Raw genomic sequence first — 899,755 nt, 5'->3', positions numbered from 1 at the left:
TGACGCTGGGTCAGTAACCGGAGGTTCCCATGGCTATTGCCGCAACCACTAACGAGTCGTTGGACAACACCGTCATCGGTAACAACAGCAAAAATACCAACAGCCAGGATCTGCACAACAGCTTCCTGACGCTGCTGGTGGCGCAGTTGAAAAACCAGGATCCGACCAATCCGATGCAGAACAACGAGCTGACTTCGCAGCTGGCGCAGATCAACACCGTTCAGGGCATCGAAAAACTCAACACCACGCTGGGCTCGATCTCCGGCCAGATCAACAGCAACCAGTCGCTGCAGGCGACGGCGCTGATCGGTCACGGCGTGATGGTGCCGGGCAACAACATTCTGGTCGGCAGCAAGGATGGCAAGGTCAGCACCACGCCGTTCGGCGTGGAACTGGAGCGCGCCGCCGATCAGGTGACCGCCACCATCACCAACGCCAGCGGGCAGGTGGTGCGCACCATCGAAATCGGCGGCCTGACCGCCGGCGTACACGCCTTCACCTGGGACGGTTCGCTGGACGACGGCTCCACCGCGCCAGACGGCGCCTACAAAGTGGCGATTAACGCCAAAGGCAACGGTGAACAGTTGGTGGCGCGTAGCCTGCACTTCGGGCTGGTGAACGGCGTGATCCGCGACGGCAACGGCGCCAAGCTGGATCTCGGCCTGGCGGGCAACGCCACCCTGGAAGACGTGCGACAGATCTTATAACCCTAAGCATCAGGCTCAATCGGACGATAGCCTGACCACTATTCGGAGAATAACATGGCCTTTTCTCAGGCAGTCAGCGGCTTGAACGCGGCAGCAACCAACCTTGACGTGATCGGTAACAACATCGCCAACTCCGCGACCGCGGGTTTCAAATCCGGCAGCGTGTCCTTCGCCGACATGTTCGCCGGTTCGCAGGTTGGGCTGGGCGTTAAAGTGTCCGGCATCACCCAGAACTTCAAGGGCGGCACCACCACCGGCACCAGCCGTGCGCTGGATGTGGCCATCAACGGCAACGGCTTCTTCCGCATGCAGGATAAAGACGGCGGTATCTTCTATACCCGCAACGGCCAGTTCAAGCTGGACGAGAACCGTAATCTGACCAACATGCAGGGCCTGCAGCTGACCGGTTACCCGGCGGCCGGTTCCCCGCCGACCATCCAGCAGGGTGCCAACCCGGTGCCGCTGAGCATTCCTGAAGGCATGATGAACGCCAAGGCGTCTACCTCCGGTGAGATGGTAACCAACCTGAAGTCCACCCATAAAGTGCCGGAGAACAAGACGTTCGATCCGACCAAACAGGACAGCTACAACTACGTCAACACCATCACCGCCTACGACTCGCTGGGTAACGCGCACAACATCAACGCCTACTTCGTGAAGACGGAAGACAACAAGTGGCAGGTCTATACCCAGGACGGCAGCGCAGCGCCAGTGAACGCCGGCACCATGGAGTTCAGCACCAGCGGCAACCTGGTGAAAACCACCAGCACCAACGGCGCGCCGGGCGAGTTCAGCATGGTGATCCCGATGACCGCCAAAGACGGCGCACCGGCGCAAAACTTCACCCTGAGCTTCGCCGGCAGCATGCAGCAGAACGTGGGCAGCGACTCGGTGAGCAAAGTGGCGCAGGACGGCTATGCCGCCGGTGAATACACCAACTTCCAAATCAACAACGACGGCACCGTCGTGGGCATCTACTCCAACCAGCAGACCCAGGTGCTGGGCCAGATCGTCATGGCCAACTTCTCCAACCCGGAAGGGCTGGCGTCGCAGGGCGATAACGTGTGGCAGGAAACCGGTGCATCCGGCCAGCCGCGCGTCGGTCTGTCGGGCGGCGGCGGCTTCGGTAAGCTGACCAGCGGCGCGCTGGAGTCTTCCAACGTCGATCTGAGCCAGGAGCTGGTGAACATGATCGTCGCACAGCGTAACTACCAGTCCAACGCCCAGACCATCAAGACGCAGGACTCCATCCTGCAGACGCTGGTTAGCCTGCGCTAATAGGGCCGAGTCATGGATCACGCGATTTATACCGCGATGGGCGCGGCGCGCCAAACGCTGGAACAGCAGTCCATCACCGCCAACAACCTGGCCAATGCGTCGACGCCGGGCTTTCGCGCCCAGCTCGCCGCGTTGCGCGCGGTACCGGTCGACGGGCCGAGTATGGCGACGCGCACCTTGGTGACCGCGTCGACGCCGGGCGCCGACATGAGCCAGGGGGCGCTGAACTACACGTCGCGTCCGCTGGACGTGGCGCTGCAGCAGGACGGTTTCCTGGCGGTGAGCCTGCCGGGTGGCGGTGAAGCCTATACCCGCAACGGCAACATTCAGATCTCCTCCACCGGGCAGTTGACGGTGCAGGGGCTGCCGGTGATGGGCGACGGCGGCCCGATCGAGGTGCCGCCGTCGGCGGAGATCACCATCGCGGCCGACGGCACCATTTCGGCGCTGAACGCCGGCGATCCGCCGAACACCATCGCGCAGATCGGCCGCCTGAAGCTGGTGAAAGCCGATGCGCGCGAAGTGATGCGCGGTGACGACGGGCTGTTCCGCCTGACGCCGGAAACCCAACAGCAGCGCGGCAATCAGTTGCAAAACGATCCGCTGGTGCGGGTGATGCCGGGCGTGCTGGAAGGCAGCAACGTCAAGCCGGTGGAAACCATGGTCGACATGATCGCCAACGCCCGCCGCTTTGAAATGCAAATGAAGGTCATCCACAGCGTGGATGAAAACGAACAGCGTGCCAACTCACTGCTCTCAATGAGTTAAGCAGCAAGGAAATAACCGATGATTCCATCCTTATGGATTGCCAAAACCGGTCTGGACGCGCAGCAGACCAACATGGACGTGATCGCCAACAACCTGGCGAACGTCAGCACCAACGGCTTCAAACGCCAGCGTGCGGTATTTGAAGATCTGCTGTACCAGACCATGCGTCAGCCGGGGGCGCAGTCCTCCGAGCAGACCACGCTGCCTTCCGGCCTGCAGATCGGCACCGGCGTGCGTCCGGTGGCGACCGAGCGTCTGCACAGCCAGGGTAACCTGTCGCAGACCAACAACAGCAAAGACGTCGCCATCAAGGGGCAGGGATTCTTCCAGGTGATGCTGCCGGACGGCACTCAGGCCTATACCCGTGACGGGTCGTTCCAGATCGATCAGAACGGCCAGCTGGTGACCTCCAGCGGTTTCCAGGTGCAGCCGGCGATCACCATTCCGGCGAACGCGCTGTCCATCACCGTCGGCCGCGACGGCATCGTCAGCGTCACCCAGCAGGGGCAAACCGCCGCCCAGCAGGTGGGCCAACTGACGCTGACCACGTTCGTCAACGACAGCGGTCTGGAGAGCGTGGGCGAGAACCTGTATCAGGAAACCGAAAGCTCGGGTGCGCCGAACGAGAGCACGCCGGGGCTGAACGGCGCCGGTCTGCTGTATCAGGGTTACGTGGAAACTTCCAACGTCAACGTGGCGGAAGAGCTGGTCAACATGATCCAGACTCAGCGCGCTTACGAGATCAACAGCAAAGCGGTATCGACCTCCGATCAGATGCTGCAAAAGCTGACGCAACTGTAATCTGTCATTGACGGGCCCGGCTTGCCGCGCCCGTCATTCTCTTTCGTGAAACAAAGGCGATACCCGTGGTAACCACATATTCGATGGCAATCCTGCCGCGGCAGGGACAACGCTGGCTGGCGGGAATGGTGATGCTGACGCTGAGCGGCTGCGCCTATATCCCGCACAAACCGCTGGTGGACGGCGCGACCACGGCGCAGCCCGCGCCGGCCAGTGCGCCGATGCCGAACGGCTCGATCTTCCAGACGGTGCAGCCGATGAACTACGGCTACCAGCCGCTGTTCGAAGACCGCCGTCCGCGCAACGTCGGCGACACCCTGACCATCGTGCTGCAGGAAAACGTCAGCGCCAGCAAGAGCTCCTCCGCCAACGCCAGCCGCAACGGCGCCAGCAAGTTCGGCGTCGCCACCTCGCCGCGTTACCTCGACGGCCTGTTGGGCAATGCGCGCGCCGATATGGATATTTCCGGCGACAGCACCTTCGGCGGCAAGGGCGGTGCCAACGCCAACAACACCTTCAACGGCACCATTACGGTGACGGTCAACCAGGTGCTGGCCAACGGCAACCTGCACGTGGTAGGGGAAAAGCAGATCGCCATCAACCAGGGCACGGAATTCATCCGCTTCTCCGGCGTCGTCAATCCGCGCACCATCAGCGGCAACAACTCGGTGACCTCGACGCAGGTGGCGGACGCACGTATCGAATACGTCGGCAATGGCTATATCAACGAAGCGCAGACCATGGGCTGGCTGCAGCGCTTCTTCTTAAATGTTTCACCGTTCTAAGGATTGACTGATGCTGAAAAAATGGTTTATCGCGCTGTGCGTCGGGCTGGTGTGCTTGCCGGCGGCGGCGGAGCGCATCCGCGATCTGGTGACGGTGCAGGGCGTGCGAGACAACGCCCTGATCGGCTACGGCCTGGTGGTGGGGCTGGACGGCTCCGGCGACCAGACCATGCAGACGCCGTTTACCACCCAAAGCCTGAGCAACATGCTGTCGCAGCTGGGCATCACCGTGCCGCCGGGCACCAACATGCAGCTGAAAAACGTGGCGGCGGTGATGGTAACCGCCAAACTGCCGCCGTTCTCGCGCGCCGGGCAGAACATCGACGTGGTGGTTTCTTCGATGGGCAACGCCAAGAGCCTGCGTGGCGGCACCCTGCTGATGACGCCGCTCAAAGGCGTGGATAACCAGGTTTATGCGCTGGCGCAGGGCAACGTGCTGGTCGGCGGCGCGGGTGCGGCGGCCGGCGGCAGCAGCGTGCAGGTCAACCAGCTGGCGGGCGGGCGCATCAGCAACGGCGCCACCATCGAGCGCGAGCTGCCGACCACCTTCGGCAGCGGCGGCGTTCTCAACCTGCAGCTGAACGACGAAGATTTCACGCTGGCGCAGCAGATCAGCGACGCCATCAACCGCCAACGCGGCGGCGGCACCGCGACGCCGCTCGACGCCCGCACGATCCAGGTGCTGGTGCCGCAGGGCAACAGCTCTCAGGTGCGCTTCTTGGCGGAGATTCAAAACATCACCGTCAACGTCGGGGCGATGGATGCCAAAGTGATCATCAACTCGCGCACCGGTTCGGTGGTGATGAACCGCGATGTGATCCTCGACTCTTGCGCCGTCGCCCAGGGCAACCTGTCGGTGGTGGTCGATCGGCAGAACACCGTCAGCCAACCGACGACGCCGTTCGGCGGCGGCCAGACGGTGGTGACGCCAAACACCCAGATCTCGGTGCAACAGCAGGGCGGATCGCTGCAGAAGGTGAACGCCAGCGCCAACCTGAACAACGTGATCCGCGCGCTGAACGCGCTGGGTGCCACGCCGATCGATCTGATGTCGATCCTGCAGGCGATGCAGAGCGCCGGCTGCCTGCGCGCCAAACTGGAAATCATCTGATGGCCGGCGATCTGATGGCGATGTCGGGCGCGGCCTATGACGCCCAGGCGCTGAACGGTCTGAAGCGCGATGCGGCGGCCGACCCGCAGGGCAACCTCAAGCAGGTGGCCCAGCAGGTAGAAGGCATGTTCGTGCAGATGATGCTGAAAAGCATGCGCTCTGCCTTGCCGCAGGATGGGGTATTGAGCAGCGATCAAACGCGGCTCTATACCTCGATGTACGACCAGCAAATCGCCCAGCAGATGTCGCAAAAAGGGCTGGGGCTGGCCGACATGATGGTCAAGCAGATGAGCAACGCCAATACTGTGCCGAGTGAAACGGCGGGCCTGTCGCCGATGGCGCTGGACAACGAGGTGCTGCAAACGCTGCCGAACCAGGCGCTGGAGCAGATGGTGCGCCGCGCGATGCCGAAAGCCCCGCCGGCCGCCGCGCCGCTGTCGCTCAACAACGGCAACTTCGTCGCTCGCCTGTCGATACCGGCGAAGGTCGCCAGCCAGCAGAGCGGCATTCCGCATCAGCTGATCGTCGCGCAGGCGGCGCTGGAGTCCGGTTGGGGGCAGCGCGAGATCCCGACCTCGGACGGCACGCCGAGCTACAACCTGTTCGGCATCAAGGCCGGCGGCAGCTGGAACGGGCCGGTGACGGAGATCACCACCACCGAGTTCGAACAGGGCGCGGCGAAGAAGGTGAAGGCGAAGTTCCGCGTCTACGGCTCGTACGTCGAGGCGATCGCCGATTACGTCAAGCTGCTGACCAACAACCCGCGCTATGCCGACGTGGCCGCCGCGCGCAGCCCGGAGCAGGCGGCGCATGCGTTGCAACGCGCCGGCTACGCCACCGACCCGCAGTACGCCAGCAAACTGGTCAGCGTGATTCAGCAGATGAAGAACGCAGGGGAACAGGCGGTCAAAGCGTATACCCACGATTTGAAAGATTTGTTCTAAATCCCCGTCAGGCTTGACGCCGCAGCGGCGTTGACTGCACAAGCTCGTCCCCGGTCACTTGGCTTAACCAGGCTCCCGGGGACGCCCTTGCTTGTCGCCTTGTTGCGACGCCAATTATTGAGGGGGTAGGCGGTCATGAAGGCTGGCTGGATGCTGACCGCATTGCCGCTTTTTTTCCTCAAGTTCTTCTCATTTTTGCCGATAACCGAGACAGGCTGAGCGAACAGGCTCAGCAGCTCAATTAGAACCCTGTGGGCCACCGGCGCCGCAGCATAAGGAATCCCGATGTCCAATAGCTTAATCAATACCGCGATGAGCGGGCTGAATGCGGCTCAGGTGGCGCTCAGTACCGTCAGCAACAACATCTCCAACTACAACGTGGCGGGCTATAACCGCCAGACCGCGATCCTGGCGCAGAACGGCGGCATGGCCACCATGAGCGGCTTTATCGGCAACGGCGTGACCGTCACCAGCGTCAACCGCGAGTACAACCAGTTCATCACCAACCAGCTGCGCGGTGCGCAAAGCGCCTTCGGGGCGCAAAACGCCTATTACGAGAAGATTTCGCAGATAGACAACCTGCTGGCGAGCAAAACCAACCCGCTGTCGACCAACATGCAGGATTTCTTCACCAACCTGCAGAACCTGGTGAGCAACGCCGGTGACGACGCCGCGCGCCAGACGGTGCTGGGCAAGGCCAACGGCCTGGTGAACCAGTTCAACAACACCGACAAATTCCTGCGCGACATGGACAACGGCGTCAATCAGCAGATCAGCGATACGGCGCAGCAGATCAACAGCTACGGCCAACAGATCGCCAAGCTGAACGACGAGATCACCCGTTTGCGCGGCAGCGCCGGCGGCGAGCCGAATGCGTTGCTGGATCAGCGCGATCAGTTGGTTACCGAGTTGAATCAGCTGGTGGGCGTGCAGGTCACGCAGCAGGATGGCGACGCTTATACCGTCTCCTTCGCCAACGGTTTGACCCTGGTGCAGGGCAGCAACACTTATCAGGTGGAGGCGATGCCTTCCAGCAGCGATCCTTCCCGCCTGACCATCGGTTATAACCGCGGCAATGGCGCCAGCGAAGTGCCGGAAGGCCAGATCACCAGCGGCAGCCTGAGCGGCGTGCTGAAATTCCGCAGCGAGACGTTGGACGGCGTGCGCAATCAGCTGGGCCAGTTGGCGTTGGCGATGGCGGACAGCTTCAACCAGCAGCATCGCGCCGGTTTCGACCTGAACGGTGACGCAGGCGGCGACTTCTTCAGCTTCAGCGGCGGCCGGGTGGTGGATAACACCCGCAACACCGGCGACGCGTCGCTGTCGGTCGCTTACACCGACACCGGCAAGGTGAAGGCCAACGATTATCGCGTCGAGTTCGACGGCAGCAACTGGCAGGTCAGCCGCCTGCCGGACAACGTGAAAGTCAACGCCACGCCGGGCACCAGCGCCGATGGCAAACCGACGCTGAACTTCGATGGGCTGGAAGTGAGCATCGACGGCAATGCGCAGGCTAAAGACAGCTTCACCGTGAAGCCGGTCAGCGACGTGGCGGGCAACCTGAAAGTGGCCATCACCGATTCGTCCAAGATCGCCGCCGCCGGTAAAGATGACAGCGGCCGAGGCGATAACGAAAACGCCAAGAAGCTGCTGGATCTGCAGACCAAAAACCTGGTGGACGGCAAGGCGACCCTGAGCGGCGCTTATGCTGGCATCGTCAGCGGCGTCGGTAACCAGACCGCTGCCGCCAAGGCTGTCGCCACTTCGCAGGCCAAGATCGTGAAGCAGCTGGGCGAGCAACAGCAGTCGATGTCCGGCGTTAACCTTGACGAAGAGTACGGCGAGCTGCTGCGTTTCCAGCAGTACTACATGGCCAACGCGCAGGTGATTCAGACCGCCAGCTCGCTGTTCGATGCGCTGCTGAACATTCGTTGATTTCATTGTTAACCGGCGCCGATAACGGCGCCGGTCGCTCAGAGTAAGGAACCCACAGCATGCGCATGAGCACCAGCATGATGTACCAACAGAACATGAACGGCATCACGGGCAACCAGTCGCTGTTCATGAAGGCCGCCGAGCAGCTTGCTACCGGCAAGCGGGTGATCAACCCGTCCGACGATCCGCTGGCGGCGTCGCGCGCGGTGATGTTGTCGCAGTCGCAGGCGGAAAACAGCCAATACACGCTGGCGCGGACTTTCGCTCGCCAAAGCGTGTCGATGGAAGAAACGGTCTTGGCCGGCGCGACGTCCACCATCGCGGACATGAAGTCGCTGATCGTCAGCGCCGGCGGCACCGAAAGCGATAACGACCGCCAGTCGCTGGCCACCCAGCTGCAGGGGCTGAAAGATCAGCTGCTGAACCAGGCCAACAGCACCGACGGCAACGGCCGCTATATGTTCGGCGGATACGTGAACGACAAGGCGCCGTTCGTCGACAACGGCGGCACCGTCAGCTATCAGGGCGGCGACAAGACGGTTCAGCAGAAAGTGGACGCCAACCGCACCATGACCATCGGCCATACCGGCAACGCGGTGTTCATGTCGTTGACCAGCAACCCGAAGCCTGAGCCGGACGGCAGCGCGCCGGTCAGCAACGTGTTCGAGAGTATCGATATCGCGCTGAACGCGCTGAAAACGCCGCTGCAGGGCGCCGATGAGGCCACCAAGCAGCAGGTGAACGATGCGCTGGCGAAAGCCAACCGCGGCCTGGACAACTCTTACAACAACGTGCTGAGCGTGCGCGCCGAGTTGGGCAGCCAGCTGCAGGAGATGGATCAGCTGGACGGCATCGGTAAAGAGCGCGACATGACCAACCAGATCCAGATGAGCGCGTTGACGGATGCCGACCTGGCCGAGTCTATCTCGTCTTATTTCATGCAGCAGGCGGCGCTGCAGGCGTCATATAAAACCTTCAGCGATATGCAGGGCATGTCGCTGTTCCAGATGAATCGTTAAGAGCAAGACCCCGTTGCCTGACCGCGACGGGTTTCCCTTTAGTGCGCTTAGAAAACGCCTTCTCCGCCCCGCGGGGAGGGAGGCTTCTTGAAACCGGGCGCACTCGTTTGGCGCGTCACTCGTTCTCCCACTACTGACTGAGTGACGCGCCTTTTTTTCATCAGGGAAGAAATAATACGATTGTCACCCCTGTTTAATGCGCAACGGCATTATTGAAATCAGTGGCGGAAAAATCGCGATGGATATTATTTCCCTGACGATAAATAGCGGTGCTATTTCTTTTTCTTCTCTACCTTCCATTTTCCGCCGTCGGCCGTCTCGGTAAAAGAAACTCTAAATTTGTTGCTTTTCCAGTGGGTCAAACCGAATAACCGGCGTGCTTTGCGGTTGCTTTTCGCTTTAATCATGATCTCGCTCCTGTGGTTAGCAAAGGTCGATGCTGCGCCCTGCAGCCGGCAGGCTGCCGGACGCATTTATTCTGGGTGTAAGTTATCTGTCGCGCATTTAACAATGCGTGACTGCGTTATTCTTATTTTTTACTCGAGATAAACGTACTTTATCGCTGCGAAAAATAAGGAGGTGCAAGGCGATATTTTTTTGTTGCCGGGTCTATTCTAGGTCGGGGTTTTATTTATTCAAGCCACCGGAGACATTTGAACCTTAATCCGGATAAAAGGCGTTTCTCAGGCTTTTGTCCCAAGAAAGCGTTTTTATTGCCATTTTGTCTCAGGCGAAAACGGGGGGAAGGAAGGGGCTGCGCAGGGGCTTAGAAGGTCATGCCGCCGATCACCGCCGCCAGCCGATCGAAGATTTCACCGAACAGATGCTCGCAGAACGGGGCCAACATCGGCATCATCATGCCCAGCGTCATGATGCCGAAGGTCATGGTGACCGGGAAGCCGATCACGAAGACCGACAGTTGCGGCGTCATGCGGTTGAGCAAGCCGAGCGCCATGTTCAGCGTTAACAGCAGGCAGATCAGCGGCAGCGCCAGCATCATGCCGTTGATGAAGATCAGCGAGCCGACCTGGGTCAGCACCAGGAAACCGTTGCCGTTCAGCGGCTGCGTCTGGATAGGCAGGGTGTGGAAGCTGTCCGCCAGCAGCGAAATCAGCCACAGATGGCCGTCGAAGCTGAGGAACAGCAGCATCGCCAGCAGGTTGAGCAGGCGCGCCAGCACCGGCATGTTCGGGCCGCCGCTGGGATCGAAGAAGGTGGCGAACGACAGGCCCATCTGCATGCCGATCACTTCGCCCGCCAGGCGCACCGCCGCGAAGGCGAACTGCATGGTCAATCCCAGCGCCACGCCGATCAGAATCTGTTGAATCGCCAGCCACAGGCCGGCGGCGGAGAAGATCGGGATATTGCTGGCGGGCAGCGTCGGCGCGATCAGGATGACGATCAGCCCGCCAAGGCCGATTTTGACCTTTTTGCTGATTTGCTTTTCGCTGAATATCGGCGCGGTGCTTATCAGCGCCAGAATGCGCAGCAGCGGCCAAAAATAGTGGCTGAGCCAGACGGTGAGCTGGGCGCTGTCGAAGGTGAGCACGGTTAGCCGATCAGGGTGGGCAGGTTGCTGAACAGGGTGCGCATGTAGTCCAGCAGCAGGTTCAACATCCAGGGGCCGGCGATGATGATGGTGGCCACCACCGCCAGAATTTTGGGGATGAACGACAGCGTCATTTCGTTGATCTGGGTGGCGGCCTGCAGCAGGCTGACCACCAGGCCGCTGATCAGCGCCGCCAGCAGCAGCGGCGCGGCCAGCGCCAGCGCCACTTTCATCGCCTCGGTGCCGAGCGCCATAACCGATTCAGGTGTCATCTCGCGTTCTCCGATCGGGGGTTACGAATAGAAGCTCTGCGCCAGCGAGCCGAGCAGCAGCTGCCAGCCATCGACCAGCACGAACAGCATCAGCTTGAACGGCAGCGAGATGGTGGCCGGCGGCACCATCATCATCCCCAGCGCCATCAGCACGCTGGCGACCACCAGGTCGATAATCAGGAACGGAATGAACACCGTAAAGCCGATCTGGAAGGCAGTTTTCAGTTCGCTGGTGACGTAGGCGGGCAGCAGGATGCGCATCGGCACCGCTTCCGGGCCGGCCAGCGGCGGCTGATTGGCCAGCCTGGCGTACAGCGCGAGATCGGTTTCGCGCGTTTGGCGCAGCATGAATTCGCGCAGCGGCTGCGCGCCTTTATCCAGCGCGACCTCCAGCCCGATCTTGTCCTGGCTGAACGGCAGGTAGGCGTCCTGATAGACCTTGTCGAACACCGGCGACATGATGAAGAAGGTCAGGAACAATGCCAGCCCCAGCATCACCTGATTCGGTGGCGCCGACGGGGTGCCCAGCGCGTTGCGCAGCAGCCCGAGTACGATGATGATGCGGGTAAAGCTGGTCATCATCAGCAGCATGGCGGGCAGGAAGGTCAGCGAGGTCAACAGCACCAGCGTCTGCACCGGCAGCGACCAGCTTTGGCCGCCGTTGGCCAGCGGCTGACTGATCAGCCCCGGCAGTTGCGCCAAAGCCGCCGGGCTGATGAACAGCAGGGCGGCAGGGAGCCAAACCGCCGGACGGCGGACGAGGGTATGAAGAGTCGAGGTCATGCCGATTTTTCCGGGCGTTTCAGAACTTTTTGCATCAGTTGGCGGAAGTCCGCCGGCGTCGCCGCATCGGCCGCACCCTCGTCTTTCGGCGGGGCAGGCAGGGTGTGCAGCGGGGTGATCTGCTGGGCGGTGACGCCCAGTACCAGCAAGGTATCGTCGACTTCCACCACCACCACGCGCTCGCGCTGCCCGACCTGGCAACTGGCGCGCAGGTTGAGCAGCTTGTTGTTGCGCGCCTGCGGGGCGAAGCCCAGCCGGCGGAACAGCCAACCGGCCAGCAGGATCAGCAGCAGAATGCCGCCGAGCGCGCTGCTGACCTGCATCAACACCGAACCGGCCGGCAAGGCCGGCGCGGCGGGTTGTTGGGTACTTTGGACGGTAACGGGCGCCGCGACGGTCATCAGCGGCTCAGTCGACGCATGCGTTCGGACGGGGTGATGATGTCGGTGATGCGCACGCCGAACTTGTCGGCCACCACCACCACTTCACCTTGTGCGATCAGGTAACCGTTGATCAGGATGTCCAGCGGCTCGCCGGCCAGGCCGTCCAGCGCCACCACCGAGCCTTGCGACAGGCGCAGCAGCTCTTTGATGGTCATCTTGGTGCGCCCCAGTTCCACGGTCAGCTTGACCGGAATATCCAGGATCAGGTCGATATCCTGCAGGCTGCCGAGCGCATCCTGAGCTTCCAGCGACTTGAACACCCCTTCGGTGCTCGCGCCGGATTTCTCTGTCGACTGCTGCTCGTTAAACGCATCAGCCCACAGATCGTCTACGGATTCCTTTCCTTCGCCAGACGGTTGCTTAGGATCACTCATTGGGCTGTTCCTCACTCAGAGCATTCAAAATAGGGTTAATCAAATGTTCAACACGCAGGGCATATTGCCCGTTCAACGTGCCGTATTGGCTGGTCAGAACCGGTACGCCGTCCACATGGGCGATCAGGCGTTCCGGCTTGTCTATCGGTAATACATCGCCCGGCTGCAGCTTCAGGACTTTCGACAGCCGCATCGGGATATCGACGAAGTTGGCGATAAGCTCCAGTTCGGAGTGTTGCACCTGCTTCACCAGGGTTTCGCGCCAGTGGCTGTCTTCCTGCCGCGAATTTTCCAGCGGCGGGTTGGTCAACAGCTCGCGCAGCGGTTCGATCATCGCGAACGGAATGCAGATGTTGAACTCGCCGGTCAGCGCGCCGATCTCCACCTGGAACGGCGTGGTGACCACGATGTCGTTCGGCGAGGTGGTGATGTTGGTGAACTTCACCTGCATTTCGGCGCGCACGTACTCTACGTCGATCTTGTAGATGGCGCTCCAGGCGTCGCCGTAGGCGTCCAGCGCCAGGCGCAGCATGCGCTTGATCACCCGCTGTTCGGTCGGGGTGAACTCGCGGCCTTCGACCTTGGTCGGGAAGCGGCCGTCGCCGCCGAACAGGTTATCGACGGCGATGAACACCAGGCTCGGCGCGAACACGAACAGGGCGGTGCCGCGCAGCGGGTTCAGATGCACCAGGTTCAGGTTGGTCGGCACCGGCAGGTTGCGGGCGAACTCGTGATACGGCTGGATTTTGATCGGGCCGACGGTAATGTCCGGGCTGCGGCGCAGCAGGTTGAACAACCCCATGCGGAACTGCCGGGCAAAACGTTCGTTGATGATTTCCAGCGCGTGCAGACGCTCGCGCACCACGCGGCGCTGGGTGTTCGGATCGTAAGGCTTGACCTCGCTCTCTTTGCCGACTATCGCTTCGGGTTCATCACCCGCGCTGTCGCCGTTGAGCAAGGCGTCGATCTCTGCCTGTGAAAGAATGCTATCGCCCATAGTGATTACCGCAGTATGAAGGCGGTGAACAGCACGTCGCTGACCACCTGCTTCGGTTGTCCCTTAACCAGCGGCGGGCTGAGCACGTCCTTAATCTGCGCCACCAACTGTTGCTTCCCTTGTTCATTGGCCAGCTGGCTCGCTTCCTGACGGGAGAGCAGCATCAGCAGACGGCTGCGCACTTCCGGCAGAAAATCGTTCAGCTGGCGGCGGGTACTTTCGTCCGGCAGACGCAGCGTGAGGCCGATGTACAGCACGCGATCCGGGTTGTTGTCCGGCGTCACCAGGTTGACGGTAAAGGTGTCGAGCGGCATGAACACCGGCGCGGCCGGCGGTTGCTGTTTGGCGGCGGCCGGTTCGGCGCCGTTTTTATGCTGTTGCAGCAGCCACCAGCTGTAGCCCGCGGCGCCACAGGCGACGACGCTGATCAAGACCAGCAGGATGACCAGAAGGGGGCGTTTCGGTGCTGCCGGAAGGGAGTTCTGAGACATAGCGAAATCTAATTCCTGTTGTTCCACCCGCGGCCGGCGAGGCGGCGGGCATAGCGCGCGGCAAGGCCGCACGCATGACATGTAAAGGTATTATCGCGTCTATTGCGGCGTGCAATAGCCTGAATAGACGCGCAAATGGGTGCCAGCTTGGGCGTTTGCGGCGGCTTAGGCGAAAATATCGACGCCGTTGACCGCGCTGGCCATACGCTGCAGCGCCGCCGGTGCGCTGACGCCCTCGGCGGCTGCGCCGTCACCGCCATGATGTTCAGCATAGCTGGAACGCCCCTGGCCGTTGGAAGCCTGCTGTTGCGCCTGCTGCTGCCATTGCGGAGTGGACTCGCCGCCCACGCTGCTCTGCCCCAGGTTGATACCGCTCTCCGCCAGCGCGTGCCGCAGCTGCGGCATCGCCGCTTCCACCGCCGCACGCACCTGACCGTGAGCGGAGGCGATGTGCAGCTGCGCCTGCTGATCGTCCAGTTTCAGCGTGATCTGCAGGGCGCCCAGTTCCTGCGGGTGCAGGCGCAGCTCGGCGCTCTGCTGGCCGTTGCGGTGGAACATCAGCACCTGTTGGTTCAACGCCTGCTGCCACTCCGGGCTGCCCAGCTGCGCGTGGAGCTGCGGCGCAGGCGGTGCGGTCATCAGTGCGCTGGCAGGAGCGGCCGTTTGCGTTGGGCTGGCGGCGGCCAGGGCGACGGCGTGGTTGAGCGTCGGTGGCTGCTGCGCATCGCTCGCCGGCAGCGGCTGTGCGGTGCTTGCCCGTTCGCCGTTGGTCGGTTGCGGGAGCGCCGCCTTGGCATTATCGCCGTCGGTAGCCGACGTTTTCGCCCCTGTTAGCGAGGGAGCGGGGGATGCCGAGGAACGCGCGGCGGTTTTATCACCGGCCGCCGCGATGTTCAGCAGGCCATTGCCGGGCTGCAGCGCAGTCGCTTCGTCAGCGCTATCCACCGGCAGCGAACGTTGGCCTTCGGCCGGTTGCGCCTGGGCGACGATCGCGGCCGGCAGCATGGCGTACAGCGCCTGCAGCGTTGCGGCATCCAGTTCTTTGGCGGCGGCGATCGGCGGCTGCGCCGGTTTGTCGCCGGCGGCGGGCGCTTCGTCCTCGGCGCCCTCAGGTGAAAGCGCGTCGGCTGAGGCCGTCTGGCCCGGCAGCAGGCCGCCGCGCTCGCCGAAAGTGGCCAGCAGTTGATTGAGCTGGTTGCGGCTCAGGGCCGGGGCGCGTTCTTCGTCCGCGCTCAGCGCGACCGGCGGCTGTTTGCCGTCGGCGGCGGGCGCGAAACGGGCGCCGAGCAGCTGGGCGAAAGCGGACGACAGCTGGCTCTCATCCAGCGCCGACGTCAGTTCGGCCAGGCCGCCGGCGTCGCCGGGTAAGGCCAGGCCGGGCAGGGCGTTCAGATTCATGGGTTGATATTCCTTTGTGCACTGCGTTGAGCGAACTCATCCATCAGTTTTTGATCCCGTTTGTTCTCCTGCTGCTGCTCCGCCGTCAGAGCGCGGGTATGCAGGGTCTCGAAAGCGTTCAGCCGCTGTTGTTTGTCTTGCCATTGCTTCACCGCATGATCCACTTTCTGCCCCCACTGCAGCAGCTGCTGGCGGTGTTGGTCGATGGCCTGTTCCAGCGTGCCGATAAACTGCTGGTAGTTTTGCCAGCGTGAGCTGTCCATGCCGTCGCAGAGCGTATGATTCAGCTTCTGGCGGTATTCGTCCTGATAGTTGAGCAGCATCGACAGCTGCTGCTCTGCCGCCTGCTGCGCCTGCCGTACCTGGCCCAGCTGTTGCGCGGCCTGTTCCACCGCATCCTGCGCCAGATCTCGCAGGGTAATCAGGGGGGATTGTGATTTCATCGCTGTGCGCCTCTGGTGACGTTAAACAATCAACTGCTGCAGCTGTTGACAGGCTTCATCATAGCCGCTGCGTTCAAAGATGCCCTGTTGCAGGTAAGCTTCCATCTGCGGATACAGCGTCATCGCTTTGTCCAGCAACGGATCGCTGCCCGCCGCGTAGGCGCCGACGCTGATCAGATCGCGGTTGCGCTGATAGCTGGCCAGCATCTGTTTGAAGGTGCGCACCCGGCGGTAATGCTCTTCGTCGATCAGCGACGTCATGGCGCGGCTGATTGACGCTTCGATGTCGATCGCCGGGTAGTGACCGGCTTCCGCCAGGCGCCGGGACAGCACCACGTGGCCATCGAGAATTGCGCGCGCCGAGTCGGCGATCGGGTCTTGCTGATCGTCCCCTTCGGTCAACACGGTGTAGAAGGCGGTGATGGAACCGCCGCCGCTGATGCCGTTGCCCGCGCGTTCCACCAGCGCAGGCAGCTTGGCGAAGACCGACGGCGGATAGCCTTTGGTCGCCGGCGGCTCGCCGATGGCCAGGGCGATCTCACGCTGCGCCATGGCGTAGCGGGTGAGGGAATCCATGATCAGCAACACATGCTGCCCGCGATCGCGGAAATCTTCGGCGATGCGGGTGGCGTAGGCCGCCCCCTGCATGCGCAGCAGCGGCGACACGTCCGCCGGCGCGGCGATCACCACCGAGCGCGCCCGGCCTTCGGCGCCGAGAATGTTCTCGATAAAGTCTTTGACCTCGCGGCCACGCTCGCCGATCAGGCCAACGACGATCACATCCGCCTGGGTATAACGGGCCATCATGCCGAGCAGCACGCTCTTGCCGACGCCGGAGCCGGCGAACAGGCCCATACGCTGGCCGCGGCCGACGGTCAGCAGGCCGTTGATGGTGCGCACCCCCACGTCCAGCACCTGCTCGATCGGCGTGCGCTGCAAGGGGTTGAACGGCGCGGTGATCAGCGGCGCGCGGTAACCGGTTTCCGGTGAAGGCAGGCCGTCGAGCGGTTTGGCGCTGCCGTCCAGCACACGCCCCAACAGCGCGGGGCCGAGCGGCAGCTGTTTGCCGGCGCTTTGGCCTTCCGGTGCGATGCGGGCGTAAACCCGCGCGCCCGGCACGATGCCTTCCACTTCTTCCAGCGGCATCAGGAACAGCCGCTGGCCGTTGAAGCCGACCACTTCGCTTTCCACTTCCTGCACCTCACCGGCGTCGTGCCGTTCGATGAGGCAGGTCGCGCCGAGCGGCAGCTGCAGGCCGGTAGCCTCCAGCACCAGCCCGGTCGCACGGGTCAGGCGACCGTAGCGGCGCACCGTCGGCGCGCGCGCGATGCGTTTTTCCAGCGTATCCAGAGAGCTCAGCCAGCGGCCGAGACGCGCGGTCATCAGACTTCTCCCGGTGCCGCCAGGCGGCACAGTTCATGCCAGCGCGTTGCCAGACTGGCGTCGAGATCGCCTTCCTCGGCGCTGACCTTGCAGCCGCCCGGGTGCAGCTCGCCGTCCGCCAGCAGGCGCCAGCCGTGCAGGCTGAGGGTGACCCCCAGCTGCTGCTCGACGCGCGGGTAGTCGTCCGGGTGCACCCGCAGCTGCGGCTTGCCGTTGAACATCGGTTCCTGCTGGATCAGCTGTTGGATCTGCGCCAGCAGGGCGGTGCCGTCGCATACCGGAGGCTGGCCCAGCACCTGTTTGGCGGCGGTCAGTGCCAGCTGCATCAGCCGCGAAGCGATCACGCTGTCGAGCGCGTCCAGCGTGTGCTGAAATTCGGTGACCAGCTGCTGCCAGTGGGCAGTCAGCGGCTGCTGCTGCTGTTGCGCTTCCAGCAGCCCTTGCTGGCGGCCTTCCTCCAGTCCGGACTGAAAACCGGCCTCATAGCCTTTTTGCTGGCCGTCGGCATAGCCCAACTGCTGGCCCTGTTGCTCCGCCTGCAGGCGCAGCGTCGCCAACTGCTGCTGCAATTCGGCCTGTGCGTCCGGCGACGGATCGTCAAGTTCGAGATCCGGCAACTGCGGCAGTTCGACAGCCGGTTTCTGTTCGCCCAAATCGTTGAGCGACCAGGGCTGCCAGGGCAGGGTGTTAATGCGATCAGACATAGGTGTCCTCGCCGCCGCCGATGATCATTTCGCCGCTTTCCGCCAGGCGTCTTACCACCAGCAGAATGGCTTTCTGCTCGTTCTCCACCTGCGACATGCGCACCGGCCCACGGTTGGCCAGATCGTCGCGCAGGATGTCGGCGGCGCGTTGCGACATGTTCTTGAGGAACTTCTCGCGCAGCGGCTGCTCGGCGCCTTTCAACGCAATCAGCAGCGACTCGCCTTCCACTTCCTGCAGCAGGCGTTGGATACTGCGATCGTCGACCTCCACCAGGTTTTCGAACAGGAACATCTCGTCGATGATCTTCTGCGCCAGCTCGCCGTCGTATTCGCGCATCGCGTCGATGACCGCTTCTTCCTGCTGGGTTTTCATCAGGTTGATGATCTCGGCGGCGGTGCGCACCCCGCCCATTTTGCTGCGCTTGAGGTTCTGGCCGTCGAGCAGGTTGTTCAGCACTTCGGTCAACTCCGCCAACGCCGCCGGCTGTACGCCGCCGAAGGTGGCGATACGCAGCATCACGTCGTTGCGCAGGCGTTCGTCGAACAGGGCCAGGATATCTGCCGCCTGGCCGCGTTTGAGGTGCACCAGAATGGTGGCGATGATCTGCGGGTGTTCGTCGCGGATCAGATCGGCAGCGCTCTGCGGCTCCATAAAGTTGAGCGTTTCCATGCCGGTGGTGGTCTCGCGCGATTCGAGAATGTCTTCCAGCAGGCTGGCGGCGCGCTCTTCGCCCAGCGCTTTGACCAGCACCGAACGCAGGTAGTCGCTGGCGTTGACGCTCAGCGCCGCGTATTGCTCGGCGTCGTCTTCAAACTCGGTCAGTATTTCGCCGAGCTGTTTGTGCGAAACCTGGCTCATGCCGGCCATGGTGCCGCTCAGCAGCTGTACTTCGCGCGAGGAGAGGTGTTTGAACACCTCCGCCGCGCGATCTTCACCCAGCGTCATCAGCAGGATGGCGCTTTTGTCGGTTCCGGTCAGGCTCATATCTCGTTACTCATCCATTGGCGGATTACCAGAGCGACCACGCGTGGGTCTTTGTCAGCCAGATCGCGGATCCGCTGGCTCTGGACTTCTGCGCTGACGCGCTGCTGCGATTTACGACGCTGCGCCAGCTCCTCGTTGCTCGGTTTGCTGCTGTCGACCGGTTTGGCGGCAGGGGCGTTGGCGGCGGCGGCGGCGGCCTGTTGCGCCGCCTGGCGCTGTTGCAGCTGCGGCCGCACCAGTTTGCGCCACAGCAGCCAGGCCACCAGCAGCACCAGCAGATAGCGGCCCGCGTCTATCAGACGATCGATAAACGACTGGCTTTGCCAGAACGGCAGTTCGCCACCGGTCACCTGACTGTCGGTAAACGGCGTGTTGACCACGTTCAGGGTATCGCCACGGCTGCTGGAGTAGCCCATCGCTTCACGCACCAGCGCTTCGATCTGCGCCAGCTGCTCTTTGCTCATCGGCTGCGGTTTGCCGTCTTTATCGGTGCCCAGATAGTTGACGACCACGGCGACCGACAAACGCTGCACGGTGCCGGCTTTTTGCTGGGTATGGCGAATGGTGCGGTCGAGCTCGTAGTTGGTGGTCGCGTCGCGACGGGTATTTTGCGGTACGCCGCTGGCCGCCGCGCTGCGGGTGGTCGCGGCGTTTTGCGCGGTGGCGTTGGCGTTGGCATTGTTGCCTGCGGTGGTGGCCGGCTTGGCGGTCTCAATCGGTGCCGTGGCCGGCGCGCTTGGCTGATTGGACAGTGCGCCCGGCACGCCGCCTACCTGTGGCCCGCCGATCTGCTCGCTCAGGCTGGTTTGCTGAGAGCGGATAGCGGCTTTGTCAGGCTGTTGATTAGGTTGGTACTGTTCATCGGTTTGTTCGCGAGTGGCGAAGTCGATTTGCGCCGTGACCTGCGCGCGCACGTTGGCGCTGCCGACCACCGGGGCGAGGATCGCTTCGATGCGGCGCTGGAAGCCGTTTTCCACTTCGTTGGCGTATTTCAGCTGCGAGGCGTTGAGATCGCGCCCGGTGCCGTCGGACTGCGTCAGCAGACGGCCAGCCTGATCGACCACGGTCACATTGCCCGGCGGCAGGCCGGCGACGCTGCTCGACACCATATAAACGATGGCGTTGATCTGGCCATCGTCCAGCGCACGTCCGGGTTGCAGGGTCAGCGTTACCGACGCGGAAGGGGATTTTTGTTCGCGCACGAACAGCGAAGGTTTAGGCAGCGCCAGGTGAACGCGGGCGTTTTGTACCGGCCCCAGCGATTCGATAGTGCGCGACAGCTCGCCCTCGAGGGCACGCTGATAGTTGATCTGCTCGCTGAACTGGCTGATGCCGAATTTTTCCTGATCCAGCAGTTCGAAACCGACGGCGCCGCCTTTCGGCAGCCCTTGCTGCGCCAGGCGCAGGCGGGTTTCATGCACCTTTTCCGCCGGGATCAGCAGCGCTGCGCCATTCTCGGCAAAGCGGTAAGGGATATTCATCTGCGTCAGCTGGGTGACGATGGCGCCACCGTCGCGGTCGTTCAGATTGCTGTACAGCACGCGGTAGTCGGGACTTTTCACCCACAACAGCAGCGCGACGACGATCGCGATCGCGGCGGAAGCGGCGACCAGCAACGGAATTTTCGGGTTGGCGCGCAGACGATTCCAGATGGCCTGCAGGCCGTTGTCGCGGCTTTCGCCGGCGGTTATCGAAGCACTCATTTTAGGTCTCGTCCTTCAATGGCGCTCACGATCCCGTACGGGCCGCTGAGCAGCTCCCTGCCAGGCTGATGAACGGTATGGTTAGCGTTGTGTGACAAAACAGACTCCCTGATACACATATCTTCTAAATAGCGGCGCTCCCATTTCTGGGCAGGCCATTATTCGCCTTATCAGACGATTCTGATTGCCCGATAAGCCGGGTTTTTTGCAGTTAATTAGCCGCTTTAGCTCTGAAAACGCTGTGCTAGGGTGTGCATCATTGGAGAAGTGCAGGGTGAAACGTCACCCGGCGAGACGAGATGATTGAGGATCAGATGGCGATTCAGGGCATTGAAGGGGTACTGCAGCAGATGCAGACCATGGCGGTTCAGGCCGGCAAAATGGGGCAGAATGCGGTGCCACAGGGCGTCAGCTTCGCCAGCGAACTGACCGCGGCGCTCGGCAAGATCAGCGAGACCCAGCAAACGGCGCGCAAGCAGGCGCAGGATTTTGAACTGGGCGTGCCGGGCATCAGCCTGAACGATGTGATGGTCGATCTGCAGAAATCGTCGGTCTCTTTGCAACTGGGCGTGCAGGTGCGCAACAAGCTGGTGGCGGCCTACCAAGATATTATGAATATGCCGGTGTGACGTTCGGCCTGTGCCGCCTGTCAGAGCCGGGTCCGTCGCCAAAAGCGACGGATCTCGACGGCTAACAGGAGGGCAAAAGGGCCGATGACAAACAGAGTCAGCAACATCGAAAAGGCCTCAGTCCGCCAATTCCGCAATCCGTTCGTGGGCGTTCGCCAGTCCCTGCGCGAGGCCGTGCGGTTTCATATCCAGCCCTTCGGCATAGATAAATTGCACGTCGCCGATCCCCATCAGCCCCAGCACCGACCGCAGGTAGGGCGTCACGGCGTCGGTCGGCTGGCCGGCATGTACGCCGCCGCGTGAGCTGAATACCAGCGCATTGACGCCCTCGACCAACCCGACCGGGTAGGTGGCGGTATAGTTGAACGTTACCCGGGCGCGGGCCACCAGATCGAACCAGTTTTTCAGCTGGGTCGGTACGTTGAGGTTGTACATTGGCGCCCCGATCAGCAGCAGATCGCTCCCTTTCAGTTCGGCAATCAGCCGATCGGACAGCGCCACCGCCGCTTGCGCGCGTGGACTGGTGTTTTCCGCGCCGCGCAGCGCACTGAACAGCTCGCCGTCCAATACCGGCAGATCCAACGCCGTCAGATCGTGCTCGACGATCTTATCTTCGTGCCCTTTGGCCCGACGTTCCGCCAGATAGCGGTCAATCAGGTTATTGGTCTGCGAGTCGTTTCCCATAATGCTGGATTTGAGCACCAGTATTTTTTTCATGTGGTTGTCCTCTGACGATCATCTGTGGTTTTCACCGGGAATTCCGGAATGACTGCAGGTTATCATTGCTTGATGTTCACCAGTGGTGATAGGTTTTCACTTAATTGATTCCAATTTGGAAACGGTAAAATGAAAAGCGATCTCAGCGCGCTGCCGGCTTTTGTCGCCGTGGCGGAAGGCGGCAGTTTTGCCGCCGCCGCAGATAAACTGCATCTGACGCGCTCCGCGGTCAGCAAAATCGTGTCGCGGCTGGAGGCGCGGCTCGGCGTGATGTTGTTTATGCGCACTACGCGCAGCCTGAGCCTGACGGATGAAGGGGCGCTTTACTACGAGCACTGCCGGCAGGCGTTGGCGAACATACAGGCGGCGGAAAATCAGCTGGACAGCGGCAAGATGCAGGTCAGCGGCCGGCTCAGGGTCTCGGTGCCGGTGTTGTTCGGCCACCTGTGCATCGCCCCCTTGCTGACGGCGCTGGCGAATGAGCATCCGTTGTTGACGCTGGAAATCTCGTTCAGCGATCGCAGGATCGATCTGGTCGACGAGGGGTTCGATCTGGCGGTACGCATCGGCGAGCTGGCGGACAGCGGCAGTCTGGTTGCCCGGCGCCTGGGTGAACACGGCATGCTCCTGTGCGCTTCGCCCGACTACCTGCGGCGCAGCGGAGAACCGAGCACGGTGGACGCGTTAAGCCGACATCAGGCGGTGGGGTATCTGCACGCGGGGGCGGTGTTGCCCTGGCAACTTCGCGGCGAAAACGGCGAGCTGCAATCGTTCAGGCCACCGGCCAAGATGATGATGGATGACATGCAGGGGATCGTCGATGCCGTTTCCGCCGGTGCCGGTATTGCCTGGCTGCCGGAGTGGCTGGTACGCGATCGGTTGGCGGCGGGGACGTTGGTGGAGATCATGCGCGGTGAGTCCAGCCTCAGTTTTCCGGTGAATGTGGTATGGCCCTATATGCCTTACCAGCCGCTCAAGGTGCGGCTGGCGGTGGACAAACTGGTGGCGGAGCTGCCGGGGAAATTGGCGCTTGTGGCGCCGTCGGTATCACAACGCTAAGGGCCGGAGCCACAACTGACAGGAAACGGACGCTAATGTACCGAATAGAGGGACGAAAACGGCGCTGTCAGGCTTATTGAATGCCCAGGTGACCGTTTATTATGGCCTGATTAGTAGGGTTATTATTCGAGGCAGGTCAATGAGCACGAAAAGCGAATCCAGATGGCGTCTGATCAGTATTTTAATGCTGACGGTACTCGCCGTATTAATTGGCATTCTGGTTAAATTGGACTGAAGTCTGACCAGGCGATAAAAGCCTGGCCATTTTATTGTGCGGCAAGTAAGCGCATCATGTCTTCTTCATACAGCAATGCTAAAAGCCACAGCCCCAACAACATTATTGCCAGAGAAAATAATCGCTTTTCATTACGCATCGTTTAATTTGCTCTTCGGCGGTTCGACGTTGCGTAGCCTATCTCAGCGTTGTGACAACTGTTAGGAACCTGTGCTAAATAAAGCCATTTTGTTGCGCGTCTATTTATGTTTCTCCGGCGGCTATCGCTTCGGCCCCCAGGGGGCCAGGTTCCATAATCCTTTGGTGGCCGCGAATGGCGGTCGGCGCAAAGCCGAAGCGCTTGCGAAAACGTTCGGCGAAACGCGACGCGCTTTCATAGCCGACATGTTGTGCGATGGCGGATATCGGCCAGTCGGTAGATTGCAGCAGGGCCAGCGCACTGCTCATGCGCACGTCGATCATCAGGTTGCGCAACGCGGTATTTTCCATCGACAGTTTGCGGCGCAGCATCACTTCACTCATCGACAGGCTCTCCGCGACTTTGGCCGCGGTCCAAATGCTGTGCGGATCGGTTGCCAGGCAGCGGCGCACACGCTGCGTCAGGTCTTTGGCTTCGTTGTGGATGAAACGAATGCCGAACTGGGCCAGCCACAGCAGAATTTCCAGCATTTTGTGCCGCACGATGATGGTGGGAAAACGCTGCCGGAGCGCCAGCGCCAGGCTGGTGGTCTCAAAGCTGTGCTTCAGGGCGCAGGGCAGATTACGCAGCGCCAGGACGGCGTCGAACGGCATCGGCGCCGGCGTTTCCTCGGCCGGAGGCTGAAGAGTGAGCAACAGAGGGTCGCAGGTCAGCAACTGACAGCTGAACACACCCTCTTCGGAGGGGCCGTTAATAATATCCACCGTTTGTCCCCCGTCGATAATCAACAGCTCGCCGGGATGAGCCACCACTTCATGTTGTTGCCAGCGTACGCGCTTATGGCCTTGTTGTATCAGATACAGATGTGGTTGCTCAAAATAGACTGAAGGGAATAATAATTCAGTATGCTGAACGATGTGCGCTGAGGCACCAATTCCTGGACAGAGATTAATTGTACGTTCCATCGATATTCATTTCGCAGCCATTATCTGGGAATATCTTTACGCTTTGATCCGCGTTGGAGCAACATTTTTCCATGGGCTGTGAAACACAGCGGCGTGTTTTATCTATCAAAAATCAATTTCCTGCTGAACAGAAAACGTCCGTGTCGGGATGATGCTTATCCATTAAAGTGAGAGCCAGGCTCGAAGCGCGCATTTTACCAATTACCCATAAGCTGAATAATTCAAATGCCATAGATTAATATCCTAACGTAACCCGAGAGTAATAGCGCATGGTGCTATTTAATCCATTTTCGTCAGTATTGTCGATCTTATCGGACCTGTGGTTCCCCCAGCAACAGCGCGCGGTCATGAAACTGGCCGTAGGTATTGTTGACCACGTTCTGGCGCGTGGACTGCTCGATCAGCGTTTTCAGCTCATCCATGCGCTGCTGTAACAGACGTTTGAGCTCGGTTTCGTTGTCGAGGATCTGTTGCAGCTTATTGCGCAGCATCTCCTGCAAGGCCATAGACGGGCCGGCTTGCCCGGTAAAGGCGGCGGTTTTTTCCACCGCCGTCACGTAGGCGAATTCGAGTTCGACGAGCTCTTCCCAGCGCCCGGTTTGCGCCAGCGCGATCATCTGGCTGCTCAGGCTGTAAATTTGTTGATAAGCGGCTAACAGCTGCTGTTGACGTTCCATTACACGGCGTCCTGCGAAGGTTGGTAGTTGGGGCCGATCTGGCGCCAGGCGTCGGCGATGTTCTCCAGCAGTTTGACCACTTCGGCGATCGCCGCCTCGTCGTTATGCAGGTTGGCCTGCATTAACCGACGCTTCATGTAGTCGTACAACGCCGCCAGGTTTTCGGCGATCTCGCCGCCCTGTTGAGGGTCGAGGCCGCCTTTCAGGCCGTTGTCGATGATGTTGATGGCTTTGGACAGCGCCAGGCCTTTGCCGGCGATATCGCCCTGGTTCATCAGGATGCGTGCGCGAAGCAGGGCGCTGAGCGCCCCGTCGAACAACATCACGATTAACTGGTGCGGGCTGGCGCTCATGGCGCCGCTTTCCAGACTGACCTGTGCATAGGCCTGAGTGCCGCTACGGTTATACATGCTGTTTTCTTTACCTTGTTAAAGGGTTACTTGAACTGTTGAGCCAAATAGTTACTGGTGCCGTTCATTTTCGACATCATGGTATCCAGCTGAACGAACTGCTGTTTATAGCGGTCGATGGTGCTCTGAATGCTGGCCGTGACCGTGGTGATCTGGCTGTTCAGGCGATCGAGGTTGGTGTTGATGCTCTTGGTCGAGTTCTCGATGATGCCGCCGGATTTGATGTAGCTCTGGATCTCGTTATGGATCTCGGTGGCCATGCCGGTGTCTTTGCCGTTGCCGACGAAGAAGTTGCTGACTTGATCCGGTTTTTCATCCATCGCTTTTTTCAGCTTGGCGCTGTCGATTTCCAACTTGCCGGTTTTGGTGTTGGTGGAGATGCCGAGGTTGCCCAGGCCTTTCAGCTCCGGGTTATCTTGGACTGCGCTCAGCGCGCTTTTGATCGAAGATTGAACGCCGCGCAGGGTGTTGTCGCCGAGCAGCGGGCCGTTGCTGGGGTTTGGCGCTTCGCCGGTTTTCACCGGGGTATATTTGGTCAGCGAATTAAAGGTGTCCAGCAGCGAGTTATAGCTATCGACCCACTCTTTGATTTTGTCGGCGGTGCCGGCGGTGTTGGCGCTGATCACCAGGTTTTGCGGCTCGCCATCTTTGGTCTTGGTCTTCAGATCGATGGTGACGCCCTGCAGGGCATCGCTGATCGAGTTGGTGCTGCGCTTGATAGCGGTGCCGTTTACCATCAACTCTGCATCTTGCGGCGCGACCGTTTGCTTCATGGCGGTGCCGGTACCGCGGGTGGCGTTGTAGTTCAGGATATCGCCGAGTTTGTCGTCGTTATCGACCTGCAGAGAAATCTTGTTGTTTTCACCGGTGGTGGAAGAGCTGATTGCCAGCTGATAGTCGTTATCGCCGACGCGCATGATGCTGGCGGTGACGCCGGCCTTGGCGCCGTTGATGGCGTCGCGCAGTTCCAGCAGTGAGGTTTGATCGTCGCTGAGCGGGATTTTGGTTTCTTTCGGTGGGTTACCGGCGGTGATGGTCAGAGCGCGGTCGGTGGCGCCTTCGGTGCCTAACTTGGCACCCTGGTCGCTGACTTTTGCCTGAGTGGTCAGGGTTTGCGCCTGCGCCAACTTTTTCACTTCTACCACGTAGTTGCCCGGCACCGCTTTGGCGTTGGTGGTGATCTTGAAGGCGTCGTGTTCGGTGGCGGTAGTGGCTTTGAAGAAGTCTTCTTTCGCCATCTCTTTGCTGATGTTATCGAACTTTTCCAACGCGCCTTTCAGGGTGCCGTAACCGGTCAGCTGTGCGTTGTAGCTGGACTGTTTGGTGGTGTAAGGGGTCAGGCGCTGTTGTTCTGCTTTGGTCAGCTTATCCAGCAAGCCGTTGAGGTCGAGTCCTGAGCCGAGACCTAATGAACTGATCGTTGCCATGAGTAATTCTCCTTGATGATGACTTTATTCGCTCTACGCGTTATCGGCCCAGCGGTGAAAAAGTTTACCGAAAAAAACAAAAAAACGATGGCGCAATAGAGGAGGGAAAAACCGCGTTATTTCCGCCATTGCTGCAAGCGCAAAAAATTTTAAAAAATTGCTAAAGGTTGTTAGGGGAGGGCCGATACCTGAGGGGACGGTGGTTGACGCCGTGGGCAAACAAGCCCGAACCTTTTAACTGTGTTGCGAAGAACGCAACTGACTCGTAAGGAAAGCAAACAATGGCACAAGTAATCAACACTAACAGCCTGTCTCTGATGGCGCAGAACAACCTGAACAAATCTCAGTCTTCTCTGGGCACTGCGATTGAGCGTCTGTCTTCCGGTCTGCGTATCAACAGCGCGAAAGACGATGCTGCGGGTCAGGCTATCTCCAACCGTTTCACCGCGAACATCAAAGGCCTGACTCAGGCTTCTCGCAACGCCAACGACGGTATCTCCCTGGCGCAGACCACTGAAGGCGCACTGAACGAAGTTAACGACAACCTGCAGAACATCCGTCGTCTGACTGCTCAGGCTCTGAACGGTTCTAACTCCACCAGCGACCTGAAATCCATCCAGGACGAAGTCACTCAGCGTCTGGCTGAAATCAACCGCATCTCCGAGCAGACCGATTTCAACGGCGTGAAAGTGCTGAGCAGCGATCAGAAACTGACTATTCAGGTTGGCGCTAACGACGGCGAAACCATCGATATCGACCTGAAAAAAATCGATGCTAAGCAACTGGGCCTGGATACTTTCGACGTTACTACTAAATCTGCAAAAGCGGGCGCTGAAATCGCTTCCGGTACTCAGATCTCTGTTGACAGCGACGCCACTGGCGCAACTAAAAAAGCTGCTGATGTGACAGGTCTGGCTGCAGGCAAAACTTTGGTTTCCGGTACTGATGCAAACGGCAAATCTGCTTACTTCATCGCGACTAAAGATGCGACTACTGGCGCAACTTCTTACACCAAAGCTGCTGTTGCAGATGACGGTAAAGTGACTGATTCCGGTACTGACGCTGGCGTTAAAAACCCACTGGATACCCTGGACAAAGCGCTGGCACAGGTTGACGGTCTGCGTTCTTCCCTGGGTGCGGTACAGAACCGTTTCGATTCTGTTATCAACAACCTGAACAGCACCGTGAACAACCTGGCCGCTTCTCAGTCCCGTATCCAGGATGCTGACTACGCGACCGAAGTGTCCAACATGAGCCGTGCCAACATCCTGCAACAGGCTGGCACCTCTGTTCTGGCACAGGCTAACCAGTCTACTCAGAACGTGCTGTCCCTGCTGCGTTAATCGTCTCTCCCGATTAACTGTCGCAAAGAAACCCCGCTTCGGCGGGGTTTTTTTATGCTCGCGCACCGCGCGGTTATTACATGGCGCAAATAAAGCCCGTTTTGTGCGACTGTTCAGCCGATTGGCATTCCGCCCCCTACGCATAATAGCGCTGACTCTCTTATCCGCAGGTTTAAGACATAGTGAGCGATCTGTATACCGCCGAAGGCGTGATGGACAAAAATTCTCTCTGGCTGCGCTACGTCCCGTTAGTGCGCCACGAGGCGTTGCGCCTGCAGGTCAGGCTGCCCGCCAGCGTGGAGCTTGACGACTTGCTGCAGGCCGGGGGAATCGGGCTATTGAACGCCGTTGAGCGTTATGACGCCCTACAAGGAACCGCCTTTACCACCTATGCGGTGCAACGCATTCGCGGCGCGATGCTCGACGAGCTGCGCAGCCGCGACTGGGTGCCGCGCAGCGTGCGGCGCCATGCGCGCGAAGTCGCGCAGGTGATGCGGCAACTGGAACAGCGTTACGGCCGCCCGGCGAGCGAGACGGAAGTGGCGCAGACGCTGAATATCTCGCTGGATGAGTACCGTCAAATTCTGTTGGACACCAATAACAGCCAGCTTTTCTCCTACGACGAATGGCGCGAGGAGCATGGCGAGAACGCGGAACCGATGCTGGAAGGGCATGAAGAGGCCAACCCGCTGCATCACCTGTTGGAAGGCAGCCTGCGCCAGCGGGTGATCGACGCCATCGAGGCGTTGCCGGAGCGCGAAAAAATGGTGCTGACGCTGTATTACCAGGAAGAGTTGAATCTCAAAGAGATCGGCGCCGTGCTGGACGTCGGGGAATCCCGCGTCAGCCAACTGCACAGTCAGGCGATCAAACGGCTGCGCGCGCGGCTGGCGAACGATACCTGACGGCGGCCCACCGCCCCTCAACTCGATGACTCATGCGACAATCGGACTGCCCTTTATGCCAGGAATACTGTTGAAGAAACGGCCGCTTAGCCGTTACCTGAAAGACTACAAGCACAGCCAGACCCATTGCTCCCAGTGCGGCAAACTGTTGGACCGCATGGCGCTGGTGTTTCGCGGCAAGATTATCAATAAAGAAGCCATCGCGCGCATGGATCAGCCGATCGACGATGCGGTCTGGCAAAACGTGCAGCACGAGCTGACCGCGCTGTGCCGCTTCTGCAGCGAGATCTCCTGCAACAGCCACCCCAGCTATTTCGACATCATGGCGTTCAAACAGTATCTGTTCGAGCAGACCGAGATGAGCCACAGCACCATCCGCGAGTATGTGGTGCGGCTGCGCCGGCTGGACGAAATGCTGGTGGCGCGCAACTACCCGGCGGATAAATTCGCCAGCAGCGCCAGCCATCAGCGCATCATCGACGATCTGCCTACCGCGGCGCACAACAACTACCGCATTGCGCTGCGCAAATACGATCAGTATCTCGCCTGGCAGCGCAGCTACTGAGATTTTTCCCCGGCCGTTGGGCCGGGGCCTGCTGTTTCCCCCGTGATAAAGGATGATTATTCAGTTCACATCTGCTAAATCTATCGGTTATCAGATGTTGATATTCGATTCCCTGGGGGGAAGTAGTGAACCTGCAACAACAACTGGCGCAATTTCCGCGTCTGGATCTGGTTGGCACCGCCACACCGCTCGAAAAGCTGTCCCGTCTCTCCGATTACCTCGGCCGCGAAATCTACCTTAAACGTGACGATGTCACTCCTATGGCCATGGGCGGCAACAAGCTGAGAAAGCTTGAGTTTTTGGCCGCCGACGCGCTGCGTCAGGGTGCCGATACGCTGGTCACCGCCGGCGCCATTCAATCCAACCACGTGCGCCAGACGGCGGCGGTGGCGGCGAAACTGGGCCTGCACTGCGTCGCGCTGCTGGAAAACCCTATCGACACCCGCGCGGAAAACTACCTCACCAACGGCAACCGCCTGTTGCTCGGCCTGTTCAACGCCGAGGTGGTGATGTGCGAAGCGCTGCACGATCCGCAGCAGCAGCTGGCGGAGCTGGCGACGCGCCTTGAGGCGCAGGGCTTCCGGCCTTACGTGGTGCCGGTGGGCGGCTCCAATGCCCTGGGCGCGCTGGGATACGTGCAGTGCGCATTGGAAATCGCCGAGCAGAGCCAACGCAGCAACGTGGCGTTCAGTTCGGTGGTGGTGGCGTCCGGCAGCGCCGGCACCCACGCCGGGCTGGCGGTGGGGCTGCAGCAGCTGCTGCCGGAAACCGAACTGATCGGCGTGACCGTCTCGCGTACCGTGATCGATCAGCTGCCGAAGGTGGAGCAGATCCAGAAAGCTCTGGCCTGTTCGCTGAATATCGACGAACTGGCGCCGATCGCGCTGTGGGACGATTACTTCGCGCCGCAATACGGCATGCCGAACGAAGAGGGCATGGCGGCGGTGCAGCTGCTGGCGCAGCAAGAAGGCGTATTGCTGGATCCGGTGTACACCGGCAAAGCGATGGCCGGTTTGATTGACGGCATCGCCCAGCGGCGCTTCCGCGATGAAGGCCCTATTCTGTTCGTTCACACCGGCGGCGCGCCGGCGCTGTTCGCCTACCATCCACAGGTGTAAACACCGCTTGTTATTCCATTTTGAACTATATTTATAAAGTTATATTCCTTTATGCGGGCGGTCGCACTGTTAAAGTGCTGATATCAAAAAAGATAAATAACACACAGGGGTGTTTATGATGTTTGCAAAAGTTCGTCGTCAATGGCTGTTGGGCGTGGTGGGCGTCGCGTTGGCCGCCGGTTTGGCGACCCAAACCTACGCTGCCGACAATCTGCTGCAGCAGGTGAAGCAGCGCGGCACGCTGATCGTCGGCCTGGAAGGCACCTATCCGCCGTTCAGCTTCCAGGGGGAAGACGGCAAGCTGACCGGTTTCGAAGTGGATTTCGCCAACGCGCTGGCGGAACACTTGGGCGTGAAGGCCAAGCTGAACCCGACCAAGTGGGACGGCATGCTGGCTTCGCTGGATTCGAAGCGCATCGACGTGGTCATCAACCAGGTGACGCTCTCCGATGAGCGCAAGAAGAAATATGACTTCTCCACCCCTTACACCGTTTCCGGTATTCAGGCGCTGGTGAAAAAAGGCAACGAAGGCACCATCACCAAGCCGGAAGACCTGAAGGGCAAGAAGGTCGGCGTGGGCCTGGGCACCAACTATGAGCAATGGCTGCGCGCGAATGTGCAGGGCGTGGACGTGCGTACCTACGACGACGACCCGACCAAGTATCAGGATCTGCGCGTTGGCCGCATCAACGCCATTCTGGTGGATCGCCTGGCGGCGCTGGATCTGGTGAAGAAAACCGGCGATACGTTGGCGGTAGCCGGCCCGGCGTTCTCTCGTCAGGAGTCCGGCGTGGCGCTGCGCAAGAACAACCCAGAGCTGCTGGCCGCGATTGACCAGGCGATCGCCGAGATGCAAAAAGACGGCACGATGGCGAAGATCTCCGAGAAATGGTTTGGCGCGGACGTAACTAAATAATGCACGAAAGTATTCAACTGGCGCTGGATTCAGCGCCATTTTTATTGAAGGGCGCAATACTGACGCTTCAGCTCAGCCTGGGCGGCATGGCGTTGGGGTTGCTGCTCGGTTTTCTGCTGGCGCTGATGCGCCTTTCGCCGCTGTGGCCGCTGTCGTGGTTGTCGCGTATCTACGTATCGCTGTTCCGCGGTACGCCGTTGATCGCCCAGCTGTTTATGATCTATTACGGTCTGCCGCAGTTCGGCATCGAGTTCGATCCTTTCCCGGCGGCGCTGATTGGCCTGTCGCTCAATACCGCCGCCTACACCTCGGAAACGCTGCGTGCGGCGATTTCGTCGATCGACAAAGGGCAGTGGGAAGCCGCCGCCAGCATCGGCATGACCCGTTGGCAAACCCTGCGCCGAGTGATCCTGCCGCAGGCGGCGCGCACCGCCTTGCCGCCGCTGGGCAACAGCTTCATCGGCCTGGTGAAAGACACCTCGCTGGCCGCCACCATTCAGGTGCCGGAACTGTTCCGTCAGGCGCAGCTGATCACCTCGCGCACGCTGGAAGTGTTCACCATGTACCTGGCGGCATCGCTGATTTACTGGGTGATGGCGACCCTGCTTTCCGCGCTGCAAAACCGTCTGGAAGCCCACGTTAATCGCCAGGATCAGGAGTAGCGCATGAGTGCCATCGAAGTTAAGCAATTGACCAAGCAGTTTAAGGGTCAGACGGTGCTGCATGGGATCGATCTGGCGGTGGACGCCGGCGAAGTGGTGGCGATCATCGGGCCGAGCGGCTCGGGGAAAACCACCTTATTGCGCTGCATTAACCTGCTGGAGGAGCCGGATTCCGGCACCATTCGCGTCGGCGATATCCTGATCGACGGCAGCAAGCCGCTGAGCAAACAGAAAAATCAGGTGCGGGCTCTGCGCCAGCAGGTCGGTTTCGTGTTCCAGAACTTCAACCTGTTCCCGCACCGTTCGGTGTTGGAAAACATCATCGAAGGGCCGGTGGTCGTCAAGGGCGAGGCGAAAGCCAGCGCGGAACAGCGCGCCCGCGCGTTGCTGGCCAAGGTGGGGCTAAGCGGCAAAGAGCAGGCGTATCCGCGGCGGCTGTCCGGCGGTCAACAGCAGCGGGTGGCTATTGCGCGCGCGCTGGCGATGCAGCCGGAGGTGATTCTGTTCGATGAGCCGACGTCGGCGCTCGATCCCGAGCTGGTGGGGGAAGTGCTCAATACCATGCGCTCATTGGCGGAAGAGAAACGGACCATGGTGATCGTCACCCATGAGATGAGCTTTGCCCGCGACGTGGCGGACCGGGTTATCTTTATGGACCACGGCCGCATCGTTGAACAGGGCCCGGCCAAAGCGCTGTTCGCCAACCCGCAGCACCAGCGCACTCAGCAATTCCTCGACAAATTCTTGAATCAATAAGACGGCGGGGGAGCTTCCCCCGTTCGCATTCACTCCTTTTTCAACAATGCGTTTCGCGCGGCGGCGGCGAGAAATCCGCTGCGACTACCGTATCCCGGATGTTACTGAACCCGAGAGGCAATGCGACGAGTAGCGTTCTGCCACGGTTTGCAAGCAGACTAATTCGTTCTGAGTTCACCCTGTTGTTATCGCCCATGAGGCGCCGCATCCTCATGCCAGGATAGCAAGACGCTAACGGCTGACCGGGCTGCGGGCAATAAAAAACCCTGCACACGTGCAGGGTTTGCGTAGCGGTGAGCCAATCAGGCGGCCATGCATGGCCGCCTTGACGATGCGTTAACCGATGGTCATCAGGCTGGCGTTACCGCCGGCGGCGGCGGTGTTGACGCTCAGCGAACGCTCGATCAGCAGGCGTTCCAACAGGATGTTGGTTTCACCGTGAGCGAAGCCCTGCACCGAGACGATGGCGCCGCCGCGCTGCGCGATCTGCTCGCACAGGGTGCGCAGCTGGTCGGCATCGCCGTGGTAGATGGCGGCGTCGAACTCGACCTTGTCCTGCTGCCAGTCTTTGCTGAAGGCGATGCGCGCCTGCACATCGTTCGGCAAGCGGCGGAACAGATTGCGCTGCAGTTCCGCTTCCGGCCACAGCGCGCTGCTGCCGACCGCCAGCACGGCGGCCAACTGGATCAGCGCGTCGGCTTCGTTATCCGCCAGGCACAGCACGCGTTCACGCGGCAGCAGGGCATAGGTATTGCGCTCGCCGGTCGGGCCCGGCAGCGGACGTACGGTGCCGCCCTGGCCCAGCTCCGCATAGCGCTGCGCCAATGCCGCCAGTTCGCCGTGTTGGCTGGTGACCGCCCATTTCTCCAGCGATTGCAGCGCGCCCAACAGCTGCGGCCGCGCGGTGGCTTCCATCGGGCGCTCGTCGTCCTGACGGTGCAGCGTACGCTGCAGCGCGTCGTCCGGACGGTTAGCCAGCAGACGGTACAGGTACAGCGGGCCGCCGGCTTTCGGGCCGGTGCCCGACAGGCCTTCGCCGCCGAACGGCTGCACGCCGACCACCGCGCCAACCATGTTACGGTTGACGTACAGGTTGCCGACCTTGGCGCGTTCGGTCACCCGGGCGATGGTTTCATCGATACGGGTGTGAATGCCCAGCGTCAGGCCATAACCGGCGGCGTTGATCTGATCGACCAGCGCGTCCAAATTGTTGCGCTGGAAGCGCACCACGTGCAGCACCGGGCCAAAGATCTCTTTTTGCAGCTCGTCGAAGCTGTCGAGTTCGATCAGCGTCGGTTTGATGAAGGTGCCGCGCGCCCACTCTTTCTCATCCTGCGCGCTGCCTTTGGCGGCCTGGTACACCTTGCGGCCTTTGGCGCGCATCGCCTGGATGTGGCGTTCGATGCCGGTTTTGGCTTCGGCGTCGATCACCGGGCCTACGTCGGTAGACAGGCGCTCCGGGTTACCCATGCGGCATTCGGCCATCGCGCCGCGCAGCATTTGCAGCGTGTGCTCGGCCACGTCTTCCTGAATGCACAGGATACGCAGCGCGGAGCAGCGCTGGCCGGCGCTGTCGAAGGCGGAGGCCACCACGTCGGTGACGACTTGTTCGGTCAGGGCCGAAGAGTCGACGATCATGGCGTTCAGGCCGCCGGTTTCGGCGATCAGCGGCGTCGGACGGCCTTGCGGATCCAGGCGACCGGCGATGCTGCGCTGCAGAATGCCGGCGACGTCGGTGGAGCCGGTAAACATCACGCCGCGGACGCGGGCATCGTTGACCAGCGTTGAGCCAACGGTTTCACCCTGGCCCGGCAGCAGCTGCAGCACGCCTTGCGGAATGCCGGCTTCCAGCAGGATGCGCACCGCCTGCGCGGCGACCAGCGGCGTTTGCTCGGCCGGTTTGGCCAGCACGCTGTTGCCCGCCGCCAGCGCCGCGGCGATTTGGCCGGTGAAGATCGCCAGCGGGAAGTTCCACGGGCTGATGCAGACCACTGGGCCCAGCGGACGGTGGCTGTCGTTGGCGAAATCGTCGCGTACCTGGCCGGCGTAGTAGTGCAGGAAGTCCACCGCTTCGCGCACTTCGGCGATGGCGTTGTTGAAGGTTTTACCCGCTTCACGCACCAGAATGCCCAGCAGGCTTTGCAGCTGACTCTCCATCAACTCGGCGGCGCGTTCGAGGATCGCGGCGCGCTCCGTCGGCGGCGTAGCGAACCAGATTGGGCCGGCGGCCGCGGCGGCGTCGAGCGCACGGCTGACTTCGCCTTCGGTGGCTTCACGCACGTAGCCGACCACATCGCCCGGCTCGGCCGGGTTAATCACCGGTTGCTCCACGCCCTGATCCAATTCGGCGTCGATGATAGGTTCCGCGCGCCACGGATGGCTGGCGCTGGTGAGCAGGGCGCTGGAGAGCGAGGCCAGACGCTGTTCGTTGGACAGATCCAGACCGCTGGAGTTAGTGCGTTTCTCGCCGTACAGCTCGCGCGGCAGCGGAATGCGCGGATGCGGCAGGCCAATCTGGCCTTCGCTGGCTGCCAGCGCTTCCACGGCGCTGACCGGATCGGCCACCAGCTCGTCGAGCGGCAGGGTGGCATCGGCGATGCGGTTGACGAACGAGGTGTTGGCGCCGTTTTCCAGCAGGCGGCGCACCAGGTAAGCCAGCAGCGTTTCATGGGTGCCGACCGGCGCATAGATGCGGCAAGGGCGGTTCAGTTTGCCGTCGGCCACTTTACCCACCACCTGCTCGTACAGCGGCTCACCCATGCCGTGCAGGCACTGGAACTCATACTGGCCAGGGTAGTAGTTGTTGCCGGCCAGATGATAGATGGCGCTCAGGGTATGGGCGTTGTGGGTCGCGAACTGCGGATAAATCAGGTTCGGCACCGACAGCAGCTTGCGGGCGCAGGCCAGGTAAGAAACGTCGGTATAGACCTTGCGGGTGTAGACCGGGTAGCCTTCCAGGCCGTCCATCTGGGCGCGTTTGATTTCGCTGTCCCAGTAGGCGCCCTTCACCAGACGGATCATCAGGCGACGGCGGCTGCGTTGCGCCATGTCGATCACCGCGTCGATGGCGAACGGACAGCGTTTTTGGTAGGCCTGGATCACGAAACCGATGCCGTTCCAGCCGGCCAGCTGCGGTTCGAAGCACAGCTTCTCCAGCAGATCGAGCGAGATCTCCAGGCGGTCGGCCTCTTCGGCGTCGATGTTGATGCCGATATCGTACTGGCGTGCCTGCAGGGTCAGCGACAGCAGGCGCGGGTAGAGCTCTTCCATGACGCGTTCGTACTGCGCGCGGCTGTAGCGCGGGTGCAGGGCGGACAGCTTGATGGAGATGCCGGGGCCTTCATAGATGCCGCGGCCGTTGGAGGCTTTGCCGATGGCGTGGATCGCCTGCTGGTAGGAAACCAGGTAGGCCTGCGCGTCGGCTTCGGTCAGGGCGGCTTCGCCCAGCATGTCGTAGGAGTAGCGGAAGCCTTTTTCTTCGAGCTTGCGCGCGTTGGCCAGCGCTTCGGCGATGGTTTCGCCGGTCACGAACTGTTCGCCCATCAGGCGCATCGCCATGTCCACGCCTTTGCGGATCAGCGGTTCGCCGCTCTTGCCGATAATGCGGTTCAGCGAACGGGACAGATTGGCTTCGTTATGCGTGGACACCAGCTTGCCGGTGAACAGCAAGCCCCAGGTCGCGGCGTTGACGAACAGCGACGGGCTGCGCCCGAGGTGCGAGTGCCAGTTGCCGTTGCTGATCTTGTCGCGGATCAGGGCATCGCGGGTCGGTTTGTCCGGAATGCGCAGCAGCGCTTCCGCCAGGCACATCAGCGCCACGCCTTCCTGCGAAGAGAGGGAGAACTCTTGCAGCAGGCCTTGCACCATGCCGGCGCGGCCGTTTGCACTTTTTTGGTTACGCAACTTCTCGGCGATACCATAGGCCATTTTGTGAGTGGCCTGTGCAAGATCGGCGGGTAATCGCGCCTGTTCGAGCAACATCGGCACCGCTTCGGTCTCCGGACGACGATAGGCGGCGGTGATGGCGGCGCGGGTAACCGACTGCGGCAGAATTTGTTCGGCAAAATCGAGGAATGGCTGGTGTGACTCTTCCTGCGCTTGCGGCATAATGTCGTCCGCTTCAGGCTGGCCCGCAGCGGCCAGCGCTGGAATTTCAGGAATATCGGAACCGCTCTCGAGACGCTCGAGGTAATTAAAGATGGCCTGCTTGATGAGCCAGTGCGGCGTGCGATCGATGCGCTGTGCGGCGCTCTTGATCCGGTCGCGTGTTGCCTCGTCGAGTTTCACGCCCATTGTGGTAGTGCCCATGCCAATCCAACTCCTGTGTTTAGAACCTATCCCATCAGGCTAGACAAACAGCAGGCCGGAAAGCCTGTTGGGATAGGTTCGTGAGATGTGTGGTGTCAAGAATGCAGACAATATCCTGCATGTTGCAACTTTGTGCAACCTTGTTAAATCAGGCTGATGAGCGAAGTGTGAGTTTCATCGATTTTTTAACATGGCCAGTTGGCACGAATGTTGCGTTATTGAGCGAATGCGTCGGGGTTTATGCTGCCGCAGACGCTTTACCTTGCGGTATATAAGGGTAATAACCAGGTGCAACTCATTTTGCTTGTCGTGAGTGCAACCTTTGAGCCCGGTAAATGTGACGCAGGGTAAACTTTGTGTAACTTTGTTGTTAAATATCTTGTTGGTTGATGAAAGGCTCATCTAGGATAACCGACGGTCAACAATTACGGGCAGAAACTATTTTACCTGCACTTGCTCGCAGGCTGCGCCACGTTCCGGCGCGGCGGCCAGTGAAATGCATTGCGCGTGGATTTACCGGCGCCGGCTTGGCCGGAGCGAAACGCGAATAATAATGAAAGTGGAGAATTAAATGACAATGAGCACACCTATGCTGGTGACCTTCCTGGTGTACATTTTCGGGATGGTGCTGATCGGCCTGCTTGCCTACCGGGCAACCAACAACTTTGATGACTATATTCTCGGCGGCCGCAGTTTGGGCAGCGTGGTGACCGCGCTGTCCGCCGGCGCTTCCGACATGAGCGGCTGGTTGCTGATGGGCCTGCCGGGCGCCATCTTCCTCTCCGGCATCTCCGAAAGCTGGATCGCTATCGGCCTGACCATCGGCGCTTACCTGAACTGGAAGCTGGTGGCAGGAAGGCTGCGCGTACATACCGAAGCCAACAACAACGCCCTGACGCTGCCGGATTATTTCACCAGCCGCTTTGAAGACAACAGCAAGCTGCTGCGCGTGATCTCGGCCATCGTCATCCTGGTGTTCTTCACCATTTACTGCGCCTCCGGCATCGTAGCCGGCGCGCGCCTGTTCGAAAGCACCTTCGGCATGAGCTACGAAACCGCCCTGTGGGCCGGCGCCGCGGCGACCATCCTCTACACCTTTATCGGCGGTTTCCTGGCGGTAAGCTGGACCGACACCGTGCAGGCCAGCCTGATGATTTTCGCGCTGATCCTGACGCCGGTGATCGTGATCTTTGCCGTCGGCGGCATCGATACCTCGATGCTGGTGATCCAGGCGCAGAACCCGGCCAACCTCGACATGCTGAAAGGGCTGAACTTCGTCGCCATCCTGTCGCTGCTGGGGTGGGGCCTGGGCTACTTCGGTCAGCCGCACATCCTGGCGCGTTTCATGGCGGCGGATTCTCACCGCACCATCCGCAGCGCGCGTCGCATCAGCATGACCTGGATGATCCTGTGCCTGGCCGGCACCATCGCCGTCGGTTTCTTCGGTATTGCTTACTTCGCCAACAACCCGGATCAAGCCGGTAACGTGTCGAAGAACGGGGAACGCGTGTTCATCGAACTGGCGATGCTGCTGTTCAACCCATGGGTAGCGGGCGTGCTGCTGTCGGCGATTCTGGCGGCGGTCATGAGTACCCTGAGCTGCCAGCTGCTGGTGTGCTCCAGCGCGATCACCGAAGACCTGTACAAGGCGTTCCTGCGTAAAGGCGCCAGCCAGCGCGAGCTGGTGTGGGTCGGCCGCGTGATGGTGCTGGTGGTGGCGTTGATCGCCATCGCGCTGGCGGCCAATCCGGAGAACCGCGTGCTGGGCCTGGTGAGCTACGCCTGGGCCGGTTTCGGCGCCGCCTTCGGTCCGGTGGTGCTGATTTCGGTGATGTGGTCGCGCATGACCCGCAACGGCGCGCTGGCCGGTATGCTGGTCGGTGCGGTGACGGTGATCGTCTGGAAACAGTACGAATGGCTGGGGCTGTATGAAATCATCCCGGGCTTCATCCTGGGTTGCCTTGCCATCGTGGTGGTGAGCCTGATGGGCCGCCAGCCTTCCACCACCGTGACCGAGCGTTTCGATCAGGCGGAAGCCGAGTACAAAACGGTGTAACGCCGTTCGATGTCAGTCGGTAAGGGGCGCGCAGAGCGCCCCTTTTTTTGCCTGCCGATCGCCGTCATCCGGCTGTAACACCTGGCGACATTTGATTAGAAAAAATCACCGTCATGCCTCTTGTATTTATTCTTGGCAGAATGATAATCACTCTCGTTGGTTTTTACGTTTCTTTACATAGTCGCCGCGGCTCATTTCGCAAGCACCGTCTCTGCCGCCGCGGTCTTTTCAGGGGTGATTATTTATGTTCGTTCCCTTTCTTATCATGTTCCGTGAGGGGCTGGAGGCCGCGCTGATCGTCAGCCTGATCGCCAGCTACCTGAAGCGCACGCAGCGCAGCCAATGGCTGGGCGCGGTGTGGATCGGCGTGATTGTCGCTGCGGCGTTGTGTCTGGCGCTCGGTATCTTCATCAATGAAACCACCGGCGAGTTCCCGCAGAAACAGCAGGAGCTGTTCGAGGGCATTGTGGCGGTGGTGGCGGTGGTGATCCTCACCTATATGGTGTTCTGGATGCGTAAGGTGTCCAAGTCGGTCAAGGTGCATCTGGAAGGGGCGATCGATCAGGCGCTCAGCGCCGGTAAAGGGCAGGGTTGGGCGCTGGTGGCGATGGTGTTCTTCGCCGTGGCGCGCGAAGGGCTGGAGTCGGTGTTCTTCCTGCTGGCGGCGTTCCAGCAAGACGTGGGCGCCGCGGCGCCGATCGGCGCGGTGCTCGGCCTGGTGGCCGCCATCGTGCTGGGCATGATGATTTATTGGGGCGGGGTGAAGCTGCACCTGGCCAAGTTTTTCAAATGGACCAGCCTGTTCATTCTGTTCGTTGCCGCCGGCCTGGCCGCCGGGGCGATTCGCGCCTTCCACGAAGCCGGCCTGTGGAACCACTTCCAGGACATCGCCTTCGATTTCAGCAGCACCCTGTCGACCCATTCGCTGTTCGGCACCCTGCTGGAAGGTATTCTCGGTTATCAGGAAGCGCCAACGGTCAGCGAAGTGGCCGTCTATTTCCTGTATCTGATCCCGGCGCTGATTTTCTTTTTCCTGCCGCAGCGCGCGGAGCCGGCAGCGGCCCCGGCGCAACGTAAAATCAATCATTAATGTTTAATAGGGAATCTCGTATGTCTACTCCGTTATTTCGCCGCAAGGCGTTGCACGCAGCATTACTGGCTATCCCGGCGTTTGCGCTGAGCATCGACGCGTTGGCGGCGGACGTGCCGCAGGTCAAGGTCACGGTCAACGACAAGCAGTGCGAACCGATGCAGCTGACGGTGCCGGCCGGCAAGACGCAGTTTGTGGTGCATAACACCAGCCAGAAAAACGTCGAATGGGAAATCCTGAAAGGGGTGATGGTGGTGGAAGAGCGCGAAAACATCGCGCCGGGCTTCACCCAGAAAATGACCGCCACGCTGGAAGCGGGCGAATACGACATGACCTGCGGGTTGCTCAGCAACCCGAAAGGCAAACTGACCGTCACCGCAGCCACCAACGGTGCCACCGACGGCAAACCGAACGCGCTGGATCTGGTTGGCCCGATCGCCGAATACAAAGTCTACGTTATCAAAGAAGTCGACGGGCTGGTGAAACAGACCAAGCTGTTCACTGACGCGGTGAAGGCCGGCAACGTGGAGCAAGCGCGCAAGCTGTACGCGCCGACCCGCCAGCACTATGAGCGCATCGAGCCGATCGCCGAGCTGTTCTCCGATCTGGACGGCAGCATTGACGCCCGTGAGGACGACTACGAGAAGAAATCGGCGGATCCGAACTTTACCGGCTTCCACCGTCTGGAGAAGGCGCTGTTTGCCGACAACTCGACCAAAGACATGGGCAAATATGCCGATCGTCTGTATCACGACACCGTTGAACTGCAAAAACGCGTGGGTGAACTGACCTTCCCGCCGAGCAAGGTGGTGGGCGGCGCAGCCGGGCTGATCGAAGAAGTGGCGGCCAGCAAGATCAGCGGTGAAGAAGACCGTTACAGCCGCACCGACCTGTGGGATTTCCAGGCCAACGTCGACGGCGCGCAGAAGATCGTCAACCTGCTGCGCCCGCTGTTGGTCAAGGCCAACAAGCCGCTGCTGGACAAGATCGACGCCAACTTCAAAACCGTCGACACCATTTTGGCGAAGTACCAAACCAAAGAGGGGTATGAGTCCTATGAGAAGCTGACCGATGCCGACCGCAATGCGTTGAAAGGGCCGATCACCACGCTGGCGGAAGACCTTTCCCAACTGCGCGGCGTATTGGGTCTGGACTGAGGCATAAGGTTATGAGCAACAAGGCAGGCCCGAATAACGGGCCTCACCCGCACTCTCAGGAGGCGGCATCCCCTTCACGCCGCCGTTTGCTGCAGGGGCTGGGGCTGAGCGCGCTGGCGCTGGGCGGCAGCCGCCTGGTGCAGGCGGCGGACAAAGCGGCGGAGCCGTTGGCGGCGCCGCAGGATGAGCGCTGGCAGAAACAGCCGTTTTATGGCCGCCATCAGGCCGGGGTGCTGACCCCGCAACAGGCGGCGATGATGCTGGTGGCGTTCGACGTGCTGGCGACCAGCAAAGCGGATCTGGAGCGCCTGTTCCGGCTGTTGACCGACCGCATCGCGTTCCTGACCCACGGCGGCAAGGCGCCGGAGGTGGACGCCAAATTGCCGCCGCTCGATTCGGGGATCATGGGGCCGGAGATTTACCCGGACAACCTGACCATCACCGTCTCGATCGGCGCATCGCTGTTCGACGAACGCTTTGGCCTGCAGGCGCAAAAGCCGCTGCGGTTGCAGAAAATGACCCGCTTCCCCAACGATGCGCTGGACGCCGGGCTTTGCCACGGCGATCTGCTGCTGCAGATCTGCGCCAACACCAATGAAACGGTGATCCACGCACTGCGCGACATCATCAAGCATTCGCCGGATCTGCTCAGCGTGCGCTGGAAGCGCGAAGGGTTTATCTCCGCGCATGCGGCGCGCAGCAAAGGCAAAGAGACGCCGATCAACCTGCTGGGCTTCAAAGACGGCACCGCCAACCCGAAAACCGACGACAAACCGCTGATGGATAAGGTGGTGTGGGTCGGCGACAACGTCGGCGAGCCGGCGTGGACGGCGGGCGGCAGCTACCAGGCGGCGCGTATTATTCGCTTCCGCGTGGAGTTTTGGGATCGCACGCCGCTGCAGGAGCAGGAAACCATTTTCGGCCGCGAAAAGCACAGCGGCGCGCCGCTCGGCATGAAGCATGAACATGACGAGCCGAACTACGCGAACGATCCCGACGGCAAGGTGATCCCGATGGACGCGCACATCCGGTTGGCTAACCCCCGCACGCCGGAAAGCCAAAGTAACCTTATGTTGCGACGTGGCTACAGCTATTCCCTTGGCGTTTCCAATGCCGGGCAGCTGGAAATGGGGCTGCTGTTCGTCTGCTATCAGGCCGATCTGGAAAAAGGATTCCTGACGGTGCAAAAAAGGCTCAACGGCGAAGCGCTGGAAGAATACATCAAGCCGATCGGCGGCGGATACTTCTTCGTATTGCCGGGGGTGAAAGAGGGCGGCGACTATTTGGCCAGCGGCCTGCTCAAGGCCTGAGCACGCAATAACGAGGCGGGATCTTCCGCCTCGTTTTACGTTGGCTTGCCTATTGTGCTGGACATTAAGCGACGGAGTTCAATTCAATCCGTCGCCTGCGGATTAAAAAATCTGAAGGGCCCGCCGACTTTGGGGTGTGCAAATTTTAATCGAGAAACTAAAGTGTCATTCGCGGCTTTTAATTGTAATTAATTGATATTAATAGGATAAAAATTTTTCTGGAATGACGCGCCGAGCGTGATATAGTGTTTTTGCGCTAACTGAAAACAAAAGATATAAAATTTTTTTACATTTTAGTAACGCGGCAGGATTGAATGTCATTATACTGTAATCATCTGGCGGTAGTTTTCACACGGTGCACAGCTTGAAGCTGTAAATATCACTGCGGGGATCGCTAATGGTAAAGTCCTTGGTTGGGCTGGAAAGAAAAAATAACACATCTCCCCTGATTTCTCGTTGTAACGAGGGTTCTCTCTCCGACTCTCTTTTACCGGCAACCCCGCACTCTTATCGCTATCGAATCTCATCACTTTTTACTCCACGTTTTTTAATGCAGTCCGCGTTGTCCCGTGAAGACACGGCGCTTAAGCGTTGCCGTCGATTCACCTTGTCCCTTGGCTCTTATTGGCTCGGAGGAGGCCAAAACCTAATACGTGTGTGAAACATAATCGCGCGGCCTGGCCGTTGCGGTAGGTGAAACAAACTGTAAGGTGCCACTATGGGTAGACAGAAAGCAGTGATCAAAGCACGTCGTGAAGCGAAACGCGTTATTCGTCGTGACGCTCGTAGTCATCGCCAGCTGGAAGAAGAGTCTGTGACCTCGCTGGTGCAAATGGGGGGAGTCGAGTCTATCGGCATGGCGCGAGACAAGCGCGATAGCTCACCCATCGAGGCTAGAACCGAAGCTCAGGGTCATTACTTATCAGCCATAGAGAATAAGCAGCTGATCTTCGCCACCGGCGAAGCCGGCTGTGGCAAAACATTCATCAGCGCCGCCAAGGCGGCGGAGGCGCTGATCCATAAAGAGGTGGATCGGATTATCGTTACCCGTCCTGTTTTGCAGGCGGATGAAGACCTTGGCTTCTTGCCGGGTGATATCTCCGAGAAATTCGCGCCTTATTTCCGCCCGGTGTATGACATTCTGGTGCGCCGTTTAGGCTCTTCCTTTATGCAGTACTGCCTGCGCCCGGAAATCGGCAAGGTAGAGATTGCGCCGTTCGCTTATATGCGCGGACGCACCTTCGAAAATGCGGTCGTTATCCTGGATGAAGCCCAGAACGTGACCGCCAGCCAGATGAAAATGTTCCTGACCCGCCTGGGAGAAAACGTGACGGTTATCGTCAACGGCGACGTGACCCAGTGCGACTTGCCGCGCGGCGTGAAATCCGGCCTCAGCGACGCGCTGGAGCGCTTCGAAGAGGACGAGATGATTGGCGTTATCCGCTTTGAGAAACAGGACTGTGTGCGCTCTGCTTTGTGCCAGCGCACGCTCAACGCTTACAGTTAACCTATCCGCTAATGGAAAGGCCGCTTCGGCGGCCTTTTTTATCTCCGTAATTTCCCCTCTCGTTTAACCTTTGTGTAAATTATTGTGGTTTTTTGTATAGATTTTCGTTGAGTTAGCGTTAATGATTAATGGGTTCCAGATTGGCGCGCAACTTGCGTGCGCCGCCAAAAGGACACTATCTGGGGTGTGCGCCGCGCGGCGCATTGAGCGTGAGTTCCTTGATGCGATTCAAACATGAAATATATCATTCTGATTTTGCTTATTTTATGCGTCGTCTATGTGCATTACCGCGGGCGGGTTCGCTACAACGTGTGGCGACAGCTGTCTGACCATTCCACCTTTACCGCACCGCTGAACGTCTTTATGTACCTGTTTTCCCGCGTGCCGACCACGCCGTACCTGAAGCCGGAGCAGTTCCCTGAGCTGGCGGTACTGCGGGAGAATTGGGAAACCATCCGCGACGAAGGACAGAAGCTGATGGAGATCCAGCAGATCAAAGCGTCCGATCAATTCAACGACGCCGGGTTCAACTCGTTCTTCAAGACCGGCTGGAAACGCTTTTATCTGAAATGGTATGAGGACAGCCATCCTTCCGCCATGACCCTGTGCCCGCAGACCACGGAACTGCTGCGCAGCCTGCCTTCGGTCAAGGCGGCGATGTTCGCCGAACTGCCGGACGGCAGCCGTTTGCCGCGCCACCGCGATCCTTACGCCGGTTCGCTGCGTTATCACCTGGGGCTGATTACCCCCAACGATGACCGCTGCTTCATCGAGGTGGACGGCGAGCGCTACAGCTGGCGCGACGGTGAAGGCGTGATGTTCGATGAAACTTACCTGCACTACGCGGAAAATCAGAGCGGGCAGAATCGTCTGATCCTGTTCTGCGACATCGAACGGCCGATGCGCTACCGCTGGGCGCAGGTGGTGAACCACTGGCTGGGGCGCAATCTGATGAGCGCCGCCACCGCGCCGAACGAAGAGGGCGATCGCACCGGCGGCGTCAACAAGATGTTCAAATACATCTATGCGATACGCCGGGTGGGGAAACGCCTGAAGGCCTGGAACCGCACCGGTTATTACATCATCAAGTGGATTTTGTTCGGGGGGATCGCCGCGGCGATATTCTTCTCGGTATAACGAAGACAGGGGCGCACGGTGTGTGCCCCTTTTTGATCAGGCGAAGATAGTCATCATGTAGGCGGCGAACAGCGCCAGGTGGGCGGTGCCGTTCAGCACGTTGGTGCGGCCGGTCGAGAACGACAGCTGGCACAGCAGCAACACCGTCAGCATCACCACGATATGCGGCGTTTGCAGCCCGAAGATCAGCGTCTGCCCGGTTAGGGTGGCGATGATGGTGACCGCCGGTACCGTCAGGGAGATGGTCGCCAACACCGAACCGAAGAACAGGTTCATGGCGCGTTGCACCTGATTGTTCAACACGGCGCGCAGCGCGCCCAGCCCTTCAGGCGACAGGATCAGCAGCGCCACCAGGAAACCGGTAAACTGCGCCGGCGCATTCATCTTGGTCAGCAGGCCTTCCAGCGGATTGGCGTTGAACTTGGTGACGGCGATAACCGCGATCAGGTGCACGACGAGCCAAGCGGCATGCCAGGCGCTGCTGTGCGAAGAGGGCTTGCCGTGATGCGGGTCGCCATCGTCGTCTTCATGCTCATACACGAACAGGCTCTGGTGGGTTTTGGTCTGGATCACCAGGAACACGCCATACATGGCGGCGGAGATCAGCGCCACCAACAGCGCCTGCCCGGTGCTGAAGTTACCGCCCGGCAGCGCGCTCGGGAACACCAGCACGATCACCGCCAGCGGGAAAATTGCCATTAGATACTGTTTAATGCCGCCCAGGTTGACGTACTGGGTGGCGAACTTGCGCCCGCCGAGCAGCAGCGCGAAACCGACCAGGCCGGCGGAAACGATCATGATGATGGAATACAGCGTGTCGCGCATCAGCGCCGGCGCGGCGTCGCCGGTGGCCATCAGCGCCGAGATCAGGCTGACCTCGAGGATCACCACCGACAGGCTGAGGATCAGCGAGCCGTAGGGTTCCCCCAAACGGTGGGCGAGCACGTCGGCATGGCGCACCACGCTGAAGGCGCTGCTGAGGATCCCCACCAGCGCGAGAATATTGATGCCGACGATCAGCGGAAAGTAAGTGGTGCTGCTCCACAGATTCAACACCACCAGCGCGGCGATGGGGAAGATCAGCGAGTATTCGGTGTGGCGAGATTTGGTGGATCGGCCAGGATCGTGTTGCGACTTCATGAGGGTGGCACTCCTTCTCAAACAGCGTAGCCCGTCAGCGCCGGTTGCCGTGATGCGGCAACTCTGCGTTTCCAGTAGGTATTTTATATTAGGATACACCCACGGCGCCGGTGTGATGTTGTTTTTATCTGAGAAAGCAATTGCTTGCTTTATGTGATCAGGGTAACAAAAAAACCGCACGGGGTGCGGTTTTATTTACTTACTTTTACGCAATAACGCCAATTTTTAACGTTAGATATGAGAAAAGTCGTGTTTACTTATTTAGCATGCGGTTAATAAAGGAAAATACAGCCGTTAGTCGTCAATATTATCCATGATTTCATGCCGTTTATTGTGGTAACCCTCTTCATTTAGCCCCTCACGCCAGTAAGGTACGGCATAAAGACGATTACGATCGCATTGACGTTCACGGCGCAGGTAACGGCGCAGTTCTACCACCAGGCGATCTTCACCGGCGAGCCAGAAGTGCGTTTCGCCCTGCGGCAGGGATTGTGCGCGGAAACGGGCGATCAGGTCGTCGGTGTTCTCCGTGCCGCCAACGATCCAATTCACCTCAACGCCGGCCGGTTTTCTCAGATCAATCACGTCGGCGGTGCTGTCGACGCGGACGAAAGCGCGCCCGGCGCTGTGCGGCGGCAGATTCTCCAGCAGCGCGGCCAGCGCAGGCAGTGAGGAGGGATCGCCCGCCAGGCAGTAGAAATCGGCCGCCGGCAACATCGGTTTGGGGCCACCCGGGTTGCTGATGCCGATTTTATCGCCGGCCTTCGCCTGGCGCGCAAAGTCGACCGCCGGGCCCTGGTGATCGTGGATCGCGAACTCGATGTCCACCTCCGCCTGTTCCGGGCGCACGGCGCGAATGGAATAGGTACGCACGATCGGGCGCACGGCGTCCGCCGCCCAGCGGGGGCCGTTTTCGGTCAGCGTCGGCAGATCCGGCTGGGTTTGGCCGGCGAGCGGCAAAAAGACCTTGATGTGCGCAGCGGCGGCGTTGGCCGGGTAGTAGCGCAGATCGGGTGCGGTAAAGGTGATGCGGCGCAGGTGCGGCGTAATGTCCTGTACGGCGCTGACGGCGATCAGGTAGGGGGCGCGTGAGCGAGGGGCTTCGGTAGTCACGGGGATCTCCTTATAGTTCGTTTGGCGGTGAGTATATCATGCCGTTTGATAATGAGAATTGTTTGCTCATTGAGGCGCAACGGCGTGTGAGCTAGGCTTAAGGTTCACGGAATACGCACGGGAGGACGTGATGCCATACCAAGACACGAACGACTTGCCGGACAATGTGAAGCATGTGCTGCCGGCCCATGCTCAGGCGATCTATAAAGAAGCGTTCAACAGCGCCTGGCAACAATACCGGGATCCTGAAGACCGACGCGGTGACGACAGCCGGGAGGAGACGGCGCACAAGGTGGCCTGGGCGGCGGTCAAGCAAAGCTATCGCAAGGGCGACGATGAGCGTTGGCACAAAAAGTAACGCTTTATGGCCTGATAAAATCGCGCAGACGTTATGCTAACCCGGCAATTAATATTATTGCTGCTCAGTACAAATACTTTTCCACGTTAACACCGCTTTGCAACTTGATTGCGCGGCGGGAAAAGAATATGTTCATTATTAATCGGCGCGGTTATTGAATTAATAAAATTCCGCACCTAAAAATAAAATTGCAAAGGTTCAGTAGTGGCGAGGGAGGACGAGAAATCGTATTCCCGGGAGGTTGTAACAGTGTTAACGCGAGATTTTCTGCAAAAAGCGGATTGCAAAACCGCATTCGGCGCTATTGAGGAGTCGCTGTTGCTGACGCCTGAACAGCGCGCAGCCTCGTTGGATTGCACGTTATCGCGCCGGCCGGATCACAGCCCGGTTTGGGTATTCGGTTACGGTTCGCTGATGTGGAACCCGGTTTTTGAATCGGAAGAAGTGCGGCCTGCCATGCTGCAGGGCTGGCACCGGGCGTTCTGCATGCGCTTGACCGCCGGGCGCGGCACGCTGCATCAGCCGGGGCGCATGCTGGCGCTGAAAGAGGGCGGCCAGACCACCGGATTGGCCTTCCGTCTGCCGGAAAGCAAGCTGCGCGAAGAGCTGGAGCTGCTGTGGAAGCGCGAAATGATCACCGATTGCTACGTGCCGACCTGGTGTGAGCTGCAGCTTGAGGGCGGTGAGGTTGTCACTGCGCTGGTGTTCGTGATGAACGCGCAGCACCCGCTGTTTGAAGCAGACACCAGCCACCAGGTGATCGCGCCATTGATCGCCAGCGCCAGCGGCCCGCTGGGCACCAACGCGCAATACCTGTTTGCGCTGGATAACGAGCTGAAGCACCACGGCATGCAGGATGATTGCATCGGCGATCTGGTGCGCTATGTACAGCAATGGTTGCAGCAGAACCGGCCCGGCGCTTTCGGGGCGGAGGCCACGGCCTGAGGCGTTGGCAGGGTGGCAAACAGTGAAGGGCTCAGCACGCTGAGCCCTTTTTCATATATCTAATACCTCTATTTAATAACTTTATTCTGCATGATTATCTAAGGCGCTTTCTTTGTGTGGTTATTTATCTCGTTATTTTTAAAGCCATTCATCATTTTCCCCCGTCGTCATCCCCCAAGAGTAACGATAAATAATTCACTTAGTATTAAATTGCATAACTAAAGGCTATTTCTTATTTGTTCAGCCCCGCAGGACTCCGTATCAATATGGCAAACGCTACCGCAAGAAACAGGGAGACGGGGATGAACTTTCAACAATTAAAAATTATTCGCGAATCGGCGCGCTGCAACTACAACCTGACCGAGGTCGCCAATACCTTATTTACTTCGCAGTCCGGCGTCAGCCGGCATATTCGCGAGCTGGAAGAAGAGCTGGGCATTGAAATATTCATTCGTCGCGGCAAGCGGCTGCTGGGCATGACCGAACCCGGCAAAGAGCTGCTGGTGGTAGCGGAACGCATTCTCAACGACGCCAATAACATCCGTCGCCTGGCGGACGTCTTCAGTAGCAACGATTCGGGGCAGCTGCATATCGCGACGACGCATACCCAGGCGCGCTACAGCCTGCCGGGGGTCATCAAAGAGTTTCGCGCGCTTTACCCGCGGGTGCGGGTGGTGCTCAATCAGGGCAGCCCGGAGGAGATCGTCTCTATGCTGGCCGCCGGCGAAGCCGATATCGGCATCGCCAGCGAACGGCTGATGAGCGACGAATCGCTGGCGGCGTTCCCTTACTATCGCTGGCATCACACCATTCTGGTGCCGGAAGGGCACGAGTTGACGCGTCAGCCGCAGGTGACGCTGGAGATGCTCAGTACCTTGCCGCTGATCACTTACCGTCAGGGGATTACCGGGCGCGCGAAGCTGGATGCGGCGTTCAAAGCGGCGGGTCTGACGCCGGACATCGCGCTCAGTGCGCAGGATTCCGACGTGATTAAAACTTACGTCGAGCTGGGGTTGGGCGTGGGTGTGCTGGCGGACATGTCGTATGAAAAAGAGCGCGATCGCGGGTTGGTGAGCCTCAACGCCGAGCACCTGTTTGAACCCAATACGGTATGGCTGGGCCTGAAACGCAGCCAGCTGCAGCGCAACTATGCCTGGCGTTTTATCCAGCTGTGCAACCCGACGCTGTCGCTGACCGAAATCAAGGACAAGGTCTTCTCGTCGCAGCTGGATGCGGTGATTGACTACCAGATTTAGTCGGACAGCTGGGCCCCGCCGGATTGCCACGGGGAAGGGGGATTAGTCGTCGGTACGTTCGATCAGGTGACGTTTACTTTTTCTGAACGGGCCGATGGCTTCCCATTCCGGGAGTTCTTCAGGCGGACGCGGGTTGGCCATCTCCCAGCGATGGTGTTGGCGCAAAATCTCGATGGCGATGCGTTTTTGCTCTTGAATGGAGAGCGTAGGGTCGGTCAGATCCTTATTTTCCATTTTGGCTTCCTTTCTGCTCGTTATTTATACGCACCTTATCACATTTGGCCCCGTACTTTTCCAGCGATTGTATGTACTTTTTCAGTGCGTTGAAGCTGGTTTTACATGTCATGGTACCGGGTATTACTTCAAAGGCGGCCTGACGAGTATACAGCGCCAACACGCGGTGATTGATTGCGTGGCTGATAAGTATGTCCGGCGGAGGCACCGGCGTCAGCCTCTGCTCTTGCAGGTTCAGGCCATACAGATACAGCACCTGCAAGCAGTTGCGCAGCATATTGCCTTTCAGGGGATGTTGCGCTTCACGCAGGGAGAAATTCTCCAACGCGACAAGTTCGATAACGTTCTCTGCCTGGAGATAACGGCACAGGCAAAAGCCGGCGCGGCTCAGCGGGCTGGCCATTTGCCGATAGACGAAAGCGAAACTCATCGGCGTTTGGGCATGATATTTAAAAAGAGAGCGCCAATTTAACGTATGCCCGTTTTTTCTGTCTTTTTGCCAGCGCCGGTCTTGTACCGTCAGACGAGTCATAAACAGATCCGACTCAAGCAGGACGCTGTTCATGTCTGCCAGTGTTTGCTCTATCGCTCTCTCATGCCGGTGTGAGACGCCATTTTCTGGTGGATGGTTTTCCATTTTCCCGTCCCTTGGGTGACCGAGCTCACGTTAATCACCCAATGAAACAGACTCAAACCCCGCGTTTCACCGCTGCGAACTGCGCCGCAAAGACAGTTATCCATTGCGGCCAGGTGCCGTGAGAGTGCGATCTGGCGTGCAATACTCTCTCTAATAATCAAAACCCCATCTATATACATAAAAAGAATATCTATAGTGATTTAAGTACCTTCAGCTGCCGATCGTGCTCGCATACACTCGCGAAATTATTATAAATTCCATCTGCTTGGAGAGTTTCAGATGAAAGCGCTCGTTCCTTCTTTGCTGTTTTTGGCCGTGGCGGCCAGCGTTAACGCGCAGGCGGCGACGCCGGCCAACACGCTGGTGATCGCGCAGTCTATCGATGACGTGGTCAGCTTTGACCCGGCCCAGGGATTTGAGTTGACCACGGTGCAGTCGTTCAACAGCCTGTATCAGCGTCTGATCCAGTCTGATCCGCACAACCCTATCGATCTGAAACCGACATTGGCCAGCAGCTGGCAGGCCGGCGCCGACAATCGCAGCCTGACTTTCAGCCTGCGCCCGGACGCCAGGTTCGCCAGTGGCAATCCGCTGCGGCCGGAAGACGTGATCTTTTCGCTTTCGCGGGTGGTGAAACTGAATCTGGAGCCGTCGTTTATCCTGACGCAGCTGGGCTGGAACGCGAAGAACGTGGAGCAACACCTGAGCAAAGTGGATGACCACCAGGTAAAAATCAGCTGGAGTGAAAACGTCAGCCCGGCCTTCGTGCTCAGCCTGCTGTCGGCGCCGGTATCGTCGATCGTCGACGCCAAAGAGGCGCTGGCGCACCAGCAGGGCGACGATCTGGGGCACCAATGGTTGAACAGCCACTCCGCCGGCAGCGGCCCTTATAAAATCCGCACCTATGTGCCGCACGAAGTGGTGGTGCTGGACGCCAACCCAGGCTCGCCGGAAGGGGCGCCGACGCTGAAAACCATCCTGATCAAAAACGTGCCCGATCCGGCCGCGCGCCGCTTGCTGATCGAGCAGGGCGATGCCGATATCGCGCGCAACCTGGGGGCAGACCAGATGGCGGCCTTAAAGGGCAAGCCGGGCGTCAAACCCCTGGCGATTCCTTACGCTTCGCTTTATTTCCTGCAGTTCAACGCCAAGGCGTCACCGGCGCTCGGCAATCCGGCGTTCTGGGAGGCGGCGCGCTGGCTGTTCGATTACAAAGGCATCGCCGACGATCTGCTGAAAGGGCAGTTCCAGAGCCATCAGGCATTCCTGCCGGACGGTTATCTGGGGGCGCTCAAGGATCAGCCGTACAGCTTCAATCCGCAAAAAGCCAAAGAGATACTGGCCAAAGCGGGGCTCAGCAACGTCAGTTTCCGTCTGGACGTCAACAACCAGCCGCCGTACCTGGATATCGCCCAGGCGCTGCAGGCCAGCTTTGCCCAGGGCGGCGTGAAGGTGGAACTGGTGCCGGGCATCAGTTCGCAGGTCTCTACCAAGGTGAAAGCGCTTAACTACGATGCGACGCTGACCTCCTGGGGGCCGGATTATTTCGACCCTAACACCAATGCCGCAGCCTTCGCCTACAACCCGGAAGACGGCAGCAAGACGCTGGCCTGGCGCGCCAACTGGCAGATCCCGGCGCTGAGCAAGCTGACGCTGGCCGCCACCGCGGAAAACGACACCGCCAAACGGGTGGCCGACTACCAGCAACTGCAAAAACAGGTGCAGCAAAGCTCGCCGTTCGTCATCGGCCTGCAGGCGCGCAGCCTGATCGCGGTGCGTGACAACCTCAAGGGTTATGTGCAGGGCATCAACCCTGACATGGTGTTCTACAGCAAGGTCAGCAAGTAATGGCCGCTGAACTGTCCGCCAGCGCCGGGGCGGCCCGGCGGTATTGGCGCTGGGGCGGGCGGCTGCTCGGCGGCGCGCTGTCGCTGGCGCTGACGTTGCTTGGCCTGCTGCTGTTCACCTTCATGCTGTCGCACCTGGCGCCGATCGATCCGGCGCTGCAGGTGGCGGGCGATCACGCCAGTGAAGCCACCTATGCGCAGGTGCGGCACGAGCTGGGATTGGATCAGCCGTTACCGATGCAGTTTTGGCGTTATCTGGTGCACCTGGCGCACGGCGATTTGGGCATTTCGCGCATCACCGCCCAGCCGGTGTTGAGCGATCTGCTGCGTACCTTCCCGGCGACGGTGGAGCTGGCCACCTGCGCCATTATCCTCGGCGCCCTCGGCGGCATTACGCTGGCGTTTCTGGCGGTGCTCAGGCCGGGCAGCTGGCTGGATAACGCGGCGCGTCTGCTGTCGCTGATCGGTTATTCGGTGCCGATTTTCTGGCTGAGCCTGCTCGGGCTGCTGCTGTTCTATGCCACGCTGCACTGGTCGGCGGGGCCGGGGCGGCTCGACGACATCTACTTGTACAGCATGGAGCCGCGCAGCGGTTTCGTGTTGATCGACAGCTGGCTGTCCGGCGATCGCGAAATGTTCTACAACGCGATCGGCCACCTGTGGCTGCCGGTCGTGGCGTTGGCGCTGCTGTCGATGGCGGGCATTACCCGATTGCTGCGCGCGGCGATGCTGGAAGAGTGCAACAAGGAATACGTGACGCTGGCGCGTTCCAAGGGGGCCGGGCGCCTGCGCATTCTGCTGCGCCATGTGTTTCCCAACGTACTGGGCACGCTGATCACCGTACTGTCTCTCTCCTATGCCAGCCTGCTGGAAGGGGCGGTATTGACCGAAACGGTGTTCGCCTGGCCCGGCGTCGGGCGTTATCTGACCTCGGCGCTGTTTGCTGCTGACACGCCGGCGATCCTCGGCGCCACGTTGCTGATCGGCACCTGTTTCGTGCTGTTGAATGCGCTGGCCGACGCCTTGACCTATTTAGTGGATCCGCGAACCCGATGAGCCAATATCTCTCTGAACACGAACCGCAAAGCGAGCCGGTCGTCGGTTACCGCCGCGGTCGGCGCCTGACCACGCTGACGCTGGGCGCGGCACTGGTGGCGATTTTGATCGTCACCGCGCTGCTGGCCCCGTGGCTGGCGCCTTTCGATCCCAATCTGCAGCATATCGAGCTGCGGCTATTGCCGCCTTCCGCCGCACATTGGCTGGGCACCGACGGCTTCGGCCGCGATTTGCTCTCCCGCGTGATTTACGGCGCGCGGCCGACGCTGATTCTGGTGTCGCTGATTCTGGTGTTGACCATACCCATCGGCCTGCTGGTCGGCATTGGCGCCGGTTATCTTGGCGGCTGGGTAGAGCGCATTTTGATGCGCCTGACCGACATTTTCTTGTCGCTGCCGAGCCTGGTGATCGCGCTGGCGTTTGTGGCGGTCATGGGGCCGGGGCTGATGAACGGCGCGCTGGCGCTGGCATTGACCAGCTGGCCGGCCTTTGCCCGCCAGGCGCGGGCCGAAACCCTGGCGCTGCGCCGCAGCGACTATCTGGCGGCGGCGCGCATGCAGGGCATCAACGGGCTGCGGCTGATGGTCGGCCATATTTTACCGCTGTGCCTGCCGAGTGCGGTGGTGCGCGCGGCGCTGAGTCTGGGGGGCATCATCCTGTCCGCTGCCGGTCTGGGGTTCCTCGGCATGGGCGTCGCGCCGCCGACCGCCGAATGGGGCTCGATGGTGGCCGAAGGCAGTAAAGTGATTTTCGACCAATGGTGGGTCGCCGCCGCGCCGGGCGGGGCGATCCTGTTCGCCAGCCTGGCGTTTAACCTGCTGGGCGATGGCCTGCGCGACAAAATGGATCCTCGTCATGGGCACTGATAACACCTTATTGAACGTCGAACGCCTGGCGATCGGCGTGCCGGGGCTACAGCCGGTGGCGCTGGTGAAGAATATTTCGTTCAGCATGGGGCGGGAGCGGCTGGCGCTGGTCGGTGAGTCCGGCTCCGGCAAGTCGTTGACCGCGCGTGCGCTGATGGGGCTATTGCCGCCGCCGTTACAGCTGCAGGCGCAGCGCCTGACGTTGGGCGGTGAAGACTTAACGTGCCTGAGCGAGCACCAGTGGAGCCGGCTGCGCGGCGACCGGGTGGCGATGGTGATGCAAGATCCCAAGCATGCGTTGAATCCCAATCAGCCGATCGGCCGTCAGGTGGAGGAGCCGCTGGTGCTGCATGCAAAGCTGAGTCGCGCCGAGCGGCGTGAAAAAGTGCTGGAGATGCTGGCGGCGGTGGGCTTGCCCGATCCGGCGGCGCTGTGCCGCCGCTATCCGCATCAGCTCTCCGGCGGCATGGGGCAGCGGGTGATGCTGGCCATTGCGCTGATCAACGATCCGCAGCTGTTGATTGCCGACGAACCGACTTCGGCGCTGGATCACCAGATGCGCGATCAGGTGCTGCAGCTGATAGACAATCTGGTGGCGCAACGCAATATGGGGCTGATCCTGATCAGCCACGATTTGCAGCAGGTGGCGCACCACTGCGAGCGGGTACTGGTGATGTACAAAGGTGAGCTGTTGGATCAGCTGCCGGCGGCAGAGCTGGCGCAGGCCACGCCCCCTTATACCCGCACGCTGTGGGCGTGTCGGCCGAGCCGCGAGACGCGCGGCAAACCGCTGCCGGTGCTGGATCGCGCGCTGTTGGAGACGTTGAAATGAGCGTGATTGCACTGGAGAACCTGAGCGTCAGTCACCGCCAGGGCTACGAACTGCGCACCGTGGTGCATGAGGTTAACCTGCGCATCGAATCGGGCGAGTGTTTCGGGCTGGTTGGGCCTTCCGGCTGCGGCAAGTCCTCTTTGCTGTGGGTGCTGGCCGGGCTGAACGGCAGCTGGCAGGGCAACTTTGAGTTGCTGGGGCGGCGGCTGCAGCCGGGGCAGGCGTTTACCGGCGAACTGCGGCGCGAGGTGCAAATGGTGTTTCAAGATCCCTATGCTTCGCTACACCCCAAACACCGGCTTTTGCGTACGCTGTCGGAGCCGCTCAAGCTGCTGAAGGAAAGCGACATCGAACGTAAAATCAGCGCGGGCTTTCGCCAGGTGGGGTTGGATCCGCGCCTGCTGGATCGCTACCCGCATCAGCTGTCGGGCGGCCAGCGGCAGCGCGTGGCGATCGTGCGCGCATTGTTGCTGCGGCCGAAGCTGCTGTTGCTGGACGAACCGACTTCGGCGTTGGACATGTCGGTGCAGGCGGAGATCCTCAACCTGCTCAACGAGCTGAAACAGGCGGGCGATCTGACTATGGTGCTGGTCAGCCACGATGCGGACGTGATTGACCACATGTGCGATCGTTCGGTGGCGATGGCGCACGGCCGCATCATCGTTTGAACCTATGCCCGCCAACGCGGCGGGCATATCCATCTTGGTAATAAATAAAGCAATTTATCGTCGTTCTTCCGTTAATTCTTACCCCCTACACTCGACAAACAGCGCAACCGCGTGATTGTGGAGAGTGTATCGATGAAACGGTTAATCCCAACTTTATTGTATGGCGCGCTGGCGGCCGATTTCGGTGCGCAGGCCGCCACCCCGCAGGATACCTTGGTGGTGGTCAGTTCGCTGGAGGGCATTATCAGCCTCGATCCGGCGGAGAGTTTTGAAACCGTCAGCTCGGCCAATCTGGTCAACCTTTATCAGCGCCTGGTGGCGCCGGATCGCGCCGCGCCGCAAAAGCTGGCGCCGGACGCCGCAGGCAGTTGGCAAGCGGGCACCGATGGCCGCAGCCTGACCTTTACCCTGAAACCGCAGCAACGCTTCGCTTCCGGCAATCCGCTGCGGCCTGAAGACGTCATTTTCTCGCTGGTCCGCGCGGTGAAGCTGAACAAGGCGCCGTCGTTTATTCTCGGCGAGTTTGGCTGGACGCCGGATAACGTTGAGCAGCAGCTGAAAAAGGTGGGAGATAACCAGGTGCAGCTTCGTTGGCCCGCCAACATCGGCAGCGAGCTGGCGTTGCGGCTGCTGACGGCGAACGTGGCCTCGATCGTAGATGAGAAGCTGCTGAACGAGCACGCGCAGCAGGGTGACTACGGCAATGCCTGGTTGCGCAGCCATTCCGCCGGCGGCGGTCCATATCGGGTAAACAACTATGTGCCGCACGAGGCGCTGCTGTTCGGCCGCAACGACTATGCGCCGTCGCCGGCCAGACTGAAAACGGTGTTGTTCAAGAACGTCAGCGACGCCGGCACCCGCCGTTTGTTGCTGCTGAAAGGGGATGCCGACGTGGCCTACGATCTGGGGGCCGATCAGTTTGACTCGCTGCGCAATGTGCCAGGCGTACGCATCGAGCAGGCCGATGCGCCCCGGGTCTATTACCTCGGTTTCAACACCGGTAGCAAAGACAACCCGGCGCTGGGCTATCCGGCACTGTGGCAGGCGGCGCGCTGGCTGGTGGATTATCAGAGCATCGCCGAGCAGCTGTTGAAAGGGCAATATCGGGTGCATCAGGCCTTCTTGCCGCAGGGATTGGACGGGGCGCTCGACGATCGGCCGTTTAGGCTCGACGTGGACAAAGCCAGACAGATCCTGCGCGAGGCCGGCATCGCCGAAGGGACGCGCATCAGTCTGATCGTCATCAACCAGCCGCCGTATACCGACATCGCGCAGGCGTTGCAGGCCAGCTTTGCGCAGGCCGGGCTGCGGCTGGATATCCAGCCGGTGGTGGAGAGCGATCTGTGGGGCAAGATGCGCGGCCGCGATTTTCAGGCAATCTTCACCTACTGGGGCGCCGACTATCTGGATCCAAACACCAACGCCAGCGCCTTTGCCTACAACGTGCCCGGTGGGCCGAAAACCCTGGCCTGGCGCACCCAGTGGGGCATTCCCGCCATCAGCGCGGAAACGCGTGCCGCGGCCGCGGAGGGCAACAGCGCCGCGCGCAGCGCACGTTACGTCACGTTGCAACGTGAACTGCAGGTCAGTTCACCTTATGTGGTGGCTCTGCAGGGGCAAACTCTGGTGGCATTGCGGGACAACGTTGAAGATGCCCGGGTGGATATCGCCAACAGCATGCTGTATCTGGACCGGGTGAGTAAGTAGCGACCGCGCCGCGCGCCTGGCCGGGCTTCTGGCGCGCCAAAGGCCGACAGCGTGTGAAATCGCCTGCTGTTGCAACCGCGAAGCGCGAGAGGTTGTATCAAGGTGAAATAAAATGAAATTTCATAACGAGCTCATGTGGCGGTGATAGATTGGCGCAGAAAGGCGGCGTTATTTACGCCTTTCAGCGCGGTCGTTCGCAATGATGCGGACACATCACGTCAGGAGAGATTATGGACAATAACGGAAACGCTTCAGTGGAGCGCGCAGCAACCTTGCTCGCCACCGGCGAGGTTGTGACGCCGGAACAGTTTTATCAGGACAGCGACGGAAGCAACTGGGGGCCGGCGATCAACAAAGCGGCGGCGGCGGCGCTGCAAGCCGGCGGTACGTTATCCCTGGGCAAACGGGTGTATACGGTCGCCGGGCACGTACTCATTCAGACGACAACGGACATCTACGGCGGCATCGGTTTGCGGGTGGTCGGATTGGGGCGGGCGACCAAAATCGTCAAGACCGCAGACAGCAGCTATACCAATGAACAAGGCGAAACCAAGAAAGCGGTGATCGTGGTGAAAGGCTTCGCCAATCTGACGCTGCACGGCTTGACGTTGCGGGATGATACCGGCGCAGACGATACCCACGGCGTATGGTTCAGCGATCTCAATATGACGAAGTTTGATATCCGTGACATCTACACCAAGGTTGGCGGTTATTCGCTGTTTGTGTCGGGCGACATGTTCATTAACTGGCTGGTGAACGTGCAGATGGAAGCTAACGCCAATCGCCCGGGCGATGGGGTGCTGTGGATGAACAAGTCCGGCACCACCAATTTTATCGACGGGCTCTACGCCGCTCGCGCCAAAGGCACCGCGTTCAGAATTTCAGGGTTTTACTCTACGGTCGGCTCGTTGGCCGCGGATGACTGCATCGGCGATATCTACTATTTCAAAGATTTTAACGGCACGATCAATTCATTGGGCTGCGAGAACCGCAATACGCAGCGCGCCGCCAGTGTCAGCGTGCTGTCCACCAACTTTGCCCAGGGCACGATAGGCAATATCAATATCCAGGACGCGCAGAACGTGGAGAGCGGGGGCGTGCTGTGCCGGTTCATCAACGAATCCCGTTGGGATATCGGTCAGTTGAATCTTTACAGCGGTTCGAAAACGCCTTTCCCGGTGGCGATCGCCGCCTGCAACAACAATACCGAGGTAACCTTCAGTAACGTCTATAACGGCGGCGTCCCGGTGGCCGGCAAAAGCACCGTCGACGTCACGTCGTTTTTAAGCGGGGTCGAAGCGATGTACAGTCTGGGTGAGCGGGCTATTGCCCCTTCCTCCACCAGCAATCATTTGCCGCGCAATATCTCGAAACAGCCATCGTGGACTTTGTTAGGCACCCTGACCGCGCCGGATAGGCAACCCACAACGCACATTACGCTTCAGCAGGGCGTCAACACCAAGGTGCTGGCGTGCGATTTATATATCACGTTCGACCTGTCTTCGCAGGCGACCGCCTTTGTCGTCAATAGAGGCAGCTATAGCGCGAAAAGCGCCTTTATGTTGCGGCGCACCGGGCCGTTGAGCTGCGAAATATATTATCGCGTCGAGAAGGATTTCGGCTTTGGCAGTTATCAGGTGCAGACTACGCGCGGCAGTTACTGGCGGCCGGACGGCGTTTCGTTGAGCGCGCCCCCCTCCGATGCGTTGGAAATCCGTAGCGACGAGATGTTATCCACGACGAGGCTCACGGCGGTCCAGCCACTGGCCAATCCGACAACGGCCAGCACGGCAGAAGTGGCCGGATTACTCAATCGGCTGATCGAGGCGCTGAAGACCTAACCGAACAACGTCAGCGCGCTTTGGTCGGCGCCCATCAAGAGCTGCAGCCAGCCGGCCGCCGCCAGGGCGATACCGAAAGGTTGCGGCGTTCGCCAGCCGCGGCGCGGGTGCCGGCCGCGCGCCGCCGCCAGGCCTAACCCGAACGCCGCCGCCAGGCAGACCAACAGCGGCAACGTCGTCCAACCGAGCCAGGCGCCCAGCGCCGCCAACAGTTTGAAATCGCCCTGGCCGATGCCGTTACGCCGCCGCACCTGCCGATAAAGCGCGTTGAGCAGCCACAGCGCCCCGTAGCCGGCTGCCGCACCGATAACCGCATCATCCAGCGGTGCCCAGCGGGCGTCAAGGTTGCACAGCAGCCCGCCCCACAGCAGCGGCTGGGTTAGCCGGTCCGGCAGCCATCGGTGGCGCCCGTCGAGCCAGGCCAGGGCGATCAGCAGCGCCGCAGCCGGTGGCAACCACAGCCGGTGCGCTGCCGAAAGGTCGAAAGGCAGCGTCGCCAACGCCAATCCCAGGGCCGTCAACAGCAGGCTGCGGCGGCGCAATCTCGGTAGGTTGGCGCGTACGGCTACCGTTCGCTCCAGCCGGGTGATAAGTGAGAAGGCGAGCAGGCCGGCCGACAGCAGCGCGGTGAAAAACAGCACGTGCCACAGTGAGGAAAGAAACATCAGGGTTCCGTCAGTCGTGAAAAAGATGTTTAAAATAACGGCAAAATGCGTATTTCACCGGGGTGAAATGCGGCGGCCTGCGGGATATGCGCGGTTGCGCGCAGCACGGCCTTACGTATTGCATGGCAAAACAAGCCGCTACGTGTCGGCTCGCAGCGTTACTGCACGTTTTATCGGCAAAATCGGCGCTAAAAGAGTGTGAATTCACCTGCGCTCGGAGGGGGGCAAGTCAATGGTGTGATGTGACGGCGTCACTCTGGCCGATTGGGGTTTATCCTATTGTTTCTGTTCGCCAAGCCGTTAGGCTTTAAGGGAGAGGCGTCCCCGCCAGACCGGGACGTAAGGTTTTTCAGATCTGTCGCGGGAAAGGCGATAGCCAAGCAGTGGGTTGGCGCGATCCAGGAGGGAGAGAAGCCAGCGGTGTCATGACAGACGTGATTCAGACAGGATTTATCAAGACCCAAAAACGATTTTGGCACCGTCGCCAGGCGGCCTGGCTGGCTGGGCCGCTGATGTGGCTGGCCGGCATGGTGCCCGTGTGCGCCGAATCCCCACCGGCGCCGGACGCCGTTATTTCTTCCGAACAGCAAGCCGCGGATCCGGCCGAGAACTTGCCGGATCTGGGCGGTGCGCCCGACGACGCCGCGCGTGAAAAACAGTGGGCCGAGATGGCCAAACAGCTCGGCGAGAAAGATCTGAACAACGTTTCACGTCAGCAGATGCGCAGCCGCGCCGAGGATTATTTGCTGGGCCAGGCGGCCGACACGCTGCAGCAACAGGCGCAGGAACTGTTGTCGCCACTGGGCACCGCGCGGCTATCGTTGAAAATGACCGGGGAGGGGGACTTTACCGGCAGCAACGGGCAGTTATTCAGCCCGCTGTACGACGTCGACGGATTGCTGACCTACAGCCAGATCGGCTGGCTGCAGCAAAGCGCTGGGGCGCTGGGCAATTTTGCGCTGGGGCAGCGCTGGATCGTCGGCGACTGGCTGCTGGGCTACAATACGGCGCTAGACAGCGATTTCGCCCGGCAGCGCAATCGTGGCAGCGTCGGTGCGGAAGCCTGGGGAGACTACCTGCGTTTCTCCACCAACTATTACTACCCGCTGTCGGCGCTGTCGCAGCAGCCCGGCGATGGGGTGTTTTTCAGCCGCCCGGCACGCGGTTACGACATCACGACGCAAGGCTACCTGCCGTTTTACCGCCAGATCGGCGGTTCGCTCAGCTATGAGCAGTACCTGGGCGACAATGTCGATCTGTTCGGCAGCGGCAAAAAGCAAAGCGATCCGCGCGCCATGCAGCTGGGGCTCAATTACACCCCGGTACCGCTGGTGACGATGAAGGCGTTGCACAAGATTGGCGCGGGCGGGCAGAGCCAGGAGCAGGTTGAATTGGCGTTGAGCTATCGGCTCGGGGTGCCGCTGGTGAAGCAGATTTCGCCGGAGTATGTGGCGCAGGCCAAGTCGCTGCGCGGCAGCCGTTACGATCCTATCGAACACAAGAACGTGCCGGTGCTGGAGTTCCGCCAGCGCAAGACGCTGCAGGTGTTCCTGGCCACGCCGCCGTGGAGCCTGCAGGCGGGAGAAACCGTGCCGCTGGTGCTGGAAATCAAGGCGTTGAACGGGATTTCTCATGTCAGTTGGCAGGGGGATACGCAGGCACTGAGCCTGACGCCGCCGCACAACGCCAACGATCCGCAGGGCTGGACGGCGATCGTGCCGCCGTGGGACGACGCGCCGGACGCCGTCAACAGCTACCGGCTGGCGGTCACGCTGGAGGACGATAAACAGCAGCGCGTGACCTCGAACTGGATAGCGCTGAAAGTGGCGCCGCCGCTGACCGCGACCTCTGGGGAAGACGCGGGCCTGCCGCCGATCAAAACCCTGACGCCGCCGCCCATTCCGGCGCAAACCGGGCCGCTGTACGGCGGCGATTAACCGTTTTTACCCTGCAGCACCCACACAGCCGCCTCGACGCGGGATTTTAGCTTCATCTTCTTCAGCAGGTGTTTGACGTGTACCTTGACGGTGCTTTCGGTGATGGTCAGGCGGCGGGCGATCAGCTTGTTCGGCAGCCCCTGAGCGATCAGCTTCAGGATATCTCGCTCGCGCGGCGTCAATTGCTGAATATCGCGATCGGCGCTGGGGCGGTTTTCCCGCAGGCTGGCGGCGAGGATCGGCGTCAGCGTCTCGCTGAGCACCATCTGCCCGGCCGCGGCCTGATGCAACGCCTTCAGCAGATCCTCCGGCTCCATGTCTTTCAACAAGTAACCGTCGGCGCCGCGCTTGAGCGCGCTGACGACGTCGTCTTCATGGTTGGACACGCTGAACACCACGACGCGCCCTGACAGGTCGGTTTGGCGCAGGCGATCCAGCGTTTCCAGCCCGTTGATGCCGGGCATGTTCAGATCGAGCAGGATCAGATCCGGATCGTGCTGTTCCGCCAGCGCGACCCCTTGCTCACCGTTGCTGGCTTCGGCGATGACCTGCAGGCGAGCGTCCATGCCAATCAGCTGTTTTACGCCGTTGCGCAGCATCGGGTGGTCGTCGATCAGTAAGATTGTGGCGGCGGTTTCTGTCGTCATGGTGTCTCCGTTAGTCGATGGCGTGGTTATCCGGCGTGAAGCTGACTCGCACCTCGGTGCCGCCGCCGCTGCGCGGTAAAATGTCGCAGCGGCCGTGCAGGCTCTTGGCGCGATCGCGCATGATGATCAAGCCGTAATGGTCGGGGCGAGACGTCTCGGCCGGCAGGCCGCGTCCGTTGTCGCATACGCTCAGGGTCACTTCGCCCCGTTTATTGATGACCTGAATGCTCACCTGGCTGGCGGCGGCATGCTTAAGGATATTGCTGAGCGCCTCGCGGGCGATCTGCAGCAGGTGAATGGCCTGGTAGGCGGGCACCGTGCGCGGCCCCAGTTGGTAATCGAGATGGATGGTCAGGCCCAGTTTGGGATTGAACTCCGCGACCGTCGATTGCAACGCCGCCAGCAGGCCCGGCTCGGTCAGCTGCAGGCGGAAGGTGGTCAGCAGCTCGCGCAGCTGGCGATAGGCGCCGTTTAGCTCTTCGCGCATCTGCTGCACCAGCGCCTGACTGGCGGACGAGAGCGTTTCGCCCTGCATCTGCAGGCAGGCGATCTGCATTTTCAGGCAGGAGAGCGATTGGGCGATAGAGTCGTGCAGCTCGCGGGCGATCGCCGCCCGTTCTTCCATCAGCATCAGCTGCTGCTGGTGGTCGACCTGACGCTCGATGGCCAGCACGCTGGTCAACTGCTCCACCAGGGTGTTGATCAACTGGCGGTGCTCATCGTTCAGCGGCTGTTGCGGCGCATGCTGCGCCACGATCACGCCGTAGTCGCCGAGCTTGTCGCTCAGGCTCCAGCTCAGCGACGGGTTGTCGGGATGCTGGCGGTCGCTGTCGTTCAGGCAGGCGCTGCACACCGGATTATGGCAATGCTCCGGCCGCAGCGGCTGGTTGCCGCTCAGCTGCAGCAGCGGCTCCCGGCTGTCGTTTTCATACAGCCGTACCTGAATGGCGCGCAGCGGCGTCAGGGTTTGCAGTTGATTGAGCAGCGGCGTCAGGCGGCTGCACAGCGGTTCGCTGGCGTGCAGCAGGCGGCTGGCGCGATAGAGGAAGCTCAGCACCTGATTTTTCTGCTGCAGGTCGGCGGTCTTTTCGGCCACGCGCTGCTCCAGCCCGCTGTAGGTGGCCGACAGCTCGTCGGACATGGTGTTCAACGCGCCGCCGAGCGACGCCATTTCATCCTGGTGGCCGCGCTGCGCGAAGCGGCGGCTAAAGTCGCCGCGGCCCACCGCCAACGCCATCTCCACCAGCTGTCGCCACGGATGCAGCAACCGGCGGCGCAGGTAGCAGGTGGTGCCGATCAGCAGCAGCAGGGTCAGTGCGATGAAGCCGGCCTGCACCAGCGTCACCATCAGCAGGCGGCGCTCGGTTTGCCTGTCGATATCCGAGACCAGCTTATCCAGCAGCTGCACGAAGTGCGCCACCTGCGGCGCGGCATCGGCCGGGCGCTGCGCGCTGCGCAGGCGAGGTTGCAGGGTCTGCTGCCAATAGTCGCGCAGGGCGTCGAAAGGTTGCGTCAGCCCTTCCTGTTCCACCGAACGCTGCAGGTCGGGGCTGTTTTCGTCGCGCTCCAGTTCGCGGATCAACGTTTCATGCCGCTCATCGAGCGGCACCTGCGCCAGCAGCCGGTAGCTTTGCATACGCAGCGATCCGGCCTTGTTGATGGCGTGCGCATTGCCCTGAATGCTCTGCGACATCCAGGCGGAAATCCCCATGCCGGCCACGCCCAGAATGCCCGACAGCAACATCAGCAGGGCGACCTGATTCACGATCGAAAGCGGGGCCAACAGGCGTTTCATAAGCGCGGATTCCTGGCGTTTGGCGCCGCTGAGGCTCAGGGGCGAAGGCGGCGACGGGGGTAAACAAGTAACGATTCAGCCGTATTTTTGATTATCCCTGAGCATAACCCCATACCTCGAATGAAGTACCCATTAGTTTCCGGCGGGGGGGCAGGACGATGAAAGCGATGCAGGTTTTATTTTCAATGCATTGATTTTAATTGATTTAATTTTTAATTGTGGCGTACCCCTAAGGGGATGAGGGCGCTATTTGCGGCGCCAACTACTTGCATTCGGGTTGATATACATCAACTTTGCCGCCGGGGCTGCCCCCTAGGGTGTGCGGAATGATCCCCCGTGTCTGAGGTTTTTATGTCGCAACTTGCAACGCCTTCATCAAAGAAAACCGGTGCGCTGATTCAGGACTGGCGTCCTGAAGACAGCGCCTTTTGGCAGCAGCGTGGCCATCGTATCGCCACCCGCAACCTGTGGATTTCCATTCCCTGTCTGCTGCTGGCCTTCTGCGTCTGGATGCTGTTCAGCGCCGTCGCGGTCAACCTGAACAAGGTGGGCTTCAATTTCACCACCGACCAGCTGTTCCTCCTGACGGCGCTGCCGTCGGTTTCGGGCGCCATTTTACGCGTGCCGTATTCATTCGTGATCCCGCTGTTTGGCGGCCGCCGCTGGACCGCCATCAGCACCTGTTTCCTGCTGGTGCCGTGCCTGTGGTTGGGATTCGCGGTACAGGACAGCAGCACGCCGTACAGCGTGTTCGTCATCATTTCCCTGCTGTGCGGCTTCGCCGGCGCCAACTTTGCCTCCAGCATGGCCAACATCAGCTTCTTCTTCCCGAAAGCGCGTCAGGGCGGTGCGTTGGGGCTTAACGGCGGGTTGGGAAATCTGGGCGTCAGCGTTATGCAGTTGGTCGCGCCGCTGGCGATCTCTTTCAGCCTGTTCGGCCTGTTTGGCGGCACGGCGCAAAATCAGGCCGAGGGAGGCCAGCTGTGGCTGGAAAACGCCGCCTGGATCTGGGTGCCGTTCCTGCTGGTGGCCACGCTGGCGGCCTGGTTCGGCATGAACGATCTGGCGGCGGCCAAGGCATCGTTACGTCAGCAACTGCCGGTGCTCAAGCGCGGGCATTTGTGGATGCTGAGTTTGCTGTACCTCGCGACCTTCGGATCTTTCATTGGTTTCTCCGCCGGCTTCGCCATGCTGTCGAAGACGCAGTTCCCGGACGTGGTGATCCTGCATTACGCGTTCTTCGGGCCGTTCCTTGGGGCGCTGGCGCGACCGGTTGGCGGTGCGCTGTCTGACCGCTTCGGCGGCGTGCGGGTGACGTTGATCAACTTTGTGGTTATGGCCGTTTTCGCCGCGCTGTTGTTCCTGACCTTGCCGAGTGCGGGGGAGGGCGGTTCGTTCATCGCCTTCTACGGCATCTTTATGGTGCTGTTCCTCACCGCGGGGCTGGGCAGCGGCTCGACTTTCCAAATGATTGCCGTCATTTTCCGTAAAATCACTGTCGATCGCGTCAAAGCGGCCGGCGGCAGCGATGAAAGCGCGCAGCGTGAAGCGGTGACGGATTCTGCCGCCGCATTGGGCTTTATCTCGGCGATTGGCGCGGCCGGCGGTTTCTTCATTCCCCAGGCGTTCGGCACTTCGCTGGCGATGACCGGTTCGCCGGCGGGGGCGATGAAAGTGTTCCTGGTGTTTTATATCCTGTGCGTGGTGATCACCTGGGCGGTGTATGGCCGCAAGAAAAAGGCCTGAGTATCAAAAGGCTTTCTCTATCCCTTCCCGACAGGGGAGGGATATTTCGTTCATTCCGAGTCATCTCTTCTCTCCTCCTCAGTGAAATTTTCTGTCTTTAGGTAAAATTCTCATCCCCGATTACCGTTTTTTTCTTTTTTTATAGCACTATCTCTCAATGTCAGAATGCTTTCGCGTAAACGGATTATATTATTTGCACGGTTTTTTCTTTTTATTGAGAGTATTCCTGCATTAAATCATTAATGCCTTTCCCGCAGGTTAAATGAAATTTCCGGGAGGGTGAGGCATAATTAGTGCGATTGTTATAAGATCATCTATAGGGTTTTGTCTTAGATGCTGCGCCCATCCACTGGAATGAACCCTGGGGTTAAATCAGACAACTCTCATTCTGTTTTTTCCGGCTTTTTGTAGTCTATCTGGCAATCAGATTAGGTGGAAAAACAGGATGAATTCACGTGGCGGAATGAAATTTCACAATTTTATTCGATTAACAATCAAACAACACTGCTGGCTTTTTCTTTTAAAATCAATGAGGTGCTAGTTTGAATTTTACGGTAATCATGAAAGAAATCCATGTTGCCAACAGGGAAAAAGAGTCGTTTGGATAAACATAACATCCTTAATCAGGCCTAATGTAAAAAATGAAATCAGAAAATTTTTATAAAAGCCAATATCCAATGGATGCAACCTGTTGAGTTTACATTTAATTTCTTGAACATTTTTTGATATTTCTATACAAAGTGTGCAGGACAGGCACGCTAAGGAAATTAAAAGTGAATCTTGATAAAAGAATAAAGATTAGGAATCTCGATGTTCTGACTCCTGCCGGGGAGAAATTCCGTCTGCGTTGGAAGGAGTATCAAATTCTTTCGCTGCTTGTCGCCAGATCACCAGAACTGGTTACCCGAACGGAAATTATAGAAAATATCTGGAAAGGAACGTATTGTTCAGATTCAACGATAAATCAAACAATTAAATCTATTCGTCAGAAAATTAGCGACGCGGAACATACGCTTATCAGAACCATTCCTCGTTTGGGTTACAAGGTGGAAAATCAAGCCGTTTTTCACTTTATATCCGAAGATGAGGGCTACGCTGACGACGATATATTAAATGACGGCAATGATATTGGCGCTGATATTCAAGCGGAACTTTCCGAAAATGAAAGTGAATCGCCTGAAATCAACGAAGAGAAAATAGATAAGCCGCGTAAATCGCCCCTTGTTGCTGCGCCTGTCGCAACGATGGAATCAGCCAAAGCACCGGTGCAGGAAAAGAAGCCGGCGGCAGTGCGTCGCTTTTTCAGCATGCCTGCCAGCCGCGTAGTGAAATACCTGACGGTATTCGCTTCGTTGCTGGTTATTTCACATTTTTCATATGTGCTCGGTAACCAAACTCGCCCGCCGGTGATCAATGATATTCAGAACAACACGCGCGTTGTGTTGACGCTGACGCTGAATAATCCCCATACCAACAGCCCGCAAACCCTGTTCTGCCTGTACCAGGGCGAGAGCATGGATCAGGCGACCATCGAATGCGTCGACCCTAAGCAAGGGCAGCTTAAATTGCCGGTAAAATATGAGACTTCTTCTACGCCGGGTAAAGGTCGGATTAATCTCATATTGCCGAATAAAACCTTGCAATATCAAGTTGCTTACGATGTTAAAAATTAACGCTGAATGAGGTTTTATCTTTAGCGATAATTTTACATTTGATGAAATCTTTTATTTCATTATTTGTTATTTGAAAGCCAGGTTCGATTTGTCCAGTCTGGAACTCATTACCTAACGCATATTAGCGCCCTGTTTCCATTGCGGTGACAGGAATAATGAGAAACCTGCTGAGTGACAAATTATGGATAAGCGTAAAGTAGCTATTATCGGGGGTTCCGGTTTTATCGGAACACGCCTGGCGAAACGTCTCAGTGAGCGCGACGACCTGACGTTGGTCATCGTTGACAAGCAACCCAGCGCACATTTTCCGGCGCTCTATCAGTATGGCGATGTGACGCAGCCCCAGACCTTGCAAGAACCGCTGGCGGGCTGTGATGCCATCATTAATCTGGCGGCGGAACATCAGGACAATGTCGATCCTATTTCGCTCTATTATCAGGTCAATGTCGAAGGCGCACGCCATGTCTGCATGACCGCCTCCGCATTGAATATTCGCCAAATCATTTTCACCTCCTCGGTTGCCGTTTACGGGTTCGTTGAACAGGAAACCGATGAAGGGGGGCGTTTCGAGCCCTTCAACCATTACGGCAAATCCAAGCTCGAAGCGGAATATGTTTATGAAGCCTGGCGCAAGGCGGATAGCGCAAACAAATTGACCATCATCCGCCCGACGGTGGTTTTCGGGGAAGGCAACCGCGGCAACGTGTATAACCTGTTCCGCCAGATCGCCAGCGGCCGATTCGTGATGATTGGCAGCGGTAATAATATGAAGTCGATGGCCTACGTTGAAAATATTGCCGCGCGGCTGGAACATGCGCTGGATCAACAGTCAACGTATCAGGTCAGCAACTACGTCGATAAACCGGACTTTACGATGAATCAGTTGGTCGACGTTATTTCCTCTTCGCTGGGCAGAGAAAATAAGACGATTCGCATTCCCTATGCCGTAGGCATATGCGGCGCAACCGCCTTGGATGTTGTCAGTAAAATAAGTCGCAAAAAATTCCCAATCAGCCGCGTAAGAGTGCAGAAATTCTGCGCCAGAACGCAATTTAAAAGTAGTGTGCGGAATAATTTCGTGGCGCCGGTAGAACTTGATTCGGCAATCGAAAGAACCATTAAGCATGAGTTTTCTGAGAGATAACTTAACCGCACGCTGGCGTTATTTACCTATTTCCGCCGACAAGCGGATAAATCTGCATTTTTCAGGATTAATTCATGCTGACTTATATCCTGGCAGGATCAATTTTGTTTTTGTTAATAGCGCATTGGGAGCTGTAACTCAAGGGCGGTAGCGTGCTTATTCGCTGGAGGAACGATGTTATATCAACTGAGCGTGATATTTGTGCTGGCGGTCGCCTGGGTGCTTATTGCCCGCCGGGCCGCTTTGGTGGTGGGGTTGGTGGATAAGCCCAATGCGCGCAAGCAACATCTGGGGCATATTCCGCTGGTCGGCGGCATCGCCGTGTACCTGACGCTGACGCTGATGACGCTGTGGCAACCCGCCTGGCTGCCCGACAGCGCCGTCTATCTGTTGTGTGTCACGGCGCTGGTGGTGTTGGGCGTACTGGATGACCGCTTTGATCTGCCCGTGGCGCCGCGCGTCATGGTGCAGGGAGGGATCGCGCTGGCGATGATGCTGGCGGCAGGGATGCAGCTTTCCTCGCTGGGCTATGTCTGGGGCCATCAGGAAGTGATGCTCGGTTATGGCGCGCTGCTGCTTACGCCGCTGGCGGTCTGGGGGGCGATCAACGCCTACAACATGGTCGATGGCATCGATGGGCAGCTGGGCGCCTTGTCCTGCGTCACCTTCGTGGCGTTGGCCATCCTGTTCGGATTGGGCGGCCGGGAAGACCTGGCGCTGTGGTGTCTGGGTCTGATCGTCGCGCTGGCGGCTTATCTGCTGTTTAACCTGAGCCTGTTCGGTGCGCGCAACAAGATCTTTATGGGAGACGCCGGCAGCATGGTGATCGGCTTCAGCGTGCTGTGGCTGGTGTTGCTGGCGACGCAGGGGCCGCAGTCGGTGATGCGCCCGGTCACCGCGCTGTGGTTGATCGCCATTCCCCTGATGGACATGGTGACCGTGATGGTGCGCCGCCTGTTGCGCCGCCAAAGCCCCTTCAAAGCGGGCCGCGATCACTTACACCATATTTTGATGCGCCGCGGGCTCAATGCACGCCAGGCGCTGGCAATGAGCACCATGCTGGCGGTGACGCTGGCCTGCGTCGGCATTTGCAGCGAAGTGTTGAAGCTGCAGGAAAGCCTGATGCTGGTGGCGTTTCTGCTCTGTTTCTGCGGTTATTTCGCCATGCTGCGTGAACCGCGCCAGGCAACGGTACTCCGCGACAACCCCAGCGTTGGCCGATAATCCTCTCACGGGCTGCGGCAGCAGCCCGTCTATCACGGTACCTCCATGAATCTTCATTTGGCCCTTTTGATGCCGTTGGTCTGCACCTCCGCGCTGTTGAGCGGTTGTACGGTGGTCCCCGGCTCGCATTTACCGACCAGTGGAAAAGCCATCGTCGTGCAGCAGGACGACGATTTCGATTTGAATAACCAGGTACAGGTCTATCGCATGTCGCCGATGCTGCTGCAGAAAATGCGGCGCGTAGAACCGGTCGCCCGGCCGAACCCGGCGCTGGATCAGCGGTTGCAGAGTTATCAATACCGCATCGGCGTCGGCGACGTGTTGAACGTCACGGTTTGGGATCACCCCGAGTTGACCACGCCGGCCGGGCAGTACCGCAGCGCCAGCGACACCGGCAACTGGGTGCATGCGGATGGCACGATCTTTTATCCCTATATCGGGCGCGTGGCGGTGGTGGGCAAGACCGTCACCGAAGTGCGCAGCCTGATTGCCGGCCGTCTGGCGCAGTATGTGGAAAGCCCGCAGGTGGACGTCAGCATCGCCGCTTTCCGCTCGCAGAAGGCTTACGTGACCGGCGAAGTGAAAACCTCCGGCCAACAGGCGATCACCAACGTGCCGTTGACCATCCTGGACGCGATCAACGCCGCCGGCGGCCTGACGGACAACGCCGACTGGCGCAACGTGGTGCTGACCCATCAGGGCAAGGAGCGGGCTATCTCGCTGCAGGCGCTGATGCAGCGCGGCGACATCAGCCAGAACGCGCTGCTGCAGCCGGGCGACATCCTCTACATCCCGCGCAATGACGAACTGAAAGTGTTCGTGATGGGCGAGGTGGGTAAGCAAGCGACGCTGAAGATGGATCGCAGCGGCATGACCCTGACCGAAGCCCTCGGATCTTCCGAAGGGATCAGCCAGACGGTGGCGGATGCGACCGGGGTGTTTGTGATCCGGCCGAGCGGCGGTAAAACGCCGCAGCGGCTGGCGACGCTGTATCAGTTCGATCTCTCCGACGCCAGCGCGCTGGCGATGGGCGCTGAATTTCAGCTGCAACCTTACGACGTCGTGTACGTCACTGCGGCGCCGGTCGCGCGCTGGAACCGTTTGATCAGCCAGCTGGTGCCGACCATCAGCAGCTTTAACGATCTCAGCGAGGCTACCTTGCGCGTGCGCAACTGGTAACTCCGCAGGGTGAATAAGGAACAGAAGATGAAAAACAATGCGCTGTCCGTGATGGTGGCCGAACAAGATGAAAAGCTGGAGTGGGAGCGGCTGATCGGGCCGCTGTGGGATAACCGTTGGCGGATCGCCGCCGTGACCGGTTTGGCCGGCGTGCTGGGTGTTGCCTACGCCCTGCTGGCCACCCCGGTATACCAGGCCACGGCGGTGGTGCAGGTGGAGAAGCAGCTGTCCGGCGATTCGCTGTTGCGTGAAACGCTGGACAGCTCGATGGGGCAAAGTTCGGCGACGGAGGATGAGGTGACGCTGGTCAAGTCACGCTACGTGCTGGGCAAAACGGTGGACGCCCTCGGCCTGACGGTGCGCGTCAGCCCGGACTATTTCCCGGTGTTCGGCAAAGGCTTTGCCCGGCTGAGCGGCGAAAAGCCGCCGGTCCTGGACATTGCCACGCTGACGACGCCGGAGGACATGCTGGACGAAACGCTGACGCTGACGGTGCGCGACGGACAGCATTACGAATTGAGCCATGACGGCGACAAACTGTTCAGCGGTGTGGTCGGGCAGCCGGTGGCGCAGGGCGGTTGGAACATGACCGTCTCGGCGCTGGACGCGGCGCCGGGCGCCAGCTTTACCGTGGTCAAAGTCGCGCGTCAAAAAGCGGTGGACGATCTGCGTAAATACCTGGACGTGGTGCCGGGTGGCAAGGACAGCGGCATCATGACCTTTACGCTGCCGAGCGAAGATCCGCAGAATGCCGAGGCGATGCTGAAGAACATCACCGACAACTATCTGCAGCAGAACGTGGATCGCAAAACGGAAGAGACGCAGCGTATGCTGGCGTTCCTGCAAGAGCAGCTGCCGCAAACGCAAACCTCATTGAACAACGCCGAAACTCAGCTCAATCAATTCCGCCAGCAAAACGACTCGGTGGATCTGTCGCTGGAAGCCAAATCGGTGCTGGATACTCAGGTGCAGCTCGAGGCCCAGCTCAACGAGCTGACCTTCAAGGAAGCGGAGATCTCCAAGCTCTATACCCGTGTACACCCGGCTTACCGGGCGCTGCTGGAAAAGCGCGCCACGCTGGAGGCGGAAAAGGCTCGGCTGGGTAAACAGGTGCAGACGCTGCCGAAAATGCAGCAGGAGATCCTGCGCCTCACCCGCGACGTGCAGGTGGATCAGCAGGTTTACATGCAACTGATGAACAAGCAGCAGGAGCTGAGCATCAGCAAGGCCGGCACGGTGGGCAACGTTCGCATCATCGACGAGGCGGAAACCGCTATCCGGCCGATCAAGCCGCAAAAGGCGTTGATCGTGCTGTTGGCGCTGCTGCTGGGCGCGGCGGGCGCCGCCTCGGTCGTGCTGTTGCGCGCGGCTTTCCATCGCGGAATCAATGACATCGATACCCTGGAGAGACGAGGCATCAACGTCTACGCCACCGTGCCGCTGTCGCCGTGGCAGGTGAAGCGCAACCGCGAACAGCGTCATTTGCTGCCTAAATCCGGCGGCCGGCGCTTGCCGATCCTGGCGGTGGCCGAACCGACGGATCTGTCGGTGGAAGCGATCCGCAGCCTGCGCACCAGCCTGCATTTCGCCATGATGGAGGCCAAGAACAACATTCTGATGGTCTCCGGTGCCAGCCCGGAAAGCGGCAAGAGCTTTACCAGCACCAACCTGGCGGTGGTGGTGGCGCAGGCCGGGCAGCGGGTGCTGTTGATCGACGCCGATATGCGCAAAGGCTTCCTGCACCGCTGGCTGGCGGATGACGGGCATCAGGGCCTGTCCGACCTGCTGGTGGGCAACGTGATGGCGGAACAGGCGGTGCGGAAAACCGCCATCGCCAATCTGGACTTCGTGCCGCGCGGCCAGGTGCCGCCGAACCCGTCCGAACTGCTGATGCACCGCCGTTTCGCCGATTTTCTGCGCTGGGCCGGGCAAAACTACGATCTGGTGCTGATCGATACGCCGCCGATTCTGGCGGTGACGGATGCGGCGATCGTCGGCAATCACGCCGGCACCTCGCTGCTGGTGGTGCGTTTTGAAGTCAACACCGTCAAGCAGATCGAAACCAGCATGCGCCGTTTCGAACAGAATGGGGTGGGGATCAAGGGCGTGATCCTCAACGGCATGGTGAAGAAGGCGGCAACCGACATGAGCTACTATAACTTCGCCTACCCAAGCCATCGGGAAGATAGCCCGCGGGCAGGGGAATAAGCGGGTGAAGGCCATTATCACCAATGCCCTGTGGCTGATGCTCGAACGCGTTTCGCTCAGCCTGTCCGGCATCTTCGTCTCCATTTACGTTGCGCGCTATCTGGGGCCCGCGCAGTTTGGCGCGCTCAACTATCTGTTGGCGACGATTGCCATCGTGGTGCCACTGGTGCAGTTGGGCGCCGACAGCATCATTTTCAACCGCGTCGCCCGCCGACAACCGAGCGGCATTCGCCTGATGCTGGCGTCAATACGCCTGCGCCGTTGGCTGTTCCTGGCGGTGACGCTGCCGATACTGACATGGAGCTATTTCAGCCAATCGCCCGCCAGCCAACTGATGACGCTGTTGCTGCTTGTCAGCGCCTATTTCTCGATTCAGGACGTGTACAAGATTTATTACGATGCCCGCCTGCAGTCGAAACGCAATACGCTGATCAACAACCTGGCGCTGCTGCTGTCGATCGGGCTGCGGCTGGCGCTGGTGAGCGCCGCGCTGCCGCTGGTGTGGTTCGCGGTGCCCTACATCCTCAGCAGCGCCGTCCCTTACCTGGCGCGCCTCTGGTTATTCCGTGGCGAAGCTGCGGCCACGCCGCGGGTTACGCCGCGCCAGGCCGGGCGCTATGGCCGTTATTTGCTCAAGGTGGGCCTGCCGCTGGCCATCTCCAGCCTGTCGATAGTGATCTATACCCGCATCGATCAAATCATGCTGGGCAATCTGGTCGGCGAGCAGGCGGTAGGCTGGTTCAGTGCCGCCACCACCCTCAGCCAAGGCTGGGTGTTCGTGCCGATGGCGCTGATCACCTCGTTGATGCCGGGCATTGCCAGCTGTCGCGATCCGTTGGAGCAGGAATACCGTATCCGGGTGCTTTATCTGGTGGTCTTGGGCCTGTCGTTGCCGGTGTTGCTGGGCCTGTGGTGGTTCGCTCACCCGGCCATTGCGCTGCTGTACGGTGCCGCTTTCCAACCGGCCGCCAGCATCCTGGCCATTTGTACGCTGACCTCGCTGTTCTCGGTCATGGGGACGGTTTCTTACCGCAGCATCGTGCTGTTCGCCGGCTATCGCTTTATCGCCATCAAGATGCCGTTGGTGGCCGTGGCGAACGTGGTGATGAATCTGCTGCTGATCCCGCGCTACGGCCTGATCGGTGCGGCGGTGTCTACGCTGCTGGCGGAATTCATTTCGTTCTTCGTGCTGAACAGTTTATTCCGTGGCGGAAAAATTACCCGACTGCAGCTGACCTGTTTTTACTGCTTGCCGCGTCTTGTCAGCAAATTAAGGAGAGAACATGTTAAACATCCTGGTTAAAAACATTTCCAAACGCCTGCCCGATGCCTGGCACCATCAGGTTAAATACGCGCTCTATTTCAAGAAGCTGCCGCACCTGTCAAAACCGACCGGCTTCAGCGAAAAGATCATGCGTCGCAAAATTTATCCGCGCAGCATCTACACCACCTTGTCGGACAAGTTCAAGGTACGTGAATTTATCGCCGGTCTGTGGGGCGAGGAGTATCTGGTGGAGCTGTATGCGCATGGCACTGAGCTCAGCTACGACATGTTCAGGCAATTGCCCAACGCCTTCGTGCTGAAGGCCAACCACGGCAGCGGTTATAACCGGTTGGTGTTCGACAAGCAGCAGGTGAGCTACGCGGAGTTGTACGATCTCAGCAACGCGTGGATGCGCAGCAACTTTTACGAGCAGAGTCGCGAAAAGCATTATCTGGATATCGAACCCTGCATCATGGTGGAGCGCCTGTTGCTGGATGGCGAGCAGGTGCCGAACGATATCAAGTTTCATTGTTTTAACGACAGTCATGAAATTCGCATGTTCATCCAGGTGGACTATCAGCGTTTCGGCACTCATCGGCGCGATATTTTCGATATCGACTGGAACCGCACCGAAATCCGTATCAGCTTGCCGAATGCCGACGAACCGATGCCGCGCCCTACGCGGCTGGACGAAATGACGCGTTTGGCTCGCCAGACAGCGCAGCAGTTCTCTTATGTCCGCGTGGATTTCTACCAGGTCGGCGAGAAGGTGTATTTCGGTGAGTTGACGTTTACGCCTGGCGCGGGGTTAAGCAAGCTGATGCCGAAAAACATTGAGCAGGAATGGGGCAGTTATTTTACTGAGTAAACACTTATGCAAAGAGTCGCCTCCAATTTTCAAATGCATGCCAACGCCGGTTATAATCAGTCGCGGGATTTAGTCAATCAATCCATCGTATTGACCTTTCTGCTGATGTTTTTCGTGAAAACCTTCCTGACCTCGGGATCGTTCAACAGCGAGCTGATTAATAAAACCGTGATGGGGCTTAATGGCCTGATGTTGCTCTATGTCGGTTATGCATTTTTTATCGCTACGCTGGCGGAAAAAGCGGTTGCGGGTTTTTTGGCTCTGTTGTTTCTGGTTAATATTGCCACCGGGCATGGGGATTATCTGTTTGGCGCGGTATTCAGCACGGCCGTGATCATTTTATTTCGCCGCATAGACATGGGACGTGGCGCTGAAATGTTTGCCATCGCCTTTGTGGTGGCAGGGTTGCTGATGGTCATTCCCTATAGCTTTTACACCAATGGGTTTGTTTATATTGATGAACGTTACGGCAACAGATTAACGCTGGGTTTCGATAACCCGAATACCCTGGCGTATTATTCTTTTGCCTTGTTCGCCACGCTGCTGTGCCTGATCGACCATGCGAAACTAACGCGTGGAATGAAAAATATCGCGTCGTTGGCGGTGTCGGCGTTAATTCTCCCGGTGCTGATGTATTCCTATTCTCGCACCTGTTTTATGCTGGCGTTGTTGATGTTATTGCTGTTTTGGCTGGCGCCGCTGCTGCGTGTCGCCCCCAATAGAAAAGTCTGCATCGTGCTGACGTTGGTTATTGTCGGCTTTCAATTCGCCAGCGTTATGCTCTGGGGCAGCAATCCGGCATTGGATGTCCTCTTGAACCAGGCGTTGACCGGGCGAGTCTGGTTCTCCTGGCAGATGTTTCAGGCGGTGGGGCTACCCAACCCGCTGTTCGGCATGAATATAGAACCTTATAAACCCGTCGATTTCTTCTTCATTGCCATGTTTTATTCGGCCGGTGGCCTCGCCTCTGTCGTCATGCTTTTCTGTTATTTTCACCTGTTGGGTAACATGCGCAAGCTGAGTCGGTTCATGCGCTGGGTGGTGGTGGTTTTCCTGTTAACAACGTTGACGGAAACCTATTTTTTGGTCCCGGTATTTAACGTGTCGTTATTGTTGCTTTGCCGTGGAAAAGAAATGATAAATTCTAAATTAGAGGGTTAAGAAATGGATTTCTCGATCGTGATCCCTATTTACAATAGTGCACGCTATCTGCCTAAAACTCTGAAGCGGGTTTTCAACGCTTGCCAGGGGTTCGACTATCAGGTGATTTTGGTTGATGATTGCTCTGACGAGGATGATATTAAATATATTCGCCAGATAGCAGCAACCAATAGCAATGTGATGCTGCACGAGAAAAAAAAGAAGAGCAATGCGGCGGTATCGCGTAACTTAGGCATCAAGTTGGCGCAATCGGAGATCGTGTTTTTTCTCGATTCCGATGATTACTTCACAACCAACTATATTATCCGCCGCATGAATAAACATGAAGATCGCCATATTGATATTATCTTCGGTAACTATGCGGAGGTGAGCGGCGATTCGGTACGTGACTTCAACTTCCACTACAAATCCGGTTCTTCCGGCGAAGATTTTCTTTTTCTGGAAATGGGCGATATTCGTTCATCCACCATCAGCATACGTAAAAAAAGCGATCGCCGCTTTTTATTTCCCGAGTTCCTCAATAAGCATCAGGATTGGGGTTTTTTGGTCAATGCCACCAATTTGGGCGCGCATGTGGCGCACGACGCCGGCGGAGGGGTGTTTCTCGACGTAGGGCGCTACGGGCGCATGACGGCGAAGCTTAATCTGGAGGCCAGCGATCGCTTTATCAATACCTTCCTCAGCCCCAGCGATCGCCATATCAGCGGATTCGCCTGCAAGCACCTGCTGGCCTCGCTGTATTCGGAGAACGCCCAGGCGTTCAATTATTACTCGTCGCGCATCGTGCGGCGCAGCCTGAGCGGCAAGTTCAAGATGATCAAATGGTATGGCGATTGTCTGGCGCGGTTGGGGTTGTTCTCGGTTGGCGGCCGGCTGCTGCGCAATGTGCGCCAGGGATTCAGGAGATGATATGCAACCACGCAAGGTAATCATCGTTATCGAAAATATAGCGGGCAAGGGCGGAACTGAACGGGTCGCCAGCGGTTTGGCCAATGCGCTGGCGCGTCTGCCGGGTTACGAGGTGGCGCTGTTTTCGCTGTTTGGCGAGCGGAGCTTCTTTCCGCTGGCGAACGACGTCCGGCTGCGCTGCGGCGGCGGCGATTCGCTGTTCTGGCCATGGCGGCTGGCGATGGCCCTGCGGCGTGAACGCGCGGACGTGATCATTACCGTTTCCATGGGGAAGCTGTCGGTGGTAATGACGCCTTTTCTGCGTTTGTTCTGTGCCCGCAGCCGGCTGCTGTTGAGTGAACACGTCAGCTTTCACCAGTACCCGCGCGTATTTAAGTGGTTGAAGTTGCTGGTTTACCGGCTGTGTGACCGCGTGATTTTCCTGACGCGGCAAGATAGCGACGCCATCGCTCGCTGGGTGGGGGCCGGAAAATGCCGGGTGATCGAGAACGTTTCACCATTCGGCACGCAGGCGCCGACACCGACGCTGCAGAAAAAGGTGGCGCTGGCGGTGGGGCGATTGAGCAATCAGAAAGGCTTCGATCGTCTGATCGCGTTGTGGCGAGGAGTGGCGGCGCAGGCGCCGGATTGGCGGCTGCTGATTATTGGCGACGGTCCGGAGCGCGACGCATTGCGGCGGCAGATTGAAGACGCCGGGTTGGAGCGGCAGGTGAGCCTGCTGCCGGCCACCGCCGACGTGGCGGCCTATTATCGCCAAGCCAGCCTGTATCTGATGACTTCTCGCTATGAAGGGTTGCCGATGGTGCTGATCGAAGCCATGAGTTTCGGCCTGCCGCTGGTGGCCTACGACTGCAAGACCGGCCCGGCCGAGTTGATAGACGATGGCGTCAACGGCTATCTGGTACCCGATGACGACGCCGCCGCCTTCAGCGAAGGGGTGATCAAACTGATGCTCGATCCGGGTTTGCGCGAGCACTTTTCTCTCGCCGCGTTAGAGAAGTCCCGTCGTTTTTCTCCCGAACGTATTTATCCCGAGTGGCAACAGCTCACCGAGTGAGGACAGAATGGAAAAGATATCCGTGATAATGCCGGCCTACAATGCGGCGCACTCTATTAAAGAGTCGATTCTAGGCGTGCTGAATCAGCGATTTACCGATTATCACCTGTATGTGATCGATGATGCGTCCACCGACGATACTGCCGAGGTGGTGCGGCCGTTTATCCACGATCGCCTCACCTACATACGCAATGAGCATAACCAGGGCGTGGCGGAAACGCGCAACATCGGCATTGAGGCGGCGAAGGGCGACTATATCGCCTTCTGCGACAGCGATGACGTATGGCTCCCCAACAAGCTGTCGCGCCAGGCGAGCATTTTGCAAACCCGCCGCTACGACGTGGTGTGCTCCCATTATTACACCTTCGAAGACGACCTGAAGTTGATCAAAAACACCCGGGGTGCGGATGAGCTTATTGGCTATCAGGACATGTTGAAAAGCAACTGGATCGGCAATCTCACCGGCATCTACAACCAGAAGCGCATCGGTAAGGTGTATCAGCAAAAAGTGGGTCATGAGGACTATTTGATGTGGCTGGCGGTGCTGCAGAAGGCGCGTAACGGCCTGGCCTACTGCATTCCCGAACCGCTGGCCTGTTACCGATTGTCTACCCATTCGCTGTCGGGCAACAAAATCCGCGCCGCGGACTGGCAATGGCGGATTTACCGTCAGCATTTGGGGCTGTCTTACCAGAAATCCTGCTATCTGTTCGCCACTTATCTGTTCAACGCCGTGGTGAAAAGGAAATGACCATGAAGGGGATGTATCAGATGGCGGCTCTGGGCTGTTGCGCCTGGTGGAGCGCTTCGGCGCTGGCGCAAAGCTGCCAACCCAATCTGTTGGCCAACCCCGGCTTTGAGCAGGGGCTTAGCGGCTGGCGTGCGCAGGGCGCACAGGCCGACGGCGATGCGCACAGCGGCCGTGGCAGTCTGCGTTATGACAATGCAGATGCCGCGCAGTACCGCACCTTCAGTCAGATGCTGCGGGTTGCGCCCGGGCAGACGATCGATTTCGGCGTCTGGCTCAAGACCCATGGCGTACGCGGGCAAAGCCGCGACGGCGGCGCCGGGGTTTATCTGCAGAGCTTCGATGCGCAGGGGCGCTTTCTGGAAGGCAGCTATCCGGCAGGGGTGACCGGCGACAGCGGCTGGCGGCAGGTGAGCGCCAGCTATACCGTGCCGCCGCAGGCGGCGCGAGTCACTTTTGGCGTCTATCTGCGCAAGGGGAGCACCGGTACCGCCTGGTTTGACGACGCCTATGCGTGTGCTCGAGCGTCTACGCCGGCGTTGTATCAGCTCGGCGCGTCGGCGCAGGGGAAGGTCGACACGCTGTTGGTCACTCCGCAGCCGCAGCGTTTGCAAGTCGACAGCGAATTGCTCAATGCCGAGGGGCAGGTTGTTCACAGTAGCCGCGACCGTTATCAGGTTGAAGGGCAGCGCCGGATCGAATACCCACTGCCGACCGGCCTGGCCCAGGGGGAATACCGCCTGCGTCAGCAGGTCACCGGGCAGCAATCCCAGCCGGCACAGGGCAGCGAGCTGTCTTTTCGCGTCGGGCAGCCTGCGGCCAAAGTGGCGATCGACAGCGAAGGCTTTACCGTACGCGATGGTCAACGGCTTTTCCCGTTGGGTATTTACGCCAATGTGGCTACCGATGAGCATTTGGCGCGCATCGCATCGGCGGGATTCAACACGGTGCTGAATTATGATTATGGGGAGAAGAAAGATCCTTACGCCTTTTTCCGCAACGCACGCCAGCGCGGGCTGCTGGTGATTTACTCCGTCAAAGATCAGTACCGCGGCAGCCGCTTCGCGCCGCCCGCGCGCGGTGGCGATTACGCGGCGCTGACGGCCTGGTACGTGCAGCGCTTGCGCTCTCAGCCCAACCTGCTCGCCTGGTACATCAACGATGAGCTGGGGCCGGAATATCTCGATAAGATCGAGGAAAAAAACCTGCAAATAAAGCAGCTTGACGGCGATCATCCCACCTTCCAGGTGTTGAACAAAACCGGGGAGTTGGACGCTCACTTCAACAACAGCGACATTTTGGCGACCGACCCTTACCCGGTGGGGAACGATAGCGATCTGACGCGCACCACGCGTTATACCGAACTCACGGTGCAGGCCGCCCGCCAGGCGCGTGGGGCCTGGGTGGTGATGCAAATCATGGATCACGCCGCTTATGACGCCCGCCGTAAGCCACATCCGCCGTCAGAGGCGGAAATCCGCAACCAGGCCTGGCAGGCGTTGATCGGCGGCGCCAAGGGGCTGTTGTTTTATTCCTATACCGATCTGTTTTACAAGCGCAAAACCGGCCGCTTCGACCAACGGGAGTTTGACGCCACCTGGCGCGGTGTGGCTGCCGTGTCGCAGCAAATCGCCGCTTTCACCCCTTATCTGCTGACGGGAAAATCGACGCCGCTGGCGGGAAGCGATCCGCAAATGCCGGCGCGGATGTTTATTCTGGGCGATCGCGCCTTGCTGCTGGTAGCCAATCCTTACTATCGAGAGGGAAGCACCCGGTTGCGCCTTCCGGCGGGCTGGCGGCAGCAGGAAGGGGGGGCGGAGATCGCGCTGGCGTTGCCCGCCGTGGGCACCGCGACGCTGTGGCTCCAGCGCTGAATGCGTCGAGTTAACGTCACGCGGGAGGTCTCTCCCGCGTCCTACCCCCAAATACCCCGCCTTGCCTCCCTTCCGCCAGCCTTTGTCATGACAGCCTCTTTTATTCATTTAAATTCAATCGATTAACATCATATCCCGCACCTATACTTTGGTGGTATTTCTCACCCGATACGCGCGTCGCCTCCCGCTTTCTCTTGATCGCAATCAATTTGCCGCCGGTTGGCCGTCAGTAGGCTGGCGGCAGATTGAGCATGTCTTCTTATAACGACAAGAGCCTTCAGGAGCATTCCGGATGAGCAAATTTTTAGACCGTTTCCGCTATTTCAAGCAGTTGGCGGAGCCTTTTTCTGGCGATCACGGCCAGACCTTGAACACCAACCGCGACTGGGAAGACGGCTACCGCAGCCGTTGGCAGCACGACAAAGTGGTGCGTTCTACCCACGGCGTGAACTGTACCGGTTCCTGCAGTTGGAAGATCTACGTGAAGAATGGCCTGGTGACCTGGGAAACCCAGCAAACCGACTACCCGCGCACCCGGCCCGATCTGCCCAACCATGAACCGCGCGGCTGCCCGCGCGGCGCCAGCTACTCCTGGTACCTGTACAGCGCCAACCGGCTGAAATACCCGCTGATGCGCAAGCGTCTGCTCAAGCTGTGGCGCGAGGCGAAAGCGCAGCACAGCGATCCCGTCGCGGCCTGGGGCTCTATCGTCGGCGATGCGGAAAAAGCCAAAAGCTACAAGGTGGCGCGCGGCCGCGGCGGCTTCGTCCGCTCCAGCTGGCAGGAGGTCAATGAACTGATCGCCGCCGCCAACGTCTATACCGCCAAAACCTTCGGTCCGGACCGTATCATCGGCTTCTCGCCGATCCCGGCGATGTCGATGGTGTCCTACGCCGCCGGCGCCCGCTACCTGTCGCTGATCGGCGGCGCCTGCCTGAGCTTCTACGACTGGTATTGCGATCTGCCGCCGGCCTCGCCGATGACCTGGGGCGAGCAGACCGACGTGCCGGAATCCGCCGACTGGTACAACTCCTCCTACATTATCGCCTGGGGCTCCAACGTGCCGCAGACGCGCACCCCGGACGCCCACTTCTTTACCGAAGTGCGTTACAAGGGCACCAAAACCGTGGCGGTGACGCCGGACTACGCCGAAGTCGCCAAGCTGTGCGACCACTGGCTGAATCCGAAGCAGGGCACCGACAGCGCGATGGCGCTGGCGATGGGCCACGTGATGCTGAAAGAGTTCCATCTCGATCGCGAAGTCGGCTACTTCCGCGACTACGTGCGCCGCTATACCGACATGCCGATGCTGGTGCTGCTGGAAGCGCGTGAAGGCGGCCATTACGCCGCCGGCCGCCTGCTGCGCGCTGCCGATCTGGTGGACGGGCTGGGCCAGGAAAACAACCCCGAGTGGAAAACCGTCGCTATCGACAGCCGCAGCGGCGATCTGGTGGCGCCGCAGGGCTCCATCGGCTTCCGCTGGGGCGAGAAGGGCAAGTGGAACCTGGAACAGCGCGAGGGCAAGTCGCAACAGGAAGTCGAGCTGCAGCTCAGCCTGTTGGGCATGCATGACGACGTGGCCGAGGTGGGCTTCCCGTACTTCGGTGGCGCGGACAGCGAGCATTTCAACAGCGTGGCGCTGGACGAGATCCTGCTGCACAAGCTGCCGGTGAAACGCCTGCAGCTGGCGGACGGCAGCGAAGCGCTGGTGACCAGCGTGTATGACCTGCAGCTTGCCAATTACGGTCTGGAACGCGGGCTGGGCGACGCCAACTGCGCCGCCGACTATGACGAGGTCAAGGCCTACAGCCCGGCCTGGGCCGAGCAGATCACCGGCGTGTCGCGTCACAACATCATTCGCATTGCCCGCGAGTTCGCGGAAAACGCCGAGAAGACCCACGGCCGTTCGATGATCATCGTCGGCGCCGGCGTCAACCACTGGTACCACATGGACATGACCTACCGCGGCCTGATCAATATGCTGATCTTCTGCGGTTGCGTCGGCCAGAGCGGCGGCGGCTGGGCGCACTACGTCGGCCAGGAAAAACTGCGGCCGCAAACCGGCTGGCTGCCGCTGGCGTTCGGCCTCGACTGGCAGCGCCCGCCGCGCCACATGAACAGCACCTCGTTCTTCTACAACCATTCCAGCCAATGGCGCTATGAAACCGTCGGCACCGACGAGCTGCTGTCGCCGCTGGCGGACAAGTCGCGCTTCGGCGGCAGCCTGATCGACTTCAACGTGCGCGCCGAGCGCATGGGCTGGCTGCCGTCGGCGCCGCAGCTGGGCACCAACCCGCTGCGCCTGGCGGAGCAGGCCCGTGCGGCCGGTCAGTCGCCGGTCGAGTTCACCGTCGATAGCCTGAAAAACGGCACGCTGGGCTTCGCCGCCGAGCAGCCGGACAATCCGCAGAATTTCCCGCGCAACCTGTTTGTCTGGCGCTCCAACCTGCTGGGCTCCTCCGGCAAGGGCCATGAGTACATGCTCAAATACCTGTTGGGCACCGAAAACGGCATTCAGGGGAAAGATCTCGGCCAGCAGGGCGGCGTGAAGCCGCAGGAAGTGGAATGGCGCGAGCAGGGCGGCGAAGGCAAGCTGGATCTGGTGGTAACGCTCGATTTCCGCATGTCGAGCACCTGCCTGTACTCCGACGTGGTGCTGCCGACCGCCACCTGGTACGAAAAAGACGACATGAACACCTCCGATATGCACCCGTTCATCCATCCGCTGTCGGCGGCGGTCGATCCGGCCTGGGATTCGAAGAGCGACTGGGAGATCTACAAGGGCATCGCCAAGGCCTTCTCCGAGGTGTGCGTCGGCCATCTGGGTCAGGAAACCGACGTGGTGACCCTGCCTATCCAGCACGATTCCGCCGCCGAACTGGCGCAGCCTTACGGCGTGCAGGACTGGAAGAAAGGCGAGTGCGATCTGATCCCGGGCAAAACTGCGCCGCACATCATCGCGGTGGAACGCGATTACCCGGCCACCTACGAGCGCTTCACCTCGCTGGGGCCGCTGCTGGACAAACTGGGCAACGGCGGCAAGGGCATCAGCTGGAACACCCAAACCGAGGTCGACTTCCTCAAGCAGCTTAACTACGTCAAGGCCGACGGCCCGGCGGCGGGGCGGCCGAAGATTGAGAGTGCAATAGACGCGGCGGAAGTGATCCTGTCGCTGGCGCCGGAAACCAACGGCCAGGTGGCGGTAAAAGCCTGGGAGGCCCTGAGCAACGTCACCGGCCGCGATCACCGGCATCTGGCGTTGAACAAGGAAGACGAGAAAATTCGCTTCCGCGACATTCAGGCGCAGCCGCGCAAAATCATCTCCAGCCCGACCTGGTCCGGTCTGGAAGACGAACACGTTTCCTACAACGCCTGTTACACCAACGTGCATGAGCTGATCCCGTGGCGCACTATCAGCGGCCGTCAACAGCTGTATCAGGACCACGAGTGGATGCGCGCCTTCGGAGAAAGCCTGCTGGTATACCGGCCGCCGATCGACACCCGCGCCGCCCAGCCGTTGCTCAACAGCAAGCCGAACGGCAACAAGGAGAAGGCGCTGAACTTCCTGACGCCGCACCAGAAGTGGGGCATTCACTCCACCTACAGCGACAACCTGTTGATGCTGACGCTGTCGCGCGGCGGCCCGATCGTCTGGCTGAGCGAAGACGACGCCAAAGATCTGGGCATCGCGGACAACGACTGGATCGAGGCCTTCAACGCCAACGGTGCGCTGACGGCGCGCGCGGTGGTCAGCCAGCGTATCCCGGCCGGCATGACCATGATGTACCACGCGCAGGAGCGCATCGTGAATCTGCCGGGCTCGGAGATCACCAGCCAGCGTGGCGGCATCCACAACTCGGTGACCCGCGCCTGTCCGAAGCCGACCCACATGATCGGCGGCTATGCGCAGCTGGCCTACGGCTTCAACTACTACGGCACCGTCGGCTCCAACCGCGACGAGTTCGTGGTGGTGCGCAAGATGAACCGCATTGATTGGTTGGACGACGAAGGCAACGACTACGCGCAGGGCAGTCAGCAGGAGAACAGCAAATGAAAATTCGTTCGCAAGTCGGCATGGTGCTGAATCTGGACAAGTGCATCGGTTGCCACACCTGTTCGGTCACCTGCAAAAACGTCTGGACCAGCCGTGAAGGTATGGAATACGCCTGGTTCAATAACGTGGAAAGCAAGCCCGGCGTCGGGTATCCGCACGCCTGGGAAGATCAGGAAAAATGGAAGGGCGGCTGGATACGTAAAATCAACGGCAAGCTGGAACCGCGCATGGGCAACCGCGTCGGCGTGCTGGCGAAAATCTTCGCCAACCCGGACGTGCCGGCGCTGGACGACTACTACGAGCCGTTCGATTACGACTACCAGCATCTGCATACCGCCAAACAGGGCAAGCACCAGCCGGTGGCTCGCCCGCGCTCGCTGATCACCGGCCAGCGCATGAACAAGATCGAAAGCGGCCCGAACTGGGAGGAGATCCTCGGCGGGGAGTTCGAAAAACGCTCGCAGGACAAGAATTTCGACAACCTGCAGAAGGCGATGTACGGCCAGTTCGAAAACACCTTCATGATGTACCTGCCGCGCCTGTGCGAACACTGCCTCAACCCGGCCTGCGTCGCCACCTGCCCGAGCGGGGCGATCTACAAGCGCGGCGAAGACGGCATTGTGCTGATCGACCAGGACAAGTGCCGCGGCTGGCGCATGTGCCTGACCGGCTGTCCGTACAAGAAAATCTACTTCAACTGGAAGAGCGGCAAGTCCGAGAAGTGCATCTTCTGCTACCCGCGCATCGAAGCCGGGCAGCCGACGGTGTGTTCGGAGACCTGCGTCGGCCGCATTCGCTACCTCGGCGTGCTGCTGTACGATGCCGACCGCATCGAGCAGGCGGCGGCGGTGGAGAACGACAAGGATCTGTACCAGAGCCAGCTCGATATCTTCCTCGATCCGCATGATCCAAAGGTGATTGCTCAGGCGCTGGCGGACGGCGTGCCGCAGGGCGTCATTGAAGCTGCCCAGCAGTCGCCGGTGTACAAAATGGCGATGGACTGGAAGCTGGCGCTGCCGCTGCACCCGGAATACCGCACGCTGCCGATGGTGTGGTACGTGCCGCCGTTGTCGCCGATTCAGTCCGCCGCCGACGCCGGCGAGCTGGCGCACAGCGGCGTGTTGCCGGACGTCGAGAGCCTGCGCATTCCGGTGCAGTATCTGGCGAATCTGCTGACCGCCGGCGATACCGAACCGGTGCTGCTGGCGCTGAAGCGCATGCTGGCGATGCGCCACTACAAGCGGGCGGAAACCGTCGACGGCGTGGTGGACACCAGTGCGCTGGAGCAGGTTGGGTTGAGCGAAACGCAGGCGCAGGAGATGTACCGCTACCTGGCGATCGCCAACTATGAAGATCGCTTCGTGGTGCCGTCGAGCCACCGCGAGCTGGCGCGCGAAGCCTTCCCGGAAAGCAAAGGCTGCGGTTTCAGTTTCGGCGACGGCTGCCACGGCAGCGACGGCAAGTTCAACCTGTTCAACAGCCGCCGCATCGACGCCATCGACGTGACCGCGAAAACCGCGCGGCCGGAGGATGCCTCATGATCAGCCTGAAAGTGATCGCCCGCCTGCTGGATTACCCGGAGCAGGTCCTGTTTGACCATCAGCAGGCGCTCATCGAAGCGCTGGAGCCGGCCAGCGAGCTGGATCTGCACCACAGCGCGCAGCTGATTCTGTTTATCCGCCGCCTGTGCGCCCGCCCGCTGCTGGACGTGCAGGCCGACTATTGCGAGCTGTTCGATCGCGGCCGCGCCACCTCGCTGCTGCTGTTTGAGCACGTGCACGGCGAGTCGCGCGATCGCGGCCAGGCGATGGTTGACCTGATGGCGCAGTACCGCGCCGCCGGGCTGGAGATCGACAGCCGCGAGCTGCCGGATTTCCTGCCGCTGTATCTGGAGTATCTGGCCAGCCGCAGTGCGGCGCAGGCGCGTGAAGGGCTGCAGGACATCGCGCCGATCCTGGCGCTGCTGGGCGCGCGCCTGCAACAGCGTGAAAGCCCGTATGCGGTGCTGTTCGATCTGCTGCTGGCGCTGTCCGGCAGCGAGGTGCAGGCCCAGACGCTGGAGCCCCAGGTGGCGCAAGAGGCACGTGACGATACGCCGCAGGCGCTGGATGCGGTGTGGGAAGAGGAGCAGGTCAAGTTTCTCGGCGAACAGGGCTGCGCCTCCGCCCAGCAGGCGGCGCACCAGCGGCGCTTCGCCGGCGCGGTGGCACCACAGTATCTGGACCTGACGGATGCGTTAACCGGAACCAAAGGACGCTAATCATGCAATTTTTGAATCAGTTCTTCTTCGATATCTACCCTTATCTGGCCGGCGCGGTATTCCTGATCGGCAGCTGGTTGCGTTACGACTACGGGCAGTACAGCTGGCGCGCCGGCTCCAGCCAGATGCTGGATAAAAAGGGCATGCGGCTGGCGTCCAACCTGTTTCACATCGGCATTATCGGCATCTTCGCGGGCCACTTCCTCGGCATGCTGACGCCGCACTGGATGTATGAGGCCTTCCTGCCGATCGACGTGAAGCAGAAGCTGGCGATGATCGCCGGCGGCGCCTGCGGCCTGATGACGCTGATCGGCGGCGCGCTGTTGCTGAAGCGCCGGTTGACCAACCCGCGGGTGCGCGCCACCAGCAGCTTCGCCGACATCATGATCCTGACGTTGCTGGTGGTGCAGGTGTGCCTCGGCCTGCTGACCATTCCGTTCTCCGCCCAGCATATGGACGGCAGCGAAATGATGAAGCTGGTGGCCTGGGCGCAGGCGGTGGTGACCTTCCACGCCGGCGCCTCTGCGCACCTGGAAGGCGTGGCGATTATCTTCAAACTGCACATGGTGCTGGGCATGACGCTGTTCGTGCTGTTCCCGTTCTGCCGCCTGGTGCATATCTGGAGTGCGCCGGTAGAGTATCTGACCCGCCGTTACCAGCTGGTGCGCAACCGCCGCTGAGCCTGACCCCGCCGCCGCCGATCGCCAGCGGCGGCGCTATTCCGATAATTCTCCCGCCGTCTGCCCATTCTCGCCGCCTTGCCGTAAACTGAATATCTCAGTAATGTTACGCTTATGCTTCCGCCGACGGACGTCGGCCCGCGCCAGCTGATAACAAGAGATACCGCCTTGATGAAAGGCCTTTTGGGACATAAAAACCGGGGATGATCCGCATAGCCTTTGCGCCGTGCGGGAGAATCGCTTTATGGATAGTCAGGTTAATCAATAACAATAATGACCACACAATGTCGCTCACCCGAGCTGTTGCCTCTGAAAATCATTGCCACCGGGGCCGCGTTGCCGCCCAACCGCGTGGCCTCCTCTACGCTCGATGCCCGCCTGGGGAAACCGGCCGGCTACGTTGAAAAACGCTCGGGCATCGTTTACCGCTATCACGCCGCCGACGATGCCAGCCAGGCCGATCTCGCCGCCGCCGCGCTGCAAGACGCGCTGGCCCGCAGCGCCATTCCGGCAGCCTCCATTGACCTTTTGATCTCCGCCTCGGCGATAGCGGTGCAGGCGCTGCCGTGCACCGCCGCGCATATTCTCAAGGTTGCCGGGCTGGCACCGGGTACGCCGGGCTTCGACATCAACAGCAGCTGCGTCAGCTTTATCTCTGCGCTGCAGGTGGCGGCGGGGCTGTTGAACGCCGGGACGTATCGACGTATCGCCATCGTCTCGGCGGATCTCGCTTCGCGCGGCATCGACTGGCAGCACGAAGAGTCGTCGCTGATCTTTGGCGACGGCGCCGCCTGCGCCATCGTGGAGCGCGGTGACGGCACAGGCGGCATCCTCGCCAGCCTGGTGGAAACCTATCCCGCCGGCAGCGAACTGTGCGAGATCCGCGCCGGCGGCACGCGCCGCAACCCGCGCGCCGGCATGTGCGAGCAAGACTTCCTGTTTCATATGCAGGGCAAGCCGCTGTTCCGTCAGGCGTCGGCGCTGATTGAGGACTACCTCGACCGGCTGCTGAGCGCCAGCGGCTTGACCCTGGGGCAGATCGCCACCGTGGTGCCGCACCAGGCCAGCCATTTGTCGCTCGAACATATGCGCAAACGGCTGCACGTCTCCAGCGAGGCGCTGGTGGACATCTACCGCCATCACGGCAACCAGGTGGCGGCTTCTATCCCGACCGCGCTGCATGCCGCCGTGACCACCGGGCGCTTCAACCCCGGCCAGCCGGTGATGCTGATCGGCACCGCCGCCGGGCTGGCGCTGGCCGGCATGGTGTTGCTGCCATGAGGGTGCTGGTGACCGGGGCGACCAGCGGGCTGGGGCGCAACGCGGCGGAGTGGTTGCTGGAGGCCGGGCATCAGGTGCGCGCCACCGGCCGCGATGAGCGGGCCGGCGAAGCGTTGCGCCAGCTGGGCGCCGAATTTTACTCGCTCGATCTGGCGCAGGCCACGCCGCAGCAGTGCCGGGAGCTGGTGACCGACTGCGAGTGGGTGTGGCACTGTGCGGCCAAGTCATCGCCCTGGGGCAGCAAAGCGGAATTTCACCGCATCAACGCCGCAGCGACGGACAAGCTGGCGGAGGCGGCCGGGCGCTGCGGCGTGCGGCGCTTCGTGCATATCTCCACGCCGGCAATCTACTTCGATTTTCAGCCGCATTACGATCTTGATGAGGGTTATCGCGCCCGGCGCTTCGCCAACCACTATGCCGCCAGCAAGCACGCCGCCGAGCAGCGGCTGTTGGCGCAGGCGAAGATCTACCCGCAAACCACCTATATTATGCTGCGGCCGCGCGGCCTGTTTGGCCCGCACGATCGGGTGATCGTGCCGCGGCTGTTGCAACAGCTCGAACGCGATCGCGGCGTGCTGCGGCTGCCCGGCGGCGGGCAGGCGTTGCTGGATCTGACCTTTGCTCCCAACGTGGTGCACGCCATGGAGCTGGCCAGCCGGCAACGCGGATTGCCGTCCGGCGCCGTGTACAACATCACCAACCACCAACCGCAGCGGCTGGCGGAGATGCTGGATGCGCTGCTGCGCCAGGAGCTGGGGCTGCGTTACCGGCTGCAGGCCGTTCCGTATCCGCTGCTGCAGGCGCTGGCCGGCGGCATGGAGTTGTGGGCAAGCCTGAGCGGCAAGGAACCGCTGCTGACGCGCTACAGCGTGGCGGCGGTGCATTTTGACATGACCCTGAGCCAGACTCGCGCGATCGAAGAGCTGGGCTATCGGCCGCGTTACTCGATGGAGGAGGGGATCCGCCTGACCGGCGAGTGGCTGCGGCAGCAAGGAGGCATACCGCATGGCTAAGGTCACCGTATTTGAAGTGGGCTATTGCACGCATATCGGCTGTATGGCGCTGCGCGGCGCCGGGTTCCGGGTGTGTAAATTCCCGGCGCGCGCCTATCTGCTGGAGGTGGGGCAGCGCCGCTGGCTGTGGGATACCGGCTACGCGCATTATTTTCAGCAGCACACGCAGTCGGGGGTATTCAGCCTTTACCGCCGCATGACGCCGGTCTATTTCGATCCCGCCGAGTCGTTGGCGCATCAGCTGCGCGAAGCCGGTTACGCCGAAGGCGACATCCAGGCGCTGATCGTCTCGCACTTTCACGCGGATCACATCGCCGGGCTGCAAGATTTCAGCCACCTCGACTTTATTTGCTCCGGCGAAGGCTGGCAGCAAACCCGTGGGCTGCGCGGTTTCGCGGCACTCAAGCGCGCCTTTATTCCCGGCCTGATCCCGGCGGATTTCGAGAGTCGTCTGCAGTTTATGGAGGCTTTTCCCTCGGTGGCGTTGCCCGCGCTGCTGGCGCCGTTCGATCGCGGTTACGCGCTGCCGGGCAGCGAGGGGCAGATCGTGCTGGTGCCGCTGCCGGGGCATGCGGCCGGCCATATCGGCGCCTTTATTCTCACCGACGCCGGCTGGACGCTATTGGCCAGCGACGCCGCCTGGTCGCCGCAGAGCTACCAGACGCTGCGCGGGCCTTCGCGCCTGGCCAATCTGGTGATGGACGATGCGGCGGCGTACACCCGCACGCTGGAACGGCTCAACCAGCTGTGGGCGGGCGGCCAGGTTAACATTTTGCTGTGCCACGAGGGGGACCTGTGATCCCCTTCATGACCTTGTGGCACTATTTCCGCGCCCGGCGCCTGCGCTTTGGCGATCGTGCGGCGCTGGAGGCGCATCAGGCCCGGCAGCTCGCGGGCTTTGCCCGCCGGGTGCTGAGCAAGAGCCCCTATTTTCAGCGCTTCAGCCGCCGCCCGTTCGCCGAATGGCCGCAGATGGACAAGGCGCTGATGATGGCGCAGTTTGACCGGATGAATACCGCCGGGCTGAGCCGAGAGGCGGTGCTGGCCTGCGCGCAGCGCAGCGAGGCGGATCGCGATTTCACGCCGAAGATCGGGCGCTACAGCGTCGGGTTGTCGTCTGGCACCTCCGGGCAGCGCGGCGTGTTTGTCGTCAGCCCGCGCGAACAGCAGGTGTGGGCCGGTGGCATGCTGGCGAAGATGCTGCCGGACGGGCTGTTGGCCGGCGAGCGCGTCGCCCTGTTTCTGCGGGCGGACAATAATCTCTATCACAGCGTAAACAACCGTTGGCTGAGCCTGGCGTTTTACGATCTGCTCGCGCCGTTCAGCGAGCATCTGCCCGCACTGGAACGGCAGGCGCCCAGCATCATCGTGGCCCCGGCGCAGGTGCTGCGTGCCCTGGCGCTGGCGGTGCTGGCCGGGCAGGTGAAGCTGCCGGTCAAAAAAGCGATCTCGGTCGCCGAGGTGTTGGAAGAGCAGGATCGCCGCCTGCTGATGCAGGTGTTTCCGGCGGTCGGCGAAGTGTATCAGGCCACCGAGGGGTTTCTTGCCGCCACCTGCGCGCACGGCACGCTGCATCTGAACGAAGAGTTTTTGCATATCGAACCGCAGTGGATCGACGAGCAGCGTTTTACGCCGCTGATCACTGATTTCACCCGCAGCACGCAGCCGATCGTGCGTTATCGGCTGGACGATGTGCTGGTGCTGCGCAAGGAACCCTGCCCGTGCGGGCAACCGACGCGGGCGATTGCGCGTATCGAAGGGCGGCGCGACGATCAGCTGATGTTACCCGATGCGCAGCGACAGCCGCAGGCGGTGTTCGCCGATGCCTGCAGCCGGACGATCGCCAATGCGTTGCCGCTGACCAGCGATTACCGCCTGATCCAGCGCGGCGAGCACCGGCTGGAGCTGATCGCCGATTGCAGCCCGGCGGCGTTGGCGCACTGCCAGGCGCAGCTGATCGCGCTGTTCGCTCGCCAGGGCATCGCCACCGATCGGCTCGAATGGCGGTTGACGGCGCAGGCGGTGTTACCGCAGTTCGATCGCAAGCGGCGACGCATCGTGCGCCAGGCGGAGGAAGCATGAAAAATACGCTGTTCAGGCTAGGGCACATGTTGCTCGGTTGGGGGACGGTCGGGGTGGTGTATAGCCTGACCGATCGCCTGCAGGGGGCGGGAACCCTGCTGCCGCCATCGGCGCTTGACCGGGCGATCCCGTTTAATCCGGCTGCCATTTGGCTCTATCTGTCGTTCTTCCTCATCGTCCCGGCGGGCTATTTGCTGGCGCCGCTGCAGCGAATCAAATGGCTGACGCTGGCGATGCAGCTGACGGCGCTGGGCGCCGGGGCAGTTTACCTGCTGTGGCCGACCACCATGGCCTATCCGCAGAACGAGGGCGTTGGGCTCAGCGCGCAGCTGCTGGCGGCGTTAACGCAGGTGGATTCGCCGCAAAACTGCCTGCCGTCGTTGCACATGGCGCTGACGGTGCTGGCGGTGTGGGCGCTGAGCGACGGCGAGCGCAAAGTGCGGACGGCGCTGTGGATGCTGTGGGGCGTGGCGATCGCGTTCTCCATCCTGCAGCTGCGCCGCCATTTGTTTGTCGATCTGGCCGGCGGTGCGCTGCTGGCGCTGTTCGCCGGCTGGCTGGCCCTGCGCATAGAGGCCCTACGCCGGCGCGTGGTTAAAGGAGAAGTAGGATGAGCGATCTGGCGTTGCCGATAGTGTTCATGCTGTTCATCGTGGTGGCCGAGGCGGTGGCGCTGCAGTGGGGGCGCCGTGAGCCGGTCAACTGGCACGATCTGGTGTTCAACCTGAACTCCGGCCATATCATGCTGTGGCTGTTCCGCGGGCTGGAGATCACCTGCTACGGCTACGTGGCCGCGCATTTCAGCCTGGGGCTGCTGGACGCCTGGCCGCCGCTGCTGATGTGGCTGTTCGCCCTGCTGGCGTGGGACTTCGGTTTCTACTGGCTGCATCGCCTGCACCACCGCTTCCGCGTGCTGTGGGCGGTACACGTGGTGCACCACCAGGGGGAGCACTTCAACCTGTCGCTGGGGGTGCGCAACTCCTGGTATTCGTCGTTGACGTCGATCCCGTTCTTTTTGCTGCTGGCGCTGGCGGGCGTGCCGCTGTCGGTGTTCGTCACGGTGTCGATTTTTCACTACAGCATTCAGCTGTTTAACCACAATGCGCTGACGCCGAAGCTGGGCGTACTGGAAAAAATCCTGGTCACGCCGGCGCACCACCGGGTGCACCACGTCAAGGACATGGCGTATTCCAATAAGAACTTCGGCGGCAGCTTTATCTTTTGGGACAAGCTGTTCGGCACGTTCTGCCCGGCGCTACCGACCACGCCGTTCAGCTACGGCGTCAGCGGCGATCGGCCGTCCGCCAATCCATTTTGGGCGAGCAATCTGCCGTTCCTGCGCTATTTCCGTCTGGCCTGGCGCCCGGCGCCGGGCCGGCCGCGCGACCGCCGTTCGGCGCTCAGCGTCTTCAGCGGCGCCATGCTGTTGTTCTCGCTGGTGGTCGGTTACGTCTACCAATACGGTTACGGTTACGGCGACATCAGCTGGCCGCAAATGGCGCTGCTGGTGCTGCTGGCGTTGGGCTCGGTGGCGCTGGGCGGCATGACGGAAGGGCGGCCGTGGGCGAGCGCCGTTTGGCTGCTGATCGCGCTGGGCATGCCGCTGCTGTTTATCGGCTATCTTGGCTGGCCGCAGCGCTATTGGCATATCGCCATGGCCGCCGTGGCGCTGCATGCCCTGTGCGTGGCGCTGGGCTGGGGGCGAGTGGCCGCACCGGCCGCCGTGGAGGAACCGCATGGCTGACTTATTACCGCCGCTGCGTTTCCCCACCGATGGCGAGCAGGCGTTTCACCGCGATCTCAAGCGCGCGGCGCACGCCTGCCTGGCGGGCGATCATCGCTATGCCGATACCGCGCGGCTGGCCAAGGCCACGCTGTTGCTGGCGCTGTGCGTCGGGTTTTATGCCCTGAGCCTGATGCAGCATCAGCCCTGGGCGTTTTTCCTCTGCTATTTCCTGTTCGTGGCCATGGGCATGCTGCTCAACGTCAACGTCAATCACGATGCTTCGCATAACGCCTTCTTGCGCGCGCCCTGGGCCAATCGCCTGGTGGGGCGGTTGGTGACGCTGCCGCTGGGCGTCGATCCGGACTATTGGCGCACGCGGCACGTGGATTACCACCACGTTTACGCCAACGTCGAACACTACGATCTGGACACCGAAGAGAACGGCTTTTTCCGCCAGACGCCGTTCCAGCGCTGGCGGCCGCATATGCGCTATCAGCATCTGTACTGGCCGCTGATCGCCGCGCTCTCGCTACCCTACATCGCGTGGATTTTCGATTGGTCCGATCGGCTCAATAAAACGCCGCTGCGGGAAAAACGCGTGCTGGCGGGGCGCGGCGGTTGGGCGCTGTTCGTGCTGTGCAAATTGCTCCATGTGGCGCTGGTGCTGGTGGTGCCGCTGATCCTGTGCCATCTGCACGGCATCGGTTGGGGCTGGGTGCTGTTGGCTTACGCGCTCAGCCAGATGTTTGCCTCGCTGCTGGTGGTGTTCCTGCTGCTGGGCACCCACTGGGCGCAGGCCGAGTTTTACCCGGCGCCGGCGGGCGACAGCATGCCGCACGGTTGGTACCGGCACAATTTCGCCACCGCCTGCGATTGGCAGCCTGAGCCGCGCTGGCTGGAACACCTGACCGGCGGGCTGAACTATCACCTCACCCACCACCTGTTTCCCGGCTGGAATCACCGCCACTATCCGGCACTGGCCGCCGCGGTGGCGGAAGTGGCTCAGCGGCACGGCATGGCATATCGCTGCATCGGCTATCGCGAACTGCTGGCGCAGCAACAGCGCTTCTTGCGCCTTATGGGGCAGCCATGAAACCGCTGCGCCCGTTAGCCTATCGGCGCGATGACGGCGGGCTACATCGCGCGCTGATGCAGGCCGCCCAGCATTATTTGGCGGCCAACGGCGATCACCGCTTCGCCGACGGCGGCATGCTGGCGAAGGTGGCGCTGCTGTTGGCGCTGTGCGGCCTGTGTTACGGGTTGAGCCTGCAGCAGCAAAACGGCTGGGCGTTTTTCGCCTGTTATTTCGGCTTTATCTTTATCGGCATGTTCCTGACGGTGAACGTGGTGCACGACGCCTCGCATAACGCGTTTTTCCGTCGGCCCTGGGCCAACCGCTGGCTGAACGCCCTGGTGAGCGTCCCGCTGGGGCTGGATCCCGACTGCTGGCGCGTGCGCCACGTGTTGTTTCACCATGCCCATAACAATATCGAACATTACGACCCCGACATCGACGCCAATGGCGTGCTGCGGCAAACGCCGTTCCAGCGCTGGCGGCCCTTTATGCGCGCCCAGCGTTACTATTGGCCGCTGGTAGCGGCGCTGACGTTCCCGTACTACATCTGGCTGTTCGACTGGCTGGACCGGGCGGGCCGCACCCGCGTGGCGGCGCGCATGGCGCAGCAGGGCGTGCGCGGCTGGTGCGGATTTCTGGCGGGCAAGGCGGCGCACCTGCTGCTGGCGCTGGCGATCCCGTGCTGGCTGCTGCCGCCGGCCATCGGCATCGGGCAAATTCTGCTGGTCTATTTGCTGAGCCAGATGCTTTCTTCATTGCTGTTCGTAATGTTGATCATCGGCACCCACTGGGCCAAAGCCAATTTTTATCAGGCGCCGGCGCAGGGTGCGATGCCGCACGGCTGGTATCACCATGTGTTCGCCACGACCTTCGACTGGCTGACCCGGCCGCGCTGGCTGGGATACTGGCTCGGCGGGGCGAACCTGCATTTGACGCATCATCTGTTCCCGCACTGGAGCCACCGCCATTACCCGGCGCTGAGCCGCATCATCGGCGAGGTGGCGCCGCGTTTCGGCATCGATTACCGCCTGCTGGAGCTGGAGGAGCTGTTGCGCCTGCAGCAGCGCTTCCTCAGCGCGATGGGGCGCAAACCGCATTAGCGTTGCATGTGGATTGTGCGAGGCGTTACGCAGTTCACTAATTGAACGATATTTGCCCTTCCAGTAGACTTTCCCCCTGTGAATCAACGACCACAGGAGGTGGACTATGCGCAGCTTGCCGATTCGGTTATCGAACAAAATTGATGATGATCTGAACGATATTGCCCGGCGTCACGGGATGGAAAAAACCGAGGTAATCAAAATGGCGTTTGCACTGATTACCCTTGCCGATAAGTACTGGATGAAACAGGATGGTACTTCTCTTGGCATTGTACGGGAGAAGGGTGAACAGCTTGAAGCGGTGGGGCGGGTCGTGGAGATCTTCCCATGAACATCGAAAGCCGTAATTTGCACGATGAGGCCAGCCAGGTTTATCTGGAGCAGGTCTTGGTCTTCGACGAAATGGAGCGGCTGCGCCTGGCGCGCCAGGTGCTGTGCGGGATATTCGCGGTTAGCGTGGGCGTATTCGCCGCCCACGCGTATTGGGACAAAAATGAAGCACTGAGGCAAGCGTTCGAACTGGTGAAGATCGGCGCCTTGCCGCTGGTCACACTGGTGGTATCCTTCTACTTTCCCAACAGTGCGGCCAGATAAGGCGCCGCGTCAATGCGACTTCATGCCCGCCGCGGTCATCAGCAGGCGGAACAGCGAGGCGACTACGAACAGCCCCAGCACGCTGGCGCTCCAGATGATCACCAGCCAACCGATGCGTTTCCACCAGGGCGCCGGCGCGGCGGTTGCCGTTTTATCTTGCATAGCGTCCTCCCTTCTCAGTGATAGCCGTGTTCATGGCTGATCTTGCCGCGGAACACGTAGTAGCTCCAGAAGGTGTAGACCAGAATGATCGGGATGATGAACAGCGCGCCTACCAGCATAAAGCCGAGGCTCTGCGGCGGGGCGGCGGCGTCCCACAGGCTGATGGCCGGCGGGATCAGGTGCGGCCAGATGCTGATGCCAAGCCCGCTCAGGCCGAGAAACACCAGCAGCAGCGTCAGCATGAACGGCGAGTAGTGCGCGCCGCGTTTCACCCCGCGTTGAATCCCCCAGGCGCTGAGCAGCACCAGCACCGGCACCGGCAGCAGCCAGAACAGGTTCGGCAGCGTAAACCAGCGGGCGGCGATTTCCGGATGCGCGATCGGCGTCCAAATACTGACCGCGGCCAGCACCAGCAACAGGATCGCCAGCAGCGGCGTCGCCAGGTGATACATGCGCGCCTGCAGGTCACCGGCGGTTTTCATCACCAGCCAGGTACAGCCGAGCAGGGCGTAGGTCACCACCAGCCCCAGCCCGCAGAACAGCGCAAACGGCGTCAGCCAGTCCAGCGCACCGCCGGCGTAGGTGCGGCCTTCGACCGGGAAGCCGTTGATCACGGCGCCTACCACCACACCCTGGCTGAAGGTGGCGAAGATTGAGCCCCAGATGAACGCCTTGTCCCAGATATGGCGTTTCTCCGGCTTCGCCTTGAAGCGAAACTCGAAGGCCACGCCGCGGAAAATCAGCCCGATCAGCATCAGCGTCAGCGGGATCGCCAGCGCGTCGAGGATCACCGAGTAGGCCAGCGGGAAGGCGCCGAACAGCGCCGCGCCGCCCAGTACCAGCCAGGTTTCATTGCCGTCCCACACCGGGGCGACGGTGTTCATCATCAGATCGCGGTCGCCGCTCTCTTTCACCCACGGAAACAGGATGCCGATGCCCAAGTCAAAACCGTCCATCACCACGTACATCATGGTGCTGAACACGATGATCACAAACCAAATCAGCGGAAGATCGATGCCCATGTTCAGCTCCTGTCGTCCAGAGTGTCGTTGACCGCGGACAGCGGACGTGCCGGGCGGCCCTCGGTATTGTCTTCTTGGTGTTCATGCGGCTGCGGCCCTTTGCGGATCAGGCGCATCATGTAGGAATACCCCACGCCGAACACCGAGCAGTAGACGATGATGAACGCCAGCAGGCTGATGCTCATGTGCAGGTCGCCGTGCGCGGAGACCGCGTCCTTGGTGCGCAGCAGGCCGTACACCACCCACGGCTGGCGGCCGATCTCGGTGGTGAACCAGCCCGCCAGCAGCGCCAGCAATCCGGAAGGGCCCATCCACAGAATGAAGTACAGGAACGGACGCGACTGATACAGCCCGCCGCGCCAGCGCAGCCACAGGCTCCACACCCCGGCCAGAATCATCAGCATGCCCAGCCCGACCATGATGCGGAACGACCAGAACACCACGGTGGAGTTGGGGCGATCTTCCGGCGGGAAGGATTTGAGCGCCGGCACCTGTTCGGTCAGGCTGTGGGTCAGGATCAGGCTGCCGAGGTACGGCACTTCCAGCTTGAAGCGGGTCTCTTCGCGCTGCATGTCCGGCCAACCGACCAGGATCAGCGGCGTGGCTTCGCCCGGCGGGTTTTCCCAGTGGCCTTCAATGGCGGCGATCTTCGCCGGCTGGTGTTTCAGCGTATTCAGGCCGTGCGCATCGCCGATCAGCGCCTGCACCGGCGCGACGATCAGCGCCATCCACATCGCCATCGACAGCATCTTGCGCATCGCCGGGGTATCGCGGCCGCGCAGCAGGTGCCAGGCGGCGGAGGCGCCGACGAAGAACGCCGAGGAGAGGAAGGCGGCGGTGGACATGTGCAGCAGGCGGTACGGGAAGGACGGGTTGAAGATCACCTTCAGCCAGTCGACCGGCACCACCTGGCCGTTGATGATTTCATGCCCCTGCGGCGTCTGCATCCAGCTGTTGGAGGCCAGGATCCAGAAGGTGGAGATCAGCGTGCCGAGCGCCACCATACAGGTGGCGAAGAAGTGCAGGCCGGGGCCGACGCGGTTCCAGCCGAACAGCATCACGCCGAGGAAACCGGCTTCGAGGAAGAAGGCGGTCAGCACTTCATAGGTCAGCAGCGGCCCGGTAATGCTGCCGGCGAACTCGGAGAAGAAGCTCCAGTTGGTGCCGAACTGATAGGCCATCACCAGCCCGGACACCACGCCCATGCCGAAGTTAACGGCGAAAATCTTTGACCAGAAATGGTAAAGCTCGCGGTAGGCTTCATTGTGCGTTTTCAACCATAACCCTTCCAGCACCGCCAGATAGCTGGCTAAACCGATGGTGATGGCGGGGAAGATGATATGGAAAGACACGGTGAAGGCGAACTGTATTCTGGCGAGTTCCAGTGCATCAAGACCCAGCATGGCGCCTCCTAGGGTTGAACATAAATTAACCTCTTGAGTATAGCTGTCATTTTTATGTGAAATACTTGGCGTTAAGTTAAGCACGGAGTACAGTGACTATAATAGTGACAGTTATTTTACTTTTTCATATAACAGTTAACAGTTAATGGTTATGACCCGATACGAGCAGCTTGCGCAGCAGATTAGAGAACAGATCCAGAACCGGGTGTGGCGGGCGGGCGACAAGCTGCCTTCGCTGCGCGAGAGCGGCAAACGCGCCGGATTGAGCCTGATGACGGTGGTGCAGTCTTACCAACTGCTGGAGAGCCAGGGGTGGATCGTCGCCCGGCCGCAGTCGGGCTACTACGTGGCGGCGCGTCCGCAGCCGCTGCCCCAGCCTTCGCGCGGCGAGAAGCTGTTGCTGAGCGAGCAGGTGGACATCAATGCCTTTATTTTCGACGTGCTGCAGGCCTGCAAGGATCCGGATATCGTGCCTTTCGGTTCGGCCTTTCCCGACGCCACGCTGTTTGCCCAGCCGAAGCTGGCGCGGGCGCTGAGCAGCGTAGCGCGCAAGTTCACGCCGCACAGTTCGCTGGCCAACCTGCCGCCGGGCAACGACGCGCTGCGGCGGCACATCGCCCAACGCTATGCGCTGAGCGGCATGCAGGTCGCGCCGGACGAAATCGTCATCACCGCCGGGGCGATGGAGTCGCTCAGCCTCAGCCTGCAGGCGGTGACCCAGCCGGGCGACTATGTGGCGATCGAATCACCGGCGTTTTACGGCGCGCTGCAGGCGCTGGAACGGCTGCGGTTAAAGGCGGTGGCGATCGCCACCCATCCGCAGGACGGCATCGATCTGGACGCGCTGCAGCAGGCGGTGGAACAGTATCCGATCAAAGCCTGCTGGCTGATGACCCACTTCCAGAACCCGCAGGGCGCCACCCTGCCGGAGGCCAACAAGCAGCGTCTGGTGGCGCTGTTGCGCGACCGACAGATTTCGCTGATTGAAGATGACGTTTACGGTGAGCTGTACTTCAGCGCGGAACGGCCGCTGCCGGCCAAGGCGCTCGACAGCGGCGGCCAGATCCTGCATTGCTCGTCGTTTTCCAAATGCCTGGCGCCGGGCTTTCGCGTCGGCTGGGTGGCGGCGGGGCGTTATGCGCAGCAGATCCAGCGTTTGCAGCTGATGAGCACCGTTTCCACCAGCGTGCCGACCCAAATGGCGCTGGCGGATTATCTGCTGCACGGCGGCTACGATACCCATCTGCGGCGGCTGCGGCGGCTGCTGGCCCAGCGCCAAAGCGCGATGCGTCAGGCGATCGCCCACCATTTCCCGCCGACGGTGAAGGTCAGCCAGCCCGACGGCGGATACTTCCTGTGGCTGGAGCTGGATCCGGCGCTGTCGTCGATGGAACTGTACCGGCAGGCCCTTTCCCGGGGGATCAGCATCGCGCCAGGGCGCATGTTTACGACCGGCGACCATTTCAACCACTGCTTCCGCCTCAACGCCTCTTTTGAATGGAACGATCGGTTTGAAGAGGCGATCAAAACCTTAGCCAAACTTATTCGGGGGCTGGCGGCGGCAGGCTGAATCGCATTTTGCACGGCGCTTCGCCCCAGAAAAATTCATAATGCTTTTTTCGGCAATGGAATGCCGGTTTCGTTGTTAGACAGCCCTCCAGCCGCCCATTACTCTGCGATAAATTTTGTCACATTTTTATCAACGGGAAGACGAGGGGCTGTGGGTGAGTGGAATAAAAAATAGGCTAAACAAACTGTTGCGCTATCGGCTGACGCCGCTGGCGCTGGTCTGCGCGCTGGGGCTGAGCGCAGGCGTGCAGGCGGAAACGCTGGCCGAAGGCATCACGCCGGCCAGCGACGCCGCTCGGGTGCCGGCCGCCGCCAAGCTGCGTAAAGACACCGTGGTGGCGGGCATCTCGGAGCCGCAGGGGATTTTCAACCCGTATCTGTTCACCAACGGCTGGGACGAGAACGTGACCGACGTGATCTTCAGCCGCCTGATCGGCCTGGACAGCCAGGGCAAGCCGGAAGGGCGATTGGCGGAGTCCTGGCAGGTCAGCCCCGATAATCTGACCTACACCATCAAGCTGCGGCCGAATCTGGTCTACAGCGACGGCTCGCCGCTGAAGGCCGACGATATCGCCTTTACCCTGACGCTGCTGCACGATCCGGCCTATGACGGCGACACCGACATCACGCCGGCGCACATCCAGGGTGGCGCCGAGTATAAAAACGGCACCGCCGCCGGCATCAGCGGCCTGAAGGTGATCGACGATCGCACCATTCAGATCGTCACCACCCAACCGGGCGCCACTACGCTGCAACTGATCGGCGGCCCGGTGCTGTCGCGGGCTTACTACGGCAAAGACTATCAGCGCGGCAAGCTCGACGGCGTGCGCGCCTTCAACGGCAAGCCGCTCGGCAACGGCCCCTATATTTACGACAAGTACGTGCCGGGGCAGGAGATCCGCTTCCACGCCAACCCGAACTTCTATCTCGGTGCGCCGCCGATGGCGCGCTTTATCTACCGCGTCACCAACCCGGCCACCAACTTCCAGCTGTTCCAGACCGGTGAGACCGACTACGACGCCTTTACCGCCAAGCCGGACGATATCGAACAGCTCAAGCTGCTCGGCTTCGCCAATATCAACCTCTACAGCTCAAGCGATTACAGCCGCATCGACTTTAATCTCAAGCGCCCGGCGCTGCAGGACAAACGGGTGCGCCAGGCGCTGATCTACGGCCTGGATCGGCAAAAACTGATCGCCGTGGTATACCAGGGTTACGGCAAGGTCGCCAACCAGCCGATCTCGCCGATCTCCTGGGCCTATGATGCGAACGGCATCAATCCCTACGCTTACGATCTCGACAAGGCCGGGAAGCTGTTGGACGAGGCCGGTTGGCGAGTGGGCGCGGACGGCATTCGGCAAAAAGACGGTAAAAAGCTGGAGCTGACGCTGCTGGTGACCAAAAAGCTGATCAATGACGCGCTGGTGCCGATCGCCAAGGACAACTACCGCCGGCTCGGCGTGGTGCTGAAACCGCAGGTATTGGACTTCAACGCGCTGCTGGCGCAGCGCAAGGCGGGCAACTATGACCTGGCGTCCCTCAGCACCAGCACGTTGAACGATCCGCACGATGGCGTGCGCGATTTCATCAGTCGCGAGAGCGAGACCGGTTATCACAATCCGCAGGTAGACGCGCTGATCGCCAGGGCCAATGCCACGCTGGATATCGCGCAGCGCAAGCCGCTTTACCATCAGCTGTATCAGGCGCTGGCGGAAGATCCACCGGTGATCCTGCTCGGCAACCGCGAGATTTTGAGCGCCAGCAGCGCGCGCGTCACCGGCTTTAAACCGGATATCTACAACGGCTTGGTCGGCAGCCTGCCGAACGTCAAACCGGCGCCGTAACGCCCTGACGCCGCCGCGCCACTCCGGGCGGCGGCGATGGAATTCGCGATGAGAAATTTTATCCTGCGCCGTCTGTTGCAGACGATCCCGATGCTGCTGTTGGCTTCCTTGCTGATTTTTTGCATCTTCGCCCTGGCGCCCGGTGACTTTATCGACGGCAACATCAACCTGACCGCGCAACGCGCCGCCGAGCTGCGGGCGCTGTACGGGTTGGATCAGCCGTTGTTCAGCCGCTACCTGCACTGGCTCGGCCGGCTGCTGCAGGGCGATCTCGGTTTTTCGCTGCAGTATCAGATCCCGGTCAGCACGCTGCTGAACCAATACATCTGGAACTCGTTCCTGCTGGCGGCGGTGGCGATGGTGCTGTATTGGGGCATCGCGCTGGCGGTGGGGGTGATCTCGGCGATGAAACCCTATTCGCTGTTCGATCATCTGATCACCGTGGCGGTGTTCGCCGCCATGTCGTTTCCGACGTTCTTCCTGTGTCTGCTGCTGATCAAATGGTTCGCCGTCGATCTGCACTGGCTACCGGCGGGCGGCATGCTGCGCACCGGAAGCGAAGCGAGCGGGCTGGCGTGGGCGCTGGAAGTGGCGGCGCACCTGCTGCTGCCGGTGCTGGCGCTGGTGATGCTGCAGGCCGGCAGCCTGACGCGCTATTTCCGCGCCAGCATGCTGGACGTGATCCGCATGGACTATATCCGCACCGCGCGCGCCAAGGGGCTCAGGGAGAAAACGGTGATCCTCAAACACGCGCTGCGCAATGCGCTGTTGCCGATCGTCACCCTGCTGGGGTTCGAGCTGCCGGGATTGTTCTCCGGCGCGCTGATCACCGAAAAAATCTTCAATTGGCCGGGCGCCGGGCATATCCATATCGATTCGCTGGCGGCGCGTGATTACCCGGTACTGATGGGATTCACGCTGTTTCTGGCAGCCTTGACCATTCTCGGCAATCTGCTGGCGGACATTCTGTACGCCTATGCCGATCCGCGCATTCGTTTGAGGTAACGCTATGTTGGCTACGTTGTTTTTCGGCCGCCGCCGCCGCTGGCGTCAGGCCCAACTGCCCGCGTTGGCGCAACTGTCGCCGCCGCCCGCCGCGCAGGCCTGGCGACGACTGCGTCGCCACCGGCCGGCGATGATCTCGCTGGCGTTGCTGGTACTGTTGGCGTTGCTGTGCCTGATTGGGCCGTCGCTGTCGCCGTGGCGCGACGACGCCGGCGATGTGCTGAATATCAATCAGGCGCCGAGCGGCGCGCACTGGTTGGGCACTGACTTTCTCGGCCGCGATATCTGCACCCGGCTGCTGCTGGCGGGGCGGATATCGCTGACCATCGGCCTGGTGTCGATGCTGCTGTCGGTGACGCTGGGCTATGTGCTGGGGGCGCTCGCCGGTTATTTGGGCGGCGTGGCGGACAGGCTGATCATGCGCTTCGCCGATCTGCTGATGACCATTCCCGGCCTGCCGCTGCTGATCATCATGGGGGCGATGCTGACCGAGCTCGACGTCTCGCCGGACTACCGCATCTACATGGTGATGATCATGCTGAGCCTGCTGGGCTGGCCGTCGCTGGCGCGGCTGGTGCGCGGCCAGATCCTGTCGCTGCGCGAGCGGGATTTCATGCTGGCCACCGAGGTGCTGGGGCTCTCCACCCGGCGGCGTCTGTTCGGCCATCTGCTGCCCAACACCGTGCCGATTTTGGTGGTGGTGGCCACCATGGCGGTGGCTAACGCCATTCTCAGCGAATCGGCGTTGAGCTACCTCGGGCTGGGCGTGGTGCCGCCGACGCCATCGTGGGGCAACATGATGGATGCCGCCAACAGCCTGATCGACTTTCAGCGCCGCCCCTGGCTGTGGATGCCGCCGGGGCTGGCGATCTTCGTCACCGTGGTGGCGATCAATATCTTGGGCGACGGTCTGCGGGACGCGCTCGATCCGAAAATGAACGGGGTAACACGATGAGCCAACCGCTGGTGGCGTTCGATCGACTGTCGGTGTCGTTTCAGGGAGAGCAAGGGCCGGTGCGGGCGGTGCAGCAGGTCAGCCTTGAGCTGCAGGCCGGGCAAACGCTGGGGATCGTCGGCGAGTCGGGCTGCGGCAAAAGCGTGACCGCCATGGCGCTGATGGGGCTGCTGCCGCAGCCGTTGGCGCAGGTAGACGGCGGTGAAATTCGCTTTGAAGGGCAGAACCTGCTGTCGCTACGGGCATCAAAGATGGCCGATCTGCGCGGCAACCGGCTGGCGATGATCTTTCAGGAGCCAATGAGCGCGCTCAATCCGGTGTTGACCCTCGGCGAACAGCTGGTGGAGCCGCTGATTCGCCACCTGGCCCTGTCGCCGAAAGCGGCCTGGGGTCAGGCGATTCAACTCTTGACGGAAGTGGGGTTGGCGCGCGCGGAGGCGCTGATGCGCTGCTACCCGCATCAACTGTCCGGTGGCATGCTGCAGCGCGTGATGATCGCCATGGCGATCGGATGCCGCCCGGCGCTGCTGATCGCCGATGAGCCGACCACGGCGCTCGACGTCACGGTACAGGCGCAGATCCTGGCGTTGCTGCGCGAGCAGAGCCGGCGACACAACATGGCGATGATCTTGATCACCCACGATCTCGGGGTGATCGCCCAGATGACGGACCGGCTGGCGGTGATGTACGCCGGGCGCGTCGTCGAGCAGGGCACGACCCGGGAAGTGTTGGCCGAGCCGCGGCATCCTTATACTCAGGGGCTGATCGCCTCGCGGCCGGTGCCGGGCCAGCGGCTCCGCCGTCTGTATTCCATTCCCGGCCAGGTGCCGGATCTGGCGCGCTTGCCTGAACACTGTGCGTTTGCCGAGCGCTGTGCGCAGGCCTCCGCTCGCTGCCGCGATGGCATTCCGCCGCTGTACGGCACACCGCAGCGCCAGTCCGCCTGTTTCCTCAACGCGGGAGGGCGCCCGCATGTCGATTGAACCTCTGGTGGAAGTGAAAGGATTAAAGAAATATTTCCCGCTGCGCGACGGGCTGTTCGGGCGAACCACCGGCCAGCTGAAGGCGGTGGACGACGTCAGCTTCAGCATTCGCAAGGGCCGCATTTTCGGGCTGGTGGGCGAGTCCGGCAGCGGCAAAACCACCGTTGGCCGCACGCTGCTCGGCCTGCACGACAAAACCGCCGGCGAGGTGATGTTCAAAGGGCAGGCGTTGGATAGCCTGAGCAAAGAGGCGTTGCGCGCCCTGCGGCCGAAAATGCAGCTGGTGTTTCAGGATCCGTACAGCTCGCTGAATCCGCGCCTGCGCGTGGGCGACGCCATCGGCGAAGCGCTGTTGCAGCACGGCCTGGCGAGCAAGGCGGAACTGCGCGAGCGAGTGCTCGATACCCTGTCGATCTGCGGGCTGTCTCCACAGCATTACGGGCGGTTTCCGCATGAGTTTTCCGGCGGCCAGCGCCAGCGCATCGGCATCGCGCGCGCGCTGATCCTGCAGCCGGAGTTTATCGTCGCCGACGAACCGATATCGGCGCTCGACGTGTCGATTCAGGCGCAGATCATCAATCTGTTTTCCGATTTGCAGGAACGGCAGGGGGTGACGCTGCTGTTTATTTCGCACGATCTCGGCGTGGTAGAGCACCTGTGTCAGGACGTGGCGGTGATGTACCTGGGGCAGATCGTCGAGAGTGCCGACCGCGATGCGTTATTTCGCCGGCCGCTGCATCCCTACACGCAGGCCTTGCTGGCGGCGGTGCCGACGCTGGATGTGCATCGCTCGCTGCCGCGGGCAGCAAGCGGCGAGCCGCCCAATCCCGCCAACCCGCCGCACGGCTGCCGTTTTCATCCGCGCTGCCCGCAGGCCACGGCGCAGTGCCGTGAACAGGCGCCGCGCCTGCGCAGCGTGGCGCCCGGTCATCAGGTGGCGTGCCATGTGGTCGGCTAGCGTCAGGACAGGTAGTGCTTCAACGCGCGCCCGGCCTGATGGATCGCCGAATGCACCGCCGGGACGTGGGCGAGCGGATTCAACAGGCCGTAGTCGTGGATCAGCCCGTTATAGCGGGTGGAGGTGACCTCGACGCCGGCGGCATCGAGCAGACGCGCGTAGGCTTCGCCCTCATCGCGCAGCACGTCCAGCTCGGCGGTTTGCACCAGCGCCGGCGGCAAACCCCGCAGCTGTTCCGGCGTGGCGTTGAGTGGTGAGGCGTAGATGTCTTTGCGCTGCGCCTTATCGGGCGCGTAACTGTCCCAAAACCACTTCATCATGTTGCGAGTCAGGAAATGGCCTTCGGCGAACTGATGATAGGAGTCGGTATCAAACTGGGCGCGGGTGACGGGCCACAGCAGGATCTGGCAACGCAGCGCCGGTATGCCTTTCTCTTTGGCCATCAGGCTGACCACCGCCGCCATATTGCCGCCGGCGCTGTTGCCGACCACCGCCAGCCGCGAACCATCGACGTTGATCTTCTCGCCGTACTCGGCCACCCATTCGGTGGCGGCGTAAGCCAGGTTGATCGCCTCAGGGTAGCGCACCTCCGGTGAACGGGGATAGTTGACGAACACCGCCGCCGCGCCTGAGCTGTGCACCAGATCGCGCACCAGCCGTTCATGGGTGGGGAAATCGCCCAGCACCCAGCCACCACCGTGAAAGAACATGAATACCGGCAACGCCTCTTTGACCCTGGCCGGCCGCACCAGCTGCAACAGAATATCCTGACCTTCTACGTGAATGGTTTTCTCGCTGATCTCGACCTCGCGCAGCGGCACCTCGACGCTGCGCTGCGCGTCCTCCAAGACCCTGCGCGCCTCTTTGGGCTTCATCTGTTCCATGGGTTTACCGCCGCCGGCATTCAGCGCGTCGAGAAACGCGCGGATGTCGTGCTGGGCGTGCGGCTGGCTGAGATCGACGGTTTTCTTGGGCATGGTGACTCCTTGTGCGCAGAAGAGAAGGGGCGGTCAGGATCACAGTGTAGACGCTGGCGCACAAAGCAGGAGCCACGGTCAGCGCGGCCCTGTTTCGGGAGCATGGCGGGGGAGATCTCTGCGTCGCTGCCGCGTTGCACAATTTTGGCGCACCGCTGCACCCGATGGGGGCAAAAAGCGTGATAGCGAGCAAAGGGGGGGAAATTATTTTTGCGAGCCCGATCAGAAATCCTGAAGTTTTTCGTAATTGAATAGGATTTCGCGCGCAATGATGATTTTAGGCCTTATTTTTTAATTTATGCATTACCAATGCATAGTAAATGAATAAATATTCATTATAAGCCGTTGTTTTAACGTAAAAAATAGCAAAATACGGCAAAAATCCCGTTTTGGCACGATAGCTGCTCTACACTCTTTATCAAACGACATGTATTTTAACTGCTCGTTAACATTTACTCCCCGCTCAGGGACCGGATATACGCCATAAATAGTGAAAAACCGATTTTATGTAACAGATTTGTTTCTAAATCAGCGGTAAGGGACAGCATTTTCTCCGCCGGGAAAGTCGGTTTTGAACAACGGTTTTTTTGCATTGTGGCGGCCTAGCCGGGCTTGAGCGGTCCTTACAGTCAAAATTCAGCCTTTGCTGAGATTATGAGGTCACTATGGAACAGCCAATCGCAGTTACCCGCCAGTCTTTCGATGACTGGATGGTCCCGGTTTATGCCCCTGCCGATTTTATTCTGGTGCGGGGAGAAGGATCGCAGGTGTGGGATCAGCAGGGTAAGTCTTACATCGATTTCGCCGGCGGCATTGCGGTTAACGCGTTGGGGCATGCGCACCCGGCGGTCAAGGCGGCGCTGGTGGAGCAGGCGGGCAAACTGTGGCATCTGGGCAATGGCTATACCAACGAACCGGTGCTGCGCCTGGCCAAAAAGCTGATCGACGCCACCTTCGCCGACAAGGTGTTCTTCTGTAACTCGGGCGCCGAAGCCAACGAAGCGGCGCTGAAACTGGCGCGCAAGCATGCGCACGACCAGCACGGCGCCGGTAAAGATCAGATTGTGGCGTTCAACAACGCGTTCCACGGCCGCACGCTGTTTACGGTGTCCGCCGGTGGCCAGCCAAAATATTCGCAGGACTTTGCACCGCTGCCAGGCGGCATCACCCATACGCCGTATAACGATCTGGCCGTGGCGGCCGAGCTTATCAACGATCGCACCTGTGCGGTGATCGTCGAGCCTATCCAGGGCGAAGGCGGCGTGCTACCGGCGGAAGCCAGTTTCCTGCAGGGGCTGCGTGAACTGTGCGATCGCCATAATGCGCTGCTGATCTTCGACGAAGTGCAGACCGGCGTCGGCCGCACCGGCCACCTGTATGCCTACATGCAGTACGGCGTGGTGCCTGATGTGCTGACCACGGCCAAAGCGCTGGGCGGCGGCTTCCCGATCGGCGCCATGCTGACCACCGATGCGCTGGCGAAAACGCTGGGCGTCGGCACCCACGGCACGACCTACGGCGGCAACCCGCTGGCGACGGCGGTGGCGGGGGCGGTGTTCTCCATCATCAACACCCCGGAAGTGCTGGAAGGCGTCAAACAGCGTCACCAGTGGTTTATCGACGGGTTGAACGACATCAACCGCCAGTATCCGATTTTCGCCGAGATTCGCGGCGGCGGTTTGCTGATCGGCTGCCAATTGACGAAAGACTATGCCGGCAAAGCGAAGCAGATCACCCAGCTGGCCAATGAAGAAGGCGTTATCGCGCTGATCGCCGGCCCGGACGTGGTGCGTTTCACGCCGTCGCTGATCATCCCTGAGCAGGATGTGAAAGAGGGGCTGGCGCGATTCGCGCGCGCCGTGGCGCGCATTTGCAGCTAATCAGCGGGCTGCGCCTTCACCGGCGCAGCCTGATTCAGAAGAGGTTCGCATTATGATGATTATTCGCCCTATAGAGCGTCGCGATCTGGCGGATTTACTGACGCTTGCCGGTAAATCCGGCATTGGTCTCACTTCACTGCCGCAAAATGAAGATACCCTGTCGGCACGCATTGAGCGGGCGTTAAAAACCTGGCAAGGCGAACTTCCGCAAAGTGACCAGTGTTATTTGTTCGTGTTGGAGGACAGCGAGCGCCGGCAGGCGGTGGGTGTCTGTGCGATCGAAGTGGCCGTCGGCCTGGCGGAACCCTGGTACAGCTTCCGCGTCGGCACGCAGGTGCACGCTTCCAAACAGCTGAACGTCTATAAATCGGTGCCGACGCTGTTCCTCAGCAACGACCATACCGGCCATTCGGAGCTGTGCACGCTGTTCCTCGATCCGGATTATCGTCACGGCGAGAACGGCAAGCTGCTGTCGAAGGTGCGTTTCCTGTTTATTGCCGCGTTCCGCGAGCGTTTCTCACGGCGCCTGATCGCCGAGATGCGCGGTTTCTCCGATGAAAACGGCCGTTCGCCGTTCTGGGAGAGCGTCGGCCACCATTTCTTCTCCATCGAGTTCGCCAAGGCGGACTACCTGAGCGGCACCGGGCAGAAGGCGTTTATCGCCGAGCTGATGCCGAAACACCCGTTATATGTCGATTTCCTGGCCGAAGATGCGCAGAAGGTGATCGGCGAGGTGCACCCGCAAACCCTGCCGGCGCGCCGCTTGCTGGAGGCGGAAGGCCTGAGCTATCAGGGCTACGTCGATATCTTCGACGGTGGCCCGACGCTGGAAGCCGAGATCGATCACATCCGCGCGGTGAAGCAGAGCCGCCTGGTGAAAGTGGTGCTGGATGACACGCCGATGCGCGCCGATGCGCCGGTGCATCTGGTGGCCAACGACAACTATCAGAACTACCGCGCACTGTTGGTCAATGCCGATCTGTATGACGACCGCCTGCATATCAACGCCGCCACCGCCGCGGCGCTGGGCGTCGAGCAGGGCAGCCCGGTGCGGGTGCTCCCCCTTATTGCACAGGAGAAAGCATGATGTCCCATCCAGCACTGTTGATTAACGGCGTCTGGCGGCAGGGCCGCGGCGCCGAGTTCGGCAAAGCCGATCCGGTCGGCAACCAGCCGCTTTGGCGAGCCAACGCCGCCGATGCCGGTGACGTTGCCGCCGCCTGCGAAGCCGCGCGTGCCGCGTTCCCGGCCTGGGCACGTACGCCGTTCGAGCAGCGTGAACAGCTGGTAAAACGCTTCGCCGCCTTGCTGGAAGAACACAAGCAGTCGCTGGCGGAAACCATTAGCCGCGAGACCGGCAAACCGCGCTGGGAAACGCTGACCGAAATTCAGGCGATGATCGGCAAGGTGGGCATTTCGCTGCAGGCCTATCAGACGCGCACCGGCTTTAGCCAGACGGCGATGGCCGATGGCGCTTCGGTGCTGCGCCATCGTCCGCACGGCGTGCTGGCGGTGTTCGGGCCTTACAACTTCCCCGGCCATCTGCCGAACGGCCATATCGTGCCGGCGCTGTTGGCCGGTAACTGCGTGGTATTCAAACCGAGCGAGCTGACGCCCCTGACCGCCGAGGAGACCCTCAAGCTGTGGCTGCAGGCCGGTCTACCGGACGGGGTGATCAACTTGGTGCAAGGCGGCCGCGAGACCGGCGAAGCGCTGGCGGCCAGCGCGGATATCGACGGCCTGCTGTTCACCGGCAGCGCCGGCACCGGCTATCACCTGCATCGCCAACTGGCGGGGCAGCCGGAGAAGATCCTGGCGCTGGAGATGGGCGGCAACAACGCGCTGATCGTCGACGGTTTCGACGATCGCGATGCGGCGGTCAACCTGGCTATCCAATCGGCGTTTATCTCCGCCGGCCAACGCTGCACCTGTTCACGCCGTATTCTGGTGAAGCAGGGGGCCGAAGGCGATGCCTTTATCGCGCGTCTGGTCCAGGTGGCGGGCGAACTGCGGGTCGGCCGCTGGGATGCCGAACCGCAGCCGTTCATGGGCGGGGTGGTGTCGGCAGCCGCAGCGGAAAACATGCTGAAAGCGCAGCAGCACTTGCTGGCGCTAGGCGGCAAATCGCTGCTGACCATGCGCCTGCTGGAGCCGGGCAGCTCGCTGCTCAGCCCGGGCATCGTCGATCTGACCGGCGTGGCCGGCGTACCGGACGAAGAGTATTTCGGGCCGTTGACCACCATCGTGCGTTACCGCGATTTCGACGAGGCGCTGCAGCTGGCCAACCGGACGCGCTACGGCCTGTCGGTGGGGCTGGTATCGCCGCAGCGCGAGCTGTTCGAGCGATTGCTGCTGGAAGCGCGCGCCGGCATCGTCAACTGGAACAAGCCGCTGACCGGGGCGTCCAGCGCGGCGCCGTTCGGTGGCGTGGGGGCCTCCGGCAACCATCGCCCAAGCGCCTTCTATGCGGCGGACTATTGCGCCTGGCCGATGGCTTCGCTGGAAAGTGAAAGCCTGTCGCTGCCGACGACGCTCTCGCCGGGCTTGGCGTTCCGTTAATCGTCTGCGGCGGCGCGCCGGCGTCGCCGCACGCTATCCCCAGGGGATGAACATGTCAGGATATGAAGTCAATTTCGACGGTTTGGTGGGGCCGACGCACCACTATGCCGGGTTGTCGTTCGGCAACGAGGCGTCGACGCAGCATCAAAACAGCGTATCGAACCCGAAGCTGGCGGCGAAACAAGGCTTGCTGAAAATGAAGGCGTTGGCCGATCTCGGTTTCCAGCAAGGGGTACTGCCGCCGCAGGAACGCCCGCATTTGCCGATGCTGCGTCGCCTGGGCTTCAGCGGCAGCGATGAAGCGGTGCTGGCGCAGGCGATGCGTCAGTCGCCGCGCCTGCTGTCGGCGCTCAGTTCGGCATCGTGTATGTGGACCGCCAATGCGGCCACCGTGTCGCCCTCGGCGGACAGCGCCGACGGCAAGGTGCATTTCACCGCCGCCAACCTGAATAACAAATTCCATCGCGCCATCGAAGCGGAAACCACCACCGCCGTATTGCGGGCGATGTTCAGCGACGATCGGCATTTCGCCCACCATGAAGCGCTGCCGCAGGTGGCGTTGTTCGGTGACGAAGGGGCGGCCAACCACAACCGTTTGGGCGGCGACTATGCCAAACGCAGCGTGCAGGTGTTCGTCTACGGTCGGCAGGAGTTCGGCGGCGAAACGGCGCCGGCGCGTTATCCGGCGCGCCAGACGCGCGAAGCCGGCGAGGCGATCGCTCGCCTGCACCAGCTGGACGAACAGCATACGGTCTTCGTGCAGCAAAACCCGGCGGTGATCGATCAGGGCGTGTTCCATAACGACGTGATTGCGGTCAGCAACCAGAACGTGCTGTTCCACCACCAGCAGGCGTTTTACCGCCAGCAGCAGGCGCTGGATGAAGTGCGCCGCAAGATGGCGACGCTGGACAGCGAGCTGGTGGCGATCGAAGTGCCGACGGAGCGCGTCTCGGTGGCGGACGCGGTGGCGACCTACCTGTTCAACAGCCAAATTCTTACCAAGCCGAACGGCAAGATGATGATCGTCGTGCCGGAGGAGTCGCGTCAGCACGCCGGCGTGTGGCGTTATCTCAACGACATGGTCGGCAGCGGCGGCCCGATCGAGGAAATTCGCGTGTTCGACCTGCGTGAAAGCATGCGCAACGGCGGCGGCCCGGCCTGCCTGCGGCTGCGGGTAGCGCTTAACGAGCAGGAGCTGCGGGCGGTTAACCCGCGCGTGATGATGAACGAGCGGCTGTTCGCGACGCTGAACGAATGGGTCGACCGCCATTATCGCGATCGCCTGACGCAGGATGATCTGGCCGATCCGCTGCTGCTGCGCGAAGGGCGCGAGGCGCTGGATTCGCTGACGTCGATCCTCGGTCTCGGCTCCATCTATCCATTCCAACGCTAAGGGAGGCGGCATGATCGATCTACTGCCCCTGACGCTGGAAGGGAACGAACCCGTCGAATGGCAAGGTGAAACCCCGCAGCTGCGCTGGCGCTGGCAGGGGGAAGGGGTGCTGGAGCTCACGCCGCGGCAACCCTACCGCCAGGCGATGGTGATGTCGGCGGGGGTGCACGGCAACGAAACTGCGCCGATCGAACTGCTCAATCAGCTGGTCGGCGACCTGCTGGCCGGCCGGTTGCCGCTGAGGGTGCGGCTGTTGGTGGTGTTGGGTAACCCGGCTGCGATGCGGGCCGGCAAGCGTTATCTGCACAGCGATATGAACCGCATGTTCGGCGGCCGCTACCGCAACTTCGCCGCCAGCGGCGAAACCGTGCGTGCGCAGCAGCTGGAGCGTGCGCTCGCCGCCTTTTTCGATGGGGAACAGGCGGCGCGTTTCCATTACGATTTGCACACCGCCATCCGTGAATCGCGTTTGCCGCGCTTTGGCATTCTGCCTTTCCAGAAACGCCCGTACAGCGAGCCGATGTTGAAGCTGCTGGATGCGGCCGATCTGGATGCGCTGGTGGTACACAGCGCGCCGGGCGGCACTTTTAGCCATTATTCCAGCGAACATCTCAATGCGGCGAGCTGTACGCTCGAGTTGGGCAAGGCGCGGCCGTTCGGCAGCAACGATCTGCAGCAGTTCGCCGCCATCGATCTCGCTCTGCGGGCGGCGGTCAGTGAAGGGCCCCTGCCGGCGCGTGCGGCCGATGAGATTCGGGTTTTCCGCGTGATGCACTCGTTGATCAAGCACAGCGAAGATTTCAAGCTGCACCTGGGCGATGACACGGCCAACTTCACCGAACTGAAACCGGGCATGTTGCTGTGCGAGCAGCCGCAGGAGGACTATCGCGTGGGCCAGGAGGGCGCGTGGATACTGTTCCCTAACCCCAATGTGGCGTTGGGCCTGCGCGCCGGTATGTTGTTGAACGAAGTGCCCCGCTCTACGCTGTATTGATTTATCCACGGCGGCGCCGTCAGCGTGCCGCCGTTATTCCCTTCATTATTTTATTCTGCTATTTCCCGCTATTTTAATTGGCGTAAGGCGAATTTTATTCGTTCCGAAGAGATTCCCTTATGTGAATGAATAAAAGGCGGTGTCAGATGATTAGCTGAAAGTCTTAATTGCCTGGTGAATTTGTTAAGATAAAAATGTGAAATAAGTAACGTTTTTAATAACCATGCTAATTTTGTTGTTACTTTGGGATCGTGCAGAAAGCACACAAAACGAAACCAAAATGCACTACATTGGTGCATTGCACCATTTTGGTTATAACTTATGTGATAAAATATTCTTATATTCAATGAGTTGTGAAATTTCTTTTTTGTAATATTTAGTTACAAATAAACATGCTTTCTCCTCGTTGTTTCATGAACTTTTTGATTTTAAGTTTTGATTCATGATGCTAATGTCACATCACCCCCGCATTAGGGGAGCTCATAAAATACCAAAAGATAAAATCACAGCCCAAAATATAAATTGGGCGTGACGGGCAGGGTTCTAATTATAATATCTAGGAAAATAAATGATGAAACGCAGTGTATTAGCCTTAGCTGTCGCCCTCGGGGCGGTCACCTCCTTCGCCAATGCGGCTGAAATCTATAATAAGGATGGCAATAAACTCGACCTGTACGGCCGCGTTGCTGCCAAACACGTTTTCAGTAAAGACAAGGGTGAAGACGGCGACAAAACTTACGTTCGTCTGGGCTTTAAAGGCGAAACCCAAATCAACGATCAGTTGACCGGTTACGGCCAGTGGGAATACCAGGTTGCTTCCAACCACGACGAAGCGCAGGGCACCACCGGCACCAAAACGCGTCTGGGCTTCGCCGGCCTGAAGTTCGCCAACTACGGTTCATTCGACTACGGCCGTAACTACGGCGTGGTGTACGACGCCGAAGCCTACACCGACATGCTGCCGGAATTCGGCGGCGACTCCTACAGCTACACCGACAACTACATGACCGCGCGCTCCAACGGCCTGGCAACCTACCGCAACCGTGACTTCTTCGGTTTGGTGGAAGGCCTGAACCTGGCGTTGCAGTACCAGGGTAAAAACGACGGTGACGGCCGCAGCGTCAGCAAGCAAAACGGCGACGGCTACGGCATGTCTCTGGACTATCAGGACATCGGCGGCAGCGGCATCGGCGTAGCGGCGGCGTTCTCTGATTCCAACCGTACCAGCGACCAGAAAGCGCTGAAGTATGGTAAAGGGGATAAGGCCACCGCCTGGACCACCGCAATCAAATATGACGCCAACCAGGTGTACCTGGCGGCCATGTATGCCGATACGCGCAACATGACGCCGATCAGCGGCAACGGCGTTTCAGGCTTCGCCAATAAAACGCAAAACTTCGAAGTTGTGGCTCAGTACCAGTTCGAAAACGGCCTGCGTCCGTCCGTGGCCTACGTACAGTCTAAAGGCAAGGACATTGAAGGGATTGGCGATGTCGATCTGGTGAAATACGTGGAAGTGGGCGCGACTTACTACTTCAACAAAAACATGTATACCTACGTCGACTACAAGATCAACCAGTTGAACGACGACAACAAACTGAAGCTGAGCACCGATGACATTGTTGCTGTCAACCTGACCTACCGCTTCTAAGTTTCCATCATTACCTTCATCCTGTGTCGGGATCGGTAATCAGGCAGGGCGCAAGCCCTGCCTTAGCTTGATGACAAAGGAGGAAAAAGCGTGGTTTTTCCTCCTTTGTGGTTATCAGCCGAAAATCAATGAATTGATTTTCCTTATTTTAAAATGTGGTCTTCGGTAAACCTGCCAATGTCATCAGGTTTGTCATTAACCTCAGGCAGGGCGCAAGCCCTGCCTTCGTTTTTTCAGGTGCTCAGCCTTTTGGCGCCAATCCCACCAGTTCGATGGCAGAACGCAGCGCGGCGAAACGTTGCTTATCCTGCTCGCGTTCTATCTCCGTGACCAGCTGTGAAAGAATATTGCTGCCGGAGACCTTTTTATGGTTTTTGATTAACTGCAACACCGCATCGCCCAACGCCAGGCTGACGTTGCGCAGCAGAATTTCATAATGCTCGTTGGAATGAGCTGATGCTGACATGACCTTTCTCTGTCTCTCTTCTTCGGGAGCCGCAATTTAGCAAAACAGCGGCCTAAAGCCTCGGAGGCAGACGAAGTTTCCGATGAAATCAGAAATTCCTCAGCACCGGACGGGGAAGGCGTTAAACATCCGAATATTCGCTGGCCGGTAACCAAAAGCCGTCGATAAACTCTTCCATGGGATAACAACCGGCGTGGCGCAGGTTCTGTTCCTTCATCGCGATCAGGCATTGCGGTTCGTCGCGCAATATATCGACCACCATTTCACTGCAGCCGCCATCCAGATAACAGACAAACATCACCAATGCGTACATCGTTGCATGCCTCCTTCGTCGAACCGCCCTGTAGGCAACAGTGTAGGCAAAAAAGCGCGATTTTTCAGCATCATTGCGTGATAAATCGCCATCGAGACGCCGCTGACGGCACTTTCGGAATTCTCTAACCATTTCTGACGCCGGGAGCGGATGGCATATCCTTTTGACGATGCTAAGCTTAACAAGCCTTACTTCAATGCATCAGTGCAACCATCAAAAGGAGTGAATATGGGCTTGTTTAACTTCGTCAAAGAAGCGGGCGAAAAACTGTGGGATACAGTCACCGGCAATGCCTCCGCCGAAGATCAAAGCGCCAAACTCAAGGAGCATCTCGATAAGAGCGGCCTGCCAGGCACCGACAAAGTCGATGTGCAGGTGGTCGATGGTAAAGCCGTAGTGACCGGCGATGCCGTCAGCCAGGAGCTGAAAGAGAAGATCCTGGTGGCGATCGGCAACGTGGCCGGCATCAGCGGCGTGGAAGACAAGGTGGCGGTGGCGCAATCCGACGCCGAGAGCCGTTTCTACACCGTGAAGAAGGGCGATACGCTGAGCGCGATCTCCAAAGAGATGTACGGCAACGCCAATCTGTACAACAAGATTTTCGAAGCCAACAAGCCGATGCTGTCGAGCCCGGACAAGATCTATCCGGGGCAGGTATTGCGTATCCCGCAATAATCTGTCGCTCTGCCAGAGCCCGGTTGCGTACCGGGCTTTTTTTGTCCTCTGTAATCGCCGTCTCTTATTCCCTTGCTATATCAATGTCGGTTACATCTACCCTGTGTACCCGCTCGCTCGCCGGCAGGTGCGGTGTTGACCCTGATGGGGAAAGTTGATAGCGTCATGCCCCGGTTGAGGCCGGAACGCCCAAGGCGGCAACGTTAACGCCTTATACTGAGGGGCCTTTTGCCCCGCCAAACAGCAATGCAGCAGTTGAACGAGTGAAAACCGATTTAGTGAAACAACAGCGTAACGCCTCAACGGATAAAAACTATCGAGAAACCTTGGGTGATGCGCAATTTGCTATCGTCGTGTTGGCGGTGGCTTCCTGCTCACTGATTATCTTTACGCTGGCGGTCACGCTGTGGGTGACCTGACGCGATTAACTAGGGGAGATAAAATGGAGCCTAATCTCCATGATGAAACCAAACTGCTGGCGATTATCGGCCTGTTGGTTTCCGTGCTGCTGGTGGTATCAATTCTCTTTGGCGTGACCTATTTCTCCGATCTCAGGCACGCGCACGACGATGTTGACATCAAAAGCTGCTATATCAAAGCGTCCTAATCCGCGCGAATGCGCCTGAGCGCCGCCGATCTGTGAGGTGAGCTGTCCTGTGTTAAGCTGGGACGGTTATCCCTTGGCGAATCGGCGCCATTCAGGAGGTCTTTGCGATGAGTCAGTCCCGTCCTACGCTCTCTTCACCCTCACGCGAGTGCCCCGTCGTTGACGGCGTGCGCCAGATCCAGCGTATTGCCGTGCGTAACGCCGAAGTGGGGGGCATTCCGATCAACCGCGCGCTGCCAACCCGGGAAAGGCGTACCGTCGGTGCCTGGTGCTTTCTCGATCACGCCGGGCCGACGGTATTCAACGGTACCTCGCCCGGCATGGATGTGGGGCCGCATCCGCACATCGGTCTGCAAACGTTCACCTGGATGATCGAAGGCGAAGTGCTGCACCGCGACAGCCTCGGCAGCGAGCAGGTGATCCGTCCGGGCCAGGTCAATCTGATGACCGCTGGGCACGGGATCGCACATACTGAACAGTCGGTGGGCGAACCGAGGCGATTGCATGCTGCACAATTATGGATAGCGTTGCCGGCCGAACATGCCGACATGGCACCGCGTTTCGATCATTATCCTGACTTGCCGCAGTGGCAGAATAACGGCGTGAATCACCGTTTGCTGGTCGGCGAATTTGACGCTTATCGTTCGCCGGTATTTACCCTTTCGCCATTAATCGCCATAGATATGGAATGGCAGGAAGCGGCGACGGTGCAATTGCCGCTGCGCGATGACTATGAAATCGGCTTCTTGCCGCTGATGGGAGAATTCGAACTTAATGGTGAAACCTTTTCACCTGACGAGTTTGCCTATTTGGGCATGAAGAATAACTCTATCGAGTTAAATGCACGGAAAGGCAGCCGGGGATTATTAATTGGTGGCGCGCCGTTAAACGAAGAGATTCTTATCTGGTGGAATTTCGTTGGTCATACCAAGGCTGAAATTACTCGGGCCCAGCATGATTGGGAACAAGGGGCGCCGCGTTTTCCGTCGGTGAGCGGTTATTCCGGCGAGCGGATGACCGCGCCGCGCCTGCCCTGGGGCGATGTTTGATAGCGTTAGGATATAATCGCCGCGATTATTCGGCTTATTTCGCTCTAATAAGGCGAAATTACTGTGATCGCGGCTCCAGCTTTACCACAGAATAAGGTTTATCGGCAGAACAGTGATCTGGCGCATATAATGACAATGAGAAGAAGTTTAGGATAATCCTCAGGAAGTCAGGTTGTCTCCCGTTAGCCAGATGTCAGTGAGGTCATTATGAGCCAGGTACTCTATCGTGCAAGACTGTCCCATGTCGTGATTGCCACGGCGCTGTTTTGGGTCTCTGTCGCGGCATTGTTGGTCGCCGTATTAAACTAACCTCAAAAAATGACTCCTGCATAAACCCGCTTCGGCGGGTTTTTTTATCGCCGTTGTCTGGCGATAGAGGCTACGCGATTATACTTAATGACATCTTCAATAAGCGATAGGGACAATCATGAAGCTGTTTGCCGATATTTTGCTGTTGCTCATCGCGGTGCTCCATCTTTATATCCTGGTGCTGGAAATGTTCCTGTGGCGTGCGCCGCTCGGCAGACGCGCCTTCGGTACAACGGCGGAGTTTGCCGCGGCTACGCGGGTATTGGCCGCCAATCAGGGGCTGTACAACGGTTTTCTGGCGCTGGGGCTGGCATGGGGCTACTGGCGTGAGGACATGGCGCTGCAGCTGTTCTTTCTCGGGTGCGTGTTGGCGGCCGGGGTGTTCGGCGGGCTGACCGCCAGCCGCAAGATCCTGTGGGTGCAGGCGCTGCCGGCCTTGATCGCGATGCTGGCGGTATGGGGGGCGCGTTAACCCGCCGGTTTACGGCGGGCGTCAGGCGGATTTTTGGTGAATGACGTGCAACGGCGGGTCGATGTGCAGATCGACGCTCAAATCCTGACGGAAATCATAAGGCGTGATATTAAAACGCTTTCTGAACATGTAGGTGAAGTGGGACTGTGAGCCGAAGCCAAAGTCCAGGGCGATATCGAAGATCGACGCTTCACTGCTGCGCAGTTGGTAAACCGCGCCGGCCAGACGGCGTTCGCGAATGTATTTGCCCAGCGAAATCCCTGTCGCTTCTTTGAACAGCTTCTGCATGTGCCACAGCGAGTAGCCGGAGTACTCGGCCAGCTCTTCGAGATGGATCACTCGTCCAAGGTGAGTTTCGACCCATTTGCTGAGGGCGCAGACCAATGAGAGATGGTGTTCTTGTATCATCAGTGCGTCAGTGTGAGATCTACATAGCGGTGAAGTATACACAACTTGCCGCCGCGGACAAAAACGCCGCCGGTGACGGGGGGCAATTATTCGGAAAAACCGTTCAACCACAGCTTGTCAGTCGAAAGGAAAAACGGCTAATCTGAGACTGTCGCCGCCGCGGTGGGTGACGCGGAAAAGGCCACAGCAAGTAACCGCCAAAACAGAGTCAGCCGTAACAACTCAACGTTGATGGGGTGATCGCATGTTAATGACAGTGATTATTACTCTGGTTGTAATCGTGGGCGTCGGCGCTTTTATGGCGATGCCGGTGATGAGCATGAAAAATGCGGAAGGTGTGGGAGGTGAAGAACCGTGAGAGCAAGAGACATTGCACGCCGCTGAGCGGGACGATCGCGAATCGGGAAAGCCTGGGTCAGAAACCCGGGCTTTTTGTTGCGTAGCCGCTCAAACGTTTTTCCGCTCGACGGTTTCCTCTCCCCAATAAAGCTGATCGGCGGTGGTTTTGGCAAAGGCCTTCTCCAACGCTTCGTCGCTGCCTTCTTCCCAGATCTTCTGTGCCAACACTTCGTCGTTCCCTGCCAGTTCAAAAATAGCTTCGGCGATTTCCACCGAAGTTTCACGCACTGTCGCCCAGGATTTCACATTGTGATTCGCCATAACTTTCTCCTGTTGGTTGTGGCTTACGGGTGGTTTTTGCCACCGTCATGCTGCAAGTATAGGCTAATCCGCCGCGGGCTTTTGCCCGGCGGTGCGCAGAAGGGGGAAAAAGGCGGGGAGAGCGGGCAATGGTGCAGGCGGCGTGCTATTCTGTGCGGCGTTTGAATCAAGAGGAAAATTATTATGTCTGACATGCTGAGCAACGAGCAGGAACTGGCTTCCGATCTGGTCGCTTGCCAACTGGTCATCAAACAGATTCTGGACGTTATCGACGTGATTGCGCCTACCGAAGTGCGTGACAAGATGGCGGGTCAGCTTAAAAGCATCGATTTCTCCACGCATCCTGCAGGCGCCGATCCGGTGACTCGCCGCGCGATTGACAAGGCGATTGCGCTGATCGAGATGAAGTTCACCCGCAGCTGAGGCGGGGCCGCCGCAGGGCGGCGGCGTCGGGCGGTGGCGGTTAATCCACCACCGTTTCGATTTTCTTGAACAGCGGGCAGTCGGCTACGCCGATGAAACCGTTGTCGCCATTGACGTACTGGGCGATCGCCACGTTGCGCGCCGTCAGGTATTTGCACTGCAATCCCAACCCGCCAACGTTCTTGTTGCTGCCTATCAGCACGCCGTAACCCGAGATCAAAAAGCCGCCGTAAATGACCGCCAACACCAGTACCCACTTAATCAATCTGCTCATTGTGCTTCCTCATTGTCCCTGAGGGCCCATCTAGCCACGACAACGGCATGACGGCAAGTGTAACAGTCTGAAAACCGGGCGATAGCCAGAAATCTAAACGACAAGTTAAACTTCGTTTAACTTCGCTGTGATAACATGCGCGATAGATTACCCAGATAACAATGAGGCTGCTAAATTTGTTGCGAAAAAAAATCCTCGTGATAATGACGGCCGTCGCTGCCTGCCTGTTTTTCTACCTGTTGGCGCTGGACAGTTATTGCGACGACGGCGGAAACTTTGCGCTGGGCATCTGCTCGGTAACGCGCTTCGTGCCCTGGTAAGCAATTTTTGGCAGGGATGTTCGCACGGCCGCCGCGAGTGTTAAGATGGCGGCCTGAATGTCGCAGTAGATAGGGTTGTCCATGTACGATTTAGGTTTTGGCCAGAACGGCCTGTTGTCGCTGGCCCTCGCCGCCGTGGCGTTGCTGGTTGGGCTGTGGGTTTGGTTTCTGGTGAACCGCGCCAGCGTGCGCGCCAACGAGCAGATTCGTCTGCTGCAGGAGATTGCCGAGCAACAACGCCAACAAACGGCGCTGTTGAAACGCCTGGCGCACCGTGCACGCGCTGATGGCGGCGATGCTGCTGACGACGACGATCTCAGCCCCGCGCTGGATTTCAAAGGTTTTATCCCCGAACGTTAAGCATGATGCTCCGGCCGGCGGCAGCGCCGCCGGGGCGCCTCAGTAAAACACCATGCCCTGATACGGTTTTTCCCGGCATGCCGCCAGGCGGCTGGCCAGATCGCCGGCATGGATCTCCAACTGGTGCCCGTCAGGATCGAGAAAATAGAGCGATTCGCCTTCGCTGCGATTGCTCTTCCACTCTTTGACGCCGTTCTGGCGCAGCCGCTCGCTGACCTGCTCAATGTGTTCCGGCGCTACGCTGAAGGCGTAATGGGTGTAATCGCGCGCGCTTTGTTGCGCCCGGGCCTCATCCCGCGACAGACACAGCCACAACGCCCCCAACGAGAGATAAGCGCCGCCCTGCCAGCGGGCGTGCGGGGTAAACCCCAACAGATGGCGATAAAATTCGAAGCTGCGATCGAGATCGCTGACGGCGAGCGTCAGGTGATTGAGGCCGGTCAACATGCATGCATTTCCTGGGCGCTGAACAGAGGGAAAAGTGTACGCAGGCGCTAAGGAAAGATAAAGGGGGCAAAGCATTAGTAGAGATAATGTGAAAACCGGCGGCGCTGTCATAAAACTGTCGTACAGACATCGTAATGTAGCGCGAACCTTACGAAAGATGGATAAAGCCGATGATTAAATGGTACGAAGAAAGCGATGCCGAAGTGAACCGCAGCATCGCGCTGCTGACCGGGGAGAACCCGGACAAGTGGTATCCCTACGGTGGTGTGAAAGGTAAAGATTACTGCAAGAATCCCTCCGATGCCTGGCCGATCATTTGCGCCAACAAAATCAGTCTGAACCCCGATAACCAAAGCGACAGCCCGCAATGGCAGGCGCGCATGAGCACCCAGGGCGGTGAATGGCAGGCGGACAGCGTCAGCCCGCTGCGCGCGGCGATGATCTGCTTCCTGATGAGCCGGCAGGCTAACTGATTCGAACAATACCGGTGATTGGTAAGAGTTTCTCCTTTTTCTAATAACAGAGCTGTCGTTGGCGGAGGCTGTTTATGAAGCGCATTATCAAAGGTGATAAAAACTTGTCTCATCTGGTGATTGCCCATGCGGCGATCGATCGTCATGCCGAAAGCTTCGGCCAGCGCCGTCAGGGCTGGCCCTCGACCTACCTGATAAAATATCAAAACGATCGCGTGGCGGTGGAAGTGGTCACGCGTAGCCAATCTTATGTCGCCACGCTGATGATCGGCGCGCGCAACCTGACCAAACTGTGCGGAATGCCCGGCTAAACGCCGCTCTTATCCGCTTTCTCACGGTAAAAAAATCGCGCTCCGGCCCGCCGTCTCGGGGCGCTTCTCCTTGATGCTCACGGGGTTAAGTGTTAAAAAGCCGCCCGCAGATACATTTATTGATTGGTGAAATCTTGGCCGATAACGGCAAGGGTGTACGCCATATGAGGATAAGATGGGCGGTCAGCATCAGGACACTCCGCTAAAACGCGGTTTAAAAAACAGACACATACAGCTTATTGCCCTCGGGGGCGCCATCGGTACCGGTTTATTTCTCGGCATTGCGCAAACCATTAAAATGGCCGGCCCCGCCGTGCTGTTGGGCTACGCCATCGGCGGTTTTATCGCGTTTTTAATCATGCGCCAGCTGGGCGAAATGGTGGTGGAGGAGCCGGTCGCCGGATCTTTCAGCCACTTTGCCTATAAATATTGGGGCGACTTCGCCGGCTTCCTTTCCGGCTGGAACTACTGGGCAATGTTCATTCTGGTCGGCATGGCGGAATTGACCGCCGTCGGCATCTACATTCAGTACTGGTGGCCGGAAATCCCCACCTGGGCCTCTGCCGCGCTGTTTTTCGTGCTGATCAACCTGATTAATCTGGTGAACGTGCGTCTGTACGGCGAAACCGAGTTCTGGTTCGCCATCATCAAAGTGGTGGCGATTGTCGGCATGATCGTGTTCGGCGCCTGGCTGTTGGTCAGCGGCAACGGCGGCCCGCAGGCCAGCATCACCAACCTGTGGCAGCAGGGCGGCTTTATGCCGCATGGCTTCTCCGGGCTGGTGATGGCGATGGCGGTCATCATGTTCTCGTTCGGCGGGCTGGAAATGGTCGGCATCACCGCGGCGGAAGCCGCCGATCCGCGCCGCAGCATTCCCAAAGCCACCAATCAGGTGGTGTACCGCATTCTGATCTTCTATATCGGCTCGCTGACCGTGCTGCTGTCGCTCTATCCATGGGGGCAAGTGGTGGAGGGCGGTAGCCCGTTCGTACTGATCTTCCATGCGCTGAACAGCAATCTGGTGGCGACCGTGCTCAACGTGGTGGTGTTGACCGCCGCGCTGTCGGTCTACAACAGCGGCGTTTACGCCAACAGCCGCATGCTGTTCGGGCTGGCCAGCCAGGGCAATGCGCCGCAGGCGCTGACGCGCGTGAATAAACGCGGCGTGCCGGTATTGTCCATCGCGCTGTCGGCGTTGATTACCTCGATTGGCGTGCTGATCAACTACCTGATGCCCGGCAAGGCGTTTGAGCTGCTGATGGCGCTGGTGGTGTCAACGTTGGTGATAAACTGGGTGATGATTTGCCTGGCGCACCTGAAATTCCGCGCCGCCAAGAATCGCCAGGGCGTCATCCCCAGCTTTAAGGCGCTGTGGTATCCGTTCGGCAACTACCTGTGCCTGGCGTTCCTCGGCCTGATTCTGGTGATTATGTATTTCAGCGAAGGGATCCGCATTTCGGTGTTGCTGATGCCGGTGTGGATTGCGGTGCTGTGGTGCGGGTTTATGCTGACGCGCCGTAAAGGCGCCAAGCGCTAATCGGTATGCGGCGGAGGCGTAGTCTGCGCCTCCGCTTCTTTTCTACGTCAGCCGCGCGGCATAAAGGCGCGCCCCTCACCGTGACCCCGCCCCAGCAGTTTCCGGCACAGCAGCAGCAGGGTGCTGATCACGTCGATGGCGACCACGCTGAGCATCAGCAGGGTCAGCATGAAAAACCCGAGCAGCGAACCGCCCAGCAGAACCAGTGGCGCCGGTACGCGCAGACGGCGCAGCTTCATGGCGAAATACATTTTCCAGTATTGCTTCTGCGCCAGCAGCGCGCTGCGAATACGGCGCCCCAGGCCGATGCCTGATTTGCGGGATGTAGAACGACTCATAACTTCTCCTTTTCTGTATGCCCTACAAGTCAATCACAAAGATCTTAAGAGAGTCTTAACGGGCTCTTGGCGGCCCTGGCTGTCTCACCGGAGTGAGACAACAGCATACGGCAAAAGGTCCCGCAATGCAGCGCACGGCTGACGAAGTGCGAGTCTCGTCGGGTTTGTTACACTGAAAGTCACGCCCATGCAGGGGGCGCAGCGGTCAGGAGAAGGGGCTGGATGAAGAGAATCAATCGTTACTACGATGCGGCCAAGGCGCATCACACGCCGGAGGGATTTCGCAACCCGGAACCCTCTCAGCGCCAGGAGGGCGACCTGCAGCGTTGGCAGGATGAGCGCAAGCGGCAGGGGCTACCCAGGCCGCCGCAGCAGGGCTACGCGCAATTTACCGAACGCTGGTGGCAACCCGCCGATCTCAGCGGCAGCGATGACAGCATCTGGTGGCTGGGGCATGCATCCATGCTATTGCGGCTGGGTGGACGCTATGTCTTGATCGATCCGGTGTTGTCCGAACGCGCCTCGCCGCTGAGCTTCTACGGGCCGAAGCGCAGAACGCCGGCGCCGCTGACGGTGGAGCAATTGCCGGCGGTGGATGCCGTGCTGATCTCCCATAATCATTATGACCATCTCGACAGGCGCACGGTGCGGCAGCTGGCGCGGCGCTTCCCACAGGCCGAGTTTATCGTGCCGCTCGGCTTGAAGCGTTGGTTCCGCCGTTATCGGCTGAAGGTGCATGAGCTGGACTGGTGGCAGAGCCTGTCGTTAGGTGAGCTGACGGTTTACGCCACCCCGGCGCGGCACTGGAGCATGCGCACGTTGTGGGATCGCAATCGCTCGCTGTGGTGCGGTTGGGTAATCCATCATCCGGCGCTGCGGTTCTATTTTTCCGGCGACAGCGGCTATTCGGCGCGGTTGGCGGAAATCGGTCAACGGCTGGGCCCGTTCGACGTGGCGGCACTGCCCATTGGCGCCTATGCGCCGCGCTGGTTCATGCAGGAGCAACATATGGATCCGCAGCAGTCGGTGGCGCTGTATCGCGAGCTGAATCAGCCGCGAGCCATTCCCATCCATTGGGGGGTATTCGAACTGGCGGATGAATCGCTGGACGAACCGCCGCAGCAACTGAACCTGGCGCTGAGCGAGGCGGGGCTGGAACAGCATCAATTCCATCCGCTGAAGATTGGCGAGCGCATCGCGTTGCAGGACTCGCAGCAGGCGTTGTCTATCCACCCGGTGGTACAGAGGAAAGAATAAGATCAACGGTTTGAAAGCGTGGCAGTAATTAGCAAAATTGATAAGTGCGGGGTGGGATCCAAATAACCACCCGATTTTCCGGATTTAATTCAATGCCGCACTTTCGCTATTCATAAGGTTATTCCGGTTATTCAGATTTAGGGTTTTCGGATTATTTAGGATGAAGCCACCGGCCGGCGAGGGAGGCTTCAGGACGTTGCATGCTTATGCAGCCGTTGGTCGGCGTGTCAGCGCGGTTGCCGGCTCTCGTCACGCTCTGGCGCATGCCGTGCGGTGACAGGGCTGAAGGCCGATGGTGAATGCGCTTTCCGACGGTAAAAGGTCGGAGGAGCATTGAATAAATTGGCCCCCGTTCATCGATATTCAAATGTTGCATATGACATTCCATAAAGATTCAAATTTTTTAACGCTATAAGCGACGAAAAAGCGAAAACGTCGAGAAGGAGATGCGTCAAAACGATGAAAGTTTTGTTAAAACGCTATCAGAATGCGGGGTCTGGCGCAGCCAGTTTGGCAAGCAGAAAATAGCCGATGCTTCAACATCTTTTGGCCTATTTAAGCAAATGTGGCTCTCGACCGTTTCAAATATGTGCGACATGTCGTTCAGTGATTAAAAATGGCTTGCCATCGCATACAGAGTATGTGATAACGCATCTGGGTAAAACGAGGTACAGTTCTGTATATGTGTGGCATTTTCAGTAAAGAAGTTCTGAGTAAAGACGTTAGCGTTGAATACCGCTTCTCTGCCGATCCTTATCTTAGTGCCTCAAGCAGTAACGACTCTAGTTTGTCTATGTAACGCCCTCGGGCGGTTTAAACAATCCAAAGGAAATACTCAAGATGGCAAAGATCAAAGGTCAAGTTAAGTGGTTCAACGAGTCTAAAGGTTTCGGTTTCATCACCCCGGCTGACGGCAGCAAAGACGTGTTCGTACACTTCTCTGCAATCCAGGGTAACGGCTTCAAAACCCTGGCTGAAGGCCAGAACGTTGAGTTCGAAATCCAAGATGGCCAGAAAGGCCCATCTGCAGTAAACGTTACTGCTATCTAATCAGCGTCAGCTGTACAAAAAGCCCGCCTTCGAGCGGGCTTTTTCGTTTCCGTCATCCGGCGGCGATGATGATGCCGGCGTACTGGTTGCGGCCTTTGATCCCCGGATGCGTCGGATCCTGCGCGCGCCGGTGGCTGTTGCGGCGATAGCTGGTGTATTTGAAGCGCTGTGGCCGCTGTGGGTCGACGTCCGGCGTGCAGATGGTGCAGCTGCCTGCGCGGTCAACGGCGGCGAAGCCGAGCGCCGCCAGCTTGTATTCGGCAATCGCGGCCAGATCCAGATGCCGGTAATGTGGGCTGATCAGCGTGGCGGGCAGCGGCAGGCGCTGTTTAAAATTTTCCACCAGCGCTTCATCGACTTCGTAGCAGCACGGGCCGGCGGCAGGGCCGATAGAGGCCACCCAATCGGCGGTGTCGCCGTCCTGGCGAATGCGCGCTGCCATCTGTTCCAGAATGCCGTCCAGTAGCCCGCGCCAGCCGGCATGAACCGCGGCGATGGCGCCCCCGTCGCGGCGGCTGAACAGCACCGGCAGACAGTCCGCCGTCAGTACGCTGAGCAGAATGCCGGGCTGGCGGGTATAGAAACCATCGGCCTCGCCGCACGCCTGCGCCGGTTGCAGCACGTCGACGATACGGATGCCGTGCACCTGCTTCTTTTCCGGTAGCGTGGCGCTGTAGGGCAGCAGATGCCCGGGCAGCAGCGCGAGTTTGCTGCCGAAGCCGTGCTGAATGTGGGGCACCGCATCGAGCAGCGCGGAACGATCGCTCATAAGTTATTTTCACCTGCGTGAGAAAACAGACTCTCAGTGTAGCCAGCTTTTTCCCCGCTTGACCAGGCGTTGTTGGCGGCGAAAGCGAGCGGGGATGCGCCTTGCATCGAGCCGACGCCTTCTTTAGACTAGCCGCGCCCTGTCTTTCTGGAAGCCCATTTCATGTCTTATCAATGCCCTCTGTGTCATCAACCGCTGCATTTTTCATCGCAACACTGGCGTTGCGACGGCAATCATCAGTTCGATCAAGCCAAAGAAGGCTACGTCAATCTGCTGCCGGTGCAGCACAAACGATCGAAGCAGCCGGGAGACAGCGCGGAAATGATGCAGGCACGGCGCGCGTTTCTCGACGGCGGTTATTATCAACCGCTGCAGCAGCAGGTGGCCGAGTGGCTGGATTTGGCGCTGGCGGCCGATGCAGGCGCGCTGTTGGACATAGGCTGTGGGGAAGGGTATTACACCGCCGCCGTGGCCGCACGGCTGGCGCAGAAGCGCAATATGGCGGTCTATGGGTTGGACGTCGCCAAGGTAGCGATCCGCTACGCCGCCAAACGTTATCCTGCGGTCTCGTTCTGCGTCGCCTCCAGCCACCGCCTGCCGTTCGCCGACGCGGCGCTGGATGCGGTCTTGCGCATTTATGCGCCTTGCAAGGCAGAGGAGCTGGCGCGGGTGGTGAAGCCGGGCGGTGTGGTGGTGACGGTTTCGCCGGGCCCGCGTCATCTGTACCAGCTGAAAGAGCAGGTCTACCAGCAGGTGCAGCTGCATGCCGAGCAGGACGAACAGTTCGACGGTTTCGAGTGCGAGCGTAAAGAGGCGTTGGCCTATACGATGACCCTGCCGGGCGCGCAGGCCGCCAACCTGCTGCAGATGACACCGTTCGCCTGGCGTGCTACGCCGGAGGTGCAGCAGCGACTGGCGCATGGCGGCGAGTTCGTGTGCGAAACGGATTTCGCGCTGGCGCTGTACCGACGCCGCGCTTAACAGGCGCACTGAGCCCAGAAACAAAAAAACCTGCCGCGGCAGGTTTTTTTGCAGAGTGAGCGCCTCAGGCCAGGTAGCCGAGGTGCTCCAGCAGAATGTTGACGCCGATACCGATCAGCACCACGCCGCCGAGGATCTCGGCGCGTTTGCCCAGCAGCGGGCCGATAAAGCGGCCAATCATCATGCCCAGCGTCGCCATGATCATGGTGGCGCAGCCGATGGCCATGGCGGTATGCACGATATTCACCTGCAGGAAGGCCAGGCCGACGCCGATAGCCATCGCGTCGAGGCTGGTGGCGATAGCGGTGGCCACCAAGATCCAGAAGCCGTGGCGTTTGACCTTCTCTTCCTCATCGGGCCTGTTGCGCACCCCTTCGACGATCATGCGCATGCCGAGAATGAACAGCAGAGAGAAGGCGACCCAGTGGTCCCATTCCATGATGTATTGGCTGGCGAACAGACCGATGGCCCAACCGATGAGCGGGGTGATCGCTTCGACCACGCCGAAGATCAGGCCGGTGCGGATCGCTTCGCGGAAACGGGGTTGATGCAGGCTGGCACCTTTGCCGATCGAAGCGGCGAAAGCATCCATGGACATGCCAAAAGCGAGAATGAGTGTTGCTGAAAGGTTCATGTGAAATAGCCTCGGCCGGGTGGCTCCATATACACGTAACCCACCCCCAACCAAACGACGGAGTTACGTGTCTATGGTCTCGCCAACCTTACCTGGCTGCCCGCACCACGTTTCATACGGCGAAACGAGTATGTTGATACGGGCGTTTCTGGCGTTTTATTCTCCAGAAACCGGCTACTCCCCAATGACGGCGCAACCATACCATATTATTTCTGCCATCGACAACTTTATTCTAGAGTCATGTTCGCTCTTAATTGAGACTCGTTTTCATTAATCTAAGTTCATGCGGGAATATAATGTAGACGTGGGTAACAATGTTGCGGAAATAATAGTCAGAGTAAAAATGGCGCTGCCGATTAATTATCCACAAGCAGCGCAAGGTTTGAGCGAAAGCAAAATGAGATTTTCTTTATCTATTGATTATCAATGAAAAAGTGGTAAATCTTCTCCAGGTCATCCAGGTGCGTCACCTGAACCAACAGCCGGCGCTGTTCCAGGTCGACGGCCAGAATGCCATCCTCCGATAAATTCATGGCTTTAATGCGGTTATATTCGACAAACACATTGGCGAAGAAAAATCCGTGCGCTTTAAACACCATCTTGGGAGCGCGAATATAAGAAACATAGATAGCGAGCAGCGCCAAAGAAATAAGCAAATAGGTGGTTAATACCGCACCGTTGGTGGTGACGTTGCGGTAAATCAGAATGGCGATCAGGCCGACGAAAATCAGGCTGTCGAGGCGATGACGGCGTTTGAGCGCCACTTTCAGCCGCGTTTTACCTTTCAGCAGGTCCATGCCGAATTCGTCGTACAGCGAATACAGCAACAGCAGGGCGATAAACAGCATCAGTACGGCGTCGGTCAGTGACATCTCTTGCTCCACACATAAAAAAGCCGGGGGTTGCCCCCCGGCCGATTCGAACGATTACAGGCCCAGCAGGCCAATCCAATAGCCAAAGATACCGATGACGAAGAAGCCGATGATGATCCACAGCGCATTGACTTTTTTGCGCAGCAGCCACATACAGGCGAAGGTCAGCAGCAGTGGCACCAGGCCCGGCATCAGCTGGTCGAGGATGGTCTGCACCGTGGTGACGTTGGTATGCCCGGTCTGGTCGGTGATCTTGGACACCACCAGCGGGATATTCACGTGCGTCCACTTGTTGACCAAGGCGCCCATAACAAACAGGCCGAGAATAGACGCCCCTTCCGTCAGTTTTTGCAGGAAGCCGCCGCCCATGTCGTTGACGATATCCACCCCTTTACGGTAACCGTAGGCCACGCCGTAGTAGCGGGTCAGCAGGCGCACCAGGTTGAACAGCACGAAGAACAGGATCGGCCCGAGCAGGCTGCCACTCATGGCGATGCCGGCGCCGAGCGCGGCGAACACCGGCCGCACGGTGCCCCAGAAAATCGGGTCACCGACGCCCGCCAATGGCCCCATCAGACCGACCTTGATGCCGTTGATCGCACCGTCGTCGATCGGCGCGCCGTTGGCGCGTTGCTCTTCCATCGCCATGGTCACGCCGAGCACCGGTGCCGCCACGTAAGGGTGGGTGTTGAAGAACTCGAGGTGGCGCTTGATCGCCTGTTTGCGATCGTCATTGTTTTCCGGATACAGGCGACGGATCACCGGTACCATCGAGAAGCAAAAACCCAGCGCCTGCATGCGCTCGAAGTTCCACGACCCCTGGAACAGGTTGGAGCGCAGGAATACGCCGCGAATATCGGCCGGCGTGAGTTTCTTTTGAGCAGTTGTATCAACCATTTCTCTCACCTATTCCTAGTCGAGTTCGTTATCGAGATCGTTCGCATTAGCCGGGCCGGCCTGGACAACCTGGGACTTGTTGTATTTCGGGCTGAGCTGGATATACAGCACGGCCATCACCACGCCGATGACGCCGAGCGCCACCAGGTTGAAGTTGGTGAAGGCGGCGGTCACGAAACCAAGGTAGAAGAACGGCATCAGGTAGCCGGCGCGCATCATGTTAATCACCATCGCGTAACCGACCACCACGATCATGCCGCCGGCGATGTTCAGGCCGCTGGTGACCACTTCCGGGATCGAGTTGAGCAGGGCGTGTACCCCGGCGGTGCCAACCGAGATGGCGACGATGACCGCCGGAATGGCGATACGCATCGCCTGCAGCAGCAGGGCGCCGATGTGGATCCAGGTGATGGCCCGCAGGCTGCCGCGCTCCGCCGCGCTGTCCGCCGCGTGCTGGAAGGCCACGGTGAGGGTACGTACGATGATGGTCAACACCTGGCCGGCCGCCGCCAGCGGAATGGCCAGGGCAATACCGGCGCCGACGCTTTGCCCGCCGGCGATGACCAGAATGGTCGAGATGATGGACGCCAGGGCGGCATCCGGCGCGACTGCCGCACCGATGTTCATCCAGCCCAGGGCGATCATTTCCAGCGTACCGCCGATAATGATGCCGGTTTTCATATCGCCGAGAATGAAGCCGATCAGGGTACAGGCGACCAGCGGACGGTGGAACTGAAACTCGTCGAGGACGGAACCCATCCCGGCGATACAGGCAACGATAAATATCAGCACAATCTGAAGAGTGGTGATCTCCATTGCACTTCTCCTATGACCAAAAAGCTCTGAGTAAAATAATCAGCGGCTGGCGCCACTAATTGAGTTTGTTAATCAGGTCCATCATTTTTAGCCGGCTGTCGGACGAGACCTTACGCACCTCCAGCTCGATACCGCGATCGTTCAGTTTCTTAAACGCTTCGATATCTTTTTCATCGACGGAAACGGCGTTGTTCACCTGGGTTTTCCCCTGGCGGAACGCCATGCCGCCGATATTGACGGATTGAATATCCACGCCGCCTTCCACCAGACGCAAGACGTCGGTCGGGTTGGTAAACAGCAGCATTACGCGGTCGTTGGCGTACTTCGGGTTGTTCCAAACGCGGATCGCCTTCGCCACGTCCACCACGTGAGCGGTGACGCCCGGCGGGGCGACCTGGGTCAGCAGGGTTTTGCGCACATGGTCGGCGGCGACTTCATCGCTGACGACGATAATGCGGCTGACGTTGGTTTCTTTGGTCCAGCGGGTGGCGACCTGGCCGTGAATCAAACGGTCATCGATGCGCGCCAGGCCGATTTTCATGTGGTCGTTCGGCCCCAGCGGCGCCTGAGGGGCAGCGGCTTTGGCGACGGGTGCTGCGGGTTTTGCGGGTTCTTCCTGCGGTTTTTTCAGCGCTTTCACGCCTTCGCGGCCGGTTTCCAACGCCAGCGCCACCAGTTCATCGAAGGCGGGGTTGTCGTCCCGCGCCATGAAGGTTTCCACCAGCATCGGAATGTTGACCCCGGTGACGACCTCATAGTTTTCTTTGTCGACCGCAATGCGGCTGGCGGCGTTGAACGGGCTGCCGCCCCAGGTATCCACCAGGAACAGCACGCCGCCGCTGGTATCCAACCCACTGATTTTTTCGTTGTACTTGACGATTAACGTTTCGGCATTCTCACCGGGAACGAAGTCTATAAAGGCGACGTTGTCCTGCTCGCCCAATAGCATCTCCGCCGTTTTCAGCAGTTGTTCCGCTGCAGCCCCGTGTGTGCCGATGATAATAGCTATTGCCACTCGCTACCTCCTCGTTGAACTCCAGGCGCGGTTTGTGTCGTTTCTCCGCGCCGTCTTGGCAGTCACTTCCGCGGTTCAGATACATTATGGTAGAAAAAAAGAAACGCACGCCTAACATTTCTCACGCAGTTTCAAATGCCTGTGCGTGATGCTTCACGAACGCGACATTTATTTTAGTGAGTGAAAAAATATTTTTTGTGACGCTGCTCCGTTATTGAATGCTCGGAGAAATCTTAGCTGTCGCAGATGATACGGCGCGGCGCCATGCTAAACCGCCGTTGAAAAAGCCGCTTTGTCCCCCAGAAAAATCCTGATACAGTAATTTCCTCTTTCATCACTAAGGAGTGAAGGGCCTCAGCCCTCCCTATGGACTGTCACCGAAGTTACTGTTTTACCAGGTTTCACCCGCCACCTGCTGGCGTTGCATATGCTGTTCGGCCCTTCGGCCATCTCCCGGTAACCCCATCCCGTCACTTTGCTATTGTCGACTGCGCCCATGCAGCGGCGGCATCGTCACGTCTGAGCGGCGTGCGCTCATTCCCACTTTTCTCTGGAGTCTGATATGGAATTTTTAATGGACCCCTCTATTTGGGCGGGGTTGCTTACGCTGGTGGTGCTGGAAATCGTGCTGGGCATCGACAACCTGGTGTTCATCGCCATTTTGGCCGACAAGCTGCCGCCGAAGCAGCGCGATAAGGCGCGCATCATTGGCCTGTCGCTGGCGTTGCTGATGCGTTTGGGCCTGCTGTCGGTGATCTCCTGGATGGTAACCCTGACTACGCCGCTGTTCAGCGTCGGCGATTTCAGCTTCTCCGGCCGCGATTTGATCCTGCTGTTCGGCGGGGTGTTCCTGCTGTTCAAGGCGACCATGGAGCTGCACGAACGGCTGGAAGGGCAGACGCACCAGGACGGCGCCAACCGCGGTTACGCCAAGTTCTGGGCGGTGGTGGTGCAGATCGTGATCCTTGACGCAGTGTTTTCGCTCGATGCGGTGATTACCGCCGTGGGTATGGTGAACGATCTGCCGGTGATGATGGCGGCGGTGGTGATCGCGATGGCGGTGATGCTGTTGGCGTCGAAGCCGTTGACCAACTTCGTCAACGCGCACCCGACCATCGTGGTGCTGTGCCTGAGTTTCCTGTTGATGATTGGCCTTAGCCTGATCGCCGAAGGCTTCGGTTTGCACATTCCTAAAGGCTACCTGTATGCGGCTATCGGCTTCTCGATCCTGATTGAATTGTTCAACCAGATCGCGCGTCGCAACTTCATCAAGCATCAAGCGCGTCGCCCGATGCGCGAGCGCACCGCGGAAGCGATCATGCGCCTGATGGGGCAGCAGCGTACACAGCAGACGGACGATGCGGTCGCCTTGCCGAGGGATGAAACCTTTGCGGCGGAAGAGCGCTATATGATCAGCGGCGTGTTGACGCTGGCCTCGCGTTCATTGCGCAGCGTGATGACGCCGCGCACCGACATTTCCTGGGTCGACTGCGAGCGCTCCCGCGAGGAGGTACGCGCACAGCTGCTGGATACGCCACACAGCCTGTTCCCGGTGTGTCGTGATTCGGTGGATGAGATCGTCGGTGTGGTACGCGCCAAGGATCTGCTGGTGGCGCTGGAGCAGGGTGAAGACATCGCCGAGTTCGCCGCCCGCACGCCGCCGATCGTGGTGCCGGAAACCATGGACGTCATCAAGCTGCTGGCGGTGCTGCGTCGCGCCAAAGGGCGTCTGGTGGTGGTCACCAATGAGTTCGGCGTCGTGCAGGGGCTGGTGACGCCGCTGGACGTGCTGGAAGCGATTGCCGGTGAATTCCCGGACGAGGACGAAACGCCGGACATCGTGGCGGAAGGCGACGGCTGGCTGGTGAAGGGCGGAACCGATCTGCACTCGCTGGAACAGGCGCTGGCCTGCGATGATCTGGTCAGCCCCACCGCCGACTACGCCACCCTGGCGGGGCTGCTGTTGGCCCACTACGGGCAGATGCCGGTGGCGGGAGATACCATCGAGCTGAACCACCTGCGTTTCGATATCGTTGAGGTGTCCGAATACCGTATCGAACTGGTGCGCGTTACCCGCGTCGCCCTGGACGATCCGGCGCACGCGTAACCCTCCCGCCGGGGGCTCAGGCCTCCGGCGGTTCCTCTTCCGCTTTCCTGACGCGCGATTCGTACTGCTGCAACCACAGCGGGAAAACATGAATCGGCATCGGCTTGGCGAAATAATACCCCTGCAGGGCATTGACCTCGCGTGAGCGCAGATAGTCGGCCTGTTCCTCCGTTTCGACCCCCTCTGCCACCAGTTTCAGCTTCAGGCGCTGCGCCAGCGTAATGATGGTGTCGGTCACCGTGGCGTTGACCGCATCGGTGCCGATGGCGGCGGTAAACCCGCGATCGATCTTCAAGACGTCCGGACTGAGGTTTTTCAGGTAGCTCAGCGAGCTGTGGCCGGTGCCGAAATCGTCGATGGCCAGCATGATCCCCATGTCTTTCAGCGTGCGGATCTGGTCATACTGGATCGCCGACAGCGCGGTGCGTTCGGTCAGCTCCAGCATCAATGAGGGCATCGGGTGCGCCGGCAGCCAAATCTGGCGGATATCGTCGATGATGTTGAGCGTTTTAAAGTGCTCGGCGGCGACGTTGATGCTGATGTAGAAGGACGGTCGTGGCGGGAACAGCTGCAGATTTTCCGTCACGGTGTTCATCAGATAGCGAGTGAGCGGAATGATGAGCTCATGCTGCTCGGCCAGCGGAATAAACACGTCAGGCGAGATCCATCCTTGTCGCTTCTTTTTCCAACGCAGCAGCATCTCGACGCCAGCGCAGCGCCCGGTGTCGCTGTGGATGATAGGCTGACAGTAGACGCGGAACTCCCGATGAGTGATGGCATGGCCGATGTGGTAAGACAGGCTCATGCGGTTGGCGGTGAGCAGATAGACCACATAGGCCGCCAGCAGGCTGATCAACAGCGCCAGCGGGATATGGCGCGGCAATGCGGACAGCGCCAGCATGCCGATCTGTGGGCCGAACAGTGAAATCGAGAACGGGTACAGCGCGGAGCCGGCGGTGTAGCGCAGGTCGTTGGTCAGGGTGTCGCGGCTCAGGATTTCGCGGCGGCCATATTCCAGGCTGCTGTCGTCCACGTTCAGGACCACTCGCTGAACGTAAGGCTCTTGCGGCTCGAGTAAAAAGTTGGACAGCAGCTCGATATTGAATACGTGCAGCACGCCGCTGGTTTTATCGCGGGGGGATGGCGTCCACATCACCAGCGTGGGCAGGCCTTTGCTGACCGCCAGAGAGGGGCGCAGCGCCAGCCTGGCGTTGCTGTCGACGAAGGTGGGCATCACCGCGGCCAGCTGATAATGACGGGCGCCAAACAGGCTGGAGCAGTAAATAACACCGTTTTTCACCAGCAACATCGCGCGTAGCGCCTGATTTTGCGCGGCGCGAAAGCGCAGGGTCGATGAAACGTTTTCGCAGGGTTGGTCCAGCATGTCCATACTGCGTTCCGCCTGCATCTGCGCTGGCGTCAGCAATTGGTTGATCTTGCCGACGGTGCGGGTAGCCAACGTCTGCTGGCTCTGCTCGATGCTTTTGACCTCTTGATAGTAACGGGTATACAGCGATACCAACAGAATAGCCACGCCCACCGCTCCGGCCAGCAGCCAACGGTAGTAACGATATCGGGACGCGGCGAGGTGGGTCATCAACATCCGGTAAATCCTTGTTCGGTAATCCAGCTCCGAGTCACAGTCAGGCCATAGATCCTTAAGTTGCGCTCGGCTAATTCTAGCCTGAGGTTATACAAGATTGATGGTAACTCAGTAAATTATTTCAGTATGGTAAAACAGAAGGCCAATTTGCAGGCTAACCGCCCGATCGATGAGAAAAATGCAGGATATTTTCTGGTGACATTGTCACTAAAAGCGGTCAATGAATTGATTACCCATAAAAAACCCCGCCGGGCGGCGGGGTTGTCTGTCAGTCGCATTGCACCTTGATCGCCAGGCCGCCGCGTGACGTTTCGCGGTACTTGGCGTTCATGTCTTTGCCGGTTTCGTACATGGTCTCGATCACCTTATCCAGCGAAACGCGCGGCTCGCTGGTGCGGCGCAGGGCCATGCGGGCGGCGTTGATCGCCTTGACCGAAGCGATGGCGTTGCGCTCGATGCACGGTACCTGTACCTGGCCGGCAACCGGGTCGCAGGTCAGACCCAGGTTGTGTTCCATGCCGATCTCCGCCGCCACGCACACCTGTTCAGGGCTGCCGCCGAGCAGCTCGGCCAGACCGGCCGCCGCCATGGAGCAGGCCACGCCGACTTCACCCTGGCAGCCAACTTCGGCGCCGGAAATGGAAGCGTTCATCTTGTACAGCGCGCCGATGGCGCCTGCAGCCATAAAGTAGCGGATATAGATATCCGGGCTGACGGATTCGATGAAGTGATCGTAGTAAGCCAGCACCGCAGGCACGATGCCGCAGGCGCCGTTGGTCGGCGCGGTGACCACGCGGCCGCCGGCGGCGTTCTCTTCGTTCACCGCCAGCGCGAACATGTTGACCCAGTCGATTACGTTCATCGGATCGTTGGACAGTTTGTCCGACGCCACCAGCATGCGGCGCAGCGCGGAGGCACGGCGCGGCACGCGCAGCGGCCCCGGCAGCACGCCTTCGGTGTTCAGACCGCGATCGATACAGGCACGCATGGTTTGCCAGACGTTACCGAAGTAGGTGTCGATCTCTTGCTTGCTGTGCAGCGCCAGCTCGTTCTGCATCACCATGCCGGACAGCGACAGGCCGGTCTCGCGGCAGTGGTCGAGCATTTCGCGCGCGGAGTTGAACGGATAAGGCATTTTCAGCTCTTGCTCGCCGGCTTTGCCGAAGTTCTCCTCGTCGACGATGAAGCCGCCGCCGATGGAGTAGTAGGTCTTGCTGTACACTTCTTTCTCGCCGGCGAAGGCGTGGATCTGCATGCCGTTCTCATGCAGCGGCAGGTTGTCGCTGCGGAAGACCATGCCGCCGTCGCGCGGGAAATCGACTTCATGCAGGCCGTTGGCCAGCATCAGGCGTTGACGTTGTTCTACATCGCGAATAAAACCCGGAATGCTATCGATATCGACGGTGTCCGGCATATTGCCGGCCAGGCCGAGAATGATGGCGATATCGGTATGGTGACCTTTACCGGTCAATGAGAGTGAGCCGTAAACGTCTACGGCAACACGCGTGATAGAAGGCATCAGGCCTTTATTTACCAGATCGTCGACAAACTGTTTGCCGGCTTTCATCGGTCCAACCGTATGAGAGCTGGACGGGCCGATGCCGATCTTAAACATGTCGAAAACGCTAATCACGCTAAAACTCCTTAAAGAGACGTATTGTTATGGCTGCGGCGGTTAAAAACCGCGCAGGGAACAGCGATATTGTAAAAGGGCCGTGCGGGTTCGGCTGCCTTTTTCGCATGAAATTAAATAATCCGTGGTGTCGCTTTTTTTGCTGATTACCCGGGGCGAACCCTTAAGCGGGGTATCCGCTTTCGCCTAAGCTCCATTAGCGGTAATCGCGCCAGCTTTCCGTGCTGAACGCCGCCGGCTTAATCCCTGTTTCTACAGTGGTTTATCTCGGACGGTGGTATTTTACAGGTATTTCGTAAGGTTTAAGAGAGGGTTTACAGTTTTTTTAAAACCATTCAATCGGAACGGTAGTTGAAAAAGCGATCAAATGAAGTGATTTCGATCGCTTTACCTGCAGCGGACGTCGACGGCCATGCCAGATTGCGAGTCAGATCACGCAATGCGGGTCAAATACTGACCTGCTGCGCCAGGCGGCGAATAATGGCGGCGGTCAGCCCCCAGATAAACTGGCTGTGATACCAGGAGAGGTAAATGCGGTGCGTGTGGCCGGCGCGATGGATATCCAGCGGGTAGTAACGCGACAGGGTCAGCGCTTCCCGCAGGGGCATCTCGAACACGTCCGCCACTTCGCCCTCGTTGGCGTGGAACTGCACGTCCGGCGGGATGAGGCCGACGATGGGCGTGACCTGAAATCCGGTGCTGCTGTCGAGCGGCGCCATTTGGCCGAGGACGGTTACCGCGTGTGGCGGTATCGCCACTTCTTCCTGCGCTTCCCGCAGCGCCGTGACGATCGCCGACCCGTCTTCGGCATCGGTTTTCCCGCCGGGGAAGGCCACCTGGCCGGCATGTTTACGCAGCGAATCGGCACGGCGGGTCAACAGCAAGGTGGGCTCAGCGCGGCAAACGATCGGGATCAGCACCGCCGCCGGGCGCACATTGTGCGAGATCTGCGCCGCCTGCGGTAACTGCAGTTGAAAACGGCTGATAAAGGCGTGCAGTGAGGCCGGTGAATTCGATGGGATCACGACAGGGAGTACTCCCCAAGCTGCGGCAGAATACGACCAACCTTGTCGAAGGTTTCCTGGTATTCCGCCTGTTCCTGGCTGTCTGCCACGATGCCGCCGCCGGCGGAGCAGTGGATGCGGCCGTTTTCGGTGACGAGCGTGCGGATGGTGATGTTGGTGTCCATGGTGCCGCAGGCGCTAAGGTAACCGATGCTGCCGCAATAGGCGTTGCGACGCTGCGGCTCCAGCTCTTCGATGATTTCCATCGCTCGCACCTTGGGCGCGCCGGTGATCGAACCGCCGGGGAAGCAGGCGCGCAGTAGCTCGGTGGCCGAGGTCTGCTCCGGCAGGGTGGCGGTAATGGTGCTCACCAGGTGATGTACCGCCGGGAACGGCTCCACGACGAACAGTTCCGGCACCCGTACGCTGCCGGGCTGGGCGACGCGGCCGATATCGTTGCGCAGCAGATCGACGATCATCAGATTTTCAGCGCGGTCCTTGGGCGAATCGGCCAAACGGCGAGCCTGTGCGGCGTCTTGTTCTGCGTCCGCCAGCCGCGGCAGCGTGCCCTTGATCGGGCGGGTTTGTATACGCTGCTGCTCCAGCCAGAGGAAACGCTCGGGAGAGACGCTCAGCACGCTGTTGTGCGGCAGCCGCAGGAAGGCTGAGAACGGCGCACGGTTGCAGGCGCTCAGTCGGCAAAACGCCTGCCATTCGTCCCCTTGGTAGTCGGCGGAGAATCGCTGTGCCAGGTTAATCTGGTAACAGTCGCCGCTGCGCAGGTAGTGCTGAACACGTTGGAACTTCTCGCCGTATTGCCGCCGCGTCATATTGGCATGCCAGCCGCTACGCAGCGTGAAAGGGCGCTCCGCCGGCGCGGTTTGGCGAGTGAGCCAGCGCCAGCGCTGCTCCACATCGCCATAGCTGAGCAGCGTCAGGGTTTGCAATTGGTGGTCGGCGATCGCTGCCCAGTCGTAAATGCCCACCGCCATGTCCGGCAACGCGAGGTCGGCTTCGGCCAACTGCGGCAAGGTTTCCACCCGGCGCCCGAGATCGTAGCCGAACAGCCCCAAGGCTCCGCCCTGAAACGGCAGAGCCGGGTTAAAGGCCGGCTGCCAAGCTTGCGCCGCCAACTGCTGCTGCAGCAGGGAGAACGGATCTTCCTTCGAGTGAGTAGTGACGCCGTCACTTTCGATTTTCGTGCTGGCACCCTGGGTGGTGAGCGTAACGCGCGGCTGTGCGACCAGAATATCGAAGCGGTTATGCGAGTGATCGGCAAAGCCCGAATGCAGCAACATCGCCCAGGGCTGTGCTGAAAGCGGGGCGAAAAGTGTCATCAGAGCACTGCGGCTATAGGGCAAAGACTTTATGTTTGGGGCGGTTACGCTCATGAACGTCAAAAAACCTGGCTGTGAAGACGGCAATGTCTGGGCGTTAGTGTGCCATAGACGGTTACGGCATGCATGTTTTGCCATGCGAGACATGCAGCACAGTTCACATAAACGGCAGTTCAATAAACCTGAAATAAGGCATTTTTTGCGCCATTCATTATACTTCGGTATGTTAAAAATTTAACGTCAAATAAACTGGAAGCCTGCTTTATCGAGGGCGCAAGACCCGAGAAATATAAAAACGATTCGTTAATTTCATCAATTTATTGTTACCCATGGTTATTAACTGGGTGATGCGGGAAAGTTTTGTCTGTGTTTTGTCGCGCGGGCCACTCTGTGAAATGGATGCCTGATTCGACACTGTTTTTCTTGCTGAAAGCATGAAAAGACAAAACAAGATAAATCTTATTTAGCCTGTTGCGGAAATCTGAGCGCCTTAGGCCTATTTATCCCCTCTGGCGCTGAATGGATTGATATTTTTAAAAAAATAAAATTATTATTTTGTTACATTATCATTGAAGAGCCGCCTATGTCGTTAATGTTGAGCGTCATCGTCCCGATGCACAATGCGGGAGAATTATTAGAGCCTTTCCTGGCTTCGTTGCTGGCCCAACGCGAACAACGCCTGGAGGTGATCATCGTCAACGATGGTTCTACCGACGGTTCAGGAGAGACCGCGCACCGTTACGCGGCGGCGCATCCGCATATTCGAGTCATCGATCAGGCCAACGCCGGCGTTTCTAACGCGCGTAATGCCGGGCTCGCCGTGGCCCGGGGAAAATACGTGGCGTTTCCCGATGCCGACGATCTGCTGGCGCCGAACATGTATTCCACGCTGCTGGAGCAGGCGGAGCTCCACCAATTAGACGTGATGCAATGCAATGGCGAGCGCTATTTCGCCAGTGAAGACGAATTACAGCCGATTTTTCCCGAGGCACGTTTACAGACCACCGACGTTATCACCGGCGTACAGTGGTTCGAACGTGCATTGAAATCGAGAAAATTTATTCACGTTGTATGGTTGGCAATATATCGCCTCGATTTTATCCGCCGGCATCGGCTTTATTTTGAACCGGGATTACATCATCAGGATATTCCCTGGACGACCGAGGTCATGTTTAATGCCCAACGGGTCAAATATTTAAGTACGCCGCTGTACCGTCAACGGGTACACGACAAGTCGATCAGCAACCGTCGCCGCACCGGCAAAGCAAACGTGGATTATCAACGCCACTATATGAAAATCGTCGAAATGCTGGAGCGGCTCAATCTGCGCTATGCAAGCAGCATTGCCATTCGTCCGGCTTTTCATTGGCAAATCACCCGTGAAGCGTTGGGCATTTGCCACAGCATTCGCCGTGAGCCGGATCCGGTCGCCCAGAATCAGATTACCGAAGAGTTTTATCAGCGCGGCATCGACAGAGCGATGTTCGCCAACGCGCGCGGCGTGAAGCAGGGGTGGCATGTCATGCTGTGGCGGCATCGCCTGAAGCAGTGGCGCAGCGATAACGGCTGCTCGCAAGTGGCCTGAGGCACAAGACTTTGGGATCCGTCGCGTTAGCGCGTATACTCCTTCTCCCTTTTGCCGGAGAGAACGACACATGCATGCAGGTATGCCATTACTGAGTCACGCGGAGCAGCAGGAAGCGGCGGATCGCATCCATCAACTGATGGAGCAGGGCATGAGCAGCGGTGAAGCCATTGCTCGCGTTGCGCAGGAAATTCGTGAGAAGCATCAGGGCGCTCAGGTTGCGGTACTGTTCGATGACGATGATGAAGACGAGCAGCATGATGCCGCACCGGAGGCGTCGCGGGATGACGATGCTGAAGAAGACGAAGACTATTGATGTTATCGGGGCCGCGCAAGCGGCCCCGTCAGTTTCAGCCGTTGACCGCCACGGCGGCGGCGGCTTGTTTCGCCAGCTCCACCGCCTGTTCCGTCGTGCTCGCCGTTGCCAGCGCTACGCCCAGACGACGTTGCCCGGCGATCTCCGGTTTGCCGAACAGGCGCAGCTGGTTGTGCCCGCACAGCGCATTTTCCAATCCGCTGAAACGCACATCGCTGCTGGTGAGCTGCGGCAGGATCACTGCCGAAGCGGAAGGGCCGAACTGGCGGATGGCGCCGATCGGCAACCCGAGAAAAGCGCGAACGTGCAGGGCGAACTCGGACAGATCCTGTGAAATCAACGTGACCATGCCGGTATCGTGCGGGCGCGGTGACACCTCGCTGAAGATCACTTCGTCGCCACAGACGAACAGCTCCACGCCGAACAGCCCGAAACCGCCCAGGGCTTTCACCACTTTCTCCGCGATAGCCTGGGCCCGGCTCAGCGCCGTCGCCGACATCAGTTGCGGCTGCCAGGATTCGCGATAGTCCCCATCCTCCTGACGATGGCCGATCGGCTCGCAGAAGTGCACGCCGTCCACGGCGCTGATGGTCAGCAACGTAATTTCAAAATCGAATCTTACCAGCCCTTCGACGATCACCCGGCCGCCGCCGGCGCGGCCGCCCTGTTGGGCGTAATCCCAGGCGCTTTGCAGTTGTTCAGGCGTGCGGATCAGGCTTTGCCCCTTGCCGGAAGAGCTCATCACCGGTTTGACGATGCACGGATAGCCGATGTGTTCGACCGCCTGCTGGAAAGTCGCCTCGCTGTCGGCAAAGCGATAGCTGGAGGTGGGCAGGCCAAGCTCTTCCGCCGCCAGGCGGCGGATGCCTTCACGGTTCATCGTCAGGCGGGTGGCTTCGGCGCAGGGCACTACGCGGTGGCCCTGGCGTTCAAGTTCGACCAGCATGGCGGTGGCGATCGCTTCGATTTCGGGAACGATATAGTCCGGCCGCTCTTGTTCGATAACGGCTTTCAGCGCGTCACCGTCCAGCATATTGATGACGTGGCTGCGGTGCGCCACATGCATGGCGGGGGCGTCGGGATAGCGATCGACGGCGATCACTTCCAGACCGAGGCGCTGGCATTCAATGGCGACTTCTTTACCCAGCTCCCCGGAGCCGAGCAACATAACGCGGGTGGCGGAAGGGCGCAGGGCGGTTCCAATCGTTAACATAGTTTCGTACCTGGATCGGTGAAAGTAAGCGGATTGATGATCGGCGGGCAGTATATACGAAAACGATTGCGTGCGCAGCCGCCGCGCCAAGTTTGTTGCTAACTGACTGTTTTTATAACAAGCAGAAATATTTGCCCTGCATGGGCGATTGTGCGTTAATAAGGGACGGCGAAAGAAGGCCTACATATAGCAAGGTTTTCGCGTCTCGTGCCGTCAAGGCAGGTTTATCAAGTAAAGGAAACACAAATGAGCAAGATCACTGGTCACGTTAAATGGTTCAACGAAAGCAAAGGTTTCGGCTTCATCACGCCTGCCGACGGCTCTAAAGACGTTTTCGTTCATTTTTCCGCTATCGTTAGCGATGGTTTCAAGACCCTGGCTGAAGGCCAGCAGGTTGAGTTCTCCATCCAGGACAGCCAACGTGGCCCAGCCGCAGCCAACGTCGTTGCTATTTAACGACTGAGCCGCCAAGAAACCCGCCACCGGCGGGTTTTTTTATGCCCGCTGCCCGTAACGCCGCCCATCTCTGTTATCATTTACCGCTGATTCGGCGCCAGCCTGCGGGCGCGCCGCCATTCCATTCGTCATATAAGAGTTATCGCCGTGAGCACAGTTTCTTTTTCTTCCCTGCCGCTGCCAGCCGAACAGTTGGCCAACCTCAACGAACTGGGGTACGCCAAAATGACGCCGGTGCAGGCCGCCGCGTTGCCCGCCATCCTGCAAGGGCGAGACGTGCGCGCCAAGGCGAAAACCGGTAGCGGTAAAACGGCGGCGTTCGGCATTGGTTTGCTGAATAACATCGTCGTTGCTCAGGTTGCCACGCAGGCGCTGGTGCTCTGTCCCACCCGCGAGCTGGCCGATCAGGTGAGCAAAGAACTGCGCCGCCTGGCGCGCTTCACGCAGAACATCAAAATCCTGACGCTGTGCGGCGGCCAACCGATGGGGCCACAGCTCGATTCGCTGGTGCACGCGCCGCATATCGTGGTGGGAACGCCGGGCCGCATCCAGGAACACCTGCGCAAGAAAACGCTGCTGCTGGACGAGCTGAAGGTGCTGGTGCTGGATGAGGCTGACCGTATGCTGGACATGGGCTTCGCCGACGACATCGACGATGTGATCAGCTACACGCCGCCGCAGCGTCAGACGCTGCTGTTTTCCGCTACCTACCCGGCGGGTATCGAACGCATCAGCGAGCGCGTTCAGCGTCAGCCGCTGAGCGTCGAAGTGGACGATGACGAAGCGCAGACCGCCATCGAACAACGTTTCTATGAGACCACGCGCGATCAGCGGCCGGCGCTGCTGGTGTCGGCCATTCGTTATCATCAACCCGCGTCCTGCGTGGTGTTCTGCAATACCAAACGCGATTGCCAAACGGTGCTTGAGGCCCTGGAGGCCCGCGGTATCAGCGCACTGGCGCTGCATGGCGATCTGGAGCAGCGCGACCGCGACCAGGTGTTGGTGCGTTTTGCCAACCGCAGTTGCCGGGTGTTGGTAGCGACCGACGTCGCCGCTCGCGGGCTGGATATCAAAGAGCTGGAGCTGGTGGTTAACTACGAACTGGCGTTCGATCCTGAAGTGCATGTGCACCGTATCGGTCGTACCGGCCGCGCCGGCATGAGCGGGCTGGCGATCAGCCTGTGCACGCCGCAGGAAATGGCGCGGGCGCACGCGATTGAAGACTACCTGCAGATGACCATTGCCTGGGCGCCGGTGTCCGAGCTGAGCGGGGCCGCCAACGGTTCGCTGGAGGCGGAGATGGTGACGCTGTGCATCGACGGCGGCCGTAAGGCGAAGATCCGCCCCGGCGATATCCTTGGCGCGCTGACCGGCGATGCCGGGCTGACGGCGGCGGAAGTGGGCAAGATCGACATGTTCCCGGTGCATGCCTACGTCGCGATCCGTAAAGCCAGCGCGCGCAAGGCGCTGCAGCAGCTGCAACAGGGCAAAATCAAAGGCAAGAGCTGCAAGGTGCGGCTGCTGAAATAAGCCGAAGGCGGGTGGCGGTTTGCCTTCCCGCCGCTATCTATTTATACTGTATATAATTACAGTTATTTGAGTATTTGAGGACGCACGCATGGCGGTTGAAGTTAAATATGTGGTGGTGAGAAACGGTGAGGAAAAAATGACTTTCGCGAGCAAGAAAGAAGCCGACGCCTACGACAAAATGCTGGATTTGGCGGATAACCTCGGAGAGTGGCTGCAACAGGCGCCGCTGAACCTGGACGACGAACAGCGCGAAGGGCTGAGCTTCTTCCTGGCAGAGAATAAGGACGCACTGGGTCTGATTCTGCGCGGCGCATCACCGGCGGAAACCGGCAAAAAACCGACGGAAGCGAAAGCGAAAAAAACGGTCTCTAACTCAAAAGAGGGATCTGCGTCAGAAAAGCAAGCGGCATAATGACTTATGTTGCGGTGTTGTGATGAAAAAGGATCTAAAATGAGCCGTGAAATAACTTTCTTCAGCCGCTTTGAGCAAGACATTCTGGCCGGGCGCAAAACCATCACCATTCGGGATGCCAGTGAGTCGCACTTCGAACCGGGCGAGGTATTGCGCGTAAGCCGCAATGAAGACGGCGTATTTTTCTGCTTTATCGAAGTGCTGTCGGTAACGCCGGTGCGCCTGGATGCGCTGACCGAACGCCACGCACAGCAGGAGAACATGTCGCTGAGCGAGCTGAAGCAGGTGATCAAGGAAATCTATCCGGGCCTGGATGCGCTGTTTGTCATCGAGTTCGTCAAACGGTAACTCTTTGCCGAAACCCTGTTGTGAGCCAGGGATGGGCGCCCGGATAGCGCTAATCACAACGGGAGGACATATGAAAAAAACGGGTTTGGCTATCGCCTTGTTGGCCATGATGGGAGCATCGACTGCGGTGTGGGCGCAGGATCAAGAGCAACGCACCGCCAAGGTGGGGCAGTGTGCCGGTCTGCAGCCGGCGGATATTGCCGCTCAGGTCAAGCGTGATTTCTTGCAGAACCGCATCACGCGCTGGGAGGCGGACAAAAAGCTGCTGGGCACCGCAACCCCGATCGCCTGGGTCAGCCCGGATGCCATCACCGGCAAGGATCAGGTGTGGCAGGTGCCGCTGACGGTGCGGGGTACCAAGATGGATAAAACCTACAACGTGACGCTCAACTGCAACACCGGCGAGATTGCCTACAGCGCGCCGCAGTAATACTTTCCCGCAATAAAAGCCCGCCGCTCGGCGGGCTTGATACATCAAGACGCGGTCAGTCGCTAAACGGGATCACCAACTCACCCGGTTTCACTTCCAATCCCTTCGCCAGTTTTTTCGCCAGCGCTTCGGTTTTGCTGTTGTCAGGATTCAGCACATAAGCCGGCTTTTGGTCGAAGTAAGATTTCAGCGACTGGTTCAGGTATGGCGTCAGCGCTTTCATTACCGTCTGCATTTTTTCCGGCTGCACGCTGTAATCGGTCAACTCCATATCCTTCAGGTAAATGGCGCCCTGTGCACGGTCGTAAACCGGCTGTGCTTTCAGCGTCAGCTTCAGGTCCGCCGCCTGCGGGCCGAGAATCGACGTGACGTTGACCTTGGCGTCGCCGGAAAGGGTGACTTTACCCGGCTCGCTGCGGCCGATCTGGCTTTGCAGCTGCGTCAGCACGATGTTGGCGTCCACCAGGCCGGGCACGCCGATCTGCTTCTGATAATCATTGTGTTTCTGCAGGTAATCATTCACTTCCTGCTCGCTCAGGGTGTATTGGGTCAGTTGATTGCAACCGGCCAATACGCCGGCGAACAGCAGGGCGGCTGCGCCCATCAGGATCCTCTTCATTAATGCCTCATTGCGACTGCTGGCGAAAAGTGCTGCAGATAATTGATTAATCATTATAAACGTTCCGCCTGCGCGTGAAAACGGCAGGTGGCGATGTGCAGAGGATAGTGCGCGCAAAAGCGGGCAAGACCTATCGGATAACGCCGAAAGCGTCAGCGCCGCAGCCGCAGCGCCAAGAGAATCACGCCGGCCAGGCAGGCTGCGCCCCCCAACAGCGGGAACAGCGGAATGCCCCACAGTCGCAGCGACGAATGCATCAGATAAGGCGCCAGCCCCAGGGCAAAAGCGGCGGTGACGATGGCGATGGCCAGGGTGACGGCGGCGCGTTCCAGCGCTTTGCTCAGCTGGCCGAGGTTACTGACGTTGATATCGGCATTGAGCCGCCCGCGTTTTAGGCGGCGAACCAATAGCCGCAGCGTTTGCGGCAGCTCTTCTCCGGCATCGAGCGTTTCCCCGCCCAAGGCCAACAGCCGCTGGCGCACGGCGCCGGGGGCGTAGCGCTGCAGCACCGTTTGTTGCAGCATCGGTTTGAGCGTGGCGACGATGTCGAAGGCCGGATCCAATCGGTGCAGCACGCCGTCGGCGGTGATTAATGCCTTGAACAGCAGCACCAGATCGGGCGGCAGCGCCAGCTGGTGTTCGCGCGCCATCACCAGCAGGTCGGTCAAGGCTTTACCCAGCGTCAGGGTGGCGGCGGCCTGTTTGTCGAGAAAGTTTTGTGCCGCCAACTCCAGATCCATCAGGTCCAACGGTTCGCTGTCCGACCAGGCGATCAGCGTGTTGACGATGCCTTCGGACTGGCGATCGGCGATGGCCTGCAGCAGCAGGAGCAACTGGTTGCGCCGCCGCTCGGACAGCTGGCCCACCATGCCGAAGTCGATAAAACCGACGCGGTCACCGCTCAGTGCCATGACGTTGCCGGGGTGCGGATCGGCGTGATACAGCCGATGCTCCAGCACCATGCTCATAAAGGCGCGGGCGCCGCGTTGCGCCAGCAGCGGGCCGTCAAAGCCTGCCGCCGCCAGCTGTTCAGGGCTTTCCGGCGCGGTGCCGGGCAAGTATTCCTGCACTAACAGGCGGGGAGAAGAGTATTGCCAATAGATTTTTGGCACCACCACGTCGGGTTGACGCGCGAACATCCCGGCAACGCGGTCGCAGTTATGCCCTTCGTGGGTCAAGTCCAGCTCGTGATTGAGCGCCGTTGCCAACGCTCGGACCATCTGCCGCGGCCGATAGCGCGCCAGCGCCGGGCTCTGCTGCTCCACGGTCTCCGCCAGCGAGGCCAGCAGCCGCAGATCGGCGTGGATGGTTTTCGCCAGACCGGGCCGCAGCACTTTTACCACCACCTGCTCGCCGCTGTGCAAGTGTGCGCGGTAGATTTGCGCCATCGACGCCGCGGCCAGCGGCGTGCGATCGAATTCGGCAAACCGCTGTTCCGGCTCGCCCCCCAGATCGGCGATGATTTGCGGCGCCAGCGTTTCCCATGGCAACACCGCCGCCTGGCTGTGCAGGCGATCCAGTTCGTCGGTCCAGGCCGGGTCCAGCAGATCAGAGCGCGTGGCCAGGATCTGACCGAATTTGACGAAGGTGGGGCCCAGCGCTTCGAGCGCTTCGCGCAGACGCTCAGGCAGGGTTTGTGCATCCTGCGGGGCAGATTCACCACGGGCGCCGCGCAACAAGGCTCCCAGGCCCAGCAGGCGTAGAACGTCTTGCAGACCATAACGAATCAGAACGGAGGTTATTTCCTTCAGCCGCGCCCGGTCGCGAGCGGTGGCGAGCACCATTTTCAACATCAGTACGCCATGTCCTTATTTGTCATTCTCGAACGTTATTGTTCCATATCCAGCAGCAACGGCACCTCGCTGCGCTGCGCCATGCGGTTGCGGTAGGCTTCCACGTTGTCCGGCAGCGCAACCCCGGCGACGATCGATAACGAGCGCAACAGCGGGAACAGGTGAATGTCGTCCTCGGACAGCTCGCCGTTTACCGCGTCGGCGGAGACGATCAGCGGCGACAGCGCTTGCAGGTCGGCTTCCAGTTCGGCGATCAGATCGGCACTGTTGGCGAGATGTTCGGCAAAATCACCGATAGCCGCCTGTTTTTTATCGATAAAGTAACGGCGGGCGCTGTCGGTGGCGAACTCTTCGAAATCGGCATGCGCAATACGCGGCAGCAGCAATTTGGCGCTGTAACTGCCGACCCGCTGCAGCCACTCGGCAATGGCCGGGTTGGTGCTACCGGTCAGCACCGGCTTGCCGTCCAGGCTATCGACATAGCGCACGATATCCAGGCTTTCCGGCATCGCTTCGCCGTCGTCTTTGATCAGGATTGGCACCATTTTTGTGCCAATCAGGTTGAATGGGGTCGTCTCGTCGTCGTTGAGCAAGGTGACCAGCCGAATCGGCTGGCGCTTCAGGCCGAAAATCATACGGGCTTTAACGCAGAAGGGGCAATGATCGTAAATGAACAGTTTCATGCTTGCTCCGGGTTGTCAGGTTTTAACAGCAATAGTTACCACAGCTTACCGAGGCTGTCTTGAAGCGCGTGTGTTGGATGGTGCGTTATTGCGACATTGCCCGCGCAACAGGCGCGGGCGAGGGGCGTTATTTCTTGGCCGGTACCGAATTGAGCACATCGATCAGGTGAATGCGGGCCTGTTCCAGATCGACCTGATCGCGCTCGTTGGCGGCGGAGACGACCTGCAGCTGTTTGATGATATCGCTTTTCAGCGCGCTGTCGCCGGCGATGATGTGGGCCAGCGCTTTTTCCACTAGGGTGGAGCGCGCATAAATCATGCGCAGGTTCAGTATCATATGTTCGAGCAGTTGCGGTAACTTCGCTTCTTCAATCATGCCGACGGGCTCCTGTGGGGTTTTTACTAACAGGATAGCAGCTGTTGCCGATTCGGCCGGATTTCTATGGCGTTAACCGCCGCGCAGCATCATCGACGCGTTGCCCCGCGGGCTGAATTGCCAGTACAGCGCCAGCAGCGTGGCAAAACCGACGGCCCCGAGCAGCAACCAGGGCAGTTCCGGCATATTCATCGCCCGTCCGGTATCGTACATCCAGCCGCCGCCGGTATAGCCCAATGCGCCGCCCAGCGCCAAACCGAGGCGGCTGAAGCCCATGTAGCTGCCGCGCGCACGCGGATCGGCCAGCGAAGCGCTCAGCGTTTCGCGCGCCGGCTCGGCGATGATCGAGCCCAGATAGAAGCAGCAGATCAGCGTGAAGACCCCCTGCAGGCTGGTGGCGAGACCGATCGGCAGCAGGCTGAGCGTCATCAGCAGCAGACCCGCCATCAGGCGCTGTTCAAGCCGGAAGTGTTTTTCACCCCAACGCGCCAACGGATAGAGCAGCGACAGCGACAGCGCCGCTTCGATCGCGTACATCCATTTCACCGCCGCCGGTGAACCGGCAATTTCGTTGACCACGATAGGCATCATCAGCATCACCTGCACCGCCAGCATGTAGTAACCGGTCAGCGTCAGGACATAGGTGAGGAAGCGGCGATCGCGCAGAACCCGCAACAGGCCTTCTTTCATCGGCACGCGTACGGTGGAGATGCGATAAGCCGGCAGTAACCAGGCATTCCAACCGGCAGCCAGCACGAAGATCGCCGCCCCGACCCAGCAGACAAAGTGAAAGTCGTACTGCAGCAGCCAACTGCCGATCAGCGCGCCGACCACCGCGCCGGCGCTGTCCTGCATCATTAGCAGCGAGAAAAAGCGGCCGCGCTCGTGCGGACGGGTCAGTTTGATCACCAAAGCGGTGCGCGGCGGATCGAATAACGTGCCGCCGAGGGCGGAAAGCGCGCAGGAGAACCACAGGATCCAGGGTTCATCGGCCATCGCCATGGTGGCGAACCCGGCGGCGCGCAGCAACATGCCGGTGACGATCATCGGCTTGGCGCCGAAACGATCGGCAATGGCGCCGCCAAAGATGCCGAGCCCTTGTTGCAACAGCTGGCGCAAACCCAGCGCGATGCCGACGATCAGCGCCGCCCAGCCCAGCTGATCGACGAAGCGGATCGAAATAAGCGGAAAGACGACAAAGAAGCCTAACACCACCAGCAGGTTATCGAGCAACAGAAAATATTTACCCAAGCTGCGCGCTTGCGACACCAGAGACATGCTTCACCATGAGCAATTAAGAAAGAAGGGGAGATAGCCGTTCCATTCTCTACCCAATTCCCGTACGGCGACAGGGGCGGCATAGATAATATTTTTTTATCGTCAAGGTGTTACCTGAGCTGCAAAATTGGCGGAAAAACGCCGTAAAACGCGTATTCGGCGATTTACTGAGCGGCCGGGATTTTACCTCGGGGGCGGGCTACGGTTATATTGAATGCAGGGAAGCGCAGTTCTGCGGCGCTATTGGCAAAATAAAACCATGGCAAAAGATCGGCACAGGATAATGAGCCGCTCGGCTTCCTAATAAATACTTCTTATCGAACCGTTTTGACTGCGGGGGAAATGATGTTCGGCTATCGCTCTGCATCGCCAAAAGTACGTCTTACAACCGACCGGATGGTGGTCCGTTTAGTGCATGAACGGGATGCCTATCGCCTGGCGGATTATTATGCTGAGAACCGGACCTTTCTCAAACCCTGGGAGCCGGTGCGCGACGAAAGCCACTGTTATCCTTCCGGCTGGCAGGCGCGCCTGGGCATGATCACCGAAATGCAAAAGCAGGGCAGCGCCTACTATTTTATCCTGCTCGATCCGGAAGAGCAGGAAGTGCGCGGCGTGGCGAACTTCAGCAACGTGCTGCGCGGTTCGTTTCATGCCTGTTTCCTCGGTTATTCGCTGGGGGAGAAATGGCAGGGGCAAGGGCTGATGTTCGAAGCCTTGCAGTCCGCTATCCGCTATATGCTGCGCCAACAGCGCATGCACCGCATCATGGCCAACTATATGCCTCACAACCAGCGCAGCGGCGCACTGCTGACGCGTCTGGGATTCGAACGTGAAGGTTACGCCAAGGATTACCTGCTGATCGACGGCAAGTGGCAAGACCACGTTTTGACGGCATACACCAATAAAGAGTGGTTACCCCCACGTTGAGGCCAAACGATGAAATATGAATTGAACGCCAAAGAGGCGCGGGTCATCGGCTGCCTGTTAGAAAAACAGGTCACGACCCCGGACCAATACCCGCTTTCGCTTAACGCCATTACCCTGGCGTGCAACCAAAAAACCAACCGCGAGCCGGTAATGGATCTGAGCGAAAGTGAAGTGCAGCAACTGCTCGATCTGTTGCTGCGCAAACATTTCCTGCGCACCCTCAGCGGGTTCGGCAACCGGGTAGTCAAGTATGAACAGCGGTTTTGCAACTCCGAGTTCGGCCAACTGAAACTCTCGCCCGCCGAACTGGCGGTGATCGCCACCTTATTGCTGCGCGGCGCGCAAACGCCGGGCGAGCTGCGCACCCGCACCAACCGGATGCACGAGTTCAACGATGTCAGCGAGGTCGAACAGGTGCTGCAGCAGCTGGCTACGCGCGAAGATGGCCCGTTCGTGGTGCGCCTGGCGCGTGAGCCGGGCAAACGCGAAAGCCGGTTCATGCATCTGTTCAGCGGCCAGATTGATGAAGTGCCGGCGGCGCTTGAGTCTGAGGTCGACGGCGACCTGAGCACCAGGGTCAGCGCATTGGAAAACGAAGTATCGGAATTGAAACGGCTGGTGCAACATCTGTTGGCGAGGGAAGCGAATGACTAAATTGCGTGTGGGCGTGGTGGGATTGGGCAGTATTGCGCAGAAGGCTTACCTGCCAATCCTCGGCCAGGCGGCGGATTGGACGCTGGTGGGCGGTTTTTCGCCCAATCAGCAAAAAGCGCAGCCGCTATGCGACAGCTACCGCATGGCCTGTTTCTCCCGTCTGGACAGCCTGGCCGAACAGTGCGACGCGGTTTTTGTCCACAGCAGCACCGCCAGCCATTTTTCCGTGATAGGCGAGCTGCTGAACCGCGGCGTGCACGTTTACGTCGATAAGCCGCTGGCGGAAACGCTGGAGCAGGGCGAGCAGTTGCTCGAGTTGGCCGAGCGGCGAGGCAAAACGCTGATGGTGGGGTTCAACCGCCGTTTCGCGCCGCTTTACCGGCAGCTCAAACAGCAAATGAACCAGCCGGCTTCCATTCGTATGGACAAGCATCGGACGGACAGCGTCGGCCCGCACGATCTGCGTTTTACCCTGTTGGATGACTATCTGCACGTGGTGGACACCGCGCTGTGGCTGGCGGGCGGGCACGAGCAACTGCTGAGCGGCCGTTTGCAGGCCAACGCCGCCGGTGAAATGCTGTATGCCGAACACCACTTCGCCTGCGGCGACACGCAGGTGACGACCAGCATGCATCGCCGGGGCGGCAGCCAGCGTGAAAGCGTGCAGGCGGTGACCGACGGTGCGCTGTATCAGTTGACCGACATGCGCCACTGGCGGCGTGAAGATGCGCAGGGCGAGTTGGAACAGCCGGTGCCGGGCTGGCAAAGCACGCTGGTGCAACGCGGCTTCGATGGGGCGGTGCGGCATTTCCTCAGCGCCGTCGCCAACCAGAGCGCGCCGGAAACCGGCGGCGAACAGGCGCTGGTCGCCCAGCGGGTGGTCGAGCGTTTGCTGCGGGATAACTCTATGTAACATATGGCGGTAGCTATTCTTTTCCGGATGCGTAAACTGAGCCGATTGTTTCACTGACGCCTGCTGTTGCAGGCGTTGATATTTACGGTACCTATCAGACAACCACATGAACCTACTCAAATCCTTGGCTGCCGTCAGCTCGATGACGATGTTTTCGCGGGTGTTGGGCTTTGCCCGCGATGCAATCGTCGCGCGCGTGTTCGGGGCCGGCATGGCAACGGACGCCTTCTTCGTGGCGTTCAAACTCCCTAATCTGTTACGCCGTATCTTTGCCGAAGGGGCATTTTCGCAGGCCTTCGTGCCGATCCTGGCCGAATACAAGAGCCAGCAGGGTGAAGAGGCGACGCGCACTTTTATCGCCTATGTCTCCGGGCTGTTGACGCTGGTGCTGGCGGTGGTGACGGTGCTGGGGATGCTGGCCGCGCCCTGGGTGATCTATATCACCGCGCCGGGCTTTACCGATACGCCCGACAAGTTTGCCCTGACGTCGGCGCTGCTGCGCATCACATTCCCCTATATTCTGTTGATCTCACTGGCGTCGCTGGTGGGGGCGATCCTCAATACCTGGAACCGCTTCTCGATCCCGGCCTTTGCGCCAACGCTGCTTAACGTCAGCATGATCGGCTTCGCGCTGTTCGCGGCCCCGTATTTCAATCCGCCGGTGCTGGCGCTGGCCTGGGCGGTGGTGGTGGGCGGCGTGCTGCAGCTGGGGTATCAGCTGCCGCACCTGCGCAAGATCGGCATGCTGGTATTGCCGCGCCTCAAGCTGGGCGATGCCGGGGTCTGGCGCGTGATGCGCCAGATGGGGCCGGCGATCCTCGGGGTGTCGGTCAGCCAAATCTCGCTGATCATCAACACCATTTTCGCTTCGTTCCTGGTGTCCGGCTCGGTGTCCTGGATGTACTACGCCGACCGCCTGATGGAGTTTCCTTCCGGCGTGCTGGGCGTGGCCTTGGGCACCATCCTGCTGCCGTCGCTGGCCAAAAGCTTCTCGAGCGGCAACCACGACGAGTATTCGCGCCTGATGGATTGGGGGCTGCGCCTGTGCTTCCTGCTGGCGTTGCCGAGCGCCATTGCGCTCGGCATTTTGGCCAAGCCGCTGACCGTTTCGCTGTTCCAGTATGGCAAATTCAGCGCCTTTGACGCGGCGATGACGCAGCGTGCGCTGGTGGCTTACTCGGTAGGGCTGATGGGGCTGATCGTGGTTAAAGTGCTGGCGCCGGGCTTCTATTCGCGGCAGGACATCAAAACGCCGGTCAAGATCGCCATCATTACGCTGATTATGACGCAGGTGATGAACCTGGCGTTTATTGGCCCGCTGAAGCATGCCGGCCTGGCGCTGTCGATCGGTTTGGCGGCATGTCTGAACGCCTCGCTGCTGTATTGGCAACTGCGCAAGCAGAAGATTTTCCAGCCGCAGCCGGGGTGGGCGCTGTTCCTCACCAAGCTGGTGATCGCCGTGCTGGTGATGTCGGCCGTGTTGATTGGCGCGATGTGGCTGATGCCTGCCTGGGATCAGGGCAACATGCTGGAGCGTTTGCTGCGCTTGGCTGCGGTGGTGGTGGCCGGTGTGTTGGCGTACTTTGGCGTGCTGGCCGGGTTGGGCTTCCGCCCGCGCGATTTTGCTCGCCGGGTCGCCTGAGCCAAAGGCAAGCGTAAAAAAAGGTCGCCTGGGCGACCTTTTTGCTTTCTGGGCGGCGCAGTTTACATGCGTTCGACGGTTTCGATGCCCAGCGTATCCAGACCGGTTTTCAGCGTTTTTGAGGTCAGCAGCGCCAGCTTCAGGCGGCTCTGACGCACTTCTTCGCTGTCGGCGTTCAGGATCTGGCAGTGCTCGTAGAAACCGGAGAACAGGCCGGCCAGATCGTACAGGTAGCTGCACATGACGTGAGGCGTGCCTTCACGCGCGACGGTGGTGAGCACTTCTTCGAACTGCAGCAGGCGGGTGGCCAGCGCAATTTCGCGCTCTTCGGTCAGCGTCAGCGGCAGCGTCAGGCTGGTTTCGTCGATGCCGGCGCGTTTGAATACCGATGCCACACGGGTATAGGCGTATTGCATATAAGGCGCGGTATTGCCTTCGAAGGCCAGCATGTTATCCCAGTCGAAGACATAGTCGGTGGTGCGGCTTTTCGACAGATCGGCGTATTTCACCGCGCCGATGCCGACCACGCGGGCCACGGTTTTCATTTCGTCTTCCGGCATATCCGGGTTTTTGCCGGCGATCAGCTGTTCGGCGCGTTCGATGGCCTCATCCAGCAGGTCGGAGAGCTTCACCGTACCGCCCGAGCGGGTTTTGAACGGCTTGCCGTCTTTGCCCAGCATCATGCCGAACATGTGGTGTTCCAGCGAGACGGACTCCGGCACGTAACCGGCCTTGCGCACGATGGTCCAGGCCTGCATCAGGTGCTGATGCTGACGGGAGTCGATGTAATACAGGACGCGATTGGCACCCAGGGTTTCGTAGCGATACTTGGCGCAGGCGATGTCGGTGGTGGTGTAGAGGTAGCCGCCATCCTTTTTCTGGATGATGACGCCCATCGGATCGCCGTCCTTGTTCTGGTATTCGTCGAGGAACACCACGGTAGCGCCTTCGCTTTCCACCGCCAGCCCTTTGGCTTTCAGATCGGCGACGATGCCCGGCAGCATCGCGTTATACAGACTTTCGCCCATCACGTCGTCTTCGGTCAGCGTGACGTTCAGGCGGTTATAGGTCAGCTGGTTTTGCGCCATGGTGATGTCGACCAGCTTGCGCCACATTTTCAGACAGTACTGATCGCCGCCCTGCAGCTTCACGACGTAAGCGCGCGCGCGTTCGGCGAACTCGGCATCTTCGTCGTAATGCTTCTTGGCTTCGCGGTAGAACTGTTCCAGATCGGACAGGCCCATGTCGCTGGCGTTTTCATTCTGCATTTTTTCCAGGTAGGCAATCAGCATGCCGAACTGGGTGCCCCAGTCGCCGACGTGGTTGGCGCGGATCACTTTATGGCCCAGAAACTCCTGAGTACGTGCCGCGGCGTCGCCGATGATGGTGGAGCGCAGGTGGCCGACGTGCATCTCTTTCGCCACGTTCGGCGCGGAGTAGTCGATAACGATAGTTTGCGGCTCAACCGGTGCGATGCCCAGTTTCGGTGCGTTTAGCACTCGGTCGGCCTGGCGCGCGACCCAGTCGCTGTTCAGGAAGATGTTGATAAAGCCGGGGCCGGCGATTTCCACTTTAGCGGCGACGTCGCCGAGATCCAGCAGTTGCACCACTTTTTCCGCCAGTTGACGGGGCGGCATGCCCAGCTTTTTGGCGACGGACATCACGCCATTGGCCTGGTAATCACCAAACTGCGCCTTGGCGGATGGGCGGACCTGCGCTTCGCAATCGGCTGGCGCGCCAGCGGCGATCAGCGCCTGGCTGACTTTATCTGAAAGAAGAACCTGAATATTCACCGGGTTACCTTAATGACGAACGAGGGGCTGAAGCCAACCCCTGTGGGATTCAACGGTGGCGGGCGCGATGGGCGGCCTCCACAAAACAGCCTGCAATTGTAACCGATCTGACGGAGCCCGTCAGCAGTTGGCGCGGCCGCAGCGATGAAACTGTTGTCGGGTGCGGCGCGTTGATGGCCGGAAGGTGAAAGCAGAATGACCTGACAGAATGTACGAAGGGGAGAGTTGCAAAGCTAGCGCTTTTTATTGCGGCGACCGGCATCCAGCGTGTTGCCGCTGCGTGATTTGAAATGACGGTAGATGGCGTATACGGCGATAATTATCAACACCAAGGATATCGTCAGCAATAACATAATGATCATCTCGAATTTAAATTTCCTCCAAAGTAGCCGAGTTATCTTGGTGAATCAATTGTTCGGGGTTAAATTAAGATAATCCTTAGTTTTTCATCAATTAATTTTGTTTATTTTCTTCTTTTACAATGGGTTGTGATTGTTTTTTGTGTGGGTTTGATAAGTGGGTTAGGGTTGATTAAACCAGACTATTCAATCGGATTGGCCAATGGGCTGCAGAGGGTTTTGTGCAAAATAACTTAAATCATAGCGTCATGAAGAAAAGGTATAATGGATTGCGAAAATTCTTATTTTTTATTTATCTGTTGATTTAATAAGTTGTCATCTTAATAAAAAGCTGGTTTTTATTCTCCCTGTCCGCAACCAAAAATCATTCTGAACGGCTGCTGAAAAACCTCGCAATGCTGGCGAGCGCTGTCGCCACCGTGTAAATTACGGCGTTTCACATACGTTCCGTTGTTTTGAGGTTTCTATGACCACCCCCTTGCAGGCCATTGCCGAGCTGGACGACCTGGTGCTCGACCTGCCGCGTTTCGAGCAGGCATTGCATCAATTTGCCGCCAAATTGCGGCTTGATCTGGCCGCGTTTACCGCCGATCACATCTCTCTGCGCTGTCATCAGAACGCCACTGCCGAACGCTGGCGCCAGGGGCTGATGCAGTGCGGGACACTGCTGTCCGAGTCGATGATCAACGGGCGACCTATCTGTCTGTTCGATTTGTCGCAGCCGCTGGCCGTGGGGCCGTGGCAGATAGACTGCGTCGAGCTGCCGTATCCCGGGGAGAAACGCTATCCGCACGAAGGTTGGGAACACGTCGAATTAGTGCTCAGTGGCGATCCGCAGACGCTGCACGCCCGGGCGTTGAGCTACCTTGCCGATGAAGCGCTGCTGGCCCCGGGGATCAAACTGAAGCAAAGCTCGCCAAAAGGCGAGGGCGAGCGGCTACCGAACCCGACGCTGGCCATCACCGACGGAACGGTGACGATAAAGTTTCATCCTTATTCCATTCGAGATATCGTCGCCAGCGAACAAGGTTAGCCGGGCAGTGCCGCACAGGCTCGCGCCATGCGATCGAGCGCTTCATCGAGCAGGGCCCACCGGCAACCAAAGTTAAGCCGCACAAAGCGCCGATCGCCGAAATCCAAACCGGCGCTTAATCCTACGCCCGCGCGTTCGAAGAACTGATGCGGGTTGTCCACCGGTAAAGCGCTGCAATCGATCCACGCCAGGTAGGTGGCTTCGATTGGCAAAACCGTCAACCCCGGCATGGCGTTGATGCGCTCGGTCAGCCGATCGCGATTGGCACGTAGATAAATCAGCTGCTCGTCCAGCCAGGGCTGCCCGTATTGATAAGCCGCCTGCGCTGCCACCAGCGCCAGCAGATTGACCTCCGGCACGATGCCGCTGCGCGCGCGTTTCAGCCTTTGTCGCAGCGCTTCGTTGGGAACGATCGCCAGTGAAGCGCCCAGCCCGGCAAGATTAAACGTTTTTGACGGCGACATCAGCGTCACGCTGCGTTGGGCCGCATCGTCATTCAGGGTAGCGAAAGGGGTATGCCGCACGCCGGGTTCAAGCAGCAGCTCGCAGTGGATTTCATCGGAACAGACGATTAAATCGTGCTCGCGAGCGAACTGATGGTGCTGCAACAGCTCATCCCGGCGATAAACGGTGCCACCGGGATTCTGCGGGTTGCACAGCAACAGAAGCTTCTCGTTGCCGCTAAGCCGATCACGCATCACGGGGAAGTCCAACACCCAGCGTTGGCCTACCGCCGTTAGCGGCACCGAGAGGTGCTTACGCCCGGCGAATTTGGCCGCTTTGCGGAACGGCGGATAAATGGGAGAGGGGGCCAGCGTGCTCTGGTGTTCTTCGGTGCAGGCTCGCACGCACAGGTTCAGGCCGCACACCAGCCCAGGCAGGAAAATGATCCATTCAGGCTTGATGTGCCAGCCGTAGCGCTCTACCATGCGGCGGGTAAAAACCTCAATAAGATCAGGGGATGGGTGAGTGTAGCCGAATACGCCGTGCGCCACGCGACGCTGCAAGGCTTCGATCACCGCCGGCGGTGAGGTGAAATCACTGTCGGCGACCCAAAGCGGAATAATGTCGCGGTCGCGATATTTATCCCACTTAACGCTGTCACTGTGACTGCGGTCTACCCATTGATCAAAATTGAATGCCATAGTTACAACCCTGAGCCGGTTTATGCCTAAGCATGAGCCTACGTGAGAAATGAAGAAATGAACAATTGCCGCCGTATGTTGGCCGTTATCTGGGGGTGACAATGATAAAACTGGAAGTTTGTTGCTTTAGCGTCGACTGCGCGCTGACGGCCGAACGGGCAGGCGCCGATCGTATCGAGTTGTGCGCCAGCCAGAGCGAGGGGGGATTGACGCCGAGCTATGGCACGCTGCGTCTGGCGCGCGAGCGGGTGGCGATCCCGGTGCATCCGATCGTTCGTCCTCGCGGTGGCGATTTCTGCTACGGCGCGGTGGATTTCGAGGTGATCAAACAGGATCTCCGCCAGATCCGCGAGATGGGGTTCCCCGGCGTAGTGGTCGGCATGCTGGACGAAGAAGGGCACATCGATCTGCCGCGCATGCGCGAAGTGATGAAGCTGTGCGAGGGCATGGCGGTGACGTTCCATCGCGCGTTCGACATGTGCCAAAACCCGATGGTGGCGTTGGAACAACTGACCGAGCTGGGCGTAGCGCGCATTCTAACCTCCGGCCAACAGCAGAGCGCCGAACTGGGCCTGCCGCTGCTGCGAGATTTGCGCCAGGCCAGTCATGGCCCGGTGATCATGGCGGGTGCCGGCGTGCGCCTCAGCAATCTGCACAAGTTTGTCGACATCGGTCTGCATGAACTGCACAGCTCTTCCGGCCATCTGGTGCCATCGACCATGCGTTACCGCAAGGCGGGCGTCACCATGTGCTCCGATAACGAGTTTGACGAATTTAGCCATTATTGCGTGGATGGCGAAATGGTGGAGGCGATGAAAAACGCGCTGGCCTTGGTTGATCCCCTGGCGCAAAGCGCATAATCACGCAGCTAACCGCGTTTGAAAACCGGTTTCCGGGCCGTAAGACCCCTTTGCGTGTCACTGAGCCCTCGGCGATCGCGCAAGTACCAGGCCCCGGCGTTTTGCCGGGGCTTTTTTTATGTCTTTGACCCGTCCTGAATAGCGTTGACACGTTTTCGACTTAAATCCGGAGAACGTGATAATGGCCGAGTTTAAACGCACACAACGCGACTATCCTTTGTCTTTTAAAATTGCTGTTGTTGAGCAGGTTGAAAAAGGCGAAATGTAGTGGTCAAGTAATATTGGCCACGGTTTTACAGTAAGAACGGTATCTGTTCTCTGATTCTTCTGGCGTCAGTCCACCGTTATAATGATGTGGTCTGACGCTATTGTAGTAATTCAATATATAGCGATTGATTTGCCGCCGGGCTTCGTCTTTGCCCACGTAGCCATTCGCTGGTACCCATTCTGTTTTCAGGCTGCGGAAGAAGCGTTCCATCGGGCTGTTATCCCAGCAGTTTCCCCGCCGACTGACGCTTTGCTTTATTCTGTAACGCCAGAGAAGTTGCTGATATTTCAGGCCTGTATACTGGCTTCCCTGATCGCTATGGAACATGACATCACGCGGTTGGCTACGCGTCTCATATGCCATCCGCAGAGCGTTGCTTATCAGTGCTGTATCGGCATTCGCTGACAGACTCCAGCCGATAACTCTGCGGGCAAAAAGATCCATTACGACCGCCAGATAGCACCAGCGATTTCCTGCCCAGATATAAGTAATATCTCCGTACCATACCCGGTCTGGCTCCGGTACAGCGAACTGGCGCTCTCGTCTGAGCTGGCGTACCCAAGATTCAAGCGTGGTAGAACCAACATTAACCGCTTCACTGGCTTGTCGATATGAGTAGCCCTTATCAACGATCAGCTGTGCACATTCCAGCCTGAACTCAGGGGTAAAAGTACGCTTAGTTCTCTTGTTCATTAAGTCACCTATTTTATGTTGAGGTGAGAATATCACCTTTAATCAGGTGGCCAAATTCACTGTGCCACTACACCAGTCGCTAAAATATAAAACGCCCGATGCGGTGCATCAGGCGTTTTACAGGCATAAAAGTGTCAACCTATGCCAGGACTAGTCATGTGGATGATTAGTGCTGTGCATCGGGCGAGAAGTTGAAGACTTCGCCCGGAGTAATGCCGCAGTTTAAAACGCGCACCGCATTATTGCCATTTCCGGGATTGATCAGGATATCGTGGATAGTGCGATTGTTGTTCATGACAAAACGCGCGTAGTAAAGGTTGCCGATGCGTATCCAGGGAATAGCTTCATTGCTCTCGACAGTGTCGGTATAGTTATCGTTGAACGAGCGGGCCCAAATGCCAGTCGAAGCTTGCGCGGTAGATTGATCGCCGATAGAGGATGCGATGGCCCAGAATGTTCTCAGTCCCATGCTCCGATGAATACGTTGACCTAAACCTTTATAAGCCGGGTTATCTCCATTGGCGGTCAGGATATTGCTATCCGCCGTCAGATTTCCGTCAATAAACCAGCCTACAGGCTGTTTGTCAGCACCGATGGCGATCATATTGCTGTTCGTCAAACAATTTAGCGGAGCCGCATGTAGCTGGTAGCTGCGTTGCGCAATGCTCAGTGTGCCTCTAAGAATGTTGTAACCCGCTTCATTGTTCAGACTGCCGTTCGTCCACATTGGCATGACGGTGTTGCTGAATGAAAGTTGATACCCGCCGTTCGCTTCGAAGCGAACGGCCTGAGGAGAGAGTGAACCCTTCGGTCCATTAGCGGTAGCGAAGTTAACATTGCTGATTTGCACTGGGGTGATATTTGATTGGCCAGTAGACTTTCTTAATACCAGGAAGCCCCCAACGGTATCACCATAGTCATTAATATAAGAACCGTTGGCGATTTGAATATTGGCGGAGGAATCCGAGTCGATATCAATTCCGGTACCATTTCTGTCAGCCATGAAATTGCTCAGGCTAAGGCCGCCTAAATAGGAGGTTCCTTGTGTTGTAGTTTTGATAAAGATCTTTTTGCCATAAGAGAACACATTCACCATAAACGTATTGTCGTGGCGATCGAGATTGAAAGCACAAGAACCGGTTACAGCGATAGAGGCAGTCACCGCGTTTTCTGTCGGGCGCACGACGTTGGCATTGACGTGAACATTGGTAAATCTGTTGATGTCCCTGCTTTCATAAACCCTGTAGTCGCAGCGTACTGCCCAACCGTAGATATTCTCAAAGTTGTTGGCTTCTCCACGAGCTTCAACAAAATCATAGGCGCCTACATAACGGCAGTTGGCGACTGACAGAGCGCCGGTTGCGGTAATGGTGGCCCCGTATGGAACAAACGCCTCCGGCTGGGTGGCAGTATATTTCTGATCTGGATAGAGGAACGACCAACCATCAAAGACAACGTTCTTATCGCAGGCGAAACAAACCGCACCTGCCGGCTTTTTGATGATGAAAGCACTATCGTCCGCAAGGCCTGCCCGATTAGGGCCATTGTTTGTAAGACTTGCAGGGCCTTGAGCAAGACCGCGGCGGGATCCTCTGACTGTGATGCCATTAGCGACGTTGATAGGTTGAGTGCTGGTCAGCAGATATTGAGCATTTTCCGAAGCATAGACCACTTTGTTTTTTAAACTCGCGGCATAGTTTAATGTCGCGCTGATTGCTGCGTCAGAGGTGGAAGTGCCACTAGGATCAGCGCCGAAGTGATCGAAAGTCAGTTTCTGATCCAGTCGTTTCCAGCGGGCTCCTCCCGTTGTAACCACCACGGTACCGTTATTGTCCGCACTGGTTGTATCCGTTTTCGCATAATAGAATTCGCCGCCGCCGGTGAAATGTCCGGGGGTGTGAGAAACTAAAAAGACAATCTGGTCATCTGTAACTGGCGTCAGATTACGCAATTCACTGATGTTATTAACACTAATCATATTGTTCATGAAATTTCTCCTGTTGGTTGGCAACACGATTCTCAATCAGGATGGACGTTTCAAAAAGTCGATGAAGTTTGCTGGGTGCTGATACAGCGTGAAGTTCAGGCCGCGGCAATTGGAGCATGCGTTGGCCTGGTACCTTGTCAAGACGCAGCACCGTTTCAACGCTGTTATTCGGTCGGCGGCCCCATCTCTTCTTGCGATCGCCATGCCCTGCTGATAAGTTTGTGAGTTAAAATCCTTTAAATATCATAATATTAAATGATTTTTTGGTATGTATTTCCGTGGTGAATGGTTTGCGTTCTGCCGCTCGTCACCGCGCCGGTATTTTTACCTGTTCATCGCCTGCCTTATGGCCGGAACATCACAGCATCAATTGAGGAGAGCCGTCGGCGCAGCCGCAGGGCGCGTTAACGGCGGACTAAACAAGGAGATAACGATAATGACCCGAACGGCACACTGTTTGAGCGCGGCGCTTTTACTGACGTTGGCCCTGACCGGCTGCCAGACCGCCAAGCGACCTGTTTCTACATTAAGCCAGCCGCCCAGCGCAGAAGAAATTGCGGAACAAGACAAACGGCAGCGTGAGGCCGAGCGCATGCAGCAGTGCCAGCGCGAGTTGGATGCCATGCGCGGCATGGATAACGAAAAATACCAAAAATTCAAACGCGAATTCGATACCTTGATGGGCGGCGCCGCGCAGTATGCCGGGGTACGCCAGCGGGTCAACACGGGCACGCAGGAAACCGTCGACGCCCTGTATCGTTATCGCACCAGCCGTCTTTGCGCGGACATCAGTTCTGCCATGATGACCGGCCTGGCTGAGCGCGGAGAACGCGCCCAATGACCCCTCGTGCAAGAAAGGCCTTACTGAGCCTGATGATACCGCTGGCGTTTGCGCCGGCGGTGGCCGGGGCGGATGACGACGTGCCGGCATTATTGCAGTTTGCCGAGCGTTACCAGCGGCAGGACGCGCCGGCAGCCGAGACCGTGGTTACCCCATCCCAGGAAAGCCAAAAGCCGGCGTCCCGGCCGGTTCAAGCTCGTGAAACGAGCTCACAGAGAAAGCAACTGGCTCAGTTGCAAAAGACGCTGCGCGAGAAAGAGACTCGATTGGAGCAACAGCAAGCCGCTCTTCAATCCCTGCAACAGGAGTTGACCGCGTTGCGGGTTGCGTCGTCCCTGACCGCTGCCGATAAACCGACACCGGCGCCTGATTTGAGCGCGTTGAGCGACTTCGCCAGCGGCGTACGACAGGCACTGAACCTGACGCCGCAGGAGCGCAAGGCTCAGGCGCAGATCGCCGAAGCGCAGGCGGCGTTAGCGCGGCAAAAGCAGCAAACCGAGGAGCGCGACCGGCGCATTGCCTTGCTGGAACAACGGCTGGCGGCGTTGCCTGAACAGGCGGATAAGGCTTGGCAGGAGAAACTGGCGGCGGCCCAGACCACCAACGATAAAGCGCGCCAGCGTTATGAGCAGGATAAAAAAGCGGCCGCCGCTGAGCTGGAACAGCAGAAGGCCGAGGCTGCCAGGCTGACGGGCGAACTGCAGCAGCAGCTGGCGCAGCTGCAAAAAGAGCAGGAGGGCCAACGGCAGCAGGGTGGGCAGCAAGAGAAAAGCCTGAAGACGGCGCTGGCGCAGCAAAAGGCCGAAGCCGCCAAGGCGACGGGTGAACTTCAGCAGCAGCTGGCGCAGCTGCAGAAAGAGCGTGATGATCAACGCCAACAGGTTGAGCAGCAAGAGAAAAGCCTGAAGACGGCGCTGGCGCAGCAAAAGGCCGAAGCCGTCAAGGCGGCGGGTGAACTTCAGCAGCAGCTGGCGCAGCTACAGAAAGAGCGTGATGGTCAACGCCAACAGGCCGAACAGCAAGAGAAAAGCCTGAAGACGGCGCTGGCGCAGCAAAAGGCCGAAGCCGCCAAGGCGGCGGGTGAACTTCAGCAGCAGCTGGCGCAGCTACAGAAAGAGCGTGATGGTCAACGCCAACAGGCCGAGCAGCAAGAGAAAAGCCTGAAGACGGCGCTGGCGCAGCAAAAGGCCGAAGCCGCCAAGGCGACGGGTGAACTGCAGCAGCAGCTGGCGCAGCTGCAGGAAAAAAACAAGACGCAAACCGAACAAGCTAAAGCGTTGGAACAACGTTTGGCGGTGGTAACGGCGGAAAGCGCGCAGGCTGCGCAGCAGCGGGATAAAGCGACACTGCAGGCGGATAAAACGGCAACGGAGCTGGCGGCCGCCCATCAGGCGCAGCAAGCTTTGCAAGACGAGCTGAGCGGGCTGAGATCGCGGGCCAAATGGCTGCCTGATGCGCAGGCGCTCAAGAAAAAGCCGGAACAGCAGAGCTATGCTGCCGGTGTCGCTTTGGGACGCGATATTCAAACGATGCTGGCGGAGCGTAAAAATTGGGGCATCAATCCCGATAAAACCCTGCTGCTGGCGGGCGTGATCGATACCTTCAACGGCCATTACCAACTAAGCGATGCACAGTTGACCCGCGCGCTGGCGGAGTCGGAAAAAACGGTGAACGACGCCAGAAACCAGGCGGCGAAGGTGCAGACCAGCAAGGGCGAGGCGTTCGTCACCGAGTTTAAAAAGAAGAAAGGCACGCAGAAGTCGCCTGCCGGTTTCTGGTATCGCATCGATTATGTGGGTGATGAAGCCATTAAGGAAAACGCACGGGTAGACATTGTGGTGAAAGAGAGCTTAACCGACGGCAGCGTGATTCAGGATATGGATCGCAGTGGGAAGGTGATGTCTCAGCCGCTCTCTGCCTATCCGCCGTTGTTCCGCGAGGCGATCGGCCATCTGAAAAATCATGGTTCGCTGACAATGGTGGTGCCGCCGGCGTTGGCGTACGGAGAAACGGGCTATGCGCCGCAGATCCCGCCGAACGCGACCATGGTGTATGAGCTGCGGATTGTCGATGTCGACAACGGGTAAATTCGGGCCGGCTCAGGCCGGCCCGATTAGCGAACGCTAGGGTTTTTTGGCGGTCAGCACGGCGCGCAGGGGCGCCGGATAGCCTTCGATCGTTTTGCTGCGATCGTTCGGATCGAGGAATTCGGCCAGTGACTCGCTGGTCATCCAGTCGGTGCGGCGCTGCTCTTCGAGGCTGGTGACGCACATATCGGCGATCTTCACGTCGACGAAACCGCACTTCTCCAGCCAGCATTTCAGCGCTTCGGCGGAAGGAATGAAATACACGTTGCGCATCTGTGCATAACGATCGCCCGGCACCAGCACCTGGTGGCGATCGCCTTCCACCACCAGCGTTTCCAGCACCAGCTCCCCTTCAGCCACCAGCTGATTTTTCAGCTGATAGAGATGATCGAGCGGCGAGCGGCGGTGATATAGCACCCCCATTGAGAACACGGTGTCGAACGCCGCCAGATCCGGCAACTGCTCGATGCCGAGCGGCAGCAGGTGGGCGCGTTGATCGCCACCCAACAGCTTGCGCACCGCTTCGAACTGGCACAGGAACAGCTGCATCGGATCGATGCCGACGGCAAAGTGTGCGCCGGCGCCGATCATGCGCCACAGGTGATAGCCGCTGCCGCAGCCGACGTCGAGAATGGTGCGGCCGGCCAGCGGAGAAATGTGCGGCAGCACGCGATCCCACTTCCAGTCGGAATGCCATTCGGTATCGATATCGATGCCATACAGCGAGAACGGCCCTTTACGCCATGGCATCAGGGTGCGCAGCATTTTCTCGATGCCCTCGAGCTGGCCCGGCGACAGGGCAGGCTCCATCTCGGCGCGTACGCCGTGCAGCAGATCGAGGCGGGTTGGGGTCAGCGTCGGCAAATGTTCTACCGAGTTAAACCACTGTTTGAATTTGCCGTGCAGCGATTCGCGTTGCCAGGCGCTGAGCTGCGCAGGCAGGGTGTCCAGCCAATGGCTGAGGGGGCTTTTGGCGATGCGCTGATAGAAATCACCGAACTCGATCATTGCGCATCCCCCGCTTTCAGGGCGATCAGCGAACCGAAGTTGAAGCATTGGAACCACACTTCGGCATGCTCGAACCCGGCTTGATGCAGGCGCGCCTTATGTGCCTCTACCGAGTCGGTCAGCATCACGTTTTCCAGCATGCTGCGTTTTTGGCTGATCTCCAGCTCGCTGTACCCATTGGCGCGTTTGAAATCGTGATGCATGTTGAACAGCAGTTCGCCGACTTCGGCGTCTTCAAAGCTGAACTTCTCCGACAGCACCAGTGCGCCGCCCGGGCGCAGGCCGCGATAAATTTTCTCCAGCAGGCGCAGGCGATCGGCCGGTTCGAGGAACTGCAGCGTAAAGTTCAGCACCACCATCGAGGCGTTCTCGATGTCGATGTCGCGAATGTCGGCTTCGATGACGTCAACCGGCGTGTCGGCGCGGAAGGCGTCAATATGGCGGCGACAACGTTCCACCATCGCCGGCGAATTGTCGACGGCGACGATATTGCAGCCGGGCACCTTGATATTCCGCCGCATCGACAGCGTTGCCGCGCCCAGCGAGCAGCCCAGGTCATATACCCGGCTGTCGGGTTGCACAAAGCGTTCGGCCAGCATGCCGATCATCGAGATGATGTTGGAATAGCCGGGAACGGAGCGTTGGATCATGTCGGGGAACACTTCGGCAACGCGTTCGTCGAAGGTCCAGTCGCCCAATTTGGCGATGGGGGCGGAGAAAAGGGTATCGCGGTTTGGCATAGCGGCAAATCAGTTCAGAATTCGAAGCTGCGTAGTCTAACAGAAAAGCGTAAAAAAGCGGAGCGGAAGCAGGCGGCGCGGCCGCCTGATGATAAAACGGGATCAATGCAGACTGAAAATCAGATCCCAGGGCAGATAGAAGATATTTGCCAGAACCATCAACAGCAAAGAGATATAGGTCGCGGCCATGCCTGAACGGCGCCAGCGAACCTCGCGGTTGCGCAAACCGTAGTAATGCACCAGCCGCCCGGCCATCAGCATCAGGCCGCAGAGGTGAATCATCCAGATTTCCGCGCCGTTCATCTCCATGATCACCAGCAATACGGCAGCGATCGGAATGTATTCAACGGCGTTGCCATGCACGCGGATGGCGGTCTGCAATTCGTAGAACCCGCCGTCGCCGTAGGCTACGCGGTACTGCATCCTTAATCTGACTACGTCATAAGAGAGTTTGATCAACAACAATGCGCCGAGCACCACATAAAGCGCGCTTACCATTTTTAACTCCGTTCCCTAACCAAAACTGGCAGCCAGCATCATAGCCGTCATTGTATTCACTGTCGCGGGGAAATATTTGATGTTATTGGTCAGATTAATAGGTCAAAACAGTGCATCCTGTTCCGGCCAGTCCGGCGGCGCAGGCAAATCGGGGATCGCCAGGCGCAGCTGCTGCCAAATTTTTTGCGCCTGCTGGGGCGAATCGCCGTTGTCCGGCGTATGAATAAACAGATAAGGCTGATGCTGTTGCTGCCACAGCGGCAGTTTTTGCTGCCAGGCTTCGAACCAGCGCAGGTTGTCGGCCAGCTGATCGCCGCCGATAAAGCGCACCAGCGGCTGGTCGGCGGTGACCAGGGCATGCACCGGCAGCTTCGGTTTTTTCTGCTGCGCATCGCGCACGGCGGCGGTATGGGGGGCGGCGTGATGCACCGGGCGGCTGTCGAGGATCACCCGATTGATGCCGCGCTGGTGCAACCCCTGATTCAGCGCACGCTCTGCCTCGCCCTTGGCGAAAAACGCCGGATGACGCACTTCAACACCGTAGGTGAATTCCTTCGGCAGGCTTTCGAAGAATTGCCACATGCGCGGCAGCTCGTCAGGGCCGAAGGCGGCGGGCAACTGCAGCCACAGTTGGCCGATGCGCTGATGCACTGGGCTCAGGCAGTGGTAAAACGCCTGCAGCTCGGCGGCGCAGTTACGCAGGGCAGCCTTGTGGCTGATGTCCGACGGGAATTTGAAGCAGAAGCGAAAATCGTCGCCGGTCATGTCGCGCCAGCGCTGCACGATTTCCAGCTTCGGCAGCGCGTAGAAGGTGGTGTTACCCTCCACGCAGTTGAAGTAGCGGCTGTAATCCGCCAAGTCACGCAGCCCGATGCGGTTCCAGGCCGCATGTTGCCACTGCGGCAATCCGATGTAGATCACGGCGTCGTCTTCCTTTACTGAGATCATCAGGCTACAACTTAACGTTACCGCTCGAGCGCGGCAAGAATTTCGCCGGTGTCGCGCACCCGCGCCAGACGTGGGAAGATGTGTTCGAACGCGAAGCGGTGCATTTCCGCGTTCTGCGCGCTGCAGACGTCTTCGGCGATCACCAGTTCATAGCCGTGTTCCCAGGCGGCGCGCGCGGTGGACTCTACGCCAATATTGGTGGAGATGCCGCCCAGCACCACGGATTTGATGCCGCGGCGGCGCAGCTGTAAATCCAGATCGGTGCCGTAGAAGGCGCCCCATTGGCGTTTGGTGACCAGAATATCGCTGTCATTGACCGCCAGCGGTGCGGGGAACTCCCACCAACTGACCGGCAAGCCGCCGGCGGGCGCGGGAGCCGGTTTGTCCACCGGCTGTTTCAGCGCTTCGGCGAAGGTGTCGGACCAGCCGACGCGCACCAGCAGCACCGGCGCGCCCAGCAGACGAAAACGCGCGGCCAGCAGGGCGGCGTTCGCCACTACCTGGTCGGCGCTGTGCGGGCCGCCGGCGTAGGGCAGAATGCCGTTTTGCAAATCGATCAGCACCAGAGCGGTGGTTTGGGCGTCAAGTTTCAGCATGGATTTCATCTCGTTGCGAAGTGGATAAAAACTGTTCGGCGCGCCAGGCGAGCAGCGTACGGCGCAAACCGGGGGAGAATCAGGCTACGTGAAAAAACTGTCGCAGGTTAATGGGAAATTTGTTAATCGATGTGTTGATTCGAACGAAAACGCGCCATTTAGTGCAGTAACAATGCTGTGTTCGCACTTATCGGGCGGATGAATTTCCTTTATAATGACTCCCTTTTTTCAACACTCTTTAATCCAACGACCTATGCCGATTTATGAATATGCATGTGGTGCTTGCAACCATCGGTTAGAGAAATTGCAAAAATTTTCCGATGCGCCGCTGGCAGACTGCCCGGCGTGTGGGCAGCCCGCGTTGACCAAGTTGATCTCGTCCTCCGGTTTCCAGCTTAAGGGTACCGGCTGGTATGCGACGGATTTTAAACCGGGTAACAAGTAGAATTTATCAGATAACAGCCGCGCGACAGGGGCGCAGTAGCCCGGCGCGGCATCGGCTGTGTAAAAGGATAGCGTATGCGTACTGAATATTGCGGGCAGTTGAATCTGTCCCACGTGGGCCAGGAAGTCACTCTGTGTGGTTGGGTCAATCGTCGTCGCGATCTCGGCGGCCTGATCTTTATTGATATGCGCGACCGCGAAGGCATCGTGCAGGTGTTCTTCGATCCGGACCAGAAAGTGGCGTTCGACAAGGCCTACGACCTGCGCAATGAGTTCTGCATCCAGATCGTCGGCACCGTGCGTGCGCGTCCGGACAGCCAGATCAATAAAGATATGGCCACCGGCGAAGTGGAAGTGTTCGCCCACGCGCTGGAAATCATCAACCGCTCCGAGCCGCTGCCGCTGGACTCCAACCAGGTCAACAGTGAAGAAGCGCGCCTGAAATACCGCTACCTGGATCTGCGTCGCCCGGAAATGGCCGAGCGTCTGAAGACCCGCGCCAAAATCACCAGCTTCGTTCGCCGCTTCATGGACAGCCACGGCTTCCTCGATATCGAAACGCCGATGCTGACCAAGGCGACGCCGGAAGGTGCCCGCGATTACCTGGTGCCGAGCCGCGTGCACAAGGGCAAATTCTACGCGCTGCCGCAGTCCCCACAGCTGTTCAAACAGCTGCTGATGATGTCCGGCTTCGATCGTTACTACCAGATCGTCAAATGCTTCCGTGACGAAGACCTGCGTGCGGACCGTCAGCCTGAATTCACCCAGATCGACGTCGAAACCTCCTTCATGACCGCCGATCAGGTACGTGAAGTGATGGAGAAACTGGCGCGCGAGCTGTGGCTGGACGTGAAGGGCGTGGATCTGGGCGATTTCCCGGTCATGACCTTCGCCGAAGCGATGCGTCGCTTTGGCTCCGACAAGCCGGACCTGCGTAACCCGCTGGAGCTGGTGGACGTGGCTGACCTGGTCAAAGACGTCGAGTTTAAAGTCTTCTCCGGCCCGGCCAACGACGCCAAAGGCCGCGTGGCGGCGATCCGCGTACCGGGCGGCGCACAGCTGACCCGCAAGCAGATCGACGAGTACGGCGCTTTCGTCAACATCTACGGCGCCAAAGGCCTGGCGTGGCTGAAAGTCAACGACCGCGCCGCCGGCATGGAAGGCGTGCAGAGCCCGATCGCCAAATTCCTCAGCGCGGACGTGCTGGAAGCGGTCCTGGCGCGCACCGATGCGCAGACCGGCGATATCCTGTTCTTCGGCGCCGACAGCTTCAAGATTGTCACCGATGCGATGGGCGCGCTGCGTCTGAAGCTGGGTCGCGATCTGGCGCTGACCCAACTCGACAGCTGGGCGCCGCTGTGGGTGGTTGACTTCCCGATGTTCGAAGAAGACGAAGAGGGCGGCCTGGCGGCCATGCACCACCCGTTCACTTCGCCGCGCGACATGAGCCCGGAAGAGCTGGCGGCAGCGCCGGTCAACGCCATCGCCAACGCCTATGACATGGTGATCAACGGTTACGAAGTGGGCGGCGGTTCGGTGCGTATTCACCGCAGCGAAATGCAGCAAACGGTGTTCAGTATCCTGGGCATCAATGAACACGAACAGCGCGAGAAGTTCGGCTTCCTGCTGGACGCGTTGAAGTACGGTACGCCGCCGCACGCGGGCCTGGCCTTCGGCCTGGATCGTCTGGTGATGCTGCTGACCGGCACCGACAACATCCGCGACGTCATCGCTTTCCCGAAAACCACCGCGGCGGCCTGTCTGATGACCGACGCACCGAGCTTCGCCAACCCGGCGTCGCTGCAGGAGCTGGCGATCAGCGTGGTAAAGAAAGCCGGTGCGGAACAAGAGAGCGAGTGATGAGTTACAAGCGCCCTGAATCTATCCTGGTAGTGATTTACGCGAAATCCAGTGGTCGGGTGCTGATGTTACAGCGGCGCGACGATACCGAGTTCTGGCAGTCGGTCACCGGCAGCCTGGAACAGGATGAGTCGCCGCCGCATGCCGCGCAGCGTGAAGTCATGGAAGAAGTCGGCATCGATATCGAAGCAGAGCACCTGCCGTTGTTCGATTGCCAGCGCTGCGTGGAGTTTGAACTCTTTGTCCATTTGCGACATCGCTATGCGCCGGGAACCACGCGCAATAAAGAGCACTGGTTCTGTCTGGCGTTGCCCGAGGAGCGCGATCCGGTGATTACCGAGCATCACGCTTACCAATGGCTTGAGGCGGCCGAGGCCGTGAAGTTAACCAAGTCATGGAGCAATCAGCAGGCGATTGAAGAGTTCGTGATCAATTCAGTCCAGTAGTTTTTTTCGGAGATTTTTTTATGGCAGGTCATAGTAAGTGGGCCAACACAAAGCACCGTAAAGCGGCGCAGGACGCCAAGCGCGGTAAAATTTTCACCAAGATTATTCGTGAGCTGGTCACGGCCGCCAAGCTGGGCGGCGGCGATCCGGATTCCAACCCGCGTCTGCGCGCGGCGATGGACAAGGCGCTGTCGAACAACATGACGCGCGACACCATGAACCGTGCCATCGCGCGAGGGGTGGGCGGCGATGATGATACCAACATGGAAACCATCATCTATGAAGGTTACGGCCCTGGCGGCACCGCCGTGATGATCGAATGCCTGAGCGACAACCGCAACCGCACCGTGGCGGAAGTGCGCCACGCCTTCACCAAATGTGGCGGCAACCTCGGCACCGACGGTTCCGTGGCTTACCTGTTCACCAAGAAGGGCGTGATCACCTACGCACCGGGCCTGGATGAAGACACCGTGATGGAAGCGGCGCTGGAAGCCGGTGCGGAAGACATCGTGACCTATGACGATGGCGCGATCGACGTGTTCACCGCCTGGGAAAGCCTGGGCGCGGTGAAAGACGCGCTGACCGCGGCGGGCTTCGAAGCCGAAGCGGCGGAAGTGTCGATGATCCCATCGACCAAGGCCGACATGGACGCGGAAACAGCGCCTAAGCTGTTGCGCCTGATCGATATGCTGGAAGACTGCGACGACGTGCAGGAAGTTTACCATAACGGTGAAATCTCCGACGAAGTGGCGGCGACGCTGTAATCCGGTAAAACGGGCGCCGCCGTTCGGCGGCGCCGTGCATGCAAGGTGGATGTAGATATGGCGATCATACTCGGTATCGATCCCGGCTCACGCGTCACCGGCTATGGCCTTATCCGCCAGCAGGGGCGTCAGTTGAGCTATATCGCCAGCGGCTGCATCCGCACGGTGGTGGACGACATGCCGACGCGGCTGAAGCTGATTTACGCCGGCGTCAGTGAGATCATCACCCAGTTTCAGCCCGATTTCTTCGCCATCGAACAGGTGTTTATGGCCAAGAACCCGGATTCGGCGCTCAAGCTCGGCCAGGCGCGCGGCGTCGCGATCGTGGCGGCGGTGAATCAGAATCTGGAAGTGTTCGAGTATGCGGCGCGGCAGGTCAAACAGACCGTGGTCGGCACCGGCGCGGCCGAAAAGGCGCAGGTACAGCACATGGTGCGCTCGCTGCTCAAACTCTCGGCCAACCCGCAGGCGGACGCCGCCGATGCCCTGGCCATCGCCATTACCCACTGCCACCTCAGCCAGAACGTGCTGCGGATGAGCGAAGGGCGGTTGAACCTGGCGCGCGGGCGTTTGCGCTGACGCAAAGCGATGATTGCTCAGGCTGGATATTCATCCAGCCTTTTTTATGTTATAAGCTTTACCAGCAACGGCATGGCAGGGCGCCATGCCCGGTCATTCTGCAGGAGGGTAAATGATAGGTCGTCTCAGAGGAAATATTCTGGAAAAGCAGCCGCCGCTGGTGTTACTGGAGGCGAACGGCGTGGGCTATGAGGTACACATGCCGATGACCTGCTTTTACGAGCTGCCGGAACTGGGGCAAGAGGCCATCGTGTTTACCCACTTCGTGGTGCGTGAAGACGCGCAGCTGCTGTACGGTTTCAACGACAAGCAGGAGCGCGCGCTGTTCCGCGAACTGATCAAGGTCAATGGCGTCGGGCCGAAGCTGGCGCTGGCGATCCTGTCGGGCATGTCCGCGCAGCAGTTCGTCAGCGCGGTGGAGCGCGAAGAGATCACTGCACTGGTCAAGCTGCCGGGCGTGGGCAAAAAAACCGCCGAGCGCCTGGTGGTAGAGATGAAAGACCGTTTCAAAGGGCTTAACGGCGACCTGTTCAATAGCAGCAGCGAGATCAGCCTGCCGTCTGCCACCGACAAAGCGCCGGATGTGGACGCGGAAGCCGAGGCCGTTTCGGCGCTGGTGGCGCTGGGCTATAAGCCGCAAGAAGCCAGCCGCATGGTCAGCAAGATTGCCAAGCCGGGCGCCGACTGCGAAACCCTGATCCGCGACGCGCTGCGCGCCGCCCTGTAAGGCCGAAAAGGGGTAGATAATGATTGAAGCCGATCGCCTGATTTCCGCCGAACCGATCAACGAAGAAGAGATCCTCGATCGCGCCATTCGTCCCAAGCTGCTGACCGAATACGTCGGCCAGCCGCACGTGCGCGAGCAGATGGAGATCTTCATTCAGGCGGCCAAGCAGCGCGGCGACGCGCTCGACCATCTGCTGATCTTTGGCCCGCCAGGGTTGGGGAAAACCACCCTGGCCAACATCGTGGCCAACGAAATGGGCGTGAATTTGCGCACCACTTCCGGCCCGGTGCTGGAGAAGGCGGGCGATTTGGCGGCGATGCTGACCAACCTCGAACCGCACGACGTCTTGTTCATCGACGAAATTCACCGCTTGTCACCGGTGGTGGAAGAAGTACTGTATCCGGCGATGGAAGACTACCAGCTGGATATCATGATCGGCGAAGGGCCGGCGGCGCGTTCGATTAAGCTCGATTTGCCGCCGTTCACGCTGGTGGGTGCCACCACCCGCGCCGGCTCGCTGACCTCGCCGCTGCGCGATCGCTTCGGCATTGTCCAGCGGCTGGAGTTTTATCAGGTGGCGGATTTGCAGCACATCGTCTCGCGCAGCGCCGGGTGCCTGGGGTTGGAACTGTCCGACGAGGGTGCCCATGAAGTGGCCCGCCGTGCGCGGGGGACGCCACGTATCGCCAACCGCCTGTTGCGCCGGGTGCGCGACTTCGCCGAAGTGCGCGCCAACGGGGTGATCAGCGGTTCGGTGGCGGCGCAGGCGCTCGATATGCTCAACGTCGATGCCGAAGGCTTCGACTATATGGATCGCAAACTGCTGCTGGCGATTATCGACAAGTTCACCGGTGGTCCGGTCGGGCTGGACAACCTGGCGGCGGCGATCGGCGAAGAGCGCGAAACCATTGAGGACGTGATCGAGCCGTTCCTGATCCAGCAGGGCTTTATCCAGCGCACGCCGCGCGGCCGCCTGGCGACGCAGCATGCCTACCGGCACTTCGGGCTCGAGCGCGAAGCATAAGTTTTCCACCCGTCATAAAAAAGGGCCGCATCTGCGGCCCTTGACGTTAATGTTGAACTTGATGACGTTACCGGGTCTATAGAAGGCGCACATAAAAAAGGAAAATCAATTCATTGATTTTCGGCTGCTCACCCCAGAGGAGGAAAAACCGCGTTTTTTCCTCCTCTGTCAGCAGTAGAAAGGGCCGCATCAGCGGCCCTTGTCATATCCTGGCTTTAATCAGGCCTGCTGTTTTTTGAACAGGCTCAGCGTGAACAGCACGGCGGCGCAGAGCACCACCGAAGGGCCGGCCGGCGTATCGTAAAACGCCGAGAAGGTCAGGCCGCCGGTGACGGCCACCATGCCGAGCAGCACCGCGACGCCGGCCATCTGTTCCGGCGTGCGCGCGAAGCGGCGAGCGGTGGCGGCCGGAATGATCAGCAGTGAGGTGATGATCAGCGCGCCGACGAATTTCATCGCCAGACCGATGGTCAAGGCGGTGACCAGCATCAATACGGTGCGTGCGCGCACCAGGTTAACGCCGTCGACGTGCGCCAGCTCCGGGCTGATGGTCATCGACAGCAGATCGCGCCACTGCCACCATAGCACCAGCAGCACCACGGCGACGCCGCCGGCGATCATCAGGATATCGCTCAGCGTGACCGACAGCAGATCGCCGAACAGGTAGGCCATCAGATCGACCCGCACGTTAGACATCAACGCCACCACCACCAGCCCGAGCGACAGGGCGCTGTGGGCCAGAATGCCGAGCAGGGTATCCACTGAAAGCTGCGGGCGGCGTTCCAGCCACACCAGGGCCAGAGCCAGCAGCAGCGTAATGGCGATCACCGCATAGAAGGGATTGATGTCCAGCAGCAGACCAAAGGCGACGCCGAGCAGCGAGGCGTGCGCCAGGGTATCGCCAAAGTAGGACATGCGACGCCAGACCACGAAGGAACCCAGCGGCCCGGCGGCGCCAGCCAACAACACGCCAGCCAGCCAGCCGGGAAGTAACAGTTCAATCATGCTTCGCGGCTCCCGGTTTTCTTCAAGACAATTCTTCCCTGCAGGTCGTGACGGTGGTTGTGATGGTGGCGATACACCGCCAGTTGCTCTGCGCCGCGGTTGCCGAACATGGCGATGAATTCGGGATGCATCGACACCACCTCCGGTGCCCCGGAGCAGCAGATGTGCTGATTGAGGCACAAGACCTCGTCGGTTTTCGCCATCACCAGATGCAGATCGTGCGAGACCATCAGCACGGCGCAGCCCAGCTCTTTACGCAGCTGATCGATGAGATCGTACAGCGCCAGCTGGCCGTTGACGTCCACCCCTTGCGTGGGTTCGTCCAGCACCAGCAGCTGCGGTTTGTTCAGCAGCGCTCGCGCCAGCAGCACGCGTTGGTTTTCGCCCCCGGAGAGCTTTTGCATCGGCTGGTCGAGCAGGTGGGCGGCGTGCACGCGCTTGAGCGCCGGCAGAATGTCGGCTTTCTTTACGCCGGGCTTGAGACGCATAAAGCGGCTGACGGTCAACGGCAGGGTGGCGTCGAGGTGCAGCTTTTGCGGCACGTAGCCAATGCGCAGATCGGGCTCACGCTCCAGCGTGCCGGCGGTCGGTTTGACCAATCCCAGCACCACGCGCACCAACGTAGACTTGCCCGCGCCGTTCGGGCCCAGCAGCGTGAGAATACGGCCGGGTTGCAGGCTGAGGGAAATGTTCGACAGCACCTTGCGGCTGCCGAAGGCGACGGAGATATTTTTTAGCGTTATCAGTGTAGACATCTCGAGATTACAGGTTGCAGAACGAAGCGAATGTTATAATATCACGCCTTGTTGATGAAAACGATGGGATTACTGATGATGGCAAAGAAAAATAAATGGCTGCAGCGCACGCTGCTGGCCAGCGCACTGTTGATGGCCGGCCCGCTGAGCAGCGCTTCCGCTGCGGTGGTGACCTCGATTCGTCCGCTAGGCTTTATCGCATCGGCCATCGCCGACGGCGTGACGCCGACCGAGGTGTTGCTGCCGGACGGCGCTTCACCGCACGATTTTGCGCTGCGCCCTTCCGATATCCAGCGTTTGCGCTCTGCGGACCTGGTGCTGTGGGTTGGGCCGGACATGGAGGCGTTCCTGAACAAGGCGCTGGTGCCGATCTCGGCAACCCGCAAACTGGCCATCAGCGAACTGCCGGCGGTGAAGCCGTTGCTGATGAAAGGCGAAGATGACGACGATCATGATCATGCAGGCGAAGCGCATAACCATGCCGATGACGATCATGGGCATCATCACGGCGAGTACAATATGCACGTTTGGCTGTCGCCGGAGATAGCAAAAGTGACCGCGATCGCGATTCACGACAGATTGTTGGAACTTATGCCGCAAAATAAGGACAAATTAGACGCAAACCTGCGCCAGTTCGAGAATCTGCTGACGCAAACTGACAAAAATGTTGGTAACATGCTTACGCCTGTGCAAGGTAAGGGTTATTTTGTTTTTCATGATGCTTACGGCTACTTTGAGAAACACTACGGTTTGAGTCCGCTGGGCCATTTCACCGTCAATCCCGAAATTCAGCCTGGAGCACAGCGCCTACACCAAATTCGAACACAGTTGGTTGAGCAGAAAGCGGTATGCGTTTTTGCTGAGCCACAATTCAGGCCGGCCGTAATCAATGCCGTCGCCAAGGGTACCAAAGTGCGTTCCGGAACGCTGGACCCGCTGGGCATCGGCATCGCGCTGGGGAAGGACAGCTACGGGAAATTCCTGACTCAGATGTCAAACCAGTACGTGAGCTGCCTGAAGTAAAGCTTATGAGGATAATATCGAGTGCAGCAGATAGTCCGAACTATCGCTCTGGCGTATAACAACCTGCCACGGCCCCACCGCGTCATGCTGGGGTCGCTGACAGTCGTCACATTGGCCGTCGCTGTTTGGCGGCCTTTTGTTTACCACCCAGAACACAACCCCATTGCCAAGAGCGTCGAGTTAGAATCCAGCCAGATGCGGTCATTGCTCCCTGAAGCCAGTGAACCGATTGATGCCGACCAACCCACCCCCGATGACGAAATCCCGCAGGATGAGCTGGATCAGAAAGATGCCGGCGACGATGGCGTGCATGAATATGTGGTTTCCACCGGCGACACCCTCGGCAGCATTCTGACGCAGTACGGCATCGATATGTCGGATGTCACCTTGCTGGCTTCGCAAAACCGCGATCTGCGTAATCTGAAGATCGGCCAACAGCTGTCGTGGACCGTCAATGATGCGGGCGATCTGCAGCAGTTGACCTGGGAAGTTTCCCGCCGCGAAACCCGTACCTATGACCGCGTCGGCAATAGCTTCAAAGAGTCGAAAGAGGCGCAGCAGGGTGAATGGCGCAACAACGTGATCAGCGGCCGGGTCAACGGCAGCTTCGTCAGCAGCGCCGGCGACGCCGGACTGAGCCGTAACGAAATAAATGCGGTGATCAAGGCGCTGCAGTGGCAGCTCGATTTCCGCAAGCTGCGCAAAGGCGACCAGTTCTCCGTGCTGATGTCGCGCGAGCATTTCGACGGTAAGAAATCGCAAAGCCAGCTGTTGGGCGTGCGTCTGCGCACCGGCGGCAAAGATTACTATGCGATCCGCGCCGAAGACGGCAAATTCTACGATCGCCAGGGCTCTGGCCTGGCGCGCGGCTTCATGCGTTTCCCGACCATGAAACAGTTCCGCATCTCCTCCAACTTCAACCCGCGTCGCGTGAACCCGGTGACCGGCCGCGTGGCGCCGCACAAGGGCGTCGATTTTGCCATGCCGGTCGGCACGCCGGTGCTGGCGGTCGGCGACGGTGAGGTGGTGATCGCCAAACGCAGCGGCGCGGCGGGCAACTATGTGGCGATCCGTCACGGTCGCCAGTACACCACGCGCTATATGCACCTGAAAAAACTGCTGGTGAAACCGGGCCAGAAGGTGAAACGCGGCGATCGCATTGCGCTTTCCGGCAACACCGGGCGCTCCACCGGGCCGCACCTGCACTTTGAACTGTGGACCGGCCAACAGGCGGTGAACCCGCTGACGGCCAAGTTGCCGCGTTCCGAAGGGCTGAGCGGCAAAGACCGCAGCGATTATCTGGCGCAGGTGAAGGAAGTGGTTCCTCAGCTGCAGCTGGATTAATACCCCCTTTTTCCGGCGCTTCGGCGCCGTCAATTTCATCGGCCTGATTGCGGGCCGATGCTGTTTTATCTGGGCGGTTCGCGGTTGTTAATTGCAAAATCGGTGATGGCAATTATGATTAGCCGAATCGCTAAGCAAAGAGCATGTGCATGCAAAACGAGAAGAAATCGAACGTAGAGTTCATCCCGCAGTTTCAGAAAGCCTTTTTATATCCGCGCTACTGGGGCGTGTGGTTGGGAACCGGCCTGATGGCCGGCATTTCGCTGGTGCCTGCGCGCCTGCGCGATCCGGTGCTGGGGGCGGTCGGCAAACTGGCCGGCAAGCTGGCGAAGGGCGCACGCCGTCGTGCCCGCATCAATTTGCTTTATTGCTTGCCGGAGCTGCCGGAAAGCGAACGTGAGCACATCATCGACCAGATGTTCGCCTGCGCGCCGCAGTCGATGGTGCTGATGGCGGAACTGGCCTGCACCAAGCCGGAGAAAGTGCTCAAGCGCGTGCGTTGGCACGGTGAAGAGGTGCTGGACAAGGTCCGGGCGGAAGGGCGCAACGTCATTTTCCTGGTGCCTCACGGCTGGGCGGTGGATGTGCCGGCGATGCTGATGGCCGCGCGCGGCCAACCGATGGCCGCGATGTTCCACAATCAGCGTAATCAGCTGATCGACTACCTGTGGAATGCCGTGCGGCGTAAATTCGGCGGCCGCATGCACGCGCGCAACGACGGCATCAAACCGTTTATCAGTTCGGTGCGGCAGGGGTATTGGGGCTACTACCTGCCCGATCAGGATCATGGCGCGGAGCACAGCGAGTTCGTCGATTTCTTCGCGACCTATAAGGCGACGCTGCCGGCGGTAGGCCGGTTGATGAAGGTGTGTCGTGCGGCGATCGTGCCTTTATTCCCGGTGTACGACGGCAAAACCAGCATGCTGGACATTTATATCCGCGAGCCGATGGATGACCTGGCCGAAGCCGACGATCCGCGCATTGCCCGCCGCATGAACGAAGAGGTGGAAAATCTGGTGGGCCCGAACCCGGAGCAGTACACCTGGATCCTCAAACTGCTGAAGACGCGCAAGGAAGGGGAGATTGAACCTTACTCGCGCGACGATCTGTATCGTTAATCCTGTCTACCGCTAACGCCGGCCGGGCCACAACCCGGCCGGCGTCTCTTCAGATGTGCACCAGACAGCCGCGAGCCCGCAGGATGTCGACGACTTTAGGCGTGCGGGTGAAATCATTCCAGCGCAGGTCCAGCTTGCGCAGGCGGCTCAGTTCGCCGAGGCTTTCCGGCAGGTCGCTCAGGCGGTTGGCGCGCAGGTCCAGACTTCTCAGCGCCGTCAGCTGGCCGATATTTTCCGGCAGACGCGTCAGCTGATTGAAACGCAGGTTCAACTCGCTCAACCGCGGCAGCCGGCAGAAGGCCAGCGGCAGCTCGGCGATGGCATTGTTAGCTGCGTCGAGTATCTCCAGCTCACCGAGCTGAGCCATTTCCGCCGGCAGCGAAGTCAGGGCATTTTTCATGATATGCAGTTCGCGCAGCGCGCGCAGTTGCCCAATTTCGGCGGGTAGGCTGCCGATGCGATTGTTGTATAAACGCAGCTCTTGCAATGCCGCAAGCCTCGGTATCGCCTGAGGCAAAACGGCCAGGCGGTTGTCGGTCGCATTGAGATAGATGAGTTGCTGCAGCTGCGCCAGCGAGCGCGGCAGATCGCTAAAGCCGTTATCGCTCAGATAGAGGTATTTCAACCGATGCAGCTGCCCCAGTTCTTCGGGGAGTTCGCTTGCGCGATTGTGGCCAAAATCGAACATCTCGAGCTGTTGCAGCTGGCCAATCTCCGGCGGCAGGCGGTCGAGCTGATTACAGGAGATATTCAGCACCCGCAGATTTCGGTGCCGGAAGATCGAGGCGGGGAAGGCCGTCAGCTGATTGTCGTACAGGCTAATCTTGCGCAGCGCGTGGCCGGCTAACGGCGACTCGTCGAGCTGCGTCAGGCCGTGGCCGTCGAGATCGAGCTCATCACCGCTCGCTGCGGGAGTGTGTTGGTGGAGCATGGCGTTCTCCGTCTTTTATGGCGGTGTCAGGGCAAAAAAAATGCCGGCCAACGTGAGCCGGCCGGCATTTCGTCTGCGGCGTGGATTACTCGACGCGCAGGATACGGCTGGTATTGGTGGTGCCGACGGTTTCCATCACGTCGCCCTGGGTGACGATCACCAGATCGCCGGAGACCAGGAAGCCTTTGTCGCGCAGGCGATTGACGGCTTCATTGGCGGCGATCACGCCGTCTTTGTGGCTGTCGAAATACACCGGCGTCACGCCGCGATACAGCGCGGTCAGGTTCAGCGTGTGCTCATGACGCGACATGGCGAAAATCGGCAGACCGGAGCTGATGCGCGACATCATCAGCGCGGTGCGGCCGGACTCTGTCATGGCGATCAGCGCAGTAACGCCTTTCAGGTGGTTGGCGGCATACATCGAAGACATGGCAATCGCTTCTTCGATATTGTCGAACTGCACGTCCAGGCGGTGTTTGGAGACGTTGATGCTTGGGATCTTCTCGGCGCCCAGACAAACGCGCGCCATCGCCGCCACGGTTTCCGCCGGGTATTGGCCGGCGGCGGTTTCCGCCGACAGCATAACGGCGTCGGTGCCGTCCAGTACGGCGTTGGCCACGTCCATGACTTCGGCGCGGGTCGGCATCGGGTTGGTGATCATCGACTCCATCATCTGGGTCGCGGTGATCACCGCGCGGTTCAGGGTACGGGCGCGGCGGATCAGTTTCTTCTGAATGCCGACCAGTTCCGGATCGCCGATTTCAACGCCGAGGTCGCCACGGGCAACCATGACCACGTCGGAGGCCAGAATAATGTCGTCCATCGCTTCGTCGCTGCAGACTGCTTCGGCGCGCTCAACCTTGGACACGATCTTGGCGTTGCAGCCGGCGTCGCGCGCCAGGCGACGAGCATAGTTCAGGTCTTCACCGGTACGCGGGAAGGAGACCGCCAGGTAATCGACGCCAATCTTGGCGGCGGTCACGATGTCTGCCTTGTCTTTCTCGGTCAGCGCTTCGGCCGACAGGCCACCGCCGAGTTTGTTGATGCCCTTGTTGTTGGACAGCGGGCCGCCGACGGTGACTTCGGTAAACACTTTCATGCCCTGAACTTCGAGCACTTTCAGCTGAACGCGGCCGTCGTCGAGCAGCAGGACATCGCCCGGCACCACGTCGGCAGGCAGGCCTTTATAGTCGATACCGACTTTTTCTTTATCGCCTTCGCCTTTTGACAGGTTGGCGTCCAGCAGGAATTTATCGCCCACGTTGAGGAAGATTTTGCCTTCCTTGAAGGTGGATACGCGGATTTTCGGCCCTTGCAGATCGCCGAGGATAGCGACGTGACGTCCCAGTTTGGCGGCGATTTCACGCACTTTGTCAGCGCGAGCCTGGTGGTCTTCCGGGCTGCCGTGGGAGAAGTTAAGCCGAACTACGTTGGCGCCGGCGGCAATGATCTTTTCCAGATTATTGTCGCGGTCTGTAGCCGGACCCAGGGTGGTAACGATTTTGGTTCTTCTGAGCCGTCTGGACATGTATTACTCCGTTGACTGGTGAAGCAAATATTGGTGTTGCGATAAACGTCGGATAACGAAACCAGGCGTGAAATGTAATTTTACAACACTGATATTTCACCCGGGTTACCCGCATGAGCATATTAACAGGGTACAGTCTCTGATGCCGTCATTCAAATGTCTGTTGAACGGCGATTTTTTCTTCGTCAGGTCACGAGTCAAAACTGTTGGGAATGACCACCCCTTTATCAAAGCGCGATTCTTTGAGCGCTTCTTTGACCCGCTTCAAGTTATCTCTGAATTTAGCCCCTCTACGCAAGGTAAATCCGGTGGCGAGCACGTCAATGAGCGTTAATTGCGCGATCCGCGACACCATCGGCATGTAAACGTCGGTGTCTTCGGGCACATCGAGCAGCAAAGGGAGGGTCGCCGCCTGAGCGAGCGGGGTGTCGCGCGAGGTGATAGCCAATACCGTGGCGTCGTTTTCTCGCGCCAGGTGGGCCATCTCCACCAGATTCTTGGTGCGGCCGGTGTGTGAGATCAACACCACCACGTCGCCTTCGCCGGAGTTCATGCAGCTCATGCGTTGCATGACGATGTCATCGAAGTAGACCACCGGGATATTGAAGCGGAAAAATTTGTTCATCGCGTCGTGCGCCACCGCCGCGGAGGCGCCCAGGCCGAAGAAAGAGATCTTTTTTGCCTGGGTGAGCAGGTCAACCGCACGATTGATTGCGGCAATATCCAAATTTGCCTTTACTGTATCCAGGCTGGCCATGACCGATTCGAAGATCTTGCTGGTATAGGAATCGACGCTGTCGTCTTCCTCAACGTTACGGTTTACGTAGGGCGTGCCGTTAGCCAGGCTTTGGGCGAGGTGCAGTTTGAAATCGGGAAAGCCTTTGGTATCAAGGCGGCGGCAAAAGCGGTTGACGGTAGGTTCGCTGACGTCGGCCATGCGCGCCAGCGTGGCAATGCTGGAGTGAATGGCGGTCTGTGGGGAGGCCAGGATCACCTCGGCGACTTTCCTTTCAGATTTGCTCAGGAGTTCCAGATGGCTCTGGATTTTGTCCAGCGTATTCATATAACGAGAGTCACTCATGGTTTTATCCCTGTGGCTTTCAAGCAACAGCGCCGAATTTCGCCCGTGTTCGCCGCGCACGCAGACGCCAAACGAGCGGCTGTAACCTGGAATCGATAGGGTATGTCGATTTCAAACAAAGGAGAAATCAATGCCGGTTTAGTGAAAATATACTACGTGCTGGTAACCGTTGGCAGTCTCGACAGGGCGTATGCAGGCTTTTTTCACCAGAATATGACCTGTGTCTAACTTTCATAATGGTAACAGAGCGTCAAAAAAGACGAAAAATTACAGTTTTGCCCGCCTGTGCGGGCTCTGGCGCGCATTGGCGCTACCACTGGAATCTTGAGGTCTTTTTTCCTGCTTCTGCGCCGGGTTTGCTGGCCGTAGTCAAACAGAGTACATTAGTAATGTAAGAAAATTACAAATATCCTGCAACGAGGAGATGAACATGGCGGTAACCTCTACAGCCCAGGCGTGTGACCTGGTTATTTTCGGCGCGAAAGGTGATTTGGCGCGCCGTAAGCTGCTGCCTTCCCTGTACCAGTTAGAGAAAGCCGGACACATCCACCCGGATACGCGGATCATCGGCGTCGGCCGCGCGGAGTGGGATAAAAAAGCGTATACCGAAGTGGTCAAGGAAGCGCTTGGCACCTTCATGAAAGAAAAACTGGATGACGAACTCTGGGCCACGCTGAGCGCACGCCTGGACTTCTGCAATCTGGACGTCAACGACAGCAAGAACTTTACCAAACTGGGTAAAATGCTGGATCAGAAACACCGCACCACCATCAACTACTTCGCCATGCCGCCAAGCACCTTCGGCGCCATCTGCAAAGGGTTGGGCGAAGCCAAGCTGAATCATGAGCCGGCGCGCGTGGTAATGGAAAAGCCGTTGGGCACCGATCTGGCGTCCTCCCGCGTGATCAACGATCAGGTGGCGGAGTACTTCAACGAATCCCAGGTTTACCGTATCGACCACTATCTCGGCAAAGAGACGGTGCTGAACCTGTTGGCGCTGCGTTTCGCCAACTCGCTGTTCGCCTCCAACTGGGATAACCGCACCATCGATTCGGTGCAGATCACTGTGGCGGAAGAGGTGGGCATCGAAGGGCGTTGGGGTTACTTCGACCAGGCCGGCCAGATGCGCGACATGATCCAGAACCACCTGCTGCAGATCCTGACCATGATCGCCATGTCGCCGCCGGCGGATCTGACCACCGACCGTATCCGCGACGAAAAGGTGAAGGTACTGCGCTCGCTGCGCCGTATCGATCAGACCAATGTACGGGAAACCACCGTGCGCGGTCAGTACACCGCCGGTTTCGTCCAGGGCAAGAAAGTGCCGGGTTATCTGGAAGAGGAAGGGGCGAACAAGAGCAGCAGCACCGAAACCTTCGTCTCCATCCGCGTGGATATCGACAACTGGCAGTGGGCCGGGGTGCCGTTCTACCTGCGTACCGGTAAACGTCTGCCGACCAAATGCTCGGAAGTGGTGGTGTACTTCAAAAACCCGCCGCTTAACCTGTTCAGCGATTCTTACCAGCAACTGCCGCAGAACAAGCTGACCATCCGCCTGCAGCCGGACGAAGGCATCGAAATTCAGGTGCTGAACAAGGTGCCGGGGCTGGATCACAAGCACCGTCTGCAGACCACCAAGCTGGACCTGAGCTTCTCGGAAACCTTCAACCAGGAGCACGTGGCGGACGCCTACGAGCGCCTGCTGCTGGAGACCATGCGCGGCATTCAGGCGCTGTTCGTGCGCCGCGATGAAGTGGAAGAAGCCTGGAAGTGGGTCGACTCCATCATGGACGCATGGAAAGCCGACAACGAGGCGCCTAAGCCTTATCAGGCGGGCACCTGGGGGCCGGTGGCCTCGGTGGCGATGATCACCCGCGACGGCCGTTCCTGGAACGAGTTCGAGTAATGCGCAATGCCGGCAGCCTGTCTGCCGGCTTTTTTTTGCCTGCGATCTGCGCGTGGGCCACATCACTTACGGTACGGCCGGACGTCCGCGCATTTGCGCGGAGCCCTGTGGCAGGGGCGTGCCATTGTTAACCGCGAGTAATGGAGAAATAACGATGAAAAACTGGAAAACCAGCGCCGAGCAGATCCTGACGGCGGGACCGGTGGTGCCTGTTATCGTGATCAACAAGCTGGAGCAGGCGGTGCCGCTGGCGAAAGCGCTGGTTGCCGGCGGCGTGCGGGTGCTGGAGGTGACGCTGCGCACCGCCTGCGGGCTGGAGGCTATCCGCGCTATTGCCAACGAGGTGCCGGAGGCCATCATCGGCGCCGGTACGGTGATCAATCCGCAGCAGCTGCGGGAGGTGACCGAGGCGGGGGCGCAGTTCGCCATCAGCCCGGGGCTGACCGAAGCCTTGCTGCAGGCGGCGACGGCGGGGCCTATCCCGCTGATCCCGGGCATCAGCACCGTTTCCGAGCTGATGCAGGGTATGGATCACGGCCTGCGCGAATTCAAATTCTTCCCGGCGGAAGCCAACGGCGGCGTGAAGGCGCTGCAGGCGATCGGCGGCCCGTTCCCGCAGGTGCGTTTTTGCCCGACCGGTGGCATTACGCCAAACAACTACCGCGATTATTTGGCGTTGAAGAGCGTGCTTTGCATCGGCGGTTCCTGGCTGGTGCCGGCGGATGCGCTCGAAAACGGCGACTATGCGCGCATCACTGAACTGGCGCGCAGCGCCGTCAGCGGGGCTGCGTTGTAACCCGCACCGTGCCTGGGATTGGCGCTTATTTGCGCACTCGCGCATATCGCAAGGCTCAACCCTTTGTTGAGCCTTTTTTAATTTATATCATGATTAACTTTCTTATTTTTAACCCGTTTTTTTCTGCTTTTTTATGAAAACGGCAGTTTGCTTTCTCATTTTGGCTGTGGTAAAAATATCTCAGTCGAAAATTTTACTTTTATGAGGATATTGGGCAAATCGCACGGTGTGCGGCTGATAATAGAGAACTATTATGATGACTATTAACGGAACTACCCTCAGAACCTCTACTTGCCAACTCTTCCTGTCTGCGATCCTTGCCAGTGAGCATCACTGGTGCAGCGAGCTATAGCGTCTTTCTCCCTTAACCGGTGCAGGTGGCGGGCTTAGGCCTTCACGCTACCGTTCAGCCGGGCAAACATTCTTTTTGCGTTTGGGTCAGTTTATCCCCAGGGATCTCTGCGTCTTGCGCGCCGCAATACGGCCGTTCGACGAGATAAATCGGGATAAATATGCCTTGGCGCGCGTTATTCGCCGTTTGGGAGAAAAATTATGATTTATTGGATCTTTTTAGGTTTGGCCATCATGACCGAAATCATCGGCACCTTGTCGATGAAATACGCCAGCGTCAATGGCGGCATGATCGGGCACATCGTGATGTACGTGATGATCACCGCGTCTTATGTGTTGCTGTCGGTGGCGGTAAAACGCGTGGCGCTGGGCGTGGCTTATGCGCTGTGGGAAGGCATCGGCATTTTGTTCATTACCCTGTTCAGCGTGCTGTGGTTCGACGAGCCGATCTCGGCGCTGAAGGTGCTGGGCCTGGCGACGCTGATCGCCGGCATCATGCTGGTGAAATCCGGCACCCGCAAAGAGCGAAAACAGGTCAGCCCGCGAGGTGACAACCATGCAACAGTTTGAGTTGTACCACATTGGGTTCCTGGGACTGGCGATCGTGCTGGAAATCATCGCCAACATCTTCCTGAAGATGTCGGACGGCTTCCGTAAAATTTGGCTGGGGCTGCTGTCGCTGCTGTCGGTACTCGGCGCGTTCAGCGCCCTGGCGCAGGCGGTGAAGGGCATCGATCTGTCGATCGCTTATGCGCTGTGGGGCGGTTTCGGTATCGCCGCCACCATCGCCGCAGGCTGGATCATGTTCGGCCAGCGGCTGAACGCCAAAGGCTGGATTGGCCTGGCGCTGCTGCTGACGGGGATGGTGATCCTCAAACTGTCCTGATAGCCGGCAATAAAAAACCGCAGGCGTTGCCGTCTGCGGTTTTTTTTCGTCTGCGCTCAGGCTTACAGCGCGGCGATGATTTTGATTTCCACCTTGTACTTCGGATTCATCAGCTGCGCCTGCACCGTGCAGCGCACCGGCGCGCTGCCGGCGACCACCCAGGCGTCCCAGGCGGCGTTCATCGCGGCGAAGTCGGCGGTGTTGGCCAGGAAGATGGTGGCATCCAGAATACGGCTTTTATCCGAACCGACGCGCGCCAGCAGCACGTCGATGGCGGCGAGGGCGTTGGCGGTCTGCGCGGTCGCGTCGTCGTCCAGGTTTTCCGGCACGCTGGTGTAGTAAACGGTCTCGTTGTGCACTACGGCCTCGGACCAGCGCTGATCGGGATCAATTCTTTCGATATTCATTTGCTTATCTCCATATCATAGTCGTGCTAAGGGTAGCACAGCCGGTCATGAAAATGCGCGGCGATAAAGTGGGTGGTAGCCGGGCGGCAGGCTTGGCATAATCACCGCTGAATGACACCGGCAGAGAGACAGCGTGACAGACGATTTTGCAACAGACGGCGCCTTGGCGCAGGCTATCAAGGGATTCAAACCGCGTGAGCCGCAGCGGCAGATGGCGCAAGCCGTTACCGAGGCGATCAATTTCAAGCAGGAGCTGGTGGTCGAAGCCGGCACCGGTACCGGCAAGACCTTCGCTTATTTGGCGCCGGCGCTGCGCGCCGATCGTAAAGTGATCATCTCGACCGGTTCGAAAGCGTTGCAGGATCAGCTGTATGCGCGCGATCTGCCTACCGTCGCCAAGGCGTTGAAGTACAAAGGCAAGCTGGCGCTGCTGAAGGGGCGCTCCAACTACCTGTGTCTGGAACGGCTGGAGCAGCAGTCGATGGCCGGCGGCGAACTGGTGGGGCAGACGCTGATCGATCTGGTGCAGCTGCGCAAGTGGTCGTCGCAGACCAAAGAGGGCGACATCAGCACCTGCAGCGAAGTGGCGGAAGACAGCTTCGTCTGGCCATTGGTGACCAGCACCAATGACAACTGCCTGGGCAGCGACTGCCCGCTGTATCAGGATTGCTTCGTGGTCAAGGCGCGTCGCCGCGCGATGGATGCGGATGTGGTGGTGGTGAACCATCACCTGTTCCTGGCGGATATGGTGGTGAAAGAGGGCGGTTTCGCCGAGCTGATCCCGGAAGCCGAGGTGATGATTTTCGACGAGGCGCACCAAATCCCCGACATCGCCAGCCAGTATTTCGGCCAGCAGCTCACCAGCCGCCAACTGTTGGATCTGGCGAAGGACATCACCATCGCCTACCGCACCGAGGTACGCGACGCCGCTCAACTGCAAAAAAGCGCCGACCGTCTCAGCCTGAGCACGCAAGATTTTCGCCTGAATCTGGGCGAGCCGGGTTTTCGCGGCAATCTGCGCGACGTGCTCGGCGAACCCAACGTGCAGCGCGCTCTGTTGCTGCTCGATGATGCGCTGGAGCTGTGTTATGACGTGATGAAGCTGTCGCTGGGGCGTTCGGCGCTGCTGGACGCCGCCTTTGAACGCGCCACGCTGTACCGCGTGCGGCTCAAGCGGCTGAAGGCGGTGACGGAGCCGGGCTACAGCTATTGGTATGAATGCAACTCGCGCCACTTCGTGCTGGCGCTGACGCCGCTGACGGTGGCCGATCGGTTCCGCGAAATGCTGGACGACAAGCCGGGAAGCTGGATCTTTACCTCGGCCACGCTGTCGGTCAATGACCAGCTGGGTCATTTCACCGAACGGCTTGGGCTGACCAAGGCCAAAACGCTGCTGTTGCCGAGCCCGTTCGACTATGCCAAACAGGCGTTGCTGTGCGTGCCGCGCTTTTTGCCTTCGCCGAATCAGCCCGGCGGGGCCCGCCAGCTGGCGCGCATGCTGCGGCCATTAATCGAAGCCAACAACGGCCGCTGCTTCTTCTTATGCACCTCGCACCAGATGATGCGCGAGTTGGCGGAAGAGTTCCGCGCCACCATGACGCTGCCGGTGCTGTTGCAAGGGGAAACCAGCAAAGGGCAGCTGCTGGCGCAGTTCGTCGCCGCCGGTAACGCGCTGCTGGTGGCGACCAGCAGCTTCTGGGAGGGGGTGGACGTGCGCGGCGATGCGCTGTCCTGCGTCATCATCGATAAACTGCCGTTTACTTCACCGGACGATCCGCTGCTGAAGGCGCGCATTGAAGATTGCCGCCTGCGCGGCGGTGACCCGTTCAATGACGTGCAGTTGCCGGATGCGGTCATCACCTTGAAACAGGGCGTCGGCCGCTTGATCCGCGACACCGACGACCGCGGCGTGCTGGTGATTTGCGATAACCGTCTGGTAATGCGGCCTTATGGCGAGGTGTTTCTCAACAGCCTGCCGCCCACGCCGCGCACCCGCGATCTGAAGCAGGCCATCGCCTTCCTGCAGGCCGCCGATGCGTCGGCCACGTGAAAGATGAAGGGCTTACGGGGCTGTGCTACAATGCGCGCCCTGTATGAAAAACCCAGTTTTATTCCCGCCAGAGGTTGGCATGTCCACGCGAATTTTAGCGATCGATACCGCGACGGAAGCCTGTTCCGTCGCCGTCTGGAATCAAGGCGAAATCCACGCCCTGTTTGAGCTGTGCCCACGCGAGCATACGCAACGAATTTTACCTATGGTACAGCAGGTGCTGGCGGAATCCGGTCTGGCGCTCAACCAGCTCGATGCGCTGGCCTTCGGTCGCGGCCCCGGCAGCTTTACCGGGGTGCGCATCGGCATCGGCATCGCTCAGGGCCTGGCGCTGGGTGCCGATCTGCCGATGATTGGCGTTTCTACGCTGCAAACCATGGCGCAGGGCGCCTGGCGCGTCAGCGGCGCGGAGCGCGTGCTGGCGGCGATCGATGCGCGTATGGGGGAAGTCTACTGGGGGCAGTTCGAACGCCAGGTGGACGGCAGCTGGTTGGAAAGCGAAGGCGAGGCCGTGCTGTCGCCGGCGCAGGCGCTGGAGCGTGCGCAGCGCCTGCAGGGCGAATGGGCCCACGTCGGCACCGGCTGGCAAACCTATCCCGACCTGGTCAACGGTTCAACCCTGAGCGTACGCGACGGCCAAATGCTGTTGCCGCAGGCGCAAGACATGCTGCCGCTGGCGCTATACGCCTGGGAACAGGGGTTGGCGGTGGCGGTGGAAAACGCCGAGCCCACCTATCTGCGCAATGAAGTGACCTGGAAGAAACTGCCGGGCCGCGAGTAATCGCGGCGTATTGTGCTGTTGTTGATGCCGGGCGACGAAAGCCTGCAACTTGAACGATGAAACGCGGTCAAAGTTACAGGCATTTCAGGAGATTGCGACCATGTTAATCCGCACTGCAAGTAAAAAGCTGTCGCTGCTGGCCGTCGCCTGCGGCGCGCTGGTTCTTACCGGGTGCGTCACCGTACCGGATGCGATCAAAGGCTCCAGCCCCTCGCCGGTGACTCAGCTTTCCTCGGTACAAAATGCACCGAACCTGTTTACCGGCGCGGAAGCCCGCTTCGGCGGCACCGTGGTCAACGTCGCCAACGAGCAAGGGCGCACGGTGCTGGAGATTGCGGCGGTGCCGCTCGACAGCGGTGCGCGGCCGATACTGGGCGAACCGTCGCGCGGCCGCTTGCTGGCCACGGTAAACGGCTTCCTCGAACCGGTTGATTTCAAAGGCCAGTTGGTGACCGTCGTCGGCCCTATTACCGGGCTGAAAGAGGGGCGGATCGGCATGACGCCGTATCGCTTCGTGACGATGAACGTGACCGGTTTCAAACGCTGGCATCTGGTGCAGCAGGTGGTGATGCCGCCGGCGCCGATGGGCCCCTGGGGCTGGCGTGGTGGCCCGTGGGGACCCGGTTGGGGGGCAGGCTATGGCTGGTATAACCCTGGCCCGGCACAGGTGCAAACCATCGTAACCGAGTAGCATACGCTTGATGTGAACAAATTTGACAGGGCGGCTCAGGCCGCCTTTTTGTTTTTTGGGATAAGGAATATCCGACAATTAGTGACGTACATCGCAACCTGAATAATGTTTAAAACCCGAACTGGTCTGCTGAGTTAAAATATTGTTATGGTTAGGCTGCGAGTTTGAGGGCTGCGATGATAATTAGTAATGATTTCAGGAGTAATACCTTGGATAAGGTCTGGTTAAAACGGTATCCGGCAGATGTGCCCGCAGAGATTGATGCCGATCGCTATTCGTCGTTGATCGAAATGTTTGAGCATGCCGTGCAGCGCTATGCCGATCAGCCCGCCTTTATCAACATGGGCGAGGTGATGACCTTCCGCAAACTGGAAGAACGCAGCCGGGCTTTCGCGGCTTACCTGCAAAATGAACTGGGCCTGAAGAAGGGCGACCGCGTCGCGCTGATGATGCCAAACCTGTTGCAATACCCCATCGCGCTGTTCGGCATTCTGCGCGCCGGCATGGTGGTGGTCAACGTCAACCCGCTGTATACCCCGCGCGAGCTGGAGCACCAGTTGAACGACAGCGGTGCCAGCGCCATCGTCATCGTCTCCAACTTTGCCCATACGCTGGAAAAAGTGGTGTTCAACACCCAGGTCAAACACGTGATCCTGACGCGCATGGGCGATCAGCTTTCGGCCGCCAAAGGCACGCTGGTCAACTTCGTGGTCAAGTACGTTAAGCGCCTGGTACCGAAATACAACCTGCCGGACGCCATTTCATTCCGCAGCGCGCTGCAGCGCGGCCGGCGTCTGCAATATGTGAAACCGGACATCATTAATGCCGATCTGGCCTTCCTGCAATACACCGGCGGCACCACCGGGGTGGCAAAGGGCGCGATGCTGACGCACCGCAACATGCAGGCCAACCTCGAGCAGGCCAAAGCCGCCTATTCGCCGCTGTTCCGTGAAGGGCAGGAACTGGTGGTGACGGCGTTGCCGCTCTACCATATTTTCGCGCTGACGGTGAACTGCCTGCTGTTTATCGACCTGGGCGGGCGCAATTTGCTGATCACCAACCCGCGCGATATTCCGGGGCTGGTGAAAGAACTCGGCAAATATCCGTTCACCGCCATGAGCGGGGTCAATACCTTGTTCAACGCGTTGCTGAACAACGAAGATTTCCACAAGCTCGATTTCTCTACGCTGCGTTTCTCGGTCGGCGGCGGCATGTCGGTGCAAAAAGCGGTGGCCGAGAAGTGGGAGAAAACCACCGGCAAACACCTGCTGGAAGGCTATGGCCTGACGGAGTGCGCGCCGCTGGTGGCCGGTAACCCTTACGAGCTGAAACACTACAGCGGCAGTATCGGTTTGCCGGTGCCGTCGACGGACATTCGGCTGGTGGACGACAACGGTCACGATGTGCCGCCGGGCGAACCCGGCGAACTGTGGGTCAAAGGGCCGCAAGTTATGTTAGGCTATTGGCAGCGCCCGGAAGCCACCGACGAAGTGCTGAAAGACGGCTGGCTGGCGACCGGTGATGTGGTGACCGTAGACGAGCAGGGGTTTGTGCGCATCGTCGATCGTAAGAAAGACATGATCCTGGTCTCCGGTTTCAACGTTTACCCGAACGAAATCGAGGACGTGGTCAGCCAGCATCCGAAGGTGCTGGAATGTGCGGCGATTGGCGTGCCCAGCGAAGTCTCCGGCGAAACGGTGAAGATCTGCGTGGTGAAGAAAGACGCTTCGCTGACCAAGGAAGAGCTGTTGACCCATTGCCGTCGCCACCTGACCGGGTATAAAGTGCCTAAAATTGTTGAGTTCCGCGATGAACTGCCGAAGTCGAACGTCGGCAAGATTTTGCGGCGAGAACTGCGCGATGAGCAAAAAACACCGAAGCCGGCCGATGCCGCCTAGGTGTCGCTCTCGCGTCTGACTATCAACAACGCCGGTGAATGCCGGCGTTGTTGTGTTTGAATCCTACAAGAGAATGATGTTTTGAATTATCAGTTGATCACTACCGATGCCGGATTGCAGCAGGTCTGCGAGCAGGCGAGAAAGCATGCCCAGATTGCGCTGGACACCGAGTTTGTCAGAACGCGCACCTACTATCCGCAGCTGGGCCTGATCCAGCTCTACGACGGTGAACAACTCTCCCTCATCGATCCTCTGCCGATCAAGCAATGGCAGCCGTTTGTCGACCTGCTGGCCGACACCGCCGTGGTGAAGTTCCTGCATGCCGGCAGTGAAGATCTCGAAGTGTTTCTCAACGCCTTTAAAACGCTGCCGACGCCGATGGTCGATACCCAGATCCTGGCGGCCTTTACCGGCCGGCCGCTCTCCTGTGGCTTCGCGACGCTGGTGGCGGAGTACATGAAGGTTGAGCTGGACAAGAGCGAGTCGCGCACCGACTGGCTGGCGCGTCCGCTGACTGAAAGGCAGTGCGTGTACGCGGCTGCCGACGTGTTCTATCTGCTGCCGATGGCCAAACAGCTGGTGCAGGAGACGGAAGAGGCCGGTTGGACCGCGGCGGCCAATAACGAGTGTCTGCTGCTGTGCCAGCGCCGTAGCGAGACGCTGGCGCCGGCATTGGCCTACCGCGAAATCAGCAACGCCTGGCAGCTGCGCCCGCGTCAGCTCGGTTGTCTGCAGAAGCTGGCGGAATGGCGGCTGCGCCAGGCACGCGAGCGCGATCTGGCGGTGAACTTCGTGGTGCGTGAGGAAAACTTGTGGCAGGTGGCGCGCTATATGCCGTCTTCGCTGGGAGAACTGGATTCGCTGGGCCTGAGCGGGCCGGAGATCCGTTATCACGGTAAAACGCTGCTGGCGCTGGTGGCGGAAGCCGAAGCGCTGGAAGAATCCGAGTTGCCGGCGCCGTTGGCTAACCTTATCGATCAGCCGGGCTACAAGAAGGTGTTCAAAGACATCAAGGCGGCGATCGCTGCCGTCAGCGAGCAAAGCGGGTTGAGCAGCGAACTGCTGGCATCCCGTCGCCAAATTAACCAATTGCTGAACTGGCATTGGAAACTGAAGGACGGCGAAAGTCGCCCTGAATTAATCAGCGGCTGGCGCGGCGATCTATTAATGGCACCGCTGCAGGACATCCTGAAAGATTATTAATCGCTGATTATCACCAGGGCAGGGTAGGGAAACTCTGCTCGGGTGAATATAGGCAGGAAATAATGCGTTGAAGGTAAATCTGGCCAGAATTTACTTTAAACGAGGCGGCGGCAAAGTTAATTGGGAATTGTCCCAAAGGGAAAAATCACTTTTTTGCTGGCGATAAAGCTTAATAACTGGATGCACATACAGTTACCCCCTGCATAAAATATACAGGGGGTAATTAATGCGTCGCAATCATTTAGCTGCTTCTTCCGATTCCGGTAATGTCACGTTAAGTTCAAGTACCGAAATGTCGTCCCCTTTCTGCTCGAATTGCACGTGCAGCATTTCAGGATCGATCTGAATGTATTTGCAAATAACCGCCAGAATATCGCGTTTCAGATCAGGCAGATACGGGGGCTCACTGTCCCCGCGACGACGCTCTGCGACGATAATCTGCAGCCGTTCCTTGGCTATATTGGCTGTCTGTTTTTTGCGGGACAGAAAGAAGTCTAATAAGGCCATGGTTTATCCCCCAAAAAGGCGTTTCAGGAAACCCTTCTTCTCTTCTTCAATGAAGCGGAATGGGCGTTCTTCCCCCAACAAGCGGCAAACGGTATCGTCGTACGCCTTACCGGCGTCTGACTCGGCATCCAGAATGACAGGCTCACCCTGGTTGGAAGCGCGCAGCACGGACTGGTCTTCCGGAATCACACCCACCAGTGGAATGCGCAGGATTTCCAGCACGTCTTCCATGCTCAGCATGTCGCCACGGCTGACGCGGCCCGGGTTGTAACGGGTCAGCAGCAGGTGTTCCTTGATTGGCGATTCGCCTTTCTCGGCGCGGCGTGACTTGGAAGAGAGGATGCCCAGGATACGGTCGGAGTCGCGTACCGAAGACACTTCCGGGTTGGTGGTGATGATAGCTTCGTCGGCGAAGTACAGCGCCATCAGCGCACCGGTTTCGATACCGGCCGGTGAATCGCACACCACGAAGTCAAAATCCATCTCGCCGAGATCGTTGAGAATTTTTTCAACGCCTTCGCGGGTCAACGCGTCTTTGTCGCGCGTCTGCGAAGCAGGCAGGATATAGAGGTTTTCAGTGCGTTTGTCTTTGATCAACGCCTGATTCAGCGTGGCATCGCCCTGAATCACGTTCACGAAATCATACACTACCCGACGTTCGCAGCCCATGATCAGGTCAAGATTACGCAGGCCGATATCGAAATCGATCACGACGGTTTTCTTGCCTTTCTGGGCCAGGCCGGTAGCGATGGCCGCGCTCGAAGTGGTCTTGCCAACGCCCCCTTTACCCGATGTAACAACAATAATGCGTGCCATGAAATGGATTCCTTGTCAAAAGGGCTTAGTTTAAAGGTTGTATGGTTAAAGCGTTATCCAACAGGCTGAGTCGTACGGCCTGCCCGACGTAATCGGACGGGATTTGGTCGCTCAACCAGTACTGCCCTGCGATAGAGACTAGCTCAGCCGCCAGGTGGGTGCAAAAAATCTGACATTGCGTGTCGCCTGACGCGCCTGCCAGTGCGCGACCGCGCATCATGCCGTAGACATGAATGTTGCCGTCGGCAATCAATTCGGCGCCGGCGCTGACGCTGTTGGTCACGATAAGATCGCAGTTGCGGGCGTAAATCTGTTGGCCGGAACGGACAGGCGTGCTGATGATACGCGTTTTAGCGGGGGCGTTATCCGCCGCCACGGGCGCAGGCGCAGGCTCCGGCGCCGCCATCTTCTGGCCTTTGCCTTCGCTCAGCAGCGGCAGCCCGGCACGGGCTATCGCGCGCTTTTGACGCTCATCTCTGCAACCGCTGATACCCACAACGCGCAGACCTGCTGCCGCGACAGCCTGTTGAAGTTCTTTCCAGTTCGCATCGCCATCCAGCGTTGCGACGTTGATAACAACAGGGGCGTTTTTCAGAAAAGCGGGCGCTTGCTCAACTTTTTCCTGTAACGCCTGACGTATTACCTCAGGCTGCGAATTATGCAAATGAACAACCGATAGGGTAAAACTGCTGCCTTTTAGCTCAATTGGCGATTGTGACATCTATCCTGACTCAGTCTCAGCAACTTTAAATCCCCGGAATACCACTCGGGGTGCGATATTCCGATGTACTATAAGCATGTTATAGTCAGAGTTATATCCAGGCAAGACGCTCCCTCAATTAAATAGAGTTAAAAAAATGCTTTGTGTGATCTATAGAAGCCCGAAACGCGATCAAACTTATCTTTATGTCGAAAAAAAAGACGATTTCTCTCGTGTGCCGGAAGAGCTGATGAAAAGTTTCGGCGTGCCGCAATTCGCCATGATGCTTTCGCTCGATGAGCGCAAGAAATTGGCCTCGGCGGATATCGAAAAGGTGAAGCAGGCGTTGAAAGACGAAGGCTATTACCTGCAGTTCCCGCCGCCGGTAGAAAACCTGCTCAATCAGCATCTGGCGGGCGACAAGGCCTGAGACGGCGGCCACGGCCAGGGGAGGCGCGATGACACGTTCGGCGAGAAGAACCGTATTGGCCGCCTGGCTGGCGCTGGGCGGTGTGCTGATACCGGGCGCACCGCAGGCGGCACAGGAGGCGACGCTGGCGGCGAGCGGCCGGGATCCGGCGCAGTTTCCGGCGTATGTCGAGCAACTCAAGCGCCAGGCGCGGGAGCAGGGCATCAGCCAGAGCACCCTTGACCGTGCTTTTGCGCAAATACATTTCGTCGATCGGGTGATCAAGGCCGATCGCAATCAGCCGGAGCAGAAGATTACCCTGGATGACTACCTGCGGCGTGTAATGTCGCCCGCCAAGGTGCGCCAGGGGCGCGAACTGTACCGGCAGCGCCAGGCGCAATGGACGCGCGCCAGCGAGCGCTATCGGGTGCCGGGGCGCTATATCATCGCGCTGTGGGGCATGGAAAGCGCCTACGGTAAGATTCAGGGGCGGGAAGACGTGGTGTCCGCGCTGGCGACGCTGGCGTTTGAAGGGCGCCGCGAGGCCTTTTTCAGCCAGGAGCTGATGGCGGCGTTGCAGATAGTCGAGCAGGGGCACGTCGGCGATACGCCCCTGAAAGGCTCCTGGGCCGGCGCAATGGGGCAATGCCAGTTTATGCCGAGCTCTTTCTTGCGCTACGCGGCGGACGGCGACGGTGACGGGCGCATCGATATCTGGAACAACATTGATGATGTCTTCGCGTCTACGGCCAGTTATTTGTCCAAAGAAGGCTGGCAGGCCGGCATCGGCTGGGGGCGCGAGGTCAAATTGCCCGCCGGTTTCAATCGGGCCGAGCTGGGGTTGAAAGACGCGCAGGCGCGCAGCGTCAACGCCTGGCAACAACGCGGGGTGCGTCGTGCGGATGGCAGTGCCTTGCCGCACGCTGTTCAGCGCGGTTGGATCATCGCGCCGGATGATCTGCAGGGGCGGACGTTCCTGGTCTATGATAATTTTCGCACCCTCATGCACTGGAATCGCTCTTACTATTTCGCCCTCGCCGTGGGTATGATGGCGGACGCGATCGGGCATTGATCCGGCACACCAATAATCGGCTTGGCGCGCCAAGCCTCTACAGTTTGGGAGAAGCGGTATGTATCAACATAGAGACTGGCAGGGTTCGCTGCTCGATTTCCCGGTGAACAAGGTGGTCTGCGTCGGCAGTAACTACGCCGATCACATCAAGGAAATGGGCAGCGCGGTTTCCGTCGAGCCGGTGGTGTTCATCAAACCGGAAACGGCGCTGTGCGACATTCGCCAGCCGGTGGCCATCCCCAAAGAGTTCGGTGCGGTGCATCATGAGGTGGAGCTGGCGGTACTGATCGGCACGCCGTTGAAACAGGCCAACGAAGACCGCGTTGCGCGGGCGATCGCCGGCTACGGTGTGGCGCTCGATCTGACGCTGCGCGATCTGCAGGCGGGCTTTAAAAAAGCCGGTCAGCCTTGGGAAAAGGCCAAGGCCTTCGACGGTTCCTGCCCGATGTCGGGGTTTATCCCGGTGGCGGAATTCGGCGATCCGCAAAATGCCGAGCTGTCGCTGACCGTTAACGATCAACTGCGCCAGCAGGGTAATACGCGTGACATGATCACGCCGATCCTGCCGCTTATCAGCTACATGAGCCGTTTCTTCACGCTGCGCGCCGGCGACATCATCCTGACCGGCACGCCGCAGGGCGTGGGTCCGATGGCCTCCGGCGACATGCTGAAAATCAGCCTGAACGGCAAAACGCTCAGCACCCGCGTGATCTGATCTCTCTTGCCGCCGGCGCCGTCGGCGGCAAAGCTTGCATCTTGTGGCTAAAATGTCTATATAGTCCCCCCTCGAACCTGTGCGCAGGTGACTTATCCATTTACCGAAACCGGACGCTAACATGTCACAACTCGCTTTTTGGCAACAGAAAACGCTGGCGGAAATGTCAGAACAAGAGTGGGAATCGCTGTGCGACGGGTGCGGGCAATGCTGTTTGAATAAGCTGATCGACGAAGATACCGACGAGATTTATTTTACCAACGTAGCCTGCAACCAGCTCAACATCAAATCCTGCCAATGCCGTAACTATGAGCGGCGCTTCGAGCTGGAAGAGGACTGCATCAAACTGACGCGCGAGAACCTTACGACCTTCGATTGGTTGCCGCCGACCTGCGCCTATCGCCTGATCGGTGAAGGCAAACCGCTGTTCCCTTGGCACCCGCTGCTGAGTGGCTCCAAGGCGGCGATGCACGGCGAGCGCATCACGGTGCGGCATATCGCGGTGCGCGAGAGCGAAGTCGTGGACTGGCAGGATCATATCCTCAACAAGCCGGACTGGGCCAGGTAACGTCACACCTTGGGCAGCAAGAGGGCGGCGTATTCAGACATTCCGCCCTCTGCGCTATCTGGCGCGCTACCGACGGGCGTGGGGGTTATGGCATAACCGCCACTTCACGCTTTTTTATCGCGGCGATGCCAGTTAGCCAGATTTTTCAGCGGCTGCTTCACATACGGGCTGGCTTTGATCAGGCTGAACAGCAGTTTATTCACCGCCGTACCCACCTTGTCCATCGGCCGGTCGATATCGAGAAACAGCACCGCACGCAGCTCGTCGGTGTCGTTGCGGACCTCGTGCTCGTAGGAATCATCAAACAGAATCACTTTGCCCTCATCCCAGTGCAGGATCTGATCGTCAACGCGGATCCACAGCTTTTCCCGATCCTTTGGCACGATCAACCCCAGGTGCGCACGCACCACGGCACGGGTCGGGCCCTTGTGGGGCACGATGTGATAGTGCGGTTTAAGAATCGAAAACATCGCGGTGCGCATGCCGGCGATCTCGCTGACCGCCTGTGCGGTGCGCGGGCAAATGGCGCAGTTATCATCAACCCGCTGCCCGTAGACAAACAGCCCGAAGGTTTTCCAGTTATCCCCTTTAGAGATGCGTTTCTGATCCGGCGATATTTGGTGGAACGCGGGAATATCTTCCGGATGCTCCAGCAGCCGATCCAACTCCTCCCGAATTGCCGGCCAATGGGCTTCCAGCGTGGCCACCCAGTTAAATTCGTGATTACCGATCTGCGGCGTAGTCGAGATTAGCGAATGACGGGTCTGAAATTCGCCGTTCCAGCGCAGGAATCTTTTCCCGGCTTTAAGCAGCAGGCGGTGCAGGAGGGGGCGCTGAGATGCAGGGGGCAATGCGGTATCCGGCATAGAATCGTGTCCTTGATGTCATTGACGTTATGCAGTCAGCCAGAGACAGGGCCTGGCTCACCGAAAGAAAGGGTGAAAATCACAACGTCATTTAGCATAAGGAAAGCATCGCGAATGATTTTAATCATTAGTGCGCGAACGGTGAGCGGGCCTTGGGATAAAGGGGAAGGAAGGAAAAAAGCCCCTGCAAAGATGAGGGGCAAGACACACAACAACACCAGGGAAATCGGTAATACTCACTTTGCCGATACTATAAGGATTTTATGGGCAAACTTCACCAAAATATTGTGCTCTGAATGTGACAAAGACGCAGTGGTTCATAAGTAACGGTAATTTATTGCTGTCCTAAGGCCGAAAGGAAAGCGCTGGCGCCGCCCGTTGTTGCCGCCAACATCGCAGAAGTTTAATGTTATGTAAATTACGCGCTTAACCGAGCCGGAATGCTTCTTTTTAAACGATAAGTTGGGTAATTTGGCCGCTCTCCCGCATGTTCGAGAGTATAACAATGAAAATGATCCGTCTGTTTGCCGTGGCTGGAGCGCTGATTGTGCTCGTTTATTTCCTTACACATACCTGAAATGGGGTTATCTCTGAATTTGACCGCAATACCCTAAAAAAATGGCGCCTTTCGGCGCCGTTTTTTGTTTGTCTGCCGATCAGCGGCCGAACAGGTCGCGGCGACGGGGGCGAACAAATTGTGCGATCAGCACAATCAGCGCCACCAGCAGATAGGCGCCGAAGATGCCGACCAGCCACTGTGGCATTTCCAGCGTCAGGAACTGCCATTGGCGCACGGAGCAGTCGCCGGAAGCGTGGAACACCGCCGGCAGCCATTTGTCCAGCGGCAGCCACGAAGGGAAGCTGACGAAGAAATCGCAGGTATTGAACGGCGAAGGGTGCAACTGGATCATGGTGTGCTTCCACGCCAGCTGTACGCCTTCCCAGGCGCTGTAGATCCACAGCAAGATCGCCACATAGCGCAGTGGGGTTTTCGGCGCGATGGCGCCCACCAGCGAGGCGCCGAGGATGCCGAACAGCGCGCAACGCTCGTAAATGCACATGACGCAGGGCTGCAGCAGCATAACGTGCTGGAAATAGAGCGCGACCAGTTCCAACACCAACGCTGTCAGGGCCATCAGCAGCCAGGCGCCGCGTCCTTGTGAACAGCGGTTAAAGAATTGCAACATATCTAGATTCTTCCATGCAGTAAGCAATTGAACCGGCAGTGTAAACCAATTCCTTCTCGCTGCCAGCCACCTGGGCCGGATTCAGCGTAAAAATAGTCGGTTCACCCTGCCAGCGCCGCCTTAGTGGCCGACGGCGTCGATGGGCGGCAGCGCCAGCCAATGCCACTGCGTCAGCAGCTCGGTCGCCGGCTCCAGCGTGAACAGGACGCACAGCAGACCGACCACCGTCAGCACCACCGTATAAGGCAGGGCCATCCACACCATGCGGCCATACGACAGACGCACCAGCGGTGCCAATGCCGACGTCAGCAGGAATAGGAACGCGGCCTGGCCGTTAGGGGTGGCGACCGAAGGCAGGTTGGTGCCGGTATTGATGGCAACCGCCAGCAGCTCAAACTGCTTCAGCGCGATGGTGCCGGTCTCCAGCGCCGTGCGCGCCTCGTTAATGTAAACCGTGCCGACGAACACGTTGTCGGAAACCGACGACAGCAGGCCGTTGAACAGGTAGAACAGCGAAAGCTGAGAGGCGGGGTCGGCGCGCAGCACAAACTGGATCACCGGGCTGAACAGGTGCTGCTCGATGATCACCGCGACCACGGTGAAAAACACCGTCAGCAGGGCGGTGAACGGCAGCGCTTCCTGGAACGCTTTGCCGATGGCGTGTTCGTCGTTCACGCCGCACAGGGAAGTGGCGAGGATGATCACCGACAGGCCGATCAGCCCAACTTCCGCCAGATGGAAGGCCAGCGCCAGCACCAGCCAAACGCCGATCAGCGCCTGCATCACCAGCTTGAGGCGTTCTTGCCTGCTGCGGCCAGCGGTGGCTTTGCGATCATACTCTTTCAGCACGTCGCGCACCGCCGGCGGCAACTGCGCGCCATAGCCAAACAGGCGAAAACGCTCTACCAGCCAACAGACCAGCAGGCCGCACACCAACACCGGCAGCGTGACCGGCGCCATACGCAGGAAGAAATCGATAAAACCCCAGCCCGCGCTTTTGGCGATGATCAGGTTTTGCGGCTCGCCCACCATGGTCATGACTCCGCCGAGCGCGGTGCCGACGCCGGCGTGCATCAGCAGGCTGCGCAGAAAGGCGCGGAATTGTTCCAGCGTCTGCTTGCGCTCTTCACCGGTGAAATCGCTGTCATCGCCGATGTCGCCATCGGGGCGATTCGACGTCACGTTGTGATAGATGGAATAAAAGCCGGTGGCCACGCTAATCACTACCGCCACGACCGTCAGCGCGTCGAGGAAGGCGGAAAGGAAGGCGGCGGCCAGGCAGAACGCCAGCGACAGCAGCGTTTTTGACTGGATGTTGAGCAGCAGCTTGGTGAAGACGAACAGCAGCAGCTGCTTCATAAAGTAGATGCCGGCGACCATAAAGACCAGCAGCAGCAAGACTTCCAGGTTATGTTCGATTTCCTGCGAGACCTGCGCCGGGCTGGTCATGCCGATGGCCACCGCCTCCAGCGCCAGCAGGCCGCCCGGCAGCAGCGGGTAGCATTTCAACGCCATTGCCAGGGTAAAGATGAACTCGACCACCAGCAGCCAACCCGCGACAAACGGGCTGGCGAAGAAGAACACCAAGGGGTTGACCGCCAGGAAAATGAGAATAGTCAGTTTGTACCAGTCGGGAGATTGCCCCAGAAAGTTTTTGAGCAGGGCGCTGCGCAGGGTTGTTTCCATTGTCCTTTATGCATCCTTAAATCAGTCGTAGCACGTACCCTAACAATGCGGCGGGGGCGGGCGCAACCGGAGCTTGTTTTACGGCGGCAAATTTCTGCCGGCCGGTGTTTTTGCGCGTTTTTTGCCACTTTATGCACACTTTCGTTTATTGTTTTTCGCTCACGCTATGTCATGTCAGCACGATCTGGTATGATGAGCTGATTACTTTTACTGATTTTATCGTCGCAACGGAACGTCAAACACATGGTCATAAAGGCGCAGAGTCCTGCCGGTTTCGCGGAAGAGTACATTATTGAGAGTATTTGGAATAATCGCTTCCCCCCTGGCTCTATTTTGCCCGCGGAGCGTGAGCTTTCGGAGTTGATTGGCGTCACGCGCACCACGTTACGTGAAGTGTTGCAACGTCTGGCCCGCGATGGCTGGTTGACCATTCAGCATGGCAAACCGACCAAAGTGAACAATTTCTGGGAAACGTCCGGCCTCAATATCCTTGAGACCGTGGCCCGTCTCGATCACAAGAGCGTCCCGCAGCTGATCGACAACCTGCTGTCGGTGCGCACCAATATCGCGTCGATCTTTATTCGCGCCGCGGTGCGCAATCATCCGGAACAGGCCCAGGAAGTGCTGGCGAAGGCCGCCGAGGTAGAAGATCAGGCGGACGCTTTCAATCTGCTCGATTACGAGATCTTCCGCGGCCTGGCGTTCGCTTCCGGCAACCCGATCTACGGCCTGATTTTCAACGGCCTGAAAGGGCTGTACACCCGCGTGGGCCGTTACTACTTCTCCAACCCGGAAGCGCGCAAACTGGCGCTGACCTTCTACAGCAAGCTGTCCACGCTGTGCCATGAGAAGCTGTACGACCAGGTGATGGATACCGTGCGCAACTACGGTAAAGACAGCGGGGCGATTTGGCAGAGCATGCAGGGCACCATGCCGAGCGATCTGACCGAAGCGCGTCGCTAATCGCGTATTCATGAAATAAGAAAGGGCGCCATTTGGCGCCCTTTGTCGTTGTGGCGGTTACAGCGGCGTTGGCCGCGGTGGGCAACGATCGAGCAACTCCACGCTGCCATCTTCGTTTTGCTGCTCGAGGATCACGTCGAAGCCCCACAGGCGATGCAGGTGCTTCAACACGTCGCGGCGGCTCTTATCCAGCGGTGCGCGTTCCTGCGGGATGTAACGCAACGTCAGCGAGCGGTCGCCGCGCAGGTCCACGTTCCAGATCTGAATGTTCGGCTCATGGTTGCTCAGGTTGTATTGCGCTGACAGCTCCTGGCGGATCGCCCGGTAACCGGCTTCGTTATGGATCGCGGCAATCTCCAGATAGTTGTTGCGATCGTCGTCCAGCACGGTGAACAACCGGAAATCGCGCATCACTTTGGGCGACAGGAACTGACTGATAAAGCTCTCGTCCTTGAAGTCGCGCATGGCGAAGTGCAAGGTGTCCAGCCAGTCTTTGCCGGCGATGTCCGGGAACCAGTAGCGATCTTCTTCGGTTGGCGACTGGCAGATGCGCTTGATGTCCTGGAACATGGCGAAGCCCAGCGCATATGGGTTGATGCCGTTATAGTACGGGCTGTTATACGGCGGCTGATACACCACGTTGGTGTGGCTGTGCAAAAACTCCAGCATAAACCGCTCGGTCACCCGACCCTCGTCGTACAGATGGTTGAGGATGGTGTAGTGCCAGAAAGTGGCCCAGCCCTCGTTCATCACCTGAGTCTGCTTTTGCGGGTAAAAATACTGGCTGACCTTGCGCACGATGCGCAGCACCTCACGCTGCCAGGGTTCCAACAGCGGCGCATTCTTCTCGATGAAATAGAGGATATTTTCCTGCGGCTCGCTCGGATACCGGCGCGCCTGCTCCGGCGAGTCTTCGCGTTCGACGCGCGGCAGGGTCTTCCACAGCGTGTTCACCTGGCTTTGCAGATACTCTTCGCGGCTTTTCTGGCGCGCTTTCTCTTCTACCAGGGAGATTTTCTGCGGGCGTTTGTATCTGTCGACGCCGTAGTTCATCAGCGCGTGGCAGGAGTCCAGCAACCGCTCCACTTCATCGACGCCGTAGCGCTCTTCGCACTGGCTGATGTAGTGGCGGGCGAACAGCAGGTAATCGACGATGGAGCTGGCGTCGGTCCAGCTGCGGAACAGATAGTTATTCTTGAAGAACGAGTTGTGGCCATAGCAGGCGTGCGCCATCACCAGCGCCTGCATGGTGATGGTGTTCTCCTCCATCAGGTAGGCGATGCAGGGATTGGAGTTGATGACGATTTCATAGGCCAGCCCTTGCTGGCCCTGTTTGTAGCGCTGTTCGGTTTCGATGAACTTCTTGCCGAAGGACCAATGGGTATAGTTGATCGGCATGCCGACGCTCGAATAAGCGTCCATCATCTGCTCGGAGGTGATCACCTCGATCTGATGGGGGTAGGTGTCGAGCCGGTAATGCTTGGCGACGCGGTCGATCTGCTCCAAATACACCTGCAGCAGCTCGAACGTCCAGTCCGGTCCATCGCTCAGACGTTTATCATCCTTAACCTTTTCATGTGTTGAAGTAGTCATCAGCGCACCCTCATTATTCACGGGTCTTGCTCAAACGGCAGGCCCTGTAACAAGCATAGTTCAAGTCATAATTAACCGTTGCAAATCAGTGAAATAAAAATGTCGGTACGCAGGGGTGCGAACGGCAGTCAATCCAGCGCCCGCCGGCGCCGCGTCCGTCCCGGCAGAAGGCGGCGCAGCGCCGCGCTTCCTCTTCGAGTATAACCCTGCGGCAGGGGGGCGCAATAGGTACTCTGTAGCGCGACAGGGATTGAAATTTGTTATGTTATATTGTAACTTTTCATTTTCTCAATGACGGACAAGGAGCATCTTTTGGCGAGGCATTTTGGCAAACTGGCGGTGGCGCTGGCAGCGTTGTTTATCGGCGGGCAGGCGCTTGCCCACGGGCATCATTCACATGGCAAGCCGCTGACGGAAGTGGAAAAAAAGGCGGAAGCGGGCATATTCGACGATAAAGACGTCAAAGATCGCGACCTGGCGGATTGGGAGGGCGTGTGGCAATCCGTGTATCCTTATCTGCTCAATGGGGATCTCGATCCGGTGTTCAAGAAGAAGGCGGAGCAGGATAAGAGCAAGACCTTCGAAGAAGTGAAGGCCTATTACCGCAAAGGGTACGCCACCGATGTGGATACCATCGGCATTGAGAACGGCGTCATGGAGTTTCATCGCGGCGACCAATCCAGCGCCTGTCAGTATAAGTACGCCGGGCATAAGATCCTGACGTATGTCTCTGGTAAAAAGGGCGTGCGTTATCTGTTCGAATGCCAGGATGCCGGCAGCCTGGCGCCGAAATTCGTGCAGTTCAGCGATCACATTATCGGCCCGCGCAAATCGGCGCATTTCCATATCTTTATGGGTAATACGTCGCAGGAGGCGTTGCTGAAAGAGATGGACAACTGGCCGACCTATTATCCCTTCCAGCTGCAGACTAAAGAAGTCGTGGACGAGATGCTGCATCATTGATGCCGCTCCCCCGCAACCACAAGCCCGCTTGCGTGGGCTTGTGCTCAGCCAAACGGTCTGATTTGCAGGTAATCGTCCGTCACTGCCATTTCAAATAACGTTTCATCCGCCAATAACGTCGCGCGCATTCGTTCCCGGGCGTGACGATAGCGCTCATCCAACTGAATATCACCGGCGTTTTCCCATGCAGCGCGGTTTGGCCACTGCGCGTAGCCAATAAACTGCCCGCCCATATCACGGTGCAGGCGGGAGCCGAGGCTGCCGCGCTGCAGATAAATGCCTTGGGTTAATTCAAGCCAAGCCTGGCGAAAGGCTTGTTCGTGTCCGGGTTTGACTGAGAACCGGTAGAGGGCGATGAACATAAGGGATTCTCCGGAAGAGCGACAATATGAACTTTAGGAGCTGCTTCTGGCTTTAACGTTCATATCGTGCTGCAGCACTCAACCTAAACGGGCGGGGCTGAGGTAATCGGTCGTTTTATTCCGGTAGTAAAATAAAGGTTAATTTTTCGCTGAAATTTTACGCGATTTTTCTGCTGCGAGGAGAAACGCCTCTCTTTGTCTGTTGTTTTGGTTTTTTTAATTTTATTGGTTTTTTATTCTGATTATGTGATGAGTGGTATTTTTATATTCTGTTAAATCATTGTTACTTATCACGCCTTTTTTTCTTGCTATCATTGCTAGCATTGCTATCGAATCAGCGGTGCTCTGACGCCGTATCCCCCCTTAAACCGCATCTTATCGCTATTTTCAGGTGGCTATTGCAAATGCAGAACCCATCGACGATAAATTAATTGTGAATATTGTCACGTTTGATGATGAAGTTGTTGGACGGATTTTTTCACTGAGTTAATTTCCTGTGAGCAGAAGATTATGCTTTGTGAAGCCTTGAGCTGGAGTCAGCGATGCGAGTGGTAATTTTAGGTAGTGGAGTGGTGGGCGTAGCCAGTGCCTGGTATTTGGCGAAGGCGGGGCATGAGGTGACGGTGATCGATCGTCAGCCAGGTCCTGCACTGGAAACCAGCGCGGCGAACGCCGGGCAGATTTCACCGGGCTATGCCGCTCCCTGGGCGGCGCCGGGCGTGCCGCTGAAGGCCATCAAGTGGATGTTCCAACGCCATGCGCCGTTGGCGATCCGTCTCGACGGCAGCAGCTTCCAGCTCAACTGGATGTGGCAGATGCTGAAAAACTGCAACACCGAACACTACATGACCAACAAAGGCCGCATGGTGCGCCTGGCAGAATATAGCCGCGACTGTATCAAGGCGCTGCGGCAGGAAACCGGCATCCAGTACGAAGGCCGCCAGGGCGGCACGCTGCAGCTGTTCCGCACCCAACAACAGTTCGAAAACGCAGCGAAAGACATTGCGGTATTGGAAGATGCCGGGGTGCCTTACAAGCTGCTGGAGGCCAGCCAGCTCGCCAGCGTTGAGCCGGCGCTGGCCCAGGTGGCGCACAAGCTGACCGGTGGTCTGCAGCTGCCGAACGACGAGACCGGCGATTGCCAGCTGTTTACGCAACAGCTGGCGAAGATGGCAGAGCAGGCGGGCGTGACTTTTCTGTTCAACCGCAGCGTCGATCGTCTGCTGGTGGAGGGCGACAAGATCGCCGGCGTGCAGTGTGGCGAGGAAGTGTTCAAGGCCGATAGCTACGTGGTGGCGTTCGGCTCCTACTCCACGGCGCTGCTGCGCGGCCTGGTGTCGATACCGGTTTACCCGCTGAAGGGCTATTCGTTGACCATTCCTATCACCGACGAAGCGGCGGCGCCGTTCTCTACGGTATTGGATGAGACGTATAAAATCGCCATCACGCGCTTCGACCAGCGTATTCGCGTTGGCGGCATGGCGGAGATCGTCGGTTTCAACACGCAGCTGGAGCAAAAACGGCGCGAAACGCTGGAGATGGTGGTACGCGATCTCTACCCGAACGGCGGCAGAGTGGAGGACGCGACGTTCTGGACCGGCCTGCGGCCGATGACGCCGGACGGCACGCCAATTGTCGGCCGCACTTCGCTGAAGAACCTGTATCTCAATACCGGGCATGGCACGTTGGGCTGGACGATGGCCTGCGGTTCCGGGCAGCTGTTGTCCGACCTGATGTCCGGTATTACGCCGGCGATCCCTTCCGATGATCTGGCGGTGGCGCGTTACAGCGCCGGGTTTCGCCAGCAACACGCGGTTCCGCTGAACGACGTGCATCCCGCACGTTAATCGTCGACGCTGTCATAGACTTTCCCGGCCACGCGCAGGCGCGCGTGGCCGCTGTATGCTGCCCCAAGGAGAACCGATGCCCCGTCCCATAACCGCCACGATGCATCTCGGCGCGATTGAAAATAACCTGCAGGTGGTGCGCCGTTTCGCCCCCGGCGCCAAAGTGTGGGCGGTGGTCAAAGCCAACGCCTATGGCCACGGTATCAAACACGTTTGGCGCAGCATGGCGCAAACCGACGGCTTCGCCATGCTGGATCTGGCCGAAGCGGTGCTGTTGCGCGAATCGGGTTGGCAAGGGCCGATTCTACTGCTGGAAGGTTTCTTCCAGCCGCAGGATCTGGCGTTGCTCGATCGTTATCGCCTGACGACGGCGGTGCACAGCGACTGGCAGCTGGCGGCGATCGCCGACGCCACGCTGAGCGCGCCGCTCAATGTTTATCTGAAAGTGAACAGCGGCATGAATCGGTTGGGGTTTGCACCTGAGCGGCTGCGCGAGGTGTGGCAAAGGGCGCAGGCGGTTGCCAATATCGCCGAACTGACGCTGATGAGCCATTTCGCTACCGCCGACGGCCCGGAAGGCGTAACCCAGCAGATGGCCACTATCGAGACGGCGGCTACCGATATACCGCTGCCGCGCTGCCTGGCCAACTCGGCCGCTACGCTGTGGCACCCTTCGACCCATGGCAGCTGGGTCCGCCCTGGGATCATTCTGTATGGCGCTTCGCCGAGCGGTTGCTGGAATGATGTTGCGGCGACGGGGCTGCAGCCGGCGATGACGCTGAGCAGCGAGATCATCGGCATTCAACAGCTGAAGTCTGGCGATCGCGTGGGGTACGGCGGCCGTTACAGCGCCGCCGGCGCGCAGCGTATCGGCGTGGTGGCCTGCGGCTATGCCGACGGCTATCCGCGCCATGCGCCGACCGGTACGCCGGTATGGGTGGATGGTGTACTGACGCGCACGCTGGGAACGGTATCGATGGACATGCTGGCGGTGGATCTGACGCCCTGTCCGCAAGTCGAACTGGGCGCCGAAGTGGAGCTGTGGGGGAAACGCCTGCCGGTGGACGAGGTGGCCACGGCGGCAGGGACGTTAGGCTATGAGCTGCTGTCGGCCTTAGCGGCGCGGGTGCCGGTCGTCACCGAAGCCTGAGCCGCGGCTCAGGCGACTTTTCTAATCTGCCCTTTAATCTGCTTGCTGAGCCGCCGCGCATGCAGCGCCAGCAGGCAGCCTGCCAGCATCACCAGCGCCAGCGAGAGCTTGGGTTGCAGCGGCAACGCCATCGCCACCAAACCCAGCGCGGCGCCGCCCGCCATCTGCACGAAACCGACCAGCGCGGACGCGACGCCGGCCTCATTGGAATACGGCTCCAGCGCGTAGCTGGTGGCCGGGCCCATCACGAACGCCAACCCAGCGCAGGCGCTGGCGACCGGCAGCATATACGCCAGCCAGTGCGCTTGTGCCGTTGCAGGCAACAGCATGACTCCCAGCAGCAGGCCCAGACAGCCCAGCCCCATCAACATGCCGCCGGTCGCCAGACAAACCGGGCGGCCGACCTTGTGGATGATGCGGTTGGCGAAGAAGCTCACCAGCATGATCCAGAAACCGTTGGCGCCGAACACCAGCGAGAATTGCAGCGGGGTCAGGCCGGCGGTACCCATCAGCACGTTCGGTGCCAGAGAAACGTAGGTCAGCGCCATGCCCATCGCCCCGGAGTTCACCACCGCAAAGGAGAGGAAGCGGCGTTCGCTGAGGATACGCGCGTATTGGCGCACCGGCAGCCCTTTGACCGGCACGGTATCAGCGGGGCGGGTTTCCGGCAAGCGCAGCGCGATGAGCGCCAACACCAGCAGCGCATAGCCGACCAGGAACCAGAAAGGCGCGCGCCAGCCGAAGGCTTCGGCGAGCAGGCCACCGAGCAGCGGCGCCAGCGCTGGGATGATGTTCAGCGTGCCGTTGAGAAAACCGAAAGCGCGGGCGGCGTCGTCGCCATTCAGGCGATCGCGCACGCCGCTGAAGGCGACGACGGCGGTGCAGCAAACCGCCACCCCTTGCAGCAGACGCGAAGCGATGAAAACAGTCGGGTTGGTGGCCAGCGCCGCCATCGCGGCGCCGATCATGTAGAGGATAATGCCGGCCAGCGCCACCGGCTTGCGTCCATAGTTATCGACCAGCGGGCCGGCGATGACCTGGCCGAGGCCGAGCACCAGTATAAACAGCGATATGGTGGATTGGATCAGCGCTTCACTGCTGCCGAGGCCGACGGCAATGGCGGGAATGGTCGGCAGGTAAAGATCGATGCCTAATGGGCCGAGCAGCACCAGGCTGAGAAGCATAAACAGAAACTTTTGCATAACAGGAAAGGCACGTCCGAGTGACAAAGAGGGCTAGAGTAGAGACTCTGGCGGCAAATGAAAAGGGGCAAAGCGGGTCAGCGCTGCGCCCCCTGGCGGTAATAGAGCGCCGAGACGGTATCGGCCACATAGCGGGCCTGGTGGCGAGCATCATCCAGCGCGCGATGCGGCATGCCCTCGAACGGGCGGGTCTTTTTCGGGTTAAAGCCGTGCAGTTCCGCCAGCGTGATCACCGTGCGTACGTCCTGAGTATCCCAGAATTTCCACGGGCAGGGCATTTCCAGCTGCTGGAAGGCGTGCTCGAGGATCGCGCAGTCGAACTCTTTGCCGTTGCCCCAGACTTTCACCGTATCGGTGCTGTTCATATGGATGAAGCGGCTAAGGCTGCTCAGCACGCGCTTCAGGCTCTCGGTGCCGCCGAAGGCCTGCTTGCGCGCTTCATCGGACTGTTTCGCCCACCAGGCGACCGTATCCAGGCTGATGGTACGGCCCGGTTGGTCTTTCTGGCTGCTGACGGCGGCTTCGAATTCGGCGCCCAGCTCCCCGGTTCGGGGATCGAAAAACACCGCCGCAACCACCAGGATGACGGCGCTGGGTTTTATATCCAGGGTTTCAATATCTAACATCAGATGGTGCATCGGCGTTTCCGGTGGTTGGCGTGGTAGCTTAATGTTACTACAGAACGTGCGCCGATGCGGCCGGTGCGCACATGAAATCCTTTTAAAGCGCCGCGTTCAGGTTATGATGCTTGGGATACTCTTGTCTGGTTGGTCGCTATCGGTGAGAACGCTTATCTTTATTCTGTGCATGGTTGGCTACTTGCTGCTGCTGGGCTACCTTAGCGTGTTTGTCACGGACAAGATCTGTGAGAAGGCGGGCAACTACACCAAAATATGCCGCATCGTAGACATTTCCGAGCCCCATATCCCCAAATAGCGCCGTGTTTACCCCAGGTAGTCAGTGGTAATCAACGGGGTCAGGATGGCCGCCAGCGCCGTGAGCGCGCCCCATTGCCGCCAACCCAGCCGCGCCAGCCAGTCATGCCGCTGCGGGGGCGTGGCCAGTTGCCCGACGGCCACGGCACCGGTAAGCAGCAGCGTCAGAATCAGCAGCACCAGGCCGCGGCTCACCAGCGTGAATTCAACATGCAGCACATTGGCGTAATACAGGCGCATCAGGATAAAATAACTCAGCAAGATCCAAGCGAAAACGACGTTCTTCTTGAGCACCTGCTGCAGCATCAGCGCGAGGAACAGGCTGTGAAACAGCGACAGCAGGGGCGCCTCAAGCGGATGCCGAACGCAGACGTTGTAGACCGCCATGTAAATGTTGAAAACCAGCAGGATATAGATCACGTAAATATACCAGCCGTAGATTACTTTGAGCTTTTTCGGGCTCGGCGGCAGGGCGAGTGCGTCCGGTTTCATTAATGCCTCCTGATGATGCCCGGCAAACGCTGCGGTTGAAGACGGCGCGGCGGCATCGTAATTTAAAATTCACAGGGTATATATCACCCGCGCGCTAAATGACGATTAAACACAGGATCGGCTTTATTTCCGCGCTGGCCTGGAACTCTTTTTCGTGCGCGGGGTCGGCTGGCGTGTGACTATTTGGCGGTTTCTGCACCATGGTGAAAGACGCAATATATTGATATGAAAGATTATAAAAACACTTCGGGCTCTAAGATTCTGCTGCTGTTCAGCCTGGCGTTTTACACGCTGTTGCCGCCGCTGTTGACGGCGGCCGTGTTCAACCGTTTCAATCTTAACCCCTTCGCGATCGTCAAATTTTTGCACTTCAACCCGTTTTTGGCCGACCGGGGCATACCCGGTTATCAAACTTTCTTCTACTTGCTGATGCTCTGGTTGGGGATGAATATTTTTCTGTGGCTGCTGGTGTGGGGGACGGGGCGGTTGTATCGGTGCTGGCGAGCGCCGCGCGGCTGATATTTTCCCAAAGGGAAAACGTTGCGCAGGGAAATGACTTTACAATCAATAATGAGACGTATTATCATCTTTTCGCCGGTGAGGGGAAAGGGTTGTCTCCTTCTGTGCCCCCCGAGCCGGCACGACATTGCTCACATTGCTTCCAGTTTTCATGCCAGCCTTGCGCTGGCGTTTTTTTATCCCACGCCAAAAATCCGCGACGCCGGCGGCCTTCCCTTTTTCATTAGCATGGCTGTTTAAAAACCCAAACCCGCGCGAGGTCTGTTGGGGGATTAGAACAGCGAAAACAGCAACACGACCGGCAGGCTCAACGGCCAGGTTAACCCGATGGTCAGTGCGCTGATACAGCGTATTTTGACGGTGTCCCGGCTAACCAGGTAGGTGAAAATCATAGAAACTAACAGACCAATAAAATAACAGTATTGCGTTGCAACCCACAGCGACGACATGAAACCCGATCCCAGTTGTATTTTTACGCGCGAATTCTAGGAGCTTGGCGGGTGATAATCAATGACCAAAGGCCGTTTATTCATACCTTTATCCATAAGAATGCATAATTTATTTCTATAAAGAACGTAGGGTTATTAACGGCTTTCCGGTTATTACAAAAAGAAATCAACAACATAGTTACCGGTAACATTTTGCGTCTGGCAAGCCCTCTGTTTGGGGGGCTACGCTAGGTCAGAAAAAAGTCGACGAGGGACGCAGAAAGGGGATAGGACTGTTATACGTAAATATTATTGATGTATCTGTGGGCGGAAAGGTTAAGGCGGAATGGCGTCAGGTTTTGCTTTCGTGGGCACTTTGGGGGGGCGGTTTTAGCGCATCGTCCCGATGCGCTGCTTGCCAGCCAGGGAGGGGGATTTATTGTCGCCGCAGGTTTAATGAATGTTAAGACCGTAGACGAACAGCCACGAAAACAGCAGCGCCAGCAGGCATGCCATAAAAACGATGGAGATCATTTCCTTCACAACTTCATTCCTTTTCCCGGTGAGCTAAATTTACTTCTCTTTGTTTTTGCGCGAGATTTTAGATCGGTATGGGTAAAAATCCTAGTTTTAATCCCGTTTTTTGCTTTGCACGCTGCGTGGATAGGCCATGGCGATGCCGGGAAATCGCGTGCGTTAACCCGTCGTAGCTATTGCCGAACGCCGCGAGCCTGACTATATAAAAATGAGGACTGCGTGACGTCGCCGGTAGCAAGGCGCGCCCCTTAAGGGCTGCAGTTTATCTGTCTATAGCGCTTCCCTAAGATGAAGGAGTCGGCAATGAGCACAAAACCCACTATCGTGCTGGTACACGGATTCTGGGGCGGCGCCGCGCACTGGAGTAAGGTCATCCTCGAGTTGTCGCGTAGGGGATATTCGGCGATGCATGCGGTGGAAATGCCGCTGACCTCGTTGGCTGAGGATGCGGAACGCACGCGCAAGATGGTCGCGCAGCAAGCGGGGCCGGTATTGTTGGTGGGGCACTCTTACGGTGGTGCCGTGATCACGGCAATGGGCAACCTGCCTAATGTGGTCGGCCTGGTCTACATCGCCGCCTTTGCGCCGGACGCCGGAGAAAGCCCCGGCGGTATTACGCAAGCGCATCCTCCTGCGGCGGTGGCGAATCTGGCCCCGGACAGCGACGGCTATCTGTGGATCAAAGCCGACAAGTTTCACGAGAGCTTTTGCCAGGATCTGACTGCCGACGAAGCGCTGGTGATGGTGGTGGCGCAGAAGGCTCCGCTGGCCGATACCTTCGGTAACACCATCGGCGAACCGGCATGGAAACATAAACCGTCATGGTATCAGCTCTCCAGCGACGATCGCATGATAGCGCCGGAGAATCAGCGGCACATGGCGCAGCGGCTGCGGGCCAAGAAAGTTATGGTGCTGGATGCCAGTCATGCTTCGCTGGTTTCCCATGCCGCAGAGGTGGCGGGATTGATTGACGAAGCGGCCGGTTATGAATAAAGCCAGGGCAGAAAGGTAATCAAGGTGACAGCCCGCAACAGACTGTCTATTACGTCGGGCTAAAGAGCCGGCGTAATAGGCGCTTATTAAGGATAAGGGTTGATATCGCTATCAAGGGTAATGATGAACATCATCATTAACACCACGAGGGTGGCAATAATGGCGTAGATTTCCGCCTTGCGCATATCGCCTTAACGCCCGTTGACGCCGATCATTTCTATTGCTGCACGATGCAGTCTCTGAAAATAATCATCGGGTTGTTTTTCCACCTCCTGGATAAGGCAGGCGAGCAGATTCTGTTTGGTTATCGGCTTGTTGGCGGTCAGCACCAGCAGCACGCTTTTGCCGAGCAGGCAGCATATTTGCTTATGGTATTCATCAACATCTTGCTTGTTGAGGCCATAGAGAGTGTAGTCGATCATGATGTCTAACCTGCTGACAGGTAAATGCCCGCCGTGGAGGGCTGAGAAGCCATGGAAAAATAAAATGAGGCAAATTTCGCTTAGTAAAGGACTTAAGCGATGAGGTAACGATAACTGAATGGGAATATTCCTATCAAGCCGTGCGGGCCAGGAGGCGAATGTTTAGGAATAACCTCAGAAGCGCAAATAATAGGGAGGGCCGTTCTGGGCAATGTGGCTTATTATTGATATTGGGTTTGTTTAAAAATTAAACATAGATATTCTGAATATATAATGGTGAAAAAGAAACAGCCGGAAAATGTCATTCTCCGGCTGTGGTGACGTTCGCGCGGTGCTATTCACACGGTTTGCTTGCGAAACAGTTCGCGGAATACCGGATAAATATCGTCCGGCTCGCGGATATGCTGCATGGCGAAGTTGTCGAATTTCGCCTGCAGATCCTCATATTCGCGCCACAGCGTCTGATGAGCGCGACGAGTGATTTCTATATAGCTGTAATAACGCACCATCGGCAGGAGCTTCTTCGCCAACAGCTCATGACACAGCGGTGAATCGTCGGCCCAGTTGTCACCGTCCGACGCCTGCGCGGCGTAGATATTCCATTGCGTCGGGTCGTAGCGCTCTTCGACGACGTCGTTCATCAGCTTTAGCGCGCTGGAGACGATGGTGCCGCCGGTTTCTTGCGAATAGAAGAACTCCTGTTCGTCCACCTCTTTCGCCTGGGTGTGGTGGCGAATATAGACCACCTCGACGTTTTTGTAGGTACGGCTCAGGAACAGATAAAGCAGAATGTAAAAACGTTTGGCCATATCTTTGGTCGCCTGATCCATCGAGCCGGACACGTCCATCAGGCAGAACATCACCGCCTGGCTGGAGGGTTCCGGCCGGCGCTCATAGTTTTTGTAGCGCAGATCGAAGGTGTCGATGAACGGCACGCTTTCGATTTTCTTGCGCAGTTCGGCAATCTCCTTGCGCAACCGCTCCTCTTCCAGCAACTGCACCGGTTCAGTGTTTTCCAGCTGGTTCAACTCGTCTTCCAGTTCGTGCAACGCGCGCCTTTTCCCGGCGGTCATGGCGGTACGCCGCGCCAGCGAGTTTTGCAGCGATCGCACGACGCTGATGTTGGCCGGCACACCGTTGGCGGTATAGCCTGCGCGGTGGGTTTTGAACTCGGTCAACTGCTTGTACTGGTTCTTTTTCAGGTTGGGCAGGGCAAGATCTTCGAACAAAAGATCGAGATACTCGTCTTTGGAAATCTGGAAGACGAACTCATCCTGGCCTTCACCGTCCTGGCTGGCGTTGCCCTGGCCGCCGCCACCGCCTGATCCGCCCTGAGGCCGCTCAACGCGATCGTTCTGCACGAAGTGGTCGTTGCCCGGATGCACCCGATGGCGCGTGCCGCCGCGCCCCTGATGAAACATCGGTTCGTTGATATCGTCAGTGGGGATGGAGACCGATTCCCCGCTGTCTACGTCGGTGACCGAACGCTTGTTGATGGCTTCGGCAATCGACTGTTTGATTTGCGACTTGTAACGACGCAAGAAGCGCTGGCGGTTCACCATGCTCTTGTTTTTGCCGTTCAGCCGTCGGTCAATGAAATAGGCCATACTTCCCCCAAACGACGTTGCCAACTCTTCATGTCCCGGTCGCTGCAGCGCAATGTGCCGCCCCTCCGTGGGCTGCGCTGCAACGTCCATGACGGTGGACATGGCCCTGATAATGCCGCTTACCTGAGGCGTTATGAGGATTTTCTGACCCGCAGATACCATTCACACAGCAGGCGCACCTGCTTACGGGTATAGCCTTTCTCCATCATACGGTCGACGAAGTCGTCGTGTTTTTTCTGCTCGTCCGTCGAGGTTTTGGCGTTGAACGAAATCACCGGCAACAGCTCTTCGGTATTGGAGAACATTTTCTTCTCGATCACGGTGCGCAGCTTCTCGTAGCTGGTCCAGTTCGGGTTACGGCCGTTGTTATTGGCGCGGGCACGCAGCACGAAGTTCACGATTTCGTTACGGAAATCTTTCGGATTGCTGATCCCGGCCGGCTTTTCAATTTTCTCCAGCTCGGCGTTCAGGGACTCACGGTCGAACAGCTGACCTGTATCGGGATCGCGATACTCCTGATCCTGAATCCAGAAGTCCGCGTAGGTCACGTAGCGATCGAAAATGTTCTGTCCGTATTCCGAGTAGGATTCCAGATAGGCGGTCTGGATCTCCTTGCCGATAAACTCGGCGTATTTCGGGATCAGGTAGCCTTTCAGGTGCTCCAGGTATTTCTCGGCCAAATCCTGCGGGAACTGTTCGCGTTCGATCTGCTGTTCCAGCACATAGAACAGGTGCACCGGGTTAGCCGCCACCTCGGCGTGATCGAAGTTAAACACTCGCGAGAGAATTTTAAAGGCGAAACGGGTAGAGAGGCCGTTCATGCCTTCGTCAACCCCAGCGTAGTCGCGGTACTCCTGATAGGACTTGGCCTTCGGATCGGTATCCTTGAGGCTTTCGCCGTCGTACACGCGCATTTTCGAGTAAATGCTCGAGTTTTCCGGCTCTTTCAGCCGCGACAGCACGCTAAACCGCGCCAGCGTCTCCAGGGTGCCCGGCGCGCAGGGCGCGTGGGTCAGCTCGCTGTGGTCCAGCAGTTTGTCGTAAATCTTGATCTCTTCCGACACGCGGAGGCAGTAAGGCACCTTGACGATGTACACGCGGTCGAGGAACGCTTCGTTGTTCTTGTTGTTACGGAAGGTCACCCATTCGGATTCGTTGGAGTGCGCCAGAATAATGCCGTTGAACGGCAGGGCGGAGATGCCCTCGGTGCCGTTGTAGTTACCTTCCTGGGTCGCCGTCAGCAGCGGGTGCAGCACCTTGATCGGTGCTTTGAACATCTCGACGAATTCCATTATCCCCTGGTTGGCGCGGCACAGGGCACCGGAGTACCCGTAGGCGTCCGGATCGTTCTGCGCGTGGTTCTCCAGTTTACGGATATCCACTTTACCGACCAGCGCAGAGATGTCCTGGTTGTTCTCGTCGCCCGGTTCGGTTTTGGCGATGGCGATCTGTTCCAGAATGGAAGGGCGCACTTTCACGACTTTAAACTTGGTGATGTCGCCGCCGAACTCATGCAGGCGCTTGGCCGCCCACGGCGACATGATGGTGCCGAGATAGCGACTGGGGATGTTGAACTCTTTTTCCAGGATCGAGGCATCTTCCTGCGGATTGAACAGGCACAGCGGATGATCGTTGACCGGGCTGCGTTCGCCGTTGGCGCTGAGGGTATAGATGGGCACGCGCTGCATCAGCGCCTTCAGGCGTTCCGCCAGCGAGGATTTACCGCCGCCCACCGGGCCGAGCAGGTACAGGATCTGTTTCTTCTCTTCCAGGCCCTGGGCGGCGTGTTTCAGGTAAGAGACGATCTGTTCGATGGCCTCTTCCATGCCGTAGAATTCTTCGAAGGCCGGATAGCGTGCGATCACGCGGTTGGAGAACAGGCGCGACAGGCGTGATTCTAGCGCAGTGTCGACCATCACAGGTTCACCGATAGCCATCAGCAGACGTTCGGCCGCGTTGGCATAGGCACTGCGATCTTGCCGGCAAATGGTAAGAAATTCCTGCAGTGTGAACTCTTCGTCCTTGGCAGCTTCGTAGCGCTGGCGATAGTGGTCAAATATGTTCATGATGCCCGTCCTTTCGTTATTAGCACAGGTTAAAGAGAGCGTGTGATAGTGTTCTGGCTCCCGAAAGATGAGAATACGCCTGAGTACAGCAACCCGTATGCCAACTTGGTGCGCTTATTATCGCGAGTTGCGCTGTATGCCACTGGGCCCAGGATAAATTCACCTTCTGATTTAAGCTTAGTTTGCTTGCCGGAAAATTTCCTGCCGCAGAAAAAGCTTTTTTTAAGTCATATCAATGACTCAGTTATTACCGTGTGAGCCAAATGCCTTGTCTGGCGCGGCCTGCGGGATGAAACGTCACCGTTCCGCCATGATTAATTCATAATTCCGCTATAAGTTATTCGATCTTGGTCGTTTTCTATTGTAAAGATTAGGCGCGTAACTAAATTTTCACATAAACTGTTGCAGCTATTAACCCTGTAATTTATGGAAAAAGAACCAGTGAAGATTTCAAAACTCAAAACGCTAGCAATTATCGCTTCCGCAATGGTTTGTGCGCAAAGTGCTCAGGCGGGAACCTGGTCACTCGGCGCTGCCGCGCTGGTTAGCCCGGACGCGTATCGTGGTTATCAGGACCGCGTTTATCCGGTGCCCGTTATCGACTATGAAGGTGACGACTTCTACTTCCGTACTCTGACCGCCGGTTACTACCTGTGGAAGGATCAAGAAAACCAGCTGAGCATCATGGGTTACTACACGCCATGGGGCTATCGTCCGGGCGACAGCGACGACGATCGCATGAAGCGTCTCGACAAGCGCCGCGGCACGCTGATGGCCGGCCTGGCCTACTCGCACAACGCCGAGTGGGGCACCCTCCGCACCACCTTCACCGGCGACACGCTGAACAACAGCAACGGTCTGGTGGGCGATGTGGCTTACCTGTACAAGTTTGATCTGGACGCGCTGACGCTGGTCCCAGGCGTGGGCGTGATGTGGAACAGCAAGAACCAGAACAAATATTACTATGGCGTCAGCGCCAATGAATCGCGCCGCAGCGGCCTTGACAGCTACACCCCAGGCGATAGCTGGGCGCCTTATCTCGAGCTGAGCGCCAATTACCAGATCAACAAAAGCTGGAATGCCTTCTTCGTCGGCCGCTATGTGAAGTTGTCTGATGAAGTGAAAGACAGTCCGATGGTGGATAAATCCTACACCGGTTTGCTGATGACGGGTGTGAGCTACACCTTCTAATCACGCATTGCACGATCATCGTGCATGGCGTGCATCAAAAAGGGGCGCTGGCGCCCCTTTTGCACATCTGTGGTGCGCTGCCGCGCACGGCTTTTCAGGCTTTCTTACGGCTGCGGAAGGTCACACCCAAACGAGCCGGTTGTTCGCCGGCGGCGACCAGCGGTTTACTGACGCGCCCGGTCTCTACGCAGACCATGGTCTTGTAACCGTCGTTCGGCATATCCCCCATGCTGCAGGAGAGCTCTACGCCCGGGTTCCAGGCGATAACGTCACTCATATGATGGTGGTGAACCTCGATGGTGCGCGCGAGCGCCGGATCGCGGATCTGGCTGAAGGCCTCCGGGCGGGTGTAGACGCGATCGGTTTGGCCGACGAAGGTCACTTCGCCCGCCTGGCGCGCCTCAGCGCCGCCCGCCACCTTGTCGATATAAGGCTCGCCCAGGCCCGCCACGCTGACCCGATCGATGTCGCCGACCTGGAAGTAGCTGTGCAGCGCCGCCGTAGCCTGATAATCGCCGTGCGATTCCAACTCGATCTCGCACTCCACACCCAGCTTGAAGCGGGCAATCAGCGTGAAGGCGTGCGGCCACAGTTTGCGGGTCTGCTCATTGTCTTTCAGGGTAAAGGTCAGGATGACGCCGTTGTCATCTTCATCGTGCGCCGTCAGGCTCCAGGGCTGATTACGGGCAAAACCGTGGGAGGGTTGGGCTACCGGGCCGAACCACGGCCAGCAGATCGGCACGCCGCCGCGGATGGCCTTGCCTTTGGCGAAGGGGGTATTGCTGCTGAGCCAAATCACCGGCTGCTCACCGCTGGGCTGCCAGGCCAGCAAATGGGCGCCTTGCAGCGCGACGGCCGCGCGCACTTTCGGGTGCGACACCACAACCACGCCCAGCTCATCGAGTTGACGCTGGCTGATGTAAGGCGAAATCTGTTCGGAAACGGGCAGGGTGAAAATTTTCTCGTTCATTTCATTACCTTAATGTTTGCCGGAGAGACAAATAAAAAAGGGCGACAAAAATGTCGCCCTCATTATCAGCTTAACATCATGCCATTACTTGGAGATGTGAGCGATCAGGTCCAGAACCTTGTTGGAATAACCGGTTTCGTTGTCGTACCAGGAAACCAGTTTCACGAAGTTGTCGTTCAGTGCGATACCGGCTTTGGCATCGAACACGGAAGTCAGCACTTCGCCGTTGAAATCGGTGGAAACCACGTCGTCTTCAACGTAGCCCAGAACGCCTTTCATAGAACCTTCAGCGGCATCTTTGATGGCTTTCTTGATTTCTTCGTAGGTAGCCGCTTTTTCCAGACGCACGGTCAGGTCAACAACGGATACGTTAGGCGTCGGTACGCGGAACGCCATACCGGTCAGTTTGCCTTTCAGCTCTGGCAGAACAACGCCAACCGCTTTCGCTGCGCCGGTAGAAGAAGGGATGATGTTCTGGGATGCGCCGCGGCCGCCGCGCCAGTCTTTGTGGGACGGGCCATCAACGGTTTTCTGAGTGGCGGTAGTCGCGTGAACGGTGGTCATCAGGCCTTCAACGATACCGAAGTTGTCGTTGATGACTTTAGCCAGTGGCGCCAGGCAGTTGGTGGTGCAAGAGGCGTTGGACACGATGTCCTGGCCGGCATATTTGTCAAAGTTGGCGCCACGCACGAACATTGGGGTCGCATCTTTGGATGGGCCAGTCAGAACGACTTTTTTAGCGCCAGCGGTGATGTGTTTACGTGCGGTTTCGTCGGTCAGGAAGATACCGGTCGCTTCAGCAACCACGTCAACACCCACTTCGTTCCACTTCAGGTTAGCCGGGTCTTTCTCTGCGGTAACACGGATGGTTTTGCCGTTAACAACCAGGTGGCCGTCTTTAACTTCTACCGTACCGTTGAAACGGCCGTGAGTAGAGTCATACTTCAGCATGTAAGCCATGTACTCTGCGTCCAACAGGTCGTTGATTGCAACGATCTCGATGTCAGAACGCTCTTGAGCAGCACGGAAAACAATGCGACCGATACGGCCAAAACCGTTGATACCTACTTTGATAGTCATATATTCCACCAGCTATTTGTTAGTGAATAAAAGGTTGGTTGTAAAATTACAAAAACCTTACCCAGCGTCAAGCGGAATCGTGTCAATTCTTGCGGCAAGTCAAACCGGAAGGGTGGTTTTGCACGCTTATTGCACAGTCCATTTGCGCTCGGCCTCATCCGTTATATGGGGACAAGCCGCCAAGTATAAAGTCAGCATACGCAAGATGTGTGATCGCTATCACATATCATCGTGACGTGGCCTTTATGGGCTACAGTTTAGGCCAAAAACCCCTGCAGCGGTGTTAATTTTTTGTTATTATTAATCATTGTTTTCGTTGACATTATCCACATTCAGAGATAAGCACAAATGGCTAAAGAGACAACCCCCGGTCATCCGGTCACGGAACTGAATGAAATCCAACGTTATGTGACGCAACAGCGCGGCACCGAAGCGCCGTTCAGCGGCAAATTGCTGCACAACAAGCGCGAGGGCGTGTACCATTGCCTGTGCTGTAACCAGCCGCTGTTCTATTCCGAAACCAAATACGATTCCGGTTGCGGCTGGCCGAGCTTTTATGAGCCGGTTTCCGCCGATGCAATCCGTTATCTTGATGATAATTCACATAATATGCACCGTGTTGAAATCCGCTGCGGTCATTGCGACGCGCACCTGGGGCACGTTTTCCCCGATGGCCCGCAGCCGACCGGCGACCGCTATTGCGTCAACTCCGCCTCGCTGAGTTTCACCGATGGCGAAAATGGCGACCAAACGGCCGGCTAAGTGGTAATTTAACCAACAAAATCGATTCAGCTAATTATTCATCTGTAAGCGAGAAGGGCTCTGATGGACGTGAAAGATCTGATTGCGGCGATGACGCCCGAGATATACCAGCGCCTGGTACAGGCGGTTGAGCTGGGCAAATGGCCGGATGGCGTGGCGCTGACGCCGGAGCAAAAAGAAAACAGCCTGCAGGCGGTGATGCTGTGGCAGTCGATGAACAACGTCGATCCGCAGCACATGAGCATCGGCACCGACGGGCAGATCGTGATGAAGAGCAAGCAAGAGCTGAAACAGCAGTTCGTTGCCGAGCCGCTGGCCAAACTCAAACCGCAGTAAGGTTGCCCTAAAGCGGGGCGATGACGCCATCGCCCCGTCGGTTTACCGTTTTTCGCCCTTGATACCCAGCGATTCCGCCAGCTGCTGTGCCAGCCGGTTGTTATCGTCCGCGCCGTACTCCCAGAACATCGCCCCTCCCAATCCCTGGCTTTTGATGTACTCGGCCTTGATGGCCACCGAACGCGGGTTCTCGTAGGAGATGGCGAACAGCGGTTTGCCTGCGGCGGATTGCAGCGTCAGGTAAGGTACCTTGGCGTCGTCATCCCAGTGCTCGCGAAAACGATGCTGCGGATCGTTGAGCAATTTGCTGACGATATCGTGGTATTTAAAGTAGGTGTCTTTGCCGAGATCCAGCCCCAGCGCGTTGAACAGGGCGGTTTCGCGCGTGCTGAAGTATGGCTGCGTCACCGGATGTTTGGCGGCGTCCGGCTTGTCCCAGTCGATGCCCGCCTCGGTCGCCCGCTTCGGTACCCGGCCGTAGAAACCGATGCCCAGGTTCATCTTTGCCGGTTTCAGTCCGGCAGCCAGATAATTCTTTACCACGAAATCGGCGCTGTAACGGTCGGCGGCCGCCACGGTTGGCCAACGCTTTGAATCGTACAGGTTGGCATTGAAATACTGCGTGCCGTAAGCCATGTCGTAGGTCATCAGATTGATGTAGTCGAGGTAAGGGGCAATGCTTTTCACATCGACCCATTCCTGCGGGCTTTTGACGTTGGCCCCGACGGCGATGGTTAACAGCTTGCCTTTACCCAGCGCCTGGTGAAGCTCTTTCAGCAGCAGGGTGAAGTTGTCGCGGTCTGCCGGTTGGCTTTCCACCAGCCCCCAGGCGCCGTTCACCGGATATTCCCAGTCCAGATCGATACCATCCAGCTGATACTGTGCGATCACCTGCAGCGCGGAGCGGATGAATATCGCCCGGTTTTCCGCAGTCGCCGCAGCGGCGGAGAAGCCCCGTGCGCCCCAGCCGCCGACCGACAGCAGCACTTTCAGCTCGGGGTTCTGTTTGCGCAGCACCGGCAGCCGTTGCAGATCGGCCGTTACCTTCGGCGACAGGTAGATCTGGTGGCGGCGAGCGGGGTCTTTCAGCGCCGCATTGGCTTCGTCTTTCTCGCCGTTGTAGATCAGGCCGAACGAATAGTTGAGGTGGGTGATTTGCGTGACGTCCAGCTTGTCGATGTCGCCACCGGGGCCGGCGGTGACGTCGCCGCCGCCGTTGAAGTAGCCGACGGAGAGATAAGCGGCCTGAGCCGTGCCTGCGCCGGCCATAGCCAACTGCACCGCCGCCAGTAAAGGCAGCAGTTTTCGGGTTATTTTCATGTCTTTCTCCTTGGGTCGGCAAGGCCGACCGTACCGCCAGAGGCGGTCACAATAAAGCCGGGCTCAGCGGGCCCCGGATGCGTATAACCGATTGACGCCAAAAGCGTCGCAGCCATAACAGCAAAAGCGCCTGCCGGTCACAAGCCGTTGGGGAAGAAGAAGGATGGTATTGTGAGCGGCGTCGATATTTTCGCCGCCGCGCAGAGAGGGCGCCGGTGGCGCTCCGGAGGATTTAGTTGGCGAGGAATTGTGACAGGGTAACCAGTTGTGCACCGGCGCGCGCCATGTCCTGCAGCGCCCGCTCGCTGTCGTCCGGCTGCAGATTCACGCCGCGGCAGCCGTCGACGATCACCTGCGTTGGATAGCCGGTAGCCAGCGCATCCAGCACGCTGAACTTGACGCAGTAGTCGGTCGCCAGGCCCATGATTGCCAGCCGCTGGACGCCCTGCGATTGCAACCAGCCGTGCAGTTCGGTCTGCGCACGGTGGCCGTTATCGAAGAAGGCGCTGTAGCTGTCGATGTCCGTCTCCTGCCCTTTGCGAAAAACGGCATTGATATGTTGCCGCTGCAACCGGGGGTGAAAATCGGCACCGTGGCTCCCTTGCACGCAGTGCACCGGCCACCACACCTGCGGCAGGCCCTCCAGCTCGCCAAGGGTGCCGACCTGCGCATGGGAATTCACCGCAAAGCTGCGGTGATTGGCGGGGTGCCAGTCCTGGCTGGCCACGACCGGCTCGCCACGCGCCAGACAGGCGGCGATCGCCTGATTGGCAACCGTGATGACGGCGTCGCCCGCCGTGACCGCCAGCGCGCCGCCGGGGCAGAAATCGTTTTGCAGATCGATCAACAACAGGGCCGTTTTCATCGCCGCTCCAAAGATCAGTAGGTTAACCGTTGATGCTCAGTTCGCCGCGCAGGTCTTGCTGCATCAGGGCGCGGATTTGCTCCGGCGTCAGCGGCTGGCTCAGCAGGTAGTGCAGCTTGGTCAAGGCGGCTTCCACCGTCATGTCGAAACCGCTGATCACCCCGGCGTGCGCCAGCGCGTTACCGGTGGCGTAGCCTTCCATATTGACGCGCCCGGAGATGCACTGCGTCAGGTTGACCACCACGATGCCGCGTTCGGAGGCCGCACGCAACTCGTCGATCAGCTCGGCCTTTTGCGGCGCGTTACCGACGCCGTAGGAGCGCAGGATCAGCGCCTTGACCGGTTGCAACAGGAAGTTGCGCACCACCGCGCCGGAAATGCCCGGATAGATGGTGACCACGCCGATCGGCTGCGGCGTGATGTCGTGCACCCGCAGCGCGCCGTTGCAAGCCGGGCTGTCGATGCCGTGCTGGCGACGAATGTGAATGCCGGCTTCCAGCAGCGGCGGCAGATTCGGGGAGGCGAAGGCGTCAAAGCCGTCGGCGTGCGCTTTGGTGGTGCGGTTGCCGCGGAACAGCTTGTTGTTGAAGAACAGGCTGACTTCGTTCACCGGATGGTTAGCCGCCAGATACAGCGCGTTGAGCAGGTTGGTCTGGCCATCGGAGCGCAGCTCCGCCAGCGGAATCTGCGAACCGGTGACGATCACCGGTTTAGCCAGGTTTTCCAGCATGAAGGAGAGCGCCGATGCGGTGAACGCCATGGTGTCGGTACCGTGCAGGATCACGAAGCCGTCGTAGCGATCGTAGTTCTGTTTGATGTCGTCGGCGATGTGCTGCCAATCTTCCGGCGTCATGTCCGAAGAGTCGATCAATGGCGCATATTCATGAATGGTGAAATCCGGCATTTCCGGGCGATGGAATTCGGGCATTAGCGCCAGCTGGCGCTGCAGGTGGCCGGAAACCGGGATATAGCCGTGATCGGAACGCTGCATGCCGATGGTGCCGCCAGTGTAGGCGACGTAAATGGATTTCTTTTGCATGGTCATGATTTTAACAAAGATAAGATGGGCTGAATTATAGGGGCATGGCGGCAGAAAAAAAGCCCGGCGATGGCCGGGCTGCAGAATTATTTGTTAGCGGACTTCTCCGCAGGTCAGACAGATCGCATAACGGTTTTGCGGATCGTTCAGGTTATTGAACAAGCCCGGCTGTTCTTTCACCGCGTTGGCGACCGAGGCCAGCGGGGCGGGCAGCATGGCCTGAATCGCCGCCGGCAGCATGGCGTGAATGGAAACGCCGAACTGGCTGAGCACCATATCGCTGAGGCTTGGGGTATCGACGAACCAGTCGAGCTGCCACTGCTGCAGCTTCGCCAGCTCGGCGGCTTTCTTCACCGCGTCGTCGAAATCGCCCAATTGATCGACTAGGCCGTTGGCCTTGGCGTCGCTGCCGAGCCAGACGTGGCCTTGCGCGATTTGGTCAACCTGCTGCGGGGTCATCTTGCGCGATTTGGCGACCAAATCGAGGAAGTTCTTATACCCGTTTTCGATGTTCAGCTGCATCATCTGCGAGAACTCTTGCGGCAATGCCTTGGTGACCGCAATGTCGGCCAGTGGCGAGGTCGCCACGCCGTCGGTGTGCACGCCCAGCGTATCCAGGGTTTTCTCGTAGGTGTTGATGATGCCGAAAATGCCGATGGAGCCGGTCAGGGTGCTCGGGCTGGCGATGATGTAGTCGGCCGGCGTCGAAACCCAGTAGCCGCCCGACGCGGCCATGCCGCCCATCGAAACCACCACCGGCTTGCCGGCGGCGCGCACGGCGGCCAGTTCGGAGCGGATCACTTCGGATGCGCTGACGCTGCCGCCCGGGCTGTTGACGCGGAACACGACGGCCTTGATGGCCGGATCCAGGCGCGCCTGGCGCAGCTCGGCGGCGGTGGTATCCCCCCCGACGTTACCTGGCGTCTGCGGGCCGTCCATGATGGCGCCGTTGGCGAACACCACGGCGATCTTGCCGCCCTGGTTGGCGTCCGGCTTCGGCTGGTAGTCGTAGATGCTGGTGGCGTTGAAATCGTTCGCCTGTTTATCCCAGCCGAAGGCCTTGACCAGCTGATTTTCGATCGCGGTGCGTGAGGCCAGCTCGTCCACCAGCTTATTGTCCAGCGCATAGCGGGCGGTATCGCCACCGGCCGCCTGCAGGCCGCTCAGCACGCCGGCAGCGCCCGGGAACAGCTGCTGCGGCGTCAGCTGGCGGTTGGCCGCCACGGTCTCCAGATAGTTCTGCCACAGGCCACCGATCCAGCGGCTGTCCGCTTCGCGCGCCGCCGGGGACATATCGTCGCGGATCAGCGGCTCGACCGCCGATTTATAGGTGCCGACGCGGAAGATATTGGTGGTGACTTTAAGCATGTCCAGCAACGACTTGTAATACAGGTTGTTGGTGGCAAAACCGTGCAGATCGACCGCGCCCTGCGGCGACAGGTAGATTTTGTTGGCGTAGCTGGCCAGGAAATATTGCGTCTGGTTGTAGCTGTCGCCGATGGCGAAGATCGGCTTGCCGCTGTCGCGGAACTCGCGCAGTGCCTTACCGATATAACGCAGCGACGGTTGATCGGCGCCGGCGAAGTCATTCAGCTGCAACACCATGCCGGTAATGTTTTTGTCGTCTTTGGCCTTGCGGATGCTGTCCACCACGTCGAACAGCGAGTTTTCCTGCAGGCGGCTGCTGGAGGCGCCCAACAGCTCGCGGCCCCATTGCCGTACCCGGTTGTTTACCGAAGGCTGATCGACCACCACGCCGCTTAAGTCGACCAGCAGCGCGCCGCGCGCCGGGGCCGTCGAGGTGGAGGAACTTTGGAAGGACAGATAGATGCCGACCCCAACCAGGATCAGCAAGACCAGGAACAGGTTAAGGATCAGTTCCCTGATAAAATTCAGCAGACGCCATGTCCACCGGAAAATGCCGGCAATAATTTGCCACAATGTGCGCATGTGCTCTCCAACAAGAGTCGAGAATGTTCCGCTATCCTAATGAGCGGCCGGGTAAATGTCAGCTTTAAATCGTGGCACGCAGACGCTATCGCCGAGGCTGTAACTCGTCGTTTAGCTATGTTAACGTGGCCGGAATGAAAATTGTTATCAGGAGTTTACGATGGATGCTCTGGATCTTTTATTGAATCGCCGCTCGGCTTCGCGCCTGGCGGAACCGGCGCCGGCGGGGGAAGTGCGTCAAAATATCATCAACGCGGGCCTGCGTGCGCCCGATCACGGCGCGCTGCAGCCGTGGCGTTTCGTGATGATCGAAAATCAGGGCCTGGAGCGCTTCAGCCAGCTGCTGCAGGCGGCGGCGAAGCAGGATCAACTGGACGAAGCGGCGATCGAAAAGGCCACCAAGGCGCCGTTCCGCGCACCGCTGATCATCACCGTCATCGCCCACTGTACTGAAGAGACCAAGGTGCCGCGCTGGGAGCAGGTGGTTTCCGCCGGTTGCGCGGTGCAGGCGATGCAGATGGCGGCGCTGGCGCAGGGCTTTAACGGCATCTGGCGCACCGGCGCCTGGACCGAGCATGCGCTGGTGCGCGAAGCCTTCGGCTGCCGCGAGCAGGATGAGATCGTCGGTTTCCTCTATCTGGGCACGCCACAGCTGAAGGCCGCCACCAAGGTGACGCCGCCGGACAGCGCGCCTTTCGTCAGCTATTTCTGAGTTTTCTCCCGCGGGGCGCGGCGAAAATGCGCCAAACCCCGCAAAATTGCATGGTTTCTGAGCAGGCCGTTCGCATATCGGCGGCCCGCTCTTATCAATCCCCTCGGCAAGCGCTACCCTATGATATCTTGAGTGCCGTTACCGAAGGGAGTGGACTATGACATCGCCAGCGATCCGTTTAACCCAGTACAGCCATGGCGCTGGCTGCGGCTGCAAAATCTCACCGAAAGTTCTCGAAACCATCTTGCACAGCGAGCGGGAAAAGTTTGTCGATCCGCGCCTGCTGGTCGGCAATGAAACCCGCGACGACGCGGCGGTGTACGACATCGGCAACGGCGTCGGCATCATCAGCACCACCGATTTCTTCATGCCGATCGTCGACGATCCGTTCGATTTCGGCCGCATTGCGGCCGCAAACGCCATCAGCGACGTGTACGCCATGGGCGGCAAACCGATCATGGCGATCGCCATTCTTGGCTGGCCGATCGCCAAACTGCCACCGGAGGTGGCGCAGCAGGTGATCGACGGCGGGCGTTTCGCCTGCCAGCAGGCGGGCATCGCGCTGGCCGGTGGCCATTCCATCGATGCGCCGGAACCAATTTTCGGCCTGGCGGTGACCGGCGTGGTCAATACCGAGCGGGTGAAGAAAAACAGCGCCGCACAGGCCGGTGCGAAACTCTATCTGACCAAACCGCTGGGCATCGGCGTGCTGACGACCGCCGAGAAGCAAAGCAAGCTGCGCCCTGAGCATCAGGGCCTGGCGACGGAAGTGATGTGCCGCCTGAACAAGCCGGGCGCCGACTTTGCCGAGGTGGCGGGCGTCACGGCGATGACCGATATCACCGGCTTTGGCCTGCTGGGTCACCTGAGCGAGGTGTGCCAGGGCTCCGGTCTGCAGGCGACGGTCTGGTTCGATCGGGTGCCGAAGCTGCCGGACGTCGAGGCGTATATTGCCGAAGGCTGTGTGCCGGGCGGCACCGGGCGCAACTTCGATAGCTATGGCCATCTGGTGGGCGAGATGAGCGATTTGCAGCGCCAGCTGCTGTGCGATCCGCAAACCTCCGGCGGCTTGCTGTTGGCGGTATTGCCTGAGTCGGAGGCGCAGGTGCTGGCGATTGCCAAGCAGCACGGTATCACGCTTGAGGCCATCGGTGAGCTGCATGTGGCATCAGCCGGTAAGCCGCTAATCGAGGTCGTGTAGTGTCCAACATGCCAGGAAGACCGGACTGCGCCGATTATCAACGCATTTTTTTGCAGGACGTGCCGCTGATTGACGTGCGCGCGCCGATTGAGTTTCAGCAGGGCGCCTTTGCACAGGCGGTGAATTTGCCGCTGATGATCGACAGCGAGCGGCAGGCGGTCGGTACCTGCTATAAACAGCATGGTCAACAAGCGGCGATCGCGCTTGGCCACAGTCTGGTGAACGGCAAACTGCGCGAACAGCGTACCGCCGCCTGGCTGGCGGCCTGCGCAGAGCGGCCCGCAGGCTATATTTATTGCTTCCGCGGCGGGCTGCGCTCGCAGCTGGTGCAGCAATGGCTGCATGAGGCCGGTGTGGATTACCCGCGTATCACTGGCGGTTATAAGGCACTGCGTAATTATCTGCTCGGTGTACTGACGCAAAGCGCGGCATTGCCGATGGTCCTGGTGGGCGGCAATACCGGCAGCGGCAAGACGCTGCTGGTCAACGAATTGGCCGACGGCGTCGATCTGGAAGGCGCGGCGCGCCATCGCGGTTCATCTTTTGGCCGAACGCTGTCGGGACAGAGCTCGCAGATAGATTTTGAGAATCGTCTGGCTGTGTTATTGCTGAAAAAACAGCATGGTGGCAGCCGCCGTTGGGTGCTGGAGGACGAAGGGCGGATCATCGGCAGCAACAATCTGCCGCTGCCGTTGTTCAACGGCATGCAGCAGGCGCCGGTGGCGGTGATCGACGATCCGTTCGACATTCGCTTGGCGCGCCTGCAGGCCGAATACATCGACGGCATGAGCGAACAGTTTGAACAGGCCTATGGCGTGGAAGAAGGCTGGCAGCAGTACGATGACTATCTGCATCACGGTCTGTTCGCCATCCGCCGCCGTTTGGGCCTGGAGCGCTTCCAGCAGCTGACGCAGCGGTTGGAGGCGGCGCTGCGGGCTCAGCGCCTCAGCGGCCAGGGCGACGCGCACCGCGAATGGTTGGCGCCTCTGTTGCAGCAGTACTACGATCCGATGTATTGCTATCAGTTGGAAAAGAAAGCCCAGCGGATCGTCTTCCGTGGGAACTATGCAGAAGTAAGAGAATTCTTGATGACGTTCAGCCAGAAAAACGGTGATTAATGCGACTGTTCATAGCCGAGAAACCGAGTTTGGCGCGCGCCATTGCCGACGTCTTGCCCAAGCCGCATCGCCGTGGCGACGGCTATATCGCCTGTGGCAACAACGACGTGGTGACCTGGTGCGTCGGCCACCTGTTGGAGCAGGCTCAGCCTGACGCCTATGACAGCCGCTATGCGCGCTGGTCGTTGGCGGATCTGCCGATCATCCCCGAAAAATGGCGCTTGCAGCCGCGGCCTTCGGTCAGCAAACAGCTCAACGCGATTAAAAAGCTGCTGCTCGAAGCCGATGAAGTGGTTCACGCCGGTGACCCGGATCGCGAAGGGCAACTGCTGGTGGATGAGGTGCTGGACTACCTGGATTTGACGGCGGAGAAGCGCCAGAACGTGCGCCGCTGTCTGATCAACGATCTCAACCCGCAGGCGGTGGAGCGTGCGGTCGAGCGCCTGCGCGACAACCGAGACTTTATCCCGCTGTGCGTGTCCGCGCTGGCGCGTTCGCGCGCCGACTGGCTGTACGGCATCAATATGACCCGCGCCTATACGCTGTTGGGCCGCAACGCCGGTTACGACGGCGTGCTGTCGGTGGGCAGGGTGCAGACGCCGGTGCTCGGATTGGTGGTGCGTCGCGACGAAGAGATCGAAAACTTCGTGCCAAAAGACTTCTTTGAGGTTAAGGCGCACATCGTCACGCCGAAAGAAGAGCGCTTTGTGGCGCTGTGGCAACCCAGCGACTCCTGTGAACCTTATCAGGATGAAGAAGGGCGTTTGCTGCACCGGCCGTTGGCGGAACACGTGGTCAAGCGCATCGAGGGCCAGCCGGCCCTGGTCACGGCCTATAATGATAAACGGGAATCAGATACCGCACCGCTGCCGTTCTCGCTTTCCACGCTGCAAATCGAGGCGGCCCGGCGCTACAACCTCAGCGCGCAACAGGTGCTGGACGTTTGCCAGCGGCTGTACGAAACCCACAAATTGATCACCTATCCGCGTTCCGACTGCCGCTATCTGCCGGAAGAGCATTTTGCCGGCCGCCACGCGGTGCTGAACGCCATCAGCGTGCACCAACCCGAGCTGTATCCGCAGCCGGTGATCGACAGCGATCGCCGCAACCGCTGCTGGGACGACAAAAAGGTCGATGCGCACCATGCCATCATTCCCACCGCCCGCGCCGGCAAGGTCAATTTGACGCAGGATGAACGGAACGTGTATGGGCTGGTGGCGCGCCAGTACCTGATGCAGTTTTGTCCGGATGCGGTGTTCCGCAAATGCGTGATCGAGCTGGATATCGCCGGCGGCAAATTCATCGCCAAGGCGCGTTTCCTGGCGGAAGCCGGCTGGCGCACGCTGCTGGGCAGCAAGGAGCGCGATGAGGAAAACGAAGGTGCACCGCTGCCGGTGGTGGACAAAGGCGATGAGCTGCTGTGCGAGCGCGGTGAAGTGGTGGAGCGCCAGACGCAGCCGCCGCGGCCGTTTACCGACGCCAGCCTGCTGTCGGCAATGACCGGCATCGCGCGATTCGTACAAGATAAAGCGTTAAAGAAAATCCTGCGGGCGACCGATGGTTTAGGAACGGAAGCGACGCGAGCGGGGATCATCGAATTGCTGTTCAAGCGGGCGTTTCTGTACAAGAAGGGACGCTATATTCACTCCAGCGAAACCGGGCGCGCGTTGATTCACTCGCTGCCGGATCTTGCTGCGCGCCCTGATATGACGGCCAACTGGGAAGCCACGCTGACGCAAATCAGCGAGAAATCCTGCCGCTATCAGGACTTTATGCAGCCGTTGGTCGGCACGCTGCAAGAGCTGATTTATCAGGCTAAGCAGAGCCGGGCGAGCATGGCGTTTCGTGGATTGCCGCCGCCGCCCTCCAGCGGAGGCAAAAAACGCAGGAAAAGCGCCGGCAAGGCGCAGGAGAAGAGTGAATGAAGCGTGGACTCAGTGGGGGATTGGCTGCCGCTGCCCTGATGTTTTCCGGCCTGGCAGTCGCCAATCGCGGCGATGTGGACGTGGTGTTACCGGTTTCGCCGGAGATTTGGGGCACGGCCAAAAGCGGCGTCAACCCACCGCCGGCACAGCCCTGCAACCGCTGTTGCGTCTACCAGAATCAAAACTATTCCGAGGGCGCGGTGCTTAAAGTGGAAGGGGAAGTGCTGCAGTGCGTGCGTGAGCCTAACACCATCGGCACCAACCCCTTGATTTGGGTGCGATTGAAGAAGTGACGATGTAACCTGTCGCCGCGCTCAGCGTGCACCGCTTTGCGCGGCGATATAGTCCGCCAGCAGTGGAACGTCGGCGGGCGCCAGGGCGTATTCCTGCGCCTGCTGCGGCGTAACCCAGACCAACGCCGAGTGGCAGCGCTGTTGCAGTTCACCGGAGAACGCCGTGACTTGCCAGGCGTGCAGGCGGATGATGCGTTCGCCTTGCTGCCACTGATTGCTGCCCACATAGTCGCCGATACGGGCGCAAATTCCCAATTCTTCATCCAGCTCGCGCGCCAGCGCTTCTGGCTGGCTTTCGCCCGTTTCAACCTTGCCGCCGGGAAACTCCCACAGACCGGCCTGATCGCTGCCTGTGCCGCGCTGGGCCAGTAAAATGTGGCCGTTCTGTTCCAGAATAGCGGCTACCACGTCGATAATTTTCATTGGCTTCACAGAGTAAAACCCCGGCGAGCGCCGGGGTGATGGGGTTACAGCGTAAACTCCGCCCAGACCGGCGCATGGTCGGAAGGTTTTTCCATACCGCGGGTTTGATAATCGATGCCGGTGGCGATGCAGCGCGAAGCCAGCGGGGTGCTGGCCAGCAGCAGATCGATACGCAGACCGCGGTTGTCGTCGAACCCTTTGGAACGGTAGTCGAACCACGAGAATTCGTCGTTGCGCCCCGGGTTGGCGTGGCGATAGGTGTCTACCAGGCCCCAGTTCAGCAGGCGGTCCATCCATTCGCGCTCTTCCGGCAGGAAGGAACACTTGCCGGTGCGCAGCCAGCGTTTACGGCTGTCTTCGCCGATGCCAATGTCATAATCGCTCGGGCTGATGTTCATGTCACCCATGATCAACACCGGGGATTCCGCCGACAGCTGCTGCTCCAGGTAGTTTTGCAAATCCTGATAAAAGCGTGTTTTAGCCGGGAATTTGATCGGGTGGTCGCGGCTTTCACCTTGCGGGAAGTAGCCGTTGATCACCGTCAGCGTGCCCTGCGGCGTCGCCAGATCGGCCATGATGATGCGACGCTGCGCATCTTCTTCATCGGTCGGGAAACCGCGGCGCACGGCCAGAGGCTCCGCTTTGGTCAGCAGCGCTACGCCGTAATGGCCTTTTTGCCCGTGATAGAACACGTGATAGCCGTGCTGGTTGACTTCTTCCAGCGGGAACATGTCGTCGTGAACTTTCGTTTCTTGCAGGCCGATCACGTCGGGCTGGTGCTGTTCGATAATTGCCGCCAGCTGATGCGGACGCGCGCGCAGTCCATTGATATTAAAAGAGACAAACTTCATGAGCGGTGCCGTTTTCACGAGAAAAATGTGCTGTGATAGTAGCAGAGTTTGGCGGGAAATGTAACGCAGACAGCGGCAGGGCCGCTGGCTGCGCAGCGGGTTTATTTCGCCCAGCGGTCGTAATTTTTGGGTTGATAATCGTCAAACTGTTGCAGCAGCGTTTGCGCCGATTCACTGATGTGCAGGGTGCCGAGATAGTCGTGGCGCATAAAGCCCTGATCGGCGACGTGTTCGAGGAATTGGCTCAGCGGGCGGTAGAAGCCGTTAACGTTCAGCAGGCCGACCGGCTTGTTGTGATAGCCGATTTGTCCCCAGGTCCAGATTTCAAACAACTCTTCCAACGTGCCGATGCCGCCGGGCAGGGCGATAAAACCGTCCGCCAGCGCGGCCATACGGGCTTTGCGCGTATGCATATCAGGCACCACTTCCAGTTCGGTCAGGCCGCGATGTGCGGTTTCCGCTTCAACCAGGCGCTCGGGGATAATGCCGACAGCTTCACCGCCCGCCGCCAACACGGCATCTGCCACGATCCCCATCAATCCTTTCTTGCCGCCGCCGTAGATTAAACGGCGCCCCTGTGCGGCCAGCAGCTGCCCCAGTTGACGAGCCTGCTCGGCATAAGCGGGATTGACGCCTTCACTGGCGCCACAAAAAACGCAAATATTGTTTCGCATCCACCTGTTCCTTACTGCACTAAAGAAGCCAGTGGTATAGCGAATTGTCGGCCGGAGTTCAAGTTACGGCTGGGAGTGAGGAAATAAAACATCGAGGTGAACGCGGGGAATAAGGGGGGGTAATTGAGTTTTATTGATACCAGAGCATTGGGGGGATGTGCTTTAAGTCGATTTGGGAATGTTCTGCAAGAGATGGTGGTGGGGGAAGGATGATTCGTCGCTGTGCGACTCACCCTGCGGGCCGCGCTAAAGTGCGTTGTCTCACTGCGTGAGACTCGAACCTTGGTCGAAGCTTCTCATCCTTCCCCGGTGCGGAGCATTATGGATGCGGTGTGCTTTAAGTCGGTTTAGGGAGTTTTTGCAAGAGATGGTGGTGGGGGAAGGATGATTTGTCGCTGCGCGCCTCACCCTGCGGGCCGCGCTGAAGCGCGTTGTCTCACTGCGTGAGACTCGAACCTTGGTCGAAGCTTCTCATCCTTCCCCAGTGCGGAGCAATATGGATGCGGTGTGCTTTAAGTCGGTTTAGGGAGTTTTTGCAAGAGATGGTGGTGGGGGAAGGATTCGAACCTTCGAAGTCTGTGACGGCAGATTTACAGTCTGCTCCCTTTGGCCGCTCGGGAACCCCACCATGATATTCATGGATTTACTAATTGTTGCTCCGGTTTTATCCGGAAGAAACCTGGCCGGCTTCTTTACTGCTTCTTCGCTCCTGGCGGAGAAAAGATGGTGGTGGGGGAAGGATTATTCGTCACTTCGTTCCTCACCCTTCGGGCCGCGCTAAAGCACGTTATCCTTCCCTTTCTGATTAGCTTTAACCCAATGCGTATCAGCAATGAAAAGATGGTGGTGGGGGAAGGATTCGAACCTTCGAAGTCAGTGACGGCAGATTTACAGTCTGCTCCCTTTGGCCGCTCGGGAACCCCACCATATTACATGGCTATTTAACTGGCCTTGCTTGCGAGAGCGCTGTCTCGGTAAGCGGGGCGCATCATATCAAATGAAGCGGATGTGTAAAGCATTGAAATGCAGAAAATGAATCGTTTGCCGTTTTTTTATTCTTGACGGTGCATCCCTGAACGAAATGCACCGATTTATTGAACGATTACAGAATAACGGTGCGGTTGCCGTAGACGAAGACGCGCTGTGCCAACACCTGATACAGCGCGCGGCTGAGCACATTTTTCTCTACGTCGCGCCCGGCGCGCATCATATCCTCGGCGGAATAGGTGTGATCGACGTGGATCACGTCCTGCATGATGATCGGGCCTTCGTCGAGATTGTCGTTAACGTAGTGGGCGGTGGCGCCGATGATTTTTACCCCGCGCTCATAGGCCTGGTGGTAAGGGCGCGCGCCGATAAACGCCGGCAGGAACGAATGGTGAATGTTGATCACCTGATTCGGATAATGCTGCACGAAGGCCGGGGTCAGCACGCGCATATATTTGGCCAGCACCACGTAATCCGGCTGATATTGATCGATCTGGGCCGTCATTTCGCGGTCGTGCTGTTCACGCGTCAAGCCTTCGTGGCTCACCAGATGGAAAGGAATATCGAAACGTTCCACGAGCGATTGCAGCGTGTCGTGGTTGCCGATCACGGCGGCGATTTCAACGTCGAGGCCGCCATAGGCGCTTTTCATCAACAGATCGCCCAGGCAGTGGGCCTCTTTGGTGACCAGCACCACGATGCGACGGCGCCCGGTGCTGTGCAGCTCGCGCAGCGAACCTTCCGGCAGCGCGCTGTCCAGATCGGCCAGCAGCGTGTTGTCGTTGAAAATGCCTTCCAGCTCGGTACGCATGAAGAAACGCCCGGTGCGGTGATCGACGAACTCATTATTCTGAACGATATTGAGTTCGTGCTTGTAACAGATGTTGGTGATCTTGGCGATCAGCCCTTTGGCGTCCGGGCAGATGGTGCGTAACACTTTCCGTTGTACATTTTGGTGTGGCATGGGTTTGAGGATCCTGTCTGATACTGAACGGCCTGTCTGCGCAGGCGTAAACGTGAAGCGCCGGCCGGCTAGCGCCCGCAGCACTTCTTGTATTTTTTCCCTGAGCCACAGGGACAAATTGCATTTCTGCCGGGCTGGGGCTTGGTGCCGTCGATATAATACCAACGTTGATCGCGACGAAGGAAGCGCGAGCGCTCATGCATCGCCTGCGGTTCGCCGCTTTCGCCATCGGTAAAACGGGCGATGAATTCGACGAAGCCTTCGTCCGGCTCATGGCCGGCTTTCTCTTCCACGATCGTCAGGCCCAGCCATTCGGTATTTTTAAAGCTGTCGACGATCGCATTGCGCCAGGCTTCGGCGCCGCAGTCGGGGTGCCAGGTAGCGATCAGATAATCGACGTTATGATTCACGTAGGCGGTGAAGCGTGAACGCATCAGCTGGCCGGGTGTCGGCGCCGGTTGATTGCCGCTGATAAAAGGGGCACAGCATGCGTTATACGCCAGTCCGCTGCCGCATGGGCATGATTCGGGCAAAATAACTCCTGAGAAGACGAGGCAGAAAATGAATTTAGCGCATATGTTACCTAACAATATTCGTCAGTGACAATCTACCCTGAAAGCAGATACCCCCTGTTACCGAGAGGATGGCGCTATGCGGCAAATCAAGATCGGACTGGCGCTGGGAGCTGGCTCGGCTAAAGGCTGGGCGCACATCGGCGTGATCAATGCGTTAAAGAAACTGGGAATTGAGGTCGATATCGTTGCCGGCTGCTCTGTCGGTGCGTTAGTGGGCGCGGCGTTCGCCAGCCATCGCCTGCCGGCGATGGAGCAGTGGGTGCGGTCGTTCAGCTATTGGGACGTGATTCGTCTGATGGACTTTTCCTGGCAGCGTGGTGGCTTGTTGCGCGGCGATCGGGTGTTTAACGCCGTCGGACAGCTATTGAAGATCAACGATATTGCCGAATGCGCGCTGAAGTTCGGCGCCGTGACGACCAATCTCAGCACCGGCCGCGAACTGTGGCTGACCGAAGGCGATATTCATCAGGCGGTGCGCGCTTCCTGCAGCATGCCTGGCCTGCTGGCGCCGGTGTGGGCCGACGGCTATTGGCTGGTGGACGGCGCGGTGGTCAATCCGGTGCCGGTGTCCCTTTGCCGGGCGCTGGGTGCCGATATCGTCATCGCGGTCGATCTGCAGCATGACGCGCACCTGATGCAGCAGGATTTGTTCTCGGTACGCATTGAGGACGAAAGTTCGGACGATGCGCCTGCCGATACCTGGCGCGGGCGTCTGAGAGCGCGCGTCGGCAGAATGCGACAGCGTAAACCGACGACGGCGCCGACGGCGATGGAGATTATGGGCACCTCGATTCAGATGCTGGAAAATCGCCTGAAGCGTAACCGGATGGCGAGCGATCCGCCGGACGTGCTGATCCAACCTTTTTGCCCGCAAATCTCGACGCTGGATTTCCACCGCGCCGATGAAGCGATCGAGGCAGGGTTACTGGCGGTGGAAAAACAACTGGATCGGTTGTTGCCGTTGATAAAAAATAGATAATTCTCGGTTCTTGGTTGGCAATGCGCGGTCGGTCTGATTCAGACGAGCATAAGTGACCTTTTTGAGCCACTATTACACTATGGAAAGGGACGAGGCTCGGCTGATGGCATTACCACTCACTCACAAACGCATCTTGATCGTTGAGGACGAACAGGTTTTTCGTTCCGTGCTGGTCGGTTATTTGACCTCGCTGGGCGCTGAAACCGGCGAGGCGACCAACGGTTTGCAGGCGCTGAGTGCCGTCGATGACTTCAAGCCCGATCTGATTCTGTGCGATCTCGCGATGCCGGAAATGGGCGGTATCGAATTCGTTGAGCACCTGCGTTTACAGGGGGGGCAGATCCCGGTGCTGGTGATCTCGGCCACCGACAAGATGGCCGACATTGCCAAGGTGTTGCGCTTGGGCGTACAGGATGTCCTGCTGAAGCCCCTGACCGATCTCAATCGCCTGCGTGAAGCGGTGCTGGCGTGTTTATACCCCAATATGTTCACCTCTCAGGCGATTGAAGAGGTTGAGCTGTTTCAGGATTGGGATGCGCTGAGCAAAAACCCTTCCGAAGCCGTCAAACTGCTTAAACAACTGCAACCGCCGGTACAGCAGACCATTGCACATTGCCGGATCAACTATCGGCAGTTAACCACGGGCGAAAATCCCGGTCTGGTGCTGGATATTGCCGCGTTGTCAGAAAAAGACCTGGCATTCTATTGCCTGGACGTCACGCGCGCCGGCGATAATGGCGTATTGGCGGCATTGCTGTTGCGCGCATTATTTAATGGGTTGCTGCAAGACCATCTGGCTAATCAACAACATCGTCTGCCGCAAATGTCAGCATTGTTAAAGCAGGTTAATCAATTATTGCGGCAGGGGAAATTAGATGGCCAATTCCCTCTGTTGCTGGGATATTACCACGCCGAAAATAAGAACCTGATTCTGGTGTCCGCCGGGCTGCATGCCAACGTCAATACCGGGGATAATCAAATTCAGCTGAGCAACGGCGTACCGCTGGGGACGCTGGGGGCTACCTATATGAACCAGATCAGTCAACGTTGCACCGCCTGGCAATGTCAGGTGTGGGGCAGCGGGGGCCGATTGCGGCTGATGCTGAGCGCTGAATAACGGGCGCCGAGCGGCGAGATCTCAAGCTATTCACTTATCGGTAATTAAACCGTTTATTTATTCTCCCGATTATCAGAACGGGTAATAGTCCTAAATGTTTTCTATTTGTGTTCTGGCTAATGCTCGGCGCGCATAAGCTGGTATACTCCGAAGGTTTTTTTATATCGAGCCCAAGCTCATAAAATGAGCGTTTTAGCTTTAAGAGAGGAAATAATGCCTGCTGTAAATCGCAAAGTCAGAAAAGCCGTGATCCCGGTTGCAGGCTTGGGTACGCGGATGTTACCGGCCACCAAAGCCATTCCAAAAGAAATGCTGCCGCTGGTTGATAAACCGCTGATCCAATACGTCGTCAATGAGTGCATTGCGGCAGGGATTAACGAGATTGTGCTGGTCACTCACTCCTCCAAAAACTCGATCGAAAACCATTTTGATACCAGTTTCGAACTGGAAGCGATGCTGGAAAAACGCGTCAAGCGCCAATTGCTGGATGAAGTACAGTCGATCTGCCCGAAAGGCGTTACCGTGATGCAAGTCCGCCAGGGGAATGCCAAAGGCCTGGGGCACGCTATCATGTGCGCCTACCCGATGGTGGGCGATGAGCCGGTCGCCGTGGTGTTGCCGGACGTGATCCTCGACGAATACAGCGCCGATCCGAAAAAAGACAACCTGCACGACATGCTGCAGCGCTTCGAAGCCACCGGCGTCAGCCAGATCATGGTTGAACCCGTGCCGCATAAGGATGTCGGAAACTACGGCGTAGCCGACTGCAAGGGCGTCGATCTGCAACCTGGCGAAAGCGCGCCGATGGTCAGCGTGGTCGAGAAGCCGTCGCCGGATAAAGCGCCTTCCAACCTGGCGATTGTCGGTCGTTACGTGCTGTCCGCCGATATTTGGCCGCTGTTGGCGAAAACGCCTCCAGGTGCCGGCGACGAAATTCAGCTGACTGACAGCATCGAAATGTTGATGCAGCAGGAAACGGTGGAAGCGTATCACCTGAAAGGCGTGAGCCATGATTGTGGCAACAAACTGGGTTACATGCAGGCATTTGTGGAATACGGCATGCGCCATGCCAGCCTCGGTAAAGAATTTTCTCAGTGGCTGCAACAGGTTGTTGCCGCTGACAAGAAATAATTGAGTGATCTTTCGTCTTGATTTGAAAAACTAGGATTTTCACATGAAAGTAACAGTTTTTGGTATTGGTTATGTGGGTCTGGTGCAGGCCGCCGTGCTGGCTGAAGTTGGCCATGACGTTATGTGCATTGACGTCGATGAGCGAAAAGTCGAAAACCTGAAAAAAGGAAATATTCCGATTTTTGAACCGGGCCTGACGCCGCTGGTGCAGCAAAACTATGAGGCTGGCCGTCTGCATTTCACTACCGATGCCAAAGCGGGCGTGGCGCACGGGAATATCCAGTTCATCGCCGTCGGTACGCCGCCGGATGAAGACGGTTCCGCTGACCTGAAATATGTCACTGCGGTTGCGCGCACCATCGCCGAGCACATGACCGATCGTAAAGTGGTGATCGACAAGTCCACCGTTCCGGTCGGCACGGCGGACAAAGTGCGTCAGGTGATGGCGGAAACGCTGGCGAAACGCGGCAGCAGCGTGCCGTTCGACGTGGTGTCTAACCCGGAATTCCTGAAGGAAGGTGCCGCGGTAGCAGACTGTATGCGCCCGGAGCGCATCGTTATCGGTACCGATAATAAAGATGTGATCGAACCTATTCGCGAGCTGTACGAGCCGTTTAACCGCAATCACGATCGTATGATCATGATGGATATCCGTAGCGCAGAGCTGACCAAGTATGCTGCCAACTGCATGCTGGCGACCAAGATCAGCTTTATGAACGAAATGTCCAACCTGGCGGAAATGCTGGGGGCGGACATTGAGAAAGTGCGTCAGGGCATCGGTTCCGACTCACGCATCGGTTATCACTTCATCTACCCTGGCTGTGGCTACGGTGGTTCTTGCTTCCCGAAAGATGTCCAGGCGTTGATCCGCACGGCGGAGCAGATCGGTTACCAACCGAAGCTGCTGCAGGCGGTTGAGCAGGTCAACTACCAACAGAAAGACAAGCTGAACAGCTTTATCAAAGACTACTTCGGCAGCGATCTGAAGGGCAAAATCTTCGCGCTGTGGGGCCTGGCATTCAAGCCGAATACCGATGACATGCGTGAAGCGTCCAGCCGCGTGCTGATAGAGCAACTGTGGGCTGCCGGCGCCACCGTTCAAGCCTACGACCCGGAAGCAATGAACGAAGTCCAACGCATCTATGGCCAGCGTGACGACTTGAAGCTGATGGGTACCAAAGAGGCTGCGCTGCACGGCGCCGATGCTCTGGTGATCTGCACCGAATGGCAGAATTTCCGCGCACCGGACTTCGACGTGATCAAAAGTGAACTGAAGCAGCCGGTGATCTTCGATGGACGTAACCTGTACGATCCGGAGCGTTTGGAGAATCGCGGCTTTACCTACTACGCGATTGGCCGTGGCGCCTCGATTAAACCGGTTATTTAAGGAGTGGGCATGAAATTCCTGGTTACAGGCGCCGCAGGATTTATTGGCTATCACGTTGCAGAGCGTTTGTTGACCGCCGGTCATCAGGTTGTCGGCATTGATAACCTGAACGACTATTATGACGTGGGCCTGAAAACGGCCCGTCTGGACAGACTGGCGGATAAGCCGGGATTCCGCTTTATCAAGCTGGATTTGGCCGATCGTGAAGGGATGGCGGCATTGTTCGCCGAGCATCAGTTCCAACGAGTCATTCATTTGGGGGCTCAAGCCGGCGTACGTTATTCGCTGGTCAATCCGTTGGCTTATGCGGATGCTAACCTGATCGGCCATTTAAACGTTCTGGAAGGCTGCCGTCATAATAAAGTCGAGCATTTACTCTACGCCTCTTCCAGTTCGGTATATGGCCTGAATCGCAAGCTGCCGTTTGCGACCGAAGATTCGGTTGATCATCCGGTGTCATTGTATGCGGCAACGAAAAAGGCCAATGAGCTGATGGCACACAGCTACTCCCATTTATACGGTCTCCCGACGACGGGGCTGCGATTCTTTACCGTATATGGCCCTTGGGGGCGTCCGGACATGGCGCTGTTCAAATTCACCAAAGCCATATTGGCGGGGGAGAGCATCGACGTATATAACCATGGCGAAATGCATCGCGATTTTACTTACATCGATGATATCGCTGAGGCGATAGTGCGCTTGCAGGCGGTTATTCCGCAGGCAAATCCATCCTGGACCGTTGAACAGGGATCGCCGGCGACCAGTTCTGCTCCGTACCATGTTTATAATATCGGCAATAGCGCTCCCGTAAAACTGATGGAATATATCAGCGCGCTGGAGCAGGCATTGGGGGTCACCGCCCGTAAGAATATGCTGCCGATGCAACCAGGCGATGTGATGGATACCAGTGCGGATACGGAAGAGCTTTATCGTGACATTGGTTTCAAACCGGAAACCGGCGTTGAAGAGGGTGTGAAGCGCTTTGTTGACTGGTATAAGGCATTCTATCAGGTTCAATAATTGGACGAGATTTAATGCGATACAGGGGCCTTAGGGTCCCTTTTTTTTCACTGAAATTTCATGATCGAAGGAAAAGCGAATTAGGATATTTACTAAAAGGATAGGAGGGCGGGTACAGAACGATAAGATTTAAAATGAAAAGGCCCCCCGCAGGGAGCCTTTCAGATACGGACTGAATCGCTATTACAGCAGGAAATCGTCCAGAGATTTACCTTGCTCTTCGATAGCTTTCTTAATCACCGCAGGAGTACGGCCTTGGCCGGTCCAGGTTTTCAGCTCGCCGTTTTCGTCTTTATATTGGTATTTAGCAGGACGTGCCGCACGTTTTGCTTTACCGGCAGCCTTGTTGGCAGCCATGGTTTGCAGCAGTTCATTCGGGTCGATACCGTCAGCAATCAGCATTTCGCGGTATTGCTGCAGCTTACGAGTGCGTTCTTCGATTTCTGCTTGAGCCTGGCTGTCTTCTTCGCGACGTTCGTTCACAACAACTTCCAGTTTCTCGAGCATTTCTTCCAGCGTTTCCAGAGTGCATTCTCTTGCCTGGGCGCGCAGGGTGCGGATGTTGTTCAAAATCTTTAATGCTTCGCTCATTGTCCTAGTCTCAAATTATATTGGTGGGGGGCGTCTCGATAATAATAGAGTGCTCTTTTCTTTTCTGCAATAGCCAAATTGACTTGAATACTCAAATTTACCTTTAAAAAAACCGTTAATCGGATCAGTCCGACAAATAATAGGAAGGCCTGTTAACTATTACCTTCATCGAACTTAAGTCAAAATTTCAGCAGACAGGCTTTAAAGGGCGCGTGTCGCAAGGCTTTCATCGATAAGTTATCGCCGTAATTTATATCAATATTACAATGGGTTCTGTGGGCTTAATCACGCCATGGCAAGGCAGACATTGTAAACAATAGGGGTATATAGGTAAAGATTGCGTCAGGTAACGTCGGGGCGTCGGCGAAGGCGATTAAATGCCCGTTATTGGCCTCACGTATAAATAGACAGGCGTTCCGCCGCAGCTACAGCGCCTGCGGAGGGGAAAGGGCGGCTATGCATTAATGGGCAAATGCCCGGGGCTAACCATTAGCAAGAATTAATAGTGATGACAGGCATACATTATCCTGTAAATAGCTGTAAAAAGAACATGCCGACAGAACGATATGTTTCGCTTGAAAGCGCATTATTACGGCGAACGCAATATTCGTTCGCTTTGGGCTGAGCCGGGGGGCGGGTTATGGTACACTCACCGTCCTAATCAACATTTGAATATTTCTTATACCATCGGAGTGGCGGGGCCATGGCTCAACTTTATTTTTATTACTCTGCGATGAATGCCGGCAAGTCTACCGCGCTGCTACAGTCTTCATATAACTATCAAGAGCGGGGTATGCGCACGCTGGTGTTCACCGCGGAGATCGATCACCGCTATGGCGTAGGCAAAGTCAGCTCGCGCATCGGGTTATCTTCACAGGCCCAGCTCTATAACAACGACTCAATGCTCTTCGCCATGATTCAGCAAGAGCATCAACAGCAGCAGGTGCATTGTGTGCTGCTCGATGAAAGCCAGTTCCTGACCAAAGCGCAGGTTGAGCAATTGTGCGATGTGGTGGACCAACTGGACATTCCCGTATTGTGTTACGGCCTGCGCACCGATTTTCTCGGTGAGTTGTTTACCGGCAGCCACTATTTGCTGGCCTGGGCCGATAAGCTGGTGGAATTGAAAACCATCTGTCACTGCGGGCGCAAAGCCAATATGGTGCTGCGACTGGACGAGAATGGCAAAGCGATGCATGCCGGTGAACAGGTGGTGATTGGCGGTAACGAGAGCTATGTCTCCGTCTGCCGCAAGCATTATAAAGAGGCGATTCATTCCCTGGACTAAGGGTGAAAATGCCGCCAGAGCCCGCTGAAGCGTTTTGGCGGCGTGAATCGAAATGCAGCGCCTCAGGCGCAATAAAAAACCCGCCGTTTGGCGGGTTTTTTTATCGGTTCACGGAACCGTTATTTCTTGGACTTCTTTACCGCTGCTTTGGCGGTAGCCGGAGCGGCCGCTTCCTCTTCTACCGCTTCGCTGAATTCGCGGCCGTAGAAGGTATCCAGCATGATTTGCTTCAGCTCGGCAATCAGCGGATAGCGTGGGTTGGCGCCGGTACATTGGTCGTCGAATGCATCTTCCGACAGCTTGTCGACTTTCGCCAGGAAGTCCGCTTCCTGCACACCCGCTTCACGGATGGAGGTTGGGATGCCCAACTCGGTTTTCAGCTCGTCCAGCCAGGCCAGCAGTTTCTCAATCTTCTGCGCAGTGCGGTCGCCCGGTGCGCTCAGGCCGAGGTGGTCGGCGATTTCAGCGTAGCGGCGGCGCGCCTGAGGGCGGTCGTACTGGCTGAAGGCCGTCTGCTTGGTCGGGTTGTCGTTCGCGTTGTAGCGAATGACGTTGGAAATCAGCATCGCGTTGGCCAGGCCGTGCGGAATGTGGAACTCCGAACCCAGCTTGTGCGCCATGGAGTGACAGACCCCGAGGAAGGCGTTGGCGAAGGCGATACCGGCGATGGTGGCGGCGTTGTGCACGCGTTCACGGGCAACCGGATTTTTCGCGCCTTCTTTATAGCTGGCCGGCAGATACTCTTTCAACAGTTTCAGCGCTTGCAACGCCTGGCCGTCGGAGTATTCGTTCGCCAGCACCGAAACGTAGGCTTCCAGCGCGTGGGTGACCGCATCCAGACCGCCGAAGGCGCACAGGGATTTCGGCATGTTCATCACCAGGTTGGCATCGACAATTGCCATGTCCGGGGTCAGCGCATAGTCGGCCAACGGGTATTTCTGTCCGGTGGTGTCGTCGGTTACGACGGCAAACGGCGTGACTTCCGAACCGGTGCCTGACGTGGTGGTGATGGCGATCATTTTCGCTTTCACGCCCATTTTCGGGAATTTGTAGATACGCTTGCGGATGTCCATGAAGCGCAGCGCCAGATCCTCGAAGTGGGTTTCAGGATGTTCGTACAGCACCCACATGATTTTGGCGGCGTCCATCGGCGAACCGCCGCCCAGCGCGATGATGACGTCCGGTTTGAAGGAGTTCATCTGCTCTGCGCCCTTGCGCACGATGCTCAGCGTCGGATCGGCTTCCACTTCGAAGAACACTTCGGTTTCGATGCCGTGAGACTTCAGAACCTTGGTGATCTGGTCGGCATAGCCGTTGTTGAACAGGAAACGGTCGGTCACGATGAAGGCGCGTTTTGCCCCGTCGGTCGCCACTTCTTCCAGCGCGATAGGCAGCGAGCCCCGGCGGAAGTAGATCGATTTCGGAAGTTTATGCCACAACATGTTTTCTGCTCGCTTCGCTACAGTTTTCTTGTTGATCAGGTGTTTAGGTCCGACGTTCTCAGAGATGGAGTTACCACCCCAGGAGCCGCAACCCAGCGTCAGCGAAGGCGCGAGTTTGAAGTTATACAGGTCGCCGATACCGCCCTGAGAAGCCGGGGTGTTGATCAGGATACGAGCCGTTTTCATTTTATCGCCGAAGTAGGCGATGCGAGCCGTTTGGTTATCCTGGTCGGTGTACAGGCAGGAGGTGTGGCCGATACCGCCCATGGCGACCAGTTTCTCAGCTTTGGCGACGGCGTCTTCGAAATCTTTGGCCCGGTACATCGCCAGGGTAGGCGACAGTTTTTCATGTGCGAAAGGCTCGGACTCGTCGACCAGCTTCACTTCGCCGATCAGCACTTTGGTGTTGGCCGGCACTTTGATGCCCGCCATCTCGGCGATTTTCGGTGCGGATTGCCCCACGATGGCCGCGTTCAGACCGCCGTTTTTCAGGATGATGTCCTGAACCGCTTTCAGTTCTTTACCCTGCAGCAGATAGCCGCCGTGGGAAGCGAAACGTTCGCGTACCGCATCATAAATAGAGTCGACGACGATGACCGACTGTTCGGAAGCGCAGATAACGCCGCTGTCGAAGGTTTTGGACATCAGGATAGAGGCGACCACGCGCTTGATGTCTGCGGTTTCGTCTACCACGACCGGGGTATTACCGGCACCGACGCCGATGGCAGGCTTGCCGGAGCTGTAGGCGGCCTTCACCATGCCCGGGCCACCGGTGGCCAGGATCAGGTTGATGTCCGGGTGGTGCATCAGTTGGTTGGACAGCTCGACGGTCGGTTGGTCGATCCAACCGATGATGTCCTTTGGCGCGCCGGCGGCGATAGCGGCCTGCAGCACGATATCGGCGGCTTTATTGGTGGCATTCTTCGCACGCGGGTGCGGCGAGAAGATGATGCCGTTACGGGTTTTCAGGCTGATCAGCGCTTTGAAGATCGCGGTAGAAGTTGGGTTGGTGGTAGGAACGATACCGCAAATCAGGCCGATAGGTTCGGCGATGGTGATGGTACCGAAGGTGTCATCTTCAGACAGGATGCCACAGGTTTTTTCGTCTTTATAGGCGTTGTAGATGTACTCGGAAGCGAAGTGGTTTTTGATCACTTTGTCTTCGACGATACCCATTCCGGATTCTTCCACGGCCATTTTGGCCAACGGGATACGGGCATCAGCAGCGGCGAGGGCGGCAGCGCGGAAGATTTTATCCACTTGCTCTTGAGTGAAGTTGGCATATTCGCGCTGGGCTTTTTTGACACGTGCAACAAGCTCGTTCAGTTCAGCGACATTCGTTACAGCCATAATGCTCTCCTGATAATGTTAAACTCTTTCAGTAAATAAGCCGTGCGAGCCACTAGTATAGTCCTAACGGGAATAAACGGTGATGAGAATACCGGGGCTTTCCCGCGTTATTTCTTCGCATGCTGCTGATTTGCTTAAAGAGCTTTACCCTACGCCAGCCGGAGGGGCAGACCGTGAGGAGAACGGAATCGGCGATGTGGCCACCCACTTTGTTCTACTCCCTGCCTACGACTAAGAGCTTACCCACTGTTGGGTAGTTGATTTGTGATCTAAATCATGAAAACTGCAAGCTGACACCTTTCAGCTTGCGGGTGTTGGGAATCATTCTTGATAACTGTGAGCAATGACTCTTTTTTCAACATAAAAAATCAAAAGGCCATACATCACTTTAACAAAGGGCATTTGTTTCGCTGCATAACTTGCTGACAGTCAAAAATGCTGCTCTGGCCGGATGGATTACCCGCGGCAATTCCATTACATTAGCGCGCATAGGCAGCACACCTTTTTATAGTACTTAACGCGGAGCCATCTGTGGGCCAATCTCTGTTGGATCTTTCCGGCTTTATCAAGTTCTTTGTCGGTCTGTTTGCACTGGTCAACCCGGTGGGCATTTTGCCGGTGTTCATCAGCATGACCAGTTACCAGGCGGAAGCGGGGCGCAATAAAACCAACCTGACCGCCAACCTGTCGGTCGCCATCATTCTGTGGACCTCGCTGTTCCTGGGGGAAGGGATCCTGCGGATGTTCGGCATCTCTATCGATTCGTTCCGCATCGCCGGCGGTATTCTGGTGGTGACCATCGCCATGTCGATGATCAGCGGCAAGCTGGGGGAAGACAAACAGAACAAACAGGAGAAGTCGGAGAGCGCGATCCGCGAAAGCATCGGCGTGGTGCCGTTAGCGCTGCCGCTGATGGCGGGGCCGGGGGCGATCAGTTCTACCATCGTGTGGAGCTCCCGTTATCACAACTGGCAAAGCCTGCTCGGTTTTACGGTCGCTATCGCCTTGTTCGCCTTTTGCTGCTGGCTGTTGTTCCGCGCCGCGCCGCTGTTGGTGCGTTTGCTGGGGCAGACCGGCATCAACGTGATCACCCGTATCATGGGTCTGCTGCTGATGGCGCTCGGCATCGAGTTTATCGTTACCGGCATTAAGGCGATATTCCCCGGCCTGTTGTAATACGCCTTGTTTAGCCGCGCACCTTTCGCGTTAGCGCGGCTAAAATTAATTTTAAAGTTTAAATTATTTATTGGCTCGCATTATTATAGTGCACAGGATGAATAAAATTTATGCGGTTGCACTCTTATGTTGCATAAATCTCATGTTGTTGCTCAAAAAAAACGCTAAGCGTTATTTCAATCACTTTTCCTCCCCCATTTCTGCCCATTTCGCCCCCGCTAAACGGTCACGCTGTTGTTAAATTAGTCACATCATTCTGTGGGGCTTGTCTCACTTTCATCCAGGTGTTATTAGTGATTAACCGCACATAGGCAGGTGTTTGTTCTTTGAATGGTTAGATTGTTAACTGAATGTTTCTTTTTGCAGCAGTGAGATCGTGCTGATGGTTTCAATTGAAATGAATGTGGTTTTTTTGTCTTTAAAATCATACTGATGATCTCGATTTTTCCTGCCTTCCATCTTGGTGGCCGGATTGGGCTTCGTGCGATAAAAGAGAATTGCTTAACATTTTCGTAAAATTTATTGGCTATGGAATTTGGCTTCTGCTAATTTCCGAGCAACTTTCCCGTGGTCAATTAACTGAAATGCGCCACAAAAACGGGAATGATTTTTGCTGGTATCCGTTTATTTAGAATTCTTATAAACACTTCACAAACTTCGATAAGCGATGCTTGTCGGTGAAAAGGAGCCTCGATTATGCAGCAAACCCTGAAGCGTACTTCTTTGACCTTGTTGATTAGCGGCGCGCTGGGCGCCGGTGCCGTAAATAGCAGTTTGGCGGCAGAGGTTCCGGCCGGCGTCCAATTGGCGCAGCAGCAGAATATTGTGATCAACAACGGTAGCGAAGTGGCTTCATTGGATCCGCATAAGGTCGAGGGCGTCCCGGAAAGCAATATCATTCTTAACCTGCTGGAAGGGCTGGTGAGCACCGACGCCAACGGGCATGTGGTGCCGGCGGCGGCGACAAGCTGGGAAAACCAGAATTATCAGCAGTGGACCTTCCACCTGCGCCCCGGCGCGGTGTGGAGCGACGGCAGCCCGGTGACCGCGCAAGACTTCGTCTACAGCTGGCAGCGTCTGGCCGATCCGAAAATCGCTTCGCCCTATGCCAGCTACCTGCAATACACCAAAGTCGAGAATATCGACGACATCCTGACCGGGAAGAAGAGCCCGCAGACCCTCGGCGTTAAGGCGCTTGACGACCAGACGCTGCAGGTGACCCTGAGCGAACCGGTGCCGTATTTCATCAGCATGCTGAGCCACACGTCGCTCAAACCGGTGAAACGGGCGGTGGTGGAGAAATTCGGCGATAAATGGACGCTGCCCGCCAACTATGTCGGCAACGGCGCTTACCGCCTGAAAGAGTGGGTGGTGAACGAGCGCATTGTGCTGGAGCGCAGCCCGAGCTACTGGAACAACAAGCAAACGGTGATCAATCAGGCGACCTTCCTGCCGATTACCTCGGAGGTCAGCGACGTCAACCGCTTCCGCAGCGGCGAGATCGACATCACCAACAGCGCCATTCCGCCGTACCTGTACGTCAAGATGAAACGCGAAATGCCCGAGCAGCTGCACGTTAACCCTTATCTGTGCACCTTCTATTACGAGCTCAATAACAAGCGGGCGCCGTTCACCGATCCGCGCGTGCGTACGGCGGTGAAGATGACGCTGGATCGCGACATTATCGCCAACAAGATCATGGGCCAGGGGCAAATCCCGGCCTACAGCTTCACGCCAACCTTCACGGAAGGCGCCAGCTTCACTCAGCCTGCGTGGGCCGGCTGGAGTCAGGAGCAACGCAACGCCGAAGCCAGGAAACTGCTGGCGGAAGCGGGCTACAGCGACGCCAAGCCGCTGAAGTTCTCGCTGCTGTACAACACCTCCGATCAAAACAAACAACAGGCGATCGCTGCCGCGTCGATGTGGAAGAAGAACCTGGGCGCCGAGGTCACGCTGCGCAACCAGGAATGGAAAACTTCGCTGGAGAGCCGCCATCAGGGGCAATACGACGTGGCGCGTGCCACCTGGTGCGGGGATTACAACGAACCCAGCGCGTTCCTGAACCTGGTTCTGTCCAACAGCAGCATCAATACCGTGTTCTACAAGAGCCCGGCGTTCGACGCCATCATGGCCGCCACGCTGAAGGCGCCGGATGAGGCCGCGCGCGCCGCGCTCTATCAGCAGGCGGAAGCGCAACTGGACAAAGACTCCGCGTTGGTCCCGGTTTATTACCGCGTCAGCGCGCGTTTGATCAAGCCGACGGTGGGTGGGTTCACCGGCAAAGATCCGCTGGACTATACCGACGTTAAAAATCTTTACATTATCAATCAGTAAAGGGGTATTCCTCACGCCGAGGGGCAGGGGAATATAGGGAAGGCCGGCCGCCGCATTCGTTCCGCGGCGGCGGGAAAACAAAGTCCGCTTACGGGCAACGCGGGTTCCACGAAGAGCCTGTGATAATAAAAAACTGGAGTCGATAAGTATGACCAACATCACGAAGAAAACGCTCATTGCCGCTGGCGTCATCGCCGCGCTGGGTATCACAGCAACCACCAGCGCTTTCGCCGCTGACGTCCCGGCGGGCGTGCAGCTGGCCGACAAGCAAGAAATCGTCAAAAACAACGGTTCCGAAGTGCAGTCGCTGGATCCGCACAAGATCGAGGGCGTGCCGGAAAACAACGTCACGCGCGACCTGATGGAAGGCCTGGCGAACAACAGCCCGGACGGTTCCATCGTGCCAGGCGTCGCGGAAAGCTGGGATAACAAGGATTTCAAAGTCTGGACCTTCCACCTGCGTAAAGACGCAAAATGGTCCAACGGCAAGCCGGTGACGGCGCAAGATTTCGTCTACAGCTGGCAGCGCGTGGTGGATCCGAAAACCGCATCGCCTTACGCCAGCTACCTGCAGTACGCCCATGTGGAAAACGTCGATGACATCATCGCCGGTAAAAAAGACAAGTCGACGCTGGGCGTGAAGGCCATCGACGACCACACCTTCCAGGTGACCCTGAGCGAGCCGGTGCCTTATCTGGTTGAAATGACCCCGCACTACGCCATGAAGCCGGTTTACAAAGACGCGGTAGAGAAGTTTGGCGAGAAGTGGACGCTGCCGGCCAACTACGTCAGCAACGGCGCTTACAAACTGAAAGACTGGATTGTCAACGAACGCATCGTACTGGAACGCAACCCGGAATATTGGGATAACGCCAAAACCATCATCAATAAAGTGACGTTCCTGCCTATTTCGTCGGAAGTGACCGACGTTAACCGCTACCGCACCGGTGAAATCGACATGACCTACAACAACATGCCGATCGAACTGTTCCAGAAGCTGAAGAAAGAGATCCCGAAAGAAGTGCATGTCGATCCTTACCTGTGCACCTATTACTACGAAATCAACAACCAGAAGGCGCCGTTCACCGATGCGCGCGTGCGTGAAGCGCTGAAGCTGGGCATGGACCGCGACATCATCGTCAACAAGGTGAAAAACCAGGGCGACCTGCCGGCCTACAGCTTTACGCCGCCATACACCGACGGTGCCAAGCTGACCGCACCGGAGTGGTTCGGCTGGACGCAGGAAAAACGCAACGAAGTGGCGAAGAAACTGCTGGCCGACGCCGGCTACGGCCCGGGCAAACCGCTGACCTTCTCCCTGTTGTACAACACCTCCGATCTGCACAAGAAGCTGGCGATCGCCGCCGCCTCCATCTGGAAGAAAAACCTGGGCGTGGACGTGAAGCTGGTGAACCAGGAGTGGAAAACCTTCCTGGATACCCGTCATCAGGGCACCTATGACGTGGCGCGCGCCGGCTGGTGTGCCGACTACAACGAGCCGAGCTCGTTCCTGAACATGATGCTGTCCGACAGCAGCAGTAATACCCCGCACTACAAGAGCGCCGAGTTCGACAAGCTGATGGCCAACGTGTTGACCGCGAAGACCAAAGACGAGCGCGCCGAGCTGTATCAGAAAGCGGAAGTTCAGCTGGACAAAGATTCCGCCATCGTTCCGCTGTATTACTATGTAAACGCCCGTTTGGTGAAACCTTACGTCGGTGGTTACACCGGCAAAGACCCGCTTGATAACGTGTACGACAAAAACCTGTACATCATCAAGCATTGATACGGTAAGAGCCGGCGGCGCAGGCCGCCGGCCCATGTTGAGAATAATAAGCCGTCATCAGGCTGTCGCACAGGGTTAGGGCAATGCTTAAATTTATACTTCGTCGCTTGTTGGAAGCGATCCCGACACTATTTATCCTTATCACCATCTCATTCTTCATGATGCGCCTGGCACCCGGCAGTCCATTTACCGGGGAACGCGCATTGCCGCCGGAAGTTATGGCGAACATCGAAGCCAAATATCATTTGAACGACCCGATCTGGAAACAGTACGGTCATTATCTGGCGCAGCTTGCGCAGGGAGACTTCGGCCCGTCCTTTAAATACAAGGACTATTCGGTGAACGATCTGGTCGCCAGCTCTTTCCCGGTGTCCGCCAAACTCGGCCTGGCCGCGTTTCTGCTGGCGGTGGTGCTGGGGGTGAGCGCAGGCGTGATTGCCGCGCTGAATCAGAACACCAAATGGGACTACACGGTGATGGGGTTCGCCATGACCGGGGTGGTGATACCCAGTTTCGTGGTGGCGCCGCTGCTGGTGCTGATCTTCGCCATCACGCTGAAATGGCTGCCGGGCGGTGGCTGGAACGGCGGAGCGCCTAAATTCATCATCCTGCCGATGGTGGCGCTGTCGCTGGCCTATATCGCCAGCATCGCCCGTATCACGCGTGGCTCGATGATTGAAGTGCTGCACTCCAACTTCATCCGTACCGCGCGCGCCAAAGGCTTGCCGATGCGTCGCATCATTTTCCGCCACGCGCTGAAGCCGGCGCTGCTGCCGGTGCTGTCCTACATGGGGCCGGCGTTCGTCGGTATCATCACCGGATCGATGGTGATCGAAACCATCTACGGTCTGCCGGGGATCGGCCAACTGTTCGTTAACGGCGCGCTGAACCGCGACTACTCCCTGGTGCTGAGCCTGACCATTCTGGTGGGCGCCCTGACCATTCTGTTCAACGCGATCGTCGATGTGCTGTATGCGGTCATCGATCCGAAAATCCGTTATTAATCTGGAGCACGCGAATGATGTTGACTAAAAAGAACAGCGAAGCTCTGGAAAACTTCAGCGAGAAGCTGGAAGTGGAAGGGCGCAGCCTGTGGCAAGACGCGCGTCGGCGCTTTATGCACAACCGCGCGGCGGTCAGCAGCCTGTTTATTCTGGTGCTGATCACGCTGTTTGTGGCGCTGGCGCCGATGCTGTCGCAGTTTGCCTACGACGATACCGACTGGGCGATGATGTCCGCCGCCCCAAGCGTGGAATCGGGGCACTATTTCGGCACTGACTCCTCCGGGCGCGATCTGCTGGTGCGCGTGGCGATCGGCGGGCGCATCTCGCTGATGGTCGGCGTGGCGGCGGCGCTGGTGGCGGTGGTGGTGGGCACCCTGTACGGCGCAATGTCCGGCTATCTGGGCGGCAAGGTCGACTCGGTGATGATGCGCCTGCTGGAGATCCTCAACTCCTTCCCGTTCATGTTCTTCGTGATCCTGCTGGTGACCTTCTTCGGCCAGAACATCCTGCTCATCTTCGTGGCGATCGGCATGGTGTCGTGGCTGGATATGGCGCGTATCGTGCGCGGCCAAACCCTCGGCCTGAAGCGTAAGGAATTCATCGAAGCGGCGCTGGTGTGCGGCGTCTCCACGCGCAATATCGTGCTGCGCCATATCGTGCCGAACGTGCTCGGCGTGGTGGTGGTGTATGCGTCGCTGCTGGTGCCGAGCATGATCCTGTTCGAATCCTTCCTCAGTTTCCTGGGGCTGGGCACGCAGGAGCCGCTCAGCAGTTGGGGCGCATTGCTCAGCGACGGCGCCAACTCAATGGAAGTTTCACCGTGGTTGCTGCTGTTCCCGGCGGGTTTCCTGGTTGTCACTCTGTTCTGTTTCAACTTTATCGGCGATGGCCTGCGTGACGCCCTCGACCCGAAAGATCGTTAAGGAGTGCAATCATGAGCACCATTGAACATCCTCAACTGCAAACCGGCGCCGGGGTCAAAACGTCGCCGCTGCTGGACGTGAAAGACCTGCGCGTCACGTTCTCCACCCCGGACGGCGACGTGACGGCGGTGAACGATCTGAACTTCGACCTGCGCGCCGGGGAAACGCTGGGCATCGTCGGTGAGTCCGGCTCCGGTAAATCGCAGACAGCGTTCGCTCTGATGGGCCTGCTGGCCAGCAATGGCCGCATCGGCGGCTCGGCCAAATTCAACGGCCGTGAAATCCTCAACCTGCCGGAAAATCAGCTCAACAAGCTGCGGGCAGAAGAGATCTCGATGATCTTCCAGGACCCGATGACCTCGCTCAACCCTTATATGCGCGTTGGCGAACAGCTGATGGAAGTGCTGATGCTGCATAAGAAAATGAGCAAAAGCGAAGCCTTTGAAGAGTCGGTACGCATGCTCGACGCGGTGAAAATGCCGGAAGCGCGCAAGCGCATGCGCATGTATCCGCATGAGTTTTCCGGTGGCATGCGCCAGCGCGTGATGATCGCCATGGCGCTGCTGTGTCGGCCAAAGCTGCTGATTGCCGACGAACCGACCACCGCGCTGGACGTTACCGTTCAGGCGCAGATCATGACGCTGCTCAACGAGCTGAAGCGCGAGTTCAACACCGCCATCATCATGATCACCCACGACCTGGGCGTGGTGGCCGGCATCTGCAACAAGGTGCTGGTAATGTACGCCGGCCGCACCATGGAATACGGCAGTGCGCGCGAGGTGTTCTACCAGCCGAGCCACCCGTACTCTATCGGTCTGTTGAACGCGGTGCCGCGTCTCGATGCCGAAGGCGAAGCGTTGCTGACCATTCCCGGCAACCCGCCGAACCTGCTGCGGTTGCCGAAAGGCTGCCCGTTCCAGCCGCGCTGTCCGTACGCCATGGAGCAGTGCGCGAGCGCTCCGCCGTTGGAGCAATTTGGGGAAGGGCGCCTGCGCGCCTGCTTTAAACCGGTGGAGGCGTTGGTATGACAGCGGTAACCGACAAGAAAGTGCTGCTCGAAGTGGCCGATCTGAAAGTGCACTTCGACATTCATGACGATAAACAGTGGTTCTGGCAGCCGCCGAAAACCCTGAAAGCGGTCGATGGCGTCACGCTGCGGCTGTTCGAGGGGGAAACCCTGGGCGTGGTCGGCGAATCCGGCTGTGGCAAATCCACCTTCGCGCGCGCCATCATCGGCCTGGTGAAGGCCACCAGCGGGCGCGTTGCCTGGCTGGGGAAAGATCTGCTGGGCATGAGCGACGCCGACTGGCGCAAAACCCGCAGCGATATTCAGATGATCTTCCAGGATCCGCTGGCTTCGCTCAACCCGCGCATGACCATCGGCGAGATCATCGCCGAGCCGCTGCGCACCTACTACCCGAAAATGCCGCGTCAGGAAGTGAAGGACAAGGTCAAGGCAATGATGCTGAAGGTCGGCCTGCTGCCTAACCTGATCAACCGCTACCCGCACGAGTTTTCCGGCGGCCAGTGCCAGCGTATCGGCATCGCACGCGCGCTGATCCTCGAGCCGAAGCTGGTGATCTGCGACGAGCCGGTCTCCGCGCTGGACGTATCGATTCAGGCGCAGGTGGTGAACCTGTTGCAGCAGCTGCAGCGCGAAATGGGCCTGTCACTGATCTTTATCGCCCACGACTTGGCGGTGGTGAAGCACATTTCCGATCGCGTGCTGGTGATGTATCTGGGCCATGCGGTGGAGCTGGGCACCTATGACGAGGTGTACCACAACCCGCAGCACCCTTACACCAAAGCGCTGATGTCTGCGGTGCCGATCCCGGATCCGGACAAGGAGAAGGAGAAGCAGATCCAGCTGTTGGAAGGGGAGCTGCCTTCGCCGATCAACCCGCCGACCGGTTGCGTGTTCCGCACCCGCTGCCCGATAGCCGGGCCGGAGTGCGCCAAGACGCGTCCGCTGCTGGAGGGCAGTTTCCGCCACGCGGTGTCCTGCCTGAAGGTCGATCCGCTGTAATGTGCCGCTAGTCGGCAACAAAAAGCCCCGCTGAATGAGCGGGGCTTTTTTTATCCGATGCGCTAACGGCGAATCACTCTTTCCACAGAATGTGGCACAGCTTGTGGTCTTTCTCACGGCAGATCAGCACGCGGGCGAACACGTCGTTGATCGGCTCGCCGTCGCTGTCCGCCAGACCGATCACCACCTCGGCGAAGAAGTCCGGGTTCAGGTCGTAATCCACGTGCTCGCTCCAGTCTTCGGAGGGATCGTACAGTTCGGCGCCGCCGCGCTCTTCAAACTGCAGGTTGAACAGCAGAATATCCGCCGGATCCAGATTGTCGCCGGCCAATTCGAGGAAGATGTCGTAGGCCTGTTCCAGCGTTTCGTCTTCGGTAAGGCGGTTATTCAAATCCATAAAAAAATCCTGATAACAAATGATTTGGCGCTATTAAAGCACGCTCGCCGCGGCTTTTACAGCAGCGGGCTGAAAAAGTAGAACAGGCGCTCGACCAGGCGATGCCAGAACGGCCGCTTCAGCCACTCTTTGGCGTTCAGCAGCTGGGAACGGGCGATGTAATCTTCCTGCACGCAGGCCAAATCGCTGCCGAAGCCGTCATCGTCGATCACCAGCGTGATTTCGAAATTCAGCCACAGGCTGCGCATGTCCAGATTGACGGTGCCGACCAGGCTGAGCTGGCCGTCCACCAGCACGCTCTTGGTATGCAGCAGGCCGCCTTCGAACTGATAGATCTTAACCCCGGCCTCCAGCAGCTCGGAGAAGAACGCGCGGCTGGCCCAGCGCACCATCATCGAATCGTTGTCGCGCGGCACGATGATGCTGACCTCGACGCCGCGCAGGGCGGCGGTGCAAATGGCGTGCAGCAGATCGTCACTTGGCACGAAGTACGGCGTGGTCATGATCAGCTGCTCGCGGGCGGAATAGACCGCGGTCAGCAACGCCTGGTGGATCATCTCCTCGGGGAAGCCGGGGCCGGAGGCGATCACCTGAATGGTATGGCCGCTTTCCTGCTCGAACGGCATGATGTTGACGTCCGGCGGTGGCGGCAGAATGCGCTTGCCGGTTTCAATCTCCCAGTCGCAGGCATAGACGATGCCCATGGTGGTGGCCACCGGGCCTTCCATGCGCGCCATCAGATCGATCCATTGGCCGACGCCCGCATCCTGCTTGAAGTAGCGCGGATCGACCATGTTCATGCTGCCGGTATAGGCGATGTAGTTGTCGATCAGCACCACCTTGCGGTGCTGGCGCAGGTCCATGCGGCGTAGAAATACGCGCAGCAGGTTGACTTTCAGCGCCTCGACCACTTCGATGCCGGCGTTGCGCATCATCGCCGGGTAGGGGCTGCGGAAAAATTGCAGGCTGCCGGCGGAGTCGAGCATCAGGCGGCAGTGTACGCCGCGTCGGGCGGCGGCCATCAGCGATTCGGCCACCTGATCGACCAGGCCGCCGGGCTGCCAGATATAGAACACCATTTCGATGTTGTGCCGCGCCAGTTCGATGTCGCGGATCAGCGCTTTCAGCGTGTCGTCGGTGGTGGTGAGCAGCTGCAGCTGGTTGCCCTTGACGCCGTCGATGCCCTGGCGGCGGTTGCACAGCTGGAACAGCGGTTCGGCGACCTCGCTGTACTCGGTGGCGAAGATGCGGCGACTCTCTTTCAGCTCCTTCAGCCAGCGGGCGGTTGACGGCCACATGGCCTTGGCGCGCTCGGCCCGGCGCTTGCCCAGATGCAGCTCGCCGAACGATAAATAGGCCACGATGCCGAACAGCGGCAGTATGTAGATAACCAGCAGCCAGGCCATGGCAGAGGGAACCGCACGGCGTTTCATCAAAATGCGCATCGTCACGCCGGCGATCAGCAGCCAGTAGCCGAACACCATGAGCCAACTGATTACGGTATAAAATGTTGTCATAAAGGCGAAAAATCCCGTTCGCAAACCACCAATGATGAGTGTACGCACAGATCGGTCAAGGCGAAACCTTTTATCGGCGCTTATGTTACATAAATATGATGAAGTTAAGGCACTTGCTGAAAATGAAAGGGCGGCTTTTACCCGCGTGGCGCCCGCTGTGCCGCCGATAACTGCGGCTTGGATCACGGGCGGAAAGGGCTATAATGCCCGCGGTTGGCATTAGACGAACGAGTGACGGAATTATGAGACGCAGTAGAAATGAAGTGGGCCGCTGGCGCATGTTGCGGCAGAGCCAACGCCGCCGGCATCGCTGGCTGGAACGCCAGTCGTGCAGCAATCGCCATATTATCCGGGTGCGGCGCCGCCTGGACGATCAGCATCGGCGCGCGCTGCTGTTTGCGGTATCCTGCGAGTGGTAAAACGAAAACAGTCCCGTGAGGGACTGTTTTGTTATGGCGCCTGGGTTATTTGCCCAGATAGGCGTTGAGCATCCAGACCTGTTTTTCCTGCTCTTTGATGTAATCGCTCATCAGCGACGCGGTGCCTTCGTCACCGGCGTCTGCCGCTACCGTCAGCAGTTCACGCTGCTGCTGCAGCAAGATTGAATACCCTTCCAACAGGCCGCGCAGCGTGCCTTTATCATCGGTCACGTTGGTGTGTTCCTTGATGTCGGCGGTTTTCAGATAGTCGCTGAAAGCGTGACGCGGCTGCGAGCCCAGCGTCAGAATACGTTCCGCCAGCTCATCCACCTTGGTCAGCAGATCGTTATATGTCTCTTCGAATTTCGCGTGCAGCTCAAAGAACTGCGGGCCGGTAATATTCCAGTGATAGCCGCGCACGTTCATATACAGCACCTGATAGTTCGCCAACAGCGCGTTCAGCGCCTCGGCGAGTTTTGCCGATTGTTTACTGTCGAGGCCGATATGGGTTTTCGCTGCTTTCTTTGCCGTTGCCATAATAATCTTCTCCTGATTATTTGTTCCGATAGTAGACAGAATCAATTTCCATAGCTGTTACAGTAACCGGATTTATCGCAGGGTTAAACACGATAACAGGCATTATTGCCATCGCTAAAACCGATGACGATAAATCCGTCGAGCAAATTGCCGAATCAGTTTACGCAGGATCCGCAGGCGAAAAAAGCCGCTTTTATCGGTTACTTGCGCAGCGCCAGTTTCACCGCGCCGGCGCCCAGCGCCATTAGCAATGCGGCGGCGATCAGCACCGTAATAAACGCGCGATCAAAGGCCAGACGCGCCAGCTGCGTCAGCTGCTGCGCGCGATCGGCCGCCAGCCCGGCCGCCAGCCGCAGGGCTTCGTCGATGCTGTCGTAGGCCAAATCGCTGACCGGCAGCTCCGCCGGCAGTGCCAGGCTGTGGCTGTAAACCGCCGTCATCAACCCGCCGAGCAGCGTCACGCCCAGTACGCCACCCAGTTCGTAGGAGACGTCTTCGATGGACGCCGCCATGCCGGATTTCTCCTCCGGCGCGTTCAGCATGATGGCGGTAGAAGCGGCGGTGATCACGCCGCCGAGGCCAAAGCCCACCAGCGCCAGGCTGACCAATTGCGGCGCCATGCCGCTCTGGTACCACACGGCAAGACCGGCGATGCCGAGGGTAGTCAGGACAAAGCCGCCGAGGATGATGCTGCGTTCGCCGTAGCGCGGCAACAGCAGGCCGGCTACGGGCCCCGCCAGCGCCGAGGCCAGCGGGATCGGCAAAATAAACAGCGCCGCCTGCAGCGGGCTGAGGCCGAGCACCAGCTGTAGGCGTTGGCTGAGCACCAGCTCGACGCCGATCAGCGCCACCATCGACAGCAGGGCCACGCCGATGCCGCCTGCGAACAGCCGGTTGCGGAACAGGGAGAAATCGATCATCGGGTGGGCGCTGCGCTGCTGACGACGCACGAACAGCACCAGGAACAACACGCCGATCAGGGCCGCCACAAGCAAGGCGCTCACATCAGGCGTCGGCTTGCTCAGCTCCTTCAGCGCATAGATGGCGCCGACCAGACCCATCATGATCTGCACCGAACCGACGATGTCCGAAGGGCGCGGGTTATCGCCACCGCAGCGCGGGATCAGTTTCCACGCCAGCGGCCAGACCAGCAGTACGACCGGCACATTGATCAGGAACACCGACCCCCACCAGAAATACTCCAGCAGCAGGCCGCCGACCACCGGGCCGATGGCCGCGCCGCCGGAGGCCACCGAGGCCCAGATGCCGATTGCCAGCGCGCGTTCGCGTTCGTCGGTAAAGACGTGGCGCACGATGGACAGCGTGGCGGGCATCATCATTGCCGCGCCAACGGCGAGGAACACCCGGGCGGCGATCAGCCACTCGGCGGTGGGCGAGAACGCGGCGCACAGTGACGCGACGGCAAACACCGGCAGCCCGGCGAGAAACAGCCGCTTATGGCCGATGCGGTCGCTCAGCATGCCGGCGCCGGGCAGCAGGCCGGCCACCACCAGCGGGTAGGCGTTGACGATCCAGAGTTTTTGTGAGGCGCTGGCGTCCAGCGCCTGGGTTAAGCGCGGCAGGGCGGTATATAACACCGTCATATCGATGACGATCAGGAAAAGGGCGCTGGCGACCATCGTCAGGATCAACCAGCGGTTCTTGGCGTACATAATTCATATCCAGTTAACGTGGGCGGCGCGGAGACGCCGCCATTGGGGTAACCCACCGGCGATGCCGGGTGGTATACTGATGATAATATATATCCATACGTTCGTATTGAAAAGAAGGGTTTCTTAATGGGACGTCAACGCAGCATCGATCGCGACAAGGTTTTGGACACCGCCGAAGAGATCGTCGCCACCCAGGGCGCCGCCGGCTTGACCATCGACGCCGTCGCCAAAGCGATGGGGATCTCCAAGGGCGGGGTGCAGTATTGTTTCGGCAGCAAAGACGCCCTTATCGATGCCATGTTCGATCGCTGGGGCAGTGCCTATGAGACGCTGTTCACGGCGATTGCCGGCGACGAGCCTTCGCCGCCGACCGCCGTGCGGGCGCATATGCTGGCCACCCACAGTTCGGATCAGGCCTCCAGCGCCAAGGCCGCCGGGCTGATGGCAACGTTAATTCAAACGCCGGAGCATCTGGCGAGCACGCGCGAATGGTATCGCAGCCGCATCGCCGGTTTGGATTTGACGACCGAAGACGGCAAGCGCGCGCGCCTGGCGTTTCTCGCCACCGAAGGCGCCTTTATGCTGCGTTACTTTGGTTTGATGGATATCGACCAGGCGGAATGGCAAACGATGTTCGCCGATATGCAGGCATTGATATTGACGGGCGGCGACAAGTAAACGCAGGGACAAGCGGCAGGAAGCAGCCTGCCGCGGGCTAAGCCTGATTATTTATAGGCTATCGCATTGATGGTTTCGAAGGTGGTTTTCCCCTCGCGGCCGATAATGACGTAATACTTACCGCCTTTTTCATCTACCGCTTTCGACAGACGCGCATGGTCGATCCCCACGGTGTCGTCGCCGTCTTGTGAAATGGTCACCGGACCGATCTCGGTATGTTTCGCCGCCTCTTCCCGAGTGATTTCAATTGCCGCCAGGGAAGAGAATGAGGTGAACGCCAGCAGTGCCAAGAGATATTTAGTTGCCTTCATAATTATTCCTTTTGGAAGATAAAAACGACCCGTAACTGCATCTTGACTACGGCTCAAGTGTAGGTCAGCGGCGGCGCTTTACCATGCAACGGCAAAAAATAGTCTCAGACGGCGGCGCCTATCACACTGATAGTTAGTCAAGGGGGCGGCGAAAGGCGTATGTTTATCGAACAAGATATTCCCTCGAAGAACCTTTAAGCCAGCCACTCCGTGCTGGCTTTTTTTTTGCAGACAAGTGCCATAGCAGGGCCCCCTGGAGCCAGGGGGCGGGGGATTATTTGCGGGCATCCAACAGCGCTTGAGCGTTCTCTGCGGTAACGACGGTCCACGGAATGTAGTAATGCTTCTGCGTGCCGCCCTCCCATTTCAGATCCTTGGCGTACTGCTTCCAGATATCCGACTGAGGTTGATAGCTTTCACCTTTCACGGCGCGCAGCGCGACGTCGATGGACCCCTGCATCTGGCCTTTGGCATCTTGCAGGATAGAGACCATTTCACCGGCCTGCACCGCATGAATCGCGTCGGAAACGCCGTCAACGCCGGCAATCGCGAAGTCTTTCACATTCAGGCCGGCGCCTTTGATCGCCTCGATAGCACCCAGCGCCATCTCGTCATTTTGGCCGATCACGCCGTTGATTTTACCCCGGTGTTTCTGCAGCCAGTTTTCCATCAGCGGCTGCGCTTCCGCGCGTGACCAGTTGGCCGTTTTGCGCTCAAGTACCGTGACCTGGCCGGCGCCGCACTCGGCAATCGCTTTATCGTTGCCCTTACCGCGCTGGATCTCGCCGCTGCCGCCTTTCGGGCCTTCGATAATCACCACGTTCACCTTGTGGTTCTTGCAGTCGAGTTTGTCCAGGACGGCTTTGGCTTCCAGATACCCCCCCAACTCGTCATTAGACACCACTTCAGACGTCATCGCGTCCGTGTTCAGGCGCGCGTTGGTGACCACCACCGGGATTTTGGCTTCGTTGGCATTAGTGACGATATCGATATTGGCCTCAAAATCCATAGGGTTGACGATAATGGCATCGGCGCGCGTCTGGATAGCGGTGGCGGCCTGATCGTTTTGCACCGATGCATCATAACGTCCATCGTAGAAGGTCAGCACGGCTTCGCCGCTTTTCACCGCCGGGTGTTCCTTGCCGAACCTTTCCATCAATTGCACGAACTCGGCTTTGTTGCCGTACATCAATACCGCGATTTTAACCGGGGCGGCCTGAGCTGCCGACAGGCTACCCAGCATCATGGCTGAGGCAAACAACGCTATCTTGGTCTTATTCATGGTTTTCTCCTGGTAGAGTTGGGTCTGATGTTATTAATCGCGCTGTTGCTTACGCGAGGGGTCGAGCAAGACGGCAAGAACGATCAATGCGCCTTTGATAATCTGTTGGTAATACGATTGCACGCCGAGCAGATCGAGGCCGTTATTCATCACCCCGATAATCAGCACGCCGAAGAAGGTGCCGACCAGCGTACCGACGCCGCCGGCCATGCTGGTGCCGCCGATCACCACCGCCGCGATGGCGTCCAGCTCATACCCAGCACCGGCGTTGGTCTGCGCCGAGCCGGTGCGCGCCGTGAGGATCAGGCCGGCGATGCCGGCCAGCGCGCCGCACAGCGTATACACCAGTATTTTGATGCGGGTGACGTTAATCCCCGAGGTGCGCGCGCTTTTCGGGTTGCCGCCGACGGCGTAGATGTAGCGCCCGAAGAGGGTTTTATTCAGCACGAGCCAGGCGAGGGCGAACAGCACGATGAAGATGATGACGGGCACCGGAACGCCGCCGACATAGCCATTGCCCAACCAGCGGAAATCGCTGTTCAATTGCGATACCGGATTGCCGTTGGTGGTCAACATGGTTAAACCGCGCGCCGCGGAGAGCATGCCCATGGTGACGATAAACGGCTGCAGGCGGTAGCGGGCTAACACGGTGCCGTTCACCAAGCCGCAAACGATGCCGATACCGAGCGCCACAATCAGCGGTGCCATGACGGCGGTCGCGGTATCGCCGATAGCCAATCCGCTGTTGTTGGTAGCGAAGCGGGCGGCGACGATCCCGCTTAGCGCCAGCACCGATCCCACGGAGAGATCGACCCCGGCCGTGATAATGACGAAGGTCATGCCGATGGCCAGAATGCCGTTGATCGAGACCTGGCGCAGGACGATCAGGGTGTTTTCATTGCTGAGAAAATAGTTGCTGCTCCAGGCCCCCTGAGCGACCTGATATTCGCCAATCAGCGCCACGATCAGGCACAGGGCGAAAAAGGCGATGATAATGCCGTATTTGTGCATGCGGCGCTTATTGCGGGTGAAAAATGAAATTCCTGGTGATAAGGAGTGGGCGCTGCTCATTTTTTTCTCTCTCTGTTAAACCGCAAGTTTCATCAGTGCTGCCTGGGTCGCATCGGCTGCCGAAAGCTCGCCGGCCAACTGCCCGTCACGAAACACCAATATGCGATCGCTCATGCCGATAATTTCCGAAAGCTCGGAGGAAACCATGATGATCCCTTTGTTTTGCAAGGCGAACTCCGACATAAATCGATAGATCTCTTTCTTGGCCCCGACGTCGATACCGCGCGTCGGCTCGTCGAGCAGCAAAACCTCCGGATCCAGCAGCGCCCAACGGCCCAGCACGACCTTTTGCTGGTTGCCGCCGCTCAGGTTGCCCACCGGCTGTTCGCCGTCATGGGTTTTAACGTTGAAGCGCTGGATCATGTCGCGGGTCCGCACCTGCTCTCGTTTCTCGCTGACAAACCCCATCCGGCTGATGGCGGCAAAAGAGGCGATATTGATGTTTTCACTGACGGAGCGGCACAGCACCAGGCCGGTTTCCTTGCGATCTTCCGTTACGTAGGCAATACCGCTGTCGATGGCCTTGCGCGGAGAGTGGCGGTTCAGCGTCTTGTCACCCAAGCGGATCGTGCCGCTGTCGGCATGCTGAATGCCGAAGATAAGATCGAGAAACTCGCTGCGCCCCGAGCCCACCAGACCATAGATGCCCAGGATCTCACCGTGCTTAAGCTGCAGGCTGATATCTTTTATCTTGCTGCGCCAACACAGGTTGTTGACCTCCAGCAAAACCTCTTCGCCAGGCTGATTGAATTTGGCGAACTCGCTGTCGTACTCGCCGCCAATAATGTGTTCGATCAGCTGTTCACGGGTGATGTCGGCGATATAGCCTTCATGGATGTAGGCGCCGTCGCGGAAGATGGTGTAGCTGTCCGCGATTTGGAATATCTCTGACAAACGGTGAGAGACGTAGATAATGCCTTTACCTTTCGCCGCCAGTTGCTGAAGCGTCTGAAAGATTTTCTGCGCATCCTCTTCGCCAATCGCCGAGGTGGGTTCATCCATGATGATGATGTCGGCATTAGCATGCGACAGCGCCTTGGCGATCTCGACCAGCTGTTGCTCGGCGACGCTCAGGTTGCGCGTTTTTTCTCGGGCGTCGATCTTGAAATCGAGTTCTTTGAGCAGGCGGGTTGTGCGCTGGTTGAGCGTTGCGAAGTCGACGAACCCCAAGCGTCTCGGCTCGCGGCCCAGCCAAATGTTTTCGGCCACCGTCAGATCCGGGATCGCGCTCAGTTCCTGCTGCACGATGGCGATGCCGGCGTTGAGGGCTTCCCGAGGGTGATGAAATTCACAGCGTTGGCCATTGATAAAAATATCGCCGCCATCGGGTTGAATAAAGCCCATCAGAATGCTGAGAAAGGTGGATTTGCCCGCGCCGTTGCCGCCGCACAGGGCATGGATGGATCCGCGCCGCAGGCAAAACTCCGCATTCTTGAGCGCCACGACCGGGCCAAAGGCTTTTTTGACGCCGCTGACCTCCAGCAGGTAGGCGGGCGCTGGCGTATGGGGATCTTGCGTCACAGTTGCACCTCCGGGTAGGTCTGCTGCAAGCGTTGCAGGTACCGTTGATAAAGCGTCTCGTATTGTGCCTGTCTGCCGGCGTTTGGCCGTGTGCGCGTGGCCTCATCCAGCGCAACGAAGCGTTGGCACAGTTCGGCCAGCAACGCGCCGGCGTTCCGGCGCGGATCGTCAGCCAACATTGTCGCCCACATCGCCTGAATGGCGCCGCCCAGCGCGGCGGTCTCTTTGGCTTTCAGACAGACCACCGGGCAGCCCATCACGTCCGCGACGATTTGTCGCCAGGCGGCGCTGCGGGCGCCGCCGCCGGTGAGGCGGATTTCGCGCGCTTCGATGCCCTGACGGCGAAACAGCTCGATGCCATAGCGCAACCCATACGTGGCGCTTTCGACTACCGCCAGGCAGAGATTGGCGCGGGTAAAGTTGTCGCTGTCGAGGTTATGCAGGCTGGCGCGCGCGTGGGGCAGCGGCGGAACGCGTTCGCCATTGAAGAACGGCAGCATTTCGACACCGCCTGCGCCGGGCGAGGCCTGCGCCAACAACGCGTTAAAGCCGGCAAGATCTTCATCCAGCAGCGTTTGCACTGCGGTGGTGGCCGAGGTGACATTCATGGTGCAAATCAAGGGCAGCCACCCGTTGGTGCTGGAGCAGAAGCCGGCAATCATGTCCGATTCCGCCGCGACGGGGGCGGCAGACCAGGCGAACAGCGTGCCGGAGGTGCCCAGGCTCAGGGTGAGGGTGCCGGCCTCGATGTTGCCGGAACCGATGGCCGCCATCATGTTGTCGCCGCCGCCGGTCGATACCCGCACCGTTGGGCCGAGGCCGAGTTTTTCCGCCGCGGCGGGGCGCACCGTGCCGATGCAGCACTCCGCGCTTTTGAGCGGCGGCAAAGCTTGCCACAGGCGGCCGCTGTCATCGATGAGCTCGACGGCGGTTTTGCTCCAGCTACGGGTGCGTACATCGAACAGCCCGCTGCCGGAAGCGTCGCCATATTCTGCTACGCGCTCCCCGGTCAGCCAGAAGTTCAAGTAGTCATGGGGCAGCAGCACGGTGTGCAGTTTTGCCCACAGCGCCGGATGGTGCGTCTTGAACCAAAGGATTTTTGACGCGGTATAGCCGGTGGCGAGCCGCAAACCGAGCGTTTCCAGCGAGCCGTTGGCGCCGCCGAGCTGTTGCAGGAGCCGTGCGTTTTCTTCCGCGGTTTCGGTATCGCACCACAGCTTGACGCTGTGCAGCACGTTGCCGTCTGCGTCCAGCGGCACAAACCCATGTTGTTGGCCCGATACCCCCAGAGCATGAATCTCCCGCGCATCAACGCCGGCGTTAGTCACTGCTTGGCGAAAAGCGATGACTAACGCCTCAATCCACCAGTTGGCCTCTTGTTCGCGCCGGCCATTGGCTTGGCTGATGAGACGGTGAGGGGCATTGCCCTCACCGAGGATCGCGCCCTGTGTGCTGTCGACAATCACGACTTTCGTGCCTTGCGTACCGCAGTCTATGCCAGCATAGAGCGTCATAGGATTACTCCATCTCCAGCATGATTTTGATGTCCGAGGCATGTCCCGCCGCCGCGCGCTCGAAGGCGGCCACGCTGTCGGAGAACTTGTAGGTTTGGCTTATCAACGGCTGGACGCGCAACTTGCCGCTGCTCAACAGCCGCAGCGTGCGCGGGTACATGTTGGCGTAGCGGAAAATGGTCTTGAAGGTGATTTCCTTGGCCTGCGCGGCGACGATATCCAGCGGCGCGGCATCGATCGGCATGCCGACCAGCACCGCGGTCGCCCCTGGCGCCGCATGTTCGGCCAGCGTTGCGATAGCCGGTTTTGCGCCGCTGCATTCAAACACGACATCGGCGCCATTGCCGCTGGTGAGCGTGGCCACTTTCCCCGCCAGGTCGCCGGTTTTGATATTGACGGCGTGCAGCCCCTCGTAACTGGCCGCCACGGCGAGTTTCTCGTCAAACTGGTCGCAAATAATGACGTCCGAGCAGCCGCCCGCCAGCGCCGCGAGGGCGGTGACCACGCCGATCGGCCCGGCGCCGATCACCAGGGCGATATCGCCGGGTTTGATCCCGGCTTTGGTGGCCGCTTGCATGCCGATGGCCAAGGGTTCCACCATGGCGCCTTCAGCGAAACTGACGTTGTCCGGCAATTTGAACGTGAAGGCGGCAGGGTGGATGACGGTTTCGCGCAGGCAGCCGTGCACCGGCGGCGTCGCCCAGAAGCGAACGGCCGGGTCAAGGTTGTAAATACCGGCGCGCGTCTGGGCAGAGTTGAGATCGGGAATGCCGGGCTCCATGCAAACGCGATCGCCGACGCTGAGGTGAGTGACGTTTTTACCTGTCGCGAGCACCACCCCGGAGGCTTCATGGCCGAGCACCATCGGGGCGTTAACCACGAACGGGCCAATGCGGCCATGCTGGTAATAGTGCACATCACTGCCGCAAATGCCTACGGAATGAATTTTTATCTGTACATCATCGGGCCCCAACGCCTCGGCAAGCTGGACGTCCTCGATAGCGATTTCTCCCGCCTTCGCCAACACTAATGCTTTCATATGGCCTCCTGGTGAATCATTTTTATGGTAACGGTATCATTTTAGTGAGGCGATATTGGGCCAAAGCGAGTGGTTAAACTGTGATCAATGTTGGAATTACTCGACGGGGGTTAATTTTGCTGGTGGGTTGTTATTCAATATGGGGATAGCGATCACAAAATCGGCGGGGCAATGACGGTTTTAATATCAGCGCGTTGATATCGATACCGTTACTTTGCAGGGGGAAATGATGAAGATACACCAAAGCGCCAGAGCCGCTACGCTGGGATATTTGCGCCAGGCGGACATTGTCCTGACCGATGAAGAGCAGCAACGTATTGAAATTGCAACATTTGGCCTGGCCGACTATCCCGTGTCAGGGCTGCAGCTGCTGACCTACGTCAACTCACCGCGGTATTGTGCGAAAGAGCTGGTGCTGTTTCCGGGGCAAACCTGCCCGGAACATTTGCATCCTCCTTTCGCCGGCACGCCCGGCAAGCAAGAGACTTTCCGCTGCCGTTGGGGCGCGGTGTTCCTGTTTGTCGATGATGAAAACCTGACGCTTAATGACGCCGGCGGCGAACCGGTATGCCGGGTACCCGAGGGCGCGGAGCCGTGGTATACCTGCAATCGCTATATCCTTTTGCGGCCCGGCGAGCAATATACCATCGCGCCCAATACCCGGCACTGGTTCCAGGCTGGCGAGCAGGGCGCCGTGGTGTCCGAGTTTTCTTCCGAGAGCCGTGATGAGCTGGATATTTTTACCGATCCCCGGATTAATCGTCTTGCCGGCGTAAACCATTAGCGCCATGAACCAAGTTCTGTCATGATGCTAAAAATGATACAAAATGATACCTTAAGGCTAAGGAGCTGCATTTGGCAGGGGATCGAGGACGGAAAGCGACGCTGGCTAGCGTCGCCGCACAGGCAAACGTCAGTAAAATCACCGCGTCGCGGGCATTTTCACAGCCGGACAAGGTTCATCCGGAAACGCTGCGCCGCATTCGGGAGACCGCTGCCGAGCTCGGCTATGTGGTCAATGCCGCGGCGCGCAACCTGCGGGCAAAAAGCAGCAGAACCATCGGCATCGTCAACCCTGATATGGCCAACCCGTTCTTTGGCGGCCTGACGCGGCTGATGACGCTTGAAGCGCAAAAAATGGGATATGACACCCTGGTGTTCGACTCCTATGAGTCTCAGGAAAGCGAAGACAGAATCATCGACAAACTGATTGGCTACAACGTCGATGCGATCATTCTCTCGGTCATTTCCAACGATCATTTGTACCAGCCTTCCTACCTAAAACGGTTGGAAACCTTGAATATTCCGGTGGTGCTGATCGACCGGGAGCTGGACAATCGCCACTGCAGCGGGGTGTATATCGATAACCTGGACTGCGGCCTCCAGGCGGGGCGCTGGCTGCTGGAACAGAAGGCGCAGCGGGTGGTGGTGGTCTCCGGGCCGGAAAATTCCAACGTGGCGCGTGACAGGGTCACTGGCTTGCAAGCGGCATTACAAGGCAAGGTGGCGTCGCTTGAAGTGCTGTATGCCGATTTCTTTATGGATGTCGCCTGGCAAGAGACGAGCCGTTGGCTGGCCAATAACCGCGCGCCGGACTTTTTCGTTGGCTGCAATAACCAGATCTCCCTGGGTATCATCAAGTCCTGCATCGAGCATCGGCTGCCGTTGATGCAGGACGTGTCGCTGTTCAGCATCGATGAGGTTTCACATGCCGAGATCTACGGTTTTCATTTCCCCTGCGTGTCACACGATTTGCAAGAGATCGCCTGGCAAGCGTTGAATCTGGCGATCCGCCGCATTGCCGACCCCGAAATCAAGCCGGGCAAGGTGGTGGTGCGGGGAAAACTGGTCATATAACGCGGCGCACGACACCTGATGGGCGGCACAGGGGCTCACTGAGCCTTGACGTGTCAGTTTGTACCCAGCCCAAACAGCGCTGCCGCATTGCGATCCAAAATGGCGTTCACCTCTTCCTCCGGCAAACCTGCTCGCCGGATGTAGTCTACCGTGGTTTGAAACAGGTCGCCTGGTTGGAACGGAAAATCGGTGCCGAACAGCAACCGCTGTGCGCCGAACGTCGCTGCCGCCGCTTGCAGTGCGGGCACCTGATCGTGGCCTACCGTGTCGTACCACATGCGCAGGGCGGCGCGGCTTGGGGGTTCCGGCGTATTCGGCGCCTCCCACGCGACGGTCTGGTCGAGGCGTTCCAGCGTCATCGGCAGCAGGCCGCCCAGATGCGGCACAATGATTTTCATCTCCGGAAAGCGTTGAGGGAGGCCGTTGAGGATAAAGTGCATGGCGGCGACCGTGTCTTCGATCGGCGCGCCGATCGACCAGGTCAAGGCGTAGTCGGCGATGAGCGGCGAGTGCGCGCCGCGGCCGGCGGGATGAATGGCCAACACGCTGTGGCGGCGGTTGAGTTCCTGATAGAGCGGCTCGAACAGCGGGTTGGCGATAGACAACCCGAGCACTGAGGTGGTGATGCAGGCGCCCAGCATATTGAGCTGGGTAAAGGCCCTTTCAAGCTCGCGTAACGCAACGTCGATATGCGGCAGCGGCAAGGAAGCGATAGCCCGGAAGCGGGTGGGATAACGCGCTACCAGCTCCGCATATTCATCATTGATCCGGCGCGCGGCATCAACGGCCGCCTGCTCGTCTTCCAGATGCGGCGACAGCGGCGTCGCCGACAGGATTTGCATGTCGATGCCGGCCTTATCCAGCAGGGCGAAACGCGCGTCGAGCTCGCGCTCGGTGCGGCCGGCGCCCAGGTGCCGATAGGCGGCAACTTCATGCACGCCATGCGCTTGCAAAAGATCCAGATACTCTGTGCTCCACAGGTGGGCGTGTACGTCGAGTCGCATCGGTCGATCTCCTGAGTTCGCGGCGATGCCGCGGGTTCAGAAGAGTATAGGCAGGCGACGCGACAGCCCCTGGAGGGAGGGCATTTTTTCTACCGACGGGTTAGGGTGAGAGCACGCATTGATCCGGGAACGGCGCGCGAACGGGCGTTCCCGGTATTGGGAGGGCTGGAGATCAGAACACCTGTTTGAACGGCTTCACCGTCACGTCGGCATAGACGCCGGCGGCGATATAGGGATCCTGCTGCGCCCAGGCCTGGGCTTGCGCCAGCGACTCGAATTCGGCGATCACCGTCGAACCGGTAAAGCCGGCGGCGCCGGGATCGTTGCTGTCGATGGCCGGGTTAGGGCCGGCGACCACCAGGCGGCCGGCGTCGCGCAGCGCCTGCAGGCGCGCCAGGTGTGCCGGGCGCACCGCCAGACGGTTTTCCAGCGAGTTGGGGACGTCTTGCGCGTAGATCAGATAAAGCATGTTTCACCTTTAAAATCATGGCTATAAAACGGTGCTACCAAGGTAGCGCAAAAGGCGCGGCAGGGGAACGGTGCGCGGCGAATTTCCCGGCGGATTGGCGCTTATACCTTGAAGCCGCTACTTTTTATTCGTATAGTGCGGCGCGCTTAAACTGATATGCCATTGAGGTGAGGATATGACGGAACTGGTAAGGGAAAAACTCGATTTGCCGGCGGGCAAAAGTAAACTGCTGCTGCACTCTTGCTGCGCGCCCTGTTCCGGCGAGGTGATGGAAGCGATCCAGGCGTCCGGGATCGAGTACGCCATTTTCTTCTATAACCCTAACATTCACCCGCAAAAAGAGTATCTGCTGCGCAAGGAAGAGAACATCCGTTTCGCCGAGCAGCACGGGGTGCCGATCATCGATGCCGATTACGACACCGACAACTGGTTCGCCCGCGCCAAGGGGATGGAGAATGAGCCGGAGCGCGGGATTCGTTGCACCATGTGTTTTGACATGCGTTTCGAGCGCACGGCGCTGTATGCGCATGAGCACGGTTACGACACCATCTCCAGCTCGCTGGGCATTTCGCGCTGGAAGAACATGCAGCAGATCACCGACTGCGGCATCCGGGCGGCGGAAAAATATCCCGATTTGGTGTACTGGGATTACAACTGGCGCAAGAAGGGCGGTTCGTCGCGCATGATAGAGATCAGCAAGCGCGAACGCTTCTATCAGCAGGAATACTGCGGCTGCGTCTATTCGCTGCGCGACACCAACCTGCACCGCAAGGCGCAAGGGCGGCCGCTGATTAAGCTGGGCGTGCTTTACTATGGTGATGAAGAATAACGCTTAATCACCGCAATCAACCCGCTACGGCGGGTTTTTTATTTTTTGACGCCCGGCCAAACGTTAATGAAGCGTGTTGTTCCGGCGATAAAAAAGCAACGGTGAGGTTAATATCCTTATGAGTTTGCTGGTTTTAGCCGCGCAGACTGACGATTAAAGCGATAGTTTGCCTTTCGTTATTGAATATGATTGCTATTTGCATTTAAACTTGGCGAACCAGAGGAAACAGAATCATTATGCCGCTAAAAAAGATGTTCCTTAATCGCCGTATATCCGTGCCTTTCGTCTTGTCCGTAGGCCTGCACAGCGCCCTGGTGGCGGGATTGCTTTACGCTTCTGTAAAAGAAGTGGTGGAGCTGCCGAAGCCAGAGGACGCGCCGATCAGCGTCATGATGGTCAACACCGCCGCGATGGCCGAGCCGCCGCCACCGGCGCCGGCCGAGCCGGAGCCGCCGCAGGTCGAACCTGAGCCGGAGCCAGAACCGGAACCTATCGTGGAGCCGCCGCCGAAGGCGATCGTGAAACCCGAGCCGGTCAAGCCGAAACCGAAGCCTAAGCCGAAGCCGAAGGTCGAAAAACAGGTTAAACCGGAGCCGAAGAAGGTTGAGCCGCGCGAGCCGTCGCCGTTCAACAACGATTCACCGGCCAAACCGATCGATAAAGCGCCGGTGAAACAGGCGCCTGCCGCGCCGGTGCAGGGCAACTCGCGCGAAGTCGGGCCAAGACCGATCAGCCGCGCCAATCCGCTCTATCCGCCGCGGGCCCAGGCTTTGCAGATCGAAGGCAACGTGCGGGTACAGTTCGATATCGACAGCGACGGGCGCGTCAGCAACGTGCGCATCTTGTCGGCCGAGCCGCGCAATATGTTCGAGCGTGAAGTGAAGCAGGCGATGCGTAAATGGCGCTATGAGGCCAAAGAAGCGAAAGATCGCACCGTCACTATCCGCTTCAAGCTGAACGGCACGACCGAAGTGAACTGAGTCCGGTAACCACCCAAAAAGAAAGGGTCGCCTCGGCGACCCTTTTTGTATTTGCGGTACAGCCGCCGGCTTATTCTTCGAAGCCAACGCGGAAATTCATTTTGCCCTCAGGCAGCGCGCGCGAGTTGCCTTCCGCATCGACCGCCACATAGGTGAACACCGCTTCGGTCGCCCGGTAGCGCTGGCCGATCGGCGCGGAAGAGACTTTCTTGACCCACACTTCGATATTGATGGTGATCGAGCTGCGCCCGGTGCGGATGCAGTGCGCATAGCAGCAAACCACGTCGCCGACCGCCACTGGTTTCAGGAAGGTCATGCCGTCCACGCGCACGGTCACCACGCGCCCTTCGGCGATCTCTTTTGCCTGGATGGCGCCGCCGATGTCCATTTGCGACATCAGCCAGCCGCCGAAGATATCACCGTTGGCATTGGTATCGGCCGGCATGGCCAGCGTGCGCAGCACCAGCTCGCCGCTGGGTAAAGGTCGTTGTTGTGTCATAGCAGTCTGCTTTTAAAAGGAGGGAATAACATCATACTGCCCGCGGCAAGCGCCGCAGGCATTAACAATTTTGTAACTATTTTTTCTGTTCTTCCGGCATGTGCCGGTAAATATAGATACCGCTGAGGAGGGTGAAGACCAGCGTCAGCACCGTCAGGCCAAAGACTTTGAAATTGACCCAGACGCTTTGCGGCAGCCAGAAGGCGACATAGATGTTCGCCAGGCCGCAGGCCAGGAAGAAGACCGCCCAGGCCAGGTTGAGGTTGCTCCACACTTTGTCCGGCAGCGTCAGCTCTTTGCCCAGCATGCGTTGAACCAGCGGTTTTTTGAGCACCCATTGGCTGATCAGCAGCGCCAGCGCGAACAGCGCGTAAATCACCGTGACCTTCCATTTGATGAACAAATCGTTGTGGAACACCAGCGTCAGGGTGCCGAACACCAGCACCATCAGGAAGGTGATCAGCGTCATCTTCTCGACCTTGCGGTATTTCACCCAGGTGAACACCAGCGCCAGCGCGGTGGCGACAATTAACGCGCCGGAAGCGACGTAAATGTCGTACAGCTTGTAAAAAGCGAAAAAGACAATTAGCGGGAGGAAATCAAGAAACTGCTTCATAAATCAATCCATCATCTGTTCATCGGCCGACTATACCGGATTCGGCGAGCTCTGTGTACCGCCGGGCGTTGCCGATTATCGGCGTTTGGCCGGCGGATTTCTGCCGCGAAAGCAGGAATTTGCATAAACTTACGCAAGAAAGCGCGGGCACATTGCCAGTGCGGGCCGCAGGCCGCATAGTAAGTGTCATAATAACCAGATAATTTACCGCGGAAAACAGCATGCAGTGGAAATCTCTCCAGGCCTTGACGCCGGGTTTGACGCATTTATTGGGGTATCAACGCAGCTGGCTCAAGCCGGATATTCGCGCCGGCCTTTCCGTCGCCGCCGTCGCCTTGCCGGTGGCCATCGCCTATGCCGAGCTGGCCGGGGTCAGCCCGGTGGTGGGGCTCTATTCCTGTATCTTGCCGATGGTGGCCTATGCGCTGTTCGGCTCGTCGCGCCAGCTGATCGTCGGGCCCGACGCCGCCACCTGTGCGGTGATCGCCGCGGTGGTGACGCCGCTGGCGGCGGGTAATATGGAGCGCCATTGGCAGCTGACCATCATGATGACCGCGATGATGGGCGGCTGGTGCCTGCTGGCCAGCCGGTTCAAGCTGGGGGCGCTGGCGGATCTGCTGTCGCGGCCGATCCTCAGCGGGCTGCTGAACGGGGTGGCGATCACCATCATCGTCGATCAGATCGGCAAGGTGTTGGGATTCACGGTGCGCCCGGCGCAGCTGATCGAGCGCATCTACGCGCTGCCCGGCAACCTGCTGCACAGCGACTGGTTGACGATGGCGGTGTCGTTGTTGACGCTGGTGACGCTGCTCGGATTTAAAAAATGGCGGCCTAACTGGCCGGCACCGCTGTTTGCCATCGTGCTGGCGGCGTTCGTCACCTGGGCCGGCGGCCTGCAGCAGCATGGCGTGGTGACGGTGGGCGGTTTCAGCGGCGTGTTGCCGATCGTCCAGTGGCCGGACTTCCAGCCCGGCTTGCTGCGCGACATGGTGATCCCGGCGCTTAACCTGGCGGTGGTGAGTTTTGTCAGCATGATGCTCACCGCCCGCAGCTTTGCCGCCAAGAACGGTTATGAGGTGAACGCCGACGCCGAGTTTCGTGCGCTGGGGCTGGTGAATATCGTCTCCGCGCTGTCGCAAGGTTTCGCCATCAGCGGTGCGGACTCGCGCACCGCGGTGAATGACGCCAACGGCGGCAAGAGCCAGCTGGTGTCGGTCATCGCCGCTGCGGTCATCGCCTTCGTCTTGCTGTTCCTGATGGCGCCGCTGCAGTTTATTCCGGTGGCAGGATTGGGCGTGGTGCTGATGTATGCGGCCTGGTCGCTGCTGGACATTCGCGGCATCTGGGTTTTGCGCCGCCGCAACGCGCAGGCGTTTCGCCTGGCGCTGTTTACCTTCCTCAGCGTGCTGCTGGTGGGGGTGATCAGCGGCATCGGGCTGGCGGTGTTGCTGGGGCTAATGCAGTTTCTGCGCACCGTCTTCCGGCCGACGGAGCAGCTGCTGGGCGTCAACGACGAAGGCATGATCCACTCCATGGGCAACAACAATGGGGTGAAGGCGGTACCTGGCGTCATGATGTATCGCTTCAATTCACCGCTGACCTATTTCAACGTGGCGTACTTCAAACGCCGTATTCTCAATTTGGTCGACGGCACGCCGTTCCAGCCGCGCTGGGTGGTGGTGGATGCGGTAGCCAGTTTTACCCATGCCGATATCAGCGTGCTGGCGGCCATCGACGAGCTGAAACGCGACCTGTTACAGCGTAATGTTAAGCTGGTGCTGGCGGGACGACGCACCGAGCTGACGCGCTGGTTCCGTATCAACCGCTTAGGGCGCGACAAAGAGCTGATTTTGGTGCCGGACCTGTATCTGGCGCTGAAACTGATTCAGAGTAAGGAGCAGGCGGAAGCCGCCACGGTGGGGTAAATAGAAAGGGGCGCGCCGAAGCGTGCCCCTTGGGTTTTGGTTGCGTCGGCGTTAGCCGCGCAGCAGCATGTACAGGCGGAACAGGTAGATCAGCAGCAGGGCAGACACCAGGTTGCTCAACGCGGTCAACACCACGCTGGCGACGTTCGGCGTCAGCACCGACAGATGGCTCACCAAAAACAGCACCAGCAGCTTGGCCGCCAGCCACAGCATCATCGCCGGCACGATCACGCGCGCATTGGCGAAGGCCAATTTGCTGCTCAGCTTGAGCGAAGCGAACACGCCTTTTTTATCGACGGAGGCGATCACCGGCGCCAGCGCGAAGGCGATCGCCATGAGCACACCCGGCACCACAAACAGCGTCAGGCCGAGCTGGATCAGTAGGGTGCAGATAAACAGCAGCAGCAGCAGACGCGGCAGATCGGGCGCCGAGGCGCCGAGCGCGCGCAGGGCGCTGGTGCGTTCCCCTTGCGACACCAGACGGATCAGCGTCAGCATCCCGCCGACCAGCAGCACGTTGCCGACCAGCGCGGAGAAGGTGGCGGCCGCCGACACTTTCAGCAACACCATCTGCTGTTCCGGCGTCATCTGCTGGATCACTTCCTGAATGCCCATGCCGGTAGACGAAGCGAAATCGCTGGTGGTGGCAGCGAGCGTCGCCAGCTGTTCGGCATCGGGGCTGAAGGCCTGATTCAGCAGCACGGAAATAAACGCCGTCAACAGGGCCAGCATCAGGATGCTGGCCAGTTGGTTGCGTAAAAAGTTAAAACTGTCACGGTACAAAGCGTTGGCCGTGATAGGCATGCAGACTCCTTGGCGTCGGGAAAACAGAGATAAATCAGTGGGTGATTGTACCCTGTTCCACGCCGCTGTGGCACCCCGCGAATTGCACTACGCCTATTTCTTCAACGATCGTCGTCTCAGGCAGCGAGAGCGGCAGGGGCACCGGCAGGGGCGGCAGCCCGTAGCGTTCCCGGGCGCGATCGCAGGCTTCGTTGCGCAGGCCGTTTTCACCGGACTGATCGAACTCTCTGCACGGACTGGGCCGATTGAGGTAGATCGAGCAGGACACGGCTTTGCCTATCTCGCCGTCCAGCGCGTTGCAGCGGGGGGACTTGCTGTTGGTCCCCTGCATGCAGCGCAGGAACGGGGTCAAAGGCTCCGTTAAGGAAAGGGGAACGGTGCCGCCGCCGTCTTCGGCTTCGGCCCAATAGAATGACACTCGAAAATAACCGCAGCATGCGCCGCAGCTGACACAGGGATTAAGGATTTCGCTCATCTTGATTGCCCACCGACTCCTTACGGCACCAACCAAAACCAACACGGAAAATGAAATTACCTCAGCCGCATTTTTCTCCGCAACCGAAATTTGAACATGTAGATAATTTGCAACAAAATCGATTTTTTGATGCAGATCAATCCTTGATTTATTAAGCGGTTAGGTAACCTTGTTTTTAGTGGGATTTTAAATTTTTACACATAAGATGTGATCTCGATGGGATCACAAATACCCGAAAGTAGGTATATTCCCCCTCGAGCGATTAACCACACAAATGGAATGGATAATGAAAAAGACAACTCTGGTGGTATTGGCGACGATGATGGCGCCTATGTTGGCAAGTGCGCATCAGGCCGGTGATTTCCTGTTCCGCGCGGGCACCGCAACGGTGCGTCCAAATGCGGGTTCGGACAACGTATTGGGGTTGGGTTCGCTGGATGCGAAAAATAACACCCAGCTCGGTCTGACCTTCGGTTACATGGTGACGGACAACATCGGCGTTGAGTTGTTGGCCGCAACGCCATTCCGCCACAAGGTTACGCTGGGCGGCACCGATCTGGCGACCGTTCACCAATTGCCGCCTACGCTGATGGCGCAATACTACTTCGGCGACAAGCAGGACAAACTGCGTCCTTACCTGGGCGTCGGCGTTAACTACACCACCTTCTTCGACGAGAAGTTCAACGACTACGGCAAAAGCGCCGGGTTGAGCAATCTCGACCTGAAAAACTCCTGGGGTGTGGCGGCGCAGGCCGGCCTGGATTACAACCTGGATGAACACTGGATGCTGAACATGTCGGTGTGGTGGATGAACATCGAAACCAAAACTCGCTTCAACGATGCGAATGGCGGGCACCACAGCTTCGATACGCGTCTGGATCCGTGGGTGTTCATGTTCGGGGCGGGTTATCGCTTCTGATGAAGGCCGCAATCAGGGAGGCGTTGCGCCTCCCTGTGTCGGTATTATTTAATCTGCATTACGTTTTCAACCGATTTCACACCGGCCACGCCGCGTGTGACCTGCACCGCACGGTTGGCGTCATCGCTGGACGTCACAAAGCCGCTCAGCTGCACGCGACCTTTAAAGGTTTCCACGCTGATCTCGCGCGACTTGATGTTTTTATCCGCCAACAGTGCCGATTTCACTTTGGTGGTGACTACGGTGTCATCGATATAACCGCCTGTTCCCTCTGATTTTGCCGTCGGCGCGCAAGCGCTCACCGCGACCGCCACAACGGCTGCCATGCACAAGGCTGAAAGGGTTTTAAACAGCTTCATAAATTACTCTCCATGCAATGTTATGGTTGAAATTCGCTACGGTTTTTCGCCGCAGCGAGCGCATTCCCCAAATCAAACGAAGAAATGCATAGCGAACAAACTTCATTGTGAGACAAGACCTGAGTTTGTTCAAATTTTTGCTGTAAATAAATGGAATAAACTTTGAGGGGAAACAAGCTGTTAAAGCGAGCGCCGGCGGGGCGCTCGCTGGAGAGGATCACGCCCGGGTGGCGCGCTTCATACTGCTGGCGAAGGCCGCCAGCTTGGTCAGCATCTCCGCCGGGTTGGCATGGTGCTGTTCGATGATTTTGACGATTGCCGAGCCGGAGATCGCGCCGGCGGCCCCGGCCTGCAGCGCGGCCTTCACCTGCTCGGGTTCGGAGATGCCGAAGCCCTGCAGCGGCGGCGCGGCGTGATACTCGCGCAGCTTGTTCACCAGGTGATGCAGCGGCAGCTGCGCCCGGCTTTCGGTGCCGGTCACCCCGGCGCGCGACAGCAGATAGGTGTAGCCGCGGCCGTGCGAGGCGATTTCACGCAGCAGATCGTCATCGGCGTTCGGCGGGCAGATGAAGATCGGTGCGATACCGTGGCGCGCGGCGGCCGCGCGGAACGGCGCAGACTCTTCAAAGGGCACGTCGGCGACCAGCACCGAATCCACACCCACTTCGGCGCAGCGCTGGTAAAACGCATCGATGCCTTTATGGAACACCAGGTTGGCGTACATCAGCAGGCCGATGGGAATGGTCGGGTGCTTCTGGCGGATGGCCGCCAACATCTCGAAGCACTGGGTCGGCGTGACGCCGGCGGCGAAGGCGCGCAGCGTCGCGCTTTGGATGGTCGGGCCATCCGCCAGCGGATCGGAGAAGGGGATGCCCAGCTCCAGCGCGTCCGCGCCGGCTTCGATCAGGGTGTCGATAATCTGCAGCGACAGCGCCGGATTAGGATCGCCCAGCGTCACGAACGGGACGAAGGCGCCTTCCTTGCTGCTTTCCAGACGCGTGAACAGTTGCTGATAACGTTCCATCAGATTTCTCCCCGTGCTTTCAAAATGTCGTGAACGGTAAATATGTCTTTGTCGCCGCGGCCGGACAGGTTGACCACCAGGATCTGCTCTTTCTGCGGCGTTTCACGGATCATTTTCAGCGCGTGCGCCAGGGCATGTGAGGATTCCAGCGCCGGGATGATGCCTTCATGGCGCGACAGTGCCTTGAACGCTTCCAGCGCTTCGTCGTCGGTTATCGACACGTATTCGGCGCGGCCGGTGCTGTTCAGGTAGGCATGCTGCGGCCCGACGGACGGGAAGTCCAGCCCGGCGGAAATCGAATAGGACTCTTCAATCTGGCCTTCGGCGGTCTGCATCATCGGTGCCTTCATGCCGAAGTAGATGCCGACGTGGCCGTGCTTGAGCGGTGCGCCGTGCTGGCCGGTTTCGATGCCCAGACCGGCGGGTTCCACCCCGATCAGCCCAACGTCGGCGTCATCGATAAAGTCGGCGAACATGCCGATGGCGTTGGAGCCGCCGCCGACGCAGGCGATAACCGCATCCGGCAGGCGGCCTTCGCGCTCCAGCACCTGCGCTTTGGTTTCTTCGCCGATCATGCGCTGGAATTCACGCACGATGGTGGGGTACGGGTGCGGGCCGGCGGCGGTGCCGAGCATATAGTGCGCGGTTTCATAGCTGCCGGACCAGTCGCGCAGCGCTTCGTTGCAGGCGTCTTTCAGGGTGGCGGAGCCGCTGTGCACCGGGATCACTTCCGCGCCCATCAGCCGCATGCGGAACACGTTCGGCGACTGGCGCTCGACGTCTTTGGCGCCCATATAGATGCGGCACTTCAGGCCGAGCAGCGCGCAGGCCAGCGCCGACGCGACGCCGTGCTGGCCGGCGCCGGTTTCCGCGATGATCTCGGTTTTGCCCATGCGCTTGGCCAGCAACGCCTGGCCCAGCACCTGGTTGGTCTTGTGCGCGCCGCCGTGCAGCAGGTCTTCACGCTTCAGATAAAGCTTGGTGTTGCTGCCGGCGGTGAGGTTTTTGCACAGCGTCAGCGCCGTCGGGCGGCCTGCGTAGTTCTTCAGCAGATCGATAAATTCCGCCTGAAATGCCGGATCGCGCTGGGCGCTGACAAAGGCTTCTTCCAGTTGTTTCAGGGCCGGCATCAGAATTTGCGGCACATACTGGCCACCAAATTCGCCGAAGTAGGGGTTAAGCAGCGTCATGAGATTTCCCGTTATTATCCGTTATTAATATAGAGCCGTATTCAGTAGGCGCGCAGGGTCTGGAAGACCGAGGCCAGGCGCGCGGGATCTTTGATGCCCGGTTCGCTTTCCACGCCGGAGTTGAAGTCCAGCCCGGCGCAGCCGAGCTTGGCCGCATCGACGCAGTTGTCGGCGCGCAGGCCGCCCGCCAGCATCACGTTAGTCAGATCTTCGCCTTGCAATACCGACCAGTCGAAGCGTTGGCCGGTGCCGCCGGCGCCGTTGTCCAGCAGATAGCGATCGACATGCTGCAGATCGCGCGCCGGCACCCGATCTTTCACGCTCAGCGCTTTCCAGATGCGGCAATCGGCCGGCAGGCGGGCGCGCAGGGCGCTGATATAGGCCTGGTCTTCCGCGCCGTGCAATTGCACCGCATGCAGCCCGAGGCGCTCAACGGTCAACGCCACGGTATCGACCTGGGCGTCGCAGAACACGCCGACGTACTTCAGCGGCGCGCCGGAGATCACTTCGCGGGCGCGGGTGATGTCCACATAGCGCGGTGAACGCCCAACGAAAATCAGCCCGCCGTAGATGGCGCCGGCCTGATAGGCGGCGGCGGCGTCCTGCGGACGGGTCAGGCCGCACACTTTGTTGTCGCCCAGGATCACGCGGCGCACGGCGGCGCGCAGATCGGCTTCCGACATCAGCGCGCTGCCGATCAGGAAACCGTTGGCGTAATGGCTCAGCTCGCGGATCTGCCCGTAGTTGTTGATGCCCGACTCGCTGATCACCGTCACGCCATGCGGCACGCGCGGCGCCAGTTGACGGGTGCGGTTCAGATCGATGCTCAGATCGCGCAGATCGCGGTTGTTGATGCCGACCACGCGCGCTTCCAGCGCGATCGCGCGCTGCAGCTCTTCTTCACTGATCACTTCGGTCAGCACGCCCATGTTCAGGCTATGAGCCACCGCCGCCAGTTGGCGGTACTGCTCGTCGGTCAACACCGATAGCATCAGCAGGATGGCGTCGGCCTGATAGTAGCGTGCCAGGTAAATCTGATACGGGTCGATGATAAAGTCTTTGCACAACACCGGTTGGCTGACGGTTTTACTGACCAGCGGCAGGAAATCGAAGCTGCCCTGGAAGTATTTCTCGTCGGTCAGCACCGAGATTGCCGAGGCGAAGTCTTTATAGACCGTGGCGATCTCCACCGGATCAAAGTTCTCGCGAATCAGACCCTTGGAAGGCGAGGCCTTCTTGCATTCAAGAATGAAAGCCGTCCGGGTGCCCTGCAGCGCGTGGTAGAAGCTGCGTTCGCTCGGTACGATGTCATTCTGAAAGCCGGCTAGGGGCTGTTGCTGTTGTCGCGCCGCGATCCATTGCGCTTTGTCGCGGACAATCTTGTGTAGCACGGTTTCCTGCATCATTTATCCTCTTGCCGCCAGTGCGATGACACGCTCATAGGCCTGCCCGCTGTTGATCATATCCAGTGCCTGCCGCGCATTTTGGCGCAGGTCTTCATGTCCGAATAACTTCAGAAGCAACGCGACGTTGGCCGCGACCGCCGCGGCGTGCGCCGGCTCGCCTTTACCTTGTAACAGCCGCGCCAAAATGTCACGGTTTTCTTCCGGCGTGCCGCCCAGCAAGGCTTCCAGCGGATAGGTTTCCAATCCGAAGGACTGCGGCGTGAGCTGGTAGCTGCTGATTTCGCCGTTGTTCAATTCCGCCACGTGCGTCGTGGCGTGGATCGCCACCTCGTCCATGCCGCCGCCGTGAACCACCGCCGCACGCTGATAACCCAGCACGCGCAGGGTTTCGGCAATCGGCAGCACCAGTTCCGGGCTGTATACGCCGATCAGCGCCAGCGGCGGACGCGCCGGGTTGATCAGCGGGCCCAGCACGTTGAACAGCGTGCGGGTTTTCAACTGCTGGCGCACCGGCATGGCGTGGCGAAAACCGGTGTGGTACTGCGGCGCGAACAGGAAACACACGCCGAGATCGTCCAGCGCCTTGCGCGCTTCTTCCGCCGGTAGATCCAGACGGATGCCGAACGCCGCGAGCAGATCCGAGGAGCCGGAGCGGCTGGAAACGCTGCGGTTGCCGTGCTTGGCGATCTTCGCGCCGCACGCCGCCGCCACGAAGGCGCTGGCGGTGGAAATATTGATGCTGTTGGTGCCGTCGCCGCCGGTGCCGACGATATCGGCGAACGGGTAGTCAGGACGCGGGAACGGCTGAGCGTCGTCCAGCAGCGCTTTGGCGGCGCCGGCGATCTCTTCCGGGCGCTCGCCGCGGACTTTCATGCTGATCAACGCCGCCGCCAGTTGGCTCGGCTCCAGTTCGCCGCGCACGATGGCGCTGAACAGCTGTTGGCTTTCCTGCTGGCTCATCGACTCGGCGCGGTACAGTTTCTCAAGAATAGGTTGCATCGTCGTGTTCCTTATATTACTTCGCCAGCGCCCAGGCCAGGGTCTGCTCAAGCAGGCGCGCGCCGTGGGTGGTCAGAATCGATTCCGGGTGGAACTGGAAGCCGCACACGCGGCGACGGTCGTCGCGCACCGCCATCACCATCTCGCCGAAACGGGCGTTGACGGTAAGATCGGCCGGGATATTGCTGCCGACCAGCGAGTGGTAGCGCGCCACCGGCAGGGGGTTAGCCATGCCGGCGAACATGCCTGCGCCATCGTGAACGATTGCCGAGGCTTTGCCGTGCAGGATCTCGCCCGCCTGGCCGACCTGGCCGCCGTAGGCTTCGACGATCGCCTGGTGACCGAGGCAGATGCCGATGATCGGCAGCCGGCCGCGCAGGCGCTGCAGCAGTTCCGGCATGCAGCCCGCTTCGGACGGCGTACCGGGGCCGGGCGACAGCATCAGCACCGGCTGGGTCATGTGTTCCAGGCGTTCGATGATCACCTCGGCGGCGATCTGGTTACGGTAAATCACCACCTGGTGGCCGCTGGCGCGCAGCTGATCGACCAGGTTGTAGGTAAAGGAGTCGACGTTGTCGAGCAACAGGATATCGGCCATCAGAACACCTCCTTGGCATGGTGCGCAGTGGCGATGGCGCGCAGCACGGCACGGGCTTTATTACGGGTTTCGTCGGCTTCCGCCTGCGGGATGGAATCCAGCACCACGCCGGCGCCGGCCTGCACGGTGGCGATGCCGTCTTCAACGTAGGCGGAACGGATGACGATGCAGGTATCCAGATCGCCGGTGGCGGTGAAGTAGCCCACCGCGCCGCCGTAGCTGCCGCGGCGTGTGCCTTCGGAGGCGGCGATCAGCTGCATCGCCCGCACTTTCGGCGCGCCGCTCAGGGTGCCCATGTTCATGCAGGCCTGGTAGGCGTGCAGCACGTCGAGATCGGCGCGCAGAGTGCCCACCACCCGGGAAACCAGATGCATGACGAACGAATAGCGGTCCACCTTGGTCAGGTCGGCCACGTAGCGGCTGCCGGCCTGGCAGATGCGCGCCAGATCGTTGCGCGCCAGATCGACCAGCATCAGGTGCTCGGCCAGCTCTTTGTGGTCGGTGCGCATTTCCAGCTCGATGCGGCTGTCGAGATCCAGATCCAGCGAACCGTCCTTACTCCGACCGCGCGGGCGAGTGCCGGCGATCGGGTAGATTTCGATTTGGCGATTGCCCGCGTCGTATTTCAACGCGCTCTCCGGTGAAGCGCCGAACAGGGTGAAGTCATCATCCTGCATGAAGAACATGTACGGGCTGGGGTTGTTGTCTTTCAAGGTCTGGTAGGCCGCCAGCGGCGCCGGGCAAGGCAGGGAGAAGCGGCGCGACGGCACCACCTGGAAAATCTCGCCCTGACGGATCGCTTCTTGCAGCCCGCTGACCACCGCGCCGTACTCTTCATCGCTCTGGTTGCAGCTCAGCTGCATATTCTCCAGCGTTTGATGCGGGATCGGCTGCGGGGTTTGTTGCAACTCGGTCTGCAGCTGTTCCAGACGTTGCTGCAAACGCTGCGCTTCACTCGCCTGCTCGCTGAAGACGCTGGCCTGCAGACGGGCCGTACCGCGTTGGTGATCCAGCACCAGCAGGGTTTCCGCCAGATAGAAGCAGAAGTCCGGGCAGCGCTGATCCTGGCGCAGCGCCGGCAGGTCTTCGAAACCGGCGACCAAATCGTAGGCAAACAGGCCGCCCAGCATCACGGCTTCGCGCTCGTCCGCCGGGGAGTCCACCAGGGTCAGCAGCGTGCGCAGCGCATCGAACACCGACAGTGAGCGCAAGCGGGCGTCTTCGTCCTGCACCGCGTCGATCGCCGGGAAGGTCAGTTCGCGGCCGTTGGGGCGCGCCTGATTGCGCACCTCGGGTGGCAGCGCTTCGTCCAGCAGCGGCAGCAGCGCTGCGCCGTTGGCGGTCAGCGCCTGCACGCTGACGGTATGACCCAGTGCGGTAATGCGCAGCGCGCTGTCAATCACCAGCAGGCTCTGCAGATTCTGTTTGCTGTTGATTTCCGCCGATTCCAGCAGCAGGGTGGCCGGACGGGCACCGCACAACTGGTGGAAAATGGTGGTGGGGTCGCCCCGGTAGCTGGCTTGCGCCTTCAGCAATGTCAGTTGTGGTTTGGTGTTCATCATCGGTGGTTCCAGTGAATTCTGTCCATAAAAAAGCCCGCATCAGGTGCGGGCTCAGGAAATCTGCATTGTCAGATGACAGCTATGCGCGATTACACCGCCCGCAAGAGGGAGGTACGCCACCAACCGTGAAGAGAAATATATTTGTTCATTTGCCGACTCTCTCTGTTAACGTTCATCTGACACGGCCGTTGCCGTGAACTTGTGTACTAGTTAACTGGTTCGTGGCGGCAAAGTCAACCCTCTTTTTGCACAATGTTTTAGCGGTTAGCGTGAATTCTATTCATCATCCGCCTGGCGCCTGCGGCCAGGACAGAATAGATTTCCGTCCGGCCGCCGATCGCGGGTATGATAGAAATCCAAGCCATTGCCGGATAGCCGTTTTGACAGACAGTAACCCCCAATCGACCGCTTTGACTCTGTACGACCTCCACAGCCACACGACCGCCTCCGACGGCTACCTGACGCCGACGCAGCTGGTGCAGCGGGCGGTCGAGATGCGCGTGGGCGTGCTGGCGATCACCGATCACGATACCACCGCCGGGTTGGCCGAGGCCGCCGCCGCCATTGCGGAGCAGGCGTTGCCGCTGCGGTTGGTCAACGGGGTGGAAATCTCGACGCTGTGGGAAAATCATGAGATCCATATCGTTGGATTGGGCATGGACGTCGCGCACCCGGCGCTGGTGGCGCTATTGGCGGAACAAACCGAACGCCGCAATCGCCGTGCGCAGGAGATCGGCGTGCGTCTGGGCAAGGCGCGCATTCCCGACGCCTATGCCGGCGCCCAGCGGTTGGCGGGGGCCGGTGCGGTGACCCGCGGCCATTTCGCCCGTTACCTGGTGGAGATAGGCGTGGCGGACAACATGGCGCAGGTGTTCAAGAAATACCTGGCCAAGGGCAAAACCGGTTACGTGCCGCCGCAGTGGTGTACAATAGAACAAGCCATTGATGCGATTCATCAATCGGGCGGTCAGGCGGTGATGGCACATCCCGGCCGTTACGATCTGACCGCGAAGTGGCTGAAACGTTTGCTGGCGTATTTCGCCGAACACGGCGGCGACGCCATGGAAGTGGCGCAGTGTCAGCAGGCGCCGCATGAGCGCTCGCAATTGGCGAAATACGCCCAGGACTACCGCCTGTTGGCCTCGCAAGGCTCTGATTTTCATCAGCCTTGTTCGTGGATCGAACTGGGCCGCAAACTGTGGCTGCCGGGCGGCGTCGAGCCGGTGTGGCGCGATTGGCCGCAGCCGGGCGAGGCGGTCTGATTTTACGCGCGTGGCAACGCGCGCGGGCATCATTTTAGGAGCAAGTCATGAGTCAGCTTTTTTATATTCACCCGGACAACCCGCAGCCGCGTTTGATTAACCAGGCGGTTGACGTGCTGCGCAAGGGCGGGGTGATCGTTTATCCCACCGATTCCGGCTATGCGCTGGGTTGCATGCTGGAAGAGAAGGCGGCGATGGAGCGCATTTGCCGCATCCGTCAGTTGGACGGCAACCACAACTTTACCCTGATGTGCCGCGATCTTTCCGAGCTGTCGACCTATGCGCACGTCGATAATACGGCGTTCCGCCTGATCAAAAACAATACGCCGGGCAACTACACCTTTATTCTGAAAGCGACCAAAGAAGTGCCGCGCCGTCTGATGAATGACAAGCGCAAAACCATCGGCCTGCGCGTGCCGTCGAACCCGATCGCATTGGCGCTGCTGGAGGCGTTGAACGAGCCGATGATGTCCACCACGCTGATGCTGCCGGGCAATGACTTTGCCGAGTCCGATCCGGAAGAGATCAGCGATCATCTAGGCAAGGTGGTCGATCTGGTGATCCACGGCGGCTTCCTCGGCCAACAGCCGACGACGGTTATCGATCTGACCGAATCCTCACCGGAAGTGGTGCGTGAAGGGGCGGGTGACGCGGCGCCTTTCCGTTGATGTCAATTGTTGCCACCTTGCCCATTGTCTGAAAATCGGCTGAAGCGACGCTATTTCGCCTGAAAGCCGCTATTCTTGAATACTTCAGAATTGATAATGGGCAGGATGCGCAGCAATGATTAAACAGGTTTCTTTTTTAGCGGCCTTATTATTTTCCTCAATGGCAAATGCGGGGTTTTATTCGGGCAGCGGTTTGCTGGCGGAATCCGGCGGTTACGTAAAAAATAAAAGCGGTGAAGCCACCGTGGCCGAAGCGCTGAATGGCGGCATGTTCATGGGATACGTCGCCGGCGTATTCGATACCTACTCCATGCAGGGCAATCGCAATATTTGCCCCGAAGCCGGGATGAGCATCGGCGTAGCCGCCGACGCGGTGATGCAATATTTGAACGAGCATCCTGAGCAGCTGCATTATTCCGCACCGTCGGTGATCATGCTGGCGTTAAGCGCCGCCTATCCCTGCGTCCGCCATTAAGTTCCTATTCCAATTCGTGCGCATTTTTTCATAAGGTGCGCTCGGACTCTTTCCGCACGAACTTCAATAGATCAATGCCTGCTGCGCTGTCACTTTATCCCCGTCGGTATTTCCCGAACGGGTCGGGGAGAGACGCGCAGGAGGTAATATGACCGCATTTCACAGCGCCAACATGATGCTCGACTATCAGGATATCGGCTCAGGGCCGCTCACACTGGTGTTGCTGCCCGGCTGGTGCGAACCGAAAACCGTATTCGAACCGTTTATCGCCTTGGCGGCCGAGCGCTATCGGGTGATCAGCATCGATTGGCGCGGCCACGGCCTGTCGTCAAAAGCGGCGGGGATGTCGCTGGCGGCGGACGATTTGCTGGAAGATGTGCGTCAGCTGCTGACGGCGCTGCGTTTGGACAACGTGAGCACCCTGTCGGTGGCGCACGCCAGCTGGCTGGCGGTGGCGCTGGCCGAAGCATTGCCGCAGCGGGTACGGGGCATGGTGTTTCTCGACTGGATCATGACGCAGCCGGAGCCGGCGTTCTTTACGGCGGTGAGCCGTATGCAGCAGCCGCAGCAGTGGCTGGCGGCGCGCGACGCCTTGTTCGACTTCTGGCAGGGCGGCATCCGCCACGATCGGGTCAAACGCCATCTGGAGGTCGAGATGGCGCAGGAAGATTACCGGCTCTGGCGTGCCGCCGGTGTGGCCATCGAACAGGCCTACCGGCAATTCGGCTCGCCGCTGCAACGCCTGGCGGGAATGAGCGCGCCGCCGCCGTGCCGGCATATTTACTCGTTGGATCGCCGCGACGACTATCTGCGGCAGCAGCAGGCATTTGCCGCCGAGCAGCCGTTTTTCTCCGTGGTACGGTTAGGGGAGGCTCGTACTCACCTCGGCATTCTGGAACGGCCCGACGCGGTGCTGTGGGCGGTGGAGGATTTTTTGTCCATCGCCCTAAAATAACAGGATGGCGCTATTATACTGGCTGTCGAAATCGTTACGGCACCCCTGAATTAAGAGGTCATAATGTCATTGAAAAAGCACTTGGAGCAACTGTTCAATTATAAGCAATGGGCGGATGCGGAGGCCTTCGCCGCCATTCGAAAAGTGGACGCCGATGCTTGGCCTAAGCAGCGTCATTTGATGCTTCGCTTGATGAATCATATCTATGTCGTCGATCAGATTTTTATCGCCAATTTGCAAGGACAACGCCATGGCTATACGGCGTTGAACACCCAAGAAACCCCAACGTTGGAAGCGCTGGAAGAGGCGATGTTGGCCAGCGATCGTCGCTACCTCGCGTATATCGCTTCGCTGAGCGAAGCGCAACTGGATGAGCGCATTCATTTTACCTTCGTCGACGGCGGCCCTGGGGATATGCTGCGACGGGAAATGTTGGCGCACGTTGAACACCATGGCTGCTACCACCGTGGTGCGGTGGGATGGCTGATTACTGAAAGTGCTGTCAAAGCGCCACAGGATGTTTTGACCGTGTTTGTACGCGATGGGGGTGTAGCTTAATCGTCGAACGCTATACCAACATAACGCAGACAGGAGATGCGGTGGCCGAAACCCACCGATAAAGTGGGTTTCAACACCTTAGAAAGCCTGTATAATGCGCGGTTCGATCCTGATAAACGTATTATTACCGTGGTGGCGCTTGGCCGCGGCGGTTATCCCCCCGACGCCTGTGAAGGCGACATTAGAGGTTGCTCAATGAGCGAAAAGTTACAGAAAGTTTTAGCGCGCGCCGGGCATGGCTCGCGTCGTGAAATCGAAACCATGATTGAAGCCGGGCGCGTCAGCGTCGACGGCAAGGTCGCCAAGCTGGGCGATCGCGTTGAAGTGACGCCGGCGATGAAAATTCGTCTGGACGGTCATGTCCTGTCGATCAAAGAATCCGAAGAGGTGGTTTGCCGGGTGCTGGCTTACTACAAACCGGAAGGCGAGCTGTGTACCCGCAGCGATCCTGAAGGCCGCCCGACGGTGTTCGATCGCTTGCCGAAGCTACGCGGTTCGCGCTGGGTGGCGGTAGGGCGACTGGACGTCAACACCTCCGGTCTGCTGCTGTTCACCACCGATGGCGAACTGGCCAACCGTCTGATGCACCCGAGCCGTGAAGTGGAGCGCGAGTACGCGGTACGCGTGTTCGGCCAGGTTGACGATGCGAAAGTGAAGCAGCTGAGCAAGGGTGTGCAGCTGGAAGACGGCCCGGCCGCCTTCCGCACCATCAGCTTCCAGGGCGGAGAAGGCCTCAACCAGTGGTACAACGTGACCCTGACCGAAGGCCGTAACCGTGAAGTGCGTCGCCTGTGGGAAGCGGTGGGTGTGCAGGTGAGCCGCCTGATCCGCGTGCGCTACGGCGACATCGATCTGCCGAAAGGCCTGCCGCGCGGCGGCTGGGCCGAGCTGGATCTGCCGGCGATCAACTACCTGCGCGAGCTGGTGGAATTGAAGCCGGAAACGGTCAGCAAAATGCCGGTGGAGCGTGAACGCCGCCGCGTGAAGGCCAACCAGATCCGCCGCGCGGTCAAGCGCCACTCTCAGGTGGCCGGCAGCGGCCGCCGCAGTGCGCCAGGCAGCAAGCCGGGTAAACCGGGCAAGCCAAGCAAACGCAGCTAATCCCTCATTCTGGCCCCGTTCGGGGCCAGAACTTTTTGTTACCAATCGATCCCCTGTTGCGCCTTCACGCCTGCATCGAACGCGTGTTTCACCGGCCGCATCTCCGTGACCGTATCCGCCAGTTCCAGCAGATCGCGATGGCAACCGCGCCCGGTCAAGATCACCGTTTGGTGCGCAGGGCGCTCCAGCAACGCTGCCTTCAGCTCTTCCAGTTCCAGATAGCCATAGGTCAGCATGTAGGTTACTTCGTCCAGCAGCACCAGATCCAGGCTGCTGTCGGCCAGCATGCGTTTGCCGTGCTGCCACACCGCCTGACAGGCGGCGGTATCACCGGCTTTATTCTGCGTCTCCCAGGTAAAACCGGTGGCCATCACCTGGAATTCAACGCCGTGTTGCTGCAGCAGGTTTTTTTCGCCATTGGGCCACTCGCCCTTGATGAACTGGATCACCCCGGCGCGCATGCCGTGGCCAACCGCCCGGGTGACGGTGCCGAAGGCGGCCGTGGTTTTACCCTTGCCGTTGCCGGTAAACACCAGCAGCAGGCCGCGCGTGTCCTGCGCGGCGGCGATGCGGGCATCGACCTGTTCTTTCAGGCGCTGCTGGCGCTGTTGATGACGATCTTCCGCCATGAAACGCTCCTTATTATTCGGCCGCGCCGGGTTTACGGTTCGGCTGCGCGTCGAAGCTCATGCCGGTTTTGCGGCGGCTGTCTTCGCCCATCAGATACAGATACAGCGGCATGATATCGGCCGGGGTTTTCAGCTTGTTCTTGTCTTCGTGCGGGAAGGCAGATGCGCGCATTTTGGTGCGGGTGCCGCCCGGATTGATGCAGTTCACCCGCAAATTGCGGTTTTTATACTCGTCGGCCAACACCTGCATCATGCCCTCGGTGGCGAACTTCGACACCGCATAGGCACCCCAGTCTGCGCGGCCGGTGCGCCCGACGCTGGAACTGGTGAACACCAGCGAACCGGCGTGGGATTTCAGCAGCAGCGGCAGCAGCGCCTGAGTCAGCATAAAGGTGGCGTTGACGTTAACCTGCATCACCTCTTGCCACATGGTCATCGACAGGTCGGCCATCGGCGCGATGTCGCCGAGCAGGCCGGCGTTGTGCAGAACGCCGTCAAGGCGGGGGATCTGGCTCGCCAGATCGTCGGCTATCTGCCAGCATTGCTCCGGAGTGGCGTGCAGCAAGTCCAGTGTCACCACTAAGGCCGGGGCGCCGCCCTGGGCCGCTATCTCTTGTTGTACCGCCAGCAGCTTGCTCTCGGTGCGCCCCAGCAGCACCAACTGAGCGCCGAAGCGCGCGTAGGTCAGCGCCGCTTCACGGCCGATGCCGTCGCCAGCGCCGGTGACCAAAATGATACGTTGTTCGAGCAGATCTTGTTTGGGTTGGTAATGCACGATAAATCCTCGCCTGGGTGGCTGTTCTCCCGTGAATATCGGGGAGCAAGGGTGAAACGCGCGGCCGGGGCGGGAGCGAAGGCTCGACCGTCTGCGGGCCGCGCAGCGAATCCGTCTCATCGTATTGATGAATAATGGGTGTTATATGCCTTAATCCGTGGGCATTTTCAATGCGTAGCAGGCTGAAATGGCATTCTTTTGTAACAAAAGCACGGCGGCGGCGCCTTGGTTCGGCCTTGAATCGTCCCCATAGTGATGATCCGTGCGCAATGAATTTTCATTTAGCCGCGACAGCAGCCGCTGCGGTTGGCTAAAATGGAAAGAAGCATACTAACAACCTGTAAATAAAGGCGGAATCTGTGGAGTTTATATCTGTTTATGGCCTGTTTCTGGCCAAGGTCGCCACGGTGGTGCTCGCCATCGCCGCGTTGGCCATCCTGGCGGTCAGTTTGGGGCAACGCAAGAACCGCCAGAAAGGGGAGCTGCAGCTGACCGATCTCGGTGAACAGTATCGCGAGATGCAGCGTGATATGCGCCTGGCGCGTATGGATACCGCCGAGCAGAAGGTCTGGCTGAAACAGTTCAAGAAGCAGACCAAGGCCGACGACAAGCTGAAGAAGCAGCGCGCCAAGTCCGGCGCGGTGGAAGTGACTAAGCCGTGCCTGTATGTGCTGGACTTCAAGGGCAGCATGGACGCGCACGAGGTGACCTCGCTGCGCGAAGAGATCTCGGCGGTGCTGGCGGTAGCGTCGGCGCAGGATGAAGTTCTGTTGCGCCTGGAAAGCCCGGGCGGGGTGGTGCACGGCTACGGCCTGGCGGCCTCGCAGCTGGAGCGCCTGCGCAAAGGCGGCATTCGCCTGACGGTAGCGGTGGATAAAGTGGCGGCCAGCGGCGGCTACATGATGGCCTGCGTCGCGGATCGCATCGTGGCGGCGCCGTTCGCCATCATCGGCTCCATCGGCGTGGTGGCGCAGATCCCGAACTTCCACCGCCTGCTGAAGAAGAACGACATCGACGTGGAGCTGCACACTGCCGGGCAATTCAAACGCACGCTGACGCTGTTTGGCGAAAACACCGAGCAGGGGCGCGAGAAGTTCCGCGAAGATCTGAACGAAACCCACGAGCTGTTCAAGCGCTTCGTGCATGAGCAGCGCCCGTCGCTGGACATCGACAGCGTCGCCACCGGTGAGCACTGGTTCGGTTCACAGGCGAAAGAGAAGGGGCTGATCGACGCCATCGGCACCAGCGATGACTTGCTGATCGCCGAGCTGGACAACCACGAAGTGATCGCCGTGCGCTATACGCGCCGCAAACGCCTGATGGATCGCTTAACCGGCAGCGCGGTGGAAAGCGTCGATCGCTTGCTGTTGCGCTGGTGGCAGCGTGGTGAAAAGCCGCTGCTGTAACGGCGGCGATAGCGTGAATCAACGGGGGCCAACTGCCCCCGTTTTCTTTTCTCAATCGACCAGGTGGTATTTTTCCGAAAGCAGATGGGCCAAGTGTTTAAACATATTAAATACCGCGGTGGTTTTGGCGGTGGGCAATCCATCGGCATCCAAAAAGTATTCGCCGCGGAAAACTAAAACGCCGCTTTTTTGTTCAACGTCGGTGGCGATCATGCCGTGCAGATAATCTTCGTGTTGGCGGATGATGTTATTTGCTTCCGCCAGCAGGGCCTCGCGGCCGATAGGGGCAGTATTTGTGCGCATTTATTAGACTCCAAACTAAAAACTCTGCGCATATTCTAACGCCGGTTCGCTTTTATCCGCAAACCGACTAAGGTTTATTTGCCGTCTGGATGGCCATGGGCGGCCGCCGGTTGGCGAAATCGGTCTTTCCGTGCTAATTAGGTTGCGTGACGCTTTTTATCAGGTACAGTGTGGGATTTTGCGGCGTCGGGTGGAAGGTTTTGTTTACGCCATGAATAAAACTCACACAGCCATACTTCTGGGGCATGGGTGAATAGCAGGCAGGATCAACAAGTTGCGTTCAGGTTGAGCAGTTGGGCAACCAAAAGAAAAAAATCTGTTGATCTCTTGCCAGACTGCCGCAATATAAAAAAAGAGACACGAATTGCCGCGGCACGGCGAGATAAAAGACTTCTTTTTAGAAGAAATAAATTAGGTAAAGGTAAATATGGGTAAAGCTCTCGTAATAGTTGAGTCCCCGGCAAAAGCCAAAACTATTAATAAATATTTAGGAAGTGACTACGTGGTGAAGTCCAGCGTCGGTCATATCCGTGATTTGCCGACCAGTGGCTCAGCCAGCAAAAAGAGCGCTGACTCAACCGAAGACAAAGCCAAGAAAAAAGTTAAAAAAGATGAGAAGGCGGCGCTGGTAAATCGCATGGGCGTCGACCCTTACCACGGCTGGAAAGCGCATTATGAAATCCTGCCGGGTAAAGAAAAAGTGGTCGCCGAGTTAAAATCGTTGGCGGAAAACGCCGACCACATTTATCTCGCAACCGACCTTGACCGCGAAGGGGAAGCCATCGCCTGGCACCTGCGGGAAGTGATCGGTGGGGATGACAAACGCTTTAGCCGCGTGGTGTTTAACGAAATCACCAAAAACGCGATCCAGCAGGCGTTCAAACAGCCGGGCGAGCTGAACATTGACCGCGTCAACGCGCAGCAGGCGCGCCGGTTTATGGACCGCGTGGTGGGCTATATGGTCTCGCCACTGCTGTGGAAGAAAATCGCCCGCGGCCTGTCCGCCGGCCGCGTGCAGTCGGTGGCGGTGCGCCTGGTGGTTGAGCGCGAGCGCGATATCAAGGCCTTCGTGCCGGAAGAGTACTGGGAGCTGCATGCCGATCTGCTGGCGAAGGGCGAAACCGCGCTGCAGATGGAAGTGACCCATGCGCACGACAAACCGTTCAAGCCGGTCAACCGCGAGCAGACTCACGCCGCGGTCAAACTGCTGGAAAAAGCCCGTTACACGGTGCTGGATCGCGAAGACAAACCGACCAGCAGCAAACCGGGCGCGCCTTTCATTACCTCCACGCTGCAACAGGCCGCCAGCACCCGCCTGAGCTTCGGCGTGAAGAAAACCATGATGATGGCGCAACGGCTGTATGAAGCCGGCCACATCACCTATATGCGTACCGATTCCACCAACCTGAGCCAGGATGCGCTCAACATGGTGCGTGGCTACATCGGCGACAACTTCGGCGATAAATACCTGCCGAAGGCGCCGAATCAGTACAGCAGCAAAGAGAATTCGCAGGAAGCGCACGAAGCGATCCGACCTTCGGACGTGAACGTGCTCGCCGAGCAGTTGAAAGACATGGAGGCGGACGCGCAGAAGCTGTATCAGCTGATCTGGCGCCAGTTCGTCGCTTGCCAGATGACGCCGGCGCAATACGATTCCACCACGCTGACGGTGAAGGCCGGCGATTATCAGCTGCGCGCCAAGGGTCGTACGCTGCGCTTTGACGGCTGGACCAAGGTGATGCCGGCGCTGCGCAAGGGCGATGAAGATCGCACCCTGCCATACGTCGAAATCGGCAGCGAGCTGGATCTGCAGAAACTGATCCCGAGCCAGCACTTCACCAAGCCGCCGGCGCGTTACAGCGAAGCCTCGCTGGTGAAAGAGCTGGAAAAACGCGGTATCGGCCGTCCGTCCACCTATGCCTCCATCATCTCGACCATTCAGGATCGCGGTTATGTGCGGGTGGAAAGCCGCCGCTTCTATGCCGAGAAAATGGGCGAGATCGTCACCGATCGCCTGGAAGAAAACTTCCGCGAGCTGATGAACTATGACTTCACCGCGCGCATGGAAGACGGTCTCGATGAGGTTGCCAACAACCAGGCCGAGTGGAAAGCGGTGCTGGACGAGTTCTTCGTCGACTTCAGCGAGCAGCTGGAAACGGCGGAGAAAGATCCGGAAGAAGGCGGCATGCGGCCTAACCAGATGGTGATGACCAGCATCGACTGCCCGACCTGCGGCCGCAAGATGGGTATCCGTACTGCCAGCACCGGCGTGTTCCTCGGCTGTTCCGGCTACGCGCTGCCGCCGAAGGAGCGCTGCAAAACCACCATCAATCTGGTGCCTGAAGCGGAAGTGCTCAACATCCTCGAAGGCGACGACGCGGAAACCAACGCGCTGCGCGCCCGCCGTCGCTGCAAGAAATGCGGTACGGCAATGGACAGCTACCTGATCGACAACCAGCGCAAGCTGCACGTTTGCGGTAACAACCCGGCGTGTGACGGCTATGAAATCGAAGAGGGCGAGTTCCGTCTGAAAGGCTACGATGGCCCGGTGGTGGAGTGCGACAAGTGCGGCTCGGAAATGCACCTGAAAATGGGGCGTTTCGGCAAGTACATGGGCTGTACCAACGAGAACTGTAAAAACACCCGCAAGATCCTGCGTAACGGCGATGTCGCGCCGCCGAAGGAAGATCCGGTGCCGTTGCCGGAGCTGCCGTGCGAGAAGTCCGACGCCTATTTCGTGCTGCGTGACGGCGCTGCCGGCGTGTTCCTGGCGGCCAACACCTTCCCTAAATCGCGCGAGACCCGTGCGCCGCTGGTGGAAGAGCTGGCTCGCTTCAAGGATCGCCTGCCGGAGAAGCTGCGCTATCTGGCCGATGCGCCGGTGGCGGATGCCGAAGGCAATAAAACGCTGGTGCGTTTCAGCCGTAAAACCAAACAGCAGTACGTCTCTTCTGAAAAAGATGGCAAGGCGACCGGTTGGTCCGCGTTCTACGTGGACGGCAAGTGGGTCGAAGGCAAGAAGTAAGGCCGCTGTCCTGCCAGTAAGATGAAAAACCAGCCCCGGCGGCTGGTTTTTTTATTGGTGAAAAGGGACAAACGGATCTATCCTTTGCTGTTTTTATCCCTCCGCCACCGCCGTTTCACGTTGATACCAATGCAAAATAATCGTTATCATAGTGTGACGCGGATCTATACTTGAAGCTGCAACGTGGTATAGTGGTTATATAAAAAGTTTTTTTATTATTAAAGCTTATTAACAACGGCGTTTTCTTCACCATCAGGGTAAAACACGGTGTTTATGGCTTGTGACTTTCAGCATACCGGGGCGACACCGATATACCTGGCTGCGGGTAAGCCGCAGTGTTTAACCTAGGATGGTATAAGATATGAAATTGCAGCAGCTTCGTTACATTGTGGAAGTGGTTAACCACAACCTGAATGTCTCCTCGACGGCAGAAGGGCTCTATACCTCGCAACCCGGCATCAGTAAGCAGGTGCGCATGCTCGAAGATGAGCTGGGCATCCAGATTTTCGCCCGCAGCGGCAAACACCTGACTCAGGTCACCCCGGCCGGCCAGGAAATCATTCGCATTGCACGTGAAGTGCTGTCCAAGGTCGACGCCATCAAAGCCGTCGCCGGTGAACACACCTACCCGGACAAAGGCTCGCTGTACGTCGCCACCACGCATACACAGGCCCGCTACGCCTTGCCCAACGTAATCAAAGGCTTCATCGAGCGTTACCCGCGCGTCTCGCTGCACATGCATCAGGGCTCGCCGACGCAGATCGCCGAAGCGGTCTCCAAAGGGACCGCCGATTTCGCCATCGCTACCGAAGCGCTGCACCTGTACGACGATCTCATCATGCTGCCGTGCTACCACTGGAACCGCGCGGTAGTCGTGAAGCCCGATCATCCTTTGGCGGGCAAAAGCAGCATCAGCATTGAAGAGCTGGCGGCTTACCCGATCGTCACTTACACCTTCGGCTTTACCGGGCGTTCGGAGTTGGATACCGCCTTCAACCGCGCCGGCCTGACGCCGCGCATTGTCTTTACCGCCACCGACGCCGACGTGATCAAAACCTACGTGCGTCTGGGATTGGGGGTGGGGGTGATCGCCAGCATGGCGGTGGATCCGGTGCAGGATCCGGATCTGGTGACGGTGGATGCGCGTGATATCTTCACCTACAGCACCACCAAGATCGGTTTCCGCCGCAGCACCTTCCTGCGCAGCTACATGTACGACTTCATTCAGCGCTTCGCGCCGCACCTGACGCGCGATGTGGTCGACAGCGCGGTGGCGCTGCGCTCCAACGAAGAGATCGAAGCGATGTTCAAGGACATCAAACTGCCGATTAAGTAACCATCGACGATATCAAATCAATCCCGGTTAGGCGCCTGCCTAACCGGGTTTTTTTTAGCCCGGAAATCCGTACTGATTACCGTAAATGCGTGGTATCACGATGAAAAAAAGTCTCTGGATTGTTCTGTTCTTGTTGCTCACCCTTTTGTTGCTGCGCTACCTACCAGACGGCATTTTCGACAGCTTCGTTTCCAACAACATAGAAATTAGCGGTGATGGTGAAATAGGGATGAATAATTTCGACTCGGTTGTCATTGCCATTAAATTGGGTGTCTCTGCCATCATTGCGGCGGTTGTCCTAATAGTCTGTCGCCGCCTGGTGCGTAAACCCCGCTAAAGCCGCGAGATCTTCTCTGCCAAAACGCCGCCTCGTCGCGGCGTTTTTGTTGACGCATTGCCTAACCCCTTGGTGGCGCTCGCACTTCCTTCCCGCTGATTGTTCCCGCCTATCGTTGTGATCAAATCGTGTTGTTATCAAAACGTTAACTTATCTTTGTGGTATCTTTAAACAAGACCTCACTGATTACCCTGTTTTAGTCACAATAAGAAATGGAGGAGCTATGTCGTCCGATCTTCGTGAAACAAGTCTGGATAAGCTGGTTGCGCTGAATAGCGAGTATTACTACTACAGCCTGCCGCTGGCGGCGAAGCAGCTGGGTGATATCGACCGGTTGCCGAAATCAATGAAAGTGCTGTTGGAGAACCTGCTGCGCCATGTGGATGGTGACACCGTGCAGGTTGACGACCTCAAGGCCATCGTTGCCTGGCTGCAAACCGGCCATGCTGACCGTGAGATCGCCTACCGTCCGGCGCGCGTGCTGATGCAGGATTTTACCGGCGTACCGGCGGTGGTGGATCTGGCGGCGATGCGCGAAGCGGTACGGCGGCTGGGCGGCAACGTCGACCAAGTGAACCCGCTGTCGCCGGTGGATCTGGTGATTGACCACTCGGTTACCGTCGATGAATTTGGCGATGACAACGCCTTTGAAGACAACGTGCGTATCGAAATGCAGCGCAACCACGAGCGCTACACCTTTTTGCGCTGGGGGCAGAAAGCCTTCAACCGCTTCCGCGTAGTGCCGCCGGGCACCGGCATCTGTCACCAGGTTAACCTTGAATACCTTGGCCAAACGGTCTGGCACAGCGACGAAAGCGGCCGCCGCGTGGCTTATCCCGATACGCTGGTGGGCACCGATTCCCACACCACCATGATCAACGGCCTCGGCATCCTCGGCTGGGGCGTCGGCGGCATCGAAGCGGAAGCGGCGATGCTGGGCCAGCCGGTGTCGATGCTGATCCCGGACGTGGTCGGCTTCAAGCTGACGGGCAAGCTCCGCGAGGGCATTACCGCCACCGACCTGGTGTTGACCGTGACCCAAATGCTGCGCAAGCACGGCGTTGTCGGCAAGTTCGTCGAGTTTTACGGCGACGGGCTGGCCGATCTGCCGCTGGCGGACCGGGCAACCATCGCCAACATGTCGCCGGAGTTCGGCGCCACCTGCGGTTTCTTCCCGGTGGATGACGTTACGCTCGGCTATATGAAGCTCAGCGGCCGCAGCGCCGAACAAATCGCACTGGTGGAAGCCTACGCCAAAGCGCAGGGCATGTGGCGTAACCCGGGTGATGAACCGGTCTTCACCAGCTCGCTGGCGCTGGACATGTCAACCGTGGAAGCCAGCCTCGCCGGGCCGAAACGCCCGCAGGATCGCGTTGCGCTGCCGAATGTGCCGCAGGCGTTCAAGGCTGCCACCGAGCTGGATATCGGGGAGCACCAGGCCAATACCGACAGCAAAACCTTTACGCTGGACGGGCAGCAGCACGAACTGCGCGACGGCGCGGTGGTGATCGCGGCGATCACCTCCTGCACCAACACCTCCAACCCGAGCGTGATGATGGCGGCCGGCCTGCTGGCGAAAAATGCCGTCAAGAAAGGGCTGCGCAGCAAACCCTGGGTAAAAACCTCGCTGGCGCCGGGATCCAAAGTGGTAACCGACTACTTCGACAGCGCCAAACTCACCGCCTATCTGGAAGAGCTGGGGTTCAACCTGGTGGGGTATGGCTGCACCACCTGTATCGGTAACTCCGGCCCGCTGCCGGATCCGATCGAGCAGGCGATCAAAGAGGGCGATCTGACCGTGGGCGCGGTGCTGTCGGGCAACCGCAACTTCGAAGGGCGTATTCACCCGCTGGTGAAAACCAACTGGCTGGCCTCGCCGCCGCTGGTGGTGGCTTATGCGCTGGCGGGCAGTATGAAGATTGACCTGACCAAAGAGCCGCTGGGCGAGGGCAACGACGGTCAACCGGTCTACCTGAAGGATATCTGGCCGAGCAGCCAGGACATCGCTCAGGCGGTGGAAGAAGTGCGCACCGAGATGTTCCATAAGGAATACGGCGAAGTGTTCGACGGCGACGCCAACTGGCAGGCGATCCAGGTGGCCGGTTCGGCAACCTATCAGTGGCAGGAGGATTCTACCTATATCCGCCATCCGCCGTTCTTCAGCACCATGAAGGTGAAACCGGATCCGGTGCAGGACATCAAAGACGCGCGCATTCTGGCGATTCTGGCTGATTCGGTGACCACCGACCACATCTCGCCGGCGGGCAACATCAAGCGCGACAGCCCGGCGGGGCGCTACCTGAGCGAGCACGGCGTGGCGCAGCAGGATTTCAACTCCTACGGCTCGCGCCGCGGCAACCACGAAGTGATGATGCGCGGCACCTTCGCCAACATCCGCATCCGCAACGAAATGGTGCCGGGCGTGGAAGGCGGTTATACCCGCCATATTCCGTCGCAGCAGCAGCTGTCTATCTACGATGCCGCCATGCAGTATCAGCAGGAGAAGGTGCCGCTGGCGGTGATCGCCGGTAAAGAGTACGGTTCCGGCTCCAGCCGCGACTGGGCGGCGAAAGGGCCGCGCTTGCTGGGCGTGCGGGTGGTGATTGCCGAGTCCTTCGAGCGTATCCACCGCTCCAACCTGATTGGCATGGGGATTTTGCCGCTGGAGTTCCCGCAAGGGGTGACGCGCAAAACCCTGGGGCTGACCGGGGATGAGCAGATCAGCGTCGGCGGCCTGCAGCAGCTGCAGCCGGGCCAGACGGTGCCGGTGCATATCACCTATGCCGACGGGCGTAAGGAAGTGATCGAAACCCGTTGCCGCATCGATACCGGCAATGAGCTGACCTACTACGAAAACGACGGCATCCTGCACTATGTGATCAGGAAAATGCTGTGATTAAGCAATAAAAAAGGGCGCCGCAAGGCGCCCTGATTGTATCCGCCGCGGCGGCGATCACTTCTGGTCGAGCAAATGGCCCATTTTGGCGGCCTTGGTCGCCAGGTAGTGTTCGTTCTTCGGGTTGCGGCCGACGATCAGCGGCACGCGCTCGCTGATGTTGATGCCGGCTTCGGTCAGGATCTCGACCTTTTTCGGGTTGTTGGTTAGCAAACGCACCGCGTCGACGCCCAGCAGTTTGAAAATGTCGGCGCACAGGGTGAAGTCGCGCTCGTCGGCGGCGAAGCCGAGCTGGTGGTTGGCTTCCACGGTGTCTGCGCCCTTATCCTGCAGGGCATAGGCGCGGATCTTGTTCAACAGGCCGATATTGCGGCCCTCCTGGCGATGATAAAGCAGGATGCCGCGGCCTTCTTCGGCGATCTGCTCCAGCGCGGCTTCCAGTTGAAAACCGCAGTCGCAGCGCAGGCTGAACAGAGCATCGCCGGTCAGACATTCGGAATGCACGCGCGCGAGCACCGGCGCTTCGCCGGAAATATCACCGAATACCAGCGCCAGATGGTCATGCCCGGTCGCCAGTTCTTCGAATCCTACCATCAGGAAATCGCCCCAAGGTGTCGGCAGTTTAGCCTCTGCCACCCGTTTAAGCTGCATGTCACTCTCCACAAAAGCGTACGATTCAATCATTGTCGCGCATCCTAAGTCCGGTTCGGTAAATTGACCAAGACTAAAACGTGCTACGCCGATCTCTATTTCGTTAATTATCGGCTATTTTGCCACAACTTCTTGCCGGGCGGTGCTCAGCAAACCAGCAGATGGCGTTTTCTGGCCACCTATTATTGCGATAGGTTGCCTATCTGTTTAATTTTTCGCGTGTTATCAATATTGCACTCTTGTTACACTGCTGCCTGATTCACGCAGAGGAAGAATAGAATGTATGAGATAGCAAAACGCACGGCGGGCGGCGCACTGCTGCTGCTGTTGATGCCGCTGGCGGTCTGGGTATCCGGTTGGCACTGGCAACCCGGCGGCAATGAGCCGCTGCTCAAAGCGCTGTACTGGGTGACCGAAACCGTGACCTCGCCGTGGGGCATTCTGACCAGCGCTATCCTCTGCGGTTGGTTTTTGTGGTGCCTGCGCTTTCGCCTGAAGGCGGCCATCGGTCTGGCGCTTCTGCTTTTCGCCGCACTGGTGATCGGGCAGGGGGTCAAGTCGTTAATCAAGGATCGGGTGCAGGAACCGCGGCCGTTCGTGGTATGGCTGGAGCAAACCCACGGCGTGGACGGCAAATACTTCTATTCGCTGCATCGCAAAGAGCGCAGCGCGCTGGTGCGCGAGCAATTGCAGGATCAGACGCTGGTGCCGAACTGGCTGCGCAAGCACTGGCAGTTTGAAACCGGCTTCGCTTTCCCGTCGGGGCACACCATGTTCGCCGCCACCTGGGCGCTGTTGGGCGTAGGGCTGCTGTGGCCACGCCGCCATTATAAAACCGTCGCGCTGCTGATGGTGTGGGCGACCGGCGTGATGGGCAGCCGTCTGCTGTTGGGCATGCACTGGCCGCGCGATCTGGCGATGGCCACGCTGATCAGCTGGCTGCTGGTGGTGGTTACCTGCTGGCTGGCGCAGCGCTGGTTCGGCCCGCTGACGCCGCCGCCGCAAGAGCAGCAGGAAATCGCGGCGCGCAAGCCGGAGATATGATCGTTATGTGACCATGTCACAAAAAGGCGGCGTCGGATCGGCGCCGCATTAACCGCTTACATTTTCCCGCCATTGCAATCCGCCCGGCCGCCCCCATATCCTTATAAATTCGACGTTTTGAGAAGCTTTCTCATCAATTTGTTCGCTAAGGCCGTTTACTGCCGAATATGCCAGCAGATATGTGGTTTTATCGTGCCGCAGGGTTTCCCTGCCGCAACGGGAAATGCTAACTTAAGGGTTAGGGACGCCACGTTTTGGCATCGTTCATCCGATTCACTCGGCATCGCGGGAAAGAATGTGAAATATTTGCTGATTTTTTTGTTGGTTCTGGTGATCTTCGTGATTTCCGTCACCTTGGGTGCGCATAACGATCAGGTGGTCAATTTTAACTATCTGGTTGCGCAGGGCGATTATCGCGTATCGACCCTGTTGGCCACGCTGTTTGGCGCCGGTTTCGTTCTTGGCTGGATCATTTGCGGTCTGTTCTACCTGCGCACGCGCATTGCGCTGGGCCGCGCCGAGCGCAAGATCAAAAGGCTGGAGCTGCAGCTTGAGCAGCCCGCTGAACCGGCGGCTCAGCCCGTTGTCAGCAAGGAATAACCCTCTATGTTAGAACTGCTGTTTCTGTTGCTGCCCGTGGCTGCCGCGTACGGTTGGTACATGGGGCGCAGAAGCGCTCAGCAGGATAAACAGCAAGAAGCCAACCGCCTGTCGCGTGAATACGTGGCAGGGGTGAACTTTCTGCTTTCCAACCAGCAGGACAAGGCGGTCGATCTGTTCCTCGACATGTTGAAAGAGGACAGCAACACCGTTGAAGCCCACCTGACGCTGGGTAACCTGTTCCGTTCGCGTGGCGAAGTCGACCGCGCCATCCGCATCCATCAGGCCTTGATGGAAAGCGCCTCCCTGACCTTCGAACAGCGTCTGCTGGCGGTACAGCAGCTGGGCCGCGACTATATGGCGGCCGGGCTGTACGATCGTGCGGAAGACATGTTCAGCCAGTTGACTGACGAAGCGGATTTTCGCGTATCGGCGCTGCAGCAACTGCTGGTGATCCATCAGGCCACCAGCGATTGGCAAAAAGCGATCGACGTGGCGGAAAAGTTGGTCAAGCTGGGTAAAGAGAAACAACGCGTCGAGATCGCACACTTCTATTGTGAACTGGCGCTGCAGGCGATGGGCAGCGACGATCTCGATCGGGCGATGAGCCTGCTCAAGCGTGCGGACGCAGCCGATAAACAGTGTGCGCGCGTGTCCATCATGTTCGGCCGCATCTATATGGCGCAAAACGACTACGCCAAAGCTGCCGAGTCGCTGCAACGCGTACTGAGTCAGGATAAAGAGCTGGTCAGCGAAACGCTGCCGATGCTGCAGGAATGCTACACCCATCTGCCGGAACAACAGCACAACTGGGCTGAATTCCTGAAGCGCTGCGTAGAAGAAAACACCGGTGCCACCGCCGATCTGATGCTGGCAGAGATCATCGAGCAGCACGAAGGGCGCGATGTGGTGCAGGTCTATATCAACCGCCAGCTGCAACGCCATCCGACCATGCGGGTATTTTACCGGCTGATGGATTATCACCTGGCGGACGCCGAAGACGGCCGGGCGAAAGAGAGCCTGCTGCTGTTGCGCGATATGGTCGGCGAGCAAATTCGCACCAAACCGCGTTACCGCTGCCACAAATGCGGCTTCACCGCGCACTCGCTCTATTGGCATTGCCCGTCGTGCCGCGCCTGGTCATCGGTTAAACCGATCCGCGGCCTGGATGGGCAATAACGCCGCGGCTCGACAAAATAAAACGGGGCGATTTATCGCCCCGTTTTTTTATGTTTGTCTGTTCGTCGTTTACTTTTTCTTGCCGCCTTTGGCGCCGGTTTTCAACAGCTGGCGGAGTTTCTTCAGCTCTTTCTGGCTCAGAGGCTGTTCAATTTCTTCTTCGGTGCTTTGGTTGTCGATCTCGCCATGGTGCAGCTCATCCGCCTTTTTGGCCGGTTTTTCTGCCTTGGCGGCGGGCGCACTGAAGGTGCTTTCCAGGCGCTGGCACACTTCCACGCTCAACGAAAATTCGTTTTCAGCGGCGGCGGCGCGGATTTTTTCCTTGAGTTCCAGAGGAATTTTAATGGTAAGTGTCGATATCTCGCTCATTTTGAAAGCCTTTCTGCAGGAAGATGCCTTCAAGCTAAGCCACTGGCGATCGGGTGTCTAGTGTGTAATAAAAATTTAATATTTCTGTAACAAATAGGGGCAAGGAAAACGCGGGTTTTTAGGCGAGAAACAGAGGCAGGGCCCGAACGCGCGAGCCCTGTACCAGAAATGTTATTTGTAGATGATGGCGGTGCCGCTCAGCATGTTGTTACCACCGGCGGAGATGATGCGGTAGCTGCTGGCGCCCTGAGCGTCGGCCTTAGCGGCCAGCTTTTTCTCCAGGCTGCTGAGGGTGGTCGCGTGGCCTGCGGAAACGATGCCGGTGGCGGTCAGGTTATCGGCCTGCTGGCTGTTGACCGGTTCAGCGGCGAAGGTGGCGAAAGAGGTCAGTGCGATAGCGGCAGCGGCTGCAAAATATTTGATGGTTTTCATAGGTGACTCCAGTCTGTTTATTTAGGAAGGAAGCCATTCGCTTCCGATGGACTGAATAATAAAGCATCTGCACAGATTGAAAATCTGATAATGCTGAGTAAGTCATTCAAAATATATGATTAACAATTTACGCATCTTTACGGCGTTTTACGCTGCGTGGTTTATCGCTGATGCGCTTTCGTTGACGCGCCATGACAAAGGTGAGAGGTAACATGACAGAGCGCCGGTGCGTGCTGTGGCTGGGATTTCTGGCCCCCGACATGTAGAATGCGGCGGTCAGTTTCGCGGGTGAGTCCCTGATTATGTCTATTTTAGAGAAGGTAGAAGAAATGAAGTCTGAAAATAACGCTAATAACAATGACTTAAAATCATCTCCAATCGTTGTGGCGCTAGATTACGCCGATAAGAACGCTGCGCTGGCGTTCGCCGACCGTATCGATCCGCAAGACTGCCGGCTGAAAGTGGGCAAAGAAATGTTCACGCTGTTTGGGCCGCAGCTGGTGCGCGATCTGCATGGGCGTGGCTTCGACGTGTTTCTTGACCTGAAATTCCACGATATTCCCAATACCACCGCGCATGCGGTCGCGGCGGCGGCCGAGCTGGGCGTTTGGATGGTCAACGTCCACGCCAGCGGCGGCGCGCGCATGATGACCGCCGCTAAAGAAGCGCTGGCGTCATTCGGGGCGGATGCGCCGCTTCTGATCGCCGTGACGGTGCTCACCAGCATGGAAGCGGAAGACCTGCGCGGCATCGGCATCGAGGCCAGCCCGGCGGAACACGCCGAGCGCCTGGCGCGCCTGACCCGCGACTGTGGGCTGGACGGCGTGGTGTGTTCGGCACACGAAGCGCAGCGGCTGAAGGCGGCCTGCGGGCAGGCATTCCAGCTGGTTACGCCGGGGATCCGCCCTGAAGGCAGCGCAGCGGGCGATCAGCGCCGTATCATGACGCCGGTGCAGGCACAGGCCGCCGGCGTGGACTACATGGTGATTGGGCGTCCGATCACCCAATCTGCCGATCCGGCCGCGACGCTGCGCGCGATCCGCGCCTCTTTGGCCTGAGGAACCGCCAATGAATGACGATAACAGCCGCCTGGTGTATTCCACGGACACCGGCCGTATCAAGCAGGAAGAGGTTAAACCGCAACGCGCCAAGGGTGACGGCATCGTGCGCATCCAGCGTCAAACCAGCGGCCGCAAGGGGAAGGGCGTGTGCCTGATCGCCGGTGTCGATCTGGATGACGCTGCGCTCGACAAACTGGCGGCCGAGCTGAAGAAGAAATGTGGCTGCGGCGGTTCGGTGAAAGACGGGATCATCGAAATCCAGGGCGATAAACGCGATCTGCTCAAGCAGCTGCTGGAAGCCAAAGGCATGAAGGTCAAACTGGCGGGCGGTTGAGCTGAATCGCCATGCCGCGGTGCAATGCCGCGGCATGGCTTGAGGTTGTTGCTGCCGGGGGTTAGCCCGTTAACGGCAAAAGAACCATAGACTTAAAGTAAAACAGACCTGAAATCATCGTTATTCTGGTTAATACGTCAAAGCGCCGAGGCGCTTTTGCCAGCCTGTTGGCCGAGGACGCTCGGTCAGGTTATTTGCCAACCTGGTGACCGATAATGCCCCCCACCGCAGCCCCACCCAGCGTGCCCAACGCGCTGCCGTTGGTCAGCACTGCACCGCCGACTGCACCGGCACCGGCACCGATTGCGGTGTTGCGATCGCGTTTGGACATGTTGGAACAGGCGCTGAGTGAAAACGCCAGAGTCAGTGCCAGAGCGGCGGTGGCGAAACGTTTATTGATAATCATCATAATGACTTCTCCTTAGCATTGGCTATATGGAAGTGCCCTATAAGTATAGGCGTTAACCATAAATCAGGCCTGCCGTTGGTTCCCATACAGTATCGATATAAAAAATGGCATTTTTTGTTAAAAGCCGAATAATTAGCAAGTTACGACCCAAAAGTTGCCGAAACTGAGTATAGGTTTCTCGGGAAGGATAAACAGGTAAATAGTCTTAAAATCCCGCTGCGCAGGGGGAAAGGCGCGCGGCGTGGCCCGCGCGGCGCGCTTGGTATGATGGGGGCCCGCGTTAGTCGTTGACCAACTCCACCTGTATGCCCTGGCGTTTCAGCTGATGCTGATACTCGAGCGCCAAACGCGAATCGGTGATCACCCGGCTGATCTGGCCCGGCTGCGCCAGCGGGTTGGGCTGGATCTGGCCGAATTTGCTGGAGTCCGTTAGCACGATATTCTCCACGCCCTTGGCCAGCACTGCGCTGACCACGTCGGCGCGCATCATGTCGCGGCCGGTAAAGCCGGTTTCGGCCTGAAAGCCGTCAATGCCGATAAACGCCTTGTTGAAATGCACCTGCTGAATGCACAGCCGCGTGAGTGGGCCGACCACGGTCTCGCTTTTCTTCTGGTACATGCCGCCCAGCACAATCACGTCGCAGTCGGTTTCTTTCAGCAGGTTGGCGATGTAATGGCTGACGGTGATCAGCGTAATGCGCTTGCGTTCGGCGATGTAGCGTGCCAGCAGGGCGTTGGCGCTGCCGCTCTCGATGAAGATCGTCTCGCCGTCGTTGACCTGCGCGGCGGCGTACTGCGCCAGCCGCTGCTTGAGAGTGAAGTTGGACATCATGCGGGCGTCGACGTCGTCGCTCTCCAGCGCCACGGCGGAGCCATGTACTCGCTTCAGATAACTGCGCTTTTCCAGCAGGTTGAGATCTTGCCGGATGGTGACTTCCGAGACGCCCGAGGCGCGCGCCAGCTCATTGACGCTGATCCGCCGGCGATCGTTAACCAACTGCAATATGGTCTGTTGTCGTAAATTCATATCGGCCTGATGATGCGGCCGCCAAGGTGCGGCCGCTAAGAGTCAAAGGTTTAAAGAGTATGTTCTGTGCGCGCAATAATATCATCCTGCGCCTCAGGGGATAATGCGGTAAAGAAGGCGGAATAGCCAGCTACGCGAACCACTAAATCACGATATTGGTCAGGGTGTTGCTTCGCTGCCAGCAGCGTTTCGCGCGACACGATGTTGTACTGCACATGCCAGCCGCGATAGCTCTCGAAGAAGGTGCGCAACATCAGCATCAGCTTTTCCCGATCGCGTGGGTTGTCCAGCGTCGTCGGGTTCAGCTTTTGGTTGAGCAACACGCCGCCGAGGATCGCTTCGGTAGGTAGCTTGGCGAGCGAATTGAACACCGCCGTCGGCCCCAGGTGGTCGGTGCCGGACGCCGGGCTGGCGCCTTCCGCCAGCGGCTGGTGCGCCTTACGGCCATCCGGGGTCGCCAAGGTGGCGGCGCCGAAGGGCACGTTGGCTGAGATAGACGACGTACCGGCGTAGTAGCCGCCGCCGATCGGCCCGCGGCCGAAGCGGGTGTTGCGATACTGCTTCAGTTCCTCGATGTAGGTTTGGTAGGCGCGCACCAGCAGCCGATCGACGTCGTCCACGTCGTTGCCGTATTTGGGCGCGGCGTTGAGCAGCCGCTGGCGCAGCTGTTCGCCATCCAACCCGGCGAAGTCGTCGGCCAGCGCCGCCGCCAACTGCTGCTGGCCGATTGTCCCTTGCTCGAACACCAGTTTGCGCACCGCCGCCAGGCTGTTGCCGAGGTTGGCGATGCCGACCTGCAGGCCGGAAACCCAGTCGTACTTGGCGCCGCCTTGCTTGATGCTTTTGCCGCGTTCGATGCAGTCGTCCACCAGCGCGGAACAGAGGATATCGTGGGCGTTCTCCTCCAGCACGCTGTCCACCACGCATTCGATCTCAATTGACTTGCGCGTGTAGTAACGGATTTGCCGATTCCACGCTGCCATCACCTGCTCGAAATCGGCGAAGTTCCCTTTGGATAGCGCCTGTTCCTGCGGCAGGAAAATCTGCCCGGAGGTGGCGTCGCGGCCCTGTTCCAGCGCCGCCAGCAGCACGCGGGCGAAGTTGATGAAGCTCATGCCGGTGCAGCGATAGCCCCATTTGCCGCCGACGGCGGTCTCGATGCAGCCGATGGCGGCATAGTCGTAGGCATCCTGCGGCTCAACCCCCAGTTTGATGAACTCGGGAATGACGATTTCGTCGTTGTTGAACGCCGGCATGCCGAAGCCGCAGCGGATCACCTGCACGCAGGCGTCGAGGAAGTCGGCGCTCATTCCGGCGTGGTAACGTACGCTGAGGTTGGGTTGGGTGGAGCGCAGGCGGCCGCAGGATTCGAGAATGGCGTAGGACAGCGGGTTGACCGCGTCGCACGGCCGGCCGTCGATCAGTTTTTGGCCGCCGATGGTGACGTTTTGGTACAGCGGGCTGCCGGCGGAGGCCTTGGAGTGCGAGCCGGAGCGGATCTTGTTGACCTCCAGCAGCTTCAGCCAGCAGCTGTGCAGCAGCTCGATGGCGTCTTCCCGCGCCAGGTTTTGCTCCAGCTCGACGTCGCGCCGATACCAGGGATAGAGATATTGGTCGAGACGACCAAAGGAAACCGAATGGCCGTTGGATTCGATCTGCAACGTCAGCTGGATGAAATAGCACAGCTGCAGCGCCTGCCAGAAGGTCCGCGGCGGGCGATGGGCGATCAGATCGCAGTTGTCTGCGATAGCCAGCAGCTCGGTGCGCCGCCAGTCGCGGGTTTCGCGTTGCGCCATGTCGCGCGCCAGGCGAGCGAAGCGCAGGATGTGCTCGCTCAGCGCCGCCAGTACGATGTCGATGGCGTTGAGAAACTGCGCTTTGTGCAGATCTTCCCATTCGGTCAGGTGCAGGCGGCTGCGGCGCGCGTTCACCTTTTCACGCAGGCCGTCGAGGCCTAGCGCCAGCAGCAGCGGGAAGTTGACCGCCAGGTGGGCGTCGCCGGAGGTCATGTTGCCCTCGGCCTTGATGATGCCGGTGGCCAGCAGCGCCTTCTGTTCGTCGGTAAACATGCCGTAGCAGCGATCCTGCACCGTTTGGCCGCGCCACCAGGGGCAAAGACGGTGCAAAATCGCCTTGTTCTCTTCGCTGACCGAGAAGCCGGCGCCCGGCCGGTCGGCCAACTGGTCGATCTCGTTTTCTATCCAGCCGACGGTGTATTCGGGGAAGATCGGCGCGGCGCGCAGCTCACTGGCCTGGTTGCCGATGATCAGCTCGTCGTTGGCGATCCAGATACTGCGCTTCGCCAGGTGGTTGGCCAGCGCCAGCGCACGGCGCACCGGCAGCGGCCGATCCTGATGCTGTTGATAGGCTTCGGTATAGTGCTGCGCGCGTTCGGTGCACACCGGCGGTTTGACGATGTGGATCAGCGCGTTCTTATGCGCCTGAATACGGGCGCTGAGGGTGGTCAAATCCAATGTGGTCATGGCGTTATCCTCGCAAAATGGCGGTCAGGCCTTTGGCGCCGGCGTACGCTTCGGCGAAGGCCAGCAGATCGGGCGCGTCCAGCGGCGTGCGGGCGGCGCGGTAGGGCTCGCCGAGCAGGTGATACTTGTTGATGCCCAGCGTGTGGTACGGCAGAAAATGGATCTCCGATACGCCGATCTCGTCGACGGCGAAGTCGACAATCGCGCGGACAGAGTGCCGATCGGCGTTGAAATCGGGGATCAGCGGCACGCGCACGGTCATTGGCACGCCGTGCGCCGCCAGACGACGAAAATTGTTCATCACCCGACGGGCGGAGCCGCCGGTCCAGGTTTTAAAACGCGCTTCATCGGTGTGTTTGAGATCGGCCAACAGCAGATCCAGCCAGGGCAACGAAGGGGCGATGTAGCGCCAGGGAACGTGCAGACAGGATTCGACGGCGGTGTGGATGCCGGCTTCCCGGCCGCGCCGCAGCAGCTCCGCCGCGATTTCCGGCTGCATAAAGGGTTCGCCGCCGGACAGCGTTAAACCGCCGCCGCTGCGCAGGTAGAAAGGCTTATCCCGCATCACCTCGGCCATGATATCGTCGGGGTTGACCGCGCTGCCGCACAGGCTGAGCGCGCCGGTCGGGCAGGCGGCGGCCAGCGCCGCATAGTCGTCTTTGCTGATGACGTCGCGCCGCAGCGTCAATGCTCCCTCGTCACGCCGCAGGCCTTGCGGGCAGCGCTCGGTGCACAGCGTACAGCCGCTCAGGCACAGGCGCTCGTCAAACAGCAGATCCGCGTGGCGCGAGCGGCTTTCCGGGTTCTGACACCAGCGGCAGCTCAGCGGGCACCCTTTTAAAAAGACCACGCTGCGGATGCCAGGGCCATCATGGGTCGAGTAGCGCTGCAGATTGAAGAACATGAGTCACCCGTTTGGCGTTGCTGAATCTTTCGCCATTAAAGATGTTTCGAATGAAAGTTGAATTGATTTTGGTCAAAAGTTGACAGGGTTTTTGCCCTATGATGATCAGAGTTTGAATCCGCCCACAGAACATGACACAGGAGTCCGTGATGGAGCTTTATCTCGATACCGCCGATGTGACTGCGGTAAAACGCCTGGCGCGCATTCTGCCGCTGCACGGCGTCACCACCAACCCGAGCATCGTGGCGAAGGAAGGCAAGCCGATCTGGGAAGTGCTGCCTGCGCTGCGCGACGCCCTCGGCGGCACCGGCAAGCTGTTCGCGCAGGTGATGGCGGCCGATGCCGAGCGCATGGTGGCGGAGGCGGCGCTGCTCAGCCAGCGCGTACCGGGGCTGGTGGTGAAGATCCCGGCAACCGCCGAGGGGCTGGCTGCGATCAAGAAGCTTAAAACGATGTCCATTCCAACGCTGGGCACGGCGGTATACGGCGCCGGGCAGGGGCTGCTGGCGGCCTTGGCCGGGGCGGAATATGTGGCGCCTTACGTCAATCGGGTAGATGCGCAGGGCGGCGACGGTATCGAAATGGTGCACGAGCTGCAGCAGCTGCTGAGCCTGCACGCGCCGTCGGCGCAGGTGCTGGCCGCCAGCTTTAAAACGCCGCGCCAGGCGCTGGAATGCCTGCTGGCGGGCTGCCAGGCCATCACGCTGCCGGTGGATGTGGCGGAGCAGTTCCTCAGCGCGCCAGCGGTGCAGGCCGCGGTCGAGAAGTTCGAGCAGGATTGGCAGGGGGCTTTCGGCTCCACGCTGCTGGGTTAAAGCCTGGCCAGTAAAAAGGGCGCCGCGGCGCCCTTGCTGGATGACTGAAACGCTTAGCTGCGGCCGGTTTCTTCCCTAAGCGCGGCGCTCACCTCATGCGCCGTCGGCTGTTCGGCACGCAGCGCCCGGCGGATCGCGAAGAAGGCGGCGATCAGCATGGTTACCGCCACCAGCATAAAGAACCCGCACAGCGCGGCGTTGATTTGGTTGCTGAACACGATGGTCTCCATGTCTTTCAGCGATTTGGCCGGCGCAATGATCGTGCCTTGCTCAATGCCGGTGGAGAATTTCTTCGCCTGCGCCAGGAAACCGATGCTCGGTTTCTCGTGGAAGATTTTTTGCCAGCCGGCGGTCATGGAGGTCACGAACAGCCAGGCGGTCGGCAGGATGGTAACCCAGGCGTAACGCTGTTTTTTCATCTTGAACAGCACCACGGTGCCGAGGATCAGCGCCATCGATGCCAGCATCTGGTTGCCGATGCCGAACAGCGGCCACAGGGTATTGATGCCGCCGAGCGGATCGACCACGCCTTGATACACGAAGAAGCCCCAGCCGGCTACCGCCACCGTGGTGCCCGCCAGATTGCCGAACCAGGAACGGTTGTTAGCCAGCTGCGGCACCGCCACGCCCACCAGATCCTGCACCATAAAGCGGCAGGCGCGGGTACCGGCGTCGACGGCGGTCAGGATGAACAGCGCTTCGAACAGAATGGCGAAGTGGTACCAGAAGGCCATCATCGCCCGGCTGTTGAACACCTCGCTGATGATGTGCGCCATGCCCACGGCGAAGGTTGGGGCACCGCCGGCGCGCGACAGGATGGAGTTCTCACCTACCTCTTTGGCGATCAGCGCCAGCGTTTCCGGCGTGACGATAAAGCCCCAGCTGTTAATGACCTGCGAAGCATTTTCCACCGTGGTGCCGATCAGCGCCGCCGGTGAGTTCATGGCGAAGTAAACGCCCGGATCCAGTACCGAGGCGCAGATCAACGCCATGATGGCGACGAAAGACTCCATCAGCATGGCGCCGTAACCGATAAAGCGAATGTGGCTTTCGCGTTCCACCAGCTTGGGCGTGGTGCCGCTGGAGACCAGCGCGTGGAAGCCGGAAATGGCGCCGCAGGCGATGGTGATGAACAGGAACGGGAACAGGGCGCCGGCGAACACCGGGCCGCTGCCGTCGATGAAGCGCGAGACCGCCGGCATTTTCATCTCCGGCATGGCGAAGACGATGCCGATGGCCAGGCCGATGATGACGCCGATTTTCATAAAGGTGGAAAGGTAGTCGCGCGGTGCCAGCAGCAGCCACACCGGCAGCACCGAAGCGACGAAGCCGTAGATCACCAGCACCCAGGTCAGGGTGGTGCCGTGCAGCGTGAAGAACGGCCCCCAGTAAGGATCTTGCGCCACGTTGCCGCCGTAAATAATCGCCAGCAGCATCAGCACGAAGCCGATCACCGAGATTTCAGCGATCTTGCCCGGCCGGATAAAGCGCATGTAGATGCCCATGAACAGGGCGATCGGGATGGTGGCGGCGATGGTGAACAGCCCCCACGGGCTGTCGGCCAAGGCTTTTACCACCACCAGCGCCAGCGCCGACAGGATGATGATCATCACCCCCAGCGCGCCGAGCATGGTGATCACCCCGGCGAATGCGCCCAGCTCTTGCTTGGCCATTTCCCCCAGCGAACGTCCGTCGCGGCGTGTGGAGATGAACAGCACCAGGAAATCCTGCACCGCGCCGGCCAGCATAACGCCGACCAGGATCCAGATGGTTCCCGGCAGGAAGCCCATCTGCGCGGCCAGAATCGGCCCCACCAGCGGCCCGGCGCCGGCGATGGCGGCGAAGTGGTGGCCGAACAGCACCCATTTGTTGGTGGGCACGTAGTCCAGGCCGTCGTTGTGGCGTTCTGCCGGGGTCAGACGGCGGTCGTCCAGTTCAAAGACCTTGTCGGCAATGAACCGGCTGTAGAAGCGGTAGGCGATGCTGTAGCAGGCGACGGCGGCGACCACCAGCCAGACGGCGTTGACGTGTTCGCCGCGGCTGAGCGCCAGCATGGCGAAGGCGAAGGCGCCGACCAACGCCACCAGCAGCCAGATAAGTCCTGACCTGATGTTTTTCATGAAACAACTCCTTGGCGTACAGAGGTAAAAATCGACGTTGTTATTAGGAATGACGTTTTAACAGTAGAAGTTTTGCCGCCGAACCGCGGCAGGTCGGATGAGAAATGTGAAGCAGGTGGGGTTTTAGTGTAAAAACAACGTGATGAAACCGCGTTGGCGCAGGCTGCCGCCCACGCAATCCCCGGCAGTTATTCATTCTGCATTTTCACGGCACGTACAGCGAATTATCGTCGTTTTTTATTCGGGCACGGCGTCTGGCGAATTATTATTTTATCTGTCGAGGCGTGCCGAAATAAAATCATCCGTGCCGTGTTATACCTTTATTTCAACCCGCAGGTTTAATCATTCATAAAATAAATAATAAAGTCACGAAAGGAATTTAATTATGATAAATAAAATCATCGAAGGGTATTTACCGCAGCTCACGGCCATTCGGCACGATATTCATCAACACCCTGAACTGGGTTTCGAAGAGTTTCGCACCAGCGATCTGGTGGCGGATTATCTGAATTCGTGGGGCTATGAGGTGCACCGCGGATTGGCGGGCACCGGCGTGGTGGGCACGCTGCGGGGGGGCGACGGCGTTAAACGCCTAGGATTGCGTGCCGATATGGACGCCTTGCCGATCGAGGAGAACAACGGCAAGCCCTGGCGCAGCAGCGTGGCCAACCGCATGCACGCCTGTGGCCATGACGGCCACACCACCATGCTGCTCGGTGCCGCTCGTTACCTGGCGCAAACGCGCAACTTCAACGGCATGCTGCACCTGATTTTCCAACCGGCGGAAGAGATGCTGAACGGCGGTGCGCGCATGGTCGAACAGGGGCTGTTCGAGCGCTTCCCTTGCGACGCCATCTTCGCCATGCACAACATGCCGGGGATGCCGCTCGGCGAATTCTTCTTCCAGCACGGCCCGTTTATGGCCTCGATGGATCAGTTCAACGTGCGGGTGCAGGGGCGCGGCGGCCACGGTGCCATTCCGCAGCTGACGGTCGATCCGGTGCTGGTGGCTTCGCATATCACCGTCGCGCTGCAGAGCATCGTTTCGCGCAATATCGATCCGCTGGAGGCGGCGGTGATCACCGTCGGCAGCATCAAGGCCGGTGAGGCGGCCAACGTGATCCCGGACAGCGCGGAGATGAAGCTCAGCGTGCGCTCGCTGGATCGCCAGGCGCGCGCCACCTTGCTGGCGCGCATTCCGGCGCTGATCGAGGCGCAGGCGGCAAGCTTCGGCGCTCACGCGGTGGTGGAACACGTTAACGGCACACCGGTACTGGTCAACGACGAAGCGATGACCCGTTTCGCCCACCGCGTGGCGCAGCAGCAGTTCGGCGATGACCGCGCACACTACGGCGCCCGGCCGCTGATGGGCAGTGAAGATTTCGCCTTCATGCTCGATGCGCATCCGCAGGGCTGCTACCTGATCATCGGCAACGGCGATGGCGAAGGCAGCTGCATGGTGCATAACCCGGGATATGACTTTAACGACGGCTGCCTGGCGGCCGGCAGCCAGTATTGGGGAGCGTTGGCGGAAGCCTATTTAAAATAAACTCGAAAATAATAACAGGGAAGGTAATGATGAGTGAAAATATGGCTGAAACCCAGGCGGCAATAATATCGGCCCCGAAGGCCGGCGGCAAAAAGGTTATATTCGCCGCCTCCTTCGGCAATGCGCTGGAGTTTTTCGATTTCGGTATTTATAACTTCTTCGTTATTTACATCAGCGTATTGTTCTTTCCGCCGTCCAGCGATCCGCATCTGGCGTTGCTGTTGGCGTTTGCCACGTTCGGCGTCAGCTTCTTCATGCGGCCGCTGGGCGGCATTCTGATTGGCGCCTATGCCGATCGCCATGGCCGCAAGCCGGCGATGATCCTGACAATTTCCTTGATGAGCCTGGGCACGGCGATGATCGGTTTTGCGCCGACCTACGCCAGCGCCGGCTATTGGGGAACCGTCACGCTGGTGGCGGCACGCCTGATCCAGGGCGTGGCGGCGGGCGGCGAGGTGGGGGCATCGATGTCGTTGCTGGTGGAGTCGGCGCCGCCCAACCGGCGCGGCTTCTATTCCAGCTGGTCGCTGGCGACGCAGGGCATCGCTACCGTGGTCGGCGGCGTTACCGCGCTGGCGCTCAGCGCGGCCTTGCCGGTGCTTTCCGGTGAGCCGAACGCTATGGCTGAGTGGGGATGGCGCATTCCTTTCTTTATCGGCGTGGCGCTGGCGCCGCTCGGTTGCTGGCTGCGCCTCGGGTTGGAGAGCGATCGGCCGTCGGTGTCGCGAGCCCACGAGCCGCCTGCGCAGTTGCGAAAGTACTCGCGGGCGGTGGTGCTCGGCGTGATGTTGACCATCGGCGCGACCGTCGCCACTTACATCTCGATGTATTATCTCGGCACCTACGCGGTGAAATACCTGGGGATGGCGCAGGCTTACGGCTATGCCGCGATGCTGCTGGCGGGCCTCGTCACCTTCGGCGGCAGTCTGCTGGTCGGGCACTGGTGCGATCGTTATGGCCGTTTGCCGCTGATCCGTGGGTCGCGGATCGCGATTCTGATCGTGGCCCTGCCGGCATTTTGGTGGCTGAGCGCGGTACCGCATCCGGCGGTGCTGCTGCTGATTGTCGCGGTGCTGGTCGGGTTGACCACGCTCGGTTCGGTGCCGACCATGCTGATGATTTCGGAGCTGTTCCCGCAGCGCATTCGGGCGCTGGGGTTTGCCTTGGTCTACAGCCTCGGGGTGGCGATCTTCGGCGGCTTCGCCCAGTACATCGCTTCGCAGTCGATCGCGCTGAGCGGTTCGCTGCTGGCGCCCGCCGTCTATCTGATGCTGGCGACGCTGGCTTCGCTGGCGGTGCTGCCGCTGCTGCGTGAAACCGGCGGCGAGCCGCTGCGCTAGTCGAAAAAAAACGCCGGCGGTTTTCACCGTCGGCGTTTTGCGTTGCGGCCGTTTCAGGCGGGCGTTCAGGCCGCCGGACGGGCGATCACGCTGCGGGTTTCCATGCGCACTTCGGCGATGGTGACCTGCAAGGTGTCGCTCTGGCGGTAAACCACTTCACCCTTGATCTGCACGGTGCCGGTTTCCTGGCTGCACTGCATCTCGTCGCGCACCGCGTGAATAAACGGTGCCGGGATGAAGGCAACCGCACCATTGTCCAGCAGGCGCACGCGCAGGCCGCCGCGGGTCACGTCGATGATCTCGGCGTTGAAGCGGGTATCGGTACCGGCCTTGTCCTGCAGGAAGCGGGCGTACAGCCAGTCGCCGACGTCGCGCTCCGCCATGCGGTTCAGGCGGCGGCGTTCCGCCAGCTGCACCGTGACGTCATCCTGCGGTTTTTCTGCCGGCTGCTGGTTGATGATCGCCTTCAGCAAGCGATGGTTGACCATATCGCCGTATTTACGGATCGGCGATGTCCAGGTGGCGTAAGCCTCCAGACCCAGACCGAAGTGTGGCCCCGGCGTGGTGCTGATCTCGGCGAAGGTCTGGAAGCGGCGGATGCGGCTGTCGAGGAACTGGGTCGGCTGCGCATCCAGGTGGCGGCGCAGTTCGCAGAAACCGTCGAGGGTCAGCAGCTTCTCGGCCTCGGCTTCCACGCCGTTGGCCTGCAATACGGTGACCGCTTGCTCGACCAGAGCAGGATCGAAACCGGTGTGCACGTTGTACACGCCGAAGCCCAGGCGATCGCGCAGCACGATGGCGGCGCAGACGTTGGCGGCGATCATGCACTCTTCAACGATGCGGTTGGCGCTGCGGCGTTGCTCGGTAACGATCTCGAGCACGTCGCCTTTTTCACCCAGCACGAAGCGGTAGTCCGGGCGGTCTTTGAACACCAGCGCATGCTGATGGCGCCAGGCGTTGCGCGCGTCGCAAACGCGCTTCAGCAGGGTGATTTGTTGCGCGATGGCGTCGCTCGGCGGCTGCCAGCCGGCAATGCCTTCCAGCCAGTCGGAGACTTCGTCGTATACCAGCTTGGCTTTGGATTCGATCTCGGCGGCGAAGAACTGAATATCCTCGCCCAGCGCGCCGTCGGCGGCGATGGTTACGCGGCAAGCCAGCACCTGGCGGCGCTCGTTAGGGCGCAGCGAGCACAGGTTGTCCGACAGATCGCGCGGCAGCATCGGGATGTTGAAGCCCGGCAGGTAGTTGGTGAAGGCGCGCACGCGGGCGATATCGTCCAGCTTGCTGCCTTGTTCGACGTAGGCGGTCGGATCGGCGATGGCGATGGTCAACTGCAGCGAACCGTCGCCGTTGTCGGTCACATACAGCGCATCGTCCATGTCTTCGGTGCTGGCGCTGTCGATGGTGACGAATTCGAGCGCGGTCAGGTCTTCACGCACCAGCGCAGCGGCCGGCTCGCTGAGAGCCTGCATCTCCGGTGCCTCTTTCTCCAGGTTGTGACGCGCCAGCGTCACCCACCACGGGGCGAAATGGTCTTCACCTTCGGTGATAAAGTGGGTCAGATCGGCGTTGAAGCTGCGATCGCCTTTCAGCGGGTGACGGCGCATTTCCGCCACCGCCCAGTCGCCGGCCTGGAAGTTGTGGGTCAATTCACGCACCGGGCGGCACGGAATCGCATCTTTCAGCAACGGATGATCGGGCACGATGGACAGACGGTCGTCGCGCTTTTGCACGCGGCCGACAAAGCGCGACAGGAACGGCTCGACCAGGGTTTCCGGCTCGGCGATTTCGCGCTCTTTCTCGGTGTGCAGGGTGGCGATAATGCGATCCCCGTGCATGACTTTCTTCATGTACGGCGGCGGAATGAAGTAACTTTTTTGACCGTCTACTTCAAGAAAGCCAAAGCCTTTCTCAGTCCCTTTCACTACGCCTTCAACGCGCGGGGTCTGAGAGTGAAGTTGCTGTTTAAGCTGCGCCAGCAGCGGGTTATCTTGAAACATATCGTCCAGTGAATGGGTTGTGAGTGGCAAGATTTGCGGCTGACAGTTTTACGCGAATCACCCGCTGCGAGCAAGCCTAACGTCACGGAACCCCGCGTTGCCACGCGATTTTGCGCAAGAATGGTCAATCGGAGTGCTATCGAGGGAAAACCCCGGCGCGAAGGCCGGGGTGAAGGGCGGGTGGCGATCAGTCCCGCAGCGGCGTCGGCTGCAGGATTTCAATCCAGTAATCGTCCGGATCGCGAATGAACGCCACGTAGTTCATACGGCCTTCATGCAGGCGCTTTTGGAAGGTGACGCCGAGGCGCTCAAACCGCTCGCAGGCGGCGCGCACGTCCGGCACCGTGACGCACAGGTGGCCAAAGCCGCGCGGCTCACCGTTGCCGTTGTGGTAATGGAAATCGGCCTGATTTTCGGTGCCGTGGTTATGGGTCAGCTCGAGAATGCCCGGCTGGCTCAGCGCCCAGCGTTTGCGCTCATCGTCGTCCTGCGGGATCTGTTCACGCGGGCTGCGCGTCAGGTAGCAGATGGTAAAAGCGGCTTCTTCGAACGTTTCCAGATAGACCGGGGTAAAGCCCAGCACGCGGGTGTAGAAATCCAGCGCTTTGGTCAGATCCTTCACGCGGATCATGGTGTGGTTGAACACGTAACCGTCGGTTACCGCGTCCGGTTGGGCCGCCACGCCGGGCAGCGTCAGTAGATCATTCAGTGGCATCAGAGATCCTCCTCAGGGTGTCGGCAGACTGTAGGTGAAATCGATGCTAATCTAAAGTGATTGTTTTTAACTAAAACACTAACTAAAAGTGAATGATAGATGAAGCTGAGCCAGCTGAAGTTTTTCTGTACCGTGGTGGAGCACAAAACCATCGCCGCGGCCGCGCGCGAGCTGCACTGCGTGCCTTCCAACGTCACGCTGCGGCTGCGCGAACTGGAGGAGTCGCTGGGCGGCGAACTGTTTTTCCGCGACAAGAATCGGCTGTACGTCAATCCCAAAGGGCGGCTGTTCTATCAGCAGGCGCGCGACATTGTGGCGCAGGCGGAGCGCAGCAAGCAGCTGTTCGCCGGCGAGCATCAGCGTGGGCTGCTGAACCTCGGGGCGCTGGATTTCTCGCTGGTCAGCCATTTGCCGGCGCGCATTGCCCGGCTGCGCCGTTTACAGCCTCATCTGCACATCAACGTGCTGAGCCGCGACTCGCTGGTGCTGGAACGCATGCTGATCGACAGCGATCTCGACCTGGCGATCACCGACGGCCCGATTGAACATCCGCTGCTCGCCAGCCAAAAGGCATTCGATGAACGGCTGGTATTGTTGATGCCGGCCGATGCCGGGGAACCCGACGCCGCCACGCTGGCGCCGCTGGAGTTTTACACGTTCAGCCGCGAATGTTCGTTTCGTCTGAAGGTGGATCACTGGCTGGCCTCGCGTGGGCTGAAACCGCGCATGACGCTGGAAATGGAGTCTTATGCCGCGATGGCGGCCTGCGTACAGGCCGGTTGTGGTGTCGCCTGCGTCCCTGGTTCGTTGCTGCCGCTGATCTTGCCGGCGCCGGGGCTGAAGGTGGTGGAAATGGGCGAAGAGGGGCTGAGCGACCTGTATTTCGTCTGGCGACGGCATCAGCTGTCGGACGAGTTGCAGACCATCCTGGGGATATTGGCGCACCCGGCGTGAACCGGGCGCGCATTTTCAGGCGATGCGCAGCGAAGGTTGCTGTTCGCTACGGCGGATCACCACCGGAATCGACTTCGAGGTCGGGGTACCGGTGCCGTCGCCGAAGCTGGCCAGCGGCACCAGCGGGTTGGTTTCCGGGTAGTAGGCCGCCAGGTTGCCACGCGGAATGTCGTAACTCACCAGCTTGAACCCGTCCACTTTGCGCACCACGCCGTCGTTCCACAGGGTTTCTATCTCTACCCGTTCGCCGTCCTGCAGGCCCAGCGCCGCCAGATCCTCCGGATGGATGAACAGCACTTCACGCTGACCGTAAACGCCGCGGTAGCGGTCATCCAGACCATAGATGGTGGTGTTGTACTGATCGTGCGAGCGCAGCGTTTGCAGGGTGAACGGCGCTTTCTCGCTGCCCAGCTGTGGGAACAGGGTGGTCGGCAGCGCGGCGGCGCTGAACTCTGCCTTGCCGCTCGGCGTGGCGAAGCGCAGTTCGGCGGCGGCATTGCCGAGGTAGAAACCGCCGGGCTGGTCGCAGCGCCGGTTGAAATCTTCGAAGCCGGGAATGGTGGCGGCGATGTGATCGCGGATCAGCGAATAGTCGTCGGCCAATTCCAGCCAGTCCAGCTGCTGGGTGCCCAGCACCGCGTCGGCGATGCCGCAGACGATCGCCGTCTCCGAACGTTGGGTCTCCGCCAGCGGCTTGCCGATGCCTTCCGAGGCGTGGACCATGCTGAACGAATCCTCGACCGTAATGTACTGCGAGCCGCTGGCCTGCATGTCCAGCTCGGTGCGGCCGAGCGTCGGCAGGATCAGCGCGTCTTTGCCGGTCACCAGGTGGCTGCGGTTAAGCTTGGTGCTGATATGCACCGTCAAATCGCAGTTGCGCAGGGCGCGGGCGGTGCGTTCGGTGTCCGGCGCCGCGGCGGCCAGGTTGCCACCCAGCGCGATCAGCACTTTCACTTCGCCGCGCAGCATCGCTTCGATCGCTTCCACCGTGTTGTGGCCCAGCGCGCGATTGGCGGTGAAGTTAAAGTGGCGCTCCAGGCTGTCGAGCAGCGCCTTCGGCGACTTCTCGTCGATTCCCATAGTGCGGTTACCCTGGACGTTGCTGTGGCCGCGTACCGGGCACAGGCCGGCGCCCGGTTTGCCCAACTGCCCGAACAGCAGCTGCAGGTTGGTGATTTCACGCACCGTCGCAATAGAGTGTTTATGCTGAGTCACGCCCATCGCCCAGGTGCAGATCACCCGTTCGGCGCCCTGATAGGTGGCCGCCGCCTGGCGCAGCTGCGCCTCGCTCAGGCCCGACTGCGCGGTAATGGTCTGCCACTCGGTGGCGTCTACCTGCGCCAGGTAAGCCTCCACGCCGACGCTGTGCCGTTCGATAAACGCCAGGTCGAACAGGGCGGGCTCGCCGGAGGCTAAACGCTGACGGTGGGTTTCCAGCAGGGCTTTCACCATGCCGCGCACCGCCGCCATATCGCCGCCCAGATTCGGCTGGTAATAGGAAGAGCTGATCGGCGAGGATTTTGGCGTCAGCATCTGTACCGGATCCTGCGGATCGGCGAACCTTTCCAGCCCGCGCTCGCGCAGGGTGTTGAAGCTGACGATACGCGCGCCGCGTCGGGCGGCGTTCTTCAGGCTGTGCAGCATGCGCGGGTGGTTGGTGCCGGGGTTTTGGCCAAACACGAAGATGGCGTCGGCCTTTTCGAAGTCATCGATGCGGATGGTGCCTTTGCCGACGCCGATGCTCTGCTTCAGCCCGACGCCGCTCGCCTCGTGGCACATATTGGAGCAGTCGGGGAAGTTGCTGGTGCCGAGCATGCGGCCGAACAGCTGATAAAGGTACGACGCTTCGTTGCTGGCACGGCCCGAGGTATACAGCTCGATCTGGTTCGGGTTGTCCATGCCGTTGATGTGTTTGGCGATCAGCGCCAGCGCGTCCGGCCAATGGATAGGTTCATAGTGGTCGGTTTCGGCGTTGTAGCGCATCGGATGGGTGAGGCGACCCTGATACTCAAGGAAATAGTCGCTCTGCTGCTGCAGCGTGCTGACGCTGTGGGCGGCGAAGAACTCAGGCTCCACGGCGCTGCGCGTCGCTTCCCAACTGACCGCTTTGGCGCCGTTTTCGCAGAAGCTGAAGGTGCTGTGGTTGTCGTCGCCCCAGGCGCAACCGGGGCAGTCGAAGCCGCGAGCTTTGTTGACGCGCATCAGGTTGCGCATGTTTTTTAGCGTTTGTTTACTGTCGAGGACAAAGCGGGTGGTGGCTTCAAGCGAACCCCAGCCGCCCGCCGGGCCGGTATAAGGCTTGATTGACGGTTTGAATTTCATGGTGACACTTCGCAGGTGGTTGTAGCTAAAAAGTAAACGCTTTTTTATGCGTCTTGCGTATTTATGTCACAAGTTTAGGGGCGCTGCGGGGTGGCGTCTAATCGAATGGGGCAATGGCGGCATAGAGCGCATCTATCGCCGGCGGGCGGTGCCGTAAACAAATGGTTGCATAAAGACACCCGCTGCAAAAGAGTAATGGTTTCGTCTGAAAGTGAATTCATGCAGTCTATCTCGCGGATTATATTGGCATTTTATTCAGCCTGCGGGCCTGAGGAACACAGCGTGAAGCGTTCAGTATCAGTGGTAATCGGCGGCATATTGCTGCCTTTAGCGGCGCAGGCGGCGGAAACGACGCCCAATTTTCCTACCATGACCCCGCCGGCGATAGACGCCGCCTCTTACGTTTTGATGGATTACACCACCGGCCAGGTGTTGGCCGCCGGCAATGCCGACGAACGGCGCAACCCGGCCAGCCTGACCAAACTCATGACCGGGTTGGTGATCGACCACGCGCTCGATCAGCACAAGATTGGCCTCGACGATGTCGTCACCGTGGGGAAAGACGCCTGGGCGCAGGGCAACCCGGTGTTCAAAGGATCTTCGTTGATGTTCCTGAAGCCAGGTGACAGGGTCACGGTACGCGATCTCAGCCGCGGTATCATCATCGATTCCGGCAACGACGCCTGCGTAGCGATGGCGGATTATGTGGCGGGCAACCAGGCCAACTTCGTCAAGCTGATGAACGAGAAGAGCGCGCAGCTGGGCCTGCAGAACACCCATTTCGAAACGGTACACGGGCTGGATGCGCCGGGGCAGTTCACCACCGCCGGCGATCTGGCGGTGATTGCGCGCGCCATCATTATGAGTGAACCGGCGGAATACCATATGTACAGCGAGAAGTCGCTGACCTGGAATGGCATCACGCAGCAGAACCGCAATGGCCTGCTGTGGGATAAGACGCTGCACGTCGATGGGCTGAAAACCGGGCACACCGCCTCGGCCGGCTTCAACATCATCGCCTCCGCCACCAAAGGGGATCGCCGCCTGATCGCCGTGGTGATGGGCGGCAAAAGCGCTAAAGGGCGTGAGGAGCAGGCGCGTAAGCTGTTGACTTGGGGGCTGCGCGACTTTGCCACCGTACACCTGTTCAGCGCCGGCCAGAGTCTGGGGGAAGAGCCGGTCTGGTACGGCGAGAATCACCGGTTACCGGTCGGTAGCGCGCAAGAGCAGTCGCTCAGCCTGCCGAAAAGCGAGGCGGACAAGCTGAAGGCGCAGTACGTGATCAATGCCGCACGGCTGGAAGCGCCGATTGGCAAAGGGCAGACCGTTGGCGAGATCCGCATCAGCGACAATGGCCAGGTGGTGAAAACCTTGCCGCTGGTGGCGCTGCAGGCGGTGCCGCAGGGCGGCGTGTTCTCGCGCCTGGTGGATTACGTGAAGCTGAAGCTCTGACTCGCCGGGCGGACGACGGTGCCCGGTGGTATACTGGTGCGAATGTCGATCATTGAGCCGCGCTATGGATATTAAACAACTGATTTATTTGTGTAATTTAGAACGAGAACGTCACTTCGGCCGGGCGGCGGAGGCCAGCTTCGTTAGCCAGCCGACGCTATCCATGCGATTGAAAAATCTGGAAAAAGAGCTGGGTGTTTCGCTGATTAACCGCGGCAACCATTTCGGCGGTTTTACCGCCGAAGGCGAGCGGGTGCTGGCGTGGGCCCGTGAGATCGTCTCGGTTTACCAGGGGCTGAAGCTGGAGGTGGAGTCGCTCAAGCACGGCTTGCACGGCACGCTGCGCCTTGGCGTGGTGCCGCAGTGCAGTATCTCGGTATCGGAAATGCTCAATGCGGTCAGCGAGCGTTACCCGCATCTCGATTACCGGCTGGCGGTGCTGAGCGCCGATCAGCTGCTGGAGGCGCTGACGGCGCATACCGTCGACATCGGCATCGGCTTTTTCGAGCTGTCGACCTTAAAGGAGCTGCACTTCCAATCGCAACCGCTGGTGGAAACCGGCGTCGAGCTGGTATTTCATCCGCAACACTTTCCGAAGCTGGTGGGCGATACGCCGTTGCCGCTGGAGGCGGTGGCCGCTTTGCCGCTGTGCCTGGCCGAGCCGACGCGTTATTTCCGCCGCTATCTCGATCAACACTTCCGCGACGCCGGGTTGACGCTGCACACGCGGCTTGAAACCGCCTCGATCTTCCAACTGCTGGAGGGGATTTTCGTCGGCCTGGGCTGCGGGCTGTTTCCGCGCGGCCAGCTGCAATCGCCGCTGATGCCGGCGTTGCAGCGCCGTCCGGTGGCCATCGGTGCCATGCCGCGTCATGCGGCGGTGGTGGTCGATATGGCAGAGCGCGCCACGCCGTTGGCGCAAAAATTCTTCGACGCCGCCAGCGAGTGGCTGCGTCAGCAGAATGTCTAAAACGCGGCGTATCACGGCCGGTAATCAGGCCGCGTAGCGGTCTTCAGTCGGCGGCGATGAAAGATTCGGCATCGCCCAGCGTTTGGCGCAGGCGATTTTCCCAGGCGTAGAGCGCGGCGGTGAGGATCACTTCCAGCGCCTGTGCCTGATTCAGACCGCTGTTGAACAACGGTTGCACGCTCTGCGGGGTGAATTTCTCCGGTGCGCGCGTCAGCTCGGCGGCGGTGTGGATCACCGCGCGTTTGACCGTGTCCTCGGTAAACGCCAATCCCTGAGGCAGTCCGGCGAACAGCGCCTGAGTCAGTCCGTCATCCTGCAATTCATGCGCCACCGTGGCCGCGCAGTAGCGGCTGCCGTTGATGCGCGAGACCGCCAGCGTCGCCAGCGCTTTCAATCGGCTCGACAACCCATATCCTTCGGCATTGATGCCGTTAAACACGCCGTTGCGCTCACGCAGTGCGGCGGCATCGTGCGCCAGCAGCAGGTAATAAGATTCGGCGCGCGCCTGCGGGTGGCTCTGATCCAGCACGTCAAGCTGTTCGGCGGCGGCGGCTTCCGTGTCGATTGGCGGCAGGCGCGCAGTCCAGCTTAACTCTTCGGTGCTGAAAGCGACGCCATCGGCGTCTTCGACGTTTGGGAAACCGGGCACTACCACCGCCGGTCGGCCGGCCAACGCCGCTACGCCCGCCACCACGCGCGCTTGGTAGCTGACAAAACCGATGATTTGCGAAAAGGTGACGATATCCGCCGGGCTCAGCCCGACGTCGCCAAGCTGCTGCAGCGCTCTGCGGCAAATCAGCGTGGGCTGGCTGGCGAGCTGGCGGGCGTATTGGGTGATCTGGGCGAGGCGGATATTGCTTTCACGGGAGGCGTCCGGGCTGTGCAGCGGGGCGAGGCGGGCGGCGTAGTGGCTACAGAGCGACTGCACGCCGGTCACCTGAGCGACGGTCAGCGCGGTGCTGAGTCGATCATAGGGTGACAATGTCACGTATCGTGATAGCGACACCTGGTCGGGAAACAGGGCGTGGTAACTGGCCAGCGAGGCGTTGAATACCCCGGCGCGGGCGCCGAGCGCAGCGTTTAACGCTTCATCGGCGAAGGCGCCCAACCCCAGCAGAAAACGATCGCGCAGGGTAGCCGCCTGTGGCTCCAGCGGTGCATCGCCCCGCACGCTGCTTTGGGTTTCGTGATACCACTGGGCATTATGTTGTCGACGGAGTCGTTCCATAGGGTCAATCCTTAATCATGAGCAACAGCCACCGGTGCGTGCGGCAGCGGCGGCTGGACAAAGAGTCAACATGCCCGCAGGCGGGGCGAAAGGTAGATTTAGCGCAGCTCATCGCAGCACAGCGCGTGGCCGTAAACAGAGAAACCGGCGGCCAGCGTGAGCAGAAACTGCGTGAGGCGGCGATGGCGAAGGCTGTTCATCAGTGCGATATCCTGTCGTATGAGAGGCTCAACGTAGGGGATATCCTCACCGATCGCCCTGGCGAGATAAAATAATGTTACGGACTAATCAATAACTGAAAGGAATAAAATATAAGGATATATAACAAGAATGTAATTTGTATGTGCGCTTTCTCGCTAAGCGGCAGGCACGCGCGGCAATAAAAAACCCGCCGCAGCGGGTTTGCATGTACAGCCGTGGCTCAGAAACGCCCGCCGTCGCGTCGCCAGGCGTCGGCGGTCAGCGCCTCGCCGAAGTGGCTGGCGATAAGTCGCTTGGTCAATTCGTGCAGCGGCGCCGCCAATACCTCGGCGGTGCTGCCGCGCTCGACGATTTCCCCTTCGTGCATCACCAGCACCTGGTCGCTGATATGCTTCATCATGCCGAGGTGCTGGGTGACATAGATATAGGAAATGCCGTGTTTTTCCTGCAGCTCCAGCATCAGGTTGATGATTTGCGAGCGCATCGACATGTCCAGCGAGGCCAGCGCCTCATCGGCGACGATCACTTTCGGCTGCAGGATCAGCGCACGCGCCAGCGCGACGCGCTGTTTCTGCCCGGAAGCCAGCATGTGCGGATAGTAGTAGGCGTGATCCGGCAGCATGCCGACCTGGCGTAATGTCTGGTTGATGCGCTGCTCGCGCTCGGCGGGTTCCAGACTGGTGTTCAGCCGCAGCGGCGCGTCCAGCAGCTGGCCGATGCGCTGGCGCGGATTGAGCGAGGTGCTCGGATCCTGAAAAATCATGCGAATGCGCTGGCTGCGATAGCGATAATCGCCGAATTCCAGCGGATGATCGTCGATCAGCAGTTCGCCGGCGGTCGGTTCCACCATGCCGGAGAGCATCTTCGCCAGCGTGGATTTGCCGGAGCCGTTCTCGCCGATTACCGCCAGCGTCTGGCCTTCGCGCAGGGTAAAGCTGACCGATTTCACCGCCTCGACGTGCTGGCGGCGGAACAGACCGGTGCGGTAGCGGTAGGTTTTGCTCAGGTTGCGCACTTCCAACAGCGTTTCCATGTTATTGCTCCTCCATGTTCAGCGGGAAGTGGCAGGCAAAGAAGTGGTTTTTGACCGGGCGCAGGCGTGGTGTTTCGATGCACTTCTTCTGTGCGTAAGGGCAGCGCGGCCCCAAGCGGCAGCCGATCGGCAGGTGTTCCAGCGAAGGAATGGCACCCGGCAGCGTGTTCAACCGGCTCTTGTGCGGCAGCGAGCGGCCGAAGTCCGGCATAGCGCGGATCAGCGCCTGGGTGTAAGGGTGGTGCGGCGCCGCCAGCAGCTCTTCGCACTGGGCGCTTTCCACCGTTTGCCCGCAGTACAGCACGTTCACCCGGTCGGCCCACTTGCTCATCATCTGCAAATCGTGGCTGATCAGCAAAATGGTGGTGTTGTTGTTCTGGTTGAGGCGCGCCAACAGGCGGAAAATCTGCGCCTGGGTGGTTGGCTCCATGGCGTTGGTCGGCTCATCGGCGATCAGCAGGCGCGGCTGGTTGGCCAGCGCGATGGCGATCATCACTTTCTGGCACTCACCTTCGGTCAGCTCGTACGGGAAGCTGCCCATGATGTCGTCGTGATCCTTAATGCCGACGCGGTGCAGCAGTTCGATGGCGCGGCGTTTGCGCCAGTTGAAGCGCTGCCACCAGCGGCCCTTGTAGGTCCAGCCCGGAATGGCCTGCGCCAGCTGGCGGCCGATGCTTTCGGAAGGATCCAGACAGGACTGCGGCTCCTGGAAAATCATCGAGACGTTGTGGCCCACCAGCCTGCGCCGCTCGCGCGGGCTCAGCTGCAGCAGATCGATGTCGTCGAAGCGGAAACGGTCGGCGGTGACGCGCCAGTTGTCTTTGGTTACGCCGCAGATGGCTTTGGCGATCAGGCTCTTGCCGGAGCCCGATTCGCCCACCAAGCCGCGCACCTCGCCCTCGGTCAGCGTCATGCTGACGCGATCGACCGCCTTGACCGGCCCTTCGGCGGTCATAAATTCAATCGTCAGATTGCGGATATCGAGTAACGGCATTATTCCACCCCGGCATTGATTGCGCGGCGCATACCGTCGCCTAACAGGTTAACCAGCAGCACGCTGACGAGGATGGCCGCGCCGGGCAGCATCACCGTCCAGGGCGCGACGTACACCAGCTCGAGCGAATCGCCGAGCATCGCTCCCCATTCTGGCGAAGGCAGCTGCGCGCCGAGATCGAGGAAGCCGAGCGCGGCAATATCCAAAATGGCCATCGACAGCGCGCGGGTGAACTCGGTCACCAGCACCGCCGCAATGTTCGGCATCACTGCGTACCACAGGATCTGCAGCGTGGAAGCGCCGTCGAGCCGCGCAGCCACCACGTATTCTTTATCCAGCTCGTCGTGCACCGCGCTGTAGATGGTGCGCACCATGCGCGGCAGCAAGGCGAGCCATACCGCCAGCATGGCGTGTTCAAGTTTGGGGCCGATAAACGCCACCACCACGATCGCCAGCAGCAGCGAGGGAATGGACAGCAGGGTATCGAGAATGTGGTTGAGCACCGCCGAGCGCAGCCCGTGAGTGACGCCGGCGAACACGCCGAGGATCACCCCGCAGAAGGCCGCAGCCAGCGTCACCGCCAGCGCCGAGCCGAAGGTGGCGGCAGTGCCGGTCAACAGGCGGCTGAGGATGTCGCGCCCGAGATCGTCGGTGCCGAGAAAGAACGACACGTTGCCGTAGCGCGACCAGGAAGGCGGCAGCAGCTGATAACCGAGGAACTGCTGATCCAGCGCGTAGGGCGCCAGCAGGCTACCGAACAGCGACAGCAGCAGCAGGGCGATCACGCCGTAAAAACCGATCATCGCCAGCGCGTCGCCGTAGAAAATCCGCCAGGTGTAGCGCAGCGGGCTCGGCATCTTTTTCTCGCGGTATACGTTATCGAAGGGCATACCATTCCTTATGTTTCAGCGGGTTGGTTGCTGCACCCAGAATGTCGGCCAGGACGTTAATGGTGATCACCAGCGTGCCGACCACCATGACGCCGGCGGAGATCGCCGCATAGTCCTGCTGGCGAATGGCGTTGATCAGCCATCGGCCGAGGCCCGGCCAGCTGAACACCACTTCGGTGATCATCGCGAGCGTGAGCATGGTGGAGAACTGCAGCCCCAGCTTGGGCACGATCGGCGGCAGCGCATTGTGCAACACGTGGCGGCGAATGATGGTGAAGCGCGACAGGCCGCGGGTGGCGGCGGCCTTGATGTAGTTTTGGCTCAGCACGTCGTCGGTGCTGATGCGCATCAGGCGCACCACTTCGGTGGTGGGGGCCACCGCCAGCGCGGCGATCGGCAGGATCATGTGGCGCAGGGCGCTGCCGATCATCTCGGCGCGGTACGGCGAGTCCGACAGCCAGGCGTCAATCAGCGCGAAACCGGTGATCGGCTTCACCTGATACAGCAGGTCGAAACGGCCAGAAACCGGCAGCCAGCCCAGGTGCAGCGAGAAGAACAGCATCAGCAGCAGCGCCAGCCAGAACACCGGCATCGAAAAGCCCAGCAGCGCGAAGGTGCTGATGGCGGTGTCCTGCCATTTGCCGCGCAGCACGCCGGCGATGATGCCCAGCGGAATGCCGATAAACAGCGCCAGGGCGAAGGCCAGCAGGCACAGTTCCATGGTAGCCGGGAACACTTCGCGCAGCTGTTCGCTGATCGCCTGGCCGTTGATGCTGGAGACGCCGAAGTCCCAGTGCAGCAGGCTGACGAAGTAGAACTGATAGGCGTCCAGCAGGGCGGCGCCGTTCAGCGGCGCGCGCGGCGTGAAATAGCTCAGGCTGAAGCTGACCAGCGTCAGGAAGAACAGCGTGATCAGCAGCAGCAGAATGCGGCGCAGGGTAAAGATAATCACTTTTTCACCTCCGGCGCGGATTCACGGTACACCCCGGCGAACGAGGCGTTGCCGAACGGGCTCAGCACCAATCCCTTGATGTCGTAGCGGTAGGCCTGCAGCCGCAGGGAAGAGGCCAGCGGCAGCACCGGCAGTTGCTGCTCGAGGATCTTCTGCGCCTTACGGTAGTTGTCGATGCGCTGAGACAGCTGCTGCGACAACAGCGCGTTCTGCAACACCTCGTCGAAGCCCGGGTCACACCAGTGAGCATAGTTGGTTTGCGAACGGATTGCCGCGCAGCTCAGCAGCGGCCGGAAGAAGCTGTCCGGGTCGTTGCTGTCGGTGGCCCAGCCGGTCAGGGTCAGATCGTGGTTCATCTCCATCAGGCGCGCCTCCTGGAAGCGCCCCTCTACCGGCACGATGGTGACGTTGATGCCCACCTGGCCGAGATCGGCCTGGATCAGCTCGGCGGTTTTCAGCGGGCTCGGGTTGTAAGATTGCGAGGCGGTCGGCACCCACAGCTTCAGGTTCAGTTGGCCGACGCCGGCCTGCCGCAGCATTTCGCGTGATTTGGCCGGATCGTACTCGGTGACGTGCGCGTCGTTGTCATAGGCCCAGGAGGCGCGCGGCAGGATTGAGGCGGCGGTTTCCGCCGTGCCGTAATAGATCGACTGCATCAACCGCTGGTTGTTGATCGCCAGCGAGATCGCCTGGCGCACGTTGAGGTTGTCGAGCGGCGGTTTGCGGGTGTTGAACGCCAGGTAGGCGATGTTCATCCCCGGGCGCAGCGTCAGGCGCAGGCGCGGATCGTCGCGCAGGATAGACAGCTGGCTGGCCGCCGGATAGGCCAGCACGTCGCATTCGCCGGTCAGCAGCTTGGAGAGGCGGCCGGTGCCGCCTGCGCCCAGATCGATCACCACCTGCGGCATGCGCGGCAGGCCTTTCCAGTAGGCTGCGTTGCGCGCCAGGCGAATATATTGCCCCGAGCGGTATTCATTGAGCAGGAACGGGCCGCTGCCGACCGGCTCGCGGTCGATCAGCTCTTGGTGGCCTTCGCGCGTCAGCGTGTCGGCGTATTCGGCGGACAGCACCGGCGCGTAGTGGGTCGCCAGGTGCCACAGGAACGAGGCGTCCGGCGACTGCAGGCGGATCTCAACCGTGTAGTCGTCGAGCTTTCTCACGCTCTGCACCGAATCGCCGAACTGCAGGCTGTCGAAATAGGGGTATTCGCCGCCGTTGACGTCGTGATACGGGTGCTTTTGGTCAAATACGCGCGCGAAGCTGAACACCACGTCGTCGGCGTTCATCTTGCGGGTGGGCGTGAACCAGGCGGTGGTCTGGAACGGCACGTCCTTGCGCAGATGGAAACGGTAGGTGGCGCCGTTGTCCAACACTTCCCAGCTTTGCGCCAGCTCGGGGATCAGCCGGTAGGTGTAGGGATCGACATCCAGCAGACGATCGTACAGCTGGGCGGCCAGGGTATCCACCGTCAGGCCGCTGCTGGCCATTTGCGGGTTAAAGGTATTCAGTATGCCGCTGACGCAATAGACAAAGCCGCTCTGGCGAATGTCCGGCAGCGGCGCCGCGGCGGGCGCGGGCGGTGTTGTCGCGGCCAAGGCGGAGCCGGTAAAGCACAACGACACTATCCAAAGGGGTAAACCACGCATAGGGGCTCATGGGTTAATCAGCAATAGCGTTAGTGTATCGCACTCTGACCGGCAGCCCAATCCATTGAGCAAAATCGCTGAGTTTTCTGCTACTTGATTAATCAGGCCGCCCAACGGCGTGAAAAAAATCTGATTTGATATGTTATAACATAACAAAATCATGATACCGTTCCCCGGCAAAGTCACAATAACGCAAGGGGATGTATGAACGAAGTTGCACTTCCACCACGCCGTTCGCTGCCGGACGCTCAGGCATGGCGCGGCGAAATGAGTGATGTCGGGCTCGATTGGGTCGGGATGCAAGGGATCGCACTGCCGCTGGAGCTGGCCGGCAAGCCACTGATGGCCACAGTCGACGCCGGCATCAACCTGCGCGCCGAAGCGGCGGGCGAACGCGGTATTCACATGTCGCGCCTGTATCTGGCGCTGGATGAATTGACGCAGGGCGAGCTGACGCCGCAGCGCATCGGCCGAACGCTGCAGGCCTTTCTGGATTCGCAGCCGGAACACAGCGATCGCGCCAAACTGGCGATCGGCGGCGAGCTGCTGTTGTCGCGCCCGGCGTTGCTGTCGCCGCAGCGCGGCTGGAAGGCTTACCCGCTGCGCATCGAGGCGACCCTGAGGAACACGCTGACGCTGACGCTGGCGCTGACCGTCGGTGTGCCTTACTCCTCTACCTGCCCGAGTTCGGCGGCGCTCAGCCGTCAGTTGGCGCAGCAACAGTTTCAGTTTGATTTTGAACAGGCGGCGGAGCGGGTCAGCCAACGCCAGGTGAGCGAGTGGCTGTTGGAGCAGGGAATGCCGGCCACCCCTCACAGCCAGCGCAGCTGGGCCTGGGTCACCGTGACGCCCGAGAATGAACGGGCGTTCGAACCGGTGAAATTGATCGACCGCATCGAACACGCGCTGGGCACGCCGGTACAAACGCTGGTGAAACGCCGCGACGAACAGGCCTTCGCGCTGGCCAACGGTCAGAACCTGATGTTTTGCGAAGATGCGGCGCGCCGTCTGTATCGCATGCTGCGCAGCCAGTGCGATTACCGCGCCTTCTCGCTGCGCGTCGAGCATCAGGAGAGCCTGCATGCCCACAATGCGGTGGCGGAGTTGAGCTGGCGGGGAGAAAATCATGCTGCGTAAAAATCCCAGCGGCCATCTGCCGCAGGTCTCGCCGCTGGCCTACATCGACCCCACCGCCATTATTTGCGGCCGGGTGATCGTCGAAGATTTCGTTTACGTCGGCCCTTATGCGGTGATCCGCGCCGACGAGTTGAACGCCGCCGGCGACATGGAGCCGATCGTCATCGGCTCGCACTCCAATATTCAGGACGGCGTGGTGATCCACTCCAAGAGCGGGGCGGCGGTCACCATTGGCCGTTACAGCTCGATCGCCCACCGCGCCATCGTCCACGGCCCGTGTCGCATCGACGATCGGGTGTTTATCGGTTTCAACAGCGTGCTGTTCAACTGCCATATCCAGTCCGGCTGCGTGGTGCGTTACAACGCGGTGGTGGACGGCGTGACGCTGCCTGAAAACCGCTATATCCCCTCGACCGAGCGCGTAGGGCCGGACAGCGACCTGTCGCGCTATCGCCAGGTCGATCGCGGCGCGCTGCAGTTTTCGGAAGAAGTGGCCGCCACCAACGTTGAGCTGGTGCGCGGTTACCAGGCATTACGCAATGAATTTTAATGAGGCTCTCATGAAACAACTTCCCGTGACCGTGCTTTCCGGCTTTCTCGGCGCCGGCAAAACCACGGTGCTGAACCACATCCTGAACAACCGGCAGGGCATGCGCGTGGCGGTGATCGTCAACGACATGAGCGAGGTGAACATCGACGCCGCGCTGGTGGAAAATGCAGTGCATCTCGATCGCCAGGAAGAGAAGCTGGTGGAGATGAGCAACGGCTGCATTTGCTGCACGCTGCGCGAAGACCTGCTGGTATCGGTGCGTGAACTGGCGCAGGACGGGCGTTTCGATTACCTGCTGATCGAATCGAGCGGCATCTCCGAGCCGCTGCCGGTGGCGGAAACCTTTACCTTTGAGGACGAAAAGGGCGAAAGCCTGTCGCAGTTCGCCCGGCTGGATACCCTGGTGACGGTGGTCGACGGGGTGAATTTCATCCAGCAGTACCAGCAGGCGCAAAGCCTGCAGGAGGCCGGCCAAAGCCTGGGCGAGGACGATCTGCGCAGCGTGGCGGATCTGCTGATTGAGCAAATTGAGTTCTGCGACGTGATCCTGGTCAGCAAGACCGATCTGTTGACGCCATCCCAGCAAGGCGAAGTGATGGCGCTGCTGGCCAGCCTGAACCCCGATGCCCGCATTGTGCCGATCGCGCCGGGCAAACTGCCGCTGGAGGCGGTGCTGAATACCGGCAGCTTCAGCTTTGAAAAGGCGCAGCAGGCGCCCGGCTGGCTGAAAGAGCTGCGCGGCGAACACGTGCCGGAAACGGAAAACTACGGCATCAGCAGCTTCGTCTATCAGGCGCGGCGGCCGTTTGCGCCGGACAAGTTTTACCGCGTGATCAACGGCGACTGGGGCGGCGGCAAGCTGCTGCGCTCGAAAGGCTTTTTCTGGCTGGCGACGCGGCCGCGGCAGGCCGGGCAGTGGAGCCAGGCAGGGGGCATCGCCCACTACGGCCTCGCGGGCACCTTTTGGCGCGCCATTCCGCAAGATAATTGGCCGCAGGATCCCGAAGCGCGGGCGCACATTCAGGAAAAATGGGTGGAGCCGTTCGGCGATATGCGCCAGGAACTGGTGTTTATCGGCCAGCATTTGCAGCAGGCGACGATCGTGCGTTTGCTGGACGACTGCCTGCTGAGCGACGATGAAATGGCCGCCGGCGTGGACTATTGGCTGGACATGGCAGACCCGTTCCCTGAGTGGTAATTGCGCAATCTTCGTGTGGTAATGAGAAAAATTCTCAACAAAGTGCTTTACAGACGATACTGATAACTATTATCATCGCCTGGCAGTTCACGGAAGGCCACAGTTTGCGGCTCTGATGTGGAAGGCACGACATTGCTCACATTGCTTCCAGTGTTTTTTAAGCCAGCTCGGGTGCTGGCTTTTTTTTTGCCTGTTATTCCTCGTCCGCTTCGCCGTTTTGCAGCAGCGCATGCTTTTTCAGCATACCGCGCAGCTGGTGATAGGTGAGCCCCAGCAGCTGCGCCGCCTTGCGCTGATTGAAGCGCCCCTGCCGCAGCGCCGCTTCGATCAATGCCTTCTCCTGCTCGAGCTGCCAGTGTTTCAAATCCAGCGGCAGCGGCGGTAACGCGCCGGCGTCTTCAGGAACGGGCGCGACCGGCGTGGTCTCGCGTGGCGCAAACGGGTTGATGACGATGTCGTCCAGCGGGCTGTCGCTGTCGCCGTGGCGATAAACCGAGCGTTCCACCACGTTTTTCAGTTCGCGCACGTTGCCCGGCCAGCCATACTCGAGCAACGTTCGCCTGGCATGCTCGGTAAAGCCGGGAAACAGCGGCAGCGCCAGCTCGCGGCACATTTGAATGGCGAAATGCTCGGCCAACAGCATGATATCGGGCCGCCGTTGGCGCAGCGGCGGCAGCTGCACCACGTCGAACGCCAGCCGATCCAGCAGATCGGCGCGGAACTTGCCCGCCGCCGCCAGCGCCGGCAGATCGTCGTTGGTGGCGCACACCAGGCGCACATCCACCCGCAGCGGCTGGCTGCCGCCCACGCGCTCCAGCTGGCCGTATTCGATCACCCGCAGCAATTTCTCCTGCACCAGCATCGGCGCGGTCGCCAGCTCATCGAGAAACAGCGTGCCGCCGTCGGCGCGCTCGAAGCGCCCCAGATGGCGCTTTTGCGCGCCGGTAAACGCGCCGGCCTCATGGCCGAACAGCTCGGAATCCAGCAGGTTTTCATTCAGCGCCGCGCAGTTAAGCGAGATGAACGGCCCTTGCCAGCGGTTGGAGAGGTAGTGCAGACGGTGGGCGATCAGCTCCTTGCCGGTGCCGCGCTCGCCGATCACCAGCACCGGCTTGTTCAGCTTGGCGACCTGGGAGACTTGCTCCAAGACTTCGACAAAGGCGTTTGCCTCGCCCAACAAATTCTCTGGCTGTTCGTTCATGATGAAATTCGCCAATGTTTGGTGAAAATAATCACTCTACAGCAAGCGCGCAGAGAGTCAAAAAAATAATATTCGTTACTTTTCAATAATATAAAAGTTGGCACGGGTTTTGATTATATCTTTGGGCAAGCTGTACGACTTAACGCGGCGCTTCAGACGCCATCAGAACCAAGAGGAAGTGAATTATGGGTATTTTTTCTCGTTTTGCCGACATCGTGAACGCCAACATCAACACCCTGCTGGACAAGGCGGAAGATCCGCAGAAGCTGGTGCGGTTGATGATCCAAGAGATGGAAGACACGCTGGTTGAAGTTCGCTCTACGTCGGCGCGCGCGCTGGCGGAGAAAAAGCAGCTGCTGCGTCGCATCGAGCAGGGTGAAAACCAGGTAAGCGACTGGCAGGAAAAAGCTGAACTGGCGCTGCGCAAAGATAAAGAAGACTTGGCCCGTGCGGCGCTGATCGAAAAACAAAAGGTGGCCGATCTGATCGCCACGCTGACGCAGGAAGTGGCGACCGTAGAAGAAACGCTGGCGCGCATGAAGAGCGAAATCGGCGAGCTGGAAAACAAGCTGACCGAAACCCGCGCGCGGCAGCAGGCGCTGGCGCTGCGTCATCAGGCCGCGTCTTCTTCCCGTGACGTGCGCCGCCAGCTCGATAGCGGCAAGCTGGATGAGGCGATGGCGCGTTTCGAACAGTTCGAGCGCCGTATCGACCACATGGAAGCCGAGGCGGAAAGCATCAGCATCGGTAAAAAGAAGTCGCTGGACCAAGAGTTTGCCGAACTGAAGGCCGACGACGCCATCAGTGAGCAACTGGCGGCGCTGAAAGCCAAAATGAACCGCTCAGAGTAAGGCGAACCGCGGCCACACGCCGGAGGTGGCCGCCTATCCAGGACCCGATAAGAAGGAATAACAATGAGTGCTTTATTACTTGCCATTCCGCTGACAATTTTCGTGCTGTTTGTCGCGCCGATTTGGCTTTGGCTGCATTACAGCAATCGGCAACAGACCGGCATCCAGCTGAGTCAGCAAGAAATGCAGCGCCTGGCGCAGCTGGCGGAAGACGCCAAACGCATGCGTGAACGCATTCAGGCGTTGGAAGAGATCCTCGATACGGAACACCCGAACTGGAGACAGTCCTGATGAGCACGACGCTGGGCAGTAAAAAGCTTTATCGCGTTCCCGAAGAAGGCATGGTGAAAGGCGTCTGCGCCGGTTTGGCCCACTATTTCGACGTGCCGGTGCGCCTGATCCGCGTGATGGTGGTGCTGTCGCTGTTCTTCGGGCTGTTCTTCTTCACGCTGGTGGCCTATATCGCGCTGGTGTTCGTGTTGGATGAAGCGCCGGCCAGCCGTTTCGAAGGCGAGCATCAGAAGACGCCGCGCCAGTTGCTCGATCAGCTGGAGTATGAGCTGGGCAGCGGCGAGCAGCAGCTGCGCCAGGTCGAGCGCTACGTGACGTCCGATACCTTCGGCGTACAGAGCCGTTTCCGCAAGCTGTAACCCTTCTTGCGATACCCGGCCTGCACAGGCCGGGTATCTTCGCCGCCGTTATCCCATAAATGTAACCTTAATCGTCTTGTGCCGGAGGGCATTGTCATGAATAAAATCGATGTCGCGAACACCGCCAAAACGGGTGGATTTAAACGAGGAGCGGCGGCAATGTTGAAGACATTGGCTAAAGTCATCATCATAGCGTTATTGAACTATGGCCCGGCGGGCGCCGCCGGCTGGCTGTTGAAGACCGTCGGCCGCAAACCGGTGCGCTTCGTGCTGGCGCTGGTGCTGGAACCGCTGTTCCGTAAAGGCCTGAACAAGGCATTCGGGCGTTACGTCAAGGAGAGCAATGAAACGACTGCAAAATGAGTTAACCTCGCTGGTCAACCGCGGAATGGATCGCCATCTGCGCCTGGCGGTGACCGGCCTGAGCCGCAGCGGCAAAACCGCCTTTATCACCGCCTTCGTCAACCAACTGTTGCATGTGCACAGCGGCGCGCGCATGCCGCTGTTTTCACCGGTGCGTGAAGAGCGCCTGCTGGGCGTCAAACGCATCCCGCAGCGCGATCTCGGCATCCAGCGTTTCACCTATGATGAAGGGCTGGCGCAGCTGTACGGCACGCCGCCGGCCTGGCCGACGCCGACGCGCGGCGTCAGCGAAATTCGTCTGGCGCTGCGTTACCGCTCCAACGACTCGCTGCTGCGCCACTTTAAAGACACCTCCACGCTGTACCTGGAGATCGTCGATTATCCCGGTGAATGGTTGCTGGATCTGCCGATGCTCGAGCAGGACTACCTGGCCTGGTCGCGCCAGATGACCGGGCTGCTGCAGGGCGAACGCGCCGAATGGGCCAAGCCCTGGCTTGAGCTGTGCAAGGCCTGCGATCCGCTGGCCCCGGCCGATGAAAACCGCCTGGCGGCGATCGCCCAGGCCTACACCGATTACCTGCTGCGCTGCAAAAGCGAAGGGCTGCACTTCATTCAGCCGGGGCGTTTCGTGCTGCCGGGCGACATGGCCGGCGCGCCGGCGCTGCAGTTTTTCCCATGGCCCGACGTGGCCGCGATCGGCGAATCGAAGCTGGCGCAGGCCGACAAACACACCAACATCGGCATGTTGCGCGCTCGCTTCAACTACTACTGCCAGTCGATCGTCAAAAACTTCTACAAAGAACACTTCGTCCGTTTCGATCGGCAAATCGTGCTGGTCGACTGCCTGCAGCCGCTCAACAGCGGCCCGCAGGCGTTCAACGACATGCGTCTGGCGTTGACCCAGCTGATGCAGAGCTTCCATTACGGAAAGCGCACGCTGTTTCGTCGCTTGTTCTCGCCGACCATCGACAAACTGATGTTCGCCGCCACCAAGGCGGACCATATCACCGCCGATCAGCACGCCAATCTGGTGTCGCTGCTGCAACAGCTGGTGCAAGAGGCGTGGCAGAACGCGGCGTTCGAGGGCATCAGCATGGATTGCGTCGGCCTGGCCTCGGTGCAGGCGACCGAGAGCGGTATCGTCGATCATCAGGGGCAACGCATTCCGGCGCTGAAGGGCAACCGCCTGAGCGACGGCGCGCCGCTGACGGTGTTCCCCGGCGAAGTGCCCGCGCGCCTGCCGGGGCCGGCGTTCTGGCAGAGCCAGGGGTTCCACTTCGATGAGTTCCGTCCGCGCGCCATGAGCGTGGACACCCCGTTGCCGCACATTCGTCTGGATGCGGTGATGGAGTTTTTATTGGGAGACAAATTGCGATGAGCGAGCCGATCAAACCGCGTATCGATTTTGACGAGCCGCTGCAGCCGCCGCAGGAGCCGGCGTTGCGCGCCGGCGTCGCTTTCGATGCCGAACAGGCAGAAAGCTTTTTCCCGGCGGCGCCGGAGCTGCAGCAGGAAGAGGAAGAAGGGCGCGCCGAAGGCATCATCAATGCCGCGCTGAAACCTAAACGCAGCCTGTGGCGCAAAATGGTCACCGCCGGCCTGGCGCTGTTCGGCGTCAGCGTGGTGGCGCAGGGCGTGCAGTGGGTGCATACCGCCTGGGTGCAGCAGGACTGGATCGCCATGGGCGGCGGCGTGGCCGGCGGCCTTATCGTGTTCGCCGGCGTCGGTTCGGTGGTCACCGAGTGGCGGCGTTTGTATCGGCTGCGCCAGCGCGCGGAAGAGCGCGACGTGGCGCGCGAGCTGTTGCATAGCCACGGGCTGGGGCAAGGGCGCGAATTCTGCGAGAAGCTGGCGCGTCAGGCCGGGCTGGATCAGGGGCATCCGGCGCTACAGCGCTGGCAGGCGTCGCTGCATGAAACGCAAAACGATCGTGAAGTGGTGGAGCTGTACGCCAAACTGGTGCAGCCGGTGCTCGATAACCAGGCGCGGCGCGAAATCAGTCGCTCCGCCGCCGAGTCGACACTGATGATCGCCGTCAGCCCGTTGGCGCTGGTGGATATGGCGTTTATCGCCTGGCGCAACATCCGTTTGATCAACCGCATCGCCGCGCTGTACGGCATCGAGCTGGGCTACTTCAGCCGCATTCGTCTGTTCCGGCTGGTGCTGTTGAACATCGCCTTCGCCGGCGCTTCCGAGCTGGTGCGCGAAGTGGGCATGGACTGGATGTCGCAGGATCTGGCGGCGCGGCTGTCGGCGCGCGCGGCGCAGGGCATCGGCGCCGGCTTGTTGACCGCGCGGCTGGGCATCAAGGCGATGGAGCTGTGCCGCCCGCTGCCGTGGCTGGAAGGGGAAAAGCCGAAGCTTGGCGATTTCCGCAGCCAGCTGATCGGCCAGTTGAAAGACACGCTGAAAAAGAGCGACGGCAAGGCCAAATAACCCCCACGACGGCGCTCTCAGGAGCGCCGTTTTCTCAACGGCGCCGACGCCGAACGTAATCGAGACTTGACGACAGTCGATCCCCCTGTGAGTGCATGATAAATCTCTGCAAAATTAATTCTGGTTGTGATAACTCTCTGTTTGTAGGCTAAAATGACGCCGATGCTGTTATCCGCTTGCGTTTAAAATCAGCAACCACGGCAATAAATCAGAGTTCTGTCAACTTTTGCTGACAGATCGCTTCTACCGCCCGGTGCGAGGGAGTATCATCATCGTCAACGATCCCCGCACCTGCAGAGATAAGGCCAACACTGATGCGTTTGGAAGTATTTTGCGAAGACCGCCTCGGTCTCACTCGAGAATTACTCGATCTTTTGGTATCGCGCAGCATTGACTTACGTGGCATCGAGATCGATCCCATCGGCCGCATTTACCTCAATTTCTCCCAGCTGGATTTCGATACTTTCCGCGCGCTGATGGCGGAGATCCGCCGCATCGCCGGCGTAACCGACGTGCGCACCGTCAGCTTTATGCCTTCCGAACGCGAGCATCGCGCGCTGCGTGCGCTGCTGGAATCGATGCCGGAACCGGTGTTCTCTATCGATATGAAGGGCAAGGTCGAGCTGGCCAACCCGGCGGCACAGGCGCTGTTCAGCCTGAACGAAGACAAGATCCGCAACCAGACCGCCGGAGCGCTGATCGGCGGCTATAACTTCAGCCGCTGGCTGGAGAGCGAGCATACGGCGCCGCACTCCGAGCGGGTGGTGATTCGCAGCCAGGACTTCCTGATGGACATCACGCCCATCTATCTGGAAGACGAACAGCAGCAGCAAGCCGCGGTCGGCGCGGTGGTGATGCTGAAGTCCACCGCGCGCATGGGCCGCCAGCTGCAAAATCTCTCGGTGAACGACGATACCGAATTCGACCACATCGTCGCGGTAAGCGCCAAGATGCGCCACGTGCTGGAGCAGGCGCGCAAGTTGGCGATGCTCGATGCGCCGCTCCTGATCGTCGGCGATACCGGTACCGGCAAGGATATTTTGGCCCGCGCCTGCCATTTGCGCAGCCCGCGCGGCAAACAGCCGTTCCTGGCGCTGAACTGCGCTGCACTGCCGGATGACGTGGTGGAGAGCGAGCTGTTCGGCCATGCGCCGGGCGCTTATCCCAACGCGCTGGAAGGCAAGAAAGGCTTCTTCGAGCAGGCCAATGGCGGTTCGGTGCTACTGGATGAGATCGGCGAAATGTCGCCGCGCATGCAGACCAAACTGCTGCGTTTCCTCAACGACGGCACCTTCCGTCGCGTTGGCGAAGAGCATGAGGTGCACGTCGACGTGCGCGTGATCTGCGCCACCCAGAAAAACCTCACCGAGCTGGTGCAGCGCGGTGAATTCCGCGAAGACCTCTATTACCGCCTCAACGTGCTGACCATCACCATCCCGCCGCTGCGCGAGCGTCCGCAGGACATCATGCCGCTGACTGAGCTGTTCGTGGCGCGCTTCGCCGATGAGCAGGGTGTGGCGCGGCCCAAGCTGGCGAGCGATCTGGGCGGCTTCCTCAGCAAGTACGGCTGGCCGGGCAACGTGCGCCAGCTGAAAAACGCCATCTACCGCGCGCTGACGCAAACCGAAGGCTATGAGCTGCGGCCGCAGGATATCGTGTTGCCGGAGTTCGAGGTGGAGATGTCGCTGGGCGACGAGGTGCTGGAGGGCTCGCTGGACGACATCAGCAAGCGTTTCGAGCGCTCGGTGCTGACGCGCCTGTATCGCACCTATCCTAGCACCCGCAAGCTGGCGAAGCGCCTGGGCGTTTCTCATACCGCCATCGCCAACAAGCTGCGCGAGTATGGCCTGAGCAGCCGTAAAGGCGGCGCCGAGGGCGAGGAATAAGAAAGGCGCCTTGCGGCGCCTTTAACGGGTTTCCAAAGCCGGCGTTCGCCGGCTTTGTTATTTCAGCGCAGCCAGCGCTGCGTCGTAGTCCGGCTCGGTGGTGATTTCGTTCACCAGCTCGCTGTACAGGACGTTGTCCTGGCCATCCAGCACCACGACCGCACGCGCGGTCAGGCCTGCCAACGGGCCTTCGGCGATTTCGACGCCGTACGCCTGCTTGAACTCGGCGCCGCGCAAAGTGGACAGGGTGACCACGTTGCTCAGGCCTTCCGCGCCGCAAAAGCGAGACTGCGCGAACGGCAGATCGGCGGAGATGCACAGCACCACGGTGTTATCCAGGCCGCTGGCCAGCTGGTTGAATTTACGCACCGAAGTCGCGCAGACGCCGGTATCGATGCTTGGGAAGATGTTCAGGACTTTGCGTTTACCCGCGAAGCTGCTCAGCGCTACGTCTGACAGGTCTTTGGCAACCAGTGAGAAGGCCTTGGCCTGTTCGCCCTGCTGTGGCAGTTTGCCCGCTACGCTGACCGGATTGCCTTGAAAATGTACTGTCTGAGTCATTGCTAGATTCCTTTTACAGGTGTTTATACAAAGGGTATGAACCTGATGAAACGGCGCACCGGCAACGGCATTTAACATCAGGTTCACACCCTGGCGCCAGTTTATGACAACCGGGGCGGATTGGATATCAAAGTTTGCTAAATAGTTGTATATATTAGGCTGTTCTATAAAACATCACCGGCGCATCAGCCTGGCTGAATGCGCAGTTTTCGCTCAGGAGCCGTTATGAGAGACATGCGTTTTTACCCGGAAGCCTGGCCGCTGCATACCGCCTTCGTGATTGCGCGCGGCAGCCGCACCGAAGCCCGGGTGGTGGTGGTCGAAATCGAACAGCAGGACGTGCGCGGCATCGGTGAGTGCACGCCGTACCCGCGCTACGGCGAAAGCGAGGAGTCGGTGATGGCGCAGTTGGCGGAGATGGCGCCGGCGATCGCACAAGGCATGACCCGCGAACAGCTGCTGGCGCAGATGCCTGCGGGCGCCGCCCGCAACGCGCTGGATTCGGCGCTGTGGGATCTCGAGTGCCGCCTTCACGGGCAGAGCCTGTGGCATCTCAGCGGCGTGACGGCCCCGGCGCATATCCGTATGGCGCAGACCGTCAGCATTGGCACGCCGGAAGCGATGGCCTTCGCCGCGCGTGAACTGGAGCAGCAGGGCGCTACGCTGCTGAAGATCAAACTCGACGATCACTATATCAGCGAACGATTGGTCGCGATCCGCGCCGCGGTACCCCAGGCGACGCTGATCGTCGACGCCAATGAATCCTGGCAGGCGGAAGGGCTGGCGGCGCGCTGCCAGCTGCTGGCCGATCTCGGCGTGGCGATGCTGGAGCAGCCGCTGCCGGCCGGTGACGATGCCGCGCTGGAGCACTTTATTCATCCGCTGCCGATCTGCGCCGATGAAAGCTGCCACACCCGCGCCGATCTACCTCGGCTGGCGCAGCGCTATCAGATGGTCAACATCAAACTGGACAAAACCGGCGGCTTGACCGAGGCGTTGGCGCTGGCGCAGGCCGCGCGCGAACAAGGGTTCGCCATCATGCTCGGCTGCATGTTGTGTACGTCGCGGGCGATATCCGCCGCCTTGCCGCTGGCGCCGGCGGCGCGCTTCGTCGATCTGGACGGCCCGACCTGGCTGGCGCGGGACGTCGAACCGGGCCTGGCGTTCGAATGCGGGGCGATCGTCGATATCGCCCCGTAGGGATTAATTCGGGTAGGTCAGCAGCTCGGTCATCGCGTCGATGTAGCGCTCGCTGGCGGCATCGGCGGAGATCGGCGGGAATTCGGCGGTGATGCACGGCAGCGACAGATCCGCGCACCAGCTGCCAAACGAACCGGGCGTTTCATAACCGACGCTGGTCACCAGCGGCAGCTCGAACTTGTGCGCCAGCCAAACGCCGAGCCGCGAGCTGGCGGGATCTTCGATGCAGGCCAGCGGCTCATGGAACGACACTACCCAGTGCGGCTTCAGGCGATGGATCAGGTGACACAGCGCCTGAGTTTCCGGTTCGGAACCGGGGCGCCCGCCGGTGGAGAGCTTGACGTCGCGCACCGGCGCCGCGCTGTTCCAGCGGTAGACGGTGTCGCCGGAGCGCCAGTTGGCGGCCGGGAAGTTGCGGTTCAGATCGACGCCGTTGGCATTGGCGCGCAGCCCCAGTTGGCAGCCGTCGGGGTTGACCGCCAGCACCACGTGGTGCCGCAGCCGCTCGGGGGCGATGCTGCGCAGCGCGCAAGACAGGGTCACGATGGCGGCGCTCTCATCGCCGTGGGTGCCGGCGATGATAAGGCCGGTCTCCGGGCCGCTGACCGCCGCCGGGAAATAGAGCAGCGGCGCGCCCAGCAGCGAGCTGCCGTAGTTCTCTCCTGCGACGGCCAACTGGCCACGTTCACTGCGCGGTCGATGTTCGGTCATGGTGTTGTCCCTGAGTAAAAGGCCGAGAGTCATTGTCATTTTATTCAGTGTATTACGCTTTGAGGCATCTTTCCCATCGCAATTGTGCGGCGTTTGCGCGATCTGTGACGCGGCGGCGGTGAAAACGCCAATTAAACCGCACCTGGCCTGACGCTGTTGTTATACTAACGGCAGTGCTAAGCCAATCACCCGCAAGAGGATTTAACATGCCAGTAGCCAGAATCATCGCCAGCTATAGCGAAAATGAAAATGACACCATCACGCTGCTGTGCGGCGTGGACGCTGAAAACCAGATCCGTCAGGGGGAGTGGTTCGGCGTGGTGAAAAACGACGACGGGCGCGGGGACGAATCGAATTATCCGTTCACCCTGCATATCGATTACCAGAAAGATGTCTTCTACCTTGATTACGGCTACGACGACGCCGACGCGCGCCAGCTGCAAAAAACCGATATTTCGGCCCGTCCGCTGGCCGAGAAAGGCTTTTTCACCGTGTTCGATGAAGAAGAAGGCGAAGAGTTCAGCTACCGCATCAACAGCATCCACCTGTACGACTGACGGTCGCTGCTGCAAACACCGCCCGTGCCGCCCTGCGCCGCACGGGTTTTTTATCGCCTGAATCGCACTTTTTGCAACTTCTCGGCCGTGAGCGCTAGGCCGGACGGATCTTGTGCTATATGATAAAAAATTCAGATGGTTAACGGGGGAACATCATAATGACGGGAAGAAAAATGCAACGAGGTTTTCGTTTGGCGCTTTGCGCGGCGGCGATCGGCGCCTGTATGAGCAGCGCCATGGCGGCGCAGGTTCCCCCGGGCACCGCGCTGGCGGCCAAACAGGAAATCGTGCGCCACATTAAAGACGAACCGGCCTCGCTCGATCCGATTAAAGCGGTTGGCCTGCCGGAGGCTCAGCTGGCGCGCGATTTGTTCGAAGGGCTGGTCAATCAGGACGCCAACGGGAAAGTGATCCCCGGCGTCGCCACGCGCTGGCAGACCAGCGACAACCAGACTTACATTTTCCATCTGCGTAAAGACGCGCGGTGGTCAAACGGTGACCCTGTCACGGCGAAGGATTTCGTCTACAGCTGGCAGCGGCTGGTAGAGCCGAAAAACCTGTCACCGTTCGCCTGGTTCGCGCAGTTGGCGGGGATCCAGAACGCCGAGCAGATCATCAGCGGCAAATTGCCGGCCGATCGCTTGGGCGTGTCGGCGCCGGACGACTATACCCTCAAAGTGCAGCTGGACAAGCCGGTGCCTTATTTCGTCAGCCTGACGGCCAACTTCAGCCTGTTCCCGGTGAATAAGGCGGTGGTGGAAAAATACGGCAACGACTGGACCAAGGTCGGCAATCTGGTGGGCAACGGCGCGTTCAAACTGCAGGAGCGGGTGGTGAACGAGAAGCTGGTGCTGACGCCTAACGATCATTACTGGGATCATGCGCATACCGTGCTGACCAAAGTGACTTTCGTACCCATCAACCAGGAATCCAACGCCACCAAGCGTTACCTGGCAGGTGACATCGATATCACCGAATCCTTCCCGAAAAACATGTATCAGAAGCTGCTGAAAGACATTCCGGGGCAGGTGTACACACCGGATCAGCTCGGCACCTATTACTACGCGTTCAACACCCAGCGCGCGCCGACCAACGACGTGCGGGTGCGCCAGGCCTTGTCCTACGCCATCGATCGCAAGATTATCGCGGAAAAAGTGCTGGGCACCGGCGAAAAACCGGCCTATCACTTCACGCCGGACGTGACCGCCGGGTTCAAACCGGAGGCGAGTTTGCTGCAACAGCAATCGCAGGCGGAGCTGGACGCGCAGGCCAAGGCGTTGCTGCAGGCGGCCGGCTACGGCCCGAACAACCCGCTGAAGTTGACGTTGCTGTATAACACTTCGGAAAGCCACCAGAAGATCGCCATCGCCGTGGCCTCGATGTGGAAGAAGAAGCTCGGCATTGACGTCAAGCTGCAAAACCAGGAGTGGAAAACCTATATCGACAGCCGCAACACCGGCAATTTCGACGTGATCCGCGCCTCCTGGGTGGGTGACTATAACGAAGCGTCGACCTTCCTGTCACTGCTGACCTCGACCCACAGCGGCAACATCGCCAAGTTCAAGAACGCGGACTACGACAAGCTGCTGGCGCAGGCGGGGCGGGAAACCAATCCGGCGGCGGTGACCGCCGATTACAACAAGATGGAGCAGATCATTGCCGACCAGGCGCCGATCGCGCCGATTTACCAGTACACCAACGGCCGCCTGATCAAACCGTGGGTAAAAGGCTACCCGATCACCAACCCGGAAGACGTGGCCTACAGCCAGACGATGTATATCATCAAACACTGAGTCGATTTATTTATCGCCCCCGCCTAATGCGGGGGCTTTATTTTATCGACGATGCAACGAAGACGATAATTAATTTTCCCACGCGATAAACCCCGTTTAATAATAAACAGGGTTGCCATCATCATATGATTAGTTCGTTATTTCAGAGAGAGGTTACGCTTATAGACAGTCCCGCATGGCATCCACCACCACGCGGCCGCTCATGTCGGTCTGGGTGATGCGGTAGCTGGTGGGGTACGAGCGTCGGGTGCTGAAACGATCGTGGACGGAGACCTTGCCAATCTGCAGGCCGGCGGCGTTCTTCACCACAAACTCACTGATCTCTTCCTGGCCCTGGTTTTGCAAATGGATATTACTGATTTTTTCCAGCGTATCGCTGGCGTTTATTTTTAAATGGTCGCGTAACATAACTACCTCCTCGTAGTGAGAAAAGTATATGCCCCTAAAATTTGCGCTGAAACAGCTTTGTGTTGATTTATTATTATCATTTTGAATTAAAAATGATAGCAATATGTTAAGTCATAATAATAACGGCATTGCCAGCGCTTTATCGGCGATATTGCCTGATTTGTCGGCAAAGGTTTATTTCATTGCCGTTATTATTAGTCTGCATTAATGGGGAAAAGCGCCTGCCTGGCCGCCGGGGCGGGAAAGACGCAGGCGACGTTGTGCCCGCAGCCGGGAACGATCGTTAACCGATGCGGCTTATCCGGTGCCAGGTAACGCCGGTCATAGTCGGCATAGGCCAGGGCACGTTGCAATCGATAGGGGCCCTGCAGCTGGGCGGCGCAGGATTTGTCGAGTATCCGATAGTAGGCGCCCGGCGCGGTGCCGGTATCACCGGCGGCGGCCAGGTAGGAGATATCCGCAGCGGCATAGCGCCCGCGGGCCGCATCGGCAGTGCGCTGCAGGTGAGCGGGAAGCGATTCCAGGCCGTATTTCCACCGGTTGGCCTGTGGACACTGGCCGGCGTTCTGCGTTTGCCAACGGAAGCGGCAGGCTGTTTCACTGCCGCAGCTCCCCCCATATGTTGGCTGGGGGCGCAGATTATCAAAATAGAGCCAGCTGCCAGGATCGGCCACCACATAGCGCAGCCGCACCCCGCCTGGCGGATGGGCAAAGCCGACATAATGTTGCACGAACTGGGCGCCGGCAGAGAAACCGGCCACGGTGATCGTCTGCAGCGACGGCCAGCGCCGTTTCATATCGGCCAGCAGGTTATCCATGGCGTTGAATGAACCGGTCTTCCCGGCATTATCCAAACCGCCCTCGATCCAGGAGCCGCAGCGCCACAGGGCGTCGCCGTCTTGCGGCAGGGGCAGACCGGCGGAATGGCAGTGGACGGCGAGTTTTTCCGGCACCTGGAACAGCGGGGCGGCCAGTAAGGCATCGTCTCCGGCTCCTGCCGCCTGCGCGGCGTCGATCGCCGCTTGCAGCGTTTTAACGGCGTCGCGTGGATGACCGTGCATCACCACCAATGCGTTACGCGGCTGGGCGCTGTGCTTCTGGGCGACATAGTAAGAAAAATTGCCGCCGGCCGTCGCGACCCGTAAAGGGGTAGACATGCGTTCCAGCGCCGGCTCCGCGCGCAGCGGTTGGCTGGCGAACAGCAGCAGCGCCGCCATGGTACAGAACAGGCACCGCAGCACAGCCAGGTTCAATGCAAAATGTCTTGCGCCTGATTCACTACTTCCCGCCATCGTCGTTCCTCACCCGGTCGCAAATGTGGCTTCGCCTGAAGTATAGAGCACGCTTTTTGTCCGGCGTGAAAACTGGCGTTACAGCTTGGCCTTTGATCTCCAAGGTGTTAACGCTAGACTCAGCAACATAAGCAAGAGTGAGGGGATAAATGAATGGATGTGATTGAGGGGAGCGAGCTGCAGGTCGCCGATGCGGTTTATGCCTACCAGCTGGACGGCAAGGGGGGCGTAACGCCGATCGAGCAGGATGACAAGATCACCTGCGACGCGCCGTGCTGGCTGCATCTCGATTATGCGCACCCGGCCAGCGCCGAATGGTTGAGCACCACGCCGCTGCTGCCGGATTCGGTGCGCGAGGCGCTGTCAGGCGAAAGCTCGCGGCCGCGCGTCAGCCGCCAGGGTGAAGGCACCATGATCACCCTGCGCAGCATTAACTTCAACGCCAACTCCCGGCCGGATCAACTGGTCACCATCCGCGTGTACATCACCGATAAACTGATTATCTCCACCCGGCACCGCAAGGTGTACTCCATCGATCAGGTGGTGAACGATCTGCAGAGCGGCGCCGGGCCGACCAACAGCGGCAGCTGGCTGGTGGAGATTTCCGATGCGTTGACCGATCACACCAGTGAATTTATCGAGGATCTGCACGACAAGATTATCGATCTGGAGGACGCCTTGCTGGAGCAGCAGGTGCCGGAGCGCGGCCAGCTGGCGCTGATCCGTAAACAGCTGATCGTGCTGCGCCGTTACATGGCGCCGCAGCGCGACGTCTTCGCGCGGCTGGCCAGCGACCGCCTGCCGTGGATGAGCGACGACGATCGCCGCCGCATGCAGGATATCGCCGATCGCCTGGGACGGGGATTGGACGATCTGGACGGCAGCATTGCACGCACCGCCATCTTGTCCGACGAAATCACCACGGTGATGGCCGACGCGATGAACCGCCGCACTTACACCATGTCATTGTTGGCGATGGTATTTCTGCCCACCACTTTCCTGACCGGGCTGTTCGGGGTCAACCTTGGCGGTATTCCGGGCGGCGGTAATCCTTTCGGTTTCGCGGCATTTTGCCTGATGCTGGTCGGATTGGTGCTTGGCGTCGCCTGGTGGTTGAAGCGCAGCCGCTGGCTGTAGGCAAAAATGACGAAAACCCGGTTAACATTGAGCAATATCAACATTTAGCCGGGGGAAATGGGGCATGATCTCTCTCGCAGGTGAATGCAACGTCAAGCGATGGGCGTTGCGCTCCATAATTGTCTTACTTTCTTATTTTTGAATTACTGCATAGCACATTTGATTCGTACAATGCCGGTTTAATCACCGGCATTTTTTTATTCGGCTTCCTTTCTTCTTCAGGCCGCGCTTTCATCCCAGAAGCTGGCTTCAATCTTGTGCCCATCCAAATCCCGAACAAAGCAGCCGTAGTAAGCCTCGCCGTAATGCGGCCGCGAACCGGGCGCGCCTTCATCGACGGCGCCGGCCAGCAGCGCCTGACGATGGAATTCATCCACCTGTTGCTTGCTGGTGGCAAAAAAACCGACGTGCGTGCCGTTGCCGGGTGAGGCCGGCCGGCCGTCGATCGGCACCTGTAGCCAAAACTCCGGGTAGTCGCGGCCGTAACCAATGGCGCCGGGATGCTCCAGCACCCGTCGGCAACCCAAAGCGGCCAGCGCACGATCGTAAAAGGCGGCGGCGGCCTCGAAATCGTTGGAGCCCAGCGAGACGTGGGACAGGCAGGGGGTGATATTCATTGCGCGATCTCCATATGACTGTATAAATAAACAGTATAGGGTAAAAACGGCACTGCCCAGCAAATTTTGCGCAAACTGTGAACAGGATCGAGATCGTCGGGAAAGGGAAATGTCGCCGCTCGCAGGATGGCAAGCGGCGAGGGGGCTTATTTGATTTCCAGCACGTTCAAACGCTCTGGCGCAGGCGCCGCGTCGTCCGAGTCCTCCGGCTGCCAGCCGACCGGCTGCATCGGGATGTCTTCGCGATCGAAGGCCAAATCGCCGCCGTCCACCACGGCGCTGCCGTGGTGAATGCCTTTGAAATCGAACAGGTTGATATCGCTCAGGTGCGAAGGCACCACGTTCTGCATGGCGCTGAACATGGTTTCCAACCGGCCTGGGTAACGCTTGTCCCAGTCGCGCAGCATGTCGCCGATCACCTGGCGCTGCAAATTAGGCTGCGAGCCGCACAGGTTGCATGGAATGATCGGGAACGCTTTGGCGATCGAGAAACGCTCGATGTCTTTCTCGCGGCAATAGGCCAGCGGGCGGATGACCACGTGTTTGCCGTCGTCGCTCATCAGCTTGGGCGGCATGCCTTTCATTTTGCCGCCGTAGAACATGTTGAGGAACAGCGTTTGCAAAATGTCGTCGCGGTGGTGGCCCAGCGCGATCTTGGTGGCACCCAGTTCGGTGGCGGTACGGTACAAAATGCCGCGGCGCAGGCGCGAGCACAGTGAACAGGTGGTTTTGCCTTCCGGGATCTTGTCTTTGACGATGCTGTAGGTGTTCTCTTCGACGATCTTGTACTCCACCCCCAGGCTTTCCAGGTAGGCGGGCAGAATATGCTCCGGGAAGCCGGGCTGTTTCTGATCGAGGTTCACCGCGATTAACGAGAAGTTAATCGGCGCGCTCTGCTGCAGGTTGCGCAGGATCTCAAGCATGGTGTAGCTGTCTTTACCGCCGGACAGGCAGACCATGATGCGGTCGCCTTCTTCAATCATATTGAAATCGGCGATCGCTTCGCCCACGTTGCGGCGCAGGCGCTTTTGCAATTTATTCAGGTTGTACTGCTCTTTTTGGCTAACGGATTGCTTTTCTGACATTTAAATCGTGCTCATTCTCAATGGGGGGCACTAGGGGCATGGCGTTGTAGACCGCGAGTTTACCATTCAACCGGCCAATTTTGATCATTATTCATCATCCAGCTTCCACGCGCCCGACGCGAGGCCTGTATGGTACGGATTGCGAGCAGGAATGCCAGCGGGTTTTATTGCTGCGGCTTACGCCGGCGGTAAAAGAACAGGGCGCGAATCACTCGCGCCCTGAAGGGATTACTCTGCGGCGGATTTTTCCGCCTTGCCGGCCAGCAGGCTGAGGAAATCGTATTTCTCCTTCAGCTCTTTCTCGGCGGCCTGATACAGCGCGCTGGCCACTTCCGGCTGCTGCGAGTTCAGGCGGCGGAAGCGCTGTTCTTTCAGCAGCGTTTCCGACAGGCTGCTGTTCGGCGGCCGGGAGTCCAGCGCCAATGCGGCCTTGCCCTCGGCGCTGCGGCGCGGATCGAAGCGGTATAGCGGCCAGAAGCCGGTGGCGGTCAGCTGTTTCATCTGATCGTGGCTGAGCGCCAGATCGTAGCCGTGCTCTTCGCACGGGCTGTAGGCGATGATCAGCGACGGGCCCGGATAGGCTTCGGCCTCCTGAATCGCTTTCACCGTTTGGTTAAGCTGCGCTCCCAGCGAGATCTGCGCGACGTAGACATGGCCGTACATCATCATGCTGACGCCCAAATCCTTGCGCGCCTTGCGCTTGCCGTGTTCACCGAACTTGGTCACCGCACCGAGCGGCGTGGCCTTCGACTGCTGGCCGCCGGTGTTGGAGTAACATTGGGTGTCGAGCACCAGCACGTTGACGTTTTCCGTCAGGCTGAGCACGTGATCCAAACCGCCGAAGCCGATGTCGTAGGCCCAACCGTCACCGCCGATTAGCCAGATGGATTTATCCACCAGGTAGTCGGCGTCGGCCGCCAGCTGGCGCGCGTCTTCGCCTTCGAGACTCGCCAACAGCGTGCGCAGTTCGGCGATCTGCTTACGGCGCGGCTCCGGCGCCACGTCGTCCATCTGCAAGGCATTGACCAACTGCTCCGGCAGCTGCGGCGCCAGCGAATTCAGCAGACGCAGCACCCGTGCGCGATGTTGATCGACCGTCAGACGGAAGCCCAGGCCGAATTCGGCGTTGTCTTCGAACAGCGAGTTGGCCCACGCGGGCCCGCGCCCTTCGGCGTTGGTGGTGTAAGGCGTGGTCGGCAGGTTGCCGCCGTAGATCGACGAACAGCCGGTGGCGTTGGCGATCAGCAAACGGTCGCCATAGAGCTGGGTCAACAGCTTGATGTACGGCGTTTCGCCGCAGCCGGAACAGGCGCCGGAATACTCGAACAGCGGCGTGATCAGCTGCGAAGTGCGAATGTCGATGCGCTCCAGCTGCGCCGGATCGATTTCCGGCAGCTGCAGGAAGAAGTCGTAGTTGTCTTTCTCAGCCGTCAGATTATCGAGGCGCGAAGCCATGTTGATGGCCTTGATCTCCGGGTTCTGGCGATCTTTCGCCGGGCAGACCTCGACGCACAGGTTACAGCCGGTGCAATCTTCCGGGGCTACCTGCAGCACGTATTTCTGGCCGCGCATATCGCGCGCTTTGACATCCAGTGACTGCAGGGAAGCAGGGGCGTGCTCCATCTCCGCCGGCTGAACCACCTTGGCGCGAATGGCGGAGTGCGGGCAGGCGGCGACGCAGTGGTTGCACTGGGTGCACAGGTCGGGCTGCCAGACCGGGATCTCTTCGGCGATGTTGCGCTTTTCCCATTGGGTGGTGCCCACCGGCCAGGTGCCGTCCGGCGGGAAGGCGGAAACCGGCAGCGCATCGCCCAGCCCGGCCAGCATCGCGGCGGTGACGGTTTTGACGAAGTCCGGCGCGGCGTCCGAGACCACCGGCGGGCGCATCGGGCTGCTGGCGTCGACCGGCTGCAGCGGGATCTCGGTCAGCGCGGCGCGGGTGGCACCCAGCGCCTGCCAGTTGCGCTCGACGATCTCCTGGCCCTTGCTACTGTAGCTGCGGGCGATGGCGTCTTGCAGCTGTTGCAGCGCCACGTCGCTCGGCAGGATCTGCGTCAGGTGGAAAAACGCCATCTGCATTACGGTGTTGATGCGCGCGCCGAGCCGGCATTCGCGCGCCAGCTTGGCGGCGTTGATGATATAGAAACGCGCCTGGCGTTGGTGCAACAGCGCCTGAACCTCCTGCGGCAGGCGCGACCAGACCTCGTCGGCGCCGTAAGGGGTATTTAGCAGGAAGGTGCCGCCGGGCTTCAGGCGTTCAACCATTTGGTACTTATCGATAAATTGCAGCTGGTGGCAGCCGACGAAGTCCGCGCGGCTGACCAGGTAGGCCGAGTTGATCGGCTGCTCGCTGACGCGCAGGTGCGACACCGTCAGGCCGCCGGCCTTTTTGGAGTCGTAGACGAAATAGCCCTGGGCATACAGCGGCGTGGCGTTGCCGATGATCTTGATGTTGTTCTTGGTGGCCGAGACCGAGCCGTCGCTGCCCAAACCGTAGAACAGCGCTTCCAGCGAGGCGCGCTGTGGCAGGATTTCGTCGCTCAGCGGCAGCGAAAGCCCGGTGACATCATCGAAGATGCCGACGGTAAAGCGTGGGCGCGGCTGCGGCTGGGCCAGCTCGCGGAACACCGCCAGCGCGCAGTCCGGGCCGAACTCTTTCGACGACAGCCCGTAACGGCCGCCGATCACCCGCGGCAGCGTGGCGCGTTCACCCCGGCTGTAGGCTTCCGCCAGCGCGGTCATCACGTCCAGATACAGCGGTTCGGCCAGCGCGCCAGGCTCTTTGGTGCGATCGAGCACCGCGACGCTGCGCACGCTGTCCGGCAGGGCGTCGAGCAGGTATTTGGCGGAGAACGGTCGGAACAGCCGCACCTTCAGCACGCCGACTTTCTCGCCGCGGGTCAGCAGGGTGTCAATCACCTCTTCGCAGGTGCCGGCGGCGGAACCCATCACCACCACCACGCGCTCGGCCTGCGGGTGGCCGTAATAGTCGAACGGCCGATAGTGGCGGCCGGTAAGGGCGGCGAAGACCGCCATGGCGTCGATCACGTGCTGGCCGGTGGCGTCATACCACGGGTTGGTGGCTTCGCGCGATTGGAAATAGGTGTCCGGGTTGGCCGAAGTGCCGCGCACCACCGGATGATCCGGCGACAGCGCCCGGCTGCGGTGAGCGTCGATCGCCGCCTGCGGCAGCATTTGCCGCAGCGTATCGTCGCTGAGCGGCACGATCTTGTTGATTTCGTGCGAGGTGCGGAAGCCGTCGAAGAAATGGATAAACGGCACGCGTGCGTTGAGGGTGGCGGTCTGAGAGATCAGCGCGAAGTCCTGCGCCTCCTGCACGTTGCCGGCACACAGCATGGCGCAGCCGGTCTGGCGCACCGCCATTACGTCCGAATGGTCGCCGAAGATAGACAGCGCGTGCGTGGCCACGGTGCGCGCGGCGACGTGCAGCACGAACGGCGTCAGCTCGCCGGCCAGCTTGTACAGCGTCGGGATCATCAGCAGCAGGCCCTGCGATGAAGTGAACGAGGTTGACAGCGCGCCGGTTTGCAAGGCGCCGTGCACGGTGGCGATCGCGCCGCCTTCCGACTGCATTTCCACCACCCGGGGGATGTCGCCCCAGATGTTTTGCCGGCCATCGCCGGACCAGGCATCCGCCTGTTCCGCCATGGTGGAACTCGGCGTGATAGGGTAGATGGCAATCACTTCGTTGGTGCGATAGGCCACGGAAGCGACTGCATTATTACCATCTGTAGTTATCATCGACGTTACCTTTTCATTGCTCACAAAGCCGCGAAAGCGCACTTTCGCAGTAATGGAAAAAAGTCTAACAGAGGGTTTGAACATGGCTTTATCGTGTTTGTGTGGCGGGTGATAAATCGTCAAAGGCGTATTTCCTCGCCGATTGGGTGCCGGCGGCAATAAATTGTTTTCACCGTTTAAAGACAATTTATTTCCGGCGCGTCATAATTGCGTATCGGCAAACTGACAGAAGAAAACCATGAGCGCATTTATGTATTTGACGATGGCGATAGTCGCGGAAGTGATCGCCACCACCATGTTGAAAGCCTCCGAAGGCTTTACCCGCCTGTGGCCGTCGGTGCTGGTGGTGCTGGGCTACGGCGTGGCATTTTGGGGGCTGTCGATGGTGGTCAAGAGCATGCCGCTGGGCATCGTCTATGCGATCTGGTCGGGCATGGGCATCGTGCTGGTGTCGGTCGCGGCGGTATTCGTTTATCAGCAAAAATTGGATTGGCCGGCGATCGTCGGTATGGGATTAATTATTGCCGGCGTGCTGGTGATTAATTTACTGTCCAAAGCTTCGGTGCACTGAGTGTTATTTTAATGTGAAAAAAGGCCGGCGTGACAGCAAGTCGCGCCGGTTGAAGAATTCAGCCATCATTCACTGAAAATAGTGGAATGCTAATTACTTAGCGCCGCCAGCATAGACGCAAATATCCTCCTCTCCGGTAGCAAAAAATGCGCCGTCATACTGAAAGCACGCGAAGATAATGAATATCGATATTGCGGGAGAAATCTCCCCGTCGGCAGCAGTGACGTTATCACTTTCTGCGTGCGGCCAGGGCCGGGTAGCGTGTGGCGCCGTCACGTTTGGCACCGCGCGCCGGTGTGGAAATATTCTGCAAACAAAATAAATGTCCGGTCGGCGCAAAAAAACGACAAATAATGGCTGGAATATATTTTCATTATTTATATATCGAGCTAGATTAAACAAGTTTGCATCAAAGATAGCGAAACGTGTCCGCCAAGTGACGCGCGTTATCAGCAATGGCGATTTTACACAGCGCAGTTCCGGGTTCAGGAGTGGGATAATGACGACATCAAAATGGCTGCTTGCCAGCGCCGTGCTGCTTTTAGCCGCCTGCAGCAGCAATAACGAAGAACCAGTACAGCAGGGCAACAGTGCCAGAATCAATACGTTGCAGACCAGCGCCGGTTGCGCGGCGGTCGGCGGCGTCACCACCATCGCGCACAACCTGAACGGTGAAGCGCTGCGCATGTGCCAAATGCCGAACGGCAAGCAGTGCGAAGAACGCACGCTGGGCCTGGGCAGCTGCGCCGGGTAAGCCCGCGGCGCCAGGCCTGGCGTGCAGGATCAATACACCCAATCGCGCAGGGTATAGATAAGCGTGTGGCCGCTGCCGTTGAGCGTCAGCTGCTGGGCGTTTAGCGTCACTTCGGCGCCGTTTTCGAGCACGGTGCCGATCACCCGATCCCAGCGGTTGCGCTGTTCATCAGGGCACAGCCTGCGCGTCATGGCCAGCGGTTTCACCGTCAGCACGCCGTCGCGTAATTGCCCCTGGCCAAAGAAGCGGTTGCACATCGTGCCGGAGACATGCAGGCTCTCGCCGAACTCCAGATTGAGCAGGCCGCCACCCGCCGGTGATTTCGCCGTTTCGCCATCCACGCTCTGCAACACAAAGTTGTGATGTAACAGATCGCCTGGCGTGACGGCCGTGTGTGGTTTCATGCTGCACCCCGCTAAGGCCAGCGCCGCAAGGGCGGCTACCGTGGTTTTTCTCATCGCGTTCTCTCAAATAAACAGGGCGCCGCAAGGGCGCCCCGAGGTTACGCTCAGGCGTTCAACTGGTTCGGGCAGGCTTCGCCGCGTTCCAACTGGCTGATGTTCTGCAGCGTGGTTTGCGAAATGCTGGTCAGCGCCTCTTCGGTCAGGAAGGCCTGATGGCCGGTAAACAGCACGTTGTGGCAGGCCGAGAGGCGGCGGAACACGTCGTCCTGAATCACGTCGTTCGACTTGTCTTCGAAGAACAGATCGCGTTCGTTCTCGTAAACGTCCATCCCCAGCGCGCCGATTTTCTGCTGCTTCAGCGCGTCGATGGCGGCGGTGGAGTCGATCAGCGCGCCACGGCTGGTGTTGATCACCATCACGCCGTTTTTCATCATCGCGAAGGCATCGGCATTCAGCAGATGGTGGTTTTCCGGCGTCAGCGGGCAGTGCAGGGTGATCACGTCGGACTGCGCGTACAGCGTTTTCAGATCGACATACTCCGCGCCCAGTTCCAGCGCCTGTTCGCTCGGGAAGGGATCGTAGGCCAGCAGCTTCATGCCAAAGCCTTTCAGAATGCGCATCGTCGCCACGCCGATTTTACCGGTGCCGATCACCCCGGCGGTGCGGTTATGCATGTTAAAGCCGATCAGCCCTTCCAGCGAGAAGTTAGCGTCGCGGGTGCGTTGATAGGCGCGGTGAATACGGCGGTTCAGGCACATCATCATGCCTACCGCGTGCTCTGCCACGGCCTCCGGCGAATAGGCCGGCACGCGCACCACCTTGATGCCCAGTTCTTGGGCGGCGTCCAGATCGACGTTATTAAAACCGGCGCAGCGCAGGGCGAGAATTTCGACGCCCAGCGCCGCCAGTTCTTCGAGCACTTCACGGCTGCCGTCGTCGTTAACGAAGAGGCACACCGCCTTGCAACCGGCGGCCGTTTTGGCGGTTTTTTTACTGAGTAAAAAGTCGAAGAATTCCAGCTCGTAGCCAAACTGCTGATTCACCAGTTCGAGATATTTACGGTCATACTGTTTAGTACTGTATATCGCCAATTTCATCGTGGTTTCTCCACCGTGATTTTGTGATCAATTTAACAGATTTTAGTAAATTCGACAATTGGTTAGCCCTTTGCGACGCGGGCGATATGGCCGCTGCCGGGCAGTTGCGGAGGCGTGATACGGTGGAGGGAAGGCGACGGTGGCGGCAGGCGGCAAAAAAATCCCCACGGGGGTGTGGGGAATGGCTTCTCTAGTACACAGTTAGCTAGCAGCTAAACTTTTATTAGAATGATTGCAAGACTATTAATCATCAACGGTAACGACAATAACAAAAGTCTGAAAACTGTCCTATTTATGTGATGTATATGTAACGAAAATCTACAACCCCGCACACGTTTGCGCCAAAAAGGTGCAAATCGCTTCTGGAACCGCACTCAGCTTCACCCTATGTCAAATTCGTGCCATCATTATTGTCAATTCAGGCATAGACTTAACGAATGCCTAACTCAGGAACAAGCAATCATTTAATGACCAGGCGATTGAAAGTATTCATAGGGACGGTGGCGGGCTGTGCAATTCTGGTGTTGGCGTTGTGGCAAACCCTGCCGCGCTGGCTGCCGGGAGTGCTATCGCATTGGTTACCGGCGGGGAGCCGGCTGGAATTGCAGGGCAATTTGCACTGGCGCCAGGGCGGCCTGGCGTTGGCGGGGGCGCGTTTCACCGCGCAAGATTGCCTGCTGGCCAACGTCGGGCCAACGCGGCTGGCTTATCACCAGGGCCGCTGGCAGCTGTCGAGCGATAAGGTCAGCGTCGACAGCGCCTGTTTGTCAAAACTGCCGGGCGGCGACGCCAACAGCGCGCCGCTGGCGCTCGATCAGCTGCAGCGGGAGCTGCCGTCGCTGGATCTCACCCTTAGTGACCTGACGCTCATTCCCTGGCAGCGCTATGCCGGCAAGCTGCAGCTTTCCTCCGGCCCTGACGGGCAACGCCTGCATTATCAGGGGCCGAATCTCAGCGCCGAGGCGCAGCTGGATGAAAAACAGCAGCTGACGTTGCAAAGTCTGACCATTGTCCCGCCCAACAGCGCGCAACCGCTACACCTCGCCGGCAAGATAACCATTCCGCTGGATTTGGCCAGCCTGCCGACGCAGGGGGCGTTGCAGGGGGAAATGCAGACCGCCTATCTGGAAAAGCCGGTGTTGCTGGACATGCGCTGGCAACAGCAGCAGGGCGTGTTGACGGTGAGCGAAAAAGGCGACGATCGCCCGCTGGCGGTGTTGCCGTGGGAAGTCGCGCCGCAGCGGCTCAGCATCAAGCAGGGCGAGTGGCGTTGGCCGTACAGCGGGCAGCCGTTGAGCGGCGGCCTGAACATCGCGCTGCACGACTGGAGCAAAGGGTGGGATGAAACGGAGATCAGCGCGCGGCTGAACGTGATCACCGCCGGCCACAACGGCAAGGGCAATGCGGTGCTCACCCTCGGGCCGGGCAAGGTAGGGTTGACCGACAGCGATCTGCGCTTCCAGCTGACCGGCCAGGCCAATCTGGCCGATTTCTCCACCACCGCGTCGATCCCGGGCGTGATTGGCGGCAGCATTCTTAATCCGACGCTGGTACTGCAGCCGGGGGCGCTCCTGCGCCTGTGGGGCAAGGTGACGCCGGAAATGAAGCTGGAGGAGGCACGTTTACCGCTGGCGGGCGTGAAGGTGACCGCTGCCGGTATCACCGGCCGCCTGCAGGCGATTTTGAGCGCCAGCGACAGTTATTGGGGGCGTTTCAAGCTGCACCTGGACGGCCAGGCGCAGGATTTCTGGCCGGACAAGGGTGACTGGCAGTGGCGCTACTGGGGCAATGGCCGGTTGCCGCCGCTGCAGGCCGCCTGGGACGTTGCCGGCAGCGGCCGCTGGCAGGACAGCGAGCTGGTGCTCGACAAACTCTCCACCGGCTTCGACAAATTAAAGTACGGTCTGGTGACGGTCGCCGCGCCGCGCCTGAGCCTCAACCAACCGCTGCGCTGGCGGCGCGATGAACAAAACCCGCAGTTCAACGGCGAGCTGCAGCTGGCGGCGGATAAGGTCAGCTTCAGCGACGGCGGCCATCTGCCGGCGCCGGTGCTGGCGCTGCAGCTGAACGGCCGTTCGCCGGACAGTTTCCAGCTGCAGGGCAAACTGCAGGCGCAGCAGATCGGGCCGATCGCGCTGCGCGGCCGCTGGGACGGCGAACGCCTGCGGGGCGAAGGCTGGTGGCCGAAACAGTCGCTGAAGGTCTTCCAGCCGCTGCTCGCGCCGGATCTCAATCTCACGCTGCGCGACGGCGAGTTTTATGCGCAGTCGGCGTTTTCCGCCGCCCGCGAGCAGGGCTTCGAAGCCGGCGGCCACTGGGTGGTGAAAAACGGCGGCATGTGGCTAAAGGACGGCGAAATGAGCGGTCTGGATTTCATCCTGTCGTACCGGTTCAAGCAGCATCAGTGGCTGCTGGGTGCCAAACAGCCGGTATCGCTGCGCATCAAGTCCTTCACCAACCTGTTCGAGATGCAGAACATTTCCGCCGATCTGCAGGGCACTTATCCCTACAGCGAAAGGCAGCCGCTGACGTTGAGCAACGTCGGCGTGGACATGCTCAACGGGCATATCAGCCTGTCGGCGCTGCGGTTGCCGCAGCATGACGCCGCGGTGCTGAAGCTGGACAAGGTCGATCTCAGCGCGCTGTTCACCGCCTTGAAACCGAAGCAGTTCGCCATGTCCGGCCGCGTCGACGGCGAGCTGCCGCTGTTCCTGAACCACCCGAAATGGCTGGTGCAGAACGGCTGGATCGCCAACGCCGGCACGCTGACGCTGCGGCTGGACAAAGACATGGCCGACGCCATCGGCAGCAACAACCTGGCGACCGGCGCGGCGATCGACTGGCTGCGCTATATGGAAATCAACCGTTCGCACGCCCGGGTCGATCTCGATAACCTGGGCGAGCTGACGCTGAGCGCGCGCATCGACGGCATCAACCCGCAGAAGAGCGCCAAGCGCGAGGTGATCCTGAACTATCGCCATCAGGAAAATGTGTTTCAGCTGTGGCGCAGTTTGCGCTTCGGCGACAATTTACAGGAGTGGCTGGAGCAGGCCCTCTCACAACCTGGGGAACAACAATGAAAATCATGAGTGTGCCGGCGCTGGCAGCGCTGCTGTGCGTTTCGCTGCTGAGCGGCTGCGTGCCGCGCATCGAGGTGGCGACGCCGAAGGATCCGATCACCATCAATATGAACGTCAAGATCGAGCATGAAATTCATATCAAGGTGGATAAGGACGTCGAAAACCTGCTGAAAACCCAAAGCGGTCTGTTCTAGGAGCCGACATGAAAAAACGTTATTTGTGGCTGGCCGGCGCTGCCTGGTTGTTCAGCGGCGTGGTAATGGCACTGACGCTGGATGAGGCGAAGCAGCAAGGGCGAGTAGGCGAAACCCTGAGCGGCTATATCGCGCCGGTGAAGCAGGACGCGGAAACGCTGGCGTTGGTGAAGCGCATCAACGCCGGCCGCGCCGAGAAGTATCAGGAAGTGGCGGACGGCAACCACATCGCCGTCGACGAAGTGGCGCGCATGGCCGGGCAGAAGCTGGTGACGCGGGCGCAGAGCGGTGAGTATGTGCGCGGCATCAACGGCCAGTGGCTGCAGAAATAAAAAAAAGCGCGCCGTCTGGCGCGCCAAGAGATACGGATAGATGATTATTATGAGGGTAGTGCAGGTTTGACAGGACGTGCGTCTTGTCCGGCAGGGGCGTGGCGCCCCTGCGCAGGGTCTTAGGCAGCAACCACCTGAGACAGGGCCGCCTTGGCGTCTTCCTGGGCTTTGGTCGCCACTTCCGGGCCGTAGGCGATGCCTTCCGCGAAGACGAACTCCACGTCGGTGATGCCGATGAAGCCCAGGAACAGACGCAGGTAAGGCTCTACCAGGTCGGTTGGAGTGCCTTTGTGGATGCCGCCGCGGCTGGTCAGGATCACGGCGCGTTTGTTTTTCACCAGGCCTTCCGGACCGTTTTCGGTGTAGCGGAAGGTTACGCCGGCGCGGGCAACCAGATCGAAATAGTTTTTCAGCTGGGTCGGGATGTTAAAGTTGTACATCGGCGCGGCAATCACGATGACGTCATTGGCCTGCAGCTCGGCGATCAGCTCGTCCGACAAGGCCAGCGCTTCTTGTTGACGCGGGGTCAACGGAGCATCGGAAGGACGCAGCGCGCCGACCAGTTCACCATCCAGCACCGGGATTGGCTGCGCGGCCAGATCGCGTACGGTGATGGTGTCGCCGCTGTGGGCGTTGCTCCATTGCTCTACGAAGAAATCGGCCAGTTGGTTAGACTGAGAGTAGGTCGCCAGGATGCTTGATTTCAGAACCAATACTTTGCTCATCGATAATTCCTTACGTTGTGACAGTGACATCAGGACTCAGCGTCCCTTGCATGAAGTACATGCTATTCACATTCCCCCAACAGTGATAGCGCAATATTTCGAGATCTTCGTTCGATTTTATTGAATGACATGGCGACGCTTTACTCGCGGAAGTAGGGGGAGAAAGCCGTTTGTGATAGGCTGTGCGGCTAAAGTAAAAAAATCGCTAAAAAAACACCAAACCGTTGCTAAGCCTGGCCTTGGCGGCGAAGAAACAAGGAACACCGAACGTGAAATCTCCGCTCGAGGCACTGCCGGCCCAACTGGGTGAGCTGATGCTCCGCGATCAACAACGCCTGCGTCGTCGCCTGCAGGGCGCACGAAAAATCAAAAATCCCGATGCCCAGCTGGCGGTTGCCGCCGAAGTAGAAAGCGACATCGCGGCGGCGCGGCAAAAAGTGCAGGCGCGCGCCGCGTCTTGCCCGCGCATTACCTATCCGGAAAGCCTGCCGGTCAGCCAAAAAAAGCAGGACATTTTAAACGCCATTCGCGATCACCAGGTGGTGATCGTCGCCGGGGAAACCGGCTCGGGGAAAACCACCCAGCTGCCGAAGATCTGTCTGGAACTGGGACGCGGGGTGAAAGGGCTGATCGGCCATACCCAGCCGCGCCGCCTGGCGGCGCGCACCGTTGCCAACCGCATCGCCGACGAGCTGGAAACCCCGCTCGGCGGCAGCGTCGGCTACAAGGTGCGCTTCAACGATCAGGTGGGGGAAAATACCCTGGTCAAGCTGATGACCGACGGTATCTTGCTGGCGGAAATTCAGCAGGACCGCCTGCTGATGCAGTACGACACGCTGATCATCGATGAAGCGCACGAGCGCAGCCTCAATATCGACTTTATTCTCGGCTACCTGCGCGAACTGTTGCCGAAGCGCCCGGATCTGAAGGTGATCATTACCTCGGCGACCATCGATCCGCAGCGCTTCTCGCGCCATTTCAACAATGCGCCGATCATCGAGGTTTCCGGCCGCACCTACCCGGTGGAGGTACGCTACCGCCCGGTGGCCGACGACGGCGACGATACCGATCGCGATCAGCTGCAGGCGATTTTCGATGCGGTGGACGAGCTTGGGCGCGAAGGGCCGGGCGACATTCTGATCTTCATGAGCGGCGAGCGCGAGATCCGCGATACCGCCGACGCCCTGAACCGCCTCAATCTGCCGCATACCGAGGTGCTGCCGCTGTATGCGCGCCTGTCGAACAGCGAGCAGAACCGGGTATTCCAGTCGCACCACGGCCGGCGCATCGTGCTGGCCACCAACGTGGCGGAAACCTCGCTGACGGTGCCGGGCATCAAGTACGTCATCGATCCGGGCACCGCGCGCATCAGCCGTTACAGTTTCCGCACCAAGGTGCAGCGCTTGCCGATCGAACCGGTGTCGCAGGCCTCCGCCAACCAGCGTAAAGGGCGCTGCGGTCGCGTATCGGAAGGGGTGTGCATCCGTCTGTACTCCGAGCAGGATTTCCTCTCGCGGCCGGCGTTTACCGATCCGGAAATTCTGCGCACCAACCTGGCGTCGGTCATTCTGCAGATGACCTCGCTGGGGCTGGGCGACATCGCCGCGTTTCCGTTCGTCGAGGCGCCGGACAAGCGTAATATTCAGGATGGCGTGCGCCTGCTGGAAGAGCTGGGGGCGATCGCCACCGCCGATAACGGCCACTATCAGCTGACGCCGCAGGGCCGCCAGCTGGCGCAGTTGCCTATCGACCCGCGTTTGGCGCGCATGGTGCTGGAGGCGCAGAAGAGCGGCAGCGTACGCGAGGTAATGATCATCACCGCCGCGCTGTCGATTCAGGATCCGCGTGAGCGCCCGATGGACAAGCAGCAGGCCTCGGATGAAAAACACCGCCGCTTTGCCGATAAAGACTCGGACTTCCTGGCGTTCGTCAACCTGTGGGATTATCTGCAGGAGCAGCAAAAAGCGAACTCTTCCAGCCAGTTCCGCCGGCTGTGCCGCAACGATTTCCTCAACTACCTGCGGGTGCGCGAGTGGCAGGATATCTATACCCAGCTGCGCCAGGTGGTGAAAGAGCTGGGGCTGCCGATCAACAGCACGCCTTCCGACTATCGCAGCGTGCACACCGCGTTGCTGACCGGCTTGCTGTCGCACATTGGCCAGAAGGATGCGGACAAGCAGGAATTTACCGGCGCGCGCAACGCCCGCTTCTCGATCTTCCCCGGCTCCGGCCTGTTCAAGAAGCCGCCGAAATGGACCATGGTGGCCGAACTGGTGGAAACCAGCCGCCTGTGGGGGCGCATCGCCGCGCGCATTGAACCGGAATGGATTGAGCCGCTGGCTCAGCACCTGGTGAAGCACAGCTACAGCGAGCCGCACTGGTCGAAATCGCAGGGGGCGGTGATGGCCAGTGAAAAGGTCACGCTGTTCGGTCTGCCGATCGTCGCGGCGCGCCAGGTCAATTACGGCGCCATCGATCCGCTGCTGTGCCGCGAGCTGTTTATCCGCCATGCGCTGGTGGAGGGCGACTGGCAGACGCGCCACGCCTTCTTCCGCGAAAACCAAAAGCTGCGCGCCGAAGTGGAAGAGCTGGAGCATAAATCGCGCCGCCGCGACATTTTGGTGGACGACGAAACGCTGTTCGGCTTCTACGATCGCCGCATCCCCAACGACGTGGTTTCCGGCCGTCATTTCGACAGCTGGTGGAAGAGCGCTGCCAAACAGCAGCCGGACCTGCTGAACTTCGAAAAAGAGATGCTGATCAAGGACGGCGCCAACAAAATCAGCGCGCTCGACTACCCGAATTTCTGGCATCAGGGCAACCTCAAGCTGCGGCTGAGCTACCAGTTCGAACCGGGCACCGACGCCGACGGCGTGACGGTGCACATTCCGTTGCCGATCCTCAACCAGGTGGAGGAGCAGGGCTTTGAATGGCAGATCCCCGGCATCCGCCGCGAGCTGGTGATTGCGCTGATCAAATCGCTGCCGAAGCCGGTGCGCCGCAACTTCGTGCCGGCACCGAACTACGCCGAGGCGTTCCTTGGCCGCGTCACTGCGCTGGAATTGCCGCTGCTGGACGCGCTGGAGCGCGAGCTGCGACGCATGACCGGCGTGACCGTGTCACGTGATGATTGGCAGTGGGATCAGGTGCCCGATCACCTGAAGATGACCTTCCGCGTGGTGGGCGAGAAAAACCAGACGCTGCGCGAAGGCAAAGACCTGGCCGCGTTGCGCCTGCAGCTGAAAGAGAAGGTGCAGGAGACGCTGTCGGCGGTGGCCGACGACGGGCTGGAGCAGAGCAATCTGCATGTCTGGAGCTTTGGCCAACTGCCGGCGTTTTACGAGCAGAAGCGCGGCGGCTATTCGATGAAGGCTTACCCGGCGCTGGTGGATGAAAAGGACAGCGTGGCGATCCGCCTGTTCGACAGCGAAAGCGAGCAGCAACAGGCGATGTGGCAGGGCACGCGCCGCCTGCTGTTGCTGAATATTCCTTCGCCGATCAAATACCTGCATGAAAAGCTGCCGAACAAGGCCAAGCTGGGGCTCTATTTCAACCCGTACGGTAAGGTGCTGGAGCTGATCGACGACTGCATTTCGTGTGGCATCGACAAGCTGATCGCCGAACACGGCGGCCCGGTCTGGCAAGAGGAAGGCTTTGCCCGCCTGCAGGAGCAGATCCGCGCCGAGCTGAACGACACGGTCGTCGAGGTGGCCAAGCAGGTTGAGCAGATCCTGACGGCGGTCTTCAACATCAACAAACGGCTGAAAGGCCGGGTGGACATGTCGTTGGCGCTGGCGCTGTCGGACATCAAGACCCAGCTCGGCGGGTTGGTCTACCGCGGTTTCGTGACCGGCAACGGCTGGAAACGCCTGCCGGACACGCTGCGTTACCTGCAGGCGATCGAACGCCGGTTGGAAAAACTGGCTATCGATCCGCATCGCGATCGCGCGCAGATGTTGCGGGTGGAGCAGGTGCAGCTGGCGTGGCAGCAGTGGCTGAACAAGCTGCCGCCGAAGCGACAGCAGGAGGAAGAGGTAAAAGCGGTGCGCTGGATGATCGAAGAGCTGCGCGTCAGCCTGTTCGCGCAGCAGTTGGGCACGCCTTACCCGATCTCCGACAAGCGTATTTTGCAAACTATCGAGCAGCTTTCGGGCTAAGCTCAGGTGTGCCGGCCGGCAAGCGGCCGGCACACCACAGGCTCAACAGACCGCACAGCAGCAGCGTGGCGGCCAAATCCTGCCCGCGCGCCGCGATCGTCAACCCCAGGCCGATCAGCAGATAGTACAGCAGCCCGAATAACGCGCCGGCAGTGCCGAGTTGCTCCCGGTAGCGGGTCAGCGCCTGGCTCAGCACATTCGGGATAGCCAACCCGAACGCCAGCATCACCAGCGCGCAGGGAAGCAGCATCCACAGGCTGTGTTGCCACCAGAACAATGCCACGCCGCTGGCCACCGCCAGCAACCCGCCCAGCAGGATCTGACGCTTGGCGCTGACGCCGCGCGCCAGCAGGTGGCGGTTCAACAGCGCTCCCGCCAGGCTGCCCAGCGCCAGCATCACGCCCGAGTAGCCAAACTGCTGGCTGCTCAACCCCAGCCTTTCGAACATGAACGGCGCCAGGCTGAAGTAGCTGAACACCATGATATTGAAGCTGGCGACCAGCAGTGCCGAACACCAGATGTGCCGATCGCGCAGCATCGTCGTCAGGGCAATGCCCGGTGCGGCGGCCGTTGCGGTCTGCCGCTGCCGCGTTTCCGGCAATGTGCCGTAGCTCCACAGCAGCAGCGCCAGCGCCCAGGCCGCCTGTGCGATGAAGATCGCCGCGCTGCCGCCCCAGGCGACCAGCGCGCCGCCGGCAAACATTCCCAGCAGCGGGCTGATGGAAAGCGCGATGCCGACCAGCGCGAACATGCGCCCCAGCGCCGGGCCTTGATAGACGTCACGCAGCATGGTTTGCGTGACGATGGAACCGACCGCGGCACCGAAGGCGATCAGCGCACGGGCGACCAGCAACAGCGTGAAGCTGCCGCTCAGCAGCGCGATGCCGGCGCCGACCAAATAGAGCGCCAGGCCGGCCAGCATCGCCGGACGGCGGCCGAACCGATCGCAGAAGGCTCCCCAAAAGGCGACGCCGAGGGCGAAGGCGAAGAAATAGATGGATAACGTCTGCCCGGCCTGCGCGGCGCTGATGCCGAAATCGCTGCGGATGGCGGTAAGCGCCGGGCTGTACAGCGTTTCCAGGATCTGCGGCGTCATGATGGCGGTGACGAGCAGCGGTAAAGATAAGCGTTGCATGATGCACATTCTCCCTAAAAGTTAATGCGGCCAGTATAGGGAGCGACGCTTTGTTCGATTACAATCATTAGGACAAAAAACAACGGATATAGGACAATCTGATGGCGCTGATTCAACAGCATCACCCGTTCGACCCGGATCGGCTGCCGGCACCGGTGCTCGGCATTGCGGCCGAACTGGCGGAGCACGACTCCGGGCTGCATTGGCATCAGCGCTCGCAGCTGCTGTATGCGCCGCAGGGGTGCATGACGGTCACGTTGGCGCAGCAGTGGCTGATTCTGCCGCCGACGCGCGGCGTCTGGATACCGGGCGGCATTGCGCACCGGGTGCAGCTGCGCGGCCGCGTCGCGTATCGCTCGCTGTATTTCGATCCGGTGCTGACCGCCGCCATGCCGCCACAGGCTGCGGTGCTGGCGGTGAACCCGCTGCTGGCGGCGATCGTCGAGCGCATCGCGCACTGGCCGCTGGACTCTGCGTTGGCGCAGCCCCAGGCGCGCGATTTGCTGGCGGTGCTGATCAATGAGCTGAGCGAGGCGCAGCGCGAGAATACCCAGCTGCGGCTGCCGCAGGATAGGCGTCTTGCCGCCTGGCTGGCCACGCTGCCGGAGAGTGACGAATTGCCGGGGTTGGCGGCGTTGGCGCAGCGCTTGAATCTGCACGCCAAAACGTTGACGCGGCTGTTTGTGCGGGAAACCGGCCTGAGCTATCAGCAGTGGTGCCAGCAGTGGCGGTTGATGCGCGCGATCGAACTGCTGGCGACGTTGCCGTCGGTCAGCGCGGTGGCGCAGCGGTTGGGGTTTTCCAGCGACAGCGCGTTTATCGCCTTTTTCCGTCAGTTCACCGGCACCACGCCGCGGCGCTATATGCAGGGGGGCTGAAAAGCACAACGGCGCATAATGCGCCGCTGAGAGAGGATTATTTGCCTGCGGCCAGGGCGTCCAGCGCTTCGCGGATGCCGGGTACCGCCAGGGCGCGGTTATCGGCGCGATAGCGATCTTTCGCCGCCGGCGCCGAACTTTGGATGGCGATCAGCTGCCAGCCGTCGGCGGTTTTCAACAGCAGCGGTGAACCGCTGTCGCCGGGCAGGGTATCACATTGGTGCGACAGTACGCCTTGCTGGGCCCAGCCGGTCACCTTGCAGTTTTGGTGGCTGTAAAGGTCATCCAGATGATCTTCCGGGTAACCCGCCTGAGTAATCAGCCGTTTGGCCTGTTTCAGGGCCTGGGTCAGCGCCTTGCTGTCGCCTTGCCACAGCGGCAACGGTGCGATCGGCAGCGGCTTTTTGTCTTTCAGACGGATCAGCGCAAAGTCATAGGCGGCGGCGGCGGGCGGCACGATCCAGCCATCACCGTCCGGCTTCAGCTTTTTGCCCAGTTTGCTGTCGACCAGGGTCTCGATATTGCCGGTTTGATACTGCCAGGATTTATCGCCTGCCACGAAGCGTAGCGCGATGGCTTTATCCAGTTGTCCGGGCGGTGCCAGTACGCAGTGGCCGGCGGTCAACGCCAGGTGCGGGGAGATCAGCGTGGCGGTGCACAGATTACCGCTGGCGGTTTCGACCTGGCCGATGGCCTGCCACGGCTGGGCGGCGGTATCCGTGACCTTGATTCGTTCATCTTTGCCGAAAAACAGACGCGTTTGCTCGGCCTTGGACGGGCCGTCGGCGCGTGCCGCCTGAGCAGCGATGAGCGGGAGTGAGCACAGCAACAGTAAAACGGATATGCGCATAGATCTCTTGCCTGACAAATACGGATCATCCATAAACACACTGAATGCTAACTATAGACTGATTTAGCAGCCATGTGGATGGGCAATAATTGATTTTTCAATAATTTCCCGCCGGCGACGCGGCAGGCTACAGGTAAAAAAAGACGGCGATCAGTCCACAAAGGATCAGGGCGGTCAGAACGATCTCGAACAGGTAGCGGCGCAGCATCAATGAGAACCCCCCGATGAAAAAACACCCGGCGAACCGGGTGTCGTACACGTCAAGCCTGAAGCGGTGAGGGGACCCTCACGTCATTACGCTTTTTTGTGGCTGGCTTTCTTGTGGTGCTTTTTAGCCGCCTGGGCTTTTTGAGCCGGGGCTTTCTTACCGGCTTTTTTGTGATGCTTTTTGGCCGCCTGAGCTTTCTGAACCGGGGCTTTCTTGCCGTGGTGTTTCACCTGAGCTTTAGCCGGCGCAGCGGTGGCGGTGGTTGCGGTAGCCGCAGGTGCGGTGGTGGCAGCCTCGGCAGCGAAAGCCACGGAAGACAGACCCATTGCAGCGGCAACAACCAGAGCTAATACTTTTTTCATCGCAGAATCCTCAACATGACTTTTGGGTATCAACCCCACTGCGGGGCCGTTGAGATGATAGTAGGCAAACGGCGCCCGGCTTTCCGTGAGTGATTGGTTTCGGCTTGTAACCTAATGTACAGGGCGGCGGCGGCAAGGGGGATTGCTGCTATAATGACCGCCAGGCGCGATAAAAGGGATTTAAAATGAACGAGATAACGATTCGCTGTGGCGTGACTGAACAGGGCGAGGTGCCGCTGGCCTATGAGGACTGGGGCGATGAGGCGCACCCGCCGCTGCTGCTCATCATGGGCATCGGCGCACAGCTGCTGCTGTGGCCTGACGATTTCTGCCGTGCCCTGGTGGCCAAGGGATTTCGGGTGATCCGTTATGACAACCGCGACGTTGGCCTTTCCGGCAAAACGCAGGCGCAACGCACGCAGCCGTTGTGGCTGCTGATGCTGCGCGCCCAGCTCGGTTGGCAAACGCCGGTGCCTTATACCCTGGCGGACATGGCGGCGGACGCGACGCATCTGCTCGATCACCTGCGTATCCCGCAGGCCCACGTACTGGGCGCCTCGATGGGCGGCATGATCGCGCAGGTGCTGGCCGCCGACTATCCGCAGCGCGTCGCCTCGTTGTGCATCTTGTTCTCCAGCACCAATCAGCCGCTGTTGCCGCCGCCGGCACCTTCGCTGCTGTGGCTGTTGGTGCGCCGACCTGCGGCCGATCTGACGCTGCAGCAGCGCCGCGAGGGGATGAAAGCCTTCCTGCGTGCGCTCGGCACCCGGTTTTACCCGCCGGAGGAGGCGGAGCTGGATGCGTTGGTGCATCGGCTGTTAAAGCGGGGCGTGGATCCGGAAGGTATGCAGCGGCAACTTTCCGCGTTGCTCGGCAGCGGCGATCTGCGTCGCTACAGCCGGCGCATTGCCGCGCCGACGCTGGTCATTCACGGCGATCGCGATCGGCTGGTGCGCAAGGCGGGCGGGGTGGCGATCGCCCGCGCGGTCGCCAACGCCAGATTACATATTATGCCGGGCATGGGGCATGACCTGCCGTCCCCGTTGAGGCCGCAGCTGGCGGCGATGATCGCCCGTCATGCGCTGGGATGAGAGGCCGGAACGCCGGCGTTTTTTGCTATTTTAGTTACAACATACAAATGGAGGGAGGCCACCCGCCACTCTGTAGCCAAGGCGATGTCGGCACAGAACGTGCGTTATGAAGCATTATCCGGTCATACAGGCGGGAAAAGGGCGCGGCAGGGCCGCGCCAGCGGAGATTACAGGTAGCGGTTTTCCAAATGCTGACGGAAATAGCGTGGGTTGAGCGCTTCGCCGGTTGCGTTGGCGATCAGCGTCTCGGTCGGGAAACGGCTGCCGTGGCGCCAGATGTTGTGCTGCAACCAGTGGAACAGCGGCTGCAGGTTGCCGGCGGCGATGTCCTCGCCGAGAGAAGGCAGGGCCTGACGCACGCTGTGGAACAGCTGCGCGGCGTACATCGCGCCGAGCGTGTACGTCGGGAAGTAGCCGAAAGCGCCGTCGGTCCAGTGAATATCCTGCATGCAGCCGTTGCGGTAGTTGCCGATGGTGTCGAGGCCGAGGTAAGCATGCATCTTCTCATTCCACAGTGCCGGAATGTCTTCCACTTCGATATCGCCTTCGATCAGCGCTTTTTCAATTTCGTAGCGCAGGATGACGTGGGCAGGATAGCTCACCTCGTCGGCGTCGACGCGGATCAGGCCCGGTTTAACGCGCTGGTTGAGGCGAATGAAGTTGGCTTCTTCCAGCGCCGGCTGTTCGCCAAACTGCGCGGTAACCAGCGGACGCAAGATTTTCAGGAATTCATTGCCGCGCGCCAGCTGCATTTCGAACAGCAGGCTCTGCGATTCGTGGATAGCGGTGGAGCGGGCCAGGGCGACCGGCTGGCCGAGCAGATCGCGCGGCAGATTCTGCTCGTAGCGGGCATGGCCGGTTTCATGCACGATGCCGAGCAGCGCGGTCAGAAACTCTTTCTCGTTGTAACGGGTGGTGATGCGCACATCTTCCGGCACGCCGCCGCAGAACGGGTGGGCGCTGACGTCGACGCGGCCGTTGTCGAAGTTGAAACCGAGCAGTTTCATCACGCTGAGGCTCAGCTGGCGCTGGGTGTCCACATTGAACGGGCCCTGCGGCGTCTGGCAAGGCTCATTGGCCTGTTTGGCCACCACGCGCTGCAGCAGATCCGGCAGCCAGGTTTTCAGATCGCCGAAGATGCGGTCGAGATCGCTGCTGCGCATGCCCGGTTCATACAGGTTGAGCAGGGCGTCGTAACGGCTGGTGCCGGCTGCCTGTGCGCGGATCAGCGCCTCTTCCCGACTGAGTTTGACCACCTCGCGCAGATTCTCGACGAAACCGTCCCAATCGTTGGCCGGGCGCTGGGCGCGCCAGGCGTGTTCGCAACGCGCGCCGGCGAGCGACTTGGCTTCGACCAGCGACGCCGGCAGCAGCACGGCGTCTTCATATTGGCGGCGCATTTCGCGCAGGTTGGCGCGATCGAGTTCGTCCAGCGTCTCTTGCTGTGCGCGATCCAACAGCTCGCCGGTGCTTTGTGCCGTTAAAATCTGGTGCTGCAGCACGCTCAGCTCGGCCAGCGCTTCGGAGCGCGCCTTGCTGCCGCCAGGCGGCATCATGGTTTGCATGTCCCAACCGGCGATGGCGGACAGGTGGCCGAAACGCGACAGCCGGCTGAACAGGGCGCGCAGGTGATCGTAAGCAGACGTGTTGGAATGTGCAGATGTCATTATTATTCGGCTCCAATGAGAAGGTCCGGCGGTATTACGCCAGATCGGCTTTTAAACTGAATGTCGGCTTCACCGGCCAGCAGAAACGGAAGCTGGCGCCGCCGAGCGAACTGCCTTCGACGAACACCTGTCCCTGGTAGGCGACGGCGATGGAATGGACGATGGCCAGCCCCAACCCGCAGCCGCCGGTAGCGCGATCGCGGCTGGGGTCGAGACGGACGAAAGGTTCAAACACCCGTTCGCGCTCTTCCGGCGGGATGCCCGGCCCGTCATCCTCGACCTGCAAGCAGGCGAGGTCGCCGTCAAACCACAGCCCCACGCGCAGACGCTGTTCGGAATAGCGCAGCGCGTTGTTGACCAGGTTGTCGAGCACGCGCTCCATCAGGCGCAGATCGACGCCGCCGAAGTCGCCGACGTGCGGGATATCGAGCTGGATGTCGCGTTCCTGATGAATAAGACGGATATCATCGACCTTGTCCTCGAGCCACTTTGGCAGATCGATGGGTCCAATGTTTAACGCAACCTGCGGACGGTCCAGACGGGCATAGGTCAGCAGCTCGTCGATCAGCGACTCCAGCTGGCCGATATCGCGGTTCAGCGCCTGCTGCTCGCTTTCGGACAGGTTATCGCTCATTTCGAGCCGGTAACGCAGGCGCACCAGCGGCGTGCGCAGCTCGTGGGCGATGCCGTCGATCAGCTGTTTCTTGCTGGCGATCAGGGTGTTGACGTTGTCGGCCATCTGGTTGAACGCCACGCCGAGCCGGCTCAGGCTGGAGGTGGGATCGAAGTGGGTACGTTCATCCAGATGCCCGGCGCCGAGCCGCTGGGCGGCGTTTTCCAGCTTGAGCAGGTCTTGCCAGTGCGGCCGCATCCACAGAAACACCGGCAGCGCCAGCGACATGCCGATAAACACCAGCAACACCAGATCCAGCAGGCGCATCTGATGCAGATAGAACAGATAAGGAATGGGGCCGACCACCAACACGTAGTGGCTGCGCGGAATGCGCTGCATAAAGGTGTACTGATCGTCGAGGGCGATGATTTCCCCCAGCCGCAGCCGTTTTTTCAGATCCTCGCTCAGCTCCTGTTTGCCGAGCGGCTCGATATGCAGCTTGAACGACAGGTTGAGATCCAGCGTAGCGATGGTCTTGTTCCAGTCCTTCAGCGGGATTTCGCGCAGCTCGCTGCGCATCAGATACAGCGAACTTTTCATCAGATCGTCCATCGACTGGCGGCCGGCGCGCTCGGCGGTCACTTTGTACACCAGGCCGACCAGCATCGCCATCACCAGAAAACAGACGAACAGCAACAGGAAGAACTGGACGAAAAGTTTTCTCATTGTTGCACCGATGCCCAGGCGTTAGGGGCGAACAGATAACCTTTATTGCGCACGGTCTTGATACGGAACGGTTCCAGCGCATTGTCGTACAGCTTGCGGCGCAGGCGGGAGATCGCCACGTCGATGCTGCGGTCCATACCGTCATAGCTCACGCCGCGAAGGTTTTGCAGCAGCGCCTCGCGATCCATGATCTGCCCGGCGTGGGTCGCCAGTTCCCACAGCAAATCGAAATCCGAGGTGGACAGGGTGACGGTTTCTTCGCCCAGTGTGACCTGCCGGTTGACCGGATCGATGCACAACAGCCCGAAATGCAGCGCGTTGTGCTGGGTGAGCGGCTGAACCGACTCTTCTTTCGGCTGCTGGCTGTGTTGGCGCAGGTGCAAACGCAGGCGCGCCAGCAACACCGCTGGCGGCGTGGTTTTCAGGATATAGTCGTTGGCGCCCATTTCCAGCGACAGGATATGGTTCATGTCGCTGTCGAGCGAGGTGAGCAGCACGATCGGGCCGGGGAAGGTGGGGCGCAGATCGCGGCACAGCGTCATGCCGTCTTTGCCGGGCAGCATGATGTCCAACAGCACCAAATCGGGTTGCTCGCGCTCGATGCGCGCCTGCGCGCTGTCGCCGCGCGGTTCGATCAGCACCTCGATGTCGTGTTTGCCCAGATAGGCGGCGATCAGTTTGCCGACTTCAGGATCGTCTTCCACAAAAACAATTTTATGCATATGCCCGTGTTTTAATAAGAAAAGCGGATTTCAGCATAGCGCGGCCCGCGAGGATGCGCCATGCGGATCTTTGCGTCAGCGTAGCGGCCGCCCGCCGTCGACGCCGTGGGTGCGGCCGGTCACGTAGCGGCTCTCCAGCAGGTAGTTCACCAGGTTGACCACTTCGCTCTCGCCCGGCGCTACCTTCATCAGCGACTTCGCCAACGCCTGCTGGCGATAGGCTTCATCGTCGCCCGCATTGAAGATGATCAGCGCCGGCGCGATGGCGTTGACCTTGACCTCCGGCGCCAGCTTGCGGGCAAATGAACGGGTCATATTGTCCAGCGCGGCCTTGCTGGCGGCATAGGCGATGTGTTTGTCGCTGCCTTTTTCCACCACGTAGTCGGTCAGATGGATGATGTCGGCACCGGCCTGGCCCTGGCCGGTCAGGCAGGATTCGAGCAGCTGATTGAGCAAATAGGGCGTATAGACGTGAATCTGCAGCATCGCCGCCATTACCTGCTCCGGCGGCACCTCCGGCGACTCGGCCTGCCAGGCGCTGGCGTTGTGGATCACCGCGCGCAGTTTAGGCGCCACCTGCCGCACCCGGTCGGCGAAAAGGTAGATGCCTTCGTGCGTGGAAAAGTCGCCCTGAATGCAGCAGGCGCCCAAGGTTTTCAACTCGGCCATCGCCGGATATTCGCTGCGATAGGCGATGATGACGGGAACGCCGCGCTCGAGAAACGCTTTGGCGAGCGCCAGCCCGATGCGCCGCGCGCCGCCGGTAATCAGCACCGGGGCAGAGTTGGGGTGTTCCATTGATTAAAGCTCCTGGACAGACTGGCAAACAATAGGGGAATTATGCCATTATACGGCGGAAAGTCGTTAAAGCTTCGCATGATTATCCATTTCTGGATGTAAGATCCCCAATGCATTTCAGGTTGTCGCCCGGCGGCGGCTTGAAAGACCACGGGTTAACACTGGCCATGAGAGGAATGAGGGGATGAACAGCAATCACCTTGCATCCATCGCGCGCAGTGAGAAAATCTGTTTCGACTACATGGATTTTCTGTCCGCATCGTGCAGGAAGCACTGGCGCTTTGTTGATGCTATTTATGGTGTGATGCCGATCTTCGGCATGGTGTTGAAATCGCGCGTGACCACGTCACAAACGCGCAAAGAGCAGTTGAAAGAGCTGGCGCTGCAGGTGGTGTCAACGCAGGTCAGCGATGAAACCAATATCGTGCGCCTGATTGACCTGGCGCAGCAGCAGGGCCTGACGGTGTTTGATATTCAGCTGCCCTATGCACTGGAGACTCAACAGCTGGCGGCCATTCAGAAAGAGTGCGCGGAAGGCATCGCGATTGCCCTGGTGGGTGAGCGTATGACCGTCACCATTCCCCCTAAAAGCTGACCGGTTGCATCGACCGGCCGCCCGTTCATGGTTAGGCAATTGACTGACCGCGATGGCCTAACCATGAACGTGAAATTCCGCGCTGCGTAGCGGCCTGCCTTTAAAGCCGGGTCCCGGCATTGGGGCCGGAGCGCAGGGTATAAATACTGTCTATATGAATGAGCACCGCGTATTTCGGCGGCTTCATTCCATTTTTTTCTGCAAATGCCAACGCGTCGTCAAACGGCTTGCCCGCCAGGAACAGTTCCGGGGTGCCGACGAAGCGGTAACCGTCCAGCGCCTCGCGGTCGATGACCACGACGGCCATTTTCGATCCCTCCCTGATATTTTGCAGCGTCTGGCCACCGGTATTTTCGTTGTAAATCAGCGTACGGTCATCATAGAGGCGCAGAGAACGTTTGGGGCCGATATCGGGCACGCCGTTCGGGCTGCTGGTTGCCTGTACAGGCAGCTGTTTGGCCAGCATTTTCTTCATGTCGTCATTCAATTCATTCATTGGCAGATTACCCCTCAGGTCGTGGTGTCGTTGTTAATGCACGGTGGCGGAATGGTTTACCGTGGGTGCGCAGACGCTGGTTTCCGGCAGCCGGTGTTCGCGCAGCACCTGCAGCGTCTCTATTCGGAAACGCAGCAGGTGCCGTTCTGCGACCTGCTGCATCTGTTCGCACAGCGAGGTATCGTCCATCACCTGCTCGATGGCGAGCCGGGCCTGATGCACGTGCGGCTCAACGCCGCGCAGAGGCTTTTGCCGCAGGCGCAGATGGGTCATGTTGTTGAACGTGACGATCAGCGCGGCAAGGGCTGACTCGAAAAGATTCAGCGCTTCAAATCTGGCGGTATAGTCCGCATTTAGCCAGGGTTTCTCGGCGAGGATCGCCTGAGCGACTTCCAGCGCCTGTTGATAGTGCGTCATTGCCAGGCGATCGCATTGCTGATTGAACGCCGTGTTGCCTTCGGCGATCAGCGCTTCCCAGGCGGCAAACAGGGGGAGTGCGTGCAGCAGTTTTTCAGCCATGAAATTCCTTCCATTTTCAGCCTGTCTTAACAAGACCTCCTGATGTTTGCCATCGGGGGCCTCACCTGTGTCCTGCCGGTGATGCTATAAATGATAATGATAATTAATTGCATTTAAGATCGCAAGCATGGCAATTGACCGATCAACAACGGGGAGAGAGGTAAAAAAGAGGGAAGCGGCGAAACGAAATGCGGCTGCAGGGCAGCCGCATTGGCAGACGATGTTAGTGCAACATAAACCAGCCGGCAGGCAGCGTGGCCACCAGCAGCAAGAAGATGCTGCTCTTTTCCAGGCGATTCAGCAGATTGATATCCCGGTGGCCGCGGCGGGCATACATGAACACCAACAGCCCTGGCGCATACAGCAGCACCGACATCAGCAGGTGCATCAGCCCGGACGCGTACAGCAGCCACAAACCATAGACGCAGGCGCCGGTCGCGGCGAAGATCAGGCGCTTGTCGCGGCGGCGGTAAGCCACCTTGAACAGAAACGCGCCGACCAGGAAGTAAGGCACCAGGATCATTTCTGAAGCGATGGTCAACAGCGAGTTGTAGTTGCTGCCGGTCAGCCAGATCAGCACCAGCGCCAGCTGCACTGCAATGTTGGTCAGCCACAGCGAAGAGGACGGGGCGTGATGGCAGTTCTGCTTGCCGAACACGCGCGGAAACGCGCCGTGCTGCGCGGCCAGCAGCGGCACTTCGGCCGCCATGATGGTCCAGCTCAGGTAGGCGCCGCACACGGAAATGATCAGGCCGGCGGCGATAAGCACGTCTCCCCACGGGCCGATCAGTTCCACCATCAGCACCGCCATCGACGGGTTGCGCATTTCGGCCAGTTCGCTGCGCGGCACCACGCCCAGCGACAGCAACGTGACCATCAGATACACCGCCAGCGCCGACAGCACCGCCAGCATGGTGGCGCGGCCCACGTCTTTCTTATTGCGGGCGCGGGCGGAAACCACCACGGCGCCTTCCACGCCGATAAACACCCACAGAGTGATCAGCATGGTGTCCTTGACCTGTTCCCACACCGGCTTGCCGAGGGCGATGCCTTTGAAATCCAGCGTGAACACGTCCATTTTAAAGGCGATCGCCGCCAGAACGGCGAACATCCCCAGCGGCAGCAGCTTGGCCAGGGTGGCCGCCAGATTGATGCTGGCCGCGGTTTGCACGCCGCGCAGCACCAGCGCATGCACGATCCACAGCAGGGCGGATTCGGCGATCAGCGCCTGCCAGGTATTGCCGTCACCGAGAATGACGCTGCCGCCGCGATCGGTGAAGATACTCAGCGCCGCGAACACGATCACCAGGTACGAGACGTTGGCGATCACGGCGCACAGCCAGTAACCCCAGGCGGAGCAGAAGCCCACCAGCTCGCCGAACCCTTCCTTGGCGTAGGTGAAGATGCCGCCGTCCAGATCCGGACGCAAACGCGTAAGCAGCAGCATGGCGAAGGCCAAAAACAGAATGCCGACGCCGGTGATCCCCCAGCCCAGCAGCAGCGCGGCGGGGCTGGCGACCTGCGCCATGTTTTGCGGCAGACTGAACACGCCGGCGCCCAGCATCGAGCTGAGCACCAAAGCGGTTAGCGCGGTAAGACCGAGTTTTTTTTCCAATGACGGATCCTGAACGCAGAATAAACAACTGGAAGGGAACTGCTTGGCGGCAACAATGTATTAACAACCACTGCGCGAATAGACAATAGCCCTAAAAATTGGCGCAAATTTTACGGAGGGATGATTAGAGATGCAATGATTGAATATGCGGAATTTACAAAAAACTATTCAACGTGCGATGAAAAAAGCGGCAATAAAAACGGGCAGCTCAAGGGCTGCCCGATGGTAAACCGAAAAGCGGGTTTTATTTGAACAGATCGGCGCTGACGGTCAGGTTGCCGCCGCTCTTGTTCTGCCACTGACGGGTGACGTGGTAGTACTTGGCGCCTTTCTCGGCCGCGCGTTTCGCCACTTCGGTGGAGACATCGGTCATGCTGTTGAAGTGGCCGGTGAAGGTGACGGAATCGAACGGCACCATCTGCGCGGCGGTCACGTTGTTCACTTCCTGGATCTTGGTGCCGTTAGGCAGCGTGACGGTATAGCGCTGGCCGGTAGAGGACTGGGTTTCGAAGAAACGGCCCACGTCGCGGCTTGGCGAACCGGAAGACGCGACGCCAGGGATTTCGACTTTCGCGGCAGCGGCGCCACCGGCGGCCAGCGCGGCGCGGCCGGCGTCAGAATCGGCCGGAATGGCATCCGGGCTCTGCACGCGGCGTTTTGGCGCATCGGCCTTATAGATGTAGGCGGTGACGAACTGATTACCGCCGGAGTTGGCGTCAACCTGGCGCACGATGAAGAAGGATGCAGCGCCTTTTTTCTTCGCTTCTTTGGAGATGGCGTCGTTGATGTCCGGCTGGCTGCGGTAGAAACCGCTGACGCTCACGGTATCGTAAGGCTCCAGCAGATAGGCTTCATCTTTAGGCAGTTCGTTCACGCCGTTAAATACGCGGTATTTTGGTGTTTTGCTCACTTCTGGCGCATCTTTATGATAAAGGTCTGCGGTGACGCGCCAGTTGCCGCCGTTGTTGCTGTTGTTGCTGTCCTGGATATAGAAGGAATCTGCACCCAGTTTGTCTGCACGGCGGGATACGGCGTCGACGGCTTCATTGATGGCATTGAAGCGGCCGGTAATCGTGATGCGATCAAACGGCTTCAGCGCCGCTGCTTTCTCAGGAGTTAACTCTTGCGCCGCATGAGCAGACAGCGCGGTGAGTGATAACAAGGCTGACGCGATGATCGTGGTCTTCAGCTTCATAAAAAATCCTTTCGCCTAGCGCATTAACGTTTATAACGTACTGAACTGTTTAAGTGTAATTCAGCCGTCGATTATTACATGTAATTCTGAAAACTGTCTCAGCATTTTATGTTATCCCGTGCGACAAATCGCCGACGTTGACGCGGGCCGCACGGATGGCGCCATCGTCATAAGTTTCCATAATAAAGGCTCTGGTGTCATTAATGTTAATTATTCACAAAATGATAACTTTTATGCTTTTTCGCCGCGCGTGGCCATAAATCGTTACGCCGAGCGTAAACCTCTTGTCACGCAGAATGCGCTGTTCTGTATGGGTTTTTTCACGGTAAATTGCGATTTGTCATATCACACGCGGCGTTTTTATGTAAAAACAGAGCTGAATGCGTAAGCAATTATGGATCATCGACCTTATTTTCAGTAGGTTATAGTTGGCGTCTGAAATCAGTGCGGGCAAGTTAACGCCTCGCTCGCCGCTGGCGTCATGCTATGGGCAGGAAAATAATAAACATCATCCAAGACAGGTGAGAAGGGAACATTATGCGTATTGGTGTACCAAGAGAGCGGTTGGCCAATGAAGCCCGGGTCGCAGCCACGCCGAAAACGGTGGAACAACTGCTGAAGCTGGGTTTTACCGTCGCGATTGAACGCGGGGCGGGCAAACTGGCCAGTTTTGAGGACGTCGCCTACGAAGCCGCCGGTGCGGCGCTGGTCGACGAAAGCGAAGTGTGGCAGTCGGATCTGATCCTGAAAGTCAACGCGCCGCAAGACGACGAGATCGCCTTGATGCGCGAAGGCAGCACGCTGGTCAGCTTTATCTGGCCGGCGCAAAACCCCGAATTGATGGCCAAGCTGGCGGCGCGCAACGTCACCGCGCTGGCGATGGACTCGGTACCGCGCATCTCGCGCGCCCAGTCGATGGATGCGCTGAGCTCGATGGCCAACATCGCCGGCTACCGCGCGATCGTCGAAGCGGCGCATGAGTTTGGCCGCTTCTTCACCGGCCAGATCACCGCCGCCGGCAAAGTGCCGCCGGCCAAGGTGATGATCATCGGTGCCGGCGTGGCCGGCCTGGCGGCGATCGGCGCCGCGGGCAGCCTCGGCGCCATCGTGCGCGCCTTCGACACCCGCCCGGAAGTGAAAGAGCAGGTGCAGAGCATGGGCGCGGAATTCCTCGAGCTGGATTTTGAAGAGGAAGCGGGCAGCGGCGACGGCTACGCCAAAGTGATGTCTGAAGCCTTTATCAAGGCCGAGATGGCGCTGTTCGCCGCGCAGGCCGCGGAGGTCGATATCATCGTCACTACCGCGTTGATCCCGGGTAAACCGGCGCCGAAGCTGATCACCAAAGAGATGGTGGCGTCGATGAAACCGGGCAGCGTGATCGTCGATCTGGCGGCGCAAACCGGCGGCAACTGCGAACTGACGGTGGCCGACACCATTACCGTGACCGACAACGGCGTGAAAATCATCGGCTATACCGACCTGCCGAGCCGTTTGCCGACGCAATCTTCGCAGCTTTACGGCACCAACCTGGTCAACCTGCTGAAGCTGTTGTCGAAAGAGAAAAACGGTGAGATCGACATCGATTTCGACGATACGGTGATCCGCGGCGTTACCGTGGTGCGCAGCGGTGAAGTCACCTGGCCTGCGCCGCCGATTCAGGTCTCCGCCCAGCCGAAAGCGGCGCCCGCCGCCGCACCGGTGGCCAAACCCGAAGCCAAACCGACCTCGCCGTGGCTGAAGTACGGCCTGATTGCCCTGGCGATCCTGCTATTCGGCTGGCTGGCGGATGCGGCGCCGAAAGAGTTCCTGTCGCACTTTACCGTGTTCGCGCTGGCCTGCGTGGTAGGTTACTACGTGGTCTGGAACGTCAGCCATGCGCTGCATACCCCGTTGATGTCGGTCACCAACGCGATCTCAGGGATTATCGTGGTCGGTGCGCTGTTGCAGATCGGCCATGGCGGCTGGGTGAGTTTCCTCTCCTTTATCGCCGTGCTGATCGCCAGCATCAATATTTTCGGTGGGTTCACCGTCACTCAGCGCATGCTGAAGATGTTCCGCAAGAACTAAGGGGTAACAAATGTCTGGAGGATTGGTTACAGCTGCATACATTGTTGCCGCTATTTTGTTTATTTTCAGCCTGGCGGGCCTGTCGCGCCATGAAACGTCGAAGCAGGGCAACCTGTTCGGCGTCGCCGGTATGGCGATCGCGCTGATCGCCACCATTCTGGGGCCGGATTCCGGCAACGTCGGCTGGATCATCATCGCCATGATCATCGGCGGCTCGATCGGCGTCTATCTGGCCAAGAAGGTCGAGATGACCGAAATGCCGGAGCTGGTGGCGGTGTTGCATAGCTTCGTTGGCCTGGCAGCGGTGCTGGTCGGTTTCAACAGCTACCTGGATCACGGCGCGCCGATGGAGCCGGTGATGGCGAATATCCATCTGACCGAAGTGTTCCTCGGTATCTTTATCGGCGCGGTAACCTTCACCGGTTCGATTGTCGCCTTCGGCAAGCTGCGCGGCATCATCTCTTCCAAACCGCTGATGCTGCCGAACCGCCACAAGCTGAATCTGGCGGCGTTGGTGCTCTCGTTCCTGCTGCTGGTGGCGTTCGTGCGTACCGACAGCGTGGGCTGGCAGGTGGTGACGCTGCTGCTGATGACGGCGATCGCACTGGCGTTCGGCTGGCATCTGGTGGCCTCGATCGGCGGCGCCGACATGCCGGTGGTGGTGTCGATGCTCAACTCCTACTCGGGGTGGGCGGCGGCCGCGGCGGGCTTCATGCTGAGCAACGATCTGCTGATCGTCACCGGCGCGCTGGTGGGCTCTTCGGGGGCGATCCTGTCTTACATTATGTGTAAGGCAATGAACCGCTCGTTTATCAGCGTGATCGCCGGCGGTTTCGGCAGTGACGGTTCGTCTACCGGCGATGCCGAAGAGATGGGCGAATACCGTGAAACCACGGCGGAAGAGGTGGCCGAGCAGCTGAAGAACTCCACCTCGGTGATCATCACGCCGGGTTACGGCATGGCGGTGGCGCAGGCGCAATATCCGGTGGCAGAAATCACCGAGAAACTGCGGGCGCGCGGCGTGAAGGTGCGCTTCGGCATTCACCCGGTCGCGGGGCGTTTGCCGGGCCACATGAACGTGCTGCTGGCGGAGGCGAAGGTGCCGTACGACGTGGTGCTGGAGATGGATGAAATCAACGAAGATTTCCCGGATACCGACACCGTGCTGGTGATTGGCGCTAACGACACGGTGAACCCGGCGGCATTGGAAGATCCGCGCAGCCCGATCGCCGGCATGCCGGTATTGGAAGTGTGGAAAGCGCAGAACGTGATCGCGTTTAAACGCTCAATGAACACCGGTTACGCCGGCGTGCAGAACCCGCTGTTCTTCAAGGAGAACACCCAGATGCTGTTCGGCGATGCCAAAGACAGCGTGGAAGCGATTCTGCGGGCATTGCAGAAGTAGTTGAGCAACCAAAAAAACGGGCCGCTTATTAGCGGCCCATTTTTTTATGCGTGAAGGCTAATCTTCGTCGTCGTGCTCATCGTCTTCATCCGCCTCGATCGGGCAGTTGAAGTTCTCCGGCTTAATCACCAGCAGATCGCATTTCAGATGGTCGATCACATGTTCCGCGGTGTTGCCGATAAAGGCCGCCGAAATGCCGGTGCGGCCCAGGGTGCCCAGAACCACCACGCCGGCCTGCAGGTGTTCGGCCAGATCGGGGATCACCTCTTCCGGCAGGCCTTTTTCCACGTGGGTGAACTCTTCCTTAATGCAGAATTTCTGCCGCAGCGCCTTCATGGCGATCAGATGCTGGCCGCGGATGGCGTCGTTGTAGACGCTCGGATCGAAGTCGGGCAGCTCGATGGCGATGTTGATCGGGGTAACGGGATAGGCGCCGACCAGGTGAACCTCGGTCTGGTTGACGTTCTGCGCCAGTTCGACGGTTTCTTGCACCAGTTTGATATTGAGCGGGTCGTGATAGGGTTCTTCGCTGGCCAGGTTGACCGCCACCAGCGCTTTGCCGCCTTCTGGCCAGGGTTGGTCTTTTACCATCCACACCGGGCAAGGGCATTTGCGCAGCAGGTGCCAGTCGGTGGGGGTGAAGATCACCGACTCCAGCCGGTCGTGCTGGTGCGCCATTTTCAGCAGCAGATCATGCTGGCCGGAAAGCACTTCCTGAATGATGGCTTCGAAGGGGCGGTTATGCCAGACCACTTTGATTTCGATCGGCACGCCGTCGTTGAGATAGAAGCGGCACTGCTCGTTGATCCAGGCGGCGCGTTGGCTGATCACACCTTGCCGCATCGCCGTTCTTTCGTCCGGGGAGAGCAGGGTCGTCATTTCGTAAGAGAAGTCATAAATGGGCAGGAAGGCTTTGATGCGCCCGCCGTTCCGTTTTACCAGGTACACGGCGCGGCGCAATGCCGGCTGATCGTCCTGATTGGGGTCAATAGCCACCAGAAGATTCTGATACTTCGCCATAGGGCCTCCTTACAGCTGAAATCAACAGTCTGTTAATTTACAGAGTAACCCAACATTGAAAAACAGAACAACAACAGAAGCGTGCCGGATCAACAATTTCGGTGAAATGTTGATCCGGCAGGGGAATCAGGCGTTGACGGTCACGTTGATGCGTGGCGTACCGGCCAGCACCGACAGGGCGTCGGCGTTTTCGATGGTGATGTATTTGCCTTTCACGCTGAGGATTTCGCTTTTCTGGAAGCGGCCCAGCAGGCGGCTGATGGTTTCCACCGTCAGGCCGAGGTAGTTGCCGATGTCGCCGCGGGTCATGGTCAACCGGAACTCGCGCGGCGAGAAGCCACGCTCCGCGAAGCGGCGCGACAGGTTGTAAACGAACGCCGCCAGGCGCTCTTCGGCATTTTTCTTCGACAGCAGCAGGATCATGTCCTGGTCGCCTTTGATCTCGCCGCTCATCAGTCGCATGATCTGCTGACGCAGATTAGGCATTTTGCCGGACAGATCGTCGAGGGTTTCGAATGGGATCTCGCACACCATCGAGGTTTCCAGCGCCTGAGCGAAGCTTGGGTGCTTCAGACCGCCGATGGCGTCGAAGCCCACCAGGTCACCCGCCAGGTGGAAACCGGTGATCTGCTCGTCGCCTTGCTCGGTGATGGTGTAGCTTTTGATGGTCCCGGAACGGATCGCGTACAGCGATTTCAGCTCGTCGCCGGCCTTGAACAGGGTCTGGCCTTTCTGGATGGGCTTTTTCCTCTCGATAATGTTGTCGAGCTGGTCCAGCTCGTGGGCATTAAGGGTGAAAGGAATGCACAGCTGGCTGATGCTGCAGTCCTGGCAATGGATCGCACAACCACCAGACTGGATACGACGAATCACGCGTTTTTCCGGGATCATAGATTACGCTCATTCAATAATTGATATGAGTCAATTTTAACATCTTTTGCTGCAGCTGATAAGGGTGGCATTAGCATGAATAGGGGTATTGTGTGCGAATTTTGCGCACACATGCCGCCGATTATTCTGTATCGCGCTGAAGTCGCTAGATTTATTTGGCACTTATGCGCAACGTGCGGTCGCCATTCCGGCGGCATAAGGCAGGGCAATCGGCGCGGGTGGTCTGCGCGGCTCGCATTGACAGGTTTTAGCGGCGTGAATCAATCATCCTTTGACACATTTACTGGCGAAAGCTTGTCGCATTCATCCGAATCCTCACCGCAAAGCCGCGCCGCATCGGCGTTAAGCTGAAGGTCAGAAAGGCAGGTGAACGATCCTGTTCGGGAGTGGATGATGAAAAAGCGCATACTGTTGATGGCGGCCGCCGCGGTGTTGATGACGGCCAGCGCCGCCGCCTTCGCCCACGGCTATTACGGCCACGGCTACTACCGGCACGGCTATTATTACGGTGGGCCGCGCGTGGTGATCGGCGTGCCCTGGGGGCCGCCGCCGCTCTATTACCCGCCGCCGCCGGTGGTGTATGTCACGCCGCCGCCGCCGCAGACCTATATCGAAAAGCCGCCGAGCTATGCCTACTACTGCCGCCGCCCGGCGGGCTATTACCCCCAGGTGCCGCGTTGTCCTGACGGTTGGATGAAGGTGGTGCCAGACGGTCCGTTCTCCCGGTGATTAAAGGCGGTGCGTGATGAGACACTCTTTTGCTTTCCCGATAGTGGCGCTGGCCGGGCTGTTGGCCGGCTGCGTCTCTGCGCCTTCCGGGCCCGGGGTCACCGCGCTGCCCGGCACGGGGAAAAGTTACGAACAATTCAATCGCGATGAGGCCATGTGCCGCAGCTATGCGCAAAACAGCCTTGGCAGCGGCGCACAAACGGCGGCCAATTCGGCGACGGGAACGGCGGTGGCGGGAACGGCCGTCGGCGCGACGGCAGGGGCGTTGATTGGCGCCGCATCCGGTCATGCCGGCCCCGGCGCGCTGATCGGCGCGGGCGGCGGGTTGCTGGTCGGCAGCGCGATGGCCAATAACTCGGCCTGGCGCAGCAGCGATGACCTGCAAGACCGCTATGATACCGTGTATACGCAGTGCATGTACGCCAAAGGTAACAAGGTGCCGGTGGCCTACGGTTATGGTGAGGCCACCTCATCGCCGGTGCCGCCGGACTACTATCCCGCCGCCCCGGCGGAGGGCGTCCCGCCGGACTATGTGCCGCGCTAGCGCGAGAGCAGATCCTGCGGCAGGTAACCTTCGTGCTGCAGCAGCCACTGCTTGCGCTGCACGCCGCCGGCATAGCCGGTCAGCGCGCCCTGCGAACCGATCACCCGGTGGCAGGGCACCACGATGCTGATCGGATTCGAACCGTTGGCCATGCCGACCGCGCGTGAGGCGGTCGGGCGGCCGATACGTTGCGCCAGCTGGCCGTAGGTCAGGATCTCGCCGCACGGGATTTGGCGCAGCTGTTGCCACACGGTGCGTTGGAACTCGGTGCCGGCGGTCATCACCGGCAGCCGATCGATAATGCCCAGTTCCCCGGCGAAATAGCGTTGCATCGCGTCGGTCAGCCCGCTGGGATCGCGCTGCTCGCGCAGGGTGAAGCGATCGGCGCGGTAGTGGGTATTCAGCAGCTTCATCAGGCGCGCTTCGTGATCGGTCCAGTCAATCGCCCGCAGGCGCCCCTGTTCATCGGCAATCAGCACCAGTTCTCCCACCGGCGTGGCGGTACGATCAATCAAAAAAGTCTGCATCTGGATCACTCCTCGGGTTGGTATGGCGATTATCGCATGAAAGCGGGGGAAGCGATGGCGGATTTCGGACATGCTGATGGGCAACCGCAGGGTTGCCCAAATAGCCGGCTCAGGGTAAGCCGGCGAGTCATTGTACGTTAAATTTATAAAATAAATTTATAAGTAACCAAGACAAGTCGTGTCTTGTTTATTATTTCATCAGACATTAACGCGTTGGCGTTACTTATAGCTGATGGTCACGCGCTTTAAATGGGGATCGTTATTCACCATTTCGCTGGTGACGGCAGAGACTAATTCTTTTGGCATTTCTTTTAACGAAGAGGAAATATACCCGTTCTGATATTCCGTCACTTTACCGAAGCAGTTGGAGATAAGCTGTTCATCCTGATGTGTGATGGTGCAGGCCGGGGTGGTAATGGCGCCGGTGAAGCGCACGACGCCGGAGGCGACCGGGCTGCCGGAAAGCGGTTTTGCTTGCAGAGCGAAGGGCAGAATGACCAATGCGCTTAATACGGCTAAGTAATGGTTCATACGCTGTTCCTCTCAGAGTAAAAATGCTGCCAATTAAAAAACAAGCACGCTTGTTTTCATCAAATAAGCTATTTCGCCTGGCGAAATAAAAACGAATGGGCAAAAATCCTACTGCCTGCATCCAATGAATTTGATAATAGGGAGGTAGGGTGAGTAAAACCATGATTTGGATCATAGTGAAGACCGGTTAATGGTTTCCGGCGCGGGCAGGGTAAAAGGCTGTGATCGTTCTCTCAGGAAAGCGGGAAATGGCGGGATGTTTTCGCCCCCGTGGTGCAGCCACGAAACCGGGGGCGAGCGCGGGGTTACAGCATGCCGCTGCTGCCGCAGATGCGGATCTTTTCCGCCACCACTTCTTTCATCGCCAGCTTGCCGGGGACGATATATTTGCGCGGGTCGTTGGCATCCGGGTGCTGTGAAAAGTAGCTTTTCACCGCATCGGCGAAGGCGATTTTCAGTTCGGTGGCGACGTTGACCTTGCAGACGCCGAGCGAGATCGCGCGTTTGACCATCGCCTCCGGAATGCCGGAGGCGCCGTGCAGCACCAGGGGCACGTCCACCTGTTCGCGGATCAGCGCCAGGCGCTCGAAGTCCAGCTTCGGCTCGCCGTGATACAGGCCGTGGGCGGAACCTATCGCCACCGCCAGCGAATCGATGCCGGTGGCGGCGACGAACTCGCGTGCCGCCACCGGGTCGGTATAGAAACTGTCCGCCGTATCGACGATCAGATCGTCTTCCTGCCCGCCCAGGCGGCCCAGTTCCGCTTCCACGCTGGCGCCATAGCGGTGGCACAAGGTGACCGCAGCAGCCACTTTGGCGATGTTCTGCTCGAACGGCAGATGGGAACCGTCGATCATCACCGAACGGATGCCGCTTTTCACCTTGTGCTCGATGTCGTCCAGCTCTTCGTGATGATCCAGATGCAGCGCCAGCGGCAAATCGTAGCGGTGCGCGGCCGATTGGCAAATGCCGATCAGGTAGTCGGTGCCGGCGTAGCTGAAGGTGCCGGGCGTGCCGGCCATGATCACCGGCGAGCGCAGCTCGGCGGCGGTTTCCGCCACCACCTGCACGGTTTCCAGATTGTGAACGTTAAACGCCGGGACGGCGTAACCCTGGCGCTGCGCCTTGAGCAGCATTTCTCGGTTGGCTATCAGATACATGGGATCTCCTTACTGCACGGGGGAAGGGAAACGGTAAATCGTCACGCCTTTCACCACCCGGTTAACCTCGCCGGTGGGGCAAGGGTTGTCTGGGGTCAGCCCCAGCGCCAGCGAACTCTCGAAGGCCAGCATCTGGGTGAACAGCAGATACGGGAACAGCAGCCAAATATCGTCCGTGGCCTGGTGCATAGGCAGCAGGGCATCGGACGGTGTCCGGGGCTGGCCGGTCAAACCGACCAATTGCATCGCCAACCCGTCGCGCTGCAGCTCGTTCCACAGATCGCGGTCATACTGGCGGGCGTAGTCGTCGTGGGAGAACATCACCACCACCAAGGTTTGGCCGTCGACCATAAATTTCGGGCCGTGGCGCAGGCCGAGCGGCGAGTCGTAGCGCGTCACGATGCGCCCGGCGGTCAGCTCCAGCATCTTGAGCGAGGCCTCTTCCGCCAGGCCGGTAAAGCAGCTGCCGCCGAGAGTGATATAACGGCGGAAACCGCTGGCGGCCAGCGCCTTTACCTGTGGCTGCAGCGTTTCGCGCAGTGCGCGGCAGCGCTGCACCATGGCGTTCAGCGGCGCCTGGGCGGCCTCGAGCGAAAGCGGGCCGAGCAGCAGCGCGGCGCTCAGCATCATGCAGCTGAAGCTGGAGGTCATGGCGAAGCTCTGATCGTTGGAGCCTTGCGGCATCACCAGCGAACAGACGTTGTCGCGCCGATGCGCATACTGCGCCAGCTTGCTGTCCGGGTTGCAGACCAGCATCAGGTGGTAGCTTTCCGGCAGCAGCTGGTCGGCCAGCTCCACCGTCGCCACGCTCTCCGGGCTGTTGCCCGAGCGGGCGAAGGAGACCAGCAGCGTCGGCCGCTCAGGATCGAGATACTGCCGCGGGTTGGCGACGATATCGGTGGTGCCGTAGGCCGCCACGTCGCGGCCGGTGCGTTCGCGCAGCCAGGGCGCCAGGGCGCGGCCGGCGAACGCCGAGCTGCCGGCGCCGCACAGCACGATTTGCAGCCGAGGATTGGCCAACAGCGGCGCCAGGAACGGCTGCCACTGCGCCTGTTGCTCCTGCAGTTGCCGGTGCAGCGCCGCCCACAGATCCGGCTGCTGCCAAATCTCTGCGGCGGTGTGCCAGGCGTTGCGCTGCTTCAGCCAATCCGCCTCGTAAGAGAAATACGCGTTCATGATGACAACTCCTTAAAAGCCTCGGTTAACGGTCGGCGATAATCACGTCGATCCCTAAATGGTGCAGCGCCTGCAGATAGTGTTCCGGAATGCGGCCGTCGGTGACCAGGCGGTGGATCTGGCCGATTTCGCGGATCATGCAAAAGCTGGTGCGGCCGAATTTGCTGGCGTCGGCGATGGCGATCACTTCGCGCGCCACCTCGCACATCACGCGGTTCAGCTGCGCTTCGCCCGGATCCGGCGTGGTGATGCCGCCCGCCAGATCGAAACCGTCGACGCCGAGAAACAGCTTGTCGAACCGGTACTGGCGCAGCTGCTGTTCGGCGGCGGGGCCGTACAGCGACCAGGCCTTGCGGCGCACGCTGCCGCCGACCACCATCAGATCGATCTGCTCGTTGTTGGCCAGCTCGAAGGCGATGTTCAGCGCGTTGGTCATCACCACCAGATCCTTTTTCCCCGCCAGCTGCGGCGCCATCTGGCTGGTGGTGGAGCCGGAGTCGAGGATGACGGCGTCGCCGTCTTCAATCAGCGCCGCCGCCGCGCAGGCGATGGCGTGTTTTACGTCGCGGTTGATGCGGCCCTTGTCCTGCAGCGGGCGATCGAAGGCGAACTGTTTGTTCAACATGGCGCCGCCGTAAGCGCGCACCGCGCAGCCGTGTTTTTCCAGCTGGTGCAGATCGCTGCGGATGGTGACGCTGGACACCGAAAACTGCTGGCTGAGCTGTTCCACGCGCACCGAGCCTTCGCGGCACAGCTGGTCGATAATTAATTCCCGGCGTTTTGCGGTATTGATCATTAACGCAGACTCCTGATTTACCTGTAGCCGTGCCCGACCGCGGCTTAATAAGCCGCAGCGATACCGACCGGAGCGCTTTCAGTTGTTCGTGGCGAATTACAGCAAACGAAACACTGAAATGCAATCGATTAATTTTAAAATATCTATATCTATCAGTTGGTTATATTTAATTTTACTTTCGGTTTAGCGGTAACCGAAAGCGGTATTAACACAAAGTGAAAACGGCAAATTCGTTATTTTTCAGTCGACAATTCTCGCGATGGCTTTATTCGGCCCTGCGGCGGCGAAAGCCGCAGCGATCATTCGACAGCCGCCGGGCTTTCACTGTTTTTTTATGCCGCCGCCTGTAATAGCGCCGCGCCACGCACGCCGCTGCTGTCACCGTGCACCGGCGGGAATACCGCTGCCGGTTCCACGCCCGGCAGCAGCCAGTGCCGCATCGCCGCCGGCAGCAGCCGATACAGCTCGCCGACGTTCGACAACCCACCGCCCAGCACGAAGGCATCGACGTCCAGTAGCAGCTGCAAACCGGCCAGCGCGCTGGCCAGAATGTCGACGTAGACGGTCATCAGCCACTGTGCGAGCTGATCCCCCGCGCGATAGCTGGCGACCAGCGCCGGCACGTCGGCGGCCGGATGGGCAAAGTGGCGGCTCAGCGCCAGCAGCCCGCTGCCGGAGACGTAGCGTTCAAAGCAGCCGGTCAGCCCGCAGTTGCAGCCGAACAGCGGCAGATCGTAGCGCTGCGCCAGCTGGGCGGAGATCGGCATATGGCCCCATTCGCCCGCCAGCCCGTTGCGCCCCTTGTGCAATTGCCGGTTCACCACCAGGCCACCGCCGGCACCGGTGCCGATGATGGCGCCGAACACCAGCGGCAGATGGGCGGTTTGCGGCGTGCTGGCTTCCGACAGCGCGAAACAGCGGCAGTCGTTCTCGATGGCGATTGGCCGCGCCAGCGCCTGCGTCAAATCATCCGCCAGGCAATGCCCGGTCAGGCAGGGCACGTTGACCGCCAGCTGGCGGCGGCTGACGGGGTCGGTGATCCCCGGCAGGCCGATGCCGATGCTGCCGCGCGTATGCAGCTCGCGGTCCGCCTGCTTGACCAGCCCGGCGATGCAGGCCACGAACTCGCCATAATCGCCGGTTGGGGTGTGCACGCGCTGAAGCAGCACCTGATTGAGCCGGCGATCGTAAGCGGCCATTTCGATCTTGGTGCCGCCGATGTCGAAGCCGTAACGCATCTCTCTCGTGCTCATGGTCAGGCTCCGTTCAGGGCGATCACCGCCGCTTCGCGGCGCGCGCGTTCGGCGGCGAACACCATCAGGTGGCTCTCCAGCGCTTCCGCCGGGCCGGCCAACACCTGGCTCGGATCGTTGGTGCGAATGGCCGCGATAAAGTGCTGCATCAGGTAGTAGTCGCCGCCGCCGTGGCCGGCCATGGCGTGCAGATCCTGGCCGGCGTCGGTGTCGTAATGCGTTTCGCCGTCGTCGAGGAACGAGGTGATGCGGATATGGCGGCCGTCGCCTTCCAGGCAGCCGCGGCTGCCGAAGATGCGGGTGTGGCGATCTTCGTGGCGGGTAAAGGCCGTCATGGTGAACGACGCGGTGCGGCCGCCGGCGAACTGCATGTTGACCACCTGATGATCGACCACGTTATTGTCGCAGCGGTAAACGCAGCGGCCGTAGGGCCCGTCGCGCAGCGCCGCCCGCAGCGTCGTCTGGTCGGGTTCTGGCGTCAACACGCGCAGAAAGCCAGGCGTGGCCTTGTGGTCGTCGCCCAGATAGATGCGTTTGGCGGAATAGGGGCAGGACGCCTCCACCGCGCAATCCAGGCAGTTGTCCGCCGCGCCGGCCGGTTGGTTGTCCTGGCGGAAGTGGCGCAGGTTGCCGAAGGAGCTGACCTGTTCGCAGGGCTGCTCCATCACGTAGCGGATCCAATCGATGTCGTGGCAGGATTTCTGCAGCAGCATAAAGGCGGCCTGCCGATCGTTGCGCCAGTTGCCGCGCACGAAGGAGTGCGCCTGATGCCAGTAGCCGACCGGCTCCAGGTGTTGCAGGCTGACGATGTCGCCGATCGCGCCGTCGCGCAGCAGCTGCTTGAGCTTTTGGGTATAGCGGGTGTAGCGCAGCACGTGGCCGACCGAGAAGATCAGCTTTTGGCGCACCACCTCGGCGACGATGGCGCGGCACTCGTCGGCGTCCGGCGACAGCGGCTTTTCCAGCAGCATGGCGTAGCCCTGGCGGGCGAAGGCCAGCGCCGGTTCCAGGTGCATCTGATCCTGAGTGCAGATCAGCACCGCGTCGGCCAGCTTGCCGGCATCGGCGGCCTGGCGCCAGTCGGTGAAGACGTTTTCCGGTGCGATGGCGTGCTGCGCCACGAACTGCTCGCGGTAGGCGTCGCGCGGTTCCGCCACCGCCACCACCTGCATCAAATCGGGGTGCGCCAGCGCATAGCGCGAGTAGATTTCACCGCGCGCGCCGGCGCCGACCACCAGTACCTGCACCGGGCGCTGGGCAACGTTGTTGGGTTGTGTTGACGACATTGCTGATACTCCGCTGTTGTTATTTGAGGTTTTGGCCGCTGAGCTCGTCGAACAAATGTGCGCGCGTCAGATCGAATGCCAGATGAACGCTTTCGCCGAGGCGCGGCTCCCAGTCCGGCAGCGACGCCATGCGCAGCACGAAGCGCAGGTCGGCCAGTTCACAGTGCAGCAGCTCTTCGTTGCCCATGCGCTCGATGGTGACGATCTGCGCCGGGAAGCAGTTGGCGCTGCCGGGCGCGCACAGCCGCAGGGACTCCGGCCGGATACCGAGGCACACCCGCGCATGCGGATAGTCCGTCAACTGCCGCTGCAGCGCCGGCGGCAGCTCGAGCGGGTGCTGCAGGCCGATGCGCAGCCGCACCGTTTGGCCGTCGCGCACGATCGCCAGATCGTGCAGGTTCATCGACGGGCTGCCGATAAACTCGGCGACGAAACGGTTGGCGGGGTGGTGGTACAGGTTGATCGGTTTATCCACCTGCATGATGGCGCCGCGGTTCATCACGCAAATGCGATCGCCCATGGTCATCGCTTCGACCTGATCGTGGGTGACGTACACCATGGTGGCGGCGGCGCCTTCCTGCTTCAGCTGATTGTGCAGTTCGATCAGCTGCACGCGCATCGACACTCGCAGCTTGGCGTCGAGGTTGGACAGCGGCTCATCGAACAGGAACACTTTGGGTTTGCGCACGATGGCGCGGCCGACCGCCACCCGCTGGCACTGGCCGCCCGAGAGCTGGCCCGGCTTGCGCTGCAGCAGGTTGGTGATCTCCAGCTTTTCCGCCGCGTCGCGCACCCGGCGGTCGATCTCGGCCTTGCTCTCTTTGCCGATCAGGCCGAACGCCATGTTCTTGTACACCGTCATGTGCGGGTACAGCGCATAGTTCTGGAACACCATGGCGACGCCGCGATCCTTCGGCATGCTGTCGTTGACGCAGCGATCGTGGATCAGGATCTGCCCCTCGCTGACGCTCTCCAGCCCGGCGATCATCCGCAGCAGGGTGGATTTGGCGCAGCCGGACGGGCCGACGAACACCATAAATTCCCCGTCCTCAATGTCCAGATTGACGCCGTGCAGCGCGTGGAAACCGTTGGGGTAGACTTTTTTAACGCTGTTTAACTGAATTCCGGCCATGTCATTTACCTTGTCTGCGCGTTAGCCTTTCACCCCGGCGCTGGCGATGCCCTGGATGAAATAGCGTTGGAAAATAATGAACAGCATCAGCATCGGGATCACCGCCATCAGCGCCCCGGCCATCAGCAACGGGTATTCCACCCCGGCGCGGCTGGAGAGCGAGGCGAGGCCAACCGGCAGCGTCAGCTTCTCGGTGGTGGTATTGACGATCAGCGGCCACATCAGGTTGTTCCAGCTCCACAGGCCGTTGATGATGACGCAGGCGATAATGCCCGGCCGGATCAGCGGCAGCATGATGCGCCAGAAGATGGCGAAGTAGCTGTAGCCGTCGATCAAGGCCGCTTCTTCCATCTCCTTCGGCACCGCCAGAAAGAACTGGCGCAGCAGGAAGGTGGCGTAGACGCTGAAAATGCCCGGCAGCACCAGCCCGGTGATGCTGTTGACCAGCCCCAACTTCTGTACCACCAGAAATTGCGGGATCAGAAACGCCTGGCCGGGCACCATCAGGATCGACACGCACACCAGGAACACCGCGTCGCGGCCGCGAAAATGCAGGCGCGAGAAGCCATAGGCGGCCAGGGTGGCGATCGCCATCTGCAGGGTGACGGTGAAGAAGGTCGCCAGCAGCGAGTTGAGATAAAAACCGGCGAACGGGATTTCGTGCATCACCCGGCCGTAGGCCTGCAGGCTGGGGTGCGCCGGCAGCAGCGTCAGCGGGATCTGGATGCTCTCGGCCTGGGTTTTCAGCGAGGTCACCAGCATCCAGATAAAGGGCACGACCGAGGCCAGCGCCGCCAGCCCCATAAACAGGTACACCAGCGTTTTCTTGCTTGCGTTCATGTGCAGCTCCTCAGCTGACTTTCAGGCGCTTGCCGATCGCCATTTGAATCAGGGTGATCACCAGCGTGACGGCGAACAGCACCACGGTGATGGCGGAGGCGTAGCCTTTTTCCTGCAGGTAAAACGCGTACTTGTAGAACAGGTTGGTGACGGTCATCACGTCGTTTTCCACCAGCGCGCGGTCGAACATCAGGAACACCACGTCGAAGATTTGCAGGATCTCGATAAAGCTCATCACCGACACGAAGAACAGCGTCGGCACCATCATCGGCAGCGTGATGCAGAAGAAGCGCCGCAGGGTGCCGATGCCGTCGATATCCGCCGCCTCGTACAGCTGGCGCGGAATACTCTGCAGCCCGGCCAGCAAAATGATGATCTTCAGCGCCAGCGACGACCAGATGATGATGATGGACACGCTGATGCGCACCACGTCCGGATCGGACAGCCAGGCGACCGGCGCAATGTGCAGCAGGCCCAGCGCCTGGTTGATCAGGCCGAAATCCTTGTTGAACAGCCATTGCCACACCATGGCCACCGCCGCGGGCATGGTGACCGCCGGCAGGAACAGCAGGGTGCGCAGCAGGCCTTTGCCACGGATGTTCTGGTTGAGGCCGATCGCCAACAGCAGCGACAGGCTCAGGCTGATCGGTACGCACACCACCACGTAGAACAGGGTGTTGGCGGCGGCGGTGTAGAAGTCGTCGTCTTCGAACAGGTTGAGATAGTTATCGACGCTGATGCTGCTCCAGCGCATGAACTGGTTCAGATCGGTAAAGCTGTAAAAAATGTTCTGCAAAAAGGGGATCAGGTAAAACACCGTGACCCCTAACAGCAGCGGCAGGATCATCACCCAGCCCCAGAAGCGTTCGGCGCGTTCGAGCCGATTGAGCGCGGGGCGGGCGGTGCGCCGGGATGATTTCAGGGTGACCGTAGCCGTTTCTGCCAGCGACATGTTGCCATTCCTCACCTATCACTTTCAGCGTGGGTCCACCGCGGCGCACACTCGGGGTAGCGCGCCGCGGCGGGGCGATTACTGCTCCATGACGCGCGCGATCTTCTTGACCGACTTGTCCATTTCCTGCTTGGCGTCCGCGCCCATAAAGATTTTCTTCAGGCTGGCGATCCACATGTTCTGCCATTTCGGCGTATTAGTGCCGGCGGTTGGGTAAGCCTGGGTCACTTCAAGGGTCTGGATATAAGGCGAGACGTCGACTTTCTGGATCTGCTGCGCCCAGACCTTGGCCGCCGTCTTGTTGGCCGGGATCACCACCTTGGCCAGCTCCGCCTGCGAGGCTTCGCTGCTCATGAAGGCGATATATTTCCAGGCGGCCTGTTTGTGGGCGCTTTGGGCCGACATGGCGAAGGCCAGGCTGTGCGCTACGCCGGACTGGCGTTCAATTTTCGGCATCATTACCACGCCGATGTGATCGTTGATCAGCGGGTTGTTGGCGAACGGCGCCGCCAGCCAGGAACCGGCATAGACCATCGCGGCGCGGTTGGACTGGAAGATGTTCTCGGTTTTGACTTCGCTCATTTGCTGGGCGCTCGGCATCAGGCCGTCTTTCATCATGCCCTGCAGCTGCTGGTAGACCCAGATGGATTTGTCGTTGGCGATGTCGGTGGGTTGGCCGTCTTTCGGTACGATGTGATTGCCGTTTTGGAACAGCAGGTTCATATAGCTGTCCTGGCCGTCGATGCTGAGATCCATCACCAGCGGGAAGGCGGCGCCTTTCAGCCCGCTTTTCAGGGCGGTGGCTTTGTTTTTCAGATCGTCCCAGCTCCAGTCGCTGGTGGGGTAGCTGACGCCGGCCTGATCGAACAGTTTTTTGTTGTACCACACGGCGATGGAGTCGACGTCGCGCGGAATGGCCATCTGTTGGCCGTCGTACTGGTAGGCTTTCACCGAACTGGCGACCACGTCGTCCAACTGAAGGCCGCTGTCCTTAATATAAGGCGCCAGCGGTTCCATAATGCCGTTTTTGGCATATTGCACAAAATAAGGCATATTGATCCAGAATATATCCGGCGCCACGCCGCCGGCGGCAGCGGAATCCAATTTAACGAAATATTGCGCAGAGGGCGTTAATTCTATTTCTATTTTTATATCCGGATTGGCCTGTTCAAAACGTTTGGCGATCTCCTGTTCGGCAGGTAATTGGTTTCTGTCCCAAACGGCATAGCGCAATGTTATTTTATCTGCGGCGTGGAGCAGGGTGGGTAATAATAATGCGCTGGCAAGAATAGAGTGCGCCAGCAGGCGTCCGGTATTTTTTATCGGTGACATTGCTTTCCCCTCGGTGAGCGACGAATAACGTTTTTCGCAACGTAAATTCTTTCTATCCCTTAACTTTCAATGTGTCAATACACCCCCGAACGCCCAAAAATGGGGCATGAATGTTTCATTGTTGTTAAAATCGAAAGGCTTTCACGGCCAAGTGAAAGGTAGGCTTGTTCACATTTCGTTAACCTGTTGATGGGTTTTCTCCCTGCTATTGCGGCATTTAGCGGCCCTCGCAGGTATAGGAATAACTGATAACCCTTGCACCATAATGGGGATTAAAAACATTTTTATTGTGCAAGCATCAGCTTCTTTCATTTTTGTGATGCAAATAAACAAAAAAATCGGGTCGCGGCAGTCAAAGAAGGGTATGGGAACGATTTTTATTACCGGCTATTGTCTGTGGCGATAAAAGGCGCTAGCCTGAATTTCACCGTGTTTATTCATTAAAAATAAAGAGGGCCGAACATCATGCGCCTGTCTCTGGTATTTACTCATTGCCTGGAGAAAGTATTTCATCGCCACAGCGTGCCGCCTATTTCCGTGGAGGAAAGGCTGAGCGGGTTAAATAACGAGGTGCTTTCCTGGCAGGCGGTGTACTGTTTGCAAACGCCGGGCAACGAAACCCGCCATGAGCTGTGTTATCAACTCGACGGGCCGCTGGCGGAGTATATCAGCGTGCGCCAGGTGCAATCGGTGCCGAGCGGTTTTCCCTGTTATCGCGAGACCGACGAGAATTACCTGACGACCGAGTCGGGCTTATTTCCCGATCCGCTGATGCCGCTGCCGCAACGGCGTTTTTTCGCCGCCTGCCGCTATTATGGCAGCCTGTGGCTGACCCTGACGCCGCCGGCCGATGTGCAACTGGCCGGCGACTTTCCGTTGACCCTGCGGCTGCTGGATGCCCAGAGCGGCGAGGCGCTGGCCGAGGCCACGCTGACGCTGCATCTGGTGCCGGCGGCGTTGCCGCCGCAAACGCTGTTGCACACCGAGTGGTTGCACACCGACTGCCTGGCGGATTACTACCGTCTGGCGGTGTTCAGCCCGGATTACTGGCGCGCAGTGCGCCACTTTGTGCGCTGTGCGGTGCGCGCCGGGGTCAATATGCTGCTGACGCCGCTGTTTACGCCGCCGCTGGATACCGTCGTCGGCGGCGAACGCACCACGGTGCAGCTGGTGAGGGTGACGCGTTCGGCGCAGGGGTATGGCTTCGATTTCAGCCGCCTGGCGCAGTGGGTGGCGCTGGCGCAGGAAGAGGGCATCGAGCACTTCGAAATCGCGCCGCTGTTTACCCAATGGGGCGCGGCGCACGCGCCGAAGATCGTGGTGGAGGAGCAGGGCGAGGCGCGACCGCTTTTCGGCTGGCACACCGATGCGCAGGGCGAACCGTATCAGCGTTTCCTGCAGGCGCTGCTGCCCGAATTGACCGCCTGGTTCCGCGAACGGGGGCTGGAACGGCAGGTGTGGTTCCATGTTTCCGATGAGCCGACGCTGGACAACCTGGCGGCCTACCGGCGCGCCGCCGCCGCGCTGCGGCCGCTGCTGGACGGCTTCCGCACCTTCGACGCGCTGTCGGATTTCGCTTTCTATCAGCAAGGCCTGGTGGAAACCCCGGTCGCCGCGACCGACCATATCGATCCCTTTATCGAACACCGGGTGCCCGGCCTGTGGGCCTATTACTGCTGCGTGCAGAAGACCGAGGTCGCCAATCGGTTCTTCGCCCAGCCTTCGGCGCGCAACCGCATATTGGGCGTGCAGCTGTATCTGTACCGCATTGCCGGCTTCCTGCATTGGGGATTCAACTTCTATAACAGCGCCCATTCGCGCGAGCGCATCAATCCGTACGCGGTGACCGACAGCGGCCATGCGTTTCCCTCCGGCGATCCGTTCGTGGTCTATCCGGGCGAGGATCTGCAGCCGGTGGAGTCGCTGCGCCTGCGGGTGCTGCACCAGGGGCTGCAGGACATGCGTGCGCTGCAGCTGCTGGAGAGTCTGACCGACCGGGCGACGGTGGAGACGCTGATCGAACGCGAGCTGGGCATGCGCATCACCTTCAAGCGTTATCCGCACCAGGCCGGGCCGCTGCTGCGCCTGCGAGAAGCGGTGAACCGCCGCATCGAAGCGTTGCTGGCGCCGATGTGAGGGGCAATGGGGGCGAAAATGCGTCTTTCGCTCCCAAATCGCCATTACTTTGCTATACCTGATAGTCGATGGATTCATTTTATTGTCATGTAACTGACACGTCAGAGTCACGGCTCTGGCTTAAGTTTGCAGCGACTACGTCAGGAGATAACGCGATGTTCAGCCTGGATTCTCTGTTGCAAGATGCATTTCCACACCGCAATACCCCTGCCTGGCAGCGCAGCCTGCTAAGAACCCTTCTCTTCGAAAAAGAATTCAAACAGTTCGCCGCCGACTATCCCCACCTGAAAGGGCTTGATCTGATCGAGCAGGTGGTGGACTACTTCAACCTCAGCTGCGAGCTGGTGGACGGCGATCTGGAAAACATTCCGAGCCAGGGGCCGGTGGTGCTCGTGGCCAATCACCCGATCGGTTCGCTCGACGGCCTGGTGCTGCTGCGCGCCGTCGCGGCGGTGCGCCCGGATGTGAAAGTGGTGGCCAGCCAGCTGCTGACCTACATCGAACCGCTGCGCAACCTGTTCGTGCCGGTGGATAACGTCGCTTATAAAACCAGCCGCAAGCAGATTGAAGGCATGCAGCAGCAGTTGGACAATCAGGGCGCGCTGATCCTGTTCCCGGCCGGCGAAGTGTCGCGTATGAGCCCGAAGGGCATCCGCGACGGCCACTGGCATACCGGCTTTCTGCGTCTGGCCGCCAAGGCGCGCGCGCCGATCGTGCCTATTCATATCAGCGCGCGCAACAGCAACCTGTTCTACTTTACCTCGCTGGTCTACCGGCCGCTGTCGACGCTGTTGCTGGTGCGCGAAATGTTCCAGCAGCGGGGCGGGCGCATCAAGATCCGCATCGGCGGCCGCGTGCCGTTCGCCAACTGGCATGACGGTCACACCAGCGCCAAGGATCTGGCGGAGCGTTTTCGCCGCCATGTGTATCGCCTGGGCCAGGGCAAGCCGGGGCTGTTCGCCAGCGAATCGCCGATCGCGCTGCCGGAAGAGCGTTTGGAGCTGAAAAAAGCGCTGGCGAACTGCGAACGCTTGGGGGTGACGCCGGACGGTAAAACCATCTACCTCTACCGCCGCCACGATGAAGCACGCACGCCGATCCTGCGTGAGCTGGGGCGCCTGCGCGAGATCGCCTTCCGTGCGGTAGGGGAAGGCTCCGGCCGCCGCCGCGATCTGGACAGCTACGACGACGACTATTATCACCTGGTGCTGTGGGATGAGGAGGAGCTGGAGATCGTCGGCGCCTATCGCTTTATCCCCACCGCCGAACAAATCGAACGCAAAGGGCTGGAAAGCATCTACAGCAATAGCCTGTTCCACTACGACCGCGATATGGAACCGATCCTGGCGCAGGGCATCGAGCTGGGGCGCAGCTTCATTCAGCCCGCCTATTGGGGCAAACGCGGGCTGGACTATTTGTGGCTGGGCATCGGCGCCTACCTGTCGAAATACCCGCAGTACCGTTATCTGTTCGGCCCGGTGTCGATCTCCGGCGGCATGCCGCTGGCGGCGCGCGATCTGCTGATCGCCTTCTATCGGCTCTACTTCTCGCCGGATCATGCCTTCGCGCAGTCGCGCCGGCCTTATCCGGCGTCGCTGCCGCAGGTGCTGGCGCAGTTTGCCGGGGACAACTACCAGGAAGATCTGGTGCGGCTGAAGAGCCTGCTCAGCAACATCGGCTGTTCGATCCCGACGCTCTACAAACAGTACACCGAGCTGTGCGAGCCGGGCGGGGTGCAGTTTATCGACTTCGGCACCGATCCGGCGTTCAACAACTGCATCGATGGGCTGGTGCTGGTGGACACCACGCGGCTCAAGCCGTCGCGCTATCAGCGTTATATCGCGGTGCACCAGCCACAGCCAGCCGAGACGGCATGATTGTAGTCTGACTCATGCCTTTTTGATCTAAGCACGACCTTGGGGCCGGCGACGGGATAGCGCTACGATAAACGTTTTGCTTTCCACCGCCGGAGCCTTGCATGCCTCACTCGTTTATCCCGCCGTTATTGTCCGCCGATGAACCCTCTGCCGCCGCCGTTGAAATCCCGCATGGCAAAGCGCCATTTTTGCTGCTGTGCGATCACGCCGGCAAGGCGATACCGCAATCCCTCGGCGATCTCGGCTTACCGCCCGGGGAGATCGAACGCCACATCGGCTGGGATATCGGCGCGCTGAGCGTGTCGCGCCATCTGAGCCGCCAGCTGGACGCGACGCTGATCCATCAGCGCTATTCGCGGTTGGTGATCGACTGCAACCGGGCGCCCGGCATCGCCAGCTCGATCCCGCACTTGTCCGAGCTGACGCCGATCCCCGGCAATATCGGTATCGACGCCGAGCACGCGCTGGCGCGCGAGCGCGAGGTGTTTTTGCCGTATCACCACGCCATTGACGATCATTTGGGGCAACGCCAACTGCGTGAACTGCCGACGGCGGTGATCGCCATGCACAGCTTTACGCCGGTGTTCAAGGGGGAATCGCGCCCCTGGCAGGTGGGGCTGTTGTTTAACCGCTACCCGGAGTTTGCCCATCTGCTGGCCGAGCTGCTGCGTGAAGAGGGGGATTTGCAGGTGGGCATCAACGAACCTTATGCGATGACGGACGCCACCGACTATACGTTGCCGGTTCATGCGGAACGCCGCGGTTTGCCTTATGTCGGCATCGAAATTCGCCAGGATCTGATCGCCGACGAACGCGGGCAGCAGGCGTGGGCGAAACGTTTCGCGCGCCTGTTGCCGCAGGCCTGGCAACGCTGGCAAATTTGACTTTAGGAATATTCCCAGAGATGATAACCGTAAGGAATACGTAAGACGTCATTAGAAAAAAAGTCAGGAGAGACGTGTGGAGCACAGCGATAACGGACTGTTTATCAAACGGGAGCGTTTTGAAGTTCTGGCGATTCTGCGTGAAATTTGCAAACAACGCACGCCGCTGCGCGTAGAAAATCAGCAGCACCGGTTTCAAAGTCTGTTATTGAGCGTCGGGCCGGACAATATCGTGTTTAGCGGTGAGGAAGCCGCGAGCGCCATCGACGGCGCCTGCACCATCGTGATTGAAAGCAACGACGCCAAAATCGAGTTTTCCGTCGGCCAGGCGGAGCTGACCGAACATCAGGGCGTCCAGGCCTGCTCGACCCGTCTGCCGCAGGAGCTGGTTTACATTCAGCGCCGTCGCCAGTTCCGCATCACCACGCCGCACTGGCGTCAATTCTTCTGCACCGGCGAATACCCGGACGGTACGCCTTATGAGCTGCGGATCCACGATCTGTCCGCCGGCGGCGTCGGTTTGCGCTTCGACGGCCCGCTGCCGGAATTCTTCCAGCCGGGTTTGCAGTTCAAGAAAGCGCTGCTGGATCTGGGCAGCTACGGCAGCTTCAAGGTCAACATGGAGCTGGTGGTGGTCAACGACGATCAGGAAACTGACGACAACGATCAGGTGGTACACTTCTCGCGCCTGTCATGCCGCTTCCTCAAGCTGGGGCTGGCGATGGAGCGCAAAATCCAGAGCGCGGTGTTCGCCTTCGAGCTGGATTTCAACAAAAAGAAAAAACGCTGATCCTCTGTTCCGGCGCGTCGGGCTGGATGCCGCCCGGCCGCGCCGCCATTCTCTCCCCGTTCAGGGGACGTAAATAATCTCGAAGCTGGACGTATTGTCGTAGGAGGACTTTTTGCCGCCGTCGACGTAGATAATCTGCAAATCGTAGTGATACACCAGCTTCTTGTCCGGATGCAGGATCAGTTCCAGCACGGAAATCTTCACGTTAACCGATTGAACGGGGTGCTCCTTGTCCAGCTCAATGGTCTGATTGTCGATGCTGACCAGCATGCGCTTGATCGGCCGCGGCCCGGCGGGATCGTAGGCGCCGGCATCGCTGCGGAATTCCACGGTCTTATTGATGTCCGCCGGTGCGGATTGCTTGATGAAATCCGGCAGCCTGTTCTGGTATTTGGCGTCCAGCGCCAGCGCCACGGGCAGATTATCCGGGTTGAAGCCGGTGAACTGCACCGCCAGATATCCCTTGAGCAGCAGGTTTTGCGGCGACCGATCGAAGAAGGCATCCCAAATCAATCCAAATTGGCTGGCGGGCAGCGTGAATGAATCCACGATACCGCTCTGCAGATTGATCAGCGCGTTTTTTTCCTCCGTTTTGCCGTCCGGCAGCCCCAGCAGCAGCGTCAGGGTGTCCGCGTTGGCGAACGGTGCCAGCTTGCCGTCCGGTTGCATCTGCGTGAACTGTGCGGTGGCGTCGCCGATGCGCGCCTGATTGACCTTGGGTGACAGGAAATAGTCGAACGTCACCTCGACATCGTTGAGCGAGGTTGCGTGCGGCGCTGCAGAAAACGAGATAGACAGCATCGGTTTGTCGTCGTCGGCGGCGTTGGTCGCCAGCAGGAAAGTATCAGGCAGGTAATAAAGATAGTTTTTTCGTACATAGTCCTGATAGTAGTTGTACCACAGATGCCCGAAGGCCAGCGGCGTGAGGATCAGCTGCAGGCGCGGCGGCGGCGGCAGGATGCCCTGATAGATATAGGGATAGTAGTTCTCGGCGAAGTAGAAGACTTTCGGCGAGGTGATGGTGTTGAGGAGCCCGTTATCGGTGACGATGGCGACCACCAGCGTGGTTTGCGAGTCATAATCCGACAGCGCTCGCAGCAGCGCGTCACGCTGTTCCAGGCGGTCCAGGTCGAGCTGGGCGCGGTAGCGGGTCGGCGGGACGTCCAGCAAAACCTGTTCGAAGATCATTTCTTCAACCTTGCCGAAAGTGCTGAAGGTCAGCACCACGTAGGGCACCTGCTGAACGGCGCGGCTGAGCGCGAAATCCACCGTCATATGCCAGCGCGTACCGTCACTGCTGGTGGCGATGCGATAGCGCGTCTCTCCCGAGACGACTTCGGTACAAACATCGGCCTGCAGTTCGTCGGCCACCGGCGCGGGCGCGGCGCGGTAGCGCAGACGGGGGGCTTCGGCGTCGGGAAACTGTTCGCGCGCGTTGTCCAAAATGACCTTGTTCAGCGTCACCAGATCATTGAGAAAGATGTTCATAGCGATCCTCCAGGGAAGAAAGGCGTGCCAGATGTCTGAACTGGTTCAGGCAGGCGGAAGTCCAAAGAAAATGACCGTCGTGACGGCGATAGAGCGGGCTTTCGTCGTTGGTCGCCGGCAAGCGCCAGGCGGCCAGCGCATTGATCGCCGGTGCAAGCTGCGGCACCCCTTGCCGCCTGGCGTATTCCAGCGTACTTAGCCACTCATGCGGGTGGGCATAATAGGGCGTTAACGCGTTGAGGCGGTTGTAATCGCCGTCGCTCCAGCTCACCGCCTGATTCAGCATTTGGATAATGCGCGGATAGGCCGGCGGCGGGCTGCCGTGAGCGGCGGTCAACGTATGGATTAAAATCAGCGCGTTGGTATTCACGCAGCAGTCCAGTTGCGTGATGTCGCCGTCGTCTTTCATCCAGGTGTGAAAGGCGTAACACTCGGCCCAGGGATAGGGCGTCGTCTTCAGCCGCCGTTCGACGCGCTGTACCTGATAAGCCTGCATCTGCGCCAGCGTCTGTCTGGCTTGCGCCAACGAGCGCCGATGAAATCGATACAAGAGCTCAGTGATAATGGCGGTATCGTCGATGTCAGCGTCGATCCGCTGGCCCGCCATCCAGGCGGGGTGCTTGCCGGCAGGCCAAAAATGGAAGTGGTGCGGGCGGCTCTCGCAACCGAGCAAAAAGTCGAGCGCCAGCTCGATATGGGGCGCGGTCTGGGCGGTATAATCCAGCGTGCGCAGCACCTGGGCGGTGACAAAAGCATTTTCATCCTTGTGCCAGCGGCCATCCGGCGTTCTGACATGAGAGGGAAAGGCGCCGCTGGCACACTGCTGCGCCAACAGCTCCGCCAACGGCAATGGCACAAGCGGTGCCGTTTCGCGCGCTTTGCATGGCAGGATTTCGAAATGCGCGTTTTGCGGGCTGAACGTGCAGCTGACGCTGTGATTGCCCTGGCGATCGCAGGAAAAGCCGACGACGTTGTACTGCAACGGAACCTGTTCGCTCACCGCGCGGTTAAGCAGCGGCATGGCTTGGCCATCGGGCGCCAGCAGCGCGGTGATGCCGTCGAAAACGCGGCGGTTGTCGCCGAAAAAACTTGCCGCCATGGCGAACAGCGTAAAACTCTCCAGATTGCCGTCCGGCGCGTATCCCAGACTGAATCCGTAGGTGGTCGGGGGGAAGTCCCGCCTGTCCTGCTGCCGCAGCGCGCGGTCCAGCAGCGGCATCAGGGCGGAAAAACGGCTTTCTCCCTCGAACAGCCGCATGACGGCGAGGATATCGTCACGCGTGATCCGCGCACTGTGCCACTGGTAGTAATATTCGCGCGGAGAGTCGGCAGATTCCGGGTAATACCCCACCATCAGCAGCGTCAATCCCGCCGCGCGGCGGGCCTCGGCGGTGAGCGGCCCCTGCAAGCCATCGGGCGCGGCCGCCATGTCCGCGGGGGTTTCAACGTAGACCTTGGTTTTGATCGCGTCCGGGGCGTATTTTCGCCCCAGCCAGGCGCCGAAGCGCAGCGGCTGAACGCTTGCACATTGCATACGTCGCACCGCCTCCAGGCTGTTGGCGGGATCGGCGAGCGGGGCCGCGGTGATCGCCTCACAGCGTCGGGCAAAGGCGCCGGCGCTGCGGCGCTGCGCATAGCGCGGTAAAAAGGGATCCAGCGTGCAGGCGAGCCCCTGCGGTTTGGCCGACGACACGGTGAACTCCAGCGGGCTGCCGTTATAACCGAGCAGGCTGGTGGTAAACGCGACGGACAAACCGCCGGGCGTCGCCTTCGTCCGGCTGAAGCGGGCGACGTCCGGGGCCAGCGTGTTTTGCAAATAGGTCGCTTCCTTGCACAGGGCGTTGACCAGGGCGTTCCATGCCGAGGGTAACACTGCGTTGCGATCGATCATGGTGCTCACCTAAACCAGGTTGGGGATGACGATCGCCGGCGGGTTTTCGCTGCCGCTGCGTTCGACGGTTTCTCCGCCAACCAGGAAGTAGATCAGTGTGTAATTGACCGCCCAAGGCTTCTCCGTCAGACAGCGGTATTTGAACGTTTGGCTCTCGTGCGCGCCTTGCGTAAAGGTATATTTCTTGGTCTTGCGGCTTCCTTTGTCGTCCTGATAGCTCAGCTCCACCATGACCTGGTTACAGTTTTCCCACGAGAATTTGCGGTCGAGGAAGATACTGATCTCGTTGAAAGACAGCACCGAGCCGGGATCCATGTTCAGCAGGGTCGAGGCCGATTTGGACTGCGGCTGATAGCTGCTGCTGCCTTCCCAGCCCGAGGAGGCTGCGGATTTGAACGCGAATTCGCTGGTGATATGGAACAGCTCGTTCTTATCGCTGCTGCGGGCAATGCGTTTGGTCCATGTCCCGTCATCGTTGGTGAAAGGCGCGCCGGTATAAACCTGGTTGTTGTAACGGATGTTGAAGGTGGCGGCCTTGATACCGTACTCCTCGAAGCTGTCCGGCCCGAGCACGGTCAAATCCAGCTGTTGGAAGAACGGATCGTTGACGTTGACCTGAATAAAGTAGGGCGCGGTTTTCTGGGCGTGCAGGATATCGCTGCCGATGAAGTTTTGCGGCACGGCGGACTGGCTGAGGGCTTTCGACGAGGTGTAGTTGAAGTTCAGGCTTTTGGTTTCCTCGATCCGCACCAGCTTGATCTCCAGCGAAGCGCTGGGGAACAGGCCGCCTTTGCCGGCTTCTTCGCCTTCTTTCTTGTCGCTGGCGATCAGCGAATCCAGAATGGCGTCGCTGGCGGATTTCGCCTGCGGGTTGCTGTCGTCGTTAGGTTTGAGCGTGGCGCTGAAAAAGCTTTTCAAGATCTCTTCCTTGACGAACTGCAGTGCCCACTCTTTCTCTTTGGCCTCTTCGTCGCCCGGCATGCTTTCGGTGACCTTGATCACCAGTTTCTGATCCTGCTGCAGTTTTTTGATGACGCTGTCGAAGCCCAGCCAGAAGCTGGCCGGCGTCTCAACCGGAATGGGAATGTTGGCGCCGAATTTCAGATCGAATTCTTTGTAGATGCTTTCGAACTGTGCGGTCACTTCGACCTTCAGCGCCGGCGTGATGCCGGTGAAGCTGAGGTTATAGGCGACGGCGGCCGGCGCCTTGGCCTGGGTGAACGCGGCTTCGAGGATCACCGCCTGGGACGGCGTCAGCTTGGCACTGAAAATGGCGCTGTTGTTGCCGAACAGGCTGGGGCAAGGGGCGCTGATCAGCTCACCGTTGGTGGCGCCCGCGTCGAGCACGAAGAAGTTCACCGTGCCTTTATCATACGGCACCTGGGCCTTGCGGGCATTCTTGGGATCAACGTTCAGTTTGCGCAGATAGTCGTTGAAGGCACGGTTCAACACCGCTTCGTCGATCGCCGTATTGACCTCGAAGTTGATGTATCCCCCTTGCGGATCACTGGCGTCGCCGGTGTATTTGATCAGCGAAAACACCGGTTCGCCCGACTTCTGCGCAATGTGGATATCACCGGGCAGATACCAGAACTGGTTATCGTCTGAATCGTCGGCGAAGAAGGTGATGTTGTTGATGGTGGCAGTTTTGGCTCTGAGTAATAACATGGCGTTTCCTTAGTTAACTGAGGGTGGCGAGATCGAGAGCGTTGGCGTCGGTCGAGCACTGCACGTTTTCGGGCCGATCGCCGCCTTCGCCGGGTTGATAGGTAAACCAGATATCCAGATCGACGCTCATCTGCTCCGGATCAAGCTGATCGGCGCTGAAACAGCGCGGGGCGGCATCGGATTCGGTAAATTGAAACACCTGCTGCAGCGTTTCCGCCGGCGTGCAGGCGTAGCTGGCGGAAACGATGACCATTTCCACCCGGCGCCAGTCCATGTCGGCCGACAGCGTCAGCACGCGCTGGCGATACAGGGTCGAGAACAGGTAGACGTCCTGACCGGTCGGTTCTTGCAGCTCGGCGGAGATATGCGGTGAGTTGACGGCGGCGCTGTAGGTTTTGTCGACGTCGAATTGGTATTCGTCCGGCTCCGGCAGCATGACCGGGTAGTGGGCTCGCGGGCTGGTCTGGTCAAGTTGGAAGCTGCGCGACACGCTGCTGTTCGGCTGTTGCCGGTGGCGATAGCGCAGCGTGACCAGCACGGATTGATAGCGCTGCCAGTCAAACTGTTGCGCCGCTTCGATCGCGAAATCATAGCGGCCGTAGAGCGACTCGACGTCCAGAAAGACCTCGCTCATCTCCGTTTGCAGGCTGCCGGAGCTGACCGAAGTCACGCCGCCTATCGACTGGTTGAAGTACACGGTGAAGTCATACTCGACCGGCCACAGCATTTTTCCCGTTTTCGGGTCGATCAGGCTGGGTTCCTTAAACGGTTTGGGCCCGAAGTCGTCGCGGGTAAATTTCAGCTGTCGGCTGTTTGAGCCATAGCGCAACCGGGCCGTCACCAGCAGGATATTGGCGTCAAGCGCATCCGACAGTAGGCTGACCCGCACCTCGCGATAGGCGAAAAAGTCATCCTGCAGATCGCGTTTGACGATCGCGCGATCGGCCTGATAGTCCGTGCCGTTGACCAACTGGGCGAACAGGGCCTGCGGATAGAGCGAACGCTGCACGACGTTGGTTTCGCTGATCTTGCCGCTCAGGCGGCGTTGATCGATGTTTTCAACCGAGACCTGTTGTAGATAAAAGCCGGCTTTGGGGCTTGTCTGCTGCGGTTCGTTGGCGATAACCGGCGTGAAGAACTGGCTGGTGAGGATCTGCGTCAGTTCGGCGGCCGCCTGCGCCATATGGCCGTCGGGATCGGTGTCCCTGACTTTGACGGTGACGATTTTCTCGCTGATCAACTGGGCGGATGTCTGCTCGATACCGACGCTAAAGATCAGCAGGTTAAAGCCTATCGAGCGCTGCAGGTAACGGTAAACCTGGTCCCAGTTGGCTTCCAGCTCGAAGGTGGCCGGCGGCAGTTGCTGCAGGTAGTCGATTTTGTAACTGACGGCGATCGGCGTCGAGGCCGGCGTGCGCATCAGGCTTGCCAGCAGCAGGATATCGTCGTCGTCGTCCAGTTTGGCGGACAGGTAGCAATATTGCTGGTCGCTCAGCGAGGTTTTGCTGGTCTGCCCGGGGATAAGATCGGGGATATTCAGCGTCGCGCTGCAGGCGATCGCCTGCAGCGGCAATAAGATCGCATCGCGCGGTATATCCGGGCTGGCGTCGGCGGCGCGTTGCGCCGCGTCGGGCGAACTGGCCAACTGGGTCTGCAACGACAGCGTGGCGTAGTAAAGATCGTCCGGTTGGTTGAGGTTTCTGAAAATTTGCAGTTGGACATCGGGTTGATTGCCTGCGGTGACCTGCACGCTCGGCGCGGCGGCACAGTAGTAATACACGGGCCGATCCGGGTCCGCTCGAATAAAACAGATGTCTTGCATGATTACCTGATCGCGCATAGCGGCAACCTCACGTCATCGGAGAGGGAGCCGGAGCAAGGCGTGCTTGCTCCGGCGGAGACCGGCCGTCAGAAGGTCACGACCACGATGGTGCTGGTGCCCGTGATCGGCTTGGTGACGGTTTTCTCCTGGTTATCGCCGTAATAGACCGTGGCGGTGTAGCTGATCTGCGGCTCGTTGCCTTTCTCTTGCTGCATCAGGTTGAATGTCAGGTACTGCGTGAGTGACTTGGTGTCGAACTCGGTTAACGCAATGGGCTGCGTTTGCGAGAAGTCCCATTTCGGGTAGTTCACCGTCATCTCGAAGGTGATCAGCGAAACGTCTTTTTGCGACGGTTTGAAGATGATGGTGTATTTCTGCTGCTTCGGCAGGGCGTTGGCGATCAGGATCTGATTGCCGCGCGTTTCGCCATAGCCGGGCAGCTGCGGGTTGCTTTCCACGCCCGGCGGGAGGTAGGTCAGGCTGTCGCCGTCCAGCGCATAGTAGTCGGCCGAATAATAAAGCGGCTTTTCCACGTTGGTGCCGATCGGATAAATAAACGGCACCGGCGGGTTCTTGTCGCTGATCACCTGGGTGTATTGCTTGAGCGGCACGCTGTGCTCTTTGTCTTCGTACTGGGTCTTGACCACGACCTGGCTGAAGACCTCCCAGCCCAGCGGGTTGAGCAGGGTGGAGATATCTGCGTAGACGATGCCGCTTTGCGCCGCGTTGATGGTGACCACCAGATCGTCTTTGACCTGGATGTCCCCAGACAGGTAAGGTCTGGCCTGCATGCCGGTGAAGTTGACGGTGTAATGATAACGGTAGGCGCGGCCGAGCTCGGGTTTGATAAACCATTTGTCGGTTTTCTTCGGCCCCGGATCCTTCGGCGTAAAGGTCAGCGTGCTCTTGAGATCGTCGTCGTATATCGCGGTGACCACGATATTGGCGATGTCATACTTGGCCATGTCTTCGGTGACGAAGAACTCCGGCTGGATGTACTGATAGAACGGGTCGTGGAGATCGTACTCTTTGAAGTACTGATCCAAATCGGCTTCGCCGACGATTGAGCGTATCGACGGCAGCTGAGTTTGCGGATAAATGGTGGAGGACACCACGGCGTTCTCTTCATATTCGCGGCTGAAGCTCTGGGTTTGCGAGATTTTGGACTGGAATTTTTCGAAGCTGCCGGCGTCGTTCAGCAAATTGAGACTCATGTCGATGCCGGTTTGGCTGCTCAGGATCTGCTCGACCTGCTGTTGCCCCCAGTTCCGCAGACTTTCCTTCCATTTATCATAGGCGGCGGGTTCCATGCCCATTTCTTGCGCCGTCAACCCGATCCGCACGTCCACCTTGATCGCTTCCTTGGCGTAAAACTCCTGCTCGATCTTTTTCTCGTCGGCCGACCAGGTGTGGTAGTTGATGGTTTGCGCTACGGACTTGGCCTGCTCGCTGTTGTAGGTGACGATCACTTTGGCCGCCGACATGGAGGCATCCAGGGAGAGGTCGAAGCGCACGCCGACGCTGGCGTTTTTATCGGTGCCTTTCAGCACCTGTTCAAACAGCGTGGCGCCTTCCCCGGTCAGCGACAGGCTGAACACGGTATTGTTGTCGCCGAGGCCGGAGGGGGACAGCGGCGTTGGGATCTGGCGATAGAACTTATCGTTGCCGTCGAGGATCAGCATGGCCTGCGCCGAGGTGTAGCGCGGCTGCATCAGTTCGATTTTTGCAGCGTCCGCCGGCATCAGTTCGCTGAGGAATTGATCGTCGCCCTTGTTGCCGTCGTAGAGCGCGACAAACCGGTTGAGCTGTTCATCGCTCAGGCCGGTATTCTTCTGCGCCTGGTCCATCGCGGTCTTCTTGGTGTTGTTTTCCGGGTCCGCTTCATAGGCCTGTTTTGCCTTGATGTAGTCGACAATGAGCTTGGATTTTTTATCCAGCGGGCCGTCTTTTCTGCCAAGGCCGTTATACAGCTGCAGGCGGATGCGGTCTTTCATTTCCGCATTCGGCTGCGGCAGCTGCACGGTGAATTGCGCGTAGCCGCCTTGCGTATCTTCGCTGCGGTATTTGTAAAACATGAAGCTCGGCGTATTGGTATCCCGTTTGGCAAACACCGGGATCTCCGGCACCACATAGAAGATATCCTTGCTGTCGCTGTCGCCGTAGCAGGTATACGCGTATTCCTTGACGCCCAAATACTCGGTGACGTCGATTTTTATCGATTGCTGCAAAGCGGTGGTTAACATAGGGCGGTCCTCTTGTTTATGTCACTTGTGGTATTGCAGTTTGATGGGGCCGGTGGTGGCCTGCAGGGGGCCGGAGTCGTAGTTTTTGGGGAATAGCGCCGCCGTTTTCCCTTGCCAGCGATAGTCCACCCGGCCGTTGAGGCCGGCGGCATGGGCGTTGATCCACCAGATGGCCTGCCACTGCGCGGCGGAAAAGGCGAAGGTGAAGTTTTGTTTCTTGCCCTGGCCCGCCGGGAGATAGCTGGCGCTGCCGGAGATCGTTTTGAATTCGGACTTCAGAGACTCGGCGTCGAACAGCAGGCTATAGAAACCCACATCCTGCGGCGTCAGCGCGATGGCGTTCTGCCACGCCAGCCGGCTCTCGAAACTGGTGTAATCGGCGAAGGTCACCTTGAGTGCGATATCGCTCACCGCCGCTGTCGTTTCCAGCGTCACTGGCGGGAAGCTGGGCCACGCCATCGGCGCCTGTTGATCTGCCCAGCGCAACTCTATCGCCATGATATTGAAGCCTTTCGGATCAAATCCCAGGCTGACGGTGCAGCGTTGAGGCTCGATCGGCTTATCCGGCCTGCTGGGTTCCGGCAGGGGCGTAGCGGTAAAGGAGATGATGCCGTCGGCCGGCAGCCGATTCAGCAGTTCGGCAATGTCGCGTTGCTGCTCCAGCAGATAGCGCTGGGGCACGGTGTCGTCGTATTCGATCTGGTAATTCAGCTTGTTGGGGATTTGTTCTGGCGACGAGATATTGCGTAGCGTGTTGGCGATCAGCAGTGAGGCGGTGTTTACCAACGCCTGGCGAACGCGAGCTTGCGTCTGCTCTGAAGGCGCATTGTCGAACTGCGCTTGCACAATGACGACGCCGGCGTCGATTTGTTGGTTCAACAGCCTGGCGATCGCTTCCGGTTGCCGCGCCTGCTCGTTGAAGGCCAGGGTAACAAACGCGACCCAATCGGCCTGCAAACGGGCATTGACGCGGCTGTCGACGCTGAATCGGCTGCGGGTGAGAAAATAGACCTGGTCTTTTGTTCCCTGGATCGCGCCCGCCAGCCGGCCAGACTCCTCATGGGTCAACGCCATTTTGGACTGTTCAAATTCGACGCTGTAGGCGGCAGCAGCCGGCCGCTGCGCGAAGTGCAGCCACAGCGATTGCTGGATCTCCTCCTGCTCCAGGGTGATGGTTTCCGGAGCGGGGACGAAATGGCGGCGGATATAGTCCTCGATCGCAGCCCTGTCGACCGGCAGCTTCGGTGCAATGAAGGTCGCCAGGCCGCCGCCGGGGCTGGTCAGCAAATGCAGCGAGCTGATCTTGCCGGCCGGCGTTTCCTGCACCACCTGCGGCGTATAGCTGCCGTAGGTGTAACAGCCGCTGGGGCGCGTTTGGTCGTGAAACGCCAGCGCGCGGTCAAGAAGAAAGAAGTTTTGCAACGTACGTTGCGGATCCAATTCGTCGGTCATGGTGTATCACCCTTGATATCGATCGTTTGGTCGCCGGTGACATAAGGCGACCAGGGGCCAGTGGGAGTCTTGTAGCGGAAGCCGGCGGCGAAAATGGAGGTGACGTTCCATTTGTAGACGAAGCTCGGCTGCGAATGCGTAAAAGTGCGGTCGCTGGTGCGCTCGCTGTCCTGCGGCTGAAAACTCAGTACGGCGCTGAGCGACTGCGGCGGCAGCCGAACGGTGATCGTCGCCTGCTGTGCGCCGAACTGCGGAAAACTGTAGGCGCCGATGGTGGCGTTTTGCACGATCGGGGCGGGTAACGGGACGGCGCCGTCGCCGGAAAGCGAATAGGCGGTCGCCTCGGCAAAAGTCGGGTCGCCCAGGATCGGTGCGCTGAAATAGGGCGCCGATGCGCTGAGCGCCCACGTTTGGCGCCAGTCGGCGGAGTAATAGGGGCCGCCAAGTCGGCTTTGCTGGGCGAACGTTGGGTCGAGATAAAGGGTCAGGAAGCGGCAAGGCAGCGCGGCGTAATCCAGTACCAGGTTATCCTCGTCGCAGCGACGTTGTTCGCCGGGCAACGTGCGGTAAACGCCGTCTTGCGGGTAATTCACGCGGATCTGGTAGAAAAACGGCTGTGCATCCAGCGCGCTGTTGTGAAACTTGAAGGTTAACCAGGTGCGGTCGGGGCGCAGCGCCAGCGTTTGCGTTTGCTCGATCGGGTAGATATTGCCGGGCGGTACGGTCAGCTGAATATCGATCGTAACGCCGGATTGCAGCCCCAGCGGGTAGGCGTAAAAGACGTTGATCTCTCGCTCTCCCGCCGGCAGCGGCGGTGCGGTGGTACGATGAATAATGGTATCGGGCGAAACTTTGGCGATCTGCTGCGCGGCGGCGAACGGATCCAACGTGAAGCAAAGTGGCCGCTGAGTCAGCGCGACATTGGCCAGATCGCACCGGGTCCGGCCGGTATGCGGGGGCGGCGTCAGAAGGATCTGCGCCACATTGCCGGCGGCGGGGCCGGCAGACGGCGCACCGTACAGGTTGTATAGCCGATCGAGCAAAGCCTGGCTGAGCAACAGATCCCCGGCCGGATCGTTAGCCGGTGGCGGTGGGTCGATGTCGAGCGGCAAGCGGGTGAGGTTGCGGCTGAGGTAGAGGGTCAGCCCGTCATAGGGAAAGACAATCCCGGTATCGCCCACGGCATGGGCACCTTCCACGCCGGCGGCCAGGGCCAGGATCAGCGCACGGGCATCAAATTCCACCCGGTAGGCCAGACGCGGCGATACGCCTTCGACGAAACCGTCCAGACGCGCGTTGAAGCCTATCGTCTCATCGAGCAGGGTGCGCTCGATCAACTGAGTGCTTGCCGCATTGAGCAGAATGATGAATTGACTGCACTGTGCCGAATACCAGGTGGTGTCGTAGTGCCGGCCGTACAGTTCGCTGTGGTAGTCGATAGGCACGTCGAATCCCAGGCTGCCAGGCAAGACCGGCAGCGCCTTCACCGCACAATCCGGATACTGTTGCTTGAATACCTGCAGGCTTTGTTCACCGGCGAACTGCAATTGCGTGGTGAAATTCAGCCAGCCGTAGAGGCTTTCGGTACTGTAGCTGCGCACGATATCCAGCGAGAAAGCCAACGGGTCGGCCGCCAGAATGCTGAGCGCCTGAGGATATAAATAATAGGCGTCGTTTTGCCGATACGCGGCGACGAAACGTTGAGCATCGCAGATAATAATGCGCTGGAAGTCGGGGTAGCCTTCATACATGATATTATTCTTCCGCTGCATTGATCATATTGTGGTAATCCTGGTGCCACTCGGCAGGCAGCGTTTTCAGCACGTTTTTAGGGCGTTGGTGATATTCGTCTTCATAGAGGTGTTGAACCAGCGCGTCACCGACCAGCACGCCGTTAGCATAAAAAGTACTGAGGGCGCATTGCGTTTTTTGCAGCGGAGAGTCAGCGCTGAGTTGCAGGTTATAGACGGTTAACTCACCGGACTGGAGAGAGAGGGCGGTAATTTCGCACTCACCGTGCCGAGTTTTAAGACGCATGCCTGAGGTCAATTCACGGGCGAGACAAATACCGTTTGCGGTGACGAAAGGGTGCCCCAGGCTGGCTTTTATGCGATATTCACGTGCCGCCTGGTCGCGGGCGGTAATGTCAATGTAATGCTGCTCCTGCCCCGTGGTGATATTCTCAATGCGTCTGGGGTAGTTATTGCCGCAAATAACGAATTCATCTGCCGTGAGGGCATTTATCGGCTTTTCTGTCCCATCCTGCATTAAAATCAACGTATCCTCTGCCAGGCAGCCATAAATAATCTGCATCGGTTTGATTTGTACGGTATTGAGCAGGCGGCGATCCGGATCGCTTTCTTTGGGCGCGTTAGTAATAAAGGCGGCGATGCTGCGGCCTTCGACATCAAGCGTAATTTTAAAAACGTAATAAACCATCTCACCGGATTCAAAATCGACGCGGTTGAATTTCAGCCAGTCAAGATCCCAGGTGATGTTATTTCCGCTGATTCGGGTTGCGGCAGAATTAAAAATATTATAGCCGCCGTAAGGGGTGATCGGATCGCCGCCGGCACGGGTGCGGATAAGATAAATGGTATTGCTGGCGTTGACCGGCTTGCCATTGCTGAGATCAATATTGCCAAAATAGGTGATGTTGCCTTTTATCGGCACTTTAACCGTGCCGTCCTGATCGTAGCCGGTGCGATAATCACAGTCGCCATCGTCACGCGTCAGGCAAATCTTGATCATGCGCTGGTTATACAGATTCCTCGGGGAATCGTTGATCATTTCTTTCGGGTAGCTTTGCGTCGTGACGATTTCGGCGCCGTAAACGGTTTGCTGGCCGACCGTTTGCGCGAAGGTATAGATCACCGTAACCGGAAAGCTGCCGCCGGTCTGGCTTTGCGGATAGTCACCGCTGGCACCGATGGTGCAGTCCGCCGTGTAAACGTAGTCGCTTTTGTATTCCACCTTGCCGACGTTATCGGCGCCGCCGTCGAACAGGCCGAGGGTTTGCGTCACATTGGTCGCCTGAACCGGCAGAGAGCCGATGGCGTCGGTTTGATAACGTTTACCGTCGGTGGAATCCAGCCTGACGATGCTGTACACCGGCTGAGCGCCGCTGGTGTTGGCCTCGCTCATCCGGCCTGCGACCCGTTTGACGCGTTTCGTCTGCTGCCAGAGCTGGGTGAATTGCGGTGCGGCGGCGGCGGTGACGCCGGCCAGTTTTAATTGAATATCATAAAATTCGGTTAAAACCGGATCGCCTGGCTCGATAAGAAATACGCCGCTGTTCTCGTATTGGTCGATAACGTTTTTTACGATGCGTTTCTCATCTGACGTATAATCTTTTGCGAGCATAATATCGGCACCAATAAATTAATGGCATTGCCAGAGATGCACGCCATCATCATGGCGTGCCCATCGTTTTTAACAGGCGTTATTTGCAGGTTTCTTTACAGTAAGCGTAAATGGCGCTCAGGCAATCTGAAGATAAATACTGTTCGAATTCCGCATCGGTGGGTTCAATATCGACATCCAGCGTCATTGCATAAAGCTCTTGAGCAAACATGTCTTTAGTGGCAGCGGGTTTGTTTTTAAAATAGGTTTTTATTTTGCCTTTGCTCACTTTCCGAATCCAGGCAAACTCACCGCCAATGGCCACTTTCCCGGTGAAAGTGAAGTCTTTACTGGTATAAACGCTGATGTCATTGGGGTAAACCTGATATCTTACCACCTGTTCCACGCCGATATTTTGATTGGTTTCTTCCCAGGTTTCTCTTTTTATTACATTCAACGCAAAGTTTTTTCCATCGACCGGGCCATCTTTAGCATCGGCGGTGCCGCCAAATAACATCGGGCAACCTCTGGCAAAACCTTCGTTCTTTAACCCTAATAGAATAAAATCGGAATTGCCGACAGCTTTGGGCGCGCTATCAAGAATGACATACTTTTTAATAGGCATAGTCAGATCCTTATACGCAGGATGGTATAAAAAGGAGGTGGTGAATCGCTTTGTCGCCGCGTTTTACTCACATTCAACAATAGCAATGGCGCTTGAAAAAGCAACACATACATAAAAATAAATTAAGTGTTTATTCTTGCATAACAGATAATCAATAAAATCACGGCGTTGTAAAAGAGGAGGAATAGTTTAAGAAATCAAAAAAACAGAATGTTTTTTGCGGTTTTTATTTTCTTATTGGCTTTAATTTTAATAAATCAATGTGTTGAGTGTGGTTATGATTTTAAATGGTTCTAATCATTAGTTGTTTAATCTTTTATATATAGTGAATTAATTTATCATTACTGTGCGCATCATTGACGGAGTAATAAATAAAATTCGCAGCGGAATGATTGCCACGGTGAGCAATCAAGACGGATGAGGCGGGGCAGCAGGCTGCCCCAGGTCAGGGTTTAGGTTAACGCCCGCAGGCTGCCGATCTCTTCCCAACCGAAATGCGCCGCTTCGGCCAGCACGTCGCACACTTCGCCGCCGGCGGCAACCACTGCTGCGTCGAGCGCGGTGCCGTGCAGCAGATGGCTCACCAGCAGTGCGGTGAACAGATCGCCGGTGCCTTTGACCGCCGATTTGACCTTCGGATGGGTAAAGCACTGCGCTTCCTGCCGGGTGACCAGCATTAAACCCACTTCGTCTTCGTGCTGTGCCACGCCCGGCGCGCTGGTGACCAGCACCCATTCGGTGGTGTCGTTCAACAGCGCCTGCGCGGCGTGTTGCGTCTGCTCCCGGCTGCTCAAAGAGCGGCCGCACAGCTGCTCCAGTTCGAAACCGTTCGGCGTCAGGCCGTTGGCCAGCCGCAGGAACGGCGAGCGATAGCAGTTGACGATGCGCTCATCTACGTAGATCCCTTCGCCGTAATCGCCCATCACCGGATCGATATAGATCTTTATCTGCGGATTGAGGGCGCGCACCCGCTGCAGCCAGTTGGCCAGAATATGGCATTGCATCACGTCGCCCAGATACCCGACGATCACCGCCCGGGTGCGTTTCATCACGCCGCGGGCGATCAGATCGTCGAGAAAGCCGCCGAACCACTCGCCGGAGATGACGCCACCGTGCGGTTTGCCGTAATAGGGTGGGCAGCCGAACAGCACGCTGGGCACCTGCAGCGCTTCCAGCCCCTTTTTCAGCAGGGCGCGGTAGGCGATACCGTTGCCGACGCTGCCGTAGACCACCTGAGATTGAATGCTGATCACGTCGATGGACGGTGACCGTAAGGGTGAAGTCTGTTGCATGAGTTACATCCTTGGTTCGTTATTATCCAGCCAGCGGGCGAACACCTGCCGCGCACGCTGTTCCAGCTGTGTGCCGTGGCGCGCCGCCTGTTCGCGCAGGTTTTGGGGCGCGACGCCGGCCAGTTCCAGCTCGCAGGCATGGCCAATCAGCCAGCGTTCGATATCGCGATGATCCGCCTCCAGATGGAACTGCAGGCCGAGCGCAAACCCCTGATAGTCGAAGGCCTGATGCGGACAAACCGCCGTGCCGGCCAGGCAGCGGGCGCCCTCCGGGATCGTGAACATATCGCCGTGCCAATGCAGCACCGGCGTATCGGCCAGCGGCGCCAGCGGCGAGTCGTCTTCCGCCGCTAGCGTGGTCAGCGGGGCGAAGCCGATCTCTTTGACGCCGAGCGAGATCACGTCGGCGCCCAGCGCCTGGGCGATCACCTGAGCGCCGAGACACACCCCGAGGGTCGGCCGCCGCTGCGCCAGGCGCTGTTTGACCAGCGCCAATTCATGGTCGAGAAAATCATAGCGCAGCGCGCCGGAAAAGTGCTGGGCAGCGCTGATCGGCCCGCCGAGCACCACCAACAGATCGGTCTCTTCATTATTGATAGCACGAATATCATCGCGGCCGGCATCGTAATAGTCGATCTGATAGCCACGCAGCGAGAGCAGGGAACCGAGGATGCCCAGGTTTTCAAAATTGACGTGTCGAATGGCGACGGCTTTTTTCATTGTTTAACCTCGTGAGCGTGGGTGAACGGCGTCAGCGCCAGCGACTCGCCCAGCACGGTGATGCCTTGCGCGCCGCTCTGGTAGACGATACGGCGTTCGCTGACCTGGCTGAGCTGCACCTGATAACCCTGCGCAGCCGGGAACAGCGCGCAGGCCTGCTCCAGCTGATCGGCGGCCCAGGGGGTGAACATCTCCAGGCGGGCAAAGGCTTTTCCTGCATACTGAATGTCGAGCACGTAATGTTTATCCATGGAACCCCTTACTTTTGGCCGCGGAAGCTGCTAACCTTGTTTGAACTAGTGCAAAAGGATTTATGTATGACTTCATTGTATGCAAAAGGCGGCGGCGCTGTCCAGATTGCCGAGCAGATCGCCGCACGCATCAAAGGCGGCACGCTGCGGCCGGGTGAGCTGCTGCCACCGGTACGCCAGCTGGCGGCTGAGCTGGAGGTCAATGCGAATACCGTCGCCAGCGCATACGCCCGATTGCGCGATGCCGGTCTGGTGGCGACGCGTGGGCGGGCGGGAACGGTGGTGCTGGAACCGCCGCTGGCGGCGGTGAGTGCGGCCTATACGCCGCGCCAGGTGCCGGCGGGAATGTGCGATCTGGCCAGCGGCAATCTGGATGCCGCCCTGTTGCCGGCGTTGGCGCTGGGCGCGGCGGAGGGATTCCCGCAACAAAACGGCTATGACATCAGCGGCGATCTCCCGGTGCTGACCGGCCTGGGGCGCGAGTGGCTCGGCCGCCAGGGCGTTAGCCTGGGGGAGCCTGCGGTATTCTCCGGCGCGCTGGACGCGATGGAAAAGGCGCTGCGCTGCCATATGCAGCCGGGCGCGGCGGTGTGGGTGGAAGATCCCTGCTGGCCGCCGCTATTGACGCTGCTGCGCCACCTGCGTTTGCGGCCGCTGCCGCTGGCGATGGATGAACAGGGGTGCCGGTTGCCGGAAAGCGGAGCGGCGGGCGCGGTGATCCTGACGCCGCGCGCCCACAATCCGACCGGCGCCTCGCTCTCTGCGCAACGCGCGCAGCAGTGGCGGCATTTTCTCAGCGAAAATCCGCAGTGTCTGGCGATCGTCGACGATTTCTGGGGGCCGCTGTCGCAGCAGCCGCTGCATCTGCCGTTCGACGGCGATCGCGGCCTGTACGTGCTGTCGCTGAGCAAGTTTCTCAGCCCGGATCTGCGCATCGCGCTGGCCTGCGGCAACCCGATGTTGCTGCAGGCGATGCGCGCCGATCAGTACATCAGCGAACGCTGGGTCAGCCATATCTTGCAGCAGATTGCCGCCAGACTGTGGGGGCAGGCCTTGCAGGAGGGGCAGCTGCAGCGGGCGCAACAGGCGTATCAAGCCAGAAGGGATGAGCTGGTGCGACGGCTCAACGCGCTGAATCACACGGCGCTGGCGGTGGGTGAAGGGCTGCATCTGTGGTTGCCGGTGCGGTCGGAAACCGCCGCCGCGCAGCTGATGGCGCAACGGGGGTGGCTGGTGCAGGGCGGTGAACCTTTCCGCCTGAAGGGCGACTCTGCGATCCGCGTCAGCCTGGCCAACGTCGTGCCGGCGCAGCTGGCGCCGCTGGCGCAGGATCTGGCCGACGCCATGCGGGCCAGCGCGGCGATCAACTAGGCCGGTGTCAGGCTCTCCTCCGCCAGCAACTGCAGTGAGGTGAGCCGGGCGCTCGGTTCGCCGATCGGCGTGTCGATGATGAACTCGTCCACGCCGTAGCGCTGCTGCAGCTGCGCCAGTTGCTGATGCACCTGCGGCGCAGTGCCGAGCAGGATATGGCTTTCTCGGGGTTCGATGCGGTAGTCGGTGGCGCCGGCCTGCTGCACGAAACTCTCCGCCTGGGCCAGGCTGCCGACGGTCACGCTCTGCTCACCGGCGACGTGCACGCGGTATTGCTGAATATCCGCCGCCAGCGCCGCGGCCTGTTCCGCGTTTGGCGCCGCGATCGCCGCCACCGCCAGCAGCGCCTTGCGGCCACCGCTCAGTGCGGTGTAGTGCGCCAGCGCCTCGCGGATATCCTGCGGATTGCCGTTCAGATGCGCGGCGAACACGAAGGCCCAGCCGGATTCGGCCGCCAGCGTCGCGCTCTCTTTGCTGGCGCCGAGCAGAAAGCGCTGGGCGGCGTGCGGCGGCAGCGGTGTGGCGCTCAGTCCCGGCTCGGCGTCGTCGTTCAGATAGGCGGTCAGCTGCGACAGCTGCTGCGGGAAAGCCGGTTTGTTTTGGCGGTCATGAGCGGCCTGCAGCGCCTGGGTGGCGAGCGGCAGCCCGCCGGGCGCTTTGCCCACCCCGAGATCGACGCGCCCCGGTGCCAGCGCCGCCAGCAGGTTAAAGTTTTCGGCCACCTTGTAGGCGCTGTAGTGTTGCAGCATTACGCCGCCGGAGCCGATGCGAATGCGCGACGTCTGGCCGAGCAGGTAGCCGATCAGCACTTCCGGCGACGGGCAGGCGAGCTGCGGCGTGTTGTGGTGCTCCGCCAGCCAGAAACGCCGATAGCCCCAGCGTTCCGCCTGTTGCGCCAGATGCAGCGTGCGCGCCAGCGCCTGAGCGGCGCTTTCCCCGTCGGCGATCGGACTCTTTTCCAATATGCTCAAGGCATAAGCCATTTTCCCGCTCCTTTCCTCATCAGATATGCCTGACAAATACCATGCGGGCGGCGCGCGCCTTAATACTGATTGGCGATAGGATATTCCATTGATCCAAAACGGATTTGGATATGCGCAGAACGGTAAAGCGCCGCGATGTTATCCCTCGAGCCAGGCCTTCAGACGAATGGCGTCACGGTAGTGGCCGTAGCGCGGCTGCGCGCCGAGCAGGATCATCACCACCGGTTGTCCTTTGATGGTGGTGCGCATCACCAGGCAGTGGCCGGCCTCGTCGGTAAAGCCGGTTTTCTGCAGCTGAATCTGCCAGGCCGGGTTATTGATCATGCCGTTGGAGCTGCGGTAGACCAGTTGGCCGCGGCCAGGGCGCACGATCTGCTGCTTGTCGGTGCTGAAGCGGCGAATCGACTGATAGCGATAGGCGTGATTGACCATCTTCAGCAGATCGTTGGCGGTCGCTACATTGCGCGGCGTCAGCCCGGTCGGATCGTAGAAGCGGGCGCGTTTCATGCCGATGGCGCGCGCTTTCTGGTTCATTTTCGCCACGAAGGCTTTGCGCCCGCCGGGATAGCTGCGGCTCAGCGCCGCAGCGGCGCGGTTCTCCGAAGACATCAGGGCGATGTGCAGCATGTCTCGGCGGCTGAGCACCGAGCCGATGGTCAGGCGCGAGTGGGTTTTCTTCAGCAGATCGCGATCGGCGGCGGTGACCTTGAGCGGGCTGCTCATCGGGCGTTTGCTGTCCAGGGCGACCATGGCTGTCATCAGTTTGGTGAGCGAGGCGATCGGCAGCACGCGGTTCGGCTGCTTTTGATAGAGCGTCTTTCCGGTGCGTTGATTGACGACCAGCACCGACTTGGCATTCAGTACCCGCGGCGGCGTGGCGGCATGCACGGGCGCCAAAACGAACAGCAGGCTGAACAGGAGGGCGGCGCCGAAGCGCCGGACGGGCAGACGGAGAAAAGCGAGAGATAAAAGCATAACGACGGCAATAATGACCCTAAGTGATTAAAAAATATCAAAAGAGTCTGCCCGGCAAATGTGAAGGAAATAGGGTGATATTCGCTCAAACTGTTACAGCAGCCCGCGTTGCCGCAGCGTGAAGCGGGTGGCCTCGTTCAGATCGTACTCCGCCAAGCGCTCGCGCGGCACCCAGGCGTAGTCGTCAAACTCGTCGTTGATCGTCACGTCGCGGTTGGCGGCATGGCAGTCGAAAATCAGGTAAATCATGTAGATTTGCTCGCGGCTGCCGTCGGCGTAGGTTTTGATGCGCACGTCGTCGCGGAAGGTCCAGGGCGTGATGCTGTCGAGGATCAGCGCGGCGCCCAGCTCTTCGCGCACTTCGCGTCGCAGCGCCTGTTCTATTTGCTCACCCGGCTCGACGCCGCCGCCGGACAGCGCCCACTGGCCGGGGAATACGCCCTTGTGGGCGGCCATCTTGCACAGCAGGAAGGCGTTATCGTTTTCAATCAGCGGGCAGACAATGATGCGTTGGCGCATGGAAGACTCCTGTCAAAAAACAAACCCGCAGGGTAGCAGGTTTGGCGGCGCGGGGCAGCGAGACTGGTCGCGTTCTACGCGGCGGCGGGAAATCCGATTGGCGCTTGCTATACCACCGGCTTTGTCTTCTTCAACGGGAAATCAATCGCCGATGTTAATAAGTATCAATTAGTATGATTTCTCTTCAGGATAAAGAGGGCTTTTTAACCTGTCACGGAGTGGATAACGCATGCTTAATGGAATAAAACCGCTGTGCCTGACTCTCTTGCTGTTGCTGTCGGCCTGCCACAGCGCGTCGGTCAGACCGCCACCTCACGACGCTACGGCGTCTGCCCCTATCGATCCAACCAAGTCGCTTTTTCCGTTGGACAATTATTCGCAGTCTGTCGATAAATGGCTGCCTCCCGGCCCGCAGCGGCAGGTCGCCGTGCTGGATGACGCTGCGCAGCAACGTCATTTCTCTGCCCTCAAATCCCACTATTTTGGCATGGGGCCGAATGAGGAGTCCTCCTGGAATCCGCATTACATCGCTTCCGTCTTGAGCCGTGAAGCGGAAAGCCACCGTGATGCCGCAATGGATAAATATCTTGGAAATGACAGCGTTTCCTGGGGGGAAAACTTCAGGACTCACGCTGAGCGCTGGAAACAGCAGGTCAGGAATAATGCGTCTGTCGGCATTGACAAGGCTTATCATTCTTCGGCCAGAGGTATTGCGATTAGGGAAACGCTGGTCAGGATGTTGCCGACAGACGATCCGGCTTATGACGATCCGCGTCTGGCAGGGCAAGGTTACCCCTTTGATAATTTGCAGGACTCTTCTATCCGCCCCGGTACACCGGTATACGTTGTGACGGAAAGTCGCGATAAACGCTGGAAATACGTCATATCGCCTACGGTGATCGGCTGGGTGCATAGCGAAGATATCGCGGCGGCGGATCGGCGGTTTGTCAGCGAATGGCTGGCGCTGGCAGGGAAAAATTTGGGGGCATTCATTCAGCAGCCGGTGTCGGTACAAGAGGGGGAGCTGTTTTATTTTACGGCGCGTCATGGCACGGTTCTGCCATTTTACCGTCACCGGCAGGGTGTTTTTAAGGTTGCCGTGCCGGTACGCCGGGAGGATGGTCGCGCGCAAATTCGCCGGATCGATTTAAAGGAGGGGGAGTTTGCCGCCATGCCGTGGCGAATGACGCCAGACCATCTTGCCACGCTGATGCGTTCGATGAGCGGCAGGCCCTACGGCTGGGGGAATGATAACTTCAATAATGACTGCTCTTCCGAACTGCGCAGCCTGTTGATGCCTTTCGGGGTGTTTCTTCCCAGGAATTCCGCCGCGCAGATAGAGGCGGCAAGCCGAGTGGTCGATCTCAGTCAGGCGAACACGGATGAGCGGCTGCGCTATCTCAAGGAGCATGGCAAGCCGTTCACCACGCTGGTCTACATTCCGGGCCATATCATGCTGTATATCGGCAATGCGGCGATTAACGGCCGGAGTGTCCCGATGACGTACCAAAATATCTGGGGCCTGCGCCCGGCAGATTCAAAAAGCCGCAGCATTATCGGCGGCGCAGTCTTTTTCCCGCTTCTGGCTACCTACCCGGAGGATCCTGAGCTGACCTCGCTGGCGGGCAAGGCGCAGTTCAAACTGGGTTTTATTGAGTAACGTCTGAATGCCTATCAAGTGGCCGCCTTGACGGTCTCTTGATAGGCGAGGGCAAGCGGGGCGTGTTAATTGCCTAGCCGGTTTTTGATGATTTTATTATGTTCATCCGTCAGGTTGGCGTAATTCCAAATAAACAATCCGCCAAGATTAAAATCCAGAACCTGATCGATAAAGTAATTTAAATTCCAGTCGGTCAATCCCCGGGTCGTCAGGGCCAGAATGCATTTTTTATTCTCGGCGCCGTTGACCAACGATTGTTTTAATGCCGGGATGACATTGGCGAGAATATCGTCATCGCTCCACATCGCTGCGGCATAGCAGTAATGAATAAAGCGATCGCACTGGCCTGACAGGATGATTTTTCTGACTTTCTCGTTGAGCTTTTTACCATTTTCCGTATTGGGATGATTGTAGGAATAGCCGGCAATAAAACCCAGGCTGGTCTCTTTTCGGGCCTCTTTTAGCCGTTTCATGGCTTCGATGACCCGTTCGGTGTTCATATTGCATTCGTCATCAAAATCGACGCCGTCCCAGCCCCGGTCTACCGTGGCTTCGACGATCCTCAACACTTCATCCTCATTTGCCGGCTTTTGCTGTGGGGAGCATCCGCCGCCGCCATAAACCCAGAGCGTCTTTCCTTTAAAACCGGGGAGAGTATCGGGTTTGTTTTGCTTTTCCGGGCTCCATCCTGGATGCGCTGATGTGCCCGTGGTCAATCCATCAAGGTTGGTGACCATGCCATACATCATGACATCGAACTCTTTGAGAGGTTGGCCAGTCAGAGACTGGCTCCATCCGCCTGTAATAAACGTATTCATTGTCGTTATCTCCTTATTGGTCGTGTTCCTTAAATAAATATGTCTTGCGTGATGGAGGGTACCAGTCTCTATATTCATGTTGCCATTGTGCGGTCGCTGAGCGGGCAAGGGATGAAAACGATGTTGAATGGCGATGACGTTTTTATGACGAAAATATTAATCATCGGGAACGCTGAAAATCATTAACGCCGATAGATAAAGATTGCTATAACAGCGGGGACGATCTGGGTTAACGGCGAAAGGCAGGATAAGGCGTTATGGTGCAACGGTTGGCGGAAAAGATGCACAAGCTTGATTTCGATGATGAAGTGACCGGGCTGATCTACGGCCATGCGTTTCGTTCCGGTGAACCGCCGATGCGCCTGAACTCACAGCAGGTTTGCCAGGCCTACCAGGCGTTGCCCCCCGGCGACGGTTTTATCTGGCTGCACCTCAATCTCAACCACGCGGCGGCGGAGAAGTGGCTGAAAAATCATTTCGCCATTTCCGATTTTTTCTTTCACGAGATTCGCCACGGCTCCCACACCACGCGCATCGAGCGCCAGGGCGACGATCTGTTCGCGGTGCTCAACGACGTGATTTTCCACCCCGAGGACAGTAACCCGGAGACGGCGACGCTGTGGCTCTATTGCTGCCGTGGGCTGGTGGTCACCGTACGCCACAAACCGGTGCGACTCATTGAACGGCTGCTCGGCCGCCTGACGGCGCTGCAGCTGGCCTCGTCCACTGAACTGCTGGCGCACCTGCTGGAAGAGCAGGAGGACGTGCTGGAACAGGTGGTGCGGCAGGCCAACCAGTATGTCGATACCATTGAGGACCGCTTGTTGACCCGCCGCGTCAAACGCAACCGCGCCGAGCTGGGGCGCATGCGTCGCATGTTATTGCGCTTTCAGCGCCTGCTGGCGCCGGAGCCGGCCGCGCTGTTTCGCCTGTTGAACCGGCCGCCGACCTGGCTCAGTCGCGAGGTGGTACAGGATCTGCGGCAGTTTACCGAAGAGTTCACCGTGGTATTGAACGATCTCGCCAGCCTGACCGAACGCATCCGGCTGCTGCAGGAGGAGCTGGGCGCCAAGCTGATGGAGCAGAACAACCGCACGCTCTACACGCTGACGGTGATTACCGTGCTGGCATTGCCGATCAATATCGTCGCCGGTTTCTTCGGCATGAACGTGGGGGGTATCCCGCTGGCCAGCAATCACCACGGTTTTATCCTACTGGTGTTGCTGGTCGGCAGTTTTACGCTGATCGCCGGTTATCTGGCGTTCAGGCGCAGGGACGAGACGTAATTACAGGCGGGCGCGGTACTCTTCTTCCAGCCGGGCATGGGTGCTCCAGAACGGCTGCGGCGCCCGATCGTGCAGGCGATCTAACAGGATATCCAGATGGGTGTGCCAGCCGCCGGCGACGCTGAGCATTTCGTCGCGGTTGGCCAAGCGCCGGTGGGTGACCGTCAGCAGCACGGCGCTTCCCTGTTCCGTCAGTTCGAAAGTCACCTCGGAAGGACGGCCCTGATCCTGTTCGGCCCAGGTAAAGCTCAGCAGGCGCGGCGGAAACAGGCAGGTGATGTGGCCGCGGTTGCTGACGCAGCCGCCGTGCTGTTTGTACTTGGCCGGCGGTGGTTCGTGCTCGCCCGCCAAATCGGAGTTGCGAAACTCCAGCTCCAGCGGTGCGCCGTTTTCCAACTTCATGGCGCCGGCCGCCAGCCAGGTGGCGCGCTTGTCGGATTCGGTCAGGTAAGCCCACACCCGCTCGATGGGGCCGGGCAGCAGCCGCTGGATGCGCAGCGTGCCGGGTTCGATAATCATGCCGTAATCATTCATGGTTCACTCCTTGGGAGGAAGCTGTTCGGGCTGCAGCAGCGCCTGTTCGAGCGCATCCAGCCGTTCAGTCCAGAAATGTTCATAGGTTTGCAGCCATTGCATGGCCTGCGCCATAGGCTCGGGTTCGAGCCGGCAGATATGGTTTCTTCCTTGCACGGTGCGTTGCACCAGGCCCGCATGTTCCAGTGCTTTCACGTGCTTGGAGGCGCCGGCAAACGACATCTGCAGCGGCGCGGCCAGTTCGCCGATGCTGCGCTCACCGCCGGCCAGCGCGCGTAACATCGAGCGGCGGGTCGGATCGGCCAGCGCATGAAAAATGGCGTCCAGCTGTGAGGAAGATAATTCAACCATATGGTTGAATATAGAACAGGCAGGCTAATATTCAACCGTTTTGTTGAATATTTTTTGCCCCGGCGAAAAACCGGGGCGAGGTTCAGGCGTCGGCGTGCGCCAGCAGCGCGTTCAGCAAGACGTCGGCACCGGCGGCGGCCCAGGCGGGAGTGATATCTTCCCGTTCGTTGTGGCTGATGCCATCCACGCAGGGGATGAAAATCATGGCGGTCGGCGCGACGCGATTAAGGTAACAGGCATCGTGGCCGGCGCCGGAAATCATGTCGCGATGGCGATAGCCCAAGGCTTGTGCGGCGTGGCGTACGCTGTCGATGCAGCCCCGATCGAAAGCGATCGGAGGATACTGAAAGATGCGCTCGGCGCGAGCGGTCAGGCCGCCGCCGTTGACGTGGTTTACCGCCGCCAGCAGGCGCTGCTCCATCTGCTCCAGGGTTGCCTCCTCTGGATGACGGAATTCGACGCTGAAAAAGACCCGGCCCGGCACCACGTTGCGTGAATTGGGGGTGATTTGCGCCATGCCCACCGTGGCGCGCGCATCGGGTGCGAAATCCCAGCCGATACCGTTGACCGCCGTCACCAGCTCGGTGAAGCCCAGCAGGGCGTCGCGGCGGCGATCCATCGGCGTGGTGCCGGCATGGGCGCTGAAGCCGACGACTTCCAGTTCGTACCAGCACTGCCCTTGTGCGGCGGTCACGACGCCGATGTCGAGGTGTTCCGCTTCCAGAATCGGCCCCTGTTCGATGTGCAGCTCGAAGGCGGCGTGGATCGGCATGCCGCCCACCGGGTGTTCGCCGGCGTAGCCGATGCGTTCCAGCGCCTCGCCGAGGCTGATGCCATGCTCGTCGCGGCGCGACAGGCCGTACTCGAGATCGAATACCCCGGCGAACACCCCGGAGGCGATCATCGCCGGCGCGAAGCGCGCGCCTTCTTCGTTGGTCCAGTTGATCACTTCAATCGCGCGTTCGGTGACGATCTGCCGATCGTTAAGGCTGCGAATAACCTCCAACCCGGCCAGCACGCCGTAGATGCCGTCGAAACGGCCACCCTGGGGCTGCGAGTCGCCGTGAGAACCGGTGACCACCGGCGCCAGCTCGGGCCGCGAACCTTCACGGCGCAGGAACATGTTGCCCATTCGATCGACGCGCACGCTGCAACCGGCCTCCAGCGCCCAGAGACGCAGCTGATCGCGCGCCTGCCGGTCCTCTTCGCTGAGCGCCAGGCGGGTGACGCCGTTGTCGGCGATGGCGCCGAACTGCGCCATCGCGTGCAGGCTTTGCCACAGGCGCTCGCCGTTGACCCGATACGTCATTGTTCTTCTCCCGGTGTTTTGGCGGTGTAGCGGAAATCGCAGCAGGGGGCGCCGGACATGATGGTTTGGCTGCGCTGCAGCTCGACCTCCGGGGCATAGCCGACGATAAACTGGCTGTCGCGCGCGCAGGAGAGCAGGTGGCCGATTTCCCCCAGCCCCATCTCGTGATACATCTCGGCATAGCGGCAGCGGGTGACGTTATAGTCGAAGTGCTGTTCGTCCTGGTTGATCACCTCGACGCGCAGCGCATCGTCTTTTTCCCACAGGTACTGCAAGGCGGCGAAGCTGCGCAGATCCGCGCCGTTCGGCTCCTGTGCGGCGAACTGCTTGCCTGCCGCAATGGCGGCATTCTCGATGGCTTCGCCGATCACCGCCTGAGCGCGCACCTTGCCGATTTCACGCACCAGAATCTGGTAGATCGGTTTGATGATCTCCGCTTCGATCTTTCTGCGGGCCAAAATGCCCAATTCGTTGTTTGCACAGCTCATCGCCTTGCTCCTCTTGATTTATTGTGGTTTGGCGCCGCCCAACACGGTTTGCGGCTGCCATTTGCCGTCCACTACCCGGTACAGGGTGAAGCTCGGCTGTTGCAGGTTGCCCTGCGCATCGAAGGCAATGGCGCCGGTCACGCCCTGGTAATGTATGGTGCGCAGTTTCGGCAGGTAATCGGCCGGATTGGCCGAGCCGGCCTGTTCGATGGCGGCGATCAGCACCCGGGTGGCGTCGTAGGCGAAGGGCGCATGCAGTTCGATGTGGGTGTGGTAACGATCGCGGTAGGCTTGTTCAAACGCCTTGCCGCCCGGCATCTGTTCCAGCGGCAGCCCGGGCTCCAGTGCCACCACGCCTTCACCTTCCCGCTGCGCCAGCGTCAGGAAGGTCTGGCTGACAAAGCCGCCGGCGCCCATCAGCTGCGCGTTCATGCCCAGCTGTTTCAGTTTGCGCGCCAGCGGCGCCGCCTGGGAGTCCACGCCGCCGAAGAAGATCAGATCGGCGTTTTTGCTGCGCACGGTGGTCAGCACGGCGCTGAAATCGACGGTCTTGTCGTCGACGTACTCGCGGGTGACCGGCTGCACGCCCTGGGCCTGCAGCGATTTGATGAACTCGTCCGCCAGACCCTGACCGAAGGCGGTGCGATCGTCGATCACCGCGATGCGCTGGGCTTTCAGCGTTTTCACCGCATACTGCCCGGCATAGTTGCCGCCGTCGTCGTCGTGGCCCATCACGCGGAAGCTGGTGTCAAAGCCTTGTTGCGTGTAGCCGTGGCCGGTGGCGACCGGTGCCACCTGGGCGATGCCGGCGTCGTGGTAGATGCGCGCCGCCGGGATGCTGGTGCCGGTATTCCAGTGGCCGACCACGCCGGCCACGCCTTCGTCGACCAAACGCTGCGCGACGGCCACGGCGGTGCGCGGATCGGACTGATCGTCCTCGGACAGCAATTTGAAGGTGACCGGTTTGCCGTTCAGCGTCGGCTTTTGCGCGTTGGCGTCGGCGATCGCCAGGCGCGCGCCGTTTTCGAGATCTTTGCCGATGCGCGCGGAAGGGCCGGTCAGCGGCCCGGCCAGGCCGATCAACACGGTGTCGTCCGCCAGCGCCGGGAGGCTCAGGATCATCGTCACGGCGGCCAGCGCCAACGGCTTGATGCGAAAGTTCTGCTGCATGTCATACTCCTGGTGCGGTTAAAGGTAGCAACGGTTATTCACCCAAATAGATCTGTTTGATTTTTTCATCGTCCAGCATGTCGGCGGAGCGGCCGCTGTGGCTCAGGCTGCCGCTGTCCAACACATAGGCGCGATCGGTAGACTCCAGCGCCAGGCGGGCGTTTTGCTCGACCAGCAATAGCGTGACGCCGTCACGAGCCAACTGTTTGATGACCGAAAAAATGGCCTCCACCACAATCGGCGCCAGCCCCATCGACGGTTCGTCCAATATCAACAGGCGCGGGCGGCTGAGCAGCGCGCGGCCCATCGCCACCATCTGCTGCTCGCCGCCCGAAAGCAGCCCGGCCGGTTGATGCAGGCGTTCGTTCAGGCGTGGGAAGGTGGCGCATACCCGTTCGAAATCGTGCCGCACCGCCGGTTTGTCACGGCGCGCATAGGCGCCCAGCTGCAGGTTTTCTCGCACCGTCAGGCGGGTGAAAATGCCACGACCTTCCGGCACCATCACCAGCCCCTGTTGCAGCAAGCGGTGCGGCGGCACGCCGCGAATCGAACGGCCGTCGAACAGGATGTCGCCCTCGAACGGCTGCAGCCCGGTCAGCGCCCGCAGGCTGGAGGTCTTGCCCGCGCCATTGGCGCCGATCAGCGTGACCTGTTCGCCGGCGTTGACCATAAAATCGATGCCTTTGACCGCGTGAATGCCGCCATAAGACACTTTGAGTCGTTTAACGCTCAGCAGGGCTTCAGACATGCGCGCCGCCTCCCAGATAGGCCTGAATGACCGCCGGTTCACGCCGAACCTGCGCCGGTTCACGCCGAACCTGCGCCGGTTCGCCTTCGGCAATCGCTTTGCCGTAATCCAGCACCGTCAGGCGATCGCACAAACCCATCACCAGCTTGACGTCGTGTTCGATCAACAGCAGCGTTTTGCCGCTGTCGCGAATGCGCAGCAGCAGCTCGCGCAGCGCCACTTTTTCTCCGGCGTTCATGCCGGCCGCCGGTTCGTCCAGCGCCAGCAGCCGGGGCTCGGTCGCCAGCGCGCGGGCGATCTCCAGACGGCGCTGGTGGCCGTAGGCGAGATCCCCGGCGCGATAATGGGCGAATTGGCCGATGCCGACATACTCCAGCAGCGCATGGGCCTTGTCGCGCACCGCCTGTTCTTCCTCCCTGGCGCGGCGGTGGCGGGCGATCGCCGCCCACAGGCCGTTGCGGGTGCGTACGTGGCAGCCGACCATCACGTTTTCCAGCACGCTCATTTCGTTGAACAGCCGCAGGTTCTGGAAGGTGCGGGCGATGCCGGCCTGCGCCACTTTATCGATCGCCTGGGGCTTATAGCGCTGGCCCTGCAGGCGAAATTCGCCCTCGTCGGCACGGTACAGGCCGGTGATCAGATTGAAGCAGGTGGTTTTACCGGCGCCGTTCGGCCCGATCAGGCCGTAGATCTCCCCCTGGCGGATGCTCATGCTGACGTCATCCACCGCCGTCAGGCCGCCGAAGCGTTTGCTGACGTGGTGTAAAGCGAGCAAAGGCGTCATGCGGCATTCCCTCTTAGGTGGCGGGCCGGCCACAGGCCCGCCGGGCGATACAGCATCACCAGGATCAGCGCCAGGCCGTAAAACAGTTGACGGATAATTTCCGGATCGATCAGCACCTGGCCGAACAGCGCCTGCTGCAGCGGCCCCATGCTGCTGCGCAGCAGCTCCGGCAGAGCGGCCAGCAGTAGCGCACCCAGGATCACGCCGGGGATGTGCCCCATGCCGCCGAGCACCACCATCGCCAGTACGGCGATCGACTCTTGCAGGGTGAACGATTCCGGCGACACGAAGCCCTGAAACGCGGCGAACAGCGCGCCGGCCACGCCGCCGAAGGTGGCGCCGATGGCAAAGGCCAGCAGCTTGAAGTTGCGGGTGTTGATGCCCATCGCCCGCGCGGCGTCCTCGTCTTCGCGGATCGCCGTCCACGCGCGGCCAATGCGCGAGTTTTGCAGCCGCAGGCTGATAAACAGGATCGCCAGCAGCAGCGCGGCGAACAGGTAGTAATAGAGGTACAGGCCGGAGAAACGCACGCCGAACCACTCATGCATGCCGGAAAACTTCAGGCCGAACAGGCTGACCGGGTCGATGCCGGAAATGCCTTTGGGGCCGTTGGTGAGGTTGACCGGGCGGTCGAGGTTGCGCATCAAAATACGCACGATCTCGCCGAAACCGAGCGTGACGATCGCCAGGTAGTCGCCGCGCAGCCGCAGCGTCGGCGCGCCGAGCAGAATGCCGCACGCCGCCGCCAGCAGCGCCGCCAGCGGGATCAGCCACAGCATCGACAGGTGCAGCCCATCGGGGAACCACTGCAGCAGCAGCGGGAACTGCTGCGTCAGATGCGGTGACGACAGCAGCGCGGCCAGATAGGCGCCAACGGCGTAAAAAGCGATAAAGCCCATGTCCAGCAATCCGGTCATGCCCACCACGATGTTCAGCCCGAGCGCCAGCATCAGGTACAGCAGCGCGAAGTCGACGACGCGCACCCAGTAGTTGCCGCCGGCGGCGCCCGCGACCCAGGGCGCCAGCAGCAGGGCGAGAATGAACAGCGTCAGCCCCAGCCTGGTGCGCCGAGGCGTGGCCAGAGGAAGCGAGGAAGTTAAAACGGTCATCGTAATGTCCTTATGCGCGCGTGGCGATGCGTTCGCCCAACAGCCCGGAGGGGCGGAAGACCAGCACGGCGATCAGCACCAGAAACGCGAATACGTCCTGGTAGTTGCTGCCGAATACGCCGCCGGTCAGCTCGCCGAGATAGCCGGTACCCAGCGATTCGAACAGCCCCAGCAGTAAACCGCCGAGCATTGCGCCGCGCAGGTTGCCGATGCCGCCGAGCACGGCGGCGGTAAAGGCTTTGATGCCGGGTAAAAAGCCCATCGAGAAACCGGCGTTGCCGTAGTTGCTGGCCATCATGATGCCGGCTACCGCCGCCAGCGCGCCGCCGAGCGCGAAGGTCAGAACGATGATGCGGTCAGGACTGATGCCCATCAGGCCGGCGACCTGCGGGTTTTCCGCCGTGGCGCGCATGGCGCGGCCGAAACGGCTGTGTTCGACCAGCAGCCAGAGGCCGGCCATGACCGTCACGGCCACCGCCAGCGTGACGATCGCGGTGCCGGTGATCACCGCCGGCGCATGTTCGGCGCTGCCTGCGGTCAGGGCGATGGGCGTCATCGGCAACAGCTGCGGAAACATCAGGGGATTGCGTGACCAGATCAGCATCGCCAGGGTTTGCAACAGCAGCGAGACGCCGATGCCGCTGATCAGCGGGGCCAGGCGCGGTGCATTGCGCAACCGGCGATAGGCCAGACGTTCGATCGCCATCGAGGTGATGGCGCAGACGGCCATGGCGAACAGGGCCGCCAGCAGCAGCGTGGCGTAGGGCGGTAACGCGGGAAAATGATGCTGCAACACGCCGATCGCCGACAGCGCGCTGAGCGCCCCGACCATCAGCACGTCGCCATGCGCGAAGTTGATGATGCGAAGGATGCCGTACACCATGGTGTAGCCGAGCGCGATCAGCGCATAGATGCTGCCGAGCATCAAACCGTTGACGGTCTGCTGTACCAGCGTATCCATAGGGAGAGTCCGGAGATAATGAGTCAGGAGGCTCACAGTAGAGAATTTAAAAAAATTGTAAAATACGGAAAAATACTTTCTTATACAAAAAACGAGTGATTTTAATGCTTTGATTTTTATGTATATTAAATAAATACTTCTCCCGGACTTTCCATAAAACAATCGATATATGAAAAAAACAGAACAGTACGATGAGCCGTTGCCGATATTGCCGAACGATCCGCCGCTGCGCGCCGTGCGGGCGTTCGAGGCCATCGCGCGCCTGGGCAGCATCAGCGCGGCGGCGAAGGAGCTGATGATTTCGCCTTCGGCGGTCAGCCATCAGCTGAAAACGCTGGAGGCATTCTTGCAGATGCCGTTGACCGAAAGGCAGGGGCGCCATCTGGTGCTGCGCGGCGAGGGGCGGGAATATTACCGCTCGATCCGCTCGGCGTTTAACGTGCTGCGCCAGGCGACCGAACACGTTCGCGAGCAGTCCGCGTCGCGGCAGGTCACCATCAGCCTGATCCCGCTGTTCGGCATGGGCTGGTTCATTCCGCGGCTGCGCGGCTTTCTGCGGGAAAATCCGGATATCGACATCAATGTGGTTTACGCCAACCACCGCAATTACCTGAGCGACGCCGCCGATCTGTCGATCCGCTTCGGGGTTGGGCAGTGGACCGGCTATCGCAGCGAAAAGCTGATGTCCGGCCAAATGGTGCCGGTGTGCAGCCGGGCATTCAGTAAACTGCACGGTTTGCTCGATACGCCGGATCAGCTGGCGGCGCTGCCGCTGCTGCATGACGAGGAGCGTAATACCTGGATGCAATGGTTTCAGCTGGCCGGCGTTAAACGCCCGCTGCGCAGCATCGGGCCGATGTTCGAAGACGGGTTGCTGACGCTGGCGGCGGTGCAGGCGGGATTGGGGTGTGCATTGATGCGCGAGCCGTTAATCGCCCAGTACCTTGAAAGCGGCGAGTTGATCAAAATGTTCGATCTGCCGATCGACGACGGCCGGGATTATTACCTGTGCGCTCGCCTGGATAGCGAACTGTCGCAGGAGGGTGAAAACCTGCGACAGTGGCTGCGCCGCGAAGCCGATGAGCGCCGGCTCGCTTAAAACTCGACGTCCTCCAGGCTGAAAAACGCCGTTTGATCGTTGTAGGAGAAGATTTCGCCGTAACGGCCCCAGTTGATCACCGTATCCAGCGTCTCTTTGGCGGCGCTGTCCGACAGCGAATCCTCCAGCTCCTGCTCGAAACGCACGCGCGGCGCGCGGTGCCCCGGCCGCTCGTCCAACACGTTTTTGATCAGCGCGGCCAGCGGCACATAGCGCAGCAGATGCTCCGCGAACAGCACTTTGCGCGCCTGAACGTCGCCGTCGGCGAAGGCGCGCGCCGGCGGCGTCAGGAAGATGTCGCCTTCGCGCACGTCGGCGAAGCCCAGCGACTGCAGCACTTCGGCGATGGGGAACAGCTCATCGACCTCCAGATGCAGCGAGAGGGCGATCTCCGGCATGTCGGCACGGCCGAAATAGGGCGCGGCGGCCAGGGTTTCGATCAGGCCGGCGATCAGGTTGGTGGACACGTGCGGCAGCCGGGTGCCGAGCTTCAGCCCTTTCTTGACGTTGCCATCGGTCGGGCGGGCGGTCATCTTGGCGTACACATCGTCCACCAGGCGGCGGAACTGCGGATCCAGCCGGTTGCGCGGGTGGCTGAACGGCACCTTGATTTCGGCGATCACCCGGCCGGGGTTGGAAGAGAGCAGCAGAATGCGATCGCACATGAAGACTGCTTCCTCGATGTTGTGCGTGACGATCAGCACCGATTTGATCGGCATTCGCCCCTCGGTCCACAGATCCAGCAGGTCGGTACGCAGCGTTTCGGCGGTCAACACATCCAGCGCCGAGAACGGTTCATCCATCAGCAGCAGCGTCGGATCCACCACCAACGCGCGCGCAAAGCCTACGCGCTGGCGCATGCCGCCGGAAAGCTCGCGCGGGTAGGCGTTTTCGAAGCCGTCCAGGCCGATAAGATCGATGGCCGCCAATGCCCGCTCGCGCCGTTCGGCAGGGGCGACGCCCAGCGCCTCGAGGCCGGCCTCAACGTTTTGCAGCACCGTCAGCCAGGGGAACAGCGCGAAGGTTTGAAACACCATGGCGACGCCTTTGGCGGGGCCGTTCAGCGGCTGCCCCAGGTAGTTCACCGTCCCGGCGGTGGGGGTAACCAGGCCGGCGATGATGCGCAGCAGCGTCGATTTGCCCGAGCCGGAGCGGCCCAGCAACCCGACGATCTCGCCCGCCCGCAGCGACAGATTGACCCCGTCGAGGATCAGCAGCTCGCCATGTGCCTTGTCATAGCCATGGCTGACCGCGTTGACCGCTAAAATTTCCTCGCCGGGCGAGTGCGTCGCCTGCGTTGGGTGAAGGTCTGACATCTGAACGGCTCCTTAATCGATGCGGAAGCGGGATTCGGCGTAGGCGTAAAGCGGCCGCCACAGCAGACGGTTGAACAGCGTAACGAACAGTGACATCACGGCGATGCCCAAAATGATCTTGGGGAAATCGCCGGCGGCGGTGGTTTCGGCGATGTAGGCACCCAGCCCATGTGCCTTCACCTGGGTGCTGCCCCATTGCACGAACTCCGCCACGATGCTGGCGTTCCAGGCGCCGCCCGACGCGGTGATGGCGCCGGTGATGTAATAGGGGAAGATGCCCGGCAGCATCACCTGGCGCCACCATTGCCAACCGCGAATGTGAAAATTGGCGGCGGCCTCGCGGTAGTCGTTGGGCAACGCGGTGGCGCCGGCCACCACGTTGAACAGAATGTACCACTGGGTGCCCAACACGATCAGCGGCGACAGCCAGATATCGGGGTTCAGCCGGAAGTGGACGATGGTGATGACGAACACCGGGAACAGCAGGTTAGCCGGAAACGCGGCCAGAAACTGGGCGATCGGCTGGATCTTTCCGGCCAGCGTCGGGCGCAAGCCGATCAGCACGCCGAGCGGCACCCAGATCAGCGACGACAGGGCGATCAGCACCGCCACGCGCAGCAGCGTGATCAGCCCCAGCACCATCACATGGCCCACGTCATTGAGCGTCACGCCGGTCTGCACATAGAGAATGACGCGCCAGGTGATCGCCAGCGTCAGCAGGATGACGATGGCGCTCCAACACCGATCGATCGTGCGCGAACGCCGCTGCCGTTGGGCGCTATTGCCGCGGCGCAACGGCCGGGCGGGCAGGCTCAGTTTCAGGCGCGCGGTTTTGGCCAGCAGCGCGCCCAGCGGCGTCAGCAGCAGGTGGATCAGGCGCGTGCGGCGCATCAGGTTCAACAGCCAGGAAGTGGGGGCGCTCGCCGAGCGGGTAGTTTCCATGCGGAATTTGTCCGCCCATGCCACCAATGGCCGGAACAGCAGCTGATCGTAGGCCAGGATCACCACCGTCATGGTGAGCAGCACCCAACCTATCGCGGGCAGATCCTTGCTGAGGATGGCCTGCGCGAGATACGCGCCGATGCCCGGCAGCGTAAAGGTGTTGTTGCCGACGGTGATCGCTTCCGACGCCACGATAAAGAACCAGCCGCCGGACATCGACATCATCATGTTCCAGATCAGCCCCGGCATGGCGAACGGCGCGTCCAGCTTCCAGAAACGTTGCCACGGACTCAGATGGAAGCCGCGCGCCACTTCTTGCAGATCGCGCGGCACGGTGCGCAGCGACTGGTAGAAGCTGAAGGTCATATTCCACGCCTGGCTGGTGAAGATGGCGAACATCGCCGCCAGCTCGACCCCGAGCACCCGGCCGGGGAACAGCGCGATGAAAAAGGTGACGGTGAAAGAGATGTAGCCGAGTACCGGCACCGACTGCAGGATATCGAGGATCGGCACCAGCACCTTTTCGGCGCGCCGGCTCTTGGCCGCCAGGGTGCCGTAGACCAGCGAGAACGCCAGCGCGGCCACCATCGCCACCAGCATGCGCAGCGTGGTGCGCAGGGCGTATTCCGGCAGATTGGCGGGATCGAGCGATATCGCCTGCGTTTTCAGCGTGACGATCGGTTGCAGGGTTTGATGCAGGCCGATGGCCATCATGGCGATCAGGCCGATGATCAGCGGAAAGGCGATGACGTCCCAGCCATTGGGCAGCAGGCGCCGGGCGGAAACATGGGTGTTGAGCCGGACGTTCATTTCACTTCTCCCACGGCGGGCGCAAACAAGAAAGTGACAATCGCATAAGGACTATAGACCATCCGGCTCGGCCGATTCTAAACCGTTGCTCACCGGCGGCGGTTTCTGTGCCGCAAACGGGCGATACTGTCACTGGCGAAGATGGCGGTTAAGTTATGCTTATCGCTGCCGAGCGAGTGGCGCGGCGGCAATAAAGTGACAATAATTCCAACTCACTGTGCAAGGCTAAGGAGCAAGCAGATGTCTGTCGGCAATGATACGGAAACCTCGAACAAGACCGGCCTGGCGCCGTTGGCGCTGGGCGCTTTGGGCGTGGTGTTCGGCGATATCGGCACCAGCCCGTTGTACACCCTGAAAACCGTGCTGTTTCTCTCCGGCGATGCGCCGTCGGCGCCGGTGATCCTTGGCCTGCTGTCGCTGATTTTCTGGACGCTGGTGATCGTCACCTCGCTCAAATACGCCATGTTCGCCATGCGCATCGGCAACCGCGGCGAGGGCGGCATCATGGCGCTGATGTCGCTGCTGGTCAGCAGGCGGAAATCCCGGCCGCTGGTGCTGTTCGCCGGCCTGTTCGGCGCGGCGTTGATCTACGGCGACGGCGCCATCACGCCGGCCATCTCGGTGCTCTCCGCCCTCGAGGGGCTGAATATCGTGCTGCCGGCGTCGCAGCCCTACATTCTGCCGGCGGCGGTGGTGATTTTGCTCAGCCTGTTCGCCATTCAGCCGCTGGGCACCGCACGTATCGGCCGCGTGTTCGGGCCGATCATGGCGTTGTGGTTCCTGTCGATCGCCGCGCTGGGCGTGTGGGGCATCATCCAGCACCCGGCGGTGCTGCTGGCGCTGAACCCGATGTACGGCATTCATTTCCTGTTCTCGAATGGGCTGACCAGCTTCCTGGTGCTGGGCGGCGTGTTTCTGTGCGTCACCGGCGCCGAAGCGCTGTACGCCGACATGGGGCACTTCGGCAAACGGCCGATTTGGCTGGCCTGGTTCGGCATCGTTTTTCCCAGCCTGTTGCTCAACTACGCCGGCCAGGCCGCGCTGATTTTGGCCGGCGCCGACGTCACGCAGAACATCTTCTTCCGCCTGTGCCCGCCGGCGCTGCTGATCCCGCTGGTGATCCTGGCCACGCTGGCGACGATCATCGCCAGCCAGGCGATCATCAGCGGCGCGTTTTCGATGACCCGCCAGGCAATCCAGCTGGGTTGGCTGCCGCGGCTGCGGGTTAAACAAACCACCGAGGAAAGCTACGGGCAGATCTACATCGGCGCCATCAACTGGCTGCTGATGGTGGTGACGCTGTTCCTGACGGTGTTCTTCAAATCCTCGGACAATCTGGCCGCCGCCTACGGCATCGCCGTTTCGTTGACCATGATCATGACCACCGGCTTGCTGTTCGTGGCGATGCGCGAGGTGTGGCGCTGGGGGCTGGCCGCCAGCCTATTGGTGGCGGGGTGCTTCTTCGTGGTCGATCTGAGCTTCCTGACGGCCAACCTGACCAAGGTGTTGCAGGGCGGTTACATCCCGCTGCTGCTGGCCGCCGCGGTCTATACCGTGATGCTGATCTGGCATCGCGGGGTGCTGGCGGCCGTGCGCACCCTCGGCGAGACGACGGTGCCGATCGCGGATTTCCTGGCGAAAATCCAGCGTGAATCCGTGCCGCGGGTGCCGGGCACCGCGGTCTTTCTCACCCGCAGCCTGCAGGGCACGCCGCCGGTAATGAAATGGCACGTCAAACGCAACGGCTCGCTGCACGCCAACGTGCTGGCGCTGACCATTGCCATCGTCAATGAACCGCGGGTATCGAATGCCGAACGCCTGGCGATGCGCGAACTGGTGCCGGGGTTTTGGTGCGGCGTGGCCAGCTACGGCTTTATGGAGCGGCCGAACATCCCGCAGTTGCTGCAGCACGTCGAAGCGCAAAAATGCGGCCTGAACTTCGACGAGGCGACTTACTATCTCGGCCATGAAACCGTGGTGCGCCGCGAGGCGAGCGACCGGATGCCGTCCTGGCAGCGCAACCTGTTCGCGCTGATGGTGCGCAACGGCATGCACGTCACGGATTATTATTACCTGCCCAGCGATCAGGTGGTGGAGATCAGCCGCCGGGTGCCGGTATAGGCCGGGCGGGCATAAGCTACAACCCGGGATTCTTTCCACGCCGGCCGCAGTCGGCGTAGAGTGCCGCTACGTTCGATAACCACAGGGGGTACCGATGCTGTTCGATTTAAACCTGCAGGCGGCCGAACTGCCTGAGGCCTGGCGTTCTACCGTGCTGGGCCGCGTCGGTGCGGCCAATATCAAAGTGCTGCGCATGGATGAGCGCAGCATAGCGGATGAAGTGCATGATTACAGCGAAGGGCTGCTGGTGATCCGCGGGCAGCTGCGGCTGCAGGTGGCGGGGGAAACGATTGTGGTGCAGGCCGGCCAGCTGTATCAGGCCGCGGCCGGCGTGCCGCACCGCGTGTTGCCGGGCAGCGAAGGCACGCTGGTGATTTTCGATCTGCCCGAAGATTAAGCGTCGCCCAGGGCGGTGAGCGCCACCTTTACCGCCGCCAACAGTCGCGCTTCAGTGACGCCGTCACGCGCCTGAATCGACAGGCCGTGCAGGAAGACGGCGAAAAAGTCCCCCAGGCTATCGGCGTCGGTGCCGGCCGGCAGTTCGCCGGCTTGCACCGCCTGCCGCAGCCGTTCGACGATCTGCTGGGTGCGCTGCAACCGATGCTCAGCCAGCCAGGTTTTGAGCCCGTCGTTCTCCGCACTGACGCTGGCGGCGGAGGAGACCACCATGCAACCCTGCGGCAGATCCGGCCGGCTGTAGAGCCGCACGGCATCTTCCAACATACGTTGGATCGCCGGGCGAATGCCGCTTTCCTGCGCGAAGGCGCGATCGGCGAAGCCGCCTTCCTCGGTTTCATAACTGGCGATCGCCTCGCGGAACAGCTGCTCTTTGGAGCCGAACGCCTTGTAGATGCGCGCGGAAGCAATGCCCAATTCCGCCACCAGATCCGACATCGAGGTGCCTTCGTAGCCCTGTCGCCAGAATAAGTTTCGCGCCTTCAAGAGCGCCTGTTCGCGGTCGAACTCGCGCGGTCTGCCTGCCATTCGCTGCTCCAATTTACCTGTCATTCAGCAACATAGGATCGCTTAAATCGGCGGGAATACCAATGTCTTTATAAATTTCTCTTGCGGTCATCGCGCTTTGCTCCTATTGTTTGTCAATCGACAACCAATAGGAGTTTACGATGAAAACCCTCAAAGGTCCAAGCCTGCATCTTGCGCAGTTCAGCGATGAGACAGCGCCGTTCAATAGCCTGCCCGCCATCGCCGAATGGGCGGCGCAGACCGGCTTTAGTGCGCTGCAGATCCCGGCCTGGGATCGGCGTTTATTCGACGTGGCCACCGCCGCGGAAAGCCAAACCTACTGCGATGATTTGACCGGCATGTTGGCGGAACAGGGGTTGGTGGTCAGCGAATTGACCAGCCATATCTTCGGCCAGCTGATGGCGGTACACCCGGCTTACGATGCGCTGTTTGACAGCTTCGCGCCGCCGGCGCTACAGGGCAATCCGCAGGCGCGTGGCGAGTGGGCGCGGCAGCAAATGCTGTTGGCGGTGAAGGCGTCGGCGCGGCTCGGGCTCAGCGAACTGGGCACCTTTTCCGGTTCGCTGGCCTGGCCCTATCTGTTTCCGTTCCCACAGCGTCCGGAAGGACTGATCGATACCGCGTTCGACGAACTCGCCAGGCGCTGGCTGCCGGTGCTTAACGCCTGCGACGAGCAGGGGATCAACCTGTGTTACGAAATTCACCCGAGCGAGGATCTGCACGACGGCGTGACATTCGAAATGTTTCATGAGCGCGTCGGCCACCATCCGCGCTGCCGGGTGCTGTTCGATCCGAGCCATATGGTGCTGCAGCAGCTCAACTATCTGGAGTTTATCGATATCTATAAAGAGGTTATCGGCATGTTCCACGTCAAGGACGCCGAGTTCAATCCGACCGGTCGGCAGGGTATTTACGGCGGCTATCAATCCTGGATCGATCGCGCCGGCCGCTTCCGCTCGCTGGGCGACGGCCAGGTCGATTTCAACGGCATCTTTTCACGCCTGACGCAGTACGATTATTCGGGCTGGGCGGCGCTGGAGTGGGAATGTTGCCTGAAAAACCCGCAGGACGGCGCACGCGAAGGCGCAGCCTTCATTCGCGATCGCATTATCCACGTCACCGACAAAGTGTTCGACGATTTCGCCGGCGCGCCGGTCAACCCACAGCAGATCAATGCCTTGCTCGGCATTCGCTGAGCCTAATCCTTCAGGGAGTTACCCCATGCAATACCGACAGAACGAGGTCACGTTGGCGGATCTCGCGGCGGAACACGTCTATCTCCAAGTCAACGGCCGGCGCCTTCACTGCGTGGTGGCCGGTGAAGGGCGGCCGGTGCTGCTGATCCCTGGCTGGCCGCAAACCTGGTACACCTGGCGCCATGTGATGCAAGCGCTGGCGGCGGCCGGTTTTCAGGCGATCGCCGTCGACCCGCCGGGCATCGGCGATTCTGACAAGCCCGCTGGCGGCTACGACACCGGCAGCATTGGAGCAGCGTTGCACGCGATGATGGCGCAGCTGGGCCATGAACGTTACCAACTGGTTGGCCACGACATCGGCATGTGGATCGGTTACGCCATGGCGAGCGATTTCCCGCAGGCGGTGGAACGTCTGGTGCTGACGGAGGCGGTGATACCCGGGCTGGCGCCGCCGCCGCCGATCTTCGTCGCGCCGGAGGAGAACATCTTCCTGTGGCACTTCATGTTCAACCAACTGGCTGATTTGCCGGAGGCCCTGACCCAGGGGCGTGAGCAGGAGTATCTTGGCTATATCTTTAACCGTTGGTCCTATCGGCGCGATCGGGTGGCGGCGCAGGTGTATATCACCGCCTATTCGGCGCCGGGCGGCCTGCGCGCCGGATTCGACTATTACCGGGCGATCCCGGAGACCGTGCGGCAGAACCGGCTGCGCGCCGCCACGCCCCTGATGATGCCGGTGTTGACGGTAGGGGCGGAGCACGCCACCGGTGATGCGCCGCTGACGACGCTGCGGGGCAATGCGCACGATCTGCGGGGCGAAACGGTCGCCGGCTGCGGGCATTTCATTACCGAGGAGTGCCATGAGGAATTTATTGCCCTGATTACGCCGTTCCTGGCAGGAGAACCCCATGCCGCTCGATGAACGCATCGCCGCCTTTTTGACGGCGTCGGCCGATGCGCCGCCCCCCGCGTCGCTGGCGGAAATGCGCGCGGCCACGGAAACCGGTTTACGCCGGCTGCAGGGCGAGGCGGAACCGAGCGGCGGCGTCAGGGACTATACGGTGGTCGCCGCCGATGGACACAGGATTGCGCTGCGTACTTATTTACCGGCAGGGGAAAACCGCGCAAACGCGCAGCCGGCGATGCTGTTCGCCCACGGCGGCGGCTGGTGCCTCGGTTCGCTGGCGCTGTACGATCGGCCCTGTCAGGCGCTGGCCAACGCCACCGGCCGGGTGATCCTGTCGGTCGACTACCGTTTGGCGCCGGAATATCCGTTTCCGCAGCCGCTGGAAGATGTCTACCAGGCGCTCTGCTGGGTGGCGCAACAGGCGCCGCAGTTGGGGATCGACGCGCAGCGCCTGGCGGTGGGCGGCGACAGCGCCGGGGGCAACCTGGCGGCGGCCGTCGCGCTGTTGGCGCGGGATCGCGGCGGCCCGCACATCGAGCGCCAGCTGCTGCTGTACCCGGCGCTCAGCCGCGAGATGGCGACGACGAGCTATCGCGAGTTTGCCGAGGGGCACTTTCTGACGCGCGACGCGATGGTATTTTGTTGGCAGCAGTATCTGGCTCAGCGGCGCGATCCCGGCGCCGAGCCGCTGCACGCCGCCACGCTGCGCGGGTTACCGCCGGCCACCATCCTGAGCTGCGAATATGATCCGCTGCGCGATGAGGCCGAGCAGTATGCGCAGCGGCTGCGCGAGGCGGGCGTGCCGGTGCGCTGCGAACGGTTGCCGGGCATGGTGCATGCCTGCATTCACATGCTGGGGCTGACCCCGGCGGCGCGGCGGCTGTTCGAACTGGCTCGCGAGTAAAAAAAGCCCCGCAATGCGGGGCTTTTGGCTATTCATCCGACGCGCGATTAACGGCCGGCGACGGTGACGAAGCGGGTTTCCAGGTAGGACTCGATCGCTTCGCTGCCGCCTTCGGTGCCGTGACCGGAGTCTTTCACGCCGCCAAACGGCGTTTCCGGCAGGCCGAAACCGATGTGGTTGATGCTCAGCATGCCGCTCTCCACGTCGCGCCCCAGCGCATTGACGGTGGCGATGTTGCGGCTGTAAGCGTAGGCAGCCAGCCCGTACGGCAGGCGGTTGGCTTCGGCGATCGCCTCGTCATAGGTGGCGAACGGGCGCAGCAGGGCGACCGGGCCAAACGGCTCTTCCGACATGGCGCGCGCGCTCAGCGGCACGTCGCGCAGCACCGTCGGCTCGAAGAAGTTGCCTTTGCCCGCCACGCGCTTGCCGCCGGTGCAGGCTTTTGCCCCGTGGGCGACGGCATCCTGCACCAGCGCCTCGATATTGTCGACGCTGCGGCCCAGCACCATCGGCCCCATGGTCACGCCGTCTTCCAGCCCGTTGCCGAGCTTGAGCTCACGCACGGCGGCGGTGAATTTCTCCACGAAGGCTTCATAAACGCCTTGTTGGATCAGGAAGCGGGTCGGGGCGATACAGACCTGGCCGGCGTTGCGGAACTTGGACTGCGCCAGCTCTTTGGCCGCCGCGTCGAGATCGGCGTCGTCGAAGATCAACACCGGCGCGTGGCCGCCCAGCTCCATGGTGGCCTTTTTCATATGCTGGCCGGCCAGCGCCGCCAGATGCTTGCCCACGCGGGTGGAGCCGGTGAAGGAGATCTTGCGAATGGTCGGATGCGGGATCAGGTATTCCGAGATTTCCGCCGGGGTGCCGTACACCAGCGCGATCACCCCGGCCGGGATCCCGGCGTCGGCGAAGGCTTTGATCAGCTCAGCCGGCGAGGCCGGCGTTTCTTCCGGGCCTTTGACGATGATGGAACACCCCGCCGCCAGCGCGGCGGACAGCTTGCGCACGATCTGGTTGATCGGGAAGTTCCACGGCGTGAAGGCGGCCACCGGGCCGACCGGCAGCTTGAGGGTTTGCTGCTGCACGTCGCGGGCGCGGGACGGAATGATCTGCCCGTAGGTGCGGGTGGCTTCGCCGGCGAACCAGTCGATGACGTCGGCGGCGTTGAGAATTTCGACTTTGGCCTGCGCCACCGGTTTGCCCTGTTCCTGCGTCATGACGGCGGCGATGGCGTTAGCGCGTTCGCGCAGCAGCGCCGCCGCTTTGCGCATCAGGTTGGCGCGCTGGTGCGCGGCGGTGTCGCGCCAGACGTTAAATCCGCGCTCGGTGGCGGCCAGCGCCAGATCGAGATCCTCTGTGGCGGCGTGCGCCACTTGACCGATTATCTCGTCGGTGGCGGGGTTGGTGACCGGCAAGGTTTTCCCGGCCAGCGCGTTGCGCCATTGTCCATCGATATACAGTTGAGTATCCGGATACATTGTTGCCTCTTGTTTGCGGAGTGTCAGGGGCCGATGAGCTTCGCGATGCGGCGCGCCTGAAAGGGACAGGGACCTTAACCCTACGCCGAATGGCGGCGATCGTCCAGGCGAGGGGCACGAAAGCGCCAGGGCGGCTACTCAACCGGCGATGTTTTGGCTATGCTGAGCAGATTGTCAGCACGGACGAGGAGGTCGGGTGCAAGGGGTACCACAACAGTTTCCGTTCGAGAAGGATTGCGCGCAGTTCCGGCATTTGTCGCATCTGCCGGGCGTCGAACTTTATCAGGCGCATATCGAACGCTATGCCTTCGAGCCGCATACCCACGACGCCTTCGCTATCGGCACCGTAGACACCGGGGCGGAGCGTTTCCGCTATCGCGGCGCGCAGCATCTGGCGGCGCCGGGCGCGCTGGTGCTGATGAACCCCGACGAGCTGCATACCGGCGAAGCCGAAACGCCGGGCGGCTGGTGTTACCGCATGCTCTATCTGGCGCCCGAGGCGCTGGAGCAGCTGTCCGGCGATAGGAGCCAGTGGTTCACCGATGCGGTGCGCCACGATCCGCGGGCGGCGCAGCGCCTGTCCGCCATTCTCGCCACGCTGTGGCAAACCGACGATCCGCTCACGCTGGACGGCCTGCTGTTGGAGGCGGTCGAGCTGTTGCACCCGCACATTCGCACCGGGCAGCGGGAAAAAGCCGAGGCGGCGCACCGTTTTGAGGTGGTGAAAAGCTACCTGCACGACAACTTCGCCGAGGCGATGACCCTCAATCAGCTGGCCGAGCTGGTGTCGCTCAGCCCGTACCATTTCCTGCGCAAGTTCAAGGCCGAATACCACGTTTCGCCGCAGCAGATGCTGATGGCGATCCGGCTGTCGCAGGCCAAACGCATGCTGGAGCGCGGCATGCCCGCCGCACAGGTGGCGGCGGCGGCGGGGCTGACCGATCAGGCACACCTGACGCGCGCCTTCGCCAATCGTTACGGCGTCACGCCAGTGCGTTTCCAGAAACAGGTGAAATTGGGCTAAAACAGCAACCTGCTACAATAATTCTTCCCCGCGTTTTCGCTACTCTGCCGCTGTCTTGTCGGGCGGGTTGGCCGCACCGGCCGTTTGTCGGAGTCGTTATGTTCATTGGCGTTGTGTTTGCCCTGGCCGCCGGGCTGATGTGGGGATTGATCTTCGTCGGCCCGCTGCTGGTGCCGGATTATCCCGCCGCGCTGCAGTCCACCGGGCGCTATCTGGCCTTCGGGCTGATCACCTTGCCGCTGGCGTGGTTCGATCGTCGCCGCCTGCGCAAGCTGCGGCGCCAGGATTGGCTGGAGGCGCTCAAGCTGACGGCCATCGGTAACCTGCTGTACTACCTGTGCCTGGCCAGCGCCATTCAGCGTACCGGCGCACCGGTATCGACCATGATCATCGGCACTTTGCCGGTGGTGATCGCCATCTGCGCCAATCTGTTTTACGGCCGGCACGACGGGCGGCTGGCCTGGGGCAAGCTGGCGCCGGCACTGCTGCTGATCGTCTGCGGGTTAGCGTGCGTGAACGTCGCCGAGCTGCGCGGCAACGCGCTGCCGATCGACGGCTGGCGTTATCTCAGCGGCCTGGGGCTGGCCGTGTTGGCGGTGGCGTGCTGGACCTGGTTCCCGCTGCGCAACTCGCGCTGGCTGCGGGAGAACCCGACGCAGCGGCCGGCTACCTGGGCCACGGCGCAAGGGCTGGTGACGCTGCCGCTGGCGCTGCTGGGCTATCTGGCGGTCTGCGGCCAATTGGCGCTGAGCGAACCGGCGTTCGCCTTGCCGTTCGGCCCGCGCCCTGAGGTGTTTATCCCGCTGATGCTGGTCATCGGCGTGTTCTGCTCCTGGCTGGGGGCGCTATGCTGGAACGAAGCCAGCCAGCGCCTGCCGACGGTATTGGTGGGGCCGCTCATCGTGTTCGAAATTCTGGCGGGGTTGGCCTATACCTTTCTGCTGCGCCAGGCCTGGCCGCCGCTGCTGACGCTGGCCGGCATCGTCTGCCTGATCGCCGGCGTGGTGTACGCCATGCGCATCAAGCCGCAGCCGGTGGTGGTGGCGCTGGAGGACAAGCAGGGGTGACGCCCGCCGCGAAGGCGGGCGCGAGGGTTAACGCTTGCTGTGGTGAATGATCTCTTCGGCCACGTTGCGCGGCGCTTCGGCGTAGTGGCTGAATTCCATGGTGTAGGTGGCGCGGCCCTGCGACATCGAACGCAGGGTCGTCGAGTAGCCGAACATCTCGGACAGCGGCACCTTGGCACGAATTTCCTTGCCGCCGCCGCCCGGTATCTCTTCCATGCCCTGCACCAGGCCGCGGCGTGAGGAGAGGTCGCCCATCACGTTGCCGGCGTAATCTTCCGGTGTTTCCACCTCCACCGACATGATCGGCTCAAGGATCACCGGATCCGCCAGGCGGCAGGCTTCCTTGAAGCCGAAAATCGCCGCCATGCGGAACGCCTGTTCCGACGAGTCGACGTCATGGTAAGAACCGAAGGTCAGGTGCACCTTGACGTCCACTACCTGATAACCGGCCAGCACGCCGTTGTTCAGCGCCTCGAGCACACCTTTTTTCACCGCCGGGATAAATTCGCCCGGAATGACGCCGCCCTTGATCTCATCGAAGAATTCGAAGCCTTTGCCGGGTTCGTTGGGTTCGACGGTCAGCACCACGTGGCCGTATTGCCCTTTACCGCCGGACTGGCGCACGAACTTGCCTTCCACGTCGGCCACCCGCTTGCGGATGGTTTCGCGGTACGACACCTGCGGCTTGCCGGTGGTGGTCTCCACCCCGAATTCGCGGCGCATGCGATCGACGATGATCTCCAGGTGCAGCTCGCCCATGCCGTAGATGATGGTTTGGCCGGATTCTTCATCGGTGCGCACGCGGAACGACGGATCTTCCGAAGAGAGGCGCTGCAGCGCGATGCCCATTTTCTCCTGGTCGCCCTTGGTCTTCGGCTCGATCGCCTGGGCGATCACCGGCTCGGGGAAGGTCATGCGTTCCAGCGTGATGATGGCGCCGGGGTCGCACAGCGTATCGCCCGTGGTGACGTCCTTCAGGCCGACGCAGGCGGCGATGTCGCCGGCGTGCAGCTCGTCGATGTCCTTACGATCGTTGGCGTGCATCTGCACGATGCGGCCGATGCGCTCCTTTTTGCCCTTGATCGGATTGTAAACGCTGCTGCCTTTGGCCAGCACCCCGGAGTAGACGCGCACGAAGGTCAGCTGGCCGACGAACGGGTCAGTCATCAGCTTGAACGCCAGCGCCGAGAATTTTTCGTTGTCGTCGGCTTTGCGGGTGATGATTTCATCGTGTTCGCCGTGGCCCTCCATCGGCGGCACGTCAAGCGGCGAGGGCATCAGCTCGATCACCGCATCCAGCATGCGCTGCACCCCTTTGTTGCGGAACGCCGACCCGCACAGCATCGGCTGGATTTCGCCGGCGACGGTGCGCACCCGCAGCCCGTGGACGATCTCCTCTTCGCTCAGCGGTACCTGGTTGAGGTATTTCTCCATCAGCTCTTCCGAGGCTTCGGCGGCGGCCTCAATCATGTTTTCGCGCCACTCCTGCGCCGAATCACGCAGCTCGGCCGGGATCTCTTCGAAGCTGAAGTTCATGCCCTGCGAGGCTTCGTCCCACAGGATGGCCTTCATCCGCACCAGATCCACCACGCCGCTGAAGTGGTCTTCGGCGCCGATCGGAATGACGATCGGCACCGGGTTGGCTTTCAGGCGCTCGATCATCATTTTGCGCACGCGGAAAAAGTCCGCGCCGATGCGGTCCATCTTGTTGACGAACGCCAGCCGCGGCACCTTGTATTTGTTGGCCTGGCGCCAAACGGTTTCCGACTGCGGCTGCACGCCGCCCACCGAGTCATAAACCATCACGGCGCCGTCCAGCACGCGCATCGAGCGCTCCACTTCAATGGTAAAATCGACGTGCCCGGGGGTGTCGATGATATTGATGCGGTGCTGCGGATAATTATGCTGCATGCCGTTCCAAAAGCAGGTGGTGGCCGCCGAGGTGATGGTGATGCCGCGCTCCTGTTCCTGCGCCATCCAGTCCATGGTCGCCGCGCCGTCATGCACTTCACCCAGCTTGTGGCTGACCCCGGTGTAAAACAGAATCCGCTCGGTGGTGGTGGTCTTGCCGGCATCGATATGCGCGGAGATGCCGATGTTGCGGTAACGTTCGATAGGGGTGGTGCGAGCCATAATCAACCTTTCTTAGCCGCGTGAAGGAGAGCGGCTTAAACAGCATGGATAATGGTGATAATCCTCATAGGGTTATCTGCCGGATCGCAGAGCCTCGCTCTGGTCACAAACTAATCGTAGTTGAAGGCGTTGGTTTTTATAAGCGATGGCTGTGATAGATGAAAGTTTGCGCGCAGGGGGAGAAAAGGGCGAAAAAAAAGGCCCGTAACGGGCCTGTTGTCGAGCGGCGCATTCGCCGCTTATTTGCGTCCCAGCAAGAAGCCGAAAACGATGCCGACCGCCGCCGCAACGGCCACGCCGGCCAGCGGGTTGGCTTCCACCTGGGTTCTTACGCTGTCCGCTGCGTCTCGGGCGGCATAGCTGGCCTGGGAGGCGTATTTGCGCGCCGCGCCGCGCACCTGATGCTCCGGTGAATCCACGGCTTTGCCGAACGCTTCTTCTACCGCGCCTGCGGCTTCATTGGCTTTGTCTTCCGCTTTACCAAACATGCTGCTCTCCTGATCCTTATGGGTTAACGAATCCTAAGCCTAGCAGGTAGACGCCGTTTTTTGCAGCATTCTGTGCGTTATAAGAGCAATCCGAGCAGAGAAAAATCTTGCCGGGCGCGCGGTGACGGCTTCACCCGCGCGGCTTTTTGTGTTCTATTGGCTAGCTGTTTAACCGGGTATCGTTAACCTTTGACCGATTCGTTGAGTTGAAAGGACTCCCCATGTCAGTACTGCGTATTCTGGCGCTGCTCGCCGCGACCGCCGCCGCGTTGCCCGCCCAGGCCAAGCCTGTGCTCCACGGCGCGGCGGCCGAGAACGGCATTCGTTGGCAATCATGTCTCAACAGCGGTTTTCAGCGCTGGTTCGATGAGCCGCCACCGCCGGGGCTGCGCTGCGGTTACCTTGAGGTGCCGTTAGCCTACGCCACGCCGCCCGCTCATGCGGCGCAGGCGGGCGAACAGACCGTGCGTTTGGCGCTGACCCTGCTGCCCGCCACCGGGCCGAAAAAGGGCAGCGTGGTGATGATCAGCGGCGGGCCGGGCCTGCCGGGCATCAATCCTTATTTGGGCAATGATGGTCACGTCGACAGGCTGCGTAAATCCTACGATATCATCGGTTACGATCCGCGCGGCGTCGGCCAATCGACGCCGAAAATCTCCTGTCAGGTGGCCGAAGGCGACGAAACCCCGTCACCGGACGACAACGACGTGGCCGGTGCGGAGAACCAGACGCGCACCCTGATTGCCGCCTGCATCAAACAGACCGGCGCGGACGTGCTGCAACATATCGGCACCGACGAAGCGGTCAACGATCTGAACGCGATCCGCCACGCGCTGGGCGAACCGGGGCTGACGGCGGTGGCGTACTCTTACGGCACCAAGGTGGCGGCGCTGTATGCCGAACGTTTTCCGAAGAAAACGCGCGCGCTGGTGCTCGACGGGGTGGTGGATCTGGCGGAAGACGATTTCACCCAGCGGCTGAACCAGGAGCGGGGCTTCCAGCAAAGCTTCCTGCGCTTCGCCGCCTACTGCGGCAAAACCGACAGCTGCCAGCTGGGCGGCGGCGCCAATCAGGCGCTGCAGCGTTATCATGCCTTGCTGCGCAAGCTGCATGAGCAGCCGTTCGTCACCGCGGCGGGGTATGAAATCTCCGCCGACGACGTGCTGACGGTCACGCGTTCGCTGCTGCTGTGGCCGGAGCGCTGGCACGAGCTGGCGACCGTGCTGCGCCAGCTCGATGCCGGGATCGCCGGGCAGCAGGTTTCCGATCTGATCGACGAAAGCTATTCGCCGGATGCCGATGACGCGCTGAACGTCATCACCTGCGCCGACGTCGCCAACCCGACGGCCGATCCGCAGCTGTTGCGCCGGCAGCGGCAGGAGATCAATACCGCCGCTATGTATGCCCACTATCTGCCGCTGCACGAATACCCGCTGGAAATGTGCGATCTGTGGCCGTACCGCGGCAAAGATCGGCCGCACACGCCGGTGGAATCTGCCGCGTTGCCGCCGCTGCTGTTCGTCGCGCAGCGCTACGATCCGACCACGCCGTACCGCAACGCGCAGGTGATGGCCGCCGCCTTTAAAAGCCCGCTGATCACCCGCGAACGCGACGGGCATACGCTGGTGCTGAACGGCATCGACAGCTGCGTTGACGAAAGCGTGGTGGATTATCTGCTGGCGCCGAAAAAGCCGCGCCACGACAAGACTTGCCGTTGAGGAGGCCGGGCGGAAGCCCGGCCTGACAGCCAAGTCGCCTGCGTTTTAGAATTTCACCTCTTCCGCCAATGCCAGCGTCACGAATGGCCCCGACAGGGTCTGGTTATGGTGACGGATAATGGCTTCGGCACCGAGTTCCGCCGTGTCTGAACAGCTATGGGCGTCGGCGGCCAACACCATGTCAAATCCCAACTCTGCACCGCGCCGACACGCGGTGTCTACGCAGTATTGCGTTTTCATTCCCGAAATCACCAACCGACCGATGCCGGCTTGCTTAAGCCGCTCAGCCAGGCCAGTCTGGTAAAAACAGCTGGGATGGGTTTTATCGATGAACCAGTCGGTTTCCGCATCGGTGTCGAGATCGGGGTGAACTTGCCACCGCGGACTGTTTGCGGCGATAGGCGAACCTGTCGGGCCGGTGTGGCGAATAAACACTACGAGCGCATTCGCCACGCGTGCGGCGCGAATCAACGCATTGGTCTTCACCAGAAGGGTTTCGGCGGCGAACGGCGGATCGTCCGGCGAGGCGAACAGGCCGACTTGCATGTCGATAATCAGCAGGGCGCTGCGCGGTGCGGGGATAGTTGGCATAGGTCTTCTCCGTAATGAAATTGCCGGCGGGCACGGAGAAATAAAAAACCCCGGCCATGGCTGGCGGGGCTTGGATACGTCGTTAGCTGATGCGCACCCGTGCAGCCCGCCATTGCGTGGCGGTTGCGGTGGTGGTGAGGACGTGCGCGAAGCGTTTCATAGCGTTGATAATGCGCGGTGGTGAGGGGGACGTCAAGAGGCTCCCCCCGCAATGTCAACCGGCGAAAATATGCGCCTGGCCCATCACGTTGAGAGTGATCTGAGAACCGGGCTGCAGGCCTTCGCGGCTGACGGTTTTGATCTCGATTTGCGCGCCGCCGGCGGCCATTTGCAGGTTGAGCGTAGAGACGAAGCCGGCGAAATCGATGCCGGTGATCACCGCCTGGCCGTGCTGCGCCGGATCTGACAAACCGATTTGAATCTGCTCCGGGCGCAGCATGATGCGCGCCGGGCCGCTGCGTTGCCGATCGTCGACGGCGATACGCCCCAATGCGCAGTCGGCCCAACCGTGCGCCAGTTCGGCGGTCAACACCAGCGTTTCGCCAAGGAAGCTGGCGGTCGGCTCATCGACCGGCCGCAGATAGAGATCTTGCGGCGCGCCCACCTGCGCCAGCCGGCCGTTGCGCATCACCGCTACCTGATCGGCGAACGACAGCGCTTCGCTTTGATCGTGAGTGACCAGAATCGACGCCACCTTGGCCTCCGTCAGCAGTTCGGCGACCGCTTTGCGGGTGGCGGCGCGCAGGCCGGTATCCAGCGCCGAGAACGGTTCGTCCAGCAGCATCAGCCGGGGTTGCTGCGACAGGGCACGCGCCAGAGCGACCCGTTGTTGCTGCCCGCCGGACAACTCGTGCGGCCACAGCGCGGCCAGACGGCGATCCAGCGCCACCATCTCCATCAGCGCCTCGATGCGCCGCTGTTTCTCACGCTTGCTGCCTTTAAGGCCAAAACCGATGTTGCCGGCGACGGTAAAGTGCGGGAACAGCGCGCCATCCTGCGGGACGAAGCCTATGCCGCGCAGATGCGCCGGCACCCAGCCGCCGCCGTTGCCCATGGCTTGCCCCTGCAGCAGGATCTGGCCGCCGTCAGGAATTTCAAAGCCGGCGATGATGCGCAGCAGGGTGGTTTTGCCGGAGCCGGAAGGGCCGACGATCGCCGTGCGGCTGCCGGCGGCAACCTGCAGGTCGATGTGTTCCAGCACCCTGATGGCGTTATAAGATTTTTCGATACCGTGCAGTTCGAGCGTGCTCATAGTCCCGCCGTGCGTTTAGATTGAGAATAAAGAAGCCAGGTGAGCGGCAATGACAGCGCCACCATAATCAGCGCATAAGGCGCGGCGGCGACGTAGTCTATCTCGCTGGTCAGCGCCCAAAATCCGGTGGCCAGCGTGCGGGTGCCGTTCGGCGCCAGCAACAGCGTGGCGGTCAGTTCATTGGCGATCGCCAGGAACACCAGCGCCGCGCCCGCCGCGGCACCCGGCGCCGCCAACCGCAGCGTAGTGCTCCACAGCGCCTGCGCCGGCGATTTGCCGAGGCTACGCGCCACGTTTTCCAATTCCACCGGCGCCTGTGCGATGCCGGCGCGCAGGTTGATCAGCGCCCGCGGCATAAACATCAGCAAATACGCCAGCAACAGGGTGATTTCGGTTTGGTAAATCGGCCGGAAGCTGTGAATGGTGATGGTCACCAGGGCCAGCGCCACCACGATGCCGGGCAGCGAGCTGGTCACGTAGTTACAGCCTTCCAGTACGCGGTACAGCCGGGCCGGATAGCGTACCGACAGCCAGGCCATCGGAATGGCGCACAGCGTGATCAGCAACGCGCCGACGGCGGACAGCGACAGCGTTTGCCACAGCGCAGGCCACAGCTCGGCGTTGCGCCACACCTCGAATCCCCCCAGCCACAGCCAGCGGGCCAGGGTAATGAAAGGCACGCCCAGCGCCAGCGCGGTCAGCGAAATCGGCAGCAGCAGCGCCAGCGCGGCGAGCGGCAGCGAAAGGCGACGCGGCGTTTGGCTGCGGGCGCTGCCGGAACCGACGCGGGCATAGCGCGCGCGGCCGCGGCTGAGAGCCTCAAGCAGCAGTAACCCGAGGCAGCACAATACCAATACGCCGGCCAGCATGTTGGCCGCCGGGCCGTTGAAGGTCGATTGGAACTGATCGAAGATCGCGGTGGTGAAGGTATCGAAGCGGATCATGGCATACAGGCCATACTCCGCCAGCAGGTGCAATGCGATCAGCAGGGAACCGCCCCAGACCGCCAGCTTCAGCTGCGGCAGCACCACGCGGAAAAAGACCGCCAGCGGCCGGGAACCGAGCGAGGTGGCGACGTCTTCGATACCGGGATCCAGACGGCGCAGCACGGCGGCGGCCGGTAGGTAAATAAACGGGAAATAGGCGAGCACCGAGATGAAGACCCCGGCGCCCAGGCCGTGCATCGACGGCACCAGGCTGATCCAGGCATAGCTTTGCACAAAGGCCGGCACCGCCAGCGGCGCGGTGGCCAGTACCGCCCAGAGACGGCGGCCCGGCAGCGTGGTGCGCTCGGTCAACCAGGCCAGGGCCACGCCCAGCACGGCGCAGATCGGCAGCGTCAGCACCACCAACAGCAGGGTGTTCAACAGCAGTTCCGCCACGCGCGGGCGGAAAACCAGAGCGTTGACCGTTTGCCAGCCGGTTTCAAACGCCACGCCGATAACGAATCCCAGCGGCAACAGCGCCAGCAGCGACAGCAGCACGGCGCTGGCCACTACGATCGCCCCCGGCCGCTGATGACGGGGGACAACAGAATAACGCCGCGCGGTCTGCGCGGCGTGGGTACTCAGGTTTGACATAACGATCAAAAACTCTCGGTTTGCCGGCGGGCCTTACAGCAGGCCGGCTTCGGTCATCAGTTCGACCACTTTTTTACTGTTAAGCTGCGCGGCGTCTACTTTCGGTGCGTCCAGATCTTTCAGCGGCACCAGTTTCGGGTTGGAGGCCGCGCCGACGCCGACGGCGTATTCGAAGGCGTTGTTGGTGCGCAGGATCTCCTGGCCCTGTTTGCCGGTGATCCACTTGATGAACGCCTGCGCCTGCTGCTGATGCTTGCTGGAAGCCAGCACGCCGCCGCCGGAGATGCTGACGAACGCGCCCGGATCCTGATGTTTGAAGTAGTACAGCTTGATGTTGTTGCTGTTCTCGCCGGTTTTAGCGCCATCCACGAACGGGTAGTAGTGATAGATCACGCCGCTGTCGACCTGGCCGGCATTGACCGCTTTCATCACCGTGCTGTTGCCCTTATAGGCGGTGAAATTGGTTTTCATCGCTTTCAGCCACTCCAGCGTCGCTTTCTCGCCTTTCAGCGCCAGCAGCGCGCTGACGATCGCCTGGAAATCGGCGCCCGACGGCGAGGCGGCCCAGCGGCCTTTCCATTCCGGCTTGGCCAGGTCCAGCAGCGACTTCGGCAGCTGTGCTTCGGTCAGTTTGGCCGGGTTGTAGACGAACACGGTAGAGCGGGCGGCGATGCCGGTCCAGCGGCCGTGGCTTGGGCGATACTGCGGTTCCACCTGGGCCAGCGTCGCGGCGTCCAGCGGGGCGAACAGCTTGGCGTTATCCACCAACACCATCGCCGGGGAGTTTTCCGTCAGGAACACGTCGGCAGGCGAGGCGCTGCCTTCCTGCACCAGCTGATTGCCCAGCTCGCTGTCGCCGCCGTTGCGCAGCGTGACCTTGATGCCGGTGTCTTTGGTAAACCCGTCGACCCAGGATTTGACCAGGTTTTCATGTTGGGCGTTGTAAATGACGATGCCCTGATCGGCCGAGGCCGCCTGAGCGCCGAAGGCCAGCATCATCGAGGAGGCGAGCAGGGCGACGGGGCCGAGAGATGAAATACGCAGCTTCATGCAGTTATCCTTTTAGCGTTCGAATGAGGAAAACGAATATCGCCTGGCAAGCGCAAGCAGGCCGATTTTAGCCAAGAACATCAATAATGATAGTGAAAACGATTCGTATTAAATTATTTTTGACGATCGCTCACAAAATGAATTGCCCTAAGGATAAGTTAAGTTTCGGCTGGAATAATCTGTATTGATTGTCTGAATAGAATTGGGGCGCGTTACCTCACAGTGAGCGGCCACCTGCCATCGCAGGCAGCCGCCCGTCAGGCTTGCTTCTTGTCACGCCAGCACAAACTCACCGTTGCCAACGCCGAAGAACTGCCCGTTGATGCTGCTCGCCCACTGCGGCGGATGAACCAAAGAGGCCAGCACCCGGCCATTCTCCAGCAGCGTCAGGACGATCGAACCGGGGTTGATGGCCAATTGCAGGGTTAACGGAACGCCGATCAGATTTTCGGCATCGGGTACGGTGCCTTGCAAATAAATCGTCGGGATGTTGATGTTACCGTCTGAGCCAGTGCCGGTGGCCTGGCCGACAAAACGCACTGATGTACCGTTTGATGGGGCATTGGGACCAATATTGGCAGGCTGAGCGGAAATTTGCACGGTCTCCGCATGTGGCGCGCAGCCACACCCACAGCCACAGCCCTGGAAGCTGAAGTAGCCGCAGATATTTTGTTGGCACCCGCATCCACACAAGGATTGCGGATGCACTTGCTGGTTGAACGCCGGTTTCAATTGCGGATGTTGGTTGAGCAGCGCCTGACGGCTCTGCACTTCCGCGTTATAAGCGTCACGTGATTGTTTATTCAATGCGTTAGCCTGTTCAGGCGTAATATCTTGCAGTGAAGGCATATGTAAACCCCTATGATTTTTGCTGAGTTAGTCTGAAATGCATATCACGCTGAATCCGGTTAGCCACCAGACAGGTAATTGCATCTGAATGGAAATAGTTATTGCCGTTGGCAGAAAAACGGTATGGCAACCAAACCGTTACATCCTATCCTTTCGGCACGCGTTTATATATTTGGATTTGTCTTCTGGTAATTATCTCTTATTAAATCATTCGCCAGTTATTGGTTTGATAACCAACGGCGGCCTCGTGTTAGTCTCGAAGCCATTTAAAGGTAGTTAGGTGTCACAGAGATATCAAGTGGGTTTTCTACTGTTATTTTTACATTGAAAAGCAACTTATTTAGCATGTCCATTATTTTGATTTTAACCTTTTTCGTAACCGATTAATTAATATGGGGTAAGTGAGGGTGTTTTTTAATTAATTGATTTTTATGAAGTTAAGTTGTAGTTATCTTTTTTGTGAATATTCTTAATATATTCATTGAGGTAACGGGTAAACGCGGGTTTGCATTTGACTTATATCAGTTCTTTGTCGAATCTGTAATGGTTATTAACCTGTTTCAATATTGACGGCTTGTTATCGACTGGCGATCTTTTTCTTCAGTCTTTTCATGTCGTTCTTCAGCGTTTCGCACAGGCATTAATAACACGGGCCGCCAACGCGAATTAAGAATTATATTCACCAAAAAATAGTGAGAGAGGTGTCTATGTCTAATGGACCGTTTTATACCAATCCGATCGTGGTTATCGATGTAGCTAATGATTGCGTGCATGTGGAGATGGCGATCGATGGAGGACTATACGAAAACGTATTTCCGTTATCGGTAGCGGCTAATGAACCCTATCCGAAATTGCTGGTGAATCTGGCGATCCAGGCGCAAGCGAGCGGTAAATCATTAATGGTGTGGGGGGAGCCCGGCCCGGAACCGGTTAAAGGCCTGCCGCTGTTTGGTATCACGACCGTGAACATCAAGTAGGGGACGGCAACGCGCATTGTGTTGAAAGCGGGAAGCGCGGTGAGGGGTATTCCTTTGATAATGAAAGAAATTCAACACCGCTTTTGGTTATGACTCATAGCGATTAATGATTTAATTTATTCCACTGCCACATTGCATATTGAACGCGATAAAACACTAATCAGGGATATCGACGTGAAATATTCATTTAATGGCAAGAAACTGGCTGGTTTAATCCTCCTGGCTTTTAACGCGACGGCAGCTCAGGCGGCCGACGTACCGGCGGGCGCTAAACTGGCGCCGGTACAGGAATTGGTGCGCGCCAACGGCTATGAACCGGCGACGCTGGATCCGAACCTGGCCGAGAGCAATGTGGAGTTCTACATCTTCAACGATCTGTTCGAAGGTTTGCTGCGCGTCGGTAAAGACGGCGAAGCGATCCCGGCGCTGGCGCAGAAATGGGAGCATCAGGGCAACGTCTGGACCTTCCATCTGCGGCCGCAGGCCAAATGGTCGAACGGCGATCCGGTAACCGCCGACGATTTCGTCTACAGCTGGCGGCGCCTCACCGATCCGAAAACCGCGTCGCCGTACGGCAGCTATCTGGCTTCGGCCTACGTGCTTAATGTGGCGGCGATCAACGCCGGCAGCAAACCGCCGAGCGAGCTGGGCGTCAAGGCGCTGGACGCGCATACCCTGCAGGTGACGCTGTCGGAGCCCAACTCCTACCTGCTCAAGCAGCTGGTACATTTTCCGGTCTTGCCGGTTAACCGCAAGGTGGTGGAACAGTACGGCAAGAACTGGACTCAACCGGCGCATTTTGTCGGCAACGGCGCATTCCGTCTCAGCCAGTGGGTGGTGAACGAAAAGGTGGTGGTGGAGCGTAACCCGCAGTATTGGGACAACGCCAACACCGTGCTCAACAAGGTGACGTTCTTGCCGATACAGGGCTTCCCGGAAGTGGCGCGTTTTCGCGCCGGCGAGGTTGAGTTGGGGTATACCACACCGCCGGAGCTGTATCAGCAGCTGAAAAAAACGCTCGGTGAGCAACAGCTGGTGACCTATCCGCTGCTCTCCACCAGTTATTTTGCCTTCAACAACCGCCAGGCGCCGTTTAACGACCTGCGGGTGCGCCAGGCGCTGAATCTGGCGCTGGACAAAGAGATTATCGCCGGCAAGGTGCTGGGATACGGCCAACAGCCGGCCTGGACCTTTACCCCAACGGGGGCGGGCGGCTATAGCCTGCAGCCCGGCGCGGCGGCCGGCTGGACGCCGGAACAACGGCACGCCCAGGCGAAGCAACTGCTGGCGCAGGCCGGTTTCAACGCCGAGAACCCGCTGCGGTTTACCGTGCTGTACAGCAATGACGCCACCATCAAGAAGATCGTCATCGCCGCCGCCGCCATGTGGAAAAAGAACCTAGGGGTAGAGGCCAGCTTGCAAAGCCAGGAGCGTAAAGTGACGCTGGATAATATCAACCGCGGGCAGTACGGCGTGGCCTTTACCCGCTGGCTGGCGGATTACAACGATCCATCCACCTTCCTGAACGTGTTCCGTTCCGACAGCAGCGAGAACAGCCCCAAATACCATAACCCGGACTATGACCGCATTCTGCATCAGGCGACGGCGGCGCAGACGCCGCAGCAGGTGCAGCAATATTTCCAGCAGGCCGAGGCGGTGCTGGCCGCCGATACGCCGGTGGCACCGGTGTACTACGAGGCTAACGCCACGCTCATTAAACCTTACGTGAAGGGGATCGACTTTACCCGTCAGGGCGCCTTGTACGATAAAAACGTCTATCTTCTCGAGCACTGAGAAATAAAAAACGGCTGATTTATATCAGCCGTTTTTATAGATTCGTGTTGAATAACATTATCCTAAATACTCCATAAACGACGGGCAATCTTTTCTTCCCGCTGAAGAAAACACCGCCTATACTGCGCCGGTAGTTTATATGCAGTATCTCGTTTGGCGAGGCTCCTATACAAACACAGGTTACTGATCTGACGACATCGAGAGATGCCCAAGGTTAAGACAGGCTTTATCGGATTAAGGTTCAGCCCAAAGTAACTTCCGAGCAACAGTTCGGATACGTTGTATAGTGCTAAAACCTGGACGCGGAGATAGGCAGTCTGCACTCCCTCTGTGGTTACGCCCCTATGCGATTCGCTGTTGAAGTTCAAAACAGAAATAGGGACTGACAATGATCAAGTCACATCAACATTATTCTTCTCCGGCGCTGAGCGCGACTGAAACTCTCGACGAGACCTCGGTCGCCGGCTATATGAACGCCGATTTTATTACTGTTCCCGCGACGATGACGGTCAATCATGCCCGGGAATATTTACTTTCACAGCTAAAAACGGACGAAATTCCCACCCGGGTATTTATTACCGCGGACGATTATCATCTGCGCGGCACGCTGTCGGTGAAAAAACTGCTGCAGTGCGACGAGCAGGATAAAGCGGTCGGCGTGATGATGGACCACAGCTATTTTCAGGTTTCGCCCGACGACGATCGCAACGACGTGGCGCATCTGCTCGGCAAGGGCGGCCTGGACGTGGTGCCGGTCGTGGCGAACAACACGCTGGTCGGCGTGCTGGGGGAGCGAGAGATCGCCCGCCTGGTCGAGGATGAAAACACCGAAGACGCGCAGCGCCAGGGCGCGAGCCTGCCGCTGGACAAGCCTTATCTGGAGACCAGCCCGTGGGCGCTGTGGCGTAAACGATCGGTGTGGCTGCTGATGCTGTTCGTCGCCGAAGCTTACACCGGCAACGTGCTGAAGGCGTTTGAAGATCAGCTCGAAGCGGCGATCGCGTTGGCGTTCTTCATCCCGCTGCTGATCGGCACCGGCGGCAACAGCGGCACCCAGATCACCTCGACGCTGGTGCGCGCCATGGCGCTGGGTGAGGTCAGCCTGCGCAACCTGGGCGCGGTGATCCGCAAGGAAGTGACGACCTCGCTGCTGATCGCCGTCACCATTGGCCTGGCGGCCTGGGTACGCGCCTGGATCATGGGCGTCGGCATGGAGGTGACGTTGGTGGTCAGCCTGTCGCTGGTGGCAATCACCGTGTGGAGCGCGATTGTCTCGTCGATCATTCCGATGCTGTTGAAACGTCTCGGCATCGATCCGGCGGTGGTATCGGCGCCGTTTATCGCTACCTTTATCGACGGCACCGGCCTGATTATTTATTTCAAAATTGCCCAGCAGGTATTGGGTATTTAACCGCGCTCCGCCCGATGTTGCGGGCGGAGATGTAAAGCCTTAATGAGGAGGACGTTAAAAAACATGGATACCGACCAACCCCGATATTTAACGCAAGGGGCTTTTATCGATAACATTTAACCTGAGGACAAAATAATGGGAAACATGACTATTTTTATGGGATTCCTGGCAATGATCAGCTCACTGGGCCTGTTAGCGGCCTATATGAGCACCAAATGGGATGATTGATGAACGCAAAAGATCCGCCTAGATGCATCCTCCCCGTAACCGCTATTTATTATGGGGAGGATTTTTAGCGGCGCGCCGAACGCGCGGCCTGATACGGGAGTTGATAATAATGACGATTCTTATTCTGGGATTGCTCTACGCCATTTTAATGATCTCGGTGGGCGTTAATGAGATTTATTTTTATTCCACCGGAAAATCCAATTTTCTTACTAGCCTCATGCTGACATTTTCTGGCAGTATGCTGCTGATCGCCTTTGTCTGGCAATTATCCTCTAAAGTAAAAAAATAAATCACCGTCCGAATGTGAGCAGCATAATGCAGAATGAAAAACAGGCCGTGGCCAGAAACTCGATGATCGCCAGCGGGTTACTGGCTACGGGCAAGTTCGTCGCCGGTATTTTTACCGGCAGTATTGGCCTGATATCCGAAGGGATCCACTCTTTTACCGATTTTATCGCCACCAGCATCACCTGGCTGGCGGTGCGCATCAGCGATAAGCCCGCCGATGACGATCATCACTTCGGCCACGGCAAGGTGGAAAACCTGGCGGCGCTGTTCGAGGTGCTGCTGTTGCTGGGCGCCGCCGGCTGGATCGTTTATGAGGCCGGCAGCAGCCTGCTCGGGCAACCGCATGAGATCGTCGCCGCGCCGGTGGTGATTGCGGTGCTGCTCATTTCCATCTGCGTCGATTTCTTCCGCGTGCGGGCGCTCAACCGCGTCGCCAAAGCGACCGACAGCGCGGCGCTGGAAGCGGATGCGCTGCATTTCTTCTCCGATATGCTTTCGTCCGGCGTGGTGCTGCTGGGCATGGTGTTTGTGCTGCTGGGCTTTGGCCGCGCGGACGCCATCGCCGCGCTGATCGTCGCCGGCTTTATCTTTGTCGCCGCGATCAAACTGGGCAAACGCTCCTTCGACTCGTTGATGGATGCCGCGCCGGCCGGGGCTACTGAGGCGATCCGCGCCACGCTGGCAAGTTTTCCGGCGGTGCTGGCCTGCGACAGCGTGCGCATTCGCAACGCCGGTGCGGTGCTGTTCGTCGAAATCACGGTGGCGGTGTGCCGCACCTTGCCGCTGGAACGCATCGACGCGCTGAAGCGAGAGATCGTTGAGCGGCTGCGGGAGCAGTACGCCAGCGCGGAATTTACCGTCATCGCGGTGCCGCAGACCCGCAGCGATGAAGACATGGCGACGCGCATTCGGGCGATCGCCGCCAACCACGGCGCGCAGGTGCAGAATGTGACCTTGCAGCAGCTGCCGACGCGCATGGCGATCGGCATGGATTTGGCGGTGCCGGCCAACGCCAGCGTGGCGCAGGCGCATGACATTGCCACGGAGATAGAGGGGATCCTGCGCCAGGCGATCGGTGAAGACACCGAGATAGAGACGCACCTGGAGCCGCAGACGCCGCATTGGCTGACCAGCGAGGATGTCGATGCGACGGAGCTGGCCGATATTCGCCGCATCCTGCAGTCGGCGCTGGAGCAGGGAGAGAGCGTGCAAGACGTACACAACGTCCGCGCGCGCAAGACCGACGGGGGCATCATCGTCAACTTCCACTGCCGGGTGTCGCCGGCGGTCACCATCGCCGCCGCGCACGATGCGGTCGATCGGGTCGAGCGCCGGCTGCGCTCGCTTTATCCTGCCATCACGCGCGCGATAGGGCACGTCGAGCCGATCAAGCCTGGCATTTGAATCAGTTCGACCAACTGCGGGTAGAGCGCCGCGTTGGCCAGCAGCAGCGGGTTGCCGCGCCGCAACCCGTCGTTGTGCATAAAGTCATTCGCCACGCCGCCGGCTTCGCGCGTCAGCACCCAGCCAGGCAGGCTGTCCCAGGCATTCATGTGCGGTTCGTAATAGCCCAGCAGCCGACCGGCGGCCACCTGGGCGGTCATCAACGCGCCGGAGCCGCTGCGCACAAACATCCCTCCCGCCTGCAGCAGGCGACAGAGAAAGCCGCTGAATTCCGCCGCTGAAGCGCGCGGTGAAATCCCGACGCCCATCACGCCATCCGCGACGCTGCGCCCGGCATGCACGCCGATCGGCTCCCCGTTGAGAAAGGCGCCGTGGCCGCGACAGGCGCGGAACATCTCGCGGTGGTTGGGATCGTAGACCACGCCTATCGTCGGCTCGCCGTCGATCACCACGCCTATCGCGATACACCAGGTATGCAATCCGTTCAGGAAGCAGGCGGTGCCGTCAATCGGATCGACGACCCAAACGCAGGCGGCGTTTTCGCCGGTGCTGCCGCTTTCCTCGCCGAGAAACCCGTCCTGAGGAAAGCGGCGGCTGATCATGCGGCGGATCAGCGCTTCGACGCGGCGATCGGCCTCGCTGACCACGTCCTGCAGCCCCTGTTTGAAGTCGACAGCCAGAGTTTGCCGCCGTTGATAAAAGCTGAAAGCGAGATCGGCGGCGGCGCGGGCGATCTCACGCGCAAAGCGGTAGCGCGCCTCGATGTCCCGTGGGGAAAGTGAAGTCATGGCAGGCTCGATAGCAAAGAACGAATCGGGTTACCCTGCCATAAAAGGATGAAGGTAATGTGTCGCTCAGCGCGGCGGGGATGAAAAACGCAGCTGCATTATGGCATCGGGGGCCGATAGCGGTTCGGTCGTGGCCCCGGCCGGTATTACCGCGCGCCAAAACGCCAGCCCGCGCGGATTATCCGGGCTGACCGACAGCGACCAGCCGCCGGGATGTTGCGCGAACAAGGCGTGGGCGGCCCGTTGCCCCAGCCCGATGCGCCGCCACTCGGGCTTGACGTAGAACTCCGCCATTTCGACGGTGGCGCTGTCCAGGCGCCGGACCAACGCGAAACCGGCCGTTTGCCGATCGCTCAAAATCAAATAGGGGTAGCGGCCGACCTCGCGCCAGTAGAGCGGCAGATAGGGGTAATCGCCATCGGCGCCCAGCTCGCGAAGGCAATCGGACAGCATGACCGCCAGCAGTGGCCGCTGCGCGTGTGTAGCCTGCTCAAGGGAAAATGCCATGTCGCACTCCGTCAAAAAACAGGCCGCCGGAGGGCGGCCTGTCAAGGTTAGCCTAGATTCAACCGGGCGGTGATGTCGGCAATCTCGCGGCGCCAGCGCGCCTGAAGCGCCGGTTTCTGGTGCTTCGGCTTGCGCGCCAGGTCGTCCTCCAGTTTGCTTTCGAGGGCAAACAGGGTGGTCAACAGCGCTTCTTCGCCTTCCAAGCGCTCATCTGGCATCGGGGCGTCTGCATCGGCCTTGCCCGCTGTCGGCAGTGCCGGCGCTTCGCCCGCCAGGCACTGATACACCGGCGCCAGATCGTGCCACTCCTCCAGTTTTTGCTGGTCGATCAGCCAAAAGCGGTTGCAGCTCTGTTCGATCAGCATCCGGTCATGGGTGACCAATATGACGGCGCCGGCGAACTGGCGCAGCGTTTCCGCCAGCTCTTCTTTGCCCGCCATGTCCAGGTGGTTGGTGGGCTCGTCCAGCAGCAGCAGCGAATGGTTGGCCAGCGTCAGGCCGACGAACAGCAGCCGCGAACGCTCGCCGCCGCTCAGCGAACGGATCTGCTGATGGTGGCGCAGGTAAGGGAAACCGGCGCCGATCAGCGCCATTTTCCGCTGTTCCTCGGTCAGCGGCGCAAACTGCGCCAGCGCTTCGCTCAACGTGTCTTCATCGCGCAGCTGTTGCAGGCTCTGATCGTAATAGCCGATGCGCACGCGCGGGTGGAAGATCGCCGGGCGTTCCGCGGGGTGCTGATACGCCTGCCACAGCAAGCGCAGCAGCGACGATTTTCCGCAGCCGTTGCGCCCGACGATGGCGATGCGATCGCCGCTTTTGACGCGCAGATGCCCCAGGCTGAACAGCACCGGCGCATCCGGCGCCGGGCGCACGGCCCATTGCGGCAGCGCCAGCAGGCGATCGGCGTCCAGCGCCTCTCCCTGTAATCGCAGCCGCCACGGGCTGCCGGCGGTCAGGGTGGTCTGTTCTTCCTTCAACCGATCGACGCGCTTTTCCATTTGCTTGGCTTTGCGCGCCAGATCTTCGTTGTCGTAGACCTTGCCCCAGATTGCCAAGCGTTTGGCGCTTTTTTCCACCCGGTCTATCTCTTTTTGCTCGGCCTGGCGCCGATGCTCGTCCGCAGCGTCCTGTTCCGCCAGTGCGGCGCGCGCAGCGGAGCAGGGCAAACGGAAGAACTGCAGCGTTTTATCGCGCAGGATCCAGGTACAGTTGGTCACCTGATCGAGCAGATAGCGATCGTGCGATACCAGCACGAAGCTGCCGCTCCAGCTGCGCAAGAACTGCTCCAGCCACAGCAGCGTGGGCAGATCCAGGTGGTTGCTGGGTTCGTCGAGCAGCAGCAGATCGGGCTGGCGGATCAGCGCGCGCGCCAGCAGCAGGCGGGTGTGCTGGCCGCCGCTGAGGGTGCCGGCGGTCAACGTCCAGCTCCCCGGTTCAAACCCCAGCTCGGCAAGCAGCGCTTCACAGCGCCAGCGTTCGCTGAGGTGTTGGCCCGCGGGCAATTGCGCCAGTACCGCATCCAGCAGGGTGCTGGCGTGCAGCTCAGGCGGCAGGTGTTGTTCGATGCGCGCCATCAGGCATTGGTGTGACAATGTCACCGTTCCGCTGTGGATGGGCAGGGCACCGCTGAGCAGTTGTAGCAGGGTGCTTTTGCCGCAGCCGTTGTCGCCGATCAAACCGATGCGATCGCCTTTTTTCAGGCTGAAGGAAATCTCGCTCAGCAGGACGCCGAACGCGTTGTCGTAACCGACAGATTGTGCAGACAGTAGTGTGCTCATTGCTTACTCAAGAGTTACAGGCATGACAATGCCTATCGTCAAACATCGCTGACGACAACCCGGTAAGCCGGAGGGAAGATCCTGGATTTTAGTAAGCTTCGCTCAAGCTGGGTTATCGCAGCACGATACCGGTAATGCTTGAGCGGCGACGATTACCAAAGAAGTGTGAGTGAAAAAACAATTCACACGTCAGCATAGTAAGTCTCCTTTTATTGGTTGCAGGTTAATCGGTGGCAGGAGTATAGAGCGCTTTGCGCCGCGCCGCCAGTGTAAAAGCGCCTGAATAATCAGCAGGCTAAGTCCGGTGGGCGCGCGTGGCACACAATGGGAATAATTACTGTATTTCGGCCGACATTAAGCAGCTATTATAATTAGCGTTTATGGTTAAGCGACGGTTCATCCGCCGCCTGTTCGTCTGTCTATCAGATAATGATGCTGAGCACTGAATTTATGTTAAAGCCTCGCCCGTTCCTGCTGTTGTTGTTATTGCTGTTGGGTTTGCAGCTGACGCCGCTCGCCGCCGTCGCTACCCAGGATGATCCCGCCGCCGAAAGCGCGCCCGATCCCGCCACGCAGCTGAAAGCCGCGCAAAAGCAGTTGGACAGCATGAAGCAGCTGGTTTCCAAAGCGACCACCGATACCCAGCTCAGCAAACTGCGGCTGGCGACTGACGATCTGGTCGCCGGCATGGAAAAACTTGCCACCGATCTGCAGCCCGAGCAGGACAAACTGAAAGCGCAGCTGGACGTCCTGGGGCCGGCCCCGGCGGCCGGCGCGCTGCCGGAAACCCCGGCGGTGGCCCAGCAGCGCAACGCGCTGAACAACAGCAAAAAGCAGCTGGATGACGCGGTGAAACGCGCGCAGGCCATCAAGAGCAGCGCCTTCGATCTGGGGCAGCAGATTGGCGATCTGCGCCGGGTGGCGTTTAAAACCCAGCTGGCGCTGAATACCGGCAGCATTTTGGGCATCAAATTCTGGGCGCCGGTGCTGCAGCCGTCAGAGGATGACGTACAGCGACTGGATCAGTTCAACGCCGAGATGAAAGCGGCCTGGGACGCCAGTTGGCAGGACGAATGGCGGTACGGCACGCTGGCGTTGCTGGCGCTGGCGGTGATTGTCTGGTCCTGGGGGCGCTATTTCTCCGAGCGTTTCCTCGCCTGGGTCAGCATCCGTTTTCTGCCGGACGGGCGACTGCGCCGCAGCTTTATGGCGATCGTTACCGTGGCGGTGACGGTGATCACCACCTCCATCGCGCTGAACCTGCTGTATTACGTCTTTGTCCGCGTGCAGCCGCTGCCGGTGACGCTGGAGGATTTCGCGGAAGGTTTCAACCGTCTGGGGATTTTCTGCGCGCTGATCGCCGGGCTGGGGCGTGCGGCGTTGTCTCTGAATCGCCCGTCGTGGCGTCTGGCGTCCATGGATAACGACGTGGCCGCCGGGCTGCGTTACTTCTCGCCGCTGCTGGCCGGCCTGGCGCTGGCGTTCGGCACCGTAGAGCTGATCAACAACGTCGTCAGCGCTTCATTGGCCACCACCATTTTCGGCAACGGCCTGGTGGCGGGGTTGATCGGCATGGTACTGCTGGCGGCGCCGCTGCGCGGCCAGCGCATTCGTCGCCGTCTGGAACAGCAGGGCGCGCACCTGGAAAAACGCACGCTGGTCGGCGGGCTGGTGCACCTCGTCACCCTGGTCTGTTCGATGGTGATCCTGTTTTCCCTGCTTATCGGCTACATCGCCTTCGCCCGCTTCCTGACCTACCAGCTGATCTGGGTGGTGCTGGTGTTGATGGCGTTCTATTTTATGGTGCTGTTCGCCACCGATTTGTGCGCCGCGCTGTTTTCGCCGCAGACCGTCAGCGGCAAGATGCTGAAGAAAACGCTCAGCTTCAAGGATCGCCATCTGGAGCAGATGTCGATCATCACCACCGCATTGGCCAAATGTTCCCTGTTGCTGTTGATGATCGTCGCGCTGTTCAACGGCTCGTTCGGCAGCACCACGCCGGGCTCGCTGATGGAGAAAATCGTCTCCATCCTGACCGGTGAAGGGCTGCAGCGTTTCAACATCGTGCCCGGCAACCTGCTCAACGCCGTGATCTGCCTGGCGATCGGCATCTATATTTTGCGTGCGGTGCGGCGCTGGCTGGGTTCTGAACTGCTGCCGAAAACCATCTCGGACGTCGGCATTCGCGCCTCGCTGGTGACGCTGTTCAGCAATATCGGCTATGTGCTGGTGATTCTGATCACCCTGGCGGCGCTGGGCATCCAGTGGAGCAACCTGGCGTGGATCGTCAGCGCCCTGTCGGTTGGTATTGGTTTCGGTTTGCAGGAGATCGTGAAGAACTTTATTTCCGGCCTGATCCTGCTGACCGAACGCCCGGTGAAGGTGGGGGATATGATCGGCATCGGCGGCGTGGAAGGCGACGTGCGGCGCATCAACGTGCGCGCCACCGAAATTCAGCTCAGCGACCGTTCCACCATGATCGTACCGAACTCGCAGCTGATCTCGCAGAACGTGCGCAACGCCACCATGGGCAACGCGCAAGGGGTGGTGACTATCGCGCTGACGTTCCCGACCTCCATCGATCCGGAGCAGGTGCGCAATATCTTGCTCAGCGCCTATAACGAGTACGAAACCATTCTGGAAACGCCGGCGCCTTACGTGCGCTTCAGCCAGCTGGGGCCGGACGGCATTATCCTGAGCGTGACCGGCTACGTGCCGAGCCCGCGCATGGTCGGCGCCACCAAGAGCGAACTGCTGTTCAATATCCTCAAGCTGCTGCGCGCGCAGGAAGTGAGCCTGTCCAGCCCGCAGGAAGTGGTGTTTATGAAGCAGCAGGCGACGCGATATCAGGCCAACGAAGAGGAGCACTCCTCCTAGTCCCCCTAAGGCGGCGGGCCTCTACGCGACGGCCCGCCGAACGCGGCTAGTACATCGACGGCTCCACCGATTGCGAGCAGTCGCTGTTGGCGCTGGATTTGGTGCAGGTATAAGGCTCATTCGGCGATGCCGACGGCGCATTCGACGGGCCGCCGCCGCCGCCGATACACCCGCTCAGCATCAGCATCAAAAACACGAGAATTATTTTCTTCATCTCACCGTCCTCCATTGCGATTCTTCCCTTAAGTATATGTCGGGAAAGCGAACGGCACCGCTCGCCGGGGCGATCTATACTCCTTTGATGCCTTGTTGGCGCACAACGTCGGCGAATGAGGAGGAAAAGATGCAAACCGACGACGAGTTGACCCGCTTTGCCGCGCAGGGCGCGCCGCCGTTGCCGCCCACGTCCAGGCAGGGATTTGTCGAACATGACGGGGCGCGCATCTGGTATGCCGCCTATGGCGTGGCGCCGACGGTGATCCTGCTGCACGGCGGCCTGGGCCACAGCGGCAACTGGGGGTATCAGCTGCCGGCGCTGCTGGCCGCCGGGTATGGCGTGCTGGTCATCGACAGCCGCGGGCACGGGCGCAGCACGCACGACGCCCGGCCTTACCGTTACGATCGCATGGCCGATGATCTGTTGGCGGTGATGGACGCGTTGCGGATCCCGCACGCCGCGCTGGCGGGCTGGAGCGACGGCGCCTGCGTCGCGCTTATCGCCGCCCATCGGGCGCCGCAGCGGGTGGACGGCGTCTTTTTCTTCGGCTGCAATATGGATCCCAGCGGCGTTAAACCGCCGGCCGCCAACCCGATCGTCGAGCGCTGCTTCGCCCGCCACGTGCAGGACTATGCCGCGCTGTCGCCGACGCCGCAGGAGTTCGATGAATTTGTCGCCGCCGTGAGCCTGATGATGAGCAGCCAGCCGAACTACACCGCGCAGGAATTGGCGGCCATTCGTGTGCCGGTGACGATCGTTCACAGCGAACACGATGAGTTTATCCGCGCCGAGCATGCTGCCTACCTGAGCGGCAGCATTCCCGGCGCCCGTCTGGTGACGCTGCCGGGCGTCAGCCACTTCGCGCCGCTGCAGCGGCCGGCGGTGTTCAACCGCGCGCTGTTGGATTTTCTCGCCGATGTGATGCCGCCGCCTGCGCGTTGACGTGCGTTGTTCTATGCTGGAGGCGGGGTATTTTGACATCATCGAAGAGGACATCATGAGCGAAAGCATCGTGGTCAGGCCGCTGGAAGCGCGGGATTACGCCGCCTGGCTGGCGCTGTGGCAAGGGTATAACGCATTTTACGGCCGTGAGGGGGCAACGGCGCTGCCGGACGAGGTGACGCAGACCACCTGGCGGCGTTTTTTCGACGCCTACGAACCGATGTTTGCGCTGGTCGCGGAGCATCAGGGCCAGGTGGTCGGGTTGACGCACTACCTCCTGCACCGCAGCACCACCCAGCTGCAGCCTAACTGTTATCTGCAGGATCTGTTCACTGCGGAGACGGTGCGCGGCAAAGGCGTAGCGAGAGCGCTGATCGCGGCGGTCTACGAGCGTGCGCAGCAGCTGGGGTTGCCGCGGGTTTATTGGAATACCCACGAAACCAACCAGACCGCCATGCGGCTGTATGACAAGGTGGCGGAGCGCCCCGGTTTCGTGATGTACCGCAAGGCGCTTTGACGCCGGGCGAAAAGAAAACGGGCGCCAAACGGCGCCCGGAGATGGGGGGTTAGAAATCGACCGTCGCCTGCAGGCTGAGGCTGCGCGGTTCGCCTTCAATCACGCGCAGGTTACCGGCGCTGGAGGCGTAGTATTCGCGGTTAAACAGGTTTTTCACATTCAGTTTCAGCTGAGTATGTTTGCCAAGCAGCTTGCTGTCCCAGGCGACAAAGGCATCCGCCACGGTGTAGGCCGGCATGGTGAAGCTGTTCTCCGGATCGCCGGCGCGGCGGCCGACATAGCGCGCACCGCCGCCCACGCGCACCTCGCCGGGCACCACCGGCAGCGTCATGCGGTGGCTGAGATACAGGCCGCCCATGTTGGTCGGGGCGTTGACCAGCCGGTTGCCGACGTTGGCCGGATTGAGGTTGTCTTCGACGATCTCGGTTTTGTCGTAGCTGTAGTTGGCGGTGAGATCCCAGTTGGGCGCCACTTCGCCGTTCAACTCCAGTTCAGCACCGGTGGATCGCGCCTTGGGAATGCTGCGGGTCACGCCGTTGATAAAGATCGACATATTGCTTTCATCAATACGATAGAGCGCCAGCGTGGCGTCGAACGCCGGGGCGATCTGCCATTTGCCGCCCACCTCATAGGTGGTGCCGGTTTCCGGCGTGGCGACGTTGCCGTTATCGTCGATGGCGGTGGACGGCGTGAAGGAACGGCTGTAGTTACCGTACAGAGACAGGTTCGGCGTCAGCTTATACACCAGCCCCGCCTGCGGCAAAAACTGATCGTCTTTGTCATTGAGCGTATTTTTCGGCTTCTGGAAACCGTTGCTGTTGTTCTGGTAATACGACTGATAGCGTGCGCCGAGCACCGCAATCCACCGGTCGGAGAGATGAATGCTGTCCTTGGCGTACAGGGAGCGGCTGAACAGCGTCGTGCGCAGGTTGCTCAATGCGTCGTTGTAGGTGGTGCTGTCGGTGACGGGCGCTTCGCCATACGCCGGATCGTACATGTTGAACGTCTTCGACACTTTGCCGCGATAGGAGTAGGCCTTGTAAGTCTGGTTCTTTTCGTAGTCCACGCCCAGCAGCAGGTCGTGTTGCATGCCGAACACCTCCGGCGAACCGGTCACATCCCAGGAATAATAATCGGTCTGGTGATTGAAGCCGCGGTTGGCGTCGGCGCGGCGCGAAACGATGCCGGTCGCGGTGTCGATCGCGGTGGCGCGCACTTCGTTGCTGTCGTAACGGCGTTGCAGCCAGGCGTAGTTGAGGCGGGTGGTCCAGATCGGAGCCAGCGCATATTCATAATGGGCGTTCAGGCGTTTGTTCTTGCCCCAGGCGCGGTTGGCGTAGTCATCCAGCCGGCGGTTATAGGGCACATCGACCGGTTTGCCGTCGATAAACGCGGTGCCGCGATCGTAAGGAATGTCGTATTTGTACTCGCTGTAGGCGATGTTAAAGGAAGCCTGGTCGCCGAACCAGCTGAGTGAAGGAGCGATCAGCGTGTGTTCGTCGCTGCCGAAGTTACGCCAGTAATCCTCGTGCTGTCGCTCGGCGATCAGGCGGAAGGCGAAGCCGCCGCCCAGCGGGCCGGTCACATCGACGCTGCCGCTGCCGCCGCCGAAGCTGTTGGTGGCGCCGCTAATGCGGGTGTTCCAGTCATACTGCGGTTTTTTGCTGATCAGGTTGATGACGCCGCCGGGGCTGAGGATGCCATACAGCAGCGAAGCGGAACCTTTCAGCACCTCGACGCGATCGGTGGTGGCGTCCATGCTCAGCCCTTGGTTGCTGCGCACGCCGTCGATGAACACCGAACCGTCGGAGTTAACCCCAAAGCCGCGTTTGACGAAGCCATCCTCGGTGCCGCCGAGCGTGTTGCCCTGGGTGACGCCGCTGACGAATTTCATCGCGTCATTGACGCTTTTGACCTGGAAGTCGTCAATCACCTGTGAGGTGACGACGCTGACCGATTGCGGCAGTTCACCGATTGGCGTGGCGGTTTTGCTGCCGGTTGAGGCGGTATCGGCGCTATAGCTGCCGGCAGGCAGGGCGGTGGCGGTCACCGTGATGGCGTCTTCCTTTTTTGCGTCGGGCGCGGCGGCGATCGTCAGGGCGGGAAACAGGCCGGCGATCAGGGGCAGCGAGCGGAAAACGTGATTTTTTTTGTTTTTGTTGGGGCGGCGAAGAACTGACTGGTGCATATCATTCCATGGTAAATAATAAATAATAACGATTATCATTATAATTATCGTTTAATGGGCTTAGATAGAGGGCAAAGGAGAGATCCGCGCATTGCCCGATTTTATTTTGTCATCAAGGAAAAAGACGGCGGTTTTACCGGTAAAAATCCGACGAATTGACCATAATGATCAAGACGGCCGGGATGCCTTGGCAGTTTCTGCGCCAGATAGGTGAGTGTCGTCAATATATTGATACACAAATATATTTTTCCTTGATGAATAAACAGGTGTCCGGACCGGCAAAACTGGCAATAATAGGCGGGTCGGCCGTTTATCTTCTCCTCATCGTCGACGGTTGTGACACGCAAAGACTGTCACCTTACGCTAGCGGAAGTCTCTGGATCCAAGATGCAAACCACCTCGTTGTCCGATACCCGGAAAATCTGGCCCGCGCTCAGCATTTTTTTGCTGGTGTTCGCGCTGTGTCTGCTGGGCATCGTGAGCCGGCCCGGCAGTTTTCTGGCGATATTCTGGCCGGCTAACGCCGTGCTGCTGGCCGTTTTGGTGCGCCGCCCGCAGTGGGCGACGCGCGCCGGCTGGGGGATGGCTGTGCTGGGCTACCTGGCGGCGGATCTGTTGACCGGCAGTGCGTTGGAGAAAGCGCTGCTGCTGAACGCCGCCAATCTGGCCGGCGTGGTGGTGGGCTATCTGCTGTTCATGCGGCTGTCGCCGCCGGCGCGCATGTTGCAACGCGGCGCGTCCAGCATGTATCTGTTCGGTATCTGCCTGGCCGCCGCCGCCGCTACCGGCTTGGTGGGGGCCGTTGCCTCGCAGTGGTTGTTCGGCAGGCCCTATTTGACCTCCCTGGCGCTGTGGTTCTCATCTGAATTCACCAACTACGTCACGCTGATGCCGTTCATTCTGGTGTTTCCCGCCGATTGGCGACATCGCCTGCGCGCGGCCTGCGCCATGTTGATACAGCGCAGCCAATGGCCGCAGGCGGGGGGGAAACTGGCGGTGTTGGCGCTGCTGGCGCTGGCGGCGGTCTGCAGCGTGCTGATCGGCGGCCCCGGCGCGGTGATCTTCCCGATGCCGGTGCTGCTGTGGCTGGCGATGTCCTTTTCGTTGTTCAGCACCATGATCGCGGTGCTGGTTTACGTGCTGTGGTGCCATCTGGCGATCGATTTCGGGTTGCTTAGCACCACGCTCGACATGAAGGTGCTGCAGAACGCGGTATCCATGCGCCTGGGCATCGCGCTGCTGGCGTTGGGGCCGATCGCCGTCGCCAGCATGAACTATGCGCGCAACGCGTTGTTACGCACGCTGGAGCACGTGGCGAATCACGATGCGTTGACCCACGTGCTGACGCGCAATGCGTTTATGCAGCGCGGCGAGCGGGTGATCGATCAGAAAGGGGAGCTGGTGTGCGTCATGATGCTCGACATCGACTATTTCAAATCGATCAATGACCGTTTCGGCCACGCCGGTGGCGATCAGGCGCTGATGGCGTTTACCCGTGCGATCGCCGCCGATCTGAACGTCAACGATCTGTTCGGCCGCATGGGCGGCGAAGAGTTCGCCATCGTCTCGACGCTCGGCCAGCCGCAGCAGGGGTTGCAGCTGGCCGAACGGCTGCGGCAACGCATTGAGGCGGAATCGATCACCATGCCGGCCGGCCATCCGCTGCAGATCACCGTCAGCATCGGCATGGTGACCTGCCCGGGCGGTTCCGGCCATAGCCTGGCCGACCTGCTCAAACTGGCGGATCTGGCGGTATACAAAGCAAAAAATGCCGGCCGTAATCGGGTCGCCACGCCGGAATCTTACCCGCCGAACGATCCGGGCTGCTGAACTTCCGATCCGGGCCGCGCGCCCGCCGTCTAAACTGGTAGGGGGCACGGGCAACGTCGCCCGTGCTGAACCGACTGTCCTTAATCAGACAAGAGGATACCAGGATGAAATACGTAGACGGGTTTGTGGTGGCGGTGCCGGCCGCCAACAAGGAGGCTTATCACCGGCAGGCGGCCGCTGCGGCGCCGCTGTTCAAAGAGTTTGGCGCCACGCGCATCGTGGAGTGTTGGGGCGATGACGTGCCCGACGGCAAACTCACCGACTTTCGCGGCGCGGTAAAGGCGCAGGAGGGCGAAGTGGTGGTGTTTAGCTGGATAGAGTACCCCTCCAAGGCGGTGCGCGACGCCGCCAACCAGAAAATGATGAACGATCCGCGCATGAAGGCGCTGGGCGAGATGCCGTTTGACGGCAAACGCATGATCTTTGGCGGGTTCGCGCCGATCCTCGATGCCTGAAGGAGGCGCCGATGGCCAGAATTACGCAACATCTGTGGTTTGAAAAAGACATGGAGGCGGCGCTGAATTGCTACGTCGCGCTGATCCCCGGTTCGTCCGTGAACTGGTTTTCCGATCTGCCGGCGGATACGCCGAGCGGCCCGGCCGGCAGCGTGAAGCTGGCCTCCTTCATCCTGGGCGACCAGCGCTATGCGGCGATCGAGGCCGGGCCGTTGGATCCGTTCAATCACAGCTTTTCCGTGATGGTGGAATGCGACGATCAGGCGGAGGTTGACCGGCTGTGGGATGCGTTGAGCGAGGGCGGCGAGGCTGAGCAGTGCGGCTGGCTGCGCGATCGCTGGGGGCTGTGCTGGCAGATCGTGCCGCGGCGCCTGACCGAGTTGATGAACGACCCCGACGCCGCGCGCGTGCGGCGGGTCACGGAAGCGATGCTGCTGATGGGCAAAATCGACATCGCCGGCCTGGAAGCGGCAGCGCGGGACTAGCGGAAAGAGAACGTGGGAGAGAAAGGATGCATCGAGAGCGGCACAGTATTGAACGCATCGGCTGGCTGCGGGCGGCGGTGCTCGGCGCCAACGACGGCATCGTCTCAACGGCCAGCCTGCTGCTGGGCGTGGCGGCGGCCTGCGCCTCGCATTCCGCGCTGATGATCGCCGGCGTCGCCGGGTGGGTGGCGGGCGCGATGTCGATGGCCACCGGCGAGTACGTGTCGGTGTCGTCGCAGGCGGACACCGAGAAGGCCGCGCTGGCCGAGGAACAGGCGGAGCTGCTCGAAGACTATCCGGGGGAGTTCCGCGAACTGACGTCTATCTACGTGCATCGCGGGCTGGACCCGGCGCTGGCCCGGCAGGTGGCGGAAAAGCTGATGGCGCATGATGCGCTGGAGGCCCACGCGCGCGACGAACTGGGCATTTCCGCCGCCACGCGTGCCCGGCCGCTGCAAGCCGCGTTGGCATCGGCCCTCAGTTTCTCTCTCGGCGCGCTGTTGCCGCTGCTGGTGGCGCTGTGGGTGCCGGTTGCCTGGACGCGGCCGGCGCTGGTGGCATCGGCGCTGATTTCCCTCGGCATTCTCGGCGGCATCGCCGCGAAAACCGGGGGGGCGCCGATCTTGCCGGGCGTGGCGCGTATCCTGATCTGGAGCGCCCTGGCGATGGCGGTTTCCTCCGGCGTCGGCATGCTGTTTGGCGTCGCGGCCGGCTAGCGCCGCGCTTGCATCAATCTGTTGCACCTCAAGTTCAGTATTTATCATTTGTCAGCCGCCGGCGTTCGCGGCATGGTGACGGCAACGCCAAATCAGTCAGGGACATTTATGCAAAAATCACAGATTCAACCGTGGGTTGCGCAGCATCCGCTGTTGCAACGACTGGTCGCCCTCGAGCCTATCACCTGGTTCAATCCGCGTGCGACAACGCTGGCCGCAGGCTTGCCCCATGTCGGCCTGACCGCCGCCGACGTCGCCGCAGCGGAGCAGCGCCTGGCGCGCTTCGCGCCTTATCTCGCCGCGGCCTTTCCCGAAACCCAGCCCACTGGGGGGATCATCGAATCCGAGCTGGTGGCGATCCCCGCCATGCAGCAGGCGTTGGATCGGCGCTATGGGCTGCGGCTTGGCGGGAAGCTGCTGCTGAAAAAGGACAGCCATCTGCCGATCTCCGGCTCAATCAAGGCGCGCGGCGGCATCTACGAGGTGCTGACGCACGCGGAGACGCTGGCGCTGGAGGCGGGGCTGCTGCAGACCGGCGACGACTACGCCCGGCTGTTTTCCGACGAATTTCGTCAGTTCTTCAGCCAGTACCGCATCGCCGTCGGATCGACCGGCAATCTGGGATTATCCATCGGCATCATCAGCGCCCGGCTGGGGTTTGACGTCAGCGTGCACATGTCGGCGGATGCGCGGGCGTGGAAGAAGCAAAAGCTGCGCGATAACGGCGTCACGGTGGTGGAGTACGCCGAAGATTACGGCGTGGCGGTCGAGCAGGGGCGCAAGCAGGCGGCGAACGATCCGCGTTGTTTCTTTATCGACGATGAAAACTCGCAAACTCTGTTCCTCGGCTACGCGGTGGCCGGCGGCCGCCTGAAGCGGCAGTTCGCCGAACAGGGCGTCGTGGTGGACGCGCAGCACCCGCTGTTCGTGTATCTGCCGTGCGGCGTCGGCGGCGGGCCGGGCGGCGTGGCGTTTGGCCTCAAGCTGGCGTTCGGCGATCACGTTCACTGTATTTTCGCCGAACCGACCCATTCGCCCTGCATGCTGCTCGGCGTCTACAGCGGGCTGCATGACGGCATTGCGGTGCAGGATCTCGGCATCGACAACCGCACCGCGGCGGACGGGCTGGCGGTGGGGCGCGCCTCCGGTTTTGTCGGCAGGGCGATGGAGCGCCTGCTGAGCGCGTTTTACACCCTGAGCGACGAAGAGATGTTTGCGCTGCTCGGGCTGTTGGACAAGCACGAGCATCTTCAGTTGGAGCCGTCCGCGCTGGCCGGCATGGCCGGGCCGTGGCGCGTTGCAGCCCATGCGAAGGCGCTCAGCGAGCAAGGCATCAGCGCCGAGAGTCTGGCGCAGGCGACGCACCTGGTATGGGCGACCGGTGGCGGCATGGTGCCGCCGGCGGAAATGGCGAAGTATCTCGCCGCCGGGCAGGCGGCGGAATAAGGCGCAGTAAAAAGGGGCGAAAATCGCCCCTGATTGCCTGCCGTGCGGTTACAGCTGTTCGCCGTTGCTGGCGATCACCCGGCGGTACCAGTCGAAGCTCTTCTTGCGCGAACGCTCGAGCGTGCCGGTGCCGTCGTCATGCTTGTCGACGTAGATAAAGCCGTAGCGTTTGCTGTACTCGCCGGTGGTGAACGACACGCAGTCGATGCAGCCCCACGGCGTATAGCCGATCAGGTCTACGCCGTCTTCAATCACCGCTTTCTTCATCTCTTCGATATGGGCGCGCAGATAGTCGATGCGATAGTCATCGTTGATCCGGCCGTCCGCTTCCACCTTGTCGAAGGCGCCGAAACCGTTCTCCACGATAAACAATGGCTTCTGGTAGCGTTCATACAGCACGTTCAGCGAATAGCGCAGCCCGACCGGATCGATCTGCCAGCCCCAGTCGGAGGCTTTGACGTGCGGGTTGGGCACGTTGCCCGGGAAGCCGAACATGCCGTCGCTGCCGTCCACCGCGTTAGCCTGCAGGGCGTTGCTCATGTAATAGCTGAAGCCGATGTAGTCGGTGCAGCCCTCGCGCAGGATCTGCGCGTCCTGCGGCTGCATCTCGATCTTCAGCCCTTTGCGTTCCCAATCGCGCAGCAGGTAGCTTGGGTAGTAGCCGCGCATCTGCACGTCGGTATACAGATAGCGTTGGTGCATCGCCTCGACGGCGTACATCACGTCGTCCGGCTTGCAGGAATACGGGTAGAACGGCACGCAGGCCAGCATGCAGCCAATCTTGAATTCCGGGTTAATCTGATGGCCGAGTTTGACCACCTGCGCGCTGGCGACGAACTGGTGGTGCAGCACCTGATACAGCGCCTGTTCCGGGTTGTCTTCCTGGGTGTAGTCCACGCCGGAGCAGCAGTAGCCGAACAGCGGATAGCGGTAGTTGCTCTGGTTATTGATCTCGTTGAAGGTCATCCAGTACTTCACTTTTTCGCGGTAGCGGCGCATCACCACTTCGCTGAAGCGCACGAAGAACTCCACCACCCGGCGATTTTTCCAGCCGCCGTAGGCCTTCACCAGATGGTAAGGCATTTCGAAGTGGGACAGGGTGATCACCGGCTGGATGCCGTATTTCAACAGTTCGTCGAACAGATCGTCGTAAAACTGCAGGCCGGCCTCGTTCGGCGTCGCCTCATCGCCGTTCGGGAAGATGCGCGTCCAGGCGATCGAGGTGCGGAAGCATTTGAAGCCCATCTCGGCGAACAGCGCCACGTCCTGCTTATAGCGGCCGTAGAAATCCACCGCTTCGTGGTTAGGGTAGCGATAGCCCTCGAGCACGCCGTCGGTCATCACGCGATCCACGCCGTGCGAGCCGCCGGACAGCACGTCGGCAATGCTGGGCCCTTTGCCGCCCCGATCCCAACCGCCTTCAACCTGGTGCGCGGCAACCGCGCCCCCCCACAGAAAATCCTTCGGCAACTGTTTCATCGTCAATGTCTCATCGGTTTATTTAATGAAGGGTAATAACGCTGCGTTGAGAATAGAGTAGCAAGACCGAAAGAAATGTCACGATATAACAAATCACCGTGGAAAGTGATTTGTCACAATAAAAAAACAGCCTGTTTTATTTTGCCGAATTAATATGCCCGAGCCGTTTACCGATGGTTTCAATAATGTAAAGTACGGGGATCTGCGTGGTGATATTGTGATGCCCGCCGATCAAATGCTGCGGAACGTGGTAGGAGAGGTTGAAGTCCGCCAGCCTCGCCAGCGAAGAGGTTTCGTTGTTGGTGATGCTGATGATCTTGCAGTGATGCAGGCTGAACTGGCTGGCCAGCCGCAGGATCTCTTCGGTCTCGCCGGTGACCGACAGCATGATCGCCACCGCGTTTTTATACATGTCGCTGTTGACGGGATAATAAGGATCGTCGATGTGGGTGCTGAATTTCCCGACGTTGGAAAAGAAACGCGCGCCATATTTCCCCAACGCGCCTGAGGTGCTGATACCGACGAAAATAATCCGCTCGGCGGCGGCGATATGGTGCACCGCCTGATCGATCAGCTGATTAAACTCTTCGTTGCTGACGCTTTTAAAAAAGCTGAGGATTTCGCCGATGCCGGAATCGGCCGGCGGCGCATCGGTTTGTTCCAGGTACAGCTTGAAACGGATGCGAAATTCCGAATAGCCGTCACAGCCCATTTTCTTGCAAAACCGCAGCACGGTGGTGGTGGACACGCCGGCGGCCTCGGCCAGCTCGCGGATGGTCATGTACATCACTTGATTCTTGTGTTTGCTGACGTAGGTATAAACCATCAGCTCCAGGGCGTTGAGCTCGGCGATTGCTTTATGGGTAAACATGAGTCGGTCCGGCGGCTGAAAACGGGAAGCTTATCTGCGGGTTAACATAGCAAAATTCACCGCCGCTGGCACTGCCGGGCAAAAAGAAAAGCCGCACCAGTCAGGCGCGGCCCAGGGTTCACGACGAACAAATAAAGCAAAACGTTCCGGAAGACATGCCATGAAAACGGGTTTCATCACACCGGTTTAGCATAGGTCAGCGGATCCCGGCGGCAAAATGCCGGTTTCTGCTTTCTAAAGTTAAAGAACGGCAAAGTTATGGCGCCGCATCCCTGGCGCGTGAGCGTGCCAGCAGCGGCGGCACCACCAGGTACAGGGCGGCGGCCAACGCCCACACCAGCCCAGGCCAGACATCGCGCGTGGCGGCATACAGCGCCGTCGCCACCAGCGGCCCCGCGACGCCGATCAGGCTGCCCATGCTGGCGAGCGTCCCTTGCAGCTCGCCCTGATGATCGTCGTCCACCTTGTGCGCCATCAGCGCCTGCAGTGCGGGCAACGCCATGCCGCCCGCGGCGAAGAACGGCAGCAGGGCGAACGGCGCCCAGCCGCGCGTGGCGACAGACAACAGCGCCAGGCCCACGGCGTCGGCGGCCAGGCCGATCAGCAGCGCCTTGCGCTCGCCGAGCCGCGCGACCAGCGGGCCGATGGCAAAGGCCTGCGACAGCGCGTGGCAGGCGCCGTAGCCGGCCAGCGACAGGCCCGCCACCATCATGCTCCAGCCGAAACGATCCTGACCGTATAAAATCCACAGCGTGGCCGGCGCCTGCGAAACCAGCGCCATAACCAGATAAATGCCGGCCAGCGGCAGCAGGCCAGGCTTGCCGTGCAGCCGGCGCAATGACGAGAAGGGATTAAGGCGAATTTTCTCGGCGGCGCGGGGGCGGGATTTACGCGATTCGGGCAGCAGGAAAAACGCCATCACCAGGTTGAGGGCATTCATCATCGCCGCCGCCAGGAAGGGCGCATGCAGATGCCATTCGCCCAGCGATCCGCCGAGCAGCGGGCCGACGATAAAGCCGACGCCGAACACCGCGCCCACCAGGCCGAAACGCCGAGCGCGCTGGCCGGCGGGGGTAATATCGGTGACGTAAGCGGTGGCGACCGCCATGTTGGCGCCGGTGATGCCCGCCAGCAACCGCCCCAGATAGAGCCAGGCCAGCGTCGGCGCGAACGCCATCAGCAGGTAGTCGGCCGCCGCGCCGGCAAGCGAAATCAACAGCACCGGCCGCCGCCCGAAACGATCGCTCAGCGCGCCGAGGATCGGCGAAAACAGGAATTGCATCAACGCAAAGGCCGCCAGCAGGGCGCCGTAATGCACGCTGCCGGCATCGAGACCGCCCAGCGAGCGCAACAGCGCCGGTAGAATAGGCATGATCAGACCGATGCCCACCGCATCCAGCAACACCGTCAACAAAATAACCAGCATGGGTTTTTTCAAAATTGTGACTCTAACAGTGATAGAGTATGGAGTATTCCACAGTTACCCTATCAGTGATAGAGAGATGAGCGAAAAAAATACTGCGGCGCGTTTAACGCGTGAAACGGTCCTGCGCGGGGCGCTGGCGTTACTGGATGACATCGGCATCGATGCCCTGAGCACCCGCCGCCTGGCGCAGCATCTGGGCGTGCAATCCCCCACGCTCTATTGGCACTTCAAAAACAAGGCCGAGCTGCTGAAGGCGATGGCGGAAACCATCATGTTGGACCACCGCGAAGAGGTGCCCGCCGACATGCCCTGGCAGGCCTGGGTGACCGCCAATGCGATCAATTTCCGCCGCGCGTTGCTGGCTTACCGCGACGGGGCGCGCCTGCACGCCGGCACCCGGCCGCAGGAACCGCAGTTCGCCATCATCGAGGCCAAGGTGGCGCTGCTGTGCCGGGCGGGCTTTACGCCGGAACACGCCGTTAATCTGCTGTTCGCCGTCGGGCGTTTTGTGGTGGGTTGGGTGCTGGAAGAGCAGCAAATGCAGCCCGATGATGCGCTGAACGAAGCCGATCGCCGGCGCTACCCGCTGCTGTGTGGAGGCTGGGAAAAGCTGCAGGACAAGGGGGCAGACGCGTTGTTCGAAGCCGGCCTCCGGCTGTTGGTTGACGGCGCCGAGGCCGCGTTGACGAACGCCAATAATCACGGCGCGCAATCATAAAACCAGGCTTATCTATAGGAAATTTATAGAAAATACCCACTTTTCGTTAAAGCCATGGCGGCTACATTCCCTTAACATTATCAAGTCTTTTGATGGTAATTATTAGCACGCTGCACAATTATTCATCGCAGTGATGTTACGGATTAAATCCGTTTGCTTAAGGGATAGTTTCACCATGGAAATCAACGTTAACGGCCGGGTGGTTCCACTCGGCGACATCTCGCCCGACACCCCGCTGCTGTACGTTTTACGCAACGATCTGCAATTGAACGGCCCCAAATACGGCTGCGGCCTGGGGGAGTGCGGCGCCTGCACGGTGCTGATCGACGGCGTCGCCGCACGCTCCTGCTCAATGCCGCTGTCCGCCGCAGGAAAAAAATCCGTCACCACGCTCGAAGGCCTGAGTACACCGGAGGCGCTGCATCCGGTGCAGCAGGGGTTTATCGATGAGCAGGCGGCGCAGTGCGGTTACTGCACCAACGGCATGATCATGACGCTGGTCGCGCTGTTCGAGCGCGAGCCGGAGGCGGACGAACAAACCATCAAGAAAGAGCTGGCCTACAACCTGTGCCGCTGCGGCACGCATATCGAGATCCTGCATGCCGCCGAGCGCGCCCGCGATCTGCTGGCCGCGCGGAGGCAAGCATGAGCCGCCTCGAACTGACCCGCCGCCAGCTGCTGCAGGCCGGCGGTGTGGTAATGGTCAGTAGCCTGCTGCCCGCACCGTTTAACGCCTTCGCCGCCGAGGCGGTTGCATCGCCCGCCGAGCTGCCGCTGGATCGGGTGGACAGCTTTATCAGCCTCACCGCCGACGGCCGGGTGACGGCGTTCAATGGCCACGTCGATCTGGGCACCGGCATTCGCACCGCGCTGGCGCAGATCGTCGCCGATGAAATTTGCGTGCCGTTCGAGCAAGTCACGATGATCCTTGGCGATACGCAACGCACGCCGGATCAGGGGCCTACCATCGCCAGCGCCACCCTTCAGGTGACGTCGGTGCCGCTGCGACAGGCGGCGGCGCAGGTGCGGCACCTGCTGACGGCGCTGGCGGCCAAAGCCTTCGAACTGCCGGCCGAACAGCTGACGGCGGCGGCGGGGCAGGTATTTGTGACCGGGAACCCAGGGCGATCGCTGAGCTATGCGCAGCTGGCGAGCGGGCAAAATCTGCACGTGATGCTGGATAAAAACGTGCAGCTGAACAGTGAACGGCAGAACCAGTATGTGGGCCGCGCCGTGCCCCGGGTCGATATTCCGGCCAAGGTCAGCGGTGGGCTGACCTACGTACACGACCTGCGCTTGCCCGGCATGCTGCATGGCCGCGTGGTGCGCCCGCCATACGCAGGCGCCGACAGCAGCGCGCCGTTGGGCAGTGGCCTGCTGTCGGTGGATAAAAGCTCGATCGCGCACCTGCCGGGCATCGTGAAACTGGTGGTGATCAACGATTTCATCGGCATCGTGGCCGAGCGCGAGGAGCAGGCAATCGCCGCCATGCGCCAACTGAAAACCACCTGGCAACCCTGGGCCGGATTGCCGGATCTGTCGCTGGAAGCGCTGCCCGCCGCACTGGAGGCCAATCCGAAAACCGACCGCGTGCTGCGCGACGACGCGGGCACGGACGCCGCGTTGGCATTGCTGCATACCGAAGTGCAGGCCGACTATGTCTGGCCTTACCATCAGCACGCCTCGATCGGCCCTTCCTGCGCGGTGGCGGAGGTCAAAGACGGGCGGGCGCAGGTGTGGTCCGGCACGCAAAACCCACACGATCTGCGCAAAGATATCGCCAGGCTGCTCGAGCTGCCGCCTGGGCAGGTGCACATCACCCGCATGGAGGCTTCCGGCTGCTATGGCCGCAACTGCGCCGACGACGTCTCGGCGGACGCGGCGCTGCTGGCACGGGCCACCGGCCGACCGGTGCGCGTGCAGCTGATGCGCGAACAGGAATCCGGTTGGGAGCCGAAGGGCACCGGCCAGCTGATTCGGGTGCGCGGCGGCCTCGATGCGCAAAACCGGGTGGCGGCCTACGAATTGAAAACCAGCTATCCCTCCAACAATGCCGTGACCTTGCCGCTGGTGTTGACCGGCAAAGTGGCCAACCGGGCCGACGTGCAGCAGATGGGCGATCGCACCGCCATTCCGCAATACGAGTATCCGCACATGCGGGTCGTCTGCCAGGACGCCGCGCCGATCGTGCGGGCTTCGTGGATGCGCGGCGTTTCGGCGCTGCCCAACGTGTTCGCCCATGAGTCCTGGATCGACGAGCTGGCCTGGCGCGCCGGCGAGGATCCGATCGCGTTTCGTTTGCGCTATCTGAACGATCCGCGTGCGGTGGCCTTGATTGAAGCCCTGAAACGGCAGGCGAACTGGCAAGACGGCCCGGCGCACCGGGCGCGCGCCGCCGGCGCCGAAGTGGTGAGCGGCCGGGGCTTCGCCTACGCGCGCTATTTCCACAGCAAGTTCCCCGGCTTCGGCGCCGCCTGGGCGGCCTGGGTGTGCGATCTCAGCGTCAACCGCCGCTCCGGGCAGATCACGCTCGATAAAATCTTCGTGGCGCATGACTGCGGCCGCATGATCAACCCGGCCGGGGTGCGCCATCAGGTGCACGGCAACATTATCCAGTCCGCCAGCCGGGTGCTGAAAGAGTTTGTGACCTTCAACGAGACGGGGGTGACGTCATTGGACTGGGGCGGCTACCCGATCCTGCGCTTCGACGAACTGCCGCAGATCGATATCCAGCTGATCGACCGTCCGGAGGAAGCGCCGATGGGCGCCGGAGAATCCGCCTCGGTGCCGAGTGCCGCGGCGATCGGCAACGCGCTGTTTGACGCGCTCGGCGTGCGGCTGCGCGAGGTGCCGTTTACGCCGGCGCGGGTGCTCGCCGCGCTGCGCGTTCAGGCCGGCCATTAACCCCCCGTAACGAACAAGGACAGCAAAGATGAGTAAGATGAAAAAAATCGTCGGGTGGGGTGGCTTCACGGCGATCGCCGTTGTGGTGGCCGGCGTTGTCGCCAGCTGGCAACCGGAAATCGCGCCGCTCGCCGCCGATGCGACGCACAGTTTCAGCGAGGCGCAGATCGCGCGCGGCAAAACGCTGGCCGATCTCGGCGATTGCGCGGTGTGCCACACCCGTTCGGGCGGTGAGCGCAACGCCGGCGGGTTAGCGATGGAGATCCCCTTCGGCACCATTTACACCACCAACATCACGCCGGACGTAGAAACCGGCATCGGCAGCTGGAGCTACGCGGCGTTTGAACGTGCCATGCGCCACGGCGTCGATCGCCAGGGCCGCTACCTTTACCCGGCGTTTCCCTATACCGCTTTTACCCGCACCCGCGACGACGATCTGCAGGCGCTGTACGCCTACCTGATGTCGCAGCCGCCGGTCAACTCCCGGCCGCCGGCCACCGAGCTGCACTTTCCGTTCAATATCCGCCAGGGCATCTTCGCCTGGAACCTGCTGTTCCTGACGCCGGGCGCGATGCAGGAAGACCCGGCCCAAAGCGCCGCCTGGAACCGCGGCGCTTATCTGGCCGAAGGGCTGGGGCACTGTAGCGCCTGCCACTCGCCGCGCAACGTGCTGTTCGGCGAGAAAACCGGTAGCGACCACCTGGCCGGCGGCGTGGCGGAAGGCTGGACGGCGCCGGCGTTGACCGGCCGCTCGCCTGCGCCGCTCGATTGGACGCAGCAGGATCTGGTCGATTTTATGCGTACCGGCTACTCGGCCAACCACGGCGTGGCCGCCGGCCCGATGGCGCCGGTGATCGAAGAAGGGTTGTCCCGCTTGCCGCAGGCCGATCTGCAGGCGATCGCCGTCTATCTGCGCAGCTATCATCCTGAAACGGCGGCGAGCGCGACGGCGGCCGCGTTGAATGCTCAGGCGGAACGGCAGGTGGAGCCCCTGAGCTCGCAAGGCGCGCGGCTGTTTTCCGGCGCCTGCATGGCTTGCCATGCGCAGGAAAAAGGCGCGCAGATGGCAGGAGTGCGGCCGTCTCTGGCGCTGAACACCAACCTGTTTGCCGAGGCGCCGGACAACGCCATTCGCGTGGTGCTGGATGGCATACAGCGGCCGGCGAACGCCGAACTGGGCTATATGCCGGGCTTCCGCCATAACCTGGATGACGTGCAGATCGCCATCCTGCTCAACTACCTGCGGCAGCACTACGCCGGTCAGGCGCCGTGGCCCGATCTGGCGGCGCAGGTCGGCCGCCTGCGCACCGAAACCGCGCAGAAATAGCCGCCGAGGGCTGGACAGGCGCGCCGCGTTGGCGACAATAGGGCCTTTCACATGGACAGAGGCAGTAAAATGAATACGTTAGACGCAATCCGCCAGCGCCGCGCCACCAAGCAGTTCGATACGCAGCACGTGATGACGCTCGAAGAGAAAAAAGCGTTGCTGACTATCGCGCTGCAGGGCGCACCCAGCGCTTTTAACCTGCAGCACTGGCGCCCGCTGCTGATCGAAGATCGCGCTCAGCGCGAGAAAATTCGCGAGGCGGCGTGGGGGCAGGCGCAGGTGACCGACGCATCGATGCTGGTCGTGCTGTGCGGCGATCTGTCGAGCTGGGAGTCACAGGTAAAAAACGTTTGGGCCGAGGCGGCGGAGCCGGTACAGCAGTTCATGATCCCGGCCGTCGATCAGTATTATCGCGGTAAGCCACAGGTGCAGCGCGACGAAGTGATGCGCAGCAGCGGGATCTTCGCCCAGACGCTGATGCTGGCGGCCAAGGCGCAGGGCTACGACTCTTGCCCGATGGACGGGTTTGATTTCGACGCCGTGGGCGAAATCATCAACAAACCGGCGCACTATCAGATCGCGCTGATGGTCGCCATCGGTAAGGCGGCGGGGCAACCTTATCCGCGCATCGGCAAACTGCCGTTCGACGACGTGGTAAAAACCGACCGTTTCTGATCTGAACGGTGAATGACAAAAGGGAAGGCTTGCGCCTTCCCTTATTTTTTTGCGACGCACAGTTCGTTCCAGTAGCTGAAACGGATGCGCCGTTGCAGGCGGTGATGCCACATAGAACACTCCTTCTACCCTACACGGTTTAAATAAATAGCACCGCGCCGGGCGCAAGACGAATGCCTTATTGTGCATAGCTTGCCCGCCGGATGGGATTAGCGGTATTTATTGACGTTGGCCACGGCGGAATCTAAAGACGTTACCTTATATTTCCAATAGGTTATTTTATTGGCCTGCGCTGCGCCCACCGCACCGAAATAGGTTTGCCACGCCGTGGCGCTGGTCAACAAATCGCTAAACATCTGCCCCAGGTCGGTCACGCTCCAGACGGTACGGTAGCCTTTCACCGCAGAAGGCGCCGGCGGCGTATGTTGAACATAGCCGCCAACCGAATACCGGTTCTCGTAGGCCATAAATACGGTGTAAACCCGTCCGTGCGGCGCCGTATGCTGGTACCAGGGGATCACCACAAAATGGTGGACGGGCGGGCCAATCATGAAATGCCAAACGGCGGTTTCCGAGTTCGCCCCAGAGAACCCCAGCGCGATATTGATATTCTTTTGCATGTCACGGTTATTTTCGATCGTGGTTCCGGCCCCGCTATCGTCCTGCGTTTTGCCATAAACGGCCCGGCTCATTTGGGCGGGAACGCCAGGGCAATTATTTATTGCCATCAGAGAATTATTGCTGACGATGGCATTGATTAATGTCTCACCGGTATTGCTCATATTGATATTTCTCCACACGCAAGGTAAATATTCTAATTATTTTCATGCTTAATAATTAGAATGGATTAAATAGGCTGAGTGGCGGCATCGATAATAAGGTTAGACATAAAACGCCCTCGGTATTCGTTTATGCTCATTTATTTTTCTGTCTCACGACGGCAGGCTCGGCTGCTGTTGAGATTGAATGGCGTTTATAAAACATCATGCCCGCCGCGGCGCCCAGGATCGCCAGCGTGCCCAGCAGCTGCAGCAGGCTGAGGCGGTGGCCGAACACCGCCCAGTCCACCACGATCGCCACCGCCGGGTAGATGAACGACAGGGCGCCGACCAGGGCCGTGGGGATCTTCTGAATGGCGCCATATAGCAACGTGGACATCAAACCGGTATGCACCAGGCCGAGGGTCGCCAGCAGCAGCCAGTCGAGGGGGGCCGCAGGCGGCGTAGCCAGGCCGGCGAACGGCGCCAGCGCCAACGCGCCGACGGTCAGCTGAATCAACACGATCAGCTGCGGCGGCAGCGCGGCCAGCTGTTTGACGATCGCCGCCGCAATGGCGTACATCAGGGCTGCGCCCAGCGCCAGCGCCACGCCAAGCAGGTAGCCATCGCCGCTGCCGCCGTTTTGCCGGCCGGCGACGATCAACACCACCCCCGCGAACGCCAGCAGAAGCCAGCCCAGCCGATCGGCCGTCAGTTTTTCGCCGAACAGCAGCGCCCCCAGCGCCACCAACATGAACGGCTGAACGTGGTAGGTGACGGTGGCGACAGCGATCGAAGCATGCTGATAGGCGGCAAACAGCAGCGTCCAATTGAGCACCAGGGCGATCCCCCCCAGAATGGCGAAGGCCAGCTGGCGGCGGTTGATCGCGCCTTGTTTCAACTGACCGAGTGCGGCGCAGGTCGCCAGCATGGCCAGCGCGCCGAACGCGCAGCGCCAAAACACCACCGTCGCAGGCGGCTGCCCCAAAACGAGCACCGGCCACCCCACGGTGCCGGAGATGGTCATGGCGAGGATCATTTGCACTGCACCGCGCGTTTTCGTTTTCATGTTGTTTCCTTCGTTGCCTGGCCGTACTTGTGGTGAAGCGGCTTAATCATTAAAATGAACAATCGAACATTATGATGAACACTAACACGAGTGTTCGTCAAGCCGAACAAATGGATGGCATAGCGAACAATGAGTGACGATCGGATGCAGAACATCACGCCTATCGGCCTGCTGTCGGCGGCAATCCGCCGCGAGCGGGAGCGGTTGAACCTGTCGGTGACCGAACTGGCGAAGCGAGCGGGCATCGCCAAATCCACGCTGTCGCAGCTGGAAGCCGGCAGCGGCAATCCCAGCCTGGAAACGCTGTGGGCGCTGGCGATGGCGCTGGACGTGCCGGTCAGCCGGCTGATTTCACAGCCGAGCAGGCAGGTGCAAGTGATCCGCGCCCATGAAGGTACGCCGGCGCTGTCGGAGCAGGGCAACTACGCCGCCACGCTGCTGGCCACCTGCCCGCCGGGGGCGCAGCGCGACATTTACCGGCTGCGGGTGCAGCCCGGCGAAGCCAAACTTTCCCGGCCGCATCCCCCCGGCACCGTCGAGCATGTGATCATCAGCAGCGGGCGGGCACGCCTCGGGCCGGCGGACCAGCCGCTGGAGCTGAGCGCCGGCGATTACATCAGCTACTCCGCCGATCGCGAGCACGTTTTCGAGGCGCTGGAGCCGGAGACCACCGCCGTGATGCTGATCGAACAGGGGTAGCCCCGGCGTTGAAGGTCCGTTTATTGAAAATGATTCTCAATTATATTAGTGTGCCCGCCTGTTTTGACGCCGGGACGGGCGCGTAGCCCGGCGTCGCCGTTTATTGCCCTTCAAGGACCGAAGATGAAAATCGCTATTCCTTCCCTGCTGTTATTCGCCGGTTTGACGGCAACGCACCCGGCCACCGTGTTGGCCGTTGCACCGCCCGCCGCGGCGGATCAGGGCCAGAACGACACGGCCAACAACGATTTCAGCTTCGTACGCTATCGCGCGGATTACCGCGTCAACGCCAACGCCACCAACGTGAAAACGGAAAGCTACGAAATGCTGCTGAAGACCAAGGCGGCGGTCGAGAAATTCAGCCAGATCCGCCTGAGCTACAGCGAAAAAATGGAAACGCTGGAGGTGGTCGCCGCCTACACGCTGACCGCCGACGGCCAGCGCCACGACGTGGCGCCCGATCGCATCTATACCCAGGAAAGCTACTCCAGCGCCACGGCGCCGCTGTATGCCGACCGCAAAGTGCGCGTCATCGTGTTCTCCAACCTGGCGCCGGGATCGCGCGTGGTGTATGAGCTGCGCCGCACGCAAAACACCCCGTATTTCCCCGACTATTTCGGCCTGTGGGAGACGTTCAGCGTTTTCGACCAGTTCGACGACGCCGAAGTGACGCTGCAGGCGCCGGCCAGGCTGCCGATGCATATCTTCACGCGCGGCGTGGAAGGTGGGGACCAGCCGCAGATCCGCGACGGGCAGGCGCACTGGCGCTGGCATTATTCGCGTAGCGCGCCGATGAAATCACAAAACTGGGCGGCGGACAGCTGGACCTTCAGCCCGACCATCATGGCCAGCACCTACCGCGAGTGGCCGCAGCTGGCCAAGGCCTACCAGCTGAAGGCCGGCGCGGCGGCGCAGGTGACGCCGGGCATTCAGGCGCTGGCGGACAACATCACCGCCGGCATCAGCGATCGGCGCGAGCAGGCGGAGGCGCTCTATCGCTGGGTGGCGCAAAACATTCGCTACGTGGCGGTGTACCTGGGCAACGGCGGGCTGGAGCCGAATTCGGCGCAGAGCATTCTCGACAACCACTACGGCGACTGTAAGGACCACGTGGTGATCCTGGAGGCGCTGCTCGCCGCCAAAGGCATTGCTAGCTCGCCGGTGCTGATCGGCATGGACGAAGGCCCGTTACTGCCTAAGGTGCCGCTGCTCAGCCGCTTTAACCACGCCATCACCTACGTGCCGGAATTCAAACTGTACCTGGACTCCACCAATCCGTGGGCGCGGTTCGGGCAACTGCCGGAAGGCGACCTGGGGGCACCGGTGCTGCTGACGCGCGACGCCAAGCTGGCGCGCACGCCGGGCAGCGACGAGCAGCCGGTCAAGAGCGCGCTGAGCGTCGATTTCGTGTTCGACAAAGCGGGCAATCTGCACGGGCAAACCGAGCGTCGGCTGAGCGAAGTGGAAGAGATTGACCTGCGGGGCTACTTCTCGCAGATCAACCGGCAGAACCGGGCGCAGGCCGAAGCGTCGATCATGTCCGCCTCCGGCATCGACGGCAGCGGCGAGGTGGCGATGAACAGCGATCCGCTGGATCTCAAAAAACAGTTCGGTTACCGCTTCCGCTTCAAGGCGGACGACTACGTCGATTTCAGCGTAGTGGGCGGCATGACGCTGCCGAATCCGCCCGGCGGCAAATCGTTCCGCACGCTGTATACCACCACGGCGGCGCCGGGCAACGAAACGCCGTTCTACTGCAGCGCACAGCGCTACGACGAAACCTACCGTCTGCAGCTGCCGGCCAACGTGCCGATCATCGCCATTCCGCAAGACAGGCAGTTCCGTAATGCGGCGGGCGACTATCGCGTGGCGTGGCGACGCGACGGGCAGCAGGTGATCGTCAATCATCAGCTGCAGGTGAACGCCATTCGCGGCAAGGAAGCGCTGTGCCAGGCGCAGGATTACCCGGCGTTCCGCGAGCTGTTCCAGCAGGTGCGGCGCGGTTTCCGCGGCCAGGTGGTGTACGGCGAATTAGCCAACGGAAAATAAGCTGCTGCCCGTAGCTGGATAAAAAAATGGCCCCCAAACAGACAAGAGTTTGGGGGCCCGTAGAGTTCCCTCTACGCGATGTTGACCTCGCGCACCTCTTTGGATCTCAGCGTCACGCGGATCGGCACCGATTTGTACGAAGGCGTGCCGCTTTCCTCATCGATGTAATGCAGCGGCACCAGCACGTTGGCCTCCGGATAGTAGGCGCCGACCGAACCGGCTGAAATGTTGTAGGCGATCACCGTGATGCCCTCCAGGCGTTGAGTGCAGCCGGGCAGCGCCGTTTCCAGGTCGACGACGTCGCCATGCTCCAGCCCCAAACGTTGCAGATCGCTGTCATTCATGAACAAGACGTCGCGCCGGCCGAAAACCCCGCGGTAGCGATCATCCAGAGCATAGATGGTGGTGTTGTACTGATCGTGGCTGCGCAGCGTAATCAGCCGCAGCGTTTCTTGGTCTGGGACAGTCTCGTCTTCATGCAGCCCGCTGAACACGGAAAACATCGCTTTGCCCGTCGGCGTCGGCCACCGGCGCTCGGTTGGCGGCAACGGCATGCGGAAACCGCCCGGCTGGCGGATGCGCGCGTTGTAATCGTCGAAGCCAGGAATGGTTTTTTCGATCAGATCGCGGATCACATCGTAATCTTCAATCAGCTCATCCCAGGGCACCTTGCTGGCGGGCATCACCGCTTTGGCCATGCCGGCCACGATGGCGGGTTCCGAACGCAGCAGTTCCGACGCCGGTTTGAGTTTACCGGACGAGGCATGCACCATAGACATCGAATCCTCCACCGTCACCGATTGCCGCCCGCCGGCCTGCAGATCCAGCTCGGTGCGCCCCAGGCAGGGCAGAATGAGGGTTTGTTTCGCCACCAACAGATGGCTGCGGTTGAGTTTGGTGCCGATATGCACGCTTAATTTCAGCGCCTTCATCGCCGGGAAACTCTGCTCGGGGTCCGGCAGCGCCACGGCGAAGTTGCCGCCCAGGCAGATCAACGCCTTCGAAGTGCCGTCGATCATCGCCTGCATGCATTTCACGGCATCATGGCCGTGGGCTTTGGGCGGCGTGAAGCCAAACACCGTTTCCAGCTTCGTCAGAAAATCGGCCGAGGGTTTTTCGGTGATGCCGACGGTACGGTTGCCCTGCACGTTGGAATGGCCGCGCAGCGGGCAGATGCCGGCGCCCGGTTTGCCGATGTTGCCACGCAGCAACAGCAGATCGGCGATCAGACGCACGTTGGCGGTGCCTTTATTGTGCTGCGTAATGCCCATGCCGTAGGTCACGATGGTGGCGTTAGATTTTGCGTAGGCGGCGGCGACCTGTTCCAGATCCCGGCGCGCCAGGCCGCTCTCCGCTTCGATAGCCTCCCAACGCGTAGCCGCCAGATCGGCGGCGAAAGCGGCAAATCCTTCCGTGTGCTCGGCAATAAAGGCATGATCCACGGCATTACCCTGTGTTTCATCCAGTTGCAGCAGCGCCTTGGCGATGCCTTTCAGCGCTGCGGCGTCGCCGCCGGCTTTGACCTGATAGTAGGTTGAAGCGATAGGGGTCGAACTGTAGGTCGCCATTTCGATGACGTTTTGCGGATCGGTGAAACGCTCGAGCGCCCGCTCGCGCAGCGGGTTGAACACGATGATCGGCACCTTTTTGCGCGCCAGTTCATGCAGCGTGCCCATCATGCGCGGATGATTGGTGCCCGGATTGTGCCCGATGGAGATAACCAGCTCCGCGCTGTCAAAGTCATCCAGCGACACGGTGCCTTTGCCGATGCCGATCGACTGCGGCAGGCCTACGCTGGTCGGCTCATGGCACATATTGGAACAGTCGGGGAAGTTATTGCTGCCAAATTCCCGCGCAAACAGCTGGAACAGATAGGCCGCCTCATTGGACGCCCGGCCGGAGGTGTAAAACTCCACCTGCTCCGGCGGCAGGGTTTGCAAGACGGCGGCGATGCGTTGAAACGCCTCGTCCCAGGCCAGCGGGCGTAGGGTATCCGTCCCGGCGTCATAGAACAAAGGGGTTGTCAGGCGGCCATAGTCTTCCAACTGATAATCGGTTTTCTGCAGCAGCGACGTTACGGTGTTTTGCGCCAGAAACTCGGGCGTCACGCGCTTACTGGTCGCTTCCCAGGTCACGGCTTTGGCGCCGTTTTCACAGAACTGGAAGGTGGATCGATGTTCTTTATCCGGCCATGCGCATCCCGGGCAATCAAACCCGTCGGGCTGGTTGGTGCGCATCAGCGTCACCGGCGCTTCTAAGGTGTCCATTTGCGTGCGCACGGCGATGGCCGTCGCTTTCAGCGCGCCCCAACCGCCGGCGGGCCCATCGTAGGGATGAACCCCGGGTACTGCTCGTCTTTTCGCCATGTTGCTTGCCTCCGACACCGCTTACGATAAATGCAGGTGATTGATTTACTATGAATATTATCTTTATCGTTCAAGACGGACCGCAGGAGCCGTCGCCGTTAAGCGCGGGCCTGTCGATTCAGTATAGATGAGTGAAAAAGGGGGCAGCGGCAGTCTGTGCGGGGAGAGCGGCGGCCCGTTTAACCGGAGGCGGGCCGCCGGGGCGTTACTTTTTCACCACCAGGCCCACGCCGCGGCCGCGCGGATCGGACGCGGTTTCCGGCGTGCGGCCATCGATGCGGATAGCCTGAATGTCCCCCATGTTCCAGCCCTGATCTTCGAGGGTGTAGCCCATGGCTTTCAGCTCTTCCGCCGGTTTGCCGGTCAACGGCGCAAAGCTGTCATAGTACAGGGTGTCCTTCGGCAACAGCTGATGGTGCACGCGCTGGGCGGCCACCGCCTGCGCCAGCGGCAGATGGTAATCGTAGAGGTTGTTGATCACCTGGAAGATCGACGTGAAGATGCGCGATCCGCCCGGCGTGCCGATCACCAGGCTGACCTCGCCGTCGCGGGTGATGATGGTCGGGCTCATCGAGGAGAGCATGCGCTTGCCCGGCTCGATGGCGTTGGCGTCGCTGCCCACCACGCCGAAGGCATTGGCGACGCCGGGTTTGGCGCTGAAATCGTCCATCTCGTCGTTGAGCAGGAAGCCGGCGCCTTTGACCACCACGCCGCTGCCGAAGTCCCAGTTGAGCGTATAGGTGTTGCTGACCGCGTTGCCGGCGGCATCAACGATCGAGAAGTGGGTGGTTTGGTGGGTTTCCAGCCCTGGCCGCACCTGTTCGGTCGGCGAGATCGCCGTCGGGTTGATTTCGGCGGCGCGTTTTTGCAGGTAGTCGGGGGCGATCAGCTGTGCTTCCGGCACCTTAGTGAAATCCGGGTCGCCGAGGTAGTCGGCGCGATCGGCGAACACGCGCTTTTCGATTTCCGCCAGCAGGTGGATATAGCGCGCCGAGTTCAGCGGCACACCCTTGAAGTCGGCGGCGCGATCTTCTTTTATCCCCAGCAGCTGCGCCAGCGCAATGCCGCCGGAGCTGGGCAGCGGGGCGGTATATACGGTGTTGCCGCGCCAGCTGATGCGCATCGGCTCACGCCATTTCACCCGATAGTCGGCCAAATCCGCCGCGCCGATCAGCCCGTTGTCGCGCTGCATTTGCGCCACCAGCAGGCGCGCGGTTTCGCCGTGATAAAAATCGTCGGCGCCCGACTTGGCGATGCGCTCGAGGGTGGCGGCCAGCTCCGGCTGTTTGAACACCGTGCCGGGCTTCATGGCGCCGAAATAGTCGCCAAAGTTGGTTTTACCGGCGAACAGCTTGTTGGCGTCTTCACGGTACTGATACTGCTGATCCGCCACGGTGAAACCTTGCCGGGCGTAGCCGATCGCCGGCGTCAGCAGTTCGGCCCACGGCAGCTTGCCGAAGCGCTTGTGGGCTTCCCACAGCCCCAGCACGGTGCCCGGCACGCCGGCGGCGCGGCTGCCCACCAGGCTGAGATTTTCGATCACTTCACCTTTCTCGTTCAGGTATAGGGTTTTGCTGGCGGCCTTGGGGGCCACTTCGCGGTAGTCGAGGAAATAGGGTTTGCCGTCGATATACAGCGTCATAAAGCCGCCGCCGCCGATATTGCCGGCTTCAGGGTAGGTGACCGCCAGGGTAAAGGCGGTGGCGACCGCCGCATCGACCGCGTTGCCGCCGGCCTGCAGAATGTGCGCGGCGACTTTTGCGCCATACTGATCCGGGGCGGCGACCGCGCCGGCGGTCAGATCGGCGGCAAAGGCGGTAGGAACGGTGCAGGCCAGGGCCACGCTCAGAGCTATCGTTTTCAATAAACCGGCAGACATAGAAGATCCTTTTAGCGATTTTCAGTTATCAGGTGAATTCAACTAATTATTTTGAAACAGCAGGTTAGCGCGTTTTCTTCGGGCTGTTGCGGCGCTTTATTGAAGGTAGCAGCGGTCAGGCGGGGCCGCCTGACCAGAGTAGCGAATCGTGACGTGGCGCGTTATGCGCCGGCGGGCAACGCCGACTGCAGCCATTGGCAGAAGTGCCGGGCGAGCGGGTTGTGTTCGCTGTCGCGGTGCAGCAGCCACGCCCAGTTGGCACCGCGCACGCGTTGCTCGGTTAACGGTTGCAGCAGCCCGGCGTCGCGCGCGTGCTGCGCCAGCAGTTGGCTGACCAACGCGATGCCGAGGCCATTGCAGGCGGCGTCCAGCAGCAGACCGGGATCGGAGAAGTTCAGCCCGCTATCGCGCTGGCCGACGTGCGCACCGCCCGCCACCGTCCAGTGGCTCCAGTCCATCTCCCGTTCGCCGTGCAGGGTCACGCGCTGCTCCGCCGCCAGCGCCAGCAGGCTGGGGTGGCAGGCGGGATAGAGCCGGTCGCTGCAGAGCACGTTAAAGCTGCAGTCCGCCTGCGCGCTGAGATCGTCGCGGATCGCCAGATCGATACTGTCCGTCGCCATATTCGGCGGTTCAAAGCTGGTGAACAGCCACAGGTCGACCTGCGGATGCTGCCGATTGAAGTCGCCCAGCCGCGGCATCAGCCAGTGCCGGGCGAAAGCCGGAGTGGTGTTGACGATCAGCTGATTGGGTTTGCGGTACTGATCCAAACGGCGAATGCCGACCGCCAGCTGTTGCAGCATCACCTGCGCGGTGCTGAACAGATCGTGGCCGGCGTCGGTCAGCGCCACGCTGCGGCCGGTGCGGAAGAACAGCGGCTGCTCCAGAAACGCTTCGAGGCTGCGGATCTGCTGGCTGATGGCCGATTGGGTAAGGTGCAGCTCTTCGGCAGCCTGATGAAAACTGCCCAGGCGCGCTGCCGCTTCGAAGCCGCGTAGCGCGCTCAAGGGGGGCCAGTGTTTTAACATTATCGATAAGCCTGTCTAATCAGATATCCACTAAATATATCGTTTGTCGCGGTGGCAGGGGAAGACTAGCATAAGATTCAACCGCATAATCGTGAATTATTCGGTTAACTTTTTGAATTATAAATGATTATAAGAGGTCTTTAATGTCAACTCGCCGCGTGTTTATTAAACAGCTTTCCGCCGTCGCCGGAGTCGGTCTGACGGCCTCGCTGGGTGTTTCGTTACACGGTCACGCAGAAGCTGCGCTTAATCCGGCCTGGCGGATGCCTGACGAAGGGGAACCGCAGCAGCGGGCATTTCTCGCCTTCGGCGCGCAGCGGGCCATCTGGGGTGAATTCACGGCGGATGTGCAGGCGGCGCAGGGCCGTATCGCCCGCGCCATCGCCGAGTTTCAGCCGGTGACGGTATTTTGCCGCGAGCATGAACGGCAATTGGCCGAGGCCACCTGCGGCAGTCACAACGTCAGCTATGTCGTCACCGAGCTGGATGACATCTGGGTGCGCGATTTCGGCGCCAATTTCGTCGTCAACGGCGCCGGCGAACTCGGGGCGGTGGATTTCAACTTCAACGGCTGGGGCAATAAGCAGCGGCATGCCAAGGATGCGCGCCTGGCGGCGTTTGCCGCCAACCGCTACGGTGCCGCCCAACTGCGCCGCAGCGCACTGATAGGCGAAGGCGGCGGTATCGAAGTGGATGGGCACGGCACCGGCATCATGACCGAAAGCAGCTGGGTGAATGCGAACCGTAATCCGGGCTGGAGCCGGGACCGGGTGGAGCAGGAGCTGAAAGCGATGCTCGGCCTGCGCAAAATTATCTGGCTGCCGGGCATTAAAGGCCGGGACATCACCGACGCCCACGTCGATTTTTACGCCCGCTTCGTGCGGCCGGGCGTGGTGGTGGCCAATCTGGACACCGATCCGGCCTCTTATGACCATGCGGTTACCCAGCAACATCTGGCGATCCTCAAGGCGGCGACCGACGCTGACGGCCGCCGGCTGCAGGTGCATACGCTTTCGCCGCCGCTGGCGCCGCGCGACAGCCGATTCAGCCGCAACAATCCGGATTTTGCGGCGGGCTACATCAACTATTTCGTCATCAACGGCGCGGTGATCGCCCCGGAGTTTGGCGACCCGCAGGCGGACCGGGCGGCGCTTGAGCTGCTGACGGCGCTCTATCCGCAGCACAAGGTGGTGCAGCTGGAGATCGACGCCATCGCGGCCGGCGGCGGCGGCATTCACTGCGCAACCAACCAACTGCCGGTGCATGGCAGGTCACGCTGAATAGGGCGCTTCGCGCCCGGTGGCTAACGCGCCGGGCCGATGCCGTAACGCAGCAGGGCGACGGCGTGGCGGGCGATATCTTCGGCGTTCAGCTGGCCTTTATCCCGTTCGCGCCGCCATTTCGGCGCGGTGGCCAGCGGCAGCAACGTGATGCCGAACAGCGTGAAGAACAGCAGGGAAGGCTCGAGATCGGGATTGAGTTTACCCTGCGCCTGCCAGCGCGCGATGGATTGTAGCGCGATTTGGCGGCGCTCATCGCCGAACCGTTCATCCATGCGCTGTTTCAGCACGCCGCTTTCACTCATGACCTCCCGCAGCCACAGCGGGGCGAACCAGGGGTGTTCCAACGCGATGTCGATAAAACGTTGCGCCAGCAGGGTGAAGGCGGTGACGGGATCGTCCGCGTTGGCGTCGAACACCTCGCCGGCCATTTTGCGCACCGGCAGAAAGCGCTCCTCGATCAGTACGTCCAGCAGCTGATCGCGGTTATGAAAGTAGTAGTGCAGCATGGCCGGGGTGACGTTTGCCTCGCGCGCAATGGCGTTCAACGAGGTGTCTACGATCCCCTGGCGGGCAAACAGGTTCAGCGCGGTATCAAGCAAATGCTCGCGTTTGTCAGCCCCTTTGGCGCCGCCGCTCGGCCGGCCGGGGCGGCGAGGCTTGGCGGGAGTTTGAACGTTTCGTGCTGTCATCGCGGTGAGATCCATTGACCGGAGAAAAGGATGACTCATATATTAATTATGTGATTAATTAATTACAAGTGAACTGACTCCGATGGAGATTGAAAACCCGACAACCCGGCCCGATCACGGCGGGGCGCCAGCCAAGGCGCCTTCGCTCCCGTTGCTATTTTCCGCGTTGCTGCTGGTGATGCTGCTGGCGGCGCTGGATCAAACCATTGTCTCCACCGCGCTGCCGACCATCGTCGGCGAGTTTGGTGGGCTTGAGAAACTGTCGTGGGTGGTGACGGCCTATCTGCTGTCTTCCACTATCGTAGTGCCGCTGTACGGCAAATTCGGCGATCTCTTCGGCCGCAAGATTGTGCTGCAAATCGCTATTGTGCTGTTTTTGCTTGGGTCGGTACTGTGTGGGCTGGCGCAAAACATGACGCAGCTGATTCTGATGCGCGCGCTGCAAGGGTTGGGCGGCGGCGGGCTGTTGGTGGTCACCCTGGCGGTGGTCGGCGACGTGATCCCGCCGGCCGAACGCGGCCGTTATCAGGGGCTGTTCGGCGGGGTATTCGGCTTGGCCACGGTGGTGGGGCCGCTGATCGGCGGCCTGCTGGTGCAGCATTTTTCCTGGCGCTGGATTTTCTACATCAATCTGCCGCTGGGCCTGTTCGCCCTGCTGGTGATTGGCGCGGTGTTTCAGTCGCAGGTCAATCGAGTGCGGCATGAAATCGACTTCCTCGGCGCCGGTTATCTGGCGATGGCGCTCACCTGCATCATCCTGTTCACCAGCCAGGGCGGCACGGTCATGGCCTGGTCGGACGGCCAGCTGTGGTGCATTCTGGCCTTTGGCCTGGTGTCGCTGGGCGGCTTTATCTATGAGGAACGGCTGGCCGGTGAACCGATCATTCCCCTTGGGCTGTTTCGCAACCGCACCTTTGTGCTGTGCGGCCTGATCGGCTTTATCGTCGGCATGTCGCTGTTCGGCTCCGTGACTTTCCTGCCGCTGTATCTGCAGGTGGTGAAAGGCTCGACGCCATCGCAGGCCGGGATGCAGCTGCTGCCGTTGATGGGCGGCATTATGGTCAGCTCGATCATCAGCGGCCGGATCATCAGCAAACGCGGTAAATACCGGCTGTTTCCGATCGTCGGCACCCTGTGCGCATTAGGGGCGATGACGTTGCTCGGCACCCTGACCAATAACACGCCGGTGCAGCACCTGTACCTGTACATTTGCCTGCTGGGGTTGGGGCTGGGCATGGTGATGCAAGTGATGATCCTGGCGGCGCAGAACAGCGTGGAGCCCCGGCATATGGGGGTCGCGACCTCGAGCGCCACGCTGTTCCGCTCTATCGGCGGTTCGATAGGCGTAGCGGTGTTCGGGGCGATTTTCACGCAGGTGCTGCACACCCGTTTGGCGGCGCTGTTGCCGGAAGGCGCGCAGCTGCCGCGCGCGCTCGGTGCAGAAGCGGTGCACCATCTGCCGGCGGCGCTGCAGCAGGATTACCTGCAGGCCTTCGGCGGGGCGATCCATTCGGTGTATCAAATTGCCGCCGGGGTGATGGCGTTGGCTTTTGCGCTGACCTGGCTCTTGAAAGACGTGCCGCTGCGGCACAAATAATCCCGACGCCGGCCGCTCCGGCCGGTTCTTCCCGACGAACTTTTACCGAATCCTTACGCAACCCTTTCAGAAGCGCATTCCGGCATTCGATATATTGAGAATAGTCATTCTCAACAGGATCGTATTGCAATGCAGAGGAAAACGCTTTTGGTGCTTGGGCTGTCGCTGTTGCTGGCCGCCTGCGATGGGCAAAACGCCGGTGCGCCAGCCGGCGCGGGCGCAGAACAGGAGGTCGGCGTGGTCACGCTGCGCGGCCAGTCAGTGACCCTGAGCAGCGAGCTGACCGGCCGGGTCAACGCCACCATGACCTCCGACGTGCGGCCACAGGTCGACGGCATCATCAAGCAGCGGTTATTTACCGAAGGCGCCGAGGTGAAAGCCGGGCAGGTATTGTACCAAATTGACCCCGCCAGCTATCAGGCCAGCTACGATCAGGCCGCCGCCCAGCTGAAAAACGCCCAGGCCACGGTGCAATCCACCCGGCTCAAATCGCAGCGCTATGCGGCGCTGGTGAAAGAGAACGGCGTTTCTCAACAGGATGCGGACGATGCCAAAGCCGCCTATCTGGCGGCCGTGGCGTCGGTGGCCCAGTATCAGGCGGCGCTGGAGACGGCGCGCATTAACCTCGCCTATACCCAGGTGCGGGCGCCGATCGCCGGGCGTATCGGCATCTCGTCGGTGACGCCGGGCGCGCTGGTCACCGCCAGCCAGAGCGATGCGCTGGCCACCCTCCGCGCGCTCGACCCGATCTATGTCGATCTAACCCAGTCCAGCGCCCAGCTGCTTAAACTGCGGCGCCAGCAGGCGGCGTTACAGCGCGGCGCGGTCACGCCGGTCGCCATCAAGCTGGAGGACGGTACGCCTTATGCCCATGCCGGCAAGCTCGAGCTGACCGAAGTCGCGGTGGACGAAGCCACCGGTTCGGTCACGCTGCGCGCGGTGTTCCCCAACCCCGAACATGAGCTGCTGCCCGGCATGTATGTCCACGCCACGGTGGATAACGGCGTCGATCCCAAAGCGATTCTGGCGCCGCAGCAGGGCATAACCCGCAACGCCAAAGGGGAAGCCACCGCGTTGGTGGTGGACGAACAGAACAAAGTGGCGCAGCGCACCGTCAGCGCCGAACGGGTGGTGGGCAGCAATTGGCTGATCGGCAGCGGGCTGAACGAAGGCGATCGCCTGATCGTCGAAGGCACCAGCAAGGTCACGATCGGCGCCGCGGTGAAGCCGGTTGAGGTTTCGGTCGACAAAAACCAACGCGGGGAGCAGTGATATGGCGCAGTTCTTTATCCGGCGGCCGGTATTCGCCTGGGTGATCGCCATCATCATCATGCTGTGCGGCCTGATGTCGATCAACTCGTTGCCCGTTTCGCAGTACCCGGACGTCTCACCGCCGCAGATTTCCATCTCCGCCACCTACCCGGGCGCAGACGCGGAAACGCTGGAAAACAGCGTCACGCAGGTGATTGAGCAGCAGCTCACCGGCCTGGACGGCCTGCTGTATTTTTCTTCGACCAGCAGCTCCAGCGGCTCGGTCAGTATCAACGTCACCTTTGATCAGGGCACCGATCCGGATATCGCTCAGGTGCAGGTGCAAAACAAGGTGCAGCAGGCGGAAAGCCGTTTGCCGAGCGCGGTTACCGCGCAGGGCGTGACGGTCAAGAAATCCCAGAGCAGCTTCCTGCTGATCGTCGGGCTGTATGACGAAAGCGACAAGGCGACGATGGCCGATATCTCCGACTATCTGGTCAGCAACCTGCAGGATCCGCTGTCGCGCATCGAGGGCGTGGGGGACGTGCAGGTGTTCGGCTCGGAATACGCGATGCGCATCTGGCTGGATCCGACCAAGCTGGCGAGCTATGCGCTGATGCCTTCCGATGTGCAGACGGCGATTGAAGCGCAAAACACCCAGGTGTCCGCCGGCAAGATCGGCGATCTGCCGGCCGCCGCCGATCAGCAGCTGACCGCCACGGTAAAGGCGCAGTCGCGGCTGCAAACGCCGGAACAGTTTCGCAATATCATCCTGAAAAGCGACAGCAGCGGCGCGCTGGTGCGGCTGGGCGACGTGGCGCGAATTGAGTTGGGCAACGAGGACTACTCCGCCAGCGCACACCTCAACGGCCACCCGGCGGCGGGGATCGCGGTCAAGCTGGCGGCGGGCGCCAACGCCCTCAACACCGCCAAGCTGGTGAAGGCCAAGGTGGCGGAATACCAAAGTGCGATGCCGCAGGGCTACAAGGTGGCCTACCCGAAAGACAGCACCGACTTTATCAATATCTCGATCGAGGAGGTGGTGAAAACGCTGTTCGAAGCGGTGGCGTTAGTGGTGGTGGTGATGTTCGTGTTCCTGCAAAACCTGCGCACCACGCTGATCCCGACCATCACCGTGCCGGTAGTGTTGCTGGGCACCTTCGGCGTGCTGGCGGCGTTCGGCTATTCAATCAATACCCTGACGCTGTTCGGCATGGTGTTGGCGATCGGGTTGTTGGTGGACGACGCCATCGTGGTGGTGGAAAACGTCGAACGCGTGATGCGGGAGGATAAGCTGCCGCCGCGCGAGGCGACGGAGAAATCGATGCGCGAAATCACCGGCGCATTGGTCGGCATCGCGCTGGTGCTGTCGGCGGTATTTCTGCCGATGGCGTTCTTCGGCGGCTCCACCGGGGTGATCTATCGCCAATTTTCGATCACCGTCGTCTCCTCGATGGTGCTGTCGGTGGTGCTGGCGTTAACGCTGGCGCCGGCATTGTGCGCCACGTTGCTGAAGCCCGCGCACGACGCGCAGACCGACAAGGGCTTGCTGGGCAAATTCAACCGCGGCTATGACCGGCTGCAGGAGAAGTACGCCGACAAGGTCGGTGGGGTAATCCACCGGCCGACGCGCTATCTGCTGCTGTACGGCCTGCTGTTGATCGCCGCGGCCGTGATGTACCTGCGCTTGCCGACCGGCTTTCTGCCCAACGAGGATCAGGGCACGGTGATGGTGCAGTACACCTTGCCGGCAGGCGCCACCAACGCGCGCACCTCGGCGGTGAGCGAGGCGGTGACCGCCTATTTCCTCGACCAGGAAAAGGCCAACGTCAGCACCATTTTCACCATCAACGGTTTCGGCTTCAGCGGCAGCGGGCAAAACGCCGGCATGGCGTTCGTCAGCCTCAAAGACTGGAGCCAGCGCAGCGGCAGCGCGAACACCGCCGACGCCATCGCCAAACGCGCCATGGCGCACTTCGCCTCGCTGCGCGACGCCCAGGTCTTCTCCATGAGCCCACCGGCGATCGACGGTTTCGGCCAGTCCGATGGCTTCACCTTCGAGCTGCAGGCCAAAGGGGCGACCACCCGCGCCGAGCTGCAGGCGATGCGCGACCAGATCGTTGCCGCCGCCGGCAACAACCCGGCACTGCTGGCGGTGCGCGCCAACACCTTGCCGGACACCCCGCAGCTGCAGGTGGAGATCGACAACGGCAAGCTGCAGGCGCTCGGCCTGAGCGCCGCCGACGTCAACAGCACCCTCAGCAGCGCGTTCGGCAGCACCTATATCAACGACTTTATCGATCGCAACCGGGTGAAAAAAGTCTATATGCAGGGCGATGTGCAGTACCGCGCCAAGCCGGAAGATCTCGACCGCTGGTTTGTGCGCGGCACCAACGCGTCGGGCGCCAGCAGCATGACGCCGTTCTCCGCCTTTGCGTCTTCGCACTGGATCTACGGGCCGGAAAATCTGTCGCGCTATAACGGGCTGTCGTCGTTCGAGATCACCGGGCAGGGCGCCGCTGGCGTCAGCTCCGGAACGGCGATGAGCGAGATGGAGAAACTGGCGGCAACATTCTCCGCCGGCAGCAGCTATTCCTGGAGCGGGCTGTCCTATCAGGAGCGGCTGACCAGCGGCCAGGCGTCGTCGCTGTACGCCATTTCGCTCATCGTGGTGTTCCTGTGCCTGGCGGCGCTGTATGAGAGCTGGTCGATTCCGTTCGCGGTGATGTTGGTGGTGCCGATGGGCGTGGTGGGATCGCTGCTGGCGATCACCCTGCGCGGGCTGGAAAACGACATCTACTTCCAGGTGGCGCTGCTCACCATCATCGGCCTGTCGGCGAAGAACGCCATTTTGATCGTCGAGTTCGCCGAGGAGATGCATCAGCGGGGTGAAACGCTGATTGCCGCGGCGGTCCACGCGGCGCGCATGCGCCTGCGGCCGATCCTGATGACCTCGCTGGCGTTTACCGCCGGGGTGCTGCCGCTGGCGGTATCCAGCGGCGCCGGCGCCAACAGCCGCATCGCCATCGGTACCGGCATCATCGGCGGCACCATCACCGCCACCGCATTGGCCATCTTTTTCGTCCCGCTGTTTTATGTGTTGGTGCGCCGCATGTTTACCCGTCGGCCCGCCAACCCGCCGTCACAGGCAGGAGAATAACGTGTTGCAACGAGTCATGATGTTAACTTTACCGCTGCTGCTGACCGGCTGTCTGTCGCTGGATCCGCACTACCAGCGCCCGGCGGCGCCGGTGCCCGCCAACCTGCCGCAGGGCGAGGCCGGCGGCAACCAGGCGCTGAGCTACCCGGACGTCGCCTGGCGTGACTATGTCCAGGACGCCCGGCTGCGCCAGGTGGTGGCGCTGGGGCTGAACAGCAGCCGCGATCTGCGCGAGGCGATCGCCAATATCGCGTCGGCGCGCGCCCTGTACGGCGAGCAGCGCTCGGCGCTGTTCCCGACAATCAATGCCACCGCCGACGGCAGCCGCGGGCGGGCGCTGACCGGCAGCGGCAACGCCACCGCGCTGAGCCAAAGCTACGAAGCCGCGGCCGGCGTCAGCGCATTCGAGTTGGATCTGTTCGGCAAGAACGCCAGCCTGTCGCGCGCGGCGTTCGAAACCTATCTGGCGAACTCGGAGGCGGCGAAAAGCACCCGTCTGACGCTGATCGCCGATATCGTCACCGACTGGGTGGCGGTGGCGGCCGAGCGCAGCAATCTGGCGGTGGCGCAGCAGACGATGGCGAGCGCCAAACGGTCGCTGGACGTCACGCGCAACAATCAACAGCACGGGATTGCGTCGCTGGTTGACGTGGCGTCGGCGGAAACCGTCTATCAGCAGGCGCGATCGGACGCCGCCAGCTACGCCACCAGCGCCGCGCAGGCGAAAAACGCGCTGGATTTGGCGGTAGGGCAAAGCGTGCCGGAAAACCTGCTGCCGAGCGGCATCGAGGCGCTGGGCGGGATCATGCGCGATCTGCCGGCCGGCGTCTCTTCGCAAGTGTTGCTGAAGCGGCCGGACGTGCTGCAGGCCGAGCATAACCTGAAATCCGCCAACGCCAATATCGGCTCGGCGCGGGCGGCGTTCTTCCCGTCGATCAGCCTGACCGCCAGCGGCGGCGTGGGCAGCGGTGAACTCTCCTCGTTGTTCAGCCACGGAGCCGGCGTCTGGTCGTTCGCACCGAGCATCAGCCTGCCGATCTTCAGCGGCGGCTATAACACGGCTCAACTCAACTACACCCAGGCGCAGAAAGACCTGTATGTCGCCACCTATGAGAAAGCGGTGCAGACGGCATTTCAGGAAACCGCCGACGCGCTGGCGCGCAAAACCACGCTGCAGGAACAGCTGGCGGCGCAAACCGGCTATGTGGCGGCGGCGCAGCAATATTATCGCCTGGCCGAGCTGCGTTACCGCCAGGGCGTGGACAGCTACCTGACGCTGCTGGACGCGCAGCGCACGCTGTACACGGCGCAACAGGCGCTGATCGCCGCGCAGCAGACCGCGTACGACAATCAGGCCACCCTGTATAAAGTGTTGGGCGGCGGCGTTACCGCCGAGCGGCAGGGGGATGGCGTCCTCGCCGACAAGGCGACGCTCAGCCGCTAACCGTCGACCGCGCGCGCCAGGCATTTGGCTGCGCGCGGTTTTTTTATGGAAAGTGTAAAGAAACAGAAAACCCGGCCGGCGGCCAGAACTCGCCGCGGTGAGCAGAGTCAGACAGAGAACCGCATTCATCTTTTATTCATACCGGCTCGAGGTTGTCATGGCAGAAGACATTCAGCAACAGGTCATCGCGCTTATCGCCGCCTTCAACGCATCAGGGCGGCTGAAGAAGGGCGTGGCCATCACCCCGGAAACCGAGATCAACACCGCGCTCAACCTGTCGTTCAGCGATTCCAATACGCTGATGCGCCGCTACTTCGATACCTTCGGCGTCGACAGCGGCAACTACAACCACGAACTGTATTTCCAGCCGCCGACCAACACCGGGCGCTGGTTTTCCCCCTCCGCGTGCAAAGAGCATCCCCGGCCGCTGTGCGTGTCGATGCTGGTGCGTTCCGCGCGCGCCAAGCGCTGGCTGTACGACATCCACTTCCTGATCGAACAGCTCCGCTAGCGCTGCGTTACTGCTCCAACACCTCGGCGAACTTCGCCAGCCACTGCGGATGCGCCGGCCAGGCCGGGGCGGTGACCAGATTGCCGTCGACGTGCGCCTGATCGATGCCGATCTCCGCATAATGGCCGCCGCCCAGCCGCACTTCCGGCGCGCAGGCCGGGTAGGCGCTGCAGGTGCGGCCTTTCAACACCCCGGCCGCCGCCAGCAGCTGCGGGCCGTGGCAAACGGCGGCGATCGGTTTTTTCGCGGCGTCAAACGCCTGCACCAGCGCGATCACGTCGGGGTTCAGACGCAGGTATTCCGGCGCCCGGCCACCGGGGATCAAGAGCGCATCGTAGTGCTCTTCCTTGGCGGCGGCGAAGTCGGCATTTAAGGTAAAACGGTGGCCGGGTTTCTCGCTGTAGGTCTGCGCCCCGTCAAAGTCGTGGATTGCGGTTTGGATATAATCGCCGACGGCTTTGCCGGGGCACACGGCGTCCACCCAATGGCCGATCATCTGCAATGCCTGAAACGGCACCATGGTTTCGTAATCTTCGGCGTAGTCGCCGACCAGCATCAGGATCTTTTTCTTGCTCATAATCACAACTCCTGCGGGATAGGGATTGCCTAAGGTATAGCCCAGCGCCCCTGGGAATGCGAACCGCAAAGCGCCTATCTATACTCGTGATACTGCGGCGCTTTTCTCGCCGCTCAACCCCAGGGAGGATCCCCGATGCTGAATCTGGCTACCTTGCTTGAAGAGAGTGCGCGCACCTGGCCGGAGCGGCCGGCGGTGATACAGGACGACAACCCGCTCAGCTATCGGGCGCTTAACGACATGGCCAATCGGGTGGCGAATTTGTTGGCCGCGCGCGGCGTACGGCCCGGTGAACGGGTGGCGCTGGCCTGCCCGAACCGGCCGGAGTTTCCGGCTATCTATTACGGCATTCTTAAAAGCGGCGCGGTGGTGGTGCCGCTGAATATTCTGCTTAAAAGCGCAGAGTTCGACTATTACCTGGCGGATTCGGCGGCGGTGGCGCTGTTTTGTTTCGAGGGCAGCAGCGGCCTGCCGCTGGGGGAGGAAGCGCTGCGGGCGGCGGCGAAGGCGGAGCAGTGCCGCGAGGTGTTTATCATCGGCGATCGGTTGCCGCTCGAAGGGGAACGTTTCAGCGCGGCGATAGCCGAGCAGGCTACCGAATTCGCTTCGGCGACGACGATCGAAAGCGACACCGCAGTAGTGCTGTATACCAGCGGCACCACCGGCCGCGCCAAAGGGGCGGAGTTGACTCACGCCAATCTGGTGCTCAACGCCTTGGGATCGGTGCGGCTGTTCGACGGTTCGGAGACGGCCCCCGATCGTCACCTGGTGACCTTGCCGCTATTCCACACTTTTGGTTCGACGGTGCAGATGAACGCCGGGTTCGCTTCCGCCGCCACTCTGGTGCTGGTCGAGCGCTTCGACGCCGCGCAGGCCATCGCGCTGATGCAACGGCACGGCATCACCTTTTTCGCCGGGGTGCCGACCATGTATTGGGCGCTGTTGAATGCGTTGGATGAGCACACGGATATCGAGCGCTTGCGCAGCACGCTGCGTATGGCGGTGTCCGGCGGCGCCAGCCTGCCGGTGCAGATCCTGGAGGATTTCTCGCGCCGCTTCGGCGTCAACATTCTCGAAGGGTATGGGCTGTCGGAGACCAGCCCGGTCGCCACCTTTAACCATCCCCATCGGGTAACCAAACCCGGCTCCATCGGCCAACCGATCTGGGGCGTGGAGGTGCGCCTGCTCGACGCCACCGGGCAGCCGGTCGACGGCATCGACCAGGTCGGGGAGATCGCGGTGCGCGGTTACAACATCATGAAAGGCTATATGAACCGCCCTGAGGCGACGGCAGAGGTGCTGGAAAACGGCTGGTTCCGCACCGGTGACCTGGCGCGTCGCGACGCCGACGGCTTCTATTTCATCGTCGATCGGGCCAAGGACATGATCATCCGCGGCGGGTTCAACGTCTATCCGCGCGAGATTGAAGAGGCGCTGATTCGCCATCCGGCGGTGTCGTTGGTGGCGGTGATCGGCGTCGAGCATCCGTCGCTGGGCGAAGAGATCAAAGCGGTGGTGGTATTGAAAGAGACGGAAGAGCCGATCGAGGAAGAAACGCTGATTGCCTGGAGCCGGGAGCGGCTGGCGGCGTACAAGTATCCGCGTATCGTCGAGTTCGTCGAGCGTTTGCCGATGACCAGTACCGGTAAGGTGTTGAAGCGCTGTTTGCGCTGAGGAAAATCCGGCCTGCCGGGGCAGGCCGGGATACGGGCATCAACCTGGGTAGATGCCGCGCTCTTTACGTGCGGTCAGGATGCGCTCACAGGCCACGATGTAAGCCGCGGTGCGCAGGCTGCACTCTTTCTCGGCCGCCTTGTTCCAGACGTGGACCATGGCGTCGGTCATGATCTTGTCCATACGCTCGTTGATCTCGGACTCGCTCCAGAAGTAGCTCGCCATGTCCTGCACCCACTCGAAGTAACTGACCGTTACGCCGCCGGCGTTACAGATAACGTCCGGGACCACGGTGATGTTACGGGAACGCAGAATGTCGTCCGCTTCTGGGAAGGTTGGGCCGTTAGCGCCTTCCAGCACCAGCTTGGCGCTGAGGATTTCGGCGCGCTGACGGGTGATTTGGCCTTCCAGCGCCGCAGGGATCAGGATGTCCATGTCGACCGACCAGAACGCTTCGCTTTCGATCTCGCTGGCGCCAGGGAAGCCGGCGATCTGCTTGTGCTTGGCCTGGTATTCGGTCAGCGCGGTCAGGTCGATGCCGTTGGCGTTGAACAGGGTGGCGGAGTGGTCCTGGATGGTGACGACGCGCGCGCCGACGCCAACGAACAGGCGAGCCGCTTCGCTGCCCACGTTACCGAAGCCTTGTACCGCCACTTTGGCGCCTTCGATCTGCACGCCCAGACGCTTGGCCACTTCGCTGCCGGTGACGAACACGCCGCGGCCGGTCGCTTTCTCACGGCCCAGGGAGCCGCCGAGGTGGATTGGTTTGCCGGTGACCACGCCGGTGATGGTGGTGCCGTGGTTCATGGAGTAGGTGTCCATCATCCAGGCCATCACTTTGGCGTTGGTGCCGACGTCCGGCGCAGGAATGTCTTTCTGTGGCCCGATGATGAAGCCGATTTCGCTGGTGTAGCGGCGGGTCAGTCGCTCCAGTTCACCTTCAGACAGTTTGAACGGGTCGACGCGGATGCCGCCCTTGGCGCCGCCGTACGGCAGGTTGACCGCGGCACACTTGATGGTCATCCAGGCGGACAGGGCCATCACTTCGTTCAGATCGACGTCAGGGTGGAAGCGGATACCGCCTTTGCCCGGCCCACGCGACAGGTTGTGCTGTACGCGGAAACCTTCGAAGTGACGGATGGTGCCATCGTCCATCTGCAGCGGGATATCGACAATCAAAGCGCGCTTAGGGTGACGCAGCGTATCAACCCAGCGTGACAGCTCGCCGAGGTAAGGGGCGACGCGATCGATTTGTTGCAGATATGTAGCCCAAGCGGTGGTGCTGCTGTCTGAAGCGTAGGATAGCTTTTCCATAACCAACCTTTATATATTAGAGGTATTTATTTCGTTTAACCGTGGATTAGCAAGCGCATAACACTTTGCGACGCTAAATTTACCACTAATTATGCCGGTTGTTAGCCCCCCTCTCATCGGGCCAGCGGACGGTTTTTCGCCGCCTGCAGGGCGGCAAATGAATAGTTAATTACTTTTCATCGACGCTGAGCGTGTGCATGCATACTTTATGCATATAAAGCGCATAAAAACCCTTTTTATCTATTTTTCAGAAGCTTGAATGTGATCAAAAAGTTTCATTTTATTTAACTGCTATGTTGACAATGGCGTTTCCCCTCGGCAGCGTTAAAATCCTGTTAAAACGCCGTCTGCGGCCGTGTTTTTATCGTGCAAAGAGAAGCCTAATCCGAGGCTGTTTTAATGTGTTGCGGCCGTCGAGGCAGGGTCTGATAAATGTGCTCACCTGAAACGGACGGGTGACCGCGAGCGGCCACCCGTTCAGGTTTTGCCAATCAGCGTTAAAGAAGACCGCGCCGCCGTGGCGTGGTCATCCGGCACGCATTACGCGCCGGTATGCTGATAGCGTTTTAATTCCACCGGCTCAGCGCCGATACTCGCCAGATATTCTTTGACGGACGCCGGCGCGGAAGCCCGCGTAAATTGGTAGATGTTTTCATCCGCATCCAACAGCGTCTCCCATTTTACAATGTTCACCCAGCGAGGTTCATTGTCTACGCTGATGCCTGAGTCACGCGAAATGAACCCGTTCTGGTTTGAGATAAATTCCTCTTCTACACGCTTGTCCAATACGGCAAACGCTTCAGGGCTGAGTGAGGCCGGCAGTTTAAAACTTGAAACTTCAATAATGTAGCCGTTGGCGGAACAGTCCGCCCTGGATTCATGGTTCATAGTAAAAGTCCTTTAAATTAAATTGCTTATACAACTCAAATTAAGCTGCATCCTTATTGCAGTACTGCAAGTTAAATTTATTCTCGATGCCAGAAGGAAATAGTTAGGAATAGTCCGAATTGGCGTTTTTCTTTATGTAAAGGATGATGATTTTAATGGGATTTTTCTTGGATAAAGGAGTCCGCTAATCAATTCGCGATCGGCATGAAGTGAATAATTCAATAAAGTGGGTGTGGATTAATGTCATTGGCAAAGGTGCGGCTTTTAAATAACAAAACGGCATGTGAATAAAGTGACTTTAAATATTTCCCTTTCCTCTTTCGCCTGGCGGAAGGTATTTTTCCGACGACCGGCAATGGCCAATTCTGATCGCGGGTGTGAACACTAAGGGCGTTTGCAGCGCCGCCGTCGGCGCAGGGGGCGCAAACGCCATCCGCTCGGCAAGCGGCGGCAACTGCGGTATGCTAAGCGGCTGAACAGCAAACCAAACCGGGCTATACGGAGACACCCCAGCGTGCCGAACTCTTCTTCTCAACTCGAACTTTTACGCTCGGTCGCCGACGGCATCGCGGCGCTGTTTTTCCCGAATGCGGAAGTGGTGATCCACGATCTGGCCACCAACAAGATTGCTTATCTGGCGAACAACCTGTCGAAGCGCAAACCGGGTGACGACGCCGGGCTGGACGACTTCGAGCTCGCCGGCGGCGCCGGCGTGACCGGCCCCTATGAGAAGCTGAACTGGGACGGCAAAAAGATGCGCTCGGTGAGCATCGCCGCGCGCGACGAGCAGGGCAAGCCCAGCTATCTGCTGTGCATCAACCTGAGCACCGCGATGTTCGAGGACGCCCGCAACGCGCTGGACATGTTCCTGTCGGTCACCCGGCTGCAGCCGCAGCCGCAAGCGCTGTTCAAAGATGACTGGCAGGAGAAGATCAACACCTTCCTGCACGACTGGCTGCGGCGCGAAAACGCCGCGCTCGGTGCGCTGAGCCGCGAACAGAAACGGCGGCTGGTCAGCGATCTCTATCATCAGGGGGCGTTCAAGGCCAAAAGCGCCGCCGACTACATCGCCAACGTGCTGTCGATGGGGCGCGCCACGGTGTACAAGCATTTGCGGGAACTGAAGCAGGAGTAAAGGCGGCGGGAAAGGCGGAAGAAATGGGCGGCGCTGGCCGCCCATTTTTGTTACCAGCGGTAGTTGACCGAAGCGATGATGCTGCGGCCGCTGCCGTAGAAGCAGGCGTACTCGCCGCTGCAGGATGAAACGTATTTCTTGTCCGTCAGGTTCTGTACGTTGAGCTGAAGCGCTGCACCGCGCAGCGCCGACGAGGCCTGGCCGAGGTCATATTTCACCATGGCGTCGTACAGCGTGTAGTGCGGCACATCGTACTGGCCGATGGCGTCGGCCGGCGCATCGCCGATATAACGCACGCCGCTGCCGACGGTCAGGCCGTTCAGCGCGCCGCTCAGGAAGCTGTAGCTGCCCCAGGCGGACGCCGCGTGGCGCGGGATGCCCGCCGGGCTGTGGCCGATTTCGTCCGCCGAGTTGGAGTCTTTGGTCACCACGTCGGTGTAGGTATAGGCGGCGGTCAGCTTGATCTCCGGCGTCGGCTGAGCGTGCACTTCCGCCTCAATCCCTTTGGATTTCACCTCACCAATCTGCTCGTAGGCGGAGGTGAGGCGGTTATAGGACGCCACATTGCGCTGGGTAATGTCGAACCAGGAGAGGGTCAGCAGGGTGTTGCCGCCCGGGATCTGGTACTTCACGCCCACCTCGGTTTGTTTGCCGGTGGTCGGCTTGAGCGGATCGGCGCCCGGCGCGCTCGGGTACAGGTTAGGATCGAACGAGGTGCTGTAGCTGACATACGGTGAAATGCCGTTGTCGAAGGCGTAAAGCAGGCCCGCGCGGCCGGTAAACTGGGCATCGTTGTAGGTCTGCTCTTTACCGCCGCTGGTGCGATCGCGGGTGTTGACCTGCGACCAGTCCTGACGGCCGGACAGCAGCAGGTTCCAGTTATTCCACTCCAGCTGGTCCTGCAGATACACCCCGACCTGATTCAGCGTCTTCAAGTCGCTGGAAGCCAGCGCCAGCGTGCTGCCATCGATGCTGGGGCGAACCGGGTTGGCCCAGTCGATCGGGTAGTCGTTGCCGCGATCGCGATACATCTTCGAATCGATATGGCTGTAGCGGTAATCCAGCCCGCCCAGCACCGTGTGCTTCACCTCGCCGGTGTCGAACAACCCCTTAAGCTGGTTATCCACGCCAAACTCGTTGGTCATCTGCGTTTCATGCTGCGCCATGCGGGTGACGGTGTGGTCGTTGACCTTCGAGTTTACGTTATAAACCAGATATTTATAGTCTTCATCGCGGTGGGTGAATCGCAGGTTCTGGGTGAACGACAGCGCATCGCTGAAGTTATGCTCGAGGCTGTAGCCGATCGACGCCTGCTCGCGCCGCGACTTGTTGAAGCTGGGTTCGCTGATGTTGAAGTCGTAGGGCACATAGCCCGCGCTGGTCGGGAACAGCGTGCCGGCGCGCGGCAGGAAGTTGCGCGATCCGGCTTTCGGATCGTTCTGGTAGCTGGTCAGCAGCGTAAAGCTGGTGTCTTCGTTCGGCAGCCAGGTGAAGGCCGGCGCGATGGCCACCCGTTGCTGCTTGCTGTCTTTGACAAACTCATGTTCGGTTCTGGCGATGCCGTTCAGGCGGTAGAACAGGGTATTGTCGTCGTTGAGCTTGCCGCCGAAATCGAACGCCGTTTCCGCCAGATGGCGGTTGCCGGTGCTGAATTTGACTTCGTGAATGCTTTGGGCGGTGGGGCGCTTGCTGGTCATCACCACTACGCCGCCGGGGCTGACCTGGCCGTACAACACGCCGGCCGGGCCGTGCACCATCTCCACGCGCTCCAGCAGCCAGGGATCGATCTGCCCGGCGCCGCCGTTTTGGCTCGAAAGGCCAAAGTGCAGGCCGTCGAGCAGCTTGGGCGCATAGCGGAAGCCGCGGCTGATCACTTCGTCATTGCGGTTGGAGTTGCCGCGGTAGGTGGTGATTACCCCGCTGGTGTAGTTCAGCGCGTCGGCGACCGACGCCGGCTCCTGGTCGTTCATCTGCTCGCGCGTGACCACTGAGATGGACTGCGGCGTTTTACGCAGAGAGGCGGCGGTCTTGGTGCCGGCGGCGCTCTCTTTGGCGACGATCCCCTTGACCGGGGCGGTCACGCTGTTTTGCGCGTCGGCGGTCACCAGAATCGTCTCGTCCGCGGCGGCGGACGCGTGTGGCGCGAAGGGCAGTAAGGCCAGCGCCGATCCCAGCAACAGACGCTTGGCGGACATCGCCTCTGCGTTCGCGTTTTCTATCCCTTTGTTTTTAATCTTCATTATCTCTCCTGCATACCTGCTTTCGTGTGTCATGCCACCCTGATAAACCCCGAAATGCCGACAAGCGTTCTTCACCCGTCGACGCGGAAACGCCGTGTGTGCACGACGGTAAAAATCCGACAAATAGTATTGAAAATGATAATGAGTATCAATACGATTGTCAGGTTTTGTAAAAATCACTCATGTTATGTAAGGGGCGCTATGGAGTTTTTGCCGGAAAAGAGGCCAGAAAACGGTCATGAGGGATTGGCGGCGCAATGGCTGCGTGAAGAGGCGGCAGGGCAGCCCGCGTGGTGGCAGAAGGTCGCCTCACACGGCACGCCCATCGTCGAGCCGCACGATGACCGCCACGTCAAAATGACCTGGCTGTGGCGCGATCCCGCCGGCGATGAACGGCACTCGCCGATATGCCGCGTTTACGCCGATATCAACGGCATTACCGATCACCACAGCACGTCCCCCAGCAGCCTGACCCGGCTCCCCGGCACCGACGTTTGGTACGGCGCCGCCGTTATCGATCGGCGCTGGCGCGGCAGCTACAGCCTGATCCCCATCACAGAGCGAGATCTTCCCCCCGTCTTCAGCGGCGACGAAGCGTTGCGCGATCGCCAGCAGCGCGCCTGGTGGGTATCGCTGTTCCCGCTGGCGATCGCCGATCCGCTGAATCGCCTTTCGCTGGGGCCTTCGCATCGCCCGCGCCCGGTTTCCCTGGCACAAGGGCCGGATGCCGACGACCAAAGCGCCTGGCAGGCCGTCGATCGGCCATTGGATGAGGCGCGGCTACAGCTTTTTCAGTGGCGCAGCGAACGTCTGGATAACCAGCGGCGCGTTTGGCTGTATGCCAGCGGCGACGCGGCGGTGAAAGCGAACCGCCCGTTGGTGCTATTGCTCGATGGCCAAAACTGGATCGAAAGGCACGCGCTGTTGCCGGTGATCGAGCACGAAACCGCAAAAGGGCGGCTGCCGCCCGCGTGCTGGCTGCTGATCGATGCGATCGACGGTGAACACCGGGAAAACGAGCTGCCCTGCAACGCCGCCTTCTGGCAGGCAATCATCGAAGAGCTGCTGCCGCAGGCGCAGAAGCGCGAAGCGTTCAGTGAGGAAGGGGCGCGCACCGTCGTCGCCGGCCAAAGCTACGGCGGGCTGGCGGCGTTATATGCCGGTGTGCACTGGCCGGAACGCTTCGGCCGCGTGTTGAGCCAGTCCGGCTCCTTCTGGTGGCCCACGGTGCAATTCGTTACCCAGTTCGAAAAACGCCACGAACTGGAGGAAGGCTGGCTGATACGCCAGGTTCGGCAACGCAACGCGGCGGCGCCCACGCTCACCGTGATTCAGCAAGCCGGCGATCGGGAGGCGGACATCGAATTCGTTAATCGCCAGATGCACCAGGCGCTGACGGCGGCGGGGCACCGCGCCGAATACCGCGTGTTTTCCGGCGGGCACGATGCGCTCTGCTGGCGCGGCGGCCTGGTGGACGGCGTGCGCCAGCTGCTTTCCGCGATGGAATAACCCACACATTTTGACAGACAGGTAATACAAATGACTCAGGAACAACAAAACCCGTTCGATGACGAAAGCCTCCGTTTCACCGTTTTGGTCAACGCGCAGCAGCAGTATTCGCTGTGGCCGCAGTTTGCCGAGACGCCGCAGGGGTGGCGCGTGCTGATGGGGCCAGCGTCGCGCGGCGAATGCATCGACTACATCGAAACGCACTGGCAGGACATGCGGCCGGCGGCGCTGAAAGCGGCGGATGCGGCGCGTTAAGCGCCAGGCAGCCACATCGATACATTCCGTTTGAGGAAAAGGACAGACACCATGTCAGAAACGCTTTCTTTGCCGGATACTCAGGTCGAGTATCGGGAGTATCCGCTGGTTGCAGCGCAACCGGGGATCTGGATCGCCGACCAAATCGCGCTGCGCCGCAACGGCTTCGCCGTGGCGCACTACACCGAACTGCACGGCGCTATCGATCGTTCGTCGTTGGAGCGCGCCATCCGTCAAGGGCTGGCCGAAGCGGATACGGTTCAGGCGCGATTCTTTGAGGCGCAGGACGGCCAGCCGGTGCAGCGTTTGCCGCTGATAGCCGACCCCGCACGCGTGCACGCGCCGGAGTGGTTCGATTTCAGCGCGCGGCCGGACGCCGAACAGGCGGCGCTGGCGCTGATGAACGACGATCTGGCGCAGGATCTGCCGGCGGACGGCGAGCGGCCGCTTTACCGCCATGCGGTGATCCGCGTCAGCGCCGATCGCTGGTTCTGGTACCAGCGCTTTCATCATCTGACCCTGGACGGCTTCAGCTTCGAAGCCATCACCCGCCGGATCGCCGATCTCTACCGCGCGCTGCGCCACGGGCTGGCGCCGGCGGCCTCGCCGTTTACCCCGTTCGGCAAGGTGGTGGAAGAGTTTCAGCAATGGCAAACGTCGCCCGCACGTGAGCGGGCGGCCGAATTCTGGCGCCAGCATCTGCGCGATTTGCCGTCGCCGCTGTCGTTATCGACGGAAAACCGGGAGGTTGAACCGGGCGCGCGGCCGCTCAAACAGGCGCTGGTGCTGCCTGAATCGCTGTTTGACGAAGCGCGGCGCGATGATGCGCTGCAGTCGCTGCAACCGGCCGATATCGTCACGGCGGCGCTGGCGATGTATCTGGCGCGCATGAGCGGCGAAACCCGCTTCTCAATCGGTTTTCCTTTCATGCGCCGGATGGGGTCGCAGGCGCTGGCGGCGGTCGGCCCGGTGGTCAACGTGCTGCCGCTGCTGCTGAACGTGACGCCGGATCTGTCGCTGGCGGACGTCTGCCAGGCCACCGTGGCGGAGATCAAGCAGGCGCGTCGCCATCAACGCTATGAGGCGGAGCAGATCAAACGCGATCTCGGCCTGGTCGGCGGCCATCAGGAACTGTATGGCCCGGTGGTCAACGTCAAGGTTTACCACGGCGCCTTGTCGTTCGACGGTCAGGCGGCCGTCACCCATACGCTGGCGATGTGGCCGGTCGACGATCTGGAGTTTGAGATCGGTTTTCGAAGCGGCGTGCTGACGCTGTCTTTGGTCGCCAACCCGGCCAAATACTCGCCGCGCACCTTGCATCATCACGCGGAGCGCATCGGCCATTGGCTGCAGCAGCTGGCGCGGCAGCCGCACCAGCCGCACGGTCAACTGGCGTTGATCGGCGAAGGGGAGCTGCGTCAACTCGCGGCCTGGGGGCGTGGCGCAGAGCTGGTGCCGCCGGCGGGCATGGTCTCGATCATGGATGCGTTCCAACACCAGGTTGAGCGCCAGCCTGAGGCGTTAGCGGTGGCCTGCGGCGACGTGCGCCTCAGCTACCGGCAGCTCTCAGAACGGGTGATGCAGCTGGGGCGAGTGCTGATCGAAAGCGGCATCGGCGCCGAAGACGTGGTCGCCATCGGCATTCCGCGCTCGGTGGACACGCTGGTCGCGCTGTTCGGCGTGCTGGCCAGCGGCGCAGCCTATATGCCGCTCGATCTGGACTATCCGCGTGAACGTTTGGTGCTGATGTGCGACGACGCGCGGCCGGTGATGTTGCTGACCCACCGCGCCACGCGGGCCAACATGCCGGATCTGCCGCAGGTATTGTGCCTGGACGACGCCCCGTGCCTGGCGCGCTGCGCGGCCGCCGAGGGCACGCCGATAACGGATGCCGAGCGGCGCGTGCCGCTGAGCGAGGCGCATCTCGCCTACATGATTTACACCTCCGGCTCGACCGGCAAACCCAAGGGCGTCATGTCCACCCACCGCGGGCTGCTGAACCTGTTCCTGTCGCACCAGGCCTCTCTGTTCGGCCCGGCGATCGAAAAATTCCAGGCTCACCACGCGCGCCGCTTGCGCGCCGGCCATACCGCCTCGTTTTCTTTCGACTCCTCCTGGGAACCGCTGTTCTGCATGATGATGGGCAGCGAACTGGTTATCTTCGATGAAGAGCTGCGCCGCGACCCTTGGGCGCTGCTGGAACAAACCCAACAGACGCCGATCGATCTGCTGGACATCACGCCGTCGTTCTTCTCGCAACTGGTGGACTGCGGCCTGCTGAAGGGGCAGTTTCCGCTGCCGTCGTTCGTGATGATCGGCGGCGAGGCGGCGACGCCGACGCTGTGGAACCTGATGCAGCAGCATCCGGAGGTGGAGATCCACAACTATTACGGCCCGTCCGAATACACCGTCGATACCCTCGGCGCGCCGGTGACGGCCGCAGACCAGCCGGTAATCGGCCGTCCCCTCGCCAATACCTCAGTTTGGCTGCTCGACAGCCGCCTGCAGCCGGTGCCGATCGGCGCGGCGGGCGAGCTGTACATTTCCGGCAAAGGCATCGCGCGCGGTTACCTGCGGCGCCCGGATCTGACGGCGGCGCGCTTTGTCGCCAACCCGTTCGCCGAAGGCGAGGTGATGTACCGCAGCGGCGATCTGATGCGCTGGAGCGCGGAGGGCCAGCTGGTGTTCATTGGCCGGACCGATCACCAAATCAAGGTGCGCGGCTTCCGCGTCGAGCTGGGGGAGGTGGAAAGCGCCTTGGCCGCCTTGCCGGACGTGGGGCGTGCGGTGGTGATCGCCGAGCCGATCGGCGCCACCTATCGCCTGATCGGCTACTGCTCGGTACAGGATGACGCGCGCCGCGCCTCGCCGGCGCTGCAAAACGAGCTGCTGGGCCAGCTGGCGCAGCGTCTGCCGGATTATATGGTGCCGGCGATCCTGGTGGTGATGCCGGAGCTGCCGCTCAACGTCAACGGCAAGATTGACCGCCAGGCGCTGCCCAAACCGCAGGAGACGCTGGCGCAAAGCATTCGCGAACCGGCCACCGAGCAGGAAAGGCTGATTTGCCGCGCGATGGCCAACTTATTGGGGATGGAGCGCGTCGGCGCCGACGACGATTTCTTTGCGCTCGGCGGCGACAGCATCTCGGCGATGGGGCTGGGCACCGCCCTGCGGCGCAACGGTTATCTGCTGCGGCCGCGCGAGATCTTCGCGCTGCACACCCCCGCGCGCATGGCGCAGGCGATGCAGCCGCTGGCCGTAGACTCTCAGGCCTCACGCAGCGTGCAGCAAGGCCCGATCGACGGGCTGCCGATCCTGCACTGGTTCGCCGAAACGGGCGATATGCATCGCCGCTTTGCGCACGGCGTTTTCCTGCGCGTGCCTGCCGAGCTGCAGCCGGAACAGCTGCGTGATGCGTTGGACCAGCTGCGCGCGGCGCACCCGGCGCTGGGCGCCAGGATCCGCGATGGCCAGTTGGTGGTTGAAGAAGCCGCTAGCGCTGAGCTCATGCAGGTTCAGGCCGTATCCGGCGAACTGGAGCCGGCGGCGGAACAGGCTTTTGACGCCGCACTCGAGCATCTCGATCCGGCGGCCGGCGCCATGATGCAGGCGATCCTGTTGCAGCGCGACGGGCAGAGCCTGGGGCTGGTGCTGGCGATCCACCACCTGGTGGTCGACGGCGTTTCCTGGCGCATCCTGCTCGAGGAGCTGCGGCAAGTGGCCGACAGCGCCATGCAGGGGCGGCCGATCACGCTGCCGCCGGAAGAAACCTCGCTCTATGAGTGGTCCGCGCGTTTACGCGCCGACGTGGAACGCCGGGAAGCCGAGCTGCCGTTCTGGCGGCAAATGCTGGCGGACGGCGTGCCGCGTTTGGGCCGGCGCGCGCTGGAACCGCAGACCGATCGCATCGCCTCGGTGAGCGAGCGGCGCACGCTGCTCGACAGCCGGTTGACCGCCGCGCTGCTCGGCACATTGCCGCAGAGCTATCGCGCCCAGGTTGAAGAGATCATGCTGTGCGCGCTGGCTCAGGCCTGCCGCCGCCGTTTCCAGGCCGCTTCGCTGCGTTTCTCTCTGGAGTCGCACGGCCGCGCCGAACTGGACGACGGCCTCGATCTGGCCCGCACCGTCGGCTGGCTGACGGCGGAGTATCCGCTGCGCATCGAACTGCATGACGCCGAGCACAATGAGGCCGTGCGCGCGGTGAAACGGGCGACGCGAGCGGTGGCCGATCGCGGCGTCGGTTACGGCCAACTGCGTTATCTGCATCCGCAGCGTGACGATCTGGCGGCGCTGGCGCAGCGTAACGCCCCGGAGATTTTATTCAACTACCTCGGGCGTTTCAGCCAGGATGAGGGGCACTGGACGCCGCAGCGCAGCCAAACCCGCTTCCGCGACGCCTTCGCCGTGGCGCAGGATGCGCAGCAGGCGCTGTCGTATGGCCTAGAGGTGAATATCTTTGTCGAAGAGCGGCGCGACGGCGCGTGCCTGGCGATCAACTGGAGCTGGCTGGAGGGGATTTTCAGCGAGAGCGACATTACGCAGCTGCACAGCGGCATCGAGCAAGCGGTGCGTTCACTGTGCGAATTTGCCGAACGGCATCCCGAACGCGCGGCGGCGACGTTGGTGGCGGCCGAGATCGCCCAGCCGGGCGCCGATGATGAGGCGGTGCGCGCCTGGGAGCGGGAGTGCGGGCCGTTAGCCGCGGCGCTGCCGCTGTTGCCGCTGCAACACGGCCTGCTGTTCCATGCGCAGACGGCGCAGCAGGGCGGCAGCTATAACTCGCTGACGCGCCTGAGCCTCTGCGGCGAACTGGACGCGCATCAACTTCAGCAGGCGCTGGATGCGGTGATCCGCCGCCATCCGCAATTGGCCGCCCGATTCAACCGCGAGGGCGAGCCGCTGCAGCTGATACCGCAGCAAAGCCATTGGCCGCTGGACAGCCACGCGCTGCCGCCGCTGACGGAAGAACAAGAAGCGCAGGCACTGCACCGGCTGGAGCAGCAGGAACTGCAGCGCGATCTGTTCAACCAGCCCGGCGCGATGCTGCACGCGCTGTGGGTCAAACACGGCGATAGCGAACGCTACACGCTGTTCCTTAACGCGCACCACCTGATCGTCGACGGTTGGTCGACGCCGGTGGTGCTCAACGATCTGATGCTTGCCCTGCGTGAAGGCGAGCAGGCGTTACCGCCGCTGCGTTCGAACTATGCCGATATCGTGCGCCGCCTGACCGCGCGGGATGCCGAAGCCTCGCGCCGCCTGTGGCGCGAGACGCTGCAGGACGTGCGCCCGACGTTGCTGTTCGGTGAAACGCAGGACGAACGCGTGCATGAGCTGGAAATGACGCTGCCGCCGGCCGAGGAAAGGCGCTTGCTGACCCTGTGCCGCGAACGCGGGTTGACGCTCAATACCGTAATGCAGGGCATTTGGGCATTGCAGCTGGCCAGCTGTTGCGGCCAGCAGGACGTGGTGTTCGGCTCGCCGGTTTCCGGCCGTTTTGGCCAGATAGAAGGGATCGAGGAACACGTCGGCCTGTTCAGCAACACGCTGCCGGTGCGGGTTCGTCTGCAGCACGATCGTCCGTTGACGGAGCAGTTGACCGACCTGCAGCACCGGCAGATTGAACTGCTGGAGCACGATGATTTGGGGTTGGGGGAAATTCAGCACCTGGCCGGGGCGGGCACGCTGTTCGATACGCTGTTGGTGGTGGAGAACTACCCGGACAACGACGCTCTGCTGGGCGGCACAGGATCGCTGCGCTGCGACGCCATCCGCAACAAAGGCTATACCCACTATCCGCTGACGCTGCTGGTGCTACCGGGCGAACGTCTGCGCCTGCTGATGGAGTACCGCGCCTCGGTGCCGCAGCCTGAGCGCTTCGCCGCGCGGCTGATGGCGCTGCTGCAACAGTGGATCGCCCAGCCGGATCTGCCGCTGCCGCGCTGGCAGTTGCAAACCCCGCCGGAGCAGGCGCTGATCGCGGCGGTCAACCGCACCGGGCAGGCGGTGGCGGACACCACCTTGCATCAGGCGATCGCCGATCAAGCGCGGCGCACGCCGGAACGCATCGCGCTGCAGGATGCCGGGCACAGCCTCAGCTACCGTGACATGCAGCGCCAGGCCGCGCTGCTGGCCGAGCGGCTGACGGCGGCCGGCATTCAGCCGGGGGATATCGTCGCGGTGGCGTTGCCGCGCTCCGTGCGCCTCAGCCTGGCGCTGACGGCGATTGTGCAGACCGGCGCCGCCTGGTTGCCGCTGGACACCGGCTACCCGGACGAGCGGCTGGCCTACATGGTGGAGGACGCCAAACCGCGGCTGATTATCACCGAAAACGCGTTGGATGCCCGCTTCGCCGCGCTGGCGCCGACGCTGCTGTTCGATGCGCTGGACGAGAGCGGGCGCGAACCGGCGCCGCGCCAACCGGCGTGGAACGGCGATTATCCCGCCTACGTGCTGTATACCTCCGGCTCTACCGGGCGGCCGAAAGGCGTGGTGGTGAACCACCGGGCGATCGTCAACCGCCTGTTCTGGATGCAGCACGAGTATGCGCTCGATGCGCAGGACGTGGTATTGCAGAAAACGCCGTGCAGCTTCGACGTTTCCGTCTGGGAATTCTTCTGGCCGCTGATGGTCGGCGCACGCCTGGTGATGGCGCCGCCGGAGGCGCACCGCGATCCGCAGGCGCTGACGACGTTGATCGACGACTATGGCGTGACCACGCTGCATTTCGTTCCGTCCATGTTGGCTATCTGGGTGGAGGCGCTGAACGAACGGGCGCCACAGCGCGCCGCCGCCAGCCTGAAACGCGTGTTCTGCAGCGGCGAAGCGCTGTCGTGTGAACTGGCTTCCCGCTATCAGGCGTTGGTTACCGCGCCGCTGCACAACCTGTACGGCCCGACGGAGGCGGCGGTCGATGTCACCTACCAACCGGCGTCCGGCGCGGCATTGGCGGCGGTAAACGGCGCCGGCGTGCCGATCGGCAAACCGGTCTGGAACACCCAGCTGAGCATTCTCGACGCCATGCTGCGGCCGGTACCCGTCGGCTGCGCCGGCGATCTTTACCTGCGCGGCATTCAGCTGGCCGATGGCTATCTGCATCGGCCGGGGCTGACGGCGCAGCGGTTTGTCGCCGATCCCGCCGGCAACGGCGCGCGCATGTATCGCACCGGCGATATCGCCCGCTGGCTGGAAGACGGCAGCGTCGAGTATTTGGGGCGCAGCGACGATCAGCTGAAGATCCGCGGCCAGCGCATCGAGCTGGGCGAAATCGAGCAGGCGCTGCTGGCGCAGCCGGGGGTAGCGCAAGCGGCGGTGCACGCCATCGAGCTGGGCGAGGGCGCGACGGGGCTTGGCGGCGCCGATATGCGCCAGCTGGTCGCCTGGCTGATCGCCCAACCGGGCGTGACGCTGAACACCGCCGTGCTGCATCAGGCGCTGGAGCAGCGTTTGCCGGCGCACATGATGCCGGTCAGCTATGTCATGACCGACCGCTTCCCGCTCAGCGCCAGCGGCAAGCTGGATCGCAAGGCGTTGCCACGGCCGCAGCTGGCCCTGCAAGCCGGGCGTGCGCCGCAGGGCGACAGCGAACGCCTGCTGGCGGCGCTGTTCGGGGAACTGCTGGGGCGCGAGACGGTGTATGCCGACGACGACTTCTTCGCGCTGGGCGGCCATTCGCTGCTGGCGATGCGTCTGGCGGCAGAGCTGCGTCGGCGCGTGCCTCGGCCATTGAGCGTCGGGCAGATCATGTTCGCCCGCAGCCTGGAGAAGATGGCGCACCTGCTCGATGACGCGCAGGCGGCCAACTCGGCCGAGAGCCGCGGCGTCGGCGAATGCCTGCAGCTGCGGGCCGGCCAAGGCCCGGCGCTGTTCTGCCTGCATCCCGCTTCCGGTTTCGCCTGGCAGTACTCGGGGCTGAGCCGTTATCTGCCGGGGAACTATCCCATCATCGGGCTGCAGTCGCCAAGACCGGACGGCGCCATCGCCACCTGCGAGGATATCGAGCAGATGGTCGATCGTCATCTCGCCCATCTGCGCCGCCTGCAGCCACAGGGGCCTTACTACCTGCTGGGCTATTCGCTCGGCGGCACGCTGGCGCATTCGATGGCCGCGCGCCTGCAGCAGAAGGGCGAAGAGGTGGCGTTCCTTGGGATGCTGGATACCTATCCGCCGGAAGGCCAGGATTGGACCGGCCCCAGCGAGGAGGAGGCGCAGAAAGAGGTGGCGCAGGAGCAGGCCGAGTTTATGGCGGAAGATCATGGCGATCCGGCGCTGATGGCGGAGAAGGCGGCGATGTTTGACAGCATCGTCGCCAACTACCGCGACGCGGTGCGCATTCTGTCCCAGGCGCGCAGCCGGCGTTTCCACGGCACGGCAACGCTGTTTGTCGCCGACCAGACGCTGCCGCCGGAGATGGATATCGACGCCGTGTGGGCACCGTATCTGGATGGGCTGATCTGCCATCACCAGCGCTGCGAACACGCGGACATTCTGTCGCCGGCTTCGCTGGAGACGCTCGGCCCGCTATTGCACGAGCTGCTGACGCGGCAATACGGGTTGGTATAACGCAACCGGGCCGGGGGGCGTGCGTCCCGGCCCGTACTAAAACATGATATGCAGGACACTATGGCCAGACCTTCTTTTTTTCTTGATTTCAGCTTGCTGAGAAGCAATGCGCATTTCCGCGCGATTTTCTGCGCCCGCATGCTGTCGGTGTTTTCCCTCGGCATGTTGGCGGTGGGGGTGCCGATCCAGATCCAGGCGATGACCGGCTCCACCTTGCAGGTGGGCGTGGCGGTGGCGCTGGACGGGGTGGGCATGTTTATCGGCCTGATGCTGGGTGGCGTGCTCGCCGATCGCTACGATCGCCGCAAGCTGATCCTGTTTGCGCGCGGCACCTGCGGGCTGGGCTTTGTCGCCCTGAGTCTGAACGCCTTCGCCCCGGCGCCGTCGCTGTGGGCGCTTTACCTGCTGGCGGCCTGGGACGGGTTCTTCGGCGCGCTGGGCATGACGGCGCTGATGGCGGTGATCCCGCTGCTGGTCGGGCGCGAAAACCTGGCGGCGGCGGGGGCCTTGAGTATGGTGACGGTGCGCATCGGCGCGATCCTGGCGCCGGCGCTGGGCGGGATCATCATCGTGTTCGGCGGCGTGGGGCTGGCGTTCGCCGTGGCCGCCGCCGGGACGCTGGGCACCCTGATCCCGCTGGTACGCCTGCCGACGCTGTTGCCGCAGCAGCAGGAGCCGGAACACCCGCTGCGCGCGCTCGCCAGCGGCTTCCAGTTTGTCTGGCGCAATAAGGTGGTGGGGTCGGTGGTGCTGCTGGGAATGCTGATGAGCATCGTCGGCGCCGTCAGGGTGCTGTTCCCGGCGTTGGCGCAGGGCGCTTACCACGTCGGCGCGTCCTCTATTGGCCTGATGTATTCCGCGGTGCCGCTCGGCGCGATGCTGGGCGCGCTGACCAGCGGCTGGGTGGGGCGATACGCTCGTCCCGGCGTGCTGATCCTGGTCGCCGCCATCGTCGCGTTTACCGCTATCGCTTCGCTGGGGCTGTTCAACCACCTGGCGCCGGCGCTGCTGGCGCTGGTGTGCTACGGCTACGCCAACGCCATCGCCTCGCTCCTGCAATTCATGCTGATCCAGAGCAACACGCCGGATCATCTGCTGGGGCGGGTGAACAGCCTCGGCACCGCGCAGGACGTAACCGGCGATTCGATCGGCGCGCTGGGACTCGGCGTACTGGGCAGGGTGTTTACTCCGTTGATGAGCGTGCTGTCGTTTGGCGCATTCGCCGCCGTGCTCGGCGTGCTGGTGGCCTTCAGCGTGCGCACGCTGCGCCAGTGCCGGCCGGCAGACGCGTTGGTCGAGCACGATGAGCCCGCTGCGGCAACCTCAGCGGCGGCAGACAACTAACCCCTCACGGCACCGGCTGTTCCGGCCGGTGCTGCTCCCCCCAGTTGCACATCATGTCGATCACCGGGATCAGCGAACGCCCGCGCTCGGACAGACTGTACTCCACCTTGGGCGGGATCTGCGGATACTCCTTTCTCACCACCAGGCGATCTTTTTCCAGCTCTTTGAGCGTCGAACTCAGCGTTTTGTACGAAATGGTGCCGACGCAGCGCTGCAGCTCGTTGAACCGCAATACCGGCTTATACAACGCCAGCCAGTAGAGAATAATCATTTTATATTTGCCGTTGATCACCGACAGCGTATAGCCATAGCCGGTGTCTTCGAGGCTGATGCCCGTTGGGCTGCAGTGGGATTCAGCGGTCATTAGGTACTTTCTCCAGGGTAAGTATGTGTCGCGAGTGTGCGTATTTTACATTGTTCCAGCATAACCTATGATGCGCCGATAGACACCTGACTGGAGAAATCGATATGAAAACCTTGGTGGTGGTGACCCATCCCGATATGGCGAACTCGGTGGTCAACAAACGCTGGTTGGAGGAGCTGCGGCGCTATCCGGAGCGGTATACCGTGCACGAACTGCATCAGGCCTATCCGGATTGGCAGATCGACGTCGCCCAAGAGCAGCGGCTGATTGAAGCCCATGACAACATCGTACTGCAGTTCCCGATTTTCTGGTTCAGCAGCCCGCCGTTGCTGAAAAAATGGCTGGACGACGTGCTCACCTACGGCTGGGCCTACGGTTCCCGCAGCGGCTACAAGATGCAAAACAAGAAGCTGGCGTTGGCGGTCACGGCGGGAGTGCGTGCAGAGGATTATGCGCGCGACGGGCGCTATCGTTATTCGCTGGAGGAAATCTTCCGGCCGTTTGAAGTCACCGCCGGCTACGTGCGGGCCGACTATGCCTCGTTCTTCGCCTTTTACGGCAAGGAGGCCGCTTCGGACGGGACTGTGGAGCCGCTGCAATCCCACGAGTTGGATCGCAGCGCGCAAGGCTACCAGGCATTTCTCGCCGCCCTGAATTAAGGGCACGCCCCGGATGCGCCCGGGCGTGCGCATCCGGCTACTCGATGTGAACGCCGAAACCGTCTTGCCCCGGCGCGAGATGCGCTTTCAGCGTCAGCTGCGGGATCAGATAGTCACCGGCGTTCTGCCGCCGAAAGCGGATTGGCTCGGCGTTCCACAGATTATCCAGCCGCTGCCCGAGCTGCTCGCACAGGGCGGCAAAGCGTGCCTCATCGGTTTTGCCGGCGCGGTAGGTGACGAACGGCGGCAGCACCTCGAACCCTGGGTAATGCAGCATGCCGTGCTGGATCGGGAACAGGATATCGTCGATCGGCCCGTTGATGCCGCGCGGGGCGTAATGAGACTCCCAGCCGCCGGCGGTGACGATCAGCATCGCCCGTTTGCCCGCCAGCGTCCCCTCGCCGTAACGGTCACCCCAATGGGTGTCGGAATGCTCACCCACGCCGTAGGCAAAACCGTAAGCATAGACACGCTCGAACCAGCCTTTGAGGATCGCTGGCATCGAGAACCACCACAGCGGAAACTGCAGCAGCACCGTGTCCGCCCAGCGCAATTTTTGCTGCTCCCGTGCAATATCGGCGCTCTGTATGCCGTTGGCGAACGCGCGCTGCGAATCCAGAGAAGGATCGAAACGAGCCGTTGCCGGGCCTTCCAGACTGTCGTCAGCGTCGAGCGCCACTTTCCACTTCATGGCGTACAGGTCGGACACCTGTACCTGATGGCCGGCCTGCGTCAGGCGTTCAACGGCGAAGTTTTTCAGTGAGCCGGTCAGCGACAGCGGCTCCGGGTGGGCGTAAACAATCAGCACATTCATAACAGCTCTCCTTGGTGTGAGAGCTGCAGGTTAGGGCGTTAGTCGGTATATTAGAAATGAATTACCGTTATCCCAGGTATAAATATGAATAATTTAAGGCGGCTGGATCTCAACCTGCTGGTGACGCTCGACGCGCTGCTGGCGGAGCACAACGTAACACGCGCGGCACAGCGGCTCAATTTCTCCCAGCCGGCGGTCAGCGTACATCTCGCCAAACTGCGGGCGATCTTTGACGATCCGCTGCTGTTGCCCGGCCCGCGCGGCATGCGTCCGACCGCCAGAGCGGAACAGCTGCGGGAACCGTTACGTCAGGCATTGGCGGCGCTCGAGTTGGCGGTGACGCCGGCGACGCCGTTCGATCCCGCCGTGGCGACCGATACCTGGCGCGTGGCTGCCTTTGACTACGGCGAATCCACCATCGTGCTGCCGGCGCTGAACGGTTTACGCACGGCGGCGCCCGGCACCCGGCTGGCGGTGTTGGAGATCGCCCCGGCGCGCCTCGCCAAACGGGCGGAGCAAGGGGAAATCGACCTGGCGTTTCATACCCGAGAAGGTGCGCCATCCGGCCTGCGGCAGCGCACGCTGTTTAGCGAACGCTATGTGCTGGTGGGCCGGGTCGGCCACCCCAAGCTGCATGCCAGGCTGACGCCGGCGCAATTTTGCCAATTGGAGCAGGTGATGGTCTCGCCGGACGGCGGCGGGTTCTATGGTATGACCGACAGGGCGTTGGCGGACGTGGGGCTGACGCGGCGGGTGGTGCTTTCCGTGCCACATTTTCTGTTCGTTATCTCGGTGCTGACGCAGTCCGATTTGGTGGCGATGCTGCCTGAGCGGCTGGTGCGCAACCAGCCTTTATTACAACGGCTCGAGCCGCCGCTGGCGGTGCCGGGCTTTGAAATGACCATGCTGTGGCACGAACGATCGCACCGGGATCCCGCTCACCGGTGGCTGCGCGAACATATCGTGCGTTCAGTGTGAGCAGGTTGGCGGGTTAAAGGGAGAAGCGTTTTTTGACTCTGTCGATCGGCGTGCCATCGCTGAGCGGCACCTGCGGCAAACGGTCGTAATCGCGAAAGCCCATTTTGTGATAGTAGGCGAGGCCACCGACGTTATCCGCCCGAATGGTGGCGTTGATGTGCTTGAAACCGTGCGACTTCGCCGCCGCTAATGTGGCAGGGAACAACGCACTGCCGACGCCGCGCACCTTCGGCGACAGGCGGGAGAAGGTGGCAATATCTGCGGTATCGGGCGGCAGGGAATCATCTGCGCTCAGCGCCTGGAAGCCCACCAACAGCCCATCCACCTCCGCGACCTGGCAGCTCAGCGCATTGCTGCCGCTGATGAACCATTCGCTGAATTCGGCGGGGGTGAGGGGCGTTTCTAGCGCCGTCGTGCCGCCGGCGCCGATCACGTCATTCAATAACTGCGTCAGGGCTTCAGCGTCTTGCGGGGTTACCGTTCTGATCTTCATTGCGTTGCTCTCTCCTATGATGAATCGGCTGGAACCATCGAAAGAAGATAGACGCAGGCGTCCGATAATGAAATATCAGAACGTGCCGGACCAAAAGACAGTGAGAAGAATTACATGAACAGGAAGCGGTCGGCCAGCGGAACCCCACGTTCGAGGCGCGGCGGCAACGCGTCGTCGCGATCGTCAGGCCGAGCAGCCTGCGGCGCGGCGTCTTCGGCTTTTTCAATCATCAGCTCGCCGAGCAGGGCCAGAAAACGAGTGAGCTTTTGCATATTCCCTCCGGATCCTTGATTACATTGAGAGTGATACTAATCGCCGCTCAACCGAATGGGAAAAACTTAAAACTCATATCCTAAGAACCGGATCGCATATCGCCTGACCGGGCGACGGTTGCCCATCGCCCGGTGTACGGTTTAGAAGGTGACGTTAACCTTGGCCCACAGGGTGCGGCCCGGCTCATTCACCGCGCTGTTGGCCGAATACCCGAAGGCGCTGTTGCCCGCCAGGTTGAGGTGTTCGCTGTAGGTCTTGTTCAGGATGTTATCCAGACCGGCGCTCAGCTTGACGTTTTTATTCACCTTGTAGGCGGCGTTGGCGGAAAGCACGCCGAAGCCGGCGCTTTCGGCAAAGTCTTTGCCTACCACGTTGCCTTCGTTGATCGCCACGCGGTGTTGGCTGCTGACCAAACGCCACAGGCCGGTGCCGCTCCAGTCGCCGTACTCATAGGTGAGCCCCAGACGCGCCTCCAGCGGCGGGATCTGCGGCAGCGGCCGGCCGTCGCTGGTGTTTTTGCCCCAGGAGTAGGCCAGGCTGGCGTCGGTTTTCCAGTGCTCGCTCAGCTGGTAACCCATGCCCATTTCGCCGCCCATGATGTTGGCGTTGACGTTATCGGCCTGGCTGAGACGCGCGTTGTGCGGATCGTATTTGAACAGGATGAAATCATCGACGCGGCCTACGTAAGCGGAGACCCAGCCGTTGAAGCGTTTGCCGTTGTACTGCGCGCCGATGTCGAGCTGCGTGGTTTTTTCGCTCTTGACGCTGGAGAACGGATCCTTGCTGCCGTTCGGGCCGAGCTTCGGCGAGAATAGCTCCCAATAATCCGGGAAACGCTCGGTATAACCGACGCCGGCATACAGCATCAGCGGCAGGTCGGCCAACGTATGCTCAAGACGCATAAAGCCGCTCGGCAGGGTATCCGAACGCTCCCCGTCGCTGCCGCTGCGGAAATTCTCCACCAGGGTGCGGTCAAGACGCGCGCCGCCGATCAGTTTATCCTGTTCGCTGGTGGACCAGGTCAGTTCACTGAAGGCGCCGTAGCTGTTGAACTGGGCGTCTCTTTCCCAGCTGCCGCGGCTCATGCTGCGATGGGTGTTGGTTTGGGTGTCCAGGCCGCTTTCAAGCTTCACGTCCTGCCACTGCCAGGTGCCCATCACGCGGCCGCCGACGGTGCGGCGATCGAGCTGCATCGTCATGCCGGAGGACATCATGTGCCCGCCGTGGCCGCCCATGCTCATAGCGCCATGGCCCCCGTGGCCACCCATGCCGCCGCTGCCCGGCGAGCGCAGGGTAACGTTGTCCATCACGTGGTTGGCGTAGTTGTAGTAGACCTGCGCTTCCAGCTTATCCAGCACCTCGCCGATGTTGGATTTTTCCACCCGCATGCCCAGGCTTTCGCGCTTGAACTGCGAACCGTCCATGCTGCGGCCGGCATAGCGCGCTTCGCCGTTGCCGCGGCCCATGGTCACTTCCAGCAGCGTGTCATTGCCCGGCGTCCAGCCGAGCGCCAGATCGCCATTCCACTTGTCCCAGCGTGACGGCACGCGCGTATTCGTTCCGTCCTGATAGTCGTTGGAGCGGGATTTGTTGGCCATCACCCGCAGGTAGCCTTGTTCGGCACCGAGGCTGGCGTCGATATTCTCGTCCCAGCGGCCGTTGGAGCCGGTCAGCACGCTGGCGCTGCCCTTGATGCCCGGTTTGTCAAAGCGCGGGCGTTCACGCTCGAAACGCACCGTGCCCGCCGACGATCCCGGCCCCCACAGCACCGTCTGCGGCCCCTTGGTGATGGTCAACAGATCGAAGCTTTCCGGCGAGATGTAAGAGGTCGGCGCATCCATCCGCGCTGGGCAGGCGCCCAGCATTTCCGAACCGTCGGTGAGGATCTTCAACCGCGAACCGAACATGCCGCGGAACACCGGATCGCCGTTGGTGCCGCCGTTGCGGATCTGCGAAAAGCCGGGGATGGTTTTCAGGTAGTCCGAACCGTCGCTGGCCGGCACCGGCTGGCGCGGGGTTTTCGGCGAGGTGACGATGGTGAGCGGGGAGTAGAGCGGCGCGGTAACGGTGATCACGTCGCCATCATTAACCTGTGCGTCGGTAGGGTGCTGATGCGCCTGCGCCGCGTGGCCGGCCAGCAGGAACAGCGGCATGGCGGTGGTGATGGCGCGGGTAACGGCGTTCTTTTTATAAGTCGGTTTAAACATCATCTTTCCTTAAGCTAACTCTTTTCCGTTCTTGGCCGTGGGATTATTCAGGCGTGGGGCGGCCTGGCGAAAATCACCATCGGAAAATACGGGGGTTAATTCCATCAACGTGGAAATAACCGGATTAATAATGTCGTCTCGATGATTAACCGTTGGGCGAATTAATTCCGCCGGGTTGAAGCGATCAACGGCAATACAGAGAGCGGCAATGGGCTTATTGTTAAATCAGAGGAAAGAGACGGGGGGCGCGCGCGGCTGTAATTCGGTGTGAACGACGTGGGCAAACAGGGGAACGAGATAGTGAATCGGCGGCGGGCGCGAAGCCAGCAACTGGGACCAGAACAGCGGGGCGTGGCTCACGTCCAGCAGCGGCGCGTGCAGCAACAGCACGCAGTAGCCGCAGGCGCTGTCGTCCATCATCATCGCCATGTTGTGATGGCCGCCGCCGTGCTGCATCAGCGGCTGTGAGGCTTTTTCAGGCTCAGGCGGCGGCGAGTGCATCCCGTGATGCATCGGCATCTCCATGCCGCAATCCGCCATGACGGTCGTTCCAGCACTTCCGGCGCGTACATGCTCCAGGGATCGCGAGACCACCGGCGCAATGAACAACATCAGAATGGCAAACATCCCTAACCAGGCGGTGGCCCGATGTCGCGATGCAGAGCGCTGAATTAACGACACAATCAACCTAAAAAAAGGGTTAACACAGGGTAGGGAATTGTACTGGTTTATGTCGAAATGTTAAAACCTTTTATTTCTGGTCAACGGTCTGTTGATGAATATATTATCGAATAAGCGCTTTAATTCTGACCAAAGGCTATTTTTTTTGGCACCAATAACGTGATGGGGACAATATTAATGACGGAAAAACTGGCGAGCACCATTATCCCGCTTTATGACGAACATGCCGCCGCCTGGGAACGCCTCAGACCCACCACGCTGTTTGAACGGCCGTGGCTCGATCGCTTTTTGCAGCTCACCCCGGCCAATGCGCGGCTGCTGGATCTCGGCTGCGGCAATGGCGCGCCGATCGCCGCCTATTTTATCGAACAGGGGTATCGGGTCACCGGCGTCGATGGTGCTCAGGCGATGATCGCGCGCTGCCGGCAGCGTTTTCCTCAGCAGGAGTGGCGACAAATGGATATGCGCCAGCTGGATTTGGCGACGAAGTTCGACGGCCTGCTGGCCTGGGACAGCTTCTTTCATCTGGCGCGCAACGATCAGCGCCGCATGTTTCCGCTGTTCAGACGGCATGCCGGGCCGCACGCCGCACTGATGTTCACCAGCGGCCCAGCCGACGGCGTGGCGATCGGCAGCTTCGAAGGCCAGCCGCTGTTTCACGCCAGCCTGGCGCCGGAGGAGTACAGACGTTTATTGCAGGAGAACGGCTTCCGCGTGGTCGACCATGTGGTGGAAGATCCCGCCTGCGGGGGAAGAACGGTCTGGTTGGCGCAGGGTGTTGAGTGACAATGTCACGGGCAGATCCCCCAGGACCTGCCCGTTAACGTTATTTAGCGCTGACGCGCCAAACGGTGTTGCCCACGTCATCCGCAATCAGCAGAGCGCCGGCCTTGTCGACCGTTAATCCTACCGGTGCGCCATAGAGTTCCTTCTCGTCGTCAGAGACAAAGCCGGTGACCACCGCTTTGAGTTTGCCGACCGGTTTGCCTTGCTCAAACGCCACGTAGCTGACCCGGTAGCCGTTCAGCGGCGAGCGATCCCAGCTGCCGTGCTCACTGACAAAGGCGCCGCCGCGATACTCGGCCGGCAGTGCGTTCGCGGTATAGAACAGCAGCCCCAGCGGCGCGACGTGCGAGCTGAGGGCGTAGTCCGGCTTGATGGCTTTCGCCACCCGATCCGGCCGCGCCGGCTGCACCCGCCGATCGACGTGCTGGCCGAAATAGCTGTAAGGCCAGCCGTAGAAGCCGCCGTCCTGCACCGAGGTCAGGTAGTCCGGCACCAGATCGGCGCCGATCTCGTCACGCTCGTTGACGATGGCCCACAGCTTGCCGCTGTGCGGTTCCCACTGCAGCCCGGTTGGGTTGCGCAGGCCGCTGGCGAAGACACGGCTGGCGCCAGAGGCGGTGTCCACTTCCAGCACGGCGGCGCGCCGGTACTCTACGGCCAGGCCGTTTTCGGTGATGTTGCTGTTGGAACCGACGCCGACATACAGCTTTTTACCGTCCGGGCTGGCCAGCAGGGCCTTGGTCCAGTGGTGGTTGATGGTGTCCGGCAAGTCGGCCAGCTCTTTACCCGCATCGCTGATGCGCGTTTCGCCCGGCTGATAGGTGTACTGCATGATGTTGCCGGTGTTGGCCACGTACAGGGTGTTGCCAATCAGCTGGACGCCGAATGGGGAATCGAGCCCCTCGAGGAAAACATGCTTTTCCCAGCGGCCGTCGGCGGTTGGGCGCAGCAGGGTGATGCGGTTACCGCCTTTGCCCCCTTTACCGGACTGGCCTTTCACCAGCCCGGCGATCAGCTGCTTGGGCGTGCTCACCGCCTCCGTGCCCGGCCCGTTGGCTTCCACCACCAGGACATCGCCGTTGGGCAGGGTAAGCAGCTGGCGCGGATGCAGCAAACCGTCCGCCACCTTATCGATTTTCAAACCCTCGGCCACTTTCGGCATCTGGTTTTGCTGCCAGCCGACGCCCTTTGGCACCTGCATCGGCGGCATCAGGAAGTTTTGCGCCGCCGGCAACACCGGATCCGGCCCCATTTGTTGTTCTGGCGAAATGACGGCGCTGTTATCGCAGCCGGCCAGCGCCAGCACGGCCGAAAGCGCAATCGCGGTGGATGATAGCTTCATGAAAACCTCCTTATTTTGCGCGGGCGCCCACGGCCAGCAGAATGTTGGCGAGGCTCAGCAGCGCGACCACGATCGCAGACAGCACCAGGCCTTGCGGCACCACGGCATACGCATCCCGGCTATGCACGAAAGCGTTAATGATGGCGAGAACGATGGCGATCAGATTCAGCCAGAAATGGAGCTTGACCGGTGAGCCCTGCAGCCGGCCGCTGCCGAACCACACCTGAACCAGGTTAATCAGCCGGGGAATAATGGCAAAAACCAGGCCAATGGCGATCAGCCAGCTGGCACCATTGACCCACTGAATATTCGCCGTGCAGGCATAGATGATGTCGAAAATCAGCGCCGCGGTGAAAAATCCGTAGGGGAGCGGATTGAGCCATTCATAGACGGCCACCGCGGCCGCTGAAGGCCTTGCTGTGGTTTGCGTGGTCATGCAGGTATCTCCATGAAAAATGATAGGTAAAAAGGCGTAGGCCCCTTAAAGCTTTGTTCAGATTCACCGATTTGAACAATTTTGATTCTCATTTTTAGCATGCGATGTTAAAACCAGAACCCTCACTGCGGCATTATCAATGGCTTAGCAACATCGGGAGGAAGGACATGAGTATAGAGCGCGTTCAGCGATTTCTGGCCGAGCACGCCCCGGAAACGGCGGTGACGGTGCTGACAAAGAATACCGCCACGGTGGCGCTGGCGGCGGAAGCCTTTGGCGTGGAGAGCGGGCAGATCGCCAAGACGCTGTCATTTCGCGTGAACGACGGCGTGGTGCTGTTGGTGATGGCGGGAACCGCCAGAATCGACAACAAGAAGTACAAACAATTCTTCGGCGTAAAGGCGCGCATGCTGCCGGCGGAGGAGGTGGAGGCGCTGACCGGCTATCCGCCCGGCGGCGTTTGCCCCTTTGCCGCACCGGCAGCGGTGAGAATTTACTGCGATCGCAGCCTGTGCAGCTACGGTGAAGTGCTTCCAGCAGGTGGCAGCGATAACTCAGGCGTGAGAATTGCGCCACAACGCCTGGCCAGCATCACCGGAGCAGAGTGGATTGACGTGACGGGGTAACGTTAAGTGACGATGTCACCATTATTTATGTTAAATAAAGTGCATTTAATCGTGATTAATATACTGTTTTAACAGGAAAAATCACTAGCTCATCGGGTTATGGCAAACCGCTTCGATATTGTGACCATCCGGGGCGATCACAAATGCCGCATAGTAGTGGGCATGGTAATTGGGCCGTAAACCGGGTGCGCCATTGTCTATGCCGCCGGCATTTAGCGCAGCGTGGTAGAACGCATCGACCTGTTCACGGCTGCTTGCGGCAAATGCCAGGTGCAGGTGTGCCGGCTTTTCATCGGTTTGAAACAGGCACAATGACACGTTACCCCGATCGGGACATAGTTCGACGCCATAGCCGGGCTCGCCTTCGGCAACGATCTTTACGCCCAGCGGCGCCAGCGCATTGAGGAAAAACGCTTTGCTAAGGGCGAAGTCGCTGACGCCAAATTTCACATGGTCAAACATGGAGAGGCTCCTGGAGCATGGAAGAATATTCCCATTCAGTATAGCCAACGCCGTGGTGGGCGCAGAAAGCGATGCAAACGCACGCCAATGCGCATTTAGCATACAAATAGTGCCCGTTTAAGTGACGCGTTTGGGTGAAATCTGCAGTATCGTAGTCGCCACGTTTCATCAGATTTCACGTAGCGCGATCAAAAAAGCAGAGGATTTCTGGCCAATATCGGCAGGTATGCGCCTTAGAAATCATGTCCGGTCATCATTACTGAAGCGGGAAATGGCAGCACGCAGCATCACGGTCGAGGGCTATGAGACGCAGTGGCTGGAACGTTATCAAGATGAAGCGCTGAAACTACGCGAGATGTTGGCTGGCGTATTAACGGCAATTCATCATATCGGTAGTACAGCAGTGCCAAACCAACGATTGATATCTTGCTGGAGATTGAAAGCCTGGCGGCGTTGGATGGTGTGAATGACAAGATGCATGATATGAGATCTACGCCGCGTGGCGAGAACAGCATTACTGGCAGGCGTTGCTGCAGCAAGTGAACAGGCGATCAGACAGTTGGCGTTCAGAGATTTTCTGCGCAAGCATCATGGTATTGCTGAGCAACACAAACACCAGGCAGCAGAAGACCGTCGGCAAAACCCGGCGGCTTATGGCCGGTTGAAAAACGAATTAGTTCAGCGGCATGAGTAGCCGGCGCCGGCATGGTTGGCCGCAGGAGAAAGCCCATGAATCAGGCCTGGACGGCAGAATCCACATATCACCACCAAGGTGCGCATAATGTATATTATGTTAAATTAAACCTGATGAATGCTAACCGCCATAGCATGGAGCTTTCCTGAGTACGTAACTCTCTGCTGCTTATCGGGGCTCTTCCATAGAACCCCTAACCTCTTACTACTATCCTCTTAGTGGCTAAGGTATTCGTCAAATATATGCGAACCTAAAGTACGGATCACCGCTGAGCGTTCATCCAAAGAGGTATCCGCTTTTCTCACATAGATGCTGATGAATACAGGATCATGATTATTTGACCAGACCATCGACGTTATCCCTCTGACACCATAATCACTTGCACCTGACCTATCGGCGATTTTCCATCCTTTAGGAAGAGACGCTCTAAGCATATTATCAGCGACTTTGTTATTGACCATCCATTCTTTCAATTGCGCTTTTGATGCATCGCTGAGAACTTCGCCGGTCAAAATTTTCTTGATACTCTTGCTCATCGCATCAGGAGTCGTTGTATCTCGCAAATCATCCACGGGATTGACCGTCAATTCTGGCTCATATCGGTCAGAGCGAGTAACCGTATCTCCTATAGATCTCATAAATTCGGTCAGAGCTTCTGGTCCTCCACCCGAAAAAATAGCAAAATTAGCTGCTGTATTATCACTGTATTCATTGGCCGCTTTGCAAGCTTGCTCAAGCGTAAATGGCTTGTTCATATAATCTTTAGCAACGGGTGAATAGGTCACAATATTTTTTTCAGTCACTACCATAGAATGATTTAATGAAAGCTTCTTTGCATCAACCTTTGCCAGGACATTGGCACAAGCAATTGATTTAACTGTGCTATCTAAAGGAAAGCGTTGGTTTCCATTTATAGAAATCGTTTTATCATCTGAAGATAGAATTGACAACCCTACCTTCCAGCCCTCTTTTTCGTACTGTTTAATTTGATCTTGTAAAGTCAAAGCAAAAGCAGAGGGTGCCATAGGCATGCTTAATACCAATGTGGCAAATATTGTAAGTCGCAATTTCATAGCAAACCTTTTATAGTCAATGTTTATATAATGAAATTATTCCAGCATAAATATAAGGTTTAATTTATGCAGGGTTTTGTTTTTCCTCATGATTATATTTTATTTTTTATGGTTAACAAATGATGATAATTTTTAGTAGCCTATAGAAAAACTTATAGCGTGAGTTAAATAACTCCATTCGATCAGCTTTTTAAACTCTGCTCAATCCTCTGCCGGCGTACCTTGATGAAAGCGCATCTGCCAACCCGCCTTTTCCGTCAGCAGCCAAATCGATGAGCGTTCAGTGCAACGAACGGCGCGGCCCTGCGCATCACGCTGAAAACTTTTGTACGTCAGCAACACGGCGCCTTCACTGATTTTCGCCAGCTTAAAACCTTCGGCGAAAATTGGCGGATAATCCGTTTCCATCTCCAGCGCCGCAACGGTTTGGCATTTGTCATAACGTAGGCCTGAACGACCAATCTCTTCAAAGTCTTCATGCAACAATGCCGCGACATGTTTCGGATCGCAGCGCGTTGTTGGCTGGTGCAGTTCAACCTCAAGCGCCTGAATTTGGCTAAGCCACTGTGCAAAATGGGTCAAAATGCCCTCCTTTTTGATCGCGCTACGTGAAATCTGGCAAACTTCGGCAGTCAATCTACATCTGAATGACACTCGTGAAACCTGACTATTCCCAGGATTCCTTCTCATAGGGTTTTTGCCAGTTTTTTTCCGTGACGGGCACCAGTTCCCCGTTGAACGTATAGGTACAACAGCGGCATCTCACCGGCACATCTTCTGCGGTGAATGCCGGGTTCACTTTCTGCAGTATCCCGTGCTCATCTATGCATAGCCCGCTGTAATAGCTCGACTCACCACAGCAGACATAGCTCTGCCAGTTTTTACGGTGCAGCGCCACCAGGTAAAAAATAGGTGCTTCTTTATCCAACCGACTAACCGCTTCGCTGTGCACTTCACTCCAGGGTTGGCCCACTTTACTGAGCAAAAATTGAAATAGCGGCGTGTAATCCATGCCATGTTGTATCCGCCCATGCATGCTTTCACGCAGCGGCAACTGCTCATCATCCAGCTGTTTGCTATGCCGTTCCCAGCGGTACTCACCACCGCTGGCTATGGGCCCTCTGGATGTCACGCTTTCTCTTCTATAGAGTTTTTTCTTTCTATCTCGATGTGCTCTCATCAAGCCTCAATAGTGACATTGTCACACAAAAAGAAATCCTTACGCCGGTTTCCCAGCCAAATGCGACCGCCGAACCCGCAACTCTCCGTGCCGCCAGGCGCCGTCTGCCGTGGCGCGATTGTCGATCAGGCGATTCAAAGCCTCCTCGACCAGCCGGTCGATGCGTTGGCTGTAGCTGGTCAGCGCCCAATTGGCTGAGCCGGCTTCATCGATATCGTCGAAACCGACCACGGCCATCGCGGACGACGGCGCCGTTTGCCTGAGCGCTTCGAGCGCCCCCAGCGCCAACACGTCGTTCTCGCAGAACAGCGCCTCAACCCGCTCGCTTTCCGGCGTTGCCTGCAGGTATTCGCTCATCAGCTGGAAACCGCGTTGGCGATCGTAGTGGCCGGCGGTGAGCACCCGATCCAACTGAAAGCCGGCAGCCATCAGTTTGTCGCGGTAGCCTTCCATGCGCAGCAAATGGCTGCTTTGCGTGTCCGGCCCCTTCATGTAGCCAAAGCGCCGATGCCCTTGGTCTATCAGCAACTCAGCGATCTCTTCGCCGGCGCGGTAGCCGTCGATATTGACCACATCAATGTGTTCGTTTTCCGTATTGCGGCACACCTGCACCAGCGGGATCTGATGCAGATCTTGCGCGATCGCCGCCCACTCTTGGGTTAACACCGTCGCCAGGAACAAAATGCCATCGACCTGCAGCTGATCGGCCATCGCCATCACCGCCCGGTAGTTTTCCCCGGCGGTGATGTTCAGCAGCATCGCCATATAGCCGCGGGTTTGCAGCTGTTTGGTGACCATATCGAGCATCATCATCGAATGCGGGTTCTTCATCTCGTCGATGGCCACGCCGATGATGTGCGTGCGTTTTTGCGACAGGCTGCGCGCCAGCAGGTTTGGCCGATAGCCCAACTCGGCCGCCGCCGCCAGTACGCTTTCACGCGCGCTGTCCGAGATCGACGCGCCGGGCGTAAAGGCGCGCGATACCGTCCATTTAGAGACGCCGGCCTTTTCGGCGACGTCGCTGGCGGTGGCTTTGTGGTGTTTTATCATGGTTGCGTCGATCCCGGCTTCGATGAAGTCAAACTATACCCTGCTCGCTCAGATCCCCTAAGCGCCCGTCGGCATTCCTGCTGCAATTATGTCCCGTTTTTGCACCCGATTGCAATTTGTTGTGCAACCGGGTGCAAAAGGTAAAGAGTTTGTGATCGTCCACGCTGTTTTCACCTTTCCCCAGTTGACCGAATTTTATCCATAGCCGACATTCACGGTGGCATTCAGAGACTCATCGCCGTCTTGTCTCTTGTTTTGCACCCGGTTGCAAATACACTGCTTTAACACAACACCTCTCATCTCGACAGGATACCGTAATGAAAAAAACCAGACTGCTGTTGATGTTAGCCTGCTCGCTGTTTGTCGTGACCGCCCAGGCCAAGACCTACCAGGTCGGCGTGGCGCTGGCCAACTTCGATCTCAACTTCGTCTCCATCCTGCGCAGCCAAATGGCACGAGAACTGGCGGCTCAGCAGCTGCAAGGCCAGTTCGTCGATGCCAAGGGCGATGTCGCCCTGCAGGTGCAGCAGGTAGACGATCTGATTAATCAGGGCGTGGACGCCATTATCCTCAACCCGGTCGATACGCAAGGCGTCCAGCCGATGATAACGGCTGCCCAACGCGCCGCGATCCCCCTCATCTTCGTCAACCGCAAGCCCGAAGTGCCGCTTAGCGGCGCGACGGCCTACGTCGGCTCCGATTCGGCGCTCAGCGGCCGCCTGCAGATGGAGGCCCTGGCGAAAAAAATGAATTACCGCGGCAACGTGGCGATCCTGATGGGTGCCCTCTCCAACGAAGAAACCCGCGAACGCACCCGTGCGGTAGAAGCGGTAATCGCCACACACAAAGACATGAAAGTGGTAGAGAAACAGACCGCCAAATGGCAGCGCAATGAAGCGGTCGACGTGGTTTCCGGCTGGTTGCTGAACGGCACGCCGATCGATGCGATCGCCGCCAACAACGATGAGATGGCCATCGGCGCGATCATGGCGCTGAAGCAGGCCAAAAAGAATGGCGTGCTGGTCGCCGGTATCGACGGCACGCCAGACGGCCTGCAATTTATCAAAAGCGGCGACCTGGCGGTGACCATTTTCCAGGATGCCAAAGCCCAGGCGATCGGCGCGGTGCAGGTGACCCGAGCGATGTTGGATCACACTAAAACCGAGCCTTACAACTGGGTGCCTTATGCCACCGTGACGCGAGAAAACTACCCGCAATTTGCACAGATGAACCAGAAATAAACCGTTGCCACTCTCTTTTTCAACCCATTTTGCACCCGAGTGCAAAACCACAGTATCAGGAGTCAGCATGTTAAATGGTGAAAGAAGCATCCCTCGCCCGCTGCGTTGGGCGATGATCGGCGGCGGCCGCCTCAGCCAGGTGGGCTACAAGCACCGTTCCGGCGCACTGCGCGACAACACCGCTTATCGGCTGGTTGCCGGCGCTTTTGATATCGACGCAGCGCGCGGACGTGAGTTTGGCGTCAACCTCGGCGTGCCCGCCGAACGCTGCTATGACAACTATCAACAGCTGCTGGATCAAGAAGCCAACCGCGAAGATGGCGTTGAGGTGGTGACCATCGCCACCCCCAACGGCACCCATTATGCAATCACGCGCGCCGCGCTGAATGCTGGCCTGCATGTCATCTGCGAAAAGCCGCTGTTCTTCACCACGGCGGAGGCGAGAGAAATCAAGGCGCTGGCGGCGGAGAAAGGCCTGATCGTCGGCGTAACTTACGGCTTCTCCGGCCATCCGCTGCTGATGCAGATGCGCGCCATGATTGCGAACGGCGACATCGGCGAAATACGCATGGTCGAATTGCAATACACCCACGGTTTCAATGCCAACGAAAGCGCGGACACGTTCGAGGCGCAAAAGTGGCGCGTCGATCCGAAAATCGCTGGCCCCTCTTTTGTGCTGGGCGACATCTCCACCCATACCTTCTACATCTCGCAGCTGGTGATGCCCGATATGAAGATTGCCTCCCTGCTGTGCGATCGCCAGAGCTTTATTCCTTCTCGCGCCCCGCTGGAAGACAACGCCATGGTGCTGATGCACTACGAAAACGGCGCCGTCGGCCGCATGTGGGCCTCCGCCGTCAATGCGGGCGCGATGGACAGCCAAAGCATCCGCGTGGTGGGCTCGCTCGCCAGCCTGCAGTGGAGCGACGCTGCCCCCGGCGAATTGCGCCATGAGATCCAGGGGCGGCCCAACCAGATCCTGCACCACGGCATGCCCTATCTGGACGACAGCGCCCTGGCCGAAGAGAGGCTCGGTGCGCTGCATACCGAAGGGCTGGCCGAATCCTGGGCCAATATCTACCTCAAGTTCGCCATCGCCATCAGCGCCAGCCAGCGCGGCGATCGGCAGACGCTGGCCACGCTGATCTATCCGGATATCGACGCCGGATTGGAAGGCGTGCGCTGGATTGAAAACTGCGTTCGTTCCGCCGACAACGGCGCCACCTGGGTTAATTACCAATAAGGAAAGCACCATGAAACTTTCATTCTGTACCGACAGCCTGGGTCATTTACCCTTCGAGCAGATGCTGGATCGGCTGCTGGAGCTGGAGGTGCGCGGCGTGGAAATGACCACCGGCGGCTGGTCTCCGGCGCCCCATCTGGATACCGACGATCTGCTGGCTAACCCCGCCAAACGCCGGCAGCTGCAGCAGGCGCTGGCCAGCCGCGGCATGGAGATCGCCGCGCTCAACGTCTCCGGCAATCCGCTCGATCCCGGCGAACTGGGGCAACGCCATCAGCGCCAAACCGACAATACGCTGGAGCTGGCCGGGCTGCTGGGGGTGAAAAAGATCGTTATGATGAGCGGCCTGCCCCCGGCCAGCCCGCATGACGCCATTCCCAACTGGATCACCTATACCGTCAGCTGGCCGCCGACGGTGAAAAACTGTCTGGACTATCAATGGAATGAAGTGGCAATCCCCTATTGGCAGGCGCTGGTCGCTCGGGCCAAAGCGTGCGGCGTCGAGCGCTTTGCGCTGGAAAACTTCAGCGCCATGCTGGTGTGGAACCCGGAAACGCTGTTCCGGCTGCGCGAGGCCGTTGGCCCGATGGTGGGTCTGAACCTCGATCCCAGCCACCTGATCTGGATGGGTGCGGATCCCATCGCGGTGGCCCGCGCCCTCGGCCCCGCCATTCACCATGTGCACGGCAAAGACGTGCGCCTTGAGCGCGGCGTCGTTGAGATTAACGGACTGCTGGAGACCAAACCGATCGACGACGTGGCCCGCCGCGCCTGGAACTATGTCGCCGTCGGCTGCGGCCGGGATCTGCAGTGGTGGAAGGCGTTCTTCTCGGTGGTGCGCATGATGGGCTACAACGACTGGGTGTCGCTGGAAATGGAAGACCTGACCATGTCGGTCGATGCCGGCATCGTTTCCTCCGTTCAGGCGCTGCAGCAGAGCATCAGCCAGTAAAGCCAGGCGCGGCGGTCACGGCCGCTGCGCCCCCTTTCACTCCGGTTCACTCGCCCCGGCCGGCATTTGCCGCCGATACTGCGACGGCGACTGCGCCATCACCCGTTTGAAGGCGGTGCTGAACGCGCTTTCCGAGCCGTATCCCAACGAGTAGGCGATCGACGCGACGTTTTCTTTACCGGCCCGCAGGCGATCTGCCGCCTGCAGCATACGCCAACGCGAGAGGTATTCCATGGCGGTACTGCCAACCAGCCCTTTGAAACGTTGAGCGAATACGGTGCGGGAAATGCCGGCGATGCGGGCCAGCTCTTCCAGCGTCCAGTTGCGCGCCGGCTCGGCGTGCATGGCGGCGATCGCCAGGCTGATCTGGCGGTCGGTCAGCGCCAGAAACCAACCTTTCGGCAGCCCATGGGCCGTTTCGAGGAACTGGCGAAACACCTGCACCAGCATCAAGTGCGCCAGGTGGGTCGACATCAGCGCACCGCCGAGCTGCGGGTGACGCAACTCGTTCGTCCACTGTTCGAGCGTCCAGCGCAAAACGCCCGCCTGGCTCGAGGCTTTGGGGATGTTGATGATCGGCGGCAGCGCATCAAACAGCAGCGCCGCATGCTGGCCGGAAAAACCGAAACGCCCGCTGATCAAAAAGACCTCGCCACCGCCGTTATGCACGGCGATGCCGTCGCGCGTCGCCTCGGCCATGATCTGCTCCCCTCCCTGCGGCGGCAACGCCGGATCGGACGCGACCCTGAAGCGCCGCCGACTGTTCAGCAAAAAGCAGTCCCCTTCGCGGAAATGGATCGGCTGCGTCAGATCGTCGGTCATGCCCCAGCAGGCGCCGCGCATCACCGCCGTGAATTTGATGCCTTCATGAGGGGGAAACTCGAACGACCAGTCCCCGGCGGCGTCGAAACCGGCGTAAAACTGGTTTTGGGGTTGCAGCAGCGACAACACGTCTGACAGCGGGTCCATGATGAAATCCGTACTCTTGATAAACAAACAAGTACTTTAGCGCATGGATCGTCCGTCCCTCAAGGCTTATTCTTGACGACAAGTTTTATCGCGTCGTGCGGGCAAAGGCGACCTGAACCGCGTCGCTGCCCGAATCATCCATTGCTGTGCTGAGGGAATTCTGACTTTGAGCCGTTGTTCCAAATTGCGCCCGACATCGGGCGGCTATGCTTCATCGCCACAATGGCGCGATCGGCGCTTTAACAATCAGCGGCCGCCGGCGCCGGGTGATCTGCCCGAGTCCACCCTGCGCGTGTGGTGGGACGTATTTTTCAACAAACCCAAAGACACGGTGCCGGCGACGCCGGTGCCGATTCAGCGCCTGTCGCGCGCCGAGCTTGAGGCGGCACCCGATCGTAGCCTGTACCGTCTGGGGCATTCCACGGTGTTGCTCAAGCTGCGCGGCCAATGGTGGCTGACCGATCCGGTGTTCTCCGAGCGGGCCTCGCCGCTGCCGTTCGCCGGGCCAAAACGCTTTCACGCGCCGCCGATCGCGATCGAGGAGCTGCCGCCGATCCGCGCCGTGATCCTCTCGCACGATCATTACGACCATCTGGACCGGGCCGCCATTCGGGCGCTGGACGGCAAGGTGGGCCAGTTCGTCGCACCGCTCGGCGTGGGCGATCGCCTGGCGGCCTGGGGCGTGGCGCCGGAAAAAATCCGCCAGTTCGACTGGTGGCAAGGCACGGAAATCGACGGCCTGCGGCTGACGGCTACCCCGGCCCAGCACTTTTCGGGCCGGAGCCTGACCGACGGCAACCGCACGCTGTGGTGTTCCTGGGTGATTGAAGACGATGAGCTGCGGATGTTCTTCAGCGGCGACAGCGGCTATTTCACCGGTTTTGCCGAGATTGGCCGCCGTTTTGGCCCCTTTGACCTGACGCTGATGGAAACCGGCGCCTACGACAAACGCTGGCCCTATGTGCATATGCACCCTCAGCAAACCGTGCAGGCGCATCGGGATTTGCTCGGCCGCTGGCTGCTGCCGATCCATAACGGCACCTTCGATCTGGCGATGCACGCCTGGCAAGACCCGTTCGACCAGGTACTGCGCCATGCCGCTCCCTTTAGCGTGCAGGTCGCGACGCCGATGATCGGCGAACGTGTCGATATCGTTCGGCCGCACCCCGGCAGCCGTTGGTGGCGCTAAGCGCCGTTTTATTTATTCGCAGGAAACCTGAAATGAACAATGACCATAGAGTGTGGCTGATCACCGGCGCCTCATCGGGCCTGGGTAAAGCCCTGGCCGAAGCGGCCATCGCCAACGGCGATCGGGTGGTGGTGACCGCCCGCCGTCTCGACCGCCTGCAGGCGCTGGCTAAGGGCCAGGAAGAGCGCGTGCTGCCTTTGGCGATGGACGTCACGGATGCCGCCGCACGCGATAAGGCGGTCGCCGATACCCTGGCGCGGTTCGGCCGCATCGACGTGCTGGCCAACCTGGCCGGGCGCGGTGTAGCCGGCGCCTGCGAAGAGTTCAGCCTCGAACAGCTGCGCGAGCAGATGGAGCTGAATTTCTTTGCGGCGGCGGAGATGACCCGCGCCGTGCTGCCGCAGATGCGGCGCCAGGGCAGCGGGAACGTGATCACCGTAAGCAGCATCGCCGGTCTGGTGGCAATGAACGCCGCCGGCCCCTATTGCGCGGCGAAATTTGCCCTCGAAGGCTGGACGGAGTCGCTGGCCATCGAGGCCAGGCCGCAGGGGATCCACGTGACCCTGGTCGAGCCCGGCGCCTTCCGCACCGAATTTGCCGGCGACGTGAACATGCGGCCGACGCAGCGCATCGAGGCCTACCGCCCGTCGATTGCACCGTTTGAAACCTACCTGGCGCAGTCCGCCGGCCGACAGATGGGCGATCCCGCCAAAGCGGCGCAGCGCATGCTGGAGTTGGTCACTCTCACGGCCCCGCCGGTGCGCCTGATGCTGGGGCGCGACGCTTACGCCATGTGGGACACCACCCTCGCCAAACGCCAGCAGGAGCTTAACGCCTGGCGCGAACGGGGTGAAGACACCGCCTTTGATGGCGCAGAACTCACTGAAATTCAACTGTAACTCTCCACGATAACGAGGAATCTCGATATGAACAAAACCTGGTTTATTACAGGCGCATCTTCCGGCTTCGGCCAGGCTTTGGCTGAAGCCGTGCTGGCCAAGGGCGACAACGTGGTGCTCACCGCCCGCCGCCTGGCGCCGCTGCAGGCGATCGCCGCCGGCCACGGCGAACGCGCGCTGGCTCTGCAGCTGGACGTGACCGATCCTGCGGCGCGCGCCGCCGCCCTGAAGAAGACCGTCGAAACCTTCGGCCGCCTCGACGTACTGGCCAACATCGCCGGCGCCGGTTCTTACGGGGCGCTGGAAGAGTTCACTTCCGAACAGATCCGCGCCCAGATGGAGCTGAACTTCTTTGCGGCCGCCGAGCTGTCGCGTGAAGTGCTGCCGCAGATGCGCGCTCAACGGTCCGGCCATATTCTCAATCTGACCAGCATCGCCGGCCTGGTGGCCTTCCCCGGCAGTGGTCTGTACAACGCCACCAAGTTCGCGTTGGAAGGGTTTACCGAAGCGCTGCACCACGAGGTCAAGCCGCTGGGGATCCACGTCACGCTGATCGAGCCGGGCGCCTTCCGTACCGGTTTCGCCAGCAGCGCCGCCATGAAAGCCGAACGCGAAATCGCGGCCTATGCGCCACTGGATGCCGGCATGGTGGAGTATTACCGCACGCAGAACGGCAAACAGATGGGCGATCCGGTTAAGGGCGCTCGCGTGATCGTCGATATGGTGGCCAGCGCCACCCCGCCGGTGCGTTTGATGCTCGGTAAGGACGCGTATCAGCTGTGGGACAGCGCGGTAGCCTCCCGCAGCCGCGATCTGGCGCCTTGGCGTGAACGCGGTGAAGATACGGCCTTCCCCGGCGCTGCGATGAACCCCGTTCAGGCGCTGTAATACCCACCTTTCAAACGGGCTGCCTATGTAGCCCGTTTGTTTTATGTGACGTCGTCACGTATGCCTTGCCTTTTGTCTCTGAGTCGAGCGTTCAAAACTAATTGCCAAGGCAACTGTTGCCATTTAACCTATATACACTGTTTGCCGAGGTATCCCATGTCATCGAAAGAAAAATCCCTCTATGCCCTCACCAACGCCCTGCAACCGGTTCGCCGGGTGTGGAAACAGGCTGCGACGCTGGCGATCGCCAAATCCGGCATCTCCATGTCGTTGGCTACCGTCGTGGTTCTGGTACATCGCAATCCGCAGGGCATCAATCAGCGCGACCTGGCGGAAGAAGTCGGCGTCAATCCCGGTGCGCTGGTGCGTCTGTTGGATCAGGCCGCCGCGTTAGGCTTCCTCAAGCGGCAGGAGTCGGCCGGCGATCGTCGGTTTAAAACCCTGCGCATTCTGCCCGCCGGCGCCGAATTGGCCAAAAAGGTCGAAACCGCGGCCGATAAGCTGCGAGTCGAGCTGATGCACGACGTGCCGTTGGAAGATATTGAAACCGCTACGCGCATTCTGCGCCTGTTTGAAGAGCGCGCAGGCCACTATCTGCAACAGGCCGGCAATGAGCCATGAACATCGGTAAACCGCAGCTGCTGTACGCCGCGAAACTGTTTATTTCCGCCATGCTGGCCTTCGCGCTGGCGGAAAGCATCGGCCTGCAAAATCCCTATTGGGCGATGGTGACCTGCTGCGTGCTGAGCAATCCGGTCAGCGGCGCCGTACGCGCCCGCGCCACCTACCGTTTTTGCGGCACGCTGTTCGCCGGCGTGCTGACGCTGGGCCTTTCGGCCTGGCTTAGCAACACGCCGGTGCTGTTGATCGTCGCAGCTGGGCTGTCATCGTCACTGATGCTGGGCCTCTCCTATCTCGATCGCACGCCACGCGCTTACTTTTTCCAGCTGGGCGCCATCACCATGATGCTGGTCGCCATCGCCTACATCAATCACCCGGACACGATGTTCACTATGGTCGTCACGCGGGTGACGGAGATCTGCCTAGGTATTTTGGCGGTGACGCTGGTAGACAGCGTGCTGTTCCCATCGTCGCTGGCGCCGGTGTTGCGCACGCGGCTGAAAGGCTGGCTGGCTGACCTGGCGCGTTGGCAGGAGGACAGCCTCGACGGCAAGGGCAGCGACGCCCAGGCCGACGCGGACCGTATCCGTTTGCTGGGCGACATCGCCTCGTTCAATCAGATGATGACCACCCTTGGCTATGACAGTTCGGTCGATAAGCCCACCCGTCAGGCGGCGATTTCGATACAGCAACGCGTACTGCAAATCGTGCCGCTGCTCTCGGCCATCGGCAGCAGCATCGCCGCACTGCCGGTCGGTCTGCGCCCCCGCCTGCAGCCGTGGCTGAATGAGGTCCGGCGGCAGGCCGTTGAACCCGCACCGCACGCTGCGCCCTCGGTAAGCTTGTTGCCGCCTGCGGCGTCGCTGTCGCCGTGGGAAACGCTGGTCGTCGACGAGCTGGCTGAACAGGTTGAGCAGTGGTTAACGCTGTGGGCCGAGGTACAGCAGTTGAACGCATTCCTGGACGGCGAGCCGCTGCCCGCGGCGCTGCAGGCGCAGATGATGCGCAGCCGCGTCTTCTCGCCGCCGCCGGATATCGGCATGGCGGTGCGCATGTTCGCCGGAATTTTGACGACCTACGCCCTGCTGTGCGGCCTCTGGTATTTCACCGGCTGGGAACAGGGCGCCAATATGGTGCTGATGGGGATCGTGGCCATCGCCTTCTTCGGCGCCGGCGATAATCCCGGCGCCACCATCGCCACTTTTGGCCGCTTCGCCGCTATCGCTATGGCCCTCGGCGCCCTGCTCAGCTATGTGCTGCTGCCACTGGCCGGGGATTACGGCAGTTTCCTGATCGTGATGGGGCTGTTTTTGCTGCCGCTCGGCGTGTGGGCGGCGAGCAACCCGTTGGCGACGTTGGCGATCGCCCTGTCGCTCAGCAACGTCAACTTTCAGGGGCACTATGCGCCGAACAATATGGGGCTGTATCTGGAAAGCACTACCGGCACGCTGATCGGCGTCTATTTCGCATTCCTGTGCGCCGCGCTGTTCCGCCGCTGGGGCACCGATCAGGTGGTGGCGCGGCTGATGCGGCAGGATGCGCAAGAGATGCTGCGCCTCAATCGCCACGTCACGGAGCGCGACTTACAGCGCTATCAGGCCCGCGCGTTGGATCGCATCACCGCGCTGGGTAGCCGCCTGGCCGCCGTTGGGCAAGCCGATCGCAGCCCACAGCTGTTGATGCGCTTAAAAACCGCTATCGACCTGATTCGTCTGCAGCAGGCCGGCGCTCTCAGCCCTGGCGCTTCGCCGAACGCCGGTCTGCCGGCGGCGTTCCGCCAACTTTCTCTGCACGCCGAGGCCCCCTCCGCGCTGCTGGGCCAGATCGACGTCGGTCTGCAACAGGCCTGGCGGCAGAACGATCGGCGCGCGCTGCGGCCGCTTATCCGGCTACGGCTGCTGCACTTCCCCACGGCTTTGCACTGGAATCCCTGACATGATCGGTGAAATCAACATTGACGGCGTGTTCATCTCGCCCTTGCTGCTGTGCCTGGTGTGCGCATTCTTCTCGCGCATGGCGCTTTCCTGGACGCTCAGCGCGGTAGGCGTCTATCGCTGGGTCGCGCAGCGCCCACTGTTCGACACCGCCCTGTTTCTTATTCTGGCCGGGCTGTTTTTCCACGGCCTGAAATGGCTTACCACCCCCTGAGGACCCCATGTTTCGTGAACGTACCCTTGTTCTGCTGCGCCCCGCGCTGACCCTGATTGCCGTTTTGATCGCGGCAGGCGTGCTGTGGCAGCTTTATCTCTATTACACCTATGCCCCGCAAACGCGCGACGGCAAGATCCGCGCCGACGTGGTGCCGCTGGCCACGGATGTTTCCGGCAAGGTGGACGCCGTGCACATTCACGACAACCAGGTGGTGCATAAAGGGCAGCTGCTGCTCAGCCTGGACAAAGTACGGCTGCGCAATGCGCTGGATCAGGCCGAGGCCGCCGTGGAACGCGCCAACGTCCAGTTGGCGTCATCCCAGCGCGAAAACCGGCGCTATCAGGCGCTGCAGTCGGCTATTTCACAGCAGGAACGCGACAATCGCCGCGATGCCCAATCGCTGGCAAAGGCCAATCTGGATCAGGCCCTGGCGGATCGGGCGCTGGCGCGCATCAACCTGCAGCGCGCCGATCTCTATGCGCCGGTGGATGGCGTGATCACCAACTTCTCCCTGCGCCCCGGCGCTTACGCGACCGCCGGTCAGCCGATCATGGCGTTGGTGGATTCCAACAGTTTCTACATCGCCGGATACTTCGAAGAGACCAAGCTGGGCCGCATCCAGAACGGTGACAAGGTGGTGATCCGCATCATGGGGGAACGGCAGCCGCTCTATGGCCACGTCGACGGGCTTTCCGCCGGCATCAACGACAGCGAGCGCACCACCGCCGCCGGCAATCTGCTCGCCAACGTCAACCCGACATTCAGCTGGATCCGTCTGGCGCAGCGCATCCCGGTGCGCATCGCGATCGACACCATTCCCCACGGCGTCGAGCTGATCGCCGGCCGCACGGCGACGGTCAGTTTAAGCGAAACTCATTAAGCCTGTCCCTCCGGCGTCAAACCGGCGATCAGCGCCTGAAGCAAGGCGCTGACTTTCGGCTGCGCCCGGCGGCTTTTCAGCCAGACCACGTTGATCGGCAGGCCGTCGGTCGCCAGATGCGGCAACACCTCGGCCAACGCCCCCTCCTCTAGCTGCCGTTTGACCAGCCAGGTCGGTAACTGAGCGATGCCGTGCCCCGCCAGCACCGCCGTCAGTTGCCCCTCCGCATCGCCAATGGCCACCCGCGGCGTCAGCGTTCTTCGCTCTACCGGCTGGGCACCGCTTCCCGAGAAATGCCAGGGCGTCTGCATGCCGTCGTTTTCCTGATACAGCACGCAGTGATGATGCGCCAATTCAGCGGCGGTGGTGGGTTCACCCTGTCGCTTCAGGTATCCGGGCGCGGCGCAGAAGATATGCCGCTGCTTACCAAGGTAGTGATGCCCCAGCGTATTTGGCCACACATCCGAACCGCCGATACGCACCAGGATATCGATGCCTTCACTGACCGGATCGGCGAAGCGGTCCGTAAACGTGATATGCGGCACCAGCAACGGGTGATCCTCAATACATCGCAAGATCACCGGCAGCGCATGCAAACGGCCAAAGGAAGCGGGAAGATCGATGCGCACCCTGCCGCGCGGCTCGGCGCTTTCCGCCTGCATCGCCAGTTCGGCCTCTTCCAGCTCGGCCAACACGCCGGTACAGGTGCGATAAAATTGGGTGCCGGCGTCGGTCAGCGCCAGCCGCCGCGTGGTGCGCTGGAACAGCTTCGTCTGTAATCGGCTTTCCAGCCGGGCGATCCCTTTGCTGACGGCAGAAGCGGTCAGGTTCAGGCGTTCCGCCGCCAGCGTAAAGCTGCCCATATCGGCCACGCAAACAAACAGACCGATCCCTTTAAGACGTTCGGAAGAAAACATTCCCCTGCCTTATTGATGAATTTAGTTCCCGCAACTCGGTAATTTATAGCGCAAATCATGATTTTTATTCCTATAGACTTTCCCTCACAGCGTTAAAAACCGCAAGAGGTAAGTTATGAAGAACAAGAAGCCCCAGATCCTGATCACCGGCGCCACCGGCCAGATAGGTGGTGCGACCCTGCGTCTTTTACAATCCCAGGCAGAGATCGAGCCGGTTGCCGCCGTGCGCTCTCCCGCCAAGGCGGCGCCCTTCGAAAAACTGGGTATCCGCACCGTCCAGCTCGATTTTGATCGGGAAGAGACTCTGGCACCGGCGCTGGCCGGCATCGAGCGCGTATTTCTGGCCACTGGCTACACGGTGGACATGCTGCGGCAAAGCAAGGTGTTTCTCGATCGCGCGCGCCAGGCCGGCGTGCGGCATGTCGTGCACCTCGGCGCCTGCGGCCGTGACGACACCACCGTCGCGCATTGGGCCTGGCACCAGCTCATCGAGCGTTACATCGAGTGGTCGGGATTTTCTTTCACCCACCTGCGGCCGGAGTGCTTTATGCAGAACCTGCTCAACTACGACGGCGTACCGGCGGTGAAAAACGGCGTGATCCGGCAATATACCGGCGATGCGCCGTTCAGCTGGGTGGACGGCGACGATGTAGCGCAGGCGGCGGCGCTGGCGCTGCTACACCCCGAGCGGCACGGCGGCCAAACCTACCGCATGGGCTATGACGTTAAATCCTACGGCGAGATCGCTGCCATGATGACGGAAGAGCTGGGGCAGCCGTTCCGCTATGAATCACAAGATCCGCAGGTTTTTCTGGATGAGATGCGCGCGACGGGTGCCGAAATGGCCTACATGAGCTGCGTCTACGACAATTTTCGCCGCATAGCGGCTCGCGATATCCCAGGCGTCGATGAGGTTTTCGATAATTTCCCGCAGATCGCGGGGAGACAGCCGATGCGGCTAAGGGCGTTTATCCGCAAGCACCGTGACAAGCTGGCCTACTGAGCCTCGCAAGGTTCGCCGGCCAAAACCGGCGAGCCTTCCTTTTCCCTCCCGCCACGCCGTTACAGCATCCACTCGATCGGCAGCCAGCCGGCCACGGTGAGAATAATGCGTTTTACCCAGCCGGCGCCGGGCTCTTGCTGATGCACCTCGGTGTGGCCGTCTTCGAAGGCTTCTTTCCACACCATTTTGCCCTCGGGCGTCAATACCGGGCGGTAGGCGGCGTACTCGAGCGGGCCATCAAACAGTTGGCGAGTGTCGGCCGCCAGCGTCGGGCTGTCGATCAAGAAGCCCATTTCGCAGTTCAGGTGCGCCGAGCGCGGATCGAAATTGAACGAACCGATAAACACCCGCTTATCATCGATGGCGAAGGTTTTCGCGTGCAGCGCCGCGCCGGACAGCCCCAGCGGCTTGAGTTCCTTGCGCCCGGTCGGTTGACCGGCGCGCAGCTTCAGCTCGAACAGTTCGACGCCCGCCTGCAGCAGCTCACGCCGGTATTTCGCGTAGCCGGCATGCACCACCAGCACGTCGGTGGTGTTCATCGCGTTGGTCAGCACGCGTATGGACTTCCCCTGTTTGGCAAGCGATTCAAAGAAGCTCGCCCCTTCCCGCCCCGGCACGAAATAGGCGGAAACCAGATCCAGTTGCCGGCCGACGCCGCCGATGATCTTGCCGAGCTGCGTCACCATCAACCGATCGCGCGACGCCTTGCCCAGCCCTTTCGCCGGATCATCGGCCACCAGCTCTACCTGGGTGAATTCCGGCTGGACGGCGCCATCGCGAAAGCGCACCGCGCTGGTTTCCAGCTGCACCGCCAATTTGCGGGCCCGTTCGCTGCTTTCGGTCGCGGTGGCCTGCGTCAGGAAGGCAGAAAGATTACCTTTGCCCCGGATAATTTGCTCAACGCCGAACACCGACGCGCTGTTCCAGTAGCGATCGAACACCTCGGCCGTTTCTGCCACTACGCTGCCGACGCTCAGCACGTCGAGATCGAGGAAATAGTTTTCGTCGCCGACCTGGAAATACTCGTCGCCAATGTTGCGGCCGCCGATGATCGCCACGGCGCCGTCGACGATGTAAGACTTGTTATGCATGCGCCGATTCATACGCATAAAGTCAAAGGCGTAGCCGGCCAACTTCGGCGTGCGCACGGTTGATGGGTTGAACAGGCGGATCTCGACGTTTTCCTGGGCGTTCAGCGCCGCCAGGGTCTCGTCCATGGCGACGCCGTTATCGTCCAGCAGCAGCCGCACGCGCACGCCGCGTTGGGCGGCGTCATACAGGGTTTTCAGCAGGATATGCCCGGAGGTGTCGTTATGCCAGATGTAGTACTGGGCGTCGATCGACCTTTCCGCCATCCGCGCCAACGCCAGGCGGCTGGCGAACGCATCGTGCCCGCTGGCCAGCGGCACCACGCCGCTCAGGCCTGGATGCGCCGCCATCAGTTCGGCGGCCCGCGCCGGTAACTGGGCGGCAGGATCCGCCGGCAACGCCGCCTGCGGCAGACGCTGGGAAATATCCGGCAAACGAAAGAGGACTCTTGCCGCAATAATGGCGATCGTCACGGCGAGAATCAGATACACGACAATTTTTATCACGGGAAGCGGCCTCGGAGGTTGACTGCTTTGCTTTATACGTCATTAGGTTGCTTCAATCTATAGGAGAAGCGCGCTATGCCATAAGGCTATAGCGTAAAGCGCGAAGGCGAAACGCCAAACAGTTTTTTGAACGCCACCGAATAGGCGCTGTGGCTCTCGTAACCGCTTTCGAAGGCGGCATGGATGATCGAGTTGCCGGCCAACAGCAGCGGAATGGACGACAGCAGCCGCAGGCGCTGTTTCCACTGGCCGAAGGTGATGCCGGTTTGTTGAGTGAAATGACGCTGGAAGGTTTTCGCGCTGATCGACAGTGAATCGGCCCAGGCCTCAATGCCGCGATCGTCGGCCGGCGTGATGACCAACAGCCGGCAAATCTCGGCCATTCTCGCCTCTGCCGGCCAAGGCAAATGCAGCGCCAGCTGCGGCTGCAGGCTCAGCTCCTCAAGGAACAACGCTCTGAGCAGCGTATTGCGTTTGGTCTCCGCCCCTTCGGGCGCCAGCGTCGCCAGCTGCGCGATCAGTTCTCGCAGCAGCGGTGAGACCTGCAATACGCCGTCGCGCAGCGGCAAGCGCGCGGCGGTGACTTCATCAACCAAAATCCCGTAAACGCAAATGTTGCTCTGCATGACCAGCTGATGTTCTACCCCCGGACGCAGCCAGACCGCGGTGGTGGGCGGCACGATCCAGCGCCCGCTGCTCACCTCGACCGCCATAACGCCCTGCTGCGAATAGAGCAAATGGCTGCGTTTATGCGAGTGGTAAGGAATGACAAAGCCCGCCGGATAGTGTTTCACCAGCCCTGTCACCTCGAACGAGGAGTTTTCGTGGCTGCTGAGGTCGATGCGTTTGGTTTCGGCGTTGTCGACTTCGAATCCCATGGTCATTTGTCCCTTTTGATAACGCGAATGTCTTTTATTTGATAGAGGCGCCGCATGATCCTCCATATAGTGACGTTCTCGCAAGCCACACCAGGGGCCTTATGCGAAGAAACTCACTATTTACACCAAAATTTCATCGTTCTGCGTAAAACCAAGGCGATGACGTTGCGCATGCGCTGCGCGATGGCGGCTCGTTGCGGGGGCGACGTGGCCGAAAGTGATGGAAAGGGAAAGCGCGGTGGCTTAAATCAGGAGGTATACGCATCAATCAGCAGGTAGCTCAGCCTGGGGGGCGGCTTAATGCTGCAGGGATAGGGAGAGCGCCTAGGCTCTCCTCTATCCATTCGTGTTATCACCTCAACGGGCCAACTCGGCGCCGTCCAGCTCGGAAATCGCCAGACAAATAACTTCAGTAATGGCCTGTACCGTATAGGCAGTATTGGCAGGGATGATTAACATCTCATGGGGTTGCAACGTCTGATCGTCAACCTTCAGTTCACCGCTCAGCACCATCAGTTTCACCCACCCCGGATGAAAACGCGCCGGTTGTCGGCTGCCCGCATCCAACTTCAGCAACGCCGTATGGCCAGGCGTCTCCCGTTTCAAAATATGAAAACGCACCCCATCGTAAGGCATGTTTTCGTAATGCAGTGACGCCAGTGTTCTCTTATGCATGGTAAGTGTCCTCGTGACCTGTGAGTAGCTGCTCCGCCTTCGGTCGCCATAAAAACGATTGGCGGCTGTCCCTACCGAAAGCACAGGCTCGCAGCCTCTTGGCGAACGGATTTAACTGTCGTACTTGCAGCGGCCCGACCGACCGCCGTTTCATGCCCAACCTGCCTCAGGCATGCTACTAAATATATAAGAGCCTCGCCGACGGCGCAAAAAACCGCTGCCAGGTTGAGCGTATATTCATTTCCCGTCGTCAAATCGCTCGGGGCGATAAGCGTGCGGAATGGCAGGATTGACGCCATACAGCAGCTCGTCGCTGACCAGTCGGCCAAGCGTTGGCGCGCACATCACTGCCGGGTGCATCACCGCCACATAGAGCCGGGTAGCGCCCAGTGGCCCGATGATGGGATAACCGTCGCGCGGCCGGGGCCGCATCCCCACCGAACACGCCTGCAGTTGCAAGGGTGCCGTATCCGGCAGGCGGTTTTTAATCGCCGATTGCGCGTCGTTTTCCACCCGTTTAACGTCCCCCTCCGGCGGGTAATCCTCCGCCGCCAGCAGATCGCCGTTTTGCGTATGGCGCACTTCAACGTCATCGCCCGCAATCAGCGTGTTCACTGCCAGCGCCGCCGCACGATAGCGTAACAGAATCGCCGGCGACGCCTCGATCGGCAGCGAGAACCCACTGCCATCCAGCAGCGCGGAGATTCCCGTGCCGCAGGCGAGCACCACCCGATCGGCGGCAATCGCGCCTTCCTCGGTAACGATGCCGATTATCTGCCCCTCTTCACGCAAAAATCCGGTGACGGTTCGCCCCAGGAGCAACTCCCCGCCCCACGCGCTAACGCACTCGAGCAGCCGCTGTGTCACTTCTTGCGGATCGACGGCGCCGTCACGCGCCGCAAAATAGGCTTGGCTATCGGGCTGCCTGAGCCCCGGTTCCAGCGCGTTCACCTCGGCGGAGGGCAAAAGCCGATTGTCGGGGTTTTGCGTCGCCGGCGCCTGACCATAGCTGAGCGCGCCGGACCAATTCACCCAGAGATCCGGGATCTCCTGCGCCAGGCGCATCCAGTCAGCGACGATCTCGCGCCGCAGAAACGCGTCGGGAGCGCCCTCAGGCACGCCTTCGCTGATCCAGCCAAACGAGCTGCCTGTGGCCCCCGCCGAGGGATGCGCCTGCTCAACGACGACAACGTGCTGCCCCTGGCGCGCGAGATGATAGGCGACCGATGCCCCGACAATCCCGGCGCCCACGATAACCATGCGTGATGATGTTCCATTCATTTAATGATGTCCGTACCTCATTTCAAGTGCTGCCGCCAAAGCAGGCAGGCCGCCAAACAGGCTACTCCACCGCCGCAGGCCAATACGGCATAAGACGTGCCCCAGCTCTGGGTGGTATCCATCACGACGCCAAAGGATAAAGGGGCGAACGAACCGATGCCGAACCCCAGCAGCGATCGCCAGCCCATCACGCTACCGAGCTGTTGCGGCGGCACGTTGTCCGCCATCGCGGCCGACAGCACGCCGGAGTCGCCGAGGATGAAGAAACTGCCGATGCTGACGGCCAGCAGCGTCCAGCCCGGCCCCCAGTTCGCCGACCACCCCATCAGCAGCGATCCCAACGCGCCGGCGGCGCCCATAAACATCAGCACCGATGCACGGTTAAAATAGTCGGAAACGGTGCCGACAATCAGCGTGGCAACCATGCCGGCCAGGTGGATCACCGCCGCGACGATCAATCCGGCGCTGAGCGGATCCAGAGAGAAACCGCTCAACGCCTCGCTGACCAGGCTGGGCGCCCATGCCCAGTTACCGAGCAGTTCCCAGCTGTGGGCGATATACCCGACCAGCAACAGCAGGGTCGCATAGGTGATAGCATAGCTTTCACGTTTCGTCTGCCTCCCCAGCGTACGCGGCTGCGGTTCCCGATAACCGACCAGGGCCAACGAACCCGCCAGCGCCCCCAGCAACGCGCCGGCGGCACACAGGAAAAACGCCACGCCGGCGCCCCAACGCATGGCGCTCCAACCGGCGATGAAAACCGACAGAAAATACCCCAACGAACTGGCCGCCAGCATCATGCCAATGGCGTAACCGCGCCGGGCCGGGCCGTTCATCCCCATCGCCAGCAGCAGCGCCGGCGTATAGGCGCCGCCCTGCGTCAGGCCGACGAAGGCCATCAACACCAACGCGCCGGCATAAGAATGGGCAAACACGGCGAACAGCATCAGCGCAGCGGCGCCCAGCCAGGAAAACAGCAGGTAAACCCGGCGCGCCCCCAGTGAATCACACCACCAGGAGGCCACCAGCAGCGCCAAGGCGTTGGTCAGGCTGAACACCGTTTGCACCGTACCGGCGGAGGCGGCGTCGAGCTGCCACTCGCTTCTGATGGTCGGCAGTGCACCGGCGAACATCATGGTGCCCAGGCAGAGGCCGGCCCGGCTCACGCAAAGCAGAAAGAAAGCTCGCATCTCAGCGCCGTCTCCCTGCCCATCGGGAGGTGAGGATAATTCGACTAACACGAACGGCAGACGGGGAAAATCGCTGCATGACACACTCGGCAAACCAGGAAAGATGCGTGATAATAGTGAGAAAAATCAACGGCTGACAAACGATCTTTCCTCGCTCATTTGGTTGAGCTAGACTCAACCAATGAAAAAAATTCACTCCCTGCCGCACCTGTCCGCTTTCGAAGCCGCCGCCCGCCTTGGCAGCTTCAGCGCCGCTGCGGATGAGCTGTTTCTCACCACCGGCGCGGTCAGCCGCCACATTCGCAGCCTGGAGGCACAGCTGGGGATCACACTGTTTTATCGCGGACACAAGTCCGTGCGGCTGACGCAGGCCGGCGAGAATTTTTCCCGCACCGCGTCCCGGGTGATAAGCGAACTGTATGCCGCGGAAAGCGCACTGAAAGCGAGCGCCGGCCGGCAGCGGCTGGTGGTGCACAGCCTGCCGACGTTCACCATGCACTGGCTGATGCCGAAGCTGGCGGCGTTCAATGAGATTCATCCGGAGGTCGCGATTGATATCACCACCAGCACAGGGGCCGTCGATCGCAATACGCCGTTTGATCTGGCGATCCGGCGCGATCCCGCGCACTTCTCCGGGCTGAAAGCGATCCCTTTTCTGCAGGAAGAGAGCCTGTTGGTCTGCAGCCAGAGCTACTTGCGCGCCATGCCGGTCAGTGCGCCCGGCACGCTGGCCGGGCATACCGCCATCCGTATCCGCGCCCGTGAGGATTTATGGCACAGCTGGCTGAATACCTACCCGACGGCGTTGGACGCCTCGCCGGCGCCGCTCACGCTCGACCATACCTTCGCCGCCATTCAGGCGGCCGAGGACGGCCTGGGGCTGGCCGTCGTGCCTTACCTGTTCTGCGCCAAGCATCTGTCGTCCGGTCGACTGGTGTCGCCTTTCCCGGCGTTGACTATCCGAACCGGCGTTTATTCCCTGCTGCTGCGCGATCGGGACGATGAGGTCGTGAGAAAATTCGCCGCCTGGCTGCAGGCGTTTCAGGCGTAAGCGCCGGTTCGGGAACGCGTCAGCCCTCCCGGACATGCGCGAGCGTTTCGTGCGTCCACTCGGTAAACCAGGCAAAAACGTGGTCGACATGAGCGATGCAACGTCGCCTGATGCCATCCGTCAATGGGATCGCCGCCAGTTCCGCATGATCCTGCAGCTGGGCATGCCCGCTCTCCAGCGCCAGATGAAACTCGCCGCAGTAGCGCAGTTCGACGCCGGTCGCCTGATGAATGCGCGTGGCCAGCGGCGCCGTCAGCCCAAACAGCACGTTACCGGTAGCTTCGATGGCCTCGATCACCACGATCCGCTCCAGGCCGCCGAGGCCGCTTACCCGCGCACACAGCCGATAGGTCAATAACCGATTCGCCTGAGTGCTGTCGCTCCACAGCGTTTCCAGATGCGCCACCGTGTCGACGCAGCGGTTGTAACCGAGTTTGTCCAAATCCTCGAGATACCACGGCCAATGGTGATCATCTTCATGGGTATGCGCATTGACTTTCCGTTGGTAAATATCGGCCGCCGGCGTTTCATTGCGCAGCATCAGCTTATTCACATCGGCGAAAGCCATAATAAAAAACGCGATATGGGGCAGAAACGCCAGCCGCTCCTGAGGCGTGCGATTTTCATCACGCAGGAACTCAAACAGCGGAAGCTGGGCGTAACGTGCTTTATTGACCAAAATATGCTGCAGGACGGTTTTCATAAAAACCCCCTTGATATTGAAGTGATTTGATAGATTGCGTATCAGGCTGAACGGCTTGCGAGCCAAAAAGAAACGTTGGAGAAGTCTCCTGCAGTATAGCTGCTTTCGTTTTATGCACACTGAAGGATAAATAAGGCATTTAATATGAGTTAAATAATCATGCCGTTGATTATTTAACTCGACTTCAAACTCTTTAACGCTTATTTCAAGGGCAAAAACACATCGCGCCAACGGTATTCTCAGCCGTGAAGCGCCAGGCCTTTTATCGCCTTATCCACCGCTTTTTTCGGTCCGCGCAGCGCCAGACCGACCAAATCCAGATTGTCCGCGTCTTCAGCGAGAAAAACCTGCCGATTGGCTTCATCGTGCCCGGTCGAGAACATGGCGTGCACATAGGGGATCAACGTCAATTCCCGCTCCAACCCTTTGCGATGCACATTTTGCAGGCCCGGCAAATCTGCGGCGAAAATCAGCATCGGCTGCCCGGAAATACCGCCGTAGCGTCTGCCCTGCGCATCCACGTAACACTCGCCGATGATTTCCGGGGCGGCGGCGGCGATGCCCGTCGCCAGAAAGGCCACCACGTTCAGCCGCTGCCAGGTCTGCAGATCGTCGCGTACGATAAACGCAATCTTGGTATCAAACATCTTTCGCTCTACTCCGTTGTGCTGTTAAAAGCACATCATCGGAAATGGCAAATCAGCGGTATAGAACGTTTGTGCACTGGCGTTGATAGGCCGCCGGTGATAAACGGTAGGCGCGCTGGAACCAGCGACCCAAATGGCTCTGATCGGCAAAGCCCACCTGCATGGCGACCTGCGCCGGTTCTTGCCCCTGCGCCAACAACAAGCGTGCGGCCCGCAGCCTCAACCGAACCAAATACGCATGCGGCGACTGGCCAAAAGCCCGAGTGAATTGGCGAGTCAGGCGGAAACGGTCCAGACCACACTGAAGCGCCAGGTCATCCAGACTGGGATTATCCGCCATATGTGCATGCAGATAGTCCCGTAAGCGGTTCATCTCAACCAAAGCGTCGTCGTGTTGGGAATCCGGCCTGGCACGGATGTGCCGTGACAATAGCGTCAGCAGATGGTCCAGGCTTTGATCGCGCGCCAGTCGCCCCTCTCTATGATGCAACGAGAAAAAGGCCTGCTGTATCGCGGCCGCCAGCATCGGATCGTCGGTCAACGTGCTGTGGAAGGCACCTTCCAGCACGGAGGCGTCCCCCATTCCACGGCGGTGCATAGCGGCGGATACCCAATGCTGGGGCAAATAGAGCATCGCATAGGTAAATCCCTCGGCCTGCGGCGCATGGCCATCATGCACCGCACCCGGTTCGATCAGCATGGCGCGCCCCGGCCGGCTGGTATGCAATGAGCGGTGGCAGTTGAAACGCTGTAAACCCTGCTGCGTGACACCCACCAGCATTTCATCATGATCGTGAGGATCGTAGGCATGTCCCTGAAAGTGGGCATTGACGCTCTCAATACCGGTTTCCTCATCGCGTCGCAGTTCGAGCCAATCTTTATGTTGATGATTTGACGCCATGCAATAAATCCGGAGTTCTGCTCACAGGAAAAGAAAAACAGCTTACCCTGAGACCGCCACCGTTGCACGCTCACAGCTCGCAGATGGCGTAAGTGCCCTTTCCGGCCGATTTCGCCTGATACATCGCGCCGTCGGCGCGGGTCAGCAGCATCTCCTCGGTCACATCGCCGCGTGGGGAAATGGCCGCGCCGATGCTGGCGGAAAGCCGTACCTTCTGCGGCCCGATCTGCGTAATTTTGGCCAGATGCGCCAACACGTTTTCGCAAAACTCGCTGACTTCGCGCCGCGGATCCGTCAACGGCCACAGGATCACCGTGAACTCGTCACCGGCCAGACGCGAGACGCTGTGGCGCTCGCCGGCGCAGGTGCTGAGCAATGTGGCGAACGTCTTCAGGATCGCGTCGCCGAAGTCATGGCCATAGCTGTCGTTAAGGGTTTTGAACCCGTCGAGATCGATAAACAGCAGCGCCATCTGCCGCTGATGGCAACAGGCCTGCAGCGTGCCCGACAACCGGCGTAGAAACGCGCGGCGATTGGTCAATCCGGTCAACATGTCGTGGGTTGCGTCATATTCCAGCCGCTGCTGCAGCCGCTTCAGTTCGGTGATGTCCATGGCGAGAATGTAGAAGCCCTGCGCTTCGCACGGCACCAGCGTGGTGTGGATCATCAGCAGCCCTTGCCGGGTCTGCAGCTCATTCTCAAAACTCACCATTTCGCCCGCGAGGGCCCGCTCGATCATCGGTTTTGCTATTCGATAAACGCTTTCCCCCATGAAATCGCGCACCGTCATCCCCCTGAGGCTGGACTCCTCCAGACCGAACCAGGTTTTGTAGGCGCTGTTGGCGAACAGGTAGCGTTCATTGCCGTCGATCTGGCTGATTAAGGCCGGCATATTGTCGGTAATGGCGCGCAGACGCTCCTTCTCCGCACTGAGCTGATATTCGGCGAGCACCCGGGTCTCAATCTCTTCGTTGAGCTTTTTAACCACCACGTTCAGCTCCTGCGTGCGGATTTCGACGCGTTGTTCCAGCTCGTGTTGCAGAGCGAATAGATCGGCCTCCGCCGCTTTACGCTCGCTGATATCGACGATAACCGAGATGAAATGGTCCGGCTTGCCGTTCGGCAAACGATTGAGCGCCACCGTCAGCTGCACCCAAACGATCGAGCCGTCGGCGCGGAAATAGCGTTTTTCCATCGAATAGGTACTGATTTCATTTTTCAGCAGCTGCTGCAGCTTTTCCAGGTCGGTGTTGAGATCGAGCGGATAGGTGATGTCCTGGAAGGTACGATCCATCAGCTCGCGCTCGGAGTACTGAAGCATTTCGCAGATGCGCGGATTCACCCGCAGCCAATATCCTTGCAGCGAGACCAGCGCCATACCTACCGCCGCCTGGGAGAAGGTTTGTTCGAACAGCGCCTCCGTGCGCTGCAGGTCGGATTTCAGGTTTTCGGTATAGACGAGGCGTTCAATGCTCTGCAGATATTCCTCCACCACGGCGGCGAAATCGTGCAGATCGGCCAGTTGAGCAGGAGAAAACGGCTGCGGGTGGCTGTCGATAATGCACAGCGTGCCTAGCGGCAAGCCATCGAGCGACAGCAGCGGCTGCCCGACGTAAAAACCGATCCTCGGCCCGCCGATCACCAGCGGATTATCGAAAAAGCGCGGATCCTTGGCGGTATCGGGCACCACCAGCGCTTCGCGTTGCAAGATGGCATGGCCGCAAAACGAGATATTGCGCGGCGTTTCTCGGGCATCCAGACCGTAGCGCGATAAAAACCATTGGCGATCCCGGTCGATCAGCGACACCAGCGCAATGGTCACGCCGAAGTATTTCGCCGCCAACCGCGTGATGCGATCCAGTTTTTCCACCGAGTTCGAATCCAGCACGTTCAGTGAGTTCAATACCGACAGGCGTTCGGCTTCGTTTTCGGGGAAGCAGGGTTCGAGCATGTTGTCTCCCATTGTGTCACCCACGGACCCGGCATAGCCGGCGTGAGTCCGTTCAGCCTATCCGTCGGTTAGCGGCAAATAATATCCTTGTCCATCATAGACTCACTCACAGTATCAATCCGATTATGTATTCTCGCCAACTTTGCCGGGCGTTGCGTTTCCCCCCGCGCTGCGCTACAGTCGTTCACAAGGTGATGGTGTTCCACCTTTCCCAACCGCCGCGTTCACTCGAACCGGATGATGACGCCTGATATACAACTTCGCTTTATTTTTTAGGCAGGTATGTCAGGAGCCGCTATGAATGAAATCTCAGGTTTTACCTCTTTTCCACTCCAGTCCGATGCCGTCGCGCGGGAAATGCCCCTGTGCGTTTTCGGCCATAAAAATCCCGACAGCGACAGCATCTGCAGCGCGCTGGTGGTTGCGGACTGGCTCAATCACCTCGGCAAACCGGCCGTGGCTTTCCGCCTAGGCGACCTCACGCCGGAAACCCGCTACATACTGGCTGCCGCCGGCATACAGGCGCCTGCGCTGCTGACAGACGATCTCCGTGACCGCAAAGTCTGGCTGGTCGACTTTACCGATATCGAACAAGGCCCGGCCTCATTGCCCGACAGCGACGTGGTCGGCGTTATCGACCATCACCGGCTGGGCACGTTAGTCACCCGCAACCCGCCCGATGTCTGGGTGCGCGCCGTCGGCTGTTGCGCCACCGTGATCCTGCAAATCCTGACGACAGAAAAGCCAATGCCACTTAACGCCGCGAAGGCCACGCTGCTGCTGGGCGCCATCTTGAGCGACACCGTCGCGCTCAGTGCGCCGACCACCACGGAACAGGATCGGCTGGCGGTCACCCGGTTGCGCGCAATCTCTCACGTCGACTATGACGCCTTCATCGCCGGGCTGCTGGCCGCCAAAACCGATCTCTCCGGGCAATCCGCCCCGCAGTTGCTGCAGCGCGACGCCAAGAATTACCGCATCCATACCGTTTCGCTGCTGCTGTCGCAGATAGAAGTGCGGGCCATGAGCGACATCGATCCGCTGTTGCCCGCGCTGCAACAGGCGCTCGAGCAGGCGAAGCAGGAAGCCGGGCTGGAGATGACCGCGCTGTTGGTTACCGATATCACCCACCGCCGTTCCACCCTGTATTTTTCGTCGAACCGGGTACTCGCCATTCAGCAGGTGTCGCTGCCCGGTATGACGAGCCGAAAAAAAGAGGTTTTACCGTGGTTAACCCTACAGATTGCTCACGCAGGGAGATAAGTCATGCCGATCTACCAACACGCTTTACTGCTGGTACAGGATGAACGCGACGGCCGGCTGCTGTTGCGCCATGCCGAACGCCTCAATCAGCAGATGAATACGCGCATTACCGTGGCGCACATCAGCGCCGACTATGCCGAGCTGGACTACCTCAGCGATGCGCAAACCAAAGATCGCCAGTCCAGCGAGGTGATCGCCGCCAAAGCCATGCTCAGCCGCCTGGTGGAAGACTGCTCAATCCCCCTGGAGGTACGCGCAATGGTCAGCATCCATCGCTTCAAAGACGTCGAAGCCCTGATTGCCCGTGAAGGCGTCGATCTTTTGTTGCTCGGCCATCAGAACCGTCCGTTTGGCGTCTATGCCTCCTTCGGCTTCGAATTCATCAACCATTTATCCATCGATGTGCTGATAAAGCACGTCCCCACTCCCTAGAACGAGGTGACACCCCATGAACGATGAGATTGAAAGCGTAACCGCCAGAGAGATCCTGGATTCGCGCGGCAACCCGACCGTCGAAGTCGAAATGAGCGCGGCGGGCGTCGTGGCCCGGGCTTCGGTGCCTTCGGGAGCCAGCACCGGGTCGCGCGAGGCGGTGGAGCACCGCGACGGCGATCCGCACCGTTTCGGCGGCAAAGGCGTACTGGAGGCGGTGCACAGCGTCAAAACGGCGATCAACGAGGCGCTGCGCGGAGTGGATGTGCGCCAACAAGAGGAGATAGACCGCCGGCTGATCGCGCTGGACGGCAGCGAGAACAAGAGCCGATTGGGGGCCAACGCCCTGCTCGGCGTTTCTCTGGCCGCCGCCCGCCTCGCGGCGCAATTGTCGCAGCTGCCGCTGTATCGTTATCTGGGCGGCATCGGCGCCAACCTGCTGCCGGTGCCCTGCATGAATATCATCAACGGCGGCGTGCACGCCCGGTGGCAAGGGGCGGACTTTCAGGAGTTTATGATAGCTCCCCTGGGCGCGCCGTCGCTGCGCGAGGCCGTGCGCTGGGGCAGTGAAGTTTATCAGACGCTGCGCCAAATCCTGTTGGAAAAAGGCCTGTCGGTCGGCGTCGGTGACGAAGGCGGTTTCGCGCCGGCGGTCGCCTCAAACCGCCAGCCGCTCGAGCTGATTGTGCAGGCGATAGAGAAAGCCGGCTACCGGCCGGGAGAAGATATCGCGATCTGCATGGATCCGGCCTCGAGCGAATTCTACGCCGACGGCAAGTATCGCCTGCGCAGCGAGAATCTCGAGTTGGACGCAGCCCAGATGACGGCCTATTACCAACGGCTGGTGCAGGATTTCCCCATCGTGCTGATTGAAGACGGCTTGGCCGAGGACGACTGGGCCGGCTGGCGTATTCTGAGCGACGCCCTGGGCGACCAGGTGGAGCTGGTCGGCGACGATCTGTTCGTCACCAACGTGAAATACATCCAGCGCGGGATTGATGAACGGTTGGCCAATGCGGCGCTGATCAAGCTGAACCAGATCGGCACGCTGAGCGAAACCTTCGCCGCCGTACAGCTCTGCCAGGCGAACGGCTGGGGCACCTTTATCTCGCACCGCAGCGGTGAAACCGTCGACAGCTTTATCGCCGACATGACGGTCGCGATGCGAGCCGGCCATCTGAAAACCGGCGCGCCGAGCCGCGGCGAGCGAATCGAAAAATACAATCAGCTGATGCGCATCGAAGACCAGTTGGGTGCCGCGGCGGTGTATGCCGGGCGTTCCGCCTTTAAACGCCGCTAAGCTTTGCCGGCCGGGCCGGCGATGCGTCGGCCTGTTTTTCGCCCTTGGCTTGGCACAGCCCGGCGACACCGGACTCCAATAAGGTCAGCCGGGTCGTCAACAAGGTTTCTCGTTGTTCATTCAGCGTGGCCATCATCAGCTCGATCTCCGCCAGCCGTTCATCGACGCCGCGTATCAACCCATCCTCATAAGCGCTGCCCTGCAGCGCCAGCACGCGTTGGATCGCCTGCAGCGAAAACCCCAGATTTTGGCCGATTTGGATCAGGTGCAATCGCTCCAGTGCGCTATCGCTGTAGACCCGATAGCCGTTGACGCCGCGCACCGGTTTCGGCAGCAACCCCAGCTGCTCGTAGTAGCGTATCGCCGAGGCGGCCACGCCGGCGCGCTGCGCCAATTCTCCGATCTTCATGCCCTATTGACCTTAAAGTTAACTTTAAACCTAGTATAGCGCCATTCCCCTTACGACAGGAGCGCAAAACCGATGTTTACCCCACTGACGCTGCCCAACGGCAGCCGCCTGACCAACCGTCTGGCCAAGGCGGCGATGGAAGAAAATCTGGCCGCCCCGGGCCAACTGCCCGGCCAGGCGCTGTGGCGCTTATACCGCTATTGGGCCGAAGGCGGCGCCGGCTTGATCATCACCGGCAACGTGATGATCGACGGCCGCGCCATGACCGGCCCCGGCGGCGTGGTGCTGGAACAAGACACGCCGCTCGCCCCGTTCGAAACCTGGGCCAAGGCCGCGCGCCAGGGCGGCGCGCAGGTGTGGATGCAGCTTAACCACCCGGGCCGGCAGGTGATGGCGAACATGGGCGGCAACGCATGGGCGCCCTCCGCCATCCCGCTGGCGATGGGCAAGCACAGCAAACTGTTTGCCCAGCCGCAGGCGATGGATGAAGCGCAGATCGCCGAGGTTATCGCGCGCTTCGCCGCCAGCGCGCACGCTGCAGAACGGGCCGGTTTTACCGGCGTGGAGATCCACGCGGCGCACGGCTACCTGATTTCCCAGTTTCTCTCGCCGCTGACCAACCAACGCAACGATCGCTGGGGCGGCGAGTTGGCGAACCGCGCCCGCCTGCTGCTGGAGGTGGTGCGTGCGGTGCGCGAGCGCGTCTCGCCGGGCTTTTGCGTGGCGGTCAAACTCAACTCCGCCGATTTTCAGCGTGGCGGTTTTTCATCGGACGATGCGCGCCAGGTGGTGCTGATGCTGAACGATCTGCCTGTCGATCTGATCGAACTGTCGGGCGGCAGCTACGAAAGCCCGGCGATGCAAGGCGAAACGGCGGACGGCCGCACCCTGGCGCGAGAAGCCTATTTTCTGTCCTTCGCCCGCGATCTTGCCGCGGTGGCCCGCATGCCGGTGATGACCACCGGCGGCATCGCCCGTCCTTCAGTAGCGCAGCAGGTGCTGGACAGCGGCGTCGCGGTTGCCGGCATCGCCACCGCCATGGCGGAAGTGCCCGATCTGCCGCGGCGCTGGCAAACCGGGGCGGCCCCCCATGCGCTGCCTGCCCCGGTCACCTGGCGCAGCAAAGCGATGGCGTCGCTCGCCCGCATGGCGTTGGTCAAGCGCCGGATGCGAGCGCTGAGTGACAATCGGCCACGCAGCGTGCGCTACTCCCCGCTGTTCACGCTGCTCGTCGATCAGTGGCGTACCCGCCGCATCCTGCAGCGCTACCACGCCTGGTTACGGCAACGTTAACGGCAACAGCGCCGGAGAACCCGGCCGGCGCTGCGTAAAAATCGCGCTTTTTTGATCGCGCTACGTGAAATCTGAGAGAAATCACCGATCTGGATGCTGCGCTTTTAACGCTTGGCCATTTATATTCATCACAAATTTTGTGTATATAAACGCTATAGGACTTAAGGTGGTGAATAGATAAAAATAAGCCGTTAATTCCTATTTATGTTATTAAACGGAAATTCACCTTATTAATAAGCGTATTAAAGCCGCCTGCAGGTTGGCGACGGAAAGGATTTTTGTGCCATGTTAACGATATGTTGTTTTTTACCGGCAAAACCAACGGTCAATAAATCAACAACATATTGATGAGCCTAAGAAAAAACTAAACAATTCAAAACAAAATCGGCTATTGAGTCCCAGGCGAAAAAGCCATATATTGGTCGCGCTTTTCACAAGGCAGTTACTTTTCTAATTCATTAATTCAATCGGAGCGTGTTGAGACCTTCGGTTGTAGGAGAGATATGATGACGGATAAAGTCCGTATTGATACTTTAGTTGCAAACTCATTAAACGGAAACAATGAAACCTATTTGGCGCGCCAAGCCGAATTTGAGTCGAATGTTAGGAGTTATCCGCGCAAATTGCCGTTGGCAATTGCGAAAGCCCAGGGCGTTTGGATCACTGATGTTGAGAATAATCAATATCTTGATTGCCTGGCCGGGGCGGGAACGTTGGCTCTTGGACATAATCACCCCGACGTCCTGCAAAGCATCCAAAATGTCATTACCAGCGGCTTGCCGTTACATACTCTCGATCTCACGACCCCGTTAAAAGATCGTTTCTCCGATTACCTGCTCTCTCTGTTGCCGGGCGAAGGCAAAGCCTATTGCCTGCAGTTCTGCGGCCCGTCCGGTGCCGATGCGGTGGAAGCCGCGCTGAAGCTGGCGAAAAAGCACACCGGCCGTTCCGGCGTGATCAGCTTCTCCGGCGGTTATCACGGCATGACCCACGGCGCGCTGTCGGTCACCGGCAACCTGTCGCCGAAGGCGGCGATCAACGGCATGATGCCGGAAGTGCAGTTCATGCCTTATCCGCATGAATACCGCTGCCCGCTGGGCATCGGCGGCGAAGCCGGCGTCAAGGCGCTGACCTACTACTTCGACAACCTGATCAACGACGTGGAAAGCGGCGTGCGTAAACCGGCGGCGGTGATCCTGGAAGCCGTTCAGGGCGAAGGCGGCGTTAACCCGGCACCGGCCGAGTGGCTGCAGCGCATCCGCAAAGTGACGCAGGAGCATGGCATTCTGCTGATCATCGACGAAGTTCAGGCCGGTTTCGCCCGTACGGGCAAGCTGTTCGCCTTCGAACACGCCGGCATCGAGCCGGACATCATCGTGATGTCGAAAGCGGTCGGCGGCGGCTTGCCGCTCGCGGTACTGGGCATCAAGAAAGAGTTTGACGCCTGGGAACCGGGTCACCACACCGGCACCTTCCGCGGCAACCAGCTGGCGATGGCCACCGGCCTGACCACCCTGCAATACCTGAAAGAGCACAAGGTCGCCGACAAAGTGGCCGCTCAGGGCGAATGGCTGAAAGGCAAACTGGCCGAGCTGCAGAAACGTTATCCGGTGATCGGTCACGTCCGCGGTCTGGGCCTGATGATCGGCATCGAGATCGTCAAGCCGAACGAAGCGCAGGATCACATGGGCTGCTACCCGGCCGATGGCGAACTGTCTGCGCTGCTGCAGAAGAAATGCTTCGAATCCGGCCTGATCCTGGAGCGCGGCGGGCGCAACGGCTGCGTACTACGTCTGCTGCCTTCGCTGCTGATCACCAATGATGAGCTGGGTATTTTCCTGGATAAATTTGAGCAGGCGCTGTTGGCCGCCGGCGTCAAGCCAGTCTGATTGGAGCGAATAACCGCGATGTCCAAGTTAAACCCGATTCTGGCTTCCTCGGCGCACAGCGCCGAGGCTTACCGTCAGGCGATCACGCAGAGCAGTGAAGCCGTCGTGCAGTGGCTGCAACAGCCCGAGATGTATCAGGGCAAAAGCGTGGCCGAACTGCGCGAGCGCATCAAGCTCGACTTCACCCCGCAAGGCCTGGGCAACCAGGCGGCGATCGATCGCGCCATCGAGTACTTTTTGAAAGACAGCCTGTCGGTGCACCACCCGCAGTGCGTGGCGCACCTGCACTGCCCGAGCCTGGTAATTAGCCAGGCCGCCGAAGTGCTGATCAACGCCACCAACCAGAGCATGGATTCCTGGGATCAAAGCCCGTCGGCCACGCTGATCGAAATGAAGCTGATCGAGTGGCTGCGTGCCCAGGTCGGTTACCAGCCTGGCGACGCCGGGGTGTTCACCAGCGGCGGCACCCAGAGCAACCTGATGGGGCTGATGCTGGCGCGCGATGCGTTCTTCGCGCGTCAGGGCCACTCCGTGCAGCAGGACGGCCTGGTGGGCGATCTGCGCAAGCTGAAGGTGTTCTGTTCTGAAAACGCCCACTTCTCGGTGCAGAAGAACATGGCGCTGATGGGCCTCGGCTATCAGTCCGTCACCCTGGTGAAAACCGATCGCTTCGCCCGTATGGACGTGAACGACCTGGCGGAAAAACTGGCGCAGGCCAAGGCCAACGGCGAGCAGGTGATGGCGATTGTCGCCACCGCCGGCACCACCGACGCCGGTGCCATTGACCCGCTGCGCGACATCGCGCGGCTGGCGGCGCAGCAGCAGATTTGGGTACACGTGGATGCGGCCTGGGGCGGCGCGCTGCTGCTTTCCGAGCAGTACCGCGACTACCTGGACGGCCTGGAACTGGTGGACTCCATTACCCTGGACTTCCACAAGCAGTTCTTCCAGACCATCAGCTGCGGGGCCTTCTTGCTGAAAGACGAGCGCCACTATGAGCTGATGCGCTATCAGGCGGCCTACCTGAACTCCGAGTTCGACGAAGCGCAAGGCGTGCCAAACCTGGTGTCCAAATCGCTGCAGACCACCCGCCGCTTCGATGCGTTGAAGCTGTGGATGGGGCTGGAAGCGCTGGGGCAGAAGCAATACGCCGAGATCATCGATCATGGCGTGACGCTGGCGCAGCAGGTGGCGCGTTACATCGCCGATCAGGAATCGCTGGAACTGGTGATGCAGCCGCAGCTGGCCAGCGTGCTGTTCCGCTACCGTCCGGCGCAGCTGGCGGCGAACGGCGACGCGGCCGTCGCGCTGTTCAACCAGCGCATCGGCGACGCCCTGCTGGAATCGGGCCGCGCCAACGTCGGCGTGACCGAGTTCGATGGCGTGACCTGCCTGAAGATGACGCTGCTGAACCCGATCGTGACGCTGGAAGACATCAAGCTGTTGCTGGCGCTGGTCGAGAAAACCGCCCAGCAGCTGCCGGCGTAACGCCGCGCAGCCTGCCACCCAAGCCGATAACCTCCGTTATCGGCTTTTTTATTGCTCATCAATCGCAGGAGACGCAGCGTTTACGCTGATATACTGCAGCAAACGCCTTCCCCCATTTCCAGCACCACAGGACACCCACGCATGACCGATCCGGATTTCAACCTGTTGATCGCACTCGACGCGCTGCTGACGGCGGGCAGCGTCGTCGGCGCCGCACGGCGTCTCGGTTTAAGCGCCTCGGCGATGAGCCGCACCCTCAGCCGGCTGCGCGCGGCCACCGGCGATCCCCTGCTGGTGCGCGCTGGCCGCCATATGGTGCTGACGCCCTATGCCGAAACGCTGCGCGAGCGGGCGCGGCACGCGGCGTTCGAAGCGCGCGCGGTGTTGCGCCCGGCGCAGGGGGCATTGGATCCCGCCGTGCTGGATCGGACCTTTACGCTACGTGCTAACGACGGCTTCGTCGAAGCCTTTGGCCCGGCGCTGATCGCCGCCGCGGCCGAACAGGCGCCGCGGGTGCGACTGCGCTTTGCGCCCAAGCCGGAGAAAAGCGACCGCCCCCTGCGTGAAGGGCTGGTCGATCTGGAGATTGGCGTGCTGGGTGACATGGGCCCGGAAATCCGCCTGCAGGCGCTGTTCCGCGATCGCTTCGTCGGCGTGATGAGAGCCTCACACCCGCTGGCGCAACAGCCGGAGATCGGCGCCGCCGACTACGCCGCCTGCGGCCACGTGGTGGCCTCGCGCAGCGGGCGCATCCTCGGGCCGGTAGATGCCGCGCTGGCGGAGCTGGGGCTGGCACGCCATATCGCCGCCGTGGTGCCGAGCTTTCCGGCCGCGCTGGCGGTGGCGCAAGCCTCGAACCTGCTGGCGTTGCTGCCCGCCTCGTTCCTGCATGCGCAACCGGCGGGCGGCCCGCTGCGCGTCTTCGAGCTGCCGGTGAAAACGCCGCCCATCACCGTGTCGCAAATGTGGCATCCGCGCCTAGACGCCGAGGTAGATCACCGCTGGCTGCGCCAGCTACTGCTGACGGTCTGCCGCCAACGCGTGCAGGAACCGCTTCACGCAGAGTGACAATGTCACTAAAATTTACCCTGCTGACGGCGAGTGATCCAGCCGACGGCAAAGCCCCCATAGCCTGAGGGTTGTTCCCCCTCGCGCGATGGGAGAACATAGCGTTCACGATGCCTGACTCAGTGAAGCGCCCATGACACTTCCCCCTCTCTGGCCGGTGTTCGACGGCCATAACGACCTGCTGCTCAACCTGTGGCTGCAGCATGACGACGATCCGGCCACCGCCTTCTATTCCCGCGTCACGCCGGGCCACCTCGATTTCGCCCGCATGCGGCGCGGCGGATTTTTCGGCGGGCTGTTCGCGGTATTTATTCCCCCGGTCAGCTATATCGCCCAGATGCGCCACCAAACGCAGGACGAGGCGCAGGCCACCTTCGATCCGCTGGCGATCGCCGAACGGCAAATCGCCATCCTGCAGCAGCTGGAGCAGGCTTCTCAGGGGCAGCTGCGCATCTGTCGCACCGCCACCGAGATAGAACAGTGTCGTCTCAACCGACAAATCGCCGCGGTGCTGCATATTGAAGGCGCCGGCATGATCGATGCGGAGCTGACGCAGCTGGAGGCCTTCTACCGGCTGGGCGTGCGCAGCATCGGGCCCTTCTGGAATCTGCCGAACGCCTTCGGCACCGGCGTCAGCGGGCCGTTCCCCGGCTCACCCGATACCGGCCCCGGCCTGACGCCGGCCGGCGAGGCGCTGATCCGCGCCTGCAACCGCCGCCGCATCATGATAGACGTCTCGCACATGAACGAGAAAACCTTCTGGCAAACCGCCGAGCTGAGCCGCGCGCCGCTGGTCGCCACCCACTCCAACGCCCACGCCCTCTGCCCGCAACCGCGTAACCTGACCGACGCACAGCTGGACGCCATCGCTCAGAGCGGCGGGATGGTCGGCGTCAATTTCGGTACCGCCTTCCTGCGTGCGGACGGCAAACGTGACAGTGCAACGACTGGCTTAACAGAAATTGTTAAACACGTTGAGTATTTGATCGCTAAACTTGGTGAAGATCGCGTGGGATTTGGCTCTGATTTTGACGGGGTCAACGTACCGCACCCGTTGGCAGATGTCGGCGGCCTGCCGCTGCTGACGCAAGCGCTGGCACAGGCCGGGTTCGATAACCGGCTGCTGGAGAAGCTGACCTGGCGCAACTGGCTGAACGTGCTCGCCACCACCTGGGGCGAATAACCCGGTTACGCTTTAAAGGTTGCGATCTCCGTCACATTTCGCCAACATTGGGCCGGCCGAATGCGAATGTTTCTCATTGGGCTCGAACTATTACGATGCATGCTAAGGAGCACCGCTATGACTACCTGGACTAAACCTGAATTTGTTGACCTGCGTCTGGGTCTGGAAGTGACGCTGTACATTTCCAACCGTTAATCGCCCGTCTGCCCGCCTTTCGCGCGGGCATTTCTTTCCCTCTCTTTCTGGTTTAGACATGCAGATAAAAGTTCTCGGCTCAGCAGCAGGCGGCGGCTTTCCCCAGTGGAATTGCAACTGCGACAACTGCCGGGGCGTTCGCGACCACAGCATCAACGCCACGCGCCGCACCCAGTCTTCCATCGCCGTCAGCGACGACGGTAAAAACTGGGTACTGTGCAACGTTTCCCCGGACATTTGCCATCAGCTGCTGGCCTCGCCCGAATTGAATAATCCCGATGTGCTGCGCGGCACCGGTATCGGCGCGATCGTGTTGACCGACAGCCAGATCGATCACAGCGCGGGCTTGCTCAATTTGCGCGAGGGCTGCCCGCATCACGTCTGGTGCACGCCTGAAGTGCATGACGATCTCAGCACCGGCTTCCCGGTGTTTCCCATGCTCTCCCACTGGAACGGCGGGCTGATTCACCACCCGGTGACGCCCGGGGAGCCGTTCCACACGGCGGTCTGTCCGACCGTGCGCTTTACCGCCATTCCGCTACTCAGCAACGCGCCGCCCTATTCGCCGTACCGCGATCGCCCGCTGCCGGGCCACAACGTGGCGCTGTTTATCGAAGATACCGCGCGCGGGGTCGGGCTGCTGTACGCACCGGGCCTGGGTGAGCCGGACGAGGCGCTGATGCCGTGGCTGCGCCGCGCGGGCTGCCTGCTGATCGACGGCACGCTGTGGCGCGACAACGAGCTGGCCAACGCCGGCGTGGGCCGCAATACCGGCAAAGACATGGGGCATCTGGCGTTGGCGGAAGAACACGGGCTGGCGGCCCTGCTCGCCACCTTGCCCGCCAGGCGCAAAATCCTGATCCACATTAACAATACCAACCCAATCCTCAATGAAGACTCGGCAGAGCGGCAAAGCCTGACCGCCGCCGGCATTGAAGTGAGCTGGGACGGCATGAATATCGAACTGTAGGGAACCGCCATGACGCAACCACTGCCCCTGACTCCGCCGGCATTTGAAGCGGCGCTGCGCGCCAAAGGCGCTTATTACCATATCCACCACCCGTACCACATCGCGATGCACAACGGTGAAGCAACCCGCGAGCAGATCCAGGGCTGGGTGGCCAACCGGTTCTACTACCAGACCAGCATTCCGATCAAAGACGCGGCGATCATGGCTAACTGCCCGCAGCCGGAAACCCGCCGCAAATGGGTGCAGCGCATCCTGGATCACGATGGCTACGGCGGCAGCGAAGGCGGCATCGAAGCCTGGCTGCGCCTGGGCGAAGCCGTCGGGCTGCAGCGCGACGCCCTGCTCTCTGAAGCGTTGGTGCTGCCGGGCGTGCGCTTTGCGGTGGACGCCTACGTCAATTTCGCGCGCCGCGCCTGCTGGCAGGAAGCGGCCTGCAGCTCGCTGACCGAACTGTTCGCGCCGCAAATCCATCAATCGCGCCTCGACAGCTGGCCGCAGCACTATCCGTGGATCGACGCCGCCGGCTACGACTATTTCCGCAGCCGCCTCGGCCAGGCCAACCGCGATGTGGAACACGGCCTGGCGCTCGCACTGGACTATTGCGACACCGTTGAAAAGCAGCAGCGCATGCTGGAGATCCTGCAGTTCAAACTGGATATTCTGTGGAGCATGCTGGACGCCATGAGCATGGCCTACACCCTGAACCGCCCGCCTTATCACAGCGTGACCGCCGCGCGGGTATGGCACAACCAGAGGCTGGTGTAATGACGCTGAACCCTGAACACACCCCGGTCTTCCGCCGCGGCTACCGCCTGCAATGGGAGCAAGTGCAAAACAGCCACGTGATCCTCTACCCGGAAGGCATGGCCAAGCTGAACGACAGCGCCGCCGCCATCTTGCAGCTGGTCGATGGCCACACCACGCTGAACGGCATCATCGCGCAGCTGAACGCCCGCTTTCCCGGCGCCGAGGGGTTGGCGGATGACGTGCTGGAGTTTTTCCAGCGCGCCTACGAACAAAAATGGGTGACCTTCCGTGACTGAAGCACGCGCGCCGGCGGTGAACCCGCCGCTCTGGCTGCTGGCGGAGCTGACCTACCGCTGCCCGCTGCAGTGCCCCTATTGCTCCAACCCGCTCGATTTTGCCGCGCAGGAAAAAGAGCTGACCACCGCGCAGTGGATTGAGGTGTTTCGCCAGGCGCGGGCGATGGGCAGCGTGCAGCTCGGTTTTTCCGGCGGCGAGCCGCTGGTGCGTAAAGACCTGCCCGAGCTGATCGCCGCCGCGCGCGATCTCGGCTTTTACACCAACCTGATCACTTCCGGCATCGGCCTGACAGAGAAGAAGCTGCAGACCTTCGCCGACGCCGGGCTGGACCATATCCAGATCAGTTTTCAGGCCAGCGACGAAACGCTGAACGCCGCGCTGGCGGGCTCCGCCAAGGCGTTTCAGCAGAAGCTGGCCATGGCCAGGGCGGTCAAGGCGCTCGGCTATCCGATGGTGCTCAACTTCGTGTTGCATCGCCACAATATCGGTCAGATCGACCGCATTATCGAACTGGCGATCCAGCTGGACGCCGACGACGTCGAGCTGGCGACCTGCCAGTTCTACGGCTGGGCACACCTCAACCGCGAGGGCCTGCTGCCGACCCGCGAGCAGATCGCCGACGCGGAAGCGGTGGTAAAACGCTACCGCGAACGCATGGCCGCCGACGGCAAGCTGGCCAACCTGCTGTTCGTCACGCCGGACTACTACGAGGAGCGCCCCAAAGGCTGCATGGGCGGCTGGGGTGCGATCTTCATGAGCGTAACGCCGGAAGGCATGGCGTTACCCTGTCATAGCGCCCGTCAGTTGCCAATCGCCTTCCCGTCGGTGCTGGAGCACGATCTGCAGCATATCTGGTACCACTCGTTCGGTTTTAACCGCTATCGCGGCTATGACTGGATGCCGGAGCCCTGCCGTTCCTGCTCGGAGAAAGAGAAAGACTACGGTGGCTGCCGCTGCCAGGCGTTCATGCTGACCGGCAACGCCGACAACGCCGACCCGGTATGCGGCAAATCGCCGCACCACGGCACCATTCTGGCGGCGCGGGAAGCGGCGAATCGTTCGCAGATCGGTATCGATCAGCTGCGTTTTCGCAATCAAACCAACTCCCGTCTGATTTTCAAGGGTTGACGATGGCACTCGCCGGCACCTCCTGGCAGCTCGACAACGGTTTGGCCGTCAAGGCGATAAGCGATCCTGCCGCCGCTAGCGCCGCCGCGCTGGTGCGCATTGAAGCGGGCAGTTTTCAGGCGCCCACCGCCTGGCCGGGCCTGGCGCATCTGCTGGAGCATATGTTGTTTCGCGGCAGCGCGAACTTCAGCGCGCAAGATAGTCTGATGGGCTGGGTACCGTCGGTGGGCGGCCGACTGAATGCCACCACTCAGGCGACGCAAACCGCGTTTTTCTTCGAGGTGGGCGCCGATCATTTGGCGCAGGGGCTGGCGCGGCTGAGCGATATGCTCGCCGCCCCACAGCTGGCGGCCGAGGCGATCGCACAGGAGGTTGAGGTCATCGACGCCGAATACCGCCTGCTGCGCGCCGAGGTGGAAACCCGCTGCGAAGCCGCACAGCGGCAGATGTTCGCCGGCCTGGACGCCATGCACCGCTTTCATATCGGCAGCCGCGCCGCTTTCGGCAACGACATTTCCGCCCTGCAGCAGGCGCTGCGGCAGTTTCACCGGCGCTATTTTCGCGCGCCAAACCTGACGCTGTGGCTGCAAGGCCCACAATCGCTGGCGCAGCTGCATGTTCTGGCCCAGCGTTACGGCAGCCGCTTGCCATCGGGCAGCGCCATACCGCACAAAGCCTCACCGCCGCTGACCGCTGCGAAAGATTACACTCTGTCTCTTCCCGGCACGCCGCAACTGAGACTGGTGTTTGCCCTGTCGCGCTCCCATGCGCGCGGTTGGCTGCGGCGGCTGGAGCGCCTGCTGCTGGACGAAGCCCCCGGCGGGCTGCTGGCGCGGCTGCGCGCTCAGGCATGGTGCGATGCGGTTCGGCTTGATTATTCGCGCTGCAGCGAGAACAACGCGCTGCTGAGTTTTATCTTTACCGTCAATCACGGTTCAGCCACTGAAGCTGCCCACATCGAAAGCGCGTTGTTGGCGTGGCTGCAGGCGCTGCAGGTGCTGGCACCGGCTCAGCTTGCGCATTACGAACGGCTGGCCAATCGCGATCTCCACCGTTTGGCGCCGCTCGATCAGCTGCGCGCCAGAGCGTTTGGGTTGCCGCCGGCGGAGCCGAACGACGATTGGCCACGGCATATTGCGGCGCTGATTAGCGCGCCGCGCCGCCGCCTGGCCGTGCGGCCCGATGGCGGCGGCGAAACCCGTGTAATTCAAGGGCTGCCGCTGGCGCTTGGCCCCTTCGTCGGCGCCGCGCTGACGCCCGCAGCGGAATCTTTTCGCTTTTTCACCGCCTCGGCGGCGCTGCCGAGTCCGACTTTGCCTTCCGGCCTGGCGCCGCTGCGGCATCTGCTCCCTGGCGAAGCGCAGCCGGTGCTGTTGCTGCGGCCGGCGCCGTCCAGCCCCTTCAGCGATGAACAGGCCTGCGGCATACAGGCGGCGCTGCGCGCCGGGGCGGCCGAACTGGCGCATCGGGAGGGACATTTAAGCTTCGAACGCCACCAGGGCGTGTGGCTGCTGCAGTTGGCGGGCAGCCACGCGCTGATCTGCCATGGGCTGAGCGTAGTAAACCGGGCGCTGGCGGTGTTGTCGCCGGCCGTGCTCAACGAGGCGGCGAGAAACCTGCACCATACGCAGCGGAAAGCGCAAAACGATATTGCCATTCGCCGTCTGCTAGCCCAGTTGCCGGCGGCGCTCAGCGCGCCAACCGCAGCGGCGCAATGGCATGCCACCTTGATCGGCGGCGATGGCGAGTTGAAACGGCAGCTGTCGCACCTGCTGTACGGCTTCCCCTATTCCGTGGCCGCGGAGCCGCCGCTGCCGACACATCACCATCATCGCCCCATTACGCTGACGGAAAGCGGTGCCGAAAGCGCCTTACTGCAGTTTTACCCGCTGCCGAACGGCGAAGCCGAAGGGCGTTGGGCGCTGCGCGTGCTGGCTCAGCTTTACGCCCCGCGTTATTTTCAGCGGTTGCGCGTGGATCGCAACGTGGGCTATGTGGTGCAATGCGCCTTCCACCGCTGTGCCGATGCCGAGGGCCTGCTGTTCGCGCTGCAATCCCCGACGTTCAACGTTGAACAGCTGCGGCAGTTGACCGACGAATTCTTACTGCAGATGCACCATGAGCTGGCGCACGTTGGCGCTGGCGAGCTGGCGCAAATACAACAGGCGCTGCGGCAAAGCCTGCAGCGCCTCAGCACCGAATCGTTGCAGCGCGCCCGAGAAATTGCCTTGGAAGATCGCGCACTCATTGCCGCCAAGCCGATGACACTGACGCAACTGACGGATTGGCAGCAGCGGCTGTTCCCCGCAGGCTGATGTTGCGGCGATGCCAGTCCGACGCGATATAAACGCAGCAAGACAAACAATCATCGGGAAAAGATATGTCTCAGAAAATCATGTTATCCCTGTAAAGCTTGCTCCGGAAAATTATTTAAATAAGAGCATGTTGATAAATCGCTTAACCGACTTCTTCCTTTTCCTTTTATACCAGGCATATATTCTTCGCTTTTTCATTCTTCTAAACTCATAAGCTAGAGATATATAAAACACCATGAGCAGCAACATTAATATAACAATCATAAGTTAGCCCAAATCCATTTAGCCATTTCATATGATTATTATCTAATTTAATAAATTAAAAAATTAGAAACATCCTGTTCTAAATATTACTTTATCACATCCCTCAAACCGGCCTTTTATGCTGGCCGGCGAGGCTCGAGAGTTATAATTGCACCGCCCAGTTAGCCCGTCGTGAACAACACAGTGGGTAAGCGATGCCGGTCAGCACCATGCTGATCACCCAGGAAATGTCTGCGCCCGGGATTAGATTGGCGTAAGGGCCGGAGAAGAACGCGTTCTCAACAAAAGGCACCTGCACCGCAATACCGCCGAAATAAACGCCGAGCGCGCGGGTGTTAAGCAGGCCGTAGCGCCCGCCGTCGGCGCTGAAAATGGCCGAAATGTCATAGCGTTGGCGGTTAAGCAGGTAAAAATCGATCAGGTTGATCATGCACCACGGGATCAGCACTGAGATCAAGGCAAAGATCAGGTTCAGGAACAGATGTACAAAGTTGGCCGAGGCAACCAACGCCACCCATACCGATCCCAGCAAAATCAATGCCGAGAACAGCGTACGTATCCGCGCATTAGGCATCCACTGCGGCAAGAAGGTTTGTACGGCGGTAATCAACGAGAGCACCGCACCGTACAAATTCATCGAGTTATGGCAGATGATGTTGATCAGAAACAGCACCATCAGCACCGGCCCCAACCCTCCCGTCGCCTGGCGTACCGCCTCCATGGCATCGTCGCTGCCGGCGACCAGATTGACCGCCACCATACCGAACACGAAGGCTAAAATGGTACCGCTGCAGGCGCCCAGATAGGTATACAGGAAGGGTTTGGCAATGCCGACTTCCGCCGGCAGGTAACGCGAATAGTCTGACGTGTAGGGAGAGAAACTGATTTGCCAGACGGCGCCGATGCAGAATGTGGCGAACCAACCGGCAATGCTGAACGATCCCCGCTGCCAAAAATCCGCCGGCAGCGGTTGAGAAAACATCAATACCAACCCGAGAATCAGCGCGCTGCCCATCACCCAGGCGCCGATTTTGTTGATCTTGTGGATGAAACGGTAGCCCACCACCCCGATCAGCGTCGCCAGCACCGCGCCAATCACCGTCGCCACGCCCATGCTCAATGACGGGATGACGTTATGGATGACCTTGCCAGAAAGCGTGATGTTGGAAATAAAGAACCCCAGATAGATCACCGTGGTGAACACGATCACCAACAGCGAACCATAGCGGCCGAACTGCGCCCGGCTCTGCACCATTTGCGGTATCCCGACCTGCGGACCCTGGGCCGAGGTCAGCGCCAGAAAAATGCCCCCGAACAGGTGGCCGGCGACAATCGCGCTCAGCGCCGAGAGAATATCGAGATGAAACGTCTGCGTGGAGATGGCCCCGGTCACCACCGCCAGCGGCGCAATGTTGGTGCAAAACCACAGGGTAAACAGGCTGCGGGCATGGCCGTGACGCTCCGCGGCGGGAACAAAATCGATCGACTTGTCTTCAATAAACGCGGTCTGCTCTGGCTGAGAATTCATATATCCCCCGGTTAACGTGGATTCTTATTTTTTTACAGCGTGTAGGGTGCGAATACGTCGAAAAAAGCGTGCGTTTGCCCCGGCGACATTGCGGTCGCCTGTATCAACGCGATGAAAACAGGGCTGCCGGCGCGACCTGAGATCGCGCCTGATTACGCTGACTCAGCGCATGACGAAGGGATCGTCTATCGGATCGTCACTGGTGCGCAGCCACACCGTCTTGCTGGTGGTGTATTCCAGCGCGGCGTCAATCCCGCCCTCGCGGCCAAACCCCGACTTGCCGTAACCGCCGAACGGCGCCAGCGGCGATACCGCCCGATAGGTATTCAGCCACACCACGCCCACCCGCAGGCGTCGGGTCACCCGATGCGCACGCGTCAGGTTCTGCGTGAAAATGCCGGCCGCCAGGCCATAGGCTGAATCATTGGCAAGCTGAATCGCCTCCGCTTCGTCCCTGAAGGTCAACACCGACAGCACCGGGCCGAACAGCTCTTGCTTTACGCACTCGGCGTCGGGTTGCGCACTGCAGTCGACGATCGTCGGCGGGTAATAAAAGCCCGGTGAATCGATCGCCGCGTGGCCAACCACCAGTTTCGCCCCCTGCTCCAGCGAGCGGCTGACGATGGCGGCGATCCGCTCTTGCTGCTGCCGGGTACAAAGCGGCCCGAACTGGGTGTCCGGGCGATCCGGCGGCCCGATGCGAATACTGCGCACCTTCTCCGTCAGCCGGGCCAAAAACGCGTCTTTGATGCTTTCTGCCACCAACAGGCGCGAACCGGCTACGCAGCTCTGGCCCGACGCGGCGAAAATGGCCGCCACCTGCGCATTCGCCGCGCTGGTCAGATCCGCATCGTCGAAGACGATAAACGGCGATTTCCCGCCCAGCTCCAGCGAGGTGCTGGCGAGGTTTTCCGCACTGCCGCGAACGATGTGCTTCGCGGTTTCCGCGCCGCCGGTAAAGGCGATGTGGTCTACCTGCGGATGCGCCGTCAGCACCGCGCCGCAGTCGGCGGCAAAGCCGGTGATCACATTGCATACGCCGCGTGGAAAACCGGCCTCGTCTATCAGCCTGGCGAACGCCAGCAGCGGCGCCGGCGCGGTTTCCGCCGCTTTGACCACCAGCGTGCAGCCGGCGGCGATCGCCGGGCCGATTTTCACCGCCGCAAGAAACAGCTGGCTATTCCAGGGCACGATCGCCGCCACCACCCCGATCGGTTCTCGCCGCACCCAGGTTTCCATGTCAGGTTTGTCGATCGCCAGCACGCTGCCTTCCATCTTGTCGGCCAGGCCGGCGTAATACCGGTAGTATTCCGCCACATAAGCGATCTGCGCCTGGGTTTCCCGGATGATCTTGCCGGTATCCAGCGTCTCCAGCCGCGCCAGCTCGGGAGCGTGTTGCTCCAGCAAATCGGCCAGCCGCAACAACAGCTTGCCGCGCGCGCCGGCGGTCATATCGCGCCATTCGGATCCCTGAAACGCCCGGTGCGCCGCGGCAACGGCGCGATCCACATCCTGGGCGCGGGCTTCCGCCACCTGCGCCCAGGGTTCACCGGTCGCCGGGTTGAGCGAGGCGAAGGTCGCCGAACCGGCGTCAAACCGGCCGTCGATGTAGAGTTTGAATGATTCCATCAGCGCCTCCGTCAGTGAAATTCCGGCATCACGCAGCGAATGAACCGCTCCAGAGAGGCCTTTTTACGTGCAAAGCTCATGCCGCTGTCAATCCACAACGCAAACTCGTCATAACCCAGCGCCTCATATTTTTTCAGCCGCGTAATGACCTCATTGGCGGTACCGATAGCCAGGTTAGTGCGCATCATCTCGGCGGAATAATAGGTATTGGCGGCGATCTCTTCATCGCTCAGCGGCTGAATCAGCCCTTGCCGCACCGGCCGCTGGTTCTTGAACCAGGCGCCGAAGTAGTGGTAGAAACGGTTGAGCTCTTCCGCCGCCAGGCGGGCGTCCGCCTCGTCTTCCGCCACATAGCCATGCTGCAACAGCATGATCTTCAGCGGCTGCTCGGCGGCGAAGCGTGCACGCGCCTCGTTGAAACAGGTCACCAGCCGCACGATCTCCTCTTCCCCCTGATGCAGCGGCGTCACCTGAACGTTGCAGCCGTTTTGCACCGCAAATTCGTGGCTGTTGGGATCGCGCGCCGCCACCCAAATCGGCGGATGCGGCTGCTGTTTCGGCAGCGGCGAGGAGGTGGTCGCCGGGAACGACCAGTATTCCCCCTGATGGGCATAGTCGCCCTGCCAGAGTTTTTTTACCGCCGGGATCAGCTCGCGCATGCGCTGCCCCGCATCCCAGGCGGTCAAACCGGGCATCAGCCGTTCGTATTCATAGGAATAGGCGCCACGCGCGATACCCAGCTCCAGCCTGCCGCCGGTGATGATGTCGGTCATCGCCGCCTCGCCCGCCAGACGGATCGGGTGGTTGAACGGCGCAATGATGGTGCCGGTGCCGAGCCGCACCCTGGAGGTGCGCCGGGCAATGTCCGCCAGATTGATGAACGGATTCGGCGCGATGGTGAAATTCATGCCGTGGTGCTCACCGGTCCAGATGGCGTGCATGCCGCCGCGATCGGCGATTTCACAGAGTTCGATCATCTCCTGGTAGAGCTTTTCCTGCGACTCTTCGGGTAACGTTCGTTCCATATGCACGAATAAAGACAGTTTCATCACACTCTCCCGTTCAGCCTCAACCGGCGAATTGCTTGATGGCACCGCTGTGCTCATCGCCATAATAGATACCGTAATTGCCCACGGCGTTTTCTTTGACGAACCGGCCCAGCATCGACCGCAGCGCCGGATCCTTGATCGGCAGCCGCGCCAGCGTCGGCATATCGAACCATTCCGCCGCGCTCAGCTGCGGCGTCAGGCTGCCGGCGTCGGTCGGCAGCGCACACAGAAAAACGATGTGCTGCTGGTGCTTCTGCCGGTCGTCATAGACGGAATAGACGAAACCCGGATGGGCGTTGATGCCCAACTGCTGCAGTAAATCTCCCAACGTTTCGCTGACGCTGCGTTTCTCCACCGCGCTGGACGGCAGCTGATAGCCGCCGTCGTTTTGCCGTACCATCACGGCATGCCCTTCAAACTCGATCAGCGCGCTCACCACCACCTGCGGCCCGCCAATCAGCGACTGCGCGTTTTGATACGGCGTGAAATAGGCACCGCGGTAATACCCCAGACCGGCGGTGGCGTTGGACTCGAACCCTTCGACCTGGCCGATCAAAATGGCATGGTCGCCGGCATCCACCACCTGATGCAGCGAGCAGTCGAACCACGCCGAACTGTTCTCGATCAGCGGCACCCGCGACGCGCTCCAGCGCCAATCGATCAGCGCAAAGCGGTCTTCGTTCTTTTGCGCAAAAATGGTTGAAGCCTCTTTTTGCTGTTCCGCCAGAATATTGATGGCGAAGTGGCTGCACTGGGTAAAGTGTTCCAGGTTTGCCGAACGTTTATCGATGCTCACCAACAGCAGCGCCGGATCCAGCGACACCGAAGAAAACGAATTGGCGGTGAAGCCAATCGGCCGCCCCTGCTTGTCCACCGAGGTCACAATGGTGACGCCGGTCATAAAGGCGCCGAAAGCGTCGCGCAACTGCCTGCGTTTATCCGCGTCCATTTGCCGCTCCTAAAGTCAAAGGTTGCTCTGCGGTCAGAAAATCGAGCATCAGCGCGTTGACGCGTTGCGCATCGGTCAGACTGACCATGTGTTTGGCGTTCTCAATGATCACCGCGCGCCCGTTCGGTGCGGCCTGCGCCATTTGCCGCGCCATCTCCGGGCTGGAGTTGGCGTCGTGCTCGCCGGTCAATACCAACACCGGGCAGCGGATAAGGTGCCAACGCTGGGCATACACCCGATCGCCGGTAGCAAACGCCTGATACGCGCGGGCGTAGCCCGTGACGTCCACCTGTTGCAACCAGCCACCCACCTGCTGGCGCAGACGCTGTTCGGCGGGATCGGCGCCAAACCACCGGCTCAGCGGCGAGTCGATCTGCGTCTGGCCGCTGGCCAACGCGCTGGCGCGTTGCGCAACCGCGGCACTGGCCTGGGCCGAGCGCTGGAACACGCCGCTCATCACCACGGCGCGTTTGACCCGCTCCGGATAATCGATCGCCAAACCGGCGGTGATCAACGCCCCCATCGAGTGCCCCGCCACCGCAACGCTCGGCGTATCCAGGGTGTTTAAGAAGGCCGACATCCAGCGCACGTAATCCTCCAGCGTCGCGGCGTGGGCGAAGCCTTCGCTTTCGCCGTGGCCCGGCATATCGACGGCGATGACCCGAAAGTGCGCGCTAAGCGCATCGAGCTGGGGATACCAGGCCTCCGCGTTCATGCCTACGCCGTGGATCAACACCAGCGGCTCGCCACGCCCGGCCTCCAGATACCCTACCCGCAGAGCGGGCTCAGACAGCTGCCGGATTGTTCTGATCATGGCCCAGCTCTTTCAGATCCAAATAACGGTTGCCGATACGGTGATGCGGCCGCCCCCCCAGCGCCGCGCCCAGTGCGATGACGATTTCGTCGTCGAAAGGCGCGTCGTTGATGTTGAACTGGAATGTCAGGTAGTGCTCGCGGCTGCCTTCGTCGTTTTTCCCCATCATCGGGATCAGGATCGGCGCGTTGGCCGGCCCGCGGGTATTGTTGAACGCCAGATAGCTTTTACCGTTGACCGCCGAGCGGTAGTGGTTGCCGAAATGCAGCGTGTGAATCAGCGCCGAGGCGTGTTCCAACTCACCGCCCAGCCCCACCACCGCGCTTTTGCCGAAGGCTTCCACCCGCTCGCCAGAGCCGGCCTCTTTGAGGATCAAACCGGTCAGCAGCTCACCCAGCACCGGCGCCATTTCTCGAATCTTTGGCGCCAGATCCTCAACAAAGCCTTGACCGGCCCAGGGGTTTTTAATCACCGCCGCCGCCGCGATCATCACCAGCGGTTTGCCCGCCGATTTGCCACCGTCGGCGTAGAGGGTTTCTGTGGAAACCAGAGTCTTACGGATGTCTTGATGCATAAGGGACCTCGAAAAGTAAACCAAATGTTAATCAGATGTCACGAGTCGAGGGTATAACATCGGGCAGATTGGCATGTCAAAATTTGGTATACCATAATACGGTATTCTTATTTTCATCTAATAAGGTAAAGGGAAATTGAAAATAACCTATATTAATCAAAATATTAATAAATCTGCGTGGACTTTGGCCGGGGGCGAAACGCCGGCCACGACCGCTTCCGCTCAGCGGCCGGTGCCCGTGCCGAACCCGTTGAGCCAGCGGGTATCGGCAACGAAAAGCGTTTTTTTTAGGCTATCTTTCGATTTTGTGAGCTGCTGCAACATTCGCCGTTTTAGCGATGCGGCGCGAAATCGGCCGCCGTTGCTTTGCGGGTTGGAAAGATGTTAATAGTACCGGGCAAACGGGAATACGCGTCGTTATCCGGATTAATGATGATCCACAAAAAATAGAGACAATTATGGTTCAGGCGTCATTGAAGATTGAGAATGCACCGGTCACCTTGCGCGAATTGGCATTGGCGAAAATTAGGCAGGCGATTATCTCAGGGTATTTTCAGGCCGGCGATCGTTTGGTGGAACGCAGCCTGTGCGAGGAGCTGGGCGTCAGCCGCAGCGTGGTGCGCGAGGTGATCCGTTATCTCGAAGCGGAGGGGCTCATTGAAACACTCGGCAAGAAAGGGCCGATTGTCGCTATTCTGACCTGGGAAATTGCCGAGCAGATTTATACTATTCGTCTGCTGCTTGAACAGGATGCCGCTCACGACTGCGCTTTGAAAGCCGGGCCGGAAGATAAAAAGAAACTGCATGAAAAATTAATTGCAATTAATCAGGCTTCGGCCGGGCAGGACGATATTCAGCGCGTTGAGGCGTCGCAGGCCTTTTATGAAACCATTTTCCAGGTGGCCCATCACGCCATCGCCTGGGAAATCGTTCAACGCCTGAATAGCCGCATCAGCCGCCTGCGCGCCCTGACCCTGAAAACCCCGGAGCGCCAGCTGGCCGGTTTCGAGCGCATGACGCGGATCTATCACGCCATCGAACAAAACAATCCGACACAGGCCAGGCAAGAAGTCATCGATCACCTGACCGAGGCCGCCGCGCTGGCTAAGCGCATTCTGCAACAGGAGCCCTGAGATGCCCGCTTACTGGATTGCCCATGTCACCGTGAAAGATCCGCAGCAATATCAGCATTATATGGATTTGGCGCCTCAGGCGTTTCGCCAGTTCAACGCCCGTTTTCTCGCCCGCGGCGAACAGGCGCAAACGTTGGAAGGCCCGGCGTTTGTGAAACATGTGCTGATCGAATTCGACGACTACGCCACCGCGTTGGCCTGCTACCATTCACCGGCCTATCAGCTGGCGAAACAACAGCGGCGCCACGTAGCGGAAGCCATGATTACCATCGTCGACGGCTTGCCGACCTCCCCATAAAAGCCCCCCACCGTTACGGCGGAGGCTGGGTGGCGTGAGGTGGGATAACCGCCGGGTCAGGCCGGCGTTTTCCGCTAGTTATTTCTCTTCAGGATCTTTCCCGTCTCGGCCCAGATTTGACTGCGGTAATGATCGTCTTCCTGAGAGAAGAAAAGTACAGTCAGCCCTTCCTTGTCTAACAATGCAATGCCATCGGGTGCAGGACGCCACGCCACTGGCTCTTGCGGCAAGACGTCGGGCGTGCAATCAGACAAAAATTTTAGGCTATAGCCGCCGGCCGATTCCACACCCTCCGTGTTGAGCTGTACAACACAGGACTTTGATTTATCGCTGACCGTCCACTGCCCGGATAGCGTTTCGGCAGAAGGTAAAACCAGACTGCTTGCCATAGAGGCTCCTGAAAACAAGAATATTATTCCGACAAGAATAGATTTACACATAGCTGGCCCATGCAAAACGGTGGGCATCATCGCCCACCGTTGCCGTTTTATACGATAAAGTCAACAGCGACGTCAGCCTGCCCGACGATGTGCACCAGGAAGTCTGGATTTGCACCGCCATGGATGTTGAAGGCCAGTTCGCTCAGATTGCTTTGGGTATCATAGGACACCAGCGCCTCACCGGCCTGCCCGCTGAAATGATCGACAAACTGAATAAAATCACTGCCTTTATCGCCTTGGTTGAAGAAGGACAGATCGATCTTGTCCTTGCCTGACTCAAAGTCCCAAATTGTATCAGGAGCCCGAACAGGCGAGTCATTCAGGTCAGAGAAGACAAAAATGTCGTTACCTTGCCCTCCCCACAATTGATCCTGGCCCGCCCCACCGTAAATAACATCGTTACCGGCGCCGCCTTTGAGCACATTGTCTGCGTGATTTCCAACAATGACGTCATTACCTGCTCCCCCTATCGCGTTTTCGATGGTAGCGCCGGCAGCGATGGAAACATTCCCTTTTAATCCACCGACATCGGAGAAAGCGCCTTCGTTCAAATTGATACGTTGATTTTGGCTATACCCCGAAAAATCGAGGGTATCATTGCCACCTGCATCCCAAACAGACATCACCAGCTTGTCGTGGCTGTCCTTGAGCGTATAGAAGTCTCGGCCTGTATTTGAATTAAACCCGTAAACGGTGTCGCCGGTTCGGGTAGTCATGTTGGCGCCGTAAAGATGCTGGATGGCCGCGATATCATCAACCAGCGGTGCAGCGGCATAGTAATGGCCATGATCCGCGTTGGTAATGGATTCATTCCAGTAACTCATTACGCTAAACTGCCGGGTATCTTCGGCGTAAACTGCCTTGGTATAATTTGGGCTGCCTTGCCCCGCATTATAAGTGCCCGGGTGATCTAACCCGAGAGTATGGCCAACTTCATGGGTAATGGTTAAGCGGCCGTAATTACCTAGCTCAGGATGCAAATTTTCGGAGTGATTCTTAATGTTGTACCAACTTTGCCCATCAGAATTGTACCCTCTGTAATCATTGCCATTATATGAGTAAGGTTTCAAGGCATACGCTTGTCCCGTCCCCTCATAATTCCCAAAGGTAATATTGGAAGGTTGACCTGAAGCAACTTCGACAAATTTGATGTTGGCAACATCGGCCCAGGATTGTAAAGACAGCTTCGCCTGTTCTTGCTGCTGTTGCGTGAACGCACTCAGCCCCGTATCACGTTCCGGGGAGCGGTGGCCCAGGTTCAGTTCGTTATAATCCCAATCCGGGAAGGAATAGGTCACCGTCGCCTCTTTTCCCGTGACGTGAACGCCATTCCAGGTTTTATCGCCGCGCGCTATCTGCAACCCCGCCTCATTTATGTCATAAGACGGTTTGTTATTTATCGTCAGGCCATTCCCGCGTTCATGGTAGTGAATAAGATCGTTAACACTGTCCCAACCCGTTTCGTTTCCATTCATGGTATTACCCATAACTTTCTCCACAAAGTAGCTAGTATTAATATGACATCCGAAATGTCTCTTAGGGATAATCAAAATCCGGAGAATAGCGATAACTCGATACGCCCACTCTTTTTCCTATCCCTTTACACCCAGAGAGTAAATTTACTTTTAACTACCCGAGCCTCCTTACCCATGATTGATAACTGATGCAACTGCATGAGATCGCGATGTGTCCGTGCAAAATGCGCGAAAGTAACAGGCCGCATTGATCCGGCAAGGGTGTGATTCCAGTGTCTGCGCGTTGAGGCTAAGTTGAGATGTCGCTCAAGAGGTCTAATGACAACGGCCGTCCGATGCATTGCCTCGTTGCCAGAGACCACATCAGACAGGCTCTTGTGCTGTGAATCTGGTCTGTTATCCGAACGGTTACCCGGAGATAATTGCGTGAATGCATTTGCGCCACCATCCAGTTTTGCTAATGATTATCATTCGCGAGGCTATCTCACGCGTAAGCAAAGTGTCAACAGATGAAACAAAACATTTCTTGATTTGCATCATGATTTTTCCGCTAAGCCCCAGTAAACGGGCGCTGCAGAGTGCATAAAATGGCGTTCACCCCCGTCTGGACTGCGGTTTTTGTCAGTATTACCGCATAGAGCGGGCAGAATAGCGCCAGGGAGTACATCATGGCGACTGAACATTTAGCCATAGAGAAACATCAAGAATGATTAATTTTCACGGCAATAACGCGGCGTGGTCCGATCACTTATTTTTCGCTGCAATATAAGGGATGCTTATAAATAACAGGAGTATTCCTAATGCGTTCACGCTGGATGTATTCCATGCTAGCGGGCCGATTTTTAGCCGCGCCCGCTGGCTATTCCCATTTTCATTGGCAAGACTATATTGAAAGAAGCTCTGCTCTAGAGCGAGAATATGGGTAATTTTCCGAGGAAATACCGCATGACCCTGTTGCCCAAGCAGAGCAATAACAAAAATCCGATTGATCTCTATGGCGAAATCGTAGACGACTTGCCCGGCCTGATTTGCTTCGGCAACCGCCTTGGCGGTTACTTCAATAAACAGTGGCGCGACTATACCGGCGCTATCGCCGGTGAACACGGCGCCGCCGACTGGCTCGATGCCCTGCACCCCGACGATCGCGAGCGGCTGGCCGCGCAGTGGCGCCAGGCGATCGTGGCCCTCTCCTCGTTCGCCGGCGAGGCCCGCCTGCGCGATCGCAGCGGCGCCTACCGTTGGTTTATGCTGGCGTTTAACGCCCGGCAGGACGGCATGGCGCTGGAGCCCAGCTGGTACCTGACGGCGACCGACATTCATCCGCAAATGCTGCAGCGCCAGCAAAACGTTCAGGCGCTGTCTATCCAGCAAGACATGCTGGACGCCAGCGTGGACTGCATTAAAGTGATCAATCACGACGGCACGCTGCGCCACATGAACCGCTCCGGCAGCCTGGCGCTCGGCCTTGATCCGGGGCAAAAAGAGTTTGGCATGCCCTGGCTGGGGCTGCTGTCGCCCGAGATCCGGCGCCGCGGCCGCAAGGCGCTGCGCAGCGTCAGAGCCGGAAAAAATGCGCGCTTCACGGGATTGAGCGTGACGCCGCAGGGCAAAAAACAGCACTGGGACAACATTCTCACGCCGGTCAGCGACGAACACGGCACCGTGGCCGAGATCTTGTGCGTGTCACGCGACGTGACTTCGCAACGCGTGATGGAACAACGCCTGTTGCTCGCCAGCGAATATGACGAATTGACCGGCCTGCCCAACCGGCGCCTGTTCAAGAAGAAACTGAAGCAAGAGATGAAGCGGGCCCTGCACGGCAACAAGTCGCTTGGGCTGATGCTGCTGGATCTTGACCACTTCAAGCTGGTGAATGACACGCTGGGCCACGCGGCGGGCGACCATCTGCTGCGGGTTTTGGGCAAAAGGCTCAGCGCCTGCATGAATACGCACTCGTTCGTCTCTCGCCTCGGCGGCGATGAGTTCGCCGTGGTGATCAGCGACGTCGAAAACGAGCAGGATATTTTCCGCATCGCCAACAAGTTTCTGCTGCAGCTGGAGACGCCGATCACCCACGGCGGCAAGACGCTGCACTGCGGCATGAGCATCGGCGGCGCCATCTACCCCAAAGACGCCCGCGACGCTTCGGAACTGATGAAATGCGCCGATACTGCGCTGTATGAGCTGAAAGACGGCGGCCGCGGCGGCGTCTATATGTTCGACCGCAAGATGATGGACAAGGCGCGCGCCCGCGCCAGCCAGCTCAACTACGCGCGCCAGATCGTGCGTGACAACTGCATCCGCCCCAGCTACCAACCGAAGGTCAGCCTGACCGACGGCAGCATCGTCGGCTTTGAAGCCTTACTGCGCTGGCACTGCCCGATCAACGGCGTGCAGCTGCCGGCGACGGTGAGCGAGGCGTTCAACGACTACGAGCTGGCGACCAAGATCAGCGAAGCCATGCAGCTGAAGGTCTTCGCCGATATCGCCCGCTGGCGCGCGGCCGGCGTGGCGGTGCAGCCCATCTCGCTGAACGTGTCGCCGATCGAGTTTTTACGCGACAACTACGCCGAAACTTTCCTGCAGCGCCTGCTGAAGTTCCACATTCCCCACCACCTGATCGAACTGGAGGTGACCGAACACGCGTTCAACAAGCACGGTTCGAAGTACGTGCTGCGCGCGTTGCAAATGCTCAAGGAGATGGGCATCCGCATCGCGCTGGACGACTTCGGCACCGGTCACTCCTCGTTCAGCCATATCATGGATTACCCGCTGGACTGCATTAAGCTGGACTGCGACTTCGTTCAACGTATGAATACCGAACCGGCGATCCTGGCGATCGTGGAAAGCATCGGCATTCTCGGTCAAAAGCTGTCGATCGATATCATCGCCGAAGGGGTGGAAACCGAGCAGCAGCGGCAAACGCTGTGCGAAGCCGGTTTCCACATCGGCCAAGGTTTTCTGTTCAGCCGGGCGGTGGAATCCCAGCGGGTGCCCGAGCTGCTGCAGGCAGCACCGCAGCCTGTCGACGGCCGTTAAACGCCCTGCTGTTCGCCGAACGGCGCCAGCTGCATGCCGATAAGCGTCACCACGCAGACGATCGCGCCGGCGTAAAAGGTGGAGGCGGAACCGGCCAGCTCCCACAGCATGCCGGCCCCGAGACTCGCCAGCAGCAGCGCTACGCCGCTGACCAGGTTGAACATGCCGAACGCGGTGCCGCGCAGGTGCGCCGGCGCGGTATGCGCCACCATCGCCGCCAACAGCCCCTGCGTCATGCCCATGTGCACGCCCCACAGCGCCACGCCAAACAGCACGCCCGCCCAATGATCGCTCAACGCCAGCACCACATCGGCGGCGATCAGCACCAGCAAACCGGCTTTTAACATTCCTTTATGGCTCATGCGGTCGGACAGTTTACCGAACGGATAGGCCGAGCAGGCGTAGACCAGGTTCATGGCGACCATCACCAGCGGGATCAACGCCAGCGGCGTGCCGCCCTGCTGCGCCTTCAGCACCAGAAACGCCTCGCTGAAGCGCGCCAACGTGAAGACGGCGCCGATGCCCACTACCCACCAATAGCCACGCCCCAGCAGCCGCAGATTGGCGCGGGTAATCGGGTGGGTTCGCTTGTCGGTTATCGCGGCGGCCGGCTCTTTCAGGCCGACGGCCAGCAGTGGCCCTAAAAAGGCGCCGACGGTATCCAGCGACTGGCGCAGCCCAAAGGCCGCGCCGCGAATTTCCGGCGGCGTCACATCGGCCACCAGGGCGTCGCGCGGCGCGCCGCGGATGCCTTTGCCCACACGATCCAACAGGCGCGCGCCCATCACCATGCCGGATGACGACGCGACGGCAAAAAACGGTTTGCTGATGGCGCCCAGCCCGTAGCCCAGCAGCGCCAGCCCTTTACGCTTGCCGAGGTAATCGCTGAGCACGCCGGAGAACACCTTGACGATCAATGCCGTCGCCTCCGCCAGCCCTTCGATCAGCCCGATGACGATCACGCTGACGCCGAGCGTCGTCGCCATAAACAGCGGCAGCAGGCTGTGGATCATTTCCGAGGAAACGTCCATCAGCAGGCTCACCCCACCCAAGATCCACACGCCGCGCGGTATGCGGCCCAACGTAGCGAAGCGCGACGACATGGTTCATCCTCGAAAGATTCAGCGCCACCGGCGGCGCATCATGATTTTTCCAAGATTGGATAGTTGATTTTGTTCGTTCACAGACCTTTAGCCTTCAGAGATAGTGCAACGACCCTGTGACAATCCTAATAATGAAGGTAATTAACATAATGATAGATAGCAAAAAGATGATAGTGATGGCGGCGCTGCTGAGCTTTTCCGCCGCGGCCGCGCCAGGGGTGGATATCGTCGCCAACGAAACGCCGATCCATACGGTGAAGAACGCCGAGGCGGTCGCCAAAATCCCCGCCGGTTTCAAGTTCGTGGAGCCCGGCACGCTGACGGTGGCCATTTCCCTGCTGGGCAGCGGCCCGCCGTTCGGCCTGTACGCCCGCGACAACAAAACGGTGATCGGCAGCGAGGCGGACATCGCACGCCTGGTGGCCGACGGTTTGGGGTTGAAACTCAAGCTGGTGCCCACCTCGTGGGAAGACTGGCCGCTGGGAGTGGCCTCTGGCAAATATGACGCCGCGGTTTACAACATCACCGTGACCAACGAGCGCAAGACCAAATTCGATTTCGCCACCTATCGCCAGGATACGCTGGGCTTCTACGTCAAATCCGACAGCAAGATCACCCAGATCAACACCGCGCCGGATATCGCCGGTAAAAAGATCATCGTCGATTCCGGCACCAACCAGGAAGCGGTGCTGCTGGCCTGGGACAAGGAGAACCGCGCCAAGGGGCTGGCGCCGCTGCAGCCGGTGTACGTCACCGACAAGGCCGCCTCCACGCTGGCCATTCAGTCCGGCCGCGCCGACGCCACCTTCGGGCCCAACGTCTCCGGCGCTTACCAGGCGCGGCTGACCGGCAAAACCCGGCTGGTAGGCATCGTGCCCGGCGGCTGGCCGAAAACCGCCAACATCGCCGTCACGCTGAAGAAAGGCAACGGCCTGGTGGACGCGGTGCAGGCATCGCTCAACGGCGCCATCGCTAACGGCAGCTATCTGCAGGTGCTGGATCGCTGGGCGGAGAGCGACGAGAAGATCGCCCATTCCGAGATTAACCCGCCGGGACTGGGAGACTAAGGCGTGAACCGGCCCCGCATCGAGGGGCCGGCTATTGATGGTCAATCATGATGTTTCATTCCGCCGCCGCTTTCTGCCTTCCCAGCTTGCGGTACAGCGTGCTGCGCGAAACGCCGAGCGCCTTCGCCGCCCGGCTGAGGTTGCCGCCCGCCCTGCCGATCGCCGCCTGCAGATCCTCCAGGCCGGTATCGTCGTTCTCCTGGCGCGGCGCCAGCACCGCGATGGACTGCGGCAGATCGTCCAGAGTGAGCACCGCATGATCGTCCGCCAGCGCCAGCAACACCTTGAGCGTACTCAACAGCTGCCGCACGTTGCCGGGCCACGGGTAGCGCGCCAGCATCGCCAGCGCCTCCGGCAGCAGGCGAATGTCGCGCCGCTCGCCGCCCAGCTCTCGCCACAGCTGCAAAATGAAGGCTTCCAGCTGCGCCCGCTCTCTGAGCGGCGGAATGCGCAGGCTGTATTCCTGGATGCGGTACAGCAAATCCTCGCGAAATGCCCCCGCCTGTACCTGCCGATGCAGATCGTGGTGCGTGGCGCAGACCAGCGCGAAATCGACCGGATAAGCGCTGCGGCTGCCGAGCGGCGTGACCGTTTTTTCCTGTAACACCCGCAGCAGCCGCGTCTGCAGGCCCGCCGGCATGTCGCCGATTTCATCGAGGAACAGCACGCCGCCGTCCGCCTCGCGGATCTTGCCGATATAGCCTTTCGGGTTGGCGCCGGTAAACGCCCCCGGGGCATAGCCGAACAACTCGGACTCGATCAGCGGCTCAGGCAGCGCCGCGCAGTTGATCGCCACGAAGTTGCCGTTGCGCCAGCGGCTCTCTTGAAACAGGCGTCGGCTGAAGTGCTCCTTGCCGCAGCCGGTTTCGCCGGTCACGCACAGGGAAAGACCGGCATTGAGAATGCGCAGCGCCTTCTGATGCTGTTCGTCATGCCTTTCCGCCGGCGGCGGAACCGAACGCAGGGCGCTGACGCGGCGCTGCGGCGCCTCGAGCAGCGAATAATAATGCCGTTGATTGCCGGCCAGCGTCTGGTGCGGTGCGCCGGAGGGCTGCCGCAGCAGATCGGGGAACAGCTGGGCGAACTCAACCGAGCCGAATGCGGCCGGTGAAAGCTGGAACTCCAGCATCGCCAGCCGATTGGCGGCGACCAACACTTCGTCGTGAAACACCAGCAGCAGCTCCTGCGCGCTGCCCAAGCTACCGGCGTCGGCGTGCAGGCGCAGCGTCCAGTGACGATCGGCGATCGCGCTTCTGACCCAGCGGTGTTCGATATGTCGCACCGCCTGCATGATCAGGCGCTGTGCATCGCGATACGGCCGCTGCGCGGGGGCGGAAAGATCCAATATCCCGGCAATGTGGCCATCCGGCCGGTAGATCGGCGCGGCGGTGCAGTTCAATCCGGCATTTTGGTTGAGGTAATGCTGGTCGCCGCGCACTTCGCAGAACGCGCCCAGCGCCAGCGCGGTGCCGATGGCGTTGGTGCCCCGCTCCGCTTCTCCCCACGGGTTGCCCGGCGCCAGCGCAAAGCGCGATGCCTTATGCAGAAAATCGGTATTGCCGCGGGTTTCCAGCACCAGCCCGTCGGCGTCGGCAATGACCACAATGGCGGGCTGGCGCGTAATTTGCGCGCCCAGCTGCTCGATCAGCGGCTGCACCCGTTGCGGCACCCAGTCGTTGCGGCTGCGCCGCTCTTCGAGCAACCCGGCTTTGATGAACGAGATGTGCTGATCGGCGCGCGCCAGGCCGTAGCCCCGGCTGCGCTGCCAGGATTCCGCCAGCGGATGGGTCAACAAACTGGCGCCCTCAGTGGGCAAGCGGTCGTCAGGCAACATGCGTTTCTCCCCCGTTCGCGAGTGTTGCAAATATGTATCACAGATGTGTATCAGGCGTTGCGACACGGGACACAAAAAATCATCGCCGGCGGCGGCACCGCTCGATTCCCTAAGCCATATCCGTTTTTAACACGCTAATAAATAAGCTCTTTTAACGAGCATCTTCGCCATTCATCAATCTGGCACGGGGCGTGCTTCTCCTGCTGCGGCGGCATGCCGCACTCACAGGCGCAGCGCAATAGCGCCGGTTATCATCTGCAGAGAGGTGCTTCACATGAAATATGTCCACCCCGGTTTGCCTGGCTCGCTGGTTTCGTTCCGCAAACGCTATGGCAACTACATTGGCGGCAAATTCGTCGAACCGGTATCCGGCAACTACTTCACCAACACCTCGCCGGTGACCGGCCAGCCGATCGCCGAATTCCCGCGTTCCGACGCCAAGGACATCGAGCTGGCGCTCGACGCGGCGCATGCGGCGGCGGACGCCTGGGGCAAAACCAGCGTGCAGGAGCGCTCCAACGTGCTGCTGGCGATCGCCGATCGCATCGAAGCGCGGCTGGAGATGCTGGCGCTGACCGAAACCTGGGACAACGGCAAACCGATCCGCGAAACCCTGAATGCCGATCTGCCGCTGGCGGTCGACCATTTCCGCTACTTCGCCGGCTGCCTGCGCGCGCAGGAAGGCACCGCGGCGGAGATCGACCAAAACACCGTGGCCTACCATATCTATGAGCCGCTGGGCGTAGTCGGCCAGATCATTCCGTGGAACTTCCCGCTGCTGATGGCCGCCTGGAAACTGGCGCCGGCGCTGGCGGGCGGTAACTGCGTGGTGCTGAAACCGGCGGAACAGACCCCGCTTGGCATCAGCGTGCTGATGGAAGAGATCGGCGATCTGCTGCCGCCGGGCGTGCTCAACGTGGTGCAAGGCTTCGGCGCCGAGGCCGGCGAAGCGCTGGCGCGCAGCAAACGCATCGAGAAGATCGCGTTCACCGGCTCCACACCGGTCGGCCGCCATATCCTCGCCTGTGCGGCGGAGAACATCATCCCCAGCACCGTCGAGCTGGGCGGCAAATCGCCGAACATCTATTTTGAAGACATCATGCAGGCGGAGCCGGAGTTTATCGACAAGGCGGTTGAGGGGCTGGTGCTCGGCTTCTTCAACCAGGGCGAGGTCTGCACCTGCCCTTCACGCGCATTGATCCAGGAATCCATCTACCCGCAGTTTATGGAGAAAGTGCTGGCACGCATCGCCACCATCCGTCAGGGCGACCCCTTCGACACCGACACCATGCTCGGCGCACAGGCGTCACAGGAGCAATACGATAAGATCCTGTCCTACATCGACATCGCCAAGAATGAAGGCGGCGACATCCTCGCCGGCGGCAAACGCACGCAGCACGGGGATGAATTGCAAAACGGTTTCTACCTGCAGCCGACGTTGATTACCGGCAACAACAGCATGCGCTTCTTCCGCGAGGAGATCTTCGGGCCGGTGATTGGCGTCACCACCTTCAAGGATGAGGCCGAAGCCTTGGCGCTGGCCAACGACACCGAGTTCGGTCTGGGCGCCGGGCTGTGGACCCGCGACATCAACCGCGCCTACCGCATGGGGCGCGCCATCAAGGCGGGCCGCGTGTGGACCAACTGCTACCACCTGTACCCGGCGCACGCCGCGTTCGGCGGCTACAAGAACTCCGGCATCGGGCGCGAAACCCACAAGGCGGCGCTGTCGCACTATCAGCAGGTGAAAAACCTGCTGGTCAGCTACGACGCCAAACCGCTGGGCCTGTTCTGATCCGGGCGTAACAACAAGAAGGCCACCCGCAGGTGGCCTTCTTCTTTGGCATGGTTGATGGCGTGATTTATTTCGCCATGCCGAGATCGATCACCATGCGACCGCGAATGGTGCCCGCCTTCATCTCGTCGAAGATGGCGTTGATATCGCCCAGTGGCCGTTTGGTCACTTTCGGCGTCACTTTTCCTTCGGCGGCGAACTGGAACGCCTCTTTCAGATCTTCACGCGTGCCCACCAGCGAGCCCACCACCTGAATGCCGTCCAGCACCAGGCGCGGAATGCTCAGATCCATGCTCTCCGGCGGCAGCCCCACAGCCACCACTTTACCGCCGGCGCGCACCGCATTCACCGCCGAGTTGAAGGCCGCTTTCGCCACCGCCGTCACCACCGCCGCGTGAGCGCCGCCGGTTTGCTGCTGAATGATCTCCTCCGCGTTTTGCGTTTTGGAGTTAATGGTCAGATCGGCGCCGATCTGTTTGGCGAACTCCAGCTGGCCGTCGTTGACGTCGATGGCGATCACCTTGGCGTTAAACACGTTCTTGGCATACTGCAGCGCCAGGTTGCCCAGCCCGCCCAGGCCGTAGATGGCGATCCACTGCCCCGGCTTGATATCGGAAATCTTCACCGCCTTGTAGGTGGTGACGCCGGCGCAGGTAATGCTGCTGGCGGCAAAAGAATCGAGCCCGTCCGGCACTTTCACCGCGTAGTCCGCCACCACGATGCACTCTTCCGCCATGCCGCCGTCAACGCTGTAGCCGGCGTTTTTCACCGAACGGCACAGGGTTTCGTTGCCGCTGACGCAGTATTCGCAATGGCCGCAACCCTGGTAAAACCAGGCGACGCTGGCGCGGTCACCCACTTTTAACGAGGTGACGCCCTCACCGACGGCGGAGACCACGCCGATGCCCTCATGCCCCAACGTAATGCCCGGCACCTCGCCGAAATCGCCGTTTTTCACGTGCAAATCAGTGTGGCACACCCCGCAACACTCCATTTTCAACGCCGCCTCGCCGTGCTTCAGCGGGCGCAGCACTTTATCCTGAATGTCTACGGTATGGTTTTTCGTCACTACGGCAGCTTTCATGGTGTTTTCCTTAGCAGAATGGGAAGTACAGTTGTTAATGTAGTGACTGTATTCGGTGAGGGCAAGCGCCGCGTGTTTTGTGTAAAAACAAATAATTAAATATGAATCAGCATGATTATTTCATAAAAAACAATTAACAGACGTCGCGATCCCAGGCGAATGATTTGCCTGTTCGCTGGCGCCACCATGACCTGATTCAGCCCTTAAATCGATTCACGGGGATTTTCAGATAGTGTTGCCCATCGTCTTCACAGTCAGGCAAAACGCCGCCGCGAATATTGACCTGCAGCGCCATCAGCATGAGTTCCGGGTGCGGCAGCGTGGCGTCCCGCTGTTTTCTTTGCGCAACGAACCGGGATTTATCCATGTTGACCACCCAGGGATTGTTCTCGCGCTGCTCTCTCACGGTGCTTTCCCAACGGGCCTCACGCCCCGCCGGGCGGTAATCATGGCCGGTAAACAGGCGGGTATCCGCCGGCAGGCTCAGGATCCGCTGCAATGAGTCCCACAAGGCTTCCGCATTGCCGCCAGGAAAGTCGGCCCTTGCGGTACCGCTGTCCGGCATGAAGAACGTATCGTGGATAAACGCCGCATCCGCAATGTGGTAAGTGACGGACGCCAGCGTGTGCCCGGGAGACAGCAAGACTTCAGCGCGCAGGTTACCGATAAAAAAGACGTCCCCGTCCGCGAACAGTACATCCCAGACGGTCTTGGCCGCAGGCAGGTCTTTTAAATTATAGATCTCTTCCCACAGCCCCTGAACGGCGGTAATTTTTTCACCGATACCGGTGAAGGCGCCGGTTTTCTGCGCCAGCCAGGTGGCAGCCGAAAAATGATCGGCGTGCGGGTGCGTATCCAACACCCAGGCCACTCCCCACCCCCGTTGATGGATAAAATTCAGAATGTCGTTGGCCTGTTGATGCGAGACCGTGCCCGATCGGCGGTCAAAATCCAGAACCGGGTCGATAATCGCACAGCGGCGCGCCTCGGGATCGGCAACCACATACTGCAGGCTGCCGCTTTCCGGCTCATAAAACGCGTGAACTTCCGCCGTGGCCCGCACGGACCGATGCTTGCCATACCAGCTGAGCGCCTTATCGGCGTCCGCGCCGTATTCGTCGCATTGGCGGCGAAACTGCGCTTCATCTATCTGACCTTCGCGCAGCGCATACAGCAGGGAAAGGCAGGCAGATCGAGCCCCGCTTCTGCAGTGCGCCAGAGTCTTCCGGCCTTGCCGCAGCAGAAACTGGAAGGTGTAAACGGTCTCCCAGGTCAGCGTATCGAACGTGTAAGGGAGATAGACGTAACGCATCCCCCCTTGTTCAGCCAACGCTTTCTCTTGCTGATGATCAAGATACTCCCCCGGCTCCTCGTCCGGCCGATTGTTGACGATAAGGCGGTAGCCCTGTTGAGACAGCGCCTTGAAATCACTCGCTTCAGGCGCGCCCGAAAAGGAGAGCTGAGGGTGGTAAGTGCGGATGCGCATGTTTTTTTCCTTCCGTTTCATAGGCTTTTAAATAACATATACAGGGCCAGCGCCAGGAGCATGACGGCATAGAGCACATTGATAATGTCCTCGCGTTTTTTCAGGCGCTCGGCGAGCGCCACCCCCACCACGCCGCCCAGAACGCCACCGACGATGAGCCAGCACGTAATCGCGATCGAGACCTTTCCCGACATGGCGTAGCTGGCGCTGGTCGACAGCCCCATGGCCGCCACGACCACCAGTGAGGTTGCCACCGCTTCAACCATCGAGAAGCGGAAAAACCAGACCAGCACCGGCACAACCAAAAATCCGCCGCCGATGCCCAGAAAGCCCGCCAGCCCGCCCAGGGCCAGCACGCTAGGCCATACAATGGCGGGATGAACGGCAGCATGGGGGGACGGCAAGGGGGTGCCGGCAAGGCGATTTCTTTTCAGCGTCAATCCGGCGACAACCAGCATCAACAGGGAAAAAGGCAGGGTTAAGTAGTTCCCGTCCGTGATTTTTCCCATCTGAGATCCCGCCAGAGCGCCCATAACAGCGACCAGCGAAACGACAACCCCGGTCTGCCACCTGACGTTGCCTTTGGCAGCGTGCGCGGCCAGATTGATCAGCGCGTTAATGGCCACGGACATGGCGCTGGTTCCTATAATCAAATGCGTATCCGGCACTTTCACCATATACAGCAATAACGGCACGCAGACGATTGACCCGCCGCCGCCGGTCAGGGCCAGGAGGAATCCCACAATTCCCCCGGTGACCACTAACAGCATCACGATATAAAAACTGAAATGGAAAAAATCCACTGCACTAATCCCTTAATGATGCTCATGCCATTTATTAACGATCAGTTCACTGGCAATGTCAAATAACTTATTTCGATTTGTTATTACATATATCAAAATGGAATATGTGAATTTTGATATAACCACAAGTTCTATGAATTCGCTTTTAATCTGGCCAGCAACCCCCTACTTTCTTATGAAAGGAGGCCTGCATGAAACCCGAAAAAATAAATACCCAGAAAAGCGTCGTTGTTATTGGCGGCGGCTCATCCGGAATAGGTATCGCGGCAAGCATAAGGAAGCGAATTAAAGACATCGATATAACGGTCGTGGAACCTAACGACTGTCATTATTATCAACCGGCATGGACCCTGGTGGGCGGCGGGCTCTTTGATATCAATAAAACACGGCGTTCCCTGCGCGCTGTCCTGCCTGCAGGAACCGCATGGGTACAGGATAGCGTTGTCAGGGTCGAGCCCAGTCAAAAATACATCGAGACTCGCCAAGGGCAGAAAATAAACTATGACTTTCTTATTGTTGCGTGCGGCCTCGTTTTACGCTGGGATAAAATAGAAGGCCTTGAAGACACCCTGGGATTAAACGGCGTCACCTCTAATTATCGCTTTGATCTTGCCGAATACACCTGGCAACTGGTTCAGGAAATGAAAGGCGGCCAGGCGATATTTTCTCAACCGGCACTACCCATAAAATGCGCCGGCGCACCGCAAAAAGCCCTGTATCTTTCATGCGACCACTGGCGCCGCCAAGGCATTCTGAATAATATTAACGTCAATTTCTGCCTTGCGGGCACGGCGATTTTCGGCATTCCGCAATTTGTCCCCCCGCTGAGCGAGTATTTGCAAAAATACCGTGCAAAGGTCAATTTCAATCATCATTTAATTCGTGTTGATGGCCCGAATCGGCAAGCAACATTTGCCGTAGAGACAAATGAAGAGGGAAAACGCGAGTTAACCCTGCCCTTCGATATGCTCCACGTGGTGCCGCCTCAATCGGCCCCGGCGTTTATTTCGCAAAGTGGGCTCGCAGAGGGATCCGGCTGGTGCGATGTGGATAAATTGACGCTGCAGCATAAGCATTGGCCGGATATTTTTGCGGTAGGCGACTGTTGCTCAACGCCAAACGCCAAAACCCTGGCGGCAGCCCGAAAGCAGGTGGTGGTGGTGGCGGAAAACGTCGCGGCGCTGATTCATGGCGCGCCTCTCACGGCCCATTATGATGGCTATGGTTCCTGTCCGTTGACGGTCGAGAAAGGCAAAGTTGTGCTGGCGGAGTTTGGCTATGACGGTAAGTTACTGCCCACGTTTCCCCTGCTCGACGCAACCCAGCCCAGCCGTCTGGCCTGGTGGCTGAAAGCCTGGTTTTTACCCCGGTTTTATTGGGCGGGCATGCTGCGTGGAGTTGAATGGTTTGCCGGCAGCAAGCGGCCGTGACGCACACTCGGCCCCCCTTGCCGCTCTGGCCGCAGCAGACGCTTGACTATTTGGCGAGACAAAGCCACCATCGCTTGCAGGTCCATCAGGCTGATTGCAAGCCGTTACCACTACCGGTCGATCATCGATGAAAAATGCCCCCGCAGTGACGATCCACTACTGTTCACAATGCAACTGGCTGCTGCGCGCCGGCTGGATGGCGCAAGAGCTGCTCAATACCTTCGGCGACGATCTCGCCTCCGTCACGCTGATGCCGGGCACCGGCGGGGTCTATCAAATCAGCGTCGATGGCGTGATGATTTGGGATCGCAAAATTGACGGCGGCTTCCCCGATGCGGCGCAGCTGAAGCAGCGGCTGCGCGATCACAGCTTCCCCGATCGTTCTCTCGGCCACAGCGACGGGAAGAAAGCCCGGCACTGAACATCCGGCGGCAAGCACAGCTTCAATTTAACGCATAGCTGGCCGCCATCACGACGCCATTCATGGTCATATGCAGCCCAATGGGCAAATAGATCCCTTTGGATCTTACTCGGGCGGCCGTTAACACCAGCGAGATGAGCACCAGGGCTGCCAATGTGCGCCAATCGGTGTACTGGGTATGCAAAACGGCAAAGATGACAGACACCGTTAACGCGGCCCAAATCACCTTATCGTTAAACCAATACATCAGTGCGTTAAACAGACAGCCGCGAAATACGATCTCTTCATAGACGGGGACGACGAAAACCAACAAAGCGGCATTGAGCGCCAAAATCTCGCCGGGCAATGCCACCTGCTCCGTCACCCAGGTTTCCGTTTTTTCCACGCCCATCAAGCGCGGGAAAATAAACTGAATCACCAACAGCGCGAACAGCAGCAGCGCAAAATCGTTGCGTTTAACCTCGCCTTTGCCCAATCCTTCTCTACGGCGGAAAAAGAGCAGGTATAACGAAAAGATAGCGACAAATTCCATTCCGTACAGCAACGGTAGCAATAGCCCTTGTCGCATCAAGGCGGCTTTGTTCTCAATGAACAACGGAATAAATGTAATCAGGAACATCAGCAAAAACATGGAAAAGCAGCCATTAACGGCTCGCGTTCTCGCGATAAACGCATTGTCGACCATATAACCATCCTTAGTTTTGAGCAGCGATTGACGAAACGGTAGCAAGGCAAGAGACCGCGGCAGTTTATCCCTATGCGATATCATTGTCATGAACCCGTTCGCAGCGAACGTCCATTCGCAAATTTCTCCAAGCCATTGGCACGCGGTTGATTTCGCCCGGGTCTCCTGCGTTATACTGAGCGCTCTTTTAGCCACGTAATTAATAAAATTTTATGATTGAACGCTTGCTCGAAAACACGATGTACGCCTCCCGTTGGCTGCTCGCACCGGTTTATGTCGGCCTTTCACTGGCTCTGGTCGCCCTGTCGATCAAGTTTTTTCAGGAGATCCTGCACGTCCTGCCCAACATTTTTTCTATCGCCGAAGCCGATCTGATCCTGACCCTGCTGTCGCTAGTCGACATGGCGCTGGTGGGCGGGCTGTTGGTCATGGTGATGTTCTCCGGGTATGAAAACTTCGTCTCGCAGCTGGATATCACCGAAGGGAAAGAAAAGCTGAGCTGGCTGGGCAAAATGGACGCCACCTCGCTGAAAAACAAAGTCGCCGCCTCCATCGTCGCCATCTCTTCCATTCACCTGCTGCGGGTGTTTATGGACGCCAAGAACGTGCCGGACAACAAGCTGATGTGGTATGTGATCATCCATCTCACCTTCGTGCTGTCCGCTTTCGTGATGGGCTATCTGGACAAGGTCACCCGTTCCAAGCACTAACCACGCGCTACCACACCCGATCGCCAGCATCGGGTGCCTCCTTCCTCTCCATTCTGCGCCTGTTTCTCCGCCATCATGTCTTTCACCTGGCACATCTGATGATAATTTTATTATAATGCTATTACACTCACCATGGACTGAACGCCGGCCACCGCACCGGTTTCGCCGCAGACAGGATCACGCGCCCCATGCCATTGAATGGTCATCCCCTGCAATTCAACGATATTCAGGCGATTTTGCCTCATCGCTATCCCTGCCTGTTGGTCGATCGCGTGCTGCCCGCCGGCACCTGCATTGCCGAAGGGCGGCTGAGCGCCATCAAGAACATCACCGCCAATGAGCCGACGTTCTGGAGTGGCCACGCCCACTTCGCCGGTTTTCCCGGCGTGCTGTTGGTAGAAGCGCTGGCGCAAAGCACCGGCCTGCTGGCCCATTACTATCTCGGGGCGCTGAACGAAGGGGAACATTACTATTTCGCCGCCATCCAGCGGGCGCGTTTTTATCGCGCCGCCCGCCCCGGCGATCAGGTGCTGATGGAGGTCGCCTTTGTGCGCCGGCGCGGGGCGATCGCCCGCTTTACCGGCCGTGCCAGCATCGACGGCCAACGCATTTGCACCGCCGATTTCATGTGCGCCCGTAAATAGGCCGCTTGCCAAAGGAGCCCTGCGAATACCATGTCTCTGGTTGACAGCTTACTCAGAACCCTCGATTTCTCTCCGCGCGGCCAGGTGATCGCCCGCGAAGCCGACGCCTGGGGCGAAATCATCGTTTCCGATCACAAGGACTACCGCACGCTGCGGTTTGACGGCATCTGCGAGCAGAGCAAGATGAGCCTCAGCAACCCCGCGCAGCCGATCCACAACTACATCAAAGCGATGCTGATGGCGGTGGCCTGGCAGCCGCCGACGTCGGCGTTGATCCTGGGGTTGGGCGGCGGCAGCCTGCTGCGTGCGCTGCACGCCCTCGATCCGGCGATGCGCCTGGAGGTGGTCGAGCTGCGCGCCGCGGTGATCGCCATCGCACGCCGTTATTTTACGCTGCCGGCCACCGACACCATCAGCCTGCGCACCGCCGATGCCATGGACTTCGTGCGCCCGCCCGCCGAGACGCGCTACGATCTGATCTTCTCCGATCTCTATTCGGCGTTTGCCATGGATCCGCAGCAAGGCAGCCAGACCTTCCTGGAAAACTGCGCCGCAAGGCTGAACGACGGGGGCTGGCTGGTGCTGAATTACCACGATCTGCCCGACGAAAATAGCCTGCTGTACCACAGCCTGCACCGGGTATTCAACACCGTGCTGTTTTGCGTCGCCCCCAGCGGCAACGTCATTATTTACGCCACGCTAGCCCGGGTGACGCTGCCGCTGAGCGCGCTACGCAATCTGGCCGCCGGCAGCGGCGAACTGTTCAACTGCGAGCTCGGCTATCTGTCGCGCAAAATAGAGCGGCTGCATTTCCGCTAAAGGCGGGGGCGACGCGGTCTGGCTGGCCGCTTCGCCCACGTGGTATTATCATTCAGTTATCATTCTCTGGAGGATCCTGATGGAAAAGAAAACGGCGCGGCTAACGGTGCTGATTGACCCGGACAAGAAAAAAGCCCTGGAAGACCTGTGCCTGCAGCAGGACGTCACCCCTTCCCAGGTGGTGCGCCAGCTGATCCGCGATTACCTGCATAAGCATCAGGTGGACTACCCCAGCCAGCCGACCCACGCCAACCCGCGCGTAGAGAGCAATTGAGCGGCGGCCTGCCCCGCATACCGTGAAGCGCGCTATCCCCCCTGCGCGCGTCCCTAATCCGAATCCTCCGTTGCGCTCTGTCCATTCGGCAGCATCGCTGCTACTGTTTGATGCGTTCATCCCTCTTCGGAAAGGAAGCGCCATGTTCAGCCATATTACCGTCGGCGTCAGCGATCTGGACGCCGCCGCCGCATTCTACGACGCCATTCTGTTGCCGCTGGGATTACAGCGGCGGGAAGTGACGCCGGACGGTGGCCCCGCCGCCCGCTGCTGGGTGATGCCGGGGCAAACGCTGCCGCGTTTCTATGCTTACCAACCCTTCGACAGACAGCCCGCCAGCGCCGGCAACGGCAGCATGCTGGCCTTTCTCGCCGCCGATGAGCTGGAGGTCAAACGCGCCTACGCCGCCGGCCTGCTGGCGGGCGGCAGCAGCGAAGGCGAACCCGGCGAACGCGCACACTACGGCAAAGGCTATTTCGGTGCTTACCTGCGCGATCCCGACGGCAACAAGGTGCATGTGGTTTACCGGGGAGATCTCGCCTGATGAAATGCTCGGTTTACATCGCCACCAGCGTGGACGGCTTCATCGCCGGAGCGGACGGCGACATCGACTGGCTGCTGCGGCCCGAGTACGCGGTTTCATTGCTCAACGGGCTAAGCTACGAGGCGTTTATCGCCGACATCGACGCGCTGGTGATGGGGCGTCATACCTATGAAAAAGTTCGCGCCTTTCCCGAGTGGCCCTATGGCGAACTGCCGGTGGTGGTGCTGTCGACGCAGCCGCCCGCACAACAAGATACCGGGCACGTTCGCTGGATGACTGGCGAACCGGCGGCCATCGTGGCGCAGCTGGCCGATCAAGGCTGCCGTCACCTGTATATCGACGGCGGCCAGACCGTCCAGCGCTTCCTGCAGGCCGGGTTGATCGACGAGCTGACTATCACGCGCGTGCCGCTGCTGTTGGGCGGCGGCATTCCCTTGTTCGGCACCGATGGTCCGGAGCAGCGCCTGCGCCTGCTCGCCGTCACTCCCTCGGACAACGGCTTCGTGCAAGAACGCTACGCGGTTCAGCGCGCGTCGTAACGCAGCATCAGCCGGCGGCCGCCGAAGGCGATGAGCAACGCCGCCAGCGCCAACAGCGCCGCCGTCCCGTAGGTCACACGCATACCGTAAGCCGCGGCGGCGGCGGTTCCCACCACCCGCTGCGAGGCCAGATAAAACAGCGCCCCCATCGCCGAAGCACCGGTGATCGCCCCGAGATTGCGCGCCAGATTGACCATGCCGGCGATCAAACCGCGCCGTTCAGGAAACAGATCCTTCATCAGCATGGTGTTGTTGGCCACCTGAAACAGCGCATAGCCGGCGGTCAGCAGCGCGATGGGTGCCACATAGCCGAGCACGCCCCAGTGGCTAAGCAGCGACAGCAACGCCGCACCGGCGGCCACCGCCGCCAGCCCAAACTGGGCGATGCGCTGCGATCCAAAACGATCCACCAGATAACCGGCCGGAATGCCGGTCAGGATCGCCACCGCCGGCCCCGCCGACATCACCAGCCCGACCTGCGCAGCGTTTAACCCCAGCGCGCGCGACAGATAGAACGGCCCGACGACCAGCGTGGCGGTCATGACCGTCATTACCAGCGCGCTGGCCGCCAGCCCCGCGGTCAGGGCCGGATGGCGGAACATCGTCGGCGCCAACAGCGGCGATGCGGCGCGGCGCTCCACGCCGATGAACAGCGCCCCCGCCAACAGGGCCCCCAGCATCAACGCCAGGTTGAGCGCGCCGAAATTGCCGCGCCCCAGGGTCATCGCCAGCGAATAGCAGAGCAATGCGCCGCCCAGCAGCAGCGTACCGGCGCGATCGAACGGTTCCTGGCGCGCGGCCGGACGCGCCCCCTCCGGCAAGTATCGCCAGGCGAGCCACAGCGCCAGCAGGCCCAGCGGCAGATTGATCAGAAACATCGCCCGCCAGCCGAAACCGGCGATCAGCGCGCCGCCCAACGACGGCCCCAACGCGGTGCCCACTGCCGACATGGTACCGAGCAGCCCCATCGCGCGGCCGATTTTTTCCGTGCCCAGCGCCTCGCCCGCCAGCGCCATGGCGATCGACATCATGACCGCGCCCCCCAGCCCCTGCGCCATGCGCGCCGCCAGCAGCAGCCAAAGCTGCGGGGCCAGCGCACAAGCCAGCGAAGCGGCGGTAAACAGCGCGATACCCGCCAGCAGCAGGCGGCGGCGATTAAGGCTGTCGCCCAAGCGACCGATGCCGATGATGCAGGTGGTGACGGCCAGCAAATAACAGAGCAATACCCACTGTACCGCCTGGAACGAAGCATGGAACGCGGTGGCGAGCGCCGGCAGCCCGACGTTGGCGATGCTGATGCCGAGCGATGACAGCAGCATGCTCAGAGACAGTGCGGCCAGTATGCCGCGGACGCCCTGCGGCGTAGGATGGGATAACATGATAAACACTCCTGACATAGACTGAGGGATAGCCTATGCCAGGGGTTGGGATGGCGGAAGACGCACGACATGCACTGTATCCATGCGTCTGACGCCTTATCTGACGCGAGCCGTTACCAGGCGGCGATCTCCGCCTCGGTGAGCGGCAGGGTTTGGGTGACGCCGGTTTCCGCCGCCAGGGTGGCCGCCTCCAGCACCGCCATCACCGCCAGCGCCTGCGCAGCGGTAACCGGGTTGGCGCCGGCGCCGCGCAGCGCGTCGCGCACCTGGACATAATACTGACGCTGGTCGCCATCCGGCGTCGGCAGCGTGCGCACCGGCTCCGTGCCGATAAACAGGCTCATCGCGTCGTCGTCTTTGCCCCACTCCGCCGAGCCCGGCGTCACACCGGCCAGCAGCTGGCTTTCCTGCCCGTCGGCGCGCGCTTTGACTACGCTGCCTTTCTCGCCGTGTACGGTAAAGCGCGCTACGCCCCCCGCCACCAGCATGCTGCCGTGCAGGATCACGCGGTGCGTCGGGTAGTTGAGCACCACGTGGGCCCAGTCGTTAACCTCCGCGTTGGGGCGCAGCGTGGCGATGTTGGCCTGCACGCTGTGCGGCAAACCGAACAGCTGCAGCGCCTGATCGACCATGTGCGGCCCCAGATCGAACCACAGCCCGCTGCCCGGCAGATTCTGTTCGCGCCAGCGCACCCGCACTTCAGGGCGGTAGCGATCGATGTGCGACTCAAAGTGCGTCACCTTGCCGATCAGCCCCTGTTCGATCACCTGCTTCACGCCCAGGTAGTCGCTGTCCCAGCGGCGGTTCTGGAACACCGACAGCAGGCGGTCGTGTTTTTCCGCCGCCGCAATCAGCGTACGCGCCTGCGCCAAATCCAGCGTAAAGGGTTTATCCACCACCACGTGCTTGCCCGCCTCCAGCGCGGCCAGCGCCAGCGGCGCATGGGTATCGTTCGGCGACGCGATCACCACCAAATCCACCTCCGGCCGGTGGATAGCCTCCAGCGGGTCGGCGATCACCTGCGCGTGGGGCAGATCGGCATGCACCTTGGCGGCATCGCGCGAAGCCACCACGCTCAGTTCCAGCCCCGGCACCGCGTTAATCAGCGGCGCGTGAAACGCCTTGCCGACAAAGCCGTAGCCAATCAGGGCCACCTGCAACGGTCGTGCGGTATCGTTCATCAGTGTTCTCCTCTAGCGGTCGTCGGCGACGACACAAAGTTCAATCAGTGATTGTTCGTCCAGGTTGTCCCACGGGCGATCGGTAAACAGCCGTTGGATCTGCGCCAGATCCGCAACGTGATGCGGTTCGCAGCGATCCAGCTTCATATGGTCGGCCACCAGCCAGCGCTCGCCGCTGTTGGCCAGCATGGCACGTTTGACTTCGGCATCGGCCTCCTCGCCGGCGCTCAGCCCCAGCTGCGCATGTACCGCGCAGGCGCCCAGCAAGGCGATGTCCGCGCGGTAACGCGCCAGCAACGCCAGGGTGGCGCCGCCGGCGAACAGCCGCTGGCGCGCATCCCATTGGCCGCCAAGCAGAATCAGGTTGATCTCCGGCCTGTCGCTCAGGCACTGTGCGATATCCAGTGAAGCGGTGATCACCGTGGCCGGCCCACGCAGCGCCTGCGCCACCGCCAGCAGCGTACTGCCCGCATCCAGCATCAGGGTGCTGCCGGGTGGGATCTGCGCGGCCACCGCGCGACCGAGCCGCTGCTTGACCTGCGGCAACAGCGCCGCACGCGCCTGGCGCGGCATGTCGGACGGTTCGAGCGCGATCGCCCCGCCGTGATGTTTCTGCGCCAACCCTTGCCGCTCGAGATCGGCCAGATCGCGGCGCACGGTATCGACCGAAACGCCGATGGCGCCGGCCAATTCCGCCACCGCCGCCTGCCCGCGTTCGCTGAGCAAATCCAATAAATGGCGCTGTCGTGCCGCTTTGTGCATGGGTTTGTTCCGCAATAAAAGCATAAAACAGCAATATACAGCAGAAAACAGCATCAGAGAAGCCGCAATGATGCGCACCGGAGATCAAACATCTTTTCACCTGCGGGACGATGATGAAGGCATAACGCATAACAATCCGGAGAAGTGATGAGCATCGATCTGACGTTTGAAGACCTGAGCGTGCGCGCCGTGCAATACAACGCCCGCGCTTCGGTGGAAGATTTTGACGCCTGCATGGCGGAATACGCCGCGCTGGCCCAGCGCGCCAGGGCGCAGACACCCGGCATTTACGATCTGCGCTACGGCATGAGCGCCGCAGAGCGCCTCGATCTGTTCCCGGCCTGCACGCAGCCCGCCCCGCTGCTGATCTTTATTCATGGCGGCTACTGGCATTCGCAGCGCAAAGAGGAAGCCTGTTCGATGGCCGCCGCGTTTGCCCGCCGCGGCGTGGCGGTCGCCACGCTGGAATACACGCTGGCGCCGGAAGCGACGCTGGCGGAGATCGTGCACGAGGTGCGCAGCGCCGTCGCCTGGCTTTATCATCACGGGGCGCCTTTCGGCATCGATCCGGCACGTATTTTCGTCAGCGGCAGTTCGGCCGGCGGCCACCTGTGCGGCATGCTGATCGCCGACGGCTGGCAACCACGCTATCGCCTGCCGCCCAACGCGATCAAAGGCGCGTTGGCGCTGAGTGGCCTCTACGATCTGCGCCCGCTGTGCGATATCTACATCAACGACTGGCTGCACCTGACGCCCGAGCAGGCGCAAAGCCTCAGCCCGCTGTTTTTACTGCCGGCGAAGGAACATGCGCCGCAGATATTGCTCGACGTCGGCCAGCGGGAAACCCAAGGGTTTAAAAACCAGACGCAGGCCTATTATGACGCCTGCCTGGCGCGCGGCCTCGACGTCCAGCTGCTGGCCGATCGCCACTGCAATCACTTTACGTTGGTCAACGAGCTGGCCGATGCGGAAAGCGCGATGTTTCGACAGGTGATGGCGATGATTGACGCAACGACGCGTTCATAGAGAGAAAGGGGGAAATAAGGGAGTTATAGCCGGGGGCCGATAGCCCCCAAGCATACAGATTCAGCCGTTTTTGCGGCCGATAGCGGAAAAGACGTTGAACACTTCACCCAGGCCGTAAATCGCGCCGAGCAAGACGGCCACCATTACCGGCACCAGGACCACCACGGTGGCCAAGCTTTCAATCATTTCTAACATCGTTCTCTCCTGGTTTATAAGCACAGCGAATCTGCGCCGGAAGAAAAGGTTTCCGGCCAATCGGTTGAGTATCGTGGGGAGGCAGTCTAAAACGTGAGCTACATCACACTTGATGCGAGCTAATGTAACTTACACAATTACATTAAAGCAATGCAAAAAATGCTCTGCGCGTAGCGGGAATTGGCGTGAGTTTTTATTGCGTATCCGCTTGATATTGCGGTGAACAAGGGACAAAAGGATAGCCTGCGCGCCGCTCGACCTGCCCGGCCATTTCGGCGATGCTGGTTTGCGCCAGGCTGGCTTCCAGCGCATGACCGACGCGCGCGAACTCTTGCTCCAGCACCGGGGTAATCGCGTGGCCGATATAGCACGCATCGTTAGGCCGGGTACGGTGCAGCATGAAATACGGTTGATCCTCTACCGCGCGATACACGTCCAGCAGCGAGATCGCTTCCGCCGGCCGCGCCAGCAACGCCCCGCCGCCTTGCCCCATCTGTGAATAGGTCAGCCCGGCCTCCGCCAGCGCGCCGAGGATGCGCCGCACCACCGTCGGGTTGGTGTTGACGCTGCGCGCGATATCTTCGGAACGCACCGTCTGGCCGCGACACAGCGTGATGTTGGTCAGAATATGGATGGCAACGGCAAATCGCGTAGAGGTAGACACCTTGGCACCTGCTCAGAGTTTCGTTTATGTCGGATTAAAACATAAGGAAAGCGTATCAATTTCCGGTAATACACATAATGAGTAGGGACAATGAGAATGTCAACCTGCCCCCGCCCGATGGCGGCGGCGGCTCATTCTTCGGTGCGGATCTCCGTCACTTTATCGGGATAAAATGCCAGATGATCCTTGATTGCCACCACGGCGTTGTAGGGCATTTCATAACTCCAGGCCACATTGGCCTCCTGCTCGCCGTTAAGCACAAGGGAGAAATAACTGCAGTCGCCCTTATAAGGGCAGTAGCTGACGTGCTCGTTTTTCTGCAACAGCGCCCGATTCACATCCTCACGCGGAAAGTAAAACACCGGCGGATAGGTGGCTTCCTGCAGGATGAGCACGTTGCGGCTGTCGGCCAGGGTCTGACCGGCTGCACGCACGACAACCCGCGCCGGATGGCGGGTCAAGGTGATTGGGTGGTCCGGGCCGGGGATTTTCACCGGTTTGCCGGATGCGAAAACGAGATCGGACATGGCGGCCTCCAGAGTGTGCGCCCCGCCCCCCGCGAGGCGTCTTTCCAGTATAGACCCACGATTTTACCGGCGGCCGCACATTCGGCGAGCAATCGCTTTTCACCGCCGCAAAATTAAGAATTTTTACCTGTTCGATTTTCTTACGGAGGAATACATTCATCCCAACTTCTACCGGCAGGTTAATCGGATTATTTTTAATCCATTAATCAGTCAATTTACCAGGAACTCATTATGAATATTAAACGTGCCGCAGGTGTATTGGTGGTGGTGATGGCAACGCTTTCCGTTACCGCATGTGGGCATATGTCCAATCGCGATCGCAACACGGCGATCGGCGCGGGCGTGGGCGCCGTCGGCGGCGCGGTGCTGACCGACGGCAGCACGCTGGGCACCCTTGGCGGCGCAGCGCTCGGCGGCATTATCGGCCACCAGACCAGCCGTTAATCATCCCGTCAAAAATAATCTCTGCAGGCCGGTGCTTTTTTAATCCATAAGCGTCGGCCTGCGCTTTTATTTACCCGCTGAACTTTCTCAGGACGCGAAAATAATAAATAACGTTAAGCGCAGCTTTATTATTCATTAACCTGCATCGGAAGTATTTATTGCGCCGGTAGCCTGAAACGCGCCATCGCTTTTTCTAACCGTTCCGACTCGCCCTGCAACAGCTGTGAAGCCTCAGTCACCGCGTTCACCACCGTGCCGGTTTGGCGCGCCACCTGATTCAGCGCCGAGATGCGCGCCGTCACGTCCTGAATGCTCTCCCCCTGATTGAGCGATGCCAGGGAAATGTCCCCCATCAGCGCACTGCATTTGTTCACCAGATCGATAATCTGGCGCAGGTTGCCCGTCAGTAGATCCACCGCCTGCGAACCTTGATCGATTTGCTGCAACGAACGGTTGATCAACTGCTGAATATCGCGCGTCGAATGGCTGCTTTTTTGCGCCAGCAGCCCCACCTCTTTGGCCACGATGGCAAAGCCGCGGCCATGAACGCCGGCGTGCGCCGCCTCGATTGCCGCATTCAGCGCCAGAATATTGGTCTGGAACGCCACGCTGTCGATCAGCGCGACGATGCCGCGCATTTCGGCCGATTGGTTGACGATCCCTTGCATCGAAACATTGACGGTTTCCATCATCTGCTCACCGGCGCCGGCGTACTGCCGGGCCTGTTCGGTTCGTTGGCTGGCCTGCTGCGCATATTGGCCGTTTTCCTCCACCCGCGCCGCCAGCTGCTGCACGTGCTCAGTCGCCAACTGCAATTCACCGTTCTGCTTCGCCGACTGCGCCGTCAACTGTCGATTGCCGTCCGCCAGCCGCCCGACGCCGTTCAGGATCCCGCTCGCCGCATCGCGCACCTCGCTGACCAGGCGCTGCAGGCCGCCCTGCATGTGGCCAATGCTGGTCTGCAGCTGGTGCATCTCGCGGTTGAATGCCCGCTCAGGCGGCAGCGGCCGCGAAAGATCGCCGGCGGCCAGCACGTTGAGGTGCGCGATTGCCCGCCGCAGCGGTGCGATCACCCAGCGAGAGACGCCGACCCACACCCCCACGGCGATCAGCGCCAGCGCGGCCAGCGCGCCGAGCGCAAAGGTCCTGGCTTGCTCCAGCGCCGCCAATTGCCGCACGTTGACATCATCGCCACGCCGTTCGTTCAGCGCCTGATAAGCGAGATACTTTTCGTTGAAATCCGCCTGAAATGCCTGGATCGGCACGGCGAAAAACGCATCGATGCTGCTGCCCTGCAACCCTTGCGCCTGCTCTTTCAGGCCGTCATAGAACAGGCGGTAGCTGTCTTTCAGGACGCCCGCCGCCTCGGGCGCCTCCGCGCTCAGGCGCTCGAACTGGGCGAAGGCCTGCTCTGAGGCCTGCAGCGCCGCCAACGACTCATCCAGCAGGCTGTGCCAACTGCCGTCGGAGCCGGTGGCTTTGTCCTGCAGGTAGTAAATGCCCGCACGGTTCAGACTGTCGCTGGCCGTCAGCAGCGACAGTCTGGCGCGATCCATCGTCGCCTGCTGGCGATGCAAGCCATCGCCCGCCACCAGGTTAGCCTTGGCGTCGCGCAGAATATTAGAAATAAATACGGTGGAAAACAGTTGCAGCAGAGAAAATAGCGCGATAACGCAAATTACGCCGCTTAATAAGCCCATGCTCTTGCCGAAGCCAAACGCGCGCGGCAGCGCCGCCGCAGATTTTACCCTGCGGCCCAGTGTCAGTTTTATGTTCATGATTTTTAGTCAGTAATACCAGGATGCCGCGAGTCTAACGGGCATTGATGACACTAATATTTCAGCCTGCTGTGTGCCGCCCCCGCCGACCAAGACAACCGAATAATCGGTATTGCCCGTCAACTCTCATTTTTATTTCTTGACTTGTTTAATACCGGATCTATAGTTTTCCCATTAAAAAAGAAACAAAGTTTCATATATTAACCGGCGCTAAATTTAATATATGAAACGCTCGATAAAATCGTCTCAAATATAAAACTGATGAGCGTAAGCACCCTGTCCACAGGTGAAACTCGCTCGCCTTAATAAACAGTCTACTTTCTTCAGGGGCCTGGCATGCGCAAGATTACGCTTTGTTTTTTCCTTGTTTCACCAGTGAGTTATGCAACCGTCGCCGCAATACCCAACGACGTTGCCGCCACCGCGGCACCGGTAAAAAAAAGCCGCCCGGCATTTCCGCATATTCATTGGCAAAGCGAGGATAATAAAAAGAATATTGATATCGGTGGCGCACTGCGCGCCAATTATCGCTATGAAGACTGGCACAGCAGCAATTATCGGAATCCTCCGCATTTACGCTTTGACGCCTTTCGCATCGATGCCGCCGGCCAGGTAAACGACGCGTTTTTCGATAGCGGATTCTGGTTTCAGGATCGGCGCAAATACGCCATCGACCGCGCCTATGTCGGCTACCACCTGTCTGAGCATTCCGCCGTGCAACTCGGCGCGCCGTTCAAACCGTTCGGCCTGATGCCCTACCCGCAGTTCGGCTGGTCGTACGGCATTCCGTTTTACCTCGGCTTTGGCGTCAACACCGGGCTGGGCGCCAAATACCAATACCAGCATGACGATTGGGCCTTCGACGCCGCCTACTACCCGCGCATGATGCCGACCGGCGTGCGTTACGCCTCCGACGTCGCCAGCTACGACGATCTGAAAAACACCAACTACGCGTCACAGCACCTGCAGCGCAACGAAAAACGCGATCAGGTAAACCTGCGGCTGACGCGCGCTTTCCATCAGGGCGGCTGGAACAATGAGCTCGGCGGTTCGCTGGCGGCCTCGCGGCTCTACAACCAGGCGACCGGCGATAACGGCAGCTTCTGGGCGGCAGGCTTACATACGCTGGTGAATTACGATCCCTGGCATCTGTCCGGCCAGGTGATCCGCTACGGTTACGACGCCAAAGGCCCGGCCTGGGCCAACAATTCGGTGATCCTGATGGGGGGCAACGGCCTGACGCCGGCCTATCTGATCCCGTCGCAGGCCACCACCGCCGCCATCAACCTGGCGCGCGACGTCGACGTGCCTTGGGGGCCGGTGAAAAAGCTGCGGTTCTACAACGATTACAGCGTGCTCTGGAAGGACAGGCACGGCGGCTCCGACTCTAAAATGAACACGCTGGGGGTACAAGTGTTCGCCATGCCGGTGATGCTGTGGGTGGATCTGACCTGGGCGCAGAACGCCAACCCGTGGGGCGGCGTGGAAAATGCCACCGGCTGGACCGGCACCCAGTCCCCCGGCAGCAATAAATGGTATTTTCGCACCAACGTGAACATCGGTTACTACTTCTAAGCGCGGCGGGATCTACACTGAAGTATCGCCGCCAACCGGAGAAACCACGATGCTGAGCGCACAAACGCTGCATGTTACCATCAACCGCCCTTGTGACGAGGTATATGCCTTTCTCAGCCAGCCGGAAAACTTCCCCTTGTGGGCCAAAGGGTTAGCCAACAGCTTGCGGCGGGAAGATGAAGACTGGGTGGCGGACACCCCGCAGGGGCGGATCCACATTCGCTTCAGCGCGCCAAATGCCTTCGGCGTGCTGGATCATTGGGTGACGCTGCCGGACGGCGGCGTGGTCTACGTGCCGCTGCGCGCGCTCGCCAACCGGCGCGGCACCGAGGTGATCTTCACCCTGTTCCGCCAGCCGGATATGGACGATGCGCTGTTCGCCCGCGACGCCGGGCTGGTGAACGCCGATCTGCAGGCGCTGAAGCATTACCTTGAGCCCAGCTAACCGCTTGTTGGAACATTATTTCAATGAAAGACAGCAATTGCGTTCGGGAAAATAAATGTTTTTTTAGATGTTGATATAAATATTCAATATAAATATCAATCAATGAATCAGGGCGCATCCATAATGAAATCTGCCGTAGACGTTATACCAACAAATTAATACTCTCATTAGCGCTCGTCGTGTAACGGCAAGCATGGGACTCTATTTTCATTAATTAAGGAAGAATGATGAAGTTATCAAATCTGATGCTGCTCACAGCGATTTTAGCCACCACCGTTAGCCTCCCTCTCACTGTTAATGCTACCGAACGCTCGGCAGGCTATTGCTCAAGAATCTACTCACCGGTACCTTATATCACCAAAGAAGGTAAAACTATTCAGGCACCCAATGCTTGCGTAGCGAAATGGTGGGCAACCCAAGGGAAATAACGCGTAAGTCAGACTCGTTGCATTAAATATTGGGTCAGAGATTCTCTGGCCCAATATTTCCCGCTTAAATCATTACCCCTTGACCGACGACACCACGTTAAGCGGCTGGGCGTCCGGCAGAATATTCATGTGCTCCAGCACCTGGGCCATGATCTTGCCGAACACCGGCCCGGCCACCGAACCGCCGAAGTGCTTGCCGGCTTTCGGGTTGTTGACCATCACCACCAGCGCCACCTGCGGATCGCTGGCCGGCGCCACGCCGGCGGTGTAGTTGATGTAGCCGCCGTCGTATTTGCCGCTCGGGCCCATTTTCTCGGCGGTACCGGTTTTGATCGCCAGCCGGTAGCCCGGCACCGCGGCGCTCACCCCGCTGCCGCCCGGCAAGGCGTCGCTCTCCATCATATGCACCACGGATCGTACCGTATCCGCCGGCAGAATACGCTGCCCCATCACCGGCGGCGTCACCTTGGTGATCGACAGCGGCCGATAAATGCCGAAGGAACCGATAGCGGCGTACTCGCGCGCCATCTGCAGCGGCGTCACGCGCAGCCCATAGCCGAAAGAGAAGGTAGCGCGCTCGATATCGGCCCAGCGTTCACGATGCTGCGGCAGATAGCCGCTGCTCTCGTTGCCGATGCCAAGCTCGGTCGGCCGCCCCAGGCCAAAGCTGCGATAGACCGCAGGCAGCACCGTGGCCGGCAGCGCCAGCGCAATGTGCGATACCGCGATGTCGCTCGATTTTTGCAGCACGCCGGTGATGGTCAACTTCGACCAGTGGCCGACGTCTTTGATCAGGTGACCGTTCACCCGATACGGCGTGGTGTCCAGCACCGTATCCGGCCGGATCAGCTTATGCTCCAGCCCCACCATCACCACCACCGGTTTCACCGTCGAGCCCGGTTCGAAGCTGTCGCTGCTGCACACGTTGCGAATGTCTTTCGCCGGGGTGCTGCCATAGTTGTTCGGGTTGAACGACGGGTAGCTGGCCATGCCGAGGATTTCGCCGGTGTCGATCTTGACCAGCACCGCACAGCCGGAGTCGGCCTGGTTGGCCACCACGCCGTCGCGGATCTGCGCATAGAGCACATACTGGATAAATTTGTCGATGCTGAGCGTCACGTTCGGCGGCGGCACCGGATCCACGCTTTTTAGCACGCCGATCACCGCGCCGCTGCCGTCCTTCTGATAGACCCGCAGGCCGTTTTTGCCCTGCAACAGCGGGTTGAAGCCCAGCTCGATGCCCTCCAGCCCCTGATTGTCCTGGCCGACGATGCCGATCAGCCCGGCGGCGTCCTGACCCATCGGATAAAAGCGGCTGAAATCCTGCTCGGTGCTGACGCCGGTCAGATGCAGTTTGCTGATGTAGGCGGCGTTGTCGTCCTCCACCTTGCGCGCCAGATAGACGAAACGCTTGTGCGCGTTGCTCTGGATCAGATGCTGCACGTCCGCCAGCGGGATCTTCAGCACGTTGGCCATGCTCTGCCAGCGCTCGTTGCCGGTGTCGGTCTGGGTATCGAGAATGTGTTTCGGATCCAGCACGATGTCTTTGGACGATACGCTGACCGCCAGCGCCTCATCGTTGCGATCGGTGATCATGGCGCGGTTGGTCGGCACCACCTGGGTGCGGATAGAGCGCTGGTCAGCTTGATCCGCCAACTGCTGGTGCTCCAGCAGCTGCAGATAGCCGACCCTGAACGCCAACAGAAAAAAACAGACCAGCATGCCGGCGCAAATCCAGCCGAAACGAACTGTGGAATAGGTTTTACCGCTTTTTTTGGTCGATGGCGCCACTGTTGTGTTAACCCTGCGTTTTTATTCGGTTTATGGTGTTATTTCAGTCTACCTTGCCGGAAATGGTCAGGAGATTGCAGTTTGTAAGAAAGTAAAAACAAACCGCATCACCGCTGCACATCCGCACTGTCGTTTAACTGCGGTTTACTTTGCGCCGGATCGCCGGGCTGCGGCGCGCTGGCCGGGTCAAAAATATGGTCGAGGATCGCGCGGGCGGTCGGCCCCGCCACCACGCCGTCGCCGCCGCCGTTTTCCAGGATCAGCGCCATCGCCACCCGGGGGTTTTTGTAAGGCGCGAACAGTGTATAGAAGATGTGATCGCGCAGCCGCACCGGGATCATTTTGGCGTTGTAAGTCTGGTTTTGCTTCAGGCTGAACACCTGCGAGGTGCCGGATTTGGCGGCGATCTGGTATGGCGCGGTGTGGAACAGCTTGTAACCGGTGCCGTTCGGCAAGTTGGCCATGCCGTACATGCCGTTGCGTACGATGCCCCAGTAAGGCGAGTGGGGATCGCCGATCTGCGCCGCTTGCGCCGGCGGCTGGTAGCGCGTCACCCGGTTGCCCTGCTGCAACGAATACAGCAGGTGCGGCGTTTTCACCTGGCCGTTGTTGATCAGCGTGGTCAGCGCTTTTACCATCTGGATCGGCGTCGCCACCCAATACCCCTGGCCGATGCCCACCGAAACCGTATCCCCCTGATACCAGCCCTTTTTGTGCACCTTCAGCTTCCAGTCGCGGCTCGGCAGCACGCCGCGGTACTCTTCGTTCAGATCGATGCCGGTGGACTGGCCGTAGCCGAACTGGCTCAGCCAGTGGTGGATACGGTCGATACCCATCTCATACGCCACCTGATAAAAGAAGGTGTCGGCGGATTCCTCGATCGCTTTGGTGACGTTGAGCATGCCGTGGCCGGTTTTCAGCCAGTCGCGGTAGCGGCGTTCGGTGCCGGGCAGCGTCCAGGTCGGCGCGCCGAAAAAGGTGGTGGTGGGTGTGATCACCCCGGCGAACAGCGCCGAAACGGCCATGTAGGGCTTCACCGTCGACGCCGGCGGGTACAAGCCCTGAGTGACGCGATTGATCAGCGGCAAATCCGGGTTGGTCAGCAAGGTCTTATAGGCCTGATAGCCGATGCCTTTGACGAAAGGATTGGGATCGTAGCTGGGGCTGGAGACCATCGCCAGGATGCCGCCGTCCCGTGGATCTTCCACCACCACCGCGGCGCGCTGCCCTTTCAGCACCGATTCGATGTACTGCTGCAGCGGTAAATCCAGCGTCAGGTAGATGTTCTTGCCGGCCTTCGGCGGCTGCTCCTTCAGCAGGCGGATCACCCGCCCGTGGTTATCCACCTCCACCTCCTGATAGCCGGTGGTGCCGTGCAGTTCGGACTCGTAATAGGCCTCGATGCCCTGTTTGCCAATGTTGCGGTCGGCGGCATAGTTCTCGCTCAGCCCGGCCTTGTCCAGGCGTTTGAGATCGTTGTCGTTGATCTTCGACACATAGCCCAGCACGTGCGCCAGCTGGGCGCCGTAAGGATATTCACGCTGTTGATAGGTATCGATCGTCACCCCGTCGAAACGGTATTGATTGACGGCAAAGCGCGCCACCTCGGTGTCGCTCAGCCCGGCTTTGAGCGTCACCGGTTTGTAGCGGCTGTTGTGGTGCATGTCGTCGCGAAACGCGCTGATGTCCTCCGGCGTCAAGTCGACGATCGGCGTCAGCGTCTGCAGCAGCGCCGCCATGTCGCTGATTTTGCTGGGCGTGACCTCGATACGATACAGTGTCACGTTTCGCACCAGCGGAATGCCGTTGCGATCGAAGATCAGCCCGCGGCTGGGGGCGATCGGCAGCATCTTGATGTCGTTCTGGTTGGAACGCGTCTGGTAAAAGCCGTGCTGGCGGATTTGCAACCGGTAGAGATTGACGATCAGCACGCCGAAACAGACCACCACCAGTGCCAGCGCTACGCCGGCCCGGCGGATAAACAGCCTCTCTTCCGCAGAGTGGTCGCGAATTTTTTCTTTTAACAGGGCCATGCGGTGCCGATACCTTTTGCGTCACATTTCCCCGCAAAATCAGGGAACTGAAAAGCCGGCAAGCATAGCGTTATCGGGCGCACCGCCCCATGAAAAGGTTGCTAATGAAATGGCATAACTGTTTCAGCATATTGGAATGTTACCGTCGGCGTTTTTTTCACCGCGCTTCCCATTGAGCCGCCGTTCGCCCCAATGCTACAATGTGATCTTAATCACACTATTCCCGATATTCCCCCGCATTTCCCTGTCGGCGCCCTGCCGGATGCGGCTTTTTGTTACATAGGATCGAGTTCGATGAGTACCATTGCCACCGGTTTAGTCATGATGCGCTGGGAGTTGCTGAGCGCCGTGATGATGTTCTTCGCCAGCCAGTTAAACGTCGTTTGCCGTAAGACCAGCCGTAACGGCATGGCGTTCATGTTCAGCAGCCTGGGCCTGTTTACCGCCTGCTGGTTCGTGATGGGCCTGATGGGCATCCACCTTACCCTGGAAGCCTTCACCCAATTCTGGTCTTCGGCCTGGGATCGCTACGTGGACGTGGTCAGCACCATGCCGGTCGATTGGCCGATGCCGTAATCTCGCCGCAGGGGCGGCGCACCGGCCGCCCCGCCGATTATTCCGTTTCCGTTGACGGCGCCGCCGCCAGCCGCGCCATCAAGGCCCCTGCCTCAATCAACAGCGCCTGCTCCCGCTCCGTTAAACAGCTCTCCATCGCCGCCAGCAGCCACGCCTCGCGCCGGCTGCGGCTTTGCTGCAGCAGGCCCAGCCCGGCGGGCGTCAGGCACACCCGCACCCGGCGTTTGTCTTCGGCGTCCGGCGTGCGCACCAGCAAGCCATCGGCCTCCAGCTCACGCAAGGCGGCCGCCAGGTTAGAGGAACGCATGCGCTCCGATTCCGCCAGCAGCGACGGCGTCGCCTCGCCGCCGTGGCGATCGATAGCCCCCAACAGCATCAGCTGGGCCCAGGATTTTTCGTCGCTGCGCGATTCGCGCCGTAAACGGCGCACCAGCGACATTAACTGCGTGCGCAGCAGCGTCACGTCTTCAGGATGATCTTTCTTCATTGGCATCAATCTAGCGTTCAGTTTATCCCTGCTTTCACACCGCCGGATCGCGCGGTGCCCTTCCTGGCTACCGCGCCGCTCTGGCTTAACCTAGTTACCTATGATAATATAGCTATTAATATATAGCAAAAAAGACACTGCATCGGCAGGGTTACGTTTGCTCACGCATTTGCCCCTCGCCGATTAATTTGCAGTGTTATTATTATTTTGCTTAATAAATCCCTCCTTATTCAACGTGGTACGGTAAGCCGATGGAAGCGTGGAAAGTCAATCTGATCTCGGTCTGGCTCGGGTGTTTCTTCACCGGGCTGGCGATGAGCCAAATCCTCCCTTTTCTGCCGCTGTACGTCGAACAGCTCGGCGTCAGCGATCACCAATCCCTCAGCCTGTGGTCCGGGCTGGTGTTCAGCGGCACCTTTTTGGTCTCGGCGGTAGTCTCACCGCTGTGGGGCAGCCTGGCCGACCGCAAAGGCCGCAAGCTGATGCTGCTGCGCGCTTCGCTGGGCATGGCGATCGTCATCGCGCTGCAGGGGCTGGCCACCAACGTCTGGCAGCTGTTCGCGCTGCGCGCCCTGATGGGGCTGACGTCCGGCTATATTCCCAACGCCATGGCGCTGGTCGCCTCGCAGGCGCCGCGCGATAAAAGCGGCTGGGCGCTGGGCACGCTCTCTACCGGGCAGATCTCCGGCGTGATCGCCGGGCCGCTCTTGGGCGGGCTGATGGCCGATCATCTGGGGCTGCGGGTGGTATTTTTCGTCACCGCCGGGCTGATGTTCGTCAGCTTCCTGGTGACGCTGTTCCTGATTAAAGAGCGGCGCATCACGGTGAAAAAAGCGGATCAGCTGAGCGGCAAGGCGGTATTCCGTTCGCTGCCCTATCCGACGCTGATCGTCACGCTGTTCGTTTGTACCCTGATGATCCAGCTGGCCAACTCGTCCATCAGCCCGATCCTGACGCTGTTCATCCGCGAGCTGTCCGGCGACGTCAGCAATATTGCCTTTGTCAGCGGCATGATCGCCGCCGTGCCCGGCATTGCGGCGCTGATCTCGGCACCGCGCCTCGGGCGCCTCGGCGATCGCATCGGCACCGCTCGCATCCTGATCGCCGCGCTGCTGTTCACCACCGGGCTGTTCGCCGTGATGGCCTGGGTCAATACGCCGCTGCAGCTGGGCCTTCTGCGCTTCCTGCTCGGCTTCGCCGACGGCGCGCTGATGCCGGCGGTGCAGGCGCTGCTGCTGAGGTATTCCTCCGATCAGGTGACCGGGCGCATCTTCGGCTATAACCAATCCTTTATGTACCTGGGCAACGTGGTTGGCCCGCTGCTGGGTTCGGGCATTTCGGCGATGATGGGGTTCCGCTGGGTGTTCGCGGTGACGGCGGTGTTGGTGCTTTGCAATGCGCTGCAGCTGCGCCATCAGTTCAAAAAAGTGGAGAGTCAACGCGCGGGATAACGGGAAATGCGGGGAAACGCCTCAAGCAGTGGTGGGACAATGACGCCCATCAACCGTGCCACCACTGCCAAAGGCGGCCGTAGCCTACTCGACGCGGCGGTCATTTAATATTTATGTAAGTAAATAAAGTGTTGCGGGCGTGTTGAGGGCCGCCGCAGCGGCCCTTGCGGATCAGAACATGGTATTGTCGTTGGCCGATTTTTCCGGCACATCCTGATTGACGTCCCAATGCTCGGTGATTTTCCCCTGATCGTTCACCCGATAAATATCCACGCTGGCGGTGCCGCGATCCTGCGGGTTATTTTGGTATTTGACGTGAACATAGACCAGATCGCCGTTGACCGCACTGCGGTATATTTTGGCGCTGTACTGCGGATTGTCCTTAAAGGTCTGGCTGAAAAAATCCAGGAACGGCTTGATGCCGTCGCCGACGAACGGGTTATGCTGCTTGTAGTTTTCCACAATCAGCCTCTGCGCCACGCCGATGTCGTGGCGGTTGAAGAAGCCCGCGTACAGATCTTCCACCACCTTCAGCTTCTGCTGGGCATGATGATAACCGCCTTTGCCGGTCGATTTGTAAGACGCCGCCTGATCCGTTGACAGCGCCGGGTAACTCGCCAGCAAGCCGCCGACGATCGCACAGGTGATCAATGCCTTTTTCATAACTGCTCCTTATTTTCCTGAGTGACCTACGATTTTCAGCTGCCCTTTCAGATGGGTGAAGCTGCCGTCCTTGGCGGCGATGTTGGTGTACACCTCGCCGCGCTCAAAGTCCTCGATATGCGTCACGTTGTCGCCGGACTGAGGTTCGTGCCAATAGACCATATAGACCTTCGGCCGAATCTCCACCGCAGTGTATTGCACGGTATCGGTGATGCCCTGCGACGCCTCGCCGATGCCGGTGAAGGTCATGGTCTTGTCATCGGTAAAATCCAGCTTGAAGGCGAAATCGCCGAAGGTCACCTGCACCACTTTACCGACCGCAATGAACTGCCCGTGTTTTTCCGTCATCGTTGCCGCCTTACTGTTAGTCAGGGAGGGTTGCGCCGCCGTAGCGGCGGGCAATGCCAGGGGGAAAGTCAGGGCTATCGCCAGCGCGATGCCCGTTCGCTTCACTGTTTTCATCGTTCCTTCTCCTTTCCGTGGTTGAAAACGAGAATCATTATTATTTCTTAAGGGTTGGCGGAAATATAAGAATAATCTCTATTCCCATCAGGCACCTGGCGGCAAAAAAAGACGGGGGAAAATCGCCGTAAAATGGCATGGCAATAGCGCGTTCTGGCCATTGGTTTTTACGCAATGAACGGAATTTCTGCTTACAGGAAGGGAAACCACTCGGGGATTTGATGGGTCTATAGCGCAGACCGCTTTAAGCTAATGCGTATTTGTTCTTAAGCCGCTCACCGCCGGCAGGCGGCGGCGAACGGCGTGGCGTTTACCGCAGCCAGGGCGTATAGGTGACGCCGACCAGCAACCCTTCCGGGCTGAGCAAACGGGTAACGCTCTGCCCCCACGGCTCTTCGCGGTTGGCGACCAACAGCCGATAACCGCGATCGACCAGCCCCTGGGTGGCGGCCGCCATGTCGGCCACGTCGAACTCGATCCACGCCTGCGGCACCGCGAGATCCGCCGGCCAGCGATCGTCGCCAAAGCAGGACTGCGCCGCCTGCGCCAGCGGCCACAGGGCGAAATGCTTCACCCCGTCCAGCGCGCCCTGCTCCGACAGCAGATAGGTTTCGTTGCCCGGCATCGGCTTGAGCGGCAGCCCCAGCGCCTCGACATAAAACGCCTTGCTCTCGTCGTTCTCACGCGTGATGGGCCCGAATCCGGCGGCAAACAACACGCCCAGCCCGGCAAACTGTTGATCCATGCTGCACTCCCTTTCGGTTAGCGCCCCAGCCGCACCTGCAGCGGAGCAAATCCATAGGCCGCCTTGAAGCGGTTGCTGAAATGGCTGGCGGAATTGAAGCCGCACGCCAGCGCGATCTCGGTGATCGGCTGTTGGCTGTGCCGCAGCAGCCGTTCCGCGCGTTGCAGCCGTGCGCGCATCACAAACTGGTGCGGCGCCAGCCCGGTGGCGTGCTTGAACATGCGGGCGAAATGGTATTCGCTCAACCCGGCCTGCGCCGCCAGATCCGCCAACAGCAAAGGCCGTTCAAGGTGGTTTTCGATATATTCCCGCACCCGCCTGGCCACCGCAGGCGCCAGGCCGCCGCGCGCCGGCGGCAGCTTCCACTGCAGCTGGCTGTAACGCTGGATCAGATGCGACATCAGCAGGTTAGACGCGCTGCTGAGCGCCAGCAGGTTGGCGCTGTCCCGCCAGTCGCAGTTGAGCAAAAACTGGCGATACAGCAGCGTGATCTGCGGATCTTCGCCGAAGCTGCGCGGCTCTACGTTGATCGCCGCCGGGCTGCGATCCCAGGTCTGCTCCGCCAGCTGCCGCAGATGCCCGTCGGTGCAATACAGATGCACGAACGACAGATCGCTGCGCACATCCCAGGTGGAGGCGTATTGGCGCGGCATGATGCAGAACCGATCCGGCCCGCCGCCGTTGCGCCAGCCGCCCGGCACCTGCTGATAGCACTCATAGCCGTCGGCGACGTACAGGCTCAGGGTATGGTGGTCGGCGCTTTCCTGCGTGACGCGATCGTTGCAGTTGGACCAGGCGGCCAGCTCCACGCCGGTGCCCAGCAGCACGCTGCCGTGCAGCCGCGCCTTGTGCTCACGCAGTGTTTCAAACGCCTGATAGTTGGACATCGCCGGCCCCGTTGTTCGACATGCCGACAGTGTAAAGAGTGGCGCCGCCGCATACCAGCCGCCGCCCCGCGCTTTTGGCAAAAAAAGCGCAAGAATATGCAACTGAGCGCAAAGCGCTGCAAGCGCCGCCGCGCGCCAAAGCGGATACTGCGCCATCGGTTTTTTCGGAGTAACAAATAGAATGAATGCGCTGTTGTACCTCGCCGTGGTGCTGATTTGGGGCACCACCTGGATTGCGATCACCCTGCAACAGGAAGGGCCGGTGGCCATTCCCGTCTCGATCGCTTACCGCTTCGCCATTTCCGCCGCGGTGATGTTCGCCGTGCTGCTGCTAACGCGCCGCCTGCGCCGCCTCGCTCCGCGCGATCATCTGTTCTGCGTGCTGCAGGGCTGCTGCGTGTTCGGCTTCAACTTCTTCTGCTTCTACCATGCGGCGGCCTACATCAGCAGCGGGCTGGAATCGGTGATCTTCTCGATGGCGGTACTGTTCAACGCCCTCAACAGCCTGCTGTTTTTCCGCCAGCGCCCCAGCCCCAACCTGCTGCCGGCGGCGCTGCTGGGGTTGACCGGCATCGTGGCGCTGTTTTGGCAAGATCTGGCCGCCACCCGCATGGCGCCGGAGCTGCTCAAAGGCATCGGCCTGAGCGCGCTCGGCACCTACGGCTTCTCGCTGGGCAACATGATCAGCACGCGCCATCAGCGCCGCGGGCTGGATATCTTTTCCACCAACACCTACGCCATGACCTACGGCGCGCTGTTGATGGCGCTGATCGCCTTGGCGCAGGGCGCCTCGTTCCAGATGGAACACAGCAGCCGCTATATCGGCTCCCTGCTGTACCTGGCGATTTTCGGATCGGTGATCGCCTTCGCCGCTTACTTCAGCCTGCTCGGCCGCATCGGCGCCGGCGCGGCGGCCTACAGCACCCTGCTGTTCCCGCTGGTGGCGCTGACCATCTCAACGATCTACGAAGGCTATCAGTGGCACTTCAACGCCGTGCTGGGCCTGTGCCTGATCCTGCTGGGCAACCTGGTGATGTTCGCCAAGCCGGGGCTGAAATGGCGACGGGCGGGTATCTCAAAACAAAACTCAACCCTTTGAAGCCATTGGCGAATATCGTTATCATCAGGTTTTGTTGATAACGGATGATGGCAAATGCTCAGAAGTGATGATGTGACACCCCGCGCCTACAAACAGGTGGACGTGTTTACCCGTACGCCGCTGCAGGGCAACCCCGTGGCGGTGGTACTGGAGGCCGAGGGGCTGAGCAGCGCGCAGATGCTGGCATTGGCCCGTTGGACCAACCTTTCGGAAACCACCTTTGTGCTTAAACCGACGCACCCGGTGGCGGATTATAAGGTGCGCATTTTCACCACCGAAAAAGAGCTGCCCTTCGCCGGCCACCCAACGCTGGGCACCGCCCACGCCCTGCTGGAAGCCGGATTGACGCCCAAACGGCCTGGAACGGTGATGCAGGAATGCGGCGTCGGCCTGGTGGCGGTCAATATCCTGCCGGAAGGCACATTGGCGTTCGCCGCACCCGAAGTTGAGTTTCGCCCAATGGCGGCTGAGGAAACAGAACGGCTGATGGCCGCTTTACGGCCCGCGGTGATTGAAGGAGGCCCCCTGCCGGTGATTGCCGAGATGGGCATTCGCTGGCTGATGGTGCGCCTGCCGGACGCACAATCCTGCCTGGCGGTGACGCCGGATCAGGCCACGATTAAACGGTTGCAAACGGCTTGCGATGTGGATGGCGTGGTGATCTATGGCGCCTGCACCACGGCCGAACCGGCCGATTACGAAATACGCGCGTTTATGGTGGAATGCGGTGCCTTGATTGAAGATCCGGTGACCGGCAGCGCCAACGCCTGCCTGGCGCGCTTATTGAAGGCCAACCGCTTTCCCGACGGCGGCCAGACCGCACAGGGCTACCTGGTGCGCCAGGGCACCCAACTGAATCGAGATGGCCGCGTGAGCGTGCGTTTTATTGACGGCGAACCCTGGATCGGCGGGCACTGCCGCACCCTGATTAACGGGACATTGGGTATTTAGTTTGGGGGGAGGAATGATACCGTAATATTAAATGATTTATCAATGTTTATGGATGGATATTTCAAAATTATCAAACCTGCTTTTAGATACTTTTTTACCCTAGACATTTAGAACCGACTGAGAATTACCGGCTCTAACAACATCACTTGTTTTAATCATTAAAAACCAGAGTGTTTATCTCAAGCTGGTGATCTCTTATATAGCCCTCCTCCCATTCATAATAATCATCCGGTGCTGTACGAGTAAAACCCTTCTCAAAATATCTATCACCATGTGACATTACCATACCCCAATAATACTCATCCTCATGACCTAACATACAGGCCTCCATGAAATTCTTGGGTGGGGTTGTAAACATAGGTGTATTGTTAATTATGTAACTTGCTTCCTCTTCACTTTTTCTCCCATAAAAAATAATCACTCCATAAATAATATGGACCCAAGAATAAAAATTTATAGTGACACTTTCATTTTTATTAGATTCATTCAAAAACACCAGTTTGTCAATTAATCTATTATTTTCAAACATATTAATCATTACCCGCCCAGGTTATACACCGTGTCACTTACTTCCAATAACGCACTAATCCGATCAATGTAACGCCAAAAAATATCCGCCGAACAGTCGCCGTTGTCACACCACTCCTGCGACAACCGACGGTGCTGCCACAGGAGGATTATAAACTCTTCGAACTATGTGGTTAGTAAGAGAGAGTATTACTCTCCTATTAAGATACTTTATCTTGGTTTAAATGGATGAAGACATTGTTTAAAGACTTCCCTCATAGTCTCGTCACTCATTTTATTTAAAGAATTATGTTGATATTTATTAATTTTGTTCATTACTGCAATCTCATTGTCCGGGTTTTGTATATCATAAAATTTTCGCTCAAACCCTCCAAGATAATCAATGGCAATCAACTTATCAAAGAAATTATTGATTGCATAACTACCAGCATACTCTAATGACTCAACATCATCACAAGAAAACTTAACATACATGATAAGCTTCTTCAGCGCACTAATTTCAGCCTGAGTAACAATCATGTTTTCACTATCATCCACGACAGCCCCCCCCCCTTACTTCAAGGTCTCTACTTCGTAGTTTTAACACGCTACCGCCCACGCCGTTATTGGTTTAACAGCTAATAGGTTACAGGTACCTACTCGATGGTGTTGAGACATCGAGTAGTCCTGCTTCGTGTGTTCTATCAATCCAAAGGTGTCGCGCAGCGACTGTTGTTGTTACTATGCCTCCTACCACTTCGATCTTTTTCTGCGACTCAAAACGCCCCGTTATTCATACAATATTTTAAAATTACCTGTAACATCGAAAACATGATCATAAGTACTTAACGCAACTCTTTTTTTTCCTGAACTGTATTCTTCCAGCAAATCAAAGCTTGACTCTGAATACCTCTCATAAGGGTAGTCATCAACTTTATAAATAGACATCCTTTCTATTTCACTAAAAAAGAACTCTATTTTCACATCTGCCTCATTCAAAATCTCTGGCTCGCATGCCGATAACGAAAGCAACGCTTTAACTTTAAATGTAAAAGGAGAAAAACTCATTTCATGTTCAGAAATAATCAAGGCATCTCGTCCTAGCATGATCCCATACTTAGTTTTTATTGCTTGTACATTCATTTTAAGCACATCCTCTAGTTCTAATTGACCTGCCTGAATTCTTAGTTGAAAAACGCCTATTAAGATTAATTTTCGACAATTCTTCCTGTGTTGCCCACCTAGAAGGGATTTTGGCTACACCAGCCTCTTTAGCTGCATAAAGACGCCGGTTATCAAGACTAAAGACAGAATCCTTATGTGCACCTTGGGAAATTAACCTTTCTTGTACATTTTCTGGTAAATCACGCATTCTTACTTTTCTAATAGGTTCTACTTGATTGATATATGACGGATCGTTTTTCAATCTATGAATTAACTCATTAACATTCCTGCCATCATCGAAGACAGGATTAATACTGTCTTGTGAGAAAAGAACAGTTTTTGGGCTTACTGGAGATAACCCCAACGGATCCACCCACATCAGCGGGTTCGGCGCATACTGATAAAGGTTCAACCCGCCGCGCAACCCTATCGGATCCTGCGTGGTGAAACGCCCCACCTCGGGTTCGTAGTAGCGGAACAGGTTGTAGTGCAGGCCGCTTTCGTCGTCCTGATATTGCCCGGCGTAGCGCAGCGGCTGCTGATATTGCGCACCCTGCCGCTTCGCCGCGCCGGCCACCGTCTGGCCCTGCAGCTTGCCGAAAGTGTCGTATTGCCCGGACCAGCACAGGTTGCCCGTTGCATCGGTCACTTCCAGCGGCGCGCTGTTCAGATCGGTGTGATACCAGTAAATATCTGCCGAGCGGCTGTCGCCCGCCTGCTCCAGCGCCGCCAGCGGGCTCCAAGGGCTGGCCGGATCGTAGCTCCAGCTGCGGCGGCTGCCGTCGTCGCGCTGCTCCTGCAGCAACCGGTAGCCCTGCCACAGGAAACGGGTCGTCTGTTCGGTTTTGCCCTTGTAGCGCACCGCCTTGCGGCTGCGGCGGCCCAGCGCATCGTAATGATACTGCGCCTCGAATTCGCCCTGCGGGCCGCGGCCGTGCGCCTGCACCAGCCGATTGTCGGCGTCGTAGCGGTAGTGCTGTTCGTACAGGCCGTTGCGCCGGCTGATCAGGTTGCCCCAGGCGTCGTAACGGTAAAACAGTTTTTGCCAGTGCGTCAGCCGGTTATCAGCGATCGGCGCCAGCGGCAGGTGCGCGTCGATGTCGCTCTGCGGGCTGCGTTCGCCCAGCAGGTTATCCGCCAGATCGTACACCAGCCGCACGCCCGGTTTGCCCTGATTGGGTTCTCGGTGTTGCAGCAGGCGGCCTGCCATACAATCTTAACCATTTGATTCTATATGATTTTTAAAGAGCCAAACATTGCCTTTTCACGCTTTAATTAAATTCTAAATTCGTTTGTTTAGCAGGAGGCACCACGCTATTCCTGTAGTGCCTAATTTTCTTTGAGGCTAGTCCCCCGGCTTCTCCCAATAAGGGGTATCCTCTGTAGCTCTCTCTATATCATCCATATCATCATCACCAAGGCTATTATCAAACTTACTGGATAATATCCTTCTAATTTCTGCCAGCCTATGTGTAACTTTATTCTTGTCTATAAATTTAGTTGTTTCGCTCTCATACTCTAACCGCTTATCGTCACTAATAACTGGCTCGCTGTAATAATAATGTGCGATATTACCAAGTGAGATCAATAAATAATTAACCTCCTTGATTATATTAACAGCTTCTTCACCTGTTAGTTTGATTGTTTCATTTTCTTTTAACATCTTACTTCCTTTTTGTGACCGTTGGATTTTTTAAGGGCACATCACCCTTCACAGTAAGCTCTTGGGTATGATAGCGAGGATTAGTAATCCACTCTAATTGTGAGTTGGGAACATCGGTCTCAACATAATCCCTTCCTCTTCCTGGTTTAATTTGATATTTATTTTCAGCCTGAACTTGACTCATTGGTTTTTTATTTGCTGGCTCAACATAAACTCGACCATTATCCTGAGCTTTTATTACGCCACTTTCTTCAATTGCATTTGAGCCTTTACGATTGGTGTAATGGCGAACACGGGTTGTTTCTTCAGTCTTGCAAGGCTTACTACTCAACCCCAACGGATCCACCCACATCAGCGGGTTCGGCGCATACTGATACAGGTTCAACCCGCCTTCCAACCCTATCGGGTCCTGCGTGGTGAAACGCCCCACCTCGGGTTCGTAGTAGCGGAACAGGTTGTAGTGCAGGCCGCTTTCGTCGTCCTGATATTGCCCGGCGTAGCGCAGCGGCTGCTGATATTGCGCGCCCTGCCGCTTCGCCGCGCCGGCCACCGTCTGGCCCTGCAGCTTGCCGAAGGTGTCGTATTGCCCGGACCAGCACAGGTTGCCCGCCGCGTCGGTCACTTCCAGCGGCGCGCTGTTCAGATCGGTGTGATACCAGTAGATATCCGCCGAGCGGCTGTCGCCCGCCTGCTCCAGCGCCGCCAGCGGGCTCCACGGACTGGCCGGATCATAGCTCCAGCTGCGGCGGCTGCCGTCGTCGCGCTGCTCCTGCAGCAACCGGTAGCCCTGCCACAGGAAACGGGTCGTCTGTTCGGTTTTGCCCTTGTAGCGCACCGCCTTGCGGCTGCGGCGGCCCAGCGCGTCGTAATGGTACTGCGCCTCGAACTCGCCCTGCGGGCCGCGGCCGTGCGCCTGCACCAGTCGGTTGTCGGCGTCGTAGCGGTAGTGCTGTTCGTACAGGCCGTTGCGCCGGCTGATCAGGTTGCCCCAGGCGTCGTAACGGTAAAACAGTTTTTGCCAGTGCGTCAGCCGGTTATCGGCGATCGGCGCCAGCGGCAGGTGCGCGTCGATGTCGCTCTGCGGGCTGCGTTCGCCCAGCAGGTTATCCGCCAGATCGTACACCAGCCGCGCGCCCGGTTTGCCCTGATTGGGCTCGCGGTGTTGCAGCAGGCGGCCTTCGGCGTCGTAACCGTAGTGCACTTCGCCGCGCAGCGCGTCGCTCACTCCGGCCAGCTCGCCGCGGCCGGTATAGCGATAAGCGCGCCACAGCACGCCGTCTTCCGGCCGGGTCAGTTTGTCGTGGCCGAAGGCGCTGCTTTGCCAGCTGCGGCGCCCCATGGCGTCGTAACGCCGCTGCTGCTGCAGCGCGCCCTGGCTGCGGCCGGTTTCCCGGTGCAGGCGATCGCGGGTGAATTCGCTCACCACCTGCTGGTTGAATTTGATAGCGCTGGCGTGGCCGGAGCCGTAATACAGCCACCGCAGGCGATCGCCCTGCGGCAGCGTCAGCGCCTGCAGGTTGGCCAGCGCATCCCACTGGTATTGCAGCTCGCCATTCACGCTCTGCTCACCGAGCAGCCGCCCGGCGGCGTCATAGCGCATCTGCACGCTGTCCGGCTCGATGCCCAGCGCCGCGCCGCTCGCCGTCGGCAGGCGGTTCAGCTCGCGCAGCCGCCCCATGGCGTCGAAGCGGTAATGCCATTCCGCGCTGGCGTTGCCGCGCCAGACCAGCTGCCCGGCCTCGTCGAAGCGGAAGCGCTGTTCGCGCTGCGTCAGCTCGCCCGTGCTGCCCGGCAGGCCAACCTCGCGGTGCTCCTCCAGCAGCCCGGCCGCGCCGTAGCGATAATAGTGGCGGGTGTCGTCCGGGCGCTCTTCGGCCAGCACGCGGCCCACCGCATCGTAGCTGAAGCGGTAGTCGCCGCCGTTACCGTTCTCCAGCCGCGTCAGCCAGCCCTGCGGGCTGTAGTGATAGCGCCGGGTGCGGTTGATGCGGTCGGTGATGCTGACCGGCAGCCCCAGGGCGTTGTACTGCCAGCGGGTCAGGCTGCCCAGCGCGTCCTGATGTTCGGCCAGCTGGCCGTGCGCATTCCAGTTAAAGCGCTCTTCGCCGCCGTCCGGGTGGATCAGGGTGTGCAGGCGGCCGCCGTTATCCCACCGGTAATGGGTCTGATGGCCTTCGGCATCGGTCTGTGCCGTCAGTTGCCCCAGCGCATCGTAGGTATAAGCCGTGACGCTGCCGGAACAGTCGGTGTAGCGCGTCAGCTGGCCGCGGGCGTCCCACTCCAGCTTCACCTCCCCGCCCAGCGCGTCGATCACGCCGGCCGGCAGGCTCTCTTCGTCATCCGGATAGCGGTACAGCGTGGCATTGCCCAGGGCATCGACATAGCGCGTCGGGCGCCCCAGCGTGTCCCAATGCTGCGCCTCGCTGCTGCCGTCCGGGTACGCGACGGCGAACAGCCGGCCGCTGTTGCGCGAATATTGATAGCGCGTCACGCGGCCGAGCGGATCGGTCTCCGACAGCAGGCGGCCGTAAGGGTCCCATTCGCTCTGGCGCTGCGCGCCGCCGGGCAGCAGCACGCTGCACAGCTCGCCGCGTTGGTAGATAAAACCGTAGCGGCGCTGGTCGAAATCGGTGTACTGCGCGACGTTGTCGTCGTCATCCAGCCGCCACTCCGCCCGCTTGCCGTCGCCGCGCACCGCGCTGCGGCGCCCGCCGGCGAAGTCATAGCCGAACTCAAGGGATTCCCCGGCGCTGTTGCGGTAGGCCGTCACGCGCGGCACGCCGTCGATCTCTTGCCATTGGTATTCGTTCAGCAACCCGGCGGCGTCCTGGTGGCTGATCATCAGGCCGTCGCGCCAGCCAAAACGGCGCGTTACCTCACCGGCGCGGTTGCTCACCGTCGTCAGTTGGCCCTGCTCATCGTAGCCGTAGCGCGCCAGCGTCCGTTCGCCTTCGGCGGTTTGCAGCGCCACTTCGCGCAGGCGGCCCTGCGCATAGCGGCACATCAGGCGCTGCCCGGCGCTGTCCACCAGTTCGCTCAGCAACCCCTCGTCGTCGTAAAACAGCGAGGTGGCGTTGCCGATGGCGTCGGTGATCATGCTGAGCCGGCTCGGCTGGTCGCCCGCCAGCGGCGGGTAGTGGAAAATCTGTTCGCCGACGTCAAACAGCTGCCAGCTGCCGTCGTCGTTGTGCATCAGCCAGCATTTTTCGGCTTCGCAGTAGGTTTTGTGGCCGCGCGGCACCTGCGGGAAAGCGACGAAGTCGCCGGAAGGGGCGCGCCATACCAGGCCGTCCTGATACGGCTGCAGGCTGCTCTCCCAGAACAGGTTCCAGCCGCGGCCCAGTACGCCGTCGCCGGGGTTGCCGCTGCGCCAATAGCGCTGCCAGGCGACCGGCAGGCGCGAAGGCAGCACGAAATCGAGATCGTCTTCGCCGTCGAGGAATTTCTGGCCGCTGACGATATCCACCGGCCGGGCGATAATGCCGACGGCGGCGGTGGCGGTCATCAAGGTGCCGGCGCGGCAGGCGATGCGCGCCAGCTTGTTGATGCCGGGCAGCTTGCCCAGCAGTTTGCCGAGCGCCCCCAGCTTGCCGGCGGCGCCGCCCACGCCACCCACCAGGCCGGCGAACAGCAGCGTCAGGTCAGAGACCTTGTACAACCAATCCGGCACTTCGGGCTTGATCGGCAAGGTAGTGACGGTGCCGCCGCCGATAAACACGTTGGGCGAGCCTTCCATTACCTGCGCGTCGCAGTTGGTTTTGTCCCCCACACGCGAGGCGGGCTGGCCGTTGATGCTGACCTTGTCGGAACCCTGCGCCATCTGCATGCTCGGGCCGTCGTCGCTGCAGGCCACCTGGCTGTTGGTGGCGAGCGCGGCGGGTTTGCCGTTGATGAAGACGTTGGGGGAGCCGGTGACGATATTGCCTTTGGGGGTCAGGCTACCGGCACCGGCGTCGGCAATGCCGTCGCGCGCCGCGGTGGCCGCCTCCCCGGTGAGATACCCCACCGCCAGGCTGGCGCCGATGAGCAACACGCCAACGCCAATACAGGAAGCCGCCAGGCCGGCGACGAACAGCGCACCCGCCGCCACCGCGCCTGCGGCGGCGATCAGGCCGCCGACAAGGGTGCCGGCAATCATGCCGGCCAGGGCATGGGAATGCCCGATGGTATCGCCGACGCGGGCCGCTTCGGTCATCGTAAGGTCCTTTTACGTGAAGGGTTCATCGTTATGCCGCCCGGTAGCTGCTCAGCACCTGCTGGAGCAGGGCGTCATCTTGCGGCGTCAGCTTACGCGCCATCGCCAGGGTGAACACCAGCACCCGGCCCTCCGCCAGCGCGAACACCGCCTGGTTTTGCCAGATGCGCTTGCCGTCGCGCAGGTAGCTGACGCGCACCCATTCACCGGCGGTTAATCCATCGCCCAGCGTCGCCGGCTCGCGGCTTTTGAACGCCCAGCCTTTCAGCCCCTGCGCCAGCGCATCGAGCTGGCGGGTGACGTAGCCTTCGAGGTTTTCCGCCGGCTGCAGCGCATCGCGGGAAATATTGATTGAGGGGGAAACATCATCGCCGGCCAACAGCACGTTGACGGTGCGATCGGCATAGCCTTCTGGCAAAGCGACGCTGCCTTCGCTGAAAGCGCAGCGGGATAAAGCGGACATGCGAGGATCCTTTTGCATAAATAATGCTTAAGCATCGCATAACTTAGCCTTGAAATAAAACCATCAGGCACCGCCAATGTTGCGCGGCGTGACCGCGTTCACTGTGTGCAAGGCCGTGGCCGGAACCTTGCCCGGAATCGGGCCGTAACATTACAGAATTATCTGAAACCATCGGCGCGCCGACGCCCTGATTATGGCTATACTCGGCTATCGTCCGTTTTTCAGGAGATCAGGATGCTGAGATTCACCCGTAGCGCGCTGCTGTGCGCCACGCTGGCCGCGTTCCCCGCCGCCGCCGAAACGCCGAAGTTCGGCCCGGAGCTGCAGGGTTTTCACTACCCCTACCCGTTGCAGCAGTTCAGCTTCACCTCGCAGGGGCAGCCGTTAAAAATGGGCTATATGGACGTGCCGCCGGAAGGCGCCGCCAACGGCCGCACCGCGCTGTTGCTGCACGGTAAAAACTTCTGCGCCGCCACCTGGCAGGACACCATCAAGGCGCTGAGCAAGGCCGGCTACCGCGTGATCGCGCCGGATCAAATCGGCTTTTGCTCCTCCACAAAACCGGCGCATTACCAGTACAGCTTCCAACAGCTGGCGCAAAATACCCACGGCCTGCTGCAGAACCTGAAAATCAGCCGGGCCATCGTCATCGGCCACTCCACCGGCGGCATGCTGGCCACGCGCTACAGCCTGATGTATCCGCAGGCAGTCGAGCAATTGGTCATGGTCAACCCGATCGGCCTCGAGGACTGGAAGGCCAAAGGCGTGCCGTGGCGCAGCGTCGATCAATGGTTCGAGCGCGAGCTGAACACCACCGCCGAGGGCATCCGCAACTATGAGCAGCGCACCTACTACGGTGGCAACTGGAAGCCGGAGTACGATCGCTGGGTGGATATGCTGGCCGGGCTGAACAACGGGCCGGGCCATCGCCTGGTGGCGTGGAACTCGGCGCTGATCTACGACATGATCTTCACCCAGCCGGTGTATTACGAGTTCAAGGATCTGCAAACCCCCACTACGCTGATGATCGGCACCGCCGACACCACCGCCATCGGCAGCGATATCGCCCCGCCGGCGGTCAAGGCCAGGATCGGCCACTACGCGGAGCTGGGCAAACAGGCGGCGAAGCTGATCCCGCACGCCACGCTGATCGAGTTCGCCGGGCTGGGCCATGCGCCGCAAATGGAAGAACCGGAGCGTTTCCATCAGGCACTGCTCAAGGCGCTGCAGCCCTGAGCGGCCGGTTGGCGTAGCCGCCGCGCGGCGGCTAAACTTTCAGCTGGCACTCAACGGCAGGAGACAGCCATGCGACAGATTATTGCCAGCGCCTTCGTCAGCCTCGACGGCGTGATGCAGGCGCCGGGCGGGCAGGACGAAGATCGCAGCGGCGGCTTTCAATTCGGCGGCTGGACAGCCCCCTACTGGGATGACGCCATTGCGGAAACGATGGGCGATCTTTTCTCCGCGCCGTTCGATCTGCTGCTGGGGCGGCGCACCTACGACATTTTCGCCGGCTACTGGCCGCAGATCACCGACGAGGCCGATCCGTTTTCCGCCGATATCGCCCGCGTGTTCAATCAGGCCACCAAGTACGTCGCCACCCACCACGGCGAGACGCTGGCGTGGCAGAACAGCCAGTGGCTGGGGCGGGACATCATCGCCCGGCTGCGCGAGCTGAAGCGCACCCAGGGGCCGGTGCTGCTGGTGCAGGGCAGCAGCACGCTGATGCAGCAGCTGCTGGCCAACGATCTGGTGGACGAACTGCGCCTGCTCACCTACCCGGTGCTGCTCGGCGGCGGCAAGCGGCTGTTCGATGACAACGCGGCGCCGGCGGCCTTTACGCTGGCCCAATCGGTGGTCTCGCCCGGCGGCGTGATCGTGGCCCACTACCGCCGCGCCGGCGCGGTGGCGACCGGCTCCTTCGTGGCGGAAAGCGCGGCGGCGGCCCAGGCGTAAAAAAAGGGCCGTTCGGCCCTTTTCTCTTTTCCTTCCTCACCCTCAGGCAAACAGAATATCGCTCTGCTCCACCTGCCCGACCACATGGATCTTGAAGTCGGCGGCGTAGCTGTTGCTGTGGGTGTTCATCAGCAGATCGGTGGTGCCGTTGAAGGCGTCGAAGTTGAGCTGGATCTCGCCTTTCTGGCCGCTGAAGGCGCTGCCGCTGTCGATAAAGCGCAGCTCGCTCAGGCTGTTGTTGAAGCGCAGGCCGGAGAGATCGATCTTGTCGATGCCGTGCTCGAAGTCTTCAATCACGTCGAACGCCGCCACCGTGGACTCTTTGGCATTGAGATAGACGAAATAGTCGGTGAAGTTGTTGGCGTCTTTGCCGCCCCACAGATGATCCGCCCCCATCCCGCCGTACAGGATGTCCGAACCGGCGTTGCCCGCCAGCAGGTTGTCCTGATCGTTGCCGATGATCACATCGCGCCCGCTGCCGCCGATGGCGTTCTCGATGATCGCCCCGCGCGCGATGGCGACGTTCTGCGTGCCGCCGCCGACGCTGGAGAACGCGCCGTCGTTCAGGTTGATCATCTGCTGCTGGCTGTAGCCGGAGAAGTCCAGCGTGTCGTTGCCGCCGGCGTCCCACACCGCGAAGTTGACCGGTTTGCCGTTGTCCGCCGTGGCGGTCAGGAAATCGCGCCCGGTGTTGGAGTTGAAGCCGTACACCGTGTCGCCGGTGCGGGTGCTCATGTTAGCGCCGTACAATTTTTGGATCGCGGCGATGTCATCCACCATCGGGCCATAGCCGTACATCCCTTTGGTGTCGGCGCCGGTATAACCGGCGTTGAAATAGCTCATGATCGAGTATTGCAACGAATCCTGATAGTAAGCGGCATCGTTCTGGTAGCTCGGGTTGCCCAACGAGGCGTCATAAGATCCCGGGTGCGCCAGCCCCAGGGCATGCCCCAGCTCGTGGGTGAAGGTCTGGCTGCTGAAGTCGCCGCTAACCGGCGCCTGATGGGTGGCGAAGTTTTTGTTGAACCACACCGTGCCGGCAAAGGCGTTATCGCTGCCCGGCTTGGAGCTCGGCGGGTAATAGGCGTACGCGTTGATGGCATTCGGGCCGCTGCCGGCGGCGGTGCTGCCGTCGGCGCGCTGGGTGAAGTACGCGAAGGTGATGTCCGCGCGGTGGTTGATATCGGTGGACGCCGCCTCGGTAAAGGTCACATTCGCCACGTCGGCCCAGGCCTGCATCGATTTCAGCGCCTGTGCCTGCGCCGCCTGAGTCAGCGGTTGCAGCCCCTTGTCACCGTCACCGGTTTGGCCGATGCGGTTCAGCGCGCTCTGCGTCAGGAAGGAATAGGTCAGCGCCACCGGCTGGTGATAGACCTGATCGCCGTTGTGCGTCAGGCCCGGCCGCGTCAGCTGATCGGCGGCGCGATCGAAGCTGAAGTTATCGCGGATTTTACCCAGATTGTTGATGGCTGCTCCGCCGCGCTGGTTGCTGTACAGGTTGGCGTTGTCCAGCGTAAACAGCGCGCCGTACCCTAACCCATCATAGAGGCTGCCGGGTCGGTGATAGTAAAACTGATAGTTATGATCGTTGGGAGATGTGGCGGACAGGCTGGTGAACTCATCGTCATCTTGCAAAATATCGTTGTGGCGACTGCTCATTGCATTCTCCTTTTACACAGTAGGAATCCACTCGCTTTGTAAGACTATTCATCAGTCGTTCTAATCTAAGCCAAGGCTTAGGATTGACCAGTATAGTAATTAACCCCGACGGCGCGACCCGACGCCGCCGTGCATCATCGCGCCGGGCGTTAAGACGGAAATAATCATAACGATTTGTATTAGCGCAGTATTAATGAGAAAGATAAGCGTATCGGCGGGCTAATGACTCGTCTTTATGGGCATGTTATCGCCGGTTAGATCAGAATTATCGAGGATTAAAAAACCTAATCCTTGCCTCATCATCCCGCAGGGAACGTGCTAAGGTGTGAACGGACAGCCGAAAGGAGTGACCCGATGCCAACCCATTTCCTTATGCGCGCCTTGCGCCGCGCCAGCCTGACAGGAGTCGTTATGAGCGTATTGTGCAGCAGTGCCCTGGGCAGTTCACTGCCGTTGCTGGAACCCGCCGCGCTGAAGGGCGACTGGCAGCTTGCCGCCATCGGCGACGGTAAAACCGTCTGCGAGGTGCAGCTGAGCGACGAAGCGGTGGCCAACACCAACGCCTTCCGCTTCAGCGCCTCCGCCCAGTGCCTGCAACCGCTGGCGCTGCAAACGTTGCCGGTCGCCTGGCGGCCGACGCCGGACGGCATGACGCTGACCGACGCCGAAGGCAGCATGGTGGCGTTTCTGGCCCTGACCGCGCCAAAGCGCTATGAGCTGATCGATCGCGGCGGCCCTTCGCGCTTTGTGCTGATCCCGCGCTAATCCCTCAGGCGAACAGCAGCCCGAGCAGCGCGCCGCCCGCCAGCACCCACAGCGGATGGAGGCGCTTGCTCATGCTCAGCCCCGTCGCCAGCGCCACGATCGCCGCCAGCCGCCAGCTGGGTGCGGAAGCCTCGGCGATCAAGATACCGCTGGCCGCCACCAACCCCACGGTCAGCGGCACCAGCCCGGCCTGCACGATGCGGCGCCACGGGCGATCCTTAAAGCGCCGCCAGGCGCCCATCACCAGCAGCGTGACGATGGAAGACGGCCCGAACTTGGCGACCGAAGAAACCAGCAGCCCCGCCCAGCCGGCGACGTGCCAACCGACCAACGGCACGATCATCATGTTCGGCCCCGGCGCGGCCTGCGCCATGGCGAACAGCGCGCTGAACTCCTGGGCGCTCATCCATTGATGCACCTCCACCACCTGCCGCTGCATCTCCGGCAGAATGGTCATACCGCCGCCAAACGCCAGCAGAGAGAGCTCGGTGAAGATCAGCGCCAACGCAATCAGAACCCCGCTCATGACGGCCACCGCCACATCAGCAGAATGCTCAGCGGCGCCAGCACCAGCATGGTCGGCAGCAGCGGCAGGCGCAGCCAGGCGATGGCGATCAAGGCCAGCGCGACGATCGCCAGCGCCGGCCATTTACCGCGCAGCGGCAGCAGCATCTTGATCCCGGTCGAGAGCAGCAGCCCGGCCGCGGCGGCGGCCAGCCCGGCGAACACATGCTGCACATGCGGATCGTTTTGGAAGCGGGCGTAGACCACGCCCAACCCCACCACGATCGCCGTCGGCGCGCTGATGAGGCCCAGCAAGGCGCACAGCGCGCCGCGCAGCCCGCGAAACTCCATGCCCACCGCCACCGACAGGTTGATCACGTTGCCGCCGGGCAGAAACTGGCACAGCCCGAGCAGCTCGGTAAACTGTTCGCCGCTCAGCCAGCGCCGGCGCTCCACCAGCATGCTGCGCGCCAGCGGCAGCACGCCGCCGAAGCCGATCAGCCCCAGCCACAGAAAGCCCACAAACAGCTCCGCGTTGCCCGGCGCTGCCGCCGGGTGCGGTTTTAACGTATTGATATCTGACATGACATTGCCATTCCATATCGCTTTTTTGATGTCTGGTATCATGCGCGCCGCCGTGCCATGATGTCTAATGCATTCCGGAACAACTAAAGATACCTTTGAGGTATGGCTATGATCGAACTGCGTCGCCTGCGGGCGTTCGTCACCGTAGTGGAAGAAGGCAACATCACCCGCGCCGCCGAGCGGCTGTTTATCCAGCAGCCGCCGCTGACCCGCCTGCTGCAGGGGCTGGAAGATGAACTGGGCGTCACCTTGTTGCAGCGCCTGCCGCGCGGCGTGCGCGTTACCGAAGCGGGGGGCGTGCTGTTCGAAGAGGCCCGCGCCCTGCTGGCGCGCGCCGAACGCCTGCGCGAAGCGGTGCAGCGCGCCGCTCGCGGCGAGCAGGGGCACATCGCCATCGGCTTCACCAGCTCCGCCGCGCTGCACCCGTTCGTGCCCAACCTGCTGCGCCGCTACCGCGACATCCTGCCGGGCATCACCACCCAGCTGGAAGAAGCCGGCAGCGGCGAACTGATGGAGGCGTTGCTGGAACAGCGCCTCGACGCCGCCTTTGTGCGTTCGCCGGCCAGCGGCATTCCCGGCCTGAGCGTGGTGCCGGTGCTCAGCGAACCGATGATCGTCGCCCTGCCGCTGGGCCACCGGCTGGCGCAAGAAACGCAGCAGCCGCTGCCGCTGGCCGAACTGGCCCACGAGGCGTTTATTCTCTATCGCCGCCCGGCCGGCCAGGGGCTGTACGACGCCATCCTGGCCGCCTGCCACCGCGCCGGCTTCAGCCCGCGCATCGTGCAGGAAGCGCCGCGCCTGCCGGCCACCCTCAGCCTGGTCGGCGCCGGGCTGGGGCTGTCAGTGGTGCCCGGCTCAATGCGGCGGCTGGGCGGCGACGGTATCGTCTACCGCACCCTCGCCGAAGAGGCGCAGCTCAGCGCCCCGCTTTACCTGGCGCTGCGCCGCAGCCCGGCTTCGCCGATCGTCGAACGGTTTCGTCAGCTGGTGCTGGAGACCGTGGGGAAGAGCTGATGATGGCGATCCCATCGCCCAGCCCCATTACGCGTCCGCATCCCAGTGGCGGAAATAGCGTTTCAGCTTCTCAATGGTATGGCGCCACTTCGGCGCCGTCGGTTTACATACCGTATTCTGATTACCGAAAAAGCCCACTTCATTGACCGCATCTTCTTCACTGCGGGTTTCCAGCCATTTCACCGGGACAAAATACTCTGATTTGTCCGGATCATCGGCATTGCGGCGATACAGCTCGCGATACTTAAGCACTTCCATCGCCGGTTTTTCACCGTCTTCGGTGTTAACCGTAAAACTGCTGACGGGCTCTACAGCGCTCTGGACCAAACCGACGCCTACATAGCCCGTTGCCGGGATCTTTACCCACACGCGGTCGCCGGGCTGGAGCTGCTTTAAGGTCTGGCTGTACCAACTGCCGCCACCGGCGCTGATAAACCCGTAGCGACGCGCCTCTTCCCAGCTCCGGCTTAACGGATCGCCAAATGAAACATAGAACTCCCCGTTCCAGGGATCTTTGGTTTTGGCGCTGGTTCCTGCGGTGGCTTGTGCAGCATTGGTTTGCGTTTCGCTCGGATCGAGAAGCCAGGCGCGGCTTAAGAACTGATCGTCGCCGTGCTGGAACACTTTAAAGAACAGCACGTTAATCGAGATGCCATTTTTGCTGAGATAGTCCACGATACGCTCGGTCGAGGGATCCAGCTCTGCCGCCACGATGATAATTTGGTGTGACTGATTCAGGGAGTCCTCTTCCAGTTCAGTGTTAAAGCGTTGCTTAAACGCCTCCCCCAGATTGCCGCCGCCGGAGAATTTTTCGTAAATCTGCGACAGACGATCGGCGGTGAGATCATCCACCCAGGAGGCATAGTCCAACGCCTGCGCCACCACCTCACGCGGTGTGCGATCGCGCTTCAGCTCAATCAGAATCAACGAGGCATCCGGCGCGATAGCCAGCAGATCGATACGCCCCTTATCAAGGGTATTTTCCTGATGGCCGATCAGCATCCACTGGTCGGAGAGGATGGTCGGATCGCTTAAGATCATCTTCTCCAGCAGTTGTTCGCTGGGGAGCTTGCTGATAGCCAGTGGCTGTGGGGCATCCCCCACCCGCCAGATTGCATGATGAAGCGGCATCGTCCGTTCCTTAGTTTAATGCTGCGTCTGTGAGTGCGTCCGCCAGATGGAGCTGGGTTTGCTGGGCGGAATGGAGGTTATACTTGAGGGTATCGCAAACATTCAATATTTCATTTACTTTATCGCAGATACGGAGTTGTTCCTCTAAGGGAGGCAACATGAAAGGATGTGATGAAAACTCATCGAACAATAAACTTTCAACAGTTGTTCCTACCTTGGTAAGGTTCTCAAGTATATATTTTTCAAAACCACGCATCATCAAAAGAATATAGCTATTAGTGTTTAAAACGAAAGGTTTCAAAACTTTTAAATCTTGATTAACAGTGCATTCAATAGCTGTTATTGCAACAGGAAATGTTCTTCTCAGGATTCCACTCCTTGCAACAAACAACAAACATCCTGGAGAGAATTTACTTAACCCACTTTCAATTGCCAAGCTAGTAACGAAATCCTCTGAGTTCGTTACTAGCCACGTTTTCATATCCTTTGGTGTCACCCAGGGAATATCTCCGCCCCAATACTCATCTCTCATCTTGCTAGGGGTTTTACCACCAGAGAAAATCCCCAGATGTGATAGCGTTACCCACGTCCAACCTTCCGGCAACTCAAACGGTTTCTCATCATCATTAATTAGTGGCAACGGCTTTTGCTTTTTAATTTTGCCTTCTTTCACCAGCTGCGCTTTTTCCTGCCCAATACGCTTAAGCAGTTCAGAAGCCGGTTCGTCGTTAGGATCCTGCGGTACCAATTTACCCATCACTGCCAGTTGCAGAATGGTTTGCTTAAGTGCGTCGATGCTCGCTTCGGTGGTAAACAACGTATCGAAATGTTGGCTGATTCGCGCCCAATTTTCGACGAGTACTTCGGCATTTTGGCTGTCGGTCAGCGTTGCCAGCAGGGTTTCCACCAGTTGCTGATGGGCATCCAGAGTGGTTAGCGAGTGCTGTTCCAGTTGATCGCAGAGGGACATAAGTATGTTAACTTTTGATAGTATTCGAGACTGTTCTCTTTTTGGTGCTAATCCAAGCAAAATAGTATTCATTTTTGCTTGATTCATTTTAGGCTGGGCCGTCCCCGTAATATATTGCTCAAGATTAATAGAGTTGATATACAAGCAGACATATTCAAGAAAACTCACGCAAATACCATCTAATACATGCGCATGATTATTCACCCAATATTTACCGTGAGCCATGAAAGCTATTGATGTTGTTCTGTTTATCAAATTAGCTCCATCCTCACCAATAAGAAGGAGTGTTTCATCGAACAGGAAGTCATCAATATTGTCAATAACTCCTGACGCACCATAATAGTCATATATCCCTTGTCGATTGGAGCGTTCATCAGATGAAAGTGGAATCCTTTCAGAATCACGGTTAATTGTCGCATCACCTAATCTGATCCATGCCCACCCCTTCGGCAACTCAAACGGCTTCTCATCCTCACTAATTTCCGGCAGCGGCTTCTGCTTTTTAATTTTCCCCTGCTTTACCAGCTCCGCTTTTTCAGCCGCAATACGCTTCAACAACTCAGACGCCGGTTCATCATTCGGATCCTGCGGCACCAGTTTGCCGCGCACCGCCAGTTCCAGAATCAGCTCACGCAGTTTCTTAATGCCATAGAGGTCGATTTTACCGTTGCTGCCGCGCCCGGCGGTGGAGCGAGTTTGCAGGGCCGAGGACCAGATATCGATATGATCGGTAATCAGTTTCTCAACGCTCATCAGTTCGCCCCTTTATTGCTGGCCAGCGCAGCGCCGAGGATATCGCGCAGCTGGTTGCGCAGATCGCTGATTTCCGCTTGCTGCTTCTGGTACTGCGCCAGCAGTTCATCCGGATCGTGGCTGACGGTTTCACCCTGGTACGGATTTTTGATATCGAGGTTGAAGTTGCGGGCGATGATGTCGTCGATGCTGACTTGCCACGCCTGATTGTTTTCCTCACGGCCGGCAAAACCGTCCGCTTCGTTGCCCCACCAGTCGATTTCGGCCTGGAACTCTTCGAACTTCATCGGTTTGGTTTTGCTGTAGTTCTTCACACCGTCCGGGTACGGATGCTCGTAGAACCACACCTGTTTAGTCGGTTGACCTTTGGTGAAGAACAGAATATTGGTTTTGATGCCGGTATACGGGTTAAACACGCCGTTCGGCAAACGCACGATGGTGTGCAGGTTGCACTCTTCGGTAAGCAGCTTTTTGATTTTGGTTTTTACGCCTTCGCCAAACAGCGTACCGTCCGGCAATACCACCGCCGCACGGCCTTTATCGGCCAGCACTTCGATAATCAGCTGCAGGAACAGATCCGCCGTTTCACGGGTTTGCATCTCGGCCGGGAAGTTCTTCTCGATGCCGTCTTCTTCGGTGCCGCCAAACGGCGGGTTGGTGACGATCACGTCAATCTGCTCATCCCAGGAGGACAGCGGTTTGTTGAGTGTGTTGTCGTGGCGAATTTGTACCGGCACCTCAATGCCGTGCAACAACATATTGGTGGTGCACAGCAGGTGCGGCAGCTGTTTCTTCTCTACGCCGTGAATCTGTTTTTGCAGCGTTTTGTGGTCTTCGGTCGTTTTGACGTAATGCTCTTTCACATGGTCGAACGCGCAGGCAAGGAAGCCGCCGGTGCCGCAGGCCGGATCCATGATCGACTCGCCCAGTTTCGGGTCAATACGGTTGACCATAAAGCGCGTCACGGCACGCGGGGTATAGAACTCGCCCGCATTACCGGCACTTTGCAAGTCACGCAGGATCTGTTCGTAGATATCGCCGAACAGATGGCGTTCCTGGCTGCTGCTGAAATCGATTTCGTTGAGCTTGTTGATCACCTGGCGCAGCAACGTGCCGTTCTTCATGTAGTTATAGGCATCGCTGAACGCCTGTTTGACCACAAAACCGCGCGGATTTTTGTCGATAGGCGCGGTGAGGTTTTTCAACGTCGGGAACAGATCGTCGTTGATGAACTCCAGCAGCGCCTCCCCGGTGATCCCTTCGCTGTTCGCCGCCCAGCTGCGCCATAAATAGCGCTGCGGGATCGGGAACTGGTAATCATCCTGCTCCAATTCCAGCTCTTCTTCCTGAGTATCGAAAATTTTCAGAAACAGTAGCCACGAAAGCTGGCCAAGGCGCTGCGCGTCGCCATCTACGCCGGCGTCTTTGCGCATAATGTCCTGAAGGGATTTAATCACTGAGCTAATCGACATGTTTTCTTTCCATACTTAAAAAAGGATGCCACCGGCTGCGGAAGCAACCCGTGGCGAAAGGTTTATGCGCTATCAGGCGAAACGCGGCGGTAACCGATAGATTTCGTTTTCCAGTTCGTTAACCGCCTGTTCGTAAGCCTGCTTGTCACCGAAGCGGGTTTTGATGATTTCCAGCGGGCGCCCCAGCGTATCGAACGGCTTCAGTTTCAAGACCTGAACGTCTTCGATTTCCTGGACCCCTTCATCGGCATATTTATCCAGCAGCGTGCTGAGCACCTGCTGCGCCGGCTCGGCGTATTTGGTGAAATAATCACGCTTACGCACGTTGGCGGCACGCTCCTGGCGCGTTAACGGCGGCTGACCGTACACCACATGGCAGAGCAAATCAAACGGGTCGAGATCTTTCCCCACCTCTTCGGCCAGCACATCCCACAGGATACCCAATTGTTCCAGCTCTTCGATAATGGCCTGTTTGCGCGGCGCCGCCTGCCATTTACGCACAAAGCCATCAAGCGAGGCGAACTCACCGTCTTTGAGCAAGGTTTTACGGGTGTAATCCTGGAAAGATTCAGTGACCAGTTTGCCATCGGCATCGTAATACTGAACGCGTTTGGCCAGCACGCTGACGGTCACGCCATTGACATAGAATTTACGGGTTTTGTCGTCGTCATTCGGATGGAATTCACCGTTCCCCGCCGATTTATCCGGGTTGGTCTGGTATTCCGCCGGTTCTTCATGCGCAGCGCCGCAGGTCTCTTCTGCGTTCTCTTCAGCATCCAACCGTTCATTAAAATCAGACCCCGCGTCTGAAATATCGTCAGGCTTCACAATCAGCACTTTTTCCGGCACGCCGTCAAAGCGCTCATCCGCAAACAGCTCGGTCGCTTTTTTGAAATCGAGAATGGTGAACCACAGTTTGCCGTACTTTTCGTTAATGCGCGTGCCGCGCCCGATGATCTGTTTGAACTTGGTCATCGACTGGATGTTCTGATCCAGCACGACCAATTTACAAGTTTGGGCATCCACGCCGGTAGTCATCAACTCCGAGGTCGTCGCGATAACCGGGTAGGCTTTCTTAGGATTGATAAAGTTATCCAGCTGCGCCTTGCCTGCGTCATCATCGCCGGTGATTTTCATCACATACTTTTCGTTCTTCAGGACCTGTTCCGGATTCAGCACCACCAACGCGTGGCGCATGCGATCGGCATGATCGATGTCGTTGCAGAAGACGATGGTTTTATCCATCGGGTTGGTGCGCTTGAGGTAATCGGTGATGGTCTGCGCCACCAGCATGGTGCGCTCTTCAATCACCAACGTGCGGTCAAAATCTTTCAGGTTATAAATACGATCTTCAATTTCTGCGCCGTATTTATCCAACTGTCCTTTAAGCGGCCGCCAGCCCTGGACATCAACGTCGATATCCACACGCACCACTTTGTACGGCGCGAGGAAGCCATCTTCAATGCCCTCTTTCAGCGAGTAGGTGTATACCGGATCACCGAAGTAGTCGATGTTGGAGACGTCTTCGGTTTCTTTCGGCGTCGCCGTCAGGCCAATCTGGGTGGCGCTGCCGAAATACTCCAGAACTTCACGCCAAGCGGAGTCTTCGGAGGCGCTGCCACGGTGGCATTCGTCGATCACGATCAGATCGAAGAAGTCGGGCGCCACCTGTTTGTAGGCTTTTTGATACGCTTCGGGGCCGGTTATCGCCTGGTACAATGCCAGATGAACCTCATAGGCCGGATCGATGGTACGCCCGGTAATTTTGGTCATGGCGTTGCCAAACGGCTGGAAATCGTTATTTTTGGTCTGATCGACAAGAATGTTGCGATCCGCCAGGAACAGAATGCGTTTTTTGTTTTTCGCTTTCCACAACCGCCAGATGATCTGAAACGCGGTATAGGTTTTGCCCGTACCGGTCGCCATCACCAACAAAACGCGGTTTTTCCCTGCCGATACGGCATCGACCGTTCGGTTGACCGCCTGCATCTGATAGTAACGGGGGGACTTGCCACTGCCGTCATCGTAATAATCCTGGCTGATGACCGGCAATTGCTCCTGCGTGAACCCTTTCCAGACACAGTACTTCTGCCATAGCTGTTCAGGCGTCGGAAAATCGCTAAGTGCAATTTCGGACTCCAACTGCTGCGGATTGGTTTTGTCATGGAAGATAAAACCGTCGCCGTTGGAAGCAAACACAAAGGGAACGTCAAGCAGACCGGCGTAATTTAGCCCCTGTTGCATCCCTTTGCCGATGGCGTGCTGATTGGCTTTTGCCTCGATCACCGCCAATGGCAAGTTTGGCTTGTGGTAGAGAACGATATCGGCGGATTTGACTTTGATACGGGAAGCCAGTTTTCCGCGCACTACGATCTTACCATCCCGGAGTTTCACTTCCTGCCGAATCTGTGACATCACATCCCAACCGGCTTCCTTGACCGCAGGCAGAATAAATTTGGTGATGATGTCCGTTTCGGTCAGATGTGTTTTGTTTACGCCAGCCATAGCAAAGTTCTCAACGGTATTGGGTTAACTCTGATTTTACACAAATTAATGCATTACGTAATGACTTGAAACGGGTTTTCAGGCTGTTGTCACCGTTCAGCCTCGTCGAACGGTTTCGTCAGCTGGTGCTGGAGACCGTGGCGCAGTCATAAAAAGCCCGAACGGCCAATAAAAAATGCCGTTCGTTTATTATTTATTTAAACCGGTCGGCGACTAAAATTAATTCCAATTAATGACTATTCAACTTCCGAGTAATTAATCAAACCCGCTCTCACTTAGTAACAAACGCAAACAAATAAGCGCCTACCCAATAAATTCCAGCCACTAGGATTTAAGGGTCACAGCCTGTTCCCGCCGATGACAAAAAATCATTTCAATGGCGCTCGCGCCTTCCCTGTCGCCTGCCTCTGCGGGCGCACGGTTTTATATTGGAGAAAATGCTATGCTATCGCGTCGTGATATATTGAAAGTGTCCGCCGTCAGCGCGGCCGCCGCCGGCATGATCGGCGGCATCGCTAAAAATGCCGCTGCCGACGACCACCGCAATATCGTGCCCCCCAGCAGCTACCAGCCGCCTGCTAATGCGCAGCATCTCTATAAGTACAAATTCACCGACAGCAAGAAACGCAGCCTGCCCAGCGGCTGGGCGCGCGAGGCCACCGTCGAGCAGTTTCCAATCTCCGAAGGCGTGGCTGGCGTCGACATGACGCTGGAGCCGGGCGGCGTGCGCGAGCTGCACTGGCACGCCATCGCCGCCGAATGGGCGTTTATGCTGGAAGGCCATGCGCGCATCACCATCCTCGATCCCGAGGGCAAATGCGAAGTGGCGGATTTCGGGCCCGGCGACGTGTGGTATTTCCCGAAAGGCTACGGCCATTCCATTCAGGCGCTGGCGGACGGCGCGCATTTTATTCTGGCGTTCGATAACGGCCATTTCTCCGAATTCGGCACCTTCAGCATCACCGACTGGGTGGCGCATATGCCGAAAGAGGTATTGGAAAAAAGCGTCGACATGCCGGCGGCGGTATTTTCCAAGGCCAAACAGGGTGAGGCCTATATTGTTGGCGGCGCCGTTCCGCCCGCCCTGCCATTGCCGAAAAACGACGGCGGATTAAATAACGCCCCGCTGACCCACCGCTATGAATTAATGAAGCAAAAGCCGTTCTTTGAAAATGACGCCGGCAGCGTGCATTTGGTGTCATCGAAAGAATTTCCCATTTCCACCACCATGACCGGCATCATCGAGATCGTGAAACCCGGCGCGATCCGGGAATTGCACTGGCACCCCAATGCCAACGAATGGCAATACTATATTGCCGGCAAAGGCCGCATGACGGTGTTCAGCTCGCACGGCCACGCACAGACGGAAGAGTACGCCCCTTCAGACGTCGGTTACGTGCCGCAGGGCTTCGGCCATTACATCGAGAACATCGGCGATGAGGATTTGAAGGTGCTGATCGTGATGGACAATGGCATTTATCAGGATATTTCGTTGTCCGACTGGCTGGCGAAAACCCCGGCCTACCTGCTGGCGGATAACTTCAACAACCAGGCTGAGGACTGGCAGGATCGGCCGAAAGACAAACGGGTCATGTCACGGCGCAGCCGCTGACGCCACGGCGAGGGAGAAACTCCCTCGCCCTCCGTCACATCGGCCAAAGCGTCATATTTCATATTAAGAACAACACCTTGCTCTCAGTGAGTTAACCGAATTCCTTTTATAAAAAACAGATATTACAGTTGTTTGTTCAGATAGGAGCGTGTTATTTCATTGCCGCAATCCAACTCGCCAATCATTTGAAAACCCTGTTTCAGGTAGAAATTGGGCGCCTGAAAGCTAAACGTGTCCACGGAGACGCTGGCGCATCCCAACTGTCTGGCATGAGCCTCTGCAGCTTCCAGCAGACGGTGGCCTAAACGCCGGCCGCGCTGCGCTTCATCAATCCAAAGATAATGGATGTAAAAAACGGCCCCGTAAGACTCTGCATAAAGTCCCGCGATTATTTTCTCATCGCCGTCTTTATAATAAACACCATACTCGTGAGCATTTAACCCCATGAACTTTGAATTAAATCTATCGAGCTGCCCCTCCAGAAAGGAGCGTGCATCATTGTCATGATGCAACGTTAAATTTTCATTTCCCACAACATGTTCCGCATATATAAAATAAAAAAGGAAGATTGGTTAATACTTTATGGCCCGGATTAATTCGGCAAAACGCATCAATAATCAGACTGCACAGGGGAAACACTGTACTCAACATGCGCTAAACAAATACCAAACGCATCCATCGATTTGGATTCGCACTTCTGCGGATCGATAAATCCAGCCCGATCTCTTTCCCCCTTATTCAGTGCTCATTCAGAGGCCTCCGGAAAGGCCTCTTATACACTCAGACGTTGTCGATAGAGACGAATTACGCCAACGACAACAGCTTCGCGAGCAGCAACTCCGACATATTAAGCTCGGTGCTTAATACCACATGGCAGTTGGCATCGGGCTGCGGCGGATAGTTCATATATCGTCCCCGCATATCACACAGGGTTTGCCCGCGGCCTGGCCCGTCGGAATCATCGATCGTCACCTTCACGTTAGGCGCAAGGCAGGCGCCGATGCCCTGCACCGCCAACACCGCAGCCACCGGATCGTGCAGCGCGCAGGCTTTGCGGCCGTAGGTATTGATATAAAACTGGATATACCGCTCCAGCATTTGCCCTATCGCCTGCGCAAACCGGCTCTCGGCCGACAGCAGTGTGAGCCGATCCGCCTCTTCAAAGGTATGCGACATGGTGACATCAAGCGGCACCATCACGATATTCTTCATCGCCTTAAACACCATGGCCGCCGCCTCCGGATCGCAGGCAATATTCGCCTCCGCAACGGGCGTTCGGTTGCCGGGCGCCAGAGCCGCACCGCCCATGATCGTCAGCGTGCCGATAAGCTCTCCTAGCGCGGGCTCAAGCTGCAAGGCTTTGGCGATGTTGGTCAGCGGGCCGGTCGCCAAGATGTCCAGCTCCCCCGGGTGCGCTCTGGCCAGCTCAACCAACAGGTCGGGGGCCGGCAGCGGCGCCAGCTTGGCGTGTGAGGCTTCCAGCGCGATGTCGCCGATGCCGTTGTCACCGTGTATATGCTGCACATCGCAAAGATACGCCTGGCGCAGGTAGTCCCGTTCCCCCACGGCGACGGGGATCGCGGGAAAACCGGCCAGGCGGGCAAGCTCCAGCGTATTTCTGGCTCCGGCATCGGCGGCGACGTTGCCGCAAACCGTGCCGATCGCCAGAATATCCACCTTGTCGCTTTCTGCGAGCAAATAGCCCAGCGCCATCGCATCATCGATGCCGGTATCGCAGTCAAAATATAATTTTATTTTCTTCTCGCTCACCGCTTGTCTCCATTTTCTGTATTAAGAGAGGCAACCCAAAGATCCATTTTCTTCCGATACTCCGTTTTTGCCTCGTCGCCGGCGAAACTGGCGGCAAAAGCATTCAGGGCCACATCGACGATATCCTGGGTGGAAAATGCAAATTCGCTCTGACAGATCAGATATTCATCCACCAACGTGGTGTGCAATAAGACCGGGTCGTCGGTATTGATGGTCGCGATGACCCCGGCATCCCGCAGCCGGCGCAGCGGATGTTCCGCGTAGCCGGGATAGACGCCCAGTTTGATGTTCGAGGTCAGGCATACGCCGATGGGGATACGCCGTTCGGCCAACAGCGCCACGACGGCCGGGTCGTCTATCGCCCGAACGCCGTGATCGATGCGGTCGGCCCCCAGCAGCAAGATGGCGTCGCGCACGCCCTCTGCGCCGCTAGACTCCCCGGCATGCACGGTTCGCTTCAACCCGGCCCTGCCCGCCTGGGCGAAAGCCTGCGCGAAACGCGCACCGCTGCCTTTGGTGACGGCCTCATTGCCATCGACGGACAACGCGACCACTCTGGGGTGCCGCAGCGCGGTTAAAAAATCCACCAGCTCACTCGCCTCGGCGGCGGTTTGCCGGCGGAGCAAACTGACGCACAGCCCAACGGACGCCAATCCATCTTCTTCGGCCGCGCGCAAACCGGCGTCAATCGCGTCGATCATGTCACCGAGCCTGCCGCGCCACGCTTTCCAATGGGTCGGGTTGAAAATCAGATCGGCGTACAGCCCGCCATCCCGCGACAGCCGTTGTGCATAGGAGTAGCTTAACTGCGCCAGGCGTTCGCGGCTGCTCACCAGGCTGCAGGACCAATCGAGGAAATCGAGAAAGTCGGCAAGCCCGTTAAAATTCAGCAGCTCGGCCTGCTTTCTGGGCATCGGTATCCCCGAGGATAACGCCCAGGCCGAGAGCTGTTCCGGCTCAAAGCAGCCCTCCAGATGCACATGCACTTCCGCCTTCGGCAGGGAAACCATCTGCGCTCGAGAGAGCGTGGTTTGGTTTACATTCCATTCCATAAAATGGCTCCCAAGGGTTACTTATGCAGGCCAACGAGCACCTTTTCGCGCACCGTGAGTGACGGCATGGGTGCGAAGGCCTCGCTGAAGGGGGAGTGAATGCGGTAAAAAACGCGGTGAAACGAGGAATGATCTAGGGTAAGCATCGCAATCTGTTAATCCTGTAATGAGTTAGATGGCAGGCCATCCAAAAATTCATCAACAGGTCAGTAACCTATGCGTGCGGCAACCGGTGACACCTCTCATCACCGAAGCCGGCACGGCATCACCCCATCCTCACTGCAACGCCCGACTTCTATGGGCGCCGGCAATCATCGATGGGGCCGTTCTCTTACCTGAACCTATGTAAAACATGGCGTGTTAAAGCAGAGTGTTCGCCGGCAGCCGCTGTTATGCGCGACCATCGCCAACCATCAGCGCCAAAACACGCCGCCAAGCTTATGAAAGCCAGGGGGTCTTGTAAAGCCCTTCCCCAACGCCGGAAACGTCAGGCCTTTCTCAGCAACAGCGCCCACAGCGCCAGCACGGCAAAGGCGATGTATATCGCCATAAAAAGGACAATGGCGGCGAACAAGGCGCCCACTACCCCTATTTTATCCGCCAGCCAACCTGCGGCCGGCGGCATGATATTGAACAAATAGACGATAAAGTAAAACTTCGACACCGCGTTCCACCCTGGCGCCGCTAGCGAGAGCTTATTGACCAGGATGGCACCGCCCACAAAAACCGCGCCGTATGAGAAGCCGGACAGCGCCAGACTCACCGCCGCGCTGGCCACAGAACCGCTTTCGAGCGCCATGGTCATCATCACCATAGAGAAAACCTGCGCAATCAGCCCTAGCACCAAAGAAAACTCAGGCTTCAGAAAACGCGGGATCGTGAACTGCACCACGCCGGCCACCAGTAAATAACCGGTGGCGATATAGCCAAAGCCCGCGGGTGACTGGAGCCCGAAGACCTGGATCGCGGCCGTCGGCCCCAACGACAGGATCAGCGCGGCGTATGACCAGGAGATAAACACGCACAGCGCAAGCAGATAGAACAGCGGTTGGCTAAAACCGGCGCCCTTTTCTGCCGTTTTCGTGTCCGCAACGCCGAGGGTAGGCAATCCTTTCTTCGGCCAAAGCAGGACGATGGCGATCGCAGAGAGGAAAACCAATGCGGCGATGGTCACCGCCGGCGAAGTGAGCGGGTAAAACGCCAGCTGGGCGTAAACGCTGCTGATCACCGGGCCCAGCGCCAGGCCGGTCACCAAAGCCAGGCTACCCAACAGCGCGGCGCGTTTGGCGCTGTCGCCGCGGCTGACGTTAATCAACAAGATGTTGATGATGGCCGTGGCCGTACCGGCCCCTAAACCGGAGATAAACCTGAACAGGCACAGCGCCTGCAAAGAACGAGCAAAGGAAAAGCACAGCGTTGGCACCACCACCACCATCAGCGACACCACCACCAGCAGCCGGGCATTTTTATCGGTGATGGTGAGCCTGCGTGATAAAAACAAGGCCAGCAATACGCCAAACCCATAGGAAGAGAAAATGAAGGTCAGGTCGATATTACTCAGGCCAAGGGTTTCTTGATAGAGGGGATATAACGGCGTAGGAGAGCCGCTGTTCAACAAGATAAAAAATAAAGCGATCGTCAACGCCGCCAATAGGCTCACCTGGCTGCGGTTTGTCTGGTCAGAAGTCATTATGCCACCATCATGGAAAATACCGATCGTAGCACCCGACCGGATCGCGAACTTTCGCGTTCGCACTTTTTTTCTTATCGTTCGGACAGGACGGCGGGATAGCCTGTACACCGGCTGGCGCCTCACCCATAATGCGTTCACCTCGCCGCACTGCCGGGATCATGCATAACCCTGGCGCAATAGCGACTATGCTCAACAGTAAACGCATCAGACAAGCAGGTAATAATGGATCCGCTATCCGATATTGTTTCCAGGCTAAAAATCAGCAGCCAGAAAATTGTGACGTTTGACATGAGCGCTAATACCAAAGCGCTGTTTCCCGACTATTCCGGGATGAAAATTTATATCGCCAAGCGCGGATCCTTTTTCATTAAACTGGCGGGCGACGCCAACAGTTACCCGATTGAACAAGGCGATGTGCTGATCTTATCCAGCGGGCGCGAATTCAGCATTTTTGATCACCCTAACGCGCCGGCCATCGATATAACAAAAATTCACGTGATGAAAGACCGCTCATCATGCTTCAGCAACGGCGGGTGCGATTTCTCCTTTGTGGGTTGCCGCTTCGTATTTCAGATCAACGATACCTTCCGCTTTATCACCAGCCTGCCCGAACCCATCGTGATCAAAACGCAGCGGGAGGAGAACGCCGGCATCAAGGATTTCCTGAGCCGCCTCTCGTCGGAGATAGAGAATCCCGGCCCGGGCAGTGAACTCATCACCGAGCATCTGCTGCAGATCATTTTGACGCAGGCGCTGCGCATGCTGCTCTCTTCCGGCGCGCTCGGCCGCGGCGAGGGCTGGTTTTACGCGATGGCGGACAAACATATTGGCCTCGCGCTGACCCGCATACACGACCAGCCGGGCAGAAAATGGCGCCTGGACGAGCTCGCCGGCGTGGCCGGCATGTCGCGCACCGCCTTCACCACCCGCTTCAGAAAGCTGGCCGGCTACAGCGTCAACGAATACATTCGCATCTGGCGTTTTAGCCTGGCCATCGAGCGAATGGTCGCCAATAAAGAAAAAATATCCCAGATCGCCTTTGACCTGGGATATGAATCGGAAAGCGCCTTCAGCACCGCGTTCAAGAAAAGCATGGGCGCGTCGCCAAGGAGTTATATCGGCAGCCATATTTCCTGAAGCAGCCAACGGCGGCACGTCCCTGTGCCGGTCTTATCCTTATTCTGCAAACCAGGCCGCGGGCAGATCCGTCTGCAGCGTGATGGTTTTTATTTGCGTGTAGGCATTGAGCGTTTCTTTGCAGAACTCGCGGCCGATCCCGCTGTTCTTGTAACCGCCGAACGCGGTGCCATCGGTAATGTTCGAGTAGCGGTTGATCCATACGGACCCGGCTTCCAGCCGGTCTGCGGTCGCCAGGGCGTTTTTCAGGCTGCGGGTGTAGATCCCCGACGCCAGCCCATATTCGCTGTCGTTAGCCTGGGCGATCATCTCGTCGTAGTCTGACCATTTGATCAGCGTCAGCACCGGCCCGAAAATTTCTTCCTGGCAAATGCGCATGCCATTTTCCGCAGCAAAGATCGTCGGCTCAATGAAGTAGCCATGCTCGCAGCCGGCGACGGCGCGGCGTTTGCCGCCGGTCAGCAGGGTGGCGCCCTCCTCGAGGCCGGTCCGAATATAAGCCAGCACCCGCTCGCCCTGCTTCTCAGAAACCAGGCAGCTGACCCGGGATTGCTCGGCCAGCGGTGAACCGACGCGCACCCGTTCGAAAGCCGTCACCAGTTTGGCGCTGAAACGGTCGTAAATGTCCGCGTGAACGAACAGCCGGGTGCCCGCCAGGCAGGACTGACCGTTATTGTGGATGGCGGCAAAGGTCACGTTGTCCACCACCGCGTCCAGGTCTTCGATGTCCGGGAACACAATATTGGGGCTCTTCCCGCCCAGCTCCAGCGTGACGGGCACCAGCCGCTCCGCGGCGGCCTTGGCCACCCGCTTGCCCACCTCCGTGCTGCCGGTGAACGAAAGCTTGCGCACCTTGCGGTTGCCGGTCAGCGCCGCCCCCGCCACGCTCCCGAGCCCGGTAATGATGTTGACGACGCCGGCAGGGAAAATGTTGGCGATCATCTTGCCCAGCTCCAGCGTGGAGAGCGAGGCGTTTTCATCGGCCTTCAGTACCACCGTGTTGCCGGTCACCAGCGCCGGCGCCAGCTTGAACGCCGCCATGATCGCCGGCGCATTCCAGGGGATAATCTGCCCGCAGACGCCGAGCGGCTCGCGTTTCGCCAGGCTGTAGCCGTCCGCGATGCTTCTGCCGCTGTCTTCGTGCCCCATGACAACTGCGGCGAAATAGCGATAATGTCTGACCGCCGTTTGATAATCGCGGCGCACTTCGCTGATACAGCGGCCCACATCCCGCGCGTCGATTTGCGCCATTCTTTCCAGATCGCTTTCCAGCACATCCGCCAGCTGCGCCATCAGGCGAGCGCGGGCCTGCTGCCCTAATGCCTTCCAGGCGGGGAAAGCCGCTTCCGCCGCCAACACGGCGCGCTCGACGTCCCGTTCGTTGCAGTAGTGCAAATCCGCCAGACGCTCCCCGGTCGAGGGGGAAATCACGGGATGAATGTCCGTGCCATCCAGCTCGAATACGCCGTTAATCAGTGGCCCGTAGGCTTTATCTAATGTCATTTCTGTTCCATTCTTCGCTAAATTAATGCAAACCGCCGCCGACGATCAGGCTCTCGCCGGTCACCCAACCCGCCTCGTCCGAGGCGAGATAGGCCACGGCCGGGGCGATATCCTCCGGTGTGCCGATGCGCCCCAGCGGGGTGATGGATTCAATGTGCGTTTTAAAATCGGTATCGAAAAAGCCGCTGTCATGCACGCCTTCCGTGATGACCAAGCCAGGATTGACCGCATTGACCCGGATCTTGCGCCCGCCAAGCTCATTGGCCAGCGTCTTGGTGATCGAGTCCACCGCGGCTTTGGAAGCGGTATACACCAGCGAATTGGCCGGCGTAAACGAGGTCACGCTGGAGCTGATATTGACGATGCTGCCGCCCGATTCAGGCATGGCGGCGACCGCCGCCTTGCAGCAATAAATCAGCCCTTTGACATTTAAATTGAAGTGCCTTTCATATTCCGCGTCGCTGAAGGCTTCCAGGCTATTGGTGGCATAAACCCCGGCGTTATTGACCAGCACGTCCAGGCGACCATACTGCTCGACAATGTTTTGCATCAGGCCGTTGACTTCGGCCTCAATGCCGACATTGGCCTGCAGCGGAAAAGCGACGCCGCCCTGCTCATTGATCTCTTTAACCAACCGGTTGGCATCTTCACGCCCGCGGGAATAGTTAATGAAAACCACGGCGCCTTCCGCCGCCAGGCGTTTAGCAATGGCGGCGCCAATGCCCTTTGAACTGCCCGTCACCAGGGCAACTTTATTTTCAAAGCGTTTCATTCGTCATTCTCCTCAGTGTCTGTGAAACTCGGGAGAAGATTACGGTAAATGCTCGCTGTGCAGCATAACGGGGCGAACATAAAACCTTATCGAACGAACAACTTTGCCCAAAAGAGAAGTGGCATTTTTAGAGTAAACGCGCGGCCAAAATGGCGCAGGCTAATAACAGAATGACGCCACCGAAGCATTTATTGATATAAATCCCGATGACCGGACGCCGCTTTATACTCAGCGCGATCTTTCCCGCCAGAAATACCAGGGGAACTTCGATCAGAAACATGATGATGATGAGCTCAATGCCTAATATCAGCATCTGCATTCCCGGCCTGCCCGCCTCTACCCGAATAAACTGCGGAATAAACGCCAGCATGAAAATAATGGCCTTGGGGTTAAGCAGGTTGGTCAGCAATCCTTGCGAATAGAGCCTTTTGCGGCTTTTGCGCTCGCCGTGGCTTTCCAGGCCAATCGCATTTGCCTGGGTAAAAATACCCAACCCGACCCACATGATGTACAGCGCGCCGCCGATGACGAAAAGCTGATACAGCAGCGGCGAAGAGGCGATCAGCGCCGTGACGCCGGCAATCGCAAAACAGACGTGGCATATCACCCCGGTGACCGCCCCCAATACGGTAATCAGCCCCGCTTTCGTTCCCTGGCTGACGGCATTGGACAGTGCGCAAAGCATATCAGCGCCGGGAATAAGCGTTAAGACGGCGGCCGAAAGGGCAAATAAACCCAGCGTGGATAATTCGATGACCATGATTTTCTCGCGTCGTAAATAGGCGCATTGTCGGCCCCCGCAAGTCGGCGAGATAGAACGATATTGCTCACAGGCAGCGATCGCGATAGCCGCGCGGCGTCACGCCGTAACTCGACTTGAACGCCCTGCCCAGGTGCGACTGATCGGCGAACCCGCAGGCGACGGCGATTTCCGCAATGTCGCCGCCCCGGGATAGCAAAACCTTCGCCTGCTGCAGCCTAAGCTGCCGCTGATAGCGGCTCGGCGACAAGCCGAATGTTGCCGAGAACTGGCGGCAAAGGTGAAACCTGGACAGACCGGCAGCCTGCGCCAGCCTCTCCAGACGCACTTCCCGCGCCGGGTTATCGTGCAGATACTCTTTCGCCCTGCGCAAGCCCGGTGCGATGCCGGCATCTGCCAATGGCGCGCGCCGCGGGGAACACACCGCCAGCAGATCCGCCACACAGTGGCTCCAGGCCACCTCCCGGTCGAAACGGCTGGATTGCGCCGCGGTCAATACCGTCGCGGCCTCACACAGCCGGTTGGCGAAAGGCGCATGGTCGATATGCTTCCCCTTCACTGCCGACGGCAGTGGCATCTCCATGTTTTCCGCCACGTCCAGCAGCATCTCGTGGCTGGGGTAAAACATGAAATAATGGCATCCCTCTTCTCCCAGCACCGTCCCGGCATGCATCTGCCCCGGCGCGATGAGGCTGACTTGCCCGCGGCTGACGATACCGTCGGCATCGCCTTTGGCGCTGTTGTTATTGGCGCCGCGCAGGACCACGCCAATCGACCAGGTATCATGCCAATGCACGTCAAACCGATGGTCTGAAAAGTCCGCGACGAGCAGTTCAAGCCCGCCCAATGCGTCAAAACGATGCATAAATGCCGAATTGCCCATCCTCTTTTACCCGATTGCCGGTTATCCACAGCGGCCAAAATAACACACAACGTACGGTGTGAAAGCCCTGCGCTCTGCACGGAAGCGGCTTTCTGAACGTCGGCAAAAAGGGGCCGCCTGGCCCCTTCACATTGTTCGTCTGCCTTCTTGCCTTGCTCTCATGCCGATTAATGTGGATTCATCGCGCCATAGTTCAACGGCTGCCAGTCGTAACCTTTCCCCTGTTTATTGATGTAGCCAAGGCCCGGGAAGGACAAATGCGCCCCCGCGACCAGCGCCCTTTGCTGCGCGAGGTCATCGAACAGCCGCTTGCGCTGCGCAACGGCGGCGGGGACGTCGATGTCATAGGCGATGGCGACATTCGGATCGGAAAACTGCACCGAGGCGACGTGGATCATATCCCCCAGAATCACCATCTTTTGCCCTTTGCTTTCGACGGCGAACACGCTGTGTCCTGGCGTATGCCCACGCGTATCGATAGCCGAAATGCCCGGGGTGAGCACCTGATTGCCTTCAAACGTTTTCAGCTTCCCCGCCGTGACGTAAGGCTGCAATGAGGCGATGGCGGCATCGAAGAAACGTTTATCTTTCTCTTCCGCCTGCCGTTTTTTCTCTTCGCTCAGCCAAAAAGCGACTTCGTCTTTTTCCACCCAGACGGTGGCGTTCGGGAAGGCGAGACGCTTGTCCGCCATCAACCCGCCCACATGGTCGGGATGCAGGTGCGTTAAATAAATCTCATCCACCTGCTCCGCCTGATAGCCGGAAGCGTTCAGGTTTTTCATCATTTTGCCCAGCGCTTTGCCATGCAGCGCGCCGGTGCCTGCATCGACCAGAACCAGCTTGCTTCCGGTATTGATCAGGTAGGCGTTCACCGAGGTCGGCAACGGCAGCGACAGGTTGTTGGCCGCCATCGCCTTTTCAAGCTGCTGCGGCCGGGTGTTGATCAAGATTTTATCGGCGGGCATCGGGCTGATGCCATCAGACAGGGCCGTCACTTCCACATTGCCCAGCATGATCCGGTAGAACCCGGGATTGTCTATTGTAGAAAAAGGCGCCGCGGCCATTGCAGCGGCAGAAAAAGCGGCGAAAAAGGCGCCAATAAGCAGATTGCGACGCATAGAAAACCTCATAACGATAAGAAGATACGGCTAAAAACCCTGGGAATGCCCCCTGGCGATTTAAAACTCCTGCACGGTCGGCCTGATGACAATCTCACTCACATCCACGTCCGAAGGCTGCTCGATCGCATAGGCGATGGCGCGCGCGATGGCATCAGCGGAAATTGCCTGGCTCTGGTAGAGTTCGCCGACGGCCTGCAAACTTTCCGCGTGCGAACTGCCCTGTTTCAGTTCGGTGTCGATCAGGCCGGGGGCGATCGTCGTGGTTCTGATCTTTCCGCCAACTTCGTGACGCAAACCTTCGGCGATCGCGCTGACCGCGAATTTCGTGCCGCTATAGACCGTGCCGCCGGGGCTGAACACCTTCTTGCCGGCAATGGAGGAAATGGTGATGTAATGACCGAATTGCTGCTTTTCGAACAGCGGCAAGGTTGCCGCGATGCCGTACAGCACGCCTTTCACATTGATATCGATCATCCGTTCCCATTCATCGACCTTCACGGCACTCAGCGGTGCGATCGCCATCAGCCCCGCGTTGTTGACCAGGACATCAATCTTGCCAAACTGCCTGACGGTCTGGGCGATCATCGCTTCGACCTCCTGACGCTTCGTCACATCCACCTGCAGCGCCAACGCGGTGCCGCCGTCGCCAACGATTTGCCGAACCAGCGCATCAAGACGATCTTTCCTGCGCGCCGCCACCACCACCGTCGCCCCTTGCGCGGCCAGATGTAATGCGGTCGCCTCGCCCAGCCCGCTGCTGGCGCCGGTAATCACCACCACTTTGCCTGAAATACGGTTCATCTCTCGTTCCTCTTGTTAGGGCCAGTGCGAATACTTTATCCGCCGTTTCCGCCCGGTAAATGGAAGTGTTATGCTTTGAGAATTCCATTTTTTGGAACAAAGAGGTCAACGTGCAAAACAGACAAGAAGCCTTGCGCATTTTCTGCGCCGCCGCCGAGGAGATGAACTTTAAACACACGGCCACCAGGCTCGGCATTTCCCCGCAAAAAGTCACCCGAGCCATCAAAGAGCTCGAGTCGGTGCTCGGTGAGCAGCTGTTCCACCGCAATACCCGCAGCGTGAGAATCACGGATTTCGGCCTCGGCTTTCTTGAGCAGGCCAAAACGGCGATGGATCAGTTGAACAGGCTGTTTCAGCCGCAGGGGAAAGCGGCGGAAGATCTCGGCGGCGTGGTGCGCCTTACGGCGCCGCATACCTATGGCAGCGAGGTCGTCATGCCGATACTGGCGGAATTCGCGCGCCAGTATCCTGCGATTACGATCGAGTTCCACCTGTCGAATATCCACAGCGATCTGGTCGAAGAAAGAATTGATATCGGCATTCGCATCGGCTTTCTGCACGACCAAACCTGTATCGTTCGCCAGCCCAGAACCATGCCTTTCCATCTGGTTGCCTCGCCGACGCTGCTCGATCGCCTGCCGCCGCCGGAGCAGGTAGACCAACTCGCCCATCTGCCGATTGTCGCGCTGGTGAACCGCAAGACCGGGCGCTACTGGCCCTGGGAATTTAGCCAAAAACGTTATCTCTACCCGAAGTCCGCCGCCTTCGTCACCGACACGCCCGATATAGAGCGTAAAGCGGTGCTCGCCGGTTTAGGCTTTGGCCAACTGGCCGGGTATTTGGTTGAAAAACACCTCGCTGCGGGTGAGCTGGTAGCCGTTCTGCCGGGCGACGCCCCGCCGCCCTGGCCGGTCAACCTCTATCATACGCATCAGCACGCCTGCCCGGCGCGCGTGCGCGTGGTCTTTGACTATCTTTTCAATCAATTAAGCCAGGGCTAACCCCGCCTTGCCCACCCAATATTGCGCACTGCCGCCGGTGGTCATCTGCTCAGCTTTAGCGACACGTGGCAGAGTGCCAAGAGTTAAGCCTGTAGAACCAGCCTGGCGCTCGAGTTTTGATAAGCTGGCCTCTGCCTTTCCTGACTGTTTTTCCATCTCCTCAAGAACAACAGATGCCCTACGGCTCCCGGTGATCATTTTTGCAGTGTCGATATCGACCTGATAGACGAGGCTGCCGCCGTTTTGTTCTGACATTTAGTGTTCTCCGGGCATAAAAAAACCCCGCCGAAGCGAGGTTATAAATAATTTTTTCGAGAGAGATTATTTCTCTAGGTGGTCAGCTAAGCCATTCTTGATATTTTTCAAGATGTCTAACTTTTCGTTTTCTCTTTTTTCCAAAAACTCAGCAATCACCCCAGTCATAGCAACTAAGGTGCCGATAATAGCCGTTGCACTACCTGCAATTGTGTAAATCTCTCGGTTTGCCATCAGCCCACTGTTGTAAACCTTATCAACGTAGCCAACAGTAACTTCCATGCCGATAGCGTAACCAACAGTAATTGCACCAACTAAAATCAGCAGCCCACCAATCAACTTAAGCATTTCGTCCTTTTCCCATAGACAAGTAACAAGTCGTTACATGGTAACAGAGAGCATGAAGTAGGCAACGAAAAGCGGTTTTCGCCCGCGATTTGTCGGGCTTTTCCCTGGAATCAAGTGTGGTCAGCGTGACAACATGGCTTCTGGCTAAATAGCTATGAGGTCACTATGCAAAAGAAAATGTTGATACTGGTTCTGGCAGCAGTCGTGCTCGCGATAGCTTTTAACCCTGAGTTCATAGCGAATTTTGGGAGTGATATACCATTAAAAAAACACTAATGCCAGAAAGCAAAAATCCCACTCCAATGGGCTTTTCTCTGTTAGTAGTTTCTCTCAGCACGCTTCATCAGTCTGTCTTGTGGTGATTGCGTTTTGGTAGACAGAGGAGCAACAAACTCCTTCCACTCTTTGCTGTCTTTCTGAGCAGACGATTGTTTGCTATTCAATTGATAATCATCGTTCTGGCCTGCACATCCTGATAGAACTATCACCCCCAGGGCAACCAATAGTGACTTTTGCATTTCTACATCCTTATAGTAACAATCAACCAGGCAAATGATAACGAATCTCACTTGCTGGGTAAAGCACCCCCTAGAAAGCAAAAAAACCACCTCATCGGTGGGTTTGTTTACTGTTATCCTTCAGCATCAAAGACGGTCTGCAGCCCATAGTTAATGCTATCACGCAGATGGTTGGTATCGGCCGTAACGATGAAGAGTAATGCTGCTACAAGACAGGCCAGGTAGTTTTGATTGGTTAACAACGTTACGATTTTTATCACGGTCCCCCCTCTGATTTTTGATTGAGCGTCACACTGCCGCCGGCATGCCGGCAATAAAAAAAGCGGCAATATCCGCGATATCGCCGCCTTTAACCTGCACGCCGCCGTGGCGGCCGCGATGCGCTACTGCTTGCGCTGCTCCGCCACCTGTTTGGCGGTGACGTTGCCCTGCTTATCGCCGAAGTGGCCGACCACGAAGTTGGCGACCGCCGCCACTTCCTCGTCGGAATAGGCGCTGCCGAACGCCGGCATCATTTCATGCCGATCGCCGATGCTGATGCTCGTCCCCTTCAGGATGGCCTGCACCACGCTGCGCCCCTGCGGATCGTTCACCGCCGTGCTGCCTACCAGCGACGCGTACTCGCTCTGGCGGCCCGGCCCGTTCCACTGGTGGCAGCCGCTGCAGTCGTTGGCAAATACCCGGCGCCCGAGCGAACTGTCTTGCCCGCCCGGCAGGATCGGCGTGGAGGCCCCCGCGCCCTTCGGCTGCAGGTTCACCGCCGCCGCGCCGTCGCCGGCGATCGGTTCGATATCGCGCAGGTATTTCACCAGCGCCAGATTGTCTTCCGGCGTCAGGAACTGCAGGCTGTTTTCTACCGCTTCCGCCATCGGGCCGGCGGCGCTGCTGCGCCCCGGGGCATGGCCGGTGGCCAGATATTGCGACAGCTGCTGGTCGCTCCAGCCGCCGATGCCGGTCTGCTTATCCGGCGTGATGTTGGCGGCGAACCAGCCCTGCACCACTTCACCGCTCAGGTGCTTGCTCTGGTTGAGGCCGAACCCCAGATTGCGCGGCGTATGGCACTCGCCGCAGTGGCCGAGCGCCGTCGCCAGATAGGCGCCGCGGTTCCACTGCTCGTCCTTGTTGAGATCCGGCGCAAAGCGCTGCTCATGGAAGAACGCCAGGTTCCAGAATTTCATGCCCCAACGCTGGTTGAACGGGAACGACAAATCGTTTTGCGGGTTGGCCTGCTTCACCGGCGGCAGGCTGAACAGATAATCCTTGATCGCCAGCACGTCGTCGCGGCTCAGTTCGGTGTACGAGGTGTACGGCATCGCCGGATACAGGTTGCCCTGCGGGCCGATGCCCTCACGCACCGCGCGCACGAACCGATCGTCGCTCCAGTTGCCGATGCCGGTCTCCTTGTCGGCGGTGATGTTGGTGCCGTAAATGGTGCCGAACGGCAGTTTGAAGGCGAAGCCGCCCGCATACGGCGTGCCGCCCGGCGCGGTGTGGCACGCCACGCAGTCGGCGGCGCGCGCCAGGTACTCGCCGCGCGCCAGTTTATCGGTGATGCCGGCCGGCGCCCCGGCGATCGGCGCCGCAGGCTCCGCGCCGGTGGGCCGCAGCAGCGTGTACAGCGCGTATCCTCCCGCCAACACCACCACGGCGATAATCAGCCATAACAGCCCTTTCAAGGCATTGCTCATCGCATCTCTCCCTAACCCAACGCCTTGGCGGCCTGGTGGATGGCGGCGCGAATGCGCACATAGGTGGCGCAGCGGCAGACGTTGCCGCCCATCGCCGCGTCGATGTCCGCATCGCTCGGATCCTTGCTTTGCGCCAGCAGCGCGGTGGCGCTCATGATCTGGCCGGACTGGCAGTAGCCGCACTGCACCACATCCAGATCAAGCCAAGCTTCCTGCACCGCCTTGCCTTCCGGCGTGGCGCCCACGGCTTCGATGGTGGTGATTTTTTTGCCGACGGCGGCGGAGACCGGCGTCATGCACGATCGTACCGGCACACCGTCCAGATGCACGGTACAGGCGCCGCACATGGCGATGCCGCAGCCGAACTTGGTGCCGGTCAGGCCGGCTTCGTCACGCAAAAACCACAACAGCGGCATGTGCGGATCGCCCTCGAAGGTCAGCGGCTGCTCGTTTACGGTTAATTGAATCATCAGGTTCTCTCCTTGTCAGACGCCGGGTTCGCGGTAGGATTATGCAGCGGCAGGCTCAGCGAGGTGCGCGGCCGCCCGAGCAGCGCCAGCGCGTTGCCGACCGCCGGGGCGATGGTCGGCACCCCCAGCTCGCCCACGCCGGTCGGTTTCTCGCTCGAGGGCACGATGATCACCTCGATCTCCGGCATCTCATCGATGCGCAGCGGGCGGAAGTTATTGAAATTGGACTGTTCGACCACGCCATCTTTCAGCGTGATATTGCCGTACAGCGCCATGCTCAGGCCGTAGCCGATGCCGCCCTCGATCTGCGCGCGGATCACGTCGGGGTTCACCGCCACGCCGCAGTCCACCGCGCACCACACCTTGTGCACTTTCGGGATGCCGCCTTCGCCGATCGAGACCTCGGCCACCTGCGCCACATAGGTATCGAACGCCTTGGCGACGCCCACGCCGCGCGCGCGTCCGTCCACCACTTTCGCGCCCTGCCAGTCAGCGGCTTTCGCTACCGCGCGCAGCACGCCCGCCGCACGCGGCGCATCGCCCATCAGCGCCAGCCGCCCTTCGACCGGATCCTGCCCGGTTTCCTGCAACAGCTGATCGATAAAGCTCTCCACCGCGTGGCCGGTGTGGGTGCTGGCCACCGACCGCAGCGAGGTGGTCGGCACCTTGCCCGGCACGATGTGCGCATCGCAGCGGAAGGCTTCGAAGGTGTATGACACCTCACTGGCGCCCTCGACCATCATCTGATCGAGGCCGTTGACCACCAGCGCATCCATCGCGCTGTGGCGCGTCCAGGAATGGCCGACCACGGTATCGGTCCAGCCCACCACCTTGCCGCCGCGGATGGCCCCGCGCAGGCGGTGCAGGATCATCGGGCGATACCAGCCGTTGCGAATGTCGTCCTCGCGCGTCCATACCACCTTCACGCCGTGGCCGGGGCCGATGCCCTTGGCCGCCGCCGCCATGTCGGCCGCCAGATCCGGCCCCAGCGTCGGGTTGCCTAAATCGATGCGCCGGCCGAAGCTGCCGCCCGCCAGAATGGTTTCAATCTGCACCTTGTCCGGCGGCAACTCGAACAGATCGCACAGCTGCTTGTGATCGAGGGTTTGGATTTGGCAGCCGTAGCGCGCCTTGACGCTCTCGCCGTCCCAGAACAGATAGCCGTCCAGCGGCTCCATCGGCGCGTGGGCGACATAGGGGAAGGTGTATTCGGCCTCGATCACCTTGTCGGCCTTGTCGAACACCTCGTCCGGCTTACCGGAACTCTTCGCCACCACGCCGGTTTTCTGCGCCACCTGGCGAAATTCGGCGTAGATCTCCTCGGTGTTGCGCCGTTCGGCCTGCGCGTCGTCCCACGTCACCTTCAGCCGCTCCCGCCCCTGGATCGCCGCCCAGGTGTTTTTGGCGTAAACCGCCACGCCGGTAGCGATTTGCTTCACCGCCACCCCCCCCGGCACCGCCAGCGCTCGTTCGGCGTCGAAGGTCGCCACCTTGCCGCCGAAGCGCGGCGGCTTCTTGATGGTGACGGTCAACATGTCCGGCTCATGGATATCCTGCGAGAACTGCGCGCTGCCGTTGGTTTTCGCCAGCGAATCGACGCGGTGCAGGCCACGCGTTTTGCCGATCAGGGTGAAATTGGCCGGATCCTTCAGCGTCAGGCTGGCGGGATCGGGCGGCGGCAGCGTGGCGGCCAGCGCGGCGAATTCGCCGAAGCCCGCCTCGCGCCCGCTGGCGGCATGGCGGATCTTGCCCGCCTGCACGGTAATTTCCTGCGCCGAGGTTTTCCAACTCTGTGCGGCGGCCTGCACCAGCAGCGCACGCGCCATGGCGCCCATGCGCCGCATCTGCTCATAGGCATTGGCCACCGAGCTGGAACCGCCGGTGCCCTGGAATCCGAAGGTCAGGTTTTTGTAGATATTGGTGTCCACCGGCGCGGCGACGACCCGTACCTGCGCCCAATCGGCATCGAGCTCTTCGGCGACCAGCGTCGCCATGCCGGTATAGACCCCCTGGCCCACTTCGGTGTGTTTACTGATCACGGTGACGACGCCGTCGGCGCCGATCTGAACGAAGGCGTTGGCGTCAAACGTCGCCGCGCCGGAGGCGGCCGGGGCAGCCGAACGCGCCAGCGCGCCGGTGGACGGCAGATAGGCGCCGATCACCAACGCCCCGGCGCCGACGATAAACCGCCGCCGCGAAAGCGGAACTTGGGATATGCTCATTGCTCATGACTCCAAAAAAGCCGAAGGCGTCACTGCCTTCGGCGAAACAAATCTTGTTATGGAATGGCTTGTCGCGCCCGTCAGGTGATATAGCGCAACAGAGCAATAATTAGCGTAGCCTATTATCCAGCAGGCCTAATCTTGATAAGGGATTTTTCGTTGAGGAATCGTGCGCTGCGGGCCATCGGCGCCAGGCGGCCGCTGGGCGCGTCTTTAAATGCATTTGTGCTATAAATGAAACACTTCCAATCTCTATGAGCCTTACCGCTATGTCGGAACACAAGAAATTTCGTCTGTATCGGCCGCTGCAAGGGTTAAGCCATACCTTTGGCGATCAATGGTTTGCCCTGAAAGCCGAAGCGTTCGCCCGCTTCTTCGGCACGCCGACTTTTTTGGTGGGACAAACGGTGGTGGTCGGCGTGTGGATCTATCTCAACCTCGCCGGCTTCACCAAATTTGACCCTTACCCCTTCATTCTGCTGAATCTGGCGTTCAGTCTGCAGGCCGCCTACGCCGCGCCATTGATCCTGCTGGCGCAAACCCGCCAGGCCGAGCGCGACCAGGCGCATGCCTTGGCCGATGCCCGGCACCGGGAAGATCTGGATGAGGCGATGGCACAGCGGCAAACCCTGGCCGAACGGCAGTCCGAACAGCTGCTCGAGCTGCTGAAGCAAAATACGGAATTAACCGCCCTGACGAAGCAGATGGCCGAGCGCATTGAAAACCTCACCCTTCAGCTCGCCAACCGCGAGCGCCTGTAACGGCGTTATCCCTCAGTTCTGCGTCGTCGCCAGATAGGAGAAGACGCTGAGCAGGTTGATTTGCGCCGCCATGTTGTCGCTGTCGAAGGCCACGGTCAGCGCGTCCTGGCGCTGCACGCCGGGCACCAGGCTGAACAGATCCGCCAGCACCGGTTTGGCCGCCATCAACGTCAGCCGATAAGGCGGCATGAAGCGGCGTTCCACCGGCAGCTTCCCGCCCTGGCGCACCTGTTGCATCGCCCGTTCACGGATCTCGGCGCGCGCCCGCTGCGGGCTGAGCGATTCGGCGGCGGTTTGCGAGATGGCGCGCTTCACGCACACATAGCCGGACTGAGGATAACGTTCAGCAATCCAGCGTTGCAGCTCGTCGTCACCGCTCACCAGCCACAGCGGCACGTTCAATTCGGCCGCCGCCGCTGCATACAGATCGCTTTCGCCCACCGCTTCGCCGTTCAGGCTGACGCGGTAAAAGGCCCGGCCGTTGATGGTGTGCGCCAGCACGCCATGTTCACCGGCAGCGCTGTGGTAGCCGATAAACATCAGGCCGTCGTAGCGTTGGTGTTGCAGCCCTTCCACCATCGACAGCCCGCGCGGTTTGCCCTGCACCAGCCGCGCACGCCCATCGATGCGATCGGCGCGCAGGTTCTGCATCATGGCGTGGCTGTCGGCCACCGTCACCTCGGTAGCCCCGCCGGCGAAAGCGCCGTCGATGGCGGCGTTGACCTCCTGCTCCATCAGTTCACGCGCCGCCGCATAGTCGGCGTGGGCCGGGTTGCACTGCTCCAGCCGCATCACGCCGGCAATACCTTCGATATCCGCAGAGATAAAGACCTTCACATCACACTCCCGTTATTTAATTTGCCGCCGCCAGCCGGTCGAGCAGCGGGCCCAGCGCTGCGCGCGCATGCTGCAGGAAGCCGCTGACGCCTTCGGCGCTCAGCAACGCATCCAGCACCGCGTATTCGGTGGCGTCCGCCGCCGCCGCAAACAGCGGCTCCAGCCTTTCGTCCGGCAGCGTGGCCCCCAGCAACCGGGTGGAAAACGCCAGCGCGATATCGCCGGAGCCGTGTCCCCAATGGCTGCCCACCCGCCCCAGGCCCGCGCCCGCTCTGCGGGCGATGCGGTTCAGCTGGCGACTGTCCAGCGCCCGATCGCAGGCGATGATGATAATGACCGAGCCGGCGTCCACCTGCGGCGGCGGATCCGCCAACAGCTTGCCCAGCGCCGGGCCAACGCGCACGCCGCTCAGCGTCAGCGAGTCGAGGGTGCCGAAGTTGGCCAGCACCAGCACGCCGAGCATGGTGCCTAACCCCGGGCAATAGCGCGAGGCTGTGCCAATGCCGCCCTTCAGGCCGAAGCTGCTCATGCCGCGCCCGGCACCGACGCTGCCGCGCGCAAAGCGGGTGGAATGGTTATCCAGCGCGCTGAAGACGTGCTCCTCACGCACCGCCATCGCCTGAATATCGTTGAGGTAGCCGTCGTTGCACTCCAGTACCAGCGGGTTGATGGTGGCGCTGCCGCGGCCGATCTGTGGGTAGCGCAGGCAGCTGCGCCGCACCATGGCGTTGAACAGCGTGCCGACGGCGAAGGTGTTGCTCAGCAGAATAGGCGTCTGCAACTCCCCCAGCTCATTCAATTGCACCAATCCCAGCGGCTTGGCGAAGCCGTTGAGCACCGCGCTGCCGCACGGCAGCGGCTGGTTGAACAGATCGCCCGGCGGCACGATGGCGGTGACGCCGGTCTGGCATTCGCCGTCGGTCAGGGTGTGATGCCCAACGCTGACGCCCGGCACGTCGCACAGGCTGTCGGTCGGCCCGGCCGGATAGCGCGCGCCCGGCAGGCGGCGATGGCGCCGCCAATAGCTCAGCAGATTGTCGAGGCTTTGTTGTTCAAACACCTGGCTGTCTGTCATGGTTCCCTCATCTGCCGTTAGCCCATCAGAAAACCAGAATATCGCGCAATGCGCCGCGCCGTAAATTGAAAACCGGAGCGGGCAGAAAAAATAGCCTGGCCCCATCACCGTTCATTGCCTGCACCACTTTTTTGCCGCCTCTACGGCCAGGGCGACGCCGCTATCGAGTGAAACAACGGGTGTTGAAAGCGTGCAAGCGCTGCGACCTCACGCACGGCAAAGGCAGGGTCATCGCCCACGGCGGGTATGAAGAACGGGAGAGCAAAATCGGCGAAGGCCTCCTCTCCGGCATACAGGAGACCATTTGAGGTGGGCCGCAGGCCTGAGCCTTATTGGGGTTTTAGCGGGCAATCGTATAGTATAAAAAATTGAATGATTCAAAACTGGATTATGGCTCATCTGAATAAATAAACCATGACCATAGCAATGACAAAAATAGAACAGAGTAATAAATCACCGGAAAAGTTTCTCAATGAGTCCAAATAGTCATTGCTGTTCTTATTTAGTTTGTTAATGGCATCATTCTCGTTCTCAGCGTCTACTTCAACATGATGCTTTCTGAACCCCTTTTGCTTCATATCTTTAATTATTTCTCGTGTAACCACTTCCTTTCTCAGCACCCTTGACTCATCACTCTTTATAAAAACAACATATTTACTCATCATATCCCCCATAAAAGCACAGAATTTTACTTCTGTGCTAGGATTGCAACGGTTAATTAGCGTTTGGTTCCGGATTCTCTGGCCTCTCTCGGTCCAGTGCCATTGCCGCCATACCCATTTCCTGTAGAGCTGCCATTCCCCCAGAAACCACTGGCTCCGTAACCGCTGCCACAAGGGCTGTTTTTTGACAAGAATGACTGAAAGTGTATTCTCAATGCAGGAAATAATCATATTAGAATAAAATACAGAATAATATACCTGACCTAATTACACATAAATGCTATCGATTTAATTAATTGAACGCCAAACAATCTCAATTCCCAAGATTAATAACCCGATAAAGAAAAGGCGGCGAAAAATCAGCGGGCTGCTGTGACGACGCACGATCCCGCCCAGCCACATGCCGCCCAGCGCCGGCAGCAGCACCAGCAGCGAACCGCCGAGCAGCGCGCCGGGCAGCGCCTGATGCCAGGCTAATCCGGCGGCTAGCGCCAGCGTCGAGACGGTGAACGACAGCCCCAGCGCCTGCACCAGATCGTCACGCGCCAGGCCCAAGGCGTTCAGATAGGGCACCGCCGGTATGACGAATACGCCGGTGGCGCCGGTCAGCGTACCGGTCACCAGGCCGCACAGCGGCCCCAGCCATGGCTCCACCGTGGCGGAAACGCGCCAGTCGAAACGAGTGAATCCCAACAGCGCATAGCCGATCAGGCAAACGCCCAGCGCCAGCGGCGCCAGGCGGCCGTCGGTGGCGGTGAGCGCGCCGGCGCTCAGCAACGTGCCCAGCGTGACGCACAGCATCATCGGCCAGAGCCGGCGGCACAGCGCCCCCAGCCGCGGCCCGCACAGCAACTGCCACAGATTGGTGACCAGTGAAGGCAACAGCAGCAGCGCGGCGGCCTGCCCCGGCGGCATCATCAGGCTGAGCAGCCCCATCGACACCGTCGGCAATCCCAAACCGATCGCCCCCTTGACCGTGCCGGCCAGCGTAAAAATGCCCGTCAGGGCGATAATCTCGAGTAACGTCAGCGACATGCGTCTATCCTTATGGCAATCAACGGCCCGATTGTGACCGGCGGCGCGGCGCGGCACAATGCGGCAATGGCAGAGCCTGCCTGCGGCAAAGACAGAGGAAGAACGCATGCATTTTGACTTTATCGATCTGCGACTGTTGGCGGCGGTGCTCGAGACCGGCAGCATCACCGCCGGCGCCGAGCGCGTCGGGCTGTCGCTGGCCGCCGCCAGCGCACGCATGCGCGGGCTGGAGCAACAGGCCGGCGTGGCGTTGCTGACGCGCAATCCGCGCGGCGTCCAGGCGACGCCGGCCGGTGAACGCCTGTTGCAGCACGCGCGCGTGCTGCTGCAACAGCGCGACCGGCTGCGGGGCGACATGGCCGAGTTCGCGCCGGGCCAGCGCAGCCAGCTGCGCATCGTCGCCAATACCGTCGCCGCCGACGCTTTTCTGCCGGAGCTGCTGGCGGATTTTCTGGTGCTGCACCCGCACACCGACATCGCGCTGGAGGAGCTGCCCAGCCCGGTCATCGCGCAGGCGATCGCCGAACAGGCGGCGGATATCGGCATCGTGGCGGATCACGCCGATCTGCGCGGGCTGGCAAGCTACCCCTTCCGGCAGGATCGTCTGGTGCTGGCGCTGCCGCCGGAGCATGCGCTCAGCGGCCGCCGCACGGTCAGCTTCGCAGACACCCTGTCTTTTGAGTTTATCGGCCTGCCGGAAGAGAGTGCGCTGCAACAGCATTTGGAACGGCTGGCGATACGCAGCGGCGGCCCGATGCGGCTACGGGCGCGCGCCGCTAATTTCGACGCCATCTGCCGCATGGTGTGGCGCGGCGCCGGGCTGGCGGTGGTGCCGGAAGAGAGTGCCCAACGCCATCCGCAGATCCGACACGGCGCCCTGCCGCTGACGGACGATTGGGCGACCCGGCGCCTGTCGCTGGTGGTGCGCGAATGGGCGCTGCTGCCGCTGCCGGCGCAGCGGCTGGTGGCGTTCCTGCGCCAGGGGGAAGGCGGTATTACAGGTGATCGTTGAACCAGGCGATCTGACGGCCGATGATGCCGGCGAAATGCGGGCCGGCGTACATGTCATAGTGCTTCGCATTCTGCTCGACATGCAGCGCCTTCTTCGCGCTGCCTACCGCCTCATACAGCGCGATGCCCTGCTCCGGCGGATTCACGGTATCGCCGCCCGCCACCACCACCAGTACCGGGCATGTGACTCGCGCCGCATTGTCACGCGGCTGATAGCGCAGCGTTTCGCGCACGGTCAGGAACGGGATCTTGATGTCCATCGCCGGGTAACGCACCTTGTTCTCCTCGAAGAACGCTTTCGACTCGTCATCGCTCAACACCCGGGTGACGGCGACAAACATCTCTTTGCCGGTGGCCTGCTTCTTCTCCGCCATTTTGTCCAGCGTGGCGATGAACGCCTGTTTTTCGTCGGCGGCCATTTTCCCCGTCACGATGGTTTCCCCGTCGGCGAAGGCCAGCTGGCTAACGACGCACTTGATGGCCGGCTCGGCCGCGGCAGCGCCGAACACGTGGCAGCCGCCAAACGACGTGCCCCACAGGCCGATGCGCTCGCTGTCGATCTGCGGCTGCGTTTGCACCCACCGGCTCACCGCCAGGATATCCTCAATCTGCAGCGCCGGTACCAGCCGCCCGCGTTCGCCCTCGCTGGCGCCGAAGCCGCGATAGTCAAACGTCACCGCCGCAAAACCGGCGTTGACGAAGGCCTCGGCAAAGGCCGGCAGCAACAGCTCCTGAATGCCGCAGAAGCCGTGACACAGAATAATCGCCGGAACCTTGGCCGGGTTATCAGGTAAACGAACTGTTACGGCCAGGCCGCTTTCCATTTTATGCGTGGTTAATGTCATGTTAACTCCCTGTTTTTTATAGGTAAGGTAAAAATCAGGCTAACATTAATCCCCGAATGAGCGCCGCCAGTCAATAACCCAATGTAACAATTTACAATGTTAATGATTCCCCGGCTCCGCGCGCAGCCGCGCCACCTGCGCCTCCACGTCGCGCCAGGCCGGTTTGTCGCCGGCATAGCGTTGGCGCAGATAATTCACCAGCGCCGTCACCTGCCGATCGGAAAAGCTGTCCTTAAAGCCCGGCATAAAGCCCAATTCGGCGGTGGCCGGTTTGGGGATCCCTTGCAGGATCACTTTGATCAGGTTATCGGGGCGATCGCTGAAGATATTGGTGTTATTGGCCAGATCCGGGCTGACGCCGAACAGCTGCGGCCCACCGGCAGCGGCGCTGTGGCAGGCCTGGCAAGCGCCCTGAAACAACCGCTCGCCGGCCAGCTGCCCCGCCACCGGCAAGGCGCGGGCCGCCAACTGCGCCTGCGGCTCCACATTCAGCGTCGCCTTGGTGCTCAGCGACATCACATAGTTGGCCATCGCCCGCAGATCGCTCTGCGGCAACGTCGCCAGTTCGCTGACCACCGACCCCATCGGCCCGGCCGCCACGCCGTGCTCGGCGGAATGCCCGCTGCGGAAGTACTGAAACAGCTGCTCCTCGGTCCAGGGCTTGTCCGCATTGGCCAATTGATTCAGCGCCGGCGCTTCCCACCCGTCCACCATCCCCCCCGCCAGGAAAGCCGCGCCGCCCTTTTCTGCCCCCAGCAGATTGCGCGGCGAATGGCAGGCGGCGCAGTGGCCGAGCCCGTTGACCAGATAGGCGCCGCGATTCCACTGCGCGCTTTGTTGCGGATCGGGTTGAAATTCCCCCTGGCGCAGGAACAGCGCGTTCCAACCCGCCATCAGCGGCCGCAGGTTAAACGGGAAGCGCATCTGATTGGCCGGATTGCTCTGGCGCACCGCCGGTTGCGACATCAGATAAGCGTACAGCGCCTGCATGTCGCCGTCGGTCATTTTACTGAATGCGGTGTAGGGAAATGCCGGATACAGATGGCGGCCGTCGCGGGCGATGCCCTGGCGCATCGCCCGATCGAACGCGGTAAACGACCAGTTGCCGATGCCGGTTGCCACGTCCGGGGTAATGTTGGTGCTGTAGAGCGTGCCGAACGGCGTCGCCATCGCCAGCCCGCCGGCGTTGGTCGCCCCTTCCGACGCGGTATGGCAAACCGCGCAGTCTCCGGCGGCGGCCAACTGGCGACCGCGCTCCAGCGTGGCGGCCGACCAGGTGCCGGCGCCGGGCGTCGCCACCGGTGCGATCTCCGCCCGCCATGGCAGGGCGCTGCCCGCGATGCCCAGCACCGCGCCGAACAGCCCCGCCGCACCGCCAAACCACCATTTGCCGCGCTTCTTTTTCTTGGGCGGTGCGGCCTGCCGCTCGGCGTCCGGCCCGTTCAGCGCCTCTCGCAGCTTATCCGAGGTGATCGGCAGCTCGCGAAAACGAATGCCGGTGGCGTCGAACACCGCGTTGGCGATGGCCGCCGCGCTGGGCACCGACGCCGACTCCCCGGCGCCCAGCGGCGGATCGTAAGGGCGCGGCATCATCACCACGTCCACCTCCGGCACCTCCGGGAAGGTCAGGATCGGGTAAGCCCCCCATTCTTTGGCGGAGACCGTCGATTCCTCAAAGGTCACGCGCTCTTTCAACACCCGGCTGGTCGATTGCAACACGTTGCCGTGAATTTGGTGACGCACGCCGTCCGGGTTGACCATCATGCCCGCGTCGTGGCCGACCACGATGCGCGTCACCGCCACTTCGCCGCTGGCTTTGTCGATCGCCACGTCGGCCACCCAGGCGGCCCAGGCCGCGCCAAAGCCGGGAAACTTGCTGTGGATGTAACGGGCGTAGGCAAAGCCGCGCCCGCGCAGCACGCCGTCTTCCGCCGGGGTCTGCATCGGTTCGGTATGCGGCGTCCAGCCGGCGCGCTCTGCGGTGCTGCGCATCAGCTCACTGGCGCGTTCGTCATGGATATAGCGCAGCCGGTATTCCAGCGGATCGACGCCGGCGGCGTGGGCCAGCTCATCGATATAAGATTCGTGGGCGAAGGTGTTCGGCAAGGCGGAAACGCCACGCATCCAGGAGGCGCGCACGATCGGCGCCATGTCTTCGATGCTGACACGCAGCGCCGGATATTCATAAGGCGGCACCGAGGTGCGGTCGCCCATTTCATAGGCCACCGGCAACGGCTCGACCCGACCGGTCAGCAGCAGCGCCAGCGTCGGCGCGCCGTTGGAAGGGTAATAGGTGCGAAAGTCGTAGGCGACCGGGTGCCCGGCGGCGTCCAGCCCGCCGTCCACCTCCATCAGCTGCGCCGTGCCCTTCGGTTCCCACACATGTTCTTGTTCGCGGGTCAGCTGCACCCGCACCGGCCTGCCCACCGCGCGCGACAGCAGCGCCGCGTCGGCGCAGACGTCATCGGCGCAATTGCGGCCATAGCAACCGGCCGCCTCCATGCGCACGATCTCGATCTGCGCTTCCGGGTATTCCAGCAGCCAGGCCAGATCGGCGCGCAGCAGGTGCGGGTTCTGGCTGCCTGACCAGACCTGCAGGCGCTCCGGCCGGTAGTCCGCCAGCGCGCAGGAAGGGCCAATCGAGGCATGCAGCTGATACGGCCACAGGTAGCTGCGGGTGAAACGCCTGTCGGCCGCCGCCAGCGCCGCGTCCACATCGCCGGTATCGTGCACCACCCGGGTCGAATGCGGGTTGTCGCGCAGCGCCTGCGCCACGTCGGTCATCTGCGGCAAATTGCGCCGCCAGTCTTTCCAGCTGACCTGCAGCGCCTGCGCCGCCTTGATCGCCTGCTCTTCGCGCTCGGCGACAATGCCGATGAAATCGCCGATCACCACCAGTTTGACGATGCCGGGAATATGCGCGATCGAGGTTTCGTCCACCGCCAGCAGGCTGGTGCCGACAAATTCGCCGCTGTCGTAACCGGCATAGGGCGGCCGCACCACCCGGCCGTGCAGCATGTTTGGCAGGCGCATATCGTGTACGTAGGTGGTTTCGCCGGTCGCCTTGGCCGGAATATCGACGCGCGCGGCGCTGGTGCCCACCAGGCGATACTCCGTCTGAGGTTTCAGCGGCGCGTCGCCGGAAATCGACAGCTCGACATGACCGCCGGCCACCAGCTCGGCGTAGCTGAGCGCCTGCCCCTGCGGGCTGCGGATCACGCCCTCCTCCAGCGTCAGCTGTTCCACCGGCGCATCGAAGCGCTGCGCCGCCTGGCGCAACAGCCAACGGCGCGCTTCGGCGGCGGCGTTGCGCAGCGGCACGGCGGAGATCTGCAGCGTGGCGCTGGCGATGGTGGCGCCCTGATTCGGCGCGCGCTCGGTATCGCCCAGCACCATTCGCACCTGATCCATGCGCAGGTACAGCTCTTCGGCGACGATCTGGCCGAGCGCGGTGCGCACGCCGGTGCCGAGATCGACATGGCCGTTAAAGGCATAGATTTCGCCGCTGCCGCACAGGGCGATAAACAGCCCTTGCTCCCTGGGCTTCAGCACCGGCGTTTGCCCTTTGGGCACCGGCCCCGAAGGCGGTTGCACGCTGTCGACGATCAGCAGCACGCCGTCGCGCTGCAGCAATTCGGCCTGGCTCGGCGATGAGGGACGGGAATCAGTCATGAGCGTGGGCGTCCTCATCGCGGCAGAGAATGATGGCGCGCTGAACCGCACGCAGGATTTCGAGATGGGTGCCGCAGCGGCACAGGTTGCCGGACAGCGCCTGACGGATCTCCGCCTCGCTCGGGGCGGGATTGCGATCCAACAGGGCTTTGGTGGTCATGATCATGCCGTTGAGGCAGTAGCCGCATTGCGCCGCCTGCTCTTCGATAAAGGCACGCTGCACCGGATGCAGGCGCTGGCGATCGCCAAGGCCTTCCAGGGTCACGATCGCCCGGCCGGACACGCCGAGCGCCGGGATCACGCAGGAGCGCGCCGCCACGCCGTCGATCAACACGGTACAGGCGCCGCATTCGCCCAGGCCGCAGCCGTATTTCGGGCCGTTGAGCGCCAGATCGTTGCGCAGTACCAGCAAGAGCGGCGTATCCGCCATCACCTGCGCATGAAGCTGTTCGCCGTTCACCGACAGCATCAGCGGATGCTCCGTCAGCGTGGTTTTTGCGCCTTCCCTGGGCGACTGCACTTCAGATATCGCCATTGTTCGCGTCTCCGCCTGCACTTGATGGTCTTATGGGCTGGCCTCTCGCCACCGACCACCAGGCAACCGACGTTGCGCGGGCGAATCAGCCGGTGGGCGGATCTTCCAGCATTTTATTCAGCAGGAATATCAGCGCTATCCGTTCGGCCGGGTTGAGCGTGCCGAACGTCAGCTCTGTAATTTTCGCCGCCTGCGGCACCGTTTCCGTCAGCAGCACGGCGCCGGCGTCGGTCAGGCCGACCACCACCTTGCGCCGATCCACCGGATCCGGCGTCACCGTGATCAGATCGCGCGCCTTCAGCCGCTCGACGATGCCGCGTATGGTGGCCTGATCCACCGCCGTCACCTGCACCAGCTCGGTCAGCGAGCTCGGCCCCATATCGCGCACCGCGCACAGGGTGATGAACTGCACCGCCGTCAGTTGCGAATCGCCGACGTTTTGCTGGAAAATCGCCAGGTGGCGCTGATAAACCTTGCGCAGCAGGTGCCCAACTTGCTCGGTAAAATGATAATTTTCGGGTTGGCCGCTCACGGCTGACGGGTATTCGGGGGGCGTCATTGCGTTACTCTCACCATCTATGGAATCCACGAGAATAGTACAAACCCCCGCCGTTGGCAGCAACGATTAAGCCCGGCGCACGCGCGAGGCCTCCGGCGCCACCACTTCCCCGTCCGCCACCACCGTTTGCCCGTCGAGGCGGATGTCGCAGCGGCGCAGCGCGATGTCCATATGGCAAGGCGTTTTGCGCGTGCCGCCCACTTCGGTATTCGGCCCGGTGGAGAACAGGAAGTTGCCGTAAAACGCACGCGCGTCCATGCACATGCCGTCGCTCTTGTCGTGCAGGCCCATCGCCGTCCACTGGGCGCGCGGCTGCAGGCCCCAGCCGATGTGCGAGATGCCGTACACCTCCGGATCGTCAAAGTATTTCATGTATTCGCGCAGGTATTCCGCCTCGAAACCGCCGTGAATGCGGGTAACGAACCCTTGTTCGATCTCCAGCGTGATGCGTTCGCGCGCGTAGCTTTTAAACGGCAGCAAGATATCGCCGACCTCCAGCACCAGCACCCCTTCCGCCTGCTCCTCATTCGGCCAGGTGAACAGGAAGCCGCTCGGCCAGTGATCCCAGCGCCCCGGTTCATCGGCATAGCCGTACTCGGTCACCGTCGGGTATTGCCCGAGCGGCGCGCGGAAATCGCTGCCGGCAGCGGAGGTCACCTGCATCAGCTTCGCCTGCTCCAGTACGGCGGCGGCGGCCAGCACCCGCGCCTTGTCATCCGCGTTGGGCAACATGCGCGCCAGCACCTCCGGCGGCTCCACCGCCAGCAGGATGCGGGTGCCGGTTTTCAGGATCTGCTCCTGCTCCGGCGAATGCAGCAGCATCATGGTATCGACGATCAGATCGGCAGCCTCCAGCGCACGCTGCGCCGCCAGGTTGCCGGTCAGCGCGGTATCGCCGCAATAGGCGGTCATGTCGTTGCCCATCGCCCGCGGATGGTTGAACGCCGGCAGTTCGACGGCATACACCCTGGCGCCCAGCCGCAGCGCCGCGTCGGTCGCGGCGCGCACCGTGCGCGCATCGGAATAATGGCTTTTCAAAATCGCCACGCTCTGCGAAGCATCGACCTTCGACAGCGTAAGCACCTGCTCGAACAGCTGTACCAACTGGGTTTCATTGACCGCCATGGCCTGTCTCCTGTCTCGTCAAGGGTGTCCGACGCCCGCAAGGCGGCGGTGATTTTTTAAACAATTTAAAGTGAACACGCTCGTTTTTATCTAAGTCAAAAAAGCAAAGGAAAGCAAGTCGCGACTGTCCATCATAAGAAAGTCCTATTTCATCCCTCTGCAATCCTGTGATTAACATGAGTTTAACAGTAATGCGCCGTCAATTAGCGTGAGCAAGATCTGATTTAACACTTTTGCAACTTTGCGTTATCTAGTGCATACACTATAAATCGATCGTCCAGCCACGCGTTGGGCCTACGCTGAAAAAAGTCAACAGACAGGGGAAACATGATGAGCAAACAACCACGCATCGCCGTCGTCGGCGCCGGGCTGGGGGGCGCCGCCGCCGCCGGGCTGCTGCAAAAAGCCGGCTTTACCGTCGATCTGTATGAACAGAGCCCGGCGTTCTCGCGCCTCGGCGCCGGCATTCACATGGGGCCGAACGTCCTGAAGATTTTCCGCCGGCTCGGCATTGAGCAGCGGCTGGAGCAGATGGCGTCTCATCCTGATTTCTGGTTCAGCCGCGATGCCGAGAGCGGCGACTATCTGTCGCGCATCGAACTGGGCGCCTTCGCCCGCCGGGAGTACGGCGCCGCCTATGTGACGGTGCACCGCGGCGATCTCCAGGCGTTGCAGCTTTCCGCGCTGCAGCCCGGCACCCTGCACTTCGGCAAATGCCTGAGCAAGATTGAAGATCGCGGGGACGAGGTGGTGCTGAACTTCGTCGACGGCACCTCGGCCCATGCCGACATCGTGATCGGTGCCGACGGCATCAATTCGCGCATCCGCGAACATCTTCTGGGGGCGGAAGCGCCGACCTACAGCGGCTGGGTGGCCCACCGCGCGCTGATCCGCGGCGAGAAGCTGGCGAAATACAACCTGACGTTCGAAGACTGCGTGAAGTGGTGGTCGGCGGATCGCCATCTGATGGTCTACTACACCACCCAACGGCGCGACGAGTATTACTACGTGAGCGGCGTGCCGCACCCGGCCTGGGATTTCCAGGGCAGCTTCATCGACAGCAGCCGCGAAGAGATGTTCGAGACCTTCACCGGCTACCACCCGATCGTGCAGGTGCTGATCGAATCCAGCGAGCAGGTCACCAAATGGCCATTGCTGAACCGCAAACCGCTGCCGCTGTGGAGCGAAGGCCGTCTGGTGCTGCTCGGCGACGCCTGCCATCCGATGAAACCGCACATGGCGCAGGGCGCGGCGATGGCGATCGAAGACGCCGCCATGCTGACCCGCTGCCTGCAGGAAACCGGCCTCGGCGACTACCGCACCGCCTTCCAGCTGTATGAAGCCAACCGCAAGGAGCGCGCCTCCAGGGTGCAGGCGGTGTCCAACGCCAACACCTTCCTGCGCACTCAGGAAGATCCGGCCTGGGTCTACGGCTATGACCTGTACGCGCAAGCGCTGAAATCGGAGAACGCCGCATGAGCACCTTCCTCTACGGCGCCCACGCTCACGCCAATGGCATTCGCCAACACTACCTGCGCTACGGCGGCCACGGCCCGGCGCTGATCCTGATCCCCGGCATCACCAGCCCGGCGATCACCTGGGGCTTCGTCGCCGAGCGGCTGGGAGAAAAATACGACGTCTACGTACTCGACGTGCGCGGCCGCGGTCTGTCATCCAGCGGCCCGGAATTGGCTTATGACGCAGAGACATGCGCGCAGGACGTTAACGCCTTCGCCGCCGCGCTGAACCTGACCAGTTACGCCCTGCTCGGCCATTCGATGGGCGCCCGCTTCGCCCTGCGCGCCGCCGTTTTGCAGCCCGCCGGCGTGCGGCGGCTGGTGCTGGTCGATCCGCCGGTTTCCGGCCCCGGCCGCCGCGCCTATCCCGGCCAATGGCCGTGGTACGCCGACTCTATCCGGCAGTCGCTGCCGGGCATGAGCGCCGAGCAGATGCGCGCCTTCTGCCCGACCTGGAGCGAGGAGCAGCGCCGGCTGCGCGCCGAGTGGCTGCATACCTGCTACGAGCCGGCGATCCAACGCGCCTACGACGATTTTCATCAGGTGGACAGCCACCGTGACTACCCGCTGCTGGCCATGCCGACGCTGCTGATGGTCGCGGGCAAAGGCGGCGTCATTCAGCCCGAAGACCGTGCGGAGATCCGCGCGCTGCAGCCGGAGATCGCCATCGTCGAGGTCGAGAACGCCGGACACATGATCCCGTGGGACGATTTCGACGGCTTCTTCCGCGCCCTGGGCGATTTTCTGGATTAACTGAGGAACACCGACATGAGCAACCACTACCGCATCGGCCAGATCGTGCCCAGCTCCAACACCACGATGGAAACCGAGATCCCGGCGATGCTGGGCGCGCGCCAGCTGATACGCCCGGAGCGTTTCACCTTTCACTCCAGCCGCATGCGCATGAAACACGTCAATAAAGAAGAGCTGGCGGCGATGGACGCCGAGTCCGATCGCTGCGCGCTGGAACTCTCCGACGCGCGGGTCGACGTGCTCGGCTACGCCTGCCTGGTGGCCATCATGGCAATGGGGCTGGGCTACCACCGCGAATCGCAGGCCCGGCTGGCGCAGGTGACGAAAGACAATCAGGCCGCCGCGCCGGTTATCAGCAGCGCCGGCGCGCTAGTCAACGGCCTGAAGGTGATCGGCGCCAAACGCATCGCGCTGGTGGCGCCCTATATGAAACCGCTGACCCAGCTGGTGGTGGACTACATCCAGCACGAAGGCATTGAGGTCAAGGTATGGCGCGCGCTGGAGATCCCGGACAACCTCGACGTCGGCCGGCACGATCCGGCCAGGCTGCCGGGGATCGTCGCCGAGATGGATTTACGCGAGGTCGATGCTATCGTGCTGTCCGCCTGCGTGCAGATGCCTTCGCTGCCGGCCGTTCCGACGGTGGAGGCCCAAACCGGCAAACCGGTGATCACCGCCGCCATCGCCACCACTTACGCGATGCTGACCGCGCTGGAGCTGGAGCCGATCGTCCCCGGCGCCGGCGCCCTGCTGTCCGGCGCCTATTGAGGAGGCATGATGAACGACACCCTCAGCGACAATTATCGCGGCGTCTGGGGCCAGCGCCTCGGCTTCGGCCGGCGCCCGGCGCTGCTGGCGATCGACTTCATGCAGGCCTACACCACCGAAGGCGCGCCGCTGTTCGCGACGGGCGTGGTGAGCGCGGTCGAGGAAAGCCGCGAGCTGCTGGCCTGTGCGCGCCGCACGGGAATTCCTGTGATCCACACCCATATCCGCTATCATGCAGGCCATTTTGCCGATGGCGGCCTGTGGGTCAAAAAAGCGCCGGTGATGAAGGACATGGTGGCGGGCAACCCGCTGGCGGCGTTCTGCCCGCCGGTGGCGCCGCTGGCCGATGAGGTGGTGCTGAGCAAGCAATACGCCAGCGCCTTCTTCGGCACCGCGCTGGCGCCGCTGCTGGTGGCGCAAGGGATCGACACGCTGCTGATGATCGGCTGCTCCACCAGCGGCTGCATCCGCGCCAGCGCGGTGGACGCGGTGCAGCACGGCTTTCGCGCCATGGTGGTGCGCGAGTGCGTCGGCGATCGTCACCCCGGCCCGCACGAAGCCAACCTGTTCGACATCGACAGCAAATACGGCGACGTGGTGCACAAACGGGAGGCGCTCGACTACCTGAACCGGTTATGAATCAACGACTCACCTGCAACGACAATAACGAAGGCGCAGACAGCGCCTCACGCGACCGCCCGAAACAGGGCGGCGCCCCTGCAACGCAAACACAACAGGCGCCTCCTGCGGAGGCCAACACGCACCACCTGGAGACAACATCATGGCCATTGTCGACACCCCGCTGGCGGGGAAAGCGGACGCAGAATCGCTGCTGCTGTACCGCAAAATCACCTGGAAACTGATCCCGTTTCTTTGCCTGTGTTACCTGGCGGCCTACCTCGATCGCATCAACGTCGGGCTGGCCAAGCTGCAGATGGCCGATGCGCTGCTGCTGAGCGAAGCGGCCTTCGGCCTGGGCGCCGGGCTGTTCTTCGTCGGCTATATTCTGTTCGAGGTGCCGAGCAACCTGATCCTGCAGCGCGTCGGCGCCAAGATGTGGATCGCCCGCATCATGATCACCTGGGGGCTGCTGTCCACCGCCACCATGTTCGTCACCACGCCCACCCAGTTCTACGTCATCCGCTTTCTGCTCGGCGTGGCGGAGGCCGGTTTTCTGCCCGGCGTGCTCTTTTACCTGACGCTGTGGTTCCCGACCTATCGCCGCGGCCGCATCATCGCGCTGTTCATGATCGGCCTGCCGCTGTCCAGCGTGATCGGCGGGCCGCTCTCTGGCTGGATCATGGGCCATTTCGACATGCGCCACGGGCTGCACGGCTGGCAGTGGCTGTTTTTGCTGGAGGGCATTCCCAGCGTGCTGTTGGGGGTGCTGACCTTCTGGCTGTTGCCTAACACTTATCAGCAGGCCAAGTGGCTGACGCCCGAGGAAAAACAGCGCATCGCCGACGATTTGGCGCGTGACGACGCCGAGGCCGATCACGGCAAGCACAGCTTCCGCGACGGCTTCTTCAACCTGAAAGTGTGGATGCTCGGCGGCATCGACTTCGCCATTTTGCTCAGCGCCTACGCCATGGGCTTTTGGATGCCGACCTTCATCAAAACCGCCGGCGTCACCGACATCACCACCATCGGCTACCTGACGGCGATCCCCAGCGTCGCCGCCCTGCTCGGCATGCTGCTGATCGGCAGCAGTTCCGACCGACTGCGCGAACGGCGCTGGCATATCATCGTGCCATTTATCGTCGGCGCGCTGGCAATGGCCGGCAGCACCTTCTTCACCCACAATGCGCTGGCCACGGTGCTGCTGTTCTCCATCGCCCAGGCGGCGATCATCGGCGCGGTGCCGGTATTCTTCAGCCTGCCGGCCACCTTCCTGCGCGGCACGGCGGCGGCGACCGGCTTCGCACTGGCCTGTTCGCTGGCCAACATCGCCGGGCTGGTGAGCAATTCGCTGATGGGGCTGGCGCTGGATCTGACCGGCAAGAGCGGCGGCGCGCTCTGGGCCTTCGCCGGCTGCCTGCTGCTCAGCTCGCTGCTGGTGGTGGCCCTGCCGGCCAAGGTGGTAAACCGCTGAATGTCGGCCAAGCCGAAAAAGACGAAGGGCGCATAACGCGCCCTTTTGTTTACTTACCGGGAATGGCCGAACTTACTCGTCCTTCAGCCCGCGGTTGATCAGCATCGGTTCGATGCTCGGCTCTTTGCCGCGCCAGTCGATGTACAGCTTCTCCAGATCCTGGCTGTTGCCGCGCGACAGGATCATGTCGCGGAAGCGCTGGCCGTTTTCGGCGATCAGGCCACCGTGTTCGGTGAACCACTGGAAGGCGTCGTCCGCCAGCATTTCCGTCCACAGATAGGCGTAGTAGCCCGCGGCGTAGCCGTTACCCCAGATGTGCTGGAAATAGCTGGAACGGTAGCGCGGCGGCACGTAGCTGAGATCGACCTTGTCTTTTTGCAGCGACTCGGCCTCGAACTTGTCCACGTCCTGCTGCGGCTGGTCGGCCGTCAGCATGTGCCAGTGCATATCCAGCAGCGCGGCGGACAGCAGCTCGGTCATGCTGTAGCCCTTGTTGAACTTGTCGGCCTTCTTGATCTTGTCGACCAGTTCCTGCGGCATCGCCTCGCCGGTCTGGTAGTGCTTGGCGAAGTGGCTGAACACTTTCGGATCGCTGACCCAGTGCTCGTTGAACTGCGACGGGAACTCGACGAAGTCGCGCGCGGTGTTGGTGCCCGACAGGCTCGGGTATTCCTGATCGGCGAACATGCCGTGCAGCGCGTGGCCGAACTCGTGGAACATGGTGATTACGTCGTCATACGACAGCAGCGCCGGCTGGCCCGGCGCCGGTTTGGTGAAGTTGGCGACGTTGTAAATCACCGGCTTGGTGCCGTTGAGCTTCGACTGATCGACGAAGTTGCTCATCCAGGCGCCGCCGCCCTTGTTGTCGCGCTTGAAGTAGTCGGTGTAGAACAGCGCCAGCGATTTGCCGTCCTTGTCGAACACTTCATACACCTTGACGTCCGGCTGGTAGACCGGGATGTCCTTGCGCTCTTTGAAGCTGATGCCATACAGCAGATTGGCGGCGTAGAACACGCCGTTGTTCAGCACGTTGTTCAGCTCGAAGTAAGGCTTGATCTGCGACTCGTCCAGATCGTACTTGGCCTTGCGCACCTGTTCGGCGTAGAACTGCCAGTCCCAGGCCTGCACCTTGAAATCGCCTTTCTGCTGGTCGATCACCGCCTGAATGTCTTTGGCCTCACGCTCGGCGCGCGCGGTAGCCGCCGGTACGATGTTGCGCATAAAGCTCAGCGCGGCATCCGGCGTCTTGGCCATCTGGTTTTGCAGTTTCCAGGCGGCGTAGTTCGGGTAGCCCAGCAGCTTGGCCTGCTCGGCGCGCACCTTGGCCAGACGGGAGATGGTCTGGCGGGTATCGTTGCCGTCGCCCTTCTCCGCACGCGTCCAGGAGGCGTCGAACAGCGCTTGGCGGGTATCGCGATCTTTCAGGCTCTGCAGCAGCGGCTGTTGCGTGGTGTTTTGCAGCACCAGCAGCCACTGTTTCTCCAGCTTGCGTTCGGCGGCCGCCTGGGCCGCCGCAGCCAGTTCGCCTTCCGACAGGCCGTCCAGCTTCGCCGGATCGGTTATCGCCAGCGCGCCGTTCTTGCTCGCCGCCAGCAGTTTGTTGGTGAACTGGGTGCTCAGCGTCGCCGCTTCCTGGTTCAGCGCCTTCAGCTTGGCCTTGTCGGCGTCCGACAGGTTGGCGCCCGCCAGCTCGAAGTTCTTGTAGGTCACTTCCACCAGCCGGCGCGATTCCGGATCCAGCTTCAGCGCATCGCGATCCTGATAGATGGCCTTGATGCGAGCGAACAGCTTGCCGTTGAGCATGATGTCGTCGTTCAATGCCGCCAGCTTCGGCGAGGTTTCTTCATCCAGTTTCTGCAGCGCGTCGCTGGTGTTGGCCGAGGTCATGGCGCCGAACACGTTCATCACCCGCGTCAGCAGCGAACCGGCCTGCTCCAGCGCCACGAAGGTATTCTTGAAATTAGGCTTGGCCGGGTTGTTGGCGATCTTCTCCACCTCTTCCCGCTTTTGCTTGATGCCCGCCTCGATCGCCGGCGCGTAGTCGCTCTCCTTGATCAGGTTGAACGGCGGCGCCTGGAACGGCAGACGGCTTTGATAGAAGAACGGATTCTGAGTCTTTTGCTTGTCGTGCTGATTGGCTTCACCGGTCACGGTAGCCTCCTTCGCCTGGCCGCTGGGCAGCGCGCTATGGTCGGCGTGAGGTTGGGTTTCTGCTGCCTGTGCCTGCGAGCCCAGCGCCATGCCGATCGCCAGCACCAATGTGGATAAACGCATCAAATCGAAACTCCTCCATGTTCACGGAATAAGGTCTCGGGGAATCGCTCCCTCTGAGTCACCTCCTAGCTTAGGTGCAGTTGGCAGTTTGAGCAAAAACAAGTGATTAGAAGTTAGCCGCCTCGCCAACCTGCTGTGTCAGGAACGTCAGCAACGCGCGCGTTTTGGCCGGCAGATAGCGGCGACCGGGGTAAACGGCATACAGCTGCAACGGCGCCGGCGGCAGTGCCAGCGGCACCTCAACCAAACGGCCGTCGGCCAGAAACGGCCGGCAGCCGAGTTCGGAAAGCATGGCGAACCCCACGCCGGCCAAGGCCGCCTTTAGCGCCATCTCCCCGCTGTTGACGCGATAGCGCGTATTGACCGGGACGGTAACGAAGGTTCCGTCCGGGCGGACGAACTGCCACGGCATCCCCTTCAGCGCATCCACCGTGCTGATGCAGGGCAATTGCGTGAATTGTTCAATCGCCGACGACGGCGGCCACTGCGCCAGCAACGCCGGAGCGGCCACCACGATGCAGGGGAAAGACGCCAGCGGCTGCGCGACATAGTCGCTGTCGTCCAGCATGCCCCGGCTGATCATCACCGCCAGATCGACATCATCGAGCAGTGACGCCATGCCCGCCAGGTTGGTCACGCAGCTGATTTCGATCTGCGGATGCTGCACGGCGAACGCCGCCAGCGGCTCGCCCAACAGGTATGGCCCCACTTCATTGGGCACGCACAGGCGCAGCGGCCCGCGCAGCTGTTGCTGCCGCTCGCTGAGGGTTTGCGCGGTGTGTTCCAGCGACGCCAGCAGCGGCTGGGTGCGTTCATGCAATAGCTGGCCGTTCGGCGTCAGCCGCATCGAACGGGTGCTGCGTTCGAGCAATCGCTGCTCGAGCTGGCGCTCCAGCTGAGAGATATAGCGGCTGACGTTGGAGGTCGGCATCGCCAGCGCCCGCGCCGCCCCGACGAAGCTACCTTGCTCCACCACCGTCACGAAAATGCGTAGCAGGTTTAAATCCAATTTGGCGCGCATAATTATCCCTAATTTGATAACAAACCATGCCATTTCTACCATCTAATCCCGACCAACGCCAAACGCTACACTGCCGGCCTGATTCTGCAACCCATGGATGCTTATGACACCCGCGAGAAAGCTGACGGCGATAGCGCTGGTCATCGCCTTTATTCAGTTCACCAATGCCCTGGAATACATGGTATTCAACCCGATATTCCTCTACATGGCCGCCGATTTTTCCGTGCCCGTCAGCTTCGCCGGCTATGTCAGCGCGGCCTATACGCTGGCCGCGCTGATTTCCGGCATCGGCGCATTTTTCTGGATCGGCGGCGTTGAGAAGCGGCGCTTTCTGCTGCTCAATGTCACGCTGCTGGGCGTGACCACCTTATTGATCGCCACAACCCAGCAGTTTTACTGGCTGCTGGCACTGCGGCTGTTGGCCGGGCTGTTGGGCGGCACCACGATGGGCGTTGGGATCGGCCTGCTGCTCAACGCCGCACCGGCCGCACTGCACGGCAGAATGTTGGCGACGGTGATCGCGTCCTTTTCGTTGGTGAGCATTGTCGGCATGCCGGGCATGCTGTACCTGTGCGAAGTGGCGAGCTGGCGCGCCGCGCTGGTGACTATCGGCGGGCTGTGTCTGCTGGCGGCCGTCTTGGTCGCGCTGTTCGTTCCCAGGGATGCGCCGCAGCCACGGGCTACCGCGCCCGTCGCGCTCGATCGCCGATTGCTGCTGTTCGCCGCCGCAGCCGGCCTGACGCAGTTCAGCCCGATGCTGCTGATCCCGGTGCTGGCGCCGCTGCTCACCCAGCGGCTACAGGTGGCAGACGCGCATTTGCCCTGGCTGTTTCTCATCGGCGGCGTGGCCGGCTATCTGGCGACCGTACTGGCGGGCCGCTGGCTGCAACGCTTTGGCACCGTGACGCTGACGGTGGGCGCCACGCTGTTGCTGCTGGGCAGCCTGTGGCTGGCGGCGCGCGGTGGCGATCGCGGCGAGCTGTTCATGGTCGCGTTTCTCGCGGCGGCCTATGCGCGGCTGGTGGCGATCTCTTCCCTGAGCCTGCGCTGGCCGGACGCTCGGCAGCGCGCCGCCTTTGGCGTACTGCAAACCGCCCTGATACACCTGAGCGCCACGGCGGCCTTCTTGCTCTCCTCCGCGTTGCTGAGCAGCGGCCTCACCCCGCTTAGCCTGCAACGCCTGTTATGGCTGTGCGCGCTGAGCGCGGTCACCGTCGTGCCGCTCAGCGTTTGGCTGCAGGCGCGGCTGCGTCAGCGCGGCGCCTGATAAACCACCTTGCCGTCCACATAGGTGCGATAAATGTTGCGATCGTCTCCCAGCGTCATCAGCACGAACCCTTGTTCCGCCGACGTGGCGCTGTTGGCGTAGCGCAACTGCTGCAGCGGCGTGACCGCCGGATCGAGCACCACGAAATCCGCCTCTTTACCGACGTTGAAGTTGCCGATTTTGTCGTCCAGCGCCAGCGCGCGGGCGCCGCCCAGGGTGGCGTGGTAGAACGCTTCTACGGCAGAGAGCCGGTAATGCTGCAGCTGGCCGACCTTGTATGCCTCGCCCAGCGTGCGCAACATATTGAAAGTGGTGCCGGCCCCCACGTCGGTGCCGATGCCGAACTTCACCCGCTTGCGCCAGGCCTGCTGCAGGTCGAACAGCCCGCTGCCGAGGAACAGATTGGAGGTGGGGCAAAACGCGATCGCCGAGCGGGTCTCGCACAGGCAGTCCCACTCCTGCTCCTCCAGGTGCAGGCAGTGGGCGAACACGCTTTTGCCGCCGGTCATGCCATAGCGGTGGTAAACGTCCAGATAGCTTTGGCTCTGCGGGAACAGCGATTTTACCCAGGCCACTTCCTGCGGATTCTCGCTCAGGTGCGTCTGCAGCCAAACGTCGGGGAATTCTTCGCGCAGCCGCTGCACCTGCGCAAGCAGCGCCGGGGTACTGGTGGGCGCAAAGCGCGGCGTAATGGCGTAACCGAGGCGGCCTTTGCCGTGCCAGCGTTCGATCAACTCACGCGTCTGGCGATAACTTTGCTCCGGCGTTTCCAGCAGCGCCTCCGGCGCATGGCGATCCATCATCACCTTACCGGCGATCAGGCGCATATTCAGCGCTTGCGCCTGGGTGAACAGCGCATCGACCGACTGCGGGTGCACGCTGCCGAACACCAGCGCGGTGGTGGTGCCGTTGCTCAGCAACTCCCGCAGAAAGAAGGCCGACATCTCGTCGGCGTGCTGTTCGCAGCCGTAACGGCTTTCGGTCGGGAAGGTGTAATTGTTTAACCACCCCAGCAACTGGTCGCCATAGGCGCCGATCATTTCGGTTTGTGGGTAGTGGATATGGGTGTCGATAAAGCCCGGCACGATCGGTTTGTCGCGATACTCCGTGACCGCGAAACCCGGCGGCAACAGCGCCTCACCCTGCTGCCAGCTGCCGAACCAGACGATGGTGCCCTCGTTGAGCAGCAACAAACCGTCGGGAATGTGCCGCAGGCGTTCGTCGAGCTGTTGCGCTTTCTCCACGCAGGCGGTGATATCAAAAAAATTGCCACGAATAGCCGTGGTGAATTGCAGTGCCATTATTTTCTTCCTTGTGACGACCGGCCAAGCTCACCCGCGTAATAATCTTCGCTGATGAAACAATGCCTTTTATTACCCAAACTCAAAGACCGGATTAAGCATAGCAAGCCGTGTGCCAATAGGCGGCCATAAAATACATTTATATTTAAAAACATAGAGATATTAATTTAATCAAAGAAAACCAATCGATGAAAAAGAATAAAACGCGCGGCATTCTTCAACGGCAGACCAATAGCAACCGTTTGCTTGTCGGAATAACACCGTGCCGCTGCACCTTTACCGGGCAAGCGGATAATTTCGCGGCCGTTGCGGTTATTTTAACGCGATACAAAGCGGTCTGCCCCATTCCGCAGGCCACCCGACAAACTTGAAACGATAACCATTCTCAATTATCATCCGCGCATCTTTTTGACCAGCAATGCGAAAACCATGTCCGCCACCGCTTCTGCCCCGCACACCGCGCTGTCGCGCCTTTACGCCACCCACCATGCCTGGTTGCAGGGATGGCTGCGCAGGCGGCTGGGCTGCGCTTTCGACGCGGACGACGTGGCGCAGGACACCTTCATGCGCCTGCTGAAAAGCGACGCCGCGGCGACCCTGCGCGAGCCGAAAGATTTTCTGGTCACCGTCGCCAAGCGGGTGATGGTCGATCTGTTTCGCCGCAGAACGCTGGAGCGCGCCTATCTGGAGATGCTGGCGCTGATCCCGGACGGCTATGCCCCGTCGCCGGAGCAGCGCCAGAGCCTGCTGGAAAGCCTGCAGGAGATAGACGCCATGCTCGACGGCCTGGGGCCAAAGGTGAAACAGGCCTTCCTGCTGTCGCAGCTCGAAGGCCTGGGCTATGCGGACATCGCCGCGCGGCTCAGCGTGTCGGTCAGCTCGGTTAAAAAATACATGGCCAAGGCCACCGAGCATTGCCTGCTGTTCAGCCTGGAAAACGACGTTTTCTCATGAGCAACGCCATCACCCCCGAGCAGCGCCAGGCGCTGAAGATGGCCGCACACTGGTATGCCCTGCTGTGCGATGAACACGTCACCGACCGCCAGCGCCAACAGTGGCAAGCCTGGCATCAGCAGCATGACGATCACCGCTGGGCCTGGCAGCGCGTCGAAGCGTTGCAGAGCCAGCTGCAGGGCGTACCGGGCAAGTTCAGCTACCGTGCGCTCGATCGCGCCGGCCGCCAATCGGCGATCGATCGCCGCACCCTGCTGAAGAGCCTGCTGCTGTTGCTCGGCGTGGGCGGCGGCGGCTTCCTTTACCAGTCGCCGCTCGGCCGGGAGCTGCGCGCCGACTACCGCACCGCCACCGGCGAGATCAAACCCATAGTGTTAAGCGACGGTACCCAGCTGGTGCTGAACACCGCCAGCGCGGTGGACGTGCATTACGACGATCGCCAACGGCTGATCCGCTTGCACGCCGGGGAAATCAGCCTGGTGACCGGACGCGACCCCCGGCCGCTGTGGGTGCAAAGCCCGCAGGGAGCGATGCGCGCGCTCGGCACCCGCTTTTTGGTGCGTGAGAACGGCGGCGAGACGCGCCTGACGGTGCTGGAGCATGCGGTCGAAGCGCAGCTGGCGCAGGACGCGCGGCAAACTCGCCGGGTGGAAGCCGGAGAACAGATAAGCTTCAGCGCCGCGGCCTTCAGCGACAAACAACCGGCTGCGGCGGAGGACGGCTGGCTGCGCGGCGTGCTGAGCGTCAGCCAGTGGCGGCTGGACCGGGTGATCGCCGAACTGGCGCGCTACCGGCGCGGCCATCTGAGCTGCGATCCGGCCGTCGCCGGCCTGCGCGTCAGCGGCAGTTTCCCGCTCAACGATACCGATCGCGCCCTTGCCCTGCTCAGCCAGACCCTGCCGGTGCGCCTGCAGAGCTTTACCCGCTATTGGCTGAAAATCGTCCCCGTCTGAATCTTTTTAAATGAAAATGATAAAAAATCGCATTCTTGATTGTCCCTTTTGCTTTGCTCATCCGACTCCCAGGAAAACACTGCAGCAATAAATAAAAAATGATTTAGGAGAAGGTATGAACAACGCTTGGGGAAAGGGAGCGCCGGCTTCGCTTTGGGGAAAACGGGCCACGCCGCTGGCCGTGGCCATTGGCCTGGCCTTCGCCGCACCGCTGACGGCGAGCGCCGCCAGCGCCGCTGCAACCTATCACATTCCGGCCGGTGAGCTGGACGGCGCGCTGAACGCGTTCGCCGCGCGCGCCGGCATCGCGCTCTCGGTGGACGGCACGCTGACCGCCGGTAAGCGTTCGCCGGGCCTGAGCGGCAGCTACGGCGTCGATGACGGCCTGAACGCCCTGCTGGCCGGCAGCGGCCTGCAGGCTAAAGCGCTCGGCAACCACGGTTACACGCTGGCCAAACTGCCGCAGCCGCAGAAGGAAGAAGACATCACCGTGGTCGGTGACTGGCTGGCGGAAGGCCGTCAGGTAGACGTGTTCGAACATCCCGGCGCGCGCGACGTGGTGCGCCGCGAAGAATTCGCCAAAACCGGCACCACCACCGTGCGCGAAGCGTTGAACCGCGTGCCGGGCGTGGTGGCACCTGAGAACAACGGCACCGGCAGCCATGACATGGCGCTGAACTTCGGCATTCGCGGCCTCAACCCGCGCCTCGCCAGCCGCTCCACCGTGTTGATGGACGGCATCCCGGTGCCCTTCGCCCCTTACGGCCAGCCGCAGCTGTCGCTGGCGCCGGTCTCGCTCGGCAATATGGATGCGATTGACGTGGTGCGCGGCGGCGGCGCGGTGCGTTACGGGCCACAGAGCGTCGGCGGCGTCGTCAACTTCGTCACCCGTGCCATCCCGAAAACCTTCGGCATGGAGGCCGGCATGCAGGGGCAGCTCAGCCCGACCTCGCGCCAGGATCACCCGAAAGGCACCGGTAACCTGATGATCGGCGGCACCGCCGACAACGGCCTCGGCGCGGCGCTGCTCTACTCCGGCACCCGCGGCAGCGACTGGCGCGAACACAGCGCGACCAAAATTGACGATGTGATGCTGAAAAGCCGTTACGCCCCGAACGAAGTGCACACCTTCAACAGCCTGCTGCAATACTACGAAGGCGAAGCGGACATGCCGGGCGGCCTGAGCCGGGCGGACTACAACGCCAACCCGTTCCAGTCGACGCGCCCGTACGACAAGTTCTGGGGCCGGCGCCAGCTGGCGAACTTCGGCTACCAGTATCAGCCGGATCAGCAGCACAAGTTCGACGTGCAGAGCTTCTACACCTACACCCTGCGCAGCGGCTATCTCGATCAGGGCAAAAACCTGACGCTGTCGCCGCGCGAATACTGGGTGCGCGGCGTGGAACCGCGCTACAGCCAGAGCTTCCGCTGGGGCGATTCAGCCCATGAGGTGGGCGTCGGCTACCGCTACGTCAGCGAATCCACCCACGAGTTGCGCTACACCAGCAAGGCCAGCACCGGCCGGCTGCCGTCCACCGCCAGCCCGTACGATCGCGACACCCAGTCCGGCACCGAGGCGCACGCCTTCTATATCGACGATCGCATCGATATCGGCGACTGGACCATTACGCCGGGCATGCGCTACGAGTACATCAAGTCGTATCAGAACAACTACATCAAGAACAACCGCCTCGACGTTAGCTATAACGCGCCGCTGCCGGCGTTGAACGTGATGTATCACCTGAACGAATACTGGAACCTGTACGCCAACACCGAAGGCTCCTTCGGCACCGTACAGTACAGCCAGATGGGCAAAGCGGTCGACAGCGGCAAGATTGAACCCGAGAAGGCGCGCACCTGGGAGCTGGGCACCCGCTACGCCGGCGATGCGCTGACCGGTGAGATCGGGCTGTTCCTGATCAACTTCAACAACCAGTACGACTCCAACCAGGTGACCGACAGCGTGACCGCGCGCGGCAAAACCCGCCACGCCGGGCTGGAAGGCAGCCTGCGTTACGATCTGTCGCAGCTGACGCCGAAACTGGACGACCTGACCGCCTACGCCAGCTACGCCTACGTCAACGCCACCATCCGTGAAGACGGCGGCTACAAGGGCAATCAGGTGCCGTTCTCGCCGAAGCATAAAGGCACGCTGGGGCTGGACTACACGCCGGGCAACTGGGCGTTTAACCTTAACGGCGAGTTCCAATCCAGCCAGTTCGCCGACAACGCCAACACCGTGGCGGAAAGCGCCGACGGCAGCACCGGCCGCATTCCCGGCTATATGCTGTGGGGCGTGCGCGCCGCCTATGATTTCGGCCCGGAAATGGCCGGTCTGAATCTGGGCGTCGGCGTGAAAAACCTGTTCAACCACGAGTATTTCACCCGCGCCTATGACGACAATAACAAAGGTCTGTACGTCGGCCAGCCGCGCACGATCTATCTGCAAGGCTCGGTGAAGTTCTGACCCCCGGCGGCGGGCGCACCTATCGCGCTCGCCGCCTCACTTATAGCGTGACATTATCACCAAACCCGTTCTTTCCATTTTGCCCAAGCGACGAAAAATAAGTCGCTTCTGCCGCCAATGCGCGTAATATCGACGATCCGCCCTAATTTATAGGCGCGGATTTTTTGCCGTTCTGGCCTGAAAAGCGAGGGAAAATAAGATGAATCATAATGACCTTTCTCAGTGCCGCGTGGACACCGACCGTTTGTTGATTGCCCCCTTTACCGCAGCAGACGCCGACGATGTTTACCAGGCGATCACCCCCACTCTGACACGCTTTATGGCCTTTGAGCCGGAGGCGTCGCCGGAAGATTTCGCCAACGTCTGGCAAGGCTGGCTGCCGCTGATGCGCGAAGGCGAAGAAGTGATCTTCGTCGCCCGCCGGCGCGAAGACCGACAGTTCGTCGGCGTCGGCGGCGCGCACAACCTGCGCAGCCACACCCCGGAGCTGGGCATCTGGGTGAAAGAGGGCCTGCACGGCCAGGGCTACGGCCGCGAAATCGTGCAAGGTATCGCGCGTTGGGCCAGCGAACGCTTCCAGCCGCCGCACTTTCTCTACCCGGTGGCCGAACAGAATACCGCCAGCCGCCGCCTCGTCGAGTCGCTGGGCGGCGTGCTGGCCGGCCGCTGCGAACGCGTCAAGTACGACGCCGTGGTATACCACCTGCCGCCTCAGCGCTAATCAGCATCGGGCCGCCGGCCCGGTGTGACCTTTTTTGCTTTCCGCCGTGATAACCGCTGCCACTGCCTGCAGGTTTGTGCTAATGATAGAGACATGTAGGGTAAAAACAGTTGAGGAACAGCAACATGATTATTTTTGTTACCGGCGCCACCTCCGGTTTCGGCGAGGCCATTGCGCGCCGTTTTATCCGTGAAGGCCACCAGGTGATCGCCGCCGGGCGCCGCCTTGAGCGTCTCGAAGAGCTGCAGGAAGAACTCGGCCAAGCCCTGCACATCGTGCGGCTCGACGTGCGCAACCGCGCCGCCATTCAGCAGGCGATCGAAGCACTGCCGGCCGAGCTGCGCCAGATCGACGTGCTGGTGAACAACGCCGGGCTGGCGCTGGGGCTGGAGCCGGCGCACAAAGCCAACGCCGATGACTGGGAAACCATGATCGACACCAACGCCAAAGGGCTGGTGAACATGACGCGTGCGCTGCTGCCGGCCATGGTCGAGCGCAACGTCGGCCATGTGATCAACATCGGCTCCACCGCCGCCAACTGGCCTTACGCCGGCGGCAACGTGTACGGCGCCACCAAGGCGTTCGTCAAACAGTTTAGCCTGGGCCTGCGCGCCGATCTGCACGGCACGCGCATCCGCGTGACCGATATCGAGCCGGGCCTGGTGGGCGGCACCGAATTCTCCAACGTGCGCTTCAAGGGCGATGACGGCAAGGTCAACAAAACCTACGAAGGCGCCGATGCGCTGACGCCGGAAGACATCGCCGAGTCGGTGTTCTGGGTCGCAACGCTGCCGGCGCGCGTCAACATCAACACGCTGGAAATGATGCCGGTCAGCCAGTCCTTCGCCGGGCTGAACATCCACCGCGGCGCCTGATCTCCAACGGCGGGAGGCGACTCCCGCCCTGTTTCCTCAGGCCGCACGCCAGCCGGAAACGATGATCAGCATGCCCACCAGCGCCACCCCGGCGCCCACCCAGTCCAGCGCGGACAGCTTCACCCCGTCCACCACCCGCAGCCACAGCAGCGCCGTCGCCACATACACGCCGCCGTAGGCCGCGTAGACCCGCCCGCTGGCCGCCGGATGCAGCGTCAACAGCCAGACAAACAGCATCAGGCTCAATGCCGCCGGCAGCAATAGCCAGGCGCTGCCCTGCTTCTTGAGCCAGAGATAAGGCAGGAAACAGCCGATAATTTCGGCGAGCGCAGTGGCGAAAAACAACAGCGTGGTTTTTAACATCGGTCGCAGTTTTCTCTCGGTAAATTAAACGAATCGGCGCTTGGCTGGTGAATTCCAGGAACGCAGTGGTATATTTGTCACCACGCCTGCGGGCGAGGTAACGCCAGTGTCGCCATCATCAGGCGCACTCACTCATAAGGATGAAACGATGAAAACATTTTCGACCCAACGACTGCTACGCGGGATGCTGCCGGTCGCCATGCTGGCCGTCATGGGCGCCTGGCAGGCGCCGGCGCTGGCCGCCACCTGCACTCAGGGCAGCACCTGCGTCACCGTCGATGGCAAAGGCAGCGGCGCGATGAGCACCGAAGAAGCGCGCCAGAGCAAAGAGCAGTGGAATGATACCAAAACCCTGCGCCACAAGGTTAACACTCGCGTCGAGAAAGAGTTCGACAAGGCCGATCGCGCGGCGGATGACGAAGACCGCTGCAACGACAGCAACAACGTCAACGCGTACTGGGAGCCGGACACCCGTAAATGCCTGGATCGCCAGACCGGGCGTCGGATTATTCCTTAATCCGCCTGCGGCGGGCGGGCAAGCGTGAAACCCGGCCGCCGTTACTGCTATCCTGTTACAGGAAGTCCATTGTCTAAAAGGATGACGTGATGAAAAAAACGCTGATATTAACCGCTGTATTGCTGGCCGGCGCGCCGTTGGCGGCCCTGGCCTCCTGCGAAAGCGTGAAAGCGGACATTTCGCAAAAAATCATCAATAACGGCGTTCCGGAGTCCGGCTTCAAACTGGAGATCGTGCCTAACGATCAGGCCGATCAAGCCGGCGGCCAAGTGGTCGGCCACTGCGAAAACGACACCCAGAAGATCGTCTATACCCGCCTGAACAACGGCGACGATCGCGGTGACGCGGCGCAGACCGGCACCAGCCAGGACACCTCCAACACGCAGTAAGCCGCTTCGGCTACCCAGGGCGCGCAACAGCCGCGCCCTTTCCTTTTCCCTTAAGCCTGCTCCGCCTCTTCCTCTTCGCCCTGCGGTCGACAACGCGCCGGGATCAGCATCGCCGCCGCCAGCGCCAGCAACGACACCAACGCCGACACCAGGAACACCCAATGCAACGAAGCCGCCACCTGCTGGATAAGCTGCGCCAGCGCTTCGCTCCCCATGCTCTGGCGCACCGCCGGTTCCATCAGCCGCTGCACCGGATCGTCGATTTCCGGCAAACGCCACTGCAGGTTGAGGTTCAGCGTGGCGCCCAGAATGGCGGTGCCGATGGCCGACCCCACCATGCGGGTAAATACCGTACAGGCGGTGGCGATGCCGCGAATGCTGTAATGCGCCGCGTTCTGCACCGACACTAAAAACGTGGTGTTGCACAGCCCCATGCCGGCGCCGACCATAAACGCCGCCACCCGGCCCCACAGCAGGCCACCGTTCGGCTGCAGCATCAGCAGGATCAGGCCGCCCGCCACCAACAGCAGCGCCCCCAGCAGCGCCGTCGCGCGATACGAGGTCATCAGCATCAAACGGCCGCTCAGCGTGCTGGCCAGCGGCCAACCGATCGACATCAGCGCCAGCGTGGTGCCCGCCTCCAGCGGCGAGCCGCCCATTACGCCCTGAATGAAAGTAGGCAGGAAGGCGCTGATGCCCATCATCGCCGCGCCGATCACCAGCCCGCCGATGTTACCGGCGACGATCACCCGGCTTTGCCACAGCGCCAGCGGGAACAGCGGTTCGACCGCGCGCCGCTCCTGACGTATCAGCAGCGCCAGCGAAGCCGCCGCCAGCGCGAGCAGCGGCGCCACCCACCATCCCAGGCTTTCCATCTGCAACAGCGCCAGCAGCAGCGCCGAAACGAACAGCGTCAGCCAGGCGGTGCCCGCCAGATCCAGCGCATGCCGCCGCAGCTGCTGATGCACAGGCAGATAGCGCCAGAGGAAGAACATCGCCAGCAGGCCGATCGGCAGGTTGACCCAGAACACCAGCGCCCACGGCAGATGCTGGACGATAAACGCGCCCAACAACGGGCCGATGATCGCCGACACGCCCCACACGCTCGACAGGTAGCCCATCACCTTCGGCCGCTCGGTGGCGCTGTAAATATCGCCGATGATGGTGGAGGCGATCGGCATGATGGCGCCGGCGCCCAACCCTTGCAGCAGACGGAAGCCGATCAGCCAATACATGTCGGGGGCGAAGCCGCACAGCACCGATCCCAGCAGGAACAGCGTAGCGCCGAAGAAGAACACCCGCTTGCGGCCGTAGAGATCCGCCAAGCGGCCGTAGATGGGGATGGTGATCGCCTGCGCCAGCAAATAGACCGCGAATACCCACCCCAGCAGCGAGAAGCCGCCGAGATCGCCGATGATGGTCGGCATGGCAGTGGCGACGATGGTGGCTTCGATCGCCGACATGAACATCGCCAGCATGCAGGCGATCAGAATCAACGGGCGGTGGGCGATGGGTGCGGGTGAAACGTTATTTGTCATGGCGTTATGCAGGTTTCCTGGCGTTTTTATTTTCCCTGAGTATATCAGCAAGCGCCTGCGCCAAGTCTATCCGCCCTCACATCCTGTCTTTGCCGGCGGCGAATCGCACCATTTGGACCGATTGTTACGGCGTAACGTTTTGCTGCGGATTTTTTTCACTTTCCGCGCATCCCAGCGCTGACGCGGGCTGAGGCGCCGATCCGCGTAATCTCAATCAACTGATTTTGTTCATAAAACTTGGCATGGCCAACGACAGGGTGCTATACCTTCCCTAGCCGGGGTCATTGGGCTTCGTGCTTTCTCTAGTTTAAATATCAGTATCTTATGCTGATTAACTCACGTATTGAGCCACCGTTCAGCACGCTATGCCGAACACACCCTTCGCTCAATGTCGCTAACCTCATGCGAAACGCCCGTTTTGTACCGCCACGCCCGCCGGGCAGTGGGTAACAATCAGAGCGGAATGCGCCGTCTCGTCGGCCGCTCCGCGCAACGGAGGACGCAACATCATGCACAAGTCAGCGCCATACCGGCGCCTGCTCCTCGGGAGCCTGCTGTTTATCGCCGTCATCGCGCTGCTGGTTTACGGCATCGGTTGGGAAACCCTTAAGTCGCGCCGGGAAGATTTGATTTACCTCGGCCAGCAGCACATGTTCCTGGTGGTGTGTTCCATGCTGCTGTCGCTGCTGGTCGGCATTCCCAGCGGTATTCTGCTGAGCCGCCCCTTCGCCCGCCGCTGGGCGGAGCACGTGATGCAGATCTTTAACGTCGGCAACACCCTGCCGCCGCTGGCGGTGCTGGCGCTGGCGATGGTGATTATCGGCATCGGCGACCGGCCGGCGGTGGTGGCGCTGTTCCTCGCCTCGCTGCTGCCCATCGTGCGCAATACCTATGCCGGCCTGCGTTCGGTGCCGCCGGCGCTGGTCGAGGCCGCCAACGGTATTGGCATGACCGCCGGGCAGCGGCTGCGCCAGGTCGAACTGCCCAACGCGCTGCCGGTGATCTTCGCCGGGGTGCGCATCGCGATGGCGATCAACGTCGGCACCGCGCCGCTGGCGTTTTTGATCGGCGCCAGCAGCTACGGCGAGCTGATCTTCCCCGGCATCTACCTGAACGACTTCCCGACGCTGATCCTCGGCGCCGCCGCCACCGCGCTGATCGCCCTGCTGCTGGATCTGGCGCTGGCCGGTCTCGGCCGCCGGCTCAGCCCGCACACCGCATCCTGATGGGAGAAACGCGATGACTCGATGGTTACAACGCCTCCGCCACGCGCTGCTGTTCTCTTTGCTGATGACCGGCGCGGCCGCCTGGGCCGCCCCGCTCACGCTGGCGAGCAAGAACTTTACCGAACAGCGCATTCTGTCGGCGATCACCGTGCAATACCTGCGGGCCAAAGGTTTTCAGGTCGAACCCAAGACCAATCTGGCCACGGTGATCACCCGCAACGCCATGATCAACAAACAGATCGACATGACCTGGGAATACACCGGCACCTCGCTGATCATCTTTAACCACATCAATAAGCGCATGACGCCGCAGGAAACTTACGACACGGTGAAAAAGCTCGACGCCAAACTCGGCCTGGTGTGGCTGCAGCCGGCGGACATGAACAACACCTACGCCTTCGCCATGCAGCGCCAGCGCGCGGAAAAAGAGCAGATTCGCAGCATGTCGCAGCTGGTGGCCAAAGTGGAACAGGTGCGTAAAACCGACCCGAAACACAACTGGCTGCTGGGGCTGGATCTGGAGTTTGCCGGCCGCTCGGACGGCCTGAAGCCGATGCAGGCGCTGTACGACATGCCGCTCGATCGCCCGCAAATCCGCCAAATGGACCCCGGTCTGGTTTACAACGCCATCCGCGACGGCTTCGTCGATGCCGGGCTGGTGTACACCACCGACGGCCGGGTGAAAGGCTTCGATCTGCAGGTGCTCGAAGACGACAAGGGCTATTTCCCGAGCTATGCGGTCACGCCGGTGGTGCGTGCCGACGTGTTGCAAAACACGCCGGGGCTGGAAGCGGCGCTGAACACGCTGTCGAAACAGTTCAACAATCAGGTGATCACCGAGCTTAACGCCAGGGTGGATATCGACTACCAGACGCCGCAACAGGTCGCCGACGCGTTCCTCAAGCAGCGCGGCCTGATTTAGGGAGGCATGTGATGAATACTGTACTTTACGCCTGGCAAAACTGGGCCTATATCGCCGGATTGACGCTGGAGCACCTGCTGCTGGTCGGCGTCGCCGTCGGCCTGGCGATCCTGATCGGCGTGCCGCTCGGCGTGCTGATCGTCCGCCACAAATGGCTGGCGACGCCGGTGCTGAGCCTGGCCACGCTGGTGCTGACCGTGCCCTCCATCGCCCTGTTCGGGCTGATGATCCCGCTGTTTTCCTTAATCGGCCACGGCATCGGCTACGTGCCGGCGATCACCGCGGTGTTCCTTTATTCGCTGCTGCCGATCGTGCGCAACACCCACACCGCGCTCGACAATCTGCCCGGCGGGCTGCGCGAAGCCGGCCGCGGCATCGGCATGACGTTCTGGCAACGCCTGCGCTGGGTAGAGATCCCGGTGGCGCTGCCGGTGATTTTCGGCGGCATTCGTACCGCCGTGGTGATGAATATCGGCGTGATGGCGATCGCCGCAGTGATCGGCGCCGGCGGCCTCGGCCTGCTTCTGCTCAACGGCATCAGCAGCAGCGACATCCGCCAGTTGATTACCGGCGCCGTGATGATCAGCCTGCTGGCGATCGTCCTCGATTGGTTATTGCACCGCTTGCAAATTGCGCTTACGCCCAAGGGGATCCGCTCATGATTAAATTGGAAAATCTGACCAAACAGTTCATGCAGAAGAACGGCACGCCGTTCAACGCCGTCGACAACATCAATCTGGACGTACCGGAAGGCGAAATCTGCGTGCTGCTCGGCCCTTCCGGCTGCGGCAAAACCACCACGCTGAAGATGATCAACCGCCTGATCGAACCCACCGGCGGCACCATTCTGATCAACGGCGAAGATACCAGCGCGCTGGATACCGTCAGCCTGCGCCGCAAAATCGGCTACGTCATCCAGCAGATCGGTCTGTTCCCCAACATGACCATCGAAGAGAACATCACCGTGGTGCCGCGCATGCTGGGCTGGGACAAAAAACGCTGCCACGATCGCGCCGAGGAGCTGATGAGCATGGTGGCGCTGGATCCCAAGCGCTTTTTGCACCGCTACCCGAAAGAGATGTCCGGCGGGCAGCAGCAGCGCATCGGCGTGATCCGTGCGCTGGCGGCCGATCCGCCGGTGCTGCTGATGGATGAACCCTTCGGCGCGGTGGACCCGATCAACCGTGAAACCATCCAGAACGAATTTCTCGACATGCAGCGCCAGCTGAAAAAGACCGTGATGCTGGTGAGCCATGACATCGATGAAGCGCTGAAGCTCGGCGATCGCATCGCGGTGTTCCGCCAGGGCAAAATCGTACAGAACGCCAGCGCCGATGAGCTGCTGGCGCGGCCGGCGAACGAGTTCGTCGCCTCCTTTGTCGGCCAGGACCGCACGCTGAAGCGCCTGCTGCTGGTGCAGGCCGGCGACGTGGCCGATCGGCAGGAAACGGTGACGGTGCGGCGGGAGACGCCGCTAGTGGAAGCGTTTGGGTTAATGGACGATATCGACGCCCGCTCGGTGACGGTGGTGGACGCCGACGGCAAGCCGCTGGGGTACGTCAAACGCCGTGAAGCGCGCGGCGCACCGGGCGTCTGCGCCGACAGTCTGCACCGTTTCCGCGTCACCGCGCGTGCGGAGGAGAACCTGCGCGTGGTGCTGTCGAAACTGTACGAGCACAACACCTCCTGGATGCCGATCGTCGATGAAGACGGCCGCTACAGCGGCGAAATCTCGCAGGATTACATCGCCGACTACCTCAGCTCCGGCCGCACGCGCCGGGTGCTGACGCCGCAATAACTCACTCAGGGGCGCTCACCGCCCCACCCACGCCGCAGTTTGCTAAAGATTCACTGGTCATCGGCCGGAGCGCCAAGCACAATGCGCTGATGACCCTTTGATTTTTCTCACGACGCCGCCCACGCATGAAAAGATTGGTCCACCTGCACCACTATCGCGCCCTGTTGCGCAGCCTGTTTATCGCCGTGTTCATCGGCGTCGCCGCCGCTCTGGCGGTGTGGCTGTTCCACCGTTCGATGATTGGCCTCGAGTGGCTGCTGCTCGGCAATGCCGACGGCAGCCTGGTGGCCGCCGCCGCCGCGCTGCCCGGCTGGCGGCGCGCCCTCACTCCGGCGCTGGGCGGCCTGGCGGCAGGCCTGCTGCTGTATATTCACCAGCGCTACCGCCACCAGCGCCCGGCGGCGCCCACCGACTATATGGAAGCGATCGAGACCGGCAACGGCAAGCTGGACACCGGCGCCAGCCTGGTGAAGTGCCTGGCGTCGCTGCTGGTGGTGTCGAGCGGCAGCGCCATCGGCCGCGAAGGCGCGATGATCCTGCTGGCGGCGCTGGTGGGCTCGCTGTTCGCCCAGCGCTTTACGCACGAGAAAGAGTGGAAACTGTGGGTGGCCTGCGCCGCCGCCGCCGGGATGGCCAGCGCCTATCATGCGCCGCTGGCGGGCAGCCTGTTTATCGCCGAGATCCTGTTCGGCACCCTGATGCTGGCCTCGCTCGGCCCGGTGGTGATCGCCGCGGTCAGCGCCCTGCTGATGACCAACCTGCTCAACGGCGGCCAGGCGCCTCTCTATCTGGTGACGCCGCTCGCGGCCCCCTTGCCGACGCAATACCTGCTGATGGCGCTGGTCGGCGTGGTGGCCGGCGCCGGCGGGCCGCTGTTTTTATGGCTGATGACCGCCACCGGCCATGCCTTCCGCTCGCTGCGGTTGAAGCCGCCGTTGCAGCTGGCGCTGGGCGGCCTGATCGTCGGGCTGCTTTCGCTGCTGTTCCCGCAGGTATGGGGCAATGGTTACAGCGTGGTGCAGGCGCTGCTGATCGCGCCGCCGGGGGTGCTGCTGCTGGGGGCGATCCTGGTGTGCAAACTGTTGGCGATCCTCGCCAGCAGCGGGTCGGGCGCGCCGGGCGGGGTCTTCACCCCGACGCTGTTCGTCGGCGCCGCGCTCGGTTCGATCATCGGTCAGCTGTTTGGCCTGTGGCCGGGCATGGATACGGCGGTGCCGCTGCTGCTGGCGCTGACCGGCATGGCTACCCTGCTGGCCGCCACCACCCATGCGCCGATCATGGCGGCGCTGATGGTATTTGAAATGACCGGCGAGTATGCCCTGCTGCCCAGCATTCTGCTCTCGTGCGTGATCGCCACCACCGTGTCGCGCGGCCTGCGGCCGGTGTCGGTGTATCATTCGGCGCCGCCGCCCAAACGCGAGGCTTAGAACTCGCCCTGCTGCAGGATTTTCCTGAACTGCGGGCACTGCAGGTGCTCGGGCTCAGGGCAATCAACCAGGTGGCGCAACCCGTCGCGCACCTGCACCAGGCGCTGGATATGGCTATCCAGCTCATCCGCCCGCGCCGCCAGCAGCCCGCGATCGAGCGCTATCTTGCCCCGTTCGTCAAACAAGGCGCTCATCTCGTCCAGCGTAAAACCGGCCAGGCGCGCCAGCGCGATCAGCCGCAGTTGGTCAAGCACGCCGGCGGCGTATTGGCGACGCAAACCGTGGCGGCCCGTCGACGCGATCAGCCCTTTCTTCTCGTAATGCCGCAGCGCGGAAGGCGCGATCCCGCTCAGGCGCGCCACCGTGCCGATATCCAGTTCTTTTGCCATTGACTTGAAGCCGACTTTAAGTTGCACACTGTGCGCACATTATCACGTCACTGAGCCAAGGACACCCCTATGACCCCCGATCTGTTAGTGCGCATCCTGTTAACCGGCGTTGGCGCCACCCTCTGCATGGATCTGTGGGCACTGCTGCTGAGGCGGCGCTTCGGCATCCCTTCCCTCAATTATGCGCTGGTGGGCCGCTGGTTTCTCGGCATGTTCGACGGCCGCTGGTTTCACGCCACCATCATTACGGCGCCGCCGCGCCGGGGAGAGAGAACAATCGGCTGGATATTGCATTACGCCATCGGCATCGCGTTTGCCTTTATCCCGATCGGTTTGGCGGGCATCGGGTGGTATGCGGCGCCGGAGCCGCTCATCGCGCTGTTGAGCGGCTGGCTGAGCCTGGCGGCGCCGTTTCTGGTGATGCAGCCCGCGCTGGGCTTTGGCGTGGCGGCGGCGAAAACCGCCTACCCGCGAAAAGCGCGGCTCCTTAGCCTGCTCACCCACACGGTGTATGGGCTGGGCCTGCTGATTGCCGCCCGGCTGTTGGCGGCGCTGTGCGCTTGAGCGAGCTTACAGCAGCGTGGAAATATCGAGGTAGTGCGCCAGCTCGCGCTGCTCTGCGCGTGGCAAATAGGGAATCTCACCCAGCAGCGGCGCGGGAATGCGCTGCTGCAGCGCCGCGATGGTTTCGGCATAGTGCGCCAACCCCGGGTTGATGCGGTTGGCCACCCAGCCCAGCAGCGGCAGGCCGTCGTTGATGATCGACTGCGCGGTCAGCAGCGCGTGGCTGACGCAGCCCAGCTTGATGCCCACCACCAGCACCACCGGCAGCTGTTCCTGCACCACCCACTCGGCGTAAGGCCGCAGATCGTTCATCAGCACCCGCCAACCGCCGCTGCCTTCCACCACCACCGTGTCGGCTTTGGCGGACAGATCCCGCAGACCGCTGCTCATCACGCCATAATTGATGTCCTCGGTCGCATGCGCGTGAAACACCTCATCCAGGCAGGTGATGGGATTGATCTCCTCGTAGGACAGCGGCAGGGTTGAAGATGCCTGCAACACCAAAGCGTCTTTATTGCGGATGCCCTCGCTGGTTTCCTGGCAGCGTGCGGCGATCGGCTTGTAGCCGGCCACCGAACGGCCCTCGGCGGCCAGCGCCTGCATCAACCCGCGGGAAACCACGGTTTTACCGACGTCGGTATCCGTGCCTGTCACAAATAAACGCTTCAACATGAATAAAATGCCCCAGAATGCCCCGTTAACAATGTGTCGCCGCACCGGCGGCGAAGAAGTCTTTCGGAAAAATTCTAGGGGATGCGCCCCCATAGGGGCTTGAGGTAGCTCAATCTTTTGCGGAATTAATAAGAAGTTCTGATGTTAGCCCTGCAGCAGCTGTACCAGCAACGAACCGTTGTACAGCGCCTCTTTCACCAGCGCCGCGCCGGGCATGGTGCCCTGATTGAAGAACTGCGTGGATTCGACCTTGACCTGCTCGCTGTAGGCCGGCAGCGCCTGCTGGCGAATGCAGGAGGCGATGGCCGGGTGCAGGATCTCCGCCGCGCGGTTGAGCGGCGAGCCCACCAGGATCTTCTCCGGATTGAACAGGTTGACCATGATTGCCAGAATGCGCCCCACGCTGTGCCCAACGCCGAGAATGATGTCCCGCGCCAGCTGATCGCCCGCCAGCGCGGCGTCGCACAGCGATTCGACGGTCAGCGGCGCGCCGTGCAGGCTGGAGCTCATCGAGCCGCTCAGCCGCTGCTGGGCGATCTCCAGCATGTTTTCGATGCTGGCCACGGTTTCGAGACAGCCGTGGTTGCCGCAGTAGCAGCGTTTGCCGTAGGGATCGACCTGGGTGTGGCCGATCTCCACCACGCTGTGGCTGCCGGCGTGCAGCACATGGCCGCCGGTGATCACCCCGGCACCGACATTGTGGTCGATCACCACCTGAATGACGTTCTGGCTGCCGCGCGAGGCGCCGTACAGCGCCTCGGCCATGGTCCAGGCGCTGATATCGTGCTGCAGGTAAACCGGCAGGCCGGTGCGGGTTTCCAATGCCGGACCGAGCGGCATCTCCAGCACGTCGTAAAACGGCATGCGATGCACCACGCCGGACTGCACGTCGATCATGCCCGGCAGCGTGATGGCGATCGCCGTCAGCCGCTCCAGCTTGCTTTGGTGGCGGATAAAGAATTGGTCGACTTCGGTCAGGATGCGTTTCAGCAGCGGTTCAGGGTGTTCGGCCGCCAGCGGCAGCTGCTCCTCAACCACCAGTTTGCTGCTGAGATCGCGCAGCGCCAGCGTGATGCTGCCGCGGCTGATGCGGGCGGACAGGTAGTGCCAGGCCTCGGTGTCCAGCACCAGCCCCACCGCCGGGCGGCCCCGGCTGCCGATTTCCTGGTACTCGGTTTCCTTGACCAGATGGGCTTCCAGCAGTTCGCGCACGATCTTGGTGATGCTGGCGGGCGCCAGCTGCGCGCGTTTTGACAGTTCGATGCGCGAAATCGGGCCCAGTTGATCGATTAGCCGATAAACCGCCCCCGCATTGGTCTGTTTGATTTGATCGATATGCCCAGGCTGCCCAACCGCAATCACAAACCTGCTCCTACTATTTTTCGCGCTTCTAAATAAAGACTAGGGGTTATGGTGGGGCTTTTGTCATACAGCGTCAACTATTTGATTCGTTATGTGATTTGCTGCACAAATTCCTCGCAATTTCAGCGTGAATTGATTTTTATTTGCCCAAGCTCAACGTCATTTCAGCATCAACGCCATCAGCGCCTGCGCGGCGGCGGTCAGCGGCCGCCGGCGGTGATGCACCAGCCACACTTCGGTGGTGGCGTCCGGCTCCGCCAGCGGCAAATAGCGCACGCCGTCCACCCGCACCCGGGCAAATGAGGCCGGCAGAATCGACACCCCTAACCCGGCGGAGACCAGCCCGATGATGGTCATCGCTTCCCCCACTTCCTGGGTGATGTACGGGGTAATGCCGGCCTTGCCGAGCAGCAGCAGAATTTCGTCGTACAGCGCGGTGCCCACTTCGCGCGAGAAGAACACAAACGGCTCCTGCGCCAGATGTTGGAAACGCAGCGCGCCGCCGGGCGTTTCCGCCAGCGGATGCCCTTCCGGCACCACCGCCACCAGCGGTTCGCGCAGCAGCAGCTGGTAGTGGAGCGCCTCCGGCAGCCGCGTGTTGCGCATCACCCCCAGATCCAGCTCACCGTTCAGCAACGGTTCGATCTGCTGTTTGGTGTTGATTTCGCGCATTTTGATATGCACCTGCGGAGACTGCTGGCGGAAAGCGCGCAGGCTGCGCGACACCACGCCGATGAAGGGCGCGGAAGAGGTAAAGCCGATGGTCATTTCCCCCAGCTCGCCGCGATCCAGACGCGCCGCCTTTTCCGCCGCCCGCCCGACCTGATCGAGCACCTGATAGGCTTCTTTGAGGAACATCTCCCCGGCCTGGGTCAAACTGACGTTGCGGTTGTTGCGCGCCAGCAGCCGCGCGCCGACCATCTCTTCCAACGCCTGGATTTGCTGGCTGAGCGGCGGCTGGGAGATCCGCAGCCGTTCGGCGGCGCGGCCAAAATGCAGCTCCTCCGCCACGGCGATAAAGTAACGCAGGTGTCTCAATTCGATATTCATATTTAAAACGTCTTAATTTGAATTATTAATATATTAGACAAAAAATTCGCCGCTCCCTATCATTTTGTTATCTGTAAAGTGTCTGTTTATCTCCCCGAAGTTCGGTAAGGAAACGCTGTGACAACCCCTGTGCGTTCTGCGGCCGCGATGCCGTCGACGCTGGCCGCCAACGATGACGCGGCCGCTGCGCCAAAAGTAAAACGTTCCACCCTCAACAACAAACTCCCCTATATCGAACGCGGCACACCGCAGTTTATGCGCGTGACGCTGGCGCTGTTTTCCGCCGGGCTGGCGACCTTCGCGCTGCTCTACTGCGTGCAGCCGATTCTGCCGGTGCTGTCGCAAGATTTCGGCGTATCGCCGGCGGAAAGCAGCCTGTCGCTTTCGGTCTCCACCGGTCTGCTGGCGATCGGCCTGATGTTCACCGGGCCGCTGTCCGACGCCATTGGCCGCAAGTCGGTGATGGTGGTGGCGCTGCTGCTGGCGGCGGTCTGCACGCTGATCTGCGCCTTTATGACCAGCTGGCACGGCATCTTGCTGATGCGCGCGCTGATCGGCCTGTCGCTGAGCGGCGTGGCGGCGGTCGGCATGACCTACCTCAGCGAAGAGATCCACCCCAGCTTCGTCGCCTTCTCGATGGGGCTGTACATCAGCGGCAACTCGATCGGCGGCATGAGCGGCCGCCTGGTGACCGGGGTGTTGACCGACTTCTTCTCCTGGCGCGTATCGCTCGGGGTCATCGGCCTGTTCGCCCTCGCCGCCGCCTGCATGTTCTGGCGCATCCTGCCCGCCTCGCGGCATTTTCGCGCCAGCTCGCTGCGCCCGCGCACCCTGCTGATCAACTTCAAGCTGCATTGGCACGATAAGGGCCTGCCGCTGCTGTTCGCGGAAGGGTTCCTGCTGATGGGCAGCTTCGTCACCCTGTTCAACTACATCGGCTATCGCCTGCTGGCGGATCCTTACCACCTGAGCCAGGCGATTGTCGGCCTGCTGTCGGTGGTATACCTCACCGGCTCCTACAGCTCGCCCAAGGCCGGCGCGCTCACCTCACGCTTCGGGCGCGGCCCGGTGCTGCTGGCCTCGATCGTGATTATGCTGATCGGGATTCTGATTACCGCGCTGCCGCAGGTGCCGGCTATCTTTATCGGCATGATGCTGTTCACCGCCGGTTTCTTCGCCGCCCACTCGGTGGCCAGCAGCTGGATCGGCCGCCGCGCGCGCCGCGCCAAAGGCCAGGCGTCGTCGCTGTATCTGTTCTGTTATTACGTTGGCTCCAGCGTAGCCGGCACCCTCGGCGGCGTGTTCTGGCACAGCTTCGGCTGGAATGGCGTGGCGGCGTTCATCAGCCTGATGCTGCTGCTGGCGCTGTTGGTGGTGCATTACCTGAAGCGCCTGCCGGAAGCGGCCCGCCTCTGAAAAGAAAAAGCCGCGGTGATTTGCCGCGGCTCGTCATGCCAGTGCCTGTGATTATTGGCCGGTTTTCCAGCGGGTGCGCAGGTACTCCACCGCCTTGTCCGTTTGCGGCTCAGTCAAATAACGTTGCCGGAACAGGATGGTTCCCCCCATCCCCGGCAGGCTCTCGTTGAGATCCAGCTGCCTTTTCAGCTCGGGAACGCCGCCGTCGACGGTCCAGGCCGGCTCGCTGGCGGCAGGCGTACCCACTTTATACAACGCCACCCCGGCATAGAGCCGAACCGGCGTGCCTTTCACCACCTCGGCCCACCAGTGGGCCAGCACGTCGTAGCGGACAATTTCACGATCAAAAGGCCAATACAGCTGCGGCGCGATGTAATCGAGCAGCCCCAGTTTGACCCACTGGCGCGTATCGGCATAGGCCGTATCGTACGATGGCGCGCCGGCCCGCGTCGCCGAGCCGGCAGGATCGTCCGCCTGGTTTCGCCAGACGCCCGCCGGGCTGACGCCAAACGCCACCGCGGGCTTCAAGGCTCGCACGGTGGCTGAAACCTGCTTTATCAATTGCAGCGTGTTGTCCCTGCGCCAGGCGGCTTTGTCTGCAAACCCTTTGCCGTATGCGCGATACGTTCGTTCATCATCCAGCGGCGATTGCGGCGTTTCGTAATAGAAATAATCGTCAAACTGAATGCCGTCGACCTCATAGTTTTTGACAATTTCGGTCACCACGCTGGTGATCCAGTTGCGCACGTCGGGCAGACCGGGATCGAGCACGAAGCGCTCGTTGGCGGTGCGAATCCAGTCGGGATGCAGCGCATAGACGCTGGCCGGCGGCGACTGCAGCGTATGATTAAGTGCGTCAATCGTTTGTGGGCGGGTATTCATAGAAACCCGATAGGGATTCAGCCAGGCATGCACTTTGATGCCGCGGCGGTGCGCTTCTTGCAGCATAAAGGCCAGCGGATCGTAACCCGGATCCTGGCCCACGGTGCCGGTCAAGACTTCTGACCAGGGCAAGATATTTGAGCGCCACAGGGCCGTGCCGTCCGGTTTAACCTGAAAATACACCGCGTTAATCCCGGTTTTCACCATCTCGTCCAGCGCGTCCGTCAGCCCCTGTTTCTGCAGGCGAACCCGCTCTTGCGCGGTTTCCGCTTTCAGGGAGGCCGCCGGCGGCCAATCCAGGCCAATGACCGTGGCCAGCCAGATGCCCCGCATCGGTGTTATCGGCGGCGTCGGTTGCGGGGGCTTCTCCGGTTCGGGCGGCTTGGCGCACCCGCTCACGCCCAGCATGGCGGCCATCAACAGCCATCCGCCTAATTTTGTTGCGCCTGTCGGCATTCTGGTTCTCCTTCCGTGAGTGACGGTTATCCCATGTCGTTGCGTGCAGAGCAAGAAACGCCCCGATTTGTCAGTGCTATTTCGCTGCCGGCGTCGCCCTGTTCAGACGACGCCGGTGTCCTTATCCCATTACCAGCTCAGCCCCGTGCCGCGAGGGAACGCCACCTTGCCCGTATTGGTTTCCACATCGTAGTCATGCCAGGTGTTGACCGGCAATTTGCCCTGCGGTTTGATTTTACCCGTCAGCACCTGCGCCAAAGAGACCATCGAAGGCCCACGCCACACGCCGCTGTCATAGCCGTAATAGGAATAGGTGGCGACGGCCGCCTCCACCTCGGCGGCATAGTTCACGATATCGTAAGGTGCGCGCAGTGAGAGGTGAACGCGTTTCTTCCCCTGCTCGGCGGCGTATTTCAACCAGCCCGGATAAGGGCTGCTGTCATTGCTCGCTCCGGTTGCGGAGGTAACGACCCCATCCTGTTCAGCCGGCGTAAAGCGGGTTGATAGGGTTCCGAGCAAGAACACGTCGCAGCCGGCAATATGTTCCCTAACCTGGGCGTCGCTCAGCTCCGTTTCCTTCGCGGCAACGACGTTCTGATACCCCTCCTGCGCCATCACGCGCGCAATGCCGCTGGCTTGCTCGCCCCACGGCGTCAGAATAAAGTAGCGCAGCGCATTGTCCTTTAACGGCAACAGGCTGTGGCGGTTGATCACCACGGTAATGGAACGATCGGCGATGCGTTTTTCCAGCTTGTGCGCTGACGACGCAACGTCGTTGGAACACGGCCTATCGCTATGGCCCATCAGGCTATGGCGTAATTTCAGGCGCAAAATTCGCTCGACTGAGGCATCGATATCGGCCTCGCTGAGATGCCCCGTTTTCACTCTGTCCGCAAGGTACCGGATCAGATCCGGCAGCTGGCTGGCCTGGGCCGGCGAGGCGATGCTGACAGGCATCAAAGCAATATCCACCCCGGCGGCAAAGACGTTTTCAGCCGCCGCTTGCTGGCTGAAATGCTCGGCAATCGCGCCCATATCCAGCGCATCTGAAATCGTTACGCCCGCATACCCCAATTCATTGCGCAGGATCTGGGTCTGAATTTCATGCGACATGGTGGCCGGCACCGTGATTTTTTCACCGCTGCGGGTATCTATCTGGCGGTTATCCAATGCCGGATACTGAATATGCGCGGTCATGACCATGTCCGGCGCCACGCAGCGATCGATGGCCTGCTTGTAAGGGGCGATATCGATGGCAAAGGCCTCTTCCCGCGTGCGATCGACGCGCGGCAGGCCGGTATGTGAGTCGGTGGAGGTGCTGCCATGGCCGGGGAAGTGCTTATACGCGGTGATCAGCCCCTGGTGTTTCATGCCCGCCACCATTTTCTCTGCCAGACGAGAAACGGTGTTCTTATCATCGCTGAAGGCGCGAACGTTAATCACCGGGTTGAACGGGTTGGTGTTGACATCCACGACCGGGGCAAAGTTGGTATTGATATGCAACGCGCGCATATCCTGAGCCATCAGCTTGCCCTGTTCAACGACGAGCTGTTCATCCGCGCCCCCTTCAATCGCCGCCGCCAGCGCCATATTGCCGGGGAATGAGGCATAGTCGCCGCGCGGCAGCCGGAAAACGTTACCGCCTTCGTTATCCGTGCCGATAAACAAACGAATGCCCGCGTGGGTTTTCATCGCGGCATACCAGGCCGTCAATGTGTTGATCTGCTGCTTGTCTTTCAGATTATTGGCGAACAGGATCACCCCACCCACGTGGTTATCGGCGATCAGCTTGCCAATGGCTTCATCGGGGACGGTCATATCCTGATTGCTGCTACCGTTCCGATCCCAGTAGCGAAAATCCAGCATGATTTTTTGCCCGATCTTCTCTTCCAGCGTCATGTTTTTGACTTTCTGTTTAATATCCACAGTGAACCTCCGTTTAAAGCACCCGTTAATGACAGAAGAAAAGATAACCCCAAGGGCTCATAGCGTCCTGCCATTCTGTTTGTTCCAGTGATTGGACAACGGCGATCGGAAAATGGATTAAACAAAACGCAAACAAACAGGAGAAAATCCATCAATGAATCAAAACACTACGCATACCGGGTGTATTACGTGCCCTGCCGTAGAGGCCATTATGGCGCATTTTCCGCTGCTAAGCCGGGTGGCCGGTGAAGCTGCCGTTAGCTCAGGGGCCGATGTTGCCCCCAGTTCGCCACTCTTCTATATTATGTTGTAACTAATATAGGAGCATGCGATGAGCAGATACGATGTAATTGGCCGGATGAACGCCTGCTTTACCGAGCTGGAGCAGGCGCTCGGCGCGCTGCAGCAGCAGATCGCCCCGCTGCGGTTGCTGGCGGCGCGGGTGTTCAGCCTGCCGGAGGTTGAAAAAGGTCAGGAGCATCAGGCTATTTCGCATATCGCGGTCGAACAGCATGTGGGGCAAGCGGCGCGCGATCTGGCGCTGGAGCATTATCAGCGGCTATTCATCCACCATAACCGGGAGAATGTCAGCAGCAAGGCCGCCGTGCGCCTGCCCGGCGTCATCTGTCTGGCGGTGGAGCAGCCGGAGTATCAGGCGCTGCAAACGCAGCTGGCGCTCATCAACCGACTGAAGGGCGAACTGGAACAGATTATCACCGTCGATTCCGGCCTGGCGCCGGAGCAGCGTTTCGAGTTCGTGCACACCCATCTGCACGGGCTGATTACCCTCAGCGCCTATCGCACCCTCACCGCCCTGACCAATCCCGACTCCGTGCGCTTCGGCTGGGCCAACAAGCACATCATCAAAAACGTCAAGCGGGACGACATCCTGGCGCAGCTGGAGAAAAGCCTGAAAGCCGGCCGTGCAGTGCCGCCGCACAGCCGTGAACAGTGGGCTGCCCTGGTCAGCCGCGAGATAGACGACGTCAGCCGCCTGCCGCAGCACGCGACGCTGAAAATCAAGCGGCCGGTCAAAGTGCAGCCAATCGCCCGAGTGTGGTATCAGCAGCAGCAAAAACAGGTGCAACACCCCTGCCCGCTGCCGCTGATCGCCCTGTGTCAGGCCGAGAGCGGCGCCACAGTGCCGAAGATTGGCGAGCTGCTCAACTACGACGTCGACGCGGTGAAACACCGCTACAAACCCGACGCCCGGCCGCTGCGGCTGCTGGTGCCGCGCCTGCACCTGTATACCGACGACGCTACTCGCTGAGGGCATACACCCGCAGGCGATGGCCGTCCGGATCTCGCGCCACGAAGGTGTAACCGAACTCCATCTCGGTCGGCGTTTGCTCAATCGGCAGCCCGAGTTCGCGCCACTGGTTATAGCGCGCCTCAACCTCTTGCGGATCCTGGCACAAAAAGCCCAGTTCACCGCCGCCGCCGGTCAGGGTCGCCGTAGGTTTTACCCCCTGTTTGGCCCACATCCCCAGCTTGAAGCCGTTGTTGAGCACGAACAGGGCGAAGCCGGGGGAAAGCTCTACCGGCGCCTGTCCCAGTAAACGTTGATAAAAGGCGGCGCTGTTCAGCGGGTTGTCGACGTAAAGCAGGGTCATGCTGGGAAGGGTCATCGGTCTGTCCTCTGGGTGATGGGAACCGGCCGGTTCCCGATAGGCACAGACTAAGGGGTGCGACTGACAGTTTATGGCAGCAGCGTGCCGCTATTGCTCCGCAATGCCCTCGCTGAGGCGCCACTCTTTCAGCAGCCGCCGCCGGCCGCGCGGGTAGCGCTGTTCCAAAGGTGTAGCGGCCTGAATGCGATCGAGGCGAAAATGGCGAAACGCCTGGCGCAGCTCGCACCAGGCGACCAGCATCTGGAACTGGTCGAAAAAACCCAGCGCAAAGGGCCACAGCAGGCGTTCGCTGCGCTGCCCCGCCAGATCGAGATAGTCGATATGCAGCTTGCGCTCGCGGCGGATGGTGTCACGGATCAGCACCCGCATCACATCCGCCACCGGTGGCGCCTGAACCGGCGCGATCAACAGCGTGTTGGCCTCCAGCTCCTCCCGCAGCGCCGGCGGCAGCACGTCGGCGATCTTGGCCAGCGCCTGGCCCGCCGCACTCGCCAGCTGGCTGTCGCCGCGGCGGCTGACCCAGCGCATCCCCAGCACCAGCGCCTCTGTCTCTGCCTGCGAGAACATCAGCGGCGGCAGCATAAAGCCGGGCCGCAGCACATAGCCGACGCCCGCCTCGCCGACGATCTCCGCCCCCTGCTGCTGCAGCGTAGCGATATCGCGGTACAGCGTGCGCATGCTGATGCCCAGCGTTTGCGCCAGCGCATGGCCCGCCACCGGATAACGGTGGCTGCGCAGCAGCTGCATCAGATCGAGTAAACGTTGTGCGCGCGACATATCACGGCTCCCTGCATAACGCAGTTTGGACAAAGTCGGCAAAGGCCCGCGCCTTGGCCGAGACGAAATGACCGCCGGGGAACACCGCCCACAGCGCCAGCGGCGGCAGCTGCCAGTCCGCTAATGCCGCGATCGCCGCCCCGCTTTGCAGCTCGCTGCGGAACATGCCTTCGCTGGCGATAGTGGGCCCGAATCCCGCCAACACCAGCTCGCGCACGCACTCCGCCGCATTGACCCGCATGCGCCCCGGCAGCCGCAGCGCGCGCTGTTCTCCTTCTCGGCTGAAGCGCCAGTGCTCGCCGCCACCACGGCGGTGGTAAATCACCAGCTCGTGCTGCAACAGATCTTCAGGCCGCTGCGGCATGCCGGCGGCGGCAAAATAGCCGGGCGTGCCGATCACACATTGCTTTACCTCACCCAGTTTACGGGCGGTAAAGCCAGAATCTTCCAGCTCGCCGATACACAGGGCAATATCGATGCCCTCTTCAATCAACGACAGGTTGCCGTCATCCAGCAGCAGATCGACGCTCAAACGCGGGTTGGCGCGCATAAACGCCGTCAAATCAGGCAAGGGAACGATGCGGGCGAATACCGCCGCCGAGGCGACCCGCAGCCGGCCGCTCAGCGTTTCGCCGGCGTTCTGCACCAGCGCTTCCGTCTCCGCCAGCTCGTTCAGGATACGCCGGGTGCGTTGATACAGCTGCTGCCCCGCATCCGTCGGCTGCAGGCCGTGGGTCGAGCGCAGCATCAGGCGTGTGCCGAGCTGCTGTTCCAGCCGCGCCACCGCTTTCGAGACCGCCGGCTGCCCCACGTGCAGCCGCCGCGCCGCTGCGGTAAAGGAACCGCTCTCGTAAACGCAGGCATAGGTTTCGTAATCGGCAAACTTGCCCATAGCATTCCTTACTGGAATAACGGTTAGCATTTATTGCAGTCTACACGCGCCATTCAGGAATGGGCAAGATGAGCGCAACCCTCACTCCCGTCAGGAGAACGCATGACACTGCAAGACAAACTCGATGCCTTCAAAGCGGAGTTCGAATCCGGCCAACTGCCGTTCACACTCACAGAACAAGAGCACGCGCTGATGCGTAAGGCGATCCAAACGCAGATCGCTGCCGGCATCGCCGAACGCGCCCTGAGGGTCGGCGACGCCGCGCCCGACTTTACCCTGTCGGACGGCGAAAACCGGCCATGTTCCTCCGCGGCGCTGTTGGCGAAGGGCCCGCTGGTCGTCAGTTTCTATCGCGGGATCTGGTGCCCCTACTGTACGCTCGATCTGCAGGCCCTGCAGGCCGCATTGCCCGCCATCACGCAGTACGGCGCGCAGCTCGTGGCCGTTTCGCCGCAGAGCGCGGTGCATAACCGCCAGGCCATGCGCGATCACGATCTCACCTTTGCGCTGCTCAGCGATGCCGGCAACCGTCTGGCGGCCCAATTCGGCCTGCGTTACCGCCTGCCGGACGCGCTGATCGCCCTGTATCAACAGCGGCTCGGCCTCGATTTGGCGCAGTTCAACCAGGATGATAGCTGGACGCTGCCGCTGCCGGCGCGGTTCGTCATCGCCCACGATGGCCGTATCGCCTATGCCGAAGCGCACGCCGATTACACCCGGCGGCCTGAGCCGCAGGCGCTGTTGTCGGTGCTGGAGAGATTGGCTTGAAAAGACGGGGCGCAAACGCGCCCCGTTTGAACATGACGTGATTATTTCTGCATGCTGCCGACCATCGCTTCCGGCCGCACCCACTCGTCGAACTGCGCGTCGGTCAGGTAGCCGAGCTTCAGCGCCGCGGCTTTCAGCGTCAGCCCTTCCTTGTGCGCTTTCTTGGCGATTTCCGCCGCCTTGTCGTAGCCGATGTGGGTGTTGAGCGCCGTCACCAGCATCAGCGATTCGTTCAACAGCTGGGTGATGCGATCTCGGTTCGGTTCGATGCCCACCGCGCAGTGCTCGTTGAAGCCCTGCATGCCGTCGGCCAGCAGCCGAATCGACTGCAGGTAGTTGTGGATCACCATCGGGCGGAACACGTTCAGCTCGAAGTTGCCGGAAGCGCCGCCGATGTTCACCGCCACGTCATTGCCCAGCACCTGGGCGCACAGCATGGTCATCGCCTCGCACTGGGTCGGGTTGACTTTGCCCGGCATGATGGAGCTGCCCGGTTCGTTCTCCGGGATCGAAATCTCGCCGATGCCGCAGCGCGGGCCGGACGCCAGCCAGCGCACGTCGTTGGCGATCTTCATCAGCGAAGCCGCCAGCCCTTTCAGCGCGCCATGCCCCTGCACCAGCGCGTCGCAGGTCGCCAGCGCTTCGAACTTGTTCGGGGCGGTGACGAACGGCTGATGGGTCAACTCCGCCAGCGCTTTGGCCACGCGCACCGCGTACTCAGGATGGGTGTTCAGGCCGGTGCCAACCGCCGTGCCGCCCAGCGCCAGCTCGGCGATGTGCGGGATACTGTCTTCGATGTGCTTCAGGTTGTGCGCCAGCATCGCCGCCCAGCCGGAGATCTCCTGCCCCAGGGTCAGCGGCGTGGCGTCCTGCAGGTGGGTGCGGCCGATTTTGACGATGTCGCGGTAGGCTTCGGCCTTGTCGCTCAGCGTCTTGTGCAGCACTTTCAGCTCGGGGATCAGGTGCTCGCGCAGCGCAATCACCGCCGCCACGTGCATCGCGGTGGGAAACACGTCGTTGGAGCTCTGGCTTTTATTGACGTCGTCGTTCGGGTGCACCTTGCGCTCTTCACCGCGCACGCCGCCCAGCAGCTCGCTGGCGCGGTTGGCCAACACTTCGTTCATGTTCATGTTGGTCTGGGTACCGGAACCGGTTTGCCAGATGGACAGCGGGAACTGATCGGCATGGCTGTCCGCCAGCACTTCGTCGGCGGCGTTGATGATGGCGGCGCCCCGCTCGGCCGGCAGCAGCCCCAGATCCACGTTCACCTGCGCAGCGGCGCGCTTGGTCAACGCCAGCGCATGGATCAGCGCGGTCGGCATCTTTTCGGAGGAAATGCGGAAATGCGCCAACGAGCGCTGGGTCTGCGCGCCCCACAGCTTGTCGGCCGGTACTTCGATGGGGCCCATAGAGTCTTTTTCGATACGAACGCCTGCCATCATTGTCTCCTTAGCATAATTCCTAAAATTGTAGGGTTAGGCCGACGCGCTCCCCCCCGTCGGCACGCACTCCCAGTATAGTGACATAATAACTATTCGCATTAAGAGAGTTATCTCACAGCACGTTTCATCTCTTTTACTCCTGCATGACGCGGTTATTTGCCGCCGGTTAACCCGCGCCAAAATAAACGGCCGGGCATGCCCCGGAGAATACAAGCGTGGGTCACGATTAACGCGGATGACGCGAATTAAAATTATTGATGCGCTGGGCCTGTAAATGATTGAGCTCATCGATGCGTTGCTGCTGCAGATGATTGATTTCGTCGTAGGCGTCCTGCCGTTCATTATGGCGATAGGCCCCGGTCGCCACCGCGCCGGCGGTGAGCGCCAGCGGATGGGCCACGGGCGCGATCGCGGCGGGAAGCACGACCGGCGCGGGTGCAACGACAATCGGCGCCGGCGCGATCACCACGGTGCGCGGCGCGGCGTAAGGATAGGTGACAATCACCGCCGCCTGGGCTGCGCCGGTGCAAAGCCCCAACAGCAACAACAGTTTTTTCATGCAACAGACCTCTGGTTTCGTTAAATCGACTCGTTAGCCCTTACGGTAAAGAGGTCTGGCGCGCCGGTTTAAGCTCGGCGTGTGATCGCCCCGCGCAGCGCGAAAATAATAATAAGGGAATGGCTCAGACGGTAAAAAATAAATTCAGCCGACATATTTTGACATGCTGAAAAATAAATAATGAGGCAGGATGCCCGGGCTATCGGCAATAACCCCATTGCCCCAAAGAATAATCGATTAGCGGCTTTTGACGGCCGCCTTGAGGCCCAGTGCGCCATTTGAGGCGCCGATCGTTATCACGTTATACTTTGGCCCGTTGCCGGGCGCGACGTTATCCGGCGTTATTTTGATCGCGCCCATGATTTTTCCCGCCGACGCGGGCGTATGATGGTCGTCGGCATAGATTAAGTTAATCTTATAAAATCAGTGAGTTATTGCTATGCAGCGCGGCAATGACGCAGAAGGACGTTTATCGACATGCAAAAAATGACCAACGCGGTACAGAATTACGCCTGGGGCAGCCACGATGCGCTGACCCGTCTTTACGGCATCGCCAACCCCGATAATCAGCCGATGGCCGAACTGTGGATGGGCGCCCATCCCAAGAGCCCTTCCCGCGTGCCGGGCGCCGATGGCGCACTGCGTTCGCTGCGCGAGCTGATCGATGAAGACCAGCCAAAGCAACTGGGCGCCGACGTCGCCAGCCGCTTTGGCGAGTTGCCGTTCCTGTTTAAAGTGCTGTGCGCCGATCAACCGCTGTCGATCCAGGTCCACCCGAGCAAAGCGGCGGCCGAGATCGGCTTCGCGAAAGAGAACGCCGCCGGCATCCCGCTGAGCGCCGCCGAACGCAATTACAAAGACCCCAATCACAAGCCCGAGTTGGTCTTCGCCCTGACGCCGTTCCTGGCGATGAACGGCTTTCGCGAACTGACCGATATCGTTTCCCTGCTGCAGCCGATCGCCGGCGCGCACCACGACATCGCCACCTTCCTGCAGCAGCCGGACACCGCGCATCTGTCCACCCTGTTCGCCAGCCTGTTGACCATGAGCGGCGAGCAAAAATCGCTGGCGCTCGGCGTGCTGAAAGCCGCGCTCAACAACCAGCAGGGCGAGCCCTGGGATACCGTGCGCTTTATCGCCGGCTTTTATCCGGACGACAGCGGCCTGTTCTCACCGCTGCTGCTGAACGTGGTGCAGCTCGCGCCGGGCGAAGCGATGTTCCTGTACGCGGAAACGCCGCACGCCTACCTGAAAGGGGTGGCGCTGGAGGTGATGGCCAACTCGGATAACGTGCTGCGCGCGGGCCTGACGCCGAAATTCATCGACGTGCCTGAGCTGCTGGCCAACCTGCAGTTCCGCCCACAGCCGGCGTCCGGCCTGCTGACCCAGCCGGAGCAACGCGGCAACGAGCTGTTCTTCCCGATCCCGGTGGAGGATTTCGCCTTCTCGCTGCACGATTTGACCGCCGCACCGCAGGCGCTGGCGCAGCGAAGCGCGGCCATCGTGTTCTGCGTCGCCGGCGAAGCGACGCTGGAAAAATCCGGGCAGCGCCTGACGCTCAAACCGGGCGAATCCTGCTTTATCGGGGCTTTCGAATCCCCGGTCAACGTCAGCGGCAGCGGCCGCATCGCCAGGGTTTATAACCAGCTGACCTAACCGTTGATAAATTTCAGCAAATTGCTTGCTGAAAGCGAGAGCTACCCCCACAATTAAACGCCTGCGGGCGTTTTTTGTCGGCCCCTATTTGCCCCTCCCGCGCAACGGAGGGTGATAAGAAAAAAGGATGAAACAGAGCTATGAAAAAATCGTTAGTCGCTGTCAGCGTCATTGTGGTTCTTGGCGCAGCATGGACCGGGGCATCCTGGTACACCGGGAAACTGATCGAGCAGCACATGGGCGAAGTCGTGGACAACGCCAACGGCCAGCTGAAAGCTTACCTGCCGAAAGCCGGCGTGAAGCTGAGCTATGAAAATTACCAGCGCGGCCTGTTCAGCAGTAAAGTGCGTTATGTGCTGCGTTCCGACGGCACGGATACCAGTGAAAACGCGGCGCTGAAAGCCGGTGAAGAAGTGGCGTTCCTGGAAACCATCGATCACGGCCCGTTCCCCTTCGCCCAGCTGAAAAAATTCAATCTGCTGCCGAGCATGGCGTCGGTGCATACCGAGCTGGAAAATACCCCGGCGGTGAAAGGTCTGTTTGACACCACCAAAGGCAAATCGCTGTTTACCGCCGATTCGCGCATCTCTTACAGCGGGGACACCTCGTCTGCCATCGACATCATCCCGCTAGACTACCAAAAAGATAAGTCTTCGCTGAAATTCAGCGGCGCCACCATTAACGCTGACGTGTCCAGCGATCTGAAAAAATTCGTGCTGGACGCCAATAGCGACAATATCGTGTTCGCCAGCCCGAACGAATTCGGTCAAAACGAGCAGATCACCTTCCAGGGCTTCAACCTGAAAGGCAACAGCAACGAGAGCAAGTTCGGCGTGAAGCTCGGCAATCAGACGATGACGCTGAAGCAGTTCAAACTGACGATCGACGGTAAAGATACCGTGGCGTTGGACGGTTTCAACCTGGTGAGCAAGTTCGGCGAGCAAGGCAGCAGCAACATCGGCGGCCAGATCGACTACACCATGGACGCGCTCAAGGTGCAGGGCAACGACTTCGGCGCCGGCAAGCTGGCGCTGAAAATCGACAACGTCGACGGCAAGGCGCTGAAAGACTTCGCCGACAGCTACAACCGCCAGACCATGGCGCTGCTGCAACAGGGCGAGAACCTGGATCCGGCCGTGTATGAGCAGCAAAACGCCGAACTGCTGCAAAAGAACCTGCCGCTGCTGCTGAAAGGCAACCCGAGCCTCAGCATCGCACCGCTGAGCTGGAAAAACAGCAAGGGCGAGAGCACCTTCACGCTGGATCTGGCGCTGACCGATCCGAGCAAGGCCGCTTCCCCGGCACAATCGCCGGATCAGCTGATCGCGCAGGCGGTTAAAAAGCTGGATATCAACCTGACCATTCCGGAAGCGATGGCTACCGAAGTGACCGCGAAAACCGCGCTGTTGCAGGGTTACAACGAGGAAGACGCGCAGAAACTGGCGCAGCAGCAAGTGCAGGGCCTGGCGGCCATGGGCCAGATGTTCAAGCTGACCACCCAGAAAGACGGCGTGATCGCGAGCACGTTCCACTATGCCGACAATCAGGTTGACCTGAACGGCAACAAAATGTCGCTGCAGGAGTTCATCGGCCAGTTCGGCCTGCTGGGCGCCCCGGCGGAAGACGGCGAACCGGCGCAGGATGCACAACCTGCTCCGGCACCGGCGCAGTAAGCGTTTGAAAGCCTGATCAAGGGCCCCAATGGGGCCCTTTTTATTTACGTCGCGTAAACCGCATCGCGGATCTGCTGCGGATAGCGGCCGCACATGCCCTCAAACGCGGTGTTGGTCAGTATCACTACGCTCAGCTGCGCCTGTGGATCAAAGAACCAGCTGTGGCCGTAAACCCCGCCCCAGGTCAGCGTGCCGGCATGCTGCGGCGTCTGCGCCGCTTCTGCGTCCACCAGCAGCGCCCCGCCAAAACCGAATCCCCAGCCCGGCCCTTGCGTTTGCGCCTGCGCGCCCACGTGCGGGCTGCGCAGCAACGCCACCGTGTCCGGCTGCAAAATGCCCTGCCCGCCGCTGCGTAATGCCTCCACCAGCTTCAGCACGTCGTCGGCATCGCCGACCATGCCCGCGCCGCCGGAAGGATAGGCCCCGGCGTTGAGCGCCCGCGCGGGTGAAAACAGCACCTCGCCCCCCGCCATCTCCTCCGGCAGTGCCACCCGCAGGCCTTCATGCATGCGCTGCGGCCCTTGCGGGGTGTTGTAATACGGCGTCGCCAGGTTCGCGGCGTCCGTCGCATGGAACGCGGTATTGCCTAGCCTCAGCGGCTGCGCCACCCATTCGACAAACAGCTGCGGCAGCGGCATGCCCGTCACCCGTTCCAGCACCGCGCCTAGCACGTCGATCGCCAGCGAATAGTTGAAATGCTCCCCCGGCGCCGACAGCAACGGCGCCTGCGCCAACAGCCGCAGGTTTTGCTCCAGCGTCAGCGTCGACAGTTCCACGCCGTCCTGGATCCCCAACTGGTGGTAAACGCCCGTCGGCGGCTGGTTCAGCCGATAGTCCAGCCCGGCGGTATGGCTCAGCAAATGACGAATCTTGATCGTCGGGCGCCGGCCGTCGGCGAGCGCCGGAGTAAACCACGGCAGCCACTCGCTGACCGCGTCGTCCAGGCTCAGCTTGCCCTGTTCGATCAGGCGCAGCGCCGCCAGCGTGGTATAGGGTTTGGAGACCGACGACAGCCGGAACTGCGTTTCTCGCCGCATCGGCCGCCGCGCTTCGCGATCGGCATAGCCGGCCGCCCCGGCGTAACAAATCTCGCCCTGCCGCGCCACCAGCACCACGCTACCCACGATGCGCCCTTCGGCCATCGCCTGTTGATCGATCGCCGTGATCCGTTCTGTTAACGCCCGTTGTTCTGCCGACATGATTTTCATCTCGCTAATGGAAAGTAAAATCAGTCTAAAAGGTTCGTCATAAATTAAAATAAGGCATAATTTAATGAATCATTAAGCACAGGTTATTGATAGATGAGTTCACTCCTGCAGCTGCTGCCCTATTTCGAAGCCGTCGCACGCCTGGGCAACTTTACCCGTGCGGCCAGCCAGCTCGGCGTCACGCCGCCGGCGGTGTCGCAAAACATTCAGGCGCTGGAGAATCAGCTGGGAGTGCGGCTATTTCACCGCACCAGCCGCTCGGTGCGCCTCAGCGACGAGGGCCGGTTGTTCTATCAGAAGGTGTCGCCGGCGATGAGCCAGATCGACGTGGCGGCGGACGACGTGCGCGCCCTGGGCGCACAGCCGGCGGGCCTGCTGCGCATCACGCTGCCGCAGCTGGCCGCCTCGCTGCTGGTGATGCCGTACCTGGCGGAATTTCAACGGCGCTATCCCGACGTGCAGCTGGAGCTGTTTACCGAAGACCGCTTTTCCGATCTGGTGCTGGGCAGTTTCGATGCCGGCATTCGCATGCACGCCATGCTGCAAAAAGACATGATCGCCGTGCCGATCGACAACGGCCAGCGCCGGGTGCTGGTCGCCTCGCCCGACTATCTGGCGCGTTGCGGCGTTCCGGCCACGCCGGACGATCTGCCTGCTCACCACTGCCTGCGCTACCGTTTCCCCGGCAGCGGCAAACTGGAACCCTGGTATTTTAGCCTGGGCGACGATGAACGCGCGCTGGACGTCAGCGGCAGTTTGATTTTTAACGAAGATCGGCTGATCAAGGATGCCGCGTTGGCGGGCCTGGGTATCGCACAGCGTTTTCAGGGCACGGTGTTGCAGGAGCTGGCGCAGGGGCAACTGGTGGAAGTGCTGCCGGGTTACGCCAGCGAAGCGTCGGGCTTTTTCATCTACTTTCCCGCCGGCAAGCATCTGCCGCTCAAGCTGCGCGCCTTTATCGATTTCATGCGCGAGCGGCGTGAACGGCAGCACCGGTGGTAGGGGCGCCTCGCCGACGCCCCTGACCGTCAGCGCTTCTCCAGCGCCTGGATGATGTGGTAAGCCGCTTCGACGCGATCGTCGTTCGGGAACCACTTGTTGGCCAGCATCACCACGGCGATATTCTTCGCCGGGATAAATACCGCGTAGGTGGAGAAACCGCCGGTGGAGCCGGTTTTGTTATACCAGCCGGCGCGCAATTCCGGCTGCGGCGGCGTGATGGCGGTGGCCGGCGTGCCGTTCATGATCATCCCGGCGTTGTTGCCTTCAATCAAACGCGACAGTTTCACCGGATACGGGTAGTTCTCCCACATCAGATCCTGCGTGAACGCGCCCGCCTTGTAATAACCGACGTGCGTCGCGGCCAGCGCGTCGCGCCACGGCTGCGCTACCTTCACCTGCTGCAGGTTGGCATCCAGATAGCGAATCAGATCGCGGGCGTTGGACTTGATGCCGTAAGACTCGGCGTCCAGCGGACCGGGGTTGACCCGCACCGGCTTATCGTCCTTGCTGTAACCCTGCGCATAGTTGGCCATCTGCGCCGCCGGCACCTGCACGTAGGTGTGGCTCATGCCCAATGCCGGCAGCATCCCCTGTTCCATCGCCTGGATAAACGGCTGGTCGAGGCTCTTGGCGGCGATCATGCCCAGCATGCCGATGCCGAGGTTGGAATAGACGCGGTAGCTGCCCGCCGGGTGTTTCGGCTGCCAGGCCCGGTAATAGGCCATCAGCTGGGCGTTGTTGGTCACGTCGTCCGGCACAAACAGCGGCAGGCCGGAGGTGTGGGTCGCCAGATTCAGCAGGCTGACGCCGTCGAAGGCGCTGCCGCGCAGCTCGGGCAGATAGTGGCTGGCCGGGTCTTTAAACGACAGTTTGCCCTGCTGCTGCGCATAGACCGCCAGCGTCGCGGTGAAGGTTTTGCTCAGCGAGCCCACTTCAAACAGCGTCTGCTCGGTGATCGGTTTACCGGTCTGCTTCGAGGCGACGCCATACGGGTAAATCTGCTGTTTGCCGTCGACCGACACGGCGATCGCCATGCCCGGCACGCCGTATTTTTTCATCAGCGGCTGAATAACGGCGTCGATATCCTGCTGCTGTGCGGCGTGCGCGGTCGGCAGGATCAGTGCGGCGATCAGCGCGGCCGCCAGGCGGTTCATTTTCGTCATGATAGAAGCTCTTAGGTTGCAGGGCATCGGCCGCGGCCAAAAGTTTTTATTGGCGTTATATACGGCGCTTTCCCTGATTGATGATGTCATTCCTTTACGGCTGCCGTGACACTCTGAGCAGCCGCGCCAAATATCGGATTTTGCCGCCGGGTTGACAAGCGATAATAATTTCAGCCAGCATAAAGAAAAACTTATGGCTATCGACAATGCGCAATCGACTTCCCCTCAACGCCCTGCGGGCGTTCGAATCCTCCGCTCGTCACCTGAACTTCACCCGCGCCGGTCTGGAGCTGCGCGTCACCCAGGCCGCCGTCAGCCAGCAGGTGCGTATGCTGGAAGAACAGCTGGGCATTCAGCTGTTCCGCCGCCTGCCGCGCGGGCTGGATCTGACCGAAGAGGGCCAGGCGCTGCTGCCGGTATTGAGCGACGCCTTCGACCGCATCGAGGCGGTGCTGCAGCAGTTCGAAGGCGGGCATTTCCACGAGGTGCTGACGGTGGCGGTGGTCGGCACCTTCGCCGTCGGCTGGCTGATGCCGCGGCTGGCGGCGTTCCGCACGGCGCACCCGTTTATCGATCTGCGGGTGCTCACCCACAACAACCTGGTCAATCTGTCGGCCGACGGCATGGATTTCGCCATCCGCTTCGGCGAAGGGCTCTGGCCCGCCACCTGCAATATCAAGCTGTTCGACGCTCCGCTGACGGTGCTCTGCCCGCCGGCGGTCGCCACGCGCCTGCGCACGCCGCAGGATCTGCAGCACGAGCAGCTGATGCGCACCTACCGCAAGGATGAATGGGAGCGCTGGTTCGCGGCGGCACAGGTGACGCCGTGGCGGATCAACGGCCCGGTGTTCGACTCGTCAAGGCTGATGGTGGAAGGCGCTATCCAGTGCGACGGCGTGGCGCTGGCGCCGGTCAGCATGTTCCGCCGCGAACTGGCCGCCGGCGCGCTGCAGCGGCCGTTTGCCGCCGAGGCCGCGCTCGGCGCCTATTGGCTGACCCATTTGAAATCGCGGGATCTGACGCCGGCGATGAAAACCTTTATCGGCTGGATCCGCCGGGAGGCGGAAGAGGAACAGCGGCAGGGCTAGGCGGAACCGCGCCGGATCAGCGTCGGCGGCAGAATGACGTTCTGCGCCGGCAGGTCGGCGTCACCGATGCGCTGCAGCAGGCGCGCGGCGGCGCTGCGCCCCACTTCCCGCGCCGAGCTGGAGACGAAGGTCAGCGGCGGCTCGGTCAGTTCGGCTTCCGGCACGTCACCGAAGCCGATCAGCGCCACCTGCCGTCCGTAGTAGGCGTCTACCCCGTCCGAACCGATGCTGCGGCCGCTGCGCGCCAGGCCAAAATAGGCGCCGAGCGCCACCGACGCCTTGTGGCAGACGATGGCGGTAATGTTCGGGTAATGGCGCAGCAGTTGCTCCGCCGCTTCCGCCGCCTGGCGCTGCCGGCAATCGCACTCGACGATCCATTCGCTGCGAAACGGCAGGCCGTACTGCACCAGGGTGGCGCAAAAGCCGCCCAGCCGCTCGGCGCGCGTCAATGAATCGCTCTGGCCGCCGAGGTAGGCGATTTGGCTGTGGCCGCGCTTGATCAAAAATTCGGTGGCCAGCTTGGCGGCCTGCATGTTGTCCGGCCGCACCACGTCCACGCCATCGAGACCGCTGGAGCGCGCCACGCAGACCAGCGGTACGCCCTGCTCGGCCGCCTTCTCCTTCAGGCCCGCCGCCGCGCGAATGCCGCCCGCCAGCACGATGCCGTCGACGCCCTGCGCCAGCAGCGCGTCAAACGCCCGCTGCAGGCCCTGGCCGTCGCGCCCGCTCTGCGTCAAAAACAGCAGCTTGTCGTGCGCCTCCAGCGCTTCGCTCAGCCCGGCGGTCATTTCGGCATAGAAGGGTTCGCAGATGTCGCGCAGAATAAGGCCAATCACCCCGGACTCCCCGCCGCGCAGCGTCGCCGCCTGGCGATTGCGTACATAGCCCAGCTGCTCTATCGCCTGATTGACCTTCTCGACGGTGGTCGGCGAAATGCGCCCCTTGCCGCTCAACACCAGGGAAACCGTGGTGACCGACACGCCCGCCTGCTGCGCCACATCGGTGATGGTGATTTTTTTGATGCTCATAGTCTCTGCGAACCCGTTCCTGGGCAACCCGCCGTAATGATCAAGGGTATACCGAATCCGTTAGCTCAGTAAAACGTTTTACTGCCTGCCGCATTGTCGCCAAAAACCGGGCGGCAGATTTGTGATTGGCGGCGCATTTTTGCTAGGTAAAACGTTTTATCTTCTTTTTACCTAATCAGAAGTCCCCTTTTTGCTCGTCTTTTCGCCAGGAGAAGTCGGTTATGTCAGCAGCCAACAAACCAAAAATCACCCTCTGGGAGTTCTTCCAGAGCCTGGGCAAAACCTTCATGTTGCCCGTCGCCTTGCTCTCTTTCTGCGGCATCATGCTGGGGATCGGCAGCTCGCTGAGCAGCCGCGACGTGATCACCCTGATGCCGTTTATCGGCCACCCGATCTTCCAGCTGATCTTTACCTGGATGAGCAAGGTAGGTTCCTTCGCCTTCAGCTTCCTGCCGGTGATGTTCGCCATCGCCATTCCGCTGGGCATGGCGCGCGAAAACAAGGGCGTCGCCGCCTTCTCCGGCTTCGTCGGCTTCGCCGTGCTGAATTTGGGCACCAATTTCTACCTGACCGCCGCCGGCGTGCTGCCCACCAGCGATCCGCTGGTGCTGAAAGCCAACAATATCCAGAACATTCTCGGCGTTCAGTCGATCGATACCGGCATCCTCGGCGCGGTGATCGTCGGTATCATCGTCTATCGCCTGCATGAACGCTTCCACACTATCCGCCTGCCGGACGCGCTGGCGTTCTTTGGCGGCACGCGCTTCGTGCCGATCGTCACCACCGTGGTGCTGGGCCTGTGCGGCCTGGTGATCCCGCTGATCTGGCCGTGGTTCGCCGCCGGCATCACCGGGCTGGGCTGGGTGATCAACAGCGCCGGCGCCTTTGGCCCGATGCTGTTCGGCACCGGCGAACGCTTGCTGCTGCCGTTCGGCCTGCAGCACATTCTGGTGGCGCTGATCCGCTTTACCGAGGCGGGCGGCACGATGGAAGTGTGCGGCCACAGCGTCAGCGGCGCCCTGACCATCTTCCAGGCGCAGCTCTCCTGCCCAACCACCACCGGCTTCGCCGAGAGCGCCACTCGCTTCCTTTCGCAGGGTAAAATGCCGGCGTTCCTCGGCGGGCTGCCGGGCGCGGCGCTGGCGATGTATCACTGCGCTAAACCTGAGAACCGCCATAAAATCAAAGGGCTGTTGATTTCCGGCGTGGTGGCCTGCGTGGTCGGCGGCACCACCGAGCCGATCGAGTTCCTGTTCCTGTTCGTCGCGCCGTTCCTCTACCTGATCCACGCGCTGCTCACCGGGTTGGGCTTTACCGTGATGGCGCTGCTGGGCGTGACCATCGGCAACACCGACGGCAATATCATCGACTTCGTGGTGTTCGGCATTCTGCACGGCACCGCCACCAAGTGGTATCTGGTGCCGGTGGTGGCCGCCGTCTGGTTTGTCGGCTATTACGCCATTTTCCGCTTCGCCATCCAGCGCTTTAACATCAAAACGCCGGGCCGCGAAAGCGACAGCGCCGTCAGCCAGAGCGCGCCGGCCGGCACGGTGGGCAAATCCGGCTACAACGTGCCGGCGATTTTGGCGGCGCTCGGCGGCCCGGACAACATCATCACGCTGGATAACTGCATCACCCGCCTGCGCCTGTCGGTCAACGACATGAGCCGGGTGGACGACGCGGCGCTGAAAGCCAACCGCGCCATCGGCGTGGTGCATCTCAACGAGCATAATCTGCAGGTGGTGATCGGCCCGCAGGTGCAATCGGTGAAGGATGAATTAGACTCACTGATAGCCACGGCGCAACCTGCCGCGGCGCTGCAGGGAGCCACCCATGTTTGATTTCGCCACCCCGATCGACCGCCACGGCACCTGGTGCACCCAGTGGGACTATATCGCCGATCGCTTCGGCAGCGCCGATCTGCTGCCGTTCACCATCTCCGATATGGATTTCGCCACCGCGCCGTGCATTCTCGAGGCGTTGCAGCAGCGCCTGCAGCACGGCGTGCTGGGCTACAGCCGCTGGCAGCACGAGGATTTTCTCGGCGCGCTGCGCCACTGGTATCAGCAACGTTTCAACGCCGCCATCGACACCGCAACGGCGGTGTACGGCCCTTCCGTTATCTACATGGCGGCGCAGCTGATCCGCCAATGGTCCGTACCGGGCGACTACGTGGTGACCCATACTCCGGCCTACGACGCCTTCTACAAGGTGATCCTCGCCAACCAGCGCCAGCTGTTGGCCTGCCCGCTGCAAAAAGCCGGCGACGACTGGCGCTGCGACATGGCGCACCTTGAGGCCTTGCTGGCGCGGCCGCAGACCAAGATCCTGCTGCTGTGCAGCCCGCATAACCCCACCGGCAAAGTGTGGCGCCGCGACGAGCTGCAACAGATGGCCGAACTGTGCGAGCGCCACGACGTGCGCGTCATCAGCGATGAGATCCACATGGACATGGTCTGGGGGGAACACCGCCATACGCCGTGGAGCCAGGTGGCGACCGGCAGCTGGGCCCTGCTGACCTCCGGCTCCAAGAGTTTCAATATCCCGGCGCTGACCGGCGCCTACGGCTTCATCAGCGACGACGCCAGCCGCGAAGCCTACTTCCAGCAGCTCAAAGCCCGCGACGGCCTCTCCTCGCCGGCGGTGCTGGCGGTCGCCGCGCACGTGGCCGCCTATCGCCACGGAGAACCCTGGTTGGATTCCCTGCGCGACTATCTGCAGGATAATCTGACCTACGTCGCCGAGCGGTTGGAACAGGCGTTTCCGGCGCTGGGCTGGCGCCCGCCGCAGGCCACCTACCTGGCCTGGATCGATCTGCGGCCGTTGGCCGTTGACGATCGGGCGCTGCAGCAGGTGCTGATCGAGCGCGAAAAGGTGGCGATCATGCCGGGCTTTACCTACGGCGAGGAAGGTCGCGGGTTCCTGCGCCTCAACGTCGGCTGCCCGCGCAGCAAGTTGGAGGCCGGCATGGACAAGCTGATCGCCGGATTGCGGTTGGTGCTGGGCGAGTAATAGCGCGAGGGGGCGAGCCTCTGCCCGCCCCTCGATTACCCCTGAACAGGCGGAATGTCCTCCAGGCGGCGATAGACCGTCAGGCCCCACTCGTTGGCCAACCGCACGTCGTTATCGGCTCCCGCAGACGCCCCTTCGATGCGATACACCGCCTGACACTGCGCAATCAGCCGGTGGGCCACCGGGTAAAGAAACGCCTCGCTCACCGCATCGCCAACCTGAGTGGAACCCGCCGCCGCCGCCAAAGGCAGCGCCAACCACTCGCCGATCACCGGCACGTGCCCCCGCTGGTAAACCGCCAGCGCCGCCTGTTCCAGGCGCGCCAGATTGGCGGCGATACGCTGCGGATCGCCATCGGTGCCGCTGCGATAGGGGCCGGCGATCAAGATTTGTTGGGCTTTCATCGTTCTTCCTCCAATGTCCGGTTCAAGGCGACAAACTGCAGCAGCATGATGGTCTTGGCGTCAACGATCGTGCCCTGGCGAACCGCCTGCAGGGCTTGCGCCAGCGGCAGCTCGAGCACCTCCAGATCTTCCCCCTCCGCCGCCACCCCGCCGCCCTCGTTGATGCGGTCGCCCGCCTGATATTCGCCGACGAAAAAGTGCAGCTTCTCGGTGACCGAGCCTGGGCTCATGTAGGCTTCGAACACCTTTTCCACGCTCTGCACGAAATAGCCGGTTTCCTCTTCCGCTTCGGCGCGGATGCGCGCCTCCGGCGACGCGTTGTCCAGCAAACCGGCGGCGGCCTCAATCAACATGCCGTCATGGCCGTTGACGAACACCGGAAAACGGAACTGGCGCGTCAGGATCACCGTTTGCGCCTGCCGGTTGAACAGCAAAATCACCGCGCCATCGCCGCGATCGTAGGTCTCACGGCTTTGTCGCTGCCAAACGCCGTCGCGCCGCAGAAAATCAAAGGTGGTTTTTTTCAGCAGGTACCAGTCATCGGACAACACCCGGGTTTCGACAATGCGAACCCTGTCTTTGGTGGCTATCATCGGTTTACTCCGCCAGAGGAAGGAAATTGATACTATCGTGCAGTTTCGTGTATGATCAAGGAATTTCGTGCAACCCAAATTTGAGAGGAAAATGGCCATGTTGACCAGCCAGCGCAAGAAGATCATCCTGGAAAAACTGGCCCAGGACGGCCAGGTGTTGGCCAAGCAGCTCAGCGAAATGTTTGGGTTGTCGGAAGATACTGTCCGGCGCGATCTGCGCGAACTGGACGCCGAGGGGTTGCTGCAGCGGGTACATGGCGGCGCCCTGCCGGTTTCCTCTGCCATTGCCAGCTTCGCCGAGCGCAATCAGTTGGAATCCGGCGCCAAACGCGCGATCGCCAAAGCCGCAGCGGCGCTGATCGCCCCCGGCCAGGTAGTGATTATCGACGGTGGCACCACCTCTGCAGAACTGGTCCGGCAGCTGCCGCTCAACCTGAACGCCACCATCGTCACCCACAGCCCCAGCGTCGCCGTGGGCCTGGTCGATCACCCCACGGTGGAGGTGATCCTGATCGGCGGCCGGCTGTACAAGCATTCGATCGTCAGCGTCGGCGCCGCCGCGGTGGAGGCGATGTCGCATATTCGCGCCGATCTCTATTTTATGGGCGTGACCGGCGTGCACCCCACTGCAGGGCTGAGCACCGGCGATCTGGAAGAGGCCTACATCAAGCGGGCGCTGGCGGCCCGCGCGGCGGAAACCGTGGTGCTGGCTTCCGCCGCCAAGCTTAACGCCGCCTCGCAGTATGCGATCGGTGACATTACGCTGGCGCATACCATCATCGTTGAACGCGCCACCGACGACGCATTGATCGCGCCGTTGCAGCAGGCGGGCGTCAGCGTGTTGAAAGCCTGATTCACGACAATAATGCGATACACCTCGCATTATTTGTGATGCAAGTCACTTTTTTATGCAACGAGATGGCAAGTTTCATTCATTTGTTTTTATACTGTTCTGCACTTTACCTACGATAAACTAGCGAGTGCCCAGCATGATCGATCCCCGCCTACCGCTTACCGACATTCACCGCCATCTTGACGGCAACATCCGCGCGCAGACCATTCTCGACCTCGGTCGCCAGTTCAATCTCGCCCTGCCGGCCAACGATTTGGAGAGCCTGCGCCCGCACGTGCAGATCACCCACGCCGAACCGGATCTGGTCAGCTTCCTGCAGAAACTGGACTGGGGCGTAGCGGTGCTGGGCGATCTGGACGCCTGCCGCCGCGTGGCCTACGAAAACGTCGAAGACGCCGCCAACGCCGGCCTGCACTACGCCGAGCTGCGTTTTTCCCCTTACTACATGGCGATGAAGCACCAGCTGCCGGTCGCCGGCGTGGTGGAAGCGGTGATCGACGGGATCCGTTCGGGCTGCCGCGATCGCGACATCGACATTCGCCTGATCGGCATCATGAGCCGCACCTTTGGCGAGGCCGCCTGTCTGCAGGAACTGGAAGGGTTGCTGGCGCACCGCGACGGCATTACCGCGCTGGATTTGGCGGGCGATGAGCTGGGCTTCCCCGGCAGCCTGTTCCTCAACCACTTCAACCGCGCGCGCGACGCCGGCCTGCGCATCACCGTGCACGCGGGCGAAGCCGCCGGCCCGGAAAGCATCTGGCAGGCGATCCGCGAACTGGGCGCCGAGCGTATCGGCCACGGGGTGAAAGCGGTCGAAGATCCGGCGCTGATGGACTTCCTGGCGGAACACGGCATCGGCATCGAATCCTGCCTGACCTCCAACATCCAGACCAGCACCGTGCCTTCGCTGGCGCAGCATCCGCTGGCCACCTTCCTGCGCCACGGCGTGCTGGCATCGATCAACACCGACGATCCGGCGGTTCAGGGCATCGAGATCGAGCACGAATACCGCGTCGCCGCACCGCAGGCCGGGCTGACGCCGGAGGAAATCCGCACCGCACAGGAAAACGGCCTGAAGCTGGCCTTCCTCAGCGAGCAGGAAAAACAGGCGCTGCGCGCCAAAGTTCAGGGTTAAATCTCCCCAAGGCGCCAAACGGCGCCTTCTTCTCACCCCCCATTTTCTTCCGCCTGCTCGTCTTTATCGCTGTTTTCACCCATAGCTCTGCCGCAAGAAAGGAATTCCGTATGTCTGACAAACTACGCCGCATCGTGCTGACCGGCGGCCCGGGTTCGGGCAAAAGCACGCTCATCGACGTTCTTCATCGCCGCGGTTACCCGCATTCGCAGGAGGCGGGCCGGGCGATTATTCAGGATCAGGTGAGTATTGGCGGCAATGCGCTGCCATGGGGCGATCGCCAGGCTTTCGCCGAGCGGATGCTGGATTGGGAACTGCGCTCATGGCGGGAAGCGACGGGCGCAACCTGCTGGTTCTTCGATCGCGGCCTGCCGGATATCGCCGGTTACCTGACGCTGTGCGGGTTGCCGATCCCCGCCCCCTTAACCGCGGCGATCGGCGATTTTCGCTATGCCGATACGGTGTTCATCGCCCCGCCGTGGCGAGCGATCTACGCGCAGGACAGCGAGAGAAAACAATCTTTCGCCGAAGCTGAGCAGACCTACCAAGCTATGTTGGCCGTCTACCGCCGATCGGGTTATCGGCTGCAGGAACTGCCGCGCACCTCACCCGACGAGCGCGCCGACTTTCTGCTCGACGCGCTGGGCTGCCGTTAGCGGCCTGCGGTCTATTTGGCCACCAGCGCCTCCGCCTCGGCCCGCTGTTTGGCGGTTCTACGCGCATAGCGCTGCGCCAGCACCGCGCACACCATCAGCTGCACCTGGTGGAAAATCATCAGCGGCAGCACCATGGCGCCCACCGCTGCAGCCGGGAACAGCACGTTGGCCATCGGGATGCCGTTCGCCAGGCTCTTTTTCGAGCCGCAGAAAACGATGGTGATCTCATCGGCGGTATTGAAGCCCAGCCAGCGTGCCGCATAGGTGTTGATCACCAACACCACCGTCAGCAGCACCAGCGACATCACCAGGATGGTCAGCAGCGACCAGCCGTCGATACGGTGCCAAATCCCTTCCACCACCGCCGCGCTGAACGCGGTGTACACCACCAGCAGGATCGACGAACGGTCGGTCAGGTTGATCAGCTTGCGATGGCGATCGACCCACTTGCCGATCAGCGGCCGCGCCAGATGGCCAACCACGAACGGCACCATCAGCTGCAGAATGATTGAACCGATGGCGTGCAGCACGTCGGTGTTGCCGCCCCGGGTATGCATCAACGCCCCCACCAGCAGCGGCGACAGGAACACGCCGAGAATGCTCGACGCCGAGGCGCTGCAGATCGCCGCCGCCACGTTGCCGCCCGCCGCCGAGGTAAAGGCGATGGCCGATTGCACCGTGGCCGGCAGCGCGCACAGGTAGAGGAAGCCGAGATAGACCGTCGGCGTCATGATGCCCGGCACCAGCAGGTTCATCGCCAGCCCAAGCAGCGGGAACAGCGCAAAGGTGCTGAGGAACACCAGCAGATGCAGCTTCCAGTGGCTCATGCCGGCGACGATCGCCTCGCGCGACAGCTTGGCGCCGTGCATAAAGAACAGCAGCGCGATGGCGGCGGTGGTCAGGTGTTCAAAGAAGGTTTTCCAGATGCCTTCGCAGGGGAACAGCGAGGCGACGATCACCACCAAAATCAGAACCAGCAAAAATTTATCAATGCGCAAACGCTGCAACCAGGACATGAAACGGATTTCCTTGCACGTAAAGTCGTAAAAAGGCCCGACGTTGCGCCGGGCCACTGGAGAAACGGGCGGTATCAGGCCACCGGCAGCGCCTGCTGCAGCCGGGCCGACTCCAACCCCAGTTCGATCAATGCCATCACCGCAATGGCGTCGGCGGCCGGCACCGGGTTTTCGCCTGTGCCGGCGATCGCGTCGCGCACCGCGGCGTAATAGGCCGGGTAATTGCCGGGAATGTTGAGCAGCGGTTGCTCCGCCAGCAGATCGCCACGTGACAGCGTCACCACGCCGTCGCGCATGTCATAGCCCCAGTCGGCCTGAGGTAGGCGCTCGCCGGCCTTCAGCCGGTCTTCCTGCGGGTCCAGGCCGTATTTGATATAGCTGCCGCGGGTACCGTGCACCACGTAGCGCGGGCTCTCCGCCGCCGCCAGCATGCTGGCGTGCAGCACCACGCGGCGATTGCCATAGCTCAGCAGCGCGTGGAAATAGTCCACCGCCTGCGCGCCCGGCCGCAGCTCCCCCAAATCGACGAACAGCCGGTCGGGCTTGCCGAATAACTGCAGCGCCTGATCGAGCAGATGCGGCCCTAAATCGTACCAGATTCCGCTGCCGACGCCGCCTTGTTCGCGCCAGCGCTGGCGCACCTGCGGCCGGTAGCGATCGAAATGCGACTCGAAATAGACCGCCTCGCCCAGCGCCCCCTCATTCAGCAGCGCTTTCAGGGTAAGGAAGTCGCTGTCCCAGCGGCGGTTGTGAAATACCGACAGCAGCAAACCGCTCTGCTGCGCCTGCTGTTGCAGCGCCTGCGCTTGTGACAATGTCACGGTAAACGGTTTATCCACCACCACGTGCTTGCCGGCGGCCAGCGCCTGCTGCGCCAGCGGGAAATGGGTATCGTTGGGGGTAGGAATAACGATCAGATCGAGGGCCGGATCGGCGAACAGCGCCTGCGCATCGCCCACCACCGCCATCGACGGCCAGTCGGCGTGCACTTTGCCGGCATCGCTGCTGGCGACGGCGGCCAGCTCGAGCCCCGGCGTACCGGCGATCAGCGGCGCATGAAAGGTTTTGCCGGCGTAGCCGTAACCGACCAGCCCAACACGAATTTTTTCAGCCATGGGATTTCCTCTTGCAGGCTCACGACAGACCTTTCGATTTGACACCATGCGGCCGGATGGAACAAGAAGTAAATGAGATGTTAATTTGAAGCAGGCTCAATACGGCGTCGAGTAGCCAAACGTGCTGCCACGCGCCGCGATGCCGAGCTATCCGGTTGATAGAGATGACGAAGCCGGTATTACCCGCTAAGCTATGCCGCCTGTGATCCCCGTTTCAATCAGGAAGCCTTTATGTCTCAAGCTGAATACTCTCGTATCGGCGGTTGGTTGCTGGCCCCGATGGCCTATCTGATCGTCACCCTGCTCAGCGCCAGCCTGATGCTGCTCCTGTACGCCATGGCGATCTTTATGCCCGAGTCGCGCGACTACCTGCTGACCAACGCCCAGGCGTTTACCCTGCAATGGTACTTTTCGGTGCTGACCACGCTCTTGATGTGGTGCTTCACCCTGTGGCTGCTGTGGCTGTTTTGCCAGCGCTCGCAGCGCTTCCCCAAGCTGTTCTTGCTGTGGCTGCTGATCACGGTGATCCTGGCGGTGAAAGCCTTCGCCTTCGCGCCGGTGCCGGATGAAGTGGCGGTGCGCAGCCTCGGCTGGCCGCTGCTGATGGCGGCGTTGCTGGTGCCTTACATCAAGCGCTCGCAGCGGGTCAAAGGGACCTTTACCGAACGTTAAAGGCGCTTGCAGCACGTTTTATTGGGTGATTTGTGTAAATTTTCACCAAAAAAGGCAATACCCCTGCGATTCATATGTTGTCGTCCGGCCGCCGATTTCCGATAATAGGCGGCTTTTATTTTTTTAGGCATCGCAATGACCGAATACCTGCTCCTGTTTGTCGGCACCGTACTGGTGAACAACTTCGTTCTGGTGAAGTTTCTTGGCCTGTGCCCGTTCCTCGGCGTTTCCAAGAAGCTGGAAAGCGCCATCGGCATGGGAATGGCCACCACCTTCGTTATGACGCTGGCCTCCGTCAGCGCCTGGGTGATCAACACCTTTATTCTGGTTCCGCTGGATCTGGTGTACCTGCGCACGCTCTCCTTCATTCTGGTGATCGCCGTCGTCGTGCAGTTCACCGAGATGGTGGTGCGCAAAACCAGCCCGGCGCTCTACCGCCTGCTGGGCATCTTCCTGCCGCTGATCACCACCAACTGCGCGGTGCTGGGCGTGGCGTTGCTTAACGTTAACCTCGGCTACAACTTCCTGCAGTCCGCCGTTTACGGCTTCAGCGCCGCCGCCGGTTTCTCGCTGGTCATGGTGCTGTTCGCCGCCATTCGCGAACGCCTGGCGGTCGCCGACGTGCCGGCGCCGTTCCGCGGCTCCTCGATCGCGCTGATCACCGCCGGGCTGATGTCGCTGGCCTTTATGGGCTTTACCGGGCTGGTGAAATTCTAATGACTGCGTTGTGGATAGCTATCGCGGCTTTAAGCGCGCTCGGCCTGCTGTTCGGACTGGTGTTGGGCTACGCCGCGCGCCGTTTTGAGGTGGAAGAGGATCCGGTCGCCGAGCAGGTCGACGCGATCCTGCCGCAGAGCCAGTGCGGCCAGTGCGGCTACCCCGGTTGCCGCCCCTACGCCGAGGCGGTGGCCAACGGCGAGATGATCAACAAATGCGCGCCGGGTGGCGAACAGGTGATGCTGAAGCTGGCGGAGCTGCTCAACGTCGAGCCGCAGCCGCTGGGCAGCGAAGCCGCCGCCGAGCCGGAGCGTAAAGTGGCCTATATCGACGAGGCCAACTGTATCGGCTGCACCAAGTGTATTCAGGCCTGCCCGGTGGACGCCATCGTCGGCGCCACCCGCGCCATGCACACCGTCATCACCGACCTCTGCACCGGCTGCGATCTGTGCGTCGCCCCTTGCCCTACCGACTGTATTGAAATGAGACCGGTCGCCACCACCACTGCCAACTGGAAGTGGGACATGAAGACGATCCCGGTGCAAGTGATCCACGTGGAGCAACATGCTTAATCTGTTCGCCGCCTTTAAAAAAGACCGGATCTGGGATTTCGACGGCGGGATCCATCCACCGGAAATGAAAACGCAGTCCAGCGGTGCGCCGCTGCGTGTCGCTCCCCTGCCCAAGACCTTTATCATTCCGCTGCAGCAGCATCTGGGGCCGGATGGCGAGCTGTGCGTCAACGCCGGCGATCGGGTGTTGAAAGGCCAGCCGCTGACCGTCGGCCGTGGCCGCACCGTGCCGGTACACGCCCCAACCTCGGGCACCGTCAGCGCCATCACGCCGCACATCACCGCTCACCCTTCCGGGCTGACGGAACTGTGCGTGATTATCGAGGCGGACGGGGAAGACCGCTGGTGCGAGCGCGATCCGGTGGCGGACTACCGCCAGGCGCCCGCCGCAGAGCTGATTCAACGTATTCATCAGGCCGGCATCGCCGGTCTGGGCGGCGCCGGTTTCCCGACCGCCAGCAAACTGCAGGGCGGCATGAGCGGCGTGGAAACGCTGATCCTCAACGCCGCCGAGTGCGAGCCTTACATTACCGCCGACGACCGCCTGATGCAGGAACATGCCGACCAGATCATCGAAGGCACGCAGATCCTGCAACACATTCTGCAGCCCAAGGTCACGCTGATCGGCATCGAAGACAATAAACCGGAGGCGATCGCGGCGCTGAAGCAGGCGCTGCGCGGCCAGTCCGGCATTGGGCTGCGCGTTATCCCCACCAAATACCCGTCCGGCGGCGCCAAGCAGCTGACCAAGATCCTGACCGGCAAGGAAGTGCCGCACGGCAAGCACTCCTCCGCCATCGGCGTGCTGATGCAGAACGTCGGCACCGCCTTCGCCATCAAACGAGCGATCGTCGACGGCGAACCGCTGATTGAGCGCGTGGTGACCCTGACCGGCGACGCTATCGAACGCCCGGGCAACCTGTGGGCGCGCATCGGCACGCCGGTGCAGCACCTGCTCGACTTCGCCGGTTTCCGCCCGCAGGCGCAGCAGATGGTGGTCATGGGCGGCCCGCTGATGGGCTTCACCCTGCCCGCGCTGAATGTACCGATCGTCAAGATCAGCAACTGCATTCTGGCGCCGACGGTCGATGAAATGACGCCGCAGGAGCCGGAGCAATCCTGCATCCGCTGCGGCCTGTGCGTAGACGCTTGCCCTGCCGGGCTGCTGCCGCAGCAGCTGTACTGGTTCAGCCGCGGACAAGAGCACGACAAGGCGCGCAACCATAACCTGTTCGACTGCATCGAATGCGGCGCCTGCGCGTTCGTCTGCCCCAGCAACATCCCGCTGGTGCAGTACTACCGTCAGGAAAAGGCCGAGATCAAGGCTATCGATCTGGAGGCGGCGCGCACCGCCGAGGCCAAGGCGCGTTACGAAGCCAAACTGGCCCGTCTGGAACGCGAGAAGCTGGCGCGCGAAGAGCGGCACAAAAAAGCCGCCGTCAAACTGACCGACGACGATCAGGGCGCGGTGCAGGCCGCGTTGGCGCGCGTGCGCAGCAAAAATGCCGAAGCGGCGGTCACGCCGGTCGACGGCCAGCAGCCGGATAACAGCGAGATGATCGCCGCCCGCGAAGCGCGTAAAGCGCAGGCGCGCGAACGCCGAGCCCAGTTGGCGGCCGAAGCAGAGCAAGCCTCACCGGCCGTTTCCGGCGACGACGCGCGCAAAGCCGCCGTGGCCGCAGCGCTGGCCCGCGTGAAAGCACGCAAAGAAGCGCCAGCCGCAGATGGCACTGCTCCTGCCGTAACAGAGGACGATCCGCGTAAGGCGGCGGTCGCTGCCGCCCTGGCGCGCGTCAAAGCCAAAAAAGCAGAGCAGCAGGCGGACGTTCCTGCTCCAGCGGAAACGACGCCAGCAACCGCCGAGGAAGACCCGCGCAAGGCCGCGGTCGCTGCCGCTCTGGCGCGTGTAAAGGCCAAGAAAGCGGCACAGCAGGCGGACGTTCCTGCTCCAGCGGAAACGACGCCGGCAACCGCCGAGGAAGACCCGCGCAAGGCGGCGGTGGCAGCGGCTATCGCGCGCGCCAAAGCCAAGAAAGCGGCGCAGCAGGCGGACGCCCCTGCATCGGCGGAAACGGCGCCGGCAACCGCCGAGGAAGATCCGCGCAAGGCGGCGGTGGCAGCGGCTATCGCGCGCGCTAAAGCCAAGAAAGCGGCGCAGCAGGCGGATGCCCCTGCACCGGCGGAAACGACGCCGACAACCACTGAGGAAGACCCGCGTAAAGCGGCGGTGGCGGCGGCTATCGCCCGCGCCAAAGCCAAGAAAGCGGCGCAGCAGGCGGACGCCCCTGCACCGGCGGAAACGGCACCGGCGACCGCCGAGGAAGATCCGCGAAAGGCGGCGGTGGCAGCGGCTATCGCCCGCGCCAAAGCGAAGAAAGCCGCCAGAGAATCGCTGGCGGCCGAAACGGAAGAAAAATGATCGATAGCGGCGCCGGGCCTACGCCGGGCGCCGTTTAATCGATAGAGATCAGGTAGGTGTAATCCACCTCAATCTGACGCAGTTTAGATTCCGGATTCCACTCTTTGGTCTGAATGATCTCCATTTCCATACTGCCGCGCACCTCATCCTTCAGCCCTGGCATTACATGCGATATCAGGTAACCGAAAAACTGCAGACACTCTTTCGCCGTGCCCTTATGGTTGATGGAGATAAACTCGCGGCTCGGCAGATGGAAGGTGTCTATCTGATGGTTGGAAAGAATATCCTTTTTGTGTTCAGGATCGACCGCCATCACCAGCGTGGATGACAGCTCGTCGCCTTCCCCGGCATGGGGGGAATAGATGCTGTAAATCCGCCGGCAGTCGACGTGCAACCCCTTGAAGAAGTCGTTGAAAATCTCGTCCTTCATCGCCATGCAGGAAGAGTACTCCAGCTCCTGCTCGGAGGCGAAATCCAGCCGGCGCGTGAAGCCGACCAGTTGCATCTCGGGCAGCGTCAGCCGCTTCACCTCCGGATAATAACCGGCACCGTAGCTGGCTTCGAAGTTAAAGCGCGGCATCAGGTTTTTCACGTCCCAGTGTTCCATCGCGCGGTAGCGATTGGGGGTGATGTTGAAGCGCTGCTTGAACATGCGGGTAAAGGTCTGCTGCGAGTCGAAGCCCAGCTCATCAGAAATGTCGATGATCGAGCGACGGGTGATGCGCAGCGCCACCGCGGCGCGCGTCAGGATGCGCGAACGAATATAGGTGGCGAGTTGAATGCCGGTAATACGCTTGAATTTACGCTGCAGATGCCACTTGGAATAGCCCGAAATACGCGCAACTTCATCCAGGTTTGGCCGTTTCTCCAGATGTATCTCCACCCACTCAATTAGCTCTTCAATAAAAAAAATGTCTTCATTTGTCATTATTATGGATTCACTAACTCAATAATGTCGCGATAGTAACCTACACAGATTATGTGAAAGTTGTTATTTTGTGCGAAAACTTGGAGAAAAATCATATCTCATTCATACGGTTACCCGGTTTTTTGCGGTCGCTAGCGGCACAAGTTCCACTGACAATTCCTCACGTTAGCCCATTTTCCGGCCAAAAAAAAATCAAATTGCATTGCCCCGATCGCCGCGAATGCGAAAAGCTGAATACCCCTATTATTAAGGCGTATTACCCTCGCATCGAATCAGGTAGAATGCTCGGCTATCATTTTTGCCGCGCCTTCAGAACGGCGCATCGAAACTGCCGCAGGCGCGGCGCAGAAGGTATCGTTACTCTATGAAGTTCAGGCCGGTATCACCCACAGCCGCCAAAGGCTTACACATCGCCAGCTCGCCTTTCACCCACAACCAGCAAAGCACCAGCCGCATCATGCTGTGGGTCATGTTGGCGTGCATTCCCGGCATCGCGGCACAGATTTGGTTCTTCGGCTACGGCGTATTGATTCAGGTGGCGCTGGCGGCGATCGTCGCGCTGGCGGCGGAAGGCGCGATCCTCAAGCTGCGCAAGCTGCCGGTGCGCAGCCGGCTGGCGGATAACTCCGCCCTGCTCACCGCGCTGCTGCTCGGTATCAGCCTGCCGCCGCTGGCCCCCTGGTGGATGATCGTCATCGGTACTTTCTTCGCCATCGTCATCGCCAAGCAGCTGTACGGCGGCCTCGGGCAGAACCCGTTCAACCCGGCAATGGTCGGTTACGTGGTGTTGCTGATCTCCTTCCCGGTACAGATGACCAGCTGGCTGCCGCCGGATGAGCTGCGCGCCACCGCACTCTCGCTCCACGACACGCTGCTGGCCATTTTCAGCGGCCATACCTCGCAAGGCGCGACGCTGCACGAACTGCAGATGGGCGTGGACGGCATCAGCCAGGCCACGCCGCTCGACGGCTTCAAAACCGGCCTGCGCAGCGGCCACAGCGTGGAACAGGTGCTGCAGCAGCCGCTGTTTGGCGGCGCCCTGGCCGGCATCGGCTGGCAGTGGGTCAACCTCGGCTTCCTGGCCGGCGGCCTGTTTATGCTGGCGCGCCGCCTGATCCATTGGCAGATCCCTTTCAGCATGTTGGCCGCCATCGCCTTCTGTTCCGGCCTGGCCTGGTGGATCGATCCGGCGCATCAGGCTTCGCCGCTGATCCACCTGTTCTCCGGCGCCAGCATGCTGGGCGCGTTCTTTATCGCCACCGATCCGGTCAGCGCCTCTACTACGCCGAAGGGCCGTTTGATCTACGGCGCGCTGATCGGCGTGCTGGTGTGGCTGATCCGCGTCTATGGCGGCTACCCTGACGGCGTAGCCTTCGCCGTGCTGCTCGCCAACATCACCGTCCCGTTAATCGACCACTACACGCAGCCGCGCGTGTACGGCCATCGCTAAGGAGCCGCCATGCTGAATTCCATGAGAAAGCACGGCACCACGCTGGCGGTTTTCGCGGCGGTCACCACCGGCCTGACCGCCGTGGTCTACGCCCTGACGAAAACCACCATCGCCCATCAGGCGGCGCTGCAACAAAAAGCGCTGCTCGATCAGGTGGTGCCGCCGGAAAACTACGACAACGTCATGCAGAACGAATGCTTCCTGGTCAGCGACCCGGCGCTGGGCGACGGCGCGCCGCACCGCTTGTACCTGGCGCGCAAAAACGGGCAGCCGACCGCCGCCGCGCTGGAAACCACCGCGCCGGACGGCTACTCCGGCGCCATCAAGCTGCTGGTCGGCGCCGATTTCAACGGCACGGTGCTCGGCACCCGAGTCATTGAGCACCACGAAACCCCGGGGCTGGGGGACAAAATCGAACTGCGCATTTCCGACTGGATTTCCTTCTTCAGCGGCAAGAAAATCGAAGGCCCGGACGATAAGCGCTGGGCGGTGAAGAAAGACGGCGGCATGTTCGATCAGTTCACCGGCGCCACCATCACCCCGCGAGCGGTGGTCAATGCGGTACGCCGCACGGCGTTGTATATGGAAACGCTGCCGCCTAAACTTGAAAGCTTACCTGCGTGTGGAGCCAGCGAATGAGTGAAGCCAAAGAATTGATCGTCCAGGGGCTGTGGAAAAACAACTCCGCCCTGGTACAACTGCTGGGCATGTGTCCGCTGCTGGCGGTGACCTCCACCGTCACCAATGCGCTCGGCCTGGGGCTGGCTACCACGCTGGTGCTGACGCTGACCAACGCCTCCATCTCCGCGGTGCGCCGCTGGGTGCCGAGCGAGGTGCGCATTCCTATCTACGTGATGATCATCGCCGCCGTGGTGAGCATCGTGCAGATGCTGATCAACGCCTATGCCTTCGGCCTGTATCAGTCGCTCGGCATCTTTATTCCGTTGATCGTGACCAACTGCATCGTGGTGGGCCGCGCCGAAGCGGTGGCCGCCAAGAAGCCGGTCGGCCTCTCGGCGCTGGACGGCATGGCCATCGGCCTCGGCGCTACCGGCGTGATGGTGACGCTGGGCTCAATGCGCGAACTGTTGGGCAACGGCACGCTGTTCGACGGCGCCGATCAGTTGCTGGGCGGCTGGGCCAAGTCGCTGCGCATCGAAGTGGTGCATTTCGACAGCCCCTTCCTGCTGGCGATGCTGCCGCCGGGCGCCTTTATCGGCCTGGGGCTGCTGCTGGCGGTCAAATATCTGATCGACGAAAAAATGAAGGCGCGCAAAGCCCGCGCCGTGGCGGTGGAACCGCTGCTGGAACAAGGACGTGCTGAGAAGGCCTGATGAACAAGCAGAAGCGACTGGAAATTCTGACCCGGCTGCGCGACAACAACCCGCACCCGACCACCGAGCTGGTGTATACCACGCCGTTTGAACTGCTGATTGCGGTGCTGCTGTCTGCGCAAGCCACCGACGTGAGCGTCAACAAGGCGACCGCCAAGCTTTATCCGGTCGCCAACACCCCCGCCGCCATGCTGGCGCTGGGGGTTGATGGCGTCAAGGAGTACATCAAGACCATCGGCCTGTTCAACAGCAAGGCCGAAAACGTGATCAAAACCAGCCGCATGCTGCTGGAGCTGCACGGCGGCGAAGTGCCGGAAGACCGTGCCGCGCTGGAAGCGTTGCCCGGCGTCGGCCGCAAGACCGCCAACGTGGTGCTCAACACCGCCTTCGGCTGGGCCACCATCGCCGTCGACACCCATATCTTCCGGGTGTGCAATCGCACCCACTTCGCGCCGGGCAAGAACGTCGATCAGGTGGAAGAGAAGCTGTTGAAGGTGGTGCCCGCCGAATTCAAGGTCGATTGCCACCACTGGCTGATCCTGCACGGCCGCTATACCTGCATCGCGCGCAAACCGCGCTGCGGCTCCTGCATTATCGAAGACCTGTGCGAGTATAAAGAAAAGGTTTATCCGGAATCCTGAGTTTGTGGGGTGCGGCAAACCGTACCCCACCGCGTCCTTTCCCCCGCCAACGCCTCTTTTTTATCGGAAATGTGATATCGCGCAGCAGTAACCCCGGCGTTATCGCGGTTTTCAGTGAAAAACTCAGTGCCGTATTATTTTCAAGCGAAAAATTAGTCGAAAATTGCGGTGAACGTCACGCTTTCGGGATCACAAGGCGTTCACAAATGCCAGTCCCGTTTTCCTAAATTTCTATAATTTTACAAAACGGGCCATATACACAACATTCCAACGGATTAATAACCGTACATACACTGATGCGCTAAGAAATAGCAATTCAGCAGAATATATCCCTGTTTAAAATCCGTATAGCTTTTAATCAAAACAAAAAATCGGCAAACCATTAAAACCCGAAAGTTAATACTGCATAACATTTGCAACATCGCAGCATAATCCTGTGGGCGTTAAATGTAACCGAATATGACAAACTGCTTGCCACGTTGACAAAGATAGTGAACATTAACCGCCGTCCCCATCCTATAACAACGCAAAAGGATGCCGTTCCGCATCAACTTTTGTACTTTCCCGTCCTCCAAAGACGGGCTGTGAAAAAACAGAGGTACCAGTGTCAACAGCAAACAACCAACACCCGGAGAGCGTTAGCCTTAACGCGTTCAAACAACCGAAAGCGTTCTATCTGATCTTCTCGATCGAACTGTGGGAGCGTTTCGGCTATTACGGCCTGCAGGGCATCATGGCGGTTTATCTGGTCAAGATGCTCGGCATGAGCGAAGCCGACTCCATCACCCTGTTCTCTTCCTTCAGCGCCTTGGTATACGGCTTCGTCGCCATCGGCGGCTGGCTGGGCGACAAGGTGCTGGGCGCCAAACGCGTGATCGTGCTCGGCGCGCTGGTGCTGGCCGCCGGTTACGCCATGGTGGCCTACTCCGGCCACGACATCTTCTGGGTCTACATGGGTATGGCGACCATCGCCGTGGGCAGCGGCCTGTTCAAGGCCAACCCATCCTCCCTGCTGTCCACCTGCTATGAGAAAGACGATCCGCGTATCGACGGCGCCTTCACCATGTACTACATGTCGGTGAACATCGGTTCCTTCTTCTCCATGCTGGCGACTCCGTGGCTGGCGGCAAAATACGGCTGGAGCGTGGCGTTCTCCCTGAGCGTGGTCGGCATGCTGATCACCCTGGTCAACTTTATGATGTGCCACAAGTGGGTGAAGGAAAACGGTTCCAAGCCTGACTTCAAGCCGCTGCATCTGCCGAAACTGCTGATGGTGCTGGTCGGCATCGTGGCGCTGATCGCCGTGTCCAGCTGGCTGCTGCACAACCAGGTGATCGCGCGCTGGGCGCTGGCCCTGGTTTCCGCCGGCATCGTATTGGTGTTCGCCAAGGAAACCTTCGCCCTGCACGGCGCCGCACGCCGCAAGATGATCGTCGCCTTCCTGCTGATGCTGGAAGCGGTGGTGTTCTTCGTGCTGTACAGCCAGATGCCAACCTCGCTGAACTTCTTCGCCATCCATAACGTGGAACACAGCATCTTCGGCGTTGCCTTCGAGCCGGAGCAGTATCAGGCGCTGAACCCGTTCTGGATCATGCTCGCCAGCCCGATTCTGGCCGCGCTGTATAACAAAATGGGCGATCGCCTGCCGATGCCGCACAAGTTCGCTTTCGGCATGATCCTGTGTTCCTGCGCCTTCCTGGTGCTGCCATGGGGCGCCAGCTTCGCCAACGAACAGGGCATCGTGTCGGTCAACTGGCTGATCCTGAGCTACGCGCTGCAGAGCATCGGCGAGCTGATGATTTCCGGCCTGGGTCTGGCGATGGTGGCACAGCTGGTGCCGCAGCGTCTGATGGGCTTCATCATGGGCTCCTGGTTCCTGACCACCGCCGCCGCCGCGCTGATCGCCGGTAAGGTTGCCGGTCTGACCGCCGTCCCGAGCGACATCAACGACGCGCACGCTTCGCTGGCCATCTACAGCCATGTGTTTATGCAGATCGGCATCGTCACCGCCGTCATCGCTATCCTGATGATGTTGACCGCGCCGAAGCTGTACCGCATGACGCTGGACACCACCGAAGACGCCAATCAGAAAGCGCAGGAAGCCACCGCGGCTCGCTGATCGCCGGCAGATTGAGCGTAAATAAAAACACCGGGGTTAACGCCCCGGTGTTTTTTTATGCCTGCAAGAAAAAGGCTTACGCTGACTTGGGTTTGCCGCTCAGGTTGGCCCACATGAATTCGCTTACCAGCGCGCTGTGGAACGCCGCCTGTTGCTTGTCGGCGGCGGCGCTGTGCCCGCCTTCGGTATTTTCATAGAAATAGGCCTGCTGATACCCCATCGCCTGCATGCGCGCAGCCATTTTGCGGGCGTGGGCCGGGTTGACCCGATCGTCGCTGGTCGCGGTATAGAACAGCACCGGCGGATAGGCCGTCTGCGCCTGAATATTGTGGTACGGCGAGAAGGTCTTGATGTAGGCCCACTCCTCCGGCTTGCTCGGGTCACCGTATTCGGCGATCCACGACGCGCCGGCGGAAAGCTGGGTATAACGCTGCATGTCCAGCAGCGGCACTTCGCAGACGATGCAGCCGAACAGCTGCGGATACAGCGTCAGCATATTGCCCACCAACAGGCCGCCGTTGCTGCCGCCGCGTGCCCCCAGATGCGGCGCCGAGGTCACCTTGCGGGCGATGAGATCTTCGGCCACGGCGGCGAAATCCTCGTAGGCGCGATGGCGGTTCTGCTTGAGCGCCGCCTGGTGCCAGGCCGGGCCGTATTCGCCGCCGCCGCGGATGTTGGCCACCACGTACACCCCACCGCGTTCCAACCAGGCCGGCGCCTTGCCGCCGAGATAGCCCGGCAGCAGCGGCACTTCAAACCCGCCGTAGCCATACAACAGCGTCGGTGTGCTGCCGTCCGGTTTGAGATCTTTGGCGGCAATCTGGAAATACGGCACGCGGGTGCCGTCCTTGGAACGCGCAAAATGCTGGCTCACCTGGTAGCCTGACGCGTCAAAATCCTGCGGCGCCTGTTTCAGCAGCGTCGCCTCACCGCCGTCGAGATTGCCCATGTACAGCGAGGTCGGCTGCAGGAACCCGCTGACGGTCAAGAAATAGGCGTTGCTCTCTTCGTCGATGCCGCCGGCGGAAAGGGTGCTGATGGCGCCGGGGTTGCCCAGCGGGCGACGTTGCCAGCTGCCGCCCTGCGGCGTCAGCACTTCCAGACGGTTGACCACGTTATCCATGATGCTGAGGATCAGATGATCGCGGGTGCCGCTGTAGCCGCTCAGCGCCTGCTCCGCCGTCGGGGTAAACAACAGCTGCAGCTCGCGCTTGCCCGCCAGATAGTCATCGAAGTTGGCCGCCAGCAGCGCGCCGGACGGATAACGCTTGCCGCCCACCTCCCAGTCGCTGCTCGGTTTGATCAGCAGCCATTCCCGATGCGTGTCCAGCTCGGCGTCGGCCGGGATATCGATTTTTTTCTGCCGGCCGTCCTGCATCAGCAGGAAATAGTCGCGGCGATAGAAATCCAGGCTGCGGCCGACGAAATCGCGCTCAAAGCCCGGCGTGCGATCGTGATAGGCGAAGACCGCCATGTCCTCGGGCTGCGCTTCGTACAGCGTTTCGGCGGCGCTCAGCGGCGTGCCGCGCCGCCAGCGTTTGGCGATGCGCGCGTAACCGGACTGGGTCATCGATCCGGGGCCGAAATCGGTGGCGATGAACAGCGTGTCCCGATCGACCCAGGAGACCCGGCTTTTCGCCACCGGCACGTTGAAGCCGTCCTTGACGAAACGTTTGGCCACCAGATCGAATTCGCGGATTTCGGTGGCATCACCGCCGTCCGGCGACAGCTGCATCAGGCAATAGCGGTATTCCGGCGCCAGCGGTTGCGAGCCCTGATAGACCCAATCCTTGCCTTCCGCCTTGCCCAACGCATCGATATCCAGCACCGTCTCCCAGGCCGGTTTGGCCTTGCGGTACTCGTCCAGCGTGGTGCGCCGCAGCAGGCCGCGCGGGTTGGCCTGATCCTGCCAGAAGTTGTAATAGTACTCGCCGCGCTTGCTCACCCACGGGATTTGGGTGTCTTTATTGAGGATATCCAACACCTCGCGTTCAATGCGCTGAAAGTCTTCGCCCTGGCCGAAACGCGCCACGGTGCGCTGATTTTCCTGCTGCACCCATTGCAGCGCTTTTTTACCCTGCAGCTCTTCCAGCCACAGGAATTCATCGCCGGCGGCCGCGCCGCCTTCCGCCGCCATCGCCAGGCGGATACTGTTGGGTAATGAAGTCATCGCGAATACGGCTCCTGCGGTTTGCGCACTGAGTTTAATGAACTGACGTCGATTGGTGACCGGCAAAATCAAGCTCCTTTTGAGTCGGCTGCAACGCCGCCCCGTCGTGGGCGACAGCCTGTGAAATAAGAGTCATTTTCAACAAGGTAGGCGTTTGGCGGCGCGGAGTCAAAGCCCACGGCCGCCGCGTTGAGTCAGGATTGAGGATAGTGGATCAGATCGTGAATACGCACCGTTTGTGAACTGGCGTTGCGGTAAGCGTGCGGCCGATCGGCCTGAAAGCGCATCGCCTCGCCGGCGGCCAGGCTGTGCCATTCGCCGTCTATCGCCAACTCCAACCGGCCGCTGATCACGATGACATGCTCGATCACGCCCGGCTCATGGGGCGACGACTCGCTGAGCGCGCCCGGTGCAAGATCGATGACGAACATATCGAAACCCAGCTGGCGATCGTACGGAAACAGCGGCACCACGCGCATATCGGCGTTGTCCTGATCGTACACCGGCAGATCGCCGTAACGGTGCAGCGTCGCCTGCTGCTGCGCGGGCGACGCCTCAAGAAAGGCGGAGAACGCCACGTTGAAACCGGTGGCGATCTTCCACAGCGTCGCCACCGTCGGGCTGGATTCGCCGCGTTCGATCTGCCCGAGCATCGCCTTGCTGACGCCGGTGTATTCCGCCGCCTGCGTCAGGCTCCAGCCGCGCTGCGCGCGCAGCGTGCGAAGGGTGTGTGCCAAATGGCCGGCAAGTTCCTGCATCCAGTTCTCCTCTGCGTGTCGAGCCCGATTATACCCGCTTGTGCGCTATAGCGCACGGTGCTATGCTGATTTCTCAACGTGCGTTATAACGCACAATCACCGATTGGAGCCACTCATGCGCCCAGCCCTCTCCCTGCGCCATCTGACCCTGCCCGCCATCATGGCCGGCTTTGTCGCCGTTCTGGTGGGTTACACCAGCTCCGCCGCGATCATTTTCCAGGCCGCCGCCGCCGCGGGCGCCACGCCGGCGCAGATCGGCGGTTGGCTGAGCGCGCTGGGGCTCGCGATGGGCGTCACCTCGCTCGGACTCTCGCTTTACTACCGTACCCCGATCCTCACCGCCTGGTCGACGCCCGGTGCGGCGCTGCTGGTCACCAGCCTGCCCGGCACGCCGATCAACGAGGCGATCGGCGTGTTTATCTTCGCTTCCGGTCTGATCCTGCTGTGCGGCGTCACCGGGCTGTTCGCCCGCCTGATGGACTACATTCCGCAGGCGATTTCCGCCGCGATGCTGGCGGGGATCCTGCTGCGTTTCGGCCTGGACGCCTTCGCTTCGCTGCAGCTCAATTTCCCTCTGAGCGCCGGCATGGGGCTGGCTTATCTGCTCAGCCGCCGTTATCAACCGCGCTACGCCATCGTGCTGACGCTGGCGGCCGGGCTGGCGATCGCCGCGCTGCAGGGCAATATCCAGCTGACGCAGCATGCGCCGGCGTTCGCCATGCCGGAATTTATCGCGCCGCACTTCAGCTGGCCGACGCTGCTGGGCATCGGCGTACCCTTCTTCGTGGTGACCATGGCTTCGCAAAACGCCCCCGGCATCGCCACGCTGCAGGCGGCGGGCTACCGCGTGCCTACGTCACCGCTGATCGCCTGGACGGCGCTCACCGCGCTGCTGCTGGCGCCGTTCGGCGGCTTCTCGGTGTGCATCGCCGCGATCACCGCCGCCATCTGCATGGGGCCGGACGTGCATCCCGATCCGCAGCGGCGCTATATGGGCGCGGTGGCCGCCGGCGGTTTCTACCTGCTGGCCGGGCTGTTCGGCGGCGCCATCGGCCTGCTGTTCAGCGCGTTGCCGGTCGCCCTGATCCACACCATCGCCGGGCTGGCGCTGCTCGGCACTATCGGCGGCAGCCTGCAGCGCGCGCTGCATGATGAGAAACAGCGCGACGCGGCGCTGATCGCCTTCCTCATCACCGCCTCCGGCGTCACGTTACTGGGCATCGGTTCGGCGTTCTGGGGCATTGTCGGCGGCGCCATCGCCCATCTGCTGCTGTCGCTGCCGCGGCGAGGAACGGCAGCATAAAATGCCAACCGCACGCCGTGCATTGACAAGCACGGCGGTGACGCCTTCACTGGATGGGCACACTGCGATTTCCGCACGAGGCCCACATGAAAGAAAAGGAACAATGGTCCCAGGTCGATCGCTATATCGTAGACAGCCTGGTAGAACAAGACGATGCCCTGTTGCAGGCGCTGGCGACCAACGCCGCCGCCGGGCTGCCGGCGCATGATGTGGCACCGAATCAGGGCAAACTGCTGCAGCTGTTCGCCCGCATGGTTAACGCCAAACGCATTTTGGAAATCGGCACGTTGGGCGGCTACAGCACTATCTGGCTGGCGCGCGCGCTACCGGCGGATGGCAAATTGATCACGCTGGAAGCAGATGAAAGCCACGCCGCCGTCGCCCGCCGGAATATCACTCGCGCCGGTCTCGACGGCCTGGTTAAGCTGCGCGTCGGCCCCGCCATGACTCACCTGCCGACGCTGCACACCCTGGCCCCCTTTGATCTCATCTTCATCGACGCCGACAAACCCAGCAACCCCGATTACCTGCGTTGGGCGCTTAAACTCGCGCGCCCGGGCACGGTGATTATCGGTGACAACGTGGTGCGCGATGGCGCAGTCACCGACGCCGCCAGTACGGACGCCCGTGTACAAGGCGTACGCGAGTTCTTCACGATGATGGCGCAGGAACCCCGTTTGACCGCCACCGCCTTGCAAACCGTGGGCAGCAAGGGCTGGGACGGATTTTCTCTGGCTATCGTCAATTTTTAAGTGACAATGTCACCAAGGAAGCCTATGACTGAGAAAGCCGCGCTGTTAGCTCAGCGCTTGATACGCAATGTCGAACGGGTAGATAAGCAACACGATCGGCGGCCGCCGCTGTATGACAGCGTCGGCGCTCGCCTCGGCACCGGCACCGCCGCCGACAAGCTGGGCGCCTCCTTCGATTGCGTGGCGCCGGGCATGCGTTCCTGCCCCTACCATTTTCACTACGCTCAGGAGGAAATGTTCATCATTCTGGAAGGCAGCGGTACGCTGCGGGTGGCCGGAGAAATGCTGCCGATCGTCAGCGGGGATGTCATCTTCATTCCGCCGGGCCCGGAATACCCGCACCAGATCATCAACACCTCCGATGCGCCGCTGAAGTACCTGTCCGTCAGCACGCGCGAGCAGCCGGAGCTGGTGATGTACCCGGATTCCGGCAAATACCAGGCGATGGCGCGCAGCGCAGACGGCGAGCAGGTACGCTACCTGCAGCGCCCTTCAACCTCGCTCGATTACTGGCAGGATGAACCCTGAATCGCCGTCCGGCAGCGGGAGATCCAATGCGCGCGCCGCCAGCTCGGCCACGCGGAAGTCGATATCCGCCGCCTGCCCGTCTTCCATAAACCAGGCGGCAGAGAGCCCCGACCAGGCCAGGATCCATTGCAGCAAGCGCCGGCGCTCCAGCCCGGCCAAGCGGCAGACCTGTTCCACGCGCCGCTGGAAAATGGCCGGGTCGGTGGCGATGCCGTAGTTGGGATTACAGAAGATATTGGCGTAATCGAAGCCCCGTTCGCCGTACAAGCGCTTGGGATCGATCGCCAGCCAGCCGCGTTCGCCGAAGTCCAGCACGTTGTCATGGTGGATATCGCCGTGCAGCACGCTTTCTTCTCGCGGGCTGCTCAGCAGCTCCGCCGCCGTCGTGGCGCTGAGACGCAGCATGCCGCCGTGCGCCTGCGCCGCCGGCCATAGCGAGCTGAACCACTCCTGCAACGGGATCAGCTCGGGCAACGGTGCGGCACGCGGCGCATGCAAGGCGGCGATCGCCCGACAAAGGATCTGCGTGGCCTGCTCATCGTCGCCGTCACGCACCAGCTGCGCCAACGAACCTTCACCCTGCGCGCGCTCCAGCAGAATACCGTCGTCGTGCCACGCCAGCACCTGCGCGGCGCCTTCCCCGCGCCACCAGCACATCAGCTGGCCGCCGAAGCGCTCTTCCTGCTCGCGGGCGATCTTCAACATAGCCGCCTCGCCCCGGTAACGCACCGGCATCAGCAGGCTGCTGTGGGTTTCGAAGGCTTTGCCGTCCTGTTCCAGTTGCCAGCGTTGCAGGTAGGGAGTAAAAAGCGGGTTCATCGTCTCATGCGTCCTTGTGGCCGATCTGCGCCGCACTGTCACATTCGCGTGAGAGACGACGTGTAAAATAAAGAGGGATGATACTCTCAGATATCATCGGTGTGCGGCGTCTGGCCGCCGTTTCCTCAGTATCCTAACCAAGTTTGTCGATTTTATTAACCGGTCTTGCGCGGGGTTTGATCATGACATCATTAAAACGCACGAATTATCCGCAGTTGCCTACGCCGGGCGGCCCCTATGTGCATGCGGTACGCCACGGCGATCGCCTGTACGTGTCGGGATTGACGGCCTTCGCCACCGACGCGCAAGGCTTGAGCGCGCCGGAACAGACGCAGGAGATCCTCGAACAGCTGGCGACCATCGCCGCCAGCGAAGGCGTGAATCTCAAGGCATTGATTAAAATCAGCGTGTTCCTGACCGACATTGCCGATCTGGCGGGCGTGCGCCCGGTGCTGTTTGACTATGTCGATGGCGCGCTGCCGGCCTGTTCATTGGTGGCGGTCAGCGCGTTGTTCTCACCTCAGGTGTGCGTAGAGATAGAGGCGGTGATGGCGTTGCAATAATGCGCGGCTAGAGCGCGCCTTCATCCGGCACGCAGGGGCCGATCTTGAACCAGGCTTTGGCGATCCGCCCCTGTTCCACTTCGTAGATGGCGATGACATCCATTTTGCCGCGCCCCTGCGGGAAGTTGCGCGTCACCACTTCCTGATCGACCACCATGTTCCCCACCGCCATGCGCTTTATCCGTTCGCCGTACAGACTCGGCTCCTGGAAACGCACCAGATGCCGTTCGCGGATCGCCGCCTTACCGCTGGCCAGCAGCGTGTCGGGATGCTCGTAATACTGCGCGTCGTCCGCCCAGCAGGCCATGAAGGCATCGATGTCGCGGGCGTTATAGGCGTCAAGCTGTTGTTGAACCACATCCTGCGGGCGTGCCGTTTTATCGTTCATCACATCCTCCTGCCGAAGTTAACCGCCGCATGTATCGAACCCATCACGTTAACCGCCCAGTGCTGCAGCTTGATGACACGGCGAGAATTGAATAAAAAACCAAAAATATCGAATAAATAACCTACCACGCCCAATGGACAATTCAAGCACCCGCGCACAAATTTTCTGCGCCGCGCCAGGGGCGGTGAAAACCGCATAGCACCGCGCGTTAATCTTTGCGACGGTGAGGGAAATTCTGCTAATTTAGCGTGAACAGCCTGATGATAACGAAATGCTATGCAGCAAAAGCCGGTGTTGGACGAAGCCAGACAGTTAAAGCGACTCAACGCCGCCACGCGGCGTCAATCCCATATGTATAAATGGATCGCGCTGATTGCGGCGCTGGATGCGCTGCTGGTGTTTTGGTATGACCGGGATATGCGCAACGTCACCTTCTCGGGAGCGGTTGCGCTGGTGTGCGGCTATCTGTGGATCCGCGATCGCAACAAGGCCCGGGGTTACCGGCGCGAGTTCGACCGCAAATTCGGCAAGCGCAGCGGCGATTAAGGCTGCATCGCTTCCAGCACTTTAGCGCTGTCGACAATCTGCACGAACTTCACGATTTTGCCGGCGCGCAGCGTATAAATATGCGCAAAAGAGGCGCTGAAGGATTTGCCGGTGGCCCGGTAGGTGCCGTGATAAAAACCTTGCGCGATCACATTGTCGCCGGCGTCGTAAAAGTGGTCGACATCGGCGCGGTAGCCTTGCCATTCGCTGCCCAGACGCTGATGCACGTTCTTGATGATATTTTCCGGGCCGATATAGGTACCGGCATAGGGGAAACCGGCGGCTTCGGTCCACTCGGCATCGGGGGCCAGCGCCGCCAGCAGATTACGGCCGTTTTCTTCGGAACTACCTTCATAGGTTGCGCGCACTATCTCAAGAGGGGTTGGCATGTCTCTTCTCCAATGGCTGATGAGGATATTCCGGCCATCCCCGCGGACACAGGCTCTCACCAAGCGGAGACGGCGGAATGCGGCTATTCTAGGTTGCTTGTTTCGCTGCAAAAACCGCAGTTATGACAATAGTGGGTTGCACTTTAGTAAACAATAGCCGTTTTACTGTCATTCTCCCGGCATCCGGCGCGGCTATGCTGATTGACCGATTTCCCCCAACAGGAGCTGAACGTGTCTTTACCCTCGCTGACGCAAGAGCTGTTACAACCTTTCTCACCCTACCAAGCGCTGGCGCAAACGTTGCTGCCGCTGACCCTCGAGTCGGACGACGGTTCGCATGACGTCGCGCACCTGCACCGGGTCTGGAAGAACTGCCGCCGAATCAGCAAGCTGGAAGGTGGCGACCGGCGCATTCTCTGCGCGGCGGTGCTGCTGCACGACGCCGTCGCGGTGGAAAAAAACTCGCCGCAGCGCCATCTGGCCTCGCGCATGGCGGCGGAGCAAGCCACGTTGACGCTGACCCGGCTGGAATGGGCACCGGCGGATATCGCGGCGGTGGCTCACGCCATCGAAGCGCACAGTTTTTCCGCCGGCATCCCCCCGCAAACGCTGGAGGCGAAGATCCTGCAGGATGCCGATCGCCTCGACGCCATCGGTCTTATCGGCGTGGCGCGCTGCTTTTATATCGGCGGCCGCATGCGCAGCGCGCTGTATGACGCCGCCGATCCGCGGGCCGAACATCGTCAATATGACGACAAGCGTTTCAGCCTGGACCACTTCGAAACCAAGCTGTTCAAACTGCAAGACGGCTTCCAGACCGCCGCCGGGCGGCACATGGCCGAACTGCGCACCGAACGCATGCGGCGCTTTGTCGACGATCTGCTGGAAGAGGTGTAATGCCGGCTTACCGGGTATTTTCGTTATGCCCATAACATTTTCGGTCACATAACGCCGCTAAACTGTAAGTCAACTTCACCGAACGGGCGGCACAGATGAAAAAGTTGACGTTGAAAGAGATGACGGAAAGCGAACAGCGGGAAGTGAAAACCGAACTGGACAAGGCGCGCAAAAGCCATGGGCGGCCACTGACCAACGCCGAACAGCACAAGGTCAAGGATGAAGTGGTGGCGCGCATCATGGCCGCCAGAGCGAAGCTCGCCAAGGCGGAGCGTGCAGAACGCAAGGCCAACCGCTACCGGCCGAGCGGCGACACCTTCAGCTGGTCCGCCACCATCGGCTCCCGCCCGCCGCGCTGAGCCGGCCAAACCCTCCCCGCCGCCGCGGGGATTTTTATTTATTAGCCAAACTCATTCCCGCCGACGAATCATGAATAACAATGTTATCAATCTGTTGTAAATTGACAGCCTGATGAAGACTATTCATTATCACCCCACTTCCCCTTTTCGCGAGACCGCCATGGCCTACCCACGCAACGCTGACATTCTGATGACGCCCGCGTTGCCTATTGGCGGTTTGGCGGCGGTAAAATCGAAGAAACAGACGCTCATTTGACCGGGGCGAGCTGTCCCGTCAGATGAGCTGACTGGATGGCACGCAACGCCCCGCCTTCAATTTTCTCATCTGGCTTCTCTGTCGGTCACACAGAAGGAATATTTTATGGCCTCATTTTCGGGTATTTGGGTGGCGATGGTTACCCCTTTCAATCACGATGCCGTCGATCTGCCGGCGGTGAAACGCCTGGCGCGGCACCTGCTCGACGCCGGCATCGAGGGTCTGGTGGTCTGCGGCTCCACCGGTGAAGCCGCCGCGCTGAGCAAAGAAGAACAGCTGGCGGTGCTCGACGCCGTGCTGGACGTGGCGCCCGCCCATCAGGTGGTGATGGGCCTGTCCGGCAATAACATGGTCGCCACGCTGCAAATGCAGCAGGCTATTCAGCTGCGCGATATCGCCGGCGTGCTGATCCCGGCGCCTTACTACATCCGCCCTTCGCAATGCGGCCTGATCGACTATTTCACCCAGCTGGCCGACGCCTCAACCGTGCCGGTGATCCTGTACAACATTCCGCAACGCACCGGCATCGCCATGGAGCTGGCTACGCTGCGCCGGCTCGCACGCCACCCGCGCATCGCCGCCATCAAGGACTGCGGCGGCAACCCTGACGCCACCATGGCGCTGATCGCCGACGGCGAGATCGATGTGATGACCGGGGAAGACAATCTGATCCTCACCACGCTGTGTCTCGGCGGCACCGGCGCCATTTCCGCCGCGGCCCATGTTCACCCGGAACGCTTCGTTCAGCTGACGCAGCAGGTCGCCGCAGGCGATCTGGCCGCGGCGCGCAGCAACTTCTATGAGCTGCTGCCGATGATCCACCAGATGTTCAGCTTCCCCAATCCGGCGCCGGTCAAGACGGTGCTGGCCCAGCAGGGGCTGATCGCCAACGAGCTGCGCTCGCCGATGCAGGTGGCGCCGCAGGCGCTGCAGCAGCAGATCGCCGCAACGCTGACGCAGCTGCAGCCCGCCGAGGCGATCATCGGTTAAATTTGTTAGCTAAGCCGCTGTAATTTTGGCGCTATGGGACTACGATGAGAGGTTAAGCATGCCCGTCATTCGTCATCAACAAGGAGCTTCCGATGAAACTGTTCTATAAAGCCGGCGCCTGTTCGCTGTCCCCGCATATCGTGCTGCGTGAGGCAGGGCTGGATTTTACGGCGGAGAAGGTCGACCTGGCGCAGAAGAAAACCGAGAGCGGCGCCGATTACCTCACCATCAACCCCAAGGGACAGGTACCGGCGCTGCAGCTGGATGACGGCAGCCTGCTGACCGAGGGCGTGGCGATCGTGCAATACCTGGCGGACCGCGTGCCGGACCGCAACCTGATCCCGGCGGCGGGCACCCTGTCGCGCTACCACGCGATCGAATGGCTGAACTACATCGCCACCGAGCTGCACAAAGGATTCAGCCCGCTGTTCAACCCGAAAACGCCCGAGGAATATAAAACCATCGCGCGCGCCAAGCTGGAGCAGCAGTTCAGCTATCTGGATTCGGTGCTGGCGAAGCAGCATTTCCTGTTGGGAAGCCGTTTCAGCGTGGCCGACGCCTACCTGTTCACCGTGTTGCGTTGGGCGTTTGCCCTGCAGTTCGACGTGCGCAAGCACGCCCATCTGGCGGCCTGGTTCGATCGCGTTGCGGCGCGCCCGGCGGTAGATGCGGCGCTGAACGCCGAAGGATTGAAGTAAACATCGGGCCCCGGCGGCTGTCGCCGGGGCCGAATGCTACTTACAGTTTGACCGCTTTGAACTCGCTGCGCGGCTGCACGATCCGATCCTGCGCCGCCACCACCTGCAGTTCGTACTCGCCCATCTCCTGCGTGGTCAGCATCACCTCATACACGGCGGCGGTCACGTGCTCCAGCGCTTTATCCAACGCCTCGCCCTTCAGCAGATCCACCAGCAGCAGACCACTGGTCAAATCGCCGACGCCGACCGGCTGACGCGCGCCGAAGTCCACCAGCGGCCGGCTGATGTGCCAGGCCTCGTCCGCCGTCACCAGCAGCATTTCGAAACAGTCGGCATGATAGCCGGCGCGGGCCAGGTGCTTGACCAGCACCAGCCGCGGCCCTTTGGCGATCAGCGCGCGGGCGGCCTGCACCGCATCGGCCACGTCGGCGACGGCCATCTGGCTCAGCATCTCCAATTCCAGCAGGTTCGGCGCCATCATGTCGCTGCACGGCAGCGCCTGGCGGCAGTGAAACTCGGCCACGCCCGGCGCCACGATACAGCCTTTTTCCGGATGCCCCATCACCGGATCGCAGAAATACCAGGCATTCGGGTTCGCCTGCTTAACCTGACGCACGATCTCCAGAATATGGTCGCCCTGCTCCGGCGAACCGATATAGCCACTCAACACCGCATCACAGCGTTTCAGCTGATCGATATTGGCGATGCCCTGCGCGATCTCGGTCAGGTGGCTGGCCGGCATGACGCAGCCGGTCCACTGACCGTATTGCGTATGGTTGGAGAACTGCACCGTGTTTAGCGGCCAGACGTTGACGCCCATGCGGCGCATCGGGAACTCCGCCGCACTGTTGCCGGCGTGACCAAACACCACGTGCGACTGGATAGAAAGAATGTTTTTCATCGACAGAACTCGTTCGGAATACGGCAGCCGGGCGGCTGCCCAAAAATAAAGGGGCCGCCAGGGCCCCTTACCGTCATTATTCGTTATTGCCAATCCACCAGGCAGTAGTGTTTCTTGCCGCGGCGCAGCAGCGTGTAGCGGCCGAACAGACGGTCTGAATCGCTGAAGCGGTATTCGGCATCGGACTGCTTCTCGCCGTTGATGGTCACCGCGTTGGAACCGATCATGGTGCGCGCCTGGCCGCGTGACGGCACCAGTTCGGCATTCACCAACGCCTGCTGCAGATCGGCGTCGCCATCCAGTTTGATGGTCGGCATGCCGTCCTGCGCCAGCTGGGCGAAGTCCGCTTCGGTCATGTCGTGCAGCGCGCCGGAGAACAGGCTCTGGGTGATGCGCTTCGCGGCCGCCAGGCCTTCCGCACCGTGCACCATGCCGGTCACTTCTTCCGCCAGCACGTACTGGGCTCGTGGCGCCTTGCCGCTGTTCTTGTCTTCTTCTTCCAGCGCGTTGATGTCTTCCAGGCTCATGAAGGTGAAGAACTTCAGGAAGCGGTAAACGTCGGCATCGGCGGTGTTGATCCAGAACTGGTAGAACTTGTACGGGCTGGTTTTTTCCGGCGCCAGCCAGACCGCGCCGCCTTCGGTTTTGCCGAACTTGGTGCCGTCTGCTTTGGTGATCAACGGCACGGTCAGACCGAACACCTGCTTCTGGTGCTGGCGACGCGTCAGATCGATACCCGAGGTGATGTTGCCCCACTGATCGGAACCGCCGATCTGCAGCTCCACCTGGTGGCGGTTGTACAGCTCGGAGAAATCGAAGCCCTGCAGCAGGTTATAGGAAAACTCGGTGAAGGAGATGCCGGAGTCGTCGCGATTCAGGCGCTGCTTAACCGCTTCCTTATTGATCATCTGGTTGACGGAGAAGTGCTTGCCGATGTCACGCAGGAAGGTCAGCACGTTCATGCCGCCGAACCAGTCGTAGTTGTTGGCCGCGATGGCGCTGTTGCTGCCGCAGTCGAAATCGAGGAACGGAGAAACCTGCTTGCGGATCTTCTCGACCCACTCGTTCACCGTATCGGTGGTGTTCAGCTTGCGCTCCGCCGCTTTGAAGCTCGGATCGCCGATGAGGCCGGTGGCGCCGCCCACCAGTGCGACCGGCTTGTGGCCGGCCAGCTGGAAGCGCTTCAGGCACAACAGAGGAACCAGATGGCCCAAATGCAAGCTGTCAGCGGTCGGATCGAAACCGCAATACAGTGCAATTGGCCCTTGCGCCAGTCGCTCCGCTAACGCTTCCTCATCCGTAACCTGGGCAACGAGGCCCCGCTCTTGCAGTTGTTTAATCAAGTTGCTGCTTGCCATCAATGACTCCATGTATAAACGAATGCACCTTTGCCGGTACACGGCCTTTCGCCCAGTGGCGAAATAAAAAATTCAGGGTAGCGCATAGAATAAAGCGCCGGCGGCGTCAGCACCAGCGCTTAGAGGGGATTTTCCGTCTTCAGGGTGCCAGTCGGTCAATTTTCCAGTCATTCCCGTCCCGCTGATACAGGAAACGGTCATGCAGGCGATGGGCGCCGCCCTGCCAGAACTCGACGGAGTCGAATTTCACGCGGAATCCGCCCCAGAAACTCGGCAACGGCACCTCGCCCTGCTGGAACTTCTGCTTCAGCTCGAGGAATTTGCTTTCCAGCACGCCGCGCGCGGAAATGCGCGAAGATTGCTGCGATACCCAGGCGCCGATCTGGCTGTCTTTCGGGCGACTGTTGAAATACTTCAGCACGTCGAGGGTCGACAGACGCTCCACCTGGCCGAGAAAAATCACCTGGCGATCGAGCATGTGCCAGGGGAACAGCAGGCTGATATGCGGGTTTTGCGCCAGCTGCTGCGCCTTGCGGCTGCCGAGGTTGGTGTAGAACACCAGCCCCTGCTCATCGAAATGCTTGAGCAGCACGATGCGTTGATAAGGCTGGCCGTGTTCGTCGACGGTCGCGACGCACATGGCGGTAGGATCGGCCAGGCGGGCGTCGCAGGCCTGTTTCAGCCAACGCTCGAACAGTTCGAGCGGATTGGCGGTCAGATCGTTGCGGCGCAGGCCGCCTCGGGTGTATTCACGGCGCAGGTCCGCAACATCAAACTCATTCTTTTCAATCATCTGGGTTATCGACCAACTGAAAAATCCGTCGTTACATTCTGCGCCTGCGGCGCCAGGAACTCAATCGCTCCGACGCCGCCGCCGACCGTCACTCCGTCAACACGCAGTCGCTCATGACTACCTTGCCGTTGCGCTCAAGATAGGCGTTACGGTCTTTCGACCAAAAAGTGTATTTGCCGTCGCTGTATTTGGCACCGGTCAGCGCCAGCACCTGCTTGAGATGCAGCTGTTCGCCATCCATCAGCAGGCTGACTTCGCTCGCCTTGCCGTCGAGCGCCACCGTCAGCGGCGTAGTGCCGCACTGGTAGTGCATCGTCTGGCTGCTTTGCGGCAGGATGTAGCTGCAGCCGGACAGCGCCAGCGCGCCGGCGACGAAAATGACTTTTTTCATGCTGTTGCTCCTTAGAAAAATCCTTCACAGGCTATCCTAACAGAGCTAACGGGCCCCCAATGGCAAAACCGGATAAATCCCACCCAACACCGTTTCACGGCTGGCGCCGGTCACCGAAGGCAGGTTGCCGGCCTGGCCGGACAGCGTGCGAAACGCCAGCCAGGCGAAGGCCAGCGCCTCCATGTCGTCGCCGCTGACGCCGAAATCGTCGGTCAGCCCGACCTCCGTCCCCGGCAGCAGCGCAGACAGGCGCGCCATCAGCAGCGTGTTGCGCGCCCCGCCGCCGCACACCAGCAGGCGCTCGCACCCGCCGGCCAGCAACACCTGTTCGCTGATGCTGACGGCGGTCAGTTCCGTGAGCGTGGCCTGCACGTCGACCGGCGCCATCGCCGGCAATCCGGCCAGCTGCCGCTCCAGCCAGGCGATATTGAAATACTCGCGGCCGGTGCTTTTCGGCGCCGGCAGCGCAAAGTAAGGATCCGCCAGCATCTGCTGCAACAGCGGTAAACAAACCCGCCCCTGCATGGCCCAGCCGCCGTCCTGATCGTAAGGCTGCGCACGGTGGCGCCACACCCAGGCGTCCATCAGCATGTTGCCCGGCCCGGTATCGAAACCGCGCACCGGCGTACCGGGCAACAGCAGAGAAAGGTTGGCGATGCCGCCGACGTTCAGCACCATGCGCCTCTCGACGGGATGCCCCAGCAGCGCCTGATGAAACGCTGGCACCAGCGGCGCGCCCTGCCCGCCGTAGGCCATGTCGCGCCGGCGGAAATCGCCGACGGTGGTGATATTGGTCAGCGCGGCGATGCGGTTGTTATCGCCGAGCTGCATCGAGAAACGCGCGTCGCCTTCCGGTTCGTGCCACACCGTCTGGCCGTGGCAACCGATGGCGGTGATCTGCTCAGCGTCGATGCCGGTTTGCTTCAGCAAGCCGAGCACCGCCTCGCCGAACAGCGTGCCCAGTTGAGCGTCCAGCCGGCCGACGGCCGCCAACGTGGTCTGCTGCCCCTGGCACATGCCCAGAATCTCTTTTTTCAGCGCCATCGGCATCGGGTGGCTATAGCTGGCCTGCTGCGCCACCATGCGATCGTCGATCGCGGCCAATACCACATCGATTCCGTCCAGACTGGTGCCGGACATGACGCCTATATAGCGGCCTGACTTCATAGCAACATCCTCTAACCCGCGCGGTAAGCAAATTTTATCCTGACAAATAAACCAGAATTGCCGGATTAACGCCATGAATTATGATGCTTTTTTTACAGGCCGTGAGCCAGACACCGCCTCCCGGCGCCTCTGTGGCACATGTAATGTGTTAAACCGTGCCATAACAGGCAACGGAATGTCGCCAAGGCTGTCATAAAGGTAAACCGCGGTTTATTATTGGTTGAACAGAGAAAAGTTAAGCTGCGTGCAGCGATGGAGCATGGCGGTGTGTCAACTTTCAGCCATACTTTGTCTATCATTTTCACTGAATCTTGCCTGGAGAGCATTGCCAGGTTATGGACTACTACCATCAGGAGTTTTGTATGATCAAGCGTCTTCTCGTCGTTGCCGTCGCCGCCGTTACGCTGGCCGGCTGTGCCAATGAATCCATGTCCGGCGATGTCTACTCGTCCTCGCAGGCCAAGCAGGTGCAGAACGTCACCTACGGGACGCTGGTTTCCGTGCGTCCGGTTAAAATCCAGGGCGGCGAAGGCTCCAACGCCTTGGGGATGATCGGCGGCGCAGTGATTGGCGGCCTGTTGGGTAACACCGTAGGCGGCGGCACCGGCCGTACGCTGGCTACCGCGGCGGGCGCCATCGCCGGCGGCGCGGCGGGCAACAGCATCGGTGAAGTGGCCGGCCGTACCTCAGGCTACGAGCTGGAAATCAAAACCGACCAGAAAGAGAACATCGTGGTGGTACAGAAAGCGGGCGACACCAAGTTCAGCCCAGGCCAGCGCGTGCGCATGGCGCGCATGGGCGACACCATCACCGTCTCTCCGCTGTAAGTCAGTCGGCGACAAACGGCAAACCGGAGGCAATCGCCTCCGGTTTTATTTCTGATGCTGTGAAACTGTAATCGTAGAAAATAAGAATATTATTATTTGTTCTGCAGTTCGGTGATATTTTGTTCTAACTTGCCAATCAGCCCTACCAACAGATGCACTTCGTCGGCGGTAATGCCGCTTAAAATCTCACTGCGTGTCGACGTGATCACACTGTCCACTTCCCTGATGATCGGATCGGCCGCGTCGGTCAGCTTGATGCGCTTCGCGCGGCGATCGTTGGCACAGGTATGGCGCGTGATCAGCCCCTTCTCCTCCAGTTGGTCCAACGTGCGAACCAGTGATGGTTGCTCGATACCGATCGCCTTGGCCAGCTGGATTTGCGACTGCTCCGGCGGCAAGCGATTGATATTGTGCAAAGTGACCCAGTGCGTTTGGGTCAGCTCCAACGGCTTGAGCCGATGATCGATGAGCGCGCGCCAAACACGAACTAATCGTGCTAAATCTGAACCTAATGTTGACTCCACTTCCCCCTCCTTATAATTAGCATGCTAACATTACCTCCCAGAGTTTAGACTATTTTGGGTAACTCACATTAAAAACACAAATGTATATAATGTATATTGTGGAAATAGCCACTATTTTTAGCCGCTATTGTTTAATCGTTATGCAAATATTCAACATATTCACCCTTAGGGATTGTTAATGTGAATACATCATGGTTACACACCTCATCCCCCTTACCCGATTTGGTCCTGGGGGCATCGCTTTATTTTCCACCTATATTTAAAGCTTTTTTACTAGGACTGGTCTTATGGCTGCTGATTCATCAGCTGCTGAGAGACTGGATGTATTCCGGTGAAATCTGGCATCCCATGTTGATGGACCTGTCCATTTTCGTTCTGACCGTCAGCGGTTCCTTATGGATTTTAGCGAGTTGGTAACCCATGCAGCATAAAACATTAAAATACTTTTCTACGGTGATCGTCTGCGCCATTGCCGTCTGCGCCGGTTGGTGGCTCTGGAATTATTATATGCAATCCCCATGGACCCGTGATGGAAAAGTGCGCGCCGAACTCGTCAATATCACCCCTGAAGTCTCTGGAAGATTAGAGAAAATAAGCGCGAATGACAATCAGTTCGTACCTGCGGGAAGTCTGATTTTTACCCTCGACCCGGTGCCCTACCAGATCGCGCTGGACAATGCTGAGGCCGCGGTGGCAAAAGCGCAATCCGATCTGGCCAAGGCAGACCACGAGGCCGCCCGCCGCCGCGGTTTGCCGCGTAACGTTATTTCCGCTGAAGATTTGGACGCGTCCAATTTAGCCGCTCAGGCAATGAAGGCCGCCTATAAAGCAGCCCTGGCCAACCTGGAACAGGCCAAATGGAATTTGAGCAAAACCAAAATTTACGCGCCAACCGACGGCTATATCACCAATCTGCAGGCACGGGTCGGGAACTACGCCAACGCCGGCACGCCGCTGGTGGCGTTGGTGGATGTACATTCGTTTTATGTACTCGGTTATTTCGAAGAAACCAAGCTGAAGCATATAAAAGAAGGCAATAAAGCGGACATCGTTTTATATAACGGCAACACGCCGCTGCAGGGGGAAGTAGAGAGCATCGGCCGCGCCATTTACGATCAGAGCGTCGACAGCAGCAACGATCTATTAATGGACGTTAAGCCTAATGTTCCCTGGGTGCGTTTGGCTCAGCGCGTGCCGGTACGGATAAAATTGCTCAACGTGCCCGCCGATTTGACGCTGGTCGCCGGCACCACCTGCACCATTTCGATTCATCAGCGGAACTAAAGTGTGAACCTGCCTTTTTTGGAGTGGAGCCGCACCCCCTGGGGTAAGGCGACCGGCGGCCAATGGCGCTATGCGCTGCGCAATTCACTGGCGATGTGTCTCGCGCTGTGGGTGGCGTTCGTGCTCGAGCTCGACGAGCCCTCTTGGGCGCTCACCTCCGCCGCAGTGGTGAGTTTCCCCACCGTCGGCGGCGTGATCAGCAAAAGCATCGGCCGCATCTTCGGCAGCCTGATGGGTGCCGCCGCGTCGGTGGCGATCGCCGGCCACTGTCTGAACGATCCCTGGCTGTTTACGCTGTTCATCGCCGCGTGGATCGGGCTGTGCACCTATATCTCCAACCATTACCAAAACAACGTCTCTTACGCGTTCGCGCTGGCGGGCTATACCGCCGCCATCATCGCCTTCGGCACGGTCAACGTCACCGATACCCAGCAGATTTTCGATATCGCGCAGGCGCGGGTTTGCGAAGTGATCACCGGCATTCTGTGCGGCGGATTGATGATGATGATCCTGCCCAGTACCTCCGACGGCGAAGCGCTGCTGACCTCGCTGCGGCGCATGCAGCTACGCCTGTTGGAGCACGCCGCCATGCTGTGGCAGCCGGAGATCACCGCCCAGATGCGCACCTCGCACGAAGGGGTCATCGGCCAGATCCTGACCATGAACCTGCTGCGTATTCAGGCGTTCTGGAGCCACTACCGGCTGCGGCGGCAAAATAACCTGCTCAACTATCTGCTGCACCAGCAGTTGCGCATTACCAGCGTTATCTCCAGCCTGCGCCGCATGCTGCTGAACTGGCCGGATCGCCCCGCCAATCTGATGCCGGTGCTGACGCAATTGCTGGACGAGCTGCGCGATCCCGCCACCGACAAATACCGTTTGGCGCGCCTGCTTCAGCAGATCGCGCCGCAAGAGCCTACGGACTACCGCCACCGCGCCTTCTGGCTGCGCCTGCGCCATTTCTGCTGGCTTTACCTGCGCTGCAACCGCTGGCTGCAGCGGCTGGAGAGCGCCACGGCGGTCAGCGATCTCCAGCCGCCGCGCGTCACCTCGCTGGCGCGCCATACCGACAGCTACGAAGCCGCCTACAACGGCCTGCGCACCTTTTTGTGCATCGTGATCGGCTGCGCCTATTGGATCAACACGCAGTGGGACGCCGGCAGCGCGGCGCTGACGCTCACCGCCATCAGCTGCGTGCTCTACTCCTCGACGCCTTCACCGATCAACAGCGTCAGCACCTTGCTCAAGGCGGTGCTGCTGCTCTCGGTCGTCTGCTTCGTAGTAAAATTCGGTTTGATGATCCAGATTGACGACTTCTGGGTGTTCTGCGCCTTCCTGTTTCCGATCCTGGTGACCATGCAGATGCTCAAGCTGCAGAATCCGCCTTATGCCGCGCTTTGGGGGCAGCTGATCGTCTTTATGGGGTCGTTCCTGACCGTCAGCAACCCGCCGAGCTATGACTACCAGTCCTTCATCAATGACAACATCGCTAAAGTCGTCGGCGTACTGCTGGCCGGGCTGGCGTTTCAGATCCTGCGCCCCAGCTCGGACAAACGCAAAAGCCGCCGCATTATCCGCGCGCTGCGGCGCGATTTTATCGATCAGTTGAGCAAAAGGCCGCAGCAGAGCGAAAGCCAGTTCGAATCGCTGATCTACCATCGCATCAGCCAGCTCAATCAAAGTCAGGATCAGGAAGCGCGCACCTGGCTGCTGCGCTGGGGCGTGGTGCTGCTCAACTGCAGCCATATCGTCTGGCAGCTGCGCGACTGGCAAACCCGTTCCGATCCGCTGTCGGCGGTGCGCGATGTCTGCATCCACTGCCTGCGCGGTATCATGACGGAGAAAGGCGTGCAGCACAGTTCGCTGGACGCCACGCTGCAGGAGCTGCTGCGCATGAGCAACGCGCTGGCGCACCACCCGGAACAGGCGGCGCGCGATTTGGCCGGTCTGATTTGGCGACTCTACTGCTCGCTGCAGCAGTTGCAGCAGGCGATGGGCCAGCCCGCCACCGCGCCGGCCGTTAGCGGCGGGTGATCACTTGATCACCCCGCAGGCGAAACGCTCACCGCCGCCGCCGAGCGGCAATGGGTGATCCGAGTGGTTATCGCCGCCGGCGTGCACCATCAGCGCCTTGCCCTCAATTTCACTGATTTTTTTCAGCCGCGGCGCCAACACCGGATAGTTCGCCATGCCGTCGGCGGTCACATAGATGGCAGGCAAATCACCCAGATGCCCGTCGGCATACGGCCCGAGGTGCTTCCCGGTCTTTTGCGGATCAAAATGCCCGCCGGCCGCCAGCGCCGCCACCGCTTTGCCGTCCTTCATCCCCGGCTCGCAGCTGCCTTTTTCATGCACGTGGAAGCCATGAACCCCGGCCGGCAACGCTTTCAGGCTCGGCGTGAACAGCAAGCCATACGGCGTTTCGCTGATGACCACCTTGCCGATATCCTGACCGATCCCCTGCCCGGTCACCAGGTGCATCTCGACGTCGGTTGTCGCCGCCTGAGCCGCGCCACACGCCATCAGGCCAAGTGCTGCATACCAATAACGTTTCATCAATCAGTCTCCTTAATGTCTGTGCTGAGCTTTCAGTATAGGAGAGCCGGCGCAGGCACTGTTAACCAACGCACAATCTCGCCAATTTGATTCGCACACCTAATATTTAGGGCTAATACTATTTCTACCGATGTTGGTCCTCTGACCAGCTGTCGTTCGGCTAACGTTGTTTCCCTGTTTCCACCGCCGACGCATGAGAGTTCACTCCCCGGCCAGGCGGCATAATTCATAAGGAACTGATATGGGCATCTTTAGCTATAAGGATTTGGACGAAAACGCGTCGAAAACGCTGTTTTCCGACGCCTTGGCCATCTCTACCTACGCTTACCACAATATCGATAACGGCTTCGACGAAGGCTACCACCAGACCGGTTTCGGGCTGGGCCTGCCGCTGACGCTGATCACCGCGCTCATCGGCAGCACCCAATCGCAGGGCGGCCTGCCCGGCCTTCCCTGGAACCCCGACTCAGAACAGGCCGCGCAGGAGGCGGTGAACAATGCGGGCTGGTCGGTCATCAGCGCCGCGCAGCTGGGTTACGCCGGCAAAACCGATGCACGCGGCACCTACTACGGTGAGACCGCCGGTTACACCACCGCTCAGGCCGAGGTGCTGGGCAAATATGACAGCGAAGGCAATCTCACCGCCATTGGCATCTCATTTCGCGGTACCAGCGGCCCACGCGAGTCGCTGATCGGCGATACCATTGGCGATGTGATTAACGATCTGCTGGCCGGTTTCGGGCCGAAAGGCTACGCTGACGGCTACGCGCTGAACGCCTTCGGCAATCTGCTGGGCGACGTAGCGAAGTTCGCGCAGGCGCACGGGCTGAGCGGCGAGGACGTGGTGGTCAGCGGCCACAGCCTCGGCGGGCTGGCGGTCAACAGCATGGCTGCGCAGAGCGACGCCAACTGGGGCGGCTTCTACGCGCAATCCAACTATGTTGCCTTCGCCTCGCCGACCCAGTACGAAGCCGGCGGCAAGGTGATCAACATCGGCTACGAAAACGATCCGGTGTTTCGTGCGCTCGACGGCACCTCGCTAACCCTGCCGTCACTGGGCGTCCACGATGCGCCGCACGCCTCCGCCACCAACAATATCGTCAACTTCAACGACCATTACGCGTCGGACGCCTGGAACCTGCTGCCGTTTTCCATTCTCAACATTCCAACCTGGCTGTCGCACCTGCCGTTCTTCTATCAGGACGGGCTGATGCGGGTGCTGAACTCCGAGTTCTATTCGCTGACCGACAAGGACTCGACCATCATCGTCTCCAACCTGTCTAACGTGACGCGCGGCAATACCTGGGTGGAAGACCTGAACCGCAACGCGGAGACGCACAGCGGGCCGACGTTTATCATCGGCAGCGACGGCAATGATTTGATCAAGGGCGGCAAAGGCAACGATTATCTCGAGGGCCGCGACGGCGACGATATCTTCCGCGACGCCGGCGGCTACAACCTGATCGCCGGCGGCAAAGGCCACAATACCTTCGATACCCAACAGGCGCTGAAGAACACCGAGGTCGCCTACGATGGCAATACGCTTTACCTGCGCGACGCCAAAGGCGGCATTACGCTGGCGGACGACATCAGCACCCTGCGCAGCAAAGAAACCTCCTGGTTGATTTTCAGCAAAGAGGTGGATCATCAGGTGACCGCGGCCGGATTGAAATCGGATTCGGGCATCAAAGCCTATGCCGCTGCCACCACCGGCGGCGACGGCGATGACGTCCTGCAGGCTCGCAGCCACGACGCCTGGCTGTTCGGCAACGCCGGCAACGACACGCTGATCGGCCATGCCGGCGGCAACCTGACCTTCGTCGGCGGCAGCGGCGATGACATCCTGAAGGGCGTCGGCAACGGCAATACCTTCCTGTTCAGCGGCGATTTTGGCCGCGACCAGCTGTATGGCTTCAACGCCACCGATAAGCTGGTGTTTATCGGCACCGAAGGCGCCAGCGGAAATATCCGCGACTACGCCACGCAGCAAAACGACGATCTGGTGCTGGCCTTCGGCCACAGCCAGGTCACGCTGATCGGCGTCTCGCTCGATCACTTCAACACCGATCAGGTGGTGTTGGCCTAAGGATCGGCGTAAAAAAAGCCGGGCGCTTTCGTCGCCCGGCTTTCCTCTTTTTTGCTCCGCCTTAAGGCACGTCATACCCCAGCGCCGCCTTGCGAATGCGGAACCACTGCTGGCGGTTCAGTACCAGCTTCTGCGCCTTCAGCGCCGAGCGCACCCGCTCAATCTTGCCGGAGCCGATAATCGGCAGCGGCGACGACGGCAGACGCATCACCCAGGCGTACACCACCTGTTCAATGGTATCGGCGCCGATCTCTTGCGCCACCCGCTGTAGCTCGTCGCGCAGCGGCTGGAACTCGGCGTCGTTGAACAGGCGCCCGCCCCCCAGGCAGGACCAGGCCATCGGCTTGATGCGCAGTTGCTGGCACTGGTCGAGCGTGCCGTCGAGAATGGCCGGCTGGTGAATCGGCGAGATCTCCACCTGGTTGGTCGCCAGCGTGAACGGCAGGCGCGACTGCAATAGCTGGAACTGCGCGGGCGTAAAGTTGGAAACGCCGAAATGGCGCACCTTGCCGCTTTTATGCAGCGCGACGAAGGCTTCGGCCACGTCGTCGGCATCCATCAACGGATCCGGCCGGTGGATCAACAGCAGATCGAGGTAGTCGGTATGCAGATGGCGCAGCGATTGTTCCGCGCTCTGTACGATATGGTCGCGGTCGGTGATGTAATGGCCGATCGGGTTGCCGGGCTTGGCGGTGGTGGCGATGCCGCACTTGGTCACCAGCTCCAGCGACTGGCGCAGCGCCGGCTTCAGGCGCAGCGCGTCGCCGAACGCCTGTTCGCAGGCGTAACCCCCGTAGATATCCGCGTGGTCGGCGGTGGTGACGCCCAGTTCAACATGCTGTTCGATGAACGTCAGCAGCTGCTGCGGCGACATGCCCCATTCCATCAACCGCCAGTAACCGCAAATCATGCGGGAAAATTCAGGCCCCTGCGGCGCGAGACGTATACGTTCTACCATTGCGAAAACCTCATGACATTAGTTGTCAGCCAGCATACACAAGCCGGTGAGGCACAGGGAAGCGGTAAGCCACACGAACGTGCGGCAGATCAGGAAAGGTTAAAACAGCGACGGCTGTTCCGGCAGCGGCTCGTCGGGCGCTTTATTGGCGCGTTGCAGGCGCAGGAAGCGTTGACGGCAAAGGCGCAGCACCTCGCGCTTCTGCGCGTCGCTCATGCTCATCCAGCCGAAGCGCTCCTCGCGGCTGCGCAGGCAGCCACGGCAGAATCCGCGGTCGTCGGCCTGACAAATGCCGCGACACGGGCTGGGGATGTCGAAAAATTCAAGCTGCTGCGCCACGGGGCCTCCTGCGTTCTCTTGCTAATTGAAGACGCCATCGCCGCCGCTGGCAAGTCCCTTTTCGCCATTGCGGCGAAAATAGTCGCGCAAATAACGCAGCGCCTGGCGGCTTTTCTCCGGCACGTTACGCTCGAGCGTCAGCGCGTGCAGCCGCAGCGGCGCCGGCCGCCACTCCGGCAGCAGCAGCAACAGCTCGCCACGCTGAAGCTCGTCGCCAATTTCATACAGCGGCTGAATGGAAATGCCCAGCCCGGCGCGGGTAAAGGCGCGCATCACGTTCATGCTCTCGCTGACGATCTGCCCTTCCGCCAGCCGCAGCTTAACCTGCTGGCCGGACTGGTGCAGCAGGTCCAGATGGGCCCCGCTGTAGCCGCTGGAGATCCAGCGGTGCTGCACCAAATCCTGCGGTTTTTCCGGCACCCCATGCTGGCTGAGATAACGCGGTGCTGCGCACAGCACCATCGGCCATGCCGTCAGCGGGTGCGCGATCATATTAGCGTCCGCCAGCTGCCGGTTGGCCCGCAGCGCAATGTCGACCCGCTGCTCTATCATATCGACGATGCGATCGTCCGCCAGCACCCGCAGCGTCAGCTTGGGATGCGCCTGCAGCAGCGGCGCCAGCGCCTCTGCCAGCGATCGGCCGCCGATGCCGACCGGAGTGGCGATGCGCAGCTCGCCCACCAGCGTATCCCGCAGCTCCGCCAGCCGCTGTTCCGCCTGCTGCGCCTGTTGCAGCATCGCCTCGCAGCCGGGGTAAAACGCCGCCCCCGCCTCGGTCAGCGCCAGACGACGGGTGGAGCGGTGCAGCAACGGCACCCCGAGCGCCGTCTCCAGCGAGCGCATATGCTGGCTGACCGCCGACGGCGTCATGCTCAGCCGCCGCGCCGCGCCGGCCAGCGACCCCTCCGCCACCACGGTGGCGAATATCGCCATTCGATTGAGTTTATCCACGATTATGAAGTTTTACTTAATCAAGAAAGCATGAATATGGCACTAATCACGGCTATTGTTAAGGGCTAGAGTATAAACCACGCAGCAGGCATATCGGCCTGCTTCATGATACTGAACACATCCCCGAAGGAGCATACAGATGAAAGTAGCCATTATTGGAGCAACCGGTTTTGTTGGCCGCCGCGTGGTGGATGAAGCGCTGGCTCGCGGCATTCAGGTGACGGCGATCGCCCGTCAGAAAAAAGAGTTGCCGGAGCACGCCAATCTGACCGTCACGCTGGGCGACGTTGCCGATACCGCCTGGCTGGCGGGGCAATTGCGCGGTCAGGATGCGGTGATCAGCGCCTACAACCCCGGCTGGGGCGAAGACAACCTGTATGAAAAGACCGCTCGAGGCGCCCAACAGATCCTCACCGCGGTCGAACAGGCCGGCGTCAAGCGCCTGCTGGTGGTCGGCGGCGCCGGCAGCCTGGAAGTGGCACCGGGCGTTGAACTGGTGGATACGCCGCAGTTCCCGGAAAATATCCGCCCCGGCGCGCAGGCGGTACGCGATCTGCGCAACAAGCTGCGCAATGAATCGGCGCTCGACTGGACCTATCTCTCGCCGGCTGCCCTGCTGGAACCGGGCAAACGCACCGGTCAGTTCCGCCTCGGCACCACCCAGCTGCTGATGAACGGCGAAGCGCCGGCCAGCATTTCGGTGGAAGATCTGGCGGTCGCCATCGTCGATGAGATTGAAAAACCACAGTTTATTCGCGCGCAGTTCACCGCCGCCTACTAAACTGCCTCATTGCCAGGCCGCCCGGCCTGGCCTTTTCCCTGCGTTCACCGCCGCCAGTATTCTGAATTTCTAAGGTTTTCTTAAGTTTCATCCGGTAGATTTCAAGGTATTATCTCCTCTCAGGATCCAGATTTGGCAATGTGGTTACGTCAACGCTTACAGTGCAACAGCCTCGGTTTTATCCTCGCCACCGCCCTGTTCTTCACTCTGTTTCAAAACGCGTTATTCCTGCACCGCGCCTGGTCGTATATCACCTTCGATAGCGTCCACAGCGTCATTTTCGCCGCCAGCATGCCGGTGGTGATTTTCTGTGCGCTGAATATCATCTTCAGCGTGTTGACCGTGCCCTACCTGCGCAAGCCGCTGATCGTCTTTTTCTTACTGGGCAGCGCCGCAGCCAACTATTTCATGTACAGCTATGGCGTGGTGATCGACGGCAACATGATGCAGAACGCCTTCGAAACCAATACCCAGGAAGCGACGGCGCTGCTGACGCCGCGCATGGGGTTGTGGCTGGCGCTGCTCGGCGTTCTGCCGGCGGTGGCGGTCTGCTTCACCCATATTCGCCAGACCCGCCCCTGGTGGTATATGGTCGGGCTGCGCGCCGCCAACGTCATGCTGTCGTTGGTGGTGATCCTGATCGTCGCCGCGCTGTTCTACAAAGACTACGCTTCGCTGATCCGCAACAATAAAAGCGTGGTGAAGATGTTGACGCCTTCCAACTTCGTCGCCGGCACGCTCAAATTTACCGAACAGCGCTATTTCACCCGCAATCTGCCGCTGGTAAAAATCGGTGAAGACGCGCGCAAAGGGCCGCTGATCGCCGGGCAGGCCAAGAAAACGCTGGTGATCCTGGTGGTGGGCGAAACCGCCCGCGCCGAAAACTTCTCCCTCGGCGGCTACGAGCGCGAAACCAACCCGCGCCTGAAGCAGGACGACGTGGTCTACTTCAAGAACGCCAGCTCTTGCGGCACCGAGACGGCGATCTCCGTCCCCTGCATGTTCTCCAACATGCCGCGCAGAGAGTACGACGCGACTCAGGCGGCACACCAGGAGGGCATGCTCGACGTGCTGGCGCATGCCGGCGTCAACGTGCTGTGGCGCGATAACGACGGCGGCTGCAAAGGCGCCTGCGACCGGGTGCCGCACATCGACATGACCAAATTGAAACTGCCGCAGGACTGTGACGGCGAAGTTTGCATGGATAACGTGCTGCTGTACAAGCTGAACGACTACATCAATAGCCTGAAAGACGACGGCGTGATCGTGCTGCACCAGATGGGTAGCCACGGCCCGGCTTACTACCGCCGCAGCACGCCAGAATTCCAGACGTTTTCGCCGACCTGCAACAGCAATCAGATCCAGGATTGCAGCCATGAACAGCTGGTGAACACCTACGACAACTCGATCTTGTATACTGACGCGATGCTCGATGCCACCATCAAGCTGCTGCAGCAGTATGACGACCGCTTCAATACCGCGCTGGTCTATTTGTCCGATCACGGCGAGTCGCTGGGGGAAAACGGCATGTACCTGCACGGCACGCCTTATGTCTTCGCGCCTAGCCAGCAAACGCATGTGCCTTTCCTGATGTGGATGTCGGCCGACTATCAGCGCAACTTCGGCGTCGATCGCCAGTGCCTGAACGCGCTGGCGGAAACGGACGATGTGTCGCAGGACAACCTGTTCCATACCCTGCTGGGCATGCTGAACGTACAAAGCCGCGAATATCAATCCCGGCTGGATATCCTGCAGCGTTGCCGCAACGCGGCGTAAGCGCTTAACTTCCTCGTGCCGCTGGGGCACAATAGTTCGCAGACAACCGGCGTTTTGTGCGCCGGTTTTTTTATTCCCATTGACCTAGACCAATCGGTCTATTATGCTCGACACCATGATGACCAAATCAACGCATTGCAACGTGGACACACGTGAACATCTGCTCGCCACCGGCGAAACTCTCAGCCTGCGCCTGGGCTTTACCGGCATGGGGCTGAGCGAACTGCTGGCCACTGCGGGCGTGCCGAAAGGCTCGTTCTACCACTATTTCCGCTCGAAGGAAGCCTTCGGCGAAGCGATGCTGCAACGCTATTTCGCGCATTATGATGCAGAAATGCAGGCGCTGTTTGCCGATGAGCACGGCGATGCCCGCCACCAGCTGCTCGGCTATTACGCCCAGGCCATCAGCTACCACTGCCGCAGCGAATGCCATAACGCCTGCCTGGCGGTGAAGCTTTCCGCCGAGGTGAGCGATCTGTCAGAACCGATGCGCCATGCGCTGGAAACGGGTACCGCTCGCGTGATCGGCCACCTGCAGGAGGCCATCGAACGCGGTATCGCCGAGGGCTCGCTGTCGGTGGCCATGAGCCCGGCAGCGACCGCAGAGACGCTGTACTCACTGTGGCTCGGCGCTTCGCTGCGCGCCAAGATCCGCCACTCGCTGGCGCCGTTGACCAGCGCGCTGGAAAGCATCGAGTTGCTGCTGCGCCCGCCGCAACCGTAACGGTAACAATTTCTTTTTATTGAAAAATGCAGTTCGTGGTTTTTTATCGCCCACCACTAGACGACCGGTCTATTAAATACAGGATGCACTATGAAGACTGAAAAATTGCTCTCTCCGCTGAAGGTTGGCGCCATCACCCTGCCCAACCGCGTGTTTATGGCTCCGCTGACGCGTCTGCGCAGCATCGAGCCGGGCGATATTCCTACGCCGCTGATGGCGGAATATTACGCACAGCGCGCCGGCGCGGGCCTGATCGTGACCGAAGCGACGCAGGTTTCCTTCCAGGCGAAAGGCTACGCCGGTGCGCCGGGGTTGCATACGCCGGAGCAGATCGCCGCATGGAAAAACATCACGCAGGCAGTGCATGATAAAAACGGCCATATCGCCGTGCAGCTGTGGCACGTAGGCCGCATCTCCCACGCCAGCCTGCAGCCGGGCGGGCAAGCACCGGTCGCCCCTTCGGCAATCAACGCCGAAACCCGCACCACCGTGCGTGATGAAACCGGCGCCTGGGTGCGCGTACCGACCTCCACGCCGCGCGCGCTGGAAACCAGCGAGATCCCGGGCATCGTCAACGATTTCCGCCAGGCGACCGCCAACGCGCGGGAAGCCGGCTTCGACTTCATCGAACTGCATGCCGCCCACGGCTATCTGCTGCATCAGTTCATGTCGCCGGCCTCCAACCAACGTACCGATCAATACGGCGGCAGCATCGAGAATCGCACCCGCCTGACGCTGGAAGTGGTCGACGCGGCGGTCGCCGAATGGGGTTCTGAGCACATCGGCATCCGCATCTCGCCGCTGGGGCCGTTCAACGGGCTGGACAACGGTGAAGATCAGGAAGACGCGGCGCTGTATCTGGTGGAAGAGCTGAACAAGCGCAACATCGCCTACCTGCACATTTCCGAGCCGGACTGGGCCGGCGGCAAGCCGTATTCTGACGCCTTCCGCGACTCGGTGCGCGCCCACTTTAAAGGGGTGATCGTCGGCGCCGGCGCCTACACCGCCGAAAAAGCCGAAGCCTTGATCGAAAAAGGTTTCATCGACGCGGTGGCCTTCGGCCGCAGCTACATCGCCAACCCGGATCTGGTGGAGCGCTTCCGTCAGCACGCGCCGCTGAACGAACCTAAGCCGGAAAGCTTCTACGGCGGCGGCGCCGAAGGGTATACCGACTATCCGTTTCTGGCGAAGTAACCCGTCCTGATCCCAAACGGCCATGCGACTGCCTGGCCGTTTTTTTATGCGCCGCACGCAAAAAAGCCCGCACGGGGCGGGCCGGTGTTCCCTGGTGTTGTGCTCTACTGCCGTTCAATTTTTACACGCTTGCCGTCGAAATAGATAATTGATTGTGCAGATCAATTACTCTGTATCGATCGGTACGCTCGATCAATATTTAGACATCACCGTCGCGAGCCCCACAAGTGACATTGTCACTCATTCGTTACGTTGAATTCCCTTGCGGGACAAGGCTATACTCGCTGGAGCTTCAATCCACCCGCCGTCTGCCACGGCACAGCCAATTCAGAGGAATTATGCGCTTACTCCATACCATGATCCGCGTCGGTGACCTGCAACGCGCCATCGACTTCTACACCAAGGTATTAGGCATGCGCCTGCTGCGCACCAGCGAAAATCCAGAGTACAAATACTCGCTGGCTTTCGTCGGCTATACGGAAGAAAGCGAAGGCGCGGTTATCGAACTGACCTATAACTGGGGCACCGACAGCTACGACATGGGCACCGCCTTCGGCCACCTGGCGCTGGGCGTGGACGACGTTGCCGCCACCTGCGACAGCATCCGCCGCGCAGGCGGCAAGGTCACCCGCGAAGCCGGCCCGGTGAAAGGCGGCACCACGGTCATCGCCTTCGTCGAAGATCCGGACGGCTACAAAATCGAGCTGATCGAAAATAAACATGCCGGTCAGGGCCTCGGCCACTAAGCCTCCCCTTCAGGGCGCGCTGCGCCCTGCTGATTCTCCGCGCAATAGCGCCTGCAACCGGGCGCAAAATTTGCCATAATGCGCGCTGCATTCGATGAAGATAAGAAACTGATGGCCGAGAAAAGTGATCTTAACGCCCTGAGTGGTCGTTTTCGTGGGTTTTATCCCGTAGTAATAGATGTTGAAACCGCCGGCTTCAACGCCAATACCGATGCGTTGCTGGAGATCGCCGCCGTCACGCTGAAAATGGATGAAGACGGCTGGCTGCAGCAGGACGAGACCCTGCACTTCCACGTGGAGCCTTTCGAGGGCGCCAACCTGCAGCCGGAAGCGCTGGCGTTCAACGGCATCGATCCGCACAACCCGCTGCGCGGCGCGGTCAGCGAATATGACGCGCTGCACGCCATTTTCAAAGCGGTGCGCAAAGGGCTCAAGGATCGCGGTTGTAACCGGGCCATTATCGTGGCACACAACGCCAACTTCGATCACAGCTTCCTGATGGCCGCGGCCGAGCGCGCCGGCCTGAAGCGCAACCCGTTCCATCCGTTCGCCACCTTCGACACCGCCGCGCTGAGCGGCCTGGTGCTGGGCCAAACGGTGCTGGCGAAAGCCTGCATCGCCGCCGGCATGCCGTTCGACAGCAGCCAGGCGCACTCCGCCCTGTACGACACCGAACAAACCGCCCTGCTGTTTTGCGAGCTGGTTAACCGCTGGAAACGTCTCGGCGGCTGGCCGCTGCCCGCCGGCGACCTCGCCGAATAAGCCAATAAAAAAGGCGGCCCAGTTTGCACTGGCGCCGCCCATTGCGCGATAACCGCAAGCCTGTCGATTAAGACTGTTGGTCTTCCTGCGCTTTATACTTTTCCGCAGTTTCTTTGATCAGCTGCTGCAGTTCGCCGCGCTGATACATTTCGATGATGATATCGCAACCGCCTACCAGCTCACCGTCTACCCACAGCTGCGGGAACGTCGGCCAGTTGGCGTATTTTGGCAGCTCGGCGCGGATGTCCGGGTTTTGCAGAATATCCACGTAGGCGAAACGCTCGCCGCAGGCGGACAGCGCTTGCACAGCCTGTGCGGAGAAGCCGCAGCTCGGCAGCTTAGGCGAACCTTTCATGTACAGCAGAATCGGGTTTTCAGCGATCTGGTGCTGAATTTTTTCAAGTGTCGTCGTCATTTATTGCTTCCTCAAGCCACATTTCATGGCTACAACATGCATCACGCGGGCTATTGTAGCGGCTGGAACAGTCGCAAGAAAACGCCATCTTTTGCAAGGATATTCGCCCGCCGCCGATCGCGTTTCACCGGCCACGTCATTCCGGTCAAAACATACGTCGAGAATAACATTTTTAATCCGACCATTTCACTAATATATTGCGTCGCGATGACGGCGCGGATTAATTATATCTCCACCGCCAACTGGCGCTTTTTCATACATCAACAGGCTGATTTTGAACCAAAAAAAATGTCATTAACGTTTTCTCACAATATGGATTATTATTTATGAGTTCTTCGCTGTTTTATATGGCGAAATTCGGGAATACTGTAACTCTTTCGATATCCGTTTCGGGGCCAAGGTTGGTGACGTCGACATGCGTTTAATTCTTACGCTCTTTGCGCTGCTGTTTACGCAGCTCTTCTTCAATTTGGCGCACGCTGCGCCACAGGCGCGTGTTGCCGCCGAGCAGCGTAAAAGCCATGCCAATGAAGCGCGGCCCGATGACCGCAGAAAAAAGAAAGCGGACAAAGCCGCCAAAAAAGCCAAAGTGACGGCCCCCGAAAAAAAAACCAAGACCGCCAAGGCAAAAAGCGAGAAAAGCGCGAAAAAGATCGTCAGCGCCAAACCCAAGGCCAAAGCGCAGAAAACCGCCAAGATTAAAGTCACCCCGCCGAAAAAAGGCTATAAAAAAGGCTATGGTCGCCACCGCGAAGCCGGTATGGCCACCGCCAAACTGGCGCGTGAAGAAAAGCCGTTGAAACTCAGCCCCGCGCACAAAAAACGCTACCAGCACGCCAAGCAGACCGCGATGGCCAAGCTGATGGGACAGATGGGCAAACCTTACCGCTGGGGCGGCAGCTCGCCGCGCACCGGCTTCGATTGCAGCGGCCTTATCTATTACGCCTATAAAGACGTAGTGAAAATCAAGATGCCGCGCACCGCCAACGAGATGTATCACCTGCGCGATGCGGCGCCGATCAAGAAAAGCGAACTGGAAAGCGGCGATCTGGTGTTCTTCCGCATCAACAACCGCGGCGTGGCGGACCATGTCGGCGTCTACCTCGGCAACGGCAAGTTCATCCAGTCGCCGCGCACCGGTGAAGAGATCCGCATCAGTCAGCTCGACAACGACTATTGGCAGAACCACTACATCGGCGCACGCCGCGTAGTGACGCCGAAAACCATTCGTTAATGCACTGTTCTGCGCGGTTGCGGCCCCGGTCGCAACCGCCTGCTCAAGCTATCGCCCATCGCACTTCCCCACGCGCATTTCTCGCTTTTCCTCCTGTTTTTTATGATGAAAATTGTTAAGATTGAATGACCACAATAAAAAACGGCCCATACGGCTCTCGCCCCGGCGGGAAGCGAATGGCGCTGTAAAGGAGGAAGCAATGTCGTTTGAATTACCTGCATTACCGTATGAGAAAAACGCGCTCGAGCCGCACATCTCCGCCGAGACCCTGGAATACCACTACGGCAAACACCACAACACCTACGTGGTTAACCTGAACAACCTGGTGAAAGGCAGCGAGTTCGAAGGCAAATCGCTCGAAGAGATCATCAAGACCTCTAACGGCGGCGTGTTCAACAACGCTGCGCAGGTGTGGAACCACACCTTCTACTGGCACTGCCTGTCGCCACAGGGCGGCGGTGAACCGCAGGGCGAACTGGCGGCGGCAATCGTCAAATCCTTCGGCTCTTTCGCTGCGTTCAAAGAGCAGTTCACCGATGCCGCAGTGAAAAACTTCGGTGCAGGCTGGACCTGGCTGGTGAAAAAACCGGACGGCGCGCTGGCGATCGTCAACACCTCCAACGCGGCCACCCCGCTGACCGGTGAAGACAAACCACTGCTGACCGTTGACGTGTGGGAACACGCGTATTACATCGATTACCGCAATGCGCGTCCAAAATACCTGGAAAACTTCTGGGCGTTGGTCAACTGGACCTTCGCAGCGGAAAACCTGGCGTAAGCGCAGGTTCTGAGGTGATAAGGCGCAGCCAGGCTGCGCCTTTTTTATAACCGGGGGTAAATCAGTTCAACGCGGCAACGAAGCTGAAAGCGATAATGACCGCCAATGCGCAGACGGTGGTGAACAGCGACATCTTCAATTCGGTATCCATGACAACTCCTTTAAAATGGGCTTTCCTAAGGATAAAAGGCGCACAATTAGTACGTCAAATCATTTTCCCACAGTTCGCCGATAAAATCTTGTTATCATTTCCCGGTTTATAATCTCGATTACCTCTTCCACTTTTGTTCAATATGCGACAAAATTCGCAGTTCACAACTGCGTACCGGCATCCATGCCCCTCCTGATTAAGCGCTGAAGACTTCAACACACTAAAAACTCAGTTTTCGCTTCTCTGGAGAAGGATCTACGTAGGCAAACGATTAACATCACACTTACATGCTGTAAACATGTGAGTTCAGGAGTCATTCCTTACATGGCAACGATTAAAGATGTGGCCAAACGCGCGGGCGTTTCCACCACCACCGTTTCGCACGTCATCAATAAGACTCGTTTCGTCGCCGAAGAGACCAAAGCGGCCGTGTGGGCCGCCATCAAAGAGCTGCACTACTCGCCGAGCGCCGTGGCGCGCAGCCTGAAAGTCAATCACACCAAGTCGATCGGCCTGCTGGCCACCTCGAGCGAAGCGCCCTACTTTGCCGAAGTGATCGAGGCGGTGGAAAACAGCTGCTACAGCAAAGGCTACACCCTGATCCTGTGCAACTCGCACAACAATCTCGACAAGCAGCGCGCCTACCTGGCGATGCTGGCGCAAAAGCGCGTCGACGGCCTGCTGGTCATGTGCTCCGAGTACCCCGATCAGCTGCTGGGCATGCTGGAAGACTACCGCAATATCCCGATGGTGGTGATGGACTGGGGCGCCGCGCGCGGCGACTTCACCGACACCATCATCGATAACGCGTTCGAAGGCGGCTATCTGGCCGGCCGTTACCTGATCGAGCGCGGCCACCGCGATATCGGCGCCATTCCGGGCCAACTGTCGCGCAATACCGGCGGCGGCCGTCACCAGGGCTTTATGAAGGCGCTGCAGGAAGCGCATATCGACATTCGCGAAGAGTGGATCGTCCAGGGTGACTTCGAGCCGGAGTCCGGCTACAAGGCGATGCACCAAATCCTGTCGCAAAAGCAGCGGCCGACCGCGGTATTCTGCGGCGGCGACATCATGGCGATGGGCGCCATCTGCGCCGCCGACGAGCTGGGGCTGCGGGTGCCGCAGGATATTTCCGTGATCGGCTATGACAACGTGCGTAACGCCCGCTACTTCACCCCGGCGCTGACCACCATTCACCAGCCTAAAGAACGCCTGGGCGAAATGGCCTTCACCATGCTGCTGGATCGCATCATCAGCAAACGCGAAGAGTCGCAGGTGATCGAAGTGCATCCGAAGCTGATTGAACGCCGCTCGGTCGCCGACGGTCCGTTCATCGACTACCGCCGCTAATCCCCCGCGCCGGAAGCCTGCGCGGCTTCCGGTTCCGCCTCGCTCAGCCACTCCTGGTTCAGCGTCTCCCCATCGCCCAGATACGCCAGCAGCCAGCTCATCGCCGGTGAGGGTTTATCCTGCTGCCAGGTCAGGCAGCAAGGGCTGGCGGGAAACGGCTGCTGCAGCTGCAACGCCTTCAGCTCACCGCGCTGCACCCGCGGCAGCGCCCGATGTGCCGGCATCATGCCGACGCACAGCCCGGCGCACAAACAGTCGAGCGCCGAAGTCCAGTCCGGCACCACCAGCCGCCGCTGGTTATCCAGCGTCCAGGTGACGCGCTTGGGCAGATTGCGCGAGGTGTCCTCCAGGCAAAGCGAAGGGTACGGCCGCAGCTGATCGTCATTCAGCGGCCCTGTCAGTTGCGCCAGCGGGTGCTGCGGGCTGACCACGCACAGCCAGTTCATATAGCCCATGTCGCGGAAGGCGAAGCCGCCGCCGACCGGCACCGCACGGGTGGCGCCGATTGCCATGTCCGCCCTGCCGTCCACCAAGGCATCCCACACGCCGTTGAACACCTCGGGTTGCAGCATCAGTTCGACGTCGGGGAAATGACGGTAGAAATCCAGCACCAGTTGGCGACTGCGCTGTGGTTTGACGATGATGTCCACCGCGATATTCAGCTGGCCGCGCCACCCGTTGGCCACCTGCTGACAGTGGCGGCGGGTGTCGAGCATTTTTTTGATAACAACTCGCGCATCCTTGATAAACAGCGCGCCGGCCGGCGTCAACTCCACATCGCGGTGACGCCGCTCGAACAGCGGCACCGCCAGCCATTGCTCCAGCTGCCGTACGGTATAGCTCACCGCCGACGGCACCCGGTGCAGCTCCTGCGCCGCCGCGCTGAAACTGCCGGTGCGCGCCACCGCGTCGACCACTTCAAGAGAATATTCAGACCACATCGCTTTGCCTTCAATTTTTTTAACAGCACTTTGCAAATATTACCGTTTCACAAGCAGAGATCCAGCCGGATACACTGGCCGGCGCTAAAAACCTGCGACATTAAAATATTAACGAGAAATACCATGCGAAATTCCTTTGGCTTTATGTTCTACCTCGCCGGCCTGAGCATGCTGGGTTATCTGGCGACCGATATGTACCTGCCCGCCTTCGGCGCCATGCGGGAAGAACTGCAAATTTCCGCCGGCGCGGTGAGCGCCAGCCTGAGCATCTTCCTGGCCGGCTTCGCCTTCGCGCAGCTGCTGTGGGGGCCGCTCTCCGACCGTCTGGGCCGCAAACCGGTCTTATTGATCGGCCTGACGCTGTTCGCCCTCGGCTGCCTGGGCATGCTGTGGGTGGAAAACGCCGTGCAGCTCTGGATCCTGCGCTTTATTCAGGCCGTCGGCGTCTGCTCCGCCACCGCCATCTGGCAAGCATTGGTGGTCGACCGTTACCGCGAAGGCCAGGCCAACCGCGTGTTCGCCACCATTATGCCGCTGGTGGCGCTGTCGCCGGCGCTGGCCCCGCTGCTGGGCGCCTGGTTGCTGAACCACGCCAGCTGGCGCGCGATCTTCGCCGCGCTGTTGGTGATCACCGCGCTGCTGCTGCTGCCGACGTTGATGCTCAAAGAGCGCGCCAAAACGCAACCCACCGCCGATGCGCCAAAAAACGGCGTCAGCTTCTGGCAATTGTTGAAATCCCCGGTGTTCAGCGGCAACGTCGCCATGTACGCCGCCTGCTCGGCCGGCTTCTTCGCCTGGCTGACCGGCTCGCCGTTCATCCTCGGTGACATGGGCTACAGCCCGAGCGACATCGGTCTGAGCTATGTGCCGCAAACGCTGGCCTTCCTGCTGGGTGGCTACGGCTGCCGCGCCGCGCTCACGCGCATCAATGGCAAAACCCTGCTGCCGTGGCTGCTGGTAGCTTATGGTGTCAGCATGGTGGCGCTGTATCTGGTGGCGACCCTGACCGCACCGACGCTCACCACGCTGCTGATCCCGTTCTGCGTGATGGCGCTGGTCAACGGCGCCGGCTACCCGATCATGGTGGCGAATGCGCTGATGCCGTTCCCGGAAAGCAGCGGTAAAGCCGCCGCGCTGCAAAATACGCTGCAGCTGGGGCTGTGCTTTGTGGCGAGCATGCTGGTGTCGGCGTTTATTGCCCAACCGCTGTTGGCGACGGTGACGGTGATGGTATCGACGGTGATCCTGGCCGCACTGGGGTATTTCCTGCAGCGGGGAAAAGCGGCCGATGCGCAGCGAAAGGCGCAGCGGGAACATGCTAACTCAGCGTCATAATTACCAAGTTTAATAATCACTTAAAGAATATGCGTGCCGAGTGCGATTTACAGTTGAGTCAACGCCTCGGCACGCCTATACTCAAAAACAACCTTGTAAAGTAACACCTTATAATCTCTATATCTCAATTAGCACTTGTGTACGCGCTTTGCGTCACACTCTTTTTTAAGGATGCGTTTATCCCGCGCCGTTCGCGCCGGGTCGTTTCTTTAAATTTCCTCTGTTCATAGTCGGATATCAGACGCCGCGGGCCTATTTTCCGCCGGTAAACGTATGCACCCGCAGAAATTGTCTAAGCTGTTTCCTAACGGGTCATCAGTCAGAAGAAGGTGATGGAGAAGCTATGAGTTCATCGTGTATAGAAGATCTGAGCATCCAGGACAATCAGTGGTACCGTATCGCGCACGAAATGCTTGGTCTGGCCGGCATTGAAATCAACGGATCGCGCCCTTTCGATATTCAGGTTAAAAACCCCGATTTCTTTAAACGCGTCCTGCAGCAAGGGTCGCTGGGCCTGGGCGAAAGCTACATGGACGGTTGGTGGGAGTGCGAACGGCTGGATATGTTCTTCCAGCGCGTGGTCAGCGCCGGGCTGGAGAAGAAACTCCCCCACCACCTGAAAGATACCCTGCGTATCGCCGCCGCGCGCCTGACCAACCTGCAATCGAAAAAGCGCGCCTGGATCGTCGGCAAAGAACATTACGATCTCGGCAACGATCTGTTTACCCTGATGCTCGATCCTTACATGCAATATTCCTGCGGCTACTGGAAAGACGCTACTACGCTGGAGGAAGCGCAGGAAGCGAAGCTGCGGATGATCTGCGAAAAACTGCAGCTGCAGCCAGGTATGCGCCTGCTGGACATCGGCTGCGGCTGGGGCGGTCTTTCCGCCTATGCGGCGAAGCATTACGGCGTGTCAGTGGTCGGCGTAACCATTTCTGCCGAACAGCAGAAGCTGGCTCAGGCGCGCTGCGCCGGGCTGGATGTGCAGATCCTGCTGCAGGATTACCGCGATCTGCATCAGCAGTTCGATCGCATTGTCTCGGTCGGCATGTTCGAGCACGTCGGGCCGAAAAACTACCGCACCTATTTCAACGTGGTAGAACGCAATCTGGCGCCGCACGGCCTGTTCCTGCTGCACACCATCGGCTCCAACAAGACCGATATGAACGTCGATCCGTGGATCAACAAGTACATTTTCCCGAACGGCTGCCTGCCTTCAGTGAGCCATATTGCCGAAGCCAGCGAGGGCCATTTCGTGATGGAAGACTGGCACAACATCGGTGCCGACTACGATCGCACGCTGATGGCCTGGTTCGAACGCTTCAAACAGGCGTGGCCGCAGCTTGCCCCGCGCTATTCCGAACGCTTCGAGCGGATGTTCAGCTACTACCTGAACGCCTGCGCTGGCGCGTTCCGGGCGCGCGATCTGCAGCTGTGGCAGGTAGTGTTCAGCCCGAAAGGCGTTGAAGGCGGCATTCGCGTCGCCCGCTGAACGCTTTCCCGATAAAAAAGCCCCGGCAACATCATCACCGGGGCTTTTTTTTGCTCTTTCGGACGCTGCGGGTTAACCGCAATAAACGCGAATGATTTTATCGTTGCTATCGCCAAGGAAGTTCAGGCGGCGCAGGTTGAAATCCATGGTAACGGCAGAGTTGTACGGAATGGCGCGCACCTTGGCGTCGATCCGCACGCCTTCCAGCGAGGTCATCGGCTTACCGACGAAGTTTTGATACTGCGAAGCGCCGCAGGTATCATCCGCATCGGCCATTTGCGCGCCGGCGCCCTGCTCAGGTGAGCTGCTGCAGGCGCTCAGCGCCAGCAACGCGGTTAACAACAACGTTTTCCCATAAAACTTCACGCGTTTCTCCTCTCTGCTTATGATTCGATACCGGCGGCAACGCCAGAATCGCTGTCAGTCTTTGTGCGCCGGCGCCATCGCCGCCGCCAGCGTCGCTTCCCGGTTGGCCAGCACGCGCTCGACGGTATCCACCACCGCCTGCGTTTGCGGATCGATTTCGATGTTCACCTTATCGCCCAGGCGTTTCTTACCCAGCGTGGTGCGATCCAGCGTTTCCGGGATCAGGTGCACGCAGAAACGGTTATTCACCACTTCGCCGATGGTCAGGCTAATGCCGTCGATGCCGATGAAACCTTTGTGCAGCACATATTTCATCAATTCCGCATTTGGCATGCGCAGCCATACCTGGCGATTATTTTCCGAGGTATAAATCTTGGCCACTTCCGCCGTGCAGATAATATGGCCGGACATCAAATGGCCGCCAATTTCGTCATTGAACTTTGCCGCGCGCTCGATATTGACGATGTCGCCGAGCGCCAAGTCGCCGAGGTTGGTCAGGCGCAACGTTTCCTTGATCAAATCGAAGCTGACGCGGTTGCCTTCCACCGCGGTCACGGTCAGGCAGCAGCCGTTATGGGCCACCGACGCGCCCAGCTCCAGCCCCGGCAACAGCTCGGCAGGCATCTCGATCACGTGGGTGCGGAAATTGGGTTTCTCATCAATGGCGACCAGCGGCGCGGTGCCTTGTACGATACCGGTGAACATATGTGCCTCTTCTTACTAATAGGTTAAAACGCTCCCGGCAGTTTGCCCCAGTTGGCGCTGAAAACCAAATCCGCGTAGGCAAAAAACGCGGGCCTGCGCATTTAATAACTATTTATCTGCGGCGTTTGCTTAACGACGCCGAGCAGGTACAATATTTTTGACAAAATTCCGCTATTTTAATTGTTGTCCTCTCGCGGCAGCCCTCCCTCCCACATATATAAATAGAAAGGTGTATGCGTGCAGAAGTACTTAATTGAAGCGCGTAGTTTATTGGCTCTCGCTATCCCGGTCATCATCGCGCAAATATCGCAAACCGCCATGGGCGTGGTGGATACCATCATGGCCGGCGCCTACAGCGCCACCGACATGGCGGCGGTTGCGGTCGGCACTTCAATCTGGCTGCCGGCCATCCTGTTCGGCCACGGCCTGCTGCTGGCGCTGACCCCGGTTATCGCCCAGCTTAACGGCGCCGGGCGGCGCGATCGCATCGCTCACCAGGTGCGCCAGGGTTTTTGGCTGGCTTCCGGCGTGTCCGTGCTGCTGATCGTGGTGCTGTATAACTGCAAGTTCGTCATCGACATGATGCACAACATCGATCCGCAGCTGGCGGATAAAGCCGTCGGTTATCTGCACGCCATCATGTGGGGAGCGCCGGGTTACCTGTTCTTCCAGGTGATGCGCAACCAGTGCGAAGGCCTGTCCAAAACCAAGCCCGGCATGGTGATCGGCTTCCTCGGCCTGCTGGTGAATATCCCGATCAACTACATCTTCATCTACGGCAAGTTCGGCATGCCGGAGCTGGGTGGCGTCGGCTGTGGCGTCGCCACCGGCAGCGTCTACTGGATCATGTTCCTGATGATGCGCTGGTACGTGAAGCGCGCGCCCTCGCAGCGCGACATCAAACGCCAGGCAGGCGATCTCGGCGGCCCGGATTGGGCGGCGCTGAAGCGCCTGATCGGCATCGGCATGCCGGTGGCGTTGGCGCTGTTCTTCGAAGTCACGCTGTTCGCCGTGGTGGCGCTGCTGGTTTCGCCGCTGGGGATCGTTGCGGTCGCCGGCCACCAGATCGCGCTTAACTTCAGCGCGCTGATGTTCGTGCTGCCGCTGTCGCTGGGCGTCGGCGCCACCATCCGCGTCGGTTACCGTCTGGGGGAAGGTTCGGTTGAAGGCGCCCGTGTCGCCGCCTACTCCGCCATCGGCGTCGGCATCACCATGGCCGTCTGCACCGCGCTGTTTACCGCCACCTTCCGCGAACCGATCGCCCTGCTGTACAACGATAGCCCGGCGGTGGTGGCGATGGCGTCGCAGCTGATGCTGCTGGCGGCGCTGTACCAAATCTCGGATTCTGTCCAGGTGATCGGCAGCGGCGTGCTGCGTGGTTATAAAGATACCCGCGCGATCTTCTTCATCACCTTCATCGCTTATTGGGTGTTGGGCCTGCCGAGCGGCTATCTGCTGGCGTTAACCGATGTGGTGGTGCCGGCAATGGGGCCAAGCGGTTTCTGGATCGGCTTTATCATCGGCCTGACCTTCGCCGCCATCATGATGGCGCTGCGCATGCGCTGGCTGCAGAAACAGCCGACCGCCGTCATCCTGCAGCGTTCCACGCGCTGAGCCCGCGCCCGGCCGGTTTCATCCCCGGCCGGGCTGCGGTTTGCGGAAAAAAGCGCCGGACTGCGCACAACCTCAGCAATCGCGTGAAATACCGAATAAAATTGCGCTTTTCCCCTTGCCAGCACGCGGGTAGCTCGTTAATATTCGTCCCCGCTGTCAGCCATGACAGACAGGAAAAGATGCGTCCGTAGCTCAGTTGGTTAGAGCACCACCTTGACATGGTGGGGGTCGGTGGTTCGAGTCCACTCGGACGCACCAAATTCCTGAAGCCGTACAGTGCGTCCGTAGCTCAGTTGGTTAGAGCACCACCTTGACATGGTGGGGGTCGGTGGTTCGAGTCCACTCGGACGCACCAAATTCCTGAAGCAGTGCAGTGCGTCCGTAGCTCAGTTGGTTAGAGCACCACCTTGACATGGTGGGGGTCGGTGGTTCGAGTCCACTCGGACGCACCATATTGCTGATTCATCTCTCCCCCTATCGCGTTATACTTCCCGTAGTTTCGTCTCTGCCCGACCGCCTGACTTTTATGTCGATCGCGCCGTGCTACCGCCATCAGCCACCAGGAACGCCACATGACCACCTTTACCGCCAAAACCGCCTTTTTATCGCTCGACAATGGCCTTGCTCGCCGTGAAGGCGTGATGAGCGACGGTTCGCCGGCGGCAGAAGTGCGTTTCGAGGCCGGTGCCTTCGGCCAGCTGCAAAAGCCCCCGCACGCGCGGCAAACCCGGGTGATCTCCGGTGAATTCGAGTTTACCCTCGGCGGTGACACCCGGGTGGTACGGGCCGGCGAGAGCCTGATATTGCCGGCCAACGTCGCCAGCGGCTGCTTCTGCCTGAGCGCCGGCGTGCTGCTGGAAATTCCCCAAACGCGTTAAACCTGTATTTACAGCATGGTTATTTGCGCAACAAGCGGCCCGCAACGCGTTGCATTTGCGCCACATTTGCCCCCGTTTTGACATATCCGCCGCGCCGCCGCGGTTTTTTATTTTGTTTCCCACCGCTTAGCCTTTATAATGCGCAACGTCTATCAGTTGAATGGTTTCAGCCCTTGATCTGCGAAAACGCTATAACAACACGATCTGATCTTACCCCGTTGCGCAGCATCCCCGCGCCCCCGCGCGGGCTGAATTTTTCCGCCCCGCTTCAACTGTCGTCACCTATCCTTAACTATGTTTTTCACCACCAGGCACGGCCCAAATTCCCTACCGGCGTAAACCGCGCCGGTCAAATTCGTTTTTTTATCCATCACAACTTGTAGAAAACTCCGCCATGAAAAAGACCAAAATTGTTTGTACCATCGGTCCAAAAACCGAATCGGAAGAAATGCTGACCAACCTGCTCAATGCGGGCATGAACGTGATGCGTCTCAACTTCTCTCACGGCGACTATGAAGAGCACGGCAACCGCATCAAGAACATGCGCGCCGTGATGGCGAAAACCGGTATCAATGCCGGCATCCTGCTGGATACCAAAGGCCCGGAAATTCGCACCATGAAACTGGAAGGCGGTAAAGACGCCTCGCTGGTCGCCGGCCAAACCTTCACTTTCACCACCGACCAGAGCGTGATCGGCAACAGCGATCGCGTAGCGGTCACCTACGCCGGCTTCGCCGCCGACCTGAAGATCGGTAACACCGTGCTGGTAGACGACGGCCTGATCGGCATGGAAGTCACCAACGTGACCGAAAACGAAGTCATTTGTAAGGTGCTGAACAACGGCGATCTCGGCGAGAACAAGGGCGTCAACCTGCCGGGCGTTTCCATCCAGCTGCCTGCGCTGGCCGAAAAAGACAAACGTGACCTGATCTTCGGCTGCGAACAAGGCGTCGACTTCGTGGCGGCATCCTTCATCCGCAAGCGCTCCGACGTGCTGGAGATCCGCGAACACCTGAAAGCCCACGGCGGCGAGCAGATCCAGATCATCTCCAAGATCGAAAACCAGGAAGGCCTGAACAATTTCGACGAGATCCTCGAAGCGTCCGACGGCATCATGGTTGCCCGTGGCGACTTGGGCGTCGAGATCCCGGTCGAAGAAGTGATCTTCGCCCAGAAGATGATGATCGAGAAATGTAACCGCGCGCGTAAAGTGGTGATCACCGCCACCCAGATGCTCGACTCCATGATCAAGAACCCGCGCCCTACCCGCGCGGAAGCCGGCGACGTTGCCAACGCCATCCTGGACGGTACCGATGCCGTCATGCTGTCCGGCGAGAGCGCCAAGGGCAAATACCCGCTGGAAGCGGTCAACATCATGGCCACCATCTGCGAGCGTACCGATCGCGTGATGCCTAGCCGCATCGATACCCTGAACGACCGTCGCAAGCTGCGCATCACCGAAGCGGTGTGCCGCGGTGCGGTAGAAACCGCCGAGAAACTGGACGCGCCGCTGATCGTCGTCGCCACCAGCGGCGGCAAGTCAGCGAAATCCGTGCGTAAATACTTCCCGAACGCAGTGATCCTGGCGCTGACCACCAATGAAACCACCGCGCATCAGCTGGTGCTGAGCAAGGGCGTTATCCCGCAGATGGTCAAGGAAATCGCCTCTACCGACGACTTCTACCGCATCGGTAAAGAAGCCGCGCTGGCCAGCGGCCTGGCGCAGAAAGGCGACGTTGTGGTGATGGTTTCCGGCGCGCTGGTGCCGAGCGGCACTACCAACACCGCCTCGGTACACGTGCTGTAATATAAAACGTGACATAATTACCTTGATCAAAACGCCGCTTTGCGGCGTTTTTTTTATCGGCAGTAAACTATTTTTCTCAAAACGCAACCGCGATCCGCTCATTATTTAGCTAATAACAAATCGGAGTAGTCCCATGGAAGCCGGCTGTTTTCCCTCGTTTTTTTAACTAATTTGTAAAACCAGATGCAAGTTTGAGCGAACGATCAAAATAAAGCACCTCAACACTAAAAAATTATTCTCTTTCGAAAAAAGTTTGTGTAATACTTGTAACGCTACATGGAGATTAACTCAATCTAGAGGGTGTTATAATGAATCGTACTAAACTGGTACTGGGCGCGGTAATCCTGGGTTCCACTCTGCTGGCTGGCTGCTCTAGCAACGCTAAAATCGATCAACTGTCTTCTGACGTTCAGACTCTGAACGCTAAAGTTGATCAGCTGAGCAACGACGTGAACGCAATGCGTTCTGACGTTCAAGCGGCTAAAGACGACGCAGCACGCGCTAACCAGCGTCTGGACAACCAAGCTCACGCTTACAAAAAGTAAGTTAGCTTTGGTTATTGAAAACGGCGCACATTGTGCGCCGTTTTTTTTTGCCTGCTCATCGGCCCGGGGGTTCTCCTTCGGCAGGCAAAAAAAAAGAGGCTCAGCACGCTGACCCCCTCTTCGACCGCTCAGTCCTGCAAACTTAGTTCACTGAACTGATTGGCGCTGCCTTGAATGGGCTCTTATTCGCCGCAGGCGCCGCTACAGGCGTTAAACTCACCTCAGACGGGTTCTCCCCCACGTTGACCAGCACCGGCATGCCAGAACGGCGTACAACCGCGCTATCGAACACGGCGCGATCGGTTTGCCCATCTGCAGCGAAGGCTTTCTCCGCTTTAGACAACGCAATCGGCATGGTCTGCGGATCGTCGCTTTCTACCCGCGACAGCGGCTGGTGCACTTCCACATAGCGTTTGCCGTCCGGCTCAACCGAAATCTTCACCGGATCGTTGATCACCTGCACCCGCGTACCGCGTGGCACCTGGTTGAACAGCGCTTCGATGTCCGTCGGACGCAGACGAATACAGCCGGAGCTGACTCGCATGCCGATCCCGAAGTTGGCATTGGTGCCGTGGATCAGGTATTCACCGCGCCCCATCGCCAGACGCAGGGCGAACAGCCCCATCGGGTTCTCAGGGCCGGCCGGCACCACCGCAGGCAGCGTCACGCCCTGGGACTGATAGCGTTTGCGGATGTTGGCGGTAGGCGTCCAGGTCGGGTTGGGGATCTTCTGGCTCACGGAGGTCACTTCCAGCGGCGTGTGCATGCCGGTCTGGCCGATACCGATCGGATAGACGATCACTTTGTTCTCGCCTTTCGGATAGTAGTAAAGGCGCAGCTCGGCCAGGTTGACGATGATCCCTTCACGCTTGGTATCAGGCAGCAGCATTTGGGTCGGAATGGTCAGCACCGTACCCGGCTTAGGCAGGAACGGGTCGGTGCCGGGGTTGGCTTCCAGCATGCCCAGCAGGCCAATCTTGTAGTCGGCGGCGATCGCCTCCAGCGGACGGCCGTCGTTTGGCACGGTATAAGTGGTGTTTTCACCGATCAGACGGCTGTCCGGCGGCGGCAGCGGGTACTCGGTCGCACTGGCGGCCTGCGTGCCGGCCAATACGGTGGCGAAGACCATGCCCATTAAACTCAACGCACGTTTCATTATCATCCCTATATTTTTTATGACGGTTCGTCCCCAAGGCTAACGAGCGCCCGGCGGCGGGTAAATCAGACAATACCTGATTAATACTAGCAATGCTGGCATCAAAGGCAATAAGTTCTCTAAAAATCAACACGTTATAACGTAATCACCGCCGTTGATTGTCAACGAAACGTCAACGGATAAGCTGCTGAAATATCACTGAATTGGGGATGTTATCTGGGGGGAAAGCGTGGATTGTAAAGGCTCATTGACAAAACGAATGTATCAATGAGCCCTCAAGAACGGGGGCGTTCAGGCTCAGGCCAGCTGCGTGGCTTTACTGCGAATGGCGCGGATCATCGCCTCCAGCCCCTGTGAACGCGAAGGCGTCAGGTGTTGGCTGAGCGCCAGCTCGGCGAAAAACGGCCGCACGTCGAGCTCGACAATCTGCTGCGGCGTCAATTGGCGATACAGAATAAACACCACCGCCAGCAGGCCTTTGACGATCGCCGCGTCGCTGTCGCCGTGAAACTCGACCTGCCCCTGCTCATCGAGGCGCATCACAATCCACACCTGGCTCTGACAACCGGAGATCAGGTTGCAGGCCTGCCGCTCAGCCTCGTCCAGCGGCGGCAATTTGGCACCGAGTTCAATCACGTAAAGGTATTTCTCCTCCCAGTTCAAACAGCGGGAGAAATTTCGCACCAATTTATCTTTGTCCGGCAAATTCGCCATGGGGATCCTTTTGTACCGCCGGGGACGCGCCCCGGCCTAGCCTAATAGCTGATGAATGCGTTGCAGCCCGGCCACCAGCCGGTCCACCTCTTCGCGGGTATTATATAACGCCAGCGAAGCGCGGCACATGCTCGGCACCTGATAAAACGCCATCAGCGGCATGGCGCAGTGGTGGCCGGTGCGAATGGCGATGCCGTACTGATCGAGGAAGCTGCCGACGTCATAGGCATGGTGTTCCCCCAGATTGAAGGCGATCACCCCGGCGCGATGGGCCGGGCCATAGACTTTCAGCGTCGGCACCTGGCTGAGCGCCTCCAACGCGTAGTGCATCAGCGACTGTTCATAATCGTGGATCGCATTCAGGCCCAGGGCTTCAACGTAATCAAACGCCGCCCCCAGCCCCATGATGCCGGCGGTGTTCGGCGAACCGGCCTCGAAGCGCCACGGCGGATCGGCGAAGGTGGTGCCCGCCGTCAGGCTGACCTGGCGGATCATCGAGCCGCCCCCTTCCCACGGCGGCATCTGCTGCAGCAGCGCCTGGCGGCCATACAGCATGCCGATGCCGGAAGGACCGTACAGCTTGTGGCCGGAAAACACATAAAAATCGCAGTCCAGCGCCTGGACATCGACGCGCTGGTGCATCACCGCCTGCGCGCCGTCCACCAGCACCGTCAAATTCGGCGCCAGGGCTCTGGCGCGGGCGATAATGTCGCGCACCGGGTTGACGGTGCCCAGCACGTTGGAGACCTCGGTCAGCGCCAGCAGTTTACAGGACGCATCGACCAGTTCCGGCAGTCGCGCCAGATCCAGCGTACCGTCCGGCTGTAGCGGCCACACCCGCAGCTGCAGCCCGCGCTCCTCCGCCAGCATCTGCCACGGCACGATGTTGGCGTGGTGCTCCATCTCGGTGATGAGAATCGCATCGCCCGGCTGCAGCAGGTGGCGGCCAAAGCTGTTGGCCACCAGATTGATGCCTTCGGTGGTGCCCTTGACGAACACCATCTCTTCCGCCGAGGCGGCGTTGATAAAGCGCGCCGCCTGCTCCCGCACCGCTTCCATCTGCTGAGTCGCCTCGGCACTCAGGGTGTGGATGCCGCGATGCACCGCCGCATAACCGTGGCGGTAGAACTCCAGCTCGCGGTCGATCACCGCCTGCGGTTTCTGCGCGCTGGCGGCGCTGTCGAGATAGGCCAGCGGTTGGCCGTTCACCTCACGCGCCAGCAGCGGAAAATCGCCGCGCACGCGTTCAATCGGATAACTCATGCAGCCTCCCCCGGCAGGCGCTGGGCGATGCGCGCCAGCACCCGTTCCCGGATGGTGTCGTTGGCGATGCCTTCGGTCAGCTCGGCGGCGAAGGCAAAGATAATCATCTGCTGCGCCGCATGTTTGTCGATGCCGCGCGACTGCAGATAGAACAGCTGCTCTTCATCGATACGCCCCACGGTGGCGCCGTGGCTGCATTTGACGTCGTCGGCGTAAATCTCCAGCTGCGGCTTGGTATCCACTTCCGCCACCTTACCCAACAGCAGGTTATGGTTGGTCATCTGGCCGTCGGTTTTGATCGCGTGCTTGGCCACTTTGATCATGCCGTTGAACACCGCCTTGCCGCGATCGCTGACCACGGTTTTATGCAGCTGGCGGCTTTCGCAATAGCCTTTGTTGTGCTCCAGATAGGTGCGGGTATCGCAGATCTCTTTGCCCACCGGCAGCACCAGGCTGTTGATCACCAGGTTTGCGCCTTCGCCGTTCAGCTGTGCGCTGGTGTTGTGCCGCGTCAGGCCGGCGCCCAGCAGGAAGCTGTCGCTTTTCACCCGCGCGTCGCGGCCGATAACCAGATCGTTATGGGCAAAGTGGTAGCTCGGCTGGCTCTCAAACGCCAGCTTGCAGTGCAACAGCCCGGCGTTGTCCGCCACGTTGGCGGTCAGGCGCGCGCCGGTGAAGTGCGCGGCCTCGCCCAGGCTGACATAGTGTTCAATCACTTCCGCCTCGGCGCCGCGCCCGATCTCCAGATGGTGACGATGATGCACGGTGTTCACTTCCCCGGTGGCGCCGCGTCCGCTGCTGATGTGCAGCAGGTACAGCGGGCGGGCCGGGGCCTTGCCGGCCGGCAAACGAATCAGGCTGGTTTCCTGCGCCAGGCTTTCGGTCAGGTGCAGGAAAATCTCCGGCTGGATCGGCTCCGGCAGCGCCTGCGGCGTGCCGTAGGCGGTCAACTCGAACTGGTAGTCGCCCAGATCGCCATCGCTGAGCGCGGCGCTGTAGCGGCCGTCGATAAACACCAGCCGACAGGCATCGATGCCGAGCGCCAGCGCCTCAAGCTGCTCTGCGCTCACCGGCGCGGGCTGCGGATCGAGGAACTGCTGCTCCAGCAGGCTCTCCAGCGGCGTGTATTTCCAGTTTTCATGCTTGCGCGTCGGCCAGCCGAGGCGCAGCGCCTGCTGCCAGTGCGCCAGCGCATGCGGCGAACGCTCGCCGCCGCGGCCTTCGAACAGGCGATACAGCTGCTGCAGCGCGTTTGAATTACTGTTGGTCGGTAAGCCAGCCATAGCCCTGCTCCTCCAACTGTTTCACCAGCGAGAAATCGCCGGATTTAACGATGCGCCCCTGGGACAGCACGTGTACGTAATCCGGTTTGATGTAGTCCAGAATGCGCTGATAGTGGGTCACGATGATAAAGGCGCGCTTGCCGTCCCGCAGCGAGTTGACGCCGTTGGCGACGATCTTCAGCGCGTCGATGTCCAGGCCCGAGTCGGTTTCATCGAGAATGCACAGATCCGGCTCCAGCGCCGCCATCTGCAGAATATCGTTGCGTTTTTTCTCACCGCCGGAGAAGCCGACGTTGACCGAACGGGTCAACAGATCGGCCGGCATATCCAGCAGCGCGATTTTCTCTTCGATGAAATCGGCGAAGTCAAAGCGATCAAGCGGCTCCTGCTCGCGGTATTTGCGCACCGCGTTGACCGACGTCTGCAGGAAGAAGTGGTTGCTGACGCCAGGGATCTCCACCGGGTACTGGAAGGCCAGGAACACGCCTTCGCCGGCGCGATCTTCCGGATCCAGCTCCAGCAGATCCTTGCCCTTGAAGGTGACTTCCCCTTCGGTCACTTCGTACTCTTCACGCCCGGCCAGCGTGGCGGACAGCGTGCTCTTGCCCGAGCCGTTCGGCCCCATGATGGCGTGCACTTCGCCCGGTTTGATCTCCAGATCCAATCCCTTGAGGATCTCGTTGCCTTCCACGCTGACTTTCAAATTCTTGATGCTTAACATGCTGTGTCCTCAGATAGCGCCGACGGCGCTAAAAATGCGGCGATTAACCCACGCTGTGTTCCAGGCTGATGGCCAGAAGTTTCTGCGCCTCGACGGCGAACTCCAGCGGCAGCTCGGAGAAAACGTCCTTGCAGAAACCGTTGACGATCATCGAAATGGCGTCATCCTCGCTGATGCCGCGCTGCAGGCAGTAGAACAGCTGGTCGTCGCCGATCTTCGAGGTGGTGGCTTCGTGCTCCAGCTGAGCGCTGTTGTTGCGCGCTTCAACGTAAGGGAACGTGTGGGCACCGCTGTCCGGCCCGATCAGCATCGAGTCGCACTGGGTAAAGTTACGGGCGTTTTCCGCCCCCGGCAGGATTTTCACCAGGCCGCGATAGGTGTTCTCGCTGTGGCCGGCGGAGATGCCTTTGGCGATGATAGTCGACTTGGTGTTTTTGCCGATGTGGATCATCTTGGTGCCGGTGTCCGCCTGCTGATGGCCGCTGGTCAGCGCCACCGAGAAGAATTCGCCGATCGAATTGTCGCCCTGCAAAATCACGCTCGGGTATTTCCAGGTGATGGCCGAGCCGGTTTCCGACTGGGTCCAGGACATTTTCGAGCCGGCGCCTTCACACAGCGCGCGCTTGGTGACGAAGTTGAGGATGCCGCCCTTGCTCTCGCCGCCGGAGAACCAGTTCTGCACCGTCGAGTATTTCACTTCGGCGTCTTTATGCAGGATCACTTCCACCACCGCCGCGTGCAGCTGGTAGCTGTCGCGCACCGGGGCCGAGCAGCCTTCGATGTAGCTGACATAGCTGCCTTCGTCGGCGATCAGGATGGTGCGCTCGAACTGGCCGGTTTTGGCGGCGTTGATACGGAAATAGGTCGACAGCTCCATCGGGCAGCGCACGCCTTTCGGCACATAGACGAAGGTGCCGTCGGAGGCCACCGCGGCGTTCAGCGCAGCGAAGAAGTTATCGTTGGAGGGCACCACGCGGCCCAGGTACTGACGCACCAGGTCCGGGTATTCCTGGATCGCTTCGCCGAACGAGCAGAAGATCACCCCGCTCTCCGCCAGTTTTTCACGGTAAGTGGTAGCGACCGAGACCGAGTCGAAGATGGCGTCCACCGCCACCTCGCTGCCCTCGCGCACCGGCACGCCGAGCTGATTGAACGCCAGCTCCACTTCGCTGGTCAGGTAATCTTTTTCCGTCGCCGCGCCCGGTTGCTGCTCGGCGCCGGGTTGCGAACCGCAGGCATCGTCGCAGCTGCCGCAGGACGGCGCCGAATAGTAACTGTAGTCCTGGTAGTTCAGGCGATCGTAATTGGCCTTCAGCCAGTGCGGCTCTTCCATCTGCAGCCAGGCGCGGTAGGCCTCAAGGCGGAATTCCAGCATCCACTCGGGTTCGTTGCGCTTGGCCGAGATGGCGCGCACCACCTCTTCGTTGATGCCTTTGGCCAACTCATCGGTTGCCAGCTGGGTGAAGAAACCTTCTTTGTAGCGACCTTCGCTGACCCAAGCCTGCACTTCATTAGGCATTTCTACATTGCTTCGTGTCATGTTGATTGCATCGCTCAAACGCCAAAGCTCTCGCCGCACCCGCAGGCATGCTGAGCTTTAGGGTTATTGAATTTGAATATCTGATTCAGCCCTTCGCGGACATAATCTACCGTGGTGCCGTCGATGAACGGCATAGCCTTCAGCGGCACATAGAGTTTGGCGCCGTCGCGCTCAAACAGCAGATCGTCATCGGCGGGTTCGCGGGTCAGATCCAGCACATAGGCAAAGCCGGCGCAGCCGGATTGTTTCACCCCTAGCTGCAGCCCTTTCACCTGCGGATCCTGCTGCATCAGTTTCGTTATTTGTCGTACGGCGCTGTCGCTGAGCGAAATGCCTTGCCAGACATTTTCATCCAGAGAAAAAGTGCCGACATTTTCCGTTTGCATAGGGTCTACCTCACACTCGTGTTTGGCCACAGCCAATCTGGGTTGCTTATATGTTAGTGATAACGATTATCACTTCAACCGTTTGTTTTGCGGGGGTATCCGCCGCGAGCGCGGTTTTTCGCTGCGGCGCGCGGCAAGCCAACGGGACACCCGTGGCGGCTTGCGGCGTCAGGCGGCAAGGTGTGCATGCTATCCCTATGAATTCGTTATCTATCCTGCATCACCGTACCGCACTCCCCGGTGGCCCGTCAGCGTTACAGCGCTGCGGTGCGTTGCCGATCTAAACATTCATAGAAAATACCTATTTCTGCATTCTGTCTGTCGTAAATGTGCGTTTATCGGCATTTCGTGGCGCGGCGCAAGCGCGCGGCCCTCAGGTTAAAGTTTAGTCGCTCAGGATTAAGTTGGGTCGGCGGCGGTCTTTTACCCTCCTGAGCAATAAAAAAACGCCGCGCCGGGATTGATCGGCAACGCGGCAGTTTATATGATAATGATTATCATTCAATTTGAATTTGAGCGCGAAGCCAATGACTCTTTCGATCAACGCATGGTTGCTGGGCAAGATTGATGAATACAAATTCAGCGTGCGCGACGCCACGGTGGACTTTTATATGGCCGAAGCGGCGCTGCGGCGCCCGGAATGCAATATCGACCATCTGAAGCGGTACAACAGCGTCAGCCTCACCATGGCCAATCTGTGTCTGGAGAACGGCGACGACGACAGCTACCTGCACGCGCTCAGCAAGCTGCACAACCGGCTGATCGTCGAGATCAACAACCCACAGCGCTGCCAGCTGTTTCGGGTGCAAAGCTACCACTTCGCCCGCCACACGCTGACGCTGATCTGCCAAAAATATGCAATGGAAGGCACCTGGGAGAAGGCGAACGCGTTTCAAAAGGACTTCGTCAAACGCGTGCCGTTTCAGCTGTAAGGCGAAAGGCTCCGCAGGCCGAACGCCTGCGGAAACCGGCGGGAATCAGTCGATGACCGCCGTGGTCAGACGCGAGGTGCAGCACAGCCGATCGCGCGCGTCGAAGATCTCGATTTGCCACACCTGATGGCGACGGCCGACGTGCAGTGCGCGACACACCCCGCGCACCTGGCCATCGAACACCGCGCGCAGGTGGTTGGCGTTGATCTCCAGCCCCACCACTTTCTGCTCGCCTTCGCTGCACAGGTAGCCGGCCATCGATCCCATCGACTCCGCCAACACCACCGATGCCCCGCCGTGCAACAGCCCGAACGGCTGCCGGGTGCGGCCATCGACCGGCATGGTGGCCTCGAGGAAATCTTCGCCCAGTTGGGTAAACTCGATGCCCACATGGCTGACCATGCAGCCGTCGCCGGCGCGGTTCAGCTGCTCCAGCGATGTTTCACGTTTCCACAATTTCACTCAATCATCTCCAGAAGTGCCTGTAATGGGTGGCGCACGCCATTGCCCTCGATGCGTTTCACCTGGCTGCGGCAGGAATAGCCGGTCGCCAGGCAGCGCTGCCGCGGCAAACGCTGCAGCGTCGGATGCCATGATAGCTCATAAATGCCGAGCGAGTTTTGCAGGTTCTTGGCTTCATGGCCGTAAGTGCCCGCCATGCCGCAGCAGCCGACGCTGACGTTCTCCAGTTTGGCGCCGAATCGGGCGAAGATCGCCGCCCACTGTTGGCCGCTGGCCGGCAGCGCGGTGGTTTCGGTGCAGTGGCCGAACAGATACCACGGCTCGCCGGTCGCCGGCTGTTCGGCGCGATCCGCAATCCGCTGCTGCAGCCATTCATGCACCAGCTGCACCTGGAAATCGCCGCGTTCGGCACCGAGGATCTCGCGGTATTCGTCGCGGTAGCACAGCACCAGCGCCGGATCAACGCCCACCAGCGGCATGCCGAGCTGCGCCACACGGTTGAGGAAATCGGCGGTTTTGCGCGCGGTACGGGCAAAGCGCGTCAGGAAACCTTTCACATGCTGCGCCTTACCGTTCGGCGAGAACGGCAGCAGCACCGGTTGATAGCCGAGCTTCTCCACCAGCCTGACAAAGTCCGCCACCACTTTGGCGTCGTAATAGCTGGTGAACGGATCCTGGACGATAAGCACGTGTTCTGCGCGCTGCTCGGCGCTCAGCCCTTCCAGCTGCTCCAGCGTCAGCGTGGTCGCGCGGTGGCCGGACAGCTGCTGACGCAGCGTCGGGCTGGACAGCAGCGGCAGATCGACCATGCCGATGGCGTTGCGGCTCATCTCCCGCAGCCACGGCTGGCGGAAGAAGAAGTTGAACACCTTCGGCGCGCGGGCCATCAACGGGGTATAGCTCTCCACACCGGCGACCATGTAGTCGCTTACCGGGCGCAGATAGCGGGTGTGGTAGAGCTGCAGGAAGCGCGAACGGAATCCCGGCACGTCAATCTTGATCGGGCACTGGGTGGAGCAGGCCTTGCAGGCCAGGCAGCCGGACATCGCCTCTTTCACTTCGTGCGAGAAGTCATACTCGCCCTTGCCCGCGTGCCAGCTGTTGCGGGTCTTTTCGATCAAACCGCGCAGGCTGACTCGCTGCTGCGGCAACTGTTTTTCCAGCGCCAAAGGATCGACGCCCTGCTCGGCCAACAGACGCAGCCACTCGCGCACCAGCGTCGCCCGCCCTTTCGGTGAATGAATGCGGTTGCCGCTGATCTTCATCGACGGGCACATCGGGCTGCGCACGTCGAAGTTGAAGCACAGGCCGTTGCCGTTACACTCCAGCGCGCCGCGGAATGAGGTGCGCACCTCGACCGGGATCTGGCGATCGAAGGTGCCGCGCTTGACCGCGTCCACCTGCATCATCGGCGCATCCACCGCCAGCGGCGAACAGATCTTGCCCGGGTTCAGGCGGTTATCCGGATCGAATGCCGCCTTGATGCGGCGCAGCTCTTCATACAGCGTTTCGCCGAAGAACTCAGGGCTGTATTCCGCGCGGAACCCCTTGCCGTGCTCCCCCCACAGCAGGCCGCCGTATTTGGCGGTCAGCGCCACCACCCGATCGGAGATCTGCTTCATCAGCACCTCCTGCTGCGGGTCGCACATGTCGAGCGCCGGGCGCACGTGCAGCACCCCGGCATCGACGTGGCCGAACATGCCGTAGCTCAGGTGGTGGTCGTCGAGCAGTTGACGGAATTCGACGATATAGTCCGCCAGGTGTTGCGGCGGCACGCAGGTGTCCTCGGCGAACGGAATCGGCTTGGCGCGCCCTTTGGCGTTGCCCAGCAGCCCAACCGCCTTCTTGCGCATGTTGTAAATGCGCTCGATGCCCGCCAGATCGCCGCAGATTTGGTAACCGATCACGCCGCCCTGCCGCTGCGCGATCAGTTCGTCCAGCCGTTGGCACAGGGTTTCCATCTGGCCGTCGATCAGCGCCCGATCGTCACCGGCGAACTCGACGATGTTCAGCCCGAGCATCTCTTTATCCGGCACGTCGGCGATCAGTTCGTTCACCGAGTGCCAAACGATGTCTTCACGCGCCAGGTTCAGCACCTTGGAATCGATGGTTTCCACCGACAGCGCCTTGGCTTCGACCATAAAGGGTGCATTGCGCAGCGCCGAGTCGAAGGAGTCGTATTTTACGTTAACCAAACGGCGCACTTTCGGCAGCGGCGTGATGTCCAGCCGCGCCTCGGTGATAAACGCCAGCGTGCCTTCGGCGCCGGTCAGGATGCGCGTCAGATCGAAGGTTTGCAGATCGTCGCTCAGCACGTGGCGCAGATCGTAACCGGTGAGGAAGCGGTTGAGCTTGGGGAATTTCTCCAGGATCAGCGCACGCTGCTCGCGGCAGCGGTTGAGCACCGTGCGGTAGATGCGCCCTTCGGCGGTCTCTTCCAGAGCAATCGTTTCCGCCAGCGCCGTCGGCATAGCGCGGGTGTCGATCATCTCGCCGCCGAGCAGCACCGCCCGCAGGCCTAATACGTGATCGGAGGTTTTGCCGTACACCAGCGAGCCCTGGCCGGAGGCGTCGGTGTTGATCATGCCGCCCAGCGTGGCGCGGTTGCTGGTGGACAGTTCCGGCGAGAAGAAGTAGCCGAACGGCCGCAGGTATTGATTCAGCTGATCCTTGATCACCCCGGCTTCGACTTTTACCCAGCCTTGTTCGACGTTGATCTCCAGAATGCGGTTCATATGGCGCGACATATCGACCACGATGCCGGTATTGAGCGACTGGCCGTTGGTGCCGGTGCCGCCGCCGCGTGGGCTGAAGGTCAGCGTCTTGAATCGCTCTTCCCCGGCCAGGCGGGCGATCAGCGCCACGTCGGCGGTGGAACGGGGGAACACCACCGCATCGGGCAACAGCTGATAGATGCTGTTGTCGGTGGCCATCGTCAGCCGGTCAGCGTAGCTGGTGGCGGTGTCGCCGTTGAATCCGTTTTGCTTCAGTGCTTCCAAAAAGTCGAGCACCCGTTGAACGAGGCCGGGCGCCTGAGAAATCTGTGGGATCATTCGCTTTTTTGACCCTGTCCGTCTATTTTTTATGCGCTGATGTACGCTGAATCGGGCCTTTAATTCAGACCCACCCTATTTTTTAGTGACACTAAAAACTAACATACTCGTTTAGTGAAGGCATTCACATTATTACCGCCCTGCGAGCGCCGCCACAGGCGGCCGCCCGGCGGTGAGAAACCGACCGACAGGCACCCCGATTCCCCGGTGCCAGGGATTTAATTGACCAGGATGAGAAGCCACTGATGCCACTCCCGCAATCGCGTTACGACTTACCGCGAATTATTTTCGGCGTGCTGTTTATCGCCATCATGATCGTCGCCTGTTTTTGGGTGATCCAACCGTTTATTCTCGGCTTCGCCTGGGCGGGCATGGTGGTGATCGCCACCTGGCCGCTGCTGCTCAAACTGCAAAAACTGCTGTGGGGCCGCCGTTCGCTGGCGGTTTTGGTCATGACCCTGCTGCTGATCCTACTGTTCATTCTGCCAATCTCCCTGCTGATCAGCAGCGTGGTGGATAACAGCGCGCCGCTGATCGCCTGGGCCAGTTCACCGGGCAAGCTGCACATTCCCGACCTCGCCTGGCTGCAGTCCGTGCCGATGATCGGCGACAGGCTCTACACCAGCTATCACACGCTGGTTAACGCCGGCGGCGCCGCGCTGCTGGCGAAGGTGCAGCCGTACTTCGGCCAGACCGCCACCTGGTTCGTGGCGCAGGCGGCGCATATCGGCCGTCTGCTGCTGCACTGCGCGCTGATGTTGCTGTTCAGCGCATTGCTGTATGCGCGCGGCGAGCAGGTGGCACTGGGTATCCGCCACTTTGCGGTGCGCCTCGGTTCTGCGCGCGGCGATGCGGCGGTGCTGTTGGGCGGCCAGGCGATCCGCGCCGTCGCGCTGGGCGTGGTGGTGACGGCGCTGGTACAGTCGGTGCTGGGCGGTATCGGTCTGGCGGTGAGCGGCATTCCGGCCGCCACCCTGTTGACGATGCTGATCTTTATCTGCTGCGTGGCGCAATTGGGGCCGCTGTTGGTGCTGGTGCCGGCCATTATCTGGCTGTACTGGCATGGCGATACCACCTGGGGCACCGTGCTGCTGGTCTGGAGCTGCGTGGTAGCCACGCTGGATAACGTGCTGCGCCCGGTGCTGATCCGCATGGGCGCCGATCTGCCGCTGCTGCTGATCCTCTCCGGCGTTATCGGCGGTTTGCTGGCCTTCGGCATGATTGGCCTGTTCATCGGTCCGGTGGTGTTGGCGGTATCTTATCGCCTGCTGACCGCCTGGATGAATGAAGCGCCGGAGCCGACCACCGCGCCGGAGCAAGTCATCGAAGATCTGGAAAAACGCTAATCCCCCCCTTCCGCCCGCATCGTCGGGCGGAATATTTCGCCCCGTCATTATTCCTACCTCATTCGAGTAATATCTACGCCAAATATAATGCCGCCCTATATTGATTGGGGCTCGGCGAATGAAAGGTGCAATGTAAATCCCTGTTTATTGCAAGCGGCAAAAAGAGATAACGACCGCAAATAAAATGTGATGCCGCTATCGATTAGGATGATTCTTAATGACTAGTCGCGTTCAAAAATCTAGTATTATGGCCATCTATTGCTTCAAATCACTGATTTTAAAGCAACCTTTCTGAACTATGTAATGCCATACATGTGAATTGCTGTGTGTAGTCTTTGCCCATCTCCTACGGTGGGCTTTTTTTTATTCTTTTTTCGCCAAATTGATTATTTTACGCGCCGTTATTTACATTCAGAAATAAAAAGGCCGCAGCGTAAACTGCGGCCTGGCGTTAATGCCTTAGCGATGCCGAGACATTATTTCTTTTTCGACAAATTGATCCAGGTCTGCACCACGGTGTCCGGATTGAGCGACAGGCTGTCGATGCCCTGCTCCATCAGCCACTCGGCGAAGTCTTCGTGGTCGGATGGGCCCTGGCCGCAGATGCCGACGTATTTGCCGTGGCGCTTGGCCGCCTGAATCGCCATCGACAGCAGCGCTTTCACCGCCTCGTTGCGTTCGTCGAACAGCTCCGACACCACGCCGGAGTCGCGATCCAGCCCCAGCGCCAGCTGGGTCATGTCGTTGGAACCGATGGAGAAGCCGTCGAAGTGCTCGAGGAACTGATCCGCCAACAGCGCATTGGACGGGATCTCGCACATCATGATCACTTTCAGCCCGTTCTCGCCGCGCTTCAGCCCCTGACGCGCCAGCTCGGCCACCACCGCTTCCGCCTGCGCCACGGTGCGCACGAACGGCACCATGATTTCGACGTTGGTCAGCCCCATTTCGTTACGCACGCGTTTCACCGCCTCGCACTCCAGCGCGAAGCAATCGCGGAAGCTGTCGGCCACGTAACGGCCGGCACCACGGAAGCCCAGCATCGGGTTCTCTTCGTGCGGTTCATACTTGTCGCCGCCCACCAGGTTGGCGTACTCGTTGGATTTAAAGTCGGACAGACGCACAATCACGCGCTTCGGCCAGAACGCGGCGCCCAGCGTCGCGATGCCCTCGGTCAGACGGCCGACGTAGAACTCGACCGGATGATCGTAACCCTGCATCAGCGCGCGAATTTCGTTTTGCAGCGCCGGCGTCTGCTGGTCAAACTCCAGCAGCGCGCGCGGGTGCACGCCGATCATGCGGTTGATGATAAATTCCAGCCGCGCCAGGCCCACGCCTTCATTCGGCAAACGCGCGAAGTCGAAGGCGCGATCCGGGTTGCCGACGTTCATCATGATCTTCAGCGGCAGATCAGGCAGCTCGGTCACTTCGGAGCTCTGCACGCTGAAGTCCAGCATATCGCTGTAAACGAAACCGGTGTCGCCTTCCGCGCAGGAGACGGTGACTTTCTGGCCGTCTTTCAGCACGTCGGTGGCGTGGCCACAGCCCACCACCGCCGGAATGCCCAGTTCACGGGCGATGATCGCCGCGTGGCAGGTGCGCCCGCCGCGGTTGGTGACGATCGCGGCGGCTTTCTTCATGATCGGTTCCCAATCCGGGTCGGTCATGTCGGTGACCAACACGTCGCCCGGCTGGATGCGATCCATTTCGCTGATGTCGTGGATCACTTTCACCGGGCCGGCGCCGATGCGGTGGCCGATGGCGCGGCCTTCCACCAGCACCGGGCTGGAGCCGTTCAGCTGGTAGCGCTCCATGGTCTGCTCGTTGGAGCGTACGGTCTCCGGGCGTGCCTGCACGATCAGCAGCTTGCCGGTATGGCCGTCTTTCGCCCACTCGATATCCATCGGGCGACCGTAATGTTTTTCGATCAGGATCGCCTGCTGCGCCAGCGCCTGCACTTCTTCATCCGTCAGCGAGAAACGGCTGCGCTGCGCTTCCGGCACGTCTTCGATGCGCACCTGCTTGCCGTGATCCTGCGACGGTGCGTACACCATGCGGATCTTTTTCGAGCCCAGGTTGCGGCGCACGATCGCCGGCTTGCCGTTTTGCAGCGTCGGTTTGTGCACGTAGAACTCATCCGGGTTCACCGCGCCCTGCACCACCATTTCGCCCAGGCCGAAGGCGGAGGTGATGAATACCACCTGATCAAAGCCGGACTCAGTGTCGATGGTGAACATCACGCCCGAGGAGGCCAGATCGGAGCGCACCATCCGCTGTACACCCGCCGACAGCGCCACGCCGCGGTGGTCATAGCCCTGATGCACGCGATACGAGATGGCGCGGTCGTTGAACAGCGACGCGAACACGTGCTTGATCGCCACCATCACGGCGTCGATGCCCTGCACGTTGAGGAAGGTTTCCTGCTGGCCGGCAAAGGACGCGTCCGGCATGTCTTCCGCCGTGGCGGAGGAGCGCACCGCAAAAGAGGCTTCCGGTTCGCCATCGGCGAGCTGTTGGTAAGCCTGATGAATTTCACGTTCGAACTCGGCGTGGAACGGCGTGTCGATCACCCATTGGCGGATCTGGGCGCCGGCCTTGGCCAGTTGTGCAACGTCGTCAACGTCGGTCTGATCCAGTAGCTGATAGATGCGCTGGTTAACACCGCTTTGTTCGAGGAAATCGTTAAACGCCTGTGCGGTGGTGGCAAAACCGTTTGGCACGGCCACGCCCAAATCGGAAAGATTGGTGATCATTTCACCGAGGGAGGCGTTTTTGCCGCCGACACGGTCAACGTCGTGCATGCCAAGCTGGTTGTACCAAAGCACATTACGCAAGTCTGGGCCATTGTTGGACATCGAGACAATCCTTATTGCTATCAGTAGGGTAAAGACGGATTTAATTCGCTTGCTTTACGGCGCCGCTAACACGGAGCCGAATCAGACTAGCACACTGATCTGGGGAAAATGGAAAGGTGAATCGATCAACCCACTGAAGAAAGTGGTTTTTAAGAGAATGTCCTAACCGGCTGATTTGCCTGGGAACCGTTCCCAATCGCACGAAAAGCTTAGTTCTCAACAAATTACGTTCTTTTTAAACTTCTGTTTTAATGACCACGCAAACGCTACCGTTTTTGGTGAAAATAGCGGCAAATTTGCGTTTCGGATCGAAAAGCGTCGCTGCGCCACGATTTTTACCGTCGTCAAAATGCACTTTTCTTCACGCGCCGCCGCAAGGCGGTTTACCGCCCCGCCGTCACAATTTTTTCCCTCGCCCCTTTACCGGCGAATCGTCTGCGGCTCATGATATTGGCAGTGATGACAGCAGGAACACCGTTCTCAGGTAAGGAGCCTCGGGTGGAAAGAAGCGTTTTTTATATTTCGGATGGTACGGCGATCACTGCCGAAGTGCTGGGGCACGCGGTGCTGTCGCAGTTCCCGGTCACGGCGACCACGTACACCTTGCCGTTTGTCGAAACCGAGGCCCGCGCACGCGCAGTTCGCCAACAAATCGATGATATCTATAATGAAACCGGCGTGCGGCCGCTGGTGTTTTACTCCATCATCTCGCCGGAAGTGCGAGATGTGATCGTCCAGAGCCAGGGCTTTTGCCAGGATATCGTGCAGGCGCTGGTCGGCCCGCTGCAGGGCGAGCTGGACGTAGAACCGACGCCGGTGCCGAACCGCACCCACGGCCTGACCGCCAGCAACCTCGGCAAGTATGATGCGCGCATCGCCGCCATCGACTATACCCTGGCGCACGATGACGGCATTTCGCTGCGCAACCTCGATCAGGCGCAGGTGATCCTGCTCGGCGTGTCGCGCTGCGGCAAAACCCCTACCAGCCTCTATCTGGCGATGCAGTTCGGCATCCGCGCCGCCAACTATCCGTTTATCGCCGACGATATGGACAATTTGCACCTGCCGGCTTCGCTGAAACCGTTTCAGCATAAATTATTCGGCCTGACCATCGATCCGGAGCGCCTGGCGGCGATCCGCGAAGAGCGGCGCGAAAACAGCCGCTACGCCTCATTGCGCCAGTGCCGCATGGAGATCGCCGAGGTCGAGGCGCTGTTCCGCAAAAACCAGATCCGCTATCTCAATACCACCAACTATTCGGTCGAAGAGATCTCCACCAAAATCCTCGATATCCTCGGCATGAGCCGCCGCATGTTCTGATCTTTTCCTCGCGGGGCCGTCGCGCCCCGCCGCCTGCCGTTTATTTCAGCAGCAGCTGATTTTTTTGTGCTTTTTTTCGCGGCTTTGATCAACAGAACGCAATCTCTACGGTTGAATTCAGCGCTTTTTGCGTTATTGTGATCGCCATCACTTCCCGGCACTCCTGCCGCAGAGAAGAACAGTTTCCAGGGAACAACATGTACAAAACAGATGAACTGCGGACCGCGCGCATCGACAGCCTCGTCACGCCGCAAGCGTTGGCAGACAAGCTGCCGATCTCGGCGGCCGTCGCCGATAACGTGACAGCGTCACGAAAACGCATTGAAAAAATCCTCACCGGTGAAGACCGCCGCCTGTTGGTGGTGATCGGCCCCTGCTCCATCCACGATCTCGACGCCGCCGTCGATTACGCCGGCCGGCTGAACGCCCTGCGCGAACGCTACCAGGATCGTCTGGAAATCGTGATGCGCACCTACTTCGAAAAACCGCGCACCGTCGTCGGCTGGAAAGGCCTGATCTCCGATCCGGCGCTGGACGGCACCTTCCAGGTCAACCGCGGCATCGAAATGGCGCGCCGCCTGCTGCTGGAAGTGAACCAGCTCGGCCTGCCGACCGCCACCGAATTCCTGGACATGGTGGTCGGCCAATACATCGCCGATCTCATCAGCTGGGGTGCCATCGGCGCACGCACCACCGAAAGCCAGATCCACCGTGAAATGGCCTCGGCGCTCTCCTGCCCGGTCGGCTTCAAAAACGGCACCGACGGCAACACCCGCATCGCCATCGACGCCATTCGTGCGGCGCGCGCCGGGCACATGTTCCTGTCGCCGGACAAACATGGCCAGATGACCATCTACCAGACCAGCGGCAACCCGTATGGCCACATCATCATGCGCGGTGGCAAAACGCCGAACTACCACGCCAGCGACATCGCTACCGCCTGCGACAGCCTGCGCGAGTTCGATCTGCCGGAGCACCTGGTGATCGACTTCAGCCACGGCAACTGCCAGAAGATGCACCGCCGCCAGCTGGAAGTGGCCGACAACGTTTGCCAACAGATCCGCGCCGGCTCCGCCGCCATCACCGGCGTGATGGCGGAAAGCTTCCTGGTGGAAGGCACGCAGAAAATCGTCGCCGGCCAGCCGCTGACCTATGGCCAGTCGATCACCGATCCTTGCCTGAGCTGGTCCGACAGCGAACAGCTGCTGGCGATGCTGGCGGATGCGGTCGATAGCCGTTTCTGACGCAACCTAGGCCGGGGCTTCGCCCCGGCTTTATCCCTCCCGCCCCGCTCATCTATACTGATTGCAACCTCTTTGCACCCGCCGAAACGCACCTGGAGCCCCGGCATGATTCACTCTCTGTTATCCATCCCCTGCGTCACGCTGCAGGGCGAGCAAAAAACGCTGGGCGATTTCCCGGCGCGCGCTTACCTGGTGGTCAACACCGCCAGCAAGTGCGGCTTCACCCCGCAATACCGCGGGCTGGAAAATTTGTGGCAATACTATCGCGAACGCGGCTTGGTGGTGCTCGGCTTCCCCTGCAACCAGTTTGGTTCTCAGGAGCCGGGCAGCCCGCTGGAGATCGCCAACTTTTGCAGCCTCAACTACGGCGTCAGTTTCCCGCTGTTCAGCAAGATAGACGTTAACGGCCCCGGCGCGCACCCGCTGTTCAATGAGCTGAAACGCCTGGCGCCCGGCATTTTGGGTAGCCGCCGCATCAAGTGGAATTTCACCAAGTTTCTGCTTACCGCCGACGGCCAGCGCGTCACGCGCTTTGCGCCGATCACCAAGCCCGAACGTCTGTTTGACCGCATCGAAACCCTGCTGAAATAACGCCCCTTTTTTACGGGCCGAGTGCGCTCGGCCCGCCGCCAGATGTCCGTTCGACAAAAAGGTTCCATCGGTAAGAAAATTTTCCTTGATGTAACCTTTCCTTCACATGATAATGATTCTCAGTTTGATATTAATTACCATTTAATGGTCTGTTTTATAAGCACAATGATGATGGATACTGCCAACACGCCTACCCCCGCCGCCGCGGCCCCGACCGAGCACAGCGCAAACGCGCCGCCCAGCTACGACAGCGCACAGCTGCTCGGCACCGACGGCATCGCGTTCATTACCCATCAGGGCCAGCGCTATCAGCTACGGCAGACCAAAGCCGGGAAATTGATCCTGACCAAATAACCACAGAATCCTCAAACGCCAGCCACCCCGATCTTTTGATCCAGGCAGCCAGCAAATCTATTGATATGTTTTATTACATACGGAGAGTTGCACCATGCCTCTGACATTTTCCACCCGGCTGCGTTTTTCCGCTTTGAGTCTGGCGATTGCCTGCGCTCTGCCTACGGTGGCCTTGGCACAAAACACCAGCACAACATCCTCTTCCAACGCGGCGCCGGCTAAAAAAGCCAAAGCCGCCGACGAGACCATGACGGTGGTCGCCACCGGTAACCAACGCAGCAGCTTTGAAGCGCCGATGATGGTCACGGTCATCGAAGGCAACTCGCCGGAAAGCCAGACTGCCACCTCGGCCGCCGATATGCTGCGCCGCGTGCCGGGCATCACCGTCAACGGCACCGGGCGCAGCAACGGTCAGGACGTAACGATGCGCGGCTACGGCAAAAACGGCGTGCTGACGCTGGTCGACGGCATCCGCCAGGGTACCGATACCGGCCACATCGGCGGCACCTTCCTCGATCCGGCGCTGGTCAAGCGCATTGAAATCGTGCGCGGCCCCTCTGCGTTGCTGTACGGCAGCGGCGCACTGGGCGGCGTCATCGCCTACGAGACCGTCGATGCCGCCGATCTGCTGCTGCCGGGCCACGATACCGGGTTCCGCGTCTACGGCACCGCCGGCACCGGCGATCACAGCCTGGGCATGGGCGCCAGCGCTTACGGCAAGACCGATAACCTCGACGGCCTGCTGTCGTTCGGCACCCGCGACGTCGGCAATCTGCGTCAGGGCAACGGCTTCGATGCGCCAAACGACGAAACCATCAGCAACGTGCTGGCCAAAGGCACCTGGAAAATCGACGACAATCAGTCATTGAGCGGCGATCTGCGCTATTACAACAACAGCGCCCAGGAACCGAAAAACCCGCAGACGCCGGGCAGCTCGAGCGGCAACCCGATGACCAACCGCTCCACCATCCAGCGCGATGCCGCTCTGAGCTATAAGCTCAAGCCGGTCGGCCAGGATTGGCTGGACGCCACCGCGAAACTGTACACCTCGGAAGTCAAAATCAATGCGCACAACGCCGGCGCGACCGACGAATTCCGCAAGCAGACCACCAACGGCGGCAAGCTGGAAAACCGCACGCGTCTGTTCGCCGACAGCTTTGCGTCACACCTGCTGACCTACGGCTCCGAGGTCTATGAACAGAAACAGCAGCCGGGCGGTGCCACCACCAGCTTCCCGCAGGCCAAGATCAACTTCGCCTCCGGCTGGCTGCAGGATGAAATCACGCTGCGCGACATTCCGATCACCGTGCTGGCCGGCACGCGCTACGACGATTACAAAGGCAGCAGCCAAGGCCACGAAGACGTCAAGGCCGACAAATGGTCGTCCCGCGGCGCCCTGAGCTACTCGCCGACCGACTGGCTGATGCTGTTCGGCTCCTATTCCCAGGCCTTCCGTGCTCCGACCATGGGCGAGATGTACAACGATTCGCGCCACTTCCCCGGTAACTATTGGGTGCCTAATCCGAATCTGCGGCCGGAAACCACCAGCACCACCGAAGCCGGTTTCGGCCTGCGCTTCGACGACCTGCTGCTGGCGGATGACAGCCTGCAATTCAAGGCCAGTTACTTCGATACCGACGCCAAAGACTACATCTTCATGTATGTCACTCGTACGCAGACCGCCTCAGCGAATATCTCTCGCGCCAAGATTTGGGGTTGGGACACCTCGCTGAACTACCAGACCAAGTGGTTTAACTGGGATCTGGCTTACAACCGCACACGCGGCAAGGACAAGTCTCGCAATGGCGAATTGAACGCGAAAAGCGGCGATTGGCTGGCCGACATCAGCCCGGATACCGTCACCAGCTCGCTGGACGTGCCGCTGGGCGAAACCGGTCTGTCCGCCGGCTGGGTCGCCACTTTCGCCGAACGCGCCACCCGCGTACAAACGGGGATGCCGGAGCAAGGTGGCTACGGCGTCAACGATTTCTATCTGAGCTACAAGGGCCGCGATCGGCTGCAGGGCATGACCACCACCGTGGTGCTGGGCAATGCCTTCGACAAAGAATATTACTCGCCGCAGGGCGTCCCGCAGGATGGCCGCAACGCCAAACTGCTGGTCAGCTACCAGTGGTAATCATTTGACTATCTGGCGGACAACCCGGTTGTCCGCCGTTCGCATTACAGCGCAGGAGAATTCCGCATGAGCAATACCCTATACGAACGCTACCAACAGGCTAAAATCGATCACCCCGGCAAATACGCCCGCGATCTGGCGGCGATCCTCGGCGTCAGCGAAGCAGAGCTAACGCACGCCCGCGTCGGCCACGACACTCGCCGCCTGCAGGCCGACGCGCGCACCCTGCTGACCGAGCTTGAGCAGGTCGGCGTCACCAAGTCCATCACCCGCAACAGCTATGCGGTGCATGAGCAGATGGGCCGCTACCGCAACCAGCACCTCAACGGCCACGCCGGGCTGATCCTCAACCCGCGCGAGCTGGATCTGCGCCTGTTCCTCAACCACTGGACCAGCGTTTTCGCCATGAGCGAAACCAACAAGCGCGGCGTGCGCCACAGCATCCAGTTCTTCGACCAACAGGGCGATGCGCTGCACAAGGTCTACACCACCGAAGAGACCGATCTGCCGGCCTGGATGGCACTGGTGGAACGCCACCTGAGCGAAGAAAATCCGGCGCTGGCGCTGCAGCCCGCCGAGGCGAGCACCGCGGATGAAACGACGCAGGATCATGCCAAAATCGACGGTGAATGGCGTGCGATGACCGACGTTCACCAGTTCTTCCAACTGCTCAGCCGCAACAAACTGACGCGCCAGCAGGCGTTCCGCGCCGTCGGCGACGATCTGGCCTATCAGGTGGACAACAGCGCCCTGTCGCAGCTGCTGGAAGCGGCGCAGCAGCAGCAGAACGAGATCATGATCTTCGTCGGCAACCGCGGCTGCGTGCAGATCTTCACCGGCCAGATCGAACGTTTGATGCCGCAGGAAGGCTGGATCAACGTGTTCAACCGCCGCTTCACGCTGCACCTGATCGAAGACGCCATCGCCGAAAGCTGGATCACCCGCAAACCGACCAAAGACGGCATCGTCACCAGCCTGGAGTTGTTCGCCGCCGATGGCACGCAGATTGCGCAGCTGTATGGCCAGCGTACCGAAGGGCAGCCGGAACAAACCCAGTGGCGCGAGCAGGTTGCCGCGCTCGCCGCCAAGGACATCGCCGCATGAAATCTTCCTTGATCCGCCGCCTGGCGTTGATGATGGCGCTGGCGCTGCCGCTCACCGCTGCGGCGGCGCAGCGCATCGTCTCGATCGGCGGCGACGTGACGGAAATCGCCTTCGCGCTCGGCGCCGGCGACGAAGTGATCGCCCGCGACAGCACCAGTCTGCATCCGGAAGCGGTGAAAAAGCTGCCGGACGTCGGCTATATGCGCCAGCTGAACGCCGAAGGCATTTTGGCGCTGAAGCCGACGCTGGTGCTGACAACCGAGCTGGCACAGCCGGCGCTGGTGCTCAAACAGCTGGCGGACAGCGGCGTCAACGTGGTCAGCGTGCCGGGTGACACCACCCTGCAGGCGGTGCCGCAGAAAATCGCTACGATCGCCGCCGCGCTGCAGCGCGTTGAGCAAGGCAAACAGCTGAGCGAGCGCTATCGACAACAGCTGGCGGCGGTCGATACCTCCCCGCTGCCGATCAAAGTGCTGTTCGTGATGAGCCACGGCGGCATTACGCCGATGGCCGCCGGGCAACACACCGCCGCCGACGCAGTGATTGCCGCCGCCGGCCTGAAAAACGCCATGCAGGGCTTTGACCGCTACCGTCCGCTGTCGCAGGAAGGCGTCATCGCCAGCGCGCCGGACCTGTTGCTGGTCACTACCGACGGCGTGCGCACCCTCGGCGGCGAACAGCAGTTGTGGACGCTGCCGGGCCTGGCGTTGACGCCGGCGGGCAAGCAGCGCCGCGTGCTGATCGTCGATGACATGGCGCTGCTGGGCTTCGGTCTGGAAACGCCGGCGGCGCTGGCCAAACTGCGCCACGCGGCGGAGCAAAAGTAATGCGCTGTCGCACCTCGCCTCAGCTGGCCATCATCGGTCTGCTGGTGTTGCTGACGCTGCTGGCGCTGGTCGCCGCCAACCTGGGCGCGCTGACGCTGTCGTTTCGCACCCTGTGGCGCGAACCTTTCAGCGATGCCGCCTGGCACATCTGGTTGAACATCCGCCTGCCGCGCGTGCTGCTGGCGGTGGTGATCGGCTGCGCGCTGGCGGTATCCGGTGCGGTGATGCAGGGGCTGTTCCGCAACCCGCTGGCGGATCCGAGCCTGCTGGGCATCAGCAGCGGCGGCGCGCTGTTTGTCGCTCTGTTCATCGTGATGCCGCTGGCGTTGCCGGTGACGATCGCACTGTACGGCCATATGCTGGCGGCGTTCCTCGGCAGCCTGCTGGTATCGCTATTGATCTACGGCATCAGCCGCAGCGGGCACGGCAATCTGTCGCGGCTGCTGCTGGCGGGCATCGCCATCAACGCCCTGTGCATGGCGGCCATCGGCGTGCTCTCTTACGTCAGCAGCGATCAACAGCTGCGCCAGTTCTCGCTGTGGATGATGGGCAGCCTCAGCCAGTCACAGTGGCCGACGCTGGCGGTTTCCGCCTCGCTGATCCTGCCTACGGCGCTGCTGACGCTGCTGCAGGCGCGCCGGCTGAACCTGTTGCAGCTGGGGGACGAAGAGGCCCACTACCTCGGGGTGAACGTCCAGCGCGCCAAGCTGCAGCTGCTGTTGCTGAGCGCCTTGCTGATCGGCGCGGCGGTAGCGATGAGCGGCGTGATCGGCTTTGTCGGTTTGGTGGTGCCGCATCTGGTGCGCATGCGCCTCGGCGGCGATCACCGCTGGCTGCTGCCCTGCTCCGCGCTGGGCGGCGCCTGTCTGCTGCTGGTCAGCGATACGCTGGCGCGCACGCTGGTGGCGCCGGCCGAAATGCCGGTGGGGTTGATGACCAGCCTGATCGGCGGTCCTTACTTCTTGTGGCTGGTGATGCGCCAGCGGGAGCGAACCGGTGGATAACGCCGCCTGCCTGACGGCCCGAGAGCTGCGCTACAGCCTCGGTGCGCGCCGCTTGATCAACGACGTTTCGCTCAGCCTCGCCGGCGGCGAAATGGTGGCGATTATCGGCCCTAACGGCGCCGGCAAATCGACGCTGCTGCGCTTGCTGACCGGCTATTTGACGCCGGACTGCGGCGAATGTCGCCTGCTTGATCGCCCGCTGGAACAGTGGGCGCCGCAGCAGTTGGCCAAAGTCCGAGCCGTGATGCGCCAGTACAGCGATCTGGCGTTTCCGTTCAGCGTGGAGGAAGTGGTCAGCATGGGGCGGGCGCCGCACGGCAAACGCGACGAGCATCAGGCGATCCAACAGGTGATGGCGCAGACCGACTGCCTGGCGCTGGCGCAGCGCGACTACCGCCAACTGTCCGGCGGCGAACAGCAGCGGGTACAGCTGGCGCGGGTGTTGGCGCAGCTGTGGCAACCGCAGCCGTCTCCCGCCTGGCTATTTCTCGACGAGCCGACCTCGGCGCTGGATCTGTACCACCAGCAGCACACCCTGCGCCTGCTGCGCTCGCTGACGCGCCAACAGCCGCTGGGCGTCTGCTGCGTGCTGCACGATCTTAATCTGGCCGCGCTGTACGCCGATAGGATCCTGCTGCTGCATCAGGGGCGTCTGGTGGCGAGCGGCACGCCGCAGGAGGTGTTGCAGACGGAGATCCTCACCCGCTGGTATCAGGCCGATCTCGGCGTGGTGCATCATCCCGAAGTGTCGCTGCCGCAGGTCTACCTGCGTCAATAACGTCAAGGGCGCCATTAAGCGCCCTTTTTTCATCTCAGCTGGAGCAGGAAATCTCCAGATGTTTGCCCCAGTCCGGCGGCAGCACGGCGAGATCGTCATATTCCGGCGCATCGTCGAACGGCCGCAGCAGGGCCTGATGCAACCGCTGCAAACGGCCCACGTCGTCTTGCTCCGCGTCTTCAATCGCCTGCTGCGCCAGATAGTTGCGCAGGATCAGGCGCGGGTTCACCGCCTTCATCGCCCGTTGCCGTTCCTCATCGCTCACCTGCTCCTGCTGCAAACGCTGACGATACTGCTGATACCAGGAATCGAACGCCGCGCGGTCGATAAACTCGTCGCGCAGCGGCGACTGCGCCTGTTGCTGTTCAGTGTCGCTCAACAGGCGGAACGTGCGGGTATAGTCCCGCCCTTCCTGCGCCATCAGGCTCAACAGCCCGGTGAGCACGTCATTGTCCTGCGCCGTCGGCGTGAAGAAGCCGAGTTTAGCGCGCATCTGTTCGCCGTAGGCGCGCATCAGCGCCGGTTCATACGCCGCCAGCGCCTGCTGCAGCTGTTCAGTGGTCATCAGCCCCGACAGGGTCTGCGCCAGGCGATGCAGGTTCCACAGCGCCACCGCCGGCTGATTGTCGAAGGCGTAACGCCCCTGATGGTCGGAGTGATTGCAGATATAACCGGGCTGATAGTCATCGAGGAAGCCGTAAGGGCCGTAGTCAATGGTGATGCCGAGAATCGACATGTTGTCGGTGTTCATCACGCCGTGAGCGAAACCGACGGTTTGCCAATGGGCGATCAGGCGCGCCGTCCGTTCCACCACGTCGGTAAACCACAGCAGGTAACGTTCAGCCTGATCCTGCAGCTGCGGCCAGTGACGGGCAATGACGAAATCCGCCAACTGCCGCACCTGCTCCGGCTGTTTGCGGTAGTAAAAGTGTTCGAAGTGGCCGAAGCGCACGTGGCTTTCCGCCACCCGCATCAGCATGGCGCCGCGTTCCGGCTGCTCGCGGAACACCGGCTGGCGGCTGGTCACGATGGTCAGCGCTCGGGTGGTCGGGATCCCCAAATGGTGCAGCGCCTCAGAGGCCAGAAACTCGCGGATCACCGAACGCAGCACCGCGCGGCCGTCCCCCATACGCGAATATGGCGTCAGCCCGGCGCCCTTCAGGTGCCAGTCGCGGTGGCTGCCGTCCGCCAGGACCTGTTCGCCCAGTAAAATGCCGCGGCCATCCCCCAGCTGCCCGGCCCAGACGCCAAACTGGTGGCCACTGTACACCTGCGCCAACGGCTGCATGCCGGGCAGCAGCGTTTCTCCCGCCCAAATGGGGGTTTTATCCTGGGTAAACCAACTTTCATCCAGCCCCAGCTCGCGCGCCAGCGGCTCGCTGTGGTACAGCAGGCGCGCATCCTTGAGCGGCGTCGGGTTCAGGGCGGTGTAGAAACCGGGTAACTGTTGGTAGTAAGCGTTATCGAACTGCGGCATAGGCCCTCCGTTTCAGCGTAGTGTAGAGCCTGGACGGGCGGATTAACACCGAAGGAATGCAGGGAGAACGCATCCTCCTGTCGCCAGGACGGATGCGGGGAGTTTGGCGTTTCCACCTGACGGAGGAAACGCGGTTTAACGTGGGCTGACAAAACGGTGTCATCAGCCAAAAAACGATGGCGAATAACGGCGACGGAATCACGGCAAACATCACCCCGCGCATTATTTACCTCATTGTGTGTAGTTTTTTATATCACTTCTTAATTATTGAACTCGCTGGGCTTCGCCAGCAAAGTTTGCAGATTATCCACACCAACGCTGGGCCATAAAAAACCTTGCAGGCCTAAAACACCGGCGTATCTGAGTTTATTAAAGTACTCTTTTTTCTCTATTCCTCCGACGATCACGCCTTTACACAACAGGTTGATATTCTTTAACAACGAGTCGATGACCACGTCATACCCCTGATGGGTAAACAGCTGCCAGTAAAAACGCTTGTCTATCTTTACATAGTCAAACAAACCATCATACAGCGCGGTCAAGGTGGCTTTACCGGAACCGAAATCATCGAGCCACAGCGTAAACATTTCGCTTAATCGCTGCACGTTCGGGTTGTTCTTCCCGGCCGAAAGATTCGGAAAACTCTCACTCATTTCGAATGCAATAAAAGGATATTGCCTGATCCATTGGCACAATGCCGGATCGGAAAGAATAAGTTCGACGATGGTTTCTTCGATATTGATGGTCAACTGCACGCTGTTACCGGTAAACCAGCCCGCGTGCCGCTCCGCAAGTTTCAATTGCTCATTAAATAACTCAATCCTTTGTTCAGGCGCCAATAAATTAATCCCAATTTCGGCCGGCATGGCTAAATCACCGTCGAGACTGTTGAAACGGCTCAACATTTCCACCGCCAACAGCCTGCCCTCCATTGAGTAAACAGGTTGAAAAACATAGCTACTAATAAAGTCAGCTTCGAGTTGGATGTTCATTTTAATGCCACAGGATGAATGGCTAGCGTATCATCGTATATCAATATATTTTATCGATCAATCCTTCTGGGATTAATCGGAAATATCAATGCAAATACCCATGAAATATCATTTAATTGATAGATTAAAGCTATACGACAATCGCGAAAGGCGCAAAAGAAAAGCAGCTGAACTTATGCCACCTTTCTCGCCCAACGCGTGATATGAAAAGGTATTTGGCTTAAGTGGATTGGATGACGGGCTAAATTTGACTTATCTCCGTTGTTTTATTTAAGAAAAATCTTAAATAAAGTAAAATAATCTTTCTGCCGTAACGCCGATTTTTCCTGCCGTTAACGATGACTGATTAAATTTAATAACACATCAATTCCGCCCGTTATTCTCAGCATTGAAAACGTAAAAAAATGCCCACCTTGATTTTCAGAAAATCTGCGCTACGCCCCTGCGAAACGTCGATTTCAGCGATAAAAAAAGGGATGAGCACGCTCATCCCCTTCACCATCCCATACCGGCTAACGGATCGTTTCGCTCAGCCATTGCCGCAGTTCGGTCAATTCCGCCGCCTGTTGCGGATAATCCGCCATGAGCCGATCGCAGCAAGCGGCAACGGGCTCGCTGCGATACGCGCAGCCCACCAGCGCTTCCGCCAGCCGCTGCAGCGGGGCGGGATTCAGGCTGTCGGTGAACACCTGCGCGCGAACAATCGTTCCCTTCTCCACGTCGAAGAACAGATCCACGCCGCCCCAGACGAAGCGCTCGTTAAGCAGATGACTGAACGCCGGCGCCTTGCCGAAATTCCATTCCCAACTGCTCTGTTTGGCGAACTGCGCGGCAAAATCGGGCAAATCGGGGAATACGTCCGGCGAAATGATCTCCGGCTCGGCCGTCTCGCCATAGTGGGCAAAAAAGGCCTGCACGATGGCTTCGCACACCTGCTCATGGCTGATACCCGGCAAAAACTCCGCCAAATTGGCGACGCGCGAACGCACCGAAGTGATGCCCTTGGCCTGCAGCTTTTTGGGATCGGGATTGAGGTAGTCTGCCAGCCGCTCCAGATCGGCGTTCAGCAGCAGCGTGCCGTGGTGGAAACCACGGTCCTGGGTTTCTCGATAGGCCGAGCCGGATATTTTGCGCGGCCCGTCGGCGGTTTCCATCACCAGATCGTTGCGCCCCGACGCGCCGGCCGTGACGCCCAGCTGCCGCAGCGCTTGCAGAATGATGTCGGTCGAGACGCTTTTGTCGTAACCCGGTTTGCCGGCCATAAAGGTAAAACAGGTGTTGCCCAGGTCGTGAAATACCGCCCCACCGCCGCTGCTGCGCCGCGCCAGCCGAATGCCGTCCTGCTCCATGCGCCGGGTGTTGCACTCTTTCCACGGGTTCTGCGACTGGCCAATCACCACCGTTTCGGCATTGCGCCACAGAAAGAGGATTTTTTGCGTGGTCATCTCGCGGAAGATGCACTCTTCCACCGCCAGGTTAAACCAGGGATCGTAGGAATCGGAGATCAATAAACGCAGGCTGTTCATGGCAGGCACCGTTCAAAACACGTGATGCCGCCATGATACACCAAATCAATAGGTTAAGGCTAAATGCGTCGCGCCTGCCAGTATACCCGCTTCCAGTAGACGTTATCGAGCGAGGAGCGGATCACTCCGCGGCTGGTCGACGCGTGGATAAATTGGTCGTTGGTATCGTAAATGCCGACGTGCAGGCCGTTCTCACCGCCGCCGGTTTTGAAAAACACCAGGTCGCCCGGCATCAGCTCATCACGCGAAACCTTGGTGCCCAGCGAGGTTTGCTCTTCGGTCGAACGCGGCAGCTGCATGTCGAAACGATCGCGGAACGTGCGGTAAACAAAGCCGGAACAATCTACGCCGCCGCGATCCAGGCCGCCGTAACGGTATGGCGTACCGTACCACTGACGCAGTTGCTCGTTGAGCTGGGCCACCACCACGATAGAGTCCGCCAGGCGGCCGCTCGGCGGCGGCGCATGGCTGCTGCAGCCGGCGAGGATCAAACTGGCTAATAAAAACCACACACGCATCCGCATAATATTCCTTCATTGAACACGCTGCCGCATTATGCCAATCGGCACACCACCACCGCCTGCGAGGCGAAGCCGGCACCACGTAAGGAGAGCGCTATTTGGCGTTAATTTATCTCCCGCACGGGGAAAAAGGCAAGCGCCATGAGGGAGATAATAGCAGGCTCGCCGGTTTTGACCCTATTCCGGCGATTTTGTCTCGGATTTGCTGTTAATCAGCCAGACGCCGAACAGAATAAACAGCGTGCCCAACGTTTTCAGCAGTGTAGCGGATTCGTTAAACCACGGCAGGATCACCGCCGCCAGATAGACCAGCGCGTAGCTGACGCTCAGCAGAGGATAAGCGCGGTTTAACGGCAGGTGGCGCAGCGCAAAGAACCAACACAGCATCGACAGCGCATAACCGAAGATGCCGCCGCCCACCGCCAGAAGCGGCAGCCAGTAGTCGCCGATCAACGCCAACGAGACGTCGGCGAACGACATCAGCGGGATTTGCACCATGCCCCACTTCATCAGCAACTGCGCCAGCGTCACCAGCAACACGCTGGCGGCGCCCCAGGCATAGCCCCTCATGAATGCACGCTCATCAGCAGGATCCCCAACATAATCGACGCTACGCCACACCAGTGGCGCACGGTCGTCGGCTCATGAAACAGCCAGCGCGCCGCCAGCGTCACCATCACGAAGTTCAGGCTGAGCATCGGGTAAGCCAGGCTGAGCGGCAGGCGTTGCAGCACATTGAGCCACACCGCCATGCCCAGCCCCAGCAGCAGCACCGCCAGCGCCAGCCAACGCAGCGTCTGCTTCAGCCGCGCTTCGTCCGCCCGCTCCCAACAGTGCGCCGCCTGCTTCTGGCACAGCTGCCCACCGCAGGTGAGCAGGCTGACCACAATCACCAACAGAAAACCCATCATGGTTGCTGTTTATACCACATCAGCACCAGGCGATTCATACGATCTACCTTGTCTGCGGCAGGCAGTTCCTGCGGCAGCGCTTCGCCACGGGACAGCTGCAGCACCAGGGACACATTCCCCTGTTTGCGCGCCTGCGCCAGCCACTGCGGGAAGTCGGCGTCGCTGATCAGGTGGCCTTTGGCGTCCGGATACTCCAGACCATAAGCTACCTCGCCTTTCTGGCTGTACATCAGCACGTCGCTACGCTTCAGTTCCCAGGCCAAACCGGCCGCTACCCCGACGCTGTCGGTCAGCACGTAACGGCTGTCGCCCAGCTCGGCCATCGTGGCGCGCGCGAAGTTCTGCGGCAGCTTGGAATCGGTCACCTGTTGCGGGATGGCGTAGCCGATCACCAGGCACAGCAATACCGGGCAGGCCGCCGCCCAGCGCCATTGACGGCCGTTATCGCGTGCGGAAACCAGCGCGAACAGGAGCCAGCCGCCGAAGGCGATCAGGCCGAGCACCACCTTCGGCCACTCTTGCGCGGTAAACAGATGGGCTTTCGGCAGCAGGCCGGCGCTCAACACCACCAGCGCCACGATGCCGATCAGCCCGAACAGGCCGTTCAGCCAGGCATTGGCCTTGAACAGTCTGGCGCGCAGGGTGGCGGCGTAGTCTTCCGCATAGGCGGTCATCAGCAGCGCCAGCGGCGCCATGCACGGCAGAATGTAGGTCGGCAGCTTGCCTTTGGCGATGCTGAAGAAGATCAGCGGCATCATCGCCCAGCTCAGCAGGAAGAACAGCTCCGGGCGCTGTACGCGTTCGCGCCAGCCCTTGAGCAGCGCACCGGGCAGCAGCGCCAGCCACGGCAGCACCGCCGCCAGCAGGATCGGCAGGTAATACCAGAACGGCGCCTTGTGCTGGGCGTTATCTTCGGCGAAACGCTGAATATGTTCGACCCAGAAGAAGTAATTCCAGAAATCGGGTTCGCGTTGCGCGATCGCCAGCGCCCACGGCAGGCTGAGCAACGTAGCGGTCACGATCGCCACCGGGCCGTAGCACAGCAGATCCTTGATGCGACGTTGCTGGATGACGATCGGGATCACCGCGATCACCGGCACCGCCAGCGCCAGGAAGCCCTTGGTCATAAAGCCCATGCCGCAGGCCAAGCCCAGCAGCGCGTAGGCGCCCAGCTTGCCTTTGACCGAAGTGGCTTTCAGCGTCAGGTAGTAGCTGACCATCGCCGCCGCCAGCCACAGCGAGATCATCGGATCCAGCACGCTGTAGGTGCCGATGCTGAACACCAGCACCATCGACAGGAAAATCAGCGCCGCCAGGCTGGCGCGGCGCGCATTGCGCCACATCAGCATCGCCAGCGCGAACACCAGCAGTGCGGTCATGCCGGTGCTGAACACCGAGCCGAAGCGCACCGCAAAGTTGTTTTCGCCGAACAGCCACTGGCTGATGTTATTGAACCAGTAACCCGCCACCGGCTTTTCGAAGTAGCGCAGCCCCAGCAGGTGCGGCACAACCCAATCGCCGCGCTGCAGCATTTCACGGCTGATCTCGGCATAACGCGTCTCGTCCGGCTGCCACAGCAGGCGGCCGTTAAGCGGGATCAGGTAAACCAGAGCAAAAAAAACGGCCAGCAGAATGGCCCAGGATCCTTTTAGCGCCTTCATGTAACGTCCTTCACATCGGTTTGACAGCCCAGCCAACCTTCGCGGCCGGGGAAAGGAGCACGCTTGATGCGGCCCAACGGCAGTGACGCCAAATCTTGTGGTAACAGCGCGCCAAGCGGACAGAATTCGATGCCCTGCTGCCGTGCGCGTTGCAATAACTGTTCGAACATCGCCGCTTGCGACATGCCTTCCACTTCGGTGTGAATGGTGTACACCGGCACGCCGCGATCGTTCTCGATGGCGCGCAGAATGTAGTCGTTGAAGTCGGCCATGCTGACTTCGCTGCCGATCACTTCGTCGAAGGTCGGCAACGTCACCGGGATCTGCACCGTGCCGTGACGCCCGTCGCTCAGCACCGGACGGAACGGATGGGTGCCGCGGCAATCGCTGTTGTAATGGAAGCCGAAGCGTTGCTTGACCTCCAGCACGCGCGTATCGGCACGCCAGCCCGCCACGGCGGAGCATTTCACCGGCTGGCCGGTGCTGGCGCTCAGGGCATCGACGCCCAGCTGCACTTGTTCGGTCAGCTGCGCCTCGCTCCACTTGCCGACCTTGGCCTGCCACCCCTGGTGATCCCAGGCGTGCAGCCCGACTTCATGACCGGCTTCGGCGGTGCGCTTCATCAGCGGCCCCAACGCGCGTGAAATGTTGCGCCCCGGCCAGGCGGTGCCGGCCAGCAGAATGTCCAGGCCGTACAGCGAGGCGGCGTTCGAACGCAGCATTTTCCACAGAAATTTCGGACGCAAAAGGCGCCAAAGATGGCGCCCCATGTTGTCCGGTCCCACGCTGAAGAAGAAGCTGGCCTGAATGTCGTACTTGTCGAACAGGTCCAGCAACTGCGGCACCCCTTCACGGGTGCCGCTGAAGGTATCTACATCAACCCGCAGACCGACTTTCTTCATGCATCGTTCCCTTCCTGAACGGTAGTGCGCAGGAAGTAGTCCAGCGTATCGGCGACGGTTTGCTTCATCTCGATGGTCGGCTGCCAGCCCAGCAGGCGGTGAGCGTTCTTGATGCTCGGCGTGCGGTGCTCGACGTCCTGGTAACCTTTACCGTAGTAGCTGCTGCTCTCAACGTCCTTGAAGCCGGCAAACGGCGGGAAGCGGTCGCGCAGCGGGTGGTTGTTGAAGCTTTCCAGCAGCATTTCCGCCAGCTCGCGGATGCTCGCTTCGTTGGTCGGGTTGCCGATGTTGACGATCTGGCCGTCGCACAGGCCGTCGCGGTTCTCGATGATGCGGAACAGCGCTTCGATGCCGTCGTTGATGTCGGTGAAGCAACGTTTCTGCGCGCCGCCGTCCATCAGTTTGATCGGCGAACCTTCCACCAGATTGAGGATCAGCTGGGTGATGGCACGGGAAGAGCCGATACGCGCAGCGTCCAGGTTATCCAGGCGCGGCCCCATCCAGTTGAATGGACGGAACAGCGTGAACTTCAGGCCTTCTTTAGCGCCGTAAGCCCAGATCACCCGATCCAGCAGCTGTTTGGAGACCGAGTAGATCCAGCGCTGTTTGTTGATTGGCCCGACGATCAGGCGCGAATGGTCTTCGTCGAACTCTTTGTCGTCGCACATGCCGTACACTTCTGAGGTGGACGGGAAGATGATGCGCTTGTTGTATTTCACGCAGTCGCGAACGATCTTCAGGTTCTCTTCGAAATCCAGCTCGAACACGCGCAGCGGGTTACGGGTGTATTCGATCGGCGTCGCGATCGCCACCAGCGGCAGCACCACGTCGCATTTCTTGATGTGATACTCGATCCACTCGGAGTGGATGCTGATGTCGCCTTCCACGAAGTGGAAACGCGGGTTGTCGAGGAAACGGCTGATGGCGTCAGAACCGATATCCAGGCCGTAGATGTCGTAGCGATCGTCACGCAGCAGGCGCTCGGTCAGGTGGTTACCGATGAAGCCGTTGACCCCGAGGATCAGCACGCGAGTGCGGCGTTTCATTACGGCGTTCGGCTTGGCGGCCAGGCGCACGTCGGTGACGATGCCCATTTCCTGCGCCAGGCGGCTGCCCTGCACATACAGGCCGCTGTCGTTCTGACCGGCAACGATCTCCAGCGCGCCTTCGCCACAGGCGATGACCAGCGGCGAGGTGCTCAGTACGGTGCCCGGCTGCTTGTCGTGTTGGGTATCCAGCACGCGAGAGCGCCAGACGATCAGCTTGCGCTGGCCGAGGTAGCTGAAGGCACCCGGGTACGGTTCCGTGACGGCGCGTACCAGGTTGTTGATCTCTTTGGCGGACTTGTGCCACAGGATCTCGCCGTCCGCTGCGGTGCGACGGCCGAAGTAGCTGGCCTGAGACTCATCCTGCTTGGTGAAGGTGGCGGTGCCGTTCTTCAGCTTCGGCAACTGCTCTTTCAATACGGCCTGCGCGGCTTCCAGCACTTTTTTGTGCAGCGTCAGCGCAGTGTCGCTGTCGGCGATGGTCACTTTCTGCTGACCGACGATGTCGCCGGCGTCCGGGCGTTTCACCATCTTGTGCAGCGTGGCGCCGGTTTCGGTTTCGCCGTTCACCAGCGCCCAGTTCACCGGGGCGCGGCCACGGTAATGCGGCAGCAGCGAACCGTGCAGGTTGAAGCCGCCCTGCGGTGCCAGCGAGAGGATCTCGTCGCTCAGCATATGGCGGTAGTAGAACGAAAAGATCACGTCCGGCTGCAGGTCGCGAATGCGGTCAACCCACAGCGGGTGGTTCACGTCTTCCGGCGCATAGACCGGCAGATCCAATTCGGCGCCCAAACGGGCCACGGAGGAGAAGAAGTTGTTCTCACCAGGGTCGTCGGTGTGCGTGAATACGGCCTGCACGTCATAACCCGCCTCAGTCAGCGCTTTCAGACCTGCGCAGCCAATATCATGGTAAGCAAATACAATAGCTTTCATCATTCTTCTTCCTGAGTATTGTGGTCCTGCTGTACGCCGACCACTTTCTGAACAAAATAGCGAGGACGTGCGCGCACGTCGGTATAGATGCGGCCGATGTATTCACCCAGTAGCCCCATGCCAACAAACTGGGCGCCGATAAAGGTGAACAGCACGGCGAAGAGGGTGAACACGCCGCCGGCGGCCCATTCAGGGCCGAGCAGCAGACGCAGCGCAATCAGCACCAGCGCCAACACAAACCCGGACAGCGCCACGATGCTGCCGACCACGCTGAGCAAACGCAGCGGGGTGGTGGTCAGGCAGGTGATCAGGTCGTACATCAGGTTGATCAGCTTCATCAGGCTGTACTTGGAATCGCCAAACTCGCGCTCGGCGTGACGCACGTCGATCTCGGTCGTGCGACGGGCGAAGGTGTTCGCCAGAATCGGGATAAAGGTGCTGCGTTCGTGGCAGTGCAGCATCGCCTCAACGATGTGACGACGGTAGGCGCGCAGCATGCAGCCGTAGTCCCCCATCGACTTGCCGGTGGCGCGTTGAATCATCATGTTGATCACGCGCGAAGCGCTTTTGCGGAACCAGGAGTCTTGACGGTTGGCGCGCACGGTGCCCACCACGTCATAGCCCTCTTCCGCCACGCTGACCAGACGAGGGATCTCCTCCGGCGGGTTCTGCAGATCGGCGTCCAGCGTAATCACCAGATCGCCGGTCACCTGGTTGAAACCGGCCATGATCGCCGAGTGCTGGCCATAGTTGCGGTTCAGCAAAACGGCGATGACGTGGCTGTCCGGCTTTTCCGCCGCCGCGGTCAGCATGTCCGCGGAGTTGTCGCTGCTGCCATCGTCGACGAGGATGATTTCATAAGGTTGAGATAACTGCTTGCAAGCGGCGGTAGTACGCTCCAGCAACGCCGGCAGACTTTCCTGCTCGTTGTATACCGGGATGACTATCGACACTTTTTTAATCGGTTCAACGCGAGACACGTAAAGACTCCACAACAGAAGACAAGGCATTGACCACGCGATCCACGTCGGCGTCGGTCATATCAGGGAATAGCGGTAAAGTGCACAGCCGCGCCGAGTTCCATTCGGTATTCGGCAAGGAAAGCTGCGGATAACGCTCACGGTAGAATTTCTGGGTATGCGCGGCGCGGAAATGCAGCCCGGTGCCGACGCCAACCTCTTTCAGACGCTCCATCAACCGATCGCGATCGATGCCGCAACGCTCAGGGTCGACGCGCACCATAAACAGATGCCAGGCGTGGTCATGCGGGTAATCCGGCACGCCCAACGGTTGGAACGGCGAGCCTTCCAGCGCGCTCAGGTAGCGCTGTGCCAGCGCCTTGCGGCGCGCGTTCAGCTCAGCGAAGCGCGACAGCTGCACCACGGCGATCGCCGCGTGAATGTCGGACAGGTTGTATTTGTAACCCGGCTCCACCACTTCGGCCTGCGGTTTGCGGCCAAGCTGCTGACGATCGAAGGCATCGACGGCCAGACCGTGGAACTTCAGGCAACGCAGGCGATCCGCCAGCGCATCGTCGTCGGTGGCGATCAGGCCGCCCTCGGCGCAGGTCACGTTTTTAATGGCGTGGAACGAGAAAATCGCCGTGCCGCGCGCGCCGACCCATTCGCCGTTGTAGCGCGTACCGACCGCATGGGCGGCGTCTTCGATCAAAGGCAGACCGTGGCGTTCGGCCACGGCGCGCAGCGCGTCCATCTGCAGAGGAGCGCCGGCGTAGTGCACCGGAACAATCGCTTTGGTTTTCGGGGTGATGGCAGCCTCGACATCGGCGGCGCTGACCATCAACGTATCACGGTCAACGTCGATCATGACCGGCGTGGCGCCCAGCAGCTCGATCATGTTGAGGGTGGAAACCCAGGTTTGCGAAGGGGTGATGACTTCGTCGCCGGGGCCGATGCCCAGCGCCATCAGCGTGATGTGCATGCCAGCCGTGGCGGAACTGACGGCGATCGCATGCTTACAGCCGAAGGTGGAACAGAAGTCGCTTTCCAGCTGCTGGTTTTGCGGCCCGGTGGTGATCCAACCGGAACGCAACACTTTCTCTACCGCGGCGATTTCTTCATCGCCGATGGCCGGACGAGAGAAAGGCAAAAATTGATCCATAGTTAACCCCAAACGTATCGAACTGCTTTTGATGACACTGTAAATCCCTTTCGTTTAACGGATATTAAACGCCAGAGAAGAATCGTTTCCGTGGATTAACTGCCAATGTAAGGCCGCAAGCTTAACTAAACCTTAAGACGAGACTTGTCATCAGTGGGTCAACTGATTGGTGGGTGCCGCCATCATCTATTTAAAATCATTATTAAAATCAATTTATTATATTTATTAATAATTATTTACGTATTTTATTTTTGCCGAATCAAGCGTAGCACGTCATCGACGTTTTTCAAGAAAATCGATAAGAAAGTGAGAGGCAGCCCAATATTAACCAATGATTACCCGGCTATTTATATTCACTACGTTTAGTGTTCGTTTACGTTACGCTCCGCCGTCGCCGCGACTCAAGCCGTGCGGGTCATGATCCAACGCTGGTCCCCCACCCATTGCAGGTGGAAGTCCACTTCATAGATCTGCGACAGCAGCGCGGGTGCCATCACCTCACGCGTGGCCCCCTGTGCCACCAGCCGCCCGGCGTGCAGCAACCAAACCCGATCGGCCTGCTGTAAGGTATGATTCAGATCGTGCGCGCACACCAGCGCGCTGCGCCCGCTCTGGCAAAATTCCCGCAGCAGGCGATCCAGCGCGACTTTCTGCGCCACGTCCAGGCTGTTGGTCGGCTCATCCAGCAACAACAGCTGACTGTGCGGATTGACGCTGGGCCACACCTGCAGCAACACCGCCGCCAGCCGCACCCGCTGCCATTCGCCACCGGAGAGCTGCGTCAGCATGCGTGACAGCTTATCCACCAGCTTCAGCCGCTGGCACAAATAGAGAATGGCGTGTTCCACATCGGTTTGCGCCGCTGCCGCTGGCCGGTGCAAGGCCAAATACTGGAACACCGGCATCAGCGACACCGGCGGCTGTTGCTGGCTGAGATAGCCGCGCCGGCATGCCAGCGCGTTACCCGGATAATCGGCCAGCGCGCGCCCGTCCAGGCGAACCTCGCCCAGCCCCGGCAGCATGCCGGCCACCCGCGCCAGCAAGGTGCTCTTCCCGGCGCCGTTTGGGCCGATCAGATGAACCTGCAACCCGCCTTCAATCTGTGCCGAAAAAGGCGCCAGGCGCCCCGCCACCCCAACCTCGACGAGTTGCAGCATCCGTCTTATCCTGCCAGCGCTTGTTTTACCGCCGCCACCAGCGCCGGATCTTCCGGCGTGGTGTCAGGCGAGAAGCGTTGGGTCACCGTGCCGTCGCGCGCGATGAGGAATTTCTCGAAGTTCCACAGAATATCGCCGGCGTGCTTCGGCGCACGCCCTTTGCTGGTCATTCGCGCCAGGAACTCGCTGCCCTGCGGTGCGACAGCATCCGGCTGCGCGGCAATCAGCGCCTGGTACAGCGGATGCCGATGTTCGCCGTTCACCTCAATCTTGGCGAACATCGGGAATTGCACGCCGAAGGTGCCGCGGCAAAACGCCAGGATCTCTTCGTTGCTGCCCGGCTCCTGGCCCAGGAATTCATTGGACGGGAACCCCAAAACTTCCAGCCCCCGATCGCGATAGGTTTCGTACAGCGCTTCCAGCCCTTCATATTGCTTGGTCAGGCCGCACTCCGAGGCCACGTTGACCACCAGCAGCACCTTACCCTGATAGGCGCCCAGCGTGGTCGCCTGGTTTTCGATGGTGTGTAACGGCAGGTTGTAGATTGGCTTACTCATCGGTTGTCATCCTTTGGTTTTTTAATGGCAGGTGAATGAAGAAAACTACCTTACGCCCTTTGTCCGGGTCAGTAACCAGATAAATAGCGGCGCCCCCAGCGTGGCGGTCACCACGCCGATCGGCAGCTCGGCCGCCAGCAGCGCAACGCGGGCGATCACATCGGCCACCAGCAACACCCCGGCTCCCGCCAGCGCGCAGGCCGGCAGCAGATAGCGCTGGTCGGTCAGGCCGGTGAGCCGCAAAATATGCGGGATCACCAAACCAACAAAACCAATCACTCCGGCGAGCGCCACGCTGACGCCAACCAGCCAGCCGATCGCCAGCACCAGCAAATTACGCCACAGATGCAGCGACAGCCCAAGTTGCCGCGCCTGTACCTCGCCCAGCGCCATCAGGTTGAGCGCTCTGCCCTGGCCGCACAGCCACAGCAGCACCGGCAGCAGCGCCAGCACCAGCCACTTTTGCCGCCAGTCCACGCCGCCGAAACCGCCCATCATCCAGTACATCAGCTGCCGCAGATCGAGGCTGGTGCTGAAATAGACCGCCCAGGTCATCAGCGCGCTGCACACGATGCCCAGCGCCACGCCAACCAGCAACAGCCGAGCATTGGTCAGGCGCCGGCGCCGAGCGAAGCCCAGCAGCAAAAAGGTCATCGCCAGCGCACCGGCTATCGCGGCGGCGCTCATCAGCGCCACCGGCAACAAACCGTGCCCTAACAGCACCGTCAACACCAGCGCGACGCCGGCACCGTTAGCCACCCCCAGCAGACCGGGCTCCGCCAGCGGGTTTTCAAACAGCGCCTGCATCACCGCGCCCGCCACCGCCAGGGCGGCGCCGACCAGCATCACCGCCAGCGCGCGCGGTAAACGCAGTTGCCAAACGAACAGCTGCGCCCGATCGCTGAACCACTCTGACGGCCATATCCATTGGTCACCGGCGCAGAGGCTGAACAGCAACGCCACCGCCACACCCAGCACCAGCAGAGTGACCTGGCGCTTATCGCGATAGCGCTGATGTTGCAACAGTAAGGTGAAAGTACGGCTGGTTGGCATGGCGCAGCGGTTCCCTGCCGGCCGCTGTCGTGGCCGGATAATTGACGTCTGAGTCGAATATTAGGGGGTTAACGCCGCAAGGGGAAGCCTTGCGTAGGCGATGGCGCAGGAAAGCAGCGGCTGGCCCTGCCCGTCATCACCATGATGATGGCAAAACCAGCCGCCGATAAACTCAGGGATTAACGATGCGGGCCGGCGTTGCCCGGTGGATAAGGCTGACCGCGGCCGTCATCGCGCCGGTCATGGTCACCCCGATCGTCATGACGGCGGTCGCGATTATCGCGATCGCCATGGAACGGATTGCCGCTGCGCTCCGGCCCGCGATGCTCATAACCACGCGGCGGCGAAGGTTGCCAGCGTCCGCCGTCCCAGTACAAACCGCGCGCATTGCGCTCACCCAGACCGCGGCCCTGGTGCGCATGCCACCACTGCGGTGGACGCCAGTCGTAGCCATCCCAGTAGTAGCCGCGACGGTCCTGATCCCCCAGATGCAGGGAAACGCCCGGCACGTTGATATCGACGGACACATCGGCCTGCGCCGCCAGCGGCAGCAACAGCGGGAAACACACCAGCAACAGGATCTTTTTCATTTTACCTTCTCACTCTATTTTTCTTGCTGCAGTGGTTATATCAGCGTGCTTATTTAACGACTATCTCATCGATGCCTATTTTCAGATCGTTTTCGACGGCCTTACACAATCCCTACACTGTTTGCCGCCGCCTTTAATTATCATAACCACTGACAAGGTTTAACGAATAACTGACGTCTCTCAAGCCGCAAGACAATTATAATTAAATGGATTCCCACCGGAGGATAATAAGATGATTAAACGTATCGGTATGTTGCTGGCCGTTGTGGCCCTGGCCTCAAGCCTCAGCGCCTGCTGCTGGGGCCCGCACTGGGGTGGAGGCCACCGTGGCGACGGCCCAGGCCATTATTATGGCCGTTATTGAAATGACAAATAAGGCCACCCATCAAATGAAATAAGATATAAGATATAAGAATATTCCGCAAATAAGATTAAATAAATTTTCGCCGTAGTGCTTTAATGAATAAATTTAATTCTTACATTGCCCATTAGGAATAAACTGAATTTTCCCAAAAAAAAGAAAAAGGCCGCGCAAGCGGCCTTTTTTGATGTCACGTCACTCACCCTTTCGGGCTGGCGTTTTCTACCCGGCTTTTCAGCTTCTGCCCCGGACGGAAGGTCACCACGCGGCGCGCCGTAATCGGAATGTCTTCGCCGGTCTTCGGGTTACGCCCCGGACGTTGGTTCTTGTCACGCAGATCAAAGTTGCCAAAACCCGACAGTTTTACCTGTTCGCCATTCTCAAGGGCCCGACGGACCTCTTCAAAGAACAGTTCCACCAGGTCTTTGGCGTCCCGTTTGCTAAGCCCAAGCTTCTCAAACAGGTGTTCTGACATTTCAGCTTTAGTAAGCGCCATAGGTTCAATCCCTCAAGGATGCTTGGAATCGCTGTTTTAGAGCCTCTACGCATTTTGCAACGGTAGCGGCTATCTCCTCTTCTTCCAGTGTACGAGCGGTATCCTGCAATACCAGACTGATAGCCAGGCTCTTGTCACCTTCTGCCACGCCCTTGCCACGGTACACGTCAAACAAGTTTACGCCAACTACCTGATTTGCGCCAACTTTCTTACACTCGGCCAAAATATCTTCTGCGGGGACGTTTTCAGCCACCACAACGGCGATATCACGGCGGTTTGCCGGGAAGCGCGAAATCTCCCGCGCCTGAGGCACGGCGCGGCTCGCAAGCTTGTTCCACTCCAGTTCAAACACCACGGTGCGGCCGTTAAGATCCAGTTTACGTTCAAGTTCCGGGTGAACCACACCGATGAAACCTACGCGTTCGCCGTGCAAATAAATCGCCGCACTTTGCCCTGGATGCAGGGCCGGATTGGCTTCCGCCCGGAACTGAATTTCGGATAATTTACCGGTCAGCTCGAGGACAGACTCCAGATCCCCTTTTAAATCATAGAAGTCGACGGGCTTGCGCGCCAGATCCCAATGCTCATCGTGCGTATGGCCAGCGATCACGCCTGCCAGCATGACGTCCTGACGGATACCCAGATCTGCCGCACTATCAGGCACAAAGCGCAGGCCGCTTTCGAACAGGCGCAGGCGCGTCTGCTGGCGGTTCTGGTTATACACCACCGCAGACAGCAGGCCGGTCCACAGCGACAGACGCATCGCCGACATCTCGACCGAAATCGGGCTCGGCAGGATCAGCGCTTCTTCATTCGGATGCAGCAATGCCTGCACTTTCGGATCGACGAAGCTGTAGGTGATCGCTTCCTGGTAGCCGTGATCGACCAGCATGGTCTTCACGCGCTTGAGCGTCAGATCGGCTTCGCGATGCTGGGTCATCACCAAATCGGCACGAACCGGCACATCCGGGATGTTGTCGTAGCCGTAAACGCGCGCCACTTCTTCCACCAGGTCCTCTTCGATCTCCATATCGAAACGCCAGCTCGGCGCGACCGCTTGCCAGCTGTCGCCCTGTTCGGTTACCTGGCAACCCAGGCGGCGCAGAATGTCGCTAACCTGCTCGCTCGGCACCACGTGGCCGATCAGGCGATCCAGCTTCTCGCGGCGCAGCGTGATGGTAGCGCGCTTCGGCAGTTCGTTTTCATCGGTCACGTCGATAACCGGGCCAGCCTGGCCGCCGCAGATGTCGAGCAGCAGGCGCGTAGCGCGCTCCATCGCTTTGTACTGCAGCGCCGGATCGACGCCGCGCTCATAGCGGTGAGAAGCATCGGTGTGCAGGCCGTGACGACGTGCGCGACCGGTGATCGACAGCGGGCTGAAGAAGGCGCACTCCAGCAGCACGTCCTGAGTTTCCCCGTTGACGCCGGAATGCTCGCCGCCGAAGATGCCGCCCATCGCCAGTGCTTTTTGATGATCGGCGATCACTAAGGTGTCGGCGTTCAGTTTGGCTTCGCTGCCGTCCAGCAGTGTCAAGGTTTCCCCTTCTTCCGCCATGCGCACCACGATGCCGCCGTCGATGCGGCTCAGATCGAAGGCGTGCATCGGTTGGCCAAGCTCCAGCAGCACATAGTTGGTGACGTCAACCACGGCATCGATAGAACGGATACCGCAGCGACGCAGTTTTTCACGCATCCACAGCGGGGTTGGCGCCTTGACGTCGATGCCTTTCACTACGCGGCCCAGATAGCGTGGGCACGCCTGCGCCGCGTCAACGCGGATCGGCAGCGTGGCGTCGATGGTGGCGGCTACCGGGCTCATGTCCGGCTCGGTCAGCGCAACCTGGTTCAGTACGCCCACGTCGCGCGCAACGCCGATGATGCCCAGGCAGTCGGCGCGGTTCGGCGTGACGCTGATCTCGATGGTGTTGTCGTTCAGTTTCAGATAGTCGCGGATGTCGGTGCCGATCGGCGCATCCAGCGGCAGCTCAATGATACCGTCATGATCGTCGGAAATGCCCAGCTCGGAGAACGAGCACAGCATGCCTTCCGAAGGTTCGCCGCGCAGCTTGGCGGCCTTGATTTTGAAATCGCCCGGCAGCACCGCGCCCACGGTGGCGACCGCCACTTTCAGGCCGGTACGGCAGTTTGGCGCGCCGCAGACGATGTCGAGCAGGCGATCGCCGCCTACGTTAACCTTGGTGACGCGCAGTTTGTCGGCGTTCGGGTGCTGGCCGCACTCGACCACCTCGCCCACGACGACGCCGTTAAACGCGCCGGCAACCGGATCCACGCCGTCCACTTCCAGGCCGGCCATGGTGATTTGATCGGATAATGCTTCGCTGCTGATGGCCGGATTTACCCACTCGCGCAACCAGAGTTCACTGAATTTCATGTGATATTCCCGCCTTACTTAAACTGTTTGAGGAAACGCAGATCGTTTTCGAAGAATGCGCGCAGGTCGGTGACGCCGTAACGCAGCATCGTCAGGCGCTCCATGCCCATGCCGAAGGCGAAGCCGGAATAAACTTCCGGATCGATGCCCACGTTGCGCAGCACGTTCGGATGCACCATGCCGCAGCCCAGCACTTCCAGCCACTTGCCGTTCTTGCCCATCACGTCCACTTCAGCGGACGGCTCGGTGAACGGGAAGTAGGACGGACGGAAACGAACCTGCAGGTCTTCTTCAAAGAAGTTGTTCAGGAAATCGTGCAACGTGCCCTTCAGGTTGGTGAAGCTGATGTCTTTATCGACGATCAGCCCTTCCATCTGGTGGAACATCGGGGTGTGCGTCTGATCGTAGTCGTTACGATAAACGCGGCCCGGCGCAATGATGCGGATCGGCGGCTGCTGGTTCTTCATGGTGCGGATCTGCACGCCTGAAGTCTGGGTGCGCAGCAGGCGCGTGGCGTCGAACCAGAAGGTGTCGTGGTCGGCGCGCGCCGGGTGATGCCCTGGAATGTTCAGCGCGTCGAAGTTATGGTAATCGTCTTCAATTTCCGGGCCGGTGGCAACGGAGAAGCCCAGCTCGCCGAAGAAGGTTTCGATACGGTCGATGGTGCGGGTCACCGGATGCAGGCCACCGTTCTCCATGCGACGGCCCGGCAAGGACACGTCGATGGTTTCTGCCGCCAGGCGCGCGTTCAGCGCGGCGCTTTCCAGTGCGTTCTTACGCGCGTTGAGCGCGTCTTGCACCTCTTGCTTGGCCTGGTTGATCACCGCGCCGGCCGCCGGACGGTCTTCCGCCGGTACGTCGCGCAGAGACTGCATCTGCAAGGTGAAATGACCTTTCTTGCCAAAATATTCGACGCGTACCAAATCTAACGCGGCAACATCCTGGGCATCTTCTACGGCTGCCTTGGCATTGGCAACCAGCTCTGCGAGATGTGGCATTGCTTTCCTCTTCCTCTGGCCGGGATGGCCCTAAGTAATTGTTATCTATTATTCGAACACGCCTTTGAGCAATCTTCAAAGACTTTTCAATACGTTGCCGGCCAGGCGACTCACCAGCGAGGCACAAGGCTCGCTCAACGCCTGCCGCTCTCACCGCAACGCTTTGCAAGGCGGGACGATGGCCAAAAACAAAAAAGCCTCCACGAGGGAGGCTTAGGCGCTACTTTTCGTTTCTTTTCTTACGCGCAAAGCCTCCTGAAATCAGGCGCTAAAGTAAAAAAAGAAACGAAAAATAGCTGCGTGCATGATTGCGGTACCTTGTCGATGATTGCCCACCAGTGATATAGCGGCGGCCAATAAAAGTCAATATTTGTCGCTGAAAACAAAGATTAAAAGAGGGAGCAAGCTCCCTCTTCTACTGACTTACGCCAGAGCTGCTTTCGCTTTCTCAACCAGTGCGCCGAAGGCCACTTTGTCGAAGACTGCGATGTCAGCCAGGATCTTACGGTCAATTTCGATCGACGCTTTTTTCAAGCCGTTGATGAACTTGCTGTAAGACAGACCGTTCTGACGAGCAGCTGCGTTGATACGTGCAATCCACAGCTGACGGAACTGACGCTTACGTTGACGACGGTCACGGTAAGCATACTGGCCTGCTTTGATTACTGCCTGGAAGGCAACACGATATACGCGCGAACGGGCACCGTAGTAACCTTTCGCCTGCTTCATAATTTTCTTGTGACGTGCGCGTGCAATTACACCACGTTTTACGCGAGCCATATGCTCTCTCCTAAAGTCTTATTCTAAATTCAAAAAAAATGGCTTATGCGTACGGCAGGCACGCGGTAACCAGGACCAGATCGTTTTTAGACACCATGCCTTTCGGACGCAGGTGACGTTTACGCTTGGTTGCTTTTTTGGTCAGAATATGACGCAGGTTGGCATGTTTACGCTTAAAACCACCGCTGCCGGTTTTTTTGAAGCGCTTGGCTGCACCACGTACAGTTTTAATCTTTGGCATTTTAATTAAATCCACTTCGCATTGTTAAACAACGAATCAGTTGGGCGAATAAAACCCACACAGCGCAAGCGCCGCGCGGGTTCCATTACTTGTAAGCCTTACTGTTTCTTCTTAGGAGCGAGCACCATAATCATCTGGCGGCCTTCGATCTTCGTAGGGAAGGATTCGACCACTGCCAGATCCATATCTTCACACAGGTCTTTACGGACGCGGTTAAGCACTTCCATACCGATCTGCTGGTGCGCCATCTCACGCCCACGGAAACGCAGGGTGATTTTGGCTTTATCGCCATCTTCCAGAAAGCGAATCAGGTTGCGTAGTTTGACCTGATAGTCGCCATCATCGGTGCCAGGACGGAATTTGATTTCCTTAACCTGGATAACTTTTTGCTTCTTCTTCTGTTCTTTCGTCGACTTGCTCTTCTCGTAGAGGAATTTGCCGTAATCCATGATTCGGCAAACTGGCGGTTCGGCATTTGGGCTGATTTCTACTAAATCAACGCCCGCTTCCTCAGCTTTTTCAAGAGCTTCATTCAGACTGACAATACCAATCTGCTCGCCATCGACGCCGGTTAGGCGAACTTCTTGCGCGCGAATTTCTCTGTTAATGCGATTAGGACGCGCCGGTTGAACTCGTTTTCCGCCTTTAATACTTTATTCCTCCAGTTGATGAAGACTACGGCTGCGAATCTCTTTCAGCAGCTTGTCTACGACTTCGTTTACGTCCAGGCTTCCCAAGTCTTTGCCACGGCGGGTACGAACGGCAACTTTGCCTGCTTCGACCTCTTTGTCGCCGCACACCAACATGTAAGGGACTCGACGTAAAGTATGTTCGCGAATTTTAAAGCCAATCTTCTCATTTCTCAAGTCCGCTTTCACGCGAATGCCTGCATCCTGCAGTTTTTTGGTCAATTGCTGGACATAATCAGACTGGCTGTCGGTGATATTCATCACCACCACCTGCACCGGAGCGATCCAGGTCGGGTAGAACCCGGCGTATTCTTCGGTAAGGATACCGATGAAACGTTCCATGGAGCCCAAAATGGCGCGGTGAATCATTACCGGCACGACGCGATCGTTGTTTTCGCCAACGTACGAGGCGCCCAAACGGCCTGGCAAGAAGAAATCGAGCTGCACGGTACCACATTGCCATGCGCGATCCAAACAATCATGCAGGGTAAATTCAATTTTCGGTCCGTAGAAGGCACCCTCACCCGGCTGATATTCAAACGGAATGCCGTTCTCGGTCAGCGCAGCGGCCAGGTCTTCTTCCGCACGGGTCCACATGTCGTCGGTGCCGATGCGTTTTTCCGGACGCGTAGACAGCTTGACGGCGATCTTGTCGAAGCCAAAAGTACCGTACACGTCATAGACCATGCGAATGCATTCGTTCACTTCGGCACGCACCTGCTCTTCGGTACAGAAGATATGGGCGTCATCCTGCGTGAAGCCACGCACGCGCATCAGGCCGTGCAGGGAGCCCGATGGCTCGTTGCGGTGGCAGCTGCCGAACTCGCCCATGCGCAGCGGCAAATCGCGGTACGACTTCAGGCCCTGGTTGAAGATCTGCACGTGACCCGGGCAGTTCATCGGCTTGATGCAGTATTCGCGGTTTTCCGACGCGGTGGTGAACATGGCGTCTTTGTAGTTTTCCCAGTGGCCGGTTTTTTCCCACAGCACGCGGTCCATCATGAACGGACCTTTCACTTCCTGGTACTGATACTCTTTGAGCTTCATGCGCACGAAGGCTTCCAGCTCGCGGAAAATCGTCCAACCGTCGTTGTGCCAGAACACCATGCCCGGCGCTTCTTCCTGCATGTGATACAGGTCGAGCTGTTTGCCGATCTTGCGGTGATCGCGCTTGGCCGCTTCTTCCAGGCGCTGCAGGTAGGCGTTCAGCTGCTTCTTGTCTGCCCAGGCGGTGCCGTAGATACGCTGCAGCATTTTGTTTTTGCTGTCGCCGCGCCAGTAAGCGCCGGAGGTTTTCTGCAGCTTGAAATGGTGACAGAAACGCATGTTTGGCACGTGCGGGCCACGGCACATGTCGACGTATTCTTCGTGGTGATACAGGCCAGGACGATCGTCATGGCTGATGTTCTCATCCAGGATCGCCACTTTGTAGATTTCGCCGCGCTCAGCGAAGGTGTCGCGGGCTTCTTGCCAGCTGACCTTCTTCTTGATGACGTCGTAATCCTTATCGGCCAACTCGTGCATCCGCTTTTCCAGCAGATCCAGGTCTTCCTGCGTCAGGGTGCGGTCGATATCCACGTCATAATAGAAACCGTTGTCGATCACCGGACCGATCGCCATTTTGGTATCCGGCCACAGCTGCTTGATCGCATGACCCAGCAGGTGCGCGCAGGAGTGGCGCATGATTTCCAGACCGTCTTCATCTTTGATGGTGATGATGGCCAGCTGCGCATCTGATTCGATCAGATCGCCGGCATCAACCAGCTCGCCGTTGACGCGGCCGGCGATACAGGCTTTCGCCAGGCCAGGGCCGATATCGCGCGCGACATCCATCGGGGAAACGGGGTGGTCGAAATGACGCTGACTACCGTCAGGAAGAGTAATAACAGGCATTAATAATTCCTTATCTACAGTGGTGACCCACACGACAGATCACATGCAGTACGAAAATTGGGTTTTGGGTTTGGTCAGCCAGGTTTCAGATCTCGCCCACAATTGCCAGATTGAAACCTCACTGGGTATACAGAATGGAACGCATACCTTCTCAGCCGCATTCGGCTAAGCGAATAGTATCACTAAAATTGTTCCGGATAAATAAAGTGCCGCCCTCACGCTTTCGCGTCATCCGGCGCAAAAACGGTTTTCATGTAGCTCAGGGTGGCCAGCAGGCACAGGCCGTAGCCCAGCAGTTCACAGCCCTCTTCCACCATGTTTTTCACTACCCGGTTATAGCCGTCCAACATCAGCGTTTGCCACAGCGCGCTCATGCCGAACAGGCGTGAAAACACCAGAATGCACAGCAGGCCCGCACACATCATGCCGTAGCCGGGATGCGTCACGAAATCAGCCAGGCCGCGCACCGTCGCCGCGATGTGCCTGCCGGCATGCCACAGGCAAACCAAGGCGACCGCCAGCGCGAACCACACCCACGCGCCGTGCCACAGCGCATCGAAGGCGAAGTCCATCTCGCGGATCAGCATGCAGAGAAAGAAGCCGCCGACCAGCATCCAGGCGGAGCGGCGTTCAGCCTGTCGCCAGGCCGCGGCGAAAAAACCACCGGCGATGGCGAGCAGCAACAGTTCCTGCGCCACTTCGGTCAGCGAGGTTTCATGCACGAAATTATGCAGCCAGTGTACGTCGATAAACACCAGGCCGACCAAGGCCGCCAAAAAAGCGCCGGAAAGCGCGAATGCGCCGATTTTCCCCAGTAAAAGTTTCAACTCGTCTTGCATAATCAGTCTCATTATCGTTTTAAAGCGCGCCTATGGTAGGCAGCTGAGCCTGCGGGGTGTAGCAATTGATGCGAAACATCGGCCTTTACCGGCCAACTGCGGCGAAAAAGGCCATAAAACACAAAAATTGCGCACCTTTTCCGAGCGCAGCGCATTTTTGTCATCGCCGCTCGGCGATATACCTGCTCCACGTGGCGATCTTCGCCGCCAGCCACTATCCTGATACCAGTCAGCTCCCACCGAGACCCATGCACATATGAACCGGTTACTCGCAGTCCTCGTCGTGCTATGCGCGGTATTAGCGACGCTGTATGGGCGGGTGCATTTTGGCGCGCGTTCAGTGCCGCGAGCGATTGCGGTCAATGAAGCGCCGCTGGGGTGTGGGGATGAACCGGAGCTCGCCGGCGAGTGCAATGGCGAAGAGGAAACGCCGGCCGACGGTTAATTAACCTTCCGAGCTATCCCCATTGCCGCCAGGCACACGGCAGGCTAGGCTGTTCAGCTCATGGGCCGCCGCCTGGCGGCTTGAACGTTGCACAGGGAGTTTTTTATGACGGGTATTTTGCAGTTATTCCAGGCCATCGGACTGGGTTTGGTGCTGCTGCTGCCGCTGGCCAACCCGCTGACCACGGTGGCGTTGCTGCTCGGGTTGTCCGGCAATATGACGCGCGAAGAGCGCAATCAGCAGTCGCTGATGGCCTCGGTTTATGTGTTCTGCATCATGACGGTGGCGTTTTACGCCGGGCAGGTGGTGATGAACACCTTCGGCATTTCGATCCCCGGCCTGCGTATCGCCGGCGGGCTGATCGTCGCCTTCATCGGTTTTCGCATGCTGTTCCCCCAGCAGAGCCCTGAAGAGGCACCGGAGGTAGAGAGCAAGTCGCACGAGCTGCGCCATAAGACGTCGGCCAACATCGCCTTCGTGCCGTTGGCCATGCCGAGCACCGCCGGGCCGGGTACCATCGCGATGATCATCAGCTCGGCGTCGAGCGTCAAAGCGAACACGCTGGGTTTTGAACCCTGGGTACTGGCCGTGGCGCCGGTCGCCATCTTCCTGACGGTCGCGGTGATCCTGTGGGGCTGCCTGCTCAGTTCCGGCGCCATCATGCGCTTGGTGGGGAAAAGCGGCATCGAGGCGATCTCCCGCCTGATGGGCTTCCTGCTGGTGTGCATGGGCGTGCAGTTCATTATCAACGGCGTACTGGAGATTATCTCCACCTATACGCCGGCCGCCTGACGATAAAAAACGGGCGCGATCGTCGCGCCCGTTGCCGTTATTTCCCCGCCGGCGCCTGCGCGCCCAAAATGCCCTTGCCTTCCGGCACTTCGGTAAAGCGGCTGAGGATCTCGCTGTAGGTCTTGGCCGGATCCAGATCCGGGAACTGCGCCGGATAGATAAACTTCGCCAGATACTCCAGCCCAACGATGTTGTACGGGTGGTTGTAGAAGTTATGGTAGATGCCGTAGAACCGCCCTTCCTTCACCGCCGACACCTGAGCGAACCCCGGGCGCTGCTTCATGCGGTTGAAAGCCTCATCCACCTGCTGCTGCGTCACGCCGTAGCCAAACGGCACCGCGGCGTTGGTCTTGCTGGCCCACTGTGAACCGGAAACGATGTAGGCGTCCGGCTTCATGCTGATCACTTTTTCCAGCGCCACGTCGCCGGTGGCGCCCGGCAGCAGCGCAGAGCCGATATTGCGCGCGCCGACCGCCTCCACCAACGCACCCCAGCCAACGTGGGCGTGGGTATAGCAGCAGGACTCCAGCCCGTTCAGGCCGGCCTTGGCTTCAAAGAACACCAGCGGCTTGGGTTCCACCGCCTGCGTCTTGGCCAGAATGGCCTGATAGTGCTGCTGATAATAATCGGTATATTGCTTGGCTTCGCTTTCGCGGTTGAGGGTTTCCCCCAGCAGCGTCACGCTTTTCGGCGTGTTTTCCACCGGCTTGAGCATGGTGTCGATAAACAACACCGGCACGTTCAACGCCTTCAGCTTATCCAGCACGCCGGTTTGGCTCAGCGAAGGTTTGGAACGCAGCTGGGCGATCATCAGATCGGGGCGTTTGGCGATCACGCTTTCCAGATTGACTTCGCCCTTGTCGCTGAACCCCATATCGATGATGTTTTTCGCCGCCGGCCATTTGCTTTGCAAGATGTCCCAGGTCGCCGCATCGCTTTTCTTCAACAGGTTGTTCCAGGCCACCAGCCGATCGAACGGGTTGGCGCGATCGAGCAGCGCCAGCGTGAGAATATCGCGCCCGTCCTGCACCACGATGCGTTTTGGCTCTTGCTGGAGGGTGAGCGTCTGGCCGGAAGTGTCGGTCAGGGTCAGCGGATAGGTAGTGGCCATCGCCGGGGCGGAAAGCACGGCGGCGCAAACCAGCGCCGACAGAGTAATTCGACGGTGCACGAAAAGCTCCTTGGTAAACAATTCAACCAGGGAATAGTAATGAGAATGGCTAGCATTATCAAAGGTCGCGCCGCGTTGCCCGGCGATTAATTGCAAAGGGATGTGTAATGCGGGATGAAGAGGCGCGCCGGAAGCGGCGCGCCCTGAGGATCACACCAGGCCGTAGATCAGCGCCGACAGCGCAATCAGGCCCATCACCAGTACGAATACGTTGCTCGCCGCTCGGTATTTACGCATTGCCGGCACCGCGCGCACCGCGTACATCGGCAGAATGAACAGGATGGCGGCAATCAGCGGGCCGCTGATGGTTTCAATGATGTGCAGCGCGCTGGGGTTCCACACCGTCGCCGCCCAGGTGAGCAGGAACAGCGACACCGCCGAGATGCGGTGCGTCATACGCGAACTGAGCGGTTTGCCGACCGCGCGCGTGACGCCGTCGATCAGGCTGGTCGCCCCTTCCGTCACCCCCAGCGAGGTGCCGAGATAGGATTTGGCCATTGCCAACATCGCCATTACCGGGCCGAGATAGGCGATCAGCGGGTTGGAGAATTTGTTGGCCAGCGTGGTCAGCACCGTGATGTTCTGGTCTTTCGCCTGCTGCATGTCTTCATGGGACAGGCTCAGCACGCAGCTGAACACGAAAAACAGCACGGTGACGCAGATCAGCACATAGCTGTAGCGCATGATGCGCGCGCAGCGGCGTTCCGCCTTATCGCCATACAGGCTCTTCTGCGTCGAGGCGAAGGAAGAGATGATCGGCGCATGGCTGAAGGAGAACACCATCACCGGCACCGCCAGCCACAGCGAATGCCACAGCCCCGGCGTGTCGAAGCGGGTGGCGGCCAGGCCATTAACGAAGTTGGCGGTATTCCAGCTCGGCATCAGGTACAGCGAAATGCCCATCAGGAACACCAACAGCGGGAACACCAGCATGCCCATCGCCGCCACGATGCTGTCTTTGCCGCGCAGCAGCACCAGATTGAGCACCACCACTACCGCCAGACTCAGCCAGATGCGCGGCAGCGGCGCCACGTGGAACTGATGGATCAGGAAGCTGTCCAGCGCGTTGGTGATCGAAATGCTGTACACCAGCACGATCGGGAAGAACGCCATCAGATACAGCATCATGATGATTTTGCCGGCCAGCACGCCGAAGTGTTCCACCACCACATCGTGAATATTGCCGTCGCGGCTGGAGCCGGACAGCACGAAGCGGCTGAGCGCGCGGTGCGGCAAATAGGTCAGCGGGAAAGCGAACAGCGCCATCAACAGCAGCACCAGCGGGCCGTTCAAACCGGCGTTGATCGGCAAGAACAGCGTGCCGGCACCCACCGCGGTGGCATAAAGGCCGAACATCCAGACGGTGTCGGTTTTGTTCCATTTGGCTGGCTGAGCGGCCGTCAGCGTGCCTGAATCGGGAGAAATCGTACTCATGAGACAGTCTACCTTAATCTGCGGCGCCAACGATTGCGCCTAACGGGATATCCTTCTCCGCGAACTTTTTAATAGTAATCAGTGAATTAAAGCGATATTTCATACTTACGCCTGATGAAAGGACGGCAAAGGATAATGAAAAATCCCCTGCGGGTCTATGTTTTATCGGCCGAACGGGCAATTTGCGAACAGGAAATGCTGAAAAAACCGGCATGCACAGAAAAAACTAAGGGCCCCTTGCGGAGCCCTTAAGCGGTTTACTTCTTCGCGTCCGGATGGTCCGGCACCTCGGCGCTGCCCATCTCCTTCTCGTCGCGGATCATCGAGCGGTCTTTACGCACGTCGGCCACGTCGGAGGCGCTCACCGGTTTGGCGCTGTTGCCCCAGCTGGTACGGATGAAGTTCACCACGTCCGCCACCTGCTGATCGTTCAAACGCCAGCCGAACGGCGGCATGGTGATGTTGGACACCGCCCCCTGCACCGCCGGCGTAGTGTTGCCGGTCAGCACGATGTGGATCAGCGAGGTCGCGTCCTCGGTCTGCACCACCGGGTTGCCCTTCAGCGACGGGAAGGCGCGCTTGTAGCCCACGCCGTCGGTGCGGTGGCAGGCCGCGCAGTTATCGACATACAGCGCCGCGCCGGGCTTGCTGTCGTCGCCGCGCCACAGATCCTTGGCCACGCTGTCTTCGACCGGCGCCGCCTGCTGTTTGCCGTCTTTCGGCGGAAGCGATTTCAGGTAGCGTGCGATGGCGGTCAGATCGTCGTCGCTCAGGTATTGCAGGCTGTGCTCCACCACGTCGCTCATGCCGCCAAACACGATCGCCTTGTCGTTACGGCCGGTTTTCAGGAACTCGGTCAGCTCGGCTTCGCTCCAGCTGCCCAGGCCATCCTTACGGTCGCTGCGCAAGCTGGAAGCCACCCAGCCGTCGATCGGCGCGTTGCTGCCGGACAGATAGTCGTCGCTTTCGCTGTTGCTCAACGCTTTTTCCTGCATGGTGATGCTGCGCGGGGTATGGCAAGCGCCGCAGTGGCCCAGGCCTTCCACCAGATAACGACCGCGTTCAATCACCGGATCGGCTTTGGCGTCAGCCACGAAGTCCGCCGGCGACGGCGCAAACATGCCGCGCCAGATGCTCAGCGGCCAGCGCATCGACAGCGGCCACGGGATGTCGGAATCCTTGTTGGCCTGCTCCACCGGCTGCACGCCGTGCATGAAATAGGCATACATGGCGCGCATGTCTTCCTCTTTCACCAGCGCGAACGACGGGTACGGCATCGCTGGGTACAGGGTGCTGCCGTTTTTGGCTACGCCCTTACGCACCGCGTTGTCGAAATCCTCGAAGCTGTAATCGCCGATGCCGGTTTTCTTGTCCGGCGTGATGTTGGTGGAGTAGATGGTGCCGATCGGCGTCTCCATCGCCAGACCGCCGGCGAAGGTTTTGCCGCTCTTGCCGTCGGTGTGGCAGGCCACGCAGTCGCCGGCGCGCGCCAGGTATTCACCGCGCTTGATAAGCTCGCTGCTGACGGTGGCGTCCTGCGCCCAAACGGAAAAACTCACTGCACTGAGAACCAGTGCCGGTACAAATGCTTTCATCGTTCGCCGTCCTTATGCCTGCACCAATGGGCCTGGGTTTTTCAGATACTGCTCGCGAATAGCGCGGGCAGACCAGTAAGCCAGCGCCGCCACGGTGCCGGTCGGGTTGTAGCCCAGCCCCTGCGGGAAGGCCGAGGCACCGATCGAGAACACGTTGTGCACGTCCCAGCTCTGCAGATAGCGGTTGACCGCGCTGGTCTTCGGATCTTCCCCCATTACCGCGCCGCCGTTCATGTGGGTGGTCTGGTAGCTGGTGGTATCGAAGTGGCTGTTGGCGTTTTTCGGGCTGCCGGCGATCAGTTTCGGGTTCATCGCCTTGGCAATCGGCGCCATCTTGTCGTACATGAACTGCGCCATCTTGATATCGTTTTCCTGCCAGTCGAACGTCATGCGCAGCAGCGGCTGGCCAAAGACGTTCTTGTAGTTGGGATCGAGATCCAGATAGTTGTTGCGGTACGACTGGTGTGCGCCGTGGGCGTCCATCGAAACGTGGTGGGTGTAGGCATCCGCCACCGCCGCTTTCCACTTGCTGCCCCAGGCTGGGGTGCCCGGCGGGGTCGGCAGGCCGGAGATCGGCTTGGTGCCCGCCTGGTTGACCCAGAACGGCGAACCGCCGACGAAGCCTTCTTTAGCGTGGTCGAAGTTATCGGCGTTGAAGTCGTCCACGCCCACGCCGTTGCCGCCGGCGCCGATGAACGGGTTGGTAAACACGTCTTTATCGAAGAACGCCTTGATGGTGGTCATGTTCTGGTAGGCGAAGTTGCGCCCGACCACGCCTTCGCCGGTCACCGGATCGTAAGGCTTGCCGATGCCGGACAGCAGCATCAGGTGCACGTTGTGGAACTGGAACGCGCCCAGGATCACCAGATCGGCTGGCTGTTCAATCTCGCGGCCCTGCGCATCGACGTAGTTCACGCCGGTAGCGCGGGACTTGTCGTCGGTCAGGTTGACCTTCAGCACGTTGGCGTTGGTGCGCAGCTCGAAGCGTTTTTCCATGCGCAGCGCCGGCAGAATGTTGACGTTCGGCGAAGCTTTGGAATACATGTAGCAGGCGTAGCCGCTGCAGAAACCACAGAAGTTGCACGGGCCCATCTGCGCGCCGTACGGGTTGGTGTAAGAGTCCGAGGTGTTGGCGGACGGCAGGTTGTAAGGGTGGTAACCCACCTCCAGCGCCGCTTTCTCGAACAGCTGGGCGGAGTAGGTATTTTTCTGCGCCGGCAGCGGGAAGTCGCTGGAGCGATCTGCAGCAAAGCGGTTGCCGCCCTTCTGCGCCACTTTCTGCCCTTTGATGGTCCAGGCGGTGCCGGAGGTGCCGAACACTTTCTCCGCTTTGTCGAAGAACGGTTCCAGCTCGTCGTAGGTCACGCCGAAGTCCTGGATGGTCATGTCCTTCGGAATGAAGTTTTTGCCGTAGCGCTCTTCATAGTGGCTGCGCATGCGCAGTTCGATCGGATCGACGCGGAAATGCACGCCCGACCAGTGCAGGCCGGCGCCGCCGACGCCGGTGCCCGGCAGGAACGCCGCCAACTGACGGTAAGGCACCGCGGTCTGGCTGCTGTTGTGACGAATGGTGACGGTGCTTTTCGACAGATCCTGGAACAGCTTGCGGCGGATGTTATAGGTCAGCTCATCGATCACCTGCGGATAAGACCCGTCCGGATAGGTGTCGCGCATCGGGCCGCGCTCCAGCGCCACCACGTTGAGGCCGGCCTCGGTCAGCTCTTTGGCCATGATCGCGCCCACCCAGCCGAAGCCGACGATCACCGCATCTACTTTTTTCATTACCGTTGCCATGATTAGCCCCTCTCCCCACGAATCGAGACCGGCGGGAAGGGATAACGCTCCCCTCGCTCAACCCAGTCCATAAAATCGGCGCGCGCGCCCGGAAAATTAATCAGCTTCCAGCCCACCATGTCTTTGTTGCCGCCATGGATAGGATCGCTGAAGAAACCTTCGCGGGTGTTTTGCAGCAGATAGGAGAAGAACAGTTTCGACGGCAGCTGCTGGAACTCCGCCTCGCCGGACTCGAACTTTTGCAGCATGGCGTCTTGCTGCGCGCCATCCAGTTCGGCGAAAGGCTTGCCGGCGGTTTTCTTGCTGTAGGCGTCGGCGTCACTGATGCCGAGGTTGTAGATTTGCTTGGGCACCAGCGGCAGCTGATAGCCCATCTCCTTCGGCACATCGGGGTTGAACGGCCCCTGCATGTACCAGATGGAGCCGGTGGCGTACGGGGTATTCATCTGGCGATCGATAAACTCCGGCACGCCGGCTTCCAGTGCGCCGGGGCCGCGTTCGTCGGCCGGGATCAGGCGCGCAACGGCGGCCTTGATGAAGGCCCACTCTTCCGGGGTGAAAAAGGTCGGTTGGTAATCGTTCTGCGTTGTGGTGTTCGAGGCCGCGACCGCCGGTGTCGGTGCCGTCAGCGCGCCAACGCCGCTGCCACCAATTACCGCCGCAGGAATTAAGGTCATCGATTTCAACAAGAAATCGCGCCGCGAATTGTTGGTTTTATGGTTCGACATGTCACATTCCATCCAAAGATAGTCACAACTATTTAACCGCAACCTTGCGATCGATACGGGTTTTTAAAATAATTTGTTACTTATTTGTATATTTATTGAAGGTCACAATGCGCGCAAAAGCAAAAATGTTACCGGTAACTTATTGAATGAACGTAAAGATTTATCTGCTAACGTAAATTTAACTTTTTGTGCGGTTTTTCCGATAAGCGGAGAGGAAATAACGAAAAATGAGAAGTAGGTCGCGCACTGGAACGGCGCCGGAAACAAAATCGGCCGCGTTCAGCGGCCGATTTGAAGAAGGATGGCAGGCTACGGCGACATCGCCTGGTAGGCGGTGGTCACCTTCCACAAATAGCGCGGCGCCTGCGGTGCCGGGTGCTTTTTCTGGATGTGCTGATAAAACTCATCCGGGCTCATCTGATTGATGCGATTGACCGCCACGCGCTTGTCCGAGGAGAAGGTGCGCAACATGGCGCCCGCCCCGTTCACGTACGAAACGATGGTGGCATAACGCAAAGTCTGTGGGTTGTTGATCCCGGCTAGCTGCTGGCTTTGAAGAATATTGATATAGGCCGTTCCCAGATCAATATTGACCGCCGGATCCTTCAGCTCTCGCGAGCTGGGTTGCCCGCTTCGTCCTTTCATGCGATAGGCGTCGCGGCCGGCGGTAGAAGCCTTAAGCTGCATCAATCCCACTGCGTTCGAGGTGCTGACCACGTTCGGGTTAAACCCGGACTCCACCTGAATAATCGCTTTAATCAGCGTTTCGTCGACGCCATAGTTGCTGGCGGCCTGACGAATGTAATCGTTATAAACAACCGGCGTGCCTGTGCGGTTTACCGGTGCCTGCGGAGGGGGTTTTAACCAACCGCCGCGTGTTGTGCCACTGCCTGAAATATTGCTTGCCGTTTGCGGGTCTTTGGCGCACCCCGACAAAAGTAAAATTGCCGTAAGGCAACCTATTTTTGTTTTCACAGAATCCCTCACTCCTTTCAATGAGTTGCGTAGCATATACAACTTGTAAGGACACCTGCAGTAATTTTTTGGACTAATCTCAAGCTATCCATATACCAAGAGGTGATTTATGAGTCAATCTGCAACAAGCTGCTTTGTGGTGACTTTTCGCTATCAGGAAGAAGGATTGACCGACCTGGCGAAGCTGACCGGGCAATTGACGCGGGAGGGTTTTGTCACGTCGGTGACAGACGAGAATGGCGTTCACCACGAACTCGGCAGCAACAGTTTTGCGTTTATAACCGTGCTGGATCAAGAGGATGTACAGCGGCTGGCGCAGGGGTTCGGGCAGTTGGCCTTGGGAAAACAGCCTGAGGTGACTATATGCAGCTGTAAGGACTACCTTCAGCGGTTACATACTGATACATAAAATGCTATAACTCCCCGGACGGTATTATTTTTTCAGTTGGAGAAATACCCCGCCGGCGGTGGGCAAGTGACGCTTGACTTCGCTTCAATTGATATTGATAATCATTTTCATTTGAACCAGGAGACGTCATCATGCCATTGATAAGTTGCGCTTTTCGCCGTAGTCGCCTTCCCCGCGCTGCCGCACTGTTACGCCCTTTCACGCTCGCCTGCCTGCTGCTCGGCGCCGCTATGGCCAGCCCACACGCGCTGGCGGAAAAGAAGCTGCGCGTGGTGACCACCTTTACCATCATTCAGGACATCGCCCAGAACGTGGCGGGTGACGCCGCCGTGGTAGAATCCATCACCAAACCGGGTGCCGAGATCCACGACTATCAACCTACCCCGCGCGACATCGTCAAGGCGCAGCACGCCGATCTGATCCTGTGGAACGGCATGAACCTGGAACGCTGGTTCCAGCGCTTCTTCGAGAACATCAAGCAGGTGCCGGCGGCGGTCGTGACCGAAGGCATCACCCCACTGCCGATCCGCGAAGGGCCGTATAACGGCAACCCGAACCCGCATGCCTGGATGTCGCCGAGCAACGCGCTGGTGTACATCGAGAACATCCGTAAGGCGCTGGTAGAGCACGATCCGGCCCATGCAGAAACCTACAACCGCAACGCCAAGGCCTACGCAGAGAAGATCGGCGCGCTGGACGCCCCGCTGCGCGAACGCCTGGCGCGCATTCCTGCCGCACAGCGTTGGCTGGTGACCAGCGAAGGCGCCTTCAGCTATCTGGCGCAGGACTACCAGCTGAAAGAAGTTTATCTTTGGCCGATCAACGCCGATGAGCAAGGCTCGCCGCAGCAGGTGCGCCGGGTGATCGACGCGGTGCGCGCCCACCATATTCCGGTGGTGTTCAGCGAGAGCACCATTTCCGACAAGCCGGCCAAGCAGGTGGCGAAAGAGACCGGCGCCAAATACGGCGGCGTGCTGTACGTGGATTCACTGTCCACCCGCGATGGCCCGGTGCCGACCTATATCGACCTGCTCAACACCACCGTGCAAACCATCGCCAAAGGATTCGATCAATGACCCATGAACCGTTTGTCCGCCCTGAATTGAACGTGGACGACGTCACCGTAACCTACAACAACGGGCACACCGCCATTCACAACGCCAGCTTTACCCTGAGCGGCGGTTCGATCTGCGCGCTGGTCGGCGTCAACGGCAGCGGCAAATCGACGCTGTTCAAAAGCATCATGGGCCTGGTCAGGCCCACTGCCGGCCAGGTGTCGCTGAGCGACAAACCGGTGGCGGACGCGCTGAAAAAGAACCTGATCGCCTACGTGCCGCAGACCGAAGACGTCGACTGGAACTTCCCGGTGCTGGTGGAAGACGTGGTGATGATGGGCCGTTACGGCAAGATGAACTTCCTGCGCATCCCGTCGCGCGAAGACCGGCTGCGGGTCGACAAGGCGCTGGAACGCGTCGGCCTGAGCGAGTTGCGCAGCCGGCAGATCGGCGAGCTGTCCGGCGGCCAGAAAAAACGCGTGTTTCTGGCGCGCGCGCTGGCGCAACAGGGCACGGTACTGCTGCTGGACGAGCCGTTCACCGGCGTGGATGTAAAAACCGAGAACGCCATTATCAAGCTGCTGCGCGCGCTGCGCGACGAGGGGCACCTGATCCTGGTTTCCACCCATAACCTCGGCAGCGTGCCGGAGTTTTGCGATCGGGTGATCCTCATCAACCGCACTGTGCTGGCCGCCGGCCCGACCGAGACCACCTTCACCCAGAGCAACCTGGAACAGGCGTTCGGCGGCGTGCTGCGCCATATCAACCTCTCCGGCCCGGATCTGCACGACGACAACGATCCGCGCACCGTTACGGTGTTGACCGACGATGAACGCCCCGCGGTGTTCTACGGCCACACCAAGAGCGATCCGCCGGCCAACAGCCAGGCCAGGGAGAAACAATCCTGATGCTGGACCTTCTGCTGCAACCTTTCAGTTATAACTACATGGTGAAAGCCATCTGGGTCAGCGCCATCGTCGGCGCCGCCTGCGCGTTCCTCTCCGCCTACCTGATGTTGAAAGGGTGGTCGCTGATGGGCGACGCGCTGTCGCACTCGGTGGTGCCCGGCGTAGCCGGCGCCTACGCCCTCGGCCTGCCCTACGCCGCCGGCGCTTTCTTCACCGGCATGCTGGCGGCGCTGGCGATGACGCTGGTGCGCCATATCACCCGGCTGCGCGAAGACGCCATCATCGGCTTTATCTTCTCTACCTTCTTCGCCGTCGGCCTGCTGATCGTGTCGCTCAACCCCACCTCGGTCAACGTACAGTCGATCATCTTCGGCAATATCCTCGGCATCGCCGACGAAGACGTGCTGCAGGTGGAAATCATCATCGGCGTTTCGCTGCTGATCCTGTGCCTGGTGTGGAAAGACCTGCTGGCGGTGTTCTTCGACGAAAGCCACGCGGTGTCGATCGGCCTGTCGCCGCTAAAGCTGAAGATCCTGTTCTTCACCCTGCTTAGCGCCTGCACCGTCGCCGCGCTGCAAACCGTCGGCGCCATTTTGGTGATCGCCATGGTGATCACGCCGGGCGCCACCGCCTACCTGCTGACCGATCGCTTCAGCCGGCTGGTGATCATCGCCATCATCATCGGTTCGCTGACCAGCGGCGTCGGCGCCTACCTGAGTTTCTTCCTCGACGGTGCCACCGGGGGCGTGATCGTCACCCTGCAAACGCTGGTGTTTCTGACGGCGTTCTTCTTCGCGCCGAAACACGGCCTGCTGGCGTCCCGGCGCCGCGTGGCGCATTCGCAAACCGGAGGCCGCTGATGGACACCCTGTATCAACTGCTCAGCGAACCCTTCGCCTACCCGTTCATGCAGCGGGCGATCGTCGCCGCCATCGTCACCGGCGTAGTGTGCGCCGTGCTCTCCTGCTATCTGGTGCTCAAAGGCTGGTCGCTGATGGGCGACGCCATCTCGCACGCGGTGCTGCCCGGCATCGTGGTGGCGTTCGTGGTCGGCATCCCGCTGGCGATCGGCGCGTTCCTCTCCGGCATCTTTTGCGCGGTAGCCACCGGCTACCTGAAAGAGAACAGCCGGGTGAAAGAAGACACGGTGATGGGCATCGTCTTTTCCGGCATGTTCGCCTTCGGCCTGGTGCTGTTCTCGCGCATCGATACCGACCAGCACCTGAGCCACATTCTGTTCGGCAACATGCTGGGCATTACCGACGGCGAGCTGAAGCAAACCCTGCTGATCGCCGGCATCACCCTGGCGGTGGTGCTGCTCAAGCGTAAAGACTTCATGCTGTACTGCTTCGATCCGCATCATGCGCGAGTGATTGGCCTGCCGGTCAAGCTGCTGCACTACGGGCTGCTGTGCCTGCTGGCGATGACCATCGTCGCCTCGCTGCAGGCCGTGGGGGTGATCCTGGTGATCGCCATGCTGATCGCCCCCGGCATCATCGCCTTTATGCTGTGCCGCCGCTTCGACCGCATGCTGATGGTGGCGACGATAGTATCGGTGTTCTCCTGCGTACTCGGCACCCTGATCAGCTTCCACATCGACGGCGCCACCGGCCCCTGCATCGTCATCGTACAGGCCGTGCTGTTCGTTATCGCCTTGTTGTACAGCAAGCTGCGTCCGTTACAGCGTAACCAAAGCGCCCTCACCGGCGGTTAACTCACCGATGCGGCGATGCCCTCTGCTCGCCGCATCACCTTCCCCCGCTCATCGCGTCGTTGTCATCAAGTTGCAATCGGTATTGCGCTTAAATTAATCAATAGGGTATATACTTTGAGCTGGCGAGGCGCTGAAAAAATCGCCGCCTTTGACGCCGGCTGTGCGCCGCGTCGTGTTTTCACCACGGGAAAGACGCTAACCTAATGAATTATCAGGCAGCACAGAGGGGGAAATACCATGTGGCAAGCCGTTAGCCGTCTGTTAAGTGAACATCTTGGCAGCGCAGAGATACGCGAAAGGATTGAACTGCCCGGGGGCGACATTCACCCGGCGTGGCGCGTGAGTTACGGTGACAACGAGGTGTTCGTGAAATGCGACGCCCGTGAACAACTGCCGATATTCACCGCCGAGGCCGATCAGCTGGCGTTGCTGGCGCGCAGCAAAAGCGTGCGGGTGCCGGAAGTGTACGGCGTCGGCAGCGATCGCGACTACAGCTTCCTGCTGCTGGAGTATCAGCAGCTGAAACCCCTCGACGCCCACGGCGCCTACTGTCTGGGCCAGCAGCTGGCGCACCTGCACCAGTGGAGCGAGCAACCGCAGTTCGGCCTCGACTTCGACAGCGATCTGACCACCACCCCGCAACCCAACGCCTGGCAGCGCCGCTGGTCGGAATTCTTCGCCGAACAGCGCATCGGCTGGCAGCTGCAGCTGGCGGCCGAGAAAGGCATGACCTTCGGTGACATCGACGACATCGTCGATCGGGTGTATCTGCGCTTGCAGCACCACCAGCCGCAGCCTTCGCTGCTGCACGGCAACCTGTGGCCGGGCAACTGCGCGATGACCGCCCACGGGCCGATCCTATTCGATCCGGCCAGCTACTGGGGCGACCGGGAGTGCGATTTGGCGATGCTGCCGCTGTACCCCGAGCTGCCGCCGCAGATCTACGACGGTTATCAGAGCGTATGGCCGCTGGGGGCCGGATTTATCGAGCGCCAGCCGCTGTATCAGCTGTACTACCTGCTCAACCGCAGCAACCTGTTCGGCGGCCAGCATCTGGTGGCTGCGCAACGCGCGGTGGAGGCGCTGTTGCAGCCCGAGGCATCGTAACGTTCCGGGGCGCCGCTCGGCGCCCCGTTCATGGTTCAGGCCGCGCTGGCCAACTGCCCCAACAGGCGGATCACGAACCAGGCGATCACCGCAATCACGATCGGCAGGATATACAGCGGGAAGTACTGCAGAAAGATGGTGTGGTGCGGCAGCGTGATGCGCGCCTCCAGCTGCTGGCGCGTGTGCCCTTCGCTGCCCTTGGCCTGCTCCAAGATCATCTGGTCCTCCAACCCTTCGCGGATGAACTTGACCTGGCGTGACATGCGTGCGCCGGAAGCCTGCAGCGCCAGCCCGACGAAGATCAGTATGTAGATAATGATGAACATCAGATTGGCGCCGCTGAACAGGCTTTTATCCACGTCAGGCACCGGCGAGTTGTACCAGAAAAGGTTCAGGAACGGCGTATTGAAACGCACCATGTCCACCATCACGTGAACAAAATCCAGCATCACCGCGTTGATGCCCTTGGTTTTTTCACTGTGCTGATAGATGAAGCCCAGCACGGAAATCAGCGTCGACAGCAACGCCGGGATAAAAACCACCCATCCGAGAATGCGTTTCAAAATGGCGATACGCCCGGCCTGTTGATACGTCATGTGTTCCCCTTGTTAGCGACGTAACCGAATCGGCTAAGTCTACCTGCAGTTGGCGAAACTCGCCCACCGTTTTCTTCATTCCCGCTGTGCTACAAGCTTAGCCGAATTCGCCGAAATCAACTGCTTAACGACGTTCGCGCACTATCATTGAAGAGATAACGTTACCCGTTTAACCAGAGGCCGTCATGATTCGACTGATTATCTTATTGCTGGGCGCGCAGGCGCTGCACGGCCAGCGCCGCCTGCTGGTGCTGTTCGGTTGGCTGTGGATAGCCGCAGGGGCGCTGATGCTGTTCGACATCCTGCAGGATGGCCGGTCCGTGCTGGCGCTGGATGCGCTGGCGGTCATCCTGGCGCTGGAGGGGCTGGTGGCGATATCCGCCGCGCTGGTGATCGGCTCTTCGGCCAGCCGGCCGGTGCTGCTTAAGGGGCTGGGCTTCGTGTTTATGGCCTTTTTAATGTTGGACGTGCCCGCAGACGATAACATCGTCGCCACCGTGGTGTTTGGCAGCGCGCTGCTGCTTGACGGCGCCGTGCGCATCGCCTCCTCCACGGTGATTCAACACAGCCGATGGAAAGCCGTGGCGCTGGCGGGCGGCGGCGAAATCCTGCTTTCGTTGATGATTTTTGTCGGCTGGCCGGCGCCGCATCGGATGACGGTGCCCTTTTGCCTCGGCGTGATGATGGTGCTTTCCGGCTGGGCTTTATTGCGCATCGCCCGGAGACTGACAAGCTTTTCTCTGAATCAGCACCCAACCCGGCAGCCACCGCCCCCGGCGGATGAGACTGCGCCGCTCACGGTGTATGTCTGGACACCGATTGGTGCGGCTAAAGATCCGCGCCGACGTTACATCGTCGACCGATACATCGCGGCGGTCGACAACGGCGGCAATATCTCCACCGGTCATGCCGCCCTGGCGCTCGCACCGGATGTGTATATCAGTCACTACCCGCTCAACGACATCAGCCATTCCGTTCAGGATTTCCGCCAGTTGTTGCATGCCGGCGAACAGAACAACGTCGACGGACGTTTCCTGCCCGACCTGTCGGGCGAGATTGCCGCCTGGTGCCCCCCGGACAAGAAAATTCAGTTCTATCGCTATAACCCGGCGGCGCTGCGCGCATTCTGGTTACGCTACCGACAAGATGCGACTTACAACCTGACCCGGCGTAACTGCTCCACCACGGTCATCGGCGCGCTCGACAGTGCGTTGGAGGGCGTGCTGGGCGATAAACATCTGTGGCGCCGTTTTCTGTTATTGGTGCTGGATCCCAATCTGTGGATGCTGGCGGTACTGCGCAGCCGTGGCGAAAGCATGACCTGGACGCCGGGGTTGGTGCTGGACTATGCGCGCATGTTGCAACAGGTTACCGAGCGCCAACACCAACGCTGGTGGCTAAAGTTGCGCGAGATGTGGAATATCCTTCGCTTTGGCAAAAGCCAAACACGCAGGCAAAGATTTTAGTCTCGCCGTCGGCGATGATAGAGTGTCGGGCACATTCACCCGCGCCGGCAGGAGTTAACCGTTAATGGCTTATTCGCAACGCATTGAAACCGCAATTTTTGATATGGACGGCTTGTTGATCGATTCGGAACCGCTGTGGCTGCAGGCCGAGCTGGATATCTTCGGCGCGCTGGGTCTGGATCTGTCCGATCGCCACAAACTGCCGGACACCCTGGGGCTGCGCATCGATCTGGTGGTGAAAATGTGGTACCAGGCGATGCCGTGGCAAGGGGTTTCACTCGATGAGGTATCGGCACGGATTATCGAACGCGCCATCGAGCTGGTGCACGAGACGCGCCCGCTGCTGCCGGGCGTCCGGCAGGCGCTGGAACTGTGCCGCGAGCAGGGGCTGAACATCGGTCTCGCCTCCGCCTCGCCGCTGCACATGCAACAGCAGGTGCTGAAGATGTTCGATCTTGAGGGCTACTTCGATCAGCTGGTTTCCGCCGAATACCTGCCGTACAGCAAACCGCACCCGGAGGTCTACCTGATCGCCGCCGAACGGCTGGGCAGCGATCCGCTGCGCTGCATCACGCTGGAAGACTCCTTTAACGGCATGATCGCCACCAAGGCCGCGCGCATGCGCTCCATCGTGATCCCGGCCGCCGAATACCGCCACGATCCGCGCTGGGCGCTGGCAGACCACCAGCTGGAAACCCTGGAACAGCTCACCCCCGCCCACTTTGCCTGACCTGCGGCGCCGGCCACCGGCGCCCTGGCTTTCCGCTCAGCGCCATAAAAGGGATCCGTGCCGCAAAACAAACGAAACAGCGTTTCATTATTATTGAATCGGCATGCTGTTGTTATTATGCTGGGCGGCAGGGAAAGCGACGGTCCGCGAAACGTTGTCACTGCCACGCAGCGCTCTTCGCGGCCGCCGCTTCCTCCCGCCGCTGCGTACTGAAAACCGCCCTTGTTTCTCTCCGTTCCGCACCGCCCATTGCCCGCTTTTTGTTCACGCCCGTCAAAAGCGATGATTTGTTACGCACTGCCGTAACAAGCTGTTGTAAAACCGGGAAAAATAAACAATTGGTTACAGGGTAACTGCTTCCACTACTGGGAATTTTCCCATATACTGGATAAATTAACAGTTTACCAGCCGGAATCGCAACAGCATGACCGCGGAAGGACACCTTATATTCTCTGTCGCTTGCGCGATCTTCGCCAAGAAGGCGGAAGTGACGCCAGAGCTGGCTACCGGCGACTGGTGGCACATCATACCCGCCGCGCTGCTGACCTCGCTGCTGCCGGACATCGATCACCCCAAGTCGGTACTGGGCCAGCGTCTGCGCTGGATTGCCCTGCCCATCGCCCGCGCCTTCGGCCACCGCGGCTTCACCCACAGCCTGCTGGCGATCGCCGGCGGCATGGCGCTGTTCCAGCTGGACGTGCCGCGCAGCTGGCCGATCCCGGCCGACGCGCTGCACGCCATGATCATCGGTTACTTCAGCCATCTGCTGGCCGATATGCTCACTCCCGCCGGCGTTCCGCTGCTGTGGCCATGCCGCTGGCGTTTTCGCCTGCCGCTGCTCAACTCGCAAAAAGGCAATCAGCTCGAGCGCGTGCTGTGTCTGTGCCTGGTGGCGTTTGCCATCTGTTGGCAAGGTGATTTCACCCTGCCGGTGCAATCCTATGTCGAGCAAATCAGAAATATCAGACTCTGATCACAAAAATCCGCTCAACCCATCACCTTCATGTATATAAAACGAACAAAAACACACAAAAAGCTATATCAAATTCCATTTGGATATAAGTAGGCCACTCGGCAAACTGTTACGATATTTACATCGCGACATACGTGATGCGTAGTCGTTTTTATAAGAAAGATTATTGGAGACATTGGGGATGAATCTTCCGCTCGTGATTAACGTGCTGGTGTTTGTCGCGCTCCTGTTGCTGTTGGCGCAAACCCGCCACAAGCAATGGAGCCTGGCGAAAAAAGTGCTGGTCGGCCTGGTGGTCGGCGTGGTGTTCGGCCTGGGCCTGCAGCTGGTGTACGGCTCCGACAACCCGGTGCTGAAAGAATCCATCAGCTGGTTCAACATCGTCGGCAACGGCTATGTGCAGCTGCTGCAAATGATCGTCATGCCGCTGGTGTTCGCCTCGATCCTGAGCGCGGTGGCCAAGCTGCACAACGCCTCTTCTCTGGGCAAAATCAGCGTCCTGACTATCGGCACGCTGCTGTTCACCACGCTGATCTCGGCGCTGGTGGGCGTGCTGGTCACCAACCTGTTCGGCCTGACCGCCGAAGGCCTGGTGCAGGGCGCGCAGGAAAGCGCGCGCCTGACGGCGATCCAGACCAACTACGTGGGTAAACTGGCCGACCTGACCGTGCCGCAGATGGTGCTGTCGTTCATCCCGAAAAACCCGTTCGCCGATCTGACCGGGGCCAGCCCGACGTCGATCATTAGCGTGGTGATTTTCGCCACCTTCCTCGGCGTGGCATCGCTGCAGCTGCTGAAAGACGACAAGCCGAAAGGCGAGCGCGTACTGGTGGCTATCGACACCCTGCAGGCCTGGGTGATGAAGCTGGTGCGTCTGGTCATGAAGCTGACGCCGTACGGCGTGCTGGCGCTGATGACCAAAGTGGTCGCCGGTTCCAACATTCACGACATCGTCAAGCTCGGCAGCTTTGTGGTGGCCTCGTACATCGGCCTGGCCATCATGTTCGTGGTGCACGCTGTGCTGCTGGCCTTCACCGGCGTTAACCCGATGAAGTTCTTCCGCAAGGTGTGGCCGGTGATCACCTTCGCCTTCACCAGCCGCTCGAGCGCCGCCAGCATTCCATTGAACGTGGAAGCGCAGACCCGCCGCCTGGGCGTGCCGGAATCCATCGCCAGCTTCTCGGCGTCGTTCGGTGCCACCATCGGCCAGAACGGCTGTGCGGGCCTCTACCCGGCAATGCTGGCGGTAATGGTTGCGCCGACCGTCGGCATCAACCCGCTGGATCCGGTGTGGATCGCCACCCTGGTCGGCATCGTCACCATCAGCTCCGCCGGCGTAGCGGGCGTGGGCGGAGGCGCGACCTTCGCCGCGCTGATCGTGCTGCCGGCGATGGGCCTGCCGGTGACGCTGGTCGCGCTGCTGATCTCGGTCGAACCGCTGATCGACATGGGCCGTACCGCGCTGAACGTCAACGGCTCCATGGCGGCAGGCACCATCACCAGCCAGCTGATGAAGCAAACCGACAAAGCCGTGATGGACAGCGAAGACGAAGTCGAATTGGCTCACCGTTAACGCCGTCTCAAAACGAAAAAACCGGGGATTATCCCCGGTTTTTTTATGCCCCGCGCTCGGTCGTTACGGCCGCTCGCCGTTCGCCAGCCGCCGGTTGATGTCGGCGATCACCCCCGGCAAGTGCGCCAGCGTGTCTATCACATAGTGCGCGCCCGCCGCGTACAGCTTATCGGCAGCCGCCGTACGGCGCAGCTCTATCCCACCTTCCGCCATTTGGCGGTACTCCTGCCAGGTCGCGCCAAACTCATTGCCGGACAGCGCCAATCCGACGCTCCACATCCCGGCGTTCAGCCCTTCAGCAATGCCCGGCACCGCGTCGTCCACCTTCACGCAGTGCGCCACCGCATCGATGCCCAGCGCGATAACGTTCTGCAACGCCATCCACGGCCCCGGCCGGCCACCGGCCGCGAGATCGTCAGTGGCGACCCAGTAATCTGGCGCGTAGCCGCGCTGCGCGGCGGCAGGCACCAGCACCTCCATCACCGCACGCGGATAACCGGAGCAGGAGCCGATTTTAATGCCCTGTTCGCGCAGCCCGGCAATCACCTGCGGCACACCTTCGATGGGATCGGCGAAGTCGATCACTTTGGCGATTTGCAGCGGCATAAACGCCTGATACAGCGCGTCGATGTCCTGATGGGTCATCGAACGGCCCAGCTTCTGCCGCCAGCGCGCGTCGACCGCCGGCAGCTTGCCTAGCGCCTCGATGTGCTGCCATTTACCCAGCCCCATCGGAATGCGCGCCTCCGCCAGGCTGATGTCGATATCGAAGGTTTGTTTGAATGCCTCGACAAAAATCTGCGTTGGCGCAAAGGAGCCGAAGTCCACCGTGGTGCCGGCCCAGTCGAGGATCACTGCGTTGATCTGTTTCATGGTCAATCCTTATTGATTCCAGTACATCGCCTGCCCGACGGCCGCCAGCAAACGTTCGATATCCTGCGGATAAATTTCCCCGATGTTGCCGATGCGGAAGCAGTCGCTCTGCGACACTTTGCCGGGATAGATCACAAACCCTTGCTGCTTCAGGCACTGATAAAATTCGGCAAAGCGGTAAGTGTCGGCCTTTGGCGAATAGAACGCGGTGATGATCGGCGAATGCAACGCATCGTCCAGCAGAGTCTCAAAGCCCAGCTCGCGCATACCCGCCACCAGCCGCCGCTGATTGGTCTGATAGCGGCGGTGGCGCGCGGCAATGCCGCCCTCTTGTTCCAGTTCTTTCAGCGCCTGTGCAAAGGCCAACACGGTGTGGGTCGGCGACGTAAAGCGCCATTTGCCGGCCTGGTCTTCCATACAGCGCCACTGGGCATACAGATCCAGCGACAGCGAGCGTGAACGGCCGGCACATTTCTCCAGCTCGCTGCGGCGGGCGATGACGAAAGCGAAGCCCGGCACGCCCTGAATGCATTTGTTGGCGGAGCTGATCAGAAAATCGATGCCCAGCGCGTCCACATCCAGCGGGATGCCGCCGAAGCTGCTCATGGCATCGACGATAAAGGTCTTTCCGTTGCGCGCCGCCAGGCCGGCGACCTTCTGCAGCGGGTTGAGCATGCCGGTGGTGGTTTCGCAGTGCACCATGGCGATATGGCTGATGCGCGCATCGCTTTTCAGCACCGCCTCCATCGCCGCCACGTCCGGCTCATTGACCTCGCCGCAGTCGAAAGCGTGATGGTCGATGTCCATCAGCCGCGCCATTTCGATCATTCGCGCCCCGTAGGCGCCGTTGTTGACGATCAGCAGCTTGTCCTGCGGGCCGATGACCGTGCCCAGCACGCCTTCCACCGCAAAACTGCCGCTGCCCTGCAGCAACACCGAGGTGTAACCGGCGGACGGCGTCGCCAGCGCCACCAACTGCTGGCGGATGCTTTGCACCACGCCCAGGTTGTAATCTTCATCCCAGGTGCAGCTGTCGAACAGCATCGCCTCTTTTACCGTTTTCGACGTGGTCAACGGGCCGGGGGTCAACAGCAGGTAGTTACGATCGGACATGTTATTCACCTATTTGGTCTATACCAGATTGCGGGCATTGTGGCCGCAAATTCCTTCCCCGGTCAAACGACAAAGCGCGGTGAAACAAAAAATTCATCTGGCTATGTATAATAAGCGCGTGCCGGAATGTCGGGCCGATGCCATAGCGAGATGAAATGAAAGAACATCAGGGCGATATGCCCCACTACCTGCAGATCAAGGATCAGCTTCAGGCGCGTATCACCCGCGGCGCGCTGCAGGCGGGCGACAAACTGCCTTCGGAGCGCGAGCTGTGCGCCATCTTCTCCACCACCCGCGTTACCATTCGCGAGAGCCTGGCACAGCTGGAGGCCACCGGCGCCATCTACCGCGCCGATCGCCGCGGTTGGTTCGTCACGCCGGAGCGGCTGTGGCTGGATCCGACGCAGAACACCAACTTCCACCGCCTCTGCCAGGAGCAGGGGCGCACGCCGCGCACCGCACTGCTGTCCGGCGAAAAAACCACGGTGCCGCTCGACGTGATGCAGCCGCTGGCGCTCGAACCGTTCGATCAGGTGTATCTGCTACGCCGCGTGCGTTACGCCGACGGCCGCGCCATCTGCTATTGCGAAAACCACTGTCTGCCGCAGCGGGTGCCGGAACTGCTCAGCCACGATCTCAACGGCAGCCTGACCGAGGTCTATCAACAGCATTACGCGTTGATTTACAGCAACATGCATCTGTCGTTCTATCCGACAGCCCTGCCTTACCGCGCCGCCAACGCGCTCGGCGCCATGGTCGGCCTGCCCGCCTTGCTGCTGCGCCGATTAAATTACGATCAGCACGGCCGCATTCTCGATTTCGATATCGAATACTGGCGCCACGACAGCCTGCGCATCGAAGTCGATACGCTTTAACCCCAGCATGACGGGGCTGCGCCTGCCGCCCCCGTTTCTCTCCCACGCCCAATCCCCGTTGCCGGTAAATATATTTTGCCGCTTTCATTTGTTTGTCATATTCGCCGATTAGCTTGGCCGCATATCTGGTGTATACCAGTTTCGCATTAACCCGCAACAGTGAGGCTGAAGCTATGAAACTTTCTCGTCTGGTCGTGATGACCGCCATCGCACTCGGCACCGCGCCGGCCTGGGCCGCCGACGCGGTGGTGACCGTCTACTCCGCCGATGGACTGCACGACGGCGATCACAGCTGGTATCAAACCCAGTTCGACGCCTTCACTCAGGCAACCGGCATCAAGGTGCAGTACGTCGAAGGCGGTTCCGGAGCCATCGTCGAGCGGCTGTCGAAAGAGCGCAGCAACCCGCAGGCCGACGTGCTGGTGACGCTGCCGCCGTTCATCCAGCGCGCCGCCGCGGAAAAACTGCTGCAGGATTTCACCCCGCAGGATGCGGCGCAGATCGCCGACGCCCAGCCGCAGTTCGTGCCGCTGGTGAACAACTACCTGAGCTTCATCTATAACGCCAAGCTGTTGCCGCAGGCGCCCGCCAGCTATCAACAGCTGCTGGACGCGCAGTTCCGCAACAAGCTGCAGTACTCCACGCCGGGCCAGGCGGGTGACGGCACCGCAGTGATGCTGCAGGCGTTTCACAGCTTCGGCAGCAAAGACGCCGGTTTCGACTACCTCGGCAAACTGCAAAGCAACAACGTCGGCCCTTCCGCTTCCACCGGCAAGCTGACCGCGCTGGTCAATAAAGGCGAGCTGCTGGTGGCCAACGGCGATCTGCAGATGAACCTGGCGCAGATGAGCAGCAACCCGAACGTGAAGGTGTTCTGGCCGGCCGGGCCGGACGGCAAGCGCAGCACGCTGGTGCTGCCTTACTATGTCGGCCTGGTGCAAGGCGCGCCGCAAAGCGCCAACGGCAAAAAGCTGATCGACTTCCTGCTGAGCAAAGAAGCCCAGAGCAGCGTCAGCGCCATTTCCTACGGCATGCCGGTGCGTAAGGACGTCACCCCGACCGACGATAACTTCAGGCAGTCGCAGGCGGCGCTGAAAGGCGTGGACATCTGGGCGCCGGACTGGAATCAGGTGGTGAGCAGCCTGTCCGCCGATATCTCCCGCTGGCACAAGGTGACCGAATGACGCTGACGATGCCTTCTACCCTCTCTTCCCGCGCCGAGGCGCGGGATAGCAGCCAGGACATCGCCGGGCCGTCGGGCATTCAGCTCGACCGCGTCAGCGTGTCGTACCGCGGCACCGAGGTGCTGAAACCCCTGACGCTCACCATCGCCCCCGGCGAAGTGCTGGCGCTGATCGGCCCCTCCGGTTCGGGCAAAACCACCGTGCTGCGGGCGATCGCCGGCTTCGTGCAGCCCTCCGCCGGGCGTATTGCCATCGGTGACGTCGATGTCACCGACGTGCCGCCTTATGAGCGCGGCCTGGGCATGGTGGTACAGAACTACGCGCTGTTTCCGCATATGCGCGTCGAAGACAATGTGGCGTTCGGCCTGCGCGCCCAGGGCAAGCCGCGCGGCCTCACCTCCGAGCGCGTCGAAGAGGCGTTGGCCATCGTCGGCATGTCCGCCTACGCCAAGCGCTATCCCAGCCAGCTCTCCGGTGGCCAACAGCAGCGCGTGGCGATCGCCCGCGCCATCGCGGTGCGCCCCAAAGTCTTGCTGCTGGATGAACCGCTGTCGGCGCTGGACGCGCAAATTCGCCACAGCATGGTGGAAGAGATCGCCCGCCTGCACCGCGAACTGCCGGATCTGACCATCCTGTACGTCACCCACGATCAGGGCGAAGCGCTGACGCTGGCGGACAAGATTGGCATCATGCGCGACGGCCACCTGATCGCCCACGGCGAGACCCGCGCGCTGTACCATCATCCAACGAACCGTTTCGCCGCCGAGTTCCTCGGCCGCGCCAACCTGCTGCCGGCCACCGCGCTGGAGACCACTACCGGGCAAGGCATGACCACCGTCAGCTGCGCCGGCAAAGTGATCGGCTGCTTTACCTATGGTGCGCAACGCGGTTTCGACAAACTGCTGTGTATTCGGCCGCAGCATATTGCGCTCGATGCCGACGCCCAGCGCAGCAACTGCATCATCGGTATGCTGCGCGACATTCACTGGCAGGGGGAGTTGACGCACCTGCAGTTCGACGCGGAAGGCCATCCGCTGCGCGTGGTCACCACCCATCGCAGCCAGATGCCCCAGATCGGCGAGCGCGTGCCGCTCTATTTCGCCCCCGACGACGCGGTACTGATCGAGGACTGACATGACCGACTCTACGCTTATTCGCCCGGCTCTGCGGCTGCGCTTGCCGCGCCGTCTGTGGATCTTGCTGCCGCTGCTGGTGCTGGCGACGCTGTTTTTCTATCCGCTGGCGCTGATCGTCAAACAGGCGTTTACCGACGATCAGGGGCTGTTCAGCGCCGCCGCGCTGCAACAGGTATTCGAATCCCGACGCTTTGTCGGCGCCCTGCTCAACACGCTGCAGATTGCGCTGCTGGCGACGCTGGGCTGCCTGGTACTCGGCACCCTGCTGTCGCTGCTGCTGGTGTTTACGCCGTTCCCCGGCAGCCGGCTGATCGCCCGGGTGATCGATACCTTTATCGCCATGCCGACCTTCCTGATCACGCTGGCCTTCACCTTTATCTACGGATCCGCCGGCCTGCTGAACGGCACGCTGATGGCGGCCTTCGGTTTTACCCTGCCGCCGGTGGACTTTCTTTACTCCATTTGGGGCGTGATCCTGGCGGAAATCACCGTGTTTACGCCGCTGGTGATGCGCCCGCTGATGGCGGCGCTGTCGCAGATCGATCGCAGCCAGCTCGAGGCCGCCAGCATTCTCGGCGCCCGGCCGGGGCGCGTGGTACGCCAGGTGATTTTGCCGGCCGCGCTGCCGGCCTTGCTGGCCGGCGGCAGCCTGTGTTTGCTGTTGACCACCAATGAATTCGGCATCGTGCTGTTTATCGGCGCCAAGGGCGTCACCACGCTGCCGATGATGGTCTACTCCAAAGCGATTCTGGAGTCGGATTACGCCGTCGCCTGCACGATCGCCGTCGTGAATATCGCGCTGTCGCTCGGGCTGTTCTCCCTTTACCGCTACGCCGCGGCGCGCGCCGGGCTGAGGAACTGACGATGTTGATTTGGTCTCGCACCGGCCGCACCCTGACCTGCACGCTGGCGGTCACGCTGTTCGCCCTGTTCTTCTGCCTGCCGCTGGCGGTGATCCTGATGTCCAGCCTGAGCGAACAGTGGAACGGCGTGCTGCCGAGCGGCTTCACTCTAAGCCATTTCCGCCAGGCCTTCAGCGGCGCCTCCTGGGACGCGCTGGTCGCCAGCCTGGCTATCGGTTTCAGCGCCAGCCTGTTCGCGCTGCTGTGCGGCACCTGGGCGGCGTTGGCGCTGCGCCACCATCAGGGGCGCGGCCAGCGCCTGCTGAGTACGCTGTTCTTCATACCCAGCGCGGTGCCTTCGGTGTCGATCGGTTTAGGCATGCTGGTGGCATTCAGCCAGGGACCGCTGCAGATGAACGGTACCTTCCTGATCGTGCCCGTCGCCCACTTCGTGCTGATTTCCGCCTTCACCTTCGGCAACGTGATGGCCGGGCTGACCCGGCTTTCGAGCGACTACGAAAACGTCGCCGCCAGCCTGGGCGCTTCGCCGTTGTTTCGCCTGCGTCACGTCACCCTGCCGATGATCGCTCCCTATATGATCTCCGCCTTCGCCCTCAGCCTGTCGCTGTCGATGGGTGAGCTGGGCGCGACCATGATGATCTACCCACCGAGCTGGGCGACGCTGCCGGTCACTATCTTCAGCCTGACCGATCGCGGCAGCATCGCCAACGGCGCGACGCTGACCATGATCCTGGTGGCGGCCACGCTGCTGCTGATGTTAGTGCTGGAGCGGATTGCGCAGCGGCTGACGCCGGGCGCAAAATAGCAACAAGGCGCTGCCATGGCCGCGCCTTGTTCATCGAAGCGAAGGGTTAGAACGGGTAGTCGTGATAGCCCTGCTGTTCACTGATGCGCCGGGCGGCGACGTGCAGCAGCGCCACATACTCCTCCCGCGCCGCTTCGGAAAAACGCAGCGTCGGGAAAGAGAGGCTCAGCCCGGCGATCGCCACCCCGAACCGATCGAATACCGGCACCGCGATGCAGCGGATCCCCGCCTCCTGTTCCTCGGCATCTTCGCCGTATCCCTGCTTACGCACCCGCTCCAGCACCGGCAACAGTTCGGCGGCGCTGGTCAGGGTATGCTCGGTGCTGCGGGTAAATTCAATCTGCGACAGGATCTGCGCCACCTCATCCCGATCGCGCCAGGCCAGCAGCACTTTACCGATGGCGGTGCTGTGCAGCGGGTTGCGGCGGCCGATGCGCGAATACATGCGCAGGTTGTACATTGCGTCAATCTTGTGGATATAGACGATGCCGTCCTCGTCCAGGGCACCGAGGTGGATGGTTTCGCGGGTGCGGTTCGACAGCTCGCGCATCTGTACGTCGGCGCTGCGGATCAGATCGACGTTCTGCAGCGATTTGGCGCCCAGCTCGAACAGCTTGAGCGTCAGCGCATACTTTTCCGTCTCGCCTTCCTGCGAGACGTAGCCCAGCGATTTCATGGTTTGCAGAAAACGGTAGACGGTGCTTTTGGACATCATCACCCGCTGGGACAGTTCGGTAATGCCAATCTCGCGCTCATCGCCGAGCGCCTGCAAAATGCCGAACACTTTCATCACGGATGAGACGGCATCCGGTTGCTTGTCTGAATCTGCGTTAGCCATGGTGAATACCCTACTTAACGGTTTTGTTTCAGGAAATTTAAACAAGGGTTTCAGTATAATCGGAACAGATCGCGGCGCGCAACGCGGCTGAACGCTAAGCGATTGAAGCCTAATGGATAACCCCGGCCCGCTCACCGCCGTTTACAATAAAGCGGACAAGGGGCATGCAATCACAGACGAATATGATTAGCATGATAATACTCCCCTGAATAAATACCGCTGAGACCAACATGCGTCCTTGTTCCGACGGCCTCCCCGTCCCGCAACGCTATGGGGCGATCCTCGCCATCGCCCTCGGCATTACCGTATCCGTGCTCGACGGCGCGATAGCCAACGTGGCGCTGCCCACCATCGCGCGCGATCTCAACGCCAGCCCGGCCAGCTCCATTTGGGTGGTTAACGCCTATCAGCTGGCGATCACCGTGTCTCTGCTGTCGCTGGCGTCGCTCGGCGATCTGATCGGCTATCGCCGCATCTATCAGGCCGGGTTGCTGGTGTTCAGCATTACCTCGCTGTTCTGCGCCCTGTCCGACTCGCTGCTTACGCTGACCATCGCCCGCGTGCTGCAAGGCTTTGGCGCCGCCGCCATCATGAGCGTCAACACCGCGCTGATCCGCATCATCTATCCGCAGCGTTTTCTCGGCCGCGGCATGGGCATCAACTCGCTGATCGTCGCCTGCTCCTCGGCGGCCGGGCCAACGGTGGCGGCGGCGATCCTGTCGGTCGCTTCCTGGCAGTGGCTGTTCGCCATCAACCTGCCGATCGGCCTCGTCGCGCTGCTGCTGGGCATGAAGTTCCTGCCGGCCAACGGCCAAAAAAGCGATAACCGCCGTTTCGATCCCACCAGCGCCGTGCTGAACGCGTTGACGTTCGGCCTGCTGATCACCGCCATCAGCGGCTTCGCCCAGGGCCAAAGCCTGACGCTGATCTTCAGCGAGATCGCCGCGCTGCTGGCGATTGGCGCGGTGTTCGTGCGCCGCCAGCTGCGCCAGGAATTTCCGCTGCTGCCGGTCGACCTGCTGCGCATCCCGATCTTTGCCCTGTCGATGGGCACCTCAATCTGCTCGTTTGCTGCGCAAATGCTGGCGATGGTGTCGTTACCGTTCTTCCTGCAAAGCGCATTGGGCCGCGACGAAGTGGCGACCGGGCTGCTGCTGACACCATGGCCGCTGGCGATCGTAGTCATGGCACCGATCGCCGGCCGGCTGGTGGAGCGTGTGCACGCCGGCCTGCTGGGCTGCATTGGGCTGGCGGTGTTCGCGCTTGGGCTGTTCTCGCTGGCGCTGCTGCCCGCGGATCCGTCGAATGGGGACATCATCTGGCGCATGGTGCTGTGCGGCGCCGGCTTCGGCCTGTTCCAGTCGCCCAACAATCACACCATCATCTCCGCCGCGCCGCGTAACCGCAGCGGCGGCGCCAGCGGCATGCTGGGCACCGCTCGCCTGCTGGGGCAAACCTCGGGGGCCGCGCTGGTGGCGCTGATGTTCAACCTGTTCCCCACCTCCGGCACCCACGCTTCGCTGATCCTGGCCGGCGTGTTCGCCACTCTGGCGGCGGCGGTCAGCAGCCTGCGCATCACCCAATCGACGGCGCAAACGGCGCAGCCAAGCCGCGAGGTGAAATAGCGGACATAAAAAAACCCCGGCAAGCCGGGGTTTTTCCTTTCATTCAGCCGATTACTTCAGGTACTGGCCGGAACGCAGCGCTTCGATACGCTTGTCGAGCGGCGGGTGCGACATGAACAGCTCGCTGAACGACTTGGATTTACCGTTGATGCAGAACGCCATCATGCTGCCCGCTTCCTGCGGTTCGTAGCTGGTTTTCAGGCGCTGCAAGGCGGCGATCATCTTCTCGCGGCCCACCAGCTTGGCGGAGCCGGCGTCGGCGTAGAACTCGCGGTGACGCGAGAACCACATGGTGATGATGCTTGCCAGGATGCCGAACACCAGTTCCAGCACCATCGACACCGCGAAGTAAATCATCGGGTTGCCGTTGCCTTCCCCTTCGCCATCACGGTTGCCCAGGAAGCCGGCGGCGACCTGCGCGATCAGGCGCGAAATGAAGATGACGAAGGTGTTCACGATGCCCTGAATCAGGGTCATGGTCACCATATCGCCGTTGGCGACGTGGCTGATTTCATGCGCGATGACCGCTTCCGCCTCGTCGCGGCTCATGCTCTGCAGCAGGCCGGTGCTGACGGCGACCAGCGAAGCGTCGCGGCGCGCGCCGGTGGCGAAGGCGTTGATGTCCGGCGCGTGGTAGATAGCAACCTGCGGCATGGCGATGCCCGCCTGCTGCGACTGACGGCGTACCGTTTCCAGCAGCCAGTTTTCGGTTTCGTTACGCGGTTGTTCAATCACTTCCCCGCCGACGGAGCGCAGCGCCATCCACTTGGACATCAGCAACGACACGAAAGCGCCGCCGAAGCCGAACAGACCGGCCATGATCATCAGGCCCTGAACGCTACTGGATTGGATTCCTGTCAGGCTGAGCACCAGCCCGAAAACCAACATCACCGCCAGGTTGGTGAGCAGGAACAGAGCTATACGCATCATAAAATGTTTACTTCCTCATAAATGTTAACAAAACGCTGTCTAAGATACCCTAGATCGTATGGGCATTCGTCACAGTTTCAAGAGTCGCGCGTCATTAACCTACTAAAAATACGAAACTTTACAAAAACGACGCGCGACCGGGATTTGGCAAATTGTAAACGATTGTTGCGCAAGGCGGAGGGATTTCTCAGAAAAAATTCCTGGCCCGTGCAAAATGACGTCGAGAAAAATTGCCCGCACACTTTTTATGGCCGCCAGGCTCTCACCGCCTTCGCTCACGCAGCGCTCGCCTCGCCTGACAGGAAAGTTTGAATCCCGCGATTAATTGTTACATTATAACATCACATTTAATCGTAAAGGGATGTCAATCATGTTACCTCGCCTCGTCTGCATGCTGACTGCGTGGCTGCTCTTTTGCCACGTCGCGCAAGCTGAAATCCACCTCACCGACGCAGAAGGACGCCAGGTCACCCTGGCCGCCCCCGCACAACGCGCCTATATCGGCTTTTACTACGAAGATTTTCTGGCGGTGAACGGCCCGGACAGTTTTCAACAGGTGGCCGCCTTCTCTAAAAGCGACTGGGCCTTGCGCACCAGCCAATGGCCGCGTTATCAGGCGGCTCTGCCGCGGCTCGCTCAGCTGGTCGATGTCGGTTCGCTCTACAATCAGAGCTTTGACTTCGAACGCCTGCTGACCACGCGGCCAGACCTGCTGATCCTGGCGAAATGGCAGCTCGACGGCTTCGCCAACTACCTGCCGGTGCTGCAACAGCTCAACATTCCTTACATCGTCGTCGACTTCAACCAGGGTGCGGAAGTCAAACTTGCCAGCATTCGGGCCATGGGTCAGGCGATGGGCCACCCCGAGCGGGCAGAACGGCTGGCCAGCGAGTATCGGCAGAGCCTTGAAGAGACTCAACGGCGTATTCGCGAGGCGCAGCTGCCGCCACCGACCGCTTATATCGAACTCGGCGACAAGGGGCCCGGCGAATACAGCAGCAGCTATGGCGCCTCCGTCTGGGGGCCGCTGTTACAGCTGGCCGGCGCCCGCAATATCGCCGCCGGCGTCGTCGGTAGCCCCGCGCCTTTACGCGCCGACTATGTACTGACCCAAAAGCCGGACGTCATTTTCCTCGCCGGTGGCGACTGGGAAAACATGCCAAACGCCGTACCGATGGGCTACGGCGCACAGGCGGCCCCCCTTCAGGCACGCCTCGCTCAGTACGCCCGGCGAGCCGGTTGGCCGCAGCTGCCGGCGATAAAAGACCAGCGCCTCTATGCGCTCTACCATGGCGGCGCGCGCACGATTTACGATTTTATTTTTGTTCAGTATCTGGCGAAAGCCCTCTATCCGGCCGCGTTTGCCGACGTTGATCCCCCACGCAACCTGGCGCGGTTCTACCGCCAATACTTACCGATAGAGGCTGACGGCGTCTTCCTGCAACGCTGGCAAGGAGAGTAGCCGTGGCCTACACAGGACGTGCGTTTTTACAACGGCGCAGGCTGCGCTGCGGGCTATTGACGCTGGCGCTGCTCGGCGCGCTGCTGGCGGCCGCCGTCGTCGATCTGACCGTCGGCGCCGCGCACCTTAGCCTCTCGGATATCCTGCCCATGCTCTGGCCCGGCTCCGCGCCAGGCAACGAGCTGCATCAGGTGGTTTTCTGGTCGATTCGCTTGCCGATGACGCTCACCGCGTTGGTCGTCGGCGCCAGCCTGGCGCTGGCCGGTCTGTTGATGCAGACCGTGCTGGCCAACCCCCTCGCCAGCCCGTATACGCTGGGGATCTCGGCCGCGGCGGGATTTGGCGCGGCGCTGTCGATCATCACCGGATTCAGCCTGGGTGGCGCGCTGGCGCTGGGCACGCCCCTGCTGGCTTCGCTGATGGCGCTGTTGGCCTGCGTGCCTATCTATCTGCTGGGACAGCGCCGCGGCATGACGCCGCAAATTTTGGTGCTGAGCGGCATCGTGGTGCTGTTCTTCTTTCAGTCGCTGCAATCCCTGCTGCTGTTTCTGGCCTCGCCCGAAGCCATGCAGCAAATCGTCTTCTGGCTGTTCGGCAGCCTGCTCAAAGCCAATATGCACGGCGTGGCGATCACCGGCGGCGTCCTGTTCTGCGCGCTGGTCGTCAGCCTGCGGCTGGCCTGGCGCCTGACCGCACTGTCCGCCGGCGAAGAACAGGCCCAGGGGCTGGGCATCAACGTCAGCGCGCTGCGCAAGCTGGCCTTTCTGCTGGCGACCTTACTGACGGCCGCCTCAGTCTCGTTTGTCGGCACCATCGGGTTCGTCGGGCTGATCGCCCCGCATTTCGCCCGTTTTCTGGTGGGCGAGGATCAACGCTATCTGATCTGCATTTCCGCCCTTTGCGGCAGCCTGCTGCTGCTGTGCGCGTCGATCGTCGCCAAACTGGTGCTGCCGAACGGCGTAGTGCCCATCGGCATCGTTATCGCCTTAATCGGCGTGCCGGTGCTGTTCTACTTCGTCACCCGACAGGTTAAACGCCCATGACTCAACTGACCCTCACCGGCGTCGGCGTCACGCTGCATCGACGTCAGCTGTTAGCCGACATTTCATTGGCCTGGCCGGAGGCAAAACTCGGCGGCATCATCGGGCCCAACGGCGCCGGCAAATCGACGCTGCTCAAAGCGATCAATCGCATGCTGCCGCACAGCGGCGCTATCGCCTACCGCGAGCGCCCGCTCGATCCGAAAACCAGCCGCATCGCCTATGTGCCGCAACTCAATCGCAGCGAGTCGGCGTTGACCGCGTTTGACATGGTGCTGCTGGGCAAGGTACGGCAGTTGGGGTGGCGCGTCAGCGCCGCACAGGCCGACGCGGTCGAACAGGCGCTGGCGGAATGCGGCATTTCCGCACTTGCCGATCGCCCTTTCAACCGCCTCAGCGGCGGGCAGCGGCAGTTGGTGATGTTGGCGCAGGCCTTCGTCTCTCAGCCGCAGCTCATTTTACTCGACGAGCCCACCAGCGCGCTGGACATCCACCATCAGCTGCGCGTACTCAATCAGATCGCCGACTACAGCCGGCGTCATCGCTGCATCACGCTGCTGGTGATCCACGATCTGGGGCTGGCGCTGCGCTACTGCCATTCTCTCACCTTGCTCGAGCACGGACGCGTCATTTGCCACGGCGACACCCATCAGATGATGGGGCACCCGATGATGTCCCGCGTATTTGGCGTCGGTATCGAAAGCGGCATCAGCCCCCAAGGCTACCCCTTTCTGCTGCCGACACAGCTGTTACACGCACACGGAGAAACCCCATGTACACTCTGACCAAGGCGGACATGCTGGCGCAACTCGCCGGCTTGCAACAGGAAATCCACCAGCTTCACCGTTCCGCCCGGCAAGATCGGCGCCATTTTTCCCTGCTGGAACGGCGCTTCAGCCGCCTGCAGGCCTTTAACGATCTGCCGCAGCTGCAGGCCTATCGCCGCAAGCTGGAAAACGATCGCTCGATAACAGCGCAAATCACCCAGCTGCGAGCGGTGGCCAATGCCGCCTTGTGCGATTACGAGAAGCATCGCGTCGCCACGCTCTGCCGGGAGCCGGCGCAGACCAACGCCTACCTGAACAGTTTCGATAGCGCCCTGCAGTTGGAGATCGCCGCCGCCGACATCAAACCCGGTGAACGGGTGTTGCTGGTGGGCAGCGGCGCCTTGCCCACCACCGCGCTGGCGCTGGTCGCCAGGCTCTCCGCCACCGTCATTTGCTACGATTGCGACCCGGCGGCCCAGCGTTTTGCCCGCCGCCTCACGCGCCATCTGGGGCTGTCACGGCAAATCCCCTGCATCGATAAATTGAACGGCCTGACCGACCGCGACATCGATCACATCATCATCGCCTCTCTGGTGGCGGACAAGCAGACCTTGCTGACACAGCTGCGGCCTTTACTGCCCCAGCGCGGCAAACTGCTGCTGCGCTACGGTAACGGCCTTAAGTCGATCTTCAACTGCCCTTATCACCATCTGGCTGCCCGTTCACCCTGGCGCGTCAGCGGTAAACCGGTTGCCACCCCGCTGTACGATCTCTTGATTTTGGAGTCTCATCGCCATGAATAACGCATTTCCTACCCTGATCCTCGGCGCCGGTCCGGCGGCGATCCAATTGGCTGCGGATATCCAGGCCGCGGCCGACACGCGCATCGGCCTGTACAATCGCCCCAGCGAGAAAGGACAACGCCTGAAGGCGCATCTGGCGCACACGCCCAGTCTGAATCTGGAAGGCGTCGGCAAGGCGCGGCAGACCCAGCGCGATGCGCAGGTGGCAGTAGACAGCTATTGCGACGATCTGTCGCTCATCGGCGGCGACTGGCAGCGGCTGATCCTCGCGGTGCCCGCCGATCGCTATTACGAGGTGCTGCGGCAGGTGCCGTGGGCCACCTTACCCCACCTGCGTTCGTTGATCCTGCTTTCCCCGTCCATCGGCTCCGGCCTGATGGTGCAAAACCTGCTGCAGGCGGCCGGCCAATCCCACGTCGGGATCATCAGTCTGTCCAGTTATTACGCCGACACCAAATATCAGGATGCGGCGCAGCCCTACCGCGCCTATACCAAGGCCTTCAAACAGCGAATCTATCTCGCGGCCCAGAGCCCGGCGCCAGACTCCGCCGAACTCGACTGGATCGGCTCGGTGCTGGCGCGTCACGCTATCGACGCCCGGCGCTGCGCCAGCCTGCTGGCCGCCGAGCGCTTCAGCATCACCAACTATGTTCATCCGCCGCTGGCGCTGGCCGACACCACGCTGCAGGCGATATTCCAGCCGCAGGCGCCGGTGCAATACCTGTATAAAACCTACCCCGAAGGGCCCCTCTGTCCCGAGGTTATCGCCGACATGCTCGAACTGTCGGAGGATTACAAAAGGCTGCTCAACCATCTCGGCGTCGAAGCCATCAACCTGCTGCGCTTTTTGAACGACGACAGCTACCCGGTTCCCTCCCGCATGGTGAGCCGCCGCTGGATTGACCATTTCCCGCAGCTCGCGCCGGCGGAACAACGCTATGCGCTGTTTACGCGCTATACCGCGCTGCTGGTCGATCCCTATTCCGAACCGGACGCGCAGGGTCGCTATTATGATTTTTCCGCCGTCAGGGTCGCCCGCGTCTTTCAGGATGCTCAAGGTCTGTGGTGCCTGCCGCGCGTGCCGCTGGAAGACGTGCGAAAACTCCGCACGCTGGTCTTGCTGGCGGAGCGGCTTGGCGTCGAGATGCCCACCGCCCGGCGCCTGTTGGCGCGCTTTCAGCAGGCACTGCAGAGCTTCGTCACCCGGATCGGCGCCGAGCATTGCCATCATTCGCTGCTGGACGATACCTGCGACGAACAGGCGGCCATCACCTACCGTCAGTGGCGGGGGCAAGCATGAATCAGGGTGCGCTGCTGGCCATTTTCGCCTCGCTGATTTTCAGCGTCATGAATGCGCTGGTCAAAACCATCGCCGACGACATCCCCACCGGGGAAATCGTGTTCTTTCGCAGCAGCATCGGCTGCCTGCTGGTTCTGCTGCTGATGTATCGCCACGGCGTCGCCTTCAGCCGCGAGGACCGGCCGCTGCTGGTATTACGAGGCACTATGGGTGGGCTGTATCTCATCTGTTATTTTTACAGCATCGCCCACCTCACGCTGGCCGACGCCAGCATGCTGGCCTACCTGTCGCCGTTTTTCTCCATTCTGCTTTCCTTGCTGGTGCTGCGTGAACGGATCAGCGCCAACACCGCATTTTGGCTGGCGCTGGTCATCATCGGCGCCGTACTGCTGGTGCGGCCGTGGCATTTCTCAACGTATACCCTGGCGTCGCTGGTCGGCGTGATGAGCGCGGTGTTCGCCGCCATCGCCTATCTGTCGGTCAACAAGCTCAGCAAGCGCCACCACAACTACGAGATCGTGTTCTATTTCCTGTTTATCGCGACGCTGATCTCGCTGCCGCTGATGTGGAACGCCTTCGTCTGGCCCAACCTCTACCAGTTTGCCATCCTGCTCGCCATCGCCCTGGTATCGCTGTTGGGACAGGTCGTCTTAACCCAGGCCTTTTCCTCCGATAACCTGATCGTGGTCTCGGTGGTGCGCTATATCGGCATCGTTTTCAATATTGCCTGGGGCTGGCTGTTCTGGCACGAAGTCCCGCTGTTGCTGTCGCTGATCGGCTGCCTGCTGGTGGTGGTTTCCTGCATCCGGCTCGGGCTGCGCCACCGCAAGAAAGCCGTCTGAGCAGCACGTAACGCGGCCATAAAAAAACGCACCCGAGGGTGCGTTTTTCATCCTGCCTGACGCGGCCTTATTTGGCCGGCGTTGGCTGCTGAGCGGGCTGATCCTTTTCCAAATGAGCCAGGTCCAGCGCGATATGCACGGTTTCATCCAGGTACGGATCCGGTTCCTGGTAATCCTTCGGCAGATCGTCGAGCGATTTCAGCGGCTTCTTGCCCGCACGTTCCAGGCGCTCGTTGATACGTTTCAGACGGGTCGCATCGTCATCGTGGTTCTCTTTCTCGCGCACGGCCAGATTGAGGGACACGATGTTGCGTTTATCCTTCAGCGCCTTGTAATGCGCGATATCCTGCGCGATGTACTGGAACTCCGGATTCTGCGCGATGCGCTGCTGATGATCTTTCAGCAGCTCCGGCTCGAACGGCGCCATATCGCCGGTCTTGCTGTAGGTCGCCGCATTGATGCTGTCCCACGGCATGGCGTTGTCTTCAAACGCTTCACCGGTTTCCGCCGGATCGACGCCGGTTGGCATCAGAATGTCCGGGGTCACCCCTTTGCGCTGGGTGCTGCCGCCGTTGACGCGGTAGAACTTCTGAATGGTGTACTGCACCGACCCCAGCGCCGGCCACTCAGGGCGCAGCATCTGATCGTAGATGCGGTTCAGCGAACGGTACTGCTGCACGGTACCTTTACCGAAGGTCGGTTCGCCGACGATCAGCGCGCGGCCGTAATCCTGCATCGCCGCCGCGAAGATCTCGGAGGCGGAGGCGCTGAAGCGATCGACCAGCACCACCAGCGGGCCTTTGTAGTAGGTCACGCCGTCGGTGTCGGCGTCTTCACGCACTTTGCCGTTGTTGTCGCGCACCTGCACCACCGGGCCGCTCGGAATGAACAGGCCGGACAGCGACACCGCTTCGGTCAGCGCGCCGCCGCCGTTGGTGCGCAGATCGATGATCACGCTCTTGACGTTCTGCTTGGCCATCTTCTGCAGCTGCACTTTCACGTCATCGGTCAGACCGACGTAGAAGCCTGGGATGTCGAACACCGCCACCTTCTCTTTGCCGACGGTCTTGATGGTCATTTTCACCGCGCGGTCTTCCAGGCGGATGCGCTCGCGGGTCAGGGTGACCACGCGGGTTTTGGTGCCCTTGCCGGCCGGCAGGATCTCCAGGCGCACCTTGCTGCCTTTCGGCCCTTTGATCAATGACACCACGTCGTCCAGGCGCCAGCCGATCACGTCCACCATCGGTTTGCCGGCCTGGCCGACGCCGACGATGCGATCGCCCACGGTGATCGCCTTGCTCTTCGCCGCCGGGCCGCCCGGCACCATCGAGTTGATCAGGGTGTAGTCGTCATCCATCTGCAGCACCGCACCGATGCCTTCCAGCGACAGGCTCATCTCGGTGTTGAACTGCTCGGTGTTGCGCGGAGACAGATAGTTGGTGTGCGGGTCGATTTCATGCGCAAAGGCATTCATCGCCAGCTGGAAGACGTCTTCGCTGTTGCTTTGCGTCAGGCGCTTGATGGCGAACTGATAACGCTTGGTCAGCGTGTCGCGGATTTCTTTGTCGGTCTTGCCGGTCAGCTTGAGGTTCAGCTCGTCATAGGTGACTTTCGCATCCCACAGGCTATCCAGCTCGGCCTTGTCTTTCGGCCACGGCGCTTTGCTGCGGTCGAGATCGATAGTGCCGTTGCCGGTGAAGTTCATCGGCTTGTCCAGCAGCGACAACGCATAGGTGTAACGCTCGAAACGGCGTTTCTGCGCCAGATTGAACAGCGCGTAGAAGGTATCCAGCTTGCCGGTTTTTAGCTCTTCGCCAACCTGATTGCGTTTGCCGGCGAACTGCGCCACGTCGGAGGCCAGCAACACGTTATGGTTGTAGTCCAGCATGTTCAGGTAGCGATCGAAGATCTTGCCTGAAAACTCCGCGTCGAGGGCGAACTGGCGGTAATGAGAGCGAGTGAAGCGCGAGGTCACGCGCTCACTCACCGTAGCGTGCTGGGGTTCCTGTTGCAGTTGGGGCAGTTGGCCGATGCGGATGTTGGCTGTTTCCGCGCCGTAACTGACACCCGCCCACAGCAGCCCTGCAATCGCTGTTAATCTGACGAATTTGTTCATGCCTTGGTTGGCCTCCGTATCAGAACTGCAAGTGTTCTGCGCGCACAATCATCGCCAGACCGGAAGAGAGCTGCACACGTACGCCATCTTTAGCGATTTCGAGTACGGTAGCATCCATCGCGCTCTTGCCTGCTCTGACTTTGATTTCCTGGCCAATTTGCAGTTTAGAGATATCCGTGACTGGCGCATAACGCGGCTGGTTTTCCTCTTTTGCTGCACGAGGTTGACGAGCTGGCTGTGGGCGAGTTTGTGGGCGCGGCTTGCGGTTTTCCGGCGCGGCTCCGCCTTCGCGACGTGCAGCAGGCTTTTTACCGGCTGGGCGCGGACGGCGTGGCGCGGCATCGGCAGATTCACCGGCGGCTTCACGTTTTTTGGCGTTTTGTTCGGCACGCTGTGCCTGAACGCGCGCTTTGGCTTCTTCAAGCTGCTGGCGAGCATGATCGACATGCTGCTGTTCCAGTTCACCGCACGGATTGCCGTCCAGGTCGACGCGCTGCGCGCCAACTTTGACGCCGTACAGGTAACGCCAGCTTGAGGTGTACAGGCGCAGGGCAGAACGCAATTGCGTTTTGCTGAGATTCTCTTCCCCCTGCACGCGCTCTACCAAATCCTGAAAAATACCGATTTTCAGCGGACGAGCTTCGCCTTCGGCGCTAAAGCAGAGCGGAAAACGCTCGGCAAGAAAAGCAATGACTTCTTTACTAGAGTTCAACTTAGGTTGATTTTCCATGAAATTTCCTGATTACAACGGTATTGCCAACAAGCCACAGGCATGAACAGGCGTCATTATAATGACGCCATCGGTAATTGCCACGTTAACCGTCGATCAACTTGCCGCTACAGTCACATATTTCGCACTGTCGCACTGTTCCAGTTGCTCACAAAGCCCCGCCACCACTGCTTTCAGGCCCGCTTCATCCTGTTCGTCGAAGCGTTGATAAACCGTGCTGTCGATATCCAAAACGCCGATCGCTCGGCCGCCAACCGCCAACGGCAGCACGATTTCCGCATTGCTGGCCGCATCGCAGGCGATATGGCCCGGGAACGCATGCACGTCGCCGACGCGCTGCACGCGATTTTCCGCCACCGCCGTGCCGCACACGCCCTTGCCCACCGGGATGCGCACGCAGGCGATCTTGCCCTGGAACGGCCCCAGCACCAGCTGGTCGCCATCCATCAGATAGAAACCGACCCAGTTCACGTCATCCAGACGCTCGTTGATCAACGCGCTGGCGTTGGACAGCGCCGCGATAAAGTTGGTCTCCCCGCCGAGCAACGCGCTCAGGTCACGTTTTAATTCCGCGTAGAATTGTTCTTTTGTCATGTGATAACCATTGAAACAGTGAAGATGGCCAGAAGCCCAAAGCTTAGGCCCTATAAAATAAGCATTAAATGCGTATAGCCACAAGGTTAATCATCTGTTGCTTCACAAAACCCTGCCGCTCGGGGTATGTTTGCCGCTCAGAATCCCGGTTTACCTCGTTTTACCGTCCGGTGCCCGATCGCCGGTGACGCGGCCGGTTTATTTTTCAGCTACGCTGACAGTTCCGGCGGGCTCAAGGGCAGCTACTTGTCAAAGATGAAAATACACGCGATCACCGCCCCCCTTTCCAAAGCGCGCCACCAGCGCTGCTGCGAGTGCGACCTGCTGTTCGTGCTGCCGCCGCTCAGCGGCAATCAGGCCGCCTATTGCCCGCGCTGCAACGCCAAGGTGGTGAGCGGCCGCGACTGGTCGATGACGCGCCTGACCGCCATGGCGATCGCCATGCTGCTGCTGATGCCGTTCGCCTTCACCGAGCCGCTGATCAGCATCCGCCTGCTCGGCACGCGCATCGACGCCAGTTTGCTGGAGGGCATCTGGCAGATGAGCCGTCAGGGCGATCCGCTGACCGCCAGCATGGTGGCGTTCTGTACCCTCGGCGCCCCACTGACGCTGGCGCTGTCGCTGCTCTACCTGCGCTTCGGCCACGCGCTCGGCATGAACCTGCGCCCGGTGCTGCTGATGTTGGAGCGGCTGAAAGAGTGGGTGATGCTGGACATCTATCTGATCGGCATGGCGGTGGCGGCGATCAAGGTGCAGGATTATGCCGACATCCAGGCGGGCAGCGCGCTGATCGCCTACCTGTCGCTCACCCTGCTCAGCATCCTGACGCTGATCCACGCCAACCTGGAGCAGCTGTGGGAGCGTTACTACCCGCAGGAGCAGCCGGAAGGCCCACCGGCGGCGCTGCATATTTGCCTGTCCTGCCACTATACCGGCTACCCCGACGCGCGCGGCCGCTGCCCGCGCTGCCACGTGCCGATGTGCCACCGCCAGCCCTACAGCCTGCAGAAAACCTGGGCGGCGCTGATCGCAGCGATGATCCTGCTGATACCGGCCAACCTGCTGCCGATTTCGATCATTTACGCCAACGGCGCACGGCTCGAAGACACCATCTTCTCCGGCGTGGTCTCGCTGGCCACCTCCGGCAACGTGCCGATCGCCGCCATCGTGTTCATCGCCAGCGTGCTGGTGCCCTTTACCAAGGTGATCGTGCTGATCACGCTGCTGTTCAGCATTCACTTCAAAACCTCGCACAGCCTGAAGACGCGCATTCGTCTGCTGCGCCTGGTCACCTGGATCGGCCGCTGGTCAATGCTGGATCTGTTCGTTATCGCCTTGATGATGTCGCTGGTAAACCGCGACCAGCTGTTATCTTTTACTATGGGACCGGCCGCGTTTTACTTTGGCTCGGCGGTCATTTTGACTATTCTTGCCGTTGAGTGGCTGGATAGCCGATTGATTTGGGATGCACATGCAACAGGAAACGCCGACTACACCGACTGAAGCGCGGGTCAAGAACAAACGCCGCATTTCACCGTTCTGGTTACTGCCGTTCATCGCCCTGCTGATCGCCGGGTGGCTGGTCTATAACAATTTCCAGGAACGCGGCACCACCGTCACCATCGACTTCCAATCGGCGGCGGGCATCGTCGCCGGCCGCACGCCGGTGCGCTACCAGGGCGTTGACGTCGGCACGGTGCAGAAGATCAGCCTGAGCAAAGATCTGCGCAGCATCGTGGTGGAAGCCAGCATCAAAAGCGATCTGGAAGACTCGCTGCGCGAAGGCACCCAGTTTTGGCTGGTGACCCCCAAGGCTTCGCTGGCCGGGGTCTCCGGGCTCGATGCGCTGGTCGGCGGCAACTATATCGGCATGATGCCCGGCAGCGGCAAGGCGCAAACCCACTTCGCCGCGCTCGATACCCAGCCGAAATACCGCCTGAACACCGGCGAGCTGATGATCCATCTGCACGCCGACGATCTGGGCTCGCTCAACAGCGGCTCGCTGGTCTACTACCGTAAAATCCCGGTCGGCAAGGTGTACGACTACACCATCAGCGAAGGCAATAAGGGCGTGACCATCGACGTACTGATCGACCGCCGCTTCGCCCATCTGGTGAAAAACAACAGCCGCTTCTGGAACGTCTCCGGCTTCAAGGGCGATTTCAGCCTGTCCGGCGCGACGGTACAGATGGAGAGCCTGGCGGCGCTGGTCAACGGCGCCATCGCCTTCGATTCGCCGGCCGATGGCCAGCAGGCCAAGGGTGACCAGAGCTATGCCCTGTATCCCGATCTGGCCCACAGCCAGCGCGGCGTCAATATCCTGCTGGATCTGCCGAGCGGCAACAACCTGAGTGAAAACCGCACGCCGCTGATGTACCAAGGGCTGCAGGTCGGCACCCTGACCAAGCTGACGTTGCAGCAGGACAGCAAAGTGGTCGGTGAACTGACCATCGATCCTTCGGTGGTCGATCTGATGCGCAGCGGCACCCGCATCGTGATGCGCAGCCCGCGCATCAGCCTCAACGACGCCAAGCTCAGCCAACTGCTGACCGGCACCACGCTGGAGTTGGTGCCGGGTGAAGGCGAGCCGCAGCAGCGCTTCAACGTGCTGGACAGCAGCGAGACGCTGTTGCAACAGCCTGGCGTGCTGACCGTCACGCTGAATGCGCCGCAAAGCTACGGCATCGACGTGGGGCAACCGTTGGTGGTGCACGGCGTGAAAGTCGGCCAGATCCTGAGCCGCACCCTGACCGCCAGCGGCGTGGTGTTCACCGCCGCCATCGACGCCCAATATCGCGGCCTGCTGCACAAAGACAGCAAATTCGTGGTCAACAGCCGCCTCGACGTCAAGCTGGGCATCGACGGCATGGAAGTGCTCGGCGCCAGCGCCCAGGAGTGGGTAGACGGCGGCGTGCGCATTATTCCCGGCAGCAAGGGGGAACCGGGCGGCCAATACCCGCTGTACGCCAACAGTGAGAAAGCCGAGGAAGGCATCGTCGGCAACGCCCCGGCCACCACCCTGACCCTCAGCGCCACCAGCCTGCCGGACGTGCAGGCCGGTTCGGTAGTGCTGTATCGCAAATTCCAGGTGGGCGAAATCGTCAACGTGCGGCCAAAGGCCAACGAGTTTGAGGTGGACGTCTACATCAGCCCGGAATACCGCAAGCTGCTGACCCGTGAAAGCATCTTCTGGGCCGAAGGCGGCGCCAAGGTGCAGCTCAACGGCAGCGGGCTGACGGTGCAGGCTTCGCCGCTTAACCGCGCGCTGAAAGGCGCCATCAGCTTCGACAACCTGCAGGGCGTGACGCTCAACAAGGGCGCCAACCGCGTGCTGTACGCCAGCGAAACCGCCGCTCGCGCGGTGGGCAGCCAAATCACGTTGAAAACCTACGACGCCAGCAAGCTGTCGGCGGGCATGCCGCTGCGCTACCTCGGCATCGACGTCGGCCAGGTGGAGTCGCTGCAGCTGGCGCCGGAGCGCAACGAAGTGTTGGCCAAAGCGGTGCTGTATCCGGAATACGTGCAGACCTTCGCGCGTCTGGGCAGCCGCTTCTCGATCGTCTCGCCGGAGATCTCCGCCGCCGGCGTCAGCAACCTCGATACCCTGCTCCAGCCTTATATCAACGTGGAGCCGGGGCGAGGCCGCGAGCTGCGCACCTTCGAACTGCAGCAGGCCAGCATCACCGACTCGCGCTATCTCGACGGCCTGAGCGTGGTGCTCGACGCCGCCGAAACCGGCTCGCTGCAGATCGGCACGCCGGTGTTGTTCCGCGGCGTGGAGGTCGGCACCATCACCGGCTTCTACCTTGGCGCCATGTCAGACCGGGTGCATGTCGCGCTGCGCATCAGCAAGAAGTATCAGCATCTGGTGCGCAACAACAGCGTGTTCTGGCTGGCTTCGGGGTACAACCTGCAGTTCGGCCTGACCGGCGGCGTGATCAAGAGCGGCACCTTCCAGCAGTTCATCCGCGGCGGTATCGCCTTCGCCACGCCGCCGACCATTCCGCTGGCGCCGAAAGCGACGCCGAACAAACACTTCCTGCTGAATCCGGAAGAGCCGAAGGACTGGAAAACCTGGGGCACCGCCATTCCGCGCGATTAAATTTCGCATTTCCCTCAGGGCCCGGCATTGTCGGGCCCTGTTTTTTTCCGCTTTGTGATAAACTCTCGCCCTTGTCTTTATTGCACCCTGAGAGTTCGCCCCGTGGCCAAATCCACCGCCGTTTTTCTGCCCCCCGCTTTCCTTGACGCCACCCGCGCCATCATGCCCGCCGAGCTGGCGATGGACGATTTTATCGCCGCCTGCCAGCGCCCGCTGCGCCGCAGCCTGCGCGTCAACACGCTGAAAATCAGCGTCGCCGACTTCCTGGCGCTGGTGCAGGATTACGACTGGCGACTGGAGCCCATCCCCTGGTGCGCGGAAGGGTTCTGGATCGAGCGCGACGATGAAGAGCTGCGTCTGGGCAGCGCCGCCGAACACCTGAGCGGCCTGTTCTACATTCAGGAGGCCAGTTCAATGCTGCCGGTCAGCGCGCTGTTCGCGGGCGGCGCAGTGCCGAATCGGGTGCTGGACGTGGCGGCGGCACCAGGCTCCAAAACCACCCAAATCGCCGCGTTAATGGGCAATCAGGGCGGCATCGTCGCCAACGAATACTCCGCCAGCCGGGTAAAAGTGCTGCACGCCAATATCAGCCGCTGCGGCGTGAAGAACGCCGCGCTGACCCACTTCGACGGCAGGGTGTTCGGCGCCGCGCTGCCGGAGAGCTTCGACGCCATTCTGCTCGATGCCCCCTGCTCCGGCGAAGGCGTGGTGCGCAAGGATCCGGACGCCATGAGCAACTGGTCGCCACAGAGCGTGGCCGAAATCGCCGCCACCCAACGCGAACTGATCGACAGCGCGTTTCATGCGCTGGCGCCGGGCGGCGTGATGGTTTACTCCACCTGCACGCTCAATGCGCAGGAAAACCAGCAGGTGGTGCGCTGGCTGCTGGACACCTACGGCGATGCGGTCAGCGTCGAGCCGCTGGGTGCGCTGTTCCCCGGCGCCGACAAGGCGCTGACTGCCGAAGGCTTCCTGCACGTCTTCCCGCAGATTTACGACAGCGAAGGCTTTTTCGTCGCCCGCCTGCGCAAACAGCGCGCCGTGGCGCCGTTGGCGAAGCCGACCTACAAGGTGGGTAAATTCCCGTTCAGCCCGCTGTCCGGCAAAGAGGCGGCGCTGGTCGC

Annotated in this window: 843 protein-coding genes, 5 tRNA genes, 3 other RNA genes, 2 pseudogenes, 3 riboswitches and 2 other annotated features (2 of these 858 only partly in view); of the genes and pseudogenes, 435 read left to right on the top strand and 418 right to left on the bottom strand. The window is 60.1% G+C overall.

The features are described from left to right. The 10 genes from flgC to flgL all read left to right on the top strand — a co-directional run. Nucleotides 1-17: the 3' end of a flagellar basal body rod protein FlgC gene (gene flgC / locus V8N38_RS14995; protein WP_004934826.1), read on the top strand. 388 nt of this gene lie to the left of the window's left edge; the window shows 17 of its 405 coding nt (coding positions 389-405); its start codon lies beyond the left edge, outside the window; it ends in the stop codon at nt 15-17. 12 nt (nt 18-29) lie between these two features. Next, nucleotides 30-707 carry a flagellar hook assembly protein FlgD gene (flgD, locus tag V8N38_RS14990; RefSeq protein ID WP_016927297.1) on the top strand — a complete coding sequence of 226 codons (678 nt, stop codon included), beginning with the start codon at nt 30-32 and terminating at the stop codon, nt 705-707. 54 nt (nt 708-761) lie between these two features. After that, on the top strand, nt 762-1,985 hold the full coding sequence (gene flgE, locus V8N38_RS14985; protein ID WP_004934822.1) for a flagellar hook protein FlgE: 1,224 nt from the start codon (nt 762-764) through the stop codon (nt 1,983-1,985). A gap of 12 nt (nt 1,986-1,997) precedes the next feature. Next, complete coding sequence (locus V8N38_RS14980) at nt 1,998-2,753, top strand: flagellar basal body rod protein FlgF (protein ID WP_060420794.1); 756 nt, start codon at nt 1,998-2,000, stop codon at nt 2,751-2,753. Nucleotides 2,754-2,771: 18 nt separating this feature from the next. Next, nucleotides 2,772-3,554, top strand: coding sequence for a flagellar basal-body rod protein FlgG (gene flgG / locus V8N38_RS14975; protein ID WP_004934819.1), 783 nt, complete (start codon nt 2,772-2,774; stop codon nt 3,552-3,554). A gap of 83 nt (nt 3,555-3,637) precedes the next feature. Beyond that, nucleotides 3,638-4,339 carry a flagellar basal body L-ring protein FlgH gene (gene flgH, locus V8N38_RS14970; protein ID WP_004934817.1) on the top strand — a complete coding sequence of 234 codons (702 nt, stop codon included), beginning with the start codon at nt 3,638-3,640 and terminating at the stop codon, nt 4,337-4,339. 10 nt (nt 4,340-4,349) lie between these two features. Continuing rightward, nucleotides 4,350-5,450 (top strand): flagellar basal body P-ring protein FlgI, encoded by a 1,101-nt coding sequence (locus V8N38_RS14965; protein WP_004934816.1) that lies wholly within the window; start codon nt 4,350-4,352, stop codon nt 5,448-5,450. After that, nucleotides 5,450-6,394, top strand: coding sequence for a flagellar assembly peptidoglycan hydrolase FlgJ (gene flgJ, locus V8N38_RS14960; protein ID WP_049200258.1), 945 nt, complete (start codon nt 5,450-5,452; stop codon nt 6,392-6,394). The genes V8N38_RS14965 and flgJ overlap by 1 nt, the downstream gene beginning before the upstream one ends. Nucleotides 6,395-6,679: 285 nt before the next feature. Next, nucleotides 6,680-8,329 (top strand): flagellar hook-associated protein FlgK, encoded by a 1,650-nt coding sequence (gene flgK, locus V8N38_RS14955; protein ID WP_147839807.1) that lies wholly within the window; start codon nt 6,680-6,682, stop codon nt 8,327-8,329. Between the two features lie 59 nt (nt 8,330-8,388). Next, entirely contained in the window at nt 8,389-9,348 is a 960-nt protein-coding gene (gene flgL / locus V8N38_RS14950; protein WP_060439717.1) for a flagellar hook-associated protein FlgL, read from the top strand. A gap of 272 nt (nt 9,349-9,620) precedes the next feature. Here the strand turns inward: flgL and sra are convergent, their stop codons facing one another. From sra to fliF, 14 genes are all read right to left on the bottom strand, one after another. Then, on the bottom strand, nt 9,621-9,755 hold the full coding sequence (gene sra / locus V8N38_RS14945; RefSeq protein WP_087763075.1) for a stationary-phase-induced ribosome-associated protein: 135 nt from the start codon (nt 9,753-9,755) through the stop codon (nt 9,621-9,623). A gap of 359 nt (nt 9,756-10,114) precedes the next feature. After that, complete coding sequence (gene fliR / locus V8N38_RS14940; RefSeq protein ID WP_033632754.1) at nt 10,115-10,897, bottom strand: flagellar biosynthetic protein FliR; 783 nt, start codon at nt 10,895-10,897, stop codon at nt 10,115-10,117. 2 nt (nt 10,898-10,899) lie between these two features. Then, nucleotides 10,900-11,169 carry a flagellar biosynthesis protein FliQ gene (gene fliQ / locus V8N38_RS14935; protein WP_004934803.1) on the bottom strand — a complete coding sequence of 90 codons (270 nt, stop codon included), beginning with the start codon at nt 11,167-11,169 and terminating at the stop codon, nt 10,900-10,902. A 21-nt stretch (nt 11,170-11,190) separates the two neighbouring features. Next, nucleotides 11,191-11,952, bottom strand: a complete 762-nt coding sequence (fliP, locus tag V8N38_RS14930) for a flagellar type III secretion system pore protein FliP (protein ID WP_025303257.1) — start codon at nt 11,950-11,952, stop codon at nt 11,191-11,193. Beyond that, a complete protein-coding gene (gene fliO, locus V8N38_RS14925) occupies nt 11,949-12,353 on the bottom strand; it encodes a flagellar biosynthetic protein FliO (protein ID WP_060425879.1) in 405 nt (134 codons plus the stop codon). The genes fliP and fliO overlap by 4 nt, the downstream gene beginning before the upstream one ends. Further along, nucleotides 12,353-12,769 (bottom strand): flagellar motor switch protein FliN, encoded by a 417-nt coding sequence (fliN, locus tag V8N38_RS14920; protein ID WP_038876868.1) that lies wholly within the window; start codon nt 12,767-12,769, stop codon nt 12,353-12,355. Before fliN ends, fliO begins: the two co-directional genes overlap by 1 nt. Beyond that, nucleotides 12,762-13,766 (bottom strand): flagellar motor switch protein FliM, encoded by a 1,005-nt coding sequence (fliM, locus tag V8N38_RS14915; RefSeq protein WP_025303254.1) that lies wholly within the window; start codon nt 13,764-13,766, stop codon nt 12,762-12,764. Before fliM ends, fliN begins: the two co-directional genes overlap by 8 nt. A 5-nt stretch (nt 13,767-13,771) precedes the next feature. Continuing rightward, nucleotides 13,772-14,257, bottom strand: a complete 486-nt coding sequence (fliL, locus tag V8N38_RS14910; protein WP_004934797.1) for a flagellar basal body-associated protein FliL — start codon at nt 14,255-14,257, stop codon at nt 13,772-13,774. Between the two features lie 165 nt (nt 14,258-14,422). Then, the gene (locus tag V8N38_RS14905) at nt 14,423-15,655 is read right to left on the bottom strand and encodes a flagellar hook-length control protein FliK (protein ID WP_147839808.1); all 1,233 of its coding nucleotides are present in this window, start codon (nt 15,653-15,655) and stop codon (nt 14,423-14,425) included. Continuing rightward, nucleotides 15,652-16,098 carry a flagellar export protein FliJ gene (gene fliJ, locus V8N38_RS14900; protein WP_033647768.1) on the bottom strand — a complete coding sequence of 149 codons (447 nt, stop codon included), beginning with the start codon at nt 16,096-16,098 and terminating at the stop codon, nt 15,652-15,654. Before fliJ ends, V8N38_RS14905 begins: the two co-directional genes overlap by 4 nt. A gap of 21 nt (nt 16,099-16,119) precedes the next feature. Further along, complete coding sequence (gene fliI / locus V8N38_RS14895) at nt 16,120-17,481, bottom strand: flagellar protein export ATPase FliI (protein ID WP_004934781.1); 1,362 nt, start codon at nt 17,479-17,481, stop codon at nt 16,120-16,122. After that, the gene (gene fliH, locus V8N38_RS14890; protein ID WP_038876881.1) at nt 17,481-18,185 is read right to left on the bottom strand and encodes a flagellar assembly protein FliH; all 705 of its coding nucleotides are present in this window, start codon (nt 18,183-18,185) and stop codon (nt 17,481-17,483) included. Before fliH ends, fliI begins: the two co-directional genes overlap by 1 nt. Then, on the bottom strand, nt 18,178-19,170 hold the full coding sequence (gene fliG, locus V8N38_RS14885; protein ID WP_033634975.1) for a flagellar motor switch protein FliG: 993 nt from the start codon (nt 19,168-19,170) through the stop codon (nt 18,178-18,180). The genes fliH and fliG overlap by 8 nt, the downstream gene beginning before the upstream one ends. After that, nucleotides 19,167-20,873 carry a flagellar basal-body MS-ring/collar protein FliF gene (fliF, locus tag V8N38_RS14880; protein WP_060420817.1) on the bottom strand — a complete coding sequence of 569 codons (1,707 nt, stop codon included), beginning with the start codon at nt 20,871-20,873 and terminating at the stop codon, nt 19,167-19,169. Before fliF ends, fliG begins: the two co-directional genes overlap by 4 nt. Nucleotides 20,874-21,187: 314 nt before the next feature. Between fliF and fliE the strand changes: the two genes are divergently transcribed. After that, entirely contained in the window at nt 21,188-21,502 is a 315-nt protein-coding gene (gene fliE, locus V8N38_RS14875) for a flagellar hook-basal body complex protein FliE (RefSeq protein WP_060440673.1), read from the top strand. 117 nt (nt 21,503-21,619) lie between these two features. Here fliE and V8N38_RS14870 read toward each other — a convergent pair whose 3' ends face one another. Further along, the gene (locus tag V8N38_RS14870) at nt 21,620-22,219 is read right to left on the bottom strand and encodes an FMN-dependent NADH-azoreductase (RefSeq protein WP_147190147.1); all 600 of its coding nucleotides are present in this window, start codon (nt 22,217-22,219) and stop codon (nt 21,620-21,622) included. Between the two features lie 129 nt (nt 22,220-22,348). Here V8N38_RS14870 and V8N38_RS14865 point away from each other — a divergent pair, with 129 nt between their 5' ends. Further along, nucleotides 22,349-23,278, top strand: a complete 930-nt coding sequence (locus V8N38_RS14865) for a LysR family transcriptional regulator (RefSeq protein ID WP_147839809.1) — start codon at nt 22,349-22,351, stop codon at nt 23,276-23,278. Between the two features lie 478 nt (nt 23,279-23,756). Here V8N38_RS14865 and V8N38_RS14860 read toward each other — a convergent pair whose 3' ends face one another. The 4 genes from V8N38_RS14860 to fliD form a co-directional block, all read right to left on the bottom strand. Continuing rightward, nucleotides 23,757-24,617, bottom strand: coding sequence for a helix-turn-helix transcriptional regulator (locus V8N38_RS14860; RefSeq protein WP_060420825.1), 861 nt, complete (start codon nt 24,615-24,617; stop codon nt 23,757-23,759). A 308-nt stretch (nt 24,618-24,925) separates the two neighbouring features. Beyond that, nucleotides 24,926-25,294 (bottom strand): flagella biosynthesis regulatory protein FliT, encoded by a 369-nt coding sequence (gene fliT, locus V8N38_RS14855; RefSeq protein ID WP_038876898.1) that lies wholly within the window; start codon nt 25,292-25,294, stop codon nt 24,926-24,928. Continuing rightward, entirely contained in the window at nt 25,294-25,704 is a 411-nt protein-coding gene (gene fliS, locus V8N38_RS14850) for a flagellar export chaperone FliS (RefSeq protein ID WP_038876901.1), read from the bottom strand. The genes fliT and fliS overlap by 1 nt, the downstream gene beginning before the upstream one ends. Before the next feature lie 26 nt (nt 25,705-25,730). Next, entirely contained in the window at nt 25,731-27,131 is a 1,401-nt protein-coding gene (fliD, locus tag V8N38_RS14845; protein ID WP_147839810.1) for a flagellar filament capping protein FliD, read from the bottom strand. 281 nt (nt 27,132-27,412) lie between these two features. Between fliD and V8N38_RS14840 the strand changes: the two genes are divergently transcribed. The 7 genes from V8N38_RS14840 (at nt 27,413) to tcyN (ending at nt 33,396) form a co-directional block, all read left to right on the top strand. Next, nucleotides 27,413-28,474 (top strand): FliC/FljB family flagellin, encoded by a 1,062-nt coding sequence (locus V8N38_RS14840; RefSeq protein ID WP_147839811.1) that lies wholly within the window; start codon nt 27,413-27,415, stop codon nt 28,472-28,474. A gap of 182 nt (nt 28,475-28,656) precedes the next feature. Further along, nucleotides 28,657-29,379 carry an RNA polymerase sigma factor FliA gene (locus V8N38_RS14835; RefSeq protein ID WP_004934752.1) on the top strand — a complete coding sequence of 241 codons (723 nt, stop codon included), beginning with the start codon at nt 28,657-28,659 and terminating at the stop codon, nt 29,377-29,379. A gap of 55 nt (nt 29,380-29,434) precedes the next feature. After that, complete coding sequence (gene fliZ, locus V8N38_RS14830) at nt 29,435-29,944, top strand: flagella biosynthesis regulatory protein FliZ (protein WP_025303240.1); 510 nt, start codon at nt 29,435-29,437, stop codon at nt 29,942-29,944. Between the two features lie 125 nt (nt 29,945-30,069). Further along, complete coding sequence (locus tag V8N38_RS14825; protein WP_025303239.1) at nt 30,070-31,062, top strand: D-cysteine desulfhydrase; 993 nt, start codon at nt 30,070-30,072, stop codon at nt 31,060-31,062. Between the two features lie 115 nt (nt 31,063-31,177). Continuing rightward, complete coding sequence (gene tcyJ, locus V8N38_RS14820; protein WP_049197982.1) at nt 31,178-31,978, top strand: cystine ABC transporter substrate-binding protein; 801 nt, start codon at nt 31,178-31,180, stop codon at nt 31,976-31,978. Further along, nucleotides 31,978-32,640, top strand: a complete 663-nt coding sequence (gene tcyL / locus V8N38_RS14815; protein ID WP_025303237.1) for a cystine ABC transporter permease — start codon at nt 31,978-31,980, stop codon at nt 32,638-32,640. Before tcyJ ends, tcyL begins: the two co-directional genes overlap by 1 nt. 3 nt (nt 32,641-32,643) lie before the next feature. Further along, nucleotides 32,644-33,396 (top strand): L-cystine ABC transporter ATP-binding protein TcyN, encoded by a 753-nt coding sequence (gene tcyN / locus V8N38_RS14810; RefSeq protein WP_060424097.1) that lies wholly within the window; start codon nt 32,644-32,646, stop codon nt 33,394-33,396. 336 nt (nt 33,397-33,732) lie between these two features. Here tcyN and putA read toward each other — a convergent pair whose 3' ends face one another. Then, nucleotides 33,733-37,704, bottom strand: a complete 3,972-nt coding sequence (gene putA / locus V8N38_RS14800) for a trifunctional transcriptional regulator/proline dehydrogenase/L-glutamate gamma-semialdehyde dehydrogenase (protein WP_055312424.1) — start codon at nt 37,702-37,704, stop codon at nt 33,733-33,735. 571 nt (nt 37,705-38,275) lie between these two features. Between putA and putP the strand changes: the two genes are divergently transcribed. The 6 genes from putP (at nt 38,276) to lpxO (ending at nt 45,961) form a co-directional block, all read left to right on the top strand. Next, nucleotides 38,276-39,760 (top strand): sodium/proline symporter PutP, encoded by a 1,485-nt coding sequence (gene putP, locus V8N38_RS14795; RefSeq protein WP_060439729.1) that lies wholly within the window; start codon nt 38,276-38,278, stop codon nt 39,758-39,760. 244 nt (nt 39,761-40,004) lie between these two features. Further along, complete coding sequence (gene efeU / locus V8N38_RS14790; protein WP_060423658.1) at nt 40,005-40,850, top strand: iron uptake transporter permease EfeU; 846 nt, start codon at nt 40,005-40,007, stop codon at nt 40,848-40,850. A gap of 20 nt (nt 40,851-40,870) precedes the next feature. Next, the gene (efeO, locus tag V8N38_RS14785; RefSeq protein ID WP_047730479.1) at nt 40,871-42,007 is read left to right on the top strand and encodes an iron uptake system protein EfeO; all 1,137 of its coding nucleotides are present in this window, start codon (nt 40,871-40,873) and stop codon (nt 42,005-42,007) included. 11 nt (nt 42,008-42,018) lie between these two features. Then, nucleotides 42,019-43,317 carry an iron uptake transporter deferrochelatase/peroxidase subunit gene (gene efeB / locus V8N38_RS14780; RefSeq protein ID WP_100395645.1) on the top strand — a complete coding sequence of 433 codons (1,299 nt, stop codon included), beginning with the start codon at nt 42,019-42,021 and terminating at the stop codon, nt 43,315-43,317. Nucleotides 43,318-44,035: 718 nt separating this feature from the next. Continuing rightward, nucleotides 44,036-44,824: a phosphate starvation-inducible protein PhoH gene (phoH, locus tag V8N38_RS14775; protein WP_015378226.1), complete on the top strand. Its 789-nt coding sequence runs from the start codon at nt 44,036-44,038 to the stop codon at nt 44,822-44,824. Between the two features lie 234 nt (nt 44,825-45,058). Continuing rightward, a complete protein-coding gene (lpxO, locus tag V8N38_RS14770) occupies nt 45,059-45,961 on the top strand; it encodes a lipid A hydroxylase LpxO (RefSeq protein ID WP_147839840.1) in 903 nt (300 codons plus the stop codon). Nucleotides 45,962-45,997: 36 nt separating this feature from the next. Here lpxO and chaA read toward each other — a convergent pair whose 3' ends face one another. Together chaA and V8N38_RS14760 are read right to left on the bottom strand one after the other, a co-directional pair. After that, nucleotides 45,998-47,101 (bottom strand): sodium-potassium/proton antiporter ChaA, encoded by a 1,104-nt coding sequence (chaA, locus tag V8N38_RS14765; RefSeq protein ID WP_060424093.1) that lies wholly within the window; start codon nt 47,099-47,101, stop codon nt 45,998-46,000. A gap of 294 nt (nt 47,102-47,395) precedes the next feature. Then, nucleotides 47,396-48,214, bottom strand: coding sequence for a siderophore-interacting protein (locus tag V8N38_RS14760; protein WP_087763067.1), 819 nt, complete (start codon nt 48,212-48,214; stop codon nt 47,396-47,398). Between the two features lie 130 nt (nt 48,215-48,344). Between V8N38_RS14760 and chaB the strand changes: the two genes are divergently transcribed. From chaB to cbl, 3 genes are all read left to right on the top strand, one after another. Then, entirely contained in the window at nt 48,345-48,572 is a 228-nt protein-coding gene (gene chaB, locus V8N38_RS14755; protein WP_049202016.1) for a putative cation transport regulator ChaB, read from the top strand. A 249-nt stretch (nt 48,573-48,821) separates the two neighbouring features. Next, nucleotides 48,822-49,517, top strand: a complete 696-nt coding sequence (locus V8N38_RS14750) for a gamma-glutamylcyclotransferase (protein WP_049202018.1) — start codon at nt 48,822-48,824, stop codon at nt 49,515-49,517. A gap of 302 nt (nt 49,518-49,819) precedes the next feature. After that, nucleotides 49,820-50,773 carry an HTH-type transcriptional regulator Cbl gene (gene cbl, locus V8N38_RS14745; protein WP_033634950.1) on the top strand — a complete coding sequence of 318 codons (954 nt, stop codon included), beginning with the start codon at nt 49,820-49,822 and terminating at the stop codon, nt 50,771-50,773. Between the two features lie 42 nt (nt 50,774-50,815). Here cbl and V8N38_RS14740 read toward each other — a convergent pair whose 3' ends face one another. After that, the gene (locus V8N38_RS14740; protein ID WP_033634949.1) at nt 50,816-51,007 is read right to left on the bottom strand and encodes a hypothetical protein; all 192 of its coding nucleotides are present in this window, start codon (nt 51,005-51,007) and stop codon (nt 50,816-50,818) included. Next, entirely contained in the window at nt 50,997-51,644 is a 648-nt protein-coding gene (locus V8N38_RS14735) for a hypothetical protein (RefSeq protein ID WP_147839841.1), read from the bottom strand. Before V8N38_RS14735 ends, V8N38_RS14740 begins: the two co-directional genes overlap by 11 nt. 279 nt (nt 51,645-51,923) lie before the next feature. Here V8N38_RS14735 and V8N38_RS14730 point away from each other — a divergent pair, with 279 nt between their 5' ends. The 7 genes from V8N38_RS14730 (at nt 51,924) to V8N38_RS14700 (ending at nt 60,461) form a co-directional block, all read left to right on the top strand. Continuing rightward, on the top strand, nt 51,924-53,492 hold the full coding sequence (locus V8N38_RS14730) for an ABC transporter substrate-binding protein (RefSeq protein WP_049271726.1): 1,569 nt from the start codon (nt 51,924-51,926) through the stop codon (nt 53,490-53,492). Further along, nucleotides 53,492-54,547, top strand: coding sequence for an ABC transporter permease (locus tag V8N38_RS14725; RefSeq protein ID WP_060439732.1), 1,056 nt, complete (start codon nt 53,492-53,494; stop codon nt 54,545-54,547). The genes V8N38_RS14730 and V8N38_RS14725 overlap by 1 nt, the downstream gene beginning before the upstream one ends. Next, a complete protein-coding gene (locus V8N38_RS14720; RefSeq protein ID WP_070914673.1) occupies nt 54,544-55,413 on the top strand; it encodes an ABC transporter permease in 870 nt (289 codons plus the stop codon). Before V8N38_RS14725 ends, V8N38_RS14720 begins: the two co-directional genes overlap by 4 nt. Continuing rightward, nucleotides 55,403-56,245, top strand: a complete 843-nt coding sequence (locus V8N38_RS14715; RefSeq protein WP_147839842.1) for an ABC transporter ATP-binding protein — start codon at nt 55,403-55,405, stop codon at nt 56,243-56,245. Before V8N38_RS14720 ends, V8N38_RS14715 begins: the two co-directional genes overlap by 11 nt. After that, on the top strand, nt 56,242-56,913 hold the full coding sequence (locus tag V8N38_RS14710; RefSeq protein WP_070914674.1) for an ABC transporter ATP-binding protein: 672 nt from the start codon (nt 56,242-56,244) through the stop codon (nt 56,911-56,913). Before V8N38_RS14715 ends, V8N38_RS14710 begins: the two co-directional genes overlap by 4 nt. A 132-nt stretch (nt 56,914-57,045) precedes the next feature. Continuing rightward, entirely contained in the window at nt 57,046-58,620 is a 1,575-nt protein-coding gene (locus V8N38_RS14705) for an ABC transporter substrate-binding protein (RefSeq protein WP_147839843.1), read from the top strand. Nucleotides 58,621-58,850: 230 nt separating this feature from the next. Further along, the gene (locus V8N38_RS14700) at nt 58,851-60,461 is read left to right on the top strand and encodes a hypothetical protein (protein WP_141959507.1); all 1,611 of its coding nucleotides are present in this window, start codon (nt 58,851-58,853) and stop codon (nt 60,459-60,461) included. Here V8N38_RS14700 and V8N38_RS14695 read toward each other — a convergent pair. Beyond that, nucleotides 60,458-61,126, bottom strand: a complete 669-nt coding sequence (locus tag V8N38_RS14695) for a prepilin peptidase (protein ID WP_060424076.1) — start codon at nt 61,124-61,126, stop codon at nt 60,458-60,460. The two genes, V8N38_RS14700 and V8N38_RS14695, sit on opposite strands and share 4 nt — an antisense overlap. 425 nt (nt 61,127-61,551) lie before the next feature. Between V8N38_RS14695 and V8N38_RS14690 the strand changes: the two genes are divergently transcribed. Further along, on the top strand, nt 61,552-63,063 hold the full coding sequence (locus tag V8N38_RS14690) for a YchO/YchP family invasin (protein ID WP_147839844.1): 1,512 nt from the start codon (nt 61,552-61,554) through the stop codon (nt 63,061-63,063). Here V8N38_RS14690 and narL read toward each other — a convergent pair. Beyond that, nucleotides 63,060-63,710: a two-component system response regulator NarL gene (gene narL / locus V8N38_RS14685; protein ID WP_004934684.1), complete on the bottom strand. Its 651-nt coding sequence runs from the start codon at nt 63,708-63,710 to the stop codon at nt 63,060-63,062. The two genes, V8N38_RS14690 and narL, sit on opposite strands and share 4 nt — an antisense overlap. Before the next feature lie 10 nt (nt 63,711-63,720). Next, complete coding sequence (gene narX, locus V8N38_RS14680) at nt 63,721-65,505, bottom strand: nitrate/nitrite two-component system sensor histidine kinase NarX (RefSeq protein WP_047730492.1); 1,785 nt, start codon at nt 65,503-65,505, stop codon at nt 63,721-63,723. A gap of 351 nt (nt 65,506-65,856) precedes the next feature. On the opposite strand from narX, the gene V8N38_RS14675 reads away from it, so the two are divergent. The 27 genes from V8N38_RS14675 (at nt 65,857) to V8N38_RS14545 (ending at nt 98,425) form a co-directional block, all read left to right on the top strand. Then, on the top strand, nt 65,857-67,251 hold the full coding sequence (locus tag V8N38_RS14675; protein WP_060424071.1) for a NarK family nitrate/nitrite MFS transporter: 1,395 nt from the start codon (nt 65,857-65,859) through the stop codon (nt 67,249-67,251). A 773-nt stretch (nt 67,252-68,024) separates the two neighbouring features. Further along, nucleotides 68,025-68,924 (top strand): transcriptional regulator, encoded by a 900-nt coding sequence (locus tag V8N38_RS14670; RefSeq protein WP_147839845.1) that lies wholly within the window; start codon nt 68,025-68,027, stop codon nt 68,922-68,924. A 181-nt stretch (nt 68,925-69,105) separates the two neighbouring features. Beyond that, entirely contained in the window at nt 69,106-70,068 is a 963-nt protein-coding gene (locus V8N38_RS14665) for an NAD-dependent epimerase/dehydratase family protein (RefSeq protein WP_060424066.1), read from the top strand. Between the two features lie 174 nt (nt 70,069-70,242). Further along, nucleotides 70,243-71,292 (top strand): UDP-N-acetylglucosamine--undecaprenyl-phosphate N-acetylglucosaminephosphotransferase, encoded by a 1,050-nt coding sequence (gene wecA, locus V8N38_RS14660; protein ID WP_060424063.1) that lies wholly within the window; start codon nt 70,243-70,245, stop codon nt 71,290-71,292. A 45-nt stretch (nt 71,293-71,337) separates the two neighbouring features. Continuing rightward, on the top strand, nt 71,338-72,471 hold the full coding sequence (locus V8N38_RS14655; RefSeq protein ID WP_038876972.1) for a polysaccharide export protein: 1,134 nt from the start codon (nt 71,338-71,340) through the stop codon (nt 72,469-72,471). Between the two features lie 27 nt (nt 72,472-72,498). After that, nucleotides 72,499-74,679, top strand: coding sequence for a polysaccharide biosynthesis tyrosine autokinase (locus tag V8N38_RS14650; protein WP_147839846.1), 2,181 nt, complete (start codon nt 72,499-72,501; stop codon nt 74,677-74,679). Between the two features lie 4 nt (nt 74,680-74,683). Then, a complete protein-coding gene (locus V8N38_RS14645) occupies nt 74,684-75,982 on the top strand; it encodes a flippase (protein WP_060439740.1) in 1,299 nt (432 codons plus the stop codon). Further along, nucleotides 75,963-76,811, top strand: a complete 849-nt coding sequence (locus V8N38_RS14640) for an ATP-grasp fold amidoligase family protein (RefSeq protein WP_147839847.1) — start codon at nt 75,963-75,965, stop codon at nt 76,809-76,811. Before V8N38_RS14645 ends, V8N38_RS14640 begins: the two co-directional genes overlap by 20 nt. 6 nt (nt 76,812-76,817) lie before the next feature. Further along, nucleotides 76,818-77,972, top strand: coding sequence for a hypothetical protein (locus V8N38_RS14635; RefSeq protein ID WP_147839848.1), 1,155 nt, complete (start codon nt 76,818-76,820; stop codon nt 77,970-77,972). 3 nt (nt 77,973-77,975) lie between these two features. Continuing rightward, on the top strand, nt 77,976-78,881 hold the full coding sequence (locus tag V8N38_RS14630) for a glycosyltransferase family 2 protein (protein ID WP_038876980.1): 906 nt from the start codon (nt 77,976-77,978) through the stop codon (nt 78,879-78,881). A 1-nt stretch (nt 78,882) separates the two neighbouring features. Then, entirely contained in the window at nt 78,883-79,938 is a 1,056-nt protein-coding gene (locus V8N38_RS14625; RefSeq protein ID WP_070914683.1) for a glycosyltransferase family 4 protein, read from the top strand. 7 nt (nt 79,939-79,945) lie between these two features. Beyond that, nucleotides 79,946-80,689, top strand: coding sequence for a glycosyltransferase family 2 protein (locus V8N38_RS14620; RefSeq protein ID WP_060424048.1), 744 nt, complete (start codon nt 79,946-79,948; stop codon nt 80,687-80,689). 11 nt (nt 80,690-80,700) lie between these two features. Further along, entirely contained in the window at nt 80,701-82,560 is a 1,860-nt protein-coding gene (locus tag V8N38_RS14615) for a carbohydrate binding domain-containing protein (protein WP_147840040.1), read from the top strand. 292 nt (nt 82,561-82,852) lie between these two features. Beyond that, nucleotides 82,853-86,614: a nitrate reductase subunit alpha gene (locus V8N38_RS14610; protein ID WP_147839849.1), complete on the top strand. Its 3,762-nt coding sequence runs from the start codon at nt 82,853-82,855 to the stop codon at nt 86,612-86,614. After that, a complete protein-coding gene (gene narH / locus V8N38_RS14605) occupies nt 86,611-88,155 on the top strand; it encodes a nitrate reductase subunit beta (RefSeq protein WP_070914685.1) in 1,545 nt (514 codons plus the stop codon). The genes V8N38_RS14610 and narH overlap by 4 nt, the downstream gene beginning before the upstream one ends. Then, complete coding sequence (gene narJ, locus V8N38_RS14600) at nt 88,152-88,874, top strand: nitrate reductase molybdenum cofactor assembly chaperone (protein WP_060424043.1); 723 nt, start codon at nt 88,152-88,154, stop codon at nt 88,872-88,874. The genes narH and narJ overlap by 4 nt, the downstream gene beginning before the upstream one ends. A gap of 2 nt (nt 88,875-88,876) precedes the next feature. Beyond that, entirely contained in the window at nt 88,877-89,554 is a 678-nt protein-coding gene (gene narI, locus V8N38_RS14595) for a respiratory nitrate reductase subunit gamma (RefSeq protein WP_025303199.1), read from the top strand. A gap of 273 nt (nt 89,555-89,827) precedes the next feature. After that, entirely contained in the window at nt 89,828-90,835 is a 1,008-nt protein-coding gene (locus V8N38_RS14590) for a 3-oxoacyl-[acyl-carrier-protein] synthase III C-terminal domain-containing protein (protein ID WP_060424041.1), read from the top strand. Further along, on the top strand, nt 90,832-91,848 hold the full coding sequence (locus V8N38_RS14585) for an NAD-dependent epimerase/dehydratase family protein (RefSeq protein ID WP_089186086.1): 1,017 nt from the start codon (nt 90,832-90,834) through the stop codon (nt 91,846-91,848). The genes V8N38_RS14590 and V8N38_RS14585 overlap by 4 nt, the downstream gene beginning before the upstream one ends. Next, the gene (locus V8N38_RS14580) at nt 91,841-92,647 is read left to right on the top strand and encodes an MBL fold metallo-hydrolase (RefSeq protein WP_060439746.1); all 807 of its coding nucleotides are present in this window, start codon (nt 91,841-91,843) and stop codon (nt 92,645-92,647) included. Before V8N38_RS14585 ends, V8N38_RS14580 begins: the two co-directional genes overlap by 8 nt. Then, nucleotides 92,644-93,930: a F390 synthetase-related protein gene (locus tag V8N38_RS14575; RefSeq protein WP_070914686.1), complete on the top strand. Its 1,287-nt coding sequence runs from the start codon at nt 92,644-92,646 to the stop codon at nt 93,928-93,930. Before V8N38_RS14580 ends, V8N38_RS14575 begins: the two co-directional genes overlap by 4 nt. Further along, complete coding sequence (locus V8N38_RS14570; RefSeq protein ID WP_089186084.1) at nt 93,927-94,544, top strand: phosphatase PAP2 family protein; 618 nt, start codon at nt 93,927-93,929, stop codon at nt 94,542-94,544. The genes V8N38_RS14575 and V8N38_RS14570 overlap by 4 nt, the downstream gene beginning before the upstream one ends. After that, entirely contained in the window at nt 94,541-95,674 is a 1,134-nt protein-coding gene (locus V8N38_RS14565; protein WP_038877003.1) for a sterol desaturase family protein, read from the top strand. Before V8N38_RS14570 ends, V8N38_RS14565 begins: the two co-directional genes overlap by 4 nt. Then, the gene (locus V8N38_RS14560; protein WP_060439749.1) at nt 95,667-96,749 is read left to right on the top strand and encodes a fatty acid desaturase family protein; all 1,083 of its coding nucleotides are present in this window, start codon (nt 95,667-95,669) and stop codon (nt 96,747-96,749) included. Before V8N38_RS14565 ends, V8N38_RS14560 begins: the two co-directional genes overlap by 8 nt. After that, nucleotides 96,746-97,831, top strand: coding sequence for an acyl-CoA desaturase (locus V8N38_RS14555; RefSeq protein WP_060424024.1), 1,086 nt, complete (start codon nt 96,746-96,748; stop codon nt 97,829-97,831). The genes V8N38_RS14560 and V8N38_RS14555 overlap by 4 nt, the downstream gene beginning before the upstream one ends. Before the next feature lie 106 nt (nt 97,832-97,937). Then, nucleotides 97,938-98,162, top strand: coding sequence for a hypothetical protein (locus V8N38_RS14550; protein WP_025303190.1), 225 nt, complete (start codon nt 97,938-97,940; stop codon nt 98,160-98,162). Continuing rightward, nucleotides 98,159-98,425, top strand: coding sequence for a hypothetical protein (locus V8N38_RS14545; RefSeq protein ID WP_147839850.1), 267 nt, complete (start codon nt 98,159-98,161; stop codon nt 98,423-98,425). Before V8N38_RS14550 ends, V8N38_RS14545 begins: the two co-directional genes overlap by 4 nt. Before the next feature lie 9 nt (nt 98,426-98,434). Here the strand turns inward: V8N38_RS14545 and V8N38_RS14540 are convergent, their stop codons facing one another. Genes V8N38_RS14540 through V8N38_RS14530 form a run of 3 tightly spaced genes read right to left on the bottom strand, consistent with a single transcriptional unit; the run spans nt 98,435 to nt 101,012 of the window. Further along, nucleotides 98,435-98,587, bottom strand: a complete 153-nt coding sequence (locus V8N38_RS14540) for a DUF2474 domain-containing protein (RefSeq protein WP_071605360.1) — start codon at nt 98,585-98,587, stop codon at nt 98,435-98,437. 14 nt (nt 98,588-98,601) lie between these two features. Beyond that, nucleotides 98,602-99,609 carry a cytochrome d ubiquinol oxidase subunit II gene (gene cydB / locus V8N38_RS14535; RefSeq protein WP_049202081.1) on the bottom strand — a complete coding sequence of 336 codons (1,008 nt, stop codon included), beginning with the start codon at nt 99,607-99,609 and terminating at the stop codon, nt 98,602-98,604. Nucleotides 99,610-99,611: 2 nt separating this feature from the next. After that, nucleotides 99,612-101,012, bottom strand: coding sequence for a cytochrome ubiquinol oxidase subunit I (locus V8N38_RS14530; RefSeq protein WP_004934615.1), 1,401 nt, complete (start codon nt 101,010-101,012; stop codon nt 99,612-99,614). Between the two features lie 151 nt (nt 101,013-101,163). Here V8N38_RS14530 and V8N38_RS14525 point away from each other — a divergent pair, with 151 nt between their 5' ends. The 6 genes from V8N38_RS14525 to V8N38_RS14500 all read left to right on the top strand — a co-directional run bounded on the left by V8N38_RS14525 (nt 101,164) and on the right by V8N38_RS14500 (nt 108,326). Further along, a complete protein-coding gene (locus tag V8N38_RS14525) occupies nt 101,164-102,582 on the top strand; it encodes a PLP-dependent aminotransferase family protein (RefSeq protein ID WP_060424120.1) in 1,419 nt (472 codons plus the stop codon). Nucleotides 102,583-102,769: 187 nt separating this feature from the next. Continuing rightward, nucleotides 102,770-104,425: an ABC transporter substrate-binding protein gene (locus tag V8N38_RS14520; RefSeq protein ID WP_070914691.1), complete on the top strand. Its 1,656-nt coding sequence runs from the start codon at nt 102,770-102,772 to the stop codon at nt 104,423-104,425. Between the two features lie 48 nt (nt 104,426-104,473). Then, nucleotides 104,474-105,430 (top strand): ABC transporter permease, encoded by a 957-nt coding sequence (locus V8N38_RS14515; RefSeq protein WP_048234726.1) that lies wholly within the window; start codon nt 104,474-104,476, stop codon nt 105,428-105,430. 4 nt (nt 105,431-105,434) lie between these two features. Then, on the top strand, nt 105,435-106,385 hold the full coding sequence (gene opp4C / locus V8N38_RS14510; RefSeq protein WP_060424016.1) for an oligopeptide ABC transporter permease: 951 nt from the start codon (nt 105,435-105,437) through the stop codon (nt 106,383-106,385). Then, complete coding sequence (locus tag V8N38_RS14505; RefSeq protein WP_060424013.1) at nt 106,382-107,368, top strand: ABC transporter ATP-binding protein; 987 nt, start codon at nt 106,382-106,384, stop codon at nt 107,366-107,368. Before opp4C ends, V8N38_RS14505 begins: the two co-directional genes overlap by 4 nt. Next, nucleotides 107,358-108,326 (top strand): ABC transporter ATP-binding protein, encoded by a 969-nt coding sequence (locus V8N38_RS14500; protein ID WP_060424011.1) that lies wholly within the window; start codon nt 107,358-107,360, stop codon nt 108,324-108,326. Before V8N38_RS14505 ends, V8N38_RS14500 begins: the two co-directional genes overlap by 11 nt. A gap of 2 nt (nt 108,327-108,328) precedes the next feature. Here V8N38_RS14500 and V8N38_RS14495 read toward each other — a convergent pair whose 3' ends face one another. Further along, nucleotides 108,329-109,303 carry an alpha/beta hydrolase gene (locus tag V8N38_RS14495; protein WP_084827680.1) on the bottom strand — a complete coding sequence of 325 codons (975 nt, stop codon included), beginning with the start codon at nt 109,301-109,303 and terminating at the stop codon, nt 108,329-108,331. A gap of 665 nt (nt 109,304-109,968) precedes the next feature. On the opposite strand from V8N38_RS14495, the gene V8N38_RS14490 reads away from it, so the two are divergent. From V8N38_RS14490 to ompC, 6 genes are all read left to right on the top strand, one after another. Continuing rightward, a complete protein-coding gene (locus V8N38_RS14490) occupies nt 109,969-111,183 on the top strand; it encodes an aspartate aminotransferase family protein (protein WP_060424005.1) in 1,215 nt (404 codons plus the stop codon). Between the two features lie 52 nt (nt 111,184-111,235). Beyond that, nucleotides 111,236-112,270 carry an arginine N-succinyltransferase gene (astA, locus tag V8N38_RS14485; protein ID WP_038877029.1) on the top strand — a complete coding sequence of 345 codons (1,035 nt, stop codon included), beginning with the start codon at nt 111,236-111,238 and terminating at the stop codon, nt 112,268-112,270. Continuing rightward, nucleotides 112,270-113,742, top strand: coding sequence for a succinylglutamate-semialdehyde dehydrogenase (astD, locus tag V8N38_RS14480; RefSeq protein WP_060424118.1), 1,473 nt, complete (start codon nt 112,270-112,272; stop codon nt 113,740-113,742). Before astA ends, astD begins: the two co-directional genes overlap by 1 nt. A 52-nt stretch (nt 113,743-113,794) precedes the next feature. Next, nucleotides 113,795-115,135 (top strand): N-succinylarginine dihydrolase, encoded by a 1,341-nt coding sequence (gene astB / locus V8N38_RS14475; RefSeq protein ID WP_070914722.1) that lies wholly within the window; start codon nt 113,795-113,797, stop codon nt 115,133-115,135. A 10-nt stretch (nt 115,136-115,145) separates the two neighbouring features. After that, nucleotides 115,146-116,129 (top strand): succinylglutamate desuccinylase, encoded by a 984-nt coding sequence (gene astE, locus V8N38_RS14470; RefSeq protein ID WP_087763053.1) that lies wholly within the window; start codon nt 115,146-115,148, stop codon nt 116,127-116,129. A gap of 568 nt (nt 116,130-116,697) precedes the next feature. Then, the gene (gene ompC / locus V8N38_RS14465) at nt 116,698-117,780 is read left to right on the top strand and encodes a porin OmpC (RefSeq protein ID WP_060423999.1); all 1,083 of its coding nucleotides are present in this window, start codon (nt 116,698-116,700) and stop codon (nt 117,778-117,780) included. A gap of 241 nt (nt 117,781-118,021) precedes the next feature. On the opposite strand, the gene V8N38_RS14460 is transcribed toward ompC, so the two are convergent. Further along, nucleotides 118,022-118,246, bottom strand: a complete 225-nt coding sequence (locus V8N38_RS14460; protein WP_147839851.1) for a biofilm development regulator YmgB/AriR family protein — start codon at nt 118,244-118,246, stop codon at nt 118,022-118,024. Nucleotides 118,247-118,367: 121 nt separating this feature from the next. Further along, entirely contained in the window at nt 118,368-118,559 is a 192-nt protein-coding gene (locus V8N38_RS14455; RefSeq protein ID WP_147839852.1) for a YebW family protein, read from the bottom strand. A gap of 228 nt (nt 118,560-118,787) precedes the next feature. Between V8N38_RS14455 and lysM the strand changes: the two genes are divergently transcribed. The 5 genes from lysM to V8N38_RS14430 all read left to right on the top strand — a co-directional run bounded on the left by lysM (nt 118,788) and on the right by V8N38_RS14430 (nt 121,671). After that, complete coding sequence (lysM, locus tag V8N38_RS14450; RefSeq protein ID WP_016927389.1) at nt 118,788-119,234, top strand: peptidoglycan-binding protein LysM; 447 nt, start codon at nt 118,788-118,790, stop codon at nt 119,232-119,234. 263 nt (nt 119,235-119,497) lie between these two features. Next, nucleotides 119,498-119,653 (top strand): hypothetical protein, encoded by a 156-nt coding sequence (locus V8N38_RS14445; RefSeq protein ID WP_016927390.1) that lies wholly within the window; start codon nt 119,498-119,500, stop codon nt 119,651-119,653. Between the two features lie 23 nt (nt 119,654-119,676). Next, the gene (locus V8N38_RS14440; RefSeq protein WP_164491940.1) at nt 119,677-119,841 is read left to right on the top strand and encodes a hypothetical protein; all 165 of its coding nucleotides are present in this window, start codon (nt 119,677-119,679) and stop codon (nt 119,839-119,841) included. Nucleotides 119,842-119,948: 107 nt separating this feature from the next. Beyond that, nucleotides 119,949-120,890 (top strand): pirin family protein, encoded by a 942-nt coding sequence (locus tag V8N38_RS14435; RefSeq protein WP_147839853.1) that lies wholly within the window; start codon nt 119,949-119,951, stop codon nt 120,888-120,890. Nucleotides 120,891-121,323: 433 nt separating this feature from the next. Next, a complete protein-coding gene (locus V8N38_RS14430) occupies nt 121,324-121,671 on the top strand; it encodes a DUF1304 domain-containing protein (RefSeq protein WP_225529049.1) in 348 nt (115 codons plus the stop codon). A gap of 21 nt (nt 121,672-121,692) precedes the next feature. Here V8N38_RS14430 and V8N38_RS14425 read toward each other — a convergent pair whose 3' ends face one another. Both V8N38_RS14425 and V8N38_RS14420 read right to left on the bottom strand, forming a co-directional pair. After that, on the bottom strand, nt 121,693-122,079 hold the full coding sequence (locus V8N38_RS14425; protein ID WP_004927697.1) for a helix-turn-helix domain-containing protein: 387 nt from the start codon (nt 122,077-122,079) through the stop codon (nt 121,693-121,695). Nucleotides 122,080-122,526: 447 nt separating this feature from the next. Then, nucleotides 122,527-122,739, bottom strand: a complete 213-nt coding sequence (locus V8N38_RS14420; protein ID WP_004927694.1) for a YccJ family protein — start codon at nt 122,737-122,739, stop codon at nt 122,527-122,529. Nucleotides 122,740-122,922: 183 nt separating this feature from the next. On the opposite strand from V8N38_RS14420, the gene V8N38_RS14415 reads away from it, so the two are divergent. Then, entirely contained in the window at nt 122,923-123,162 is a 240-nt protein-coding gene (locus tag V8N38_RS14415) for a DUF2766 family protein (RefSeq protein WP_025303170.1), read from the top strand. A 40-nt stretch (nt 123,163-123,202) separates the two neighbouring features. On the opposite strand, the gene V8N38_RS14410 is transcribed toward V8N38_RS14415, so the two are convergent. Next, a complete protein-coding gene (locus V8N38_RS14410; protein ID WP_038877047.1) occupies nt 123,203-123,436 on the bottom strand; it encodes a YobH family protein in 234 nt (77 codons plus the stop codon). Nucleotides 123,437-123,597: 161 nt separating this feature from the next. Here V8N38_RS14410 and V8N38_RS14405 point away from each other — a divergent pair, with 161 nt between their 5' ends. Both V8N38_RS14405 and V8N38_RS14400 read left to right on the top strand, forming a co-directional pair. Then, entirely contained in the window at nt 123,598-123,756 is a 159-nt protein-coding gene (locus tag V8N38_RS14405) for a PhoP/PhoQ regulator MgrB (RefSeq protein ID WP_004927688.1), read from the top strand. Between the two features lie 81 nt (nt 123,757-123,837). After that, complete coding sequence (locus tag V8N38_RS14400) at nt 123,838-124,116, top strand: YebO family protein (RefSeq protein WP_060423990.1); 279 nt, start codon at nt 123,838-123,840, stop codon at nt 124,114-124,116. Between the two features lie 39 nt (nt 124,117-124,155). Here V8N38_RS14400 and fos read toward each other — a convergent pair whose 3' ends face one another. Continuing rightward, nucleotides 124,156-124,563: a fosfomycin resistance glutathione transferase gene (fos, locus tag V8N38_RS14395; RefSeq protein WP_038877053.1), complete on the bottom strand. Its 408-nt coding sequence runs from the start codon at nt 124,561-124,563 to the stop codon at nt 124,156-124,158. 170 nt (nt 124,564-124,733) lie between these two features. Here fos and V8N38_RS14390 point away from each other — a divergent pair, with 170 nt between their 5' ends. The 3 genes from V8N38_RS14390 to V8N38_RS14380 all read left to right on the top strand — a co-directional run bounded on the left by V8N38_RS14390 (nt 124,734) and on the right by V8N38_RS14380 (nt 126,884). After that, nucleotides 124,734-125,036, top strand: coding sequence for a phage protein NinX family protein (locus V8N38_RS14390; RefSeq protein ID WP_038877055.1), 303 nt, complete (start codon nt 124,734-124,736; stop codon nt 125,034-125,036). A 74-nt stretch (nt 125,037-125,110) separates the two neighbouring features. Then, the gene (locus tag V8N38_RS14385; protein WP_004927680.1) at nt 125,111-125,347 is read left to right on the top strand and encodes a DUF4060 family protein; all 237 of its coding nucleotides are present in this window, start codon (nt 125,111-125,113) and stop codon (nt 125,345-125,347) included. 175 nt (nt 125,348-125,522) lie between these two features. After that, the gene (locus tag V8N38_RS14380) at nt 125,523-126,884 is read left to right on the top strand and encodes an amino acid permease (RefSeq protein WP_038877059.1); all 1,362 of its coding nucleotides are present in this window, start codon (nt 125,523-125,525) and stop codon (nt 126,882-126,884) included. A gap of 47 nt (nt 126,885-126,931) precedes the next feature. On the opposite strand, the gene V8N38_RS14375 is transcribed toward V8N38_RS14380, so the two are convergent. Beyond that, entirely contained in the window at nt 126,932-127,222 is a 291-nt protein-coding gene (locus V8N38_RS14375) for a hypothetical protein (protein WP_044031054.1), read from the bottom strand. Nucleotides 127,223-127,444: 222 nt separating this feature from the next. Between V8N38_RS14375 and V8N38_RS14370 the strand changes: the two genes are divergently transcribed. The 3 genes from V8N38_RS14370 (at nt 127,445) to cspE (ending at nt 129,529) form a co-directional block, all read left to right on the top strand. Beyond that, nucleotides 127,445-128,479 carry an MBL fold metallo-hydrolase gene (locus V8N38_RS14370; protein WP_147839854.1) on the top strand — a complete coding sequence of 345 codons (1,035 nt, stop codon included), beginning with the start codon at nt 127,445-127,447 and terminating at the stop codon, nt 128,477-128,479. Between the two features lie 682 nt (nt 128,480-129,161). Further along, nucleotides 129,162-129,278 carry a DUF2627 domain-containing protein gene (locus tag V8N38_RS14365; RefSeq protein WP_002211058.1) on the top strand — a complete coding sequence of 39 codons (117 nt, stop codon included), beginning with the start codon at nt 129,162-129,164 and terminating at the stop codon, nt 129,276-129,278. A 41-nt stretch (nt 129,279-129,319) separates the two neighbouring features. Beyond that, entirely contained in the window at nt 129,320-129,529 is a 210-nt protein-coding gene (gene cspE, locus V8N38_RS14360; RefSeq protein WP_002221949.1) for a transcription antiterminator/RNA stability regulator CspE, read from the top strand. Between the two features lie 52 nt (nt 129,530-129,581). On the opposite strand, the gene V8N38_RS14355 is transcribed toward cspE, so the two are convergent. Further along, a complete protein-coding gene (locus V8N38_RS14355; RefSeq protein ID WP_060439762.1) occupies nt 129,582-130,298 on the bottom strand; it encodes a polyphenol oxidase family protein in 717 nt (238 codons plus the stop codon). A 162-nt stretch (nt 130,299-130,460) separates the two neighbouring features. Here V8N38_RS14355 and rlmA point away from each other — a divergent pair, with 162 nt between their 5' ends. Further along, a complete protein-coding gene (gene rlmA / locus V8N38_RS14350; RefSeq protein ID WP_147839855.1) occupies nt 130,461-131,279 on the top strand; it encodes a 23S rRNA (guanine(745)-N(1))-methyltransferase in 819 nt (272 codons plus the stop codon). Nucleotides 131,280-131,343: 64 nt separating this feature from the next. On the opposite strand, the gene mntP is transcribed toward rlmA, so the two are convergent. The 5 genes from mntP to manX form a co-directional block, all read right to left on the bottom strand. Beyond that, nucleotides 131,344-131,913 carry a manganese efflux pump MntP gene (gene mntP, locus V8N38_RS14345; protein ID WP_004927615.1) on the bottom strand — a complete coding sequence of 190 codons (570 nt, stop codon included), beginning with the start codon at nt 131,911-131,913 and terminating at the stop codon, nt 131,344-131,346. Between the two features lie 7 nt (nt 131,914-131,920). Next, nucleotides 131,921-132,108: riboswitch (yybP-ykoY riboswitch) on the bottom strand. Nucleotides 132,109-132,326: 218 nt separating this feature from the next. Further along, nucleotides 132,327-132,785: a DUF986 family protein gene (locus V8N38_RS14340; protein WP_070914699.1), complete on the bottom strand. Its 459-nt coding sequence runs from the start codon at nt 132,783-132,785 to the stop codon at nt 132,327-132,329. 54 nt (nt 132,786-132,839) lie between these two features. Further along, nucleotides 132,840-133,682, bottom strand: coding sequence for a PTS mannose transporter subunit IID (locus V8N38_RS14335; RefSeq protein WP_033634889.1), 843 nt, complete (start codon nt 133,680-133,682; stop codon nt 132,840-132,842). A 15-nt stretch (nt 133,683-133,697) separates the two neighbouring features. After that, on the bottom strand, nt 133,698-134,498 hold the full coding sequence (locus V8N38_RS14330) for a PTS mannose/fructose/sorbose transporter subunit IIC (RefSeq protein ID WP_033634888.1): 801 nt from the start codon (nt 134,496-134,498) through the stop codon (nt 133,698-133,700). 55 nt (nt 134,499-134,553) lie between these two features. After that, nucleotides 134,554-135,513 (bottom strand): PTS mannose transporter subunit IIAB, encoded by a 960-nt coding sequence (manX, locus tag V8N38_RS14325; protein ID WP_033654424.1) that lies wholly within the window; start codon nt 135,511-135,513, stop codon nt 134,554-134,556. 562 nt (nt 135,514-136,075) lie between these two features. Between manX and V8N38_RS14320 the strand changes: the two genes are divergently transcribed. Beyond that, nucleotides 136,076-137,620, top strand: coding sequence for a TerC family protein (locus tag V8N38_RS14320; RefSeq protein ID WP_049195011.1), 1,545 nt, complete (start codon nt 136,076-136,078; stop codon nt 137,618-137,620). 16 nt (nt 137,621-137,636) lie between these two features. Here the strand turns inward: V8N38_RS14320 and V8N38_RS14315 are convergent, their stop codons facing one another. The 4 genes from V8N38_RS14315 to pabB all read right to left on the bottom strand — a co-directional run bounded on the left by V8N38_RS14315 (nt 137,637) and on the right by pabB (nt 143,251). After that, nucleotides 137,637-139,223, bottom strand: a complete 1,587-nt coding sequence (locus V8N38_RS14315; protein ID WP_060439765.1) for an EAL domain-containing protein — start codon at nt 139,221-139,223, stop codon at nt 137,637-137,639. A 268-nt stretch (nt 139,224-139,491) separates the two neighbouring features. Beyond that, on the bottom strand, nt 139,492-140,856 hold the full coding sequence (gene sdaA / locus V8N38_RS14310; protein ID WP_060423975.1) for an L-serine ammonia-lyase: 1,365 nt from the start codon (nt 140,854-140,856) through the stop codon (nt 139,492-139,494). A gap of 446 nt (nt 140,857-141,302) precedes the next feature. Continuing rightward, nucleotides 141,303-141,881, bottom strand: coding sequence for a CoA pyrophosphatase (locus V8N38_RS14305; RefSeq protein ID WP_060439766.1), 579 nt, complete (start codon nt 141,879-141,881; stop codon nt 141,303-141,305). Then, nucleotides 141,878-143,251 carry an aminodeoxychorismate synthase component 1 gene (gene pabB / locus V8N38_RS14300; protein ID WP_147839856.1) on the bottom strand — a complete coding sequence of 458 codons (1,374 nt, stop codon included), beginning with the start codon at nt 143,249-143,251 and terminating at the stop codon, nt 141,878-141,880. Before pabB ends, V8N38_RS14305 begins: the two co-directional genes overlap by 4 nt. 529 nt (nt 143,252-143,780) lie before the next feature. Between pabB and V8N38_RS14295 the strand changes: the two genes are divergently transcribed. Together V8N38_RS14295 and V8N38_RS14290 are read left to right on the top strand one after the other, a co-directional pair. Then, the gene (locus V8N38_RS14295; protein WP_060439767.1) at nt 143,781-144,782 is read left to right on the top strand and encodes a glycosyltransferase; all 1,002 of its coding nucleotides are present in this window, start codon (nt 143,781-143,783) and stop codon (nt 144,780-144,782) included. Nucleotides 144,783-144,852: 70 nt separating this feature from the next. Continuing rightward, the gene (locus V8N38_RS14290) at nt 144,853-145,098 is read left to right on the top strand and encodes a YoaH family protein (protein ID WP_049202444.1); all 246 of its coding nucleotides are present in this window, start codon (nt 144,853-144,855) and stop codon (nt 145,096-145,098) included. A gap of 34 nt (nt 145,099-145,132) precedes the next feature. Here the strand turns inward: V8N38_RS14290 and purT are convergent, their stop codons facing one another. Then, the gene (gene purT, locus V8N38_RS14285; RefSeq protein WP_060423968.1) at nt 145,133-146,311 is read right to left on the bottom strand and encodes a formate-dependent phosphoribosylglycinamide formyltransferase; all 1,179 of its coding nucleotides are present in this window, start codon (nt 146,309-146,311) and stop codon (nt 145,133-145,135) included. 246 nt (nt 146,312-146,557) lie between these two features. On the opposite strand from purT, the gene cspC reads away from it, so the two are divergent. The 5 genes from cspC (at nt 146,558) to yebF (ending at nt 149,487) form a co-directional block, all read left to right on the top strand. Further along, entirely contained in the window at nt 146,558-146,767 is a 210-nt protein-coding gene (gene cspC / locus V8N38_RS14280) for a cold shock-like protein CspC (RefSeq protein WP_004927572.1), read from the top strand. A gap of 147 nt (nt 146,768-146,914) precedes the next feature. Beyond that, nucleotides 146,915-148,297 (top strand): ATP-dependent RNA helicase DbpA, encoded by a 1,383-nt coding sequence (dbpA, locus tag V8N38_RS14275; protein ID WP_060423966.1) that lies wholly within the window; start codon nt 146,915-146,917, stop codon nt 148,295-148,297. An 88-nt stretch (nt 148,298-148,385) separates the two neighbouring features. Next, nucleotides 148,386-148,709 carry a YebG family protein gene (locus tag V8N38_RS14270; protein WP_060423963.1) on the top strand — a complete coding sequence of 108 codons (324 nt, stop codon included), beginning with the start codon at nt 148,386-148,388 and terminating at the stop codon, nt 148,707-148,709. Nucleotides 148,710-148,748: 39 nt separating this feature from the next. Beyond that, the gene (gene yqfB / locus V8N38_RS14265) at nt 148,749-149,057 is read left to right on the top strand and encodes a N(4)-acetylcytidine aminohydrolase (RefSeq protein ID WP_060423960.1); all 309 of its coding nucleotides are present in this window, start codon (nt 148,749-148,751) and stop codon (nt 149,055-149,057) included. 70 nt (nt 149,058-149,127) lie between these two features. Next, the gene (gene yebF / locus V8N38_RS14260; RefSeq protein WP_060423958.1) at nt 149,128-149,487 is read left to right on the top strand and encodes a protein YebF; all 360 of its coding nucleotides are present in this window, start codon (nt 149,128-149,130) and stop codon (nt 149,485-149,487) included. Between the two features lie 55 nt (nt 149,488-149,542). Here the strand turns inward: yebF and V8N38_RS14255 are convergent, their stop codons facing one another. The 5 genes from V8N38_RS14255 to mdtH form a co-directional block, all read right to left on the bottom strand. After that, nucleotides 149,543-150,106 (bottom strand): lipoprotein, encoded by a 564-nt coding sequence (locus V8N38_RS14255; RefSeq protein WP_147839857.1) that lies wholly within the window; start codon nt 150,104-150,106, stop codon nt 149,543-149,545. Nucleotides 150,107-150,258: 152 nt separating this feature from the next. Next, complete coding sequence (locus V8N38_RS14250) at nt 150,259-151,899, bottom strand: ABC1 kinase family protein (RefSeq protein WP_147839858.1); 1,641 nt, start codon at nt 151,897-151,899, stop codon at nt 150,259-150,261. A 35-nt stretch (nt 151,900-151,934) separates the two neighbouring features. Continuing rightward, nucleotides 151,935-152,582, bottom strand: a complete 648-nt coding sequence (gene grxB, locus V8N38_RS14245; protein ID WP_060423952.1) for a glutaredoxin 2 — start codon at nt 152,580-152,582, stop codon at nt 151,935-151,937. 127 nt (nt 152,583-152,709) lie between these two features. Continuing rightward, the gene (locus V8N38_RS14240) at nt 152,710-152,958 is read right to left on the bottom strand and encodes a hypothetical protein (RefSeq protein WP_049202450.1); all 249 of its coding nucleotides are present in this window, start codon (nt 152,956-152,958) and stop codon (nt 152,710-152,712) included. Between the two features lie 72 nt (nt 152,959-153,030). Then, nucleotides 153,031-154,236, bottom strand: a complete 1,206-nt coding sequence (gene mdtH, locus V8N38_RS14235) for a multidrug efflux MFS transporter MdtH (RefSeq protein WP_070914703.1) — start codon at nt 154,234-154,236, stop codon at nt 153,031-153,033. A gap of 345 nt (nt 154,237-154,581) precedes the next feature. Here mdtH and rimJ point away from each other — a divergent pair, with 345 nt between their 5' ends. The 4 genes from rimJ (at nt 154,582) to murJ (ending at nt 158,375) form a co-directional block, all read left to right on the top strand. Further along, the gene (rimJ, locus tag V8N38_RS14230) at nt 154,582-155,166 is read left to right on the top strand and encodes a ribosomal protein S5-alanine N-acetyltransferase (RefSeq protein WP_025159814.1); all 585 of its coding nucleotides are present in this window, start codon (nt 154,582-154,584) and stop codon (nt 155,164-155,166) included. 9 nt (nt 155,167-155,175) lie between these two features. Beyond that, nucleotides 155,176-155,820, top strand: coding sequence for a YceH family protein (locus tag V8N38_RS14225; RefSeq protein WP_100395674.1), 645 nt, complete (start codon nt 155,176-155,178; stop codon nt 155,818-155,820). Then, the gene (locus tag V8N38_RS14220; RefSeq protein WP_147839859.1) at nt 155,813-156,733 is read left to right on the top strand and encodes a Gfo/Idh/MocA family protein; all 921 of its coding nucleotides are present in this window, start codon (nt 155,813-155,815) and stop codon (nt 156,731-156,733) included. Before V8N38_RS14225 ends, V8N38_RS14220 begins: the two co-directional genes overlap by 8 nt. 106 nt (nt 156,734-156,839) lie before the next feature. Continuing rightward, nucleotides 156,840-158,375: a murein biosynthesis integral membrane protein MurJ gene (gene murJ, locus V8N38_RS14215; protein WP_147839860.1), complete on the top strand. Its 1,536-nt coding sequence runs from the start codon at nt 156,840-156,842 to the stop codon at nt 158,373-158,375. 62 nt (nt 158,376-158,437) lie between these two features. On the opposite strand, the gene argS is transcribed toward murJ, so the two are convergent. Next, a complete protein-coding gene (gene argS / locus V8N38_RS14210; protein WP_060423941.1) occupies nt 158,438-160,168 on the bottom strand; it encodes an arginine--tRNA ligase in 1,731 nt (576 codons plus the stop codon). An 825-nt stretch (nt 160,169-160,993) separates the two neighbouring features. On the opposite strand from argS, the gene V8N38_RS14205 reads away from it, so the two are divergent. Then, the gene (locus V8N38_RS14205) at nt 160,994-161,560 is read left to right on the top strand and encodes a VOC family protein (protein WP_060423939.1); all 567 of its coding nucleotides are present in this window, start codon (nt 160,994-160,996) and stop codon (nt 161,558-161,560) included. On the opposite strand, the gene V8N38_RS14200 is transcribed toward V8N38_RS14205, so the two are convergent. Further along, the gene (locus V8N38_RS14200; protein ID WP_087762682.1) at nt 161,557-162,705 is read right to left on the bottom strand and encodes a MalY/PatB family protein; all 1,149 of its coding nucleotides are present in this window, start codon (nt 162,703-162,705) and stop codon (nt 161,557-161,559) included. The two genes, V8N38_RS14205 and V8N38_RS14200, sit on opposite strands and share 4 nt — an antisense overlap. 101 nt (nt 162,706-162,806) lie before the next feature. On the opposite strand from V8N38_RS14200, the gene cutC reads away from it, so the two are divergent. Then, nucleotides 162,807-163,565, top strand: coding sequence for a copper homeostasis protein CutC (gene cutC, locus V8N38_RS14195; RefSeq protein ID WP_038877351.1), 759 nt, complete (start codon nt 162,807-162,809; stop codon nt 163,563-163,565). Between the two features lie 271 nt (nt 163,566-163,836). On the opposite strand, the gene V8N38_RS14190 is transcribed toward cutC, so the two are convergent. After that, nucleotides 163,837-164,562: an IS3 family transposase gene (locus V8N38_RS14190; RefSeq protein ID WP_147839861.1), complete on the bottom strand. Its 726-nt coding sequence runs from the start codon at nt 164,560-164,562 to the stop codon at nt 163,837-163,839. A 130-nt stretch (nt 164,563-164,692) separates the two neighbouring features. After that, nucleotides 164,693-166,513, bottom strand: a complete 1,821-nt coding sequence (locus tag V8N38_RS14185; protein WP_087762684.1) for an exopolysaccharide biosynthesis protein — start codon at nt 166,511-166,513, stop codon at nt 164,693-164,695. Nucleotides 166,514-166,949: 436 nt separating this feature from the next. On the opposite strand from V8N38_RS14185, the gene V8N38_RS14180 reads away from it, so the two are divergent. Both V8N38_RS14180 and V8N38_RS14175 read left to right on the top strand, forming a co-directional pair. Beyond that, nucleotides 166,950-167,354 (top strand): hypothetical protein, encoded by a 405-nt coding sequence (locus V8N38_RS14180; protein WP_060425843.1) that lies wholly within the window; start codon nt 166,950-166,952, stop codon nt 167,352-167,354. Next, nucleotides 167,351-169,441 carry an FKBP-type peptidyl-prolyl cis-trans isomerase N-terminal domain-containing protein gene (locus V8N38_RS14175; RefSeq protein ID WP_147839862.1) on the top strand — a complete coding sequence of 697 codons (2,091 nt, stop codon included), beginning with the start codon at nt 167,351-167,353 and terminating at the stop codon, nt 169,439-169,441. The genes V8N38_RS14180 and V8N38_RS14175 overlap by 4 nt, the downstream gene beginning before the upstream one ends. Before the next feature lie 36 nt (nt 169,442-169,477). Here V8N38_RS14175 and cmoB read toward each other — a convergent pair whose 3' ends face one another. The 5 genes from cmoB to V8N38_RS14150 all read right to left on the bottom strand — a co-directional run bounded on the left by cmoB (nt 169,478) and on the right by V8N38_RS14150 (nt 173,231). Beyond that, nucleotides 169,478-170,449 carry a tRNA 5-methoxyuridine(34)/uridine 5-oxyacetic acid(34) synthase CmoB gene (cmoB, locus tag V8N38_RS14170; protein WP_060439776.1) on the bottom strand — a complete coding sequence of 324 codons (972 nt, stop codon included), beginning with the start codon at nt 170,447-170,449 and terminating at the stop codon, nt 169,478-169,480. Next, a complete protein-coding gene (gene cmoA, locus V8N38_RS14165; protein WP_049202466.1) occupies nt 170,446-171,189 on the bottom strand; it encodes a carboxy-S-adenosyl-L-methionine synthase CmoA in 744 nt (247 codons plus the stop codon). The genes cmoB and cmoA overlap by 4 nt, the downstream gene beginning before the upstream one ends. A gap of 102 nt (nt 171,190-171,291) precedes the next feature. Next, entirely contained in the window at nt 171,292-171,687 is a 396-nt protein-coding gene (locus V8N38_RS14160) for an MAPEG family protein (protein WP_004932387.1), read from the bottom strand. 102 nt (nt 171,688-171,789) lie between these two features. Beyond that, entirely contained in the window at nt 171,790-172,605 is an 816-nt protein-coding gene (locus tag V8N38_RS14155; protein WP_100395852.1) for a DUF72 domain-containing protein, read from the bottom strand. Nucleotides 172,606-172,652: 47 nt separating this feature from the next. Beyond that, entirely contained in the window at nt 172,653-173,231 is a 579-nt protein-coding gene (locus V8N38_RS14150) for a hydrolase (RefSeq protein WP_060424110.1), read from the bottom strand. 214 nt (nt 173,232-173,445) lie between these two features. Here V8N38_RS14150 and V8N38_RS14145 point away from each other — a divergent pair, with 214 nt between their 5' ends. From V8N38_RS14145 to ruvB, 7 genes are all read left to right on the top strand, one after another. Next, complete coding sequence (locus V8N38_RS14145) at nt 173,446-173,676, top strand: FmdB family zinc ribbon protein (RefSeq protein ID WP_320204121.1); 231 nt, start codon at nt 173,446-173,448, stop codon at nt 173,674-173,676. Nucleotides 173,677-173,750: 74 nt separating this feature from the next. Then, nucleotides 173,751-175,535 carry an aspartate--tRNA ligase gene (aspS, locus tag V8N38_RS14140; RefSeq protein WP_060423918.1) on the top strand — a complete coding sequence of 595 codons (1,785 nt, stop codon included), beginning with the start codon at nt 173,751-173,753 and terminating at the stop codon, nt 175,533-175,535. Then, nucleotides 175,535-175,981, top strand: coding sequence for a dihydroneopterin triphosphate diphosphatase (nudB, locus tag V8N38_RS14135; RefSeq protein ID WP_019452808.1), 447 nt, complete (start codon nt 175,535-175,537; stop codon nt 175,979-175,981). The genes aspS and nudB overlap by 1 nt, the downstream gene beginning before the upstream one ends. A 20-nt stretch (nt 175,982-176,001) precedes the next feature. Beyond that, nucleotides 176,002-176,745, top strand: coding sequence for a YebC/PmpR family DNA-binding transcriptional regulator (locus tag V8N38_RS14130; RefSeq protein ID WP_033647638.1), 744 nt, complete (start codon nt 176,002-176,004; stop codon nt 176,743-176,745). 57 nt (nt 176,746-176,802) lie between these two features. Further along, nucleotides 176,803-177,324 (top strand): crossover junction endodeoxyribonuclease RuvC, encoded by a 522-nt coding sequence (gene ruvC, locus V8N38_RS14125; RefSeq protein ID WP_004932367.1) that lies wholly within the window; start codon nt 176,803-176,805, stop codon nt 177,322-177,324. Nucleotides 177,325-177,436: 112 nt separating this feature from the next. Further along, entirely contained in the window at nt 177,437-178,051 is a 615-nt protein-coding gene (gene ruvA, locus V8N38_RS14120; protein ID WP_060423916.1) for a Holliday junction branch migration protein RuvA, read from the top strand. Between the two features lie 19 nt (nt 178,052-178,070). Next, on the top strand, nt 178,071-179,075 hold the full coding sequence (gene ruvB / locus V8N38_RS14115) for a Holliday junction branch migration DNA helicase RuvB (protein ID WP_038877130.1): 1,005 nt from the start codon (nt 178,071-178,073) through the stop codon (nt 179,073-179,075). Between the two features lie 219 nt (nt 179,076-179,294). On the opposite strand, the gene znuB is transcribed toward ruvB, so the two are convergent. Continuing rightward, nucleotides 179,295-180,080 carry a zinc ABC transporter permease subunit ZnuB gene (gene znuB / locus V8N38_RS14110; protein ID WP_038877132.1) on the bottom strand — a complete coding sequence of 262 codons (786 nt, stop codon included), beginning with the start codon at nt 180,078-180,080 and terminating at the stop codon, nt 179,295-179,297. Next, nucleotides 180,077-180,835 (bottom strand): zinc ABC transporter ATP-binding protein ZnuC, encoded by a 759-nt coding sequence (gene znuC / locus V8N38_RS14105; protein WP_004932357.1) that lies wholly within the window; start codon nt 180,833-180,835, stop codon nt 180,077-180,079. Before znuC ends, znuB begins: the two co-directional genes overlap by 4 nt. 78 nt (nt 180,836-180,913) lie before the next feature. Between znuC and znuA the strand changes: the two genes are divergently transcribed. The 3 genes from znuA to lpxM all read left to right on the top strand — a co-directional run bounded on the left by znuA (nt 180,914) and on the right by lpxM (nt 184,320). Further along, nucleotides 180,914-181,858: a zinc ABC transporter substrate-binding protein ZnuA gene (gene znuA / locus V8N38_RS14100; RefSeq protein ID WP_147840041.1), complete on the top strand. Its 945-nt coding sequence runs from the start codon at nt 180,914-180,916 to the stop codon at nt 181,856-181,858. Between the two features lie 21 nt (nt 181,859-181,879). Further along, the gene (gene mepM, locus V8N38_RS14095; protein ID WP_038877136.1) at nt 181,880-183,202 is read left to right on the top strand and encodes a murein DD-endopeptidase MepM; all 1,323 of its coding nucleotides are present in this window, start codon (nt 181,880-181,882) and stop codon (nt 183,200-183,202) included. Nucleotides 183,203-183,351: 149 nt separating this feature from the next. Further along, nucleotides 183,352-184,320, top strand: coding sequence for a lauroyl-Kdo(2)-lipid IV(A) myristoyltransferase (gene lpxM, locus V8N38_RS14090; protein ID WP_147839863.1), 969 nt, complete (start codon nt 183,352-183,354; stop codon nt 184,318-184,320). A gap of 49 nt (nt 184,321-184,369) precedes the next feature. On the opposite strand, the gene V8N38_RS14085 is transcribed toward lpxM, so the two are convergent. The 3 genes from V8N38_RS14085 to V8N38_RS14075 form a co-directional block, all read right to left on the bottom strand. Beyond that, on the bottom strand, nt 184,370-185,251 hold the full coding sequence (locus V8N38_RS14085; protein WP_147839864.1) for a leucine-rich repeat domain-containing protein: 882 nt from the start codon (nt 185,249-185,251) through the stop codon (nt 184,370-184,372). Between the two features lie 85 nt (nt 185,252-185,336). Continuing rightward, nucleotides 185,337-186,779 (bottom strand): pyruvate kinase, encoded by a 1,443-nt coding sequence (gene pyk, locus V8N38_RS14080; RefSeq protein ID WP_019452801.1) that lies wholly within the window; start codon nt 186,777-186,779, stop codon nt 185,337-185,339. Nucleotides 186,780-186,969: 190 nt separating this feature from the next. Continuing rightward, the gene (locus tag V8N38_RS14075) at nt 186,970-187,842 is read right to left on the bottom strand and encodes a MurR/RpiR family transcriptional regulator (protein ID WP_038877144.1); all 873 of its coding nucleotides are present in this window, start codon (nt 187,840-187,842) and stop codon (nt 186,970-186,972) included. Nucleotides 187,843-188,290: 448 nt separating this feature from the next. Here V8N38_RS14075 and zwf point away from each other — a divergent pair, with 448 nt between their 5' ends. The 4 genes from zwf (at nt 188,291) to mdtI (ending at nt 191,799) form a co-directional block, all read left to right on the top strand. After that, nucleotides 188,291-189,766: a glucose-6-phosphate dehydrogenase gene (gene zwf / locus V8N38_RS14070; protein WP_019452799.1), complete on the top strand. Its 1,476-nt coding sequence runs from the start codon at nt 188,291-188,293 to the stop codon at nt 189,764-189,766. A gap of 154 nt (nt 189,767-189,920) precedes the next feature. Further along, on the top strand, nt 189,921-190,562 hold the full coding sequence (locus V8N38_RS14065) for a bifunctional 4-hydroxy-2-oxoglutarate aldolase/2-dehydro-3-deoxy-phosphogluconate aldolase (RefSeq protein ID WP_060439782.1): 642 nt from the start codon (nt 189,921-189,923) through the stop codon (nt 190,560-190,562). A gap of 552 nt (nt 190,563-191,114) precedes the next feature. Next, a complete protein-coding gene (mdtJ, locus tag V8N38_RS14060) occupies nt 191,115-191,483 on the top strand; it encodes a multidrug/spermidine efflux SMR transporter subunit MdtJ (protein WP_004932327.1) in 369 nt (122 codons plus the stop codon). Beyond that, nucleotides 191,470-191,799, top strand: coding sequence for a multidrug/spermidine efflux SMR transporter subunit MdtI (gene mdtI / locus V8N38_RS14055; RefSeq protein ID WP_016927446.1), 330 nt, complete (start codon nt 191,470-191,472; stop codon nt 191,797-191,799). The genes mdtJ and mdtI overlap by 14 nt, the downstream gene beginning before the upstream one ends. A 62-nt stretch (nt 191,800-191,861) precedes the next feature. Here the strand turns inward: mdtI and V8N38_RS14050 are convergent, their stop codons facing one another. Further along, nucleotides 191,862-192,206, bottom strand: a complete 345-nt coding sequence (locus V8N38_RS14050) for a RidA family protein (protein ID WP_015378124.1) — start codon at nt 192,204-192,206, stop codon at nt 191,862-191,864. 133 nt (nt 192,207-192,339) lie between these two features. Between V8N38_RS14050 and V8N38_RS14045 the strand changes: the two genes are divergently transcribed. From V8N38_RS14045 to rnd, 5 genes are all read left to right on the top strand, one after another. Further along, nucleotides 192,340-194,256 carry an ATP-dependent DNA helicase gene (locus tag V8N38_RS14045; protein ID WP_147839865.1) on the top strand — a complete coding sequence of 639 codons (1,917 nt, stop codon included), beginning with the start codon at nt 192,340-192,342 and terminating at the stop codon, nt 194,254-194,256. Nucleotides 194,257-194,335: 79 nt separating this feature from the next. Beyond that, a complete protein-coding gene (gene tsaB, locus V8N38_RS14040) occupies nt 194,336-195,037 on the top strand; it encodes a tRNA (adenosine(37)-N6)-threonylcarbamoyltransferase complex dimerization subunit type 1 TsaB (RefSeq protein ID WP_060423904.1) in 702 nt (233 codons plus the stop codon). A 100-nt stretch (nt 195,038-195,137) separates the two neighbouring features. Further along, the gene (locus V8N38_RS14035; RefSeq protein ID WP_049271641.1) at nt 195,138-195,728 is read left to right on the top strand and encodes a Slp family lipoprotein; all 591 of its coding nucleotides are present in this window, start codon (nt 195,138-195,140) and stop codon (nt 195,726-195,728) included. A 209-nt stretch (nt 195,729-195,937) separates the two neighbouring features. Then, nucleotides 195,938-197,626, top strand: a complete 1,689-nt coding sequence (fadD, locus tag V8N38_RS14030; protein ID WP_147839866.1) for a long-chain-fatty-acid--CoA ligase FadD — start codon at nt 195,938-195,940, stop codon at nt 197,624-197,626. 81 nt (nt 197,627-197,707) lie between these two features. Further along, on the top strand, nt 197,708-198,829 hold the full coding sequence (gene rnd, locus V8N38_RS14025; RefSeq protein ID WP_038877158.1) for a ribonuclease D: 1,122 nt from the start codon (nt 197,708-197,710) through the stop codon (nt 198,827-198,829). 237 nt (nt 198,830-199,066) lie between these two features. Here the strand turns inward: rnd and minE are convergent, their stop codons facing one another. Genes minE through minC form a run of 3 tightly spaced genes read right to left on the bottom strand, consistent with a single transcriptional unit; the run spans nt 199,067 to nt 200,873 of the window. Further along, on the bottom strand, nt 199,067-199,336 hold the full coding sequence (gene minE, locus V8N38_RS14020; RefSeq protein ID WP_004932303.1) for a cell division topological specificity factor MinE: 270 nt from the start codon (nt 199,334-199,336) through the stop codon (nt 199,067-199,069). A gap of 3 nt (nt 199,337-199,339) precedes the next feature. Next, nucleotides 199,340-200,152, bottom strand: a complete 813-nt coding sequence (minD, locus tag V8N38_RS14015; protein WP_016927452.1) for a septum site-determining protein MinD — start codon at nt 200,150-200,152, stop codon at nt 199,340-199,342. Nucleotides 200,153-200,177: 25 nt separating this feature from the next. Further along, the gene (gene minC, locus V8N38_RS14010; RefSeq protein ID WP_060423893.1) at nt 200,178-200,873 is read right to left on the bottom strand and encodes a septum site-determining protein MinC; all 696 of its coding nucleotides are present in this window, start codon (nt 200,871-200,873) and stop codon (nt 200,178-200,180) included. A gap of 136 nt (nt 200,874-201,009) precedes the next feature. Here minC and V8N38_RS14005 point away from each other — a divergent pair, with 136 nt between their 5' ends. The 4 genes from V8N38_RS14005 (at nt 201,010) to V8N38_RS13990 (ending at nt 203,616) form a co-directional block, all read left to right on the top strand. Beyond that, nucleotides 201,010-201,282, top strand: coding sequence for a YcgL domain-containing protein (locus tag V8N38_RS14005; protein ID WP_004932294.1), 273 nt, complete (start codon nt 201,010-201,012; stop codon nt 201,280-201,282). A 28-nt stretch (nt 201,283-201,310) separates the two neighbouring features. Beyond that, on the top strand, nt 201,311-202,333 hold the full coding sequence (locus tag V8N38_RS14000; protein ID WP_060439784.1) for a lytic transglycosylase domain-containing protein: 1,023 nt from the start codon (nt 201,311-201,313) through the stop codon (nt 202,331-202,333). A gap of 58 nt (nt 202,334-202,391) precedes the next feature. Next, complete coding sequence (locus V8N38_RS13995; RefSeq protein ID WP_004932286.1) at nt 202,392-203,048, top strand: fumarylacetoacetate hydrolase family protein; 657 nt, start codon at nt 202,392-202,394, stop codon at nt 203,046-203,048. Between the two features lie 121 nt (nt 203,049-203,169). Next, on the top strand, nt 203,170-203,616 hold the full coding sequence (locus V8N38_RS13990) for a YcgN family cysteine cluster protein (RefSeq protein WP_025159803.1): 447 nt from the start codon (nt 203,170-203,172) through the stop codon (nt 203,614-203,616). Between the two features lie 104 nt (nt 203,617-203,720). On the opposite strand, the gene V8N38_RS13985 is transcribed toward V8N38_RS13990, so the two are convergent. The 3 genes from V8N38_RS13985 to nhaB all read right to left on the bottom strand — a co-directional run bounded on the left by V8N38_RS13985 (nt 203,721) and on the right by nhaB (nt 207,355). Further along, nucleotides 203,721-204,482, bottom strand: coding sequence for an aspartyl/asparaginyl beta-hydroxylase domain-containing protein (locus V8N38_RS13985; RefSeq protein ID WP_147839867.1), 762 nt, complete (start codon nt 204,480-204,482; stop codon nt 203,721-203,723). Between the two features lie 656 nt (nt 204,483-205,138). Beyond that, nucleotides 205,139-205,669 carry a disulfide bond formation protein DsbB gene (gene dsbB, locus V8N38_RS13980; RefSeq protein WP_033643335.1) on the bottom strand — a complete coding sequence of 177 codons (531 nt, stop codon included), beginning with the start codon at nt 205,667-205,669 and terminating at the stop codon, nt 205,139-205,141. A 120-nt stretch (nt 205,670-205,789) separates the two neighbouring features. After that, complete coding sequence (gene nhaB, locus V8N38_RS13975; RefSeq protein ID WP_147839868.1) at nt 205,790-207,355, bottom strand: sodium/proton antiporter NhaB; 1,566 nt, start codon at nt 207,353-207,355, stop codon at nt 205,790-205,792. Nucleotides 207,356-207,598: 243 nt separating this feature from the next. On the opposite strand from nhaB, the gene fadR reads away from it, so the two are divergent. Continuing rightward, nucleotides 207,599-208,318 (top strand): fatty acid metabolism transcriptional regulator FadR, encoded by a 720-nt coding sequence (gene fadR, locus V8N38_RS13970; protein WP_025303107.1) that lies wholly within the window; start codon nt 207,599-207,601, stop codon nt 208,316-208,318. 57 nt (nt 208,319-208,375) lie between these two features. Here the strand turns inward: fadR and V8N38_RS13965 are convergent, their stop codons facing one another. After that, nucleotides 208,376-209,911, bottom strand: coding sequence for a SpoVR family protein (locus tag V8N38_RS13965; RefSeq protein WP_147839869.1), 1,536 nt, complete (start codon nt 209,909-209,911; stop codon nt 208,376-208,378). 312 nt (nt 209,912-210,223) lie between these two features. Here V8N38_RS13965 and zinT point away from each other — a divergent pair, with 312 nt between their 5' ends. Then, complete coding sequence (gene zinT / locus V8N38_RS13960; protein ID WP_033634825.1) at nt 210,224-210,874, top strand: metal-binding protein ZinT; 651 nt, start codon at nt 210,224-210,226, stop codon at nt 210,872-210,874. Between the two features lie 44 nt (nt 210,875-210,918). Here the strand turns inward: zinT and V8N38_RS13955 are convergent, their stop codons facing one another. Further along, the gene (locus tag V8N38_RS13955) at nt 210,919-211,236 is read right to left on the bottom strand and encodes an antibiotic biosynthesis monooxygenase family protein (protein WP_147839870.1); all 318 of its coding nucleotides are present in this window, start codon (nt 211,234-211,236) and stop codon (nt 210,919-210,921) included. Nucleotides 211,237-211,778: 542 nt separating this feature from the next. Here V8N38_RS13955 and V8N38_RS13950 point away from each other — a divergent pair. After that, nucleotides 211,779-213,083 carry a D-amino acid dehydrogenase gene (locus tag V8N38_RS13950; RefSeq protein ID WP_060423866.1) on the top strand — a complete coding sequence of 435 codons (1,305 nt, stop codon included), beginning with the start codon at nt 211,779-211,781 and terminating at the stop codon, nt 213,081-213,083. A 76-nt stretch (nt 213,084-213,159) separates the two neighbouring features. Further along, nucleotides 213,160-214,233 (top strand): catabolic alanine racemase DadX, encoded by a 1,074-nt coding sequence (dadX, locus tag V8N38_RS13945; RefSeq protein WP_060423863.1) that lies wholly within the window; start codon nt 213,160-213,162, stop codon nt 214,231-214,233. 8 nt (nt 214,234-214,241) lie between these two features. Here the strand turns inward: dadX and V8N38_RS13940 are convergent, their stop codons facing one another. The 3 genes from V8N38_RS13940 to V8N38_RS13930 form a co-directional block, all read right to left on the bottom strand. After that, complete coding sequence (locus tag V8N38_RS13940) at nt 214,242-215,435, bottom strand: multidrug effflux MFS transporter (protein WP_060423860.1); 1,194 nt, start codon at nt 215,433-215,435, stop codon at nt 214,242-214,244. 77 nt (nt 215,436-215,512) lie between these two features. Next, complete coding sequence (locus V8N38_RS13935) at nt 215,513-216,073, bottom strand: 3'-5' exonuclease (protein WP_060423857.1); 561 nt, start codon at nt 216,071-216,073, stop codon at nt 215,513-215,515. 306 nt (nt 216,074-216,379) lie between these two features. Next, nucleotides 216,380-216,862 (bottom strand): hypothetical protein, encoded by a 483-nt coding sequence (locus V8N38_RS13930; RefSeq protein WP_060423854.1) that lies wholly within the window; start codon nt 216,860-216,862, stop codon nt 216,380-216,382. A gap of 225 nt (nt 216,863-217,087) precedes the next feature. Here V8N38_RS13930 and V8N38_RS13925 point away from each other — a divergent pair, with 225 nt between their 5' ends. Then, nucleotides 217,088-217,381, top strand: a complete 294-nt coding sequence (locus V8N38_RS13925) for a hypothetical protein (protein WP_147839871.1) — start codon at nt 217,088-217,090, stop codon at nt 217,379-217,381. Between the two features lie 272 nt (nt 217,382-217,653). Here V8N38_RS13925 and V8N38_RS13920 read toward each other — a convergent pair whose 3' ends face one another. Next, nucleotides 217,654-217,830, bottom strand: a complete 177-nt coding sequence (locus tag V8N38_RS13920) for a GhoT/OrtT family toxin (RefSeq protein WP_033634815.1) — start codon at nt 217,828-217,830, stop codon at nt 217,654-217,656. Between the two features lie 819 nt (nt 217,831-218,649). On the opposite strand from V8N38_RS13920, the gene V8N38_RS13915 reads away from it, so the two are divergent. Next, nucleotides 218,650-219,339 carry an alpha/beta hydrolase gene (locus tag V8N38_RS13915; RefSeq protein WP_147839872.1) on the top strand — a complete coding sequence of 230 codons (690 nt, stop codon included), beginning with the start codon at nt 218,650-218,652 and terminating at the stop codon, nt 219,337-219,339. 191 nt (nt 219,340-219,530) lie between these two features. On the opposite strand, the gene V8N38_RS13910 is transcribed toward V8N38_RS13915, so the two are convergent. From V8N38_RS13910 to yeaG, 3 genes are all read right to left on the bottom strand, one after another. Continuing rightward, nucleotides 219,531-219,761 (bottom strand): hypothetical protein, encoded by a 231-nt coding sequence (locus V8N38_RS13910; protein WP_060423848.1) that lies wholly within the window; start codon nt 219,759-219,761, stop codon nt 219,531-219,533. Between the two features lie 338 nt (nt 219,762-220,099). After that, nucleotides 220,100-221,368 (bottom strand): YeaH/YhbH family protein, encoded by a 1,269-nt coding sequence (locus V8N38_RS13905; RefSeq protein ID WP_147839873.1) that lies wholly within the window; start codon nt 221,366-221,368, stop codon nt 220,100-220,102. A gap of 131 nt (nt 221,369-221,499) precedes the next feature. Then, nucleotides 221,500-223,434, bottom strand: a complete 1,935-nt coding sequence (gene yeaG, locus V8N38_RS13900) for a protein kinase YeaG (protein WP_004932230.1) — start codon at nt 223,432-223,434, stop codon at nt 221,500-221,502. A gap of 426 nt (nt 223,435-223,860) precedes the next feature. On the opposite strand from yeaG, the gene V8N38_RS13895 reads away from it, so the two are divergent. Then, on the top strand, nt 223,861-224,625 hold the full coding sequence (locus V8N38_RS13895; protein ID WP_015378103.1) for a MipA/OmpV family protein: 765 nt from the start codon (nt 223,861-223,863) through the stop codon (nt 224,623-224,625). A gap of 94 nt (nt 224,626-224,719) precedes the next feature. Here V8N38_RS13895 and V8N38_RS13890 read toward each other — a convergent pair whose 3' ends face one another. Both V8N38_RS13890 and gapA read right to left on the bottom strand, forming a co-directional pair. Next, the gene (locus tag V8N38_RS13890; protein ID WP_060423843.1) at nt 224,720-225,595 is read right to left on the bottom strand and encodes a D-hexose-6-phosphate mutarotase; all 876 of its coding nucleotides are present in this window, start codon (nt 225,593-225,595) and stop codon (nt 224,720-224,722) included. Nucleotides 225,596-225,679: 84 nt separating this feature from the next. After that, nucleotides 225,680-226,675: a glyceraldehyde-3-phosphate dehydrogenase gene (gapA, locus tag V8N38_RS13885; RefSeq protein ID WP_004932222.1), complete on the bottom strand. Its 996-nt coding sequence runs from the start codon at nt 226,673-226,675 to the stop codon at nt 225,680-225,682. A gap of 348 nt (nt 226,676-227,023) precedes the next feature. Here gapA and msrB point away from each other — a divergent pair, with 348 nt between their 5' ends. Next, the gene (gene msrB / locus V8N38_RS13880) at nt 227,024-227,437 is read left to right on the top strand and encodes a peptide-methionine (R)-S-oxide reductase MsrB (RefSeq protein WP_004932219.1); all 414 of its coding nucleotides are present in this window, start codon (nt 227,024-227,026) and stop codon (nt 227,435-227,437) included. A 63-nt stretch (nt 227,438-227,500) separates the two neighbouring features. Further along, nucleotides 227,501-227,773, top strand: a complete 273-nt coding sequence (locus V8N38_RS13875; protein ID WP_033634809.1) for a YeaC family protein — start codon at nt 227,501-227,503, stop codon at nt 227,771-227,773. Nucleotides 227,774-227,815: 42 nt separating this feature from the next. Here V8N38_RS13875 and V8N38_RS13870 read toward each other — a convergent pair whose 3' ends face one another. The 4 genes from V8N38_RS13870 to sppA form a co-directional block, all read right to left on the bottom strand. After that, nucleotides 227,816-229,093 carry a glycoside hydrolase family 18 protein gene (locus tag V8N38_RS13870; RefSeq protein ID WP_147839874.1) on the bottom strand — a complete coding sequence of 426 codons (1,278 nt, stop codon included), beginning with the start codon at nt 229,091-229,093 and terminating at the stop codon, nt 227,816-227,818. 232 nt (nt 229,094-229,325) lie between these two features. After that, the gene (pncA, locus tag V8N38_RS13865; protein ID WP_147839875.1) at nt 229,326-229,958 is read right to left on the bottom strand and encodes a bifunctional nicotinamidase/pyrazinamidase; all 633 of its coding nucleotides are present in this window, start codon (nt 229,956-229,958) and stop codon (nt 229,326-229,328) included. A gap of 22 nt (nt 229,959-229,980) precedes the next feature. Continuing rightward, the gene (ansA, locus tag V8N38_RS13860; protein ID WP_047730911.1) at nt 229,981-230,997 is read right to left on the bottom strand and encodes an asparaginase; all 1,017 of its coding nucleotides are present in this window, start codon (nt 230,995-230,997) and stop codon (nt 229,981-229,983) included. A gap of 93 nt (nt 230,998-231,090) precedes the next feature. Then, nucleotides 231,091-232,947 (bottom strand): signal peptide peptidase SppA, encoded by a 1,857-nt coding sequence (sppA, locus tag V8N38_RS13855; RefSeq protein ID WP_060439795.1) that lies wholly within the window; start codon nt 232,945-232,947, stop codon nt 231,091-231,093. Nucleotides 232,948-233,107: 160 nt separating this feature from the next. On the opposite strand from sppA, the gene V8N38_RS13850 reads away from it, so the two are divergent. The 5 genes from V8N38_RS13850 (at nt 233,108) to V8N38_RS13830 (ending at nt 238,196) form a co-directional block, all read left to right on the top strand. Next, complete coding sequence (locus tag V8N38_RS13850) at nt 233,108-233,659, top strand: NAD(P)H nitroreductase (RefSeq protein WP_060423835.1); 552 nt, start codon at nt 233,108-233,110, stop codon at nt 233,657-233,659. A 157-nt stretch (nt 233,660-233,816) separates the two neighbouring features. Next, complete coding sequence (gene selD / locus V8N38_RS13845; protein WP_060439797.1) at nt 233,817-234,860, top strand: selenide, water dikinase SelD; 1,044 nt, start codon at nt 233,817-233,819, stop codon at nt 234,858-234,860. Beyond that, nucleotides 234,860-235,978 (top strand): tRNA 2-selenouridine(34) synthase MnmH, encoded by a 1,119-nt coding sequence (mnmH, locus tag V8N38_RS13840; RefSeq protein WP_371935047.1) that lies wholly within the window; start codon nt 234,860-234,862, stop codon nt 235,976-235,978. Before selD ends, mnmH begins: the two co-directional genes overlap by 1 nt. Then, nucleotides 235,978-237,903 (top strand): DNA topoisomerase III, encoded by a 1,926-nt coding sequence (locus V8N38_RS13835; RefSeq protein ID WP_084827711.1) that lies wholly within the window; start codon nt 235,978-235,980, stop codon nt 237,901-237,903. Before mnmH ends, V8N38_RS13835 begins: the two co-directional genes overlap by 1 nt. Next, on the top strand, nt 237,900-238,196 hold the full coding sequence (locus V8N38_RS13830) for a YnjH family protein (RefSeq protein WP_049271911.1): 297 nt from the start codon (nt 237,900-237,902) through the stop codon (nt 238,194-238,196). The genes V8N38_RS13835 and V8N38_RS13830 overlap by 4 nt, the downstream gene beginning before the upstream one ends. Nucleotides 238,197-238,217: 21 nt before the next feature. Here V8N38_RS13830 and V8N38_RS13825 read toward each other — a convergent pair whose 3' ends face one another. From V8N38_RS13825 to V8N38_RS13785, 9 genes are all read right to left on the bottom strand, one after another. Further along, on the bottom strand, nt 238,218-238,619 hold the full coding sequence (locus tag V8N38_RS13825) for a pyrimidine (deoxy)nucleoside triphosphate diphosphatase (RefSeq protein WP_060423827.1): 402 nt from the start codon (nt 238,617-238,619) through the stop codon (nt 238,218-238,220). 44 nt (nt 238,620-238,663) lie between these two features. Next, the gene (gene xthA, locus V8N38_RS13820) at nt 238,664-239,470 is read right to left on the bottom strand and encodes an exodeoxyribonuclease III (RefSeq protein ID WP_147839877.1); all 807 of its coding nucleotides are present in this window, start codon (nt 239,468-239,470) and stop codon (nt 238,664-238,666) included. Between the two features lie 101 nt (nt 239,471-239,571). Next, nucleotides 239,572-240,144, bottom strand: coding sequence for a TIGR00730 family Rossman fold protein (locus V8N38_RS13815; RefSeq protein WP_033647601.1), 573 nt, complete (start codon nt 240,142-240,144; stop codon nt 239,572-239,574). 193 nt (nt 240,145-240,337) lie between these two features. Then, a non-coding RNA gene (locus V8N38_RS13810) (RtT sRNA) lies at nt 240,338-240,465 on the bottom strand. Between the two features lie 47 nt (nt 240,466-240,512). Then, nucleotides 240,513-240,640: non-coding RNA, RtT sRNA (locus V8N38_RS13805), on the bottom strand. A 47-nt stretch (nt 240,641-240,687) separates the two neighbouring features. After that, nucleotides 240,688-240,772: transfer RNA gene (locus tag V8N38_RS13800), tRNA-Tyr, on the bottom strand. Between the two features lie 213 nt (nt 240,773-240,985). Continuing rightward, nucleotides 240,986-241,070 (bottom strand) — tRNA-Tyr (locus tag V8N38_RS13795). 176 nt (nt 241,071-241,246) lie between these two features. Then, complete coding sequence (purU, locus tag V8N38_RS13790; protein ID WP_047730553.1) at nt 241,247-242,095, bottom strand: formyltetrahydrofolate deformylase; 849 nt, start codon at nt 242,093-242,095, stop codon at nt 241,247-241,249. A gap of 68 nt (nt 242,096-242,163) precedes the next feature. Next, nucleotides 242,164-242,628, bottom strand: a complete 465-nt coding sequence (locus V8N38_RS13785; protein WP_038877235.1) for a YchJ family protein — start codon at nt 242,626-242,628, stop codon at nt 242,164-242,166. 118 nt (nt 242,629-242,746) lie between these two features. Here V8N38_RS13785 and rssA point away from each other — a divergent pair, with 118 nt between their 5' ends. From rssA to V8N38_RS13760, 5 genes are all read left to right on the top strand, one after another. Then, nucleotides 242,747-243,649 carry a patatin-like phospholipase RssA gene (gene rssA, locus V8N38_RS13780; protein ID WP_087762705.1) on the top strand — a complete coding sequence of 301 codons (903 nt, stop codon included), beginning with the start codon at nt 242,747-242,749 and terminating at the stop codon, nt 243,647-243,649. Nucleotides 243,650-243,752: 103 nt separating this feature from the next. Then, nucleotides 243,753-244,766, top strand: coding sequence for a two-component system response regulator RssB (rssB, locus tag V8N38_RS13775; protein ID WP_038877239.1), 1,014 nt, complete (start codon nt 243,753-243,755; stop codon nt 244,764-244,766). A gap of 213 nt (nt 244,767-244,979) precedes the next feature. Next, complete coding sequence (galU, locus tag V8N38_RS13770; RefSeq protein WP_055312650.1) at nt 244,980-245,897, top strand: UTP--glucose-1-phosphate uridylyltransferase GalU; 918 nt, start codon at nt 244,980-244,982, stop codon at nt 245,895-245,897. A gap of 43 nt (nt 245,898-245,940) precedes the next feature. Continuing rightward, nucleotides 245,941-247,284 (top strand): UDP-glucose dehydrogenase family protein, encoded by a 1,344-nt coding sequence (locus V8N38_RS13765; protein ID WP_087762706.1) that lies wholly within the window; start codon nt 245,941-245,943, stop codon nt 247,282-247,284. 9 nt (nt 247,285-247,293) lie between these two features. Next, a complete protein-coding gene (locus V8N38_RS13760) occupies nt 247,294-248,304 on the top strand; it encodes an NAD-dependent epimerase (RefSeq protein ID WP_087762707.1) in 1,011 nt (336 codons plus the stop codon). Nucleotides 248,305-248,487: 183 nt separating this feature from the next. Here V8N38_RS13760 and hns read toward each other — a convergent pair whose 3' ends face one another. Continuing rightward, nucleotides 248,488-248,895, bottom strand: a complete 408-nt coding sequence (gene hns / locus V8N38_RS13755; RefSeq protein WP_004932170.1) for a histone-like nucleoid-structuring protein H-NS — start codon at nt 248,893-248,895, stop codon at nt 248,488-248,490. A 703-nt stretch (nt 248,896-249,598) separates the two neighbouring features. On the opposite strand from hns, the gene V8N38_RS13750 reads away from it, so the two are divergent. Further along, nucleotides 249,599-250,183 carry a thymidine kinase gene (locus tag V8N38_RS13750; protein WP_060423810.1) on the top strand — a complete coding sequence of 195 codons (585 nt, stop codon included), beginning with the start codon at nt 249,599-249,601 and terminating at the stop codon, nt 250,181-250,183. Nucleotides 250,184-250,302: 119 nt separating this feature from the next. Here V8N38_RS13750 and adhE read toward each other — a convergent pair whose 3' ends face one another. Continuing rightward, nucleotides 250,303-252,975 carry a bifunctional acetaldehyde-CoA/alcohol dehydrogenase gene (gene adhE, locus V8N38_RS13745; RefSeq protein WP_147839878.1) on the bottom strand — a complete coding sequence of 891 codons (2,673 nt, stop codon included), beginning with the start codon at nt 252,973-252,975 and terminating at the stop codon, nt 250,303-250,305. A gap of 531 nt (nt 252,976-253,506) precedes the next feature. On the opposite strand from adhE, the gene V8N38_RS13740 reads away from it, so the two are divergent. The 7 genes from V8N38_RS13740 to oppF all read left to right on the top strand — a co-directional run bounded on the left by V8N38_RS13740 (nt 253,507) and on the right by oppF (nt 262,224). Beyond that, nucleotides 253,507-254,151 (top strand): YchE family NAAT transporter, encoded by a 645-nt coding sequence (locus tag V8N38_RS13740; protein ID WP_015378089.1) that lies wholly within the window; start codon nt 253,507-253,509, stop codon nt 254,149-254,151. Between the two features lie 696 nt (nt 254,152-254,847). Next, the gene (locus V8N38_RS13735) at nt 254,848-256,485 is read left to right on the top strand and encodes an ABC transporter substrate-binding protein (protein ID WP_060423807.1); all 1,638 of its coding nucleotides are present in this window, start codon (nt 254,848-254,850) and stop codon (nt 256,483-256,485) included. Between the two features lie 148 nt (nt 256,486-256,633). Next, complete coding sequence (gene oppA / locus V8N38_RS13730; RefSeq protein WP_049199093.1) at nt 256,634-258,271, top strand: oligopeptide ABC transporter substrate-binding protein OppA; 1,638 nt, start codon at nt 256,634-256,636, stop codon at nt 258,269-258,271. Nucleotides 258,272-258,354: 83 nt separating this feature from the next. After that, a complete protein-coding gene (gene oppB, locus V8N38_RS13725) occupies nt 258,355-259,275 on the top strand; it encodes an oligopeptide ABC transporter permease OppB (protein ID WP_004932150.1) in 921 nt (306 codons plus the stop codon). Between the two features lie 14 nt (nt 259,276-259,289). Beyond that, nucleotides 259,290-260,198, top strand: a complete 909-nt coding sequence (oppC, locus tag V8N38_RS13720; protein WP_049199092.1) for an oligopeptide ABC transporter permease OppC — start codon at nt 259,290-259,292, stop codon at nt 260,196-260,198. 11 nt (nt 260,199-260,209) lie between these two features. Beyond that, on the top strand, nt 260,210-261,226 hold the full coding sequence (locus tag V8N38_RS13715; protein WP_033634782.1) for an ABC transporter ATP-binding protein: 1,017 nt from the start codon (nt 260,210-260,212) through the stop codon (nt 261,224-261,226). Further along, a complete protein-coding gene (gene oppF / locus V8N38_RS13710) occupies nt 261,223-262,224 on the top strand; it encodes a murein tripeptide/oligopeptide ABC transporter ATP binding protein OppF (RefSeq protein ID WP_025303071.1) in 1,002 nt (333 codons plus the stop codon). The genes V8N38_RS13715 and oppF overlap by 4 nt, the downstream gene beginning before the upstream one ends. A 73-nt stretch (nt 262,225-262,297) precedes the next feature. Here oppF and V8N38_RS13705 read toward each other — a convergent pair whose 3' ends face one another. Together V8N38_RS13705 and cls are read right to left on the bottom strand one after the other, a co-directional pair. Further along, entirely contained in the window at nt 262,298-262,621 is a 324-nt protein-coding gene (locus V8N38_RS13705; protein ID WP_004932139.1) for an HI1450 family dsDNA-mimic protein, read from the bottom strand. 56 nt (nt 262,622-262,677) lie between these two features. Next, nucleotides 262,678-264,138 (bottom strand): cardiolipin synthase, encoded by a 1,461-nt coding sequence (gene cls, locus V8N38_RS13700; RefSeq protein ID WP_038877257.1) that lies wholly within the window; start codon nt 264,136-264,138, stop codon nt 262,678-262,680. A 242-nt stretch (nt 264,139-264,380) separates the two neighbouring features. On the opposite strand from cls, the gene V8N38_RS13695 reads away from it, so the two are divergent. Beyond that, the gene (locus V8N38_RS13695; RefSeq protein WP_025159792.1) at nt 264,381-264,557 is read left to right on the top strand and encodes a YciY family protein; all 177 of its coding nucleotides are present in this window, start codon (nt 264,381-264,383) and stop codon (nt 264,555-264,557) included. A 45-nt stretch (nt 264,558-264,602) separates the two neighbouring features. Here the strand turns inward: V8N38_RS13695 and V8N38_RS13690 are convergent, their stop codons facing one another. Continuing rightward, nucleotides 264,603-265,094, bottom strand: coding sequence for a Dps family protein (locus V8N38_RS13690; RefSeq protein WP_004932132.1), 492 nt, complete (start codon nt 265,092-265,094; stop codon nt 264,603-264,605). A gap of 200 nt (nt 265,095-265,294) precedes the next feature. Then, on the bottom strand, nt 265,295-266,767 hold the full coding sequence (gene smfY, locus V8N38_RS13685) for a multidrug efflux MFS transporter SmfY (protein ID WP_038877262.1): 1,473 nt from the start codon (nt 266,765-266,767) through the stop codon (nt 265,295-265,297). A 126-nt stretch (nt 266,768-266,893) separates the two neighbouring features. Between smfY and V8N38_RS13680 the strand changes: the two genes are divergently transcribed. Next, nucleotides 266,894-267,445, top strand: a complete 552-nt coding sequence (locus V8N38_RS13680; protein WP_147839879.1) for a TetR/AcrR family transcriptional regulator — start codon at nt 266,894-266,896, stop codon at nt 267,443-267,445. Between the two features lie 47 nt (nt 267,446-267,492). On the opposite strand, the gene V8N38_RS13675 is transcribed toward V8N38_RS13680, so the two are convergent. From V8N38_RS13675 to V8N38_RS13650, 6 genes are all read right to left on the bottom strand, one after another. Then, the gene (locus V8N38_RS13675; RefSeq protein ID WP_019452732.1) at nt 267,493-267,756 is read right to left on the bottom strand and encodes a hypothetical protein; all 264 of its coding nucleotides are present in this window, start codon (nt 267,754-267,756) and stop codon (nt 267,493-267,495) included. 274 nt (nt 267,757-268,030) lie between these two features. Further along, a complete protein-coding gene (locus V8N38_RS13670) occupies nt 268,031-269,038 on the bottom strand; it encodes a substrate-binding domain-containing protein (protein WP_060423804.1) in 1,008 nt (335 codons plus the stop codon). A 33-nt stretch (nt 269,039-269,071) separates the two neighbouring features. Beyond that, on the bottom strand, nt 269,072-270,049 hold the full coding sequence (locus V8N38_RS13665; RefSeq protein ID WP_016927501.1) for an ABC transporter permease: 978 nt from the start codon (nt 270,047-270,049) through the stop codon (nt 269,072-269,074). A 75-nt stretch (nt 270,050-270,124) separates the two neighbouring features. Continuing rightward, entirely contained in the window at nt 270,125-271,630 is a 1,506-nt protein-coding gene (locus V8N38_RS13660) for a sugar ABC transporter ATP-binding protein (protein ID WP_147839880.1), read from the bottom strand. Next, entirely contained in the window at nt 271,627-273,144 is a 1,518-nt protein-coding gene (gene xylB, locus V8N38_RS13655) for a xylulokinase (protein ID WP_147839881.1), read from the bottom strand. The genes V8N38_RS13660 and xylB overlap by 4 nt, the downstream gene beginning before the upstream one ends. A gap of 4 nt (nt 273,145-273,148) precedes the next feature. Continuing rightward, nucleotides 273,149-274,183, bottom strand: coding sequence for an NAD(P)-dependent alcohol dehydrogenase (locus tag V8N38_RS13650; RefSeq protein ID WP_060423792.1), 1,035 nt, complete (start codon nt 274,181-274,183; stop codon nt 273,149-273,151). A gap of 229 nt (nt 274,184-274,412) precedes the next feature. Here V8N38_RS13650 and V8N38_RS13645 point away from each other — a divergent pair, with 229 nt between their 5' ends. Next, complete coding sequence (locus V8N38_RS13645) at nt 274,413-274,967, top strand: D-lyxose/D-mannose family sugar isomerase (RefSeq protein ID WP_080432897.1); 555 nt, start codon at nt 274,413-274,415, stop codon at nt 274,965-274,967. Nucleotides 274,968-275,038: 71 nt separating this feature from the next. Then, on the top strand, nt 275,039-276,040 hold the full coding sequence (locus tag V8N38_RS13640; RefSeq protein WP_147839882.1) for a LacI family DNA-binding transcriptional regulator: 1,002 nt from the start codon (nt 275,039-275,041) through the stop codon (nt 276,038-276,040). A gap of 53 nt (nt 276,041-276,093) precedes the next feature. Here the strand turns inward: V8N38_RS13640 and V8N38_RS13635 are convergent, their stop codons facing one another. Then, nucleotides 276,094-277,044, bottom strand: coding sequence for an amidohydrolase family protein (locus V8N38_RS13635; protein ID WP_060423783.1), 951 nt, complete (start codon nt 277,042-277,044; stop codon nt 276,094-276,096). A gap of 172 nt (nt 277,045-277,216) precedes the next feature. Next, nucleotides 277,217-277,513, bottom strand: a complete 297-nt coding sequence (locus V8N38_RS13630) for a YciI family protein (protein WP_033634770.1) — start codon at nt 277,511-277,513, stop codon at nt 277,217-277,219. Between the two features lie 175 nt (nt 277,514-277,688). Here V8N38_RS13630 and V8N38_RS13625 point away from each other — a divergent pair, with 175 nt between their 5' ends. Then, entirely contained in the window at nt 277,689-278,342 is a 654-nt protein-coding gene (locus tag V8N38_RS13625) for an epoxyqueuosine reductase QueH (protein ID WP_025303057.1), read from the top strand. A gap of 236 nt (nt 278,343-278,578) precedes the next feature. Further along, nucleotides 278,579-279,322, top strand: coding sequence for a TonB system transport protein TonB (tonB, locus tag V8N38_RS13620; protein WP_049271333.1), 744 nt, complete (start codon nt 278,579-278,581; stop codon nt 279,320-279,322). 70 nt (nt 279,323-279,392) lie between these two features. Here the strand turns inward: tonB and yciA are convergent, their stop codons facing one another. Next, on the bottom strand, nt 279,393-279,821 hold the full coding sequence (yciA, locus tag V8N38_RS13615; RefSeq protein WP_004932085.1) for an acyl-CoA thioester hydrolase YciA: 429 nt from the start codon (nt 279,819-279,821) through the stop codon (nt 279,393-279,395). 76 nt (nt 279,822-279,897) lie between these two features. After that, nucleotides 279,898-280,437 carry a septation protein A gene (locus V8N38_RS13610; protein WP_004932082.1) on the bottom strand — a complete coding sequence of 180 codons (540 nt, stop codon included), beginning with the start codon at nt 280,435-280,437 and terminating at the stop codon, nt 279,898-279,900. Between the two features lie 221 nt (nt 280,438-280,658). On the opposite strand from V8N38_RS13610, the gene V8N38_RS13605 reads away from it, so the two are divergent. Next, nucleotides 280,659-282,362: a SulP family inorganic anion transporter gene (locus V8N38_RS13605; protein WP_038877273.1), complete on the top strand. Its 1,704-nt coding sequence runs from the start codon at nt 280,659-280,661 to the stop codon at nt 282,360-282,362. Between the two features lie 51 nt (nt 282,363-282,413). Here the strand turns inward: V8N38_RS13605 and V8N38_RS13600 are convergent, their stop codons facing one another. Both V8N38_RS13600 and V8N38_RS13595 read right to left on the bottom strand, forming a co-directional pair. Next, a complete protein-coding gene (locus V8N38_RS13600; protein ID WP_049232944.1) occupies nt 282,414-283,166 on the bottom strand; it encodes a YciC family protein in 753 nt (250 codons plus the stop codon). A gap of 34 nt (nt 283,167-283,200) precedes the next feature. Beyond that, nucleotides 283,201-283,641 (bottom strand): YkgJ family cysteine cluster protein, encoded by a 441-nt coding sequence (locus V8N38_RS13595; protein ID WP_033634766.1) that lies wholly within the window; start codon nt 283,639-283,641, stop codon nt 283,201-283,203. Between the two features lie 286 nt (nt 283,642-283,927). Here V8N38_RS13595 and ompW point away from each other — a divergent pair, with 286 nt between their 5' ends. Then, complete coding sequence (gene ompW / locus V8N38_RS13590; protein ID WP_147839883.1) at nt 283,928-284,560, top strand: outer membrane protein OmpW; 633 nt, start codon at nt 283,928-283,930, stop codon at nt 284,558-284,560. A gap of 44 nt (nt 284,561-284,604) precedes the next feature. Here ompW and V8N38_RS13585 read toward each other — a convergent pair whose 3' ends face one another. The 6 genes and pseudogenes from V8N38_RS13585 to V8N38_RS13560 form a co-directional block, all read right to left on the bottom strand. Continuing rightward, nucleotides 284,605-284,919 carry a BON domain-containing protein gene (locus tag V8N38_RS13585; protein WP_025303053.1) on the bottom strand — a complete coding sequence of 105 codons (315 nt, stop codon included), beginning with the start codon at nt 284,917-284,919 and terminating at the stop codon, nt 284,605-284,607. Nucleotides 284,920-285,136: 217 nt separating this feature from the next. Continuing rightward, on the bottom strand, nt 285,137-285,943 hold the full coding sequence (gene trpA / locus V8N38_RS13580) for a tryptophan synthase subunit alpha (RefSeq protein ID WP_038877280.1): 807 nt from the start codon (nt 285,941-285,943) through the stop codon (nt 285,137-285,139). Beyond that, nucleotides 285,943-287,133 carry a tryptophan synthase subunit beta gene (gene trpB, locus V8N38_RS13575; protein WP_033634762.1) on the bottom strand — a complete coding sequence of 397 codons (1,191 nt, stop codon included), beginning with the start codon at nt 287,131-287,133 and terminating at the stop codon, nt 285,943-285,945. The genes trpA and trpB overlap by 1 nt, the downstream gene beginning before the upstream one ends. A 41-nt stretch (nt 287,134-287,174) precedes the next feature. Further along, nucleotides 287,175-288,536: a bifunctional indole-3-glycerol-phosphate synthase TrpC/phosphoribosylanthranilate isomerase TrpF gene (gene trpCF, locus V8N38_RS13570; RefSeq protein WP_080432917.1), complete on the bottom strand. Its 1,362-nt coding sequence runs from the start codon at nt 288,534-288,536 to the stop codon at nt 287,175-287,177. Nucleotides 288,537-288,539: 3 nt separating this feature from the next. Continuing rightward, nucleotides 288,540-290,136: pseudogene (gene trpD, locus V8N38_RS13565) on the bottom strand (bifunctional anthranilate synthase glutamate amidotransferase component TrpG/anthranilate phosphoribosyltransferase TrpD). Beyond that, nucleotides 290,136-291,698 carry an anthranilate synthase component 1 gene (locus V8N38_RS13560; RefSeq protein WP_060423772.1) on the bottom strand — a complete coding sequence of 521 codons (1,563 nt, stop codon included), beginning with the start codon at nt 291,696-291,698 and terminating at the stop codon, nt 290,136-290,138. The pseudogene trpD and the gene V8N38_RS13560 overlap by 1 nt, the downstream one beginning before the upstream one ends. 24 nt (nt 291,699-291,722) lie before the next feature. Then, nucleotides 291,723-291,826, bottom strand: a sequence feature (Trp leader region). Nucleotides 291,827-292,078: 252 nt separating this feature from the next. Between V8N38_RS13560 and rnm the strand changes: the two genes are divergently transcribed. The 6 genes from rnm to rluB all read left to right on the top strand — a co-directional run bounded on the left by rnm (nt 292,079) and on the right by rluB (nt 296,717). Further along, entirely contained in the window at nt 292,079-292,960 is an 882-nt protein-coding gene (rnm, locus tag V8N38_RS13555; RefSeq protein ID WP_147839884.1) for an RNase RNM, read from the top strand. A gap of 47 nt (nt 292,961-293,007) precedes the next feature. Beyond that, nucleotides 293,008-293,628, top strand: a complete 621-nt coding sequence (locus tag V8N38_RS13550; protein WP_049232951.1) for an L-threonylcarbamoyladenylate synthase — start codon at nt 293,008-293,010, stop codon at nt 293,626-293,628. 115 nt (nt 293,629-293,743) lie between these two features. Beyond that, nucleotides 293,744-294,103, top strand: coding sequence for a Rap1a/Tai family immunity protein (locus V8N38_RS13545; RefSeq protein ID WP_016927523.1), 360 nt, complete (start codon nt 293,744-293,746; stop codon nt 294,101-294,103). Between the two features lie 148 nt (nt 294,104-294,251). After that, nucleotides 294,252-295,058 carry an alpha/beta fold hydrolase gene (locus V8N38_RS13540; protein WP_147839885.1) on the top strand — a complete coding sequence of 269 codons (807 nt, stop codon included), beginning with the start codon at nt 294,252-294,254 and terminating at the stop codon, nt 295,056-295,058. Nucleotides 295,059-295,121: 63 nt separating this feature from the next. Next, complete coding sequence (locus V8N38_RS13535) at nt 295,122-295,616, top strand: DinB family protein (protein ID WP_060439817.1); 495 nt, start codon at nt 295,122-295,124, stop codon at nt 295,614-295,616. A 195-nt stretch (nt 295,617-295,811) separates the two neighbouring features. Beyond that, entirely contained in the window at nt 295,812-296,717 is a 906-nt protein-coding gene (gene rluB / locus V8N38_RS13530) for a 23S rRNA pseudouridine(2605) synthase RluB (protein ID WP_025303042.1), read from the top strand. A 38-nt stretch (nt 296,718-296,755) separates the two neighbouring features. On the opposite strand, the gene cobO is transcribed toward rluB, so the two are convergent. After that, nucleotides 296,756-297,346 (bottom strand): cob(I)yrinic acid a,c-diamide adenosyltransferase, encoded by a 591-nt coding sequence (gene cobO / locus V8N38_RS13525; RefSeq protein WP_033647573.1) that lies wholly within the window; start codon nt 297,344-297,346, stop codon nt 296,756-296,758. 13 nt (nt 297,347-297,359) lie between these two features. Next, nucleotides 297,360-298,121, bottom strand: coding sequence for a YciK family oxidoreductase (locus tag V8N38_RS13520; protein WP_147839886.1), 762 nt, complete (start codon nt 298,119-298,121; stop codon nt 297,360-297,362). 359 nt (nt 298,122-298,480) lie between these two features. Here V8N38_RS13520 and sohB point away from each other — a divergent pair, with 359 nt between their 5' ends. After that, nucleotides 298,481-299,527: a protease SohB gene (gene sohB, locus V8N38_RS13515; RefSeq protein ID WP_147839887.1), complete on the top strand. Its 1,047-nt coding sequence runs from the start codon at nt 298,481-298,483 to the stop codon at nt 299,525-299,527. 51 nt (nt 299,528-299,578) lie between these two features. Here sohB and V8N38_RS13510 read toward each other — a convergent pair whose 3' ends face one another. Continuing rightward, nucleotides 299,579-299,830, bottom strand: a complete 252-nt coding sequence (locus V8N38_RS13510) for a YciN family protein (protein WP_004930700.1) — start codon at nt 299,828-299,830, stop codon at nt 299,579-299,581. A gap of 427 nt (nt 299,831-300,257) precedes the next feature. Between V8N38_RS13510 and topA the strand changes: the two genes are divergently transcribed. The 4 genes from topA to acnA all read left to right on the top strand — a co-directional run bounded on the left by topA (nt 300,258) and on the right by acnA (nt 307,424). After that, nucleotides 300,258-302,855 carry a type I DNA topoisomerase gene (gene topA, locus V8N38_RS13505; protein WP_038881773.1) on the top strand — a complete coding sequence of 866 codons (2,598 nt, stop codon included), beginning with the start codon at nt 300,258-300,260 and terminating at the stop codon, nt 302,853-302,855. A 361-nt stretch (nt 302,856-303,216) separates the two neighbouring features. Beyond that, a complete protein-coding gene (cysB, locus tag V8N38_RS13500; RefSeq protein WP_004930690.1) occupies nt 303,217-304,191 on the top strand; it encodes an HTH-type transcriptional regulator CysB in 975 nt (324 codons plus the stop codon). Between the two features lie 100 nt (nt 304,192-304,291). Next, nucleotides 304,292-304,528 (top strand): hypothetical protein, encoded by a 237-nt coding sequence (locus V8N38_RS13495; RefSeq protein WP_060424102.1) that lies wholly within the window; start codon nt 304,292-304,294, stop codon nt 304,526-304,528. A gap of 223 nt (nt 304,529-304,751) precedes the next feature. Further along, on the top strand, nt 304,752-307,424 hold the full coding sequence (gene acnA / locus V8N38_RS13490; RefSeq protein WP_147839888.1) for an aconitate hydratase AcnA: 2,673 nt from the start codon (nt 304,752-304,754) through the stop codon (nt 307,422-307,424). Between the two features lie 57 nt (nt 307,425-307,481). On the opposite strand, the gene ribA is transcribed toward acnA, so the two are convergent. Then, nucleotides 307,482-308,075 (bottom strand): GTP cyclohydrolase II, encoded by a 594-nt coding sequence (gene ribA, locus V8N38_RS13485; RefSeq protein ID WP_147839889.1) that lies wholly within the window; start codon nt 308,073-308,075, stop codon nt 307,482-307,484. Nucleotides 308,076-308,354: 279 nt separating this feature from the next. Here ribA and pgpB point away from each other — a divergent pair, with 279 nt between their 5' ends. The 3 genes from pgpB (at nt 308,355) to lapB (ending at nt 310,898) form a co-directional block, all read left to right on the top strand. After that, entirely contained in the window at nt 308,355-309,119 is a 765-nt protein-coding gene (pgpB, locus tag V8N38_RS13480) for a phosphatidylglycerophosphatase B (protein ID WP_038874446.1), read from the top strand. 297 nt (nt 309,120-309,416) lie between these two features. Beyond that, complete coding sequence (locus V8N38_RS13475) at nt 309,417-309,719, top strand: LapA family protein (RefSeq protein WP_004930650.1); 303 nt, start codon at nt 309,417-309,419, stop codon at nt 309,717-309,719. Between the two features lie 6 nt (nt 309,720-309,725). Then, entirely contained in the window at nt 309,726-310,898 is a 1,173-nt protein-coding gene (lapB, locus tag V8N38_RS13470) for a lipopolysaccharide assembly protein LapB (RefSeq protein WP_025303023.1), read from the top strand. Nucleotides 310,899-310,967: 69 nt separating this feature from the next. Here lapB and V8N38_RS13465 read toward each other — a convergent pair whose 3' ends face one another. Together V8N38_RS13465 and bhsA are read right to left on the bottom strand one after the other, a co-directional pair. Continuing rightward, a complete protein-coding gene (locus tag V8N38_RS13465; protein WP_147839890.1) occupies nt 310,968-311,267 on the bottom strand; it encodes an Arc family DNA-binding protein in 300 nt (99 codons plus the stop codon). A 171-nt stretch (nt 311,268-311,438) separates the two neighbouring features. After that, nucleotides 311,439-311,699: a multiple stress resistance protein BhsA gene (gene bhsA, locus V8N38_RS13460; protein WP_049200066.1), complete on the bottom strand. Its 261-nt coding sequence runs from the start codon at nt 311,697-311,699 to the stop codon at nt 311,439-311,441. A gap of 329 nt (nt 311,700-312,028) precedes the next feature. Here bhsA and pyrF point away from each other — a divergent pair, with 329 nt between their 5' ends. Beyond that, nucleotides 312,029-312,757, top strand: coding sequence for an orotidine-5'-phosphate decarboxylase (gene pyrF, locus V8N38_RS13455; protein WP_042705513.1), 729 nt, complete (start codon nt 312,029-312,031; stop codon nt 312,755-312,757). Between the two features lie 10 nt (nt 312,758-312,767). After that, nucleotides 312,768-313,094 carry a stress response translation initiation inhibitor YciH gene (yciH, locus tag V8N38_RS13450; protein ID WP_060418537.1) on the top strand — a complete coding sequence of 109 codons (327 nt, stop codon included), beginning with the start codon at nt 312,768-312,770 and terminating at the stop codon, nt 313,092-313,094. Between the two features lie 190 nt (nt 313,095-313,284). Here the strand turns inward: yciH and osmB (V8N38_RS13445) are convergent, their stop codons facing one another. The 4 genes from osmB (V8N38_RS13445) to V8N38_RS13430 form a co-directional block, all read right to left on the bottom strand. Then, nucleotides 313,285-313,503 carry an osmotically-inducible lipoprotein OsmB gene (gene osmB, locus V8N38_RS13445; protein WP_004930634.1) on the bottom strand — a complete coding sequence of 73 codons (219 nt, stop codon included), beginning with the start codon at nt 313,501-313,503 and terminating at the stop codon, nt 313,285-313,287. Nucleotides 313,504-313,783: 280 nt separating this feature from the next. Further along, a complete protein-coding gene (locus V8N38_RS13440) occupies nt 313,784-314,530 on the bottom strand; it encodes a DNA-binding transcriptional regulator YciT (RefSeq protein WP_038876236.1) in 747 nt (248 codons plus the stop codon). 50 nt (nt 314,531-314,580) lie between these two features. Then, nucleotides 314,581-317,013: a formate C-acetyltransferase/glycerol dehydratase family glycyl radical enzyme gene (locus V8N38_RS13435; protein ID WP_087762722.1), complete on the bottom strand. Its 2,433-nt coding sequence runs from the start codon at nt 317,011-317,013 to the stop codon at nt 314,581-314,583. A 4-nt stretch (nt 317,014-317,017) separates the two neighbouring features. Further along, nucleotides 317,018-317,917 carry a glycyl-radical enzyme activating protein gene (locus V8N38_RS13430; RefSeq protein ID WP_147839891.1) on the bottom strand — a complete coding sequence of 300 codons (900 nt, stop codon included), beginning with the start codon at nt 317,915-317,917 and terminating at the stop codon, nt 317,018-317,020. A 149-nt stretch (nt 317,918-318,066) separates the two neighbouring features. On the opposite strand from V8N38_RS13430, the gene fsa reads away from it, so the two are divergent. Beyond that, entirely contained in the window at nt 318,067-318,732 is a 666-nt protein-coding gene (gene fsa, locus V8N38_RS13425; protein ID WP_016927538.1) for a fructose-6-phosphate aldolase, read from the top strand. A gap of 53 nt (nt 318,733-318,785) precedes the next feature. Here the strand turns inward: fsa and V8N38_RS13420 are convergent, their stop codons facing one another. Continuing rightward, entirely contained in the window at nt 318,786-320,852 is a 2,067-nt protein-coding gene (locus tag V8N38_RS13420) for a carbon starvation CstA family protein (RefSeq protein WP_047730578.1), read from the bottom strand. 385 nt (nt 320,853-321,237) lie between these two features. Between V8N38_RS13420 and V8N38_RS13415 the strand changes: the two genes are divergently transcribed. Both V8N38_RS13415 and V8N38_RS13410 read left to right on the top strand, forming a co-directional pair. After that, nucleotides 321,238-322,401, top strand: coding sequence for a M20 aminoacylase family protein (locus tag V8N38_RS13415; protein WP_147839892.1), 1,164 nt, complete (start codon nt 321,238-321,240; stop codon nt 322,399-322,401). Nucleotides 322,402-322,442: 41 nt separating this feature from the next. After that, nucleotides 322,443-323,741 (top strand): MFS transporter, encoded by a 1,299-nt coding sequence (locus V8N38_RS13410; protein ID WP_371935062.1) that lies wholly within the window; start codon nt 322,443-322,445, stop codon nt 323,739-323,741. A gap of 65 nt (nt 323,742-323,806) precedes the next feature. Here the strand turns inward: V8N38_RS13410 and V8N38_RS13405 are convergent, their stop codons facing one another. Together V8N38_RS13405 and gloA (V8N38_RS13400) are read right to left on the bottom strand one after the other, a co-directional pair. Further along, entirely contained in the window at nt 323,807-325,741 is a 1,935-nt protein-coding gene (locus V8N38_RS13405; RefSeq protein ID WP_060418556.1) for an exoribonuclease II, read from the bottom strand. A gap of 187 nt (nt 325,742-325,928) precedes the next feature. Continuing rightward, nucleotides 325,929-326,456: a lactoylglutathione lyase gene (gene gloA / locus V8N38_RS13400; RefSeq protein WP_015378023.1), complete on the bottom strand. Its 528-nt coding sequence runs from the start codon at nt 326,454-326,456 to the stop codon at nt 325,929-325,931. Nucleotides 326,457-326,555: 99 nt separating this feature from the next. Between gloA (V8N38_RS13400) and V8N38_RS13395 the strand changes: the two genes are divergently transcribed. Continuing rightward, on the top strand, nt 326,556-327,410 hold the full coding sequence (locus V8N38_RS13395) for a LysR family transcriptional regulator (RefSeq protein WP_060439833.1): 855 nt from the start codon (nt 326,556-326,558) through the stop codon (nt 327,408-327,410). Between the two features lie 15 nt (nt 327,411-327,425). On the opposite strand, the gene V8N38_RS13390 is transcribed toward V8N38_RS13395, so the two are convergent. Further along, nucleotides 327,426-329,732: an FdhF/YdeP family oxidoreductase gene (locus V8N38_RS13390; protein WP_060439834.1), complete on the bottom strand. Its 2,307-nt coding sequence runs from the start codon at nt 329,730-329,732 to the stop codon at nt 327,426-327,428. A 282-nt stretch (nt 329,733-330,014) separates the two neighbouring features. Between V8N38_RS13390 and dacD the strand changes: the two genes are divergently transcribed. After that, nucleotides 330,015-331,184: a serine-type D-Ala-D-Ala carboxypeptidase DacD gene (gene dacD / locus V8N38_RS13385; RefSeq protein WP_147839893.1), complete on the top strand. Its 1,170-nt coding sequence runs from the start codon at nt 330,015-330,017 to the stop codon at nt 331,182-331,184. Between the two features lie 64 nt (nt 331,185-331,248). After that, nucleotides 331,249-332,154 (top strand): LysR family transcriptional regulator, encoded by a 906-nt coding sequence (locus tag V8N38_RS13380; protein WP_147839894.1) that lies wholly within the window; start codon nt 331,249-331,251, stop codon nt 332,152-332,154. A gap of 43 nt (nt 332,155-332,197) precedes the next feature. On the opposite strand, the gene V8N38_RS13375 is transcribed toward V8N38_RS13380, so the two are convergent. The 6 genes from V8N38_RS13375 to sapA form a co-directional block, all read right to left on the bottom strand. After that, nucleotides 332,198-333,382: a CMD domain-containing protein gene (locus tag V8N38_RS13375; protein ID WP_147839895.1), complete on the bottom strand. Its 1,185-nt coding sequence runs from the start codon at nt 333,380-333,382 to the stop codon at nt 332,198-332,200. Between the two features lie 421 nt (nt 333,383-333,803). Beyond that, the gene (gene sapF / locus V8N38_RS13370) at nt 333,804-334,616 is read right to left on the bottom strand and encodes a putrescine export ABC transporter ATP-binding protein SapF (protein ID WP_033648455.1); all 813 of its coding nucleotides are present in this window, start codon (nt 334,614-334,616) and stop codon (nt 333,804-333,806) included. 1 nt (nt 334,617) lies between these two features. Beyond that, nucleotides 334,618-335,610, bottom strand: coding sequence for a putrescine export ABC transporter ATP-binding protein SapD (gene sapD / locus V8N38_RS13365; RefSeq protein WP_019452674.1), 993 nt, complete (start codon nt 335,608-335,610; stop codon nt 334,618-334,620). Then, nucleotides 335,610-336,500, bottom strand: coding sequence for a putrescine export ABC transporter permease SapC (gene sapC / locus V8N38_RS13360; RefSeq protein WP_060418571.1), 891 nt, complete (start codon nt 336,498-336,500; stop codon nt 335,610-335,612). Before sapC ends, sapD begins: the two co-directional genes overlap by 1 nt. Further along, nucleotides 336,487-337,452 carry a putrescine export ABC transporter permease SapB gene (sapB, locus tag V8N38_RS13355; RefSeq protein WP_004930575.1) on the bottom strand — a complete coding sequence of 322 codons (966 nt, stop codon included), beginning with the start codon at nt 337,450-337,452 and terminating at the stop codon, nt 336,487-336,489. Before sapB ends, sapC begins: the two co-directional genes overlap by 14 nt. Continuing rightward, nucleotides 337,449-339,098 (bottom strand): ABC transporter substrate-binding protein SapA, encoded by a 1,650-nt coding sequence (sapA, locus tag V8N38_RS13350; RefSeq protein WP_060418574.1) that lies wholly within the window; start codon nt 339,096-339,098, stop codon nt 337,449-337,451. The genes sapB and sapA overlap by 4 nt, the downstream gene beginning before the upstream one ends. A 204-nt stretch (nt 339,099-339,302) precedes the next feature. On the opposite strand from sapA, the gene folE2 reads away from it, so the two are divergent. Genes folE2 through zigA form a run of 3 tightly spaced genes read left to right on the top strand, consistent with a single transcriptional unit; the run spans nt 339,303 to nt 341,983 of the window. After that, the gene (gene folE2 / locus V8N38_RS13345; protein WP_147839896.1) at nt 339,303-340,235 is read left to right on the top strand and encodes a GTP cyclohydrolase FolE2; all 933 of its coding nucleotides are present in this window, start codon (nt 339,303-339,305) and stop codon (nt 340,233-340,235) included. After that, a complete protein-coding gene (locus V8N38_RS13340) occupies nt 340,225-340,785 on the top strand; it encodes a carbonate dehydratase (protein ID WP_025303003.1) in 561 nt (186 codons plus the stop codon). The genes folE2 and V8N38_RS13340 overlap by 11 nt, the downstream gene beginning before the upstream one ends. Before the next feature lie 10 nt (nt 340,786-340,795). Beyond that, nucleotides 340,796-341,983 carry a zinc metallochaperone GTPase ZigA gene (zigA, locus tag V8N38_RS13335; protein ID WP_049270860.1) on the top strand — a complete coding sequence of 396 codons (1,188 nt, stop codon included), beginning with the start codon at nt 340,796-340,798 and terminating at the stop codon, nt 341,981-341,983. A 193-nt stretch (nt 341,984-342,176) separates the two neighbouring features. Here zigA and pspF read toward each other — a convergent pair whose 3' ends face one another. After that, on the bottom strand, nt 342,177-343,184 hold the full coding sequence (pspF, locus tag V8N38_RS13330) for a phage shock protein operon transcriptional activator (protein WP_147839897.1): 1,008 nt from the start codon (nt 343,182-343,184) through the stop codon (nt 342,177-342,179). A gap of 185 nt (nt 343,185-343,369) precedes the next feature. On the opposite strand from pspF, the gene pspA reads away from it, so the two are divergent. The 7 genes from pspA (at nt 343,370) to tyrR (ending at nt 349,370) form a co-directional block, all read left to right on the top strand. Further along, nucleotides 343,370-344,035, top strand: coding sequence for a phage shock protein PspA (gene pspA, locus V8N38_RS13325; RefSeq protein WP_025303000.1), 666 nt, complete (start codon nt 343,370-343,372; stop codon nt 344,033-344,035). 63 nt (nt 344,036-344,098) lie between these two features. Continuing rightward, a complete protein-coding gene (pspB, locus tag V8N38_RS13320; RefSeq protein ID WP_039565931.1) occupies nt 344,099-344,326 on the top strand; it encodes an envelope stress response membrane protein PspB in 228 nt (75 codons plus the stop codon). Beyond that, a complete protein-coding gene (gene pspC, locus V8N38_RS13315; RefSeq protein WP_004930552.1) occupies nt 344,326-344,685 on the top strand; it encodes an envelope stress response membrane protein PspC in 360 nt (119 codons plus the stop codon). The genes pspB and pspC overlap by 1 nt, the downstream gene beginning before the upstream one ends. Before the next feature lie 96 nt (nt 344,686-344,781). Beyond that, nucleotides 344,782-345,048: a phage shock protein PspD gene (gene pspD / locus V8N38_RS13310; protein WP_072035771.1), complete on the top strand. Its 267-nt coding sequence runs from the start codon at nt 344,782-344,784 to the stop codon at nt 345,046-345,048. Next, on the top strand, nt 345,029-346,426 hold the full coding sequence (locus V8N38_RS13305) for a YcjX family protein (protein WP_033632929.1): 1,398 nt from the start codon (nt 345,029-345,031) through the stop codon (nt 346,424-346,426). Before pspD ends, V8N38_RS13305 begins: the two co-directional genes overlap by 20 nt. Continuing rightward, nucleotides 346,423-347,484 carry a YcjF family protein gene (locus tag V8N38_RS13300; RefSeq protein WP_004930545.1) on the top strand — a complete coding sequence of 354 codons (1,062 nt, stop codon included), beginning with the start codon at nt 346,423-346,425 and terminating at the stop codon, nt 347,482-347,484. Before V8N38_RS13305 ends, V8N38_RS13300 begins: the two co-directional genes overlap by 4 nt. Nucleotides 347,485-347,798: 314 nt before the next feature. Continuing rightward, the gene (gene tyrR, locus V8N38_RS13295; protein WP_147839898.1) at nt 347,799-349,370 is read left to right on the top strand and encodes a transcriptional regulator TyrR; all 1,572 of its coding nucleotides are present in this window, start codon (nt 347,799-347,801) and stop codon (nt 349,368-349,370) included. A gap of 57 nt (nt 349,371-349,427) precedes the next feature. Here the strand turns inward: tyrR and tpx are convergent, their stop codons facing one another. Beyond that, nucleotides 349,428-349,931, bottom strand: a complete 504-nt coding sequence (gene tpx, locus V8N38_RS13290; RefSeq protein ID WP_004930536.1) for a thiol peroxidase — start codon at nt 349,929-349,931, stop codon at nt 349,428-349,430. Nucleotides 349,932-350,156: 225 nt separating this feature from the next. Between tpx and ycjG the strand changes: the two genes are divergently transcribed. Then, the gene (gene ycjG / locus V8N38_RS13285; RefSeq protein ID WP_060439840.1) at nt 350,157-351,131 is read left to right on the top strand and encodes an L-Ala-D/L-Glu epimerase; all 975 of its coding nucleotides are present in this window, start codon (nt 350,157-350,159) and stop codon (nt 351,129-351,131) included. Nucleotides 351,132-351,134: 3 nt separating this feature from the next. Here the strand turns inward: ycjG and mpaA are convergent, their stop codons facing one another. Then, complete coding sequence (gene mpaA / locus V8N38_RS13280) at nt 351,135-351,842, bottom strand: murein tripeptide amidase MpaA (protein WP_060418590.1); 708 nt, start codon at nt 351,840-351,842, stop codon at nt 351,135-351,137. Between the two features lie 206 nt (nt 351,843-352,048). On the opposite strand from mpaA, the gene V8N38_RS13275 reads away from it, so the two are divergent. Together V8N38_RS13275 and V8N38_RS13270 are read left to right on the top strand one after the other, a co-directional pair. Continuing rightward, on the top strand, nt 352,049-352,399 hold the full coding sequence (locus V8N38_RS13275) for a hypothetical protein (protein WP_025302994.1): 351 nt from the start codon (nt 352,049-352,051) through the stop codon (nt 352,397-352,399). 158 nt (nt 352,400-352,557) lie between these two features. After that, nucleotides 352,558-354,192, top strand: coding sequence for a peptide ABC transporter substrate-binding protein (locus V8N38_RS13270; RefSeq protein ID WP_060439841.1), 1,635 nt, complete (start codon nt 352,558-352,560; stop codon nt 354,190-354,192). 159 nt (nt 354,193-354,351) lie between these two features. Here V8N38_RS13270 and V8N38_RS13265 read toward each other — a convergent pair whose 3' ends face one another. Together V8N38_RS13265 and V8N38_RS13260 are read right to left on the bottom strand one after the other, a co-directional pair. Further along, nucleotides 354,352-354,600, bottom strand: a complete 249-nt coding sequence (locus tag V8N38_RS13265; RefSeq protein ID WP_004930507.1) for a hypothetical protein — start codon at nt 354,598-354,600, stop codon at nt 354,352-354,354. A 194-nt stretch (nt 354,601-354,794) separates the two neighbouring features. After that, nucleotides 354,795-355,817 carry a hypothetical protein gene (locus V8N38_RS13260; protein ID WP_371935061.1) on the bottom strand — a complete coding sequence of 341 codons (1,023 nt, stop codon included), beginning with the start codon at nt 355,815-355,817 and terminating at the stop codon, nt 354,795-354,797. 228 nt (nt 355,818-356,045) lie between these two features. Here V8N38_RS13260 and zntB point away from each other — a divergent pair, with 228 nt between their 5' ends. Then, a complete protein-coding gene (gene zntB, locus V8N38_RS13255; RefSeq protein ID WP_016927567.1) occupies nt 356,046-357,029 on the top strand; it encodes a zinc transporter ZntB in 984 nt (327 codons plus the stop codon). 218 nt (nt 357,030-357,247) lie between these two features. On the opposite strand, the gene V8N38_RS13250 is transcribed toward zntB, so the two are convergent. The 3 genes from V8N38_RS13250 to nifJ form a co-directional block, all read right to left on the bottom strand. Next, nucleotides 357,248-357,646 (bottom strand): VOC family protein, encoded by a 399-nt coding sequence (locus V8N38_RS13250; RefSeq protein WP_004930496.1) that lies wholly within the window; start codon nt 357,644-357,646, stop codon nt 357,248-357,250. Nucleotides 357,647-357,792: 146 nt separating this feature from the next. After that, nucleotides 357,793-358,731 carry a tRNA 2-thiocytidine(32) synthetase TtcA gene (gene ttcA, locus V8N38_RS13245; RefSeq protein ID WP_087762733.1) on the bottom strand — a complete coding sequence of 313 codons (939 nt, stop codon included), beginning with the start codon at nt 358,729-358,731 and terminating at the stop codon, nt 357,793-357,795. A gap of 228 nt (nt 358,732-358,959) precedes the next feature. Further along, entirely contained in the window at nt 358,960-362,493 is a 3,534-nt protein-coding gene (gene nifJ / locus V8N38_RS13240; protein WP_147839900.1) for a pyruvate:ferredoxin (flavodoxin) oxidoreductase, read from the bottom strand. A 238-nt stretch (nt 362,494-362,731) separates the two neighbouring features. Here nifJ and ssmE point away from each other — a divergent pair, with 238 nt between their 5' ends. Further along, complete coding sequence (ssmE, locus tag V8N38_RS13235; RefSeq protein ID WP_060418612.1) at nt 362,732-363,064, top strand: multidrug efflux SMR transporter SsmE; 333 nt, start codon at nt 362,732-362,734, stop codon at nt 363,062-363,064. A gap of 499 nt (nt 363,065-363,563) precedes the next feature. Beyond that, the gene (locus V8N38_RS13230) at nt 363,564-363,818 is read left to right on the top strand and encodes a DUF333 domain-containing protein (RefSeq protein ID WP_015377999.1); all 255 of its coding nucleotides are present in this window, start codon (nt 363,564-363,566) and stop codon (nt 363,816-363,818) included. Nucleotides 363,819-363,847: 29 nt separating this feature from the next. Here V8N38_RS13230 and hslJ read toward each other — a convergent pair whose 3' ends face one another. Then, the gene (hslJ, locus tag V8N38_RS13225) at nt 363,848-364,276 is read right to left on the bottom strand and encodes a heat shock protein HslJ (protein WP_087762735.1); all 429 of its coding nucleotides are present in this window, start codon (nt 364,274-364,276) and stop codon (nt 363,848-363,850) included. Between the two features lie 50 nt (nt 364,277-364,326). Further along, complete coding sequence (locus V8N38_RS13220) at nt 364,327-365,319, bottom strand: 2-hydroxyacid dehydrogenase (RefSeq protein ID WP_038880333.1); 993 nt, start codon at nt 365,317-365,319, stop codon at nt 364,327-364,329. A gap of 467 nt (nt 365,320-365,786) precedes the next feature. Between V8N38_RS13220 and V8N38_RS13215 the strand changes: the two genes are divergently transcribed. The 3 genes from V8N38_RS13215 to V8N38_RS13205 are packed head-to-tail and all read left to right on the top strand — an operon-like array spanning nt 365,787 to nt 368,925. Continuing rightward, entirely contained in the window at nt 365,787-368,399 is a 2,613-nt protein-coding gene (locus tag V8N38_RS13215) for a YdbH family protein (protein ID WP_147839901.1), read from the top strand. Beyond that, nucleotides 368,396-368,593 (top strand): YnbE family lipoprotein, encoded by a 198-nt coding sequence (locus tag V8N38_RS13210; RefSeq protein WP_060418622.1) that lies wholly within the window; start codon nt 368,396-368,398, stop codon nt 368,591-368,593. Before V8N38_RS13215 ends, V8N38_RS13210 begins: the two co-directional genes overlap by 4 nt. An 8-nt stretch (nt 368,594-368,601) precedes the next feature. Continuing rightward, a complete protein-coding gene (locus V8N38_RS13205; RefSeq protein ID WP_060418625.1) occupies nt 368,602-368,925 on the top strand; it encodes a YdbL family protein in 324 nt (107 codons plus the stop codon). 119 nt (nt 368,926-369,044) lie between these two features. Here V8N38_RS13205 and azoR read toward each other — a convergent pair whose 3' ends face one another. After that, on the bottom strand, nt 369,045-369,650 hold the full coding sequence (azoR, locus tag V8N38_RS13200) for an FMN-dependent NADH-azoreductase (protein WP_019452650.1): 606 nt from the start codon (nt 369,648-369,650) through the stop codon (nt 369,045-369,047). A gap of 269 nt (nt 369,651-369,919) precedes the next feature. On the opposite strand from azoR, the gene hrpA reads away from it, so the two are divergent. Then, nucleotides 369,920-373,807 carry an ATP-dependent RNA helicase HrpA gene (gene hrpA / locus V8N38_RS13195; protein WP_147839902.1) on the top strand — a complete coding sequence of 1,296 codons (3,888 nt, stop codon included), beginning with the start codon at nt 369,920-369,922 and terminating at the stop codon, nt 373,805-373,807. Here hrpA and V8N38_RS13190 read toward each other — a convergent pair. Beyond that, nucleotides 373,785-374,942 (bottom strand): MFS transporter, encoded by a 1,158-nt coding sequence (locus V8N38_RS13190; RefSeq protein ID WP_084827931.1) that lies wholly within the window; start codon nt 374,940-374,942, stop codon nt 373,785-373,787. The genes hrpA and V8N38_RS13190 overlap by 23 nt on opposite strands. Nucleotides 374,943-375,043: 101 nt before the next feature. Here V8N38_RS13190 and V8N38_RS13185 point away from each other — a divergent pair, with 101 nt between their 5' ends. Next, nucleotides 375,044-375,820, top strand: a complete 777-nt coding sequence (locus tag V8N38_RS13185; protein WP_060439848.1) for an AraC family transcriptional regulator — start codon at nt 375,044-375,046, stop codon at nt 375,818-375,820. A 37-nt stretch (nt 375,821-375,857) separates the two neighbouring features. Here the strand turns inward: V8N38_RS13185 and V8N38_RS13180 are convergent, their stop codons facing one another. Further along, complete coding sequence (locus tag V8N38_RS13180) at nt 375,858-376,670, bottom strand: trypsin-like serine peptidase (RefSeq protein ID WP_049198285.1); 813 nt, start codon at nt 376,668-376,670, stop codon at nt 375,858-375,860. Between the two features lie 294 nt (nt 376,671-376,964). Beyond that, nucleotides 376,965-377,240 carry an acid resistance repetitive basic protein Asr gene (gene asr, locus V8N38_RS13175; RefSeq protein ID WP_025302975.1) on the bottom strand — a complete coding sequence of 92 codons (276 nt, stop codon included), beginning with the start codon at nt 377,238-377,240 and terminating at the stop codon, nt 376,965-376,967. 185 nt (nt 377,241-377,425) lie between these two features. Here asr and V8N38_RS13170 point away from each other — a divergent pair, with 185 nt between their 5' ends. Continuing rightward, a complete protein-coding gene (locus V8N38_RS13170; RefSeq protein ID WP_147839903.1) occupies nt 377,426-378,331 on the top strand; it encodes an alpha/beta fold hydrolase in 906 nt (301 codons plus the stop codon). Between the two features lie 167 nt (nt 378,332-378,498). Here the strand turns inward: V8N38_RS13170 and V8N38_RS13165 are convergent, their stop codons facing one another. From V8N38_RS13165 to folM, 4 genes are all read right to left on the bottom strand, one after another. Further along, a complete protein-coding gene (locus tag V8N38_RS13165) occupies nt 378,499-379,998 on the bottom strand; it encodes a carboxypeptidase M32 (protein WP_147839904.1) in 1,500 nt (499 codons plus the stop codon). A 34-nt stretch (nt 379,999-380,032) separates the two neighbouring features. Further along, nucleotides 380,033-381,337: a two-component system sensor histidine kinase RstB gene (rstB, locus tag V8N38_RS13160; RefSeq protein WP_147839905.1), complete on the bottom strand. Its 1,305-nt coding sequence runs from the start codon at nt 381,335-381,337 to the stop codon at nt 380,033-380,035. Beyond that, on the bottom strand, nt 381,334-382,059 hold the full coding sequence (gene rstA / locus V8N38_RS13155) for a two-component system response regulator RstA (RefSeq protein ID WP_049198289.1): 726 nt from the start codon (nt 382,057-382,059) through the stop codon (nt 381,334-381,336). Before rstA ends, rstB begins: the two co-directional genes overlap by 4 nt. Before the next feature lie 75 nt (nt 382,060-382,134). Then, complete coding sequence (gene folM, locus V8N38_RS13150; RefSeq protein WP_060418637.1) at nt 382,135-382,857, bottom strand: dihydromonapterin reductase; 723 nt, start codon at nt 382,855-382,857, stop codon at nt 382,135-382,137. A 184-nt stretch (nt 382,858-383,041) separates the two neighbouring features. On the opposite strand from folM, the gene V8N38_RS13145 reads away from it, so the two are divergent. Continuing rightward, entirely contained in the window at nt 383,042-383,452 is a 411-nt protein-coding gene (locus V8N38_RS13145; RefSeq protein ID WP_038880297.1) for a hypothetical protein, read from the top strand. Between the two features lie 100 nt (nt 383,453-383,552). Here V8N38_RS13145 and V8N38_RS13140 read toward each other — a convergent pair whose 3' ends face one another. From V8N38_RS13140 to ydgH, 4 genes are all read right to left on the bottom strand, one after another. Continuing rightward, nucleotides 383,553-383,948: a pyridoxamine 5'-phosphate oxidase family protein gene (locus V8N38_RS13140; protein ID WP_060418640.1), complete on the bottom strand. Its 396-nt coding sequence runs from the start codon at nt 383,946-383,948 to the stop codon at nt 383,553-383,555. A gap of 33 nt (nt 383,949-383,981) precedes the next feature. Then, nucleotides 383,982-384,467, bottom strand: a complete 486-nt coding sequence (locus V8N38_RS13135; RefSeq protein WP_147839906.1) for a hypothetical protein — start codon at nt 384,465-384,467, stop codon at nt 383,982-383,984. Between the two features lie 223 nt (nt 384,468-384,690). Beyond that, nucleotides 384,691-386,082, bottom strand: a complete 1,392-nt coding sequence (locus V8N38_RS13130) for an amino acid permease (RefSeq protein ID WP_147839907.1) — start codon at nt 386,080-386,082, stop codon at nt 384,691-384,693. A gap of 244 nt (nt 386,083-386,326) precedes the next feature. After that, a complete protein-coding gene (gene ydgH, locus V8N38_RS13125; RefSeq protein WP_049198294.1) occupies nt 386,327-387,277 on the bottom strand; it encodes a DUF1471 family protein YdgH in 951 nt (316 codons plus the stop codon). Between the two features lie 537 nt (nt 387,278-387,814). On the opposite strand from ydgH, the gene pntA reads away from it, so the two are divergent. Then, nucleotides 387,815-389,344 (top strand): Re/Si-specific NAD(P)(+) transhydrogenase subunit alpha, encoded by a 1,530-nt coding sequence (gene pntA, locus V8N38_RS13120; RefSeq protein WP_084827742.1) that lies wholly within the window; start codon nt 387,815-387,817, stop codon nt 389,342-389,344. A 10-nt stretch (nt 389,345-389,354) separates the two neighbouring features. Next, on the top strand, nt 389,355-390,749 hold the full coding sequence (gene pntB / locus V8N38_RS13115; RefSeq protein ID WP_060439853.1) for a Re/Si-specific NAD(P)(+) transhydrogenase subunit beta: 1,395 nt from the start codon (nt 389,355-389,357) through the stop codon (nt 390,747-390,749). A gap of 57 nt (nt 390,750-390,806) precedes the next feature. On the opposite strand, the gene uspE is transcribed toward pntB, so the two are convergent. Both uspE and V8N38_RS13105 read right to left on the bottom strand, forming a co-directional pair. Then, nucleotides 390,807-391,769 carry a universal stress protein UspE gene (gene uspE, locus V8N38_RS13110; RefSeq protein ID WP_004938281.1) on the bottom strand — a complete coding sequence of 321 codons (963 nt, stop codon included), beginning with the start codon at nt 391,767-391,769 and terminating at the stop codon, nt 390,807-390,809. A gap of 126 nt (nt 391,770-391,895) precedes the next feature. Beyond that, nucleotides 391,896-392,660 (bottom strand): FNR family transcription factor, encoded by a 765-nt coding sequence (locus tag V8N38_RS13105; RefSeq protein WP_004938278.1) that lies wholly within the window; start codon nt 392,658-392,660, stop codon nt 391,896-391,898. Nucleotides 392,661-393,026: 366 nt separating this feature from the next. Between V8N38_RS13105 and V8N38_RS13100 the strand changes: the two genes are divergently transcribed. Beyond that, a complete protein-coding gene (locus V8N38_RS13100; RefSeq protein WP_204275788.1) occupies nt 393,027-393,389 on the top strand; it encodes a hypothetical protein in 363 nt (120 codons plus the stop codon). A gap of 16 nt (nt 393,390-393,405) precedes the next feature. Beyond that, nucleotides 393,406-393,933 carry a glycine zipper family protein gene (locus tag V8N38_RS13095; protein WP_147839908.1) on the top strand — a complete coding sequence of 176 codons (528 nt, stop codon included), beginning with the start codon at nt 393,406-393,408 and terminating at the stop codon, nt 393,931-393,933. Here V8N38_RS13095 and ogt read toward each other — a convergent pair. The 11 genes from ogt to V8N38_RS13040 form a co-directional block, all read right to left on the bottom strand. Next, a complete protein-coding gene (ogt, locus tag V8N38_RS13090) occupies nt 393,930-394,460 on the bottom strand; it encodes a methylated-DNA--[protein]-cysteine S-methyltransferase (protein ID WP_060418648.1) in 531 nt (176 codons plus the stop codon). The genes V8N38_RS13095 and ogt overlap by 4 nt on opposite strands. Nucleotides 394,461-394,679: 219 nt before the next feature. Next, nucleotides 394,680-394,991, bottom strand: coding sequence for a hypothetical protein (locus V8N38_RS13085; protein WP_049198300.1), 312 nt, complete (start codon nt 394,989-394,991; stop codon nt 394,680-394,682). Nucleotides 394,992-395,296: 305 nt separating this feature from the next. Beyond that, nucleotides 395,297-396,151, bottom strand: coding sequence for a tagatose bisphosphate family class II aldolase (locus tag V8N38_RS13080; protein WP_049199756.1), 855 nt, complete (start codon nt 396,149-396,151; stop codon nt 395,297-395,299). 9 nt (nt 396,152-396,160) lie between these two features. Beyond that, the gene (locus tag V8N38_RS13075) at nt 396,161-397,327 is read right to left on the bottom strand and encodes an SIS domain-containing protein (RefSeq protein WP_084827743.1); all 1,167 of its coding nucleotides are present in this window, start codon (nt 397,325-397,327) and stop codon (nt 396,161-396,163) included. 25 nt (nt 397,328-397,352) lie between these two features. Continuing rightward, on the bottom strand, nt 397,353-398,123 hold the full coding sequence (gene agaR / locus V8N38_RS13070) for a transcriptional repressor AgaR (protein ID WP_147839909.1): 771 nt from the start codon (nt 398,121-398,123) through the stop codon (nt 397,353-397,355). A gap of 332 nt (nt 398,124-398,455) precedes the next feature. After that, on the bottom strand, nt 398,456-399,361 hold the full coding sequence (locus tag V8N38_RS13065) for an ROK family protein (RefSeq protein WP_147840043.1): 906 nt from the start codon (nt 399,359-399,361) through the stop codon (nt 398,456-398,458). 17 nt (nt 399,362-399,378) lie between these two features. Then, the gene (locus V8N38_RS13060; RefSeq protein WP_060439857.1) at nt 399,379-400,662 is read right to left on the bottom strand and encodes a Gfo/Idh/MocA family protein; all 1,284 of its coding nucleotides are present in this window, start codon (nt 400,660-400,662) and stop codon (nt 399,379-399,381) included. Between the two features lie 19 nt (nt 400,663-400,681). Beyond that, a complete protein-coding gene (locus V8N38_RS13055) occupies nt 400,682-401,794 on the bottom strand; it encodes an ABC transporter ATP-binding protein (RefSeq protein WP_060418668.1) in 1,113 nt (370 codons plus the stop codon). 21 nt (nt 401,795-401,815) lie between these two features. Beyond that, the gene (locus V8N38_RS13050; RefSeq protein ID WP_004938251.1) at nt 401,816-402,634 is read right to left on the bottom strand and encodes a carbohydrate ABC transporter permease; all 819 of its coding nucleotides are present in this window, start codon (nt 402,632-402,634) and stop codon (nt 401,816-401,818) included. Between the two features lie 10 nt (nt 402,635-402,644). Beyond that, nucleotides 402,645-403,586 (bottom strand): carbohydrate ABC transporter permease, encoded by a 942-nt coding sequence (locus V8N38_RS13045; RefSeq protein ID WP_047730640.1) that lies wholly within the window; start codon nt 403,584-403,586, stop codon nt 402,645-402,647. 78 nt (nt 403,587-403,664) lie between these two features. Further along, complete coding sequence (locus V8N38_RS13040; RefSeq protein WP_147839910.1) at nt 403,665-404,918, bottom strand: ABC transporter substrate-binding protein; 1,254 nt, start codon at nt 404,916-404,918, stop codon at nt 403,665-403,667. Nucleotides 404,919-405,383: 465 nt separating this feature from the next. On the opposite strand from V8N38_RS13040, the gene V8N38_RS13035 reads away from it, so the two are divergent. From V8N38_RS13035 to V8N38_RS13020, 4 genes are all read left to right on the top strand, one after another. After that, entirely contained in the window at nt 405,384-407,054 is a 1,671-nt protein-coding gene (locus tag V8N38_RS13035) for a DUF4091 domain-containing protein (RefSeq protein ID WP_147839911.1), read from the top strand. A 155-nt stretch (nt 407,055-407,209) separates the two neighbouring features. Further along, complete coding sequence (gene olsF / locus V8N38_RS13030; protein ID WP_049199741.1) at nt 407,210-408,931, top strand: ornithine lipid synthase OlsF; 1,722 nt, start codon at nt 407,210-407,212, stop codon at nt 408,929-408,931. A gap of 101 nt (nt 408,932-409,032) precedes the next feature. Beyond that, entirely contained in the window at nt 409,033-409,815 is a 783-nt protein-coding gene (locus tag V8N38_RS13025; RefSeq protein WP_123895030.1) for an N-formylglutamate amidohydrolase, read from the top strand. Nucleotides 409,816-409,891: 76 nt separating this feature from the next. Then, the gene (locus tag V8N38_RS13020; RefSeq protein ID WP_049199733.1) at nt 409,892-410,605 is read left to right on the top strand and encodes a flagellar brake protein; all 714 of its coding nucleotides are present in this window, start codon (nt 409,892-409,894) and stop codon (nt 410,603-410,605) included. Between the two features lie 60 nt (nt 410,606-410,665). Here the strand turns inward: V8N38_RS13020 and V8N38_RS13015 are convergent, their stop codons facing one another. The 12 genes from V8N38_RS13015 to V8N38_RS12960 all read right to left on the bottom strand — a co-directional run bounded on the left by V8N38_RS13015 (nt 410,666) and on the right by V8N38_RS12960 (nt 427,399). Continuing rightward, complete coding sequence (locus V8N38_RS13015) at nt 410,666-412,093, bottom strand: hypothetical protein (RefSeq protein ID WP_141959338.1); 1,428 nt, start codon at nt 412,091-412,093, stop codon at nt 410,666-410,668. Next, nucleotides 412,074-413,984, bottom strand: coding sequence for a hypothetical protein (locus tag V8N38_RS13010; RefSeq protein WP_147839912.1), 1,911 nt, complete (start codon nt 413,982-413,984; stop codon nt 412,074-412,076). Before V8N38_RS13010 ends, V8N38_RS13015 begins: the two co-directional genes overlap by 20 nt. Before the next feature lie 9 nt (nt 413,985-413,993). After that, complete coding sequence (locus V8N38_RS13005) at nt 413,994-415,652, bottom strand: hypothetical protein (RefSeq protein WP_060418681.1); 1,659 nt, start codon at nt 415,650-415,652, stop codon at nt 413,994-413,996. Between the two features lie 13 nt (nt 415,653-415,665). Further along, nucleotides 415,666-417,432, bottom strand: coding sequence for a hypothetical protein (locus V8N38_RS13000; protein WP_244951311.1), 1,767 nt, complete (start codon nt 417,430-417,432; stop codon nt 415,666-415,668). A gap of 128 nt (nt 417,433-417,560) precedes the next feature. Then, nucleotides 417,561-419,717, bottom strand: coding sequence for a hypothetical protein (locus V8N38_RS12995; protein WP_089186024.1), 2,157 nt, complete (start codon nt 419,715-419,717; stop codon nt 417,561-417,563). 21 nt (nt 419,718-419,738) lie between these two features. After that, nucleotides 419,739-421,169, bottom strand: a complete 1,431-nt coding sequence (locus V8N38_RS12990; RefSeq protein WP_060439866.1) for a hypothetical protein — start codon at nt 421,167-421,169, stop codon at nt 419,739-419,741. After that, nucleotides 421,166-422,920 carry a hypothetical protein gene (locus V8N38_RS12985; protein ID WP_147839914.1) on the bottom strand — a complete coding sequence of 585 codons (1,755 nt, stop codon included), beginning with the start codon at nt 422,918-422,920 and terminating at the stop codon, nt 421,166-421,168. Before V8N38_RS12985 ends, V8N38_RS12990 begins: the two co-directional genes overlap by 4 nt. Before the next feature lie 4 nt (nt 422,921-422,924). Continuing rightward, complete coding sequence (locus V8N38_RS12980) at nt 422,925-424,280, bottom strand: hypothetical protein (RefSeq protein WP_244951312.1); 1,356 nt, start codon at nt 424,278-424,280, stop codon at nt 422,925-422,927. Between the two features lie 331 nt (nt 424,281-424,611). Continuing rightward, nucleotides 424,612-425,136 carry a hypothetical protein gene (locus V8N38_RS12975; RefSeq protein ID WP_060418693.1) on the bottom strand — a complete coding sequence of 175 codons (525 nt, stop codon included), beginning with the start codon at nt 425,134-425,136 and terminating at the stop codon, nt 424,612-424,614. A 452-nt stretch (nt 425,137-425,588) separates the two neighbouring features. Further along, nucleotides 425,589-426,428 (bottom strand): PfkB family carbohydrate kinase, encoded by an 840-nt coding sequence (locus V8N38_RS12970; protein ID WP_060418696.1) that lies wholly within the window; start codon nt 426,426-426,428, stop codon nt 425,589-425,591. A 3-nt stretch (nt 426,429-426,431) separates the two neighbouring features. Further along, a complete protein-coding gene (locus V8N38_RS12965) occupies nt 426,432-427,148 on the bottom strand; it encodes a glutamine amidotransferase (protein ID WP_100395737.1) in 717 nt (238 codons plus the stop codon). Further along, nucleotides 427,145-427,399: a hypothetical protein gene (locus tag V8N38_RS12960; protein WP_004938217.1), complete on the bottom strand. Its 255-nt coding sequence runs from the start codon at nt 427,397-427,399 to the stop codon at nt 427,145-427,147. Before V8N38_RS12960 ends, V8N38_RS12965 begins: the two co-directional genes overlap by 4 nt. A gap of 66 nt (nt 427,400-427,465) precedes the next feature. Between V8N38_RS12960 and V8N38_RS12955 the strand changes: the two genes are divergently transcribed. Further along, the gene (locus tag V8N38_RS12955; RefSeq protein ID WP_147839915.1) at nt 427,466-428,770 is read left to right on the top strand and encodes an aminotransferase class I/II-fold pyridoxal phosphate-dependent enzyme; all 1,305 of its coding nucleotides are present in this window, start codon (nt 427,466-427,468) and stop codon (nt 428,768-428,770) included. On the opposite strand, the gene V8N38_RS12950 is transcribed toward V8N38_RS12955, so the two are convergent. The 3 genes from V8N38_RS12950 to nudI all read right to left on the bottom strand — a co-directional run bounded on the left by V8N38_RS12950 (nt 428,767) and on the right by nudI (nt 431,247). Further along, the gene (locus V8N38_RS12950; protein ID WP_060418708.1) at nt 428,767-429,753 is read right to left on the bottom strand and encodes an MsnO8 family LLM class oxidoreductase; all 987 of its coding nucleotides are present in this window, start codon (nt 429,751-429,753) and stop codon (nt 428,767-428,769) included. The genes V8N38_RS12955 and V8N38_RS12950 overlap by 4 nt on opposite strands. A gap of 138 nt (nt 429,754-429,891) precedes the next feature. Continuing rightward, on the bottom strand, nt 429,892-430,728 hold the full coding sequence (gene pbpG / locus V8N38_RS12945; protein ID WP_147839916.1) for a D-alanyl-D-alanine endopeptidase: 837 nt from the start codon (nt 430,726-430,728) through the stop codon (nt 429,892-429,894). 93 nt (nt 430,729-430,821) lie between these two features. Beyond that, a complete protein-coding gene (gene nudI, locus V8N38_RS12940; RefSeq protein ID WP_060418714.1) occupies nt 430,822-431,247 on the bottom strand; it encodes a nucleoside triphosphatase NudI in 426 nt (141 codons plus the stop codon). Nucleotides 431,248-431,476: 229 nt separating this feature from the next. Between nudI and V8N38_RS12935 the strand changes: the two genes are divergently transcribed. Beyond that, nucleotides 431,477-432,907 (top strand): SH3 domain-containing protein, encoded by a 1,431-nt coding sequence (locus tag V8N38_RS12935; RefSeq protein ID WP_147839917.1) that lies wholly within the window; start codon nt 431,477-431,479, stop codon nt 432,905-432,907. Between the two features lie 65 nt (nt 432,908-432,972). Here V8N38_RS12935 and V8N38_RS12930 read toward each other — a convergent pair whose 3' ends face one another. Continuing rightward, nucleotides 432,973-433,725, bottom strand: a complete 753-nt coding sequence (locus V8N38_RS12930) for a hypothetical protein (RefSeq protein WP_089186015.1) — start codon at nt 433,723-433,725, stop codon at nt 432,973-432,975. Between the two features lie 257 nt (nt 433,726-433,982). On the opposite strand from V8N38_RS12930, the gene V8N38_RS12925 reads away from it, so the two are divergent. Beyond that, on the top strand, nt 433,983-435,011 hold the full coding sequence (locus V8N38_RS12925) for a transporter (RefSeq protein WP_060439873.1): 1,029 nt from the start codon (nt 433,983-433,985) through the stop codon (nt 435,009-435,011). On the opposite strand, the gene V8N38_RS12920 is transcribed toward V8N38_RS12925, so the two are convergent. The 9 genes from V8N38_RS12920 to V8N38_RS12880 form a co-directional block, all read right to left on the bottom strand. Further along, a complete protein-coding gene (locus V8N38_RS12920; RefSeq protein WP_060418727.1) occupies nt 435,012-435,545 on the bottom strand; it encodes an SRPBCC family protein in 534 nt (177 codons plus the stop codon). Between the two features lie 3 nt (nt 435,546-435,548). Beyond that, nucleotides 435,549-435,896 (bottom strand): ArsR/SmtB family transcription factor, encoded by a 348-nt coding sequence (locus tag V8N38_RS12915; protein ID WP_060439874.1) that lies wholly within the window; start codon nt 435,894-435,896, stop codon nt 435,549-435,551. Nucleotides 435,897-435,978: 82 nt separating this feature from the next. After that, a complete protein-coding gene (locus tag V8N38_RS12910) occupies nt 435,979-437,205 on the bottom strand; it encodes a Zn-dependent hydrolase (RefSeq protein ID WP_147839918.1) in 1,227 nt (408 codons plus the stop codon). Further along, complete coding sequence (locus V8N38_RS12905) at nt 437,202-437,693, bottom strand: L-2-amino-thiazoline-4-carboxylic acid hydrolase (RefSeq protein ID WP_060439876.1); 492 nt, start codon at nt 437,691-437,693, stop codon at nt 437,202-437,204. Before V8N38_RS12905 ends, V8N38_RS12910 begins: the two co-directional genes overlap by 4 nt. Before the next feature lie 18 nt (nt 437,694-437,711). Continuing rightward, nucleotides 437,712-438,815 (bottom strand): branched-chain amino acid ABC transporter substrate-binding protein, encoded by a 1,104-nt coding sequence (locus tag V8N38_RS12900; protein WP_371935060.1) that lies wholly within the window; start codon nt 438,813-438,815, stop codon nt 437,712-437,714. A gap of 82 nt (nt 438,816-438,897) precedes the next feature. Next, on the bottom strand, nt 438,898-439,611 hold the full coding sequence (locus V8N38_RS12895; protein WP_147839920.1) for an ABC transporter ATP-binding protein: 714 nt from the start codon (nt 439,609-439,611) through the stop codon (nt 438,898-438,900). Then, entirely contained in the window at nt 439,604-440,395 is a 792-nt protein-coding gene (locus V8N38_RS12890) for an ABC transporter ATP-binding protein (protein ID WP_147839921.1), read from the bottom strand. The genes V8N38_RS12895 and V8N38_RS12890 overlap by 8 nt, the downstream gene beginning before the upstream one ends. Continuing rightward, the gene (locus V8N38_RS12885; RefSeq protein WP_147839922.1) at nt 440,392-441,504 is read right to left on the bottom strand and encodes an ABC transporter permease subunit; all 1,113 of its coding nucleotides are present in this window, start codon (nt 441,502-441,504) and stop codon (nt 440,392-440,394) included. Before V8N38_RS12885 ends, V8N38_RS12890 begins: the two co-directional genes overlap by 4 nt. 10 nt (nt 441,505-441,514) lie before the next feature. Then, a complete protein-coding gene (locus tag V8N38_RS12880) occupies nt 441,515-442,465 on the bottom strand; it encodes a branched-chain amino acid ABC transporter permease (protein ID WP_060418744.1) in 951 nt (316 codons plus the stop codon). 169 nt (nt 442,466-442,634) lie between these two features. Between V8N38_RS12880 and V8N38_RS12875 the strand changes: the two genes are divergently transcribed. Then, nucleotides 442,635-443,564 (top strand): LysR substrate-binding domain-containing protein, encoded by a 930-nt coding sequence (locus V8N38_RS12875; protein ID WP_147839923.1) that lies wholly within the window; start codon nt 442,635-442,637, stop codon nt 443,562-443,564. On the opposite strand, the gene V8N38_RS12870 is transcribed toward V8N38_RS12875, so the two are convergent. Both V8N38_RS12870 and V8N38_RS12865 read right to left on the bottom strand, forming a co-directional pair. After that, nucleotides 443,561-444,880, bottom strand: coding sequence for an AAA-associated domain-containing protein (locus V8N38_RS12870; protein WP_038880164.1), 1,320 nt, complete (start codon nt 444,878-444,880; stop codon nt 443,561-443,563). The two genes, V8N38_RS12875 and V8N38_RS12870, sit on opposite strands and share 4 nt — an antisense overlap. A gap of 12 nt (nt 444,881-444,892) precedes the next feature. Then, nucleotides 444,893-446,632, bottom strand: a complete 1,740-nt coding sequence (locus tag V8N38_RS12865; protein ID WP_147839924.1) for an ABC transporter permease — start codon at nt 446,630-446,632, stop codon at nt 444,893-444,895. 240 nt (nt 446,633-446,872) lie between these two features. Between V8N38_RS12865 and V8N38_RS12860 the strand changes: the two genes are divergently transcribed. Further along, a complete protein-coding gene (locus tag V8N38_RS12860; RefSeq protein WP_100395748.1) occupies nt 446,873-448,753 on the top strand; it encodes a potassium transporter Kup in 1,881 nt (626 codons plus the stop codon). A gap of 94 nt (nt 448,754-448,847) precedes the next feature. Then, nucleotides 448,848-449,150 carry a cupin domain-containing protein gene (locus tag V8N38_RS12855; RefSeq protein WP_047730662.1) on the top strand — a complete coding sequence of 101 codons (303 nt, stop codon included), beginning with the start codon at nt 448,848-448,850 and terminating at the stop codon, nt 449,148-449,150. Here the strand turns inward: V8N38_RS12855 and V8N38_RS12850 are convergent. Further along, nucleotides 449,147-449,737: a TetR/AcrR family transcriptional regulator gene (locus V8N38_RS12850; RefSeq protein ID WP_060439882.1), complete on the bottom strand. Its 591-nt coding sequence runs from the start codon at nt 449,735-449,737 to the stop codon at nt 449,147-449,149. The genes V8N38_RS12855 and V8N38_RS12850 overlap by 4 nt on opposite strands. A 140-nt stretch (nt 449,738-449,877) precedes the next feature. On the opposite strand from V8N38_RS12850, the gene V8N38_RS12845 reads away from it, so the two are divergent. The 3 genes from V8N38_RS12845 to V8N38_RS12835 are packed head-to-tail and all read left to right on the top strand — an operon-like array spanning nt 449,878 to nt 452,744. Beyond that, on the top strand, nt 449,878-450,933 hold the full coding sequence (locus tag V8N38_RS12845; RefSeq protein WP_089186006.1) for a sugar phosphate isomerase/epimerase family protein: 1,056 nt from the start codon (nt 449,878-449,880) through the stop codon (nt 450,931-450,933). Between the two features lie 25 nt (nt 450,934-450,958). Next, the gene (locus tag V8N38_RS12840) at nt 450,959-451,855 is read left to right on the top strand and encodes an alpha/beta fold hydrolase (RefSeq protein ID WP_147839925.1); all 897 of its coding nucleotides are present in this window, start codon (nt 450,959-450,961) and stop codon (nt 451,853-451,855) included. Beyond that, the gene (locus V8N38_RS12835) at nt 451,842-452,744 is read left to right on the top strand and encodes an alpha/beta hydrolase (RefSeq protein WP_147839926.1); all 903 of its coding nucleotides are present in this window, start codon (nt 451,842-451,844) and stop codon (nt 452,742-452,744) included. The genes V8N38_RS12840 and V8N38_RS12835 overlap by 14 nt, the downstream gene beginning before the upstream one ends. Nucleotides 452,745-452,791: 47 nt before the next feature. Here the strand turns inward: V8N38_RS12835 and V8N38_RS12830 are convergent, their stop codons facing one another. Further along, a complete protein-coding gene (locus V8N38_RS12830; RefSeq protein WP_049195527.1) occupies nt 452,792-454,225 on the bottom strand; it encodes an NAD-dependent succinate-semialdehyde dehydrogenase in 1,434 nt (477 codons plus the stop codon). Between the two features lie 196 nt (nt 454,226-454,421). On the opposite strand from V8N38_RS12830, the gene V8N38_RS12825 reads away from it, so the two are divergent. Both V8N38_RS12825 and V8N38_RS12820 read left to right on the top strand, forming a co-directional pair. Next, the gene (locus V8N38_RS12825; RefSeq protein WP_147839927.1) at nt 454,422-455,249 is read left to right on the top strand and encodes an AraC family transcriptional regulator; all 828 of its coding nucleotides are present in this window, start codon (nt 454,422-454,424) and stop codon (nt 455,247-455,249) included. Nucleotides 455,250-455,347: 98 nt separating this feature from the next. Beyond that, nucleotides 455,348-456,316, top strand: coding sequence for a DMT family transporter (locus V8N38_RS12820; protein WP_060418765.1), 969 nt, complete (start codon nt 455,348-455,350; stop codon nt 456,314-456,316). A gap of 27 nt (nt 456,317-456,343) precedes the next feature. Here V8N38_RS12820 and fusA read toward each other — a convergent pair whose 3' ends face one another. Both fusA and V8N38_RS12810 read right to left on the bottom strand, forming a co-directional pair. Further along, on the bottom strand, nt 456,344-458,449 hold the full coding sequence (gene fusA / locus V8N38_RS12815) for an elongation factor G (RefSeq protein WP_015377944.1): 2,106 nt from the start codon (nt 458,447-458,449) through the stop codon (nt 456,344-456,346). 239 nt (nt 458,450-458,688) lie between these two features. Beyond that, entirely contained in the window at nt 458,689-458,937 is a 249-nt protein-coding gene (locus V8N38_RS12810; protein ID WP_004938127.1) for a glycine zipper domain-containing protein, read from the bottom strand. A 221-nt stretch (nt 458,938-459,158) separates the two neighbouring features. Between V8N38_RS12810 and V8N38_RS12805 the strand changes: the two genes are divergently transcribed. Then, nucleotides 459,159-460,655 (top strand): alpha/beta hydrolase, encoded by a 1,497-nt coding sequence (locus tag V8N38_RS12805; RefSeq protein WP_147839928.1) that lies wholly within the window; start codon nt 459,159-459,161, stop codon nt 460,653-460,655. Between the two features lie 45 nt (nt 460,656-460,700). Here the strand turns inward: V8N38_RS12805 and V8N38_RS12800 are convergent, their stop codons facing one another. The 5 genes from V8N38_RS12800 to V8N38_RS12780 form a co-directional block, all read right to left on the bottom strand. Beyond that, a complete protein-coding gene (locus V8N38_RS12800; protein WP_087762779.1) occupies nt 460,701-461,246 on the bottom strand; it encodes a cysteine hydrolase family protein in 546 nt (181 codons plus the stop codon). A 214-nt stretch (nt 461,247-461,460) separates the two neighbouring features. Beyond that, on the bottom strand, nt 461,461-462,498 hold the full coding sequence (locus tag V8N38_RS12795; protein WP_147839929.1) for an ABC transporter ATP-binding protein: 1,038 nt from the start codon (nt 462,496-462,498) through the stop codon (nt 461,461-461,463). Continuing rightward, nucleotides 462,495-464,078, bottom strand: a complete 1,584-nt coding sequence (locus V8N38_RS12790; RefSeq protein WP_060439891.1) for an ABC transporter permease — start codon at nt 464,076-464,078, stop codon at nt 462,495-462,497. The genes V8N38_RS12795 and V8N38_RS12790 overlap by 4 nt, the downstream gene beginning before the upstream one ends. 33 nt (nt 464,079-464,111) lie before the next feature. Continuing rightward, complete coding sequence (locus V8N38_RS12785; protein ID WP_060418774.1) at nt 464,112-465,128, bottom strand: iron ABC transporter substrate-binding protein; 1,017 nt, start codon at nt 465,126-465,128, stop codon at nt 464,112-464,114. A 273-nt stretch (nt 465,129-465,401) separates the two neighbouring features. Further along, the gene (locus V8N38_RS12780; RefSeq protein WP_033643163.1) at nt 465,402-465,977 is read right to left on the bottom strand and encodes a hypothetical protein; all 576 of its coding nucleotides are present in this window, start codon (nt 465,975-465,977) and stop codon (nt 465,402-465,404) included. Between the two features lie 707 nt (nt 465,978-466,684). Between V8N38_RS12780 and V8N38_RS12775 the strand changes: the two genes are divergently transcribed. The 6 genes from V8N38_RS12775 to V8N38_RS12750 all read left to right on the top strand — a co-directional run bounded on the left by V8N38_RS12775 (nt 466,685) and on the right by V8N38_RS12750 (nt 472,079). Further along, nucleotides 466,685-466,954: a hypothetical protein gene (locus V8N38_RS12775; protein ID WP_033643162.1), complete on the top strand. Its 270-nt coding sequence runs from the start codon at nt 466,685-466,687 to the stop codon at nt 466,952-466,954. A gap of 174 nt (nt 466,955-467,128) precedes the next feature. Further along, nucleotides 467,129-468,748 (top strand): ABC transporter substrate-binding protein, encoded by a 1,620-nt coding sequence (locus V8N38_RS12770; protein ID WP_147839930.1) that lies wholly within the window; start codon nt 467,129-467,131, stop codon nt 468,746-468,748. A 141-nt stretch (nt 468,749-468,889) separates the two neighbouring features. After that, nucleotides 468,890-469,063, top strand: a riboswitch (M-box (ykoK) riboswitch). A 73-nt stretch (nt 469,064-469,136) separates the two neighbouring features. After that, the gene (locus V8N38_RS12765; protein WP_049199101.1) at nt 469,137-470,159 is read left to right on the top strand and encodes a magnesium transporter; all 1,023 of its coding nucleotides are present in this window, start codon (nt 469,137-469,139) and stop codon (nt 470,157-470,159) included. A gap of 135 nt (nt 470,160-470,294) precedes the next feature. Beyond that, nucleotides 470,295-470,387: a protein MgtS gene (gene mgtS, locus V8N38_RS12760; RefSeq protein ID WP_004938109.1), complete on the top strand. Its 93-nt coding sequence runs from the start codon at nt 470,295-470,297 to the stop codon at nt 470,385-470,387. A 109-nt stretch (nt 470,388-470,496) separates the two neighbouring features. Further along, a complete protein-coding gene (locus tag V8N38_RS12755) occupies nt 470,497-470,676 on the top strand; it encodes a hypothetical protein (protein ID WP_004938106.1) in 180 nt (59 codons plus the stop codon). Between the two features lie 26 nt (nt 470,677-470,702). Continuing rightward, entirely contained in the window at nt 470,703-472,079 is a 1,377-nt protein-coding gene (locus V8N38_RS12750) for a cation diffusion facilitator family transporter (protein WP_048234025.1), read from the top strand. On the opposite strand, the gene V8N38_RS12745 is transcribed toward V8N38_RS12750, so the two are convergent. The 3 genes from V8N38_RS12745 to V8N38_RS12735 form a co-directional block, all read right to left on the bottom strand. Continuing rightward, nucleotides 472,022-472,867, bottom strand: coding sequence for an inositol monophosphatase family protein (locus V8N38_RS12745; RefSeq protein WP_060418778.1), 846 nt, complete (start codon nt 472,865-472,867; stop codon nt 472,022-472,024). The genes V8N38_RS12750 and V8N38_RS12745 overlap by 58 nt on opposite strands. Before the next feature lie 66 nt (nt 472,868-472,933). Beyond that, nucleotides 472,934-473,374: a GNAT family N-acetyltransferase gene (locus V8N38_RS12740; RefSeq protein ID WP_060418780.1), complete on the bottom strand. Its 441-nt coding sequence runs from the start codon at nt 473,372-473,374 to the stop codon at nt 472,934-472,936. A 47-nt stretch (nt 473,375-473,421) separates the two neighbouring features. Further along, complete coding sequence (locus V8N38_RS12735) at nt 473,422-475,152, bottom strand: ABC-F family ATP-binding cassette domain-containing protein (RefSeq protein ID WP_147839931.1); 1,731 nt, start codon at nt 475,150-475,152, stop codon at nt 473,422-473,424. Nucleotides 475,153-475,602: 450 nt separating this feature from the next. Here V8N38_RS12735 and V8N38_RS12730 point away from each other — a divergent pair, with 450 nt between their 5' ends. Beyond that, nucleotides 475,603-478,029 carry a DUF3772 domain-containing protein gene (locus V8N38_RS12730; RefSeq protein ID WP_187181546.1) on the top strand — a complete coding sequence of 809 codons (2,427 nt, stop codon included), beginning with the start codon at nt 475,603-475,605 and terminating at the stop codon, nt 478,027-478,029. 46 nt (nt 478,030-478,075) lie between these two features. Here V8N38_RS12730 and V8N38_RS12725 read toward each other — a convergent pair whose 3' ends face one another. Continuing rightward, nucleotides 478,076-478,243, bottom strand: a complete 168-nt coding sequence (locus tag V8N38_RS12725) for a hypothetical protein (protein ID WP_164550866.1) — start codon at nt 478,241-478,243, stop codon at nt 478,076-478,078. A 129-nt stretch (nt 478,244-478,372) separates the two neighbouring features. Here V8N38_RS12725 and V8N38_RS12720 point away from each other — a divergent pair, with 129 nt between their 5' ends. Both V8N38_RS12720 and V8N38_RS12715 read left to right on the top strand, forming a co-directional pair. Beyond that, nucleotides 478,373-479,188 carry an alpha/beta fold hydrolase gene (locus V8N38_RS12720; RefSeq protein WP_102984646.1) on the top strand — a complete coding sequence of 272 codons (816 nt, stop codon included), beginning with the start codon at nt 478,373-478,375 and terminating at the stop codon, nt 479,186-479,188. Between the two features lie 55 nt (nt 479,189-479,243). After that, on the top strand, nt 479,244-479,705 hold the full coding sequence (locus tag V8N38_RS12715; RefSeq protein ID WP_060419689.1) for a GNAT family N-acetyltransferase: 462 nt from the start codon (nt 479,244-479,246) through the stop codon (nt 479,703-479,705). A gap of 49 nt (nt 479,706-479,754) precedes the next feature. Here V8N38_RS12715 and V8N38_RS12710 read toward each other — a convergent pair whose 3' ends face one another. Continuing rightward, a complete protein-coding gene (locus V8N38_RS12710) occupies nt 479,755-481,893 on the bottom strand; it encodes a TonB-dependent siderophore receptor (protein WP_371935055.1) in 2,139 nt (712 codons plus the stop codon). A gap of 387 nt (nt 481,894-482,280) precedes the next feature. On the opposite strand from V8N38_RS12710, the gene V8N38_RS12705 reads away from it, so the two are divergent. From V8N38_RS12705 to V8N38_RS12685, 5 genes are all read left to right on the top strand, one after another. Then, a complete protein-coding gene (locus tag V8N38_RS12705; protein ID WP_142109928.1) occupies nt 482,281-483,723 on the top strand; it encodes a sensor domain-containing diguanylate cyclase in 1,443 nt (480 codons plus the stop codon). 104 nt (nt 483,724-483,827) lie between these two features. Further along, entirely contained in the window at nt 483,828-484,178 is a 351-nt protein-coding gene (locus V8N38_RS12700) for a DUF1428 domain-containing protein (protein WP_147839932.1), read from the top strand. An 11-nt stretch (nt 484,179-484,189) separates the two neighbouring features. Next, complete coding sequence (locus V8N38_RS12695) at nt 484,190-484,663, top strand: VOC family protein (protein WP_147839933.1); 474 nt, start codon at nt 484,190-484,192, stop codon at nt 484,661-484,663. Nucleotides 484,664-484,689: 26 nt separating this feature from the next. Beyond that, nucleotides 484,690-485,379, top strand: a complete 690-nt coding sequence (locus tag V8N38_RS12690; RefSeq protein ID WP_147839934.1) for a VIT family protein — start codon at nt 484,690-484,692, stop codon at nt 485,377-485,379. A 108-nt stretch (nt 485,380-485,487) separates the two neighbouring features. Continuing rightward, a complete protein-coding gene (locus tag V8N38_RS12685; RefSeq protein WP_147839935.1) occupies nt 485,488-486,825 on the top strand; it encodes a D-serine ammonia-lyase in 1,338 nt (445 codons plus the stop codon). 48 nt (nt 486,826-486,873) lie between these two features. Here the strand turns inward: V8N38_RS12685 and V8N38_RS12680 are convergent, their stop codons facing one another. From V8N38_RS12680 to tet(41), 3 genes are all read right to left on the bottom strand, one after another. Beyond that, entirely contained in the window at nt 486,874-488,310 is a 1,437-nt protein-coding gene (locus tag V8N38_RS12680; RefSeq protein WP_087762786.1) for a 6-phospho-beta-glucosidase, read from the bottom strand. A gap of 130 nt (nt 488,311-488,440) precedes the next feature. After that, on the bottom strand, nt 488,441-489,175 hold the full coding sequence (locus V8N38_RS12675) for a MurR/RpiR family transcriptional regulator (RefSeq protein ID WP_047730675.1): 735 nt from the start codon (nt 489,173-489,175) through the stop codon (nt 488,441-488,443). 256 nt (nt 489,176-489,431) lie between these two features. Beyond that, nucleotides 489,432-490,613, bottom strand: coding sequence for a tetracycline efflux MFS transporter Tet(41) (tet(41), locus tag V8N38_RS12670; RefSeq protein WP_147839936.1), 1,182 nt, complete (start codon nt 490,611-490,613; stop codon nt 489,432-489,434). 64 nt (nt 490,614-490,677) lie between these two features. On the opposite strand from tet(41), the gene tetR reads away from it, so the two are divergent. From tetR to V8N38_RS12645, 5 genes are all read left to right on the top strand, one after another. Further along, nucleotides 490,678-491,319, top strand: coding sequence for a tetracycline resistance transcriptional repressor TetR (gene tetR, locus V8N38_RS12665; protein WP_060418801.1), 642 nt, complete (start codon nt 490,678-490,680; stop codon nt 491,317-491,319). A gap of 175 nt (nt 491,320-491,494) precedes the next feature. Continuing rightward, nucleotides 491,495-491,968 (top strand): (2Fe-2S)-binding protein, encoded by a 474-nt coding sequence (locus tag V8N38_RS12660; RefSeq protein ID WP_147839937.1) that lies wholly within the window; start codon nt 491,495-491,497, stop codon nt 491,966-491,968. Further along, nucleotides 491,965-494,223, top strand: coding sequence for a xanthine dehydrogenase family protein molybdopterin-binding subunit (locus V8N38_RS12655; protein WP_147839938.1), 2,259 nt, complete (start codon nt 491,965-491,967; stop codon nt 494,221-494,223). The genes V8N38_RS12660 and V8N38_RS12655 overlap by 4 nt, the downstream gene beginning before the upstream one ends. A gap of 28 nt (nt 494,224-494,251) precedes the next feature. Next, a complete protein-coding gene (locus V8N38_RS12650; RefSeq protein WP_147839939.1) occupies nt 494,252-495,550 on the top strand; it encodes a c-type cytochrome in 1,299 nt (432 codons plus the stop codon). A gap of 69 nt (nt 495,551-495,619) precedes the next feature. After that, the gene (locus V8N38_RS12645) at nt 495,620-496,225 is read left to right on the top strand and encodes a nitroreductase family protein (RefSeq protein ID WP_038871554.1); all 606 of its coding nucleotides are present in this window, start codon (nt 495,620-495,622) and stop codon (nt 496,223-496,225) included. 209 nt (nt 496,226-496,434) lie between these two features. On the opposite strand, the gene V8N38_RS12640 is transcribed toward V8N38_RS12645, so the two are convergent. Continuing rightward, on the bottom strand, nt 496,435-497,007 hold the full coding sequence (locus V8N38_RS12640) for a hypothetical protein (protein WP_060418809.1): 573 nt from the start codon (nt 497,005-497,007) through the stop codon (nt 496,435-496,437). A gap of 133 nt (nt 497,008-497,140) precedes the next feature. Further along, the gene (locus V8N38_RS12635; RefSeq protein WP_147839940.1) at nt 497,141-498,052 is read right to left on the bottom strand and encodes a DMT family transporter; all 912 of its coding nucleotides are present in this window, start codon (nt 498,050-498,052) and stop codon (nt 497,141-497,143) included. 129 nt (nt 498,053-498,181) lie between these two features. Between V8N38_RS12635 and V8N38_RS12630 the strand changes: the two genes are divergently transcribed. Further along, nucleotides 498,182-498,751, top strand: coding sequence for a helix-turn-helix domain-containing protein (locus tag V8N38_RS12630; RefSeq protein WP_047730677.1), 570 nt, complete (start codon nt 498,182-498,184; stop codon nt 498,749-498,751). Between the two features lie 123 nt (nt 498,752-498,874). After that, nucleotides 498,875-500,800, top strand: a complete 1,926-nt coding sequence (locus V8N38_RS12625) for a DUF3857 domain-containing protein (protein WP_147839941.1) — start codon at nt 498,875-498,877, stop codon at nt 500,798-500,800. Nucleotides 500,801-500,871: 71 nt separating this feature from the next. On the opposite strand, the gene V8N38_RS12620 is transcribed toward V8N38_RS12625, so the two are convergent. From V8N38_RS12620 to V8N38_RS12610, 3 genes are all read right to left on the bottom strand, one after another. Further along, nucleotides 500,872-503,166 (bottom strand): FdhF/YdeP family oxidoreductase, encoded by a 2,295-nt coding sequence (locus V8N38_RS12620; protein WP_147839942.1) that lies wholly within the window; start codon nt 503,164-503,166, stop codon nt 500,872-500,874. Between the two features lie 205 nt (nt 503,167-503,371). Continuing rightward, nucleotides 503,372-505,045 carry a gamma-glutamyltransferase gene (gene ggt / locus V8N38_RS12615; RefSeq protein ID WP_100395771.1) on the bottom strand — a complete coding sequence of 558 codons (1,674 nt, stop codon included), beginning with the start codon at nt 505,043-505,045 and terminating at the stop codon, nt 503,372-503,374. Between the two features lie 161 nt (nt 505,046-505,206). Next, nucleotides 505,207-506,070 carry a LysR substrate-binding domain-containing protein gene (locus V8N38_RS12610; RefSeq protein WP_060439911.1) on the bottom strand — a complete coding sequence of 288 codons (864 nt, stop codon included), beginning with the start codon at nt 506,068-506,070 and terminating at the stop codon, nt 505,207-505,209. A 143-nt stretch (nt 506,071-506,213) separates the two neighbouring features. On the opposite strand from V8N38_RS12610, the gene V8N38_RS12605 reads away from it, so the two are divergent. After that, entirely contained in the window at nt 506,214-507,350 is a 1,137-nt protein-coding gene (locus V8N38_RS12605; RefSeq protein ID WP_147839943.1) for an agmatine/peptidylarginine deiminase, read from the top strand. A gap of 23 nt (nt 507,351-507,373) precedes the next feature. On the opposite strand, the gene V8N38_RS12600 is transcribed toward V8N38_RS12605, so the two are convergent. After that, nucleotides 507,374-508,042 carry a TetR/AcrR family transcriptional regulator gene (locus tag V8N38_RS12600; protein ID WP_204275783.1) on the bottom strand — a complete coding sequence of 223 codons (669 nt, stop codon included), beginning with the start codon at nt 508,040-508,042 and terminating at the stop codon, nt 507,374-507,376. Between the two features lie 82 nt (nt 508,043-508,124). Between V8N38_RS12600 and V8N38_RS12595 the strand changes: the two genes are divergently transcribed. The 5 genes from V8N38_RS12595 to V8N38_RS12575 all read left to right on the top strand — a co-directional run bounded on the left by V8N38_RS12595 (nt 508,125) and on the right by V8N38_RS12575 (nt 516,005). Next, nucleotides 508,125-509,639: an MDR family MFS transporter gene (locus tag V8N38_RS12595; RefSeq protein WP_147839944.1), complete on the top strand. Its 1,515-nt coding sequence runs from the start codon at nt 508,125-508,127 to the stop codon at nt 509,637-509,639. A gap of 129 nt (nt 509,640-509,768) precedes the next feature. Continuing rightward, nucleotides 509,769-510,911 carry an efflux RND transporter periplasmic adaptor subunit gene (locus tag V8N38_RS12590; RefSeq protein ID WP_147839945.1) on the top strand — a complete coding sequence of 381 codons (1,143 nt, stop codon included), beginning with the start codon at nt 509,769-509,771 and terminating at the stop codon, nt 510,909-510,911. Nucleotide 510,912: 1 nt separating this feature from the next. Then, nucleotides 510,913-514,050 carry an efflux RND transporter permease subunit gene (locus tag V8N38_RS12585; RefSeq protein WP_147839946.1) on the top strand — a complete coding sequence of 1,046 codons (3,138 nt, stop codon included), beginning with the start codon at nt 510,913-510,915 and terminating at the stop codon, nt 514,048-514,050. Nucleotide 514,051: 1 nt separating this feature from the next. Next, nucleotides 514,052-515,494, top strand: coding sequence for an efflux transporter outer membrane subunit (locus V8N38_RS12580; RefSeq protein WP_147839947.1), 1,443 nt, complete (start codon nt 514,052-514,054; stop codon nt 515,492-515,494). A 157-nt stretch (nt 515,495-515,651) separates the two neighbouring features. Further along, nucleotides 515,652-516,005 (top strand): DUF1493 family protein, encoded by a 354-nt coding sequence (locus V8N38_RS12575; protein ID WP_049200624.1) that lies wholly within the window; start codon nt 515,652-515,654, stop codon nt 516,003-516,005. A 7-nt stretch (nt 516,006-516,012) separates the two neighbouring features. Here V8N38_RS12575 and V8N38_RS12570 read toward each other — a convergent pair whose 3' ends face one another. After that, nucleotides 516,013-516,582: a DJ-1/PfpI family protein gene (locus tag V8N38_RS12570; protein WP_004937978.1), complete on the bottom strand. Its 570-nt coding sequence runs from the start codon at nt 516,580-516,582 to the stop codon at nt 516,013-516,015. Nucleotides 516,583-516,717: 135 nt separating this feature from the next. On the opposite strand from V8N38_RS12570, the gene V8N38_RS12565 reads away from it, so the two are divergent. After that, entirely contained in the window at nt 516,718-518,256 is a 1,539-nt protein-coding gene (locus tag V8N38_RS12565; RefSeq protein WP_147839948.1) for a long-chain-fatty-acid--CoA ligase, read from the top strand. Nucleotides 518,257-518,295: 39 nt separating this feature from the next. Here the strand turns inward: V8N38_RS12565 and V8N38_RS12560 are convergent, their stop codons facing one another. Together V8N38_RS12560 and V8N38_RS12555 are read right to left on the bottom strand one after the other, a co-directional pair. Further along, on the bottom strand, nt 518,296-519,570 hold the full coding sequence (locus tag V8N38_RS12560; protein WP_060418845.1) for a Glu/Leu/Phe/Val family dehydrogenase: 1,275 nt from the start codon (nt 519,568-519,570) through the stop codon (nt 518,296-518,298). Nucleotides 519,571-520,110: 540 nt separating this feature from the next. Continuing rightward, nucleotides 520,111-520,458: an antibiotic biosynthesis monooxygenase family protein gene (locus V8N38_RS12555; RefSeq protein WP_060418847.1), complete on the bottom strand. Its 348-nt coding sequence runs from the start codon at nt 520,456-520,458 to the stop codon at nt 520,111-520,113. 514 nt (nt 520,459-520,972) lie between these two features. Between V8N38_RS12555 and V8N38_RS12550 the strand changes: the two genes are divergently transcribed. Further along, nucleotides 520,973-521,593, top strand: a complete 621-nt coding sequence (locus V8N38_RS12550) for a transcriptional regulator (protein WP_060418849.1) — start codon at nt 520,973-520,975, stop codon at nt 521,591-521,593. Between the two features lie 50 nt (nt 521,594-521,643). On the opposite strand, the gene V8N38_RS12545 is transcribed toward V8N38_RS12550, so the two are convergent. After that, nucleotides 521,644-523,833, bottom strand: coding sequence for a TonB-dependent siderophore receptor (locus tag V8N38_RS12545; RefSeq protein WP_084827783.1), 2,190 nt, complete (start codon nt 523,831-523,833; stop codon nt 521,644-521,646). 201 nt (nt 523,834-524,034) lie between these two features. Between V8N38_RS12545 and fes the strand changes: the two genes are divergently transcribed. Genes fes through entS form a run of 4 tightly spaced genes read left to right on the top strand, consistent with a single transcriptional unit; the run spans nt 524,035 to nt 535,503 of the window. After that, entirely contained in the window at nt 524,035-525,342 is a 1,308-nt protein-coding gene (gene fes / locus V8N38_RS12540) for an enterochelin esterase (RefSeq protein ID WP_244951313.1), read from the top strand. A gap of 30 nt (nt 525,343-525,372) precedes the next feature. Then, on the top strand, nt 525,373-525,597 hold the full coding sequence (locus tag V8N38_RS12535; protein WP_060419694.1) for an MbtH family protein: 225 nt from the start codon (nt 525,373-525,375) through the stop codon (nt 525,595-525,597). Between the two features lie 51 nt (nt 525,598-525,648). Further along, on the top strand, nt 525,649-534,159 hold the full coding sequence (locus tag V8N38_RS12530) for a non-ribosomal peptide synthetase (protein WP_147839949.1): 8,511 nt from the start codon (nt 525,649-525,651) through the stop codon (nt 534,157-534,159). 60 nt (nt 534,160-534,219) lie between these two features. Continuing rightward, nucleotides 534,220-535,503, top strand: coding sequence for an enterobactin transporter EntS (entS, locus tag V8N38_RS12525; protein ID WP_060418855.1), 1,284 nt, complete (start codon nt 534,220-534,222; stop codon nt 535,501-535,503). A 4-nt stretch (nt 535,504-535,507) separates the two neighbouring features. Here the strand turns inward: entS and V8N38_RS12520 are convergent, their stop codons facing one another. Further along, the gene (locus V8N38_RS12520; RefSeq protein ID WP_142109910.1) at nt 535,508-535,867 is read right to left on the bottom strand and encodes a winged helix-turn-helix transcriptional regulator; all 360 of its coding nucleotides are present in this window, start codon (nt 535,865-535,867) and stop codon (nt 535,508-535,510) included. Nucleotides 535,868-535,971: 104 nt separating this feature from the next. Between V8N38_RS12520 and V8N38_RS12515 the strand changes: the two genes are divergently transcribed. After that, nucleotides 535,972-536,526: an NAD(P)H-dependent oxidoreductase gene (locus V8N38_RS12515; RefSeq protein WP_049199666.1), complete on the top strand. Its 555-nt coding sequence runs from the start codon at nt 535,972-535,974 to the stop codon at nt 536,524-536,526. 37 nt (nt 536,527-536,563) lie between these two features. Here V8N38_RS12515 and V8N38_RS12510 read toward each other — a convergent pair whose 3' ends face one another. Continuing rightward, the gene (locus tag V8N38_RS12510; RefSeq protein WP_147839950.1) at nt 536,564-537,340 is read right to left on the bottom strand and encodes an NAD(P)H-dependent oxidoreductase; all 777 of its coding nucleotides are present in this window, start codon (nt 537,338-537,340) and stop codon (nt 536,564-536,566) included. A gap of 84 nt (nt 537,341-537,424) precedes the next feature. Here V8N38_RS12510 and V8N38_RS12505 point away from each other — a divergent pair, with 84 nt between their 5' ends. Further along, a complete protein-coding gene (locus V8N38_RS12505) occupies nt 537,425-538,318 on the top strand; it encodes a LysR family transcriptional regulator (RefSeq protein WP_060418861.1) in 894 nt (297 codons plus the stop codon). Nucleotides 538,319-538,331: 13 nt separating this feature from the next. Here the strand turns inward: V8N38_RS12505 and V8N38_RS12500 are convergent, their stop codons facing one another. The 4 genes from V8N38_RS12500 to V8N38_RS12485 form a co-directional block, all read right to left on the bottom strand. After that, entirely contained in the window at nt 538,332-538,811 is a 480-nt protein-coding gene (locus V8N38_RS12500; protein WP_147839951.1) for a GNAT family N-acetyltransferase, read from the bottom strand. A gap of 110 nt (nt 538,812-538,921) precedes the next feature. After that, nucleotides 538,922-539,083, bottom strand: a complete 162-nt coding sequence (locus V8N38_RS12495; protein WP_162997437.1) for a hypothetical protein — start codon at nt 539,081-539,083, stop codon at nt 538,922-538,924. A gap of 141 nt (nt 539,084-539,224) precedes the next feature. After that, nucleotides 539,225-541,237: a TonB-dependent copper receptor gene (locus tag V8N38_RS12490; RefSeq protein WP_339103225.1), complete on the bottom strand. Its 2,013-nt coding sequence runs from the start codon at nt 541,235-541,237 to the stop codon at nt 539,225-539,227. Nucleotides 541,238-541,516: 279 nt separating this feature from the next. Beyond that, complete coding sequence (locus V8N38_RS12485) at nt 541,517-541,903, bottom strand: DUF2946 domain-containing protein (protein ID WP_230200973.1); 387 nt, start codon at nt 541,901-541,903, stop codon at nt 541,517-541,519. Between the two features lie 246 nt (nt 541,904-542,149). Between V8N38_RS12485 and V8N38_RS12480 the strand changes: the two genes are divergently transcribed. Further along, nucleotides 542,150-542,758: a class I SAM-dependent DNA methyltransferase gene (locus V8N38_RS12480; protein ID WP_060418869.1), complete on the top strand. Its 609-nt coding sequence runs from the start codon at nt 542,150-542,152 to the stop codon at nt 542,756-542,758. 40 nt (nt 542,759-542,798) lie between these two features. Here the strand turns inward: V8N38_RS12480 and V8N38_RS12475 are convergent, their stop codons facing one another. Beyond that, nucleotides 542,799-544,100, bottom strand: coding sequence for a PQQ-dependent sugar dehydrogenase (locus tag V8N38_RS12475; protein WP_147839953.1), 1,302 nt, complete (start codon nt 544,098-544,100; stop codon nt 542,799-542,801). Between the two features lie 10 nt (nt 544,101-544,110). After that, a complete protein-coding gene (locus tag V8N38_RS12470; protein ID WP_060418873.1) occupies nt 544,111-544,536 on the bottom strand; it encodes a DUF2231 domain-containing protein in 426 nt (141 codons plus the stop codon). A gap of 167 nt (nt 544,537-544,703) precedes the next feature. Between V8N38_RS12470 and V8N38_RS12465 the strand changes: the two genes are divergently transcribed. Continuing rightward, nucleotides 544,704-545,162, top strand: a complete 459-nt coding sequence (locus V8N38_RS12465; protein ID WP_048233970.1) for a YbaK/EbsC family protein — start codon at nt 544,704-544,706, stop codon at nt 545,160-545,162. Nucleotides 545,163-545,246: 84 nt separating this feature from the next. On the opposite strand, the gene V8N38_RS12460 is transcribed toward V8N38_RS12465, so the two are convergent. Beyond that, nucleotides 545,247-545,624 carry a VOC family protein gene (locus V8N38_RS12460; RefSeq protein WP_060418875.1) on the bottom strand — a complete coding sequence of 126 codons (378 nt, stop codon included), beginning with the start codon at nt 545,622-545,624 and terminating at the stop codon, nt 545,247-545,249. Nucleotides 545,625-545,895: 271 nt separating this feature from the next. On the opposite strand from V8N38_RS12460, the gene V8N38_RS12455 reads away from it, so the two are divergent. After that, nucleotides 545,896-546,090, top strand: a complete 195-nt coding sequence (locus tag V8N38_RS12455) for a GrpB family protein (RefSeq protein ID WP_072265388.1) — start codon at nt 545,896-545,898, stop codon at nt 546,088-546,090. A gap of 443 nt (nt 546,091-546,533) precedes the next feature. On the opposite strand, the gene bla is transcribed toward V8N38_RS12455, so the two are convergent. The 4 genes from bla to V8N38_RS12435 form a co-directional block, all read right to left on the bottom strand. Continuing rightward, complete coding sequence (gene bla, locus V8N38_RS12450) at nt 546,534-547,391, bottom strand: class A beta-lactamase (RefSeq protein ID WP_147839955.1); 858 nt, start codon at nt 547,389-547,391, stop codon at nt 546,534-546,536. Nucleotides 547,392-547,592: 201 nt separating this feature from the next. Continuing rightward, nucleotides 547,593-547,973: a DUF4440 domain-containing protein gene (locus V8N38_RS12445; protein WP_070914325.1), complete on the bottom strand. Its 381-nt coding sequence runs from the start codon at nt 547,971-547,973 to the stop codon at nt 547,593-547,595. A gap of 85 nt (nt 547,974-548,058) precedes the next feature. Then, complete coding sequence (locus tag V8N38_RS12440; protein WP_060418879.1) at nt 548,059-548,571, bottom strand: hypothetical protein; 513 nt, start codon at nt 548,569-548,571, stop codon at nt 548,059-548,061. A 39-nt stretch (nt 548,572-548,610) separates the two neighbouring features. Continuing rightward, a complete protein-coding gene (locus V8N38_RS12435) occupies nt 548,611-549,621 on the bottom strand; it encodes a LacI family DNA-binding transcriptional regulator (RefSeq protein ID WP_147839956.1) in 1,011 nt (336 codons plus the stop codon). 317 nt (nt 549,622-549,938) lie between these two features. Between V8N38_RS12435 and V8N38_RS12430 the strand changes: the two genes are divergently transcribed. The 3 genes from V8N38_RS12430 (at nt 549,939) to V8N38_RS12420 (ending at nt 553,057) form a co-directional block, all read left to right on the top strand. Further along, entirely contained in the window at nt 549,939-550,862 is a 924-nt protein-coding gene (locus V8N38_RS12430) for a substrate-binding domain-containing protein (RefSeq protein WP_147839957.1), read from the top strand. Between the two features lie 67 nt (nt 550,863-550,929). After that, nucleotides 550,930-552,105 carry a Gfo/Idh/MocA family protein gene (locus tag V8N38_RS12425; RefSeq protein ID WP_147839958.1) on the top strand — a complete coding sequence of 392 codons (1,176 nt, stop codon included), beginning with the start codon at nt 550,930-550,932 and terminating at the stop codon, nt 552,103-552,105. Between the two features lie 10 nt (nt 552,106-552,115). Next, nucleotides 552,116-553,057, top strand: coding sequence for a sugar phosphate isomerase/epimerase family protein (locus V8N38_RS12420; protein WP_147839959.1), 942 nt, complete (start codon nt 552,116-552,118; stop codon nt 553,055-553,057). A 36-nt stretch (nt 553,058-553,093) separates the two neighbouring features. On the opposite strand, the gene V8N38_RS12415 is transcribed toward V8N38_RS12420, so the two are convergent. Further along, nucleotides 553,094-554,026, bottom strand: coding sequence for an AraC family transcriptional regulator (locus tag V8N38_RS12415; RefSeq protein ID WP_060418889.1), 933 nt, complete (start codon nt 554,024-554,026; stop codon nt 553,094-553,096). A gap of 166 nt (nt 554,027-554,192) precedes the next feature. Here V8N38_RS12415 and V8N38_RS12410 point away from each other — a divergent pair, with 166 nt between their 5' ends. The 7 genes from V8N38_RS12410 to V8N38_RS12380 all read left to right on the top strand — a co-directional run bounded on the left by V8N38_RS12410 (nt 554,193) and on the right by V8N38_RS12380 (nt 560,654). Then, nucleotides 554,193-555,215, top strand: a complete 1,023-nt coding sequence (locus V8N38_RS12410) for an MBL fold metallo-hydrolase (RefSeq protein WP_222706166.1) — start codon at nt 554,193-554,195, stop codon at nt 555,213-555,215. A 32-nt stretch (nt 555,216-555,247) separates the two neighbouring features. Next, nucleotides 555,248-556,114 carry an oxidoreductase gene (locus V8N38_RS12405; RefSeq protein WP_147839960.1) on the top strand — a complete coding sequence of 289 codons (867 nt, stop codon included), beginning with the start codon at nt 555,248-555,250 and terminating at the stop codon, nt 556,112-556,114. Between the two features lie 27 nt (nt 556,115-556,141). Next, nucleotides 556,142-557,002 carry an oxidoreductase gene (locus V8N38_RS12400; RefSeq protein WP_043147473.1) on the top strand — a complete coding sequence of 287 codons (861 nt, stop codon included), beginning with the start codon at nt 556,142-556,144 and terminating at the stop codon, nt 557,000-557,002. Nucleotides 557,003-557,158: 156 nt separating this feature from the next. Further along, nucleotides 557,159-557,623, top strand: a complete 465-nt coding sequence (locus V8N38_RS12395; protein WP_060439940.1) for a MarR family winged helix-turn-helix transcriptional regulator — start codon at nt 557,159-557,161, stop codon at nt 557,621-557,623. Then, nucleotides 557,620-559,557: an FUSC family protein gene (locus V8N38_RS12390; RefSeq protein WP_147839961.1), complete on the top strand. Its 1,938-nt coding sequence runs from the start codon at nt 557,620-557,622 to the stop codon at nt 559,555-559,557. The genes V8N38_RS12395 and V8N38_RS12390 overlap by 4 nt, the downstream gene beginning before the upstream one ends. A 1-nt stretch (nt 559,558) precedes the next feature. Continuing rightward, nucleotides 559,559-559,771 (top strand): DUF1656 domain-containing protein, encoded by a 213-nt coding sequence (locus V8N38_RS12385; protein ID WP_033648323.1) that lies wholly within the window; start codon nt 559,559-559,561, stop codon nt 559,769-559,771. Between the two features lie 7 nt (nt 559,772-559,778). Further along, a complete protein-coding gene (locus tag V8N38_RS12380; protein ID WP_033648322.1) occupies nt 559,779-560,654 on the top strand; it encodes an HlyD family secretion protein in 876 nt (291 codons plus the stop codon). On the opposite strand, the gene V8N38_RS12375 is transcribed toward V8N38_RS12380, so the two are convergent. Beyond that, nucleotides 560,651-561,571 (bottom strand): LysR family transcriptional regulator, encoded by a 921-nt coding sequence (locus V8N38_RS12375; RefSeq protein ID WP_039566122.1) that lies wholly within the window; start codon nt 561,569-561,571, stop codon nt 560,651-560,653. The genes V8N38_RS12380 and V8N38_RS12375 overlap by 4 nt on opposite strands. 115 nt (nt 561,572-561,686) lie before the next feature. On the opposite strand from V8N38_RS12375, the gene V8N38_RS12370 reads away from it, so the two are divergent. After that, nucleotides 561,687-562,574 carry an SDR family oxidoreductase gene (locus V8N38_RS12370; protein ID WP_100395792.1) on the top strand — a complete coding sequence of 296 codons (888 nt, stop codon included), beginning with the start codon at nt 561,687-561,689 and terminating at the stop codon, nt 562,572-562,574. Between the two features lie 59 nt (nt 562,575-562,633). Here the strand turns inward: V8N38_RS12370 and V8N38_RS12365 are convergent, their stop codons facing one another. The 5 genes from V8N38_RS12365 to V8N38_RS12345 form a co-directional block, all read right to left on the bottom strand. Beyond that, on the bottom strand, nt 562,634-564,169 hold the full coding sequence (locus tag V8N38_RS12365) for a phospholipase D family protein (protein WP_147839962.1): 1,536 nt from the start codon (nt 564,167-564,169) through the stop codon (nt 562,634-562,636). A gap of 86 nt (nt 564,170-564,255) precedes the next feature. Next, nucleotides 564,256-565,047 carry an AraC family transcriptional regulator gene (locus V8N38_RS12360; protein WP_147839963.1) on the bottom strand — a complete coding sequence of 264 codons (792 nt, stop codon included), beginning with the start codon at nt 565,045-565,047 and terminating at the stop codon, nt 564,256-564,258. Between the two features lie 357 nt (nt 565,048-565,404). Next, a complete protein-coding gene (locus tag V8N38_RS12355) occupies nt 565,405-565,722 on the bottom strand; it encodes a cupin domain-containing protein (protein ID WP_038871643.1) in 318 nt (105 codons plus the stop codon). Between the two features lie 237 nt (nt 565,723-565,959). Further along, nucleotides 565,960-566,982 (bottom strand): NAD(P)/FAD-dependent oxidoreductase, encoded by a 1,023-nt coding sequence (locus tag V8N38_RS12350; RefSeq protein ID WP_232734401.1) that lies wholly within the window; start codon nt 566,980-566,982, stop codon nt 565,960-565,962. A 38-nt stretch (nt 566,983-567,020) separates the two neighbouring features. Next, on the bottom strand, nt 567,021-568,193 hold the full coding sequence (locus V8N38_RS12345; protein WP_232734402.1) for an MFS transporter: 1,173 nt from the start codon (nt 568,191-568,193) through the stop codon (nt 567,021-567,023). A gap of 181 nt (nt 568,194-568,374) precedes the next feature. Here V8N38_RS12345 and V8N38_RS12340 point away from each other — a divergent pair, with 181 nt between their 5' ends. Further along, nucleotides 568,375-569,244, top strand: a complete 870-nt coding sequence (locus V8N38_RS12340; RefSeq protein ID WP_087762822.1) for a LysR substrate-binding domain-containing protein — start codon at nt 568,375-568,377, stop codon at nt 569,242-569,244. A gap of 19 nt (nt 569,245-569,263) precedes the next feature. On the opposite strand, the gene V8N38_RS12335 is transcribed toward V8N38_RS12340, so the two are convergent. The 4 genes from V8N38_RS12335 to V8N38_RS12320 all read right to left on the bottom strand — a co-directional run bounded on the left by V8N38_RS12335 (nt 569,264) and on the right by V8N38_RS12320 (nt 573,446). Continuing rightward, a complete protein-coding gene (locus V8N38_RS12335) occupies nt 569,264-569,947 on the bottom strand; it encodes a hypothetical protein (RefSeq protein WP_087762876.1) in 684 nt (227 codons plus the stop codon). A 239-nt stretch (nt 569,948-570,186) separates the two neighbouring features. After that, a complete protein-coding gene (locus tag V8N38_RS12330; RefSeq protein ID WP_019455349.1) occupies nt 570,187-570,594 on the bottom strand; it encodes a DUF2000 domain-containing protein in 408 nt (135 codons plus the stop codon). 52 nt (nt 570,595-570,646) lie between these two features. Then, nucleotides 570,647-571,495 carry an AraC family transcriptional regulator gene (locus tag V8N38_RS12325; protein ID WP_060439948.1) on the bottom strand — a complete coding sequence of 283 codons (849 nt, stop codon included), beginning with the start codon at nt 571,493-571,495 and terminating at the stop codon, nt 570,647-570,649. A gap of 70 nt (nt 571,496-571,565) precedes the next feature. Then, nucleotides 571,566-573,446 carry a diguanylate cyclase domain-containing protein gene (locus tag V8N38_RS12320; RefSeq protein WP_084827804.1) on the bottom strand — a complete coding sequence of 627 codons (1,881 nt, stop codon included), beginning with the start codon at nt 573,444-573,446 and terminating at the stop codon, nt 571,566-571,568. Nucleotides 573,447-573,627: 181 nt separating this feature from the next. After that, nucleotides 573,628-573,703, top strand: a riboswitch (Fluoride riboswitch). Nucleotides 573,704-573,743: 40 nt separating this feature from the next. Between V8N38_RS12320 and V8N38_RS12315 the strand changes: the two genes are divergently transcribed. Genes V8N38_RS12315 through eno form a run of 3 tightly spaced genes read left to right on the top strand, consistent with a single transcriptional unit; the run spans nt 573,744 to nt 576,441 of the window. Then, the gene (locus V8N38_RS12315) at nt 573,744-574,709 is read left to right on the top strand and encodes a DHHA2 domain-containing protein (protein WP_147839964.1); all 966 of its coding nucleotides are present in this window, start codon (nt 573,744-573,746) and stop codon (nt 574,707-574,709) included. Between the two features lie 3 nt (nt 574,710-574,712). Beyond that, nucleotides 574,713-575,141 carry a universal stress protein gene (locus tag V8N38_RS12310; protein ID WP_046687045.1) on the top strand — a complete coding sequence of 143 codons (429 nt, stop codon included), beginning with the start codon at nt 574,713-574,715 and terminating at the stop codon, nt 575,139-575,141. 16 nt (nt 575,142-575,157) lie between these two features. Further along, nucleotides 575,158-576,441, top strand: a complete 1,284-nt coding sequence (gene eno / locus V8N38_RS12305) for a phosphopyruvate hydratase (protein ID WP_060418913.1) — start codon at nt 575,158-575,160, stop codon at nt 576,439-576,441. Here the strand turns inward: eno and V8N38_RS12300 are convergent. After that, nucleotides 576,428-576,850 carry a MerR family transcriptional regulator gene (locus tag V8N38_RS12300; RefSeq protein WP_060418915.1) on the bottom strand — a complete coding sequence of 141 codons (423 nt, stop codon included), beginning with the start codon at nt 576,848-576,850 and terminating at the stop codon, nt 576,428-576,430. The genes eno and V8N38_RS12300 overlap by 14 nt on opposite strands. Before the next feature lie 72 nt (nt 576,851-576,922). Here V8N38_RS12300 and V8N38_RS12295 point away from each other — a divergent pair, with 72 nt between their 5' ends. The 11 genes from V8N38_RS12295 to pqqF all read left to right on the top strand — a co-directional run bounded on the left by V8N38_RS12295 (nt 576,923) and on the right by pqqF (nt 589,423). Beyond that, entirely contained in the window at nt 576,923-578,143 is a 1,221-nt protein-coding gene (locus V8N38_RS12295) for an NADH:flavin oxidoreductase/NADH oxidase family protein (protein ID WP_087762827.1), read from the top strand. Nucleotides 578,144-578,649: 506 nt separating this feature from the next. After that, complete coding sequence (locus V8N38_RS12290) at nt 578,650-580,032, top strand: diaminobutyrate--2-oxoglutarate transaminase (RefSeq protein WP_071845411.1); 1,383 nt, start codon at nt 578,650-578,652, stop codon at nt 580,030-580,032. Between the two features lie 18 nt (nt 580,033-580,050). After that, nucleotides 580,051-581,520, top strand: a complete 1,470-nt coding sequence (locus V8N38_RS12285) for a pyridoxal phosphate-dependent decarboxylase family protein (protein ID WP_060428375.1) — start codon at nt 580,051-580,053, stop codon at nt 581,518-581,520. Between the two features lie 141 nt (nt 581,521-581,661). Further along, complete coding sequence (locus tag V8N38_RS12280; RefSeq protein WP_147839965.1) at nt 581,662-582,588, top strand: LysR family transcriptional regulator; 927 nt, start codon at nt 581,662-581,664, stop codon at nt 582,586-582,588. 133 nt (nt 582,589-582,721) lie between these two features. After that, nucleotides 582,722-583,771, top strand: coding sequence for a dipeptidase (locus tag V8N38_RS12275; protein WP_087762829.1), 1,050 nt, complete (start codon nt 582,722-582,724; stop codon nt 583,769-583,771). A gap of 117 nt (nt 583,772-583,888) precedes the next feature. After that, complete coding sequence (pqqA, locus tag V8N38_RS12270; RefSeq protein ID WP_004937827.1) at nt 583,889-583,966, top strand: pyrroloquinoline quinone precursor peptide PqqA; 78 nt, start codon at nt 583,889-583,891, stop codon at nt 583,964-583,966. Between the two features lie 58 nt (nt 583,967-584,024). Continuing rightward, a complete protein-coding gene (pqqB, locus tag V8N38_RS12265; protein WP_147839966.1) occupies nt 584,025-584,936 on the top strand; it encodes a pyrroloquinoline quinone biosynthesis protein PqqB in 912 nt (303 codons plus the stop codon). 9 nt (nt 584,937-584,945) lie between these two features. Further along, entirely contained in the window at nt 584,946-585,701 is a 756-nt protein-coding gene (gene pqqC / locus V8N38_RS12260; protein ID WP_147839967.1) for a pyrroloquinoline-quinone synthase PqqC, read from the top strand. After that, a complete protein-coding gene (gene pqqD, locus V8N38_RS12255) occupies nt 585,701-585,979 on the top strand; it encodes a pyrroloquinoline quinone biosynthesis peptide chaperone PqqD (RefSeq protein WP_016927749.1) in 279 nt (92 codons plus the stop codon). Before pqqC ends, pqqD begins: the two co-directional genes overlap by 1 nt. Next, nucleotides 585,972-587,108 carry a pyrroloquinoline quinone biosynthesis protein PqqE gene (gene pqqE, locus V8N38_RS12250; RefSeq protein ID WP_060439955.1) on the top strand — a complete coding sequence of 379 codons (1,137 nt, stop codon included), beginning with the start codon at nt 585,972-585,974 and terminating at the stop codon, nt 587,106-587,108. Before pqqD ends, pqqE begins: the two co-directional genes overlap by 8 nt. Nucleotides 587,109-587,110: 2 nt before the next feature. Continuing rightward, the gene (gene pqqF, locus V8N38_RS12245) at nt 587,111-589,423 is read left to right on the top strand and encodes a pyrroloquinoline quinone biosynthesis protein PqqF (protein WP_147839968.1); all 2,313 of its coding nucleotides are present in this window, start codon (nt 587,111-587,113) and stop codon (nt 589,421-589,423) included. 406 nt (nt 589,424-589,829) lie between these two features. Here the strand turns inward: pqqF and V8N38_RS12240 are convergent, their stop codons facing one another. The 6 genes from V8N38_RS12240 to V8N38_RS12215 all read right to left on the bottom strand — a co-directional run bounded on the left by V8N38_RS12240 (nt 589,830) and on the right by V8N38_RS12215 (nt 596,230). Then, nucleotides 589,830-591,215: a purine-cytosine permease family protein gene (locus V8N38_RS12240; protein ID WP_060418931.1), complete on the bottom strand. Its 1,386-nt coding sequence runs from the start codon at nt 591,213-591,215 to the stop codon at nt 589,830-589,832. A 162-nt stretch (nt 591,216-591,377) separates the two neighbouring features. Then, nucleotides 591,378-592,844, bottom strand: a complete 1,467-nt coding sequence (locus V8N38_RS12235; protein WP_060439957.1) for an aldehyde dehydrogenase — start codon at nt 592,842-592,844, stop codon at nt 591,378-591,380. 11 nt (nt 592,845-592,855) lie between these two features. Beyond that, nucleotides 592,856-593,893: an LLM class flavin-dependent oxidoreductase gene (locus V8N38_RS12230; RefSeq protein ID WP_049199552.1), complete on the bottom strand. Its 1,038-nt coding sequence runs from the start codon at nt 593,891-593,893 to the stop codon at nt 592,856-592,858. Nucleotides 593,894-593,912: 19 nt separating this feature from the next. Then, the gene (locus tag V8N38_RS12225; RefSeq protein WP_147839969.1) at nt 593,913-594,842 is read right to left on the bottom strand and encodes a flavin reductase family protein; all 930 of its coding nucleotides are present in this window, start codon (nt 594,840-594,842) and stop codon (nt 593,913-593,915) included. Continuing rightward, entirely contained in the window at nt 594,829-595,656 is an 828-nt protein-coding gene (locus tag V8N38_RS12220) for an alpha/beta fold hydrolase (protein ID WP_100395807.1), read from the bottom strand. Before V8N38_RS12220 ends, V8N38_RS12225 begins: the two co-directional genes overlap by 14 nt. Beyond that, nucleotides 595,628-596,230 carry an amino acid synthesis family protein gene (locus V8N38_RS12215; RefSeq protein ID WP_033648297.1) on the bottom strand — a complete coding sequence of 201 codons (603 nt, stop codon included), beginning with the start codon at nt 596,228-596,230 and terminating at the stop codon, nt 595,628-595,630. The genes V8N38_RS12220 and V8N38_RS12215 overlap by 29 nt, the downstream gene beginning before the upstream one ends. A gap of 338 nt (nt 596,231-596,568) precedes the next feature. Here V8N38_RS12215 and V8N38_RS12210 point away from each other — a divergent pair, with 338 nt between their 5' ends. Beyond that, a complete protein-coding gene (locus V8N38_RS12210; RefSeq protein WP_204275777.1) occupies nt 596,569-597,363 on the top strand; it encodes a GntR family transcriptional regulator in 795 nt (264 codons plus the stop codon). Nucleotide 597,364: 1 nt separating this feature from the next. Then, a complete protein-coding gene (locus V8N38_RS12205) occupies nt 597,365-597,661 on the top strand; it encodes a DUF1330 domain-containing protein (RefSeq protein ID WP_060418938.1) in 297 nt (98 codons plus the stop codon). A 74-nt stretch (nt 597,662-597,735) separates the two neighbouring features. On the opposite strand, the gene V8N38_RS12200 is transcribed toward V8N38_RS12205, so the two are convergent. Further along, complete coding sequence (locus tag V8N38_RS12200) at nt 597,736-598,050, bottom strand: AprI/Inh family metalloprotease inhibitor (protein ID WP_060418940.1); 315 nt, start codon at nt 598,048-598,050, stop codon at nt 597,736-597,738. A 98-nt stretch (nt 598,051-598,148) separates the two neighbouring features. Beyond that, entirely contained in the window at nt 598,149-599,588 is a 1,440-nt protein-coding gene (locus tag V8N38_RS12195) for a serralysin family metalloprotease (protein WP_060439962.1), read from the bottom strand. A 933-nt stretch (nt 599,589-600,521) separates the two neighbouring features. On the opposite strand from V8N38_RS12195, the gene V8N38_RS12190 reads away from it, so the two are divergent. Beyond that, the gene (locus tag V8N38_RS12190) at nt 600,522-602,615 is read left to right on the top strand and encodes a putative bifunctional diguanylate cyclase/phosphodiesterase (protein ID WP_147839970.1); all 2,094 of its coding nucleotides are present in this window, start codon (nt 600,522-600,524) and stop codon (nt 602,613-602,615) included. Here V8N38_RS12190 and V8N38_RS12185 read toward each other — a convergent pair. Next, nucleotides 602,612-603,718, bottom strand: coding sequence for an MFS transporter (locus tag V8N38_RS12185; RefSeq protein ID WP_147839971.1), 1,107 nt, complete (start codon nt 603,716-603,718; stop codon nt 602,612-602,614). The two genes, V8N38_RS12190 and V8N38_RS12185, sit on opposite strands and share 4 nt — an antisense overlap. A gap of 149 nt (nt 603,719-603,867) precedes the next feature. Here V8N38_RS12185 and V8N38_RS12180 point away from each other — a divergent pair, with 149 nt between their 5' ends. Beyond that, nucleotides 603,868-604,785 (top strand): ABC transporter substrate-binding protein, encoded by a 918-nt coding sequence (locus V8N38_RS12180; protein WP_102779662.1) that lies wholly within the window; start codon nt 603,868-603,870, stop codon nt 604,783-604,785. Between the two features lie 55 nt (nt 604,786-604,840). On the opposite strand, the gene V8N38_RS12175 is transcribed toward V8N38_RS12180, so the two are convergent. Beyond that, nucleotides 604,841-606,619 (bottom strand): sigma-54-dependent Fis family transcriptional regulator, encoded by a 1,779-nt coding sequence (locus V8N38_RS12175; protein WP_147839972.1) that lies wholly within the window; start codon nt 606,617-606,619, stop codon nt 604,841-604,843. Nucleotides 606,620-606,893: 274 nt separating this feature from the next. On the opposite strand from V8N38_RS12175, the gene V8N38_RS12170 reads away from it, so the two are divergent. Next, nucleotides 606,894-608,414 (top strand): aldehyde dehydrogenase family protein, encoded by a 1,521-nt coding sequence (locus V8N38_RS12170; protein WP_102984708.1) that lies wholly within the window; start codon nt 606,894-606,896, stop codon nt 608,412-608,414. A gap of 67 nt (nt 608,415-608,481) precedes the next feature. Here the strand turns inward: V8N38_RS12170 and adhP are convergent, their stop codons facing one another. From adhP to V8N38_RS12155, 3 genes are all read right to left on the bottom strand, one after another. Continuing rightward, a complete protein-coding gene (gene adhP / locus V8N38_RS12165) occupies nt 608,482-609,498 on the bottom strand; it encodes an alcohol dehydrogenase AdhP (protein WP_004928541.1) in 1,017 nt (338 codons plus the stop codon). Between the two features lie 196 nt (nt 609,499-609,694). Further along, nucleotides 609,695-610,984: a bifunctional sulfur transferase/dioxygenase Blh gene (blh, locus tag V8N38_RS12160; RefSeq protein WP_060418973.1), complete on the bottom strand. Its 1,290-nt coding sequence runs from the start codon at nt 610,982-610,984 to the stop codon at nt 609,695-609,697. A gap of 17 nt (nt 610,985-611,001) precedes the next feature. After that, nucleotides 611,002-611,787, bottom strand: coding sequence for a sulfite exporter TauE/SafE family protein (locus V8N38_RS12155; RefSeq protein ID WP_147839973.1), 786 nt, complete (start codon nt 611,785-611,787; stop codon nt 611,002-611,004). A 191-nt stretch (nt 611,788-611,978) separates the two neighbouring features. On the opposite strand from V8N38_RS12155, the gene V8N38_RS12150 reads away from it, so the two are divergent. Both V8N38_RS12150 and V8N38_RS12145 read left to right on the top strand, forming a co-directional pair. Next, nucleotides 611,979-613,217, top strand: coding sequence for an FAD/NAD(P)-binding oxidoreductase (locus tag V8N38_RS12150; RefSeq protein WP_060439967.1), 1,239 nt, complete (start codon nt 611,979-611,981; stop codon nt 613,215-613,217). 127 nt (nt 613,218-613,344) lie between these two features. Then, the gene (locus V8N38_RS12145; protein ID WP_004928553.1) at nt 613,345-613,638 is read left to right on the top strand and encodes a SelT/SelW/SelH family protein; all 294 of its coding nucleotides are present in this window, start codon (nt 613,345-613,347) and stop codon (nt 613,636-613,638) included. Between the two features lie 22 nt (nt 613,639-613,660). Here the strand turns inward: V8N38_RS12145 and V8N38_RS12140 are convergent, their stop codons facing one another. Continuing rightward, nucleotides 613,661-614,323, bottom strand: a complete 663-nt coding sequence (locus V8N38_RS12140) for a CPBP family intramembrane glutamic endopeptidase (protein ID WP_147839974.1) — start codon at nt 614,321-614,323, stop codon at nt 613,661-613,663. Nucleotides 614,324-614,538: 215 nt separating this feature from the next. Here V8N38_RS12140 and V8N38_RS12135 point away from each other — a divergent pair, with 215 nt between their 5' ends. From V8N38_RS12135 to V8N38_RS12110, 6 genes are all read left to right on the top strand, one after another. After that, nucleotides 614,539-615,033 (top strand): TIGR00645 family protein, encoded by a 495-nt coding sequence (locus V8N38_RS12135; RefSeq protein WP_033648490.1) that lies wholly within the window; start codon nt 614,539-614,541, stop codon nt 615,031-615,033. Nucleotides 615,034-615,221: 188 nt separating this feature from the next. Beyond that, nucleotides 615,222-615,677 (top strand): 3-hydroxyacyl-ACP dehydratase FabZ, encoded by a 456-nt coding sequence (gene fabZ, locus V8N38_RS12130; protein WP_038873003.1) that lies wholly within the window; start codon nt 615,222-615,224, stop codon nt 615,675-615,677. 30 nt (nt 615,678-615,707) lie between these two features. After that, nucleotides 615,708-616,496, top strand: coding sequence for a spermidine synthase (locus tag V8N38_RS12125; protein WP_147839975.1), 789 nt, complete (start codon nt 615,708-615,710; stop codon nt 616,494-616,496). 79 nt (nt 616,497-616,575) lie between these two features. Further along, entirely contained in the window at nt 616,576-616,770 is a 195-nt protein-coding gene (locus V8N38_RS12120) for a ribbon-helix-helix domain-containing protein (RefSeq protein ID WP_038872997.1), read from the top strand. Nucleotides 616,771-616,912: 142 nt separating this feature from the next. Then, complete coding sequence (locus V8N38_RS12115; RefSeq protein WP_048321551.1) at nt 616,913-617,314, top strand: VOC family protein; 402 nt, start codon at nt 616,913-616,915, stop codon at nt 617,312-617,314. Beyond that, a complete protein-coding gene (locus tag V8N38_RS12110) occupies nt 617,314-617,853 on the top strand; it encodes a dihydrofolate reductase family protein (RefSeq protein WP_180548589.1) in 540 nt (179 codons plus the stop codon). Before V8N38_RS12115 ends, V8N38_RS12110 begins: the two co-directional genes overlap by 1 nt. Here the strand turns inward: V8N38_RS12110 and V8N38_RS12105 are convergent. The 3 genes from V8N38_RS12105 to V8N38_RS12095 all read right to left on the bottom strand — a co-directional run bounded on the left by V8N38_RS12105 (nt 617,838) and on the right by V8N38_RS12095 (nt 621,175). Beyond that, nucleotides 617,838-619,232: an MFS transporter gene (locus V8N38_RS12105; RefSeq protein WP_070915547.1), complete on the bottom strand. Its 1,395-nt coding sequence runs from the start codon at nt 619,230-619,232 to the stop codon at nt 617,838-617,840. The genes V8N38_RS12110 and V8N38_RS12105 overlap by 16 nt on opposite strands. 113 nt (nt 619,233-619,345) lie before the next feature. Then, entirely contained in the window at nt 619,346-620,413 is a 1,068-nt protein-coding gene (locus V8N38_RS12100; protein WP_147839976.1) for an oxidoreductase, read from the bottom strand. Between the two features lie 12 nt (nt 620,414-620,425). Beyond that, nucleotides 620,426-621,175: a DeoR/GlpR family DNA-binding transcription regulator gene (locus V8N38_RS12095; protein ID WP_048321547.1), complete on the bottom strand. Its 750-nt coding sequence runs from the start codon at nt 621,173-621,175 to the stop codon at nt 620,426-620,428. 147 nt (nt 621,176-621,322) lie between these two features. Between V8N38_RS12095 and V8N38_RS12090 the strand changes: the two genes are divergently transcribed. After that, complete coding sequence (locus V8N38_RS12090) at nt 621,323-622,201, top strand: alpha/beta hydrolase (RefSeq protein ID WP_147839977.1); 879 nt, start codon at nt 621,323-621,325, stop codon at nt 622,199-622,201. A 60-nt stretch (nt 622,202-622,261) separates the two neighbouring features. Here the strand turns inward: V8N38_RS12090 and V8N38_RS12085 are convergent, their stop codons facing one another. From V8N38_RS12085 to V8N38_RS12075, 3 genes are all read right to left on the bottom strand, one after another. Continuing rightward, the gene (locus tag V8N38_RS12085) at nt 622,262-622,396 is read right to left on the bottom strand and encodes an AcrZ family multidrug efflux pump-associated protein (RefSeq protein ID WP_033643027.1); all 135 of its coding nucleotides are present in this window, start codon (nt 622,394-622,396) and stop codon (nt 622,262-622,264) included. 193 nt (nt 622,397-622,589) lie between these two features. Then, nucleotides 622,590-623,060, bottom strand: a complete 471-nt coding sequence (locus V8N38_RS12080) for an Rrf2 family transcriptional regulator (RefSeq protein WP_048321542.1) — start codon at nt 623,058-623,060, stop codon at nt 622,590-622,592. A gap of 131 nt (nt 623,061-623,191) precedes the next feature. After that, entirely contained in the window at nt 623,192-623,587 is a 396-nt protein-coding gene (locus V8N38_RS12075) for a DUF427 domain-containing protein (RefSeq protein WP_147839978.1), read from the bottom strand. Nucleotides 623,588-623,818: 231 nt separating this feature from the next. Here V8N38_RS12075 and osmB (V8N38_RS12070) point away from each other — a divergent pair, with 231 nt between their 5' ends. Then, nucleotides 623,819-624,031, top strand: a complete 213-nt coding sequence (gene osmB / locus V8N38_RS12070; protein WP_004940700.1) for an osmotically-inducible lipoprotein OsmB — start codon at nt 623,819-623,821, stop codon at nt 624,029-624,031. Nucleotides 624,032-624,186: 155 nt separating this feature from the next. On the opposite strand, the gene V8N38_RS12065 is transcribed toward osmB (V8N38_RS12070), so the two are convergent. Beyond that, nucleotides 624,187-625,731 carry a methyl-accepting chemotaxis protein gene (locus V8N38_RS12065; RefSeq protein WP_187181554.1) on the bottom strand — a complete coding sequence of 515 codons (1,545 nt, stop codon included), beginning with the start codon at nt 625,729-625,731 and terminating at the stop codon, nt 624,187-624,189. A 414-nt stretch (nt 625,732-626,145) separates the two neighbouring features. Here V8N38_RS12065 and V8N38_RS12060 point away from each other — a divergent pair, with 414 nt between their 5' ends. From V8N38_RS12060 to V8N38_RS12050, 3 genes are all read left to right on the top strand, one after another. Continuing rightward, nucleotides 626,146-627,384 carry a hypothetical protein gene (locus V8N38_RS12060; protein ID WP_147839980.1) on the top strand — a complete coding sequence of 413 codons (1,239 nt, stop codon included), beginning with the start codon at nt 626,146-626,148 and terminating at the stop codon, nt 627,382-627,384. Between the two features lie 49 nt (nt 627,385-627,433). After that, nucleotides 627,434-627,829: a polyketide cyclase gene (locus V8N38_RS12055; protein ID WP_060439980.1), complete on the top strand. Its 396-nt coding sequence runs from the start codon at nt 627,434-627,436 to the stop codon at nt 627,827-627,829. 224 nt (nt 627,830-628,053) lie between these two features. Continuing rightward, complete coding sequence (locus tag V8N38_RS12050) at nt 628,054-628,257, top strand: hypothetical protein (RefSeq protein ID WP_244951314.1); 204 nt, start codon at nt 628,054-628,056, stop codon at nt 628,255-628,257. Nucleotides 628,258-628,329: 72 nt separating this feature from the next. Here V8N38_RS12050 and V8N38_RS12045 read toward each other — a convergent pair whose 3' ends face one another. Further along, nucleotides 628,330-630,048, bottom strand: coding sequence for a penicillin-binding transpeptidase domain-containing protein (locus V8N38_RS12045; RefSeq protein ID WP_038875183.1), 1,719 nt, complete (start codon nt 630,046-630,048; stop codon nt 628,330-628,332). A 107-nt stretch (nt 630,049-630,155) separates the two neighbouring features. Continuing rightward, on the bottom strand, nt 630,156-632,081 hold the full coding sequence (gene mrdA / locus V8N38_RS12040) for a penicillin-binding protein 2 (RefSeq protein ID WP_147839981.1): 1,926 nt from the start codon (nt 632,079-632,081) through the stop codon (nt 630,156-630,158). Between the two features lie 294 nt (nt 632,082-632,375). Here mrdA and V8N38_RS12035 point away from each other — a divergent pair, with 294 nt between their 5' ends. Next, the gene (locus V8N38_RS12035) at nt 632,376-632,657 is read left to right on the top strand and encodes a YjcB family protein (protein WP_033634498.1); all 282 of its coding nucleotides are present in this window, start codon (nt 632,376-632,378) and stop codon (nt 632,655-632,657) included. A 37-nt stretch (nt 632,658-632,694) separates the two neighbouring features. On the opposite strand, the gene V8N38_RS12030 is transcribed toward V8N38_RS12035, so the two are convergent. Next, complete coding sequence (locus V8N38_RS12030) at nt 632,695-633,144, bottom strand: MarR family winged helix-turn-helix transcriptional regulator (protein ID WP_147839982.1); 450 nt, start codon at nt 633,142-633,144, stop codon at nt 632,695-632,697. 251 nt (nt 633,145-633,395) lie between these two features. Between V8N38_RS12030 and V8N38_RS12025 the strand changes: the two genes are divergently transcribed. Beyond that, the gene (locus tag V8N38_RS12025; protein WP_147839983.1) at nt 633,396-634,595 is read left to right on the top strand and encodes a multidrug efflux MFS transporter; all 1,200 of its coding nucleotides are present in this window, start codon (nt 633,396-633,398) and stop codon (nt 634,593-634,595) included. 171 nt (nt 634,596-634,766) lie between these two features. On the opposite strand, the gene V8N38_RS12020 is transcribed toward V8N38_RS12025, so the two are convergent. From V8N38_RS12020 to V8N38_RS12005, 4 genes are all read right to left on the bottom strand, one after another. Then, nucleotides 634,767-635,258 (bottom strand): ester cyclase, encoded by a 492-nt coding sequence (locus tag V8N38_RS12020; protein ID WP_060419002.1) that lies wholly within the window; start codon nt 635,256-635,258, stop codon nt 634,767-634,769. A gap of 9 nt (nt 635,259-635,267) precedes the next feature. Beyond that, entirely contained in the window at nt 635,268-635,720 is a 453-nt protein-coding gene (locus tag V8N38_RS12015; RefSeq protein WP_204275775.1) for a MoaF-related domain-containing protein, read from the bottom strand. A 310-nt stretch (nt 635,721-636,030) separates the two neighbouring features. Next, the gene (locus V8N38_RS12010; protein ID WP_147839984.1) at nt 636,031-636,465 is read right to left on the bottom strand and encodes a glyoxalase; all 435 of its coding nucleotides are present in this window, start codon (nt 636,463-636,465) and stop codon (nt 636,031-636,033) included. Nucleotides 636,466-636,482: 17 nt separating this feature from the next. After that, nucleotides 636,483-637,352: a helix-turn-helix domain-containing protein gene (locus V8N38_RS12005; protein WP_147839985.1), complete on the bottom strand. Its 870-nt coding sequence runs from the start codon at nt 637,350-637,352 to the stop codon at nt 636,483-636,485. A 181-nt stretch (nt 637,353-637,533) separates the two neighbouring features. Here V8N38_RS12005 and V8N38_RS12000 point away from each other — a divergent pair, with 181 nt between their 5' ends. After that, entirely contained in the window at nt 637,534-638,451 is a 918-nt protein-coding gene (locus V8N38_RS12000; RefSeq protein ID WP_049199489.1) for a DMT family transporter, read from the top strand. A gap of 54 nt (nt 638,452-638,505) precedes the next feature. Continuing rightward, entirely contained in the window at nt 638,506-639,402 is an 897-nt protein-coding gene (locus tag V8N38_RS11995) for a PhzF family phenazine biosynthesis protein (RefSeq protein WP_084827830.1), read from the top strand. A 151-nt stretch (nt 639,403-639,553) separates the two neighbouring features. Here the strand turns inward: V8N38_RS11995 and V8N38_RS11990 are convergent, their stop codons facing one another. From V8N38_RS11990 to V8N38_RS11960, 7 genes and pseudogenes are all read right to left on the bottom strand, one after another. After that, the gene (locus V8N38_RS11990) at nt 639,554-639,940 is read right to left on the bottom strand and encodes a hypothetical protein (RefSeq protein ID WP_060448641.1); all 387 of its coding nucleotides are present in this window, start codon (nt 639,938-639,940) and stop codon (nt 639,554-639,556) included. 200 nt (nt 639,941-640,140) lie between these two features. Continuing rightward, entirely contained in the window at nt 640,141-640,467 is a 327-nt protein-coding gene (locus V8N38_RS11985; RefSeq protein WP_227818401.1) for a hypothetical protein, read from the bottom strand. Between the two features lie 231 nt (nt 640,468-640,698). Further along, nucleotides 640,699-641,052, bottom strand: a complete 354-nt coding sequence (locus tag V8N38_RS11980) for a hypothetical protein (protein WP_084827832.1) — start codon at nt 641,050-641,052, stop codon at nt 640,699-640,701. A gap of 1 nt (nt 641,053) precedes the next feature. Beyond that, nucleotides 641,054-642,277 (bottom strand): annotated as a pseudogene (locus V8N38_RS11975) (RHS repeat domain-containing protein); the annotation flags it as partial. 141 nt (nt 642,278-642,418) lie between these two features. Further along, nucleotides 642,419-642,736: a hypothetical protein gene (locus V8N38_RS11970; protein WP_060435512.1), complete on the bottom strand. Its 318-nt coding sequence runs from the start codon at nt 642,734-642,736 to the stop codon at nt 642,419-642,421. Nucleotide 642,737: 1 nt separating this feature from the next. Then, nucleotides 642,738-646,931, bottom strand: coding sequence for an RHS repeat-associated core domain-containing protein (locus V8N38_RS11965; RefSeq protein WP_089185949.1), 4,194 nt, complete (start codon nt 646,929-646,931; stop codon nt 642,738-642,740). Nucleotides 646,932-646,962: 31 nt separating this feature from the next. Further along, the gene (locus V8N38_RS11960; protein WP_147839986.1) at nt 646,963-647,394 is read right to left on the bottom strand and encodes a DcrB-related protein; all 432 of its coding nucleotides are present in this window, start codon (nt 647,392-647,394) and stop codon (nt 646,963-646,965) included. A gap of 234 nt (nt 647,395-647,628) precedes the next feature. Between V8N38_RS11960 and V8N38_RS11955 the strand changes: the two genes are divergently transcribed. Both V8N38_RS11955 and V8N38_RS11950 read left to right on the top strand, forming a co-directional pair. Next, nucleotides 647,629-648,630: an alpha/beta fold hydrolase gene (locus tag V8N38_RS11955; protein WP_089185948.1), complete on the top strand. Its 1,002-nt coding sequence runs from the start codon at nt 647,629-647,631 to the stop codon at nt 648,628-648,630. Nucleotides 648,631-648,699: 69 nt separating this feature from the next. After that, entirely contained in the window at nt 648,700-649,350 is a 651-nt protein-coding gene (locus tag V8N38_RS11950; protein WP_084827834.1) for a dihydrofolate reductase family protein, read from the top strand. A 42-nt stretch (nt 649,351-649,392) separates the two neighbouring features. Here V8N38_RS11950 and V8N38_RS11945 read toward each other — a convergent pair whose 3' ends face one another. Beyond that, nucleotides 649,393-651,009 (bottom strand): serralysin family metalloprotease, encoded by a 1,617-nt coding sequence (locus tag V8N38_RS11945; RefSeq protein WP_147839987.1) that lies wholly within the window; start codon nt 651,007-651,009, stop codon nt 649,393-649,395. A 411-nt stretch (nt 651,010-651,420) separates the two neighbouring features. Here V8N38_RS11945 and V8N38_RS11940 point away from each other — a divergent pair, with 411 nt between their 5' ends. Next, nucleotides 651,421-651,774 carry an AprI/Inh family metalloprotease inhibitor gene (locus tag V8N38_RS11940; RefSeq protein WP_060419020.1) on the top strand — a complete coding sequence of 118 codons (354 nt, stop codon included), beginning with the start codon at nt 651,421-651,423 and terminating at the stop codon, nt 651,772-651,774. A 4-nt stretch (nt 651,775-651,778) separates the two neighbouring features. On the opposite strand, the gene V8N38_RS11935 is transcribed toward V8N38_RS11940, so the two are convergent. Then, the gene (locus tag V8N38_RS11935; protein WP_033634482.1) at nt 651,779-652,300 is read right to left on the bottom strand and encodes a chromate transporter; all 522 of its coding nucleotides are present in this window, start codon (nt 652,298-652,300) and stop codon (nt 651,779-651,781) included. Further along, nucleotides 652,297-652,863, bottom strand: a complete 567-nt coding sequence (locus V8N38_RS11930) for a chromate transporter (RefSeq protein WP_033634481.1) — start codon at nt 652,861-652,863, stop codon at nt 652,297-652,299. Before V8N38_RS11930 ends, V8N38_RS11935 begins: the two co-directional genes overlap by 4 nt. A 102-nt stretch (nt 652,864-652,965) precedes the next feature. On the opposite strand from V8N38_RS11930, the gene V8N38_RS11925 reads away from it, so the two are divergent. Then, nucleotides 652,966-653,877 carry a LysR family transcriptional regulator gene (locus V8N38_RS11925; protein ID WP_147839988.1) on the top strand — a complete coding sequence of 304 codons (912 nt, stop codon included), beginning with the start codon at nt 652,966-652,968 and terminating at the stop codon, nt 653,875-653,877. A gap of 27 nt (nt 653,878-653,904) precedes the next feature. Here V8N38_RS11925 and V8N38_RS11920 read toward each other — a convergent pair whose 3' ends face one another. The 4 genes from V8N38_RS11920 to hsdR form a co-directional block, all read right to left on the bottom strand. Then, nucleotides 653,905-655,008: a nuclease gene (locus V8N38_RS11920; RefSeq protein WP_147839989.1), complete on the bottom strand. Its 1,104-nt coding sequence runs from the start codon at nt 655,006-655,008 to the stop codon at nt 653,905-653,907. 10 nt (nt 655,009-655,018) lie between these two features. Continuing rightward, the gene (locus V8N38_RS11915; RefSeq protein WP_147839990.1) at nt 655,019-656,731 is read right to left on the bottom strand and encodes a restriction endonuclease subunit S; all 1,713 of its coding nucleotides are present in this window, start codon (nt 656,729-656,731) and stop codon (nt 655,019-655,021) included. Next, nucleotides 656,731-658,203, bottom strand: a complete 1,473-nt coding sequence (locus tag V8N38_RS11910) for an N-6 DNA methylase (protein WP_147839991.1) — start codon at nt 658,201-658,203, stop codon at nt 656,731-656,733. Before V8N38_RS11910 ends, V8N38_RS11915 begins: the two co-directional genes overlap by 1 nt. Nucleotides 658,204-658,275: 72 nt before the next feature. Next, entirely contained in the window at nt 658,276-660,708 is a 2,433-nt protein-coding gene (hsdR, locus tag V8N38_RS11905; protein ID WP_147839992.1) for an EcoAI/FtnUII family type I restriction enzme subunit R, read from the bottom strand. 442 nt (nt 660,709-661,150) lie between these two features. On the opposite strand from hsdR, the gene V8N38_RS11900 reads away from it, so the two are divergent. After that, nucleotides 661,151-662,320, top strand: coding sequence for a cupin domain-containing protein (locus V8N38_RS11900; RefSeq protein ID WP_060419024.1), 1,170 nt, complete (start codon nt 661,151-661,153; stop codon nt 662,318-662,320). Between the two features lie 122 nt (nt 662,321-662,442). Here V8N38_RS11900 and V8N38_RS11895 read toward each other — a convergent pair whose 3' ends face one another. The 4 genes from V8N38_RS11895 to V8N38_RS11880 form a co-directional block, all read right to left on the bottom strand. Beyond that, nucleotides 662,443-662,853, bottom strand: coding sequence for a GNAT family N-acetyltransferase (locus V8N38_RS11895; protein WP_141959145.1), 411 nt, complete (start codon nt 662,851-662,853; stop codon nt 662,443-662,445). Nucleotides 662,854-663,124: 271 nt separating this feature from the next. Next, entirely contained in the window at nt 663,125-664,090 is a 966-nt protein-coding gene (locus V8N38_RS11890) for a nucleoside hydrolase (protein ID WP_147839993.1), read from the bottom strand. Beyond that, on the bottom strand, nt 664,087-665,142 hold the full coding sequence (gene add, locus V8N38_RS11885; RefSeq protein WP_060419028.1) for an adenosine deaminase: 1,056 nt from the start codon (nt 665,140-665,142) through the stop codon (nt 664,087-664,089). Before add (V8N38_RS11885) ends, V8N38_RS11890 begins: the two co-directional genes overlap by 4 nt. Nucleotides 665,143-665,629: 487 nt before the next feature. Then, complete coding sequence (locus tag V8N38_RS11880; protein WP_339103078.1) at nt 665,630-666,943, bottom strand: MFS transporter; 1,314 nt, start codon at nt 666,941-666,943, stop codon at nt 665,630-665,632. A gap of 114 nt (nt 666,944-667,057) precedes the next feature. Here V8N38_RS11880 and V8N38_RS11875 point away from each other — a divergent pair, with 114 nt between their 5' ends. Further along, nucleotides 667,058-667,972, top strand: a complete 915-nt coding sequence (locus V8N38_RS11875) for an AraC family transcriptional regulator (protein ID WP_060439999.1) — start codon at nt 667,058-667,060, stop codon at nt 667,970-667,972. Between the two features lie 39 nt (nt 667,973-668,011). On the opposite strand, the gene V8N38_RS11870 is transcribed toward V8N38_RS11875, so the two are convergent. The 6 genes from V8N38_RS11870 to V8N38_RS11845 all read right to left on the bottom strand — a co-directional run bounded on the left by V8N38_RS11870 (nt 668,012) and on the right by V8N38_RS11845 (nt 673,812). Continuing rightward, nucleotides 668,012-669,475, bottom strand: a complete 1,464-nt coding sequence (locus V8N38_RS11870; RefSeq protein WP_060419034.1) for an aldehyde dehydrogenase family protein — start codon at nt 669,473-669,475, stop codon at nt 668,012-668,014. A gap of 22 nt (nt 669,476-669,497) precedes the next feature. Next, on the bottom strand, nt 669,498-670,247 hold the full coding sequence (locus V8N38_RS11865) for an SDR family NAD(P)-dependent oxidoreductase (RefSeq protein ID WP_033634470.1): 750 nt from the start codon (nt 670,245-670,247) through the stop codon (nt 669,498-669,500). Between the two features lie 127 nt (nt 670,248-670,374). Then, on the bottom strand, nt 670,375-671,007 hold the full coding sequence (locus V8N38_RS11860) for a LysE family translocator (RefSeq protein WP_147839995.1): 633 nt from the start codon (nt 671,005-671,007) through the stop codon (nt 670,375-670,377). Between the two features lie 67 nt (nt 671,008-671,074). After that, the gene (locus tag V8N38_RS11855; protein ID WP_244951315.1) at nt 671,075-671,890 is read right to left on the bottom strand and encodes an AraC family transcriptional regulator; all 816 of its coding nucleotides are present in this window, start codon (nt 671,888-671,890) and stop codon (nt 671,075-671,077) included. Between the two features lie 167 nt (nt 671,891-672,057). Continuing rightward, a complete protein-coding gene (locus V8N38_RS11850; RefSeq protein ID WP_244951316.1) occupies nt 672,058-673,008 on the bottom strand; it encodes an MBL fold metallo-hydrolase in 951 nt (316 codons plus the stop codon). A gap of 60 nt (nt 673,009-673,068) precedes the next feature. Continuing rightward, on the bottom strand, nt 673,069-673,812 hold the full coding sequence (locus tag V8N38_RS11845) for an SDR family oxidoreductase (RefSeq protein ID WP_060419041.1): 744 nt from the start codon (nt 673,810-673,812) through the stop codon (nt 673,069-673,071). A gap of 110 nt (nt 673,813-673,922) precedes the next feature. Here V8N38_RS11845 and V8N38_RS11840 point away from each other — a divergent pair, with 110 nt between their 5' ends. After that, complete coding sequence (locus V8N38_RS11840; protein WP_072271043.1) at nt 673,923-674,813, top strand: LysR family transcriptional regulator; 891 nt, start codon at nt 673,923-673,925, stop codon at nt 674,811-674,813. Here the strand turns inward: V8N38_RS11840 and V8N38_RS11835 are convergent. From V8N38_RS11835 to V8N38_RS11805, 7 genes are all read right to left on the bottom strand, one after another. Further along, entirely contained in the window at nt 674,799-675,068 is a 270-nt protein-coding gene (locus V8N38_RS11835) for a hypothetical protein (protein WP_147839997.1), read from the bottom strand. The two genes, V8N38_RS11840 and V8N38_RS11835, sit on opposite strands and share 15 nt — an antisense overlap. Nucleotides 675,069-675,134: 66 nt before the next feature. Beyond that, nucleotides 675,135-675,416 carry a hypothetical protein gene (locus V8N38_RS11830; protein ID WP_060419045.1) on the bottom strand — a complete coding sequence of 94 codons (282 nt, stop codon included), beginning with the start codon at nt 675,414-675,416 and terminating at the stop codon, nt 675,135-675,137. A 317-nt stretch (nt 675,417-675,733) separates the two neighbouring features. Further along, nucleotides 675,734-675,934: a lipoprotein gene (locus V8N38_RS11825; protein WP_089185938.1), complete on the bottom strand. Its 201-nt coding sequence runs from the start codon at nt 675,932-675,934 to the stop codon at nt 675,734-675,736. Nucleotides 675,935-676,047: 113 nt separating this feature from the next. After that, on the bottom strand, nt 676,048-676,194 hold the full coding sequence (locus V8N38_RS11820; protein ID WP_180548572.1) for a hypothetical protein: 147 nt from the start codon (nt 676,192-676,194) through the stop codon (nt 676,048-676,050). 123 nt (nt 676,195-676,317) lie between these two features. Then, complete coding sequence (locus tag V8N38_RS11815) at nt 676,318-677,622, bottom strand: cytochrome c (RefSeq protein ID WP_147839998.1); 1,305 nt, start codon at nt 677,620-677,622, stop codon at nt 676,318-676,320. Between the two features lie 11 nt (nt 677,623-677,633). Beyond that, nucleotides 677,634-678,092, bottom strand: a complete 459-nt coding sequence (locus V8N38_RS11810) for a (2Fe-2S)-binding protein (RefSeq protein WP_060419049.1) — start codon at nt 678,090-678,092, stop codon at nt 677,634-677,636. Beyond that, entirely contained in the window at nt 678,092-680,314 is a 2,223-nt protein-coding gene (locus V8N38_RS11805) for a xanthine dehydrogenase family protein molybdopterin-binding subunit (protein WP_147839999.1), read from the bottom strand. The genes V8N38_RS11810 and V8N38_RS11805 overlap by 1 nt, the downstream gene beginning before the upstream one ends. A gap of 269 nt (nt 680,315-680,583) precedes the next feature. Between V8N38_RS11805 and V8N38_RS11800 the strand changes: the two genes are divergently transcribed. Further along, nucleotides 680,584-681,075, top strand: a complete 492-nt coding sequence (locus V8N38_RS11800; RefSeq protein ID WP_171555241.1) for a DUF1003 domain-containing protein — start codon at nt 680,584-680,586, stop codon at nt 681,073-681,075. Nucleotides 681,076-681,087: 12 nt separating this feature from the next. Here the strand turns inward: V8N38_RS11800 and V8N38_RS11795 are convergent, their stop codons facing one another. The 4 genes from V8N38_RS11795 to V8N38_RS11780 all read right to left on the bottom strand — a co-directional run bounded on the left by V8N38_RS11795 (nt 681,088) and on the right by V8N38_RS11780 (nt 684,684). Beyond that, the gene (locus tag V8N38_RS11795) at nt 681,088-681,912 is read right to left on the bottom strand and encodes a M55 family metallopeptidase (RefSeq protein WP_147840000.1); all 825 of its coding nucleotides are present in this window, start codon (nt 681,910-681,912) and stop codon (nt 681,088-681,090) included. 16 nt (nt 681,913-681,928) lie between these two features. Next, nucleotides 681,929-682,987, bottom strand: coding sequence for a P1 family peptidase (locus V8N38_RS11790; protein ID WP_147840001.1), 1,059 nt, complete (start codon nt 682,985-682,987; stop codon nt 681,929-681,931). Nucleotides 682,988-683,382: 395 nt separating this feature from the next. Beyond that, nucleotides 683,383-683,649 (bottom strand): hypothetical protein, encoded by a 267-nt coding sequence (locus tag V8N38_RS11785; protein ID WP_049199419.1) that lies wholly within the window; start codon nt 683,647-683,649, stop codon nt 683,383-683,385. A gap of 288 nt (nt 683,650-683,937) precedes the next feature. Continuing rightward, nucleotides 683,938-684,684 carry a sulfite exporter TauE/SafE family protein gene (locus tag V8N38_RS11780; protein WP_147840002.1) on the bottom strand — a complete coding sequence of 249 codons (747 nt, stop codon included), beginning with the start codon at nt 684,682-684,684 and terminating at the stop codon, nt 683,938-683,940. A 106-nt stretch (nt 684,685-684,790) separates the two neighbouring features. On the opposite strand from V8N38_RS11780, the gene V8N38_RS11775 reads away from it, so the two are divergent. Next, complete coding sequence (locus V8N38_RS11775) at nt 684,791-685,696, top strand: LysR family transcriptional regulator (protein WP_100396367.1); 906 nt, start codon at nt 684,791-684,793, stop codon at nt 685,694-685,696. On the opposite strand, the gene uilS is transcribed toward V8N38_RS11775, so the two are convergent. The 5 genes from uilS to V8N38_RS11750 all read right to left on the bottom strand — a co-directional run bounded on the left by uilS (nt 685,680) and on the right by V8N38_RS11750 (nt 692,431). After that, nucleotides 685,680-686,540 (bottom strand): UilS family quorum-quenching N-acyl-homoserine lactonase, encoded by an 861-nt coding sequence (gene uilS / locus V8N38_RS11770; RefSeq protein WP_060419068.1) that lies wholly within the window; start codon nt 686,538-686,540, stop codon nt 685,680-685,682. The genes V8N38_RS11775 and uilS overlap by 17 nt on opposite strands. 99 nt (nt 686,541-686,639) lie before the next feature. After that, a complete protein-coding gene (locus tag V8N38_RS11765; RefSeq protein ID WP_147840003.1) occupies nt 686,640-690,212 on the bottom strand; it encodes a molybdopterin cofactor-binding domain-containing protein in 3,573 nt (1,190 codons plus the stop codon). Further along, nucleotides 690,205-690,747, bottom strand: a complete 543-nt coding sequence (locus V8N38_RS11760; protein ID WP_047575905.1) for a (2Fe-2S)-binding protein — start codon at nt 690,745-690,747, stop codon at nt 690,205-690,207. Before V8N38_RS11760 ends, V8N38_RS11765 begins: the two co-directional genes overlap by 8 nt. Nucleotides 690,748-690,832: 85 nt before the next feature. Next, complete coding sequence (locus V8N38_RS11755; protein WP_033634451.1) at nt 690,833-691,306, bottom strand: MarR family winged helix-turn-helix transcriptional regulator; 474 nt, start codon at nt 691,304-691,306, stop codon at nt 690,833-690,835. Between the two features lie 66 nt (nt 691,307-691,372). After that, entirely contained in the window at nt 691,373-692,431 is a 1,059-nt protein-coding gene (locus tag V8N38_RS11750) for a 2,5-dihydroxypyridine 5,6-dioxygenase (RefSeq protein ID WP_147840004.1), read from the bottom strand. A 327-nt stretch (nt 692,432-692,758) separates the two neighbouring features. On the opposite strand from V8N38_RS11750, the gene V8N38_RS11745 reads away from it, so the two are divergent. From V8N38_RS11745 to V8N38_RS11725, 5 genes are all read left to right on the top strand, one after another. Continuing rightward, nucleotides 692,759-693,910 (top strand): FAD-dependent monooxygenase, encoded by a 1,152-nt coding sequence (locus V8N38_RS11745; RefSeq protein WP_147840005.1) that lies wholly within the window; start codon nt 692,759-692,761, stop codon nt 693,908-693,910. After that, the gene (locus V8N38_RS11740) at nt 693,907-694,701 is read left to right on the top strand and encodes an alpha/beta hydrolase (protein ID WP_147840006.1); all 795 of its coding nucleotides are present in this window, start codon (nt 693,907-693,909) and stop codon (nt 694,699-694,701) included. Before V8N38_RS11745 ends, V8N38_RS11740 begins: the two co-directional genes overlap by 4 nt. 66 nt (nt 694,702-694,767) lie before the next feature. Beyond that, nucleotides 694,768-695,469 carry an Asp/Glu racemase gene (locus tag V8N38_RS11735; RefSeq protein ID WP_170310522.1) on the top strand — a complete coding sequence of 234 codons (702 nt, stop codon included), beginning with the start codon at nt 694,768-694,770 and terminating at the stop codon, nt 695,467-695,469. Between the two features lie 9 nt (nt 695,470-695,478). Next, nucleotides 695,479-696,108 (top strand): N-carbamoylsarcosine amidohydrolase, encoded by a 630-nt coding sequence (locus V8N38_RS11730; RefSeq protein WP_147840050.1) that lies wholly within the window; start codon nt 695,479-695,481, stop codon nt 696,106-696,108. A gap of 142 nt (nt 696,109-696,250) precedes the next feature. After that, entirely contained in the window at nt 696,251-697,561 is a 1,311-nt protein-coding gene (locus V8N38_RS11725; RefSeq protein ID WP_147840007.1) for an MFS transporter, read from the top strand. Nucleotides 697,562-697,633: 72 nt separating this feature from the next. Here the strand turns inward: V8N38_RS11725 and dcp are convergent, their stop codons facing one another. Both dcp and V8N38_RS11715 read right to left on the bottom strand, forming a co-directional pair. Next, nucleotides 697,634-699,835: a peptidyl-dipeptidase Dcp gene (dcp, locus tag V8N38_RS11720; protein ID WP_147840008.1), complete on the bottom strand. Its 2,202-nt coding sequence runs from the start codon at nt 699,833-699,835 to the stop codon at nt 697,634-697,636. A gap of 106 nt (nt 699,836-699,941) precedes the next feature. Continuing rightward, nucleotides 699,942-700,856, bottom strand: coding sequence for a LysR family transcriptional regulator (locus tag V8N38_RS11715; RefSeq protein ID WP_147840009.1), 915 nt, complete (start codon nt 700,854-700,856; stop codon nt 699,942-699,944). A 103-nt stretch (nt 700,857-700,959) separates the two neighbouring features. Between V8N38_RS11715 and V8N38_RS11710 the strand changes: the two genes are divergently transcribed. Then, a complete protein-coding gene (locus tag V8N38_RS11710; protein ID WP_147840010.1) occupies nt 700,960-702,123 on the top strand; it encodes an MFS transporter in 1,164 nt (387 codons plus the stop codon). Here V8N38_RS11710 and guaD read toward each other — a convergent pair. Beyond that, a complete protein-coding gene (guaD, locus tag V8N38_RS11705; protein WP_147840011.1) occupies nt 702,108-703,424 on the bottom strand; it encodes a guanine deaminase in 1,317 nt (438 codons plus the stop codon). The two genes, V8N38_RS11710 and guaD, sit on opposite strands and share 16 nt — an antisense overlap. A 188-nt stretch (nt 703,425-703,612) precedes the next feature. Here guaD and V8N38_RS11700 point away from each other — a divergent pair, with 188 nt between their 5' ends. The 6 genes from V8N38_RS11700 to ydfG all read left to right on the top strand — a co-directional run bounded on the left by V8N38_RS11700 (nt 703,613) and on the right by ydfG (nt 709,394). Continuing rightward, nucleotides 703,613-703,795: a hypothetical protein gene (locus V8N38_RS11700; RefSeq protein WP_147840012.1), complete on the top strand. Its 183-nt coding sequence runs from the start codon at nt 703,613-703,615 to the stop codon at nt 703,793-703,795. A gap of 58 nt (nt 703,796-703,853) precedes the next feature. Next, nucleotides 703,854-704,378, top strand: coding sequence for a ferric citrate uptake sigma factor FecI (fecI, locus tag V8N38_RS11695; RefSeq protein ID WP_087763466.1), 525 nt, complete (start codon nt 703,854-703,856; stop codon nt 704,376-704,378). Then, a complete protein-coding gene (fecR, locus tag V8N38_RS11690; protein ID WP_147840013.1) occupies nt 704,375-705,331 on the top strand; it encodes a ferric citrate uptake sigma factor regulator FecR in 957 nt (318 codons plus the stop codon). Before fecI ends, fecR begins: the two co-directional genes overlap by 4 nt. Nucleotides 705,332-705,446: 115 nt before the next feature. Further along, a complete protein-coding gene (gene fecA, locus V8N38_RS11685) occupies nt 705,447-707,798 on the top strand; it encodes a TonB-dependent Fe(3+) dicitrate receptor FecA (RefSeq protein WP_070914942.1) in 2,352 nt (783 codons plus the stop codon). A 199-nt stretch (nt 707,799-707,997) separates the two neighbouring features. Next, nucleotides 707,998-708,519: a GNAT family N-acetyltransferase gene (locus V8N38_RS11680; RefSeq protein ID WP_141959119.1), complete on the top strand. Its 522-nt coding sequence runs from the start codon at nt 707,998-708,000 to the stop codon at nt 708,517-708,519. A 125-nt stretch (nt 708,520-708,644) separates the two neighbouring features. After that, nucleotides 708,645-709,394, top strand: coding sequence for a bifunctional NADP-dependent 3-hydroxy acid dehydrogenase/3-hydroxypropionate dehydrogenase YdfG (ydfG, locus tag V8N38_RS11675; protein ID WP_016927858.1), 750 nt, complete (start codon nt 708,645-708,647; stop codon nt 709,392-709,394). Nucleotides 709,395-709,430: 36 nt separating this feature from the next. On the opposite strand, the gene V8N38_RS11670 is transcribed toward ydfG, so the two are convergent. Next, a complete protein-coding gene (locus tag V8N38_RS11670) occupies nt 709,431-709,757 on the bottom strand; it encodes a YnfA family protein (protein WP_025302721.1) in 327 nt (108 codons plus the stop codon). A 148-nt stretch (nt 709,758-709,905) separates the two neighbouring features. On the opposite strand from V8N38_RS11670, the gene V8N38_RS11665 reads away from it, so the two are divergent. Then, on the top strand, nt 709,906-710,274 hold the full coding sequence (locus V8N38_RS11665; RefSeq protein WP_038873959.1) for a DUF1283 family protein: 369 nt from the start codon (nt 709,906-709,908) through the stop codon (nt 710,272-710,274). An 89-nt stretch (nt 710,275-710,363) separates the two neighbouring features. After that, complete coding sequence (locus V8N38_RS11660) at nt 710,364-710,663, top strand: DUF1161 domain-containing protein (RefSeq protein ID WP_049199199.1); 300 nt, start codon at nt 710,364-710,366, stop codon at nt 710,661-710,663. 50 nt (nt 710,664-710,713) lie between these two features. Here V8N38_RS11660 and V8N38_RS11655 read toward each other — a convergent pair whose 3' ends face one another. Next, nucleotides 710,714-712,201: an MDR family MFS transporter gene (locus tag V8N38_RS11655; RefSeq protein WP_147840014.1), complete on the bottom strand. Its 1,488-nt coding sequence runs from the start codon at nt 712,199-712,201 to the stop codon at nt 710,714-710,716. Between the two features lie 509 nt (nt 712,202-712,710). Here V8N38_RS11655 and V8N38_RS11650 point away from each other — a divergent pair. The 5 genes from V8N38_RS11650 to clcB all read left to right on the top strand — a co-directional run bounded on the left by V8N38_RS11650 (nt 712,711) and on the right by clcB (nt 717,574). Beyond that, nucleotides 712,711-713,427, top strand: a complete 717-nt coding sequence (locus V8N38_RS11650; RefSeq protein WP_004938551.1) for an ABC transporter permease — start codon at nt 712,711-712,713, stop codon at nt 713,425-713,427. A gap of 64 nt (nt 713,428-713,491) precedes the next feature. Continuing rightward, nucleotides 713,492-714,349 (top strand): glycine betaine ABC transporter substrate-binding protein, encoded by an 858-nt coding sequence (locus V8N38_RS11645; protein WP_244951318.1) that lies wholly within the window; start codon nt 713,492-713,494, stop codon nt 714,347-714,349. 11 nt (nt 714,350-714,360) lie between these two features. After that, nucleotides 714,361-715,011 carry an osmoprotectant ABC transporter permease OsmW gene (gene osmW, locus V8N38_RS11640; RefSeq protein WP_049199194.1) on the top strand — a complete coding sequence of 217 codons (651 nt, stop codon included), beginning with the start codon at nt 714,361-714,363 and terminating at the stop codon, nt 715,009-715,011. After that, the gene (gene osmV, locus V8N38_RS11635; protein ID WP_047727625.1) at nt 715,008-716,147 is read left to right on the top strand and encodes an osmoprotectant ABC transporter ATP-binding protein OsmV; all 1,140 of its coding nucleotides are present in this window, start codon (nt 715,008-715,010) and stop codon (nt 716,145-716,147) included. The genes osmW and osmV overlap by 4 nt, the downstream gene beginning before the upstream one ends. Before the next feature lie 125 nt (nt 716,148-716,272). Continuing rightward, a complete protein-coding gene (gene clcB, locus V8N38_RS11630) occupies nt 716,273-717,574 on the top strand; it encodes a voltage-gated ClC-type chloride channel ClcB (protein ID WP_147840016.1) in 1,302 nt (433 codons plus the stop codon). On the opposite strand, the gene V8N38_RS11625 is transcribed toward clcB, so the two are convergent. Next, nucleotides 717,571-717,963 (bottom strand): helix-turn-helix domain-containing protein, encoded by a 393-nt coding sequence (locus tag V8N38_RS11625; RefSeq protein ID WP_147840017.1) that lies wholly within the window; start codon nt 717,961-717,963, stop codon nt 717,571-717,573. The genes clcB and V8N38_RS11625 overlap by 4 nt on opposite strands. Before the next feature lie 69 nt (nt 717,964-718,032). Between V8N38_RS11625 and V8N38_RS11620 the strand changes: the two genes are divergently transcribed. After that, nucleotides 718,033-718,527, top strand: a complete 495-nt coding sequence (locus tag V8N38_RS11620) for a DUF2938 family protein (protein ID WP_147840018.1) — start codon at nt 718,033-718,035, stop codon at nt 718,525-718,527. A gap of 6 nt (nt 718,528-718,533) precedes the next feature. Here the strand turns inward: V8N38_RS11620 and bioD are convergent, their stop codons facing one another. From bioD to V8N38_RS11605, 3 genes are all read right to left on the bottom strand, one after another. Then, complete coding sequence (gene bioD, locus V8N38_RS11615) at nt 718,534-719,199, bottom strand: dethiobiotin synthase (protein WP_049199186.1); 666 nt, start codon at nt 719,197-719,199, stop codon at nt 718,534-718,536. Nucleotides 719,200-719,343: 144 nt separating this feature from the next. Further along, nucleotides 719,344-720,561 (bottom strand): ROK family transcriptional regulator, encoded by a 1,218-nt coding sequence (locus V8N38_RS11610; RefSeq protein ID WP_004938526.1) that lies wholly within the window; start codon nt 720,559-720,561, stop codon nt 719,344-719,346. Between the two features lie 159 nt (nt 720,562-720,720). Next, complete coding sequence (locus tag V8N38_RS11605; RefSeq protein ID WP_047727629.1) at nt 720,721-721,611, bottom strand: LysR family transcriptional regulator; 891 nt, start codon at nt 721,609-721,611, stop codon at nt 720,721-720,723. Nucleotides 721,612-721,758: 147 nt separating this feature from the next. On the opposite strand from V8N38_RS11605, the gene V8N38_RS11600 reads away from it, so the two are divergent. Continuing rightward, the gene (locus V8N38_RS11600; protein WP_031300458.1) at nt 721,759-723,027 is read left to right on the top strand and encodes an MFS transporter; all 1,269 of its coding nucleotides are present in this window, start codon (nt 721,759-721,761) and stop codon (nt 723,025-723,027) included. A gap of 51 nt (nt 723,028-723,078) precedes the next feature. Here the strand turns inward: V8N38_RS11600 and V8N38_RS11595 are convergent, their stop codons facing one another. Then, nucleotides 723,079-724,365, bottom strand: a complete 1,287-nt coding sequence (locus tag V8N38_RS11595; RefSeq protein ID WP_060440027.1) for a glycoside hydrolase family 10 protein — start codon at nt 724,363-724,365, stop codon at nt 723,079-723,081. Between the two features lie 129 nt (nt 724,366-724,494). Next, complete coding sequence (locus V8N38_RS11590; protein ID WP_147840019.1) at nt 724,495-726,291, bottom strand: glycoside hydrolase family 3 protein; 1,797 nt, start codon at nt 726,289-726,291, stop codon at nt 724,495-724,497. Between the two features lie 331 nt (nt 726,292-726,622). On the opposite strand from V8N38_RS11590, the gene tus reads away from it, so the two are divergent. Further along, nucleotides 726,623-727,561, top strand: a complete 939-nt coding sequence (tus, locus tag V8N38_RS11585) for a DNA replication terminus site-binding protein (protein WP_038873930.1) — start codon at nt 726,623-726,625, stop codon at nt 727,559-727,561. On the opposite strand, the gene V8N38_RS11580 is transcribed toward tus, so the two are convergent. The 3 genes from V8N38_RS11580 to V8N38_RS11570 all read right to left on the bottom strand — a co-directional run bounded on the left by V8N38_RS11580 (nt 727,551) and on the right by V8N38_RS11570 (nt 729,591). After that, nucleotides 727,551-727,919, bottom strand: a complete 369-nt coding sequence (locus tag V8N38_RS11580; protein WP_060419106.1) for a VOC family protein — start codon at nt 727,917-727,919, stop codon at nt 727,551-727,553. The genes tus and V8N38_RS11580 overlap by 11 nt on opposite strands. 90 nt (nt 727,920-728,009) lie before the next feature. After that, nucleotides 728,010-728,699, bottom strand: a complete 690-nt coding sequence (locus V8N38_RS11575; RefSeq protein WP_147840020.1) for a helix-turn-helix transcriptional regulator — start codon at nt 728,697-728,699, stop codon at nt 728,010-728,012. A 1-nt stretch (nt 728,700) separates the two neighbouring features. Then, entirely contained in the window at nt 728,701-729,591 is an 891-nt protein-coding gene (locus V8N38_RS11570; protein ID WP_049272168.1) for a LysR family transcriptional regulator, read from the bottom strand. A gap of 102 nt (nt 729,592-729,693) precedes the next feature. Here V8N38_RS11570 and V8N38_RS11565 point away from each other — a divergent pair, with 102 nt between their 5' ends. Continuing rightward, nucleotides 729,694-730,359 carry a peroxiredoxin-like family protein gene (locus V8N38_RS11565; protein WP_147840021.1) on the top strand — a complete coding sequence of 222 codons (666 nt, stop codon included), beginning with the start codon at nt 729,694-729,696 and terminating at the stop codon, nt 730,357-730,359. A 41-nt stretch (nt 730,360-730,400) separates the two neighbouring features. Here the strand turns inward: V8N38_RS11565 and fumC are convergent, their stop codons facing one another. From fumC to V8N38_RS11550, 3 genes are all read right to left on the bottom strand, one after another. Then, nucleotides 730,401-731,798 carry a class II fumarate hydratase gene (gene fumC / locus V8N38_RS11560; RefSeq protein WP_060419115.1) on the bottom strand — a complete coding sequence of 466 codons (1,398 nt, stop codon included), beginning with the start codon at nt 731,796-731,798 and terminating at the stop codon, nt 730,401-730,403. Nucleotides 731,799-732,027: 229 nt separating this feature from the next. Next, nucleotides 732,028-732,360 carry a hypothetical protein gene (locus V8N38_RS11555; protein ID WP_102984751.1) on the bottom strand — a complete coding sequence of 111 codons (333 nt, stop codon included), beginning with the start codon at nt 732,358-732,360 and terminating at the stop codon, nt 732,028-732,030. 237 nt (nt 732,361-732,597) lie between these two features. Beyond that, nucleotides 732,598-732,720, bottom strand: a complete 123-nt coding sequence (locus tag V8N38_RS11550; RefSeq protein WP_255359321.1) for a hypothetical protein — start codon at nt 732,718-732,720, stop codon at nt 732,598-732,600. A gap of 117 nt (nt 732,721-732,837) precedes the next feature. Between V8N38_RS11550 and manA the strand changes: the two genes are divergently transcribed. After that, a complete protein-coding gene (manA, locus tag V8N38_RS11545) occupies nt 732,838-734,016 on the top strand; it encodes a mannose-6-phosphate isomerase (protein ID WP_060419119.1) in 1,179 nt (392 codons plus the stop codon). 140 nt (nt 734,017-734,156) lie between these two features. Next, nucleotides 734,157-735,689 carry a YdgA family protein gene (locus V8N38_RS11540; RefSeq protein WP_147840022.1) on the top strand — a complete coding sequence of 511 codons (1,533 nt, stop codon included), beginning with the start codon at nt 734,157-734,159 and terminating at the stop codon, nt 735,687-735,689. 44 nt (nt 735,690-735,733) lie between these two features. On the opposite strand, the gene V8N38_RS11535 is transcribed toward V8N38_RS11540, so the two are convergent. After that, on the bottom strand, nt 735,734-736,888 hold the full coding sequence (locus V8N38_RS11535) for a serine hydrolase domain-containing protein (RefSeq protein WP_147840023.1): 1,155 nt from the start codon (nt 736,886-736,888) through the stop codon (nt 735,734-735,736). Nucleotides 736,889-736,990: 102 nt separating this feature from the next. On the opposite strand from V8N38_RS11535, the gene V8N38_RS11530 reads away from it, so the two are divergent. Further along, on the top strand, nt 736,991-737,899 hold the full coding sequence (locus tag V8N38_RS11530; RefSeq protein WP_147840024.1) for a LysR family transcriptional regulator: 909 nt from the start codon (nt 736,991-736,993) through the stop codon (nt 737,897-737,899). A 26-nt stretch (nt 737,900-737,925) separates the two neighbouring features. Here V8N38_RS11530 and blaSRT read toward each other — a convergent pair whose 3' ends face one another. Continuing rightward, nucleotides 737,926-739,062, bottom strand: a complete 1,137-nt coding sequence (gene blaSRT / locus V8N38_RS11525; RefSeq protein WP_060440035.1) for an SRT/SST family class C beta-lactamase — start codon at nt 739,060-739,062, stop codon at nt 737,926-737,928. Nucleotides 739,063-739,268: 206 nt separating this feature from the next. On the opposite strand from blaSRT, the gene V8N38_RS11520 reads away from it, so the two are divergent. Further along, on the top strand, nt 739,269-740,150 hold the full coding sequence (locus tag V8N38_RS11520) for a LysR family transcriptional regulator (RefSeq protein WP_147840025.1): 882 nt from the start codon (nt 739,269-739,271) through the stop codon (nt 740,148-740,150). Here V8N38_RS11520 and V8N38_RS11515 read toward each other — a convergent pair. Further along, nucleotides 740,147-741,178 (bottom strand): Mal regulon transcriptional regulator MalI, encoded by a 1,032-nt coding sequence (locus V8N38_RS11515; protein WP_033648213.1) that lies wholly within the window; start codon nt 741,176-741,178, stop codon nt 740,147-740,149. The two genes, V8N38_RS11520 and V8N38_RS11515, sit on opposite strands and share 4 nt — an antisense overlap. Nucleotides 741,179-741,399: 221 nt before the next feature. Here V8N38_RS11515 and malX point away from each other — a divergent pair, with 221 nt between their 5' ends. Next, nucleotides 741,400-743,019, top strand: a complete 1,620-nt coding sequence (gene malX / locus V8N38_RS11510; protein ID WP_147840026.1) for a maltose/glucose-specific PTS transporter subunit IIBC — start codon at nt 741,400-741,402, stop codon at nt 743,017-743,019. Next, a complete protein-coding gene (locus tag V8N38_RS11505; protein ID WP_064291056.1) occupies nt 743,012-744,190 on the top strand; it encodes a MalY/PatB family protein in 1,179 nt (392 codons plus the stop codon). The genes malX and V8N38_RS11505 overlap by 8 nt, the downstream gene beginning before the upstream one ends. A gap of 35 nt (nt 744,191-744,225) precedes the next feature. On the opposite strand, the gene V8N38_RS11500 is transcribed toward V8N38_RS11505, so the two are convergent. Further along, on the bottom strand, nt 744,226-744,594 hold the full coding sequence (locus tag V8N38_RS11500; protein ID WP_060419134.1) for a hypothetical protein: 369 nt from the start codon (nt 744,592-744,594) through the stop codon (nt 744,226-744,228). Beyond that, complete coding sequence (locus V8N38_RS11495) at nt 744,591-745,187, bottom strand: NUDIX domain-containing protein (protein WP_060419136.1); 597 nt, start codon at nt 745,185-745,187, stop codon at nt 744,591-744,593. Before V8N38_RS11495 ends, V8N38_RS11500 begins: the two co-directional genes overlap by 4 nt. Before the next feature lie 97 nt (nt 745,188-745,284). Between V8N38_RS11495 and V8N38_RS11490 the strand changes: the two genes are divergently transcribed. The 3 genes from V8N38_RS11490 (at nt 745,285) to V8N38_RS11480 (ending at nt 747,831) form a co-directional block, all read left to right on the top strand. Beyond that, nucleotides 745,285-746,040 (top strand): DeoR/GlpR family DNA-binding transcription regulator, encoded by a 756-nt coding sequence (locus V8N38_RS11490; RefSeq protein WP_049201919.1) that lies wholly within the window; start codon nt 745,285-745,287, stop codon nt 746,038-746,040. A 136-nt stretch (nt 746,041-746,176) separates the two neighbouring features. Further along, nucleotides 746,177-747,175: an adenosine deaminase gene (gene add / locus V8N38_RS11485; RefSeq protein WP_019455941.1), complete on the top strand. Its 999-nt coding sequence runs from the start codon at nt 746,177-746,179 to the stop codon at nt 747,173-747,175. Nucleotides 747,176-747,285: 110 nt separating this feature from the next. After that, on the top strand, nt 747,286-747,831 hold the full coding sequence (locus V8N38_RS11480) for an AAA family ATPase (RefSeq protein ID WP_064291058.1): 546 nt from the start codon (nt 747,286-747,288) through the stop codon (nt 747,829-747,831). Nucleotides 747,832-747,842: 11 nt separating this feature from the next. Here V8N38_RS11480 and V8N38_RS11475 read toward each other — a convergent pair whose 3' ends face one another. Together V8N38_RS11475 and V8N38_RS11470 are read right to left on the bottom strand one after the other, a co-directional pair. After that, nucleotides 747,843-748,847, bottom strand: a complete 1,005-nt coding sequence (locus V8N38_RS11475) for a bile acid:sodium symporter family protein (protein WP_147840027.1) — start codon at nt 748,845-748,847, stop codon at nt 747,843-747,845. Nucleotides 748,848-748,921: 74 nt separating this feature from the next. Further along, on the bottom strand, nt 748,922-749,962 hold the full coding sequence (locus V8N38_RS11470; RefSeq protein ID WP_147840028.1) for an oxidoreductase: 1,041 nt from the start codon (nt 749,960-749,962) through the stop codon (nt 748,922-748,924). Nucleotides 749,963-750,193: 231 nt separating this feature from the next. Between V8N38_RS11470 and V8N38_RS11465 the strand changes: the two genes are divergently transcribed. The 4 genes from V8N38_RS11465 to rsxC all read left to right on the top strand — a co-directional run bounded on the left by V8N38_RS11465 (nt 750,194) and on the right by rsxC (nt 754,342). Next, nucleotides 750,194-750,634 (top strand): DUF2569 domain-containing protein, encoded by a 441-nt coding sequence (locus V8N38_RS11465; RefSeq protein ID WP_047567683.1) that lies wholly within the window; start codon nt 750,194-750,196, stop codon nt 750,632-750,634. Nucleotides 750,635-750,769: 135 nt separating this feature from the next. After that, nucleotides 750,770-751,351 (top strand): electron transport complex subunit RsxA, encoded by a 582-nt coding sequence (rsxA, locus tag V8N38_RS11460; RefSeq protein WP_004938443.1) that lies wholly within the window; start codon nt 750,770-750,772, stop codon nt 751,349-751,351. Continuing rightward, complete coding sequence (rsxB, locus tag V8N38_RS11455; protein WP_004938428.1) at nt 751,351-751,923, top strand: electron transport complex subunit RsxB; 573 nt, start codon at nt 751,351-751,353, stop codon at nt 751,921-751,923. The genes rsxA and rsxB overlap by 1 nt, the downstream gene beginning before the upstream one ends. Beyond that, complete coding sequence (gene rsxC, locus V8N38_RS11450) at nt 751,916-754,342, top strand: electron transport complex subunit RsxC (protein ID WP_147840029.1); 2,427 nt, start codon at nt 751,916-751,918, stop codon at nt 754,340-754,342. The genes rsxB and rsxC overlap by 8 nt, the downstream gene beginning before the upstream one ends. Nucleotides 754,343-754,376: 34 nt before the next feature. On the opposite strand, the gene V8N38_RS11445 is transcribed toward rsxC, so the two are convergent. Next, entirely contained in the window at nt 754,377-755,270 is an 894-nt protein-coding gene (locus V8N38_RS11445; protein WP_084826310.1) for a helix-turn-helix domain-containing protein, read from the bottom strand. Between the two features lie 364 nt (nt 755,271-755,634). On the opposite strand from V8N38_RS11445, the gene rsxD reads away from it, so the two are divergent. The 5 genes from rsxD (at nt 755,635) to dtpA (ending at nt 760,814) form a co-directional block, all read left to right on the top strand. Beyond that, nucleotides 755,635-756,720, top strand: a complete 1,086-nt coding sequence (rsxD, locus tag V8N38_RS11440; protein WP_048233608.1) for an electron transport complex subunit RsxD — start codon at nt 755,635-755,637, stop codon at nt 756,718-756,720. Between the two features lie 9 nt (nt 756,721-756,729). Beyond that, nucleotides 756,730-757,359: an electron transport complex subunit RsxG gene (gene rsxG, locus V8N38_RS11435; RefSeq protein WP_033652583.1), complete on the top strand. Its 630-nt coding sequence runs from the start codon at nt 756,730-756,732 to the stop codon at nt 757,357-757,359. Continuing rightward, nucleotides 757,356-758,054: an electron transport complex subunit E gene (locus tag V8N38_RS11430; RefSeq protein WP_038873082.1), complete on the top strand. Its 699-nt coding sequence runs from the start codon at nt 757,356-757,358 to the stop codon at nt 758,052-758,054. Before rsxG ends, V8N38_RS11430 begins: the two co-directional genes overlap by 4 nt. Continuing rightward, on the top strand, nt 758,054-758,695 hold the full coding sequence (gene nth, locus V8N38_RS11425) for an endonuclease III (protein ID WP_147840030.1): 642 nt from the start codon (nt 758,054-758,056) through the stop codon (nt 758,693-758,695). The genes V8N38_RS11430 and nth overlap by 1 nt, the downstream gene beginning before the upstream one ends. 604 nt (nt 758,696-759,299) lie before the next feature. Next, nucleotides 759,300-760,814, top strand: a complete 1,515-nt coding sequence (dtpA, locus tag V8N38_RS11420; protein ID WP_038873079.1) for a dipeptide/tripeptide permease DtpA — start codon at nt 759,300-759,302, stop codon at nt 760,812-760,814. Between the two features lie 76 nt (nt 760,815-760,890). Here the strand turns inward: dtpA and V8N38_RS11415 are convergent, their stop codons facing one another. Further along, a complete protein-coding gene (locus V8N38_RS11415; protein ID WP_084826311.1) occupies nt 760,891-762,984 on the bottom strand; it encodes a prolyl oligopeptidase family serine peptidase in 2,094 nt (697 codons plus the stop codon). A 194-nt stretch (nt 762,985-763,178) separates the two neighbouring features. Then, entirely contained in the window at nt 763,179-763,742 is a 564-nt protein-coding gene (locus V8N38_RS11410; protein ID WP_033638405.1) for a helix-turn-helix domain-containing protein, read from the bottom strand. A 115-nt stretch (nt 763,743-763,857) separates the two neighbouring features. Here V8N38_RS11410 and V8N38_RS11405 point away from each other — a divergent pair, with 115 nt between their 5' ends. From V8N38_RS11405 to V8N38_RS11395, 3 genes are all read left to right on the top strand, one after another. Next, nucleotides 763,858-765,045, top strand: coding sequence for a benzoate/H(+) symporter BenE family transporter (locus V8N38_RS11405; RefSeq protein ID WP_147840031.1), 1,188 nt, complete (start codon nt 763,858-763,860; stop codon nt 765,043-765,045). A gap of 86 nt (nt 765,046-765,131) precedes the next feature. Beyond that, nucleotides 765,132-765,797: an O-methyltransferase gene (locus V8N38_RS11400; RefSeq protein ID WP_147840032.1), complete on the top strand. Its 666-nt coding sequence runs from the start codon at nt 765,132-765,134 to the stop codon at nt 765,795-765,797. A gap of 24 nt (nt 765,798-765,821) precedes the next feature. Next, entirely contained in the window at nt 765,822-766,325 is a 504-nt protein-coding gene (locus V8N38_RS11395; protein WP_048233594.1) for a cupin domain-containing protein, read from the top strand. Here the strand turns inward: V8N38_RS11395 and V8N38_RS11390 are convergent. Continuing rightward, entirely contained in the window at nt 766,290-767,144 is an 855-nt protein-coding gene (locus V8N38_RS11390) for an aminoglycoside phosphotransferase family protein (RefSeq protein WP_060419154.1), read from the bottom strand. The genes V8N38_RS11395 and V8N38_RS11390 overlap by 36 nt on opposite strands. Nucleotides 767,145-767,326: 182 nt before the next feature. Between V8N38_RS11390 and V8N38_RS11385 the strand changes: the two genes are divergently transcribed. Then, nucleotides 767,327-767,707, top strand: coding sequence for a RidA family protein (locus V8N38_RS11385; protein ID WP_087763557.1), 381 nt, complete (start codon nt 767,327-767,329; stop codon nt 767,705-767,707). Nucleotides 767,708-767,714: 7 nt separating this feature from the next. Here the strand turns inward: V8N38_RS11385 and V8N38_RS11380 are convergent, their stop codons facing one another. After that, entirely contained in the window at nt 767,715-768,095 is a 381-nt protein-coding gene (locus V8N38_RS11380; protein WP_033638401.1) for a nuclear transport factor 2 family protein, read from the bottom strand. A gap of 276 nt (nt 768,096-768,371) precedes the next feature. On the opposite strand from V8N38_RS11380, the gene V8N38_RS11375 reads away from it, so the two are divergent. Then, on the top strand, nt 768,372-768,641 hold the full coding sequence (locus V8N38_RS11375) for a hypothetical protein (RefSeq protein WP_004938382.1): 270 nt from the start codon (nt 768,372-768,374) through the stop codon (nt 768,639-768,641). Here V8N38_RS11375 and V8N38_RS11370 read toward each other — a convergent pair. Continuing rightward, nucleotides 768,638-769,030 carry a nuclear transport factor 2 family protein gene (locus tag V8N38_RS11370; RefSeq protein WP_004938379.1) on the bottom strand — a complete coding sequence of 131 codons (393 nt, stop codon included), beginning with the start codon at nt 769,028-769,030 and terminating at the stop codon, nt 768,638-768,640. The two genes, V8N38_RS11375 and V8N38_RS11370, sit on opposite strands and share 4 nt — an antisense overlap. A gap of 201 nt (nt 769,031-769,231) precedes the next feature. On the opposite strand from V8N38_RS11370, the gene V8N38_RS11365 reads away from it, so the two are divergent. From V8N38_RS11365 to gstA, 4 genes are all read left to right on the top strand, one after another. Continuing rightward, nucleotides 769,232-769,927 carry an HD domain-containing protein gene (locus V8N38_RS11365; protein WP_050596009.1) on the top strand — a complete coding sequence of 232 codons (696 nt, stop codon included), beginning with the start codon at nt 769,232-769,234 and terminating at the stop codon, nt 769,925-769,927. Between the two features lie 95 nt (nt 769,928-770,022). Next, entirely contained in the window at nt 770,023-770,286 is a 264-nt protein-coding gene (locus tag V8N38_RS11360) for a DUF3811 domain-containing protein (RefSeq protein WP_004938373.1), read from the top strand. 361 nt (nt 770,287-770,647) lie between these two features. Further along, complete coding sequence (dapA, locus tag V8N38_RS11355; RefSeq protein ID WP_147840033.1) at nt 770,648-771,532, top strand: 4-hydroxy-tetrahydrodipicolinate synthase; 885 nt, start codon at nt 770,648-770,650, stop codon at nt 771,530-771,532. Between the two features lie 92 nt (nt 771,533-771,624). Then, on the top strand, nt 771,625-772,230 hold the full coding sequence (gene gstA, locus V8N38_RS11350; protein ID WP_038874842.1) for a glutathione transferase GstA: 606 nt from the start codon (nt 771,625-771,627) through the stop codon (nt 772,228-772,230). Nucleotides 772,231-772,270: 40 nt separating this feature from the next. Here the strand turns inward: gstA and pdxY are convergent, their stop codons facing one another. The 5 genes from pdxY to anmK all read right to left on the bottom strand — a co-directional run bounded on the left by pdxY (nt 772,271) and on the right by anmK (nt 776,840). After that, on the bottom strand, nt 772,271-773,131 hold the full coding sequence (gene pdxY / locus V8N38_RS11345; RefSeq protein ID WP_049201956.1) for a pyridoxal kinase PdxY: 861 nt from the start codon (nt 773,129-773,131) through the stop codon (nt 772,271-772,273). Nucleotides 773,132-773,214: 83 nt separating this feature from the next. Further along, entirely contained in the window at nt 773,215-774,489 is a 1,275-nt protein-coding gene (gene tyrS / locus V8N38_RS11340; protein ID WP_025302669.1) for a tyrosine--tRNA ligase, read from the bottom strand. 139 nt (nt 774,490-774,628) lie between these two features. Further along, nucleotides 774,629-775,282: a pyridoxamine 5'-phosphate oxidase gene (gene pdxH / locus V8N38_RS11335; RefSeq protein ID WP_025302668.1), complete on the bottom strand. Its 654-nt coding sequence runs from the start codon at nt 775,280-775,282 to the stop codon at nt 774,629-774,631. 88 nt (nt 775,283-775,370) lie between these two features. After that, a complete protein-coding gene (locus V8N38_RS11330) occupies nt 775,371-775,673 on the bottom strand; it encodes an MliC family protein (protein WP_004931294.1) in 303 nt (100 codons plus the stop codon). A 45-nt stretch (nt 775,674-775,718) separates the two neighbouring features. After that, entirely contained in the window at nt 775,719-776,840 is a 1,122-nt protein-coding gene (gene anmK, locus V8N38_RS11325; protein ID WP_084826314.1) for an anhydro-N-acetylmuramic acid kinase, read from the bottom strand. Between the two features lie 362 nt (nt 776,841-777,202). On the opposite strand from anmK, the gene V8N38_RS11320 reads away from it, so the two are divergent. Continuing rightward, on the top strand, nt 777,203-777,667 hold the full coding sequence (locus V8N38_RS11320; protein WP_025159710.1) for a glycine zipper 2TM domain-containing protein: 465 nt from the start codon (nt 777,203-777,205) through the stop codon (nt 777,665-777,667). Between the two features lie 92 nt (nt 777,668-777,759). Here V8N38_RS11320 and slyA read toward each other — a convergent pair whose 3' ends face one another. Beyond that, entirely contained in the window at nt 777,760-778,191 is a 432-nt protein-coding gene (slyA, locus tag V8N38_RS11315) for a transcriptional regulator SlyA (protein WP_038874827.1), read from the bottom strand. Between the two features lie 180 nt (nt 778,192-778,371). On the opposite strand from slyA, the gene V8N38_RS11310 reads away from it, so the two are divergent. Genes V8N38_RS11310 through V8N38_RS11300 form a run of 3 tightly spaced genes read left to right on the top strand, consistent with a single transcriptional unit; the run spans nt 778,372 to nt 781,509 of the window. Next, nucleotides 778,372-778,608 carry a DUF1656 domain-containing protein gene (locus V8N38_RS11310; RefSeq protein WP_004931303.1) on the top strand — a complete coding sequence of 79 codons (237 nt, stop codon included), beginning with the start codon at nt 778,372-778,374 and terminating at the stop codon, nt 778,606-778,608. Between the two features lie 3 nt (nt 778,609-778,611). Further along, a complete protein-coding gene (locus V8N38_RS11305; protein WP_060440051.1) occupies nt 778,612-779,475 on the top strand; it encodes an HlyD family secretion protein in 864 nt (287 codons plus the stop codon). Between the two features lie 3 nt (nt 779,476-779,478). Then, nucleotides 779,479-781,509 (top strand): FUSC family protein, encoded by a 2,031-nt coding sequence (locus V8N38_RS11300; protein ID WP_060419161.1) that lies wholly within the window; start codon nt 779,479-779,481, stop codon nt 781,507-781,509. On the opposite strand, the gene sodC is transcribed toward V8N38_RS11300, so the two are convergent. Then, nucleotides 781,510-782,031: a superoxide dismutase family protein gene (sodC, locus tag V8N38_RS11295; RefSeq protein WP_060419163.1), complete on the bottom strand. Its 522-nt coding sequence runs from the start codon at nt 782,029-782,031 to the stop codon at nt 781,510-781,512. 241 nt (nt 782,032-782,272) lie between these two features. Here sodC and V8N38_RS11290 point away from each other — a divergent pair, with 241 nt between their 5' ends. Further along, a complete protein-coding gene (locus tag V8N38_RS11290) occupies nt 782,273-784,117 on the top strand; it encodes a polyurethanase (protein WP_147840034.1) in 1,845 nt (614 codons plus the stop codon). 61 nt (nt 784,118-784,178) lie between these two features. Here V8N38_RS11290 and V8N38_RS11285 read toward each other — a convergent pair whose 3' ends face one another. The 3 genes from V8N38_RS11285 to V8N38_RS11275 all read right to left on the bottom strand — a co-directional run bounded on the left by V8N38_RS11285 (nt 784,179) and on the right by V8N38_RS11275 (nt 786,365). Next, complete coding sequence (locus V8N38_RS11285; RefSeq protein WP_038874812.1) at nt 784,179-785,075, bottom strand: aldo/keto reductase; 897 nt, start codon at nt 785,073-785,075, stop codon at nt 784,179-784,181. Nucleotides 785,076-785,174: 99 nt separating this feature from the next. Continuing rightward, the gene (locus V8N38_RS11280; RefSeq protein ID WP_019455980.1) at nt 785,175-785,414 is read right to left on the bottom strand and encodes a DUF1289 domain-containing protein; all 240 of its coding nucleotides are present in this window, start codon (nt 785,412-785,414) and stop codon (nt 785,175-785,177) included. 21 nt (nt 785,415-785,435) lie between these two features. Beyond that, complete coding sequence (locus tag V8N38_RS11275) at nt 785,436-786,365, bottom strand: LysR substrate-binding domain-containing protein (RefSeq protein ID WP_187181549.1); 930 nt, start codon at nt 786,363-786,365, stop codon at nt 785,436-785,438. A 139-nt stretch (nt 786,366-786,504) separates the two neighbouring features. Between V8N38_RS11275 and V8N38_RS11270 the strand changes: the two genes are divergently transcribed. The 6 genes from V8N38_RS11270 to rnt all read left to right on the top strand — a co-directional run bounded on the left by V8N38_RS11270 (nt 786,505) and on the right by rnt (nt 792,348). Beyond that, nucleotides 786,505-787,146, top strand: coding sequence for an NAD(P)-dependent oxidoreductase (locus V8N38_RS11270; protein ID WP_147840036.1), 642 nt, complete (start codon nt 786,505-786,507; stop codon nt 787,144-787,146). 138 nt (nt 787,147-787,284) lie between these two features. Further along, nucleotides 787,285-788,922 (top strand): phosphoethanolamine transferase EptA, encoded by a 1,638-nt coding sequence (gene eptA, locus V8N38_RS11265; RefSeq protein ID WP_070914915.1) that lies wholly within the window; start codon nt 787,285-787,287, stop codon nt 788,920-788,922. A 103-nt stretch (nt 788,923-789,025) separates the two neighbouring features. Continuing rightward, nucleotides 789,026-789,646 (top strand): TetR/AcrR family transcriptional regulator, encoded by a 621-nt coding sequence (locus V8N38_RS11260; protein WP_371935054.1) that lies wholly within the window; start codon nt 789,026-789,028, stop codon nt 789,644-789,646. A 90-nt stretch (nt 789,647-789,736) separates the two neighbouring features. Beyond that, on the top strand, nt 789,737-790,840 hold the full coding sequence (locus V8N38_RS11255) for an alkene reductase (protein WP_060432117.1): 1,104 nt from the start codon (nt 789,737-789,739) through the stop codon (nt 790,838-790,840). A gap of 338 nt (nt 790,841-791,178) precedes the next feature. Continuing rightward, a complete protein-coding gene (gene gloA / locus V8N38_RS11250; protein WP_004931325.1) occupies nt 791,179-791,586 on the top strand; it encodes a lactoylglutathione lyase in 408 nt (135 codons plus the stop codon). Nucleotides 791,587-791,664: 78 nt separating this feature from the next. Beyond that, nucleotides 791,665-792,348: a ribonuclease T gene (gene rnt, locus V8N38_RS11245; RefSeq protein WP_038874795.1), complete on the top strand. Its 684-nt coding sequence runs from the start codon at nt 791,665-791,667 to the stop codon at nt 792,346-792,348. A gap of 67 nt (nt 792,349-792,415) precedes the next feature. On the opposite strand, the gene V8N38_RS11240 is transcribed toward rnt, so the two are convergent. Beyond that, complete coding sequence (locus V8N38_RS11240) at nt 792,416-792,763, bottom strand: Grx4 family monothiol glutaredoxin (RefSeq protein ID WP_004931329.1); 348 nt, start codon at nt 792,761-792,763, stop codon at nt 792,416-792,418. Between the two features lie 415 nt (nt 792,764-793,178). Here V8N38_RS11240 and V8N38_RS11235 point away from each other — a divergent pair, with 415 nt between their 5' ends. Both V8N38_RS11235 and sodB read left to right on the top strand, forming a co-directional pair. After that, nucleotides 793,179-793,997, top strand: coding sequence for a C40 family peptidase (locus V8N38_RS11235; RefSeq protein WP_048233575.1), 819 nt, complete (start codon nt 793,179-793,181; stop codon nt 793,995-793,997). Between the two features lie 199 nt (nt 793,998-794,196). Next, nucleotides 794,197-794,775, top strand: a complete 579-nt coding sequence (gene sodB / locus V8N38_RS11230) for a superoxide dismutase [Fe] (protein ID WP_004931333.1) — start codon at nt 794,197-794,199, stop codon at nt 794,773-794,775. Between the two features lie 61 nt (nt 794,776-794,836). Here sodB and V8N38_RS11225 read toward each other — a convergent pair whose 3' ends face one another. Further along, entirely contained in the window at nt 794,837-794,926 is a 90-nt protein-coding gene (locus V8N38_RS11225; protein WP_019455989.1) for a YnhF family membrane protein, read from the bottom strand. A gap of 324 nt (nt 794,927-795,250) precedes the next feature. Here V8N38_RS11225 and purR point away from each other — a divergent pair, with 324 nt between their 5' ends. Then, nucleotides 795,251-796,276, top strand: a complete 1,026-nt coding sequence (purR, locus tag V8N38_RS11220) for an HTH-type transcriptional repressor PurR (protein ID WP_033638375.1) — start codon at nt 795,251-795,253, stop codon at nt 796,274-796,276. On the opposite strand, the gene punR is transcribed toward purR, so the two are convergent. Further along, nucleotides 796,273-797,217, bottom strand: coding sequence for a DNA-binding transcriptional activator PunR (gene punR, locus V8N38_RS11215; RefSeq protein ID WP_060419177.1), 945 nt, complete (start codon nt 797,215-797,217; stop codon nt 796,273-796,275). The genes purR and punR overlap by 4 nt on opposite strands. 123 nt (nt 797,218-797,340) lie before the next feature. Here punR and punC point away from each other — a divergent pair, with 123 nt between their 5' ends. Both punC and cfa read left to right on the top strand, forming a co-directional pair. Beyond that, nucleotides 797,341-798,552 (top strand): purine nucleoside transporter PunC, encoded by a 1,212-nt coding sequence (gene punC, locus V8N38_RS11210; RefSeq protein ID WP_147840037.1) that lies wholly within the window; start codon nt 797,341-797,343, stop codon nt 798,550-798,552. A gap of 343 nt (nt 798,553-798,895) precedes the next feature. Continuing rightward, nucleotides 798,896-800,047, top strand: a complete 1,152-nt coding sequence (gene cfa / locus V8N38_RS11205) for a cyclopropane fatty acyl phospholipid synthase (protein WP_038874787.1) — start codon at nt 798,896-798,898, stop codon at nt 800,045-800,047. Between the two features lie 72 nt (nt 800,048-800,119). Here the strand turns inward: cfa and V8N38_RS11200 are convergent, their stop codons facing one another. After that, nucleotides 800,120-800,413, bottom strand: coding sequence for an I78 family peptidase inhibitor (locus V8N38_RS11200; protein WP_038874785.1), 294 nt, complete (start codon nt 800,411-800,413; stop codon nt 800,120-800,122). A 54-nt stretch (nt 800,414-800,467) separates the two neighbouring features. After that, complete coding sequence (locus tag V8N38_RS11195) at nt 800,468-801,118, bottom strand: riboflavin synthase (protein WP_016927930.1); 651 nt, start codon at nt 801,116-801,118, stop codon at nt 800,468-800,470. A 237-nt stretch (nt 801,119-801,355) separates the two neighbouring features. On the opposite strand from V8N38_RS11195, the gene V8N38_RS11190 reads away from it, so the two are divergent. From V8N38_RS11190 to V8N38_RS11160, 7 genes are all read left to right on the top strand, one after another. Then, nucleotides 801,356-802,732 carry an MATE family efflux transporter gene (locus V8N38_RS11190; RefSeq protein WP_060419181.1) on the top strand — a complete coding sequence of 459 codons (1,377 nt, stop codon included), beginning with the start codon at nt 801,356-801,358 and terminating at the stop codon, nt 802,730-802,732. 181 nt (nt 802,733-802,913) lie between these two features. Next, nucleotides 802,914-802,990: transfer RNA gene (locus V8N38_RS11185), tRNA-Val, on the top strand. Nucleotides 802,991-803,010: 20 nt separating this feature from the next. Further along, nucleotides 803,011-803,087 (top strand) — tRNA-Val (locus V8N38_RS11180). A gap of 20 nt (nt 803,088-803,107) precedes the next feature. Next, nucleotides 803,108-803,184 (top strand) — tRNA-Val (locus V8N38_RS11175). 120 nt (nt 803,185-803,304) lie between these two features. Beyond that, entirely contained in the window at nt 803,305-803,610 is a 306-nt protein-coding gene (locus V8N38_RS11170; protein WP_060419183.1) for a cupin domain-containing protein, read from the top strand. A 394-nt stretch (nt 803,611-804,004) separates the two neighbouring features. Beyond that, entirely contained in the window at nt 804,005-805,417 is a 1,413-nt protein-coding gene (pykF, locus tag V8N38_RS11165; RefSeq protein WP_060419184.1) for a pyruvate kinase PykF, read from the top strand. A 308-nt stretch (nt 805,418-805,725) separates the two neighbouring features. Then, the gene (locus V8N38_RS11160) at nt 805,726-805,962 is read left to right on the top strand and encodes a major outer membrane lipoprotein (protein WP_004931354.1); all 237 of its coding nucleotides are present in this window, start codon (nt 805,726-805,728) and stop codon (nt 805,960-805,962) included. 142 nt (nt 805,963-806,104) lie between these two features. Here the strand turns inward: V8N38_RS11160 and V8N38_RS11155 are convergent, their stop codons facing one another. The 7 genes from V8N38_RS11155 to sufA form a co-directional block, all read right to left on the bottom strand. After that, entirely contained in the window at nt 806,105-807,118 is a 1,014-nt protein-coding gene (locus V8N38_RS11155) for a L,D-transpeptidase family protein (RefSeq protein ID WP_060440060.1), read from the bottom strand. 297 nt (nt 807,119-807,415) lie between these two features. Further along, entirely contained in the window at nt 807,416-807,832 is a 417-nt protein-coding gene (gene sufE / locus V8N38_RS11150; RefSeq protein WP_147840227.1) for a cysteine desulfuration protein SufE, read from the bottom strand. 36 nt (nt 807,833-807,868) lie between these two features. Further along, nucleotides 807,869-809,095, bottom strand: a complete 1,227-nt coding sequence (sufS, locus tag V8N38_RS11145) for a cysteine desulfurase SufS (protein WP_070914908.1) — start codon at nt 809,093-809,095, stop codon at nt 807,869-807,871. Next, on the bottom strand, nt 809,092-810,378 hold the full coding sequence (sufD, locus tag V8N38_RS11140) for a Fe-S cluster assembly protein SufD (RefSeq protein WP_055317084.1): 1,287 nt from the start codon (nt 810,376-810,378) through the stop codon (nt 809,092-809,094). The genes sufS and sufD overlap by 4 nt, the downstream gene beginning before the upstream one ends. Continuing rightward, the gene (sufC, locus tag V8N38_RS11135) at nt 810,353-811,099 is read right to left on the bottom strand and encodes a Fe-S cluster assembly ATPase SufC (RefSeq protein ID WP_004931365.1); all 747 of its coding nucleotides are present in this window, start codon (nt 811,097-811,099) and stop codon (nt 810,353-810,355) included. The genes sufD and sufC overlap by 26 nt, the downstream gene beginning before the upstream one ends. Before the next feature lie 43 nt (nt 811,100-811,142). Next, entirely contained in the window at nt 811,143-812,639 is a 1,497-nt protein-coding gene (gene sufB / locus V8N38_RS11130; protein ID WP_033638360.1) for a Fe-S cluster assembly protein SufB, read from the bottom strand. 14 nt (nt 812,640-812,653) lie between these two features. After that, nucleotides 812,654-813,025 (bottom strand): Fe-S cluster assembly scaffold SufA, encoded by a 372-nt coding sequence (gene sufA, locus V8N38_RS11125; protein WP_004931368.1) that lies wholly within the window; start codon nt 813,023-813,025, stop codon nt 812,654-812,656. A 527-nt stretch (nt 813,026-813,552) separates the two neighbouring features. Here sufA and V8N38_RS11120 point away from each other — a divergent pair. Next, a complete protein-coding gene (locus tag V8N38_RS11120) occupies nt 813,553-813,957 on the top strand; it encodes a hypothetical protein (protein ID WP_047727659.1) in 405 nt (134 codons plus the stop codon). 45 nt (nt 813,958-814,002) lie between these two features. Here V8N38_RS11120 and menI read toward each other — a convergent pair whose 3' ends face one another. Together menI and V8N38_RS11110 are read right to left on the bottom strand one after the other, a co-directional pair. Continuing rightward, nucleotides 814,003-814,419 (bottom strand): 1,4-dihydroxy-2-naphthoyl-CoA hydrolase, encoded by a 417-nt coding sequence (gene menI, locus V8N38_RS11115; protein ID WP_016927938.1) that lies wholly within the window; start codon nt 814,417-814,419, stop codon nt 814,003-814,005. Continuing rightward, the gene (locus V8N38_RS11110; protein ID WP_147840228.1) at nt 814,416-817,472 is read right to left on the bottom strand and encodes an FAD-binding and (Fe-S)-binding domain-containing protein; all 3,057 of its coding nucleotides are present in this window, start codon (nt 817,470-817,472) and stop codon (nt 814,416-814,418) included. Before V8N38_RS11110 ends, menI begins: the two co-directional genes overlap by 4 nt. Before the next feature lie 245 nt (nt 817,473-817,717). Between V8N38_RS11110 and ydiK the strand changes: the two genes are divergently transcribed. Together ydiK and rprA are read left to right on the top strand one after the other, a co-directional pair. Beyond that, a complete protein-coding gene (gene ydiK / locus V8N38_RS11105; RefSeq protein WP_055317060.1) occupies nt 817,718-818,818 on the top strand; it encodes an AI-2E family transporter YdiK in 1,101 nt (366 codons plus the stop codon). Nucleotides 818,819-819,075: 257 nt separating this feature from the next. Beyond that, an RNA gene (gene rprA / locus V8N38_RS11100) (antisense sRNA RprA) lies at nt 819,076-819,185 on the top strand. Nucleotides 819,186-819,294: 109 nt separating this feature from the next. Here the strand turns inward: rprA and ppsA are convergent. Beyond that, nucleotides 819,295-821,673: a phosphoenolpyruvate synthase gene (ppsA, locus tag V8N38_RS11095; RefSeq protein WP_060419199.1), complete on the bottom strand. Its 2,379-nt coding sequence runs from the start codon at nt 821,671-821,673 to the stop codon at nt 819,295-819,297. Between the two features lie 459 nt (nt 821,674-822,132). On the opposite strand from ppsA, the gene V8N38_RS11090 reads away from it, so the two are divergent. From V8N38_RS11090 to V8N38_RS11050, 9 genes are all read left to right on the top strand, one after another. Continuing rightward, nucleotides 822,133-822,993 carry a pyruvate, water dikinase regulatory protein gene (locus V8N38_RS11090; protein WP_162215433.1) on the top strand — a complete coding sequence of 287 codons (861 nt, stop codon included), beginning with the start codon at nt 822,133-822,135 and terminating at the stop codon, nt 822,991-822,993. 197 nt (nt 822,994-823,190) lie between these two features. Next, on the top strand, nt 823,191-824,237 hold the full coding sequence (locus V8N38_RS11085; RefSeq protein ID WP_038871025.1) for a 3-deoxy-7-phosphoheptulonate synthase: 1,047 nt from the start codon (nt 823,191-823,193) through the stop codon (nt 824,235-824,237). A gap of 105 nt (nt 824,238-824,342) precedes the next feature. Next, a complete protein-coding gene (locus tag V8N38_RS11080) occupies nt 824,343-824,828 on the top strand; it encodes a glutathione peroxidase (RefSeq protein WP_038871031.1) in 486 nt (161 codons plus the stop codon). 171 nt (nt 824,829-824,999) lie between these two features. Further along, the gene (gene hemP / locus V8N38_RS11075) at nt 825,000-825,182 is read left to right on the top strand and encodes a hemin uptake protein HemP (protein ID WP_043141213.1); all 183 of its coding nucleotides are present in this window, start codon (nt 825,000-825,002) and stop codon (nt 825,180-825,182) included. A 94-nt stretch (nt 825,183-825,276) separates the two neighbouring features. Then, entirely contained in the window at nt 825,277-827,319 is a 2,043-nt protein-coding gene (locus V8N38_RS11070) for a TonB-dependent hemoglobin/transferrin/lactoferrin family receptor (protein WP_060440065.1), read from the top strand. A 66-nt stretch (nt 827,320-827,385) separates the two neighbouring features. Then, the gene (locus V8N38_RS11065; protein ID WP_049271968.1) at nt 827,386-828,423 is read left to right on the top strand and encodes a hemin-degrading factor; all 1,038 of its coding nucleotides are present in this window, start codon (nt 827,386-827,388) and stop codon (nt 828,421-828,423) included. Further along, nucleotides 828,420-829,250 (top strand): heme/hemin ABC transporter substrate-binding protein, encoded by an 831-nt coding sequence (locus tag V8N38_RS11060; RefSeq protein WP_064291077.1) that lies wholly within the window; start codon nt 828,420-828,422, stop codon nt 829,248-829,250. The genes V8N38_RS11065 and V8N38_RS11060 overlap by 4 nt, the downstream gene beginning before the upstream one ends. Next, complete coding sequence (locus V8N38_RS11055) at nt 829,250-830,254, top strand: FecCD family ABC transporter permease (protein ID WP_016927948.1); 1,005 nt, start codon at nt 829,250-829,252, stop codon at nt 830,252-830,254. The genes V8N38_RS11060 and V8N38_RS11055 overlap by 1 nt, the downstream gene beginning before the upstream one ends. Beyond that, nucleotides 830,247-831,032 (top strand): heme ABC transporter ATP-binding protein, encoded by a 786-nt coding sequence (locus tag V8N38_RS11050; protein ID WP_049198604.1) that lies wholly within the window; start codon nt 830,247-830,249, stop codon nt 831,030-831,032. Before V8N38_RS11055 ends, V8N38_RS11050 begins: the two co-directional genes overlap by 8 nt. A gap of 34 nt (nt 831,033-831,066) precedes the next feature. On the opposite strand, the gene V8N38_RS11045 is transcribed toward V8N38_RS11050, so the two are convergent. The 24 genes from V8N38_RS11045 to V8N38_RS10930 form a co-directional block, all read right to left on the bottom strand. Further along, a complete protein-coding gene (locus tag V8N38_RS11045) occupies nt 831,067-832,509 on the bottom strand; it encodes a protein adenylyltransferase SelO (protein ID WP_060440068.1) in 1,443 nt (480 codons plus the stop codon). Between the two features lie 260 nt (nt 832,510-832,769). After that, nucleotides 832,770-833,501 (bottom strand): EAL domain-containing protein, encoded by a 732-nt coding sequence (locus V8N38_RS11040; RefSeq protein WP_087763499.1) that lies wholly within the window; start codon nt 833,499-833,501, stop codon nt 832,770-832,772. Nucleotides 833,502-834,013: 512 nt separating this feature from the next. Then, nucleotides 834,014-835,027, bottom strand: coding sequence for a lipoate--protein ligase A (locus tag V8N38_RS11035; protein WP_060419209.1), 1,014 nt, complete (start codon nt 835,025-835,027; stop codon nt 834,014-834,016). 59 nt (nt 835,028-835,086) lie between these two features. Then, nucleotides 835,087-835,551 (bottom strand): NlpC/P60 family protein, encoded by a 465-nt coding sequence (locus V8N38_RS11030; protein ID WP_016927954.1) that lies wholly within the window; start codon nt 835,549-835,551, stop codon nt 835,087-835,089. A 174-nt stretch (nt 835,552-835,725) separates the two neighbouring features. Continuing rightward, nucleotides 835,726-836,118 (bottom strand): 4-amino-4-deoxy-L-arabinose-phosphoundecaprenol flippase subunit ArnF, encoded by a 393-nt coding sequence (arnF, locus tag V8N38_RS11025; protein WP_019456018.1) that lies wholly within the window; start codon nt 836,116-836,118, stop codon nt 835,726-835,728. Next, nucleotides 836,115-836,459 carry a 4-amino-4-deoxy-L-arabinose-phosphoundecaprenol flippase subunit ArnE gene (gene arnE / locus V8N38_RS11020; protein WP_060419210.1) on the bottom strand — a complete coding sequence of 115 codons (345 nt, stop codon included), beginning with the start codon at nt 836,457-836,459 and terminating at the stop codon, nt 836,115-836,117. Before arnE ends, arnF begins: the two co-directional genes overlap by 4 nt. Then, nucleotides 836,456-838,120, bottom strand: a complete 1,665-nt coding sequence (gene arnT, locus V8N38_RS11015) for a lipid IV(A) 4-amino-4-deoxy-L-arabinosyltransferase (RefSeq protein WP_070914902.1) — start codon at nt 838,118-838,120, stop codon at nt 836,456-836,458. The genes arnE and arnT overlap by 4 nt, the downstream gene beginning before the upstream one ends. Next, nucleotides 838,117-839,022, bottom strand: coding sequence for a 4-deoxy-4-formamido-L-arabinose-phosphoundecaprenol deformylase (gene arnD / locus V8N38_RS11010; protein WP_147840229.1), 906 nt, complete (start codon nt 839,020-839,022; stop codon nt 838,117-838,119). Before arnD ends, arnT begins: the two co-directional genes overlap by 4 nt. Then, nucleotides 839,019-841,001, bottom strand: coding sequence for a bifunctional UDP-4-amino-4-deoxy-L-arabinose formyltransferase/UDP-glucuronic acid oxidase ArnA (gene arnA / locus V8N38_RS11005; RefSeq protein ID WP_060419724.1), 1,983 nt, complete (start codon nt 840,999-841,001; stop codon nt 839,019-839,021). Before arnA ends, arnD begins: the two co-directional genes overlap by 4 nt. Further along, the gene (arnC, locus tag V8N38_RS11000; protein ID WP_033642884.1) at nt 841,001-841,981 is read right to left on the bottom strand and encodes an undecaprenyl-phosphate 4-deoxy-4-formamido-L-arabinose transferase; all 981 of its coding nucleotides are present in this window, start codon (nt 841,979-841,981) and stop codon (nt 841,001-841,003) included. Before arnC ends, arnA begins: the two co-directional genes overlap by 1 nt. Then, on the bottom strand, nt 841,968-843,122 hold the full coding sequence (arnB, locus tag V8N38_RS10995) for a UDP-4-amino-4-deoxy-L-arabinose aminotransferase (protein ID WP_089185898.1): 1,155 nt from the start codon (nt 843,120-843,122) through the stop codon (nt 841,968-841,970). Before arnB ends, arnC begins: the two co-directional genes overlap by 14 nt. 401 nt (nt 843,123-843,523) lie before the next feature. Further along, the gene (gene btuD / locus V8N38_RS10990; protein WP_060419216.1) at nt 843,524-844,279 is read right to left on the bottom strand and encodes a vitamin B12 ABC transporter ATP-binding protein BtuD; all 756 of its coding nucleotides are present in this window, start codon (nt 844,277-844,279) and stop codon (nt 843,524-843,526) included. A gap of 5 nt (nt 844,280-844,284) precedes the next feature. Further along, nucleotides 844,285-844,836, bottom strand: coding sequence for a glutathione peroxidase (locus V8N38_RS10985; protein WP_147840230.1), 552 nt, complete (start codon nt 844,834-844,836; stop codon nt 844,285-844,287). Between the two features lie 45 nt (nt 844,837-844,881). Further along, the gene (gene btuC, locus V8N38_RS10980) at nt 844,882-845,889 is read right to left on the bottom strand and encodes a vitamin B12 ABC transporter permease BtuC (protein ID WP_147840231.1); all 1,008 of its coding nucleotides are present in this window, start codon (nt 845,887-845,889) and stop codon (nt 844,882-844,884) included. A gap of 179 nt (nt 845,890-846,068) precedes the next feature. Beyond that, nucleotides 846,069-846,479 carry a DUF2502 domain-containing protein gene (locus V8N38_RS10975; RefSeq protein WP_147840232.1) on the bottom strand — a complete coding sequence of 137 codons (411 nt, stop codon included), beginning with the start codon at nt 846,477-846,479 and terminating at the stop codon, nt 846,069-846,071. A gap of 560 nt (nt 846,480-847,039) precedes the next feature. Continuing rightward, entirely contained in the window at nt 847,040-847,336 is a 297-nt protein-coding gene (gene ihfA, locus V8N38_RS10970; RefSeq protein WP_004931414.1) for an integration host factor subunit alpha, read from the bottom strand. 4 nt (nt 847,337-847,340) lie between these two features. Further along, nucleotides 847,341-849,728, bottom strand: a complete 2,388-nt coding sequence (gene pheT / locus V8N38_RS10965; protein ID WP_147840233.1) for a phenylalanine--tRNA ligase subunit beta — start codon at nt 849,726-849,728, stop codon at nt 847,341-847,343. Nucleotides 849,729-849,742: 14 nt separating this feature from the next. Then, the gene (pheS, locus tag V8N38_RS10960) at nt 849,743-850,726 is read right to left on the bottom strand and encodes a phenylalanine--tRNA ligase subunit alpha (protein WP_004931416.1); all 984 of its coding nucleotides are present in this window, start codon (nt 850,724-850,726) and stop codon (nt 849,743-849,745) included. 187 nt (nt 850,727-850,913) lie between these two features. Next, nucleotides 850,914-851,036 (bottom strand) — a sequence feature (Phe leader region). Beyond that, complete coding sequence (gene pheM, locus V8N38_RS10955; RefSeq protein WP_121626058.1) at nt 850,988-851,032, bottom strand: pheST operon leader peptide PheM; 45 nt, start codon at nt 851,030-851,032, stop codon at nt 850,988-850,990. Its footprint overlaps the feature before it by 45 nt. 113 nt (nt 851,037-851,149) lie before the next feature. Beyond that, a complete protein-coding gene (rplT, locus tag V8N38_RS10950) occupies nt 851,150-851,506 on the bottom strand; it encodes a 50S ribosomal protein L20 (RefSeq protein ID WP_004931417.1) in 357 nt (118 codons plus the stop codon). 43 nt (nt 851,507-851,549) lie between these two features. Beyond that, nucleotides 851,550-851,747: a 50S ribosomal protein L35 gene (rpmI, locus tag V8N38_RS10945; protein WP_004931418.1), complete on the bottom strand. Its 198-nt coding sequence runs from the start codon at nt 851,745-851,747 to the stop codon at nt 851,550-851,552. Between the two features lie 98 nt (nt 851,748-851,845). Further along, complete coding sequence (gene infC / locus V8N38_RS10940; RefSeq protein WP_048233542.1) at nt 851,846-852,397, bottom strand: translation initiation factor IF-3; 552 nt, start codon at nt 852,395-852,397, stop codon at nt 851,846-851,848. A 3-nt stretch (nt 852,398-852,400) separates the two neighbouring features. Next, complete coding sequence (thrS, locus tag V8N38_RS10935) at nt 852,401-854,329, bottom strand: threonine--tRNA ligase (protein ID WP_025159696.1); 1,929 nt, start codon at nt 854,327-854,329, stop codon at nt 852,401-852,403. A 215-nt stretch (nt 854,330-854,544) separates the two neighbouring features. Beyond that, nucleotides 854,545-855,168 (bottom strand): hypothetical protein, encoded by a 624-nt coding sequence (locus tag V8N38_RS10930; protein WP_147840234.1) that lies wholly within the window; start codon nt 855,166-855,168, stop codon nt 854,545-854,547. Nucleotides 855,169-855,718: 550 nt separating this feature from the next. Between V8N38_RS10930 and V8N38_RS10925 the strand changes: the two genes are divergently transcribed. Then, nucleotides 855,719-856,405: a MarC family NAAT transporter gene (locus V8N38_RS10925; RefSeq protein WP_038877591.1), complete on the top strand. Its 687-nt coding sequence runs from the start codon at nt 855,719-855,721 to the stop codon at nt 856,403-856,405. Between the two features lie 37 nt (nt 856,406-856,442). Here the strand turns inward: V8N38_RS10925 and V8N38_RS10920 are convergent, their stop codons facing one another. The 6 genes from V8N38_RS10920 to V8N38_RS10895 form a co-directional block, all read right to left on the bottom strand. Continuing rightward, a complete protein-coding gene (locus V8N38_RS10920; RefSeq protein ID WP_084826330.1) occupies nt 856,443-857,576 on the bottom strand; it encodes an ABC transporter substrate-binding protein in 1,134 nt (377 codons plus the stop codon). Nucleotides 857,577-857,726: 150 nt separating this feature from the next. Further along, nucleotides 857,727-859,010 (bottom strand): serine/threonine protein kinase, encoded by a 1,284-nt coding sequence (locus V8N38_RS10915; RefSeq protein ID WP_049274104.1) that lies wholly within the window; start codon nt 859,008-859,010, stop codon nt 857,727-857,729. Nucleotides 859,011-859,267: 257 nt separating this feature from the next. Beyond that, nucleotides 859,268-860,605, bottom strand: a complete 1,338-nt coding sequence (locus V8N38_RS10910; RefSeq protein ID WP_060419230.1) for a c-type cytochrome — start codon at nt 860,603-860,605, stop codon at nt 859,268-859,270. A gap of 12 nt (nt 860,606-860,617) precedes the next feature. Further along, a complete protein-coding gene (locus V8N38_RS10905) occupies nt 860,618-862,399 on the bottom strand; it encodes a GMC family oxidoreductase (RefSeq protein ID WP_025302609.1) in 1,782 nt (593 codons plus the stop codon). Nucleotides 862,400-862,401: 2 nt separating this feature from the next. Beyond that, nucleotides 862,402-863,127: a gluconate 2-dehydrogenase subunit 3 family protein gene (locus V8N38_RS10900; protein WP_038877597.1), complete on the bottom strand. Its 726-nt coding sequence runs from the start codon at nt 863,125-863,127 to the stop codon at nt 862,402-862,404. Between the two features lie 309 nt (nt 863,128-863,436). Further along, on the bottom strand, nt 863,437-864,102 hold the full coding sequence (locus V8N38_RS10895) for a transglycosylase SLT domain-containing protein (protein ID WP_049295470.1): 666 nt from the start codon (nt 864,100-864,102) through the stop codon (nt 863,437-863,439). 109 nt (nt 864,103-864,211) lie between these two features. Between V8N38_RS10895 and ghoS the strand changes: the two genes are divergently transcribed. The 6 genes from ghoS to V8N38_RS10865 all read left to right on the top strand — a co-directional run bounded on the left by ghoS (nt 864,212) and on the right by V8N38_RS10865 (nt 869,295). Beyond that, complete coding sequence (ghoS, locus tag V8N38_RS10890) at nt 864,212-864,511, top strand: type V toxin-antitoxin system endoribonuclease antitoxin GhoS (protein WP_060419232.1); 300 nt, start codon at nt 864,212-864,214, stop codon at nt 864,509-864,511. A gap of 131 nt (nt 864,512-864,642) precedes the next feature. Beyond that, nucleotides 864,643-865,587 carry a metal ABC transporter substrate-binding protein gene (locus V8N38_RS10885; RefSeq protein ID WP_060419234.1) on the top strand — a complete coding sequence of 315 codons (945 nt, stop codon included), beginning with the start codon at nt 864,643-864,645 and terminating at the stop codon, nt 865,585-865,587. Then, nucleotides 865,584-866,474, top strand: coding sequence for a manganese/iron ABC transporter ATP-binding protein (locus V8N38_RS10880; protein ID WP_147840235.1), 891 nt, complete (start codon nt 865,584-865,586; stop codon nt 866,472-866,474). The genes V8N38_RS10885 and V8N38_RS10880 overlap by 4 nt, the downstream gene beginning before the upstream one ends. Beyond that, nucleotides 866,474-867,334, top strand: a complete 861-nt coding sequence (gene yfeC, locus V8N38_RS10875) for an iron/manganese ABC transporter permease subunit YfeC (RefSeq protein WP_141959051.1) — start codon at nt 866,474-866,476, stop codon at nt 867,332-867,334. The genes V8N38_RS10880 and yfeC overlap by 1 nt, the downstream gene beginning before the upstream one ends. Continuing rightward, the gene (locus tag V8N38_RS10870; protein ID WP_038877608.1) at nt 867,334-868,188 is read left to right on the top strand and encodes a metal ABC transporter permease; all 855 of its coding nucleotides are present in this window, start codon (nt 867,334-867,336) and stop codon (nt 868,186-868,188) included. Before yfeC ends, V8N38_RS10870 begins: the two co-directional genes overlap by 1 nt. 237 nt (nt 868,189-868,425) lie before the next feature. Then, a complete protein-coding gene (locus tag V8N38_RS10865) occupies nt 868,426-869,295 on the top strand; it encodes a fructosamine kinase family protein (RefSeq protein WP_004931452.1) in 870 nt (289 codons plus the stop codon). 35 nt (nt 869,296-869,330) lie between these two features. Here the strand turns inward: V8N38_RS10865 and V8N38_RS10860 are convergent, their stop codons facing one another. After that, nucleotides 869,331-869,891 (bottom strand): YniB family protein, encoded by a 561-nt coding sequence (locus tag V8N38_RS10860; RefSeq protein ID WP_147840236.1) that lies wholly within the window; start codon nt 869,889-869,891, stop codon nt 869,331-869,333. A 185-nt stretch (nt 869,892-870,076) separates the two neighbouring features. Between V8N38_RS10860 and V8N38_RS10855 the strand changes: the two genes are divergently transcribed. From V8N38_RS10855 to V8N38_RS10840, 4 genes are all read left to right on the top strand, one after another. Then, nucleotides 870,077-871,357 (top strand): HdeD family acid-resistance protein, encoded by a 1,281-nt coding sequence (locus tag V8N38_RS10855; protein ID WP_060419239.1) that lies wholly within the window; start codon nt 870,077-870,079, stop codon nt 871,355-871,357. A 64-nt stretch (nt 871,358-871,421) separates the two neighbouring features. Continuing rightward, nucleotides 871,422-872,087 carry a hexitol phosphatase HxpB gene (gene hxpB, locus V8N38_RS10850; RefSeq protein WP_049198577.1) on the top strand — a complete coding sequence of 222 codons (666 nt, stop codon included), beginning with the start codon at nt 871,422-871,424 and terminating at the stop codon, nt 872,085-872,087. Between the two features lie 424 nt (nt 872,088-872,511). Continuing rightward, entirely contained in the window at nt 872,512-873,060 is a 549-nt protein-coding gene (locus V8N38_RS10845; RefSeq protein WP_004931456.1) for a metal-dependent hydrolase, read from the top strand. A 181-nt stretch (nt 873,061-873,241) separates the two neighbouring features. Then, the gene (locus tag V8N38_RS10840; protein WP_038877619.1) at nt 873,242-874,633 is read left to right on the top strand and encodes an L-cystine transporter; all 1,392 of its coding nucleotides are present in this window, start codon (nt 873,242-873,244) and stop codon (nt 874,631-874,633) included. Nucleotides 874,634-874,696: 63 nt separating this feature from the next. Here V8N38_RS10840 and phnX read toward each other — a convergent pair whose 3' ends face one another. Together phnX and phnW are read right to left on the bottom strand one after the other, a co-directional pair. Further along, nucleotides 874,697-875,506 carry a phosphonoacetaldehyde hydrolase gene (gene phnX, locus V8N38_RS10835; RefSeq protein WP_147840237.1) on the bottom strand — a complete coding sequence of 270 codons (810 nt, stop codon included), beginning with the start codon at nt 875,504-875,506 and terminating at the stop codon, nt 874,697-874,699. Between the two features lie 9 nt (nt 875,507-875,515). After that, complete coding sequence (phnW, locus tag V8N38_RS10830) at nt 875,516-876,619, bottom strand: 2-aminoethylphosphonate--pyruvate transaminase (protein ID WP_060440080.1); 1,104 nt, start codon at nt 876,617-876,619, stop codon at nt 875,516-875,518. 155 nt (nt 876,620-876,774) lie between these two features. Here phnW and phnR point away from each other — a divergent pair, with 155 nt between their 5' ends. The 5 genes from phnR (at nt 876,775) to V8N38_RS10805 (ending at nt 881,482) form a co-directional block, all read left to right on the top strand. After that, nucleotides 876,775-877,494 carry a phosphonate utilization transcriptional regulator PhnR gene (gene phnR / locus V8N38_RS10825; protein WP_049198574.1) on the top strand — a complete coding sequence of 240 codons (720 nt, stop codon included), beginning with the start codon at nt 876,775-876,777 and terminating at the stop codon, nt 877,492-877,494. A gap of 173 nt (nt 877,495-877,667) precedes the next feature. Continuing rightward, nucleotides 877,668-878,678: a 2-aminoethylphosphonate ABC transporter substrate-binding protein gene (locus tag V8N38_RS10820; protein ID WP_147840238.1), complete on the top strand. Its 1,011-nt coding sequence runs from the start codon at nt 877,668-877,670 to the stop codon at nt 878,676-878,678. Between the two features lie 8 nt (nt 878,679-878,686). Then, nucleotides 878,687-879,811, top strand: a complete 1,125-nt coding sequence (gene phnT, locus V8N38_RS10815) for a 2-aminoethylphosphonate ABC transport system ATP-binding subunit PhnT (protein ID WP_371935059.1) — start codon at nt 878,687-878,689, stop codon at nt 879,809-879,811. Between the two features lies 1 nt (nt 879,812). After that, nucleotides 879,813-880,676 carry a 2-aminoethylphosphonate ABC transporter permease subunit gene (gene phnU, locus V8N38_RS10810; protein ID WP_060419249.1) on the top strand — a complete coding sequence of 288 codons (864 nt, stop codon included), beginning with the start codon at nt 879,813-879,815 and terminating at the stop codon, nt 880,674-880,676. A 2-nt stretch (nt 880,677-880,678) separates the two neighbouring features. Continuing rightward, the gene (locus V8N38_RS10805) at nt 880,679-881,482 is read left to right on the top strand and encodes an ABC transporter permease (RefSeq protein ID WP_060419250.1); all 804 of its coding nucleotides are present in this window, start codon (nt 880,679-880,681) and stop codon (nt 881,480-881,482) included. Between the two features lie 46 nt (nt 881,483-881,528). On the opposite strand, the gene kdgR is transcribed toward V8N38_RS10805, so the two are convergent. Continuing rightward, nucleotides 881,529-882,320, bottom strand: a complete 792-nt coding sequence (gene kdgR / locus V8N38_RS10800; protein WP_147840240.1) for a DNA-binding transcriptional regulator KdgR — start codon at nt 882,318-882,320, stop codon at nt 881,529-881,531. A 230-nt stretch (nt 882,321-882,550) separates the two neighbouring features. Here kdgR and V8N38_RS10795 point away from each other — a divergent pair, with 230 nt between their 5' ends. Further along, nucleotides 882,551-883,945 carry an MFS transporter gene (locus V8N38_RS10795; protein WP_147840241.1) on the top strand — a complete coding sequence of 465 codons (1,395 nt, stop codon included), beginning with the start codon at nt 882,551-882,553 and terminating at the stop codon, nt 883,943-883,945. Nucleotides 883,946-883,996: 51 nt separating this feature from the next. Here the strand turns inward: V8N38_RS10795 and htpX are convergent, their stop codons facing one another. Continuing rightward, nucleotides 883,997-884,875, bottom strand: coding sequence for a protease HtpX (gene htpX, locus V8N38_RS10790; RefSeq protein WP_033638291.1), 879 nt, complete (start codon nt 884,873-884,875; stop codon nt 883,997-883,999). Nucleotides 884,876-885,245: 370 nt separating this feature from the next. Here htpX and V8N38_RS10785 point away from each other — a divergent pair, with 370 nt between their 5' ends. From V8N38_RS10785 to V8N38_RS10760, 6 genes are read left to right on the top strand one after another with little or no spacing between them, the layout of a single operon-like run. Continuing rightward, entirely contained in the window at nt 885,246-886,337 is a 1,092-nt protein-coding gene (locus tag V8N38_RS10785) for an ABC transporter substrate-binding protein (protein WP_147840242.1), read from the top strand. Between the two features lie 2 nt (nt 886,338-886,339). Then, on the top strand, nt 886,340-887,380 hold the full coding sequence (locus V8N38_RS10780) for a FecCD family ABC transporter permease (protein ID WP_147840243.1): 1,041 nt from the start codon (nt 886,340-886,342) through the stop codon (nt 887,378-887,380). Continuing rightward, nucleotides 887,377-888,162, top strand: coding sequence for an ABC transporter ATP-binding protein (locus V8N38_RS10775; protein ID WP_060440084.1), 786 nt, complete (start codon nt 887,377-887,379; stop codon nt 888,160-888,162). The genes V8N38_RS10780 and V8N38_RS10775 overlap by 4 nt, the downstream gene beginning before the upstream one ends. Beyond that, nucleotides 888,150-888,947 (top strand): SAM-dependent methyltransferase, encoded by a 798-nt coding sequence (locus tag V8N38_RS10770; RefSeq protein ID WP_060440085.1) that lies wholly within the window; start codon nt 888,150-888,152, stop codon nt 888,945-888,947. Before V8N38_RS10775 ends, V8N38_RS10770 begins: the two co-directional genes overlap by 13 nt. Further along, nucleotides 888,940-890,247, top strand: a complete 1,308-nt coding sequence (locus tag V8N38_RS10765; RefSeq protein ID WP_147840244.1) for an opine metallophore biosynthesis dehydrogenase — start codon at nt 888,940-888,942, stop codon at nt 890,245-890,247. The genes V8N38_RS10770 and V8N38_RS10765 overlap by 8 nt, the downstream gene beginning before the upstream one ends. Further along, nucleotides 890,244-891,089: a DMT family transporter gene (locus V8N38_RS10760; protein ID WP_102984786.1), complete on the top strand. Its 846-nt coding sequence runs from the start codon at nt 890,244-890,246 to the stop codon at nt 891,087-891,089. Before V8N38_RS10765 ends, V8N38_RS10760 begins: the two co-directional genes overlap by 4 nt. 67 nt (nt 891,090-891,156) lie before the next feature. Here the strand turns inward: V8N38_RS10760 and prc are convergent, their stop codons facing one another. The 3 genes from prc to V8N38_RS10745 form a co-directional block, all read right to left on the bottom strand. Then, nucleotides 891,157-893,205, bottom strand: coding sequence for a carboxy terminal-processing peptidase (gene prc, locus V8N38_RS10755; protein WP_033642845.1), 2,049 nt, complete (start codon nt 893,203-893,205; stop codon nt 891,157-891,159). 19 nt (nt 893,206-893,224) lie between these two features. Next, the gene (proQ, locus tag V8N38_RS10750; protein WP_033638287.1) at nt 893,225-893,935 is read right to left on the bottom strand and encodes an RNA chaperone ProQ; all 711 of its coding nucleotides are present in this window, start codon (nt 893,933-893,935) and stop codon (nt 893,225-893,227) included. 96 nt (nt 893,936-894,031) lie between these two features. After that, nucleotides 894,032-894,529 (bottom strand): GAF domain-containing protein, encoded by a 498-nt coding sequence (locus tag V8N38_RS10745; RefSeq protein ID WP_126180031.1) that lies wholly within the window; start codon nt 894,527-894,529, stop codon nt 894,032-894,034. Between the two features lie 255 nt (nt 894,530-894,784). Between V8N38_RS10745 and yebS the strand changes: the two genes are divergently transcribed. The 3 genes from yebS to rsmF form a co-directional block, all read left to right on the top strand. After that, nucleotides 894,785-896,032, top strand: a complete 1,248-nt coding sequence (gene yebS, locus V8N38_RS10740) for a membrane integrity lipid transport subunit YebS (RefSeq protein WP_049198592.1) — start codon at nt 894,785-894,787, stop codon at nt 896,030-896,032. Continuing rightward, nucleotides 896,001-898,631: a PqiB family protein gene (locus tag V8N38_RS10735; RefSeq protein WP_087763559.1), complete on the top strand. Its 2,631-nt coding sequence runs from the start codon at nt 896,001-896,003 to the stop codon at nt 898,629-898,631. Before yebS ends, V8N38_RS10735 begins: the two co-directional genes overlap by 32 nt. Nucleotides 898,632-898,733: 102 nt before the next feature. Continuing rightward, a protein-coding gene (gene rsmF / locus V8N38_RS10730; protein WP_087763518.1) for a 16S rRNA (cytosine(1407)-C(5))-methyltransferase RsmF crosses the window boundary here: on the top strand, nt 898,734-899,755 show its 5' portion. 415 nt of this gene lie beyond the right edge of the window; 1,022 of the gene's 1,437 nt are visible here — the first part of the coding sequence; it begins with the start codon at nt 898,734-898,736; its stop codon lies beyond the right edge, outside the window.

It is taken from the genome of Serratia nevei (assembly GCF_037948395.1).
GTDB classification, from domain to species: domain Bacteria; phylum Pseudomonadota; class Gammaproteobacteria; order Enterobacterales; family Enterobacteriaceae; genus Serratia; species Serratia nevei.
The sequence above is the reverse complement of the archived record's forward strand: the minus strand, read 5'-3'. Positions and strand labels throughout refer to the sequence as shown.

What these genes read in the sequence shown, in the direction of transcription:
- cspE (WP_002221949.1), top strand. Translation starts at nt 129,320, where the DNA reads ATGGCAAAGATCAAAGGTCAAGTTAAGTGGTTCAACGAGTCTAAAGGT.
- V8N38_RS14005 (WP_004932294.1), top strand. Translation starts at nt 201,010, where the DNA reads ATGCTTTGTGTGATCTATAGAAGCCCGAAACGCGATCAAACTTATCTT.
- V8N38_RS10915 (WP_049274104.1), bottom strand. Translation starts at nt 859,010, where the DNA reads ATGAGTACGATTTCTCCCGATTCAGGCACGCTGACGGCCGCTCAGCCA.
- rsxB (WP_004938428.1), top strand. Translation starts at nt 751,351, where the DNA reads ATGACTGCGTTGTGGATAGCTATCGCGGCTTTAAGCGCGCTCGGCCTG.
- V8N38_RS14175 (WP_147839862.1), top strand. Translation starts at nt 167,351, where the DNA reads ATGACCCCTCGTGCAAGAAAGGCCTTACTGAGCCTGATGATACCGCTG.
- phnR (WP_049198574.1), top strand. Translation starts at nt 876,775, where the DNA reads ATGAAAGAACATCAGGGCGATATGCCCCACTACCTGCAGATCAAGGAT.
- V8N38_RS13080 (WP_049199756.1), bottom strand. Translation starts at nt 396,151, where the DNA reads ATGTATCTGATAGCCAACCGAGAAATGCTGCTCAAGGCGCAGCGCCAG.
- V8N38_RS14530 (WP_004934615.1), bottom strand. Translation starts at nt 101,012, where the DNA reads ATGCTGGGTCTTGATGCACTGGAACTCGCCAGAATACAGTTCGCCTTC.
- V8N38_RS11110 (WP_147840228.1), bottom strand. Translation starts at nt 817,472, where the DNA reads ATGATCCCACAGATTTCTCAGGCGCCCGGCCTCGTTCAACGGGTGCTC.
- V8N38_RS11085 (WP_038871025.1), top strand. Translation starts at nt 823,191, where the DNA reads ATGTACAAAACAGATGAACTGCGGACCGCGCGCATCGACAGCCTCGTC.
- V8N38_RS11515 (WP_033648213.1), bottom strand. Translation starts at nt 741,178, where the DNA reads ATGAGCATCAAAAAAATCACCATCACCGATGTGGCGCAGCAGGCGGGC.
- V8N38_RS13230 (WP_015377999.1), top strand. Translation starts at nt 363,564, where the DNA reads ATGACGACATCAAAATGGCTGCTTGCCAGCGCCGTGCTGCTTTTAGCC.
- V8N38_RS12655 (WP_147839938.1), top strand. Translation starts at nt 491,965, where the DNA reads ATGAGCCGCCTCGAACTGACCCGCCGCCAGCTGCTGCAGGCCGGCGGT.
- V8N38_RS13875 (WP_033634809.1), top strand. Translation starts at nt 227,501, where the DNA reads ATGGACGTGAAAGATCTGATTGCGGCGATGACGCCCGAGATATACCAG.
- V8N38_RS12925 (WP_060439873.1), top strand. Translation starts at nt 433,983, where the DNA reads ATGGTGCAACGGTTGGCGGAAAAGATGCACAAGCTTGATTTCGATGAT.
- pheS (WP_004931416.1), bottom strand. Translation starts at nt 850,726, where the DNA reads ATGCCACATCTCGCAGAGCTGGTTGCCAATGCCAAGGCAGCCGTAGAA.
- agaR (WP_147839909.1), bottom strand. Translation starts at nt 398,123, where the DNA reads ATGATCAATACCGCAAAACGCCGGGAATTAATTATCGACCAGCTGTGC.
- V8N38_RS12225 (WP_147839969.1), bottom strand. Translation starts at nt 594,842, where the DNA reads ATGGACGCGGATAAACGCAGGCAGTTGCGCGACGCTTTCGGCGCCTTT.
- malX (WP_147840026.1), top strand. Translation starts at nt 741,400, where the DNA reads ATGTCAGCAGCCAACAAACCAAAAATCACCCTCTGGGAGTTCTTCCAG.
- V8N38_RS12075 (WP_147839978.1), bottom strand. Translation starts at nt 623,587, where the DNA reads ATGTCCGATCTCGTTTTCGCATCCGGCAAACCGGTGAAAATCCCCGGC.
- pyrF (WP_042705513.1), top strand. Translation starts at nt 312,029, where the DNA reads ATGAAGTCTGAAAATAACGCTAATAACAATGACTTAAAATCATCTCCA.
- V8N38_RS12605 (WP_147839943.1), top strand. Translation starts at nt 506,214, where the DNA reads ATGTCAACTCGCCGCGTGTTTATTAAACAGCTTTCCGCCGTCGCCGGA.
- tonB (WP_049271333.1), top strand. Translation starts at nt 278,579, where the DNA reads ATGCCGCTAAAAAAGATGTTCCTTAATCGCCGTATATCCGTGCCTTTC.
- V8N38_RS12765 (WP_049199101.1), top strand. Translation starts at nt 469,137, where the DNA reads ATGATCAAGTCACATCAACATTATTCTTCTCCGGCGCTGAGCGCGACT.
- V8N38_RS11170 (WP_060419183.1), top strand. Translation starts at nt 803,305, where the DNA reads ATGACCACCTTTACCGCCAAAACCGCCTTTTTATCGCTCGACAATGGC.
- pbpG (WP_147839916.1), bottom strand. Translation starts at nt 430,728, where the DNA reads ATGCTTTTATCTCTCGCTTTTCTCCGTCTGCCCGTCCGGCGCTTCGGC.
- V8N38_RS13825 (WP_060423827.1), bottom strand. Translation starts at nt 238,619, where the DNA reads ATGAAAATTATCGACGTGGTAGCCGCTATTCTGGAACAGAACGGCCAC.
- htpX (WP_033638291.1), bottom strand. Translation starts at nt 884,875, where the DNA reads ATGATGCGTATAGCTCTGTTCCTGCTCACCAACCTGGCGGTGATGTTG.
- V8N38_RS11740 (WP_147840006.1), top strand. Translation starts at nt 693,907, where the DNA reads ATGAGCACCTTCCTCTACGGCGCCCACGCTCACGCCAATGGCATTCGC.
- V8N38_RS13910 (WP_060423848.1), bottom strand. Translation starts at nt 219,761, where the DNA reads ATGATCGACTACACTCTCTATGGCCTCAACAAGCAAGATGTTGATGAA.
- V8N38_RS12350 (WP_232734401.1), bottom strand. Translation starts at nt 566,982, where the DNA reads ATGGTTATCGTGGGCGCCGGGATTGTCGGGGCATCGGTCGCCTATCAT.
- mdtI (WP_016927446.1), top strand. Translation starts at nt 191,470, where the DNA reads ATGCAACAGTTTGAGTTGTACCACATTGGGTTCCTGGGACTGGCGATC.
- V8N38_RS14130 (WP_033647638.1), top strand. Translation starts at nt 176,002, where the DNA reads ATGGCAGGTCATAGTAAGTGGGCCAACACAAAGCACCGTAAAGCGGCG.
- V8N38_RS13495 (WP_060424102.1), top strand. Translation starts at nt 304,292, where the DNA reads ATGAAAAAAAGTCTCTGGATTGTTCTGTTCTTGTTGCTCACCCTTTTG.
- yciA (WP_004932085.1), bottom strand. Translation starts at nt 279,821, where the DNA reads ATGACACAACAACGACCTTTACCCAGCGGCGAGCTGGTGCTGCGCACG.
- V8N38_RS12405 (WP_147839960.1), top strand. Translation starts at nt 555,248, where the DNA reads ATGAACAATGACCATAGAGTGTGGCTGATCACCGGCGCCTCATCGGGC.
- fsa (WP_016927538.1), top strand. Translation starts at nt 318,067, where the DNA reads ATGGAGCTTTATCTCGATACCGCCGATGTGACTGCGGTAAAACGCCTG.
- cysB (WP_004930690.1), top strand. Translation starts at nt 303,217, where the DNA reads ATGAAATTGCAGCAGCTTCGTTACATTGTGGAAGTGGTTAACCACAAC.
- V8N38_RS12585 (WP_147839946.1), top strand. Translation starts at nt 510,913, where the DNA reads ATGGCGCAGTTCTTTATCCGGCGGCCGGTATTCGCCTGGGTGATCGCC.
- V8N38_RS13465 (WP_147839890.1), bottom strand. Translation starts at nt 311,267, where the DNA reads ATGAGCGAGATATCGACACTTACCATTAAAATTCCTCTGGAACTCAAG.
- uilS (WP_060419068.1), bottom strand. Translation starts at nt 686,540, where the DNA reads ATGACATTAACCACGCATAAAATGGAAAGCGGCCTGGCCGTAACAGTT.
- V8N38_RS12565 (WP_147839948.1), top strand. Translation starts at nt 516,718, where the DNA reads ATGCTGAATCTGGCTACCTTGCTTGAAGAGAGTGCGCGCACCTGGCCG.
- pntB (WP_060439853.1), top strand. Translation starts at nt 389,355, where the DNA reads ATGTCTGGAGGATTGGTTACAGCTGCATACATTGTTGCCGCTATTTTG.
- V8N38_RS12120 (WP_038872997.1), top strand. Translation starts at nt 616,576, where the DNA reads ATGGAAAAGAAAACGGCGCGGCTAACGGTGCTGATTGACCCGGACAAG.
- blh (WP_060418973.1), bottom strand. Translation starts at nt 610,984, where the DNA reads ATGCGCATCCGCACTTACCACCCTCAGCTCTCCTTTTCGGGCGCGCCT.
- V8N38_RS11285 (WP_038874812.1), bottom strand. Translation starts at nt 785,075, where the DNA reads ATGGTAGAACGTATACGTCTCGCGCCGCAGGGGCCTGAATTTTCCCGC.
- flgE (WP_004934822.1), top strand. Translation starts at nt 762, where the DNA reads ATGGCCTTTTCTCAGGCAGTCAGCGGCTTGAACGCGGCAGCAACCAAC.
- tus (WP_038873930.1), top strand. Translation starts at nt 726,623, where the DNA reads ATGAGCAGATACGATGTAATTGGCCGGATGAACGCCTGCTTTACCGAG.
- V8N38_RS10885 (WP_060419234.1), top strand. Translation starts at nt 864,643, where the DNA reads ATGCCATTGATAAGTTGCGCTTTTCGCCGTAGTCGCCTTCCCCGCGCT.
- yqfB (WP_060423960.1), top strand. Translation starts at nt 148,749, where the DNA reads ATGAGCCGTGAAATAACTTTCTTCAGCCGCTTTGAGCAAGACATTCTG.
- ydiK (WP_055317060.1), top strand. Translation starts at nt 817,718, where the DNA reads ATGCCACTCCCGCAATCGCGTTACGACTTACCGCGAATTATTTTCGGC.
- V8N38_RS13075 (WP_084827743.1), bottom strand. Translation starts at nt 397,327, where the DNA reads ATGAACGCGTATTTCTCTTACGAGGCGGATTGGCTGAAGCAGCGCAAC.
- ttcA (WP_087762733.1), bottom strand. Translation starts at nt 358,731, where the DNA reads ATGTCAGAAAAGCAATCCGTTAGCCAAAAAGAGCAGTACAACCTGAAT.
- V8N38_RS11870 (WP_060419034.1), bottom strand. Translation starts at nt 669,475, where the DNA reads ATGACATTAGATAAAGCCTACGGGCCACTGATTAACGGCGTATTCGAG.
- V8N38_RS12755 (WP_004938106.1), top strand. Translation starts at nt 470,497, where the DNA reads ATGACGATTCTTATTCTGGGATTGCTCTACGCCATTTTAATGATCTCG.
- V8N38_RS11680 (WP_141959119.1), top strand. Translation starts at nt 707,998, where the DNA reads ATGAATCATAATGACCTTTCTCAGTGCCGCGTGGACACCGACCGTTTG.
- V8N38_RS13305 (WP_033632929.1), top strand. Translation starts at nt 345,029, where the DNA reads ATGAAACGACTGCAAAATGAGTTAACCTCGCTGGTCAACCGCGGAATG.
- putA (WP_055312424.1), bottom strand. Translation starts at nt 37,704, where the DNA reads ATGGGCACTACCACAATGGGCGTGAAACTCGACGAGGCAACACGCGAC.
- V8N38_RS10855 (WP_060419239.1), top strand. Translation starts at nt 870,077, where the DNA reads ATGATTCGACTGATTATCTTATTGCTGGGCGCGCAGGCGCTGCACGGC.
- V8N38_RS11835 (WP_147839997.1), bottom strand. Translation starts at nt 675,068, where the DNA reads ATGTCAGAACAAAACGGCGGCAGCCTCGTCTATCAGGTCGATATCGAC.
- pheT (WP_147840233.1), bottom strand. Translation starts at nt 849,728, where the DNA reads ATGAAATTCAGTGAACTCTGGTTGCGCGAGTGGGTAAATCCGGCCATC.
- sodB (WP_004931333.1), top strand. Translation starts at nt 794,197, where the DNA reads ATGTCGTTTGAATTACCTGCATTACCGTATGAGAAAAACGCGCTCGAG.
- V8N38_RS12100 (WP_147839976.1), bottom strand. Translation starts at nt 620,413, where the DNA reads ATGAACGATACCGCACGACCGTTGCAGGTGGCCCTGATTGGCTACGGC.
- aspS (WP_060423918.1), top strand. Translation starts at nt 173,751, where the DNA reads ATGCGTACTGAATATTGCGGGCAGTTGAATCTGTCCCACGTGGGCCAG.
- V8N38_RS11375 (WP_004938382.1), top strand. Translation starts at nt 768,372, where the DNA reads ATGCAGCAAAAGCCGGTGTTGGACGAAGCCAGACAGTTAAAGCGACTC.
- V8N38_RS14390 (WP_038877055.1), top strand. Translation starts at nt 124,734, where the DNA reads ATGATTAAATGGTACGAAGAAAGCGATGCCGAAGTGAACCGCAGCATC.
- opp4C (WP_060424016.1), top strand. Translation starts at nt 105,435, where the DNA reads ATGTTGGCTACGTTGTTTTTCGGCCGCCGCCGCCGCTGGCGTCAGGCC.
- sufS (WP_070914908.1), bottom strand. Translation starts at nt 809,095, where the DNA reads ATGAGTTATCCGATTGAACGCGTGCGCGGCGATTTTCCGCTGCTGGCG.
- V8N38_RS11530 (WP_147840024.1), top strand. Translation starts at nt 736,991, where the DNA reads ATGAGTTCACTCCTGCAGCTGCTGCCCTATTTCGAAGCCGTCGCACGC.
- V8N38_RS12395 (WP_060439940.1), top strand. Translation starts at nt 557,159, where the DNA reads ATGTCATCGAAAGAAAAATCCCTCTATGCCCTCACCAACGCCCTGCAA.
- V8N38_RS12495 (WP_162997437.1), bottom strand. Translation starts at nt 539,083, where the DNA reads ATGCAAAAGCTCACTCGTTTTCTGGCCCTGCTCGGCGAGCTGATGATT.
- V8N38_RS12505 (WP_060418861.1), top strand. Translation starts at nt 537,425, where the DNA reads ATGAATAATTTAAGGCGGCTGGATCTCAACCTGCTGGTGACGCTCGAC.
- V8N38_RS14180 (WP_060425843.1), top strand. Translation starts at nt 166,950, where the DNA reads ATGACCCGAACGGCACACTGTTTGAGCGCGGCGCTTTTACTGACGTTG.
- V8N38_RS13055 (WP_060418668.1), bottom strand. Translation starts at nt 401,794, where the DNA reads ATGGCCGGAATTCAGTTAAACAGCGTTAAAAAAGTCTACCCCAACGGT.
- V8N38_RS14590 (WP_060424041.1), top strand. Translation starts at nt 89,828, where the DNA reads ATGACCACACAATGTCGCTCACCCGAGCTGTTGCCTCTGAAAATCATT.
- V8N38_RS11550 (WP_255359321.1), bottom strand. Translation starts at nt 732,720, where the DNA reads ATGGGCGCGATCAAAATAACGCCGGATAACGTCGCGCCCGGCAACGGG.
- V8N38_RS12065 (WP_187181554.1), bottom strand. Translation starts at nt 625,731, where the DNA reads ATGGGCTTATTAAGCGGCGTAATTTGCGTTATCGCGCTATTTTCTCTG.
- V8N38_RS12020 (WP_060419002.1), bottom strand. Translation starts at nt 635,258, where the DNA reads ATGAAAAAGGCATTGATCACCTGTGCGATCGTCGGCGGCTTGCTGGCG.
- V8N38_RS13535 (WP_060439817.1), top strand. Translation starts at nt 295,122, where the DNA reads ATGTCATTGAAAAAGCACTTGGAGCAACTGTTCAATTATAAGCAATGG.
- fecA (WP_070914942.1), top strand. Translation starts at nt 705,447, where the DNA reads ATGAACAACGCTTGGGGAAAGGGAGCGCCGGCTTCGCTTTGGGGAAAA.
- V8N38_RS12715 (WP_060419689.1), top strand. Translation starts at nt 479,244, where the DNA reads ATGAGCGAAAGCATCGTGGTCAGGCCGCTGGAAGCGCGGGATTACGCC.
- add (WP_060419028.1), bottom strand. Translation starts at nt 665,142, where the DNA reads ATGGAATGGAATGTAAACCAAACCACGCTCTCTCGAGCGCAGATGGTT.
- V8N38_RS14330 (WP_033634888.1), bottom strand. Translation starts at nt 134,498, where the DNA reads ATGGAGATCACCACTCTTCAGATTGTGCTGATATTTATCGTTGCCTGT.
- V8N38_RS12785 (WP_060418774.1), bottom strand. Translation starts at nt 465,128, where the DNA reads ATGAAGCTGCGTATTTCATCTCTCGGCCCCGTCGCCCTGCTCGCCTCC.
- bla (WP_147839955.1), bottom strand. Translation starts at nt 547,391, where the DNA reads ATGAAATTGCGACTTACAATATTTGCCACATTGGTATTAAGCATGCCT.
- V8N38_RS10765 (WP_147840244.1), top strand. Translation starts at nt 888,940, where the DNA reads ATGAATAACGCATTTCCTACCCTGATCCTCGGCGCCGGTCCGGCGGCG.
- V8N38_RS12855 (WP_047730662.1), top strand. Translation starts at nt 448,848, where the DNA reads ATGCTGTTCGATTTAAACCTGCAGGCGGCCGAACTGCCTGAGGCCTGG.
- sppA (WP_060439795.1), bottom strand. Translation starts at nt 232,947, where the DNA reads ATGCGCACATTGTGGCAAATTATTGCCGGCATTTTCCGGTGGACATGG.
- V8N38_RS14380 (WP_038877059.1), top strand. Translation starts at nt 125,523, where the DNA reads ATGGGCGGTCAGCATCAGGACACTCCGCTAAAACGCGGTTTAAAAAAC.
- V8N38_RS12210 (WP_204275777.1), top strand. Translation starts at nt 596,569, where the DNA reads ATGCGGCGCGAAATCGGCCGCCGTTGCTTTGCGGGTTGGAAAGATGTT.
- V8N38_RS14630 (WP_038876980.1), top strand. Translation starts at nt 77,976, where the DNA reads ATGGATTTCTCGATCGTGATCCCTATTTACAATAGTGCACGCTATCTG.
- V8N38_RS14905 (WP_147839808.1), bottom strand. Translation starts at nt 15,655, where the DNA reads ATGAATCTGAACGCCCTGCCCGGCCTGGCCTTACCCGGCGACGCCGGC.
- minE (WP_004932303.1), bottom strand. Translation starts at nt 199,336, where the DNA reads ATGGCCTTATTAGACTTCTTTCTGTCCCGCAAAAAACAGACAGCCAAT.
- fliG (WP_033634975.1), bottom strand. Translation starts at nt 19,170, where the DNA reads ATGAGCCTGACCGGAACCGACAAAAGCGCCATCCTGCTGATGACGCTG.
- zigA (WP_049270860.1), top strand. Translation starts at nt 340,796, where the DNA reads ATGAAACAACTTCCCGTGACCGTGCTTTCCGGCTTTCTCGGCGCCGGC.
- yciH (WP_060418537.1), top strand. Translation starts at nt 312,768, where the DNA reads ATGAATGACGATAACAGCCGCCTGGTGTATTCCACGGACACCGGCCGT.
- V8N38_RS12510 (WP_147839950.1), bottom strand. Translation starts at nt 537,340, where the DNA reads ATGAATGTGCTGATTGTTTACGCCCACCCGGAGCCGCTGTCGCTGACC.
- V8N38_RS12830 (WP_049195527.1), bottom strand. Translation starts at nt 454,225, where the DNA reads ATGTATCCGGATACTCAACTGTATATCGATGGACAATGGCGCAACGCG.
- msrB (WP_004932219.1), top strand. Translation starts at nt 227,024, where the DNA reads ATGGCTAAAGAGACAACCCCCGGTCATCCGGTCACGGAACTGAATGAA.
- V8N38_RS14225 (WP_100395674.1), top strand. Translation starts at nt 155,176, where the DNA reads ATGAAATATGAATTGAACGCCAAAGAGGCGCGGGTCATCGGCTGCCTG.
- V8N38_RS12955 (WP_147839915.1), top strand. Translation starts at nt 427,466, where the DNA reads ATGACTTCATTGTATGCAAAAGGCGGCGGCGCTGTCCAGATTGCCGAG.
- V8N38_RS11390 (WP_060419154.1), bottom strand. Translation starts at nt 767,144, where the DNA reads ATGAACCCGCTTTTTACTCCCTACCTGCAACGCTGGCAACTGGAACAG.
- osmW (WP_049199194.1), top strand. Translation starts at nt 714,361, where the DNA reads ATGAATACTGTACTTTACGCCTGGCAAAACTGGGCCTATATCGCCGGA.
- V8N38_RS11120 (WP_047727659.1), top strand. Translation starts at nt 813,553, where the DNA reads ATGACTCTTTCGATCAACGCATGGTTGCTGGGCAAGATTGATGAATAC.
- V8N38_RS11445 (WP_084826310.1), bottom strand. Translation starts at nt 755,270, where the DNA reads ATGACAAATGAAGACATTTTTTTTATTGAAGAGCTAATTGAGTGGGTG.
- V8N38_RS11950 (WP_084827834.1), top strand. Translation starts at nt 648,700, where the DNA reads ATGCGACAGATTATTGCCAGCGCCTTCGTCAGCCTCGACGGCGTGATG.
- phnW (WP_060440080.1), bottom strand. Translation starts at nt 876,619, where the DNA reads ATGTCCGATCGTAACTACCTGCTGTTGACCCCCGGCCCGTTGACCACG.
- V8N38_RS13870 (WP_147839874.1), bottom strand. Translation starts at nt 229,093, where the DNA reads ATGAAAATAACCCGAAAACTGCTGCCTTTACTGGCGGCGGTGCAGTTG.
- V8N38_RS13670 (WP_060423804.1), bottom strand. Translation starts at nt 269,038, where the DNA reads ATGAATAAGACCAAGATAGCGTTGTTTGCCTCAGCCATGATGCTGGGT.
- V8N38_RS13040 (WP_147839910.1), bottom strand. Translation starts at nt 404,918, where the DNA reads ATGTCACCGATAAAAAATACCGGACGCCTGCTGGCGCACTCTATTCTT.
- V8N38_RS13005 (WP_060418681.1), bottom strand. Translation starts at nt 415,652, where the DNA reads ATGTTATTACTCAGAGCCAAAACTGCCACCATCAACAACATCACCTTC.
- V8N38_RS11045 (WP_060440068.1), bottom strand. Translation starts at nt 832,509, where the DNA reads ATGCCGCAGTTCGATAACGCTTACTACCAACAGTTACCCGGTTTCTAC.
- hemP (WP_043141213.1), top strand. Translation starts at nt 825,000, where the DNA reads ATGGATACTGCCAACACGCCTACCCCCGCCGCCGCGGCCCCGACCGAG.
- V8N38_RS12610 (WP_060439911.1), bottom strand. Translation starts at nt 506,070, where the DNA reads ATGTTAAAACACTGGCCCCCCTTGAGCGCGCTACGCGGCTTCGAAGCG.
- V8N38_RS14580 (WP_060439746.1), top strand. Translation starts at nt 91,841, where the DNA reads ATGGCTAAGGTCACCGTATTTGAAGTGGGCTATTGCACGCATATCGGC.
- pgpB (WP_038874446.1), top strand. Translation starts at nt 308,355, where the DNA reads ATGTATGAGATAGCAAAACGCACGGCGGGCGGCGCACTGCTGCTGCTG.
- pspA (WP_025303000.1), top strand. Translation starts at nt 343,370, where the DNA reads ATGGGTATTTTTTCTCGTTTTGCCGACATCGTGAACGCCAACATCAAC.
- V8N38_RS11670 (WP_025302721.1), bottom strand. Translation starts at nt 709,757, where the DNA reads ATGTTAAAAACCACGCTGTTGTTTTTCGCCACTGCGCTCGCCGAAATT.
- ompW (WP_147839883.1), top strand. Translation starts at nt 283,928, where the DNA reads ATGAAAAAGACAACTCTGGTGGTATTGGCGACGATGATGGCGCCTATG.
- ydgH (WP_049198294.1), bottom strand. Translation starts at nt 387,277, where the DNA reads ATGAAGCTGAAGACCACGATCATCGCGTCAGCCTTGTTATCACTCACC.
- V8N38_RS12415 (WP_060418889.1), bottom strand. Translation starts at nt 554,026, where the DNA reads ATGGACCCGCTGTCAGACGTGTTGTCGCTGCTGCAACCCCAAAACCAG.
- V8N38_RS12835 (WP_147839926.1), top strand. Translation starts at nt 451,842, where the DNA reads ATGCCGCTCGATGAACGCATCGCCGCCTTTTTGACGGCGTCGGCCGAT.
- btuC (WP_147840231.1), bottom strand. Translation starts at nt 845,889, where the DNA reads ATGCCAACCAGCCGTACTTTCACCTTACTGTTGCAACATCAGCGCTAT.
- fliP (WP_025303257.1), bottom strand. Translation starts at nt 11,952, where the DNA reads ATGACCTCGACTCTTCATACCCTCGTCCGCCGTCCGGCGGTTTGGCTC.
- V8N38_RS12205 (WP_060418938.1), top strand. Translation starts at nt 597,365, where the DNA reads ATGCCCGCTTACTGGATTGCCCATGTCACCGTGAAAGATCCGCAGCAA.
- pspC (WP_004930552.1), top strand. Translation starts at nt 344,326, where the DNA reads ATGAGCACGACGCTGGGCAGTAAAAAGCTTTATCGCGTTCCCGAAGAA.
- V8N38_RS11650 (WP_004938551.1), top strand. Translation starts at nt 712,711, where the DNA reads ATGCACAAGTCAGCGCCATACCGGCGCCTGCTCCTCGGGAGCCTGCTG.
- V8N38_RS13890 (WP_060423843.1), bottom strand. Translation starts at nt 225,595, where the DNA reads ATGAACGAGAAAATTTTCACCCTGCCCGTTTCCGAACAGATTTCGCCT.
- tsaB (WP_060423904.1), top strand. Translation starts at nt 194,336, where the DNA reads ATGTCCACGCGAATTTTAGCGATCGATACCGCGACGGAAGCCTGTTCC.
- V8N38_RS12950 (WP_060418708.1), bottom strand. Translation starts at nt 429,753, where the DNA reads ATGGCTTATGCCTTGAGCATATTGGAAAAGAGTCCGATCGCCGACGGG.
- V8N38_RS13950 (WP_060423866.1), top strand. Translation starts at nt 211,779, where the DNA reads ATGCGAGTGGTAATTTTAGGTAGTGGAGTGGTGGGCGTAGCCAGTGCC.
- narH (WP_070914685.1), top strand. Translation starts at nt 86,611, where the DNA reads ATGAAAATTCGTTCGCAAGTCGGCATGGTGCTGAATCTGGACAAGTGC.
- V8N38_RS11860 (WP_147839995.1), bottom strand. Translation starts at nt 671,007, where the DNA reads ATGGTCATCGAATTATCCACGCTGGGTTTATTTGCCCTTTCGGCCGCC.
- V8N38_RS14620 (WP_060424048.1), top strand. Translation starts at nt 79,946, where the DNA reads ATGGAAAAGATATCCGTGATAATGCCGGCCTACAATGCGGCGCACTCT.
- V8N38_RS11700 (WP_147840012.1), top strand. Translation starts at nt 703,613, where the DNA reads ATGAAAAAGAATAAAACGCGCGGCATTCTTCAACGGCAGACCAATAGC.
- V8N38_RS12730 (WP_187181546.1), top strand. Translation starts at nt 475,603, where the DNA reads ATGTTAAAGCCTCGCCCGTTCCTGCTGTTGTTGTTATTGCTGTTGGGT.
- V8N38_RS12475 (WP_147839953.1), bottom strand. Translation starts at nt 544,100, where the DNA reads ATGAAGCTATCATCCACCGCGATTGCGCTTTCGGCCGTGCTGGCGCTG.
- V8N38_RS14240 (WP_049202450.1), bottom strand. Translation starts at nt 152,958, where the DNA reads ATGATTGAAGAAGCGAAGTTACCGCAACTGCTCGAACATATGATACTG.
- V8N38_RS11750 (WP_147840004.1), bottom strand. Translation starts at nt 692,431, where the DNA reads ATGGCGGTCAATGAAACCCAGTTGGTACAGCTGTTCGAGCAGGTGCTT.
- phnX (WP_147840237.1), bottom strand. Translation starts at nt 875,506, where the DNA reads ATGAAACAGATCAACGCAGTGATCCTCGACTGGGCCGGCACCACGGTG.
- V8N38_RS11800 (WP_171555241.1), top strand. Translation starts at nt 680,584, where the DNA reads ATGTCGGAACACAAGAAATTTCGTCTGTATCGGCCGCTGCAAGGGTTA.
- V8N38_RS13010 (WP_147839912.1), bottom strand. Translation starts at nt 413,984, where the DNA reads ATGATCGATCGCAACGCAGTGTTACCCTCGGCATGGAACGCCCTGGTC.
- V8N38_RS11920 (WP_147839989.1), bottom strand. Translation starts at nt 655,008, where the DNA reads ATGCCGCTTCATCATGCAATCTGGCGGGTGGGGGATGCCCCACAGCCA.
- V8N38_RS10820 (WP_147840238.1), top strand. Translation starts at nt 877,668, where the DNA reads ATGAAACTTTCTCGTCTGGTCGTGATGACCGCCATCGCACTCGGCACC.
- uspE (WP_004938281.1), bottom strand. Translation starts at nt 391,769, where the DNA reads ATGGCGAAGTATCAGAATCTTCTGGTGGCTATTGACCCCAATCAGGAC.
- V8N38_RS11580 (WP_060419106.1), bottom strand. Translation starts at nt 727,919, where the DNA reads ATGACCCTTCCCAGCATGACCCTGCTTTACGTCGACAACCCGCTGAAC.
- rlmA (WP_147839855.1), top strand. Translation starts at nt 130,461, where the DNA reads ATGTCTTATCAATGCCCTCTGTGTCATCAACCGCTGCATTTTTCATCG.
- V8N38_RS11415 (WP_084826311.1), bottom strand. Translation starts at nt 762,984, where the DNA reads ATGACTTCATTACCCAACAGTATCCGCCTGGCGATGGCGGCGGAAGGC.
- V8N38_RS10870 (WP_038877608.1), top strand. Translation starts at nt 867,334, where the DNA reads ATGGACACCCTGTATCAACTGCTCAGCGAACCCTTCGCCTACCCGTTC.
- hns (WP_004932170.1), bottom strand. Translation starts at nt 248,895, where the DNA reads ATGAGCGAAGCATTAAAGATTTTGAACAACATCCGCACCCTGCGCGCC.
- zwf (WP_019452799.1), top strand. Translation starts at nt 188,291, where the DNA reads ATGGCGGTAACCTCTACAGCCCAGGCGTGTGACCTGGTTATTTTCGGC.
- V8N38_RS12705 (WP_142109928.1), top strand. Translation starts at nt 482,281, where the DNA reads ATGCAAACCACCTCGTTGTCCGATACCCGGAAAATCTGGCCCGCGCTC.
- arnE (WP_060419210.1), bottom strand. Translation starts at nt 836,459, where the DNA reads ATGATGGGTTTTCTGTTGGTGATTGTGGTCAGCCTGCTCACCTGCGGT.
- flgL (WP_060439717.1), top strand. Translation starts at nt 8,389, where the DNA reads ATGCGCATGAGCACCAGCATGATGTACCAACAGAACATGAACGGCATC.
- murJ (WP_147839860.1), top strand. Translation starts at nt 156,840, where the DNA reads ATGAACCTACTCAAATCCTTGGCTGCCGTCAGCTCGATGACGATGTTT.
- chaA (WP_060424093.1), bottom strand. Translation starts at nt 47,101, where the DNA reads ATGAAGTCGCAACACGATCCTGGCCGATCCACCAAATCTCGCCACACC.
- V8N38_RS13215 (WP_147839901.1), top strand. Translation starts at nt 365,787, where the DNA reads ATGACCAGGCGATTGAAAGTATTCATAGGGACGGTGGCGGGCTGTGCA.
- sodC (WP_060419163.1), bottom strand. Translation starts at nt 782,031, where the DNA reads ATGAAACGTTATTGGTATGCAGCACTTGGCCTGATGGCGTGTGGCGCG.
- V8N38_RS12740 (WP_060418780.1), bottom strand. Translation starts at nt 473,374, where the DNA reads ATGGCATTTTCCCTTGAGCAGGCTACACACGCGCAGCGGCCACTGCTG.
- V8N38_RS12660 (WP_147839937.1), top strand. Translation starts at nt 491,495, where the DNA reads ATGGAAATCAACGTTAACGGCCGGGTGGTTCCACTCGGCGACATCTCG.
- V8N38_RS13135 (WP_147839906.1), bottom strand. Translation starts at nt 384,467, where the DNA reads ATGGCTGAAAAACTGCTGCACGCACTCCCCCTGTTTGCCGCCTGGGAA.
- flgJ (WP_049200258.1), top strand. Translation starts at nt 5,450, where the DNA reads ATGGCCGGCGATCTGATGGCGATGTCGGGCGCGGCCTATGACGCCCAG.
- flgD (WP_016927297.1), top strand. Translation starts at nt 30, where the DNA reads ATGGCTATTGCCGCAACCACTAACGAGTCGTTGGACAACACCGTCATC.
- V8N38_RS13050 (WP_004938251.1), bottom strand. Translation starts at nt 402,634, where the DNA reads ATGAACGCAAGCAAGAAAACGCTGGTGTACCTGTTTATGGGGCTGGCG.
- V8N38_RS12870 (WP_038880164.1), bottom strand. Translation starts at nt 444,880, where the DNA reads ATGTCAGACCTTCACCCAACGCAGGCGACGCACTCGCCCGGCGAGGAA.
- V8N38_RS10985 (WP_147840230.1), bottom strand. Translation starts at nt 844,836, where the DNA reads ATGAGTAAGCCAATCTACAACCTGCCGTTACACACCATCGAAAACCAG.
- tyrR (WP_147839898.1), top strand. Translation starts at nt 347,799, where the DNA reads ATGCGTTTGGAAGTATTTTGCGAAGACCGCCTCGGTCTCACTCGAGAA.
- tcyL (WP_025303237.1), top strand. Translation starts at nt 31,978, where the DNA reads ATGCACGAAAGTATTCAACTGGCGCTGGATTCAGCGCCATTTTTATTG.
- V8N38_RS12280 (WP_147839965.1), top strand. Translation starts at nt 581,662, where the DNA reads ATGACCGATCCGGATTTCAACCTGTTGATCGCACTCGACGCGCTGCTG.
- flgG (WP_004934819.1), top strand. Translation starts at nt 2,772, where the DNA reads ATGATTCCATCCTTATGGATTGCCAAAACCGGTCTGGACGCGCAGCAG.
- pqqF (WP_147839968.1), top strand. Translation starts at nt 587,111, where the DNA reads ATGGCACTCGCCGGCACCTCCTGGCAGCTCGACAACGGTTTGGCCGTC.
- V8N38_RS12105 (WP_070915547.1), bottom strand. Translation starts at nt 619,232, where the DNA reads ATGTTATCCCATCCTACGCCGCAGGGCGTCCGCGGCATACTGGCCGCA.
- znuB (WP_038877132.1), bottom strand. Translation starts at nt 180,080, where the DNA reads ATGATTGAACTGTTACTTCCCGGCTGGCTGGCTGGCGTGTTGTTGGCT.
- V8N38_RS12900 (WP_371935060.1), bottom strand. Translation starts at nt 438,815, where the DNA reads ATGATCCTGAGCCTCCCGGCGCTGGCGGACGACACCGTGTTGATCGGC.
- eno (WP_060418913.1), top strand. Translation starts at nt 575,158, where the DNA reads ATGAACGATGAGATTGAAAGCGTAACCGCCAGAGAGATCCTGGATTCG.
- selD (WP_060439797.1), top strand. Translation starts at nt 233,817, where the DNA reads ATGACATCGCCAGCGATCCGTTTAACCCAGTACAGCCATGGCGCTGGC.
- V8N38_RS14610 (WP_147839849.1), top strand. Translation starts at nt 82,853, where the DNA reads ATGAGCAAATTTTTAGACCGTTTCCGCTATTTCAAGCAGTTGGCGGAG.
- ruvB (WP_038877130.1), top strand. Translation starts at nt 178,071, where the DNA reads ATGATTGAAGCCGATCGCCTGATTTCCGCCGAACCGATCAACGAAGAA.
- dsbB (WP_033643335.1), bottom strand. Translation starts at nt 205,669, where the DNA reads ATGTTGCAATTCTTTAACCGCTGTTCACAAGGACGCGGCGCCTGGCTG.
- rssB (WP_038877239.1), top strand. Translation starts at nt 243,753, where the DNA reads ATGGCATTACCACTCACTCACAAACGCATCTTGATCGTTGAGGACGAA.
- V8N38_RS13750 (WP_060423810.1), top strand. Translation starts at nt 249,599, where the DNA reads ATGGCTCAACTTTATTTTTATTACTCTGCGATGAATGCCGGCAAGTCT.
- zntB (WP_016927567.1), top strand. Translation starts at nt 356,046, where the DNA reads ATGGATGTGATTGAGGGGAGCGAGCTGCAGGTCGCCGATGCGGTTTAT.
- V8N38_RS12000 (WP_049199489.1), top strand. Translation starts at nt 637,534, where the DNA reads ATGAATGCGCTGTTGTACCTCGCCGTGGTGCTGATTTGGGGCACCACC.
- V8N38_RS11480 (WP_064291058.1), top strand. Translation starts at nt 747,286, where the DNA reads ATGTCTGACAAACTACGCCGCATCGTGCTGACCGGCGGCCCGGGTTCG.
- V8N38_RS12485 (WP_230200973.1), bottom strand. Translation starts at nt 541,903, where the DNA reads ATGTTGTTCATTGCGCCGGTGGTCTCGCGATCCCTGGAGCATGTACGC.
- V8N38_RS12275 (WP_087762829.1), top strand. Translation starts at nt 582,722, where the DNA reads ATGACACTTCCCCCTCTCTGGCCGGTGTTCGACGGCCATAACGACCTG.
- V8N38_RS12500 (WP_147839951.1), bottom strand. Translation starts at nt 538,811, where the DNA reads ATGAAGATCAGAACGGTAACCCCGCAAGACGCTGAAGCCCTGACGCAG.
- V8N38_RS11660 (WP_049199199.1), top strand. Translation starts at nt 710,364, where the DNA reads ATGAAAAAAACGCTGATATTAACCGCTGTATTGCTGGCCGGCGCGCCG.
- fliM (WP_025303254.1), bottom strand. Translation starts at nt 13,766, where the DNA reads ATGGGCGATAGCATTCTTTCACAGGCAGAGATCGACGCCTTGCTCAAC.
- V8N38_RS11370 (WP_004938379.1), bottom strand. Translation starts at nt 769,030, where the DNA reads ATGCCAACCCCTCTTGAGATAGTGCGCGCAACCTATGAAGGTAGTTCC.
- V8N38_RS12050 (WP_244951314.1), top strand. Translation starts at nt 628,054, where the DNA reads ATGATGAAGTTATCAAATCTGATGCTGCTCACAGCGATTTTAGCCACC.
- V8N38_RS13675 (WP_019452732.1), bottom strand. Translation starts at nt 267,756, where the DNA reads ATGAAGGCAACTAAATATCTCTTGGCACTGCTGGCGTTCACCTCATTC.
- V8N38_RS14640 (WP_147839847.1), top strand. Translation starts at nt 75,963, where the DNA reads ATGTTAAACATCCTGGTTAAAAACATTTCCAAACGCCTGCCCGATGCC.
- V8N38_RS11955 (WP_089185948.1), top strand. Translation starts at nt 647,629, where the DNA reads ATGCTGAGATTCACCCGTAGCGCGCTGCTGTGCGCCACGCTGGCCGCG.
- V8N38_RS10910 (WP_060419230.1), bottom strand. Translation starts at nt 860,605, where the DNA reads ATGAAAGCATTTGTACCGGCACTGGTTCTCAGTGCAGTGAGTTTTTCC.
- V8N38_RS11990 (WP_060448641.1), bottom strand. Translation starts at nt 639,940, where the DNA reads ATGATTAATATGTTTGAAAATAATAGATTAATTGACAAACTGGTGTTT.
- V8N38_RS11735 (WP_170310522.1), top strand. Translation starts at nt 694,768, where the DNA reads ATGGAAACCGAGATCCCGGCGATGCTGGGCGCGCGCCAGCTGATACGC.
- V8N38_RS12140 (WP_147839974.1), bottom strand. Translation starts at nt 614,323, where the DNA reads ATGGTCGACAATGCGTTTATCGCGAGAACGCGAGCCGTTAATGGCTGC.
- V8N38_RS12200 (WP_060418940.1), bottom strand. Translation starts at nt 598,050, where the DNA reads ATGGCAAGCAGTCTGGTTTTACCTTCTGCCGAAACGCTATCCGGGCAG.
- azoR (WP_019452650.1), bottom strand. Translation starts at nt 369,650, where the DNA reads ATGAGCAAAGTATTGGTTCTGAAATCAAGCATCCTGGCGACCTACTCT.
- V8N38_RS13165 (WP_147839904.1), bottom strand. Translation starts at nt 379,998, where the DNA reads ATGACATCTGCACATTCCAACACGTCTGCTTACGATCACCTGCGCGCC.
- pspB (WP_039565931.1), top strand. Translation starts at nt 344,099, where the DNA reads ATGAGTGCTTTATTACTTGCCATTCCGCTGACAATTTTCGTGCTGTTT.
- V8N38_RS11730 (WP_147840050.1), top strand. Translation starts at nt 695,479, where the DNA reads ATGAACGACACCCTCAGCGACAATTATCGCGGCGTCTGGGGCCAGCGC.
- V8N38_RS11380 (WP_033638401.1), bottom strand. Translation starts at nt 768,095, where the DNA reads ATGAACGATAAAACGGCACGCCCGCAGGATGTGGTTCAACAACAGCTT.
- adhE (WP_147839878.1), bottom strand. Translation starts at nt 252,975, where the DNA reads ATGGCTGTAACGAATGTCGCTGAACTGAACGAGCTTGTTGCACGTGTC.
- V8N38_RS11400 (WP_147840032.1), top strand. Translation starts at nt 765,132, where the DNA reads ATGAAAGAAAAGGAACAATGGTCCCAGGTCGATCGCTATATCGTAGAC.
- V8N38_RS13995 (WP_004932286.1), top strand. Translation starts at nt 202,392, where the DNA reads ATGTATCAACATAGAGACTGGCAGGGTTCGCTGCTCGATTTCCCGGTG.
- V8N38_RS12775 (WP_033643162.1), top strand. Translation starts at nt 466,685, where the DNA reads ATGTCTAATGGACCGTTTTATACCAATCCGATCGTGGTTATCGATGTA.
- V8N38_RS12370 (WP_100395792.1), top strand. Translation starts at nt 561,687, where the DNA reads ATGAAGAACAAGAAGCCCCAGATCCTGATCACCGGCGCCACCGGCCAG.
- sra (WP_087763075.1), bottom strand. Translation starts at nt 9,755, where the DNA reads ATGATTAAAGCGAAAAGCAACCGCAAAGCACGCCGGTTATTCGGTTTG.
- V8N38_RS11260 (WP_371935054.1), top strand. Translation starts at nt 789,026, where the DNA reads ATGCTCGACACCATGATGACCAAATCAACGCATTGCAACGTGGACACA.
- sapC (WP_060418571.1), bottom strand. Translation starts at nt 336,500, where the DNA reads ATGCCCTTCGATAACGTATACCGCGAGAAAAAGATGCCGAGCCCGCTG.
- phnT (WP_371935059.1), top strand. Translation starts at nt 878,687, where the DNA reads ATGCCTTCTACCCTCTCTTCCCGCGCCGAGGCGCGGGATAGCAGCCAG.
- lysM (WP_016927389.1), top strand. Translation starts at nt 118,788, where the DNA reads ATGGGCTTGTTTAACTTCGTCAAAGAAGCGGGCGAAAAACTGTGGGAT.
- rstA (WP_049198289.1), bottom strand. Translation starts at nt 382,059, where the DNA reads ATGCATAAAATTGTTTTTGTGGAAGACGATCCTGAAGTCGGCAAACTG.
- V8N38_RS13850 (WP_060423835.1), top strand. Translation starts at nt 233,108, where the DNA reads ATGGATGCTCTGGATCTTTTATTGAATCGCCGCTCGGCTTCGCGCCTG.
- rluB (WP_025303042.1), top strand. Translation starts at nt 295,812, where the DNA reads ATGAGCGAAAAGTTACAGAAAGTTTTAGCGCGCGCCGGGCATGGCTCG.
- V8N38_RS14570 (WP_089186084.1), top strand. Translation starts at nt 93,927, where the DNA reads ATGAAAAATACGCTGTTCAGGCTAGGGCACATGTTGCTCGGTTGGGGG.
- V8N38_RS12375 (WP_039566122.1), bottom strand. Translation starts at nt 561,571, where the DNA reads ATGTTTTCTTCCGAACGTCTTAAAGGGATCGGTCTGTTTGTTTGCGTG.
- V8N38_RS14250 (WP_147839858.1), bottom strand. Translation starts at nt 151,899, where the DNA reads ATGTTGAAAATGGTGCTCGCCACCGCTCGCGACCGGGCGCGGCTGAAG.
- ruvC (WP_004932367.1), top strand. Translation starts at nt 176,803, where the DNA reads ATGGCGATCATACTCGGTATCGATCCCGGCTCACGCGTCACCGGCTAT.
- V8N38_RS11970 (WP_060435512.1), bottom strand. Translation starts at nt 642,736, where the DNA reads ATGTTAAAAGAAAATGAAACAATCAAACTAACAGGTGAAGAAGCTGTT.
- V8N38_RS14425 (WP_004927697.1), bottom strand. Translation starts at nt 122,079, where the DNA reads ATGATACAAGAACACCATCTCTCATTGGTCTGCGCCCTCAGCAAATGG.
- V8N38_RS14735 (WP_147839841.1), bottom strand. Translation starts at nt 51,644, where the DNA reads ATGGAAAACCATCCACCAGAAAATGGCGTCTCACACCGGCATGAGAGA.
- cspC (WP_004927572.1), top strand. Translation starts at nt 146,558, where the DNA reads ATGAGCAAGATCACTGGTCACGTTAAATGGTTCAACGAAAGCAAAGGT.
- V8N38_RS12555 (WP_060418847.1), bottom strand. Translation starts at nt 520,458, where the DNA reads ATGAACCATGAATCCAGGGCGGACTGTTCCGCCAACGGCTACATTATT.
- V8N38_RS13415 (WP_147839892.1), top strand. Translation starts at nt 321,238, where the DNA reads ATGATAAATAAAATCATCGAAGGGTATTTACCGCAGCTCACGGCCATT.
- ppsA (WP_060419199.1), bottom strand. Translation starts at nt 821,673, where the DNA reads ATGTCCAACAATGGCCCAGACTTGCGTAATGTGCTTTGGTACAACCAG.
- V8N38_RS11945 (WP_147839987.1), bottom strand. Translation starts at nt 651,009, where the DNA reads ATGAGCAGTCGCCACAACGATATTTTGCAAGATGACGATGAGTTCACC.
- V8N38_RS13140 (WP_060418640.1), bottom strand. Translation starts at nt 383,948, where the DNA reads ATGAATGAATTGAATGACGACATGAAGAAAATGCTGGCCAAACAGCTG.
- V8N38_RS12390 (WP_147839961.1), top strand. Translation starts at nt 557,620, where the DNA reads ATGAACATCGGTAAACCGCAGCTGCTGTACGCCGCGAAACTGTTTATT.
- minD (WP_016927452.1), bottom strand. Translation starts at nt 200,152, where the DNA reads ATGGCACGCATTATTGTTGTTACATCGGGTAAAGGGGGCGTTGGCAAG.
- V8N38_RS14720 (WP_070914673.1), top strand. Translation starts at nt 54,544, where the DNA reads ATGAGCCAATATCTCTCTGAACACGAACCGCAAAGCGAGCCGGTCGTC.
- V8N38_RS14355 (WP_060439762.1), bottom strand. Translation starts at nt 130,298, where the DNA reads ATGAGCGATCGTTCCGCGCTGCTCGATGCGGTGCCCCACATTCAGCAC.
- V8N38_RS14980 (WP_060420794.1), top strand. Translation starts at nt 1,998, where the DNA reads ATGGATCACGCGATTTATACCGCGATGGGCGCGGCGCGCCAAACGCTG.
- V8N38_RS13430 (WP_147839891.1), bottom strand. Translation starts at nt 317,917, where the DNA reads ATGTTCTTCAATCTGCAGCGCTACTCGACCCATGATGGCCCTGGCATC.
- V8N38_RS11505 (WP_064291056.1), top strand. Translation starts at nt 743,012, where the DNA reads ATGTTTGATTTCGCCACCCCGATCGACCGCCACGGCACCTGGTGCACC.
- tetR (WP_060418801.1), top strand. Translation starts at nt 490,678, where the DNA reads ATGAGCGAAAAAAATACTGCGGCGCGTTTAACGCGTGAAACGGTCCTG.
- V8N38_RS12420 (WP_147839959.1), top strand. Translation starts at nt 552,116, where the DNA reads ATGAAACTTTCATTCTGTACCGACAGCCTGGGTCATTTACCCTTCGAG.
- V8N38_RS14270 (WP_060423963.1), top strand. Translation starts at nt 148,386, where the DNA reads ATGGCGGTTGAAGTTAAATATGTGGTGGTGAGAAACGGTGAGGAAAAA.
- V8N38_RS12455 (WP_072265388.1), top strand. Translation starts at nt 545,896, where the DNA reads ATGGCAGCACGCAGCATCACGGTCGAGGGCTATGAGACGCAGTGGCTG.
- V8N38_RS14695 (WP_060424076.1), bottom strand. Translation starts at nt 61,126, where the DNA reads ATGTTTCTTTCCTCACTGTGGCACGTGCTGTTTTTCACCGCGCTGCTG.
- cls (WP_038877257.1), bottom strand. Translation starts at nt 264,138, where the DNA reads ATGACAACATTTTATACCGTAATCAGTTGGCTCATGGTGTTCGGCTAC.
- V8N38_RS14405 (WP_004927688.1), top strand. Translation starts at nt 123,598, where the DNA reads ATGAGGCTGCTAAATTTGTTGCGAAAAAAAATCCTCGTGATAATGACG.
- dapA (WP_147840033.1), top strand. Translation starts at nt 770,648, where the DNA reads ATGGCCTCATTTTCGGGTATTTGGGTGGCGATGGTTACCCCTTTCAAT.
- nudB (WP_019452808.1), top strand. Translation starts at nt 175,535, where the DNA reads ATGAGTTACAAGCGCCCTGAATCTATCCTGGTAGTGATTTACGCGAAA.
- yfeC (WP_141959051.1), top strand. Translation starts at nt 866,474, where the DNA reads ATGCTGGACCTTCTGCTGCAACCTTTCAGTTATAACTACATGGTGAAA.
- V8N38_RS13665 (WP_016927501.1), bottom strand. Translation starts at nt 270,049, where the DNA reads ATGCACAAATACGGCATTATCATCGCCTTTTTCGCCCTGTGCCTGATC.
- fliH (WP_038876881.1), bottom strand. Translation starts at nt 18,185, where the DNA reads ATGTCTGATCGCATTAACACCCTGCCCTGGCAGCCCTGGTCGCTCAAC.
- V8N38_RS14035 (WP_049271641.1), top strand. Translation starts at nt 195,138, where the DNA reads ATGTTAATCCGCACTGCAAGTAAAAAGCTGTCGCTGCTGGCCGTCGCC.
- V8N38_RS11600 (WP_031300458.1), top strand. Translation starts at nt 721,759, where the DNA reads ATGCCGTCGACGCTGGCCGCCAACGATGACGCGGCCGCTGCGCCAAAA.
- V8N38_RS14295 (WP_060439767.1), top strand. Translation starts at nt 143,781, where the DNA reads ATGTCGTTAATGTTGAGCGTCATCGTCCCGATGCACAATGCGGGAGAA.
- V8N38_RS12185 (WP_147839971.1), bottom strand. Translation starts at nt 603,718, where the DNA reads ATGTCGTCGCGCTTCGCTACGTTGGGCCGCATACCGCGCGGCGTGTGG.
- nth (WP_147840030.1), top strand. Translation starts at nt 758,054, where the DNA reads ATGAACAAGCAGAAGCGACTGGAAATTCTGACCCGGCTGCGCGACAAC.
- V8N38_RS11430 (WP_038873082.1), top strand. Translation starts at nt 757,356, where the DNA reads ATGAGTGAAGCCAAAGAATTGATCGTCCAGGGGCTGTGGAAAAACAAC.
- V8N38_RS11710 (WP_147840010.1), top strand. Translation starts at nt 700,960, where the DNA reads ATGACACCCGCGAGAAAGCTGACGGCGATAGCGCTGGTCATCGCCTTT.
- V8N38_RS12885 (WP_147839922.1), bottom strand. Translation starts at nt 441,504, where the DNA reads ATGACCGTTTTAACTTCCTCGCTTCCTCTGGCCACGCCTCGGCGCACC.
- V8N38_RS12620 (WP_147839942.1), bottom strand. Translation starts at nt 503,166, where the DNA reads ATGGCGAAAAGACGAGCAGTACCCGGGGTTCATCCCTACGATGGGCCC.
- V8N38_RS11470 (WP_147840028.1), bottom strand. Translation starts at nt 749,962, where the DNA reads ATGGCTGAAAAAATTCGTGTTGGGCTGGTCGGTTACGGCTACGCCGGC.
- V8N38_RS13060 (WP_060439857.1), bottom strand. Translation starts at nt 400,662, where the DNA reads ATGTCGTCAACACAACCCAACAACGTTGCCCAGCGCCCGGTGCAGGTA.
- V8N38_RS13410 (WP_371935062.1), top strand. Translation starts at nt 322,443, where the DNA reads ATGGCTGAAACCCAGGCGGCAATAATATCGGCCCCGAAGGCCGGCGGC.
- mdtJ (WP_004932327.1), top strand. Translation starts at nt 191,115, where the DNA reads ATGATTTATTGGATCTTTTTAGGTTTGGCCATCATGACCGAAATCATC.
- tpx (WP_004930536.1), bottom strand. Translation starts at nt 349,931, where the DNA reads ATGACTCAGACAGTACATTTTCAAGGCAATCCGGTCAGCGTAGCGGGC.
- V8N38_RS12905 (WP_060439876.1), bottom strand. Translation starts at nt 437,693, where the DNA reads ATGAGCTGTGCAAACAACGAATTGGGCATTTTGGCCCGCAGAAAGATC.
- V8N38_RS11155 (WP_060440060.1), bottom strand. Translation starts at nt 807,118, where the DNA reads ATGAAACGTGCGTTGAGTTTAATGGGCATGGTCTTCGCCACCGTATTG.
- pykF (WP_060419184.1), top strand. Translation starts at nt 804,005, where the DNA reads ATGAAAAAGACCAAAATTGTTTGTACCATCGGTCCAAAAACCGAATCG.
- tyrS (WP_025302669.1), bottom strand. Translation starts at nt 774,489, where the DNA reads ATGGCAAGCAGCAACTTGATTAAACAACTGCAAGAGCGGGGCCTCGTT.
- V8N38_RS14565 (WP_038877003.1), top strand. Translation starts at nt 94,541, where the DNA reads ATGAGCGATCTGGCGTTGCCGATAGTGTTCATGCTGTTCATCGTGGTG.
- V8N38_RS12700 (WP_147839932.1), top strand. Translation starts at nt 483,828, where the DNA reads ATGAAATACGTAGACGGGTTTGTGGTGGCGGTGCCGGCCGCCAACAAG.
- V8N38_RS12035 (WP_033634498.1), top strand. Translation starts at nt 632,376, where the DNA reads ATGAGTACCATTGCCACCGGTTTAGTCATGATGCGCTGGGAGTTGCTG.
- V8N38_RS13650 (WP_060423792.1), bottom strand. Translation starts at nt 274,183, where the DNA reads ATGAAAGCATTAGTGTTGGCGAAGGCGGGAGAAATCGCTATCGAGGAC.
- fliS (WP_038876901.1), bottom strand. Translation starts at nt 25,704, where the DNA reads ATGTATAACCGTAGCGGCACTCAGGCCTATGCACAGGTCAGTCTGGAA.
- V8N38_RS11595 (WP_060440027.1), bottom strand. Translation starts at nt 724,365, where the DNA reads ATGCCGACAGGCGCAACAAAATTAGGCGGATGGCTGTTGATGGCCGCC.
- V8N38_RS12875 (WP_147839923.1), top strand. Translation starts at nt 442,635, where the DNA reads ATGAAAAAAACAGAACAGTACGATGAGCCGTTGCCGATATTGCCGAAC.
- V8N38_RS11235 (WP_048233575.1), top strand. Translation starts at nt 793,179, where the DNA reads ATGCGTTTAATTCTTACGCTCTTTGCGCTGCTGTTTACGCAGCTCTTC.
- flgK (WP_147839807.1), top strand. Translation starts at nt 6,680, where the DNA reads ATGTCCAATAGCTTAATCAATACCGCGATGAGCGGGCTGAATGCGGCT.
- V8N38_RS11825 (WP_089185938.1), bottom strand. Translation starts at nt 675,934, where the DNA reads ATGCAAAAGTCACTATTGGTTGCCCTGGGGGTGATAGTTCTATCAGGA.
- V8N38_RS13440 (WP_038876236.1), bottom strand. Translation starts at nt 314,530, where the DNA reads ATGAATTTACGACAACAGACCATATTGCAGTTGGTTAACGATCGCCGG.
- V8N38_RS11040 (WP_087763499.1), bottom strand. Translation starts at nt 833,501, where the DNA reads ATGAACATCCAACTCGAAGCTGACTTTATTAGTAGCTATGTTTTTCAA.
- V8N38_RS10925 (WP_038877591.1), top strand. Translation starts at nt 855,719, where the DNA reads ATGACGGGTATTTTGCAGTTATTCCAGGCCATCGGACTGGGTTTGGTG.
- V8N38_RS13265 (WP_004930507.1), bottom strand. Translation starts at nt 354,600, where the DNA reads ATGTTACGCGACCATTTAAAAATAAACGCCAGCGATACGCTGGAAAAA.
- fliN (WP_038876868.1), bottom strand. Translation starts at nt 12,769, where the DNA reads ATGAGTGATCCTAAGCAACCGTCTGGCGAAGGAAAGGAATCCGTAGAC.
- V8N38_RS14460 (WP_147839851.1), bottom strand. Translation starts at nt 118,246, where the DNA reads ATGTCAGCATCAGCTCATTCCAACGAGCATTATGAAATTCTGCTGCGC.
- V8N38_RS12175 (WP_147839972.1), bottom strand. Translation starts at nt 606,619, where the DNA reads ATGTTGCCTGACGACCGCTTGCCCACTGAGGGCGCCAGTTTGTTGACC.
- topA (WP_038881773.1), top strand. Translation starts at nt 300,258, where the DNA reads ATGGGTAAAGCTCTCGTAATAGTTGAGTCCCCGGCAAAAGCCAAAACT.
- flgH (WP_004934817.1), top strand. Translation starts at nt 3,638, where the DNA reads ATGGCAATCCTGCCGCGGCAGGGACAACGCTGGCTGGCGGGAATGGTG.
- ssmE (WP_060418612.1), top strand. Translation starts at nt 362,732, where the DNA reads ATGAGCGCATTTATGTATTTGACGATGGCGATAGTCGCGGAAGTGATC.
- V8N38_RS10860 (WP_147840236.1), bottom strand. Translation starts at nt 869,891, where the DNA reads ATGACGTATCAACAGGCCGGGCGTATCGCCATTTTGAAACGCATTCTC.
- hslJ (WP_087762735.1), bottom strand. Translation starts at nt 364,276, where the DNA reads ATGAGAAAAACCACGGTAGCCGCCCTTGCGGCGCTGGCCTTAGCGGGG.
- V8N38_RS11755 (WP_033634451.1), bottom strand. Translation starts at nt 691,306, where the DNA reads ATGACGCCCCCCGAATACCCGTCAGCCGTGAGCGGCCAACCCGAAAAT.
- V8N38_RS10735 (WP_087763559.1), top strand. Translation starts at nt 896,001, where the DNA reads ATGCAACAGGAAACGCCGACTACACCGACTGAAGCGCGGGTCAAGAAC.
- V8N38_RS11715 (WP_147840009.1), bottom strand. Translation starts at nt 700,856, where the DNA reads ATGCGCGCCAAATTGGATTTAAACCTGCTACGCATTTTCGTGACGGTG.
- V8N38_RS12490 (WP_339103225.1), bottom strand. Translation starts at nt 541,237, where the DNA reads ATGCCGCTGTTCCTGCTGGCCGGCCACGCGGCGCAGGCGCATCAGCAC.
- asr (WP_025302975.1), bottom strand. Translation starts at nt 377,240, where the DNA reads ATGAAAAAAGTATTAGCTCTGGTTGTTGCCGCTGCAATGGGTCTGTCT.
- V8N38_RS13920 (WP_033634815.1), bottom strand. Translation starts at nt 217,830, where the DNA reads ATGTCGTCGCTGTGGGTTGCAACGCAATACTGTTATTTTATTGGTCTG.
- kdgR (WP_147840240.1), bottom strand. Translation starts at nt 882,320, where the DNA reads ATGGCTAACGCAGATTCAGACAAGCAACCGGATGCCGTCTCATCCGTG.
- V8N38_RS13695 (WP_025159792.1), top strand. Translation starts at nt 264,381, where the DNA reads ATGAGACGCAGTAGAAATGAAGTGGGCCGCTGGCGCATGTTGCGGCAG.
- V8N38_RS11270 (WP_147840036.1), top strand. Translation starts at nt 786,505, where the DNA reads ATGAAAGTAGCCATTATTGGAGCAACCGGTTTTGTTGGCCGCCGCGTG.
- V8N38_RS11845 (WP_060419041.1), bottom strand. Translation starts at nt 673,812, where the DNA reads ATGAACCGTATTTCAGGCAAAGTGGTGGTGATTACCGGCGCCAGCAGC.
- fliE (WP_060440673.1), top strand. Translation starts at nt 21,188, where the DNA reads ATGGCGATTCAGGGCATTGAAGGGGTACTGCAGCAGATGCAGACCATG.
- V8N38_RS12850 (WP_060439882.1), bottom strand. Translation starts at nt 449,737, where the DNA reads ATGGCAGGCAGACCGCGCGAGTTCGACCGCGAACAGGCGCTCTTGAAG.
- V8N38_RS14675 (WP_060424071.1), top strand. Translation starts at nt 65,857, where the DNA reads ATGTCGCAACTTGCAACGCCTTCATCAAAGAAAACCGGTGCGCTGATT.
- V8N38_RS14185 (WP_087762684.1), bottom strand. Translation starts at nt 166,513, where the DNA reads ATGAACAATATGATTAGTGTTAATAACATCAGTGAATTGCGTAATCTG.
- gloA (WP_015378023.1), bottom strand. Translation starts at nt 326,456, where the DNA reads ATGCCACTGAATGATCTACTGACGCTGCCCGGCGTGGCGGCCCAACCG.
- V8N38_RS14440 (WP_164491940.1), top strand. Translation starts at nt 119,677, where the DNA reads ATGGAGCCTAATCTCCATGATGAAACCAAACTGCTGGCGATTATCGGC.
- V8N38_RS13985 (WP_147839867.1), bottom strand. Translation starts at nt 204,482, where the DNA reads ATGCCGGATACCGCATTGCCCCCTGCATCTCAGCGCCCCCTCCTGCAC.
- punR (WP_060419177.1), bottom strand. Translation starts at nt 797,217, where the DNA reads ATGTGGTCTGAATATTCTCTTGAAGTGGTCGACGCGGTGGCGCGCACC.
- V8N38_RS12695 (WP_147839933.1), top strand. Translation starts at nt 484,190, where the DNA reads ATGGCCAGAATTACGCAACATCTGTGGTTTGAAAAAGACATGGAGGCG.
- V8N38_RS11090 (WP_162215433.1), top strand. Translation starts at nt 822,133, where the DNA reads ATGACAGCAGGAACACCGTTCTCAGGTAAGGAGCCTCGGGTGGAAAGA.
- fumC (WP_060419115.1), bottom strand. Translation starts at nt 731,798, where the DNA reads ATGGCAGGCGTTCGTATCGAAAAAGACTCTATGGGCCCCATCGAAGTA.
- pntA (WP_084827742.1), top strand. Translation starts at nt 387,815, where the DNA reads ATGCGTATTGGTGTACCAAGAGAGCGGTTGGCCAATGAAGCCCGGGTC.
- sapF (WP_033648455.1), bottom strand. Translation starts at nt 334,616, where the DNA reads ATGGAAACGCTGTTGGAAGTGCGCAACCTGAGCAAAACCTACCGCTAC.
- V8N38_RS13605 (WP_038877273.1), top strand. Translation starts at nt 280,659, where the DNA reads ATGCAGTGGAAATCTCTCCAGGCCTTGACGCCGGGTTTGACGCATTTA.
- V8N38_RS14615 (WP_147840040.1), top strand. Translation starts at nt 80,701, where the DNA reads ATGTATCAGATGGCGGCTCTGGGCTGTTGCGCCTGGTGGAGCGCTTCG.
- V8N38_RS12335 (WP_087762876.1), bottom strand. Translation starts at nt 569,947, where the DNA reads ATGAAAACCGTCCTGCAGCATATTTTGGTCAATAAAGCACGTTACGCC.
- V8N38_RS14725 (WP_060439732.1), top strand. Translation starts at nt 53,492, where the DNA reads ATGGCCGCTGAACTGTCCGCCAGCGCCGGGGCGGCCCGGCGGTATTGG.
- V8N38_RS11625 (WP_147840017.1), bottom strand. Translation starts at nt 717,963, where the DNA reads ATGGCAAAAGAACTGGATATCGGCACGGTGGCGCGCCTGAGCGGGATC.
- V8N38_RS12845 (WP_089186006.1), top strand. Translation starts at nt 449,878, where the DNA reads ATGAAAACCCTCAAAGGTCCAAGCCTGCATCTTGCGCAGTTCAGCGAT.
- adhP (WP_004928541.1), bottom strand. Translation starts at nt 609,498, where the DNA reads ATGAAAGCTGCCGTAGTGACGAAAAACCATACCGTAGACATTCAGGAT.
- V8N38_RS12290 (WP_071845411.1), top strand. Translation starts at nt 578,650, where the DNA reads ATGACGGATAAAGTCCGTATTGATACTTTAGTTGCAAACTCATTAAAC.
- V8N38_RS14710 (WP_070914674.1), top strand. Translation starts at nt 56,242, where the DNA reads ATGAGCGTGATTGCACTGGAGAACCTGAGCGTCAGTCACCGCCAGGGC.
- V8N38_RS12920 (WP_060418727.1), bottom strand. Translation starts at nt 435,545, where the DNA reads ATGAATGATTACGGCATGATTATCGAACCCGGCACGCTGCGCATCCAG.
- V8N38_RS14515 (WP_048234726.1), top strand. Translation starts at nt 104,474, where the DNA reads ATGAGAAATTTTATCCTGCGCCGTCTGTTGCAGACGATCCCGATGCTG.
- pqqC (WP_147839967.1), top strand. Translation starts at nt 584,946, where the DNA reads ATGACGCAACCACTGCCCCTGACTCCGCCGGCATTTGAAGCGGCGCTG.
- fos (WP_038877053.1), bottom strand. Translation starts at nt 124,563, where the DNA reads ATGTTGACCGGCCTCAATCACCTGACGCTCGCCGTCAGCGATCTCGAT.
- galU (WP_055312650.1), top strand. Translation starts at nt 244,980, where the DNA reads ATGCCTGCTGTAAATCGCAAAGTCAGAAAAGCCGTGATCCCGGTTGCA.
- thrS (WP_025159696.1), bottom strand. Translation starts at nt 854,329, where the DNA reads ATGCCTGTTATTACTCTTCCTGACGGTAGTCAGCGTCATTTCGACCAC.
- V8N38_RS11520 (WP_147840025.1), top strand. Translation starts at nt 739,269, where the DNA reads ATGCGCAATCGACTTCCCCTCAACGCCCTGCGGGCGTTCGAATCCTCC.
- V8N38_RS13085 (WP_049198300.1), bottom strand. Translation starts at nt 394,991, where the DNA reads ATGAACCATTACTTAGCCGTATTAAGCGCATTGGTCATTCTGCCCTTC.
- mdtH (WP_070914703.1), bottom strand. Translation starts at nt 154,236, where the DNA reads ATGTCTCTGGTGTCGCAAGCGCGCAGCTTGGGTAAATATTTTCTGTTG.
- V8N38_RS13545 (WP_016927523.1), top strand. Translation starts at nt 293,744, where the DNA reads ATGATTAAACAGGTTTCTTTTTTAGCGGCCTTATTATTTTCCTCAATG.
- V8N38_RS14085 (WP_147839864.1), bottom strand. Translation starts at nt 185,251, where the DNA reads ATGCTCCACCAACACACTCCCGCAGCGAGCGGTGATGAGCTCGATCTC.
- V8N38_RS11565 (WP_147840021.1), top strand. Translation starts at nt 729,694, where the DNA reads ATGACACTGCAAGACAAACTCGATGCCTTCAAAGCGGAGTTCGAATCC.
- V8N38_RS14665 (WP_060424066.1), top strand. Translation starts at nt 69,106, where the DNA reads ATGGATAAGCGTAAAGTAGCTATTATCGGGGGTTCCGGTTTTATCGGA.
- rstB (WP_147839905.1), bottom strand. Translation starts at nt 381,337, where the DNA reads ATGAGAAAACTTTTCGTCCAGTTCTTCCTGTTGCTGTTCGTCTGTTTT.
- fliI (WP_004934781.1), bottom strand. Translation starts at nt 17,481, where the DNA reads ATGACCGCGCGTCTCGGCCGCTGGCTGAGCTCTCTGGATACGCTGGAA.
- V8N38_RS13965 (WP_147839869.1), bottom strand. Translation starts at nt 209,911, where the DNA reads ATGACTACTTCAACACATGAAAAGGTTAAGGATGATAAACGTCTGAGC.
- ihfA (WP_004931414.1), bottom strand. Translation starts at nt 847,336, where the DNA reads ATGGCGCTTACTAAAGCTGAAATGTCAGAACACCTGTTTGAGAAGCTT.
- V8N38_RS11805 (WP_147839999.1), bottom strand. Translation starts at nt 680,314, where the DNA reads ATGAGCATATCCCAAGTTCCGCTTTCGCGGCGGCGGTTTATCGTCGGC.
- V8N38_RS12575 (WP_049200624.1), top strand. Translation starts at nt 515,652, where the DNA reads ATGGCAGAAGACATTCAGCAACAGGTCATCGCGCTTATCGCCGCCTTC.
- V8N38_RS12895 (WP_147839920.1), bottom strand. Translation starts at nt 439,611, where the DNA reads ATGTCTGAAGCCCTGCTGAGCGTTAAACGACTCAAAGTGTCTTATGGC.
- V8N38_RS12635 (WP_147839940.1), bottom strand. Translation starts at nt 498,052, where the DNA reads ATGAAAACGAAAACGCGCGGTGCAGTGCAAATGATCCTCGCCATGACC.
- astD (WP_060424118.1), top strand. Translation starts at nt 112,270, where the DNA reads ATGTCCCATCCAGCACTGTTGATTAACGGCGTCTGGCGGCAGGGCCGC.
- V8N38_RS14385 (WP_004927680.1), top strand. Translation starts at nt 125,111, where the DNA reads ATGAAGCGCATTATCAAAGGTGATAAAAACTTGTCTCATCTGGTGATT.
- V8N38_RS10770 (WP_060440085.1), top strand. Translation starts at nt 888,150, where the DNA reads ATGTACACTCTGACCAAGGCGGACATGCTGGCGCAACTCGCCGGCTTG.
- V8N38_RS12025 (WP_147839983.1), top strand. Translation starts at nt 633,396, where the DNA reads ATGGAAGCGTGGAAAGTCAATCTGATCTCGGTCTGGCTCGGGTGTTTC.
- V8N38_RS11195 (WP_016927930.1), bottom strand. Translation starts at nt 801,118, where the DNA reads ATGTTCACCGGTATCGTACAAGGCACCGCGCCGCTGGTCGCCATTGAT.
- astA (WP_038877029.1), top strand. Translation starts at nt 111,236, where the DNA reads ATGATGATTATTCGCCCTATAGAGCGTCGCGATCTGGCGGATTTACTG.
- rplT (WP_004931417.1), bottom strand. Translation starts at nt 851,506, where the DNA reads ATGGCTCGCGTAAAACGTGGTGTAATTGCACGCGCACGTCACAAGAAA.
- V8N38_RS12385 (WP_033648323.1), top strand. Translation starts at nt 559,559, where the DNA reads ATGATCGGTGAAATCAACATTGACGGCGTGTTCATCTCGCCCTTGCTG.
- btuD (WP_060419216.1), bottom strand. Translation starts at nt 844,279, where the DNA reads ATGCTGCAACTCGTCGAGGTTGGGGTGGCGGGGCGCCTGGCGCCTTTT.
- efeB (WP_100395645.1), top strand. Translation starts at nt 42,019, where the DNA reads ATGAGCAACAAGGCAGGCCCGAATAACGGGCCTCACCCGCACTCTCAG.
- rsxC (WP_147840029.1), top strand. Translation starts at nt 751,916, where the DNA reads ATGCTTAATCTGTTCGCCGCCTTTAAAAAAGACCGGATCTGGGATTTC.
- V8N38_RS12015 (WP_204275775.1), bottom strand. Translation starts at nt 635,720, where the DNA reads ATGAAAACAGTGAAGCGAACGGGCATCGCGCTGGCGATAGCCCTGACT.
- efeU (WP_060423658.1), top strand. Translation starts at nt 40,005, where the DNA reads ATGTTCGTTCCCTTTCTTATCATGTTCCGTGAGGGGCTGGAGGCCGCG.
- V8N38_RS13300 (WP_004930545.1), top strand. Translation starts at nt 346,423, where the DNA reads ATGAGCGAGCCGATCAAACCGCGTATCGATTTTGACGAGCCGCTGCAG.
- V8N38_RS11745 (WP_147840005.1), top strand. Translation starts at nt 692,759, where the DNA reads ATGATGAGCAAACAACCACGCATCGCCGTCGTCGGCGCCGGGCTGGGG.
- V8N38_RS14415 (WP_025303170.1), top strand. Translation starts at nt 122,923, where the DNA reads ATGTCTGACATGCTGAGCAACGAGCAGGAACTGGCTTCCGATCTGGTC.
- pspD (WP_072035771.1), top strand. Translation starts at nt 344,782, where the DNA reads ATGAATAAAATCGATGTCGCGAACACCGCCAAAACGGGTGGATTTAAA.
- V8N38_RS13560 (WP_060423772.1), bottom strand. Translation starts at nt 291,698, where the DNA reads ATGATGAACACCAAACCACAACTGACATTGCTGAAGGCGCAAGCCAGC.
- V8N38_RS12910 (WP_147839918.1), bottom strand. Translation starts at nt 437,205, where the DNA reads ATGACGTATCGGGTCAACGGCGAGCGCCTGTGGCAAAGCCTGCACGCG.
- cfa (WP_038874787.1), top strand. Translation starts at nt 798,896, where the DNA reads ATGAGTTCATCGTGTATAGAAGATCTGAGCATCCAGGACAATCAGTGG.
- V8N38_RS13025 (WP_123895030.1), top strand. Translation starts at nt 409,033, where the DNA reads ATGCCTCACTCGTTTATCCCGCCGTTATTGTCCGCCGATGAACCCTCT.
- V8N38_RS13940 (WP_060423860.1), bottom strand. Translation starts at nt 215,435, where the DNA reads ATGCAAAAGTTTCTGTTTATGCTTCTCAGCCTGGTGCTGCTCGGCCCA.
- V8N38_RS12125 (WP_147839975.1), top strand. Translation starts at nt 615,708, where the DNA reads ATGTCTCTGGTTGACAGCTTACTCAGAACCCTCGATTTCTCTCCGCGC.
- V8N38_RS14650 (WP_147839846.1), top strand. Translation starts at nt 72,499, where the DNA reads ATGAAAAACAATGCGCTGTCCGTGATGGTGGCCGAACAAGATGAAAAG.
- V8N38_RS12195 (WP_060439962.1), bottom strand. Translation starts at nt 599,588, where the DNA reads ATGGGTAATACCATGAATGGAAACGAAACGGGTTGGGACAGTGTTAAC.
- V8N38_RS12930 (WP_089186015.1), bottom strand. Translation starts at nt 433,725, where the DNA reads ATGAATACGTTTATTACAGGCGGATGGAGCCAGTCTCTGACTGGCCAA.
- pqqA (WP_004937827.1), top strand. Translation starts at nt 583,889, where the DNA reads ATGACTACCTGGACTAAACCTGAATTTGTTGACCTGCGTCTGGGTCTG.
- V8N38_RS12890 (WP_147839921.1), bottom strand. Translation starts at nt 440,395, where the DNA reads ATGACGCCTTTGCTCGCTTTACACCACGTCAGCAAACGCTTCGGCGGC.
- V8N38_RS11665 (WP_038873959.1), top strand. Translation starts at nt 709,906, where the DNA reads ATGAAAACATTTTCGACCCAACGACTGCTACGCGGGATGCTGCCGGTC.
- V8N38_RS12860 (WP_100395748.1), top strand. Translation starts at nt 446,873, where the DNA reads ATGTCTGTCGGCAATGATACGGAAACCTCGAACAAGACCGGCCTGGCG.
- sufE (WP_147840227.1), bottom strand. Translation starts at nt 807,832, where the DNA reads ATGGCGAATTTGCCGGACAAAGATAAATTGGTGCGAAATTTCTCCCGC.
- V8N38_RS13645 (WP_080432897.1), top strand. Translation starts at nt 274,413, where the DNA reads ATGAAGATACACCAAAGCGCCAGAGCCGCTACGCTGGGATATTTGCGC.
- V8N38_RS12810 (WP_004938127.1), bottom strand. Translation starts at nt 458,937, where the DNA reads ATGTTTGGTAAAGCGGAAGACAAAGCCAATGAAGCCGCAGGCGCGGTA.
- phnU (WP_060419249.1), top strand. Translation starts at nt 879,813, where the DNA reads ATGACCGACTCTACGCTTATTCGCCCGGCTCTGCGGCTGCGCTTGCCG.
- narJ (WP_060424043.1), top strand. Translation starts at nt 88,152, where the DNA reads ATGATCAGCCTGAAAGTGATCGCCCGCCTGCTGGATTACCCGGAGCAG.
- V8N38_RS10905 (WP_025302609.1), bottom strand. Translation starts at nt 862,399, where the DNA reads ATGGCAACGGTAATGAAAAAAGTAGATGCGGTGATCGTCGGCTTCGGC.
- V8N38_RS12685 (WP_147839935.1), top strand. Translation starts at nt 485,488, where the DNA reads ATGCAAAAATCACAGATTCAACCGTGGGTTGCGCAGCATCCGCTGTTG.
- V8N38_RS13190 (WP_084827931.1), bottom strand. Translation starts at nt 374,942, where the DNA reads ATGCAACGCTTATCTTTACCGCTGCTCGTCACCGCCATCATGACGCCG.
- V8N38_RS10975 (WP_147840232.1), bottom strand. Translation starts at nt 846,479, where the DNA reads ATGAAAAAGATCCTGTTGCTGGTGTGTTTCCCGCTGTTGCTGCCGCTG.
- V8N38_RS12480 (WP_060418869.1), top strand. Translation starts at nt 542,150, where the DNA reads ATGACGGAAAAACTGGCGAGCACCATTATCCCGCTTTATGACGAACAT.
- V8N38_RS12820 (WP_060418765.1), top strand. Translation starts at nt 455,348, where the DNA reads ATGTTCATTGGCGTTGTGTTTGCCCTGGCCGCCGGGCTGATGTGGGGA.
- V8N38_RS12630 (WP_047730677.1), top strand. Translation starts at nt 498,182, where the DNA reads ATGAGTGACGATCGGATGCAGAACATCACGCCTATCGGCCTGCTGTCG.
- V8N38_RS12235 (WP_060439957.1), bottom strand. Translation starts at nt 592,844, where the DNA reads ATGGAATCATTCAAACTCTACATCGACGGCCGGTTTGACGCCGGTTCG.
- V8N38_RS12380 (WP_033648322.1), top strand. Translation starts at nt 559,779, where the DNA reads ATGTTTCGTGAACGTACCCTTGTTCTGCTGCGCCCCGCGCTGACCCTG.
- osmB (WP_004930634.1), bottom strand. Translation starts at nt 313,503, where the DNA reads ATGATGATTATCAATAAACGTTTCGCCACCGCCGCTCTGGCACTGACT.
- V8N38_RS11035 (WP_060419209.1), bottom strand. Translation starts at nt 835,027, where the DNA reads ATGAACAGCCTGCGTTTATTGATCTCCGATTCCTACGATCCCTGGTTT.
- V8N38_RS12805 (WP_147839928.1), top strand. Translation starts at nt 459,159, where the DNA reads ATGTCAGTACTGCGTATTCTGGCGCTGCTCGCCGCGACCGCCGCCGCG.
- V8N38_RS12115 (WP_048321551.1), top strand. Translation starts at nt 616,913, where the DNA reads ATGTTCAGCCATATTACCGTCGGCGTCAGCGATCTGGACGCCGCCGCC.
- V8N38_RS14635 (WP_147839848.1), top strand. Translation starts at nt 76,818, where the DNA reads ATGCAAAGAGTCGCCTCCAATTTTCAAATGCATGCCAACGCCGGTTAT.
- V8N38_RS13275 (WP_025302994.1), top strand. Translation starts at nt 352,049, where the DNA reads ATGCCAGTAGCCAGAATCATCGCCAGCTATAGCGAAAATGAAAATGAC.
- V8N38_RS14320 (WP_049195011.1), top strand. Translation starts at nt 136,076, where the DNA reads ATGGAATTTTTAATGGACCCCTCTATTTGGGCGGGGTTGCTTACGCTG.
- V8N38_RS11900 (WP_060419024.1), top strand. Translation starts at nt 661,151, where the DNA reads ATGCTATCGCGTCGTGATATATTGAAAGTGTCCGCCGTCAGCGCGGCC.
- V8N38_RS11030 (WP_016927954.1), bottom strand. Translation starts at nt 835,551, where the DNA reads ATGCGGATGCGTGTGTGGTTTTTATTAGCCAGTTTGATCCTCGCCGGC.
- V8N38_RS12095 (WP_048321547.1), bottom strand. Translation starts at nt 621,175, where the DNA reads ATGCACAAAGCGGCACGACAGCGCCATTTATTGGATTTGCTCAGCGAA.
- V8N38_RS11060 (WP_064291077.1), top strand. Translation starts at nt 828,420, where the DNA reads ATGAAATCTTCCTTGATCCGCCGCCTGGCGTTGATGATGGCGCTGGCG.
- gloA (WP_004931325.1), top strand. Translation starts at nt 791,179, where the DNA reads ATGCGCTTACTCCATACCATGATCCGCGTCGGTGACCTGCAACGCGCC.
- V8N38_RS14715 (WP_147839842.1), top strand. Translation starts at nt 55,403, where the DNA reads ATGGGCACTGATAACACCTTATTGAACGTCGAACGCCTGGCGATCGGC.
- V8N38_RS13935 (WP_060423857.1), bottom strand. Translation starts at nt 216,073, where the DNA reads ATGCACCATCTGATGTTAGATATTGAAACCCTGGATATAAAACCCAGC.
- V8N38_RS12295 (WP_087762827.1), top strand. Translation starts at nt 576,923, where the DNA reads ATGTTTACCCCACTGACGCTGCCCAACGGCAGCCGCCTGACCAACCGT.
- V8N38_RS14505 (WP_060424013.1), top strand. Translation starts at nt 106,382, where the DNA reads ATGAGCCAACCGCTGGTGGCGTTCGATCGACTGTCGGTGTCGTTTCAG.
- V8N38_RS11910 (WP_147839991.1), bottom strand. Translation starts at nt 658,203, where the DNA reads ATGTCGATTAGCTCAGTGATTAAATCCCTTCAGGACATTATGCGCAAA.
- V8N38_RS14410 (WP_038877047.1), bottom strand. Translation starts at nt 123,436, where the DNA reads ATGAGCAGATTGATTAAGTGGGTACTGGTGTTGGCGGTCATTTACGGC.
- V8N38_RS11865 (WP_033634470.1), bottom strand. Translation starts at nt 670,247, where the DNA reads ATGAAACGCTTTGAAAATAAAGTTGCCCTGGTGACGGGCAGTTCAAAG.
- V8N38_RS12720 (WP_102984646.1), top strand. Translation starts at nt 478,373, where the DNA reads ATGCAAACCGACGACGAGTTGACCCGCTTTGCCGCGCAGGGCGCGCCG.
- V8N38_RS11540 (WP_147840022.1), top strand. Translation starts at nt 734,157, where the DNA reads ATGAAAAAATCGTTAGTCGCTGTCAGCGTCATTGTGGTTCTTGGCGCA.
- V8N38_RS11500 (WP_060419134.1), bottom strand. Translation starts at nt 744,594, where the DNA reads ATGAAAGCCCAACAAATCTTGATCGCCGGCCCCTATCGCAGCGGCACC.
- ycjG (WP_060439840.1), top strand. Translation starts at nt 350,157, where the DNA reads ATGAGAGACATGCGTTTTTACCCGGAAGCCTGGCCGCTGCATACCGCC.
- V8N38_RS12515 (WP_049199666.1), top strand. Translation starts at nt 535,972, where the DNA reads ATGAAAACCTTGGTGGTGGTGACCCATCCCGATATGGCGAACTCGGTG.
- V8N38_RS12745 (WP_060418778.1), bottom strand. Translation starts at nt 472,867, where the DNA reads ATGACTTCACTTTCCCCACGGGACATCGAGGCGCGCTACCGCTTTGCG.
- V8N38_RS14860 (WP_060420825.1), bottom strand. Translation starts at nt 24,617, where the DNA reads ATGGAACGTACAATTAATCTCTGTCCAGGAATTGGTGCCTCAGCGCAC.
- V8N38_RS13405 (WP_060418556.1), bottom strand. Translation starts at nt 325,741, where the DNA reads ATGTTTCAAGATAACCCGCTGCTGGCGCAGCTTAAACAGCAACTTCAC.
- prc (WP_033642845.1), bottom strand. Translation starts at nt 893,205, where the DNA reads ATGAACAAATTCGTCAGATTAACAGCGATTGCAGGGCTGCTGTGGGCG.
- V8N38_RS13145 (WP_038880297.1), top strand. Translation starts at nt 383,042, where the DNA reads ATGAACAGCAATCACCTTGCATCCATCGCGCGCAGTGAGAAAATCTGT.
- V8N38_RS11070 (WP_060440065.1), top strand. Translation starts at nt 825,277, where the DNA reads ATGCCTCTGACATTTTCCACCCGGCTGCGTTTTTCCGCTTTGAGTCTG.
- V8N38_RS12795 (WP_147839929.1), bottom strand. Translation starts at nt 462,498, where the DNA reads ATGAGCACGCTCGAACTGCACGGTATCGAAAAATCTTATAACGCCATC.
- V8N38_RS12570 (WP_004937978.1), bottom strand. Translation starts at nt 516,582, where the DNA reads ATGAGCAAGAAAAAGATCCTGATGCTGGTCGGCGACTACGCCGAAGAT.
- V8N38_RS10900 (WP_038877597.1), bottom strand. Translation starts at nt 863,127, where the DNA reads ATGTCGAACCATAAAACCAACAATTCGCGGCGCGATTTCTTGTTGAAA.
- V8N38_RS14420 (WP_004927694.1), bottom strand. Translation starts at nt 122,739, where the DNA reads ATGGCGAATCACAATGTGAAATCCTGGGCGACAGTGCGTGAAACTTCG.
- V8N38_RS14585 (WP_089186086.1), top strand. Translation starts at nt 90,832, where the DNA reads ATGAGGGTGCTGGTGACCGGGGCGACCAGCGGGCTGGGGCGCAACGCG.
- V8N38_RS12005 (WP_147839985.1), bottom strand. Translation starts at nt 637,352, where the DNA reads ATGTCCAACTATCAGGCGTTTGAAACACTGCGTGAGCACAAGGCGCGG.
- V8N38_RS11065 (WP_049271968.1), top strand. Translation starts at nt 827,386, where the DNA reads ATGAGCAATACCCTATACGAACGCTACCAACAGGCTAAAATCGATCAC.
- V8N38_RS12530 (WP_147839949.1), top strand. Translation starts at nt 525,649, where the DNA reads ATGTCAGAAACGCTTTCTTTGCCGGATACTCAGGTCGAGTATCGGGAG.
- ansA (WP_047730911.1), bottom strand. Translation starts at nt 230,997, where the DNA reads ATGCAAAAGAAATCCATTTACGTCGCCTACACTGGCGGCACCATCGGC.
- V8N38_RS12520 (WP_142109910.1), bottom strand. Translation starts at nt 535,867, where the DNA reads ATGACCGCTGAATCCCACTGCAGCCCAACGGGCATCAGCCTCGAAGAC.
- V8N38_RS13210 (WP_060418622.1), top strand. Translation starts at nt 368,396, where the DNA reads ATGAAAATCATGAGTGTGCCGGCGCTGGCAGCGCTGCTGTGCGTTTCG.
- mntP (WP_004927615.1), bottom strand. Translation starts at nt 131,913, where the DNA reads ATGAACCTTTCAGCAACACTCATTCTCGCTTTTGGCATGTCCATGGAT.
- blaSRT (WP_060440035.1), bottom strand. Translation starts at nt 739,062, where the DNA reads ATGACGAAAATGAACCGCCTGGCGGCCGCGCTGATCGCCGCACTGATC.
- V8N38_RS14840 (WP_147839811.1), top strand. Translation starts at nt 27,413, where the DNA reads ATGGCACAAGTAATCAACACTAACAGCCTGTCTCTGATGGCGCAGAAC.
- V8N38_RS13690 (WP_004932132.1), bottom strand. Translation starts at nt 265,094, where the DNA reads ATGGCAACGGCAAAGAAAGCAGCGAAAACCCATATCGGCCTCGACAGT.
- V8N38_RS14435 (WP_147839853.1), top strand. Translation starts at nt 119,949, where the DNA reads ATGAGTCAGTCCCGTCCTACGCTCTCTTCACCCTCACGCGAGTGCCCC.
- znuC (WP_004932357.1), bottom strand. Translation starts at nt 180,835, where the DNA reads ATGTCTACACTGATAACGCTAAAAAATATCTCCGTCGCCTTCGGCAGC.
- V8N38_RS14150 (WP_060424110.1), bottom strand. Translation starts at nt 173,231, where the DNA reads ATGCTGAAACTTGACGCCCAAACCACCGCTCTGGTGCTGATCGATTTG.
- sufB (WP_033638360.1), bottom strand. Translation starts at nt 812,639, where the DNA reads ATGACACGAAGCAATGTAGAAATGCCTAATGAAGTGCAGGCTTGGGTC.
- tcyJ (WP_049197982.1), top strand. Translation starts at nt 31,178, where the DNA reads ATGATGTTTGCAAAAGTTCGTCGTCAATGGCTGTTGGGCGTGGTGGGC.
- V8N38_RS13390 (WP_060439834.1), bottom strand. Translation starts at nt 329,732, where the DNA reads ATGAAATTCAAACCGTCAATCAAGCCTTATACCGGCCCGGCGGGCGGC.
- V8N38_RS12960 (WP_004938217.1), bottom strand. Translation starts at nt 427,399, where the DNA reads ATGGATAAACATTACGTGCTCGACATTCAGTATGCAGGAAAAGCCTTT.
- add (WP_019455941.1), top strand. Translation starts at nt 746,177, where the DNA reads ATGATCGATCCCCGCCTACCGCTTACCGACATTCACCGCCATCTTGAC.
- proQ (WP_033638287.1), bottom strand. Translation starts at nt 893,935, where the DNA reads ATGGAAAATCAACCTAAGTTGAACTCTAGTAAAGAAGTCATTGCTTTT.
- bioD (WP_049199186.1), bottom strand. Translation starts at nt 719,199, where the DNA reads ATGTTGAAGCGTTTATTTGTGACAGGCACGGATACCGACGTCGGTAAA.
- efeO (WP_047730479.1), top strand. Translation starts at nt 40,871, where the DNA reads ATGTCTACTCCGTTATTTCGCCGCAAGGCGTTGCACGCAGCATTACTG.
- oppC (WP_049199092.1), top strand. Translation starts at nt 259,290, where the DNA reads ATGATGTTGACTAAAAAGAACAGCGAAGCTCTGGAAAACTTCAGCGAG.
- V8N38_RS12595 (WP_147839944.1), top strand. Translation starts at nt 508,125, where the DNA reads ATGGAGATTGAAAACCCGACAACCCGGCCCGATCACGGCGGGGCGCCA.
- V8N38_RS13715 (WP_033634782.1), top strand. Translation starts at nt 260,210, where the DNA reads ATGAGCACCATTGAACATCCTCAACTGCAAACCGGCGCCGGGGTCAAA.
- tcyN (WP_060424097.1), top strand. Translation starts at nt 32,644, where the DNA reads ATGAGTGCCATCGAAGTTAAGCAATTGACCAAGCAGTTTAAGGGTCAG.
- V8N38_RS12170 (WP_102984708.1), top strand. Translation starts at nt 606,894, where the DNA reads ATGAAATATGTCCACCCCGGTTTGCCTGGCTCGCTGGTTTCGTTCCGC.
- entS (WP_060418855.1), top strand. Translation starts at nt 534,220, where the DNA reads ATGGCCAGACCTTCTTTTTTTCTTGATTTCAGCTTGCTGAGAAGCAAT.
- V8N38_RS13625 (WP_025303057.1), top strand. Translation starts at nt 277,689, where the DNA reads ATGACGGAACTGGTAAGGGAAAAACTCGATTTGCCGGCGGGCAAAAGT.
- V8N38_RS12425 (WP_147839958.1), top strand. Translation starts at nt 550,930, where the DNA reads ATGTTAAATGGTGAAAGAAGCATCCCTCGCCCGCTGCGTTGGGCGATG.
- V8N38_RS11785 (WP_049199419.1), bottom strand. Translation starts at nt 683,649, where the DNA reads ATGAGTAAATATGTTGTTTTTATAAAGAGTGATGAGTCAAGGGTGCTG.
- V8N38_RS12315 (WP_147839964.1), top strand. Translation starts at nt 573,744, where the DNA reads ATGAATGAAATCTCAGGTTTTACCTCTTTTCCACTCCAGTCCGATGCC.
- V8N38_RS14160 (WP_004932387.1), bottom strand. Translation starts at nt 171,687, where the DNA reads ATGGTAAGCGCGCTTTATGTGGTGCTCGGCGCATTGTTGTTGATCAAA.
- V8N38_RS11225 (WP_019455989.1), bottom strand. Translation starts at nt 794,926, where the DNA reads ATGGATACCGAATTGAAGATGTCGCTGTTCACCACCGTCTGCGCATTG.
- ruvA (WP_060423916.1), top strand. Translation starts at nt 177,437, where the DNA reads ATGATAGGTCGTCTCAGAGGAAATATTCTGGAAAAGCAGCCGCCGCTG.
- cutC (WP_038877351.1), top strand. Translation starts at nt 162,807, where the DNA reads ATGATAAAACTGGAAGTTTGTTGCTTTAGCGTCGACTGCGCGCTGACG.
- ogt (WP_060418648.1), bottom strand. Translation starts at nt 394,460, where the DNA reads ATGCAGACTTTTTTGATTGATCGTACCGCCACGCCGGTGGGAGAACTG.
- purR (WP_033638375.1), top strand. Translation starts at nt 795,251, where the DNA reads ATGGCAACGATTAAAGATGTGGCCAAACGCGCGGGCGTTTCCACCACC.
- V8N38_RS13680 (WP_147839879.1), top strand. Translation starts at nt 266,894, where the DNA reads ATGGGACGTCAACGCAGCATCGATCGCGACAAGGTTTTGGACACCGCC.
- phoH (WP_015378226.1), top strand. Translation starts at nt 44,036, where the DNA reads ATGGGTAGACAGAAAGCAGTGATCAAAGCACGTCGTGAAGCGAAACGC.
- pyk (WP_019452801.1), bottom strand. Translation starts at nt 186,779, where the DNA reads ATGTCCAGACGGCTCAGAAGAACCAAAATCGTTACCACCCTGGGTCCG.
- ghoS (WP_060419232.1), top strand. Translation starts at nt 864,212, where the DNA reads ATGAGTCAATCTGCAACAAGCTGCTTTGTGGTGACTTTTCGCTATCAG.
- V8N38_RS12430 (WP_147839957.1), top strand. Translation starts at nt 549,939, where the DNA reads ATGAAAAAAACCAGACTGCTGTTGATGTTAGCCTGCTCGCTGTTTGTC.
- V8N38_RS12310 (WP_046687045.1), top strand. Translation starts at nt 574,713, where the DNA reads ATGCCGATCTACCAACACGCTTTACTGCTGGTACAGGATGAACGCGAC.
- purU (WP_047730553.1), bottom strand. Translation starts at nt 242,095, where the DNA reads ATGCCACACCAAAATGTACAACGGAAAGTGTTACGCACCATCTGCCCG.
- oppB (WP_004932150.1), top strand. Translation starts at nt 258,355, where the DNA reads ATGCTTAAATTTATACTTCGTCGCTTGTTGGAAGCGATCCCGACACTA.
- eptA (WP_070914915.1), top strand. Translation starts at nt 787,285, where the DNA reads ATGTGGTTACGTCAACGCTTACAGTGCAACAGCCTCGGTTTTATCCTC.
- V8N38_RS14290 (WP_049202444.1), top strand. Translation starts at nt 144,853, where the DNA reads ATGCATGCAGGTATGCCATTACTGAGTCACGCGGAGCAGCAGGAAGCG.
- V8N38_RS12085 (WP_033643027.1), bottom strand. Translation starts at nt 622,396, where the DNA reads ATGTTAGAAATGATTGAAAGCTTGGCCACCGTGGTGGTCCTGGTGCCG.
- V8N38_RS14490 (WP_060424005.1), top strand. Translation starts at nt 109,969, where the DNA reads ATGGAACAGCCAATCGCAGTTACCCGCCAGTCTTTCGATGACTGGATG.
- V8N38_RS12985 (WP_147839914.1), bottom strand. Translation starts at nt 422,920, where the DNA reads ATGTATGAAGGCTACCCCGACTTCCAGCGCATTATTATCTGCGATGCT.
- V8N38_RS10840 (WP_038877619.1), top strand. Translation starts at nt 873,242, where the DNA reads ATGAATCTTCCGCTCGTGATTAACGTGCTGGTGTTTGTCGCGCTCCTG.
- V8N38_RS11465 (WP_047567683.1), top strand. Translation starts at nt 750,194, where the DNA reads ATGTCTCAAGCTGAATACTCTCGTATCGGCGGTTGGTTGCTGGCCCCG.
- V8N38_RS12800 (WP_087762779.1), bottom strand. Translation starts at nt 461,246, where the DNA reads ATGCCAACTATCCCCGCACCGCGCAGCGCCCTGCTGATTATCGACATG.
- V8N38_RS11305 (WP_060440051.1), top strand. Translation starts at nt 778,612, where the DNA reads ATGCAGCATAAAACATTAAAATACTTTTCTACGGTGATCGTCTGCGCC.
- narL (WP_004934684.1), bottom strand. Translation starts at nt 63,710, where the DNA reads ATGACGACAGAAACCGCCGCCACAATCTTACTGATCGACGACCACCCG.
- V8N38_RS13955 (WP_147839870.1), bottom strand. Translation starts at nt 211,236, where the DNA reads ATGTTCATCGCCCTCTACCGGTTCTCAGTCAAACCCGGACACGAACAA.
- V8N38_RS12180 (WP_102779662.1), top strand. Translation starts at nt 603,868, where the DNA reads ATGATAGATAGCAAAAAGATGATAGTGATGGCGGCGCTGCTGAGCTTT.
- V8N38_RS14375 (WP_044031054.1), bottom strand. Translation starts at nt 127,222, where the DNA reads ATGAGTCGTTCTACATCCCGCAAATCAGGCATCGGCCTGGGGCGCCGT.
- arnF (WP_019456018.1), bottom strand. Translation starts at nt 836,118, where the DNA reads ATGAGGGGCTATGCCTGGGGCGCCGCCAGCGTGTTGCTGGTGACGCTG.
- V8N38_RS13705 (WP_004932139.1), bottom strand. Translation starts at nt 262,621, where the DNA reads ATGGATTTGAATAACCGCCTTACCGAAGACGAAACGCTGGAACAGGCC.
- V8N38_RS14000 (WP_060439784.1), top strand. Translation starts at nt 201,311, where the DNA reads ATGACACGTTCGGCGAGAAGAACCGTATTGGCCGCCTGGCTGGCGCTG.
- V8N38_RS11255 (WP_060432117.1), top strand. Translation starts at nt 789,737, where the DNA reads ATGAAGACTGAAAAATTGCTCTCTCCGCTGAAGGTTGGCGCCATCACC.
- arnT (WP_070914902.1), bottom strand. Translation starts at nt 838,120, where the DNA reads ATGAAGGCGCTAAAAGGATCCTGGGCCATTCTGCTGGCCGTTTTTTTT.
- V8N38_RS14145 (WP_320204121.1), top strand. Translation starts at nt 173,446, where the DNA reads ATGACTCCCTTTTTTCAACACTCTTTAATCCAACGACCTATGCCGATT.
- xylB (WP_147839881.1), bottom strand. Translation starts at nt 273,144, where the DNA reads ATGACGCTCTATGCTGGCATAGACTGCGGTACGCAAGGCACGAAAGTC.
- cmoB (WP_060439776.1), bottom strand. Translation starts at nt 170,449, where the DNA reads ATGATCGAGTTCGGTGATTTCTATCAGCGCATCGCCAAAAGCCCCCTC.
- V8N38_RS12190 (WP_147839970.1), top strand. Translation starts at nt 600,522, where the DNA reads ATGACCCTGTTGCCCAAGCAGAGCAATAACAAAAATCCGATTGATCTC.
- V8N38_RS11830 (WP_060419045.1), bottom strand. Translation starts at nt 675,416, where the DNA reads ATGCTTAAGTTGATTGGTGGGCTGCTGATTTTAGTTGGTGCAATTACT.
- gstA (WP_038874842.1), top strand. Translation starts at nt 771,625, where the DNA reads ATGAAACTGTTCTATAAAGCCGGCGCCTGTTCGCTGTCCCCGCATATC.
- V8N38_RS12090 (WP_147839977.1), top strand. Translation starts at nt 621,323, where the DNA reads ATGAGCATCGATCTGACGTTTGAAGACCTGAGCGTGCGCGCCGTGCAA.
- V8N38_RS12300 (WP_060418915.1), bottom strand. Translation starts at nt 576,850, where the DNA reads ATGAAGATCGGAGAATTGGCGCAGCGCGCCGGCGTGGCCGCCTCGGCG.
- V8N38_RS14495 (WP_084827680.1), bottom strand. Translation starts at nt 109,303, where the DNA reads ATGCCCAAGAAAACCGTCGATCTCAGCCAGCCGCACGCCCAGCACGAC.
- V8N38_RS11655 (WP_147840014.1), bottom strand. Translation starts at nt 712,201, where the DNA reads ATGACAAATAACGTTTCACCCGCACCCATCGCCCACCGCCCGTTGATT.
- V8N38_RS14200 (WP_087762682.1), bottom strand. Translation starts at nt 162,705, where the DNA reads ATGGCATTCAATTTTGATCAATGGGTAGACCGCAGTCACAGTGACAGC.
- V8N38_RS12560 (WP_060418845.1), bottom strand. Translation starts at nt 519,570, where the DNA reads ATGGAAAAGCTATCCTACGCTTCAGACAGCAGCACCACCGCTTGGGCT.
- V8N38_RS12995 (WP_089186024.1), bottom strand. Translation starts at nt 419,717, where the DNA reads ATGTTAACCACCGCTTTGCAGCAATCGATAAAAATCGACGTCACCGAG.
- punC (WP_147840037.1), top strand. Translation starts at nt 797,341, where the DNA reads ATGCGAAATTCCTTTGGCTTTATGTTCTACCTCGCCGGCCTGAGCATG.
- V8N38_RS13735 (WP_060423807.1), top strand. Translation starts at nt 254,848, where the DNA reads ATGCAGCAAACCCTGAAGCGTACTTCTTTGACCTTGTTGATTAGCGGC.
- arnB (WP_089185898.1), bottom strand. Translation starts at nt 843,122, where the DNA reads ATGGATCAATTTTTGCCTTTCTCTCGTCCGGCCATCGGCGATGAAGAA.
- V8N38_RS11240 (WP_004931329.1), bottom strand. Translation starts at nt 792,763, where the DNA reads ATGACGACGACACTTGAAAAAATTCAGCACCAGATCGCTGAAAACCCG.
- V8N38_RS12460 (WP_060418875.1), bottom strand. Translation starts at nt 545,624, where the DNA reads ATGTTTGACCATGTGAAATTTGGCGTCAGCGACTTCGCCCTTAGCAAA.
- V8N38_RS14550 (WP_025303190.1), top strand. Translation starts at nt 97,938, where the DNA reads ATGCGCAGCTTGCCGATTCGGTTATCGAACAAAATTGATGATGATCTG.
- V8N38_RS13260 (WP_371935061.1), bottom strand. Translation starts at nt 355,817, where the DNA reads ATGGCGGCGCTGCTGCTGTTCGCCAGCCAACCGCTGCGCGCGGAGCCG.
- V8N38_RS12470 (WP_060418873.1), bottom strand. Translation starts at nt 544,536, where the DNA reads ATGACCACGCAAACCACAGCAAGGCCTTCAGCGGCCGCGGTGGCCGTC.
- V8N38_RS12975 (WP_060418693.1), bottom strand. Translation starts at nt 425,136, where the DNA reads ATGCCTATTAAAAAGTATGTCATTCTTGATAGCGCGCCCAAAGCTGTC.
- V8N38_RS13815 (WP_033647601.1), bottom strand. Translation starts at nt 240,144, where the DNA reads ATGCGAAACAATATTTGCGTTTTTTGTGGCGCCAGTGAAGGCGTCAAT.
- V8N38_RS11360 (WP_004938373.1), top strand. Translation starts at nt 770,023, where the DNA reads ATGAAAAAGTTGACGTTGAAAGAGATGACGGAAAGCGAACAGCGGGAA.
- minC (WP_060423893.1), bottom strand. Translation starts at nt 200,873, where the DNA reads ATGTCACAATCGCCAATTGAGCTAAAAGGCAGCAGTTTTACCCTATCG.
- V8N38_RS11160 (WP_004931354.1), top strand. Translation starts at nt 805,726, where the DNA reads ATGAATCGTACTAAACTGGTACTGGGCGCGGTAATCCTGGGTTCCACT.
- V8N38_RS12325 (WP_060439948.1), bottom strand. Translation starts at nt 571,495, where the DNA reads ATGGCGTCAAATCATCAACATAAAGATTGGCTCGAACTGCGACGCGAT.
- V8N38_RS13340 (WP_025303003.1), top strand. Translation starts at nt 340,225, where the DNA reads ATGCTGCGTAAAAATCCCAGCGGCCATCTGCCGCAGGTCTCGCCGCTG.
- ydfG (WP_016927858.1), top strand. Translation starts at nt 708,645, where the DNA reads ATGATTATTTTTGTTACCGGCGCCACCTCCGGTTTCGGCGAGGCCATT.
- narX (WP_047730492.1), bottom strand. Translation starts at nt 65,505, where the DNA reads ATGAAACGCCTGTTGGCCCCGCTTTCGATCGTGAATCAGGTCGCCCTG.
- V8N38_RS13220 (WP_038880333.1), bottom strand. Translation starts at nt 365,319, where the DNA reads ATGAAATTGGCGATATACAGTACTAAACAGTATGACCGTAAATATCTC.
- V8N38_RS12545 (WP_084827783.1), bottom strand. Translation starts at nt 523,833, where the DNA reads ATGAAGATTAAAAACAAAGGGATAGAAAACGCGAACGCAGAGGCGATG.
- dadX (WP_060423863.1), top strand. Translation starts at nt 213,160, where the DNA reads ATGCCCCGTCCCATAACCGCCACGATGCATCTCGGCGCGATTGAAAAT.
- V8N38_RS12915 (WP_060439874.1), bottom strand. Translation starts at nt 435,896, where the DNA reads ATGGTTGAATTATCTTCCTCACAGCTGGACGCCATTTTTCATGCGCTG.
- V8N38_RS14740 (WP_033634949.1), bottom strand. Translation starts at nt 51,007, where the DNA reads ATGGAAAATAAGGATCTGACCGACCCTACGCTCTCCATTCAAGAGCAA.
- V8N38_RS11765 (WP_147840003.1), bottom strand. Translation starts at nt 690,212, where the DNA reads ATGACTGATTCCCGTCCCTCATCGCCGAGCCAGGCCGAATTGCTGCAG.
- V8N38_RS11810 (WP_060419049.1), bottom strand. Translation starts at nt 678,092, where the DNA reads ATGATTCAATTAACCGTAAACGAGCAGCCGCTGACCTTCGAGGGCGAT.
- V8N38_RS13905 (WP_147839873.1), bottom strand. Translation starts at nt 221,368, where the DNA reads ATGGCCTATTTCATTGACCGACGGCTGAACGGCAAAAACAAGAGCATG.
- oppF (WP_025303071.1), top strand. Translation starts at nt 261,223, where the DNA reads ATGACAGCGGTAACCGACAAGAAAGTGCTGCTCGAAGTGGCCGATCTG.
- V8N38_RS13990 (WP_025159803.1), top strand. Translation starts at nt 203,170, where the DNA reads ATGTCACAACTCGCTTTTTGGCAACAGAAAACGCTGGCGGAAATGTCA.
- V8N38_RS11850 (WP_244951316.1), bottom strand. Translation starts at nt 673,008, where the DNA reads ATGCGTCGCAATCTGCTTATTGGCGCCTTTTTCGCCGCTTTTTCTGCC.
- V8N38_RS12345 (WP_232734402.1), bottom strand. Translation starts at nt 568,193, where the DNA reads ATGCGAGCTTTCTTTCTGCTTTGCGTGAGCCGGGCCGGCCTCTGCCTG.
- V8N38_RS13270 (WP_060439841.1), top strand. Translation starts at nt 352,558, where the DNA reads ATGACGGGAAGAAAAATGCAACGAGGTTTTCGTTTGGCGCTTTGCGCG.
- V8N38_RS12710 (WP_371935055.1), bottom strand. Translation starts at nt 481,893, where the DNA reads ATGCACCAGTCAGTTCTTCGCCGCCCCAACAAAAACAAAAAAAATCAC.
- nudI (WP_060418714.1), bottom strand. Translation starts at nt 431,247, where the DNA reads ATGCGCCAACGCATCATTGTCTGCCCGCTGATTGAAAACGATAACGCC.
- ggt (WP_100395771.1), bottom strand. Translation starts at nt 505,045, where the DNA reads ATGTCTGCCGGTTTATTGAAAACGATAGCTCTGAGCGTGGCCCTGGCC.
- olsF (WP_049199741.1), top strand. Translation starts at nt 407,210, where the DNA reads ATGTTCAGCCTGGATTCTCTGTTGCAAGATGCATTTCCACACCGCAAT.
- V8N38_RS12725 (WP_164550866.1), bottom strand. Translation starts at nt 478,243, where the DNA reads ATGAAGAAAATAATTCTCGTGTTTTTGATGCTGATGCTGAGCGGGTGT.
- V8N38_RS11475 (WP_147840027.1), bottom strand. Translation starts at nt 748,847, where the DNA reads ATGTCCTGGTTGCAGCGTTTGCGCATTGATAAATTTTTGCTGGTTCTG.
- V8N38_RS11410 (WP_033638405.1), bottom strand. Translation starts at nt 763,742, where the DNA reads ATGCAGGAACTTGCCGGCCATTTGGCACACACCCTTCGCACGCTGCGC.
- sufC (WP_004931365.1), bottom strand. Translation starts at nt 811,099, where the DNA reads ATGTTAAGCATCAAGAATTTGAAAGTCAGCGTGGAAGGCAACGAGATC.
- V8N38_RS14560 (WP_060439749.1), top strand. Translation starts at nt 95,667, where the DNA reads ATGGCTGACTTATTACCGCCGCTGCGTTTCCCCACCGATGGCGAGCAG.
- V8N38_RS10805 (WP_060419250.1), top strand. Translation starts at nt 880,679, where the DNA reads ATGTTGATTTGGTCTCGCACCGGCCGCACCCTGACCTGCACGCTGGCG.
- V8N38_RS11815 (WP_147839998.1), bottom strand. Translation starts at nt 677,622, where the DNA reads ATGAGCAATGCCTTGAAAGGGCTGTTATGGCTGATTATCGCCGTGGTG.
- V8N38_RS13600 (WP_049232944.1), bottom strand. Translation starts at nt 283,166, where the DNA reads ATGCCTATCACGGCCAACGCTTTGTACCGTGACAGTTTTAACTTTTTA.
- V8N38_RS11620 (WP_147840018.1), top strand. Translation starts at nt 718,033, where the DNA reads ATGACCCCCGATCTGTTAGTGCGCATCCTGTTAACCGGCGTTGGCGCC.
- anmK (WP_084826314.1), bottom strand. Translation starts at nt 776,840, where the DNA reads ATGAAGTCAGGCCGCTATATAGGCGTCATGTCCGGCACCAGTCTGGAC.
- V8N38_RS13830 (WP_049271911.1), top strand. Translation starts at nt 237,900, where the DNA reads ATGAAGCGTGGACTCAGTGGGGGATTGGCTGCCGCTGCCCTGATGTTT.
- trpA (WP_038877280.1), bottom strand. Translation starts at nt 285,943, where the DNA reads ATGGAACGTTATCAGCAACTGTTCACGCGTCTGGAAAGCAGCAAGGAA.
- V8N38_RS12110 (WP_180548589.1), top strand. Translation starts at nt 617,314, where the DNA reads ATGAAATGCTCGGTTTACATCGCCACCAGCGTGGACGGCTTCATCGCC.
- narI (WP_025303199.1), top strand. Translation starts at nt 88,877, where the DNA reads ATGCAATTTTTGAATCAGTTCTTCTTCGATATCTACCCTTATCTGGCC.
- V8N38_RS13095 (WP_147839908.1), top strand. Translation starts at nt 393,406, where the DNA reads ATGAGACACTCTTTTGCTTTCCCGATAGTGGCGCTGGCCGGGCTGTTG.
- V8N38_RS13380 (WP_147839894.1), top strand. Translation starts at nt 331,249, where the DNA reads ATGGATATTAAACAACTGATTTATTTGTGTAATTTAGAACGAGAACGT.
- fliZ (WP_025303240.1), top strand. Translation starts at nt 29,435, where the DNA reads ATGCCAGGAATACTGTTGAAGAAACGGCCGCTTAGCCGTTACCTGAAA.
- V8N38_RS14545 (WP_147839850.1), top strand. Translation starts at nt 98,159, where the DNA reads ATGAACATCGAAAGCCGTAATTTGCACGATGAGGCCAGCCAGGTTTAT.
- V8N38_RS12970 (WP_060418696.1), bottom strand. Translation starts at nt 426,428, where the DNA reads ATGCAACAGACTTCACCCTTACGGTCACCGTCCATCGACGTGATCAGC.
- V8N38_RS10880 (WP_147840235.1), top strand. Translation starts at nt 865,584, where the DNA reads ATGACCCATGAACCGTTTGTCCGCCCTGAATTGAACGTGGACGACGTC.
- V8N38_RS14370 (WP_147839854.1), top strand. Translation starts at nt 127,445, where the DNA reads ATGAAGAGAATCAATCGTTACTACGATGCGGCCAAGGCGCATCACACG.
- V8N38_RS14400 (WP_060423990.1), top strand. Translation starts at nt 123,838, where the DNA reads ATGTACGATTTAGGTTTTGGCCAGAACGGCCTGTTGTCGCTGGCCCTC.
- V8N38_RS10775 (WP_060440084.1), top strand. Translation starts at nt 887,377, where the DNA reads ATGACTCAACTGACCCTCACCGGCGTCGGCGTCACGCTGCATCGACGT.
- V8N38_RS13930 (WP_060423854.1), bottom strand. Translation starts at nt 216,862, where the DNA reads ATGAAACCGGACGCACTCGCCCTGCCGCCGAGCCCGAAAAAGCTCAAA.
- fliQ (WP_004934803.1), bottom strand. Translation starts at nt 11,169, where the DNA reads ATGACACCTGAATCGGTTATGGCGCTCGGCACCGAGGCGATGAAAGTG.
- V8N38_RS11575 (WP_147840020.1), bottom strand. Translation starts at nt 728,699, where the DNA reads ATGTCGCGCGCACAACGTTTACTCGATCTGATGCAGCTGCTGCGCAGC.
- yebF (WP_060423958.1), top strand. Translation starts at nt 149,128, where the DNA reads ATGAAAAAAACGGGTTTGGCTATCGCCTTGTTGGCCATGATGGGAGCA.
- V8N38_RS14335 (WP_033634889.1), bottom strand. Translation starts at nt 133,682, where the DNA reads ATGGTTGATACAACTGCTCAAAAGAAACTCACGCCGGCCGATATTCGC.
- V8N38_RS11775 (WP_100396367.1), top strand. Translation starts at nt 684,791, where the DNA reads ATGCATTTTGACTTTATCGATCTGCGACTGTTGGCGGCGGTGCTCGAG.
- V8N38_RS13915 (WP_147839872.1), top strand. Translation starts at nt 218,650, where the DNA reads ATGAGCACAAAACCCACTATCGTGCTGGTACACGGATTCTGGGGCGGC.
- V8N38_RS12990 (WP_060439866.1), bottom strand. Translation starts at nt 421,169, where the DNA reads ATGACCGACGAATTGGATCCGCAACGTACGTTGCAAAACTTCTTTCTT.
- V8N38_RS12790 (WP_060439891.1), bottom strand. Translation starts at nt 464,078, where the DNA reads ATGTCAAACCTGAGTACCCACGCCGCGCAGACCGCGCGGCGTTATTCT.
- rimJ (WP_025159814.1), top strand. Translation starts at nt 154,582, where the DNA reads ATGTTCGGCTATCGCTCTGCATCGCCAAAAGTACGTCTTACAACCGAC.
- fecI (WP_087763466.1), top strand. Translation starts at nt 703,854, where the DNA reads ATGTCCGCCACCGCTTCTGCCCCGCACACCGCGCTGTCGCGCCTTTAC.
- hxpB (WP_049198577.1), top strand. Translation starts at nt 871,422, where the DNA reads ATGGCTTATTCGCAACGCATTGAAACCGCAATTTTTGATATGGACGGC.
- V8N38_RS14540 (WP_071605360.1), bottom strand. Translation starts at nt 98,587, where the DNA reads ATGCAAGATAAAACGGCAACCGCCGCGCCGGCGCCCTGGTGGAAACGC.
- V8N38_RS14205 (WP_060423939.1), top strand. Translation starts at nt 160,994, where the DNA reads ATGACCACCCCCTTGCAGGCCATTGCCGAGCTGGACGACCTGGTGCTC.
- V8N38_RS12010 (WP_147839984.1), bottom strand. Translation starts at nt 636,465, where the DNA reads ATGGATCAACAGTTTGCCGGGCTGGGCGTGTTGTTTGCCGCCGGATTC.
- purT (WP_060423968.1), bottom strand. Translation starts at nt 146,311, where the DNA reads ATGTTAACGATTGGAACCGCCCTGCGCCCTTCCGCCACCCGCGTTATG.
- V8N38_RS14555 (WP_060424024.1), top strand. Translation starts at nt 96,746, where the DNA reads ATGAAACCGCTGCGCCCGTTAGCCTATCGGCGCGATGACGGCGGGCTA.
- V8N38_RS12285 (WP_060428375.1), top strand. Translation starts at nt 580,051, where the DNA reads ATGTCCAAGTTAAACCCGATTCTGGCTTCCTCGGCGCACAGCGCCGAG.
- V8N38_RS13760 (WP_087762707.1), top strand. Translation starts at nt 247,294, where the DNA reads ATGAAATTCCTGGTTACAGGCGCCGCAGGATTTATTGGCTATCACGTT.
- V8N38_RS13595 (WP_033634766.1), bottom strand. Translation starts at nt 283,641, where the DNA reads ATGAGCGAAATCCTTAATCCCTGTGTCAGCTGCGGCGCATGCTGCGGT.
- V8N38_RS14365 (WP_002211058.1), top strand. Translation starts at nt 129,162, where the DNA reads ATGTGTGGCATTTTCAGTAAAGAAGTTCTGAGTAAAGACGTTAGCGTT.
- V8N38_RS13180 (WP_049198285.1), bottom strand. Translation starts at nt 376,670, where the DNA reads ATGCGCATATCCGTTTTACTGTTGCTGTGCTCACTCCCGCTCATCGCT.
- V8N38_RS11930 (WP_033634481.1), bottom strand. Translation starts at nt 652,863, where the DNA reads ATGTCAGATATCAATACGTTAAAACCGCACCCGGCGGCAGCGCCGGGC.
- V8N38_RS12590 (WP_147839945.1), top strand. Translation starts at nt 509,769, where the DNA reads ATGCAGAGGAAAACGCTTTTGGTGCTTGGGCTGTCGCTGTTGCTGGCC.
- V8N38_RS14870 (WP_147190147.1), bottom strand. Translation starts at nt 22,219, where the DNA reads ATGAAAAAAATACTGGTGCTCAAATCCAGCATTATGGGAAACGACTCG.
- V8N38_RS11875 (WP_060439999.1), top strand. Translation starts at nt 667,058, where the DNA reads ATGGATCCGCTATCCGATATTGTTTCCAGGCTAAAAATCAGCAGCCAG.
- V8N38_RS13015 (WP_141959338.1), bottom strand. Translation starts at nt 412,093, where the DNA reads ATGAACATCTTTCTCAATGATCTGGTGACGCTGAACAAGGTCATTTTG.
- V8N38_RS14865 (WP_147839809.1), top strand. Translation starts at nt 22,349, where the DNA reads ATGAAAAGCGATCTCAGCGCGCTGCCGGCTTTTGTCGCCGTGGCGGAA.
- V8N38_RS12220 (WP_100395807.1), bottom strand. Translation starts at nt 595,656, where the DNA reads ATGATCAGAACAATCCGGCAGCTGTCTGAGCCCGCTCTGCGGGTAGGG.
- V8N38_RS10930 (WP_147840234.1), bottom strand. Translation starts at nt 855,168, where the DNA reads ATGCAAGACGAGTTGAAACTTTTACTGGGGAAAATCGGCGCATTCGCG.
- V8N38_RS12600 (WP_204275783.1), bottom strand. Translation starts at nt 508,042, where the DNA reads ATGACAGCACGAAACGTTCAAACTCCCGCCAAGCCTCGCCGCCCCGGC.
- V8N38_RS11915 (WP_147839990.1), bottom strand. Translation starts at nt 656,731, where the DNA reads ATGAGCGTTGAGAAACTGATTACCGATCATATCGATATCTGGTCCTCG.
- hsdR (WP_147839992.1), bottom strand. Translation starts at nt 660,708, where the DNA reads ATGGCTGGCGTAAACAAAACACATCTGACCGAAACGGACATCATCACC.
- astE (WP_087763053.1), top strand. Translation starts at nt 115,146, where the DNA reads ATGATCGATCTACTGCCCCTGACGCTGGAAGGGAACGAACCCGTCGAA.
- V8N38_RS12690 (WP_147839934.1), top strand. Translation starts at nt 484,690, where the DNA reads ATGCATCGAGAGCGGCACAGTATTGAACGCATCGGCTGGCTGCGGGCG.
- V8N38_RS12320 (WP_084827804.1), bottom strand. Translation starts at nt 573,446, where the DNA reads ATGCTCGAACCCTGCTTCCCCGAAAACGAAGCCGAACGCCTGTCGGTA.
- V8N38_RS11855 (WP_244951315.1), bottom strand. Translation starts at nt 671,890, where the DNA reads ATGGGCAATTCGGCATTTATGCATCGTTTTGACGCATTGGGCGGGCTT.
- rnt (WP_038874795.1), top strand. Translation starts at nt 791,665, where the DNA reads ATGCGCGCTGCATTCGATGAAGATAAGAAACTGATGGCCGAGAAAAGT.
- V8N38_RS13045 (WP_047730640.1), bottom strand. Translation starts at nt 403,586, where the DNA reads ATGTCGCTGGCAGAAACGGCTACGGTCACCCTGAAATCATCCCGGCGC.
- V8N38_RS12865 (WP_147839924.1), bottom strand. Translation starts at nt 446,632, where the DNA reads ATGAACGTCCGGCTCAACACCCATGTTTCCGCCCGGCGCCTGCTGCCC.
- V8N38_RS14065 (WP_060439782.1), top strand. Translation starts at nt 189,921, where the DNA reads ATGAAAAACTGGAAAACCAGCGCCGAGCAGATCCTGACGGCGGGACCG.
- V8N38_RS14655 (WP_038876972.1), top strand. Translation starts at nt 71,338, where the DNA reads ATGAATCTTCATTTGGCCCTTTTGATGCCGTTGGTCTGCACCTCCGCG.
- V8N38_RS11790 (WP_147840001.1), bottom strand. Translation starts at nt 682,987, where the DNA reads ATGACAGACAGCCAGGTGTTTGAACAACAAAGCCTCGACAATCTGCTG.
- V8N38_RS13250 (WP_004930496.1), bottom strand. Translation starts at nt 357,646, where the DNA reads ATGAATATCACCCCCTGCCTGTCCCACGTCTCGCTGGGCTCCAACGAT.
- pdxY (WP_049201956.1), bottom strand. Translation starts at nt 773,131, where the DNA reads ATGAAAAACATTCTTTCTATCCAGTCGCACGTGGTGTTTGGTCACGCC.
- yeaG (WP_004932230.1), bottom strand. Translation starts at nt 223,434, where the DNA reads ATGAACATATTTGACCACTATCGCCAGCGCTACGAAGCTGCCAAGGAC.
- trpCF (WP_080432917.1), bottom strand. Translation starts at nt 288,536, where the DNA reads ATGCAGGAAACCGTGCTACACAAGATTGTCCGCGACAAAGCGCAATGG.
- wecA (WP_060424063.1), top strand. Translation starts at nt 70,243, where the DNA reads ATGTTATATCAACTGAGCGTGATATTTGTGCTGGCGGTCGCCTGGGTG.
- V8N38_RS12340 (WP_087762822.1), top strand. Translation starts at nt 568,375, where the DNA reads ATGAAAAAAATTCACTCCCTGCCGCACCTGTCCGCTTTCGAAGCCGCC.
- V8N38_RS11535 (WP_147840023.1), bottom strand. Translation starts at nt 736,888, where the DNA reads ATGTCGGCAGAACAACGGGCGTTAACAGAACGGATCACGGCGATCGAT.
- V8N38_RS12355 (WP_038871643.1), bottom strand. Translation starts at nt 565,722, where the DNA reads ATGCATAAGAGAACACTGGCGTCACTGCATTACGAAAACATGCCTTAC.
- V8N38_RS13765 (WP_087762706.1), top strand. Translation starts at nt 245,941, where the DNA reads ATGAAAGTAACAGTTTTTGGTATTGGTTATGTGGGTCTGGTGCAGGCC.
- V8N38_RS11395 (WP_048233594.1), top strand. Translation starts at nt 765,822, where the DNA reads ATGACTGAGAAAGCCGCGCTGTTAGCTCAGCGCTTGATACGCAATGTC.
- arnA (WP_060419724.1), bottom strand. Translation starts at nt 841,001, where the DNA reads ATGAAAGCTATTGTATTTGCTTACCATGATATTGGCTGCGCAGGTCTG.
- yebS (WP_049198592.1), top strand. Translation starts at nt 894,785, where the DNA reads ATGAAAATACACGCGATCACCGCCCCCCTTTCCAAAGCGCGCCACCAG.
- V8N38_RS11570 (WP_049272168.1), bottom strand. Translation starts at nt 729,591, where the DNA reads ATGGGCAAGTTTGCCGATTACGAAACCTATGCCTGCGTTTACGAGAGC.
- V8N38_RS12360 (WP_147839963.1), bottom strand. Translation starts at nt 565,047, where the DNA reads ATGGGATTCGAAGTCGACAACGCCGAAACCAAACGCATCGACCTCAGC.
- pdxH (WP_025302668.1), bottom strand. Translation starts at nt 775,282, where the DNA reads ATGATTGAAAAGAATGAGTTTGATGTTGCGGACCTGCGCCGTGAATAC.
- rssA (WP_087762705.1), top strand. Translation starts at nt 242,747, where the DNA reads ATGCGGCAAATCAAGATCGGACTGGCGCTGGGAGCTGGCTCGGCTAAA.
- chaB (WP_049202016.1), top strand. Translation starts at nt 48,345, where the DNA reads ATGCCATACCAAGACACGAACGACTTGCCGGACAATGTGAAGCATGTG.
- V8N38_RS14730 (WP_049271726.1), top strand. Translation starts at nt 51,924, where the DNA reads ATGAAAGCGCTCGTTCCTTCTTTGCTGTTTTTGGCCGTGGCGGCCAGC.
- trpB (WP_033634762.1), bottom strand. Translation starts at nt 287,133, where the DNA reads ATGACGCTGCTTAACCCCTACTTCGGCGAATTTGGTGGCCAGTATGTG.
- V8N38_RS12780 (WP_033643163.1), bottom strand. Translation starts at nt 465,977, where the DNA reads ATGCCTTCACTGCAAGATATTACGCCTGAACAGGCTAACGCATTGAAT.
- V8N38_RS14315 (WP_060439765.1), bottom strand. Translation starts at nt 139,223, where the DNA reads ATGTTGATGACCCACCTCGCCGCGTCCCGATATCGTTACTACCGTTGG.
- guaD (WP_147840011.1), bottom strand. Translation starts at nt 703,424, where the DNA reads ATGGCACTGCAATTCACCACGGCTATTCGTGGCAATTTTTTTGATATC.
- V8N38_RS12625 (WP_147839941.1), top strand. Translation starts at nt 498,875, where the DNA reads ATGAAAATCGCTATTCCTTCCCTGCTGTTATTCGCCGGTTTGACGGCA.
- znuA (WP_147840041.1), top strand. Translation starts at nt 180,914, where the DNA reads ATGGCAAAGAAAAATAAATGGCTGCAGCGCACGCTGCTGGCCAGCGCA.
- fusA (WP_015377944.1), bottom strand. Translation starts at nt 458,449, where the DNA reads ATGGCTCGCACCACCCCTATCGAACGTTACCGCAACATCGGCATCTCC.
- V8N38_RS11935 (WP_033634482.1), bottom strand. Translation starts at nt 652,300, where the DNA reads ATGAGCGGGGTTCTGATTGCGTTGGCGCTGATCTTCACCGAGCTCTCT.
- V8N38_RS11940 (WP_060419020.1), top strand. Translation starts at nt 651,421, where the DNA reads ATGAGCGTATTGTGCAGCAGTGCCCTGGGCAGTTCACTGCCGTTGCTG.
- pabB (WP_147839856.1), bottom strand. Translation starts at nt 143,251, where the DNA reads ATGAGCGTAACCGCCCCAAACATAAAGTCTTTGCCCTATAGCCGCAGT.
- V8N38_RS12435 (WP_147839956.1), bottom strand. Translation starts at nt 549,621, where the DNA reads ATGATAAAACACCACAAAGCCACCGCCAGCGACGTCGCCGAAAAGGCC.
- V8N38_RS11995 (WP_084827830.1), top strand. Translation starts at nt 638,506, where the DNA reads ATGCTCAGAAGTGATGATGTGACACCCCGCGCCTACAAACAGGTGGAC.
- V8N38_RS12055 (WP_060439980.1), top strand. Translation starts at nt 627,434, where the DNA reads ATGCTGAGCGCACAAACGCTGCATGTTACCATCAACCGCCCTTGTGAC.
- V8N38_RS10745 (WP_126180031.1), bottom strand. Translation starts at nt 894,529, where the DNA reads ATGACAAAAGAACAATTCTACGCGGAATTAAAACGTGACCTGAGCGCG.
- rsxG (WP_033652583.1), top strand. Translation starts at nt 756,730, where the DNA reads ATGCTGAATTCCATGAGAAAGCACGGCACCACGCTGGCGGTTTTCGCG.
- V8N38_RS12750 (WP_048234025.1), top strand. Translation starts at nt 470,703, where the DNA reads ATGCAGAATGAAAAACAGGCCGTGGCCAGAAACTCGATGATCGCCAGC.
- acnA (WP_147839888.1), top strand. Translation starts at nt 304,752, where the DNA reads ATGTCGTCCGATCTTCGTGAAACAAGTCTGGATAAGCTGGTTGCGCTG.
- V8N38_RS12030 (WP_147839982.1), bottom strand. Translation starts at nt 633,144, where the DNA reads ATGAAGAAAGATCATCCTGAAGACGTGACGCTGCTGCGCACGCAGTTA.
- osmB (WP_004940700.1), top strand. Translation starts at nt 623,819, where the DNA reads ATGAATATTAAACGTGCCGCAGGTGTATTGGTGGTGGTGATGGCAACG.
- V8N38_RS10785 (WP_147840242.1), top strand. Translation starts at nt 885,246, where the DNA reads ATGTTACCTCGCCTCGTCTGCATGCTGACTGCGTGGCTGCTCTTTTGC.
- V8N38_RS14220 (WP_147839859.1), top strand. Translation starts at nt 155,813, where the DNA reads ATGACTAAATTGCGTGTGGGCGTGGTGGGATTGGGCAGTATTGCGCAG.
- V8N38_RS13435 (WP_087762722.1), bottom strand. Translation starts at nt 317,013, where the DNA reads ATGACCACATTGGATTTGACCACCCTCAGCGCCCGTATTCAGGCGCAT.
- V8N38_RS14255 (WP_147839857.1), bottom strand. Translation starts at nt 150,106, where the DNA reads ATGAAGAGGATCCTGATGGGCGCAGCCGCCCTGCTGTTCGCCGGCGTA.
- V8N38_RS14625 (WP_070914683.1), top strand. Translation starts at nt 78,883, where the DNA reads ATGCAACCACGCAAGGTAATCATCGTTATCGAAAATATAGCGGGCAAG.
- V8N38_RS12230 (WP_049199552.1), bottom strand. Translation starts at nt 593,893, where the DNA reads ATGAAACTGTCTTTATTCGTGCATATGGAACGAACGTTACCCGAAGAG.
- V8N38_RS13185 (WP_060439848.1), top strand. Translation starts at nt 375,044, where the DNA reads ATGGCGCTGATTCAACAGCATCACCCGTTCGACCCGGATCGGCTGCCG.
- dcp (WP_147840008.1), bottom strand. Translation starts at nt 699,835, where the DNA reads ATGCGTTTATCCACATTGGTGCTGGCGATCGGCATGGCGCTGGGCTCG.
- pncA (WP_147839875.1), bottom strand. Translation starts at nt 229,958, where the DNA reads ATGAAAACGGCCCTGTTGTTGATCGATCTGCAAAACGATTTCTGCCCC.
- V8N38_RS12330 (WP_019455349.1), bottom strand. Translation starts at nt 570,594, where the DNA reads ATGTTTGATACCAAGATTGCGTTTATCGTACGCGACGATCTGCAGACC.
- V8N38_RS13635 (WP_060423783.1), bottom strand. Translation starts at nt 277,044, where the DNA reads ATGCGACTCGACGTACACGCCCACCTGTGGAGCACAGAGTATCTGGAT.
- V8N38_RS11330 (WP_004931294.1), bottom strand. Translation starts at nt 775,673, where the DNA reads ATGAAAAAAGTCATTTTCGTCGCCGGCGCGCTGGCGCTGTCCGGCTGC.
- V8N38_RS11760 (WP_047575905.1), bottom strand. Translation starts at nt 690,747, where the DNA reads ATGGCGATATCTGAAGTGCAGTCGCCCAGGGAAGGCGCAAAAACCACG.
- V8N38_RS13375 (WP_147839895.1), bottom strand. Translation starts at nt 333,382, where the DNA reads ATGGAACGACTCCGTCGACAACATAATGCCCAGTGGTATCACGAAACC.
- mpaA (WP_060418590.1), bottom strand. Translation starts at nt 351,842, where the DNA reads ATGACCGAACATCGACCGCGCAGTGAACGTGGCCAGTTGGCCGTCGCA.
- lpxO (WP_147839840.1), top strand. Translation starts at nt 45,059, where the DNA reads ATGAAATATATCATTCTGATTTTGCTTATTTTATGCGTCGTCTATGTG.
- V8N38_RS13105 (WP_004938278.1), bottom strand. Translation starts at nt 392,660, where the DNA reads ATGATCCCGGAAAAACGCGTGATTCGTCGTATCCAGTCTGGTGGTTGT.
- V8N38_RS10760 (WP_102984786.1), top strand. Translation starts at nt 890,244, where the DNA reads ATGAATCAGGGTGCGCTGCTGGCCATTTTCGCCTCGCTGATTTTCAGC.
- V8N38_RS14455 (WP_147839852.1), bottom strand. Translation starts at nt 118,559, where the DNA reads ATGTACGCATTGGTGATGTTTGTCTGTTATCTGGATGGCGGCTGCAGT.
- V8N38_RS12640 (WP_060418809.1), bottom strand. Translation starts at nt 497,007, where the DNA reads ATGAGCAATACCGGTGAGACATTAATCAATGCCATCGTCAGCAATAAT.
- V8N38_RS11405 (WP_147840031.1), top strand. Translation starts at nt 763,858, where the DNA reads ATGCGCCCAGCCCTCTCCCTGCGCCATCTGACCCTGCCCGCCATCATG.
- rsxD (WP_048233608.1), top strand. Translation starts at nt 755,635, where the DNA reads ATGAAGTTCAGGCCGGTATCACCCACAGCCGCCAAAGGCTTACACATC.
- V8N38_RS13585 (WP_025303053.1), bottom strand. Translation starts at nt 284,919, where the DNA reads ATGAAGCTGTTTAAAACCCTTTCAGCCTTGTGCATGGCAGCCGTTGTG.
- V8N38_RS13205 (WP_060418625.1), top strand. Translation starts at nt 368,602, where the DNA reads ATGAAAAAACGTTATTTGTGGCTGGCCGGCGCTGCCTGGTTGTTCAGC.
- sapA (WP_060418574.1), bottom strand. Translation starts at nt 339,098, where the DNA reads ATGCGTGGTTTACCCCTTTGGATAGTGTCGTTGTGCTTTACCGGCTCC.
- V8N38_RS14075 (WP_038877144.1), bottom strand. Translation starts at nt 187,842, where the DNA reads ATGAATACGCTGGACAAAATCCAGAGCCATCTGGAACTCCTGAGCAAA.
- V8N38_RS12465 (WP_048233970.1), top strand. Translation starts at nt 544,704, where the DNA reads ATGAGTATAGAGCGCGTTCAGCGATTTCTGGCCGAGCACGCCCCGGAA.
- fliT (WP_038876898.1), bottom strand. Translation starts at nt 25,294, where the DNA reads ATGGAACGTCAACAGCAGCTGTTAGCCGCTTATCAACAAATTTACAGC.
- rsxA (WP_004938443.1), top strand. Translation starts at nt 750,770, where the DNA reads ATGACCGAATACCTGCTCCTGTTTGTCGGCACCGTACTGGTGAACAAC.
- pqqD (WP_016927749.1), top strand. Translation starts at nt 585,701, where the DNA reads ATGACGCTGAACCCTGAACACACCCCGGTCTTCCGCCGCGGCTACCGC.
- V8N38_RS12240 (WP_060418931.1), bottom strand. Translation starts at nt 591,215, where the DNA reads ATGAATTCTCAGCCAGAGCAGACCGCGTTTATTGAAGACAAGTCGATC.
- osmV (WP_047727625.1), top strand. Translation starts at nt 715,008, where the DNA reads ATGATTAAATTGGAAAATCTGACCAAACAGTTCATGCAGAAGAACGGC.
- arnD (WP_147840229.1), bottom strand. Translation starts at nt 839,022, where the DNA reads ATGAAGAAAGTCGGTCTGCGGGTTGATGTAGATACCTTCAGCGGCACC.
- smfY (WP_038877262.1), bottom strand. Translation starts at nt 266,767, where the DNA reads ATGTACGCCAAGAACCGCTGGTTGATCCTGACGATGGTCGCCAGCGCC.
- V8N38_RS12840 (WP_147839925.1), top strand. Translation starts at nt 450,959, where the DNA reads ATGCAATACCGACAGAACGAGGTCACGTTGGCGGATCTCGCGGCGGAA.
- V8N38_RS14705 (WP_147839843.1), top strand. Translation starts at nt 57,046, where the DNA reads ATGAAACGGTTAATCCCAACTTTATTGTATGGCGCGCTGGCGGCCGAT.
- V8N38_RS13630 (WP_033634770.1), bottom strand. Translation starts at nt 277,513, where the DNA reads ATGCTTTATCTGATCTACGCGCAAGACGTCCCCAACTCGCTGGAAAAC.
- V8N38_RS12400 (WP_043147473.1), top strand. Translation starts at nt 556,142, where the DNA reads ATGAACAAAACCTGGTTTATTACAGGCGCATCTTCCGGCTTCGGCCAG.
- V8N38_RS11555 (WP_102984751.1), bottom strand. Translation starts at nt 732,360, where the DNA reads ATGAAAAAACTGTTGTTGCTGTTGGGGCTTTGCACCGGCGCAGCCCAG.
- V8N38_RS13065 (WP_147840043.1), bottom strand. Translation starts at nt 399,361, where the DNA reads ATGCGTTACGGCTTCGACATCGGCGGCACCAAGATCGAAATGGCCGCT.
- clcB (WP_147840016.1), top strand. Translation starts at nt 716,273, where the DNA reads ATGAAAAGATTGGTCCACCTGCACCACTATCGCGCCCTGTTGCGCAGC.
- sufD (WP_055317084.1), bottom strand. Translation starts at nt 810,378, where the DNA reads ATGGCTGGCTTACCGACCAACAGTAATTCAAACGCGCTGCAGCAGCTG.
- V8N38_RS10795 (WP_147840241.1), top strand. Translation starts at nt 882,551, where the DNA reads ATGCGTCCTTGTTCCGACGGCCTCCCCGTCCCGCAACGCTATGGGGCG.
- V8N38_RS13550 (WP_049232951.1), top strand. Translation starts at nt 293,008, where the DNA reads ATGAGTCAGCTTTTTTATATTCACCCGGACAACCCGCAGCCGCGTTTG.
- V8N38_RS11960 (WP_147839986.1), bottom strand. Translation starts at nt 647,394, where the DNA reads ATGTCCGCTTTATCCCGCTGCGCTTTCAGCGAAGGCAGCGTCGCTTTG.
- V8N38_RS12965 (WP_100395737.1), bottom strand. Translation starts at nt 427,148, where the DNA reads ATGAAAAAAGCCGTCGCCATTCGACACGTCAATTTTGAAAACCTGGGC.
- sapD (WP_019452674.1), bottom strand. Translation starts at nt 335,610, where the DNA reads ATGCCGTTACTCGATATCCGCAATCTGACGATTGAATTTATGACCGCC.
- lpxM (WP_147839863.1), top strand. Translation starts at nt 183,352, where the DNA reads ATGCAAAACGAGAAGAAATCGAACGTAGAGTTCATCCCGCAGTTTCAG.
- V8N38_RS12650 (WP_147839939.1), top strand. Translation starts at nt 494,252, where the DNA reads ATGAGTAAGATGAAAAAAATCGTCGGGTGGGGTGGCTTCACGGCGATC.
- V8N38_RS12535 (WP_060419694.1), top strand. Translation starts at nt 525,373, where the DNA reads ATGACTCAGGAACAACAAAACCCGTTCGATGACGAAAGCCTCCGTTTC.
- pqqB (WP_147839966.1), top strand. Translation starts at nt 584,025, where the DNA reads ATGCAGATAAAAGTTCTCGGCTCAGCAGCAGGCGGCGGCTTTCCCCAG.
- fes (WP_244951313.1), top strand. Translation starts at nt 524,035, where the DNA reads ATGGAGTTTTTGCCGGAAAAGAGGCCAGAAAACGGTCATGAGGGATTG.
- V8N38_RS12145 (WP_004928553.1), top strand. Translation starts at nt 613,345, where the DNA reads ATGAAAAATGCCCCCGCAGTGACGATCCACTACTGTTCACAATGCAAC.
- bhsA (WP_049200066.1), bottom strand. Translation starts at nt 311,699, where the DNA reads ATGAAAACCATCAAATATTTTGCAGCCGCTGCCGCTATCGCACTGACC.
- V8N38_RS11645 (WP_244951318.1), top strand. Translation starts at nt 713,492, where the DNA reads ATGACCGGCGCGGCCGCCTGGGCCGCCCCGCTCACGCTGGCGAGCAAG.
- gapA (WP_004932222.1), bottom strand. Translation starts at nt 226,675, where the DNA reads ATGACTATCAAAGTAGGTATCAACGGTTTTGGCCGTATCGGTCGCATT.
- V8N38_RS14690 (WP_147839844.1), top strand. Translation starts at nt 61,552, where the DNA reads ATGACAGACGTGATTCAGACAGGATTTATCAAGACCCAAAAACGATTT.
- folM (WP_060418637.1), bottom strand. Translation starts at nt 382,857, where the DNA reads ATGGAACACCCCAACTCTGCCCCGGTGCTGATTACCGGCGGCGCGCGG.
- V8N38_RS14525 (WP_060424120.1), top strand. Translation starts at nt 101,164, where the DNA reads ATGACCCGATACGAGCAGCTTGCGCAGCAGATTAGAGAACAGATCCAG.
- fliF (WP_060420817.1), bottom strand. Translation starts at nt 20,873, where the DNA reads ATGAGTGCTTCGATAACCGCCGGCGAAAGCCGCGACAACGGCCTGCAG.
- pspF (WP_147839897.1), bottom strand. Translation starts at nt 343,184, where the DNA reads ATGAACGAACAGCCAGAGAATTTGTTGGGCGAGGCAAACGCCTTTGTC.
- V8N38_RS11490 (WP_049201919.1), top strand. Translation starts at nt 745,285, where the DNA reads ATGTTGACCAGCCAGCGCAAGAAGATCATCCTGGAAAAACTGGCCCAG.
- V8N38_RS12880 (WP_060418744.1), bottom strand. Translation starts at nt 442,465, where the DNA reads ATGGATACGCTGGTACAGCAGACCGTCAACGGTTTGATGCTCGGCAGC.
- lapB (WP_025303023.1), top strand. Translation starts at nt 309,726, where the DNA reads ATGTTAGAACTGCTGTTTCTGTTGCTGCCCGTGGCTGCCGCGTACGGT.
- manA (WP_060419119.1), top strand. Translation starts at nt 732,838, where the DNA reads ATGCAAAAAATGACCAACGCGGTACAGAATTACGCCTGGGGCAGCCAC.
- V8N38_RS12215 (WP_033648297.1), bottom strand. Translation starts at nt 596,230, where the DNA reads ATGCATCAAGACATCCGTAAGACTCTGGTTTCCACAGAAACCCTCTAC.
- rpmI (WP_004931418.1), bottom strand. Translation starts at nt 851,747, where the DNA reads ATGCCAAAGATTAAAACTGTACGTGGTGCAGCCAAGCGCTTCAAAAAA.
- V8N38_RS12675 (WP_047730675.1), bottom strand. Translation starts at nt 489,175, where the DNA reads ATGTTTACCCATAAAGCAATCGCCGAGCTCAACGCCCTGGAGCTGATG.
- xthA (WP_147839877.1), bottom strand. Translation starts at nt 239,470, where the DNA reads ATGAAGTTTGTCTCTTTTAATATCAATGGACTGCGCGCGCGTCCGCAT.
- V8N38_RS13035 (WP_147839911.1), top strand. Translation starts at nt 405,384, where the DNA reads ATGCGCCTGTCTCTGGTATTTACTCATTGCCTGGAGAAAGTATTTCAT.
- fabZ (WP_038873003.1), top strand. Translation starts at nt 615,222, where the DNA reads ATGCCATTGAATGGTCATCCCCTGCAATTCAACGATATTCAGGCGATT.
- cobO (WP_033647573.1), bottom strand. Translation starts at nt 297,346, where the DNA reads ATGGCGGAAGATCGTCATCAACAGCGCCAGCAGCGCCTGAAAGAACAG.
- fliJ (WP_033647768.1), bottom strand. Translation starts at nt 16,098, where the DNA reads ATGAAATCACAATCCCCCCTGATTACCCTGCGAGATCTGGCGCAGGAT.
- V8N38_RS11385 (WP_087763557.1), top strand. Translation starts at nt 767,327, where the DNA reads ATGACATCATTAAAACGCACGAATTATCCGCAGTTGCCTACGCCGGGC.
- cmoA (WP_049202466.1), bottom strand. Translation starts at nt 171,189, where the DNA reads ATGCCAAACCGCGATACCCTTTTCTCCGCCCCCATCGCCAAATTGGGC.
- sufA (WP_004931368.1), bottom strand. Translation starts at nt 813,025, where the DNA reads ATGCAAACGGAAAATGTCGGCACTTTTTCTCTGGATGAAAATGTCTGG.
- V8N38_RS11925 (WP_147839988.1), top strand. Translation starts at nt 652,966, where the DNA reads ATGGCTATGATCGAACTGCGTCGCCTGCGGGCGTTCGTCACCGTAGTG.
- V8N38_RS11780 (WP_147840002.1), bottom strand. Translation starts at nt 684,684, where the DNA reads ATGTCGCTGACGTTACTCGAGATTATCGCCCTGACGGGCATTTTTACG.
- V8N38_RS13925 (WP_147839871.1), top strand. Translation starts at nt 217,088, where the DNA reads ATGAAAGATTATAAAAACACTTCGGGCTCTAAGATTCTGCTGCTGTTC.
- V8N38_RS13895 (WP_015378103.1), top strand. Translation starts at nt 223,861, where the DNA reads ATGGAAAAAGAACCAGTGAAGATTTCAAAACTCAAAACGCTAGCAATT.
- V8N38_RS13395 (WP_060439833.1), top strand. Translation starts at nt 326,556, where the DNA reads ATGAAGCTGAGCCAGCTGAAGTTTTTCTGTACCGTGGTGGAGCACAAA.
- V8N38_RS13540 (WP_147839885.1), top strand. Translation starts at nt 294,252, where the DNA reads ATGACCGCATTTCACAGCGCCAACATGATGCTCGACTATCAGGATATC.
- astB (WP_070914722.1), top strand. Translation starts at nt 113,795, where the DNA reads ATGTCAGGATATGAAGTCAATTTCGACGGTTTGGTGGGGCCGACGCAC.
- V8N38_RS14500 (WP_060424011.1), top strand. Translation starts at nt 107,358, where the DNA reads ATGTCGATTGAACCTCTGGTGGAAGTGAAAGGATTAAAGAAATATTTC.
- cydB (WP_049202081.1), bottom strand. Translation starts at nt 99,609, where the DNA reads ATGGGCATCGATCTTCCGCTGATTTGGTTTGTGATCATCGTGTTCAGC.
- V8N38_RS11605 (WP_047727629.1), bottom strand. Translation starts at nt 721,611, where the DNA reads ATGAATATCGAATTGAGACACCTGCGTTACTTTATCGCCGTGGCGGAG.
- V8N38_RS11290 (WP_147840034.1), top strand. Translation starts at nt 782,273, where the DNA reads ATGGGCATCTTTAGCTATAAGGATTTGGACGAAAACGCGTCGAAAACG.
- ribA (WP_147839889.1), bottom strand. Translation starts at nt 308,075, where the DNA reads ATGCAGCTTAAACGGGTGGCAGAGGCTAAACTGCCGACACCTTGGGGC.
- V8N38_RS11320 (WP_025159710.1), top strand. Translation starts at nt 777,203, where the DNA reads ATGATCAAGCGTCTTCTCGTCGTTGCCGTCGCCGCCGTTACGCTGGCC.
- nifJ (WP_147839900.1), bottom strand. Translation starts at nt 362,493, where the DNA reads ATGATAACTACAGATGGTAATAATGCAGTCGCTTCCGTGGCCTATCGC.
- V8N38_RS10865 (WP_004931452.1), top strand. Translation starts at nt 868,426, where the DNA reads ATGTGGCAAGCCGTTAGCCGTCTGTTAAGTGAACATCTTGGCAGCGCA.
- fadR (WP_025303107.1), top strand. Translation starts at nt 207,599, where the DNA reads ATGGTCATAAAGGCGCAGAGTCCTGCCGGTTTCGCGGAAGAGTACATT.
- fliD (WP_147839810.1), bottom strand. Translation starts at nt 27,131, where the DNA reads ATGGCAACGATCAGTTCATTAGGTCTCGGCTCAGGACTCGACCTCAAC.
- V8N38_RS12735 (WP_147839931.1), bottom strand. Translation starts at nt 475,152, where the DNA reads ATGAGCACACTACTGTCTGCACAATCTGTCGGTTACGACAACGCGTTC.
- V8N38_RS13610 (WP_004932082.1), bottom strand. Translation starts at nt 280,437, where the DNA reads ATGAAGCAGTTTCTTGATTTCCTCCCGCTAATTGTCTTTTTCGCTTTT.
- mgtS (WP_004938109.1), top strand. Translation starts at nt 470,295, where the DNA reads ATGGGAAACATGACTATTTTTATGGGATTCCTGGCAATGATCAGCTCA.
- fliL (WP_004934797.1), bottom strand. Translation starts at nt 14,257, where the DNA reads ATGTCTCAGAACTCCCTTCCGGCAGCACCGAAACGCCCCCTTCTGGTC.
- V8N38_RS11080 (WP_038871031.1), top strand. Translation starts at nt 824,343, where the DNA reads ATGATTCACTCTCTGTTATCCATCCCCTGCGTCACGCTGCAGGGCGAG.
- V8N38_RS11965 (WP_089185949.1), bottom strand. Translation starts at nt 646,931, where the DNA reads ATGACCGAAGCGGCCCGCGTCGGCGATACCATCGGGCATTCCCATGCC.
- mrdA (WP_147839981.1), bottom strand. Translation starts at nt 632,081, where the DNA reads ATGGCCCTGTTAAAAGAAAAAATTCGCGACCACTCTGCGGAAGAGAGG.
- folE2 (WP_147839896.1), top strand. Translation starts at nt 339,303, where the DNA reads ATGAACGAAGTTGCACTTCCACCACGCCGTTCGCTGCCGGACGCTCAG.
- V8N38_RS11725 (WP_147840007.1), top strand. Translation starts at nt 696,251, where the DNA reads ATGGCCATTGTCGACACCCCGCTGGCGGGGAAAGCGGACGCAGAATCG.
- V8N38_RS14700 (WP_141959507.1), top strand. Translation starts at nt 58,851, where the DNA reads ATGGACAATAACGGAAACGCTTCAGTGGAGCGCGCAGCAACCTTGCTC.
- putP (WP_060439729.1), top strand. Translation starts at nt 38,276, where the DNA reads ATGACAATGAGCACACCTATGCTGGTGACCTTCCTGGTGTACATTTTC.
- nhaB (WP_147839868.1), bottom strand. Translation starts at nt 207,355, where the DNA reads ATGGAAACAACCCTGCGCAGCGCCCTGCTCAAAAACTTTCTGGGGCAA.
- V8N38_RS12440 (WP_060418879.1), bottom strand. Translation starts at nt 548,571, where the DNA reads ATGAGAGCACATCGAGATAGAAAGAAAAAACTCTATAGAAGAGAAAGC.
- V8N38_RS13835 (WP_084827711.1), top strand. Translation starts at nt 235,978, where the DNA reads ATGCGACTGTTCATAGCCGAGAAACCGAGTTTGGCGCGCGCCATTGCC.
- grxB (WP_060423952.1), bottom strand. Translation starts at nt 152,582, where the DNA reads ATGAAACTGTTCATTTACGATCATTGCCCCTTCTGCGTTAAAGCCCGT.
- V8N38_RS10845 (WP_004931456.1), top strand. Translation starts at nt 872,512, where the DNA reads ATGACCGCGGAAGGACACCTTATATTCTCTGTCGCTTGCGCGATCTTC.
- V8N38_RS13170 (WP_147839903.1), top strand. Translation starts at nt 377,426, where the DNA reads ATGAACGAGATAACGATTCGCTGTGGCGTGACTGAACAGGGCGAGGTG.
- fecR (WP_147840013.1), top strand. Translation starts at nt 704,375, where the DNA reads ATGAGCAACGCCATCACCCCCGAGCAGCGCCAGGCGCTGAAGATGGCC.
- V8N38_RS13510 (WP_004930700.1), bottom strand. Translation starts at nt 299,830, where the DNA reads ATGCGCACAAATACTGCCCCTATCGGCCGCGAGGCCCTGCTGGCGGAA.
- fliO (WP_060425879.1), bottom strand. Translation starts at nt 12,353, where the DNA reads ATGACCGTCGCGGCGCCCGTTACCGTCCAAAGTACCCAACAACCCGCC.
- oppA (WP_049199093.1), top strand. Translation starts at nt 256,634, where the DNA reads ATGACCAACATCACGAAGAAAACGCTCATTGCCGCTGGCGTCATCGCC.
- V8N38_RS14050 (WP_015378124.1), bottom strand. Translation starts at nt 192,206, where the DNA reads ATGAATATCGAAAGAATTGATCCCGATCAGCGCTGGTCCGAGGCCGTA.
- V8N38_RS14340 (WP_070914699.1), bottom strand. Translation starts at nt 132,785, where the DNA reads ATGTCACTGACCGACGCCGTACTGATGCTGTTTATCGCCCTGCTGTTG.
- V8N38_RS12645 (WP_038871554.1), top strand. Translation starts at nt 495,620, where the DNA reads ATGAATACGTTAGACGCAATCCGCCAGCGCCGCGCCACCAAGCAGTTC.
- V8N38_RS13420 (WP_047730578.1), bottom strand. Translation starts at nt 320,852, where the DNA reads ATGAAAAACATCAGGTCAGGACTTATCTGGCTGCTGGTGGCGTTGGTC.
- V8N38_RS12150 (WP_060439967.1), top strand. Translation starts at nt 611,979, where the DNA reads ATGAAACCCGAAAAAATAAATACCCAGAAAAGCGTCGTTGTTATTGGC.
- V8N38_RS14965 (WP_004934816.1), top strand. Translation starts at nt 4,350, where the DNA reads ATGCTGAAAAAATGGTTTATCGCGCTGTGCGTCGGGCTGGTGTGCTTG.
- V8N38_RS11495 (WP_060419136.1), bottom strand. Translation starts at nt 745,187, where the DNA reads ATGATAGCCACCAAAGACAGGGTTCGCATTGTCGAAACCCGGGTGTTG.
- V8N38_RS11980 (WP_084827832.1), bottom strand. Translation starts at nt 641,052, where the DNA reads ATGAATGTACAAGCAATAAAAACTAAGTATGGGATCATGCTAGGACGA.
- ompC (WP_060423999.1), top strand. Translation starts at nt 116,698, where the DNA reads ATGATGAAACGCAGTGTATTAGCCTTAGCTGTCGCCCTCGGGGCGGTC.
- V8N38_RS12060 (WP_147839980.1), top strand. Translation starts at nt 626,146, where the DNA reads ATGCGCAAGATTACGCTTTGTTTTTTCCTTGTTTCACCAGTGAGTTAT.
- V8N38_RS11055 (WP_016927948.1), top strand. Translation starts at nt 829,250, where the DNA reads ATGCGCTGTCGCACCTCGCCTCAGCTGGCCATCATCGGTCTGCTGGTG.
- cbl (WP_033634950.1), top strand. Translation starts at nt 49,820, where the DNA reads ATGAACTTTCAACAATTAAAAATTATTCGCGAATCGGCGCGCTGCAAC.
- V8N38_RS12935 (WP_147839917.1), top strand. Translation starts at nt 431,477, where the DNA reads ATGCTTAATGGAATAAAACCGCTGTGCCTGACTCTCTTGCTGTTGCTG.